The organism is Mycobacterium sp. 2-64, from assembly GCF_035918375.1.
Lineage (GTDB): Bacteria > Actinomycetota > Actinomycetes > Mycobacteriales > Mycobacteriaceae > Mycobacterium > Mycobacterium intracellulare.
Genome location: NZ_CP142361.1, coordinates 3,520,289 through 4,443,034 on the forward strand (window position 1 = coordinate 3,520,289; position 922,746 = coordinate 4,443,034).

Genomic DNA, 922,746 nt, shown 5'->3' on the forward strand with positions numbered 1-922,746 from the left:
GGTGCCGACCTTGCCGCCGAGCGCGCCGTTCGATTCCGGCACCCGGTTGTGGGTGGACGGCCTACTGGCGGGATTGTTCTCGCGCGCCGACGGACCCAAGCCGGTGGCGCTGCCCGTGGCGCCCCCATCGGCTCCGGCGCCGGCCGTTGGGCAGCCGCCCGTCGCGCCGGCCGGCCCCCCACCCGCGCCCGAGCGCGCTCCCGTCGTGGTGCTGTGGGCGTCGCAGACGGGGACTGCGGAGGAGCTCGCCGCCGACATCGCCGCCCGACTGGCCGACGCCAAGCTGCCGGTCTCATTGCACAGCATGGACGACTTCCCGGTGGCCGAGCTGACGAAAACGCGGGAGCTATTGCTCATCACCAGCACCACCGGTGACGGCGACGCGCCCGACAACGGTGCCGGCCTGTGGCGGGCGCTGACGTCCGAGACCGCGCCGCGATTCACCGATACCCGCTACGCCGTGCTCGCGCTGGGCGACTCCAATTACGACGACTTCTGCGGCCACGGACGCAATCTCGACGCGCGGCTCGCCGAGCTGGGCGCGACCCGCCTCACCGGCCGGGTCGACTGCGAACCCGACTACGACGACTCCGCGGCGAAGTGGCTTGGCGACATCATCGACGCCCTGACCCGGACCCCCACCTCCGTCGGTGGCGACGGCAGGGCGGCGGCGCCGGCCCGCGCCTCCACGGTGGTGGCGCCGTCGCGCCCGGGCCCGCCCGCGCCGAGCACGTACAGCAAGAAGCATCCGCTGATCACCGGCATGGTCCGCAACACCGTGCTGAGTCGGCCGAAATCGGCAAAAGACGTGCGGCACTTGGTTTTCGACCTGCCGGAAGAAACCGTGACCTACGAGGCCGGTGACGCGCTCGGGGTGTGGCCGCGCAACAGCGACCAGCTGGTCGACGAATGGCTGTCCGTCACCGGGCTGGACGCGCAGACACCCGTCGAGGTCGGCGAGCACGGGCTGATGTCGTTGCGCTCGGCGCTGACCGAGCGCATCGAAATCGCCCACATCAGCCGGGACCTGGTGCGGTTCGTGCAGGAGCGCACGGGCGATGCGAAACTCGCGGAGCTGCTGAAGCCGGAAAACAAGCGCGCCCTGGCGGATTGGTCGTGGGGCCGGCAATCCATCGACCTGCTGGCGCAGCTGCCGGTCATCGCGTCGGCCCACGAGTGGCTGCGAGTGCTCAAACGCCTTCAGCCGCGGCTGTACTCGATCTCATCGAGCCCGAAAGAGTGCCCGGGCGAGGTTCACCTGACGGTCTCACCGGTGCGCTACAACTTCCAGGGCGTCCCGCGCCGCGGGGTGTGTTCGACCTACCTCGCCGACCGTTCCCCTGGCGATCGAGTCGCCGTGTACCTGCAGTCGTCGAGCAATTTCCGCCCGCCGAGCGACCCGGACACGCCGATGATCATGATCGGTCCGGGCACCGGCATCGCGCCCTTCCGCGGCTTTCTGCAGGAGCGGCGCGCGCTCGGCCACACCGGACCCAACTGGTTGTTCTTCGGCGAGCAACATGCCGCCACCGACTACTACTACCGCGACGAACTCGAACAGATGCGTGACGACGGCTTTCTCACCGAGTTGGACCTCGCGTTCTCCCGGGACCAGCAGCAAAAGGTCTACGTGCAGCACCTGATGCGCAACCGCGGCGCGCAGCTGTGGAGCTGGTTGCAGGACGGCGCCCAGCTCTACGTCTGCGGCACCGCCGACCCGATGGCCAAGGACGTCGACCGCGCGCTGTGCGACATCGCGGCCGAATTCGGCAACCTCGACCCGGACGCGGCGCAGGCGTACGTGCAAGGGCTCAGCGCCGACAAGCGCTACCACCGCGACGTCTACTAGCGCCGATCCGCCGCTGACATCGAACTTGTAATACGGCGGAAACATCGCGCATCCGCCGATGAAACATCCGCGTCGCACCATGCACTCAGAAGGTCGCGCACCTGAAGGGGTCGTCGTATGACTCGGGACTGTGATGGACCCGATCGGGTCCTCGAGAACGGCTGCCCGCTGCGATGCCGCCTACGACGCGTCGGCGTGACGGAGGAGCGGGTGGATTGGGCGGGGCTGCCCGTCAACCTGGACTTCGCGTTCTCGCGCGATCAGCGCGACAAGGTTTACGCCCAGCACCTGATGCGCAGGCGCTTGTGCGTCTGCGAGATCGCCGCCGAGCAGGCTCCTTTGGCTGCGACGAAACAAAACCTCGAATATTCCTGAATCCCTTGGGTTCACGAAACCGTGGCTTTGGCTGGCCGTCCGCGCCGGAGCTATAAGGGCAACATCGGGGCAACGCAAGGTTTTCATTCACGCCGACCCTAATCGTGCTTGACAGATTGGGATTTCAAATTCTGGTTAGACTCTGCGGGTGACAAACAGGCCGTCGTCATACCTGGTGTTGGCGTCGCAGCGCAGCGGCAGCACGCTGCTGGTCGAATCGCTGCGCGCGACCGGCGTGGCCGGCGAGCCGCAGGAGTTCTTTCAGTATTTGCCGGCCACCAGCCAGTCGCCACAGCCACGGGAGTGGTTCGCCGGCGTCGACGACGAGTCGATCCTGAATCTGCTTGACCCGCTGGACGCCGGGACCCCGGACCTCGCGCCGCCCGAGATCTGGCGCGCCTACATCCGTACGGTCGGACGGACGCCGAACGGGGTGTGGGGCGGCAAGCTGATGTGGAACCAGACACCGCTGCTGCTCGACCGCGCCAAGAACCTGCCGGACCGAAGCGGCGACGGCCTGCTCGCGGCCATCCGCGACGTGGTGGGCGAAGACCCGCTACTGATTCACGTCTACCGGCCCGACGTGATTTCGCAGGCGGTGTCCTTCTGGCGCGCGGTGCAGACCCGCGTCTGGCGGGGCAGGCCCGACCCGGCCCGCGACGCACGCGCCACCTACCACGCCGGGGCGATCGCTCACGTGGTCACCATGCTGCGCGCGCAAGAAGAGGGCTGGCGGAACTGGTTCGCCCAGGAGGGCATCACGCCCATGGAGATTCCGTATCCGGTGTTGTGGCGCAACCTCACCCAGGTGGTGGCCTCCATCCTCGAGGCGCTGGGTCTCGACCCGCAGCTGGCGCCGGAGCCGGTGCTCGAACGCCAGGCCGACCATCGCTCCGACGAGTGGGTGGACCGCTACCGTGCCGACGCCGAGAAGCGCGGCCTGCCAACCTGATCGACCGCCCCGGGCGAGCTAAATTCTGCCCGAGTCAATCACTTGGACGCGCCGGACCCACGGGCCACGATTCCCCTCAACGGGATGCGGCTGCGCAAGCCGCCACTGTCGCCCGGGGAGTCGCGTGAGGAGTGGCCATCGTGGGTGAGGGCGTGCCAGAGGACGACGCGCTGCGGGGACCGCGCTGGACCGCGAGGCTCGGCGCGATATCGGTGGACTGGTGGGCGACCGCGGTGGCCGGCGTGATCGTCGCGCTGGCGGTGGCCGACGTGCTTCCGAAGGTTCCGTGGTGACCGGCGTGAGCACGGTGCGCGTCGAGCCCGGCGAAGCATCTGCCGAAACCACGTTCACCAGTACCCGTCCGCTCGACTATGTCCCGGGCATCCTGCTGCTGATCGGCGTCGGGGTGCTGGGCAAGTACGCCCAGATCTGGTGGAACGCGCTGGCCAAACACGAGCACTGGACGGTGCCCGACATCGAATACGTGTTGTGGGCGATCGTGATTGGGCTGCTCATCACCAATACCGTTGGCCTGCACCCGATCTTTCGCTCCGGCGTGCTGACCTACGAATTCTGGCTCAAGGTCGGCATCGTGGCGCTCGGTTCGCGTTTCGTGCTGGGCGACATCGCCAAGCTCGGCGGGATCAGCCTGGTGCAGATCCTGGTGGACATGACGATCGCGGGGACGATCATCATCGTCGTGGCCCGCGCGTTCGGGTTGTCGGGCAAGCTCGGCTCGTTGTTGGCGATCGGCACGTCGATCTGCGGGGTGTCGGCGATCGTGGCGGCCAAGGGCGCGATCCGGGCCCGCAATTCCGATGTCAGCTACGCGATCGCGGCGATCCTGGCGCTGGGCGCGGTGTCACTGTTCGTGTTGCCGCCGCTGGGCCACGCGATCGGGCTCACCGATCACGAATTCGGTTTGTGGGCAGGGCTTTCCGTGGACAACACCGCCGAAACCACCGCCACGGGCTACCTGTACTCCGACCACGCCGGCAAGATCGCGGTGCTGGTGAAGTCGACCCGCAACGCGCTGATCGGTTTCGTCGTGCTGGGCTTCGCGCTGTATTGGGCCGCGCGCGGGCAGGCCGACGAGATCGCGCGGGGCGCCAATGCCAAGGCCGCGTTCGTCTGGAACAAATTCCCGAAATTCGTGCTCGGCTTCCTGGCGGTGTCGGCGATCGCCACCGCCGGCTGGCTGACCAAAGGCCAAACCGCCAACCTCGCCAACGTGTCGAAATGGGCGTTCCTGCTGACCTTTGCTGGCGTGGGCCTCAACACCGATATCCGTCAGATCGCGCGCACCGGCTGGCGCCCGCTGGTCGTCGCGGTCATCGGGCTGACGGTCGTCGCCACCGTCTCCCTCGGCATCGTGCTGCTGACGTCGCGGCTGCTCGGGTGGGGTGTCAGCGCCTAGGCACGGCGCCGACACATGCGGAGACCCTCGCGCCGAGCCGATCGAAGCGATGACCAGCCCAGACGGCGCGGATCCCGGCTGAGCCCAACGGGCGAAAACCTCGCCTGTCCTATAGTGGACGCATGCAACACTCCGTACAGCTGCGCTTTGTCCCGTCGCGCGTCGCGGACTGTTCGTGTCGCTGTTGTTGATCCGCACGCCTCTGACACTGTAGAAATCCGCGCGCTAGCCCATGTCAGGGCGGTTTCGGTGTATTTGTCCGGCGGCGTCAAGACGCGGGCTCACGGAGATTTTCAGGAAAATTAGCGACCGATGACCGTATCGTCCGAGCCGATTCACGCCCTGGCGGGAGCTAGCCGCAGCGGCCCTGATCAGGCTCGACTCGATTATGCGGCGCTAGCCATCCCGACCGAGATGAACATAGAGTTCGATATTAGCTGGCAGGCTGAGAGGCCTGGTCCTACATCGTTGGAGACAAAAGGTAGATGAGCATCGCCGAGAACGTCACGGAACTGATCGGAAACACCCCGCTGGTCCGGCTCAACAGGGTCACCGACGGTGCGGTCGCCGACGTCGTCGCCAAGCTGGAATTCTTCAACCCGGGAAACAGCGTCAAGGACCGCATCGGGGTCGCGATGATCGACGCGGCCGAAAAGGCGGGCGTGATCAAGCCGGACACGATCATTCTCGAACCGACGAGCGGGAACACCGGCATCGCGCTGGCGCTGGTGGCGGCCGCACGCGGCTACCGCTGCGTGTTGACCATGCCGGAGACGATGAGCGTCGAGCGGCGAATGTTGTTGCGCGCGTTGGGCGCCGAGATCGTCTTGACACCCGGTCCGGAGGGCATGCCGGGCGCCATCGCCAAGGCCGAGGAATTGGCCAAGAGCGACCAACGGTACTTCGTGCCGCAGCAGTTCGAGAACCCGGCCAACCCCGAAATCCACCGTAAGACAACGGCGGAGGAAGTCTGGCGCGACACCGACGGCAAGGTGGACATCTTCGTCGCCGGGGTCGGGACCGGCGGCACCCTCACCGGGGTGGCTCAGGTCATCAAAGAACGTAAGCCCTCCGCACAATTCATCGCCGTCGAGCCGGAGGGGTCCCCGGTGCTCTCCGGTGGACAGAAAGGGCCGCACCCCATCCAGGGCCTCGGCGCCGGTTTCGTCCCGCCGGTGCTGGCGATGGATCTGGTGGACGAGGTCATCACCGTCGGCAACGAAGAGTCGATGACGTTGGCCCGGCGGCTGGCCGCCGAAGAGGGACTGCTGGTCGGCATCTCCTCGGGGGCCGCGCTGGCGGCCGCGCTGAAGGTCGCCCGCCGCCCGGAAAACGCCGGAAAGCTCATCGTCGTCGTGCTGCCCGACTTCGGCGAGCGCTACCTGAGCACGCCGCTGTTCGCCGACCTGGCCGATTAGTCATGCTCGACGCCATTCGCACCGACATCCGGGCCGCCAGGGAGCGAGACCCCGCCGCCCCGACCACGCTGCAGGTGATCTTCGCCTATCCCGGGGTGCACGCCATCTGGCTTCACCGCATCAACCACTGGCTGTGGCTGCGCGGGGCGAGGCTGATCGCGCGCATCACCGCCGAGATCACCAGGATCCTGACCGGCGTCGAGATTCACCCCGGCGCCGTCCTGGGGCCCGGGCTGTTCATCGATCACGCCACCGGCGTGGTGATCGGCGAGACCGCCGAGGTCGGCGAGGACGTGACGATCTACCACGGCGTCACCCTCGGCGGCAGCGGCAGGGACACCGGCAAGCGCCATCCCACCATCGGCGACCGGGTGATCATCGGCGCGGGCGCAAAGGTCTTGGGCGCGATAAAAATCGGCGACGACAGCCGCATCGGCGCCAACGCCGTGGTGGTCAAAGAGGTTCCGTCCAGCGCGGTGGTCATCGGGGTGCCCGGACAGGTCATCAGCCGTAGCCGTCCCGGCAGTCCGGATGACTCGATGATGCCCGATCTCGTCGGTGTCAGCCTGCAGTCGCTGCTGACCCGGGTGACCAAACTCGAGGCCCGGGCGGACGGCGCGCAGACCAACCACGTCATCCGGCCCCCCGAAGCCGGAGTCTGGTACGGCGAGGACTTCTCCATCTGATTCTTCGGCGATGAACTCGGCAGAGTATTACTCACGCTGACGTTAACTCCGCCCCGGAATGCATTGCCGCGCTGAGCGTTGCACAGTGGGTTATGGACACGATGCACGACGGCGTCCCGACGGCAGATTCCGCGGCCCGGTCATGACCGAGCTGCATCTGGCCGTGGGGCTCGACGGCTACGGGTGGCACCCCCACGCGTGGCGATACGCCTTCGCGCACAACGCAACCGGCGGCGGGCAACTCAGCGGGCGATACTGGGCCGCGCTGGCCGCCACCGCCGAACGTGGCCTGCTGGACTTCCTGACCATCGACGACAGCCTGGATGCGCAGCCGGGCCGCCGGCCCGAGATCTCGCCGCGGCGCCTGGCGGGGCGCGCCGACGCCACGCTCGTGGCCGCGCGCATCGCGCCGGTCACCGCACACATCGGACTCATCCCCGTCGCGACGGTCACCCACACCGAGCCGTTCCATGTCTCGAAAGCGATTGCGACGCTTGACCATATTTCGCACGGCCGGGCCGGCTGGCAGGTGCGGGTGAGCGCGACGGCACACGAGGCGGCGCTGTTCGGCCGGCGATCCGCCCCCGACGGCGACGAACTTTTCCGCGAGGCCGCCGACGCCGTGGAGGTGGTGCGCCGCCTCTGGGACAGCTGGGAGGACGGCGCCGTCATCCGCGACGTGGCGACCGGCCGCTACATCGATCGCGACAAGCTGCACTACATCGACTTCGCCGGCGAGCACTTCTCGGTCAAGGGACCGTCCATCACCCCGCGCCCTCCCCAGGGCCAGCCGGTGGTGGCGGCGCTGGCGCACGCGCCGCGCGTCTACGAATTCGCCGCCGCCAGCGCCGACCTGGTGTTCGTCACCCCACGCGACGAGGAATCGCTGCGCGCGATCCTGGCCGAGGTCGGCCACGCGCAGCGTGCGGCGGGCCGCACGATCCAGGCCTACGCCGATCTGGTGGTGTCGCTGGGTGAGGATCTGCTGACGCCGGGCGCGGCCATCTCCTCCGACGCGCACGTGTTCCATGGCCGCGCAAGCGATTTGGCGGAGCTGCTGCTCGCCTGGCAGGACGCCGGGGTCGACGGGGTGCGGCTGCGGCCCGCGGTCAACGCGATCGACCTGCCCGCGATCGTCGACGACCTGGTGCCGCTGCTGCAGCGCGCCGGGCGGTTCCGCACCCGCTACCGCGAGGGCGAGACGCTGCGCGACCGCCTTGGCCTGGCGCCCGCCCCCAACCGCTACGCGACGGCGCCGTCATGAGCCTCACTCCCCTGTCGATCCTGGACCTGGCACCCATCAGCGCCGGCAGCGACGCCGCGACGGCGCTGCGCAACACCATCGACCTGGCCCAGCACGCCGAACAATGGGGCTACAAGCGTTACTGGCTCGCCGAGCACCACTTCGTCGCGGTGGCCAGCTCGTCACCGGTGACGCTGATCGGCCAGATCGCCGCGGCCACCGAACGCATTCACGTCGGATCGGCCGCCGTGCAGGTCGGCCACACGACGGCGCTTGCCGTGGTGGAGAGCTTCGGCATCCTCGACGCGTTGCATCCCGGCCGCATCGACATGGGCCTGGGCCGCTCCGGGCAGCGGCGGCAAGAGGCCGCGACCTCGCGCGCCCCCCAGCCCGACCGCGCGCCCGAGCCGTGGCGGGACGTCGACGGCCTGCTCGTCCCCACACCGTTCGACCAAACCCCGCTGATGAGATCCGAACGGATGCGGGCGCAGGCGTCGGTGCTCGCCCAACCGTGCGCGCAGCCGGCGGATTTCGCCGACCAGGTCGCCGACATCGAAGCGATGCTGGACGGCACCTACGCCGTCGACGGCCATCAGCTGCGGGCGGTTCCCGGCGAACACGCGCAGCTGACACCGTGGATCTTCGGCAGCACCAAGGGACAGAGCGCCGAGGTGGCCGGCGCCCGCGGGCTTCCGTTCGTCGCCAGTTACCACATCACCCCCGGCACCGCGCTCGACGCGATCACCGCGTACCGCAACGCCTTCCGCCCCTCCGCCCGGCTGGCGCGGCCGTACGTGGTGGTGTCGGCCGACGTCGTGGTCGCCGAGGACAGCGCCACCGCGCGCTACCTCGCGTCCAGTTACGGCCACTGGGTGTATTCCATTCGTAGCGGCCGGGGCGCGATCCCCTACCCGGATCCCGACTTCTGCGAACCCCTGACCGAGGCCCAGCAGGCATTGGTGGCCGACCGCACTTCAACACAATTCGTCGGCAACCCCGATGAGGTCGCCGACCGGCTCGAGCTGCTGCGCCGGGTCACCGGTGCCGACGAACTTGTCATCACGTCCGTCACCCACCGGCACGCCGACCGGCTGCGCTCGCATGAACTGATCGCCAAACGATGGGGGCTGACCGGATGACCGTTCGAGATGCGGGACAGCGCAAGCAGATACACCTGGGCGCCCACTTCCCCGGGGTGAACAACACGACGGTGTGGTCGGATCCGAGCGCGGGCAGCCAGATCGCGTTCGAATCGTTTGTGCACCTTGCCCAGACCGCCGAGCGGGGGCTGTTCGACTTCTTCTTCCTTGCCGAGGGGCTGCGGCTGCGCGAGCACCGCGGCAAAATCCACGATCTCGACGTCGTCGGCCGTCCCGACACGTTCACCGTGCTGGCCGCGCTCGCCGCGGTGACCGACCGACTCGGCCTGGCCGGCACCATCAACACCACCTTCAACGAACCCTTCGAGGTGGCAAGGCAATTCGCGACGCTGGACCACCTGTCCGACGGGCGTGCGGCGTGGAACATGGTCACCTCCTCCGACGCGTTCACCGGGGAGAACTTCCGCCGCGGCGGATTCCTCGCCCACGCCGACCGATACCACCGGGCCGAGGAGTTCATCCGCGTCGCGCGCAAGTTCTGGGACAGCTGGGCACCCGACGCCGTGATCGCCGACGTCGACGCCGGCACCTACGCCGACCCGACGCGCATCCACGTCGTCGACCATTTCGGTCCGCAGTTCGGCGTCCACGGCGTGGCCGCGCTGCCCGCCGGGCCGCAAGGCCACCCCGTGCTGTTGCAGGCCGGTGACTCCAGCGACGGCCGCGACTTCGGCGCCAGGCACGCCGACGCCCTGTTCACGCTGCACGGTTCGCTCGAGGCGGGGCAGCGCTACTACGCCGACGTGAAGGGCCGCGCCGCCGCCCACGGGCGCGACCCCGACCAGCTCAAGGTCCTGCCCGGCGCGACGTTCGCGCTGGGAGACACCCCCGACGAGGCGCAGGACAACGCGCGCCACATCCGCGAGCAGCAGGTCAGCGGTCCGACCGCGATCGCGTTTCTCGAGCAGGTGTGGGGCGTGGACCTGTCGGCCTACGATCCCGACGGACCCCTGCCCGACGTCGACCCCGTCGAGAACCCGAACATCACGAGGGGACGCGTCCGGCACGGCGATCCCACGACGGTCGCCCAAACCTGGCGGGCGCGAGCGGAGGCCGAAAACCTCTCGATCCGGGAGCTGATCATCGAGGTGACCAGCCGCCAGCAGTTCGTCGGAACGCCGCAGCAGGTGGCCGCCGAGATCGACCGCTACGTGCAGTCGGACGCCTGCGACGGCTTCATCCTGGTGCCGCACCTGACGCCGCACGGCCTCGACGAGTTCGTCGACAAGGTGGTCCCGCTGCTGCAGGAGCGCGGCAGCTTCCGCACCGAGTACCGCGGCCACACGCTGCGCGAGCATCTGGGTTTGTCGCCGACGCCGGGATGGGCGGGAAATCCGGCCGGTATCGCGAGCGGGCAGTGACGGCCGGGCGGCCCGCTGAATTTTGCTGCTCCCCCGCCTGGACTCGAACCAGGAACCCTTCGGTTAACAGCCGAATGCTCTGCCAATTGAGCTACAGGGGACTAACCCGATCGCGGGACGACTCTAGCGTACTGGCACGACCGCGCCCAACTGGCGCGGGTCGCCACCGTCTCACCCGGTCGACCGCGCACGCACCCCACCCGGTGAGGCAGGATGGAGCCATCGATAGTCGGGAGGAACGCTTTGATCCGGTATGTCGTGGTGCTGGGACTGGGTTACGTGCTGGGCTCGAAAGCCGGTCGTCGGCGATACGAGCAGATCGTCGGCACCTATCGAGCGCTGACCAGCAGCCCGGTGGCCAAGTCGATGATCGAGGGGGGACGCCGCAAGATCGCGAACCGGATCTCCCCGGACGCCGGCTTTGTCACGCTGGCGCAGATCGACGACCAAACCGCCATCATGGAACGCGACGTCGAGCCGCTGCCCGACGAGGAGCTCGAGACCTCTACTCGTCGCCGCTAGCCTGCTCCAGCAGGCTGCGCCGGTAGGCCTCCATCGCTACCAGGTCGCCGAACAACGCGTGATACTCGTCGCCCTGTTCGATCGGCGACATGCGCTGCAACTTCGACTTCACCTCGGCGATCTGCCGGCCCATCCACACCTCTTGCAGGCGGGCCAGCACGCCGGCGATGTAGCGCGGCATTTTCTCCTCGTCGACCTGGATGGCCTCGACGCCCAGCTCGCTGATCAGCGCGGCCGTCAAGGGCGACGACGCCCGATCGCGCACCACCTCGAGCCACTGCGCCCCGGTGACCCCGCTCGACGTGCCGCCTGCGGTCTCGATCGCCGCGCGGATGGCGGCGTAGCCGGGGTGGGTGAAGCTCTCGACGGTCAGCGTGTCGAAGACCGGGCCGGCCAGCGCCGGATACTGCAACGCCGACTTGAGTGCCTCCCGTTGGGGCCACAGGGTGGGGTCGCGGGGGTCGGGACGGCTGGCCGCGGCATGGGCCGCGGCGGCGGGTTGCTCCGCGCGCCGCGACGCCTTGGGTCCGGCGCCGCCGCGGGCCGGGATTTTGGCGTTCTTGGATTGGCCGCGCACCCGGTCGATGACCTGCGCGACGTCGTCCCAGCCGACCCACCCGGCGAGCTGGCGGGCGTACTCGTCGCGCAGCGTGGGGTCCTTGATCTGGCCCACCATGGGCACGCAGCGCCGCAGCGCGGCCACCCGGCCCTCGGCGCTGTCCAGGTCCATCTCGGCGAGCGCCGACCGGATTGCGAACTCGAACAACGGCGTTCGCCGGGCCACCAGGTCGCGCAGGGCGCCGTCGCCGGACTTCAGCCGGAGATCGCAGGGGTCCATGCCGTCCGGCGCGACGGCCACGAACGACTGCCCCGCCAGGTTCTGCTCGCCGCCGAACGCCTTGAGGGCGGCGGCCCGCCCGGCCGCGTCGCCGTCGAACACGTAGATCAGCTCGCCGCGAAAGAAGCTGTCGTCCATCATCAGTCGGCGCAGCATCGCCAGGTGCTCGTCGCCGAACGCGGTGCCGCACGACGCCACGGCGGTGGTGACCCCGGCCAGATGCATCGCCATCACGTCGGTGTAGCCCTCCACGACGACGGCCTGATGGCCCTTGGCGATGTCGCGTTTGGCCAAGTCGATGCCGAACATCACGTTCGACTTCTTGTACAGCAGCGTCTCCGGGGTGTTGATGTACTTGGCTTCCATCGGGTCGTCGTCGAAGAGCCGCCGGGCGCCGAAACCGATCACCTCGCCGGCCGAGGAACGGATGGGCCACAGCAGGCGGCGGTGGAAGCGGTCCATCGGCCCGCGGCGCCCCTGCCGCGACAGGCCCGCCGCTTCCAGCTCTTTGAACTCGAAACCCTTGCGCACCAAGTGCTTTGTCAGTGAGTCCCATCCCGACGGCGCGAACCCGCAACCGAAGTGACGGGCCGCCTCGGCATCGAAGTTGCGCTCGGTCAGATACTGCCGTGCCGGCGCCGCCTCGTCGGATTCCAGCGCCGCGGCGTAGAACTCTGCCGCGGCCGCGTTGGCCGCGACGAGCCGGCTTCGGCTGCCGCGGTCGCGCTGCACGCTGGTCGCCGGGCCGGAGTAGGTGATGGTGTGACCGATCCGGTCGGCGAGCAGCTCGACCGCCTCGACGAAGCTGACGTGCTCGATCTTCTGGATGAAGGCGTACACGTCGCCGCCCTCGCCGCAGCCGAAGCAGTGGAAGTGGCCGTGGTTGGGGCGGACGTGAAACGACGGCGACTTCTCGTCGTGAAACGGACACAGCCCCTTGAGCGAATCCGCGCCCGCGCGCCGCAACTGCACGTAATCGCCGACCACTTCGTCGATGCGCACCCGCTCGCGGATGGCGGCGATGTCGCGGTCCGGAATCCGGCCGCGGCCCCGGGCGCGCGCGTCGCCGTCGCTCCGTGAACTTGCCGGGCTTGACATCGGCTCAGTCTAAGCGCGCGGCGGCGAACGCTATCCCGTTCCGATGACGCCGCACGCGACGCGATCCATCGCGTTCTCGGTGTCCTGGGCGCCGTGCAGCATCAGCGCGGTCTTGGTACCGGCCAGCAGGTCGTCCCGGGTGAACGAATCGGTGGTGGTGACCAGGTAGGCCGCGCCGTCCTGGCGCACCTCGAGCGTCGCCAGGTCGCCGCTCTCGGGCTTGCCGGTGTGGCCGGGCGCCTGGTAGTGGCCGCCGGCGGACAAGAAGTTGCCCGGCGCACCGCCGGTGGGGGCCACCGAGTTCGGCTCGCACTTGCCGATCTCGTGGACGTGCAGGCCGTGCAGGCCGGGGGTCAGGATGCCGGTCGCCACCGTCTTGACGGTGACGGTCACATAGTTGCCGGTGAAGTCGAAGGTCGCGGTGGCCGCCGTCCGGCCGTCGGGTGTCTTCAACTCCGCGCTGAGCGAGCCGCCGGCGGGTGCCGGGGTCGTCGCCTCCCCGGAGGACGTCGGTGCGGCGGTTTTCACCGGCGGGGTGGTGCCCGGCTGGCTGCTCTCGTGCTGCGGTGAACTGCAGGCGGTCATGGCGACGACGGGAAGCCCCATCAGAAGGGAGGCCATCAAAGGCGAGCCGCTGAATTTCTTCATGTCGGGCAGCCTAACTCGCGGCGGCCGCGCCGATCCCCGGGCCGGACGAGTTGCGCCCCCCGACCCGCTACGGGCCGGCCTGGCGGGCGTCGATCCGTTCCAGCCGGCCCTCGGTGTAGGAGGCGATTTGATCGACGATGACCCGCCACCGGGCGCCGTCGTCGGCCGCGGTGTTGAAGGCCGCAGCGAAGACCGGGTCGAGGGTTCGGGGGGCTCCCGCGTACAGCCAGTGGGCCACCCGGTGGATGCGCTCACGCTGACCGGCCTGGGTTTCCTGATGGCGCGGGTCGGACATGATGAACTGCAGCGCCAGGATTTTCAGCAGCGCGACCTCGGCCCGCACCAGATCGGGAACCTGCAGCTCGGCCCGGTAGCGCACCAACGGTCCGGGTCCGGCCGCCGCGCGGGTGGTGGCGATGGCGGCCGAGGCGAACCTCCCGACCAGCTCGCTGGTCAGCCGCTTGAGCGCGACCGACGCCGCGAGCGTGGCGTCGTACTTGCCCACGGCGGCGACCACCGGCAGCGCCGACAGCCGTCGCGCGGCCGCCATGAAATCGTCGGCGCGCACCCGGGAAAATTCGGTCTCGCCGAGTTTGGCCAGCGCGGCCGCCTCGTCGTCGTCGGCCAGCACCCGCAGGTCGATGCGTTGGGAGACGACGCCGTCCTCCACGTCGTGCACCGAATAGGCCACGTCGTCGGCCCAGTCCATCACCTGCGCCTCCAGGCACATCCGGCCCTCCGGGCCGCCCGCGCGCATCCAGGCCGCCGCCTCGCGGTCGGCGTCGTAGAACCCGAACTTGCGCGCCGCGCTCCCATGGCCTTCGCCGCGGAACCACGGGTATTTGGTGACCGCGTCCAGCGACGCGCGAGTCAGGTTCAGACCCGCGCTGTTGCCTTGGGCGTCAAGCACTTTGGGCTCGAGGCTGGTCAGGATTCGGAAATTCTGGGCGTTGCCCTCGAAGCCGCCATAGTTCGCCGCGACCTCGTCGAGGGCGCGCTCGCCGTTGTGGCCGTAGGGCGGGTGGCCGATGTCGTGGGCCAGGCCGGCCAGGTCGACCAGGTCGAGGTCGCAGCCCAGGCCGACGGCCATTCCCCGCCCGATCTGGGCGACCTCGAGGGAGTGCGTCAGCCGGGTGCGCGGCGTGTCCCCTTCCCGCGGCCCGACGACCTGGGTCTTGTCGGCCAGCCGGCGCAGGGCGGCGCTGTGCAGCACCCGGGCGCGGTCGCGGGCGAAGTCGGTGCGGTGCTGACCTTCGGTGCCCGGCAGACCCGCGGTCTTCGCGGCTTCGGTCACCCGTCGCTGACGGTCGAAGTCGTCGTAGGGGTCGCGCTGATTCCTGGTCACCGACGCACAGTCTGCCAGGGAATGCCCGCCCAAGTCCGGCTCGACTCGGGCCCGCAGGCGTGTGTCGGCCGGGGCTAGATTGGCCCTATGCGCACCGCTCGCCTGCTCGCCGTGCTCGCGACGCTCCTGACGGTCGGCCTCGGCGGCGGGCTGCTGTCGGCACCGGCCGCCGGCGCGCAACCATCATTTTGGTTGGCCGACTACGTCACCGACAACGCGGGGGCCCTGTCGGATTCCGGTCGCAGCACCGTCACCGCCGCCGTCAACAAGCTCTACACCGACCGCCACATCCGGCTCTGGGTGGTCTACGTCGACGACTTCTCCGGGCAGAGCCCGACCGGGTGGGCACAAGGCACCGTGCGCGCCAGCGACCTGGGCGGCTACGACGCGCTGCTGGCCGTCGCGACCACCAGCCGCGCCTACGCCTTCCTGGTGCCGTCCACCATCAAGAGCGTCAACGCCGGTCAGGTCGACAGCTTGCGGCGCAACAAGATCGAACCCGCCCTGCACAACGGTGACTGGAGCGGCGCCGCGGTGGCCGCGGCGAACGGGCTCGACGCGTCGCCCGGTTCGTCGGGGCGGGTGATCCTGCTGGCCACGCTGGCGGGCATTCTCATCGCGCTGGCCGGCCTGCTGCTGGTGATGCGTCATCGCGGGCAGCGCCGACGGGCCGCGGCGTTGGCGGCCGCGCGGCGCGTCGACCCCACCGACGTCGACGCGCTCGCCGCGCTGCCGCTGCAGACGCTCGACGACCTGTCCCGCGCGCTGGTGGTGGACGTCGACAACGCGCTACGCACCAGCGCCAACGAATTGGACCTGGCGGTCGGCGAATTCGGCGAAGAGCGCACCCGACCCTTCACGAGCGCGGTGGCCAACGCCAAAGCGGCTCTGTCCCAAGCGTTCACGGTGCGCCAACAACTCGACGACTCCACACCGGAAACACCCGCCCAGCGGCGCGAACTGCTCACCCAGGTGATCGTCTCGGCGGCGCGGGCCGACCGCGAGCTGGAGTCACAGACCGAGGCCTTCGAGAAGCTGCGCGACCTCGTGATCAACGCCGCGTCGCGGCTGGATGCGCTGACGCGGCAGTACGTGGAACTCACCACCCGTCTGGCGCCGGCGGAGCAACGGCTGGCGGCGCTGCACCACGACTTCAGCGCTGCCGCACTGACTTCGGTGTCCGGCAATGTCACGACGGCCAAGGAGCGGCTGGCGTTCGCCGACCGCAACATCGGCACCGCCCGTGAGCTGGCCGCCCACGCCGTCACCGGTGGGCAGGCCGGCTTGGTCGATGCGGTCCGGGCCGCCGAGTCCGCCCTCGGGCAGGCGCGGGCGCTGCTCGACGCGGTGGACAACGCGGCCAGCGACATTCAGCACGCGATCGACGGGCTGCCGTCGGCCGTCGCCGACACCAAGGATGACATCGCACGCGCCAACGAACTGCTGCAGAAAAAACCCACGCGCAGCGGCGATTTGGTGGCGGCCCGCGACGCGGCCACCAGGGCCGTCGAGAGCGCCCGCGCCGGCGGATCCGAAGATCCGCTGGCCGCCTTCGGACAGGTGACCAAGGCCGACGCCGCGCTCAACGGGCTGCTGGCCACCCTGGCCGAGGAACAGGCCACCGCCGAGCGACTCAACCGATCACTGGAACAGGCCTTGTTCACCGCGCAATCGCGGGTGCGCGCGGTGTCCGACTACATCGACACGCGCCGCGGCAGCGTCGGCCCCGACGCCCGCACCCGGCTGGCCGAGGCCAAGCGCCACCTGCAGGCCGCGCAGGACAAGGGCGCGACGAACCCGAACGAAGCGATCGCCCACGCCAATGCGGCGTCGACGCTGGCCGCTCACGCTCAGTCACTGGCGAACGACGACGTGCAGGCGATGCAGCGCGCCTACACGCGTGGCGGCGGCAGTGACATGGGCGCGATGCTCGGCGGCATCATCATCGGCGACCTGCTCAGCGGGGGGATGCGGGGCGGATTCGGCGGCTGGAGCCCGACGTCGTTCGGTGGCTCGCCGGGTTCTTCCGACGGCGGGTTCATGGGTGGTGGCGGCCGATTCTGACGCGCCGCGCGCGGTGACCGCGGCGGCTTTCGGTTCTCTACCTACCGGTCTTCAGCCGGCGGCCGGGGAATGCGGGATCACGCCCACGGGCCGTGCCCCGGCTTCGCCTTCCCACCCGCTCCAGACGCCGTCGGCGACCGCCGTCGGGCGGGGCGCGTCGAGTGTCTCCTCCGTGGTGTCGGCGCTCGCGTCCGACTTCGGCGCCCAGTGGTCGTAGTCGTCGGGCGGAACGACCACCCCCCACTTGAGTGGGACCGATAAACCGCCGAGCACACCGCACTCACCGCGTACTGCCGCCACCGTGTCATCGGGTAACGGCGAACCGAGAGGCAAAAGCACCCCTGCCCCCTTCCACAGCCGATCTAAGCGTTCGGGCGCTGTGGCGAACCTATTTACACCAACCGGTGACATCGTAAGACAAACCGAAGAAAATATGCGGGAATTGCCAATTTTCCTTAATTTGAGCGTGTATCGGACCACGCGGGCCTCTCGCCGACCGGTAAGGGGACCGCCGCGCGGGCCACGCGGGCCGGCGACACCGGGGAACTCGGGCGCCATCCCGGACGATCGGCCGTCGATTCCTACGGACAAACTCCTTGCCGCACAGCACGTTAGGTTAAACCGTCGTGATCGGATCGAGCGGTCGGCCGCGGGTGCGCAGGGGGTCCGGCTCCGCGCTTCCCGCTCGGGGCAACGCATGCGAGCGCGCGTTGTTACGGGACGAATTATATGAATTCGCATATTGCGGTACGGCGTTGCTTGGCCGCCCCGGCCAACCTAGTCGGAATTTCCGGTTTCTCACGCAGTGCACTCCATGCACATCCGCAACAGCGGCACCGCGATTATCGGGTTCGCGGCACCACTTTGGGCCGTGACCGCACCACCTCCGCCTTGGTGCCGCGCTTGTCCCCCTCGGGCCCCTTGTCGCCCACCGGCATGGCCGTCATCGGCACGCCGTTACCCGACCCGGCCGCGGCCGACGTCGCCGCGGGCGCTCCGGTGGCCACACCCGACACCGCCGGTGCGGGCACGTACGCCGGCATCGACCCTTGCCACGCCGCGGGCACCGACATCGCCCCGACGAACCGCGCGGTCCCCAGGCCCGCCGACGCGACGCCCAGCGCGCCCAGCCCCCCGCCCGCCAGCGGTTGCAGGTCGGACAGCACGCTATGGGCGCTGCGCGGGGCCTCGGCGGCGGCCACGTTGGTGGCGCTGAGCAATATCGGCGCCGGCGCCGCCGGCGCCGCGGCCGCCACCGGGCCGGTGCTCTGGGCCAGCGCCACCATGGGCGGCATCAGCGCGCCGGCCGGGTACATGCCGGCCTGGGCCACCGTCGTCAAGGTCGCCACCGGCGTCGAGGTCATCAACGACGTCAGCGACGAGACCGCCGGGGAGAGCGCCATGAACACCGACTGCAGCTGCGACGCGAACGCGGTCCCCAGCGAGGACAAGCCCTGGAAAAACTGGGACGCGAGCGTCAGAGGCGCCGTCACCAGGTCGGCCAGGCCCGCCAGGCCCGCGGACGCCGCGCCGCCGCCGAGACCCGCGGGCGGCGGGGTGAACGCCGGCAACGTCTCCACCAGCGTTTGGGCCCCCGCGTGATAGCCCACCATCGCGGCCACATCCTGCGCCCACATCTCGACGTACTCCAGCTCGGTCTGCGCAATCGCCGCCGTGTTCTGGCCGAAGAAGTTGGTCGCGATCAGGATCAGCAACCGGGCACGATTCGCCAGCACCGCCGGCAGCGGCACCGTCGCGACCACCGCCCCCTCGAACGCCAGCGCCGCCAGCCGGGCCCGGATCGCGGCCACCTCCGCCTCCGCGGCGGCGATCAGCAGCCATTGCACGTAGGGCGCCGCGGCGGCCGTCATCGATGCCGACGAAGGACCCGTCCAGGGGCCCGCCGCCAGGTCCGTCACCACGGTGTTGAACGAGGCCGCCGAGGACGACAGCTCCGCCGCCAGTCCGTCCCACGCGGAGGCCGCCTCGAATAGAGGTCCAGCACCGGGGCCGCCGACTATCAAGGCCGAGTTGATTTCCGGAGGGAAGAACAAAAACGCGGGAATCATCCACACCCCAACCGACCGAGTCAACGGCTCCAGCGACAGACGCCCGACATCCGCCCATGGCTCAACTAGCTATCTACTTATGCCCCACGGCAGATCCTAGGGCACCGCCACCATCGCGGCCCGATTTTTAAGCAAACCTTATTTCGCAAATGCGAACCGGCGACGGCGCATCATTCACGGCGGCGCGAGTCGGCCAGACGCGCACCGACGCAACGGGACCCGATATGGCACCGCCGACGGCGGCCCGGTGATTAGCAGCCTTTGAGCCGTGCCGCCAGATAATCGGCCACGGTGTTCATCGCGACGCGTTCCTGGGTCATGTCGTCGCGCCGGCGCACCGTCACGGCGTTGTCCTCGAGTGAGTCGAAATCCACCGTCACACAGAACGGCGTGCCGATCTCGTCCTGGCGCCGATAGCGCCGCCCGATCGCGCCCGCATCGTCGAAATCGATATTCCAAAACTGGCGCAGTTCGGCCGCCAGATCGCGGGCCTTGGGGCTCAGGTCGGCGTGCCGGGACAGCGGCAGCACCGCCGCCTTGACCGGGGCCAGCCGCGGGTCCAGCCGCAGCACCGTGCGCTTTTCCATCTTGCCCTTGGCGTTCGGGGCCTCGTCCTCGACGTAGGCGTCGATCAGGAACGCCATGAACGACCGCGTCAAACCCGCCGCGGGCTCGATGACATACGGGATGTAGCGTGCGTCGGTCGCCTGGTCGTAGAAGGACAGGTCGACGCCGGAATGCTTTGAATGCGTCGCCAAGTCGAAATCGGTGCGGTTGGCGACGCCCTCCAGCTCACCCCACGGGTTACCGGCGAAGCCGAATTTGTACTCGATGTCGACGGTGCGATCGGAGTAGTGCGACAGTTTGTCGGCCGGGTGTTCAAACAACCGCAGGTTCTCCGGATCGATACCCAACTCGACATACCATTGCAGCCGGGTGTCGATCCAATACTGATGCCATTCCTTCGCGGTCGAGGGCTCGACGAAGAACTCCATTTCCATTTGCTCGAACTCGCGCGTGCGGAAAATGAAGTTGCCCGGGGTGATCTCGTTGCGAAAGCTCTTGCCTATCTGGCCGATGCCGAAGGGCGGTTTCTTGCGCGCGGTCGTCACCACGTTGGCGAAGTTGACGAAGATGCCCTGCGCGGTCTCCGGACGCAGATAGTGCAAGCCCTCCTCGGTCTCGATCGGACCCAGGTAGGTCTTGAGCATCATGTTGAATTCGCGGGGCTCGGTCCACTGCCCGGGCTCGCCGGTGTCGGGGTCGCGGATGTCGGCCAGTCCGTTGGGCGGCGGGTGGCCGTGCTTGGCCTCGTAGGCCTCGATGAGATGGTCGGCGCGGTAACGCTTATGGGTGATCAGCGACTCGACCAGCGGGTCATGGAAGACCTCGACGTGGCCCGAGGCCACCCACACCTGCCGCGGCAAGATGATCGACGAATCCAGGCCCACGACGTCGTCGCGCCCGCTGACCACCGCGCGCCACCACTGACGTTTGATGTTCTCTTTGAACTCCACACCCAACGGGCCGTAGTCCCACGCCGACCGGGTTCCACCGTAGATCTCTCCCGAGGGAAAAACGAAGCCGCGCCGCTTGGCCAGATTCACTACGGTGTCGATGACGGACGCCACGGGGTGGTGCACTCCCTTTCCGGGGTTGGGTGGGCGCGCCTGGCGGCCGACCGCCGTGCGCAGAGCATCAGTCATGGTAGCGATCGGCGCCGCGGTCTTTGACATGCGTCATCATGCATGTGACAGTGGAGGGCAGCCGATACGGCGGATACTTTCCCACTACCTGGCACTTCTCGAGGTGATGCCGCTCCCATGATGTCCCCCTCACGTTCTGCGTCGATGCCGTCCGCCACCGACGGCGACATAGGAACGGACCTGGACGCGGTCACCCACGACCACGGCGGACTCGGCGCCGGTGGGCACTCCGTACTGGCCGATTACCCCGTCCCACCCCCGCGGGAGATCCTCGACGCCGCGGGCGAGTTGTTGCGGGCGCTGGCGGCGCCGGTGCGCATCGCCATCGTCCTGCAGCTGCGCGAGTCGCATCGCTGCGTGCACGAGCTGGTGGACGCGCTCGGCGTGCCCCAGCCGCTCGTCAGCCAGCACCTGAAGATTCTCAAGGCGGCGGGCGTGGTTGCCGGCGAGCGGTCCGGGCGCGAGGTGCTGTACCGGCTCGCCGATCATCACCTCGCGCACATCGTGGTGGACGCCGTCGCGCACGCGAGCGAGGACGCCCCGTGACATCAGGAGCGAGCGTTCGCTCGACCCGTCAGCGCGCGGCGATCTCGACGCTGTTGGAGACACTCGACGAATTCCGCTCGGCGCAGGATCTGCACGACGAGCTGCGCCGGCGCGGCGAGAACATCGGGCTGACCACCGTCTACCGGACGCTGCAGTCGATGGCCGCGGCGGGAATGATCGACACGCTGCGCACCGACACCGGCGAGTCGGTCTACCGCAGGTGTTCGGAACACCATCATCACCACTTGGTCTGCCGCAGTTGCGGATCCACGATCGAGGTGGGCGATCACGAGGTCGAGGAGTGGGCGACGGCCGTGGCCGCCAAGCACGGCTTCTCCGACGTCAGCCACACCATCGAGATCTTCGGCACCTGTTCGGAGTGCATGCCCTGACGATTACGCCGTCAGCGTGCGGCGTACCTGGGCGCCGGTGTCGAGCACCAGCAGGATCAAGGTCCTCAGCGCATCGTCGGTGAGGCCGGCGCCGGGAAAGTTGTAGCGCAGCATCACATCGGCGTTCTTGGCCGCGCCCTTGCCCGAATTACGCTGCACGGCTTTGTCATTGACCTTCTCGATGAGGCTGACGCTGCCGAAGTTGCTGTCGCGCGCCTGCTTGGCCACCTGATCGCTCAGCTTCTTGGTCAGCGGCAGATCCCACGCCAATATCTGGGTGAGCGATACCAGGTCGAGGCCCTCGGCGATGTTCACCACCCGCAACGAGGCGATGGTGCCGTCATGGTGAACGGTCAGCGCGCCGTCGGTCTCCTCCTGCAGCGCAAGGACATCGCGGAGGATCGACGCCAGACGCTCCTGCAGCGAGGGCACTATGCGCTCCCGAACCGGCGATCGCGGGAGGCGTATTCCTCGCAGGCGGCCCACAGGTCGCGCCGGTCGTAGTCGGGCCACAGCTTGTCCTGAAAGACGTACTCGGCGTAAGCGGCCTGCCACAGCATGAAATTGCTGGATCGATGCTCCCCCGAGGTCCGCAGGAACAGGTCCACGTCGGGGATGTCGGGCCGCTGCAGGTGGTTCGCCACCGTCGACTCGGTGATGCGCTCCGGGTTCAGTCGTCCGGCCGCGGCCAGCCGTGCGATTTCCTTTGTGGCTTCGGCGATTTCGGCGCGGCCACCGTAGTTCACACAGTAGTTGACGGTGATGACGTCGTTGTCCTTCGTCAGGTCTTCTGCGATCGCCAGCTCATTGATCACGCTGCGCCACAGGCGGGGCCGCGACCCGACCCACCGGATCTTGACCCCGATCGCATTCAGGTTCACCCGGCGCATCCGCACCACGTCGCGGTTGAAGCCCATCAGGAAGCGGACCTCTTCGGGCGAACGCTTCCAGTTCTCGGTCGAGAAGGCGTACAGGCTGAGCCACTTGATCCCGATTTCGATTGCACCACAGACGATGTCGATGACGACGGCCTCCCCGGCTCGATGACCGTCGGTACGGGTCAGCCCCTGCTGGGTGGCCCAGCGGCCGTTGCCGTCCATGACGATGGCCACATGGTTGGGCAGCCGGTCGGCCTCGATCCTGGGCGCGGCCGCCTTGGAGGTGTGCTGCGGCGGCCGGCACGGGCCGCCGTCGGCGGACGGCGGCAGCTCCGGAAACACGACGGGCCAGGTCGACTTGTCGGGGAAGACCGGATAGTCGTGGGGGGCGGCGGGCAGCTGCGGGAAACCGCGGTGTGTCACTAGCGCCCCACTGGCCTCGGTCGGACGGCGTGTGTCTTGTGCCCACCTCCGAGCGACACGTTCGGGTGACCCGCTTTTGTCGCTCGGAGGTGGGCACAACACATGCCGGTTGACGCAGATGCGGGTGTGACGGATGTGATCACCGCCCGTCCGCCGGCCCAGACTTTAGCCACAGTCCATATCCTGCCCGATCAGCGTCGCGCGCTGATCGGCGATGGTGCGGTCGACGTGATACGTCCGTTCGACGAGCGGCAACGTCTTGAGCTGCCGCTCCAAATGCCATTGCAGGTGCGCCGCCACCAGACCGCTGACGTAGTTGCGGTGCGACTGCGGCGTCTTCTCGGCGAAGTCCCAATCGCCGTCGTGCAGCGCCGACATCAGGTCCAGCACCCCCGGCGGCGGCGTCGTCGAACCGGCCGGGCGGCAGTGGGTGCAGACGCTGCCGCCGGCGCCGACATGAAACGCACGATGGGGACCGGGCGTGGCGCAACGGGCGCACTCGTTCAGCGCCGGCGCCCAACCGGCGATGCCCATCGCCCGCAGCAGGTAGGCGTCCAGCAGCAGGCCCCGGGACCGGCGGCCGTCGGCCACCGCCCGCAGGGCGCTCACCGTGAGCCCGTGCAGGGCCGGGGCGGGCGCCCGCTCCTCACCGGCGAGGCGTTCGGCGGTTTCCAGCATGGCGCACCCGCAGGTGTAGCGGCCGTAGTCGCTGACGATGTCGGTGGCGAACGCGTCGATCGAGACGACCTGGGTGACGATGTCGAGGTTGCGGCCGGGATGCAACTGCGCGTCGATGTGCGCGAATGGCTCCAGCCGCGCACCGAATTTGCTGCGGGTACGACGAACGCCCTTGGCCACCGCGCGGACCAGCCCGTGATCACGGGTCAGCAGGGTGACGATCCGGTCGGCTTCGCCGAGCTTGTGCTGGCGCAGCACAACAGCTCGGTCTCGGTATAGCCGCATCCCCATAGTTTTGCACCCCGCCGCGACATTGCGGGTATCCGCGCCGTCTAGTCTCGTACCCCGTGATTGGCGCTTCGGGGTCGGGAGTCGGGTCCATTTCCGGGTCCGGCAACCAGCGCCTGCCCACGCTGACCGACCTGCTCTATCAGTTGGCCAGCCGCTCGGTGACGTCCACCACCCTGGTGGGTCGTTCGCTGCACGCCATCCACGCCAGCCAGCCCACGCTGAACGCCTTCCGGGTGGTGCTCACCGAGTCGGCGCTGGCCGACGCGGCCGAGGCCGACCGGCGCCGCGCGGCCGGGGACACCGCCCCGCTGCTGGGCATCCCGATCGCCGTCAAGGACGACGTCGACATTGCCGGCGTGCCCACTGCGTTCGGCACCGAGGGGACGGTTCCGCCGGCGACGCACGACGCCGAGGTGGTGCGCCGCCTCAAGGCCGCCGGCGCGGTGATCGTGGGCAAGACCAACACGTGTGAGCTCGGCCAGTGGCCGTTCACCAGCGGACCCGGTTTCGGGCACACCCGCAACCCCTGGTCGCGGCGGCACACCCCCGGCGGGTCGTCGGGCGGCAGCGCCGCGGCGGTGGCCGCGGGCCTGGTCACGGCCGCCATCGGGTCCGACGGCGCCGGCAGTATCCGCATCCCCGCGGCATGGACGCACCTGGTGGGCATCAAGCCGCAGCGCGGACGGATCTCGACCTGGCCGCTGCCGGAGGCGTTCAACGGCATCACGGTCAACGGCGTGCTGGCCCGCACGGTCGCCGACGCGGCGCTGGTGCTCGACGCCGCGTCCGGCAACGTCGAGGGGGACCGTCACAAACCGCCCGCGATCACCGCCTCCGACTATGTGGGCAAGGCGCCCGGCCCGCTGAACATCGCGCTGTCAACCCGGTTTCCCTACACCGGTTTCCGGCCCAAGCTGCACCCGGAGATCCTGGCGGCGACGCGCGCCGTGGGTAACCAACTCGAACTGCTGGGCCACACCGTGGTGTCCGGCAACCCCGACTACGGCATGCGGTTGTCGTGGGACTTTCTCGCCCGGTCCACCGCGGGCCTGCGGGATTGGGAGGAGCGCTTGGGCGACGGCGTCGTGCTGGACCCCCGGACCCTGTCCAACCTGCGCATGGGCGCCGCGCTGGGGCAGGCGATCCTGCGCAGCGCCCGCCGCCACGAGGCGGCCGACCAGCGCCGGGTCGGTTCGATCTTCGACATCGTCGACGTGGTGTTGGCGCCGACCACCGCCCAGCCCCCGCCGCTGGCGCGGGCCTTCGACCGGTTGAGCGGCTTCGGCACCGACCGGGCCATGATCGCGGCCTGCCCGCTGACGTTCCCGTGGAACGTCCTGGGGTGGCCGTCCATCAACGTTCCGGCGGGCTTCACCTCCGAAGGCCTGCCGATCGGCGTGCAGCTGATGGGCCCGGCCAACAGCGAGGGCATGCTGATCTCGCTGGCCGCCGAGCTCGAAGCCGTGTGCGGATGGGCCAGCAAGCAGCCCCAACCCTGGTGGCACCAGAGCGCGGACACCCCTCCGGCGCCCGCGCCCAGCGGCTGAGATCACCGCCGCGTCCCGCCGTCTGGGCAGGTCGGAGCGGTGAATTTCCTGCCGACGAGGCGGGTACACGTTCGCCATGGACCAATCCGACGCCCCACTGCTCGATGCGCTGGCCGACTATCGGGAAAAGAACCGATACGGGTTCACGCCGCCCGGCCACCGGCAGGGCCGCGGCACCGACGAGCGGGTCCTCGCGGTCCTGGGCCGTGAACCCTTCCTCGACGACGTACTGGCCAGCGGCGGCCTGGATGACCGCCGGACCAGCAACAAGTACTTGAAGAACGCCGAAGACCTGATGGCCGAGGCAGTGGGCGCGGACACCGCGTGGTTCTCCACCTGCGGCAGTTCCCTGTCGGTGCGGGCGGCGATGATGGCGGTGGCCGGCGGCGAGGGCAGCCTGCTGGTCAGCCGCGACAGCCACAAGTCGATCGTGGCGGGGCTGATCTTCTCCGGCGTGCAGCCGCGCTGGATCACCCCCCGCTGGGACGCCGCGCACCACTTCTCTCATCCGCCCTCGCCGGAGCAGGTCGAACAGGCCTGGGACAAGCACCCCGAGGCCGCCGGCGCGCTCGTCGTCAGCCCCAGCCCCTACGGCACCTGCGCCGACATCGCCGGGATCGCCGAGGTGTGTCACCGGCGCGGAAAGCCGCTGATCCTCGACGAGGCGTGGGGCGCACACCTGCCGTTCCACGAGGACCTGCCGACCTGGGCGATGGACGCCGGCGCGGACGTCTGCGTGGTCAGCGTGCACAAGATGGGCGCCGGTTTCGAGCAGGGTTCGGTGTTTCACCTGCAGGGCGACCTGATCGATCGGGATCGCCTGTCCGCCTGCGCGGATCAGCTGATGACCACCAGTCCCAGCGTCCTGTTGTACGCCGCCATGGACGGCTGGCGCCGGCAGATGGTGCAGCACGGTCATGAATTGCTCGGTGCCGCACTCGATTTGACGCGACACGTGCGTGAGGAGATCGAACTCATCCCGGATGTGGAGGTTCTCGACGACGAGTTGCTCGGCGCGCAGGCGTCCCACGACCTGGACCGGATGCAGGTGCTGATCGACGTATCCGCGACGGGCACTTCGGGTTATCAGGCCGCCGACTGGCTGCGGGCGCACGCGCACATCGACGTGGGGATGAGCGATCACCGCCGCATCCTGGCCACCCTGTCGATGGCCGACGACAAGGAGACCCTGGGGCGTCTCACCGACGCGCTGCGCGCGTGGCGCACCGCCGCCGACGACTTCGAGCCGCCGCCGAGCATCGCGCTGCCCTCGCCCGACGAGCTGCAACTGGAGTCCGTCGAGTTGCCGCGTGACGCGTTTTTCGGGCGGGTGGAAACGGTGTCCACGGACAGCGCCGCGGGCCGCATCGCCGCCGAGCAGATCACCCCCTATCCCCCGGGCATCCCCGCCGTCGTGCCGGGTGAGCGTCTCAACGATGCCGTGCTGGACTATCTTTGCTCGGGCGTCAATGCCGGCATGAATCTGCCCGATGCGGCCGATCCGTCGCTGAACACCATCCGGGTGCTCGCCACGTAGAAAGCCCGCTAAAAGCCCAGCCGGCCAAGCTGTTTGGGGTCGCTCTGCCAGTTCTTGGCGACCTTGACGCGCAGGTCGAGGTACACCTTGGTGCCCAGCAGCTTCTCGATCTGGGCGCGCGCGGCGGTGCCGACGTCGCGCAGCCGGGCCCCGCCCTTGCCGATGATGATGCCCTTCTGGCTGTCGCGTTCGACGTAGAGCAGCGCGTGCACGTCGATCAGGTCGTCGCGGTCCTCCCGCGGGCTGACCTCGTCGATGACCACGGCCAACGAGTGCGGCAGCTCGTCGCGCACCCCCTCCAGGGCCGCCTCCCGGATGAGCTCGGCCATCAACACCTCTTCGGGTTCGTCGGTCAGTTCCCCGTCGGGGTAGTAGGCGGGCCCGGGCGGCAGCGCCGCGGCCAGCACGTCGATCAGGACGTCCATTTGCGTCCCGGCCACCGCCGACACCGGGACGATCTCGGCCTGCTCGCCGACCAGCGCGCTGACCGCGACCAACTGCGCGGCGACCCGGTCCTTGGGCGCCTTGTCGATCTTGGTGACGATGGCGACCAGTGTCGCCTTGGGCGCGGTCGCCCGAATCTGCTCGACGATCCACCGGTCGCCCGGGCCGATCGCCTCGTCGGCCGGGATGCACAGCCCGATCACGTCCACCTCGGCGTAGGTGTCGCGCACCAGGTCGTTGAGCCGCTTGCCCAGCAGGGTGCGCGGGCGGTGCAGACCCGGCGTGTCGACCAGGATGATCTGGAAGTCGTCCCGGTGCACGATCCCCCGGATGGTGTGCCGGGTGGTTTGTGGCCGTTTCGAGGTGATCGCGACCTTGGTCCCGACGAGCGCGTTCGTCAGGGTCGACTTCCCGGTGTTGGGCCGGCCGACCAAACATACGAAGCCGGAACGGAATTCAGTCATGCTGCGGGGGTTCCTCGCCATCGGGTGAGCCGTCGGATTCGACGGGGCTGAGCAGGACGGTGCCGATGCGTACCCGCCCACGGTGATCCGTGCCGCCCTCGGCGTGCAGCCGCAAACCGTGGGAGATCACCTCGGCGCCCGGCAGCGGCACCCGGCCCAATTCCAGGGCGAGCAGCCCGCCGACGGTGTCGACGTCGAGGTCGTCGTCGAACTGCACGCCGTACAGTTCGCCGAGGTCCTCGATCGGCAGCCGAGCCGACACCCGAAAACGCTTGTCGCCCAGGTCTTCTATCGGCGCCGTCTCCGCCTGGTCGTACTCGTCGGCGATCTCGCCGACGATTTCTTCGAGCACGTCTTCGATGCTGACCAGGCCGGCGATCGCGCCGTACTCGTCGACGAGCAGGGCCATGTGGTTGCGGTCGCGCTGCATTTCGCGCAGCAGGGCGTCCAAGGGCTTGGAGTCCGGCACGAAGACCGCCGGCCGCATCACCTGCGCCACCGGGATGGTCCGCCCGCCGCCGCCCGACAAAAACGTCTGCTGGACAAGGTCTTTCAGGTACACGACGCCGACGATGTCGTCGACGTTCTCGCCGATCACCGGGATGCGGGAATGGCCGCTGCGCACCGCCAGGTTGATGGCTTGGCTGGCGAATTTGTCGCTTTCGATCCAGATCATCTCGGTGCGCGGGACCATGACCTCGCGGGCCGGGGTGTCGCCGAGTTCGAAGACCGACTGGATCATCCGGCGTTCCTCGGCGGCGACCACGCCACGCTGCTGAGCCAGGTCGACGACCTCGCGCAGCTCGATCTCCGAGGCGAACGGCCCGTTCCTCAACCCGCGCCCCGGGGTGACCGCGTTACCCAGCACCACCAGGAGCCGGCTGATCGGCATCAACAACCACGAGATCGCTTGCAGCGGAAGCACCGTCGTCAACGCGATGGAATAGGCGTGTTGGCGGCCGAGGGTGCGCGGGCCCACCCCCATGACGACGAAGCTGGTCACCACCATGATGGCCGCGGCGCCGAACAATCCCCACTTCAGCCCGAAGTTGTCATAGAGGAACACCACCAGCAGCACGGTCGCGGTGATCTCGCAGGTGATCCGCAGCAGCACAACGAGGTTGATGTAGCGGGGACGCTCCGACATCACCTTGGACAGCGCCACCGCGCCCGGCCGCTCGTCGCGCACCATTTCCTGAACACGGGCCAGCGACACCGTGCTGATGGCCGCATCGATCGCGGCGAAAAGCCCGCCCAGCGCGATCAACGCGACCGCGGCGAACAGCTCAGACCAGCCGGTCAACGGTCATCCCTCGACGTGGTCACTATTCCCCTGTGGCATCACGAGGACTCAGCGGCGTCGTCCTCGCTGCGGTTCCGGCGATTGAGCAGCCAGGCGACCAGGCCCACCACCACGGCGAACCCACCGAAGCGCAGCGCCATGGTCCACACGGATTGGTGGGGTTGGCCGGGCTCCGGGTGGTGAACGGCGAGCAGCACCAAGAAGCCGCCGTCGTCGGTGAGGCCGACGCCCGGCGTCGGCTGGGTCTTGATCACCCGGATCTGGGCGGGCGCGCTGCTGGAGTTGTCGATCTGGCCCCAGGCCAGGGTGGAGTCGTCGAGCAGGAACGTGTCCTGGCTCCCCGGGGATTGGCTACCGTCGTGGCCCACCACCGCCACGTGGCCCACTTCCACGGTCTCGCCCTTGGCGGGAACGGACACGACGACGTTGTCGTACAGCTTCGGGGGCGCCGGCGGCTTGTAGTCCGGCGGCGGTGGCCCGTTGTATCCGTTGAGCGGTAGCGAGCCACCCCCGTAGAAGCTGCCCGAGGCCACATAGCTGTCGCCGACCGCGGTGAACGGGACGACGCCGACGGTCGCGGCGTCGAGCACCATCCGCGCTCCGCGCGGGAGGTACAGCTGCTGGTAGGCGCCGTTGTAGAAGTAGCGGAACGTCATCGCCTGATTGAGCGGGTTGTAGAGGGTTGGGCGGCGGTAGGCATCGTCGTAGTCGACGTAGTCCCAGTGGCGCGGCCGCACGAACCGGTGCTCGTCGATCTTGAGGATGTCGACGTTTTGCCGGTGGGCATTCACCACGTTTTGCACCTGCTGGTTGAAGTCCACCTCGGTCGGCGGCTTCGGCGGGTTGGCGGGGTCGGCGCGGGTTACCGGCGCGGCCTTCGCCGCTGCGATCGCCACCGAGGGCGCATCCAGCCCTCGCGGCGGCGCGACCACCGGGGCGTTTCGCGGCGCATCGGGGCCGGGCGGATTGATCTCGAGCACCGGGACGGTGTTTTGGCCCGCGTTGGGCGGCGGCAGGACCACCGGTTGCTGCACCGGCGGCGGAAGCGGGGGCGGTTCGTACGCCGGGATGGGCACCTGCGGAACCGGTGTCGGCGCGTTGCTCGCGGGCCCCTGGACGCCGCGCTTGTCCTCGTTGCACACGTTCGCCGTGTGATAGGCGTTCACGTAGAACATGCAGCGCTGGCAGGACACGGGGTTCGAGCCCGCGCCGGCGCAGGGCGCCGCCTGTGCCACCGTGCCGGGGATGGCGACGATCATCGAGATCGGCGCGAACGCGATGGCTGCCGCCACCAGGATCCTGAGTCGGCTCAATTGTCGAAATACCTTGACTTGTCAAGCAATCGGCGATCGCGCTCTTCCTGGCGGTCCTGGCGGTAGGCCTCGACCTGGTCGGCGACCCACTCCTCGAGCAACCGGTCCTGCAGCGCGAACATCTCCTTTTCCTCGTCCGGCTCGCCGTGGTCGTAGCCGATCAGGTGCAGCACCCCGTGGATGGTCAGCAGCGCCAGCTCGTGCCCCAGGCTGTGCCCCGCCGCGGCGGCCTGACTGGCCGCGAATTCCGGGCACAGCACGATGTCGCCCAGCATCGAGGGCCCGGGCTCGGGGGCGTCCGGGCGCCCGCCCGGTTCGAGCTCGTCCATCGGGAAGCTCATCACGTCGGTGGGCCCGGGCAGGTCCATCCAGCGCATGTGCAGGTCGGCCATCGCCGCGGTGTCCAACAGCACCATCGACAGCTCGGCCGCCGGATTGACGTCCATCTTGGCGATGACATGCCGCGCGACGCTGATCAACTCGGCCTCGGAGACGTCGATGCCCGACTCGTTGGATACCTCAATGCTCATGGAACCCGCTCACCGCACCATCATCGGCGACCGCGCGAGCCCGACGCCCGCCTGGCCGCCCGGTTCATCGTCAGGTCGGGCTCTTCGAACTTGGCGTAGGCGTCGACGATTTCCGAGACCAGCCGGTGGCGCACCACGTCCACGCTGGTCAGTTCCGCCACGTGGATGTCCTCGACGCTGTCGAGGATCTCCATCGCCGAACGCAGACCCGACCTGGCCCCGCCCGGAAGGTCGACCTGGGTGATGTCGCCGGTGACGACGATCTTGGATCCGAAGCCCAAGCGGGTGAGGAACATCTTCATCTGCTCGGCGGTGGTGTTCTGCGCCTCGTCGAGCACGATGAACGCGGAGTTCAACGTCCTACCACGCATGTACGCCAGCGGCGCCACCTCGATGACCCCCGCCGACATCAGCTTGGGGATCAGCTCGGCGTCCATCATGTCGTAGAGCGCGTCGTACAGCGGCCGCAGGTACGGGTCGATCTTCTCGCTGAGCGTGCCCGGCAAAAAGCCAAGGCGCTCACCGGCTTCCACGGCCGGGCGGGTCAGGATGATGCGGCTGACCTGTTTGGTCTGTAAAGCGTTGACCGCCTTGGCCATTGCGAGGTACGTCTTGCCGGTGCCGGCCGGGCCCACCCCGAAGACGACGGTGTTGGCGTCGATGGCGTCGACGTAGCGCTTCTGGTTGAGCGTCTTGGGCCGGATCGTCTTGCCGCGTCGCGACAGGATGTCCAGCGTGAGCACTTCGGCCGGTGACTCGTTGTCGGTGCCGGCCAGCATGGCGACGCTGTGCCGGACCACCTCCGGGGTCAACGGCTGCCCACCGGCGACGATCGCGATCAGTTCGGAGATCACCCGTTCGGCGAGCGCGACGTCGGCGGGCTCACCGGAGATGGTGACGGTGTTGCCGCGCACGTGCAGATCCGCGTCCAGGGTGCGTTCCAGCGAGCGCAGGTTCTCGTCTGCCGAACCCAGCAGGCCCATGACGGAATGGGGCGGAACGTTGATGCTGCTGCGAACTTGAGCGTCGGCCTGGAGGGGTCCGGCTGCGTCAGCAGCGCTGGTCTCGCGGGGCGTCACGTGGTTTTCGATGCCTGCCTTGTGTGAAGTGCTCGCCGATTCCGGCGTTTTCTAGCGTTTTTATCCTACCGCCGGGTCGACGCTGGCCCCAATGTGCAGCGCGCGACGAGTCTTCACAGGCTCGACGGGTGGTCCCATCGCGGGGTCAGCACCCCCAGCGCACCGAGCGCCACGGCCGCGGCGGTCGACGTCCGCAACACCTGCGGACCCAGCCGCACCGCCGTCGCGCCCGCGTCGGACAACACCGCCATCTCGTCGTCGGCGATCCCGCCCTCGGGGCCGACCACCAACAACACCGACGGCGCTCCCGCGAGGTCGGCGTGGGCGAGCCGCTCGGTGGCCGACTCGTGCAAGGCCAGCACCGTCGCGCCGCCGGCCACCTCGTCGCGGATGCGCGAGGTCAGCGCCGGGGTGGACAGCACCCCGTCGACCGGCGGGATGTGCGCCCGGCGCGATTGCCGGGCCGCCGAACGGGCGACCGCACGCCAGCGGCGCAGACCTTTCTCGACCCGGGCGCCCTGCCAGTTGGCCACGCAGCGGGCGGCCTGCCAGGCCAGGAACCCGTCGGCCCCCGCCTCGGTGGCCAGCTCGATGGCCAGCTCCGATCGCTCCGACTTCGGCAGGGCCTGCACGACAGTCACCGGCGGGGTTCCGGGCGCGACGCTCCAGCGCTTGAGCACCCGCGCCCGCAGTCCGTCACGCCCGGCGTGCTCCACCTCGCAGTGCGCCAGGCCGCCGGCGCCGTCGCCGAGCACCAGTTGCTCACCGGGGCGGATCCGCCGCACGCTGGCGGCATGAAACCCCTCGTCACCGCCCAGGACGGCCAGCGCGCCGGTCTCGGGCAGCGCGTCGGCGTAGAACAGGGTCGCGACCATCGGCGCGCCTTGACTAGCGTCCGGTGAACGTCTCGCGGAGGCGGCTGAACAGGCCGCCGCCGGCGTGGGTCGAGCGCACCTCGGGGACGTCGCGGCTGCGGCGGGCCTTCAGTTCGCGCAGCAGTTCGGTGTCGCGGGCGTCCAGGCGGGCGGGGACCACCACCTCGACGTGGACATGCAGATCGCCGCGGGTGCCGGTGCGCAGGTGCGGCATCCCGTGGCCGCGCAGTGTGATGACCGAAGCCGGTTGGGTGCCCGGCGGAATGGTGATCTCGCTGACGCCGTCCAGGATGGCGTCGACGGTGACGGTGGCGCCCAGCGCCGCGTCGACCATCGGCACCGACACGGTGCAGTGCAGGTCGTCGCCTTCGCGGACGAAGACGTCGTGGCTCTGCTCGTGCACCTCGACGTACAGGTCACCGGCCGGCCCGCCGCCGGGTCCCACCTCGCCCTGGGCGGCCAGTCGCACGCGCATGCCGTCGCCGACACCGGCGGGGATCTTGACGCTGATCTCCCGGCGGGCGCGCACCCGGCCGTCACCCATGCACTGGTGGCACGGGTCGGGGATGACGACCCCGACGCCGCGGCAGGTCGGACACGGCCGCGACGTCATCACCTGCCCCAGCAGGGAGCGCTGCACGGTCTGGACCTCGCCGCGACCACCACACGTGTCGCACGGCACCGGAGCCGAGTCGCCGTTGGTGCCCTTGCCCTGGCAGCGGTCACACAGCACTGCGGTGTCGACGGTGACCTGCTTGGTGACGCCGGTCGCGCACTCTTCGAGATCGAGCCGCATCCGCAGCAGCGAATCCGAGCCGGGCCGTACCCGCCCGATGGGACCTCGGGAGGTCGCGCCGCCACTGAAACCGCCGCCGAAGAAGGCCTCGAACACGTCGCCCAGGCCCCCGAAACCGCCGCCGAAACCGCCGCCGGCCGCGGCCGCGTTCTCCATCGGATCGCCGCCCAGGTCGACGATCCGCCGCTTCTCGGGGTCGCTCAGCACCTCGTAGGCGACGCTGATTTCCTTGAACTTCGCCTGCGCGGCCTCATCGGGATTGACGTCGGGATGCAGTTCGCGCGCCAACTTGCGGTACGCGCGCTTGATCTCCGCGTCACCGGCGTTTCTGCTCACGCCGAGCAGCCCGTAATAATCGCGTGCCACGCCTGACTCTCCTATACCTGGTCTTCTCCGCGCCTACCCACACTGCGGGTGCGCGTTCATCGAGCACCCAGGACTTCGCCGATATATAGGGCAACCGCGGCAACGCTGGCGATAGTTCCCGGATAGTCCATCCGGGTGGGCCCCAGCACACCCATTCCCCCGTACACGGTGTCGGAGGTGCCGTAGGCGGTGGTCACCACGGAAGTGCCCAGTATCTGATCGGCGGCCGTCTCGTGGCCGATGCGAACCGTCACCTTACCGGCTTCCTGCTGGGCGGCCAGCAACCGCAGCACCACCACCTGCTCCTCGAGCGCTTCCAGGATGGAGCGCAGCGAGCCGCCGAAATCGGCGGCGTTGCGGGTCAGGTTGGCGGTGCCGCCCATCAGCAGGCGTTCCTCGGTGTGCTCGACGAGTGACTCCAGCAACACCGTCGCCGATCGGCCCACGGCGTCGCCCAGCCCTTCCGGGCTGCTCAACTGCCCGGCGAGGTCGGCCACCGCGACCGAGGCGGCCGACAGTTTCTTGCCCACCAGCGCCTGGCCGAGCATCTCCCGCAGCTGGGAGAGTTCGTGGTCGTCGATGACGTCGCCGAGTTCGACCACGCGCTGGTCCACCCGGCCGGAGTCGGTGATGACGACCATCAGCAGCCGAGCGGGCGTCAGGGCGATCACCTCGAGGTGGCGCACGGTCGACGACGACAGCGTCGGGTACTGCACGACGGCCACCTGCCGGGTCAGTTGCGCGAGCAGCCGCACGGCGCGGCGCAGGACGTCGTCGAGGTCGACACCGGACTCCAGGAATCCCTGGATCGCGCGCCGTTCGGCCGAGGACAGCGGCTTGACGTCGTCGAGCCGGTCGACGAATTCGCGGTAGCCCTTCTCGGTGGGCACCCGCCCGGAACTGGTGTGCGGCTGGGTGATGTAGCCCTCGGCCTCGAGCACCGCCATGTCGTTGCGGACGGTGGCCGACGAGACACCCAGGTTGTGGCGCTCCACCAGCGTCTTGGAACCGATCGGCTCTTTGGTGGCGACGAAATCAGCGACGATGGCCCGCAGCACCTCGAACCGTCGGTCATCGGCAGTTCCCACTGGTCGTCACCTCCTTCGATACCGCTTTGACCCGGTTCATTTTACGGTCTCGGGCGCCGTCGCCCGCACCGGTGGAGCGCAAGCGTCTGCTCGCCGGGACGGCCGGTGTCCGGCTAGCCTTTCCAGCATGAACCGGTCGGGCCACAGCTATGCGTCGGGGGAGATCGGCCAATGATTTTCAAGGGCGTGCGCGACGGCAAACCGTATCCCGAGCACAACCTGTCCTATCGGGATTGGTCCCAGATACCGCCGCAACAGATCCGGCTCGACGAATTGGTCACCACCACAACGGTGCTCGCGCTGGACCGCCTGCTCTCGGAGGACTCCACCTTCTACGGCGACCTGTTCCCGCACGCGGTGCGGTGGAAGGGCACCACCTATCTCGAGGACGGCCTGCACCGCGCGGTGCGCGCCGCGCTGCGGAACCGCACCGTGCTTCACGCCCGCGTGTTCGACATGGACATGCCCCTGGGCCAGCCCGGGTGAGTTAGTGGTCACGTTTGGGCCTTCCCGCGTGTCGACCTAGTGAGGACGTTGGTTCACGACCACAACTTGCCGGGAGGATCGCCATGCCACGGCTACAGGGAGTCTCCGACCGCGACGCCGGCCTGGGCGCCAAGATCGCCTTCTTCTTCACCAGGCGCAAGCTCGCGCAGATGACCGGGCTGGAAACCGCGGGAATGCTGGAACCGCTGCGGATGTATGCGCACATCCCGAGACTGCTCAACGCCTACGGCAAGTTGGAGCAGGCCGAATCGAAGCTGGACGTTCTCAGCCCGCGCCACCGAGCGCTGGCGGAGCTGAAATCGGCGACGACGGTGCGCTGCGAATACTGCATCGACCTCGGCTCGCAGATCGCCCGGCAATGGGGCATCACCGACGAAGAGCTGCTGGGGATGGCCAATTATCGGGACGCGCCGTGCTTTTCCGACGTCGACAAACTGATCCTCGAATACGCGACCGCGATCAGCCGCACCCCCGTCGAGGTGAGCGATGAGCTTTTCGAGGCGCTGCGCGCGCACTTCGACACCGCCCAACTGGTCGGCCTGACCCACGTCATCACGCTGGGCAATCTGCGCGCCCGCTTCAACATCGCGCTCGACATCGGGTCGTCAGGCTTTTCCGGCGACCGCGTGTGCGCCCTGCCGGAGACTGGTCGCCCGTGACCAATCCCGATGCGTCTGCGCCGTCATCGCCGTCACTGCGGGCATTGACGGCGCGCTTCGAGGCGGCCCGGCCGCGGTTGGGCGCCCTCGCCTATCGCATGCTGGGCTCGTTCGAGGACGCCCAGGACGCCGTGCAGGAGGCCTGGCTGCGGTTGAGCGGCAGCTCCGGGGAGATCGTCAACCCCGACGCGTGGCTGACCACCGTGGTCGCCCGCATCTGCCTGAACATGTTGCGCGAGCGCCGAACTCACGGCGGCGAGGAGCTGAGCGTCCGCCTGCCCGACCCGATCGTGGAAGCCGACGAGGAATTCGATCCCGAACACCGCGCCATGCTGGCCGACGCGGTGGGGCTGGCGCTGTTCGTGGTGCTGGACACGCTGCCGCCGGCGGAGCGATTGGCCTTCGTGCTGCACGACGTCTTCAGCGTGCCGTTCGATCAGATCGCCACCATCGTCGATCGGACGCCGGAGTCGGCCCGCAAGCTGGCCAGCCGCGCGCGCCGGCGGATCGAGCGGGCCGATCCGGTTCCCGACGGCGACCTCGCCGCCCAACGCGAGGTGGTGGACGCCTTCTTCGCGGCGGGCCGCAGTGGTGACTTCGAGCGTTTGGTGTCGGTGCTGCATCCCGAGGTGGTGCTGCGGGGTGACTTCGGCCCGCCCGCGGCGGCGTTCCGGGCCGACGGTGCGGCCTCGGTGGCCAGGCTGGCCCGAAGCTACGCCGGGCCCGACCGCGAGGTGCGCGCCGCGACCGTCAACGGCGCCGCCGGCGCCGTCATCTTCGTCGCCGGACGCGCGGCGTCCGTCATGGGATTCGTGGTGCGGGGCGGCCGGATCCGGGCGATCGATGTGCTGGCGGATCCGGCACGCATCGCGAAATTAGGCCTGCGCGCGCCCGGCGCCGATCACTGACCGGCGGCCTGCAGCAGCTCCATCGCCGAGGCCCGGGACAGCACCCAGCCGCCCTGGTTGACGAAGGTGACGTTCTGGGTGACCGGGGACGTCAGCTTGGGACCGGAGACCGACACGTCGGCGGTCGCCGAGCCGGCGGCGGTGGGTTGGATGTTCGTCACGTCGAACGACAGCGGCAGGTCACCGTTTTTCGCGGCCTTCTGCAGCTTCTTGTCGGCGACGTGCGCCTCGATGCCGCTGATGCCGCCCTGCACCAGGTTGCTCTTGTTGCTGAACGACACGCTCGGGTCGGCCAGGCTGTTGAGCAGGCCGGTCAGCTGATCGGGCGTCGGGACATTAGCGCCCGCGATTGGCTGCGCCGGCGGCGGATCCTGCGGAAGCGGCGCGCCGATCGTGGCGAGCTGCACCCCCACCTGCGGGCTCGGCTCCGACATCGAGGTCAGGCCGGCGGCCGCGCCGCCGACGATCGCCAGAGCTGCCACGCTGGTGGCAAGGGTTTTGACAGTGTTCATGGTTCCCCCTTCGGTGGGCACGAATCTCGACGCTCGGGTGGTGTCAGCGTGCCCGTTGCGTCTCGTACTTCGTGTCTCGGCACCGATACGTTACGGCCGCCCGTTGTGCGAACGACATGAGCACCCTGTGCGCCGGCTGTGCGGGCGCCCTTGCCGGTGGCCGCAGATGCCAAACCCCATGCGCCGCCAGAAGGCGACGCATGGGGTGTCCTCGAGTATCGGAACGTCCGGCGAATGCGCCAGACCGCCTTCGGTTTGCGCGGTAGGCACCGCGCGGTCATCAGTTGGTGGCGGTCGCGGCCTGTATCAGCGCGATCGCCGCGTCGTGCTGCAGGACCCAGTTCCCACCCTGGTTGACGAACGCGAGGTGCTTGGTCACGGGGCCGGCGAACTTCGGGCCCGTGATGGCGACGTCGGCCTGGGCCATGTTCGGACCCGCCGGCGCGATGTTCGTCACGTTGAACTGCTCGGGAAAGTTCCCGTTGCGGTAGGCCTTTCGCAGGTCATGGTCGGCCACCATGCCCTCGTTTTGGCTGACGCCGTTTTCAACGAAGTTGGCCTTCTCCCTGTAGTTGACGCCGGGGTCGGTTACCTGGTTGCACAGAGTGGCCAACTGATCGGCGGTCGGCAACTGGCCCGGCGCACCCGGCGGCGGGGGCGGAGGCGGTGGCGGGTCCTGCGGCAGTGGCGCGCCGACCGCAGCCAGTTGCACATGATCCAGACCCATCGGTGCTGCAATGGAAGCCACACCGGCGGCGGCGCCGCCAATGGCGGTCAGCGCCGCCACGCCCGTGGCAATGGACTTCACGGAATTCACAGGTCCCCCTTCGATACACATGGACCGTGGCGGAAATCTTGGGGATCGCCGCACACGGTCACACGTCTTCATGGTTGAAGATGGTGTAAGTGTGCCCTGTGACTCCGGAATTTGCGTCTCAACTTGGTCACGTTACGGCGACGCTACGGCGGCGACGCGGGACATACCCCGAATAGCCTTGTACCGCAGGCGTGTAGCGGCTGGGAAATCGTCCCTGCCTGCATAGTGCAAGGACCCCGCGGTGGGCCTTTACTCCCCCGCGAGCGCCTCAATCAGGCTCTTGGGGCGGATATCTGACCAGTTCTGCTCCACGTACTCCAGGCAGTCCGCGCGGCTTGCTTCACCGAAGACCACCCGCCAGCCGGACGGCGTGTCGGCGAAGGTCGGCCAGAGGCTGTGCTGGTTCTCGTCATTGGCGAGCACCACGAAGGTGGCGTTGTCGTCGTCAAAGGGGTTGGCGCTCATCATGTCTCCTTCTCAGGGGATACGCGGACGGGCTGACGGTGGAACCCAACACCCGATCGGATAGCAGCCCCAGGCAGCTCAGGTTCGGGAATCCGGGGCCCTGGGTGAGTCCGGACAGGTTGGGCAGGAACAACTTAGGGGTGACGTCTGTGACGGACAGGTCATAACCTATCGCCTCCTGCAGCCGCTCCGAAGTCAGGGGCCCACCCAGACCGAGTTCGAGCAGATCAAGCGCGTCCTGGCTGAACAACGGTGCGAACCACAGCGAGTCGGCGCCGGAGCCGTCGATGACGAGATCAAACCCGTGGACCGTCTCGAGGTTCTCGCTTCCTCGGTTGGTGGACAACGTCAGCCGGATCTGCCCCTGCCTGCCCACCGCGTGGGCGACGCGGCCCCGCAGGTGGTGGATGCGGTCATCGGCCAGCAACGCCTCCTGCACGTTCGACGAAAACACGCCCCGGTCCGTGCGGGCCAAGGCATCTCGACGTTCGGCCAGGGTGAGGGCCGGCCAGTTGGTCGGATCGGAGAACAGCGAGTTCTCGAAATACCCCTCGCCGCGCGTGAACAGCGTCGCCTGCGGGGAGATGACGGTGATGCTCGAGACCCGGTGCCGGAACAGCTCATTGAGCATCGCGGCGGCCGTCTCACCGCCGCCGATCACCGCGACCCGCTCCGCGCTGATCCGGTCGTGATTGGCGGCGCGGTCCCAGAACTGGGCGATCGAGAGCACGCGCGGATTGCCCGGAAGCAACGATTTTTCGGCCTGGCCGGGCCCGGTGATCATCAACGCGTCGGCGTGCACGGTGGTCTCATGGGTGTGGATCGCCCAGCGGTCCCCGGTGACGGCCAGCCGTTCGACCTCGCCGTGCACCACATTCATGCCCACGTGGTCGGCGACCCAGCTCAGATACTGGCTCCACCGCCGATGCGGCGGCGCCGGCCTGCCGCGGTCGATCCACTCGGCGAACGACGCCGTGGCGATCAGGTAGGACTGCCAGCTGTAGCGGGTCATCCGCTCGTCCAGCTCGGCGTTGCGGCGCGGCACCAGCGCCGAGCGGTAGGGAAAGCCGACGTCTTTTTCCGGGCTGGTGCCCAGCCGGTGCGCACCGTCCGTCCAGCCGCCGCTGGCCTGCCAGTTCGCCGCGACGCCGATGCGTTCCACGGCGACCACGTCCGGAACCTCGACGCCCATGTCGCGCAATACCGACGCCTTGGCGGCGACGGCCACCGCCTTGGCGCCGGCGCCCACGATCGCCAGTGTGCTCATTTCACCACCTCCCGCAGTGAATCGATCCAAAGTCCTTGCAGCGCGGTGATGTCCGCGTCCGTGAGAATGTCGGGCAGCGCGCGCCACTGGGCCGCCAGCACCCGCTCCCCGCCGTATGTCAGCACCATCGCCGCGATGGTGAGCTCGTGGCGCACCGCCAGCTCGGGCTCGGGCACGGGCGACACCCCGGCGAGCAGCTCGCGCTCGAGCGTCAGCCCGGTGCCGCCGTCGGTGTGGGCGGCGCCAAGGTAATTCAGCAGCAGTTGCGGCGGCGGGAAGCCGGCGAGCCGCGCGGCGGTGTCGTCCCGCAGGTAGCGCAGCAACCCGAAGTCGAGGCCATCGCCGGGGATCGAGGCCAACTTCTCCGCCACCTTGTGCGGGTCGTCGGAGTCCAGCCGCACCGGGTAGATGGAGCTGAGCAGGCCGACCGTGTCGCCGGTGTCGATGGTGTGCGCGCCGGGCCCGTCGACCAAAGTGTCCGCGCGGCCATGGGTTTCGAGCGCCAGCAGCGGAGGCGGGGTCGCCTGACCGCGTAGCCGGCGCCAGCTGGTCACCGTCGCCGCGGTGGCGGCGACCAACAGCGTGGGCAACGCCAGACCCGAATTCAGCAGCCGGCGAGTGAGGTCGGCGTCGGTCGCGACGTTGCGGACGATCAGATCGCGGGCCCGATCGCGGTCAGGGTCGAGCCGCCGGGCGCCGAGGTCGGGGTCGTCGCCGTCCAACTCCGACGCCCAGTACGGCGTGGTGTCCAGGCCGTGCGCCCGCGCGGTGAGCGCCTCGGCCCAGCGCCGATAGCTGGTGTGTTCCCGTACGGGGGCCGGTGAGTGACCGGTCGCCGCCGCAGTCAGGGCGGCACCGAGTTCACCGAGGATCACCCGCCACGACGCCGGGTCCAGCGCCACGACGTGCGCGGCCAGCAACAGCACGCTCTCGCCGGCCGGGGGCCGGAGCCACACCGCGGCCAGCAGCGTTCCCCGTTCGGGGTCCAACCGGTCGACGGCCCGGGCGACGTGGGCCGGCACCGCCGCGGCCAGCTCTGCGTCCACCTCAACTTCTTCGAGTGCCCCCAGGACGTCGGCGTCGGGCACCGGAACCAAGGTCATCGTGGAGCGGTCGACCCGGGTGCGCAGCACCTCGTGGCCGTTGATGATGCTTGCCAGCGCGGCGTCCAGCTGTTCGCGGCGCAGCGTCTCGGGCAGCCGGATGGCCTCGGTCTGGGCGAGCCGGCGCGGGTCGCCGTGCTCGTAGAGCCATCGGCCGTTGGGCAGCAACGGCATTGGCCCGCTTGCCTCGTCCACCTGCTGGGCCGCGGCAGTGGTTTCCGAGTCGATCGCTTCGGCCAGTTCGCGGATGTTGGTGCAGTCGAGGATGAGTCGGGCGCGCAGCGCCATTCCGCGCGCCCGGGCCGCCTGCACCACCGACAACGCCATGATGCTGTCCAGTCCCAGCTGCAAAAAGTCCGCGGTGACGTCGACGCTCGGGTGCCCGAGCAGTTCGGCGAGCAGGTCGGCCAGCGCGGATTCCGTGGCGGTCTCGGGTGTTGCCGCGCCGCCGGCTGATTCGGCGACGTCGGCGGCGGCCAACGCGGATTCGTCCAGTTTCCCGTTGGGGGTCAACGGGATTTCGTCGACCAAAACGATGCGCTGCGGCACCATGTAGCGCGGCAACCGGGTGCCGAGCATGGCCCGCAGTTCGGTGGCCGTCGGCTTGGCCCCCGCGGTATCGGTGGTCGCCACGTACGCGGTCAGCCGCGGGGCTCCCCGGTGCTGATGTACCAGCACGCCGGCGTGCCGGACGGCGGGATGCGATTCGAGGGCGGCGGCGATCTCCCCGGGCTCGACGCGGTGGCCACGGATCTTCACCTGGGCGTCGGCGCGACCGATGTATTGCACTGTGCCGTCGGGCAATCGGCGCACCAGGTCGCCCGTGCGGTACATCCGCTGCGCGGGCGCGAAGGGGTCGGCGACAAAGCGCGCCGCGGTCTCCCCCGCGCGGCCGATGTAGCCGCGAGCCAGCTGGGCGCCGCCCAGGTACAGTTCGCCCGTCGCGCCGCACGGCACCGGGCGCAGCCCGGAATCCAGCACGTATCCGCGGGTGTGCCGGGTCGGTCGGCCGATGCAGGGCTCGTCGTGCTCGGCGATCGCGGCGACCACCGCCTCGACCGTGGTCTCGGTCGGCCCGTAGCAGTTGTACGCCGTCATCGACGTGGCGTTGCACGCCTCGCGGATTCGGTCCCAGGCGGCGCTGCCGAGCGCCTCTCCCCCGAGCGCCAACACCGTCAACGGCACGTCGGTCAGCAGGCCGAACGCCTGCAGCTGGGCGAACATCGACGGGGTGGTGTCGATCATGTCGATGCCGTGCTCGGCGATCAGCGCGACCAGCGCCTCGGCATCGGTCTGGGTCTGCTCGTCGACCACATGCACGCCATGGCCGTCGAGCAGGGCGACCAACGGCTGCCAGGCGGCGTCGAAGGCGAACGACCAAGCGTGGGCGATGCGCAGCGGTCTGCCCAGTCTTGCGGCCGCGGGCCGCAGCACGCGGTCCAGATGGTCATCGGCGTACGCCCCCACCGCGCCATGGGTTCCGATGACGCCCTTGGGTTCTCCCGTCGTGCCCGAGGTGAACACGACATACGCGGCCCGTTCGGGCGCGACGTCGACCGGCGTGAATTCGTCGTGCGGCCGGCCGGCCTCGAGGAGCTGTGCGGTCAGCTCGTCGTCCAGGACGATCGACGCGCCGGATTGGCGCAGGATCGAGGTGACCCGCTCCGGGGGCATCCCCGGCACCAGCGGCACGCACATGCCGCCGGCCTTGAGCACCGCGAGTATCGCGACGACGTACTGCGGATCGCGGAAAAGGCTTATGGCGACCGGTGTTTCGGGCGCGACGCCCTTGCGGACGAGCTGGGCGGCCAGCCGGGTGGACCGGTCATCCAGCTCGCGATAGCTCAGCGTGCCACCCGCCCAGCTGACCGCCGGGCTGTCGGCCGCGCTGGCCACGACGTCGGCGAACCGCGCGTGAATGCTCCGCGGTGACGTCGCGGCGGGCGCCCCGGCGGCACGCAGCGGGGCAACCTCGTCGTCGAAGAGGACGCTGATCTCGCGCAGCGGCCGCGCCCAGTCCCGCAGCAGCCGCTCGGCGGTGGACAGCACCCGACGACCGAACGTGGCCGCGGGAATGGCGCCCAGCGCGCCGTCGATCACTTCGATCAGCACCACCAGCTCGCCGGCATCCATGTGGGCGGCGACGGCGATCGGGAAATGCGACAGGGTTTGCAGGGCGGATGGCCGGAAGGTCGCACCGCCGGCGGTCAATTCGCCACTGGAGGACAGCCCGTTCATCGGGAAGTTCTCGTAGACCAGCAGGGTGTCGAACATCTCCCCGACCCCGCCGAGGGCACGCAATTGGGCGTGCCCGAGATAGCTGTGCTCGCGCAGCAGGGCGGCGTCGCGCTGCACGGCGCGGCATTGTTCGCCGGCGCTGGCGGCCGGGTCCAGCCGCACCCGCAGGGGCACGGTGTTGATGAACAGACCCACCATGGTCTCGACGCCGGTCAGTTCGGGCGGCCTGCCGGACACCGTGACCCCGAAAACCACGTCGTCGGTGTCGGTGAGACGGGACAACACCAGCGCCCACGCCATCTGCATCAGGGTGTTGACGGTGATGCCACGCGAACGGGCCTCGTCGACCAACCGCGCGGTGGCCTCGGCCGGTAGGCGCAGTTCGGTGGTGCGCGGCAGCGCCGTCTGCCGTCCCTGCGTCGTCTCCACCGAGCCCAGGGCGGCGGCCAGCAGGGTGGGGCCGGGCAGGCCGGCGAGGTGCCGGCGCCAGACCTGCTGGCTGGCCTCCGGCTCGCGACTGGCCAGCCAGCCGATGTAATCGCGGTACGGCCGCGGCGCCACGGGCAGCGCCGACAGGTTGCCGCCGGCCTGGTACAGGATCATCATCTCGTTGATGAACACCGGCATCGACCAGCCGTCGATCACGATGTGGTGGGCAGTGAGCACCAAACGCCATTGCGCGCCGGGCAATTCGATCAGCAGGAAGCGGATGGCCGGCCCGTGTTCCAGGTCGAAGGGCCGGCGGCGTTCGCCGGTTTCCAGCGCCGGCACGTCCTCGCGCGCGGCGCTGACGGATCGCCACGGCAACTCGACGCGGGAGGGCACGATCTGCACCGGCCGCGGGATGCCGCGGCTGAAGAAGCTGGCCCGTAGGTTCGGGTGGCGCACCAACATCTTCTCCGCGCACTCGCGTAGCAGCGCGACGTCGAGTGCGCCGGAGATGTCGGCGGCCATGCCGATCACGTACGGGTCGTCCGCGGCTTCGCCGTCGGCGAACTCGGCGAGCGTGGTCAGCGAGTACAAGCCCTCCTGCAGGGGGCTCAGCGCCATCACGTCCTCGATGTCGGGCGCGACGTCGGTGTCGGCGGCCGTCATGTCGTGCCCTCACGTGACGACGACCAAAGTTGGGTCACCGCAGCCAGATCCGTGGACGAGAGGCCGGAGGTGCTCATCGGCTCGAAACGGACGTCGGCCGCCTGGTCGTCCCGCTCGGTGTCAGCCTGCCCGTTCCCCAGAGCGTCCACGGCGGCGGCCAGCTGCTGCACCGTCGGATTCTCGAAGATCATGCGCGGGCTCACGGCCAGGCCGACGGCGCGCGCCCGCGAGGCCAGCTGCACGGACAGGATGCTGTCGCCGCCGAGGGCGAAGAAGTCGTCGAAGCGCCCCACTTCGGGGGTCGAAAGCAGTTCGGCGAACACCTTGGCCAGCGCCCGTTCGGTGTCCGTGCGCGCCGGTTCGGTCAGGCCACCGGTGCTGACCGCCGGGAGCGGCAGCCCGGGCCGGTTCAACTTGCCGGACTCAGTCTTGGGCAGGACGTCGAGAACGGTCAGCGACGACGGCATCATGTAGCCCGGCAGGGTCGTGGCGATCGCGGCGCGCACCTCCCCCGCGAACGCCGCCTTGTCGACGTCATCGACGATGGGCCGTTGGGGCACAACATATCCGGCCAGCGACGTGCCGCCGTGCACCTCCCAGGTGCGCGCGGCCGCGGCGGCGACGCCGTCGGCCGCCGCGAGGGCCGCCTCGACCTCGGCCAACTCGACCCGGAAGCCGCGGACCTGCACCTGGTGGTCGGAGCGTCCGACGAATTCCAGTTGGCCGTCCTCGGTCCACCGAGCCAGGTCACCGCTGCGGTACAAGCGCGAACCGGGCTCCCCGCCATAGGGGTTGGCGACGAACCGCGTCGCGGTCAGGGCGGGCCGTTTCCAGTACCCGCGCGCCAGCTGGTCACCGGCGTAGTACAGCTCGCCCACCACGCCGACCGGCACCGGACGCAGCCCGTCGTCGAGGAGGTAGGCCTGCGCGCCCGGGACCGGCTTTCCGACAAGCGGATTCGGCAGGCCCAACGGCCCGCGGGAAACCGCGCCGGAGGTCTCGGTGGAACCGATGTTGTTCAGCAACTCGGTCGCACCGTCGTCGGCGCACACCGACACCAGCCGTTGCAGCAGCGACGTGCTGACCGGCTCGCCACCGCACACCAGCCGCGACAGCGCGCGCACGGCGTCGGGCCGGCTGTCCACCAACGCCGAGACCAGGCTGGGCACGGCGGTCACCTGGGCGACCGAATACCGGGTCATCAACTCCCCGAGGGCCTCGGGGTCGCGGTGCTCGTCGTCGTCGGCCAGGATCATGGTCGCACCGGCGGCCAGGCCGGCCAGCATCTCCATCCCGCCTTCGAGGAAGGTGATCGACGCCTGCGCCAGCCGCACATCCTCGGTCCTCGGCGGGTAGTGCCGCAGCTGCCAATCCAGCCGGGCGGCCATCGAACGATGGGTGCCCACCGCGCCTTTCGGCTTGCCGGTCGATCCGGAGGTGAACACCAGATACATCGGGTCGTCGGGATGGGGCCGCGGCAAATCCCGCGACTGGGGATCGACGTCATCGCGGTCCACCAGGTCGCGCACGTGGGGATCGTCCAGCGAAATCAACTCGACTCCCGCAACGTGTGGCATGGTCGCCACCGCTTCGGTCGTTGCGACCACCACCGGCGGCGCGACGTCGTCGAGCATGAATTGCTTTCGCGCCAAGGGGTAACCGGGGTCGATGGGGAAGTAACCGGCGCCGGCCTTCATGATGGCCACCAGCGTCACGACCAGGTCGATGCTGCGGCGGGTCGACAGCCCGACCAACGCGCCCGGCCCCGCCCCGTTCTTGGCGAGCAGCGCGGCCAGGTTGTCCGAACGGCGGTGCAGCGCAGGGTAATCGATCCGCTCGTCCCCGCAGCGCACCGCGATCCGATCCGCGTCCCACGCCCGACTCGGTTCCAGCAGCTCGGGTATGGTGCGCGGCCTGTCGTGCGGTGCCGGCGCGCCGCGGCTCCAGTCCTGCAGGATGCGGTGCTGTTCTCCCGCATCGATCAGCGCAACGTCGCGCAGGCTCAAGTCGAGATCCTCGGCGAACGCGGCGACCGCCCGCGACAGCCATTGCGCCAACCGCTCGATGGTCGTTCTGGCGTAGAGCTCGGTACGGAAGATGACATTGCAGTTGTAGCCGACGTCGTCGGTGCCGTCGGTGCCGAAGAAGTTGACGCTGAGGTCGGCGTGGGCCATGTCGAAGATGGGGTCCAGCGACGTGCACACGGTGTCGCGTCCATCGCCGCCCGCGGGGGCGGTTTCGATGACCCGCGTGGCGGACAGGTGATCCCGGACGTGCACGACGACCTGGAACAGCGGGTTGCGCGACAGCGAGCGCACCGGGCTGACACTGTCGACCACCCGGTCGAACGGCAGGTCTTGGTGGGCGTAGGCGGCCAGGGCCGTCTCGCGGGCCCGTTTCAGCAGTTCGCGCAGCGTCGGATTGCCGTCCATGTCGTTGCGCAGCACCAGGATGTTGACGAAAAAGCCGATCAGTTGGTCCAATTCGGCTTCGGTGCGGCCGGCGACCGGGGTGCCCAACGGAATGTCCACGCCGCCACCGGCCTTGTGCAGCACCACTGCCACAGCCGTTTGCAGCAGCATGAATTCGGTGATGCCCAGCTCGCGGCACAGCTCGCCGAGCTTGGCGCGGGTGGCCGAGTCGATCTGGAAGTCGACGGATTCGCCCTCCCCGCTGGGCACCGGCTGGCGGGGGAAGTCCGGGCGCAACCCGGTGTCCTCCGGCAGCCCGGCCAGCTTGCGGGTCCAGTACTCCCGCTGCTCGGCGGCGATAGCGGACTCCTGGCCGCTGGCGTCCCCCAAAAACGTGCGCTGCCATGCCGCGTAGTCGGCGTACTGCACGCGCAGCGGCGCCCAGGACGGCGCTTCGCCACCGCGTCGGGCCCGGTAGGCCGTCATCACGTCGGAGAACAGCACACCCGCCGACCAATGGTCAGAGGCGATGTGGTGCACGACCACCGACAGCACGTGCTCGTCCGCGTTCTCGGTGCGCAGCACCGCGACCCGGATCGGCAGTTCCGAGTCCAGCTCGAAGCAATGGCGCCGCTCGATGTCGAGCTGCTCTTGCAGCCACGCCTCGCCGACGCCCTCCGCGCGGCGCACCGGAACCTCGACCCCGACCGGGCCCACAACCTGATAGGGCACGCCGTCCAGCTCGACGTAGCTGGTGCGCAGGATTTCGTGCCGCGCGAGGACATCGCCGACGGCGGCGATCAGCGCGTCGACGTCCCACGGACCGGTCAGCTTGGCCGCGAAGGGAATGTTGTTGACCGGGCTGGGCCCGTCCAGGCGGTAGGCGAACCAGCTGCGCAGCTGCGACGCCGACAGCGGCATCGGCTCGTCGTGTGCGGTTGCGATCAGCCTGGGGCGCGACTGCGTCAGTTGGCCCGAGCTCAGCTGGTCGATCCGCTCCGCCAGCAGGCCCACGGTGGCGAGCTCGAACACGTCGCGGATGCCGAGTTCCACACCGCACTCCGCGCGGATCGCGGTGACCAGCTTGGTGGCGACCAGCGAGTGGCCGCCCAGATCGAAGAACGAGTCGTCGACGCCCACCCGCTCGTGTCCGAGCAGCCCCGAGAACAGCTGGGCGACCCGGATTTCGGTGGGGGTCGTCGGGTCGCGGTACTCGGTGCCGGCCGCCAGTTGCGGTTGCGGCAGCGCGGCGCGGTCGATCTTTTGATGGGCGGTGATGGGGATCTCGTCGAGCACCACGTAGGCGGCAGGGGTCATATAGTCCGGCAGCGCGGCGGCCACCCGGGCGCGGATGCGTTCGACGTCAACGGTTTCCGTGCCGGCGCCCTCGGCCGGAGTCACGTATCCCACCAGGCTCTTGCCCAACTGCGGCAGGTCCATGGCCAGGACGACGGCTTGCCCGACACTGGGGTCGACCGAGATGGCGGCGGCGATCTCGCCCAGCTCGATGCGGAAGCCGCGGATCTTCACCTGCTCGTCGGCGCGGCCGACGAACTCGATGTCGCCATTGGCGTTACGCCGGGCCAGGTCGCCGGAGCGGTACATCCGCCCGCCCGGGGTGAACGGGTCGGCGACAAAGCGCTCGGCCGTCAGCTGCGGCCTGCGGTGGTATCCGTGCGCGACATGTGTTCCGGCGATGTAGATCTCACCGATCACCCCGGCAGGGACGGGCCGCAGCGCGTTGTCGAGCAGGTACACCTGGGTGTTGATCTTGGGCCGGCCGATCGGCACTATGCGCGTGCCCTGGGCGCCTTCCACCGGGTAGCTGGTGCAGTTCACGACCGTCTCGGTCGGTCCGTAGAAGTTGTGCAGCGACGCGTCGAAGGTGGCGTGGAACTTGTCGGCGATCTCGCCGGGCAGGGCCTCCCCGCCGATGGGCACCCGCCGCAACGTGCGCCACTGGCTGACACCGGGTAACGACAGGAAGAGTCCCAGCAGCGACGGCACGAAGTGCATCGACGTAATGCCTTCGCGCGCCAGAAGATCGGTGAGGTAGCCGATGTCGCGCAGTCCGTCCGGGCGCGGAATCACCAGCCGGGCACCCATGATCAGGGTGCCGAAGATTTCGCCCATCGACACGTCGAAACTGGGCGACGCGACCTGCAGCAGCCGGTCGGTCTCGTCGATCCGGTACTCGTCGCCGAACCAGACGAAGTACTCGGCGATGGGCGCGTGGGGCACCGGCACGCCCTTGGGCAGTCCTGTCGAACCCGAGGTGTAGATCAGGTACGCGGTGTTCTGCGGGCTCAGCGGCCGCAGCAACGCGGTGGGCGCCGTGGTCGGATAGCTCTCCAATCCGGAAACCGGTTCGCGCAGCACCAGTTTGGCGTCTGCATCCCCGAGAATGAAACTCAGCCGGTCCTCCGGGTAGGTGGGATCCACCGGAAGGTAGACGCCACCGGCTTTGAGCACGCCCAGCGCGGTGATGACCAGTTCGGGTGACTTGTCCAGCAGGACCGCGACGCGATCCTCGGTGCCGATTCCTTGCTCGATGAGCCAGTGCGCCACGCGGTTCGACTCTTCATCGATTTCGCGGTAGGTGTAGGCGCGCCCTTCGTAGACGACCGCAACGGCGTCGGGCGTGCGCGCCGCTCGCCGGCTGACCAGCTCGGACAAGGTGCTGGCCGGGGTGACGAATTCTTCACCGGTCGACACGGACCGCAGCCACTCGGCGTCTTCGTCGTTCATCAGCGCGCACGCCGACAGCGTCACGTCGGGGTCGGACAGCACGCTGTCCAGCAGGGCGGCGTAGTGGCGCAGCAGTTGCTGCACCAGCTGCTGATCCAGCACCTCGACGAGGTACTCGGCCTCGATGACGCCGCCGCCCAGGCCATCCGGCGTGCGGTTCAACTCGACCATCAGACTCAGCGGCAGCTGGTTGAAATGACCGCGCAACTCGGCGCGCTCGCAGCGCACGCCCGGCGGGCAAAAGCCGGCGCCGTCGGGCTCCCGCTGTCCGAAGCTGACCCGGGTCATCCGGTCCGCGCCGTGCCGGCGGTCCGGATTCGACTCACGCACCAGCCAATCCAGGTCGGCGCGCGAATGAGCGAAGGCGCCCACCGCGCCGTCCCGGGTCTGGGCCAGCAGTTCGCGGAACGTCTGGTGTGGCCGCGGCCGCAGCCGGACCACCACCGTGTTGCCGTGGTACCCGATGACATCCTCGGTTCCCACCCCGCGGTTCAGCACCGGGGCCGCGAACAGGAAGTCCGTCGACTGCGTGTAGCGGTGCACCAGGGCGCCGAACGCGGCCATCAACACCATGTAGGGCGTGGCGCCCGTCTCGCGGGCCAGCGCGGCCGCCCGGTCGACGACGTCCGCCGACAGTGGCGCGGTCGCGCGTTGCGCGCGCCAGGTGCTGGGCACCACCGACCCATTGGGGCCGGGAAGTTCCAGTGGCTCCGGGAGATCGGCCATCAGCGGCCGCCAGTAGTCCAGATCGGCCTGACGGATCGCGGTCGGGTCGGTGGCGAGATCCGGCAGCGCCGGCGCCGCGGCAAAGCCGTCCGGGTCGGTGTACGCACGGGTCAGGTCGGCGAAAAACGGCGCCCACGAGCCGTCGTCCCAGGCGATGTGATGCGCGGTGATCAGCATTATCAGCTCGTCGGCGCCCAGGTGCGCCACGGTGACGCGCAGGGGTGAATCCTTGCTCAGGTCGAACGGACGGCGAAAGTCCCGCTGCGCCAGCACATCCAGCCGCAACCGGCGGGCTTGATCGGCCAGTCCGGACAGGTCGTGCTCGGACCATTCGGGGTGTAGGTCGTCGCGGACGACGGGCCGCGGGTCGCCGTCACCGTCGGTGTCATACGTCGTATGCAGTACGGGGTGACGCGCGGCGACGGCGTCGACGGCGCGATGTAGCCGAGCGGCGTCCACGGCGCCGAGGAGGCGATAGGAGACGCAGATGTTGAGCAGCGCGCTGTCGGGATCGACCGACTGCACGAACCACATCCGGTGCTGGCCGGCGGACATGCGCGGCTCGTCGTAGGTGGCCACGGAAGCCGCGCCCGTCGGCCTGGCCAGGCCGCGTTCAGCGAGCTTGCGGCGCAGCAGTTCCAAGCGTTCCTCGTCGAGACGGGTGCCGGCGCCGGTGGTGTCTGTCACGCTAGGAGTCCAACCTTTCGAGCATCGCGAGCGTTGAGTGGTGCGCACCGTTGGCGGCGCCGGTGCGCTCGATGGGCGGCGGCGTGGGGCCACCGGGTGAGTCGGCGCGCAGCGCGTCGATCAGCTCGTTGACGGTGATGCCGCCGAGCATGCGCGCCACCGGAACCGAGTTCCCGACCGTCCGCCGCAGCCGCTTACGCAAATCGAGGGCGAGCAACGAGTCCACCCCAAGGTCGATCAGGGAGGTGCCCGGGTCGATCGACAGCGAATCACCCAGATGCAGCGTCGCGGCCAATTCGGCCCGTACCACCTCGGCGAGCGGCTTCGCGACGGCGACGTCTTCTTTTGCGCCGCCGTCACCGCTGTGCGAAGCACTGAACGGCATTGGCATTCCCTGGCTTTCGAAGAACACCTGCAGCCGGTCGAAGTCGGCGTCGAAAATCAGCGGGTCGCCGTCGTAGCGGTGCAGGCTGGCCTCGATCGCCGCCTCCGGCTCCATCGCCACCAGGCCCGAGCGTTCGGTGCGGGTGATCTCGTTGCCGACCACCACACCGGCGCCCTGCCACAGCCCCCACCGGATTGCCGTGCAGTCGCGGCCGTCGGCCCGCAGCTGGGCGGCCAGCACATCGAGCATCCGGTTGGACGCCGCGTAGGCCGCGTGGCCGTAGCCGCCCCAGGTCCCGAACACCGACGAGCAGGCGAGGATTCGGCAGTCCGGCCGCAGCGGCCAAACCTCGGCCATCAGCGCCAAACCGCGGACCTTGGCGTCGCACACGGCCGCGACATCGACACCGGTGAGGTCGGCGCGCGAGCGTGCCTGCGCGATGCCCGCGGTGTGGATCAGCAGCGACGCCCCCGAACCCGCGTGCGTCGCGGCCACGGAGGCCAGCGCGGCGCGGTCGGTGATATCGCATTGCGGGGCACGCACTTCGGCGCCGTGGCCGTCGGCGAGCTCGCGCAGCGCGGCCGGGTCCACGCCGGTGCGGCTCAACAGGGTGACGGTCCGCGCCCCGCGTTCGAGGCAGTACCGCGCGTACTGCAGGCCGATCGCCCCGCTGCCGCCGGTGATCACCACGTCGTCCAGGGCGGCGGCGTCGAGGGCCCGGCTGGTCGCCGATTCGCGGCATTCGCGGAATGTCCGTACGTGGCTTCGAACATGGCTCAGCGGCGGCTCGCCGCCCCGCAACGCCACCTCGGCCGCCTCGCCCGAGAGCGCGTCGGCGACGGCCCGCGCGGTCGCGGCGTCCACATCTGCCCGCTCGAGGTCGAGATGTCCGAAGGCCTGGTCGGGGAATTCGAACCCGACGCTGCGATGCATCGCCGCCAGGGCCGCCTGCGCCGGCGAGAGGTTGGTGTCGTCTCGATCGACCTGTTCGGCGCCGACGGTCAGTAGCCAGACGGCCCGGCATCGCGGCCCGATGAGCGCGGGGTAGTCGGGTAGGCCGGCATCGGGACGGGCGGCGATCTGCTCGATGGCGGCCGTGGCGTCGTGCTCGTCGAGACGCGGCGCCACGATTGCCAGGACCTCCGCCTCGTTCGGTGCCACCACGCGGCAGTCGCCTTGCGCCGCAACGGCATCGGCGAGCGAACGGGCGAGAGCGTCCGTACCGAAGAAGCCGATGTCGGGACGTGTCGCAACGGTGTGCGAGGTGGCGTGCTGCCAGTCCTCGACGGCCACGGTCGGCGCGGACGGTGAGGCCGCTTCGGTCACTCGTTCCGGCGCCGCCCAGAGGTGCACCGCGCGCATCGGCGCGTTCGGGAAGCCCCGCAGCGGAGGCTGATCAGCGTTCGGGACGGCATCGGCCCACCGGCAGCCGGGGTCGGCGGTCGCGACCGTGGCGATACTCGCCGAGAGCGACTCGGTGACCGGCCGCTCGCGGTGGCCCGAGCCGACGACAACCGACTCGTCGCCGACGATGTCGCCCAGCGGATAGAGCAGTGAGGGGTGCGCCGAGAGCTCCACGAACGTGTCGGCCCCGCAGGCGCGGGCGTACTGCACGGCAAGATCGAAGCGCACGGTGCCGCAGAGGTTTTCATACCAATAGTCCGAGAAATCGGTCCCTTCGCCCAACTCGGCACCGCGGGTGGAACCGACGAAGCGCACCGGCCCGTCCCGGAACGCCGACCGCGGCGTCAGCTCGGCCAGGCTGGCACGCAATGGCCGCAGCGCACTGGTGTGGCCCGGATAGTCGACGGACAGTTGATGGGTGAACACGTCGCGCCGTTGCGCCAGGCGCACCGCGGCGGCCACCGCGTCGTGATCGCCGGCGACCACGGTCGACGACGGGCCGTTGACCGCCGAGACCTCCACCCAGCCGGGCGCCTCGGCCAGCAGCGACTCGGCGACGTCGAGGCCGGCGCCCAGCACAGCCATCGCGTAGCGGCCCGTCAGCCGGCCGACCACGGTGGCGCGGGCGACCACGAGGGCGACGGCGTCGGGCAGCGAGATCGCCTCCGCCACATAGGCCGCCGCCACCTCGCCGAGGCTGTGGCCGATGGCGATATCGGGCAGCACACCGCAGCATCGCCATGCCTCGGCCAGGCTGACCGCGTGGGTGAACTGCGCTCCCTGAATTTCGGGACGTGACCAGCTACGCTCTTCCTCCCCCACCAGATATGGCAGCGGAGAGGCGAATCCGGCGACGACGAACTCTTCGGCGCACCGGTCGGCCGCCTCCCGGTAGGCGGGCAGCTCCCGGTAGGCGCCGGCGCCCATCGCCTGCCATTGATTTCCCTGGCCGGGGAACACGAACGCGATGCGCGGCGGCGTGGTCTTCGCGGAGTGCGTGACCAGCTCGTGTTCCTCGCCCCGCGCGATCGCCGCCAGCCCGGCGGCCAGCTCGGCGGCGTCGGCCGCGCGCAGCACGGCGCGGTGCCGGCGGGGGCGCCGCAGCCGCAGCAGGGTGGATGCGATCGCGGCGGTCGCGTTCGGCGAGTCGATGCGGCCCAGGTAATCGAGGATCGCCGCGGCGTTCCGGCGGATCAGCTCCGGGTCGTGGGAACTGAGCAGCACCGGGATGCGCCCGTCCGGCAGATGATGGGTGAGCATCAGGCGACCTCGGGAACGGAGACGATCAGATGCGCGTTGGTGCCGGCGATCCCGAATGCGGACGCCGCGGCGATGCGCTGCCCGTCGGTCGCGGGCCACGGTGTCAGGGTCTGCGCCAGCCGCAAACCCTGTTTGTCCCAGTCGATTTCGGGGCTTGCGTTGTCGGCGTGCAGCGTGGGCGGGACGGCCCCGTGTTCGGCGGAGACGAGCACCTTGGCCAGTCCCAGCGCGCCGGCGGCGGCCAACGAGTGGCCCACGTTGGACTTCACCGACCCCAGCAGCGCCCCGGCGCCGGCCTCGGTGTCGCCGTAGGTTTGTGCCAGCGAGCGCAATTCGGTGCGGTCGCCGAGCCGGGTGCCGGTGCCGTGCCCCTCGATCATGCCCACCTCGGCGGGCTTGATCCCGGCCTGGGTGATGGCCCGTTGGAAGAGGCGGACCTGGGCGTCGCCACTGGGGGCGCTGAGCCCGGCGCTGCGCCCGTCCTGGTTGATGGCGGTGGCGCGCACCTCGGCCAGGATCCGGCGGCCGGCGCGCACCGCGGCCGATTTGCGTTGCAGCACGAACATCGCCGCCCCCTCGGCCCACACGGTTCCGCTGGCCTGCGCGCTGTAAGGGCGGCAGTAGCCGTCATCGGAGAGGGCGTGTTGTTTGGAAAACTCGACGAAGAACCCCGGTGAGCCGAGCACATTGACCCCGCCCGCGATGGCCATGTCGCAGTCGTCGTTCTGCAGGGAACGCACCGCGACGTGGAAGGCCACCAGCGCGGACGCGCACGAGGAATCCAGGGTCAGTGCCGGGCCGGCCAATCCCAGCGTGTAGGCGATGCGGCCCGAGATGACGCTGAGGGCGGTCCCGGCGAGCAGATGGCCGCTGTGTTCGGAGAACCTGGCCATCTCGGGCCCGTAGCCCGTGGCGGAGGCGCCCACGAAGCACCCCACGTCGTGGCCGGCAAGGTCGTCGGGATTGATGCCGCTGTTTTCCAGGGCGCGCCAGGCCACGCGGAGCGACACCCGCTGCTGCGGGTCCATCACCACGGCCTCGCGGGGCGAGATGCCGAAGAATTCCGGGTCGAATGTGGTTGCCCCGCTGAGGAATCCACCGCGATCGTGAATCTCCTTGAAACCGCTGCGGCGCGAGCCGGCGAGCAGTTCGCGCACGGCCCACCCGCGGTCGGTGGGAAAGGGTCCCAGCGCCTCCCGGCCGTGCACCAGCAGATCCCAGTAACCTTCGGCGTTTTCGATGCCGCCAGGCGCCTCGACACCCATTCCCACGATCACCACGGGGTCGACGCTCTCGGCGTCATACGCATCGTTCGACATCGGTATCACCCGGCATTCACCTGCGCGGCGACCGCGTCGACATGGTCGTAGACGTAGAAGTGCCCGCCCTCATACAGCGACACGGCGAAGGATCCCGCGGTGTGTTTTTCCCACTGGCGCAGCACACCGGTCCCGATGCGGTGGTCGTCATGTCCACCCAACACGTGGATGTCGGCGCCGATGCGGACGTCGGGGCTCGGGTCGTAGCGGTTGAAGGCCTCGTAGTCGGCGCGCACCGCGGTGGTCAGTAGTTCCGAGAACTCTTCGTCGGCAAGCAGTTCCGGGTCGGTGCCGCCCAAATCGGCGATGTCCGCCAGCAGCCCGTCGTCGCTGGTCGGCAGTTCGGGCATGTCGGCGACGACGCACGGCGGCGGACCCGCCGATACCCAGAGTTTGCGGACGGCCGCACCGTGCGTCTCGGCGACGCGGGCGAATTCGAAGGCGACGACGGCACCCATGCTGTGGCCGAACAACGTCAGCGGTGCGACGCTGGGCCATGGTGCGGCCTGGAAGAGGCCGGCGGCCAGGTCGTGCACGCTTTCGTGTGCGGGCTCGCTGAGGCGGTCGGCCCGCTGTGGATACTGCACGACGTAGGTGTCGCCACCGGCGGCCAGCGCCGCCGCCAGCACCCGATAGCTCGCGGCGGCCGCACCGGCATGCGGAAATACCACCGTGGCGCCCGCACGGCGGTCCGCCGACCCGTCGTTGCGGCCCCGGGTCAGCTTGATCCAGGACGGGAACGTGGAAGACACGGTGATCAGATTATTCAATGTCATTGCACCGTTTACGATTTCGCGGGTTGCTGAGAGGCCGCCAGAACCGATTCGGCGTCCATGCCGATAACCTCCAGATATAGCTCGGCGACCTGGTCAAGCCGGCCGGGGTCGCGCTCACCGGCCCCGAGGACCGCGGCCAGCGCCGACACGGTTCGGTTGGCGAAGATGTCGGCGACCATGATGTCCGGCGCGTCCAGCCAGGCCCGAATTCGCGCCACCGCCTGTGTGGCCAGCACCGAGTCACCGCCGAGGGCGAAGAAGTCGTCGTCGATACCGATGTTCTGGCGGCCGAGCAGGTCGCCCACGATCATGGCGAGCGCGGATTGAAGTGGCGTCGACGGCGCGCGGTGGCCCGGCCGCTGCGATTGCGAAACGGCGCTTTCCAATTCGCGCGCCACGGCGCGCCGGTCGAGCTTTCCGGCATCGGTGAAACCGATCCGCTCCACGACCGTGATGTGGCGCGGAATCATGTGCGCGGGAACGAGGTCGGCGAGAGCCTGCCGGATTCCCTCGGCGGTCACGGAGGCATCGTCCGCGCACACCTGCGCGGCCAGCACATCGGATTCGCCGGACACGGCGATCAACGCGGCCACCGCCGTGCGCACCCCCGGCACGCGCCGCAACGCGGTCTCGACCTCGCCGAGCTCGACGCGGTACCCGCTGATCTTGACGCGGTGGTCGGCTCGGCCGACGAATTCGAGGGTGCCGTCGGGCCAGTAGCGGACCAGATCGCCGGTGCGATACCAGATTCGGCCGTCGTGTTCGACGAAGCGTTCGGCGGTGAGATCGGGGCGTCCGCGGTAGCCGCGCGCGATGCCGCGGCCGGACACCCAGTACTCGCCGGGCACCCAGTCGGGACAGTCGGCGCCGGTGTCGTCGACGACGCGGCAGGCGTTGTTGGGCAGCGGGACGCCGAACGGCAGCGCCGTCCAGTCGTCGGGTATCGGCTCGGTCACCTCGAAAATGCTGTTGTGCACCGGGGTTTCGGTAGCTCCCCCGAGGCCGGCGAACCGGAGGTTGGGGGCTTCGGCCCGCAGCCGGCGCACCACCTCGGGGCGCACCCAGTCGCCTCCGGTGGGCACCACCCGCACCGAGGACAGCCGCCCGCGGCCGACCTCGACCAGCATCTCGAGCCATCCGGGCATGAAATGCAGCACGGTCACCTGGTGGGCGTCGATGAGCCGGGCCCAGGCGTCGGGATCGCGTCGCTGGGCTTCGTCGACCACGACGATGGAGCCGCCGGTGCGCAGGGTGACGAACACGTCCATGACCGAGATGTCGCCCTCGAGGGTCGACAGGGCCAGGCATCGATCCGCGGGGCCGATGTCGAAGTGGCGGCCGATGAATTCCACGGTGTTCATCACCGCGTCGTGGGTAACCTCGACGCCTTTGGGTTCGCCGGTGGAGCCGGAGGTGAACAACACGTAGGCGAGCGCGGCGGGATCGACTCTCGCTGAAGTGATCTCGGTGCTCGCGGGCGCGCCGCCGAGGATGTCGGCGAGCACCACCTCGGGCACCGGCATGGACAGGCGTTGTCCTCCGCACACCACGGCCAGGCTCACCCCGCCGGACTCGAGGATGCGCTCGGCGCGGTCGCGTGGCTGGTCGACGCCGATCGGCAGATAGACGGCACCGACGGACAGGATGCCCAGCAGCGCGGGAATCTGCTCGGCGGTTTTGGGGCCCATCACCGCGATGGTGTCCCCGGCGGTGACGCCGGCCGCACGCAGCGCGGCCGCCACGGCCAGCGCCTGGTCGCGAAGCTGCGCGTAGCTGAGGTCACCGGAACTGGCGAAGACCGCCGGCGCATCGGGTCGCTGCTCGGCTTGCCGAAAGAACCCGTCGTGCAAGGCTTCTCCGCTCGGTTCGGCGGTGCGGCCGTTGGCCGCCTCGCGTACCGCGCGCTGAACCTCGGGCAGCGCCGGGGGGCCCGGCGCCTCCCAGGCTTCGTCGGCGGAGGCCAGCCGGAGCAGCTCGTCGATGTGATGCGCGAACATCGCGTCGATGACGCCGGCGGGGAAGACGCCTTCGCGCACATCCCAATTCACCAGGACGCCGCCGTCGAATTCGGTGACTTGCGCGTCCAGCAGCACCTGCGGCCCCTGGGAGATGATCCATCCCGGTGTGCCGAATTGGCCGGTCACGTCGGAGCTGAACAGCTCGCCGAGTCCGAGCGCGCTGGTGAAGACGACGGGCGCGAGCACCTGGGTGCCGCGATGACGGCTGAGGTCACGAAGGACCGCCAAACCGGGATAGGCCGAATGGGCGGCGGCGGTGCGCATCGCGTCCTGCACCACCTGGGCCCGTGCCGCCGCGGTGTTCGCGCGGGTGAGGTCGACGTCGAGCAGCAGCGAGGAGGTGAAGTCACCGACCAGGGAGTCGACATCCGGGTGCAGCGCCTGGCGCCCGAACAGCGGGACGTTCAGCAGGAAGCGCGAGGTGGTCGACCAGCGCGCCAAGGTGTTGGCGAACCCCGCGGCCAGCGCCATCGCCGGGGTGAACCCGCGGGCCTGGGCGCGGGCGAAGAGCGCATCGCGGGTGTGCGGGTCCAGCCAGTGCCAGCGCCGGGTGCTTTGGTTCTCGGCGCGGCCCCCGGTGGTCGGCAGGGCGGGCGGGTCTGGCAGCTCGGGAAGGCGCCGCGCCCACCAGGCGCGGTCCGCGTCGCGGGCCGGTTGCGGCCGCGCGTCCTCGGCCTCGATGGCGTGGCGGTACTGCCGGTAGGTGTAGCCAAGTTCGGGCAGGTCGCGGCCGAGGTAGAGCGCCGCCAGGTCGGCCATCAGGGTGCGGTAGCTCATCGCGTCGGCGGCCTGCATGTCCAGGTCGACGTGCAGCCGCGACCGTTCGGCCGGCAGCAGCGTCACCGCGAGCTCGAACACCGCGCCGTCGAGCTGCTGGTGTGATTTGGCGGCGCGGATGGCGGCGAGCCGCCGGTCGGCCTCGCCGGTGCTCCGCTCGCGCAGGTCCTCGACGTGGACCGGGAAGGGGCCGAACTCGTCGGCCGGGGCGATGCGCTGGGTGCCGTCGGGCAGGAACCGCACCCGCAGCATCGGATGGCGCCGTGCCAGCGCGGTGGCCGCGGCGCGCAGGCGTTCCGGATCGATTCCTCCGCCGTCGAATTCGACGTAGAGGTGTCCCGCGACGCCGCCGAGCTGCTGGTTTTCCTGGCGGCCGACCCACATCGCGTGCTGCATCGGGGCCAGCGAAAAGGGCTCGTCCTCCCCGGACCGCCCAGCGTCCGCGGGTGCATCGGCGGGCTCGGCCGGCCGATCAGCGCTCGGCTTGCCGGCGTTGACCAATTCCGCCCAGGCCTCGACCGTCGGCGTTTCGGCGAGCGTGGCGAAGTCGACCGCGATGCCCTGGCGGCGCCAGCGTCCGGCCAGGGTCATGATCCGGATCGAGTCCAGGCCCTGACCGATGAGGTTGCTACCCGGCTGAACTGCATCGACGTCGACGCCGAGGAGTTCGGCCACCTCCGCCCGGATGTCCTCCGAGCGTGCCGGGGCGTGCACCACAGACCCTCCCTGAATTAGCACAGGCTGCCCTAATTTTTTGGTTACCCTATCCTTACTCCGTGCATCCCCGCTACTAAGCCCCGTCTAAGGAGCCATGACCCCGAACACAACGCCGCCGGCCGGAGTCCTCGACGGGTTCGTGCCCTTCCCCGCTGATCGCGCCGCCGCCTATCGGGCGGCCGGCTATTGGGCTGGACGGACGCTGGACACGATCCTGACCGACGCGGCTCGGCAGTGGCCCGATCGAACCGCGGTGCGCGACGCCGTGGGCGGTACCGGCTTCAGTTATGCGGACCTCGACGACCAGGCTAACCGCGCGGCCGGCGGCCTGCGGGCACTGGGTATCGCGCCGGGCGACCGGGTGCTGCTGCAGTTGCCGAACAGCTGCCAGTTCGCGGTGGCCTTGTTCGGGTTGCTGCGGGCGGGGGCGGTCCCGGTGATGTGCCTGCCGGGACACCGGGCCGCCGAGCTCGGGCATTTCGCCGCGGTCAGCGCGGCCACCGGTCTGTTGATCGCCGATACCGCGGCGGGTTTCGACTATCGCACGATGGCGCTCGGCCTCATCGAGGAACACCCAACGCTGCGGCACGTCATCGTCGACGGCGATCCGGGGCCGTTCACCTCGTGGGCGCAGTTGTGCGAGCAGGCGCCCGGCCCGCCGTCCTCGGCCGACCCGGGATCGCCTGCGCTGCTTCTGGTTTCCGGCGGGACCACGGGCACACCCAAGCTCATCCCCCGCACCCACGACGATTACGTGTTCAACGCGACGGCCAGCGCCGAACTCTGCCGGCTCACCTGCGATGACGTCTATCTGGCGGTGCTGTCGGCCGGTCACAATTTTCCCCTCGCCTGTCCCGGCCTGCTCGGCGCGATGACGGTGGGCGCCACCACCGTCTTCGGCACCGATCCCAGCCCCGAGGCGGCCTTCGCCGCCATCGACCGCCACGGCGTCACGGTCACCGCCCTGGTGCCGGCCCTGGCCAAACTGTGGGCGCAGGCCTGCGAGTGGGAACCGGTGACTCCAAAAACCTTGCGGCTCTTACAAGTCGGTGGGGCCAAGCTGGAGCCCGAGGACGCCCGCCTCGTGCGCACCGCCTTGACGCCGGGCCTGCAGCAGGTGTTCGGGATGGCCGAGGGGCTGCTGAACTACACGCGCCCCGACGATCCGCCCGAACTCACCGAGCACACGCAGGGCCGGCCGTTGTCCGCCGCCGACGAACTGCGCGTCGTCAATGCGGCCGGTGAGCCCATGCCCCCCGGCGAGGAAGGCGAATTGCTGGTCCGCGGACCCTACACGTTCAACGGCTACTTTCGCGCCGAGCGCGACAACGAGCGCTGCTTTGACGCGCAAGGTTTCTTCCGCAGCGGTGACCTGGTCCGGATCACCGACGACGGCTACGTCGTGGTCACCGGCCGCGTCAAAGACGTCATCTGCCGCGGCGGCGAAACCATCTCCGCGGCGGACCTCGAGGAGCAGATGCACAGCCACCCGGCGATCTTCTCGGCGGCCGCGGTGGCGCTCCCCGACCCTTATCTGGGCGAGAAGATCTGTGCGGCAATCGTTTTCAACGGCCCTGAGCTATCGCTCGCGGAGCTTAACGGCTACCTCGACGGGCGTGGCGTGGCCGCGCACGCGCGTCCCGACGTCTTGGTTCCGATGACCACGCTGCCCACCACGCCGATCGGCAAGATCGACAAAAAGGCGATCGCCGGCCAGATTTCGGCGCGCTAGCACCACGCCGTGCGTATGGTAGCCGCGATCACTAGTTGGTTTGCAAGGGCGCTGGGTTCACCGAGTGTATGGACGAAAAATGAACCAAATCCGTGCCTAGGCCCCACACTCGGCGCGGCCCTGTCCGCCTCAGGGCCACCTACCCGCGATCACCCATCGCCGCGTAAAGCTTCGCCAGCAATTCCGCCGTGGTCGCGAAGTCCATGCAGGCGTCGGTGACGGATTGGCCGTATGTCAGTTCGCCGCTGAGCGATTGGGCGCCGGCCACCAAAAAGCTCTCCAGCATCAGGCCGGCGATGCCGCGCTCGCCCGCCGCGATGCGCGCGCTCACCTCGGCGGCGACCTCCGCCTGTCGCACGTGGTCTTTGGCGGAGTTGGCGTGTGAGCAGTCGATCATGACCAGCTCGGACAGCCCGACCTTGCGCAGCCGTTCGATGGCCGTGACCACCGAGGCCGCATCGTAATTCGGGCCGGCGGTACCGCCCCGCAGGATCACGTGGCAGTCGGGATTGCCCATGGTCTCGACGACGGCCGCGCGGCCCACGTCGTCGGTCCCGAAGAAATGGTGGGGCGCCGCCGCAGCTTTGACGCCGTCGATGGCGACTTGGATGTTGCCATCGGTGCCGTTCTTGAATCCGATCGGCATCGACAGCCCCGATGCCAACTGGCGGTGCACCTGCGACTCGGTGGTCCGCGCGCCGATGGCGCCCCAGGCGACGGCGTCGGCGATGTACTGCGGGCTGGTGGGCTCCAAGAATTCGCAGCCCACCGGGAGGCCGACGTCGATGATGTCGAGCAGCAACCCTCGTGCGGTGCGGATCCCACGTTCCACGTCGAAGCTGCCGTCCATGGCGGGGTCGTTGATGAGCCCCTTCCACCCGACGGTGGTGCGCGGCTTTTCGAAGTAGACCCGCATCACGATCTTCAGCCGTTCGGCGTACCGGGTCGCAAGCGGGGCGAGCCTGTGTGCGTAGTCGAGCGCGGCGGCCGGATCGTGCACCGAGCACGGGCCGACCACGAGTAGCAGGCGGTCGTCGTGGCCGGCCAGGATCGCCGACACCTCGTCGCGGTCGCGCTGGACGGCCTCGGCGCGCGCGGGTGTCAGTGGCAGTTCGGTGCGAATCGCGGCCGGAGCCGAGAGTTCTCGGAACGAGACGATCCGATGGTCGGACGTGTCGACAGCTGTGGTGACGTCGGTGAGGGACATGGTGGGTGTGTCTTTCTGTGTTGGCTGCCAGGGCACGCCGCTGGTTCCCGATGCCCTGAAAAGCGAAAAGCAGCGACCGTGTGGTCACTGCTGGGCTCCGGGTCTCAGTCGTGCGGGTGCGTCAACCAGACGCCTCATCGCCGGCTCCGCCCGGAGCCTCGATAAAGCGCCAATACGCGCGCACGCCGATGTTCACGACGGCGAACATACCACGTGGGGCTCGACCACTTGACAGCCCGTTACGGCATCCGAGGGCCCCAGACAGGCGTGAAGCCATGTGCGACCGCAAAGCCGTTGTCACCGAGCCTAATCCACATCGAGTGCGGCGATCTGGTCGAGAAAAGCCCGTGCGGGCGCCGACGCACTCGCGGACACCGCGATGCCCAGACGCCGTTCGGTCAGGGGCAACAGCGGCCGCACTACGACACCGGGCAGCTCGGGGAGGCCGGCGCTGGGCAGGATGCTCACGCCCAACCCGGCTCGCACGATTTCGAGCGTCGCCCCGATCTCGCGGGCTTCGAAGGCCAGGTCGAATTCGATGCCCTGCCGCCGCGCAATCGGCATGAACACATCGGCGCAGCCGCCGGTGCCGCGAACAAAAGGCTCCTTGGCCAGGTCGGCGTAGGTGACGATGTCCTTGGCCGCCAGCCGGCTGTCGGCCGGCACCACCGCGACCATTTCTTGCACGCCGAGTGCCGCCGCGTCGAGGCCCTTGCTCGGCAAGCTGACCACACCGGCTTCGGCGGCGCCTTGGTCGAGCCAGTCCAAGATTTCTTCCTTGCTCCCCTCCAGCAGCCGAATGGTGACGGCCGGATGCCGCCGGGCGAAGGTCCTTAGTTGCGGCGCGATGAGCGTGGCGGTCGCTGTCGGCAGACTGGCCAGACTCAGCGTCCCGGTGATGTCGCCCGCCAATCCGGCGACTTCGGTGCGCATCAACGTCAACTGCCGCACCGCTTCCCGCGCATGCGTCAGCGCAACGGCTCCGGCTTCGGTCAACGCGAGGCCATCCCGGCGGCGCATGAACAGCGGCAACCCCAATTCCCTTTCGAGGGTGGCGACCGTGCGGCTGACGGCCGGCTGCGAGAGCCCCAGCCGTCGGCTCGCCGCCGTGAAGCCGCCCTGGCCGACCACCGCAATAAACGTCTTGAGCTGCGACAACGTCGTCATCCGTCCTCCATAAGGCCAAAGTCATCAGCCATATCAACAACGTTATGTCTGATTGGCTTTCCAAAACGTTTAAGTAATCATGAAATTACGTGCCAAGGAGGACACCATGACCGCAAAGCGAGTGCTGATCACCGGGGCGTCGAAGGGAATCGGCCGGGCCGTCGCCGACCGTCTCGCGGTGTCGGGCGACATGCCGGTTGGCCTCGCGCGCGCCAGGCCGGACGACTTCCCGGGTGAGTTCTACGCGGTGGACCTCACCGACCGCGCCGCCACCGACGCGGTACTCGAGCGAGCCCTGCGGGATGGGCGCGTCGACGCCGTGGTCAACAACGTCGGCGTCGCGCGGTTCGGCCGGATCGGTTCGATCGAGTTGGATGACCTGTTCACCACCTACGACCTGAACGTGCGCACCGCGGTGCAGGTCGTGCAAGCGGTGCTGCCCGGGATGCTGTCGGCCGGGTGGGGCCGCATCGTCAATGTCACGAGCATGACGACACTGGGCACCGCGGAGCGCACGCCCTACGCCGCCACCAAAGGGGCGCTGGAAGCGTGCACGCGGATCTGGGCGGGAGAGCTCGCGCAGTCCGGCATCACGGTCAACGCGGTGGCGCCCGGGCCGATCGAAACCGAGATGTACCGCGAGCTCAGTCCGGCCGGATCCGAGCGCGAAGCGCGTCTTTTGCAAACCATTCCGCTGCGCCGGCTTGGCGCACCGCGCGAGATCGCGCACGCCATCTGCGCATTGCTGGACGAGGACGCCGGCTATATCACCGGTCAGATCATTCGCGCCGATGGCGGCGGCAGCATTGCCGCGTGACGATGCCGGGCACCAAGGCTTTCGCTGCGAAGGAGAATCCCATGAGCCACAACGTGTTACAGAATGTCATCGCGCCCGAGGAGATCGTCTGGCACGAGACCGGCCTGGGACCGAGTTTCTGGGTCAGTGACGAGCTGGCCGGCGATAACTACTCCACACGTTTCAGTGCGCAGTTGACGAAGTTCGGCCCCGGCGGGGGATCCTCGCCGCATCATCACGATTACAACCATGCTTTCTGTTTCCTGCGCGGGGCCGGCCTTGTTCAGCTGGGCGAGCATTGCTGGGAGACCAAGGCGGGCACCTTCGTCAAGGTGCCCGCCAATGTCGTGCACAGTCTGAAAAACGTCGGTTCTGACGAACTCGTTTTCCTGGTCATCTACGACCCGCCGCACGTGGCGACAGATTAGCCAATCGCGTTGGTGCGCAACGCGCTAAGGAGTCTGTCCATCACCACGCCGGCGTCCGCCCGCGCCTGGTGGTAATCGTCCGCACGCGCGATGTAGAGCGTCGCTTCGCGCAGCGCCCCCATGATCGTCAGGGCCGTCGCCTCGATCGGCTGGCGCGGGATGCTGCCCGACTCAATGGCCTCGGTCAGCAGCGCCGTGACGAATCCGATGTTGTACCGGTGCCCGATGGCGCTCCAGCGTTCCCATCCCAGCACCGCCAGCGCCTCGAGCAAAACGATGCGTTGAATCTCGGGATCGGCGCACGCGTCCAACCACAGGGCGGCGCACAGCCGCATGATCTCGACGGGATCGCCGTGCCCCGCCGCCGCGACGGCGTCTCCCATTCGGGCGGCCATCTCCCCCTCCACCTGCTCGAACACCGCCGCGAATAGCTCTGTCTTGTCGGCGAAATGGTGATACAGGGCGCCGCGGGTCACCCCTGCGTTGCGAACGATCGTTTCCAGGGATGCGTCGGCAAACCCCAACGACGCAAACAACGGCCGGGCGGCAGCGACCAGCGCTTCACGCGTGCCGGCCGCGCGCTCTGCCTGTGTGCGACGACCGCCCTTCGCCATCAATCCCCGCCTCTCACGTGTGCATTCTCATACATACCGCGCGGAGGTCGTGGGATGTCCCGCCCGACGGCGTAGCGTCGAGGTCCGCGGTGGACTCAAAACACCCTGAGCCGGCGAATCACGTTCAGAGTCGATGGATCCCCTTCGGCTTGAACGCCCAAGCTTTCCCAGGTACCGCGCTGGGTAACCCACCGCACGAAGGCTTGCGAATCAGACGTGATGTGCGCGGCGACATCGTCGTGGTCGCCGATGCGGAGGGTCCGAGCGCACAGGCCGTCGAGGCGAAGCTCCACGCCTGTCTGTAACTCGTTGAGCAGACTCGTGTTCTGCTGCGGCAGGGCCGCTTCGATCCAATCGAGGGTGGGCGCGAGCCGTAGCTGGTCGACGGGCGGCGGTGCACCTTGCAGCGGCCCACCCGGAGAACAAAGGTCGTACCGGATGTGGACGAAGGCTTCGAAGACGAAGGTTGTCGGCACGACCGACGCCGGATAGGTGCCGACATCGCCTATCGGAATGTCGACGTCCTGACCTTCGATGGCGGCGAGCACCTCTAGACCCCGCGCGCTCACCGATTCGTAATCGGCCACGACCTCTTGGGGGGTCATCGAGCGTCGCGACTCGACATAGATGTCCGCCGCGCGCTCGGCCGGCAAATCGCCGGGATCGGGCAGGGCCGATGGGTCGACCGCCAACCAGAAGCTGCACGCCATATGGGACACGAGATCCTGCACCGACCAACCCGAACACCCACTGTCCTTGGCCCACATCGAATCCGGCATCTGCGAGCAAAGCTCCAAAACGGTCCTACGTTCTTCCGCTATGGCCTCGAGCACGGCACTCATGATCCCACCTCCACATACATACAGTATGTATTAACATACACACGGTATGTATGTGGTTCAAGGGGAACATCGAAGTTGGTATCGACCGGCCAAAGACGTCGGCCTTCCCGTATTCGTAGGGGGCCGCCCGTGTCAGATTGAGCCGGCGTGTGCGGCGACCAAAGGCGCTGTCGCGCGGCGTGATCGGCGTACCGGCAGCCCGAATCCGACCATCGCATCGAGGATGGCCTGGCTTCGGCGGGTGATCACATGGTCGTCCACGGGCGCCGGGCGCGGGATCTGAGCGGCCACCCCGATGATCGCCGACCCCACGATGTGCCACATCGCCGTGACCGCGACGGCGCCGTTGCTGATTGCGTGCACGGAGTCGAACAGCCGCGACAGGCTTCGGTGGCAGCGATGCGCCACCCAAATCGCCAGTGCCGCTTCGTTCGGCAGCGTGAGCACGCCCTCTCGGCGCGGGCGCCGCCCGAAGGCATCGCCACTGCGCGCGGCCGCGCAGGGATCGTCGGGCAGCACGCGCAGCGTGGGGTCCACCACCGCGGCCCAATCGATTGCACCGTCGCGATCGCGGTGCAGCCAGAGATTCTCCAGGCCGACGTCCCAGGCTCTTCCTTCCAGCAGCACCAGCGGCAGCATCCGGCCGATGATCTCGTGGATGAGGCTGGCCACCAGTTGCCGCGCGGCGGCGTGGGGACCGATGTTTTTCGCCGCATCGTCGAACATCGCCCGCAGCAACGCGTCGGTCCGCTGTGAATCGAGAGGCCACCAGCGCTGTCGCGAGACATCGTCGAGCACGGCGATGCCATATACCAAGGGACACCCGGGAAAGAGTGCGCGCAGGCGACGGCTGGACTCATGCACCGGAAGCTCCCGGCGGATGTCCATCCCCGATATCAGCGGATGGTGAATCGCGGTGCGCATGTGAGCAACCTCCCGTGTCAGTTAGGTTAGGCTACCCTATGCTAGGCCTGGGTCGGGCGGTGCTCCCGCCCGGTCAGCGACACAGGTCCGCGCACACAGAGGAAGCGATCATGACCGCCCAACCGAAGTTTTCACTGATCGTGGGCTACGGCACCGACATGGGTAACGCCGAAGACGCGGCCATGTCGTTCGCCGAGGCCGTCCAGGAAGCCATGGGCATCGAATCGGAAGCGGTGGAACTCAACCAGGTCGAAATCGCCGACCTGCAATCGGCGAGCCATTTCATCGTGGTCACCTCGACGTTCGGCGACGGCGAGTTCCCCGACAGCGCCGCGTTGTTCTGGGAGGCGATCAGCGCCGAAAGCGCCGACCGGCTCGACCATTTGAAGTTCGCCGTGCTGGCGCTCGGCGACAGCAGTTACGAACTGTTCTGCAATGCCGGCCGGCTCCTCGACGAGCGCCTGGAAGCGCTGGGAGCGGTCAGGCTGACCGCGCGTGTCGATGTGGACGGCGCCTACGAGCAACTCGCGACGGCGTGGACGGGCGACCTGGTCAAGCTGCTGGCCGCCGACCGCGCTCATGCGGGACCGCGTGTCGCGACGGTTGCCAAGGAGGCAACGGCCGCTCCTCCCCCGCCGAGCCGGGAGCACCATCAACGTTTCGAGGCACCGATAGTCGTGAACCGGCTGCTCAGCGCGCCGGGTTCGGAGAAGGAGGTTCGTCACTACGAGTTGGACCTCACCGGCGCCGGAATCGCCTACAGCGCCGGCGATTCGATCGCGGTGCATGTCGCCAACGACCCCGACTTGGTCGACGCAGTGCTCGCCGAACTCGATGCGGGCCCCGACCATGCGGTGGCCGGCTACGACGAGCCGCTCGGCGTCCTGCTGGCCCACCACCTGGATATTCGGGCTCCGTCGCGGGCGCTGCGGGCGCTGGTGGCATCCCGCGCCGGGGATGCCGACGCGGTCGCCGCCCTCGCCGGTGACGGAACCGCGAAGCCCGGCACGTGGTTGTACGGCAGGGACGTGCTCGACCTGATCAGGCTGGGCGAGCTTAGTGTGGACGAACTCGTGGACACCTTGCGTCCCTTGCAATTCCGTGACTATTCGATCGCGTCGAGCCCGGTGGTCCATCCCGATCGCGCGCATTTGACGGTGGCGACGGTGCGGTACACCGCCCGTGGGCGCCGATATGGCGGGGTGGCCTCGACCTTCCTGGCCGACCGCAGCGAGACGGCACGCGTGCACCTGCGACCGAATCACTCCTTCCGCCTGCCCGGCGCTGACGTCCCGATCATCATGGTCGGTCCGGGGACCGGCATTGCGCCGTTCCGCGGCTTTCTGCAGGAACGGCAGGCGACCGGGGCGCCGGGTCGGGCGTGGCTGTTCTTCGGCGCGCGGAATCGGGCGCTGGACTTCCTCTACGCCGACGAACTGGACGGCTTCCGGGGATCGGGCGTGCTCACGCGACTCGACCTGGCGTTCTCCCGCGACGGAAACAAGGATGCCACGAAACAGTATGTGCAGCACCGCATGTGGGAGAACGCCGCGGAAATCTTCGGCTGGCTCGAAGAGGGTGCGCACGTGTACGTGTGTGGCGACGCCGAGCGAATGGCCAAGGACGTCGACGAGGCGTTGCGAGCGCTGGTGGCCCACGCCGGCGCGATGGAGGCCGAGGCCGCCCACGCCTATGTCAACAAGCTGATCAAGAATCACCGGTACGTGCGCGACGTCTACTGACGGCCGGTGTTCACTGACTCACGGCGGTGGGATATTCCGGGCGCCAACGCACCTCGGCGATACGGTCGGCGAGCTCCGCGTCGCTGCGCGTCGGGGCGACGCCGTCCACCACGGCCTGCATGGCGACGGCGTGCGCGATGCGGACGGCGACATCGGGCACGTCCGACCACGCGGGCAGCAACGGCCGGTCGGGGTCCGCGAGGGCGGGCGACGCCTCGCCCAACGTCTCCGCGGCGACGCGCATCATCTCGTCGGTGACCCGGGTCGCCTGGGCAGCTGTGACGGCCAAACCCATCGCGGGGAAAATATAGACGTTATTACATTGGGCGACAGGGCGTTCCACCCCGTCGCGGCGCAGGGGCGCGAACGGCGATCCGGTGGCGATCAGGGCGCGCCCGTCGGTCCACCGATCCAACTCCGCCGGGTGCGCCTCGGCCCGGCTCGTCGGGTTGGACAGCGGGAAGATGATCGGTCGGTCGGTCTTGCCCGCGAGTTCCCGCACGATCGCTTCGGTGAACGCGCCCGCGGCGGTGGACAAGCCGAGCAGCACGCCGACGTCGATATGGTGGACGACATCGGCGAGCCGGGCGCGCCCGGACACGCCCCAGCCCGCCACCCGGGCGGCCGGCTGGGCAAACCCGCGCTGCGCGGCGGACAGATCGGTGCGGTCATCGGTGAGAAGGCCTTCCACGTCGACGACCCAGATGCGCTCCAAGGCAGCGCCTTCGGACAATCCCTCCTTCACCATTTGGCGGCGAATCATGTCGAGCACACCGATGCCGGCCGAGCCGGCGCCGAGCATGACAACCTGTTGCTGCGACAGGGGGCGTCCCGCGACCTTGGCGGCACCGTGCAGCGCCCCAACGGTGACGGCGGCGGTCCCCTGGATGTCGTCATTGAAGGTAAGGAATTCGTCGCGGTAGCGAGCGAGGATCGGCTGCGCATGTGTGGACGCGAAGTCCTCCCACTGCAGCAGCACATGGGGTAGCTGCCTGCGTACCGCGGCGACGAACTTGTCGATGAACGCGTAGTAATCGTCGTCGTCGACGCGTCGGTGCCGCCATCCCAGGTACCGAGGGTCATCAAGCAGTTGGCTGTTGTCGGTTCCCACATCGAGCACGATCGGCAGTGTGCGAGCGGGGTCGATGCCGCCAATGAGGGTGTAGAGGGACAGCTTTCCGATCGGGATGCCCATGCCGCCGATGCCCTGATCGCCCAGGCCGAGGATCCGCTGCCCGTCGGTCACCACGATCACGTCGACCTCGCGCTGGGGCCGATTGTTGAGCACCTCGTCCAGGCAGTCCCCCTCGGCGTAGGACACGAACAATCCCCGCGGCCGGCGGTAGATCTCGCTGAAACGCTGGCAGGCCTCCCCCACCGTGGGCGTGTAGACGATCGGCAGAGCCTCGGGGATGTGGTCGAGCAAAACCCGGTAGAACAACGTCTCGTTGCGGTCCTGCAACGCCCGCAGATAGATGTGTTTGTCGAGATCGTCGCGGCGCGTGGAGAATTCGTGCCAGCAGTGCTCGGCCTGTTGCTCGAGGGTCTTGACCGTGGTCGGCAGCAGACCCATCAGGCCCAATCGCCGTCGCTCGTCCTCGGTGAAGGCGGTGCCCTTGGTGGTCAGGGCATCGAACAACCTGGCTGGCCCCCGGAGCTCATCGGGCATCGTCAACGTCCCTTCTGTACGAATCTCGCGGGAGGGGAACGAGGGAGTGTCCGAACCATCATCGATGATCCCCGGCTGTTTGTCTGCGCGTAACCCGGCGCCAAAGCCGTCAAAGTGTCAGTGCGCTGCCAAAACGACCTGGGCCTGGCCTCGTCGAATGCCTTGAGGGGCATAGGGGAACGATGCGTTCTCAGATGTGAGGAAGCCCGCAGCGCGCCCTATTGACCGGATTCCCAGTTGGCCGCAGTTTGCTGCCGGAGTCGGGAATCCGCCCGAATCCCATGCGAGGCTTCGCATCAACGGGAGCATGTGATGCAGCGCCGCGGAACTTATGCGGATCGTGTGATTGTTTGCCCGACTCACCGGTGCAGGAAAGGTTTTGCTGACACTATTCCAATACGGCCATACATCACGATATGGTAACCGAAGCGCCGTTTCGGCAGGCCCAGCATCGTCTCGGGTGGCCTTGCCGAGACAGCGCCGCTCTGTGGGTGGGAATCGACAGATTGGGTCATCGCGTCGAGAGAAATGCTTGTTCGGCCAACGGTTCTGTGTTAACCGCGCGATTTAATTCGGCTCCCTGTCGTTGACTACCTCACACGGGCACACCATGGGTTGTCAGAAGTTCCTGAGAGATTGCTCGGGCCCGAGAGGGGAATTCTATGATTGCGCCGCGGGGTCATGACTTTGCGCCGCTTGACAACATGCGGGTCGCCAACTCACATCACGGTGAACTTATTCCCTCGCGCGCATTGGTCGACGCATCCGGCGGTGCGGCGATCGGGAGGCCCGCGTAACGGGGCTCCTCGGGTCCTCAACTTGTTCAGCAACTCATGCGCTGTGCCATTAAGGTCATCCGAACTGGCGTCACCAGCTGACGGACGAAAGGTAGCGCATGTTCTTGGGAACGGTTGAGGACTGGACGGCCGAGGGCACCGTCGTATCCTGGTACCCCACCGCGACCACCTACCGGCGTGTTGCCGAAGCGCAATACCATCCGGCGCCGGTGAGTTATCAGCAGTCGCAGCATCTTCGATACTACCGACGCCAGGTCAGCCGGGGTCGTGATATCCCACGGTTGTGCATTGGGGCCTGGGAAATCAGCGGTGTCTGTGATATCGATGCGATGACCTACGCGGTGAATGCGCACCTGCGGCGGCACGACACCTACCACGACCGGTTCGCCTTCGGTGACGACGACGAGGTCCTTCGCTACGTCATTGCCGAGCCGGAGGTCATCACTTTGGCGCCAACGGATCTCGGAAAGATGGGACCGCCGCAGATCCGCAAACTGCTGCTCGACACGCCCGATCCCCTGCAATGGGACTGCTTCACCTTCGGCGTCATCCAGGGTGATGACCGGTTCACGATCCTGATCGCCGTCGACCACCTGCGCGCCGACGGTATGTCGGCCGGGGTTATCTTCCTCGACATCCAGACGATGTATTTCAGCGCGTTGCAGCAGGCACAGTGTCCGCTGGCACCCGCGGCCAGCCATCGCGAATACAGCGCGAATCAGCATGCGTACACCAGGGGCCTGACCGAAGAGTCACCCGAGATCCGTTCGTGGCGAGCCTTTCTCGCGGCGAACAACGGGGCGCTGCCGAAATTTCCGCTGGAACTTGGCGAGGCGGCCGCCGATACCCCGGGGGCCATCGACGTGTTCGACCTGATCGATGACGACCAGGGACGGCGGTTCGAAGCGGCGTGCCGCGCCGCGGGCGCGCGTTTCAGCGGTGGCGTGTTCGCCTGCGCCGCCCTGACCGAGCACCGGTTGACGGGCGCCGCAACGTATTTCGGCCTCACCCCATTCGACAACCGGCGGGATCCCGCCCACGCCACCGCCGTCGGATGGTTGGCCAGTTTTGTCCCGTTGGCAATTCCGACCGCCGGGGCTTCGTTCGACGAGGTCGTCAGCGCCGCCCAGGCATCGTTCGATGCAAACACGGCCCTGGGTGCCGTGCCGTACTACCACTTGCTCGAGTCGCCGGACGGATCGTCGGACCCCATCGAGGTTCCGGACCGTCCGGTCCCGATGCTGTCGTACATCGATATTCGCAAGTTGCCGTTCGGCGACTACTTCGACGGTCTGCGTGCCGGGGTGTGGGGCGATAACAGGCTGTCGGAGACGGTGTGCATGTGGGTCAATCGCATGCACGACAAAACGCAGCTGGTGGTCGCTTACCCCGGCACCGACGTCGCGCGTAGGTCGGTCTCCCGCTACGTCGAGACGATGCGCGCCGAGTTCACCCGGGTGGCCGACGCCGGGCTGAACACCGATGCGTGACGCGGAATTGTCTCCGCCGACCGAGGTCTCGGCATGAGTGCCTTGGCGGCACTCACCTCGCGCACACTATCCGGCTCCCGGCGCGATGCCGACCTGCTGTTCGCGGCGCTGGCGCCCGTGGGCTGCTTCCTGGGATTCACCTTGGTGTTGGGCAGCCTGATCCATCCCGGCTCGATGACCTATCCGCAATATGTCCTCCCGGTGGTCATCGTGCAGGCGATGCTGTTCGGGGCGATGACGACCGCGGACCGTGCCGCACGAGACCGGCTCTCCGGCTTCGGGTCTCGTCTCAAGACTTTGCCGGTTCCCGCGGCGGTGCCGCTGGCCGCGCGGATGCTCTATTGCTTGATACGCTCGGTCGTCGCGCTCGTCGCCGCTGTCGCCGTCGGGTGGTCGTTCGGCTTCCGGATGGCCGGCGGTCCGGGCGACACGGGCCTGTTCGTGATCATCGTCGTGGCGTTCGCGATGGCGGTGTGCCTCGGCGCCGACGCCCTCGGCTCGCGGGTCGGCTCTGTCGAATCGTCGAGCCAATTGCTGCTGCTGCCCCAGCTGGTGCTGGTCCTGTTGTCCACGGGTATCGCTCCCGCGGAGTCGTTTCCGGCCTGGCTGGGCCCGGTCGTCCGTCACCAGCCGGTCTCCCGGGTCACCGAGACGTTGCGCGGACTGGCCGCCGGTCACGCAACGGGTAGGGATCTGGCGGTGGCATCGGCGTGGTGCCTGGGGCTGCTGGCGTTGTTCGGTGTTTTGGCGGTGCGGATGCAGCGACGCGTCGGCGGCGGACGCCCCCGCGCGCCCCGCACGGTCCGGATCCCGTCTCAGGGCGCTCGGCAGGCGCGGGATGCGTCCGCGCGGCCGTCGCGGGGGGCAGTGGCTAGTTGTGCGACGCAACGGGTTTCGTATGCGCCGTCACTGACGGCCTTCGTCAGTCACAGCGCGTCGGAGGCCGGCCGGCTCCTGCGCCGTTGGCGGCGCGACCCGATCGTCGCGGTGCAGGCCCTGTTGTTCCCGGCCTTCCTCCTCATTGTCTATAAATTGCTGATCGGCAAAGCCGTTCTGGCCGTCACCGGACACGACAGCCTGTACGGGCTGGTTCCCATGTGTGCGGTGGTGGGCGCCGTGTTCGGAACCCTGGGCGCCGGTTTGGCTTTGCCGGCGGAACGAGAGTCGGGCGTACTGACGAGGTTGTGGGTGCAGCCGGTGCATCGGGCCAGCACGGTGGCGGGTCGGCTGGTCGCCGAGGCCGCCCGCACCACCGCGTCCGCCGTTGTACTCACCATCTTCGGTGTCGCCCTGGGGCTGCGATTCAGCTACGGCTGGATCGCGGCGCTGGCCTTTGTGCTGGTGCCCGTGGCGATTTCGGCCGGGATGGCGACGTTGGTGATCGCGATCGCCGCCCGCGCGGACGGCAAAGCCATGGTGACCTGGCTGGGTGCGGGATGCGTGCTGCTGCTGTTCCTCAACACCGGTGTCGCGCCCGCCGGGGTCTTTCCGGGCTGGCTGCAACCGGTGGTCCGTTTTTCGCCCATATCGCCGACGATCGAGGCGATGCGCGCGCTCGCAGAGGGCGGGCCGGTGCTCTCGCCGCTGTGGCAGGCCGCCCTGTGGGCCGGCGTCCTGGTCGCGGTGTTCGCGCCGGTGGCGGTGCGCGGATATCGCGCCGCGGCCGAGGCGGGGTGCTAGTGACGAGGCTGGCACTGTTGGACCAGGCCGCGTTTCTGCGGCTGCGCGCCACCGGTCAAGGGAGCACGGTGCAATGCACATGGGTCTATGACCGCGCCGTCGATATCGACGAATTGCGGTCCTTCAGAGACAATCTCGGTGCCGGTCTGCTCGGGCGCCGGATCGAGCGTTCGCCGCTGCCGTTCGGGCGCCATCGCTGGGTGGCCGACAGCCGCTCACCGGACATCGCGTGCGAACCGCCGCGCCCACGGAGCGAGATCGGCGCGTGGATCGAAAGGCGCGCGCGGGTGCGCGTCGACCCCGAGCACGGGCCGACATTTCACCTCGGCGTGCTGCCGTTGGACGACGGTGGGGCGGCGGTCACCCTGGTGGCGTCACACTGCGTTGTCGACGGCCTCGCGATGGCAGCGGCCGTCACCGAAGCGGTCAAGGGAGAACCGCTCAATCGCGGCTACCCACAGCCGAATTCGCGTGGCCGGTGGCGCGCGATTCGTGAGGACCTGTCCCACGCCGTTCTCAGCCTGCCGGCGGCCGTCCGGGCGCTGATCGCGACGCTGGCGATACTGGCCAAGGCCTCGGCGGATCGACAGGCTCAGCCGCAAACGCGCGCACCTCGGGCGTCCGGCCCAATGGGACAGCGCCAGAACGGATTCGGGTCGGTGACGATTCAAACCGATGCCGCGGCATGGGAGGCACGTGCGCGCAGCCTCGGCGGGAGCAGCAACACGCTGTGCGTCGCGTTCGCCGCTCGCCTGGCGCACCGGATGGGCAGGGTGCTCCCCGGCGAAAACTCCGTGACGGTGGTGCTTCCGGTCAGCGATCGCACCGCCGATGACGACCGCGCCAACGCGCTGACCTCGATCACGCTCACCGTCGACGCCCACACCGTGGCTGGCGACTTGAGCGGCGTGCGTGCGGATGTCAAAGAGCTGTTGGCGTCTTTGGCTCGCCAACCCAACGAGATGCTCGCCGGATTGCCACTCATTCCGTTCACGCCACGATGGCTGGTCCGTCGCGCCGAAGGCATCGCCATGTCGGCCGGCCAGCTGCCGGTGGGCTGCTCAAACCTCGGCAGCCTCGATGCCGCCGTCGGCCGCATCGACGGTGCGGACGCCACCGAGTTCTCGATGCGGCTGGCCGAGCAGGGCATCACCCGGTCGCGCATCGAGCAAACACACGGCCAATTGTTCTGCGGCACAGGAACGGTCAACGGCAGCCGGTTTCTCACCATCGTCGGCTACCACAGCGCCGCCCACCCCATCACCGCGGCCACGAGCGAGCTCGCATGCGACGCGCTGGCCGACCTGCGTTTGTCCGCCACCACGGTCTATGGGGACGGGTCGTGACGGTGGAGGACCTCGCCCTCGAGGCCGATCAACGCGCGCGTCGCATTCACGTGGGTGTCGCCGTCGCGATCGCGGCGTGGGCGGCGGCCGTGCTGTGGTTCGCGATCAAGGTCGTTCCCCTCGACGTGTACTGGATGTCGTATTACACGGCCGACTACACGCATGGCTTCGTCCGCCGCGGGCTCGCCGGTGAACTGGTCCGGCTGGCCCCGAACCACTACTTCGCGGCCACGCTCGGTCTGCGCTGGCTGTCCACGCTGGTCTATTTGGGCGGGCTGGCAACGGTTGCCGGTGTGGTGGTCTCGGGTCGCCATCGGTCTGAACGCAGACTGATGCTCGCGGCGGTGTTGCCGCTGTTGCCATTCGGTGTCCCGTTCGCGGCGTTCTCGGCTCGGCCGGACCTGTTCGGTGGGGCGGCCCTCGCGGCGTTCAGCTCGGCGTTGGCGCTCACACGATCCCGGCCCGTCGCGACTGTATGGTGCGCCGCCTACGGCGCCGTCATCGCCGCCTTGACGCTGGTGCACGAGGCGGTAGGGCTGCAGTTCGCATTGGGGGCATTCCTGGCAATCATCGTCCTCGGCGGGGCCCTGGAAACCACCTGGCGCCGTGGCATGCTCCTGGCCGTGCTGCCGGGAGTCCTCACCGCGGCTGCCGTGGCGGCGTTCGGTCGCCACGACATCGCCCCTCAACTGTGCGCGGCGGTGCCACATCACCCGGTGCCCAACCCCTTTGCCACGGTCACATCGCCCGCGACGCTGATGCACTACGTGCTTGCGGGACAACCGAGCCAAACCGATTATCACGACTGGGTGTGCCGCAATGTGATGCCCAACTACGCCAACGGAATCGCGGACGCAATCCGAACCGTCGGCCACATCGGCGCACTCGGCCTCACCGTCTCACTGCTCTTCGGCGCCGGTGCCGCCGCGGTGACGGTGTGGGGTCTCAGCGCCCTTTCGGGCGTCCCGCTGCGCGCGTTCGTCGACGCCTTGCGCGGGCGAACTGCCTGGGTAATCGCCGGCCTGCTGCTGGTCATCCCGGTCTTTCTGACCGGGTTCGACTGGACCCGTTGGCTGACGATCGTGGCGTTCGACTTCGCGATCGTCTTCCTCCTTTTCGCGGCGCGCAGGCCCGAGATCGATCGGCGACCTACACCAAAGACGGTGCGGCTGTTCATCCTTCTCGTCATCGCGCTGGCACTGATCCCGGTGGGCGCGGTTCCGGGTTTCGGCGGACCACGGATGGTCTGACGAGGGCGCCCGATCGGGTTTTGCTGGACGTGACGCGTTGCCTGTCGATGTATCGCGGCTGGTAGAGTGCATGGCACTGTGAATTTCGGAGTTGGACTGCTTTCACGGTGGCCGCGACGGCAACCCGCGTTGGCCATCGTTGCTGCGCTGGCGCTCGTTGCAGCTGTACTCGGTTGCGGGGCTTTGCGAGCCGAAATGGCCGCCAACGCCTCGCCGCCCGAGGCGGCCGCCTCGTCGGTCAGCCCGCTTTCCAACCCCGTGCACTCCGACCACGAGTCGGTTCCGGTACGTCGCCTCGGCGTCGGATCCACGGTGAACGACGACAAGGCGTTCAAGAGCGTCGCGTTAAAGCGTGATCGTGGAAGCACTTTCGCTCTTTCCACGCCTCGGCAATCCGGATCGTCCGCCCCACCCACCCTCGGCATAATTTGGTCCCAGCAGCGCGTCGATACGCCGGCACGCGCGCCGGCGTCCAGCCCCGCCGGGCACAATATTTTGATTCAGTTCTGCGTCGCCCGTTGCTGATCGGGCGCGTCACCTCGCCGGCGCGCAATACCCGCCCGCGGCGGATCAGACACTAGCCGCGATCAGCTCCGGTGCCCCCGGCATCTGCTGATCGGCGCGTCTGGGCCGTTCAGCAGATGCGTTGTGGCCATCACACACACCCCGGTGCTGCCGGGAAACAGGTGTGCCAAATTCGCGCAATGGCGAGGTCAATCCAACGAACCCGGGTAATGCGGGCTCACCAGGTCGCCTGATGCGTTGGGGACTTGGGCTTTTCATCACCACATCGATTGCGTGACCGGATGTCGTGTGCGACCGCCGCGGCGCCAGGACGGTCCGCCCAGAGAACTGACAAGGGACAGAGATAGGCATGGATTTTGGCGCGTTACCACCGGAGATCAACTCTGGTCGGATGTATTTGGGGCCCGGTCCCGCAAGTTTGCTGGCCGCCGCGGCGGGATGGGAGACGCTGGCGGCCGAGCTGACTGATGCCGCCGGCAGCTACCAAGCCGTGATCGCCGTCCTCACCGACGAGTCCTGGTCGGGACCGGCGTCGATGTCGATGGTGGCCGCGGTCATGCCCTACATCGCGTGGATGACGGCGACCGCCGAGCAATGCCAGCAGGCCGCCGCCCAGGCCACGGCCGCCGCGGCGGCCTTCGAAACCGCATACGCGATGACGGTCCCCCCTCCGCTGGTCGCGGCCAATCGCATTCGGCTGCTGGCGCTGATCCAAACGAACATCTTTGGACAGAACACGCCGGCGATCATGGCGACCGAAGCCGAGTACAGCGAAATGTGGGCGCAAGACGCGACCGCGATGTACGGCTACGCCGCCAGTTCGGCGTCGGCATCGGCGCTTTCGCCCGTGGCGTCGCCGCCGCCCCAAACGGCGACTTCGACCGCCGTCGCCGGCCACATCGGCGCCGTCACCCACGCGGCGCTGCAATCCGGCAGCACCGCCCACGCGACGGCGACACAGTGGGCCTCCTCGGTGCCGCAAACCCTGCAAGGCCTTTCGACACCCGGCTCGTCCTCGAGCACGGGGCTGTCGCAGGCGGCGATGGGCACGGGCGCTTCGCTGGGATCGTCGGGGGCCACCGCCCCGCTCAGCGCGCTGTCGGGTCTGACCAACGCCTCCGGCAAGGGCGCGACGAAGAGCGCGAGCACGGGCGCGGGCGCCGCGACGGGACTGGCCTCCACACTCGCCGCCGCGCCGGCGCTCGACGGCGGTACGGGCGCGCTGGCGGGAGAGGCGGCGGGTTTCGGCGCCGACGGCGCTGGCCTGATCGCCGACACCGGGGGAATCGGCATAGACCTCTACGGGCTCGATTTGGATTACCAGGGGCTCGGTTTGGACTACCAGGGGTTGGCGCTGGACTACGCGGGCGCCGGTTCCATTTTGGGGGCCGAGGGCGCCGGCGGCGTGGAGGGCATCAGCGGTATGGGCGCCGCCGCGGGTCTGGGCAATCTCCCGCCGGTCGCGGGATTGGGTCACGGAGTTGCGGCGGGCGTGGGCCAAGCCAGCTCGCTGAGCACGTTGTCCGTGCCCCCGAGTTGGGCCGCCACCGTTTCGTCGGTCACGCCGCTGCAGGCCCTCCACTCCAGCGCCATGCCGGGCGGATGGGCCGCGGCGCCGTCCCCCGGCCCGACCGTGTCCAAGCTGCCCCTGGGCGGCATGGTCGGTCGCGAGTCCGAGGGTGCGGTTCAGCGCGTCGGTTTGCGTGTCTCGCTCATCCCGCATTCGCCGGTGGCCGGATGATGCAGCGCCCCCGTCCGCAGCCCGTCACGGGAGGCGCAAGCTCGTCGAATCCGAAGGAAATCGCAATGGACACACCCACACCACACCGGTCTGCGCACCGGCCGCCGAACCGAAAACCTTTGGCGCTCCTGACAAACGCGGCGATGTGCGCCGCGGTCATCGTGGCGCTCGGGGCGTCGACGCCGATCCACGCCGGCGCCGACCCGGATCCGGGTGACGACGGCCCCAATCCCTTTGGCGGCCTCAGCTGCAGCTGCGCACAGACCAGCCCTGCCGGCGCCCCCGCCCAGCGACAGCAGCTCATCGGGGGCTTACAGCAGGGACTCGCTGTCGGGCAGCGGGAACCGAACCTTGCCTCGTCGCCGGCAACACCACCGGCTTGACCCGCCGCCTTCTAGGAACTGGCCCGCCCCGATCTGCACATTGACGTAGAGGAGCACGTGATGCCCGACCGGGTGTTATCCGCCGAACTCATGCGGCAACACCGCGAAATAGGCGCTGCAATCGAATGTTTCGTCGGAAAGCTCGACGGCGGCGACCGGCAACCCGAGCTGCTGAGGGCGACGATGGACGCGCTGCGCCGGCACATCTACCTGGAGGAGACCTTCCTGTTCCCGCCGATCCGCAAGGCGGGGATCATGATGCCCGTCTTCGTGATGATGCGTGAACACGGCGAGCTATGGCGGACGATGGAAGCCCTGACACGACTGCTCGCCGACCGGACAGGCGGTCCACTGCTCGACGCCACCTGCAACCAGCTGCTGGACCAACTGCACGGGCACAACTTCAAAGAGGAGCCGGTGGTGTATCTGCACGCCGACTACGATTTGCCGGCGCCGACGAGCGCGCAGCTCACCCGGTTCGTCGTCACGGGCCGCATACCCGATGGATGGGTTTGCCAGCAGGCGGGCACGAAACGCGGTCCGCTAACCGGCTAACCGGGGTCATGCGCCCCCGCACTCGGGCGTGATGCAGCTCATAGTGAATTTCTACAATCGCCATTGTGTAATTACCCGGACACGTTTCCCTCCTTCCTTCAGCCCGAGGAGCGCACCGGCACATGGCAATCCGATCAGCACCGTCACGAACGTCGACACCGGCACCCGCCACGTCATTGATCGGCAAGGGCTGGGCTCAAGGCGTGGCCCTGGTGATGATCTTCGGGTTCCTGGTGATGGGCATCTTGGTGTATCGGACCTACACCGCCTCAATGCCGTTGCCGGCCAACGTCGTTAGTGAGTCGGGTGAGACGCTGTTCACCGGCGCCCAGATCACCCGCGGCCAGGAGCTCTATCAGGCGCGCGGCCTAATGCAGTACGGCTCGGTGCTGGGGCATGGCGCTTACCTCGGACCCGATTACACCGCGGAATACCTGCGCATGTCGACCAACGATGTGGCCGAGCAATGGCGGGCGCAGGGGGCGGCCGACGCGAAGGAACGGGTGGTGGCCGAGTTTCGCACCAACCGTTACAACGCCGACACCAAGACGTTGGTGTTCACCGACAAGCAGGCGGCCGCGTTCGACCACATCCAGCAGCATTACGCCGATTACTTCGGCGAGAACTCCACCAAGTACGGCCTCTTGCCGCGGATGATCACCAGCAAGGCCGACATCCATGACCTCACTGCGTTTTTCGCCTGGACGGCCTGGGCGTCCGCGGCCGAGCGGCCGGGTCACAGCTACAGCTACACCAACAACTGGCCGGCCGAGCCGCGCGTCGACAACGGTCCCACCGCATCGATCGTGGTGTGGTCGGTGTTGTCGCTGGTCACGTTGCTGGGCGGGACCGGCATCATGTTCGCCGTGTACGGGCGGTGGAGCCAGAAGATCGGGTGGCACAGCGCGGAGGCATCCACGTTGTCGTTCCGCCAGCCCGGCGAGGTGGGACTGACCGCCTCGCAGCGCGCCGCGATCTGGATCTTCGCGATCGTCTCGGTGCTGTTCTTGGCGCAGACCCTGATGGGTGGCGCCGTCGAGCACTACCGCGCCGACCTGTCGGCGTTCTACGGGCTGGATCTGGCCAAGCTGTTGCCCTTCAACCTCGCCCGCACCTGGCACGTGCAGTTGTCGCTGTTTTGGACGGCGGCCGCGTTTCTGGCGGGGGGAATCTTCCTGGTGCCCTTCATCAGCCGTCGGGAACCGCGACGGCAGAGTTGGCTGGTGTACGGGCTGCTGGGCGCGCTCGTCTTGGTGGTGGGCGGCTCATTGATCTGCGAGGCCCTCTCGATCTACGGGGTGATTCCCGCGGGTGGCTTGTTCTCCCAGCAGTGGGAATTCCTCGACCTGCCGCGGCTGTGGCAGATCCTGCTGACGGTCGGCCTGTTCCTGTGGATCGCGATCATCTGGCGCGGCATCCGCGGCAAGCTCAAGGGCGAGTCGAAGATGAACCTGCCGTGGATGTTCTTCTTCACCGGTCTGGCGATCCCGGCCTTCTACGCCGTGGGCCTGTTGGCGGGCCACGACACCCACTACTCGGTGGCCGACTTCTGGCGGTTCTGGGTGGTCCACCTGTGGGTGGAGGACTTCCTCGAGCTGTTCACCACCGTGATGGTGGCCTACATCTTCGTCCTGCTCGGGGTGGTGCGCGAGCGGATCGCGCTCGGAGTGATCTTCCTCGACATCATCCTGTACTCCGCCGGCGGTGTGATCGGGACGATGCACCACCTGTATTTCTCCGGCACGCCCGTGGAACACATGGCGCTGGGCGCGTTCTTCTCCGCCGCCGAAGTGATCCCGCTGACCTTCCTGACCGTCGAGGCCTGGGCGTTCCTCCAGCTGGGATCTCGCCAACAAAGCCACGAAACACCGTTCCCGCATCGCTGGGCGGTCATGTTCCTGGTGGCGGTCGGATTCTGGAACTTCTTGGGCGCGGGCATCTTCGGGTTCCTGATCAACCTGCCCATCGTGTCCTACTACCAGATCGGCACCGCGCTGACCGCCAACCACGCCCATGGAGCGATGATGGGTGTGTACGGCATGCTCGCCGTCGGGCTGGCCATGTTCGCCTTCCGTTACGCGATCCCGGCCGACAAGTGGCCGGAGAAGTGGGCGCGGCTGTCCTTCTGGTGCATGAACATCGGGCTGGCGTGGATGGTGTTCGCCACCTTGCTGCCGCTGGGGGTGTTGCAGCTGTACCACTCCGTGAGCACGGGGTATTTCGAGGCGCGGTCGCTGGGCTACCTCACCCGTCCCGGCAACTCGCTGATCGAATGGCTGCGGCTGCCCGGCGATTTCGTCTTCATCCTCGGCGGTGTCTTGCCGTTCGTCTGGATCGCGTGGACCGCGATACGCAACGTCCGACGCGCGCCGACCAGGGACGAGCTGCACGAACATCCGCTCTACACCGAACTCGACCCGACTCCGGCTGCATCGCAGAAGGGTTGACGATGACATCCCCCACCGCCGCGGCATGGCTGGTTGCCGGGTACGCACTGGCACTGGTGGCCACCGCCTGGGGTGTCGACGCGATGGCACGGCGCGTGTCGCAGCGCGCCGCGCAGTGGCGTAGCGGCCAATTCCGTTACCACGCCGACCATGACGCGTGGGTGTGCCCGGAGGACCACTGGCTGTGGCCGAGTTCCTTCGATCCGAAGCACCGAGTGATGCGTTACCGGGCCAAGCCCAGCGTGTGCAACAGCTGCCCGATCAAATCGACCTGTACGACTTCGGAGCACGGGCGCGAGATCAGCCGCGAGATCGACCCCTGGCCGCATTCCGAAGCCGGACGCTTTCACCGCGGCATCGCTTGCTGCGTAGCAGCTTTGGGGGTGGTGATGCCGCTGGTGATGCTTGCCAGGCTGCACTCCCCCGCCGACCTGCTGGTACTGATCGGCGTCATAGCCATCGCCCTGGCGGCGGGGACGCCGCTGGCGGGCCATTTGTGGCGTACCCCGTCCAACGCTCCCGGGCACGTGGCGCACCGCTCCGCGCTGGAAGACCAGGCGGCTCTCGCGGTCGACCGCTATTCGACCCGCTGGGGCGCGGGCCGACCGGAGAAGGACGCGGCGACGTGAGCGCGCTGCTGTGGGTGGCCGGGGTGACAATCGCGGTGCTGGTGGTCGTGCTGACATTTCTTTCGCTTGCGGTGGTGCGCGAGTACGAGCGTGGCGTGGTGTTCCGGATGGGCCATGCCCGCCCGTTGTACGGGCCTGGCCTGCGGTGGTTGATTCCGTTGGTGGACAAGATGATTCGGGTCGATCAGCGGGTGGTGACATTGACCATCCCGCCGCAGGAGGTGATCACCCGCGACAACGTGCCCGCCCGGGTCAATGCGGTGGTGATGTTTCAGGTGGTCGACCCGCTCAAAGCGATTCTCGCCGTGGAGAACTACGCGGTGGCCACCTCACAGATCGCGCAAACCACCCTGCGCTCGCTGCTGGGCCGCGCGGACCTCGACACCCTGCTGGCCCAACGCGAGGACCTCAACAACGATCTTCGGACCATCATCGAGGCGCAGACCCGGCCCTGGGGGATCGAGGTCCGGGTCGTGGAAATCAAGGACGTCGAGATCCCCGAATCCATGCAGCGGGCGATGGCCCGGGAGGCCGAAGCCGAGCGTGAACGCCGTGCCAAGGTCATCAACGCCCGCGGCGAACTACAGGCGTCCGACGAGCTGAGCCAGGCCGCCGAGACCCTGTCGAAGAATCCGGCCTCGCTTCAACTCCGGTACCTGCAAACACTTTTGGAGTTGGGCGCCGATCAGAATTCGACCGTGGTTTTCCCACTGCCCGTCGACATACTCACGCCTTTCCTGCAGCGCTCGGTGACACCCCCGCCGTGATCCTCGCTGGGCATCGTCCGGCCGCGAGGCGATGTCACACCTCGACGCGGATCGCCCGTTCCGGGCAGCTCGCTGCGCCCTCGAGGGCCTTCTCCAGCAGGCTGGGGTCGACGTGGGGCTTCACGACGACACAGTAGCCCTCGGCATCGGGTTGGTAGATCTCTGGCGCGTGCGAGTAGCAGACGCCCCATCCCATACACCGGTTCCGGTTGACGACGACCCTTACCAACTCGCTTTCATCCACCTCGGCCGCGGCGAAGCGGGCGCGTACGTCATCCTGCGTGGCGGGCGTGAGTTCCCGTTTGGTCACGAGGTTGACCGCGCGATCCACCAGCTGGGCGTTGGTGGTGGTCCGCGATATCGTCGGGCAATCCCCGATGCCCACCCGGATGCCGAGCCCGCGGTTGAGCGCATGTTCCCAAAGCTCTTGGCGCCGTTCGGCGGAGCTCATCGCATACGGAACGACAACGATCTCGTGGTCGATCCACTTCGGGATGCGCGAGACCAGGTAATCGAGGACATCGGGGTCGGGATCGTTATAGGAGACCCAGCGATCGGAAAAGAACAACTTGATGTTCAGCGGTTGCCGCAAGATCCCGATGCGGGCCGCCAGTATCACCCAGCGCAAGTCGACGTCGTTGAACACACCGATGCTGGGCACCAGGCCCAGCTTGGTGAACCGGTCGAGTTCGGGCGGGTAAGACGGCTGCGAACCGTTCGAATCGTCGAAACCGACCGTCTTGAACTGGTTTTCGTCCTCCTGCCACAGCACACGCTTGACGTGTTGGGCGGGGTCGAACGGCGCGAGCAGCAGTCCCGTACCGGCGGGTGGGTGCTCGGCCAGCGCCCAGATGTGGTCGAGGCTACCGGCGTAGCCCGGGTAGGCCAACGGGTCGACGTCGCGGGCCGCGGCAGCCAGGATGGTGCGGGAGACCTCGTCGTCGGCCCACGCCTGCCGGCCGTCGTCGTAGCGGGCATGGAATTGGACGGCGGTGGCTCCGCGCTGCATGCACTCGACCACGTCGCGCGCCGTCTCTTCGGCGCCGTAGGGCACATTCGGGTTTTCATCCTTGCTGGCGTCTTCGTTGACCCCGACTTCGAGGTACACCTTGCCGTCGTCGCGAAAACTCATTGCGCCGCTGCCCTTTCTTCGCAGATGCCCATCGCCGGCCGGTGGCTGATCGCGGCCCGCGCGGCACATGCCCGCCCTATGTTTTTACAAATGAAATTGTGAAAAGTCTAGACGTCGTCGGGCGCGTTGACCAGAACGGACCGCATGGGACGGCTGGCGCGGCGTAATGGCTTGCCTCACTGCGGCTGACCGCCTAGGGCGGTCCGGCCGAAACCCGCGGTAGACCGCTGCGAATTCCGACTCCGCAGCCACAATCGGCTTACCGCTCGCGATCCGGGGCACAATACAAGGCACCTACCTCTCGTTTCTGCACACCGTTGGAGCCGGCGCATGATCACACTGGACCGCCTGGTGAACGTCCTGGGTGGGTATGGCGTCCGGTTGCGTTGGTCGTCGGTGCCCCGCTCGACCGAGCTGCGCAGCGTGGTCGTCCACGAGCCGCCCTCCGAACGGCCGGTCGTCGGCGACGTTTTGCTGGCCATCGGCGCCGGCTCCCACGACGAGGCGGTGCGCTGGGCGGCGTCGGCCCGCGCGATCGTGGTGGTGCTGCGCGACCGTGACGCACCGGTGACCTTTGACAGCGACGCCGGTGTCGGCGCGGTGATGGTCATCGACGAGGCGGTGTCATGGAGCGCGGTCGCGGCGGTGGTCTACGGCCTGGTGCTGGAAGGTCGCGAGACGGAATCCGGGCGCGGCCCAACCGATCTGTTCGCGCTGGCCGATAGTTTGGCAGACGCGATCGGTAGCGCCGTCGTCATCCACGACCGTCTGTTGCGGGTGTTGGCGTACTCGAGGCTGCAGCAACATGCAGACCCGGCACGGGTCGAGACGATCCTTGGACGGCAGACGCCGGAACCACTACGCGCGCTGTTCGAGGCGCGTGGGGTGCTGGCTCACCTGGCGGTCTCCGACGAGCCGCTGTTTATCGCCGAGGCCCCTGACCAGGGTCTGACCGGACGCATGGTGGTTGCGGTGCGATCCGGCGCGGAACTGATCGGGTCGGTGTGGGTGGCATGCCCGGCGCCGCTGGACGACGCGGCGCGCGGGGCCCTGGCCGATGGCGCGCACACCGTGGCCCTGCACCTGCTGCGGTCACGCGCGAGCGCCGACCTGGAGCGCCAGGTCGAGTCCGAACTGGTGATCCGGTTGCTGGAGGGCGCGGCCGACGCGTCCACGGTGGCGAGCAGGCTGGGCCTGGCGCACAACGGTTTGCGCGTGATCGCGGTGCAGGCGTTCGTCGGGGCCGACCGCGATGCGGCGTTGCTGTTGGCGTTCGAGCGCGCCACCACGGGGTTCGGCTGGTCACGGCCGGGGCGCAGCGCGTTGGCGGGCAATATCGTCTACACCGTGCTCCCCGGCGAGGACGCGGCGACGGCGCGGCGCTGGGTGACGACTTTGCACGCGGCCCTGCCCGAGCGGGTGACGGTGATCGCCGGGATCAGCGGTGTGGCCGAGCTGGCGGACCTCGCCGCCGCCCGCCAGGAGGCCGACGAATGCCTGGCATTGCACGAGATGTCGCCGACCGGCGCGCCGCCGGCCTACGACGAGTCGTGGGACGACATCCTGCTGCAGCGGCTGCGAGCCGCGGCACGCTCAGGGCGCGCCCCGACCCGCGGACCGGTGGCCGAACTGCGCCGCCACGACCAGGCCAACGGCACGGACTACGTGCTCACGCTGCGAGCGTGGCTACAGGCCCAGGGCGACCCGACCGAGGCCGGCGAACGCCTGGGAGTGCACGAGAACACCGTCCGTTACCGGCTGCGCAAAATGGCCGAGCTCACCAACCTGTCGTTGGACGACGCCAGAAAGCGGCTGGCGATGATGATCGAGCTCGCCGCAACCGACACCGACTGACCGACGGGGCTGTCGGGATCCGACAAAGCGCCGCGGCCCGGTTGTCTTGGCTCGGCAAACCCTCTGGCGATCATGCCCGCCATCATGAGGTTGTCACCCGTGGCCGGTTTCAGTGGCGGCGTGTTTCCGGCTGCCGTGTGCGATCGAAGCCCGCGCCGACCCGTCGATAGGAAACATCCGATGAGCACCCACCGTCCCGATCATCTTCGGCCCGCAGGCGACCCGGACGATGGCGCCGCCATGGAGAGCTTCACCGTGCCGTTGCCGCGGGGACTGTCCTCGCGGCTGTTCGGGCACAACCCGCTGATACGCGCCAGCGACCGGCTCGAGGCGCTGATGTTGGTGTTGGTCATAGCAATCTCGCTGCTGGCGATACCTATCGGGGCCGCCGTCGGAACCGCCGTCCACGAGTCCAGTAGCCGCGTTCACGCCGAACAGGCGCAGGGTCGCCGGCAGCTGACCGCGACGTCCATCGGGGACAGCCACCCGCGCAGGGATCTCGAAAGCCCAACGGTGACGGTGCCCGCACGATGGTCGGTCGACGGGATCGAGCACACCGGCGACGTCGCCGCACCCCTGAACGTGAAAACCGGTGACGCGATTGAGATTTGGGTCGACGCCAAGGGCGCCCCGGTGCGCCCAGCGGTGCGGACCGCTGTCGACGCGGGTGTGGCGTTCGCCGTGGCGACCTGGTCCACCATGAGTTTGTTGGCGGCAGGCTTATTCGCCGTCGTCCGCGTCGCGCTCGACCGGTCGCGCTATGCCCGATGGCAACGGGACTTCGACAGCCTGGTCGGGCATCGGTGAGGTGACGGCAAACGCGTTGTCGGTTCGGAACAACGGTTCACGCCCGCGTTGTCGAATTCCGGCAAACCTAGCGGCAGCCACCCACACCACCATGGACCTCACCAGTCAGAAGACCAGCTGCGGAGGTGCGCGATGGGTGGCGTCGAACCGATTGACGGCGGACCCCGATCGGTGATCGTCGTGGGCGCCGGCATCGTCGGATTGTCCACGGCATGGTTCCTCCAGGAACGTGGCGTCGACGTCACGGTGATCGATCGCACCGGCGTTGCCGCGGGTGCGTCGTGGGGCAATGCGGGATGGATCGCCCCGGCGCTGACCCTGCCGCTGCAGCCGTCGGGTGGGCTGCGCGACGAGCTGCACGCCCTTCGCGATCCGGTAGCGCCGGCACAGACGCCGTCGACCGTGGGCGCGCAGCTGGGGGCGTTTTTCATGCAGTTGTCACCGTCTTATCGGCGTTCTTCGCCGCTTCGGGCCCTGCGGGCCGGCGTGGCGCTCAACGAAGACTGCATCGAAGCCTTCGATGTGCTGATCGCCAACGGCGTCGACACACCGGTCACCGACGCGCCGATCACCGCGCTGTTTGGCAGCACCAAAGAAGCGCAGCGCATGCTGCAAATGCTGCAGCAGCTCGAAAACGCCGGACAGCCAATGTATGTCACCGCGCTCTCCGGCGCGGCGTTGCGCGAGCAAGTGCCCTTGGCCTCGCCGGCGGTCACCGCGGGGCTGAACATCAACGGCCAGCGATTCGTCGATCCCCGACGGTTCGTCGAAGCCCTGGGCCGCTCGGTGCTGGCCCGCGGGGCGGCGATGCACAGGCTGGAAATCGAGGACGTTCACGGCTCCCCGGGCGGTGCCGTGGTGCGGCCGCGCCGCGGTGACCCGCTGACCGCCGATGCCGCGGTCATCGCCACCGGTGATCGGTTGTCGCGGTTGGCCGGTCGCTGGCTGCGCGTCCCGGTCCAGGCCCAGAGTGGCTATTCGTTCACCGTGCCCGTGGCACGCCCGATACTGGCGCCCATCTACCTGCCGGACATCCGGGTGGCGTGCACGCCCTACAAAGGCGCGCTGCGTGTTTCGGGTGCGCTGGAATTCCGTCGCCGCCACCAGCCGCACCCACGCGAGCGGGTGGAGGCCATCGCCACCGCCGCCAGTTCCCTGCTGGACGGGGTGGATTGGGCCGCGCGCAGCAATGTTTGGGTCGGTGCGTGCACGGTCACCCCCGATGGCCGGCCACTGATCGGTGAGCTGGCGCGTGGCGTCTACGTCGCCGGCGGGCACGGCATCTGGGGTTTGGCGCATGGCCCGGTGACCGGGCGGCTGTTGGCCGAACAAATCACCACCGGCAAGCAGCCCCAGGCCCTCGCGGAGTTCGACCCGCGGAACAGAACCCTCCGCAACGCCACCCGATAACCCCCACGTCAAACCTTCGGCGAGGGCTCGCCCGCGCCGGCGGGACCAACCCCACATTCTCGCGCACTCGAACGCTGTCAGAAGAAAGGGAAAGATATGACCAGCACTCAACCCGCATGGATTTCGCCGCAGGCCTATGAGCGGCTCCAACGGGAACTGGCGACGCTGCGGGAGTTGTGTGACACCAACGCCGTCGGCAGTGCCAATGACGACAACTCGATCGCTGTCCAACGCGCGTGGCAGGTCCGCATTCGACGGATTCATGAGTTGTTGGTCGACGCGGTCGTCGGTGAGGATCCACCCGACGACGGGATCGCCGAGCCCGGCATGGTTTTGACCATCCGCTACGACGACACCGGCGAGGTCGAAACCTTTCTGTTCAGCGTGCGCGGCGCCGAATACGGTGGCATGGAGGTCTATTCGATCCGATCACCGCTGGGCGCCGCCATCGCCGGTGCGCGTCCAGGCGAGCAGCGAAGCTATACCCTGCCCAGCGGTGTCGCACTCAGCGTCACCCTCCTGAAGGCCGTCCCCTACGGCGTTCACCTCGCGGGCCTCAGCTGACGGCGATCCCATGATTTTCGATGTGATCGACCCGCTGGCGACGATGTTTCTTCTGGTCGCGGGGATCTTTCTTCTGATGGCCGTCGCGTACGGGCGGATGTGATGGGCGAGGCGAGGATCACGTCACGAGGCGACGAGCAGCGGCACGCCCGCGACATTCACCCCGAGATTCCCCGCGGCGCCTCGCGTGGCATGACGACCGCGCTCACCCTTCCTCGGGTTCCTGCTTGGGCAGGCTGGCCACCAGCGGTGTGTCGACGCCGAGCGGGCCGATCTTGGCGGCCCCGCCCGGCGACCCGAGAGGCCCGTCACGGCCCTCCAGCGTGTCGGAAAAGAACGCCGCGTTGTCCGCCTGATACGGCTGCAACTCCTCGGGCAGGTCATCCTCGTAGTAGATCGCCTCGACGGGGCAAACGGGTTCGCACGCCCCGCAATCCACGCACTCGTCGGGATGAATGTACAGCGCGCGGCCACCCTCGTAGATGCAGTCGACCGGGCACTCCTCGACGCAGGCCCGATCCATCACGTCCACGCATGGCTTCCCTATCACATATGCCATGCTGTAGAGTTTACACAAGTGCGGTTGTATAAACCAGATGGAGTGGGCGCCGATGACCGACAACGCGAAACCCCTGGCCGACAACGAACTCGGCGCCGCGCGGCTGCCCAAGGCCGGCACGCGATCGACGGTCCTGGCCGCCGATGCCGGCTTGCCGACAGGCCGATTGCCCGAAAACGCCCGAGTGGCCAAGCGGTCCGGCATGCGCGAACAACACCTGGACTGGAACATTGTCACGCTGCCGCCCGACGGCGAAATCGACGCCCCCGGAACCGAAGTCGACGCCATGATCCACGTGCTGTCCGGTAGCGGCCGGCTCACCACCGCAAAGAACACGATCCAACTGGCGCCCGGCGCCGTGTTATGGCTCCCAGGTCGGGCGCGTCCGCAGTTCATCGCCGGCCCGGACGGACTTCGCTACCTGACGGTGAACCACAAGTGGAAAATCCTGCCGCCGTAGTTGAAGGACGCGATGGCAACAATCCTTGATTCAAGGAAGTTGTCGGCTCGCTGGCTATTTCCTGCGCGGCAGGGACCGATTGGATGCATAGCCTACTGACGGGACGGAGGCGTTTGATGACTTACAACGGGAATATTCGAGTGTGGCGCGGCGACGAGCACGGGGGCGAATTCCACGAGTTCTCCGTCGAAGTCAACGAGGGCGAGGTCGTACTTGACATCATCCACCGGCTGCAGGCCACGCAAGTTCCCGACTTCGCAGTGCGCTGGAACTGCAAAGCGGGCAAATGTGGGTCGTGCTCCGCGGAGATCAACGGCTACCCGCGGTTGATGTGCATGACCCGCATGTCGAGCTTCACCGAGAACGAAGCCGTCACCGTCACCCCGATGCGAGCCTTCCCGGTAATTCGCGATCTCGTCACCGATGTCTCGTTCAACTATGAAAAGGCCAGAGAGATACCGTCTTTTGCACCGCCGAAGGATCTTGGTCCCGGTGAGTACCGGATGGCCCAGGTCGACATCCAGCGCTCGCAGGAGTTCCGCAAGTGCATCGAATGCTTCCTGTGCCAGAACGTCTGCCACGTGATCCGTGACCACGAGGACAACAAGCGAGCGTATGCGGGACCACGCATGTTCATTCGCCTCGCCGAACTGGAGATGCATCCCCTCGATACCGCCGATCGACGAGACCTCGCCCACGATCAGCAGGGACTGGGACTGTGCAACATCACCAAATGCTGCACCGAGGTCTGCCCGGAGAACATCAAGATCACCGACAACGCCATCATTCCCATGAAGGAACGCGTCGCCGGCCGCAGATACGACCCGGCGGCCTGGCTGGGGCGCAAATTCTTTCGCCGGTAGTACGCCCCTCGGCGTTCAGCGCGGGACCAGGCTGTCGAGTTCCGGCGAGTCCGCGCCCGTCAGCCGTCGGTGCATCGCCCAGGCGATGCGGGCGCCCTGGATCTTGGCGCGCTCCGCGATGGGCCCCCGGAACATCTCATCGACGGTGTCGTTCCAGACGGTCAGCCAGCGGACAAAGTGACGGTCGCCCAACGGGATTCGTTCGTGGACGTGCCGGTGGGCGTGCAATGCGCTGCCGCGGTACAGTCCGGCGCGGAACAGCACCGTTTCCCAGAAGTTGGCCATCACCGGGATGTGCGACTCCAGGCCCTTGCTCCGCAACTCCGAGAAGGGTTCGGCGAGGGTGTCGTCGAACATCACCCGGCCATAAAACCGGCGCAACAGCGCCTCGATGTCCGCGCGGGCGACCAGATCTGCGTCCGCCTGGCCAACGGGAACACACAACTCAGTCATGCGCGATCACCGTGGCCAGACACAATTCGGGTTCGACGAACGGCTCCAATTCGACCTCCATCCCCGGCGCCGAACCAACCGGCTTCGTCGGGCCCGCCAGGCCCTGCAGCAGGCCCCGGTGCAACGCGCAGGCCACCTCGGGATGATCACGAGCCAGATCACGGACCGGGCAGCTGTGCAGGCGAATGGTCCGCTGGTCGCCACGGGACGATCGTCGAGCGGGAACCGGTTCGGGACCGAATCCCATCCGTTCGAACATCGTCGTGATCATCGCCGACCGCTGCTCGACGGCCTCCTTCGGTGCGGTGTCGGCGCGAACATGTTGTCCCGCAGCGTCTTCGTCCGGGCCGTCGTCGGTGATCCGTTCCGCCCAGCGCCGGCCGGCGGCTTCGGCGCGGCGGCGCCTCTTGTCGGCGGTGTCACCGAGCTCCAAGGCCAATATTTCGGCAAGGATTCGATAGTCCAGTCGCTCGCGCACCGCGCGGTAGCCGGTGCGGGGCCGGCCCACACCGGTCCTCGTGATCCGGGTCCGCTCGACCAGTCCCTCGGCGCACAACGCGTCGAGATGAAAACGCACCGTCGTCGTGTGCAGCCCAAGCCGCGCGGCGAGTTCGGCCGCATCGACCGGTTCGCCATGCTCGCGCACCAGTTCAAGAACTCGTTGGCGCTGCCGGTTCTGTGCCGCGCGGTGCGGCCGTCCGGCCTCGTCTCCGTGCTGCTCGCCCACCCCGTCCGTCCTCTCGTCCGGTTGCCTTCCAGCTATTTCGATGATATTATTCATTAATAATAGCACCACACGCCCCACATGTCTTCGGTAGCGAACGACATTGGGACACCAGAGAAACCGGAGGTGCGCCGTGTTGGACACCATGGTGGAAGCCCAGGTCATCGAGAACGCGGTCCGGTTGGCATGCCGCGCCCCGTCCCTGTACAACACCCAACCGTGGCGGTGGGTGGCCGATGGCCCCCGGCTGGACCTGTTTCTCGATGTGACCCGTGTCGTACACGCGGATCGATCGATGCGCGAGGCCCACATCGGCTGCGGCGGTGCGCTCGAACACCTTCGGGTGGCGATGGCCGCCGCGGGCTGGAGCGCCGAGGTCGACCGGTTTCCCGATCCGGACAATCCCGCGCACCTGGCCCGGGTGACCTTCGTCCCCACGGACGCAGTGACGGACGAGCAGCGGCGACGCGCCGACGCGATCCTGCGACGCCGAACCGATCGGCTGCCGTTCCTCGCGCCCGTCGACTGGGAATCGTTGGAGGCCGCGCTTCGCGGCCGGCTCGGCACCGGCGCGGTGCGATTGGATGTACTGCCGGAGGAGATGCGCCCGCGGTTGGCCGAAGCCGCCGCGTTCACCGAGTCGCTGCGCCTGTATGACTCCTCGTACCATATCGAACTCGACTGGTGGACAGCGCCGTTCGAAGCATCGGAAGGGATCCCCTACAGCTCGTTGATTTCGGCCGCCGAGTCGGAGCGGGTAGGCGTCAATCGCCACTTTCCCTTCACCCGCAATCTGGACAGGCGCGGCGGGGTGTCGCGGGATTTCTCGAAGATCCTGATGTTGTCCACCGAAGATGACAGTCACGCCAACGCGCTGGCGTGCGGCGAGGTGCTGTCGAGCGTCCTTTTGGAATGCACGATGGCCGGTTTGGCCACCTGCCCCGTATCGCAACTGACCGAACTATCGGTCAGCCGTGAACTACTCGCGGCACTGACGGGCCACACCGACCTCCCCCAGGTGTTGATCCGAGTGGGTGTCGCACCGGCACTCGACGCGGCACCACCACCCACGCCGCGGCGCGCGCTCGCCGACGTCTTGCGGCTGACGAGTTGAGTCTCGCCCCCGCGACCACTGTCCTTTGATCCGCTTCTTTGACTACGGTGGTGAAGGGGTCGCCCACAACCGGTGAGGTGAATGCGATGGCATTGAACAGCTTTGGAACCCTGGACCGGCTTACGGTCGACGAGCAGACATACCTCATCCACCGCCTTGATCGAATCGACGGTTCGGCCCGGCTGCCGTACAGCCTGAAGGTTCTGCTGGAAGATCTGCTGCGCAACGAAGACGGCCATCTGGTGACCGCCGAGCAAGTCCAGGCACTGGCAGATTGGGATCCGGCCGCCGAACGTGGGCGGGAGATCGCCTACACCCCCGCCCGTGTCTTGATGCAGGACTTCACGGGCGTGCCATGTGTGGTCGACCTGGTCGCGATGCGCGACGCCATCACCGATCTGGGCGGCGACACCAAGAGGATCAACCCGCTGTGCCCGACCGAGTTGGTGATCGACCACTCGGTGATCGCCGATGTCTTCGGACGCGCGGACGCGTTCAAGATCAACGCGGAGCTGGAGTTTCAGCGGAACGCTGAGCGCTACAAACTGCTGCGCTGGGCGCAGCAGTCATTCGACGACTTTTCGGTAGTGCCTCCAGACACCGGCATCTGCCACCAGGTCAACCTGGAATACCTGGCCCGAGTGGTGTTCACCCGCGACAGCGCGGACGGCCCGCTGGCCTACCCCGACACCCTGGTCGGCACCGACTCGCATACCCCGATGGTCAACGGCCTGGGGGTGCTGGGCTGGGGCGTGGGCGGCATCGAGGCCGAGGCGGCGATGCTGGGCCAGCCGATGAGCATGCTGCTCCCGCCGGTCGTCGGCCTCAAACTCAGCGGCGAACTACCGGCCGGCACCACGGCCACCGACCTGGTGTTGACCGTGGCCGAGCTGCTGCGTCGTACCGGCGTGGTCGGCAAATTCGTCGAATTCTTCGGTCCCGGGGTGGCCAACGTGCCGCTGGCCAACCGGGCCACCATCGGCAATATGAGCCCGGAGTACGGGGCCACCTGCGCGATCTTCCCCGTCGACGCCGTCACGTGCGACTACTTGCGGCTGACCGGCCGCTCCGAACACCAGATCAAGCTGGTCGAGGCTTACACCAAAGAGCAGGGCATGTGGCACGACCCCGACCGCGAGCCGACGTACTCGCAAGTCCTCGAGTTGGACCTGGGCAGCATCGAGCCGTCGATCGCCGGGCCGAAACGGCCGCAAGATCGCATCCCGCTGCGGTTGGCGCCGCAGACCGTGTGCGCGCTGCTCGGCGGGGCGAAGACAACCGAGGAGGCCTTGTCCGAACTCGATGAGGCTTCAGCAGACTCGTTCCCGGCCAGCGACCCGATCGCGTTCGGCAACACCAGCAGCCCTGCGGGCAGACCGCGTACGCCGGACACCGACTGCGTCGAGGGTGAGTGGCTATCGACCGCCGTGGCCGTCGAATTGTCCGATGGCACCCGCACCGAAGTCGACAACGGTCACGTGGTGATCGCGGCGATCACGTCGTGCACGAACACCTCCAACCCGTCGGTGATGGTAGGCGCCGCACTACTGGCCAAGAAGGCGGTGGAGAAGGGGCTGTCGCGCAAGCCCTGGGTGAAGACGTCGCTGGCGCCGGGTTCGCGGGTGGTCACCGACTACTACGAAAAGTCGGGACTGACACCGTATTTGGACAAGCTCGGCTTCAACCTGGTGGGCTATGGCTGCACCACGTGCATCGGCAACTCTGGCCCGCTGATCCCCGAGGTGAGCACAGCGGTGACCGACAATGACCTGACGGTATGTTCGGTGCTATCGGGCAACCGCAACTTCGAGGGCCGCATTCACCCCGAGACCAAGATGAATTTTTTGGCCTCCCCACCGCTGGTGGTCGCCTACGCGCTGGCCGGTACCTTGCACACCAACCTGCTGAGCGACCCGATCGGCACCGGCAGTGACGGCGAGTCGGTGTACCTGCGCGATATCTGGCCGTCGGCGGACGAGGTCGCCACCGTCGTCGGCGACAACCTGCAGGCCGAGATGTTCGCGGCCAGCTACGCCGACGTGTTCACCGGCGACGAGAACTGGCGTTCCCTTCCGGTTCCGGACAGCGACACCTTCCAATGGAATGCCGGCTCCACCTACGTGCGACAGCCGCCCTACTTCGACGGCATGACCCCCGAACCCCAGCCGGTCGCTGACATCACCGCCGCTCGGGTGCTGGCCAAGCTGGGCGACTCGGTCACCACCGACCACATCAGCCCGGCCGGCTCGATCAGGTTCGATTCGCCGGCCGGAAAGTATCTGTCCGAGAACGGCATTGAGCGCAAAGACTTCAACTCCTACGGATCCCGGCGCGGCAACCACGAGGTGATGATCCGCGGGACGTTCGCCAACATCCGGCTGCGCAACGAACTTGCCCCGGACACTGAAGGCGGTTTCACCCGCGACTTCACCCAGTCCGACGGGCCGGTTACCACCATTTACGACGCGTCGGTGAACTACATCGCAGCCGGCACGCCGCTGGTGATCCTGGCGGGTAAGGAATATGGCTCGGGCTCGTCGCGAGACTGGGCGGCCAAGGGTACCCTGCTGCTGGGCGTGCACGCCGTATTGGCGGTTTCCTATGAGCGCATCCACCGCTCCAACCTGATCGGGATGGGAGTGTTGCCGCTGCAGTTCCCGGACGGACAGGATGCCGAGTCGTTGGGACTGACCGGTGAGGAAACCTTCGACATCACCGGTGTGAGTGCATTCAACGACGAGCTGCCCGACACCGTGCACGTCAAGGCCGGCGACATCGAGTTCGACGCCAAGGTAAGGATCGACACCCCCGGTGAAGCCGACTACTACCGGCACGGCGGCATCATGCAGTACGTGCTGCGGAAACTGCTGGGCAAAAAGTAGTCCAAACTGCCCGCCGGACAACACAACTCGATAAGGAGATGCTCATGGCAGACGGAATGTACCCACAGGCCACCCAGGAGGTCTACAACCGTCGCAAAGAACTCGCCCCGCATACCCACGAGGCCTTCGAGGCGTTTTCCCGCGCGGTGTTCGCCGAGGGCGCCCTGCCGGAGAAGACCAAACAGCTCATTGCCGTCGCGGTGGCACACACCACCGAGTGCCCGTACTGCATTCAGGGCCACACCAAGCTCGCGCACCGCAAAGGCGCCAGCGACGAGGAGATCATGGAGGCCGTCTGGGTGGCCGCCGAAATGCGCGCCGGCGGCGCCTACGCCCACTCCACCCTGGCCCTCACGGCACTCGCCAAATAGTCGCATGCCTCCGATCGCCCGCGACCGCGCCGCAGTCATCGCCAAGGTCGAGACGGTTCCACTGCGCATCCCGCTCAAGGTGGACAGCACACCCGGAGCGTCCCTGTGGGGAGACACGCTGACTGCCGCAGACTCGCTGCTCGTCAAGGTGACGACCCGCGACGGGGTCGAGGGTTGGGGGGAAGCCTTCGGCTTTCGCGCCGTCGATTCGGCCAAACTTGCTGTCGAGCAACTGATCTCACCGCTCTGCATCGGCCAGGACGCTGCGCGGATCGCGCCCCTGATGCTGGCGGCGCAAAAGAAGCTGCACGTTTTCGGGCGCGGCGGCGCGTTGACCTATGGGCTCTCGGCGGTCGACATCGCCCTGTGGGACATCGCCGGTAAGCTCGCCAACGCTTCCGTCTGCCGGCTTCTCGGTGGCGGAGCCGCCACCATGCCGTGTTATGCGAGCCTGGCCTGCTATTCGGACCCATCGCTGGTGCGCGCCGTGGTCCGGCAAGCAATCGACGCCGGCTTCCGCGTGCTCAAGCTGCACGAGGCGGGCATGCCGGCAATCCGCGCGGCCCGTGAAGAAGCCGGCCCCGACGTCGAGCTGATCGTGGACGCCGGATGCCCCTGGACCTTGGCCGAGGCCGGTGCCGCCGCTGGCGAACTCAGGCAGATTCGGCTCAAATTTCTCGAGGAGCCGCTGTGGCCGCCGGAAAACTTCGACGGACTGGCCGAACTGCGAAGAAGAACCGGCATTCCGATCTCGTCCGGCGAGAACGCTTCGACCTTACTGGAATTCGAGCGGATGCTCAGCGCGGGGGCGGTGGACTTTGTGCAGCCGAGCCCGGCCAAGATGGGCGGCATCAGCGAGTTGTGCAAGGTGTTTCCCATCGCGGCCGTCCACAACATTCCCGTGATGACGCACTCCTTCTACGACGGCCCCGGGTTGCTCGCGGCGCTTCATGCGACCGCTGCGCTGGGCAACGTCGACTCCATGATCGAGTGGCGCTGGTTCGAGCTGGAAGCGTCCGTCTACGGCGATGCCCTGAGCCCGAAAGGGGGCCGGATTGCGGTCCCGCAGGGTCCGGGCCTGGGAATGGACCCCGACCCGGACGTCATCAGCGCTTACCGTCGGCAGACGACACCATGACGGCGCTCTGGCCAACACACGACGGAACGGTCTAGAGTTTACACAATTGGACTTGTGTAAATGGCAGGCAACAGAAAGAGGTCGAAGATATGAGCATCGCAGAACGGGCCGCACGGACCACCTGGGAAGGCCCGCTGGCATCCGGCGAAGGCACGCTGTCGCAGGGCAGCAGTGGAGCCCTTGATGGGTTGCCGCTGACCTGGGCCTCGCGCACCGAGCAGCCCGGCGGCAAGACCAGCCCGGAAGAATTGGCCGCGGCGGCGCACTCGTCGTGCTTCTCGATGGCGTTGGCCTTGAAGCTGGGTGAGAACAACACGCCGCCACAGCGGCTCGACGTCACGGCCACCGTGACCTTGGACGCGGTCGATGGCGTGCCGACCATCACCACATCGCAGTTGAAAGTCATCGCAAGCGTTGCGGGGCTGGACGCCGAATCCTTTGCCGCCGTGGTCGATCAGGCCGCCGCCCTGTGCCCGGTATCGCGATTGTTCGCCGGCGCCACGATCAGCGTCGACGCCAAGCTCGACGAGACGTAACCCGCCCGTCCCGCGGGCTGACGCACAGGAGGCACGAATGACCAGCCTGACATTATCCGCCGAGCTGACGCGAGAACACCGCGAAATCGATGATGCGATAGAGGCTTTCATCGAAAAGCTCGACTGTGGCAGCGTGCAGCGCGAACTAATGACCGACACGCTGGAGGCGCTGCGCCGGCACATCTACCTCGAGGAGGTCTTCCTGTTCCCGCCGCTGCGCGAGGCCGGGATCGTGATGCCGATCTTCGTGATGATGCGTGAGCACGGCCAGCTGTGGCACACCATGGGCGAGTTGGCCGAGCTGCTCGCTGACGGGAGCGACAGTCAGCGGCTGAGGGATACGTGCACGCAGCTGTTGGACCAGCTTCACCAGCACAACTCCAAAGAAGAGCCGGTCATTTATCCGAACGCCGACACCGACCTGCCGCCGCACACGAGCGCGGAACTGACCCGGTTCATCGAGACCGGACGCACTCCCGAAGGATGGGTGTGCCAGCAGGCCAGTGCGTGAGGCTTTCATCCCGCTGAAGTACCGAAGAAGATTCTCAATGCGCGTGGTAGTGGACCGTGATCGCTGTGAGGGCAATGCCTTCTGTGTGAACATCGCACCCGATGTGTTCGAGCTCGACGACGACGAGTACGCCGTGGTCAAAACCGACCCCATCCCCGCTGAGCAGGAAGCACTCGCCGAGCAGGCCATCGCCGCGTGCCCTCGCGCGGCGCTATCGCGCGAAGACTAGAAGCCACGAGGTCTGGCCTGACTCGTCGAGCCTGCAGCCTTACGAATTACCCTGACAACCAACGGGATTCAGGCTGCTTCTCAAACATGTCGCCACTCACCCCTTGATCAGCCGTAACCGCCACGCCTCCGGCCCGCGCTGCTCGTAGTAGACCTCAAGCCGCCCCGACGCGCGGTCGTTGAGCTGGTGCAGCAATGGGATCGGGTCGTGGGGCGCCACCAGCACCAGGGCGCCGCCGGGCGGAACGGCATCGAACGCACCGAACACGGTGGCGTGCCGGATCGAGTGCGGCACCTCGCGGACGTCGAGCACGGGATCGTCGACATCGGTCTCGCCGCAACCGCAGTTGTGTGAGTGCTCGTCGCCGTTGGCGGAGGGGGCATAGCCGAGGAGTTCGTTAATGCCCTCGGCCACCTCCATCAGGGAGATATCCGGGTCGGCGGCGACGATCGGCAGGATCCGCTCGTTCTCGTCAACCAAATGTGCGTCGAACAGCACCCGCAGGGCGTGGGCGGAACCGGCCGCGCGCACCGGCGGTTCCGTACGGATGCCGTCGACGAGGGAGCCGATGATGCGGTGCGCCGCGATCATCGATTCGATCAGGGGCCGCGCACGTTGGGTGTGGGTGGCGGCCGAGTACAGCCGCTCCTCTTTGGCGGCGGCAATGGGCAGCAGCTGATCGGCCAGGAATGCCAGGGTCGAGGATCGCGCCGACTCGAAGTCCGCACCGCGCTCGAGCGCCGACACCATCGCATCGGTCAGCACCGCGAGCTGCCCCGCGAGCTGCGCGTTGTGGTTGGTGATGGCTTCGACCGCCGCGGCGTCGGCAGCTGTGGACGCCACGATCACATCGTTGGCTGGCATGTTTTGGTTCCTTTCCGTTGAGCCCGGTCGCTCCGCTGAGCGAATGTGACTCATTGCCCTATGTGCATCGTCCAATAATTTACTACAGTAAATTCCATGAAAAAAGAGCCTATCGTCCTGGGCCCCCGCCCCACGCCGGTGCTGGAGGCGCCGGTGGCGCTGTCCGGGCAGCGGCTACGGGTGCTCGAGTACGTGCGCGCCCACTCCCCCGTCCGGGTCGCGGAGGCCGCCGCGGCGCTTGACCTGCACGCCAACACCGTTCGCGAACATCTCGACGCGGTCGTCGAACTCGGGCTCGTCGAACGCTCCATCGCCAGGACTTCCGGGCGCGGACGTCCGGCCACGTTGTATCGGGCGTCGGCCGCCGACCCCGCGGTGGCGATACGTGACTACGCGGGCTTGGCGACCGCGCTGGCCGGACAGCTCGCTCGCACCAGCGCTCACCCGGAGCGCGACGCGCGCGCCGCCGGCGTCGAGTGGGGCCGCGAACTCATCGACGAGTACAGCCAGACCGGCGGTGATGCGCGGCAGTCCGTGCTCGAGGCGCTGGCCCGCCTCGGCTTCGCGCCGGATGACGACCCAGACGCGCTGAGTGCGCACCGAGGCATCGCGCTGCGCCGCTGTCCTCTGCTGAACGCGGCCCGTCGCTACCCGACCATCGTCTGTCAGGTCCACCTCGGCATCGTCGAGGGAATGCTGGAGCGGCTCGGCGCCGCCGACACACCGGGGCTTGGTCTCATCCCGTTCGCCGAACCCGGCGCCTGCCGGCTGTTCTTACCCGATCCCGTTGTGCGGCATGATGACTGACCGAGCCCTCCCGCCCCGGGCGCTGCTGCTGGTGCCCGGCGGGTTCGCGCTGTTGGCCGGGCTTGACACGGCGCTGATGCTGCTTGGCCTCCCCGCACCGATCGAAACCACCCGGCTGACCGAGGTGCACGGCATCCTGCTGGTGCTCGGGTTCGTCGGCACGGTGATTGCGCTGGAGCGCGCCGTGGCCGCGCAGCACTGGTGGGCCTACCTGAGCCCGCTGTTTCTCGGCGCCGGCGCGGTGTTGCTGGTCACCCGGGTACCCCGCAACCTCGGCGGCGTCCTGTTGCTCGCCGGATCCGCGATGTTGGTCGCGGTGTACGTGCCGCTGTGGCGACGGGCCGCCGATGTGTCGGTTCTGGTCCAGGTCGGCGGTGCCGTTTTGGCGACCGGCGCGGCACTGTTGTGGCTGGGCGGCGTGCCGATCCCCGATCTGTTGCCCTGGCTGTCGGGATTTTTGATCCTCACGATCGTCGGGGAGCGCCTCGAACTCGCCCGCGTCGCCATGCTCGGCACCCGGGCCGAGGCGCTGCTCACGGCGATCGTCGTGGCGATGGTCGCGGCCACCGTCGCCGCGCTGTTGTGGCCGACGTTCGGCTATCCGCTGCTCGGGGCGACGCTGTTGGCGACGGTGGCGTGGCTGGGTCGGTTCGATGTCGCCCGCCGCACCGTGCGCGCGACGGGGCTGCCCCGATACATGGCGGTGTGCCTGCTCGCCGGCTACGGATGGCTGCTGGTACCGGCGTCGACATGGCTGCTGGTCGGCCAAACACCTGCCGGCGCAAGCTATGACGCGGTGGTGCACGCGGTGATGCTGGGCTTTGTGCTGTCGATGATCATGGCGCACGCACCCGTGATCCTGCCGGCCGTGTTGCGCCGCCCACTGCCCTACACCCCCCTGATGTACGGCCCGGCCGCGGTGTTGCATGCGTCGCTGCTGCTGCGACTGGCGGTCGGTGACGCACGCGGCGTCCACTGGGCGCTGCAGGCGGGCGGCGTGCTGAACATCGTCGCCGTCCTCGCATTCGTTGCCGTCGCCCTCAATTCGGCCCTGCGCGCGGCCCGTCGGGTGCCGGCATGAATCGTTCGGGATGGCACCTGCGCGCCGGTGCGGTCGTGTTCGCCTGGCTCGCCGCGCTCGTCGTGGTGGCGGCCGCGCATCGATTCATTCCGCTGTCCGGCTGGCTGTTGGTCCATCTGCTGGCCCTGGGCGCCGCCGGCAACGCGATCCTGATCTGGAGCCGCCATTTCGCTGATGCGCTGCTGCGCCGGCCGCCGGATCCGGCGCGGACGGCGGAAGTGTTGCGTATCACGGCCTTTAACGCCGGTGCCGTCACGGTGGTCGCCGGCATGCTGGGCCGGTGGTGGCCGGTGGTGCTGGCGGGCGGTGTGGTGGTCGCCGTCGCCGCCCTGGCGCACGGCGCGACACTGCTGCAGCAGATGCGCACCGCGCTACCCGCCCGCTTCGGCGTCACCGTGCGCTACTACGTCGCCGCGACGGTGTGTCTGGCCCTCGGCGCGGGATTTGGTGTGGCGATGGCGAATTCGGCGCTCCCCGGCCGCGTCCACGAGCGATTCGTCATCGCGCATGCGGCGGTGAATTTGTTCGGCTGGGTGGGGCTCACGGTGCTGGGCACGCTGGTCACGCTGTGGCCGACGATGCTGCGCACCCGGATGGCCACCGGGGTCGAGGTGGCCGCTCGCCACGGCCTGCCGGCCCTGCTGACCGCGCTGGCCGTGACCGTCGGCGGTGCGGTGGTGGGATCACCGCCGATCACCGGACTGGGCGCCCTCGGGTATCTCGGTGCCGCCGGGATCGTGCTGCGGCCGCACCTCGACGAGATCCGCCGCAAGCGCCCCAACGACTTTGCAACCCTCTCGGTATTGGCGGGTGTGGCCTGGCTGATCGGGTCGCTGGCCTTCGCCGCCGTCGCACTGGCCATCGCGCCGAGCTGGCCGGCGGCGGTCGCGGCAGCCGCTGAACTCACCGCGCCGGTGCTGGCCGGCTTCCTGGTGCAGGTGCTGCTCGGTTCGCTGACCTATCTGGCGCCGGTCGTGATGGGTGGGCGCGCGTCGACGCTGGCCGCCGGCGCAGAGCTCGAGCGCGGGGCGCCGTGGCGGCTCACCGTCGCCAACGCCGGGCTGCTGCTCTGTGTTCTTCCGGCTCCCAGCCTGGTGCGGGTCGCGGCTTCGATTCTGGTGCTGGTGTCCTACGCGGCCTTCCTGCCGCTGCTGGTTCGGGCGGCGTGGCGGGCGCACCGGGACCGCGACAAGCCCACGACCCCGGGCCAGCCGGAGGGGGTGCCCCCGCGCCGGCGCCGCGGCGTCGCCGCCGCCGGACTCGGGGTTGTCGTGCTGTCGACCGCGGCCGGCGTGGCGGCCGACCCGGCGTCGTCGCTCGGTATCGGCACCTCACCCCGGGTGGCCGTGGCCGCCACCGGACACACCACCACAGCGTCGCTCCGAATCGAGGGGATGCGCTTCGTGCCGGACACGGTCGAGGTTCCCGCCGGTGACCGGCTGCAGATCACTCTTGCCAATACCGGCACCGACCAACACGATCTGGTGCTGTCCAACGGCACTCGCACCGGACGGATCTCACCGGGCGAGTCGACCGTCCTGGATGCCGGGGTGATCGGCTCCAACCTCGACGGCTGGTGCGCCGTGGCCGGACACCGACAGATGGGTATGGTCTTTTCGGTCCGGGTGACCGGTGCGCCGATGCCCACAACGCATTCGGTGCATCCCGGTCACCACGGGCCGGCCCCCGGCGCGACGATCCCTCCCGGCGACATCGCCCGCAGCCTCGGTGCCGACCGCGGGCCGGGCTTCACCCCGCGTGACGCCACGCTGCCCCCGGCAACGGTCGAGCATCGCCTGACGCTGCCGGTGACCGAGATCCAACGGGAGGTGTCACCCGGGATCACCCAGCGGCTCTGGACATTCGGTGGCACCGCCCCCGGACCCACGTTGCGCGGCAAGATCGGTGACGTCTTCGAAATCACCCTCGTCAACGACGGCAGCACCGGGCATTCGATCGACTTCCACGCCGGGGCGCTGGCCCCCGACCGACCGATGCGCACCATCCAACCCGGCCAGCGCCTGGTGTATCGGTTCACCGCCACGCGGGCGGGAATCTGGCTGTATCACTGCTCGACGATGCCGATGTCACTGCACATCGCCAACGGCATGTTCGGGGCGGTGATCATCGACCCGCCGGACCTGCCGCGCGTGGATCGCGAATACCTGATCGAGCAGTCGGAGATGTACCTCGGCCGGCCCGGAGGCGAGGCCGACGCCGACAAGGTCGCCAAGGACACGCCCGACCTGGTGGTGTTCAACGGCTACGCCCGCCAATACGACCACGCGCCGCTGACCGCTCGGGTGGGCGAGCGCGTTCGCATCTGGGTGCTCGCCGCGGGACCGAACCGGGGCACGTCCTTCCACGTCGTCGGGGGGCAGTTCGACACCGTGTGGTCCGAGGGCGACTACCGGCTGGGCGGTAAGGGAGGCCCGGGCGCGGGCGGCGCGCAGACGCTCGGATTGTTCGCGGCCCAAGGCGGATTCGTCGAATTGACCTTCGGCGAGCCGGGTCGATACCCGTTCGTGTCACATGCGATGGTCGACGCCGAACGCGGCGCCCACGGCATCATCGAGGTGGCCGGGCGGTGATCGGGCGACCGCTAAACGTGTTTGGCGACGGTGAGCAGGACGACGGAGTCTTCGACGGCCTGTAGCCCGTGGCGGGTCGGTGGGATCACCAGGTGATCGCCCGGGGCCCCGTCCCAGCTGGTCTCCGGTGACGTCAGGCGGACGCGTCCGTGCAATACCTGCAACGTGGCTTCGCCGGGGCTGTCGTGGTCGGACAGCGCCGATCCGGCGGTCAGGGCGACCATGGTTTGCCGCAATGTGTGTTGATGACCGCCGTACACCGTATGCGCGCTGCGGCCGCTGGCCGCTCGGTGCGCGGCCGCCAGCTGCTCGCGCGCGAGAGCTGTGGGCGAGATCTTGTCCATCGGTCAGGCTCCTTTCTCGTCGCACAGCATGGCACACGGCGACGGCGCACCGGCGGCGACCAACCAGTCATCGTGGGGTCCTGTCAGCTGTTGGCGACGAGCGTCAGCCCTCGGCGACCATGTATTCGTTTGCGCTGCTTACTGATCGCCACCAGGTGGGCCACCGCCAGCTCGATTCCGCGGCCCAGTGCGTCGATGTCGGCCACCGCCTCGTAGTCGGCGAGGACGCCGAAGAACAGGTCCTCGGCATAGCTCAGCATGGCCACTCCGGTTCGCAATTGCATCGCAATCGGCGGGACCGGGAACACGCTGAGCACCCGTTGCCCCATGAGCTGCAACGGCTGACGGGGCCCCGGAACATTCGTTGCCAGGGTGGTGACGCCACGCTGCGGCAGCTGGGTCAATAACCGGACCGCCCACGCGGTCAGGGGAAATGGAATGCGATTGGCCAACGACACGAAGGCGTGGCCCGCCTGGCGCTGACCGTGAGACTTCGTGCGGTCCAAGCGGGAGTGGACTGTCCGCAGCCGCTCGATCGGGTGCTCCTCGTCGACCGGTAGGTACGGCAGCATCACCGACACCCGGTTATCGGTTTTGTCCAACGCGTCGACGGACCGCATGGACACCGGCACCAGCGCGCGAAGCGCATCCGGTAGCGGTGCCTCGCCTCGCTGAACGAGGATGTTGCGGTAGCTCTCCGTGATCGCGGCCAGCGCAACGTCATTGATGGTGACATCGAAGGTCTGGCATACCTGCGCTATGTCGGCGAGTGGCACGCGCGCGACGCCGTACCGGCGCAACGTGGTGATCGGCCCGTTCAGAGACGTCGTCGTAGGGCGCAGCAAGCCCACGGCGATTTCCGCGGCGCCCAACGCTGTGCGGGCAGCGGTCGCCGTGATGGCCGTCGACGCATTCCACAGGCCACCCAGCATGTTAAATGGATTGAGTCCCGGTCTGCTGCGTGAAACCCCTTGCGCTTCAGGTTCTTTAATGGCACGGATATGACTTGCGTAGCTCTCGCCGATGCCGTCATCGCACAGGCCGGCAAGCATGTGGGTGGCGGCAATTCCGTCGGCCATGCAGTGGTGGATCTTGGTGAGCATCGCCCACCGGTTGTCACTGAGGCCTTCGATGATCCAGATTTCCCACAGCGGGCGATCGCGGTCCAGGCGCCGGGAGATCACGTCGGCGGCAAGCTGGAAGAGCTCTCGGTCGCCGCCGGGCCGCGGGAGGGCGACGTGCCGGACGTGACGACCGAGATCAAAGTTTGGATCGTCCACCCATTCGGGCGCACCGAGGTCGAACGGGCGCGTGCGCAGGCGCTGCCCGAATCGGGGGCACGCGCGGATCCGCAGCGCGAGGGTCGTCATCAACTCGTCCCGGTCCGGGATCGGGCCCTCGATCACGGCCAGACCGCCGATTGCCAAACTCACGTGCCGGTCGGCGTCTTCCGCCTTGAGAAAACCGGCATCAAGAGTGGTCAATTGGTCCACGGCCGCCACCTCCCAACTTTATATGCAACTGTTCGTAACACCATTATCCGTTGCGCGGGACCGTCGACAGCAGGGCCAAAAGTCCCAAGTCCGGGCGCTCATGCACCCAGATGGGCGGCGGCACCGGCGTTATCCCCCACTCAAAGGCGTGTCGGCGCCGCCGATAACCCCCGGTGTCGTGAGTTTCAGCGAGTGTTGCCGTCCTGGTGGACATCCGACCCAAGCGCCTTTCGTGCTTGCAGGTGTGCCTATTTAGAGGATATTATTCACTTATATAGACTTTGCGCAAGCAGGGCTCGGTCATCGGAGATCGGAGGCAGTCGTGTTGGATACGGTGAAAACGAAGGCCTTTGCCGAGAACGCCCGGCCCTTTCCCGATGCGCAGGTCGTCGACGCCGTCCTCACGCTGGCAACCCGGGCACCCTCGATCGACAACACGCAGCCGTGGCGGTGGCGGGTGGATCGCACCAGCCTGCACCTCTACACCGATCCGGGCATGCGGTTACCGAGTACCGACCCGGACGGCCGCGACATGATCCTGAGTTGCGGTGCAGCACTTCATCATTGCGTTGTCGCTCTGGCGGCGATGGGCTGGTGCGCCGACGTGCGCCGCCTCCCCGATCCGGCCGACCCCAGCCAGCTCGCCGCCATCGAGGTGTCCCCATCCACACCCGATCGCAACGACCTCCTCCTGGCGGCGGCAATCCCGCAGCGGCGAACCGATCGGCGGAACTACAGCGCACGCCCGGTCGCGGCGCGCGATATCGCCGCGATGGCTGCCGTGGCCGCTCGAATGGGAGTGACGCTGCGCGTCGTCGACGCCCGGGAAAGGCTGCACGAGATCGTCAAGCGAGCCGCGCTGTCCCACGCGACCGACCGAGATTACCTTGTCGAACTCGCCAAGTGGAGCGGCCGATACGGGTCGCGGGCCGGCGTGCCTGCCCGCAACATCCCCGAACACGATTGCGGCGCACCGATCCCCGGCCGCATCTTCGCCGGACCGGGCCTGGCGCAGCCGCCGGGCACCTCACCCGCCGAGGACAATGCCATCATCCTGGTGCTCGGCAGCGAGGCCGATGACCGTCTGGCTCAACTCCGCGCCGGTGAGGCCACCAGCGCGCTGCTGTTGACGGCGACGGCGATGGGGCTGGCGTCTTGTCCGATCACCGAGCCCCTGGAAATCCCGGAAACGCGCGACGCCGTCCGCGACGACGTGTGGGGTGCGCAGGGCTATCCGCAGATGCTGCTTCGGGTGGGATGGGCCGCGGACAGCGCGGCCGCCTTGCCGCCCACGCCGCGGCGCGCGCTCTCCGACGTCGTGCAGTGGTCAGACGTCGTGCAGTGGTCAGACGTGCAAGCGACGTGCACTGCGCGTTAGGAACGGGAAACCAACGTAGGCATGGCCGCCCAGCCGCGGACCGCGGCGGTCTCCGAGGGCACCGCGTTGGCCCAGTCGACCTCCCACGCCGGGAAACGCTTGAGGATCTCCTCCAACGCGATCCGACCCTCCAGGCGGGCCAGCGCGTTGCCCATGCAGAAATGCGTGCCCGCGCCAAAGGTCATGTGAGAACGCTGTTCCCGGTAGATGTCGAAGACGTCACCGTCCGGCGGGAACCGGCGGTGGTCGCGGTTGGCCGCGCCGACGAGCATCAGCATCGCCGAACCCTCCGGCACGGTCTGGCCGTAGTACTCGACATCGCGGGTGACGTAGCGGGCGATCTGGAGCGCCGGCGGTTCCCACCGCAGAATCTCCTCGATCGCCTGAGGAATCAGTCCCGGGTTCTCCACCAGATCACGGCGCTGATCCGGGTAGTCGGCCAGCGTCTTACCGGCCCAGCCGATCAGCCGGGTGGTGGTCTCGGAACCGGCCGTGGCGATAACCGTCAGGTACATCAACAGCTCGTCACGGCGCAGCTTGCGCACCGTGCCGGTCTCATCCTCGAACTCGGCGTTGAGAAGGTCGGTCATGATGTCGTCGGACGGGTGTTCGGCGCGCCAGTCGACGAACTCCGCGAACACCTCGCCGGTGGCCAGCGCGTCGACGGTCTTCCCCTGCAGGGTCTCCTCGCCGTGGTCGGTGATCTGCCGCTGCCGGTCTTCCGGGAGCCCCAGCAGCATGCCGATGACGCGCATGGGCATCTGCTCGCCGAGGTCGTTGACGAAGTCGAACCGACCCGACCCGACCAGCGGATCCAGGCACCGCGCGGTGAACTCGCGGATCTGCGGCTCGAGTGCGAGCACCTTGCGCGGAGTGAACACCCGCGACAGCAGGTTGCGGTGAATGTTGTGGATCGGCGGATCCTCGAAAATCAGTGTGCCCGGCGGTATTTCCATGCCCGACTTGATGATCTCGAGCAGGGCTCCGCGCCCGGAGATGAACGTCTCGTGGTTGATGACCGCCTTGTTGACGTCGTCGTAGCGGCTCAGCGCGTAGAAGTCGTGCTGTTCGTTGTAGTACAGGGGCGCCTCTTCCCGAATCCGGGCGAACACCGGATAGGGGTTCATGTTGAGGTCGATGTTGTAGGGGTCGTAGTACAGGTCGGATTCGGTGGGGGCGGTGGGCACGGTCATCAGAACTCCGTCGGGGCTGCAGGGCTGTTCAGCTGAATGGGACCGACGCCGTCGGCGCCGGGCTGCACGATTTCGATGTCGAATGTCGCGGTGTAAGCGAAGTGCTCATGACTTCGCCGACGTCGTTGTGGCTCCCTGCGGCGATCTCGGCAGGCATGACTTGCTCAGCGGTCATCAGTTTCCCGTCGGCCCGTTGCGACAACGCAGTTACACTAGCACAGGCAAATGTAACGCCAGCCGTGCTCACTCACCCCCCGCTGGGCAGTAGGTGGGGCGGCTCATCTCGCGTCCCGTCGACCGGGTGAGGCGCGTCAGACCACGCGGCCGCCCGCACATTGGCGACAGGAATGCTGTTGAAGCAGCGCGATTTTCTACCGCTGGGTGCCTCACGCCATCCTCTTGCTCCAGGATTGATCCCAACGATCGATCGACGCCACCTCATCAAGCGGTTTGCGCCGCACCGCGTGGTGCCCGCCCTTGGGCCAGCCCACCGTGAGCAGAGTCGCGATGAGCCAGTCGTCAGGGATTGCGACCATGGACCGCAGCTGATCCTCGCAGGACCCGTGCCACAGGGTGATCGCCGCGCCCAGGCCTTGCGCCCGCGCCGCCAGCAGGAAGTTCTGGACGGCGGGAAAGATCGACCCTCCCTGCTGTAGTTCGGTGGTTCCCCGCTGCGGCTGGACACAGAACAGCACCAGCACGGGCGCCGCGCCTCCGACGCTCATGTGCTCAGCCATCGCGCGCAGCACGCGCGACTTGGGGTCGTCAGCCTCGTCCTCGGGCATTGAAAGCCGATAGAACTCGGTCATGACGTCCCATGTCTTGTGAGCCGCCGCCGTGACCACGTCGCGCAGAGGGCTCGATCTCAGCACCACAAACTTCCACGGCTGCTGGTTGCCGCCGGACGGAGCCCAACTCGCCGCACGCAGACAAGCGTCGATGGCCTCGTCGGAGACGGGTTCGTCGCGATAGCGCCGTACCGCCGACGCGGTCCGCATGACCTCCCATAGATCCACCGATGCGGGCGGGACCGGTTGTTCGCTCACAGCTTCGCCTTTGCGGGCAGCACGCCCCGCCAGGTTCCACCGCGCACGGGACCGGTGACCAACGGCAGATCGAGGGTGGACAGCAAACCAACTGGTGCGGCCATCACCGCGGGGATGGCATTGAGTTCGCGCATAACCGTCGCGTAGGTCAGGCCGCGCATGTTGTCCCCGCGGCCGTGCATCTCGATGTTGACGGTGTAGGTGGGCAGGCCGTCCACGATGACCCGGTAGCCACCGAGCGGTGATGGATGCCGCGGCCAATCCGGCGCGGCACCGTCGCCCATTCGGGTGATGTGTTCCAGCACAACGCGTTCCTCTCCACCGGCCATTCCGGCGAGCTTGAATCGCATTCCTCCCATGGTTCCCGGTTCGATCCACCCCGACGCCACTTCGTAACGCTCTGTCGCCAACCATTTCTCGATCGTCGTCTCGACGCGATCGAGTGGCAGGCCAACACCATCCGCGACCAGATGCACGGTGGGTCCCCACAACGCGGCGAGGCGGTCGGGGTCGAAGAGCGGCGCCGGATGATCGGGGGTATGCCCGAACCCCATGAAGTCGAACATGATGTCGGGTTGACGGATCGGGCCGTAATCGAGCATCTCGAGCATGGTGATGCCGTCGACACGGCTGCTGAAGCCCGTCATCGTCAGCGCGATCACATCGTTGGCCCAGCCCGGATCGACACCGCTGTTGAAAAAGCTGGTCCCGCCCTCCGCGCAGGCCGCCTCGAGCAGTTCGACGGTTTCCTGGTCGGCAGCGGGCGGATAACACATGGGCACCAACGAGGTACACACCACGTGCTTGCCAGCGCGCAGGCAGCGGGCGATGTCCACCGCCGCGTCGTGGTAGCGATAGTCACCCGACGCGAAGTAGGCCACCACGTCGGCGTCCACCGATAGTGCGGCACCGATGTCCCGCGTGGCGATGACGCCGGTCGCGGGCATCCCGCACAGGTCGCCGGCGTCCTTGCCGTCCTTGGCTTCCGCGTGCACCACGACGCCGGCCAGCTCCAGGCCGGGATGGGCGATGAGGGCACGCAACGCGCCGATGCCGACCTGACCAGGACCCCACAGGATCACTCGTGGCTTACCTCGACCGTCCGCCATCGGCACCCCTTCCGGTCGTCGCCCGCCGACCTGTGAGAACATATCTTCTCATATAGAGATAACACCATTACCGGATGCGGGACGAAGGGTCGAACGGTGAGCGATTACGAATTCTTGAAGTGGGAGACCTTCGACGACGGCATGATCGTTCGGATCTCGCTGAACCGCCCCGACCAGCGCAACGCCCAAAACCGCGGCATGCTGGTCGAACTCGACGAGGCGTTTGCCCGCGCCGAATCCGATGACAACGTCCGCGTCGTCGTCTTGGCCGGCGAGGGCCCGATGTTTTCGTCGGGCCACGATATCGGCTCCAAGCAGGCGCGTGCCGAGTTCGGCCCCGGGCCCGGCCAGCACCCCACCGTGACCATCAACGGCGGTACGCGCGATGGAGCGGAGCGGACCATGCTGCAGGAATGGCACTATTTCTTTCAAAACAACCTGCGCTGGCGCAACCTACGAAAGATCACCATCGCCCAGGTGCACGGCGACGTGTTCTCGGCGGGACTCATGCTGATCTGGGCCTGTGACCTCATCGTGGGCAGCGAAGAGGTGCGCTTCGCCGATGTGGTAGGCACGCGGCTGGGCATGTGCGGCATGGAATACTTCGGCCATCCCTGGGAATTCGGACCGCGGCGCACGAAGGAGCTCATGCTCACCGGTGACGCGATCGGGATCGAAGAGGCCTACCGGCTCGGCATGGTGAGCAAGATCTTCCGGCGCGACGAACTGGCCGAACGCACTCTCGAGTTGGCGCGACGCATCGCGGAGGTGCCCACGATGGCGGCCCTGCTCATCAAAGAGTCGGTAAACCAATCAGTCGACAACATGGGTTTTTACAACGCGCTGCAGTCGTGTTTCGCGTTGCACCAATTGAATCACTCGCACTGGGCCCAGATCCGGGAGGACAAGCTCCCCACCGCCGGCGAGGCGCAAGGGGTGCCGAACTGGCGGAGCGCTCCCCCGGTTGTCTTGGCCGTGAAAGATCAGGTCCGGTCCAGCGTCTAACGTTGTGCCGGTGACCAATAACTCGCCCGCGGCGCCACGCCCTATGGACGTCACCGTTCCGGGACATCTTTTCGCCCAGCTGCCGTTCTACGACGTCGTCGACACCGATGACTCGGTCGTCGTTGACCTGCACAACCGAGGAGACCTGAGGAACATTCGCGGCGCGCTGCAGGGTGGGCTGGTAGCCACTCTCATCGATGTCGCCGCAGGGCGCCTTGCGGTCAAATATGCCGGCGACGGCGACGGCGCGGGAACCGCGGACATGTCCATCCATTTCCTGGCACCGATCGTCGATGGCCCCGCGCGTGCGGTCGCCACGTTGGTGCGCGCGGGAAAACGGATGATCGTTGTTGCCGTCGACGTCTTCGACGTTGGCCGCGACCGACTCGCGGCGCGTGCGACGCTGAGCTTCGCGATCCTTGCGCGTCGCGATTCTGTTCACTCCGCGGCGGCGCCATAGCGCGCATCGGCCACCCGGTCCAATGCGACCGCGGGTTCGCCGAAAACCATTGCCCATCCCCGAACCCGGCGATAGTAAAGCTGGATGTCGCCCTCCATGCCGAACCCGTATCCGCCCTGAATGTGCAGGCTGCGCCGAGTGGCGTCGCGCGCCGTCTCATAGGCGAATGCGAACGCCATCGCAGCCAGTTCGCGAACGCAATCCGGCTCGTCGGCGAATGCGCACGCGGCCTTGAGCCCGAGCAGCCGCGCCCCATCGGCGGCGGTGGCGCTGTCGGCCAGCGGGTGAGACACCGCCTGGAACGAGCCGATCGCGGTTCCGAACGCATGACGTTGCTGGGCGTAGTCGACGCCGATCTCCACGGCCCTCTTGGCCGCGCCCGCCAAAGCCGCGGCGGTCAGCGCGAGCCACAGGTCAAGGGCGCCATCGAATAGGCCGCGCGCCTGCGGCCCGTCCGCAAGGACGACGGGACCATCGTCAATCATGATGTCCGCCAGCGGCATTGACCCAAGGTTTTCCACTATGGTGCGGTTCTCGCCGATCGGCACCACCAGCAGCCGCCCCTGGGTCAGGGCGATGACGTGGTCTGCCACCGCCCCGCCGGGCACCAACCCCAACCGACCACCGCGACCGGTGCGGGGCGCGAACGTGACCAGCTGCTCACCGGCGAGGACCTCATTCAAAAGCCCGGTACCGGCCTCGCCGGACGCCGCCAGCAGCCGCGCGGCAACCTGCGCTTCGATGACGGGAGCGGACGCGACCGCGCGTCCGAACTGTTCGGCAATCAACGCGAGTTCCAGTTCGGGCGCGCCCCATCCGCCGGCCGCCTCGTCGACCGCCATCTCCACCGCCCCCGTCTCCAGCAGGGCCTTCCACAGCTTGAGGTCGAAGCCCAACGGCTCGGCCGCCCGGACTCGTTCGGATGTCGACTCGCGCGCAAACAGCGCGGCGAACGAATCCACCAACTGTCTCTGTTCGCCCGTCAGGCTCAGGTCCACGTTATCGCCCCGTCACGTGCGGATATGGTTACTCTCAAAATTGAGATTAACATTGCCATGCGTACCGTCCTGGGCCGCGTGCCACGACAGATTGGCGTGCATACATGCACTTTCAGCTCGATACGGAGACCGAGACCTACCGCGACGGACTCCGTGCCCACTTGCACGACGTGTTGACCCCCGAATTCGAGGAACGCATCTACCGCAGCGGGGTCGCACACGACGACGAGTTCGCCAAAAGTCTCGTCGACAAGGGCTATTTCGCTCCGGCCTGGCCCGTCGAGTTCGGCGGACAGAGCCGCAACGCATGGGACGATCAGGTCGTCAAAGAGGAACTGATGCGGTATGACGCGCCGGTGTACCTCTCCGAGACAACCAGGATGGTTGCGGCGATCATCCGTGAGATCGGCACCCCCTTCTTGAAGGACCGCATCCTCACCGGAGCCATCAACGGCGACATCACCATTGCGCTCGGCTTCACCGAACCCGAATGCGGGTCGGACGTCGCGGCGGCCGCCACCCGCGCCGTGCGCGACGGCGACGGGTGGGTGATCAACGGCTCCAAGATGTTCACCACCAACGGTCACCTCGCCGACTTCGTGTTCCTGCTTGCGCGCACGAACCCGGACAAGCCGAAACACAAAGGCCTGACGATGTTCCTGGTGCCGGGCGACTCTGATGGCTTTGCGGCACAAGCCGTATGGACGCTTTCCGGGGAACGCACCAACATCACCTTCTACAGCGACGTCCGGATCGGCGACGAGTGGCGCATCGGCGAAGTCGATGGCGGCTGGCAGGTGCTCAGCCTGTCGCTGCAAGACGAGCACGCGTCCGGATGGGGGCCCCACCTGATCCGGCTGCTGCACCATGCCGAGCATTGGGCAACCACCAGCGCGTCCGGCGACGGCTCACTGCCGATCGCCAATACCGACGTCCGGCGCCGGCTCGCCCGCGTCGCGATGGAGGCCGAGGTGTCGATGCTGCTGCAGCGCCGGTGCGTGTGGATGGTCGAGCAGGGCGACATACCGGTGGCCGAGGGGTCAATGTCCAAGGTGTTCAGCACCGAGGCGCTCGAGCGTGCCAGCCAGGACGTGTTCGAACTCGTCGGCCCGGACGGTCTACGCAGCTACCTCGAGCCGACCGCTCCCGAACGCGGGCGGTTTGACCACTCGCTGCGATTCTCGTTGGGCACGACGATCTATGCGGGCACCAGCGAGATCCAGCGCAGCATCATCGCCCAGCGCGGGCTCGGCCTACCCCGTTAGTTTCTTCGGCCGTCCGGCCCGTCCGCCGGCTGCGGCACGCGGCGCCTTGCGCGCCGGCTTGGCTTTGACGTCCGACGCGGGCGGCGTGACGGCCTGTTTGCACCACGCCCACAACTGGTCCTCCGTCAGCTTGGAACCCTTGCCGCCCAGATGAAAAACGCCGATTTGAGCGAGCGCCGTCAGCGTGGTGTTCAGCAACGTGGTCAGCTGCGCGGGGGTCAGATCCGTGCGTACCAATCCGGCCCGAGCACACGACGTGAGGATCTTCGTCAGCAGCTTCAGGTGCGGCTCCCAGACCTTTGCGAAGTCGTCCGGCCGCTCGATCTCCAGGCTCAGGTTGTAGATCGTCATGACCCGGCCCCCGACGGCTTCCGACGACTCCGCGCGGGACAGAACGCCCCGGCAGAAAGCCTCGAGTTGCTCCATCGGACCGTCGGCGGCCGCGACATCGTGGCGAATGTCCTCGGTGAACTGACTCGTGACGTTCTCATAGAGCGCCAACATCAGTTCTTCTTTACCCGCGAAGTGTTGGTAGAACGCTCGCAGGCTGAGATTCGACCTGTCGATGAGGGTCTGGATCGTGAAATCGGCCTTGCCCGACTCCTCTACCAATTCCAGCGCGGTGGCCAGGAACCGCGAACTGCGCGCGAGTGCACGCGCTCTGGCAGAACTCAGACGCCGCTCGATCGTGCGTTGCTGCCACGAGCCGTGCAGCTCGACGTTGTTGTCGACCAATTCCAAGCCGGTTTCGGTTTCGGGACCGGCGGGCTTCTTCGTAGGCATAATGCGGAAAGACTACCCGCCCGACGCGGAAAATGTGCGATCTACCTACACGTGCATGTTGATTCTCACTGCAGGTAAGTGATTACTGCCGGCATCGGCCCCGAAGGTTCGACGGCGGCCCGCACTGGGGCGGTTCTCCCAGAGCCGGTACGCCTCCGAGGAGCCTTGGTCCGACGGCAGTCCAGAGGTGCCCCGGCGCGCCGGGCCGCCTGATGCGGTACCGTGGAAACGGTCATTCTCATTTCTGAATCCGTGTGCCACTCACTGAAGCCATGGGCCGTTTTCGAAGGAGTGCAGCGTTGAGCGCAGACATCCTCATCGTCTCGCCGGACGACCATCTGGTGGAGCCGGCCGATTTGTGGACCAGCCGGCTGCCCGAGCGCTATCGCGACATCGGCCCGCGGATCGTTCGCACGCGCGGGCGCATGGATCCATCCGTCACGTCCGATGTGGCTTTCGTCGAGGACGACGAGGGCCGCGACGCGGACATCTGGCACTACGAGGACGCGGTTATCCCGATCCCGCTCATCAGCGCGGCCGCCGGCTATGAAATCGACGAACTCACCACCGACCCGATCACCTATGACGAGATGCGCCCCGGCTGCTACCGTCCCGCGGATCGGCTCGCGGACATGGACATTGCCGGCATCGAAGCCTCGGCCTGCTTTCCCAACACCCTCGTACGCTTTTGCGGCCAACGCTTCCTGTACGGCAAGGACAAGGAGCTCGCCAGGCTCTGTGTCGAGGCCTACAACGACTTCCAGATCGACGAGTGGGGTGGCAGCTCGAACGGTCGGCTGATCCCGCTCGGCATCATCCCGCTCTGGGACGTCGAGCTCGCCGCGAAAGAGGTCGAAAGGGTGGCCGCCCGGGGGATGCGCGCGGTGTGCTTCTCCGAGCTGCCCTCTCGCCTGGACCTGCCGTCCATTCACAGCGGCTATTGGGACCCGTTCTTCGCCGCGTGCGAGCGAAACCAGGTGGGGATCATGCTCCACATCGGATCGAGTTCTTCGCTGACCAAGTCCTCTCCGGACTCCCCGCATGTCGTGACGAGCGCACTGATGGCCGTCAACTGCACCATCGCCATGGTCGACTGGCTGTTCTCCGGCAAGCTCATGCAGTTCCCCGGCCTCAAGCTCGCGTTCGCCGAGGCGCAAGCGGGCTGGATCCCCTACTACCTGCAGCGTGTCGACGAGGTCTGGGAGGACCGGCGCGCGTGGGGCGGCATACACCCCCTCTTGACCGAACCGCCGAGCAGCCAGGTGCCCGGACGAGTGTGGTTCTCCACCTTCGGCGATCCGGTCGCGTTCCGCATCCTGGATCTGGTCGGGCCGGACCAACTCATGTTCGAGACCGATTACCCGCACAACGACACGAACTGGCCGCGGAGTCTCGAGGTCGCAAACAAGGCGACGGAGGGCCTGGACGAGGAGACCAAGCGAAAGGTGCTGTCCACCAACGCAAAGAACTTCTTCGGGATGGTGTAACGCAGCCGGTCGAGCCCTACAGCGCCTTCCACTGCGGCTGGCGCTTCTCGAGGAAGGCGCGCGGCCCCTCGATGGCATCCTTCGTCAGCGCCACCTTCATCCGGTAATTCTCGGCGAGCAGTTCCGCCTCGTATATGGGCATCGTCAGACCTTTGCGCACGGCCATACGTGAACCACGCACCGCCAGCGGTGCATTCGAATTCACGATGTCGGCGATCTCCCAGGCGCGCGCCATGAGCTCATCGTGCGGGACCACTTCGGTGAAGACGCCCAAGTCATAAGCGCGCTGCGCGTTGAGCTTTTCGTGTTTGCCCATCAGGATCAGCCGCATCGCCACGGGCAGCGGGAGCACACGGGCGAGCCTGACCCCTTCGCGCCCGGATGTCACGCCGATGCTGACATGCGGGTCCATCAACGTCGCGCGCTCGGACGCGATGGTGATGTCCGCCGTGGTCACCAGGTCCATTCCCGCCCCACAGGCGATGCCGTTCACCGCGCAGATGATCGGCTTGGTCATCTGCAGCCACGGCGGTGTCGCCTCCTGCGGGGCGTCCCACTGCCGCATCGAGCTGAGGATGGGTTCGCCCTGGTTGTCGATGCCTGCCGCGTTCTCCATGTCGTGGTCGGCGGCCTTGTTGACGTCGGCTCCGACGCACAACGCACGGCCGGCACCCGTGATGATCACGGTCCAGATATCTTGCGAGCGTTCGATTTCCGCATAAGCCACGGCCAGTTCGGCGATCATCTCGTCGTTGATCGCGTTGAGCACCTCAGGACGGTTGAGGGTCACGCAGGCGGCATGGCCCCTGACCTCGACCTCGATCGTGTCGTAGTGTGTCGCCAAGTCACGGTCCTTCTCTCACACTCGTTGGGGGGTAGTCGTTTCACTCCGCCGCCGCGGGGACGCGCGCGGTCGGGTGAACACCAAGGATGTCGTGGAATCGTTCGCAATAGCGAGGCCAGACTTGCGGGTTTAACAAGCGAGGCGGCATGCGGCCTTCGAAGATCGTCTGCCACTGAGTCGCGGTGGCGACGGCGATGTCCCGCGCGGCCTCCACCGTGATGCCCGCTGTGTGCGGCGTCGCAACGACGTTGTCGAGTTGCAGCAGCGGGTTGTCCTGCCGGGGCGGCTCCTCGTGGAACACATCGAGGCCCGCGCCGGCGATTCCGCCGCTGACGAGCGCGTCGAGCAGCGCCGCCTCGTCATGGACAGGCCCGCGCGCCGTGGTGATGAAGAAGGCGGTCGGCTTCATCGCGGCGAATTGCGTTCTGCCGATGAGTCCGCGCGTCTCGCTCGTCAGAGGGCACGTAACCTGCACGAAGTCCGAACGTTCGACGAGCTCGGCGAGCGTCACTTGCTGCACACCGCGAGACCGCGCGGTCGTCTCGTCGAGGTATGGATCGAAGACCAGCACCTCCATGCCGAACGGCGCACACAACTCGACGAGGCGGCCCCCGATGGCACCGAGCCCGACGACACCGAGCGTCTTGCCGAACAGCTGAGTTCCCCGCAGGGCCAGCCGATCGCGAAGCGGACCGCTCCGTAGCGCGCGGTCGGAGACGGTGATCTTCTTGGCGAGGTCGAGCATGAATCCCAGGGCGTGCTCGGCCACCGCCTCCGCTCCCGGCCCAGAGTTGTTACACACCGCTATCCCCGCGCGGGTGCAGGCATCGACATCGATGACGTCATATCCGGCTCCTGCCGAGCAGACGGCCAGCAGGCACGGGCAGCGCGCGATCAATGCCTCACCGGCCAGCCACTGTGCGCCGTCGGCCACGGAGGCAACATCGGTTCGCGTGGCGACTTGGTAGCCGTGCGCGGACTCCAATGCCGCCCAGCCTGATTCGGCGGGTGCGGTCAGATCGAGTTTGACGATGTCGATGCCGGACAGTTCCAGGACGTCCGCCGCGGCGGGGTCAGTCCACCGCTCGACGACCAACCGCGGTCGTAGCGCGCCGGTCATCTTTGTCGTGCGCCTTTCATGGCCGTGCCTTGGGTTTGGCCTGTGCCGCCTTGAACATGTCGGCCAGCGCCGTGTCGACGTTGCGGTAGTCGTTGCGCGCGATCGCGCCGTCGCGCCCGGGCACCACGTCGTACCCGAGCCGCAGATCCTTGTTTTCCATGTGGAAGTACTCGCGACCGATCGGCAGCCGACGATCTTCGCGCGGGACCTCCATCCAGGCGCGCAGGAAGCAGCGGGCCTTCTTGGGGTCGTCGCTGCTGACAAAGTCCGACCGGGAGTGGCACATCGCGAAGTTGTTCGCCACGGCCGCTTCCCCGGACTCCAAACGGAATTCGACCTGTTGGTCGACGAGTATGTTGCGCAGCAGTTCGATGGCCTCCTCTTGCTTCGGGGTGAATTCACGCCCGAGCGTCTTCATGGCCGGCAGGATGCTGCTGTAGGTGAAGTTGATGCAGATTCGCCCGTTGATCTGGGAGAAGACCGGGACGTTGTAGGGCGTGACATCGGGCTGGTCATCGGGTTGTTCGCTGCGTCGGTGGTGCGGAAAGCCCTCGTAGAGCACGTCGAGCAGGTCGGGGCGTTCGGCCAGGATCCGATTGTGCGCGGCCGGGCCGCTGGCGAACTGGCTTTCGCCGCCTTGGGCCGCCGGGTAGACGCACAGCAGCGACAGGATGTCGGCGGCGTCGTTGTGCATCGCGAGTTCGGCACGAGACTTCGTGCCGCGAGCGGGCTGCACGCCGCCCGGCAGGATCTCTTCCTGAACGCGCACCATGCGGTGACCAAAGGAGTTGTTCGACACCAGATAGCCGAGGTGCGTGCAGAACGCCCAGTAGATGCGCTCGAGGTCCTCAATCGAATGCTGCTCGACCGGGAAGCCGCGCACGCAGGCCAGACCCTTGCCGAACATCAGATCGTGGTAGAGTCGCGCCAGATCGTCGTCGAGGTCGGGGTGCCGAGCATCCTGTGGCGTGATGTCATCGCGGTCCTTGTTCGCCGTCTTGGCCAGGATCGATTCCAGCGCAGCCACATTGCGGGCGGACAGGTCGAAGGCGAAGTCTTCCTTGCTCGTGAAGTCCGCGCCGGTCCACGCCATTGGGTCGGTGACGCGTTCGGTGTAGATGGCTGTCGGCATCCGGTCCTCCTGGTGTGTGGGCGTCGCTTTCGGTTGTCGATGTCAGTCGTCGCGGTGGCTCTGCAGTCCGCGAAGCGCTTGCGCACGGGCTGAGGCCGCCTCGGTCATCATCCCGACATCGGTCCCCGCCGAGATGAATCGCAATCCCAATCCCACGAATCGATTCAGCAGGTCAACCGACTTTATTCCGGCGATACCGAGCGCCACGCCGTGACTACGACAAGCCGCCGCGACCGATTCTACTGCACTGTGGAAATGCTCATTCTCATACTGTCCATGGATGCCCATTTCGGCGGTCAGATCGCTCGGTCCGATGAGAATCATGTCGACACCGTCGACGGCCGCGATGGAGTCGGCTGCCTCGACGGCTTCCGGGGTCTCGATCATCACGGCCACGACCGTGCGCCGTTCGAGCAGCTCCACCAATTGGGGCGCTGTTCGCGGTGCGTATCCGCTGACCGCGTTGGGACCCGAAATGGACCGGTTGCCGATCGGTGGAAATCGTGCGGCCTGCACGACTCCTTCGACCTCTTGTTTCGAATTTATATGTGGCACAATAACTCCCACCGCGCCGGCGTCCAGGACGCGGGCGATGACACTGGGATCGTTAGACGGCACCCGCACCAGGCCGGAGATCCCCGCGCCGAGCGCGCTCGCGCACAGCATCTGCGCGGTATCCAGGGACGTCGATGTGTGTTCGAGATCGACGTATACCGCGTCGTATCCACACGCCGCAGCGATCGCCGGAACGTCGGGCGTGCGCGCGTGGAGCAGCGCGAGGCACAACACCAGCGTCTCTGCCCGCAAGGCGTCCCGCAGCGCCGTCGTCATAGGCTCACGGTAGCCGACCGAGAATAACGTTTCCACAATATTGTCAACGGTCGTTATCGGACGCCACGTCGATGTGATAACCATGAGCTATGTCATCGAACCGCGTCGCCATCGTCGGCGCAGCCTTGTCCGACTGCGGCCGGGTGCCCGACAAGACCGCCATGGCGCTGATGGCCCAGTCCTCGCGGCGGGCGGTCGCCGATGCGGGGCTCACGAAGGAGGACATCGACGGTTTCGGCGGGCACGGAACATTGCTTCCCCCCGTGGAAGTCAGCGAGTACCTCGGCCTGCGGCCTACCTGGGTCGATGCGACCAATGTCGGCGGATCCTCCTGGGAAGTGATGGCCGGCCATGCCGCCGCCGCGATCGCGGCCGGCGAAATCGAGGTCGCTCTGTTGACCTACGGATCGACCGCACGCTCCGACGTCAAGCGACAGCTGCGCGCGTCGGCTGCCGCGATGGCAACCGGCGGTGCCCTGCAGTACGAGGCCCCCTACGGCGCGACCCTCATCGCCAAGTACGCCATGGCAGCCCGGCGCCACATGATCCAATTCGGCACCACCGTCGACCAACTGGCCGAAGTCGCCGTCGCGGCCCACGAGTGGGCAGCCATGAACGACAACGCATTCGAGCGAGACCGCATCACCGTTGCCGACGTCGCAGCCGCGCCGCTACTGGCGGACCCGTTCACCTCCAAGCATGTGTGCCTGCGCACCGACGGTGGCGGTGCCGTCGTGCTCGCCAGCGAGCGCGTCGCCAGAGATTGCGCGAAGGATCCGGTGTGGATTCTTGGCACGGCCGACGCGGCGTCGCACGTCAGCATGGGCCAGTGGCCCGATTTCACGACGTCGCCGGCGGCGCGCTCGGGGCCACTCGCGTTCGCGCGGGCGGGGGTCAGCCCGGCCGACATCGATGTGTGTCAGCTCTACGACTCCTTCACGTCCACCGTCCTGCTGACCGTGGAGGACCTCGGCTTCTGCGCCAAGGGAGAAGGCGGCCCCTTCATAGAGTCCGGAGCGCTTCGCCCGGGCGGCTCGCTGCCGACCAACACCGATGGCGGGGGCCTGGCGTCGTGTCACCCGGGTATGCGAGGAATGTTCCTCATGGTGGAGGCGGTGCGGCAGTTGCGCGGTGAATGCGGAGCGCGTCAGGTCGCCGACGCCAGGTTGGCATGCGTCCACGCGATGGGGGGCTTTTTCACCCACAGCGCCACAATGATTCTCGGAAGGTAGCGATGACGGCTCCTGATCGCCCCACGATCGACGCCGATGGTCAGGCGTGGTGGTCAGCCACGCAGGACCGGCGGCTGTTGGTGAATGCCTGCCGGTCCTGCGGTCGCAAATCGTTGTACGCCAGGCCGTTCTGTCCGCATTGTTGGGCTGAGGACGTCGAGTTGGCGCCGGCAACCGGTCGCGCGCGGCTCTACACGTGGAGCGTCATCCACCAAAACGCCGCACCTTTCGACGTGCGCATGCCGTACGTGCTGGCGATGGTCGACCTCGAGGAGGGACCGCGGCTGATGACGGTCGTGGAGAATTGCCGCGTCGAAGATTTGCGCGCCGACATGCAATTGGTGATCGCCTTCCGCGACGACGAAGACGGATTCGTCGTCCCGGTCTTCCGTCCCGCTGCCGACTAGGTTCGGCGGCGGGATCTCTCATCCGGTAGTGGCGAGACGGTCGGCGAGCAGCCGCTGCCGCCCGACCGACCGCGCTTCGAGTTTGGAGCGGTCGACTTTGCCGTTGGCGTTGACGGGCAGCGGCTCGTCCCAGAAGACAAGTTCTTCGGGCAGTTTGTATTTCGGCAATCCCTCCGCGCCCAGGGTCCGGGCGATCTCGGCGAGCGAGATCTCGACGCCGGGTTCGAGCACGACCGCCATAGCCAATCGCTCACCGGTGGTGGGATCGGAAACGGAATAAGCGGCGCATTCGCGTATCCCACCGATCCTCGAGACCGCTTCCTCCACTTCGGCGGCCGGGATCTTCAGCCCGTTACGAATCACGATGTCCTTGATCCGGCCGACGATCCGAACCCGGCCGCCGACCACCTCCGCCACATCACCGGTTCGGAACCACTCCCCCTCGAACGCGTATTCGTCGTCCTCGGCGTCGGTGTAACCGAGAAACGTGTGCGGACCCTTGATGCAGCACTCGGTGGGTTCGGACTCGGATCCGACGCGCACGTCGACGTCGCCGAGCGCCACACCGTCGTCGGCATGGCGGATGTCTCGGGGTTCGGTCCGCAGACCGGACGTGCTGACCGGGGTCTCCGAGGATCCATAGGCGCGCATCACAACGATGCCGAACTCGTCTTCGATGCGTTCGACGATCCGCCGGTCCAGCATCGTGCCGCCCAGATACACCGCGCGTAACGGGACGACGGCGCCGCGCGCCACGGCCTGGTCGAGCATCCGGTCGAGCAACCGGTCCGGGCCCCCGTACCACGTCGCACCCGAGCTGACCAGGAGGTCGCAGGTCGCCGCCGGGTCCCAGCGATCTTCCAGAATCACTGGAGCCGCCAGCATCGGACCGATGAACAGCGCCTGCAACACCCCGGTGACCGACGCGAGCGGGCTGATCAAGAAGATGCGGTCGTCGGAACCCAGGCCCGCCGCCGCAATGTAATTCGCCGAAGCCTTGGCCAGCGTGCTCAGCGAATGAATCACGCCCTTGGGCCGAGCGGTTGTGCCCGAGGTGTAAAGCACAAAGCACGGCTCATCGGCTGACCGCACCGGCCGCGGCGGCCGGGTGGTACCCGTTCGGCCATCGTCACCGAGTTCGATCCAATCGCAGAGACCGGACAGCTCCGCGTCGGCGATCGTCGCCCAGTTCGGCGCTACGCCGAATCGTGCACCGGTGCGGGTGAGGATGTCGGCGATCTGCGTCGCCCCGGCACTGCGCGGCACGAGCAGAACCACCGCGTCCACCCGCAGCGCCGCGTGGACCGACACCACCGAGTCCACGTCGTTACCGACTACCGCGACGATTGCGCCACCCGGAGCAAGGCCGGCGTCGACCATCGCTCGGGCGGCCGAGTCGATGCGCTTGTCCAGTTCGCCGTAGGTCAGTTCGGCGCCGCGATCCGCGACGGCAACCCGGGCAGGGTGCCGCGCCGCGGTGGGTCCCACCAGGTCGATCGGCTCCGCCGTCCAGAAACCGGCCGCTCGGTAGCGGGGCCGCAATTCTTCGGCTCTGCGGCGCGCATGTCGTAGCAACTCAGCCGGGCCAGTCATGAGCCTCCTCCGACGCCTCAGATGCAAATGGTTGTTCTCGGTTAGGTAAATGTAACCTCTCACCCATGCATTCAATGACTTTCGACAACCAGGTAGCCATCGTCACGGGGGCCGGCGGCGGACTGGGTCGCTGCCATGCACTCGAGCTCGCCCGCCGCGGCGCCCGGGTCGTGGTCAACGACCTGGGCAGTTCGGTGGACGGCGACGGGGCGTCGATATCGGCGGCCCAGGCCGTGGTCGACGAGATCACCGCGGCCGGGGGTACGGCGATCGCCAACGGTGACTCGGTGGCCACCGAGGAGGGCGGTGCGGCGATCGTGGCCGCCGCGCTGGAGGCCTTCGGGCAGGTCGATGTGCTGGTGAACAACGCGGGGATTCTGCGCGACGCGGCGTTCAAGAACATGACCGCCGAGCAGGTCGACACCGTCATTGCCGTGCACCTCTCCGGCGCATTCAACGTCACGCGGGCGGTGTGGCCGATCATGCGGGCGCAGAATTACGGCCGAATCGTTCAGACGACCTCGGGCACCGGCCTTTTCGGAAATTTCGGTCAAGCCAACTACGGCGCCGCCAAGATGGGCCTGGTCGGCATGATGCACGTTCTCGCGATCGAGGGCGCCCGCAACGGCATCGCCGTCAACGCCATCGCCCCGATAGCGCGGACCCGGATGACGGAAAACATCATGGGTGACGCCGGCAAGGCCATGCATCCCGAGCTCGTCACGCCCGTCGTGGTCTATCTGTGTCATCGGTCGTGCGACCGCACCGCGCACATCTACTCGGTGGGCGCGGGCAAAGTGTCACGCGTGTTCATCGGTGTCACCAAGGGAATCGAGGACACGGCGCTGACCGCGGAGTCGGTGGCGTCGTCTATCGACGAGATCGACGACAGCGCCGCGTTCACCATTCGGGGCGGACCCATCGCGGGCTGACGCGGAAGGTCAGCGGCCGAGGAACTTGGGCTTCCGGCGTTCGGCGAACGACACCAGGCCTTCTTGCAGGTCCGCCGTGCGCGACACCACCTCCTGCGCCCAGGCCTCCTGCTCGAATGCGCGGTGCCGATCCGACTCCGACGACACCGACAGCAGCCGCTTGGTCAGCGTCAGCATCACCGTCGGGCCCGCGGCCAACCGTCCGGCGAGTTCCTCGGCGACCGCGTCGGTGTCGTCCGGCGCGGTCACCCGATTGACCAGTCCCAGCCTTTCGCAGGCGGCCGCGTCGACCGGCTCACCGAGCATCAGTAATTCGGTCGCCTTGCGCAGGCCGACGATCCTCGTCAGGAGGTGGATGGCGCCGGAATCCGGCAGGATTCCACGATGCACAAACGCCTCGACAAGCTTTGCCTCCGTTGACATCACGACGAGATCGGAAGCCAGAACCAAGCTCGCGCCCGCCCCGGCGGCCGTGCCCTTGACCGCCGCGACCACCGGCTTGTCACAGTCGAGAATGGACGCGACCAGCCGCTGCCAGCCCTGCTGAAGCATCCGCGCGATGTCACCCGGACGCTTTTGCACCGGCTCGACGGCGGCCCCGGCGCCCGCCGGTTGCGGTGCGAGGCCGGCCCCGGCGCAGAAGTGCCGGGTGCCGCTGGCGCTCAACAGCACCGCGCGGACGGCGGGGTTGTCATTGGCCCGTACGAAGGCTTCGGTTAGTTCGTCACGCGCCAACGGAGACAACGAGTTTCCCGTTTCCTGGCGATCTATTGTCACCCGCGCGACGCCGTCGGCGCCGATCGCACACACGATTCCGGATGCTTGTTCTGACATCTCGTTCACCCCTGCGTTAACGGCGTTTCCGTTTTTCGGGTATCTTAATTTCCACCTTGTCCGGGCGACGACACGGGCCGCCACAACGAGGAGGCAATCCGATGGGGCAGACGGGGCGGATCACCGACGAGGGATTGGCCAGGTTGCGGGCTACCATCGGCATTGCCGTCCCGCACACGCAGCCACCGCACTACTACCGCCCCAACGAGGACACGTTTCGTCACGTCGCCGAAAGCTACGGTGACGCCAACCCGCTGTGGGCCGATCCCGAATACGCCGCGAAGTCTGTATGGGGAGAGTCTGTGGCCCCACCGGCCCTCGTCGGCGGCGACACGCTGATCGGGGAGGACGAAGTCACGACACTCTCGGACGAGGACCGCGCACTGACCAAGGGCGATCCACTGCGCGGGGTGCATGCCTTCTACGCCTCATCTGCTCGGGAATGGTGGGCGCCGCTGCGCGCCAACCACCGCGTCTTCAGGCGCAATGCCCTGGTGGCCGCGCTCGACAAGAGCAGTGAGTTTGCCGGCCGCGCCATCCACGAATGGTCCGCCCAGGTGTTCCGCGACGACGAGGGCACGATCTTGGGCGGCCAGTACCGCAACATGATTCGCACCGAGCGCAGCAAGGCGCGGGGCCGGAAGAAATACAAAGCCGTCCAACTCAAGACGTGGACCGCTGACGAGATCGCCGAGCTCGACGAACGCTACGGGCGCGAAAGCCCGCGCGGCGCCGAGCCGCGGTGGTGGGAAGACGTCGACGAAGGCGACGATTTGGGGTCGCTGACAAAGGGCCCGCTGACGGTCACCGACATGGTCTGCTGGCACGTCGGCATGGGTATGGGCATGTACGGTGTGCGTCCGTTGAGACTGGCGTGGCGGAACCGGCAGCGCATCCCCCGCTTCTACACGCCCAACGAGTACGGCGTCCCCGATGCCCAGCAACGCGTGCACTGGGAGCCCGACGCCGCGCGCAACGCGGGCAATCCCACCACGTTCGACTACGGGCGCATGCGCGAGACGTGGTTGATCCACTTGTGCACGGACTGGATGGGTGATGACGCCTGGCTGTGGAAGCTCGATTGCGAGTTTCGTCTGTTCAATTACGTCGGCGACGTCCACACCGTCACCGGTACCGTCGTCCGCAAGTACCTCGCCGACGGTGAACGCCCCGCCGTCGACCTCGAACTCGCGGCGACCAACCACCGCGGCCAGATCACCGCGCCGGGACACGCGACCATCCTGCTGCCCAGCCGCGACCGAGGGCCCGTGCGCCTGCCCGACCCGCCGGGCGGCGCGACGAACCTCGGCGAATTGCTGACCGCCGTAACGGAACAGTTCGCCGAGCGCTGAGCACATGAGTTACCGCAGTGTTCCCGGCCTTCTGGCCGAACAGCAGGGCCCGACCCTGCGGCTGACCCTCGACCGCGCCGAACGCCGTAATGCCGTCAACGACGCGATGCTGGACGCGATGATCGGTGATCTGGTCGATGCCGGCACCGACGAATCGGTGCGGGTCATCAGGATCGACGCCACCGGACCGGATTTCTGCGCGGGCGCGGACCTGATCGCCAACAACGCAAAATCCGAACGGAAACCACGCGTGGGCAGCACGCAGCGCCGCCTACCGAACAAGGCAAATCGGCTGATTCCGTTGATGCTTCAGACGCAGGTGCCCATTGTCGCCGTGGTCCGAGGTTGGGCGATCGGCCTGGGCTTCCACATCGCGCTGGCATCAGACTTCTGCGTCGCCGCCGACGACGCCCGGTTCTGGGAGCCGTTCATGGCGCGCGGCTTCACCCCCGACAGCGGCGCAGCCTGGTTACTGCCACGACTCATCGGATTGGTACGCACCCGACAGCTGCTGATGCTCGGCCGGGAAATCGACGGAACGTGCGCCGCCGAGTGGGGCATCATCCACGGCGCCTGCGCATCCGACGAATTGCCCTCGGTGGCCGAACAACTCGTCAGAGAACTGGGTGAAGCGCCCACGGTTTCGCTCGGACTCACCAAGTGGTTGCTGCACAGCGCCAACGGCCTCGACCTTGACCGCCATCTCCAGAACGAGGCATTGGCACTCGAATTGTCGAGTCGTAGTGAGGATTTCAAGGAAGGCTTGGCGGCCTTCCGCGACAAACGCGGTGCAGCATTCAAGGGCCGCTGAAGAGGTTGAGATCATGACGCAACTACCGATCCGCCCTGACACGCCGGTCGACGATGCGGTCGCGGCGGTGCGGCAGTGGATCGAGGCCGAGGTTCCGGCCGCCTGGCGCTCGGCCGCGGCCAAGGACCCCGCGACCCTGCGGGCGGTCCGCAGCCCTGCGGATTACCAACAGTGGTATCCGACCTTCGCCGAATCCGGCCTAGTCGTACCCACGTGGGCGCGTGAACACGGCGGCCTGGGTGTTGGCAACGAAGTCGCGCGCGCGATCGACGAGGTGCTCCGCCCGCTTCGCCTGACGCGTCTGAATCCCTTGGGGCTCAACAATGCGGCGGCAGCATTGTTCAGCCACGGTACCGAGGATCAGCGGCTGCGCTTCCTGCCGCCGATCGTGCGCAACGAGGAGAAGTGGTGCCAGCTCTTCAGCGAGCCTGGCGCTGGCTCCGACCTCGCGTCGTTGGCCACCCGCGCAGTGCGCGACGGTGATTCCTGGGTGATCTCCGGTCAGAAGGTGTGGACCACGTGGGCCGATCAGGCGGATTTTGCGATCCTGTTGGCGCGGACGGATCCCGAACAGCCCAAGCACAAGGGCATCACGTACTTCCTGCTCGACATGCACCAGCCGGGCGTCGAGGTGCGACCGCTTCGCCAGATCACCGGCGAGGCCGAATTCAACGAGGTCTTCCTCGACGGAGCGCGGGTGCCCGACGTCCACCGCGTCGGCGCCGTCAACGACGGCTGGCGCGTGAGTGCGTCGACGCTGTCCAGCGAGCGACAGATGGTGTCGGGTTCGGGCTCGGGTGGGATGGGCCGCCTCGGCGGGTCGAGCGCCGAACGACTGATCATCCTCGCCAGGGAGACCGGACGCTGGGCAGATCCCGTGATCAGGAACAAGGTGATGCGCTTGTGGGCGCAAGAGCGGGTACGCGGCTGGACCAATGAGCGCGTGCGCGCAGCGCTTTCGGCCGGCCAGTCCCCCGGCGCGGCCTCGTCGATCGGCAAGGTGCACCAGGCCACCATCAATCAGCAGATCCAGGACCTCATGGTCGATCTGCTGGGCACGGATGCGATCGCCTGGCCTGCCCACGACGATCCGGACGCTCTGCCGCGGGATGTGCAGGGCATGATGCGCAGCCTCGCCAACGGCACCGAGGGCGGCACCACCGACATCAACAAGAACATCCTCGGCGAACGCGTGCTCGGCTTGCCGAAGGAGCCGGACCCCTGGAAGGGCAAGCCCTGGAAGGACATTCCCCGTTCGTGAGCGCCTATGAACGCTTGATCGTGTCCAAGGCCGACGGGATCGGCTGGTTGATCCTCGACAGGCCCGAGGCGGGCAACGCCTTCGACGCGCTGATGCTCGACGAGCTCGAGGCCGCCTGGGCCGACCTCGATACCGATCCGGACGTCAAGGTGATCGTCAACGCCGCCAACGGCAGGGCGTTCTGTACCGGGATGGACGTGGTCCAGGTCGCGCGGGACAAGGCGGCCATGCGACGACACTCCCGCCGAACCAGGGATGCCGAGCTGAAGATCTCGTCCTGGCACTGCGACGTGTGGAAACCGGTGATCGCCGCGGTCAACGGGGTGTGCGCGGGAGGGGGCCTGCATCTGGTCGCAGACGCCGACATCGTCATCGCCGCCGAGCAGGCGTCCTTCACCGACCCCCACGTCTCCATCGGGCAGGCCGTCGCGTACGAGGCGATCACGCTGCTGCGCAAGTCGCCGATGGAGGCCGTTCTGCGAATGACACTGAGCGGCAAGGGTGAACGCATCTCGGCGCAGCGTGCCTACCAGTTGGGCATTGTGTCCGAGGTGGTGCCGGCCGATCAGCTCCGCGCGGCGGCGGGACGTCTCGCGGCCGCGATCGCCGCGAATTCGCCGACCGCGATACGCACCACGAAGAAGGCGCTCTGGCACAGTTTGGAAGTCGGAATGACGCAGGCGCGCAGCGACGCCGCCGAGGAGATCTGGCGGCTCCGCAATCACCCCGATCATGCCGAGGGTGTCCGGGCGTGGCGCGAGAAGCGTGCGCCGCAGTGGCAACCGCTGCCCGACGTAGCGGAGGTTCCATGACATACCACAGACTCATCGTTGAACGACGGGGTCCCGTCGGATGGATCATCAACGACCGCCCTGACCGTCTCAATGCCTACGACGCCGTGATGCGCGAGGAATTTCCCAGGGCGTGGGCGGAATTGAACGCCGATCCCGACGTCCGCGTCATCGTGCACACCGGGAACGGCCGGGCGTTTCAGGTGGGCGCCGATGTCGAGGACCTCGACGGCGAGGCCGTGCTGCAATTCCAGGAGACCATGCGCACACTGGATCTGAAGCTGAGCGCCTGGCACTGCAATGTCGAGAAGCCGGTCATCACTGCCGTCAATGGGGTGTGCGCGGGCGGCGGGCTGCACTGGGTGGCTGACGCCGACATCGTCATCGCGTCGTCGGATGCGACCTTCGTCGACCCCCACGTCTCGATCGGTCAGGTCAGCGCGCTGGAGACCATCGCACTGATGCGAAAGATGCCCGCCGAAGCGGTGTTACGGATGGCACTCGTCGGCAGTCACGAACGGCTCACCGCCCAGCGCGCCTACGAACTCGGCATGATCAGCCAGGTGATCGACCCGCCCGACAAGCTGCGTGACGCCGCCCAGGAGCTCGCCGAGAAGATCGCCAAGAATTCGCCCTCGGCGATGCGCGCCACCAAACGGGCACTATGGGGCGCGCTCGAATACGGCCTCACCGATGCGTGCCGCGAAGGTGCGAAACACCTGACATCGATGTGGGGCCATCCGGACCAGAACGAGGGCCCTCTGGCCTTCGCGGACAAGCGAACTCCGAACTGGGCTCCCCTGGAGGCTGATTCGTGAACCTCGCAACGCTGCTGGACGGTCTACCCGACGTCGCGGTGCACACGGTCGGCGCCGAGGTATCCCGTGACGAGCTGTCGGCCAGTGCCCAGCGACTCGGCAAGCTGCTCGCCGAGTCCGGGCTGGCGACGGGACAGGTCGTCGCCGCGATGCTGCCCAACGACGCCACCACCATCGCCGCGCTGTTCGGCACGTGGCACGCCGGCGGCGTGTACACACCGCTAAACCCCAGGGCGGCCGATCCCGAGATCCTCGCCCAGCTGGAAACGCTGCGCCCCGTTGCCATCATCACGACCCCCGCACTCGCACAACGTTTCTCGACTCATCACCTGCCCGTAATCACCGGCGAGGCGCTGTCGTGGACCAGGGTCGCGTCGTCAGGCCATCCGGCCGGCGAGCCGTGCTACGACGACGACGTCGCGCTGCTGCAGTTCACTTCCGGCACCACGGGACCGCCGAAGCCGGTGCCGCTTCGTCACAGCACGGTGCTCGATCTGATCGACCGGCTGCTGGCCAAACTTCGCGGCACGAAACCTGGCTTGGAAAATGCGTCGGCCCCACCGAAGAGGCCCCCCATGCCGAACCTGGTGCCCTTGTCGTTGTCGCTGTGGGCCGGCATCTACCAGGTGCTGTTCGCGTTCCGGGCCGGTTCGGGCGTCGTGCTGATGGACCGGTTCTCACCGACGGATTTCGCCGCGCTGGTCCGGCGCCACCAGCTGCGATCCACGGTGCTGCCGCCCCCGGCGCTGACCATGGTTCTGCACGACGACTCGCTGGCCGACCTCTCGCCACTGAAGATCGTGCGGTCGATCACCGCTCCCCTGTCGCCCGTGCAGGCGCGCCGGTTCCGCGACAAGTTCGGGGTGATCGTGCTGAACTCCTACGGCCAGACCGAACTCGGGGGCGAGGTGGTGGGCTGGTCGGCCGCCGACGCCCGGGAGTGGGGCGAGACCAAACTGGGTTCGGTCGGCAGGCCGCTGCCCGGCATCGACGTCACAATCGCCGACGACGAGGTGATGGTCCGCACGCCCACGACGGCCGCCCGGAAGATCGATCCAGCCTTCCTGGACCGGCTGACCGACGACGGCTGGTTCCACACCGGCGACCTCGGGTGGTTCGACGACGACGGCTTTCTGTGGCTCGACGGCCGAGTATCGGACATGATCAATCGTGGTGGCCTCAAAGTGTTTCCCGGCACGGTAGAGGACGTCTTGCTGGCCGCCGACGGGGTGCGCGAAGCCGCCGTCGTCGGCGTTCCGGACGAGCGGCTCGGGGAGGTGCCGTGGGCGTTCGTCGTCAGAGGCGATGAGTCGGTCTCCGAGGCCGGCCTCGTGTCGTGGTGTCGAGAGCGTCTGACGCCCTACCGGGTTCCGGTACGCATCGTGTTCGTCGAACAGCTGCCCCGCAACGATGTCGGCAAGGTGGTCAAACGCGACCTCGCTGCGCTCGCGGACGTGTGACCCTTTCCCTCCAACGCCTACGCGACGAAAACGATTGTTCTCATTTCTGAGAGTGATGTTAACGTTTGGTGGCAAGTCGTCACCCCGCTAGGAGGGTCTCATGTGGCAGGAACTGGTAAGACTGGCTGTGACCTGGGCAGTGATGTGTGGCCTTGTCGCATTCTTCTACTGGATGCTGGCCAACATCGGCACCTTCTGATAGACGCAGGAGACACAGTGGACGAGCAGGATCGACGACGCAAACGTGGATTGATCGCGTTCCAGGTCTTCATCTACGGAGTGCTGATCGCGATGTTCGCGATCCAGCTCCAGATGTATCTCACGAGGGATTGGTGATCAATGACGAGTCCAACCCGATCGACCGCCATGGACGAGCACGAGGCACAAACGCGTGAGATGCAACGGCGCGCGGATCGATGGTGCATCGCCGGCACCGCGCTCATGGGCACCCTCGTCCTCGGCATCGTCGGCCTGCCCATATTTTGCCGAGGGATCTATCTGTTGAGAAAGGCGCAGCGCGACGGGCTGTCGGTTCGGCCAATGATGGTCACGCTCATCGGATACGTCATCATCCTCGACGCCGCGCTCAACAGCATCGGCTGGGCGCTCGATTTATTCGCCAACCACGCCCTGATCACCCGCACGGTCTTCACCGCATGGGGCAACCTCATCGACGCCGGCTACTTCTGGCACTACAACGAACTCTGGATCGGCGGAGCCGCTGCGCCAGGCGAGAAGGCCTGGGTCATGGTCTGCGTGCTGATCGCCTTTCCCATGCGCATCGCCGCCGCCATCGGGCTGCTCCAAATGAGACGCTGGGGCCACCAGTGGACGATCGTGACGTGCTGGTTCGGAGTGATCGTGTGGACCGGCTACATCCTCAACATGACGATGTACGCCGACGTCCGCTATACGGCAGTCGGGCTACCGGTTCTCGGGTGGTGGGCATTCAACATCTTCTACGTGACGCCGTTCCTCGCGATCCCGTACCTGCACACCGTCAACCGAGAGATCTTTTCCGACTAGCACCGAAGGAGGGACCGCCGTGTCTAATTCCAGTGTGGGGACCGAGGATTCGGTCGAGCCGTTGCCGGTCGGAACCACCCCGACGTGGGCGCGAATGCACAAATGGCTCAAACGCGGGCTGTACGTCTGCCTGTTCGGGCTGGTCATCGAGGGCTCGTTGACCGTACCTGTGATGGCGGTCTGGTACGGCTGGCCGACGCTATCGCTGACCGAGATCTGCAGTGAGCTCATGAAGGTGCGCTTCTCCGACGACAGTCTCCAGTGCCAACAGCCCTATCCACTCGGTGGGCCCCCGTTCGGGGGAGCACCCGAAGCGGCCGGCCAGCACACCGCCCGCGACGACTGGGGCATCCAACCCAAACCCCGGTACGTACGTATCGGGTTCAGGGAGTTGGTGAAAATTCACGATGACCGCCTAGCGCGCCAGCCGAGTCGATGACGTGGCGTCGTCCACAGTCGTCTTGGGCGCGGCCGACGGTCTGGCGCGCGAGCTGGCAGACGGACTCGACGGCATCGTCGCGGTACCCGGACGTGGGCTGGCATCGGGCATCACCGGAGCGGTCGTAGTCGTCGGTACCGATCCGGCCCCGCGGCCGTCCGACGCGGCCGGCCTCAGTGGCGAGGAATGGGATCACATCGTCGACGGGATGATGTGGCCCGCCCTCGCTGCGCTCCAGCGGGCACGGTCCGCGTTAGCACCGCACGGGGGACGAATCGTCGTTGTCGTGCCGACAATCGGCATGGCGGGCGCGGCCCGACTGGTGGCGTACACCACCGCAGTGGAAGGCATCCGCGCGATGGCGAAATCCGCTGCGCGGCAATGGAAGCGCGAAGACGTGTCCGTCAACCTGGTCGCGGCCCCTCTGCGACTGTTCACGCCCGAGATGGACTCTTTTACCGCGCACCTCACCGCGGCTGTGGTCCACGACGATTCGACGCTTCTCCACACCGTCGTCGAGGCGGTGAAATTCCTCTTGCGGCCGGATATCGATCACCTCGTCGGCGAGACGATCGTCGCCGACGGAGGGGCGGTGATGCTGCCATGAGCCTGCACGGTCTCACCGCGCTGGTGACTGGTTCGGGCGCCGGGGTTGGCCGCGGCATCGCCATGGCTCTCGCCTCGGCCGGGGCGCACGTCGTCGTCGCCACCCGGTCCGAGACCGGGTTGGCCGTCGCCGAGGAAATCACCGCGCGGGGCCACGATGCGACGTGGGCACGATGCGATGTGACCGACGGTGACGCAGTGGCGGGCGCGATACAGCTGTCCCTGGCGACCACCGGGCGGCTCGATGCCGTGGTGCACAACGCCACGAGCAACGCCTCGAGCCAGCCGCACCAACTGGCTGATGTCGATCGTTCCGTTTGGGGCGACCACTACTCGGTGTCACTTCGTGGAGCGCACTTCTGCGCCGTTTCAGCATTTCCCGCGTTGAAGAAGCGGGGCGGCACCTTCCTCGTCATGACCTCGCCCGCCGGCAGCGAAGGCAGCGCGACCCTGCCGCTCTACGCCACAATGAAGGGCGCGTTGCGCGGTTTCGCCAAGAGCCTCGCGCGGGAATGGGCCCCTCACGGCATCACGGTGAATGTTGTTTCACCGCTGGCATATTCACCCGCGATGACCTTGGCGATAAGCGCCGAGCCGGCGATGGAGGAAAGGCTGGCACGCCGAATCCCGCTGGGACGCATCGGAGACCCCGAAATCGATATCGGCTCAGCCGTGGCATACCTTATCGGTCCCGCCGCTCGCTACGTCACCGGGCAAACCCTCGGTGTCGATGGCGGCCATTTCATGAACCTCTGAGCCCGTTCGCTGCAGATACCAACGTTCGCTATGATTGAGAATCAATATTCTCACGCCTGCTGGAGGTGCTGGTGAGCGACGACAAAGCGTTTGAGGTCTGGGACGCCGACAACCACATGTACGAGACGATCGACGCCTACACGCGATATCTGCCGGAGAAATACTCCGAGGCGCTGAAATTCATCGACGTCAACGGGCGCAAGAAGTTGCAGATCTTGGGCACGGTCACGGAGTGCATCCCCAACCCGACATACGAGGTGATCCCCACACCCGGCGCCTGGTCCGATTACTTCCGGGGCATAAACCCAGAGGGCAAGACGTTGCGGGAGCTCGCCGAACCGATCCGCTGCCCCGATGAGTTCAGGCGGCCCGACCTACGCCTGGCGCTGATGGACCGGCAGGGCGTCTACGGCGCCGTGATGTTCCCGACGACAGCGGGCATGCTCGAAGAACGGACCAAATCCGACACCGAGCTCACCCACGCGGTCACGCATGCGTTCAATCGGTGGTTACTCGACGACTGGACATTCAACTACCAGGACCGGATCTTCCCCGTTCCTGCGATCTCGCTGAACGATCCCGCGCTGGGCGTGCAGGAACTCGAATGGTGCCTGAACAATGGCGCCCGGACGGTATTGATCCGGCCGGCACCCGTTCCGCGCGAGGACGGCACGTCGCGGTCACCGGCGCTGCCGGAGTTCGACGATTTCTGGCGACTGGTCGAGAATTCGGGTATCTCGGTGCAGATGCACAACTCGGACTCCGGCTATGAGCGCTACGTCGACGACTGGGAGGAAGCCACGGAGTTCAACGGATTCGCGCTGAGCAAGCTGCGTGGTTTCATCTACGAGGAGAGCCGAAACATCTTCGACACTCTTGCGGCGTTCATCGCGCACGGGGTGTTCGAGCGCTTCCCCGGGGTACGCATCGGCGTGGTCGAGAACGGCGGCTCGTGGGCACACCGCCTGTTGGACGTGTTCGACCGCGTATACCGCAAGAGGCCATACGACTTCAGCGAGCATCCCTGCGATGTCTTCCGCAGACACGTGTGGATCAATCCGTTCCACGAGGAGGACATGTCGCACCTCGTCGACATCCTGGGTGCGGATCGGGTGATGTTCGGCTCGGACTACCCGCACCCCGAGGGGCTGGCCGAGCCCGCGGATTTCGTCAAGGAACTCGAGGATCTTCCGGAGGACACCAGGGCACGAGTGATGGGCGGCAACCTCAAGGAGCTCATCGGCGTCTAGCCGGGCCCGATGAAGTGCTTCAGCCGAACCGCGCCCGCAGCTCGGTCTTGAGGACCTTGCCGGTGCTATTCCGGGGCAGCGCATCCACGATTTCGAGTCGTTCGGGCGTTTTGTGCTTGCTCAGTCCCCGCGCTTGACAGTGATCGAAGACCGACGAAAGCGTCACCGCCACACCCGGGCGCGCGACGACGACAGCGCAAACACGCTCGCCGGTCCGCTCATCCGGCACCCCGATGATCGCCACGTCGGCCACCGCCGGGTGGCTGGCCAGGACACCCTCGACCTCCAAGGCCGAGATGTTCTCCGCATTGCGGATGATCGCATCCTTGATCCGGCCGGTGACGACGACGTTGCCGTCGTCGTCGATGCGGCCCAGATCTCCTGTGCGAAACCATCCTTCGGCGTCGAACGCGTGGGCATCCAGAGTTGCGTCGACGTAGCCGAGGAAGCACTGCGGCCCCTTGAGCCGCAACTCCCCCTCCGTGCCACGCGACACCTGCTGTCCAGCTTCGTCGACGACCCGTACCGCAACGCCGGGCACCGGTTTGCCGACGGTGTGATCCAGCAGCTCCGCCGGACCGTTCGGCGCCTGAGAGGTGGCGACCGGAAATTCGGTCAAGCCCCACGCATTGGCCACGCCGTCGACCGAAAGCGTTTGTCGCACTTGGTGACCGAGCTCGGCGGTGATTGGCGCACCCCCTCCGACGCAGCCCCGCAGATCGGGGTAGAGCGGTTCGTCGCCATGCTTCGCCTGCGCCGCCATGAAGGCGACGAAGAAAGGCGTCGCGCTGCCCAGCAGAGTCGGGCGGTGCGCCGCGATGGCGACAGGGGTCTCGACGGGGTCGAAGGCGTCGAACAGCACCAGCTTCATCCCGGTGAGCAGGGCCGCGGCGAGCATCGCGGCGCCTCCGATGTGCGAAACCGGAAACGCGATGGGGTTGACGTCGCGACTGGACGCCCCGACGATCCCGATGACCCCTGCCGAACCGGCGATGACCGACCGGTCGCAGTGCCGCGCTCCTTTCGGTGCCGCCGTCGTGCCCGACGAATAGTAGATCCACCGCGGTTCCTCGCCGCCGCGCGGCGGTGGAGGCAGCTCTTTTGGTTCCCCCACCGGCAGCCGAAGCCCGCCGGTGACGGGTGCGTCGTGGTCGACGACCACGACGGACATGGGCCGCTCACCGGCACGTTCACGGGCGAGCTGATACGCGAGCGCGGTGTGGTCGAAGTCGCGCCACAATCCCGGGACGATGATGACTTCGGTCCCGAGTTGTGCTGTCACAAACCGCAGTTCGCTCTCCCGCCATATCGGCAGCACCGGGTTCTGCACCGCACCGAGGCGCGCCAGCGCCGTCATGACGACCATCGTCTCCAGCGTGGTCGGCAGTTGCCAGGACACCACCGTGCCCGCACCGATCCCCCGCTGCGCCAGCGCCGCCGCACAAGTCAGTGCGGAGTCCCGCAGCTGCGCGCACGACAGGCTGCGCCCATAGTCGTCCGCGAGGACAACCCAGTCGGGGTGCGCCCGCGCGGCGGTCTCCACCAGGGACCAGTAGGTCTGCGCCGCAGGACGTGAGGTCATCGGCTCGGCAGGTGCAGTCGGCGCTTGGCAAGAATGTTGCGCATCATCTCCGAACTGCCGCCCGAAATCGTGTAGGCGCGCGACCACAACCAGCATTCCCGCAACCGTTGTTTGGCGTTCTGCACCTCCGGGTCCGCGACCCCGGCGACGGTCGCGGACGCCGCCAACTGGGCGCCGTAAGCCGCGACGCGGTGGTATGTCTCCGCAAAACTCAACTTCGCGATCGAGCCGTCACCCGGTCGTTCGTCGCCCGATGTCAGCCGCTCCACGTGATCGTCGATGAACGCCTTGGCCACTTCGACCTCCACGGCCAACTCGGCGACCTTCTGGCGTATGTCGGCGGACTCCAGCGCGGGTGCGCCGTCGACCTGCGCGTGGCGGGCCACGACGACCAGATCATCGATCAACAGTTCCAGCAGAACGACGTTTCCACCGATGCCGAATCGTTCAAAGTCCAGGCCCGCCATGATGATTGACCAGCCGTCGCCCGCTGCGCCGATCAGGCTCTCGGCACCGACGCGGACTCCGGTGAGGAAGACCTCATTGACCTCGATCGCATCACCGATCGTGCGGATCGGACGAACCTCGACGCCGTCTGCCGAGAGCGGCACGGCGAAGACCGACAGGCCGTGGTGGCGCGACGACGCCGGGTCGGTGCGCATCAGAGCGAGGCCCATGTCGGCCCAGTGGCCGTCGGTGATCCAGGTCTTCTGCCCGTCGAGGCGCCAGCTGCCGTCGTCTTGCCGCGTACCGCGGCTGCGCACTCCGGCGATGTCGCTGCCGGCGTCGGGCTCGCTGAGCAACTGGCACCAGACATGTTCGCTGCGCCGAATCGATGGCAGCAGCATTCGTTTCTGCTCGTCGGACCCGAAGTGCAGAAGGACATGGGCGGCCAGGTTCACCTGGTCCACCGGGCGCGGCGCGCGGGCGCGCAGGATCTCCTCGCTCACGATGCGGTCGTGCAGCGGGTGGTAGTCGTCGCGACCGCCGTATTCGACCGGCCAGTCCGCACCGGCAAACCCCGCCTCGAACAAGCCGGCGAACCACGTGCGCAACAGGGCTTCCTGCTCGGCGGTCTCGGGCGCTCGGTGGCCTTCGCGCGCCTCGATCGCCGGTGCGTGTTCGGCGATGTGTGCCCTGACGCGATGCCTGAACTCGGTCAGCTGCGCCTCGGTGGGCCGGTTGACGAAAGCGCTCACCAGCCGGACACCTCCGCCAGCAGCGCGCGACTCGACCGCGCCGTGCCGATCAGGTGAGAGTTGGTGAAGACGCGACGCAGTTCGTAGTGCAGCGGGTACTCCCAAGTGAATCCGATGCCGCCAGACAGTTGCATGCATTCGTCCACGGCGGCCGATGCTTTCGCCGCCACGAACGCGTGCGCGGCCGCCGCCAGGGCGGTCGCCCTTTCGTCGCCGGAGGCTATGGCGCGCGCCGCTTTCATGATGACGGCCCGGGCTTTGACCTCGAAGACCAGCAGCTCGACGAGCCGGTGCTGAATCGCTTGGAAGCTCGCGATCGGCGCCCCGAACGCCACGCGCTCCCGCAGGTATGCCGTCAGACGTTCAAGGGTCATCGAGGCGGCGCCCAAGGAGTCGGCGGAAACGAGCAGCCGAGCCACGGCCATCAGCTCTGTGGCCCTGCCGGGCGGCCCGATCAGGGTGCTGGGCGCGTCGGTGAGGTCGATACGCCAGACCGTTCTGGTGACGTCGAGCAAGTCGCCGTCCAGCACCGTCCGCGCGGGATCCGGGTCACGAATCAGGTGAATTCCGTTGCGTCCCAGAAGCACAATGATGTCGACTTCATTGCCGCGAATGATCCGTGCGGAGGCGTCCGCGGCGGCGAAGCCCGCTACCGTCGTGCCGGCGAGCAGACCGGGGAGCAACTGTTCCCTCACATCGGCGGGCGCCGAGGCAAGCGCGCCGGCCGACATTGTGGTACCGAACCATGCCGACCTGTCGTTCGCTCGTCCGAGTTCTTCGGCTATGACGCACGTTTCGACGGGACGCCAGCCTGCGCCACCCGCCTCCTCACCGACGAGCAGCGCGGTCCAGTCCATCGCGGCAAGGTCCTTGACGGATTCCTTTTCGCCGCGCTCGGCCAAAAACTCCCGCGCAGACCCGCGCAGCAGGTCGAGGTCGACGTCGTCGTCTGCCATCGGGCGGTTAGCTCCGGGAGAGCAACTGGTCGGCGTTGTCACGCATGATCCGCCGCTTGGTGGCGTCGTCGAGCGGGTCGAGCAGCTTGGCAAATTCGGCCGGCACGGCCAGGCCTTCGGCGTGCGGGTAATCCGAGCCCATCACCAAGCAGTCGTCGTATCCCAAGCCCGCGACGATTCCTGGGATGTCGTCCTCGGGGTACGGCACGACACGGACATGACGGCGGAAGATCGCCGAAGGCCGCTCCGTCAGCTTCCCACCAATCCAAGGCCCGTTGCGGCCCATCCCTCTGCTCTTGTCCATGTGTTTGACGAAGAACGGCACCCATTCCGCCCCGTGCTCGGCGACGAGGACGTTCAGGCCCGGGAAGCGACCGAAGAGGTTGTCGAAGATGAGAGCGGACAACGTCTCCTCGATCGGGCGCTGGCCGTAGACATTCATCCACTGCCACGCCGACATGTGCCAAGAAGCCGGGTCGGAGTTTTGTCCCCAGGCGGGCGAGATCGCATTGAAGTACCAGAACGGCATGATGTGGAACACCAGGATGCAGCCGGCCTCCTGCAAGCGTGCATAAATCGGGTCGAAGTACGGGTCGCCAGGCGATCGACCGTAAGCCGGCCCGGTCGGCAACAGCACGAACTTTGCGCCCTGCGCGATGATGGCCTCCGTCTCGGCGATCGCAGAATCCAAGTCGCGCAACGACATCAGCGCCGTGGCGAAAATTTTGTCTTCGTAGTTGAAACCCCACTCTTCGTCGAACCATCGGTTGAACGAGCGCAGGTTGGCGTACAGTGCCGCTGTGTCGTCGACGTAGTGTTCGGCGGCCAGGGCCATACCGCTGGGATAGATGACCATACGCTCGATGTTCTGCTCCGCCATGACGGCAAGGCGTGCACCGCGCTCGATGAATTCCGGTTGCATGGGTTGCGGCTCGTAGGACTCCTCGGGGTTGCCCGATCCCATCTGCTTGAGCATCTCCTTGAGCGAGCCCGGCCGATAAGCGACATCGAGGCCCAGTCCCCCTTCGCTGTTGAACGTGGCGACCCGATGTCCCGCAAGGATCACCTCGACGCCGTCCGCTCCGCGCACGGTGGTGATCGCCCGGTCCCGAAACTCCTCCGGCAGATAACGGGTGAACGCGTCCCGCGTCTCGTAGCAGTGGGTGTCGCAGTCAAAGATGCCGTAGTCGAGTTTCGTCGTCACCGCTTCGCTCCTTAAGCGCGAGAATGATTATTCTCTATTTTCACAAAACATACTATCCTGATCCGACAATGGCCATCTCGCGCGGGATGGCCAGGCGCCCGAGTGAGGGACGCCGGCGTCAGCCGCGATCGCGCAAAGGAAGACATGACTCCATCAAAACCGCTGTACGACAACATGATCGGGTGGGCACCGCTGAGCGTTCGGTCTGCCGCGTTGCGTATCACAGATCCCGCAGCAGCCCGGGTGAGGCCGAACCGGGAGGCCCGGCGTGCCGTCAAGTGAGGTCGACGAACTTCGCAGCGTCGTCCGCGACTACTTGAGCGCGACATCGCCCAGCGAGACCGTTCGCAAGCTGATGGCGACGGACATCGGGTACGACGAGGCGTCGTGGCGCCAGATGGCGGGCGAGTTGGGACTGCAGGGCATAGTCGTGCCGGAACGATGGGGCGGGGCCGGTGCCGGTGTGGTCGAACTTGCGGTGGTGTTCGAGGAAATGGGACGCGCGCTGGTGTGCTCCCCCTTCTTCGCCACCGTGGCGCTGGCGACCCAGGCCATTCTCGCCAGCGAGGACGACGCGGCGGTGGAGCGGTTCGTTCCTGGGTTCGTCGACGGTTCCACCACCGCGACGCTGATCCTCAACGGCCAACTCGGCGCGTGGGACCCGGATGCCGTGACGTTGCGGGCCGACCGCCGGGGCGCCGGTTATCGGATCCGTGGTGAGGCGCCGCTCGTTATCGACGGTCACACCGCGGACGTCGTCTTGGCGCCGGCCATCACCGACGCGGGCGTGTCGTTGTTCGCGGTACGTGCCGGGCCAGAGGGGCTTTGTCGCACGCCGTTGGCCGGACTCGACCGCACCCGCAAGGTGGCGCGGGTGCAGTTCGACGGCGCACCGGCGGAGCTGATCGGAACAGACGGTGGTGCCGCGAACTTCCTTGCCCGCACATCGGACCTCGCGCTCGTCGCGCTGACGGCCGAACAGGTCGGCGCGGCGCAACGGTGCCTCGATATGGCCGTCGACTACGCCAAGAATCGAATTCAGTTCGGTCGGCCGATCGGTAGTTTCCAAGCGGTGAAGCACCGGTGCGCGGACATGTTGGTTCAGGTGGAGGGCGCGCGATCGGCCCAATCGCATGCGGCCGCAGTGGCCGGCACCGATGATCTCCCGACCGCCGCGTCGGTCGCGAAGATGGTGTGTTCGGAAGCCTTCCTGCAGGTTGCGCTCGACAACATGCGCATCCACGGCGGAATCGGCTTCACCTGGGAACACGACGCCCATTTGTACGTCCGGCGCGCCAAGGCCAGTCAGCTGATCTTCGGCGACCCGGACTACCACGCGCAGCGCCTGGCCACGCTCGTCTCTGAATGAAAGGATCCTCGTGACCGTCTCCTTTTCCCTCGAACTGCCGACTCATCGTGTCGAAACGGTCGATGAGTTCGTAACCGCTGAAGCGATCGCCGAAATCGCGCGAGTGGCCGAGGAGAGCGGGTTCGCAGCCGTCCACGTCACCGATCACCCCGCACCCGATGCGAAGTGGCTCGACCACGGCGGCCACCACGCCCTTGATCCGTTCGTCGCGTTGGCTTTCGCGGCCGCCGCAACGACCGACGTCAAGCTGTTGACCAATGTCTACATCGCCGCTTACCGCAATCCGTTTCTCGGCGCCAAATCGATCCAGAGCCTCGCGGCGTTGTCCAACGGGCGCCTCATCCTCGGAACTGCCGCCGGATATCTCAAACCCGAATTCAAGGCGCTCGGAATCGATTTCGACAACCGCGGCGCTCTGCTCGATGAGGCGCTGGACGTGCTGGACAAGGTGCTCACCGGTGAGGACATCGCCTACCAGGGGACGTCATTCGCCGCCCGCGGTGTTCGGCTGCGCCCGCTGCCGACGACTCCCCCACCGGTATGGGTCGGCGGCAACAGCAAGCCGGCCGTGCGCCGGGCGGTATCGCGCGCTCAGGGGTGGGCGCCGTTCAACACGTTCGGCTACGCCGCCGCATCGCGCACCGCGGAGATCTCGACCATCGAGGATTTGGAGGTCGCGATCGGCTGGGCCAAGCAGTACGCGGCCCAAATCGGCCGCACCGCACCGCTGGACATCTGCTTCTCCGCGGGAAACCTCTTGGAGGACAGCAGATCGGCCGACGAACGTCACGCCATCATCGCGCGGCTCGCTGCCGCCGGGGTCACCTGGTTGACCATCGCCCCGTCCGGCTCCGACCGGAGCGAACTCATCGAACGTTCGCGCGCTTTCGCCAAGGAGTTCATCACGGCATGACCCTTAGGCCATCAGGCTGTCGGCCGCGAACGCGTCCACACTGATCCGGCGATGGGCGAACAGCCACCGACCATTCAGGGGCACAAGAACGTCGCGGTAGCGGCCCCAGTGGTCGAGTCCGATGTCGGTGTGGACCGCGAAGTAACTGCTGACCTCGACCCTGGTGTTTGCCACCGACCCGAACCGAATGCTGGAGACATGGTGGCGGACGTGGGTCGGAGCGCGCCGTGCCGGCTGGCCCGGTGTCGAAGGCCGGGTCACCGCGGCGCCGAGGCCGGCCTCGATTTGCGCGGGCCCCGTCAAGCGCTCGGCACCGCCGGTGAATTCCAGCACTCCCTCGTCGCAGAAACACGCCGCCAGCGCACGAAGATCGAATCGATCGGTGGCGGCGGTGTAGTCGGCCAAAGTCTGCCGTACCGACTCCCGCACTTCAAGCTCCCAAGCCTCCATCGGTCCTCCTCGTGGAAATTGAGTTCCAGCACACGATAACGTCTATTCTCATGCCACAACCCAGCCTTCAAGCCATGCTCGATCCCGCAACCACCGCGCTGGTGACCCAGGAGTGCCAGGGCGGGGTGATCGGGCCGCAGGCCGGCCTTCCATTGCTCGCCGAAGAGGCCCGGCGCGAAGCCATTCCCAACATCGCCAGGCTGCTCGGCGCCGCCAGGGCGGCCGGTGTCGCGGTCGTGCACTGCCTGATCGAGAAGCGCCCGGACAACCGGGGATCGAACAGCAATGCCCGGCTGTTCATGGCCGGAAAATCGTTCGCCGCCGACCTGACTCCCGGCAGCCCCGGCGCATCGGTCCTGCCCGAACTCGGTCCGGTACCCAGCGACCTCGTGCTGACCCGCACCCACGGCGTCGGACCGATGACGGGTACCGATCTTGACTCGGTGCTGCGGAACATGAACATCAAGACCATTGTGGGAGTGGGCGTTTCGGTCAACATCGCCATCCAGAACTTCGCGATGGACGCGGTGAACCGCAGCTATCAGTTCGTGTTGCCGCGTGACGCGGTGAGCGGGTATCCACGGGAGTACGCCGAGTCCATCATCGATAGCACGCTGTCCCTGCTCGCCACGGTGACCACCACCGATGCCGTGATTGACGCGTGGAAAGGGATCCCGGCGTCCTGACCCCGTCTGGATGTTGAAAAGCCAAAGTGATAACGTCGTTCTCACTTATCGTAAACGATCATATTCGCTGCTCGGAGGAGGGATAGCCTCATGTCACCCCGGTCTCTGCCGTACCCGGTTTTCGACATCGACAACCACATGTACGAGACGACGGACGCGCTCACCAAGTACCTGCCGAAGGAGCACCGCGGAAAGGTCGGCTACGTCGAGGTCAACGGCCGACCCAAACTCGTCGTCAAGGACCACATCAGCCACATGATCCCCAACCCGACGTTCGAGCGAGTCGCCAGGCCGGGCAGCGCGGAGGACTATTTCCTGGGCAACAATCCCGAAGGCCTCAACTTCCGCGAATTCATCGGCGAGGCAATGGATGTCATCCCGGCATACCAGTCACCCGCGCCGCGACTGGAACTGATGGACGAACTCGGCATCGATCAGTGCGTCATGTATCCGACGCTCGCCAGTCTCATCGAGGAACGCACGACCGACGACGTCATCCTCACGCACGCGATCATTCATGCGCTCAACGAGTGGATGCACGAGCACTGGACGTTCAACTACCACGACCGGATCTTCGCCACCCCCGTGATCTGCCTGCCCCTGGTGGACGAAGCCATCAAGGAATTCCACTGGGGCCTCGAGCGCGGCATGAAGACATTCCTGGTGCGGCCCGCACCCGTGCCCAGCCGGTTCGGCGGTTCGCGCTCCATGGGCCTCCCCGAGTTCGACCCGTTCTGGGAAGAGGTCGTCAACGCCGGCATGCCGGTCACCATGCACGCCTCGGACAGCGGCTACCAAAAACACCTCATGGAGTGGGAAGGCGGCGACGAGTATCTGTCCTTCAAGCCGAGCGCGTTACGCGAAGTCGTGATGGGCCACCGCGCCATCGAGGACACCCTGGCCGCGATGATCTGCCACGGCGCGTTGTCGCGCTTCCCCGATCTGAAGATCTTCTGCGTCGAGAACGGCAGCGGGTGGGTCCGCAATCTGCTCGAGCAGCTCAACACCGCGTACAAGATCATGCCCAAGGAGTTCGACGAGCACCCGGTCGAGGTGTTCAAGCGAAACATCTACATCCATCCGTTCCTCGAGGACGACCTCAAGGGGATTATCGACATCATGGGCGAGGATCACGTGATGTTCGGCTCCGATTTCCCGCACCCCGAGGGCATCGGTGATCCGCTGAGCTTTGTCGACCGGCTCGACGGTGTCTCCGAGGCCGCCAAGGCGAAGATCATGGGAGGCAACGCTATCGAGCAGTTGGGGCTCAAGGTTCCGGCATGACCCGGGCGCGCACATCCCCGAAGGTTTACGACGGAATCGCCGACTTCGAGGCTCACGTCGGCGAGCACCTTGGTTTCAGCGACTGGCGCCAGGTCACGCAGAAGGAAATCGACTTGTTCGCCGAGGCGACCGGTGACCATCAATGGATCCATGTCGACCCTGAGAAGGCGGCCGCCGGTCCCTACGGCAAGACCATCGCCCACGGCTATCTGACCTTGTCGCTGGTACCCATTCTCGTGCAACAGATCTACCGGGTAACCGGCTTGGCGATGCAAGTCAATTACGGAAGCGACAAGCTGCGCTTCCCCGCCCCGGTACCGGTCGATTCCCGCATCAGGGCTGGCGCCGAACTGCTCAAGGTTGAGCGCAACGACAAAGGCGGCCGGGCCACGGTTCGCGTCACCGTCGAAGTGGAGGGCAGCGATCGCCCGGCGTGCGTCGTCGACACGATCGCCGCGATGATCGACGCCTGACCGAACGGGCCGAGTTCATCGACTATGCGTTGAGAACGCGTTCCCCGATCACTCGTTGCTCCCGCAACGCGGCAATCTCCTGAGCGGAAAGTCCAAGCGCTCCAAGCACCTCGGCGTTGTGCTGCCCGAGTGTCGGCGCGGCGGCCCTGTGCTGGTGTATGGGTCCCGGCGAGATGCGAAAAGGCCAGCCGGGAAACCTCTGTCGGCCGGTGATCGAATGGTCCAGGTCCTGATAGAAGCCGCGCGCGTCGAGTTGCTCGACGTCATACATCCGATCGGCCGTCAACAGTCGCTCGGCGGGCACACCATGCCGGCCAAACGTCGCCACGACCTCCTCCGCGGTTCGCTCGCACGTCCAATTCGCCAGTACCTCGTCGAATTCGTCGTGGTGTTCCCGGCGCGCTGCAGCGGAGGCGAATCTCGGGTCGTCGCGCAGGTCGGGGCGGTCAATGGCGTCCAGCACCGCTCGCCAGTCATCGTCATGACGCACCGAGAGCGCGACCCACTCGTCGACATTGCCGGTCGAATAGACGCCCTGCGCGTATTCGCGGTGGCGGTTTCCCTCACGCGGGCGCACCGATCCCGTCAACGAGTATTCGATGACGGGTTCGGCTGTCACCGCCGCGCCGACCTCGATTTGCGCCGCCTCGATCAGCTGCCCCTCGCCGGTGGACCGCCTGTGCTCGAGGGCGGCCAGCAGCGCGACGCAGGCGTGTACGCCGGCGATCGGGTCGGCGGGCCCCTGCAGATTGCACGGCGGGCCGTCCGCATAACCGGTCGCGGCCGACATGCCTGACACCTGTTCGATGTTCAGCGCCCAGCCCACGTAGTCGCGCCACGGCCCCTGGAGCCCGAACCCGGGCATCCGCACCATGATCACGCCGGGATTGACCCGCGCGATGGAGTCGTAATCCAGTCCGAATTGTTCGACGACGCGCGGCGAGAAGTTCTCCACCACCACGTCGGCCTCCGCAGCCAGTCGCAGCGCCAACTCTCGACCGGTGGCAGAGGTGAGATCCAGCGTGATGTCGCGCTTGTTGAGATTGGTTCCCTGCCACAGCGGCCCGCGCTCGTACCAGTCGTCGCCCTCGCGCAGCAGCGAGCCCGAGTAGCGGTGTCCGTCGGGCCGCTGAATGGATTCGACCTTGATCACGTCCGCCCCGAACGCACCGAGGTAGCACGTCAGATACGCGCCCGCCCAGAAAGTGCTCAAGTCGAAGACCTTCAACCCGGCGAACGGCAAAGAGACGTCGGCGACGTCACCCGTCGGGCGCGGTGCGTCGCGCTTGCTCCACTTGGCCTGCGCTCCGTTTGTTCGGAGGGCGGGAGCGGGCAATGGCGGCGGTACCGGGGTCTTCGAGAGCCGGAACGGCGCGCCTGGCCTGGTGAATCGCCATCCGTCGGTGGCCGCGTCGACGAAAAACCCTCGCTCCGCATACTGCGGGCAGCCCAGGATCGTGTCGCCGTCGGTGATCGGCGCCGCGGGTATGCGCATGGCCTGGCTCAATTCGACCAGATCGGCGACGGACATCGATTCCAGGAACGGCTGGGCCTTGGCGAAGAACTCGTCGCGCTCGGGCCCGCCGAGCATGATCGCGAGCTGGTGGTCGCCGAACTCGGGCAACCCGACCATCGCGCAGACGTCCAGCCAATGCTGACCGGTCAGGCAGTTGATCCCGATCCAGCCGTCGGAGGCACGCACAATACCCAGCATCGGCGCGGCTTTGGAATTCGTCGGCAAGCCAAGGCTTTTCAAGCGGGCGGCCATCAGCATGGGATAGGGCAGCGTCGCCAACAGCGACTCGAACATCGACACGTCCACCTCGACCGGCCGGTGCGTTTCGGCCGTGGCGACGCGTAGGGCCGTCAGCGCGCCGAGGGCCGCGTATCCGCCCGCGATGTATTCCGGGATGCGGGCGCCGGCCTGTAGCGGCGCCCGGCCGGGCTCGCGCACGTTGATCCAACCCGCCGCCGCCTGCAGGGTCAGCGGAGTCGTCACCCGGTCACGCAGTGGCCCCTCCTGGCCGAAGCTGGAGATCCGGACCACGACGAGATCCGGGTTGACCCGGGCCAGGGTTTGCGCGTCCAGACCCCACGCCCGGCGCTCAGGTGCGCCCCCCGGTAAGTCTTCGACCAGGACATCCGCCTGCGAGATCATCTCGCGCAGGACCTCAAGGCCACGTTCCTGCGCGAAATCAACCGTGGCGCCGCACTTTCCGGCGTTCAGGTACTCGAACAGCCCGCTTCGCTCCGGATGAGGGCCCTCTGGGGGAAAGGGACCCCAACGGCGCAGTGGGTCACCTGACGGGGGCTCGACCTTGCGCACGTCGGCGCCCAGGTCCACCAGCAGCTTCGCGCAATAGGGACCCGCGATCTCGGAGGCCAACTCGACGACGCGCAAGCCCGCCAGGGGTCGGTTCACGCGGGTATCCCGATGGCCTTGGGCTCCATATAGGCCCGCAGTCCCATCACGCCGCCCTCCCGACCGATGCCGCTCTGCTTGAAGCCTCCGAACGGCGCGTCTCCGGGGATTGTGCCGTTGACCGATACCTGTCCGGTCCTCATCCGCCGGGCGATGGCCACCGCGCGGTCGATGTCGCTTCCCCACACCGCGCCGCCGAGGCCATAAGACGAATTGTTGGCGATGGTCACCGCGTCATCGTCGTCGCGATACCGCAAGACGGTCAGCACGGGACCGAACACCTCCTCCTGCGCGATATACGAATCGGCGGCGGCATCGGTGAGTATCGTTGGCTCGAAATAGAAACCGCTGTTCAGATCCTTCGGGCGGGCTCCCCCGGCCACGACGGTCGCACCGTCGGCTTCGGCGCGTTTGACGAAGCCCTCGACACGGTCGAGGTGCTCGCGGCTGATCAACGGACCCATGGTGACCGCCGGATCGACGGGATCGCCGATCACGACTTCGCGGGACAGTGCGGCGAGCCGGTCCACCACCTCGTCGTGGATCGCCTCGGGCAGCAGCAACCTGCTGTTGAGAATGCAGGCTTGACCAGCATGCATCGTGCATCCCTCGAACAACAGCCGTTCCAACAGGTCGTCGGTGACGTCGACGTCGGGCAGCAGGATGGTCGCCGACTTGCCCCCGCATTCCAGCAGAACGCGCTTCATGGTGGTCGCCGCTCCCGCCATCACGTCGCGGCCGACGACAGAGCTACCGGTGAAGCTCACCATGTCGACCCTGGGATCCAGGGTCAGGCTCCTGCTGGCCTCGACGCTGGTCGGCGTCACCACGTTGACGACGCCAGGGGGAATGTCCGTGTCCTCGTCGATGATTCGCGCCAACGCCAGCCCGGCCAGCGGTGTCAGCGGGGAAGGCTTGAGCACCAGCGTATTTCCCGCCGCCAGTGCCGCGCCCAACTTCATGACGTTGAGGGTGTGCGGGAAGTTCCACGGCGTCATGGCCGCCACCACACCGAGGGGTTCGTAGCGCAGCAGTGTGGTGCCCGCGGCCCCCCAGGCATCCATCGGTGCCTCGGCGGGCTCCGCCGCGAGCTCGGCGGCATGGCCGACCATGAATGCCGGTCCGTCGACGTGAATCAGCCGTTCGTTCGCGGAACAACCCCACTCGGCCAGCGCGAGTGCGTAGATCTCCTCGCTCCTGGCCATCAGCGCATCGCTGAGTTGTTGCAGGCATCGGGCCCGTTCCGCGGGCTCTGCCGCGGGCCACGGGCCCGTGTCGAAGGCGGACCTGGCCGCTGCGACCGCCTGCCGGACCTGCGCCACGCTCGCATCGGGCGCCGTTTGGATCACCACCTCGGTGGCGGGATTGACGACGTCGTAGCGTCCGCAGTCCGGGTCGGTCCACTGGCCGTCAATGTAGTGACCGTAGGCCTCGAGGAGCGAACCCGACCCAGCCATCCTGCCTGCCTTCCTGACTGCACGATCGTGAAGCAGCGCGGGCGACGCCACCGAGATAACTTACATACTCAACCTGTGTGTACACGCCGACCGCGACGCCGTCAACGGCTAATTTGAGCCAGTTTTAGCCCAATATGCGGCGATTGACAGATGATCTGGCTCTCCTGTAGACAGCATGGAAACGGACATTCTTGCGTTATCTGTCCGGCCAGCCCAGTGTCCAAGGAAGGCATGCGGTGCCCACTACTACTGTTCCCTTGCACTCTCCGGACTTCTACGCCGGCGATCCCTACCCGGTCTACCGGGAACTCCGCAACACGACGCCAGTGGTGTGGAACGACGTCACGAACTTCTGGGCGCTGTTGAAGTACGAGGACGTCCGCTACGTTTCGGGCCACCCACTGACCTTCTCGTCGACGAAGGGCATCACGATTCCGGATCCCAGCCAGCCTGAACCCGTTCAGGAAGGCAACCTCATTTTCACCGACCCTCCCCGCCACCGGCAGCTCCGCAAGCTCATCAACTCCGGCTTTTCCCGCCGGCAGGTGCAGTTGCTCGAGCCCAAGGTGCGCCAGATCGTGAAGGGCATCGTGGACAGTGTCGAGCCGTCGCGAGAGTACGAGTTCGCCGAGGAGATCGCCGCGCCCCTTCCCACCCGGATGATCGCCGAGATGCTCGGTGCCCCTCCCGAAGACTGGGAGCAGTTCCGCGCGTGGTCGGACGCGGCGGTCGGCACCGCCGACCCGGACATCGAACTGGACTCGATCGTCGCCCTCGGTGAGCTGTACGAATACTTCACCAAGCTCATCGCCGCGCGGCGGTCCGGCGAGGTCAGCGGGCAGGACGACCTGCTGAGCATCCTGGCCGCGGCCGAGGTCGACGGCGAGCGGCTCACCGACGCGGATCTGCTCAACTTCTCCTTCCTGCTGTTGGTCGCCGGCAACGAAACCACACGCAACCTGATCGCGTTGGGCACGTTGGCGCTGATCGACCACCCCGACCAGTTCGCGCTGCTGCGATCGGACCCGTCGCTGCTGCCCAGCGCGGTCGAGGAGATGCTGCGATTCACCAGCCCGGTCACCCACATGGCCCGCCGCGCGACCGAGGACGTCGAGATCCGCGGCCAGCAGATCAGGGCGGGCGACACAGTGGTCATGCTCTACGGCTCCGCCAACCGCGACGAAGAGATCTTTGGGCCCACCTGCGAAGAGTTCGACATCACCCGTAATCCCAACCCGCACATCGCGTTCGGGGCCGGGGAGCACGCGTGCCTTGGCGCCCAGCTCGCGCGCCTGGAAGCCAGGGTGATGTTTGAGGTGCTACTGGGCGCCTTTCCCACGATCGAGCTCACCGGTGACGTGACCCGGCTGCGCGCAACCATGGTGCCGGGCGTGAAACGCATGCCAATCCGACTGGGGGCGGGCAACTGATGGACTTCGACTACACGCCCGAACAGGAGCAGCTCCGAAAGGACTACCGGACGCGCCTGGAGGCGGTGATGACCCCGGAGCGCCGCGCCGCCGTCGCCAACCTCACCGAGGGGGGCGCCGCGATGACCGAGTGCCGGCGGGCGCTCGGCGATGCCGGGTTGCTCGGCGTCGCCTGGCCGGTCGAATACGGTGGCGGCGGGCTGACCGCGTTGGAGCAGTACATTTTCTCGGAGGAAGCGCGCAGGGTCAACGCACCGTTGCCGTTTGTCACCCTAAACACTGTGGGCCCCACGCTCATTCAGTACGGCACCGAGGAGCAGAAGGCCAAGTTCCTCCCGGCGATCCTCAAGGGCACCGTTGATTTCGCGATCGGTTACTCGGAGCCCGGCGCCGGGAGCGACCTCGCCTCGCTGCGGACCACCGCGGTCAGGGACGGCGACGAGTTCGTCATCAATGGTTCAAAGATGTTCACCAGCGGCGCGGAGTTCGCCGACTACATCTGGTTGGCGGCGCGCACCGACCCAACCGTCAAGAAACACAAGGGAATCACCCTGTTCATCGTGCCGACGGACTCGCCCGGGTTCTCCTGGAAGCCGCTACACACCATGCCGGGGGTGTCCACGTACTACACGTTCTACGATGACGTCCGGGTACCCGAGAGCGCCATCGTGCTCGGCGAAAACCAGGGTTGGACGCTGGTGACGAACCAGCTCAACCTCGAACGCGCCGCCCTGGGCAACCTCGGTGCCCTGGAGCCGCTCTTCGCCAAGACGCTCAAGTGGGCGTCGACGACACCGCTCGACGACGGCATGGTCATCGATCAGCCCTGGGTGCAGCAGGCCCTGGCCCGGGTGGAAGCGCAGGTCGCCGCCTACCGGCTGCTGAACCTGCGCGTGAACGCGACGATGAGCTCGGGTGCCCTCGGTATGGGCGAGGCCTCGGCGGCAAAGGTTTTCGGCACCGAACTCACTCAACAGGTCGCCCGCGAGCTGCTCGAAGTCGTCGGGCAGGCGGGTGTCCGCAAGGACTCGGCGGCTCCGCTCAAGGGCGAGCTGGAGAGCGCCTACAGGCTGGCGGTCATCAACACATTCGGCGGCGGAGCCAACGAACTTCAACGCGACATCATCGCTATGGCCGGCCTCGGGATGCCCCGCGCACCCCGAGACGTGCGGGCCTCCGGAAAGGAGAAATCCACGTGACAGAGCTAGCCAAAGACGACCTGCGCGAGCGCCTCGACGCGTTGATCGGGACGCCCACCGACGGAGTCGGCAGACCCTCCCGCGCCCCTGATCCGGTGAACGCCGCGATGATCCGGCACTGGGCGTACGCGTTGGACGACATGAATCCCGCCTACCTTGATCCCGAGTTCGCGGAGAACTCCCGCTACGGTGGCCTGGTTTCCCCGCCGGTGATGCTGCAGAGCTGGACGATGCCGCCGCCCAAGCTCGCCGGCATCCATGAGCGCGGCGGCGTGCCGATCGAGATCAAGACGAACCCGCTGCAATTCCTCTCCGACGCCGGTTACACGGGCATCATCGCGACGAACTCTGAGTTTGAGATCGAACGCTATCCCCGCGTCGGCGACGAGATCACCGGTGAGACGGTGTTCGACTCGATCTCCGACGAGAAGACGACCGCGATGGGCAAAGGATTCTTCGTCACGTGGGTGACCACCTACCGCGATCAGAACGGCGAAGTCATCGGCCGCCAATGGTTCCGCACGCTGCGATTCAAGACGGGAAGCTGATGGCGACCAGACTTGCTCCGTCGATCAGCCCGGACACCGAATTCTTCTGGTCGGGCCTCAAGGACCACAAGCTGCTGATCCAGCGCTGCGCCGACTGCAAGACGTTGCGGGTGCCGCCCCGCCCGATGTGCGGAAATTGCCAGTCGCTCAACTGGGATTCCATCGAATCAACCGGGCGCGGAACGGTTTACAGCTTCGTGATGCCGCAATACCCGCCGCTCCCCTTCCTCCAATACCCCTACGTCGTGGCACTGATCGAGCTCGACGAAGGTGTGCGCATCGTGTCGAACCTGTGCGATATCGAACCGGCGGCCATCGACGTCGGTATGCCCGTCGAGGTCTTCTACGAGACGTTCGAAGCAATCCCGAGCGGGGACGAGCTGGTGCTGCACCAGTTCCGGCCCGCCCGCTGAACACGAGGCACCAGGCGAACATGGATTTTTCCTTCACCGAAGAACAAGAGACCGTCGGCAAGGTGGCCCGCCAGCTCTTCGAGCACCGCGCCACCACCGAGCACCTCACCGAGTTGGAATCGGGCGAGATTCGTTTCGACCCCGCACTGTGGCGTGAGCTGGCGGCGTCGGACTTGCTGGGCATCGCGCTACCCGAATCGGTTGGCGGCAGCGGTGGCAGCTTCCTCGACCTCGGCGTGCTGCTCGCGGAAGTGGGCTGGAGTGTTGCGCCGGTGCCGGTCTATGCGACCCTGGTGCTCGGCGCGGATACGATTGCGCGGCACGGTGACTCGACCACTCAGCGACGGTACCTACCGAAGGTGGTGGACGGAAGCACGATACTGACCGCCGCGCTCGCCGAACCGGGAAGCTCCGACCCGGCCGCCCCACGCACCACCGCACGGCCCGATGGCGACGCCTGGATCCTGGACGGCGTCAAGGAACTCGTGCCCGCAGCGCAGCTTGCCGACGCCATCGTGGTTTCGGCACGCGCGGACGACGGACCGGGCCTGTTCGTCGTCGAGACGGCCACCGAGGGCGTCGTCGTCACACCGGCAATCACCACCAACGGTGAGCCCTACGCCGACGTCGAGTTCGCTGGGGCCGTCGCGCTCCGACTCAACGAGGCCGGTGGCCGGGATGCCGTCGACTCGCTGTACACCAGGGCGCTCGTCGGACTGTGCGCCATGCAGGTCGGGGTGACCGAGCGCGCGTTGAAGATCGCGGCGTCCTACACCGGCGAGCGCGAGCAGTTCGGCAGGCCGATCGGCTCATTTCAGGCCGTGCAGCAGCGGTTGGCCGATGCATTCATCGACGTCGAGGCGATTCGGTGGACCACCTGGCACGCGGCGTGGCTGATCGCGGAAGGCCGACCCGCCGCCCGCGAGGCCGCCATCGCCAAATTCTGGGCCGCCGAGGCGGGTGCACGGGTCGTCGCATCAGCCCAACAGGTCCACGGCGGCATGGGCATCGACGTCACCTACCCGCTTCATCGCTATTTCCTGTGGGCCAAGCAGATCGAGCTCTCGCTCGGCTCTGCCCCCCAACAACTCGCCCGGCTCGGCGCGACATACCCGGAAGGAAACGCATGACCTCCACCGTCGACCGCACCACCACGCGCGCATGGAATTCCATCAACGTGGGCGAGGAAGTCACCCCGATGGACGTCCCGGTGACCACCACACTGATCGTCGCCGGGGCCATCGCGTCCCGCGACTACATGCCCGTGCACCATGACCGCGACTTTGCGAATTCCCAGGGATCCAAAGACATTTTCTTGAACATCCTGACGACTAATGGGCTTTGCGTGAAGTTCCTTCATGACTGGGCGGGCCCCGAGGCGATGATCAAAAAGTTGTCCATTCGCCTCGGCGTCCCGGCCTACCCGAATGATCCGATGCGCTTCACCGGATCGGTCACGGACAAATCGTCGGCCGACGGCGAAGGATTCATCGAGGTCACGTTCAGGGGCGCCAACAGCCTCGGCGACCACGTCTCGGGAACCGCGGTGCTCAGCCTGCTCGAAGGCGTGGATGCATGAACAGGGGCTCCTGCGGGATTGGCGGCAAGGCCGCGCTCGTCGGGATCGGGCAAACCGAGTTCTCCAAGGAATCGGGCCGCAGCGAGATGCAACTGGCCTGCGAGGCAGTCAAAGCCGCCATAGGCGACGCCGGTCTTCGTCCCGCCGACATCGACGGCATGGTCACCTTCAGCGTCGACGACAACGAGGAGATCGAGGTCGCCCGCAATGTCGGGATCCGGGACCTGACGTTCTTCACCAGGGTCCCCCACGGCGGTGGCGCCGCCGCGGGAACGGTGATGCAGGCCGCGATGGCGGTCGCGACGGGCGTGGCGGAGGCGGTGGTGTGCTACCGAGCGTTCAACGAGCGCTCCGGGTTCCGCTTCGGTGGCGCCGGCCGTCAGCCGGGAGTGACGCCGCTGTGGATGGCTCCCTATGCGCCGTTCGGGTTCATGACGCCGGCCGCCTGGGTCGCGTTACACGCGCAGCGCTATATGACCACATACGGCGTCACCAACGCCGATTTCGGGAAGATCTCGGTCATCGACCGCAAGCACGCCGCGAACAACCCCGACGCCTGGTTCTACCAGAAGCCGATAACCCTTGAGCAGCACCAACAATCGCGGTGGATCATCGAGCCCGTGCTGAGGCTGCTCGACTGTTGTCAGGAAAGCGACGGGGGTGTCGCCATGGTGGTGACGAGCGTCGAGCGCGCCCGCGACCTGGCCAAGCCGCCCGCCGTCATCACGGCCGCCGCGCAAGGAGCCGCCTACGACGGCGAGGTGATGACCAGCTACTACCGCGAGGAGATCACCGGCCTGCCCGAAATGGGAGTCGTTGGCGACAAGCTGTGGCGGGATTCCGGTCTTAAACCGCAAGACATTTCGACGGCTTTCCTCTACGACCACTTCACGCCTTTCGTCTTCACTCAACTCGAGGAGCTCGGATTCTGCGGCCGCGGGGAAGCCAAGGACTTCGTCTCGGTCGAAGAACTGTCACTGGGCGGCCGGATGCCGATCAACACCAACGGCGGGTTGCTCGGCGAGGCTTACATTCACGGCATGAACGGCATCACCGAGGGCGTCCGACAGGTGCGCGGCACCTCCCACAATCAGGTGGACAACGTCGAACACGTGCTGGTCACGTCGGGTACAGGCGTTCCGACGAGCGGACTGATCCTCGCGCCCGATCGCTGAGCGGGGAAGCCGGGAATCGAGATGACGTACGCGACGGCGGTCGACACCCGCGAGGTGCTCATCTCGGCTGCGTTCGCCTGTTTCCGCACGCACGGGTTGCGGAAGACGACGATCGTCGACATCGCACGTGTCGCGGATGTGTCCAGGAGCACGTTCTACGAGTACTTCCGGGACAAGGAGACGATCGTCGAAAGCTGTGCGGAGGCGGCGTCCCAGCGCTTCTATCGCAGGCTGGCCACGGCGATCGATCGGCACGGCGGCAGCACGCTGGAGGAAAAGCTAACGCGTGCAGGCGTTTTCGTCGCTCAGGCGCGTCGAGTCGTGGAGCCCGAATCGTATTTCGACCAGGACGAGGTCAGCCTGATGTTGACCAAGAATGCGTCGACCCTCCTGCGGGAATGCAGCGAGTTTCTCGCACCGTATGTCTCCGCGGCGCGGCTGACCGGCGAGGTCCGCGGTGACCTTGACATCCGGTCGGCGACCGAGTGGTTCGCGCGGATGTTGTTCTCGTTGTTCACCACCCCGTCGCCCTATCTCGACATGGGCGACGACGACGTGGTCGCCGACTTCGTCCGTGCCCACGTCGTGCGGGGATTCCTGAGTGACGGACTCAAGAGGCGCTAGTGTCGAGAGTCGTTAACTCGCATTCGGATCGTAGGCTTGGCGTGTGCCGGGCCCCGTTGCTGCGTCTGTGGCTTTGTCTAGTGCCTAGCGTGAGCAGTTGAGGGCGTGGACCCGCCGTGAACTACTGCAAGCGAATTGATGACTCACGACACTAGAAAATTCTGGCGAGACGGTCAGCTCACACGGGAATTTGTCCGGTGCCGCATTTACGTCGCCTCGTAGCGAGCAATGACCGTTTCGAGTTCGGCGGCGGCGTGACACATTCGCTGACCTAACTCCTTCACGGCGGTCGCTTCCAGCGACGCGAAGGGGATCGCCGAGACCGACATGACGACCGCGCCGTCGCTGTTCCGCACCGGGGCCATCACCATGGCCACTTCATTCAATTGGCCAGGGGGAAGCTCCGCGGTTAGGAAGTCGACCACGGTGCCGTCGGCGATGGCAGTGGCGAGGCTGGTGGTCACGATGTCGATGTCACCATGCCCGCTCAGCGCTTGAAGCGCAGTGTGCACCCGCAGCCATTCAGGGCTCAGACGCTCGATGGCGTAGCCGCGGTCGCGTACGTCGGCCAGTACTTCGTCCATGCGAGAACGAAATTCGGGCCTCGCCGATTTCAAGCGTGCGAGCCAAGCTCCATGCGTTTGGTCATCGGCCCACGCGACGAACTCGCGGCCGAAAGGGGCCAGGAACGGGATGTGGAAGCCAAGGCCTACCTGGGCAGCCGTCGCGGTCTGGCCAGCGGTCTCGATCACCGTCATGTCGGTTCCGTTGCGCCGTACCAGCAGAACCTGCATCTGAAGTTCAGTCGCCAGTTCGGCCAGGCGGGCCCGCACGAGCCGTCGTCCTGCTCCGGAAGGACGAGCCAATGCCTCGATGGCAGGGCCGCAACTGAATTGACCGGTCTCGGGGTCCCGGATTACCCAGTCGTGAACGGCCAATGCATTCAGCACTGCGTGTGCGGTCGCTCTGCTGATCTCCAACGCTCGGCCGACTTCGGTCACCGTAAAGCAACGGTCGGGGGCATCACCCAGCAGGCTCATGACGGCGACGACCCGATCGGTGGGTGGCGAAACGGATTGACGCGGTTGGGAATCCAAGGTTACGCTCGGTGTCATGATATCGATGCTATATCGAATATTCGATATAGCAAAGTCCGGCCGGCTGAACCACGCCGCGCGGCTGGCGGAGAGGAAGTACGGCGTATGGGGTCAATTCATCACCGCCGACCCGGCGTCGAGGCGATTGCTGCCGCATCGGGTAAGCCAGCGACGTCGCTGGGCGATGGCATCTGGATGTCACCTGGAGTGTCGAACACCTATGCCGTAGAGACCGGCAGCGGGCGGATCATCATCAACACCGGAGTTTTCTACGAGGGGCCACTGCATCGCGACGCCTACCAGGCGGTGCCGGGGCCGACCCACACGATCATCGTCACGCAGGGCCACGCTGATCACTGGGGCGGAGCGGCCGCGCTCCGAGACCCAGACACGGCGGTGGTGATGCACGCCAACTATTACTACTGGCGCGACGACAACGAACGACTAATGCCGGCCCGTGTGCGCAACACCGCCTTCGCCTTCGAGAAATTCACCAGGGCAACACTCGAACACCTCAAGGACGTCGACATGTCGCTTTTCGACATGTCTTTTCCTGAACCGACTATCACGTTCGATCGTCACCTCGGTCTGAACGTCGGCGGAAGGCAAGTGGACCTGCACTGGACGCCCGGAGGCGAAACCACCGATGCACTGGTCGCATGGTTACCAGACAGCCGAGTCCTGTTCACCGGTAACCTGTTTGGCCCGCTGTTCGGTCACGTCCCAAATCTCGTGACGATCCGCGGTGATCGGTATCGCGATCCGATCCAGTACATCGAGGCGCTCGATCTGGTGCTGTCCCTGCAGCCCGATCGCCTCATCACCGGGCACTTTGACCCCATCGAAGGTGCCGACCTTATCGCGACCGAGGTCACCGCCATGCGCGATGCCATGCAGTGGGTACACGACCGCGTCATCGATGCCATGGTGTCGGGCTCCGACATCTACAGCCTGATGAACGAAATCCGGCTGCCCGAACGTTTCGACGTCGGCGAGGGTTATGGGCGGACCACGTGGAACTCCCGCGCCATCTGGGAGCTCTACGGCGGCTGGTTCCACCACCGCTCCACCACCGAGCTGTTCCCCATCCCGCCGTGGTCGGTCGCGCCGGACGTCGTGGCGGCCGCTGGCGCCGAACGGCTCGTCGCGGCCGCCCGCTCGCGTTTAGACGCCGGCCAGGCGGTCGAGGCGCTGCACCTAACCGATCTAATTCTGGCCGGCGACGACACCAACGCGGCCGCCAAGGACGTCGCCATTGCCGCACACGAGCGTCTGCTCAGCGATGCAGACAACTTCTGGGTGAAGGCCTGGATCCATCACTCCATCAAAGGATTATCGGCATGAACGCGGTCACCTTCGACTTTGCCGGCGCCAAGGTTCTCGTCACCGGTGGCACGAGCGGTATCGGACAGGAGATTGCCACCCAATTCGCCAAAGCGGGTGCCGCCGTGACCATTACCGGGACCCGTGCCTCCACCGAAGACTATGACGACGACCTGAGCGCATTCACCTACCGGCAATGCCAGATCCGCGACGAAAAATCAGTCGACGACCTCGCCTCGTCGCTTGGCGAACTGGACATCCTGGTCAACAACGCGGGCGGTCCATTCCCGGAGTGGAAGGATGAATGGACCCCCGAGGGCTTCGCCCTATCCCTGACGCAGAACCTCTTCGGCGCGATGCGTTTGACTATGGCATGCGAGAGTCTGCTCAAGGGCAGCACGGCACCCGGCGGAGCCAACGTCGTCAACACCACCTCGATGTCGGCGTTCCGCTCGGCGATCCTGTCGCCGGGATATGGATCGTCGAAAGCGGCACTCACCGCACTGACGTGGAATCTCGCGCGACGCTGGTGCAACGACGGCATCCGCGTCAACGCCGTCGCACCTGGCCTCATCCACACGCGACTGAGCGACCCCGGTATCAATCTCCCGCAAGTCGTCGATGTTGAAATCGGATTCCATACTCCGCTCGGGCGTCCAGGAAAGCCTGAAGACTGTTGGGCGGCTGTGCTTTTCCTGTGCAGTGAACCGGCCCGGTACATCACTGGGACCACCATCGCCGTCGACGGAGGGTACCTGACGGTATGAGCACCGACACGCCGTCCGCGGTGGATTACCGTGCGGTCCGCAGCCCCGATGACGTCCTGCGCCTCGCGCAGCAGCGCAGCGGTTTACACGAAATCGATTCCGATTCCTGGCGCGAAGGATTGGCGATCCTGCTCGACGAAATTCACTCCTCGCCGCTGGTCACCGACTCGGGTCGCGAATACCTGATCAGCAACTTCGCGCGGGTCCTCGCGAGCCGCCTGGAAGTGCACGATTACGCGAAGCGCCACCCCGAAGTGCGCGAGCAGGAGATCAAACGGCCCCTCGTCACCCTCGGGATGCCGCGCACAGGTACCACCGTGATCAGCTATTTACTGGGCGAAGACCCGGCACGCCGCTCGCTGCTGCACTGGGAGTGCATCCACCCGGTGCCGCCCGCGACCACTGCAACTTTGAAGAGTGATCCGCGATGCTTGGCCCTCCTTGAAGAGCAGAAGGTGATGCTGAAGATGGTGCGGAAGGCCAAAGTTGCCATCCCGCACTGGGAAGACGCCGATGGTCCGACCGAGGACATGTTCATCCACGCCGCCGATTTCAAGGCCCTGTCGTGGGAATCATGGCAGCCCACTGCTCGATACTCCGAGTGGCTCATCGGCGAAGCGGACATGACGAGCACTTACGAGTATCAGAAGTTGGTGCTGCAAATCCTGCAGTCGAAGGCGCCTGGCACCTGGAACTTGAAAATGCCATCGCATGCGGTGCACATCGAAACCCTGCTGACCGTATTCCCCGACGTGCGTATGATTTGGGCCCATCGTGACCCGTTCAAGGCCACGGGTTCGCTGTGCAACCTGCTGATGATGCCCCAGCAGGTGGTGATGCGTGAAGCAGACATCGACCGCCGCGCGCTCGGCCGCAAGGCCACCGATCAGATGCGCGCGCACGTCACCCGCCCGCTTCGAGTCCGCGAGCGCATCGGAGATGACCGCTTCTTCGACATGTACTACTCGGAGATGATGCGTGATCCGATTTCAGTGATGCGCAGTCTGTACGACTGGGCCGGCGATGAACTCACCGATGACACCGTTCAGCGGATGCGTCGATGGCTTGCCGAACATCCTCAAGATCGGTTCGGTTCTGCCGCCTACTCATTGGAGCAGTACGGCTTGACCGTCGACGGGATCCGGCCCGTGTTCGACGAGTACTTAGCCGCCTTCGACATCGAGCTTGAAGGGACTGCGTGACATGCCCGAAGCCGAGGCGAACATATTCGGCCGCAGACGAGTCCTGGTTACCGGCGCGGCCACGGGCATCGGTGCGGCCATCGTCGACGTCTTCGTGAATTCCGGCGCCGACGTTGTCGCCACCTTCCATGAGGCGCCGGCTCCCGAGCGATCCCCAGCCTCCTGGCTTCGCTGCGACGTCACCAGTGTCAACAGCGTGGACGAGACGGTCGACGCAGCGGTGGCAGCCATGGGGGGCTTGGACGCCGTCATTCATGCCGCCGGCCTGTGGCTACCGGGCATCGCGGGAACGATCACCGACGCAGACATCGATCGGCTCGTGTCGATCAATGTGCGCGGGACCATTCACGTCAATCAAGCCGCTCACCGCATCATGCAGGGCTCAGGAGGCCGGATCATCAATTTCGGCTCCGCAGAAGCGGTCATGGGCAGTCCCATCTCGGCGGTCTACGCGGCCACGAAGGGAGCGGTACACGCGTGGACGCGCTCCGCCGCCAAGGCCTGGGGCAGTGAAGGCATCACCGTGAACGCGATCGCGCCGGCGATGCAGACGCCCGGAGCCGACCGCCTGCGTAGCTTTCTCGGTCCGGAAGGTTCGGCGTTCATGGACGAGAACCTGAAGTTGGCCATCCCATTGCGCGGAGCCCTCGGCGACCCGGCCACAGACCTTGCTCCGCTGCTGGTTTTCCTAGCCGGCGAGGGGTCTGGATTCATCACCGGCCAACTGCTCGCCGTCGATGGCGGCCTCATCATGCTGGGCGCCTGAGAAATCACACCGATCGGAGTACACCATGGACCGGCTGGGCATCGAATTCCTGAGCATCTTCGGCATGCCGCCACTCGAATTCATCTCTCTCACTGCGGAATTGGGCTGCCACTACATCTCCACGGCGCTGTACGGGGTGCCGCTGCCCGAATTGGGTTACCCGACGTATTCGCTCAAGGACGACACACGTCTGCGGCGCGAGGTGATCGCCGCCCTGGCCGATACCGGTGTGAAAATCTCGTTGGGCGAGGGACTGCTGATCCTGCCCGAACGCGACTCCGCCAGTCTGGCAGCCGATCTCGACCTGATGGCCGAGCTCGGCGCCCAGAAGGTCAATGTCGTGAGCTTCGAACCCGATCTACGCCGAAGCTGCGACGAGTTCGCCGCGATCACCGAGATGGCTGCCCAGCGTGGAATGAATACCGTCACGGAGGTCGTGCCGGGCTTCACCATCGGAGACCTCCGCACGGGCATGACGGTGGTTGAATACGTCGATCGACCCGAATTCCGCCTGCTGATCGACACCATGCACATCGCCCGGTTGGGCACGCGGCCCGCAGACCTCGCAGAAATTCCGGCGGCCTGCATCGGATACATCCAGCTGTCCGATACCACTATGACCAGCCGATTCGACGACTACAACTTCGAGGCCATGAACGAGCGACTGGTCCCCGGCGCCGGTGAGGTGCCCCTCAAGGAGTACCTGGCCGAGCTCCCCAGGGACGTCGTCGTCGGCCTGGAGATGCCGCAACGCGAGGCGGCCCTCGCCGGTACCGGGGCAGCCGAGCGACTGCGTCCCGGCATCGAAGCGGCGCGGCAACTACTCGCGTCCATCTGAACGCCGTCCCACAACGCGCACGAAGAAAGGCAATGAAAATGGAAGAAGGGCAACGAGAATGAAGGCAGACGATCTGTACCACTGCGGACTCGTCGTCGAAGACTTCGACGCCGAGATGGCTTTCCTCACCGACGTAGTCGGTCACCGGTGGACTCAGGATTTCGAGGTGGACCAGACGGTCGAAGTCGACGGCCGGGTCGACACCATCCCCCTACGGCTCGCGTTCTCGCTGACCGAACCACGACTGGAACTCGTCCAGGCCGTTCCCAACACCCTGTGGACCCCTTCGACCTCGGGCCTACACCACCTCGGATACTGGTCCGACGACATCGATGACGACATCGCGGAGCTGCGAGAAAATCACTTTGCTGTCGAGGGGCGGGGTCTAACCCCCGAAGGCGAAACGCTCTGGGCGTACTGCAAAGGACCGATCGGTCCCCGGATCGAACTCGTCAACCGCGTGATGCAGCCGGTAATGGAGAGCTTCTTCGCCATGGGGGCGGCCGATCCTGCGCGCGTTGACGGCGATCGGCCGATGCCATGAAGCAAGCGACAGTCATTGCCGTCGGCGAGACGGGGTTACTCGACGTTCCGAAGCCGCAAACCGGACCGAACGACGTCCTGTTGCGAATGCGTGCCTGCGGCGTGTGTGGGTCCGACGGGATTTACATATCCATGGGTGGGGTCCCACCTATGCAGGGTCGCATGCCTCTGGGCCACGAACCCGCCGGTGAAGTCGTCGAGGTGGGCGCGGACGTCGTAGGGATCCAGGTCGGGGATCACGTCGTGGTCAACCCAATGAGCGCCCCGAGCGGCATCATCGGAAACGGCGGCACCACAGGAGCATTGGCACCGTACCTGCTCATCGAGAACGCGGCGCGGGGACGCAGTCTCGAGGTCATACCCGACCACATACCGTGGGAGGTCGCAGCGCTCAACGAGCCCATGGCCGTCGCCCTGCACGGCGCCAATCGCTGCAACCCTCGAACCGGAGACAAGGTCGTCGTCTTCGGCGCCGGCCCGGTGGGCCTCGGCGCAGTACTGGCGTTCAAATCGCTCGGCGCAGGCCACGTGGTCGTGATCGACCCAATCACCGGCCGTCTCGACAAGGCGCAGCAAGTCGGCGCCGACGCCGTGATCAATCCCGCCGAGGAGGACGTCGTCACTCGGCTCCTGGAACTGCACGGCGAGGGCGAGTCGATGTTCGGCGGTCGGGTCGGCACCGATGTCTACCTCGACGCTGCTGGCGCGAACGCCGTCGTCGACACCGTCCTGTCGGCGGCGAAGCGGGGCGCGCGATTGACGATCGTGGGCGTCCACAAGGAACCCGTGTCCGTGGAGCTGCTCAACGTGATGGGCAACGAAATCGAGATCGTCGGATCCTGTGGATACCCCGACGAAATCTTCGAAGTGACAAAGGATCTGGTGGCCAACTGGCAGAAGTACGCCGTCATCATCAGCCACACGATTCCGTTCGATGACGTCGAGGAGGCACTGCGGCTGGCGGCCACCCCCGGCGCCGCGGACAAGGTCGTCGTGACGTTCCCCTGACGTCGCGCACGACCATCTTTGGGATTCGATCGCGTTTAGCGTCGGATCGCAGCGGCCTGCCCTGGGCCTCCGTCGACTGTGTGCTGTCAGCTCGACTCCAGCCCATTCACGCTCGCCGACCCCGGCTCTTGTCGCACGATTCGAGTTCTCGGGCGAGCTGATGCTTGTTCAACTTTCACGCGTCGGTGCGCGGGAGGCACCGCGTGAATGAAATCGACCGAGGCACTTGTATCTCGCCAGCCGCGCGTACAGCCACGCCAGCAATTCTCCGGCGATCACGTCGCCGGCGTCGGCGAGGTCGGACAATTCGATCACCGCCTGGCCAATGTCGGCGTCCGCAACACTTCATCTAATTCTGCGCACGGGGACATTGGACCACCCGCAAACATTGGACATTGCCACCCGCCGCAACCCGCTGCGATCGACTTCGTACTCGGGGAGGAGATCGAGCAGCGCGCCTAGGGCGATGCGGCTCTCCATCCTCGCCAACGCGGCCCCCAAACAACTGTGTATGCCGTAGCCAAAGGCGAGATTGAAGCCCATTTTGCGCTCCCTGTCGATGTCCAATCGGTCAGGATCAGGGAACATCCGCTCATCGCGCGTCGCTGAACCCGTGACGAGCAGGACGGCGCTACCCTCGGGAATTGTCTTGCCGTGCAACGCCACATCGCGGGTAGCGGTGCGGACCTGGTACTGTGACGGCGCTTCGTAGCGCAGCAACTCTTCGATCGCGGCCGGAATCTTGCTACGGTCCTTCTGCAACTTCTGCCACTGGTCGGGAAAGTCGGCGAAGGCGACCATGGCATTGCCGATGAGCTTGGTGACGGTCTCCGCGCCCGCTCCCCCGAGCATGGTCGCGAAGCCGGTGATATCCACATCGGTGAGCTTCTCGACCTGCCCGTCTCGCTCGATCTCGGTCTCGATGAGCCGGCTGATCATGTCGTCGCAGGGTTCGGCACGGCGCTTCTGCACCAGGTTGTAGTAATAGATCCCCGTCTTCGTCGAGGCCTCGAAACCCTCTGCGGTGGTGGCGATCTCACCGGGGCGCCGTTCAAGCAGCAGATCGAGCCAGAGACGAATCTGGTCGCGGTCCTGCTTCGGCACTCCCAGCATGGTGGTGATGACCTCGTTCGGAAACAGGGCCGAGAAGTCGGCGACCACGTCGAAGGAGGACGGGTCGAGCGCATGAATGCGCTCGTAGACCTTCTCGCGCACCATGTCTTCCAGCGCGGCGATGGCGCGGGGGGTGAACACGTTGCTCACCAGCCGGCGCATCTTCTGATGTTCGGGCGGGTCCATCGAGATGATCACTTTGGGCACCGGCAGCGCATCGTCGTGCGCCTGCACCATGTCCAGCGTGGCGCCCTTGGCAGACGAGAAGGTTTCGTAGTCTTTGGTAGCGGGCGCCACGTCGTCGTAACGGGTCAAGGCCCAGAAGTCCCACTTTGCGTTGTAATAAACGGGAGCCTCGTCGCGCAGGCGACGGTACGTGTCGAACGCTCCATTGAAGAAGTCGTCCGAGAACGGGTCGAAATCAACAGGATTCTCAGAAGCGATCTGCGATGACGTGGCACTCATAGGATCGCCCCGGTTTCCTTGTAGGTCTCGATGGTGTCCCAGTCCAAGCCCGCCTCCATCAAGACCTCTTCGGTGTGCTGGCCGTGTTCGGGTGCGCCCGGCGGGACAACGGCCCGTTCGTCGAACTGGACGGGGTTTGTGGGCAATGAGTATGGCGAGCCGTTCATCGTGGCGGTGTTCGCGACATAGCCGTTGGCGGTCACCGCCGGGTCATCACAGAGTTCTCCGGGGGTTTGGACAACCCCCCAGGCGCCAGAGAGTTCGGCCAGCTGTTCGCGCCATTGCGCGAGTGTGCGTTTTGCGAACACCTCGTCCATGAGCGAGATGAGTTCCGTGCGGTTGGCGAAACGTGCTGCGGGACTGGCAAACCGCTCGTCCTCGACCAATTCGGGCAGGCCGATGGCGCGCATCGCTTCCGGGTAGAACTTGTCGAGTTGCAGCATCATCAGCTGGACGTAGCGGTCGTCCTTGGTGCGATAGGTCCCCACCAGCGGGTTGGGTGCGTCGGCATGGCTGTACTTCGGGATCGAGCTGCCACCGTGGATCTGGCTCACCGCGACGTCGGGGCTAAGGTTCCACGCGGCCAGCCCGAGCAGGGAGACATCCACCACCGAACCCTGGCCGGTAGTCGCCTTCCTGTACAGAGCGGCCGCGATCCCGCCGGCGATCGCCATGCCCCCGAGGAGATCTCCGAAGGCGGGCCGCGACCGCACCAACTCGTCGCCGTCTTCGGTGAGCATGGCGGCGATGCCGCCGCGCGCCCAGTAGGAGACGCCGTCGTAGCCAGGCTTGTCCGAATCGGGACCCTTCGGGCCGTGGCCTGACCCGCGCACGTACACGATGCCGGGATTCGCTGCCCTGATGTCGTCGACGTCGATGCCCATCTTCTTGCGGCGAGTCGGCAGATAGCTGGTGAGGAATACGTCGCACGTGGCAGCGAGCTTACGGATGACGTCCTGGCCGCCGGGTGTGCTCAGATCGACGCCTATGGACTTCTTCCCCCGATTCGGTATCTCGATCATGTAGTTGACCGCGCCGCCGCCCTCGTCCACGATGCCCATCGTGACCAGGCCACGCTGTGGATCACCGCCCTCGCGCGGCTCGACCTTGATAACCTCGGCCCCCCACTCGGCGAGCACGGCGCCGGCCGACGGGACGAAGGTCCACGCCGCGACCTCCAACACGCGGACGCCGCTGAGCACTTTGTCGTCGGAAATGACGGCCTCCATTGGTCTCAGTGGTACGGGTGCGAGCGCACCGGCAGGCTTGCAACGGCGAAAACGCACGATTGCATTATCTGAGAATGTCAGTTTCGAACGGATTTGTAAACCGCGTCGGCGCGTGAGGCAACCGGCGCCGGAGGCTATGGGCGCGCCGATAACCGCTCGGGCAGCGCGGGATCTCCGTTGGCCCAGAAGGCCCGCCACGTCGGCATGCGCTGGGGCATGGCCGCACGCAACCGAACGTCGGTCGGCCAGCGCATGAATTCCGGACCCGGGCGCTCCGTCACGTCGACCGAGTACCAAGGATGCTCCCGCCGCTTGACGAAGCACCACTGGCCGCCGCGGCGCTCGTAGACGTCGTCGTAACGCATCGTGATCACAAACCACCCGTCGCCGTCCTCGTGTTCGGCGCGGCAATACACCGATCCGGTCGCGTGGTCAGGGTCGACGAAATCGAACTGGTGGCCGCAGATCAGGTGGATGCTGCGGTAGAACCGCCGAAGTACCCGGTCGTACCAACGCTTCAGCGCATCCCTGCCGCGGCCCTCCGCGCCGGCGTCGACGTCGTCGACGAACAACGCCACCAGCGCGTTGAGATCCCGGGCGTCGAGGGCCATCGCGTATCTACTGGGCAGCTGGCTGATCGCGAGACTCGATTCGACCCGGTCCAAACGATCGCCAGTGGACCGACGCCCCGCTTCTGCGGCCATGGCGGAATTGTAGGCCGAAAGCAACGAATGAGAACCTTTGTTCTCGTTTTCTGCAAAGGCTACTATCCTGCGCTCATGCCCTTCCCGAAGATCTTGCCCACGATTCCCGCTCTGGTGAGATCCTGCGCGGCACGTTTCGGGGACAAGCCGTTCCTCATCGCCGATGGTCAGGAATTGACCTATATCGACCTCGACCGGCGCTCGGCTGCGCTGGCGATTGCCCTGCTGGCGGAGGGTATAAGCAAGGGCGATCACGTCGGAATCTTGATGCCGAACAGCGTCGATTGGGCCCTGGCCTGGTTCGCCACCACGCGCATCGGCGCGGTCGCGGTGCCGCTCAACACCTTTTACCAGGCGTCCGAACTCGCCTGGACCGCACGCCATGCCGACCTGCACGCGATCCTGACGTGGTCGCGGTTCCGCAATCACGACTTCCTCGCTCGCCTCCGGGAGGCGCTGCCGGGGCTGTCGGATCAGCGCGAGCCGGGCCGCATCGCCGTACCCAAAGCGCCGTTCCTGCGGACCGTTGCCGTGTGGGGGCCATCCGATCAGGCCTGGACGACAACGATCGACGGCGATGGCAACATGTCGGCCAGCGACACCGACTTCCTGGTCGATGTGGAACTGTGCGTAACGCCGGCCGACGACGCGACGATCATCTACACCTCGGGCAGTACCGGAGACCCGAAGGGTCCCGTCCACACCCACGGCGCGCTGGTGCGGCATACCTACAACCTCACGTTCACCTATGGGGTCACCCACGACGACGTGATGTTCACCGCCATGCCCTTCTTCTGGGTGGGAGGTCTGATCACCGGATTGCATGCCGTGATGCACCACGGCGCAACGCTGGTCACCCAGCCCGCGTTCGACGCGGCCGAGGCCCTGGAACTCATGGAGCGCCACCGGGCGACGATCACGCTGGGCTGGCCCCAGCAGGGTAAGACTCTGGCCGAGCATCCCGATTTTCCTGGACGCGATCTGAGCTCGGTGCAACGGACCAGCATGCCCGCGATGGTGCCGCCCGCGCGTCGACCCAAGGGACCTAACGCGCTGGGGATGACGGAACTGTGCGGCAACCACATTGGGGTCGACCCCTATGTGCCGCAGCCGCCCGAGCGGTCCGAAACCGGTGGCGTATCCATCGAAGGGCTGCACCATCTGATCGTCGACCCTGACACGGGGCGGCCGGTGCCCGTCGGCGCGCCGGGCGAAATCTGGGTTCGCGGATACTCGTTGATGCAACGCCTGCACAAACGTGAGCGCGAAGAGGTGTTCACGCCAGACGGCTACTACCGGACGGGCGACTGCGGCGTCGAGTACAACGACGGTTGGATCAGGTTCACCGGTCGGTTGGGCGATCTGATCAAGACGGGTGGCGGCACCAACATCACACCCAGCGAGGTCGAGCGGGCGCTGGCCGACTGCGACGGCGTGCTGGAGGCATACGTGGTGGGCGCCGAGAGCGAGGAGCACGGCACTGTGGTCGCGGCGGCGGTGGTACCGCGCGGCGACTCGGCGCTCGACGGCGAGTCCTTGCGGGCGCAACTGCGTGGCCGGTTGTCGGCGTACAAGGTTCCGAAGTTCATCTGGGTCACCGCGAAGCAAGAACTCCCTTTCACCGCGAGCGGAAAGGTCAAGAAGTCGGAGCTGGCGCAACAGCTCAGCGAACTGTTGGCGCACCCTAAGGGGTGACCGGCTGCCCGTCTGCCATATTCGTGGTCATCAGTGTCAACGGAATGCCGAACAACGGCTCCAGCTTGACTTCGGTCAGCTCGAAGCCGTCACCTTCGTGCCGCTGCCGGAAGTCGGGCTTGACGCCGTATCGCGCCGCGATGTGTTCGCCAGCATCACAATCCGCGGTACGAATCACGACAGAGAACAGGCCGTCGCCGTTGCGGGACAAGAACTCCGCCGCGGTGCCCGCGTCCGTCGGTGCAGCCGCGGTGGGAGCGATGAGCTCGAAACCGCGGTCCCAGTCGAGTCGGATTTGCAGGCCGAGGTGCTCGAGCTCGAAAGCCTCGAACTGAAAGCCCAATGCGCTCAGGTACTCCGCAGCGCGGTCGAGCCGCTCGAGGCCGATCGCGAACACGACGTGGTGCAACTGTGGCTGCGGCATACGAACGACTCTACGACACCCCAAAGGGCGCTTTCCGATAACCGGAAATATTGATTCTCATTACGGTAGATTCGCCGCTGCGAACCCAAAACCCGTGCGGAGAGGCGCTCATGGCACTCGAACAATTCAAGCTGGACGGTCAGGTGGCGATAGTCACCGGCGCCGGACGCGGCGTCGGCGAAGGCATCGCCAAGGTACTCGCAGAAGCGGGCGCCACCATCGTTGGCACGGCACGAACTTCGTCCGAGGTGGAAGCGACGGTCAAGGATATCGAACTAGCCGGCGGTACAGGCCTCGCGCTCACTGCCGATGCACTCAAACGTTCGGACAGCGAACGCGTGGTGCAAACCGCCGTCGACAAGTTCGGCCGAATCGACATCGTTGTCAACAACGTTGGTTTCGCAACGTATGGCCCATTTCTGAGCCTCACCGACGACAACCTTCGGCAGACGTTCGACTACTGCGTCACTTCTGCCTTCATCATGAGCCAGCTCGCGGTGCCCCACATGTTGAAGGTGGGACGGGGCTCCATCGTGAACATCTCCTCCGGTGCAGGTCGATTCGGAATCCGTGGATTGTTGCCCTATTCCGTGGCCAAGGGCGGGCTCGAAGCTCTGACCCGAGCCATGGCGCAGGAGCTCGCCCCCAAGATCCGGGTAAATGCCATCGCCCTGGGCGCCTTTATGACGACCGGACTGCAGTCAAGCTTCGACCTCATGCCGGGCTCCGAGGAGAAGCTGAAGGAGCTGACGCCCCTGCATCGTATCGGCGACGTCGCGGACCTCGGCCGACTGACGCTATATCTGTCCACCCGCGATTGCTATGCCACCAATTCGACCTTCATCGTCGACGGTGGCCTCCAGGGGCCGAATTCATCCCTGCCAATTCCCGACCTGTAGCGCAAAAGCACCCTACGAAGGAGCAATTGACGTGGTAGACCAAATCTTACGCGTCGCAGTCATATCCACCGGTGGAGTGGGCAGCATCGCCTTGCGCGCGATCAACCGCCGCGCACACCTCGACCTGGTCGGTGTATGGGTGCACAGTCCCGAGAAGGCGGGCCGCGACGCCGGTGAGGTAGTCGGGGTCGGCCCCGTCGGCGTCACGACCACCGCCGATCTCGACGACATCATCAAGCTCAAGCCCGACTGCGTGGTGTATGCGGCCATGAGCGACGAAATGGATGCGGCCGCGGTGCGCGACTATCTCCGCATTTTGAGGGCCGGCATCAATGTGGTCACGACCAACACGCCCGGAATGATGTTTCCCGACCGGTGGATTCCCAACCTGGCCGATCAGGTGCGGGCCGCGGCGCTCGCCGGCGGCGCCACGATATACACGTCCGGTATCGAACCCGGCTTCGCCGGCGACCAGTTCGCCGTCATACTGTCCACCCTGTCTAACACGATCCGCTCGGTCCGTGCACAAGAGATCTTTGACTACTCGGCCTATCCCAACGAGTACCTGATGTTCGACGCCATGGGTTTCGGTCGCCCACTGGATTTCAAACCGATGCTCGAACTCGAGGGCGCACAGCGGTTCGCCTGGGGACCACCGATCGGTCTCGTCGCCCGCGCCCTCGACGTCGAACTCGACGAGATCACCGAACGCTACGAGCGCGTGATCACGCCACGCGACCTACACGTGGCGTGCGGCTTGATTCCGGCCGGCACCTGCGGAGCAGTGAGGGCCGAGACCACCGGGGTAGTCGCCGGCCATCCGGTGATCACCATCGAGCACATCAACCGCATGGCTCCCGACCTGGCGCCGCAGTGGGCGTCGGCGCCACACGGCACTTACCGCATCGTGATCGAGGGTGAACCGCACATCCACTGTGACCTTCGCTTCGGTACCGAAGGCACCGCGGCATCGGCGAATGACAACGCCATGGAGGCGACGGCCATGCGCGTTGTCAACGCCATCCCGTACGTCATCGATGCGGCTCCCGGCATCGCCACATCACTGGATCTGCCGATCACCGCGCCCCGCAACGCGCTGGATTTCGCTAGACGGTGAACATCGGACCGCGCCGTTACCCTCATCGACAATACGGCTTCACCAAGCAACTGCTGCCTACGCGGTGACGATGCCCGCGGACGTCGCGAACGCGGTTGCGTGGCTGGCATCAGATGAGTCGAAGTTTGTTACCGCAGCTGCAATTTCAGCATGTCGGGGTCGTCCAGGCTTAGCAGCACCGCACTCAGCTCGGCCGGACGGGCAAAGAACGGCGAGTGGCCGCCGTCCAATTCGACGACCCGTGCCCCGATCCTGCCGATCGCGTTGCGCCGAGCCCACGACTCCCCCACGGCGCGGTCGTCCCGCATGAGCACGTAGGTCGACGGCGTATCGGGCCAGCGGCTGATCGGGCAACGCTCCGTGAACACGGTGAACGCCTGGTGCCGTAGTTCGCTGAACGCATGACGTGCCATCGATTCCGGGCAATCATGGTAAAAGCCTTCCCGCACCGATTCCCAGGTAAGACCGAACGGTCCGGTACCTTGTTCTTGCGGCTCGGGAAATGTGATCGCATCGGGGTTGGCGGCCAGGTGTTCGACGAACGAGTGGCCCGGGACGGGCAGGAGGCCACCGACAAACACCATTCGGCGCACCGGGTACAGCGTGGCGATGACGGGTGCGCAAAGTCCCGAAATCGAGTGCGCGACAACGACAACGTCGTCGGATGCGCCATCAGCTTCTCGCTCAATCGCAGCGATCGCCACTTGCGCCCACTCCAGCGCCCCGGCCGAGTCGTCATCGACCGGGAGATCAGGTGCGATCACGCGATGGCCTCGCCGCGCCAGCTCCGTGGTGACCGCATCCCAGCAGGAGCCGTAATGCAGCCCGCCGTGTAACAGCGCGAATAGGGTCATCGTCCGGTGCGGGAGAGCCGAGTAACGATTTCGGGTCCGGCCAGGGGCCATTCGATGACGCCAGGCGCTGCGGCCACCACGCGAGGAATGGCATTCACCGCGGCCATCGCGGTGGCCGTGATTCCCGGATTGACGTGATTTTCCTTGGACGGTTCGAGGTACAGTTCCAGGCTCATGCTGGGATTTCCTTCGACACGAAAGACCATTCCGCCCTGTTCCACGCGCGAGGGCTTCGGCCAGTGTTCGGGCCACGGTGTCGAACTCACCGTCGCGAAATATTGGACTGCCACTACTGGCCGGTCGTTGGCGACTCCGGAAAGCTGCCAGCGATGCCCGCAGATCGTTCCCGACGGCACCACGCCCACAGCAGTTGGTAGATCAACGGGAGCGAGCAGAGTCTCCCAGTCGAGTTCCACACGGTCGAGTTCGATCCCAAGTACGTCCGCAAGGTAACGCACGACCGCCTCCCAGTCGTGATTCACCTTGCCCGAAGCTATCCGGGCGGGTACGTGGCCATCCGGCTTGCCGAAACCCATTGACTCGTGCAACACATCCCAGATCGGATAGGACTTGTCCAAGTCCACCGCGTACTCGTCCATCCGATACGAATCGACGGTGCCCGCGCCGGCGAGCAGGGCGGTCGGAAGGTTGAGGCTTATGAATCCGGGTTCGCTACCCGTAGCGTAAAGGGTCGAATTGCCCTTCTTCGCGGCCGAATCGAGCGCGGTACGCCAGTGTTTCGGCGCAGCCGGCGGGTAGACCATCGGGATGGTCGAGATTGTAACGACGTTGATCCCTGATTCCAGCAGCGCGGCAATATCCGCGATCGCGTCCTCCTCCCGCCGCACCGCCGTCGCACAGTAGGACACACAATCGGGCTTTAGCGCAATGATTTCCGCCATGTCGTCGGTGGCCGTCACTCCCACGTCCGCCACCCCGCAGAGCCGACCCGCATCTGTGCCGACCTTGCTCGGTGTCGACACCTTTATCCCGACAAGGTCCAGTGCCGGATCGAGAATCGTGGCCCGCAACGCTTCTCTTCCCGTGAGACCCGTACCGATGTGGACGACTCGATGGCGGCCGAAACCGTGGTCAGTCATCACCGCTGCCTCCGATCAACGAAATTGCGATTATCGATTCGACACGCTGGTGGGGGACCCTTCGGATCGGGCTCATGTGTAGAAGGGCCCCGGCTTGCCCGATTCCTCGAGATGCCCATACGGGTCGTATACCTTGACATTCGGATACGGGTTCTGCTCATATGCGGGTGCGGACAGCCCCGCGACCCGTAGCCCGGACAACACCGCCAGCGGTACCCCGAACGATACGAGGCCCGCCGAAGCCGAAACGAGGAGCTGGCGCGTCAGCGTGACCTGTTTGCGGCCCGACCGCGCCGGAAGCCGGCGGGCGATCCGGTTGATCAGCACCAGCTCGCCCCCTTGGTCGCGGACACACATGACGGCAACCATCGCGAAGATGAACGAGTCGTACACCGCCATGATGAGCGGGAAATGGATGTGGCCGATCCGCAGCGTCGGGCCCACCGCCTCGGAGTAGTAGAAGATACCGAACCTCAACCAGCTGAACTGGACGAACCCGTTGAGCGGTATGGCGATCACGAACGCACCGAAGAAAACCGCGGCAAGCCGATGGCGCGCAAGCCAACTGGTTCTCCGGACCATAGGATCCAAGAAGCGGTCGTGCAGTTGCAGGATTCCCAGCCCATTGAGTAGGTAATAGGCCGCGTAACCCCCCAGGAATGACAACGCGGGCTCCAGGTTGGGCGAGATGTTCATATACGGCCATGACCGCGGGAAGTGCAGCATGCGCGGGTCGAACATCGCGAACGTCGCCCAGTTAGCCAACGGATCCAGTGCGCCGGTGATCAGGCCTGCGAACGCGATTACCACCGCCCAATGCAGCCTGCGCTGTCGCACCGAGAGCCACACCAACGATCCGATCAGGCCGAGCGCCATCGGAATGGAACTGAAGGCGACTACCAGCGGCCAGTTATCGAACCCGAGGAAGGGCGGATATGGCACGGGGCCCGGGGTGGGATTGGTGGTGCGGGGATCCCCGTGAGTGCCCGTTTGAACGGTCGCGACGGTCAATACCGCGAAGGCCAGGTAAGCGACGGTGAAAAGCCCCCACCCGGCCCTGGTCAGCAGCGTTGACGCGCTGGCATCAACCGGTTCGACGGAGCCCGTAGCAGTGTTGGAGTCAACGGTATTCGCCACGTCATGACCTCGCAGGGAGGGAGGCCTTGAGGATGACTTCGATGATGGTGCCCTTGCCCGAGCGGTAGTCGTCGCAACTGGTGAGATCGCGCGCGACGCCCTCGGATCGGCTCAGCGCACAGAATCCATACTTCTCGTGGTGGTAGAGGGGCAGGGCATCACGCATGCGCTGCCACACCGGATACGGGGCGTCGTCGATCTCGAAGTCGGACGGGTGGAAGTACGGCTGGCCGCCCACGGTTTGCGTCACGCGGTCGTCCTTCCTTACCCGCCGAGCAGGTCGTCTCGTCGAGAGTATTCGCTATCGCAAATCGCAAACAAGCCTTCCGCCCAGTTTGGTCAGACTTTGCCCGTGACCTCCGCGGGTTTGCCGGCGGTTTCTTTTGCTGACGGACACGCGTCCCGTTCGTCGCACCGCACATGTCAGCGCCGATCGACGAAAGGCAGCACAGCTGCCCCGGAACCGGCCGTTTTGCCCGAGTCGAGCGCGGCCGATCCGGCCCGCCTGAGAATAATGATTCTCATATGCGAGAATCAAGGTAGTGTCGGCGCAGCCGTCAATCATGAAAACATCCAAAGGAAGCAGGCAATGAGCGACCGGCACTCCAGCATCGCGGGGACGCGGATGTTGATCATCGGGGCATCGTCCGGCATCGGGCAGGCGTTGGCCCTTGCCGCCCACTCCAGGGGTGCTGCGGTGGCCCTCGCCGCTCGGCGGGTAGACCGCCTTTCGGAACTAGCTGATCGGCTCGGTGGAACGGCCCACGAACTCGACGTGTCCGATCCGCGCGCCATCGAATCCGTCATCAGCGCCGTTGCCGCCAACTTCGGGAAGCTCGACGCAGTGGTTTTCACCAGTGCAGTGGTGCCGTTCGCGCTGATCGAAGAGACCGATGTGGAGACCTGGCTGCACGCGTACGCCGTCAACGCCGTAGGGGCCTCCCACGTACTGCGGACGGCCCTCCCCCACTTGACCGACAGCGCGACGGTCGTCATCGCGTCGAGCCACGATGTAGGCCGCCCCCGCGCGGGTGTGGCCGCGTATCACGCGAGCAAGGCCGCGCTCGACGAGATCTTGCGCTCCTGGCGGGCCGAACATCCCGAGATCGCCGTGATCCGGGTCAGCGTCGGCCCCACTTGTGACACCGAGATCCTGCGCGGAGCCGACCGGGACCTGCTGGCCGATCTATACCGCGCCTGGGCGCACGGGGGTCAGATCCCGGACGAGATGTCTACGGTGGAGGACGTGGCCAACGCAATGCTTTCCCTGATCGCGATGTCGCGCGCCAACCCGACAGTGGTCAGCGAGATCGTTCACCTGGCGCCCCGAATCATCAAGGGCCAGTAGCCCTTCACAGCACCTCAGAGGACGGCTCAATGGACCTGGGTTTCGCCGGCGCCACCGCGGTTGTCACCGGAGGCAGCAAGGGAATGGGGCTGGCGATCGCCGAGGGGCTCGGCGCCGAGGGCGCTTCCGTGGCGATCATGGCGCGCGGCCAGGCCGCCTTGGACTCGGCTGCGAGGCAAATCCGCAGTGCGGGAGCTCCCGAAGTGCTGACGATCAGCGTCGACATGTCCGACACCGAATCCATCGCATCGGCGTTCGCGTCCGTTGGTCATGCCTGGGACAGCCTGAACGTCCTGGTGCACACCGTCGGACCGAACGCCGGCGCATTCGAGGATCTCGATGACGACGACTGGCACGCCGCGTTCGAACTGGGAACGCTCTCCGCTGTGCGCTCGGTGCGGGCCGCACTGCCGATGTTGCGAGCCGCCGAGTGGGCCCGCATCGTCACCCTCTCGGCGCACTCGATCCAGCGCCAGAGCCCGCGCCTGGTGGCTTACACGGCCACCAAATCAGCCCTGTCCAGTTTCACCAAGAACCTGTCTAAAAGCCTTGGCGCCGAGGGTATCCTGGTCAACTGCGTCTGTCCCGGAACCATTGTGACTGCTAGTTTCACCGAGACGCTGAGGGAAGTGCTTGCCGCAGGGGGGCTGGACTCATCGGATCCCAAGCATGTGATGACATGGGTCGAGCGGACGTACGGCCATCCCTGCGACGTCGGTCGTGCCGGTTTGCCCGAAGAGGTCGCATCCGTCACCGCCTATCTGGCGTCACGACGAAACGGCTACGTGACGGGGGCCACCGTCAACGTCGACGGCGGGTCCGACTTCATCTGATCCGTGGTCAGCCGAGTCCGCGCGCCAGCGCGAACACGGCGGTGGCCGCGTCGAGAAGTTCCGGTGTCAGCATGTCTCCGGCGTACTCGACCCAGCACCAGCTTCGCGCCGGCCGCGCACCCGACGAGATTGCGGTCACGGAACCGAAGACGTGCAGCGGGCTACCGCTGGATTCGAAGGTGAAGGTGTAAGAATCGGCGCCGATGGTCGCCTCGAGCGCGGACATCCTTCCGGCCTGGTTGAAAGTCGGCTTCGCAACGATATCCGTATGCACCGTGGTGACACCGTCTTTCAGCTGATAGCCCGGCCCGAAAGCCACGCCGTCGCGCCCCTGCCAGAAGCTGCCGCCGCCCAACTGCCCATCGTCGAACTCATGCAGCCAAGACACCCACATGCCTTGCAGGTGACGGGCGATCGGGAGTTCGGTGTACACCTTTTTCGGCGGACCGTACGCGAAGTCCTGGTGTGCGTAGCCGGACACCTCGACACCGTCGACCCTGCCGGTGGCGTACATCAGCTCATGGCGGTAATAGACATCGTCGTCGATGCCGTCCTGGGCGGGCACGTGGGTGAGGACGATGTCGCTAACCGTCCGACCGTGGATCTCCCATCGATTGCTGGCGTCATACCAGTGAAACTCGTTGGCGTCGCGTTCGATTCGCCCGCTCGGATACGATAGCCGCACCGCCTTACCATCGTCGACGTACTGCAGCGGCTCGAACCAGTCGAGCGTCGAGTACTCCGGATAGAGGTGGGGCGCCTCGGCGCCAAGGTCTTTCGGAAGCGAGCGAAAGCCGCACACCGGAGACACGACGTGGGTCATTCCGGTGAGGAAGTCGTCGCATCCCCGCACCCCCCAGTAGTTCTGACCGGATGCGTCGGCGACGACTGCGCCGAGCCAGATTCCCGACAGTCCCATGCCGGGACTCGGGACCCATTCGCGCCGATAATGGGCCAGGGACGGTGCCTCGCGAAGGACCTGGAAATCAATCGATTTGAGCACTCAACTCTCCTCGCATAGTTGTAGGTGTGGGCGCCTACGTCGCGGGCACGACGCCGCGCTCAGTCCAGTGCGCGACGAACGGGGTGATCGTCGACAAGTCGTAGAGCCCCGGCTCAGCCGCGATCACGGCGGGGATGGCGTTGATGGCGTGCATGGCGGTGGCCAGACAGCCCTGCTCGGCATGATCCTCCCCGTGGGAGCCGATCACGAGTTGAAAAGTCATGTTGGGCTTGCCCTCGAAGGTCACCGCATAACCGATCTCCGTCGGCCAGTCGGGGGCCAGGTCGTCGGCCATCCTGGTGAGGTGTTCGACGGCGAGGGTGGTCTCGCCGCAGTCGACCACCACTCCGAAGCGCATGGCGCCCACGGTTCCTGCCGGAATCTCCCCGGCGGCCACCGTCAGCGCCCTCGGCGTCGTCACGACCTCGCGGAACCCCTCGACGGACCGGATATGGAGTCCGAGCGCCTGCGCAAGGACCGTCGCGCTGCCGATCCATGCGCTCGCGGCATAGTCGGTGTTGGTCAGCAACGGGGCGGGATCATCCGGCGCATGACCGAAGCCCATCGCATTGAAGATCAGGTCGTGGCTGGCATAGGTCGAGTAGTTCAGCACCTCCCGCACACTGATCCGGTTGGTGCGCTCGGTCAGCCGGGACAGGATCGGCGCGAGCGACTCACCGACGAAGCCCGGATACAGGCCTAGCCCCAGAAACGACGAACCGCCGGTGCGGCAAGCTTTTTCGATGGCGTCGGCCAGCGATTCGTGCAGTGAGCGGGGATGAACAAACCGACTGCCGGTGGCTACGACATTTTTGCCCGACGCCAAGAGATCACAGACATCGGCGAAGCAGCCCGGCGTGTCGGTCTCGACTTTTCCCATGTAGAGCACCACGTCGGCATCGGTTCCGATGATGGTGTCGCGATCGGCGGTCGTCAACACTCCCGCTTCGGGGACCCCGCACAGCGCGCCCGCGTCGACCCCGGCTTTGCCCGCGTCGTAGACCCGCACGCCGACCAGTTCCAGGTCCGGCCGGCTCAAGACGTGACGCAAGGACATCGTTCCGGTCACCCCGGTGGCCCACTGGATCACGCGAGTCATGTCAGGCGGCTTCCTCTAGTCCCATACCACGTCGAGGCGCGACGGTGATCGAAACATGGTGCCGGTCACGTAGGGCGGCGGGGCGTCGGGGTCCAGCCGCAGCCCCGGGAGTTCGTCGAGCAAGGCGTCGAAGATCTTGGTGCTCTCCAACCGCGCCAGGTGCATTCCCAGGCACACGTGCGCGCCATGACCGAACCCGATGTGCGGCTTGCGCTCCCGGAAAATGTCGAAGGACTCGGCGTCCTCCCATCGCGTCTCGTCATGGTTGGCACTGCCGAGGTTGACCATCATCGTCGAACCCTTCGGGATATGGAGCCCGAAAAAGTCGATGTCGGCAGTGACCTCTCGGATGAAGTTGAGCAGCGGCGTCTCCCACCGGATGCCCTCCTCGATCGCCTGCGGCAACAGGCTGCGATCGGCGCGCAGCGCATCGAGCTGGTCGGTGTGGGTCAACAGACCCAGCGCGAGGCTGGCCGTCGAGCGCGACGTGGTCTCTGCTCCCGCGGGCAAGAGATTGCGCATGAATCCGTAGATTTGTTCATCGGACATTTTGACGCCGTCGATCTCGGCCCGAGACAGGATGGTCACCATGTCGTCCTTCGGCGACTTGCGCCGGTCGGCGAGGACTCCGACGAAATACTCCTTCATCTGAGCCGAGGCCTTCATCGCCGTTTCCATGTCGGCACGAAAGCCCAGCAGGTCGATGGCCAGCCGGTGAAACTCGCCGACATCGGATTCGGGCAAGCCGAGCAGGGCGGCGATGATCCGGACCGGGATCGGCATGAACACCGCATTGACCACGTCGGCGCGCTTGTTGTCGCGGAACTTCGCGATCGTGCGGTCCACTAGGGGCCCAACGAGTTCGGTGTCCCAGCGTTTCATCGAGGACCTGGCGAACGCGAATTCGTGCAATCTGCGATACGTCGCGTGTTCGGGTTCCTGCATTTCCAGGATCGTCGGGCCTTGCAGCGGTCGCACCATGTCCTCGTAGATCCGGGTGCTGAACGTGATGTTGTCGGTGAAGACGGCCTTGACCGCGTCGAACGAGTACGCCGTGAATGTCTTCGTGCCGTCCGGTCCGTCCTCGGGGACGCCCATCTCCGGCCAGCCGGGGTGAACGGCCGCCTTCCGCCGCAACTCGCGCAGCAGCGGGTAGGGGGTCGCGGCGCCGTCGGCGCCCATTCCGGCGTTGAACTTCTCCTGCGCATCACGGATGCGCTGCTCGATGTCGCCAGCAACCGCAGGCTCCGTCACGTGCCCACCTCCCGTACGACCGTTCAACCTACACCTTGTCGGTTGCAAACCTACATCATGTAGGTTGAACCAACCAGAACTCGGGGAAGTCCGAAAGAGCAACCTGGAGCGTTCGATTGGTTATTCGAGTCGTGCAATGGGCGACCGGCGCCGTCGGCCGGGCCGCACTGCAGGAGCTTATTGAAAACCCGCGTTATCAGTTAGTGGGCGTGCTCGTGTACGACCCGGCGAAGGCCGGCCTCGACGCGGGTGTGCTCTGCGGGCGGCCACCGACGACGGGTGTGATCGCCACGACGGACAAGGACGAGATCATCGCCCTGGGCGCCGATGTCGTCGTGCACGCGGCCAGCAAGGCCCACGCCGTCGAGACGAACGCTGCGGACATCTGCCGCCTGCTCGCGGCGGGTAGCACCGTCATCACCACCACGTCGTACAACCACCTACCCACCTACGGCGAAGAGACCGAGGCAATGTTCGCCAGGGCGTGCCGAGCGGGCGGGTCACGCTTTCACGCGGCGGGTGAGAACCCCGGTTTCATGTTCGAGCGGCTCGTCGCGACGGTGACGGGGCTGAGTAAGTCCATCGACCGCATCGACCTCTACGAGGCCACCGACGTCTCCGCCGTGGACAGTCGGCCGATGCTCGTCGATCTGATGGGCATGGGCAGACCGCCGGAAGACGTCAGCATTGACTCCCCGATCATCAAGAAGCTCGACATGGCCTACCGCCAGGCCCTCAATGCGACGGCCGACGTCCTCGGGATCACCCTGTCCCACATCGACGTGGCGGTCGACGCCACCACACTGCCCCACGACATCGACGTCCTGGCCGGCACGATCGAGGCGGGAACGGTTGTCGGGCAGCGATTCTCGTGGGTCGGCCACTGGTCGGGACGCCCGTTGCTGGCCATTCACGAGGAGTGGGTGCTCACCCGCGACCTTCCACAATGGGGCATGGCTCCATTGGCGCCCGGCGAAAAGGCGCCGCTGATCCGCGCGGTCATCAAAGGTGAGCCCAGCTTTGAACTCCAGCTCGACGTGGCATTCGACGGCGCGCCATCGACGGGCCAGCACGCCATGCCAGGTCACCTGATGATCGCGATGAGCGCGGTTCGCGCCATACCGTACGTGCTGGCCCGGCCACCCGGTGTCGTGACAGCACCGGTGTTCGGCGCGATCCAACTAGCCTGAGGCACCACCGACCGCGCGGGCGATGTGGTCGCTGGGCGCCGCATGGAAAACGTGCGCGCTGCCGTCGGGCAAAACCCTTCGGGCCACGAGATAATCGGAACCCATCCACCCCTGTCGGATGAACCGGCCGAATCGCAGGAACGTTCCCGGCGCGCCGCTGGCCGACGGGACGAGCTTCACCTGCTCCATCCCGTTCTTCACACCCTCCCCGGTCAACGGCCGTGCCGCGGCGAGACCACGCACGATCACGGTGGCCGCGTCGTGCGACAGGCCCGGCATCGAGTGTCCGGGCCGGCGACCGTATCGCGCCTCGAAGCGGTCGAGGAAGGCCTGTCCGACCGTGTTGCGCTCGTCGTAGCTGTCCAGGCCGATCCATCCGGATAGGTGCCGCCTCCACTCCGCGCTGATGTGTGCCATTTCGAACGCCGTCGTCGTGTATCGCGGCGGATCCCAGCCCGCGGCGCGCAGCGCATCCGTGAAGCCCCACAGCCCGTGCCCGAACCCGACGTGCACCAGCGCGTCGGGTTCCGCCGCACGCAACGCAGTGACCGTCTCGGACTTGTCGGCTTCGACCTGGGGAATCGCCACGGTCGCAACGACCTTCAAACCCGCGGCGTCGTAGGCTCTCTCGGCGAAGGCGAGGTACTCCTTACCGATGAGCGATGCCTCGTAGGCAATGGCGATGCGCGATCGACCGTCGCCGATCATCACCGCGGCCAGCATCACCGGCTCCTCGGGCATCGAGCCGTTGTTCAGTGCGAAGCACCAGTCGCCGAGCGCTCCCTCCGATCCCGACAGAGTGACGATCGGAACCCGCGCGGTGGCCTCGACGTGGGAACGCAGCGGCACCACGTTATCCGACACCCACGGCCCGAAGATCGCCAGGCAACCCTCCGCGACGAGCTCGTCGAAGGCCCGCTCGACCACTTGGTAGGTCCCGTTGGGCAGGCCCACCACATTGCGGGTGACGAGTTCGATCGGCCGGTCGATCAGTCCCGAGGAAAGGGCTTCATCCATCACCAGCCGCAGCGCGGCGACGCTGTCGTTGTCGGTGTCGCCGGACGTCGGATAGTCGTTGAGCAAGCCGACTTTCAGGGGAGCGACCGAACCGTATGCGCGAACCTCGTCTGCCATAGCGGCAACATACAGTATGGAGGTTGAGGCCCACCGCGCCACCGCAAACTCGCACCCGCCGAAAATGGTGGTTTACGAAAAGTGCAAAGCGAACTTTCGGCATGTTAGTTTTTCCGAGCGGGGGATCACATCCGGAGGAGACGGAATGACGCTCACATCGACGCAGGAGTCCCACGCGCCGTCAATCCAGAAGAAGTACCGCGTGATCCAGTGGGGCATGGGTAATGTCGGCACGATCGCACTGCGCCACTTCGCACACAACCCTCTCTACGAAGTGGTCGGAGTGCTTTGTAATCGCCCGGAGAAGGTCGGTAGGGACGCCGGTGAACTCGTCGGGGTAGGACCGATCGGGGTACACGCAACCACCGATAAGGCCACCTTGGAGACACTCGACGCCGATTGCGTGTTCTACGCGCCGCTCTGGTCGGACGTCGACGAGATCTGCCGACTGCTCCGCGGAGGAAAGAGCGTCGTTGCCTCGGGTGGTGCGTGGTGGCATCGGACCGAAACCAACACCGCGGACATCGACAAGATCGAAGCGGCGTGCCAAGAAGGCGGTACTTCGTTCCACGGAGGTGGCATCCACCCCGGCTACGCCGCGGACCTTCTCGTTCTGACGCTAGCCCGGATCGTCGGCAAGACCGACCACATCCACATCTACGAGGCGGTGAACTTCAATAAGGACACCCTGAAGTACTTGGACGAGATGGGGTTCGGAAAAACCCCGGTCGAATTTGCGAAGGGAAATCTCTTCCAAGACGCGTGGTCGTTGTTCGCACAGTCGCTGACGATGGTTGTCGAAGGGCTGGGTAAAACCGTGGAGAAGTTCACGACAGACGTGCAGCTCGGCACGGCCACCCGCGATATCCCGTACGAGGGATCCCCGGACATGGACATGCCCGGCCTCAAAGGTGTGATCAAGACGGGCACCGTCGCGTCCCAGCATCATCTCTGGACGGCGTGGGTGGACGGCAGGCCATTCATCACGCTGCACGAGCTCTACTCGTTTGTTGAACACGACGCCATCGAGCCGAAACCTGATTGGGAGCCCTACTACCACTACCGCGTGGTGATTGACGGCGACCCGGGAACCGAGCTGATCCTGCGGGGCAGCGAAGATGCACGAGACCACGCGAAGCCCGGCTATATCGGCTACGCCTGGACCGCGATGGAACCAGTGAACGCCATCCCCGCCATCTGTGATGGCCCGCCGGGTTTCAAGTCCCACGCCGACCTTGGGCTCATGACTGTTCGCGGGATCGTGCGCTGATAACACCTGGGCACGCCCCTCAACATGCAGACTGAATGTTGCTACGATCATCGGCATGGCGCAGCGCGGTGGTGCGGACGATGATCGGCGTGCCCGTGGCGAGCAGACTCGCCGCGACCTGATCGAGGCGGGCCGGGAACTGTTCGTGGAGCACGGATTCTTCAACACGAGCATCGGTGACCTCGTGGCGAAGTCGGGCGTCGGCACGCGCGGTGCCTTCTACCACCACTTCAAGGACAAGGCCGAGCTGTTTCGGGCCGTGTTCGAAGACGTTGAGAACGACCTTACGCTGCGGTCCATCGCCACTCCCCCGCCCGGCACGGACCCGTGGGAACGGCTCACGAGCGGTCTGCACGGATTTCTCGAAGCCGCAACGGAGCCCGCCGTGCAGAGGGTGATACTCGTCGACGGTCCGGTGGTGCTGGGCTGGCAGACCCTGCGCGAAATCCAGGAGGGCAACAGCATCGCCCTCATCAACGAGTTGGTCCGCGAGGCGATCGCAGAGGGCATCATCGACGACCAGCCCGTCGGGGAGCTGACGCACATGCTCGTCGCGGCGCTCGAGGAGGCTTCACGTCTGGTCGCGCATGCCGCAAATCCCGCCAGGGCACGCCGCCGAGCCGCCAAGGTCCTCGACCGGCTGTTGCTCTCGTTCGCCGTAGCGCCCCGAAAAATATTGCGGCGGTAGCGTTTCTGGATTTGCTCATGGTCAAAGGCTACCGTTCTGAAAATGTACATTTCCGTAATTGAATATAGTTCCTCTACAACCTGATAGTCTCGCTCTCAACCTCTGCACAAGGAGTCCCATGCAGCCCGAAGAGATGATCCTGGTGAGCGTCGACGACCATCTGGTGGAACCACCGAACCTGTTCGAGGGCAGGGTTGTGAACACGTACGCCGACGAGACGCCCCGGGTGATCCGGCAGTCCGACGGCTCGGAGGTCTGGACGTTCAACGGCGCGATCATCCCCAACATCGGCCTCAACGCCGTGGCGGGCCGCCCGCGCGAGGAGTACGGCATCGAACCCACTGCCTTCGACGAGATGCGCCCGGGGTGCTACGACATCCACGAGCGAATCAAGGACATGGACGCGGGCGGTGTGCTCGCGTCCATGTGCTTCCCGTCCTTTCCCGGCTTCGCGGGCCGGCTGTTCGCCACCCACCCCGATAAGGACCTCGCGCTCGCCGTCACCCAGGCGTACAACGATTGGCACATCGACGAGTGGTGTGGGTCGTATCCCGGACGCTTCCTGCCCATGGGATTACCCGTACTTTGGGATCCGGAGTTGTGCGCCAAGGAGATCCGTCGCAATGCCGAGAAGGGTTGTCACTCAGTGACCTTCACCGAGAACCCCGCCACCCTCGGCTTCCCGAGCTTCCACGACGACTATTGGGATCCGATGTGGCGGGCGCTGTCGGACACCAACACGGTGCTCTCGGTCCACCTGGGCTCGTCGGGCAAGATCACGATGACCGCCGACAACGCGCCCATCGACGTGATGATCACGCTGCAGCCGATGAATGTCTGCTCGGCGGCCGCAGACCTGTTGTGGTCGCGAGTCATCAAGCAATTCCCCGACGTACGGTTCGCGCTCTCGGAGGGCGGCACCGGGTGGATCCCGTATTTCGTCGACCGCCTCGACCGCACGTACGAAATGCATCACCTGTGGACGGGCCAGGACTTCGGCGACAGACTGCCCAGTGAGGTCTTCCGGGAGCGCTTCCTGACCTGCTTCATCGCCGATCCGATCGGGGTCAAGCTGCGCCACGACGTCGGCATCGACAACATCGCCTGGGAGTGCGACTACCCGCATTCCGACTCGTCGTGGCCCGCGGCGGCCGAGGAACTCGCCCTCGTCATGGCTGGGCTGCCCGACGACGAGATCAACAAGATCACCTACGAGAATGCGTGTCGGTGGTATTCGTTCGACCCGTTCGAACACCGCACCCGAGAGCAGTGCACGGTGGGCGCCCTGCGTGCCGGTGCCGGTGACCACGACGTCGAGATCCGCAGCTTCGACCACGGTCGGTTCGAACGCACCGTGGGCTCGACCCTCGGCTCCGTGAGTGCCAAGCTCGATGTCTGACAACGGAAATCAACCGATGCGGGTCGCCGTCGTCGGCGCCTCCGCGGGCCTCGGCCGATGCATCGGCACCGGGCTCGCCCAACGCGGTGCGCACGTCGCGCTACTGGCGCGTCGATACGACCGGCTGGTCGAGGCCGCCAAGGATGCCGGCAACGGCGCGGTCGCCATCGCGTGCGACGTCACCGTCACCGACAGCTGCAAAAAGGCGATCTCCGAGGTTGTCGGCGCGCTCGGCGGTCTTGACGCCTTGGTGTACACGACCGGCATGGGTGTGTTGGCTCCACTGCGCGAGGTGACCGCGGAACAATGGGCACAGTTGTTCGCGACCAATGTCACCGGCGCCGCGCTCGTCACCGCGGCCGCCGCCCCGCATTTGGCGGCGACGGCCGGCTCTGCCGTATACCTGTCCTCACTGAGTGCGTCCTACACGACGCCGTGGCCGCTGCTCGGGGCCTACTCGGTTACCAAGAGCGCCTTAGACAAGCTCGTTGAGGCCTGGCGTATCGAACATCCGGAGATCGGCTTCACCCGTCTCGCCGTGGGCGACAGCCTCGGCGGCGCCGGCGACGCGCAGACCGAGTTCAACAAAAGCTGGGACCCCGACGCTCTGGAAGCGGCCATCAGGTACTGGATGGAGAACAAGTACATGGTGGGGGGCCTCGTTGACGCGGAACACCTGACCGAGGTCGTCCATTCCGTGATCCACTGCGGCAACAGCAGTTTCATCCCTTACCTGACACTGGCCCCGCGCGCCTCCGACGCGGTGAAGGAACTCCGCCAATGGTGAAACCCCTAACGAAAGAGACGCAATGAAGTCCAAAGCAGCGGTGTTGCGCGGTGTCGGTGTGGATTGGGAAGTCACCGAAGTGGAGCTCGATCCGCCGCACGCGGGCGAAGTGCTGGTCAAGATGGCCTATGCGGGCATCTGTCACTCCGACGAACACTTCTATACCGGCGACAGTGTGCCGACAGCGGAGATGGAAGAGATGATGCGGGCGTCTGGCCTTCCGGTGCCCGAATGGTTCCCCATGCTCGGAGGACACGAGGGCTCCGGTGTGGTCGAAGCGGTCGGGCCCGGGGTGACATCACTGAAGCCCGGTGACCATGTGGCCATTTCGTTTCTGCCCGCCTGCGGCAATTGCCGATGGTGCGCCAGTGGCTACACCTACCTGTGCGACGTGGGCGCCGACATCTACAGCAAGGCGATGACCACCGACGGCACCCGCCGTCGCCACCTCGGCGGCGAAGACCTCATGGCGATGATGCAGGTCGGCACCTTCTCCGAATACGTGGTGGCCTCCGAGCGCTCGCTCGTCAAAGTCCACGACTGGATCCCCCTAGAGGCCGCCTCGCTGGTGTCCTGCGGGGTGACAACAGGATTCGGGTCGGGATCGGTCGCGGCGGGTACCCAAGCCGGCGATACCGTCGTCGTGGTCGGTGTCGGCGGAATCGGCATGAACGCCGTGCAGGGCGCGAAAGTCGCCGGCGCCAAGCACATCGTCGCCGTGGACCCCAACGAGTTCAAACGCGAGATCGCGCCGACGTTCGGGGCCACCCACGCCGCTGCCGACATCGGTGCCGCGCTGGAACTGGTCAAGGAGATCACCTGGGGGGTGATGGCCGACCGGGTCGTTCTCACGCCCGGGGTCGTTCCGGCGGACATGATAATGACGGCGATGATGTTGTTGCGCAAGGGCGGAACCTGCGTGCTGACCGGGATGCCGAAGATCACCGACCTGATGGTGCCGATCGTCCTCACTGACATGGTCAGTTCGTGCAAGACGTTCAAGGGGGTGCTCTACGGCGAGATGAACCCCCGCGAGGCCATGCCGAAACTATTGGCGATGTATGAGGCGGGGCTGATCAAGCTCGATGAGCTGGTCACGCAGAAGTACAAGCTCGATGACATCAACGAGGCCATGAAAGACCTGCGCGCGGGCAAGAACATCCGGGGCGTCATCGCCTTCGAATAGCGTCGCGACGTCACGTCGCGCGGTGCAACAGCATGACGCCGGATGGAACTCCCCCACCGGTACTGACGACGGCGGTGCGTGCGTCTTTGACTTGGCGGTTACCGGCCTGGTGGCGCAATTGCAGCACCGCTTCGTAGAGGAAGCCGAATCCGTGCAGGCGTCCCTCGGACAGCTGGCCGCCGTGCGTGTTCAGTGGAAGCTCGCCGTCCAGCGCAATGCGCCGGCCGCCATCCAGCCATCCCTGGGCCTCGCCGAAGCCGCAGAAACCCAAGGCCTCGAGCCACGACACGCAGTTGAACGTAAAGCCGTCGTACAGCAGGGCAAGGTCGACGTCCTCGGGCCGCAGATCAGTTCTGCTCCACAAATGCGCGGCCTGGCCGATGACCTGGGGCTCGTGAGTGAGCGTCCCCTGATCCCACGAGATACGTTCGGCCACTTGCGTTCCGACGGCCTCACAGCGTATGGCCGGTCGCGGCAGATCACCGCCGATCGACGCGTTGGAGACCACGACCGCGATCGAACCGTCGCAGGGAACGTCGCAGTCGTAGAGGCCGAACGGTGACGTGATGGGCCGCGCGGCGAGGTAGTCGTCCATGGTCATCGGTTCGCGGTAGATGGCCGACGGGTTGAGCGCGGCATTGCGCCGCGCGTTCACGGCGATCATGCCGAAGAGTTCCCGATTCGCACCGTATCGATGCAGATACTGGTTGGCATTCACACCGATCCAATTGGCCGCCGAGGCGGCGCCAAACGGCAACGACCATTGCTGGGGCCCCGATACCCGTCCGCCGCCCCCGTGTAGTCGAAGCGCGGCATACGTCGATTCCCACACCGTCCGAAAGCACAGGACGTGTCGGCAAAGGCCCGCGGCCACCGCCATCATCGCGGCTATGATCGCGCCACCCTGGCCGGGTAGATCCATGCCGCCGTTGATCCACGTGGGATGTATGCGCAAAGCCTCCTCGACGGCAGCGATGCCGCCTTCGCTCATACCCATGCCCACGGGTCCCGGGTACGTCGAAAGACCGTCAATATCAGACAGTTCCAAACCGGCATCGGCAACCGCGGCAAGACATGCGTCCATCGTGAGCGACAACGGATCGACCATCAGCCGGCGGCCGGTGGCTGACCGGCCGATGCCCGATATCACGGATCGATGCTCAAACCGCTCCGTCGTTACCGGCTGACGCGGAACGGGAGAAGCGGGCGGCCCCAGCAGGTCCCGCTCATCGGTGCCACCCGTGGGTTCGAACAGCGGGATCCAGACGTCGTCAATGTTGTCGAATCGCACGGAGACGCGCTGGCCGACGTGCACCTCCTCGGGTGAGCAGCCGACGATGTTGGTCGTCAGGCGCACCTCGGCGCACTCGTCGAGTGCGACCACCGCGATGACGTAGGGCGGCTCGAATCCGGGAAGCCATGGGTGCGCGTTGACGGTATAGCCCACCACCGTCGCACGACCGGAAACCACGGCGGGTTCAGCCGATGTCGCCCGGCATGATGGACAGATCGGCACCGGAGGGTGCACGTACGTATCGCACTCGCTGCAGTGCTGGATGCGTAGATGGCCATCCTTGCCGGACGTCCAGAACCATTGATTCCACGGTGTGAGCTGCGGCAGCGGTCTCATGCCTTGCCCCCGGGCGCACGCCGGTCGCGAAGGCCGTCAGCTTCCGTGAGTTGCCGCCGCGCTATGGGAGGCATCCGCGCCGGGTAGCTGCGAATATATTCATTCTCATAATTGCAATTGCCCATTGTCGCCAATAGTCTCACATCGGTCGGCCCAGCTACCGGCCGGCTGGCCGATGCGCATCAGTTCGAGGTTGTCGTCGTCCATGGTCAACGAATGATCAGCGACGACCGGCTCGAGCATCGGCCGGTTGCAGTGGGTATTGGTCGGGCTTAGTCGTGGCCTTGACCTGAACGTGGTGGACCGCAACATCATTCAATTCGATCGCGAAATCGACGATGTCGTCGTTCGCGTCATCGGTATCTTTGAGCATCGGTTCCACGACCAGACCCGCGCACGGAATCAACTCGGGGTGTTCGCGCAGGTGTCGCAGAAAATACTCGAGCGTCGCCAGGTACTGATATTTGAGGCCGTAAGCCGCAGCAGAACCTCCGCCCCAGTAGTCATGAGCTGACTTGTCTTACGGCCAGACGACGATCCACGGGTTCAGCCGTCTCACTCAAATGTCCAATTGGACATCAAGTGGACATTTCATTTGAGAATTGGAAACGGGATTTGAGAACCTACAGCTTTCGTAGGCGACCGGCTCGACACCCCACCGCGAATCTGCCATTGACGAATGTCACCATTTGGTATTGACTGCGTTGTATGACGGACGGTGTTCCGGCTCGCGGGTCGCTGCGATCCCGCGGGGCGGCAGCGGTAAGTGCCTACACCTTGCGGCCGATCACCAGCGTGATCCCGCCCGAGCGGGCATGGGGGCTATGGCTCTCGCGTCAGATCATCGCCAGGATCATGGGCACCTTTGGACCCTCGCTCGCGGGCACGCGCGTCGAACCGGTCGACACCAGGCTGCCCGACGGCCGCCGCGTCAAAGGGGAATGGGTCTACGGGCCGCGCACCCCCACCAGCGAAGCTGAGCGCTCATCGACAACCGCGGGAGCCATCTACTACGTGCACGGCAGCGGGTACGCCGTGTGTTCGCCAAAGACGCACCGCCGGTTGACATCCTGGCTTTCGTCCTTGACCGGCCTTCCGGTGTTCTGCATCGACTACCGACTCGCCCCAAAGCATCGCTTCCCCACCGCGGCCGACGATGTCCGCGCGGGCTGGGACTGGCTGGTCGACACGTGCGGCCTACTGCCCAAACACATTGTGATCGCCGGAGATTCGGCGGGCGGTCACCTGTCCGTCGATCTGCTGCTACAACCCGGGGTCGAGCACCCCGCCGCCATGGTGCTGTTCTCGCCGCTGTACGACCTCTCGTTCGAATTGGCGCTCGCTCGTGAGCGGATTCGCCCCGATCCCGCCACCAGCGCCGCGAACGCGGTGCGGTTGGTCGGCCTCTACCACAGCGGCGTCGAGCTGACCCATCAACGGCTGACACTCGACGTCGCGGGCGGCCCCGCGCTTCCACCCACGCTGATCCAGGCCGGCGGCGCCGAGATGCTGCAAGAAGACGCGCGCCAGCTCGCCGCCGACATCCGAACTGCCGGTGGCAGATGCGAACTGCAGATCTGGCCCCATCAGGTGCACGTCTTTCAGGCGCTGCCACGCATGACACCCGAAGCCGCCAAGGCGATGGCCTATGTCGCGCGCTTCATCGCGCACGCCCTGCAGGATGCGCGCGCCGTCACCGAAGGGGCCCGCTGACGATGTTCGGACTCAATAAGCCCAAAATCAGCCGCGGCGCTTCGGCGGTGGTGACCGGTGCCGGAAGCGGCATCGGCGCCGCCTTCGCCGTCGAACTCGGCCGTCGCGGCGGCGCGGTCGTGTGCAGTGATATCGACCAAACCGCGGCGCAAAAGACCGCCGACGCGATCACCGAGCAGGGCGGCAAGGCGATCGCGATCCGTTGCGACGTATCGCGATTCGACGAGGTGCAGGCGTTGGCCGAGCAATCGCAGGCGTGGTTCCCGGCGGCACCCACGTTGGTGATCAACAACGCCGGTGTCGGTGCCGGCGGCGCCGCGATCGGCGATGCGCCGCTCGACGATTGGGCGTGGACGTTGGGGATCAACCTCTGGGGCCCCATTCACGGCTGCCATGTGTTCACCCCGATCCTGCGCGACGCCGAGTCGCGTGCGAGGCGGGGCATCATCAACGTGGCCTCCGCGGCGGCGTTCGGCGCCGCCCCGGGTATGGCCGCCTATAACGTCAGTAAGGCCGGCGTCCTTTCACTCTCGGAAACCCTGGCCGCCGAACTCGCCGGAACCCCGGTGCGGGTCACCGTGCTGTGCCCGACCTTCGTAAAGACCAACATTCTCGAGTCCGGCCGCATCAGCGAACAATCCAGCGAACTCGCCACCAAATTGATGCGCTGGACCGGATTGTCCGCGGAGAAGGTCGCGCGAACCTGCCTGGACGCACACGACCGCGGCGAGCTCTACTGCATGCCGCAGTTCGACGCCAAGGTCGGCTGGAACATCAAACGCCTGGCCCCGCAGGCCTATACGCGCACGGCCGGCTTGCTCTCCCGCATCAACCTGCCCTGAACACGTCGACGCAAAGGAGTTCCCGATGGCCATCGACATGGAAGTCATGCTCGCCAAGATCAAAGACCGGCAGTGGGCACTCGCCGATATCGACTGGGACGCCCCCGGCGCCGACATGATCAGTGACGAACAGCGGCCCCAGCTCAAGGCGTTCATGGCCGACCTGTGCTGGATCGAGAACATCGGCGCCAGAGGCTTTGCGGCACTGGCGAAGAAGGCCCCCACACCGACCATCGCCGAGATCTACCGCTACTTCCACGCCGAGGAGCAGCGCCACGCCAACGCCGAACTGGCGCTGATGAAGCGCTGGGGCATGCTCACCGACGGTGAGATTCCCGAGCCGAACGTGAACATCCGACTGGCCATCGACTGGCTGGACCGCTGGGCCGACGACATGCCGCTGTCTCTGCTCGGCACCGTCATCCCGATGCTCGAAGTCGCGCTGGACGGCGCCCTGTTGAAATTCCTCCTCGACGAGGTGCACGATCCCGTTTGTCACCAGGTCTTCGAGAAGATCAACAACGACGAATCGCGCCACCTGGTCGTCGATTTCGAAGTTCTCGACATGATCGGGCACGCGAAGATCCGGCGGTTGCTGATCGACTTCGTCGGTCACAATGCCACTCCGGGTCTCATCATCGGTGCGATCATGGGTGCACCGCTGATCAACAGGATCCGCAACGAGATCATCGCCATGGGTATGGAGCCCGAGCGGCTTTACCGGGCCGTGAAACGCTTTAGAGAGCTTGGCGACCGCGGCGATCGCACCAGCCGGGTACCGACTTACCGGTTCCTAAGGCGCTACGCCGGAGTGGTCACGAATCCACGCCACCCGTACCACCTGCTGGCGAATTCGATGGTATGGCTTTCCGACCGGTATCCGCGGCCGCTGCTACCGTCGGTACCGACGTGGGTCAGAGAACTCACCCACGAGCCGGCGGCATGAGCATGGCGAACAACAACGGCGCCCATGCGGCGCTCATCATCGGAGCCGGCTTCACCGGACTGGGCGCGGCAATCCGGTTGGCCGAAGCCGGAGTCGATGACATCGTGATACTCGAGCGCGCGGACCGCGTCGGCGGAACCTGGCGCGACACAACATATCCGGGTGCCAGCTGCGACGTCCCGTCGCTGCTGTACTCCTACTCATTCGTCAAAAATCCGACCTGGTCGCGAACCTACTCCCCCGCCCCGGAAATCTATCGCCACCTCGAGGACATGGCGGACCGCTTCGACATCCGCAACCGCATCAGGTTCGGCCACGAGGTCAAGGGCTTGTCCTTCGACGAGGACGCCGGCGTCTGGACCGCCACCACCAAGAACCGCAAGAAATTTCGCGCCCGCACCGTCGTGCTGGCTTCCGGTCCCCTGTCCGACGTCAGCTTCCCCGACATCCGCGGCCTCGACAGCTACCAGGGGCACAAGATCCACAGCGCCCGCTGGGATCACGATTACGACTTCGCGGGCAAGCGCGTCGCGGTCATCGGGACCGGTGCCAGCGCCATCCAGATCATCCCCGAGCTGGTCAAACGCGCCGAATTCGTCAAGGTTTTCCAGCGCACCCCATGCTGGGTGCTGCCGCGCTTGGACGTCGCCACCCCACCTGCCGTGCAAGCCTTGTTCGCCAAAGTTCCTGCCACCCAACAGCTTGCGCGCCAGACGCTGTACTGGGGGCATGAAGCCAGCGCCACGGCGCTGGTGTGGGACACGCCGCTGACGTCGTTGGTCGCCCGGCTGGGGCGGGCCCACCTGCGCGCTCAGGTGAAGGATCCGTGGCTGCGGCGCCAGCTGACGCCCGACTTCAGGCCGGGGTGCAAGCGCATGCTGGTCTCCAGCGACTACTACCCGGCGCTGCAACGGGACAACTGCAAGCTCATCGACTGGCCGATCGCCACGTTGAGCCCGGCGGGCATCCGCACCAGTGATGGCATCGAGCACCGCCTCGATTGCATCGTGTTCGCCACCGGCTACGACGTGCATCTGACCGGTCCGCCTTTCGCCGTGACCGGACTCGGTGGGCGCTCGCTGGCCGCCGAATGGGCCGACGGCGCACAGGCTTACAAGAGCATCAACGTGCACGGGTATCCGAACCTGTTCGTCATGACCGGCCCCAACTCCGGGCCGGGGCACAACTCGCTGCTGGTCTACATCGAGGGCCAGCTGGACTACGTGGTACGCGGCATCACCACCATCCTCGACGAGGACCTGCGCTATCTCGATGTCCGCGAACAGGTCCAGCGGCGCCACAACGAGGATCTCCAGCGCCGGCTGACCAGGACGACCTGGATGTCGGGATGCCGCAGTTGGTACCTCACCAAGGACGGATTCAACGGGTCGATGTATCCCGGATTCGCCACGCAGTATCTTCGCCAGATGAGGGATTTTCGGTATGAGGACTATCAGGCGGTGGCGCACGCCCGGGCGCGCGCCAGCCGATCCGCCTGAGATCGCGCCCTGACATGGCAACCGAGCGTGCGTCGCGGCCCGAACCCGGCACCATCGCCAGCGTGCTGCACAACGTGCGCCGCGCCCCCAAACGCGTGCGGCGCCAATCGCGGGAATATCGACAACTCATCGAAACGGCGGTGTCCCAGCTGTTCGACGCGGCGGTCCGACACCCGCACGGCGCCGCGAACTCCGGGGAGTACCGCATCGACGACCTGGCCCGGCTGGCCGGCACCACCACCCGCAACATCCGCGTCTACCGCGACCGCGGGCTGTTGCCGCCCCCGCTGCGCGTCGGGCGCATCGCGCTGTTCAACGACACCCACCTGACCCGGTTGCGGCTCATCACCTCGATGCTCGACCGCGGCTACACCATCGCGCACGTACGAGAAATGCTCAGCGCGTGGGAGGAAGGCAAGAACCTCGGTGACGTGCTGGGCCTCGAAACCGCCATCGCGGGCCCGTGGACGACCGAGAAGCCGGAAACCATGCCGCTCGCCGACGCCCAGCGACTCGTCGACGACCCGCAAGCCTTCGAGCGGCTCGTCGCGCTTCAAGTGATTCGGATTGACGGGTCCAACGCGACGATCACCCGCCCGAAACTGATCGAGGCGTTCAATGAAATCCGCGGCTACGGTGTCGAATTCGACAAGCTCATCGACCTGCACGAGCAGATCGTGCCCGAGATCGACAAGATCAGCGACATGCTCGTGCGCGCCGGCGCCGAACACGTGCTGGACCGCATCAGGCCCGGCGAGCCGCTCCCGGCCGACGCCGAGATCGCCGAGCTGATCACCATGCTCGTGCGCTTTCGGACTCAAGCCGTGGCCACGGTCACCGCGACGCTCGCGTCCTCGATCGAATCCAATATCGAGTCGCTCGTGAGCCGCATTCTGGCGGACTATCTCGCCGAGTCGAGCTCTTCGGCCTGAGCGGCGGTGGCTTTCGGGATTGTCCTCGGCCGCCTCATGCCGTGAGCGCGCGACCTAACGGTGGAGCGCTAAAAAGGGACGACAGTGCAGGTTGGGCACGTAAAAGTGCCCGTGCAGGCCGCTGCCGTGGGAAAAGTGAGCGCCAGCATGACGGCAAGAACGACTTTCGACTTGAGACCAGCCACGAATACTCCATCCCGTTGAAGTTGGGACAGATGCTAAACGCAACACCGCGAAAAAACTTGAGAATGACGGATATTCGCTGTCAACCCTTTACCGGCCGTTGAGAATTCACCCGTCGCGCGGCCATAGCCGCCGCTTGCGCTGCATATCACGTTAATCAGTGTCAGTGTTCCTTCTGTTTGAAGGACTTTGCTGGCGGTGATCTTCTCGGCCCTTCGCGCCTCACCTTCGGAGGCGCTTGGACTCGTCGAATTCCTCGCCTAGGCGCGCGCAATCAGATAGGGCGCGAGCGTGGACAGCTTCTCGCACGTCTCTTCGAATTCGCGTTCGGGCGTGGACTCTTCGATGATGCCGGCACCGGCCCGCAACCAGGTCCTGCCGTCACGTTCGTAGGCCGCGCGCAGCGTCAGCGCCGCGTCCAGCCCGCCGTCAGCCGAAATCATCACGACCGCACCCGAATAGAGGCCACGGGGTCCTTCGTCGAGGCGCATGATCGCTTCGACACCGCCCGCTTTCGGGATGCCCGAGGCGGTGACCGCAGGGAACAACGCTTCGAGCGCGTCCATCCGGTCGTTCGACGTGCCCAGGCGCCCGCTGACCGTGGACCCGAGGTGCTGGACACTCCCCCGCTCGCGCACCGTCATGAAATCGGTGACGACCGCAGTGCCGGGCTCGGCGATCTCGGTCATCTCCTGCAGCGAGCTGCGCACCGAAATCGCGTGCTCGACAATCTCTTTGGAGTTCGACTCCAGGTCATCTCGCGCCTCACGGTCACGCGCCTCGCCACGACCGAGCGCCCGGGTGCCCGCCAGCGGCTCGGTCACCACGACACCGTCGCGCCGGACCGCCGCGACCAGTTCGGGGCTGTAGCCCACGGCACGAATCCCACCCAGCGACAACAGAAACGATCGCACCGGGGTGTTGTGCCGGCGCGCCAGCCGGTAGGTGGACGGGAAATCGAGCGCGAAAGGCACTTCGAGAGAACGGGAAAGGATCACCTTGTGGTAGCGGCCCGCCGCGATCTCCGCCACGGCCGACGCGACACGATTGCGGTAGTCGGAGGTGTCGGCGATGACGTCGATCGCGGAGGCCTCGCGCAGCCCGGAGACGCCGTCGCCGAGCACAGCCAGCACTACGTCGCGGTGGTCGGCCGACGCGTCGAACAGACGAATCGCCTCCCGGGACACCACGATGCGGCCCCGCGGCCAAAACACCCGCGCCAGCGGGGTTTCCGGCGCCAGGCGCTGTTGCAGCCCGTAGCGATAGACCCCGAATTCGAAGGCGATCCAGCCGAAGAGTTGGTCTGTTTCCAGCAGCAGCCGGTCGATGGCCTCGCCCAGCGCCGGCCCGGGTCGCCCCGACCACTGCTGGCGCTGCGTGACCCCATCGCGGATCACCCGCAGCTCGTCGCTGTCCAACTCGATCATGGCGTGCACACCGGTGGCCAGCACCCATTCCCCGCTGCGCTCGTAGAGCAGATACTCTTCCCCGACGCGTTCGGAGAGCACCACGGCCAACTCGGCCGCCAGGTCCGCCGGGTCGATATGGGCGGGAAGCGGGATCGATGGCGACGCAGAACCGGCGGAACTTGTCTCGACGCTGACCTCGGTCACGGTTAGTAAATGTAGCCTAACCTATGTAGCTGTGCGCAACCGATCCCATCGAGTTGCCCCCCGCGGGGCGCCTTCGGCTAAAACTCCCTCGGAGTTAAAGCCCGGCCCCGCCCGAGGCTACCCGCCGGAACGCGCCGATTCGTCGCTCCAGCCGTTCCGTTCGCGCAGCTAGGTCGGGGTCGCCGCCGGCGCGGAAGGTCAGGCGCTGCCGATCCGGTGTGAGGCTCGCCACCTGGAACGTTTTCCCACCGTTTACGTCGTGGTCGCGCACCGAACGGCGTGGGCCGCGAGACTCGTCCTAGTGGCACTGGCCCGTCCGCCCGGATTCGCTGATTGGAGGAACGACGTGTTCAGCATTCGCCTCAGCAGTGGCGAGGAGGTCCAGGCGAGCGCAGGCGACGAGCTCGAAATCAATCAAGAGACCGGTGTGCTTTCGGTGTCCCGGGTCGACGGCTTCGAGGAAATCACGACGCACTACTCGCCCTCGGCCTGGCTGTCGGTGACCCACCGGCAAAAGGGAGCCGGGGTCAGGCCGTCGCCCAACTGGCCGCCCCACTGACTCAGATTTTGACTACACAGTAAATAGACAGCATCTTCACACCAATCTCACGGCTGATGGGACGCCTGCCGGCACCGGATTTCGTTCCGCTAGATCGGGCCTGACCAGCGCATTTGCGGCGCTAGGCGGGTCTGGAAGGCCCGTCCTTCCCGCCGTGCTTTCGAGTGGCAGGTCGACCGCCACGGGGATAAATTTCTGACGGTCGTCGGGATGTTTCGTGGTTGCTCCGCGTTTGCGGACGGTGCTTCCCCCTGATCGCGGGTCTACTCAACGGAGGCATCGATGCTGCAAGAGTTTTGGCACAACTTCACCCACAACCTCTTCAAGCCGCTCTTGCTGTTTTTCTACTTCGGCTTTCTGATCCCCATCCTGAAGGTGCGCTTCGAATTCCCCTATGTCATCTATCAGGGGTTGACCATGTATCTGCTGCTGGCCATCGGCTGGCACGGCGGCGAAGAGCTCGCGAAGATCAGCGCCTCGAGCGTCGGCGCCATCGTCGGATTCATGGTCCTGGGCTTCGTGTTGAACTGTGCCATCGGCGGTTTGGCCTACGTGGGCCTGAGCCGACTGAAAACGCTGCGGAAGGTGGACCGCGCGACGATCGCGGGCTATTACGGGTCGGACTCGGCCGGGACCTTTGCCACCTGTGTGGCCGTGCTGGCCGCCGTGAACATCGCCTTCAACGCTTACATGCCGGTGATGCTGGCCGTGATGGAGATCCCGGGCTGCCTGGTCGCGCTGTACTTCGTGGCCCGACTGCGCCACCGGGGCATGGACGCCGGCGGATACATGCCCGACGAGCCCGGCTACACGCCGCCCGTCAAGGTCGGGGTCGGCCCCGGCAGCGCCGCGCGGCCCCCGCAGGGCCAGAGCCTCGAGAGGCAGGAAGCAAGCCTGGAGCACGAGCTGGAGGACTGGGAGCCCGAGCAGAGCCCGGACGACGCCAAGGCCAAGCGGATGCCGATCCTCTCCCGCGAGCTGTTTCAGGAGGTGTTCCTCAATCCGGGGCTAGTCCTGCTGATGGGCGGCATCATCATCGGTCTCGTCAGCGGGCTGCAGGGCCAGAAGGTCGTCGCCGACGACGACAAGTTCTTCGTGCTGGCGTTCCAGGGCGTGCTGTGCCTGTTCCTGCTCGAAATGGGCATGACGGCGTCGCGCAAGCTGAAAGACCTGCGCACGGCGGGCCCCGGATTCATCGTCTTCGGTCTCGTGGCGCCGAATGTCTTTGCAACGCTGGGCATCTTCGTCGCCTGCAGCTACGCCTCGCTGACCCACACCGACTTCAAGACGGGCACCTATGTGCTGTTCGCGGTCCTGTGCGGCGCGGCGTCCTACATCGCCGTCCCGGCGGTGCAGCGGCTCGCCATCCCCGAGGCGAGCCCGACGTTGCCGCTGGCCGCCTCGCTGGGTCTGACGTTCTCCTACAACGTCACCGTCGGAATCCCGCTCTACATCGAGATCGCCCGGGTCTTCGAGCAATGGTTCGGGGTCTGACCGGGCCGCTACCCCAATAGCGTCCGCACCACGGCGTCGGCCAGCAGCCGTCCCCGATCCGTCAGGACGAGCCTGTCACCGGTTGTCACCAGCAACCCGTCGGAGACGACGCCCTCGGCGCGTTCACGCTCTTCGGAATTCAACAGGCCAACCGGAAGGCCTTGGCGCAGGCGGACTTTCAACAGCACGTCTTCGGTGTGCAACGTGTCGGCGTCGAGCCGCTCGAATCCCGCGACCGGCAGCGCGGCCGTGCCCAGCCTCTCGGCATATGCGTTGGGATGCTTGACATTCCACCAGCGCGTGGTGCCGACGTATCCGTGCGCGCCCGGTCCCGCGCCCCACCACTGGCCGCCGTCCCAGTAGCCCAGGTTGTGCCGGCATTCACCCCCTGGCCGCGACCAGTTGGACACCTCGTACCACGACATGCCCGCCTCGCTCAGGCGCGCGTCGACCAATTCGTAGCGGTGGGCCAGCACGTCGTCGTCGGGAGCGGCCAGTTCGCCGCGACGCACCCGCCGGGCCAGGGCGGTGCCTTCCTCGACCACCAGCGCATAGGCCGAGACGTGATCGACGCCGGTCTCGATCGCGGTGTCGACCGATCGCAGCAGGTCGTCGTCGGACTCCCCCGGGGTTCCATAGATCAGATCGAGGCTGACGTGTTCGAAGCCCGCGGCCAGCGCCTCGCGGGCGGCATCGGCCGATCGGTTCGGCGTGTGAATGCGGTCGAGGACACCCAGCACCCGTGGCGCCACCGATTGCATCCCCAGGGACACCCGGGTGTAGCCGGCCGCGCGGATGGCGTCGAAGAGGTCCGGCCACGCCGACTCGGGGTTGGCCTCGGTGGTGATCTCGGCATCCGCTGCCAGCGGAAAGTGCTCGCGCACCATGTCCAGCAGCGTCACCAGGCGCGCACCGCCGAGCAACGAGGGCGTCCCACCACCGACAAACACGGTGCTCACCGGCGGCGCTTCCAGTCGCGCGGCCGCCAGTTCCAATTCGGCCCGCAGCGCACCCAACCAGGCGTCTGGATTGACGCCCCCCAGCTCCGCTGGGGTATAGGTGTTGAAATCGCAATAGCCGCAACGCGTTACGCAGAACGGGACATGCACGTAGATGCCAAACGGCTGCCCGGCGGTCACCCGCACGTCGGGCAGGTCGACCAGCTCCTCGCGAATGGCCATGCCAAATGATCCCACGCAGACGCCCGGCGCCGGCGCCGTCGATCCCGGCTGCCGGGGGCTGCCCGTGCGCCGAGCGTGCGCCGGCTGCGACATTCCGGCCGGATTTTCGCGCTGGGTGCACGCTCGGCGTTGCCGCGCGGTGGATCCCCCGGACTTGATGCCGCGGTGGCCCGTCAGCGGCACTTTTAATCATCGTGAGCCCAGATTTGACCTGCTCGCACGGCCCCCCGGCATCCATGGCACAATGGGGGCGTGACTGTCGCCCAGCCCAGCCCGCACATTGTGCTCGTGGCGCGACGGCACATCGATCTCAAGCGCGTTTGCAGCTGTATCTGTCTGCCTTGACTTGGTAGACCCAGCCCACTGTGTCTCCAGCAGGCCGACGGTTTCGTGCCGCCCATAAGTGCCGGTGAACTGTGCTGGCCGCGCTGGCGATCTTTTTGAAGGAGAACTTCCGATGACCACCGCCCGACCCGCGAAGGCCCGTAACGAGGGCCAATGGGCACTGGGGAATCGTGAGCCGCTGAACCCGAACGAAGAGATGAAGCAGGCCGGCGCCCCACTGGACGTGCGCGAGCGCATCGAGACCATCTACGCCAAGAACGGCTTCGACAGCATCGACAAGAGCGACCTGCGTGGGCGCTTCCGCTGGTGGGGCCTGTACACCCAGCGTGAGCAGGGCTACGACGGCACCTTCACCGGCGACGACAACGCCGAGCTGCTCGAGGCCAGGTACTTCATGATGCGGGTGCGCTGCGACGGCGGTGCGCTGTCGACGGCCGCACTGCGCACCGTCGGCCAGATCTCCACCGAGTTCGGACGCGACACCGCCGACATCACCGACCGGGAAAACATCCAGTACCACTGGATCGAGATCGAGAACGTCCCCGAAATCTGGCGGCGGCTGGCCGACGTCGGATTGCAGACCGCCGAGGCGTGCGGCGACTGCCCCCGCGTGATCCTGGGATCACCGCTGGCCGGCGAGTCGCTCGACGAGGTGCTCGACCCGACCTGGGCGATCGACGAGATCGCCCGCCGCTACATCGGCCAGCCCGACTTCGCCGACCTGCCGCGCAAGTACAAGACCGCCATCTCGGGCCTGCAGGACGTGGTGCACGAGGTCAATGACATCGCGTTCATCGGCGTCAACCACCCCGAGCACGGCCCCGGGCTGGACCTGTGGGTGGGCGGCGGCCTGTCGACCAACCCGATGCTGGCCCAACGGCTGGGTGCCTGGGTGCCGCTCGAGGAAGTGCCCGAGGTTTGGCACGCGGTCACCTCGATCTTCCGTGACTACGGGTACCGGCGGCTGCGCTCCAAGGCGCGGCTGAAGTTCCTGGTCAAGGACTGGGGCGTCGAGAAGTTCCGTGAAGTCCTCGAAACCGAGTACCTCAAGCGTCCGCTGATCGACGGACCGGCGCCGGAGCCGGTCCCGCGTCCGATCGACCACGTCGGTGTGCAACGGCTCAAGAACGGGCTCAACGCCGTGGGTGTCGCCTCGATTGCGGGACGGGTCTCGGGCACCACCCTGTCCGCGGTGGCCGACCTCGCCGAGGCGGCCGGCTCGAACCGGATCCGGTTGACCCCCTACCAAAAGCTGGTGATCCTCGACGTCCCCGACGACAAGCTCGAGGAGCTGATCGCCGGTTTGGAGGCGCTCGGCCTGCAGTCCCAACCGTCACACTGGCGCCGGAATGTGATGGCCTGCACGGGAATTGAATTCTGTAAGCTGTCATTCGCCGAAACACGAGTCAAGGCGCAGTCTTTGGTGCCCGAGCTGGAAAGTCGGCTCGCGGACATCAACCTGCAGCTCGATGTTCCGATCACCGTCAACCTCAACGGCTGCCCCAATTCGTGCGCACGCATTCAGGTCGCCGACATCGGGTTGAAAGGCCAGATGGTCGACGACGGAAACGGCGGCTCGGTCGAGGCTTTCCAGGTACACCTGGGCGGCAGCCTGGGTCAAGACAGCGGCTTCGGCCGAAAACTGCGTCAGCACAAGGTCACCAGCGACGAGCTCGGCGACTACATCGAGCGGGTCGCACGTAACTTCCTGAAATATCGCGGCGAGGGTGAACGTTTCGCACAGTGGGCCATGAGGGCAGACGAGGACGATTTGCGATGAGCGAACGAACAACCAGACATTCCGAGGCCGAGCTGCGCGAGCTCGCCGCCCGGGGAGCGGCCGAGCTCGAGGGCGCCAGCGCCAGCGACGTATTGCGTTGGACCGACGAGACGTTCGGCGGCGTCAACGGACCGCGCGGATGGGCGACCTGCAACTACGTGGTGGCCTCCAGCATGCAAGAGGCGGTGTTGATCGATCTGGCCGCCAAGGTGCGCCCGGGTGTGCCGGTGGTGTTCCTGGACACCGGCTACCACTTCGTGGAGACCATCGGTACACGCGACGCCATCGAGTCCGTTTACGACATCCGGGTGCTCAACGTCACGCCCGAGCAGACCGTCGCCGAGCAGGACAAACTGCTGGGCAAGGACCTGTTCGCGCGTGATCCCGGTGAATGCTGCCGGCTGCGCAAGGTCGCCCCGCTGGGCAAGGCGCTGCGCGGCTACTCGGCCTGGGTGACCGGGCTGCGCCGGGGCGAAACCGCCGCACGCGCCAACGCCCCGGTGGTCGGCTTCGACGAGGGCTTCAAGTTGGTGAAGGTCAACCCGATGGCGACCTGGTCCGACGACGACGTGCAGAACTACATCGACGAGCACAGCGTGCTGGTCAATCCGCTTATCTACGACGGCTATTCGTCGATCGGCTGCGCCCCGTGCACGGCCAAGCCGCTGGCGGGCGCCGACCCGCGCAGTGGGCGCTGGCAGGGGCTGTCCAAGACGGAGTGCGGTCTGCACGCCTCGTGACGAATCACGCTGAGGTCAGCGTGTTCTCATCCTCGTCCGCTTTGTGACCGGGCTCCGCCGCAGTCGGGGCGATCGGTGGGACCCGGGTGGCACGCACGTAGACGGTGTCGCCGTCGCGTAATGCCAGGGCCTCGGCGTCGCCGCGTGTGATCTGCGCCGTGAAGAAGCCGCCGGTGGCCGCGCTGGTCAATTCGACCCGCACCTCGAAACCCAGCGCCACCACCCGGTCAACGGTGGCCCGCACCACCCCGATCGACTCCGCGGTGCCGTCGCCGCCGGCGATCGCCATCTCGGGGTTGCGACCCACCCGGATGTCGTGCGGACGCACCAGGGCGCCGTTGAGGGTGGACACCGCGCCGAGGAACGACATCACGAACGCGTTCGCCGGGGCGTCATAGACGTCGGTCGGGGATCCGATCTGCTCGATGCGACCGTGATTGAGCACCGCAATCCGGTCGGCGACATCCAATGCCTCCGCCTGATCGTGGGTGACCAGCACCGTGGTCACGTGCACCTCGTCGTGCAGGCGGCGCAACCACGCCCGCAAATCCTCACGCACCTTGGCGTCCAGCGCACCGAACGGCTCGTCGAGCAGCAGCACCTGCGGGTCGACCGCCAGCGCTCGAGCCAGCGCCATCCGCTGTCGCTGACCACCGGAGAGCTGATTGGGATAGCGGCTCTGAAAACCGCTGAGCCCCACCACTTCCAGCAGGTTGTCGACCTTGGCTTTGATTTCGGCTTTGGGCCGCTTGCGAACCTTGAGCCCGTAGGCCACGTTGTCGCGGACGGTCAGGTGCTTGAATGCCGCGTAGTGCTGGAAGACGAACCCGATGCCGCGGCGCTGCGGTGGCACCCGGGTCACGTCGCGACCGTAGATCGTGACGGTTCCGCTGTCGGGCTGGTCGAGACCGGCGATGGTGCGCAGCAGCGTCGATTTGCCCGAACCGCTGGGACCCAACAACGCCGTCAGCGACCCGGTCGGCACGACGAAGTCCACGTGGTCCAGCGCGACGAAGTCGCCATAGTGCTTGTAGGCGTCGCGCACGATGATGGCGAGGTCGTCCCGGCCGGTACCGGTGTCTGTCACGTCATCCTCCTCGTCAGGCCTGCTTCGCCGCTCGGGCGCGGCGGGCGTCGAGAACCACCTGGAAAATCAGCACCAGCACCGCAACCCCCATCAGCAAGGTCGACAGCGCATAGGCGCCGTACTCGACGCCGCGGTTGTATCGGTCCGAAACAAGCAATGTCAGTGTTTGCGACTTTCCCGGCAGGTTCGACGACACGATGAGCACCGCACCGTATTCCCCCAGGGTACGTGCGATTGTCAACACGATGCCGTACGTCAGGCCCCACCGGATGGACGGCAGCGTGATCCGCCAAAACGTCTGCCACCAGCCCGAACCCAGCGTCGCCGCCGCCTCCTCCTGGTCGGTTCCCAGCTCGTGCAGCACCGGCTCCACCTCACGCACCACGAACGGCAGGGTGACGAAGATGCTGGCGAGCACGATGCCCGGCAGGCCGAAGATGATCTTGAACCCGAGGTCGTTTTCGACGAATCCCAGCGCACCCGCCGAGCCCCACAACACGATCAACGCCACACCCACGATGACGGGTGAGACCGCGAACGGCAGGTCGATGATCGCCTGCAGCACGCCCTTGCCGCGAAACCTGTTGCGCGCGAGCACCAATGCCGTCGGGATGCCGAAGATTACGTTGAGCGGCACCACGATGGCCACCACCAGCAGGGTCAGGTTCAGCGCCGATATCGCCGCGGGAGTGCTGACCCAGGCGTAGAACTGGCCGAACCCGGGCCGAAACGTCCTCCACAGGATCAACGACACCGGCACGACCAGCAACACGAAGATGTATCCGAGCGCCACGAATCGCAGGGAATAGCGGACTCCGGCGGACGACGTCATGCGGCCAGCTCCTCGCGTTTGGCCGCGTGCCCACCCACGATCCGCAAGATGAGCAGGACCACGAACGAAATCGCCAACAGCACAATGGATATCGCGGCGGCGCCGGTGCGGTCGTCGTTTTCGATCAGGGTCCGTATCCACTGCGATGACACTTCGGTTTTGCCCGGCACCGCGCCGCCGATCAGCACCACCGACCCGAACTCGCCGATCGCGCGCGAGAACGCCAGGCCCGCACCGGACAACAGCGCGGGCAGCAGCGCCGGCAGCACCACCGAGGTGAAGATCTTCGGGCCGCTGGCGCCCAGCGACGCCGCCGCCTCCTCGACTTCGCGATCCAACTCCAGCAGCACCGGCTGAACCGCGCGGACCACGAAGGGCAGCGTCACGAAGGCCAACGCCACCGTCACACCCCACGCGGTGTGCTGCAGGTGCAGACCCACCGGGCTGTTGTTGCCGTACAACGCCAGCATGACCAGGCTGGCGACGATGGTGGGCAGCGCGAACGGCAGGTCGATGATCGCGTCGACCAGTCGCTTCCCGACGAAGTCGTCGCGCACCAGCACCCACGCGATCACCAGACCAAAAATCAGGTTGAGCACAGTCACCCCGGCCGAGATCGTCAGGGTCACTCGGAAGGATTCCAGCGCGGCATTGGAGGTGACCGCGAGCCAGAACGCGTGCCAGCCGCCGCCGGCGGACTGCCAGGCGATCGCCGCCAGCGGCAGCAACACGATCACCGAAAGCCACACCGTTGCCGCCCCGACCCGCAGGGCGGTGGTCCCGCGGCCACGCCCGGGCAGCGGCCCGTGCCCGGGGTCGCCGCTGAGTTCGGGCCGGATTGCCAGCGGGTCCGGCGTGATGGCCGTCATCCGGTGGCCTGCGTGTAGATCTTGGTGATGCTGCCGGTGCTCTTGTCGAACAGCTGCGGATCCGCCGCGCTCCAGCCGCCGAGGTCGGCGATGGTCCACAGCTTCGTCGGCACCGGATATTGGGCGCGGAAGTCGGCGGCGACCGACGGGTCGACCGGCCGGAAACCGGCCTGCGCCCAAACCTTTTGGGCCGCGGCCGTGTACTGGAAGTTCTTGAACGCGACGGCGGCCTGCAGGTGGGGGCTGGTGTTGACGACGGCGACCGGATTGTCGATCTTGAAGGTCTGCGGCGGGTTGACGTGGTCGACGGGCTTGCCCGCCCGCTCGGTCGCGATGGCCTCGTTCTCGTAGCTGATCAGCACGTCACCGCTGCCCTGGATGAAGACGTCGGTGGCTTCGCGTCCCGATCCGGGACGGAGTTTGACGTGCTCGGTCACCAGCTTCTTGATGAAATCCACGCCGGCGGCGCTGTTGGCGCCGCCTTCGCTCTTGACGGCGTACGGCGCCAGCAGATTCCACTTGGCCGACCCCGAACTGAGCGGGCTGGGCGTGATGACCTCAATGCCGGGCCGCAGTAGGTCATCCCAGTCCTTGATGTGCTTCGGATTGCCCTTGCGCACCACCAGCGTGACCACCGAGCCGAACGGGATCCCCTTGGTGGCGTCGGTGTTCCAGTCTTTGGAAACCTTGCCGGCCTTGACCAGTCGCGCGATGTCGGGTTCGACGGAGAAGTTCACGACGTCGGCCGGCTTGCCGTCGACGACACCGCGGGATTGGTCACCGGAGGCCCCATACGAGGTCACCACCTGCACGCCCTTGCCTTCTTCGGAGGCATTGAACGCCGGAATTATCTTGCTCCACCCGGGTTCTGGGACCGAATAGGCGACCAGCGTGATGGAAGTGCGTGCGCCGGCCAGCCCGCCGCCGCCGACGGCATCGCTAGCGCCCCCGTGGCAGCCGGCGATACTTGCGGCCACGCCGGCTGTCGAAACCAGGGCAAGTACAGGCCGCCAACGCAATGCGGTCCTGATGTCCATCGAAGGCCTTCCGGTGGGGGACTTATCGGATCTCGGTCCCGTCTCAGCGGAAAGGCAACTAGAACTTCAGGAGGATTCGAGAACTCCAGAACCAGACCGCACACGGGTTTGGGAGTCAGCGACAACAGTGCACGAAGGCATAGCACCCCGGGATGCCAATCGCCACGCGCATGGCGGGAAGCCTAACAGGAATTGACGGTGCCGCCACCGCAGCCGGCGCACGCCACCGCGGCGGGCGCCTCACCGGTGCATCAGGTGCGTGACCAGCCACGTGCCGATCACCAGCGCCACCAAGATGAGGAGAACCAGCGTCACGTGTGACCGAGGCATGCGCGTCACCCGGAGGTCTCACCGACATGGCGGGCACGGCGCATCAACTCGATGCCCTTGCCGAGGAGGCCGTCGAGCAGGGCCCCCGTCACGTAGGCCACCGCCAGCACGACCGGCATCACCACCATGGCCTGCAGCACGAAAGGGAGCCCCGAAAGCCACAGCTCGTTGCCGTCCCACCAGTTGAGGAACGCGTTCACGGAGCTCACCCTATGTGGCGCCGCCACACAAAACCAATGCGTGAACATCGGCGCCCGGGAAGGGGTACGCCACGCCGCGTCGGCGAAACGTTGGACGCCGGGCCGCCGTGCGGTCGATGATGTCCAGATGGTTCTGCATGTTCAGCCCGACGACCAACCGGCCCAGCCGGACGAAGACATGCCCGAGGAAGCGTTTCCAGCGGCGTCCGCCACGTCGATGTCGTCGTCCATCGACCTGCGCACTCCCGGGCCCCTCGCTCCCAGCGCGGCCCTGCGTAACCCGTTTCCGCCGATCGCCGATTACGCGTTCCTGTCGGACTGGGAAACCACCTGCCTGATCTCGCCGGCCGGGTCGGTGGAATGGCTGTGTGTGCCGCGGCCGGACTCGCCGAGCGTGTTCGGGGCGATCCTGGACCGCAGCGCCGGCCATTTCCGGCTGGGCCCCTACGGCGTCTCGGTGCCCTCGGCCCGCCGGTATCTGCCGGGCAGCCTCATCATGGAGACCACCTGGCAGACGCACACCGGATGGCTGATCGTGCGTGACGCGCTGGTCATGGGGCCCTGGCACGACCTGGACCGCCGGTCGCGGACGCATCGCCGCACCCCGATGGACTGGGACGCCGAGCACATCCTGCTGCGCACCGTGCGCTGCGTCAGCGGCACCGTCGAACTGATGATGAGCTGCGAGCCGGCGTTCGACTACCACCGCGTCGGGGCCACCTGGGAATACTCCGCCAACGCGTACGGCGAGGCCATCGCGCGCGCCACCAGGCAGCCCGACGCCCACCCCACGCTGCGACTCACCACCAACCTGCGGATCGGGCTGGAAGGCCGCGAAGCGCGCGCACGCACCCGGATGAAGGAGGGCGACGACGTGTTCGTGGCCCTGAGCTGGACCAAGCACCCGGCGCCGCAGACCTACCAAGAGGCCGCCGACAAGATGTGGCAGACCACCGAGTGCTGGCGGCAGTGGATCAACATCGGTAACTTCCCCGACCACCCGTGGCGGGCCTACCTGCAGCGCAGCGCGCTCACGCTGAAGGGGTTGACCTACTCGCCTACCGGCGCGCTACTGGCGGCCAGCACCACGTCGCTGCCGGAAACACCGCAGGGCGAACGCAACTGGGACTACCGCTACGCCTGGGTGCGCGACTCCACGTTCGCGTTGTGGGGCCTGTACACGCTCGGGCTCGACCGCGAGGCCGACGACTTCTTCGCGTTCATCGCCGACGTCTCGGGGGCCAACAACAACGAGCGGCACCCGCTGCAGGTGATGTACGGCGTGGGCGGGGAGCGCAGCCTCGTCGAGGAGGAATTGCATCACCTGTCCGGCTACGACCAGGCCCGGCCGGTGCGCATCGGCAACGGCGCCTTCGACCAGGTCCAGCACGACATCTGGGGCTCCATCCTCGACTCCTTCTACCTGCACGCCAAGTCGCGCGAACAGGTCCCGGAGACGTTGTGGCCGGTGCTGAAGAAGCAGGTGGAAGAGGCGATCAAGCACTGGCGCGAGCCCGACCGCGGAATCTGGGAGGTGCGCGGGGAGCCGCAGCACTTCACGTCGTCGAAGGTCATGTGCTGGGTGGCGCTCGACCGCGGGGCGAAGCTGGCCGAACGGCAGGGCGAGAAGAGCTACGCCCAGCAGTGGCGGGCCATCGCCGAGGAGATCAAGGCCGACATCCTGGCGCACGGCGTGGATTCCCGCGGGGTCTTCACCCAGCGCTACGGCAGCGACGCGCTGGACGCCTCGCTGCTGCTGGTGGTGCTGACACGGTTCCTGCCGCCGGACGACCCGCGGGTGCGCAACACCGTCCTGGCGATCGCCGACGAACTCACCCAGGAGGGCCTGGTGCTGCGCTACCGGGTCGAGGAGACCGACGACGGGCTGTCCGGCGAGGAGGGCACGTTCACGATTTGCTCGTTCTGGCTGGTGTCGGCGCTGGTCGAGATCGGGGAGGTGCGCCGCGCCAAACGCCTGTGCGAGCGGTTGCTGTCCTACGCCAGCCCGCTGCACCTGTATGCGGAGGAGATCGAGCCGCGCACCGGCCGCCAGCTGGGCAACTTCCCGCAGGCGTTCACCCACCTGGCGCTGATCAACGCGGTGGTGCACGTCATCCGGGCCGAGGAGGAGGCCGACGGCTCCGGGATGTTCCAGCCCGCCAACGCGCCGATGTAGCCGGAAGGGAGCCCGCGTCAGCTGCGGGCGCCGAGTTTGTCCATGAGCGCGTGGGCGAGGTCGATGGCGGTGGTGTTGATGTTGCCGTTGCCCTGATCTCCCGGACCATAAATGGGAATGAAGTCGACCCTCACCTCGACAACGTAAGGCCCCTTGACGCCGAGGGCCCGGGCCACGGGTGTTGCGTTCAAAACCGAGTACGGGGCGGACCCCATCGAAACCGTAGCCGCGACAACCGAATTCAGGACGCGCACGTCGGAGATGGCATCCGTACCGTAGATATCGGTCGGCGGCGCTATCAGCGTGGTCCCGTCGCACTTCTGCCACCGCGCGACGAACCTGGCGAAGAGCGCGTCGGCGTCAGCGGCCGTCCGCAACGCGACGATGCCTTGCTGGACAATGTCGATCTTCACCGAATCCCTTTTGCCCACCCACATTTCGGCGGCCGTTTCTAGTATCGGCGCCGAGCCATACGGGCCCCGCTGCATCAAATGGACGACGCCGATGCACTCGGCGGGCTTCGCCTTATCCCACGCGGTTCCCAATTTGTCGCCGCCCCCGAACAACGAGTAATGCGGGTATGGCTGGAACGGCTGGTCGAGCAGCTTCGCCAGCGCGGTACCGTCGAACAAGGCCCGCTTGATGGCCGGCACCCGACCCGCGTTCGGCGCCAGAGTGCCTGTGCCGGAGATGGTTTGGGTGCACCCGCTCACCAGCAGCACCGCGACCACAGCGGCCAGCGAGTGCCAGGTGCTTTTCACTTCACCCCTCCCGACCTCAGCTCAGGGCGTTGACCCTGTCCATCATGGCGCGCGCGATGTCGAGCGCGCTGCTGTTGACGTTGGCCGATCCCGGGTCGGTGGATCGCCGCCCGCCGAAGAAGACCACCTCGACCTCCACGAGGCAGTTCGACCGGATACCGATGGCCCGCGCCTGGGGGGTGGGCCGCAGGGCGGGCATGTTGGGCAGCACCGAGGTGGCGGTTTTGGTCGCCGCGATGGTGGTAGCGGTGCCGCGGACATCGCTGATGACGTTCGTCGTGCTGATCGGGCCGGTCTGTTCCGAGGTCGTCATGCCGTTGCATTGCTGCCACTGCTGCGAGAACTGCGCGAACAACGCCTGAGCCTGCGCGGCCGAAGGCAGCGTGACCACGCCCTCCATCACGGTGATCACCTGCGCCGGTTCGCCGTTGTTCCACCACGACACCGAGGCGACGTCCTGGACCTGGGCTGAGCGGTACACGCTCTTTTGCAGCATCGCCGTCACGCCCAGGCAACCGGCCTGCGACGTCGACCGCTTGACCTGGTAGAGCTTCTCGGGGCCGCCGACTTGCGCCGGCTCGCGGGAGATCAGCGTCTGGTCCAGCATCCGCGACAGCATCGCGCCGTCGAGCAGCACCTTGCTGACCGTCGCGCCGCTCAGCGGACGCAGCTTCAGGTTCGGTGCCGGCTTCGCCGTTCCGTTCACGACCGCGCCGCATCCTGTCACCAGCGTGGCCAGCGCTGCGAGCGTCGCCGCCGCTTTGAGTATCCGCATGGCTACTTCTTGCCCTTGTCCCCCGCCGCGTCCGCGGACAGCGCCGCGACGAACGCCTCCTGCGGTACGTCGACCCGCCCGATGGTCTTCATCCGCTTCTTGCCTTCCTTCTGCTTTTCCAGAAGTTTGCGCTTGCGGGTGATGTCACCGCCGTAACATTTGGATAGCACGTCCTTGCGGATGGCTCGGATGTTTTCGCGCGCAATGATTTTCGATCCGATCGCCGCCTGGACCGGCACCTCGAACTGCTGGCGTGGGATCAGCTCTTTGAGCTTGGTGGTCATCTTGTTGCCGTAGGCCGAGGCGCCGTCCTTGTGCACGATCGCGCTGAACGCATCGACCGCCTCGCCCTGCAACAGGATGTCGACCTTGACCAGCTGGGCCTCTTGCTCGCCGGCCTCCTCGTAGTCGAGGCTGGCGTAGCCGCGGGTGCGTGACTTCAGGGAGTCGAAGAAGTCGAAGATGATCTCGCCCAGCGGCATGGTGTAGCGCAGCTCCACGCGTTCGGGTGACAGGTAGTCCATCCCGCCGAGCTCACCGCGGCGCGACTGGCACAGTTCCATGATGGTGCCGATGAATTCGCTGGGCGCGATGATGGTGGTCTTCACCACCGGCTCGTAGACGGTGCGGACCTTGCCTTCGGGCCAGTCCGACGGGTTGGTCACGACGACTTCGGTGTTGTCCTCTTTGACCACGCGATAGACGACGTTGGGCGACGTCGAGATCAGGTCCAGGTCGAACTCTCGCTCCAGGCGCTCCCGGGTGATCTCCATGTGCAGCAAACCCAAGAAGCCACAACGGAATCCGAAGCCCAGCGCCACCGACGTCTCCGGCTCGTAGGTCAGGGCCGCGTCGTTGAGTTGCAGCCTGTCCAGCGCGTCGCGCAGAACCGGATAGTCCGAACCGTCCACGGGATACAGCCCCGAGTAGACCATCGGCCTGGGCTCGCGGTATCCCGTCAGCGCTTCGGCGGCGCCGCGCTTGGCCGTCGTCACGGTGTCACCCACCTTGGACTGGCGGACGTCCTTGACCCCGGTGATCAGGTAACCCACCTCGCCCACGCCCAGGCCCTCGCTGGCCTTCGGCTCGGGCGAGACGATGCCGACCTCGAGCAGTTCGTGCGTGGCGCCCGTGGACATCATCGCGATGCGTTCGCGCGGTGTGATCTTGCCGTCGACCACCCGGACGTAGGTCACCACGCCGCGGTAGATGTCGTAGACCGAGTCGAAGATCATCGCCCGCAGGGGCGCGTCGGCCTTGCCCTGCGGGGGCGGCACCTGGCGCACCACCTCGTCGAGCAGCTCGGCCACTCCCTCGCCGGTTTTGCCGGACACCCGCAGCACGTCGTCGGGCCCGCAGCCGATGATGTGGGCGAGCTCTCCGGCGTAGCGGTCCGGGTCGGCCGCCGGCAGGTCGATCTTGTTGAGCACCGGGATGATGGTCAGGTCACGGTCCAGCGCCAGGTAGAGGTTGGCCAGGGTCTGCGCCTCGATGCCCTGGGCGGCGTCGACCAGCAGCACCGCGCCCTCGCAGGCCTCCAGCGCGCGCGACACCTCGTAGGTGAAGTCGACGTGGCCCGGGGTGTCGATCAGGTGCAGGACATGGTCTTCGTCGTCGACTTTCCACGGGAGCCGGACGTTCTGCGCCTTGATGGTGATGCCGCGCTCGCGCTCGATGTCCATCCGGTCCAGGTACTGGGCGCGCATCGAGCGCTCATCGACGACGCCGGTGAGCTGCAGCATCCGGTCGGCCAGCGTCGACTTGCCGTGATCGATGTGGGCGATGATGCAGAAATTCCGAATCTGCGCCGGCGCGGTGAAGGTCTTGTCGGCGAAACTGCTGATGGGAATCTCCTGGTCTACTTCAAACGTGATGGGCGCGGCGCGGCCGTTTTACTGGCGGTTCGCGGGCATGTCCAGCGTATCTATGCAGCGTCGCCCGGACCTACTTGGACACAGTCGCGCCCGGTTGCTCGCGTCTATGCTGCGAATATGGCGTCTGCCCGGAAATCGCAGTGGAAGACGTTCCAGCGGTTTGCCGAGAATCTGGTGTTCAACGGGGCCCCGCGGCTGGCCCGGCACGTCCAGAATTCCCAGACCGTCCTGCGCGAGTTGCAACAGGCCGTGCGGATCACCGCGAACGTCATCGCCGCCGCGGCGCCGCCACCGTCCGACACGACGGTCGCGGGCCGGCCGGTGACCAGCAACAGCCGGCCCACCGCGCAGCGGGCCCGCAAACTCGTGTACGCGCCGAGCCTGGACGGCCGGGCCGATCCCGGCGAGATCGTCTGGACGTGGGTGGTTTACGAGGACGATCCCAGCCGGGGCAAGGACCGGCCCGTGCTGGTCGTCGGACGCGACCGCGGCACCCTGCTGGGCTTGATGGTCTCCAGCCAGGAGCGCCACGCCGCCGATCCGGAGTGGGTTGGAATCGGCTCGGGCAGTTGGGATTACGAGGGACGATCCAGTTGGGTTCGGCTGGACCGCGTGCTCGACGTGCCCGAAGAGGGCATCCGCCGCGAGGGCGCGATCCTGGACCGCGAGATCTTCGACGTGGTGGCGGCGCGGCTGCGCGCCGACTACTCCTGGCGCTGAGTCGGCCGTTCCGCCGAGCCCTGGCACTTCGCCGAGCGTGCACTCACGGCGAGAAAACCGCCGAATTTTCGCCCTGATTGCACGTTCGGCGAGCGGGGCCGGCGGGTTGAGCAAGCCGCCGCCGAGTCAGCCCTGGGTGATGTAGGACTGCAGCTGCTGCTGCTCAGCCTCGAGTTCTTCCATCCGGGTCTTCACCACGTCACCAATGCTGACGATGCCGATCAGCTTCTTCCCGTCCAGCACCGGCACGTGGCGCACCCGGTTCTTGGTCATCAGCACGCTGATCGCATCGACGGTGTCGGCCTTCGTGCACGTGGCCAGCATGCTGGTCATGATCTTGGAGACCGGGCGTGACAGCACGCTGGCGCCATGAGTGTGGAGCTGGCGCACGACGTCGCGCTCCGACACGATGCCGACGACCCCCTCGTCGCCGACCACCACCATGGCGCCGATGTTCTGCTCGGTCAGACCCGCCAGCAGCTCACGAACCGTCGCGTCCGGGTTGATGGTCACCACCGCCGCGCCCTTGTTCCGCAAGACGTCCGCAATCCGCATTAAGGCCTCCAGCCGGGTTTGTGATCCGCTTCACATCAGGCTACGGCTAACTCGCGCGGCGGAAAAGCCACCACGAGAACCTGCACACAGATCGTGTCCAAGCGCCGCCGGCCGGCCGGATCGTTCGATCGGGCCACCGCAAACCGAGGGGACCTGCAAGATAGGGCCATGATCGAGGTCACTCTGCTGGGCACCGGAAGTCCGATCCCCGACCCGAACCGGGCCGGGCCGTCGACCCTCGTGCGGGCCGGCGGGCAGGTGTTTTTGGCGGACTGCGGGCGCGGGGTGCTGCAGCGGGCGGCGGCGGTCGGGGTGGGTGCGGCCAGCTTGTCGGCGCTGCTCCTCACCCACCTTCACAGCGATCACGTCGGCGACCTCGGAGACGTCCTCATCACGCGGTGGATCAGCACCTTCACCCCCGATCCCGCGCCGCTGCCCATCATCGGGCCGCCCGGCACCGCGGAACTGGTGGAGGCGACGCTGAAGGCGTTTCACCACGACATCGGCTACCGCATCGCCCATCACGCCGATCTGAATGCGCCGCCGGCCGTCGAGGTCCACGAATACACCGACGGTCCGGTGTGGGACCGCGACGGCGTATCGATCCGGGTGGGCGCCACCGATCACCGGCCGGTGGCCCCGACCATCGGGTTCCGCATCGAATACAAGGGGGCATCGGTGGTGCTGGCCGGCGACACCGTGCCGTGCGCGAGCCTGGACGAGCTCGCGGCCGCGGCCGGCGCCCTGGTGCACACCGTGATCCGCAAGGACATCGTCGCCGCCATCCCGCAGCAGCGGCTCGTCGACATCTGCGATTACCACTCCTCGGTGGAAGAGGCGGCGGCGACCGCCGCCCGCGCGGGCGTCGGCACCCTGGTCATGACGCACTACGTGCCCGCGCTGGTGCCCGGCCAGGAAGAGCAGTGGCGGGCGCTGGCCGCCGAGCAGTTCGGTGGGCGCATCGAGCTCGGCGACGACCTGCACCGGGTTCAGGTCGACGCGCCCACCTGACGCCCTACCGGGACGACGAATCGCGTTGCGCCGCACGGGTAATCGCGACACCCGCCACCACCAGCCAGGTCAGCGCCACCACCCGGGCGACCGGCAACAGCACCCCCAGCGCGGGCCAGATCAAAACGCCGGCCGCCGATTCGGCGAGGACGGCGGTCGCCAGGCCGGCCCGGGCGAGCGGGCCGGGCAGCACTCCCCCGGGCGCCGCCATCGCGGCCACCAACAGGCCCAACGCCACGATGTGGGCCGGGCCGCCGGTGAGAAAGACGAGCAAGTACAGCGCTCTCGCCACGGGGGTGTCGGCGCTGACTTCCGGCCACGACATCGCCCAACCCAGCGCGCCGGCCAAGCCGAGCGCGCCGGCGGCCAAGGCGCCGGCCGTAAGCGCGGTCGCGGCCGCCGCGCGGCCGGCGCCGAGTTGCCTCAGCCGCGCGGCGGCCGTCGCCGCGTAGACCGCCAGCGGGACCGCCGACGCGAACGTCGCAACGGCCATGACGCGCACGGCGGTTGGCTGGGCCCGCACGTACGCGGCCACCGCGCCGACGGGGCCGTACGGCAACGGCATGACACCGCCGATCCCGACGCCGATCGCGATCCCCCCGAAGAGCAGCCCGACGCACAGCAGGGACAGCGCCGTAAGGGGCGGCCCGCGGTGGGGGCCGTTCGCCTCGGGGTGGGCCCCGGTTTCGCGGATACCGTTCATTGCCAAACGGTATCGCGCACCCGCTCGCCTTCGGCGCCTCTGCGTCGGGCTACCGAGCGCGTCGGGCGAGAGGACAGCGGCACCCTCGCGGAGGGCTCAACTCACGGATCGGCCGACGGCGACGAAAGCCGCGAGCAGCAGGAGAATCACGTTGATGGGCAGAGGTTCTCGCTCGTTACGCGTCAGGTGCACGCGCATCGCGCCGATCTGCACGATGACCAGACCCACCGCAGCGATCGGGGTCAGGATGCGGGCGATGCCGGTGGCCCCGGGCAGGATCACGCCGAGCGCGCCGACGATCTCGACCGCGCCGACAGCCTTGACCGCGGCGTCCGAGTGGTCCTTCATCCAGTCGAGCCGGCCCGACGCTACGAGTTGTTCGCGCGGCCGAACGACTTTGAGCCCGCCCGCGACGAGATAGGCGAATGCGAGTAGACCCTGCACGGCCCACAGCGCAATGTTCACGATGATCCCCAATCCTTACCATTTGTGCGTAGCCACATCGTGTGTCAGCGCTGGGGCGGCCGCATAAGGCACATCGGTGTATGTATCCAGGACGGAGACCTCGCTATGACCAACGTCACACGAAAGACGCCACGGATACCCGAGGGCGGGGCGGTCCGGGAGGTCCTGGATCGCATCGGCGACAAGTGGAGCCTGCTGGTAATCGGCACGTTGCGTGACGGGCCAATGCGGTTCGGTGCGCTGGAGGCGGCCGTGGAAGGCATCTCGCAGCGGATGCTCACCCTGACGCTCAAGCATCTTGTCGTGGATGGCCTGGTCGACCGCACGGCCTACGCCGAGGTGCCACCGCGAGTCGAGTACGAATTGACCGAACTGGGGCGGACATTGCTACCGCTGGTGATCTCGTTGGCCCAATGGGCCATGGCGCACCGCGAGGAGATCAACGCCAACCGCACGTCACGGTAGCGGTGCATACCGGCCCCTAGGCGAGCCGGGTCACCTCCACGATCACGTCGAGATCGGTGGCGCCCTCCCCGGAGTAGATGCCCTTCAATGGGGAAACATCGGCGTAGTCGCGACCCGCACCCACGCCGACGTACTGCTCGGTGATCTCGGTGTCGTTGGTGGGGTCATAACTCCACCAGGCCCCCGTCCACGCCTCGATCCAGGCGTGACTGCGCCCTTCCACGGTGTCCCCGACGACGGCGTCGCGTTTGGGATGCAGGTATCCCGAAACGTAGTGCGCGGGAATCCCCATGCCCCGCAACAACATCAGCGTCAGGTGTACGAAGTCCTGGCAGACACCCGTGCCCGCCTTGAGCGCGTCCAGCCCCGACGAGTGCACGCTGGTTGTTCCCGGCAGGTAGTCCAGTTCGTCGCGCACCCAATGGGCTGCGGCGACAACGGCTTCGGCCGGCGCGTGGGTTTTGCTGATCTTCTTGCCCACCGAGGCCACCCGCTTGCTGGCCGGGGTGTGCCCGGTGGGGCGGAGCAGGTCGTCGAAGCGATCGATCACGGCATCCGAGCGCAGGTCGTCCCAGCCCGCCTCGGTGGCCGGCCCCTCGGCGCGTTCGGTCTCCACGACCGAAGAGGACATCACCGTCAGATCGGTGTGCGGCGCGTGCAAATCGAACGCCGTCACCGCGGTACCCCAATAGTCGATGTAGCGGTAGGACCGGGTTGCCGGGATGGTTTCGACGCGGTTGAGGATGACGTTCTGGCGGTTGTTCGACCGCGGCGTCAGCCGGGCTTCGTTGTAGGAGGCGGTCACCGGTGACTGGTAGGCGTACCCCGTGGTGTGCACCACCCGCAGCCGCCACATCAGCCGTCCTCTTTCCTGCTGACCAGTCGGGGGCGCTGACCGGCGTCCGACCACGCCACCCACGGCGCGATGTGAAAGTACTGCAGCGCCAAGGCTTCCCCGACGTCGCGGCAGGTGCGCTGCAGGCCCGCCAGCCGGCCCTCCAGCGTCTCGAGCAGCACCCCCGGCTGGACGAACTCCAACTCGCTGCGGGCCTGCCCCAGCAACCGCTGGGCCTCGGCGGTCGCCCCGATCCGGCTCTGCCGATTGCGGACCAGTTCATCGAGGTTGTGTTCGGCCAGCCGCAGCGAGTAGAACACCGAACGCGGAAACAGCCGGTCGAGCAACATGAACTCGACCACCCGCCCCGCGTCGAGCACACCGCGATACGTGCGCAGATAGGTGTCGTGCGCGCCCGCCGACCGCAGCAGCGTCACCCAGGCCGGGGACGAGGCGCTGTCTCCGACCCGCGACAGCAACAGGCGCACCGTCATGTCGACGCGCTCGATCGCCCGACCCAAGACCATGAAGCGATACCCGTCGTCGCGCGACAGCGTGGAGTCGGCCAGCCCGGCGAACATCGCCGCCCGCCGTTCCACGAACGACAGGAAGTCATGCGGCCCAAGGCGTTTGGCGGCGCGCTCGCGTTCGGGCAGGGCGTGGTAGGTGGTGTTGAGGCACTCCCAGATCTCGCTGGACGTCACCTCCCGCGCCGACTTCGCGTTTTCGCGGGCCGCGGTGATGGCGTCGACGATCGAGCAGCCGCCCTGGGCGTTTTTGCTGTAGGCCACCAAATCGGTCAACGACCACACGTCGAGTTCATGATCCGGTGGATCGATGCCGAGCACCCGCAGCAGCAGGCGCGAAGCCTGATCGGGGTCGACGCTGGAATCCTCGAGCAACTGGTGCAGGACAACGTCCAGAATCCGCGCGGTGTCGTCGGCGCGTTCGACGTAGCGCCCGATCCAGTAGAGCGCCTCGGCGTTACGTGCCAGCATCGAACACCGCCCGCTGTTGCTGCTGCTGTTCGAGCTGCTCGCGCACGGGCCGTTCGGTGGGTTGCGGCTGTTGCGAGGCCAGCCGCGGCGAGTCGTCCAGCATGGGGTCGGGCATGGAGGTCGGCAGCGCCCGCACCACCTCCGCCGCCTCGAGCTCGTGGTCGCCGGCCGATGCCCGCGACGCCAACACCCAGGTGTCCTTCGAGCCGCCGCCCTGGCTGGAGTTGACCACCCGTGATCCCTCGACCAGCGCGGTCCGGGTCAGGCCACCGGGCAGCACCCAGACGTCGTTGCCGTCGTTGACCGCGAACGGACGCAAGTCGACGTAGCGGGGGGCGAGCGCGCTGCCGACCTGTGTCGGCACCGTCGAAAGCTCCATCATCGGCTGGGCGATCCAGCTGCGCGGATCGTCGCGGATCTTTTTGGCGACGGCGGCCAACTCCTTGTCGGAGGCCTCCGGGCCGAACACGATGCCGTAGCCGCCGGATCCCTCGACCGGCTTGAGGACCAACTCGTCGATCCGGTCGAGCACCTCTTCGCGTTCGTCGTCGAGCCAGCAGCGCAGCGTCTCGACGTTGGCCAGCAGCGGCTTCTCGCCCAGGTAGTACTCGATCATGGTGGGCACGTAGGTGTAGACGAGTTTGTCGTCGCCGACGCCGTTGCCGATCGCGCTGGAGATGACGACGTTTCCGGCGCGGGCGGCGTTGACCAGGCCGGCCACCCCCAGCACCGAGTCGGCGCGGAACTGCAGCGGGTCCAGGAAGGCGTCGTCGATGCGCCGGTAGATGACGTCGACCTGGCGCTCCCCTTCGGTGGTGCGCATGTACACCTGGTTGTCGCGACAGAACATGTCGCGCCCTTCGACCAGCTCGACACCCATCTGACGGGCCAGCAGCGAATGCTCGAAATACGCCGAGTTGTAGACGCCCGGGGTCAGCACCACCACCGTCGGGTCGGCCTCGTTGGTGGCCGCGGAGTTGCGCAGCGCCCGCAGCAGGTGGGAGGCGTAGTCGTCGACGGAACGCACGCGATGCGTGGCGAACAGGTTCGGGAAGACGCGGGCCATGGTGCGGCGGTTCTCCATTACATAGGAGACGCCCGACGGCGAGCGCAGATTGTCCTCGAGGACCCGGAAATTGCCCTTTTCGTCGCGGATCAGATCGATGCCGGCGACGTGGATCCGGACGCCGTTGGGCGGGACGATGCCCATCGCCTGGCGGTGGAAATGCTCGCACGAGGTGACCAACCGGCGCGGGATCACCCCGTCGTTGAGGATTTCCTGGTCGCCGTAGATGTCGTCGAGGTACATCTCGAGCGCCTTGACCCGCTGGGTGATGCCGCGTTCGAGCCGGGCCCACTCGGCGGCCGAGATGACCCGCGGCACCAAGTCCAGCGGAAAGGGCCGCTCCTGGCCCGACAAAGAGAAGGTGATGCCCTGGTCGAGGAACGCGCGCGAGAGCGCTTCGGCGCGAGCCTTGAGCTCCGAGGCGTCCGACGGCGCAAGTTCGGCGTAGATGCCCTTGTAGGGGCCACGAACGGCGCCCTGGGCGTCGAACATCTCGTCGAAGGCCATGTCGTAGGCGTCCGAGGATGTGTTGTATCCACCGAAAATCCGCTCAGAACGCGCAGCGCGAAAACCCCGCCTGGTCTCCTCAAGCTGGTTCGTCAGACTCACTGTTCAGATGCTGCCTCAAATCGATGTTCTGGCAGCCGACGTGTTCCCGTTTTGGGAGAAAACGTAACTCACTGATAACCTGGGCAATCGCTGTGGTGATTTCCGGCGCCCCAACCAAACGTCTGATCGAAGAAGGAACTCGAGCGTGGCCAACATCAAGTCGCAGCAGAAGCGCAACAAGACGAACGAGCGCGCTCGCCTGCGCAACAAGTCGGTGAAGTCGTCGCTGCGCACCGCCGTCCGCGCGTTCCGCGAGGCCACCAGCGCCGGCGACAAGGAGAAGGCCGCCGAGTTGCTGGTGTCGACCAACCGCAAGCTGGACAAGGCCGCCAGCAAGGGCGTGATTCACAAGAACCAGGCCGCCAACAAGAAGTCGGCGCTGGCGCAGGCCCTCAACAAGCTCTGAGGCCCGGCCTCAGCGGCTGCGCTGGGCGGCTAGCTCGGCAACCTGCCTGACCGCGGATTCCAGGGCGTAGTCGGCGTCCGCCACCGCCCCCTTGACGTTCGCGTTGAGCGCCGCGACAACCTGCATCGCCGCGGCCACCGTGTCGCGGGACCAATGCCGGGCCTGTTTCTGGGCCTTCTGCACCCGCCAGGGCGGCATGCCCAGCTGCGACGCCATCCGGTAGGGATCGCCGGACAGCGGTCCGACGCGGCCGATGGTGTGGATCGCCTCGGCCAGGGCGTCCGCCAGCACCACGAGGGGCTCGCCTCGCATCATCGCCCAGCGCAGCGCCTCGGCTGCTCCCTCGATGTCGCCGGCCACCGCCTTGTCGGCGATGTCGAAGCCTTTCACCTCGGCCTTGCCGCTGTGATAGCGCCGCACCGCGGCGGCGTCGACGGCGCCGCCGGTGTCGGCGACCAATTGGGAGCAGGCGGACGCCAACTCGCGCAGGTCGGAGCCGACCGCGTCCAGCATCGCGGTCACGGTCTGCTCGTCGGCCTTGACGCGCAGGGCGCGGAACTCCTTGCGGACGAAGTCGATGCGTTCGCTGAGCTTGGTGATCCGCGCGCACGGGTGCACCTGGGCGCCGAGCTTCTGCAGGTCGGTGGCCAGCGCCTTGGCCCGCCCGCCGCCCGAGTGCACCACCACCAGCACGACGCCCGCCGGCATGTCGGTCGCGGCCGAAACAATCACTGCGGCAGCGTCTTTGCCCGCTTCGCCGGCGGCCTCCAGCACGACGATGCGTTCGTCGGCGAACAGCGAGGGGCTCAGCAGCTCGGCGAGCTCGTAGGTGCTGACGTCACCCGCTCGCATCCGGTTGACCGGAATGTCCGCGTCGTTGCCGGCCCGTTTCCGCGCCGACCGCAGCACGTCGGCCACCGCCCGCTCGACCAGCAGCTCCTCATCTCCCAGCACCAGGTGCAACGGCGAAACCTCGCTCACCCCATGATGGTGTCACGGCCGACCGACGATCCCGGACAGCGCCCAGGCCAGCCCGGCCAGCGCGGCCACCCCCGAGACGAGGCGGAACGGGCGCCACCGCCACAGCACGATCGCCAGCACGGTCACACCGCCGACGAGCATCGTGCCGGGCGTGCCCTCCGGGACCGGCACCGTCGCCCCGGGCAGGCCGGCCGCCCAGCGGGCCACGCCGGCCACCCACCACAACTCGGGGCCGGTGAAGCGAATGAGCAGCCGCGCGGCGGCCGGCCATACCGGGCAGAGTGCCGCGGCCGCGGTGCCCAACACCGTGATCGGCGCGATCACGGCCGCCACGACGAGGTTGGCGGCGGCGGCGACCACGCTGAACCGGCCGGAGATCGCCGCGACCAGCGGCGCGGTCACGATCTGCGCGGCCCAGGCTACGGCCAGCGCATCGGCCAGCGGCTTGGGGCAACCTCGGGCCGTCAGCCGCCGCGACCAGACCGGTGCGACGACGATCAGCGCGGCCGTGGCGAGCGCCGACAACGCGAACCCGACGTCGACGGCCAGCTGCGGGGCGACGGCAAACAACAGCAGCACCGCGGCGGCAAGGGCCGGAATGGCTTGGCGCCGACGCGAAGACAGCATTCCCGCCAACGCGATGGCGCCCATCACCGCGGCCCGCAACACGCTGGCGGTCGGTTGCACGACGATGACGAAGGCCACCAAAGCCAGCGCGGCAAGGACGACGGCCGTCCGGGGGCCGAGTAATCGGGCCGAGAACAGCACGGCGGCACACACGATCGTCACGTTGGCCCCCGACACCGCCATCAGGTGCGTCATGCCGGCCGCGCGGAAGTCACGGCCCGTGTCGCTGGACACCGCCGAGGTGTCGCCGAGCACCAGCGCGGGCAGCAGCGCGGCCTGCTCGCCGGGCAACGCCTCGCGGACCGCCGCGGAGAACCGGCTGCGCACGCCGTGCGCCACACGTTGCACGGCGCCCGCGGCGCCCATGGTCGGCCGGCCCGACGCGTTGAGCACCGCGACCGTCAAATCGCGCCGCATCGGGCGGCCGATGCGCGCGCTGAACCGCAGTGGTTGTCCCACCATCAGCCCACCGAAATCCGCGGCGCGCGCGAAAACGACCACCCGCCCGGAGATCTCGTCGTCCCGCAGGCGTTGCAGGGTGGCCCGAAACATCAACCGGGCGCTACCCAACGACACCGGGCTCTCGGTGGGGGTGACCGTGACCGCGGCGGTCATGCCGTACACCGCGGCGATCGGGTGGCGATCGACCGCGTCGGCGCGCAACGCGATCGCGAACCCGAAACCCGCCCCCACGACGCCGATCGCCGCGAGCGCGGCGCTGATCGCCCGTAACCGCGCCCCTGCAGCGGGACGGTCTCGCGCGCGCCACGCCAGCGCTGCCGAGGCGCCGATCAACACGACGCAGCACCAAGCGAGGGCGCGCCCGATCGGCCACCAGATCCCGCCGGCGGTCACCGCCCAGCAGGTCAGCGCCGGCGGCACCAGGCGCACATCGACTCGGGCGCCGGGCGGGGCACCCAACCCGGGGTGATGCACCCTCAGACACGGACCAGGGCGCGTAGCTTCTCCAGCCGCGCCGGCCCGATGCCCTCGACATCGGCGAGCTGGTCCACGCTGGTGAACCTGCCATTGGCCTGCCGCCACGCCACGATCGCGGCGGCGGTGACCGGCCCGACGCCCGGCAGCGCGTCGAGTTCCTGGACGGTCGCGGTGTTGAGGTTGACCGCCTCGCCCGCTTTCGGCTTGGCCGACCCGGGCCCCGCCCCCGGCCGAGGGGGCGGCGCTTTGGACGTGGGCGGCGATCCGGAGGCCACCGAACTGCCCAGCGCCGTCGGCTGTCCCGGAGCGGGAGCGAGACCGACCACGATCTGCTCACCGTCGCCGAGCGGTCGGGCCATGTTCAGTCCGATGGTGTCGGCGCCGTTCACCGCGCCGCCGGCGGCCTGCAGCGCGTCGGCGATGCGGGCGCCGGGCGCGAGCGTCACCAGCCCAGGGGTGTGCACCAGGCCGACGACGCTGACCACCACCGGGTGGTCCGGTTCGGCGGCGGGGCTCGCCGAGGAGCGCGGGCTCGCCGTCGCCACCTTCTCGACCGGCGGCAGCTTGGCCGACATCACCGGCGCCGGCCGGTCGCGCACCAACGTGAACACCGTGACCAGCACCGCCAGCGCCGCCACGATCGCCAGCCCGATGGCGCCTGCGCGTCCCGGGTCGGCGCGCACCTTCGCCACCCAGCCCCGATCGTCGGACGCGTCGGGCAGCCAGCGCGGCAGCAGCGAGTTCTGGTCGTCGTTCGCGGAGTCCTCGGCCGACGTCGTCCCGGAATCCCCGGCGGCCGCATCGGCATCCGGTTCGGCGCGGAGCCGCCGCTGCAGGCGCTCGGCCGGAAGTTCTGTTCGCATGGGCCGACCGTAGGTCCGCCCGCCGCCGCAACCGGCCCGGCGCAGGACGCCTCGGGGCCGATCTGTGGATTAACCCGAGGCTGTGCACAGCGCCCGCAGGGGATGGGTCAAGATGGAGGTTGAGCGAACGACCAGCATCGCCAGAAATCGGCTCTGGGTGATGGGTCGCCACGGTCACCCCGACACGACAGGAGGCTGCCATGCAACTGGCGCTCACACCCGAGGAAGCCGCGTTCCGCGACGAACTCCGCAGCATCTACACGACCAAGATCCCCCAGGAGTTGCGCGACCGGGTGCGCCAGGGCTCGGCGGAAGTGAACCGCGACGACATCGTCACCAGCCACAAAATCTTGCACGAACACGGGTTGGCGGTACCGAACTGGCCGGTCGAGTGGGGCGGCAAGGACTGGACGCCGACCCAGCACCAGATCTGGGCCGACGAGATGCAGCTGGCGTGCGTCCCGGAGCCGCTGAACTTCAACACCAAGATGGTGGGCCCGGTGATCGCCGAATTCGGTTCGGAGGAAGTCAAACAACGCTTTCTGCCCCCGACGGCCAGCCTCGACATCTGGTGGTGCCAAGGGTTTTCCGAGCCGGAGGCCGGGTCGGACCTGGCGTCGCTGCGCACCACCGCGGTCCGCGACGGCGACAGCTACGTCGTCAACGGCCAGAAGACCTGGACCACCCTCGGCCAGTACGCGGATTGGATCTTCTGCCTGGTCCGCACCGACCCCCAGGCGCCCAAGCGCCAGGCCGGCATCTCGTTCCTGCTGTTCGACATGAAGACGCCGGGCATCACGCTGCGGCCCATCAAGACGATCGACGGCGGCCACGAGATCAACGAGGTGTTTTTCGAAGACGTCCGCGTGCCGGCCAATCAGCTTGTCGGAGAAGAGAACAAGGGCTGGACGTACGCGAAATTCCTGCTGGGCAACGAGCGCACCGGCATCGCCGGCGTGGGCCGGACCAAGGTGCGCCTCGCCGAGGTGAAGAAGCACGCCGCGGCCACCGGGGTGCTCGACGATCCGTTGTTCGCGGCGCGGCTGGCCGAAGCCGAAAACGAGCTGCTCGCACTGGAACTCACGCAGTCGCGTGTAGTCACCGACTCCGCCAACGGGCAGCCCAACCCGGCCTCGTCGGTGCTCAAACTGCGCGGCAGCCAGTTGCAGCAGATCGCCACCGAACTGCTCGTCGAGGTCGCCGGGCCGGATGCGCTACCGGCCAACGGCGAAGACATCTCGTCGCCGTCCTGGGCGCAGCACAGTGCGCCGCACTACCTCAACTACCGCAAGACGTCGATCTACGGCGGCAGCAGCGAAGTGCAACGCAACATCATCGCGTCCACCATTCTGGGATTGTGAGGCAGCCATGGACTTTCAGTTGAGCGACGAGCAGTCCCTGCTCCGAGACACCACCCGCGACCTACTGGCGCGCACCTATGACCCGGAAAGCCGCAACAAGGTCATCGGCTCCGATCTGGGCTGGAGCCGCGAGGTCTGGAGCCAGCTCGCCGACACCGGGATCCTCGGGCTGGGATTCGAGCCCGACGAGTCCGGCCAGATCGAGATCGCGGTGGTGCTGACCGAGATCGGGCGCCGGCTGGCCCCCGAACCCGTCCTGCACGCCGCGCTGGGACCCGGCGCGCTGGTCGCCGAGCTGGGCAGCCAGGAACAGAAGCAGCTGCTCGACGAGGTCGCGTCCGGGCAGCGGCTGTTGGCCTTCGCCCACCTCGAACCGGGCCAACGCAGGCCGTCCGCCGCGTTGACCACCAAGGCTGCGCAGCAAGGTGATTCGTGGACGGTGAGCGGCCGTAAGAACCCGGTGCTCGCCGGGGACTGCGCCGACACCCTGGTGGTCAGCGCCGCCCTGCCCGACGGCGGCACGGGCCTGTTCCTGGTCGACGCGAGCGTCGAAAAGACTGTGACACGGCACCCGTACCGCACCTTCGACGGGCAGCGCGGCGCCCAGATCGACCTCGACTCCGCCGCCGCCGAACCTCTGGGTGAGGCGGCCGACGCGTCGGGCGCCATCCGCAACGCCATCATCCGCATCCAGTCGGCGCTGTGCGCCGAGGCGCTCGGGGCGATGGAGGAATCGCTGCGCCTGACGACCGATTACCTCAAGACCCGCAAGCAGTTCGGTGTCACGCTCAACAAATTCCAGGCGCTGACACAGCGGGCCGCCGACATGTACGTGTCGCTGGAACTGGCCCGCAGCATGAGCCTGTACGCGGCGATGTCGATCGCCGACGGCAACCTCGATCCGGTGATCGCCTCGCGGGCCAAGCTGCAGATCGGCCGCTCGGGCCGGCACATCGCGCAGGAGTCGATCCAGATGCACGGCGGCATCGGCGTCACCGCGGAATATCCGATCAGCCACTACGCCGCCCGGCTCACCGCCATCGAGCACACCCTGGGCACCTCCGGCGAGCACCTGCACAACCTGATCGACCGGCTCGGCGACTACGAGCTGGTCCGCCTCTGACCCATGGCCGAGCTGTCGGACAGGGTCATCGAGTTTCTGTCGGCCGGCACCCGCACCGGGATGCTGGGGTACGTCGCCGCCGACGGCCGGCCGCTGGTCACCCCGGTGTGGTTCGTCGTCGACGAGGGTCAGCTGGCCTTCAACACCGGCCGTGACACGTCGAAAGGGCGTGCGATAGCGCGTGATTCACGCGTCGTGATCTGCGTCGACGACCCGCACCCGCCCTACTCGTTCGTCCAGGTGCAGGGCGTGGCGACGGTGAGCGAAGACCCCGCGGACGTGCTGGACATCGCCACCCGAACCGGCGCCCGGTACATGGGCGCCGAGCGCGCCGAGGAGTTCGGCCGGCGCAACTCCTCGCCCGGCGAGCTCGTGGTGCGGGTGCGACCGACCAAGATCAACGCGGGATTCGACATCAGCGACTGAGCGCGTAACCGGCCGAACGTCGAGTTGTTGGGCCGACACGCCGGCTTTCCGCGCCACAAGTCCACGTTCGCGCCGGCGCGCCGGCGCCGGATGTTACGACGCCTCCTCGACCGGTTCCGGTTCCGCATCGGGCAGCTGGGCCACGAGATATTCGGCGAGCCCCCCGATGGTCGGATAGTCGAAGACCGCCGTCGCGTTGATGGTGAACTTGCCGCCGAACTGGCTGTGCAGCCGGTTGCGGAGCTCGATGGCCATGAGCGAATCCGTGCCCAGGTCCAAGAACCGGCTGCTCGCGGCGGGCGGCGACGCGAGCCGCAGGAAGTTCTGCACCTCGCGCTGCAGGAATTCGGTCACGAAACCGGCACGCTGGGGCACCGGAATCTCCATCAGCTGCTTGAGCAACTCGCTGTCACCGGTCACCTCCCCGGCGGCACTGGGCAACACCAGATCGAGGATCGGCGGACGCGAACTGCCCAGCACCTTCGCGGCACGCTGCCAGTTGGCCTTGAGGACGGTGGCCTGACCGGTGCCGTTCGCCACGACCTCGGCGAGGGCGCCGAGCGCGGCCGACGGTTCCAGCGGAATCAGGCCCTGCGCACTGATATTGGCGGTCGCGGCGTCCGAAGACGCCATGCCCCCTTGGGCCCAGGGACCGAAGTTGACCCCCGTGGCGGGCAAGCCTTGCGCCCTGCGCTGCGCGACCAGACCGTCGAGCAGCGCGTTGGCAGTCGCGTAGTTGGACTGGCCGGGCGAACCGAACAAACTCGACACCGACGACGACACGATGAAGAAGTCCAGCTCGTCGGCCTTCGTCAGCCTGTCGAGGTGGTAGGCGCCGATCGCCTTGGGCAACAGCGTCGTTCGGAATCGCTCCACGGTCTGCTGCGACAGCAGCGCATCGTCGAGCACGCCCGCCAGGTGCACCACACCGGCCAGCGGCGGCAACTCCGACCGGATGCGCTCCAGCAGACCCGCCACCGCGGACTCGTCGCCGACGTCGGTGGCGAAGACGTGGACGCGGCACTTGTAGCGCTCGGTGATCTCCTCGATCAGCCGTTGCGCGTCCGCACCGGGCTCGCGCCGGCTGGTCAGCACGATGTCTCCGGCACCGAGTTGGGCCAGATGCGACGCTGTGTGCAGACCGATCGCGCCAAGCCCGCCGGTGATCAGGTAGCTCCGATCGGGCCGCGGCTGCAGCGGATTCGGTATCTGGACCACGATCTTCCCGATGTGCCGCGCCTGCTGCATGCGGCGGAACGCGGCCCTCGCCTCGGTCAGGGGATAGATCTCGGCGGGCAGCGGCGTCCACTCGCCGTCGGCCAAGCCTTGCGACACCTCGGTGAGCAAGTCGCGAATGCGATCGGGTTCGGTGAACATCACCGTGTCCAATGCCACGATCTCGTAGGCGATATCGGGACGCGCCTCGGCCATCTGCTCGGGTGTCCAGATGTCGCGCTTGGCGATCTCGGCGAAGCGGCCGTTCTGGGCGGTGGCCTTCAGCGTCGCCTCGATGAACCCCTCGCTGGTCAGGGAGTTGAGGACCACGTCCACGCCGGCACCGCCGGTGTCCGCCAGGATCTGATCGGCGAAATCCGTTGTCCGCGAGTCGTAGACGCGCTTCACGCCGAGCTTGCGCAGCGTCGCACGCTTGAAGGTGCTCGCCGTGGCGAACACTTCGGCACCGAACCGCTGCGCCATTTGCACCGCCGCCAGGCCCACACCGCCGCTCGCGGCGTGGATGAGGACCTTGTCACCAGGTTTCAGCTGCGCCCAGTCGAAGGACAGCCGCACCGTCAGCGCCGCGGCGGGAATGGTGGCCGCCTCGACCGCGCTCACCCCATCGGGGATCGGCGCCAGGAACTGGGCTGGCACATTGAACCGGCTGGAGAACGCGCCCTGCATGGAGCCGTAGACACGTTGTCCCACTTCGACTCCGGTGACGCCGGCGCCCAATTGGGTGACGACGCCGGCGAAGTCGCCGCCGATCGGTCCGGGATCGCCCGGGTAGAGGCCGAGGACGTTGAGCACGTCGCGGAAGTTGAGGCCCGCGGCCTCGACCCGGACCTGCACGTAGCCCTCGTCCGGCGCGGGCACCTCCGCCTCGGTCAGCCGCAGGTTGTCGATCGCGCCGCGTTCGGTGGGCGCCAGGGCAAAGTCGCGCCCGCGTGGCACCGTGAGATGACCGCTGCGCGCCCACGGCAACAACCGCGAGGCCAGCAGCTTTCCTTGCCGCACGGCCAGTTCCGGTTCGTCGACCGGGGTGCCAAGCAGCGCGGCCAGCGCGTGCACGGCCTCGGGTGAGCCGTCGCAATCGACGAGCTTGGCGCGCAGCGCCGGTTCCTCGTTGATCGTGGTGCGGCCGAAGCCCCACAGCGCCGCCTGCACCGGTTCGACGGGCTCGCCGGATTCGGTGGCCACCGCACGCTCGGTGACGATCCACAATCCGCCGGGCAGCTTCACCTCCCCGCGTTGCACGGTGTGCACGGCGCTGAGCAGATTGGCGATCTCGGTCTCGAGGCGCGCCGTGACGTCCGCGCTCGTCTCTTCCCCGTTCGGCGCCGTGCTGCGCCAGACGACACCGGAGAATGGCAACCCGCGCTCGTGGGCTTCAGTCAGCACCTGCCCCAACGGATCCGGATCGTTGGCGCGGTCGAGCGGGATGCACCCGGGGACCTTGGCGGCCAGTTCGTCGAAGCCGGCGATCAGCCAGGTACCGGCGGGCTCGCCGGCTTCTTCGCTCGCCGGTGGCGGCACCTCGTGCCAGCCGAGGGTGTAGAGCAGCCGGGTGGCGTCCCCACCCAGGCCCCGCAGCAACGCCTCGCGCGGTGCGCGCTTGACCGTGAATTCGCGAATTCCGCCCAGGTGACGGCCATCCCGGTCCACGAAATCGAGGTCGAAGACCTGGGTTTCGCTGTTGAGCTCGCTGCTGTGCCACCTCGCGTGGCAGTAGAACCGCCGAGGCATCTTCTCCCGCAACGCCACTTGGCCGTAGCGCAGCGGCAGGAACAGATCGTTGACGCCCTGTTCGGCCGCGAGCAGCGCGGGGAAGGCCGGGAATGCGACACCGGTGCACAGGTCCATCAGCACCGGATGCATCGGTTCGCTGCCGAGTTGTTCGGCGAGTTCTTCGCCGACGAGGATGTCGCCGATCGCCTCACCCTCGCCGAGCCACAGCGACTTCAGCGACCCCGACCAGGTCGGCCCCCACGCCAGCTCCAGGTCGGCGAAGGTCTCGAACAATTCCTGCGGGCGCATGCGGTTCAGGCGCTCGATCGTTTCGTCGATCGGATCACCCTCGGATACCGGCTCGTCATCCGCGCCGGTGCCGACGGTGCCCTCGGCGTTCAGCGACCATTCGGCGCCGCGTTCACCGTACGGGCGGCTGTGCACTTGGAACGTGGACCCACCGCCGTCCTGCAGCGGGTGCAGGGTGAGCTGCACCTCGCGAGAGCTCTTCTCGGGCAGGATGATCGGCTCGTAGAAGAAGACGTCCTTCACCCGCGCCGGGGCGCCGACCGCGGCGAGGGCCATCGCCGCGTAGGTAGCCCCAGGGACGACGACGGTCCCGTAGATGACGTGATCGGACAGCCACGGCTGCGATTTGACGGACAGCCTGCTGGTGTAGACCGAGTCGCCGGAGGCGAGGTCCTTCGCGTTGCCGAGGATGCCCGAGGACGAACCGGCCCCTCCGTCGACGGCGATGCCGGACGTCTTGGGCCAGAAGCGGCGGCGCTGGAAGGGATAGGTGGGCAGCTCGAGCCTGCGACGCGGCTGACCCTGCAGCGCAGCGAAATCGGGGCGAAGCCCGCCGACGTAGGCCGCGGCCAGCGCGTCGGCGATCTGGCGCCGATCGCCAATACCCTTGCGCAGCGAGACGATCGCGCGCGGCGCGGACAGGTGCTCCGGCCAGACCTGCACCGCGGCGCCCGTCAGTACGGGTTGCGGCCCGATCTCCATCAGCACCGAGCAACCCAGGGCCGCCACCGTGCGCACACTTTCGGCGAACTGCACCGGCTGCCGGGAATGCCGACGCCAGTACTGCGCGTCCAGCGGCGTCTGGGTCGTCAGCACGGCGCCGGTGCGGTTGCACACCAGCGGCATCGTCGGGGCGGCGAACCGGAATTGCGCCGCGTACGACTCGAATTCGTCGAGCACCGGATCCAACAGTTCCGAGTGGAAGGCGTGGCTGGTCTGCAGCCACGTGCAGCGGATCCCCTCGTCACCGCACTTGGCGACGATCTGCTCGAGGTCCTCGCCCGGCCCAGACAGCACGGTGTTGGGTCCGTTGTATGCCCCGACCGACACTCGCGGGAATTCGCCGGCGGCCTGCTCGACGTGCTTGGCGTCGGCGAACACCGCCACCATGCGCCCACCTTCGGGCAGGCTGCCGAACATCCGGCCGCGCTCGGCCATCAGCCGGGCGCCGTCCTCGAGGCTGAACACGCCAGCCACACATGCCGCCGCGTACTGGCCCACGCTGTGCCCCAGCACCACATCGGGTTGGATCCCCCACGACTGCCAGAGCCGGGCCAGGCCCATCTCGACGGCGAACAGCGCCGGCTGCGCAAAGGACGTGTGCCGCAGCCTTTCTCCGGCTTCGCCTCCCGTTTCGCGATCGGTGGCGAACAGCACCTCCAGCAACGGATGCGGCAGGATCTCGCCGACCGCGTCGGCACAACGTGTCACGGTGTCGGCGAAAACCGGCTCGGTGTCGAACAATTCACGCGCCATCCCCGGGTACTGGCTGCCCTGGCCGGTGAACAACCAGGCCGTCGTCGGGTGGTGGGTGTGCTCGCCCCGCACGACGCCGGGTCGCAGGCGGTTCTCGGCCAATTCGGCCAGCGCCTCGCGCGCACCCTCGACCGAGTCCACGACCAGCGCGGCGCGGTGTTCAAAGTGCGAGCGGCCCGTTCCGGCGGTGAGGCACACCTCGGCGAGATCCGCGTCCGGGTGGGTGGTCAGCCACTTCTGGTAGCGCCGCGTCAACGCCACCAGCGCTTCCGGTGACCGCGCGGACAGCGCCAGCACGCTCGGCTGTCCATCCCGGGCCCGGTCCGTCGACTCCGTCGCGTCGTCGTCGACAGGGTGCCGGTCGGCGGAGGCGGCTCTCGCCGGCGCCTCCTCGACCAGCACGTGCGCGTTGGTGCCCGTGAACCCGAAGGAACTCACCCCGGCGCGCCGCGGTCTGCCGTTGGCCCGCCACGGCATCGCCGTGTCCACGACCCGCACCGGCAGCGAATCCCACGGGATGTGCGGCGACGGCTCGTCGAAGTGCAGGCTTTGCGGCAGGACCTCGTGCTGCAGCGACAACACGACCTTGATCAAACCGGCTGCGCCGGAAGCCGATTCGGTGTGCCCGATGTTGGTCTTCACCGAGCCCATCAACAGCGGCCGGTCCGCGTCGCGGGCATCCCCGTAGGCGGCCGCGGCCGCCTGTACCTCGATCGGATCACCGAGCGGGGTGCCCGTCCCGTGCGCCTCGAGATAGTCGACGTCCCCGCCCGTCAGGCCGACGCGAGCCAGCACCGAGCCGATAAGCCGTTGCTGCGCACCGCCATTGGGCACCGTCAGGCCGCTGGACGCCCCGTCCTGGTTGACCGCGCTGGCGGGGATGACCGCGCATATCCGGTCGCCATCGCGCTCCGCGTCGCTCAGCCTCTTCAGTACGAGAATCCCGCAGCCCTCGCTGCGCACGTAACCGTCGGCGGAGGCGTCGAAGGTCTTGCAGCGCCCGACGGGCGAAAGCATCCGCGCGCGGGAGGCCGCGACGACCGTCACCGGACTCAGCAACACGTTCACGCCGCCGGCCAGCGCCATGTCGCAGTCACCGGAATGCAGCGCCTGGCAGGCCTGGTGGACGGCGACCAACGCCGAGCTGCATGCGGTGTCGATCGCCACCGCCGGTCCTTCCAATCCCAGCGCGAAGGCGACCCGGCCGGAGATGGCGTTGAGCGCGTTGCCGGTGATGAAGTGGGGTTCGATCTTGTCGATCGACTCCGAGGACAACAGGTGCGCATATTCGTTGGCCGCCACGCCCACGAAAATCCCGGTTGGGCTGCCGCGCAAGGCGGCCGGCGCGTACCCCGCCCTTTCGAGGCCCTCCCACACCGTTTCGAGCATCAGCCGCTGCTGCGGCTCGATCCAGACGGCCTCGCGGGGTGAGATGCCGAAGAATTCGGGATCGAACCCGTCGATTTCGTCGAGGAAGCCGCCGAACCGCGTGTAGGTCTTGCCCGCTGCGTCCGGATCGGGGTCGTAGAACTCGTCGATGTCGAAGCGGTCCTCGGGGACCTCGCGGATCGCATCGACCCCGTCGGACAGCAACTCCCAGAACGCTTCCGGGTCGGGTGCGCCGGGGAAGCGGCAGGACACCGCGACGATCGCGATCGGTTCATCCGTGCGCGTCGTCACGACCGATGCCGGCTGCGGTCTCGGTTTCGGCGACCCCGGGTCGCCGAGTTCGAGCACGTCGCGCAGCAGGTAGTCGGCCACGTCGGACAGCCGTGGGTGGTCCATCGCCAGGGTGGCCGGGATCTCCTTGCCCACGCCCTGTTCGATGCGGCGCCGCAATTCGACGGCCATCAGCGAATCCATGCCGAGATCGAAAAAGCCTGCGTCCTCCCGGATCTCCGCGGCATCGACGCGCGTCACCTCCGCCACCGCGTCCCGCAGGTAGTCGGTCAGAAGTTTCTTGCGCTGCTGCACCGGGGCGCCGGTGAGCCGCTCCACCAACGGGGTCTTCCCCGCGACGATCGCGGACGGCCCCGCCGTACTCGTCAGCCCGGGCACCTCGCGTTCCAACTCCGCCAGGAACGCCCGCCTGCCCGCCTGCTGATAGAGCGGCAAGAAGCGGGCCCAGTCGATGCGGGCCACCACACCCTGCACGAGGCCCTGCCCCGCCGCAGCGGCCACGGCATCGGCCAGACCCGCGAGCGCATCGGCGGGAGACAACGTCCGGACTCCGCGCTGATCGAGTCGGGCGCGGGATTCCGCGTCGGCCATGCCCGCCGACCACGGCCCGAAGTTGACGCTGACGGCGAAGATGCCCTGCCCGCGCAGGCGCCAGGCCAGCGCGTCGAGGAAGGCGTTCGCGGCGCCGTAGGCGGTCTGGCCGAATCCGCCCCACACCGAGGCGATCGAGGAGGTGCTGATGAAGAAGTCGAGATCGAGGTCGGCCGCCGCCTCGCTCAGATGCCAAGCGCCCCAAACCTTGCCGGCGAAGACGCGATCGACCTCGGCGTCCTGCAGCGCGCTCAGGGGGGTGGTGCCGATCTCGCCCGCGGCGTGCACGATGCCGGCCAGCGGTGGCAGCTCGGCCTGCACGCTTGCCAGCAGGCGTGCCACATCGTGCGCGTCGGCGACATCGGCGGCCACGACGCGGATTTGGCAGCCGTGCTGTTCGCCCAGGGCGTTGATGCGCTGTTGCGTGGCATCGCTGGGATCCCGCCGGCTGGTCAGCACCAGATGCCGGGCGCCATTCGCGGCCAGGTAGCCGGCGATCTCCAGTCCGATCGCGCCCAGCCCGCCGGTCACCAAATACGTTGCGTCGCCGCGCAGGTGCAGCGGTGTCCCGCTCGGCGGCGCAGAGCGCCGCGCCAACCGGGGTGTGTAGACCGCCCGATCACGCAGCGCGAGCTGGTCTTCCCGGACGGCCGAGCCGTGCGGCGCGGCGATCCGGTCGACGAGCGCAGGCCATTCGTCGGCCGCGTGGTCGCCGCCCTCTGACAGGTCCGCGAGTCCGCCCCACACGTGCGGGAGTTCCAGCGAGGCGGCTCGGCCGAATCCCCACAGGCAACTCTGATGCGGCGCCACCGTGTCCGTGTCGGCGACGCGCTGCGCGCCGCGGGTCACGATCCAGATGGGGCTGCGCAGTTCGGCGGCCACCGCCGCCCGAAAGACCCGCCGCGTTCCGCCCAGGATCCGGTGTTGCATCCGCAACAGTGACCGCATCGACGGTGTGGCCCCGGCCTCCAGGGCCGCGACATGCACGATGCGTAACGTCGCATCGTCGGTTGCCGCAGCGCGCAACGTTTCCGCGAGCCGTTCCTCGTCGGCGTCGGACGCCGGCAACCCGACCACTTGGTGCGGTTGGTTGCGCGCGGCTAGCAGGTCGACCAACGGCCGGACCGCGTCGGCATCGTCGGAGACGACGATCCAGCTGCCTGCCTGGTCCACGTCGGCACCGGAGAGCGGAGAGGTTGCTCTGTCCCAGCGGATTTCGTAGCGGTCGTCCGCGATGGACCGGGTCGTGCGCTGTTGATTGTGTTGCGCCGCAAGCTTGGTGAGCACCTGCAGGGTGTGCTGGTCGTCGCTCGCACCGCCGAGCAGGGCGGCGAGTTCCTCGATCCGGCCGTCCTCGAGCAGGCGGACGGCTTCGGTTCGCGGTCCCCTGGTGTCCCGGGGTTGCTCGGGGCGCTCGCGATCGTCCCGGAACCAGTATTGACGGCGCTCGAACGGATAGGTGGGCAGGTCGAGCTTTCGCGCGTGCGGCCGCCGCAAGGCGGCGAAATCGGGCAGGTGGCCCAGCACATACGCGTCGGCGACCGCTTCGGTGATCTGGCGGTGGTCAGCGGTATTGCGCCGCAGCGACGTGATCACCCGGGGCGCGGTGGCCGGGTCGGGCCACGCGCCGAGAGCCGCGGCGGTAAGGACCGGTCGCGGGCCGATCTCGAGCAGCAGTTTGCAGTTCATCTCGGCAAGCGTGCGCACGCTCTTGGCGAATTGCACCGGCTGGCGCGCGTGCCGGCGCCAGTAGGCACCGTCGAGCTTCACGCTGCGACCCAGCGCGGTTCCGGTGCGGTTGTCGATCAAAATCCGTTGCGGCGCAGCGAAGTCGAATCCTCCCGCATACGCCTCGAATTCGTCGAGGATGGGGTCCAGGAGCGCCGAGTGGAACGCGTGGCTGGTGTCGAGCCAGTCGCACCGGACACCATCGGCCGACAATGCGGCCACCGCGCGTTCCAAATCGGCTGCCGGACCGGACAATACGGTGTTGGCGCCGTTGTAGGCGGCCACGGACAGGCTGGGAGACTCGTCGGTCAGCCGCTCGACCCGCTCGGCCGCGGTGAACACCGCGACCATCCGGCCACCGGAAGGCAAGCTGCCGAACAGACGGCCGCGTTCGGCCATCAACAGCGCGCCGTCCTCGAGGCTGAGCACGCCCGCGACGCAGGCCGCCGAGTACTGGCCGACGCTGTGGCCCAGCACCACGTCGGGCTCGAAGCCCCACGACTGCCACAGCCGGGCCAGGCCCAGCTCCACGGCGAACAAGGCCGGCTGCGCATAGGAGGTCTGCTGCAGCGTCGCTTCGCTGTCCGGGCTGTCCACATCGAAAACGACGTCCAACAACGGCTTTTCGAGAATGTCGGCGACGGCAGCGGCGCAACGATTCAGCGTCTCGGCGAACACCGGTTCGGTGTCGAACAACTCCCGGGCCATGCCGGGGTATTGGCTACCCTGACCGGTGAACAGCCACGCCGTCTTCGGTGTGTCATGGGATTCTCCGCGAAACAAACCGGGCGCCGGGCGCTCCTCGGCGAGCGCGCCGAGCAGCTCGATGGCGGATTCGCGCGAATTGACCACCAACGCGGCCCGCTGCTCCAGGTGCGCCCGCCCCGCCCCGGCGGTAAAGCACACATCCGCCAGGGTGGCCTCCGGGTTCGCGTTCAGCCAGGCGCGGTATTCGTCGGCGAGCCGCATCAACGCCGCGGGCGTTCGGGCCGACAGCGGAAGGATGCTGAACCGCCGGTCCCCGGGCGCATCGACCGGGGCCGGTACCGCGGGGGCCGATACCGCCCGTTCGGGCGCTTCCTCGACAATGACGTGCGCGTTCGTCCCGGCGAAGCCGAATGAGCTGATCCCCGCAATGCGCCGTTGTCCGTTGCGTTTCCACGGCGTGGCCTCCTTGACGACTTCCACCGCCAGCCGATCCCAGGGGATGTGGGGCGACGGGTTCTGAAAGTGGAGGTGCTGGGGCAGCAGCTCGTTCTCCAGGGACAGGATCACCTTGATCACGCCCGCGATGCCCGCGGCCGCTTCCAGGTGTCCGATGTTGGTCTTCACCGACCCCATCAGCAGGGGCTGGTCGGGTTCGCGCCCGGCCCCCAGCACCGCTCCCGCGGCCTGGGCTTCGATGGGGTCGCCGAGCGATGTCCCGGTGCCGTGCGCTTCCAGGTACCCGACATCGCGGGGCTCGAGGTCGGCACGCTTGAGCGCGTCGGCGATGACCCGTTGCTGGGCAACCCCGTTCGGAACCGTCAACCCACCCGAAGCGCCGTCCTGGTTGATCGCGCTGCCGCGGATCACCGCCCGAATCCGGTCCCCGTCGCGCAACGCGTCCTCGAGGCGCTTGATCACGATGACGCCACATCCCTCGCCGCGCACGTAGCCGTCGGCGGCCGCATCGAATGTCTTGCACCGACCGTCGGGCGCGAGCATGTGCGCGCTGGAGAACGTGATCATGGTGGCCGGGGTGAGCAGGACGTTGGCGCCGCCGGCCAGCGCGAGGTCACATTCGCCGAGGCGCAGGGCCTGGCACGCCTGATGGATGGCCACCAGCGACGAGCTGCACGCGGTGTCGACGGCGACAGAGGGACCCTGCAGCCCCAACCGATAGCTGATCCGCCCGGCCGCGGCGGCGTTGGACGTCCCGATGGCCATGTAGGCCTCGATCTCGGGATAGGTCAGCTCGTCGGAGGCCATTCCGAGGTAGTCGTGCGTGGCCAAACCGACGAAGACACCGGTGTTGCTGTCAGCGAGATCCGTTGGTGCGTAGCCCGAATGCTCGACCGCGCGCCACGCCGTTTCCAGCAAGATCCGGTGCTGCGGATCCATCAACCTGACCTCGCGCGTCGACAATCCGAAGAACGGGGCGTCAAACCCCGTTACGTCGTCGACGAAGCCCGCACGACGGGTGACGACCTTGCCCGGCGCACCCGGCTCGGGGTCGAAGAATTCATCGGCATCCCACCTGTCCTGCGGCACTTCGGATATCGCATCCCGACCGTGCCGCAAGACGTCCCAGAACTCATCCGCGTCGGCGGCGCCCGGAAATCGCGCCGCATAACCCACGATCGCAAAACCCGATGCCGATTCCCCCAGACCTTCGACGGATGCCATGCGCTTGTCCTCTCTTGGCCGGTCAAGATCGATCCGCGCGGGGGCCCAGTTGCACTCGGAGAATCATGTCCTTTAGGCCAGCACCGCGTGTGCAGCGCCGCACTGCGCAGCGACAGCCGGCGCGGCCGCCGCCCTGCGTCCCCGCCCGGCCGCACGATCGCCACAACTCGATCGCCGCAACTCGGTCGCCAAAGACCGGTCGGATCCGTGAGCGAGTGTAGGCGGTGGCCCGCGCACGGCTGCGACGGCGATCACTTCGAGGGTTATCTTGGTCGCGACGCCAGCGTGCCGCGGCAGTTCAAACCGAGGAGGACGAAGTTTTGCGCATCGGGAAGATAACGATCGGCTCACTCGATGATTGGACGCTGACGCCGGGCTCGGTCACCTCATGGCACCCGACCGCCGCGGCCGCCGAAAAGGCACGACAAGCCCCGGTCAGCTCGGTGCCGGTCAGTTACATGCAGGGCCAACACCTTCGCAACTACCACGACCGCACGGCCGCCGGGCTGAATTTCTCACGGCAGATCATCGCCACCTGTGAGGTCGCCGGGACGTGCGACATCGCCGCCATGAACCACGCCGTCAACACCTACCTGCGCCGGCACGACACCTTCCGCAGTTGGTTCGAGGACACCGGTGACGGGGAGTTCATCAGGCACACCATCGGCGATCCCGCCGACATCGAATTCGCGCCGGTTGAACACGGCGAGATGACGGCTGAGGAAATTCATGCTCACGTGGTGGCCATACCGAATCCGCTGGAATGGGGCTGCTTCACGTTCGGAATTATCCAGAGCGAGAACCATTTCACGTTCTTTGCGGCCATGGATCATGTCCACGGGGACGCGACATTGATCGGCACCACGATGATGGAGGCCAACGGCATGTACACGGCGTTGAGCGGGGGCGGTGAGGCCCTTACTCTTCCCGATGCCGGCAGCTTCGACGATTTCTGCATCCGCGAACGCGAATACACGTCGACGTTGACTCTTGATTCGCCTGAGGTGCGCGCGTGGATTGACTTCACCGAGAACAATAATGGGGGCTTTCCCGAATTTCCGCTGCCGCTGGGTAACCCGCAGGAATCCAGTAGGAGCGACATGACGTCCGAACTGTTGATGGACGACGCGCAGACGGAGCGATTCGAATCGGCCTGCGCGGCGGCCGGCGCGCGCTTTGTCGGGGGCCTGTTCGCCTGCCTCGCCCTGGTGGAGCACGAATTCACCGGCGCCCTGACGTATTACGGTCTCACTCCCCGGGATTCACGCAAAGCCACCGACAATTTCATGACGCAGGGTTGGTTTACCGGCTTGATTCCGATCACCGTGCCGATAGCCGCCGCCTCTTTCGGCGACGCCGCATGGGCGGCGCAGGCTTCTTTCGATAACAGCCTGGACATGGCAAAGGTGCCCTACTACCGCGTGTTGGAACTGGCGCCGTGGCTGAGCTGGCCGCAGCCAAACTTTCCGGTGTCGAACTTCTTTCACGGCGGCGCCGCCCCCCTCAACGCCATTCTTGCCGCCGCCGACCTGGGACTCGCAAACAATATCGGGATCTACCCGGACGGCCGGTATTCACATCAGCTGACCATTTACATATTCCGGTACGGCGAGGGCACGGTCATGGCGATTATGCATCCCGACAACCCGGTCGCCCGGAAATCGGTTGTCCGCTATATGGAAGCGATGAAGTCGGTCTGTGTGCGGGTCGCCGGCAGCGGGAGCTGGGGGCGCGTCGCGTAGCGTGGAGCACTTCGATGGCACGTGATGCGAAATCGCGTGGTTTGACCGGGCCCGGTCGAGGGCGGCTGAGTTGCCGCCGACCGGGGGTGAGGGCGGTATGCGACGGCTAGCCGATTTTGTGGTGCGGTGGCCCTGGGCAGTGATCGGGATCTGGGTCGCGATTGCGGTCGCGCTGCCGCTGACCTTCCCATCGCTCGGCGAGATGGCCGAGAAGCACCCGCTCGCCATCCTGCCCAGCGACGCGCCATCGAGCGTCACGGCCCGAAAGATGACCGAGGCGTTTCACGAGGCGGGCTCGGAAAACCTCCTGCTGGTGGTCCTGACCAACGACAAGGGTCTGGGCCCCGCCGACGAAGCCACCTACCGCACACTGGTGGACACGCTGCGGCAGGACACGCGAGATGTGTTGATGCTGCAGGATTTCGTCAGCACACCGGCCCTGCGCTCGGCCGTGACCAGCAAAGACCACAAGGCCTGGGTGCTCCCGGTCGGCGTTGCGGGCGAGCTGGGCACTCCCAGCTCGTATGCCGCGTTCAACCGGATCGACGGCATCGTCCAACGCGTCGTCAGCGGCACGCCGCTGACGGTCAACCTGACCGGCCCCGCGGCGACCGTCGCCGACCTCACGGTCGCCGGCGCTCGGGATCGGATGCCCATCGAGCTGGCGATCGCGGTTCTGGTGCTCGTCGTCCTGCTGGTGATCTACCGTAGCGCGGTCACCATGCTGCTGCCGTTGCTGAGCATCGGCACATCCCTGGTCATCGCCCAGGCGGTGGTAGCGGGCTACTCCCAACTGACCGGGTCGGGCGTCTCGAATCAGTCCGTCGTCTTCCTCAGCGCCATAATGGCCGGCGCCGGAACGGATTACGCGGTCTTCCTCATCAGCCGGTATCACGACTATTTGCGGTCGGGTGCGAATTCCGATGAGGCGGTACAGCGTGCGATGTTCTCGATCGGCAAAGTGATCGCCGCATCCGCCGCCACCGTCGGCATCACGTTTCTCCTCATCAGCTTCGCCCGAATGGGCGTGTTCAAAACGGTCGGGGCGTCGGCGGCGATCGGGATCGGTGTGGCATTCCTCGCCGCGGTGACGTTACTGCCGGCCATCCTGGTGCTTGCCGGGCGACGCGGCTGGGTCAAACCCCGGCGCGAACTGACCACACGATTCTGGCGGCGTTCGGGCATCCGCATCGTGCGCCGACCGAAGGTCAATCTGATTGCCAGTGTGCTGGTGTTGATCGTCCTGGCCAGCTGCGCCGGCCTGGTGCGCTACAACTACGACGATCGCAAGGCCCTGCGGACTTCGGCGCCGAGCTCCATCGGGTACGCCGCGCTGGATCGCCATTTCCCGGTGAATCAGTCCATTCCGCAATACATCCTGGTCCAATCGCCGCATGACCTGCGCACGCCCAAGGCCCTCGCGGACCTGGAACAGATGGCGGACCGGGTCAGCCAACTGCCGAATGTTGCTGCCGTCAGCGGCATCACGCGCCCGACCGGCAATGTGCCGGAACAATTCCGGGCGACGTATCAGGCCGGCGCCATCGGCACCCTGCTGGCGGACGGGTCCACCCTGATCAAAGATCACACAGGCGACCTCAACCGGTTGGTCGCCGGCGCGGGCACGCTGGCCGACAACCTCGGCAACGTGCGAGGCCAGGTCGTCCAGCTCGCCGCGAGTGTGCAGGAACTGGAGAGCGCCTTCGCGTCGGCGAAGAACCAGTACAGCGGCGACGCGCTGGTGAAACAGGTCGACCTCACGGCCCAGCTCGTCGACCATGTCAACGCGATCAGCAATTCCATGGGTTGGAACTTCTCGGCGGCCAAGAACGTCTTCGCCTGGATAGGCCCGGTGCTGGCGGCGCTGCAGGGCAACCCGCGATGCGATGCCGATCCGTCGTGCAGCGACACCCGCGGGGCGTTCGAGCAACTGGTCGGCCCGCAAAACCAAGCGGACCTCGATGCGATCAACGAGTTGGCCCATCGACTGCAGGAGTCCCCGGACAAACGGACGCTCAAGGCGTCGACCGACCGCGTGCGCGCCTCGCTGGCCAAGCTCACCAAGGTGTTGCACTCCATGGGGTTGGACAAACCCGGTGGCATGCAAACGAATCTGAACACTGTGCAAGACGGCGCGAACCGATTGGCCGGTGGCAGCCGCCAGGTGGCCGACGCCGTTGCTCAACTCGTCGACCAACTCAAGCAGCTCGGTAGCGGACTCAACGAGTCGGCGGCGTTTCTGTTGTCACTGAAACGCGATGCGGCACATCCGGCAATGGCCGGGTTCAATATCCCGCCCCAGCTGCTGCAATTGGAGCAGTTTCAGAAGGCGGCCAAGGTCTTCATTTCGCCGGACGGCCACTCGGTGCGGTATTTGGTTCAAACCAAACTGAATCCGTTCAGCACGGAAGCCATGGATCAGGTCAACGCGATCATCGCGGCGGCTCGTGGAGCGCAGCCGAATACCGCGTTGGCGGACGCCACCGTGTCGATGGCCGGATATACCGTCGCGCTGAAGGACACGCGTGACTACTACCAGCACGATATCCGGTTCATCATCGCGGTGACGCTCATCGTCGTCCTTTTAACCTTGATCGCCCTGCTGCGCGCGGTTGTCGCGCCGCTGTATCTGGTTGCTTCCGTGGTCATTTCGTATTTGTCGGCGGTGGGCATCGGCGTGCTGGTATTTCAATATCTATTGGGCCAGCAATTGCATTGGAGTGTGCCCCCGCTGGCATTCGTGGTGTTGGTCGCGGTGGGGGCCGACTACAACATGCTGCTCGTCTCGCGAATGCGCGAGGAGTCTGGACACAGCATGCGTTACGGCATCATCCGGACGCTGGGCTCGACGGGCGGCGTGATCACCGCGGCGGGTCTGATCTTTGCGGCCTCGATGTGTGGCCTTTTGTTCTCCAGCATCAGCACCGTGGTCCAGGGCGGTTTCGTGATCGGGGTGGGCATATTGCTGGACACCTTCTTGGTGCGCACCATCACCGTTCCCGCCATCGCCGCGCTGGTCGGACGGGCGAACTGGTGGCCGTCACAGGGGGGCGTGCCGTCGCCAAAACCGTCACTGGATGGACGCGCCGAGCCGCGGCCCGGTTAGCACCTGCACATGATGTATGTGAGACTACGAGGCGAATTCGAGCGGTCAGGAGTAGGGATGAAGAAACTACTCGCGGGAGTGACGGCGCTGGTAACCGTCGGTGCCACAGGGTGTTTCGGCGTCAATACCGCGACCGCCGACGAGTCGCCCATCGGCGGTCCGCCGACTCCGGGGGCCCCGGGCGACCAGACTGCGTTCGCGCTCGGCGGCGCTCACGTTCTGGGCATCCCCTACGACGAGTACATCCGTCAGGAGGGCGCCCAATGGTTCCCCGGTCAGAAGCGCGAAATCGTCCGTTACCCGGCGGGCCAGGTTCAGGGGCACGTGCTGGAGCGGCTCTTCCCGGGCATCGGCAAGCTCGATGAGCAGTTCCCGGGGCTGGGCGCGGACGGCCCCAGCGTCGGCGAGTCGGTGGACGTGGGAATCGACAACCTCGATGCGGCGATCCGCACCGGCCGCCCGGGTACGGCGATCGGCTTGTCGGAGGGCGCGTTCGTGGTCGACGGCGTGCAGGCTCGGCTGGCGAACGACCCGACCGCTCCCCCGCCCGACAAGCTCAACTTCGCCACGTTCGGCGATCCGATCGGGCGTCACGCCTTCGGTCAGAGTTTCCTGACCGCCATGTTCCCGGTCGGCAGCGTCGTCCCCGCGCTCGACTACACCATGCCGCCGCCGTATGAGAGCCAGTACGACACAAACAGGTTCGTGGCCGCGTACGACTCGATCGCGGACTTCCCCGACCGGCCGGACAACATGTTCGCGCTCGCCAACACGCTGCTCGGCCTCGCCACCGGTCACACGGCGGTGGCCTTCACGAACCCGAGCATGGTGCCGCCGCAGAACATCAGGACGACGATCAACTCCAGGGGCGCGAAAGACACGACGATCATGGTTCCGGAAAAGCACCTTCCGCTGGTCATGCCGCTGAAATACGTCGGGATTGACGAGGACACGCTGAACAAGCTCGACGCGATCCTGATTCCCCGCGTGAATGCGGGCTACTCGCGAAACGACGACCCGTCGACCGCCCCGGTTCAGGTGGACCCGGTGCACGGCTTCGACCCGGCGGAGGTCACCGCGCCGGCCAACCAGGCGACCTTCGGCGGCGACGCCGACCCGCTCTCGCAGATCCTCGCCGGTGCCACGTCCGTGTTCTCGCACGGCGCAAGCGAAGTTACCGACTGAGCGCGCCTATGTCTCAGTCGTCGATCCTCGCCATGCTGCACGGACGCGCCAGCCTGCGGCCCCACGACGTTGCCTACACGTTCACCGACTACCAGCACGACTGGGACGGTGTGCGCGAGACGCTCACGTGGTCGCAAGTCTCGCGCCGCACACTCAATGTGGCACGGGACCTCGGCCCGCACGGGTCGGTCGGCGACAGGGCGGTGATCCTGGCGCCCCAGGGCCTGGATTACATCGCGGCGTTCCTGGGGTCTATGCAGGCCGGGCTCATCGCCGTGCCGCTGCCGCTGCCGCATCGCGGTTCCAGTGATGCGCGGGTCAGCGCGGTCCTCGCCGACACGTCGCCGTCGGTGGTTCTCACGACGTCCGACGTCGCGGAGGATGTCGCCGAATACGTCGACCGGGCACGCATGGACGATGTCCCCAAGATCGTCGAAATCGATTCGATGAACCTCGATGTCGAGGGCGAAGCAAACGTTCCGACGGATGATTTGCCGACCGTCGCGTATTTGCAGTACAGCTCGGGTTCGACCCGAACGCCGACCGGGGTGATGATTTCGCATCGAAACCTCGAGGCCAATTTCGAACAGCTGATGCGCAGCTTCTTCGTGGACTTCGGAACCAAGTTTCCGACCGAGGCCACGATCGTGTCGTGGTTGCCCTTCTACCACGACATGGGTCTGGTGCTGGGCGTCTGCGCGCCCATCCTGAGCGGCCACCGCGCCGAGCTGACGAGTCCGGTCGCGTTCTTGGAGAGGCCGGCCAGGTGGATGCGAACGCTGGCCGAACATCCGCACACCTGGTCGTCGGCGCCCAACTTCGCCTTCGACCTGGCCGCCCGCAAGACCACCGACAAAGACCTGGCCGGCCTGGACCTCGGCGACGTGCTGGGCATCATCAGCGGCGCGGAGCGTGTCGAGGCGGCCACCCTGCACCGCTTCGTGGATCGGTTCGCGCACTTCAATTTCCGGGACCACATGATGCGTCCCTCATACGGCTTGGCCGAGGCGACCGTCTTCGTGGCGACCGGCACCTGGAGTGAATCCGCGCCGGCGGGCCACTTCGACGCCGAAGAGCTCGGGGCGGGCCGCGTTCGGCCGTGCGCACCCGGAAGGGGAACGGCGACCGCGAAAGCGACGGCGCTCGTCAAGTACCGGGTGCCGCAGTCGCCCATGCTCCGGATCGTCGACAGCGAGACGAGCCGCGAATGCCCGCCCGACGCGGTCGGCGAGATCTGGGTGCATGGCGAGAACGTCGCCGACGGATACTGGCGCAAAACGCCGGCCGAGCAGCGATGCTTCGGCGCCACGCTCGTCGACCCGTCACCGGGGACGCCCGACGGTCCCTGGCTGAGGACCGGCGACCTGGGTTTCATCCACTCCGGCGAGCTGTTCATTGTCGGCCGCATGAAGGACCTGCTGATCATCCGCGGGCGCAACCACTATCCCGAGGACATCGAGGCGACGGTCCAAGAGATCACGGGTGGTCGGGTCGCGGCGATCTCGGTGCCGGTGAACAGCACCGAGAAGCTGGTCACGGTCATCGAGCTGAAGAAGCGTGGCGATTCCAGCGGGGAGACCCACGACGTCAGGCACTGGCTCACCTCCATCAAAACCGACGTCACCTCGGCGATTTCCAATAACCACGGCGTGAATGTCGGGGACCTCGTCCTGGTACCGCCCGGGTCCATTCCGACCACGACAAGTGGCAAGATCCGGCGCGCCGCCTGCGTGGAGCAGTACAGCCAACACCAATTCGCCCGTTTGGACGCCTGAGCCCGCCCGGTGGACGCGCGCGCGCCGGCCGGTAGCGCGCTTCGCATAATGGTTCCACCCCCGCAGCGGCAAAGGAGCCACGATGAGCGCAACCAGCACTGACCGTCCCCTACGCGTCATCCAGTGGACGACCGGGAACATCGGGCGGCGCTCGCTGCACGCCATCATCGGGCGGCCCGACATGGAACTCGTCGGCGTGTACGCCCACGGCGAGGAGAAGGTCGGGGTCGACGCCGCCGAATTGGCGGGCTGGCCGGAGCCGACCGGGGTGCAGGCCACCAACGACATCGACGCGCTGATCGCCCTGGGCGCCGACGCGTGTTGCTACAACCCGTTGTGGCCCGACATCGACGAGCTGGTGCGGCTGCTGGAATCGGGGGTCAACGTGTGCACCAGCGCGGCCTGGATCACCGGCGGCAAGCAGACGCCGCAGGACCGCAAGCGAATCGAAGACGCCTGCCGACGCGGCAATTCGACGATCTTCGGCAGCGGCGCGCACCCGGGCATGACCAACATGGTCGGCATGGTGCTGTCCGCCTCGTGCGAGCGCGTCGACGAGATTCGCATCACCGAGTCGGTGGACTGCTCGACCTACGAATCGGCCGAAACCCAAACCGCCATGGGGTTCTCGCAAGACCCCGACACCCCGGGGCTGGCCGACAGTGTGCGCCGGGAGAGCGAGGTCTTCGCCGAGTCGGCCGCGATGATGGCCGACGAGATCGGCGCGAAGCTGGACAAGATGACCTTCGACGTCACGTTCACCGCGGCGACCGGCGACTCGGATCTGGGGTTCATGAAGATTCCCGCCGGAACCGTCGGCAGCGTCTACGGCTACCACCGCGGCTGGGTCGGCGATCGCAACGTCGTCAGCGTCGGGTTCAACTGGACCATGGGCAACCATGTCGTCCCGCCCAAACCACTCGAGCACGGGCACGTCATTCAGGTGTTCGGCCTGCCCAACATGCGCACGGTTCTGCACTGCCTGCCGCCCAAGGACTGGACGGAGCCCGGGTTCATGGGATTGGGAATGATCTACACCGCGATGCCGGTGACCAACGCCGTCCCGGCGGTGGTGGCGGCCAGGCCGGGCATCGTGACGCTGGCGGATTTGCCGCCGGTCACCGGCCGGCTCGCCCGATAGGGCCTATGCCGTTCGCCACAGCCGGCCGCCCCAGGAGGAACGCTTGCGTGCACTATGGTTAGGATGCCTAGCTGAGCAAATTTTCCGTTGACATCGATGTCGTCGGCGATGGTTGGTGAGCTTTGCGGCGAGGCCCGAAGCGGTGGGCGAAAGGCGGTCGGGTGATGGCTGATCCGAAATCAAGTCCTCGCCCCGGTGTCTTGACCCGCGTGCTGCAAAAGGCGTGGATCCCGCTGCTGCTGGTGGTCGTTTTGGCTTTGTCTGCACTCGTGGTGTCACGGCTGCACAAGCTCTTCGGCTCGGAAGATCTCAACGCGAACGCCGGCAAGGGGATCGAAATCGTGCAGTTCAACCCGAAGGTCGTCGTCTACGAGATTTCCGGCGCCCCGGGCACCACGGCAAACATCAACTATTGGGACGAGAACGCCAACACGCATCAGGTCGACAACGCGCCGCTGCCGTGGTCGACGACGATCTCGACCACGTTGCCCTCGGTGAGCGCCAACATCATGGCGCAAAGCAACGGCCCCACGATCAACTGCAAGATCACCGTGGACGGCGTCGTCCGCGACAACCAGAACTCCGACGGCCATAACGCCCAGACCTTCTGCCTGGTGAAGTCCGCATGAGCAATGTGAACAACGAGACCGATTCCGGCGCCAGAAGCGCCGAAGACGACGCAGCCACCGGCCCGATCAGCACTCGCGGCCTGTCGAAGGCCGAGCGCGGCCACCGCCCCTACCTCCCCCACGCGATCCGCATCTTTGCGATCCCGATCATCCTGGGCTGGTTAGTGATCACCGTCTTGGTGAACGTCCTGGTCCCCTCCCTGGAAGTGGTCGGCGAGGCGCATTCGGCGCCGATGACTCCCCTGGACGCGCCGTCGATGAAGGCGATGATGCGGCTGGGCAGTAACTTCCACGAATTCAACTCGAACAGCACCGTGATGATCGTCCTGGAGGGTCAGCAGCCGCTGGGCCCGGACGCGCACAAGTACTACGACAAGCTGATCCGAGACCTGCGCAAGGATCCCGCGCACATCCAGCACATCCAGGACTTCTGGGGCGACCGCCTGACCGCTGCGGGAGCGCAGAGCGCCGACGCCAAGGGCGCGTACGTGCAGGTGAACCTCGCCGGTAATCAGGGCACCACGCAGGCCAACGACTCCGTGGACGCCGTCCGCAAGGTGATCGATGAGAACAAGGCGCCACCCGGCGTGAAGGCCTATGTCACCGGCCCCGCGGCGCTATCCGACGACATGCACATCATCGGTAACGCCAGCCTGGCCAAGATCACGCTGTTCACTCTGGGCGCGATCGCGATCATGCTGCTGCTGGTCTACCGGTCGATCGTCACGACGCTGATCCAGCTTTTCATGACCTTCGTGGCGCTGGCGTGTGCGCGGGGCGTCGTCGCGGTTCTGGCCTATAACAACGCATTCGGGCTCACCACGTTCGCCGCCAACATCCTCACCATGCTGGCGATCGCCGCGGGAACTGACTACGGCATCTTCCTCGTCGGGCGATATCAAGAAGCGTTGGCCGCCGGTGAGGACCGAGAAACGGCTTACTACACCACATTCAAGGGCGTCGCCCCGGTCGTCCTGGGCTCCGGACTGACGATCGCGGGAGCGACCTACTGCCTGAGTTTTACCCGCCTGCCCTGGTTCAACACCATGGGCGCGCCGGTGGCGATCGGCATGCTGGTCGTGGTGCTCGCCGGGCTTTCCCTCGGCCCCGCGGTCGTCTTCGTCGGCAGTCGCTTCCACTTCTTCGAAAGGCAGGCGAAGCGAGGGCGACTGTGGCGCCGGGTGGGCACCGCGGTAGTGCGTTGGCCCGCACCGATTTTGGCCGTCAGCGCCGCCATCGTCCTGGTCGGCATGGTGGCACTGCCGGGCTTCAAGCCCAGCTACAACGACCGTCACTACCTGCCGTTGTCAGCCCCCGCCAATCAAGGGCAAGAAGCCGCGAATCGGCACTTCTCCGAGGCCCGGATGAACCCCGACTTGTTGATGGTCGAATCCAACCATGACATGCGAAACCCGGCCGACATGCTGGTATTGGACCGGGTGGCGAAAAACGAGATGCGCACGCTCGGCATCGCCATGGTTCAGGACATCACCAGGCCGCTGGGCATCCCGATTCAGCACAGCTCGATTCCGTTCCAGAACAGCGTCCAGAGCCAGACGACGATGCAGAACATGGGCTTTCTCAAGGAGCGCATGAACGACATCCTCAAAATGGCTGATGACTTGCAGACCCAAATCGACACCACGCAGCGCCAGTACGAGGTGTCGCTCGATTTGGCCAACGCCGCCGACGACAGCGCCAAGACCACGCAGGTGACGTCGCAGATCACCGACAGCCTGCGCGACCACATCGCCGATTTCGACGACACGTTCCGGCCGGTCCGCACGTACTTCTACTGGGAGAAGCACTGCTACGACATTCCCGTGTGCATCGGGCTGCGATCTTTGTTCGACACGTTCGACGGGTTCGACCAATTGGCCGAGCAGTTCCACTATTTGACGACCGACATCACGCACACCGCCAAAGCGTCACGCGACCTGACCGAGCTGTTTCCCACGCTGATCGCCACTTTGAAAACGACCAGAGGCATCACGCTGACGCTCTATCAGACGTTCAAGGCGATGATCGACCAGATGGAGGCGATGAGCAACACCGGGATCGTCATGGGTCAGAGCTTTGATCAGTCGAAGAACGACGACTTCTTCTACCTGCCACCAGAAGCCTTTGACAACCCCGACTTCCAGACGGGTCTGCGCATGTTCTTGTCGCCGGACGGTAAGTCGGCGCGATTCTTCATCACCCACCAGGACGATCCGATGACGCCGGAGGGAATCGAACGGGTGGCGGCCGAACGCACCGCCGCGCAGGAGGCGCTGAAGCAATCCTCGCTGGCCGACGCCAAGGTGTATCTCGGCGGAACCGCCGCGACGTTCAAGGACATGGCTGACGGTGAGAAGTACGACCTGATGATCGCCGTCATCGCGTCACTGACGCTGATCTTCATGATCATGCTGCTGCTGACCCGAAGCGTGGTGGCCGCGCTGGTCATCGTCGGCACCGCTGCCAGCTCGATCGCGGCGTCTTTCGGTCTGTCCGTGCTGATTTGGCAGGATTTGTTCGGCATCAATATCCACTGGATCGTGATGGCGCTGGCGGTCATCATCCTGTTGGCCGTGGGATCCGACTACAACCTGCTGCTGGTGTCCCGGTTCAGGGAAGAGATCCATCACGGCCTCAAGACCGGGATCATTCGGTCGATGGCCGGGACCGGTGGGGTGGTGACGGCCGCGGGTCTGGTGTTCGCGTTCACCATGGCGTCCATGCTGGGGAGCGATCTGCGCGTGCTCGGTCAGTTCGGGTCGACGGTCTGCATCGGTCTGCTGCTCGACACGCTGATCGTGCGCACACTGCTGATGCCGTCGATCGCTACCCTGCTCGGGCGGTGGTTCTGGTGGCCGCAGGTTGTTCACCCGCGCGGCGACAACGCGCGACGGCCGGTCAGCGCCTAGGCCGATGGTGGCGACCCGCAGCGCCCGGCTACGCCGCGCTTGCGATCGCCACTAAGCTTCGGCGAGCGCCACGCTCACCGCGACCGCGCCCGCGCCGACGTGCAGCGCCAGCACCGGTCCCAGCTCGGTGACGATCGCGGGCTCACACGCCGGTAGCCGCTTGCCCAGCGCCGTCGCCACCTCGGTGGCGCCGTCCGGGTTGTTGACGTGGTGCACCGCCAGGGCTGCGGTGCCGTCGCCGACGACCTGGCAGACCCGGTCGATCATCGCCTCCGTCGCGTGACTGATAGTCCGGACCCGTTGGGCCAGAACGAGTTTCCCGTCATCGATACGCAACAACGGTTTGAGCGCCAACGCGGTGCCCAGCCAGGCCTTGGCGCCCCCGATGCGGCCGCTGCGGCGCAGGTTGTCCAGCCGGTGCACCACGATGAAGGCGTGTCCGCGGGCCACGGCCTCGCGGGCAGCATCCGCGACGGTGTTCAGGTCACCGCCCGTGGCCGCCGCCCGGGCGGCGGCCAGGGCAACGAATCCGGTGCCCATCGCCGCCGATTTGGAGTCGATGACCCGCACGTTGGGATCCAGGTCGGCCGCGGTGCGCTCGGCGGCCCGGCAGGTTCCCGACAGCGCCGACGAAATGTGCACGGCCACCACACCATCGGCGCCGCTGTCGGCCAGCGCCTGTTGGTACGCGTCGGCGAGTTCGGCCGGGGTCGCCGCCGCGGTGGTCGCCGCCAGCTTGTGGATGTCACCCGGAATGTCGTCCACGCCGTCACGCAGGTCGGTGCCGTCGAGCAGGATATGCAGGGGCACAACACGTATCCCCCACTTGTCGAGCAGGTCGGCCGGCAGACGGGCCGACGAGTCGGTCACCACCACGACAGTCACGAGCGCTACCCGCGGGGTTTCTCGTTCGAGATGCCGGCCTCGGCGAGCGCCTTGAGCATCAGCTCCGCGACCGCCTGGTGGGCCTCGAAATTCCAATGGATTCCGTCGGGGTTTCCCCGTCCGTTCATCACGTGTTCTGCGACAGCGGCTTTGAGATCGACCAGCGGTACATCGTGGCTTTGCGCCCACGCGGTGATGGCGGCCACGGTCCCCGCCCGACCGTGGTGGGCCCGGCCGTAGGTGTCGGCGATGTGCACCGACGGCAGCGAGGCCACGATCGGGATCCCGGGGCGGTTGAAATCGATTGCCCCACGAGTCTGTTCGAGATAGTCGGCGCTCAGGTGCGGCGGCAGGGCGGGCCTGGCCACCGGGGAGAGCCTGGGCTGCAGCCACCCGTAGCCGTCGCGCACCCACCGTCGCAGCCACGGCGGTCGCACGTAGCGGATCAGCTCACGCAGCGCGGTGGGCAGCACCGACGGCAGCGAATCCATGCCGCCGGTGGCGAAGATGACGGCTCCCGCGCGCGGTAGCGCCGCCCACGCCCGCGGGTCCTGGGTTGCCGCCCACCAGACGTCCCGACACGTCCAGCCGATGCGACCGATCAGTTCCACATCCCAATCCAATTGGGCGGCAACGATGTTCGGCCAGATGCGGGGATCGTCGGCTGGTAGGCCGCCGGTGGGGCCATAGTAGGCCAGCGAGTCGGCGAAGATCAGCAGTGTGGGACGTTGTTCAGAGGACATCGTTGGACACCTGTGCCGAGGCGTTCCATACGTCCAGACGCCAGCGGATGCTCTCGAATTCGTCGTCCTCGTCGCCGGAATGGCCGGAAAGCTGAACCCAGCTGGCGTTGCCCATGCCACCCAGAACCGGCCAGTTGCCGACGGGAAGCTTCAACAACGCGGCCGACAGCGCGGCGATCAGCCCGCCGTGGGCCACCAGCACCACCGGGCGGTCCGGCCCGTCGGGATCACCCCATTCCGGCTCGGCGGCGGCCAGTTCGGCGACCAACGGCACGCTGCGCGCCGCGACGTCCACCCGGCTTTCGCCGCCATGCGGGGCCCAGGTGGCGTCTTCGCGCCAGGCCAATCGGGCGCCGGGGGCCTGCGCGTCGACCTCGGTATGGGTCAATCCCTGCCAGTCACCCAGATGCGTCTCCCGCAGCCGCTGATCCACCCGGATCGCCAAGCCGGTCACCTCCCCCAGCCTGACCGCGGTGTCGTAGGCGCGATGCAGGTCCGACGACACGATCAGCAACGGCTGCACCTTGCCCAGCACCTCGGCGGCGGCGATGGCCTGCGCCCGTCCGAGTTCGCTGAGTTCGGAATCGAGCTGGCCCTGCATCCGGCTGCCGGCGTTGAACTCGGTTTGCCCGTGCCGCAACATGATCAGCCGACGAATCTTCATTGCGCGCTCGAGTCTTCGGAGTCCCCGCCGCGCTCGTCCAGCTCCACCGGCACCACCGGGCAGTCGCTCCACAACCGGTCCAGGGCATAGAAGTCGCGGTCGTCCTGGTGCTGAATGTGGACGACGATGTCGCGATAGTCCAGCAGCGTCCAGCGGCCTTCGCGGGTGCCCTCGCGCCGCGCGGGTTTGTAGCCCGCCTTGCGCATTTTCTCCTCGACCTCGTCGACGATGGCGTTGACCTGTCGCTCGTTGGACGCCGAGGCGATCACGAAGCAGTCGGTGATGGCGAGCTGGGCGGAGACGTCGATGACGACGACGTCGTCGGCGAGCTTCGCGGCGGCGGCGCCGGCGGCCACCGTCGCCATGTCGATGGCTTCCCGCGTGGCGCTCACGTGGACTCCTCGCCGCCCGGCTTGCTGTAGAGCCGCCGCTTGGAGACGTACTGCACGACGCCGTCGGGCATCAGGTACCACAGCGGACGGTGCTCCTCGGCGCGGCGGCGGCAGTCGGTCGACGAAATCGCCAGCGCCGGAATCTCGACGAGCGTCAACGCGTCATCGGCGAGCTCGCCCAGGACGCCGGTGATGTGGTCGTGGCTCAACTCGTAGCCGGGCCGGCTGACGCCGACGAAGCGGGCCAGGTCGAACAGTTCCTCCCAGCCTTGCCAGGACAGGATGGATTCCAGCGCGTCGGCGCCGGTGATGAAGAACAGCTGGGAATCCGGGTTCAGCGCGCGCAGGTCGCGCAGCGTGTCCTTGGTATAGGTGGGGCCGGCGCGGTCGATGTCGACCCGGCTCACCGAGAACCGGGGATTGGACGCCGTGGCGATCACCGTCATCAGATAGCGGTCCTCGGCGGCGGAGACGTCGCGGTCCTTCTGCCAGGGCTGGCCGCTGGGCACGAACACGACTTGGTCGAGGTCGAACAGGTCGGCGACCTCACTGGCGGCAACCAGGTGGCCGTAATGGATGGGGTCGAACGTCCCACCCATCACTCCTAACCTGCGAAGCTGCTTTTGCACGATGTGCCAGCTTACTTGAGGCGGTGATCAGGGCCTGTCCGAGCTGTCGTCACATGCGCCCCATCAGTCCCCGCTCGGGGTCGCATGCCTTGTGCCCACCTCCGAGCGACAACACCGGAGGCGGGCCGGCTTGTCGCTCGGAGGTGGGCGCAAGCAGTGTCGTCTCGGACGGAGACTGCCGTGACTGGTGTGACAAGAGGTGCGGCCAGGACCTCCCACGGGCAGCCGTGGCCTCACACGGGCAGCAGCGACCTCACACGGGCAGCAGCTGGTCGATCACCGCGGCCAACTGCTTGGCGGACCGGCATTCGTGCATGGCGATGACCTCTTGATAGCGCGGCACCGCCGAGTCGCCGCTTCCCCACAGATGCTTGGGCTCGGGGTTCAGCCAGTGTGCGTGCCGGCTGGCGGTCACCATGTGCGACAGCAGCTCGGTTTCCGGGTTGCGGTAGTTGGTGCGGCCATCCCCCAGCACCAACAGCGAGGTGCGCGGGGAGAGCACGTTCGGGAACGCCTGCACGAAAGACGCAAACGCGTTGCCGTAGTCGGAATGGCCGTCGCGGCTGTAGACGCCCGACTCGCGGGTGATCCGCTGGATGGCCACGGCCAGGTCGGCCTCGGGCCCGAACATGTGGGTCACTTCGTCGGTGGTGTCGATGAACGCGAACACGCGAACGCGCGAGAACTGTTGGCGCAGAGCGTGTACCAGAAGCAGGGTGAAGTGACTGAAGCCGGCGACCGAGCCGGAGACGTCGCACAGCACCACCAGTTCGGGCCGGGCGGGGCGCGGCTTGGCCAGCACCACGTCGATCGGCACCCCGCCCGTGGACATCGACTTGCGCAGCGTCTTGCGGAGATCGATCGACCCGGCGCGGCTGCGCCGCCGGCGCGCGGCCAGCCGGGTCGCCAGGGTCCGCGCCAACGGCGCGACCACCCGGCGCATCTGGCGCAGCTGCTCGCCGGAGGCGCGCAGGAATTCGACGTTCTCGGAAAGCTGGGGTATGCCGTACATCTGGACGTGATCGCGGCCCAGTTGCTCCGCGGTCCGCCGCTTGGTCTCAGCGTCGACCATCTTGCGCAGCTGGGTGATCCGCTGCGCCGCAAGGGCTTTGGCGATCTCCTCCTGTGTGGGTGTGGGTTCGTCGCCGTAGGAGGCGAGCAGCCCGGCCAGCAGCTTGCCCTCGAGTTCGTCCAGGGCCATCGCCTTGAGCGCCTGGTAGGACGAGAAGGACGGGCCCCGGCTGGAACTGTATTTCCCGTAGGCCTCTACGATGCGGGCGATCATCGCCACCAGGCGCTCGTCCATGTCGGCCAGATCGGGGTTGTCGGCCAGCAGATCCAGCAGCATCTGGCGCATCGCCTCGACGTCGTCGGGTGGCAACGCGTTGTCGTCTGGGGTGTCGTCGGCCTCGTCCTCGGCGACCACCGCGCGCGCGCCCAGCGCCGCCGGGAACCACAGGTCGAACATGGCGTCATACGTTTCGCGATGATCCGACCGGCGCAACACCGCGCACGCGATCCCCTCGCGCAGCACCTCGCGGTTGCCCAGACCGAGGGTGGCCATCACCCGGCCGGCGTCCACCGTCTCCGACGGGCCGACCGAAATCCCCGCTGCCCGAAGCGCTTCCACGAAGCCGACCAGGTGCCCGGGCAGCCCGTGCGGGGCGAGCGGCCGGGAGGGGCGTATGCGGCGGGCGGCCATGGCGGTGTTCCTAGTTAAGCCGCAGCTCGCCGGCCGCGCGCTGTTGGTCGGATTGATGCTTGAGCACCACGCCCAGTGTGGCGGCGACGACCGCGTCGTCGATGGTGTCCAGGCCCAGCGCGAGCAGCGTGCGGCCCCAGTCGATGGTCTCGGCGATGGACGGCACCTTCTTGAGTTGCATCCCGCGCAGCACGCCGATGATGCGCACCAGCTCCTCGGCCAGGTGTGCGGGCAGCTCGGGAACGCGGGACAACAGGATGCGGCGTTCCAAATCGGGGCTGGGAAAGTCGATGTGCAGGAACAGGCAGCGACGCTTGAGCGCCTCGGACAGTTCGCGGGTCGCGTTGGAGGTCAGCACCACCAGGGGCGTGCGCTCGGCGGTGATCGTGCCCAGTTCGGGCACGGTCACGGCGAAGTCGGACAACACCTCCAGCAGCAGGCCCTCGATCTCGATGTCGGCCTTGTCGGTCTCGTCGATGAGCAGCACCGTGGGCTCGGTGCGCCGAATGGCGGTCAGCAGCGGACGCTGCAGCAGGAACTCCTCGCTGAACACGTCGTCCTTGGTCTGGTCCCAGTCCCCGGAGCCGGCCTGGATGCGCAAAATCTGCTTGGCGTGGTTCCATTCGTAGAGCGCGCGGGCCTCGTCGACCCCCTCGTAGCACTGCAGGCGCACCAGGCCCGACCCCGTGGCCTGGGCCACGGCGCGGGCCAATTCGGTCTTGCCCACGCCGGCCGGGCCCTCCACCAACAACGGCTTGCCGAGGCGGTCGGCCAGGAACACGGCCGTCGCGGTGGCGGTGTCGGGCAGGTAGCCGGTCTCGGCCAACCGCCGCGAGACGTCGTCGATGTCCTCGAACAGCGGCTTTGACCGGGCGGGCACACTCACAATCGGTTCTCCTAAAACGCTTTCTGCACGGGGATCTCAGGCCGGACGCGTCTGTCCGTCTCCCCACGCGATCCATTTGGTCGAGGTCAGTTCGGGCAGCCCCATGGGACCGCGGGCGTGCAATTTCTGGGTGGAGATGCCGATTTCGGCTCCGAAACCGAATTGCTCCCCGTCGGTGAACGCCGTGGACGCGTTCACCATCACCGCCGCGGCGTCGATAGCGTCGGTAAACCGTTGCGCCGCAGCCATATTGGTGGTCACGATGGCCTCGGTGTGGCCGGTGCCGTACTCGTTGATGTGGGCGATCGCGGCGTCGATACCGTCGACCACCGCCACCGCGATGTCCATCGACAAGTACTCGCGCCGCAGATCGTCCTCGTGTGCGTCCTGGGAAAAGCCCCCATGCACGGTCACGCCGGCGTCTTGCAGGGCGGTCACCAGACGCGGCAACGCCTCCTCGGCGATCGTGGCGTCGACGAGCAGCGTCTCCGCGGCGTTGCAGACGCTCGGCCGACGCGTCTTGGAATTCAGCAGGATCCGCTCCGCGACGTCCAGATCGGCGCCCTCGTGGACGTATACGTGACAATTGCCGACCCCGGTTTCGATCGTGGGCACCTGCGCGTCGCGGACCACTGCGTTGATCAGGTTGGCTCCGCCGCGCGGGATCACCACGTCGACCAGGCCACGCGCCTGGATCAGATGCGTCACCGTGGCGCGGTCGTCGGACGAAAGCAGCTGCACCGCATCGGCCGGCAGGTCCTCGCTGACCAGCGACGCCCGCAACACCTGCACCAGCGCCTGGTTGGACCGGGTCGCCGACGAGCTGCCGCGTAACAGCACGGCGTTGCCGGACTTCAACGCCAAGCCGAACGCGTCGACGGTCACGTTGGGTCGGCCCTCGTAGATCATTCCGACGACGCCGAGCGGGACCCGCTGCTGGCGCAGCTGCAGCCCGTTCGGCAGCGTGTAGCCGCGCAACACCTCCCCGACGGGATCGGGGAGCCCGGCGACCTGACGCAGGCCCGCCGCGATGCCCTCAACTCGCTTGGTATCCAAGGCCAGTCGGTCGAGCATCGCGGTCGGCGTTCCGGCGGCGCGGGCGGCCTCGACGTCTTCGGCGTTGGCGGACAGGATCAATTCCGCGTGGGCGGTGACGGCGTCGGCCGCCGAGCGCAGCGCTTGGTCTTTGGCGACGGTCGGCAACAATGCCAGCACACGGGAGGCGACGCGGGCGCGGCGGGCGGCGTCGTGCACCTCCCGGCGCAAATCAGGCTCCCGCTGTTGGGCCGCTCCGCTGCGCAATGGTGCCTGCAGACTCATTGAACCAGGGTATCCGGCCGCAAAAGCCCGGGTGACGCGGGCCGATCTACCCGACGCGCTCGCCGCGCCGGGCGGTGCGCACCTTGCTGCGCCGCTCCTCGAGGATGGTGCCGAAGTTCTGCAGCAGCGCCGGTGCGCGCATCACGAGATGCTCGATGTGTTCTCGGTCGATTTCGAGCGCCGTGACCTCTTCGACCGCATACGCGCTGGCCAGGTTGGGTTGGCGGGTCAACGCCGTCAGTCCGAGGAACGCCCCCTCGGACAGGGTGCTGATGGGCACGACCGTCCCGTCGTCGGCGGTGGCGGTGAGCTGCACCCGGCCGGCCACCAGGAACGTCATCGCCGTGGGCACCTGTCCGGCGTCCTCCACGAGCTCGTCGGTGCCGTATCGGACGATTCGCGCCGAGGAGCGCAATGACCGCTGTTCTTCGGTGCTGAGCCGCAGCGCCGGCGCCACCACCTCGTGCAGCGCGTGCTCCACGCGTTCGACCGTCGAGAAGTCGTCATCGGCGTCGTCGAGGTGCAGATTCTCCCGTCGGGCGGCGTACCAGGCCCACCGCAGGAACGTGGCCGTCGCGGCGCCGGCGTCGGCGGGTGAGTCCAACCCGATCGTCGTGCGATACTCGCCGGCGCCCACGGGCACCGAGCGAGGCACGCTGCCGGGCTTGAGCTGTGGCAGCGCCCGGGCCACCCGCGACAGCACCGCGCACACCCGGTCGGGCGCGTCGGCGGCGGAGAAGGTCGTCGTGATCGCCACTTTGTGCGGCCCGGGCGGGCGACTGAGGTTGGTGAACGACGTGGTGGCCAGCGCCGCGTTCGGCATGATCCGGATTCCGCTGCCGGTGTCGATGTGTACGGCGCGCCAGTTCACCTCGACGACGCGTCCGCGCGCGGTGCCGGTGTCGAGCCAGTCGTCGATCCGGAACGGTTGCTCGAACAGCATGAACAGGCCCGAGACGATCTGCCCGACCGAGTTCTGCAGCATCAGACCGATGACGACCGACGTGACGCCCAACGCGGTGAACACCCCGCCGATCCGCACACCCCAGATGTACGACGACATCACCGCCAGGCCAACGCAGATCAGCGCTATGCGGGCCACGTCGATGAAGATGGTGGGAAGCCTTTTGCGCCAGCTCTTTTCGGGAGCCCGCTCGAACACGGTCGCGTTGAGCCCGGACAACAGCAGCACCACCACCAGCAGGCCGAACACGGTGGTGAGGATGCGCACCGGGATGTCGCCGGCCGGAATCCCCGAGGCCTGAACCAGGAGCAACAACAGCGCGGCGAGCGGCAGCAGGTAGTTGCGCAGCAATCCGACCTGCCGGGCCAGGGGGCTTTGCCTGCGCAGCAGCGCATCGTGTAGTTCGGTCAGCAGGATCATCCCGACCGGCAATCCGATCGCGATACCGACCGCCCAGTAGAACCATGACGAGCCGAAGATGTTCATCACCGCTCCAGCAACCGGTAGATGGCCTGATCGGTCCCGCCGACCGAAATCGTGCCCGCCGCAGTGAACTGCCGGACATCGCGCATCGCTTCGTACACCTGCGAGCTGACATAAATGCCGGCCTGCGGTGCGCCGCTGTGCATTTGGTAGGCCAGACTCACCGCGCCGCCCCACATGTCGTAGACCAGGCCGGAGCGGCCCACCAATCCGCTGACCACGTTGCCGGTGTTGACGCCGACGCGAAGGCCCAGCTGATGGCGGCTTTGGCTGTTGAACCGATCGATGATGCGGCCGATTTCGAGGGCGAAGTCCACGGCACGGTGGATGCTGTCCAGTCGCGGGGTGACGACCCCACAGCTGGCGAGATAACCGTTGTGGAACGTGCGGATCCGTTCGACACCAAGGGACTCTGCGGCCGAATCGAACTGCCGGAAAAGTTCGTCGACGGTGCCCACCAATTCGTCTTCCGGCATCTCGGTGAACATTTCGTCGAGGCCGACGATGTCGGCGTAGATGATGGCGACGTCCTGATGTTTTTGGGCGATGGTCTCCTCGCCCTCGCGATAACGCTGCAGCACCGACTCGGGCATCAGGGCCAGCATCAGGCGATCGTTCTCGCGGCGCTGCTCGTTGAGCAGCTCCTCCTTGATCGCGAGGTTGCGGCTCATCTCGTTGAAAGCCGCCGTGAGATCGCCGATTTCGTCGCGGGTGCGCACCGGGATGTTGATGTCGTAGTCGCCGGAGCTGATCTTTCGGGTTCCCTCCTCGAGGCGCCGGACCGGGCGCACCGCCGCCTGGGCGACGAACATCGAGGCCACACAGATGGCGAAAATCATTGCCGTGACTGCGATCACGAGGTTCTTGCTGAACCGGCCCAGCCGCGCAAAAGCGTCGGAGTTGTCGCGGGTCGCCAGGATCGACCAGTGCAGATCGGAGTTGGGGATGTCCAGCGGCGCGTAGGCTTCCAACTCTCGATTGCCCGTGTAGTCGGTGGCGCTCATGACGCCGGTTTCCCCGCGCTGCGCGGCGCGAAGACCCGCGGTCGGCACCGGCTGGACCAACGTGGTGCCCCCCAGCCGCAGGGCCCGGTCCACGACGTCGGGCGGGGTGCCGGCCTCGATGGCCTCGTGCCGGTATTGTTTCGGGTCTTCGATGAATACCCTTGAGTCGGAACGCATCAGGTCGTCGGGGCCGGCCAGGTAGGTCTCGGTGGCCGGACCCATCCCCGCGGCTTCCCAATGCTTGTTGGCGGTCATGATCGTGTTGATCTTCCCGATCGGCACCGGCAGGGCCATGACCCCTTCGAATTTGCCGTTCATGCCGACCGGCGACACCACCCACGCGGTGGGGGTGTCCAGTTGCGGCTGATACTGCTGAAAGTCGGTGATCCAGACGAAGTCGACATCGTTGGACGCCACGGCTTTTTGGTAGGCGCCACGCAGGTTGGATCCGCGATAGGGACCGGTGAGAATGTTGGTCCCCAGATCCGGACCCTTCATGACGCTGTAGACGACGTTGCCCTGCATGTCCAGCAGGAGCGCATCCCGGTAATCGAAACGCGTGACGATGCCGCGCAGGAAAAAGTCGAAGCGGGCGTTGGCGGCCGACCACGCGCTGCCGTCGCCGGCGTCCTCGGCGGGCGGCGAGTCGGCCGTCGGCCTGGGCGCCGCGGTGTAGTGCGCCTGAAGGTATTTCTGCGCGTTGGAACTCGGCAGCACCGCCTTGAGATCGATCGCGTTACCGGTGATCCGTTTGATCGGTTTGATCATGTCGTTTTCGTAGTAATTGACCAGGGTCTGTTCTTCGGCCGGCGTGATGTTCGCGTTGGCCAGTTGGGCGAAGGCGGTGCTGAGGTTCGCCGTCGCTTCGTTGATGCCGAAACCGCCACTTTGCACGATCAGCGAACTCGTCAGCTCCCTGAACAACGCCTGCACTGCCCGCTTCTGGGACTCGCGCATCTCGATGAGCCGTTCGGATTCGACTTCCCGCAATGCGGTGCGGCCGGACACGGCTCCGATGAGACCGATCACCGCGACGCCCAAAATGCTCGAGAGCAGCATGGTGATCAGGATTTTGGATTGGATGCCGAACCGGAAACGGCTGCGCGGCTGGCGCGTACGCGTGACGGGCTGGTGAGCCGGGCCGGGTTCGATGCGGGGTGCGGCATCGGTTAGCTCGCTGGTCGTCAATTGCCTGCCCCTTTTCTCGGGATCCAGCTCCTCACGCAGCAGACTAGCGCGCGCACGCCGAGATATTGATGCGTTTGCCGTGACGCGATTGGGCGTCAAAGCGCCGGTGCCCCACGTGTGCATCGCCATCGCGACGCTACTAACGTCGGGCCCCATGGCAGGGGTATGCGTAGTGGGCAGCGTGAACATCGATCTGTCGCTGGGCGTCGGCGCCCTCCCGCGGCCCGGCGAAACGGTGTTGGCGTCGTCGATGACACAAGCCCCCGGCGGCAAGGGCGGCAACCAGGCGGTGGCAGCCGCGCGCGCGGGCGCGCGCGTGCAGTTCGTCGGGGCCGTCGGCGACGACCCGGCCGCCGAGCAGTTGCGCGCCCACCTGCGGGCCAACGGTGTCGGGCTCGACGGGGCCGTGGAAATCCCCGGGCCCAGCGGCACCGCCGTCGTCGTCGTCGATGCCTACGCCGAGAACACCATCGTCGTGGCGCCGGGAGCCAACGGGCGGTTCACGCTGACCGATGACCGCGCGCGCGGCGTGGTCGCAGACTGCGATGTGATGTTGACCCAGCTGGAGATTCCGGTCGACACGGCGATCGCGGCGGCGCAACACGCCCGGTCGGCCGGAGCGGTCGTCGTCGTGAACGCCTCACCGGCCGGCCAGGATCCCGCTTCGCTGGGCGAGCTGGCGGCCGCCGCCGACGTGGTGATCACCAACGAAGAGGAGGCCAACGAATGGCCTTGGCGCCCAGCACACCTGGTGGTCACCCTGGGTTCGCGCGGCGCGCGCTACGCCGGCGCCGACGGCGAGTACTCGGTGCCCTCCCCCGCGGTGGACGCGGTGGACACCACCGGCGCCGGCGACGTGTTCGCCGGTGTGCTGGCCGCGAACTGGCCGCCCAATCCCGGCTCGGCGGGTGAGCGGCGACTCGCGCTACGCCGCGCCTGCGCGGCCGGCGCGCTGGCGACGCTGGTTCCCGGCGCCGGTGATTGCGCACCGGACGCCGAGGCGATCGACAAGGCGCTTCAGAACGCGTCCTAGCCGCTTTGCCCGCGGCGGCCGCGCCCTAGTCCTCGGGGATTTCGCGTTCGATCTCGTCGAGCCAGATGCGCGCGGACATGTCCGAGGGGGCGCGCCAGTCACCCCGCGGCGACAGCGCGCCGCCGTGCGACACCTTGGGCCCGTTGGGCAATGCCGAACGCTTGAACTGGCTGAACGAGTAGAACCGCTGCACGAATACCTGCAGCCAGTGCCGGATTTCCTTGAGCGAGTACGACGGACGCTTGTCTTCGGGAAATCCCGGCGGCCAGTTGCCTTGCTCGGGATCGCTCCACGCATGCCAGGCCAGAAACGCGATCTTTGACGGCCGGAATCCATACCGCAGCACGTGGAACAGTGAAAAGTCTTGCAGCGCAAACGGGCCGACTTTCGCCTCGCTGCTTTGCAGCTCTTCCTCTTCGCCGCTGGGAACCAGCTCAGGCGTGATCTCGGTGTCGAGCACGGACTGCAGCACCTCGCTGACCTTCGACTCGAACTGCTGCGAGGAAATCACCCAGCGGATCAGGTGCTGGATCAGCGTCTTGGGCACGCCGCCGTTGACGTTGTAGTGCGACATCTGGTCGCCGACACCGTAAGTCGACCAGCCCAGGCCCAGCTCGGACAGGTCGCCGGTGCCCAGCACGATGCCACCGCGCTGGTTGGCCAGCCGGAACAGGTAGTCGGCGCGCAAGCCGGCCTGGACGTTCTCGAAGGTGACGTCGTAAACCTTCTCACCGCGCGAGAACGGGTGATCGATCTCCTTGAGCATCAGCTGCGCGGTCTCGCGAATGTCGATCTCGGCGAACGTCACACCCAGGGCGCGGCACAGCTCGATCGCGTTGCGCTTGGTGCGGTCCCCGGTGGCGAAGCCCGGCAGGGTGAACGCCAGAATGTCGCTGCGCGGGCGTTGTTCGCGGTCCATCGCCCGCGCGGCGACGATCAACGCGTGCGTCGAGTCCAGCCCACCGGATATCCCGATGACGATCTTCGGGAAATCCAGCGCGCGCAAACGCTGTTCGAGGCCGGCTACCTGGATGTTGTAGCCCTCGAAGCAATCCTGTTCCAGCCGTTGCGGGTCGGCGGGCACGAAGGGGAACCGCTCGATCTCACGCCACAGCCCGATGTCGCCGCCAGGCGGGTCAAGCCGGAACTCGATGCGCCGGAACGACTCCGCCGTCGTCCGGTGGTGGCGCCGGTTGTCGTCGAACGTGCCCATCCGGAGCCGTTCCGAGCGAAGCAATTCGAGGTCGACGTCGGCGACGCTGCGCCGCTCCCCCATCGGAAAGCGCTCGGACATGGCCAGCAGGACACCGTTTTCGAACACCATGGTCTGCCCGTCCCAGGCCAGATCGGTCGTCGATTCGCCCGCGCCCGCAGCCGAATACACGTAGGCGGCCAGGCAACGAGAGGAGGCCGAACGAGCCAGCAGGCAGCGGTCCTCGGCGCGGCCGATGGTGATCGGGCTACCGGAAAGGTTGGCCAGCACCGTCGCACCCGCGAGCGCGGCCTCGGCGCTGGGCGGAATCGGCACGAACATGTCCTCGCAGATCTCCACGTGCAGCACGAGGCCGGGCACGTCGGAGGCGGCGAACAGCAGATCGGGACCGAACGGCGCCTCGACCCCCGCGAGCCGGATGGTGCCGCGCTCGTCGTCGCCGGGCGCGATCTGGCGGCGCTCGTAGAACTCCCGATAGGTGGGCAGGTACGACTTCGGCGCCACGCCGAGCACCTCGCCGCGGTGGATGACCACGGCGGCGTTGTAGATGCGGTGCCGGTGGCGGACGGGCGCGCCGACCACCAGGACCGGCAACAACTCGGCGGAGGCCGCGACGATGTCCGCGACGGCCCTGTCGACGTCGTCGAGCAACAGGTCCTGCAGGACGATGTCTTCAATGGAGTAACCGGACAGCGTCAGCTCCGGGAAAACGGCCAGCGCTACGCCGTCGTCGTGGCACTCCCGGGCCATCCGCAGGACCGCCTCGGCGTTCGCCGCGGGGTCACCGATGACGGTGTGATGCGTGCACGCGGCGACGCGGGCAAAGCCCTGGCTGTAAGCGTTGTAAAAGTCCATCGCCCTTCCATTGTCGCCTCGGGGGTGTCAACTCCTCGCCGCCGGGTATCCCCAACGCCATGAGCGACACTGCGGTCCTGGTCGTCGACATGATGAATACCTATCAACATCCCGACGCTGACGATCTAATACCCAATGTCGAGAAGATCATCGAGCCTTTGACCGATTTGGTCCGGCGGGCACGCACGTCCGACGAGGTCGACCTGATCTATGTCAACGACAATTACGGCGATTTCACCGCCGAGTTCTCCGGGATCGTCCGCTCGGCGCTCGACGGCGCGCGGCCCGATCTGGTGAAGCCGATCGCGCCCGCCGAAGGCAGCCGGCTGATGACCAAGGTCCGCCACAGCGCCTTTTATTCGACCGCGCTGGCGTACCTGCTGAGCCGGCTGGACACCAAGCGGTTGATCATCACCGGCCAGGTCACCGAGCAATGCATCCTGTACACGGCCCTGGACGCGTACGTGCGGCACTTCCCCGTCGTGATCCCGACCGATGCGGTCGCCCACATCGACGCCGACCTGGGCGCGGCGGCCTGCAAGATGATGGAGCAGAACATGTCCGCCGAGCTCACGACCGCGGCGGACTGCCTGGACCCGGCCTGATCCGTACCCTGGGCAGGTGACCGTCTCCCGCGCAGAATCCCCCGAGTTGGTCACGCTGCTGGCCGGGCGCCGGATCGCGGTGCTGACGGGCGCGGGCGTATCGACCGATTCCGGCATCCCCGACTACCGCGGGCCCGATTCCCCGCCCAGCAACCCCATGACCATCCAGCAGTTCACCGGTGACGCGGCGTTTCGGCAGCGGTACTGGGCGCGCAACCACGTCGGTTGGCGGCACATGGCCGACACGCTGCCCAACGCGGGACATCGGGCGCTGGCGGCGCTCGAGGACGCGTCGGTGGTCACCGGCGTCATCACCCAGAACGTCGACCTGCTGCACACCAAGGCCGGCAGCCGCAACGTCATCGACCTGCACGGCACCTACGCGCGGGTGATCTGCCTGAGCTGCGGCCACACCGTGAGCCGCGCGGCGCTGGCCGAGCAGCTGGAGGCGCTCAACCCCGGATTCATCGAGCGCGCCGAGGCGATCGGCGGGCTGGCGGTGGCTCCCGACGCCGACGCCGTCGTCGCCGATACCGCGTCGTTCCGCTATCTCGACTGCGTGCGCTGCGCCGGCATGCTCAAACCCGACATCGTCTATTTCGGCGACAGCGTTCCCAAAGACGTTGTGGCAGCAGCCTATAGGATGGTCGACGAGGCCGACGCGCTGCTGGTCGCGGGGTCGTCGCTGACGGTGTTCTCCGGTTATCGATTCGTGCGGCACGCGGCCGCCCTGGGCATCCCGGTCGCCATCATCAACCGCGGCAGCACCCGCGGCGACGACCTGGCCACGGTGAAGGTCGACGGCGGCTGCTCCGAACTGCTCGCGCTGCTCGCCGACGAGTTATCGCCGCTGACAACGCATTAGAAGGTGCACGGCATGCTGCGCACGGCGTGCACGAAGTTGCCCGCCAGGTACGTCGGCTCGCCCGCCTGGATGCCGGGCAGCTGACGAAACAGCTCGTGAAAGATGGCGCGCAGCTGCGCGCGGGCGACGTGCGCCCCGAGGCAGAAGTGCAGCCCGCCACCGCCGAAACCGACGTGCGGATTGGGGTCGCGCGCCAGGTTCAGGCGTTCGGGATGGTCGAACGCGTCGGTGTCCCAGTTGCCGGACGGGTAGAACATCACCACCTTCTCCCCCGCCAGAATGGTCTGACCGCCCAGCTCGATATCCGTTGCCGCCGTGCGGCGGAAGGTCATGACCGGGGTCGCCCACCGGATGAACTCCTCGACGGCGGTACCGATCCGGTTGTCGAAATCATGGAGAAGCCAAGCCTTTTCGTCGGGAAAATCGGTGAGCGCCTTCAGGGTGTGGCTGATGGTCTGGCGGGTGGTGTCGTTGCCCGCCACCGAGAGCAGCACGAAGAACGCGGCCACCTCCGCGTCTTCCAGGCGGTCCCCATCGACTTCGGCGGTGACCAGGCTGCTGATGAGGTCGTCGCCCGGGCGCTCGCGGCGTTCCGTGGCCAGGGTGCCGACGACCTGGTGAAGGTACAGCTGGTTCTCGACCAGGACTTCCATCGCCGGACGTCCGTTGAGGAATTCCGGGTCGGCCCAGGAGACCAGGGCGTCGGTGGCGTGCGCCATGCGCTCGCGCTCGGATTCCGGGATTCCCGTCATGTCCGAGAGGGTCCGGATGGGCAGCTCCTTGGCGCAGTGGTCGACGAAATCCGCACCGCTGCCGGCGGTCCGCAGTTCTTCGACGATGGTCTTGGCGTTGGCCTTGATCGAGTCTTCGATGCGGCGCACCTGCCGCGGGCTCAGCGCGGCGTGGGCCAGCTTGCGCAACTTGGTGTGCCGCGGCGGATCCATCGCCAAGAACGACTGCGACGCCTCGAGCAGCTCGACGGGAATGCTCTCGAACATCACCCCCTGGCCGGACAGGAAGGCGTCGTTGTTGCGGCTGACCGCGACGATGTCGGCGCGCCGGGTGACCGCCCAGAAGCCGGGATCGGTGGGATCGGGCATCAGCGAGTCTTCGACCGGAGGATGCCAACTGACCGGGCGCTCGGCGCGCAGCACGGCGAAGGAGCGTTCGCGATCCGCCGCCGTCGTGGACCAAAACGCCCGCGAGGACAGGTCGATCTCGTCGTAGGCGCGGCCGGACTTCTCGGCCCCGGGTGTACCCGTCATCACGGCCATGGCGCTGTCCCCTCCTGTATGACGCCGGTCACAAACTCCACGCGACGATATGCCTAGACAGTATGTCTAGTCAAGATGTCGAAAGCTCGGCTATGCTCGGCGCATGCCGTCGCTCACCCGCAAGCCGCCAGGCCATCGAAGCGTGAGGCGCGAGCAGCGGCGCGAGCAAATGGAGCGCCGGCTGCTCGACGCCACCGAACGGCTGATGCGCGACGGCGCGAGCTTCACCGAGCTCAGCGTGGATCGGCTCTCCGGCGAGGCGGGCATCTCCCGCGCCAGCTTCTACATCTACTTCGAGGACAAGGGCCATCTGCTTCGCCGGCTCGCGGGCCAGGTGTTCGGCGACCTGGCCGACGGCGCGCGGCGCTGGTGGACGGTGGCCGGGCGGCACGACCCCGACGACGTGCGCGCGGCGATGAGCAGCATCATCGCCATCTATCGACGGCACCAAGCGGTGCTGGTCGCGCTCAACGAGATGGCCGCCTATGACCCACTGACCGGGGAGGCGTATCGCGAACTGCTGACCGGCATCTCCGAACAGCTCACCCGGGTCATCGAAGAGGGCCAGGCCGACGGCTCGATCCGCCCCGAGCTGGCGGCGCTCACCACGGCCAGCGCGCTGACCTGGATGGTCGAGCGCGCCTGCCAGCAGAACCTGCCGGCGCAGCCGCCCGACTACGACGCCGAGCTGGCCACCACCCTGGCCGAGATCGTCTGGGGCGCACTGTATCTCAAGCCCGCCTCGGAGCATTGATCGCGTCGGTCCGGACCGCGCCGGGCTCTGCTACACCGCCACCAGATCGTCGGCGTGCACCGCGGGCCGGCGCAGCTCGCCGGGCAGCTCGCTGGTGGAGCGGCCCATCATGGTGAGCAGTTCCGTCGCGTCGTAGGCGACCACGCCACGGGCCACCATCGCCGCGTCCGGCCCGCGCAATTCGACGACGTCGCCGCCGAAGAACCGGCCGGACACCGCGGTGATCCCCGCGGGCAGCAGCGAGCGGCGCTGCCCGACGACCGCGCGCACCGCCCCCTCGTCGAGGGTCAGCGCGCCGGCGGCCTCGGCGGCGTAACGCACCCAGAACCGCCGCGCCGACATCCGGGCCGGCCGCGCGGCGAACACAGTGCCGACCGACGCGTCGGTGAGCGCGGTCGAGGCATCGGACGCCGCGGCCAGCAGCACCGGGACGCCGGCGTCGGCGGCCAGCAGCGCCGACGACATCTTCGAGGTCATGCCGCCGGTGCCCAAATCACTGCCGGGCCCGGCGATCACACCGACCAGATCCGCCGAACCCGATACCTCCGGGATGAACCGGGCGCCTTCGGTTTTGCGTGGATCGGAGTCGTACAGCCCGTCGATGTCGGACAACAACACCAGCGCCTCGGCGCCGACCAGGTGCGCCACCAGCGCCGAAAGCCGGTCGTTGTCGCCGAACCGGATCTCGTTGGTGGCCACCGTGTCGTTCTCGTTGACGATGGCCACCGCATGCAGGGCCCGCAGCCGATCCAGGGTGCGCTGAGCGTTGGTGTGCTGGGCGCGCATCGAAATGTCGTGCGCGCTCAGCAGCACCTGCCCGACCGTGCGGCCGTACCGGGCAAACGCGGCACTCCACGAATTCACCAGCGCGACCTGACCGACGCTGGCCGCGGCCTGCTTCGTCGCCAAATCCCGTGGGCGACGGGACAATCCGAGAGGTTCGATGCCGGCGGCGATGGCACCCGAGGACACGATGACGACGTCGGTGCCCGCCTTCATCCGCGTCTCGATCGCGTCGGCGAGACCGGCCAGCCGGCCGGCGTCGAATACGCCGGCTTCGGTGGTCAACGCGTTGGTGCCCACCTTGACCACCAGGCTGCGCGCGTTCCGGATGGCGTCGCGCTGCGGGGTCATGACTCCTCACCGCCGCCTCTGGTTCTGCGCCGCCCCTCCGCATCGCTGCGCTCTGCATCGTCGCCGGTGCGGCGCTGCCGCCGGGCGGCCTTGCGCTCCGCGGCCCCGACCCGCTCGCTGCGCTCGAGCCGCGCGTCGGTTCCCCTGCCCGACAACGTAACCTGCTGTCCCGCAGGCGTTTGCGGCTCCCAATCGAACGTCATGTCGCCGATGGTCACTTCGCACCCCGCGCGCGCACCCAGCCGCAGCAGTTCCTCCTCGACTCCGAGGCGCGCCAGGCGGTCGCCGAGATACCCCACGGCCTCGTCGTTGTCGAAGTTGGTCTGACGCACCCAGCGTTCGGGCCGCGCGCCGCTGACCACGAAGGCGCCCGGCTGCTGCGGATCCGGCTCGACGCGAAAGCCGCTGTCGTCGACGGGGATCGGACGGATCACCGGGCGGCGCGGCACGATCTCGGGTTGGGCGGCCTTGTATTCCGAGATCATCGTCCACAGCCCAAAGATCAATGGCTGCAGACCTTCTCGCGCGACGGTCGACACCAAGAACACCGGCCATCCGCGCTCGGCGATCTCGTCGTAAACGAATTCGGCGAGCTCGCGCGCCTCGGGGACGTCGATCTTGTTGAGCACCACCGCGCGGGGCCGGTCGGCGAGATCGCCCAGCGTCGCGTCCCCCCGCAGGGTGGGCGTATACGCGGCGAGTTCGGCCTCGAGCGCGTCGATATCGGAGATCGGGTCGCGGCCGGGCTCGGCGGTGGCGCAGTCGACGACGTGCACCAGCACGGCGCATCGCTCGATGTGCCGGAGGAAGTCCAGGCCCAGGCCGCGGCCCTGCGAGGCGCCGGGGATCAGGCCGGGAACGTCGGCGACGGTGAAGGTGTGCTCGCCGGCCGACACGACGCCGAGGTTGGGGACCAGCGTGGTGAAGGGGTAGTCGGCGATCTTGGGTTTGGCCGCCGAGATGGTGGACACCAGCGACGACTTGCCGGCCGACGGGAAGCCGATCAGGCCGGCGTCGGCGACGGTCTTGAGTTCCAGCGTCAGGTCGCGGGTCTCGCCCTGCTCACCCAGCAGCGCAAAACCGGGAGCCTTGCGCGCGCGGGAGGCGAGCGCGGCGTTGCCCAGGCCGCCGCGACCACCGGCGGCGGCTTCGAAGCGGGTGCCCGCGCCCACCAGGTCGGCCAGCAGCCGGCCGTTGTCGTCGAGGACGATGGTTCCGTCGGGGACTTTGACTTCCAGGTCGGCGCCGGCGGCGCCGTCGCGGTTGCTGCCCATCCCCTGCTTGCCCGACGGCGCGGTGACGTGGGGATGGAAATGGAAGTCGAGCAGGGTGTGGACCTGGGGATCGACGACGAAGACGATGCTGCCGCCGCGGCCGCCGTTGCCGCCGTCGGGGCCGCCGAGTGGCTTGAACTTCTCGCGATGGACCGAGGCGCAGCCGTTGCCCCCGGAACCGGCGCGCGCATGGATGACGACGCGGTCGACGAACCGAGGCATCGTGGGTCCTCTCACCCGTCTCGCTCGCCGAACGTGCGGCTACTGCGAGAATTGCCTCGAATTATCGCAGTGGGTGCACGCTCGCGGCGCTCAGTCGGTGGCTTGTCCGGCCGCGACGATGTTGACGGTCTTGCGGCCGCGCTTGATTCCGAATTCGACGGCGCCGGCTTCCTTGGCGAACAACGTGTCGTCGCCGCCGCGCCCGACACCAACGCCCGGGTGGAACTTGGTGCCGCGCTGACGAACGATGATCTCGCCGGCCTTGACGACCTGGCCGCCGAATCGCTTCACGCCCAGCCGCTGTGCGGCGGAATCGCGACCGTTGCGCGAGCTAGAAGCGCCCTTCTTGTGTGCCATGCCTTCGCCTTTACTACTTGATGCCGGTGACCTTCAGGACCGTCAGCTGCTGACGGTGGCCCTGACGCTTGTGGTAGCCGGTCTTGTTCCGGAACTTGTGGATGCGGATCTTGGGGCCCTTGGTGTGCTCGAGCACCTCGCCGGTGACCGCGACCTTGGCCAGCGCCGCCGCGTCGGTGGTCACCTTGGCGCCGTCCACCACCAGTGCGACCGGCAGCGACACATTCGAACCCGGCTCAGAGTCGAGCTTCTCGACCTTGACCACGTCCCCGACGGCGACCTTGTACTGCTTGCCGCCCGTCTTGACGATTGCGTAGGTCGCCATCGTTGCTCTGCTCCTTCTTCTAGCCGCTGCTCGGCGCGTCGCGCGCGAACCAGCCGCGGTGCACGTGGTGGGTCTGGGTTGCGGGCCTGCTCCGATTCCCCGGGAGTCCCGCTGCCGCCGGCCAAAGCTTAGTCGCCCGGCCTGACGACAACTGTCCAAGGGTACGTGACCAGCGGCTACAGGGTCAAACCGGACACGACCTGGCTGTCGGGGCTCAGTCCGCGTGGATCGGCGGCCCGGCGGGCCTGCCCGCCGCGCGTCGGCGCCGGGGGCGGCCCTGGGTTGGGCCGCCCTGGTCCGCCGTGGCCGAACCGCCGTCGTCATCGTCGGAATCGTCGGAGTCCTCGGTGTCCAGGTCGTCGTCGTCGTCGAGTTCGAGGTCCTCGTCGTCGTCGCCCAGGTCTTCCTCGTCATCGAGGTCGTCGTCATCCGAGTCGTCGTCCGAGTCGTCGTCGGAATCGTCGTCCGAGTCGTCGTCGGTGTCGTCGTCCGAGTCGTCGTCGGAATCGTCGTCCGAGTCGTCGTCGGTGTCGTCGAAGTCCTCTTGGTCGGTGTCGGAGACGTCCTCGTCGCGCCGCGCCTTCTTCTCGTCGAACTCGTCGCTGGTTTCCTCGGTGGCCTCGTCGGATTCGTCGTCCTCGGATGCCGTCTGCGTGGACGAGCCGGCCGCCATCGCTTTGAACATCGGGTGCTCGCCGGGCGAATGGACGGGCACCTTGGCCACGACCGGCTCCTCGGCCTTGTTCTTCTTGCGCCGGCCGCGCCGGCCCCCGGACTCGGACTTGCGGCCGTTCGACGGGGCCGAATCCACCGGGTCGGTGTGCAGCAGGATGCCGCGGCCGCCACAGTTCGGGCACGACGTCGAGAAGGCCTCGACCAGTCCGGTGCCCAACCGCTTGCGGGTCAGCTGCACCAAACCGAGCGACGTCACCTCGGACACCTGATGGCGGGTGCGGTCACGGGCCAGCGCCTCGGTGAGCCGGCGCAGCACCAGATCGCGGTTGGATTCCAGCACCATGTCGATGAAGTCGATGACGACGATGCCGCCGATGTCGCGCAGCCGCAGTTGGCGCACGATCTCCTCGGCCGCCTCGAGGTTGTTCTTGGTGACCGTCTGCTCGAGGTTCCCCCCGGAGCCAGTGAACTTGCCGGTGTTGACGTCGACCACCGTCATCGCCTCGGTCCGGTCGATCACCAGGGTGCCGCCCGAGGGCAGCCAGACCTTGCGGTCCATCGCCTTGGCCAGCTGCTCGTCGATGCGGTGCACGGCGAACACGTCCGGCCCGCTCGACCCGTCCGGCCCGGCGGGCGGCTCGTATTTGCTCAGCTTCGAAACAAGGTCGGGCGCAACGGAATTCACGTATTCGTTGATGGTGTTCCAGGCCTCGTCCCCGGAGACGACCAAGCCCGCGAAGTCTTCGTTGAACAGGTCGCGGATGACCTTGACCAGCACGTCGGGCTCTTCGTAGAGCGCCACGGCGGCCCCGGCGGCCTTCTCCTTGATCTCGATGGCCTTGGCCTCGATTTGCTTCCAGCGCTCCTGCAGGCGGGTGACGTCGTTGCGGATGTCGTCTTCCTTGACGCCCTCGGACGCGGTCCGGATGATCACCCCCGCGTCGGACGGCACCACCTCGCGCAGGATCTCCTTGAGGCGCTGGCGTTCGGTGTCGGGCAACTTTCGGCTGATCCCGGTCGACGACGCCCCCGGCACGTAGACCAGGTAGCGGCCCGCGAGCGACACCTGCGTGGTGAGCCGCGCCCCCTTGTGCCCGACCGGGTCCTTGCTGACCTGGACGACGACATAGTCGCCGGGCTTGAGCGCCTGTTCGATCTTGCGGTCGGACCCGCCGAGTCCGGCGGCCTCCCAGTTGACCTCGCCGGCGTAGAGCACGCCGTTGCGGCCGCGGCCGATGTCGACGAAGGCCGCCTCCATCGAGGGCAGCACGTTCTGCACGATGCCGAGGTAGATGTTGCCGACCAGGGACGCCGACGCGGCCGAGGTCACGAAGTGCTCAACGACGATGCCGTCCTCGAGGACGGCGATCTGGGTATACCGCGAACCCTGGTGTGGCGGCTCGCTGCGGACCCGGTCCCGGACGACCATGACGCGTTCGACGGCCTCGCGGCGGGCCAGGAATTCGGCCTCGGTCAGCACGGGGGAGCGGCGCCGCCCGGCGTCGCGGCCGTCGCGGCGTCGTTGGCGCTTGGCCTCCAGCCGAGTCGAGCCGTCGATGCCCTTGATCTCGTTGCTCGCGCTGCCGCCGTCGCCGCCGTTCTTGCCATTGCGGGGCGGCCGCTCGTGCACGACCGTGTTGGGCGGGTCGTCGGGTGAAGGCCCTTCGTCGTTGTCGTCGCCCGATCCGGATTTGCGGCGCCGGCGCCGGCGGCGGCGACGGCTGCCACCATCCGCCGAACCGTCGTCACCGCCCTCGGAGTCGTCGCCGTCGTCGGAGTCCTCGTCGTCGGCGTCGTCGGAATCGCCGGAGTCGGACTGGGCGCCCTTCTTGCCCCGGCCCTGCGGCTCGTCGTCGTCGTCGCCGTCGTTCTGGCCCTCGGGTCCGCCCTGCTCGCCGCGCCCGCGGCCGCGGCCCCGGCGGCCGCGACGGCGCCGCCGGTTCGACGGGCGGTCGACCTGCTCGTCGTCGTCGCCGTCGGAATCGTCGGAGTCGGCACCCTCGTCGGTGTCGGTGTCGGTGTCGGTGTCGGTGTCGGTGTCATCGTCGCTGTCCAGTGGCTGCGGCGCGACGAAGAGCGGCATGTAATGCGGCCGCTCGGCGGCGTTGTCGGGGGTTTCCAGCATCAGCCGGGATTCGGGTTCGCCGGCATCCACGACGGGTTCGGTGGCGGCGTCCGGGGATTCCTGGGCCTGGGCGGCCAGCAGGTCACGCACCCGCACCGCGTCGGCGCGGTCCACGGTGGAGTGTGCGCTGCGAATCCGCCCGTCCAGCTCGCTGAGCGCGTCCAGGACCCGTTTGCTGGTGGTTCCCAGCGTCCGGGCCAACGAATGGACCCTCAACCGGTCGGGCAGCTCCCCGGACCGGGCCGATTCTTCTGATGGGTCTGCAGTTGGTGCACCGTCTACCACGTATTCTCCTCAAGCCCCCGGGCGCGTCGTTGCGACGCGGCCACGCGAGGGCTTCGCTATGGGCCCGGGTCACTTCTCCCGGGCTTGTGATGGTCTCGCCCCGAGCGGCTCAGGTTAGAACCCACTCGGCGCCGTGCTGAATGACGGCCTGACATGCAGCGAACCAAGGCGACGGGGCTATGGTCGCGCTTGTCTAAGTCTTCATTCGGGTGTCTGACGCCGGTCCGGCGACGTTCACCCGACATCAGTATCCCACATCACGTCGGCGCCCAAGCCACACCTGATGCAGCCCGGTCGGACGAACCCCGGTCCGCAACGCGCCGCGGGGACGATCGTCGCAGCTCTAGGCGTCGGGAAACCAGAGCCCGATTTCTCGCTTGGCCGACTCGATCGAATCCGAGCCGTGCACCAGATTGAACTGCGTCTCGAGCCCGAAATCGCCCCGGATCGTGCCGGGGATCGCCTTCTCGACCGGGTCGGTACCGCCCGCGAGCTGCCGAAACGCCGCGATCGCGCGCGGTCCCTCCACGATGGCCGCGACCACCGGCCCCGAGGTGATGAATGCCAGCAACGACTCGAAGAAAGGCTTGCCCTCGTGTTCCGCGTAGTGCTGGGCGGCGAGGTCTTGGCTGACGTGCCGGAGTATCAGCGCGGCGAGGGTGAGGCCTTTTCGCTCGATCCGGCCGATGATCTCCCCCACCAGCTGTCGCTGGACGCCGTCCGGCTTGATCAGTACCAATGTCCGTTCGGTCACGGCGGACAGCGTACCGCCGGGCTACCCCTGCCTGCGCCGGACCTCGGCCCGGAAGTAGGCGATCAAGCCCCACAACCCGGTGAACAACACGCCGATGAACCCCACGCCGGGATACACGGCGAAGCCGGCGAGCAGGATCACCTGCACTCCGAGGTTGGCCCAGATGGCCCAGGGTTTGCGCTGCACCCCGCCCATCAGGATCAGCAGTACGGCCAGGCCGATCAGGTAGGCCAGCGACGCCGTCGTGAGGCCTCCGCCGACCGCGCCCACCACCGGGATCGCGAGCAGCACCACGATCGCTTCCAGAAACAGCGTGAGGGCCATCACCGCGCCGAAGCTGCGCCAGGGGTCGGGCCGGTTCTGGTCGGTCACTGCGGATCACGCCCGAACAGGGTGCGCGCCGCGCCGGCGGTGACGACCGAGCCGGTGATGACGATCCCGGTCCCGGAGAAGTCCTCGGCGTGGCCGTCGAGCGCGGCCCCCTCCACCTCGGAGTCGACCAGCGCGGTCGCGACGTCGATGGCGTCGCGCAGGTTCTCGGCGGTGCTCACCCGGTCGGGCCCGAACGTCTCGCGCGCCGCCAGGGCCAGCGATTCGACATCGACCGCCCGCGGGGACCCGTTGTGGGTGACCACGACGGCGTCGAACACCGGTTGCAGGGCGGCGAGGATGCCGTCGACGTCCTTGTCGGCCAGCACGCTGAGCACCCCTACCAGATAGCGGAAGTCGAATTCGCCCGCCAGCGTCTGCGCCAGCGCGGCGGCACCGGCGGGGTTGTGCGCGGCGTCGATGAACACAGTGGGCGCGCTGCGCATCCGCTCCAGCCGGCCCGGGCTGACGACGGCGGCGAAACCCGCGCGAACCGCCTCGACGTCGAGCTGACGCTGCGCGCCGGCGCCGAAGAAGGCCTCGACGGCGGCCAGCGCCAGGGCCGCATTGTGCGCCTGGTGTTCTCCGTGCAGCGGCAGGTAGACGTCGGAATACACCCCGCCCAGCCCCTGCAGCTGCAGCACCTGCCCGCCGATGGCGACCTGGCGGCCCAGCACGGCGAACTCCGAATCCTCGCGGGCCACCGCGGCGTCGGCTTGAACGGTTTGGGCCAACAACACTTCCATCGCCTCGGGCGCCTGACGCGCGATGACCGCCACGGTGTCGGGTGCGCCCTCGGGCGCCCGGGTGATGATGCCGGCCTTCTCCCCCGCGATGCCGGCGAGGTCGTCGCCCAGGTAGTCGACGTGGTCGAGGGCGATCGGGGTGATGGCCGCCACCGGGGCGTTGATCACGTTGGTGGCGTCCCAGCGCCCACCCATCCCCACCTCGACCACGGCGACGTCGACGGGGGCGTCGGCGAACGCGGCGAACGCCATCGCGGTCAGCACCTCGAACTTGCTCATCGCGGGCCCGCCGGCGGCCTGCGATTGCGCGTCGACCATCTGCACGAACGGCTCGATCTCGCGGTAGGTCGCCACGTACTGCGCGGGGCTGATCGGCTTGGCATCGATCGAGATGCGTTCCACCGCCGATTGCAGGTGCGGGCTGGTGGTGCGCCCGGTGCGCCGGTGCAGCGCGGTGATCAGCGCGTCGATCATCCGGGCCACCGAGGTCTTGCCGTTGGTGCCCGCGACGTGGATCGACGGGTAGGCCAATTGCGGTGAACCCAGCAGGTCCATCAGCGCGCTGATCCGGGTCAGGCTCGGCTCGATCTTGGTTTCGGGCCAGCGCTGGTCCAGCAGGTGCTCGACCTGCAACAGGGCAGCGATCTCGTCCGGGGTCGGGTCCGGGGTGGGAACCGCGCCGGGAACTTCGGGGTCCTCGGCCCACTCGGGCGGCTCGGTCATTGCAGCCCGGCTAGCCGCGCGTTGATCCGCTCGGTTTCCTCCTGGGCCAGGCGTTGACGGTCCCGGATCTTGTCGACGACGTTTTGGGGGGCCTTGCCCAGGAAGTCCTCGTTGGCCAATTTGGCGGTGGTCGACGCCAGCTCCTTGTGGGCCGCGGCCAGATCCTTTTCCAGCCGGCGACGCTCGGCGGCGACGTCGATGGTGCCCGAGGTGTCCAGTTCGACGACGACGGTGCCGCCGCTCAGCCTGACTTCCACCGACGCCGACGGGCGGAATTCCGGCCCGGCGGCCGTCAGCCACGCCAGCGACGTCACCGCGCTCACCTGGGTGCCCAGATCGGCTCCCTCGACGCCCGTCATCCGGGCCGGCACCTTCTGGCGGTCCGCCAGCCCCTGATCGCTGCGGAACCGGCGCACCTCGGTCACCAGCTTCTGCATGTCGGTAACGCGTTGCGCGGCAACCTGATCCAGGGCTATCCCGGACGGCTGCGGCCAGTCGGCGATCACCAGGGTCTCGTTGTGGGTCAGCGCCTGCCAGAGGGCCTCGGTGATGAACGGGATCACCGGGTGCAGCAGCCGCAGCAGGGTGTCCAGCGTCGCCGCCAGCACCGCCGTCGTGTGCGCGACCCCCTCGGCCAGTTGCGTCTTGGCCAATTCCACGTACCAGTCGCAGAATTCGTCCCAGGCGAAGTGGTAGAGCGCTTCGCAGGCGCGGCTGAACTCGTAGTTGTCGAACGCCGAATCGACTTCCGCGCGAACCTCTTCCAGTCGCCCGAGGATCCATCGGTCGGCGTCGGTGAGTTCGGCCGGCGGGGGCAGGGGCGCCAGCTGCGCGCCGTTGAGCAGCGCGAAGCGGGTGGCGTTGAACAGCTTGGTGCAGAAATTGCGCGACGCCCGGACGTGGTCCTCGCCGATCGCCAGGTCACCGCCCGGGCTGGCGCCGCGGGCCAGCGTGAACCGCAGGGCGTCGGCGCCGAAGAGTTCCACCCAGTCCAGCGGGTCGATGACGTTGCCCTTGGACTTGCTCATCTTGCGCCCGGATTCGTCGCGGATCAGCCCGTGCAGGAAGACATCGGTGAACGGCACCTGCGGGCCGCGGCGACCGTCCAGGGTGATGGCGTCGTCGTCGCCGACGAACGTGCCGAACATCATCATCCGGGCCACCCAGAAGAACAAGATGTCGTAGCCGGTAACCAGAACGCTTGTGGGGTAGAACTTTTCGAGCTCGGGGGTCTTGTCCGGCCAGCCCAGGGTGGAAAACGGCCACAGCGCCGAGGAGAACCAGGTGTCCAGCACGTCGGGGTCCTGTTCCCAGCCTTCCGGCGGCGTCTCGTCGGGACCCACGCACACCTGCTCCCCGTTGGGCCCGTACCAGATCGGGATGCGGTGGCCCCACCACAGCTGCCGCGAGATCGTCCAATCGCGCATGTCGTCGACCCAGGCGAACCAACGCGGCTCCAGGCTTGCGGGGTGAATCACGGTGTCGCCGTTGCGCACCGCGTCGCCGGCCGCCTTGGCCAGCGACTCGACGCGGACAAACCACTGCAGCGACAGCCGCGGTTCGATCGGTTCACCGCTACGCTCGGAGTGCCCGACGCTGTGCAGGTATGGTCGCTTCTCCTCGACGACGCGGCCCTCGGCGGCCAGCGCCTCGCGGACCGCGACGCGGGCCTCGAAGCGGTCCATCCCGTCGAATTGCGTTCCGGTATCGACGATTCGGCCCTTGGTGTCCAGGATCGAGATCATCGGCAACCCGTGCCGCAGCCCGATCTCGAAGTCGTTCGGGTCGTGTGCGGGCGTGACTTTGACTGCGCCGGTACCGAATTCGGGGTCCACGTGCTCGTCGGCGACGACGACCAGCTCACGGTCGACGAAGGGATGCGCCAGTGTGGTGCCGACCAGGTGGCGGTATCGCGCGTCGTCGGGGTGCACGGCGATCGCGGTGTCGCCGAGCATCGTCTCGACCCGGGTGGTCGCGACCACGATGTGCGGCTGCGAGTCGTCGAGCGAGCCGTAGCGGAACGACACCAGCTCGCCCTCGACGTCGAGGTAGTCGACCTCGATGTCGGAAATCGCGGTCTGAAGCACCGGCGACCAGTTGACCAGCCGCTCGGCCCGATAGATCAGCCCGGCGTCGTAGAGCCGCTTGAAGATGGTGCGGACGGCCCGCGACAGGCCCTCGTCCATGGTGAACCGGTCGCGGCTCCAGTCGACCCCGTCGCCGAGCCGGCGCATCTGGCCGCCGATGGCGCCGCCGGACTCGCGCTTCCAGTCCCAGACCTTCTCGACGAACAGCTCCCGGCCGAAGTCCTCCTTGGTCTTGCCGTCGACCGCGAGCTGCTTTTCCACCACGCTCTGGGTGGCGATGCCGGCGTGGTCCATTCCCGGCTGCCACAACACCTCATATCCCTGCATCCGCTTTCGGCGGGTCAGGGCGTCCATCATGGTGTGTTCGAGCGCGTGACCCATGTGCAGGCTGCCGGTCACGTTCGGGGGCGGCAACACGATCGAGTAGCCGGGCTTGGCGCTGGCCGGGTCCGCCGCGAAGTATCCGGCGTCGACCCACTTCTGGTAGATCGCGCCCTCGGCCGCAGCGGGATCCCACGACTTGGGCAGGTCGGTGGCGGGGCTGGGGCTGGCGGTCACCCGTCAATTCTAGGGAGCGCCGTTTACCCTCGTGTAAGTGCCCGAACCGTGAGCCGGGTCACCCCGCGAGCCGTTCAACCTGCAAGGACACACCCGCGGCGGGGAACCGGTCCAGCAGCGCGTCGCCCATCGCGGCGGCGGGCGTGAGGACGCCGTGCAGGTCCGGGAGCTTGTCACGGTCGAATGCCAGCGCCATGCCGCACTCCCCCAGCAGCACCGACGTCGCCTTGTAGCCCGGGTCGCCGCGCTGTTCCATGCGCGCCACGTAGCGGGCCCCGGTGCTGGTGGTGGTGTAGGTCTCGATGCGGTAGTAGCCGCGCTCGCGGGCGGACTCGCTCGGGCCGGTGCCCGGTTTGGGCACGATGCGCTCCACCAGCCGGCGCGGCAGGAGCCGGAAATAGCGGCTGCCCAACCCGAAGGTCGCGGCGCCCACCCCGCCGACCACGGCGGAGGCCACCGGCGCGATCGGCGACGAGCCCAGGCTCATGCTTTCGCTGTAGCGCAGCTGGCGGCCGTAGGCCCAGTCCAGCAGTGCGTTGCTGCGCCGCACGATCCGGGTGTTGTAGGGCGCCATGACGAAGCCCGCGGTCCACAGCCCGCTCAGTTCCGGCGCGATCCGACGACCGCGACGCCAGGGCAGGTCGGGCTGCGGACCGATGTCGGGTTCGGCGCCGCGGTCGCTGCTGAGCGTGTACGGGTCGGCGAGTTGGCGGCGGGCCTCGGGATCGCGGGACGCGGTGTCGAGCACCTCCAGCATCGACGCGACGGTGCCGCCGGACACCCCGCCCGAGAAGGAACGGACCACCAGGTCGGTGTCGGCGAGCTCGCCGGCGCCGTCGTCGCGCGCCGCGCGGTACAGCGCATACACACTGAGGTCCGAAGGCACGGAATCGAATCCGCACGCGTGCACGATGCGGGCGCCGGTATCCGCGGCCTGCTTGTGGAATTGGTCGATGCTGTCGCGGACGAACATCGCCTCCCCGGTCAGGTCGGCGTAGTCGGTGCCCGCCGCGGCGCAGGCGGCCACCAGCGGCAGCCCGTAGCGCGTGTAGGGCCCGACCGTGGTGATGACGACCTGGGTGCGCGCCGCCATCTCGTTCAGCGTCGAGGGCGATGAGGCGTCCGCGTTCAGGACGGGCCACGACCGCGCGGTTTCGCTCAGCGTGTCGCGGACGGCGCGCAGCCGGTCGGGCGACCGGCCGGCCAGGGCGATCCGTTTGTCCGGTGCCGAGCGGGCCAGGTAGTCGGCGGTGAGCTTCCCGACGAAGCCGGTCGCCCCGTACAGCACAATGTCGAATTCGCGCGGCGTTGCGGTCACGGGCCCGACGCTACCCGACTACGGGGGTGGCGACCGCTGGAGACAAGGAGTGCCGGGCACGGGGCCCGGCACTCCTTATATGTGCGGCTTATATGTATGCCAGAAGCCGTCGGTCAGCCGCGGCGTCCGCACACCGGCCAGGCGCCGATGCCCTGAGAATGCAGCACGTTCTCGGCGACGCGGATCTGCTCCTCGCGGCTCGCGCCGGACGGGGAACCGCTACCGCCGTTCGCGCGCCAGGTGCTGGGCGTGAACTGCAGGCCGCCCGCGTAGCCGTTGCCGGTGCTGATGCTCCAGTTACCGCCCGACTCGCACTGCGCGATGGCGTCCCAGTTGACGCTGTACGCCCTGACGGGCGGGGGCGGCGGGACGTCCGGGCCAGGAGGCGGCGGAACGTTCGGGTCGAAGCCCACGGGCGCCGGCGGGGCATCCGGAGCCGGAGGGGCATCCGGAGCCGGGGGCGGAGGCGCGTCCGGGGCCGGGGGCAGGGCTTCCGGGGCCGGAGGCGCGTCTGGCGCCGGGGCGTCCGGCGCGGGGGCGTCCGGGGCGGCAGCAGGAATGTTCGGGTCGAAGCTCACCGCTTCGTCTGCGTGGGCGGTGGCCGACGGGATGGTCACGAGCGTGCCCGTGACCGCGGCAAGCATGAGCGTCTTACGGACGTTCTGCAATATCTTTCCTTTCGCTGCGCGCGCGCCAAAGCAAGCCCACGCAGGTGGGCTGAAGGTGTTGGCTTGAATGCCTGCTTTGGAACGTGCCGTCTGGGTCAGGCACGACAGCGGCGGGCCAGGTATGCCCGGCGGGTTGTCACCCGCCGACCACGGTTGGGCTCTCGCCGTCCGTGGCGCCGCTCACACGCGGGTCCGTGGATTCAGTTTTGTTGATTACTTTTCCGTAACCCGTTGCGGGCTAACAGGGACCGTAGAGAACGCCGGCGCGTTCGTCATCTTCGGAAATCGCAGATCTCGTTTCGATAACGACGCGATCACGCGGTGATAGCAGGCCCATTCACGCAGGTCACGGTCGGATTTTCGGCGCGGGCGCGTCGGCCGGATCCGCAAACAAATGGTGAGCCTAATCACGCGTATTTTGTGAGCTGGCGCACGATTATTCGGGTCGATATTGCCGATTCGCCGCAGTGACAACGCATCTGCCGTCCCCGTCGGAAGGGGGCGTAGCGTACCGCATGCCGGCACCGCTTCTCACGTCGCCACGGGGGAAAGGCAAGAAAAAGTCCAGAGCCGCCGAATTGCGGTGTCTTACAGAGATATTCGTCCGTCACAGTCCCACCCAGCCGAGTCGGTCGGTCAGACCTCGTGGATTGCGCCTTCTGGCAATAACTTTCGCTAAACGTGTTCAGCGACAAAATTTTTCAGGAATGGAGGCGACGTTGCCGCAGGCCGGGATCGCCTGGGGCGGATGCACCCGGACGACGTCAAGACGGCCGCGGGCATTTCCGCGAGGAATCCTCAAATCGACACTGCCCCAACGGATCACGACGGCTTACAGACCGGCGCAGCGGACGGCGTCAGGCCTGCAGCTGCGCCAGAGCGCGCAGGTCACTCTCCGAGTTGACGTTGGCCAGGAAACGCGATTCCGGCAGCACGATCTGCTGGGCGTCGGAGGCGTCGATCAAGGCACGCATCGAGCGGGCACCGGCGGCGACCAGGCCGTCGATCCGCTCGGCCAGATCGGTGCGATACACCGCGGCGAGGTAGTGACTGCGGCCGTCCCACGGCAGCACGATTTCGGCGTTGGTCTCGGTGGCCAGCCCGATCAGGTCGTCGATCAAACTCGCTGACAGCAGCGGCATGTCGACGGCGCAGACGAAGGCGAAGCGTGCGCCCGTTTCCGCCGCGGCGCGCAGGCCGCCCCCGGTCGCCGGCAGTGGCCCCTGGCCGCGCACCTCGTCGCGAAGCACGCGCGCCGGCACCTCGGGCAGCGGTTGCCCCGGCGCGGCCATCACGAAGATCGGCTCGCAGCGCTGGGAGACCACCCCGACCACGTGCTCGAGCAGCGTGGCGGCCCCGCCGGGACCCGGCAGAGTCGCCTTGTCGCGGCCCATTCGCCGCGATTCGCCACCGGCCAGCACTATTCCAGCCAGGGACACTGTGGTGTCCGGCACCCGCTCGGCCACGTCAGTCGACGGTCCAGGTGTCGCGGCCCCGCAGCAGCGACTGCAGTGCCGCGGAGTCGAACGGCTTCGCCGACTGGGCCGCCTGAATCTGCGAGCGTGCCGCGTCGTCGTAGGTGGGCCGGTTGATGTTGCGGAAGATGCCCAGCACCGTGTGCTCGAGGTTCTGATCCGACAGCCGCGACAGGGCGAACGCGTAGGCCGAGTTGTCGCTGTGCGCGTCGTGCACCACGATCTCGTCGACGGAGACGTCGGCGGTCTTGGCCACCTCCAGGCCGAAGCCTGACTTCACCACGCAGTATTCGCCGTTGGCGCCGAACACAATTGGCTCGCCGTGACGGACGTTGATGACCCGCTCCTCGGCGCCTTCCTTGCGCAGCGCGTCGAAGGAGCCGTCGTTGAAGATCGGGCAGTCCTGCAGGATCTCGACGACGGCGGCGCCCCGGTGCCCGGCGGCGGCGCGCAGCACCTCGGTCAGGCCGTTGCGGTCGGAGTCCAGCGCGCGGCCCACGAAGGTCGCCTCGGCTCCCAGGGCCAGCGACACCGGGTTGAACGGGTGGTCCAGCGACCCCATCGGGGTCGACTTCGTGACCTTGCCGACCTCCGAGGTGGGCGAGTACTGCCCCTTGGTCAGCCCGTAGATCCGGTTGTTGAACAGCAGGATGGTGATGTTGACGTTGCGGCGCAGCGCGTGGATCAGGTGGTTACCGCCGATCGACAGGGCGTCGCCGTCGCCCGTGACCACCCACACCGACAGGTCCTCGCGGGCCAGCGCCAGGCCGGTGGCGATGGCGGGTGCACGGCCGTGGATCGAGTGGAATCCGTAGGTCTCGAGGTAGTAGGGGAAGCGGCTCGAGCAGCCGATGCCGCTGATGAACACGATGTTCTCGCGGCGCAACCCGAGGTCCGGCAGGAAGTTGCGGATGGTGTTGAGGATGACGTAGTCCCCGCAGCCCGGGCACCAACGCACCTCCTGGTCGCTGGTGAAGTCCTTGGACTTCTGGGGCTGGTCCTCGGCGGACAAGGTGGGGACCCCGTCGTTCTTGGTCAACTTCGGGGTCACACCGAGGTCTTTGCCCGCCAGATTGCCGATCAGGTCAGTCACGAGCGCCGCTCCTCCTCATCGCTTCGCTCTGCGTCGGCGCCGGCGCGAATCATGCGCCCGCCCCAACCGTTGCCGCCGCCATTCTGGCGACCATCGTCTTGTCGTTCTCGACTTCGGCCAACGTCCCGCCCAGCGCGGCGCGGATGACGCGGCCGATCTCGTCGGCCAGGAACGCGACACCCTGCACCTTGCTGACCGACTGCACGTCGACCAGGTACTTGCCGCGCAGCACCAACGCCAGTTGGCCCAGGTTCATTTCGGGCGCCACCACCTGCGGGTAGCGCCGCAGCACCTCGCCCAGGTTGGCCGGGAAGGGGTTGAGGTAGCGCAAGTGCGCGTGCGCCACCTTGATGCCCTTGCGCCGGGCGCGCCGGCAGGCCTCGCCGATCGGGCCGTAGGAGCTGCCCCATCCGATCAGCAGCAGCTCGGCGTCGCCGGTCGGATCGTCGACCTCGAGATCGGGAACGGAGATGCCGTCGATCTTGGCCTGCCGCAACCGGACCATGAGGTCGTGGTTGACCGGCTCGTAGGAGATGTTGCCCGAGCCGTTCGCCGCTTCCAGACCGCCGATGCGGTGCTCGAGCCCCGGCGTGCCGGGAACGGCGAACTGCCGGGCCAGCGTCTCCGGGTCACGGGCGTAGGGCTGGAACGGTTCGTCGGGCTTGGCGAAGGCGTGCGTAATGCGCGGCAGCGTGCTGACGTCCGGAATGCGCCAGGGCTCCGAGCCGTTGGCGATCGCGCCGTCGGACAACACGATCACCGGGGTGTGGTACGAGACCGCGATGCGCGCGGCCTCGAGCGCGGTTTCAAAGCAGTCCGACGGCGACCGGGGCGCGAGGATCGCCACCGGCGACTCGCCGTTGCGGCCGTACAGCGCCTGCAGCAGGTCGGCCTGTTCGGTCTTGGTGGGCAGCCCGGTCGAGGGCCCGCCGCGCTGCACGTCGACGACGAGCAACGGGAGTTCGGTCATCACGGCCAGCCCGAGCGCCTCGGACTTGAGCGAAATGCCCGGCCCCGACGTGGTGGTTACGCCCAGCGCGCCGCCGTAGGAGGCGCCGATCGCCGCGCAGATGCCGCCGATTTCGTCCTCCGCCTGAAACGTCAGCACGTTGAAGTTCTTGTGCTTGGACAGCTCGTGCAGGATGTCGGAGGCCGGCGTGATCGGGTAGCTGCCGAGCAGGACCGGGATGTCCGCGAGCTGGCCGGCCGCGACGATGCCGTACGCCAGTGCGGTGTTTCCCGAGATCTGGCGGTATTCGCCCGACGGCAGGGTCGCGCGGGACACCTCGTAGGTGGTGCCGAACGCCTCGGTCGTCTCGCCGTAGTTCCAGCCGGCCTTCAGCGCCAGCACGTTGGTCTCCGCGACCTCGGGCTTGCGGGCGAACTTCTCCCGGATGAACTTCTCGCTGGTTTCGATCGGCCGCCCGTACATCCACGACAGCAGGCCCAGCGCGAACATGTTCTTGGCGCGCTGGCCATCCTTCTTCGTCGCGCCGATGGCCTCGACCGCGCCGAGCGTCAGCGTCGTCATCGCGACGGAATGCACGACGTAATCGGACAACTCGTCGGTCTCGAGCGGGTTGGTGACGTAACCCACCTTGGTCAGGTTGCGCTTGGTGAACTCGTCGGAGTTCGCGATCACCATGCCGCCGCGGGGCAGGTCGCCGATATTGGCCTTGAGCGCAGCCGGATTCATCGCGACGAGCACGTCCGGCCGGTCGCCGGCGGTCAAGATGTCGTAGTCGGCGATCTGAATCTGGAAGGACGAGACGCCGGGCAGGGTGCCTGCGGGGGCGCGGATCTCGGCGGGATAGTTCGGCTGGGTCGCCAGGTCGTTGCCGAAAAGCGCTGCCTCGGAAGTGAACCGGTCGCCGGTGAGCTGCATGCCGTCTCCGGAGTCACCGGCGAAGCGAATGACGACCTGTTCGAGGCGCTGACGGGCAGATCCGTTCGGGGAAGCCCCGTTCTGTGAGTCTGATCCGGCTCCGCTGCCGTTCGGATCCACGTCTTTGCCCTCCATTTGTTCACCGGACAGACAGTTCGCGCAGCTTCAGGTTACGCGTCGGCGAAGGGAGTCTCCGGCCATCACGGTTTTATGTCACTGGCGGTACCAATTATGGCACTGATTTTCGATCGCCATGGCCGACTCCGCCGCGTCATCTCGGCCGCGTTCTCGGGCAAAAGGCGACGTCAGCGCCGTCTACTGACGAGTAGCCCAGCAAACTGTGGTGTTGGTCACGTCTTGCGCGTTACCCAACCGTCGTTCATACCGTGTCTGCTTCCGGATGCCGCGCCTCCGCCGCCGCTTTTGGCCGCCGCCGTTTCCGGCATCGCAACCAGATACAACACGAACCCGGCGCCCGCCAGAGCACCCAAGAACGCGAAGGCGACGTTGTAGCCGGCCGCGACCACGATCGAGCCCGCGACGAGGTTCGACACCGCCGCGCCGACGCCCGTCGCGGCCGTCACCGCGCCCAGGCTGACGTTGAAGCGACCGGTCCCGTGCGTCACGTCCTGCACGACGAGGGGAAACAGCGCGCCGAACACGCCGGCCCCGACGCCGTCCAGCATCTGCACGCTCACCAGCCAATAGGGATTGTCCGAGAGCGTGTAGAGAAAGCCACGGGCGCCCAGGACGGCGAACCCGGCCAAAAAGATCGGCTTGCGGCCCCAGGAATCGGCCTTGGCGGGGCGTGCTGGGGAGCTCCAGGAGCTAGTTAGGCGCTCTTGTCGCGACGCTCGGTGCGCGACGGCTTGCGCGGCACGATCGTCGGCAACACGTTGTCCTGCACGGTCTCCTTGGTCACCACGACCTTGGCGACGTCGTCGCGGCTCGGGATGTCGTACATCACCGGCAGCAGGACCTCTTCCATGATGGCGCGCAGGCCGCGCGCGCCGGTGCCGCGGTGGATCGCCTGATCCGCGATCGCCTCCAGGGCGTCGTCGGTGAACTCGAGCTCCACGCCGTCCATCTCGAAGAGCCGCAGGTACTGCTTGACCAACGCGTTCTTCGGCTCGGACAGGATCTTGACCAGCGATTCGCGGTCCAGGTTGGTGACCGAGGCGACCACCGGCAGCCGGCCGATGAACTCCGGGATCAGGCCGAACTTGATCAAGTCCTCGGGCATGACCTCGGCGAAGTGGTCGGTGGTGTCGATCTCGGCCTTCGAGCGGACCTCGGCGCCGAAGCCCAGGCCCCGCTTGCCGACGCGCTCGTAGATGATCTTCTCCAGGCCGGCGAACGCCCCCGCGACGATGAACAGCACGTTGGTGGTGTCGATCTGGATGAACTCTTGGTGCGGGTGCTTGCGGCCGCCCTGCGGGGGAACCGACGCCTGGGTGCCCTCCAGGATCTTCAGCAGGGCCTGCTGCACGCCCTCCCCGGAGACGTCGCGGGTGATCGACGGGTTCTCGCTCTTGCGGGCGATCTTGTCGACCTCGTCGATGTAGATGATGCCCGTCTCGGCGCGCTTCACGTCGTAGTCGGCGGCCTGGATGAGCTTGAGCAGGATGTTCTCGACGTCCTCACCGACGTAGCCGGCCTCGGTCAGGGCGGTCGCGTCGGCGATGGCGAACGGGACGTTGAGCATCTTGGCGAGCGTCTGGGCCAGGTAGGTCTTGCCGCAGCCGGTGGGACCGAGCATCAAGATGTTGGACTTGGTCAACTCGACCGGCTCGTGGCGCGAGTCCCGGCCCTTTTCCCCGGCCTGGATCCGCTTGTAGTGGTTGTAGACCGCGACCGCCAGCGTCCGCTTGGCGGTGTCCTGCCCGATGACGTAGCCCTCGAGGAACTCCCGGATCTCGATCGGTTTGGGGAGCTCATCGAGCTTCACGTCGTCGGCGTCGGCAAGCTCCTCTTCGATGATCTCGTTGCACAGATCGATGCACTCATCGCAGATGTACACACCGGGGCCAGCAATGAGTTTCTTGACCTGCTTCTGGCTCTTCCCGCAGAACGAGCACTTCAGCAGGTCCCCGCCGTCTCCGATGCGTGCCATGGTGCGTCAGTGCCTACTTCCTCTTCGCCGTTGGACTTCCCTGTCCCGCATGTATTCACCGACGCTACCCGCTTGATCGGGCCCGCCGCGACCATAAACGCCGAATCGCGCCCATGGTATTTGCGGGAGTTCATGCCGCTTCCGTATGGAGGAAAGATATAGCCAGACGGTGCCCGTCGCTCGCGAAAGACGCGCTTTGCGTGTCTTTGGCGTGTCGCGGTTGTAATGCGACCGAGTCCGGCGGCCGCCCGATCCCGCCTCCGACGGAGGTGCCGACCCGACCCCGAAACGATCACACGAGGCGTGCGTGAACCCCCAAGAAATCACCCTACAGTGGCCACGTGGGTTTGGCCGTGGGCTTGCGGTGGCCCAGCGGAACCGTGCTGCTCGATGGTGGCTTGGCCACCGAGCTGGAAGCGCGCGGCCATGACCTGTCCGACCGGTTGTGGTCGGCCAGGCTGCTCGCGGACGCCCCACGCGAGATCGTCGCCGTCCACGCCGCCTACTTTCGCGCGGGGGCCACGATCGCGACGACGGCCAGCTACCAGGCGTCGTTCGAGGGTTTCGCGGCGCGCGGACTGGATCGTCGGGAAACCGACCTGCTGTTGCGCCGCAGCGTCGAGCTCGCGAAGGCCGCGCGGGACGAGGCCGGCGCGGTGGGCCTGCTCGTCGCGGCCTCGGTCGGACCGTACGGCGCGGCGCTGGCCGACGGCTCGGAATACCGTGGACGCTACGGCCTGTCGGTCGGGGCCTTGGCGCGCTGGCATCGGCCCCGGCTGGAGACCCTGGCGGACGCCGGGGCCGACGTCCTCGCCTGCGAGACCGTTCCCGACGTCGACGAGGCGGAAGCGTTGGTCGACGTGGTGCGCTCGGTCGGGATGCCGGCGTGGCTGAGCTACACCATCGACGGGGCCCGGACCCGCGCCGGGCAACCGCTGACCGAGGCCTTCGCGGTGGCCGCGGGCGTCGACGAGATCGTGGCCGTCGGGGTCAACTGCTGCGCGCCCGACGACCAGTTGCCCGCGATCGCGAGCGCATCAAAGATCGGCAAGCCCGTCATCGTCTATCCGAACAGCGGCGAACGCTGGGACGGTCGCGCGTGGGTCGGCCCGCGCACGTTCGCGACGGAGCTTGCGGCGCAGTGGGTTTCGGCGGGCGCCCGCATTGTCGGCGGCTGCTGCCGGGTCGGCCCGGCGGACATCGCCGAGCTAGCCCCCTTGCGCCGAGCGTGCAATCAGGGCGAAAAATCAGCCGAAAACTCGCCGTGAGTGCACGCTCGGCGAAAAGGGGCTACGCGCTCTGGGCGGAAAGCTTCCGGTACTCCAGCACGGTGTCGATGATCCCGTAGTCCTTGGCCTCTTCGGCGGTCAGGATCTTGTCCCGGTCGGTGTCCTTGCGGACCGTCGCGGCGTCCTTGCCGGTGTGGCGGGCCAGCGTGGTCTCCATCAGGGTGCGCATCCGCTCGATCTCGGCGGCCTGGATTTCCAGGTCGGAGAACTGCCCCTGGATGACGCCCTGCAGCGAAGGCTGGTGGATCAGCACCCGGGCGTTGGGCAGCGCCATCCGCTTGCCCGGGGTCCCGGCGGCCAGCAGCACCGCGGCCGCCGAGGCGGCCTGCCCCAGGCACACCGTCTGGATGTCGGCGCGCACGTACTGCATGGTGTCGTAAATCGCCATCAGCGAGGTGAATCCGCCGCCGGGCGAGTTGATGTACATGGTGATGTCGCGGTCGGGGTCCAGCGACTCGAGCACCAGCAACTGCGCCATGATGTCGTTCGCCGACGCGTCGTCCACCTGGACGCCGAGAAAGATGATGCGTTCCTCGAACAGCTTGTTGTAGGGATTCGACTCCTTGACACCGAAGCTGGAGTGCTCGATGAACGACGGGAGGATGTAGCGCGCCTGGGGCTGGGTTTCGGGGTTCACTGGGCTTCTCCATTGGTGATGTGGGCGGCGCGGGTGATGATGTGGTCGACGAAGCCGTATTCCAGGGCTTCCTGCGCGGTGAACCAGCGGTCGCGGTCGGAATCCGCCTCGATGCGTTCGATCGACTGGCCGGTGAATTCGGCGTTCAGCCGGAACATTTCCTTCTTGATGACGTGGAACTGCTCGGCCTGAATGGCGATGTCCGCCGCGCTCCCGGTCACCCCGCCCAGCGGCTGGTGCATCAGGATGCGGGCGTGCGGCAGCGCGTACCGCTTGCCCTTGGTGCCCGCGGCCAACAGGAACTCGCCCATCGAGGCGGCCATGCCCATCGCGTAGGTGGCGATGTCGCAGGGCGCCAGCACCATGGTGTCGTAGATCGCCATGCCGGCACTGATCGAGCCGCCGGGCGAGTTGATGTAGAGCGAGATGTCTTTGGTGGAGTCCTCGGCGGCGAGCAGCAGAATCTGCGCGCACAGCCGATTGGCGATTTCGTCGCTCACCTCCGAACCCAGGAAGATGATGCGCTCGGACAGCAAGCGCTCATAGACGGAGTCCGTGAGGTTGAGACCCTGCGAGTTTGAACGCATGTCAGTCACGACCGGGGTACCTGCTTTCTGTCAGATCTGTCTTCACCGACACTAACCAACCGGGCCCGCCGTTTCGCGGCCACGCGCCCCTGAAACGGGCGCGTTCGCTCACAGCGTCATCGCGCGGTCACTCCTCGGCGTCGGCCTTCGTGGATTCTTCGGCGTCACCGGAGACGTCATCGGCGGCCTCGTCCGCCCCCGCGCGCTTGCCGAAGAACTCGTCGGTGTCGACGGTGTTTCCGGCGGTGTCGGTGACCGTCGCCGCGCGGATCACCTCGGCGATGGCCAGCGCCCGGCGCACATCGGCGAACATGGCCGGCAGCTGGTTGTTCTCCTGAAGGTAGGCCACGAGCTGCTGGGGCTCGATGCCGTATTGGCGCGACGTGGCCACCAGCCGCTCGGTCAGGTCGTCCTGGCCGACCTGGACCTCGAGCTCGTCGGCGAGCGCGTCGAGCAGCAGCTGCCGTTTGACGTCGGTCTCGGCGGCGGTGCGCGTCTCGGTCTCGAACTCCTCGCGCGACTTCCCTTGCTGGGCGAGCACCTCGTCGAGCTTGGATTCGTCGTGGTCGAGGCTGTGCAGGGCGTTGTGCAGCGCGCTGTCCACCTGCGCCTTCACGATCGCTTCGGGCAGCGGGATGTCGACCTGCTCGAGCAGCGTGTCGATCGCGGCGTCGCGGATGGCTTCGGCCTGCTGCGCCCGCTTGGTCCGGCCGACCTGCTCGCGCAGGTTGGACCGCAGCTCCTCGATGGTGTCGAATTCGCTGGCCAATTGGGCGAACTCGTCGTCGGGCTCGGGCAGCTCGCGCTGTTTGACCGACTTGACCGTGACGGTCACCTGCGCGTCCTTGCCCGCGTGCTCGCCGGTGGCCAACTGCGCGGTGAACTCCTTGGATTCGTCGACGGACAACCCGACCAGCGCCTCGTCGAGGCCCGCGATGAGCCGGCCGGAGCCGACCTCGTGGGACAGCCCCTGCGCGGCGGCGCCCGGCACCTCTTCGCCGTCGATGGTGGCCGACAGGTCGATGGAGACGAAGTCGCCGTCGGCGACCGGCCGGTCCACCCCGGTCAGGGTGCCGAATCGAGCCCGCAGGGACTGCAGTTCGGCGTCGACGTCGTCGTCACTGACCTCGATCGGGTCCACCGAGATGGTCAGCGAACCCGGGTCGGGCAGGGTGAGCTTGGGCCGGATGTCGACCTCGGCGGTGAACGCCAGCTCCTCGCCGTACTCCTTCTTGGTGACCTCGATCTCGGGCTGGCCCAGCGGGTGCACCTCCGACTCGGCGACCGCCTGTCCGTACCGCGCGGGCAGCGCGTCGGTGACGACCTGGTCGAGCATCGCCTCGCGGCCGAAGCGGGCCTCCAGCAACTTCGCCGGCGCCTTGCCGGGCCGGAAGCCGGGCAAGCGCACCTGCCTGGCCAACTCCTTGTAGGCCCGCTGGAAGTCCGGCTCGAGTTCGGAGAACGGGACCTCCACATTGATGCGCACCCGGGTGGGGCTCAACTGCTCGACGGTGCTCTTCACGGGTGTGCTCCTCGGTGCTCGTTCCTGGTCGTCGGTGGGCCGCGCAGCGTGCGGCCGGTCGTGCTGGTCGGGGTGACAGGATTTGAACCTGCGGCCTTCCGCTCCCAAAGCGGATGCGCTACCAAGCTGCGCTACACCCCGCGCTGACCTCGATGATCCTAAGGCCCCGCAAAGCCAGGTCCGTCACAGGCTTGGGCGGCGACCTCGCGGACCTCACGGAGTGATCACAAAGCCGCGTCGATTAGATTTGATCTTCGTCGCCAGCTACAGTCACGCTCGACTAAATACATGCGGGCGTAGCTCAATGGTAGAGCCCTAGTCTTCCAAACTAGCTACGCGGGTTCGATTCCCGTCGCCCGCTCGGGGCTAACTATCTGCTCGATAGAGAGGCGCCATGAGCGACCTGACGACGGACCCGTCGATCCATGGCTCATGCGCGTCGGATTTCGTCGGGGTTCGCGACGCGTTCGAGCGCAATTTCACCCTGCGCGACGAGGTCGGTGCGGCCGTCGCGGTGTGGGTGGACGGGTCTCTCGTCGTCAACCTGTGGGGCGGCTGGGCCGACGCGGCCCGCACCCGGCCCTGGCAGCAGAACACCCTGACCACGGTGTTGTCCGGCACGAAGGGCCTGTCGGCCACCTGCGTGCACCAACTGGCCGACCGCGGCGAGCTGGACCTGCAGGCGCCGGTGGCCCACTACTGGCCCGAGTTCGCTCAGGCGGGCAAACAGGACATCACGCTGGCGATGGTGATGAGCCACCGCTCCGGCGTGATCGGGCCGCGCACCCGGATGCGCTGGGAGCAGGTCGCGGATTGGGACTACGTCTGCGAACAGCTGGCCGCCGCCGAGCCCTGGTGGGAGCCGGGCACCGCGCAGGGCTACCACATGACCACCTTCGGCTTCATCATGGGCGAGGTGTTCCGCCGGGTCACGGGCCGCACGATCGGTCAGTACCTGCGGACCGAGATCGCCGAACCGTTCGGCGCCGACGTCCACATCGGGCTGCCGCTGGCCGAACAGCACCGCTGCGCCGAGCGGATCAACAAGCCGCACGCCCGGGACCTGCTGGCCGACGCGAAGGCGCCGGGCTGGCCGACCAGCCTGGCCGAGCACCCCAAGGCGGGCCTGTCCGTCTCGATGGGATTCGCCCCCGACGACGAGCTCGGCTCACACGATCTGGGCCTGTGGCGCGAACTCGAGTTCCCCGGCACCAACGGTCAGGTGTCGGCGCTGGGGTTGGCGACCTTCTACAACGCGCTCGCCCAGGAGAAGGTGCTCAGCCGCGAGCACATGGACCTGGTGCGGGTCTGTCAGGGCGGGCTGGAAACCGACCTGGTGCTGGGGCCGCGGGTCGCCGACCACGGCTGGGGTCTCGGATACATGCTCAACCAACGCTGCGTCAACGGACCCAACCCGCGGATCTTCGGCCACGGCGGGCTGGGCGGCTCGTTCGGGTTCGTCGATCTCGAGCACCGCATCGGCTACGCCTATGTGGCGAATCACTTCGACCCCACCAAGGCCAACGCCGACCCCCGCAGCCTGGTCCTGTCGAACGCGGTCTACTCCGTGCTGGGTGTCATCTAGCGGCGCCGTTAATGGCCGCCGCCACCGCCGCCACCGCCGCCGTGTCCACCACCGCCGGGGCCACCCCCGCCGGGGCCACCGGGACCGCCGGGCCCACCCGGTCCGCCGGGCCCACCGGGACCGCCCAACCCACCGGGACCGCCGGGTCCGCCGGGGTTGAGGTACGGATTAGGCCCGGGTCCGCGCCAATTGTCGTGGCAATTCCCGGTGTCCCAGTTGTCGCCCCAGCCGGGGTCCCAGAAATCGCCGGGGCACCACTGCGGGAACGGAGCGGGATGCGCCTGCGCGTCGGTCGCGACGCCCAGCCCCGCCAAGCCCAGACCCGCGATGGCGGAAATCGTTGCTGCTGATCGAGCGAGAGTCTTCATGGAGACAACACATGCCCACCCCGATTGAATTCAAACCGGAGGCGGCGATGTTTCGCCATTATTTTTGGCAGGTCGGACACCAGAACACGTTGCGGCCCTCCAGCACGGTCGTGCGGATCGGGGCTTTGCACACGCGGCACGGTTCGCCGGAGCGCCGGTAGACGTAGGTGCGGGGGCGGTCGGGGCGATACGAGGGCGCGCCGTGGTCGTGTTCGGGCCGCACCACGATGATCTTGCCCCGGCGCAACCCGACCTTCATCAGTGCCACCAGATCAATCCAGGCCGCATCGAATTCGTCCTCGCCGACGTCGCGGCCGGGGCGGAAGGGGTCGATGCCGTGGCGGTACAGCAACTCGCTGCGGTACACGTTGCCCACGCCGGCCATGACGGTCTGATCCATCAACAGTGCCCCAATGGGCCTGCGCGACTTGGCAATTCGCTTCCACGCCCACGACGGATCGGCGTCGCTGCGCAGCGGATCGGGACCCAGCCGGGCCAACACGTCGCTGACCTGCCCTTCGTCGATCACCTCGCACACCGTCGGGCCGCGCAGGTCCGTGCCGTAGTCGGCGCCGATCATGCGCATCCGCACCTGCCCGACCGCCTCGGGAAACGACCCGTCGTCGGGACGTTCCCATTCGGTGAAGGCGCCGTACAGGCCGAGATGCACGTGCACGATGGGGCCACCGGCGTAGTGGTGAAACAGGTGTTTGCCCCACGCGCTGGTGCGTTGCAACACCCGGCCGTCGACCGCCGCGGCCGCGTCGGCGAAGCGGCCCTGCGGGCTGGACACTGACACCGGCGCGCCGGCGTAGCGGCGTTGGTGCAGCCGGGCCAGCCGGTGCAGGGTATGCCCTTCGGGCACGCGCGGACCTTTCCAGCGTCAGCCCGCCGCGCCGGGTAGCGGCGGGGCTTGGTGGGTGCGTTCGTATTCGGCGAGGATGTCGATACGCCGTTGGTGGCGTTCGGCTTTCGACCATGGCGTGGTCACGAAGGCGTCGACGATGGCGAGCGCCTCGGCCACCGTGTGCATGCGACCGCCGATGCCGATCAGTTGCGCGTTGTTGTGTTCGCGGGCCAGGCTTGCGGTTTCGACGCTCCAGGCCAGCGCGCACCGGGCGCCGGGCACCTTGTTGGCCGCGATCTGCTCGCCGTTGCCCGACCCGCCCAGCACGATGCCCAGGCTGTCCGGGTCGGCCACCGTGCGCGTCGCGGTCGCGATGCAGAAGGCCGGGTAATCGTCGTCGGCGTCGTAGGTGAAGGCGCCGCAATCGATCGGCTCGTGGCCGGACTTTGCGAGGTGCTCGATGATCTGCTGCTTGAGCTCGAATCCGGCGTGGTCAGAGCCGAGGTAGACGCGCATGCCCGCAATCCTTACACAGCCGCGCGACGGCCCGAGCGCGCTAGGCGAAGTCGGGCTTCTCGGTGCGGCTGCGCTTGAGCTCGAAGAAGTGCGGGTAGGACGCGAAGGCCACCGAGGCGTCCCACAGCTTGCCCGCTTCCTCACCGCGCGGAATCTTCGAGAGCACCGGACCGAAGAACGCCACATCGTTGACGTGGATGGTGGGCGTGCCGACATCATCGCCGACCGCGTCCATCCCGGCGTGGTGGCTCTTGCGCAGCGCCTCGTCGTAGGCGTCGCTGTCGGCGGCGTCGGCCAACTCGGCCGGCAGGCCCACCTCGGCCAGCGACTGCTTGATCACGTCGTCCAGTTCTTTGTTGTCCTCGTTGTGAATCCGGGTTCCCATCGCGGTGTACAGCGGCGCCAGCACCTCGGCGCCGTGGGCCTGTTCGGCCGCGATCGCCACCCGCACCGGGCCGAAGGCCTTCGCCAAGCGTTCGCGGTATTCGTCGGGCAGGCCCTCGCGGTTTTCGTTGAGCACCGCCAGGCTCATCACGTGGAAGTTCACCTCGATGTCGCGAACCTTTTCCACCTCGAGGATCCAGCGCGAGGTGATCCACGCCCACGGGCACAGCGGATCGAACCAGAAATCGGCCTTGTTCTTCGCGGGCGCGTTGTCGGGCATGTCCTGTCCTCTCGTCGGTTGAAAGTCTGATCTGCACAACCGTAGGCCTCTCGCTCCTGTTCCCGGTTCGCCCGACCCGTAAGTTGGACACGTGGCACTCCCCAACCTCACCCGCGAACAAGCCGTCGAGCGCGCTTCGCTGATCACCGTCGCCAGCTACCAGATCGACCTCGACCTCACCGACTCCCACGGCGGTCCCGGCGAACGGACCTTCCGCTCGGTGACCACGGTGGTGTTCGACGCCCTCGCCGGCGCCGACACGGTCATCGACATCGCCGCCGACACGGTGCGCGGCGCCACGCTCAACGGTCGCGACCTCGACGTCTCCGGATACGACGAATCCACCGGCATCGAGTTGCGTGGCCTGGCCGACCGCAACGTCGTCGTGGTCGACGCGGACTGCCGCTACTCCAACACCGGTGAGGGTCTGCACCGGTTCGTCGACCCGGTCGACAACGAGACCTACCTGTACTCCCAATTCGAAACCGCCGACGCCAAGCGCATGTTCGCCTGCTTCGACCAGCCCGACCTCAAGGCGACCTTCGACGTGCGGGTGACCGCGCCCCGGCACTGGAAGGTGATCTCCAACGGCGCGACGGTGTCGGTGACCGACGGCCTGCACACCTTCGCCACCACCCCGCGGATGAGCACCTACCTGGTCGCCCTGATCGCCGGCCCGTACGCCGAGTGGAAGGACGCCTACACCGACGAACACGGCGAAATTCCGCTGGGCATCTACTGCCGGGCGTCGCTGGCGCCCTACATGGATGCCGAGCGGCTCTTCACCCAGACCAAGCAGGGATTCGGCTTCTACCACAAGAACTTCGGCTTGCCCTACGCCTTCGGGAAATACGATCAGCTGTTCGTCCCCGAGTTCAACGCCGGCGCAATGGAAAACGCCGGCGCGGTGACCTTCCTGGAGGACTACGTCTTCCGCAGCAAGGTCACCAGGGCGTCCTACGAACGTCGCGCCGAGACCGTGCTGCATGAGATGGCCCACATGTGGTTCGGGGATCTGGTCACCATGGCGTGGTGGGACGACCTGTGGCTGAACGAGTCCTTCGCGACGTTCGCGTCGGTGCTATGCCAAAGCGAGGCAACCGAATTCACCGAGGCATGGACCACGTTCGCGACGGTCGAAAAGTCGTGGGCCTACCGTCAGGACCAGTTGCCCTCGACCCATCCGATCGCCGCCGACATTCCGGACCTGGCCGCGGTCGAGGTGAACTTCGACGGCATCACCTACGCCAAGGGCGCGTCGGTGCTCAAGCAGCTCGTCGCCTACGTCGGGCTCGAGCACTTCCTGGCCGGGCTGCGCGACTACTTCCGCACCCACGCGTTCGGCAACGCCACGTTCGACGATCTGGTCGCCGCGCTGGAGAAGGCGTCGGGGCGCGACCTGTCCGATTGGGGGCAGCAGTGGCTGAAGACGACCGGGCTCAACACGCTGCGGCCCGATTTCGACGTCGACGGTGACGGCAGGTTCACGCGGTTCGCGGTGACCCAGAGCGGAGCCGCCCCGGGCGCCGGCGAGACCCGGGTGCACCGGCTGGCCATCGGCGTCTACGACGATGACGGGTCGGGAAAGCTGGTGCGGGTGCGCCGCGAGGAGCTCGACGTCGAGGGCCCGGTGACGGAAGTGCCTGCGTTGGTTGGGGCTTCGCGGGGACAACTGGTTCTGGTCAATGACGACGACCTGACGTACTGCTCGTTGCGGCTGGACGCCGAGTCGCTGCGCACCGCCCTGGGTCGCATCGCCGACATCGCCGAGCCACTGCCCCGCTCGCTGGTCTGGTCGGCGGCCTGGGAGATGACGCGCGAGGCCGAGCTGCGGGCCCGCGATTTCGTGGCCCTCGTGGCGGGCGGCGTGCACGCCGAAACCGAGGTCGGGGTGGCGCAGCGGCTGCTGCTTCAGGCGCAGACGGCGCTGACGTCCTACGCCGAGCCCGGCTGGGCACGCGAGGAGGGCTGGCCGCAGTTCGCCGACCGGCTGCTGGAATTGGCGCGCGCCGCGCAGCCCGGATCGGATCACCAGCTCGCCTTCGTCAACACGCTGTGCTCGTCGGTCCTGTCGACTCGCCATGTGGTGACGCTGGCCGACCTGCTCGACCGCTCCCCCGAAGACCTGGGATTGCCGGGCCTCGAGATCGACACCGACCTGCGGTGGCGGATCGTCACCGCGCTGGCCACCGCCGGCGACATCGACGCCGACGGGCCCGCCACGCCGTTCATCGACGCCGAGGTTCAGCGGGATCCGACCGCCGCCGGCAAGCGGCACGGCGCCCAGGCCGCGACGGCGCGGCCCCAACTGCAGGTCAAGGAGGAGGCGTGGACGAGGGTGGTCGAGGACGACACCCTGGCCAACATCACCGCCCGCGCGATCATCGCGGGCATCGCCCCGCCGGCGCAGCATGAGCTGCTCAAACCGTTCACCGCGCGGTATTTCGAGGCGATCTCGGGGGTGTGGGCGCGCCGATCCAGCGAAGTGGCGCAGACGGTGGTGATCGGCCTGTACCCGCACTGGGACATCAGCGAGGACGGCATCGCCGCAGCCGACGAGTTCCTGTCCGACCCCGAGGTGCCGGCGGCGCTGCGCCGCCTGGTGCTCGAGGGCCAGGCCGGGGTGAAGCGATCGTTGCGGGCGCGCCGTTTCGACGCCGAGTAGCTAAGCCGGCGAAATGCCGGCGCTCAGCACGCGGATCGCGCTGACCAGCCCGTCCACCAGGTCGCCGCGCTCGAATGCCGAGGAAGCGGCGGCCACACCCAGCGGCGCGGCCGACTCGGCGCCGCGGCCGCGGACAGCGGAACCGTAGACCACCTCGATGACCTTCTGGTCGGGCGAGACGGCCAGCAGCACCGCATTGTCCGGCGTCGGCACGTCGGCCAGGATCTCGCGGGCCCGCGCGGCGGTGTCGTTGCCCAGGTCGCCGAGGTAGATCGCGAAACGCGTCTTGGAGGACCGCGACCCGAATTTCAGCGCGTCGTCCACCGCGACGAGATCTTTGGTCGAGAACGGGAACTGCACCGAGAGTTCGCCGGGCTCGGTGACCCCGGAGATCCGTCCGCTGGCGGTGATCACCGAGCCGTAGGGCAGCTCGGCGGGTTCCCTCGTCGCTACCTCACCACGTGCCACTGGCGCCACCTCCGACTGAGAATTCCGACGTGCCGTGCCCCCCATGGCTGTGGCCGACCTCTTCGCCGATGGCGGCCCACAGGATCGGCGGATGCGTCCACTTCTCGCCCAGCTTGTAGGACGCCGGGTGCGGCCCCTTGCGGGACCAGATCAGCACCGACAGCGCGACCACCAGCAACACGGGTATACCGACGATGATCAGGTGGAGATGCATAGGACTCACGACGCAAACCGTATCCCACCAAGCGATCCACCGGCGCGACCGGACACCAGATTGTGGCTCAGGCCGCGCCTTCGCCGAGGTATCGGGCCCAGGCCGGGTCCAGCTCCTTGACCGTCGACAACAGCCGCCAGTGCTGGCCCGTCGGCGGCATCGGCGGCCGCCGCAGCGCCCAGCCGAGCTCGCTGAGCAGCTTGTCGCCCTTGCGATGGTTGCAGGTCGAGCAGCAGGCGACGCAGTTCTCCCAGGAATGGTCGCCGCCGCGGCTGCGGGGCACCACATGGTCGACGGTGTCCGCCTTCGCCCCGCAGTAGGCGCAGCAGAACCGGTCGCGGTGCATCAGCGCGGCGCGGGTCATCGGAACGCGCGCCCGGTAGGGAACGCGGACATACGAGCGCAGCTGGATCACCGAGGGCACGACGATCGAGCGGGTCGCCGAGTGGATGACGGGCCCCGCCGGGTCGTGATGCACCACGTCGGCCTTGCCGCAGATCACCATGACGATCGCGCGCCGCATCGGCAGCGCGGTCAGCGGCTCGTAGGTGGAATTCAGCAGCAACACCCGCCGGCGACTCCAGATGGAAGCGCTCTCCGGGCGGGCCGGCGGATGGATCTCGACACTGTGCAGCGATGACACGGTTGTGGGCCCGGTTGACCCTGCCGCGGCCACCTGACTACTGCGGTGGCTGCGGCGTCTCTTGCCCTGCGCCATAGATCCTCCGCGAACAGTCCACCATGATTCGCCGCCAATCGCACCCCTATTGCAGGTGAAACGCCGTGTCCAACCGGTGAACAGCGAGAGCGGCGTCGGGCCGCCGCGGCTTGCCGTCGCGACGATGCCCCACAATGGACGGCGATGGATGAGGTAGGACAGTCCTTCTACGACGCCGTCGGCGGTGCCGAGACCTTCCACGCGATCGTGTCGCGGTTTTACGCTCAGGTGCCCGAGGACGAGATTTTGAGCGAGCTGTATCCCCTGGATGACCTCGAGGGCGCCGAGGAGCGCTTGCGGATGTTCCTCGAGCAGTATTGGGGCGGCCCGCGCACCTACTCGGACCGGCGCGGACACCCCCGGCTGCGGATGCGGCACGTCCCGTTCCGGATCACTCCCCTGGCGCGCGACGCGTGGCTGCGCTGCATGCACACGGCCGTGGCCTCCATCGATTCGGCGACACTCGACGACGAGCACCGCCGCGAGTTGCTCAGCTATCTGGAGATGGCCGCCGACTCGCTGGTGAACTCGTCGTTCTGATGCCCAGTTCTGATGCCCAGCGAACCGAACGGAGCAGCATGAGCCCGGCAGCGTGGTGGTCGAGCGCGGTGTTCTATCAGGTGTATCCGCGGTCGTTCGCCGACAGCGACGGCGACGGCGTCGGCGACCTGGACGGAGTGACGGCCCGCCTGGATCACCTCGAGCAGCTCGGCGTGGACGCGATCTGGCTCAACCCGGTCACGGTCTCCCCGATGGCCGACCACGGGTATGACGTCGCCGATCCGCGCGACATCGACCCGTTGTTCGGCGGGATGGCCGCCATCGAACGGCTGATCGCCGCGGCGCACCGGCGGGGCATGAAGATCACCATGGACGTGGTGCCCAACCACACCAGTTCGGCCCATCCGTGGTTCGCCGCGGCGCTGGCCGCCGGGCCGGGCACCGACGCGCGGGAGCGGTATTTCTTCCGCGACGGCCGCGGCGCCGACGGGGAGCTGCCGCCCAACAACTGGACCTCCGTCTTCGGCGGCCCCGCCTGGACCCGGGTGGTCGAACCCGACGGTCAACCCGGCCAGTGGTACCTGCACCTGTTCGACACCGAGCAGCCGGACCTGAATTGGGAGCACCCGGACGTCTTCGACGATTTCGAGAAGACGCTGCGCTTCTGGCTGGAACGCGGCGTGGACGGCTTCCGCATCGACGTGGCGCACGGCATGGCCAAGCCGGCCGGCCTGCCGGACGCGCCCGACGTCGAGTCCAAGGTGTTGCACCACACCGACGACGACCCGCGCTTCAACAACCCGAGCGTGCACGACATCCACCGCGACATCCGCAGGGTGATCGACGACTACCCGGGGGCGGTGACCGTCGGCGAGGTGTGGGTGACCGACAACGCCCGCTGGGCGGAGTACCTGCGGCCCGATGAGCTGCACCTCGGGTTCAACTTCCGGCTGGCGAGGATCGAATTCGACGGCGCCGAGATCCGCGACGCGATCCAGAACTCGCTCGCCGCCACCGCCCTGCAGGACGCCGTCCCGACCTGGACGCTGTCCAACCACGACGTCGGCCGGGAGGTCACCCGCTACGGCGGCGGCGACCTCGGCCTGCGCCGGGCCCGCGCGATGGCGATGGTGATGCTCGCCCTGCCGGGCGCGGTGTTCATCTACAACGGCGAGGAACTGGGGCTGCCCGACGTCGAGCTGCCCGACGAGGTGCTGCAGGACCCGACGTGGGAACGCTCGGGACACACCGAACGCGGCCGCGACAAATGCCGGGTGCCCATCCCCTGGTCGGGCGACGAGCCCCCGTTCGGGTTCTCGTCCTGCGCCGAGACCTGGTTGCCGATGCCGAAGGAGTGGGCGGCGCTGACCGTTAACAAGCAGAGCGCCGATCCCGACTCGACGCTGTCGTTTTTCCGGCGCGCGCTCGAATTGCGCAAGCGTCGCGTCGAATTCGACGGCGACGATGTCGACTGGCTGGACGCCTCCGGCGACGCGGTGATCTTCCGGCGTCCCGGCGGCCTGGTGTGCGCGCTCAACTGCGGCGCACAGCCGGTGCCCCTGCCGCCGGGGGAACTCGTCCTGGCCAGCGCGCCGCTGCTCGACGCGAAACTCCCCCCGGACTCCGCGGCCTGGCTGGCGTAGCCGGTTCGGGCCTGACGGCCCGAGTCCCGGTGGGCGGTTCGCCGCGTACTGCTCTATATGTGGTGCATGACTTCCTACGCGTGGGCAGTGATCGGGGCCGGGCCGGCGGGCGTCGCCGCGGTGGGGAGGCTGCTGGATCACGGCGTCGCGGCCGAAAGGATCGCGTGGATCGATCCCGCCTTCGCCGGCGGCGACATCGGGCAAAAGTGGCGGTCGGTGTCGAGCAACACGCACGTGGGTCTGTTCCTCGAATACTTCAACGGCTCCAAGTCATTTCGGTTCGACGAAGCGCCGCCCCTGCCGCTGCGCGAAATCGACCCGCAGGAGACGTGCGCGCTGGGCCTGGTCGCCGAGCCGCTGGTGTGGATCACGGGGCAGCTTCGTGAGCAGGTCGCCACCTTCACGACGACCGCGACCGCGCTGTACCTGGAAAACCGGCGATGGCGCATCGAGACCGAACGGGACGACATCGTGGCCAGCAACGTGATCCTGGCCGTCGGGGCGGTCGCCAAGAGGCTTCATTACCCGGAGCTCGACGAGATTCCGGTGGAGGTCGCCCTCGATCCCGAGAAGCTCGCGCGTGAGCCGCTGCGGGGTGCGACGGTCGGCGTGTTCGGCTCGTCGCACTCGTCCATGATCGTGCTGCCGAATCTGCTGCGCCATCCCGTCGAGCGGGTGATCAACTTTTACCGAAGCCCACTGAAATATGCTGTGTACTTTGAGGATTGGATCCTGTTCGATGACACCGGGCTCAAGGGCCAGGCGGCGGTGTGGGCGCGGGAAAACATCGACGGGGTGCTGCCGGACCGATTGGAGCGATGCCTGGTATCGGCGCCGGAGTTCTCCGGGCAGCTGGCCCGGTGTGACCGGGTGGTCTACACCGTCGGCTTCGAACGCCGGCGATTGCCCGAGACACCGCAGTTTGGGCAACTGGACTACAACCGCACCAACGGAATCCTTGCTCCCGGCCTGTTCGGGGTGGGGATCGCGTTTCCGCAGTACGCGCAGGACCGCTACGGGTACGGGCAATTCCGGGTGGGGCTCAAGAAATTCATGGACTACCTGGATGCCGTGCTGCCGCTGTGGCTGAGTTACGGCCCCTGATCTCCGCGCCGCTGGACCGCCGACGCCGCGTTTAAACTCAGCCTGATTTCGTTCGCCAAACCGGGGCGTCAGCCCAGCAGCAGCGCCGGGTCGCCGCGGCGGCGATACACCGAACCGAACCGGGCGTCCAGGCGCAGCCACGTCGGCGTGATGCGGACCCGGATCAATTCCTGGGCGTCGACGGCATCGGGTGACTGCGGCAGGAAACCCATCGCGGTCAGCGCGAACACGCAGCGCATCGGCAGCCCCACGTGTACGTCGGCGGCACTCACCTGGATGACCTCCTGGTCGAGCAGCGACACCGGCGGGCCGTGAGAGCTGCTGTGCTCCTTGGCAAGTCGCGCGCCGCTTTGGGCCAGACCGAGCACCACCCTGGCCGGGATGTCCTCGATGTGGGTGAATCCGGATTCCGGGGGCAGGGCGCCCCGCCACGCCGAGTCCATCGCGAATCCGGGATCGACGTAGCCCGAGTCGTCCATCGCGGCCAGGCCGCGCGCCAGCGCGTCCGCACCCACCGACAGGTCCGAGGGCCGGACCTCGCCCGGCACCACCCTGCTGGCCAGCACGTCGAAACCCGTTGCGACCCAGGCGGTCAGGAGCCCTTCGGATCGGGTCCGCAAGCGAATGATCGCCGCATCGTCGAGTCGCAGCGCGCGCTCGAGGAACGCGGCGAGATCCCGGCGGTGCTCGGCCCGAAATTGCGCGCCCAGCCACAGGCCGCGGTCGGCTACCTGATCCACCGCTGCAGATACTCCCGATGCTGCGGCGAGAGCCGTACCAGCCGCTCCTCCTCGATGTGGACGGCGGCCAGTTGCGACTCGGCGATGACGGCGGGCTTCGAGTCCGGATCCGCGTTGACCGAACGCACTTCGTAGCCCAGCGTGAAGTCGACCGCCCGCAACCGCTTGGTCCACATCGTCACCTGCAGCGGAGAATCGGCCAGCCGAAGCTGACCCTTGTAGGTGACCTTGACCTCGGCGATGAGCAACCCGATCGTCAAGATGTCGACCTCGAACGCCTCGCGCAGGAACTGCACCCGCGCCTCTTCGAGGATGGTGACCATGGTGGCGTGGTTGATGTGCTGGTACATGTCGATGTCCGACCAGCGCACCAGCACGGGCGCGACGAAGCCGATGCTCAACTCGATGAACCTCTTCCGCTCGTGCGGGTCATGCGACGGATTTGTCGCGCGGCGACGGACAGCGTCGCGAGATCCTTGTCCCCGTTTTCCTGGATCTCAAGGAGCGTCCGTCGGGCCCGCTCGACCCTGGACGCGGACAGGTGCTCCCACTCGGCGATCTTCTCTTCACCGCTTTCGTCGGGCTCCCCCACGGCGAGCACATCGAAGCACAGCGACCGCAGCGAGGCGTAGATGTCGTCACGGATTGCCAAGCGCGCCAACGAGTGCCAGCGGTCCCTGCGGGGCAGCTCGGAGACCGCCGTCAGCAGGCCGTCGGTGCCGAGCCGGTCCATCAGGGCGAAATAGGTGTCGGCCACCTCGGCGGCGTCGATGTCGTTGATGTCGCCGATGTCGATGATGTCGAGCAGGCTGAAGTGGTAGAGCCCGGCGGCCACCGTGTAGGCCAGGTCTTTGGGCGCGCCCTGGGAGGCGAATTCCGCGGCTTCCTTTTCCACGATGGCCTTGTCGTCACCGCGCAGCCATTCCGACATCCGCGGCGTCAGCGCCTTCACTTTGGCGGCGAACCGGTTGATCTCGGCGCCGACCGCCAATGGCTGTGGGCGGTAGTTGAGCAGCCAGCGTCCGGCGCGGTCGATCAGGCGTCGGGTGTCCAGGGTGAGCCGATCCGACAGGGCGACCGGCAGATTCTCCGCGCGGATGCGGCGCCAGATCTCGCTCACGCCGAAGATGGCGTCGGTGGCGACGTAGGTGCGCACCGCGTCGACCGACCCGACCCCGACGTCTTCGGTGATCCGGAAGGCGTAGCTGATGCCGGCGGCGTCCACCAGGTCGTTGATCAGCATGGTGGTCACGATCTCGCGGCGCAGCTGGTGGGTGCGGATCTCGCCGGTGAACCGTTCCCGCAACGGTTTCGGAAAGTACAGGGGCAACCGGGACGCGAACACGTCCTGTTCGGTCAGTTCGGTTTCGAGCATCTCCTCTTTGAGCCCCAGCTTCACGTGCGCCATCAGGGTGCACATCTCCGGTGAGGTGAGCCCGATGCCGGCCTCGGACCGCCGCTGAATCTCCTTTTCCGACGGCAGCGCTTCGAGTTCCCGGTTGATGCCGCGCTCGTCGACCAGGTACTGGATCAGCCTGGCGTGCACCGGAAGCAGGCTGGCCGCGTTCGCGCGGCTGGTGCCGATCAGGTCGTTCTGGTCCTCGTTGTCGGTGAGCACCAGTTGGGCGACCTCGTCGGTCATCGACTCCAGCAGCGGCTTGCGTTCCTCCGGCTTGACCTTGCCGGCGGTGACCAGGGAGTCGATCAGAATCTTGATGTTGACCTCGTGGTCGGAGCAGTCCACGCCGGCCGAGTTGTCCATCGCGTCGGTGTTGATCCGGCCGCCGGCCAGGTCGAACTCGACGCGGCCCAAGGCGGTCACCCCGAGGTTGCCGCCCTCGCCGATCACCTTGGCGCGAACCTGAGAACCGTTGACCCGCACCGGATCGTTGGCGCGGTCACCGACGTCGGAGTCGGATTCGGACTCGGCCTTGATGTAGGTGCCGATCCCCCCGTTGAACAACAGGTCCACCGGCGCCTGCAGGATGGCCTTGATCAGGTTGGGCGGGGTCATCTCGGTGACGTCACCGCCGATGCCCAACACGTCGCGGACCTGGGGGCTGACCGGAATGGACTTGTGCTCCCGGCTGTACACCCCGCCGCCCTCGCTGATCAGCGACGTGTCGTAGTCGTCCCAGCTGGAGCGCGGCAGCTCGAACATCCGCCGGCGTTCCTCCCACGAGGCCGCGGCGTCGGGGTCGGGGTCGAGGAAGATGTGCCGGTGGTCGAAGGCGGCGAGTAGGCGGATGTGCTTGCTCAGCAGCATGCCGTTGCCGAAGACGTCACCGCTCATGTCGCCGATGCCGACCACGGTGAAGTCCTCGGTCTGGGTGTCGACGTCCATCTCCCGGAAGTGTCGCTTGACGGCCTCCCACGCGCCCTTGGCGGTGATGCCCATGGCCTTGTGGTCGTAGCCGACCGAGCCGCCGGACGCGAACGCGTCGCCCAGCCAGAAGCCGTAGGACTTGGCGACGTCGTTGGCGATGTCGGAGAACGTGGCGGTGCCTTTGTCCGCCGCCACCACCAGGTAGGCGTCGTCACCGTCGCGACGGATGACTTCCGTTGGCGGGTTGACCTTTCCGGTCGCGTGGTCGACGTTGTCGGTGACGTCGAGCAGGCCGGAGATGAACAGCTGATAGCAGGCGACGCCTTCGGCGCGGGTGGCGTCCCGGTCGGCCGCGGCGTCGCCGGTGGGCAACGGTGGCCGCTTGACGACGAATCCGCCCTTGGCCCCGACGGGCACGATGACCGCGTTCTTGACCGCTTGCGCTTTGACCAGACCCAGGATTTCGGTGCGGAAGTCATCGCGACGGTCCGACCAGCGCAGGCCGCCGCGGGCCACCGGGCCGAACCGCAGGTGCACGCCTTCGACCCGCGGCGAATAGACGAAGATCTCGTACTTGGGGCGCGGCAACGGCAGCTCGTCGACCAGCTGAGCGTCCAGTTTGATCGCCAGCACGTTGCGGGCCCGGGCCGAACCCTTGCGTGTCACAAAGTAATTGGTGCGCAGCGTCGCCTGCACCAGCGACGCGAAGGCGCGCAGGATGCGGTCGGTGTCCAGACCCACCAGGGCGTCGATGTCGGCGGCGACCGCGGCGGCGGCCGCCTGCGCGTCACGGCCGGTCGAGGAACTCGGGTTCGGGTCGAACAGCGCCTCGAACAGCGCGACCAGGGACCGCGCGGTCGACGGGTGCTCGTTGAGCACCGATTCGATGTAGGACTGGCTGTAGGGAAAGCTAGCCTGCCGCAAGTACTTTGCGTAGGCGCGCAAGAGCACGACCTGTTGCCAGCGCAGCCCCGCGCGCATCACCAGCTCGTTGAAGCGGTCGATCTCGAGGCGTCCCTGCCAGATCGCGGTGACGGCGTCGGCGAATCGCTCGGCCATCTCGTCGCGCTCGGCTTGCGTCGACGCCGACTCGATGGTCGGGTGCGGGGATATCTTGAACTGATAGATCCACACCGGCAGCCCGTCGGAGCGGGTGACCGTGAACGGCCGCTCCTCGAGCACCACCACGCCCATGCTCTGCAGCATCGGCAGCAGCTGGCTCAGCGAGGCGGTGCGCCCGCCCAGGAACCAGGTCAGCTGGGCGGATCCGTCCTCGCCTTCGAGGAACACCAGCTTGACCGAATTGTCGTGCAGCTCTTTGATGATCGCGATGTGATCGATGGCATCGGCCGGTGTGACGGCCTGCTTGTAGACCTCGGGAAAGGCGTCCGCGTAGTACTCCGCGTCGGCGTGCCCGACGGAGCCTTCGGCGGCGGCGGCGATCAGCCGGTCGGTCCAGGTGCGCGCCGCTTCGCTCAGCATGCCCTGGATGCGGATCCGGTTGTCCTCGGAGACGTCGACCGGCGTGGCGCCGGGGTCATCGGAAGGCAGGCGCACCATGAAATGCATGAGCGCCCACGGTGATTCGCTGACCCGCGCGGTGAATTCCAGGCGGGTGCCGCCGAATTCGTGTACCAGGATGTCTTCGATCTGCAGCCGCACCGCCGTGGTGTAGCGGTCGCGGGGCAGATACACCAGGCAGGAAACGAAGTACTGGAGGCTGTCGGCGCGCAGGAACAACAACGCATTTCGCTGCGGACCCAGATCCACCACCGCTTTGGCCATCGCCAACAACCGTTCGGCGCTGAGCGTGAACAGTTCCGAGCGCGGAACGGTTTGGATGACGTCGAGCAGCAGCTGGCCGGGGTGGATCGGGTCGCTGTCGGCCATCGCCAGCGCCTCGCGGACCCGACGCGAGATCGTGGGGATCTCCAGGACGTCGGCGTTCATGGCGGCAACCGTGAACAGCCCGACGAAGCGGTGCTCGAGCACGCCGCCGTCGGCGTATTCGCGAACGGCGATGGCGTACGGGTAGGCGCCGTAGCGCAGGTAGCTGCCCACCACGGATTGCGCCAGGACCAGCAGCCGGTCGTCGTCGGTCAGCCGGGGGCGCGAGCCGGTGCGGGTGCGCAGCACGCCGAGCCCGGGCGTCCCGTCACCCGAGACGCGGCCGTCGTGCACGTGGCAGCGTTGATAGCCGAGCAGCAGGAAATTCCCGTTGCCCAGCCAGCGCAGCAGGGCCGCGACGTCGTCGCGGTCCGGCGCCGAGAAGCGGTCCTGCGCGTTGGCTTCGACCTGGGCGGCGAGGTCGTTCAGCGCGGCGATCAGGCCCGACGCGTCGCTGGCGACCTGTTGCACGTCGGCGAGAACCCGGGGCAGCAGCCGCTCGACCTCGGTGAGCCCCTTGCTGTCGACGGAAGGCAGGAGCTGCACGTGGATCCACGCCTCGCCGGCGTATTGCGATGCCCCCTCGGGCTTCGCTTCGACGCTGAGCAGATCGCCGGCGGGATTGCGGTGCACGTCGAACACCGGCGTCATGATCGCCGTATAGGGAACGCCGAGCCGATGCAGCAGCACGGTGACCGAATCCATCAGCATGCCGCCGTGGTCGGTGACGACCTGCAGCGCCGGCCCGAACCCGGCGGGGTCCTCCGCGGGGTAGACGGCGACGCGGCTTTCGCCGTCGGGGCGGTGCTGGCCGAGCCGGTAGTGCGCGCTCAGCATGGCCGGGGTGACGATCGCCGCCGGGACCGTCAGGTCGATGGGCCTGGTCTCCGCGCCGCCGGACTGGTCGCTATGCGGACCGCGATAGCTTTCCACATAGGCTTTGGAGATCCACTGGGGAATGTCCTGCTGCTGGGTGAACGTCGTCCATGGCTCGAGGTCCTGTTTGGCTCCGGGATCGATCGTCATGCCGACTGCTCCCAACTGGCGACGGTTGTCACTGCGCTCAAACGCCCCGTTCCCGCGCGGCGGGGGGCAGAGCCGACACTAGTCGCGCGTCAGCTTGCGGTGGGTCACTCTGTGCGGTCGCGCCGCCTCGGCGCCCAGCCGTTCGATCTTGTTTTCCTCGTATGCCCCGAAGTTGCCCTCGAACCAGAACCACTTGGCCTCGTTGTCGTCGTCACCCTCCCACGCAAGGATGTGGGTGCAGGTGCGGTCCAGGAACCACCGGTCGTGCGAAATCACCACCGCGCAGCCGGGGAACTGCTCGAGGGCGTTCTCCAGCGAGCTCAGGGTTTCGACGTCGAGGTCGTTGGTGGGCTCGTCGAGCAGGATGAGGTTTCCGCCCTGCTTGAGCGTCAGCGCGAGGTTGAGCCGGTTGCGCTCGCCGCCCGAGAGAACGCCGGCCGGCTTCTGCTGATCTGGGCCCTTGAACCCGAACGCCGACACGTAGGCCCGCGACGGCACCTCGGTCTGGCCGACGACGATGTGGTCCAGCCCGTCTGAGACGACCTCCCAGACGTTCTTCTTCGGATCGATGCCCGCGCGGGTCTGGTCGACGTAGCTCAGCTTGACCGTCTCGCCGACCTTGACCGTGCCGCTGTCCGGCTCTTCGAGACCGACGATGGTTTTGAACAGCGTGGTCTTTCCGACGCCGTTGGGGCCGATGACCCCGACGATGCCGTTGCGCGGCAGGGTGAACGACAGGTCCTTGATGAGGGTGCGTCCACCGTAGCCCTTGTCGAGGTGCTCGACCTCGACCACCACGTTGCCCAGCCGCGGACCGACTGGGATCTGGATCTCCTCGAAGTCGAGCTTGCGCGTCTTCTCGGCCTCGGCGGCCATCTCCTCGTAGCGCTGCAGCCGTGCCTTGCTCTTGGCCTGGCGCGCCTTGGCCCCGGAGCGCACCCACGCCAGCTCCTCGGTCAACCGCTTCTGCAGCTTGGCGTCCTTGCGCCCCTGCACCGCGAGCCGTTCGGCCTTCTTCTCCAGGTACGTGGAGTAGTTGCCCTCGTACGGGTAGGCGCGGCCGCGGTCGAGTTCCAGGATCCATTCGGCGACGTTGTCCAGGAAGTACCGGTCGTGGGTGACCGCCAGGATCGCGCCCGCATATGAGGCGAGGTGCTGTTCGAGCCACTGCACGCTCTCGGCGTCGAGGTGGTTGGTGGGCTCGTCGAGGAGCAGCAGGTCGGGCTTGGACAGCAGCAGCTTGCACAGCGCGACGCGGCGGCGCTCACCACCGGACAGGTTGGTCACCGGCTCGTCGGGCGGCGGGCAGCGCAGCGCGTCCATGGCCTGCTCCAGCTGCGAGTCGAGGTCCCACGCGTCGGCATGGTCGAGCTCCTCCTGCAGCCGTCCCATCTCCTCCATCAGCTCGTCGGAGTAGTCGGTGGCCATCAGCTCGGCGACCTCGTTGAAGCGGTCGAGCTTGACCTTGATCTCGCCCAGGCCCTCTTCGACGTTGCCGCGAACGGTCTTCTCCTCGTTCAGCGGCGGCTCCTGCAGCAGGATGCCGACGGTCGCGTCGTTGGCCAGGAAGGCGTCACCGTTGTTCGGCTTGTCCAGGCCCGCCATGATCCGCAAGACGCTCGACTTGCCGGCGCCGTTGGGCCCAACGACGCCGATCTTGGCGCCTGGATAGAAGCTCAACGTGACGTCGTCCAGGATCACCTTGTCGCCGTGCGCCTTGCGGACCTTCTTCATCGTGTAGATGAACTCAGCCATGCCGCGGTTGTGCCTTTCTGGTCTTGCGGGTATCGGGGGGATCCCCGCGGACCATCCTAGGCACCGCCGGGCGACGGCTAAGCCGAGAGAGGCAGTCCGTCACCGCCCGCGCCGTCGTCGGCCTCGGTGGTGTCGCCGTCGGCGTCCGCGGGTCCGCTCGCTGCGGTGGCATCCGCGGTGGTCGGACCGGTGTATCCGGGCTTCTCGATCCGGACGATCGCGCGCGACACGTCCGGCCCGACGGAGGTCGCCCGCATCTCCAGTGACGAGCGGCGGTTGCCGTCGCGGTCCTCGTACTCGCTGGTGTAGACGTGGCCCACCACGATCACCGGTGCGCCCTTGCCCAGCGCGGCCCCCACCCCGGTGACCAACCTGCCCCAGCAATTGACGTTGATGAACAGCGAGTTGCCGGGCTCCCAGCCGCCCTCGGCCGTGCGCCGGCGCGAATTGCTGGCCACGCGGAACTTCATGACCTCCTGGGTGCCGACCTGCCGTCGCTCCGGGTTGTTGACGATGTGGCCGACGACGGTGAGCGGTGTTTCAAACATGGGTTGATCCCTTTCGATTGCTTTTGTGGCTATGGCTGCCAGTAAGCGCGGCGGCACCGACGGCTCGACGGGACAACGGGCGCCGGCCCACCCGCCCTGTGGACGAAACCGTGACTGTGGATCGATGCTGATATCCGCCGATGATTGGAAGGCGTGGGACGACTACCTGCACTGGCAGACGGCCGACCGGGCCGTGCCCAAGCGGATCAACAGGCTCATCGCGGAGGCTTGCCGGTCGCCGCAGGCGGGCATCGGCAAGCCTGAGCCGCTGAAATACGGGCTCGTCGGCGCCTGGTCTCGGCGAATTACCCACGAACACCGGCTCGTCTATCGGGTCGTCGGCGATGACCTGCAGACCCTCCAGGTCCGGTATCACCACACCTAGTCGGTGGCGGACTCCTCGCGCGCCGGTCCCGACCCCTCGCGCTGCGCCAGCCGGCTCAGCATCGCGTTGTAGGCCGCCAGCTCGGCGTCATCGTCGCGGTCGGCGGCCCGGTCCAATCGTTTGGCGGTGCGACGGTCGCTGCGCGCCCACTGCACCAGCAGCGCCAGCATCACGATCACCAGCGGAAATTCCCCCGCCGACCAGGCGATGCCGCCGCCCAGCCGCTGGTCACCCAGCAGGTCGGTGTGCCAGCTCAGACCCAGCGAGCGGTAGTAGTCGGCGCCGAGCACCTTCTTGGTGCCCATCAACACCACCCCGAAGAACGCGTGCAGCGGTAGCGACGCGAACACCACGGCCACCTTGGCCAGCGGCGGGATCGGTCGCGGCGTCGGGTCCACCCCGATCACCACCCAATAGAACAGGTAGCCGCTCAGCAGGAAGTGCAGGTTCATCGCCAGGTGCCCGGCGTGACTGCTCGCGGTGATGTCGAAGAGGTTGGACAGGTACAACCCGTAGAACCCGGCGACGAACAGCACCGTGGCCACCACGGGGTTGGTGAGGAATCGCGAGAAACGACTGTGCAGCCCGGCCAGCAGCCACTCCCGCATGCCCGGCGGATCGTCGCGCCCCGCCGCGGGCAGCGCCCGCAGCGCCAGGGTGACCGGGGCGCCCAGCGCCAGCAGGATCGGCACCAGCATCGACAGGCACATGTGGACCACCATGTGCATGCTGAACATCGCCGGCATGTAGCGCCCGATTCCCGAGGACGTCACGAACAGCAACGCCGCGCAGCCGAGCAGCCAGGACACGGTCCGGCCCGGCGGCCACCTGTCGCCGCGCCGGCGCAGCCGCACCAGGCCGGCCACATAGAGCGCGGCGAGGACGATGGCCGCGGTGCCGAAGATCAGATCGAAGCGCCAGTCGAAGAGAATGCGTGCCACGGTCGGGGGCCCGTCGAAGTCGTAACCGATCTCGGCTTCGGGGACCGACGGCAGCCGGGCCGGCGGGGGCGGCGGCGCGGTGCGGCTCAGCCCGACGGCGATGCCGAACGTGAGGCCGAAGAGCGCGGCCTCGATCAGCGCCAGCCTGGCCAGCGCGGCGCGTGCCCGCGACGGGCTCGGATCCGCCTGCAGCGCAGCCACACTCACGCGCCGCTGGCGCCAGCCGACGCCACCCAACAGGCATAGCGCGACGAACTTGGCGACCACCAGGCGCCCATAACCGGTGGTGAGCAAATCGCCGGGCTGGACCCGCACCAGGGCGTTGACCAGTCCGCTCAACGCCATCGCCACCCAACACCACAGCGCGATCGACGAGAAGCGCCGCGCCGCCAGGCCGGTGTGGGCGCCGCCACGCAGGGCGTGGGCGAGCAAGGCGAGCAGGCCACCGGCCCACAGGCTGGCGGCGACCAGGTGGATCAGCAGGCCGTTGGTGGCCAGGTCGTGCGAGCCGCCGGCCGACGAATGACCGGTCAGGCCGAGCGGGATCAGCGTCAGCACCGACGCGGCGAGCAACACCGGCGTCCACGACCAGCGCAGCACCGACAGGCTCGCCACCGTGATCACGGCGGCCAGGATCGCGGTCCAGCGCCAGGCCGAGGCGGTGGCGATCAGGCCCGCCAACGACCAGATGCGCGCCGGGCCGATGTCGACGACCGCGCGACCGGACACGTCGGAGATGGTCAGTGGGACCAGTAGGGCCGCACACACCGCCCACACCCCCGACGCCACCGTCCCCAACCGCAGCGCGCGGTAGCCGTCGGCGTCGAGGACGCCGCTGCGTTGCGGCGGCACCAGGAAGGCGGCGAACAGGAACGACCCGACCGCCAGGACCGCGGCGATCTCCCCCGCCGCACGAACGAACGGCAACCCCAGCGTGGTCACCGGGCCCGGGTCGGGCAGGCCCGTCGCGGTCAGCGCGCTTGCCAGCGAGAGCGTCCCGATCCCGGCGGCCGTGCAGCCCGCCAGGGCCGCGACGCCGGCCAGCGCCGGCCACACCAGCGCGCGGCGCTGGGACGAGGCCGCGGTCGTGGCCGTGCCGGCCGGCGGAGCGACGGTCATACACCCAGGGTATGGGCGCGGGTGCCGGCTACCCGGGTCGGCTGCCCAGCCGGTCCTGATGCGCCTTGAGCTCGCGGGCCACGAACTGATCCCGGGCAATGCGTCCGACGTAGTTGGAGTCCCGGAGAATGTCGCGCAATTCGCGCAGGAAGGCGGCTCGCCGTTCGGCCAGGTCCGGGGCGGGGCCGATCAGGTCCTGATCCTCGACAACCTGGCGCGCGGTGGCGAACAACAGCGTCGACACCGATTCGCTGCTGCGGACCCGGGTCTGGGCCACATATTGCCGGCCGACGCCCAGCGCCAAGTCGGTCAGTTCCTGGTGGCCGATGTCGGCCGGGGCGTCGCGCAGCACGTCGGCGACGATCTCGTAGGCCTCGAAGAACACCCGCAGCATCGCGTCGGCCATCAGCGGACGCTTGGCGAACAGCAGGGCGTCGATCTCCTCGCCGCCGGCGGCGACGTGGGCTTGCCAGTTGTCGTGCCACGCCATCTCTTCGGCGATGTGGTCCCGGAAGGTCGCCGAGTCCGCGAAATAGAAGTCGAACTTCAGCAGATCGCGCAGCCGCGTCGCCTGGGCCCAGAACGCCGCCATGCGGTCGCCCTCGGCGTGCCTGGCGTGGGCCAGCGCGAGCTCCACGATCGAGGTCTCCAGGAAGGCGTGGATCACCGAGTTGCGGTAGAACGCGGCGGCGTGCTGGTGTTCGGGCGCGATGTGCCACACCGGCTCCCGGCCGCCGTCGACCCGGGTGATGGGGTGCCCGTTGGACAGGGCGTCGACCGCCGCCCGGACACCGTCGTGCGAGCGCAGGCGCAATGCGCTGGTGGACATCGGATTCTGTTTGCGTTCCAGATAGTCCAGCGAGTCCTGCAGCGTGTGGTGCAGCTGGCCCAGCGTCAGCGCCGCGCCGCGCGTGGTCAACAGCAGGGCGCACACCAGACCCGTCGCCGTCACCGGCGTCGCCTGCAGGATCCGCCAGGCGACCTCGAACGACATCTTCTGCAGGGCAAGCCGTTTGGCGTCCGGGTCCTGCGTCAGCGGGCCGTGCGGGGCGCCGAGGTACTGGCGCATCGACACCGCTTCGGGGAACCGGACGTAAATCTTGCCGTAGTTGCGTTCGCCCTGCGCCCTGATGAAGTTGTACAACCAGCCAACACCCTCGGGGGTCTTCTCCCCACCTCGGGCGTAGGCGGCGTATTCGGCGGTCTCGTGCAGCTGGTCGAAGCTGATCGAAACCGGTTGCAGCAGAATGTCTTCACTGCGCCCATCCAGGTACGCGTCGGCGACGTAGGCCAGCAGACCGAGCTTGGGCGGCAGCATCTTTCCGGTCCGCGAGCGGGTGCCCTCGATGGACCAGCTCAGGTTGAACCGCTTTTCGACGATGTAGCCGACGTATTCGCGCAGCACGTACTTGTACAGCTGGTCGTTGCCGATGTTGCGGCGGATGAAGATGACACCGGAACGCCGCAGCAGTGGCCCCATCGCCCCGAACGACAGGTTGATCCCGGCGAAGACATGCACCGGCGGTAACCGGTTCTCCTGCATGGCCACCGGCACCACGGCGCCGTCGATATAGGACCGATGGGAAAACAACAGCACCGCCGGGTGGGCTTCCAGGCCGGTGCGCATCGCGGCGACCTGGTACTCGTCGTAGTCGATCTCGGGATCGAACCCGCGGCTGATCATCCTGCCGAGCACCGAGACCAGGTCGACCGACGCCCTGCTCCACCCGGTGGCGAGTTCGTCGAGCATCTTCCCGGCCTCGTCGACGGTAGCGCCCGGGATCTTTGCCAGGCCGGCGCGAAACCGGTTGGACGCCAAGATCTCCGGCTTCACCAGGCGTGGCGACTTGTACTGCGGCCCGAGGATCCGGTACTCGACGCGTTCCATCGCCAAGATCGCGCGGCGGATCACGAATTGGGCGAAGTCGCTCTTGTCGTCCCCGACGGTGGTGTCACGCCACTGCCGGCGGAGTTCGGAGACCGTGGCCGATTCGCCGGCCACCACCCGCGCCCGCTGGGGTGCGTCGCGCAGGATCTGGGCCTGCATGCGTTGGTTGGGGTGGTAGGGATCCCGGCCGGGCAGCAGGCCGGTCAGCCTCGCGAGACGCCCGCGATCCGGCGGGGGTAGCCAAAACACCCGCACCGGCACGATCGAACGGTCCTCCCCCGACTCGAGCTGCTCGGCCAAAGATGTCATCGCTTCGGGCGGCGCGTCGAGCGCGGGCAGCGTGACCAGGTCGAAGTTCGCGCCCGGGTGGGCGGCACGCCGTTGATCCAGCCACGTCGTGACCAGTTCCATTTCGATCGGCGAGGCCATCGACGCCAATACCAGCGAGTCGGTTTCGGCGAGGATGGCGCTGGTATCTGCCGCCGGTTCGGTCATGGATGCCCTCGGGGCGGCGATTCCGGTGATTCGGCGCCGACGGTTCCGTCCGCGGCGGGCTGTTGCACCTCACCGTCCTTGAGAGCAACCTCGGATGCGTTCGGATTCGCCTTGGGCGCAGCCTTTTTCGCGCGGGACTTGCTCGCCGCTTTGGCCGGGGCCTTTTTCGCGGCGCCCTTTTTCGCGGCGCCCTTTTTCGCGGCGGCCTTCTTGGCGCCGGGCTTCTTGGCGGTGGTCTTGGCGGCCCGGCTGCGGGCTTGGGCGGCCGCCTTCTTTTCGGCGTACAGGTCGACCTCGGGCAGTTCGCCGACGGGCCAGTTGGCGAGCGTGTCCAGATACAGCTGACGCACCTCTTCGATGCGCTCGGGGAGTGTGTCAACTGTCCAGTCCTGCACCGAGATCGGAGGAAAGACCGCGACGTCGACCGTGCCGGGGTTGATGATGGCCGAGTTCCTGGCGGCAACGAGCTCGGCATTGCGGATCACGATCGGGACGATCGGAATGCCCGCGGCCATCGCGAGGCGGAACGGCCCCTTCTTGAACGGACCGACCTCGGTGGTGTCGAGCCGGGTGCCCTCCGGGGCCATCAAAATGGAAAGCCCGTTCTTGGCCCTCTCCTCGACCGTGCGCATCGTCTCGAGCGCGGAGGCCGAGTCGTCCCGGTCGATGAACACCCCGTCCAGGGCCTTACCGAGCAGGGCCATGATCGGGTTCTTCTGCAGCTCCTTCTTGGCCACGGCGACCCAGTTGTCGTTGACCAGCGCTCCGGCGATGACGGGGTCAACCTGGTTGCGGTGGTTGTAGATAAAGACGGCCGGACGCTGCGCGGTCAGGTTCTCTTTCCCGACGACATTGAGATGCACTCCGGTGGTCGCGAGCACCGTTTGGGAGAACACGGAGGTGAAGAAATTGGCGCCGCGCCGCCGGCTTCCGGTCAGCACACCCATCGCCACCGCCCCGGCCCCGACGGGGACGATCGAGCCGAGCCCGGCAAGCGTGCGCACCTGGCGCCGCAGGCCCACCGGACCGCGGCTGCTGAACCGCAAAATCGGCCAGCCGCGGCGCTTGGCCACCGCCGCCATCTTGCCTTCGGGATTCGTCGGCCGCGGATTGCCGACCAGATACATCAGCGCGACGTCCTCGTCGCCGTCGGCGTAGAAGTAGCTGTCCTTGAGATCGATGTCGTGCTCGGCCGCAAAGCGTTGCACCGCAGCGGCTTTGCCCGGACCCCACAGGATCGGCTTCTGGACACCGCCGGTGAGTATGCCGTCTTCGGTGGTCTCGAATTTGTTGGTGAGCGTGTTGGGGATGCCGAGGAACCGCGCGACCGGATTGACCTGGATGGTCAGCGCGGACGAGCTGAGCACCACGGTGTGCCCGCGGGCCATGTGAGCGCGCACCAGCTCGCGCATCTCGGGGTAGATCCGCGACTCGATGCGCTGGACGAACAGCCGCTCGCCGATCTCGTCCAAGTCGTCGATCAACCGGCCCGCCAGCGCCGCGGCGGCCTTGCCGATGAGGTCCTCGAACTCGATGCGCCCCAGGGTGTGGCTCAGGCCGGCCTGGACCATGCCGAGCAGTTCCCCCACGCCCATGTCGCGGCGCAGCAGCCGCTCCTGGGTCAGGATGACCGCGGTGAACCCGGCGACCAAGGTGCCGTCCAGGTCGAAGAACGCGCCGATTTTCGCGCCGGCGGGGCTGGCCATGATCTCGGCCACCGAGCCGGGCAGTCGCATGTCCGCCCCGCTTTCCGGGGTGTCGTCGGCCCGCTCTTTGGATGCGCTCATGAGCCCGACGCCGATCGAGACGACACGGCCGACTCGGTGAACGAGGCGGGGACCGCGCGCGGCGGCGGATCACCGGCCAGCGCCAGGATTTCGTCGAAACCGTCGAGCAGGCACTGGGCGAACAGCGCGTCGTTGCGTACCGAGGCCCTGTCGTAGCGCACGGTGATGGTGCACCACCCGCCACGCGAGATCAACACCACCATCATCGCCACGCCCGGCAGCGGGCCGATACCATACTGCCGCAAGACTTTTGCGCCCGCGAGGTAGGTGTCTCCCGGAAAGACGGGCAGATTGCTGGCCTGCACGTCCGAACCGATCACCGAGCCGGTGAGGCCCTCCAGCACGGCGGTGGGCAAGACGCTGAGCACCGGCGCAAAAGAACCGATGATGTTCATCGCGGGCTCGTCGCGGCGCTGGGTCATCTGCGCGCGGATCTTCTTCATGCGGGAGACCGGATCGACGGTGCCGATCGGCGCGGCCAGGTTGACACCGGTGAACCGGTTGCCGCCGGCGTTGTCCGCTTCGGCCCGAAGGTTGACCGGCACCGCCATCGGCAGCGTGCTGATCGGCACGCCGAACGCCTCGTGGTACCGGCGCAAGGCTCCACACAGTCCGGCGAGGTAGGCGTCGTTTATCGATCCGCCGCCGGCTTTGGCGGCCCTGTGCAGGTCGGAGAGCGGGATGTCGATCGCCTCGGTGCGGGTGGTCAGGCTGCGCCGACGCAGCAGCGGCGACGGCTCGGCGGCCCGGTTGAGGACCCGCATGCCCGACATGGCGTATCCGACGATTCCCGAGACGGTGGCCGCCGGTTCCAGCACCGCGCGCCCGGCCGCCGACACCGCCCCCGACAGCGCGCCCAGGACGCCGCCGACCACAGCGAGCGGGAGGTGGTTAATGCCTTGGCGCATCAGGTCATTCGACGTCAGGTCTTGCGGGATGGGCAGCGGCAGCGTCGGCTTCGCGGGCGGGTCGCGCTCGAGGTCATAGATCTCGGCGAACATCTGGACCCCGCCGACGCCGTCGGTGACGGCGTGGCTGACATGCAACAGGGTCGCCGCCTTCCCGTCCGCCAAGCCCTCGACCAGGGTGGCCGTCCACAGCGGCCGGGAGATGTCCATCGGTGATTGCAGGTTGACCTCGGCGAGGTCGAAGACGTCACGCAGGGTCCCGGGTTCGGACACGCGCACCCGGCGCACATGGAAATCCAGGTTGAAATCGGGATCGACCACCCAGCGCGGCGCGGCCGTCGGCAACGTCGGGACGACGACCTTCTGCCGCAGCCGCAGCACCCGCCGGGAGGCGTTCTCGAACCGGGCCCGGAACTGCTGCCAGTCCGGTGTGGTGTCCAACAGCTCCAGCGCCATGATCCCCGAGCGGGTGCGGGGATTCGCTTCGCCCCGGTGCATGAGGTAGTCGACCGGCCCAAGCTCGTCGGACAGTTTGATCGCCTCGACGGACTCAGTCATGGTCATCAACTCGACGAACCAACCTTGTCACCGTCGATCACGCTCCCGCCTTGGTCCGCGAACCCTGATGGTCACCACAACGCTAGTCGGGTTACCCCGCTGGTGAAAGGAGATGCGAGGACTGCAGCGCGCGCTCAGCCGGCCGTCAGCTGGCGGAAGTGGCCGACAGCGGCAGCGAATCCAGGACCGAGCTGACGCGCCGCCCGTAGACGACACCCAGGAAGTCGGCGACCGCGTCGGCGGCCAGCCGCGACCGAACCGTCGGGGTGATGTCGAAAGCGTGATGGGCGTTGGCGAGTTCGGCGTGCGCCACCGTGGCGGCACCGGCCCCGCGCAGCGCCGCGCAGAAGGCGCGGGCCTGGCCACTGGGAACCAGTTCGTCTTTCTCACCGTGCAGCACGAAGAACGGCGGCGCGTCGGGGTGCACATAGGAAATCGGCGACGCCGCAGTGAACCGCTCCGGCTCGTCGGCGTAGCGGGCCTTCACGACGAACTGCTCCAGGAACGGCAGCATCAGTTCGTGCATGTTGTCGAAGTCGGTGAAGTCGTAGACGCCGTAGTAGGGGGCGACCGCTTGGACGGTGGTGTCGGCGTCTTCGAAACCGGGCTGAAAATCGGGGTCGTTCGGGGTGAGCGCCGCCAGGGAGGCCAGGTGCCCGCCCGCAGACCCGCCGGTGATCGCGATGAAGTCGGGGTCGCCGCCGTAGTCGGCGATGTTCTCCCGGACCCATGCGATCGCCCGCTTGACGTCGATGAGATGCGCGGGGAAGGCGCTGCGCGGGCTCTTGCTGTAGTCGATCGACACGCAGATCCAGCCGAGTTGAACCATGCGGCTCATCAGCGTGTAGGCCTGCGGGCGCCTGCCGTTCAGCGCCCATGCCCCGCCCGGCACCTGGATGAGCACGGGCGCCCGGCACCCGGGGGCCAGGTCGTCGCGCCGCCAGATGTCGAGCAGGTTGTCGCGGCCGCGGGGGCCGTAGGAGATGTCGGAAGTCTGTGCCGCATACCGGCGGTGGGGCCCGGGCCTGCCCAACAGGCCACTGCGGGGGGCACATACGGTCCCGACGGTGGTCGGGTGGCATACCTGTTCACGGAAGCCGGGGCCGAAGGCCTCCTCGAGCGCGGTGGTGAGGGTTTGATCCGCCCGCTGGGCGGCCAACGTCTTGCCGACCCGTCCGATCGACGGATGCGCGACCCGCGACAGCGCATGACCGGTGACGACGTGCGGCGGGAACTCGGTGAAGAGCCAGCCGGTGAAAAAGCCCAGCGCGAGTGGGCCGCCTCGCAGCAGCAGGCTGCCGGCCCGATAGGCGACTTTGGCGTCGGCCGCCAGGCGTGATGCCTGGGCGCCGGCCCACGAACAGCGCGAAGTCAGGTCACTGGCCACGCTCATGACAACGTCACCTCTCGACGTCAGGCACACGCCTCGCTGCGGTTAACGGCCGATTGCCGGCCGATGTTGTACGTGTGTCGAGGTCCATCACGATAACCGATAAACGCGGCGCGGGAAGGCTTTTCGTGCGCGTGGCGGCGGGGAATCGGGCCGGGGGGTGCGGTTGGATAGACTGACCTGCACGTTGCCTCCGTAGCTCAGGTGGATAGAGCAAGGGCCTTCTAATCCCTAGGTCGCAGGTTCGAATCCTGCCGGGGGCGCAGGCAGGCAAATCCGCGGGCGGCGCAGGGAATCCCGCTACGTCGACAGCACGTGACGACGGGGTGGCCCCAGCCTTACAGCACAGGTGATCAGCAGCCGACCGGACCGCCGCCCGCCGGGCAGGTGGGTATGTCAACGGGTAAGCAGCTCACCGACGTCGTTGCGACGGCGAATGCGAGGACCAGCGCGAACAGAACTTTCTTCCCCCTGGTCATAACCGGAAAGCGTACGCCCGGCCGGCATTCCCCGCGGCGGTGTTTGGCAGAAACGGCAGAAAATCCCGCCGGAGCGGGGCGGCCGGGCGTGACCAAAACCTGTTGCGCCACTTGCCGTTGTGAGGTCAGTGGGCCGCGACATACTGCCGCCCCGCTTCTCGCTTTCGAGTAAGCGCGGGATTGCGCGGGGCCGGACGCGTCATGCGTCGCCGCACCGGTCGGACATTCCCGGTCGATTGGCGCGGTGATGCAGGTCACGACGCTATTTAGGGGGAAATCAACGGCCACAGAACGCACCGTTAGAACCGGCGGTAATGGCTATTCGGCCCGACCGCATACCACCGGACGACCGGGCTTGGTCAAAGTGACTATCCAAAGTTTGCAGATTCAGTATTCTGGGAGCAGCGTGTCGTGACGAGCAGTTGACGCCCTCGGGGAGATCATTAGTTAGGGCGTCTTCTCTTCGAGGGGTTGGCGATATATGGCGTCGAATGACTGGCAGCCGGTAGTCCGTGTCGGAGAGCCGAGGTTCATAGCCGGCGTAGGAAGTCGAATCAAAGTCGAAGTGAAAACGAGGGGCTGGCTGAGCCGAGATTGGCGATGTTACTTCGGATCTCAGGTATCACAGCAGCAACTCGACGCGCGGTATTCCTCCTATCCGTGCTGGGACGAAGTCCAGCGGATCGAGGGCTCCTGCTCGGAGAATGAGGCGGAGCGCTACATCGAAATGATCGATGCGGCAATCCATTACGCCAACATCAAGTTGCGTAGCAATGCCACGCCGAGGACCGTCCTCCAGGGGGCGGGCTTCGATCAGCGGGCGGGTGCGGTGCGTGAGCGTCAAGCCGAACTCGACGAGCTGGCCAAGAAGTTGGCGAAACCGGAGTCCTAGTCTCCCGCATGTCCGCCCGGGTCCCAGGGCCCAATGGCCGGGCAGGTCATGCATTTGCGCAGGTCATTCCGGAAATTGGACGAAGAGTCCCAGAGGTTGCAGATAACGTTTTCATAAACACAGCATTAGTTGTAGATTCCGACTTCCCTGTCGCACCGGCAAAGATTGGCGCGGCGCACCGCTTCGGGCCCGGCGAACTCGGCTCGGCGGTGAATGGCGTTCAACCGCCGAGACGTCCAATACGACCGATCGCCGAGCGCGCTTTCTCGCGCGTCCGTCGGTAATCGCGCTCACACCGGCCGAGCCGGACAACCGGCCGCGCAGTACCCTTACCTCGCCCGTCACTCCGCCGCCGAACGAACCGGCGGGCAGACGGTCCCGCAAACCAAACCCCAAGCCGGAGGTGCCCGACATGGCCCAGTCCGATCTGGTGTTGCTCGATATCGACAACCGCGTCGCGCTCATCACGGTCAACGATCCCGACCGGCGCAACGCGGTGACCGCCGAGATGTCGGGGCTGCTGCGCGACGCCGTCGAGCGGGTCGAAGCCGATAACGACGTGCACGCGGTGGTGGTCACGGGGGCCGGCAAGGCGTTCTGCGCGGGAGCCGACCTCAGCGCCCTGGGCGCCGCCGGCGGCGGGACGGCCGAAACCGGCCTGCAGCAGCTGTACGACGGCTTCATGGCCATCGGTAGTTGCCGGCTGCCCACCATCGCCGCCGTCAACGGGGCGGCCGTCGGCGCCGGTCTGAATCTGGCCCTGGCCGCCGACGTGCGCATCGCCGGACCCGCGGCGCTGTTCGATGCGCGGTTCCAGAAGCTGGGGCTCCACCCGGGCGGCGGTGCGACGTGGATGTTGCAGCGCGCGGTCGGGCCGCAGGCCGCCCGCGCGGCCCTGCTGTTCGGCATGCGCTTCGACGCCGAGGCCGCGGTGCGCCATGGCCTGGCGCTCAGTGTCGCCGACGATCCGGTGGCCGCGGCGCTGGAGCTCGCCGCCGGGCCGGCGGGCGCGCCGCGCGAGGTCGTGCTGGCGACCAAGGCGACCATGCGCGCCACCATCAGTCCGGGTTCGCTGGACCACGAGCAACACCAGCAAGCCATGCGCGCCGAGCTTGGGCCGCAGGCGCACTCGATCCAATCACCCGAATTCGCACAGCGATTGGCCGCCGCGCAACGCAGGTAGCCGGCGGACCGACGGGTCACAAATCGAGCAGCGCGATTTCGGGTGACTCGATCAGATCCCGTAACTCGCAGACGAATCGGGCCGCCTGTGCGCCATCGGCGATGCGATGGTCGAACACACACGTCAGCGACATCGTCGGGCGCACCACGATCTCGACGCCGAGGGCCACCGGTCGCGGCTTGATCGCTCCCATCCCGAGGATGGCCGCTTCGGGGTGGTTGATCATTGGTACGCCATCGTCCACACCCAGCGCCCCAAAGTTCGAGACGGTGAACGTCGAGCCCCGCAACTCACCCGGCGTCAGGGTACCCGCACGCGCGCCGGCGATCAATTCTGCTGCGCGAGCGGCCAATTCGCGGGTGGTCTTGGCGTGGGCGTCGGCGAGGACCGGGACGAGCAGACCGCGTTCGGTGGCCGTGGCGATGCCCAGGTGCACTCGGTGTTCGACGCGCAGCTGCGGACCCTGCGGGGACTCCACCCAGGCCGAATTCAGGATCTCGTTGTGCTGCAACGCGATGACCAGCAGCCGCAAGGTCAGCACGAAGGGTGTGATCTTGTGGTCCTTCGCGCCGAGTCGATCGGACAGCCGCACCAACTCGGTGCAGTGCACCTCGACGGTGACGTTCGCCGCCGGAATCTCCTTGTGCGACAGGGCCATTTTCTCTGCCATCCGGGCCTGCACGCCACGAACCGATCGGACATCGGCGCCGTTCCCGGTCCCGCCGGCCGCCGACAGCACGTCCTCGCGGGTGATGACGGCACCGGGGCGGTGCGGTAACGAGGCCAGGTCGACCATCAATTCTTTGGCCAGTTTGCGCACCGGAGGGGCGGCCAGCGGGCGGCCGCTCCGCCGGCTGCTGTCGACGCCGGCATCGGCGCCATAGCCGACCAGTGTGGGCGGCGCCGTTTCAGCCGCCGGTGGGTCGTCGCTGCGCGGTGTCGTGTCGATCTGCACCAGCACCTCCCCCACCTTGAGCACATCGCCTTCGGCGCCGTTGGTTTCGACGACCCGTCCGGCATGCGGGCTGGGGATCTCGACCTCGGCCTTGGCGGTCTCCACCGTGCACAACACCTGGTTGAGCTCGACGTCGTCACCCACCGCGACGTTCCAATGCGTCACCGTCACCTCTTCCAGCCCCTCGCCGAGGTCGGGGACCCGAAACGGCTTGACCCGCTCCTGCGCCGACGGGGCGCTCACGGCTGTTCCAACGCGCGCTCGACGCAGTCCAGCAGCCGGTCGGGGCCGGGCAGCCACCACTTCTCCAACCGCGCCGGCGGATAGGGGGTGTCAAACCCGCACGCGCGCAACACCGGCGCCTCCAGCTCGTAGAACATCTCCTCCTGGATGCGGGCGGCTAGCTCCGCGCCGAACCCCAGGCTGCGGGGTCCCTCGTGCATCACCACGCAGCGCCCGGTCCGGTGGATCGACGCGGCGACGGTGTCGAAGTCCAGGGGCACCAACGAGCGCAGGTCGATGACCTCCAGGCTCCAACCGCGTTGGCGCTGAGCCTCTTCCGCCGCGACCACGGCGGTGCCGACCAGGCTGCCGTAGGTCACGACGGTGACATCGGTGCCCTGCCGGCGCACCATCGCTCGCCCGATCGGTGGTTCGGGCCGGGAGGCGTCGACCAAGCCGCGGCCCTGGTAGCGTCGCTTCGGTTCCAGGTACATGACCGGATCCGGGCAGGCGATCGCGTGGCGCAGCAGCCAATACGCATCGGCGGGGCTGGAGGGCACCACCACCTTCAATCCGGCGGTGTGCGCCCAGTACGACTCGGTGGAATCCGAATGATGCTCTGCGGCACCGATTCCCCCGAACGAAGGGATGCGGACGGTCACCGGCATATTGATCTCGCCGCGGGTGCGGGTGCGGTACTTCGCCAGGTGGCTGACCACCTGGTCGAAGGCCGCATAGGAAAACCCGTCGAACTGAATCTCGGGCACGGGCACGAATCCGCGCAGCGCCAGCCCCACCGCGATCCCGATGATGGCGGACTCCGCCAGCGGCGTGTCGAAGCAGCGGCTCTCGCCGAACGCCTCGGCCAGTCCCTCGGTGGCCCGGAACACCCCACCGGCGACGGAGACGTCCTCGCCGAACACCAACACCCGGTCGTCGGCGGCCATCGCGTCGTGCAGGGCGCGGTTGAGCGCTTGGATCATGGTCAGCGACTGCGCACCGAGGGCAACGTTTTCCACTGCCGCGGTGAGTGTTTCGTCGTGGCCGGTGGGACGATCAGCGAGCTGAGTCATTGACGCCTCTCAATCGCTTCGGTCGAGTTCGGCCCGAAGCTGCTGTCGCTGTGCCTGCAGTCCCGGCGTGATTTCGGCGTACACCGAGGTGAACACCTCGTCGATGTCGAAATCGGGCGCATCGACCACCGCGTCGCGCAATTCGGTGCGCATCCGCTGTGCGCGGCCAATGACCCGTTCCTCCAAGCGTTCCGACCACAGGCCCTGGGCCCGCAGGTAGGAGCGGTACCGCGCGATCGGGTCCAGCGCCGCCCAGTGATCGACCTCGTCCTGCGTCCGGTATCGACTCGGGTCATCGGAGGTGGTGTGTGGGCCCATCCGGTAGGTGATCGCCTCGATCAATGTCGGGCCGCCGCCGGCGCGGGCACGGGCGGCGGCCTCGGCCGTCACGGCGTAGCAGGCCAAGACGTCATTGCCATCTACCCGGACTCCGGGCATGCCGTAGCCAATCGCCTTGTGCGCCAGCGACGGTGCGGCGGTCTGTTTGTGGATCGGCGTCGAGATCGCCCACTGGTTGTTCTGCACGAGGAACACGCAGGGCGTGGTGAACACGGCGGCGAAGTTCAGCGCCTCGTGCACGTCTCCTGTGCTGGTGGCTCCGTCACCGAGAAAGGCCAGCGTCACCGAATCTTCGCCCAGCCGTTGCGCGGCCATCGCGGCGCCCACGGCGTGCAGGGTCTGGGTGCCGATCGGAATCGAGAGCGGGGCGCAGCACTTCTTGGTGAATTCCAGGCCGCCATGCCAGGTTCCGCGCCACACGGCCCCGACGTGCCCGGGCGGGATGCCGCGCACCAAAAAGGCGCCCAGCTCGCGATATTGAGGGAACAACCAGTCGGTTTTGCGCAGGCACGCCGCCGCACCGATCTGGGCGGCTTCCTGACCGCGGCACGACGCAAAGAGCGCCAGTTCGCCTTGGCGCTTGAGGTTCACGAATTCGGCGTCGAGTTCCCGGGTGATCACCATCAGCTCGTAGAGCCAGCTCAGCGTCTCCGCGGGAAGGTCGCGGCCGTAACGGCGTTCGGGTGACGGCGAGCCATCGGCGGCCACGAGTTGGACCGGTTCGAGGTCGACCGCCATGGGCATCGAAGACATCTGCGCCACACCGCCTCCCTCGCTGGGTGCCGCGTGGCCCCGCAAGCCACAGCGGGTCACAGCAAACGGTCAGCCGAGACCTACCGCGAGCGGAAGTCGATCGCCAGCTACACGAAAGGCTTCGCTCGCCGCGACACTGGCGTATTTCCCATTATGCCCTCAAATGAGAAGACACCGCGTTGATTGCGAAGACTGCGGAGCGTGTCGCGCGAGCCCCAAACGACGTGTCGCTGCACAGCCATCAAACGGTCAGCCGGGGACGGTCTCACCCGCCCTGCGCAACGTCATCTGCGCGTGCTTGAGCACCGGCGAGTCGACCATCTGTCCTTCGAAGGCGAAGACCCCGCGCTCGCTGCGCGCGGCCGCCAGCACCCGTCGCGCCCAGTCCAGCCGGTCCTCGCTGGGGCGATACGCCTCGCGCACCACCGGGATCTGGCTCGGGTGGATACACACGGTCCCGCCGAACCCCAGCGCGACGGCGTCCTCGGCCTCGGCCCGCAAGCCGTCGAGGTCGCGGATGTCGAGGTGGACCGCGTCGAGCGCCACCCGGCCGAAGGCGGACGCGTTGAGCAGCGCCGTCGACCGCACATGGTGGGCGACGTCCCGGTACGTGCCGTCGGCCCGGCGGCTGGAGCTACCACCGAGCGTGGCGACCAGGTCCTCGGCGCCCCACATCAGCGCAACCGTGCCCCGGGCCGCCGCGATTTCGGTGGCGAAGACCGCGCCGCGCGGCGTCTCCAGCAGCGCGATCACCTCGCGCGGCGCCAACGCTTCCACCTGCGCCGCCGATTCCGTCTTGGACAGCATCACCGTGGTGTAGGCGGTCGCGGCCAGGGCCTCGAGGTCGCGGGGGTATTCGTCGGTGTCGGCGGCGTTGATGCGCACGACGGTGCGCTCGGGGTCCAGCGGCGTCTCCTGCAACGCCTTGCGGGCGGCGGGCTTGTCCGCCTCGGCCACCCCGTCCTCGAGGTCGAGGATCACCACGTCGGCCGCGGCCGCGGCCTTCGCGAAACGTTCGGGCCGGTCGGCCGGGCAGAACAGCCATCCGGGGCCGGCGGCGTGCAGGTTCACTTGGCCTCCTGGTTGGACGGGCGTTTCTGGACCAGCGTGGTGCGCGCGGCGCGCGCGACGACGTCGCCGTGCTGGTTGCGTCCGGTGTGCTCGAGGGTGACGATGCCCTCGCCGGGCCGGCTCTTCGATTCCCGTTTGGCCGTGCAAACGGTTTCGGCGTACAGGGTGTCGCCGTGGAAGACGGGTTTGGGGAAGGACACCTCGGAGAAGCCGAGATTGGCTACGATGGTGCCGAGCGTCAGCTGCGACACCGACAGTCCGACCACGGTGGAGAGGGTGAACATGGAGTTCACCAGGCGCTCGCCCCGAAAGCCCGGCTGCTCGGCCGCCCAGGCCGCGTCGAGGTGCAGCGACTGGGTGTTCATGGTCAGCGTGGTGAACAAGACGTTGTCGGCTTCGGTGACCGTGCGGCCGGGGCGGTGCAGGTAGGTGGTGCCGATCTCGAACTCTTCAAACCACAAGCCCCGCTGGACAACCGACTTGCCGCCCTCGTTGCCGTCCGTCATGACAGTCCGAGCGATCGCGCGATGAGCATCAGCTGCACCTCGGTGGTGCCCTCACCGATTTCGAGGATCTTGCTGTCGCGGTAGTGACGCGCCACCGGGTACTCGTTCATGAAGCCATAGCCTCCGTGGATCTGTGTTGCGTCGCGGGCGTTGTCCATCGCCGCTTCCGACGCGATCATCTTCGCGATGGCCGCCTCCTTCTTGAAGGGCTTGCCCGCCAACATCTTTGCAGCGGCATCGTAATACGCCGTGCGGGCGACGTGGGCACGCGCTTCCATTCGCGCGATCTTGAAGCTGATCGCCTGGTACGAGCCGATCGGCTGGCCGAACGACTGACGTTCCTTGGAATACTTGACGCTCTCGTCGACGCAGCCCTGCGCCGCCCCCGTCGCCAGCGCGGCGATCGCGATGCGGCCCTCGTCCAGGATCGACAGGAAGTTCGCATAGCCCCGTCCACGCTCGCCCAGCAGGTTCTCCTCCGGGACCCGGGCGTCGGCAAAGCTCAGCGGATGAGTGTCCGACGCGTTCCAGCCCACCTTGCTATAGACCGGTTCGACGGTGAAACCCGGTGTGCCGCTGGGCACGATGATCGTCGAGATCTCTTTCTTGTCTCCCCCGACGCTGCCGGTGACCGCGGTGACCGTGACCAGTGAGGTGATGTCGGTGCCCGAGTTGGTGATGAACTGCTTGCTGCCGTTGATCACCCACTCACCGCCCTCGAGGCGGGCGGTGGTGCGGGTCGCGCCCGCGTCGGAGCCCGCGCCGGGCTCGGTGAGCCCGAAGCCGGCCAGCGCCCGGCCGGCTGTCAGGTCCGGCAGCCACCGGGTCTTCTGCTCCTCGGTACCGAACCGGTAGATGGGCATCGAGCCCAAACCCACACCGGCTTCGAGCGTGATCGCCACCGACTGGTCGACTTTGCCGAGTTCCTCGAGCGCCAGCGACAGCGCGAAGTAGTCGCCGCCCATGCCGCCGTACTCCTCGGGGAACGGCAGGCCAAACAGGCCCATCTCCCCCATCTTCGCGACGACCTCGTACGGAAAGCTGTGCTCCTCATCGTGTTTGGCCGACACCGGGGCCACCACGGTGCGCGCGAACTCGGCGACCGTGTCGCGCAGGTCTTCGTATTCCTTGGGGAGGGTCCCCGCGGTTATGGATGTGGTCATGTCTCGTCCTTGCTTTCTTCTTCCGGGATCAGCCGGGCCAGCACCTGATCCACGGTCACCTGATCACCCACGGAGACCAGCACCTCCACCTGCCCGGAAACGGGTGCGGCCAGCGAGTGTTCCATCTTCATCGCCTCGACGACGACCACCACGTCGCCTTCGGAAACGTCGGTGCCGGAGGGGGTTTGGACGGCGATCACGCTGCCCGGCATCGGACTGAGGATCTCGGCCCGCTGCGCTGCCGCGGCGCGATGGATCTTGTTCTCCTCGGCCTCGCGCAGGTGCCAGGTGCCCCGCTCGTCGGCGATCCACAGGTGCCGGTCGGCTTCGGCCCACCGGTAGTCGCGGCGCAGGCCGTCGATCACCGCGCTCATTCGTGCCGGCTCGACTTGCACAGCGGCCGAACAGGTTTCCCCGTCGCCGACCTGCACCGTGGCGGCCTCGGGAAGCCCCCACACCGACACGGTCTCGCTGCGCAGCGGGGTGCGCATGTCGGTGCGAACCGGCGCCGCGCTGCCGCCCACGCGCCATCCCGTGGGCGCCGCCCAGGGATTGCCGGCGAAGTGGCGCGCCCGCGACGCCAGGGCCGATTGCCGATAGAGCCCGGCCGCCGCGAGCACGTCGTCGGGGGCGGGCAGCGGCGCGAAGTCCGCCAATCGCTCGTCCAGGAGGGCGGTGTCCAGGTCGCCGGCGCGTACCCGCTCGTCGGCGAGCAGGAACCGCAGAAATTCGATGTTGGTTTGCACGCCCAGGATCGCGGTTTGGCTCAGCGCCCGGTCGAGTATCGCCAGCGCCTCGTCCCGGTCGGCCCCGTGGGCGATCACCTTGCTCAGCATCGGGTCGTAGTCGCTGCCGACCAGCGTGCCGGGCAGCAGCGACGAGTCGACCCGCACGCCGTCGCCGGAGGGTTCGAAGACCCGCAGCACCCGGCCTCCGGTGGGCAGGAATCCGCGCGCCGGATCCTCGGCGTACACCCGCGCCTCGATCGCGTGCCCGCGCAGTTCGATGTCGTCCTGGGCGAACGTCAGCTTCTCGCCGGCGGCGACCCGCAACTGCCACTCCACCAGGTCCAGCCCGGTGACGGCCTCGGTGACCGGATGCTCCACCTGCAGGCGGGTGTTCATCTCCATGAAGAAGAACTCGTCGGGACGCTCTGCGGAGACGATGAACTCGACCGTGCCCGCGCCGACGTAGTCGACGCTGCGCGCGGTGTTACAGGCGGCCGCGCCGATGCGCGCCCGGGTGGCCTCGTCGAGCAGCGGCGAGGGCGCCTCCTCGATGACCTTTTGGTGGCGCCGCTGCAGGCTGCACTCCCGCTCGCCGAGGTGCACGACGTTGCCGTGCGTGTCGGCGAGCACCTGCACTTCGATGTGCCTGGGGCGCAACACGAACCGCTCCAAAAACAAGGTGTCGTCGCCGAACGCGGAGGCGGCCTCGCGGCGGGCGCTGACGAGTGCCTCGCGCAGCTTGGCCGGCTCCTCGACCAGGCGCATGCCCTTGCCACCGCCGCCCGCCGAGGGCTTGATCAAGACCGGGTATCCGACGTCGTCGGCGGCCGCGACCAGTGCATCGTCGTTCAGCCCCGGTTTGGCCACGCCGGGGACCACCGGCACGTCGAAGGCGGCGACCGCGTTCTTGGCGGTGATCTTGTCGCCCATCACCTGAATCGCCTGGGCGGGAGGCCCCAGGAACACCACACCGGCCCGCTCGCAGGCGGCCGCGAAATCGGCGTTCTCGGAGAGGAATCCGTACCCCGGGTGGATCGCTTGAGATCCGGTGCGCACGGCCGCCTCGACGACCTTGTCGATGTTCAGGTAGCTCTCGCGCGCCGCGGCAGGTCCCAATCGGACGGCCTCGTCGGCCTCGAGGACGTGCCGCGCGCCGGCGTCGGGATCGCTGTAGACGGCCACCGAACGGATGCCCAGGCGCCGCAGCGTCCGGATCACCCGCACGGCGATCTCGCCGCGGTTAGCCACTAATACTGTCTCGAACACTGCACTCACATCCGGAAGACGCCGTAGGAGACGGGTTCCAACGGTGCTTGGGCGCACACCGAAAGGGCAAGCCCGACAAATGTTCTCGTGTCGGCCGGGTCGATGATCCCGTCATCCCACAGCCGGGCCGTCGAATAGTACGGGTTGCCCTGGTCCTCGTACTGCCCGCGGATGGGCGCCTTGAACGCCTCTTCCTCGTCGGCCGACCATGGTTTGCCCGCCGCGCTGAGCTGCTCACCGCGCACGGTGGCCAGCACGGAGGCGGCCTGCTCGCCGCCCATGACCGAGATCCGGGCGTTGGGCCACATCCACAAGAACCGCGGCGAGTACGCCCGTCCGCACATCGAATAGTTGCCGGCCCCATAGGATCCGCCAATCACGACGGTCAGTTTGGGCACCCGGGCGCAGGCGACGGCGGTGACCATCTTGGCGCCATGCTTGGCGATGCCGCCGGCCTCGTAGTCCCGGCCGACCATGAACCCGGCGATGTTCTGCAGGAACAGCAGCGGGATCTTGCGCTTGTCGCACAATTCGATGAAATGCGCGCCCTTCAAAGCGGATTCGCTGAAGAGCACCCCGTTGTTGGCCACGATCCCCACCGGGTGGCCGTGGATGTGGGCGAACGCGGTCACCAGGGTCTTGCCGTAGTTGGCCTTGAATTCGCTGAATTCGCCGCCGTCGACCAGGCGCACGATGACCTCATGCACGTCGTAGGGCACCCGCGGGTCCGGCGGCACCACGTCGTAGAGCTCCGTCTGCGCGCACGGCGGCGCGACCGGGGATCGCACCTGCCACGGGCTGGGCTCGCGCGGGCCGAAGGTGGCCGCGATCGAGCGGACGATCCGCAACGCATGTTCGTCGTCGTCGGCGAGGTGGTCGGTGACACCGGACACCCGGGAGTGCAGGTCGCCGCCGCCGAGTTCCTCAGCCGACACGATCTCGCCGGTCGCCGCCTTGACCAGTGGCGGGCCGCCCAAAAAGATCGTGCCCTGCTCGCGCACGATGACGGCCTCGTCGCTCATCGCCGGCACGTAGGCGCCGCCCGCGGTGCACGAACCCAGCACCGCGGCGACTTGCGGAATTCCCTTGGCGCTCATGGTCGCCTGGTTGAAGAAGATGCGGCCGAAGTGCTCGCGGTCGGGAAAGACCTCGTCCTGGCGCGGCAGGAAGGCCCCGCCGGAGTCCACCAGGTAGATGCACGGCAGCCGGTTCTGCAGCGCCACCTCCTGCGCGCGCAGGTGCTTCTTGACGGTCATCGGGTAGTAGGTGCCGCCCTTGACCGTCGCGTCGTTGGCGACGATCACGCACTCGCGCTCCGACACCCGGCCGATCCCGGTGATGATGCCGGCGCCGGGAGATTCGTCGTCGTACATGCCGTCGGCGGCCAGCGGTGAGAGCTCCAAGAACGGGCTGCCGGGGTCGAGCAGCCGGTCCACCCGTTCGCGCGGCAACAGCTTCCCGCGGCTGACGTGGCGTTCCCGCGCGCGCTCGTTGCCGCCAAGCGCGGCCGCGGCCAGCCTGGTGTTCAGCTCGCCGACCAGCCGGCGGTGCTCATCGGCGAACGACGCCTCGGGAGCCTTCGCGGGCGAGGTCATCACCTTGTCCATCGCCGCAGCAGCCTCCTTGCCGTCGGGCGGTCCAGCTTTTGAGTTAATGATCATTAACTCGGGGCCTGAGAATACCATTGCCGGCGTTGCCGGTCCAGGGGGCACCGTGCCCGGCGAATAACGCGAGTTAATTGCGAATAACTCGTGCTACGTTGGTGACGATTCACCACACGGAGGTCCGTCATGACAGCGTCTGCCTCCGACGGCCAGGCCGCTGGCGCTGAGGCCCCAAATCGTCGGAGCCAGTTGAAATCCGACCGCCGCCTAAAATTGCTGTCCGCCGCCGAGCGGCTGTTCGCCGAGCGCGGATTTCTCGCGGTCCGACTGGAGGACATCGGCGCCGCGGCCGGCGTCAGCGGTCCCGCCATCTACCGGCATTTCCCCAATAAGGAATCGCTTCTGGTCGAATTGCTGGTGGGCATCAGCACCCGGCTGCTCGCCGGCGCCCGGCAGGTGCGGGCCCGAAACTCCGATGCTTCCGCCGCGCTGGACGGCCTGATCGACTTCCACCTCGACTTCGCCCTGACCGAACCCGACCTGATCCGCATCCAGGACCGCGACCTGGCGTACCTGCCCGGGGCGGCCGAGAAGCAGGTGCGCAAGGCGCAGCGTCAATACGTCGAGGTCTGGGTGGGGGTCCTCCGCGAACTGAACCCCGAGCTGGCCGAGGCCGACGCCCGGCTGACCGCGCACGCCGTGTTCGGCCTGCTGAATTCGACGCCGCACAGCATGAAATCCCCCGATACGTCGCGCAGCAAGGGCGCGCGCGCCGCACGATCGCGCGCAGTCATGCGGGCGATGACGATCGCCGCGCTCGAGGCCGGAAACCAGTGCCCCTGAGCTCCCCGCCACAAGGTGAGTAAGCGCTTCAGCGCCCCGCACAGGTACCCTGCAAGCCATGAGGTGGACATGAACGATTCACGTCCCACCGAGCGGTTTAGTCCATCGCTACCGGGGCCGCAACAGCGCGGGTACGCGCCGCCCGCCGACCCCGCGTACGCCGATCAGACGCCGTACGCGCCCACCTATGGCGGGACGATGCCGCCCTGGGCGGCCACCGCCAACGAGACGAACACGACAAAGCGGTTACCGGCGTATTGGCAGCAAGACCTGCCGCCGTCGGACGACCCGCACTCGCGGGGCATGGCTCCCCCACCCCCCGAGGGGCCGAAATCGCCGCGCTGGCTGTGGATCGCCGCCGGCGCGGCGGTGCTGCTGGTCGTCGCCTTGGTGATTGCGCTGGCGCTCGCCAACGACGCGATCAAGACCCAGACCGCCGTTCCGCCGTTGCCGGCGATGCCAGAAACGACGCCGGAGAGCCCGACCCCGTCGGCGCGTAAGTCGCCGACCCTCATCCCGGCGCCGATACCCCCGACGAGCGGCCCCGAGCTGCCCACCTCGACGACGGGTCCGGCGGCAATGCAAGACGTCGTCTACACCGTCACGGGCGAAGGCCGCGCGATCAGCATCATGTACATCGACACCGGCGACCTCATCCAGACCGAATTCAACGTCGAGCTGCCGTGGAGCAAGCAGGTCAGCCTGGCGAAGTCGGCCGCGCACCCGGCCAACGTCACGATCGTCAACATCGGGCACAGCGTCACCTGCACCGTCACCGTCAACGGGGTTCAGGTGAGCAAGCGCGTCGGCGGGGGGCTGACGATCTGCGACGCTCGGGGCTGAGGCCCGCTCGAGGCGAACCCGTCACACGGCTTCGGTGACCGGGACCCCGCGCTGCGGGACGCGGACCACCAGCATCGCCACCAACCCGGCGATCAAGACCAGCGAAATCCCGCCCAGGCCGGCGCGCACGGCGCCGAACACGTCGACGAACACCGAGAACAGCCACGGCGCCAGGAACGCCACCGCCCGCCCGGTCATGGTGTAGAGGCCGAACGCGACGCCTTCCCGGCCGTGTTTGGCCATCTGCAGCAGCAGGGCGCGCGACGACGACTGCGTCGGCCCGATGAACATGCACAGCAGCAGCCCGCACACCCAGAAGGCCGCCGGGCCCGCCGACGCCATCAGGGTCAGTCCCAGGGTGATGATCGCGGCCAGCGAGGCCACGATGACGGGCTTCGATCCGACCCGGTGGTCGACGAACCCGCCCAGCACGGCGCCCACCGCGGCGACGACGCACGCCGCCACCCCGAAGATCAGCACGTCCGCCTGGGAGATGCCGTACACGTTGACGCCGAGCACCGCGCCGAACGCGAAGATCGCCGCCAGCCCATCCCGGAACAGCGCGCTGGCGACCAGGAAGTACACCAGGTTGCGGTCGCGGCGCCATTCCGCGGAAACCTCGGTCCACAGCTTGCGGTAACCGCCCAGCATGCTCGTGGGCTGATACAGCTCGGCCGGCCCGCTCAGCCGTTGCGCCACGAACAGCAACGGCAGCGCGAACACCGCCAGCCAGGCCGCCGCCACCAGCATCGCCTCGCGGACATAAAGCCCGTCCTGCAAGGGAATTCGCAGCAGTCCGCGCGTCGCGCCCGGTCCCGAGTCCGATCCCGAGATGAATCCGGTGTAGATCACCAGCAACAGCAGGACGCTGCCGCCGTAGCCCGCCGCCCAGCCGAATCCCGATATCCGGCCGGCGGTCTGCGGTGTCGAAAGCTGGCGCAGCATGGCGTTGTACGGGACGCTGGCCAAGTCGCCGCAGGCCGCCGTCGCCCCCAGCAGCACCAGGCCGGCCCACAGGTAGCCGGGCCGGTCGCGGATGAAGAACATCGAGGCGGTCAGCGTCACCGCCGCGGCCGTCAGCACGCTCAGGGCGACCCGCCTGCGATGCGGTGACTCCACCCACACGCCGACGGCGGGCGCCAATATCGCGACGGTCAGCCCGGCGATGGCCGCGGCCCGGCCCAGCCAGCTCGCCGGCGTGGTGCTGCCCCCGATGCCCACCCCGACGCTGCTGGTCAGATACACGGCGAAGACGAAGGTGGCCACGATCGCGTTCAGGCCGGTCGAGCCGCAGTCCCACAGCGCCCACGCGACGACGCGAGATCGCACGGGGGCGGCGGAACGTAACTCCGGCTGACTCATGCCCGGCACTCTAGCGGCGCCACCGATCGGCTGCGGATCGCCTTTCGTCGGCTGTCTACGATTGGCGCATGCCGGTACCCGCTCCAAGCCCCGAGGCGCGCGCAGTTGTCACCGGAGCTTCGCAGAACATCGGTGAAGCGCTGGCCACCGAACTCGCCGCCCGCGGACACAATCTGATCGTCACCGCGCGACGCGAGGATCTGCTGAAGAATCTGGCCGCCCGCCTGAGCGACCAGTATCACGTCTCCGTCGACGTGCGACCCGCCGACCTGGCCGACCCGGGCGACCGCGCGAAACTGTGCGACGAGCTGGCCGCCCGCCCCATCTCGATCCTGTGCGCCAATGCGGGCACCGCGACGTTCGGTCCGGTGGCGACGCTCGATCCGGCCGGCGAGAAGGCCCAATTGCAGCTGAATGTCCTAGGGGTGCATGACCTTACGTTGGCGGTGCTGCCCGGCATGGTCGAACGCAGGGCCGGGGGCATCCTGATTTCCGGTTCGGCCGCGGGCAATTCGCCGATCCCCTACAACGCCACCTACGCCGCCACCAAGGCGTTCGTGAATACCTTCACCGAATCGCTGCGCGGCGAGTTGCGCGGGTCGGGGGTCAACGTGACGCTGCTGGCGCCCGGCCCGGTGCGCACCGACCTGCCGGCCGACACCGAAGCGTCGATCGTGGAGCGGCTGGTGCCGGACTTCCTGTGGATCTCGACGGAGCACACGGCCCGGGTGTCGCTGGATGCGTTGGGCCGCAACAAAATGCGCGTCGTTCCCGGCCTGACGTCCAAGGCCATGTCGGTGGCGAGCGGGTACGCCCCGCGCGCCATCGTGGCGCCCATCGTGGGCGCGTTCTACAAAAAGCTCGGCGGCGGCTAGGCGCGGGGCGGGTTGGGCAGCCCTCCTCTCACGGTCGTGCTGGCCCTCCGCTCACGGTTCGGGCCGGCCCCTCCGCTCACGGTCGTAACGCAGCGGCGGTTTTGCGCGCGATTCTTCGCCGTGGCGTTACGTCCGCGATCGACGGCGACGGAGGCACCCCACTACTTCCGGCGGCGGCGACCAGTGCCGCCGAAAATGCTTCTCACCGCTTCGCGTATCGCCGTGTTGATGCCGCTTTTCACCGTCGGGTTCTGCAGCACTTCCTCCCACATCGACGGGCCCTTTTCCCCCTTGGGTTCCGCCGGCTCCGGCATCGGCGGGACGGGTTCGTTCGAGGGGACGGGCGGGTAGTCGGACTGGGCTTGGGGCGCCTGCGGACCCTGGGGGGCCGGCTGGGGTTGCGCCGGGGGCTCAGCCGTGTGGCCGTACTTTGCCTGCAGCGGACTGTCTTTGGCCGCGGCCCCGATGGCCTCGTTGCCGATCGACGCCATCAGCGAGCGGGGCACCCGCATGCGGGTCCACGCGACCGGGGTGGGCGAGCCCTTCTCGGAGAGCACGGTCACGACGGCCTCGCCGATCCCGAGCGACGTCAACGCCGACTCCAGGTCGTAGACATCGGTTTTCGGGTAGGTGCGCACGGTCTTCGACAGCGCCTTCTGGTCGTCGGGGGTGAACGCCCGCAGCGCGTGCTGAATCCGCGCGCCCAACTGGGACAGCACGTCGTTGGGCAGGTCGGTGGGCAACTGGGTGCAGAAAAACACCCCGACGCCCTTCGAGCGGATCAGCTTGACGGTCTGCTCGACCTGCTCGAGGAAGGCCTTGGACGCGTCGGCGAACAACAGGTGCGCCTCGTCGAAGAAGAAGACCAGCTTGGGCTTGTCGATGTCGCCGACCTCGTCCAGGACGGTGAACAGGTCGGCCAGCAACCACATCAGGAAGGTGGAGAAGATGACCGGGCGCAACGACTGTCCGCCGAACTCCAACAGTGAGATGATGCCGCGGCCGCCCTCGACGCGCAGCAGGTCGTTCGGGTCGAGCTTCGGCTCGCCGAAGAACGTGTCGCCGCCCTCGCCCTCGAGGTTCACCAGCGCGCGCAGGATGACGCCGGCCGTCGTGGACGACACACCGCCAAGGGATTTCAGGTCGGCCTTGCCCTCGTCGCTGGTCAGGTGAGTGATGGCATCACGCAGGTTGGCCAGGGTGACCAGCTGGTAATTCTTTTCCTTGGCCCAGTGGAAGATCAGGCCCAGAGTGGACTCTTGAGTGGCGTTGAGCCCCAACACCTTTGACAGCAGCACCGGGCCGAAGCTGTCGACGGTGGCCCGAACCGGCACGCCGAGCCCACCGGTGCCCAGCGACAGGAACTCCACCGGGAAGCCCGTCGGAGTCCAGTCGTCTCCCGTGTCGCGGGCACGCGCGGCGGTTTTGTCGTCGCCCTTCCCCGGTGCGGACAGCCCGGACAGGTCGCCCTTCACGTCGGCCATCAGCACGGGTACACCCGCGGCGCTGAGCTGTTCGACGATCAGCTGCAGCGTCTTGGTCTTGCCGGTTCCGGTGGCGCCGGCCACCAGCCCGTGCCTGTTCACGGTCGCCAGCGGAATGCGGATCTGCGCCGTCGGATCGGCGGCGCCGTCGACCACGACGGTGCCCAATTCCAGTGCCTGGCCGTCGACGGCGTAGCCGTCCGCGATCCGGCTCGCCGGCGTTGCCGCTGAATCGGTGCTCATCGTGCTGCGCCCCCTCTTCCCCAGTGATTCGGCATGCAGTTCGACAACGCTCACCCTACTTCTCGGGCGGATCCGGGGGCGAGGCCCAACGGCGACCCGCCGCGCCCGGCTCCGCCGCGCTTGCGATCGCCACGGGTCCGATGGTGGCGACCCGCCGCGCCCGGCTCCGCCGCGCTTGCGATCGCCACTAGTCTGAGCGCTGTGCGTGACGAATTGGTGTGGATCGACTGCGAGATGACCGGACTCGATCTCGGTTCGGACAAGCTGATCGAGATCGCGGCCCTGGTCACCGACGCCGATCTGAACATCCTCGGCGACGGTGTGGACGTGGTGATCCACGCCGACGACGCCGCCCTCTCGGCGATGGGTGACGTGGTGACCGAAATGCATTCGCGCTCCGGGTTGATCGACGAGGTGCGAGCGTCCGCCGTCGACCTGGCGACCGCCGAGGCGATGGTGCTGGACTACATCGGCCAACACGTCAAGCAACCCAAGACGGCGCCGCTGGCAGGAAACTCGATCGCCACCGATCGCGCGTTCATCGTGCGCGACATGCCGGCGCTGGACACGTACCTGCACTACCGCATGATCGATGTGAGCTCGATCAAAGAACTCTGTCGCCGCTGGTATCCGCGGATCTACTTCGGTCAGCCCACCAAGGGGCTCGCCCACCGCGCACTGGCCGACATCCATGAGTCGATCCGCGAATTGCAGTTCTATCGGCGCACCGCGTTCGTCTCCCCACCGGGCCCGTCTACCAGCGAAATCGAGGCGGTGGTCACCTCCCTTGACGGTGGACGAGACGCACCGGGACCAAGCGATTCGGCCAGCGCGCCGACGAGCCGCTAGTATCTACAGTCGCTGCTCGTGCAGGCCTGCGGGTCGGCACACAGCCATGGTGGGTGTAGTTCAGTTGGTAGAGCGTCAGGTTGTGATCCTGAATGTCGCGGGTTCGAGTCCCGTCACTCACCCCATTGGTCAGGGAGCATCGCCGCTCCCTGACCTTTTACGGTGGTAGCGACTCCGCGCACCGCTGTTGCACCGGTGAGTGGAATGCAGTGAATCGACAACGTCTTGCCTCGCCCATGATGCGAACGGCCATCGCGGCCGCCGCGCTGTTCCTCGCGGGCTGCGGTGGTTCGAGCCACACGTCGACGACGGTCATATCGACCCCGCCGGCTGAGACCAAAACGGTGACGAAGACCGTCGCCCCGCCGCCCCCACCGGGCCCGAAGACGTCCATCGAGGCCAACGGCACCTACATCGTCAACAAGGACATCGCGGCGGGCACCTATCGGACCGATGGCGGCAAATACGGCTGCTATTGGGCAAGGCTGCGCAGTTTCGACACCAACGACATCATCGACAACAACGTCGGCGACGGCCCCCAGGTGGTTCGGATCATGCGGACCGATACCGCGTTCATGACCCGAAGCTGCGGAAGCTGGCACAAGATCGACTGACCGAGCCGGTCAGGTGTTGGCGTTGCCCGCCTTCCACTCCGGCCACGGGATGTTCCAGTCGCCGAGCCCCTCGGTGCCCGGCAAGGTCGGGCCCACCGTGTGCACAACCTCGACGATGTCACCGCTCTTGCTGTGGTCGTAGAACCATTCGGCGTTGCTGGGGCTGACGTTCAGGCACCCGTGGCTGGTGTTGGTGTGACCCTGGGCGCCCACCGACCACGGCGCGGAGTGCACAAAGACTCCGCTGTAGGACATCTGGGTGGCCCAGTCGACTTCGGTGCGATATCCGTTGGGCGAGTTGACCGGAACCCCGTAGGTCGACGAATCCATGATCATGTGTTTGAACCGCGCGCCAACGATGTAGATGCCGTTGGCCGTTGGCGTGCTGTCCTTGCCCATCGACGTCGGCATGGTCTTGACGACCTCACCGTTGACCCGCACGGTCACGGTCTTCGTGGTGTCGTCGGCGGTCGAAATCACCTCGTCGCCAATGGTGAAGTGCGTCTTGACGTTGTCCTCACCGAACATCCCGTCGCCCAGATCCACGCCGTAGGTGTTGACGGCCACGTCGATGGCCGTTCCCGACTTCCAGAAATGCTCTGGGCGCCAACGTACTTCGCGATTGTTGAGCCAGTAGAACGCACCCTCCACCGGTGGGTTCGTGGTGATGGTGATGGCCTTCTGGGCCGCCGCCCGGTCCGCGATGTTCTCGTCGAAGCGGATTGCCACCGGTTGGCCGATGCCCACCACCTCGCCGTCGACCGGACTGACGTACGGCATGGTCAGGTGGGCCGGTGAGCTGGTCGCGAAGGTCATCTGCTTGCTGGCCGCGCCACCCAGCCCGGTCGCCTTGACGTTCAGCGTGTAGCGCCTGTTGTAGCCGAGCTGCTCGGTGGTGGACCAGCGCAGCCCGTCGGGGCTCAGCTTCCCGCTGATCGACCTGCCGTTTTCGTTGACCATGGTGACCGACGCGAGCACGCCGTCGGCGACGCTCACCGTCACCGGCGCCTCCACCGTCACGCCGACGGCGCCGTCGGTCACCGAGGAGGTGAGCTTGGGGACCAGCAGGTCGGCAAAGGGCGTGCCCTTGTCGAAGATCACCTTCGCCGGCGCGGCCGCGTGGTTGCCACCGCAGGCGACGGCAAACACGGCAACCGCGGCGATCGCGGCCGCCAGCCACGATCTGCGTCCACGCAAAGGCGTCATCCAGTGACCTTCCATTCAATTCTCGAAGTTGGTCACCGCTGACCTCGCTGCACGCATTCTAAAGGGTTTCGCCGACCCGACATGCCCACAGCGGCGCGGGCGGCCGTACGGTGTCTCCGCCGCAATGAATTCGTCACTCGGGCGAGGTCAGTGACCTCGCGGCACCACAGCTGCGCGGGCTTCCTGCAGCTGCGCTTCGGCCCGGTCGCGGGTCGCGACGGCCTCGACGCGGGCGAGTTTGATGATGGCCGCCGTCATCACCGACGCGGCCGCCACCAGGGCGATCATCCCGGCGCGACCCGTGTTCAGCGTCTCGCCGAGCACGACCACGCCCAGGACCGCCGCCACCACGGGCTGCGACACCTGCAGCGTGGGCATCGACGCGGTCAGCGGGCCTGCCCGAAATGCGGCCTGGCTCCACACCACGCCCCCCAGCGCGACCAGGATGCAGGCGTAGAGCTCTGGAGCGCGGGTCACGGCGCCTAGCCCGTCGCCGAGCCGAGCGACGACCTCCTTGGTGAGCGCCGCAAAGGCGCCCCACAGCGCCCCCGACACGAAGGCGAACAACACGGCGGCCACCACGCCACCCCGGATGCGGCCGGCCACCACGCAGCCGACGAGCAGCGGCCCCAGGACGATCGCCACCACGGCCCAGGTTCTCAGCGATGCGCCACTATGGCCGGCCTGCGGATTGCCGACGACCACGACGACGACCACCGCGGCCGTCAACAGCGCGGCCCACACCCATTCCCCGCCGGTCACGGTGCGGTGCGACAACCTGGCGTTGAGGGGCAGGGCGAACAGCACCGACGACATCAGCAACGCCTGGACGAGCAGCACCGATCCTTCACCCAGGGCCGCGGCCTGCAACGCGATGCTCGCCGCCAACAACAGCGTGCCCCACCACCAGCGTTGGCTGCGAAGCAAATTGGCGAACAATTCGACGGAGCCCACCGCCCGGTCGGTGATGCGCTGCGCCGCGCGTTGCTGCAGCACGTCGCCCGTGGCAATGCACAGCGCGGAACTCAGTGCGAGCAGAGCGGCGATCAGTGTGTGCGACATGAAAATCTCCGTCGGTATCCGGTGGTGCGAGCTCCGGAGTGTTGGAAAACCCTTGCTGCACGACGCATATCGGAAGTTCAGCTGCGATGGGCGGTGGCCCTGTCAGCCCACCTTCTGGTCAATGACCGGCCCCCGTTCGGTGCGTCGCGGGCCCAGCGGCCGCGCCCCACCGCGACCTCGCCCTCTTCACCGGTTGCGGACCGCTCGCGCAGCCACACCAACCGCCTTGGGGCCCACCACGTCCAACGGCCCAACAGATGAATGAAGGCCGGCACCAATACCATTCGGACCAGGGTGGCGTCGACCAGCACGCCGAGGGTGAGACCCAGGCCCAGCATTCGCATGAACGACACGTGCGCGGGAATCAACGCGGCGAACGAAATCGACATCACCACTGCGGCGGTCGTGACGACGCGCCCGATCCCGGCGATGCCCAGCGCCGTGCTCTCGTCGGTGGCGGCGCGCGCCTCGAGTGCGGTCGGCGGCGTCTCTCGGTCGGCCTGCGAGGCCAGCCAATACTCATGGATGCGCGAGACCAGGAATACCTCGTAGTCCATGGCCAGCCCAAAGGCGATGCAGAACAACAGCACCGGGATGTTGGCGTTCAACGTGCCGTTCGGTGTGGTGCCCAGGGCGCCCAGGTGGCCGTCTTGAAAGATCCACACCATCGCGCCGAATGCCGCCGTCAGTGACAGCACGTTGCACACCAGCGCCTGCAACGGCAGCACCGCGCTGCCAGTCAGCAAGAAGAGCAGCGCGAACGTGATGAGGGCGATCAGGGCGAACACGATCGGCAGACGCTGGGTGATCGCGTCGACGCTGTCGCGGTTGATCTGCGCCAGACCGGTCAACAGCACCGAGCGCCCCGAGGGTCCAGCGACCTGATGCAATCGGTCGAGCTGGGTATTTGAGGCGTTCGAATAGAGCGGGGCGGTGCTCGACACCGTCAAGAACGCGGCGCCGTTGGACATGCCGGTGGCCTCGGCCGGCGGGCCCACCCGCTCTCCGCCCACGAACGTGCCGGTCGGCGCGCTCACCGCGGAGACGTCAGGCACGCGGGACAGCTCGGCGGCGTAATGCTGCAGGTCGGCGGGGCTCAGGCCGCGGGCGTCGGGGACGACGACGGATACCCCGGTGCCCAGCCCGTTAGCGAAATCGTTGTCCAACATGTCGGCCACCTGACGCGCCGACGCCCCTCTGGGCAGCACCCGCTCGTCGGGGAAGCCCCATTTCACCCCCAGGAACGGCGCCCCGAGCAACAGCAGCAACACCACGACACTCAGACCGACCGACATGGCGTGGCGCAACACGTAGCGGGTCGACCGATACCAGAACTGTGTCTCGAGCGGTTGGTGTGCGTGATCGCGGAACGCACGCTGCCCGTGCAGCACGCGATGCATCACCCGGCGCGCGTTCAGCGAGTCCAACCGCGGCCCCAGCAGCACGATCGCGGCAGGCGTGACCACGACAGCGGCCAGGGCCACGATGATCGCGGTGACCACGATCGTGTACGCCGACGACTTCAGGAAATACATCGGGAACAGCGCCATCACCGCCATCGACAGCCCGACGGTCGTGGCCGAGAACAGCACGGTCCGGCCGGCGGTGGCCATGGTGCGATACAGCGCCCGGTCGCGGTCCTCGGTCCGGGCCAGCTCCTCGCGGTAGCGGGTGATGATCAGCAGGTTGTAGTCGATGGCCAGGGCCAGGCCCATGGCGATGCTCAGGTCCAGGGCGTAGGTCGACACGTCGGTGGCGAAGGTGATCAACCGCAGCACCGACATGGTGCCGACGATGGCCAAGAGGCCAAGGACGATCGGCAGCGTCGCCGCCACCACACCGCCGAGCACCCAGACCAGGACCGCGAAGCTCAGCGGGATCGCGATGGACTCCATCAACAGCAGATCCCGCTGGTTCTGCCCGTTGATCTGCGCGTATGCCACGGCCATGCCGCCGGCGCGAACGGCGACGCCGTCACGGTCGTGGACCAGTTCACGCATGAGCGTGCTGGCGTACTCCTGGGCCTTGTTCTCCCCGCCTCGCAGGTCGGCCACGATCATCCCGGACTTATCGTCCTTGCTGACCAGCTGGGCCGCCGTCTGAGGCGGCGATGTCCACGCCGAAGAGACGTCGATGACCCACGGCGATCGTTTCAAGTGGTCGACGATGTCTGTGCCGACCTGGCGCGCTTTTCCGCTGTGGGCGCCCGCGGGCGCTGTCAGCGCGATGAGCATCTTCTGGTCGGTTTGACCGAACTTGTCCCTGAGCAGTTCGGTCGCCCGCGCCGATTCCGATGTCGGGTCCTGGAAGCCGCCGGCCGACAGACGGTTGACCACCGGAATCCCGAAGATCCCGGCGGCCACGAGGACGAGAACGGCGGCGGCAATGATGCGCCTGGGCGCCGTGATGGCCAGCCGAGCAACTCCTCGCAGCACTGCCATCCTTTCCGTTCTGGCGCCCCGGCCTAGCTCTATACCCACAGCGAGCCCGTTTGACGCCCCCCTCAGGGACTCATTTCCGCGGCTGCGTCGGAGATGGACGCATGACCTATGTAAAAGTAAGACGGCCGCGTTCGCGCAATGATTCCGTCACACCCGTGATCCGCCTTGCACCCCAGCTCCTACGATGACGGCTTGTGGGCGGCGTCGCCGACGTTGTCGCGACGTTTCATAACCCCGGACTCGGGTACCGAAGAAGGGCGGCATTCCAGTAAACGAGCTTTGGTGGATTCGGTTAAATCACGGATTCGGCTGGGCCACAATCGAATTGGATGATCGATGAATACAACCAACGAAGCCATCAGGATCAAGCATCCAACCGAGAAGGACTGGCAAGCCGTCTACGAGAACCAGGCGCGCGCATACGGGGTTGCGGTGGACCCGCACGACGTCGCAGCCTGGACGCGCCGGACCAACCTGCAAAATATCCTGATCGCCGAAGACATGTCCGATCCGGAAAAGCCACACCTGGTCGGAACTTCCCTCTATTACCCACTGCGGCTCACGGTGCCGGGCGGCGCCAGTCTCGACGCCGCGTGGTTGTCGATGATTGCGGTCGCCGCGACGCATCAAGGTAAGGGAATCTGGCAACAGCTCAGCATCCACGGCTTCGGAATATTGCAGGAGCGTGGTTATCCCATTCTTTGTGGTGTTCCCACCCAGCCAACGGTTTACGAAATCCTTGGGGCCGGGGTGGCCAGCTACGCCAGGACCTACGACATCGAGCCGCGTTTCACCCAGCTGCGCAACAAACCCGACCGAAATCGGGCTCGTGAGGTCGACGCTGCCGAGGCGGCACGCTTGCTACCCTCGGTTTACGAGCGATGGCGCAGCATCACCCCGGGTGCGCTGAGCAGAGATGATGCGTGGTGGGACGACATCCTGGAAGACAGGATCACCCAGCGGGACAACGGATCGGCGCTCAATTTCATCGTCCACCCGGATGGTTTTGTGACCTATCGGGTGGCGGGTGCGTCGCCGCACGCCTATCGGCGGCCTTTCGGAAGCGTGATCGTCCAAGACTTCTGCGCGGTCACGAACGAAGCCCACGACGAGCTGTTGGCGACGCTGGTGGGCTCCAAAACGTTCGACAACGTCGTGATGGAGGTTCCTGTCGATGACCCGCTCCCGCTCAAACTCAAAGACCAACTCGCCGCGAAAACGATAGGCATGAGCGATTTTCTGTGGCTGCGAATCATGAACGTGCCCGCGGCGCTCGCCACCCGCGCTTATTCGGCCGACGCCGACGTCGTCTTGGACATCACGGACCCGCTCACCGTCGCGGGTGGACACTTCCGGCTGCGGACGCGCGATGGTGTCGGCGAGTGCACGCCCCACGACGGGCCCGCGGACGTCCAGATACGCCTCGGTGATCTGGGGACGATCTACATGGGAGCGCACCGACCATCGGAACTCCACAGGGCGAACCGCCTCACCGAGCTGCAGCCGGGCGCGGTGCGCACGCTGGACGCCATCTTCGCCACCGACCGCGTGCCCTATTGCGGCACGCTCTTCTGATCGCTCGTTGAGCCACGAATCAGATTGCGGCACAAACTATTTCGGATTCGTTTCGGGGTAACGCATCTCTCGGCGGCCGATGACCCGCGGCGGCGGGTCCGCCGCAATTCTGGCCGCCATCACGCGCCGCCGGTCGCGGGGCGAGCTGGGCGGCCGCGGCACAACGGGTTCACTGGCGGCCGAGCGGCTATCCTGGGACGCGGTCGGGATTTCACGGGACGGCCGGACGCCTGTTATTGTCGCCTACGCGGTCTCGGCCGACCACAAGCGCCGTTAGCTCAGTTGGTAGAGCAGCTGACTCTTAATCAGCGGGTCCGGGGTTCGAAACCCTGACGGCGCACCAGCTCACCGAATAGTTCATTATTTGGTGGCTTCTGCACTTCAGGGGGTTGACCCGATGGGTAGCGATCTCCGGGCAATCCCTTTCCCAGTAACCCTGCGGGTCCTAGCATCGCTGCGGTGGGGTTTTTCAGAGGGCTCGTGTGAAAACTGAGCTGAAGTGGGTCGAACCCTTCGAGGGCCACTTCCATGCCAACATCGACGACCGCAGCGAGTACCGGGTCCATCTGGTCTCGACGGGCGGCTTCCGCGCCGAACGGGTCGATGACGGCTTCGTGCACCACGACCTGGGCCGGGCCGGCAGCGCCGCCGAGGCGCAGGCGATCTGTCAGGACCTGCAAACCCGGGCCGTGCGGCGCGCAGCGTGGGAGGCCTACATGGCCGAGAACGACCCGCCCGGCTGGGAGTAGCCCCGACCACCCTCGCGCGCTGCCGCCCCGAAAATTTGGCGTCGTATCCCGCCGCAAAAGCCCCTCCGACAGGTAATTTCTTGCTGGCACCGGTTGGCGCCGAAAGCGCCGACAGGCCCCTTGGGACATGCTGCGTCGAAGGAGCTGCAATGGGGTTCATCCGGCCCAACCTGCCGGTCGTCGACATGGCCGAGTGGACCACCCGCTCACGCGCCGAACGGATCGTGCCGATGGCACGCCACATCGCCGAGCACGGCTTCGGCACCCCGCTGGTGATGCACGTGATGTACGGCGTGAAGATCGCGCTCTACATCCTCGGCGGCTGGCTCTTCGCGTGGTCGACCTCCGGCATCGGCGGCTTCACACAGGTCGGCGCGTGGTGGTCGGAGCCGATTGTGTTCCAGAAGGCCGTGCTCTACACGATGCTGTTCGAGGTCGTCGGCCTCGGTTGCTGCTTCGGGCCGCTCGCCGGGCGCTACTTCCCCCCGATGGGGTCGATCCTGTACTGGCTGCGGCCCGGCACCATCCGGTTGCCGCCGTGGCCCGACCGGGTGCCGTTCACCAGGGGCAGCACCCGGACCTCGCTGGACGCGCTGCTCTACGGCATGCTGCTGTTGCTGATGGTGACCGCGCTGTTATCCGACGGCGGCGGGCCGATTCCCGGCCTGGACACCGCGATCGGCGTGCTGCCGCGGTGGCAGACCGTCGCCGTCCTGGCGGTCCTGGCCCTAATCAGCTTGCGCGACAAGGTGATCTTCCTGGCCGCGCGCGGCGAGGTGTACGCGCCGCTGGCGCTGACGTTCCTGTTCGCCGGGGCGGACATCGTCGTCGGTGCCAAGGTCGTCTTCATGGTGATCTGGCTGGGCGCGGCGACCTCCAAACTCAACCGGCACTTCCCGTTCGTGATCTCGACCATGCTGGCGAACAATCCGTTCATCCCGTCGGGACCGCTCAAGCGGTCGATGTTCAAACACCACCCCGACGACCTGCGGCCCAGCGCGCTGGCGGGTTTCATCGCGCACTTCTCGACCGCGGTCGAAGGGCTGGTGCCGTTGGTACTCCTGTTCTCACACGGCGGTTGGCCGACGGCCATCGCGGCGTTCGTCATGATCGTGTTCCACCTGAACATCCTGCTGGCCTTTCCGATGGGCGTGCCGCTGGAATGGAACGTGTTCATGATCTTCGGGGTGCTGTGGCTGTTCGTCGCGCACGCGCGCCTGGGGCTGTCCGACATCGCCCACCCGCTGCCGATCGCCGTCCTGTTCGCGGTGATAGCCGGCACGGTCGTCGTCGGGAACCTCTACCCGCGCAAGGTCTCCTTCCTGCCGGGCATGCGCTACTACGCCGGCAACTGGGACACCACCCTGTGGTGCGTGCGGCCGTCCGCCGACGAGAAGTTCCGCGTCGGCTCGCGCGCCCTGGGCCCGATGCAGCACCTGCAGCTCGAGCGGTTGTACGGGAGCAAAGAGGAGACCCTGATCCCGCTGCACCTGGCCCTGGCGTTCCGGGGCATGAACACCCACGGACGCGCGCTGCTCACGCTGGCACACCGGGCCATGGCCGACTACGACGAGGACGACTACAACCTGTGTGAGGGCGAAGTCCTGTGCTCAATGGTGCTGGGCTGGAACTTCGGCGACGGGCACATGCACAACGAGTGCCTGATCGAGGCGCTACAGCAACGGTGCGGGTTCGAGCCGGGCGAGGTGCGGGTGGTGATCCTCGACGCCCAGCCCATCCACCAACAGCGGCAGGAATACCGGTTGGTCGACGCGGCGACGGGCGAGTTCGAACGCGGCTACTGCGACGTCGACGACATGGCCACCAATCAGCCCTGGGCCGACGACATTCCGGTGTACGTCCAGAGCGACCGCGTCAGCGGTTCCTGACGCGGCGCACCGCCACCACGACGACCAACGCCCCGACCCCGGCCAGCGACGCCAGCACCACGGGCTTCTGCACGAACCCGATCACCCGAACCTTCAGGTCGTCGGCGAGGCGACGCGGGTTCGCCCGCTCGGCAAGCGAGTCGACGGTGGCCGCCAGCTGGTCACGGGCGACGTCGATGTCTCGCTTGATGGCTTCGGGGTCGCGGTCCGCCACTATGTCCTCCAAGTCGCCCACTATCCGGCTCATGCACCTGCCCGAACTACCCTAGATCAGCTGGCGGTAACCCCGACGCTCCGGTGAACAGAAAGGGCCCCACCTTGACCGAGACCACGCGGCTTGCACCCGGCGACAAAGCGCCCTCCTTCAACCTGCCCGACGCCGACGGCAATAAGGTGTCGCTGCCCGATTACAAGGGGCGCCGGGTCATCGTCTACTTCTATCCGGCCGCGTCGACTCCCGGGTGCACCAAGCAGGCGTGCGACTTTCGGGACAGCCTGGCCGAGCTCAACGGCGCGGGCCTCGACGTCATCGGCATCTCCCCCGACAAGCCGGAGAAGCTCGCCAAATTCCGTGACGCGGAGGGGCTGACGTTCCCGCTGCTGTCCGACCCCGACCGCAAAGTGCTGACGGCCTATGGCGCCTACGGCGAAAAGCAGATGTACGGCAAGACCGTCACGGGCGTCATTCGCTCGACGTTCGTGGTCGACGAGAAGGGCAAGATCGCCGTCGCGCAGTACAACGTCAAGGCCACCGGCCACGTCGCCAAGCTGCGCCGCGACCTGTCCGTCTAGCTGATGACGGCGGCCTCGGCGTACTCGGTGATCGGCCGCGCGATCCCCTGTTCGTCGCACACCCGCTGCAGCTTCTCCAGCGTCTCGTCGATCCCCGGGCCAAGCCGCCTGCCGGGGGTGAAGGTCGCCGGAAGGTGCTGCATGCCCTGGATCACGCCGATGGTCGGATAGTGCACGGTGCCTTCGGGGTCGCAGCGGTAGTCGGGCATCCGGTCGAGTACCGCCGTGAGCATCGACTTGAACACCACCCGCGCGACATTCGAGCCGATGCAGCGGTGGATGCCTAGACCAAAGCTGAAGTGCCGGTTGTTCTTTCGAGCGAGGTCCAATCGATTCGGATCGGGGAACACCGCGGGATCGCGGTTGGCCATCGCCCAGGACAGCCACAGGCGATCGCCCTCCTTGAACTGCGTGCCAGCGATCTCGAGATCGGCGGCAATCGTGCGGCCGTCCCCCGGCGCGGGCGTGAAGAAACGCAGGAATTCCTCGGTCGCCGAGGCGAGCAACGTGTCCGATTCCCGCCTCAGCAGTTCGCGCTGCTCGGGATTTTCGCCGAGCCATTCGAGCGCGTGCGCGGTCAGCGCCGTCGTCGTGTCGAAACCTCCGCCGATGATCAGGCCGAGCATTCCGAGCAGTTCGGCGTCGGGGGCGGGTTCGCCGTCGATCCGCAGTCGTGCCAGCGCGTCCACTATGCCGGGGCGCGGGTGCTCGCGGATCTCGAGGAGGTGGTTGAACAGGTCCGCGCCCATCGCCATCGTCTGCTCCAAAACCCTTGGGGCGTCCGGGGAATCGGCGGGCGTGTAGACGTTGGCGTGGGCCGGCTCGCAATAGAGCTGCCACTTCTTCAGCGGAACGCCCATCAGGGCCAGCGTCAGGACGGCCGGCACGACGTTCGCGAGATCGTCGACGAAGTCGATCCGCCCGGTTTCGATCTTCTCGTCGATGCTGGCCCGCACGATCTCGTCGACGAATGGCTTCCAGCGTTTGATGGCCGCCGGCGACAGGTAGGGGTTGAGGATGCTGCGGTAGGCGGAGTGCTCGGGTTCATCCATCTCGAGCATGCCGCCACGCACGCCGGTGGCCTGCGGAATCGTGGGAATGGTGATGCCCTTGTAGCCGGTGCCTTCGCCGGTGACGTCGTGGTCGTTGGACACGTGCGGGCATCGCGCGAGCTCGAAGACCTCCCGGCTGCCCGCCGCCACCCAATGCCCGTCGTAGGTGTCGGTCCACGCCACCGGGCACTTGGCGTGCATCTCCTCGGTGATTGCGGTGAACCGCTCGCGGTACTCCGGGGTGTGGCGATCGAAGTGGTAACGGTGGGTCTTGCCGGCCTTGGTGCGCGTGATGCCGGTGAGGGTGTCTTCCGTACTCACGGTGGCGTCTCCTGCGGACGAGTGGCTGCTGCCTGTAGAAGCAGTATGCGACGAGACTATCGGTCTCGTTAAGCATTCGGGCAGGCGAGTTTCCCGCTCAGCCGCGCTCTCAGGCCAGATTGGCCAGCAGCAGCGCCTCGCTGATCGCGGCGCGTTCCAGCACCCCCAGGTGCAGGCTCTCGTTGATGCTGTGCGCCTGGGTACCCGGGTCTTCCACGCCGGTGACGAGGATCTTTGCCTGCGGGAAGGCGGCGGCGAATTCCGCGATGAACGGGATGGAGCCGCCCATGCCCATGTCGACGGGCTCGGCCCCCCACGCCCGCCGGAACGCCGCGCGGGCCGCGTCGTAGACGTCGCCGCTGGCCTCGATGGCGTAGGGCTCGCCGAGGTCGCCGCGGGTGACGCTGACGTGGGCGCCCCACGGTGCGTGGCTTTCCAAATGGGCGGTCAGGGCGTCCAGGTGCGCGGCGGCGTCGCCGCCGGGAGCCACCCGCATGCTGATCTTGGCCCGCGCCCGCGGGATCAGCGTGTTCGACGCCTTCTCGATGGGGGTGGTGTCGATGCCGATCACCGTGATCGCGGGTTTGGCCCACAGCCGTTGCGGCACCGAGCCCGACCCGATCTCGGACACGCCGTCGAGCAGGCCGGAGTCGGTGCGGACCCGCTCGGCCGGGTAGTCGGGGTAGTTCAGCGCGGCGGTGTCGGTTTCGTGCAGGCCCGCCACGGCCACGTTGCCGTCGTCGTCGTGCAGGCTGGCCAGCAACCGCACCAGGACGCTGAGCGCGTCGGGCACCACCCCGCCCCACAGGCCGGAGTGCAGCCCGTGGTCGAGCGTGGCGACCTCGACCACGCAGTCGACCAGACCCCGCAGCGACACCGTCAGCGCCGGGGTGTCGGCGCTCCAGTTGTCCGAGTCGGCGATGACGATCACGTCGGCGGCCAGCGTGTCGCGGTGGGCCGCAAGCAATCGGGCGAGCGAGGGCGAACCGGATTCCTCTTCGCCCTCGACGAACACCGTCACGCCGACGGGGGGCTTGCCGCCATGCGCGCGAAAGGCCGCCAAATGCGTTGCGATACCGGCCTTGTCGTCGGCGCTGCCGCGGCCGTAGAGCCGCCCGTCACGTTCGGTGGGCTCGAACGGCGGCGACGTCCACTGGCCGCGGTCGCCCTCGGGCTGCACGTCGTGATGGGCATACAGCAGCACGGTCGGCGCGCCGCGCGGCGCGGGATGGCGCGCGATGACCGCGGGCGCTCCCCCCTCGCTGACGATCTGCACGTCGCCGAAACCGGCCTGTGACAACAGATCTGCCACCGCCTGGGCGCTGCGGTGCACCTCGGAGCGTCGGCCGGGATCGGCCCACACCGATTCGATGCGCACCAGGTCTTCCAGGTCGCGCCGCACCGACGGCAGCACCTCGCGGACGCGGTCAACCAGATCGCTCATGTCTTCCTCCTACGCACGCGCCGTCGAGCGTGGGGGCTAGGTACGAAGACCGGCGTGAATTCGCCCAGAGGACCCACACTCAAAGACAGAGGGAGGAGCCTACGTCGTCTCCAGGATCGCCACCGCGGCGGCGGTGTCCCCCTCGTGCGTCAACGACACGTGAATGATTACATCGGCCAGGTGTTTGGCGATGTCGCCGCTCAACCGCACCCGCGGCCGCCCCCACATATCGGTGACCACCTCGATGTCGCGGTGGATGTCCTCGGGCAGCACGGGCCGCTGCGCGAAGCGAGACCCTGACCATGCCTTGATCACCGCCTCCTTGGCCGCCCACCGAGCCGCCAGGTGACGCGCCGCCGACGAACTCTTGTCCGAGGCGTCGCGGCGCTCACCCGGGGTGAACGTCTCGGCGAAGACAGTGCCCGGCTGGTCGACCTGCTCGGCGAAATCCGGGATGGAGACGAGATCGATGCCTACTCCGACGATCGCCACGCACCGACCCTAGCCGACGTAAAGATCGTCTTCGCCGAGGCGGGCGTCGGCGTTGAGCAACATCGCCGCCTCCTGACGCTTCTCCGGCTCGTCGTGGTTGAACCGCCGGTCGGCCGGCTTCTCATACATCGGACGCCCGCCGGCGATCGCGGAGGCCAGCCGACGCTGACCGGCCAGCAGGCGCTGCTCGGCCCGCTTGCGGTAGCCGTCCCGATCGGCCGGGTCCAGCGCGGCGATGAACGCCTGCGGGTGCACCAGTGCGATCAGACCCGACACGTGGCCGAAGCCGAGGCTGGTCACCAGACCGGCCTTGAGCGGGAACTTGCCGCGCAGGTCCAAAGCCTCACGCACCCAGACGAAGTGACCGGCGGTGGCCAGCTCGTCGTCGACGCAATCCAGGCTGCGGTTGGGCGGGATGACGCCGTCACGCAGCATCTGGCACAGGCCCATCAGCTGGAACGCTGCCGCGCCACCCTTGCTGTGACCGGTGAGGGTCTTCTGGCTCACCACGAACAGCGGGTTGCCGGGCGACCGGCCCATCGAGTCGGCCAACCGCTCGTGCAGCTCGGTCTCGTTGGGGTCGTTGGCCAGCGTCGAGGTGTCGTGCTTGGACACGACCGCGATGTCGTCGGCTCCCACGCCCAGCTTGGCCAGCGAGCGGGCCAGCTGCGAGTCCTTGCCACCGCGACCGGCGCCGAGGCCTCCGAGCCCGGGCGCCGGGATCGAGGTGTGCACACCGTCGGCGAAGCTCTGTGCGTAGCCGACCACGGCCAGCACCGGCAATCCCATCTTGGCCGCCAGCGCGCCGTTGGCCAGCAGGATGGTGCCACCCCCCTGGGCTTCCAGGAACCCGAGGCGGCGCCGGTCGTTGGCGCGCGAGAACTTCGAATCGCTGATGCCCTTGGCCCGCATCATCTCGGTGTCGGCGGTGGCCGCCATGTCACCGAAGCCGATGATGGCCTCCAGGGTCAGGTCGTCGAACCCACCGGCGACCACGAATTCGGCCTTGCCGAGCCGGATCTTGTCCACGCCCTCCTCGACCGACACCGCGACCGTCGCGCAGGCCGCGACCGGGTGCACCATCGCGCCGTAACCACCGACGTAGGACTGCATGACGTGGGCCGCAACGACATTCGGCAGGACCTCCTGCAGGATGTCGTTCGGCTTGGCCCGGCCCAGCAGGTTGCCGTGGTACATGGTCTGCATCGAGGTCATGCCGCCCATGCCGGTGCCCTGCGTGGAGGCCACCAGGCTGGGGTGCACCCAGCGCAGCAGCTCGGTCGGGGTGAAGCCCGAGGACAGGAACGCGTCCACGGTCGCCACGATGTTCCACAGCGCCACCCGGTCAATGGAATTGGCCATGTCCGGGGTGATGCCCCACACCGTCGGGTCGAACCCGGTGGGGATCTGCGCGCCGACCGTCCGCGACAGCTTGGTCTTCCTCGGAACGCGGATCTCGGTGCCCGCCTTGCGGATCACCTCCCAGTCGCTGGAGTCCGGCACCGGCCGGGCCACGGTGTGCTCGGGATCGAACTCGACGAACGCACGCGCGTCGGCCTCGCTGGATACCACGAACGAGAAGTCCTTGTCGAGGAACACACTGACCAGAAGCGGTGAGGCGTGATCGGGATCGATCGCACCGTCGTCGACGAATTCGCGGATGCCGCACCGCTCGACCACGGCGTCGTGGTAGCGATCGACCAGCTCCGACTCATCGACCAAGTCGCCGGATTCGGTGTCGTACCAACCGGGTTGGGGATCGTCCTCCCACTTGACCAGTCCGGTGGTCCAGGCCAGCTCGAGCACACCGGCCGCCGACAGCTCGCCGGCCACCTCCATCTCGAAGCGGGTCCGCGACGAACCGTACGGCCCGAGTTCCGCGCCGCCGACGATGACCACCAGGTCGTTGAGGTCGACGTCGAGGTCCGCCCATTCGGGGGGCGGCGCGGGGCTGTAGCCGCGCGGCGGGGACGGCAAGGCGGCGATGCTGCCCTCGGCCTCGGGCGCCTCGGGGTCGTCGTCCTCGCCCGAGGCGGATCGCTCGCGGGCCTTGGCGGCCAGCTCGGCCATGTCGAGGTTGGCCTCCCCGAGTCCACCGGTCAGGTCGGCCTTGATCGGCTCTGCGGCGGCCGCCACCTTCGACTCGATGTCGCAGAGGGCCAACAGCATTGCCGCCATCTCGTCCGTCGAGTACGTGGTGACGCCGGCCTCCTCGACCGCATCGACGATGGCGTCGTTGTGGCCCATCAGCCCGGTGCCGCGGGTCCAGCCGATCAGCGCGTGCGCCAGGCTGACCCTTGCCGCCCACGAGGATTCGGCGTGCCAACGACTCACCAACGCGTCGAGCGCCGACTTGGCCTCACCGTAGGCGCCGTCACCGCCGAACATTCCGCGGTTGGGTGAACCGGGCAGCACGACGTGCAGCCGCGACGCGATGTCGCGCTCGGCACCGATCTTCGACAGCCCGCCGATCAACCGCTGCACCGCCCACAGCAGCACCTTCATCTCCATCTCGGAGCGGGAGCCAGCCTCCGACAGGTCGCCGACGACGCGCGGCGCCGCGAACGGGAACAGCAGCGTCGGGGTCTGCGCGTCCTTGATGTGAATCGACTGCGGCCCAAGGCTTTCGGACTGCTCGGTGCCGACCCACTCGACCAGGGCGTCGATATCGGAGTAGGAGGCCATGTTGGCCGCGACCACCCACAGCGCCGCGCCGTAACGAGCGTGGTCGCGATACAGGCCCCGGTAGAACGCCAGCCGCTCGTCGTCGAGCTTCGACGTTGTGGCGATGACCGTGGCGCCGCCGTCGAGCAGTCGCGCGACGACCGACGCCGCGATCGAGCCCTTGGAGGCCCCCGTCACCACGGCGACTTCGTGTGCATACGGTCCGGGATCCGGATTCTCGGCGCCGGCCGCGATCCGGCCGAACAGCGACGCGTGGATCTGCCGGCCCGCGGCCAGGGCCTTGCCCTGCCACCAGGTGGCCTGGGTGGCCACGACATGGCCTGCGCCCTCGAACCTTTCGGACAGCTCCACCCACCGGGCGTCGATGTCGCCCTCGTCGGTCAGCCACAGCTTGACCAGGTCCTCGCGGGCGCTGGCCCACCGGTCGTCGAACAGCACCGCCTTCTTCGGCTCGAACACGGGCGCGACCAGGCGTGGCCAGTCCGCGCCGAGTTCGGCGGTCACCAGGTCGATCAGCTCGGCATCGGTGGCCGCCGGCGACGCGCTGACCGGGTCGTCGAGGCCCAGCTGGTTCAGCACCAGGCGGGCCGCCGACGCCAGCACGCCGTCGCGTCCGGTGATCTGGGCGGTGAATTCGCCCAGCGCGGCCGCGTCGATGGTCGCACCGCCACCGCCACCGCTCGACGACGGCAGCGCGACCGAGATGCCGTGGCGCGCGGCGACGGACGCGACCGCGGCGTCGATGGCCTTGTCGACGGCGGCGGCGTCGGCCAGGGCCCCCTCGTGCAGATGACCCATGGCGCCGCCGCGGACGCTGGTGCCCTCGCGGGTTCCCAGCGCGACTTCGACCGTGACGTGCTTGGCCCAACCCTCGCCCAGCTCCCAGGTCTTCTTGACCCGCTCGGCGATGGCGGCGGGCCGCTTGCCCGACGGCCCCAGCACCGTGCGCAGCTGGTCGTTGATCGCGTCGGAAAGCACTGGGCCGTAAGGCTTGTAGGTGCGTGCCAGCTTGGTCACCTGGGCGCGCAGCCCGGCCAGGTCGGCTTCGGCGGCGCCGTCGATGGCGCCGAGGTTCAGCTCCGAACCCAGGTCCACCAGCAGCTGGTTGCGCCGCGATGAGGCACCGTCGGTGATGGATTCGATGGAGTCCAGCTCCTCGATCTGGTCGATGCGCATCTTGGCCGACAACGCGATCAACGCCAACGTCGCGTCGGCGGCGTCGAATCCGATGTCGTCGGGGCGCGGGCCCGATGCGGCGGCCGCCGGTGCGGGGGCGGCCGGGGCGGGCTCCACCGGCGAACCGGATGCCTCCGGCGCCTCGACCGCGACCTCGTCGACCTCGGGCTCCGGCTCGGGATCGGTGTCGGTCGCGAACAGCACCGCGGCGTCGCGCTCGGCGTTGAGCACTTCGACTGTGCTGTGGGCATATTCGGGGAGCTTGAGCGTGTTGGTGGCCAGCCCGGCGACGGTCGGCGCGGACTTCACGCCGATCTCGACGAACCGCTCCACACCCAGGCCGCCGGCGGCCTCCTCGGTGAACAGCAGGTCCTGGGTCTCGATCCAGCGCACCGGGCTGGCGAACTGCCAGGCCAGCAGCTCGATCAGGACGGTGCGCGCCATCTCGATGCGACGCTCGGCGAGCCAGGTGTCGTAGTCGGCGAGGATGGGGTCGAGCGGCTCGGCCGGCACCAGGTCGCGGATCTCCTGGATGAAGTCGCGGTCCAGGGTGAACGGGCGGGGCACCAGGTTGGGGATGTAGCGCCCGATGATGACGTCGGGATCCTTGTCGCGCGGCATGACCCGGTCGAGGGAGCGCCGGAACTCCGCGACTCCCACCCGCAACACCCGCGAGTGGAACGGCACGTCGATGCCCGGAACCAGGATGAATGAGCGCTTGCCGCCGGTGATCTCGCGACGCCGCTCCACCTCGGCCTCCAGCGCCTCGAGCCCGCGGACCGTGCCGGCGATCGCATACTGCGAGCCGCGCAGGTTGAAGTTGACGATCTCGAGGAATTCGCCCGTGCTCTCGGCGATTCCCGCGACGAACCCCGGGACCTCGTCATCGGGGAGGTCGATCTGCGACGGCCGGATCGCCGCCAGCCGGTAGTTGGACCGGCCCAGCTCGTCGCGGGGCACGATGTCGTGCATCTTCGATCCACGGTGAAACACCGTCTCCAGCAACGCTTCCAGCTCATAGATGCCGGTCACGCAGGCCAGCGCGGTGTACTCGCCGACGGAGTGCCCGCAGGCGATCGCGTCTTCGACGAAGGCGCCCTGCTCGCGCATCTCGGCGACCTGCGCCGCCGCCACCGTGGCCATCGCGACCTGGGTGAACTGCGTCAGGTACAGCACCCCCTCGGGGTGGTTGTAGGGCACCCCGCTGGCGATGATGCTGGTCGGGTTGTCGCGCACCACGTGCAACACCGAGAAGCCGAGTGTGTCGCGGGTGAACTTGTCCGCCTTGTCCCACACCTTGCGGGCGGCCTTGGACCGGGCGCGGACGTCCATGCCCATGCCCTTGTGCTGAATTCCCTGACCGGGGAACGCGTAGACGGTGTGCGGGGCCGCCAGGCGTGCCGTCGCTGACATCACCAGGTCGGATTTAACCTTGGCGGTGACCTCCAAAACCTCTGCGCCCTGGTCGATTCCGACGCGGTCGACGCGGAAGGCGACCTCGTCACCGGGCCGCACCATGCCCAGGAAGCGCGCGGTCCAGCCGATCAGTCGCGCCGGCGGGCGGGCCTGGCCGTCGGTGGCGGTCACCGCGTGCTGGGCGGCGGCCGACAGCCACATGCCGTGCACGATGGGCGATTCCAGCCCGGCCAGCAGCGCGGCGGCCCGGTCGGTGTGGATGGGGTTGTGGTCGCCGGACACCACCGCGAACGGTCGCATGTCGACGGGCGCGGTGGTGGTGACGTCGCGGCGGCGCCGACGCGGAGTGTCGGTGGCGTTTTCGGAGACCGCGCCGCCGGCGCGCACCGGGTCGGCGAGTTCTGCGGCACCGGTGCGTCCGAGGATCGCAAAGCGCTCGTCGAGGGTCGCGATCACCTCACCGTCGGCGCCGGCGATGGTGACCGAGACGGGAACGACGCGCCCCATGTCGGTGTCGGCGGCCGCCAAAGCCGTTGCGGTGATCGTCAATTGGGCCGGGTTCTTCGGCAGCGCGCCGACCATGTGCGCGGCGTGGTCGAGATGCACCAGGCTCAGCAGCCCCTCCACCACCGGGATGCCGGTGTCGGTGACCGCCGAACCGATTGCGGAGAAGACCGCGGGCCAGCACGGGCCGACCAGGGCGTCGGGCACGGTGGTGAGGCTGGGCGCCAACGGCTCCCCGAAGGTGGCCGTGACACCGGTGTGGTCGGCGACGCGCTCGGGGTCCCAGTCCACCGTGACGGTGGCCGTTCCGTCGGTGACCGGGGGCATGAACTCCGGCCCGTCGACGCCGGCGGCGATCGCCAGCACCGACCGCATGGCCGTGGCGGCGTCGTCGGTGGAGACCACCGGCGTCGCGCCGTCAACGGTGTTGGGGGGCAAGGTGAACGGAATCTCGACCCAGACCCCTGACACCGGGACGCTGAGGACGACGCGGTCGCCTTCGACCTGCAGCCGCGCCCCGGTCGACGAGTGCGTGGCGCGGCGGCTTTCGGGTCCTTCGGAGTCTCCGTGCACCAGCCACTCGGAGGGGTCGGCGATCCGGTGGACCGGATTGATCGCGGTGCGGCCGGCCCACTGCACGTCCGGGGCATCCAGCACGACGGCCAACGGCCCGGTCACATCCGCGCGGCCGGTGCGGCGCGACGTGACGGCCGTCGGCTCGATCCCGGCGGCCAGCGCCTCGTCGACGGCCGCCTGCTCGAAGCGGTCCAGCAGTTCACCGACGGGTTCGTCCATTCGGGTGATCCCCGCGACGGCCGCGGTGCCCGGAATGATGCACACCTGGTCGGCGTCGTAGCGGGCATCGTGGGCCTGCCACAGCGAGTCGCTGCGCCACCAGCGCCGCACATCCTTGTCGATGACCGGCACGAAGTTGACCGGCTTGCCCACCGTCTTACACAGGGTGACGAAGAACGGAACGTCGGCCGGGTGCAGTTGGACGGTCTCGGCGTCGGGGTAGCGCTCGAGCAGCAGATCGATCGCCGCCCCGGGGTTCTCCAGCAGGGCCTCGTCGTTGAAGAGCGTCTCGATGGGGCCGAAATCCTTTGGGTGCAAACGCGCTTCGGCGCGCTGCAACATCTGCTGGAAACGGTCGCGCCAGGTGTCGGCCAGCCACGGGCTGCCCGGTGAGGCGGTGTCGGCGGTGGAATCGCCGTCCCCGATGGCCAGCTCGACGTAGCGCTGCAGCCACTGCAGGTAGGTCATCTCGCCGGCGTCGCCGAAGTACGGCTTGGCGGTGGTGGCCATCGCCGCGATGATCTCGTCGCGGCGCTGAGCCACGGCGTCGGCGTCACCGGCGACCTCGTCGAGCAGCCGTCCGCACCGCGAGGCGCTGTTGTCGATCTCGTGAATGTCCGCGCCGAGCTGGCTGCGGCTGGATGCCATGCCACCGGAGGCTTTCCCGGCGCCGATCCACTGGTCGGTGCCCTGGGTTTCCACCAGCATCCGCTTGACCGACGGCGAGGTCGTGGCCTCCTTGGCCGCCATTGCCGCGGTGCCGACCAGGATGCCGTCGATCGGCATCAGCGGGAAGCCGTAGGCCTGCGCCCAGCGCCCGGACAGGTAGTCGGCCGCCCGCTCGGGCGTGCCGATGCCGCCGCCGACGCAGACGGTGATGTTGGAGCGCGACCGCAGTTCCGAGTAGGTCGCCAGCAGCAGGTCGTCGAGGTCTTCCCAGGAGTGGTGGCCGCCGGCGCGGCCGCCCTCGATGTGCGCGATCACCGGTTTGGTGGACACCTCGGTGGCGATGCGGATGACCGAGCGGATCTGCTCGACGGTGCCGGGCTTGAAGACGACGTGACTGATGCCGACGTCGCCCAGCTCCTCGATCAGCTCGACGGCTTCCTCGAGCTCGGGGATGCCGGCGCTGATGACCAGCCCGTCGATGGCCGCGCCGGACTGACGCGCCTTCTGCACCAACCGCTTTCCGCCGACCTGCAGCTTCCACAGGTAGGGGTCGAGGAACAGCGCGTTGAACTGGTAGGTGCGACCGTCCTCCAGCAGCCCGGAGAGCTCGTCGATCCGGTTGGCGAAGATCTCCTCGGTGACCTGCCCGCCTCCGGCGAGCTCGGCCCAGTGGCCGGCGTTGGCCGCGGCGGCCACGATCTTGGCGTCGACCGTGGTCGGGGTCATGCCCGCGAGCAGAATCGGCGAACGGCCGGTCAGGCGGGTGAACTTGGTCGAGAGTTTGACCCGGCCGTCGGGCAGGCGAACCAGCGTCGGCGCGTAGCTCGACCAGGCCCGCGCCACCTCGGGGACGGCGCCGACGGTGAAGAGGTTGCGCTGACCCCCGCGGGTGGCGGCGGGCACGATGCCCACACCCAGGCCGCGGATCACCGGTGCGGTCAGCCGGGTCAGGATGTCACCGGGACCCAGGTCCAGGATCCACCGGGCGCCGGCGTCGTTGACGCGGGTGATCTCCTGCACCCAGTCGACCGGGCGCACCAGGATGGATTCCGTCAGTTCCCGGGCCAGGGCGACGTCCAGGCCCACCTTCTCGGCCCAGGCGCCGACGATGTCGATGCCGTCGGCCAGGCGGGGGGTGTGGAAGCCCACCTCGACCTGCACCGGATCGAACACCGGCGAGAAGACGTCGCCGCCGCGCAGCTTGTTCTTCCGGTCGGCCTCTTCCTTCTCCGAGATCTGCTGGCAATAGAGCTCGAAGCGGGACAGCTGTTCGGGGGTGCCGGTGATGACGACCGAACGGCGGCCGTTGCGGATGGACAGCACGGGCGGCAGGACGGTCCGCACGTCCTGCGCGAACTCGTCGAGCAGCCGGCTGATGCGCTCGGGGTCCGCATTGGTGACCGACACCATCGGCGGCCGGTCGCCCAGCACGGAGATCCCGCGGCGACGGGCCACCAGCGTCCCGGCCGCGCCGATCAGCTGGGCCAACGCCAGCAGCTCGACGTCGCGAGCGCCCCCGCCCTTGAGCGCCTCGACGGCGAGCACGCCCTGGGAATGCCCGGCGACGGCCACCGGCGGCGTCGCGCTCAGATCCATGCCTTGCCGCGCCAGCGCGCGCACGGCCGCGATCTGGGTGAGCAGCACGCCCGGGATCGATACCGCGGCCGAGGTCAGGTGCTTGTTCGACGGGATCGGGTCCTCGGCGGCCAGCGCGCGGACCCACGTCAGCGGCTCGAAGCCGATGGGACGCACCACGACCAGCTCTTTTGCCACCGGCTCGAGGAGCAGTTCGACCTCACCGACCAGCCCCGCCAGATCCGATTCGATGCCGGCCGACGACACCAGTTCTTCGAGGGTCTCCAGCCAGGCACTGCCCTGGCCACCGAACGCCACGGCGTAGGGCTCACCGGCCGTCAGGCGGTCGACAAGAGCGTGGGTGTCCCCGGCTGGGTGCTTGCCTCCCTGCGGGCCCTGCCCGTCGCGCTCGGCGGACACCCGGTCATGCTCGTGGATTGTCACCTTCTCTGTCTCCCCTGGTATGCGTCTTTACGTCTCGGTTCGTATGGGCGGTCACCACCAGAGGGTGGGCACTCGCCAGTGCTCCTCGATGCGGCGTGGTTCAGCGTCGAATCACAGCCGGGAAACGGCGGCCGGTGCGTTGTCGGCGACCGCCCGGATGGCGCTGAGCGGTGCGACGGACTTCATCGGCTGTACTAAGAGTGTCATAAGATTCCACCCCCGTTTTGCGTGGTGATCGGTTACTGGCGAGTTCTACGCATGGGTAACCGTGTCCTGGGTAACACTGGGTTTGACCGGCGGCGCGGACGCGATTCCCAAACCTGCTGCATGCAGGTGGTTACGGTCGAGTAGCTATAACTGCGCAGATCAAAGCAGTTTTGTTATCGAATCGTTATATAAATTTTTGGGGCCGCGGAGCGCCGTCTGAGCGGCATCACCGATGCCGACCGCCGGGCGGGCACACCGACCCGACGCGAAAATGAGCGAACGAGTGTTTGCTGGGCTTTCTAAGAGTCCGCATCCCGGTCGGACCGGACGACGATGTGGGGCCGCTAGGCCCACTGCCCGAATTGGGGCTTGAGGATCTCGTTGATGTCCACGCCCACCCCGCCGACGCTGCGTTTGTCGATCTCAACCTGGTGCAAGTGGGCGGCGGGATGGGCATACCCCTTGGGCGAGCCCCAGTTGTGCTGCCAGAAGTAAGAGCCCAAACCGTCGTGCAGTGCCCAGTCGATGGTCTTCGAATTGGCGTACACGCCTGTGCGCTGATGGCCGATGACCGACTCCCACGACCGCAGGTACGGCGCGATCTGGCTCTTGTACTGCTCATAGGAGGGGTCGTCGTCGATCGAGGCATAGATGGGCGCCGTGGCGGGGCCGCCGGCCGCGGCGTGGAGCTGCATTCCGCGTTGCGCGTGCTGCAGGCCGGCGTTGGCGCCGCCCAGCCAGTCCGCGGTGTTGCCCTTGCCGTACTGGTAGCAGGAGACGATCTTGAGTCCGTTGCTGTGGAGGTCGCGCGCTTCGGCGACCTGGATCGGCTTGCCGAGCATCCACTTCCCGCCGGGCCGTCGGTCCGAGACGTACCGGATCGATCCCACGGCGCCCGCGGCGCGGATCTCGCTGGCCGGAATGACCCCGGCCGCGTAGTCCAGCAGGGTGCCCAGCGACGCCGAGGCCGGCGCGGCATCCAATGACGCACCCGCGGCGCCCAGACCCAGCAGGGCAGGCGCCGCGGCCGCGTATTTGAACAGGTCGCGCCGCGAAACCGATGACACAAGCCACAGGGTACGACACAAACCCCATGTGACACATTGGTCACACTGATCACATGTGCGTCACGGTGCCGTATCGGCGCTGCAGCGCGCCCGCCGCGCCCAACGTCGCGTAGGGGCCGGTCACCGCCATGAGGCTCAGCAGCGAGCGGACCCTGGGGTCGCCGCGCTTGAGATGTCTCAGCTCCAGCAGGGCGTTGATGTTGTCCAGCGTGTCGACCATCAGGCCGATGTATTGCCAGCGCCGCCGGTTGGGTTCGTCGCTGCCGAGATAACCGATGCCCAGGGCCAGGGCCCGGGCCCCGAAAATGCGGATCAGATACTTGAGCTCCGTGGACAGCATGTGATCGGGCACCCCGTTCATGCGAGTCTGGGACGCCGGGTAGGCAAACGCCGTGGCGCCCAACAGGATCCGACCGACGGCGGCGGCGGCGAACGCGCGGCGCAGGCCCGCGGGCTGCGGCGGTGAGGCTGGTTTCGTTGTTGTGGTCATGCATGCAGTCTTCGCCGCGCAGGTAAGTAGGTCGATTACCTTCGAGGTAGTGGTTTAGCTCCACGCAACGGCGTTAGGTTCTTCACGATGCCTGGGAGTACAGCGGGTCTGGCGGTGCGCGAGTGGCGCACCCGTCGGCGATTGAGCCAGATGGAACTCGCGCATCAGCTAGGTGTGTCGCCCCGCCACCTCAGTTTTGTCGAGACCGGCCGGGCCAATCCCAGCCGCGCGTTGTTGCTGCGCATCGGCGAGTCCCTGGACCTGCCGCTGGCCGCGCGCAACCGACTGCTGCTCGACGGCGGCTACGCACCGATGTTCGGCGAGCACACCCTGGACGCCGAACGCATGAGGCCGGTGAAGGCGGCCGTCGACTCGGTACTGGCCGGCCACGCCCCGTACCCGGCCATCGTCACCGATGCCTGCTGGAACCTGATAGCGGGCAATGTGGGGTGCGTCGTGCTCGCCGAAGGGGTCGACGCCGAACTGCTGCGCCCACCGATCAACGTCATGAGGTTGTGCCTGCACCCGCGGGGATTGGCGCAGCGGTTGCTCAACCGCGCCGAGGTGCACGCCGCCATCCTGGGCCGGGTTCGCCGGCACGCGCAGGCCACCGCGGCCCCGGACATCCGCCGTCTTTACGAGGAGCTCTCGAGTTATCCGGTGCCCAAGGGCGGCGACCGCGGCGAGCGGACCGGCGAGCTCTACGTGCCGTTTCAGATGCTCACGCTGGACGGCACCGAGCTCCGATTCGTCAGCATCATCGCCACCTTCGGCAGTCCGCTCGACATCTCCGTGGAAAGCCTGATCATCGAGTCGTTCTTTCCCGCGGACCCGGCGACCGGCGACTACCTGCGCGGTCTCGACGGTGATCGGAGGCTGCGCGCGATCGCTCAGCAGCACCCGCAGTTGCTTCCCTACATCGGCTAGCGTCAGCGCGTGGACCTTAATTTATTATCACTATAAAGTTAGTAGAGTTACCGCGAGCGCTTGACTGCCACCGGAGTTCAGATGGAACGCGACCAGCTCATCGACCTGACCCGCCGCGCCTTGAAGTTGGCGCGCGACAAGACAACAGACCTCGCGCCGAGCGAGCACCGGGTCGAGGCGCGGGACTACACCAGTCCCGAACGCCACGACCTCGACCGGGCCATGCTGCTGGCCAGCCCGCAGTTGGTCGGCTACGTGTCCGAACTTCCCGCCCCGGGGGCGTATTGCACCAAGACGGTGATGGGTCGCTCCATCCTGTTGACCCGGACTGCCGATGGATCGGTGAAGGCGTTCGACAACGTGTGCCTGCATCGGCAGTCGCAGGTGGTCACGGGATGCGGCACCGCCAAACGGTTCACCTGTCCCTACCACGCGTGGACGTACGACAACACCGGGCGGTTGGTGGGCCTGCCGGGGCGTGAGGGTTTCCCGGACATGACGCTGCGCTCCGACGGCCTGGCCGAACTCCCGGCCACCGAGTTCGCCGGATTCCTCTGGGTCTCACTGGATCCCGGTACGGCGCTGGACGTGGCCGCGCACCTGGGACCGCTGGCCGACGAACTCGATTCCTGGGGCATCGGGCGCTGGTCGCCGTTGGGCGAGAAGGTGCTCGACACCCCGATCAACTGGAAGCTGGCGATCGACACCTTCGCCGAGAACTACCACTTCGCCACCGTCCACCAGCAGACGTTCGCCACCATCGCGCGCAGCAACTGCACGGTGTTCGACTCCTTCGGCCCGCACCACCGGCTGATCTTTCCGCTCAACACCATTCTGGAGCTCGACGAGCTGCCCGAGGAACAGTGGAATCCGTTCCACAACATGGTCGTGATCTACGCGCTGTTCCCCAACATCGTGCTGTCGGTGACGATCGCCAACGGCGAACTGTTCCGCGTCTACCCCGGTGATCAGCCGGGCCGCTCGGTCACCGTGCACCAGAACGCCACACCGCAGGACCTGTCCGACGAATCGGTGGCCGCCGGCGCTCAGGCCGTCTTCGAATACGCGCACGCCACCGTGCGCGACGAGGACTACCGGTTGGTGCAGGGGCTCCAGGCCAACCTCGAGTCGGGCGCCCGCGACCACCTGGTGTTCGGCCGCAACGAGCCGGGGCTGCAGCACCGACACATCACGTGGGCGCAGGCGCTGGCGAGTTCAGCTCGCTGACTCATCGGCCGACAGCACCGCGACCAGATCGTCCAGAAGCGTTGCCAGCGCACCGGTTTGAGAGGGGCGCACCGCGGTCAGCAGTTCGACCGCCTCGCCCCGCCGCCCGGCGGCCACCAACGGCACCAGACGATCCGCTGTTGTCTGCAGGTCGGGGTCGGACGGTTCGATGTTCGCGACGGTGGTGGTGAGCACCTCGACCAGCTCCCAATCCCGATACAAGGCGAGCGATCGTTCGTTGAAGGCGAACGCGGTCACCGGCTGCCCGCCCAGCATCCCGCGGTAACGGTAGGGCCCCTCCATGTATTCGATCGGCAGGCCATGCGCGGGCGCCGGCACCACCGGCTCACCGACGATGTCGAGTCCCAGTGTGGGACAGGTGATCCGGTGACGGTCGGGCATGTACCGGGCCGGGGCAAGCGGGCGCACCAGGGGCCGCACCGTCTCCGGCCACCGAACGTAGCTGCTGATCGTGACCTCGATGTCTTCGGCGCATTGCGGCGACGTGGCGGGATCGGGGTAGCTCGTGGTGACACCGGTGAAGGGCTGCAGGACATTGCCGTTCGTCCGGTCGAACTGCCGCCACATGCTCAAGTCGACGCCGTTGTCGAAGTTGATGGTGCGCCATTCGTGCGACCGGGCCCGCGGATCCCCCGCCGTTCCCCCGCCGCCGGCGTATTTTGGAAACCATTGCCGATCGACATGGCCACTGTTGCCGGAGACCTGGTGGATCTCCTCGCCCCAGCACAGGGTGCCGGTCATCGCCATACCGGTCTGGAAGTAGGAGTAGGTGTCGTCTTGGCCGAAGCAGACGATCTTGCCGTTGTAGGTCGAGGCGCCCACCGGAGTCGGTGCGCGCGTGGGGGTTACGGCCAGGTCCAGCCGCATCCGCCGGCCGGAATGGTCCTCCCCCACCAGGCTGACGCGGTAGGTGTAGGGCAGTAGACCCCCGTCGCCGTTGCGGCACGTGGTCCAGGACGCGGTGCCCGCACCGCCGGCGTAGCTGATGTCGAGATAACCCGTGGCCAGCTCCAGCTTGCGGGGCGCCCCCGGTTCGAGGTTGGCCGGCGGCATGTCGTAATCCGTGTACGTGCCGTAATCGCCGGTGTCGAGGTCGAAGAGCGCCATCGTGTAGAAATCGGCGACGATCGTCCCGCCGGGCCGGTTCTTGTTGAAAATCGTCAGGAAGGCAAAGGACCGGTCGGTCTCGGCGGCGTCCAGCTGGCCAGCGATGAACCAGGTGTCCGACTCCTGGTCGGGGTGTTCGCCTTCGGCGGCGGGAAACTCGAGCTGGCCGTCGCCGGGCACCAACTGGAATGGGTAACTGCGCCAGTCGCTCTTCATATCGCGCCCGCCTCGACATCGTCGCTGATGATCCGCTCGCGGCTTCCCGCCTCGCTCTTTCTTCGCTATGTTAGCGTCAATAGCGAATTACGGTCACGGTCGTACTGCACCCACCGCTGCCTCGAGGAGGCGCCCCGATGACGAAGAATTCCGACCATCGTTGTTACGACGAAGTGTTCATCGGAGGGCAGTGGCGCAAGCCCGCCAATCCCCAACAGCTCGACGTGATCTCGCCGCACTCCGAGGAGCCGGTCGGTCACGTCCAGGCGGCCGGCCCCGAGGACGTCGACGCCGCCGTTGTCGCCGCTCGGCACGCCTTCGACCACGGACCGTGGCCGCGGATGAGCCACGCCGATCGGATGGCCAAAGTCGAACAGCTCGCCGCGATCTACGCCCGCCACAGCGACGACATGGCCGACCTGATCACCGACGAGATGGGATCACCGCGCAGTTTCAGCCGGATGGGCCAGGGGGCGGCCGCCGCGTCGCTGATCCACCTCGCGCTGGCCGCCGCCCGCGACTTTCCGTGGACCGAACGCCGCCAGGGCGTGCTCGGCGAAGTGCACCTGCGCCGGGCCCCGGTCGGGGTGGTGGGCGCGATCGTGCCCTGGAACGTGCCCCAGTTTTTGATCATGCCCAAGCTGATCCCCGCGCTCATCGCGGGGTGCACGGTGATCGTCAAGCCCGCACCCGAAACGCCTTTGGACGCTTTGTGGTTGGCCGAGATGATCGAGCAGCTTGACCTGCCCGAGGGCGTGGTCTCGGTGCTGCCCGGCGGCACCGACGTCGGCGAGGCGCTGGTGCGCCACCCCGGCGTGGACAAGATCGCGTTCACCGGGTCCAGCGCCGTCGGGCGCCGGATCGCCGCGCTGTGCGGGGAACAACTGAAACGCGTGAGCCTGGAGCTGGGCGGCAAATCGGCGGCGATCATCCTCGACGACGCCGACATCGACAAGACCGTGGCCGGGTTGAAGAGCGCGGGCCTGATGAACAATGGCCAGGCCTGCGTCGCCCAGACCCGCATCCTGGTCAGCGACCGCAAGCACGACGAGGTCGTCGACGCCCTGGCCGGCATGATGTCAGCGCTGCACGTCGGTGACCCGGCCGACGAGGCAACGGACATCGGACCGCTTGTCGCCCAACGCCAACAGCGCCGCGTCCAGGACTACATCCAGTCCGGCCGCCGCGAAGGGGCCCGCGTCGTCCTGGGTGGCGAACAGAGCCCGTCCGAGCGCGGCTGGTACGTGCAGCCGACGCTGTTCGCCGACGCCACCAACGACATGCGCATCGCCCGGGAGGAGATTTTCGGGCCGGTGCTCACGGTGCTGCGCTACCGGGACGAGGACGACGCGATCCGCATCGCCAACGAGACCGACTACGGTCTGGCCGGTTCGGTGTGGACGTCCGACATCGGGCACGGCCTCGACGTCGCGGCCGCCGTCCGCACCGGGACCTACGGCATCAACATGTACACCCTCGACATCGGGGCACCGTTCGGCGGTTTCAAGCAATCCGGCATCGGGCGGGAGTTCGGCCCCGAGGGTCTGCACGAGTATGTCGAACTGCAGACGCTGATATGCAAAGGGCAGTTGCCACCCCTATGAGGTGCGCGGTCTCCACCGGGGGTCGCGGCCCAGGCCGGCGAGAAGCCTTGTCTGCGCGTCACTTTCGGCGGGTACGACAAGCGGGGCCTTGAACATCGCCCCCGAGCCCAGCGTCTGGGAATCCGTCGGTAACCCGACGCAAAACCGTTCACACCACTCGGGGTCCAAGCTGTCGTCGGCCCCCGCCGCACGCGCGAGGTCCCAGGTATGCACCAGGACATCGCGGGTCAGATTCGGGATGAGCGGGTAGGCATCGAGCCGTGTCGCTACGCCCGAGGTAAAGGCCTCGGTCAGCGAGCGGTACGTCAGTCGCCAGCGCTCGAGGGGATCCTCACGCGGCCGGTCGGGCTTGAGTCCCAAGGGACGCAACAGGAGTACGTCGTGAAAGCCGATGACGTGCTCGAGCACTCCTCGGGCATCCCAGGCATCGCACGGGGATGGACGGTCCCATCTGCCGGTCGCCGCGGCAACCGCCTCACCGAACCGGCGGCACACCGCCAGGTGCAGTTCGGCGTTGTCATCCATCGCCGTGATACGGGTCCTCGGGCACCTGCAGCGTCAGCTCGACCGGGCAGCACAGCGCGCCATGCTGATTGGTCACCTGGATTTCGAGGTCGACCAGGCAGCGCGGCGGGTCCACCGAGGTGTCCCGCCGTTTGGCCACCGCCCGCCCGCGGCCGGTCATGGTGTCGCCGGCGTACACCGACCCGGTCAGCCGCATGGAGCGTTGCACCACGCGGCTGCGCGGCCCCGCCCACTCGGTCGCGACGCGGTCGGCGAAGCCGGCGAGGTGCATCGTGTTGACGTAGATCGTCGGATTCCCTTGAGCTTGAGCGTAATCCGGGTCGAAGTGGCCGGGGAAGTAGTCCCACGTCGCTCCGGCGTTCTCCACCACGCGCTGGTAGCTGATGTGGTCAACCACCTCGGGCAGCTCGACCGGGACGGTGATCCGGTCGAAGTCCAGGCCGTCGCCGGTCACGAGGGCGGCCCGGGGGTGAAGCGGAACAGGGTGTTGCGGGAGGTGGCGACCACGGCGCCGTCCTGGCGGCGATAGGTCTCCAGCGTCTCGACGAAATGGCCGACGCCCAGCCTGGTCCGCTTTTCCGGCGACACCGACACCAGCTCGTCGACGACGGTCAGGACGTCGCCTTCCACGATGGGTTGGGGAAACTCAACCTCGTTGGCCGCGTTGATGAATGTGGTGCCCGGTAGCGGCACCCGCAGGGCGATCAATGAACCGGACCTCCTCCCTCCGGGCTGCCAGGGCGGCGCGATCAACCAGCCCATCAGCAAAGCGGGTGGCGCGAGCAGGCCTCCCCATTGCCGACGAGCGAACTCGGAATCCCAATAGGAACGGTTCCCGTCGCGGACCATCGCGGCGAACAATTGGATGCGTGCGGCGCTGACCGCGGTGGCCGCGGTGCGGGGTTCGCTTTTCGTGCCGACCATCCGCAACGCATCCTCGTAGGTGCCGAAGGCCAGCCGCTGACTGAAATCCTGGTCCACGTCTCGATGCCGCTCACATGACGAGCGGATGCCGGCTCGGGACCGAATCCCACTGCAACGTACGGGATGTGAAGTACCATCCGCCGCGCTCGTAGACCAGTGTGTCGTGGAAGACCCCGGTGGCCCGCAGCGCGGTGTCCTCGAACATCGCGGCGAAAAGCACGGCGACGCAATGTTGGTCGGCGTTGACCCCGTCGACGGCGATCTCGTGGTCGACCGTGATCAACCGTTGCCCGTCGCCGCCGTCGAAGGCCGCGCGCAGATCGGTGAACGCCTCGCCGTCACGGGTATAGCTGGCGCCGGAATGGCGGAAGGTGGCGATCCAGCGCTCGCGGTCGCCCTCCGAATAGGCGCGATTGTGCCGGGCGTTCAGGTTGAGGATGGCGGCGCGGCCGGTGGCGGCATGGAGCAGCTGCTGTTCCTGATAGGTCATGGTCATTGTGCTTCGCAGCCTCTCTCACAGTGACGGGCAACGTTACCGGGCAACGATATACCCCTCTTTTTCCCGATCCCATGCGCCCGGACTCACGCCCCGGTTGCGCAACAGGTCTTTGCGGATGCGGCCGATGATGTTCTTGGGCAGTTCGTCCACCGCCTCGACGTATCGCGGCACGCAGAAGTACGGCATCCGGGCCGCGCAGAAGTCGAGCAACTCGGCGCAGTCCAGTGTGGCCCCGGGACGCAGGGTCACGACTACCAGGATGTCGTCTTCGCCCAGCTCGCTGGGGACTCCGACGGCCGCTGCTTCGGCGACGGCGGGGTGACGCATGACGACGGTCTCCACTTCGACCGATGAGACGTTTTCGCCCCGCCTGCGCAACGAGTCTTTGACGCGGTCCACATAGGTCAGGTTCTGATCGGCATCGAGCCGGCCCAGGTCACCGGTGCGAAACCACTCCGGGTGCGGGTCCACCCGCATCCCCTGGCCCACATAGCCTTCGCTCATTACGTGGGCCCGCTTCGGCCGGCACGCGATCTCTCCGACGGCGCCGGCCGGTAGCGGATCGCCGCGCTCGTCGATGATGCGCACGTCGAAATCGGGGTTGGGCCGGCCCGAGGTTCCGGGTACACCCTCGTCGGCCACGGCCTTGAGGGCGATCGGGAACGCCTCGGTCAATCCGTACATCGTGACGATGCGGCAGCCGTAACGCTTTTCGATGTCACGGTAGGAGGCCGCGTCGATGGGCGCGGCGGAGATGAACCGCAGCGGCAGCTGCGCGTCCCGCGTATCGGCGGGCAGGTTTTGCAGCATCGAGACCATCGCGCCGCCGCCGGCGAAACCGACGGCGCCGTGGGCGCGGATCTCATCCCACACCTGCGCCGGGTGAAAGGCTTTCGCCAACACGGTGGTTCCACCGACCAGCATCGGTGCCAGCACGCTGGGCGCCGCACTCAGATGGAAGAGCGGCATCGCCGTCCACAGCACCTCCCCCGCGCCGAACTCCCACGCCGAAGCGACGGTCGACGCCACCGAGAACAGGTAATGCCACGTCGTGGCAACCGCTTTGGAGGGTCCGGTCGTGCCCGACGTGTAGAACAGCACGCCCACGTCCGCCGCGCCGGCGGGGCTGTCGCCCACCGGGTGAACCGGCGTGCTACTCAACGCCTCGGTGAGCGAAACATCCAGCACCACAACGTCGGTCGCCGCATTCAGTCCGCCCGCGACCTCGTCGACACGGGGCCGCCGCTCAGCATCGGTGAGGATCACCTTGGCGCATGACAGCCGAAGGGTGTGCAGCAAAAACTCACCCTTGTTCGCGGCATTGATGGCAGCGCTGACCGCGCCGATGCGCGCCGCGCCCAACCAGAAGTAGACCCATTCCGGGCAGGTGGCGGTGAACAACGCCACGCGGTCGCCGCGGCCGACGCCCAAGCCGGACAGTATGTTTGCCGCCGCGCGGGACCGCCGCCGCATCTGCTCGAAGGTCACGTCGACACCGGCGATCGACATCATCACCCGGTCGGGATGCTGCTCGGCCCGCCGATCCAGCACAGCCGGCACGGTGAAACCGTCGACACCGAAATCGGCGGGACCGGGCATCAGGGTTTCATCAGGCTTTCGCGGCCGCCGGGTCCGGCGCGCCGTCGGCGGTGTAGCCGAAATCGGACGGCGACGGTTGCGTTCCCGGGTAGAAGCGGTGCGCCCAGCGGCGAAGGGCCGCGTAATCGTGCGCCTCCTCGGGAGCCAGATTCGGCTTCTCGAGATACTTCATGTTCTCCCAGGTGAAGAAGTCCTGCTTGATGACTTCTTGCTGCAGCGCGAGGAACCGGGCGGCGCGTCCGGTCGGCACGTCACCGGTGTCGCCCGGCTCACGAACGGAGGCCTGCGTGTAGAAGTAGTCTGTGTAGTCCTCGTCGACCGGCGTCTGTCCGGTGACCTGAACGGTGGCCACCAGCTCGCTGGGGAATCGCACCACGCCCAGCCCCAGCGAGTAGTTGTCGTAGATGATCTTGGCGTCGACCGGCCCGTTCGGGGTCAGCCAGGTCTGCGCCCGGCCCCCGCCGAAATGGGCGTTGACCGTGGCGTGTAGGTGGTAGCCGGACACCTCGAACGACGCGGTGGTGGCGGGATTGGCGGCCTTGTGCACGTACTGAACGTGGTACGGGTCGGCGGCGTTCTCGATGATCATCTGCGGGTGCACCTTGACCCGGTTGAGCATCTGGGTGTGCGGGTGCAGGGGGTAGTACTCGTTGGTCTCCAGCTCGGGCAACACCGGCGGCTGCCAGTACGGCGCCCGACCGTGCCGCTCGTGCCAGGCCAGCACGAAGCCGTACCACTCCATGCTCGGATAGGTCCGGATGCGGACGTTGTTCTTGCAGCCGATCTTGCTGTAGGGAATCAGCGCGTTGCTGCCGTCACCGCGCCATTGCCAACCGTGCCAAGGACAGACGATGTTCTCGCCCTCCACGGTGCCGCCGACGGCGAGGTTGGCGCCGAGGTGCTGGCAGTAGGCGTCCATCACATGAACCTGGCCCGACTCGGTGCGAAAGAGCACCAGCTCCTCACCGAAGTAGTGCGCGCGCTTGACCTGACCGGGAGCCAGGTCGGAGCCGAAGGCGACGATGAACCAGCCCGTCGGGAAACGGTAGGTCGACAGGGCGATGCCGGCCTGCCCGAACTCTCGTTCTGAGGGGTCCTCGGCCGACTCCGGGGCCGGGTCCGAAACTGTACGCGTCACGAGCACTCCAGTTCGACGACTAGCTCTATTTTTACTATCTTAGGCATAGAACGTCAACGCGGCGCTCACCGGTTCCCGGTGCGTCGCCGCAGAATGGGGCCCGGCGATGACGGCTGCAGCGGTCGACCTGTCCGATCTGTCTTTGTGGTGCAACGGTTTTCCCGACGACCTGTTCGCCGAGCTGCGACGCAGCAGCCCACTGTTCCGGCACGAGCTGACGCCGGGAGTGGCCCAGACCGTGCACCGCGATTTCTGGATGGCGACCAAACACCGGCACGCGGTCCGCCTGCACCGCGACACCGAATCGTTCACCGCGGCCGACGGCCCGCTCATCCAGCCGGTCGCCATGTTCTCGTCGTTCCCGACGATCATCACGTTGGACCCGCCGGAGCTGAACAGACGCCGCAAACTCATCTCCAACGCGTTCAATCCGCGCGCCATAGCCAAACTCGAGGAGGGGATCCGCGCGCGTGCCGCACGGATGATCGACGACTTGCTGGCCGCGGGCGGCGGGGACTGGATCGAGGACGTCGCCGACGCGTTGCCGATGTCGGTGATCGGCGACATCATCGGCATCCCGGACGAGGATCGGCCGCGAATCTTCGGCAACTTCGACCAGATCCTCAAAGCGCTTGCGCCCGAAGCACACCCGAGCGGGCGGGTAGAACTCGATCTCTTCGCTTCGGTGTTCAGGTACGCGATGGAGCTCACGGCCGAAAAGCGGCGCAATCCCACCGACGACATCTGGAGCACGCTCGCGACTGCGGTGATCACCGGCGAGGACGGCGAGCGATTCAGCTTGCCCGAGAACGAGCTCGAGTTCTTCTTCTTCGTGCTGGCGTTCGCCGGCAGCGACACCACCAAGAACGCGTTGGCCATCGGGCTGCAGGCGTTCGTGCGCAATCCACAGCAGATCGAGCGGTATCGCGCGCAGGAAGCGTTGCGGCCCGGCGCGGTCGAGGAGGTGCTGCGCTGGGCGTCGCCGGTGGCGTACTGGACGCGCACCGCGAAGGTCGACGTCGAGATGGACGGCCAGCGCATCGCCAAGGGCGAGCGGGTGGTGTCGATGCTGCGCTCGGCCAACCGCGACGAGGAAGTCTTCGATTCACCGTTCGTCTTCGACATCGGCCGCCAGCCCAACCCGCACGTGGCGTTCGGGGGCGGCGGACCGCACCACTGCCTGGGCGCCATGCTGGCCCGTGCGGAACTGCGCGCGGTGTTCGACGAACTGCTGCTGCGCTGCGATGACATCGAAATCGGCCCGGCCAAGGCCGCCCATCCCAACCTGACCACCAACATGTCGATCTACGACGAGATGGCGATATCGCTACGCGAGCGCCGCTGAGTCTGATTGCCCGACTCCTCACTCGCGCCGTTCCGGCGCTCGCCGTCGTCGGGCGAGTCTGATTGCCCGACTCCTCACTCGCGCCGTTCCGGCGCTCGCCGTCGTCGGGCGAGTCAGTCCTCGACAAGCCGCAGCGCGGCCTTCGGGCACTGGTCCACCGCGGCGCGCACGTCGATTTCCAGCCGCGCCGGCACGGGGCCGTCCGCGATCTGCACCACGTCGGCGTCCCCCAGCTCGAACACGTCCGGCGCAAGCGATTCGCAAAAGCCGTTGGCCTCGCACAAGTTTTCGTCGACCGTCACGCGCATCAGATGCCCTCCACTTCTCTTACAGACCCTTGGGGCGGGTCCCGATCACCCCGCTGGCCGCGAGGCGTGTCAGTTCTTCGTCGGTCAGCCCGCACCGATCGCGCAGGATCTCTTCATTGTGCTCGCCCAGCTTCGGCGGCGGCCGCAGCAGCCAGTGGTCCTGGCCGTCGAGCAGGGCGAACGGCGGGCACGGGTAGAGACCGAGGCCGGTGCTGCCATGGTGCAGCGCCTCGAAAAACCCGCGCTCGCGCAGCTGCGGATTGTCGGTGACCAGCGACGGCGATACCACCGGCGCGGCGGGAATTCCCGCACCGGCCAGGCGTTCCACCGTCGGTTCAAGGGTCTGGCGGGCGAACCACTCCGCCAGCCGGGCGTCGATCTCGTCGGCTCGTTCCCGGCGACCGGCAACGGTGGACAGGGCCTCGTCCCGGCACCACTCGGGACGGTCCATCACGTCGACCAGCGCGTGCCACTGCGCGTCGTCGCGAATGGTCACGGCGATCCAATCGTCCTTGTCGCCGGCGCAGCGGTAGATGTTCTGGATCGCCGTGCCGTGACCGCGATTGCCCCGACGGCTCAGCGTCACACCGAAGACCTCGGACTCGATCGCCTGGATCGCGGTGGCGTTGAGCACCGTTTCCAGCATCGGCAACTCGACCAGCTGGCCCTTCCCGGTGCGCTCGGCGAAGCTCAGCGCGGTGAGCACGGCGAACGCGGCGTGCACACCGGCCAGCGGGTCGCAGGCCCCGCGCGGGGTCACCGGCGGGGCCTCGGGCAGCCCGGTCACCCAGGCCAAGCCCGCGATCTGCTCCATGGTGGGCGCGAAGCCGACCCGATCCCGCCACGGGCCCTCGACGCCGAACGCGGGCATCCGGGCGAACACCAGTCTGGGGTTGACCCCGAGCAGCACCTCGGCGGTGAGGCCGAAGTGCTCCATCACCCGCGGCGAGAAATTCTCGATCACGACGTCGGCGCCGGCGACCAGTTCGGTGAACAGGCGCCGGCCCTCCTCGGATCCCAAATCCAGTGTCACCGAACGCTTGTTGGTGTTCATCGCGTGGAACACCCAGCCGTACTCCCACCAGTCGTCCACGTCGGTGCGCATTCCGCCCGAGTAGCGGATGCCGTCGGGCCGCTGGATGGATTCGATCTTGACGACGTCGGCGCCGAACGCGGCCAGCAGGTGGGTCGCGGCGGGCCCGGCCCAGAACGCGGTCAGGTCGATGATGCGAACACCGGCCAGCGGTAACCCGTCCAGCGCCGGTTCGGATTCGGATTCGTCACGGCGCCAAGGCGATTCGTCATCGTCCTCGCCAAGTGAGGGCGTGGCACCCACGCGTGCGGGCGCGCAGGCCGACATCAACCACGGCGGGCGGGGCTGGTGAAAACCGGCGGGGTTGTGGATGAAGGCGTCGCGCTGGCGCACGTATTCCAGATCCCGGATGGTGGAGCCGTTGCCCAGCGCGGCGATCGGCAGCCGGAACAGCTGTCCGAGCTCGACGATTTCGGCGACGGTCCGTTCGGCCAGCCAGGGATGGATCTGCTCGCGGATCAGGTCGCGGTATTGCCACCGGCCGATCTGAAACCGCAGCTGTTCGATCTCCTCCAATTGCGGGCATTCGACCATCGCGGCGAAGTCGAGCCACTGCTGCCCGGTGACCATGGTGATCCCGACGTAGCCGTCCTTGGCGGGCTCGATCGACGGCACTTCGGTGGTGCGGCGGATCGGCGGGACGCGCAGCAGTTGCGAATGCAGCCATTCGCTGCTCTGCATCGCGGTGAGCGCTTCCAGCATGGACAGGTCGAGGTGCTCGCCGGGCCCGCCGCGCTCGATGCGGCGGCGCACGGCCAGCGCGCCGAACGCCGCGAACACACCGCCCATGTACTCGCCCAGATCGCCGCCGATGGAAATCGGGGGCCCGGCGGGATCGCCGCGGAAGCCGGGTGAGCCCGCCCACGCTTGCAAGGTGAACTCGCTGGCGGCGCGGTCCGCGTAGGGTCCGCTCCAGCCGAAATCGGAGATCGTCACGATGACGGCTCGCGGCGAGTGCTCCAGCAGTTGCCGCGGGTCGATCCCCATCGCCGCGGCCCGCGCCGGGCCCGCGGTGACGACGACGACGTCGGCGGCGCCCAGCGTGGCGCGAAAGCGCGCCGAATCCTCGGCGCCGGGCGCGAACGTCATGCTGCGCTTGCCCGCGTTGAGGTAGCTGAAAAAAGGAGCGGTGCCGTCTTCGGCGACCGGCGAACAGCTGGCGGTGTACCGGCGCAGCCAACCCCCTTGCGGCGGTTCGATTTTGCAGACCTGCGCGCCGGCGTCGAGCAGCAGCTTTCCGCAGTAGCTGCCCGCTATGCGGTCACTGATCTCGACGACACGCAAATCGTGTAGCGGTGTCGGCCGGCTGTCGGACCGCTCGCTCAATTGCACCCGCCCTTCCGATCGACGCGCGATCAGAGAAGCTATTTATATCATTACTGCTAAAATAGCTAAGCCAGCGAGTTGCTTTTGTTTCGAGGATCGGATGACCGCCTTGGGAATTGGCCCCGACGCCCGGCGCCGGTTGTCGGCGCCGCGGATCGCCGAAATCGTAGCCGATGAGTTGCGTCGTCAGATCATCGACGGCGACCTCGCCGATGGCGATCTGCTGCCGCGCCAAGAGGTGCTCGTCGAGCAGTTCAACGTGAGCCTGGTGTCGCTGCGCGAGGCGTTGCGGATCCTGGAGACCGAGGGGCTGGTGTCGGTGCGGCGGGGCAACCGCGGCGGTGCCGTCGTGCACGCCCCGGCGAAGACCAGCGCCGCCTACATGCTCGGCCTGTTGCTGCAGAGCGAGTCCGTTGAGGTGGCCGATCTCGGCATGGCGTTGCAGGAACTCGAGCCCGCCTGCGCGGCGCTGGCCGCCCGCCGCCCGGACCGGGCCGAGACGCTGGTGCCCGAACTCACGCGGATCAACGAGTCGATGGCCGAACACCTCGAAGACGGCCGCCGGTTCACCGAAATCGGCCGTGAATTCCATGATCTCGTCGTCCGCGGCTGCGGCAACCACACGATCATCGCGGTCGTGGGCAGCCTGGAGACGCTGTGGACCAGTCACGAACGGCAATGGGCCGACGAGAGCGCGTCGCGGGGCACCTATCCGTCGCTGGCTCAGCGCCGCGCGGTGCTCACCACCCACGTCAAGCTGACCGAGACGATCGCGGAGGGCAACGTCGACCGGGCCCGTCGTATCGCCGGACGCCACCTCGCCGACACCCAGACCTACGTGCTGTCCGGTCAGCACGATCAACGCATCTATGCGCTCTCCCCGCAGGCCTTGTCGCGGTCGCGGGACATCCGGCACTCCTGAAGGGCGGCCTGCAACGGTCATGCGAACCGCATTGGTCACCGGCGGTAGCGGCGGGATCGGAAAAGGGTGCGCCCGCAAGCTCGTTGAGCGCGGCTACGAGGTGGTGCTGTCGGCGCGCCGGGAAGATCCGTTGCGCGCCGCCGCCGAGGAGATCGGTGCGCGCCATGTGGTGGCCGACGCCTCCGATCCGATCGGATTCCCCGCCGCGATAAGCGCATTGGGGGAAATCGACCTCGTCGTCCACGCGGCGGGGGCGCTCGGCGGAACCTACGCGCGCAAGCAGACCTTCGAGCAGTGGCAGGCCATCATGTCGGCCAACCTGGATTCGTGCTTCGTGGTGACGTCCGCGGTGCTGCCCAGGATGAAGGCGGGCTCGCGGCTGGTGTTCATCTCGTCGTCGGCGGCACACGAGCCGATGCCGGCCCGCACCGCGTATTCCGCCTCAAAGGCCGGCATGAACGCGTTCGCGCGGGCCCTGGCGCTCGAAGTCGATCGCGACGGCATCAGCGTGCATATCGTCACGCCCGGCCCGGTGGCCACCGAGATGCTGCAGGACGTTCCGTTCGAGATGTACGCGATCGCGGTCTCCGACGTCGCCGAGGCGGTCGTCTGGCTGGATACCGTCGACCCATCGGTCGATTTGCCGGAGATCCGCCTGTCCGCGGTGGAGCGCGGCCCCTACGCGCGGCCGCCGGTCGTGCCCACCGAGGCCCGCCGCCGCGCGCAACGGGGTTGACGCCTACGGCGCCGGGAACGGCTTGATCACCGATTCGCCGAACTCGTGCAACGAGTCCGGTGCGGCGAAGTCGGCGAACCAGACGTAGAACCGCTCGACCCCCTGCCCGGCCAGTCCGCTGAAGTGCCCGACCAGCTCGCGGGCATCCCCGCAGACCAGTCCGGATCCCAGGTTGCCGAATCGCCGGGTGCTCACCTCGCGCACGGTGTCGGGATCGGCGCCGGACCGGACGAAGCCCACCATCTGCTGGATGGACAACCGGGCCGTCCCGGCGGCCGTGGCCAGCGTCGGCAGCTTGTCGAGCTGATGGGCAGGCAGATTCCACCAATCCGCGTATCTGCGAACGAGTTCCATCATCCGGGGTCCGCTGCCACCCAGGACCAGCGGTATCGGGTAGGACCGACGCGGGGCCTGCGGCGCCACCGCGGCCTCCCCCGTCCCGTCGCCCCAGTACTGCCTGAGCAGCCTCAGGTGGCGGTCGAGCTGATCGACCCGTGCTCTCGGATCCTGCTGGCCGACATCGAATCTGGCGAACTCCGCGGGCCACGACCCCGCCCCCAGACCGAGCTCGAATCGGCCGCCGCACGCCTCTGAGAGGGTGACGGCCTGTTTGGCCAGCACCGCGGGATGCCGGAAGGCGTCGCAGAGCACCAGATGACCGATCCGCAGCCGCTCGGTCTTGGCGGCCACCCAGGTGGCGATCCCCATTGCCTCCCAGATGCTTTCGTCGGGCAGGCCGGGCGCCTCGAGGTGATCGATGAAAGCGATGCCGTCGAAACCGCTGGCCTCGGCCCGGCGCGCACGCTCGGCGATGTCGCCCGCCGACAACCGGACCTGCGGCAGGAACAAATACCACTCGGCCATGCGCCACCTATGCGTTTGACCCCGTGTCATTGACGGCAGGGCTAGTTTATTATCTTTACTATGTTAGAGGTCTTATGGATGTAGGGCTGAACTCGGAGCAGTTGTCGCTCCGCGACGCCGTACGCGACATATTACGTACGGAGTGCCCGCCTGAGGCCGCCCGCCAAGCGCTCACGGATCCGGAGCGCTGGCGCGCCCTGTGGAAGACGGTCGTGGATCTCGGGTGGACCGAGCTCGCCGCCCCCTCCGAGGAAGAGGCGGGCGACTACGGGCCGGTCGAGCTGGCCGTGGTTCTCGAGGAATGCGGTGCCGCCCTCGCCCCGATCCCCTTGCTGAGCAGCGTCGGTCTGGCCGCGGGCGTGCTGCGTGACGCCGGACTCGACTCGGTCCTGGCCGACATCGCCGGTGGAACCGTGGCGACGCTGGCCGTCCACGCCCCCGGGTCGCGCCTGCCCGGGGCGCCGATGACCCTGCGCGACGGACGGCTGCGCGGTCGTGCGGTCGCGGTCCCCCACCTGTCGCGCGCCGAGCTGGTCGTCACCCTTGCCCGCGACGACGCCGGTGACACCGTGGCGGCGGTCGCGCGTTGCGGCGACGGTGTCACCGTGGTGCCCGCGGCTGACTCCACCGACCCCGCCCAGCCGTTGGCGACGGCCGACATCGACGCCGAGCCCGTGGCCGTCGCGAGCGCCGACGTCGAGTCCGCATTGACGGCGCCGTGGGTGGCCTGCGCCGCGGACCTGATCGGCGTCGCGAGCGCCGCGTTGCGCCGCTCGGTCGAGCACGCGAAGTCGCGGCGCCAGTTCGGCCAACCGATCGGCGCATACCAGGGGATCAAACACGCGTTGGCCGACAACTACGTCGGCCTGGAACGCGCCCGCAGTCTGACGTATGCGGCCGCGGCCCGGCTCGCCGATCCGGCTGCGGCACCCGGCGACGCGTGGACCTCCGCCGCGCTCGCCAAAGCGGCGGCCGGTGACGCGGCCGCCGCCTGTGCGCGCACGGCGGTCCAGGTGCACGGCGCGCTCGGTCAGACCTGGGAGCACGACGTCCACCTCTACGTCAGGCGCGCCTGGCAGGGCGCCGCGCTGCTGGGCGACAGTCGCGCGCTCTACCACGAGGCGGGCCGCCGATTCTGCGGGGGCGCCGCGTGAGCCCGGTGGTGGACGAATTCGGCGCGTGGTTGGCGGAGTTCCTGCCCGACGACTACTACGAGAAGTATCGGCAGTACCGGTGGGACCTGGGCCTGCGGCGCGATTACCAGCGGGCCGCGTTCGAGGCCGGATGGATCCAGCCGACCTGGCCCCGCGAACACGGCGGACGGTCCCTCGGTCTGCGCGACGCCATGGAGGTCCGGCTCGAGGCCGCGCTGCGCTCGGCGCCCAAACTGCCCAACATCGCCGGTCCCAACGTCGCCGCGCCCGGCATTCGTCAGTTCGGCACCGCCGCCCAGGTCGAGCGCCTGCTCGTCCCGCTGTTACGCGGTGACGAATGGTGGGCGCTGGGCATGTCCGAACCCGAAGCCGGGTCCGATTTCGCCGGACTGCGCACGCGCGCCGAACGCGACGGCGACGTGTTCCGGGTCAACGGCCACAAGATCTGGACCACCCAGGCCCACAAGTCGCGGTGGTGCACCCTGTATGCCCGCACGGATCCCGATGCGCCGAAACACCGCGGCATTTCCTGCCTGATCCTGGATCTGCACGCGCCCGGGGTCAGGATCGAGCCGATCCGCATGGCCTCGATCTCCGACGAGACGTTCTGCGAGGTCTTCCTCGACGACGTCGAGGTGCCGGGCGACAACCTGCTGGGGCCGCTCAACGGCGGCTGGAATGTCGCCCTGTCGTCGCTGCAGCATGAACGCCAGATGATCTGGATCATGAACTGGGTCGAGATCAAACGCGGGCTCGAGGCGGTGCGCACCGCCGGCGGCGGGGCCTCGGGCGACGACGTCTACACCGAGCTCGGCTCGCTGATCGCCGACGCCGAAGCCCTGCGGGCCACCGGATATCGCGCGCTGGGCAACGAGCTGGCGGGGCGGCCCAGCCCAGAAGCCGACACCATGAAGCTGCTCGGATCGCTTACGTTGCAGCGTGTTTGGGAACTCGGCGCCGCCGCTGCGGGCCCGGAGTCGGCCGCCGATCCGGACCTGCTGTTCGAACGTCAGGACGCGCTGGCCGCGACCATCTACGGCGGAACGTCGGAGGTGCAGCGCAACATCATCGCCGAGCGGCTGCTCGGACTGCCGAAGGGATGACCACGATGGACTACGACCTCGGCGACGACGCCGGACAACTGCGAAGCCACCTGCGCGAGCTGGTCGCCAACCACATCCCCGCCGACTTCCTCGGCGCCTGCACCGAAAACCCGCAGGACCTCGCCACCACCGAGACGTTCTGCAAACTGCTGGCCACCGAGGGGCTGCTCGCGCTGGCGTGGCCGAAAGAGCATGGCGGCGGCGGGGGTTCGGTCTGGCAGCAGACGGTGCTGCGCGAGGAGATGTGGGCGCAACACGAGCCGCGCGGTCCGCAGTACATGGGGATCAACTGGGTCGGGCCGGCGCTGATGCGGTACGGGACCGAGGAACAGAAAGCCAAGCACCTGGCGGCCATCGCCGCCGGGGATGTCATCTGGTGCCAAGGCTTTTCGGAGCCCGAGGCCGGAACCGACCTGGTGTCGTTGCGTACCCGCGCCGTCGCCGACGGTGACGGATGGCGCATCACCGGGCAGAAGGTGTGGACCTCGTACGCGCTGATGGCGTCGTGGTGCGTGCTGGCGGCGTGCACCGACCCCGACGCCCCAAAACACAAGCGGCTCACCCTGTTTCTAATCCCGATGGACCGTCCCGGTTTCACCGTCCGGCCGATCCCGTCGATGCTGGGGCCGCACCACCTCAACGAGATGTTCCTGGACGACGTGCAGGCGTTTCCCGGCGACGTGCTCGGCGAGGTCGGCGACGGATGGCGGGTGATGCGCGAGGCGCTGGCCTTCGAGCGGGTGGGCATCGCCCGCTACGCGCGGTGCGAGTCGCTGCTCGAACGCATGCGCAGCCAGCTCGGCGACGAGTGGAACGAGCTGTCCGAGACGATTCGGACGCGGTGGGTGCGGGCACTGGTCGACCTGCGGGTCGCCCGGCTGCTGGCCTATCGCGCCGTGTCACTGCAGGACGATCCGGCGGCGGGCGCGGCCGCCAGCGCCGCGCGCATCGTCACGACGACCCTCGATCAGCAGGTGGCCGAGCTGCTGTTCGACGTGCTGGGCCCCACGGCGCTGGACAGCGGCAGTTCCGCGCCGCTGCACGGGGCGATCGAAGACCATTGGCGTTACGCACAGGCGGCCACCGTCGCATCGGGCACCATCGAAGTGCAGAAGATGCTGGTGGCACGAGACGTGTTGGGAGGAAGCCGGTGAAAACCGATCTGCCACAAGACATCAGCGATTTCGCCGCCGTCGCCGTCAAGCGGCTCACCCGATTGGGCGGACCGCCGGCCGCGCTGCGCGCCGAGGCCGACGACTCCGTCCGGGACGCGGCCCGTGCCGCGTTGAACGAGGTGGGCGCGTTCGACCTGGACGTGCGCTCGTCCCCGGACGATCTGCTGGCCGCCGCGGTGCTGTGCCAGGCCGCCGGCGCCACGGTGCTGCCCTATCCACTTGTGGAGGAGCTGTTGTCGATCGATGGCACGCGGCTGGCCCTGGTGAATCCGAAAGCCCCGCGCATCGACCACGGCGATTTGGCCGGCGACTGGATCGCCGCGGACCTGGACGGCAACCGGTACCGGCCGCGGCCGGCCGCGCGCACCGGCGCCAAGCTGGGGCCGTTCCTGGTTCCGGCGACCTTGGGCGCACCCGAGGGAAGCGTCGGAGCCCCCGACGTTAACCTTCATCTCGTGCTCGGATCATGGCGGATTCTGGGAGCGGTGCAGCAGTCGCTGCAGATCGTCACCGAGCACGTGCGCGCCCGGATCCAGTTCGGTAAGCCGCTCGCGGACTTTCAGGCCGTCAGGTTTGCCGTCGCGGACGCCGCCGTCGCGGTGCGCGGGCTGCACGAACTCGCGAAGTACACGATCTGCCGACCCGAATCGCTGCCGGCGCCGATCCATTCGGCCGACGCCCTGGTGCTTCGGCTCAAAGCCGCCGACACCGCGCGCCAGGTGATGCGCACGTCGCACCAGTTACTCGGGGCCCTGGGTTTCTGCGACGAGTCCGACGTCAGCGTGCTCGACCGGCACACCCAGCCGCTGATCCGGTTGCCGCTGGGCACCGACGAACTCGCCCTGCGCCTGATCCCCAGCGTGTCGGACGGGTCGCTGGAGACGCTGTTCAGCGAGCCGGTATCTGCGTGAGCCGCCGCACGACGATTGAGGAGGAACGGCGAAGGTGACCGCCGGCGACGATGCAGAGCGAAGCGATGAGGAGGAGCGGCGCAGGTGACCGCCGGCGACGATGCAGAGCGAAGCGATGAGGAGGAGCGGCGAAGGTGACCGCCGGCGACGATGCAGAGCGAAGCGATGAGGAGGAGCGGCGCAGGTGAGTAGCGAACCTGTCGCGGCCGAAGCGGCGGCGAACCCGTTCGCCGACGGGGTTCCCTTCGGAACCAAGCTGCGAGAGCTCGCCGAACAACGTGGGAACGATGCCGGCGTCACGATCGTCGCGCTCGACGGCACCGCGCAGACGCTGACGTTCGGTGAGCTCGACGCCCGCGCCAACCAGTGGGGCCGCGCCCTCGCCGCCGCCGGCGCCGCAATCGGTTCCCTTGTGGCGCTTGCTATTCCGAATTCCCAGCATCTGGTGCTGGCGACGCTGGGGTGCTGGAAGATTGGCGCGGTTCCGGTGCCCATGCACTGGGATCTTCCCGAGTGGGAGCGCGACCGGGTGCGCGAGGTGATCGATCCCGCCGTCGTCGTCGATGAAAAGAGCCGCTGGGACCTCGACGCCCGCGCGGCCGCCGAGTCCGACGGCCCCCTGCCGGTGGCCGTCTCCCCCACCGCCAACGGGATCTGCAGCAGCGGTTCGACCGGCGTGCCCAAGGTGATCCTCAACCTGGCGCCCTCACTGTGGATCCCCCAGCAGGGCGAGCCGTTCCTGTCGAACTGGACACCGGTTTCCCAGCCGCAGACGATCATGGTGCCCGCGCCGATGTATCACACCAACGGCTTCGCCACCTTCCTCATGCTGCTGGCGGGCGACCATCTGGTGATACTCGAAAAGTTCGACGCCGCATTGGCTCTCGATGTGATCGAGCGCTTTCGGATCACCAACTTCACCGCGACGCCCACCATGCTGGCGCGCATCGCGGCCCGGCCCGACGTCCGGGAGCGCGACCTGTCCAGCATCGTCTTCATTCTGCAGGGCGCCGCGGTGATGCCGCCCTCGTTGCTGCATACGTGGTTCGAACTGCTCAGCCCGGAGCAGATCGTGACGGCGTACGGGATGACGGAAAATCTGGGGCTCACCGCGCTGCGCGGCGACGAGTGGCTCGCCCACCCGGGCAGCGTGGGCCGCGGATTCCGGGACACCGAGATCCGGATTCTGGACGCAGAGAAGCGGCCGCTGGGTCCCGGCGAGGACGGGGACGTGTATCTGCGGGCACCGATGAGCGCGGGGTATCGCTACCTGGGTGGGGCGCCCCCACTGCCGTCGACCGAGGACGGCTTCCGCTCCGCCGGGGACATGGGCCACCTCGACGAGGACGGCTTTCTCTACATCGTGGACCGCCGCGTCGACATGATCGTCAGTGGCGGCGCCAATGTCTTTCCCGCCGAGGTCGAGTCGGCGCTGGCCGGCCACCCAGGTATCGCCGACGTGGTCGTGATCGGGCTTGCCGATCCGCAGTGGGGGCGCCGCGTGCACGCGGTGATCCAGCGCGCCGAGGCCGACGGCGCCGAGCCCCTCACCGAGCAGGGCGTGATCGACTACGCGAAGAGCCGCCTGGCCCCCTACAAGGCGCCCAAGACGGTGGAATTCGTCGACGCGATACCGCGCACCGCGGCCACCAAGGTCAACCGCTCGGCGATGATCGCGGCGCGGGGCGGCTGAGCGTCCGACCGTCGGTCGGCGCGACGACCCACAAGGTATGGCTTCGCGGATGGGCCCCAGGACGCGGTAACCTCATTCTCAGAGCGTAAGGACTGCGCCAGGGAAGGGAACAGCGCCGATGACCGCCCCCAATGACGAAGCCGAAGTGACGCGCGGCGACCGCTTCATCAAGACCGCCGTCGCGATCCTGGGCGAGACGGGACGCACCGACTTCACCGTGCAGGAGGTCGTCGCCCGCTCCAAGACGTCGCTGCGGGCCTTCTACCAACACTTCGCCAGCAAGGACGAACTACTTCTGGCGCTGTTCGACAGAACCATCGCTCAATCGGTTCAGGCCTGGCGCGCCGAAACCGCGGGACTGGACAGCACGTCGGCCCTGAAATTGCTGATCGATCGGCTCAGCGAGCAACCGGAATCGAGCACCCAGGACAGTCTGAATCGCGCGCTGACCCTCTACAACCAGCACTTGGCCGAGACTCGTCCCCGTGACTACGCCCGGGTGCTCACACCGTTGCACCGGCTGACTCGCGACATCGTCGGGCAGGGCATCACCGAGGGCGTCTTCAACCCCGGATTGGACGTTGGTGCGGCCGCCGCCATCGTCATGCAGACGGTGATGGGCGCGCAGCGATTGCGTTGGCTGGGTTCGGAATTGAACGGCGCACCCGTGGATACGGGCCACCTCTACGACTTCTGCAGCCGCGCGCTCGGCATCCGCGAGACGGACGAAGAGTCGACGGTCCCGTCGCTGGCCGAGCTGTTCGCTCAGATCGGCATGCGCCCGGGCAGCCGCAACGGCGAGTTCGCGATGACCATGCCGGTCAGCCCGCAAGTCGTCAACACGTCGGGCGCCCTGCAGGGCGGCTTGATCGCGACGCTGGTGGACGTGGCGGGCGGCCAATTCGGGCTGGATTACCTGGAGCCGGGCACCACGATGACGACCTCGGATCTGTTTGTGCGCTACCTGCGGCCCGTCCGCCAGGGCTCGGCGTTCGCGGTGCCCAAGGTGTTGCGATCCGGACGACGGGCGATGGTGATGCAGGTGGACATCTTCGGCGACGGAGACGGCGACGACGACGACGAATTGCTCGCCACGGCCACCGTGAACTTCGCCATCATCAACGGCGCGACGCCGACGATCGGGCCGTGGGCCGACGAATAACGCGGGTGTCCCTCGCCGCCCAGCGGTGGTAACGTCGTTACCACGCAATGAGAATTTAGACCATTTGCAAGGAGATCGCCATGCCGTCTCGCGAGCTTCCCTTCCCCGTTTTCGATGCGGACAACCACATGTACGAGCCGCAGGAGGCGCTCACCAAGTTCCTGCCGGACAAACGCAAGAACGTCATCGACTACGTCCAGGTGCGCGGCCGCACCAAGATCGTGGTGCGCGGCCACATCAGTGAATACATCCCCAACCCGACGTTCGAGGTAGTGGCACGCCCGGGCGCCCAGGAGGACTACTTCCGCAACGGCTCACAGGGCAAGAGCTATCGCGAAATCCTCGGCGAGCCAATGAAAGCCATCCCAGCCTTCCGCGAACCGGGCGCGCGCCTGGAGGTCATGGACGAGCTCGGCATCGACTTCGCGCTGATGTTCCCGACACTGGCCAGCCTGGTCGAGGAGCGCATGAAGGACGACCCGGAGATGACCCATGACGTCATCCACGCCCTCAACGAATGGATGTACGAGCAATGGTCGTTCAACTATAAGGACCGCATCTTTGCCACCCCGGTGATCACCCTGCCGATCGTGGACCGTGCGCTCGAGGAACTGCAGTGGTGTTTGGAGCGCGGCGCCCGCACGGTGCTGGTGCGTCCCGCGCCGGTGCCCGGCTACCGCGGCAGCCGGTCGTTCGGGCTCGAAGAATTCGACCCGTTCTGGCAGGCCTGCGTGCGGGCCGAGATCCCCGTTTCGATGCACGCCTCGGACAGCGGCTACTCCGAATTGCTCAACATCTGGGAGCCGGGCGACGAGTTCCTGCCGTTCAAGCCGACCGCCTTCCGCAGCCTGGCCATGGGCCATCGCCCCATCGAGGATGCGTTCGGTGCCCTGATCTGCCATGGCGCGCTGTCCCGCAACCCTGACCTGCGGATACTGTCCATCGAGAACGGCGCCGACTGGGTGCCGACCCTGTTCCGGGGCCTCAAGGGCGTCTACAAGAAGATGCCGCAGGCGTTCACCGAGGACCCGATCGAGACGTTCAAGCGGTGCGTCTACGTCAGCCCGTTCTGGGAGGACCGGTTCACCGAGATCGTCAACATGGTGGGCACCGACCGGGTGGTCTTCGGATCCGACTGGCCGCACCCCGAGGGCCTGAAAGACCCGATCACGTTCGTCGACGAGCTGGCCGATTTCAGCGACGAGGACAAGGCAAAGATCATGGGCGGCAACCTGATGAAGCTGATGAAGGTTTCCGCGCCGGCGTCGAAGAAGCCCGTCTCGGCCTGATCGCGCGCCGGGCGCAGCCCGCTGGACGGCCGAAACATGATGTGCGCCCGTTGCTTTGGGCGGCCATCGCGCACTCGCACGTTGGCCGCGCGTAGTCGATCCAGCCGATGGCGGGTGTGGGCATGACGTGACGGCTCCGCGTGGCGCCGCCGATGGCGCACTCGTGCAACGCGTTTCCGCACCCGCGCGCCACCGCCGATGGCTATCCCGATTTTCGGCAACGTCAATTTTGCGCGTCGCCGAATTCGCCGGATGTAACACTCCGGTATCAAACCGTTGCGATATGCAACTAATACCATTGCTAATCTGAACATCTACGTGTGCAAAATTGGTCGCTTGATTTGACCCGGTTACGACTCTGATTAGCCCGCAGGCCCGTCGAAAACTGCGAGGAGGAACGGCCAGATGGTGGCCGAAAAGGACTGGGACCGAACGGTCGGCGCGGCCGAGGACGTGCGGCGCGTCTTCGAGAATGTCCCCATGCTGTTGGTCGGCCTCGAGGGGCCCGAGCACCGATTCGTCGCGGTCAACGCGGCGTACCGCGTCCTCAGTCCGCCCATCGACTCGATCGGGCTGCTGGCGCGCGAGGTCTATCCCGAACTGGTGAACCAGGAAATCATCCAGATGTTCGACCGGGTGTACCAAACGGGCGAGCCGCAATCGGGAACAGAGTGGCGGGTCCAGGCCGACTTCGACGGCGCGGGGCAGGCGCAGGAACACTTCTTCGACTTCATCGTCACGGCACGCCGCGCCGAGGACGGCACGATCGAGGGGGTGCAGCTGGCCTTCACCGACGTCACAGACCGGGTGCAAACGCGGATGGCCGCCGAGGCGCGCCTCGAGGAGCTCTCCGAGCGGTACCGCAACGTCCGCGATTCCGCCACCGTCATGCAGCAGGCGTTGCTCGCGCCGTCGGTGCCCGTCATTCCCGGCGCGGATGTGACCGCGCAGTATCTCGTCGCCGCGGAGGACACCGCGGCCGGGGGCGACTGGTTCGATGCGATTCCCCTGGGGGACAGGCTGGTTCTCGTCGTCGGTGACGTCGTCGGCCATGGTATCGAAGCGGCGGCGGTGATGTCGCAGCTGCGAACCGCGCTGCGGATGCAGGTCGTGGCGGGATATCCGATCGCCGAGGCGCTCGAGGCCGTCGACCGGTTCCGCAAGCACGTGCCCGGGTCGAACACGGCCACAATTTGCGTCGGCGCGCTCGATTTCGGCACCGGCGAATTCCGGTACTGCACCGCCGGACACCCGCCGCCGCTGCTGGTGACGTCCGAGGCGACCTCGCGCTATCTCGAGCCTTCCGGCGCGGGTCCGCTCGGCAGCGGCACCGGGTTTCCGGTCCGCACCGAGTTCCTCGATGTGGGCGACTCGATCCTGCTGTACACCGACGGCCTGATCGAGCGGCCCGGCCGGCCACTGGGCGCCAGCACCGCCGAATTCGCCGAACTGGCCGCGAATATCGCCGGCGGCCAACGCGGCTTCGTCATCGAATCATCGATGCGAGCGATCGACCGAATCTGTTCGGAGACACTGGAACTGCTGCTGCGCTCGACCGGCTACAGCGACGACGTGACACTGCTCGCGGCGCAACGCCGCACGCCACCCGCGCCGCTGAACATGACGCTGGACGCAACCCTGCACGCCGCCCGCGCGGTACGCACTCGGCTCCGGCAGTGGCTGGCGGAGATCGGCGCCACCGCCGACGACATCTCCGATGTCGTGCACGCGATCTCCGAGTTCGTCGAGAACTCGGTCGAGCACGGGTACGCGACCGACGTCTCCGACGGCGTTGTCGTCGAAGCGATGCTGTCCGGCGACGGTGATCTGCACATTTCGGTGATCGACCGCGGACGGTGGAAGGATCACCGCGAAGGCGAAACGGGCCGCGGCCGCGGCCTTGCCATGGCCGAAGCCTTGGTGTCGGAGGCGCACGTCAGTCACGGCCCCGATGGGACGACCGCGCGGGTGACGCACCACCTGTCGCGGCCGGCGGACTTCGTTACCGACTCGCTGGTCAGCCGCGCGACCCGCCGGCGGACGGTCAACTCCGAATTCGTCTCCGCGGTCACCGAACCGGGCCGCATCGTGGTCAGCGGCGACGTCGATTCCAACACCGCGTCCACGCTGGACCGTCAGATCGCGGTCGAAAGCCGTTCCGGCGTCGCACCGTTGACCATCGATCTCAGCGCGGTCACCCACCTCGGATCGTCGGGCGTCAGCGCCCTTGCCGCCGCGCGGGAGCGGGCACAACGACAGGGCAGCGAGTACGTGCTGGTGGCCCCGCCGGGAAGCCCGGCGCACCACGTCTTGTCACTGGTGCAGATCCCGGTGGTCAGCGGTCTGGCCGAGAACGTCGTCGCCGAGGGCTAGGACCGCTCGGACCGCTCGCCGTGCCGTACCTGGCTGAACGGCACCCCGCGGTCGGCGGCGTATTCGCGGGGGAAGCCCAGCACCCGCTCGCCGATCACGTTGCGGGCCATTTCCGTTGTGCCGCCGCCGATCGCGACCGTCTGCCGCGACAGGTAGCGCAGCCCCGCCTCCAGGCCGGCGCCCGGCTCCCCCACCACGCCGGCGCTTCCCGCGATCTCCAGCGCCGTGTCGACGTCGGTGGTCACGGTTTCGGAGTGGAACAGTCTGATGAGCGTTCCGGCCGCCGGCGGCAGGACGCCGTCTCTGACACTGCGGTACACATGGCCGATCAACTGCTCGGCCACCGCCCGGTGCACCAGGACCCTGCCGGCCTTTTCCTGCACGCGCGGGTCGTCGGCCTGTCCGGTCTTCTCCACGAGGCCGACGTAGTCGACCGGGATCGCGTTGCCTCCCTCGCTGCCGCCGCCGCTGGCGAACTCCGAGCCCTGCCCCACTGCGCGGCGCTCGTGGTACAGCTGTCGCGAGGCCACCGCCCAGCCGCCATTGACCTCCCCGACAACGGCGTCGTCTGGAACGTCGACTCCGTCGAGGAACTCCTCGCAGAACTCGGTGGAACCGCTCAGCATGGTGATGTGCCGCAACGTGATTCCCGGATGAGAGATGGGCACCAGGAACATGGTCAGGCCCTCGTGTTTGGGCACATCCCAATTCGTGCGGGCCAGGCACAGGCCGTAATCGGCGGCGAACGCGCTCGTGCTCCACGTCTTGGCGCCGTTGATGATCCAACGGTCGCCATCGCGCTCGGCCCGGGTGAGCACGCCGGCCAGGTCCGATCCGCCGCTGGGTTCGCTCAACAATTGCACCAGCACCTCTTCGCCGCGCAGCGCCGCGGCGATGTGCTGCTTCTTCTGGTCTTCGCTGCCGGTGTCGAGCAGCGTGGCGCAGCAGATGGTGAACGTCGGGGTGTTGAGGATCAGGGGCATTTCGTAGTCGAGGGTTTCGGCGTCGAATGCCTTTTGGTATTCGTAGTCCAGCCCCAGACCGCCATACTCGCGGGGAAAGCAGATGCCGGCGAATCCGCCGTCGTACAAGCGCTTTTGGAGTTCTCGGGCCCGCAGCCAGGCCCGCTCGTCGTCGCGCGGGGCCGGTGGTGGGGCGTCGCGGTCGATGGCGGGCATGTTGTCGGCCAACCATGCCCTGGCCCGGGCGGCGAACTCTGCGACAGATTCGGTGTGTGTCATCTGTCCGAACGACCCGCCTTTTCGAACTCGTACACCCGCAGGTTGTGTTCCTCGGGCGTCCCAAACATGCTGCGGTACAACGTAACCCGGCGAAGGTACAGGTGCAGGTCATGCTCCCACGTGACACCGATGCCGCCGTGCATCTGTACGCAGGCCTGGACGATCTGGCCGGCCATCTCCCCCACGTAGGACTTCGCGATGCTGGCCGACAATCCCGCCTGCGGCGCGCGACCCGCCACGTTGTCCACCGCCGCCCACGTGGTCGCCCGGCAGGCCTCCAGCCACAGCTTCATGTCGGCGAACTTGTGTTTGAGGGCCTGATACGACGCCAGCGGGCGACCGAATGTGTGCCGGTCCAGCGCCCACTGGGCGGTGAAGTCAAACACCGTTTGCAGGACGCCGACGACCTCGGCGCACTGCAACACCTGGGCGATCTGGCTTTGTCGATCGACCAGTGCGGGCGTCTCACCGGCGGTGCCGACGGCCGCAGACCGGGGCACGACGACACCCTCGAAGCGCACGCGGGCGTATTGCTTGACCAAGTCCACCGACTGCTGGGGCTCGATGCTGACGCCCGGAGCATCCGTCGGGACCAGAAACTGGCGAATCTCAGCGCCATTCGGGCCGCCGCGCGCCACCACCAGCAGCGCCGAGCTCTGGGCGCCCGCCTCGACGCGGTCCTTGACGCCGTCGATGCGGTAGCCGGCGTCGGTTTCGGTCGCCGTCACCGCGGGAGCCAGTGGCGCCCAGCCCTGGCCGGGCTCACAAACCGCCCACGACGCCACCGATTCACCCGCGATCAGCGCCTCGATGGCATCGGCGTGCGCTTCGGAGTTGGAGCACTCGGCGAGCGTCGACAGGACGGTGCTGACCGGATACAGCGGCCCGGGCGCGACCGTCTTTCCGAGCTGCTCGGCGACCATCGCCAGGTCGGCGAAGCCGCTCTCCGACACGCTCCCGCCGCCCAGCTCCTCCGGAACGAGCAGCCCCGTCCACCCGAGCTCCGCGGCGCGCCGCCACCACGCTGGGTCAAACGACGCCCCCTCGGCGTGTAGCTCCCGCACCCGGCGCAGCGGCGCTTCCTTTTCGAGAAAGGCCTGGGTCGTCGAGGTGAAGAGGACCTTTTCGGGGGAGTCGATGGTGGTCATGGTGCCGAGGGGATCCTTCTTGACATTCGATCGCTGCGGGTGCAACGGAAACGGTTTGGGTGTTTGATCATCCGCCCGATCGGTCCTCGGTTGGCTGGCATTTCTGATGTTAGCAACGGGCAATACGGTAAGAGATACCGGAGTTCAGTCGGTAAAAGCGGTGACGAGGTTTCCGCCTCGGCGAACAGCGCGGGCCGTCGCGTTTACCCGGACGAGCCGTTCCTACATGGCGAACACGCGGCGCACCGCCTGGGCGTGCAACGCCCGGTTCTCCCGGGAAACAATCCAATCCGGCACCATCGAGTCGAAGCCATTGAAGGTCGCTGCAATCACATGCAATTCGGTGTGGACGTAAGCGTGCAGCAGCCGATTGGCGTAGTCGATGGCCTCGTCGCGACAGGGATCGATCTCGGAGCAGCTGACGAACGTGGGTGGCAGCCCCTCGAGGTTCGCCCGGTGCGCCGGGACGTGTTGCCCACTGGCGCTGGCGTGGCCGAGGTAGTGATTCCATGCCCGGCTCACGGCCGGGCCGTTGAGGCCCGGGGTGCGCTGGAACTCGCGACGCGACGGCGTGGCGTCGGAGTCGAGCATCGGCTGGTGCAGGATCTGCATCAGGATGGCCGGACCTTCCTGGTCGAACATGCGCTGGGTCAGGCCGGCGACCAGCGCCGCGCCGGCGTCGCGCCCCATGACCGCGATGCGGCCGGCGTCGGCGTCCAGTTCTTCACTGTTGTCGACCACGTAGCGGAAGGCCGCTTCGACGTCGTCCAGCGCCGCCGGGCACGGATTCTCCGGCGCCAGCCGGTAGTCGACGGAAACCACCAGACAGCCGCCGTCGCGGGCCAACTCCACGCAGTGCGCATGGTCCGTCTCCAGGTTGCCGGTGACGAACCCGCCGCCATGGGCGTACACCACCAGGGGCGCCGGGGATTCGGTGTCGCCGCGGTACAAACGGAGCCCCAGCTGACCGCCGGGCCCGGCGATGGATCGGGAGTCGATCGAGACGCCGCTGGTGTCGGCCGCCGCGGCGCGGTGGGCGGCCAGCAGGTTGGCGTGCTCCCGTTCGGCGGCCAGTGTCTCGGCGCGGAACTCGAAGGCGCCCAACTCGACGGCGGCGTCGCGCAGTACCGGGTCGATGCGGGTGAGGCCGTGTGGGCGGGCCAGGTTCGTCTGTGTCATACCTATTCGTCTTCTCCGGCTCGTCATGCACGCTAAACCACCTTCAAGGTAGACCTGCGCGTTTGGCCGGAGGCAGACGAGGTAGGTATTGGCGCGAAAAGCCCCGGGGCGGCGCGGCGAACGGGACCGGCCGTGCCGAACGCGTTGCGGCATTGCCTAACCGGGGTGTGGCGATCGCGCGAGCCGTTGGGATTCGTTGCTATTTATACTATGATAGCTAAATTCCGCTCGGTACAAACCCGCCGTGGACTCGCGGTCGACGATCGGTCCGCGCGAACGGCCTGACTCGGTTGTTTCCAGGAGGAAGCGCTGATGACGCTCAGCACTGACCCGAACGGTCAGCCCGTGGTGCCCCCGCTCGACTTCACCGGTGAAACCAGCCCCTATCCGTTCTTCGAGTACATGCGGCGCACGGACCCGGTCTGGCATGGTTCCCTGGCCGATTCCGGACAGCTGCCCGAGGAATTGCGGCCCGACGACGAATGGGTCCTGTTCGATTACGACGCTGTGTCCCAGGCTTTCCGCGACGACCGGGTGTTCACGTCGGCCGCCTACGACAAGACCATCGGGCTGGTGATGGGACACACCATTTTGGCGATGGGCGGCAGGGAGCACCACGACCACCGCAACCTGGTGGCCAAAGCCTTTCGTGCGACCGCGCTGGCGCGGTGGGAGCCCTCGGTCATCGGGCCGGTGTGCGATCAGCTCGTCGACGAAATCAAGAACGACGGCCAGGCGGACCTGGTGAAGGCGGTGACCTTCGAGTTCCCGACGCGGATCATCTCCACGCTGCTCGGTCTGCCCGCCGAAGATCTCGACCTGTTCCGACGCCTGTCGCTCGACCTCATCTCGATCCCGACCGACATCGAGGCGGGGTTGAACGCCGCCAACGAGCTCTACGACTACTTCCTCAAACAGGTCGAGCAGCGCAGGCGCAAGCTCACCGACGACATCATCGGAGACCTGGTCGCCGCGGAGATCGACGGCGAGAAGCTCACCGACGAGGCCATCATCGCCTTCCTGCGGCTGCTTCTTCCGGCCGGGCTGGAAACCACGTACCGTTCGTCGGGCAATTTGCTGTATCTGCTGTTGACCCACCCCGAGCAGCTGGCGATGGTCCGTCGGGACCGATCCTTGCTGCCGATGGCGATCGAGGAGGGCCTACGCTTCGAAACGCCACTGACCACGGTCATGCGTACCACGACCGAGGAGGTCGAAATCGGCGGTAAGACAATCCCGGCCAACGCCCAGATCGACATGTGTATGGGTTCGGCCAATCGCGACGAGACCCGCTGGACCGATGCCGATACGTTCGACATCTGCCGCCCGCGCCAGGCCCACATCGCCTTCGCGGGCGGCATTCACATGTGCCTGGGCATGCATCTGGCGCGACTGGAAACGCGGGTCATGTTGAACAGCCTGTTCGATCGCGTCGAGGATTTGGCGTTCGTCCCCGACGACGGCACCGGCGTGGAATCCAAGATCGTCGGGCTCACCTTCCGGTCGCCCAACAAGCTTCCGGTCACTTTCGCGCCCGCCGCATGAAAAGCCGCGCAGCGATCCTGCACGACGTGGGAGGGCCGTGGTCGGTCGAGGAATTCGAACTGGATCCGCCCAAGGCCGGAGAGGTCCTGGTGCAGATGGCCGCCGCCGGCTTGTGCCACTCCGACGACCACATCCTCAAAGGAGACATGTCGGCGCCCAATGAGGTGATGCGATCCCTCGGCCTGCCCACCATGTTCCCGACGATCGGCGGCCACGAGGGCGCCGGGATCGTGCGTGAGGTCGGCCCGGGCGTCACCGACTTTGCGCCGGGCGACCACGTGGTGATGTCGTTCGTCGCCGTGTGCGGCCAATGCCGTTGGTGCGCCAGCGGAATCGAGTACCTTTGCGACCAGGGCATCGGCACCATGGTCCCGGGAATGCCCACCGACGGCACGTTCCGCCACCACACGGCCGACGGCCGGAAGCTGGGCCACATCTCCAAGATCGGCGCCTTCGCCGAACACACGGTGGTATCGACGAATTCATTGGTGAAGATCGAGCAACACCTGCCGCTGGCCTCGAGCGCGCTGCTGTCGTGCGCCATCCCGACCGGATACGGTTCCGTCGCCAACCGGTCCAACATGCGTGCCGGCGATACCCTCGTGGTGATCGGCGTCGGCGGGATCGGCACGGGCGCCATCCAGGGAGCCCGGATCAACGGCGCCGCGCAGATCGTGGCCGTCGATCCTGTTGACTTCAAACAGAAATCGGCTTTGCAATTCGGTGCCACGCACAGCGTGGCGACGACGACCGAGGCGCTGGACCTGGTGCGGGGTCTGACGTACGGGGTGATGGCCGACGCCGTGGTGGTCTCACCGTCGTTGATCACCGCCGAGGACGTCCGCGATGCGGTGCGTCTCACCCGCAAGGGCGGCACCTGTGTGCTCACCGGCATGACGTCGCAGTTGACCCGGTCGGTCAAGATCGACCTGCAGGACTTCATCTTGACCAATAAGACGTTGGCGGGCACCATCTTCGGCTCGTGTAACCCGAAGGCGGACGTGGCCAGGTTGGCGCGGCTGTATGAGACCGGTCAGTTACAGCTCGACGAGATGATCACCAAGCGCTATCGCCTCGACGATGTCAACGACGCCTACGACGATCTGCTCAACGGCAAAATCGTCCGGGGCATCATCGATTTCGGGATAGCCTGATACCCTGCTTACATCTTGATCGCGGGGATCAGCCTACTGAGATTCCAGAGCCGGTCTCGTCGCGCCGACAGGCAGGAGATCGCCAGTGCGACAGCGGTTATCGCGGCCAGCACGATGATCGCCTGCCATAGTCGGGCGTCGATGCCGCCCAGGATGAGCTGCCGGAGCCCGTTGACGCCATAGGTCATCGGGTCGAAGCGGTGCAGGATCTGGAACGGCCGTGACGTGGTTTCCACGGGGTACATGCCGCCCGCACTGACGAGCTGCAACATGAGCAGAGCCATGATCAGCACCCGGCCCACCGCTGGACCGACAAGCGCGTTGATCGCCTGCGTCGCGGCTACGAACGCACCGGAGATCAGCACCATGAACCCCAGCATGGCCGCCGGATGGACGGCGTGCATACCGAGGGCGAACCGGACCACGCAGTAGAGAATGACGGCTTGGAATAGCGCGATCGCGGCGGCGGGCAGGTAGCTGGCGAGCACCACGCGGAATGCGAGCACCTCCGCCGCGATCGGGCGAGTCTGCAAGGGCCGCAGCACCATCCACAGCACCAACGCACCGAAGAACAAGGCGAGCGTGAGGAAGAACGGAGCCATCCCGGTGCCGAAGTTGGGCGCGGCGTTCTCATGTGAAGCCTCGAGTTGCACCGGACCACCAATGGTTTCGGCGACCGCATCCTTTTGCTGGCTTGTCCAGTTGGGTACCTGCTTGGCCCCGTCGGCGAGTTTGGTCGCCAGCTCGGCCGATCCCGCCTTGAGTTGTCGTGCGCCGTCGTCGAGCTTGGCGATGCCACCGGCCAATTCGGCGTTGCCGGTGGCGACTTGCTGGGCTCCGTCGCGCAGCTGGGTGAGCTTGTTCGTCAGCTCCTGTCCCTTGCTGCCGACCTGGTCGAGCGCCGACCCCAGGGGGCTGCCCGGGTTCCGCAACCCCGATGTCATGGCGATCGCCACGTTCTGCGCGTCGGTGAGCTGCTGGCGGATCTGGGGCGTGAATTGGTGACCCCGGAGCTGATCCTGGATGCCGCGCAGGTTGTTCGCCAGCGGATCCTGTCGTGCGGAGAGCTGGTCGATCACCGATGACAGCGAGTTTGCGGCGGCATCCTGCGCCCCGGCGATGGCACCGAGTTGGTCGTTGGCCTGCGCAAGAGCTGCCGCGCCCTGTTGCAATTGCTGCGTGCTGCCGCCGATTTGCGACACCGCCTTGGTCACCGCGAGCAGCGGGTCGGTGGCCTGGTTGATTCCGTCTGACAGTTGCTTGGCGCCCGTGGCAAGCGTTGCCGATCCGGACCGCGCGGTGTCCAGGCCGGACACCAGCTGACCGGCGCCGTCATCGAGTTGCGCGGCCCCGTCTGCGGCCTGCTTGATCCCCGATCCCGACGAAACCACCACCGACAGCATCTGATTGACGGCCTGTCCCGAGATCCGGCTGGACACGGCGTTGAGCACCTGGCCGATGGCGGTACGACCGATACTCGTCGAGATGTAGTTGTTGGCGTCGTTGTAGACGGCGATCAGGTTGGCCTTCTTGGGTTGCCCGGTCACCGGCGATGCAATGGCCGCGCTGAAATCGGGCGGTAATTCGACCATGAAGTAGTACTTGCCGTGGTCGACTCCGTTGCGTGCCTCCGCTAGGTCCACGACGTGCCAGTCAAGGCCGCCGTCCGCGGTCAGGCTCTTGGCGATCTCCGCGCCGGCGTTGAACTGTTGCCCGGATACGACGGCACCACGATCGGAGTTGACCAACGCCACGGGCATCTTGTTGGTGTGGCCGAACGGATCCCAGAACGCCCACAGGTACAGCGCCCCGTACACAAGGGGTAGCAGCATCAGTACGACGATGGCCACGCGCGTCAAGCGGCTACGGCCGAAACGTTTGATCTCCGAGCCAAAGGCGAGTCCAGCCAACATCGTTCAGCCCTCTCCGGTCAGGATGCGGTGATCGTGTAGTTCGTGGTCGGGCGCCTCCGTGCCGAGCGGGTTGGTCACCCCGACGACGACGGTGCGCTGCTCGGCGATCACGCCGAGCCTGTCGGCCGCGATCGTTCGCCGGGAATTGTCGCGAACCTGCTCGAGGTCGCCGACCACCAGGATCGGCCGATTCGACAACAACGCCAGCGTGATGCGCAGCAGAAACAGTTCGAGGTCTGACAGTTCGACGATGTAGGTGTCGGCGGACGGCGGGGCCATCTCGCCGAAGACCTCGGCCAGCTCGGCCGGACCCGATTGAAGCGGCACCGACGAATACCACGGCGCCAGCCACCGCCGTTGCTCGGCGAGCACGGTCTCCACGGTCACCGAATCCTCCAGCTCGTCGATGCCTTCGAAGGCCGCGATCGAGCACTGCCGGCGGATCGCGCGCGGGGTTGTTTCGCCGAGGACGGTGAGCGTGCCGTGGCTCGGCCTGAAACGTCCCGCGAGCGTCAGCAGCAGCGTGGTCTGCCCTGGGCCCCCGGGCATCTGAATCGCGTGAAATCCCGACGTCAGGGTTAGGTCGACCCCCGAGAAGAGCGGCCCGTGCTCACCGTCGACCCCCAATCCGCGGGCGATGATCACCGGCGCCGCGGCGTCCGGCCCGTCATTCGTACCCATGGTGAGGCCCTCCCTGACCGGCGGAAGCCCGAATCGATCCCAGCACCGCGGTGACCAGCTGCGCTAGCAGGTCGGGGTTGATGGTCCCGGGACGCAGGACCTCTTCCATCGCCACGCCGAGGTTGATGGTGACGACGAGCTGGGCGAGGTCGGCGAGCTCTCGATCGGATGCCACGGACGGGCTCGATTTGACGATGTGCACCGCTTGGTGGGCGGCGGCGGCGCGGCGGCGTTCGATGAGGCGCTCGCGCAGCTGGTTGTCGCGCTGGGCGCGCAGCCAGTATTCGACGAACAGCACGTAGAAATCGGAATGGTCGCGAACGGCGTCCAGCCATGACCGGCTCAATTCCCGTGCGGCCGCACCGGTGTCGCCGCCGCTGCTGTCCAGCGCTGTGGCGATCTGCTCGCCGCGGAGCTCGAATTCGCGGTCGAGCAGGGCCAAAAACAGCTCATCTTTGGATTCGAAATTCGAGTAGACCGCTCCCTTGGTGAAACCCGCGGCCTGGCCGATGGCATCGATGGTGGCCCCGGCGAAGCCTTCGGCGGCGAAAACCTTCGACGCCGCGTCCAGGATGCGGTCGCGAACCTCGCCGCGGGTGGGGCGGGTTCGGTGCGCCTTGACAGGAGACATGGTCAGCAGCATACTCCACGGTATCGAATGGATACTACTGAGTATCGAAAGGATGGCGCCAAGAAAGGTTGGCCAGGGTGTGATCCCAGAGTTCGCGCGCGAGGATCGGATCGTAGGCCGCCCGATTGGCTTTGGCGACTTTGCCTTTCGCGTAGTATTCGCCGACCGCCCAGTCGACGCCGGGCACGCTGGTCGCCAACCAGACCAGCTGATCGGCGCCATCATCCGCGGACTTGATCATTCGGCTGACGGGCGTGCGTTGCATGGTCGTCAGAAAGCGCGAGCCGGACGAATGACCGATATTGGTGTTGACGAAACCGGGGTGGACCACTGCCACCGAAAGGCCATCGGCCCGATACCGGCGATCTAATTCCTTGGTGAACAAGATGTTTGCCAACTTCGCCACCGCGTAGGCGGTGCTGGGCCGGCGCCGTGCCGTCGTGTCGAAATCGGCGAGCTTGACGTTGCGCAGCAGCCGCTGTGACGAGCTGGACGTGTTGACGATCGTGGCGCGTGACTCCAGCAGCACATCCAGCAATTGGGTGGTCAACAGGAACGGCGCCAGGTAGTTGACCTGATAGGTGCGTTCGTAGCCGTCGGGGGTCAGCTCGATCTTGCTGGCCATCCTGCCCGCATTGTTGAGCAACACGTCGATACGCGGATGTTGCGAACGAATCTTGCCCGCCAGCGCCCGCACCTGGGACAGGTCGGCGTAATCGACGACGAAGTGGTCCGCGTCCAATTCGGCGGCCACCGCGGCGGTCTTGGTTGGGGTGCGGCCCACCACGACGATCTGGTCGCCGGTGCGGCAGAGGCGACGCGCCGCAGCCGCGCCGATGCCGTCGCTGGCACCCGTGATGACAATCGTCCTGCGCGTCATGGCGAGACCTCCACGGGGAGTGTAGCGATCACGCGACAGGCGGGCCGCCGCTCAACGACGAGTTCACTGTTCGGCCAACGCCCCACCACCATCTGCACTCAGCTGAGCCGGGGGAAGTGCCAGCATGCCGTTAGGAGTACGGGCGGAGCCCGATCACCGCCGCAGTGAGTAACGAACCGGCAGGTGCTTGAGCCCGCCGACGAAGGTCGTAGCGACCAGCTCCGGGTCACCGGTCAGTTCAATGGATTCCAGGCGTGGCAGCAGCTCGGAGAAGAAGCTGCTGACCTCCATGCGGGCCAGCGCCGCACCCATGCAGAAGTGCACGCCGTAGCCGAAGGCCAGGTGCTTGTTGGGGTCGCGACCGACGTCGAAGCGGAACGGGTCGTCGAAGACTTCCTCGTCGCGGTTGGCCGATACGTAGGACAACAGCACGGATTCGCCTGCGGCGATGGGCACTCCGCGCACCACGGTGTCGCTGGAGGCGGTGCGCATGAACTCCTTGACCGGGGTGACCCAGCGGATCATCTCGTCGGTGGCCAGCGGCATCAGGTCGAGGTTGTCGCGCAGGCGTTGCAGCTGGTCGGGGTTCTCGATGAGCGCCTGCAGGCCGCCGGAGATGGTGGCGCTGGTGGTGTCGTGGCCCGCGGTGGCGACGATCAGGTAGTACGAGACGGTGTCGATGTCCGACAGCGGTTCGCCGTCCACGCGGGCGTTGGCGATCGCCGAGGCGAGATCCTCGGTCGGGTGCTCGCGGCGCGACGCCGTCACGCCGTTGAAGTACTGGAACATGTCGAACAACGCCGGCAGCTGATCCTCGTTGGAGCTGCCGCGCTTGAATTCGGAATCGTCGCTGCCGAACAGTTCCTGGGTCAGCTTGAGCATGCGGGGAAAGTCTGCCTCGGGCAGGCCCAGCAGCGACATGATCACGTAGAGCGGGTAGTTGACCGCGACCTCTTGAACGAAGTCGCATTCGGGACCGGCTGCCATCATCTTGTCGACGTAGAACTTGGCCAGTTCGTCGACGCGAACCTTCAAGGCCCGCATCGCCTTCGGGCGAAACCAGTCGGACCCGATCGCGCGCACCACCCGGTGCTGCGGGTCGTCCATGTGGATCAGCGTGCGCACACCCGCGGCGGCCTGCATCTCGTCGCCTTCGGCGGTCGTGAGCACCGGACGCGGCCAGTTGGTGAAGAGCATGTTTTCACGCTCGATGTCCATGATGTCGGCGTGTTTGGTGATCGCCCAGAACGGTCGGTAATTCGGGACCTCCACCCACGACACCGGGGCGTTGGCGCGCAGGTGCGTCAACGCCGCATGCAGCCCCTGCTCGTCGGTGTAGGCCAACGGGTCCGCCAGCAGGTTGGCGGCCTCGTCCATCGTGGTTGCGCTCACGGGTGAAACTCCTCGATTCGGGGCGCCCCCGCCGGCCGAAGACGGACCTTGAGGCGGGGCGCGTCAGGCATGCGGGTAACTTTACAGTAAGCAATCCAGTATGTGACCCCGCAATCCGTGGTGACCGCAAGCGGGTCGCCCCGCTGAGATTCGTCGCGCGACGGATCCTCGATGAGGTAGGACATAGGCATGCCGAAAGCCCAGGACTGGGGAGAAACGCTCGACGATCTCGAGCGCCGCCGTCAGCACGCGTTCGAAATGGGCGGGCCGGAGCGGCTCGACAAGCACCGCAACAAGGGCAAGCTCGACGCCCGCGCGCGAATCGAGTACCTCCTCGACCCGGGCACGTTCCGTGAGCTCGGCACCCTGGTCGGAGGTGAGACCGCGGCCGACGGGCTGGTCGTGGGCTCCGGTGAGATCAACGGCTCACCGGTGATGCTGGGCGCCGAGGACTTCACGACCCTGGCCGGCAGCATCGGTCCCGGCGGCAATTCCAAGCGGTACCGCATCGCCGAACTGGCGCTGCGCGACAAGATCCCGCTGGTCATGCTGCTCGAAGGCGCCGGCTTTCGCCCCACCGGCGGGCACTACGGGCGCACCCCGACCGACCTGCTGGCGCAGGCGCAATGCTCGGGGCGCGTCCCGACCGTCGCCGCCGTCCTCGGCCCCTCGGCCGGGCACGGCGCCCTGGTGGCCCCGGTTTGCGATTTCCGGATCATGAGCCGGCAGGGCGCGATCTTCACCGCTGGCCCCCCCGTCGTCAAAGAGTCGACCGGAGAAGACATTTCGAAGGAGGACCTGGGCGGGCCGGACGTCGCTTTGCCCAGCGGCGTGATCCACAATGTCGCCGAGGACGACGAAGCGGTGCTCGACGACGTCCGCCGCTACCTGTCGTACTTCCCGCCGAGCGCCTGGTCGTACCCGTCGCCGCAACCGACCGGTGCGGCCGCCGACCCGCGGGCGACGCCGGAGCTGCTCGACATCGTCTCCCGGGACAACCGCCGCGTGTACGACATGCGGGCCGTGCTCGACGTGGTCTTCGACAGCGCCGACTGGTTCGAGGTGCAGCCCCAGTTCGGCAGGGCGATCGTCTGCGCACTCGCCCACCTCGGCGGCCACCCGGTCGCGGTGGTGGCCAATCAGCCCCAGGTGCTCGCGGGCTCCATCGACGCCGACGCCGCGGACAAGGCGGCCCACTTCATCATGGTGGCGGATTCCTTCCACCTGCCGATCGTGTTCCTCGCCGACAATCCGGGCATGCTGCCCGGCAGCCGATCCGAGCGCGCCGGCGTGCTGCGCGCCGGTGCGCGGATGTTCGCCGCGCAGACGGCCGCCACCACGTTGAAGCTGCACCTCACGCTGCGTAAGGCGTACGGGTTCGGCTCGATGGTCATGTCGCTGTTGGGTTTCGATCATCAGGTCGCGACCTTCGCCTACCCCGGCGCGACGATGGGCGCCATGAGCGCCGCGGCGCTGAGCCGCGCCTCACACGCCGGCGAAGACCTCTCGGCCAAGCTGCGCAACGCCGAGCTGGAGGCGTCCTATCGATCGGCCGAACACATGGGGTTCGACGAGCTCATCGATCCCCGCGAGACGCGCGATGCTCTGCTCGCGTCCTTGAAGCGTGGCCTGTCGAGCAGGCAGGCCGCCGCCGAGCCGGTGTCCCGGACGGTCATCCTGCCTTAAGACTGCCGCGAGATTGCATCTACCGATTCGCGATACGCCGCGACGATCGGCTCGAGCTCGTCGGGCGTGGCGCCGTGCATGATGACCGCGTCGGCGCCGTAGTCGAACTCCTTGCGGATGCGGTCCACGCACTGTTGGGCGGACCCGGTGGCCGAGGGCTCCAGCCATTCGTCGGGAATCAGCGTCGCAATGTGCTCGATCTGTTCGGGCGTGCCCTTGTGGTCGATCCCGCCCGCGATCGACGTGACCACCGGGTCTTCGCGGAACCGCTGCAGCACATCGGGATCCCAGTCATTGGTTCGGACGAGCAGGTCGCCGTAGCCCTGCAGGTAAGTGGCCAGCCGCGCGACGGTCTTCTTCAGCCGCAGCTCTTCGGGCAGGTGGTCCCCGACGGTCGCGAAGCACGACCACACCCGCACGCTGTCGGGGTCGCGGCCCGCCTTCTCCGCGGCGGACTTCACGGTTTTGACGCTGCGCTGCAAGGTCTCCGGGGTGAAGTAGGTGTGCAAAATGACGTCGTCGAACACGCGGCCGCCGAGCGCGAGCGTGTTGGGTCCGAAGGCCACCAGGGCCAACCGGATGTCTTCGTTGAAGTCCGGATCGAGAAAAAGGATGGGGTACTTGCCCATCGGGCCGTCGTGGTTGAAGATCAGCTCGCCGTGCCAGAGCCGGCGCATGACTTGGGCCCAATCCTCCATTTGCGCCGTCGTCACCGCCGGGATGCCGAAGGCCCCGTAGATCGCTGCGATGCCCCGGCCGACGCCCAGGGTGAACCGGCCGCCGGAGAGACGATGCATGGTGGTCGCCCACGATCCCGTGATGAGCGGGTGGCGGGTGTTGTGATTGGTTGCGGCGGTGGCGATCTGCATGCGAGTGGTCACCGCGCACGCCGCCCCGACCAGAGACGACGCCTCCTTGACGTTCCAGCGCTCGGAGATGAATCCGGTGCCGAAGCCCAGTTCCTCGCCACGGCGGGCCTCGTCCATCAAGGTCGCCGGGCCCTCACCACCCGCGCCGGCCAGCAGATAGAAGCCCAGTTCATCAAGCGTACGGTCACTCAATTCCAAACCCCTTGCTGGTAGCCGCAGTTCCAAACCTCGGTAATTTTGCCATCGACCACGCGGAACACCTCGATGCTGGCGATGTTGGTTTCGGTGCCGTCCTTGGTTTTGATCGTCGAGTCGTAGACGATCGCCACGTGTTCGCCGTCGTCGCCCTCGACGACGACGTTGAGGTCGAAGTGCAACGATTCGGCCGCCTGCCACATGTCCACCACCCGCTGGACCGCTTCGGCGTGGGTCAGCGTGCGGGAGGAACCGACCTCGTGCCGAATGATGGTGTCGCCCAACAACTCCTCGGCCAGCTCGATGTTGTGTTCGTTCCACACGACCAGGTTGTAGAGTTCGACGACGGTGCGCGCCGTCCAGGTGGGCGCCATCAGCCGGGCACCGCGTCGCGCAGGAATCGGTCGGTGATGCGCTGCACGCGCCGGGAGAAGATGTGCCCGACGTGGCTGCCGTCGTACCAGTACAACTGGCCGCCCCACCGTTCCTGCAACGCGTTGGCGGGCTCGCGCATCGCCATCCGGTCGTGCCACGCCCCGACGATCAGCCGGCGTTCCGGCGGCGGCGACGGCGTGACGGCCAGGGGGTCGATCACCGAGGTCAGCTGTGTGACGACGGGAGATTCCAGCAGCTCGCGAAATCCGTCGCGCGAGGGCCCCCAACGCTGAAGGTGCCGCGCGATCATCGCGTTGAGTCCCAGGATGGGCGTGTACAGGGCCACCGCATCGATCTGCTTTTCCAGATGCGACACCAGTGCGGCCACGGGGCTGCCCATCGAAATCCCTGCCACCACAACGGCGGTGCCTTGCGCCTGTGCCCACCGCACCACGGCGCGCACCTCCGAGACGACCCGCATCATTCCCGCGACGTTGCCGAGCGGATCCATGTCGGGGTACGCCGGCCATTGCCGGCGCCGGCACCCGTGACCCGGCTGCACCGGCAGCGCGATGTTGAAGCCCAGCTTGCGATGTATCCGGCCGATGCCGGACATCAGCAGGTCTTCGGTGCCGCCCTGGCCGGCGCCGTGCACCCATACCAGCCAGGGTCGGGGGCCGTCGCGGTGCCGGCACACGTGCGCCACCGCCCGTGCCGGGCCGCCCAACCCGTCGGCCTCCAAGCTCGGCGGCAGCGCGGGATCGTGTTCGAAAGTCACCCGTTCGTATGCCAGGCCGGCGATGCGGTGCCGGCGTATCGAGGCTTCCCGCAACGGTTTCGGGTCGCCATGCGCGCGGTCGATGCCGAGCGCCGAGAGCTCCTCGGCCGCCGCAATGCAGGCATCGAGCGGGCGCATCGCCGCGGGGCTCCCACCGAGCAGCGAAAAGCCGCTCAGCACAAGCTCATCGAGCATGACCTCACCGAACTGGCGCGCACCGCGCGGCGACAACGGGGACCAATTAGTGGACTCCTGCAGGCCGGCCACGGTGCGCGGCACCAGCATTCCGAGTTCCCGGGCCGCGTCTTTGGCCAGGCTCAGCCCGTTCAATGCCTTCGCCATGTCGCTCACCTTCAACAGCTACGCCAGTTTGAACCCGGTGTATCCGCTTGCCGCGATCTCGTCGCAGCGCCGCCGGTATTCGGGGATTCCGCCGGTATAGCCCATGTACATCCGTTTCTTGCCGGGCACGTTGCCACCGTTGTACCAGGAGTTGCACGACGGATGCACCAGCACCGTCGGCGCAACAAGCGCCGTGGCGTGGTCGATCCACTCCTGCTGAGCGGTGCTCAATGCCTCGATGGTGCGGATGTCGTGGGCGCGCAGGTACGCGATGCAGTCGCCGATCCACTCCACGTGCTGCTCGAGGGCGGCGACGAAGTTCGTCGCGGCGCTCGGGCTGCCGGGGCCCTGAACCGTGAAGAGGTTGGGGAACCCGGCGACCGCCAGACCCAGATACGACAGCGGGCCTTCGGTGGCCCAGAATTCGCCGAGCGAGACGCCGCCGCGGCCGCGAACGTCGATCCGGCTGAGCGCGCCGGTCATGGCGTCGAACCCGGTGGCGTAGACGATGACGTCGAGCTCGTGCAGCCGGTCCTCGGTGCGGATACCGGCGGGCGTGACCTCGCGGATCGGCGACTTGCGCAGGTCGACCAGCGTGACGTTGTCGCGGTTGAAGGTCTCGTAGTAGCCCTGGTCGATGATCGGTCGCTTACACGCGAACGGATGCACCGGCACCAGGGAGGCAGCGGTCTCCGGGTCCTTGACGATCCGCGCCACCGCCTCGCCGTACAGCTTGGCGGCCATCCGGTTGGCTTCGATGTCGAAGAAGATGTCGCCCCAGTTCAATGCGCCCATGACGCCGTGCTCCTCGATGGCGCGCAGTTGTTCTTCGCGCGTCGCCGACTTCAGCGGCGGCCTGCCGAGCATTTCGAGCAGGACGGAGAAGGCGCTCAGCCGGGCCGCGCCGATCGGGTGGGCGCGCTGGGCCGCACGGATCTCGCCATACCGGGCCTTCATGTCGTCGAGCTCGCCCGGGGCGAAGCGATGCACCCGCCAGGGCAGGGTGTAGGCGGGTGAGCGCTGAAACACCGACAGCTGCAGGGCTTCTCGGGCGACGACGGGGATGAGCTGGACGCCGGTCGAGCCGGTACCGATGACGCCGACGCGCTTGCCGGTGAGGTCGACGCCGCCCTCGGGCCAGCGGCTGGTGAACAGCGACAGCCCGGCGAACGTGCCCATCCCGGGGATGTCGGGTTCCAACGGCACCGACAGGATGCCGGAGGCGGCGACGACGAAGGGAACGCGGAAGGTTTCGCCGGTTTCGGTGCGCACCGACCACGTCGCGGCTTCGTCGTCGAACGTCATCGCGACGACCTTGGTGCCGAATCGGATGTCACGGCGGAGGTCGAGCCGGTCGGCCACGAAGTTCAGGTAGGCCTCGATCTCGGGCTGGGCCGGCATCGACTCGGTCCACACCCACTCCTGCTGAATCTCTTCGGAGAAGCTGTAGGAGTATTCGATGCTCTCGATGTCGCACCGCGCGCCGGGGTATCTGTTGAAAAGCCAGGTGCCGCCCACGTTTTCGGCCATCTCCAGCACACGGGTGCGCAGCCCGAGTTCCCGCAGCCGGTGCAGCATGTACAGCCCGGAGAATCCGGCGCCGATGACGAGAACGTCGAACGAGGGATCAGCGTCGGCCATCGTCACCGCCGGTCATCCTCAAGATGGTTCGCGTCAGGTGCAAGGACTTGATCTGCCAACGACCGTCCCGCTTCTCGTAGGTCTCGTGGTAGTGCCCGGCGCCGTACAACTCGCGGCCGTCACCGAAGATCAGCAGGTCCTCCATCGCCCAGATGCCGGTCGCGGTGGTGGCCGAGGTGAGCGTGATCTCGGGGGTGTGGCAGTGATGTTTGGTGGCCACGCCCTCGAGGCCGCCCATCACCATCGGTGCGAAGTTCTCGACGCCCTCGATCGGCGGCGCGGTCTGGGGGTCGGCACCGGCGGTGGACACCGCCATGTCGAGCGTCACCACGACGTCGGCGGTGAACACTCCGCGCCAGGACTCGAGGTCTTTGGTGTCCAGGAAACGGCAGTAGCGCGCCTTGAGCTGTCGGATGGCTTCCAGCTCGTCAGCCGCTGTCGTCATCTCACTCCCTTGCCGCGCGCGGGCCGGACTGCTGAAATCTATACTGTAATGGATTTAGTATCAACGATCGCGGGAGGCGCCGACGTGAAAGTCCCCTTCACCTGGAAGGTCACCGGCTGGTTCATGGTCGGCTGGTCCCCGGAGTTTCCCGTCGGCGAGGTCCGGCCGCTGCACTATTTCGGCGAGGACCTGGTGGCCTACCGCGACGAGTCGGGCGAGCTGCACGTCCTGGAAGCGCACTGCAAACACCTCGGTGCTCACATCGGCCACGGCGGCAAGGTGGTCGGCGACTGCGTCGAGTGCCCCTTCCACGGGTGGCGCTGGGGCCCGGACGGCTGCAACAAATACATTCCCTATCAGCCGGACCGACCCAACCGCGCGCTACACCTGAAGGTGTATCCCGTCCGCGAGCAATACGACTGCGTGTTCATCTGGCACCACCCGGACGGCAAGGAACCGCAGTGGGAAATGCCGGACATCTTCAGGAAGTTCCCCCAATTCGAGACCGATCCGGCGGCCTACTACCGGGCATATCCGGAGTTTTCCCGGCGCGCGGAGCGCGAGCCGGTGCATCCGCAGATCGTGGCCGAGAACGCCCCCGACAGCGCCCATTTCGAGTACGTGCACCACGCCACGGTGACACCCCGAGTCCTCGACTGGAAGATCGTCGACCACGAGTGGCAGTTCATCGCCGGCTGGCCTGATGCGAACAGCGACGACCCCGAGGACCTCGCGTTGCGGTTCCACAGCCACCTGTTCGGCCTCGGCGGGGCCATCAGCGTTTTCGAGGGCGCGCAGAATCACCGGCTGATCTTCACGTGCACACCGGTCGACGACGAGTGTTCGGACCTGTTCTACTCGATCTGGTGGCCGCGGATCCCCGGCGATGACTCCCCCGTACCGGAGGGCAAACTCCGGGAGGTCATCGAGAAGCAGTTCTTGTCCACCGTGTTCGACGACCTGCAGATCTGGCGCTACCAAAAGTACGTAGAGCGTCCGCCGCTGTCCAAAGTCGACGCGAAAGGCTATATGGCACTGCGGAAGTGGGCGACGCAGTTCTATGACGTCGCGCCGGTGGGCGCCCCCGCATGACGGACCCGCTGGCCGGACTGGCCGCACCCGAGCACACCGCGATCGTCACCCAGGAGTGCCAGGGCGCGGTGATGGGTCCCGATGCCGGCCTGGCCATGCTCGCCGAGGAGGCTCGCCGCGACGCGCTGCCCAACATCGCGCGCCTGCTGCCCGCGGCCCGGGCGGCCGGAGTGCGCGTTGTGCATTGCCTGGTGCAACGGCGGCCCGACGGGCTCGGCTCCAACCACAACGCGAAGATCTTCGCGATGGGCGGCGGCAACCGGGTGGACATCACGCCCGGCACACCGGGTGCGGAGTTGCTGCCCGAATTAGGGCCGGAGCCTTCGGATTTGGTGTTGCGCCGCTGGCACGGCGTGGGCCCGATGGGCGGCACCGATCTGGACGCGGTGTTACGCAATCTCGGCGTATCGACCATCGTCGTGGTGGGTGTTTCGCTCAACATCGCGATTCCCAACCTCGTCATGGACGCGGTCAACTCCGCCTACCGGGTGGTCCTGCCCCGCGACGCGGTGGCCGGCTTCCCCGCCGACTATGGTGCAGCGATGATCGCCAACACGCTGTCGCTGCTGGCCACCGTCACCAGCACCGACGATCTTCTGCAGGCCTGGGACAAGGGAGCCCGATGACCGATACCGCGCCGGAAGTCCGCGGCGGGTTCCCCGACGTCAAACCCGTCGAGGACGCTCCCGCCGAGCTGGGCCCGTTCGTCGCCGCGCTGCGCCGCCTGCAGGACCTGACCGTGTCCACCAAGCCGGACCCCGCGGTGTGGGCCGCCGCGACGGCGCACCTGGAGAACGCCTGCGCGCTGCTGGACGGCCACCAGGTCCCGGAGATCGAGGCGGTGGCCGGCCGGGTGCTGACCCTGCCCGGGTTGGCCCATCCCCTCCTGCCGCCCTGGATGGTGACCGAGTCCGGCCCCGACGGTGTGAGGATGGCCGGGCATTTCACCGCCTCGCACATCGGCGGGAACCGGGCCGTGCACGGCGGCATGATCCCGCTGTTCTACGACTGGTTGTTCGGCATGGTGGTGTCCACCGCGGATATCCGGCCGACGCGCACCGCCTACCTGCATGTCGACTACCGGAATATCACCCCGATCGACCAGCCGCTGAGCGCTCAGGGGCGCATCACCAAAGCCGAGGGCAGGAAAGTTTTCATTGACGCTACTATGACAGACGCGGACGGCACGTTGCTCAGCGAAGCCAACGGCCTGATGGTTCGCCTGCTACCCCACCAGCCGTGAGAGGCACGATGTCCGACACCACAACAACATTCACGGTGCCTGCCGTCGCGAAGGCCGTCGCGGCGGCCATCCCCGACCGCGAGCTGATCATCCATGGGGATCGCCGGTACACCTACGCGCAGGTGATCGACCGCTCCAACCGGCTGGCCGCCTACCTGCACTCGCAGGGGCTGGGGTGTCACACCGAGCGCGACGCGCTGGCGGGCCACGAGGTGGGCCAAGACCTGCTCGGCCTCTACGCCTACAACGGGAACGAATTCGTCGAGGCGCTGCTGGGCAGCTTCCAGGCGCGGGTCGCCCCGTTCAACGTCAACTTCCGCTATGTGAAAAGCGAGCTGCAGTATCTGCTGGCGGACTCGGGGGCCACCGCGCTGCTCTACCACGCCGCGTTCGCACCGCGGGTCGCCGAGATCCTCCCCGACCTGCCACAGCTACGCGTACTGATCCAGATCGCCGACGCCTCGGGCAACGACTTGCTCGACGGCGCAATCGATTACGAGGCCGCCCTGGCATCCGTGTCCCCGGAACCGCCGCCGGTGCAGCACTCCGCCGACGACCTGTACGTCCTGTACACCGGGGGCACGACCGGCATGCCGAAGGGCGTGCTGTGGCGCCAGCACGACATCTTCATGACGTCCTTCGGCGGGCGCAACCTCATGACCGGCGAGCCGTCGCAGTCCATCGACGAGATCGTGAAGCGCGCGGCCGCGGGGCCGGGCACCAAGCTGATGATCCTGCCCCCGCTGATCCACGGCGCGGCCCAGTGGAGCGTGATGACCGCGATCACCACGGGCCAATCCGTCGTCTTCCCCACGGTCGTCGATCATTTGGACGCCGACGACGTGGTCCGCACCATCGAGCGGGAAAAGGTCGCGGTGGTGACGGTGGTCGGTGACGCGATGGCCCGCCCCCTGGTCGCCGCCATCGAGAAGGGGATCGCCGACGTGTCGTCGCTGGCGGTCGTCGCCAACGGCGGCGCCCTGCTGACCCCGTACGTCAAGCAGCGCTTGATCGAAGTGCTGCCGAACGCCGTCGTCGTCGACGGCGTCGGCTCGTCGGAGACCGGGGCGCAGATGCACCACATGTCGACCTCGGGGGCGGTCGCGACCGGCACGTTCAATGCCGGGCCGGACACGTTCGTGGCCGCCGAGGATCTGACGGCGATCCTGGAACCCGGGCACGACGGGATGGGCTGGCTGGCCCAACGCGGTTACGTTCCGCTCGGCTACAAGGGCGATGCGGCCAAGACCGCCAAGACTTTTCCGGTGATCGACGGCGTTCGCTACGCCGTCCCCGGTGACCGCGCGCGCCACGGCGCCGACGGCTCCGTCGAACTGCTCGGCCGCGACTCGGTGACCATCAACTCCGGCGGCGAGAAGATCTTCGTCGAGGAGGTCGAAACGGCCATCGCGTCGCATCCCGCCGTGGCCGACGTGGTGGTCGCCGGGCGGCCGAGCGAACGGTGGGGCCAGGAGGTTGTCGCGGTCGTGGCGCTGGCCCAGGGCGCCCGCGCCGAGGCCGACGAGCTGGTGGCCCACGCCTCAAACACGTTGGCGCGCTACAAACTGCCCAAGGCGATCGTGTTCCGTCCGGTCATCGAGCGCAGCCCGTCGGGCAAGGCCGACTATCGGTGGGCGCGTGAGCAGGCGGTGAGTGGCTGAGCGATGTCATTGCTGCAGAAGGACGAGACGCTGACGGCATCGACCGAGGTGCGAGCCTACGCGGAACAGGTGTACGCCGTCGTCTCCGACGTCACGCGGATCCCGGAGTGGAGCCCGGAGACCGTGCGTGCCCAGTGGCTGGCTCCGGACCGTTTTCGGGCCTGGAACCGAAGGCGGCTGGGGCGGTGGCGGACCGAAGCGGTCGTCGCCGAAGCCGCACCGGGACAACGGTTCTCGTTCGTCGTTCAGGCCATGGGCGGGGACTGGACGCAGTGGACATATCTCATCGAACCCGGCTCCACCGCCGGCACATCGCGCCTCACCGAAGTCGTCCGGATGTGTGTCCCATTGCCATGGGCCGCAGTGGCGTTCGAGCGCCTCTTCTTGTTCATCCGGGATCGACGTAAAGATCTTCAAGCGAACCTCGAACTTTCGGTGGACCGGATCCGCACGATTGTCGAGGCAGGGAACCCATGAACTATCACGGGCGCATCGCTGTCGTCACGGGCGCCGGCTCCGGCATCGGCCGCGCACTGACGCAGGCCCTCACCCGCGGCAGGGCGCATGTCGCGGCCGCCGACATCGACGAAAAGGGCCTCAGCCAGACGCAAGCAGCGTGCCCACCCGGCCAGGTCACGCCGTACCGGGTCGACGTGGCGGACCGGGACGCGGTGCTGGGCTTCGCCGAAGACGTGCACCGGCAACTCGGGCCCGCCTCGATGTTGTTCAACAACGCCGGAGTCGACCTGTTCGCGAGCGTGGCGGACATGTCGTGGAAAGATTTCGACTGGCTCATCGGCATCAACATCGGTGGGGTCGTCAACGGCACCAAGGCCTTCCTGCCGCAACTCGTCGAGGCCGGTTCCGCCCAGCACCCGTCGCGGTTGGTGAACCTGTCCAGTGCCTTCGGATTGATCGCGGTGCCCTACCAAGGCGCCTACAGCACCGCGAAGTTCGCGGTGCGCGGTTTCACCGAGGCGCTGCGCCAAGAGATGATCATCGAACGTCACCCGGTGACCGTCCACTGCGTGCACCCCGGGGTGGTCAAAACCAACTTCGGGACCAACATGCGCGCCGCCGAGACGGAGGACCCCGACCAGGCGGCCAAACTCTTTGCGCGCGCGGCAATCACCTCCCCCGAGAAGGCCGCCCGCCTCATTCTGCGTGGGGCCGAGAAGAACCGGGCGAGGATCCTCATCGGCCCTGACGGGCGCGTGATGGCGGCGATGCCCCGGCTGCTAGGCGCGCACTACGCCGCGGTGCAGGCCTATGCCGCGAGGGTGACGAATTCGCGTTCGGGGCGCGCCGGCGCCTGACTACGGCAGCACCCGCACCGGGACGTTGTTCCAGCCCGCGACGTTTTGCATGTTGACACGACGGCAGCCCGCCCAGTCCACCTCATAGCGGGGCATGTGATCGAGCAGCTTCTGCAGTGCGACAGAGCTTTCCATGCGTGCCAGCGCCGCCCCGAGGCAGCTGTGGATCCCGTACCCGAATCCGAGGTTCTGCGCCTCGGTGCGGTCACGCTCGATGTCGAAGACCTCTGGCTTCGTCCACGCGCCGGGATCACGGTTGGCCGAACCCAGCAGCAAAAACACCGGCTTGCCGGCGGGGATGGTGACGCCGTGCACGGTGACGTCTTCGCGCGAGCAGCGCACGTTGTACTGGTTCGGGGATTCGTAGCGCAGCACCTCTTCGACGGCCGCGGGGACCTTGCTGCGGTCGTCGAGCAGTTTCTGCCATTGCTCGGGATGGCGCGCAAACAGCACCACCGCGTTGGCCACCAGCTTGGTCACCGTCTCGGCGCCGGCCCCACCCAATAGCACGGCGAACTGGGCGATTTCGATATTGTCCAAGGCCGTGAGCTCACCGTTCTCGCGCTCGACGCGGGCCGCCACCAGGGCGCTGATCATGTCGTCGCGCGGGGCGGCCCTGCGCTCCTTCACCAACTGGTAGTAGGCGATCGCCATCTGCGTCGCGGCCTGCACGCCGGCCTCCGACATCTCGACCTCGCCCGGCTCGCGGTGCAGGAACGTGTCGAGCCACAGCCGGATCTGCTGACGGTCCTCTTCCGGCACCCCGAGCATCGTCGTGATGACCTCGACGGGGAACAACGCCGAGAAATCCTGGACGACATCGAATCCCGCGGGGTCGGTGGCGTCGAGATAGCGGTCGACCAGTCCGGTCACCAGCGGGCGCATCGCTTCGATCGCGCGCGGCGTGAACACCTTGTTGACCAGGCCGCGCATGTGCCGGTGCTCGGGCGGGTCCATCATGATGATCGACTTGTGCCCCATCGGTTCCTCGGAGCGCACCGCCGCGAGGTCCACGCCGCGCGCCGACGAGTACGTCTCGAAGTTCTTGTACGCCGCGGCGACGTCCACGTGGCGGCTCAGCGCGTAGAAGTCGTACCGTTCGCTGTAGTAGACCGGGGCTTCCTCACGCATCCGTCGGTAGGTTTCGTACGACCCGTTGAAGAAGTCCTCCGAGAACGGGTCGAATTCCAAGGCGACGGTCATTTCGCAACTTTCTTGAGGCGGCGGTGCGTGCGGGCCCGCGCGATTCGCAGGGCGGTGTTGGCGTAGAACCGCAACGAACTGCCGAACGGCGGCGCCGCGGTTCCGGTGATGCTGAACGGCAGGTCATTGCCGACCACGGTGCGGTAATGGCTGAAGGTGTCGAACCCGGCCTTGCCGTGATAGGCGCCCATCCCGCTGCGCCCCACTCCCCCGAACGGCGCCGCGGATGGGATCATCTGCGCCGCAAAGTCGTTGCGGGCGACGCCGCCGCTGCGGGTGTTGCGGACAAAGCTGCGGAAATTCTCGTCGTCGGGACCGTACCAGTACGCCACCAGCGGCGCCGGCCGCCCGTTGATGTAGTCGATCGCCTCGTTCAGACGGGAGTAGCCCATGACGGTCAACACCGGGCCGAAGACCTCTTCGTCGGCGATCCGCATCCGGTCGTCGATGTCGCGGACAATGGTGGGCGCAATTTTGCGGCTGGCGCGGTCGGGCAGCGACTCGCCCTCCGGGCCAATCGTTTCCACGCGGGCGCCGTGTGCCCGCGCGTCGTCGATCAGTCGTACCACTCGGTCGAAATTGGCCTGGTTGACGCTGGAGCAGTAGTCGGCGTTGGCGATCACCGTCGGGAACATCCCGCGCAACGTTTCGCGGGCGGTGTCGACGAAGCTGTCGAGGTGGTCGTCGGGCACCATGACGTAATCGGGGCAGACGCATACCTGTCCGCCGTTGACCATCCGGGCCCGCGCGATGCGCGCCGCCGATCGCGCAATGTCGGCGCCCGGCGCAACCACCACGGGGTTCTTGCCGCCCAGTTCCAGGGTCACCGGAACGAGGTTCTGGGCGGCCGCGCGTTGGACCAACGCACCCACCGACGGCGAGCCGGTGAAGAACAGATGATCGAACGGCAACGCCGCGAAGGCGGCCGCGACGTCGGCGCCACCGGTGACCACGTCGAGCTCGGCCGGGTCGAAGTACTTGGGCGCGGTCGCCGCCATCAGATCCGCGGTATGCGCGGTGATCTCCGACATCTTGATCATCACCCGGTTGCCGGCGGCGAACGCCGCCGACGCGGGCAGCACCACGAGGTTGACCGGGAAATTCCACGGACCGATCACGCCGACGACGCCGAGCGGGGTGGGCTCGACTTCGGCCCGCAGGCCACACAGCCGCGCGGCGGGCATCAGTTTGGCCGGACGCATCCATTGCGCCACATGGGATCTGGTGTGCTCGACCACAGAAGTGATCCCGATGATCTCGGTGAACAACGAGGCCGCCTTGGACCGGGTGCCGTAGTCGGCGGCCATGGCATCGATGAACGCGTCGCTGTTGTCCAGCAGCAGCGCCATCAGCCGATCGATACGGTTGCGCCGGACCGCGGCGGTGGGCGGCCCCTCGGCCACAAAGGAGCGCCGTTGCCGGTCCAGCATCGCCCGTAAATCGGCTTGCCGCCGCCCCGCCGGACCGTCAACCTGTTGGCCAACTGAACCCATGGCTGCACAGCTTACGGCAGCCGTAGCCGCGTCGATATAGTCTACTGTAATCTTTACAGTACGACCGTGTACCCGAGCCGGAGAGCAGCCGTGGAAAGTCAGCTTCAGGATGCCGTCACCGGCGACAAGCCGGGCGACTACCTGCGCGACCCGTACCCCTACTTCGCGCGGAAGCGCAGCGAGGGCGGGGTTTTCCACGGCACCGTCATGGACTACTCCAAGACCCCCGAGTCGCTGCGACCCAAGCGGTCCTTCGCGGCGGTGTCCTTCGACGCGGTGAACAAGGCGTTTCGTGACGGCCGGGTGTTCAGTTCGGCGATGTACGACACCACCATCGGCCTGTTCATGGGGCCGACCATCCTGGCGATGGAGGGCAAAAAACACCGCGACCACCGCAACCTGGTGTCCGCGGCGTTCAAGTCCAAGGCCCTGGCCCGCTGGGAACCCACCGTCGTCCGGCCGATCTGCAACGCCCTCATCGACGAGTTCATCGACTCCGGCCGGGCCGATCTGGTCCGCCAATTCACCTTCGAGTTTCCCACCCGGGTCATCGCCACCCTGTTGGGTCTGCCGGCAGACGACCTGCCCATGTTTCACCGACGCGCGGTCGAACTGATCAGCTACGCCGTCAAATACGAACGCGCCTTCGAAGCGTCGGCGGCGTTGAAGGACTACTTCCTCGAGCAGATCGAAGCGCGCAGGGCCGAGCCGACCGAGGACATCATCGGCGACCTGGTCACCGCCGAGATCGACGGCGAAAAGCTCAGCGACGAAGCCATCTACTCGTTCCTGCGCCTGCTGCTGCCCGCCGGGCTGGAAACCACCTATCGGTCCTCGGGCAACCTGCTGTTCCTGTTGCTCACCCACCCCGAGCAGCTCGCCGCGGTGCAGGCCGATCGCACCCTGATCGCACCGGCGATCGAGGAGGGCCTGCGCTTCGAGACGCCGTTGACCACGGTGCAGCGGTTCACCTCCGAAGACACCGAACTGGAAGGGGTCACGATCCCGGCCCGCTCGGTGGTCGACCTCTGCATCGGCTCGGCGAATCGCGACGGACACCGCTGGGAGCGCCCGGAAGAGTTCGACATCTTCCGTGCGCACGTGCCGCACATCTCGTTCGCCGCCGGTGAGCACACCTGCTTGGGGCTGCACCTCGCGCGCATGGAGACCCGGGTCGCGCTCGAATGCCTGCTGGATCGGGTGACCAACATCAACCTGCTCACCGATGACGATCCGCATATCCACGGTCAGCCGTTCCGTTCGCCGACCGCGCTTCCGGTTACGTTCGACGCGAAGTAGGGTCCCGGGAATGGTCAAGGTAATGCAGGGCTTTCGGGTCCTCGAGGTTGCGCAGTTCACGTTCGTCCCCGCCGCCGGCGCGATCCTCGCCGACTGGGGTGCCGACGTCATCAAGGTCGAGCATCCGGCGCGCGGCGATACTCAGCGTGGCTTCGTCAACATGGGTGGCTTCCAGCTCAATCCCGACCGGCATCCGCTGATAGAGCATCCCAATCGGGGCAAGCGCAGCGTTGGGATCGATGTCTCCACGCCGGGCGGTCAGGAAGTGATCTACGAACTGGCCAAGTCCGCCGATGTGTTCCTGACCAACTACATGCCCGCGCAGCGACAGAAGCACAAGTTCGACGTGGAGCACATCCGCGCGGTGAACCCGAACATCGTGTATGCGCGCGGCTCGGCCTACGGCGACAAGGGCGCCGAGCGTGACGTCGGGGGCTATGACGGGACGGCGTTCTGGACGCGCAGCGGGGTGGGGTACGCGCTGACCCCCGAGGAGTTGGGCGGTGCACTGGGACAGGGCATTCCCGCGTTCGGGGACTCCATTGGCGGCATGTTCATCGCCGGCGGCATCTCGGCCGCGCTGCTGCACCGCGAGCGGACCGGCGAAGCGCTCGAGCTGGACGTGTCGTTGCTGAGCACGGCGTGGTGGGCGGCGGGCGCGAGCGTGACGCAGGGCATGGAAACCGGCGAGGTCATGCGCACCCCGATGCCCGGATCCGCGGCCGCGTCGGTGAATCCGTTCCTGGGCAATTACTTAACCTCCGATGGCGGCACGATCAACCTGTGCATCGTCAGCCCGACGGGCTACATTCGCGACACCTTCGAGCACCTCGGCATCCCCGAGGCGGCCGACGATCCCCGCTTCTGCGAAGTGCTGCCGTTGATCCAAAACGCCGACGCTGCCGCCGAGCTGATCGCAAAGGCCTTCGCCGGCAAGCCCTTCGACTACTGGCGACAGCACCTGAAAACGATGAAGGGCCAGTGGGCGCCGTTTCAGAGCCTCCTCGATCTGGCCGACGACGAGCAAGCCATCGCCAACGACATGATCGTCGACGTCGAGTCCAACGACGGCGGTGCACCGTTCAAGGTCGTCCGCGGGCCGGTGCAGTTCAACCACGAACCGCTCGTCACCACCCGGGCCCCGCAAGCATCCGAGCACACCGAAATCGTCCTGATGGAACTCGGGATGGACTGGGACCGCATCGCCGAACTCAAAGATTCAGGAGCCATCGCATGAATCGCGCCGAGGACGATGCAAAACGAAGTGATGAGGAGGAGTGGCGCACATGAATCGCGCCGACGACGATGCAAAACGAAGTGATGAGGAGGAGTGGCGCGCATGAATCGCGCCGACGACGATGCAAAACGAAGTGATGAGGAGGAGTGGCGCGCATGAATCGCGCCGACGACGATGCAAAACGAAGTGATGAGGAGGAGTGGCGCGCATGAATCGCGCCGACGACGATGCAGAACGGAGTGATGAGGAGGAGTGGCGCAAATGAATGACGTCGCGATCATCGGCGTGGGCCTGCACCCCTTCGGTCGCTTCGAGGGCAAGTCCGCGATGGAGATGGGCGTCGACGCGATTCGGCTCGCGGTCGACGACGCGGGCGTGCAGTGGAAGGACATCCAGGCCGCCACCGGGGGCAGCTGGACCGTCGCCAACCCCGATGCCATCGTCGGCATGGTCGGGCTCTCGGGCATCCCCTTCACCAACGTGTTCAACGCCTGCGCGACTGCTGCCAGCGCCGCCAAGGCCTGCGCCGACGGAATCCGGTTGGGCGACTACGACATCGGAATCGCCATCGGCCTGGACAAGCATCCGCGCGGCGCGTTCACCGAGGACCCGGCCCTGGTCGGGATGCCGCGCTGGTACGCCGAGAACGGCCAGTACCTCACCACCCAGTTCTTCGGCATGAAAGCCAACCGCTACCTGCACGAGCACGGCATCTCCCAGCAGACGCTGGCCAAGGTGGCGGCCAAGAACTTCCGCAACGGCGCGCGGAACCCGAACGCGTTTCGGCGCAAACCGATTCCCGAAGACGAGATCCTCAACTCGACGATGCTGAATTACCCGCTCACCCAGTACATGTTCTGTGCGCCCGACGAGGGCGCCGCCGCCGTGGTCATGTGCCGCGCCGACATCGCGCACCGCTACACCGCCAAGCCGATCTTCGTGCGGGCGGTCGAGGTACGCACCCGTCGCTACGGCGCCTACGAGGTGAACACCACCTTCGCCCCGGTCGACGAGGACGTGGCGCCGACTGTGTATGCCGCCAAGGCCGCGTTCGAAAAGGCCGGTGTGGCACCGGAAGACGTCGACGTCATTCAGCTGCAGGACACCGACGCCGGCGCCGAGATCATCCACATGGCCGAATGCGGTTTCTGCGCCGACGGCGAGCAGGAGAAGCTGCTGGCCGACGGCGCCACCGAGATCACCGGCTCGATGCCGGTCAACACCGACGGCGGGCTGATCGCCAACGGCGAACCGATCGGGGCGTCGGGCCTGCGGCAAATTCACGAGCTGGTGCGCCAACTCCGCGGCGAAGCCGGCGATCGTCAGGTGGCCGGTGAACCACGCGTCGGATTCGCTCAGCTCTACGGTGCGCCCGGCACCGCCGCGGCCACCATCCTGACCACCTAGCGCGAGCAGACACCAAAGCACCCGACTCGCCGGTGTGTTCCGTGCTTTTGTGTCTGCTCACGCAAGAAAGGGCACCTATCCCCGTGGCTCAATCCACCCAATTCACCGGAGCGCCGATCTTCGACGCCGACCAGCACATGTACGAAACGCCCGAAGCGCTGACGAAATACCTTCCGGAAAGGTATTCGCGGGCCGTCCAATTCGCCCAGATCGGGCGGCAAACCCGCATCGTGATCAACAACAAGGTCAGTGACTTCATCCCCAACCCGACGTTCGAACGCGTCGCGGCCCCCGGCGCGCACGAGAAGTTCTTCGCCGGGGAAAACACCGATGGCCTCACGTTGCGCGAGATGCAGGGACCGGCCATCGCGGCGCCGGCCGCGACCCGTAACCCGGTCGATCGGGTGGCCGAACTCGACCGCCAGGGTGTCGTCGAGGCGCTGAACTACCCCACGCTGGCCAGCCTGGTCGAGCACTCCTCGGCCGACGACCCCGAGCTCACACTGGCGATCATCCACGCGTTGAACCAGTGGATGGCCGAACACTGGACCTACAACTACGCCGACCGCGTCTTCTCCACACCCATCATCAACTTGTCTGAGGTCGACGCCGCGCAGCGCGAACTGGACTACCTTCTGGCCAACGGCGTCCGCGCCGCGCTGATCAAACCGGGTCCCGTGAACGGCGTCCACGGCTGGCGGTCGCCGGCGCTGCCCGAATTCGACCCGTTCTGGCGCGATGTCGAGGCCGCGGGCCTGCCGATCGTGCTGCATGCCAGCTACCCTCCGCTGGACGATTACGTCGGCACGTGGGAACCGCCCCACACCCAGAATTTCATGGCCATGAGCGCATTTCGCTGGATGGTGCTGGGGCACCGCGAAATTGCCGACATGATCACCAGCCTGATCTGCCACGGGACCCTGACCCGGTTCCCGAAGCTGCGCATCGCCAGCGTCGAGAACGGCAGTTCGTGGATCTTCCCGTTGTTCAACGACTTTGAAGACCTATACAAGAAGATGCCACAGAACTTCCCGGAGCATCCCCACGACGTGTTCCGCCGCAACATCTGGGTGAGCCCGTTCTGGGAGGGTTGCGTGGCCGACGTCGTCGACACGGTGGGATGGGACCGAGTGCTGTTCGGCTCCGACTACCCGCACCCCGAAGGCCTCGCCGAACCCAAGGGCTTCTGGAAATACGCCGACAACATGGACGAGCGGCGCACCTATGACTTCATGGGCGACAACGCGCGCCGGTTCATGGGCCTGCCGATCGCCAACCCCGACCCGGACGCCGTCAACCCGCCCGCCCTCGCCGGCACAGGTTAAGCCCGCCGAGCGCTAGGAAGCCTTCTGCGCGACCGGCGCGTAGGCCGGCTTGCCCAGGCCCAGCACGTACTGCGCGATCATGTTGCGGAACACCTCGAGGGTGCCGCCGTAGATCCCGACCAGCGGCGCGAACCTGAACACGTACTCCGCGGCGCCGTCGTCGGCCGCGCCGTCGGTGCCGATCGGCAGCGCGGACGCCGTGCCGAGGATGTCCATCAGGTCCGGGGAGATGTCACGCATCGTCTGCGCGAGGGCGACACGGCCGAAAATGCTGGGCGCACTGAGCGCCGCTTCCATGCGCGCGGCGCTGCGCCCCAACCGGTACGCCACCGCCGCATCGTCAATGAGCCTGCGCCCGTTCGGATCCCGCTCTGACACCTTACCCGCGGCCTTGTCCAGCGCGTCGGCCATGAACCCGGCCTGATGCATCATGATCGACACGTCCTGTAGCCCGTCGGGGGCGGCCGCCACCGCGCCGTGCTCGACGTTGAGCGGCTCGCGCAGCACCGTCCAGCCCGCGTTCACGTCGCCCAGCCGGTACTTGTCGTCGACGCGCACGTCGCTGTAGTAGACGATGTTGGTGCGATCGCCATCGACGGTGCGGATGCCCTGGATCTCGATGCCCGGGGAGTCCAGCGGGACCAGGAACATGGTCAGGCTCTTGTGCTTGGGGGCAGTCGGGTCCGTGTTGGTGATGAGGAAAACGTACCGGCAGTTGTGGGCACCGGTGGTAAACATCTTGGAGCCATTGATAATCCAGCCGTTCCCGTCCCGCACCGCGCGGGTCTTACAGGTGGCGATGTCGGATCCGCCCTCGGGTTCGGTGTAGCCCAGGCACAGCCGAACGTGCCCGCTGAAGACGCCCGGCAGCACCTCGTCCCGCAATTCGCTCGACCCGAACCGCGCGACCGAACGCGCCACCATGGCGGTGGTGCCCCAGGTCACCCAGGGCACGTGGGCGCGCCGCTTCTCGAGTTCCCAGATGCGGCGATGCACGCGGCTGAAGCCGCCTTCGGCTTCCGGCTTCCATTCGCGTTCCAGGTATCCGGCGGCGCCCAGCGCCAGGTGCACCCCTTCGTCGAAGTTGTCGCCGGTCTCGCGGTCCCGGCGCTTGACGTCCTCGGTCACATGGGTGCGCAGGAATTCGCGTGCTTCGTCGAGGAAACGCCGATCGTCGTCGGACAGCGTGACACGTGAGAAATCCACTATGCGCCCTTCCTCGAGTTGCCTTCGCGCGCCGCGACGAGTTCGCCGATGTACTTCGCGCTGGCCCCGGGATCCCCGCCGGCCAGTGCCCAGCCGCGGGCACGCACAAGATAGGCCGTCGCGGCCGCCTCCGCCGAAACACCAAGACCGCCTTGCACATGCACCGCCATGGTCGCGGCCTTGGGCGCCTCTTCCGCCATGAACACGAACGCCGAGGGCGCCAACTCGGGGCGTTCGTCGGGCTCGTTGTCGAGGAACCAGGCCGCGCGCCGCGCCAGATTGCGGCCGCCCTGCACGGTGATGGCGATGTTGGCCAGTGGATGGGAGATGCCCTGCAGCGTCGAGATCGGCACGCCCAGCGTGTAGCGGGTCTTGGCGAACTCGGCGGCGATGGTCATGGTCTCTTCCACCAAGCCCACCAACGCGGCCGCCGACAGCACCCGCCACTCATCCAGCGCGCGTTGATATTCCGCCGCCGCCCCAGGGCCGCTGGCCAGGACGGTTCGGGTGTCGGCGGTGGCCGGATCCACCCAGGCCATCGGCAGCCGACCGATGTTGTCCACCTTCGCCGGGCGGGTGCCGAAGCTCAGCGCGACGACGTCCTCGCCGTCGCGCACGACGATCTGGTCGGCGATCGACCCGGTGGGCAGCAGCCGCGCCCCGGAGGCGCTGTCGTGCTGGGGATCGAACGCGGCCAGTCGCGTGCCCTGGACCACATCGGGTTCCGCCGCGCCGAGTCGGGCCAGCAGGCGCGCGGCGCAGACCTGGTCGATCCACGGCACCGGCGCCAGCGACCGGCCGATCTCCTCGGCCACGAGCGTCAGGTCGACGAGCGTCGCGCCGTCTCCGCCCGCGGATTCCGGCACGGCCATCGTGGTTGCGCCCATGGCGCACAACCGCTCCCAGAGGTTCTTGTCGAAGCCGGTCTCCTCCGCGGCGCGCACGGTCTCGATCGGGCAATGCGTCTTGAAGAAATCGCGGTACGCGGCCTGCAACGCCTCATGATCCGACGTCAGGCTGTAGTCGAGCCTACGTAGTTCGTAACGGTCCATACTCAGCGTTCCTCCTGGCCACTGAAGAAGAATTCCTGGGCGTTGTTGTAGAGATAGTTTTCGAGGACGTCGGCGGGCAAGTCCAGCGCGGCGGCCTCGGGCACGACGCGGTGCATTTTCAGGACGGGCCAGTCGGAACCGAAGATCACCTTGCCCTTACCGCGCGTCCGCATGTAGTGCAGCAGGCTCTCCGGTAACCGTTTCGGCGACCACGCCGACGTCATCAGGCGCAGGTTGGCGTACTTGATCAGCAGCCTGATCGCGATGTCCCACCAGGGATCCGCGCCGTGGATCATGCACAGTTTCAGTTCCGGGAACCGCACGCACACCCGGTCGAGGTGGATCGGATTTTGCACCTCCCCGGGGATGGGCGGCCCGGGGATGCCGGTGTTGATGCACAGCGGAAGCTCGAGCTCGGCGCATTTGGTGTAGAGCGGGTAGTAGACGGCGTCGCTGGGCGGGTACTGGCCGTCCCCCCAAAAGCTCGGCCCCACAGCCGCATACGCCACGGGCAGGTCGTTGACGACGGCAGTAAGCTCCCGCAGGGAGGGCATCGGCCGCAGCAGGTTCACCCCGCCCATGGCCAGGGCGAACCGCTCGGGCTTGTCCTCGACGAATTTGCGCGCCGTCACCGACGGCTTGGCGAGGTTGTCCATCAGGATGGCCTTGCGCACGCCGTGCGCGTCCATTTCGTCGAGCAACTCGGTCAGCTCGACGGGCGCGAACATGGACTCCGGCCCCTTGAAGTAGTCGTCACGCACCTTGAGCATCCAGGTCGGTTGCTTCTCGGTCTCGCCGAAGTGCACGTTGACCAGGCAATCGATTGCTTTCATGTGGACATCGGCGCCTTTGCTGTTGCGTGACGTTTCGCCCAACGGTAATCGGCCTTGCCGTTGCCCAAGCGTTGGACGTGCTCGACGAACAGGAATTCCTTGGGCGCCTTGAACCGTGCCAGTTGCGTGGTGCACAGCGTGTGCAGCTCGTCTGCCGTCGCGGCGGCGTCTGCCCGGAGTTCGACGAGGGCGACGAGTTCTTCTCCCCAGCGCTCGCTGGGGCGCCCGACCACCAGCGCGTCGGCGATCGCCGGGTGGGCGCGCAGCACCTCTTCGACTTCCTCGACGAAGACCTTCTCGCCGCCGGTGTTGACCACCAGCGAGTCCCGGCCGAACAGCCGCAGGGTGCCGTCGGCCTCCAGCGCGGCGCGGTCGCCCGATATCACCACCCGCTTGCCGTCGATCTCGGGAAAGGTCTTGCGGGTTGCGTCGGGATCGTTGAAGTACCCCAACGGGATTCGTCCCTCCCTGGCGACCCAGCCCACCTCGGCCTCGCCTGGACGGAGAAAGCGGGTGTAGTCCTCGGAGAGGACCAGTCCACCCTCCCGCAGGGTGAACGTGTCGGTTTGCGTGTCGCGCCGGCTGTGGCCGAATCCCATGTTCCCGGTCTCCGACGAGCCGTACCCGTTGATCACCGTGACCTGGGGGATCAACTCCACCAGGGCGCGTTGGTATTTCGGGTTCGTCGCGGCGCCGCCGGTGCCGATCGCGTACAGCGACGACAGGTCATAGGAGCCGCGGCGCAGTTCGGTCACCAGCGGCGCCGCGTAGGCGTCGCCGACCATGGTCATCAAGCCGACCTTCTCGCGCTGCGCCGTTTCGAGAACCGTTCGGGGGTCGAGCTTTTTGCCGGTGTCGTACATCACCACGGGCGTGCCGGCCATGATCGCCGAGAACGCCGTCCACATGCCGGCGGCGTGCATCAGCGGCGACACGGCGAACCACGGCGCCCCGGCCGCCCCGCGCACCTTGTCGTGAATCTCCTCAGCGCAGGCGTGGTCTGCCCCCACCATCGACGACACATAGATGTCGGACTGCCGCCACAGCACACCCTTGGGCCGGCCGGTCGTGCCGCCGGTGCAGATCATCAGCAGGTCGTCCGGCGACCCGACGACGCGCTGGTCGGTATCCCCTTGCGCCAGGGCGTCTTCCAGCGACACCGCACCCGGTAGGTGCGGGGTCTCGCTGCCGTCGTCGACCGCGATCAGCAAGTCCGCGCCATCGCGGGCGAGGACGTCGGCGAACTGGGCGCCCAGCGCCCGGTGGTAGATGACCGCCCGGGGCTGTACGTAATCGAGAAGTTCACCGACCTCGCGCGGGGTGTAGTAGTAGTTGATGTTCACCGGGACGGTCCGGGCCTTGAGGCACCCGATGACCATGTCGGGGTACAGATCGTTGTGCATCACCAGCGCGACCCGGTCCTGCCCGCATTCCCAGTTCTGCAGTTCCGCCCGCTCCCGGTGTGCGCCGAATCCCTTGCTCGCCAGGAAGTTCGCCAGCCGGCGGGTGCGGTCCGCCGACTCGGCGAAGGTGCTGCGACGGTCGCCGCACACCGTCATCGTCCGGTCGCCAATGACGGCGGCGATCTCGTCGAGCACCGCGCCGATGGTCCATTCGCTCACGGAAGTAACCGCGCCCCGGTAATCAAGCAGCCGAACCGACTTGGACGCCTAGGAGGTCTAGGGCGTTGTCTCGCATGATCTTTCGAACATCGGACTCGCTGAAGCCCTTCAGCTCCTCGGCGAACGACACCGGCGATGCGAGTCCTTCCCCGTGCGGCCAGTCGGAACCGAACAGGATCTTGTCGACGCCGATGACCTCGGCCAGCTCCGGCAGATCGTCCTCGTAGTAGGGGGCGATCCACACGTTGTTGCGCAGCTGCTCCACCGGGTCCTCGGGGAAATACTGGGGCTGGGTGTTGGCCGCCTTCTTGAGGCGCTTGATCAGCCGATGCACGAAGTAGGACCCGTTTTCGATGCTGACCGCCTTGAGTTTCGGGTGGCGGGTGAACACGCCGTGCACGATCATCGAGGCCATGGTGTCGTGAATGGCCCGGTCGTCCAGGAGCACCTGATCCAGCGGATCCTTCGCGCCGAAGCCCTCGAAAGTCGATTTCCCGCCCCACAGCGCTGCGATCGCCAGGTAACCGCTGTCGGAGAGGTGGAATCCCACCGGCACTCCCGCTTCGGCCAGCCTGGCCCACACCGGATCGTGGCTGGGATCGCCCAGCGACCGCGGCTTGACCAGCCCGGGCACCGGCGCGGGCCGCACCAGGACCAGCTTGGCGCCGCGCGCCAACACGAACTCGACCTCTTCGACGGCTTTGACCGGATCGGCCAGCGAGATGATCGGGGCGGAGATGATGCGATGGTCCGGACGGTCGAAGCCCCAGTCCTCGTCGAGCCACAGGTTGAATGCGTGCACCGAGGCCATCGTCGCCTCGATGTCGTGTTTGAGCGCCTCTTCAACTCCGCACGCGAACGTCGGCAGCATGAACACCGTCTCGATGTCCTGGGTGTCCATCACCGCGATCCGGGCGTCGCGGTTCTGGTACTCCGGGTGCTCGGCGAGCCGCTCGACCTTCATCAACGAGGCCGGGTCGACGCCTTCCGGGATCTCGCCGCGGAACAACAGGTCGAGGCAGCCCGGCACGATGATCGGGTCGAAGGTGACGTTCGGGATGAAGTGGTTGATGCGGTCGCCCATCAAGGCCCAGCTGCGTTTGCCGTCGCTGACGATCTGGACACCGCGCCGTTTGAACCGCTTGTCCAAATGGCGGGTAAACGAATCCAACGGTTCGTAGTAGTGATTGTCGACGTCGATCGCTCGATAGTTCAGGGTGGTCATGATGTTCCTTTCCGGCTGGTTAGGTGGCCAATGGCGGGAACCGCGGTGGCCGCTTCTCCAGGAAGCTGGTGATGCCTTCGACAACGTCGGGCCGCAGCAGCGACTCGTGCATGAGTGTTTCGGCGCGGGCGCTGACATCGGCGACATCGCGCAGCGCGTCGCCGTAGGCCTGCCGCTTGATGACCGCCAGCGACGCCGGTGAACAATTGCGCGCGATGTCGTCGGCGTATGCCAGGGCGCGCGACATCAGTTGTTCGGGCGCGACGACGTCCTTGACCAGTCCGAGTTGCGCGGCCTCCTCGGCGAAGAACGTGCGCCCGCTCAACAGCAAGTCCATCGCCGCGCCCCAGCCGGCGAGCCGCGGCAGGATCCAGGAGATGCCGTACTCGGCGATCAAGCCCCGCCGGGTGAACGCGGTGGCGAATTTGGCTCCGGCGGCCGCGAACCGGACGTCACACATCAGGGCGTGCGTCAGGCCGATCCCGACGCAGGCGCCGTTGACCGCGGCGATGATCGGCTTGCGCAGCTCGGTGAGGAAATGCGGGTGGCGGTCGCCGACCAGCTTGGTGACGTCGGTGTCGCCGTCCCCGAGTTTTTCGTCGATGGATCCCGCGCCACCCAGGTCCGCGCCCGCGCAGAATCCCTTGCCGGCACCCGTCAACACGATCACCCGCACCGCGGGGTCGGCTTCGGCGCGGTCGATGCTTGCGTAGAAGCCCCTCGAGATGTCGGGGCCCCAGGCGTTGAGGCGCTCGGGACGGTTGAAGGTCACGACCGCAACACCGGTTTCGGTGGTTTCATACAGCACCGCCTCATCGGTGACCACACGGTCGGCGGCGCCCATATGACCGTCCCCTCATAGCTGACCAACTGGCGAGTTTGTACCCATACTGTATACCTATCGGTACCGCATTCCACAACTGCGCCCACACCCCCGTGAACGGCGACTAAACAGCGTTTTTGGGCGTCCGCTTGGCGCCGTGATCACCCCCTAGGCCGAGGGGCGGCGACGGGATGTGGCGATCGACACGCTGACCCATGTTTGCGTCGACCCCGCGATCGGGAACGCGTAGAGGAGCCGATCATCACATGGGGGAAGGAGAGGCAATGGTTGACACCAAGAGCGGACCGGTCGAACTCGTCCGGGGCATCGTGGAAGACGTCCTCGGGAGGACCAAGCAGGTCATCGGCATCATCATCGGCCACAACGACCTGATCGAAGAGGGCAAGGCCCAACAGGACAAGGCGGATGCGCAGCGCAGCGCCGGGAAAAAGGAAGCCGCCGATAAGGCCCGCGGCAAGGCCAAGGCGTACGAGCAGCGTGAGCGGGCCGAACAGCAGTAGACGGTCGGTCTGAGCGAGCGGGCCCGGTTCCTAACCGGGCTCGCTTCGCGTGGTAATCCCTTCTACTGCAACACCGTTTGGATCAAACCCAGGCGCTTGTAGGCGTGCTCGATCTGGGCCTTCGCCTCCGCGGGTAATTCGGCCTGCGGCGGGCGGGAATGTGGATACGCGCCGATGGGCAACCCCAGCAGCGACGCGGCGTACTTGAACGCGCCGCCCCAGTGGGTGAAGTAGTCCGCGCGCCCCGGATAGCACGTCCACCACGATCCGACGTCGAGGTCGAACTGATCCAACCCGGATTCGCGGGCGTAGTCCATGGCCTCGACGAGCTTGTCGCTCTGCACCAAATCCCAATACTCGGAGAACAATCGCCGCTCGGGCGTCTCGAACAGGTAGCCCGAGGTACCCAGCTGCGCCGGGCACACGATCCCGTCGCGCAGCCACCCCGCCCGGTACACCGTTTTGTCGCATTCCCACACGGCCAGACCGGGCGCCAGCTGATGAAGCATGCGGCTGGCCGCCGGCCGGAAGGCGCCCTCCTTGGTGGCGCACACCGCGGGCACCTCGTGGTAGATGCGTGCGCTCTCGGCCGGCGTCAACACGTAGCCCGAGGACGGCGAATTGAACATGCCCAGAGCGATATTCGTGCGCGCAGCCACGTATTGGAAAAAGCGGAGCACGCCTTCGCCGCCGTGGGCCTCCATCATCGGCGTCTGGATGTAGACGATGTCGGCGCCCGCTTCCCGGGCGTGCAGAGTCAGTTCCAAACAGTCCTTCGCCGACATCGCCGCCGTGCAGGCCTGCACCACCACACCGGGATTGATGCTGCGCGCCTCCTCTACCGCAACCTCCAGCAGGCGTTTCCGCTCGTCGAGGGTCAGCGACCAGAATTCGGCAATGCCGCTGGTGCACCACAACATCGGGTGCCCGAGATCGCCGACGCAGTAGCGCACCAGTGTCCGGTAGGCGTCCCAGTCGATGTCGTCGCCGTCGGTCCCGCAGAACGGGGTGTAGAGGGAGTCACCGATCCCCCGCAATGCGCCGGGCGCCCACGCGCGTGCCTCTGCTGCCGTAGCCACAGTCGACTCCTTCTGTCTGCCAATCGATTTCTTCGACCCACGGTCAGGGAAGTCAGGTGAAGTCCGAACCGCCGTCGACGTTGATGTTGGCTCCGGTCATGTAGGAGTTGCGGCGCGAGGCGAGAAACGCTGCGACCGGGCCGATTTCTTCGGGGAGGCCCGCCCGTGGCATGTGCGCGGGATGACCGAAATGCTTGCCGATGGCCTCCATCAGGGCATAGGGATCATGGCCGTCGACGCCGACCGAATTCGCCCAGCCGACCAGTGATTCCGATGCGATGCTGCCCGGCGATACCACGTTGACCAAGATCTCGTCCTTGGCCAGCAGCAGGGACAGGTTCTTCGATACGCTCGTCAGCATCGATTTCGCCGCCGTGTACGCGGGCAGCATGACACTTTGTCGCTGAGTCGAGTGCGCCGAGAAGTTCACGATCCGCGCCCACTGCGCCTTACGCAGCAGCGGTAGCGCCGCCCGCACACAGCGCACCATGCCCAGCACCCCGTCTTCAACCGACTGACGCCATTGGTCGTCGGTCAAATCCTCGAAGGTACCCGCGGCGCCCGGCCCCACCGTGATGACCAGAGCGTTGAGTTCGCCGCCCCAGCGCTGGGAAAGCTCACCGAAAGCCGTGCCGACGGCGGCGTCGTCGCCGATGTCGGCGACGAGCCCGAGGGCGTCCGGGCTACCCCGTTGCGTGAGATCGGTCACCGCGGAATCCAGCGCGTCACGGCTGCGCCCGACGACCGCTACCCGGGCCCCCTCGTCGGCAAGGCAGCGCGCGGTGGCCAAACCCATGCCGCGGCTACCGCCGACCACCACCGCGGCGGCGTTTGCCAGCCCTAGATCCATTGCTTGACCCGCAGCTCTAACCTGGCCATTTTCGCCTGTCCAGCCGATTTACCAAAAAGCCTACGATAGGTATTACAGTAGCAGAGGGAAATTGCGACACGAAAGCGTATACGCAGGTCAGTACCGAAGAGCCGGTAAATTCGATTTTACCGGCAACGCGGCCGGCGGACCTCATGCACGAAACAGATTTTGATGGAGGTGCCCGTAGTGGCAAAACAGGCAACCGCCGATAAGCGTCAGCGACGCGAACGCGGGTCCATCAATCCCGACGACATCATCAGCGGCGCATTCGAACTCGCCGAGGAGGTGTCGATCGACAACCTGAGCATGCCGCTGCTCGGCAAACATCTCGGCGTGGGTGTGACGAGCATCTACTGGTACTTCCGCAAGAAGGACGACCTGCTCAACGCGATGACTGACCGCGCCCTGAGCAAGTACGTGTTCGCCACCCCCTATGTCGAAGCCAGCGACTGGCGGGAAACCCTGCGCAACCACGCGCGCTTGATGCGTAAGACGTTCATGGGCAACCCAATTCTGTGCGACCTGATTCTGATTCGCGCGGCACTGTCTCCGAAAGCGGCACGGATGGGCGCACAGGAGATGGAGAAGGCAGTTTCCAATCTGGTGGAGGCCGGCTTGTCGCCGGAGGACGCGTTCGACACCTATTCGGCGGTTTCGGTTCACGTCCGCGGATCAGTGGTTCTGCAACGGCTGTACGAAAAAAACCAGTCGTCGGATATCGGACCCCGTGCCATCGAGGACGCCGTTGCCATCGACCCCGAAAAGACCCCGCTCCTTTCCCAAGTCACCCGAATCGGGCACCGCATCGGCGCCCCGGACGAGACCAATTTCGAGTACGGCCTCACCTGCATCCTCGATCACGCCAGCAGGCTGATCGACGAGAGCAACGCAGCCAAGGGCAAGGCGGGGGCGAGCCGCCAGCGCAAGTCGTCGACCGCGCGAGGTCGGTCCAAGGCGCCGGCGAATCGCTGACCTAACCGAAACCGCTTGTCACGCCTCGGGTTCGGGCACGTGGAAGTGCTCGTCGCGTAGCCGGAAGGCCTCCCTGGCGCCGTGCTGGGCGCGGGTCTTGACGAAGTTGAATTCGGCCGGCCCGAATTGCAGGTTGGTGCCGAAGGCGTGGAACAGGTAGCTGGCGACCTCCTCACCCTGATACGCCTGGCTCTGCTCGACAAGCCGGAACGCCTCCTTGGCGATGACGACCCCGTCGGCCGGCATCTTCGCCGCCTTCTCGGCCCAGTAGCGCGCCCGGGCGGTCACCGCGCCGGGATCGCAGGTGTCCGTGAAGATTCCGAGATGTTCGATCGCGCCCGCCTCGATGATGTCACCGGTCAACAGCAGGCGCCGCGCCAGCACCGGCCCGAGCCGGTGGAAGAACATGTGCAAGCTGCCCAGCGCTGGGCCCAGGAAGCGGGTTGCCGGCATGCCGACCTTGGTGTCCCGCGCGATGACGGAGATATCGGTCATCAGGGCCATCTCGAAACCGCCACCCAGCGCGTAGCCGGCGATCTCCCCCACCGTGACCTTGGGGAAACCCATGAAATTGTGATAGAAGCCAAAAGACTTGCGGTCCACGGCAAGTCGGCGACGCTGACTCGGGCGACGCTTGGCTGCCGCATCGTCGGACGCCTTGGCCTTGTCGCCGTACCAGCCGTACGCATTGTTCATGTCGGCCCCGGTGGAGAAGACTCCCTCGGCTCCGCGCAACAACACCACCGTGAGGTCGTCGTCATCGGCCACCCGGTCCAGGCAACGGGCGACGGCCTCGCGCATGCTGGCGTCATAGGAGTTCCGCTGTTGGGGATTGTTCAGCGTGACCGTCGCGATGCGCCGGTCTTGATCGATGTCGAAGAGCACGCGATCGTCAGAGGTGCTCGAAGCGGTCATTTATCGGACTCCTTTCGGCGCCTGCCGAACCGCGATCCGGCAAGCTTCTCGGGCCGTGACGCCAACGTGTTGACCTCGCCCGTACACAGCACTTCGTCGTCGAGCCACAGTCGCGCGGTCGACGTGATACCCCGTTCGCCTTCCGAGCGCGCGATGTCGAATCGCAGCTCCGTCAACACCGGTGTCGGTCTGCGGAACGTCACGGCCAAGGACCGGGTTTTGCCGGAAAGGCCGGTGACGCAATTGTGGTGCTGGATCACGCAGTCGAAGAAGACGCCCAGGAATCCGCCGTGCACCAGTCCCGGTGGCCCTTCGTAGATCACCGGGAATTCGACTCCTCCCGTTGCCTTCTCGGCATCGAATTCGGTGAACCGGTACTCGGGGAAACACGGGTTGTAGGCGCCGATGTCGGTGGCGTGATTGAGGTAGACGCGCCGGGGATCGTCGGGCAGTTCGCCGATGCGCGGTGCGTTGTCCGCCGGCGCGGCGGCCGACAACTCGCGCTCCCACTCGGTGAACTTCTCCAACATGGCATCCACCGCCGGGTGCGGATGTTCCAGCGACACCAGCAGCGAGCTCAGGCGGCGCATGGCGGCGGCGGCGGCCACGGTCTGGTCAAGCGGCGCCTCGCCGAATCTGGCGTTGTCGTCGGCGCGACCATCGGCGCCACTCCTCCTCATCGCTTACGCTCTGCATCGTCGTCGGCGCGACCATCGGCGCCACTCCTCCTCATCGCTTACGCTCTGCATCGTCGTCGGCGCGGGCCATGATTCTCTCTTTCACCTGGGTAGTTTCGCAGGCAGCGTATCCTTGCTAACTTATACAGCGTATCAATCGTATTGCCTACTGTATGGGTAACCGTATCGGCGGAGAAAGGCCGGATCGACGGTGAGTCAAGGGGCCGGCTCGGCCGGAGCCGAGGGGTCGGTAACAGTGCACCGAGACGGTGCGGTGTTACGGGTGACGCTTGATCGCCCATCCCGGCGTAACTCGTTGACGCAGTTGATGATCGGAACTCTGGTCGAGTCGCTGACGGTTGCCGCGTCCGACGACTCGCTGCGCGCCGTACACCTCCGCGGGGCCGGAGACGATTTCTGCGCCGGCTCCGACTGGGTGGCCGCCAACGATCCCGGCGGCCAACGTCCCCGCACCGGTGATCTGGTGCGCCGGGTTCCCCATGCCGCTCACCGCGTGATCGAACTCGTCGCCGGCATTCAGCTGCCGGTGGTGTGCAGCGTGCGCGGATGGGCCGTGGGATTCGGTTGCAATCTCGCCTTGGCCGCTGACTTCACCGTGGCCGCCGACGACGCGGTGTTCTGGGAGCCGTTCCTCGACCGCGGCTTCAGCCCGGACTCGGGGTCCACCTGGCTGGTGCCGCGGCTCGTCGGCCTGGCGCGGGCCCGGCGGATGCTGCTGCTCGGAGAGAAGGTGAGCGGGAACGACGCGGCCGACTGGGGGCTCATTCACCAGTCGGTGAGCGGCCCCGACCTCGACCGCGCCGCCGAGGAGCTGGTTGCCCGGCTGGCCTCCGGTCCGACGGCGGCGATCGGGCTGGCCAAGCAGGCCATGAACTTCGGACAGCATGCGACGCTGGGCCAGTCGCTGAACCAGGAGTTGTTCAATCTGGAGTTATCTTGCCGGACAGGCGATTTCAAAGAGGGCTTGGAGGCCTTCCGGCGGCGGCGGGATCCGGATTTTCGTGGACGCTAGCTCTCGGGCGTCGAGCGCGGGACCTACGCACGGGAACTGCCTCGAATTCGTCCATACGCCCCACACTCGACGTTCTCTGCAAAGCGAAGGGATGACCGATGCCCACTGATTCGTTCGACACCATCAAGTACGAGGTCGACGGGCACACCGCGACGATCACCCTCAATCGCCCGGACGCCCTCAATGCGCTCAGCCCGCACATGATCACCGAACTGCGGGCCGCCTACGACGAGGCCGAAAACGACGACAACGTCTGGCTGACCATCGTCACGGGCACCGGCCGCGCCTTCTGCACCGGCGCCGACGTCAAGGAGATCCCCGAAGACGGCAAGGTGATCTACGAGCGGCCGTACCTGTCGACGTATGACCAATGGGAGGCTCCGCAGGAGGGCACGCCGCCCTTTCGCACCACGGCCAAGCCGGTGCTGACCGCGGTGAACGGAATCTGTTGTGGCGCCGGTATGGATTGGGTCACCACGACAGACATCGTCATCGCCTCCGAGCAGGCAACCTTTTTCGATCCGCACGTCAGCATCGGACTGGTGGCCGGCCGCGAACTGGTTCGGGTATCCCGCGTGCTGCCCCGCTCGATCGCCCTGCGGATGGCCCTGATGGGCAAGCACGAGCGGATGAGCGCGGAGCGCGCCTATGAGCTGGGACTGATCAGCGAGGTCGTCGAGCACGACCGCCTGCTGGACCGGGCCCACGAGATCGCCGACATCGTCAATTCCAATGCGCCCCTGGCCGTCCGGGGCACCCGCCTGGCGATCCTCAAGGGCCTGAATGTGCCGCTGCACGAGGCGGAGATACTCGCCGAAACCTTCCGTGAGCGGGTGCTGCGGACCGAGGACGCGGCCGAGGGGCCCAAGGCTTTCGTCGAGAAGCGCAAGCCGAATTGGCAATGCCGGTGAACAAGCCGATGAGTTTCGAAACCATCCTGCTCGCGGTCGACGCCACCGATCACGTCGCCACCATCACCCTGAACCGGCCCGGGCAGCTGAACGCGTTCAACCGCACCATGTGTGAGGAGATGGCCCGCGCCTGGCACACGGTCAAACTCGACGAGTCCGTGCACGCGGTGGTGCTGCGCGCCGCCGGCGACCGGGCGTTCAGCGCGGGACTGGACATCAAGACGCCCTATGGGCAGCCCGAAAACATCTGGAACCACGAAGATCCCGGCGAAGCCCTGAGTCCCAAATGGCAGAAAATGTGGAAGCCGGTGGTCTGCGCGGTCCAGGGGATGTGCACCGCCGGCGCGTTCTACTTCATCAACGAATCCGACGTGGTCATCTGCTCGGAAGACGCCACGTTCTTCGACTCCCACGTGTCGGCCGGCCTGGTTTGCGCGCTGGAGCCGATCGGCCTGATGCGCCGCGTCGGCCTCGGCGAGACGCTGCGCATCGCCCTGATGGGCAACGACGAGCGGGTCAGCGCCGACACCGCGCTGCGCATCGGATTGGTCTCCGAGGTCGTCGCTTCCGGCCAGCTCTGGGACCGCGCCCATGAGATCGCGGCGACCATCGCCGCAAAGCCGCCAACGGCGACTCAGGGCACGGTCAAAGCGATTTGGGAGTCGCTGGACAAGCCGTATCGCGCCGCGCTGGAACAGGGCCTCATCTACACCCGGCTGGGAAACCCGCTGGGCACCGCGGAACTGGCCGCGCAGAAGACTCCCGGCGACGGGGCCACCAAACGCACACCGAAGATCCGCTGATGCCGCGTCACCCGCTCATCCAACGCATCGCCGATGTGCTCGACCTCGAACCAGACTCACGCGCCATCGAGTATGGCGGCCAATGGATCTCGTGGGAGCAGGTCGGCACCCTGGCGCAGCGCATCGCCGGCCTGAGCGCCGGCGCCGAGGTCGGGATGCTGCTGCGCAACCGGCCGGGGCACGTGGCGGCCTTTCTGGGTGTGCTGCTGGGCGGCGGAACCGTTGTGGTCATCAACCCGTCGCGCGGCGACGAGCGCACCAAGGCCGATGTCGCGAGGCTGCAGCTTGGATTGATCGTCGGCGAGCGCGACGATCTGACGGCGCTGGTGACGCCGGGCATCCCGACGGTCGCGATCTCGGGACCGGCCGACGACGTCGACGTGTCCGGGCAACCCGGCGCCGAGCCAGGCCCGTCGACCGGTGTCGCGGTGCGCATGTTGACCAGCGGCACGACGGGTCCACCCAAGCGAATCGACCTGACCTACGACATGTTGGCGCGCAGCGTGATGGGCTCCGAACCCGACCGCGCGCCGGCACCCACCGAGCTGCGGCGCGGCGTCGCCATCGTGAACTCGCCGCTGGTGCACATCGGCGGGGTATTCCGCGTGCTGCAATGCATCGCCGAGGCCCGACCGTTCGTGCTGTTGGAGCGATTCGAGCTGAACGCATGGGTCGACGCGGTGCGCACCCACCGGCCCCGCGCCGTATCGCTGGTACCGGCGGCCCTGCGCACGGTCTTGCACTCGGACGTGTCGCCGGCCGACCTGGACAGCGTCCGGGCCGTCACCTGCGGCACGGCGCCGCTGTCGGCCGATGATGCCGACGCCTTCACCGATAAGTACGGCATCCCGGTGCTGACCTCCTATGCCGCAACCGAGTTCGGGGGCGGCGTGGCGGGCTGGACCCTTCCCGACCATCAGCGGTACTGGCGAGCCAAACGAGGCAGCGTCGGACGGGCCAATCCGGGCGCCCAGCTCAGGGTGGTAGCCGACGACGGAACACTGCTCGGCCCAGACGAAGTCGGCCTGCTGGAGGTCAAGCCGGGCCAGCTGGGACCGGCCGCGCAATGGATGCGAACCACGGACATGGCACGCATCGACGCCGACGGGTTCCTCTGGATTGTCGGCCGCGCCGACCAGGCGATCATCCGCGGCGGCTTCAAGGTGATGCCCGACGACGTTCGCGCCGCGCTGGAGAGCCACCCCGCGGTGGCCGGCGCGGCGGTCATCGCCCGGCCCGACGAGCGGCTCGGAGAGACGCCGGTCGCCATGGTCGAACTGCGCGAGCCGGGTGCGGCCGACGCCGACGCGCTGGTGGTGCATCTGCGAGAGCGCTTGGCGCGCTATGAGATTCCGACCGAGATCGCGATCGTCGACGCCATTCCGCGAACGCCGTCGGGAAAACCCGATCTCGGCGCGATCCAGGAACACTTCCGCGAGCTCGCGGCGCCGCGCAACCATGCGCGCTGATCCTGTGACGGTCGCCGCGACGTTGCGACAGCAGGCCCGGGCGCGCGGGGATCACCCGCTGCTGGTCTGCGACGGCGACCGCATCGGATACGCCGAAGCCGATCACCGATCGGCGGAGCTCGCCCGCGGCCTGATGGCCCTCGGCGCCGGTAAGGGAACCCATGTGGGCCTCCTGCACCCGAACGGAAGCGACTTCGTCGTCGGCATGCTGGCGGCGGCGCGAATCGGTGCCGTGGTAGTCCCGTTCTCCACGTTCGTCACCGCCCGGGAACTGCGCGAGCAGCTGGTCGACAGCGACGTCCAAATCCTGCTGAGCGCCGGGTCTTTTCGGTCCCACGACTATGTGCAGCGACTGTCCGAGGTGATTCCGCGGGCCGACCTCGATTTCGGCGACCGCTTGTTTTGCGCCGCGGTGCCGCAGCTGCGCCACGTGGCGTTTGCGCACGACGCGGTGCGCGCGCTGGCCGGCAGCGTCGACGTGGCGCTGCTGCGGGCGAGCGAAGACGTTGTCTACGACTGCGATCCGCTGGCGATCGTCTACACGTCCGGGTCAACCAGTGCCCCCAAAGGGGTAGTGCATACGCATGGCGCACTGCTCGGACATCAGCGGAACCTCAACGCGATCCGCGGCCTGACCGCTTCGGACAAACTGTTCTGCAATTCGCCGTTCTTCTGGATCGGCGGGTTCGCGTTCGGCCTGCTGGCCACCCTGGTGGCCGGATCAACCCTGGTCTGCTCCAACGCCATCGACGCCGGGGCCACGCTCGACCTGTTGGAGGCCGAACGACCCACCATGACCAACGGGTTCGCGGCCGGCATCGCTCACCTCGCCGAGCACCCCAGCTACGCCGAGCGTGATCTGTCGTCGATGCGGCGCGGCAACCTCTACCCGATCATGGCCCCCGACACCCGCCCCGCCGACCCGGAGCTGCGGCACAACATGCTCGGGATGACCGAGGCCGGCAGCGTCGTCCTGATCAGCGAGGACGAATCCGACCAGCCCGAGACGCGGCGGGGATCATTCGGCAAGCCCGCGCCCGGCTTCGAGACGATGATCGTCGATCAGGACGCCTCCGGAGTCGGTGAACTCTGCATCCGCGGACCGTACGTGATGCAGGGCTACTACAAGCGCTCTCGCGAGGAGTGCTTCGACGCCGACGGCTGGTTTCACACCGGCGATCTGGTGCGCACCGACGACGACGGATTCGTCTACTTCGTCGGCAGGCTCAGCGCGATGGTCAAGACGGCGGGTGCCAACGTCTCGGCGGCCGAGGTCGAGCAGGCGATCACCCGGGTCACCGGCGCCGAGGCTTACGTGGTGGGCGTGCCCGATACCCAACGGGGAGAGCTGGTCGCGGCGGTGGTCGTGCAGCCGGATTTCGACGAGTCGGCCGTGCGGGAACGGCTCAAGGCGGAGCTGTCGTCGTACAAGATTCCCAAACGGTTTGTCTCCCTGTCCCGCGCCGATGTCCCGCTGTTGTCCAGCGGCAAGGTCGACACGCGGCGGCTGAGAAAGCTTTTCGATGCCTAGCACCATCGACCAACTGGTGCGGTTTCGGGCCCGGCACGACGCGGATACACCGATGGTGATCGATCCCACCTCGCGGCTCAGCTACCGCGAACTCGACTCCACCACAAGGGAACTGGCGGCCGTGTTTGTGGAAGCGGGCGTGGGCAAGGGCTCCCGGGTCGGGTTGATCATGCCCAACGGCACCCGCTGGGTACAGATCGCCGTCGCCCTGACACGCATCGGCGCCGTCCTGGTGCCACTGAGCACGCTGCTGCAGGCCGGCGAACTCGTCGCGCAATTGCGGGTCGCCGCCGTCCAGTTCCTGGTGAGCGTCGAAGAGTTTCGCGGCCATCGCTACCTCGACGACCTCAAGGCGGTGCCCGAGTCCGAAATTCCGGCGTTGCAACAGGTTTGGTCGACCGATCAGCTCGACAGCGCCCCCGCGAGTGACCGGGCCCGCCGGATCATCGATGCCATGACCGAAACGGTCACCCCCGCCGACGCGCTGGTCATCATGTTCACCTCGGGCAGCAGCGGATCACCCAAGGGCGTCCTGCACTCCCACGGCAATGCGCTGGGCGCCGTGCAATCGGGGCTGGCCGCGCGCTGCATCAGCGGCGAAACGCGCCTGTATCTGCCGATGCCGTTCTTCTGGGTGGGCGGGTTCGGCAGCGGAATCCTGTCCGTCCTGCTTGCCGGCGCCACCCTGGTGACCGAAGAATTGCCCCGGCCCGAAACCACGCTGAGACTGCTGGAGCGCGAACGGGTCACCCTGTTTCGTGGCTGGCCCGATCAGGCCGAGGCGCTTGCGCGGCACGCCGGCTCGGTCGGCGTGGATCTCTCGGCGCTGCGACCCGGCAGCCTGGAAGCCCTGTTGCCGCCCGAGCAGCGCGCTCGGCCCGGGGCGCGCGCGACGCTGTTCGGCATGACCGAGGCATTCGGGCCGTATTGCGGCTACCCCGCCGACACGGACATGCCCGCCACGGCGTGGGGCAGCTGCGGAAAGCCGTTTCCCGGCATGGAAGTCCGCGTCGTGGACCCCGAAAGCGGTATGCCCGTCGCGACGGGAACCGCCGGCATGATCCAGATCCGTGGACCGCACACGCTGCGGGGCATCTGCGGGCGCCGGCGCGAAGAGCTCTTCACCCCCGACGGCTTCTATTCGACCGGTGACCTCGGCCACCTCGACGAGCAGGGATTCCTGTTCTACCATGGGCGATCCGACGACATGTTCAAGGTCAGCGGAGCGACAGTCTACCCCAGCGAGGTCGAGCGCGCGCTGCGCACCATTGACGGGGTCGACCACGCCTTTGTCACCAGCGTGCCCGGCGCCGCGGGCGAACGGGTCGGCGCGGCGGTGGTATGCAACGACGCGCTCACCCGCGACCAACTTCATGCGTCGGCGCGAAAGTTGCTGAGCGCCTTCAAGGTACCCACGGTGTGGCTGCTGCTCCACTCCGGCGACGACGTTCCACGGGGCGGCACCGGGAAGGTCGACATCCGCCGGCTGCGGCAGATGTTGATCGACGCGAATCAGCCCTAGGGGACCCGCGTCCAGGGTTGACAATTCTGCGACTCGAAGGCCTTGACCGCGGAATTGATGTTCGCGTACATCGGACCGATGGAGGTATTCGTCTGCAGCACATGGTCCTTGTTCGCATCGGGCGTGCTGTAGGTGAACCACGAGCACATCGAGTCCTGCGTGGGCACATTGTTTATCCACACGCCGAAGGCCGAACCCGAGCCGCCCGTGTGGTAGAGCCCCGGCGCGATATCGGGCCCCACGACAAACACGCCGTTGCCGGGAATCGGGTCGAGTAGGTCGGCACGTGCGGGCGCCGCGAATGCGATCGCTGTCACGCACGCAACGAATCCGGCCACGGCACGAGGCGTTGGAGCCATCTCCTTCTCCATTCGTTGCCCACCCTGATGGCAGCGTATGCCTCAGTGGGCTTTGCTACAAGAGAAGGCGATGCCTACCGACGAGCTCCGGATACCGCCGACTTCGGTAGCCGACCGGCACGCGAGTGACCGCTCAGAACGTCACCCGTGACGAGCACGTCAAAGGCCAGATTCAGCCGCATCGGCTTGGTCACCGCCTGTCGCCACCGCAGCCGGGTACCACCCTCGGTCGACTCGCTCGTAAAGTCTTGCAACGCAACCGTTTCGTCCCTGTACGTCGCGGTGCCCGTCAGCCCACCGCGCAACTCGGTGAACGCGTACAGGACTGCCAGCGTGCCGATCGGGGTCTCGATCGTCACGTCCCAGTCGCCCTGGATGCTCACCCTAAACCTCCAGCGGTTCCCGGCCCACCGGTCGCCATACCGTGCCCCGCCGTTCGTATTCGAAGAGTTGCTCGACAGCGTGCGCGACTCGAGGACCATAGCCACGATCAAGCAGATGCAGTGCGAGATCGAGGCCCGACGTCACGCCCCCCGCCGTAATCAGATCTCCATCGTCGACGACACGGGCCGCGACCGGATGCACACCTGCGGCCTCGAGTAGCTCCAACCCCAGATGATGCGTGACCGCGTGGCGGCCTTCGATCAGTCCGGACATCGCCATGATGATCGAGCCGCCACACACCCCCGCCAGAATCACCTCCGGGTTGGCAGCGGCCTTGTGTAACAGCGGGGTCAGCGCGGTCTGGGCCGCCCGGGCCAAGACCACCGGGATGGTGTCGACACCGTCGTCGGGATCCCCGACGGTCGGTCCGCTGGCACCGGGCACGATCACCCAGCCGCGATCAGCCGGATCGATCGCGGCGGTGGCGGCCAGCGCCAGCCCGCGGGTACCGCTGATCACGGCGCGGGGCCCCTCGGCCGCCACCAACGTCACCGCTAGGTCGCCCGCGACCATCTCGGCACCGGCGGCCAGGACTTCGAACGGAGCGATGACGTCGAACGGGTCGAACCCGTCGTACAACACGATTTGCGCATGCACCCGGCTATGGTCACCCATCGCCGCACCGGAGAACAGTGGCTGGATTGCCACGTTGCGCCGGTATATTGCCAACCCATGCATGCTGTCGCGATCCTGGCTGAGCCCGATGCCATCGCGTTCGACCTTGCCATTGCGATTGAGGTGTTCGGCCGGGTCTTCTTCGAGGACGGCGCGCCGGGCTACCGAGTGCGCGTGTGTGGCTGCGAACCCGTCGTTACAGCGGGACCGATCCGGATCGCGACGGACTACGGCTTGGCTGAGCTCGGCGATGCCGACACCATCGTGGTGCCGGGCCGAAACGACGCCGCGGCACCGGTTCGCGACGACGTGATCGTCGCGCTGAAGTCCGCGTACGAAAAGGGCATTCGGATCGCATCGATCTGTAGCGGCGCCTTCACCTTGGCCGCCGCGGGAATCCTGGACGGCAAGCGGGCGGCCACGCACTGGTTGGCGGCCGAACTGCTGACGGCGACCTACCCGGCCGTAAGGGTCGACGCCGACGCGCTCTACATCGACGAAGGCCAGATCCTCACCTCGGCCGGAGCGTCTGCGGGACTTGACCTGTGCCTGCACCTGGTCGCCCGCGATTATGGGTCGGCCGCGGCGGCCGATGCCGCCCGCCTGGCCGTCACCCCGCTGCACCGCAGCGGTGGCCAGGCGCAATTCATCATCCGAAACCGCCGCATGTCCAGCACCGAACTCGATGAGTTACTGGTGTGGATCGAGAACAACGCGCACCGGCCGCTGGCGTTGCGCGACATTGCGCGCCGGGCGGCCAGTAGCGAGCGGACGCTCAATCGCCGGTTCAAGCACGAGACGGGCCAGACGCCGATGCAATGGGTCAACAACGTCCGGATCAGGCACGCGCAGCAACTGTTGGAGAGAACCTCCGACAGCATCGAAAAGATCGCGCGTCAAGTGGGTTTCGCGTCGACAACGAATTTCCGTGAGCAGTTTCGCCGGGTGGCCGGCGTGCCGCCGCAGAGTTATCGGCACACCTTTCGCCACCATGGCGGCGACGGTACCAGCTAGGGCGATCCGTCCCCGCCAGTCACCACCCCGCGCGCGATGAGGTGGTCGATCAACGGGACCGCGCCGGCGGCGAGATGCTCCGACATCGCCGCGCGCGCCAGCTCGCCGTCACGCTTTTTCAGCGCGGACAAGATCCGACGATGGTCCCTCATCGACTGCTCGGGCCAGCCCTCGATGGCGGGAAACACCGATTCGGGTGCGTAGCGGGTGATTTGCGACATCAGTTGCGCCAGCTTGGGCGAATCGGCGGCGATGTTGATGGCCCGGTGAAATTCGTGGTTCAGGCCGACGGTGTGCTCATGCTCGTCACCGGCATAGGCATTCTCCAACTGCGCCTGGATCTCTTTGAGCTCGCGTAGCTGATCGTCGGTGATGTTGAGCGCGGCCCGCGCGGCCAGCTCGCCGCCGACGTGCGCCTGCACGTTCGCCACGTCGGTGACATCGCGTCCGGTGACCGGCAGCACCACGAAACCCCGGCGCGGCTGTTGGGCGATCAAACCCTCGGCGCGCAGCGCGAACAGCGCCTCGCGCACCGGCGTGACACTGATGCCCAACTCCGCTGCCAATTGATCCAGCCGGACGTACGAGTCGGCGGCGTACGTGCCATCGAATATCCTGCTGCGGATCAAGCGCGCAACGTCCTCGGAAAGTTGCGGCCGCGCAGCGAAATCCGGAACGCTCATCGTGTCACACCCGATATTCGGCGAGCAGTCGCTTGCTGATGATGTTCTTCTGGATTTCGCTGGTGCCCTCGCCGATCAGCAGGAACGGCGCGTCGCGCATCAGCCGCTCGATCTCGTATTCCTTGGAATAGCCATAGCCGCCGTGGATCCGGAAGCTCTGCTGGGTGACCTCGGCGCAGTACTCGCTGCACAGGTACTTGGCCATCCCGGCGGCGACGTCATTGCGCTCCCCCGAGTCCTTCAGCCGCGCCGCGTTCACCATCATCAGGTGCGCCGCTTCGACTTTGGTCGCCATCTCGGCCAGCTGGAACGCGATGGCCTGATGCTCGGCGATCGGCTTGCCGAACGTCTCGCGTTGTTGCGCGTAACGCACCGCAAGCTCGAAAGCGCGAAGCCCGACGCCACAAGCCCGCGCCGACACGTTGACGCGGCCGACCTCGATGCCGTCCATCATCTGGAAAAAGCCCTGCCCCGTCGCCCCGCCGAGGACGTCATCGGCGCCGGCCTGGTAGCCGTCGAAAATCATCTCGGTGGTTTCGATGCCCTTGTAGCCCAGCTTGTCGATCTTGCCCGGAATACGCAGGCCCGGAACGACTTCGCCGAAGCCGACCGGCTTCTCGACCAGGAAGGCGGTCAGGTTGCGGTGCGGCTTGTCCGAGCCCTCGTCCGTGCGCACCAGCGTTGCCACCAGCGTCGCGGTGGCGCCGTTGGTCAGCCACATCTTCTGGCCATCGATCGTGTAGGTGCCGTCGTCGTTGCGTCGGGCCCGGGTCCGGATCGCGGCGACGTCCGAGCCCAGCTCCGGCTCCGACATCGAGAAGGCGCCACGCGTCTCGCCGGCCGCCATGCGCGGCAGGAAGCGTTGCTTCTGCTCGTCGGTGCCGTGCTGGCGCAGCATGTACGCCACGATGAAATGGGTGTTGAGCACCCCGGACACGCTCATCCACCCGCGCGCAAGCTCTTCGACGCACAGGGCGTAGGTCAGCAGTGATTCGCCCAGGCCGCCATATTCCTCGGGGATCATCAGCCCGAACAGACCCATGTCGCGCAGCTGGTCGACGATGGCCTGCGGGTAGGTGTCGGCGCGTTCGAGTTCAACCGCGTTGGGGATGACTTCCTTTTCGACGAATTGCCGGACGGTGGCGATGATTTCGGTCTGGACTTCGGTCAGCCCGAGCGTCTGGGCGAGTTTGGTCATGTGCTGTGTTTCCTTCCGGCTGCTCAGCCCGCGATGGTCTTGGCGTCCGTCAGGCGCTCGACGTCGGCGGTGGTCAGCCCCAGCAACCGCTGAAGGATCTCGGCGGTGTCTTGTCCCAAGGCGGGCGCCGGCGCGCTGGCGGGATGGATCCCGTCGAACGCCGCCGGTAGGCCCGGCGCGAAGTAGTCGCCGAGGCCCGGTTGCCGCAACCGCGAAAACAGCGGATTGTCAGTGACTTTCGGTCCCGCCGCGACCTCGGCAAAGGTGCGGTAGCGTTCGAACAGCACCGTGGTATTCGACAGCGCGGCGGTGACCTCGTCGGCGCTGTGATCGTTGAACCAGGTGGCGAACAACCCGGTCAGCACGTCCTGGTACCGGTACCGGTCGCCTTCGGACCCGAAGTCCACCCCGAGCGCCTCGGCAAGTGCCGACACAGCGTCCTGGGTGCCGGTGACCTCGACCAGATCGCGGAAGTGCCGCTTGGTCAGGGCGACGACCATGAACCGGCCGCCGTCGCGACTGGTGAAGTCCTGCCCGTACTGGCCGTAGATGGCGTTGCCCAGCCGTTCGCGTTGCGTCCCGTTGACCTGAGGTTCGGTGAGCAACCCCAGGTTGGCGGCGGTGGCCAGCGCGACGTCCTCCAACGCCAGGCTGATCCGCGTCCCCGCCCCGGACTTGTCGCGGCGATGGACGGCGGTGACGACGGACAGCGCGGCGTACAGTCCGCAGCACACGTCCCAGGCCGGCAGGACGTGATTGATCGGACCGGCATGATCGGCCGGGCCCGTGACGAGTGGATAGCCCAGGCCGGCGTTGACCGTGTAATCCACGCCGGTGGAACCGTCACCGCGCCCGAGTAACTGGACGTGGATGACGTCGGGGCGCTCGGCCGCCAGGACGTCGTGGCTCAGCCAGGACAGCCCGGCCGCGTTGGTCACGACGATGCCGTCACCCTCGACGATCAGGCGCTGGACCAGTGCCTGGCCGCCTTCGGAGCGCAGATCGATGGTGGCCGAACGCTTTCCCTTGTTCAGGCCCGTCCAATAGATCGACGTACCGTCCGCCGACAGCGGCCAGCGTTGCACGTCGGACGCACCACCGATAGGGTCGACCCGGATCACCTCTGCGCCAAGCTGATTCAGGGTCATTCCGCACAGCGGCGCGGCGACGAAGCTGGACACCTCGACAACGGTGAGGCCGTCCAGAGGCAGCCCGGGGTCGGTCATCTCGATGCGACCCGTTCGAAGACGGCGGCAAGCCCCTGCCCGCCGCCGATGCACATGGTCTCCAGCCCGTAGCGCGCCTGCCGCCGATTGAGCTCGCGCGCCAGCGTGGCCAGCATCCGTCCGCCCGTCGCCCCCACCGGGTGGCCCAGCGAGATTCCCGAACCGTGCACATTGGTCCGCTCATGGTCGGCCGCACCGAAATTCCATTCCCGCATCACCGCGAGCGCTTGCGCGGCAAAGGCTTCGTTGAGCTCGATGAGGTCGATGTCGGAGAGCTGCAGGCCCGCCTTGGACAGCGCCACCTCCGTCGCGGGGACCGGCCCGATGCCCATGACGTTGGGCGCCACCCCCGCCACCCCCCAGGACACCAGGCGCACCAACGGCTTCAGGCCGTACGCGTCGGCCCTCTCCGGCGTGGTCACCACGCACATGGACGCCGCGTCGTTCTGCCCGCTGGAGTTGCCGGCCGTGACCGTCGCCTCCGGGTCGTCTTTCAGCAGAACGGGTTTGAGCTTGCTCAGCGACTCCACCGACGTGTCCGCGCGCGGGTGTTCGTCGGCGTCGATGACTTCCTCGCCGCTGCGCGTGGGGACGGCAACCGGAACGATCTCCTCGGCGAGGACGCCGTCCTTCTGCGCGGCCACCGCGCGCTGATGCGACCGCACCGCCAGCTCGTCTTGTTCCTCGCGCGAAATCCCGTACTGGCGGCGCAGATTCTCGGCCGTCTCCAGCATTCCACCCGGCACCGGGTAGTGCCGTCCGCCGGCGGTCGTGCGTCCCCGCGCCAACCCGTCGTGCACCCGCACGCCGCCGCGAGCCCCGCCCCAGCGCATATCGGTCGAATAGAAGGCGACGTTGCTCATGCTCTCGCAACCCCCGGCGACGACGAGATCGTGGTCGCCATGGCCGACCTGCAGGCAGGCCTGGATCACCGCCTGCAGGCCCGACCCGCAACGCCGGTCGACCTGCATGCCCGGAACCGTCACCGGCAGGCCGGAATCCAGCGCGACCACGCGCCCGATCGCCGGCGCATCGCTGTTGGGATAGCAGTGGCCGAGGATGACGTCTTGCACGGCGTCGGCCGCCAGCCCGGTTCGCTCGAGCAGACCCTTCAGGGCGGTGACACCGAGGTCGACGGCGCTGAGCGCCTTGAACATTCCGCCGTAGCGGCCGATCGGCGTCCGCACCGGCTCACAGATGACGGTTTCACGGACCCCGCTCACAGGTGTCGGCCGCCGGTGATTTCCATGACGGTGCCGGTCATATACGACGACAGGTCGGAAGCCAGGAACAGGGCCACGCTGGCGACTTCGCTGGGCTCACCGGCCCGGCCCATCGGCACCTCGGCCACCTTCGAATCCCAAATGCGCTGCGGCATGGCCTCCGTCATCGCCGACCGGATCAAACCGGGGGCGATCGCGTTGACCCGGACGCCCAGATACGCCAGCTCTTTGGCGGCCGCCTTGGTCATGCCGACGATGCCGGCCTTGGCCGCCGAGTAGTTGGTCTGGCCGACCATGCCGACCTTCCCCGACACCGAGGACATGTTGATGATGGCGCCGCGCTTGTTTTCCCGCATGATGGCGGCGGCCAGCCGGGTGCCGTTCCAGGTTCCCTTCAGGTGGACGTTGATGACCTGATCGAACTGCTCCTCGGTCATCTTGCGCATCGTCGCGTCCCGGGTGATCCCGGCGTTGTTGACCATGATGTCCAGGCCGCCGAACCGCTCGACCGCGGTCTGGATCAGCGTCTCGACGTCGGAGGACTGGGTGACATCGCAGCGGACCGCGATCGCGACGTCGTCACCGCCCAGCTGCTTGGCCACCACCTGGGTCTCCTCGAGATTGACGTCACCGAGCACGACCCGCGCCCCCTCGGCGACGAAGCGCTCCGCGATGGCCAGACCGAGTCCTTGCGCTCCGCCGGTGATTACTGCGGTCTGACCTGCCAACAACGCCACCTGGATCACACATCCTTCTCTGTTATCGCCGCCATCGGGCACCCATCAGGCAAATATCATATTTGATATAGGATCCTCCCCTGAACCGGGGTGCCCCGGATCGGGAGAGGAGCGTGGAGCCGATGGCCACCGCCGAAATCGCCGAGGTCTCCGACGAGGACTTCCGCGAGATCCTGGCTCAGACAAGGCAATTCGTGCGCAGCGCGGTGGCCCCCCGCGAGCAGGAGATCCTCGACGAGGATCGTGTCCCCGACGACCTGCGCGACGAGGCCAAGCGGATGGGCCTGTTCGGCTACGCGATCCCCCAGGAGTGGGGCGGCCTCGGCCTCAACCTGATGCAAGACGTCGAGTTGGCGATGGAGCTGGGCTACACGTCGCTGGCACTGCGGTCGATGTTCGGCACCAACAACGGCATCGCCGGACAGGTTCTGGTCGGGTTCGGCACCGACGAACAGAAATCGCGCTGGTTGGAGTCGATCGCGTCCGGCGACGTCGTCGCGTCCTTCGCGCTGACCGAACCCGGCGCCGGATCCAACCCCGCCGGCCTGCGCACCAAAGCCGTTCGCGACGGCGACAATTGGGTGATCTCCGGGCAGAAGCGCTTCATCACCAACGCGCCCGTCGCCAACCTTTTCGTGGTGTTCGCCCGCACCCGGCCGGCCGACGACAAGGGACCCGGGATCGCGGTCTTTTTGGTGCCGGCCGATGCCGCCGGCGTGCAGGTGGGCGCCAAGGACGCCAAGATGGGCCAGGAAGGCGCGTGGACCGCCGACGTCGCCTTCGACGACGTCCGGGTGGACGACGCCGCACTGATCGGCGGCAGCGAAGACATCGGGTACCGCGCGGCCATGACCTCACTGGCCCGCGGCCGGGTGCACATCGCCGCGCTCGCCGTGGGCGCCGCCCAACGCGCGCTCGACGAATCCGTCGCGTATGCCGCCACGGCGACGCAGGGCGGGGCGGAGATCGGAAGCTTCCAGTTGGTGCAGGCGATGCTCGCCGACCAGCAGGCCGGCGTGATGGCCGGCCGCGCGCTGGTGCGGGACGCCGCGCGGCTGTGGGTCACCGATCAGGACCGCAGGATCGCGCCGTCGGCGGCCAAGCTGTTTTGCACCGAAATGGCCGGCAATGTCGCAGATCTCGCGGTGCAAATCCACGGCGGCAGCGGCTACATGCGAGGCGTTGCGGTCGAACGCATTTACCGCGACGTGCGCCTGCTGCGGCTCTACGAGGGCACCAGCGAGATTCAGCGCCTGATCATCGGATCGAATCTGGTCAAGGCGGCGGCGCGGACCACCACAACGAAGGAGCGTTAATGGCAGGCAGGCTTGCCGGAAAAGTGGCATTGATTACCGGCGCGGCGCGCGGCCAGGGCCGGGCGCACGCGGTGCGCATGGCCTCCGAAGGCGCGGACATCATCGCCGTCGATATCGCCGGCAAGCTTCCGTCCTGCGTTCCCTACGACCCGGCGAGCCCGGACGACCTGAGCGAGACCGTTCGCCTGGTCGAGGAAACGAACCGTCGCATCATCGCGTCGGTGGTGGACACGCGTGACTTCGACGGACTGCGAAGGGTCGTCGCGGACGGTGTCGCCGCGCTGGGCCGGTTGGACATCATCGTCGCCAACGCCGGGGTTGCGGCGCCGCAGGCATGGGACGACATCACACCGGAAGACTTTCGCGACGTCATGGACATCAACGTCACCGGAACGTGGAACACCGTGATGGCCGGGGCGGACAAGATCATCGAGGGCGGCCGCGGCGGCTCCATCATCCTGATCAGTTCCGCGGCCGGTATGAAGATGCAGCCGTTCATGATTCACTACACCGCCAGCAAGCACGCCGTCACCGGCCTGGCGCGCGCCTTCGCCGCCGAGTTGGGTAAGCATTCCATCCGGGTCAACAGCGTCCACCCCGGTCCGGTGAACACCCCGATGGGTTCGGGCGACATGGTCACGGCGGTGGGCAAGACGATGGAAACCAACCCGCAGCTGTCGCACGTCCTCACGCCGTTCCTGCCCGACTGGGTCGCCGAACCCGAGGAGATCGCCGACACCGTGTGCTGGCTGGCCAGCGACGAGTCCCGCAAGGTCACCGCCGCGCAGATCCCGGTCGATCAGGGCTCGACGCAGTATTGAGCTCAGCGCGGCGGGAATAGATCGCCGACGTCCGCGCTTTCAGGCCACATGAAAGCCTTCACCGAGACCGAACGCCAAGAGTTCCTGGCCGCGAAGCACGTCGGCGTCCTGTCCGTCGCGGCCACCGACGGCCGGCCGCCGGCCAGCGTCCCGATCTGGTACGACTACACGCCGGGCGGCAACGTCCGGATCATGACCGGCGCGTCCAGCCGCAAGGCGCGGCTCATCGAGCGGGCCGGGGTGGTGACGCTCGTCGTCCAGCGCGAGGAGCCGCCGTACCAGTACGTGGTGGTCGAGGGCAGCGTCGTCGAAACCACGAAGCCGGCCCCGGCCGACTTGCAGGAAGCAATCGCCATTCGCTACCTCGGCGAGGAAGGTGGGCGCGCGTTCGTCCGCAGCATGGAGGGCGTCGAGGAGGTGCTGTTCACCATCCGGCCCGACCGCTGGCTGAGCGCCGACTTCACCGGCGACCTATAAGCGCGGAGATATACGCGCATACGCCGATGTTTTGCCGCATGCGGCCAACCCATGCTGGCTAGCATGAGCAAAATCGATCCTCGGGCGGGCACGCCACCCTTGGAATGGAGCGACCTGGGCGTAGGCGAAGGCATGAACGAGCCCCTGCCGACCGGCACCGTGACACTGCTGCTGGCCGACGTCCAGGGTTCGACGCAGCTATGGGACTCCCAGCCGCGGGAGATGACCGCGGCGATCGCGAAGCTGGACCAAACACTCGCCCGGTTGGTCGGGGCGCATCACGGAATCCGTCCGGTCGAGCAGGGTGAGGGTGACAGCTTCGTCATAGCCTTCAGCCGCGCGTCGGACGCGGTGGCGTGCGCGCTCGCATTGCAACGGGCGCCGCTGGCGCCGCTGCGGCTGCGGATCGGGGTGCACACCGGCGAGGTTCAGTTGCGCGACGAGAACAACTACGTGGGGCCGGCCATCAACCGGACGGCGCGACTCCGCGAGCTCGCGCATGGCGGCCAAACGGTGTTATCGGGTACCACCGGCGATCTGGTTGCCGACACGCTCGCCGACGGGGCGTGGTTGAACGACCTCGGCATCCACGCGCTGCGGGATTTGCCGCGGCCGGAGCGGGTTGTGCAGCTGTGCCATCCCGACCTCCGCAACGAATTTCCGCCCCTTCGACACCGCGAATCCGTTGTCTCTCAGCGCCTTCCCGCACAACTGACCAGCTTTGTGGGTCGCGACGCCGAAATGCGCGAGGTGCGAGGTCTTCTCGCGCAGCACAGGTTCGTGACGTTGACGGGCGCCGGCGGTGCGGGCAAGACCCGGCTGGCGGTGCAGATCGCGGCCTCGGTCGCCGCCGACTACGCCGACGGAATCTGGTACGTGGACCTGGCTCCCCTCGCCGACGCCGACCTGGTGCCCATTACCACCGCCCGGGCGCTGGGGCTGCCGGATCAGCCGGGGCGATCCCCGGAGAAATGCCTGCTGCAGTTCGTCGGCGACCGCCACATGCTCGTGGTGCTCGACAACTGCGAGCACGTGCTGGACGCCAGTGCGGGACTTACCGGTGCGCTATTGGGGGGTTGCCCGCGACTGACGGTGCTGGCGACGAGCCGCGAGCCGATCGGCGTGAGCGGCGAGGTGACGTGGCGGGTACCGTCCCTGTCGTTCGACGACGACGCCACGCGGCTGTTCGCCGACCGCGCGAGCAATGCGCGCCCCGGCTTCACCGTCGACGACGACAACGCGGCCGCGGTATACGAGATCTGCCGTCGCCTCGACGGCATGCCGCTAGCGATCGAGCTGGCGGCGGCGCGTGTCCGCGCGCTGTCGCTGCACGAGATTCTGGCCGGCCTGCAGGACCGGTTCCGGTTGCTGACGGGCGGGTCGCGGACGTCGGTGCGCCGCCAGCAGACGCTGCGCGCCTCGGTGGACTGGTCACACGCGCTGTTGACCGAGCCCGAGCGGATCCTGTTCCGCCGGCTGGGGGTTTTCATGGGCGGGTTCGACCTCGACGCTTGCCGAAAGGTGGTCTGCGACCAGGATTTGGCGTCTCACCAGGTGCTGGACGTGCTCGCGCTGCTCATTGACAAGTCGCTGGTGACGGCCGAATCTGCCGGCGGCCCCATGCGATACCGGCTGCTGGAGACGATCCGCCAGTACGCGCAGGAAAAGCTCGGCGAATGCCCCGAGGTCGTCGCCATTCGGGACCGGCACCGCGAGCACTACGCTGATCTGGCGGCGGCTGTCGACGCGCCGGGCGACGAAAGGCTCGAACTCCTCCTCGATCGAGCGCAGGCCGAGATCGACAACCTGCGTGCCGCTTTCGCGTGGAGCCGGGAGAACTCCGACACCAACGGCGCGCTGCAACTGGCGACGTCGCTGCAGCCGCTGTGGCTCACCCGGGGCGGCCTCAGGGAGGGATCGGACTGGCTCGACGCGGGTCTAGCGGACGCCGAGCGTCCGGGCGCCGAGGTGTCGCCCCGAGCGATGGCGAGGGCGCTGGCCGACAAGGCATTCCTGGACAACATGCGCGACCCGGAAAGCCTTGCGCGAGCGCAGCGTTCGCTGGCGATCGCGCGCGAGCTGGACGATCCGGCGTTGCTGGTGCGGACTCTCACGGCTTGCGGTCGCCTCGCCGCGTGGAACGCGGAACTCGCCCGACCGTATTTGTCGGAGGCGGAAGACTTGGCACGGGCCATAGGTGACCGGTGGAGACTGGCCCAGATCCTCTACAGCAAGGCCCTGACGGCGACAGTCGGCACGGGTGATCCCGCCGCCGCCGTGGCGGCAGCGACCGAGGGGCGCGACCTCGCGGACGCGATCGGCGACCAAGGCTACTCACGCGGATGCCGTTGGTGTCTGATCGCTGCGCAATGGGTGTTCGGTGACGTCACAGGCGCCGCGGCGCGACTCCGCGAATTGATGAACGAAGCCGACGCGACGCACGGCCTGATCTGGCAGGTGTCCGCCCGCGAGCGTCTGGGCCACGTTTCGGCGCACACCGGACAGCCGGACGAAGGTCGCGCCCTCGCGGGTGACGCCCTCGACGGCGCCGCCGAGATCGGCCGGTATATGGAGGGCGTGGTGTACTCGTCGCTGGCCTACGCGGCGCTGGCCGGTGGCGATATCGACGCGGCCACCGAGGCCGGCGACGCCGCACGCGAGCGGTTCGGGGACTGGCCGCTTGCGTCCACCACCGCGAAGCCCTGGGCGCAGGTCGCGCTGGCCCGCGGCGACCTGACATCCGCGCGTCGCTTCGCCGAGGAGGACACCGCGTCCGGTGCAGGGTGGTTCATGGTGCAGGCGCTGACGACCCGTGCGCGTGTGGCGCTGGCGGAAAACGAACCGGGCCAGGCCGAACGCGACGCCCACGACGCGCTGACCCGTGCGGTCGAATTGCGGGCGCACCTATTCGTTCCAGACCTGCTGGAGTGCCTCGCCCAGTTGGCACACCTTGCCGGGAGCCACCCGGAGGCGGCACGGCTCTTCGGCGCGGCGGATGCGGTCCGTCGGCGCACCGGCATAGTCCGCTTCCGGGTGTACGACGCGGACTACCAGGCGTCATTGGAGCAGACCCGTAACGCCTTGACGGACAAGGAGTTCGACGCCGCGTGGGCCGCCGGTGCTGCGCTGTCCATCGAGGAGGCGATCGCCTACGCCCGGCGCGGACGAGGCGAACGCAAGCGGCCGCCCACGGGCTGGGACTCGCTGACCCCGACCGAACGCGACGTCGTGCGCCTCGTCGCCGAGGGACTGGGCAACAAGGACATCGGCGAACGCCTCTTCATTTCCCCGCGCACCGTGCAGACGCACCTGACCCACGTCTACGCGAAACTCGGGCTCACGTCGCGGATGCAGCTGGCTCAGGAAGCCGCCCGCCGATCAGTGCTTGACTAGCTCCAGCGTGCCCAGCTCGCGGATCGCCTGGCAGCCGCGGCTGAGCATGGCCAGCACCATGTCGTCGCCACGCTCGGTCGCGGCGGCGAACGCGAACCCCAGCGCCGAGATCAGCGGCGCCTGCAGCACCCCGAGCCGGTAATCGCGCCAACATGTTTCGCGGTCGTAGTCGCTGACACCGCCGGCCGTCAGCGCCCGATGGTAGTCGGCGACCAGCGCCTCCTCGATGCCGGCGCGCAGCTGCGAATTGAGGCTGGTTGCGGTGAAGTACGCGAGATCCCGGGTCGGCAGGCCCACCCCGAGCGTCTGCCAGTCGACCACGCTGACCCGGGTCCGGTCCGGGTCGAACAGCAGATTGTCCAGCCGGTAGTCGCCGTGCAGCAGGGCGAACCGGTCGTACTCGGACAGCAGCCACGGTGTGATCACACCCATTGCCGCGCTGAAGGTATCGCGGTCTTCGGCGCTCATCCGATCGCCCAGCTTCTCCAGCGTGATATCGGCGCTCATCTTCGCCACTTCGCCCATGCCGGCAGCGCCGGCCTCATCCGGGCGCCCGAACGCGATGCCGGGGAAATCGAGCCAGGCGGGATCGCACCAGGTCGGCGCGTGCAGGCCGGCGAGGGCGTTAACCGCCAGGCGCGCTTCGGCTTCGCCGCAACCAATGAGCTGATCGCCCTGCACCGCCGGCGCCTGATCCGCGAGCAGCAGGGCGAAATCCATTGCGTCTTCGCTGATCTCGGAGTAGAAGCACCGCGGGGTCGGCACCTGCACCCGGTCCACCACCGAGGAGTAGAACGCGCATTCGCTGCGGTAGCCGATCACCACCCGGTCGCGCACGGTGTCGTCCTGGGCGGGCAGCTTGATCACGAAGGTCTGCGGAAGGTCACCGGGATCCGTCGCGTAGCGGGCGCTCACCCGGTAGGTCGCCCCGGTCTGTCCCGTGCCGATCGCGACCACGTCCACCTCGGCGACCTCGACGGGCGCGCCGCGGCCACTGAGCGCGGCCGACAGCCATGCCGGGGTCACGTCGCCGGGGTAACGCGGTATCGACGACAGCACAGCACTCATTCCCAGCACGCCTCCTGCCCGCGGACAGCTCGATCCGACTGACCAACTGTAAGGCATACCGCAAGAGTTGCGGTCAACAGCGGTGACCTAATCGGCCAGAATGCGCCATTCGGCGGCCTCGTGCTGCTGGCGCCAGAATTCGTCGAAACGACCCCCCGCAGCGAGTAATTCGTCGACCGTGCCATCCTCGACCACCTGGCCGCTGTCGAGAAACAGGACGCGGTCGGCGTGGCTGATGCTCGCCAACCGATGCGCGACGATCACCTGGGTGCGCGATTGCGGGTCGGCGGTCAGCGCGTCGACCACGGCGGCCTCGTTCTCGGTGTCCAGTGCGCTGGTCGCCTCGTCTACCAGCAGTATCGGCGCGGGTTTGAGCAACGCGCGGGCGATGCTGACCCGCTGGCGTTCACCGCCCGAGAGCGCCGAACCGGCCTCGCCGACGACGGTGTCGGCGCCGTCGGGCAGCCGTGCGACGAGCTCGTCGACGCGGGCGAGCGCCACCGCGCGCGCGAACCGGTCGTCGTCGGCGCCGGGGTCCCCGGCGAAAACGTTGTCGCGGATGGACCCGTGGAACAGGTAGGGATGCTGGAACACGACGCTGCTCGCCGCCCGCCGGGCTTCGGCGTCCAGCGTCGCCGCGTCGACACCATCGATCAGCACCCGGCCGCGCGTGGGCTCGTGCAAGCCGGCGATCAGCGCCAGGATGGTGCTCTTGCCCGACCCGGACGGTCCGACGATCGCCGTTGTGCTTCCCGGCTCCAACGAGAAACTCACCCCGTCGAGCACCAGGTCGGTGGCGCCACCGACAGCTGGGTACCCGAACGTCACGTCGTCGAACTCGATACGCGGGGCCGTGCCGCCCGGCAGCGTCGCGGCGCCCGCGTTCATCAGCGGCGCGGTGAGCACCGAGCGAATGTTGTCGAGCGTGGCGCGGGTGCTCTCCAGCGCCGGCGCCAGCTCGCTGATCGTGGTGAACGGCTCGAGGTAGCGCACGATGACGACGATCAGTGCGATGGCCTCGGCCACCGACAGCGTTCCGTTCACCGTCAGCGCGGTGGTCGCCCCGGCCAGCAGGATCAGGGCCAGCTGGCTGGCGAGGCTGAACAGCAGCTGCCCCGGCACCTGCATGGAGAGCAGCCGCATGGTTGCGCCGTGTTGGGCGGCCAGCGCGTCGCCGACCATGCTCCTGGCCGGTTCGACGCGCCGCGCGGCGCGCAATGCCTGCTGGGTCCGGGCGAACTCGATGATCCGCTCGGTGAGCGCGCTGTTGGCCTCGGCCGCAGTGGAATCGGCGCGACGCGCCAGGCGCGCCGACGCCCACAGCGCGCCCAGCATCAGCGGCAGCCCGCCCAGCGCGGCCAGACCGAGTTGCCAGGAGACCGGCAGCAGGACGACCGCGATGGCGGCCGGCAGCAGCACGGCCGAGATCAACGGCGTGAGCAGGTTGACGACGAGGCCGACGAGTTCGGGGCCCGTCGCCGCGATCGCCTGCCGCGCCGTCGCGGTGTGCTCGGCGGTGAACCAATCCAGCCGCACACCGGGCAGTCGGTCGGCCACGTCATGCTGGCTGTGGTCCAGCACCGCGAAGCCCAAGTTGAAGCCGATGCGCGCCGTCGCGGTGTCGATCACCCAGCCGAGCGCGGTGGCGGCGGTCAGCCACCCCAGCCACACCATCGCGCGGTGTGGGGCCTCACTGAACAACGCGCCCACCAGGGGAACCAGCAGCACGGTGGCCACCGCCCGCACCACCACGGAGATCAACGCCAGCACCGTGTAGGCGACGACCCGGGTGCGCCGATCCGCCGGCACCAGGCTCAACCACGTGCGGATCATCGGGCACCCTCCCCGGCCGCGCCGGCGGCCACCTCATCGCGCTGGCCGCCCTCCCACAGGCGCCGATACCGGCCATCGGCGGCCAGCAACTCGTCGTGGGTGCCGCGCTCGACGACGCGGCCGTGGTCGAGCACGACGATCTGGTGGGCCCGGGTGATGGTGTGCAGCCGGTGCGCGATCACGAGCACGGTGCGGTCCTGTGTCAACCGGTTGAGCGCTTGCTGCACAAGGTATTCCGACTCCGGATCGGCGAACGCGGTGGCCTCGTCGAGGATGAGAACGCCGGTGCCGGCCAGGATCGCGCGGGCGATGGTGAGGCGCTGGCGCTCCCCGCCGGACAGGCCGCTCCCGGCGCCCAGCATGGTGTCGTAGCCGTCCGGCAGCCGCATGATCCGGTCGTGGATCTGCGCCTCGCGCGCCGCCCGTTCGATCTGCGCCGGGATGGCATCGGGAGCGGCCAGCGCGATGTTTTCCGCCACGGTGCCGTGCACCAACTGCGTCTCCTGCAGCACGAATCCGACCTGGGCGTACAGCTCGTCGGCGGTCATCGACCGGATATCTTGTCCCCCAACGCGTATCGAGCCCTGATCGACATCGTGGAACCGTGCCAGCAACGCGGCCAGCGTCGACTTGCCGGATCCCGACGGCCCCACCAGCGCTGTGACCGTGCCGGGGCACAGGGTCAGCGACACGTCGTGGATCACGGGAACGCCCGGACGGTAGCCGAAACTGACGTCGTCGAACACCACCGCCTTCGTCGGCTCCCCCTGGGCTTGGCCGTGATCGCGCACGGCGAGTTCGGCTTCGTCGAGCGTGTTCTGCAGGCGCCGGGCGGCCAACATGCCGGCGCGGATGCCGCCGAGGCCGTAGGCGATCCCGAGCAGGCGTGCGCCGAAGGTGGTTCCCAGCAACAAGAATGGCAACAGGTTGACCGGATCCATCCGGCCCCCGACCACCAGCAGGGTGCCGGTGGTCGCGATGAGCCACAGGAAGGTCGACGGCCGGGTGACCAGATCCATGAAGGTCTTCTTGCCGGCCAGTGGGCGCTGCCAGGCGACCAGGAAGCCGACGTATTCGTCCAGGCGGCGCCGGAAACTCGATGCGGCGGCACCACCGAAGACGCGGATCACCGGCTGACCCTCCAGGTAGGCGCCGGCCTCGCCGCTCATCGTCTCCGCCCAGCGCTGCGACTGCGGGATGCGCGGGCCCGATTGAATCGTCAGGGACGAGGTCAGCACCAGGTAGACCAGGACGGGCGCGAACAACACCAGCGCCACCCGCCAGTCGACCACGAACAGATAGACGAGCACCGCCACCGGCGCGACGGCCGCGGCCACCGCGTCCGGGATGGCATGGGTGACCAGGTAGTGCAGGGAGAGCGTGTCGTCCTGGAGCAGTTGCTTGATGGAACCCGATCCGCGCGCGGTGAACCAGCCCAGCGGCAGCCGAGACAGCTTGCGCAACAATCCCGTACGCAAATCGCGGGCGAATCGCGCGTCGACGACGTGGAGCCAGAGGGTGAGGGCCGCGCCCAGCAACGCCGCCAGGCCCAGCAACGACACCGCGGCGATGCCGACGTTCCACAGCCGGGACGCGGGCGCCCCGGACACCAGGAGGCGGGCGAGTTCGACCAGCAGCACGAACGGCGCCAGCTGCACCAGCGTGATGACCGCCTGCAACAGGCCCGACAGGATCAGCGCCCAGCGCAGCGGCGCGAGCAATCGGCCCGCGGCCTGGGCGCGCCAGTTTCCGCGCGACACCGGGGCGGGCGCCGTCTCGGGAACCTGCCGAGCCGACTCCAGTTGCGCCGCAACCTCTTCCGGGGCGACGGTGGGCGCCACGCTTTCGGAGCCCTCGGGCTCGTCACCGCGGCGGGTGCCCATCGCGCGCCCGGCGCTCCAGTACGCCTGGGCGTGCACCTCGGATTTCGGAAAGCCGAACTCGTCGCGCAGCCGGGTCCGCACCTGCTTGAGCGTCGTGGCCTCCGGCGTCGCCCACGCATACCAGTCGGACCAATCTCGGCTCTCGATCGCCGCCGCAAGCGATTTCTCGTCGCGGCGGGCGACCCAGTGCAGCCGCAGCCGCGGATGCTGTGCGATCGGGATCAGCGTGTCGTTGTCGTCGTGCTGTTCGAGGTACATCTCGATCGGGACGTCGTCCGGGACGACGCCGATGATCCCGTTCATCCCCGGAATGGACGCCGAATCGCCGATGAGCAGATACCCGGCCGGCTGCTCGCCGGGCATATCGAACCGCGACGAACCCATCAGTGCCATGACGGCGATCGTGGCGCCGGGCTGCACGGTGCGCGCCCACTGCGACGCCGGACCGGCCGGCTCGTGCAGCACGATGTCGACCGCGAAGCGTCCGGCCGCGACGTCGGCTTCCGAAATCGTGTAGGCGCGCTGAAACTCGGTCTTCGATCCGTCCGGATCGGGGAACCAGAACCGCAGCCATGCGGCCGGTTCGGCGTCCACGTCTTCGAACAGCGTGGGCGACGTCATGCGCACGCGCACGAAGTGCGGTGCGATCCGGACGGTTTCGACGACCGTCGCGGTGTGATCGCGCGCGCCGAAGCTGCGCAACATCACACCTTGGAATCCGCGTGCCATTAGCGGTCCTTTCTCGCGGCGCTCCGCGCCGGCGCGGAGCTGACGATCCGGCGGGATCACCGCCACGAGGCCACGGATCGGTGCGGCCGGCGAGGGCCGCACAAACTGTGAATTCGACACCTGCCACGATCCCGCGCGGGCGGCACCCCGCCGCGGATCACCGGCCACCCGGTCACGACTTGGTACGTTACCCCCACAAACTAAGGGTTGCCTTACCATAGGTCAACCTTGGGGCCCCGCCCACCTTCCGCGGCGTCAGTAACCTGGGAGACATGAGCGGTGAGTCGGCAGCCCCGGTCCTGCTGTACGACGGTGTCTGCGGGGTGTGCAATCGGGCGGTGCGCACGATCCTTCGCTTCGACCCCGCAGGTCCGCTGCGCTTTGCGGCCCTGCAGAGCGTCTTCGCCAAAGCGATCATCGAACGGCACCCCGAGATCGGCAACGTCGACTCGGTGGTGTTCGTCGACGACCCCGGACAGCCCTCGGAACGCGTGGCCGTCCGCTCAGCCGCCGCGTTGCGCGTCGCGGATTATCTCGGCGGGCTGTGGAAGGCGCTCGCGGTCGCCCGTCTCGTTCCGACCCCCGTGCGCGACTGGCTCTACGACAGGTTCGCCGCCATCCGCTATCGGGTCTTCGGCAAGTACGACAGCTGTCCGCTGCCGCCTCCGGAGGTTCGCGCCCGCTTCGTAGAGGACTGAGAACGCGTCAGTCCGTGGCGGCGCCGGCCGCCAGGTCCGCCTCGGATTCCCTGCGCTTGAGCTCGGCCAGCTTGCGGTCCTCGGCCGCGGCTTCGCGGTGCTTGAGCGCGGATTCGCGGTGCACGTCGCGGTGCGGCACCCCTTGTCGGACGACCCAGTCTTGGCTTTTGGCGACTCGCTCATGCTGGATCGCGGATTCCTCGAAGCTTCGTGCCGCGGACAGCCCCGCGCGAGCCGCGCGCTCGCGCGCCATGGCCACTCTGCGTTCGGCGAGTTCGACATCTTCTGCGGTGAAAGCGTTTTCGCCGGGTGGTGCCGGCTCGCGTCCGGTGGGCATGGCGTCTCCCTTGTGTCCTGTGAGTTCGATGTACCCCGCAGGACGGGTTTGACGCTTAGCCCGCTGAAAATTTCATTTCGAATGTTGACCAGTGCGGGCGGAGGGACTCGAACCCTCAAGCTCTTTCGAGCAATGGCACCTAAAACCATCGCGTCTGCCAATTTCGCCACGCCCGCGCGCCCGGCAATCGTATCGCCTGCGATATGTCCAACTTGTCCGCGACGGGCGCGCATTGACGCGCGGTACGGTCAAGGGGTGTCCACTACACACCGTCGCAGACCCGCGCTGATCGCTTTGGTGATCATCGCGGCGTGCGGCTGCCTGGCCCTGGGCTGGTGGCAGTGGACCAGGTTCCAATCGGTCTCCGGCTCGTTTCAGAACCTCGGCTATGCGTTGCAGTGGCCGCTGTTCGCGTGGTTCTGCGTGTACGCCTACCGCAAATTCGTGCGCTACGAAGAGGCACCACCCCCGCCGCGCAGCACCGAGGCCGTGACGGAGATCCCCGCCGGTCTGCTGCCCGACCGGCCCACGCCCCCGCCGCAGGCACCCGATGACCCGGCGCTGCGGGAGTACAACAAATACTTGGCCGAGCTGGCCGCGCAGGACGCCGAAAAACAAAAGAGGACAACCGCATGACCACACCGGAGACCCCGGGCGGTGCAGTGCCCGCCGTGCCCGTCGACAAGATCCGCACCGCCTTGCTCGGCTACCGGATCATGGCCTGGACGACGGGTCTGTGGCTCATCGCGCTGTGCTACGAGATCGTCTCGCACCTGGCGTTCGACCACGAGATCCGGTGGATCGAAGTGGTCCACGGCTGGGTGTATTTCATCTACGTGTTGACCGCCTTCAACCTGGCGATCAAGGTGCGCTGGCCGATCGGCAAGACGGTCGGTGTGCTGTTGTCGGGGACGATCCCGCTGTTGGGGATCATCGTCGAGCACTTCCAAACCCGGGACGTCAAAGCCCGATTCGGCTTGTAAGCCACATACGCCACACCCGTCCCTGCCGGGGACGGGACCCGCAATGCCCACCTCCTAGCGACAACGCGCGCGCACGACGGGTTGTCGCTAGGAGGTGGGCATTTCGCCTGTCACCCCGCGCCGCGACTGGTGTGACGAATGTTGCGAATGCCTCGCACGCCGGGGATTCAGCCCGCGGACCGGGCCAGCGTTTCAAGCGACGGCAACAGCAGTTGCAGCGCGCGACCGCGATGCGAGACCGCGTCCTTCTCGCTCGGGCTGAGCTCGGCCGCCGTGCGCTCGTACCCGTTGGGCACGAACACGGGGTCATACCCGAAACCGCCATCGCCGCGCGGTTCCCGGGCGATGCTGCCGGGCCATTCGCCCCGGACGACGACCTCGCCCGCCCCCGACACCAGCGCGCAGGCGGACACGAACGCCGCGCCGCGCCGTTCGTCTTGCACGTCGCGCATTTGCGCCAGCAACAAGGCGGTGTTGCCGGCGTCGTCGCCGTGGTTGCCCGACCAGCGCGCCGACAGCACCCCCGGCATGCCGTTGAGCGCGGCCACCTCTAGTCCGGAATCGTCTGCCACGCTTGGCAACCCGCTCGCGGTGAACGCGTCGCGCGCCTTGGCCAACGCGTTCTCCTCGAAGGTCGCGCCCGTCTCCGGCGCTTCCTCGAACGGGGCGACGTCGTCGAGCGACACCAACGTCAAGCCCGTCAGACCGGCGGCGTCGAGCACCCGGCGCAGCTCGGCCAGCTTCTTCGGGTTGCGGCTGGCGACCAGCAGGCGTGACGAGTGCAAGCGCGGCGGGTCGTCACCATCAGGCACGGTCAGCTGCCGAACGCCTTCGGCGCCGGAGCCCCCTCGGGGAGCTCACCGGGGTATGGCTGCGCCAACGCCTCGCGCTGGGCGGCGAACAACTTGTCGCAGGCGGCCAGCGCCACGTCGAGCAGCTTGTCCAGCGTCGAACGCGGGAAGGTCGCGCCCTCACCGGTTCCCTGAACCTCGACGAGGGTGCCGGTATCGGTGGCGACGACGTTCATGTCCACCTCGGCGCGGGCGTCCTCCTCATAGGGCAGGTCCACCCGGACCCTGCCGTCGACCACTCCGACGCTGACCGCCGCGATGGCGCACGACAACGGGCGCGGATCCGACAGCTTGCCCGCCGCCCCGAGATACGTCACCGCATCGGCGAGCGCCACGAATGCGCCCGTGATGGCCGCGGTGCGGGTTCCCCCGTCGGCCTGCAACACGTCACAATCGACGGCAATTGTGTTCTCCCCCAACGCCGCCAGGTCGATGCACGCCCGCAGCGAGCGTCCGATCAGCCGGCTGATCTCCTGGGTGCGCCCCGACAGCCGCCCCTTCACCGATTCGCGGTCGGAGCGCGTGTGGGTCGCCGACGGCAACATCGCGTACTCCGCCGTCAGCCACCCCAGCCCCGAACCCTTGCGCCAGCGCGGCACACCCTCGGTCACGCTGGCGGTGCACATGACCTTGGTGTGGCCGAATTCGATCAGCACCGAACCGGCTGGGTGGTCAGTGAAACCGCGGGTGATGACGACGGGCCGAAGCTCGTCGTCGAGGCGGCCGTCTTCTCGTCTCGTCACGACGCAACCCTAACGTGGAGTGTCAGACCCTCTCGGAGCGGCGGATATCGAACGTCTCACCGCACACCACCGCATGCACGGGACCATCGAACTCGGCCTTGGCCTCGCTGATCACGTCCTCCCGCGAGGTCCACGGCGGGATGTGCGTCAGCAGCAATTCGTGAACGCCGGCCTCGGCCGCGGCCCGGCCGGCCTCGGTCCCCGACAGATGCAGCGCGGGCGGCCGGTCCGCCGAATGCGTCCAAGACGCCTCGCATAGAAAAACGTCGGCGCCGCGGGCCAGCTCGACGAGCTGATCGCAGACACCGGTGTCACCGCTGTAGACAAACGACGCGCCGGAGGAATCGGTGATCCGCAATCCGTAGGACTCGGTCGGGTGGGCCACTACCCGCGGCGTCACCGTCAGCTCACCGATCGTCACCGGCTCGCCGTCGACCCAGTGACGAACGTCGAAGATGTCCGAGCAGTCGTCGATCTCGCCGCCGTAGGGTGAGGACGCCGCGCCCAGCCGCGACCAGGTGTCGCCGGGGCCATACAGCAACGCCTTACCGAGCGGGCGCGTCGGGTGATAGCGCCGCCATACAAACAGTCCGGGCAAATCCAGGCAGTGGTCGGCGTGTAAGTGCGACAACAGCACGTGCACGGAACCGGGGTCGGCATAGCGCTGCAGTGCGCCGAGAACACCCCCGCCGAAGTCGATGACCAATGGCGGAGTGTCCGGTGCCCGGAGCAGATAACCCGACGCAGGCGAATCCGGACCCACCACGCTGCCCGAGCAGCCGAGCACGGTTATTCGCACGGACACTACTGTGCCATGCCCGACAGGGCCATGACGAAAACATGGCCGCTTTGGTGTGACGAGAATCTCGCCCGGTCGTCAATCAACGCGCACCTGATGAACGGGCTGAACTCCGGACACGGCGGGACCGAGGAATCGCGCCGCCAATCTGGTGAATGCGTCGGGGTCGCCGGTGGCTTCGAAGACGCGAGTCGCGGGCGGCGCATCATGCGGGCGAAGCAGGTCTCGCTCGGTGAGCACCCGCAGCACCTCTTTGGCGGTCTCCTCCGCGCTGGACACCAGCGTCACGTGCTCACCCATGGCCAGTTGAATGAGTCCCGACAACAACGGGTAGTGCGTGCATCCGAGCACCAGCGTGTCCACCTGCGCGCGCTGCAGCGGCTCCAGGTAGCCCTCGGCCAACCCGAGCACCTGACGCCCGCTGGTCACGCCGCGCTCGACGAAGTCGACGAACCGCGGGCAGGCCACCGCGGTGATCTCGGTGTCGCGGGCGGCCGCGAACGCGTCCTGATAGGCATGCGAGTTGATGGTCGCCTGGGTGCCGATGACGCCGATCCGTCCGTTGCGGGTGGTCGCGACCGCGCGGCGCACCGCGGGCAGGATCACCTCGACGACGGGCACGTCGTAGCGTTCGCGGGCGTCGCGCAGGCAGGCCGCGGATGCCGTGTTGCAGGCGATGACCAACGTCTTGACGCCGCGGCCCACGAGGTCGTCGCCGATGGCCAACGCGTGCGCCCGAACTTCGGGGATCGTCAGCGGGCCGTAGGGCCCGTGGCCGGTGTCGCCGACGTAGATGATGTCCTCGTCGGGCAGCTGATCGATGATCGCCCGCGCGACGGTGAGCCCCCCGACGCCGGAGTCGAAGACCCCGACGGGCGCCAGTGGTCCGCTCATGTCTTCCGGCGCGGCGACGCGGTGCCGGCCGTCCTTTTCGACCGGGCCTTGCGTTCCGGGGCGGACAACAAATAGGCGGCCACGACGCCGGCGATCGCACCGCACAGATGCGCTTGCCAGGACACGCCCCCGCAGAGTCCGAGCACCGGCATGGCGCCGAGCAGGACGCCGCCGTAGGCGAACATCACGACCAGCCCGATGACGATGTTGGACACCCGGCGCACGAATATCCCGAACACCAGCAAGAAGGCCAGCCAGCCGAAAATCAGGCCGGAAGCCCCGATGTGGTCGGTGGGGCCGCAGCTGCTGCCGACGTCACCGATGAGCCAGGTGCCCAAACCACCGAGGATCCATACGATGGCGGTCGCCCACACGAACCGGGACAGCCCCGCCAGCGTCATGAGGAAACCCAGCACGAGCAGCGGCACCGTGTTGGCCATCAGGTGCTCCCAGCTCGCGTGCAAGAGCGGGGAGAAGACGATGCCCCACAGGCCGTCGAGCTCGAGGGGCCGGATGCCGTTGGCATCCAGCGAGTGCCGGGTCATCTGGTCGACCAGCTCGACGAAGTAGAGCAACACGACGAAGGTGAGGATCGTGGCGGCGCCCACCATCGGCGTGGACCGCTTCTTCTCCTGGGCGGCGGGTGCCCTCGGAGCGGTCTTACCCATAGCTGCCCTTCCAGCGCGTTTCCGGCATCGTCCAGGCTACCGGCGCGGCGGGCGGATTCCTCATCGGCCGAGTGCGCCGGGCAGCACGTCGCGGTAGCTCGGGATCCCGGCGATCGAGTCGGCGGCCAGCACCCCGCCCAGCACCGCTCGCGCCAGGCAATCGGCCGCCGCGATGCCGACCTCGGTGACCAGCCGCGTCTCGGGGGAGAACGCGGCCGGCACCGGCTTTGAACTGGGCGACGGGGGCTCGACCTCGACCGCCCCGGTGGCCAGGACGAACACCGCGTCCCCGTCGACCGGCGTGTGGGCCGGCCGGATGCTGCGGGCCAGGCCGTCGTGGGCCGAGATGGCCACCCGACGGCACGCCGCCGGGCTCAGGGCGGCGTCGGTGGCCACCACCGCGATGACGGTGTTGAGCGGTTCCTCCAGCGGGTCCGACGGGGACGGCAGCCGGGCGAAGGCGCCGATCTGCTCGGGCGGCGGCGGAGAGAGTCCGAACTCGTGGGCCAAGTCCGCCATCCACGGCAACCCGGTCGCCCGGTCGGCGACCTCGCCCGCGGCGTTCACCACGGCCAGCGCGCCGACGGTCACACCGCTCGGCAGCGCCGTCGAGGCGGTCCCGACGCCGCCCTTCAGCGCCCCGGCCCGGGCCCCCACCCCGGCGCCGACGTTGCCCACGCCCATCGCCGCACCTTCTTGCACGGCGGCCGCGCAGGCCAGGTAGCCGAACTCGTCCGTCGGGCGGCGCTGCCAGCCGCCGACCGGCAGATCGAAGATCACCGCTGCCGGCACGATGGGCACCACGCCCCCACCCATCGCCACGCCGCGTTCCTGTTCTTCCAGCCAGTGCATGACGCCGTCGGCGGCCGCCAGGCCGTAGGCGCTGCCCCCGGCGAGCAGCACCGCGTCCACGAACCGCACCGTGTTGGCGGGGTCGAGCAGATCGGTCTCGCGGGTTCCGGGCGCCCCGCCGCGGCAATCGACCGCACCGACGGTCCCCGGGGGCGGGAGCACCACGGTGACGCCGCACGCCCAGCCCGCGCCCAACGAGGCGTCGGGGTCCAATCGCTGGTAGTGGCCGACGCGGATCCCTCCGACGTCGGTGATCGCGCCCACCGCGGTCACCGGGACCCCATCAGCACCAACACCAGGTACTCCTGCAGGACCGTCAGCCACTGGTAGACGTCGAAGTGCACGGCCAGCGGATGATCGGCCGGCAGCCGCTCGGGGCCCTCGGGTCCGACCTCGAGCCTGACGCCCAACGTCAGCCGGATGTCGTTGACCGCCCCAATCCAACAGTTCGCGTCTTCCTCGCTCAGCTCGAACCGGCCGCCGTCCTCGGGGACCGTGCTCAGCAACCGCTGTGCCGCAACGCGTTTGGCGTCGACGATGCCCGGCTCGTGCAGGCTGCGCAGCGCGGCGTTCAGGCTGTCCGCGGAATCTGCAGGCGCGGTGTCCTGGTCGTCGTTTCGGTAGAAGTCCGGCAGCAGCCGGCGCAGGGTGGGGTCTTTGGGCGGTTCGGCGTTGCCGGTCTTGATGCCGGTGATTTCTTCGAGTTCGTCTGCCGGCGAAGAGGATTCACGCTCGTCGAGTAAACCGATCATCGCGGTGGCGAGGTTCTTCAGCAGTGCCGCCTCATGGGACGCCAGGGCCGACCGGAAACGTGGACCGTCCGCGGTCTCGACGCGCTTCCATTTGCGCACAGGGAATCGCCAGCGCCTCGATCGTCAGCGGTCCTGCTGCAGCGTCGCCCACAAACCGGCGGCGTGCAGCTTGGACACATCGGCTTCCATGGACTCCCGGCTACCGGCGGACACCACGGCCTTTCCTTCGTTGTGCACCTGCAGCATCAGTTTGGTGGCATGCGGCTCGCTGTAGCCGAACAACTTCTGGAACACGTATGTCACGTACGTCATCAAGTTGACCGGGTCATCCCAGACGATCGTGACCCAGGGACTCGCCGTGACCTCGACCGGCGCGGACTCGCGTTGTCCTGTAGTGCCCGGCTTAGTGGGCGCTGACATAACAACCATGGCCTACACGATACCGAGGGATGCACGACGTTTCCGAGCCCGCGGGGCAGCCGATACCGTTATGGAATGAACGACTCGGTCGTCACCGGGCTGCTGACCGACAAGTACGAGTTGACGATGCTGGCGGCGGCGCTGCGGGACGGCAGAGCCAATCGCCGCACCACCTTCGAGCTTTTTGCGCGCCGTCTTCCCGAGGGACGCCGTTACGGCGTGGTCGCCGGAACCGGCCGGCTGCTCGAGGCGCTGCCGCAGTTCACCTTCGATGACGAGGCCTGCCGGTCGCTCGGGCAATTCCTCGATCCAGATACGTTGCGGTACTTGCGCGATTTTCGGTTCGGCGGCGATATCGACGGCTACGCCGAGGGCGAGCTGTACTTCCCCGGATCCCCGGTGCTGTCGGTGACCGGGACGTTCGCCGAGTGCGTGGTGCTCGAAACGCTGGCGCTGTCAATTTTCAATCACGACACCGCGGTCGCGTCGGCCGCCGCGCGGATGGTGAGTGCGGCCAGGGGACGACCGCTGATCGAGATGGGGTCACGGCGAACCCACGAACAGGCGGCGGTCGCCGCGGCCCGCGCCGCCTACATCGCCGGCTTCGCCGCGTCCTCCAATCTGGAGGCTCAGCGCTGCTACGGAATACCGGCCGAGGGCACCTCCGCGCACGCGTTCACCATGCTGCACGCGCGCGCCGACACCCCCGCGGAGTCGACCGAATTGGCGGCCTTTCGGGCGCAGGTCGAGGCGCTCGGCGTCGACACCACCCTGCTGGTGGACACCTACGACGTGACGGCCGGCGTGGCCAATGCGGTGGCCGCCGCCGGCACCGGGCTCGGTGCCGTGCGCATCGACTCCGGCGAGCTGGGCGTGCTGGCCCGCCAGGTGCGCCAGCAGCTCGACGACCTGGGCGCCACCGGGACCCGCATCGTGGTCTCCGGTGACCTCGACGAGTTCTCCATCGCCGCATTGGCAGCCGAGCCGGTGGACAGTTACGGCGTCGGCACGTCGCTGGTGACCGGCTCGGGCGCACCCACCGCGAACATGGTGTACAAGCTCGTCGAAGTGGACGGCCTGCCGGTGCAGAAGCGCAGCAGCCACAAGGAGTCCCACGGCGGACACAAAGAGGCACTGCGCACCGCGCGCAGCTCCGGCACCATCACCGAGGAGATCCTGTACCCAGCCGGTCGTCAGCCCGACGTCGATGAACCGGCCCGGGTGTTGACCGTCCCGCTGGTCCGCGGCGGGGAGCTGGTGTCCAAACCGAACCTCGCCGCGGCGCGCGAGCTGGTAGCTTCCGGGCTGCGCAGTCTGCCGTGGGAGGGGCTGAACCTGTCGCACGGCGAACCCGCGGTCACGACGACGCAGATCCGCGCCTGAGCAAGGGAGTGACCACGTCCGACGTGTCCGTGCACGAGCTGCTGGCCACCGCCGTGGCCGCGCTCGGCGGCAGTGAACGCAGCGGCCAACAGGAGATGGCCGACGCGGTGGCGCGGGCCTTCGCCACCGACGAACACCTCGTCGTACAGGCCGGCACCGGCACCGGCAAGTCGCTCGCCTATCTGGTGCCCGCGATCGTGCACGCCCTGGACGACGACTCCCCCGTCGTCGTGTCGACGGCCACCATCGCGCTGCAACGCCAGCTCGTCGATCGCGATCTGCCCCGGCTCATCGATGCGCTGGCCGACGCGCTGCCGCGCCGCCCGCAGTTCGCGCTGCTCAAAGGCCGACGAAACTATCTGTGTCTCAACAAGATTCACAACGGCGGGGCGGCCGACGGTGACGACGTCGACGGGCGGCCGCAAGAGGAACTCTTCAACCCCATGGCGGTCAGCGCCCTGGGCCGCGACGTGCAACGGCTCACCGAGTGGGCGTCGACCACCGAATCCGGTGACCGCGACGATTTGAAGCCGGGCGTGCCCGACCGGTCCTGGTCTCAGGTCAGCGTTTCCGCGCGGGAATGCCTCGGGGTGGCCCGCTGCCCGTTCGGCACCGAGTGCTTCTCCGAGCGGGCCAGGGGCCTGGCCGGCCGTGCCGACGTCGTGGTCACCAACCACGCGCTGCTGGCCATCGACGCGGTCGCCGAATCCGCGGTGCTGCCCGAGCACGCGCTGCTGGTGGTCGACGAGGCGCACGAGTTGGTGGACCGGGTGACGTCCGTGGCCACCGCGGAGTTGACGTCGGCCGCGCTCGGGGTCGCCTCGCGGCGGATCGGCAGGTTGGTGAGCCCGGAACTGGTCCAGCGCCTCGACGCGACGACCGCCAACTTCGCGGCGGCGATCCACGACGGCACGCCGGGGCGCATCGACCGCCTCGACGAGGACCTGGCGACGTACCTGACCGCGCTGCGCGACGTCGCCACCGCGGCGCGTTCGGCGATCGACACCACGAACGACGCCAAGGCGGCGGCGGCCCGCGCCGAAGCGGTCGCCGCGCTCAGTGAGATTTCGGAGACGGCGTCGCGGGTGCTCGCCTCGTTCGGGCCGGCCATCCCCGACCGCACCGACGTGGTGTGGCTGGAACACGAGGAGAACCGGGGTGCACCGCGCCCGGTGTTGCGGGTGGCCCCGCTCTCGGTCGCCGGGCTACTTCGCCGACGCGTGTTCTCGCGTTCGACGGTTGTGTTGACATCGGCGACGCTGACGATCGGCGGCTCCTTCGACGCCATGGCCGCGGCGTGGGGCCTGACCGCTCCCACGAGCGACGACGGCGGCGACGCACGCTGGCGCGGCCTCGACGTCGGCTCGCCGTTTCAGCATGCCAAGGCCGGCATCCTGTACGTGGCCGCGCACCTGCCGCCGCCCGGGCGCGACGGCGTCGGCTCGGCCGAGCAGCTGGCCGAGATCGCCGAGCTCATCACCGCCGCCGACGGGCGCACCCTGGGCCTGTTCTCGTCGATCCGGGCGGCCCGCGCGGCCGCCGAGGCCATGCGCGAACGGCTGTCGACACCGGTGTTGTGCCAGGGCGACGACAGCACGTCGGCGCTGGTCGAGCAGTTCAGCGCCGACCCGCAGACCTCGCTGTTCGGCACCCTGTCGCTGTGGCAGGGCGTCGATGTGCCCGGGCCGTCGCTGTCGCTGGTGCTGATCGACCGCATCCCGTTCCCCCGCCCCGACGACCCCCTGCTGGGGGCGCGCCAGCGGGCGGTCGCCGCGCGCGGCGGCAACGGCTTCATGGCCGTCGCGGCCAGCCACGCGGCGCTGCTGCTGGCGCAGGGCTCCGGCCGGCTGTTGCGCCGCGTGACCGACCGCGGGGTGGTCGCGGTGCTCGACTCGCGCATGGTCACCGCCGGCTACGGCGGCTACCTGCGGGCCTCGCTGCCGCCGTTCTGGCAGACCACCAACGGGGCGCAGGTGCGTGAGGCGCTGCAGCGGCTGCGGACAGCAGAGGACTCGCAAGAAGGCCTGTCCGCCTGAGCGTTCCGGCTACCGGGCCAGGGTGACCAGACCGAGCTCGTTGCTGGCGGCCAGCATCGGATGGCGGGGCAGCACGCGCACGGTGTATCCCACCGATCCCGCCAGCGGCAGCGGTGTGGTCGTCGAGAACACCTGGTTGCCGCCCTCGGCGGTGCCGGTGTACGACATCTCGACGGTAATCGGCTCCAGCAGCGCATCGCCGGCGTCGACGCGGCCGACCACCGCCTGGACCGTGACCTCGTCGGGCGCCAGCCCGGCCAGCTGCACGGTGGCAGTCAGGGTCAGCTTCGAGCCGAGCACCGGACTGTCCGGCAGGCCGGTGCTGTCGACGTCGGTGATCACGATCTTCGGCCAGGCCTCGTAGGCGCGCCGGCGATAGGCGGCCAGCTCGCGGGCGGCGCCGAACTCGCCGCCGCCGTCGGCGGGCGCGAGCGTCTTGCGCAGCGATTGCGCCGCGGGCGTGTAGTACTGCTCGACGTAGTCGCGCACCATGCGGGAAGCCAGGACCTTCGGGCCGAGCGTCTGCAGGGTGTGGCGCACCATTTCGATCCAGCGCGGCGGTACCCCGTGCTGGTCGCGCTCGTAGAACTTCGGTGCCACGGCTTCTTCCAGCAGCCGATACAGCGCGCTGGATTCCAGGTCGTCGCGGCGCTCCGCGTCGGCCACGCCGTCGGCAGACGGTATCTCCCAACCGTTTTCGCCGTCGTACCATTCATCCCACCAGCCATCGCGGATGGACAGGTTCAGCCCGCCGTTGAGTGCGCTCTTCATTCCCGAGGTGCCGCAGGCCTCCAACGGGCGCAGCGGGTTGTTCAACCAGACGTCGCAGCCCCAATAGAGCAGCCTGGCCATGGACATGTCGTAGTCGGGCAAGAACGCGATGCGGTGGCGCACCTGCGGCCGGTCGGCAAAACGCACCACCTGCTGGATCAAGGCCTTGCCGCCGTCGTCCGCCGGGTGCGACTTACCGGCGACGATCAGCTGGATCGGCCGTTCGCTGTCCAGCAGCAGCTGCTCCAGCCGATCCGGATCGTGCAGCATCAGCGTCAACCGCTTGTACGTCGGCACCCGCCGGGCGAACCCGATGGTCAGCACTTCCGGATCGAAAGCTGTTGCTATCCAACCCAATTCGGCGTCTGAGGCGCCGCGTTCCAACCACGAGCGCCGCAGCCGGCGCCGCACGTCGTCGACCAGCAGGGACCTCAGTTGCGAACGAATCCACCACAGGTGACCCGCATCGACCTGCTGCAGGCGCAACCACACGCCCGGATCGCTGAACGAATCCGACCCGGCCAGCTCGTAGCCCAGCTGCAGCCACTGCGGCGCCGCCCAGGTGCGCGCGTGCACCCCGTTGGTGATCGACCCGATCGGCACCTCCCCGGGGTCGAATCCGGGCCACAGCTCGTTGAACATCGCCCGGCTCACCCGGCCGTGCAGCGACGAGACCCCGTTGGCCCGCTGGGCCAGGCGCAGACCCATGTGCGCCATGTTGAATTTCGTCGGGTCGTCCTCGGCGCCGAGCGCCAGGATTCGCGCCGTCGGCACCCCCGGCAGCAACACGGGCGCGCTCGTCGCGTCGGCCGCCGTGCCGTCGCCGCCGGATGCCGATTCGTCGGCAAGATGGTCGTCGAAGTACAGCCGCACCATGTCGATGGGGAAACGGTCGATGCCCGCGGGCACCGGGGTGTGGGTGGTGAACACGGTGCTCGAGCGCACGACCGCCAGCGCGGTGTCGAAGTCCAACGCCGCGCCCGTCATCAGCTCGCGAATGCGCTCCGCGCCCAGGAACCCGGCGTGCCCCTCGTTCATGTGGAACACCTCGGGCGCGGGCAGGCCGTGGATGGCGGTGTAGGCGCGGATCGCCCGCACGCCGCCGATGCCGGCCAGGATCTCCTGCCTCATCCGGTGTTCCTGATCGCCGCCGTACAGGCGGTCGGTGACACCCCGCAGATCGTGCTCGTTCTCGGGGACGTCGGAATCGAGCAGGAGCAGCGGGACCCTGCCCACCTGCGCGACCCAGATCCGGGCGTGCAGCTGCGCGGAGTCCGGCAGCATCAGCTCAACCAGGGCGGGGTCGCCGGTGGCATCGGTCAGCAACCGCAACGGCAGCCCCTGCGGGTCCAGCGACGGGTAGTTCTCGTGCTGCCACCCGTCGGCGGTCAGCGACTGCCGGAAGTAGCCGGACCGGTAGTAGAGCCCCACCGCGACCAACGGCACGCCCAGATCGGATGCGGACTTCAGGTGGTCACCGGCGAGGATGCCCAAGCCGCCGGAGTAGTTGGGCAGCACCTCGGCGATGCCGAACTCCATCGAGAAGTAGGCGATGGCGGCCGGCATTTCGGCGCCGTGGTCCTGCTGTTGCTGGTACCACAGCGGGCGGTTGAGGTAATCGTTCAATTCGGCGGTCAGCTCGTCGAGCCGGCGAAGGAAGGTCTCGTCGATCGCCAATTCGTCGAGTCGCGCCGGCTTGACCGCCCCCAGCAACGCCACCGGATCGCAGCCGCATCGCTGCCACAGGTCCGGGTCGATGCTCGCGAAAAGGTCCTGGGTCGGCGTGTCCCATGACCATCGCAAGTTGGTCGAGAGCTGGTCCAGCGCGGTCAAACGCTCGGGAAGGTGAGCACGGACGGTAAACCGGCGGAGGGCTTTCACGCGTCCCTACCTTACTGAGGATTCCGGCCCGCGCACGGCGGCGCGAAAGACCGCTTTTCGTTCGCTTTCCGTGGCGGGGTGTGACCGAAGACTAGGGTGGGTATCGGTTAGTTATCGGGGTCGCAACGATGCTTCCCCGCACAGAAAGTTCCCCACGACAGGAAGTTTCCCGACGAGCGGCGTTCCGCGCGGAGCACACCCCGGACTGGCCGCACACAATCTGGATCGCTCCCGGTGACGATGCGGCCCGCGGCGCGGGGCGCGGAGGAAGCGGGAAAATCGGAACGGAGTGGTGGTGCCCGGTCGTGTCGAGATCGATAACGTCCAGCCGGTCGTTTCCTGTGGCGCGTTTCCCGCGAAAGCCGTGGTCGGCGAGGTCGTGCCGGTCAGCGCCGCGGTGTGGCGGGAAGGCCACGAAGCCGTGGCCGCAACCCTGGTCGTGCGCTACCTCGGGCCGGGCTATCCGCAAGTCACCGAGACCCGGCGGGTCAAAGCGGTTCAGGCTCCGGCAAAGCCGGTGACCGACCGCGACGGCAAGGTCGACCAGCAAAAGGTCAAGCCGCTGGCGCTGCCGATGACGATGGGTCTGGAACCCTATGTGTTCCACGGCCAGTTCACCCCCGACCAGGTGGGGCTGTGGACCTTCCGCGTCGAGGGGTGGGGCGACCCGATCCACACCTGGCGGCACGGGCTGGTCGCCAAACTGGACGCCGGTCAGGGTGAGAAGGAACTGTCCAACGATCTTCTGGTAGGCGCCGGGTTGTTCGAACGCGCCGCGAGTGAGGTGCCGCGCGCCCGGCGCGAACCGCTGCTGGCCGCCGCCGCGGCGCTGCGCACCCCCGGGGACCCGGTCACCCGAACGGCGCTGGCGCTCGGGCCGGAGATCGAGGAAATCCTGGCGGAGCACCCGCTTCGCGACTTCGTCACGCGCGGCGAGCAGTACAGCGTCTGGGTGGACCGGCCGTTGGCCCGGTTCGGCTCCTGGTATGAGATGTTTCCCCGCTCGACCGGCGGATGGGACGCCGACGGCAACCCCGTGCACGGCACATTCGCCACCGCAACCGCCGCGCTCGGGCGCATCGCGGCGATGGGGTTCGACGTCGTCTACCTGCCGCCGATCCATCCGATCGGCAAGATACATCGCAAGGGGCGCAACAACTCCCCCACCGCCGCTCCGACAGATGTGGGTTCTCCCTGGGCGATCGGCAGCGATGAGGGGGGCCATGACGCCGTCCACCCGGATTTGGGCACCATCGAGGACTTCGACGCGTTCGTCGCCGCGACACGCGAATTGGGCATGGAGGTGGCGCTGGACCTGGCGCTGCAATGCGCGCCGGACCATCCCTGGGCGCGTAACCACCGCAACTGGTTCACCGAATTGCCCGACGGCACCATCGCCTACGCGGAGAACCCGCCCAAGAAGTACCAGGACATCTATCCGATCAACTTCGACAACGACCCGGCCGGCCTCTACGACGAGGTGCTGCGCGTGGTCCGGCACTGGATGGACCACGGCGTCAAGGTCTTTCGCGTCGACAACCCGCACACCAAGCCGCCGGACTTCTGGGCGTGGTTGATCGCCGCGGTCAAGGCCATCGACCCCGACGTGCTGTTTCTCTCCGAGGCCTTCACGCCGCCGGCCCGCCAGTACGGGCTGGCCAAACTGGGCTTCACGCAGTCGTACAGCTACTTCACCTGGCGCACGGCGAAGTGGGAGCTGACCGAATTCGGTAACGAGATCGCCGCTTTGGCCGACTTCCGCCGGCCCAACCTGTTCGTCAACACCCCCGACATCCTGCACGCCATCTTGCAGCACAACGGGCCCGGGATGTTCGCCATCCGTGCGGTGCTGGCCGCGACGATGGGACCGGCCTGGGGCGTGTATTCGGGATACGAGCTGTTCGAGCATCGCGCGGTGCGCGAAGGCAGCGAGGAGTACCTGGACTCCGAGAAGTACGAGTTGCGGCCTCGCGATTTCGCGGGTGCGCTCGCCGAGGGACGCTCGCTTGAGCCATTCATCACGCAGCTCAACGCGATTCGCCGACTCCACCCGGCCCTCGAGCAGCTGCGCACCATCCATTTCCACAGCGTCGACAACGACGCGCTGCTCGCCTACAGCAAGTTCGACCCGGCCACCGGCGACTGCGTGTTGGTGGTGGTGACGCTCAACGCCTTCGGCCCCGAGGAAGCGACCCTGTTTTTGGATATGGCCGCACTGGGTATGGAGCCCTACGAGCGCTTTTGGGTGCGCGACGAGATCACCGGCCAGGAATTCCAATGGGGACAAGCCAATTACGTTCGCATCGATCCCGGGCAGGCGGTCGCGCACATCATCAACATGCCGCGCGTACCGCATGACGCTCGAATGACGCTGCTGCGCAGGCATTGACACCAGACATGAAACGGACCGGAGGCGAAAGGGACATGAGCCAAGCCGACCAACTCGCTCGGACGCACCTGGCGCCCGACCCCGCCGACCTGTCGCGCCTGGTCGCCGGCACGCACCACAACCCGCACGGCGTGCTGGGGGCCCACGAATACGGCGACCACACCGTCATTCGGGCGTACCGGCCCCACGCGGTCGAGGTCGTCGCGATCGTCGGCGACGACCGATTCCCGATGCAGCACGTCGAGTCCGGGCTGTTCGCCGTGGCGCTGCCGTTCACCAACCTGATCGACTATCGGCTCCAGATCACCTACGAGGGCGCCGACCCCTACGTCGTCGCCGACGCCTACCGTTTCCTGCCCACCCTCGGCGAGGTCGACCTTCATCTATTCGCCGAAGGGCGCCACGAGCGCCTCTGGGAAGTCCTTGGCGCGCATCCTCGCTCGTTCACCACGGCCGACGGCGTGGTCAACGGGGTGTCGTTCGCAGTGTGGGCGCCCAACGCCAAGGGCGTCAGCCTGATCGGCGAGTTCAACGGCTGGACCGGCAACGACGCCCCGATGCGGGTGTTGGGCTCCTCGGGCGTGTGGGAGCTGTTCTGGCCCGGCTTCCCGCTCGAGGGGCTGTACAAGTTTCGCGTTCATGGCGCCGACGGAGTGGTCACCGAACGCGCCGACCCCATGGCCTTCGCCACCGAGGTGCCGCCGCACACGGCCTCCCGGGTGACGCGCAGCAAGTACACCTGGGAAGACGCGGACTGGATGACGCAGCGCGCCGGGCGCAACCCGGTGTTCGAGCCGATGAGCACCTACGAGGTTCACCTGGGTTCATGGCGACCCGGGCTCAACTACCGCCAGTTGGCCCGCGAGCTGACGGATTACGTTGTGGAGCACGGATTCACCCACGTCGAGCTGCTCCCGGTCGCCGAACATCCCTTCGCCGGATCCTGGGGATACCAGGTGACGTCGTACTACGCCCCGACGTCCCGGTTCGGCACCCCGGACGAATTCCGGGCCCTGGTCGACGCCCTGCACCAGGCCGGTATCGGCGTGCTGGTGGACTGGGTGCCGGCACACTTCCCGAAGGACGCGTGGGCGCTGGCCCGCTTCGACGGCACCCCGCTTTACGAACATTCCGACCCGCAACGCGGTGAGCAACTCGACTGGGGCACCTACGTTTTCGACTTCGGTCGCCGTGAGGTACGCAACTTCCTGGTGGCCAACGCCTTGTTCTGGCTCGAAGAATTTCACATCGATGGACTACGTGTGGACGCGGTCGCGTCGATGCTGTACCTGGATTACTCCCGCCCCGAAGGCGGCTGGACGCCGAACATCTACGGCGGGCGGGAGAACTTGGAGGCGGTCCAGTTCCTGCAGGAGATGAACGCCACGGCGCACAAGAGCGCCCCGGGCATCGTCACCATCGCCGAGGAGTCGACCTCCTGGCCCGGGGTCACCCGGCCGACAAACCTTGGCGGCCTGGGCTTTTCAATGAAGTGGAACATGGGCTGGATGCATGACACGCTCGACTACATCAGCCGCGATCCGATCTATCGGAGCTATCACCACCACGAGATGACGTTCTCGATGCTTTATGCGTTCAGCGAGAACTACGTGCTGCCGATCAGCCATGACGAGGTGGTCCACGGCAAGGGAACGCTATGGGGACGCATGCCGGGCAACAATCACGTCAAGGCCGCCGGCCTGCGCAGCCTGCTCGCCTACCAGTGGGCGCACCCGGGCAAGCAATTGCTGTTCATGGGCCAGGAATTCGGCCAGCGCGCCGAGTGGTCCGAAGAGCGCGGTCTGGATTGGTGGCAGCTCGACGAGCAGGGATTCTCCAACGGCGTCCTGCGCATGGTGCGCGACATCAACAACATCTACCGCAGCCACCCGGCGCTGTGGAGCCAAGACACCGTGCCCGACGGCTACTCCTGGATCGACGCCAACGACTCGGGCAACAACGTCTTGAGCTTCCTGCGTTACGGCAAGGACGGCTCGGTGATGGCGTGCGTGTTCAATTTCGCCGGTGCCGAGCACGGCGGCTACCGGCTGGGCCTGCCGTCGGCGGGGCGGTGGCGCGAGGTGCTCAACACCGACGCCACCGTCTACAACGGTTCGGGGGTCGGGAACATGGGCGGTGTCGATGCCACCGAAGACCCGTGGCACGGGCGCCCGGCCTCGGCGGTGCTGGTGTTGCCGCCCACGTCGGCGCTGTGGCTGGAACCGGAGTAGGGCCCCTGAACCCATCGCCGAACGTGGACTAGTTGCGCGATTTCGGCGCTGTTGGCGCCAACAACTCGACCTTCGTAGCCGATTTCGCGTCAGTACAGCGCGTTGGCGAGGTTGCGTCGCCCGACGACGACCTCGGGATCGGCCGGGTCGAACAGTTCGAACAGCTCCACCAGGCGGGTGCGCACCAACGCGCGATCATCGCCGGATGTGCTGCGCACCAAGGCGATCAGTCGCTCGAACGCGGCGGCGACCTCTTGGTTGAGGATCTGCACGTCGGCGGCCGCGAGGGCGGCTTCGATGTCGGTCGGCGCCGCGTCGGCGACCGCGACGGCGTCCGGGCGCTGGGCGGTCGCGCGCGTCAGGAACTCGATCTGGCGGATCGCGCCCTTGGCCTCCGCGCTGGCCGGGTTGGCATCCAGGATCGACTGATAGGACGCCTTGGCGGCCTCAAAGTCACCGTCCTCCAGCTGCTGGCGCGCCGCGGCCAGCTCGGGGTCGACGACGTCGGGTTCCGCGGAACCCGTTGCGCCCCTAAGCTTCCCGGCGGTCGCGGAGAGGATTTGGTCCAGCCAGCCGCGCAGTTGCTCGGCCGGCTGCACGCCTTGGAAACTCGAGATCGGCTGCCCGGCCGCCAAGGCCACCACGGTGGGGACGGCGTCGACGCCGAAGATCTGGGCGACCCTGGGCGCGACATCGACATTGACGGAGGTCAGCGACCATTTGCCGTTGTCCTGGCCGGACAGCCCGGACAGCGTGTCGAGGAGCTGGACGCACGCGTCGCTGCGCGGCGACCACAGCAACACGACGACCGGCACTTCCTCGGACCGCAGCAGAACCTCGGCCTCGAAGTTGGCCTCGGTGACCGCGGTGATGCCACCCCCCTCGGTGGTCGGGGGCGTGGGCCCTCCCGGAGCGGCGCCGGGCGACTGGGCGCGCTGCTTGAGACCGGACAGATCGACAGCACCGGTCAGTGCGGGGCCGATGGAAGGTCGCGGACGCGTCACGCCGTCAAGTTTGTCATGCGCGCGGGCTACCGATCCACCCGGTGGCGGCGCCGCTTGGGCACGGCCGGGACGGGGCCGAAAATCCTCTCAAAAAGGGGCGTGATCGGCCCGTATGACGAAGATCACAAAATTCTTGCCGCCGCACGGCGCCAGCAACGTCGCGGGGAGCGTCGATCCCTGGCTAACCCGCCCGCAGAACCAGGGCGTCGCCCTGCCCTCCGGCCCCGCAGAGCGCCGCGACGGCGTATCCGGACCCCCGCCGCGCCAATTCCAGGGCCGCATGCAGCGTGATGCGCGCCCCCGACATGCCGATCGGATGCCCGACCGCGATCGCGCCGCCGTTGACGTTGACGATGTCGGGATTCACGCCGAGTTCGCGGGTCGAGGCCAGCGCGACCGCGGCAAACGCCTCGTTGATCTCCACGACATCGAGCTGGTCGACGGAGATGCCCTCGCGGCTGATGGCCTTCTTGATCGCGTTGGCCGGCTGCGACTGCAGGGTGGAGTCCGGACCGGCCACCACCCCGTGCGCGCCGATCTCGGCCAGCCAGCTCAGCCCCAGCTCCTGCGCTTTGGCCTTGCTCATCACCACCACCGCGGCGGCGCCATCGGAGATCTGGGAGGCCGAACCGGCGGTGATGGTGCCATCGCGGCGAAACGCCGGCTTGAGGCCGGCCAGCGACTCGGCCGTGGTGTTGGCGCGGATGCCTTCGTCCTCGGTGAACTGCAGCGGATCACCCTTGCGTTGCGGGATGTTGACCGGCACCACCTCGTCGGTGAAGACGCCGTCCTTCCACGCCGCGGCCGCCTTCTGATGCGACCCGGCAGCGAACTCGTCCTGCTCCTGGCGGGTGAACTTGTCGACGTCGTTGCGCTGTTCGGTGAGCGCGCCCATGGGCTGGTCGGTGAACACGTCATGCAGGCCGTCGTAGGCCATGTGGTCGAGGACCGTGACGTCGCCGTACTTGTAGCCCGAGCGGCTGTCCATCAGCAGGTGCGGCGCCTTGGACATGGACTCCTGGCCGCCGGCGACCACCACGTCGAACTCCCCGGCGCGAATGAGCTGGTCGGCCAGCGCGATGGAGTCGATTCCGGACAGGCACATCTTGTTGATGGTCAGCGCCGGAACGTCCCAGCCGATGCCGGCGGCCACGGCCGCCTGGCGTGCGGGCATCTGGCCCGCCCCGGCCGTCAACACCTGGCCCATGATCACGTAGTCGACCAGCGAACCCGGCTCTTGAACATTTGGGAAGGCCTTCTCCAGCGCGCCGGCGATCGCGATGGCGCCCAGATCGCTGCCCGAGAAATCCTTCAGCGAACCCATCAGCTTGCCGATGGGTGTGCGCGCTCCAGCAACGATCACCGACGTCGTCATGACTCTCTCCTAAGGCCTGCTGGGCGCTCCCCCGACGGCCGATTCGGACTCCCGGAGAAGCGCAATCTTTGCCGCCAGGTTACCGTTATGTGATGACGACCGATCAAGTTGACGCCCGTCAGATCCTGGCCACCTCACTGGTGACGGCGATCGATCACGTCGGCATCGCAGTCGCCGACCTGGACTCCGCCATCGACTGGTACCACGACCACCTCGGCATGATCCTGGTGCACGAGGAAGTCAACGAGGAGCAGGGAATCCGCGAAGCCATGCTGGCGGTGCGGGGCGCCCCGGCGGGCACCGCGCAGATCCAGTTGATGGCCCCGATCGACGAGTCCTCGACGATCGCGAAGTTCCTCGACAAGCGCGGGCCGGGCATTCAGCAGATGGCCGTTCGGGTCAGCGACCTCGACGCCATGGTCGAGCGGCTCCGCGAGCAAGGCGTGCGGTTGATCTACGACGCGCCCCGGCGCGGCACGGCAAACTCCCGGATCAACTTCATCCACCCCAAGGACGGCGGCGGAGTGCTGATCGAGCTCGTCGAACCGGCCGCCTGAAAGCCGGTAGTCAAGACCACTTCCTGGTGGGACCGCGGGTGGCGCGGTGCGCCCAGCACGGCGTGTGCCAATGCCGGCGGTCCTCGACGTGACCCGCGCCTGTCCCGGACACCGAATCGATCGGCCACACCACCAAATGAGCTGAGCCGGAGCGGATTTCGTGATCACAGCCCGGGCAGCGATAGGTCTTGACCGCTCGGGCCGCCGCGACGGGACGGACCTCGTACTCGTGTCCGTCGGGCCCGACCTCCACCCGGCGCAGCAGCGGCGCCGACGGCCGCTGCCTGCGTGGCGGTGGGCGGCGCCGAGGCATGCGATCAGTCTAGTGACGGGCTTCAGAACAGCCGGTACTCGTCGTTGTCCATGCCCCGCATCTTGTCGTAATCCAATGTCACACAACGGATCCCGCGATCGACGGCCAGGGTGCGCGCCTGCGGCTTGATCTGCTGCGCCGCGAAGACCCCTTGCACCGGCGCCAGCAGGCTGTCCCGGTTGAGCAGCTCGAGGTAGCGGGTGAGCTGCTCGACGCCGTCGATCTCGCCGCGCCGCTTGATCTCCACCGCCACCGAGCCGCCGCGTTCGTCGCGGCACAGCAGATCGACGGGGCCGATGGCGGTCATGTACTCGCGACGCACCAGCGTGTACCCCTCGCCGAGCAGCTGGACGTGCTCGGCGAGCAGCGCCTGCAGGTGCGCTTCGACGCCGTCCTTGACCAGCCCCGGGTCCACGCCGAGATCGTGGCTGGAGTCGTGTTCGATCTCCTCGACGGTGATGCGCAGTTGTTCGCCCGCCTTGTTTTCGACAACCCACACCGGGGGGTCACCGGCCTGCTCGCTCAGCCAGCACGGCGGGCTCATCCAATTCAGCGGTTTGTAGGCGCGGTCGTCGGCGTGCACACTGACCGATCCGTCGGCCTTGAACAGCAACAGCCTGCGCGCGGAGGGCAGGTGCGCGGTGAGCCGGCCGACGTAGTCCACGGTGCATTGAGCGATCACTAGACGCACCCGACTCACCTTAGAGCGTGGCCGACAAATTAGGCTGACGCCACCATGTCGGCCAACACGTCCTTGGCACAACGAATAGGCCGGGTGCTCGAGCGCGTCACCCGTCAGAGCGGCCGTCTGCCAGAGACGCCGGCGTACGGCTCCCTGCTGCTCGGTCGGGTGTCGGAAAGCCAGGGCCGCCGCCGGGTGCGCATCCAGATCATCATGACGGTGCTGGTGCTGGGCGCGAACCTGATCGGCATCGCCGTCGCGCTGTTTTTGGTGACGGTCGCCATCCCGGTGCCGAGCGTGTTCGACGACGCGCCGGCGTGGATCACGTTCGGTGCCTCCCCGGCCTACATCGTGGCGGCCTCGGCGTGGGGCACGTACTGGATCACCCGCCGGACCGTGATCGCCCTGCGCTGGGCGATCGAAGAGCGCGAGCCGACTCCAGAGGACGAGCGCAACACCTTTGTCGCGCCGTGGCGCATCGCCCTCGTCGACCTCGTCTTGTGGGGCGTCGGGACGATACTGCTGACGACGCTGTACGGCATGGTCAACACGCTCTTCATTCCGCGATTCCTGCTCGTCGTGAGCTTTGGCGGGGTGGTGGTCGCCACCGCTAGTTACCTGCTCGCGGAGTTCGCGCTGCGGCCCGTCGCCGCCCAGGCGCTCGAGGCCGGTCCACCGCCACGACGGTTCGCGGCGGGCATCATGGGCCGCACGATGGTCGTCTGGTTCCTCGGTTCGGCCGTGCCCGTCATCGGGATCATGATGCTCGCTCTGTTCGAGCTCGTGCTGCGCAATCTGACCCAGACGCAGTTCGCGGTGGCCGTGTTGATCGTGTCGATGGCTCCGTTGATCTTCGGGTGCGTCCTGATGTGGATCCTGGCCTGGCTCACCGCGACACCGGTGCGGGTGGTCCGTGCGGCGCTGGCGCGCGTCGAGCGCGGCGATCTGCGGGGGGACCTCGTGGTGTTCGACGGTACCGAACTCGGTGAGCTGCAACGCGGCTTCAACACGATGGTCGACGGCCTGCGGGAGCGGGAACGCGTCCGCGACCTCTTCGGCCGCCACGTCGGGCGTGAGGTGGCGCTGGCCGCGGAACGCGAACGGCCGAAGCTGGGCGGCGAAGAACGCCACGTCGCGGTCGTCTTCATCGACATCGTCGGGTCGACGCAGCTGGTGACGAGCCAGCCGCCGGCCGAAGTCGTTGCGGTGCTGAACCGTTTCTTCGCGATCGTCGTCGAGGAGGTCGACCGCTACTGCGGGCTGGTCAACAAATTCGAAGGCGACGCGACGCTGGCCATCTTCGGCGCGCCCAACCGCCTGGACAGTCCCGAAGATGCGGCGCTGGCCGCCGCGCGGTGTATCGCCGAGCGCCTGGCGGACGAGATGTCCGACCTCGAGGCCGGGATCGGCGTGGCCGCGGGCCAGGTCGTCGCCGGAAATGTCGGCGCCAAAGAACGATTCGAATACACCGTCATCGGGGAGCCGGTCAACGAGGCGGCGCGGCTGTGCGAGCTCGCCAAGTCACACACCAACCGTCTGCTCGCGACGGCCGACGCCATCGAGGGCGCAAGCGAAAACGAGCGGGCCCGTTGGTCATTGGGCGAAACGGTCACCCTGCGCGGGCACGAGCGCCCCACCCGTTTGGCGTCGCTCGTCGACGCCCCTTCATCCGCTCAGTAGGGCTTCGGCGGGCTCAGACCGCCACCTGGCGGTGGCGACTCTGGTTGCCGCCGCACCGTTTGGCTTCATACATCGCGGTGTCGGCCTGGGCGACCAATTGGTGGAACGCGTGCTCGGCATAGTCCGAGACGACGCTGCGCAACGCGAGGGTGGCGATCCCGACGCTGGCGGTCACCGATGCGTTCATCGCGGCTATCGCGTCACAGAGCTGTCGGCCCCACTCTGGCAGCTGGTCCGCGGTGACGATGTCGGCGACCAGGAACTCCTCCCCGCCGACGCGGCCGACGATCGCGGTCTCTCCGCAGGCGGTCGTCAGGGTGCCGGCCACCTCGATGAGCGCCTCATCGCCGGCCGCGTGCCCGCGGGTGTCGTTGAGCTCTTTGAAGCGGTCCAGATCGACCATGGCCACCGCCAAGAACATGTGATGCGCGCCCGCGAGCATCCGGCCGACTATCTCCCTGTCGCAGGCTCGCCGGTTCAGCAGGCCGGTCAGCGGATCGCGGTTGGCACGCGAGAGATCAACCCACAGGGCGCGCACCACGACCTGGATGGCGAGCGGAACGACCACGTTGAGTTCCAGAACCAGGAAGTAGCCGGTGAAGGCCAACACTGCTTGCCCCTCGGCGGCCAGACGCACCGCCTGCCAGGCCCCGATCGCGCTGGCCACGCCGAGGTTCAGCGCCATGAGCCTGGTGGTGTGGAAGAACGCGATGTAGCCGCCGGTCACCGAGAGCGCCGAGCAGGACATCAGCCCGACGAGCGGCTGGGGCTGCCACAGACAGCCGCCGCCAATGGATACGCAGCCGGTCATGATGTAGAAGATCGACTGGCGCCGGGTGGGCCATCCGCTCAACCACAGCACCGCCATGCCCAGTCCGATCACGGCGGACACGACCGAAACCGTCAGCGCCACATGGGGATACAACGGCTCGGGGCCCCAGTACACATTGACGGGCACCAGCACCAACGAGGACGCCACGACAGCCAACACCCTGCGGGTGTTGGTGCTCAGCCCGTGCGCTTGCAAATAACCTGTCAGCCAATCGAAGTGGTCGTCCTGCCCCCACCACGTCGCCAGCCGCTTCATCGGTTCGCCTTTCCCCGAACTCACTCACCCCGTCGGGTCACGCCGTCAGAGCCGGCGAGTTGGGTCACAGTAAATACCATCGCGTGCGGGAAGTACCTCGAATCGACAAGAAAGCCGCTCCGACGTGAGGCCGACCGACACCGATGCGTGCCCGCCCACCACGATGTCGCTTTCCCGCTAGTTTTGTCGGTGCCCGGGTGTAAGTCTGGAAGCGTGCACGACGATTTCGACCGCTGCTACCGCGCCGTCCAGTCCAAGGACGCCCGGTTCGACGGCTGGTTCGTCACCGCGGTGCTGACCACCCGGATCTACTGCCGGCCCAGCTGCCCGGTGCGGCCGCCGTTCGCCCGCAACGTGCGGTTCTACCCCACCGCGGCGGGCGCCCAGCGGGCCGGCTTTCGGGCCTGCAAACGGTGCCGTCCCGATGCCTCTCCGGGTTCCCCCGAATGGAACGTGCGCGGTGACGTGGTGGCGCGCACGATGCGGCTGATCGCCGACGGCACCGTGGACCGCGACGGTGTGGGTGGTCTGGCCGCCCACCTCGGTTACACCACTCGCCAGCTCGAACGGCTCCTGCAGGCCGAGGTCGGCGCCGGCCCGCTGGCACTGGCCCGGGCGCAGCGCGCCCAGACCGCCCGCGTGTTGATCGAGACGACGGACCTGCCGTTCGGCGACGTCGCATTCGCCGCGGGCTTTTCCAGCATCCGTCAGTTCAACGACACCGTGCGATCGGTGTTCGAAGGCACACCGAGCGCCCTGCGCCGGCGCGCGGCCGCCCGTACCGCGTCCGAGGACAATTCGCCTGGCACCGTGTGCCTTCGGCTCCCGGTGCGCACACCCTTCGCCTACGAGGGCGTCTTCGGCCATCTCGCGGCCGGCGCCGTTCCCGGTTGCGAGGAGGTCCGCGATGGCGGGTACCGACGCAGCTTGCGCCTTCCGTTCGGCAACGCCATCGTGAACCTGACGCCCGCCGTCGACCATGTCCGTTGCGTCCTCGTGCTCGACGATTTCCGCGATCTGACCACGGCGATCGCCCGCTGCCGGCGGCTGCTGGACCTCGACGCGGACCCGGAGGCGGTCGACGAAGCGCTGGGCGCGGACGCCGGACTGCGACCCGTCGTGGCCAAGGCGCCCGGGCAGCGCATTCCGCGCACCGTCGACGAAGCCGAACTCGCGGTGCGCGCAGTGCTCGGGCAGCAGGTGTCGACCAGGGCCGCGAGCACCCATGCCGGGCGGCTGGTCGCCGCGTACGGACGGCCGGTCAACGACGCCGAGGGAACGTTGACCCACACCTTCCCCTCGGTCGAGGAGCTCGCCGAGATCGATCCCGTCCATCTGGCGGTGCCCAAGGCCCGCCGCCGCACGCTGAGCGCATTGGTTGCCGGCCTCGCCGACGGCAGCATCGTGCTGGACACCGGATGCGACTGGGACAGTGCCCGCAGACAGTTGCTCGCGCTGCCCGGGGTGGGCCCCTGGACCGCGGAAGTGATCGCGATGCGCGGCCTTGGCGACCCCGACGCCTTCCCCGCCAGCGACCTCGGGCTGCGCCTGGCCGCCAAACAGCTGGGATTGCCGTCCGACGAACGCTCCCTCGTGGAACGCGGCGCCCGTTGGCGCCCCTGGCGTTCCTATGCCACCCAATATCTTTGGACCACTCTCGAGCATCCCGTAAACCATTGGCCGCCACAGGAGGTCGCATGATCGAGTACCGCACCATCGACAGCCCCATCGGATTGCTGACCCTGGCCGGTCGCGGCTCCGTATTGACGAACCTACGGATGGTCGACCAGACCTATGAGCCGAGCCGCGCCGGCTGGTCGCCGAACCCGCGGGCGTTCGGCGCCGCCGTCGAGCAGCTGGCCGCCTATTTCGCCGGCGAGCGCACCGACTTCGATTTCGAGTTCGACCTGCACGGCTCCGAGTTCCAGCGGCGCGTATGGAAGGCGTTGCTGACGATTCCCTATGGGGAGACGAGGTCATACGGATGGATCGCCGAGCAGATCGGCGCTCCGGGGTCCGCGCGCGCCGTGGGATTGGCCAACGGGCACAATCCGATCGCGATCGTGGTGCCCTGCCACCGGGTGATCGGCTCGAACGGCAGCCTCACCGGCTACGGCGGCGGCCTGCAGCGCAAGCGCGCCCTGCTGGATCTGGAAAAGACCCACAGTTGCGCAACGCTGTTCGACTGACCGCCGGCGGTGGTCGCGTTTCTTTTGCGAGGTCCGTCGTACGACGCTATCGTCCATATTTGTGGACGACAGTGCGAAGGATCCGGCGGTGGTGCTGCCGTATCTGGTCGGGAGACCCCTGGCGGCCACCGAGGTCTACGAAGCGTTCGGCTACCGCAAGTCCGCGTACTACAAGGCGGCTCGCGAGGGCAGGCTGATCACCGCCGACAACCTGATCAGGGCGGCCAAGTATTTGGGGTTGAACCCGGTCGACCTGCAGGTCCGCTACGGTCTGATCGACCCTGACTCGGTCACCGAGTACCTGGAGTCCCAGACCGGCCCGCCCAGGCTGCGCGACCTTCGCCCCGATCCCAACAGTCCGCCCGTCTGAGCGGCACTGCCGGACCGTTTGGATGATCAAAACCGCACTCATCGTCGTCACCTTGGCCGCCCTTCTGTGCAGCCTGTGGATCCGGCGTTACACGTGGCGCTCCCGATGGGAGGCCGGCGCCACCCGCAACATCGCACTGCATGGCTGCGCGGTGCTGCTGATGTCGCACTGGGCCGCGGCCGCGCTCGGACCCCCGCTGCACCGCGTCTTCGGGCTGTGGAACGTGCAACACCTGCTCGGACACATCTGCTGGATCTTCGCGGTGACGGCGATCATCCGCCATGGGCTCATCCGCCTGGTCGACGAAGCCCACGAGAGCGAGCTGTTGCGCAAGCACGTCACGCGCCCGCTACGCATCGCGGTTCCGCTGCTGGTGGTTCTGTTCGTCATCGCCGACGAGGGCCATCACCTCGACTTCTTCGCGGCCCCCGCCGACTTCTGGCTGCTGGCTTACTGGCTGGTCCTGGGCGCCCTGATGATCTACCTGCTCTCCTACGCCGGGCGAGTGCTGCTGATCCTGCGGACGGATCCCCGCTCAACGACGACCGTCGACCTCTACCTGATCTCGGCGGGATTCGGGGTGGCGGCGAGCGTGATTCAAATCGGCACCGCCTGGGCGGGCACGGACATCGCCTTGCCCGTCTGGTTGTGCGCCTGCCTGAGCGCCATCGGCTTCGCCTACGGATCCGCGCGATCGTGGCAGGCCAAGGTGGCCTGGTTCACGTCCGGCAAGTAGGCCATCCGGCGCCTTCGGCGACCTGAGCGTTTATCCGCCCACCACGTGCCGGGCTACCACCATCGGGCGGAACCCGTAACGCTGCCCGACGATCTTGCCCCCGGCCCCCCGGCCCGTGCCCGACAGCGGGATGCCGCGGAGCAACCCGCTTCCCTTGGCTTCGGCGCCGGCGCCGACGGTGCTGACCGCCGGCGCGGCTGTGTCCGCGCTTGTCGCCGGAGCCGCGGCGGCCCAACTCTGCGGCACCGACAAGTGACCCACCGTGGCCGCCCTGCCCAGACCCGCCGTCACGGGCGAGGACGCACCCGAGGACACCGGGCCACCGCCGAGCGTTCCTCCCACACCGCGCAAGGTGGCCGCGGCCGTCGCGGCTTTGCCGTCACCGGCGGCCGGCATCACGCCTTCCCAGATCTTCATCATGTGCTCCCAGTCGCCCGCGTGGTTGTAGGCCATACCAAGGTGGTTGGTATACAACGAGGTCAACTTTTTCCAGGACTCCGATGCCGACGATTCGGATGCCCCTGACGAGCCTTCCACCACTGCGCTGGAGACCAACGTTGGGTTTGCTAATCCGGAGGTGGAGGCACCGGGTTGCGTGCTTGTTTCGGCCGCCGTGTCGGCGGCATGGGCGACCGCGGCCGCTTGACCGCCCTCCCCCGCCGGGTTGGTGGTGGAGGGCGGCTGGTCGAACGGGGGCAACGCCGAGGCGCCGGCCGACGCCGCGGCGTAGCCATACATCGCGGCCGCGTCCTGGGCCCACATCTCGGCGTAGTGGGTCTCGGTGGCCGCGATCGCGGGCAGGTTCTGGCCGAAGAAATTCGTTGCGATCAGCATCATCAACTGGGCGCGGTTGGCCGCGATCACCGGTGGCGGAACCGTCATCGCGAACGCCGCCTCGTAGGCCCCCGCGGCGGCCTTCGCCTGGACCGCCGTCTGTTCGGCCTGTGCGGCGGTCGCGGTGAGCCACGCCACGTAGGGGGCCGAGGCGGCGGCCATCGTCGCCGACGCCGGACCCAGCCACGCGCCGGTGAGTTCGGCGATCAACGAACCGTAGGAGGCTGCGGTGGTGTACAGCTCGATGGCCAACCCGTCCCAGGCTGCGGCGGCCGCCAGCATAGGCCCCGAACCCGCACCGACGTACATCCGCCCGGAGTTGACCTCCGGCGGAAGCGCCCCGTAATCCACTAAGTGGTCCCCTCGTCTTGTCGGCGACGGCTGTCGCACGCGCGCCGACGCCCCCCGAAACTGTGGTCAGATACTTGTGCGCGGGTACCGTCCAGCGCAGCCGCCGGCGTCGGCCGTCGAATCACGAACGCGATGCCGATCCTCGGGCACGGCGGTCATCTCTTATGAGTGGACGTTTGTACACATATGTGATCGTAAGAACATATATGTACATATGAGTTCACAGATATGAACTGAATCTAGCTGAAAATGAACACTTGTCTTTAGCAATACACTATTGGGCGCGCAGCCCTTAACCTCGCGGTGGAGCGGCTTTCAGCGGCCGTTCAGCACCGTTGAATCGGAACCAGCGAGGAGAGAATCACCGTGTCGTTCGTGACCACCCAGCCCGAAGCGTTAACCGCCGCAGCCCAGAACTTGGCTGCCATCGGCTCGGCGCTGGCCGCACAGAATGCAGCGGCATCGGCGCCGACGATGGGAGTGGTACCCGCGGCAACCGATGAGGTCTCCGTGCTGGTTGCCGCGCAGTTCGCCACGCACGCCCAGATGTATCAGACCGTCTGCGCCCAGGCCACGGTGATTCACGACAGCTTCGTGAGAATGCTGCACTTCGGCGCCGGCTCATATGCGGCAACCGAAGCCATCAACGCCGCCGCGTCCAGCTGAGGCGGGTGCGACGTGCTGGATTTCGGAGCGTTACCCCCGGAGATCCATTCGGAGCGCATGTATTCCGGCCCGGGCTCGGCCTCGATGATGGCCGCCGCGTGGGCCTGGAATCTGCTGGCCGCGGAGTTGGATTCCGCGGCCAACGACTACGACAGGATCATCACGCAACTGGTGAGCGAAGAGTGGATGGGCCCCGCCTCGGCCCAGATGGCCGAGGCCGCCAAACCCTATGTGGCGTGGATGCGCACCACCGCCGTGCAGGCCGAACAGGCCGCCGTTTCGGCCAGGGCCGCGGCGGGCGCCTACGAAGCGGCGTTTGCCGCCACGGTGCCCCCACCGCTGATCGAAGCCAACCGCGCCCAATTCGTCCAGGCGGTGTCGACCAATGTCCTGGGCCAAAACACGCCGCTGATCGTTCAGCTCGAGACGCAATACGCCGAAATGTGGGCGCAAGACGCTACGGCGATGTACGGCTACGCGGGTCAGGCCGCGCCGGTCACCCAGGTGACACCGTTCACCCGGCCGGCGGAGACCACCAATCCGGCCGGCGAGGCCATGCAGGCGGCCTCGGTCGCTCAGGCGGCCGGCACCTCGGCCGGGGCGGAGTCGGCACAATCACAGTTGCTGTCCTCGGTACCGCCCACACTGCAGGCACTCTCGTCGCCCGCGGCGGCGAACACGGAACTGCCGCCGATCACCGACGTGCTGGAACAGAACCCCGTGTTCGACATGTGGGCCGAATACGCCAGCCCTGCCCAGAACACCCTCGCGATGATGTATCGCGTTACCGGGATGTCGACCCACTTCCTATCGCTCTCAAAGGGTTTGGCTCCCGCAGCCAAGGCCGCCAGTGAGGGAGCGAAGGCCGCCGCGAGCCTGCCCGCCGTGGGCGCATCGCTGCGCGGGCTGGCCGGTGGCGGCGGCGCCATATCGGCGACTTTGGCTTCTGCGGCGCCGGTCGGCGGCCTCTCCGTGCCCCCCGCCTGGACCTCCGCGGCGGGCCCGGCGGTCGCCTCCGGAGCCTCGTCGATTCCGGTCAGCCGCTTCATCACCACTCCCGAGACATCGGGACCCGGAAACCTGTTGGGCGGTATGCCGCTGGCGGGTGTCGGCGGGGGTTCGACCGGCGCCGGCCCGCGCTACGGGATCCGCCCGACGGTGATGGCCCGCCCGCCGTTTGCCGGCTAGCCGAGCAACAACGTCCCGAGCAATCGGGTCGAGATCCGGCTCAGCGCACCGCCGTTGGCATCGCGGAGGGCGCTGCACCCGGCTCGGCCGTGGCCCGTCGACCGCGCGTACCGCGTCGCCGGCTTACGGACACGGGACGCTGCGATCCCGCATGCCGGTGTAAATCCCTGTGCGCCAGTGGTTTTGGCTACGAATGCAAAAACACCCCCGTTGCCGGGGGTGTTTTTGTGTATGTTCGGCGGTGTCCTACTTTTCCACCCGTATGGGCAGTATCATCGGCGCTGACAGGCTTAGCTTCCGGGTTCGGAATGGGACCGGGCGTTTCCCTGTCGCTGTGGCCGCCGTAACTCTATTTAAATTTGTTTGGTGGGGGGTGCGGTGTTCAAGCTTCCAGCGGCAAAATGCCGCCGAAATGGACTGTGGTTGCGATTGTGTGTTGGTAAGTTTTCGGCCGGTTAGTGCCAGTTCCCTGCACTCATTGCTGAGCTTCCAGGTCTGGCCTATCGAACCCGTGGTCTGCGGGGGGCCTTATCCCTCTAAAAGGGTGAGAAACCTGATCTTGGAGAAGGTTTCCCGCTTAGATGCTTTCAGCGGTTATCCTGTCCGAACGTGGCTATCCAGCCGTGCTCCTGGTGGAACAACTGGTATACCAGAGGTTCGTCCGTCCCGGTCCTCTCGTACTAGGGACAGGTTTCCTCAAGTTTCTGACGCGCGCGGCGGATAGAGACCGAACTGTCTCACGACGTTCTAAACCCAGCTCGCGTGCCGCTTTAATGGGCGAACAGCCCAACCCTTGGGACCTGCTCCAGCCCCAGGATGCGACGAGCCGACATCGAGGTGCCAAACCATCCCGTCGATATGGACTCTTGGGGAAGATCAGCCTGTTATCCCCGGGGTACCTTTTATCCGTTGAGCGACACCCCTTCCACTCGGGGGTGCCGGATCACTAGTCCCGACTTTCGTCCCTGCTTGACTTGTAAGTCTCGCAGTCAAGCTCCCTTGTGCACTTACACTCGTCACCTGATTGCCGTCCAGGTTGAGGGAACCTTTGGGCGCCTCCGTTACATTTTAGGAGGCAACCGCCCCAGTTAAACTACCCGCCAGGCACTGTCCGTGAACCCGATAAGGGTTCGACGTTAGGTGTCCAATACGATCAGAGTGGTATTTCAACAACGACTCCATACAAACTGGCGTCTGTATTTCACAGTCTCCCACCTATCCTACACAAACCGTACCGAACACCAATACCAAGTTGTAGTGAAGGTCCCGGGGTCTTTTCGTCCTGCCGCGCGTAACGAGCATCTTTACTCGTAGTGCAATTTCGCCGAGTCTATGGTTGAGACAGTTGGGAAGTCGTTACGCCATTCGTGCAGGTCGGAACTTACCCGACAAGGAATTTCGCTACCTTAGGATGGTTATAGTTACCACCGCCGTTTACTGGGGCTTAAATTCTCCGCTTCACCTTACGGTTAACGGGTCCTCTTAACCTTCCAGCACCGGGCAGGCGTCAGTCCGTATACATCGTCTTGCGACTTCGCACGGACCTGTGTTTTTAGTAAACAGTCGCTACCCACTGGTTTCTGCGGCCGGATCCCGCTCCCACCGCAAGGGTGTTCACGGTATTCCGGCCCCCCTTCTCCCGAAGTTACGGGGGCATTTTGCCGAGTTCCTTAACCATAGTTATCTCGTACGCCTTGGTATTCTCTACCTGACCACCTGTGTTGGTTTGGGGTACGGGCCGTGTATGTGCTCGCTAGAGGCTTTTCTTGGCAGCAGAGGATCACCGAATTCACCTCAATCGGCTATGCATCACCTCTCAGGATTAATGAGCGACGGATTTGCCTATCGCTCTCCCTACAGGCTTGCCCCAGTATTACCACTGACTGGTACGGCTACCTTCCTGCGTCACCCCATCGCTTGACTACTACCAGCGAAGGTCCCACGCAGCCCCGAAACTCCATGCCCCCGAAGGGGAATGGTCGATCCGGTTTTGGGTGGTTAGTACCGCTGATTCATCAGGGACGCCCATACACGGGTACGGGAATATCAACCCGTTGTCCATCGACTACGCCTGTCGGCCTCGCCTTAGGTCCCGACTCACCCTGGGCGGACTGGCCTGGCCCAGGAACCCTTGGTCTTACGGCGGGCAAGGTTCTCACTTGCCTTATCGCTACTCATGCCTGCATTCTCACTCCCCCACCCTCCACCACCGGTCACCCGGAGGCTTCGCTGAATGAGGGACGCTCCCCTACCCACATCCACGTAAACGTGAATGTGCCGCGGCTTCGGCGGTGTGCTTGAGCCCCGCTACATTATCGGCGCATAATCACTTGACCAGTGAGCTATTACGCACTCTTTCAAGGGTGGCTGCTTCTAAGCCAACCTCCTGGTTGTCTCTGCGACTACACATCCTTTTCCACTTAGCACACGCTTAGGGGCCTTAGCCGGCGATCTGGGCTGTTTCCCTTTCGACGTACGGAGCTTATCCCCCGCCGTCTCACTGCCACGCTTTACACCACGGCATTCGGAGTTTGGCTGACGTCAGTAACCTAGTAGGGCCCATCGGCCATCCAGTAGCTCTACCTCCGTGGTGAACCACGCAACGCTGCACCTAAATGCATTTCGGGGAGAACCAGCTATCACGGAGTTTGATTGGCCTTTCACCCCTACCCACAGCTCATCCCCTCAGTCTTCAACCTAAGTGGGTTCGGGCCTCCACGCGGTCTTACCCGCGCTTCACCCTGGCCATGGGTAGATCACTCCGCTTCGGGTCCAGAACACGCCACTACACCCCAAAGGGGATGCGCCCTATTCAGACTCGCTTTCGCTGCGGCTACCCCGCACGGGTTAACCTCGCGACGTGTCCCTGACTCGCAGGCTCATTCTTCAAAAGGCACGCCATCACCCCACAAGGAGGCTCTGACGGATTGTAGGCACACGGTTTCAGGTACTATTTCACTCCCCTCCCGGGGTACTTTTCACCATTCCCTCACGGTACTAATCCGCTATCGGTCATCGAGAAGTATTTAGGCTTACCGGGTGGTCCCGGCAGATTCACAGCAGATTCCACGGGCCCGCTGCTACTCGGGAATTGATACAAGGTAGGTGACGGGTTTTCGCGTACCGGGCTCTCACCGTCTACGGCAGACCATCCCAGGCCACTTCCGCTAACCACGACACTTTCTGACTACCCCTCAGCCAGGTAGAGCTGAGATGTATCCTCCCACAACCCCGCACACACAACCCCTACCCGGTATCACATGCGTGCGGTTTAGCCTGTTCCGCGTTCGCTCGCCACTACTTACGGAATCACAATTGTTTTCTTCTCCTACGGGTACTGAGATGTTTCACTTCCCCGCGTTCCCTCCCGCACCCTATATATTCAGATGCGGGTAACACGACATCACTCGTGCTGGGTTTCCCCATTCGGAAATCCTCGGATCAATGCTCGGTTGACAGCTCCCCGAGGCATATCGCAGCCTCCCACGTCCTTCATCGGCTCTCGATGCCAAGGCATCCACCATGCGCCCTTAAACACTTACTTACACACAAAAACCAAAGAAGAAATTACACATTTCGACGAACGCATCAGCCCTAAGGACTATGCGCTCATCTAGATGCTCGCAACCACTATCCAATACTCAAACACCACACCCCACCACCAAGATGGAGGGACTCCACACGGATCGACCGAGTGTTGTCTCAGGGCCCAATAGTGTGTCTGGCAATCATTTGCTGTTGTGCACCCGGCCCCCGTCCACTACAGACGGGAACCCCTCACGGCTCGCACCCCACCAATTGGAGTGCTTTTCGTGGTGCTCCTTAGAAAGGAGGTGATCCAGCCGCACCTTCCGGTACGGCTACCTTGTTACGACTTCGTCCCAATCGCCGATCCCACCTTCGACAGCTCCCTCCCAAGGGTTAGGCCACTGGCTTCGGGTGTTACCGACTTTCATGACGTGACGGGCGGTGTGTACAAGGCCCGGGAACGTATTCACCGCAGCGTTGCTGATCTGCGATTACTAGCGACTCCGACTTCATGGGGTCGAGTTGCAGACCCCAATCCGAACTGAGACCGGCTTTAAAAGGATTCGCTTAACCTTGCGGCATCGCAGCCCTTTGTACCGGCCATTGTAGCATGTGTGAAGCCCTGGACATAAGGGGCATGATGACTTGACGTCATCCCCACCTTCCTCCGAGTTGACCCCGGCAGTCTCTCACGAGTCCCCGGCATTACCCGCTGGCAACATGAGACAAGGGTTGCGCTCGTTGCGGGACTTAACCCAACATCTCACGACACGAGCTGACGACAGCCATGCACCACCTGCACACAGGCCACAAGGGAACGCCTATCTCTAGACGCGTCCTGTGCATGTCAAACCCAGGTAAGGTTCTTCGCGTTGCATCGAATTAATCCACATGCTCCGCCGCTTGTGCGGGCCCCCGTCAATTCCTTTGAGTTTTAGCCTTGCGGCCGTACTCCCCAGGCGGGGTACTTAATGCGTTAGCTACGGCACGGATCCCAAGGAAGGAAACCCACACCTAGTACCCACCGTTTACGGCGTGGACTACCAGGGTATCTAATCCTGTTCGCTCCCCACGCTTTCGCTCCTCAGCGTCAGTTACTGCCCAGAGACCCGCCTTCGCCACCGGTGTTCCTCCTGATATCTGCGCATTCCACCGCTACACCAGGAATTCCAGTCTCCCCTGCAGTACTCTAGTCTGCCCGTATCGCCCGCACGCTCACAGTTAAGCCGTGAGATTTCACGAACAACGCGACAAACCACCTACGAGCTCTTTACGCCCAGTAATTCCGGACAACGCTCGCACCCTACGTATTACCGCGGCTGCTGGCACGTAGTTGGCCGGTGCTTCTTCTCCACCTACCGTCAATCCGAGAAAACCCGGACCTTCGTCGATGGTGAAAGAGGTTTACAACCCGAAGGCCGTCATCCCCCACGCGGCGTCGCTGCATCAGGCTTGCGCCCATTGTGCAATATTCCCCACTGCTGCCTCCCGTAGGAGTCTGGGCCGTATCTCAGTCCCAGTGTGGCCGGACACCCTCTCAGGCCGGCTACCCGTCGTCGCCTTGGTAGGCCATCACCCCACCAACAAGCTGATAGGCCGCGGGCCCATCCCACACCGCAAAAGCTTTCCACCTAAAGACATGCGCCTAAAGGTCCTATCCGGTATTAGACCCAGTTTCCCAGGCTTATCCCGAAGTGCAGGGCAGATTGCCCACGTGTTACTCACCCGTTCGCCACTCGAGTACCCCCGAAGGGGCCTTTCCGTTCGACTTGCATGTGTTAAGCACGCCGCCAGCGTTCGTCCTGAGCCAGGATCAAACTCTCCAAACAAAAACTCCTCGATGAACGAGGTGAATTTCAAATCAGAGATACCTGACAAGACACCAAATAACTGGCATCAAAAATTGCCATACCCACACACGGGGAGTGCTAGGTATGGCCAAAAAAACAACAACAAATAAAAAGACCAAACACACTATTGAGTTCTCAAACAACACTTGTTTCGCCCGTTTTGGGGCAACCCTGCCAGCTTAATACAAGTCCGGCAGTGGAGTCAACTCCCAGTTTTGGTCTTCCAGAGACCGAGTCGGGAGCAGCCGTGCCAGGCTAGTACCAATCCAGCGAGGGAGTCAAGGCCCCGCTCTCGTCCACCTTCGCGTCGGTGATCGCGCTTGTGGGGCACTGACTTTGGTTACTCTACCCGCTCGATCTCCGCTCCCAAAATCGCCAGGTTTTCCACGAACAACGGGTAGCCGCGATCGATGTGGAAGACGTCGTGAACCTCGGTGTCGCCGTCGGCGACGAGCCCCGCCAACACCAGGCCGGCGCCGGCCCGGATGTCCGAACACCACACCGGCGCGCTCGACAATTGCGGCAGCCCACGCACGACGGCATGGTGCCCGTCGGTGCGGGCGTCGGCGCCCAGCCGGATCATTTCCTCGACGAAACGAAAGCGCGCCTCGAATACGTTCTCGGTGATCATCGACGTGCCATCGGCGATCGACGCCAGCGCGATCGCCATGGGCTGCAGGTCGGTGGGAAACCCGGGAAACGGCAGGGTCGCGACATTGACGGCCTTCGGGCGCTCGTACTGGGCCACCCGGAAGCTGCTTTCCGTTTGGGTGACGGTGGCGCCGGCGTCGTGCAGCTTGTGCAGCACCACCTGCAGGTGCGCCGGGTCGACACCGGTGACCGAGATGTCTCCGCGGGTCATCGCGGCGGCGATGCCCCACGTGGCGGCGACGATGCGATCCCCGATGACGCGGTGTTCGGTCGGGTGCAGTCGCGGGACGCCGGTGATGGTCATCGTCGGCGAACCGGCGCCTTCGACCTGCGCGCCCATCTGGTTCAACATCGTGCAGAGGTCGACGACGTCGGGTTCGCGCGCGGCGTTGTGGATCGTGGTCACGCCTTCGGCCACGACCGCGGCCATCAGGATGTTCTCGGTGGCGCCCACCGACGGAAACTCCAACTGAATCTCCGCGCCGCGCAACGTATCAGCCTGCGCCACGACGCATCCGTGTTCGATGTTGCATTGCGCGCCCAGCTGGCGCAGGCCGGCCTGGTGCATGTCCAGCGGCCGCGAGCCGATCGCGTCTCCGCCGGGAAGGGCGACGCGGGCCCGCTTACACCGACCGACCAGTGGGCCCAGTACGCACACCGAAGCCCGGAACTGGCGCACCGCCGCGAAGTCGGCATCGTATTTCGGCTCGTCGGGCGAGGTGATCCGGGCGACGTCACCGTCGAGTTCGACGGTTGCCCCGAGGCCGCGCAGCACCTCGGCCATCAGCGGCACGTCGAGGATGTCGGGGCAATTGGTGATGGTGCTGGTGCCTTCGGCCAACAACGCCGCGGCCATCAGCTTGAGCACGCTGTTCTTTGCGCCCCCCACCGCGACTTCACCGGACAACCGGTTGCCGCCGGTCACCACGAATCGCTCAGCCACCCGGGTCAGTCTAGTGAAGCGGTATCGGCTTGTCAGTCGGCCGGCTTGCCAGCGAGCCCGTATGCCAACGAGCCAAGTCTTGGCCCCTACACGCGCCGCAGTACCGTTTTGCTCATGGCAGTGCACCTGACCCGCATCTACACGCGGACCGGCGACGACGGCACCACGGGATTGAGTGACTTCTCCCGGGTCCCGAAAACCGACCCCCGCCTGGTGGCCTACGCCGACTGCGATGAGGCCAACTCGGCGATCGGCGTCGCCGTCGCCGTCGGTCACCCCGACGGCGAGCTCAAGGCCGTGTTACGCCAGATCCAAAATGACCTCTTCGACGCCGGCGCGGACCTGTCCACCCCGGTGGTGGAAAACCCCGAGTACCCGCCCTTGCGGGTCACCCAGCCCTACATCGACCGGCTCGAAAAGTGGTGTGACACATATAACGAGTCGTTGCCCAAGCTGAATTCCTTTGTGCTGCCGGGCGGTTCGCCGTTGTCGGCGTACTTGCACGTGGCGCGCACCGTGGTGCGCCGAGCCGAGCGCTCGGCGTGGGCGGCGGTCGACGCCGCCCCGCAGCAGGTCAACATCCTGCCCGCGAAATACCTGAACCGCCTGTCGGATCTGCTCTTCATCCTGTCGCGCGTGGCCAACCCGGACGGCGATGTGCTGTGGAAGCCGGGCGGCGGGCAAGCCCCCACGAGTTAACCGGCACCGCAGGGCGTTCGGTGATGCAGGCTAGATGCTGCGCCGGCGGGAACGCGGCGACGGGCGCGACTCCAGCCACGACAGGAACGCGGTCAGCGCACCCTTGTCGAAGGCGATCTCGTAGCCAGACCTGCGGTCCTGGGTCGTGTCGCGCAGTTCGATGACGACGATCTCGTCGGTCATGATGTCGAATTCGTCGCCACGTGGCGCGCGCCGGGCCACGATCTCAACGCCTCGCCGGCTCAGCCGCCGGTCCGGCCACAGTCGCAGGCTGGAGAGCCGGTAGAACGCGGCTTCGCCGCCGCGGTAACGGATTACACCATGCCGCCAGCCGTGACCGCCCACCGCGGGAACGTCGCGCATGATCCCCGCCGTGCCGCCCTGGCGCAGCTTCCACAGCCGATAACTCAACGCAACGACGGCGGCCGCCAGCACGACGACGAGCACGACCATGGCGGTCATGGGCGCGCTCATCGGCGCTTAGTCGATCGCGCCGACGGCGCGCAATCTGGCGCGCCCCCTGGCGGCGATACGCGGATCGTCCGACTCAGAAGCCTCTCTCGCGGCGCTCTCGTCGATCTCCGACTCGAACTCGGCGGATTCGGCCAGGATGGTCACCGTCTCCTCGGTGACCGACAAGAATCCGCCATCCACCGCGACCCGGAGATCGTCGTCGCCCTCTCGTTCGACGCGCACCATTGCGTCGTCGACCAATTGCGCTACCAACGGGATGTGCCGCGGCATGATGCCGATCTCACCGACGGTGGTGCGGGTGAACAGAAACGTTGCCGCACCCGACCAGATCTTTCGGTCGACGGCGACGATCTCAACGTTCAATTCGGCCATGCCACAGACCCCTTCGATAGCGTGCGAGCCCGTTTCGGCCCGGGTGCAAGTTAGAGCTTGGCGCCAAGGCTCTCTGCCTTCTTGGCCAGGTCGTCCAGACCACCGATCAAGAAGAAGGCCTGCTCGGGCACGTGGTCGAACTCGCCCTTGGTCACGCGGTCGAACGCCTCGATGGTCTCCTTCAGCGGAACCGTCGAACCCGGCTGACCGGTGAACTGCTCGGCCGCCATCATGTTCTGCGACAGGAACCGCTCGATGCGCCGCGCCCGCTGCACCAGCTGCTTGTCCTCTTCGGACAGCTCGTCGATACCGAGGATCGCGATGATGTCCTGAAGGTCCTTGTACCGCTGCAGGATTCGGATGACTTCCTGGGCCACGCGGTAGTGCTCGTCACCGACGACGCTCGGGTCGAGGATGGTCGAGCTCGAGGCCAGCGGGTCCACCGCGGGGAAGATGCCCTTGGAGAACACCGACCGCGACAGCTCGGTGGTGGCATCCAGGTGCGCGAAGGTCGTCGCCGGCGCCGGGTCGGTGTAGTCGTCGGCGGGCACGTAGACCGCCTGCATGGACGTAATCGACTTGCCTCGCGTCGAGGTGATGCGCTCCTGCAGTTCGCCCATCTCGTCGGCCAGCGTGGGCTGGTAGCCGACCGCCGAGGGCATACGACCGAGCAGCGTCGACACCTCCGAACCGGCCTGGGTGAACCGGAAGATGTTGTCGATGAACAACAACACGTCCTGGCCGGCTTCGTCACGGAACCACTCGGCCATGGTCAGCGCGGAAAGCGCCACTCGCATACGGGTACCGGGCGGCTCGTCCATCTGACCGAACACCAGCGCGGTGTCCTTGAGCACGTCAGCCTCTTGCAGTTCGACCCAGAGGTCGTTGCCCTCGCGGGTGCGCTCCCCCACCCCGGCGAACACCGACGTACCACCGAAGTTACGGGCGATGCGGTTGATCATCTCCTGGATGAGCACCGTCTTGCCGACACCCGCGCCACCGAACAGCGCGATCTTGCCACCACGCACGTACGGGGTGAGCAGGTCGACGACCTTGAGGCCGGTTTCGAGCATCTCGGTGCGAGGCTCGAGCTCTTCGAACGGCGGCGGCTTGCGGTGAATCGACCAGTGCTCGAGGTCTTCTCCGTAGCCCGGCTTGTCGAGGCAGTGCCCCAGGGCGTTGAAGACGTGGCCCTTGACCTCCTGGCCGACGGGCACCGAGATGGAACGTCCCGTGTCGGTCACCTCGACCCCACGCACCAGACCGTCGGTGGGCTGCAGCGAGATGGTGCGCACCAGGTTGTCCCCGAGGTGCTGGGCGACCTCGAGCGTGAGGGTCTTCGCCAGTTCCTCGAACGTGATCTCCGCGTTGAGCGCGTTGAACAGTTCCGGCACGGAACCGCGGGGGAACTCGACGTCGACGACGGGCCCGGTGACCCGTACCACCCGGCCGCTGGTGTCGCTCTTGGCCGACTTCGTGGACTTCTCGTCGGTTGCTGTCGTAGCAGGCATAATTTCTTTCGCTTCCTAGTGGTGCTACCTAGCGGGCGTCGGCGAGCGCGTTTGCGCCACCGACGATTTCGCTAATCTCCTGGGTGATCTGGGCCTGCCGCTCGCGGTTCGCCATCAGCGTCAGGGCCTTGATGAGGTCGTCTGCGTTGTCGGTGGCCGACTTCATCGCGCGTTGGCGCGAGGCCAGCTCCGATGCCGCCGATTCGAGCAGCGCCTCGTAAACACGGGTGGTCAGGTACCGCGGCAACAGCGACTCGAAAAGCGTTGTCGCATCCGGCTCGAACGAATACAACGTTCGCACTTCGGGCGGTTCCTCGACATATTCGACCACCATGGGGGCGATCCGGTGTGCGACCGCCGCCTGCGACAACATCGACTTGAACTCGCTGTAGACGATGTGCAACTCGTCGACGCCCTCGACGTCGGACTGGCCTTCGTCCTCGTCGCCGGTGCCCAGCATGAACGCGTTGACCAACGTCTCGCCGATCTCGGCGGCGTTCTCGTACTGCGGCTGCTCGGAGAAGCCGGTCCAGGAGCCGCTGATGTCCCAGTTGCGGAACTTGTAGTAATTCAGCGCTTTACGGCCGACGGCGTACAGCACCGGCGTCTTGCCTTGTTCCCGCAGCAAGGAGAAGAGCTCCTCGGCGCGGCGGAAGATGCTCGCGTTGTAGGCACCGCACAGACCTCGGTCCGACGTCACCACCAGCACGCCCGCCCGCTTCGGTTCGGGCCGCTCGACGAGCAACGGGTGGTCGAGGGCGGCCTCGGCGGCCAGCGTGGTGAGCATCGCGGTGATCTGGAAGGCGTACGGCCTGGCGGCGTCCAGCCGCGCCTGAGCGCGACCGATCCGCGACGTCGCGATCAGCTCCTGGGCCTTGGTGATCTTTTTGATCGATCCGGCCGAGCGGATGCGTCCGCGCAATTCACGAAGTGTGGCAGCCATAGGTTGCTACTTCTTTGCCTTCTTCTTGGGCGCAGGCTTGGTGACCTTCACCGATTCCTTTTCGAGCTCGCCCTCATCGAGCGCCTCGACGTGCTCGTCGGGCACCACCGATCCACCACCGGTGGCGGCGAAGCCCTTCTTGAAGTTGTTGATGACCTTCTTGAGTTCTTCGGCCGCCTCGTCGGAGAGCTTCTGGGTGTCGCGGATCCCCGACAGGAGTTTCTCTTCGGAGGCCCGGATGTGGTCCAGCAATTCGGTTTCGAAGCGCCGGACGTCCTCAACGGGCACCGAGTCCAGGTGGCCACCGGTGCCGAGGAAGATCGAAATCACCTGCTCCTCGACGGGCATGGGCTGGTACTGGGGCTGCTTGAGCAACTCCACCAGCCGCGCGCCACGATCCAGCTGAGCCTTCGACGTCGCGTCGAGGTCGGAGGCGAAGGCCGCGAACGACTCCAATTCGCGGAATTGCGAGAGGTCCAAACGCAGCGAGCCCGCCACTTCCTTCATCGCCTTGATCTGGGCGGCGCCGCCCACGCGGGACACCGAGACACCGACGTTGATGGCCGGCCGCACACCCTGGTTGAACAGGTCGGACTCGAGGAAGCACTGCCCGTCGGTGATCGAGATGACGTTGGTGGGGATGTAGGCCGAAATGTCGTTGGCCTTGGTCTCGATGATCGGCAGACCGGTCAGCGAGCCGCCACCGAGTTCGTCGGAAAGCTTGGCGCAACGCTCCAAAAGCCTTGAGTGCAGGTAGAACACGTCACCCGGGTAGGCCTCGCGGCCGGGCGGGCGGCGCAGCAGCAGCGAGATCGCGCGGTATGCCTCGGCCTGCTTGCTCAGGTCGTCGAAGACGATCAGCACGTGCTTGCCGTCGTACATCCAGTGCTGGGCGATCGCCGAACCGGTGTAGGGCGCAAGCCATTTGAACCCGGCCGAGTCGGACGCCGGCGCCGCGACGATGGTGGTGTAGTCCATCGCACCACCCTCTTCGAGCGCGCGCCGGACCGAGGCGATCGTGGTGCCCTTCTGGCCGATGGCCACGTAGACGCAGCGCACCTGCTTGCGCTCGTCGCCGGACTCCCAGTTCTGCCGTTGGTTGAGGATGGTGTCGACGCAGACGGCGGTCTTGCCGGTCTTGCGGTCGCCGATGATCAGCTGGCGCTGGCCGCGGCCGATCGGCGTCATCGCGTCGATGGCCTTGATCCCGGTCTGCAGGGGCTCTTTCACGCTTTGCCGCTGAACCACCGAGGGCGCCTGGATCTCCAGGGCGCGCCGGACGTCGGTTTCGATGTCGCCCTGACCGTCGATCGGCTGGCCCAGCGGGTTGACCACGCGGCCCAGGAACGCGTCGCCGACGGGGACCGAGAGGACCTCGCCGGTGCGCTTGACCTGCTGGCCCTCTTCGATCTTCTCGAAGTCACCCAGGATCACCGCGCCGACGTTGTGCTCGTCGAGGTTGAGCGCGACGCCGAGCACGCCGCCGGGGAACTCGAGAAGTTCCTGGGTCATCACGGACGGCAGGCCTTCGACGTGGGCGATGCCGTCACCGGCGTCGACGACGGTACCGACCTCTTCGCGGGCGGTGTCGGAGGTGAAAGAGCCTACGTACTCCTCGATGGCGCTCTGAATGTCACCAGCGGAGATTGTCAACTCGGCCATGGCTTTTCGTCTTCCTACTTGATCTTCGTAACGCGTGCGTCGGGATGGATTTGTGGTTGGTCTGGGGTGGTCAGTCGGGCAACTGCGCCTCGGCCGCGGTCAGACGGGACGCGAGCGTTCCGTCGATCACTTCATCGGCCACCGAGATGAGCAGCCCGCCCAGCAGTTCGCTGTCGATCTGCAGCTGCACCGCCACCGGGTGACCATAGATGCGGCTGAGCACCTCGGTCAGGCGGGTGCGCTGGGCGTCGCTCAGGTCGGCCGCGGCGCTGACCTGCGCGACGACTTCGCCGCGGCGCGCCACCGCGACCTCTGCGAGGAACTGGATGGCCTCCTCGGCCGGCTGGCCCCTGAGCAACTCGACCGTCTGGGTCAGCAGCGCGGCCGCGATCGGATGAACCTTGGTGCTCGCGCTGTCGAGCACCTTGCGCAGCAACGCAACTCGGCCTTCCACCGGAACGGCGTAGTCGCCCAACAAGATCGCCAGTCGTGGTTGCGCGTCCAGGATGCGCGAGAACCGGAACAGTTGTTCCTCGATCTCGTCGACCTTGTCCTCACGTTCGGCGACTTCGAGCAGCGCCTGCCGCGAGACATGCTCGAGGGCGTCGATGAGGTCGGAACTGGCCGACCAGCGCTCCGATACGGCCGAGCGCAGAACGTCGAGGGTAGCGTCGCCGACCTGGCCGGCGAGCAACCGCTCGATCAACCGGGTCCTGGGTTCCGCGTCCTCGGCGGGCACGGTGAGGTACCGGGTGACAACGATTTCGCGGTCCAGCATCTGCGCCACGGAGACGAGTTCGCCGGACAGGGTGGAAAGTCCCTTGTTGTCAAGGTCTTTGGTGATGGTGCTGAACCACTCCGAGAGGTTGGTCAGCGCGACACGGCTCGACGAGCGCATCTTGGTCATCAGCGGATACTGGACATCCGCCGATGCGGGCGCCATCGCGTCGAGGTCGTCGAGGAATCGATCCACGGTGGCCGATTGCTGTGCGGAGTCGGCGACGAAGTTACGCACCAGCTCGCCGGCCTGGCGCACCGCTTCGTGACCGAGTTCCAGGCGCAGCTGACGACTCAGCTGGGTACGCAGCAGGTCGACCTGGCGGCCGCCCTGCGACTTGATGCGTTCCGCCTCGACACCGGCCTGGGCCGACAACTGCTCGGTGATGCGCTTGGAGTCCGACTCCGCCTCTTCGACAACGCGTTTCGACTCTGCCTTGGCGTCCTCCACGGCCTTGCTGTGGGCGGTGGTCGACTCGGTCAACCGATCGCTCGCCGCGGCCGCGTCCTTCAATTGCTGGCGCACCGTGGCCTGCCGCGCGGCCATCAACCGACGCACCGGCGGCACGACATAACGCACCACCAGGAACACGATGGCCGCAAAGCCCACCAACTGGCCGATGAAAGTCGACATACGTAATTACCGTCCGGATGTCTTGGTTGCGGATGTGGTCGCTGCAGCGGGGGCGACGTCGACGCCGAGGATGCGACTGGCCAACGTCGCCGCCATGGACGCCACGTTGGCACGCAGATCCAGTTCCACGGCGTCCCTTTCCCGCTTCAGTTGCTGGGCGGCCAGCTGCAACGTCGAGGACACCTCTTGCTCGGCCCGGGCCCGCGCCTCTTCCACGACCTTACGGCCCTCGGCGCGCGCGTTGTCGCGTAACGACGACGCCTGCACTCGGGCTTCGGTCATGGCTTCTTCGTAATCGGCCTGGGCGGCCTCGAACTGCTCGGCCGCCTTCTTGGTGTCGGCGGCCGTCTTGGCAACCATGGCGTCGCGCTCGCGCAACACCTTCATGACCGGCGGCACGACGAACGTGCCGATGACGGCCAGCACGATCAGGAAGATGGCCAGCACGAAGAAGAAGGTGCCGTTGGGAACGAGGAAGTTGTTGCCTCCCTCTGCCACCACCTGGCCGGACGCCAGAACGCTCAGGCTCGCGTCACCCATCACAGCGAACTAGGTGCCGACGGGTGTTGCGAAGACGAACAGCGCCATGAAGGCCAGGTTGATGAAGTAGGCCGCCTCAACCAGACCGACGGTGATGAAGAACGGCGTGAACAGCCGGCCTTGCGCCTCGGGCTGCCGGGCGATCCCGGAAACCAGCGCGTTACCGGCGATACCGTCACCGATACCGGCACCGATCGCGCCGCCGCCCATGATGAGTCCACCGCCGATGAGTGCAGCGGCAGCGACTTGGGGGTCCAGAGCCATTCTTATCCTCCTTGATATCTGGTAGGGGTCTACCAGGCCTCTGTAATGGTGCGTGGGACAAAACAATTCATGGTGGCTTTAGTCATGGTGATCCTCGATCTCCATGGCTTGACTGAAGTACAAGATGGTCAGAATCGAGAAGATGAAGGCCTGGATCGCCCCGACGAACAGGTCGAAGGCCTTCCAGATCGCGTTGGGCGCCCACATGATGTACGGCGGGAACAGCGCGATCAGCGCGACCAGGATGCCGCCCGCGAAGATGTTGCCGAAAAGTCGCAGCGACAACGAGATTGGCTTGGCCAGCTCCTCGACGACGTTGATCGGCGCCAGGAACGCCACGTGGCCCTTGAGCACGGCGAGGGGGTGTCCGACGACGCCGCGGCGCCAGATGCCGGCCACGTGGTAGCAGACAAAGACGAAAAGGGCCAGCGCCAGAACGTAATTGATGTCCGCTGCCGCCGACTTCAGCAGCTCGGTGGTGTGCCCGGAGGCGTCGGTGTACTGCAGCGGGAGCACCGACAGCCAGTTGGAGATCAGGATGAACACAAAGATGGTGACGGCCAGCGGCAACACGAACGGCGCGATCCGCATGCCGACCGCGCTCTCGATCTGGTCGCGCATCTGGACCGTGATGGCTTCCCAGAACAACTGAACACCGCTCGGGACACCGGTCGAGGTGATCTTCGCCCGCAGGAAGAAGGCCAGCGCGAGCACGATCAGCGCGGCGATACCCGTCGACATGATGGTGTCGGTGTTGACGGTCATGCCGAGCCAGGTGGCGTGGTTGTGTTCGCCGACCTCGATCGCACCTTCGGCCAGGAACGTCGTCTCAGGCATCGGTGGTGTTCCTTCCTTCCGTACCTTCCGATCCTGCGTTGACGCCGCCTCCGGCACCGTCCGCGGATTCCGCCCAGTCGCCGGCGCGCAGCTTCTTCCACACCGGCAGCGCCGTCGATGCCACCAAGAGGATCTGGAAAAGCGCCAATCCGAACACCACGCCCAGGCCGGCGGGCCGGAAGACGTAGGCGATGATCAGCCCGATGACGGTGATGATGGCCAGCCGAGACGCCGAGTTGACGGCCATCGACCTTTTCAGCGGGTGATCCTTCGCGGTGATCGACTCAACGGAGCGACGCACCAGTACCGCATTGAGCAAACCCAGCAGCAGCCCGATCCCGAAGAAGACGCCAACCATCAGGTGACCGGACAGCCCGGCTGCGAGCACCGCCACCACCGTGATGGCAATGCTGATCGCGAAGAGCCGAACCGGACGGAAAGCAACAGAGGGAAACACCAACGGCGCGTCCTGCGCTGGTGTCGTCACTGCAGCACCTCAATCCCAGGTTGGTGATACGGGAACCCCTCGACCGACTGATCGGTGGTCCGCCGAGCGTATCGCACGTCACAGTTGAATCACCCAAGGGGTATCTCCCGAGGCCGGTCTTGAACCAGCCCGATCGGATGAGCCTCCGAGGGGCCGGTCGCCTGTGCGGCTTTTTGGGGTTCTACCTGGACCGTACCACACAACACGCCTCTACTACTACCCCTCGTCGTAGTAGTCGTCGCCCCGGCGCAAGAGCGGGATCGCCGTCGCGACGCCGGCGACCACGATGGCGCCCAGCATCACCGCGGCGGTGTCGCGGGGGCGGAAAAAGATCGTGCTCGCCGCGCCGAACGCGACGATGCCGACCCACAGATAAATCAGCAACACCACGCGGCGGTGGGAATGGCCGATCTGCAGCAACCGGTGATGCAGATGCATCTTGTCGGGGCTGAACGCGCTGCGGCCCGCGCGGGTGCGACGCACGATCGCCAGCAGCAAATCGAGCATCGGCACGAAGATGACGGCCGCGACCAGCAGGAACGGTGACAGCAGGGCGAACACGTCGCGGGCGCCGTAGGCGTTTTGCGAAACGGGGCCGGCCGCTGTCGTGGAGGCGGCGGCCAGCATCAAGCCGATCAGCATCGAGCCGGAGTCGCCCATGAAGATCTTGGCGCGATGAAAGTTGTGCGGCAGAAAGCCCAGACACGCCCCCGCGAGCACCACCGAGATCACCGCCGGCGGATAGAAGAGGACGTCGCCGCCGTGGTCGCGGAGCAGCCCGACCGAGAACATGCAGATCGCCAACGCGGTGATCAGGCCCAGCCCGGCGGCCAGACCGTCGAGCCCGTCGACGAAGTTCATCGCGTTGACCACCGATACGGTGAGCGCCAGCGTCAGCAGGATCGACGACGCCTGGTCGAGCACGATGGTGCCGACCCCGCCCATGGGGATGTACAGGACGCTCCAGGCCACACCCATGGTGACCAGCACGCTGGCCGCGGTGATCTGGCCGGCGAACTTGGTCAGGGCGTCCAGGCCCCACCGGTCGTCGATCAGCCCGATCCCCATGATGACCGCGCCGGCCACCAGGACCGCTGGCATGCCCGTGGAGTAGACGAACCCGCGGGTGAGCGCGGGAAGCTGGGAGGCCAGGAACACCGCGGTGACGACGCCGAGAAACATCGCCAGCCCGCCCATGCGCGGGGTGGGTGTGACATGTACGTCGCGCTCCCGCGGATAGGCGACGGCGCCCAGCCGGGTCGCCAGCACGCGGACCGGTCCGGTGGCGAAATAGGTGATGATCGCCGCGGTGAGTCCCACCAGCGCCAGCTCGCGTAGCGGAACACCGGCGCCGCGGTCAGAAAGGGCGAGCAAACCACCGGCAAGGTTGGTCATGTCGCTGGACACCAACGAGACCGTAGTGCACAAACCTGGGAGCTCGCGACAACCGCTCCAGTCAGGCCTCGGCGGTCAGGCCCTCAGGATCGACACCGAGGACTTCGGCGATGCGCTCCGCGCTGACCGGGCCCCGCCGCAGGATGCGTGGCGTGGGTCCGGTCAGGTCCACGATCGTGGAGGCGGCGCCCTGCTCGGACGGACCCGCTTCCAGGTAGACGTCGACGAGATCGCCGAGTTGATCTCGCGCCTCACCGGCGTCCACGGCGGCCGTACGGCCGGAGACGTTGGCGCTCGAGACCGCCAGCGGTCCCACTTCACGCAGGAGTTCGATGGCGACCGGGTGCAGCGGCATCCGCAGCATCACGGTGCCGCGGGCATCGCCGAGGTCCCACTGCAACGACGGCGCCTGGGTGACCACCAGGCTGAGCGCGCCCGGCCAGAACGCGCGGATCAGGTCGCGGGCGCCGTCCGGCATGGTGTAGACGAGCCCCTCGATGGTGTGCCAGGAGCCGACCAGCACGCCCACCGGCATGTCGCGCCCACGCCCCTTCGCCGAGAGCAGCGCCGAGACCGCGGCGCTGTTGAACGCGTCGGCACCGATGCCGTACACCGTGTCGGTCGGCATGACCACGAGCCGCCCGCCCTTGAGAGCTCCTGCCGCCGCGGCGATTCCGAGCACGCGCTGCTCGGGATCGGCGCAGTCAAAGACGTCGGTCATTGGCGCCACTCCTCCTCATCGCTGCGCTCTGCATCGTCGCGACGCGCGTCATTGGCGCCACTCCTCCTCATCGCTGCGCTCTGCATCGTCGCGACGCGCGTCATCGGCGCCACTCCTCCTCGCCGTCACGAACCGCGGCCGGCCGGTCAGGTCCTGACGCGCCCGGACGTCCTCGAAAAGCCCGGTGCGAACGAACAATTCCACGGTCTCGCGCGAAGTGGTGTCGTCATGCTCGATGCCGATCAGCCCCCCGGGACGCAGCCAACGGCCGGCGAGGCGCACTATCGGAGCAATCACCGCCAGACCGTCCGGCCCGCCGAACACCGCCTGGTAGGGATCATGTTGGGCGACTTCAGGGTCCAGCACGGCGCCGTCGGGAACATAGGGCGGGTTGGCCACGATCAAGTCGACTCTTCCGTCCAGTTGCGGAAGCACGCCGGGTTCGGTGACGTCGGCCCGCACGATCTCGATGGCCGTGCCCTCAGCGTTACCGCGCGCGTACTCGAGGGCGGCGTCGGAGTTGTCGAGAGCGACGATTCGTGCCTCCTGCCCCAGTTCGGCCCGCTGGTGGGCCAGCGCCACCGCCAAAGCGCCGGACCCGGTGCACAGGTCGACGATGACCGGCCGTGGCGCAAGTCGTTGCGCGCGGGCCCATTCCAGCAGGGCCTCGGTTTCGGGGCGGGGTATGAACACGCCGGGACCGACGCGCAGCTGCACGGGACCGAATGCCGCCGTCCCCAGCAGATGCTGCAGCGGCACGCGTCGCGAACGAACGGCCACCGCGTCGCGGTACCGTCCGAGAAAGTCCTCGCCGGGCGATTCGAGCAACGCCAGGCGACCGCGGTCGATGCCCGCCAGGTGCGCGGCCAGCTGCTCGGCATCCCAACGCGCGGAATCGATTCCCGCTTCGGCGAGGGTGGCCGTCGCATCGTCGATCGCGCGCCGCAGGCTGAGCTGGCGTGTCCCGCTCCTCATCGCTTCGCTCCGCGTCGTCGCTGGGACGTCATGCTTGTTGCAGCCGACTTTGCTTGTCGGCCGCGGCCAGGGCATCGAACAACGCATCCAGGTCGCCGTCGAGCACTTGATCGAGATTGTGCGACTTGAAGTTGATGCGGTGGTCGGCGATCCGGTTCTCCGGGAAGTTGTAGGTGCGGATGCGCTCGCTGCGGTCCACCGTGCGGATCTGACTGGCCCGGTCCGCCGACGCGTCCGCCAGCGCCTGTTCTTCGGCCAAGGACTGCAGGCGCGCCGCCAGAACCTGCAGCGCCCGCGCCTTGTTCTGTAGCTGCGAGCGCTCGTTTTGACAGGTGACCACGATTCCGGTGGGCAAGTGCGTGATCCGCACCGCGGAGTCGGTGGTGTTGACACCCTGGCCGCCCTTGCCCGACGAACGGTAGACGTCGATGCGCAGATCCGACTCGTCGATCTGCACCTCGCCGATTTCTTCGGGTTCGGGATACACGAGCACACCCGCCGCCGAAGTGTGAACGCGGCCTTGGGATTCCGTCACTGGGACGCGTTGAACCCGGTGCACCCCGCCCTCGAACTTCATCCGCGACCAGACCCCGTCGGCCGAATCACCCTTGCTGGCGATGGACAGCGTCGCGTCCTTGTAACCGCCGAGGTCCGAGGTGGTTTCGTCCAGCACGGTGACGGTCCAGCCGTGCCGCTCGGCGTAGCGAATGTACATCCGGGCCAGGTCAGCGGCGAACAGCGCCGACTCTTCCCCGCCCTCACCGGATTTGACCTCGAGCACGATGTCGTCGGCGTCGTGCGGATCGCGCGGGGCCAGCATGTCGGTGAGCTGGGTGTCCAACTCGGCCACCCGGGATTCCAGGTCGCTCGCCTCGGCGGCGAAGGAATCGTCGTCGGCGGCCAGTTCGCGCGCGGCCTCGAGGTCTTCACGGGCGGCCATCAGCTTGCGGTAGGTGCCGACGATCGGGGCCAGCCGCGCGAAGCGCCGTCCGGCCTTGCGGGCTTCGTCGGGGTTGCTGTGCAGTTCGGGGTCGGCCAGCCGTCGCTCGAGGTCGGCGTGCTCGGCCAGCAGCACGTCAATGGTCTGTACCGGCTTCGTCATGCCACACCTCCTGCCCCGTTGTCACCCGTCACTGCCGCAAACGCAAACCGACGCCCGGCCTGTGCGACTGCACGCACAGTTCGGGCGTCGGTAACCGAGCTATTTGTCGGCAGCAGCTCCGGCCTTGCGCTTGCCGTAGCGCTTCTCGAAGCGGGCGACCCGGCCACCGCTGTCCAGGATCTTCTGCTTGCCGGTGTAGAAGGGGTGGCACTGCGAGCAGACCTCGACAGTGATGTGGCCACCGTCTTTGGTGCTGCGCGTCTGGAAGGTGTTGCCGCATCCGCAGAGCACGGTGGTCTCCGCGTAGGCGGGGTGAATGTCAGCTTTCATGGTGTCCTCTTCGATCGTTTCAGCGTCCGATTATGCCGGGTCAACCGTCATGCCCCAAAACAGCGGGATGGGCTTCGCCATTCCCGGGGCGGTCGCCGCGAACTTGAATCACGGCGCTGGCTCCCGGCGTGTCTTGTGCGTGGTTTAGCGGGAGCGACGGTCCCCCTAGTCGTTGTCCATCCCGGGCGTCGTCTTGGACACCTGGACCAGGAACTCGTAGTTGGTCTTCGTCTTGCGCAGCTGCGACATCAGCAGGTCGATGGCCTGGTGGGAATCCAGGCCCGACAGCACGCGGCGCAGCTTGTGCACGATGCCGAACTCGTCCGGCGACAGCAGCAGTTCGTCCTTACGGGTGCCGGAGGGGTTCACGTCGACCGCGGGGAAGACCCGGCGTTCGGAGATCTTGCGGTCCAGCTTGAGCTCGGCGTTGCCGGTGCCCTTGAACTCCTCGAAGATGACCGTGTCACCGGTGGACCCCGTCTCGACCATCGCGGTGGCGATGATGGTCAGCGAGCCGCCCTCCTCGATGTTGCGCGCGGCGCCCAGGAAGCGCTTGGGCGGGTACAGCGCGGTGGAGTCGACACCACCGGACAGGATGCGGCCCGACGCCGGCGAGGCGTTGTTGTAGGCGCGCCCGAGGCGGGTGATCGAGTCCAGCAGCACGACGACGTCCTTGCCCTGCTCGACAAGCCGCTTGGCCCGCTCGATGGCCAGCTCGGCGGCCTGGGTGTGATCGGACGGCGGCCGGTCGAAGGTCGAGGAGATGACCTCGCCCTTGACCGAACGCTGCATGTCGGTGACCTCCTCGGGCCGCTCGTCGACGAGCACGACCATGAGGTGGCATTCCGGGTTGTTCTTGGTGATCGCGTTGGCGATGTCCTGCAGGATCGTCGTCTTACCCGCCTTGGGCGGCGACACGATCAGCGCACGCTGGCCCTTCCCGATCGGCATGATCAGGTCGATGACCCGCGTGGTCAGCCGGTCGGGCGTGGTTTCCAGGCGAAGACGCTGGTTGGGGTACAGCGGCGTCAGCTTGGAGAAATCGGGGCGCTTCTTGGCGTCCTCGACCGAGCCGCCGTTGACGCTGTCCAGACGGACCAGCGGGTTGAACTTCTGCCGCTGGTTGGGCTGCTCGCCTTCCTTCGGCACGCGGACGGCGCCGGTGACGGCGTCACCGCGGCGCAGGCCGTTCTTGCGCACCATGTTCATCGACACGTAAACGTCATGGGGCCCGGCCAGGTAGCCGGAGGTGCGCACGAACGCGTAATTGTCGAGGACGTCAAGAATGCCGGCTACCGGCTGAACGACGTCGTCCTCGCGCAGTTCGGCGTCGCCGCCCTCTCCGGAGCGCTCGCCCCGGCGCCGGCGGTCGCGGAAGCGGCGTCCCCGCCGGCCGCCGCGTCCTTCGCCGTCGTCGTCCTGCTGGTTCGACCCGCCACGGCCCTGCTGGCCGCCGGAGCTCTGTTGATCCTCGCTCCCGCCGCCCTGGCCGCGGTTCTCGTTCTGGTTGTCTTTGTCCTGCTTGCCTTCGCGGCCGTCGGTCTCGCCGGTGGCGCCGCCAACTCGGCCGCCGGTGCGCTCGCGATCGGCATCCTCGTTGCCGCGGTCGGTCGATCCCGCGTCGCGGGAAGCGCCGCGTCGTTCGCGGCGGGGCGCCTCGGTGGCTGCGCCGTTCTGGCCTTCCTTGGCCGGCGGTGCGTCAGCGCCGTTGTCGTCCTTGGTGTCTTTGGTGTCGTCGTCTTTGGTGTCCGGCTTGCCTCTGTCCTCAGTGGACTTCGTGCCGTTGGCGGGCACGCCGTTGGCCTGTCCCCTGACTTCTTTGATCGCGGCGATCAGTTCGTTCTTACGCATACCCGACGTCCCTTTGACGCCGACCTGGTTAGCCAGCGCGCGTAGCTCGGGCAGCACCATGGTGGACAGGGCGCCGGCCGAAGCGCTCGTCTTCGCGTCGGGAGTGTCGGTGGTCACGGCATTAGACAGTTGATTGGCGTCAGTGTTTTCGCCAGCCGTGAACAGGTCCGTATCAGTCACGGAGTTCCTTTCTTCCCCCAATGATCACGTCATACGGGGGGTTCGTTGCATTCAGCCAAATTGCCGAGTGCGCCCAATCATCGACTCTGCAACGGTGATCGCCTGGATCGGCGGAGTAAACGGCGAACCTCGTCCACAAGAAGAATTGGTGTTGTCCTAGCGGCAAGGCAGTATGGTTGCAGATGCAGATGCTGCGATTGCTGGACGGCTCCGAGGATAGCCCCCATCCCTGCTGGAAGCAAGCAAACCCTCCGGCCACGCTGTTGATCAACCCGCGACGGTGACTCCCGGACTCCAGCGAACTCGTTCGCCGGCGGCCATCTTGATGAGGGCAAATCCGCTTGTGGCGGCGTACTCCACCGCCTCCGGGGGCAACCCCGCCGCCGTGGTCATCGCGATCACCGATGGACCAGCCCCGGACAGCGTCGCTGCCACGTTATGACGCCGCAGCAGCCGCAAATATTCCGCCGAGGCGGGCATGGCCGGTGCGCGCTGCGGCTGGTGGAGCACATCTTCGGTGGCCGCCATGAGCAGGTCCGGGCGTTCGGTCAGCGCGACCACCAGCAACGCGGTGCGGCTGACGTTGAAGCGTGCGTCGTCATGGCTGACCTGCGCCGGCAGCAGCACGCGGGTCTCGGCCGTCAGGGAGCGTTCCTCGGGAACGGCGCAGTACAGGTGGATGTCGGGGTGAAGCCGCAGCGGCACCGCCGCGTACCGCGGGTGATCACCGCTGCGGTCGACCCACGACACGACCGCACCGCCCAGCACGGCCGCCGCCGCGTTGTCGGGATGACCCTCGAAGTCCGAGGACAATTGAATCAGCTGGGTGTCGTCGAGCGTCTGCCAATCCGTCTGCGCGACAAGGCCGTTCGCGGCCGCAAGCCCGCCCACCACCGCCGCCGCGGACGAGCCCAGGCCGCGGGAATGCGGGATGGCGTTGCGGCACCGCACCACCAGCCCGGGGGCGCGGACCCCGACAGCTTGCAGGCCGCGCTCGAGGGCGCGCACCACCAGATGGTCGGCGTCCACCGGCAGTTGGCCGGCACCTTCCCCCTCTACCGTGACGACCAAGCCGGAAGAAGTTGTCTCCACGGTGATTTCGTCGCACAGACTCAACGCCAGACCGATGCTGTCGAAGCCCGGCCCGAGGTTTGCGCTGGAGGCCGAAACCACGGCGGTGGCCACCAGCCCGGCGGGCAGCATCGGGGTCACCAACGTGACCGCCGAGTGTGGGCGCTATGTACGTGGCCTGCCTGGAATTCGTCCATACGCCCCGCGCTCGGTGACCGCACTACGCCAGCCCCAGTTTTTCGACCACCAGGACCGGATCAACCGGCAGCGCGGTCACGGTGGGCATATCCCGTAGTGCCGTGTCGGGATCCTTGAGCCCGTTGCCCGTCACCGTGCACACGACCGTCGACCCGCGGGCCACCCAGCCGTCGTCGACGGCCTTGAGCAGACCCGCGATGCTGGCCGCCGAGGCGGGTTCGACGAACACACCTTCGGACTCGGCCACCAGGTGGTAGGCGGCCAGGATCTCCTCGTCGGTGGCCGCCAGGAAGCGGCCGTTGGATTGGCGCTGCGCGTCGACCGCGGCCGTCCACGACGCGGGCGCGCCGATGCGGATCGCGGTCGCAATCGTTTCCGGGTTCTTGACCGGCGCACCGTTCACCAGGGGGGCCGCGCCGGCCGCCTGGGTGCCCAGCATCCGCGGCAGCTTTTCGATCAGGCCCTCGTGGTGATACTCGGTGTATCCCTTCCAGTACGCGGTGATGTTGCCCGCGTTGCCGACCGGAAGGGCGTGCACGTCCGGCGCTGCGCCGAGCGCGTCGACGATCTCGAACGCGGCCGTCTTCTGGCCCTCGATGCGCACCGGGTTGACCGAATTGACCAAGGAGATCGTCGGGAAGTCGGCGGCCATCTTTCGGGCCAGTTCCAGGCAGTCGTCGAAGTTGCCGTCGATCTGGATGATCTTGGCGCCGTGCATCACCGCCTGCGCCAGCTTGCCCATCGCGATCTTGCCCTGCGGGATCAGCACCGCGCAGGTGATCCCGGCGCGGGCGGCATAGGCCGCCGCCGACGCCGAGGTGTTGCCGGTCGAGGCGCACAACACGGCCTGTTGGCCGCGCGCCACCGCATCGGTGACCGCCATCGTCATCCCCCGGTCTTTGAAGGAGCCGGTGGGATTGAGGCCCTCGACCTTGAGATGGACTGTGCAGCCGGTCTTTTCCGACAGGCGGGTCGCCGCGATCAGCGGGGTGCCGCCCTCGAGCAGGGTGACCGGGGTCCAGTCGTCGCCCACCGGCAACCGGTCCCGGTAGGCCTCGATGAGCCCGGGCCAGGGCTGGTGGACGGCGGTGCGCGGCGCGCTCATAGGGTGGTCCCTTCCAGTCGCAGCACGCTCGTCACGCTCTGCACGGCATCGAGGTCGGCGAGCGCGTCGACGGTTTCGGACAGCGCGGCGTCCGTGGCGCGGTGGGTGACCACGACGATCCGTGCCCCCACCCGTCGTCCGCCCTCGTCCGCGACGCCCTCCTGCCGCACCTCGGCGATGCTGACCTCGCGTTTGGCGAATTCGGCTGCCACCGAGGACAACACGCCGGGCTTGTCCGCCACGTTCATGCTGACGTAGTAGCGCGTGGAGATCAAACCCATTGGGGCTACGGGGAGTTGGGCGTACTTGGATTCCCGCGGCCCGCGGCTGCCCAGCACGCGGTTGCGCGCGGCCATCACCAGGTCCCCGGCCACGGCGGACGCGGTCGGCGCGCCGCCGGCGCCCTGGCCGTAGAACATCAGCCTTCCGGAGGCCTTGGCCTCGACCACGACCGCGTTGAACGCCCCGTTGACCGTGGCCAGAGGATGCGACAGCGGCACCAAAGCCGGATAGACGCGGGCCGAGACCCGCTCCTGGCCATCGCCGTCCGTGATGCGCTCGCAGATGGACAGCAGCTTGATGGTGCAGCCCAGCGCACGGGCGGACTCGAAGTCGGCCGGCGTGACCTTGGTGATGCCCTCGCGATAGACGTCGTCGGCGATCACCCGCGTGTGGAACGCGATGGACGCCAGGATCGCGGCCTTGGCGGCGGCGTCGTATCCCTCGACGTCGGCGGTGGGGTCGGCCTCGGCGTAGCCGAGCGCGCTGGCCTCGGCCAGCGCGGTGTCGTAGTCGGCGCCGGTGCTGTCCATCGCGGACAGGATGTAGTTCGTGGTGCCGTTGACGATGCCCGCGACCCGCAACACCGTGTCGCCCGCAAGCGACTGGGTGAGCGGCCGGATGACGGGAATCGCGCCCGCCACCGCCGCCTCGAAATACAGGTCGACATGCGCGCTTTCGGCCGCCTGCGCCAGCTCGCCGGTGGAGATGGACAGCAGCGCCTTGTTCGCCGTGACGACCGATTTGCCGTGTTCGAGGGCGCACAGGATGGCCTTGCGGGACGGCTCGACCGGTCCCATGAGCTCCACGACGATGTCGACGTCATCGCGCGCGGCGAGCCCTTCGATGTCGTCGGTGAGCAGCTCGGCGGGAACGCCACGGTCGTCGGCGACGCGGCGCACTCCGACGCCGCGCAGCACCAGGGGCGCGCCGACGCGGGCCGCGAGGTCATCGGCGCTTTCCTCGATGATTCGGACGACTTCGCTGCCGACGTTGCCCAACCCGAGTACCGCTACACCGACCGGCTTTTCCTCACGCGGCACCAGTTCACCTCACTTCCAGACTCAGCAGATCGTCGACCGTCTCGCGGCGCAGGAGCAGGCGCGCGCGCCCGTCACGCACCGCGACGACGGCGGGACGGCAGACCATGTTGTACCGACTCGACAACGAATAGCAGTAGGCGCCGGTGGCGGCCACCCCGATCAGGTCGCCGGGATGCAGGTCGCCGGGCACCCACGTGTCGCGCACGACGATATCGCCGCTCTCGCAATGCTTTCCGACAACACGCGCCAGCTCCGCGGGCGCATCGCTGAGCCGGGAGACCAGCCTGGCGTCGTATTGGGCGTCATACAGGGCGGTGCGGATGTTGTCGCTCATGCCGCCGTCGACGCTGACATAGCGCCGGTGTGCCGTGGCACTGACGTCCACGTCCTTGACGGTGCCCACCTCGTAGAGGGTGATGGTGCCCGGTCCGGCGATGGCTCGTCCGGGCTCGACGACCAGCCGCGGTGTCGGCAGCCCGACAGCCTCCGACTCGTTCTTCACGATCGCGCTCAACTTGGCGGCCAGTTCGCCCATCGGCGGCGGGTCGTCCGCGGCCAGATACGAGATACCAAGTCCGCCACCGAGATCCACGGTCGAGATCTGCGCGGTCTTGTCGACGCCGAACTGCTCGACGGCCTCGTGCAGCAGGCCGAGGACACGGCGCGCGGCGAGTTCGAAGCCGGCGACGTCGAAGATCTGCGAACCGATGTGGCTGTGCAGACCGACCACCCGCAGGTGTTCGGCTTCGAATACCCGGCCGACGGCGGCCAACGCCGCGCCGCTGGCCACGGACAGTCCGAACTTCTGGTCCTCGTGTGCGGTCGAGATGAACTCATGGGTGTGCGCTTCGACACCGACCGTGAGACGGACGAAGACGTCCTGGACGATACCCGCCTCGCCCGCAATGGTATTCAGACGCTCGATCTCGGTCATCGAGTCCAAAACGACGTGGCCGACACCGGCTTTGACCGCCGCGGTCAATTCCGCGACTGACTTGTTGTTGCCGTGGAAGGTGATCCGCTCCGGCGGGAAGTTGGCGTGCAGCGCAACGGCCAGCTCGCCGCCGGTGCACACGTCGAGCGACAGGCCTTCCTCGTCGATCCAGCGCGCGATCTCGCTGCACAGAAAGGCTTTCGCGGCATAGTGCACGTTCTTGCCCCCACCGAACGCCGACGCGATCTCGCGGCAGCGGGACCGGAAATCGTCCTCGTCGACGACGAACAGCGGGGTGCCGTACTCCTGGGCGAGGTCGGTCACCGCTACCCCCGCGATGCTGGCGACTCCGCCTTCATCGCGAGTCGTGTTGCGGGGCCACACGTTTGGCGCCAACAGCAGCAGCTCCTCGGCGGATTGCGGCCGCGGCGGGCTGTCGGCGTGGCGGGTCTCTTCGGCGTGCCGAGGACCGGCGGGATGAACGTTCACATTCGCTCCGGGGCAGTGACGCCGAGTATCGCCAAGCCGTTGGCGATCACCTGGCGGGTCGCCTGGCACAGCGCCAGGCGCGCGGTGTGCAGATCGGTGGGCTGCTCGTCGCCCTGCGGCAGCACCCGGCAGGAGTCGTAGAACCGGTGGTAGTCGCCGGCGAGGTCTTCCAGGTAGCGGCAGATCCGGTGCGGTTCGCGCAGCGACGACGCCGTCGTGAGCACCCGCGGGAATTCGCCGAGGGTGCGCAACAGCGTCCCCTCCTTGTCGTGGTCGAGCAGCCCGAGGTTCCCGGTGTCGGGGATGAGACCGAGTTCGGCGGCGTTGCGGGCCAGCGCCGAGAGCCGGGCGTGCGCGTATTGCACGTAATAGACCGGGTTTTCGTTGGACGCCGACGACCACAGCGCGAGGTCGATGTCGATCGGGGTGTCCACCGAGGACCGGATCAGGCTGTAGCGGGCGGCGTCGACGCCGATCGCCTCGACGAGATCGTCGAGGGTGAGCACGGTTCCGGCGCGCTTGCTCATCCGGACCGGCTGGCCGTCGCGGACCAAGTTGACCATCTGGCCGATGAGCACCTCGACGGTGGCCGGGTCCTCGCCGAGGGCGGCGGCGACCGCCTTGAGGCGGGCGATGTACCCGTGGTGGTCGGCGCCGAGCATGTAGATGCACAGGTCGAAGCCGCGTTGCCGCTTGTCCAGGTAGTAGGCGATGTCCCCGGCGATGTAGGCGGGCTTCCCGTCGCTCTTGATCACGACGCGATCCTTGTCATCACCAAAGGCACTGGCGCGCAACCATGTTGCGCCGTCCTTCTCGTAGATGTTGCCGGTCTCGCGCAGCTTGGCGAGGGCCTCGTCGACCCGTCCGCTGGTGTGCATCGCGTCTTCGTGGGTGTAGACGTCGAAGTCGGTGCCGAATTCGTGCAACGACTCCTTGATGTGGGTGAACATCAGGTCGACGCCGATGGCGCGGAAGGTCTCGTGCATCTCGGGGGCGGGCAGGCTCAGCGCGTCGGGGGCCTTCTGCACGATCTGGGCGGCGATGTCGTTGATGTAGGCGCCCGCGTAGCTGTCTTCCGGGGTGGGTTCGCCCTTGGCCGCGGCGATCAGCGAGCTGGCGAAGCGGTCGATCTGGGCGCCGTGGTCGTTGAAATAGTATTCGCGCACCACGTCGGCGCCCTGGGTGGACAGCAGCCGGCCCAGCGCGTCGCCGACCGCGGCCCAGCGGGTTCCGCCGATGTGGATCGGCCCGGTCGGGTTGGCCGAGACGAACTCCAGGTTGATGTGGTGACCGGCCAGCGCGTCGGAATGGCCGTAGCGAGCGCCGCCGTCGATGACGTTGTTGACCACGACCGCCTGCGCCGACGCCTCGAGGCGCAGGTTGATGAAGCCCGGTCCGGCCACCTCCGCGGAAGCGACGCCGTCGGCCTGCGCGAGTGCCTCGGCGAGCCATCCGGCGAGCTCGCGGGGGTTGGCACCGACCTTTTTGCCCAGCTGCATCGCCAGGTTGCTGGCGTAATCGCCGTGCTCGGGATTGCGGGGCCGCTCGACGGTCACCGTCGCCGGCAGCATGGCAGCGTCCAGCCCGCGCTCGGCCAGCACCGCGGCGGCGGTGTTTTTGAGCAGCTCAGCGAGGTCAGCGGGGGTCACGAGCGTCCATCCTATTGGCTCGCATGCCCGCGCCCCGAATCCGTTGCGGTGGCGGGGCGGCCGCCTGGATGCGCTAGTCTGTCGGAGCCCAATGGTGCAACAACAAAGTTGTAGCGCCCCCGTAGCTCAGGGGATAGAGCGTCTGCCTCCGGAGCAGAAGGCCGCAGGTTCGAATCCTGCCGGGGGCACCGGTGTTACCGCAGGTCAGATGGTACTTTTGCGCTTAATCCGACGACTTGTCCGACTCATCGGAGTCCTCTGGCCCGTCGGAGTCCTCTGACTTCTCCGCCTTTTCGGACTCGTCGGACTCGTCGGACTCCTCGGCCTTGGCAGACTCCTCGCCCTCGCCGGACTCCTTGGCCTTATCGGAATACGTCGCCTCGTCGAGCTTGTCCGCATACTTCGTCAGCAGCCCCGCCAGGTCGCGCGCCTCCTCGGCGGCCAACGAATCCTCGAAAAGGCGCTCGTCGCTGTCCGAGATGCGCTCGACGTAGACCGCGGCGGCCTTGATTCCGACGTCCCATCGGCCCCCCTCGTGACGAACCATGTGCTGCCGCCTTTCGACCGGTGACTCGCTCTCGAACTTCTGCGCCGCGCGCTAGTGCGTTGTTTACCCACTTCTGCTGTAGGCCAGACGGTCACATTCGCTCGAACGACGCGTCGCACGCCCGTCTTCTGAAAACACCGCCACACAGGTCACAGGCGACATTAAGCTGCTGGCCGTGGGCGTGAGAGTGTTCGCCAAGGGCGCTGGCCGATGGCTGGCGGTCGCGGCGTCGCTCGTCGTCTCGGCCGCCATGATCCACGCCCAGGGCACCAAGCCGCGGTGTTGCGCCGAGACGCCGGCGGCGGCCCCCACCAGCGCCACCGCGGCGGCGGCCCCGCCACCCAGCCCACCGCACACCGCCAGTCCCGCGGAGGTGGAGGCGCTCACCGCCCTGGCACCACCCGCCCCCTCCGCCGGCCAGCAGTTCCAGCTCGCGTTGCCCCGCGGCGTCGCGTCCGAGGATCGGCTACAGGTCAAGACCATCTGGGCGGCCCGCGCGATCGGAGTGCTCTTTCCGCAGATCAAGACGATCTACGGGTATCGGGAGGACCCGCTGCCGTGGCATCCCAAGGGGTTGGCGATCGACGTGATGATCCCGAACTTCCACACCCCCGAGGGCATCGACCTCGGCAACCAGATCGCCGGGTATGCGCTGGCGAACGCCAAGCGCTGGGGCATCAATCACGTGATCTGGCGCCAGAAGATCTACCCGGGCGTCGGCGGGGGCAACTGGACGGCCGACCTGGGCTCGGAGACCGCCAACCATTACGACCACGTCCACATCGCCACCGACGGTGGCGGCTATCCGACCGGTCACGAGGTGTATTACATCGCCTCCATGACCAGCGCGCCGGATTGATCGGCGTCGCCTTCGTCAGGCCGTCCCGGCGGCAAACGCCGCCACCGGCATTTCGACCGTTCCGCGGCACGGGCCGCCGTTGATGTCGGTGTGCCAGACACCGCGCAACGATCCGTCCGCCTGCGGCGTGTAGAAGGCCCACGACCGCGCGGGCGCCCACACCTTCGGCGCGCCCTCGCCCATATAGCAATCCCACTGAAAGTCGAAGCGCTCCACCCATTTCGCCCCGTCCCAGGTGTAGCGCGACGGCTGGGGCAGGGTCGGATTCTTGGGCGTGGGCCCGTCGGTGGCGGTGGCCACACACCGGCCCGACGAGCATGCGGTGGTGAAGACGTAGTCGGCGCTGAACGTGGCTTCGGCCTGCGTCGCGGCGACGCTGGTGCCGGTTTTGCCGGCCGCATACCGCACCAGTGAGTATTTGCCGTTCCACGACGGCGACACCGCATGGGCGCAGACGGCGGGGGCGCCGGCGACCGAGGCAGTCACGGCTGCGAGGACCGCAACTACCCGAAGCCTCGGTCGCATCGGTCAATGGTGAGCGTCCGATGACGCGGTGTGATCTCGGCGAGGACACGATCACGGTTTTCAGCGCAACAGGAACAGTCCGTAGGCGGCGATCGACTGCGCGTCGGCGATGACGCCCTCGCGGATCATCCGCTCCACCTCGTCGCGGGCGAACCACGCGCTGCGCATGTCCTGTTCCTCGTGTTCGCGGTCGGCTTCGCCCTCGATGATGCCCGTGGCCAGAAACACCCAGCCGCGCTGACTGGTCATCCCCGGGGCCGCGTCGAGCTCGCCGAGCGCCTCGAACGTCGTTGCGCGCAATCCGGTTTCCTCGCGCAGCTCACGCGAGGCCAACTCGGCCGGGTCGGCGTCGGCCAGGTCCGGGGCGGTGCCTTGGGGAAACTCCCAACGCCGCTCCCCGATGGGGTAGCGAAACAGCTCGACCAACCGGAAGCGTCGCCCGTCATAGGGCATCACGAGCGCGTAGCCCGGCTTGTCGACGACGCCGTAGAGGCCGGTGCTGCCGTCCGGGCGGCGGATGTCATCCTCGCGCAGCACCATCCACGGATTCCGGTAGATCTCGCGGCTCGCGAGGCATTCGATGAACGTCACGCCGCCAGTATTGCCGTGCACACCGCACCCGAAGCGGTGGCCATGGCGAGGGAGTAGCGTCCGAATCCATGCCGTCCCCGCAAGCCATCACCGAGACCGTCAATCGCTACCTCGCGCTCGTCGCCACGGGCACCGCCGACGACATCGTGACCCTCTACGCCGCCGATGCCACCATCGAGGATCCGATCGGCGCCGACATTCGCCGCGGGCATGACGCCATCCGCGCGTTCTATGCGGGATTCCAAGACGCCAAGAAGGACACCGAACTCGCCGAATTGCGGGTCTCCGGCAGCGAAGCCGCCTTCTTCTGGCACCTCACGCTCGACGCCGGTGACAGCCGCACCCGAATCTCCCCCATCTCGACGATGTCGTTCGACGCGGACGCCAAAATCACGTCGATGCGCGCCTTCTGGTCACCGGCTGACGTCCAGGTGTTGTAGCCCGGTCGCCAATCCCGTTGGCATATGGCTTAACTCGGATTCGCACCCACGATCGCAGTGCCTTTGGCCGCGGCCCACCGCCCGCCCGCCCGCCCAATCAATTCGCGCTTGAGCACATGTCGCACTGGCGTCAACCGGCACGGTGCCCGATAGTCATAGCAACACGTGAGCGCCAATGTCATCAGAGGTGGGGTTTATGGGTGGCATCATCGTCAGCGGCGACGACGTGCTCGCGACCACGATCGCCACGGAACTGAACCGCGCGGGCGCCACAGTCGTCAAGCTGCCGAGCGAGGACCTCACCGGCGCGGACCTCACCCAAGCAAGCGCCATCGTCTGCGCCGGGCGTGACGACGCCAAGAATCTCGAAAACGCTTTATTGGCAAGGAAAACGAATCCGAATCTGCGCGTGGTCGCCCGGTTGGGCAACGACGTGCTGCGGGGAGCGGTGGCCGCCGACAACGGCCCCGGGGCCATCCTCGATGTCGCCGACCTCGCGGCGCCGTCGGTCGTCGAGGCGTGCCTGGCGAGCAACACCCACCCGGTCGAGGCGGCCGGCATCAACTTCGTCGTGTCGGGCGCCGAGGCGCCACGCGACGCGACCCTTCGAGAGATCTACGGCGACCTGGCACCGGTGGCCGTGATCCACGGCCAGGACGCCGCCACCCCCGGCGAGGTGGTGCCCTGTCCGGGCCGCGACCATCGGGTGCGCGCCGGTGATTGGACCGCCATGATCGGCAGCGCCGACGAACTGGCCGCCCGCGGCATCAAGACGCCCCGGCCGACCGCGACGCGCTCGCGCCGCTCGTGGGTGCGGCGGGCCTCGGACGCCGCACGCGCAATGCGCGACGACGTCAACCCCCTGCTCTTCCCCGCCATGCTGCTCGCGCTCACCCTGCTGCTCGCGTCGACGATCGTCGTGCACTTCTCCTACACGAAGCCGCGCCTGTCCTGGCTTGACGCAATGTATTTCACCGCGGAGACCATCACCACTGTGGGATACGGCGAATTCACCTTCGCCCAACAATCCGCGTGGCTACGCATCTTCGCCGTCGGCCTGATGTTCGCCGGCGTGACCACCACCGCGCTGCTCGTCGCCTTCGTGGCGGACTTGCTGTTGTCGCGCCGCGTCCTGCAATCGGCCGGCGTCCGGCGGGCGCGCCACCTGCGCGACCACATCATCGTGGTGGGGCTGGGGTCCTTCGGCAGCCGCGTCGTCGGCGATCTGACCGCGGCCGGATACGACGTCGCGGTGATCGAACGCGACGAGAACAACCGGTTCCTGTCGACCGCGGCCGAACTCGACGTGCCGGTGATCTTCGGGGACGCCACGCTGCGCCAGACGCTGGAGTCGGCCCGCGTCGACCGCGCCCGCGCCGTGGCCGTGCTGACTCAGGACGACATGGTCAACATCGAGATCGGCATCGTGCTGCGCGAGATGCTGGGTCCCCGGGTGATGCCCGAGGTCAACCGGCCCGACGTGCCGATCGTGCTGCGCATCTACGACCGCACGCTGGGCGACGCGGTGGCCAAGCGGTTCGGGTTCGAGAACGTCCGGTCGACGGTCGACCTGGCCGCCCCGTGGTTCATCGGTGCCGCGATGGGTTTGCAGGTGCTGGGCACGTTCTCGGTCGGGCAGCGATCCTTCATGGTCGGCGCCATGCACGTGGCGGCCGGCAGCGAACTCGACGGGCTGCGGATGTTCGAAATGTCCACCCAGACCCGGGTCATCGCCATCACCCGTCGGGACGCCCCGGTCGAGCTACACCCGCGCCGCGACGCCTGGCTTCGCGGCGGCGACACCGTCTACCTGGTCGGGCCGTACCGGGAGCTGCTGGAGACGCTGCGCAAGGGGCAGCCACCGCAGGAGCCTGCCGTCGACGACGAGCGCCCGGCGGACAAAGCGGCGACCTGACGCCCGCACATCCAGGTCAGGAGGCGGACCAGTCCACCGGGGTGTCGGGTTCGCCCGCGCGGGCGCGGTGCCGGGCACACCAGCCGGCCAATTCCTGGCGGGCCGCGATTGTCACCGGATGCTCGTCGCCGAGGACGCGGGATTCCTCCTCGACCAGCGCCTCCCATGCGGTGACCCCGTCCGTCACGCCGGCCCGGTTCGGGGCCCACAGCGTGAACATGTGCCGCGCCATGAGCAGATGAACGTGGTCGCTGCCCAGCTTGTCGCGCAGCTCGCCGATCAGCCACTCGAGTTCGGTGATCGCCGCGGGGATGTCACCGGCCCGCCCTCGCCAGATCGCCAGCATCAACCGCGTCCCGAGGGTGTCGGCGTGGTCGTCGCCGAGCACCCGCCGCCGCGCGGCGAGCACATGTTGGCCCTCGGTCATAGCTCCGGCGAAATCACCGGTCTCCCAACGCTTCTCGGCGACCCTCTCGCGGGCCATCAGCGTGCTCTCGTGGTCGGGCCCCAGAATCCGCTGTTCGTCGGTGACGAGCTGCGACCATTCGGACAGCGACGACACCGGCGCTTGTTGGCGACCGGCCAGCAGGTGGCGCGCGGTCAAGGTGCTCAGGTGATCGCGACCGAGCACCTCGACGAGATCGGGTATCAACTCCTTTAGGTCGGCGTAGACGGCGGCGTCCTCGCCCGCCCGCAGCTGCACGGTGGCCAGCGCCACCTTGAGCTCGAGGACGTTGGGATCGCGCTCCCCCAGCGTTGCCCGGCACAGGGTCACCAGCTCGTTCGCCTGCAGCGCGGCCCCGGCGAAATCGCCGTTGTTCGCGCACTGCGCCATCAGCCCGGTCATTTCGGCCAGCGGGGCGGGCAACTCCTGCTGCGTCATGTCGCTAATGAAAACCCCGCGGCGCCGATGCGGCAATTCACCCTGTGCCGCCGCTCGGCCCGAGCTGGACTACAGCCGCCCGGCGACCTCCGCGGCGCGGCGCAGCTGATCGACATCCGAGCTCGTCGGGATGAGCTGAACCTCGTCGGTGCCGATCTCCTCGAACCGGCGCAGCACGTCCAGCAGCTCGTCTTCGCTGCCGGCCCACCCGGTCATCGGCGCCATGGCGTCGACGTATTCGGCCGGTATCCAGTTCATGTAGCGACGTAGATGGCGGTGCACCTGGGCGCGGGACTCCTCGGGGGACCCGAAAGCGAACCAAAACGAGGTGATGAGGTGGGGTTTGGGCTTGCCGGCCCGCGCCCAGGCGTCTCGCGTGACGTCGAACAGCTCGTTCTGCTTGGCGACGTCGAGGTCCAGGGTGGTGCCCGCCAGCCCGTCGGCCCACGCCGCGGCGCTGCGGATGGTCTTCGGACCGATACTGCCGACGAACAGCGGTGGACCGCCGGGCTGCACCGGCGCCGGACCGACGGGCCGCACCGAGTCGGTGGTCTTCTCCCCCGCCCAGACGCGCTTCATCACCGCCACCCGTTCGGCCATGCCGCGCATGGTCTGTGTGGCGGGGTCGGCGCCGACGGCGTGGTAATCCTCGTGCCGGCCGCCCACCCCGATGCCGACGGTCAACCGGCCGCCGCTGAGCATGTCGCCGGTCGCCAGACCCTTGGCGAGCATGACCGGGTCGTGCAGTTGCGGCACGATCACCGTCGTCAGCAGCCGCACCCGATCGGTCCAGGCGGCCAGCGCGCCCAGCAGCGTCAGGTTGTCCGGATTGTCGAACGCGATGCGCTCACCCCAGCACAGTGACGAGAACGGCCCCTCGTCAATGGTGCGCGCCCAGGTCTCGAGCACCGTCGCATCCAGATCCGGTTCCATCACCGGCATCGTCATCGCTATCTGCACGACGGCGATTCTGGCATGTTTAACATGCGACCCATCAGTGGAACCATGGACCGAATGGACTTCACCAGCACTTCCATCGCGCATGTCCGACTGACCGTGACCGATATCGAGCGATCCCGGCAGTTCTACGAGAGCGTGTTCGGCTGGCCGGTGTTGCTGGAGGTCCCCGACAACGCCGACGAAGCCACCCGCAATCAGTTGAGCTTTTTGTTCGGCGGTGTCATCTACGACCTCGGCGGCACGCTGCTCGGCCTGCGGCCCGTCGCCGCGGGCCGCTTCGACGAGAATCGCGTCGGGCTGGACCACATCGCGTTCCGGCTCACCACTAGGGACGAATTGGATTCGGCGGCAGCGCATCTCGATGACCTTGGCGTCACTCACGAGCCGATCAAGGACATCGGGCCGTCTTACATACTGGAGTTCCGCGACCCCGACAACATCGCCCTGGAGCTGACCGCGCCGAAGTAGCGCGTTGTCGCGCGGGGCGTGCGGTGGTTGACTGGACAGAACTATGAGCATCAGTTTCAACCACACCATCGTCGCGTCGCGCGACAAACGAGAATCCGCCGAGTTTCTCACCGAGCTGTTCGGGCTGCCCAGCCCAAAGCCGTTCGGCCACTTCATGGTTGTCGAACTAGAGCACGGTGCCACCCTGGACTACGCGGATGCCCCCGACGGCGCGGACATCCCGCGTCAGCACTACGCCTTCTTGGTGTCCGAGCAGGAGTTCGACACGATCTACGACAAGATCCGGGCTCGTGGCATGCAGCACTGGGCCGATCCGGGCGCCACGCGTCCCGGCGAGATCAACCACAATGACGGCGGACGCGGGGTGTATTTCACCGACCCCTCCGGTCATGCCATGGAGATCCTCACCCGCCCCTACGGGTCGGGCGGCTGAGCCGTTGTGCACGTTGCCTAGTCGCCGGTGCGCGCCGAGCCGTGCCGCTGGCTCTCCTGTTTCCGATAGTCGTCGGCCAGTTGCGCCACATGCTTGGGCAGGCCGCCGGTCGCGACGTCGGCCAGGGTGGTTTGTTCCAGCACGGACCGCATGCTGGCGCGCAGCGCCCGCCAGACGTCGGTGAGCGCGGCGGTCGGTCCCGAATACGGCAGGTCCCCGAGTCCGATGTCGCGGACGCTGGCCAGTGGCCCATCGATGCAGCGCAGGACGTCGGCGATGCTGATGTCGCTGCCGGAGCGGGCCAATTCGTAGCCGCCCTCACGGCCACGATGGCTGCGCACGAGCCGGTCGGTGCGCAGGTTGGTCAGGATGTCGACGAGAAATTGCGGCGGGATGCCCTGGGCCTGGGCCAAGTCGTCGGTCTTCACCAGCGTCCCGTCGGACACCGTGGCGAGCTGGATCATCGCCCGCACGGCGTACTCCGCCTTCGCTGACATGCGCACTCTCAGGATTGTGCCATCCGGTGCGGGCATTTCGGCGCAGCCGGGCGGCACCGGCGTGCTACCCGCGCGATTCGAGCAGGTCGAGGACCCGCTGCGCCTGCTCCTCGATGGTGCCGTCCGGGGTGAGCCGCAGATCGGGATTCGCCGGCGGCTGATACGGACTGTCGATCCCGGTGAACTGGGTGATCTCACCGGCGCGCGCCTTCGCGTACAGCCCCTTGGGGTCACGCTTTTCGCATTCGTCGATGGGGGTGTCGCAGAAGACCTCGATGAACTCGAACCCGGCGTCGGCGTGCACCTTGCGGGCCAATTCGCGTTGTTCGGCCAGCGGGCTGATCGCCGGCACCAGCACGACGTTGCCGCAGTCGGCGAGCAGCGCCGCCACATGCGCGAGCCGGCGCAGGTTCTCGGCGCGGTCGGCCATGGAAAAGCCCAGGTCGGCGTTCAAACCGTGCCGCAGGTTGTCCCCATCGAGAACGTAAGCCAGAGACCCCTTTTCGAGCAGCTTTTGCTCGACCAGCATGGCCACCGACGACTTGCCGGAGCCGGACAGACCGGTGAACCACACCGTCTTGCCGCGGGGCCGGGCCTGCGCGATCGCCGAAGGCTTGTGCCGCACCGTGTTTGGGCTCGCCGCCTGCGCCGACGCGTCGCGCAACACCATGCCGGCGGCCACGGTGCCGTTGGTGTGCGGGTCGATGAGGATGAACGACCCGGTGCTCGGGTTCCGGGTGTACTCGTCGAGGAGCAGCGGAACCTGGGTGCGCAGCGAAATGCGGCCAAGCTCGTTGAGCTTCAACGCCGTCGCGGACTTGTCGCGGTGCAGCGTGTTGACGTCGAGGCGGTAGTCGAGCGCGGTCACCTTGGCGTGCGTGGTGCGGGTGGTGTGCTTGATGACGTAATCGCGGCCGGGCTCGAGCGCCGCGCCGTCGGCCATCCAGCACACCGTCGCGTCGAACTCCTGCGCGACCCGGGGCTGGTTGTGGGTGCGGGCGATCAGATCTCCCCGCGAGATGTCGATCTCGTCGGCGAGGGTGACGGACACGGCCATCGGCGGGAACGCTTCTTCCACCGGACCATTCGGGCCCTCGATCGCGGTGATGCGGGTGTGCTTGCCGACGGGCAGCACCACGACCTCGTCCCCGGCGCGCATGACGCCGCTGGCGACGGTGCCGGCGTAGCTGCGGTGGTCCTGATGTTCGCGGGTGTGCGGCCGGATGACGTACTGCACCGGGAACCGCACGTCAACCATATTGCGATCGCCGGCGATGTACACCTCTTCGAGGTGCGACAACAAGGCCGGCCCTTCATACCACGGCGTCTGGTCCGACTTCGTCACCACGTTGTCGCCGTGCAGCGCGGAGATCGGGATGGTGGCCACGTCGTGCACGTCCAACCGAGCGGCGAAGGCGTGGAACTCGTCGCGGATCGCCTCGAATTTCTCTTTGTCCCAACCGATCAGGTCCATCTTGTTGACCGCGAGCACGATGTGCTGGATGCCCAGCAGGGACGCCAGGAAAGCGTGCCGGCGTGACTGCTCCAACAGGCCGTGCCGCGCGTCGACGAGCACGATCACGAGCTGGGCGGTCGAGGCCCCGGTCACCATGTTGCGGGTGTACTGGATGTGGCCGGGGGTGTCGGCGATGATGAATTTCCGCTTGGGAGTGGCGAAGTAGCGGTAGGCGACGTCGATCGTGATGCCCTGCTCGCGTTCGGCCCGCAAGCCGTCGGTCACCAGCGCCAGGTCGGTGTAGTCGTGGCCGCGGTCCTTGGACGTCTGCTCCACCGCGGCCCACTGGTCCTCCATGACGGCCTTGGAGTCATACAGCAGGCGGCCGATCAGGGTGGACTTGCCGTCGTCGACGGAACCCGCGGTTGCGAGCCTCAGCAAGGTGGCCATCAGAAGTATCCCTGTCGTTTGCGGTCTTCCATGCCGGCCTCCGAGATCCGGTCGTCGGCCCTGGTCGCCCCGCGTTCGGTGAGCCGGGACACCGCGGTCTCGGCGATGACCTCGTCGACGGTGGCGGCTTGCGATTCCACGCATCCGGTGCACGTGACGTCCCCGACGGTGCGGAAGCGCACCGTCGCCTCGAACACCGGCTCGTCGGCGTTGGGCTGCATGTTCTTATCGACCGCCAACAACATGCCGTCACGGCGAAAGACCTTGCGCCGGTGCGCGTAATAGATCGACGGAAGGGCGATGTTCTCGGCGCCGATGTAGGACCAGATGTCGAACTCGGTCCAGTTGGACAGCGGGAAGACCCGGATGTGCTCACCCTTGTGATGCCGGCCGTTGTACAGGTTCCACAGCTCGGGCCGCTGCGCCTTCGGATCCCATTGACCGAACTCGTCGCGGAAGCTGAACACACGCTCCTTGGCGCGGGCCTTCTCCTCGTCGCGGCGCGCCCCGCCGAACGCCGCGTCGAACTTGTTCTCCCGGATGGCGCGAAGCAGGGTCACGGTCTGGATGGGGTTGCGCCCCTGACGTGGCTCGACCACCCGCCCGGCGTCGATGTCTTCCTGGACCGAGGCGACGACCAAGCGCACTCCGTGCTCGTTGACCAGCTCGTCGCGGGTCGCGATCACCTCGTCGAAGTTGTGTCCGGTGTCGACGTGCATCACCGGGAACGGCAACCGGCCCGGACGGAACGCCCGCAGCGCCAGATGCAGCATGACGATGGAGTCCTTGCCGCCCGAGAACAGCAGCACCGGCCGCTCGAACTCGGCGGCCACCTCCCGAATGATGTGGATCGCCTCTGCCTCCAGCGAGCGCAGGTGGCTCAATTCGTACTGTCCGACGGCGGGGGCCGCCTTCAGATCACTGGTCATAGCTTCCTTCACTCGCTAAAACCTGGCAGAACTGACCATATTTGGCATCTTAGCGATATATGAGACCAGCTGGCGCTGGACCTGTCAACCTGGGGTGCGAAAACATGGACGAATGACTTCTCACCCCGGACCTTCTCGCCCGCCCGCGCCCAGCGGCCGCGACGTCATCGCGCAGTTCATCCCCCAGTCCCCGTTCGTCGTCAAGCTGGGCATCGTCGCCGACCGGCTCGAGGAGGACGAGGTGCGGCTGCGGCTGCCCTGGGACCCGTCCAACGTGACGCTCGGCGACATGGTTCACGGTGGGGCCATCGCCACCCTCGCCGACCTCACCGTCATGGCGGCGGCGTGGTGCGGCGTCCCAGCCCCGCCGGAACTACGCGGCGTGACGGTGTCGATGGCGCTGGACTACATGGCCCCGGCTCGGGCCACCGACGTGATCGGCATCGGCCGGGTGCTGCGACGCGGCCGATCGCTGGTCAATTGCGAGGCCGAGATCGTCGACTCGGGGGGCACGCTGGTGGCCAAGGCCTTGGCGACCTACAAGGTCGGCTGAAGGGCCACCGAACGTGCACTGATGGCGGGGATCGGGCCGATTTTTCGCCGTGGCTACACGCTCGGCGCGCGCTTCTAGAGCGTGACCTCGTTGAGCTTGCCGGTGGCGACGTCGAAGAAGAAGCCACGCGCGGAGACGTGCTTGGTGACGAACGGACTGCCCTCGATGCGCCGCAGCGACTGCCGGACGTCCTCGGCGACATCCGGGAACGCCTCGGCCGCCCACGGCGGTTTGACCCCGGTCTCCTCCTGGATGGTGCGCTTGAAGTCGTCGTCGGTGAACGTGAGCATCCCGCAATCGGTGTGGTGAATCAGGATGATCTCTCGCGTCCCCAGTAGTCGTTGGCTGATGGCCAGCGAGCGGATGACGTCGTCGGTGACGACCCCTCCGGCGTTGCGGATGACGTGGGCCTCCCCCTCGTTGAGGCCGAGGAGGCGGTACACGTCGAGCCGCGCATCCATGCACGCGACGACCGCCACATGCTTGCCCGGCGGCATCGGCAGCGGCCCGTTGAAGGTCTTCGCATATTCGGCGTTGTTGCCCAGCAAGTCATCGGTAACCGTCACGCAAGCCTCCTCGACAGTGTCGCGGTCTGAGGCGTGCCGCAATCGCCGCACGGCTCGGTACCGCGGTGCATGTTAACAACCGATCACACGCGATTCACGCATGAGAATCAAGCAGATCTGAAGCTCACCGAACGCGCCCGGCGCTGCACGCGCGACGCCGTGCCGCCGGCTCGATAACCTGTCCCAATGCGACGCGTGCTGTGCGGACGGGTATGACCCGGTTTCTCGCCCGCCGCTTGCTCAACTACGTCGTGCTGCTGGCGCTGGCATCGTTTCTGACGTTCTGCCTGACGTCGGTGGCCTTCAAACCGCTGGACAGCCTGTTGCAGCGCAACCCGCGACCACCACAAGCCGTCATCGACGCCAAGGCCCACGCGCTCGGTCTCGACGAGGCGATCCCGATCCGCTACGCGCACTGGGCTTCACACGCCGTCCGCGGTGACTTCGGCAAGACCGTCACCGGGCAGTCCGTCGGGGAGTCACTGTGGCGCCGAGTCGGAGTGACGCTGCGCCTGCTGGTCATCGGGTCGCTGGTGGGCACCGTCGCGGGCATCGCCGCCGGGGCGTGGGGCGCGATTCGGCAGTATCGGCTCAGCGATCGCGTCGTCACCATGATGGCCCTGCTCGTGTTGAGCACCCCGACGTTCGTCATCGCCAACCTGCTGATCCTGGCCGCGCTGCGGGTGAACTGGGCCGTGGGTCTGCAGATTTTCGACTACACCGGGGAGACATCGCCGGGGGTGTCCGGCGGGGCCGGCGCGCACTTCTTCGACCGGTTGCGGCATTTGGTGTTGCCGTCGTTGACCCTGGCGCTGGCGGCCGCGGCGGGATACAGCCGCTATCAGCGCAACGCGATGCTCGACGTCCTGGGCCAGGACTTCATCCGCACCGCGCGGGCCAAGGGGCTGACCCGCCGGCGCGCGTTGGTCAAGCACGGGTTGCGCACCGCGCTGATCCCGTTGGCCACCCTGTTCGCCTACGGGGTGGCCGGGCTGGTCACCGGAGCGGTCTTCGTGGAGAAGATCTTCGGCTGGCACGGCATGGGCGAATGGCTGGTGCAGGGCATCGCGACGCAAGACACCAACATCGTCGCGGCCATCACCGTGTTCTCCGGCGCGGTGGTGTTGCTGGCCGGCCTGCTCTCCGACGTGTTTTACGCGGCTCTCGACCCGAGGGTCAGGGTGTCATGACCCGCGCCGCCGACGATGCAGAGCGAAGCGATGAGGCGGCGGGGCGTTCATGGACCTCCGCGGCGGATATCGATGGCGCCCACGGGTTTTCGAGTCACGACGTGGCGGACTTCACCTCGCGCCGCACGCTGGTGCTACGCAGGTTTGCGCGCAATCGGTTCGCGGTGGCGTCGCTGATCTTGTTGGTGCTGCTGTTCGTGGGCTGTTACACCCTGCCCGCGGTGCTTCCCTATTCCTACGAGGACCTCGATTTCACCGCGCTGCTGCAGCCGCCCAGCGCGCGCCACTGGCTGGGCACCAACGCGCTGGGACAAGATCTGCTGGCGCAGATCCTGCGGGGGATGCAGAAGTCGATGCTGATCGGTGTGTGCGTGGCGGTCATCTCCACCGGCATCGCCGCCACCGTCGGTTCGGTCTCGGGCTATTTCGGCGGTTGGCGCGACCGTGTGCTGATGTGGCTGGTCGACCTGCTGTTGGTGGTGCCCAGCTTCATCCTCATCGCCATCGTGACGCCGCGCACCAAGGACTCGGCGAACATCGTGATGCTCGTTCTGCTGCTGGCGGGATTCGGCTGGATGGTCAGTTCCCGCATGGTGCGGGGCATGACCATGAGTTTGCGCGAGCGCGAATTCATCCGTGCCGCACGGTATATGGGCGTATCCAGCCGCCGCATCATTGTCGGGCATGTGGTGCCCAACGTGGCGTCCATCCTGATCATCGACGCAGCGCTCAACGTCGCCTCGGCCATTCTGGCCGAAACCGGCTTGAGCTTCCTGGGTTTCGGCATCCAGCCACCGGATGTGTCGCTGGGCACCTTGATCGCCAATGGCACCCAGTCGGCGACCACGTTCCCGTGGGTGTTCCTCTTTCCCGCCGGGGTGCTGGTGCTGATCCTGGTGTGCGCCAACCTGACCGGCGACGGCCTGCGGGACGCGCTCGACCCGGGCAGCACCCCGGTGCGGGGCGGTGCGCGATGAGCCCCCTGCTCGAGGTGACCGACCTGGCCGTGACCTTCGCGACCGGCGGCGATCCGGTGACCGCGGTCCGCGGCGTCAGCTACCGCGTCGAACCGGGCGAAGTCGTCGCCATGGTCGGCGAATCCGGTTCGGGCAAGTCCGTTTCGGCGATGGCGGTCGTGGGCCTGTTGCCCGAGTACGCGCGGGTGCGCGGCTCGGTCCGGCTGCACGACACCGAGCTGCTGGGCCTGGACGACGACGCGATGTCGCGGTTCCGCGGCAAGACGGTCGGCATGGTGTTCCAGGATCCGATGTCGGCGCTGACACCGGTGTACACCGTCGGCGACCAGATCGCCGAGGCGATCGAGATCCACCAGCCGCGGGTGGGACGGCGGGCGGCCCGTCATCGCGCGGTCGAACTGCTCGAATTGGTGGGCATCGCCCAGCCGGAGCGACGCGCCCGCGCGTTTCCGCACGAGCTCTCCGGCGGTGAACGGCAACGGGTCGTCATCGCGATCGCGATCGCCAACGACCCCGACTTGTTGATCTGCGACGAGCCCACCACCGCACTCGATGTCACCGTGCAGGCGCAGATCCTCGAGGTCCTCAAAACCGCCCGCGACGTCACCGGGGCCGGGGTGCTGATCATCACGCACGACCTCGGTGTGGTCGCCGAGTTCGCCGACCGGGCGCTGGTGATGTACGCGGGGCGGGTCGTCGAATCCGCCGAGGTGCACGACCTTTACCGGGACCGCCGAATGCCCTACACCGTCGGGCTGTTGGGCTCGGTTCCGCGGCTGGACGCCGCACAGGGCACCCGGTTGGTGCCGATCCCCGGCGCACCGCCGTCGTTGGCCGGTCTGGATCCCGGCTGTCCGTTCGCCCCGCGCTGCCCGCTGGCCATCGACGAATGTCGGCTCGAGGAGCCGGAACTGCTTCCCGTCGGTGCCGACCATCGGGCGGCCTGCATCCGCACCGATCAGGTGGGCGGCCGCAGCGCCGCGGACATCTACGGCGTCAGCACCACGGCACAGTCGGTGAGACCCGATGACTCGTCGGTCGTCGTCCGGGTGCGTGACCTGACCAAGACCTACCGGCTGACCAAGGGCGTGCTGCGCCGCCGCGCCGGCGAGGTGCGCGCGGTCGACGGCGTCAGTTTCGAGCTGCGGCAGGGCCGTACCCTCGGCATCGTCGGCGAGTCCGGTTCGGGGAAATCGACCACGTTGCACGAGATCCTGGAACTCACCGGGCCCCAATCGGGATCGATCGAAGTGCTGGGCACCGATGTCACGACGCTGAGCCCGGCGAGCAGGCGGTCGCTGCGACGCGACATTCAGGTCGTGTTCCAAGACCCGGTCGCCTCGCTGGACCCGCGACTGCCGGTGTTCGAGCTTCTCGCCGAACCGCTGCGCGCCAACGGGGTCGACAAGGGCGGCACCAACGCGCGCGTCGCCGAGCTGCTCGAGATCGTGGGCCTGCGCCGCGCCGACGCGGTCCGCTACCCCGCCGAGTTCTCCGGCGGGCAGAAGCAGCGCATCGGCATCGCCCGTGCGCTGGCTCTGCAACCGAAGATCCTGGCGCTCGACGAACCCGTCTCCGCGCTCGACGTCTCCATTCAGGCCGGGATCATCAACCTGCTGCTCGACCTGCAAGCGCTCTTCGGCTTGTCCTATCTGTTCGTCTCCCACGATCTTTCGGTGATCAAGCACCTCGCCCACGAGGTGGTCGTGATGCGTTCCGGAACGGTCGTCGAGCGGGGCGACAGCCGGCAGGTCTTCGACAACCCGCAACACGAATACACCCGGCAGCTGCTGGACGCGGTGCCGCGACCCGATCCGGGCGCACGTGGCTAGCGTCGGCATCCGGTTGGCGGCAGCGCTTTTCGCGATGGCGCTGGCGCTGTCGGGCTGCTCGCCGGCCATCAACCTGATTCCGGAAACGGGGCAAAACGCGCGGATCGGGACGTCCAGCGACATCAACCCGCGCGATCCGGCCACCCTGCGAGACGGCGGTGACCTGCGACTCGCGCTCACCGCCTTCCCGCCGAACTTCAACATTTTGCACATCGACGGCAATTCCGCCGAGGTCGCCGCGATGATGAAGGCCACCTTGCCGCGAGCCTTCGTCATCGGGCCGGACGGCTCGACGACGGTCGACACCAACTACTTCACCAGCATCGAACTGACCGGAACCGCACCGCAAGTGGTGACCTACACGATCAACCCCAAGGCGGTGTGGTCGGACGGCACCCCGATCACCTGGGAGGACATCGCCAGCCAGGTCCACGCGCTGAGTGGCGCCGACAAGAATTTCGAAATCGCCGGGCCCAGCGGCGCCGAGCGCGTCGCCTCGGTGACCCGCGGCGTCGACGACCGGCAGGCCGTCATGACCTTCGCCAAGCCGTACGCCGAGTGGCGCGGCATGTTCGCCGGCAACGGGATGCTGCTGCCCAAGAGCATGACGGCTACCCCAGAGGCGTTCAACAAGGGCCAGCTGGACGGGCCGGGCCCGTCGGCCGGCCCATTCATCGCCACCTCGTTGGATCGGACGACCCAGCGGATCGTGTTGAGCCGCAACCCGAAATGGTGGGGCCCGCGACCGCGCCTGGACAACATCACCTACTTGGTGCTCGACGACGCCGCGCGGCTGCCGGCCCTGCAGAACAACACGATCGACGCCACCGGGGTCGGCACCATCGATCAACTGACCATCGCGCAGCGCACCAAGGGAATCACCATCCGGCGCGCCCCCGCCCCGGCCTGGTCGCACATCACCTTCAACGGCGCCCCGGGGTCGATCCTGGCCGACAAGGCGTTGCGGGTCGCGGTGTCCAAGGGCATCGACCGCCAGACCATCGCCAAGGTCGTCCAGTACGGCCTCACCAGCGACCCGGTGGCGCTGGGCAATCACATCTACGTCGCGGGCCAGAAGGGCTACCAGGACAACAGCGCCGTGGTTCCCTACGACCCGGCCGCGGCCAAGCGCGAGCTCGACGCCCTGGGCTGGAAGCAGGTCGGCCAGTTCCGGGAGAAGGACGGTCGCCCGCTGGTCATTCGTGATCTGTTCTACGACGCCCAGGGCAGCCGACAGTTCGCGCAGATCACCCAGCACAGCCTCGCCCAAATCGGCGTCAAGCTCGAGCTTGTCGCCCGCGCGGGCAGCGGCTTTTTCACCAACTACATCAACGTCGGAGACTTCGACCTCGCCCAATTCGGTTGGCTCGGGGACGCTTTCCCGCTCTCATCGTTGACCCAGATCTACAAGTCCGACGGGGAAAGCAACTTCGGCAAGATCGGCAGCCCGCAGATCGACGCCGCCATCGAGCGGACCCTGGAAGAACTCGACCCCGACAGGGCGCGGGCGCTGGCCAACGACCTCGACCGGCTGATCTGGGCGGAGGGGTTCAGCCTGCCGCTCACCCAGTCGCCCGGGGACGTCGCGGTGCGCAGCACGCTGGCCAACTTCGGCGCGGCCGGCCTCGGCGACCTGGACTACACCGCCATCGGATTCACGCGCAGCTGAGCCGGCGCAGCAGCCGCGTGGGGACCGGCAGCGCGCCTTCGGCGGCGGCCGCCGTTTCGATCAACTTCCACAGCAGCCGCACCTCGGGGCGCGGCGGCAGCGCGTCCAGCGCCGACGCTTGGGCGGCAAGCCCTTTCAGGTCGCCGCGCCCCACCGCCTCGGCGGCGGCGAGCGCGACGGGCTCGCGGAAATCCAGCGCGCTGTGCGCCATGCTCGGCAGGCTCAAGAGCACCGCATCGGGCAGCAGCGACGCGACGCGCTCGGCCACCGCCGGCGGGGTGATGAGGTCACGGCCGCCGGAAATCACCGCGGTGGGCCAGTTGAAGTTCGGCATTTCCGTGGGCAGGTCATAGGGCTCGTCCTCGAAAGTCACTCGCTGCGTGCGCGCTTCGCTTTCGGCCACCGCGGGGTCCAGCGGCAGGCCGTCGGGTTCGGCGGCGTAGTCCAGCTCGCGAAACGCGATGCGGCTCACCAGATCTTCCTCGTAGCGGAACGGCAGATTGCTCAGGGTGGTGAACCGGGATAGCGTCCACCACAATAGTTTCCGGCGCTGCAGTAACAGATCGAGTTGACGCTCGAGCAGGTCGGCGCCGCCGTAGCCGTAAATGGTCGCGACGACGTGTGTCGCCGCCGGGGTCATGACGCCGGCGTCGACCAGTTTGCGCATTTTCGGTGCCAAGGCGGCGGTTTCGGGGCTGTCGCCCCGGAGTAGCAGCCGGCGAATCGCCCGGCGCACGATGACGATGTCGTGCCGCGACAGCAGCGGCGAATCGAGCACCATCGCATGCACGCGGTCGGGATGGCGCACACCCACTCCGGCCGCGATATAGGTGCCGTAGGACGCGCCATAGATGTCGGCCGAGTCGGCGTGGGCGTCGTCGAGCACCGCCGCCACGTCGTCGACGACCTGATTCACGGTCATGGACTGCGGGGGCAGGTCGGCACCCGAATCGTCGTGGCGCGACATCCCCACCCCGCGGTGTTCGATCATGATGACGTCGAGACCGGCCGCCGCCGCGCGTCTGCGCAGTCCCTTGTACATCTGCACCGACGCCACGCCCGGCCCGCCGGGGATGATGACCAGCGGGTGGCGGGACTTGCGGCCCGTGCGCACGTAGTACAGATCGAACTCGTCGGCGCTGTGCGGCGAGATCGGCCGGCGCACGGCGCGCACGCCGGGCAATTCCGCCAGCTTCTGCTGCACCCGGCTCCGCTTCGCGTTCATCGTCATTCGTGTCGGACCGCCATGGTCCCATTCTGCAGGCAGCGCATCCCGGCACGCGCCGAGTCGTCACACCCGGCGGTATCGGCTGAGGTCAGCGGCCCTCAGGCGGTGAGGTCGATGCGATGCGCGCCCCGCACACCGTCGTAACGGTCGGGACTGCAGGTGAGCACGATCACCTGCCCGTTAGTGCCGACGCTGTCGAACAACTGACCCATTTTGGCCAGCCGGTCGGGGTCGGTGAAACCCAGTGCGTCGTCGACGACCACCGGCACGGCGTCCTCCTTGGCGACCAGGGCGGCACCGGCCAGCCGGGCCAGGATGCCCAGTTGCTCCTTGGCGCCGCCCGACAAGGATTCATAGGGCACCGTGATGCCGTTGAGCGTGCGGCTACGGATGCACAGGTCGCTGTCGATGTCGACCTCGAAACTCGGCCCGAACACGGGACGTCCGAGCCGCTGCAGCTCCGCGCGATAAGGCTCGACGTAGCGTCTGCGCGTGGTGTCGCGGTGACGCGTCATGACCGAGCGCAGCAGTTTCGCGGCCCGGGCCCGCGCGCCGATCTGACTGTGCTCCGTGGCGGCGTGCTCGCGCTCCGTTTCCGCGGCGTCCAGCTTGCCCTGGCGCCCCTCACTGCCGAACACCGAGAGTTCGATGGTGATCTCACGCAACGCGCGGGCGGCTTCTTCGTAGCGCTCCCGCAGCGACTCGGCTTCCTTTGTGGCCTCGGCCAATTCGGCGGCAACGGCATCGGGGGACGCGGCGGCCAAGGCGGCGGCGAGCTCGCCGACTCGTTGGTCCGCGGCCTGCTCGGCCCGCAACGCCGAGTCCGCCGACGCCGCGAGTTCCTCGTCGCTGACCGAGGCGCGCTCGGCGGCCAGCCGGCCCGCGGCCGCCTGCAGCTCGGCCCGCTGGGCTTCCAACGTGTTCTGCAGAACGGTTGCCCGGGTGGATAACTCGGCCAGCGCCGCGGCGGCGGTGGTGGCGGCCTGGCGGTGAGCCTCGCAGTCGGTCGACGCCGCCGCGTGACCCTGCTGGGCCGCGTCGAGTTCGGCGCGAGCGGCGCCGATGTCCGTGGCACCGGGCGCCGGCTCGGCCGGGTGCTGGGCCCGCAGCTGCGCCAGGCGCGAGCGCATCTCGTCGATCTGCTCGTCGCCGCACAGACCGTCCAGCGTGGCGCCGAGCTGATCGCGGGCGCTCACCAGCTCGCGGCGCCGCTGGTCGGCCGAGCGCGCGGCGGCGAGATCGGCCACCTCGGCGGCGGCCAGCGCCGCGGTCATTTCTTGTTGTGCCGCAGCATGTTTCGCGTGGATATCCAGCGTGGTCGCGCCCGGGGTGACCCGGGCGGTCAGGACGTCTGACACCTCGACCACGGTGGACCCGGCGGCGGTGATCGACCAGCTCTGCCCCGCCGACAACGAGATCCGCTCACCGCCGACCACGAGGTGAATGTCCGCGGCGGCGGTGAATTCGATCGCCGCCGACGTCGACGCCAACTGGTCCCCGATGCGATCGACCGCGGCGCAGGCGTCCTCGATTCGTCGCAGCAGTTCCTCGGTGACGGCGATCGTGCTGAGCTCGGCGCAGATTCGCTCACGATCCCGCTCGATGGCGTCGACCTTGGCCAGCCGGGTCCCCAACCGGTCGACCTCCTCGAGGTCGGCGAGCCGGTCGACGCCGCGGCGCGCGGCGTCGACCCGGCACTGCTGGTCGGCCAGGACCTGGGTGGCCCGCTGGAGCCTGGCGTCGCACGCCTCGGCCCCGGCGCGCGCCGACGCGTGCGCGGACGCGGCTTGGTGCGCCTGGGCTTCCGTTTCGGCGACAGCGCCAGCGCGGGCGTCGATTTCGGCGAGCAGCTGTAAACGGCCGGTGTGGGCGGCGGTCGCCGCGGCGCTGGTGGCCGCCGCGGCGGCGGCCACCAATTGGGCTTCGCGCTGCTGCGCGGTGAGCTCGGCAATCCGGTCGGCGGCTTCCCGGGCGGCCGCCACGCGCGGGCCGGCGGCGATGCGCCGCTGGGAGAAGTCGGCCACCTGCTCGGTCAAAACGGCGTGGCGAGCGACCCGGTCGTCGACCTCGGCGACGGCGGCCGCGCACTCGGCGACCGCGGCCTCGGCGTCGGCGAGCCGGGCGATCGCGGCGGCCCACTGCCCCGTCGGACGCCCGGTCGGGGTGAAGTACCGCGCGTATTCGGTGTCGATCCGCTCGATCAGCAACGGCTCGGTGCCACAGAGCCCGCCGCTGTCGCCGGCGGCCACATCGAGCGCGCGTGACAGCGCGTCGCACCCGGACAGGTCCACCGCGGCGGTCGACGCCGACTGCAGCACACGCTGGGCATGCCAGAGGTCGCTGTCCACCGTCTCGGCCAGCATCGCCCGCACCCGTTCGTGGGCTTCGTCGCCGGTCAGCTGTTCGCGGCACGGCGTGATGATCGTCAGCTCCGTCTCGCACTTCTTGTGAAACCGCTTGCGATAGACGAAGCGGTAGGGGCCGCAACTGATTTCGGCGGAGACCTCGGAGCCCACGTCGCTGTGGGTGGGTTTGACCTGCTTGACTTCCTTCTTCGTCGACCGATCCCGGGACTCCAGGAGCAGGTCCAGCGCCTCGATCATCGACGACTTGCCGATCTCGTTGGCGCCGCACACCACCACGACGCCGTGGTCGGGGAATTCGATCTCCCGGTGCGAGATGCCGCGGTAGTTCGTCAGGATCAACCGGTGCAGCTTCACGCCGCGCCCCGATCGGCGAGGCGCAGCAGCAGCGCCAGCGCCGCCTGGGCGTCGCCGGCGGTGGCGGAATCCTCCTCGCGCGCCGTCGCCACCAGCTCCTCGACCGCCGCGGCGGCGAATCCCCCGATGCCGAGATCGCTGAACTCGCCGTCGGCGGGGATCACCGCCAGGTCGGTGCGCCGTTCCCACAGGCCCAGCCAGGCGAACAACCGCGCGTATTTGTCCAGGCAGGCGTCCAGGGCGGCGCGGTCGGTGACCGTCAACGACCCGGTGAGCGCCAGGCGCACCACGGTTCGGTCCTTGTCGGTCATCAGGTCCAGGTTCACGTCGAGGTCGGCGATGTCGCGGCTCGTGTCGACCTGACGGTGCAGCGTGACGAAGCGCCAGCGTCCGACGTCTCGTGCGGTCACCGAGACCGCGCCCCGCGGGTCGGTTTCGTCGACGTCCACGACCAGGACGTGGCCCGGGTCGGATTCCACGTCATCGAAGTTGGTGACTTCCGGCGATCCGGAATACCAGACCCGGCCGCTGTCGCCGACCTGGGTCAGAGAGTGCTTGTCCCCCAGCGCCACATAGTGCACCGCACCGCGGGACAGCGCGTCGTCGAGCGTGGCGAGCCGGATCAGCGAGGGCTTGTCCTTGTCGGGGTCCAGGACGTCGACCCCGCCGTGCGCGACGAGGATTCGGGTGCCCGCGGCCGCGGGCAGGCCGTCGAGGACGTCGGCAACCAGGTCGGTGGTCGGCACCTTCGACCGCCACGGCGCGGCGACGATCTCCAGACCGGGGCGCACCTGATGCACGCCGGCACGGTCGAGCACCACGACGTTGTCGGGGCGCTCGGCGGCGAACAGCGCGCTGGTGTACACCGATGAGGCGTCCAGGGGGTCGTGGTTGCCCGGAAGCAGATACACCGGAATTCCGATGGCGCGCATGGCTTCCAGGGACTGTCCGATGACCGTCGGCGGGAGCTGGTTGTGCTCGAAGACGTCGCCCGACACGACGACGAACTCGGCGCCCACCTCCGCGGCGAGCGCCCCCAGACCGGCAACCGCGTCGCGGCGGGCCGCCGAGTAGCGTGGCTGGGCGTCGCCGGCGAGGAAGTGCCGGGTCATGCCCAGTTGCCAGTCGGCGGTGTGCAGGAATCGCATGCGGGCGACCCCCTTTCGAACTGCGTGTTTACCGGGGCATCGCGAGTTTAGGTCTGCGCACCGACAAGACGCGGGACCTCGATCGGCAGGTCTTGGCACTGCGCAAATTCCGGCGCAGCGGGCGTGGCCGGCGGGGTGCCACACTGATTAATCTGATCCTTCGTGACTGCCGAGCGCACCCTGCTGTTGATGCGGCATGCGAAGTCCGACTACCCGGCCGGGGTCGGCGACCACGACCGGCCGTTGGCGCCCCGCGGCGTCAGGCAAGCCGGGCTCGCCGGCGACTGGCTGCGCGCCCACGTGCCCCCCGTCGACGGGGTGCTGTGTTCCACGGCGACCAGGACCCGCGAGACACTGCGGAACACCCGTATCGCTGCGCCGGTGCGATACAGCGAACGCCTCTACGCCAGCACCCCGGGCACGCTGATCGACGAGATCAACACGGTGGACGACGGCATCGGCACGCTGCTCGTCATCGGACACGAGCCGACGATGTCGGCGCTTGCGCTGGGGCTGGGCCGCGCCGGCGGCACCGACGCCGCTGCGGCCGAACGCATTTCGGCCAAGTTCCCGACGTCGGCGATCGCGGTCCTCGCGGTGCCGTGCGCGTGGAACGAACTGGAACTCGGGGGTGCGTCGCTGATCGACTTCGTCGTTCCGCGCTGAGCACACCGCTTCGCCGAACGTCGACTTGTTGGGCTCAAAACGCGAAATCGACGACAACAAGTCGACGTTCGGCGTGGTGGCGCAACCTCGGGCTAGGAGTTGGTGGCCAGCGTCAGTTCCATCAGCTTGATGGCCTGCCCGCACGCATCGATTCCCGGCGCCTGCGGGTTGACCCACCAACCGACCACCCCGGCCGCGTCGCTGGCCACGCCGCACGCGCCGTTGGCGTCGTCGGGACGCATCACGATCGAGTCGATCCCGGCGATGGGCCGCGACTCGATCTTGTACTTCAAGAACTCCGCGACCTTGCGCTCGTTGCTCAGGCTGCCCTGCTCGAACCAGAACCGGGTGATGTCGATCAGGCCGGCCGGGTTGGCCGCCTGCCACCGGCAGATCGCGCCGACGAACGTGCTCTGAATGTCGAGCGGGTCGGCCCCCACGGTCTTGGCCAGGATGTCGCTGGTCAACACCTCACATTCCTTGAGCAGGTTCGGGTATTGCTGCTGGGAGTTGTTGTTGCGGGGCACGTTGCCGCCCGCCTTGACCGCGTTGCCGCCGATCGACCTGGAGCAGCCCGTCAGCACCAGCAGCGCGGCCAGCAAAACCACGGCGGCGGCGCGCATCGGGGCCCTCATTTCGAGTTCGCAATCGACTGACGAGCCAGCTCTTTCGCGATATCGCACGGCGGCGGGAACGGCTTCTGACTGAAACTGATCGACCACTCGATGAAGTCGTCCTGAAACTGAATGCCTACTTCGCACAGCGAGTCACCCAGGTTGGGCTCGTTGCCGACGGCGATGAAACCGCCGTGGCCGTTGATGTTGATGTCGTCGACGCTGGCACGTGAGAGCTCCTCGGTCTTGCGTTCGCGTCCGATCGGGCTGCCGCGATACCAGGAGAAGGAGAAGTGCGGCCCGAGGATGCCGCCCCCGGCGAGCCATTGGCAGCCGACGGAGTTGCGGGCGGTGTTGATCAACCCTGTCACCCGGGTCAGCTCGGCCACCGTCTGGTCGCTGATGCCGCCGCACTGCGGGAACATCGGCCCGTGGTTGCCTTGCCCCTTCTGCGGCGTCGAAGACGCCGTCGCCCCGGGTTTGTTGCCGCCGGAATCGGAGCAGGCGGCAACGGCGGGAATCAGGATCGTCAATGCTGACGCCACAAGAGCCAGCGCCCTCGCGCTACGCCGCACCGCTACCCTGCTTCCGTTCCGCCCGCTGCTCGTCCACACGATGCACTGTAGCGGCAGCCCAGCGGGTCAACCACCGACGCGCCTGAGCAGGTATTTCAATGTCGCCGGCGAGTGCCGTGCGCGCGTTGACCGTCGCCGGTTGGCGGGGACGCCCGGGCCGCCGGTGTGCGACAGTTACCCCATGCTCCTGGCACTGCTGCGCCAGTACATCCAGCCGTACCGCCGGCTGGTCGCAATGCTGATGGTGCTGCAGCTGATCAGCAACCTCGCGTCGCTGTACCTGCCGACCGTCAACGCGGCCATCATCGACGAGGGCGTCGCCAAGGGCGACACCGCCGCGATCGTCCGGCTGGGCATCGTGATGCTCGGGGCCACCGGCTTGCAGGTGTTGTGCTCGGTCGGCGCGGTCTATTTCGGCTCCCGGACCGGGATGGGCTTCGGCCGCGACCTGCGCGCGGCGGTGTTCGAACACGTCCTCACCTTTTCCGAGCGCGAGAGCGCCCGATTCGGCGCGCCGACCTTGCTGACGCGCAGCACCAACGACGTGCGGCAAATCCAGTACCTGGTCCAGATCACGGCCACCGTGCTGGTGACCGCCCCGATCATGTGCCTCGGCGGAATCGTCATGGCCCTGCGCCAGGAGGCGGCGCTGACGTGGCTGTTGCTGGTCAGCGTGCCGGTCATGGCGGTGGCCAACTACTGGGTGATGTCGCACATGCTGCCGCTGTTCCGCAGGATGCAGGGCCTGATCGACGGCATCAACCGCGTGATGCGCGACCAGCTGGCCGGCGTGCGGGTGGTCCGCGCGTTCGCCCGGGAAGGTTTCGAGCGCGACCGCTTCGCGCGCGCCAACGCCGCGCTGTCGAACACCGCATTGACCGCGGGCAACTGGCAGGCGCTGATGCTGCCGGTGACCACGCTGACCATCAACGTGTCCAGCGTCGCGCTGATCTGGTTCGGGGGGCAGCGCATCGATCGCGGCCAGATGCAGGTCGGCTCGTTGACCGCCTTCCTGGCGTACTTCACGCAGATCCTGATGGCCGTGCTGATGGCGACGATGACGCTGGTGGTGTTGCCGCGGGCGTCGGTGTGCGCCGAACGGATCACCGAGGTGCTCACCACCCGTCCCGCCGTCACCGACCCGCCCGGCCCGGCGTCTCCCCCGGGCAAAATCACCGGTGTGGTCCGCCTGGACGGCGCAACATTCACCTATCCCGGCGCCGATCGCCCAGTGCTACAAGACATTTCGTTCATCGCCCGGCCCGGGACCACCACCGCGATCGTCGGCAGCACGGGATCGGGAAAGTCGACACTGATCTCCTTGATGTGCCGGCTCTACGACGTGACCGGCGGAACCGTCCTGGTCGACGACATCGACGTCCGCGATTACCACACCGAGCTGCTGTGGTCGGCGATCGGTCTGGTCCCCCAGCGCGGCTACCTCTTTTCCGGAACGATCGCCGACAACCTGCGTTACGGCGCCGCCCCGGGGCACGACATCACCGGCGACGAGATGTGGGAAGCGTTGCGGGTGGCCGACGCCGACGGGTTCGTGCGCGCGCACCCAGACGGGCTGCAGATGCGGGTGGCCCAGGGCGGCATCAACTTTTCCGGCGGGCAGCGGCAACGACTCGCCATCGCCCGGGCGGTCATCCGCCGCCCCGCCGTCTATCTGTTCGACGACTCCTTCGGCGCCCTCGACGTGCACACCGACGCGCGGGTGCGCGCCGCCCTCAAGCAGATATCGAAGGAAGCCACCGTCATCGTTGTCACCCAACGGGTTTCGACCGCCGCCCAGGCCGACCAGGTGATCGTCATCGACGGCGGAAGGCTGGTCGGCGCCGGCACGCATGAGTCGCTGCTCGCCGACAGCGCCACCTACGCGGAATTCGCCGACTCACAAGCCGTGGGCGCCTTGCCGTCAGGCCACGTCGGGGGCGCGCAATGACCTCGTCGACCAGCACCGCGACCCGGGGCGTGGCCCCGCCGCCGGCCGGGCGATCCCGCGATTTCTGGGGTTCGGCCGCCCGGTTGGTGAAACGACTTGCGCCGCAACGCAGACTGAGCATCGCGGTGATCACGCTGGGCCTCGCGGGCACGGTGATCGGCGTGATCGTCCCGCGGATCCTCGGCCATGCCACCGATCTGTTGTTCAACGGCGTCATCGGGCGGCAGCTTCCCGCCGGCATCAGCAAGGCACAGGCCGTCTCGGCCGCTCGCGGCCGGGGCGAGAACACCTTCGCCGATCTGCTGTCCGGAATGAACGTGGTGCCGGGCCACGGCGTGGATTTCGGGGCGGTCGCGCGGACACTGACGCTGGCGCTGGCCCTCTATCTCGTTTCCTCGGTGCTGATTTGGGCGCAGGCCCGGCTGCTCAACCTCACCGTGCAGCGCACCATGGTGGCGCTGCGTTCCGACGTCGAGGACAAGATCCACCGGTTGCCGTTGTCGTACTTCGACGGGCGCCAGCGCGGCGAGCTGCTCAGCCGGGTCACCAACGACATCGACAACGTCCAGTCGTCCCTGTCGATGACGATCAGCCAGTTGCTGACTTCGGTCCTGACAGTGGTGGCGGTGTTGGCGATGATGCTGTCCATTTCGCCGCTGCTGGTGGGGATCACCGTGCTGACGGTGCCGCTGTCGCTGCTGGCGACACGGGCGATCGCGCGGCGTTCCCAGCGGCTGTTCCTCGCCCAATGGGCGAGCATCGGGCGCCTCAACGCCCACATCGAGGAGACCTACAGCGGATTCACGGTGGTCAAGACGTTCGGCCACCAGGCCGCGGCCCGCGAGCAGTTTCGGGCCCTCAACGGCGACGTCTACCGGTCCAGTTTCGGCGCCCAGTTCTTCTCCGGGCTGGTGGCACCCGCGACCACGTTCATCGGCAACGTCGGCTACGTGGCCGTCGCCGTGGTGGGTGGCCTGCGGGTGGCCACCGGGCACATCACCCTGGGCGACATCCAGGCGTTCATTCAGTATGTGCGGCAATTCAATTCGCCCCTGAGCCAACTGGCCGGGATGTACAACACCCTGCAGTCGGGGGTGGCCAGCGCCGAACGCGTCTTCGCCCTGCTCGACGAACCGGAAGAATCCCCGGATCCCCAGCCCGCGGCGCCCCCGCCTGCCGATGGCGCCCCACGCTGGACCGGCCGCGTGGAATTCGCGCATGTCAGCTTCGCCTACCGGCCGGGCGTCCCGGTGATCGACGACCTGTCGCTGGTTGCCGAACCGGGTAGCACGGTGGCGATCGTGGGACCGACCGGGGCGGGCAAGACCACGCTGGTGAACCTGTTGATGCGGTTCTATGAGGTCGATTCCGGCCAGATCCTCCTCGACGGGGTGGACATCGCCACGTTGGACCGGCATTCGCTGCGGTCGCGGATCGGCATGGTGCTGCAGGACACCTGGCTCTTTGACGGGACGATCGCGCAGAACATCGCCTACGGGCGCCCCGAGGCCGGCGACGGCGAGGTGGTGGCGGCAGCCGAGGCAGCCCACGTCGACCCGTTCGTGCGGTCGCTGCCGGACGGCTACCAAACCCGGGTCAGCGGCGACGGCGCCAACATCAGCGCCGGCGAAAAGCAACTGATCACCATCGCGCGCGCGTTCCTTGCCCGCCCGCAGCTGCTGATCCTGGATGAGGCGACCAGCTCGGTCGATACCCGCACCGAGGCCCTTATCCAGCGCGCCATGTGCGATCTGCGCCGGGATCGGACGAGTTTCATTATCGCGCATCGTCTTTCGACGATCCGCGACGCCGATCGGATCCTGGTGATCGAGGGGGGCCGGATCGTCGAACAAGGCAACCACGCCGAGCTGCTGGCCCGGCGCGGCGCCTACTACGCCATGACCCGCGCATGACAACCGCGGCCGGCGTCGCGGCCACGAAATGCTGGCCCGCCGATTGTCGGCGTTATCATGCGGCGCGACGGGTGGGCGCTTACCGTCATGATTGCTCGGTCACGGGTCGACGATCGGGCGTGCGTCCGCAACGTTGCCACGGGACGGCGGGCCGGGGGTCGGGTTGGAAGGATGAGCAATGAGCGACGAGCAGGCCTCACGGGCGGGGTCGATGTTCGGCCCCTACCACCTGAAACGGCTGCTGGGCCGCGGTGGGATGGGTGAGGTCTACGAGGCCGAACACACCGTCAAAGAGTGGACCGTGGCGGTCAAACTTCTCTCCGAAAGCTTCAGCAGAGACCCCGTCTTCCGCGAGCGGATGAAACGCGAGGCCCGCACCGCCGGACGTTTGCAGGAACCCCATGTGGTGCCCGTGCACGACTACGGCGAAATCGACGGCCAGATCTTTTTGGAGATGCGCTTGGTCGAGGGCACCGACCTGGACAGCGTGCTGAAACGCTTCGGCCCGCTGACCCCGCCACGCGCGGTCGCCGTCATCACCCAGATCGCCTCCGCGCTCGATGCCGCCCACGCCGCCGGCGTCATGCACCGCGACGTCAAACCGCAAAACATCCTGGTCACCGCGGACGACTTCGCCTACCTCGTCGACTTCGGCATCGCCAGCGCCACCACCGACGAGAAACTCACCCAACTGGGCACCGCGGTCGGCACCTGGAAATACATGGCGCCCGAACGGTTTTCCGACGCCGAGGTCACCTACCGCGCCGACATCTACGCGTTGGCGTGCGTGTTGTTCGAGTGCCTGACCGGGGCGCCGCCCTACCGGGCCGACAGCGCCGGCATGCTGGTCTCCGCCCACATGATGGACCCCATACCCGCGCCCAGTCAGCGGCGCCCGGACATCCCCAAGGCCTTCGATGCGGTGATCGCCCGCGGCATGGCCAAAAGGCCCGAGGACCGCTACGCGAGCGCGGGCGACCTCGCGCTGGCCGCCAAGCAGGCGCTGAGCCACCCCGATCAAGACCGCGCCGCCACCATCTTGCGCCGCAGCCAGGAAGCCGCACTGCCCACGGCCGTCAACCCCGATCCCCGGCTGAGCACCGCGCCGCCTCCCCGGCCGTACCAGCCCGCGTTCAACACCCCGCCGCCGTCGCCGTCCGCGGCGCCGTATTACCAAGGCGCCAGCGCCAATTGGGGCGGCCCGCCGCCGCAGTTCGCCAATGCGACGCCGTGGGGTCAGCCCCCGCCCAGGCCCCGCCGCAACGTCTGGCTCATCGTCGCGGCCGTCGCCGTGGTGTTCGTTCTCCTCGGGAGCGGGTTGGGCATCTGGCTGGTCACGCGGCCCGATCCCGAACCGCCACCCCCCGCGCCGCTGGAGGCCGACCGTCTCAGCGCCCTGCTGCTCGGCCCGTCCGATATCAACACCGTGATGGGCTCGTCGACGATGCAGCCGGGCAAACCCATTACGTCGACGGACCATTCGGCGGTGACGGTGTCGACGCCCGACTGCCAGGGCGCGCTCTACACGACCCAAGACCCGGTATATGCGGGCACCGGTTACACCTCGGTGAGTGGACTGGTGTCCTCGGAGCCGGGCGACAACTACGACCACTGGGTGAACCAAGCGGTGGTGCTGTTTCCGTCCGCCGACAAGGCCAAGAGCTTCCTGGAGAACTCTGCGGAGAAGTGGAAGGGCTGCGCCGGCAAGACGGTCACGGTCACGAACAAGAGCAAGACCTATCGGTGGACGTTCGCTCAGGTTCAAGGGAGCCCGCCGAAGATCACGCTGATGGACACCCAGGAAGGCGCCGACGGTTGGGAGTGCCAGCGCGCACTGACCGTGGCCAACAACGTGATCGTCGACATCAACGCGTGCGGGTATCACATCAGCGACCAGGGCGCCCAGATCGCGGACAAGATCGCCGCCAGAATCGCCGACGAGTAGCCGGACGGTTACGCGCCAACGCCGTTAGGGCGTCACGGCATTGCTACGACTGCAGATCGGGACCCTGCGCACGCAGGTCGTCGACCGCCGTCATCGCGTCGCGCAATTTGGCCAGCCATTCCTCGGCATGTTCGCCGACCAGCTTCACCGACCACGCCAGGGCGTCGGCGCGCGACCGCGCGACGCCGGCATCCACCAACGTGTCGAGCACCTGGCGTTCGGGCTGCTTCAGCCGGGTCATCACAGGTACTGCGATGTGGGTGAACAGGATTCGCTCCGAGCCGACCTCGACCCCCCAGGAAACCTTGCGTCCGTAGCGATCCTGGGCTTCGTCGGCGATGTGCATTCTCTCGGATCGCGTCTCCTCGCGGAATCGCGACGCCCGTCCCGCCGCGCGGGCCTCACTCTCCCCGCTCTCGGCGCTCGCCGTGTCCGGGAGCCGTCCCATGACGGTGATCTCTTCGCGGTCGACGATCACCGTGGGGTCGCCGTCGAACCACTTCTCGGGAAGGCGTCCGGCGAACCATTCCGCGGCGTCGCCGGCGTCGGGTTGCTGGGCTTGCTGCCAGCCTCCGGGGCGACCGTACCGCCGCCCATGGGTGTGATGCGCTTTCATGATTACATGATTACACCGTTGCACGTATAACGGAACAGCGTTCGCCGGGGGCGAAAGACGGGCCGGTCGCCGAACACATCTCCACGCCTGAAAACCCGTTGATCCGGGCTGTTGTGCGGCGTATTTTGGGTAGCGAAGCAGGCCCGGGAAGCGACCAATTCGAAGCGCCGGAACACGGGGTAGGAATCCGGCCGCGTAGGACACGCGTAAGACGGAGTCAGACGCCCCCTGGAGTCGCACCGGGCCTGCCCATATTGATGTCACCGCGGCCGGCGGCCGTCAGTCCTCGGCATCGCCGCGCCGGATGCGGAACAGTTTGACCTCGCCCTTGATGCCCTTGAGGTGGCGGGAGCCCGCGAACGATGCCGAAAACTCACCGCGCTCCCCGATGACCTCCCACACCGAATCCGCCGCCAGGACCGTGCCCGGGCGCGCCACGCTCGTGACACGGCTCGCCACGTTGACCGGACTGCCGAACCAATCGCCGGCACGGCTCACCGCCATGCCGGAGGCCACGCCCGCCCGCAGCCGAGGGAAGTCGTTGTCAGAGTCGACGGCTTCGACCAGTTTCAGGACGACGTCGAGCAACGGTTGCGGCTCGGGGCAGACGAACATCACCGCGTCGCCGATGGTCTTGATGAAACGCACCGGAGGAACGGTCATGTCGCGGGCGAGGATGGCCAGCCGGTTGGCCAGATGCCCCAGCTCTTCGGGCGTGACCGCCTCACCGATCCGGGTGAAGCCGACCAGGTCGGCGAAGGCGACGCTGATTTGGCGCGCGCCCGGCAGCGGCTTGCCAGCGGCGCGCTCGGCGGCGTTGACCGCTTCGGTCTCCATCATGTGGCGCAGCTGCATGAACAGCATGTGCTGGATCATCGGGCCCAGCATGGGCGCGATTTTGGTCACCAAAGCCTTTGAGGCTTGGGCGATTTCGAGCTCGCTGGCGCCCGGGCGCATGATCGCCGAAAGCGCCGAGTACCGCATGACCTCGGCGGTCCGCGACAGACCTTCGGCGAGCACCCGGACCACGAGAATCACGTGCTCGGGGTCCAGGCCCAGCTCGACGAACCGCTGGGTGAAGGCGGCGGCCTCGCCGTCGGCGCGCATGTGAACGGCCGCGTCGGGGTCGTCGACGCGGACCAGACCGATGGCGCGTTGCACACGCTGCAGCAGTCCCAGGTCGATGCCGTGGGTCTCGCTGATCTCCCGCGTCGACACGTACGTGCCGTCGTCGCCGATGATGTGGCGGGTGGCCAGCAACAGAGGCGGGTTGGTCGCCCGGATCTCCTCGGCGGTGATGCCCTGCTCGAAGAGCCACCGCACCAGTTCGGCCCGTTCCGTGCGCGCGGTTCCCTCGAGCCCTTCGAGCAGGTCGTCGATGGTGTGGTCGTCCCCGTCGTGCACGTCGCCAACGTACAACGCGGGCGCGGCATGATGTGAGGTGATGAGCACACCGTTGCTGCGGGGATTCCCGCCGGTCGTCGACGAGCGCGCCAGGACGCTGATTCTGGGGTCGTTTCCCAGTGCGCAATCACTGGTGGCGGACCAGTACTACGCCAATCCACGCAACGCGTTCTGGTCGATCACCGGTGAGCTTTTCGGCTTCGACGCCGCCGCGCCCTACGACAGGCGCCTGGCGGGACTGCAATCCCACGGAATTGCGCTTTGGGATGTTCTTCACACGTGCCGCCGCCGCGGCAGTTCCGACTCGGCCATCGATCCAACCAGCCTGACGGTCAACGATTTTGGCGCGTTCTTCGCCGACTACCCCGCCATCACGGCGGTGTACTTCAACGGCGCCAAGGCCGCCGAGCTCTACCGCCGGCGGGTGGTGTCGCCCGACGAGATCCAGTGCCACCGGCTGCCGTCGACCAGCCCGGCCCACGTGATGCGGCCGGGCGCCAAGCTCGCGGCGTGGGCGCCGATCGCGAGCGCGGCGCCGCCGGGCGAAGCGGGTCGGCGCGCGTAGATCAAGCCGATCGCGAGCGCGGCGCCGCCGGGCGCCAAGCTCGCGGCTTGGGCAGTGGTTGCGGAGGCCCGTCCGCTCTCATGACACCGGCGGCCGGCGAAGGGCCCACGGTCGAGCGGCTTCGATCTGCGCCGACAGCGACAACAGCGTCGCTTCGTCATAAGGCCGGCCGACGAGTTGGACCGACATCGGCATCCCGTCTGCGTCGAGGTCCCAGGGAACCACCGCGGCGGGCTGTCCGGTCAGGTTCCAGACCTGTTGGTAGGGAACGTATTGCCCCACCCTCAGCAGGGTCGACACGGCGCCGCGCCGTTGGTAGGCGCCGATACGGGATGGGCCCGTCGCCGTTCCCGGCGTGACGACGACGTCGACATCGTCGAAGATCGCCTGGATCCGCGACACCACGGCCCCCTCGGCCGCCCGCAGGGACTCCATCCGGCGGTCCGAGAAGAAAGACCCCAAGCGGGCCATGTTGCGGGTGCGCGGTTCCAGGCGTTCCGGATGGGCCAGGGCGTCGGCGTCGTCGCAGATGCCGCGCAGGTAGCGGGGCAGGTAGTTGGTGAGGATCGCCGAGGCCGGATATTCCGGGTCGGCCGTAATGACGTCATGCCCGAGGTCGCGAAGCAACGCGCCGGCCTCGTCGACCGCGGCCAACTCCCGCTTGCCGACCCGAACCGGCAGCGGGGTTGGGACCTTGGTGCTCAACGCAATTCGTAGCCGCCCGGGACTGCGGGTCGCCGCGGACACGAACTCGCCCTCGGGCCCGGGCACCGTCGAGGTCGCGTCCAGGAACACGGCAGCGTCGATCACCGTGCGGGCGATCGGGCCGTTGACGCTCAGCCCGTACCAGGCGTCGTCGTGGGGTTCCAGCGATACCCGGTCGCGTTGCGGCTTCAGGCCGAACACGCCGCACCAGGTCGCCGGGATGCGGATCGACCCGCCCCCGTCGGAGCCCAACGCCAGCGGGGCCAGCCCGGCCGCGACCGCGGCGGCGCTGCCGCCGCTGCTGCCGCCCGGCGTGCGCCTGGGATCCCAGGGATTGCGGGTAGCTCCGAAGGTCAGCGACTCGGTGTACGGCAGCATCATCAGCTCGGGCACATTGGTCTTGCCGACGATGACGGCGCCCGCGGCGCGCAGCCGGCGCACCACCTCCGCGTCGGAGCTCACCGCGGGCCGGTGCCCGCCGCTGCCGAAGGTCGTCACCTCCCCGGCGACATCGACGTCGTCCTTGATCGCGACCGGCACGCCGAGCAGGGGCAGCCGTTCGCCCGCGTCCAGGCGGTCCTGCGCCACGGCGGCCTCGTAGCGAGCTTTGTCAGCGAGCACCACGCGGTAGCACCGCAGCTGGCTGTCGAGCTGCGCGATCCGCTCCAGGTAGACCTCGAGCAGCTCCGGTGCGGTCAGTTCACCGTCGGCCAGCATGCGTGCTTGCGCCGCCGCGCCGGCGAAGGCGAGATCGTCGTTCACTGCGGCAGCGTAACCCCGCAATTGGGCCGGGCCCGGGCTGGCGTCGGCGGGGCCGCGGCGCGGCAACAAGTACCGTGGGCGACATGTCCTGCGTGTTCTGTGCGGTCGTCGCCGGGGAAGCTCCGGCCATCCGGATCTACGAAGACGACGACTACCTGGCGATCCTCGACATCCGCCCGTTCACTCGTGGCCACACGCTGGTGCTGCCCAAGCGGCACAGCGTCGACCTCACCGACACCACGCCGGAGACGCTGGCCGGAATGGTCACCCTGGGCCAACGCATCGCCCGGGCCGCGCGCACGACGGAATTGGCCGACGCGACCAACATCGCCATCAACGACGGCAGCGCCGCCTTCCAGACGGTGTTCCACATCCACCTGCACGTCTTGCCGCGCCGCAACGGCGACAAGCTGTCGGTGGCCAAAGGAATGCTGCTGCGCCGCGACCCCGACCGCGACGCCACCGGCCAGATTCTGCGCAACGCACTGGCCCGTATCGACGCAAGTCAACCGGATTAGGCCCGTGGCGGCCGTCCTTCGGCGGCACCGGAAACGGCACCAACCTGGCAAAAGCCACACTTAGCGCGCGTCTGCAGCGGTTTAATGCCCTGTAACTCGTGGTGATGCTGTTGTTTCTTCACCACACAACAGGGGAGCTCAAGCGTGACGAAACGGCGGGCGGTGAATCCGTGGCGGCGGTCGGGGGTGCCGGCACCCGCCGGGTGGTCCCTCGTCTCCGTGTACGGCGTAGCCGGCGTGCTGATCGTGCTGTCGTCGTTCTGGGGATGGCGCGGCCCGTACGGGACGCACCCCATCAACGGGTTCGTCATCGCGATGTGCCTTGCCATCGCGGCGGCATACGCCGCGCGCGCGGCCCGCTTCAAGCCCCGGCGGCAACGATACGGATGGCTGGCGCTGGTGACGGCCCTGCTCGGCTGGGCGGCCGGTGAGGTCATCTGGGCGTTCTACGACGTGCGCCCGGAATTCGATCACGCCACCCACCCTGCGGCAACCGAGTTCGTCCTTCTGCTGTGGCCGGTCGGCGCCATGACGTCGTTGGTGCTGCTGTCCCAATTGTCTCGCAAGAGCCCCCGGCGTCTGCTGCTCGACGGTCTCATCGTGGCGACGTCGCTGTTCGTCATCGCCTGGGTGTTCGTGGTCGAAGCGCAGCTGCAGGAGCATTCCGGCGCGCGGCTGGTGACCTCGGCGGAGGTCTTCGCCGACATCGTCCAGGTGACGACGGCGATCCTGATGCTTTCCCGGGCTCGTCCCGGCGACCGGCCGAGCCGCAGCCTGCTCGCCGCCGGCGTCGCGACCATCTGCATCGCCGACATGGCGCTGGTCTTCTATACCGGCATCGCCAGCTATCACACGGGCGGGGTCGGCGACCTGGTCCGAGTCGCGGGCCTGGCGTTATTGGCGCTCGCGGCCCTGGCCGCCGCGCACGAGCGTCCCGCGCCCGCGCCGCCGGATGAGACCGAGTTCCGGGCCCGGCTGTGGCTGCCCTACTTGCCGCTGATCCTCGCCGCCGCGGCGGGCTGGGCGCACGCGGCGGGCCATTCGATACACGACCCCATGCTCGCCGCGCTGGGCATCCTGGTGGCCGCCGTGCTGGCCCGGCAATTCGTCGTCCTGGTCGACAACCAGAATCTGTTGTCGGAGGTCGCGCGCGAGGCGTTTCGCGACAACCTGACCGGTCTGGCCAATCGCGCCCTGTTCCTGCAGCGCCTGGAACAGGCCGTCGCGCGCCGGCATCCCAACGGCATGCCCATCGCGGTGCTGTGCCTGGACCTCGACAACTTCAAGTCGGTCAACGACGCCCTGGGCCATCCGGCCGGCGACGAGCTTTTGGTCAGGGTGGCCGGGCGGCTCACCGCGGCGTTGGGGGAAAGCGGGACCATCGCCCGGCTCGGCGGCGACGAATTCGCGGCGGTCATCGAGGCTTCCGTCCAAGAATCGCAGGCGGCCGCGCACCGGATCCTCGACGCGTTCACCGGGGCCATCCTGATCGACGGCATTCCGATCATGGTCCGGCCCAGCATCGGATTCACGGTGTGCACCGGCGCATCGGCCTGCACGGTCGACCAGCTGCTGAGGCACGCCGACCTCGCCATGTACGCCGCCAAACGCGAAGGCGGGCAATGCATCCGCAGCTTCATGCCCGACCTGCCGTTGCCGTACGCGTTCCCGGCGTCTCCCGATTCCGGGGAATCCGACGTGGCGCCGCCGGTCGATGGCGGCGGCGGTGTCGCGACGCCGCAGGCGTCACCGCCCGTTTCCGACGTCGCGACACCGACCACGAACTCGCCCTCCGGCGATGTCTCAGACGATGCCCCTCGGCCACCGAGGGGTATCCGGGTGGGCTTCGCGGTGCTGGCGGTCGGCGTGATCGCCTTCGCCGCGTCCAGCGTCGCGCATCCGGACGCGGGACACGGCATGTTCTCGGCCACAACGCTGTATTCGGCGCTGACCGTGTTGGCCGCCGGTCTGGTTGTCCTTCGCGCGTACCGCGTCTCGGCGGACCGGTTGGCGTGGTCACTGATCGCCGCCGGGATGGCGTTCTCGGCCGCGGGCGACATCGTCTACGCGTTGTTTGTGCCCAACGGTCGCTCCCCGTCGGTGGCCGACCCGGTGTACCTGGCGTACTACCCGCTGGTGTACGCCGGGCTGCTGCTGCTCATGCGGGCACGGTTCAAGCGGTTGCCGATCCCGATTCAGCTCGACTCGCTGGTGTGCGCCCTGACGCTGGCGGCGGTGGCCGCGGCCGTGACGGAGGGCCCCATGCGGGCGGCGACGTCACGCACGCCCGCGACGGTGTGGATGGGATTGGTCTACCCCTGGATTGACCTGGTGCTCCTGGCCCTGGCCGCCGGCATGCTGCCAATACTCGGTTGGCGCAATGACTTTCGCTGGGCGCTGCTGATGACCGGACTGGTCGTGTTTGCGGTGGCGGACGTGGCGTACCTGTTCCAGACGACGGCGGGCTCCTATCGGGTCGGCACCTTGCTGGATGCCTGCTGGCCGGCGTCGTCGTTGCTCATCGCGATGGCCAGCTGGTCCCCCTCGTCGCCGACGGCGCCAGTGCCCAGACACCGATTCAGCCCGTATGTCACCCCGGTGACGACATCGGTTGTCGCGCTGGGAGTCATCGTCCTGGCTCATCATTCGCGGCCGGCCGCCACCCTGGCGGCGTTGAGCCTGGTCGTGGCGACCGCGCGATTCTCGCTCACCTTCCGGGACGTGAGCCTGTTGCACACGAACGCCAAGCACGCCATGACCGACGAGTTGACCGCGCTGCCCAACCGGCACTCGCTGGCCAGCGCCCTCACCGCGTTGCCCACTACGGCGCCGGGGCCGACGTCGATTCCGGGCAGAGCGCGCGCGCGGCGGGCTCTGTTGCTGTTGAGCCTGAGCGATTTTCACGAGATCACCGACTCGATCGGTCGCCACTTCGGCGATGAGTTGCTGTGCCACATCGCAAACCGCTTGTCCGGCAGCGTCCGTCGCGACGACATGCTGGCGCGGGTCGGTGATGACCAATTCGCCGTGCTGCTCGCGGACGGGGCCAACCTGACCGCCGCCAGCGCTCAGGCGGGCCGCCTGCTGGAAGCGTTGAGTGAGCCGATCGCGTTGGACCCGATCACCGTGCAGGTCGAAGGCCGCATCGCCATCGCGCTGTGTCCCGACCACTGCGACCACCCGCAAGAGCTGCTGGGCCGCGCCGAAACCGCGATGGCGCACGCCGAATCCGCCCGCAGCAAGATCGCGGTCTACGACTCGTCCTTCGAGGTTTATCGGAACAACGACCCCAACCTCATCGAGGACCTGCGTACGGCACTGTTCGACACCGACGAACTGAAATTGCACTACCAGCCCAAGATCGACGGGCGCGACGGCAGCGTTCACAGCGTCGAGGCGGTGCTGCGCTGGCAGCACCCCACCCGTGGAACGCTGCTGCCGGAAGAGGTCTTGCCCGTCGCCGAGCGCGCCGGACTGATGCGCAAGATCTCCAACCGCACCCTGAGCATGGCGCTGAAACAGGTCCGGTGCTGGCGTGAGCAGGGCATCACGCTCACCGTCGCGGTGAACCTGTCGACGACCAACCTGCTCGACATCGAGCTCGTCGGCACCGTCGAGCGGCTGCTCGCGAATTATGACCTGCCCGCGGACGCGCTCATCCTCGAGATCACCGAGAGCGCGCTGGTGGATTCCGCGCGATCCCGCAACACCGTCGCCGCCTTGCAACGCTTGGGAATTCGCATATCGCTCGACGACTACGGCACCGGCTGGTCGTCATTGGCCCGGCTGCAAGAGGTTTCGGTCGACGAGCTCAAACTCGACCGGATTTTCGTAACCCGCCTGGATCACGACGCACGATCGGTCGCGATCGTGCGGTCCACGGTGGCGCTCGCCCACAACCTGGGCGCTGACCTCGTCGCCGAGGGTGTCGAGAACGAGGCCACCCTGGACGCGCTGCACCGGTACGGCTGCATGATCACCCAGGGTTACGTGCACACCGCGCCGTTGCCGCCGGACGAGTTGCGGAACTGGATCGCCAGCCACGCACCCGAACCCCACTCCAGCCAGTCCAACCGGCGGGCGTGAGCGGGACTTTAGAAGAGCTCTTTGGCCAACAGCTCCAGCGTCGCGACGCGCGCCGGTGCGGTGTCCGGGTCGGTGCCGCGGCGGGCCGAGGCCACCGGGTTCACCATCACCTCGTCGACGCCGAAGTGTTCGGCGAGCGCGCGGATCTGCTCGGCGGCCTCCGCCGGCGTCCCCAGGACGGCGCGGCGCAGGCCACTGTCGACGATCGCCTGCTGCTGTCCGGTCAACTCGGCCACCGCCGCCTCCTCCACCAGCGGCACCGGCCCGAGTGGCTGCCCGGTCCGCAGCCTGGCCATCATCTGCAGGTTGGGAAGCATCAAAGCCGTTGCCTCCTGCTGGGTTTCGGCCACCGCGGCGTTGACCGTCAGAAACGTCCGCGGCTCGGCGGCAAACGCGCTGGGCGTGAATCGGGAGCGGTAAACCTCGAGCGCCTCTTCGGTTCCCTTGCCGGAGAAGTGATGTGCGAACACGTACGGCAGCCCCTTGGCGGCGGCCAAATGCGCCGAGTACATCGACGAACCCAGCAGCCACAGCCGCGGTTCGGTCGCGGCGGCCGGGGTGGCTTTGAGTGTGTAGTCGCCCGAGCGCAGCGGAACCCGCACGCCGCGCGCGCTCATCAGCGCCGCGACGTCGTCGAGGTATTCGGGGAAGTTCTCGATGTCGCGGCCGTCCTGCCCGCCCCGTAGCGCGTAGGAGGTCACGGGGTCGGATCCGGGCGCCCGGCCGATGCCGAGGTCGATGCGTCCGGGGGCGGCCGCTTCCAGCAGTGCGAACTGTTCGGCCACCGCGAGCGGCGCGTGGTTGGGCAGCATCACCCCACCCGAGCCGAGCCGGAGCTGCGAGGTCTGTGGTGCCAGATAGGCGAGGACCACCGGCGGGCTGGTGGCACCGACGGAAGGCATGTTGTGGTGCTCGGCGACCCAGTAGCGGGTAAAACCCAACCGATCCGCGGCCTGCGCCAGCTGCACGGTGGCCGCCAGGGCGTCGCCGGTCGTCTGGTCGGTGCGCACCGGGATGAGATCAAGGACGGAAAGACGCACGATGGCGTCAACGTGCGCGGGCCGGCAAACGTTCCCGAACCCCGGCCCTAGTAGTCCTTGAGGGTGATCGAGGAGACGATGCGGTCGAACACCTCCTGCGGTATCGGTGCGCCGCCGGGAATGTTGTCCACGACCAGCCATTGATTGCGCTGCACGTAGTCGGCGAATTCGCGGTGGTAGTTGGCGAATCCGCGCTCGTGGTCGGCGGTCCCGTCCGAGGTGGCGGACTTAAGCTCGCCGGCGAGGATGTAGGCGCCCAGCAGCGCGACGCTGGTGCCCTGTCCTGACAGCGGCGAGCAGCAGTACCCGGCGTCCCCGACCAGTACCACGCGGCCGTGCGACCAGCGGTCCATCGTGATCTGCGACATCTCGTCGAAGTAGAAGTCCGGTGCGGTCCGCATGTACTCCAGCAGTTGGGGGCGAATCCATCCTTCCCCGGCCATCCGCCGCTCCAGCTCGTCGAACTGGGCTTCGGTGTCGCGGTAGTCGATCCGCAGATCCGGGTCCATGAAACCCAACATGGCGCGGGCCTCGGCGTTGTTGCGAGCGCTGTAGATCCCCGCCATGGTGGAGTCGCCGTAGTGCCACATCTGCCAGTGGTCCAGGTCCAAGAAATTGGGCACGGTGAAGATCGCCGCGTGCGTGCCCAGCCGTTCGATGAAATCCTCCTCCGGCCCGAACACCAATCGCCGTACGGTGGAGTGCAATCCGTCGGCGCCGATGACGAGGTCGAATTCCCGTGGTGCGGCGCGCTCGAAGGTGACGCGAACGGCCGCGCCATCGTCCTCCAGCGCGGTGATGGTGTCGTCGAATAGGTACTCGGTCGTCCATTGGCTTGCGCCGTACAGCAATTCGACCAAGTCGTCGCGCAGCAGTTCGATGTCGGGGCTGTCGATGCGCCCGCCGGTGGGTGTCGATTCGGTGTCGCGGGACAGTTCGTTGCCGTCACGGTCGACCACGGAGGAGCCGCGGATTTGCGTCTTGCGCTTCTGGGCGGCGGCCAGCAGACCCATGCGGTCGAGCACGGTCAGCGCCGGGCCGCGCACGTCGATCGCCTGGCCGCCCGGCCGCGGGCCGCGATGGCGCTCCACCACGGTCACCGAATGGCCGTGTCGCCCAAGCCAAAACGCTGCCGCGGTGCCCGCCACGCTGGCGCCGGAAACGAGAATCTCGCTCACTTGATCCCTGCCAGTTCTTTTGCGTCGCGGAAGACGTCATCGAGCATTGCTGGTGTCAACCTACCGGTGAACATGTTTTGCTGGCTCGGGTGGTAGCAGCCGAGCAACCGCACGCCGGGCGCCAGGTCGGCGACGACGCCGTGGCCGAACCGGGGCTTGGGTCCCGCGGCTCTGCCGGAGGCACCCGGCAGTCGTAGCGCGATCTGCCAGCCGAATCCGCCGAGGGCCACGACCACCCGAACGTGCTCGGCCACCAGTTGCCATTCGGCCTGCAGCCAAGGCCAGCAGGTGTCCCGTTCGGCCGGGGTCGGGGCGTTGGCGGGGGGCGCGCACCGCACCGGTGCGACGATGCGAATCTGCTTGGTGCGCAACCCATCCGCGGCGTCGACGCTGGTCGGCTGGTTCACCAGCCCGGCCCGGAACAGCGCCGCGTACAACTGGTCGCCCGAGCGGTCGCCGGTGAACATCCGGCCGGTGCGGTTGGCGCCGTGGGCGGCGGGTGCCAGCCCGACGATCAACAGCCGGGGCCGCGCCGCTCCCCAGCTGGGTACGGGCCGGCCCCAATACGGTTGGTCGGCGAAGGCCCGGCGTTTGACGGCGGCGACCTCCTCGCGCCAGTCGACCAGCCGCGGACAAGCCCGGCACACGCTGACCAGGGCGTCGAGTTCGGGGATCGAGGTGGCCTGTTCCGCGAGGGCGACGACCCGAGCGGCATCGGCCGCCACCGGGGTCTGCGGCGTGGCCGGGTCACCCGGCCATCCGGTGCCCGCGCCAACCGGAGAGTCGAACGGCCGGCCGGTACGCGGGTGGTCGAGCACATGAACATCCTGCATTCAGGCGCGGCGCCCCGCAGACCCGGGCGGCCGGTGCGATGGCGCCATCGCGGGCCGCGCGGCGGGCTTACTATCGGGCCGTGAGCTCTGACGCCCTGGCCAGCCTGATCGCCGACCTGCCCGACGGGATGGTCGTCACCGATCCGACCGTGACCGAGGGCTATCGCCAGGACCGCGCGTTTGACCCTTCGGCCGGCAAACCGCTGGCCGTCGTGCGGCCGCGGCGCACCGAGGAGGTGCAGACCGTGCTGCGCTGGGCCACCGCCAACCGGGTGCCCGTCGTGCCCCGCGGCGCCGGCAGCGGCCTGTCCGGCGGGGCGACCGCCCTGGACAACGGCATTGTGCTCTCGACGGAGAAGATGCGCGACATCGCCGTCGACCCGGTGACCCGGACCGCGGTCTGTCAGCCCGGACTGTTCAACGCCGAGGTGAAAAAAGCCGCCGCCGAACACGGCTTGTGGTATCCGCCGGATCCGTCGTCGTTCGAGATCTGCAGCATCGGCGGCAACATCGCGACCAACGCCGGCGGCCTGTGCTGCGTGAAGTACGGCGTCACCACCGACTATGTGCTGGGCATGCAGGTGGTGCTGGCCGACGGCACCGCCGTCCGGCTGGGCGGGCCGCGACTCAAGGACGTCGCCGGCCTGTCGCTGACCAAACTCTTCGTCGGCAGCGAAGGCACGCTGGGGGTCGTCACGGAGGTGACGCTGCGGCTGGTGCCCAAGCAGAACGCGTCGAGCATCGTGGTCGCCAGCTTCGCGTCGGTGCAGGACGCGGTCGAGGCGGTGCTCGGGGTCACCGCCCGGCTTCGCCCGTCGATGCTGGAGTTCATGGACTCGGTGGCGATCAACGCCGTCGAAGACACCCTGCGCATGGACCTCGACCGCGGGGCGGCGGCCATGCTGGTGGCCGGGTCCGACGAACGCGGCCGCGCCGGCAGCGAGGACGCCGAAATCATGGCCAAGGTGTTCGCGGAAAGCGCTGCGACGGAGGTGTTTTCGACCGACGATCCCGACGAGGGCGAAGCGTTCGTCGTCGCGCGGCGGTTCTGCATCCCGGCCGTCGAGGCCAAGGGATCGCTGTTGCTCGAGGACGTCGGCGTGCCGCTTCCCGCGCTGGGCCGGCTGGTCACCGGGATCGCGGGCATCGCCGCCGAACGCGACCTGATGATCTCGGTGATCGCCCACGCCGGCGACGGCAACACCCACCCGTTGATCGTCTACGACCCCGCCGATGCCGACATGACCGAACGCGCTCACCTGGCGTTCGGCGAGATCATGGATCTGGCCGTCGGTCTGGGCGGCACGATCACCGGCGAGCACGGGGTGGGCCGGTTGAAGCGGCCGTGGCTGGCGGGCTATCTCGGGCCCGAGGTGATGGACCTCAACCGGCGGATCAAGCAGGCGTTGGATCCGCAGGGCATCCTCAACCCCGGGTCGGGCATTTAGTTCCCTGTCCGAAGTCGGCTCGGGTGTGCGGCTGGCCGCACACTCGGTCACCAGCGTGCGGCTGGCCGCACACTCGGCGCTCGCGAACTTCGAAGGATTCGGCCCTCAGTGCCAGGGTCACCGTGTCGGTGTTGAGGCATCGGCATAGTCGTTGTCTTTCGCCGCGACCGTGGGCCACGGCGGCGTCGGCAATCCCACATCGCCGCCCAACAAGCCCTGCACGACGGCGGCGCCGGCCAGCGAGCCACTGGCCACCGCCGCCGCCACCTGCGGCATCTGGGCGCAGAGGTCACCGGCGGCGAAGACGCCGGGCACCGATGTGCGTTGGAAGGAATCAACTGCAAGGGCGTCGGCGGCCATCGGTCCCGGCGGGGCGACGGCGGCACCCAGTTGAGTGGCCAGCGCGGAACGCTGGTGCAGCGTCGCCACCACCAGCGCACCGGCGCGCATCATGCGGGAGCCGTCGCCGAACACAACCCCCGTCAAGTCACCTGCATACGAGGCTAATTGAGCAATAGGCCGCTCATCAACGGCGATCCCCGCCGCCCCGAGCAGCCGATGGTGCTCCGCAGCCAGCGTGGCTGGTCCGTTGGTGAGGACAACGATGTCATCACTCCAGCCGCTCAGAAGCAACGCGGAATGCACCGCCCGCTCACCATCCGCCACGACAGCAAGTGGTTGATCACGGACCTCCCAGCCATGACAGAACGGGCAGTGAAACACCGACCGTCCCCAAAGATCCTGTAGTCCAGGAAGGTTCGGCGCGCGGTACTCCATTCCTGTAGCCAACAGCACCGTGCGGGTACGCTCGTGCCGCCCGTCGGCCAGTTCGACAACGAAACCGCGCTCAGCTGAGATGACGTCACCGTCCCGAATCTCAACACTCGGATACGCGGCCAACTCGGCCCGGCCCGCAGAGTACAACTCGGCGGGCGGGCGGGCATCATGGCCCAACAGACCACCTATTCCGTGAGCGGCCTTGTTACTTTGCGCGCCGGCATCCACAAGGAGTGTGCGACGCCGAGCCCGTCCGAGCACCAGTGCGGCGCTAAGCCCGGCGGCACCGCCTCCGACAATCACGCAATCCCATGTCTCACTCATGCATCCGAGCATGCCTACGATCGACGAAAATGCCAATCTCCTTTGCCATGCAGGCAAACGAGGACTCTGTCCACGCCCGCGTGCGCCGCAGGTCGCGACACGGCGAGCTTGTCCACCTCCGCGCCTGGTGACAGTCGCTGCCTGGGCGGCCAATGAGCAATGTGAGTGTAGGTTCTCAAAGATTGTGGCGAAGGCCAAAGCCCTGACCTGCGCGTTTGCAGGATTCTCACGAAAATGGCGGACGTGTTTTCCTCATCTTCGTGGCGAATCCTAGAACCGTACGGTTGTGCGGGATTACGACCTCGACCGCAGAATTGATCGCACAGACCATCGAGGGTCTGATTCCAGCACGGACCGAACGTGTTCGGAGTGTGCGCTGGGTCGGTCTCGAGCGCGCCTGACGCGCCATCGCGTGAAGTGCCGGGTGTTCATGGCGCTCGGTAGGTCGCAGCGGAAGTGATTTCGGCGACGGCGCGGCCGACGTCGGCGATAGACGTAGGACTTACGTATCCCGTTCGAAGTGCTTCGCCCAGGCTTGGTGGGAGCCGAGGCTTCGAAGGAGCGGAGCGGTGAGTGCTGCTGTTACCTGGCCGGGGTTCTCATCGAGATCACTTAACGATGTTTCAGCCGCCCGCTCATAGATGTCCTCCGTGTAGACCGGTCCCCTGTCACCGAAGGTTCGGTCGGTGATGGTCCAGGACACCGAGTCGCGAAGGCCGTTCAAGGAGAGCGCGAAACGCCAACTGCCGGTGTATCCCCACCTGTGCGATACGGCCCCGGCCAGGCGGGCGAGCAGGTCGACGTGACCGATGATCAACGCCTCGAACACGACTGTTACGTCGGGCGGCGGAGGGAAGACAGCACCCTTGAACGACCGTATTGTCACGGCGCGTTCGGATGCGAGAACGAGGCGGCCGGACTCGTGAAAGACGATCTCGGCGGCGCGATCTTTACCGGCGAAGCGCTGCCCATCGTGCATGCCGGTGGTCAAAGCCACGCCGCCGGGTCGCCGGGCGAAACCGCTGGCTTCAGCCAGAGTGGGTGCATAGGTGCGCTGATCAGGCCCCACCACAGAATGCACCAGCTGAAGCACGGGTTCTTGCCACTGAGACGATTCGGCGAGCGAGACGAGCATGTCTTCACGTGCGTTGAGCGGTTCGGCCAAAAGGACCAGCAAAGGTGTGCTGTCACCGACGAGTTCAAGGCGGATCGAGCGTGCCTCGGCTCGAAGGTCACGGCGGTCGGCGATTCGACGATCGAGCAGCCGGACCACCTCGGTGTTGGGCAGCACCCGGTTGGTCTTGTCTCCTCGGCCGTAGTAGCGGCCGTCGGCCATGTGCGGCGCTCGGACCGATTGAGGAACGTACACGACGACGTAGCCGTGTCCGGGAGTGTCGGCGGACTCGATGACAATGGTGCGGACCTGGACGGCCTCGTCGACCCTCATCCGTGCCACTTGCTCGATGCGCTCGGCGAGTCCTGCCAGGGGTACGGGCCAGAGGCGGGGCGGTGAGGTGTCCTCGTCGACGCCGATCAGGATCGTTCCGCCATCGAGTGCGAATGCCGCGATGTCCTTGGCCAGCTCCTTGTTGGACGAATTGCCGGCACCCAGTTCGCGTTTGAGGTCCAGCCAGTGGGTTTCCTCCAGGAGGTCGTTCTGAGCCAGACGCTCCAGGTCCTCCTCGGTCCGAAGTTCTATCGAAGTCAACGAGGGCTCCTCTGCGTGTGCGATGGGGTTATCGGTTGCGGGCCAGGAGTTCTCGCAACCGTTTGGCGCCTCGTTCGGACACCGACTGCGACGACAGGGCATACGCGGCGGCCTGATCAGGGGTCAGTCGGCCGCCGCTGATGTGGCCGCTCAGAAACCGCCGCACTTGAGCCTTCTCGTCTGCCCCGGTCCAGCCGTTGCGCCCGCCGTAGAAAATGACGGAATCGAGGTCTTTGCGGACTTCATCGTCGAGCTGAGACGTTGTGACCTGTCCGGTCAGCAGGTTGATCGCGGCCGCGCCAGCAGCCCATTCGGCTAAGGGCGTGGAGCCCTCGACGACAGCAAGCGAGTAGCCCCGAGCCAAGCCCATCGCGAAGTGCAACGACCGTTCGTCGGGCACGAACACCAGGACCGGGCCGCGATCGGATCGGCTACGGCTTTGCGGTGTGGCGTGGCCGCCCGCTCGGATGATCTCGTCGAGGTCGGCATACCCGAAGCTCGCCGCATTTTGAGCGTTGCTCACCAGCAGCGGCGCTGAATCCTCCTCGCGACTGCGTTCGCAGATCCAGTCGACGGTTAGGGCGATGGCTTCCTCCCACGGCCGATCTTCGACGTCATCGGGGACCCACGCTGCGGCCCGCAGGTGAGTGGAGGGGTGTAGATCGTCGGCGGTCATCACGCGACTCCTGATGCAGAACTGAGTATGGACAGGTAGCGGTAGGACGTGGCCCGGCTGATCCCGAACGCTTGAGCAAGTTCGTGTACGGGTTCGCCCGTCCCGGCGAGGCGGCGCAGCTGCTCTTGCCGTTCAGGGGTCAGCTTGGCCGGCTTTGTGGCCGGTAGTTGGCGGGCGCGTCGGGACTCACGCGATGTGGCGCGACGCTCACGACCGAGCTCGAGTTCAAGCTCAGCCAGCGTCGCCATGATGGTGGCCACAGCTCGTCCTGTTGGTGTGCCCGTGTCCACGCCTTCGCGCAAGGCGCGCAAGAGAATTCGGCGCTCACCAAGATCCGCGATAGTACGGGTTACCTCCGCGACGGACCGGCCCAGCCGATCGATGGCGGTGACCACCACGGAGTCGCCCTCGCGGGCGTAGTGCAACAGCGCCGTCAGGCCCGGCCGAACGGTGTTAACCGAACCCGAAAGTTTGTCGGTGAAGGCATGGCCGGGTTCGACACCCTCGGCGGCCAGAGCGGCAAGCTGCGCATCGAGGTCCTGACCCAGCGTGCTCACTCGCGCGCACCCGAGAATTGCTGTCACAGCACTACCGTCTCATTACCCACCGACATCGAGGATCTGAGACCCGTGTTAGACAAGAAATGAGACACCGCGACCTGGCGCGATGCGGCCCCAACGTTGGCCAGGTAGGTCTGTCTCGTTTCTCTAGAAACGAGACATTGAAGATCGGCCCACTGGACACTCCTTGTCATACACGCAGTGGTGTGTGACACTGCTTAGCAGTTGTCATACGACATTACACCAAGGAGGGCGATATGGCTGTCTTGAACATCCGAGTCGATGATCAGGTCCGCGATGAACTCAAGGACATGGCTGACGCGGAGGGCGTCACCGTCAGCGAGTACGTCCGCGATCTGTTCACGGCCGCGCTCGTCCCTGGTTATGAGTCCAAAGAGGACCACGGCGACCTGCCTGCGCCGGAGACGATGCGGATTGCCGATCGGCAGGTGCTCTCCCTGCTCCACCGCATCCTCGCGCGCGTGCTGCCCGAGGACAACGACGACGTGGACGGAGACCTCGGTTATCAGCTGGGGCGTGCGCGGGTGATCGAGGCGGGCTACACCGGGGAGTACTGGCGTGAAGTCGCCGGGTTCAGCCCCGAGCTGTCCAAGCGTGACTGCGGCCGCGTCCTGGACATCCTCGACATGTTCCGCATCATCACCTTCAGCATCCGGCGGCTGGAGAAGGACGGGACCACCGTCGACGAGGACCTCAAGTACAGGCTGGAATTCCAGGGTTTCGACGGCAACGACGGACTCGAAAACCACATGGCCCACTACGTCGAGTTCCTCATGAGCGACGGCCGGTGGTCTGAACTGCACGAACAGTGGAAGAGCAACGACGAGGGGAACTCCCATGCCCTCATGCTCGACACCTACATGCGCATGGTTGCCGAACACCGTCGCATCAAGGCCAGCCGCGACCGCGGATTCCACCGAGAGGACTACCTGCTGTCCCTCGACGAGCTGCAGCAGATCGCAGACGCTCGCCACCCGTCGCGCCGCGGCTAGCTCGGGGGCCTGGTTCTCCCGGCCGCGCCAAAGGCATAAGGCAGCTCCCGCCCGACCCGCAAGCGGCCCGGTTGGGTCTGAAAATCCCGTGCCCCCACTGAGGACCGCGAGGCCGCCGGGAAAGCTGTGCAGCAGAGTATCCGGCGTCGAACTACCGTTCCCAGCATGAGAAACCAGATCCGCACCACCCAGTGGGTGCTCATCGGGGACTGCCCCGCATTCAGTTGACTCGCGGGGTGGGATTTTCAGGCCGCGGTTGCGGCTTGTGTGTGGAGCAGTTCGAACTCTATCGGGGTGAGTCTGCCGAGTGCGCGTTGCCGGCGGCGTCGGTGGTAGGTCCGCTCGATCCACGACACGATCGCCAGGCGTAGTTCGGCTCGGGTGGACCAGCGTCGCCGGTCGAGCACGTTGCGTTGCAGAAGGGCGAAGAACGACTCCATGGCAGCGTTGTCACCGCACGCGCCGACACGACCCATCGATCCGTGTAATCCGTTGTGCGACAGTGCATGGACGAACTTTCGTGAGCGAAATTGGCTACCCCTGTCCGAATGAACGATCGTCGCGGCAGGTGAACGCAACGCCACGGCGTGATCGAGGGCGGCCACTGCCAGCGAGGACTTCATCCGCGAGTCCATCGAGTAACCCACGATCCGGTTGGAATAGACGTCTTTGATCGCGCAGAGGTAGAGCTTGCCTTCATCGGTGCGGTGTTCGGTGATGTCGGCCAGCCAGACCTGGTTGGCGGCCTGGGCGCTGAACTGACGCTGCACGAGGTCGTCGTGAACTGGCGGCCCGGATCTGCGGTTCAGTCCTCGCTTCTTGGCGAAGACCGACCAGATGCGCTCCTGGGAACACAACCGTGCGACACGGTTCTCGCTGGCGAAGATACCGCGTCCGGGAAGTTCGTCGGCGATGAATCGGTAGCCGAATGCGGGGTCGTCGGCATGGATGTCGCGGGCGGCGTTGATCAGGTGCGCATCATCCCAATCTCGCTGCGATAGAGGTGCTTTGCGCCATTTGTAGAACGCCTGGGTGGAAAATCCCAGGACCCGGCAGGTCACCGTGACGGGCACGCCGTCATCGGCAAGGTCGAGGACCAGCGGGTACATCATTTTGGGTTGGCATCCCGGGACAAGTAGCCGACCGCGCGACGCATCACTTCAGCCTCCTGCTCGAGGAGCTTGATCCGCTTATGCGCCTCGCGCAGCTGCGCCGACACATCCTCAGAGACCGCCGCAGGCGACAGCCGGTTGGCACCGTCCTCGCGGTCGGCGATCTTAAGCCAGCGATGCAGGCAGGCCTCCGAAATCCCGAAGTCCTTCGCGATCTGGCGCAACGGCGCCTCACCCTTGCGGGCCACAGCGATGACATCGGCTCGGAACTCGGCGGGAAACGGTCTCGGCACGAGGTTGATCCTTCCAGCAAGGACGAATCCTCACAGGTCAGGAGTCAACCAAACCGGGGGCAGACCCGGCTGTTCCGTTGCAATGAGCGTGGTTTGGCTCGTTAAAGACACCAACCACACGTCACCGTACGACTGTACAGCAACGGTGCGTGTCAGAATAGGGCTGTTTCGAAGGACAGCGAGGTGATGATGGCTGCGTCGTCGCGGCGGGTGGGTGCCGAAACTTCCAAGACGCGCGATGCGCTGTTGGTGTGCGTGGAGAAGTTGATGCTCGAGGAAGGCTATGCGAGTGTCAGCTATCGCTCGTTGGCGGCGAGCGCTGGCGTGACACCGAGTTTGGTGCAGTACTACTTCCCGAGTCTGGATGACATTTTCCTCGCGGCGATCCGCCGTTACGCCGAGCGGAATTTGGCGGTGTTGGAGAAGGCGTTGGCGACGCGGACTAAGGATCCGTTGCGGGCAATGTGGGAGTACAGCGGCGATGACGCCACGAGCGCGTTGATGATTGAGTTCATGGCGCTGGCGAATCACCGCAAGTCCATTCGGGCTGAGATCGCTGAGGTGACCGAGCGGGTGCGCGCGGTACAGTTGAAGGCGTTGACGGCGAAGTATGGCGCGGAGGCCCGCCCGGATGGCCAGTTATCGCTTGCGGCACTGCTTCTCATCGTCACCGGGTTTCCGAAGTTTCTGAATCTGGAGGAAAGCGTCGGTGTCACCGCGACCCACAAAGAGGCGATCCGCGCGTTCGAGGTCTACCTGGACCGGGTCGAGCCGGCCGCGACACCGCGCCGACGCCAACCCTCTCGGCGCTCGCCGGCCAAGAAGAGCTAGCGCCTTTCAGTCAGGAGAACTGACCTTACGCACCGAGCTCAGGTTGGGTCAGCGCATGACGTGGGGGTATTGCGTGTGTGGGTGGACGTCGAACATGTCGCGGTAGGACGGGGGTTGTCGGCCGCCTTCGTCGGTGATGCCGTACCGCGCTGCGAGTTCGGCGCCAATGAGTGTTTTGCCGCTGAAGTCGGCCAGGTGGGGGTCGTTGTAGAGCGCCCAGATGACGTGGCCGGTGAGGTCGGGGGTTTCGGCGGTGTCAAGGACGTGTCCGAGTTTGTCGGGATTGCGGGCGATGATGCGTTTGACGCGTTCGGTAAGGAGTGACCCCATCCAGATGGAGACGCTCGCGATGCCGAATTCTTTGAAGTCGAAGGCGATGTCGGCGGCCATTTTGTCGACGGCGGCTTTGGGTACGCCGTAGGCGGGGCCGAAGTTGTAGTGCACCGCGCCCGAGGATGACGTGAAGACCACCAGGCCGCGGCGGTGCGGAAGCATCAGGGGTGCGGCGTAGACGGTGGCGACGTAGCTGCTGCGCACCCCGACCGCCAGGGTGTCCATCACGCTGAGGGGTTCTTCCCAGAATTTGGTGCGGCCCATCATTTCGTCGCGGACGATGGCGGCGTTGTTCACCAGGATGTCGAGGTGGTCGTGGTCGCGGGCGATGAGGTCGAACAGGGCTCGGGTTTGTTCGTCGTCGCGGTGGTCAACGCGCATGGCGATACCGTGGCCGCCGGCGGCGGTGACGGCGGCGGCGGCGTCGTCGATGGTGCCAGAAGCGGCGGATTCGCTGGTGTGGTCGGTGCGTCCGGTGACGTAGACGGTGCAGCCGTGGCTGCCCAGGGCACGTGCGATGCCCAGTCCGGCGCCGCGGCTGGCGCCGGTCACGACCGCGACGGGTCTGTCGCTCGACATAGGGCTTGTCTCCTGTCCGGCTGTGCGCCGCGAGGGGTGGGGCGCGAAACCTGCTGGCGGTGAGTAGATGTGGTCAGATGGCTGTTAGATGATGGCGCCGCCGTTGACGCCGATGACTTGGCCGGTGATGTAGCTGGCCGCCTCAGAGCACAGGAACGCGCACAGCGCGGCGACATCGTCGCCGGTTCCGAGGCGGCCGGCGGGGACGGCTTTGACGAGGTATTCCGAGGGCGGCAGTGTTCCGGCGGCCTGCTGGGCTCGCAGCATGGGTGTGTCAATGACGAACGGAGGCACGGTGTTTGCGGTGATGCCTTTGGCGGCGTAGTCCAGTGCGATGGTCTTGGTGAGGGCGATGACACCGCCTTTGGTGGCCGAGTAGTGGCCTTGTCGGGATGCGCCGCGTTGGCCGGCGGCCGAGGAGATGGTGACGATTCGGCCCCACTGCGCGGCGACCATGTCGGCCAGGGCGGCGCGCAGGCACAGGAATGTGCCGGTGAGGTTGACCGACAGATAGCGGTTCCATTCGGTCAGGGTGATGTTGTCGAAGCGGGTGAAACCGGCCACAGCGGCGCTGGTGACCAGAATGCCAACCGGGCCGAGTTCGCTGCGGATGGTGTCGAACGCGGTGGTGACGGCTGCCTCGTCGGCGACGTCGGTGGTTACGGCCAGAGCGTGTCCGCCGTGATCGCGCACGGTGGCGGCCACCTGGTCGGCGGCCTCGGGGTTGGCATCGAGGACGGCGACGCGGTGCCCGTCGTGGGCTAGGGCGGCGCAGATCGCCTCTCCCAGGCCTGAGCCGCCGCCGGTGACCACTGCTACCCGACTCATCTGTGTGTGTCTCCTGTCCGCCGCGCGTGTTGTGGCTGTCGCTAGATTCCGGCCGGCCCGGGTGCGCCGTGCATGTACAGCGTTTGTCCTGAGCAGAAGCTGGCGGCGTCGGAGGCAAAAAACAGTACGCCGTAGCCGATCTCGTCGGGTTCTCCGAGGCGGCCCAGCCCGTTGGACAGCGCGATCGCGTCGGGGTCGAGCCCGTATCGGGCGGCGTCGTCGGTCAGGGTGGCGGCGCGCACTGCGCCGACGGCGATGGCGTTGACGCGGACTCCCTTTTTGGCCCATGCGGCGGCCATCGACCCGGTGAGGTTGTTCATCGCTGCTTTGGCGGCGCCGTAGGGCGCGGCTTGGGGCATGGCGAGCAGGCTCGCGCCGGAGGAGATGTTAACGATGGCGCCTTTGCCTTGGGCGAACATGGGTTTGGCGACGGCTTTGGACAGGTGCCACACGGCCCCGAAGTTCAGGGCCAGTGTGTGTTCGAAGTCGTCGTCGGGCCATTTGAGGATGGGTTTGGTTTCTGCGCCGCCCGCGCAGTTGACCAGGATGTCGACTCGCCTGAATTCGGTGATCGTGTCGTCGACGAGCTGGCGGCAGGCCGCTGCGGTGGTCACGTCTGAGCTGATTGCCAGGGCGCGGCGGCCTAAGTCGTGGATCTCTTTGGCGGTGGCGTGCAGGGGTTCTGGGCGCCGGCCAGCAAGGACGACGTCGGCGCCGTGTTCGGCCAGGACCAGTGCGGAGGCCCGCCCGATGCCGGTGCCGCCGCCGGTCACCAGCGCAACGCGGCCTTCGAGGTTGAACCGATCAGACACGGGTGGCTCCTGTTCGTCGGCGACCCGGGCTCGCGGGGAAGGCGGAGCCGCGGGTTGTGCTGCGGTGCTGGGTCATGCGGTGATCCATGCACCGCCGTCCGCGTGTAGGTTCTGTCCGGTGATCCAGTGGCTGTCATCGCTGGCCAGAAACACGAACACCGGGGATACGTCGTCGTAGGGGTCGCCGATCTTGCCGAACGGGTTGTCCTGGAACGCTTGTCGTGCCCATTCCTGAACTTCGGGGCGGCGTTTGTGTAGCAGGTTGGTAGTGTTGTCGGTCCAGCCGCCGGGGCTGACGGTGTTGACCCGGATGTTGTATTCGCCCCATTCCCTGGCCACGACGCGCGACAGACCGCGGATGGCTTCTTTGGCGGCGGCGTAGGCGGCGTGAAACACGGTGCCCTCGATGCCGCCTTTGGAGGCGGTATTGATGATGGAGGCGCCGGCGCCGGGTTTGTCGCGCATGTGCTCAAAGCACAGCTTCATCATGTGCCAGCTGGCGTACAGCGATGTACGCAGTTCGGTGTCGAGGTCGGCGGCGCTGAAGTCGAGGAAGCTGCGCAGGTCGGTGATCTTGTGGGCGTTGTTGACCAGCACGTCGATGGTGCCGAACCAGTCGACTGCGGCCTTGACGAACGTGGCGAGTTGGTCGTAGTCGCCGACATCGCAGCGCATCGCGACGACGTCGGCTCCGCGTTCGCGGCACAAACGTTCGGTGTCGGCGAGTTTGGTTTCCTGGACGTCGCAGATCGCCAGGCGGGCGCCTTCGTCGGCGAAGCGCAGCGCATGCTGTTTGCCCAGTCCGCTCGCGCAGCCGGTGATGATGGCGACTTTCCCTTCAAGTTTTCCCATGGGATAAGAGATTTCGTCTCTATGGATGGCGAGCTGTTATCCGGCCGCCGGTGGTGGCGGTGACTGCAGGTAGACGTCGAGGTGGCAGACTTTGCCGGCAGCGTTGAACTCGAACACGTTCATTGAGTTGACCACCAGCCAGTCGGAGCCGTAGCGGTGTCGCTCCTCGACTTCGAAGTAGACGCGGTGCTCGAGTTCGGCGACCCGTCGCACGGTGGTCTCAAATTCTTGGACGCTGCCGGACCAGCCTTGGATCATTTCGGTGTAGCCGGCCCAGTCCTGGTTGTCGAGGAACGGGCCGGTCCGTGCGAACTCGTCGATCGCGATGAACTCCCCGAGCGGAGCCCAATCTGCGGGCTCTTTGGCGGTGGGCACCAGCTTGACGACGGTGTCCTGGTAGGCGATGACCTTGTTGGCCAAAGGTCCGTACTGGTCCACGATGGGCTCGCTTTCGGTGGGCTGAAGGTGTCACGCCGACACTGTCGGATGGGGTTGCTGTTGGAGTGAGTCGTCCATCCTGTTGCGTTACATGTAGATTCCGCCGTTGACGTTGATCTGTTGGCCGGTGATGTAGCTAGCGTCCTCGGAGCACAGGAACTCACACGCCGCGGCGATGTCGTCGCTGGTGCCGACGCGTTTGAGTGGCAGCATCGCGCCGATGTCGTCCAGGCTTGCCGGTAGCGTGCCGTCGGCTTCGGCCGCCCGCGCCATAGGAGTGTCGACCAGGGCGGGTGGGATCGTGTTCACGGTGATGCCGTTGCCGGCGAATTCGGCGGCCAGCGCCCGGGTCAGCGCGATAACCGCACCTTTGGACGCGACGTAGTCGGCTTGCCCGGGGGCGGCGGCTTGGCCTGCGGCTGAGGAGATGGTGACCACTCGCCCCCAGCCGGCGGCGATCATGTCCGGGATCACGGCCTGCACGCTGTTGAATGTGCCTGTCAGGTTGATGGCCAGGGTGCGATTCCACTGTTCGATACTCAGGTCGGTGAACGGCGCATACGAGGTGATTCCGGCGCTGGTGACCGCGATGTGCACGGGCCCCAGATCGGCGCGTACGGCGTTGACGGCCGCGATGACCGCGGCCCGGTCGGTGACGTCGACCTCGTATCCGCGCGCATCAGATCCGTTGTTCTGCAGGGCATCTACTTGTTGTTTGAGGGTGTCACCGGCCTGATCGAAGAGGGCGACTTTGTGGCCCCGCCGGGCCAGCCGGCCGCTGATCGCCGCCCCGATCCCGGATGCGCCGCCGGTGATCACCGCAACTCTGCTCATGGCTGTCTCTTCGCTTGTCGGGGTCCGGCTACTGCGCGGGGATCAGGATCAGGTGCAAGTTGCTCAGCCCGCGGACGATGAACGTCGGGTCGTAGTCGAAGCGCCGCTGACCGGCCGGACCGTGCACGTCCTCGTCGAGTGAGATGTCGCTGGTGCGGTCAAAGAACCGGTTGAGCGTCACTCGGCCCTCGGCGCGGGCCAGTGGGCCGCCGGGGCAGGAGTGCGCGCCGCGGCCGAACGCGATGTGTTCCCGCACATTGGTGCGGCCCAGCATGCACTGCGCGGGATGCTCGAAGCGGCTTTGGTCGCGGTTGGCTGCCCCGGGGTGAATCATGACGGTGGTGCCGGCCGGGATGGCGACCCCGCCCAGGGTGGTGTCGACGCGGGCCAGCCGGAAATCGCTCATCGTGGGGCTTTCCAGGCGCAGCACCTCTTCGACGAACTCCGGGATCAGCCCGCGGTCGGCGCGCAGCTGCTGCTGAGTGTCCTTGTCTTCGGCCACGATTCGCAGTGCCGCGGCCAGCATCCGCGCCGAGGTGTCTTGTCCGGCGCCGAACAGGAAGGTCGCTGTCCGCACGATGGCATCGAGGTCGGGCAGTGTGCCGTCCTCGTAGGTGGCGCTGGCCAGATGGGTCAGGATGTCATTGCGGGGGTGGGCGCGGCGGTCCTCGATGTAGTGCCCGAACTTCTGATACAGGAACTCCAGCGGGTTGACCGGCAGCGTCTCTTCGCTGCCCACCACGCTGATGGTGCTGCCGGCCAGCACCTGCTGAACTTCGGGGCGGTCCTGTTCGGGGACGCCGAGCAGGTCCGCGATCGCCCATGTGGTGAACGCTTTGCCGTATTCGTTGACCACTTCGCAGCGTCCGCTGTCGATGAAGCTGTCGATGCAGCGATCGGCGATGCCGGCCAGCGCGTCCTCATTTTCTTTGAGCCGGCGCGGGGTGAGCAATTTGCGCAGCAGTCCGCGTTGGGCTTCGTGGTCGGCGCCATCCATCGTGACCATGAACTCGCTGAACGGCCACTGGTTTCGCGACGTGTTGATGACGTCGGTGATATCGCTGACTGCGGCATCAGGTGTCACCACAGGCGGGAACGGGCCACCCACGGCGTTGCACGACGAGTAGGTCTCGGCGTCGCGGTAGACCGCGACCGCTTCCTCGTACCCGGTCACCGCCACCACCCCGGCGTGTGGCACGGCGGCCACCGGACACCGCGAGCGCAGCGCGTCGAAGTACGTGTAGGGATCGGTGACCACCGCGGTGTCGGTGAAGAAGTCGATGTTCGCGACATCGGGCGTCGCGCCGCTCGTCGCTGAAGCCTGACCCGTCTCCGTGCTGGTGGTTTCCACGACATCTACCTCCACATCGACGCGTCACGACCCGAAAAGTTCATACAGATGTATAGCCTATACAGGCGTACAGTGCAAGGGGGTCGCCGGTACGACACACCGCGCATCCCGCTGCCGCGAGGAGAGGCGGCGCTGCGGCGCCAGCTCGTGAACCGATCGCGAAGATGGTTTGTGCACAACAGTTTTCCCACCGTAAGCAATGGTGGGCAACGAATCCGAAGGAGTACTCATGGTCCGGATAGACCCGCTGCCGCGTGATCAGTGGTCACCGCAGATGCAGGAGGCGCTGGGCGAGATGGTGCCCTCGCGGCGGCGCTACCCCCTGACCCGGGAAGGCCGCCCCAGTGGCACCAACATCCTGGGCACGCTCGCGCACCACCCCGCTCTTGCGAAACGCTATTTCGCCCTCAACGGACATCTCTTGCTGGCGACCACGCTCAGCGAGCGGCATCGGGAACTGATCATCATGCGCGCCGCAGTGCTGGCCGGATCGTCGTACGAGTGGGTCCAGCACATCTTATTGGCCCGCGACGCTGGGTTGACCGACCTCGAAATCAGCTGGATTGCTTGGGGTCCCGACGCACCGTTCTGGGATGCCGGCGATGCCGCAGTGCTACGCGCTGTCGACGACCTCGCCCACCATGGCGCTATCGGCGACCAGGCGTGGGGCGATCTGACCGCGCACCTGGACACCGAGCAGATTCTGGATCTGATCTTCACCGCCGGCTCCTACACCCTTCTGGCGTGGATGGTGAACTCCCTACAAACCCCGCTCGATGACGACCTGCGCGCAGCGCTCACCGCGGCCCCGCGACCGGCAGTCGCCGATGACGAGAGCAGGACCGAGCCGTGACCGGTGTCCCGCGCGCATACTGCTGGGCTGTACGGGTGCACAGTAAGCTGCCTGCTAACGCAGTTGCGGTACGACGCGGGTCTAGGAGGTAGGTGTGACCACTGCACGCAAGGGTGCCGGTGCGGCCACGCCCTCCACCCGGGACACAATCCTTGACGGCGTCGAGCGGCTGCTGCTCGATCAAGGACACGCCGGGGTGAGCTACCGCGTGCTGGCCGCCAAGGCCGGGGTGAATCCCAGTCTCGTGCAGTACTACTTCCCCACCCTGGACAGCTTGTTCGTGGCCATGGTGCACCGTCTCATCGAACGCGACATACACCGCTGGAACGACGCCCTGGGCCGCCGGCCCGCTGACCCACTGCGGGTGTTGTGGGAGTACAGCTTCAGCGAAGCGGCCGGCGCGATGAGCACCGAACTGATGGCGTTGGGCAATCACCGCCCGGCGCTGCGCGACGAGATCACCGCCGGCACGCTGCGCATCCGGCACCTTCAACTCGAGGCGTTGCGCGCCAAATACGGAGACACGCTGCTGCTCGACAATCGGTTCTCCCCGGAGGCCATGGTGCTGCTGTTGACCAGCATTCCGAAATATCTCAGTCTCGAAGATGGCATCAACGTCGATATGGGCCACCGCGCGCTGATCGCGGCGTTCGAAAGCTATCTCGGCGCCATCGAGCCGCTCCACTAGTCCGATAGGGCTTGCCGCGCTGGCGTTCTCGGATGCCGCGCAGTCAGGTGACGATCGCGGGCATGGTGTCCCAGCCACGGACCGTCGACGTGCGTGAGCGGCGGGTGCCGGCGTAGTCGATCTCCCAGTGCGGGAACCGTTTCAGCACTTCCTCCAGCGCGATCCGGCCCTCCAGGCGGGCCAGCGGTGCACCCAGGCAGAAATGCGCGCCCCGCCCGAACGTCAAGTGCCCGCCGGGCTTTCGGTGCAGATTGAACCGGTCTGGATCTTCGAAGTGACGCTCGTCGCGGTTGGCCGAGGCCAGCATCAACAGCAGCGCGCTGCCCTCGGGCACCGTCTGCCCATGAAATTCGATGTCGTCGGTCGCGACGTAGCGCGCCACGTGCGGGCCGGGTGGCTCGAAGCGCAGCAGCTCCTCGATCGCACCCGGCACCAACCCGTGATCGGCCGACAACGCGCGCAGCTGATCGGGATGCTCGGCGAGCACCTTGCCCATCCAGCCAAACAGCCGCCCGGTCGTCTCAACACCGGCACCGGCGATCACCGCCAAGAAGATCAGCAACTCACTGGTGCGCAGCCTCCGCGTCGTGCCCGTCTCGTCGTCAAACTCAACGGCCAACAACTCCGTGATCAGATCATCGGAGGGATTCTCTCGGCGCCACGCGACATAGTCGCCAAACATGTCGCCGTCGAAGTAATGGTCTTTGTCCACCGGCAGCGGCTCCCCGGGCCGGTTGCGCAACACCCGGTGAGCCTCCGCGCGTACTGAAGGCTGATCGGCGTGCGGGATGCCGACCAGCATCCCGATCGTTTTCATCGGCAGCTCGCGGCCCAGATCCTGTACGAAATCGAACCGATCACCACCGACTAGCGGATCCAGACAGGCCACGCAGAACGCGCGGATCTTGTCCTCGAGGGCCTTCATCTTCTTCGGTGCGAACGCCCGCCCGACCAGCGCCCGGTGAATCGTGTGCAGCGGTGGGTCTTCGTTGATGAACACCCCCGGGGGCATCACCGGATCGGTCTTGACGACCTCGAGTATATCGCCCTTGGCTGAGCTGAGCCGCTGCGGATCACGCAGTGCAGCATCGACATCAGCGTAGCGGCTCAACGCCCAGAAATCGTGGCGCTCGTTGTACATCAACGGCTGTTCATCACGCAGCCGCTTGTAGGTCGGGTACGGGTCCAGGTCGATCTCGACGTTCCAGGGGTCGTAGTACACGCCGCTGTCGACCCCGTCTCCGATGTTCATCTGTACGACTGTATAGCAATGCTGTACGGTCGTACAGTGTACTGCGATGTTGACGAGTATGCGGTCCCCGCTTGAACATGAAGGAGGGCGTCATGCCGCCAGACCACCAGGCCACCTCGACGACGATCGGGCTGGAACTCACCGGCGTGAGCGCTAGTGATCTCGCCAAACCGCAGGCCGCCGAGAACACCCAGCGCGCTCTTGATGAGCACGGGGTGCTCATCTACCGCGAAGTAAACCTCGACGACGACGAATTACTGGCCTTCAGCCGCCGGCTGGGAACCCTGGTCACGCAGCCCACCGGCGAACATCGCTACCCCGAGATCCAGACCATCACACTGGATCCCACCAAGACCAACGCGCTGCTGGCGTCCTACCGGCAGGGTAACTTTCATTGGCACATCGACGGCGCCACCGACGAAATCCCCCAAAAAGCAACCCTATTGACCGCCCGCGCCGTCGACCCCGCCGGTGGCGACACAGAATTCGCCAACACCTACGCCGCCTATGCCGCACTCAGCGACGACGACAAAACTCAGATCGCCGACCTGCACGTCCGGCACACCTTCGCCCACGCACAGTCGTTGGCCAACCCGGACGCCACCGACGAACAACGTGCCTCCTGGGACCGCGTGCCCTCCCGCACACACCCCCTCGTATGGACACGGCGCAACGGCCGCAAATCACTCCTTCTCGGCGCCACTGCCGCCGAAATTATCGGATGGCCACCCGATAAGAGCCGCGCCCTGCTCGACCGGCTCCTTACATGGTGCACCCAACCGCACTTCACGCTGCGCCACCACTGGCGCGTCGGAGACCTCGTCATGTGGGACAACACCGGAATGCTGCACCGCGCGTTGCCATTTGAGCCGACCTCAATACGACTCATGCACCGCACCACACTGGTCGGCGAAGAACCCGTCTCGACCGCCTAAAGCCGCACCCCGCAAGGTATTGCCTTGGAACAGATTTGGATGACCAGATAGCCGAAGTACCGACGCAAGGTGCGCCAAGCCGCTACTCGAAATAAAGTTTCCGGCGACACTTTGTCAGCCGGCGGACAGCGTTTTCCCCGCCGCTGGCCGGTAGGCAACGACAGCGGAACTCAAGTCGAGGCTAGCTACATCTGACATGGACACACCACGCGGTCAACCGCGAATCCGGCGTGTCACTACAGGCGGGTTTTCGGAGGAAAACGGCGCTGGAAACTTCCGCTGGACCGCTTAGCGGAACTATCTAATTTCTCAACTTTTTGGCGAATTCGCCATTCATTCGCTATTCCTGTGAGAAGTTCGCCACGCAAAATGAGAACCTACAGCTGAGCTGGTGAGCAATGCATGCGCGTTCCGATTGAGCCCGACGGGTTGACAGAGCGCAACTATTGTCGTACGAATGAGACATGGCTGTCGTTATGTCTCACCAAGCACCGGTCGCTTTCCAGCTGGCCACCGCCGACACCTGGCCCAGTCCGTGGCCGATGTACCGCGCCTTGCGCGATCACGACCCGGTGCACCACGTGGTGCCACCCAATCACCCCGAACATGACTACTACGTGTTGTCCCGGCACGCCGACGTGTGGGCCGCGGCCCGCGACCACGAGACTTTCTCCTCCGCCAAGGGCCTGACCGTCAACTACGATGACCTGGAACTAATTGGGCTGCAGGATAATCCACCGTTTGTGATGCAGGATCCACCGGTACACACCGAGTTCCGCAAGCTGGTGTCGCGCGGCTTCACGCCGCGGCAGGTGGAGGCCGTGGAGCCCAAGGTCACCGAATTCGTCGTCGAGCGCATCGAGGGGTTGCGTTCGGCCGGCGGCGGCGACATCGTCGCGGAGCTGTTCAAACCGCTGCCGTCGATGGTGGTCGCGCACTATCTCGGTGTGCCCGAGGAGGACTGGGCTCAGTTCGACGGCTGGACCCAGGCCATCGTCGCAGCCAACACCGCCGAAGGCGGCTTGCAAGGCGGCGTTGCCGGCGCGCTGGAAACCGTCGGCGATGCGGTCGGATCGATGATGACCTACTTCACCGGGCTGATCGAAAGGCGCCGGACCGAGCCCGAGGACGACACCATCTCGCACCTGGTATCCGCCGGAGTGGGCGCCGACGGTGACATCGCCGGCACCCTGTCGATCCTGGCGTTCACCTTCACCATGGTCACCGGCGGGAACGACACCGTCACCGGCATGCTCGGCGGTTCGATGCCGCTGCTGCACGAACGCCCCGACCAACGTCAGCTGCTGGTGGACGACCCCGGCCGCATTCCGGATGCGGTCGAGGAATTGCTGCGGATGACCTCGCCGGTGCAGGGCCTGGCCCGCACGGCGACCCGGGACGTGACCGTGGGCGAGACGACCATCCCGGCTGGGCGCAGGGCGCTGTTGCTCTACGGTTCGGCCAACCGCGACGAACGCCAGTATGGTTCGGATGCAGGCGAACTCGACGTGGCCCGATGCCCCCGCAACATCCTGACTTTCAGCCATGGCGCCCACCATTGCCTGGGCGCCGCCGCCGCGCGGATGCAATCCCGCGTCGCGCTGACCGAGCTCCTGACCCGTTGCCCGAGCTTCGAGGTGGACGAATCCGGCATCGTCTGGGCCGGCGGCAATTACGTGCGCCGCCCGTTGTCGGTGCCGATTCGGATGAAGTCCTGATGCCCGGCAACGACTGGCTGGGTACGCACCGGAGCGAAGCGGCCGCCGACCGGATCCTCGATGCGGCCGAGCAGCTCTACACGCAGCGCGACTCGGACTCGATCGGCATGAACGAAATCGCCCGCGCGGCAGGCTGTTCCCGCGCGACACTGTACCGGTATTTCGAGAACCGCGAGACGCTGCGAACCGCCTACATTCACCGCGAAACCCACCGGCTGGGCCGCAAGATCATCGCGCGCACCGGCGGCATCGAGGACCCGCGCGAACGGCTGATCGCGAGCATTCTCGTCACACTCGAAATGGTTCGCGAAAGCCCCGCGCTGGCATCGTGGTTTGCCACCACCCGCCCGCCGGTGGGTGGTGAACTGGCCGGGCAGTCGGACGTCATCGCGGCCCTGGCGGTGGCGTTCCTGCAGTCGTTAGGACCCGACGATCCCGCCGTCATCGAGCGCCGCGGTCGCTGGATGGTGCGGGTGATCGTTTCGCTGCTGACCTATCCGGGCCGCGACGAAGACGAGGAGCGGGCGATGATCGAGGAATTCGTCGTCCCGATCGTGACGCCGGTTTCCGCCCGGGACTAACCTGCTCAATCCCGCACACGGGTGAACCGGTGCAGCAGCCACGCCAGCGGGATCGTCACCACCAGCGTCGCGACGTACAGGTACAGCATCGAACCGGTATAGACGCGCGCGCCGACGATGTAGTCCATCGCGAATTCCATGGTGATCAGGTGGATCAGGAAGATCTCGTAGGAGATCTCCCCCAGCCATACCATCGGGCGGCTGGCCAAAAGCCGCGAATACCAGCCTTGGGCATCGGGCGCGCCGCCCAGAGCCAGCGGTGCCACCGCCAGCGCGGCGATGACGGCGTAGAAGCACGTCTTGAACAACGCCTCGCTCAGCGTCGCCGGGGACGTCGTGGGCGCGCCGGCGATGGGTGTGGACGCGATGAAGTAGCAGATGACGGCCAGCGGGATGGCCACGAACCCGTAGCCGCGCACGCCCATCTCCTGCAACACGGTGAGCATCATGCCGGCGAGGAACCAGGCCAAATAGGTGGGCAGCCACAGCCGGGCGCCGTCGGGGAACCAGTGGTCGGTGTGCACGAGAACCAGCCACGCCGGGCTGATCAACGCCATCGCCGCCAGGGCGCCCAGCACCAGCTTCGGCTGCCATTGCCGCCGGCATATCAACACCAGCAGCAGGTAGGCCAGCAGCGGGAGGATGACGTAGAACGAGGCCTCCACGGCCAGGCTCCACATCTGGGTCAGCCCCTGGTGCAGATACTTGCCCAGGTAGCCGTTGCAGTAGATCTGGGTCAGCGTCAGGTTGCGCGCCAACCCCAGCCACGAGTGCCCGGGGTTGGGCCCCGCCTCGCGGAAGTGGTACAGCACGTAGGCGAACAACACCGTGACGACGTACGCGGGCATGATGCGCCGAACCCGGTGCCACGCATAGCGACTCAGCGACGGCGGCGGGCCGCCGGTTGCGGCGGACTTCACCCACGGGCGGAACAACAGGTAACCGGACAGCACGAAGAAGATCGGCACCCCGATCTCCATCCGGGAACCGACCAGGCCCCAATAGCCGTGGGTGTATTTGCCGGTGGTGTAGGCCGCGTGGGTGCCGACGACGAGCAGCGCGGCGACGGCCCGGACGCCCGTCAGCGAGGCGACGCGGTCGACGCGCGAGGTCTGCTCGAGTCCGCCCTGGGCGTCCTGTTCTTCGGACAGCGTCATTCGCCGTGTTTCCTGCGCGGTTTCCCGCCGTCCCGGCCGCCGCGGGCCTTGGCTGAGGACCTGTCCGGCTGAAGGTTGATCAACACCCCCGAGATGCGGGTCTGCTCAAGCCTTTTGAACGTCGACTTGGGCAACTTGGCCGGCAGTTCCACCAACGAGAAGTCCGGGCCGATCGCGATGTGGCCGAAGTCGCTGCGATGCAGCCCTCCCTCGTTGGCGATGGCGCCCACGATGGCGCCCGGACCGATCTTGTGGCGCTTGCCCACCGCGATGCGATACGTGGCGAACGGCCGTGTAGACCTTGGCTTTTCGGGGCGGTCGCGGCGCTCGGTGCGCCGCTCGCGACGCTCGGGCGGAGGTTCGGGCGACATCAGGAATTCCTCGCCGTCGCGGGATTGCAGGGCCAGCGCGGCGGCGATATCGGCCATCGGGGTGTCGTGCTCGCGTTCGTAGTCCTGGACCAGCTTGCGGAACAGGTCGATGCCGGGGGCCCCGAGCGCGGTGGTGATCGAATCGGCGAACTTGGCCACCCGTTGCGCGTTGACGTCCTCGACGGTGGGCAAGGCGGTTTCGGTGAGCGTTTGCCGCGTGGCCTTTTCGATCGCCTTGAGCAGGTGGCGCTCTCGCGGCGAAACGAACAGCAGCGCGGTGCCCGAACGTCCGGCCCTGCCGGTGCGCCCGATCCGGTGCACGTACGACTCGGTGTCATGCGGGATGTCGTAGTTGAGCACGTGCGAGATCCGCTCCACGTCGAGTCCGCGCGCGGCCACGTCGGTGGCGACCAGGATGTCGATGCTGCCGTCCTTTAAGGCGGCGACGGTCCGCTCGCGCTGGCCCTGCGGGATGTCCCCGTTGATGGCCGCGGCGGAGAAACCTCGCGCCCTTAGCTTTTCGGCGACTTCCTCGGTGGCCTGTTTGGTTCTGACGAAGACGATCATCGCCTCGAACGGCTCGACCTCGAGGACCCGGGTCAGCGCGTCCATCTTGCGGGGACCGGCGACCTGGATGTAGCGCTGCGAGATGTTCTCGGCGGTCGCGGTTTTCGCCTTGGTGCTGACCTCGAGCGGGTCGTGCAGGTACTTGGTGGTGAGCTTGCGGATCGCGGGCGGCATGGTCGCGGAGAACAGTGCCACCTGCTTGTATTCCGGGGTCTCCGACAGGATGCGATCGACCTCTTCGGCGAAGCCCATGGTGAGCATCTCGTCGGCCTCGTCGAGCACCAGGTAGTCGACGTGGGACAGGTCCAGCGTCCCCCGTTCGAGGTGGTCGATCACCCGGCCGGGCGTGCCGACCACCACGTGCGCCCCGCGCCGCAGCCCGGCCAGCTGCACGCTGTAGGACGAGCCGCCGTAGATCGGCAGCACGTTGATCTTGGGCAGGTGGGCTCCGTACCGGCTGAACGCCTCGGCGACCTGCAGGGCCAGCTCCCGGGTCGGGGCGAGCACCAGGGCTTGGGTGGCGGTGCTGGTGACGTCGATTTTGGACAGGATCGGGATCGCGAACGCGGCGGTCTTGCCGGTGCCGGTCTGCGCCAGCCCGACCACGTCGGAGCCCGCCATCAGCGCCGGGATCGTCGCGGCCTGGATACCGGTGGGTGATTCGTAGCCGACGTCGGCAACCGCCCGCAGCACCGAGGGGTGGATCTGCAGGTCGGCAAACGTCGTAGAGGCAGCCCCGGTCGAGCTGTCTGAGAGGGTCATCGCCCAAGAAGTCTAGTGGTGACCGGCTGTCCGGCGGTCCGCGTGATCATCAGCACAGCCGAGCGGGCCTCGGCCACGCCTGCCACACCCGCGGCGCCGATGACGGTACGGTGCGTCGATGTGTGGTCGCTACCGTGTCGTACCGAGCCACTGACCTGCTCGGCCGCTGTTGCATTGATCGCCGCCACTTTGACCGGCTGCGGTTCAGGAGATTCCACAGTCGCAAAGACACCGCAGGCAAGGACTTCTCAGACCCCGTCGATCACGGCCCCGGCCACGCCATTACCGGCCCTCCAGCCCGGCAACGCGCCACCGACCGATCCATGCGCGGTCAACCTCGCCTCGCCCACCATCGCGAAGGTGGTGTCCGAACTGCCACGCGACCCGCGCAGCCAGCAGCCATGGAATCCCGAGCCGCTGGCCGGCAACTACAACCAGTGCGCGCAGCTGTCGGCGGTGATCATCAAGGCCAACACCAATGCGGTCAGCCCCACCACCCGCGCGGTGCTGTTCCATCTCGGCCAATTCATCCCGCAGGGCGTCCCCGACACCTACGGCTTCAACGGCATCGACCCGGCGCAAACCACGGGCGACACGGTGGCGCTGACCTATCCGGGCGGGATCCAGGGCCTCAACACCCACGTGAAGTTTCATTGGAACGGCAACGCCGTCGAACTGATCGGCAATACGCCCGCGCACTGATCCCGGGCACGCCCGCCCGGCGCGACCATCGTGTCGGAGCCCTGTCCTACAGTGGCTCCAGTGTTCGTGACCGGCGACAGCATCGTTTACAGCGCGTCGGACCTTGCCGCCGCCGCCCGCTGCGAATTCGCGCTGCTGCGGGATTTCGACGCCAAACTCGGCCGCGGGCCGGCGACCGCGATCGAGGACGAACTGCTCACGCGGACAGCCACCCTCGGCGACGAGCATGAGCGGCGCGAGCTCGCCCGATTGCGCGAGCGATTCGGCGATGCCGTCGCGGTCATCGGCCGCCCGGCCTACACACCCGCGGGGCTGGCGGCGGCCACCGACGCGACGCTGCGCGCCGTCGCCGACCACGCCCCCGTGGTGTATCAGGCCGCGATGTTCGACGGCCGCTTCCTCGGATTCGCCGACTTTCTGGTCCGCGACGGCGAGCAGTATCGGGTCGTCGACACCAAGCTGGCCCGCTCCGAAAAGGTGACCGCGCTGTTGCAACTGGCCGCCTACGCCGACGTGCTGGCGGCCTCGGGTGTGCCCGTCGCGCCCGAGGCCGAACTGCGGCTCGGCGACGGAACGGCCGTGCGGCACCGCGTCAGCGACCTGGTCCCGGTCTACCGATTGCAGCGGGTGCGGCTGCAGCGGCTGCTCGACGACCACCATGCGAGCGGCGCCGCGGTGCGATGGGACGACGAAAGCGTGGCCGCCTGTTTTCATTGCCCGTCGTGCATCGAGCAGCTGCGCGCCGCCGACGACGTGCTGTTGGTCGCCGGTCTGCGGGTAAGCCAGCGGGACAAGCTGTTCAAGGCCGGCATCACCACCGTCACCGAACTTGCCGCCCACAGCGGGCCGGTTCCCGAGCTGGCCGCGGGTGTCGTCACCGCCTTGACCACCCAGGCGAAACTGCAAGTGCGCCAACGCGATACGGGCGTTCCGCAGGTCCAGGTCATCGACGCGCAGCCACTGGCGCTGCTCCCCGAGCCGGACCCCGGTGATTTGTTCTTCGACTTCGAAGGCGACCCGCTGTGGACCGCCGACGGCCGCGAGTGGGGCCTGGAATACCTGTTCGGCGTCTTGGAGGCCGGGCCTACGGGCAGGTTTCGCCCGCTGTGGGCGCACAACCGGGCAGACGAACGCAAGGCGCTGACCGATTTCTTGGCGATGGTGGCCAAGCGGCGCAGGCGCCGCCCCAACATGCACATCTACCACTACGCACCCTACGAGAAGACCGCGTTGCTGCGGCTCGCCGGGCGCTACGGCGTCGGCGAGGACGAGGTCGACGAACTGCTGCGCAGCGGCACGCTGGTCGACCTTTATCCGTTGGTGCGCAGGAGCATTCGCGTCGGCGCGGAGTCATTCAGCCTCAAGGCGCTCGAACCGCTCTACATGGGGTCACAACTGCGCGCGGGCGACGTGACCACGGCGACCGGTTCGATCACCTCCTACGCGCGCTATTGCGAACTGCGCGCGGAGGGCCGCGGCGACGAGGCCGCCTCTGTGCTCAAGGAGATCGAGGACTACAACCACTACGACTGCCGGTCGACACAGGAACTGCGTAACTGGCTGATGTTGCGCGCCTACGAATCCGGTGTCGTACCGATCGGCGCCCAGCCCGTCGGCGACGGCAACACCGTCGAGGACCGCGACGAACTGGCGGTGACCCTGGCGGCGTTCACCGGGGCCGCCGGCATCGACGAGCGCACCCCGGAGCAGACGGCGGTGGCGCTGGTGGCCGCCGCGCGCGGCTACCACCGTCGCGAGGACAAGCCCTTCTGGTGGGCGCATTTCGACCGGTTGAACTTCCCGGTCGACGAATGGGCGGATAACACCGACGTGTTCGTCGCTGAGCGCGCGTCCGTCAGCGTCGACTGGCACACACCTCCCCGCGCGCGCAAACCCCAGCGGCGGCTGCAGCTACGCGGCGAACTCGCGCGTGGCGACCTGAAAAGCGACGTATTCGCGCTCTACAACCCGCCGGCGCCGCCGGGCATGACCGACAACCCGGACCGGCGGGCGGCCGGACGCGCCTCGGTCATCGAGGCCGACGATCCGGCGGTGCCCACCGAGGTGGTGGTCGTTGAACGAGTTGGCAGTGACGGCAACACCTTTGACCAATTGCCTTTTGCGCTGACTCCCGGCCCGCCCATCCCCACCACCGCCCTGCGGGAATCGATCGAGGCGACCGCCACCACGGTGGCCGCCGGATTGCCGCAGCTGCCGCACAGCGCCGTGGTCGACGTGCTGCTGCGCCGAGCGCCCCGGACGCGCAGCGCTGATCCCCTCCCGCACGGCGGTGACACCGTCGCCGACATCACCGCCGCGCTACTCGATCTGAACTCGTCGTACCTGGCGGTTCATGGGCCGCCCGGAACCGGCAAGACGCACACCGCCGCCCGGGTCATCCACGACCTGGTTACCCGACACGGCTGGCGCGTCGGTGTTGTCGCGCAATCGCACGCCACCGTGGAGAACCTGTTGGACTGTGTGATCGACGCCGGTCTGGATCCGCAGCGCATCGCAAAGAAGCGCTACGACCGCCAGTCCCCGCGCTGGCGGGAGATCGATGGCGGCGCGTACGCCGCCTTCCTGGCTGACACACCGGGATGTGTGATCGGCGGCACCGCATGGGATTTCGCCAACGCCAATCGGATACCGCCGAAAAGCCTTGACCTGCTGGTGATCGACGAAGCGGGCCAATTCTGTCTGGCCAACACCATCGCGGTGGCCCCGGCAGCTGACAACCTGCTGCTGCTCGGGGATCCGCAACAGTTGCCGCAAGTCAGCCAGGGCACCCATCCAGAGCCGGTGGACACCTCGGCGCTGGATTGGCTGGTCGACGGTCAGCGCACCCTGCCCGAGGAACGTGGTTACTTCTTGGACCGCTCCTACCGAATGCATCCGGCCGTCTGCGCCGCGGTTTCGGCGCTCTCTTATGAGAACAGGCTGCAGTCCGACGACTGCACGGCCGCCCGCCGCCTCGATGGGTATTCACCTGGCGTGCAGCTACTTTCGGTAGAGCACCAAGGGAACTCGACCGAGAGCCCCGAGGAGGCGGCCGCCATCGTCGCCGCGATCGGACAGCTGCTCGGCGCGGCGTGGACCGACGAGCATGGCACCCGAGCCTTGACCGCCGCCGACGTGCTGGTGCTGGCGCCTTACAACGCCCAGGTGGCGCTGCTGCGCCGCCGCCTGACCGCGGCGGCGCTCGGCGGGGTCCGGGTGGGGACGGTCGACAAGTTCCAGGGCGGACAGGCGCCGGTGGTGTTCATCTCGATGACGGTGTCGTCCATGGATGTGGTGCCACGCGGAATCTCGTTTCTACTCAACAGGAATCGGCTCAACGTCGCGGTCAGCCGGGCTCAGTACGCAGCCGTGATCGTGCGCTCGTCGTCACTGACGGAATACTTGCCCGCCACACCAGCGGGCCTGATCGACCTGGGCGCCTTCCTGGCGCTGACCCAACCCGATCTGCGGTAGACCGGCTAACCGCTCGAGGAGTGCCGGCCCGACCCGGTGGGGTCGTCGTCCGGATCGGGACGGTGGTGTTGACCTCGCAGCGATTCGCCTTCGGTGAAATAGTGGCCCGCCGATCCATTGTGGTGGCGACGCGGCGGCCGGGTGAGCCGATCACCCGGTGGCATCGATTTGGGCGGGCGCCGCACCGCCACCTGGCGAAGGCGTTTGCCGCTGTCCACACGAGAACCGTTGTGGGCATAGCCAATTGGTTGGACCTTTGGTTCATCGAATGCGTTGTGCCACGAATCGGCCCGAGGCGGCACTTCGCTACGCCGTGGCTGCGGGGGATCGAGCCGCGGCGGCGCGGGTTGGCTCGACTGCCCGGCGTCGGGTTCGCGCACCAGCACCAATTCGACGTACTCGTCGTCGTCATAGTCGTCGTCGACGACGTCATCGTCGGGCCCGAGCAGATCGTCGCCGCCCCTACCGTTGTCGGTCCACGGCGCAGAGCCGACCAGGAACAGTGCGGCGATGATCCCGAACAATGCGATGAATGCGGGCAACAGAGCCGATTGCGACATCGCGGCCGAGAACGGTTCGCGCAGGAATTCGGGCAGCTGCAACGCCAAGGCACCCTCGTCGGTGGCCCCGCCGGACGGCTGCCGCGGCATCTCGACAGTAATCCGCCAGGTCATGAACGCGGCCATGCCGGCGCTGCCCAGCACCGCGCCCAACTGGCGCACGGAGTTGTATACCGCGGAACCCGCGCCCGCCAGCTCCGGCGGCAAATTCCGCGTCGCGGTGGCGGTCAGCGGTGACCACACGCACGCCATCCCCACACCCGTCGCAAAGAACGGCAACACCAGCCGCCAAATCGGCGTCGTCGGCGACATCTCGAAGGTCAGCCACGTCAGCGCAATCGCCAGCACCGAGAACCCGAAACCGAGCACCGGCAGCGGATGGTATTTGTCGACGATCTTGCCGACGAACGGGGCGAAAACGCCGTTGGCGATCGCCATGGGCGCGATCAGCAGAGCCGAGCGCGTCGGCGAGAGCCCGCACACGGCCTGCGCGTAGAACGTGAGCGGCAACATCATTGCCGTCGCGGCGAAGGAGATGACGGCGACCCCGACGTTGCACACGCTGAAATCGCGGTCACTGAAGATCACCAACGGAATCAGCGGCTCGTGCGCGTTCAGCGACTGCCAGAACGCGAAGGCCGTCATGAATCCGACGCCCGCGACGATCAGCGCCCAAATCCACGGTTGCCAATGTTCGGCCTGCCCCTGTTGCAGTCCGAACACGATCAGGAAGATGCCGATGCCGGACAGCGCGACCCCGATCAGGTCGAAGCGGTGCGACTGGGTGGGCAGCACCGGAATCAGCCAATAAGCCAATCCCAGCCCGATGACACCGATGGGGACGTTGACGAAGAAGATCCACTGCCACCCCAGGCCGTCGACCAGCACCCCGCCGGCCAGCGGGCCGACCAAGCTGGCGACGCCGGCGGTGGCGCCCCACAGGCTGACCGCGACGCCACGCCGCTGCGCCGGGAAGATTCGGGTGATGGTCGACAAGGTCTGCGGAGTGAGCAGCCCGGCGCCGACGCCCTGCACGACGCGGGCCGCGATCAGCATGGTGGCGCTGCCGGCCAACCCGCACCACACCGAGGAGATGGTGAACACCACCAGGCCGAAAAGGTAGAGATTCTTGGGACCGAACCGGTCACCCAGGCGCCCGGCCACCAGCAACACGACCGCATAGCCCAGCAGGTAGGCGCTGGTCACCCAGACCACGGTGTCGTAGCCGATGCGCAAGCTGGCCATGATGGTCGGGTTGGCAATGGCGACGATGGTCGAGTCGACCATGATCATGAAAAAGCCGATCATCATCGCCCACAGCGGGTTCCAGGGGTTCTGCGACTGCGGCGAGCTCTGGGTGAAGAAATCCCAGCGGTGGGCGGACCGCGCCGGCCCGGATCTCGCGCGCCGCGCTCCCCCGGGCGTGCGGGGCGTAGCCGTGGTCATCCACCCCACCTCGTTTCGCTCCCGACGATGCCGTTACGCCGCATCGGCCCGTCCGGTCGATCGGCCTGAACTCCCAGGTCATCGACCGCGCGCGCGGCGAACCGTTCACCACGACGACCGGCCGGCGGCACGGCCGTCGCAGACATCCAGCCTGCATTATTCCCGGCGGCGCAAGAGGGCCGGCAGCCACGGATCCGGTGGGCGTCGATAACGGCGTCAGGATTTGGCGCGGGCACGTTAGCCTGAAAGAACCCCATTTGCAGGAGAGACACTATGCGGGCCCGACGGAACAGGTCGCCGAAGCGGTTATTCACCATGGCCAACGCGGGAGAGGCGCCGACCGGCAAGAACGGTCGACCCAAGATGTCCGCGCGGGCGTTGGCGCAGGTCATCGAGCGCAGCTCGCGGATACAGGGCCCCGCCGCCGAGGCCTATGTGACCCGGCTGCGCAACGCCGATCCCGATGCCAGCCCGGCCGAGATCCTGGCCAAGCTGCAGAAGCGCTACGTGGCCATGGTGACGGCCGGCGGTGTTGCGGTGGGAGCCGCGGCGACCGTCCCCGGAATCGGCACGTTGAGTGCCCTGTCCGCGGCGGCGGCGGAAACGGTGACGTTCCTCGAGGCCACCGCGTTCTTCGTGTTGGCGGTCGCGGTGGTCCACGACATTCCGGCCGATCACCGGGAACGGCGCCGCGCCCTGGTGCTGGCGGTGCTTGTCGGTGACAACAGCGAGCAAGCCGTCACGCAGTTGATCGGTCCGCGGCGCACCAACGGCGGCTGGATCTCCGAGAGCCTGGCCGCGCTTCCGCTGTCGTCGATGTCGGGACTGAACTCGCGGCTGCTCAAGTCGTGGGTCAGGAAGTACACGGTGCGGCGGGGCGCCCTGTTGTTCGGCAAACTGCTGCCGGTCGGGATCGGGGTCGTGGTGGGAGCGGTCGGCAACTACCTCGCCGGCAAGAAGATGGTCCGCAACGCCAACCGGGCGTTCGGCCCCCCACCCGGGCGCTGGCCCCGCGCGCTGCATCTGGTGCCCCCGATCCACGAAGCCGGCTGACCCGCCCCGAGGCCCCGGTCCGCCTGGCAGATTGGTGGCGAGAGGTTAGCCTTTATAGGGCGGCAGCAATGGGTACCGCCATGGATATGAGGTGCTCGGCCCGCCGGGCAGACGAGGGTGCAGGCACCGCGCGATAGCTGCGGTGGCCCTGTAGGACAAAGGGATTGAGGCGAACTGCGGTCGTGAGCAACATAAGTTCACCATTCGGTCAAAACGAATGGCTGGTCGAGGAGATGTACCGCAAGTTCCGCGATGACCCCTCGTCGGTGGATCCGAGCTGGCACGAGTTCCTCGTCGACTACAACCCCGAGCCGACGGGCGAGGCGGCGACGGCCACCCCGACCAGCGGCGATGGCCGGCCGGCCGTGGCCCCCGCCAAGCCGGCCGCAGCGGCCCCCGCCAAGCCGGCCGCGGCGGCCCCCGAAAGCCCCAAGCCCGCGCCCCCCGCCAGCACGGCGCCCCCCGCCAGCACGGCCGCCGGCAACGGGGTCCCGGCGCGCCCCGCGCCGGCGAAGGCCGCCGCCCCCCCGCCGGCCGAAGGCGACGAGTTGCAGACGCTGCGCGGCGCCGCGGCGGCCGTCGTCAAGAACATGTCGGCGTCGCTGGAGGTGCCGACGGCGACCAGCGTGCGCGCCGTTCCCGCCAAGCTGCTGATCGACAACCGGATCGTCATCAACAACCAACTCAAGCGCACGCGCGGCGGCAAGATCTCGTTCACCCACCTGCTCGGGTACGCGCTGGTGCAGGCGATCAAGAAGTTCCCGAACATGAATCGGCACTACGCCGAGGTCGACGGCAAACCCACCGCCGTCACCCCGGCGCACACCAACCTGGGCCTGGCGATCGACCTGCAGGGCAAGGACGGCAAGCGTTCCTTGGTGGTGGCCGGCATCAAGGGCTGCGAGACCATGCGGTTCGCGCAGTTCGTCACCGCCTACGAAGACATCGTGCGGCGGGCCCGCGACGGCAAGCTGACCGCCGAAGACTTTGCCGGCGTGACGATTTCGCTGACCAACCCGGGCACCATCGGCACCGTGCACTCGGTGCCGCGGCTGATGAACGGCCAGGGCGCCATCATCGGCGTCGGCGCCATGGAGTACCCCGCCGAGTTCCAGGGCGCCAGCGAGGAACGCATCGCCGAGCTGGGGATCGGCAAGCTGATCACGCTGACCTCGACCTATGACCACCGCATCATCCAGGGCGCGGAATCCGGCGACTTCTTGCGCACGATCCACGAGATGCTGCTCTCGGATGCGTTCTGGGACGAGATCTTCCGCGAGCTGGGCAACCCGTATCTGCCGGTGCGCTGGAGCACCGACAACCCGGACTCGATCGTCGACAAGACCGCCCGGGTTATGGAATTGATTGCGGCCTACCGCAATCGCGGCCACCTGATGGCCGACATCGACCCACTGCGCTTGGACGGCAGCCGGTTCCGCAGCCACCCCGACCTCGAGATCCTCAACCACGGCCTGACGCTGTGGGATCTCGATCGGGTGTTCAAAGTCAACGGCTTCGCCGGTTCCGAGTACAAGAAGCTGCGCGATGTGCTGGGCCTGCTGCGCGATGCCTACTGCCGGCACATCGGCGTGGAGTACACCCACATCCTCGATCCCGAGCAGCAGGAGTGGCTGCAACAGCGCGTCGAGACCAAGCACGTCAAACCGACGGTGGCCGAGCAGAAGTTCATCCTGAGCAAACTGAACGCGGCCGAGGCCTTCGAGACCTTCCTGCAGACCAAATACGTTGGGCAGAAACGGTTTTCACTCGAGGGGGCGGAAAGCATCATTCCGATGATGGACGCGGCGATCGACCAGTGCGCCGAGCACGGGCTCGACGAGGTGGTCATCGGGATGCCGCACCGTGGCCGGCTCAACGTGCTGGCCAACATCGTCGGCAAGCCGTACTCGCAGATCTTTTCGGAGTTCGAGGGCAACCTCAACCCCGCGCAGGCGCACGGCTCCGGCGACGTCAAATACCACCTGGGCGCCACCGGCGTTTACCTACAGATGTTCGGCGACAACGACATTCAGGTGTCGCTGACCGCCAACCCGTCGCACCTGGAAGCCGTCGACCCGGTGCTGGAGGGCCTGGTGCGCGCCAAGCAGGACCTGCTGGACCGGCGCGCCGAGGACCAGGGGGACGACAAGGCCTTCTCGGTGGTGCCGATGATGCTGCACGGCGACGCGGCGTTCGCCGGTCAGGGCGTGGTCGCCGAGACCCTCAACCTGACCCACCTGCCCGGTTACCGCGTCGGCGGCACCATCCACATCATCGCCAACAACCAGATTGGCTTCACCACCGCGCCGGAGTACTCACGGTCCAGCGAGTACTGCACCGACGTCGCGAAGATGATCGGGGCGCCGATCTTCCACGTCAACGGCGACGACCCGGAGGCGTGCGCGTGGGTGGCCAAGCTGGCAGTCGACTTCCGGCAGGAGTTCAAGAAGGACGTCGTCATCGACATGCTGTGCTACCGCAAGCGCGGGCACAACGAAGGCGATGACCCGTCGATGACCAACCCCGCCATGTACGACGTCGTCGACATCAAGCGCGGGGTCCGGAAGAGCTACACCGAGGCCCTGATCGGCCGCGGCGACATCTCGATGAAGGAAGCCGAGGACGCCCTGCGCGACTACCAGGGCCAGCTCGAGCGGGTGTTCAACGAGGTCCGCGAGCTGGAGAAGCACGGCGCGCTGCCCAGCGAATCGGTGGAGGCCGACCAGATGCTGCCCGCGGGCCTGTCCACCGCGGTGGACAAGGCGTTGCTGGCCCGCATCGGTGACGCGTTCCTGGCGCTACCCGAGGGCTTCACGGCGCACCCGCGGGTGCAGCCGGTCCTGGAGAAGCGCCGGGAGATGGCCTACGAGGGCAAGATCGACTGGGCCTTCGCCGAACTGCTGGCGCTCGGCTCGCTGGTGGCCGAGGGCAAGCTGGTGCGCCTATCGGGGCAAGACACCCGGCGCGGCACCTTCTCGCAGCGCCACTCGGTGATCATCGACCGCAACACCGGCGAGGAGTTCACGCCGCTGCAGCTGCTGGCGACCAACCCCGACGGCACCCCCACCGGCGGCAAGTTCCTGGTCTACGACTCCCCGCTGTCGGAATACGCGGCCGTCGGCTTCGAGTACGGCTACACCGTGGGCAACCCGGACGCGCTCGTCCTGTGGGAAGCCCAATTCGGGGACTTCGTCAACGGCGCGCAGTCGATCATCGACGAGTTCATCAGCTCCGGCGAGGCCAAGTGGGGCCAGCTGTCCAACGTGGTGCTGCTGCTGCCGCACGGCCACGAAGGCCAGGGCCCCGACCACACCTCCGGCCGCATCGAGCGCTTCCTGCAGCTGTGGGCAGAGGGTTCGATGACGATCGCGATGCCCTCCACGCCGTCCAACTATTTCCACTTGTTGCGCCGGCACGCCCTCGACGGGGTGCAGCGCCCGCTGATCGTGTTCACGCCCAAGTCGATGCTGCGCAACAAGGCGGTGGTCAGCGACGTCAAGGACTTCACCGAGATCAAGTTCCGCTCGGTGCTCGAAGAGCCGACCTACGAGGACGGCATCGGCGATCGCAGCAAGGTCAGCAGGGTCCTGCTGACCAGCGGCAAGCTCTACTACGAGTTGATGGCCCGCAAGGCCAAGGACAACCGGGACGACGTGGCGATCGTGCGGATCGAGCAGCTCGCCCCGCTGCCGAAGCGCCGGCTGGGCGAAACGCTGGACCGCTACCCGAGCGTCCAGGAGTACTTCTGGGTTCAGGAAGAGCCGGCCAACCAGGGCGCGTGGCCGCGCTTCGGCCTGGAATTGCCCGAGCTGCTGCCCGACAAGCTGACCGGGCTCAAGCGGATTTCCCGCCGGGCGATGTCGGCCCCGTCGTCGGGCTCGTCGAAGGTGCACGCCGTCGAGCAGCAGGAGATCATCGACACGGCCTTCGGCTGATTCGCCGTTCACACCCGAAGAAAGTGGGACCGCCGGTACCGGCTAGCCTCGACGCAAACGGGCCGACTAGGAAGGGTGCTCATGCAAGGATTCGCCGGCAAGGTCGCGGTGGTGACGGGCGCGGGTTCGGGTATCGGGCAGGCGCTGGCCGTCGAGTTGGGGCGCTCGGGGGCCAAGCTGGCCATCAGCGACGTCGACCTCGAAGGGCTGGCCCAGACCGAGGAGCAGCTGAAGGCGATCGGCGCCCAGGTCAAGGCGGATCGCCTCGACGTGACCGAACGCGAAGCGTTCCTGGCCTACGCCGACGCGGTCAAAGAGCACTTCGGCACGGTCAACCAGATCTACAACAACGCCGGGATCGCCTTCACCGGCGACGTCGAAGTCAGCCAGTTCAAGGACATCGAACGCGTGATGGACGTCGACTTCTGGGGCGTGGTCAACGGCACCAAGGCGTTCCTCCCGCACCTGATCGCCTCCGGCGACGGGCACGTCATCAACGTCTCCAGCGTGTTCGGGCTCTTCTCGGTGCCGGGGCAGGCGGCCTACAACTCGGCCAAGTTCGCCGTCCGCGGCTTCACCGAGGCGCTGCGCCAGGAGATGGTGGCCGCCGGCCACCCGGTGGCGGTGACCACGGTGCACCCGGGCGGCATCAAGACCGCGATCGCCCGCAACGCCACCACCGCCGAGGGCCTCGATCAGGCCGAGCTGGCCAAGTTGTTCGACAAGCGGCTGGCCAAGACCACCCCGCAGCGCGCGGCCCAGATCATCCTCGACGCGGTGCGCAAGAAGAAGGCGCGGGTGCTCGTCGGCGCGGACGCCAAGGTGTTGGACATCTTGGTGCGCCTGACGGGTTCGGGGTATCAGCAGCTGTTCGGCCCCGTCATGGGCCGGCTGCTGCCCAAGCAGTGATCGATCTCTCAGTGTGACGGGCGCGCGCGTTCACCGTTTCGCCCTGCGCTAGCCACCATCACTGGTAACGATTAGCCTCAACGCGGTCAAGCCTGGTCGAGGGAGTGTTGCATGGATGGGTTCGCCGGCAAGGTCGCCGTGGTCACGGGCGCGGGCTCGGGCATCGGCCAGGCGCTGGCGGTCGAGCTCGGTCGCGCCGGCGCCAAGGTCGCGATCAGCGACGTGGACACCGCAGGGCTGGCGCAGACCGCAGAGCAACTGGCGGCGATCGGCGCACCGGTCAAATCCGACCAGCTCGACGTGACCGAGCGCAGCGCCTTCCTCGCTTACGCCGACGCGGTCAACGAGCACTTCGGCGCGGTCAACCAGGTCTACAACAACGCCGGCATCACGTTCATCGGATCCATCGAGGACAGCCGGTTCAAGGACATCGAGCGCGTCATCGACGTCGACTACTGGGGCGTCGTCAACGGCACCAAGGCGTTCCTTCCGCACCTGATCGCCTCCGGGGACGGACACGTCATCAACATCTCGAGCGCGCTCGGCCTGTTTTCCGCGCCCGGCCAGGCGGCGTACGTCTCGGCCAAGTTCGCCGTCCGCGGCTTCACCGAGGCGCTGCACCAGGAGATGGCGCGCGCCGGTCACCCGGTGCGGGTGACGACAGTGCATCCGGGCGGCATCAAAACCGCGTTCGCCCGCAACGCCACCGGCGTCGAGGGGCTCGACCACGCCGAGTTGGCCAACCTGTTCGAGGAACAGCAGGCCAAGACCACCCCGCAGCGTGCGGCTCAGCTCATCCTCGAAGGGGTGCGCAAGAACAAGGCCCGGGTGCTGGTTGGGCCGGACGTCAAGGCGATGGACCTGGTCGTGCGGCTGACGGGTTCGCGGCCGGAGCTGCTGCTGGGCGGGCCGGTGATGAGCCGGCTTCAGCAGGTCGTGCACCGGCTGCTGCCCAAGCGCTGATTTGTTCAGCGGCCCAGCGGGTGCTCGGCTAACCAGCCGGCCGCCACCGCCTGCGGGTCGGCGCCGGCACGCACTTGCCGGCGCATGTCGACCAGGGCCGCGGTGTCGAGCACGCCGGCCACTTCGTTGATCGCCAACACTTGCCGTTCGCTGAGCGCGTTGCGCCGATACAGCGGCACCACGTTTTCGGCCCGGATCAGCGTGGGCTTGGTGTCGGCCAGCGCGACCAGGTCGGCGGGGACACCCGGGTCGGCGGTGGTCGTCCATGCCGCGGTCAGCCGTCCGGACGCGACCGCCGCGAACATCGTTGTGCCATCCGGGAATTCACGCGGATCCGGAAGGCGGCAGGGGCCGATGGCCGACGGCGCCCGGTGGCCGGCGACGGTCCCGAGGACGAGATCGGCGCAGTGCCGCGGCAGCGTGCTCAAGTCCGCGCTGACGTCGCTGCCGCCCCATGACTTGGCGGTGGCCCGGCTCACCAACAGCACGGGTTTGTCCTCGGCGGCCGTCGTGTAGTCGCCCGCCACGATGCCCTCGGGTAGGGCGGCGATCATCGCTCGGTAGACGTCTTTGTCGGACATCGCTGTGGCGCTTGGCTGCAGGCGTTGCAACACCCGGCCGGTGAAGGCGGGAACGACGGTGATTGCGCCCGAATCCAATTCGGCCTTCGGGTCGGTGGTCGGCTGGAACCGCGCGCCGAATCCGTAGGACCGCAAGGCGGCCACGTAGATGCCGGCCAGCAGCGCCGATTCGGCATCAGACCGGGACCCGACCACGACCTCCGCGCGGGCGCGAGGATCGCCGCCGGTGTCGGTCGCGCAACCGGAAACGGCGAGTATGGCGGCGAGCAGCGGTGCCGCCAGCCTGCCGATTTTCACCCCCCGGAGACGGAAATGTCGGCGGCGATCGCCACGGCCGCGGCAACCGCCTCCCCGACGCGCAGGTCCAGCGGGCTGGGGACGATCCGGTCGGGGGCAAGGTCGTCGCTGACGACGGAGAAGATCGCCTCGGCCGCGGCGACCATCATCTTCTCGGTGATCCGGCGGGCACCCGCCTCTAGCGCGCCGCGGAACACCCCTGGGAATGCCAGCACGTTGTTGATCTGGTTCGGGAAGTCGCTGCGGCCGGTGGCCACCACCGAGGCGTACTTGGCCGCGATCTGGGGGTGGATCTCCGGATCGGGGTTGGACAGTGCGAACACGATTCCGTTGGGTGCCATCGTGGCGATCATCTCTTCGGGGACCACGCCGCCCGACAGGCCGAGGAACACGTCCGCGCCGCGGAGGGCTTCCGCCGCGCTGCCGGTCAGGCCGTCGGGATTGGTGCGCCGCGCCAGGGCCGCCTTGACGTCGTTCATGTCGTCCCGAGCGGTGTGCAGGATTCCGCGCGAGTCGAGGACGGTGATGTCCGAAACACCCATCACCATAAGGAGATTGGTGCACGCGACACCGGCGGCCCCGGCCCCGGACACCACCACCTTCAGCGAGTTCATGTCCCGGCCGAGCAGCTTGCTGGCGCCCATGAGCGCGGCCAGCACCACGATGGCCGTGCCGTGCTGGTCGTCGTGCATCACCGGGCAGTCCAGGGCCTCGATGGCCCGGCGTTCGATCTCGAAGCAGCGCGGCGCGGAGATGTCCTCGAGGTTGACGGCGCCGAACGTCGGGCGCAGGCGCACCAGGGTTTCGACGATCTCGTCGGGATCCTTGGTGTCGAGCACGATCGGGATGGCGTTCAGCCCGCCGTACGCCTGAAACAGGGCGCACTTGCCCTCCATGACCGGCAGCGACGCCGCGGGCCCGATGTCGCCCAGGCCGAGCACCGCGCTGCCGTCGCTGACGACGGCCACCAGCCGGTTCGCCCAGGTGTAGCGGGCCGCCTGAGCGTGGTCGGCGGCGATCGCGCGGCTGACCTGCGCCACGCCGGGGGTGTAGGCGATCGACAGCGCGCGCTGGGTGTCCAGCGGGGACGTCAGGCTCACCGAAAGCTTGCCGCCTACGTGTGCCTCGAAGATCTCGGCATCGGTGATCGCACCATGCTCGGCCTGCGTCTGTATCGATTCAAGCAATTCGGACACGGGGTTCAGGGTAAGGCCTACCCATTAGTAGGCCTAATTGGTGATCTGGGTCATACTCCGGCGTTAGATCAGCTTGAGCTCGGTGACCGCGGTGCGCTCCTCCACCAGCTCGGCGGTGGTCTTGTCGATGCGCCCCTGGGAGAACTCGTCGATCTCCAGGCCCTGCACGATCGACCAGTTGCCGTCCTTGGTGGTCACCGGGAACGACGACACGATGCCTTCGGGCACGCCGTAGGAGCCGTCGGAGTAGACGGCCATCGACACCCAGTCGCCCTCCGGGCTGCCGAGCAGCCAGGAGCGGGCGGCGTCGACGGTGGCCGAGGCGGCCGACGCGGCCGAGGACGCGCCGCGGGCGTCGATGATGGCCGCGCCGCGCTTGGCGACGGTCGGGATGAAGTCGTTCTCGATCCAGGCCTGGTCGTTGACCACCTCGGCGGCATTCTTGCCGCCGATCTCGGCGTGGAAGATGTCGGGGTACTGGGTCGCGGAGTGGTTGCCCCAGATCGTCATCTTCTTGATGTCGGTGACCTTGGCGCCGGTCTTTCGGGCCAGCTGCGAGATAGCCCGGTTGTGGTCCAGCCGGGTCAGCGCCGAGAACCGCTCCTTGGGGATGTCGGGGGCGTTGCTCAGCGCGATCAGCGCGTTGGTGTTCGCCGGGTTGCCGGTCACGCCGATGCGGACGTCGTCGGCGGCAACCTCGTTGAGCGCCTTGCCCTGGGCGGTGAAGATCGCGCCGTTGGCCTCCAGCAGGTCGCTGCGCTCCATGCCCGGGCCGCGCGGCCGCGCCCCGACCAGCAGGGCCAGGTTGACGCCGTCGAAGATCTTGTTCGCGTCCGCGCCGATCTCGACGCCGGACAGCAGCGGGAAGGCGCAGTCGTCGAGCTCCATCACGACGCCCTCGAGCGCCTTGAGCGCGGGCTCGATCTCCAGGAGACGCAGCTCGATCGGGCGGTCGGGGCCCAGCAGCGAGCCACTGGCCAGGCGGAACAAGAGGCTGTAGCCGATCTGGCCGGCGGCGCCGGTGACGGCGACCTTGAGAGGACTTGCGCTCACGTCGATGTACTCCTTGTGGAGAAGGTCGTGCGGATTCCGGTTTCGGCTCGAAACTAGCGCACCCTTTTTCGATCGCATTCTCCGGTCCGCTACCAGGGCTGATCGTCAGGCTTTGAACAGCCGGGACGCGTAGCATGGAGCACCGCCTGGTCGGGACCTGCGCTGCGAGGGAGGTGGATGTGTTCCAAGGATTCGACGCACTGCCCGAAGCGCTTCGGCCCCTCGCGCAGGAACCCGAACCGCAGCCGGGCGCGCGACCGGCCAAGGAGACGCTCGTCGACTGCGCCGTCTACGCCGACGGCCACCGGCTGCCCGGCAAGATCGGTTACGCCGCCTCCCTGGACAAGGTGCGCGAGATCGAAGCGCAGGGGCACGAAGGGTTCGTCTGGGTGGGCCTGCGCGAACCCAGCCAGGCCCAGATGCAGGAGGTGGCCGACGTCTTCGGCCTGCACCCGCTGGCCGTGGAAGACGCGGTGTGCGCCCATCAGCGGCCCAAGGTGGAGCGGTACGACGACACCCTGTTCCTCGTCCTCAAGACCGTCAATTACGTCCGGCACGAATCGGTTGTGCTGGCCCGTGAGATCGTCGAGACGGGCGAGATCATGGTCTTCGTCGGCCGCGACTTCGTGGTCACGGTCCGCCACGGTGAACACGGCGGACTGTCCGAGGTGCGCAAGCGGATGGACGGCGACCCCGAGCAGATGCGGCTGGGCCCCTTCGCGGTGATGCACGCGATCGCCGACCACGTGGTGGACCACTACCTCGAGGTGAGCAGTTTGATGTTGTCCGACATCGACAGCATCGAGGGTTTGGCCTTCGCGCCGGGCAGCAAGATCGACGTCGAGCCGATCTATCTGCTCAAACGCGAGGTCGTCGAGCTCCGCCGGTGCGTCAACCCGCTGTCGGCCGCGTTCCACCGGATCCAGGTGGAGAACAAGGACGTGATCTCCAAGGAGTTGCGGCGCTATCTGCGCGACGTCGCCGACCACCACTCCGAGGCCGCCGACCAGATCGCCAGCTACGACGACACCCTCAACTCGTTGATCCAGGCCGCGTTGGCTCGCGTCGGGATGCAGCAGAACAACGACATGCGCAAGATGGCGGCCTGGGCCGGCATCCTGGCGGTGCCCACCATGGTCGCCGCCATCTACGGGATGAACTTCCGTTTCATGCCCGAGCTGACTTGGACGTGGGGCTACCCGGGGGTGATGGCGGTGATGGTCGTCGTCTGCCTGGTCCTGTATTTCCAGTTCCGCAACCGCAACTGGCTCTGACGCTTCCTCGCCGAGCGTGTACTCACGGCGACGAAATCGCAGAATTCTCGCCCTGAGTGGACGTTCGACGATGCGCCGTGGCGTCAGTTTGGTTGTGCGGCGGGGCGATTCGTGTTCAGCACATCGACGCCGTCGTTATCCCACGCTTGCCGCATCGCCTCGGCGCCTTTCAACCGCACCCACGCCGCCTCGGTCGCGGTGATGGGGGTCGCCGACAGGAAGCGCACCGGGTCGCGCGGCGGTTCCAGCGGCAGATCCGCGATCTCGCTGCGGCCCAGCAACACCGCGGTGAACGGCACCTTCCGCGACGGCGACGCCCACAGCGGCGAGCCGAGGTCGATCAGCGCATCGGCACTCAGCACGGCGCCCTCGACGGCGGGAGTTGCCGCCAGTATCGCGATGCTGCGGGCGATGCCGGTGATCGGGCCGGGATCGCGCAACTGGAGGACGATTTCGGCCCGCGGGCCGCGCACCGGGTCGGCGATATCGAGGGTCGGTTCGGCCATGGGGTGGCGCGAGCAGCCCAGGGAGACGTAGTGCACCAGCCCGCTTGTCTCGCGGAATCGCAGCACTTCGATGGTTTCGGTGCCCAGGAATGTCACGCTCGCCGAATCGGGTTCGAGGTCGCCGAAGTGGGCGCGTACATGCGCACGGACCTGCTCCAACGGCTGTGTCACCGCGCGTCCGACGGCGCGATGGTCAGGTTGGCCCCGGAGTCGGCGTCGAAGACCACGAGCCGTGTCGTGTCGAACGCCAACTCGATCGACTGCCCGATGACCGCCTTGGATTCGGCGGGAACCCGTGCCACGAACTGGTTTTCGTGCGCGTCTCCCTCGGCGGCCAGATCGTCCAGTTGCGCCGAGTGCGCGGCCCATGCCGCGGTGGAGAAGTACACGTACTTGTCGGCGCCCAGCGATTCGACCAGGTCGACCTTCATCTCGAAGGTCAGCGCCCTGATGCGCTGGTAACCGTCGATCAACGCGGCGTCGGACAGATGCTCGGGCCGCACCCCCACGATGACGTTGCCCGGCGTGGGGTGCTGGGCGATCACCTCTTGGACGTCCGGTGTCAGCATCACCTCCCCGAAGGGCAGCGTCAGCCCGATCGGCGTCAACGCGGCCGGGAAGAAGTTCATCGCCGGCGAGCCGATGAAGCCCGCGACGAACAGGTTGGCCGGGTGCTCGTAAAGCTCATCGGGGGTGCCGATTTGCTGTGCGACGCCCGAATGCATCACCACCACCCGGTCGCCCAGTGTCATGGCCTCGGTCTGATCGTGGGTGACGTAAACGGTCGTCGTGCCCAGGCGCTTTTGCAGCCTGGCGATCTCGCCGCGCATCTGGACGCGCAGTTTGGCATCCAGGTTGGACAGGGGCTCGTCCATCAGAAACGCCTTGGGATGGCGCACGATCGCGCGGCCCATCGCCACCCGCTGCCGCTGTCCCCCGGACAGCTGGGAGGGCTTGCGGTCCAGAAAGTCGGTCAGGTCAAGGGTTTTGGCGGTCTCGGCGACCTTTTGCGCGATCTCGGGCTTCGGCATCTTCGCCAGCGTCAACGGGAACGCGATGTTCTGCCGCACCGTCATGTGCGGGTACAGCGCATAGGACTGGAACACCATCGCGATGTCGCGGTCTTTGGGCGCCTTCTCGTTCACCCGTTCGCCGCCGATGCGCAGCTCACCCGAGGAGATATCTTCAAGCCCGGCAATCATGTTCAGCGTCGTGGTCTTACCGCAGCCCGACGGACCGACCAGGATCAGAAATTCGCCGTCGGCGATGGTGATGTTCAGGTCGTGCACCGCCACGGCGCCGTCGGGATAACTCTTGCTGACATGGTCCAGCACAATCTCGGCCATCGCGTCATCCCTTCACGGCGCCGGAGGTCAACCCGGCGACGATTCGTCGTTGGAAGATTAGAACAAAAGCGATGATGGGAACGGTGATCACCACGGCGCCCGCCGCGATCGATCCGGTCGGCTCCTCGAACTGTGAACTGCCACTGAAGTTCACGATCGCCACCGGCGCGGTGATCGCCGCCTTGGTAGCGGTCAGGGTCAGCGCCAGCAGCAGATCGTTCCAGGCGAAGATGAACACCAGGATCGCGGCGGTCACCACGCCCGGCGCCGCCAGGGGGACGATCACCTTGCGGAACGCCTGCGCCGGGGAAGCGCCGTCCATTTTCGCCGCCTTCTCCAAATCCCAGGGGATCTCGCGGAAAAACGCCGACAACGTGTAGATCGCGAGCGGCAGCGCGAAGGTGATGTAGGGCAGGATCAGGCCCGGCCAGGTGTCGAACAGGCCGACGAAGCGTTCGATGTTGAACAACGGTGTGACCAACGAGATCGCGGGAAACATCGTGATCAGCAGGGTGGCGCCGACCAGCGCCCCCTTGCCCGGAAAATTCAGGCGCGCGATCGCGTAGCCCGCCATCGCCCCGAGAGTCACGGCGATCGCGGTGGTGATCAACCCGATCCCGACGGAGTTGATCAGCGCCGAGCTGAAGATGTCGCCGCGAAAGATGCCGCGATAGTTGTCCAGGGAGACCGACGACGGAATCAGCTTGCCGTCCTTGACCGTTGACGTCGGCTTCAGCGAGAGGCTGAAGATCCACAAAACCGGCAGCAGCGCGTACACCACGACCACCGTGTCGATGACGGCCCAGATCGCGGTGCGCCGCGCGTCCTGCCGGTTAGCGGCCATCGACGTCACCACCGGGCGCCGCCGCCCCGAAGACCTTGATGAACAGTAGGGCGATGAGGCCCACGCACACGAAGATCAGCACGCTGATCGCCGAGCCGAGTCCGACGTTGAACCCCTTGAACAGGTTGTCGTAGCCCAGGATCGACACCGAATCGGTGTTGTTGGCGCCGTTGGTCAAGACGTAGATGTTGTCGAAAATGCGGAACGCGTCCAGGGTTCGGAACAGCAGGGCGACCACCACGGCCGGCTTGATGATTGGCAGAGTGACGCCGGTCAGCCGGCGCCAGGGGCCGGCGCCGTCGACCTGGGCGGCCTTCAGCAGCTCCTCTGGCACCAGTGCCAGCCCGGCCAACAGCAGCAGCGACATGAACGGCGTCGTCTTCCAGACCTCGGCGACCACGACGATCGCCAGCGACGGGATCTGCGAAGTCAGCGGAGCGCTGCCATGCGGCAGCAGGTTGGCCAGGTAGCCCGTCCCGGGCGTCCAGGCGTAGTACCAGCTGTACGACGCGACCACGGTGACGATGCCGTACGGGATCAGGATCGCGGTGCGCACCAAGCCTTTTCCGACGAGGGTGCGGTGCATCACCAGCGCCAGTGTCAGGCCCAGGACGAATTCGAGGGTCACCGACACGACGGTGATGCCCAGCGTGACGGCCAGCGCGGTCCACCAATACCGATCGGTCAGGATCGTCACGTAATTGCCCAGCCCGATGAACGCGGTGTCGTCGGGGACGGCAAGGTTGTTGCGCTGCAGGCTCAACCACACGGCGTAACCGATCGGATAGGCCGTCACCGTCAGCATCAGAAGCGCCGCCGGGGCGACGAGCAACAAGGCCAAGCGCTGTTCGGAGAGCCGGTTTCGGGTCCGCAAACGCGGTGCGACGGAAGACGGCCGGGCGCGCGTTGCGGGGGCGGTGACCGTCACGGCAACAGCCCTTTCCCGTCGATCGCCTTCTGCACCTCGGCGCTGAGTTCGTCGGCGGTTCGCTCCGGGTCGATCTCGGTGATCGGGCTCAGCGTCGCGGCCAATCGGATGGCCACCGCCTGGTAGACCGGCGTTGCCGGACGCACCGCGGCGTCGGTGAGTTGCCGCCGGATGATCGTGTACATCGGGTACTTGGCCTGGAACTGCGGATCGGAATACAGCGACGTGCGCACCGGGGGTAGGCCGCCTGCGATCGACACGTACTTCTGATGTTGCAGGCTGCGCAGGCAGCGGATGGCCTCGAACGCCTCGGCGCGGTGGCGGGTGGTGCTGGCCACCGCCAGGTTCGCCCCGCCGATGGTCACCTTGGCCGGATGGCCCGGCGCCACACCGGGATACGGCGCGAAGCCGAAGACCTTCTGGCTGGCCTGATAGGCGATGCGGAATTGCTCGTCGCTGGGCACGAACGTCCCGACGTCGTTGATGCTGCCGGCCAGCCGCGGATCCTGGTTGAGCGGCAGAACGGGCACACCGCCTTTCACCGCGTTCTCCAGCATCGATGCCAGCGCGTACGGCCAGTTGACCGCGAGTGCGGCCCGGCCCTGTTCGACCGCCAACCGCGCGGTGCCCTCGTCGGTGCGGGTGATCGACGGATCGGCCCCGGGCGCGGTCGCCACGGATTTGAGGATCCGCAGCGCATCGACGGTGGCGGCCCGGTGCGCCGACGTGTCGGTCAACGTGACGCGGCGGCCGTCCTCCGAGAGCACCTGGCCGCCCCCACTGGCCAGCAGCGTGTTGAACCAGACCACCAGGCCTTCGCCCTCATTGGCCTGCACGGCGATCCAGCTGGGCTGCCCCGCGGCGTGCAATCTGGTGGCCTCGCGCACCATCCCATCCCAGGTTCTCGGCGGCTGACGCACCAAATCGGGTCGATACCAAAGTAATTGGGTGTTCGTCGTGACGGGGGCCGCGAACAATTTGCCTTCCCAGCGCGCCGTCGACAGCGGGCCCGGCAGGACGTCGGCCGTCGCGTCGGGTTCGGCGCGCCCCGCGGGATCGTCGGACAGCGGTAGCGCCCAGCCCGCCTCGGCGAACTCGGCCGTCCACACCACATCGAGCGACATCACGTCCAGCGTGCGGTCGCGACCGGTCAGCCGCCGCGCCAGCTGCAAACGCTGCTCGCCGGGGGCTCTGGGCAGACTGATCTGTTGAATGGCGAAGCGGCCATCGAACTGCTTCGTGCAATCCTGAGCGACCGCGGTGAACGTCGCGCCGTCGGCGGCCGTGGTGTAGAAGCTGATTACCAGCCCGTGGGTTCCCGAAGCGCACGCGGGTACCGTCGCGGCGATGGTGAGCGTCGCCAGCGCGATCGTGCCTGCCCGGCGTACGCGCCCACGACGACTCACCACCGCTCACACCTCTCGTGCGCGCCTCAAATCGCCAAGCGCGCCAACAGGTCCCGCGCCTTCTCTGCGTTTTGCGGGTCACACAGCACGTCGTAACGCCCGGCCACCAACTGCATGGTCGAACTGAAATCCCTTGTGCCACGGGCCATTGAGTACGGAACGGCCGAAGTGATCAGCCCAAAGAAGACGCCAGCGACCAGGCCCGTGATCAGCGCACCCCACGGATTGGGACTGAAGAAACCCAGCACCAAGCCGATGAACAGTCCCAGCCACGCCCCGCTCAGCACGCCTCCGCCGAGCACCTTGGGCCACGTCAACCGGCCGGTGACCCGCTCCACCTGCATCAGGTCGACCCCGACGATCGTCACCTGCTGGACCGGGAACTGCTGCTCGGACAGGTAGTCGACGGCGCGCTGCGCCTCGGCGTAGGTGGGATAGGAGCCGACCGGCCAGCCCCTGGGCGGTGTCGGCAGTCCGGGCGCGCCTCGTCCACGCCCCGTCGCGTTTCCTGGTGTCGCCCCGGGAACCTGCCCAGGCTGGTAAGGATTAGTCATCGCCGTTCATTGTCCTCCGCCTTGGGGATGGTTTCATCTCAGGCCCTCCCCAGCCTAACCACCGGCCTTCCGCCACCTGCGAAAACACGGCGCACGGGGTGGCGGGAACCCTCCCGGGCGCCCGTGGCGCGCTGACGTTTCGCACCCACGGCCACCGGCGGCGGATGGGTTAGGTTGAACACCATGACAGCTCCCGGCGGCGGCTTCGGCGAGGGCGGCCACGACGACAACACCGACTCGCCCCCCACCGGCGGCGAAGCCTCCGAGCCCGCCCCCTGGGAGTCCCCCGCCGCCGATTCGGCGCCCCCGGCGTATCCGCCGCCGGGTCCCACCGACCACCCGCCCGGGTACCCGCCGTCGTATCCCCCGCCCGTCCCCCCGCCCCCTGGGTACGAACAACCGCCCGGCTACTTCGGACCGCCCTACCCGATGGCGCCGCCGCCGTACGGCGGCCCGTCCCCCTACGGGGCGCACGGATATCCGGGCTATTACCCGCCGCCGGACTACCAGGGCGGCTATCCCACTCAAGCCGCTGTACCCGGCACCAACGCGCTGGCGATCGCGTCGCTCATCGCGTCGTTCACCGGCCTGTTGTGCGGGCTGGGCTCAATCGTCGCCATAGTGCTGGGCGCGATCGCCCTGGATCAGATCAAGCGGACCCGGCAGGAGGGCTTCGGCCTGGCGGTCGCCGGCATCGTCATCGGAATCGCCACGCTGGTGGTGATTTTGGTGGTCGTGCTCTTCACACTGCGCACGCATTAACGGCCTGACCGCCCCCGGCCGGTCTGCCATCGGGCCGGCGGCTGCCTAGGCTCTACTTCCATGGGATCGGTCAACAGGGTGTACATCGCGCGGCTCGCGCGGATGTTGGTGTTGGGTCCACTCGGGGAATCCGTCGGTCGGATCCGCGACGTGGTGATCAGCATCAGCATCGTCCGCCAGCAGCCGCGGGTCCTGGGACTGGTCGTCGACCTCGCGACCCGGCGCAGCATCTTCATCCCGATCCTGCGGGTCGCGTCCATCGAGCCCAACGCCGTGACGCTGAGCACCGGCAACGTGTCCCTACGCCACTTCGTGCAGCGACCCGGGGAGGTGCTGGCGATCGGCCAGGTGCTGGACACCCAGGTCAAGGTCAACGACCCCGAACTGCCGGAGCTTGCCGGCCTCGACGTGGTGGTCACCGACCTGGGCATCGAACAGAACCGGACGCGCGACTGGATGGTGAGCCGGGTCGCCGTGCGCACCCACCGGCGGCTCGGACGGCGCGGTCCCGTGCACGTCGTGGACTGGCAGAGCGTGCAGGGTTTGACCCCGTCGGCCCTGGCCTTGCCGGGGCAGGGAGTGGCGCAGCTGCTGGGCCAGTTCGAAGGGCGCAAGCCGGTCGATGTGGCCGACGCGATCCGCGGGCTGCCGGCCAAGCGCCGCTACGAGGTGCTCAGGGCGCTCAACGACGACCGGCTGGCCGACATCCTGCAGGAGCTGCCGGAGCAGGACCAGGCCGAGGTCCTCTCGCAGCTGGGCACCGAGCGATCGGCCGACGTGCTCGAGGAGATGGATCCCGACGACGCCGCCGACCTGCTCGGCATGCTGAACCCCACCGACGCCGAGATGCTGTTGACCCGGATGGACCCCGACGAGTCCGCCCCCGTGCGCCGGCTGCTGACGCATTCGCCGGACACCGCGGGCGGCCTGATGACCTCCAATCCGGTGGTGCTCACCCCCGACACGTCGGTCGCGGAGGCGCTGGCACGGGTCCGCGATCCGGACCTGAGCACCGCCCTGTCGTCGATGGTTTTTGTCGCGCGGCCGCCGACGGCGACGCCGACGGGCCGCTATCTGGGCTGCGTGCACTTGCAGCGGCTGCTGCGCGAGGCGCCGGCCGAGCTGGTCGGCGGGATCGTCGACAGCGAGTTGCTCACGCTGACACCGGAGACTCCGCTGGTCGCCGTGACCCGCTACCTCGCCGCGTACAACCTGGTGTGCGGTCCCGTCGTCGACGACCAGAACCACCTGTTGGGCGCGGTCACGGTGGACGACCTGCTCGATCACCTGCTGCCGCACGACTGGCGCGTGGACATGCAGGAACTCGACACCGCCGGCCGGTTCGAAGGACTGGGAGGATCCTCGTGAGCAAATCCACGGCTCCGCGAGGGCTGTACACCCCGCGGACATCGCGCAGATACTCGCCGCGGCTGGACCCCGAGACCGTCGGGCAATTCACCGAGTCCATCGCGCGGTTCTTCGGCACCGGCCGCTACCTTTTGCTGCAGACGGTCGTGGTGTTCGTGTGGATCGCGTTGAACCTGTTCGCGGTGACGGTGCGCTGGGACCCCTACCCGTTCATCCTGCTGAACCTGGCGTTCTCAACCCAGGCCGCCTACGCGGCCCCGCTGATCCTGCTGGCGCAGAACCGGCAGGAGAACCGCGACCGCGTCACGCTAGAAGAGGACCGCCGTCGCGCCGCCCAGACCAAGGCCGACACCGAGTACCTGGCCCGCGAACTGGCCGCGTTACGCCTGGCCGTCGGCGAGGTGGTGACGCGTGAATACCTGCGCCACGAGCTGGATGACCTGCGCGAAAGGCTGGCCAATCTGCAGCCCGGGACCCCGGACTCGGGGCCTCCGCGGCAGGGCGACAACTTGGAGCGCGCGGCTAAGAAATCCAGGTGAGAACCTCTTCAACCATTGCGCCACTCGTGTCACAAGAGTTATGTATGGTGATCTGGTTCACCGAGCTAACAGAAAGTACGCCCAGCTCACACTAGGACGGTCGAGTGCGCATAGGGGGAAGCCGGGGTGCGAGCCCGGCCGCCGCGACTGTGCGGCAGCAAGCACTTCGGAACACGCGCAAGCCGATATTCGGCGTCGCCATGATTACTCCATTGGTCTTCGCGGGCGCCGTCAGCGGGGCGGCTCCTGAACTTCCGGCGCACATGCCGCCGGTCCACGCCGCCGTCACTCCGGTGGCCGCGGTCTCGCCCTCCTTCCCGGACCTCTCCGGGCCCGCCGTCGTCCCAATCGACCGCAGCCCCACCGCCTTTCACGTCGCCGAGCCCGCGCTGTCCGCGCCGCCGCCGGCGATGATCGTCAATGCGCGTGGCGCACTGGGCATTCCGAGCATCGCATTGGCCGCCTACCGCAATGCGGAGCAGAAGATGGCCGTCGCCGCCCCGGGTTGCGGCGTCAGCTGGAATTTGCTGGCCGGCATCGGGCGCATCGAATCGGGCCACGCGGGCGGCGGTGCGGTGGATGCACGCGGGACCGCGATCAACCCGATCTACGGCCCGTCGCTGGACGGCACGCTGCCCGGCAACGAGGTCATCATCCAGAGCAGCGCCGGCAGTCGCGTCACCTACGCCCGCGCGATGGGACCGATGCAGTTCTTGCCGGGGACCTGGGCGCGCTACGCCTCCGACGGCAAGGGCGACGGCGTGGCCGACCCGCAGAACCTGTTCGACTCGACGCTCGCGGCCGCCCGGTACTTGTGCAGCGGCGGGCTGAACCTGCGTGATCAGTCGCAGGTGCTGGCCGCGATTCTGCGCTACAACAACTCGATGCCCTACGCGCAGAACGTGCTGGGCTGGGCGGCAGCCTACGCCACGGGCGTCGTCCCGGTCGACCTGCCGCCGATGACCGGACCGCCGCCGCCGCTGGGCGACGCGCACCTCGAGCATCCCGAGGGGCTCGGACCCAACCTGCCGATGAACATCAACGGCCTGCCGATGGACGACCCGCTGGCGCGCGTGCCGCTGATCGACCTGAGCAGCCCGGCGATGGTCAGTCCGCCGCCGATGTTCCCCTGGATGTCTCCCACGCCTCAGCAGGCGCCGACCCAACTTCCCGGGTGCACCGTGATCTGCATCGGCACCCAAAGCGCGGCGCCCGCGGGGCCCCCGCCACCGTTCGCGCCGCCTGCGCCCTTCGCGCAGCCGCCGTTCGCTCCGCCGCCCCCGGATGTCGTCACGCCCCCGGCACCGATCGCGCCGCCGGCACCCCCGGTTGCGCCGCAAGCCGCACCGTCGCCCAAGCCGGCCGCTCCCCCGGCGGCGCCGAACGCGTCAGCGCCGCTTAAGCCCACGCCGGGCCCGGCCAACTGACCCCGCGGCGATCGCAAGCGCGGCGAAGCCGGGCGCAGCGGGTCGCCGCCAACTGACACGCGGCGATCGCAAGCGCGGCGATCGCAAGCGCGGCGAAGCCGGGCGCAGCGGGTCGCCGCCAACTGACCCCGCGGCGATCGCAAGCGCGGCAAGGCCGGGCGCAGCGGGTCGCCGCCAAACGATCCTGAGCGGGTCGCCGCCCAACCGCTCCGTCGCGCACGCCTACACTCGGCGGTGATGTCCAGCCACGACTCTTCTGACGCAGCCGACCTGAGCGCGGCGATTCGCACCGCACTGGGGAAGGTGATCGACCCCGAACTGCGGCGCCCCATCACCGATCTCGGGATGGTCAAAAGCATCGACACCGAACCCGACGGCTCGGTTCACGTCGCGATCTATCTGACCACCGCCAGCTGTCCGAAGAAGAACGAGATCAGCGACCGGGTCAGCCAGGCGGTCTCCGACGTCCCGGGCACCGGCGCGGTGAAGGTCACCCTGGACGTGATGAGCGACGAACAGCGCACCGAGCTGCGCAAGCAGCTGCGCGGTGACGCCCGCGAGCCGATTATCCCGTTCGCACAACCGAATTCGCTGACGCGGGTCTATGCGGTGGCGTCCGGGAAGGGCGGGGTCGGCAAGTCCACCGTCACGGTCAACCTGGCCGCGGCGATGGCGGCCCGCGGCCTGTCCGTCGGGCTGCTGGACGCCGACATCCACGGCCATTCCATCCCCCGGATGATGGGCACCACCGACCGGCCCACCCAGGTCGAGTCGATGATCCTGCCGCCCATCGCGCACGAGGTGCGGGTCATCTCGATCGCTCAGTTCACCGAGGGCAACACTCCGGTGGTGTGGCGCGGACCGATGCTGCACCGCGCGCTACAGCAGTTCCTGGCCGACGTCTACTGGGGCGACCTGGACGTGCTGCTGCTCGATCTGCCGCCGGGGACCGGCGACATCGCCATCTCGGTGGCTCAGCTGATCCCCAACGCGGAGATTCTGGTGGTGACGACGCCACAGCTGGCGGCGGCCGAGGTCGCCGAGCGGGCCGGCAGCATCGCGCTGCAGACGCGCCAACGCCTCGCCGGCGTCGTGGAGAACATGTCCGGGCTCACGTTGCCGGACGGCTCGACGCTGAAGGTGTTCGGTGAGGGCGGCGGCGAGCAGGTGGCCGAGCGGTTGTCGCGCGCGGTCGGCGCCGATGTGCCGCTGCTGGGCCAGATCCCGCTGGATCCCGAGCTGGTGGCCGCGGGCGATTCCGGCGTTCCGCTGGTACTGAGTGCGCCGGATTCGCCGGTGGGCAAGGCGCTGCGCGGGGTGGCCGACAGTTTGTCCTCACGTCGGCGCGGGCTGGCCGGCGTATCGCTCGGGCTCGATCCCAAAGGCCGCTGAAACCGGTTCAGGTCGCGTCGGTGTCGAACGGCGTGCGGTCGCCCGTCTGCTGTTCCGCCCCAAGCGTCTGGCCGTTCGCCGGCGTGGGAGGCGCGGGTGGCGGCGTCTCCGGCGGGGCGCCGTTCACCGGCTTGTCGAAGTTTCCGGTCAGAAACGAGTCGTCGCCGTCCAGCAGGTGCTTGGTGAGCGCGGCGCGGGGGGTCATGCCGCGCAGCTTCTGCAATTCGCTGAGCGGGCCCCGCAGGTCGTCGAACTCGGGCCCGAGGTCCTCGCGCAGCTGACTGGTCACACCGCTGAGGTAATCGCGCGCCTGACGCAGCGCGTTGGCCGACCATCGGATGGCGCCGGGGAGCCGTTCGGGGCCGAGGACCACCAACCCGACCACGACGAGGACGAGCATCTCTCCCCAGCCGACGTTGGCGAACATCTAGCCGTTATCCGGGTCCGGTTTCACCGTCAGGGTGACGTGGCGGCCATCGCGGACCACCTCGATCGGGGAATCCTGGCCGATGGTCAGCTGCCGCACCGCGACCACGAACTCGTCGGCGTCGGCAACCTTGCGGTTACCCACCTTGACGACGACGTCGTTTTCCAGGACGCCGCCCTTCTGCGCCGGACTTCCCGCCTTCACGTTGGCGACCTGGGCGCCGGAGGCGATCGCGTTGCTCACCGAGCGGGTGCTGACGCCCAGCGTCGGATGCACGATCTTTCCGTCCCGGATCAAGGTCTGGGCGACTTCCTTGGCCTCGTTGATCGGGATCGCGAAGCCGAGCCCACTTGCGCTGTCCGACAACGACTTACCCGCGGTGTCGATGCCGATCACCTGGGAATCCATGTCGATCAGCGGGCCACCCGAGTTGCCGTGGTTGATCGACGCGTCGGTCTGCAGGGCGTCGATCACCGTGTCGGTGTCCGAGCCCTCCCCGGACAGCGGAACCGGCCGGTGCAGCGCGCTGATGATGCCGTGCGTCACGGTGCTGCGCAGCCCCAGCGGCGCACCCGCGGCGAGGACCTCGTCACCCACCCGCACCTTGTCGGAATCGCCCAGGCGCGCCACGCTCAGGTTGTCGACGTTGTCGACCTTGATCACCGCCAGGTCGGTCTTGGGGTCGCGCCCGACCAGGTTGGCGGGCACTTCCTTGCCGTCGTTGAACACCACGGTGGTCTTGAACTGGCTGGGGTTGTTCGCCGCTTCGGAGATGACGTGGTTGTTGGTGACGATGTAGCCACGCCCGTCGATGACGACGCCGGAGCCCTGCATGCCCTCCTGGTCACTCTTGGACTCGATGGTCACCACGGAGTTCGCGGTCGCCGACGCCACCTTGGCGAAGCGCCCGGCCGGGCCTTCCCCGTTGCCGTTGGTCGACAGCGTCACCTTGGAGGTGGTGAACGCCTCGGCGACCTCGGCCGTCTTGCGGCCCACCACCCCGCCGACGAGGCCGATGACCAACGCGATGAGCGCCAACACGAGCAGCGCGAGGTAGGACACCCGGCCGCCGAACAGCACGTCGCGCACGCCCAGTTTGCCGCCGTAGCCCAGGGCGGAGCGCGACGTCGATGGCGCGACCGCCGGCGTTCCTAGGGCCGCCGCGGCCCCCGGGTCCCGCCAGGGGTCGTCCAGCTCGTCGGGCTCCCCGCCGTTTTTCTCGGCGGCCAGCGCGCCCACGTCCACGGGGTGGCGTTGCAGCGAATCGGAGCTGCCCTCCGGCCGGTGGAACGCCTCCTCGAGGACGGGGTCGGCCGGACGATCGCTCGGCCGGAATTCGGCCTGGTCCCGGTACTTCTGCGGGCGGACGCGCTCGGCCACGAACGACCCGCGCAACCCGTCGGGACGACTGAACTCCCGACGCGATGCGGGGTCGACCGGCGGACGCGAGACGGGGCGCGGCGCCAGGCGGTTGCCGCTGTCATTGCTTCGGTCGAAGCCTTGGTCGGACGTCACGTTATCCCTTTTGGATCCTCTACTTGAGCGCGCGAGACGGGCCTTTACCGGCCGAGATACGCGGCACCGGCGTTGTCCGTGTCCACCCTAGTATCCACGGCGCGCCGTAGGGCGACATGAACGAGCGTGTGGGGCGAGTGCGCAGCGGGTCCGACTATCGGCGCTTGCGCCGCTCGCGGGCCTCGCGGTCGGCGAAGGGGTCGGAGGCCGGCGCGGTCGAGTCGTCGCGCGAGTCGTAGGGAATTTCGGCCAGCATGCCGAGCAGCGTGCTGGGGATGCGGATGGGGTGGGAGTCGCGCAGCGCCGCGCGCGTCCGACTCTGATCGTCGACCTCGGCCGCGCACTGGGGGCACATCGACAGGTGATGCGCGGCCCGCAGGTGAGCGTTCATCCGCAACTCGCCGTCGACGAACGCGGCGATTGCTTCGACGGACAGGTGCTCGGTGGAACCGAACTGGCGGGGTGCGCCCACGGGCGCGTCGCTCTGGGAGGCGAACTGGGCGGGAAGCCAGGAGAACGCGCGGCGGAACACATGTCCTCGATCGGGCATTACCAGCTCCTTGCCACTCATTCTCATTGCCGCCTCCTCTCGAATGTAGCGCGAGCCGGTGCGCAATACCGCAGCTACGGGCGCAAAGCCGCTGAATATCTACCTGATCGCTCCGCTGCCGAAACAGGCGGGCGACGCTGCCTACGCCGACTGGGCGCGCAGTTCCTGCCGACCGGAGTGGGCGGCCAGGTAGTCCCGCAAGGCTTGGCGTCCGCGGTGGATGCGGCTGCGGACGGTCCCGAGCTTCACGCCCAGGGTGGCACCGATCTCCTCGTAGGACAGGCCTTCGATGTCGCACAGGACGACGGCCGCGCGAAATTCCGGCGGCAGCGAATCGAGCGCGGCCTGCAAATCGGGCCCCAGCCGTGAATCGTGATAGATCTGCTCGGGGTTGGGCTCGTCGGCGGGCACCCGCTCGTAATCCTCGGGCAGCGCCTCCATCCGGATGCGCGCGCGTCGGCGCACCATGTCGAGGAAGAGGTTGGTGGTGATGCGGTGCAGCCACCCTTCGAACGTTCCCGGCTGATAGTTCTGCACGGACCGGAAGACCCGGATGAAGGTCTCCTGGGTGAGGTCCTCGGCGTCGTGCTGATTGCCGGAAAGCCGGTAGGCCAGCCGGTACACCCGGTCGGCGTGCTGGCGTACCAGCTCGTCCCACGACGGCATGGCCGCCTTGTCCCCGGTCGCGTCGAAAACCGCGGTCCCCTGCGGGACGTCCGAGGGCTCCACCCACTCGTCGGTGGGGCGCTCTTGCGCGTGCGACATGCTGGACGGACTGAGAAGAGTGGTGATAATCAATTCCTCCGAATCGGGTGCGCCACCCAGTGGCACTTCGTCATTGACGGCAACAGGCAGCTGCCATTCGGTATTCCCCGTCCAACGCGCTCCGCGATCCATACGGACACCGTCGCGTATCGGCGTATGTGCGGTATATGAACAATCTGAGCTGCGCCTGAGAAACCGTTTCTTGCCCTGCGTTGTGCAGGAAATATCCACCGCGCGGTGACCTTAAACGCGCCGGGCCTCTTGGGCGTGTCGCCAGCGTGCGGTTCAGGCGCGCCTGTCCGTTCGTGCGATGAATTGGAATACGCTGCGGGCATGGACGGCACCGACGCAGAAGCCCCTGGCCACACGGCGCCCAGCCGGGCCGAATCGCTGTTTGCCCACGCCGAGGGATCGATATCGGAGGACGCGCTGCTGGCCGCCGCCCGGGAGCGGGCCGTCGACATCGGGGCGGGCGCGGTGACGCCGGCCGTCGGGGCGTTGTTGAGCATGCTTACGAAGCTGAGCGGCGGCAAGGCCGTCGCCGAAGTGGGCACCGGCGCCGGCGTCAGCGGCTTGTGGTTGCTGTCGGGCATGAGCGACGACGGCGTCTTGACCACGATCGACATCGAGCCCGAATACCTGCGGCTGGCCAAGCAGGCGTTCAGCGAGGCGGGCATCGGACCGTCGCGCAGCCGGCTGATCGGCGGCCGCGCCCAAGAGGTGCTCACCCGGCTCGCCGACGAGTCCTATGACCTGGTGTTCATCGACGCCGACCCGATCGATCAGCCGGACTACGTCGTCGAGGGCGTCCGGTTGCTGCGCCCGGGCGGCGTGATCGTGGTGCACCGGGCCGCACTGGGCGGGCGGGCCGGCGATCCGACCGCCCGCGACGCCGAGGTGGTGGCGGTGCGCGAGGCGGCCCGCCTCATCGCCGAGGACGAGCGGCTCACCCCGGCGCTGGTGCCGCTCGGCGACGGCATCCTGGCCGCCGTTCGCGACTGATTCGCACTTTTACGAATTCTTGACGCGGGTCGTCCTTGACCGCGGGCTGAACGCATGTTTAGTGTACTGAACATGCGTTCAGCCGACCTGACGGCCGCCGCCCGGATCCGCGATGCGGCCATCGAGCAGTTCGGCGAGCACGGGTTCGGTGTCGGGCTTCGCGCCATCGCCGAAGCGGCGGGCGTGAGTGCCGCGCTGGTGATCCACCACTTCGGCTCCAAGGAGGGCCTGCGCAAGGCCTGCGAGGACTACATCGCCGAAAAGATCCGCAACACCAAGTCCGAGGCTATCCAGTCCAACGACCCGGCCACCTGGTTCGCCCAGTTGGCAGAGATCGAGGACTACGCACCACTGATGGCATACCTGGTGCGCAGCATGCAGACCGGCGGCGATCTAGCGAACATGATGTGGCGCAGGATGATTGACAACACGGAAGGGTACATGGAAGAGGGCGTGCGCGCAGGGACGATCAAACCCAGCCGCGATCCCCAGGCCCGGGCCAAGTATCTGGCGATCACCGGAGGCGGCGGATTCCTGCTCTACATCCAAATGCACGACACACCAACGGATCTGCGCGCGGTGCTGCGCGACTACTCGCGCGACATGATCCTGCCCGCCCTCGAGGTCTATACCGAAGGGCTGCTGACCGACCGGACCATGTACGACGCGTTCCTGGCTGCCGAAGATCAAGGAGAATTCCATGGCACCTGAAAATTCAGTCGGCTCCGCCCCTGTCGAAATCCGGGGCCTCACCAAGAGATTCGGCGCGGTGCAGGCGCTGGACGGCCTCGATCTCACTGTGCGAGAGGGGGAGGTCCACGGATTCCTCGGCCCCAACGGCGCCGGGAAGTCCACCACGATCCGCATCCTGCTGGGCCTGGTGAAGGCCGACAGCGGTAGCGTGCGGTTGCTGGGCGGTGATCCCTGGACCCAATCCGTTGCGCTGCATCGTCAAATCGCTTACGTTCCTGGTGATGTGACGCTGTGGCCGTCGCTGACAGGTGGAGAGACCATCGACCTGCTGGCCCGCATGCGCGGCGGCATCGACAAGCGGCGCCGCGCGGAGCTGATCGAGCGCTTCGATTTGGACCCGCACAAGAAGGCCCGCACGTATTCGAAGGGCAACCGCCAGAAGGTCTCCCTCATCTCGGCGTTCTCGTCCCATGCCAGGCTGTTGCTCCTGGACGAGCCCAGCAGTGGACTGGACCCGCTGATGGAGAACGTGTTTCAACAGTGCGTGGCGCAGGCCCGTGACCGGGGCACGACGGTGTTGTTGTCCAGCCACATCCTGGCCGAAACGGAAGCGTTGTGCGAACGCGTGACGATCATCCGGGCGGGCAAGACCATCGAAAGTGGTTCGCTGAGCTCCATGCGGCATCTGAGCCGCACCTCGATCAGGGCCGAAATGATCGGCGATCCGGGCGATCTCAGGCGGATCAAGGGCGTCGAGGACATCAGCGTCGAGGGTAATACGCTGCGCGCCCAGGTCGATAGCGAAAGCCTGGGTGAGCTCATCCGCGTGCTCGGTGACGCCGGCGTGAGCAGTCTCGTCAGCCAGCCGCCGACGCTCGAAGAGCTCTTCTTGCGCCACTATGACACGTCCGGAGACGCGTCCGGCGGCGACGGCCGGCACGGGCGCGATGCGCAAAAGGTGTCGTTGTCATGAGCGCGACCACACTGGACCGGCCTCACGCGTCGGCATCGCCTGCGCCCCAGCGCAGTTCGAACTTCTCCGGAACGCTTGCGATGTTGCGGCTATACCTGCGCCGGGATCGGCTCTCGTTGCCGCTGTGGGTGTTTCTGCTGTCGGTGCCGCTGGCGACGGTGTACGTCGGCAGCATCGAAAAGATCTACCCCACCGAGGCCGCCCGTGCCGGGTTCGCCGCCTCCATCATGGCCAGCCCGGCCCAGCGTGCGCTGTATGGCCAGGTCTACAGCGACAGCCTTGGCGCCGTGGGGATTTGGAAGGCCGGGATGTTCCACGTGCTGATCGCGGTGGCCGTCATCCTCACGATGATCCGGCACACCCGCGCCGACGAGGAGAACGGACGGACCGAGTTGGTGGACTCGACCGCGATCGGTCGCTACGCCAGCCTGAGCGCGGCGCTGCTGCTGTCTTTCGGGGCCTCGCTCGGCACCGGCGCGATCGGCGCGGCCGGCCTGCTGAGCACCGACGTCCCGGCGGCCGGGTCACTGGCGTTCGGTGCGGCGCTGGCCTGCTCCGGCCTGGTGTTCACCGCGGTCGCCGCGGTGACCGCGCAGTTGTCGCCCAGCGCCAGGTTCGCCCGCGGTGCCGCGTTCGCCGTCCTGGGAACCGCGTTCACGCTGCGCGCCGTCGGCGACGCCGGGTCGGGCACACTGTCGTGGCTGTCTCCGCTGGGGTGGTCGCTACTGGTCAAACCGTATGCGGGTGATCGCTGGTGGGTGCTGCTGCTGCACCTGGTCACGGCGTCCGCGTTGACCATGGTGGCGTATTGGCTGCTCGCCGGCCGTGACGTCGGCGCGGGGCTCATCGCGGAGCGGCCCGGTCCCGCGACCGCCGCGCCGGCGCTGGGCAACGCGTTCGGGCTGACGTGGCGTCTCGACCGGGCCGCGCTGCTGTTGTGGACGGTCGGACTGTGCCTATACGGGTTGCTGGTGGGCAGCGTGGTGCACGGCATCGGTGACGAGCTGGGCGACAGCGGTCCGGCCCGCGATATCGTCGCGCGGATGGGCGGCACCAGCGCCCTCGAGCAGGCCTTCATCGCCGTGGCTTTCGCCATGATGGGCATGGTGGCCGCCGCGTTCGCCGTTTCGCTCACGTTGCGGTTGCACCAGGAAGAATCCAGCCAGCGAGCCGAAACGGTGCTGGCCGGCGCGGTGTCGCGAACTCGTTGGCTCGCGAGCCATTTGGTGACCGCGTTGGGCGGATCCGCGCTCGCGATGCTGGCCTGCGGGGTAACCGCCGGAGTTGTCTACGGCATCGCGGCCGGCGATGTGGGCGGCAAACTCGCGATGGTCGTCGCAAGCGCGGCGGTCCAACTCCCGGCCGTCTGGCTGTTGTCGGCCGTGACGGTCTGCGTATTCGGCGTCGCGCCGCGGTTCACACCGGTGGCCTGGGGCGTGCTGATCGGTTTCATCGCTCTGTACCTGATCGGATCGTTGGCCCGGTTCCCGCAGTGGTTGCTCGACCTGGAACCGTTCGGGCACATCCCGAGAATTGGCGCCGATTTCACCGCCGTGCCCTTGCTATGCCTACTGGCCATCGACGTAGGGTTGGTAATTCTGGGCGCCCTGGCTTTTCGGCGCCGCGATCTACGCTGCTAGGAGCGAGATGAAAACCGGGATCCGCGTGACGACGACATCCCTCGGAGGCATTCTCTCGTGGGTGTTGATCCTGCTCTTGCCGGCGGGCACGCTGCACTACTGGCAGGCGTGGGTTTTCATCGCCGTGTTCACGGTGGCGACCATCGTGCCCACGGTCTACCTGAGCAGGGCCAACCCCGCGGCCCTGCAGCGGCGCATGCGTGCCGGCCCGCGGGCCGAACCCCGAACCTCGCAGAAGTTCATCATCACCGCCTCGTTCCTGGGTCTCTTCGCGACGATGGTGTTCAGCGCGCTCGATCATCGGTTCGGCTGGTCGTCGGTACCGGTCTGGCTGTCGCTGCTCGGCGATCTGCTGGTGGCGACCGGGCTCGGCATCGCCATGCTGGTGATCGTCCAGAACAACTATGCCGGCGCCACGGTCACGGTGGAAGCGGACCAGACCTTGGTGTCCGGTGGCCTGTATCGATTCGTGCGCCATCCGATGTACGTCGGAAACGTGATCATGATGATCGGTATCCCCCTGGCGCTCGACTCGTATTGGGGGCTGCTCTTCGTCATCCCCGGCACCATCGTGCTCGCGCTGCGCATGTTCGACGAAGAGAAGCTCCTCTTCGACGAATTGCCCGGGTACCGCGAATACGCCGAGCGCGTGCGCTACCGGTTGGTTCCCTACCTCTGGTAGCCGGCGCGCCGAGGGTATTAGCCCGGCGTCGGCGCCACCAGGCGCGACGATGTTGCGGATCAACAACTTTCGCAATGTCGGCGCCGAAGCACGGTTCGCGGTGCCTGACCGAGCTAGATCCAGACGCCCTTGCCCACCGCGACCACACCGCCGGCGCTGATCGCGAAGCGCTCGCGGTCCTTCTCCAGGTCCACCCCGACCATCTCGCCCGGCCCCACGACGACGTTCTTGTCCAGGATCGCGTGGCGCACCACCGCGCCACGGCCGACGCGAGCGCCGGGCATGATCACGCTGCCCTCCACGATCGCGCCGTCGTCGACCACGACGTTGGACGAAAGCACCGAGTTGCGCACCGAGGCCGCCGAGATGATGCTGCCGGCGCCCACCACCGACTCCTGCGCGGAACCGCCGTTGACGAACTTTGCCGGCGCCAGGTTCTCCGACTCGCCGCGGATCGGCCAACGCTTGTTGTAGAGGTTGAACACCGGATGCACCGACACCAGGTCCATGTGTGCGTCGTAGAACGCGTCGAGCGTCCCGACGTCACGCCAGTAGGCCCGGTCACGGTCGGTGGCGCCGGGCACCTCGTTGTCGCTGAAGTCGTACACCGCGGCCATCCCGTCGTCGACCAGTCGCGGGATGATGTCACCACCCATGTCGTGATCGGAATGGTCGTCGTCGGCGTCCGCGCGGATCGCGTCGATGAGCACCTTGGTGGTGAAGATGTAATTGCCCATCGACACGAACGTCGTCTCGGGGTCGTCCGGGGTGCCGGGCGGATCCAGTGGCTTCTCCACGAATTGGCGGATGCGCCCGGACTCGTCGGAGTCGATACACCCGAACGCGGTGGCCTCGCTGCGCGGCACCCGGATGCCGGCGACGGTCGCGCCCGCCCCGCTGTCGATGTGGAACCGGACCATCTGCTCGGGATCCATCCGGTACACGTGGTCGGCGCCGAAAACCACTATGTAGTCGGGGTCTTCGTCGTAGATCAGATTGAGCGACTGGTAGATCGCGTCGGCCGAACCGGTGTACCAGCGCGGACCGAGCCGTTGCTGCGCGGGCACCGGGGTGATGTACTCACCGGCCAAGCCGGACAACCGCCAGTTCTGTGATATGTGACGGTCCAGTGAATGCGACTTGTACTGCGTCAGAACGCAGATCCGCAAATAGCGGGCGTTGACGAGGTTGGATAGCACGAAGTCGATCAGCCGATAGGCGCCGCCGAAGGGAACCGCGGGCTTGGCGCGATCCGCGGTCAGCGGATACAGCCGCTTGCCCTCACCGCCGGCCAGGACGATGCCCAGCACGTGTGGTGCTTCCCTCATGGTGTCAAACCTATCGGCCGCCGCGAAACGCTGCCAGGGGGAAGGGGCTATTGCCCGCGTTCTGTGGGGCTGTCTGTCAAGGTATTTGGCTGCGCGGGCGCACCGAGGGTGCCGCCCGGCTCGCGGCCCTCCCCGTCGCGGAACTACCGTGCGGGTATGCGGGTGGCGATGATGACTCGGGAATACCCCCCAGAGGTCTACGGAGGGGCGGGCGTACACGTCACCGAACTCGTCAGCCAATTGCGCCGGCTGTGCGCGGTGGACGTGCATTGCATGGGGGCACCCCGGCCGGGCGCCCAGGGCGTGCAGGTGCATCAGCCCGACCCGCGGTTGCAGGGCGCCAACGCGGCGATGACGACGCTGTCCGCGGACCTGCTGATGGCCAACGCGGCATCGGCGGCCACCGTGGTGCATTCACACACCTGGTACACCGGCATGGCCGGGCACCTGGCCGCGCTGCTCTATGCCGTCCCGCACGTGTTGACCGCGCATTCGCTCGAGCCGCTGCGCCCGTGGAAGTCCGAACAACTCGGCGGGGGCTACCGGATCTCGACCTGGGTCGAACACACCGCAGTGCTGGCCGCCGACGCGGTGATCGCGGTGAGCTCCGCGATGCGCGAGGACATCCTGCGCGTCTACCCCGCGCTGGATCCCGGGGCCGTGCACGTCATCCGCAACGGTGTCGACACCGACGTGTGGTGCCCGGCGGCCCCATCGCAGGGCGAGTCGATGCTGGCCGCACTGGGTGTCGATCCGGACCGTCCCCTGGTGGTGTTCGTGGGCCGCATCACCCGGCAGAAGGGCGTCGCGCACCTGGTGGCGGCCGCCCACCGGTTCAGCCCGGAGGCGCAGGTGCTGCTGTGCGCCGGGGCGCCCGACACCCCGGAGATCGCCGAGGAGATTCGGGATGCGGTCGCCGGCCTGGCCCGCGGACGCACCGGCGTCTTCTGGATCCGGGAAATGCTTCCCATCGGCGAGTTGCGCGAAATCTTATCGGCCGCAGCGGTTTTCGTGTGCCCGTCGGTGTATGAGCCGTTGGGCATCGTGAATCTGGAGGCGATGGCCTGCGGGGCCGCTGTGGTGGCCTCGGATGTGGGCGGGATCCCGGAGGTGGTCGCCGACGGGGTCACCGGGACTTTGGTGCATTACGACCCCGGCGATGTGGCGGGCTATCGGGCCGGACTGGCCGAGGCGGTCAACGAGCTCGTCGCCGACCGCGCAAAAGCGCAGCGCTACGGCAAGGCGGGACGCCGACGCTGCGTCGAGGAGTTCTCGTGGGCCCACGTCGCCGAGCAGACCCTGGAGATCTATCGGAAGGTGTGTGCGTAGCACCGCCGAATCGTTCGGCGGCAAGCCCTAGCTGGAGCTTGTGACGCCCTTGAGTTCGTCACCGAGGGCAGCGGCTTCGTCGGGCGTCAGCTCGACGACCAGTCGACCTCCACCTTCAAGTGGTACCCGCATCACGATGCCGCGCCCCTCCTTCGTTGCTTCAAGAGGACCGTCTCCGGTCCGGGGCTTCATCGCCGCCATCGAGTGCTCCCTCCAGGTTCGAGCTGGCCCGCCCGCGCGGACCTGGTCGGCACCGAGCACGCCCCGCCAGCGAACTTCAAGCCATGCCCGGCCACGAACTGACTTATCACCCCTCCATTGTTCCCTATCCAGGTCACCGCTCGTACAAAGACCCACAACTGTGTGCTCAGCGGGCGGTCGCGGGCACCCAGCAACCCCGGATATGGTCGTCGACCATGCCGGTTGCCTGCATCAACGCGTAGGCGGTGGTCGGACCGACGAAGCGGAACCCGCGCCGCTTGAGTTCACGGGCCATGGCCTTCGATTCGTCAGTGGCCGAGGGAATTTGGGATGCGTCGGCCGGGCGTGACCGCGGCGACGGCGCAAACGACCACAGCAGCTCCGCCAGGTCCGCCGGAGTACCCAGCTCCGCGGCCGCGCGCGCGTTGGCGATTGTCGCGTCAATCTTGGCGCGGTTGCGCACGATTCCCTGATCGGCCATCAGCCGCCGCACGTCGTCGTCGCCGTACTCGGCGACCGTCGTGATGTCGAACCCGGAGAACGCGCGCCGGAAATTCTCCCGTTTGCGCAGGATGATCAGCCACGACAGGCCGCTCTGAAAGGCCTCCAGGCTCATCCGTTCGAACAGGGCCACCCCGTCGTGCAGCGGGCGACCCCATTCCTGGTCGTGGTAATCGCGGTACATCTCGAAGTCCGGCCCGGGCCGAATGGCCGCCCAGCTGCACCGAACCAGCTCGTCTTCGCTCACATTCAGTCCTGACGATCCTCGCCCTCGCCGGGTTCCGCCGAATCGTCCTCGTGGTCCTGGTCGGCGGCGGGCGCGGCGTGCACCGCGGCCAGCTGGCCGCGCAGGGCCTCCAGCTCGCGGGCGAGGCGGTCCAGCACCCAGTCCACCTCGCTGGTCTTGTATCCACGCAGCGTCTGGGTGAACTTGACGGCGTCGACGTCGGAGCCGGTCACCCCGTAGGCCGGCAGGACGGTCGCCGTCGTCCCCCGGGGCAGGGGCGGCAGCTGCTCGCCGCGACCGAACAACAGGCTGGCCGCGCCGAACAGGACGATCGCCACCAGCACCAGGACCACCAGGTACAGCAACACCAACGCCACGGGATCGATACTGCCCTATGCCGCCGACACGGCGATGCCCAGCGTGACCGCGTCGGCGGCTACCGGGGCCTGATCGCCTGCATCGGCGGCCGGTCCGCCAGTGACACCGGCGAGGTGTGCTGGGTGTAGCCCTCGCCGTCGGGCCCGTGGGCCACGAACTGGGTCAGGCCGACCCCGGAGTCGGGGATCCCGCAGCGCGACAGCAGGGTCGCGATGACCTGGCGGCTCATCGCGCCCAGCTCGGCCAGCGGCCGGTTGCGGTGCTCCCGCACGCCCAGGTTGACCTGGGCGATCGCGTCCAGCCCCAGCCGGTCGAAGGTGTCCACCAGCAGTCCGATCTCCACGCCGTAGCCCGGGGCGAACGGCACCGACGTCAGCAATTCGCGGGTGGCCGCGTATTCGCCACCCAGCGGCTGCAGCACTGCGCCCAGCTCGGGGCGCAGCGCCGCGAGCAACGGCCGGGCCACCAGCTCGGTGACCCGCCCGCCGCCGGTCGCGCCCGCGCTGCCGCCCACGTCGGCGACGTTGAGGGGCCGCCGGTAGAAGCTCTTGACCAGGTGAATCCCGCGGGAGGGTGGGCAGGTGAGCAGGGGGCCGACGAGCCACGGCACGAACATCGGGTGCGGGTTGATCAGGTCGGAGTCGACGAACACCACGATGTCGCCGCGGGTGGCCGCCAGCGACCGCCACAACGCCTCGCCCTTGCCGGGCCGTATCGGCACCTCGGGCAGCGCCTGCTCGCGGCTGACCACGCGGGCGCCGGCGGCGACCGCCCGGATCTCGGTGTCGTCGGTGGAGCCGGAGTCCAACACGATCAGCTCGTCGACCAGCCCATCAACCAGCGGTGAGATGCTGTCGATCACCGACTCGATGGTGTCTTCCTCGTCGAGGGCCGGCAGCACCACCGAGATGGTCCGCCCGGCCTTGGCCGCCTCCAGCTCGGCGACGGTCCAGCTCGGACGGTTCCAGCTGCGGTCGCCCAGCCAGGTGTCCCCCGGCCTCGCGGCGAGCATCCCGTCGCTGGCCAGATCGCCGGCGACCAGGTCCGACATCGTCATGCGAGCCCCCTCACCGTGCGGGTCGGCGGGCGCGTCCCCTGGATCGACGCCACCATTTCCAGCACCCGGCGGGTGGCGGCGACCTCGTGCACGCGAAACATCCGCGCACCGGCGGCCGCGGCCAGCGCGGTGGCCGCCAACGTTCCCTCGAGCCGCTCGGTCAATTCCACACCCAGAGTCTCCCCGACGAAGTCCTTGTTACTCAAAGCCATCAGCACCGGCCACCCGGTATCGACGAGATCGCCGACGTGCCGCAACAGCAGCAGCCCGTGGAAGGTGTTCTTGCCGAAGTCGTGGGTCGGGTCGATCAGTACTCGGTCGCGCGCCACCCCGCACGCGACCGCCCGCTCGGCGGCGGCGGTGACCTGGGCGATCACGTCGTCGACGACGCCGCGCGTGGCGGTTCCGTAGTTCACCCGGAACGGGCGCGTGCGCGGCTGCGCGTTGCCGGTGTGCGAACAGACCAGACCCGCCCCGAACTCCGCGGCCACCTCCGGTAGGGCGGGGTCGACGCCGGCCCAGGTGTCGTTGATCAGGTCCGCCCCGGCCGCGCAGGCCACCTTGGCGACCTCGGAGCGCCAGGTATCGGCGCTGATCACGTGGTCGGGATAGGCGTCGCGCAACCATTCGATGAACGGCACCAGCCGGGCGATCTCGGTGTCGGCGTCGACCTCTTGGCCCGGGCCGGCCTTGACGCCGCCCACGTCGATGACGTCGGCGCCGTCGGCCACGGCCCGGTGCACGGCCGCCCGGGCGGCCTCGTCGCTGAAGGTCGCGCCCCTGTCGTAGAACGAGTCCGGGGTGCGGTTGACGATCGCCATGATCAGCGCGCGATCGGCTGACACGGGACGGCCGCAGAACGACGATTGCACGCGTCTATGGTGCCTGGTCGCCGAACAGCGTGCAGTGCCAGGTCGCGAGCGTGACGGCACTGCGAAATCCGACTCGCCCTCTCGCAGTGTGGTTACGCTCGCGACCGGCCGATCGGCGCTGCCGGCCCTACGGGCGTTTACCCTCGGCCACCTCGTCGGGGTACTCGTCGTAGAACGGCACGTAGCCCTCGTCGCGTCCGGCCAGCACGTAGAGCGGGTCCTCGACGTCGGGGCCGTAGGCCTGCTCGCGCAACTCCACCTTGCGGCTCTTGAAGGTCGTGGTCTGCTCGATCGACTCGACCACCCGCACGAACAGCGGCAGCGCGTAGCCGGGCAGCTGCTCGTAGACGGCGCGGGCCAACGACTGCCCGTCGAACTCGGCGCCGTCGCGCAGCTTGACAGCGGCCATCCCGGCGCGACCGCCGGTGCGCGGCACCTCGACCCCGAAGACCGTGCAGTCCTCGACGGAGTCATCGGATGCCAGTGCGGCCTCGACCTGGGTGGTGGCCACGTTTTCGCCTTTCCAGCGGAACGTGTCGCCCAGCCGGTCGACGAACGCCGCGTGTCCCATGCCCTGCGGGCTCATCACGTCGCCGGTGTTGAACCAGCAGTCGCCCTCACGAAAAGCGTTGCGCACCAACTTTTTTTCGCTGGACTCCGGATCGGTGTAGCCGTCGAACGGCTGCAGCCGGTTGACCGGGCTGAGCAACAGGCCCGGCTTCCCGGCCGGCACCCGGCGCACGCGCCCGTCGTCGCCGCGCAGCGGGGCGCCGGTGTCGGGGTCGTACTCGACGTAGGCCAACGGCATCGGGAAGACACCGGTGGAGCGGGGAACGTTGAAGACGTTGATGAACGCGGCGTTGCCCTCGCTCGAGGCGTAGAACTCGCAGACGCGCGCGATCCCGAACCGTTTCGTGAACTCGTCCCAGATCTCCGGGCGCAGGCCGTTCCCGGCGATCACCCTCACCTTGTGCGCTCGGTCGGTCGGCTTGGCCGGTTGGTTGAGCAGATACCGGCACACCTCGCCGATGTAGATGAACGCCGTCGCATCGTTGGCGATGACCTCGTCCCAGAACTTCGACGCCGAGAACGACTTGCCGAGCGCCAGCGTCGCTCCCGACGTGATCACCGACGACAACGCGACCGTCAGCGCGTTGTTGTGGTACAGCGGCAGGCAGCAGTAGAGGGTGTCCGAGCTCTTGAGCCGCAACCCGATGCCGCCGAACGCCGCGAGCGCCTTCAGCCAGCGCAGGTGCGTCATGACGCTGGCCTTCGGGAAACCGGTTGTGCCCGAGGTGAAGATGTAGAACGCGGTGTCCCGGGCGTGCACGGCCGACGCCGACGCCGGGTTGGTGGCCGGGGCGCTCGCCGCGAACCGTTCGAGGTCTTCGACGGTCAGCGTCTGGGTGCCGCCCGAGCCCCCGCACTCCGCCACGGCGCTGACCAGATCGGTCTCGGCGATGAGCACCTTGGCCTCCAGCAGGCCGAGACTGTGCGCGAGGACCTCGCCGCGCTGGTGGTAGTTGAGCATGCCGGCGACCGCACCGCACTTGACCGCGGCCAGCATGGCCAGCACGGCGTTGGGCGAGTTGCGCAGCATGATGGCGACGACGTCGCCGTGGCCGACGCCGCGCGCGGCCAGCACCGCGGCATACCGGTTGGCCGCCGCGTTGGCGTCGCGGTAGGTCAGTTGCTGGTCGCCGAAGCGCAAAAAGATCCGGTCGCCGTAGCGGGCGGCCCGCTCCTGGAACACCGTGCCGATCGATTTCTTGGACCCCGGCTGGGCCGCCAGCCCGGTCAGCACGCCGCGCGCGATCACCGGCAGGTCGGCCAGCACGGCCGGCACCCGAGATGCGATGTCGGTCAGTTTGACCGCCGTGCGCGCTCCCCCGTCACGATCGGACACGTGATCCCCTCGATTCGTTTGGTAAAAGTCAAGCTCGGCGGACAGCCTAGTAGGGGCTGGGACCGGCCGGCGGGCTCAGCCGGGCGCGCACGCGTCCAGCGCCGCGCCCACCTTGTCGACCAGCACCAATCGGTCCATCGCCACCTGGGAGACGTAACCGCTGTCGAGCAAGCCGCACAACCACGTCCACAGCCCCTCGTAGTGGCCGACGGGGTCCAGCAGCACGATGGGTTTGTCGTGGAGACCGAGGTAGGCCGTGGTCCAGGTGTCGAGCAACTCGTCGAGGGTGCCGATGCCGCCCGGCAGCGCGATGAACGCGTCGGCGCGGTCTTCCATGATCTGCTTGCGCTCGTGCAGGGTGTCGCTGACGATCAGCTCGTCGGCGTCCGCGTCGGCGATCTCGCGGCGCATCAAGACCTGGGGGATGACGCCGACGGTCCGGCCCCCGCGGGCCCGCGCCGCGCTCGCCACCGCGCCCATCGCCGAAACGCGGCCACCGCCCCACACCAGCGTCCAGCCGCGCTCCGCGATGGCCTCGCCGAGTTCTGCAGCGACACCGAGCAATTCGGGATGCTGCGGACCGGACGCGCAGTACACACACACCGCCCACTCGCGGGCTGAATCGCGTTCCCCGGGCATATCCGCCAAAGGTAGACCAATTGCGATCACCGCTCATATGTGGGGCTTTCGCCGTGCCGACGGGCCCGCGCGCCATAAAATCCGGCAGTGCCGATTCGATGGAACGTCCCCCAACATGCGACGGCCTCAGAGCGGCTGGATGCGGCGTTGGCCGCGGGGGGCCGGGGAGCGGCGGTGTTGGGGCCCGACGGCATCGGCAAATCCACCTTGGCCCGCGTGGCCGCCGAGCACTTCGCCGGTCAACATCCCGACACGCTCGTCCGCTGGGTCACCGGCACCCCGACCGAACGCGCGGTGCCCTTCGGGGCCTTCAGCCACCTGGTGCAGATCGCCGACATCGGCAAGCCGGCCGCGCTGCTGCGGGCCGCGCGCGCCTCGCTGGGCGGCGACGACCTGCTGCTCGTCGTCGACGATGCCCAACACCTGGATGTGCTGTCGGCCACGCTGGTCTACCAGCTGGCGCGGGTCGGGACGGCGCGGCTGATCGTGACCGCCCGCGCCGACGCCTCCCCCGATGCGATCGCCGCGCTGTGGAGCGACGGCCTGCTCGACCGGATCGATATTGAGCCGCCCGGCGGGACGACGCCGCCCGCGGAGGTCGACGCCTTCCTCGCCGAGTTGCCCGCGCCGGCCCGGTCGGTGCTGGAGTATCTCGCCGTGTGCGAGCCGCTGTCGCTCGCCGACCTGACCGTCCTGGCCGGCGACGGCGCGGTGGCCGAGGCGGTCAGGTGGGGCGCCGCCGAGACCCGGGTGCGGGGCGGGGCCTCCGAGGACCCCGTCGTCTACACGGCCCACCCGCTGTTCGCCGAGCGGACGCTGGCCGCGCTGGACCCCGACGACGCGCGACAACGGCGCACCGAGCTGGTCACGTTGCTGTCGCAGCGTCCATCCGAGCATCTCAGCGACCGGCTGCGGCTGATGTCGTTGGCGCGAGACAGCGACGCGCGCCAACGGCCCGCCGACGTCGTCGCCGCCGCGCAGCAGGCGCTGAGGCTGGGTGACATGGCGCTGGGCGAGCGGCTGGCCCGCTCGGCGCTCGAGCGCTCCGGCGGGCTGGCCGCGCGGCTCGCGCTCGCGCACGCGCTGGGCTGGCAGGGCCGCGGCCGCGAGGCCGATGCGCTGTTGGCCGACGTCGACTCCGCCGGGTTGACCGAAGCCGCCCTGATGGAGTGGGCGTTGCTGCGGGCGGCGAACCAGTTCTGGATGCTGAGCGAGCCCGAGCGTGCGACGGCGTTCTTACGGACCGTCCGCAATCGCGTCGCAGATGCCGGGCCGCGGACCACGCTGGACGCGCTTAGCGCGACCTTCGCGATGAACGGTGGCAACGTCGGGCACGCGGTCAAGGTCGCCGAGGAGGTGCTGGCCTCGGCGTCGGCCGACGACCAGGCGGTGGCCTGGGCCGGCAGCGCGGCCGCGTTGTGCGCGGCGCGGCAGGGCCGGTTCGGTGACGTCGAGCCGTTGGCGCAGCGCGCCCTGGGCGCCGAACATCCCGGGTTGCTGCGCTTCACCATCGGGCTGGGCCAGACGACCACGTTGTTGATGGCGGGCAGGCTCGACGAGGCCCGCCAATTGGCCCGGCAGTTCACCGATTTCGCCGAACTGCAGCAGCCGGGCCGCGCGATCGGCGAGGTGCTGCTGGCGCATGTGCTGCTTGCCGGCGGCGAATTCGCCTCCGCAGCAGACATTTTGATCCCGGCGACCGCCACTCTGGAGCGCACCGGCTATTCGTGGGGGCCGCTGTCGCTGACGCTGCTGGCCACCGCGCTGTCCCAGCTCGGAGATACCGCTGCCGCGGCAAAAGCGTTGAGCAGGGCCGAATCCCGGCACGGAACCAAGTCGGCGTTGTTCGCCCCCGAGCTCGGGGTGGCGCGCGCGTGGCGGCTGGCGTTGCTGCGCGACTCGCACGGCGCGGTGGCCGCCGCGCGCGAGGCCGCCCGCGCGGCCGAGCGCGGCGGGCAGCGGGCCGTGGCGGTGCGCGTCTGGCACGAGGCCGTGCGGTTGGGCGACAGCCGTGCCGGCGATCCGTTGGCCCGGCTCTGCGACGAGATCGATTGTGTCGTTGGCAGAATCGCGTTGGCCCACGCCCGCGCGCTCACCGCGGGCGATGCCGAGGCGTTGCGGGCGGTGTCGGACGAGCTGACGTCGATCGGGATGCACGCGGCCGCCGCCGACGCCGCCGCGCAGGCTCGGCGCTGCGGCGGCTAGCCGCCCAGGTAGCGGCGCAGCATGTCCACCGCCGCGGTGATGTTGGCGACCGCCACGCGTTCGTCGCGCCGGTGCGCCAAATTCGGGTCGCCGGGGCCGAAGTTGACCGCCGGTATACCCAGCGCGGCGAACCGCGCGACGTCGGTCCAGCCGTACTTGGCCCGCACGTTACCGCCCGCCGCCTCAACCAACGCCTTGGCGGCGGGCTGGGACAGCCCGGGCATCGCCCCGGCCGCGGCGTCGGTCTGTTCGATGTGCACGTCCAGTCCGGCGAGCACGTCGTGCACGTGTTGCAGCGCGTCGGGCACCGACCTGTCCGGGGCAAAGCGGAAGTTGACCGTCACCGCGGCCGCATCGGGAATGACGTTGCCCGCCACCCCGCCGTCGATGCGCACGGCCGACAAGCCCTCGCGGTACGTGCAGCCGTCGATGTCCACGCTGCGTGCCTCGTACGCGGCCAGCCGTTCGAGCACGGCACCCAGTTTGTGAATAGCGTTGTCCCCCAACCAGGATCGCGCCGAGTGGGCGCGGGTCCCGGCGGCGCTGACGACCACGCGCAGGGTGCCCTGGCAACCGGCTTCGATGTAGCCGCCCGTCGGTTCGCCCAGGATGGCCACGTCGGCGGCCAGCCAGTCCGGCAGTTCCCGTTCGATGCGGCCCAAACCGTTTGCCGCCGCGTCGATTTCCTCGCAGTCGTACATCACCACCGTCAGATCGTGCACGGGTTCGGCGACGGTGGCGGCGAGATGGAGGAACACGGCGTCCCCGGATTTCATGTCGGCGGTGCCGCAGCCGTGCAGCTCGCCGCCCTCGTGACGGCTGGGCAGGTTTCCGGCCACCGGGACGGTGTCCAGGTGGCCGGCCAGCAGCACCCGCGACGGCCGCTGGTGTCGGGTTCGCGCCAACACGGCGTTGCCGTTGCGGACGACCTCGAAGCCGGAGGTCTGCGCGCGCAGCGCTGCCTCGACCTCGTCGGCCAGGCGCGCCTCGTTCCTCGATTCGCTGGGGATGTCGACCAGCGCCGCGGTCAGCGCGATCGGATCCCCGCGTAAGTCCAGCACGGTCTCAGGGTAGTGGCGATCGCAAGCGCGGCGGAGCCGGGCGCAGCGGGTCGCCACCATCTAACCCAGTGGCGATCGCAAGCGCGGCGGAGCCGGGCGCAGCGGCTACACGAGCAACCGCGTGGGCATCACCGTCGGCTTGACCCCGTAACGCGGGCCCATGCCGTAGCCGCCGCGCCCGGCCGAGGCCACCGCCGGCATGCCCGTCGCCCACGTCGTGCGCGGCTCTTCAACCGGCGCGGTCCACCCCGAACTCACGGGCGTCGCGGCGGCAGGCGCGGGCGTGGCCGCGGACCACGCGGCGGGCGTCGACAAGCCGCCGACCGGTGATGCCGACGCCATGCTCGCCAGCACCGGCGCGGCGCCGACGCCCGCGGTGCTCGCCGGGGCCGCCGCGCTTACCAACATGCCGCCGCCGACCGCGCCCCCCACCTCGCCGGCCGTGCCGGTGGCCGCCGCCACGTCGAGGGTGTGGTTGTAGAGGATGTTGGACACCATGGTGTTGAACACGTTCCAGGAGACCACGTCGAAACCGGCGTTGCCGACGTTGTTCACCACCGGGTTGCCCAAGAAGCTGTCCAGCCCGCTCAGTGCCGACGGCGGGTCGGCCATCGGGGCCGCCAGTGCCCGAACCGCGTTGGGCGCGTTGGTGACGGTCTGCTGGAGGCCGCTCGTCTGCGCGCCCGTTGCCGCGGCCTGGGAGACGGCCGCGGCCTGCGCCCCCAGCCCGCCCGGGTTGTTCGTCGGCGCCGGCGAGGTCAGGGGGCTCAGCTTGGCCGCGGCCGCCGACGCCGCCGCGTAGCCATACATGGCGGCGGCATCCTGGGACCACATTTCGCCGTACTGCGCCTCGGTGGCCGCGATGGCCGCGGTGTTCTGACCCAAGACGTTCGTCGCGATCAGGGCCGCGAGTTGGGCCCTGTTCGCCGCGATCAGCGGGGGCGGGACCGTCATCGCAAATGCCGCCTCGTAGGCCGCCGCCGACGCCATGGCCTGGGAGGCCGCCTGCTGCAGCTGGGCCGCGGTGGTGTGCATCCACGTGATGTAGGGCTCGACCGCGGTGGCCATCGCGGATGAGGAGGGCCCGATCCACTCCTCGCCGGTCAGGTTAGAGATCGCCGACTGGCTGGCCGAGGCCGTCGTACTCAATTCGTCGGCGAGGCTGCTGAAGGCCGCCGCGGCGGCCATCATCGGCGCGGCCCCCGCCCCGGTGTACATGCGGAGGGAGTTGATCTCGGGGGGAAGTGCTCCAAAGTCGAAAGACATTGCGTCGCTCCTATTCTCGGTTGTGGTTCGTGGGGTGCTAGATGGCTGGCTTGGGCATGACGGTCGGCTTGACCCCGTAGCGCGGCGCGCCGAGGCCATAGCCGCCGCGTCCGCTCGTGGCCATCGACGGCAGGCCGCCCGGCACGGTCGTCACCGGCGCGGCGTGGGGCGCGGCGCTGGTAAAGCCCGCGCCGACCAACTGCGTCGGGGTGGCGTTCACCGACGGGACACCGCCGGCCGCCCAGCTGGGCGGCACCGACAACGCGCCGATCGCGGGCCCGCGGCCCATGCTCGCCAGCACCGGCGCGGCACCGACTGCGGCGGGGGCCGCGGGCGCGGGCGCTGACGCCGAGGTGAGCCCGGGAGTGAAGTTGGGAATCCCCGCGGCGCCGGTGACGGGGGCGAATTGCCCCTCCCCCAGGGTGATGAAGTCCGACGCGGCGGCACCGACGTTCTGGCCCCACCCGATCCCGGTCCCGAGCGTGGTGCTCCCCGCGGGCGGGGGGTCGGCCGCCGCAGTCGGTGAGGCGGCAAGCGGCGACAGCGACGAGGCGGCGGTCGTCACCCGATTCGCGGTTTCGGTCTCGCCATAGGAACCGGCGCTGGTGTCCAGGTTGTTGACCATCGTCTGGTGGATCGCCTTCGCCTGGGCGCTGACCTGCTGATACCAGGCGCCGTAGGCGGAAAACTGCGCGGCCTGCAGCGCGGACACTTCGTCGGCCGCCGCCGGGGCGATGCTCGTGGTGGGCGCCGCGGCGGCGGCGTTTTGGGCGTCCATCGAGGAGCCGAGCGCTTCGAGCATGCTCGCCGCGGCCATCAGCGCCTCGGGGCGTGTGGTGACAAAGGACATGGTGTTCTCCTTCTCTAAACGAGCCGGCCCCTTGCGGACCCGCGCCGGTGGCTCCCCACCAGGCTCAGGACGTGACCAGCCGATCCCCGGGACCGAGGTACCCCGAAACGGCCGAGTTCACGCGGTTGACCTGGTAAGACGGTGGGCCTCGACACCCGCAGCGCAGCGGCTGCGCAGCGAGGGCCTCCGAATCACGTTGCGCGGGCCAGCGTTTCACAGGCGGCGGCGCACTCCGTGTATTTCGCGGCGCCCCGGGTCCGCGTTGCCGTGCAGGGTGGACGGACCTACGCAACCACCCAGGAAGTAACCTGACCGCCGTGACTGGAGCTGCAGGTATCGGGCTGGCAACGCTGGCCGCCGACGGATCGATCCTCGACACATGGTTTCCCGCACCGGAACTGACCGAGTCGGGCACGAGTGCCACGTCGCGACTCGCGCTGTCCGACGTTCCCCCCGAGCTGACCGCATTGATCGGCCGGGACGACGACCGCGGCACCGAGACCGTCGCCGTGCGCACGGTGATCGGCTCGCTCGACGAGGCGGCCGCCGACGCCTACGACGCCTACCTGCGCCTGCATCTGCTGTCGCACCGACTGGTGGCGCCGCACGGGCTGAACGCCGGCGGCTTCTTCGGGGTATTGACGAATGTGGTCTGGACTAATCGCGGGCCCTGCGCCGTCGAGGGGTTCGAGGCCGTGCGGGCCCGGCTGCGCCGCCACGGACCGGTGACGGTCTACGGCGTCGACAAGTTCCCGCGGATGGTCGACTACGTGTTGCCGACCGGGGTGCGCATCGCCGACGCCGACCGGGTGCGGCTCGGCGCCCACCTGGCCCCGGGGACGACGGTGATGCACGAAGGCTTCGTCAACTACAACGCCGGCACGCTGGGAGCGTCGATGGTGGAGGGCCGCATCTCGGCCGGCGTGGTGGTGGGCGACGGCTCCGATGTCGGCGGTGGGGCCTCGATCATGGGCACGCTGTCCGGCGGTGGCACCGAGGTCATTTCGATCGGCAAGCGGTGCCTGCTCGGCGCCAACGCCGGCCTGGGCATCTCACTGGGCGACGACTGCGTCGTGGAAGCCGGCCTCTATGTCACGGCGGGCACCAAGGTCATCACACCCGAGGGCAAACAGATGAAGGCGCGGGAGTTCTCCGGCGGCAATAACCTGTTGTTCCGGCGCAATTCGCTGAGCGGGGCCGTGGAGGTGGTGGCGCGCGGCGGCCAGGGCATCGCCCTCAACGAGGACCTGCACGCCAACTAACCGACGCCGAGCGCCGTGCCGTTGGTTTCGGGCAGCAGATAGGTGCACGCCAGGCTGACCGCCGTGAGGGCGGCCAGCATGAAGCCGATCGCCCAGCTGCCGTATGTCGCCTGCAGGGTCCCGGCGATCAGCGGCGGCGACGCGCTACCGACGATGCCGGCGAGGTTTTGCGCCAGCGCCGTTCCGCTGTAGCGGTAGCGGGTGGCGAACAGTTCGGGGATGAACGCCGCCGTCGGGCCGGAGCCGATCGCCGCGGCCGTGCACATGCCGACGATCGCCACCGCGTACCCCACGGGTTTGCCGGTGTTCAGCAGCGGCATCACCAGAAACGACCACAGCAGACAACAGCTCCACCCGACCAGCATGATGCGGCGGCGCCCGAGCCGGTCGCACAGAGTGGCCGAGACCGCCATGAAGGCCATGCTCGCGACCCCGCACAGCGCGCCGACGAACCAGATGAAGTTGCGCGAATACCCCAGGTGGGAGTGCGCGTACATGGCCAGATAGGTGTGGGCCATGTAGATGAACCCCAACGCGCCGAGGATGCTGCCCGCGGCCAGCGCGATCTCTCGGCGTTGCAGCCGCAGCAGCTCCGCGAGCGGGGTCTTGGGGATCAGCTGCCGCGCCTTCTCCTCCGCGAACACCGGTGTCTCCTCGATGTTCAGGCGCACATACAGCGCGAGCCCGACCAACACCGCGCTGAGCAAAAACGGCACCCGCCATCCCCACTGCAGGAACGCCGCACTGCCCTCGCCGATGGTGAGGTTGACCGCGAGAAAGGTCGCACTGCTCAGCACGGCCGCGATGCCGCCGCCCATCAAGGTGAACACGCCGAATCGGCCGCGCCGGTCGGCCGGGGCGTATTCGGCGCTCAGCAACGCCGACCCCGCCCATTCGCCGCCGACGGCGAACCCTTGCAGCAGCCGAAGCGCGACCAAGATCAGCGGCGCCGCGGCACCGATCACCCCGGAGCTGGGGACCAGGCCGACGCACACCGTTGACACGCCCATGATCAGCAGCGTGGCGACCAGGGTCTTCTTGCGCCCCAGCCGATCCCCGAAGTATCCGAACACGGCCGCGCCGAGGGGCCGGGACAGAAAAGCCGTCGCGAACGTCCCCATCGAGGCGATCGTGGCTCCGGAGGGGCTGAGGTGCGGGAAGAACACCATCGGGAACACCAGTGCCGCCGCGGTGCCATAGATCATGAAGTCGTAGAACTCGATCGCCGAGCCCACGAGGCAGGCGACGGCGATCCGCCGCATCGGCGTGGGCGCGGTTACGACGGTCGCGGCGGCGCCGGCGGGGGGTACGTTCCGTCCTTGCACCGTTACGACGGTACCTGCCGCCGGTCGGACCGCGGGCGTAACGGGACTGCGAAGAATCGAGCCGAAATTTTCGGTGGGGTTGCGCTCGCGCGCAAGGCGCTCAGCCGTCGGACAGCAGCTCCTTTTTGAGGACCTTACCCATGGCGTTGCGGGGCAGCGTGTCGACGACGCGCACCTCGCGTGGCCGCTTGTGCACCGAAAGTTGTTGCGCGACATAATCGATCAGTTCGTCGCCGTTGGCGGATCCGACGATGTAGGCGACGATGCGCTGACCGAGATCCGCGTCGGGCATCCCGACCACCGCGGCCTCCTGCACGCCCGGATGACCGAGCAGCACCGTCTCGATCTCGCCCGCACCGATGCGGTAGCCGCCGGACTTGATCAGGTCGACCGACTCGCGTCCCACGATGCGGTGCATCCCCCCGCCGTCGATGACGGCGACGTCACCGGTGCGGTACCAGCCGTCGGCGTCGAACGCCTCGGCGGTGGCGTCCGGCCGGTTCAGGTAGCCGTCGAACATCATCGGACCGCGAACGTGGAGCTTTCCGACGGTTTCGCCGTCGTGCGGCACCGCGGCGCCGTCGTCGTCGAGCACCCGGGTCTGCACCCCGGCCAGCGGCAGGCCGACCCACCCCGGGCGCCGCTCGCCGTCGGCCCGCGTCGAAATGGTGATCAGCGATTCCGAGGCGCCGTAGCGTTCGACGGGCTGGTGCCCGGTGAGGGCGGCCAACCGGTCGAACACCGGAACCGGCAGCGGTGCGCTTCCGGAGACCAGCAGCCGCGCCGGGCCCAGCGCCCGGGCGGCCGCCTCGTCGGCGCCGACCCGCGACCACACGGTGGGCACGCCGAAAAACAGCGTGCCGCCGAAGTCGGTGCGGGCCTGGGCGTAGCCCTCCGGCGTCGGCTTCCCGGTGTGGATGAAACGATTCCCGACCCGCAACGAGCCGAGCAGGCCCAGCACCAGGCCGTGCACGTGAAAGAGCGGCAAGCCGTGCACCAGGACGTCGTCGGGTGTCCATTGCCAGGCTTGCGCCAGCGCGTCGAGGTCGGCGGCGATCGCGCGCCGGCTCAGCACCACCCCTTTGGGCAACCCGGTGGTGCCCGAGGTGTAGATGATCATCGCGGTGGCGTCCGGCGAGGGCTCGGGATAGCGGTGCCAGGAGCGGGCGTGCAGCCGCACCGGGATGTGCGGCAGCCCCTCGGGCGCCGAGTCTTTTGGGGGCGCTGCCCCAAGCCAGGCCTGGGCTCCCGAGTCCGTGAGCATGTGGCGGCGTTCGGCGGCGCCGACGTCGGCGGGCACCGGGACGAAGGGCACACCCGCGATCAGGCAGCCGGTGACGGCCAGCACCGTCGCGGCGGTCGGGGCGGCCAGGATGGCGACGCGGCCCGCGCCGCCCACCCGTTCGGCCACCGACGTCGCGGCTCCGGCGAGGTCGCTGCGGCTGAGCACGGTGCCGTCGATGCGCACCGCGTCGGCGACATCGGTGGCGGTCAGGACCGAGGGATCAAGGGACGCCAGCAGCACGTCAGCAGGCTACCCGGCGCCGGACGAGGTCAGCCCCGCTCGTCCCAGATCTTCATCAGGGTGGACAGGATCTCCTCGCCGCGCCCCAGCCCGCCGAGGTGGCTTTCGCCCGGGAGCACGATCAGCTCGCAGTCGGGCAGCCTGGCCACGACGTGCTCGCCGTGGGCGAACGGCACGATGTGGTCGCTGTCGCCGTGCCACCAGCGCACCGGGACCTTGACCTCGTCGAGCCGGAATCCCCAGTCCCGGGTGAACAGGATGATGTCGTTGAACGGGGCCGCCAGCTGCTTGCGGCTGCCGTTGAGCAGGTCGTCGAGGAACATGGCCCCGAACTCGGGCCGGGTCAGCAGGCGCCGGTCGCCCTCGGGCGATATCGCGGCATACAAAAACAGCGCGGGGTTCGCGACCGGGCGGATCGCCCGGACCACCAGGCTCGCACCGATCCGCAGCGGGTCACCGCCCAGCCGCAGCAGCGGCGCCACCCGCTTGCCCAGATTCATCAGGCCGCTGGTGATCCCCTCGTCGCCGAGGAAGGGCGCGACGCCGCCGAGGATGCCGGCGGCGACGACGCGATCGGACAACACCGCGCCCGAGGCGAGCGCGTACGGACCGCCGCCGGACAGGCCGATGACGGCCATCTTGTCGATGCCGAGCGTGTCCGCGATGGTCCGCAGGTCCTCGGCGAACGCGCGAATGTTCTCGTACCGATGTGGTGTCGACGAGCCGATCCCGGGACGGTCCAGGCCGATCAGCCGGATCTTGTGGTTCTCGGCGTACAGGCGGGCCTCGGTGGGGATCTGGCGGCGCGCGCCGGGGGTGCCGTGCAGCCAGAAGACCGCGCGGCCCTGCGGATCACCGAATTCGGCGAAGCCGATCTGGCGGTCTTCGCCGACGGCGACGTTTCCTTCGAGTTTGGGGCGGGCGATCTCGATGGCCATGTCAGCAGCTTGGCATGGGACGCACGGTTTACCAAAGGTGGACCGGGCCGGCGCCCGGCGGGCTCGACGTTAAGGCATCATGTCGGCGTCGGATGTGCCTCTGGCGCAGGGCATTTCGTGGAACGGAGCCCGTCACGCGGGGACGCCGATGGCCATCGGCTCCATGTACTGGTGTAGCCCGCCGATGCCGCCGCCCTCGCGGCCCAGCCCGCTGAGTTTGAAGCCGCCGAACGGCGCGCCGCCCGGGCCGCAGCCGTTGACCGCGATCTGTCCGGTGCGGATGCGGCGTGCGACGCCGACGGCGCGGTCGACGTCGCCGCCCCACACCGCCCCGGCGAGGCCGTATTGCGAATTGTTCGCGATGGCGACGGCGTCGTCGTCGTCGCGGTAGCGCAGCACCGTCAACACCGGACCGAACACTTCCTCTTGCGCGATGGTCGAATTCGGCTCGACATCGGACAGAATCGTCGGTTCGAAGTAGAACCCGGCCTCCAAGCCGGCCGGACGGCCGCCGCCGGTCACCAGCTTCGCCCCGTCGTCGAGCGCACCGGCGACGTGGGCCTCGACCCGGTCGCGCTGCGCCGCGCTGATCAGGGGGCCCATCTGAACGTCGGGATCGGTGGGATCGCCCACCTTGACCTCGCGCGCCAGCGCGGCGAGTCGGTCGACGACGTCGTCGTGCAGCGAGTCCGGCAGCAGCAGCCGGCTGTGCAGGATGCAGGCCTGTCCGGCGTGCAGCGAGCAGCAGTCGAACAGCATCTGCTGCAGCATCTCGTCGGTGACCCGCGCGTCGTCCAGGACGATGCTGGCGGACTTGCCGCCGAGCTCGAGCAGGATCCGCTTCATCGTGTCGCCGGCGGCGGACATGACCTGGCGGCCGACCACCGAGCTGCCGGTGAAGCTCACCATGTCGATCCGCGGATCGGTGGTCAGCAACTTGGCCGCCTCGACCCCGGAGGGGGTGACGACGTTGACCACGCCCGGCGGGATATCGGTGTGTTCGTCGATGATCCGCGCGAGCGCCAGCCCGGCCAGCGGGGTCAGCGGCGAGGGCTTGAGCACGACGGTATTGCCTGCGGCCAGAGCATGATTCAGCTTCATCACGTTGAGGCAGTGCGGGAAGTTCCACGGGGTCAACACCGACACGACACCCAGGGGTTCATGGCGCAGCAACGTGGTGCCGGCGCCCATCCCGGTGACCGCTTCGTCCTTCAACTGGGTGGCCAGCTGGGCGGCGTGCATCGACATGAAGCCGGCGCCGTCGATCTGCATGAGACGTTCGTTCGCAACGCAGCCCCACTCCACCTGGGACAGCGCGAAGAAGTCATCGGCGTGTTTGCTCAGCGCCTCACCCAACTGGTTGAGGCACCCGGCGCGCTCCTCGGCGCTCATGGTGCGCCAGGGTCCGCTGTCGAACGCGCGGCGCGCGGCGGCGATCGCCTCACCGACCTGGGCGATGCTGGCGTCGGGCGCGGTGGCGATCACGTCCTCGGTGGACGGAGAGATGTCGTCATAGCGGCCGTCCTGCGGCTCGACCCAGTCGCCGTCGATGTAGAGCGGATAGGACTGAACAAGGGCGGGCGAATCGGCCATGTGCTTCCTCCGGTCATCTGATCACTTGGTGTACCCGTCCCAGCGGCCGCCGTCAATCGTCATTTGCATGAATTCCGGAGCTCCTCGCGCACTTTGCTGTTGTATTGACACCATGCGACGGCGCAGAGTACACACAACTCGCGAGACAGATCGCATCAATCTGTCGGATCAAGGTGTTCTGCGAGAGGGGCTTGCTACGTGACCGACCCAGAATCCGTCAGCGCCAAGGTGCGGGCCCTCGTCGGGCAGCCGACCGGCGGCACCGGGAAGCCCTCGGTGGCGCCGGACCCGGTGAACCAGCCGATGATCCGGCACTGGGCGTACGCGATGGCCGACATGAACCCGGTGTACCTCGACCCGGAGTTCGCGGCCTCGTCCCGGTTCGGCGGCATCGTGTCGCCACCGGTGATGCTGCAGACGTGGACGATGCCATCGCCGATACTGGAGGGAATCGGCGAACGGGGCGGGGCGCCGATCGAGATCAAAAGCAACCCAACGGAATTCCTCGACGAGGCCGGCTACACCAGCACAGTGGCGACCAATTCGGAGTTCGAGATCGAACGTTACCCTCGGCTGGGCGATGTGATCAGCGCGACGACGGTCTACGAATCGGTCTCCGACGAGAAGAAGACGGCGCTGGGCACCGGTTTCTTCCTGACGTGGCTGACCACCTACACCGACCAGAACGGCGAAGTGTTGGGGCGGCAGCGATTCCGGGTGCTGCGATTCAGGCCGGCGAACTGATGGCGGCCCGTCTGGCGCCGGCGGTCACCCCGGACACCGAATTCTTCTGGAATGGATTGCGGGAGAACAAGCTCCTGATTCAGCGATGCGGTGGCTGCGGGGAGCTCCGGCACCCGCCCCGGCCAATGTGCCCGCACTGCCGTTCTCTCGAGTGGGACACGATCGAGGCCTCCGGCCTCGGCACGGTGTACAGCTACGTGATGCCACACGAACCCAAGTTTCCGTTCTTCGACTATCCCTACGTCGTCGCGCTGGTGGAACTCGAGGAGGGGGTGCGGCTGGTGTCCAACCTGACCGGCATCGATCCCCCCGACGTGACAACCGGATTGGCGGTACAGGTCTACTACCAGACGTTCGACGACGGCCTCGTGTTGCATCAATTCCGGCCCCGCGGTCGGTCAGCGCGCCTTGACGCAATCGATTCGGAAGGACAGGCATGACGACCACCGCGAACCGCACTTTGCAGTGGCGGGACATTTCGGTCGGTGACGAGGTCACGCCCCTGGAAATCCCGATCACCACCACGATGATCGTTGCCGGCGCGATCGCCACCCGTGACTTCATGCCCGTGCATCACGACCGTGACTACGCCAAGCAGCAGGGTTCGCCGAACTTGTTCATGAACATCCTGACCACCAACGGCTATTGCGTACGCTTCCTCACCGATTGGGCGGGGCCCGAGGCGATGGTCAAGAACCTGTCGATTCGCCTGGGCGTGCCGTGCTTTCCGGACGATCCACTGCGGTTCACCGGCAGCGTCACCGGAAAGCGTGAAGGCTCGGGGGGCGAGAACTTCGTCGAGGTGACCTTCGCGGGGGCCAACAGCCTGGGCGACCACGTCTCCGGCACCGCGGTGCTCAGCCTGCTCGACGGGCTGGGCGCATGAGCCGGACGCTGCCGGGCGCGGCGGCCATCGTGGGGATCGGTCAGACGGAGTTCTCCAAGGAATCCGGGCGCAGCGAACTGCAATTGGCGTGCGAGGCGGTCAGCGCCGCACTGGATGACGCCGGCCTGACGCCCGGCGACGTCGACGGCATGGTCACGTTCACCATGGATTCCAGCGACGAGATCGACATCGCCCGCAACGTGGGCATCGGCGATCTGAGCTTCTTCTCCCGCGTGCACCACGGCGGGGGCGCCGCCGCCGGCACCGTGGTGCACGCGGCGATGGCGGTCGCCACGGGCGTGGCCGATGTGGTGGTGTGCTGGCGTGCCTTCAACGAACGTTCCGGGTTCCGGTTCGGCGGCAGTGGGCGCAGCATGGCCGAAACCCCGTTGTTCATGGCGCATTACGCGCCGTTCGGGCTGCTCACTCCCGCGGCCTGGGTCGCGATGCACGCCCAGCGGTACATGTCGACGTACGGCGTCACCAACGAGGACTTCGGCCGGATCGCCGTCGTCGACCGAAAGCATGCGGCGACAAACCCCGACGCCTGGTTCTACGAGCGTCCGATCACGTTGGAAGATCATCAGAATTCGCGCTGGATCGTCGAACCTGTGCTGCGGTTGCTGGACTGCTGCCAGGAGAGCGACGGCGGTGTCGCGCTCGTCGTCACCAGCGCCGAACGCGCCCGCGACCTACGGCAGCCCCCGGCGGTCATCACCGCGGCCGCGCAGGGCGCGGCCTACAACGGCGAGATGATGACGAGCTACTACCGCGACGACATCACCGGTCTGCCCGAGATGGGGGTGGTGGCCCGCCAGCTGTGGCGCGATTCGGGTCTCAAGCCGCAAGACATCCAAACCGCCTTCATCTACGACCATTTCACGCCGTTCGTGTTCACCCAGCTCGAGGAACTGGGCTTCTGCGGGCGCGGCGAGGCCAAGGACTTCGCCACCGTCGAGCGACTGTCGTTGGGCGGCGATCTTCCGATCAACACCAACGGCGGCCTGTTGGGTGAGGCGTACATCCACGGGATGAACGGGATCACCGAGGGGGTGCGCCAGGTCCGCGGCACCTCGCACAACCAGGTCGACAACGTCGAGCACGTTCTGGTCACCTCCGGAACCGGCGTGCCCACCAGTGGGCTGATCCTCGCGCCGGCGGGTTGAGGGGGCATCGGTCTTGTGACGACTCAACCGGCCCAGGCCGCAGACACCCGCGAGCTCATCGTCGAATCGGCGTTCACGTGTTTCGGCAAGCAGGGATTGGACAAGGCGACGATCGTCGACATCGCCAAGCAAGCGAGGGTATCCCGCAGCACCATCTATGAATACTTCAGCGACAAGGCCGCGATTGTCGAGGCGTGCGCCGAGCACGCGTCGCAGCAGTTCTACCGCGAGATGACCAAGGCGATGAGCCGCGGCAGCACGCTGGAGGACAAGCTCAGTCGCGCAGCGGTATTCGTCACTCAGGCGCGGCGGACCATTGCCTCCGAGAAGTATTTTGACGAGGAGGCGATCAGCCTGTTGTTGACCAAGGACGCCCGCGTGCTGCTGCGCGAATGCGTCGAGTTCTTCGCCCCGTACCTGTCGGCCGCCAGGCTCACGGGTGAGGTGCGCAAGGATCTCGACGTCGAGGCGGCCGGCGAGTGGTTCGCACGGATCCTGTTCTCGCTCTTCAGCACTCCGTCGTCGACCCTGGACATGGACGATCCCGACGTGGCGGCGGAGTTCGTGCGCGCCCATGTGGTGCGCGGCTTCGCCAGCGACCGGCCGCGGCCCCGCCGCGCTCAGTGACAGGGCTTTGCGTGTGAATCGTCGGCTTTGCGTGTGGATCCTCGGCGGGGATCATCGGCGTGTCGCCGCCGTACGCTCACACTCGAAGCCGTGAGCGCACACTCAACGCGACCGGCTCAGCGCCCGACCAAAGCCCGCAAGAAGAACGTCAGGTTGGCGGGCCGCTCAGCCAGTCGCCGCATGAAGTACCCGTACCACTGCGTGCCGAACGGCAGATACACGCGCACGTGGTTACCGGCCCCGGTGAGGCGGCGCTGCTCGTCGTCGCGGATGCCGTACAGCATCTGGTATTCGAATTCGCCGGCGCCACGGCCCGATTCGCGGGCAATGACGCTGGCCGCGTTGATCACAGCCGGGTCGTGGGAGGCCGCCATCGGGTAGCCAGTCCCGGTCATCAGCACCCGCAGGCAGGCCAGGTACGCCTCCGTCACCTCGGCGCGCCCCCGGTACGCCACCGACGCGGGCTCGTCGTAGGCGCCCTTGCAGAGCCGGACCCGGGCCCCGGACGCCGCGAACTCCTCGCAGTCGCCCGGCGTGCGCCGCAGATACGCCTGCAAAGCCACGCCGAGCCAAGCGAACTCGGCCCGCAGATCGCGCACGATGGACAGCGTCGACTCGGTGGTGGTGTGGTTCTCCGCGTCCACCGTCACCCACACACCCGCGCGCCGGGCCGCATCGCAGATCGACCACGCGTTCTCCCGCGCGATCTTGTGCCCGTCGCGCCCCAGCGTCTGTCCCAGCGCGGACAACTTGATCGAGACCTCCAGCGGCCGCACCACGTCGCCCCCGGCATCGAGGTCGCCCAGACCGTCGATCAGCTCCAGGTAGACCTGCACCGCCGCGTCGGCGTCGTCGGTGCTCAGGACGTCCTCGCCCAGATAGTCGACGCTGACGAGCCGGCCCGACGAGCGCAGCGCCGCAACGCCATTCAGCGCGGATCCGATCGTCTCCCCGGGAACGAAGCGGCGCACCACACGACGGGTGACCGGCAACCGCTGGGCGGCACGGCGCACCACGTCGCCTCGTGCCGCCGCCAGGATCGCCGGGCGCAGGGTGCTCGCGAAGACTCCGGGCATCACTCGGCGCCCATGTGCGGGTAGGTGTGCCGGGTGGCGGGGACGAACGTCTCCTTGATGGTGCGGGCCGACGTCCAGCGCAACAGGTTCAGCATCGATCCGGCCTTGTCGTTGGTGCCCGAGCCGCGCGAGCCCCCGAACGGCTGGCGCCCGACGACCGCGCCCGTCGGCTTGTCGTTGATGTAGAAGTTGCCGGCGGCAAACCGCAGCCGGTGCTGGGCCGTCAGCACGGCGTCCCGGTCGTCGGCGATCACCGCGCCGGTCAGCGCGTACCGGGAACCGCGGTCGACGACGTCGAGGATCCTGTCGTAATCGTCGTCGGGATAGACGTGCACCGACAGCAGCGGCCCGAAGTATTCGGTGGAAAACGACTCATCGGTCGGATCATCGGACAGCAAGACGGTGGGGCGTACGAAATAGCCTTCGCGGTCGTCATATTCGCCGCCGACGGCGATGGTCACGTGTGGCGCGCCCTTCGCCCGCTCGATGGCGTCGACGTTCTTGATGAAGGCGCGCCGGTCGATCAGCGCGCCGCCGAAGTTGGCGAGATCGGTGACGTCGCCGTAGCGCAGCGCGGCCGTCTCCCCCAAAAAGTCGTCACCCATGCGGCGCCACACCGACTGCGGGATGAAGGCCCGCGATGCCGCCGAGCATTTCTGCCCCTGGTAGTCGAAGGCCCCGCGAATCAGGGCCGTGCACAACACATCCGGGCGCGCGGACGCGTGCGCGACCACGAAGTCCTTGCCGCCGGTCTCGCCGACCAGGCGCGGATAGCTGTGGTAGTGACCGATATTCGTGCCGACCTGATACCACAGCCGCTGGAAGGTGGCCGTCGAACCGGTGAAGTGAATGCCGGCCAGCCGCCGATCGGCCAGCGCCACATCGGAAACCGCGAAGCCGTCGCCGGCCACCAGATTGATCACCCCGGGCGGCAGGCCGGCGGCCTCGAGCAGCTGCATGGTCAGATAGGCCGACAACGTCTGGGTGATCGAGGGTTTCCAGATCACGGTGTTACCCATCAGCGCCGGGGCGGTCGGCAGGTTGCCGGCGATGGAGGTGAAGTTGAACGGCGTGATCGCGTACACGAAGCCGTCGAGCGGGCGGTACTCGCTGCGGTTCCACTCCCCCGGCCCGCTGATCGGTTGCTGCGCCAGAATCTGTTGCGCGAACGCCACGTTGAAGCGCCAGAAGTCGATCTGCTCGCACGGCGAGTCGATCTCGGCCTGATAGGCGGACTTGGATTGGCCGAGCATCGTCGCGGCGGCGATTTTCTCCCGCCACGGCCCGGCCAGCAGGTCGGCGGCGCGCAGGAACACCGCCGCCCGCTCGTCGAACGGCATTGCCGCCCAGCCGCTTTTGGCGGCCATTGCGGCGTCGATCGCCGCCGTCGCGTCGGCGTGCACGGCGTTGGTCAGGGTGCCCAGCTTCGCGGCGTGCCGGTGCGGCTGGACGACATCGAGGCGCTCACCCTCGCCCATCCGGTGATCGCCGCCGATGACGTGCGGCAGGTCGATCGGATGCTCGGCGAGCGCGGTCAGTTCGGCGCGCAGCCGGGTGCGTTCCGGGGAACGCGGCGCGTAGTCGTGGACCGGCTCGTTGGCCGGCATCGGGACCTGAGTGACGGCGTCCATGACGCCAGGATCCTCGCGGCGATCGCGCATGGAGTTAGCTGATCGGACAATACCCGACTGGATTCATAGTAGAATCGGACAACATGGCCGGTGTGGGGCTGGGTCAGCTGTTGCTCGCGCTGGACGCGACCCTGGTCAGCCTCGCCGATGCCCCCCGTGGCCTGGACCTGCCGGTGGGTTCGGCCGCGCTGATCGACTCCGACGACGTGCGCCTGGGTCTCGCGGCCGCGGCGGGCGCCGCCGACGTCTTCTTCCTGTTGGGGGTCGCCGACGACGAGGCGATGCGTTGGATGGGCAGGCAGGCGCGCGAGCGCGTGCCGGTGGCCATCTTCGTCAAAGAGCCCTCCCCCGCGCTGGTGAGCACGGCCGTCGCGGCGGGCGCGGCGGTGGTGGCCGTCGACCCGCGCGCCCGGTGGGAACGCCTCTACCAATTGGTCAATCACGTCCTCGAGCATCACGGCGACCGCGCCGACGCGATGGACGACTCGGGCACCGACTTGTTCGGGCTGGCGCAGTCGCTCGCCGACCGCATCCACGGCATGGTCAGCATCGAGGACGCGCAATCCCATGTCTTGGCCTACTCGGCGTCCAACGACGAAGCCGACGAGTTGCGGCGCCTTTCCATCCTGGGCAGGGCCGGCCCGCCCGAACATCTGGAGTGGATCGGCCAATGGGGCATCTTCGATGCCCTGCGATCGGGCACCGAGGTGGTGCGCGTCGACGAGCGGCCCGAGCTGGGCCTGCGCCCGCGGCTGGCCATCGGGATCCACCAGCCCGCGACCGACGCGCGGCGCCCGCGCGAATTCGCCGGAACCATCTGGGTGCAGCAGGGCTCACAACCGCTGGCCGACGACGCCGAGGAGATGTTGCGCGGCGCCGCCGTGCTGGCCGCCCGCATCATGTGGCGGCTGGCGGCCCGGCCCTCCACCCACGCCCGGCGGGTCCAGCAATTGCTGGGCCTGGCCGACGAACCCGTCGACGCCGCGGTCATCGCCGGCGAACTCGGACTGGCCGCCGACACCACCGCAGCCCTGATCGGGTGGGACGCCGCCGACGCTTCGGCCGGCCAGGCGCGGCTCGCCGACATAATTGCGCTGAGCGCCAGCGCATTCCGCCGCGACGCCCAGGTGGCCTCGAACGGTTCACGAACGTACGTGCTGCTTCCCGTGGCCCGGACCCAGACGCAGCATCGGTCGGTCATCTCCTGGGTGCGGGGCACCATCGGCGCCATGCGTGCCGAGCTCGGGGTGCAGCTGCGGGCGGCCATCGCGGCTCCGGTCGCGGGCCTGGCCGGGGCCGCCGCGGCGCGCGTCGAGGTGGACCGGGTGCTGGACAGCGCTGAGCGCCATCCCATTTCGTTCGGGCAGGTGACTTCGCTGGCCGAAGCGCGCACCACCGTCCTGGTCGACGAGATCGTGACCCTGGTCGGCAGCGACGAGCGCCTGATCGATCCGCGGATCGTGCAGCTGGGCGAAGACGATCCGGTGCTCGCGGAAACGCTGCGGACCTACCTGGACGCCTTCGGCGACATCACCGCGGCCGCACAGGCATTGCGGGTGCATCCGAATACGGTTCGCTACCGCGTGCGGCGAATCGAGAAGCTGCTGTCGACCTCGCTGGCCGACCCCGAGGTCCGGCTGCTGTTCTCGCTGGGACTACGGATCCTGGAACGGCGCCGACACACGGGCACGCCGGTCCGCGCCGACCGCCTTGGGACGATTTGACGACATTTGCTCGGAGGGGATGCAAGAATGTCACCCCGTAAGGTGATGACGACGCAGGAAGCCGGTGCGAATCCGGCGCGGTCCCGCCACTGTCATCGGGGAGCGAACCTCAACGGCCACGGCTGAAAAGCTGGAAGGCGAGGCGAGCGGCGATCCGAGAGCCAGGACACTCGCGTCATCGCGTACTGCGACCCGGGGCGGGTGTACCCCGAGAGAGCTGTCAACGTCCATGTTTCGTCCGGCATGGGTGGCCTTCAATGCCGCCGTCACAGCGGCGCGGTGCCGCCGCGCCCACTCCCGTCACACCGATCCGCGCGGCGGCGAGCGATGACCGCCCCGATCTGGATGGCCTCCCCTCCCGAGGTGCATTCGACGCTGCTCAGCAGCGGACCGGGGCCGGGCCCGCTGCTGGCGTCCGCGGCGACCTGGAGCTCGCTGAGCGTGGAATATGCCGAAACGGCCAACGAGCTGACCGCGCTGCTGGACGCCGTGCAGGCCGGCAGCTGGGACGGTCCGAGCGCCGCGGAGTACGCGGCCGCGCACGCGCCGTATCTCGCCTGGCTGGCGCAGGCCAGCGCCGACAGCGCGACCATGGCCGCCCAGCAGGACCTCGCCGCCACCGCCTACACCGTGGCCCTCGCGGCCATGCCGACGATGCCCGAGCTGGCCGCCAATCACGCCGCCCACGCCGTCTTGACGGCGACGAATTTCTTTGGCATCAACACGATTCCGATCGCGGTGAACGAAGCCGACTACGCGCGGATGTGGGTTCAGGCGGCCACGGTGATGAGCACGTACGAGGGCGTGGCGACCGCCGCGGTGGCCACCGCGCCGCCGGCCGAGCCGGCTCCCGAGGTCATGAAGGCCACCGCGCCGGCCGCCACGGCGGAGCAGTCGTCGTCGTATCCCCCCGACACGCAGGACCAGTGGATGGACTGGCTGGAGAAGACCGGGTTCGTCGACTTCTACAACCGGTTCATCCAGCCGTTGATCGACCAGCTGATGAACAATCCGTTCTTCCAGTCCATGTTCTCCGGTTTCGACCCGTGGCTGCCTTCACTGGGCAACCCGTTGAGCTTTTTGAACCCGTTCAACATCGCGTTCGCGCTGGGCTACCCGATGGACTTCGGTTCGTACTTCGCCTATCTCGGGCAGATGTTCAGCTTCGTCGCGGCGGACCTGGCGGCGGCATTCGCCTCGGGCAACCCCGCGACGATCGCGTGGACCATCCTGTTCACCACCATCGAAGTGATCGGCACGGTCATCACCGACACCATCGCGCTGATCAAGACGTTGCTCGAGCAGATGATCGTGCTGATTCCGCTCATCGTGCCGCTGCTGACCGTCGCCGTGGTCCCGCTGGTCGTCCCCACCCTGATCGGAGGCTTGGCGGGCCTGACGGGCCTGGCCGGGCTGCACGCCATCCCGATCGTGCCGATCATCCCGGCCCCGGCACTCGTCCCCGTGGCACTGGCACCCACCCCGCCGCCCACGCCGACCCCGGCGCCATCTCCGGCGCCCACGCCGGCCTCCACACCCGCCGCGGCTCCCGCGTCGCCCGCGCCCGGCGCCCCGCCGCCCACACCGGCGGGACCGCCGGTCGCGGCGATGCAAGGCCTGGGCTACATGGTCGGTGGCCTGGCCGCGGACGCGCGCTGGGCCGCGAGCACCAGCGCCCGCGCCCGAAGGGCGGCGGCGGCCGACGCCGCCGAGGCCGAAGCCGTGGCCCTGCCGGAGGAAGACGCGACGAAGAAGCGCCGGCAACGGGTCAAGGTCTCCCAGCTCGGCCGGGGCTACGAATACATGGATCTCGAGCCCGAGCCGGCGACGACGGCCTCGGACCGGCCCGCGCCGACGATGGGGTTCGCCGGAACCGTCCCCACGAAGACCGCCGCCGCGCCGGCGGGATTGAGCGCACTCGTCGTCGACGAGTTCGACGACGGCCCCCGCACGCCGATGATGCCGGGAACCTGGGACACTGGCGCGACGGGTTCGAAAACGTAAGGCGCATAGGCCGTTTGGCCCGCCACGGTTTCTCGCGGCCCGGGCCTCGCACGACCGTCATACGCGAAAGGGCCGAGGCGGTAACCTGGCCCGCATGCAACATACGTCCGTCGTCTCCCTGTTGCGGGAACGCGCCGGTCTGCAGCCCGACGAGTTAGCCTTTCTCTATACCGATTACGAGCAGGACTGGGCGGGCGTCACCGAATCGCTGACGTGGGCGCAGCTGTATCGGCGGACCCTGCACGTTGCGCACGAGGTCACGCGGACCGCCAGCAGCGGGGAGCGGGCCGTGATCCTTGCCCCCCAAGGCCTCCCCTACATCGTGGCGTTCCTCGGCGCGATACAGGCCGGGCTGATCGCGGTACCGCTGATGGTTCCGCAGCCGGGCACGCACGACGAGCGGGTCAGTGCCGTCCTGGCCGACACCGGGCCGGCCGTCGTTCTCACCACCTCCACGGCCGCCGCGGCCGTGGACGAATATCTGCAGCGGCCGCACGGTGCGACCCCGGCCGTCATCGAGGTCGACTCCCTGAGCCTCGACGATCCGAATCCGCCGGGCATCCGCGTCAGCGACGCCCCGAGCATCGCGTACCTGCAGTACACGTCGGGCTCCACCCGCCTTCCGGCCGGAGTCATGGTCTCGCACCGGAACCTGCACGTGAATTTCCAGCAGCTGATGGCCGCCTACTTCCCGGATTTCAACGGCGTGGCCCCCCGCGACAGCGTGTGCGTGTCGTGGCTGCCCTTCTACCACGACATGGGCCTGATGCAAGGCGTCATCGCTCCGATCCTCGGCGGTTACCCCGGTGTGCTGACGAGCCCGGTCGCGTTCCTGCAGCGGCCCGCACGGTGGATCCAGGCGATGGCCCAGGCCGTTCCGGTCTTCTCGGCCGCACCGAACTTCGCCTTCGAACTCGCGGCGCGCAAGTCGACGGACGCGGACCTGGCCGGGCTCGACCTGGGCAACATCATCAGCATCGTCAGCGGCGCCGAACGAATTCATCCCGCCACGCTCGACCGGTTCTGTAAACGGTTCGCCCCGTACAACTTTCGCGAAGACATGATGCAACCCTCCTACGGCCTGGCGGAGGCGACCGTCTACGTGGCCAGCCGTGCGCAGGCCGGCGCCCCGAAAGTCGTTCACTTCGACCCGGAGAAGCTGGCCGAGGGCAACGCCCAGCCGTCCTCCACACGGACCGGCTCGCCGCTGCTGAGCTACGGCGTGCCACAATCACCGACGGTACGAATCGTGGACCCCGACACCGGCACGCTGTGCCCGCACGGAACGGTCGGCGAAATCTGGGTCCACGGCGACAACGTGGCCGACGGCTATTGGCAAAAGCCGGAGGAAACGCAGCGCACCTTCGGCGCCGTCCTGGCCGACCCGTCGCCGGGCACCCCCGAGGGCCCGTGGCTGCGCACCGGTGATCTCGGCTTTCTCTGCGACGGCGAGTTGTTCATCGTGGGCAGGATGAAGGATTTGCTGATCGTCTACGGGCGCAACCACTATCCGGAGGACATCGAGTCGACCGTGCAGGCGATCACCGGCGGCCGCGTCGCGGCGATCGCGGTGCCGGTGGACGAGACCGAGAAATTGGTGACCATCATCGAACTGAAGAACCGCGGCGAGTCCGGCGAGCGCGGGCAGCGCGGCCTCGACGCCCTCAAGAACGATGTGACCGCGGCGATTTCGGACTCGCACGGGCTCAACGTGGCCGACCTGGTGCTGGTGGCGCCCGGATCGATTCCCACCACGACGAGCGGCAAGATCCGGCGGGCCGCGTGCGTCGAGCGGTACCGACGGCAACAGTTCACCCGGCTGGACGCCTGACCGGTCCGGTATCTGCGATGTTGTTCACCATCGGTGTGATGGCCCTTGCCGTGAGCCTGGAGCCGTTCCGGATCGGCATGACGGTGCTGATGCTCAATCGCCCCAAGCCGCTGCTGCAATTGCTCGCATTTGTGGCCGGCGGGTTCGCGATGGGGTTGACGGTGGGTGCGACCGTCTTGTTCGTCCTCCGGCGCGTACTGCTGCGCTCGACATACTTCACCTTGCCCCGCGTGCAGATCCTCATCGGCGCACTGGCATTGGCGGCCGCCGCGGGACTGGCGGTGAAGATCGTCGCGGACCGGCGGCGGGGATCCCGGGGCGTTCCTCCCGACCGCGACCGCGCCGGGCCCGCCTGGCTGACGACTCGGCTCCGACGACTGCTCGACGGACGTTCCCTGTGGGTCGCCGCCGCCGCGGGCCTCGGCATCGCGCTGCCGTCGGTGGATTACCTGGCCGCCCTGGCGGTCATCCTGGCGTCCGGAGCGCCGGTCATGACGCAATTGGGGGCGCTGCTGATGTTCAACGTCATCGCGTTCTCACTTGTCGAGATTCCATTGGTCGCTTACCTGTTGGCGCCGACGGCGACGCGCGCGGCGATGACCGCGCTGCAGGACTGGATACGGTCGCGGCGTCGCATCGAGGTCGCCGCGCTGCTCGTCGCGGTCGGGCTCGTCCTGCTGGCGGCGGGCTTGGCCGATCTCTGACAGCGGCGGCGGCACTACCGTCGGCTCAGGGCTTCGTTTCCTCGAGGAAGCGGCCCATCACATCCGGACCGGTGGAATGCATCGCGATCGACAGCTCCAACAGCCTGTCCTTGGCCTGCTTGGGCAGCAGCTCAATGGAGCGGGTGGTGGCGGAATCGTACTTGGATCCCGGATAGCGTTGCAGGACAATATTTTTCTGCTCTTCGGTGGTGTATATCTCCAGCAGCTTCATGCCTGCGAAAGCCTCGTTGGCCAGGTCGGCCATCCCGGCGTTCGCCAGCGCCTCCAGCCGCTCCTCGTTGATCCAGACGTTGACCTTGAAGTGTTTGTCGTCGCTGCTCACGAACCCTCCAATTGGTTGAGCGTGAAGACCGGCAGCCTGTCCCGCAAGTACTCCTCGGTGACGAACGGCGAACCCTGACCGTGCTTTGCGGCGCACTCCATCACGACCTCGAACACCTCGTGGCGCATCACCTTCTGCGTCGGCTTGACTTCGTCGGTCAGGATGCTTCGGATCAGGCTGCCGCTGAAGCTTTGCGCTTGTGAATCATGGCCGCACAGGGCGGAGTTGGTGACCTCCAGGCACACCGGGCAATACCAGTTCTCCCGCAGGAACACCGGCTTGATGCCCAGCTGGTCGCGGTACTGCTTGAGGATGTTCTGGGAATCGTACGGGTGGTAGAAATCGCCCACACCCGCGTGGTCTCGCCCGAACATGTGATGCGTGCAGCCCAGGTTCGTCCGCAGGATCGCGTGGAATATCGCCTCGCGTGGCCCCGCATACCGCATGTCCCAGAGGGTGAAGGACACCATGTGCACGTTCTCGCGAAAATATCCGCTGGTGCGTAGGGCGTTCTGCGCCAACAGTATTGCCTCGTCGATGTAATCGCCCACCCGCTTCTGGCCGATGATCGCGTTCACCAGCACGCCGGTGTTCAGATTGTCGACGGGCTGATCCTCGTTCGCGGCCAGCCACGCCTGTTTCATCAACGCCTCGTGCCCGGTGTGCGGAACGTTCCTGGTCTGGTGGGCGACCACCCGCTGCCAATGCCGCTCGGCCAACGCGTCCTGGTGCTGCTTGGGGGTGAGCCAGAAGCCTGCGAAGGGCTCGTTGAAAACGGGTTCGTTGATCAGCGTGACATCCCCGCCGATGAACCGGTTTTCGTAGCCCATGGTCTTCTTCACCCCGGGGTGTCGGGGATCGGTTGTGCCGTAGGTTTTTTCGGCCATGCGCTCGAGGTCGTATTCGTAGATCTCGGTGACGTCGAAGACGGCCATGGGGGCCCCGAGATAGTCGAGAACGACGCTGGCGCCTTCCTTGATATCGAATTCCGCGATGTCGTCGGCGGACATGTCGAAGACGATCGGAATGCTCCACAACGTTCCGTCCGGCAGCGCGAAGTTGTCCAGGGTCCCGTCGACCTCTTGGCGGCCCATGAAGCCGGTCAGTGGGGTGAAGAAACCGTAGGAAAGGCTGATGACTTCGTGCGCGGTGGCCTTCGAGATCGGCACGCGCGCCAACCCCTCGATCCGGCCGCTCGCGTCGTCCGTGGCCACCCGCTCCACGATCGGCTTCCCGTTGTGACCCGTGTAGCTCATGCCGTGACCTCGCTGCTCTCCAGGTCGTCGTGAACTCGGTGCAAGGCCCGGATGATGCCCGCCCTCTCGAGGTGGGCGATCACCTCGTCGGCCAGCGTGTCCGCGTCCTTCGTTCCGCCCTCGAGGCGCAGCTCCGGGCGCGCCGGGGCTTCGTAGGGGTCGTCGATCCCGGTGAATCCCTTGATTTCACCGGCCCGGGCCTTCTTGTAGAGACCCTTGGGATCGCGCTGCTCGCACACCTCGATCGGGGTGTCGATGAAGATCTCCTGGAAATCGCCGTCACCCAGCGTGGCCCGGATCGCGTCCCGATCACGCACGTAAGGGCTGATGAAGGCCGTCAAAGCGATGACGCCGGCCTCGCAGAACAGCTTCGCGACCGCGCCGATGCGGCGGATGTTCTCCTCACGGTCCTCGGCGGTAAATCCCAGCCCGAACCGCTTGGCGAACTCGGGCCCATGGCGTTCCTCGAGCAGCTCCGGACCGGCGTTGAGCCCGTAGCGGACGTTGTCGCCGTCCAGGAGATAGCTCCGGATGCCCCGCTCGTAGAGCTTTTGTTCGACGATGTTGGCGACCGTGCTCTTGCCGCTGCCGCTCAGCCCGGTGAACCAGATGACGCAACCCTGGTGGCCGTTGAGTTCCTCGCGCTCGCCGCGGCTGATCTTGTGTTCGTGCCAGGTGATGTTGTTCGGCATTTCTCGATCCTGTTCGCAACGAAGTCGATGCGCAGCTACGGCGCCGCCGCCACACACCTTCACCATATTGCTTATCAACCAAACCCGATCAGAACCAGCCTACAAGTAAAGATGGTCAACTTACGGAGTTTTTGGCGGCGGGGATCGCGCCCCCGCGGTCCCCGCACGGGGTTCGGCCAGCAAACGAAATCCCCAGGGGTCGAGCGACGCCGGCCGGCGCGGTCTTCGCCGTGACGCCGGGAGGTGACCCGTGTTTGCTACAACGCCGGCCCGGGACGCAATTAACTGACGAGCGCGTCGACACTCGGCCCGCTGGTGACCCCGGCTGTCGATCGCTTGTGCGTCAACCGCTTCTGGCCGTCGAATGCGGGTCGTTGGGTTTTACTCAAGCAGAGAAAAATTTGCTTTCACGCCGCCCCGGGCGCCAAAGGGCCAGGACGCCAGACGCGCAAGCCCGTCATAACCGCGCGTGAGCCTCGATCGTCGACAATCCGGCGAACATGCCGCAACGTCGCCGGCAAATTTGCAGCAGACGAGGCGACGCCGAGGCGGCCGTAAACACCAAGTAAATTTCATTTAACATTCCGATGATCAAGTCCCTTGACTCGCTTGCCATTGCCTGCTCGTCGACGCGCCTGGGCCGCAACGCACGAGGCCGTCGTCGCCCGCGAGAGCTAGCGACGGTCCCGGGTTCACCGCCAGTCGGCTCTGCCGCCTGGTGGCGGAATGCTCCCGGGGCCGACCGACGAAGAGGAAGTACCAATGCTCGATTTCGGGGCCCTGCCACCAGAAATCAACTCGACCAGAATGTATGCCGGCCCCGGCTCGGCGCCGATGGTCGCCGCGGCGGCCGCCTGGGACGTGCTGGCCAACGGGCTGGAGACCGCGTCGCGCGGGTACTCCGCGGTGATCGCCCAGCTGGAAGGTGAGAGCTGGACCGGCAGCGCCGCGGCCGCGATGGCCACCGCGGCGGCCCCGTACGTGGCATGGCTGGCGGCCGCGGGGGCCCAGGCCGAACAGGCGGCCAGCCAGGCGCGGGCCGCGGCGGCCGCCTACGAGGCGGCCTTCGGCGCGACGGTGCCGCCCGCGCTGGTCACGGCCAACCGCACCCTCCTGGCGCAACTGGTCGCGAGCAACCTCCTGGGACAGAACACCGCGATGATCGGGGCGACCGAGGGCGCCTACGAACAGATGTGGGCCCAGGATGCCGCCGCCATGTACGGCTACGCCGCCTCGTCGTCGGGCGCGACGACGCTGACGCAGTTCCACGAGCCTCCGCGGACCACCAACGCCGACGGCCAGCCCGGGCAAGCCGCCGCGGTCGCCCAGGCCACGAACGGCTCGGCCGCGTCGCAATCTCATGCCGCGTTGTCCCGGACGATGTCGACCGTGCCGCAGAAGTTGCAAAACCTCTCCGAAACGCCACCTTCTGGCGGCACTTCGACAGGCTCCGCCCTCGACGCCGTCGACGATTTCAACACGCTGACGGCGCCGGTGAATCTCGGCGACGCCATGAGCCGCACCGTCACGTCGGCGGGCACCTTCGGCACCGGGGCCTTCCGCGCCAACCTGCAGGCGGCGAGCGAAGCCGCCAAAGCCGCCGCCCCCGCCGCGGCGGCGAGTGTCTCGACCGGCACGGCGGGCGTCGCCGGGCCGACCCTCGCGAGCACGGGCAGCGCGAGCGCGGTGGGGCGGCTGTCGGTCCCGCAGAGCTGGGCGGCGACGAACCCGACGATCGCCACCGTCGCCGAGTCGCATTGGCTGTCGGATGCCGAGCTCGACGGTGGGCCGTCATGGCACGAAGGGCCGGCGACCAATATGTGGGGCGGGGCTCCGGCGGCGGGTGCGGGGGCATCCTCGGCGCTGCTGTCGCGGCCCTCGGTCAACAACGTCTTGCGGGTGGCCCCACGCCAATTCAAGATGCCGCGTCCTTCCGCGGGCGGATAGCCGCCACTTCCACTCTTCAGTGCAGGCATGGACCTGCAGCGACCGCGTGTGCGCTTGTTCAGAAAGGATCGCCGATGCTTGATTTCGGGGCGCTGCCGCCCGAGATCAACTCGGCCAGAATGTATGCCGGCCCGGGCTCGGCCCCGATGTCGGCCGCCGCCTCGGCGTGGGACGCGCTGGCGGCGCAACTGGAGTCCCACGCCGCCGGCTACTCCGCCACGCTTTCGGAACTGCGTGGACGCGCGTGGTCCGGCGATGCTGCCACGGCAATGGCCGCCGCGGTCGAACCGTATGTGGCGTGGGCGTCCACCACGGCGGCCCAGGCCGGCCAGACCGCCGCGCAGGCACGCGCAGCCGCCGCCGCCTATGAGGCGGCCTTCGCCGCAACGGTGCCGCCACATGTGGTGGCCGCCAACCGATTTGCGCTCCTCACCCTGATCGCGACCAACTTCTTCGGACAGAACGCCGCGGCGATCGCGGCCACCGAGACCGCCTACGCCGAGATGTGGGCGCAGGATGCCACCGCCATGTACGGCTACGCCGCAACGTCGTCGGCAGCCACCGTTTTCACGCCGTTCACCGAGCCGCCCCGCACCACGAATGCGCACGGCCAATCGGCCCAGGCCGCCGCGGTCAACGAAGCCGTGGGCACGGCCGCGGGTCAGGCCCGCGCGGCGCTGGCGTCGGGCGTGGTCACGAACGCTTCCTCGGCCGGCCTTGGCGAGGCGCCGGCGGCCGGATCCGGTCTGTCCCTTATCGGTTCGGTCGACGACTTCAACACACTCATCACCACACCGGGACAGACGTTTCTGGCCGGGGCCCGCACACTGCTGGGATGGGGGCAATTGGGTTACGGGCTAGACCTTTCCGATATCCAGGCCGCCAAGGCCGCCGAGGGCGGGGTGCCCATCGTGCCGGACATCCCCGCGCCCGCGGTGCCGCAAGTCGCGGGCGTCCGCGGTCCCGTGCTGGGTGGCCTGGGCCGGGCGGCACTGGTGGGCAAGCTGTCCGTCCCGCAGACCTGGACGGTTGCGAATCCCGCGCCCACCGCCGGTATCGCACTCAAACCGTTGCCGGACACCATGTTTCGAGCAGCGTCGGCGTCCGCGGCGGACCCTTCCAACGTCCCGGGACCCCTGCCCGCGACGCGCACCGCGGGGCAGGCCGGTGTCCCGGTGTTACGCAACGGACGTCGCATCTTCAAGATGCCGCGCCCGGCGTACGGCGGGTAGCGACACCGCGAGTCAAGACGCCGACGGCGCCGCTTCCAAACCCGCCAGCTCGTCGCACAGGTGGTCCGCCAAACCGCGGACGGTGGTGATCTTGGTGGGGCTGATGCGCACGCCCGTCTCGGTTTCGATGCGGGTCCGCAGCTCCAGATTTCCCAGCGAATCCAGGCCGTAGTCGGATAGCGGGCGATCCGGATCGATTGTGCGCCGCAGCAAGAGGCTGATTTGGCCGGATACCAGCCGTCGGATTGCCGACGGCCATTCCTCGCGCGGCAACGCCTGCAGCTCGGCGAGGAACTTGCCCGTGTCCGGATTACCCTGCCCCACCGACCCGAACGCCTCGGCGAAGCGGCTGCGTTGCGCGAAAGAGGTCAGCCACGGCGTGCCCATGATCGGCGCGTAGCCCGAGTAGGGGCGGTCGTAGCGCAGCAGCGTCTCGAATGCGCGAAAACCCTCGGCCGGCTTGACCGCCATCCCGGCGCCGTCGGCGAGGGACGTCGCGCGGCCGACCTCTGACCATGCCCCCCACGCGATCGCGGTGGTCGGCAGGCCCTGAGCGCGGCGCCAATAGGCGAACGCGTCCAGCCAGCTGTTGGCCGCGGCGTAGGCGCCCTGCCCCGGCGAACCCACCAGCGCGGCGGCCGACGAGAAGGAACAGAACCAATCCAGCGGTTCGCCCGCGGTCGCTTGATGAAGGTTCCACGCGCCGTGCACCTTTGGCGCCCAGCACCGGTCGATGAGTTCATCGGTGACGTTCGCCAGCGTGGCGTCCTCGACGACGGCCGCCGCATGCAGCACCCCCCGCACCGGTAGCCCGGTGGCCGTCGCGCACGCCACCAGCCGTTCGGCGGTCCGCGGCTCGGCGATGTCACCGCACTCCACCACGACATCGGCCCCGGCGGCGCGGAGGCGCTCGATGGCTTGGCGCGCTTGCTCGTTGGGTTGCGAGCGGGAGTTGAGCACGATCCGGCCGCAGCCCGCCGCGCCGCCACGCGAAGCCATCTTCCCGGCCAGGAACAGGCCCAGGCCACCGATCCCGCCCGTGATGATGTAGGCGCCGTCGGCGCGGAACGGCCGGACCTTTTCCGGGGGCACCGTCGCCACGCTGGTGCCCGCGCGCGGCACGTCGAGCACCACCTTGCCGGTGTGCCCGGCGGAGGCGACCAGGCGCACCGCGGCGGCGGCGTCGTGGATCGGATAGCGGGTGCAGCGCGGCAACGGCAACTTGCCCGCCGCGGTGCGCTGGTACACCGTGGTCAGCAGGCGCCGAACGGTGTGCGGGTGGCTGACGGTCAGCAGCGCCAGGTCGACGGCGAACAGCGAGAGGTTGCGGCGGAACGGGAACAGCCCCAGACGGCTGTCGCCGTAGATGTCGCGCTTGCCCAGTTCGATGAAGCGGCCACCCAAGGCCAGCAGTTCGATGCCCGCCCGCTGCGCGGCGCCGGGCAGCGAATTGAGCACCACGTCGACCCCGTATCCGTCGGTGTCGCGGCGAATCTGGTCGGCGAATTCCGTGCTGCGCGAGTCGTAGACGTGTTCGATGCCCATGGTGCGCAACAGTTCTCGCCGCTGCGGGCTGCCCGCGGTCGCGAAGATCTCACAACCGACGGCCCGGGCGATCGCGATGGCCGCCTGCCCGACGCCGCCGGTGCCGGAGTGGATCAGCACCTTGTCCGTCGGGGCGATCCGGGCCAGGTCGTGCAGGCCGTACCACGCGGTCGCCGACGCGGTCGCCACCGCGGCGGCGTCTTCCAGCGGCACCCCGGCGGGCAGTGTCACCGCGTGCCGCGCGTCGGCGATGACGAAGGTGCCCCAGCAGCCGTGCCGGGACACCCCGCCGACGCGGTCGCCGACCTCGTGCTCGGTGACGCCCGGCCCGACGGCGGTGACCACGCCGGCGAAGTCGCCGCCCAATTGCTGCCGGTAGCCCTCGAACGTCGGATAGCGCCCGAACGCCACGAGCACGTCGGCGAAGTTGATGGTCGACGAGGTGACGGCCACCTCGATCTCGCCGGGTCCGGGCGGAACCCGGTCGAACGCGGTGAATTCCAGCGATTCCAGGTCGCCGGGGGTGCGGATCTCTAGCCGCATGCCGTCACGCTCGTGGTCGACGACGGTGGTGCGCCGTTCGGCCGCACGCAGCGGACCGGGCCGCAGCCGGGCGGTGTACCAGTGACCGTCGCGCCAGGCGGTCTCGTCCTCTTCGGAGCCGCTCTTCAGTTGCAGCACAAGCTTTTCCGGGCCGGTGGCGTCGTCGACGTCGATCTGGGTGGCGCTCAGATGCGGGTGCTCCGAATCGATCACCCGCATCAGTCCGCGCAGGCCGCCCTGCGCCAGGTTCGGCGCGTCGCCGGCTGTGACGCTCGCCGCGTTACGGGTCACCACGAACAACCGCGGCGATTCCCCGGGAAGATCCGAGAGTTCGCGGGCGATGGTCACCAGGTGCGACACGTAGTCGCGGCCGCGCCGGCGGCCCTGGGGGTCGTCCGGGTGGTCGCCGGGGGCCGCGGTCACCACGACGACGCCGGCCAGCCCCTTGAGGGGCCCGTGGCCGTCGGGGGCGGTCCGGCCGCCACCGGTCAGCAGCGAACGCAACTGTGCGGTGTCCACCGATCCGACGGGTGCCGTCGCGCATTGCGCCCCATCGGTATTCAGGGCTTCGGCGAGTTGTGCGGCCAGGCGGTCGTGGCCTTCGGCGGCGTCGGACGTGCTGAGCAGCAGCCAGGATCCGCGCTCGCTGTGCGCCGGCTCGGGCAGTTCGCGGGGCTCCCATTCGATGGTCAACAACCGCTCGTTGAGCAGCCGGTGGGCGTGTTCGCGTTCCGACGTGCCGCCGGCCAGCCGTAGCCCCTCGACGGTCAGCAGCACCGTCCCGGATTGGTCCAGCACGTCGATGTCGGCCTCGCACTCGCCGGGGCGCGAGGAGGTGACCCGGGTGAGGCAGTATTGCGCGTTGCGCGTCGAGTGGTGGTTGCGCAGCCGGCGCACCCCCACCGGCAACAGCAGAGCGCCGTCGCCGGCCTGTTGCACCTCCGGTGCGACGACCACGGACTGGAAGCAGGCGTCGAGCAGCGCCGGGTGCGAGCAGTAGGCCGACTGCTGCGAGCGGATCGCCCCCGGCAGCGCGACTTCCGCGAGCACCGTCGTGGTGTCCGCGTCGCCGACCAGCACCGCGGACAGACCCGAGAACGCGGGCCCGTACTGAATGCCGATGGCGTCGAAGGCCTTCCGCAACTCGGCGCCCTCCATGCGGGTCGGGTGATTGGCGATCAGCGTGTCCAGGTCGTGTGGGGGCGGCTCGGGTCCCGCATCGTCGGCGGCGACGCGCAGGACGGCGGTGGCGCGGCGGAGGCGTTCGCCTTCTTCGTGCGTGTCCACCGTGAAGTCGAGGGCCCCGGGCGCGGAGATCGTGGCGGTTGAAGAAGCCCACGTGTGGTCGGCCAGCAACAGCGTCCGCTCGAACGTGACGTCGCGCACCTCGGCGCGTTCGCCGAGCGCCGCGGCGGCGGCCGCGAGCGCCATTTCGCAGTAGGCAGCGCCGGGAAACGCTGCCACTCCGTGGATTTGGTGGTCGGCGAGCCACGGGTGGGCGTCGGTGCCGACCTCCCCTTGCCACACGTGGCGCTCGGGCTCCTCGCGCAGATGCACGTGCGCACCGAGCAGCGGGTGGACGGCCCGCAGCGAGGCTCCGTGCGCCCGCTCCACCGACTCGCGGCTCAGCAACAGCCGGCGATGCGTCCACGTCGGCAGCGGTGCGTCCACCAAACGCCCACTGGGGTATTGGACGGAGAAGTCCACCAGCGCGCCGGCGCTGTGCACGTTGGCGACCAAACCGCGCAAGCCAACTGGGAGCTGTCCCCCGCAAGCGGGTGGTGCCTCCGGCTCGCTTCTGCGCATGGCCGCGAGCGCGGCGATGGGCATGTCCAGGCTGGCGGCGTTCTGCTCGACAGCGTGGGTGAGCAGCGGATGCGGCGACAGCTCACCAAAGACGCGGAAGCCGTCTTTGAGGGCGGCTTGCACGGCGGCCGCGAATCGCACGGTGTGCCTCAGGTTTTCGGCCCAGTAGCCGGCGCTGAAGGACGGCCGTTCGCGTGGGTCCCACAGGGTGGCGGAGTAGTACGCGACCTCGGGGGCCGCCGGCCGCAGGTCCGCGAGCGCCTCGACCAGCTCGTCGAGGATCGGCTCCACCTGCGGTGAATGCGAGGCGACGTCCACCGCCACCTCGCGTGCCAGCACATCCTGCTCCTGCCATGCCGCGACCAGGTCGCGGATGGCCTGGGCCTCACCGCCGACGACGGTCGACGTCGGCGAGGCGACCACCGAGAGCACGACGTCGGAGATTCCGCGGATGGACAGTTCCGAAAGGACTTGCTGGCCCGGCAGTTCCACCGATGCCATGGCGCCGCTGCCGGCGACCCGCCCCATCAGCCGCGAGCGGCGGCAGATCACCTTGACGCCGTCGTCGAGCGATAACCCGCCGGCGACCACGGCCGCCGCGGCTTCGCCGAGCGAATGGCCGATGACGGCACCGGGGCGCACCCCGTAGGACTTCATCGTCTCGGCGAGCGCGACCTGCATGGCGAAGATCGTCGGCTGGACCCTGTCGATGCCGGTCACCGTCTGCGGCGCCGTCATGGCCTGGGTGACCGAAAACCCAGATTCGCCGGCGATCAACGGCTCGATGGCGGCGATCGTGGAGGCGAACACCGGTTCGGTGGCCAGCAGTTCGACGCCCATCCGCGGCCATTGCGAACCCTGCCCGGAGAACACCCACACCGGTCCGCGGTCGTCGTGGCCCACGGCTGGCTCGTACGGAAAATCGTTGTCGGAGACTGCGCGTAGCCTCGCGCTCAACTCGTCAAAGGTGTTCGCGCACACCACCGTCCGTACCGGTCGGTGCGCGCGGCGGCGCGATAGCGTGTAGCCCAGATCCCACAGGGCGGCGCCGGTGTCGCGGTCGGGGCCGGCGCTGCGCTGCTCGTCGACCCAACTCGCGAGCCGGGCGGCCGTGACGCGCAACTGCTCGGCCGAGGTGGACGACAACGGAAATAGTTGTGGCCCAACTGGTCCGGGCGTGTCCGGACCATCGGGTGCCCGCGCGGGGGCGTCTGCCGGCGCCTGCTCCACGATGGCGTGCACGTTGGTGCCGGACATTCCATAGGACGACACCGCGGCGCGGCGCGGGTGAGCGGAGCCGGTGGGCCACGGCGTATTCGACTGCGGCACAAACAGGTCCGTCTCGATCCGGGCCATCTCATCGGGAAGCCGGGTGAAGTGCAGATTCCGCGGCACCACGCCGTGCTGCAGCGCGAGAATCGCCTTCATCAACCCCAGTGGCCCGGACGTCGACTGCATGTGGCCGAAGTTGGTCTTCACCGACCCCAGCACACAGGGCCCGTCGGTTCCGTACACGGCTGCCAGGCTGGAGAACTCGATCGGGTCGCCGACCGGGGTGCCGGTGCCGTGCGCCTCGACGTAGCCGATTGTCCTCGGGTCGATGTCCGCCACGCCCAACGCCTTTCGGTAAACGGCGACCTGGGCCGTTTCCGAGGGCGCCGCGATGTTCACGGTGCGGCCGTCCTGGTTGGCGGCCGTGCCGCGCAGCACCGCCAGGATGCGGTCGCCGTCGCGTTGCGCATCGTCGAGCGGCTTGAGTAGCAGCATGACGCAGCCCTCGCCGGAGACGAAGCCGTCGGCCCGCACGTCGAAGGCGTGGCAACGGCCGGTCGGGGAGAGCATGCCTTGCAGCGAACCCGAAACGGACTTGCGTGGTTCCAGGGTCACCACCACGCCACCGGCCAGAGCGAGGTCACTTTCGCCGGCGGCCAGGCTGCCGCACGCCTGGTGGACGGCCATCAACCCCGACGAGCACGCCGTGTCCACCGTGACCGCCGGACCGTGCAACCCCAGTGCGTAGGCGACCCGTCCGGACGCGAAGCTGTTGCTGGTGCCGGTGAACCCGTATGGTCCTTCGGCGGCGCCGCAATCGGCGGACAGGAGTTCGTAGTCGCCGTGTGTCAGGCCGACGAACACGCCGGTCTGCGTCTGGGCCAGGGACCCGGGGGCGAGGCCGGCGTGCTCGACGGCATCCCACGACGTTTCCAGCAGCAGGCGGTGTTGCGGGTCGACCGCGATGGCCTCACGCTCGGTCATCCCGAAGAAGTCGCAGTCGAAGCCCCCGACGTCGTCGAGGAACGCCCCCCACCGGGTCACCGAGCGGCCGGGCACACCGGGCTCGGGGTCGTAGTACAGGTCCGCGTCCCACCGGTCCGCGGGGATCTCGCCGACGAAATCGTCACCGCGCAGCAACGCTTCCCAAAGGCCCTGCGGGGAATCGATCCCCCCGGGAAGTCGGCAGGCCATCCCGATGACGGCCACCGGTGTGGCGTTCGCGGCACGCAAAGCGCAGTCCCCTCTTCTCGCCCGACCACCCGTGAGCATCGGGCGCACCATCGCTTCTCACGCGGTCGGGCGTAATTGTGCAGGCGTCAGTTTACCCACCGGAGCCACGTCAGTTAGCGGGATTAAACAATTTCGTCCGCGGCACCAGGGGGCCGCCGCGGCGGGCGGGAGCGCCGGGACAGAAAGTTCGAAATACCTTGCTGCGCAGTGCGTTTCACACCGACGCTAAGACTGGTCGGCTTGTTCGGGGGCCCCGGACTCGGCCTCCTTCGCCGGATCCTCGATGATCTGATAGGTCGGATCGACCATCGACAGGGAACGCTGGCCGGCCTGCCGGGCCTTGCCGCTGATCCGCAACAGTTGACCGGGCTGGATGTCGGCGCCCCCGCGCCCGGGGCGGAACGTCACGGTGATCTCCCCGCTGCTGTCCCCGACGACGATCTCTCGCCGGGTTCGCCCGCGTTCGGCGACGTCTTCGACCTCGCTGACGCGTCCTTCGATGGTGGCGCGCTGCCCGGAGATCAGGCCGGCCACCATGATCACCGACGACGGCCGTTCGGGGTGTTCGTAGGCCTCGACCTTCTCGTCCTCGTCCTGCGAGACCCAGGCCTGGATCTTGTCGATCTGCTGCGCGATGCGCTGTTCGAACGAGTCCGGGTAGGCCTCCCTGATCCGCGATTCCACGTCATAGGGCACGATCGTCGCCGCGGCGTCGGGGATGAGGCTGACGGCCTGGGCGACCTTGTCCGCGGTCCGGTCGTGCAACAGCCGCCCCAGCAGTGGCGCGAATGTCCGGCGCGGCAGGAGGACCGTCACGTTGGTGTCCGGTTGCTCGTCGCGCGCCTTGGCGACCAGCAGCTGCGCCGACCTGCTGATCCGCCGGTCGGGGCAGTCCACGATTCGCAGCGGTGTGTCGAGACCGAAGTGGTCCCAACGGTTTCGCAGTTGCGTGGCGTGGGCGGGGTCGACCATGAAGTGCACGGCAACCAGTTCGTCGGCCCGCAGTCCGCGGCCGTAGCGCAACGCTTCGATCACCGCGAGGTCGACCGAGTCGACGAACACCAGCACCTTGTGCCGCGCGTACTTCACCAGTTCCGGGCGATCGGTGCGGAACATCTCGAGAATGGCGGCCTCGGCGCGGTATTCGCGGTTCAGCCGCGTCAGGACGAACACCAGCAGCGGGAACACGACGACCACCAGCCAGGCGCCCTCGGTGAACTTCGCCACCGCGAAGATGCCCACCACGATCGTCGACAGGATCGCCGCGGACAGGTTGATCGCCAGCCGGTGCCGCCATCCCGGTTCGCGATGCGTCAAGTGGTGCTTGGTCATGCCGTAGCCGGCCATCGAGAATCCGGTGAACACGCCGATCGCGTAGAAGGGAACCAGCGCGTTGACCGAGCCGCCGGTCACCACCAGCAGCGCCACCGACAGCGTGGTGAGCGTGATGATCCCGTTCGAAAACACCAGGCGGTGACCGCGTTTCGTCAGTTGCCGTGGCAGGAAACGGTCTTCGGCGACGAAGCTGGCCAGGGCCGGGAAGCCGTTGAAGCTGGTGTTCGCGCCGGTGAACAAGATGGCCGCCGTCGAGGCCTGGACCAGGACGTAGAACACGTCACCGACCACGCCGTTGCCGTAGACGGCACGACCGATCTGCGACAAGACCGAGGGATATTCGGTCAAATACGGGGTGGCGTGGGTGACGTGGGCCAGGTAGGCGACCCCGGCGAGCAGGAAGCCCAGTATGCAGGCCATCGCCGTGAGCACCCGACGGGCGTTGCGGCCCTGGGGCTTTCGGAAGTAGTCGACCGTGTTGGAGATGGCCTCGACGCCGGTCAGCGACGAACCCCCGTTGGCGAATGCGCGCAACAACACCAGAATCGTCGCGCCCAGCACCAACCCGTTGCTCTGATGAACCGGCACGGCCCCTGCCGTGTGCGCCGGGTCGTAGAGCGGTAAACCCCCGCCGATTACGCGGACGACTCCGACCAGGATGGTCAGCGCGACCATGGCGATGAACGAGTAGGTCGCCACCGCGAACGGCATTCCCGCTTCCCGCAATCCACGCAGGTTCGCGTAGCAGATGATGAGCACCACGCCGACCGTGATCGCCAGGCTGTAGGGACCCAACGCGGGGATCGCCGAGACCACCGCGACCGTCCCCGCCGCCGATTGCACCGCGACGGTCACCACGTAGTCGATCAGCAGGGCCGCCGCGGCGATCTGAGCGACGCGGGGCCCGAAGTTGTCGCGCGCCACGATGTAGGAGCCGCCGGCCCGGGTGTAGGCCATGACCACCTGCCGGTACGAGGCGGCCACCAGCACGAGGATGAGCAGGATGACGCCGGTGATCGGAAGCAACAGGAGAAACGCCGCCAACCCGGCGTGCGGCAACAGTTCGATCAGGATCTGCTCGGGACCGTAGGCGACCGATGACACCGCGTCCGGCGAAAGCGCTCCCAGCGCAACGCCATTGGACAACTTCTCCGACGCGATGTCCTCGGTGATCAGTGGCTTTCCCAAAAACACACGCCTGGCGACGTCCCCGACCGAGAGCGGGATGCGCAGCTTGCCGGTCGAACTGGTCACAAGCACCGTCCTTACCCGAGGTTCAAGAACGTGAAACGCCTCCGAAGCATTGTGCACGTTCGGACCGCCCGCGGCGGCGCGCGCACTGCGGACGGTCAGGCGAGCCGGCGCACCGCGGCAGCGATCCGCTCGTCGCTGGCCGTCAGGGCAACGCGCACATGCTGTGCGCCGCGCGGGCCGTAGAACTCGCCGGGGGCCACCAGGATGCCGCGCTGCGCCAGCCAGGCGACGCTGTCGTGACAGGACTCGCCGCGGGTGACCCAGAGATAGAGGCCGGCTTCGGAATAGTCGACCGCGAAGCCGGCCGCGCGCAGGGCCGGCAACAGGGCGGCCCGGCGCCGCTCGTAGCGCTGCCGCTGTTGCAGCTCGTGCGCGTCGTCCTGCAGGGCGGCCACCATGGCGGCCTGCACCGGCCTCGGCACCATCATCCCGGCGTGCTTGCGCACGGCGAGCAGCTCGGCGACGAGGTCGGAATCACCGGCGACGAAGCCGGCGCGGTACCCGGCCAGCGACGAGCTCTTCGACAGGGAATGGATCGCCAGCAGCCCGGTGTGGTCGCCGTCGCAGACCGACGGATGCAGGATCGACAGCGGTTGGGCGTCCCAGCCCAAGCCGAGGTAGCACTCGTCGGAGGCCACCAGGCAACCCCGGTCGCGGGCCCATCCGACGACTTTGCGCAGGTGGTCGACGCCCAGGACCCGCCCGGTCGGGTTGCTCGGCGAGTTCAGGTAGTACAGCGCCGGCGATTGCGGGCCCAGCTGGGTGAGCGAATCCGCGCGCAGCACCCGCGCCCCGGCCAGCCGCGCTCCGACGTCATAGGTCGGGTATGCCAGCTCGGGCACCACGATCATGTCCGCGGAGCCCAGGCCCAACAAGGTCGGCAGCCAGGCGATGAGCTCCTTGCTGCCGATCACCGGCAGCACGTCGGCCTCGGCCAGCCCGGTCACACCGAACCGCCGGGCCAGGGCTGCGACCGCCGCTTCGCGCAGCCGGGCGGTGCCCGCGGTGGCCGGATACCCCGACGCCGCGCCGGCCCCGGCCAGCGCGTCGGAGATCACCGGGGCGACCGGGTCGACCGGGGTGCCGACGGAGAGGTCGACGATCCCGTCGGGGTGGGCGCTGGCCTGCGCTTTCGCGTCGGCCAGCGTGTCCCAGGGGAATTCCGGCAGGGACGCCGACACGGCGGGCCGCCGCTTTTTGAGCTGGTGTGGCACCGGGTCGCTCAGTCGCCTTCGCCCTGCGGTGGCAGGTCCTTGACCACCTGCGGGTCGTTCTCGGTCATGCCGACCTTGGCGGCGCCGCCGGGCGATCCCAGCTCGGCGAAGAAGTCGGCGTTGATCTGCGTGTACTGGCTCCACTGGTCCGGCACGTCGTCTTCGTAGTAGATCGCTTCGACGGGGCAGACCGGCTCGCACGCGCCGCAGTCGACGCATTCGTCGGGGTGGATGTAGAGCATCCGGGCGCCTTCGTAGATGCAGTCGACCGGGCACTCCTCGATACAGGCCTTGTCCTTGATGTCGACACAGGGTTCGGCGATCGTGTACGTCACAGACGTCTCCTCCATGTACTACTCAATGTGGGCTGCTGTTCAGCTCGCACCGGCGCGTCCGTCCTCTTCCGGTGAAGCTTTCGGTTACTGATACTAGACGTTGCAGATACAGGTCAACCATTTGGCGCGCCTGTCGGAATACCGATTTAAGACTGACAGTCTCGGGGCCCGCACGCGGCCCCCGTTTCGCCAAGGGCGAACACTACGACCAACGCGCTGACCTGCGCAGAGTCTCGGCCCCGGGGTAGGCTTCGGTATCTGTTGCGTTGCAAGCACGCTCGCGGGGCCTGGTAATCTCATCGGAAGGACGGCAACCGCTGGGCAGATTTTCTCGCCGTAAGAGCGGTGCATTAACTGGGGAAGGTGTCCACACATGAGGGTGTCGTTGAGCAAATTGGGCGTTGCGGTTGGCAGCGCGGCAGTGGCGTTGACCGCCGCGGCCGGGATCGCTTCCGCCGACCCCACGGACGCGATCATCAACACCACCTGTAACTACGGACAGGTGATTGCGGCGCTCAACGCGACCGACCCGGCAGCTGCCCAGCAGTTGAACTCGTCGCCCGTGGCGCAGTCCTACATCCGCAACTTCCTGGCAGCGCCGCCGCCCAAGCGCGAGCAGATGGCCCAGCAGATCCAGGCCATGCCGGCGGCGCAGAAGTACTACAACACGATCAACCAGGTCGCGGTCACCTGTAACAACTACTGAGCCGATCGCTTCGCACGAAGCGGTTCAGTAGCCGCCGAGCAGGCGGCGCACGCGTCCCAATGTTTCCGGTCCGACGCGGCTGCGAATGCGTGACGGGTCGGCGGGCCTGCGCCCCCACAGCAGCAGCACCCGCGCGGCCGCATCGGTATCCAGGGTCGCCGGGCCGTCCGGCTCGGCGAACCCGATGGTAACCTGATCCGCGCCGGCCGTCAGAACGATGTCGTCGGTGCCCTCGGCCCGCAGCCGGGCGTCGATCCGCTCGCCGACCTCCAGCTGTCTGGCGCCTTTGGCCAGCAGCGGCTTGCCAACGGCGAGCACGCTGTGCGTCGTCATCCACGGTTCGGCCAGCCTCGCCTGGGCCGCGGGCTCGTCGCCGGTGATGTCCCAGCTGTGCAGGACGAGCTCTTCGCGCATGTGCTCGGCGAACCACGGCACCTTCATGGTGCGGCCGGTCCAGGCGACGTCGGTGTCGGCGGGCACCCCTTCGGCCGCCTCCGCGACGTCACCGAGGGCGGCCATCCGGTCCAGCAGCGCGTCCCACAGGTCCGCGTCGTTCAAGGCGCGCAACGGGCCCTCGCGCTCCTCGAACCCGCGGGTGGCCACCGGCTGGCCGGCGAGGTGGCCGCCGAGCACCCGGGCGAGTTCCTCGGCGTTTCCGGCCTGATGGACGACGATGTCGCGCACCGTCCAGGCCTCACACCAGGTTCCGGCGTCCGGGCCGTGCCGTTGCACGGCATCCGCGAATGGCCGCCACTCCGGGAACCGGTCGTCGTCAACTCGTCGCGTCACGGTGTCGGGTATACCCGTCGCGCCCGGCCGGCAAGCGGTCAGGCGGCCAACGGTGTGTAGTCGGTGGTGCGCTGGCGCGCGGGTCGCCCGATGCCCTCGGCGATCGCGGTCAGCTCGGCGACCGTCTTGGCCGACCCGTGTTCCGAACCGGCCATGCGCGAGATGGTTTCTTCCATCAGCGTGCCGCCCAGGTCGTTGGCGCCGCCGTTGAGCATCACCTGCGTGCGCTCGACACCGAGCTTGACCCAGCTGGTCTGGATCTGGGAAATGCGGCCGTGCAACATGATTCGCGCCAGCGCGTGTACGGCTCGGTTGTCGCGGTGGGTGGGTCCGGGCCGGGCCGCGCCGGCCAGATACAGCGGCGAACTCTGGTGCACGAACGGTAGCGGCACGAACTCGGTGAAACCGCCGGTGCGGTCCTGGATGTCGCGCAGCACGTTGAGATGGCCCACCCAGTGGCGCGGGCTGTCGACGTGGCCGTACATCATCGTCGACGACGACCGCAGCCCGACCTCGTGCGCGGTGGTGACGATCTCGATCCACATCGACGTCGGCAACTTGCCCTTGGTCAGCACCCAGCGCACCTCGTCGTCCAGTATTTCGGCGGCGGTGCCCGGGATGGTGTCCAGGCCCGCCTCGCGCAGGCTGGTCAGCCAGTCGCGAACGCTCAACCCGCTCTTGGTCACACCGTTGGCGATCTCCATCGGAGAGAACGCGTGCACGTGCATCGACGGCACCCGCGCCTTGACGGCCCGGACCAGGTCGGCGTAGCCGGTGACCGGCAGCTCGGGGTCGATGCCGCCCTGCATGCACACCTCGGTGGCGCCCTCGACGTGCGCCTCCCAGGCGCGGTCGGCGACCTCGTCGGTGGACAGCGAATACGCGTCGGCGTCGCCCTTGCGCTGCGCGAACGCGCAGAACCGGCAGCCGGTGTAGCAGATGTTGGTGAAGTTGATGTTGCGGTTGACCACGAACGTCACGTCGTCACCGACGGTGTCGCGGCGTAACGAATCCGCCAGTGCGGCAACCGCTTCCAGCGCGGGACCGTCGGCGGTGGCCAGTGACAGGTATTCGTTGTCGCTGCACCCGGCGGGGTCGCGTTCCGCGGAGCGCAGCGCGGCAAGCACGTCGGTGTCCAGGCGTTCTGGCGCTTTGGCGCCCTGCGCGGCCAGCTCGTGGACGTGCGCCCGGATCGATTCCCAGTCGCCGAACGCGCTGTCGATATCGCTGCGGGTTTCGGTGTTGCGGCCCTCGCTGTCGATCGCCGCGTTGAGGTCGACCCGGCCCACCGAACCGACGTCGTCGGGCTCCTGCCACGGCAACCCGACCGGGTTGACGTCACGGGCCAGGCCGGTCGCCGGGTCGGCCAGCGCCGCCACGTGTCCGGACACCCGCGGGTCGATCCAGGCCGCGCCGCCCTGCACGTATTTGGGTTGCGCGGTCAGCCGCTGGACCAGCTCGTAACCGGCTTCGGCGGTGACGGCGGCCAATTCGTCCAGGGCCGGCCACGGCCGCTCCGGGTTGACGTGGTCGGGCGTCAGCGGCGAGACACCGCCCCAGTCGTCGACTCCGGCGCCGACCAGCGCCAGGCACTGCTCGCGCGAGACCAGGTTCGGCGGCGCCTGGATACGCATCCCCGGGCCGAGCACCAGCCGCGCCACCGCCACCGTCGCCAGGTAATCCTCGATGCCGGCGTCGGGGACCGCGGCCATGGCGGTGTGTTCCTTGGCCCGGAAGTTCTGCACGATCACCTCTTGCACATGGCCGAACTCCTTGTGCGACTTGCGGATCGCATGCAAGGTGTCGGCGCGTTCGGCGAGTGTCTCGCCGATGCCGACCAGCAGGCCGGTGGTGAACGGAATCGACAGTCGGCCCGCATCGGTCAAGGCGCGCAACCGGACCGCCGGATCTTTGTCCGGGCTGCCGTAGTGCGCAAGCCCTTTCGTCTCGAACAGCCGCCGCGAGGTCGTCTCGAGCATCATGCCCATCGACGGCGCCACCGGCTTGAGGCGCGCCATTTCCGACCAACTCATCACGCCGGGGTTCAAGTGTGGCAACAACCCGGTTTCCTCGAGCACCCGGATCGCCATCGCCCGCACGTAGGACAGCGTCGAATCGTAGCCCCGTTGACCGAGCCACTCACGCGCCTCCGGCCACCGATCCTCCGGCCGATCCCCCAGCGTGAATAGCGCTTCCTTGCAACCGAGTTCGCCGCCGCGGCGGGCGATGTCGAGGATCTCGTCGGGTTCGAGGTACATGCCGGCGCCCTGGGCGCGCAGCTTGCCGGGCACGGTGACGAAGGTGCAGTAATGACAGGTGTCGCGGCACAGATGGGTGACCGGGATAAAGACCTTGCGGGAGTACGTGATCGGCAGCCCGCCGCCGGGGCCGCGCCGTCCGGCCGACTCCAGGCCCGCGTCGCGCACCCGCGCCGCACTCGCGCACAGGTCGGCCAGATCCGCGCCGCGCGCGGTCATCGCGAGCGCCGCCTCGTCGACGTTGAGTGCAACGCCATCTCGGGCCCGCCGCAATACCCGTCGCAGCGCCGACGCGTCGGCCCTCGACGCACTGGCCTTCGCCGGAATCTGTGGATCAGGCAAAGCGGTAGGCTCCTCGCCCGGAGTCAACAGCACCTTGGTGTAACTTCCCCACGATCGAATTTCATCCGTGCGTCCCAACATGTGAATTCGTGACACCCATGGCGGGTCCCGTATGGGCAACAGTCAACAGTAGACCCACGCCCGTAGGCGCAAGCGGGCGACATCCCGGCCGAAATGTCCACTCGCCACAGGCCGAGATCAACCGCCGCGGCCGCGCCGCCACAGCACCCAGACCGGCGGCACGACGCCGAGCACCAACAGCAGCAGGGCCCCGTAGGCCATCAGGCCGCGGCCACCCAGGATGACGTCGTCGGCCGGTCCGCCCATGCTGATCACCGCCACCGTCAGCAACCACGTCCACAGCGGCAGCGCCGCCAACCGGGGTGACCGGGTCCACCGCCCCGCGGCCCACACCAGGGCCGCGTTGACCAGCCCGGAAATCAATCCGCTGAGGGGAAACGGAACCGTCCCGATATAGAAAGGCAGCAGCAGGGCCCCGGCTAGTGCGGACAGAACCCCATCGACCGCCAGGAGGGACAGGACAACGAAACGGATCGCGGGGTCTGTGGCGCCGCCGTCCTCGACGGACGCGACGCGAGGCTGGGTGTCGGTCAGGTCGGAACGCTGTCGATGTTGGAGAGTATCGAGCCGATAACCCACTGCAGGCTGTCGAGCCGGTCCTGCCAGTGCTGCTGATTAGGGTCCAGGTCGGGGTCCATGCGAATTCCTTCCGTGGCTGCCTGTTTGGCAGCCTACCGCGTACGGGTCGCGGTCAGATCGAGCCCTGCGAGCAGATCCGTCTCCCAGCCACGCCCGTCGCGCTCCCCCGCGTCGCCGGCGGCCAGGACGTAGTGCTCCTCCCCCACGATCGGCAGGGCCACGTTGTTGGACAGGGCGCAGGCGCGACCGGTGGGCCCGACCACCACTTGGGTGGCGTGCGCCGCGAGCGCCGCCCGCTTGGCGGCCAGCGCATCCTCATCGGTCTCGACGACGGCGTCGATGTCGCCGTCGTCGTATCCGAACGTGAACTCCTCTTCGGACGGGAGCGACCACTCCGGCCGCAGATCCTCGGGCGTCAGCGCGGCCAGGCCGGCCTCGAACGCCCGGGTGGAAAAGACCGACCAGTAGAACTTCGGCACGGCCCACGGCTCGCCGGGAAACGCGGCAGCGCCGCCCGACGAGCCGGCCGCCGCTACGGCCGCCGTCGTCACCGTGTGCGCGTGCACGTGATCGGGATGGCCATAGCCGCCCGCCGGGTCGTAGGTGACGACGACGTGGGGGCGCTGCTCGCGGATCAGGGCCACCAGCGCGCCGACGGTCTCGCGCTCGTCGGCGTCGATGAATCGTTGCCGGTGCCGCGTGGGGGTGCCGCGCATGCCCGAATCGCGCCACCGGCCCGCGCCGCCGAGATATCGGGGTCCACCGACCCCGAGCGCCCGCAACGCGGCGGTCAATTCGCCGATCCGGTAGCCGCCGAGCTGGTCGGCGCGATCGACGGCGAGTTCGGCCCACCGATCGCCGATCACCTCGCCCTCCTCGCCGAGCGTGCAGGTGACCACGCGGACGTCGGCGCCGCGGGCGGCGTAGTGGGCGATGGTGGCGCCGGTGCCGAGGCTTTCGTCGTCGGGATGTGCGTGGACGAACAGCAGCCGCGGCGTCTCAGGCATGGACGGCACCCTACCGACAAGCAGCAGATAGGAACGCGCACGGCTACTATCAAGAAATGCCTCAGCTCACGGACGCAGACCGGACCGGCAACCGGAGCCGCCGGCGAGGCGAGGTCCTCGAACGCGCCCTCTACGAGGCCACCCTGGCCGAACTGACCGAAGTCGGGTACGGGAGCCTGACCATGGAGGGGATCGCGGCGCGCGCCCACACCGGCAAGGCCGCGCTCTACCGGCGCTGGGACACCAAGTGCGAGCTGGTGCACGCCGCTTTGGTTTTCGCGCTGCCACCGGTGCCCGAGCTGCGGTCCGGCCGCTCGGCCCGGGAGAACCTGCTGGCGATGTTCACCGCCCAGCGTGACCTGCTGGCCGGAAAGACCGCCTTCCCCAGTTTGGACGTCATCCATCAGCTCCTGCACGAACCCGAGATGCGGGCCATCTTCGCCGATGCCGTGGTGCGCCCGCGCCTGCAAATCGTCGAATCGATCCTGCAGGCCGCCGTGGACGACGGCGACCTCGATCCGACGGCGATCACACCGCTGACCGCCCGGATCGGCTCGGCGCTGATCAACCAGCACTTCCTGCTGAACGGGTCGCCGCCGAACCGGCGCGAGCTGGCCCTCATCGTCGACACCGTGATCCCGCCGCGGGCGTCGCGCCCGCCCGCCGACTGAGCGCGGTTACGGCCCGGTCTTGATCCACTGGCCGGCGTCGCCGACGATGCCGACCGGAACCGCTCCGGACAGGCTGACGTTCTGCACGCTCGGTCCGGCCGCGACGATCGTGGTGTCCTGCAGGATCGGCAGCACCGTGGACATGTTCCACAGCCGCGGTTCGACGGCGGTGATGACGTCGTTGATGCTCTTGGTGCCGTTGAGGGCGGCGTCGATGTTCGACTGGACGCTGCGATCGCAGATGCCGGTGAGGTTCGACGGCGCCTGCACCAGGGCGTTGGGATCCGCGGGGCGGCTGGGTGGGGGCGCCGACGTCGGTATCGCGGTCGTGGTGCCCGGCCCCGTCGACGGTGGGGGCCCGGCGGGAGCGGACGAGACCGGCGTCGTCTCGCCGGTGGACGGGACCTGGATCGATTGCAGCGCGGGACAGCCGTAGCGGGAGGCGAGCCGGGTGGCCAGGTTGCCGCCGGCCTGATGCCAGCCGACGATCGCGTCCACGCGGCCGTCGTTCAGCGCGTCGCGGTAGAGGGTAACGGGGTCCAGCGCCAGCACGGTCGCGGCGATGCCGACGTTGCGCAACTGGTCGGCGGCGGTGTTGGCGACCGCCACCGAGGTCGGGTCGTTGGCCGCCACCCCGATCGCCAGCGACAGCTGTTGGCCGTCCTTGCTGATCCGGCCGCGGATGACCTCGGGCGGCCCGGTGTTCGCCGGGGTCGGCGCGGGGGAAGCGGACGAGTTGGGTTCGACCCGGTACCCGGCCCCCTGCAGCAGGGTCAGCGCGGCCGCCGTCGTCATCGCCGGCGGCGCGGTCGGCTCGTAGCCGGGGTCGCTCGGCGCGCGGATCTGGGCCTGATCCAGCGTGACCGTGTTGTCGCTGCCCGCGCCGACGGCGGCCAGCAGGTCGACGTCGAGCAACCCCAGGATCGCCTTACGGACTTGGGTATCAGACAGTTTGGGCTCGTTGGCCCGCAGCGTGAGCTGCATGACCCGCGGCGTCACGATCCGGGCGGTGCGGACGTCGGGAATGGCGGACAGCTGCGCGAAGGCCGCCGAGCCGCCGTGGACCTGCGCCACCTGGGTGTCGCCGTTGCGCACGGAGTCGGCCAGGGCGGCGGGCGCCCCGGCGCGCCGGAAGAGGATGAGCGCGGGTTTGGCCGGCGGCCCCCAGTAGCGGTCGTTGCGGGCGACCAGGATCTCGTCGCGCTGCGGGTCGATGCTCTCCACCCGGAACTGCCCGCCCGTGACCGGAAGGGCCCGGGCCAGCCCGGCCGCGAATCCGCCGGGCACGTCCTTGACGATGTGCGCCGGAAGGATGTTGCTGAACAACTCCTTCCACGCCGGATACGGCTGGGCGAAGGTCACCACCGCCTGCTTGCCGCCCTCCAGCGACTGCACGCCGGTGATGAGGTCATACCCGGCCGGGTCGACGACCCCGGGCTGGCTGACCATCTGGCGCCACAGGTACCAGAAGTCGTCGGCGGCGATGGGGGCGTTGTCGGTCCACTGCGCCTCCGGCCGGATCTTGTAGGTCACCGTGAACGGGTTCTGGCTGGTCACGTCGGCGGACACCAACAGCGTCGGGTCCATCTCCCAGCGCGAGCCCGTCGGCGCGGCGGTGTCCGGAACGGGCCGAAAGGCGCTGGGCAACACCAACGCGCTGATCGCCGCGTTCACCGGGGACAGGTCGGACAGCAGGTGCGGATTGAAGCCCGCGCCGATCGAGTCGATGCCCATGATGATCTCGCTGACCCGGGGCGGCGGAGGCACCGAGTTGTGCGGCGTATCGGTGCTCTGCGGCGCCGGCGGCGGGTTGACCGTGCACGCCGAAACCACCAGCCCGACCAACGAGACGAGGCCGCCGAGCACCATGAACAAGCGGCGGACGCGTCTCGGCACGCTGATCAGGGTAGCGAGCAGCCGCGCGGCGGCCCGGCCGACCACCGAAGGTCAGCTCCGGGCCTTGGCGCGCGACCGGCTGCGCGCCCGGGCGGTGGCGTCCAGCTCGACCTTGCGCACCCGCACGATCTCCGGGGTCACCTCGACGCATTCGTCTTGCGCGCAGAATTCCATGGCCTGTTCGAGGTCGAGCTCGAGGGGCTTGGCCAACGTCTCGATGACATCGGCGGTGGACGACCGCATGTTGGTCAGCTTCTTCTCGCGGGTGACGTTGATGTCGAGATCCTCTGCGCGCGGATTGATTCCGACGACCATGCCCTCGTAGGTGTCCTGGCCGGGCTCGACGAAGAACTGGCCCCGGTCGGCGAGCTGGATCATCGCGAACGGCGTGATGGTGCCCGCGCGGTCGGAGACCAGCGACCCGGTGTGGCGGGCCCGGATCTCCCCCGCCCAGGGGCGGTACCCGTCGAACACGGCGTTGGCGATGCCGGTGCCGCGGGTCAGCGTGAGGAAGTCGGTGCGGAAGCCGATCAGCCCGCGGCTGGGCACGATGAAGTCCATCCGGACCCAGCCCGCCGCGTGGTTGGTCATCTCCTCCATGCGGCCCTTGCGGGCGGCCATCAGCTGGGTGATGGCGCCGACGAACTCGTCGGGGCAGTCGATCGTCATCGCCTCGAAGGGCTCGTGCAGCTTGCCGTCGATCGTGCGCGTCACCACCTGCGGCTTGCCGACCGTGAGTTCGAAGCCCTCCCGGCGCATCTGTTCCACAAGGACCGCCAGCGCGAGCTCGCCGCGGCCCTGCACCTCCCAGGCGTCGGGCCGGTCGATGTCGACGACCTTGATGGAGACGTTGCCCACGAGTTCGGCGTCCAGGCGCGACTTCACCATGCGAGCGGTCAGCTTGTGCCCCTTCACCTTGCCCGCCAGCGGCGAGGTGTTGGTGCCGATGGTCACCGAGATCGCGGGCTCGTCGACGGTGATGCGCGGCAGCGCGTGCGCGTGGTCCGGGTCGGCCAGCGTGTCGCCGATCATGATCTCCGGAATGCCCGCGACGGCCACGATGTCCCCGGCGACGGCCTCGTCGGTCGAGGAACGCTCGACGCCCTCGGTCACCAGCAGCTCGGTGATCTTCGCGTTCGTGATGACGGGGTGGCCGTCCACTTCCCGCATCCAGGCCACCTGCTGGCCCTTGCGGATACGGCCCTTGTAGATGCGGATCAGCGCGAGCCGGCCCAGGAACGCCGACGCGTCCAGGTTGGTGACCAGCGCCTGCAGCGGGGCTTCGGGATCACCCTGCGGCGGCGGGATGTGCTCGAGCAGCACGTCGAACAGCGGATCGAGGTTGTCGCCCTCGGGGTTCTCGCCATTGGCCGGTTCCGTCGTGCTGGCGATGCCGGCCCGTCCCGAGGCGTACAGCGTGGGCAGGTCCAGGGCGGCCTCGGCGGCCTTCTGCGCGTCCTCGTCGAGGTCGGAGGCGACGTCGAGCAGCAGGTCGTGGCTTTCGGAGACGACCTCGGAGATCCGGGCGTCCGGCCGGTCCGTCTTGTTGACGACCAGGATCACCGGAAGGTGGGCGGCCAGGGCCTTACGCAGCACGAACCGGGTCTGCGGCAGCGGCCCCTCCGAGGCGTCGACCAGCAGCAGCACCCCGTCCACCATCGACAGGCCGCGCTCCACCTCGCCGCCGAAGTCGGCGTGGCCCGGGGTGTCGATGACGTTGATGACGGTCGTCGTTCCGTCCGGGTTCTTGCGATGCACGGCCGTGTTCTTGGCCAGGATCGTGATGCCTTTTTCCTTCTCTAGGTCCCCGGAGTCCATCAGGCGTTCGACGGTGTCGTCACCGCGGTGGTGCAGCGCGCCGGACTGCCTCAGCATCGCGTCAACCAGGGTGGTCTTGCCGTGGTCGACGTGGGCGACGATGGCGACGTTGCGAAATGACACGTCGGAGATTGTGGCAGCGGGGGCCGTGGATAGCGAACTGGCAGGTCGCCGGGGGCGGCGTTTGAGTGTGCGTCAGCGGGGTTGAGTGTGCGCCTGGGGCGCGGCGGATCGGCGTGTCGCCGGCGCGGCTTCACAATCAACGCCCACGTTGCACACCGAACGGCGAAGCGGGGCCTTCGCGCCTTGGCCGTCGGCTACCAGCCCCGGCGGCGCGGCGCCGTGCCCACCAGTTGTTGGCCCTTGCCCGTCGCCTCGCGGCTGCGATAGACGATGTAGGGCCGGAACAGGTAGACGACCGGGGCGCTGAACACGTGCACCAGCCGGGTGAACGGCCACAGCGTGAACAGCACCATGCCGATCAACGCGTGCAGCTGGTAGTCCAGCGGCGCGTTGATCATCACCTCGCCGTGCGGCTGCAGTATCCAGATCCGGCGGAACCACAAACCGACCGTGTAGCGGTAGTGGAATTCGCCGCCGTGCGGGCCGGTGCCGATCAAGTCGCAGTACAGGCCCACCACGATCGCCAGCACCAGCACCAGATACATCACCTTGTCGCTGCGGGTGGTGGCCATGGACACGGCGGGACGGGTGAACCGCCGGTAGACGAGCAGCCCGATCCCGACGAGCGTGGCGACGCCGGCGATCGAGCCGGCGATGACCGCCTGCATGTGGTAGACGTGGTCGCTCATCTTCATCAGCTGCGTGACCTTCGGCGGGATGAACAGCCCCACCACGTGTCCGGCGAAGACCGCCAGGATGCCGAAATGGAAGATGGGGCTGGCGATGCTGAGCAGTCGCGACTCGTAGATCTGCGAGGACCGTGAGGTCCAGCCGAACTTGTCGTAGCGGTAGCGCCACCAGGTCCCGACGATCAGGACCGACAGCGTGACGTATGGGGCGATATCCCAGAACAGGACGTTGCTAAACACCTGGCGTTCCTTTGCGGGGTGGCACGGTCAAGGTAAACGGTTGCAGCCCAACGGCTTCGGCGGGCGGCCCGGCCTGCGCCAGTCGCTCGGCGCGGCGCACCTCCTGATCGGTGGCCGCCGGCAGGGTCTCGCAGATCGCGGCCACGACCGGCTCGTACGGTGACTCGGCCTCGGCCAGGGCGCCGCGCAGCACGTCGATCGGCACACGGTGCTGGGTCAGCAGCCGCCGTCCGGCCTCCGGGTCGACGGTGGCGGCGAATTCGAGCACCACGGCCAGATGATCGGGGGCCTCGCCGCTCGGTGGCTGCGCACCCGCCTCGCGGTAGGCGGTGGCGAACGCCAGCATCTCCCGTCCGCGGTTGCGGGTGTCCCCCGCGGTCCAGTACGTCAGATACATGGTGGCGCGCCGGCGCATATCGAACGTCGCGACGTAGTCCATCGCCGCGGCCATCGGCTCACGGGCACGCAGCGCCGCGACCGTCTGCCCGAGGAGCGTCGCCGCGGGACCGCTGATGTGGCCGAGGATTTCGTCGACGGCGTCCAGGCGTTCGGTGAACCCGTCGTCCGGGTAGGCCAGCAGCAGCGACGCCGCCTGCCACACCAGGCGGTCCTGCATCGCCCGGCCGGTGGAACGCTCCCGGAGCGCGGACAGCAGCCTCACCGCTTCTGCTCCTCGGGGAACATTCCCGCGGGCACCTGGCCGCCGTCCCAATTGAGCAGGTTAACCCGCGGCCGGGCGTGAGCGGGTTCTGCTTCCGCGGAGCCGCCGCGCTGGAGCGCGTGGAAGGTTTCCACCGAAACCGGTATCGGTTCGGATTCGTACATGCCCGGGCCGCCCTCGCCCGTCAACGAACAGCCCATCTCCTCGAGCTCGCGGGCCTGCGGGGCGAACGCCGTCGGAATCACGTAGCGCTCTTCGTATTTCGCGATGGCGAGCAGCCGGTACATCTCGTAGATCTGCTCTTCGGTCATGCCGACCGAATGCGGGATGTGTGGCTGGGTGTCGCGGCCGAGGTTGATGTCGCGCATGTAGGAGCGCATCGCCGCCAGCCGCCGCAGCACCCCTTCCACCACGGCGGTATCGCCGGCGGTGAACAGTTCGGCGAGATATTGCATCGGGATGCGCAGCGCGTCCAGCGCGCCGAACAGGTTGCCGATGTCCTCCCCGTCGTGCCCGTCGCGGCTGACCGCGTCGACCACCGGCGACAGCGGCGGGATGTACCAAACCATCGGCATGGTGCGGTATTCCGGGTGCAGCGGCAACGCCACCTGGTAGGTGTGGATCAGCGCGTAGATCGGGGAACGCTGCGCGGCCTCGATCCACTCGTCGGGGATGCCCTCGGCCCGGGCACCGGCGATGACGTTCGGATCGTTAGGGTCCAGCAGGATCTCGCACTGCGCCCGATACAGATCGGTGTCTTTTTCCACCGACGCCGCTTCCAGCACCCGGTCGGCGTCGTAGAGCACCACGCCGAGGTAGCGCAGCCGGCCCACGCAGGTCTCCGAACAGATGGTCGGCAGCCCGACCTCCATGCGCGGATAGCACAGCGTGCACTTCTCGGCTTTGCCCGTCTTGTGGTTGAAATAGACCTTCTTGTAAGGACATCCGGACACGCACATCCGCCAGCCGCGGCAGCGGTCCTGGTCCACCAGCACGATGCCGTCCTCGCTGCGCTTGTACATCGCGCCCGACGGGCACGACGCCACGCAGGAGGGGTTGAGGCAGTGCTCACAGATCCGGGGCAGGTAGAACATGAAGGTCTCTTCGAGCTTGAGCTTGATCTCCTCGTTGACCTTCTTCAAGATCGGGTCCCCGGCCAGGATCTCCGACGAGCCGGCCAGGTTGTCATCCCAGTTCGGCCCCCACGAAACCTTCATCGGCTCACCGCTGATCGCGCTTCGGGGCGCGGCGGTCGGGAACGTGTCACCCGCGGGAGCCGTGGTCAGGTTCTCGTAGTCGTAGGTCCACGGTTCGTAGTAGTCGCCGATGACGGGCAGCTTCGGGTTGGCGAAGATGCGCAGCAGCTTCGCGATGCGGCCGCCGTCGCGCAGCCGCAGCCGGCCCTTCTTGTCGCGAATCCAGCCGCCCCGCCAGCGCTCCTGGTCCTCGTAGGTGCGCGGATAGCCTTGGCCGGGACGGGTTTCGACGTTGTTGAACCACACGTATTCGGTGCCGGGCCGGTTGGTCCACGCCTGCTTGCAGGTCACCGAGCAGGTGTGACAACCGATGCACTTGTCGAGGTTCATCACCATCGCCAACTGCGCCATGACCTTCATCAGTACGTCACCTCCTGGCTGCGGCGCCGCACGACGGTCACCTCGTCGCGCTGGTTGCCGGTCGGCCCCAGGTAGTTGAACGCGAAGGCGTGCTGGCCGTAGCCGCCGGCCAGGTGGCTGGGCTTGATCCGCACCCGGGTGAGCGCGTTGTGGTTGCCGCCCCGCTTGTTGTTGGTTTCGGTGCGCGGGGTGTCGATGGTGCGCTCCTGGACGTGGTAGACGTACACCACCCCGTCGGGCATCCGGTGCGAGACGATCGCCCGGCACACGTAGATGCCGTTGACGTTCACCGCTTCGACCCAATCGTTATCGCGCACTTGGATTTTCGCTGCGTCGCCGGGGCTCATCCACATCGTCGGGCCGCCGCGGGACAACGAGAGCATGTAGAGGTTGTCCTGGTAGGTGGAGTGGAAGGACCACTTCGAGTGCGGCGTCAGGTATCGCACCGTGAGCCCGATTCCGTCCTCGGTCGGCCCGAGCGTCGGTGCGCCGAACAAGCGCGCCATGTCCAGCGGCGGGCGGAAGACCGGCAGGTGCTCGCCGAGTTCCTCGACCCAGTCGTGGGCGAGATAGAAATGCATCCGCCCGGTCAGGGTGTGGAACGGCTTGAGGTTTTCGATGTTGATCGTGAACGGTGCGTAGCGGCGACCGCCCGTTTCGCTGCCCGACCATTCCGGGCTGGTGACCACGGGCACGGGCCGCGCCTGGGTGTCGGCGTAACTGATGCGCTTGTCCTCGCTGCCCTCGGCCAGGTGCACCAGCCGCTGTCCCGTGCGCTTTTCCAGCTCGTGGAAACCCTCGACCGCCAGGCGCCCGTTGGTCGTCCCCGACAGCAGCAGCAGCACGTCGGCCATCCGGGCGGCGGTGGTCACGGCCGGGCGGCCCGCTGCCACACCGGATTTGAGCACGCCGAACTTGGCGGCGAGCTCCTCGACCTCCCGGAACGGGTGCACGGTGATGCCCTTGGTGGTCAGCCCGAACTTGTCGACCAGCGGCCCCAGCGTCAGCCACTTGTCGTAGATGGCGCCGTAGTCACGTTCCACCACGGTGAGCTTGCCCATGGTGCGGCCCGGCACCGGCGTCGCACCGGTGCGCAGCCAATCGGATTCGGTGCCATCGGGATAGGCCATCGCGTCGGGCGTGTCGTGCTGCAGCGCGCTGAGCACCACGTCGGTGCGGGTGCCCAGATGCTCCTTAGCCATGGCGCTGAAGGCGCGGGCGATGGCGCCGAAAGCGTCGAAGTCCGAACGGGTTTCCCAGGGCGGGTCGGTGGCGGCGCTGAACGCGTGCACGTAGGGGTGCATGTCGGTGCTGGAGATGTCGGACTTTTCGTACCAGGTCGCCGCCGGCAGCACGACATCCGAAACCAGGGTCGTCGACGTCATCCGGAAGTCGATCGACATCATCAGGTCGAGCTTGCCCTCGGGGATTTCCCCCTCGCACGTCACGTCGACGGGCCGCACCCCGTCCTCGGGCGGCAGCGCCGATGCGTTGGAGTCGGTTCCCAGCAGGTGGCGCAGGAAGTATTCGCCCCCCTTGCCCGACGACCCGATCAGGTTCGCGCGCCACACGGTGAGCACCCGGGGCCAGTTGACGGGGTTGTCGGGATCGGTCACCGCGAGTTTGAGTTCGCGCTGGCCGAGCTGCTCGGCGACGTAGTCGGCGACGTCGCGACCCGCGGCGCGCGCCTCGTCGGCGACGTCCAAACTCGACCGGTCGAACTGCGGGTAGTACGGGCTCCATCCCATGGCCACCGACGACGCCAGCAGGTCCATGGTGTGCTTGCCCGCGAAGCGCCCCCGGCCCACCGGGCTGGACAGCTTGTCCGCGCCGTAACCGTCATAGCGCCATTGGTCGGTGTGCGCGTACCAGTACGAGGCGCCGGGCACCTGGCGCGGCGGGCGCACCCAGTCGGTGGCCATCGCCATCGTGTGGAATCCGGTGAGCGGGCGCACTTTTTCCTGGCCCACGTAATGGGCCCAGCCGCCCCCGTTGCGACCCATCGACCCGGTGAGCATCAGCAGCGCCAGCACCGCACGGTAGATGGCGTCGGCGTGGAACCAGTGGCAGATGCCCCCGCCCATGATGATCATGGAGCGGCCGCCGGATTCCTCGGCGCTGTGGGCGAATTCCCGCGCGACGCGGATGGCTTGGGCGGCCGACACACCGGTGATCGCTTCCTGCCACGCGGGGGTGTTCTGCTGCGTCGCGTCGTCATAGCCGGTGGGCCATTCGCCGGGCAACCCCGCGCGGGCGACGCCATACTGCGCGAGCATCAGGTCGAAGACGGTGCACACAATGTGCTTGCCGATGCGGCGCACCGGGACACCGCGCGCCACGGTCGTGCCCTCGCCGTCGACGGTGTCGAAGCTGGGCATATGCACCAGCGCGGTGCTGCCCTCCCCGTTGGAGCCGTGCGCGTCGCGCACGCTGAGCGCCGGCACCAGGTCACCGAGGTCCAGGTTCCACTTCCCGACGCCGGATTCGCCGTACCGAAATCCCAGCGAACCATGTGGCACCACAACGGAATTGGTCGTTTCGTCCAGCACCGCGGGCTTGAGTGCCGCGTTCTCGACCGCCTCGCCCAGGTCCGCCGCCGTCAGGTTCTTGCCCGGCACCAGCATGTCGCCGCGTTCTTCCAGCTTGATCAGGAACGGCAGATCGGTGTAGCGACGCGAATAGTCGACGAAGAACGGAACCTGCTTTTGCACATAGCATTCCGAGAGAATGACGTGCCCCATCGCCATGGCCAGCGCCCCGTCGGTGCCGGCCGCGCACGGCATCCACTCGTCGGCGAACTTGGTGTTGTCGGCGTAGTCGGGGCTGACGGTGACGACTTTGGTGCCGCGGTAACGCGCCTCGGCCATCCAGTGCGCGTCGGGGGTCCGGGTGATCGGCACGTTGGAGCCCCACATCATCAAATACGCTGCGTCCCACCAATCTCCGGATTCGGGGACGTCAGTCTGGTCGCCGAACACCTGCGGTGAGGCCACCGGGAGGTCGGCGTACCAGTCGTAGAACGACGTCATCGGAGCGCCGATCAGCTCGAAGAATCGCGAGCCGGCGGCATACGACACCATCGACATCGCCGGGATCGGGGAAAATCCGGCGACCCGATCCGGGCCGTAAGTCTTGATGGTGTGCACGTGGGCGGCGGCGATCAGCTCGGTGGCCTCGGCCCAGGTGACGCGGACCAGTCCGCCCTTTCCGCGCGCCCGCTGATAGCGCCGGCGGCGTTCGGGGTCGGCCTGGATGTCGGCCCACGCCAGCACGGGATCACCCAGGCGCGCCTTGGCCTCCCGGTACATCTCGACCAGCACGCCGCGGGCGTAGGGATAGCGCACCCGGGTGGGCGAGTAGCTGTACCAGGAGAACGACGCACCGCGGGGGCAACCCCGCGGCTCGTACTCGGGGCGGTCCGGACCCACCGACGGATAGTCGGTCTGCTGGGTTTCCCAGGTGATGATCCCGTCTTTGACGTAGATCTTCCAAGAGCAGGACCCGGTGCAGTTCACGCCGTGCGTGGAGCGAACCACCTTGTCGTGGCTCCACCGGTCGCGGTAGAACACGTCGGCCTCGCGGCCGCCCCGCCGCGTCACGGTGCGCAGGTCGGCCGAGATCTCGCCCGGCGTGAAGAACCGCCCGCTGCGCTCCAAGAGCTCCTCGAGCACTCCACCAATGTGCGGTGTGGCAGTCAAGAAGTACTCCTCCTCGTCGGTAGCGTCGCGCCGCGTCGCCCGGCCCTGTGCGTGGCCCCAGTTGAGTTGTGTTCGGCGATCAGCCCCGTGAGCCGCCCGTCCGCACCAACTCGGATCGGCTCAGCCATCGGCATTTCGGGCCCGCGGGCCGGGCGGCGATACCGCACCAGCATAGGTCGATGTGCGCGGGGCGATCACCTTCGCCGCGCGCGGTGAGTCTGCGAGAAACAGGGTCATGAGCATCGGTTTTCGCGCACGCGAAGGCCTCCCGGTCGGGCACCGAGCCGGGACGGCAAAGGTCTGGACAACCATCTGGCTAGTTATCGGCACGCACATCCAGGGCAGATTCGTGTGGCGTTATTACAAGTCATTTTGTTGCCTTCAGTTCACTGTGGCGACCTGCAACGCGGCTGTACATCAGCTGCGGGAAGTCTGTGGACTTGTTGCCAGGCCCGTTCACAGGGCGCCGGCCAGGGCCGGAAGCCAGCCCCGGTCGGCCGGCACCCAGTCGAGATCGTGCAGCTCAGCGGCTGTGATCCAGCGCAGGGCCCGGTGCTCACGCGCGTCCGGACGGCCGCCGAGCAGATGCACCCGGTAGGCGCGCAGCGTGATCCCGCCGTCCACCGCGATGTCCGCGCCGAGCCGCTCGCCCACCGCGACGTCGCCCGCCGCCAAACCGAGCTCCTCGGCCAGCTCGCGGGCCAGCGCGTCGCGCTCGGTCTCACCGGGCGCGACCTTGCCCCCGGGCAGCTCCCAGCGCCCGGCCAGCTCCGGCGGGCGTACCCGCTGTGCCACCAAGACGCGCGCGTCGCGGATGAGGGCGCCCGCGACGACGATCTGGTTCGGCATGGCCAGTGACGGTATACCGTCGCGTCCTGGCTGTGTTATCGCGCGGCCACCACGGCTGGCACCGAGGTTGGCGCACTCATTCGCGGCGCGCTGTGAAGGCCGGCGTTGTCTGGGTATGCACTAGGTCGGCCGATCGCACTCAGTGAGGAGAAGCGCCATGCCCAACGTGTTCATCGAACCGCGACCAAAGGGCCGCGACGGAGACCCGATCACGCACTACGTCGTCGAGGACCACGGCGACAGCGAGCTCCACCAGAGCCAAACCCAGCAGGAGGCCATCGACTGGGCGAAGCAGCAGGGCCATTCACCCCTCGTCGCCCGCGTCCGCCATCTCAGCGACAAACAGAAGCCCGACCAGTGGCGGGGAGTCTAGGTCCTGACGTCCCGGATCTCCGTAACATTCTCGGTAGCAAGGATTTTGGACAACAGAACGGTGACGAGTCATGGCTGTGTTAACGGATGAGCAAGTAGACGCCGCATTGCCCGATCTGGACGGATGGGAGCGTGCCGACGGCGCCCTGCGCCGCTCGATCAAATTCGGAAGCTTCCTGGCCGGCATCGATGCGGTGCGCCGCGTCGCCGAGCACGCGGAAAGCAAGGACCACCACCCCGACATCGATATACGCTGGCGGACAGTGACTTTCGCTCTCGTCACCCACTCCGAGGGTGGCATCACCCAAAACGATATCGACATGGCCCGCGACATCAACGGGATCGTCGACAGCTAGCCTCGATCTTTCTTGAGGTGGGTTGGTTGTTGTCGATTGGTCGGTTGTTGCCGGTGCGGTGGGTTGGGCGTGGAGCGTCCCCGGCGCTGGGTCGCCGGTTCTCCTGGGTCCTGGGTCGTAGGGATGTTGCGGTGAATTCAATTGAGTGCGGCGAGGTTTCGTTGACCCCTGGTCAGTAGTTCTGACCAGGGCCATCGTCTGCTCAGGCGCAGGATGCGACGGCGTCCGGTGGTGATGACCCGGCCGGCCACCGAAAGCAGGCGCAGGCGCAGTCGTTTGGGTTCCCAGCTGCGGGCGGGGTGATCGGGCCAGGCCAGTAGTTGGGTCCAGGTCAGCAGCTCGTAGGCCAGAGCGGCCAGCTCGAGCCAGATCTCGTTCTTGCCGAAGGCCTGCAGCGGCAGGTTGGCCAGGCCGGTGTCTTTGAGGGTGCGGATGCGGTCCTCGGCGCGGGCCCGCAGTCGGTGGCGTACTTCGAGGTCGGCGAGTCGCCCGCCGGTGGTGTTGGTGGCGAACATCGTGATGCGCCAGCCGTGGGCATCGGTGATGCGCAGTTGGGCACCGGGATGTGGGCGTTCCCGGCGGGCGATCACCCGCATCCCTGGCGGCCAGCCAACGAACGTCGCCGGCAGCCAGCGGGTCAGTTCGGCAACCTGAGCGCCCTCGCGCAGACACCCATCGGCGTCCTTAGCGCGCCGCCAGGCCTGGCGCGGCAGGGCGGCCAGGGCATCCAGCACGGGTTGGCGACCGTAGACACCGACCGAGTAGGACAGACCCAGGTGGTGGATGTGCCAGAGGAATTCCTTGACTCCCGAACCGGTGTCGCCTCGCACCAGCACCCGATCGCGCACCCCCTGGGGCAGTTGGGCCAACGCGGCATCAAGGACCGCGATCTGATCGGCGGCGTCGCTGGCGTTGGCCCGCCCGGGACGCAACATCGCCGCCAACGGCTCCCCGGTACCGCCGGCACCGTGATCAACGAACGCCATCATCGGATGAAACCCGTATCCCCGCTTGAAGTTCGGGGTCGCGCCTTCTTTATCCGAATGCGCCCCGATCAAGGTGGCGTCCAGATCGACGACGACCTCCCCAGCTACAGGAACCGGGCAGCACAGCTGCCACACCGTCGCCCGCGCGCTCGCCCGCGCATGACGGATCGCGGCGATCGCCGCGGCGGGATCCCCGCCGAGAGTCTCCAGCAGCCGGCTGATCGTGGGATCAGAGGCCACCGCACCGAACAACTCCGGCTGAGCACGCAGCAGCGCCGCATCGGCCAAGCAGTCACCGCCGAGCGCGATCGCCACCGCCAGATCCAGCACCATTTTGCCCGGATCGTGGACCGAGCGCGGCGCCCGCCACGACCGCAGCTGATCCGAGAGAACCGACGTCAAGCCGCTGACCTGCGCAGTCTGCACGAGCAGCGCCGCACCAGTCGAGGAAATCAACGACTCGCGACCAGCCTCGACCCTAAACCCACCACAACGGCTACGCTTCACCTACGGAGTGCCTTCCCGCTTGCAGAACATGGACCCTAGACAAGTCACATTTTCTCAAGCAGGACAGGCACTTCCGTGCATCACACGCCCGTCACCACCCCATCTTCACGAAAGATCGAGGCTAGCCGGCGGCCCGTACCCCGGGCGCGGCGTCTCGGCCGCGGTTGCCGGTGGCCGCGATCCAGATCAGCGTCGCCACCGCGGCCGCGGTGTAGATCAGCCCGGCCCAGGCCAGATACCACGGGCGGCCGATCTGCCAGATGGTCGGTTGAGCGAAGCTCAACAACCACGGCACGCCGATCAGGGTGAGCGCCAACCACCCCCAGCCGGCGATTCGCGCCCCGCGCAGCGTGCGCCCCGCGCCGTGGATCGCCCAGATCATCAACGGCACCAGCCACACCCAGTGGTGGGTCCAGGAGATCGGCGACAGCAGCAGCCCGAACAGCTCGACCACGATCAGCCTGCCCAGCTGATCGGCGGCGTCCAGCGCGCGCCAGGCCAGGACGGCCAGCACCGCGGTGACGACGAGCGCGACCACCAGCGGCGGCCCGAATCCGACGTCGTGGCCCAGGATGCGTGAGATGGCGCCGCGCCACGATTGATTGAACGAGGTGGCGATGGGACCCACCCGGTGAGCGTCGCCCAGTAGTTCGGTGAAGTAGTAGCGGGTCTGGTCGCCGACGACCACGACCGAAATCCCAACGGTGGCAACGAAAACGACCGCCGAGAACACCGCCGCGCCCCACCGCCGGGCGCCGGCCAGATAGACCCCTGAGATCGCGGGGGTCAACTTGATTCCGGCGGCCGCGCCGACCAGCAATCCCGACAGCCACCATCGCGTGGTGTAGACCGCCCACAGCACCGCGGTCATGAGCAAAACATTGACCTGGCCGTAGTCGAATGTGCTGCGCAGCGGCTCAATCCAGATCGTGATCGCCGTCCACGCCATCGCCAGTCGGCGGCCGCGGGGACCGGCCGGCGCGGCCGTCAGGCGCTGGCTGATCCGGATCGCGCCGTACAGGGCGGCCATGGTCGCGATCTGCCACAGGAATGCGACGAGCCCGAACGGCAGCAGGTGCAGCGGGTAGAAGACGACGGCCGCGAAGGGCGGGTAGGTGAACGGCAGCGGGAAGTCCGGTGTCTGGTCGGCGTAGACGTAGCTGTACAGGGTGCCGGGATGGTCGATCGCGGCGGCTCCGCCGAGGTAGACGTGCAGGTCGACGAAGTTCGCGCCGTTGGGGGCCAGGTACGTCCAGGCCAGCCGCGCCGCGACGCTCGCGATGAGCAGGATCGGCGCGGCCACGACGAGGCGATTCGCCAACCGCTGGGTGATGGGTGCCGCCGGGGCGGCAGAGATGGTGTCTATCCGCCCGACTTTAGCGATCAAACCATGCGGCGCGGCCCCGTCGGTCCCCCGATGACCCATGCACATCTATGCAGTGCGCGCCATTTCGCGCGTTCGGTCACCGCTCCCACTCGTATCCGTAACGAATAAATAAATGCCACACGTGTCACTTGAGTCCCATCTGCATCAAAGTAGCTTCAGCGCCGGGACCTGTAATCGATCAATCAGGGAGAGTCATGCCAACCATCTGGACTTACTTGCGTGCAGCCGCCGTCCTGGCCGGTTCGTCCGCAGCACTATTGACGGGCGGTATCGCCCACGCCGACCCCGTGCCGGCTCCGGCGGTGCCGAACATTCCGCAGCAGCTGATCAGCTCGGCGGCCAACGCACCGCAAATCCTGCAGAACCTCGCGACCGCCCTCGGCGCCACGCCGCCCGCGGCGCCCGCCACACCGGGCATCAGCTTCCCGGGTGTTCCCTCGGCCGCCTCGCCGGCATCGGCGACCACGGCGGGCATCCCGTCGATCCCCGGCCTGACGCCGGCGGCACCCGCCGCTCCCGCGTCATCTCCGGCGGCCGTGCCGTCCATTCCGGGGCTGGCGCAGTCGGCGACGCCCGCCGCGCCGGCGTCACCCTCGGCGGCGAGCGGCATTCCGGGGATGATTCAGGGCCTGACCGGCGCACAGCCGGCGGCCGCGAGTCCGGCCGCGCCGGCCTCGTCGATCCCGGGCCTGCCCGCGATCCCGGGGCTGTCGGCGCCGAGCGCGCCGGCCACCCCGCCCGCACCGCAAATCCCGCAGGCGCAGGTGAACATGCCAGCGATGCCGGCGGGCCTTCCGGTCAACGTGCCCCCGCAGGTGCGGCTTCCGCAGGATCTGCCGGCGCTGGCCTCGGGCCAGACCCCGGCGGCACCAGCCGCTCCGGCCGCACCCGCGCCGGCCGCCAGCCCGGCCGGACCGGCAGCGCCGCTGCTCGCCGCACTGCCTTGAGCAGCGTCGTCATCGGCCTAACCCACCACTGAGAACCGGAGGACAACCGTGGCAACCACTTGGAATCTGTCCAAAGGTTTGGCCGCTGTCGTCACGGCATCGGTTGCCGCGCTCGGGCTTTGCCCGAGCGCGGCAGCCGACCCGGCGGCGCCGCAGCCGACACCACAATCCAGCGCGGCCCAACAGCTGCCGGGGCTGCCTGCCCTGTCGCAGCTCAGCCCGCTCATCCAGCAAGCGGCCGGCGACCCGCAGCAGGCGACACAGCTGCTCATGGCCGCCGCGCAAGCCTTCGCCCACAACCCGACCGCTCCCAGCGAGTCCAAAAACGTGGCGGCGGCGGTGAATCAGTTCGTCCAAGAGCCCACCGCGCCGGTGCAACACGTTCCGGCGACCGGGGTGGAACCCGGTTCGCAGGCGCACCTGCCGGCCGGGATCAACCCGGTGCACGCGGCGGGACCCGCACCCCAGCCGGCACCCGAGGCGCACCTGCCGGCCGGCGTCGACCCGGCGCACGCGGCCGGGCCCGCACCCGCCGCCGCGCCGGCGCCCGCGCCCGCCCAGCCCGCGAATGTGCCCGTCGCGGCGCCGATTCCGGCACCACCAGCACCCGCCGCCGCACCCCCGGCACCCGAGGCCGCCCCGGCGCCCGCACCCGCGCCGGACGCCGCCCCGACCGCGGCCGCCCCGGGATTCGGCGCCGACACGCCGCCCACGCAGGACTTCATGTATCCCTCGATCGGCACCAACTGCCTGGCGGATGGCAGCAGCGCCATCGCCACCGCGCTGTCGGTCGCGGGCCCGGCCAAGATTCCGCTTCCCGGCCCGGGGCCCGGCCAGACCGCCTACGTGTTCACCGCGGTCGGCACGCCCGGACCCGCCGAGGTGCAGAAGCTGCCGTTGAACGTCACCTGGGTGAACCTGACCACCGGCAAGTCAGGCACCGTCGCCCTCAAGCCGCGACCGGACATCAACCCGGACGGGCCGACGACGCTGAGCGCGATCGCCGACACGGGCTCGGGCAGCATCATGTCGACGATCTTCGGTCAGGTCACGACCAAGGAAAAGCAGTGCCAGTTCATGCCCACGATCGGCTCGACGGTGGTGCCGTAACACACCGGCGCCGTCACCGTTTCGCCGCCTGCGAACGCGCGTGTCCCCGCACCGGGGTCACGCGCGTTCGCTTTAGTACGCCATGAACAGGATCGCGTCGCGGTCGTATTCGAGGCCGGGATGAACGCTGGCGAGATGAGCCTGGGTCAGTTCGACCAGCTCGTCCTCGTCCTTGCCGACAATGGCCTCGCCGCACGGACACGTTATGTGTGTCTTCACGTTGCTGCCCTTCCCTTCTGTGCACCGACTACTTCGCCGCTTTGGCTGCCGCCTTCATCTGCTTCTTATAGGCACGCACCGCGCCCATCGACTCGGCGTCGACGATATCGGCGACGGAGATGTGCGTGCCCGCCTTGCCGAACTCGCCGGCGGCCGCGCGCCAGCCCTTCGGCGTCACGCCGTACTGCTTGCCCAGCAGCGCCAGAAAGATCTGCGCCTTGACCGCACCGAAACCGGGCAGCGCCTTGATGCGCCGCAGCAGCTCCTCGCCGTCGGGGTCACCCGAGGTCCACAAGCCCGCGGCGTCACCGTCGTAGCGGTCCACGATGATCTGGGCCAGGGTCTGGATACGTTTGGCCATCGATCCCGGAAAACGGTGTATCGCAGGTCTTTCCGAGCACAGCGCGGCGAACTTGTCCGGGTCGTACTCGGCGATCTCGTGAGCGCCGAAACCGCCCATGCGGTCCGCGATCTTCTTCGGTCCCGAAAAGGCGGTCTCGAACGGCACCTGCTGATCGAGGACCATCCCGATGAGCAGGGCCAACGGATTCTCGTCCAGCAGCGCGTCGGCCTCGGGATCTTGAGCCAGCCAAAGTTTCACCGTCAACGACCTTCCTTTCGGTGAACACCCTACGACCGAGACCGGTTGGTGCGACAGCAACCACCGAAACCGCGCCTACGATCAGCACCCTAACCGTCGAGTTATCGTGACGTGGTGGTGGATGAGGCCCGATTGGAGCTGATGCTGGCCCGCGACGAACTGCACGCGCTCGTCACGTCCTACTGCCGCGCCGTCGACCGCGCCGACTACGAAGGCCTGCGGGAGATGTATCACCCCGACGCGACCGACTCGCACGGCTCGTTCTCGACCGGCGGTGTCGAACAGTTCATCGCGCAGTTGCAGGCCGCGCAGCCGTATGTGCGTGTCTCCCAACACAACATCACCACGACGAACTTCGTGGTCGCGGGCGAAAAGGCCCACGGTGAGGTCTACTGCCTGGTGTTTCACACCTTCGCCGGTCCCGACCACGACGTCGACGTCATCATCGGCGGCCGGTACCTGGACGAGTACACCAGGCACGACGGCCGTTGGAAGTTCAGCCGGCGCACCATCGTGGCGGACTGGGCCTACCAGAACGACCCGTCCCGACTGGACTTCGGACATCCCAGCACCCGAGGAAGCCTGCGCGGCAAACCGGGGCGAGACGACCCCTCGATCGGCCTGTTCTGCCCACCCAGCGGCTAGGCGAATCGGGCCGTCTACCAACGAGTCTCGGGGGTCAGCCGCTCTTGCGACGGAACTCGCGCCGGTTACCCGCCGCGCCGTGCGCCCGGGACTGCTTGCCGGCGCCGTCCTTGTGGTCGGATCCGGTCGAGGATTTCGCCATCTTGCGGTCGAGCGCTTCGCGGAACTTGCGCTTGGTGTCCTCGTCCGACCCGGGCGGTTCAGAAGCCCCCGAAGCCTTGGACGACTGTGAACCCTGCCGGGCATTCGATGCGGCCATACGGGCAGCTTAGCCCCGGTTTGACGGGCGGGCGCGCAGGCGGCGCGGCTACCGCATGCCGGGCGGCATGCCGTACAGGTGCGAGATCGGCAACGTCAGCAGCACCCGCCGATCGGTGACCATCGCCTGCCGGTATTCGTCCCAATCGGGATGTTCGCCGGCGATGTTGCGGTACAAGGCAATCAACGCCTCCACGGTGCTGTCGCCGGGCGCGGCCGCCGGGGGGGTCAGTTCGGCGGTGCCCTCGGCGACCGCGTACGACCAGCCGTCGTCGGCGTCGACCAGGATCGACGCCCGCGGGTCCCGGCGCAGGTTGCGCGTTTTGGCGCGCGGCTCGGTGATCGACACCTGGATCGCCATGCTGCGCGGGTCGAAGTGGTAGCTCACGTTCGACAGTTGCGGTCGCCCGTCGCGCTTGATGGTGGCCAGCACCCCGAGGGAATGTCCGCTTATCAAGGCCAGCAGCTTGTCGTCGAAGACTTGGCGTCCCATGACGAAAGCCTACGTCGCGCGCCGCCCGGGCGGCCCGGGATGGTCGTCCCCCGGCCGGGCTGGTGGAATCGGGGCATGACCAAGTACGCGGCGTTTCTGCGTGGCGTGAACGTCGGGGGCGTCAATCTGAAGATGGCCGAGGTGGCGGCCGCGCTGACCGACGCGGGCTTCACCGAGGTGCGAACCGTGTTGGCCAGCGGCAACGTCGTGCTGGAGTCGTCGGCCGGCGTGGCGGCGGTGCGCAGGAAGGCCGAGGCGGCGTTGCGCGAACGGTTCGGCTACGACGCCTGGGTGCTCGCCTATGACATCGGCACCGTGCGCGAGGTGGTCGACGCCTATCCGTTCGAGCGCGACGCCGACGGCTACCAGTCCTACGTCACGTTCGTCGCCGATAAGGCGGTGCTCGACGAGCTCGCCGCGCTGGGTCAGGAGGCCGGCCCGGACGAGCGGATCAGCCGCGGTGACGGCGTGGTCTACTGGCAGGTCCCCAAGGGCGGCACCCTGGACAGCACCATCGGCAAGACGATGGGCAAGGCGCGCTACAAGTCGTCGACCACGACGCGCAACCTGCGCACGCTCGACAAGGTGCTGCGCTGAGCGATACTACCGCATGGGCTGCGCGCCAACGCTTTTCGATGCCGAACGGTAGCGCTTACTCGTCGGGCACCGATTCGATGTAGCGCAGGGCATCGGCTTTGTCCAACCCGAGTCCGCGCGCTACCCGGACGTACTCGCGTGCGGCGGCGGCCATGGCGGCGTCGGTCGGGTCGTAGCGGGCGACGAATGTGCCGAAGCGGCCGCGGGTTTCGATGATGGCGGCGGTCTCCAGCTCGCGGTAGGCGCGAGCCACGGTGTTGACCGCGACCCCGAGCTGGCCGGCCAGGTCCCGCACGGTGGGCAGGCGCGTGCCCGGCGGCAGCGCGCCCTCGCGGACCCCGTCGATCACCTGCGTCCTGAGCTGGTCGAACAACGGCTTGCCCGCCTTCACGTCGACCCGCAACCAGTCACCCAGCTCCACCCGTTCAGTATCCCCCACCTCCGGCTATCTTGGTGGGATGCGCGTAGCGGTGCTCAGCGGCGCGGGGATCTCCGCGGAAAGCGGTGTGCCGACGTTCCGCGACGACAAGAACGGGTTGTGGGCCCGCTTCGATCCCTACGAGCTGTCCAGCACGCAAGGGTGGCGCGACAACCCCCAGCGCGTCTGGGGCTGGTACCTGTGGCGGCATTACCTGGTCGCCGACGTGCAACCCAATGCGGGTCATCGCGCCATCGCCGCCTGGCAGGACGACGCCCGGGTCACCGTCATCACCCAGAACGTCGACGATCTGCACGAGCGCGCCGGCAGCGGTTCCGTCCACCACCTGCACGGGAGCCTGTTCGAATTCCGTTGTGCGCGTTGCGCTGAGCCATACAGCGGCGCGCTCCCGCACATGCCCGAACCGGCGCTCGAGGTGGAGCCCCCGGTGTGTCATTGCGGCGGCCTGATCCGGCCCGACATCGTGTGGTTCGGTGAACAGTTGCCCGACGAGCCGTGGCGGCGCGCCGTCGAGGCGACCCAGTCCGCCGATGTGATGGTGGTGGTCGGGACGTCGGCGATCGTCTATCCGGCGGCCGGGCTCGCGGAGCTGGCGCTGGCGCGCGGCGCCGCCGTCATCGAGGTCAATCCCGAAGTCACGCCGCTGTCGGCCAACGCCACCCTCAGCATCCGCGAGTCGGCGAGCCAGGCGTTGCCGGGACTGCTGCAGCGGCTGCCCGCCCTGCTGAACTAGGCGGGCCGGCGCGCGCGGCCCAGCAGGAGTTCGGACACCGGCATCGGCGCCCAGGCCGGCAGCGTCCACTCCCGCCGCGAGGTGTCGACTTCGAATCCCGCGTCGAGGATCGAGCGTTCGGTGTCGCGATGGGTGTGGCAGTTGCCAAACAGCCGGGGCCACAACGTCGCATCGACGAAACGCTGAAAGCGGCCCCGCGCGCCGGCACTGGCGATGTGCTCGAGGTAGCGCAGTTCCCCACCCGGTCGCAGCAACGAGTACAGGCGCCGCAGCACGGCGCCCGGGTCACGGACCGAGCACAACACCAGCGAGCACACCACCGCGTCGAACGGCTCACCGGCGCTGAGACTTTCGGCCGTCTCGCCGGAAACGATCACCCGGGCGGGGGCCGCGTCGGCGGCGGCGCGGGCCCGCGCCGCCAGCCGCGGTTCGGGCTCCACCGCGATGACCTCGTCGACCGAGGCCGGATAGTGCGGAAAGTTCGTCCCGATCCCCGCGCCGAGCTCAAACACCCGGCCGGACAACCCGGCTAGGTTCTCCCGGCGCAGGACCCGGATCGCCTCGGCTTCATGGTTGGCGACGAAAGGCCAGACGCGCGCGAAGAAGGGATTGTCGACCGCCGTTGTCATACGTGTGTGAACCTTCCGACTCGGATGACGCCCAGAATAGGGTTCGGCGCCGGGACAGGCCGGACGTTAACCGATATTGGGCACCGGCTCCGCGAGCGCCGCCCCGGCGACGGGCTCGGGGGTGGGCGGGCGGGGCGCGGGGTCGACGCCTTCGCTGATCCCGAACCGATCGTGCAGCCACGCCAGGGGCCGGGGCGCCCACCAGTTCCAGCGGCCCATCACGTGCATGAAGGCCGGGACGACCACCATCCGCACCAGGGTGGCGTCGGCGAAGACGGCCAGCACCAGGCCCAGACCGAACATCCGCATGAACGAGACGTGCGCGGCGATCAGCGCGGCGAACGACATCGACATCACCAACGCGGCCGCGGTGATGACCCGACCGGTGCGGGCGACGCCGAGGGCCACGCTCTCGTCGTTGGCGACGTGGGCCTGCTTCGGGGTGGGGCGGGCGGGCCGGGCGGCGCCGGACGCCAGCCAGTATTCGCGGATCCGGGAGAGCAGGAAGACCTCGTAATCCATCGACAGCCCGAAGGCGATGCAGAACAGCAGCACCGGCATGTTGGCGACCAGCGTCCCGCTCGGCGTGGTGCCCAGCGCACCGAGATGGCCGTCCTGGAAGATCCACACCAGCGCGCCGAACGCCGCGGTCAACGACAGGAAGTTGCACGCGAGCGCCTTGATCGGCAGCAGCACGCTGCCGGTGAGCAGGAACAGCAGCACGAAGGTGATCGCGGCCATCAGCCCGAGGACGAGCGGAAGCCGTTCGGTCACGGCGTCGACGCTGTCGCGGTTGACCTGCGCCACCCCGCCCATCTCGACGGCCCGCCCGGCCGGTCCGGGGACGTCGTGCAACCGTGCGAGCTGGGCGTCGTTCGCCGCGGAGAACAGCGGCGCCGTGCTGCTGACGGTCAAAAAGGCGCTGCCCTGGGCCAGCCCGGTCGCCCCGGCCGGTGGCCCCACCCGATTTCCGCCCGTGAAGGTGCCCCCGGGCGCGGACACGGCCGCCACGTCGGGCACGCGCGAGAGCGCGGCGGCGTAGCTGTCGAAATCCCCGGGATTCAGGCCGGAGGCATCGGGGACGACGACGGGCACCGACGTCGCGGAATCGTCGGCGAAGTCGTTGCGCAACCGGTCGCCGACCTGGTGCGCCGACGCCGAGCGCGGCAGCACCCGGTCGTCGGGGAACCCCCACTTCACCGAGAAGAACGGCAGCCCGAGCAGCAGGAGCAGGCCGACGACGGCCAGGCCGACCGGCGCCCAGCGGCGCATCACGAACTTGCTCGACCGATACCAGAACAGTTGCTCGACGGGCTTTGGCGCCGGCTCGGGTCGCCGCAGCATCCGCCGCAAGAACCGGCGCACATTGAACGCGTCCAGCCGGTCGCCCAACAGCACGATCGCGGCGGGGGTGATCACGATCGAGGCGGTGGCGACGAAGGCGACCGTGGCCACCCCGGCGTAGGCGAACGACTTGAGGAAGTACATCGGGAAGGCCACCGTCGCCGACATCGACAGCGCCACGGTGACCGCGGAGAACAGCACCGTGCGGCCGGAGGTGGCCATCGTCCGGATCAGCGCCTGGTCGCGGTCGTGGCCCTCGGCCAGTTCGTCGCGGTAGCGGCTGACGATGAGCAGCGTGTAGTCGATGGCCAGCGCCAGGCCCAGGGCGGTGCTGAGGTTGAGGGCGAAGATCGACACCTCGGTGGTGAAGGTGATCAGGCGCAACACCGACATCGAGCCGACGACGGCAAGCGCGCCCAGCGCCATCGGCAACGCGGCGGCCAGCAGCCCACCGAACACCCAGATCAGCACCACGAAGCTCAGCGGCAGCGCGATCATCTCCATCACCAGCAGGTCGTCCTGGTTCTGCTTGTTGATCTGGGCGTACTGCATGGCCGCGCCGCCGGCGCGGACGGTCACCCCGTCGCGGTCGTGGACGAACTGGTCCGACAGCGTCTGCGCGTTGTTCTGGACGAAGTTTTCGCCGCCTTTGAGGTTGACCACGATGAGGCCCGACTTGCCGTCGCGGCTCACGAGATCGGCTGGGGCCGCGCCGGTCCACGGCGAGGACACGTTGTAGACCAGCGGGGACCCTTGGAGTTGGTGGACGAGGTCGGTGCCCACCGCGCGGGCCTGTTCGCTGTTGGTGCCGCCGGGGGCAGTCACCAGGATCAGCATCTGCTGACCGCTCTGCCCGAACTTGTCGGTCAACACGGCGATGGCGCGGGCGGACTCCGAGTCCGGATCCTGGAAGCCGCCGGGAGACAAGCTCTTGGCGACGGGAACGCCGAAGACGGCCGCGGCGATGAAAACCAGCACCCCGATCGCGATGATCCGGCGCGGCGCCGCGATAGCGACTCGGGCGATTTTCTGCAGCATTGTGAGCCCTTCCGCTGCCGGTGCCCCGTTGCGCTGGCGGCTGGCTAGTCCGCGACAACGTAACAAACGCTAATGTCCACGCGTCGAACAGTGTTGTCCTTAAGCACGCAGGCGGGCGGGTGGATCGTTCAACGCCGCATTTTCTAAACCGGTAGAACGGTAAGAGTCCGGCCAGAAAATTGTGTCGCAAATAAGCAGCTCAGGGCGCAAATCCCAGCGGAAATGGCGGCCACCCTACCCGCGGGTAAATTGCCACCATTTTCCGAATCGTGACTCAAAGTTTCCTTAAGGGTGGCCCATACGCTCAGTGTCATGTGGATCGACGACACAAGTGCCGACGTCATCAAGGTCGACTTCGAGGCCCTCTACCACGGCGACGTGCTGGTGGAAGGCGAGACCTCGGAGCAGTTCGACGAACTGCAAGCGGCGAGCTGAGGCAGACCATGAGCATGCTCGCACGGCTGTTAATGGCCGAACCCTCCGTCAGTCGGTGGTTCCGCAAGTAACCATCGATCGTGGTCATCACGAAAGCCCCCCGCCGACGCGGGGGGCTTTCGTTTTGTCCGACGGCGGCACGCGCCTAGCGCGGCGCCATGCGAATGGCGCCGTCCAGGCGGATGACCTCGCCGTTGAGCATCGGGTTCTCGACGATGTGCACGGCCAGCGCGCCGTACTCGTCGGGGTCGCCCAGCCGGGCCGGGTGCGGCACCTGCTTGCCCAGCGAGGCCTGCGCCTCCTCGGGCAGCGAACCCAAAAGCGGGGTCTTGAACAGCCCGGGCGCGATGGTCACCACTCGGATGAGCTCGCGCGAGAGGTCGCGGGCGATCGGCAGCGTCATGCCGACCACGCCGCCCTTGGATGCCGAGTAGGCGGCCTGGCCGATCTGGCCCTCGAACGCCGCGACCGAGGCGGTGTTGATGATGACGCCCCGTTCCTCACCGAGCGGCTCGGTCTTGGCGATGCGCTCGGCGGCCAGTCGCAGCACGTTGAAGGTGCCGATCAGGTTGACGCCGATGACCTTCTTGAACCCGTCCAGCGGGAACGGGCCGTCCTTGGACAGCGTCTTGATGGCGTTGCCGATGCCGGCGCAGTTGACGTTGATGCGCAGCGTGCCCATCGACTCCGCGGCGTCCAAGGCCTTGCCGACGGCGGCCTCGTCGGTGACGTCGGCCTCGACGAAGCGGGCGCGCTCGCCCAGCTCGCGGACGGCGTCCTCGCCACGCAGGTCGATCACCACCACCTGGGCGCCGCGGTCGAGCAGCCGCTTGGTGGTGGCCAGGCCCAGCCCTGAGGCGCCCCCGGTGACGACGGCGACGGCGTCTTTGATCTCCATGCGAGTCCTTCCCTGATTTCCTGGATTCCAGCCAACTGGTTGGTTGGGACTATACCCAGTCGTTGAGTACGGCTTCGGCGTCGGCCACCGGCGTCGCGGGGCGCGGTGTCTCGGGCGCCGTGCGGGAGAACCTTGGCGCCGGCCGCGGCTGCAGGCCGCCGTCGACCTCGTAGAAGGTGTCCCGCTCGGTGATGTGCGGCTCGGTCTGCACCTCGCCGAAGGCCAGCACCGGCGTCACGCACGCGTCGGAGTCGGCGAACACCTTGGCCCAGTGGTCGCGGTCCTGGCTGGCGAATTTCTCGGTCAGCACCGCCCGCAGTTCCGGCCAGCGGCCGACGTCGTTCTGCCCGGGCAGGTCCGCGCCGTCCAGCCCCAGCCCGGCGAGCATGGCGGCGTAGAACTGCGGCTCGATGGCGCCGACCGCGACGTAGCGGCCGTCGGCGCATTCGTAGGTGTCGTAGTAGGGGGCGCCGCCGTCGAGCAGGTTGGTGCCGCGCGCGTCGGTCCACATGCCCGACGAGCGCATCTGCCACATCATCTGGACCAGCACGCTCGAGCCGTCCACCATCGCCGCGTCGACGACCTGCCCCTTGCCGGACGTCTGCCGCTCCCACAGCGCCGACAGGATGCCCAGCAGCAGGAACATCGAGCCGCCGCCGAAGTCCCCGACGAGGTTCAGCGGCGGGACGGGCCGTTCGTTCACCCGGCCGATGGAGTGCAGGATGCCGTTGAGCGAGATGTAGTTGATGTCGTGGCCGGCCTGCTGGCTGCGCGGGCCGGTCTGGCCCCAGCCGGTCATCCGCGCGTACACCAGGCGGTCGTTGACCTTCGCGCAGTCCTCGGGGCCGAGGCCGAGCCGCTCGGTGACACCCGGGCGGTAGCCCTCGATCAGCACATCGGCCTTGGCGATCAGTTTGAGGACGAGACCGCGGCCTTCGTCGGACTTCAGATCGGCGGTCACCACGCGGCGGTTGCGCATCATGGCGTCCTTGGCGACACCCCCGGGGCCCGAGGAGGGACGATCGATGCGCACCACGTCGGCACCCAGATCCCCCAGGATCATCGCGGCGTGTGGGCCCGGCCCGATGCCGGCCAACTCGACGACACGCAACCCCTTCAACGGTCCAGCCATGATCCACCGACCTTTCGTCCGCTCTGACGACTCCGACCGTTCGTGCTCAAACAACCGGTCGTTCGACATCTTCGCAGCCGTGCCCGTGGCCCGCGCAGCCCGGTCACTTATGGTGAGCCCATGCCTTCATCCGCGATCGCCACCCTCGCCCCCGTCGCCGGCCTCGACGTCACGCTGTCCGGCGGCGTGTTCTCGGTGACCATCAACCGGCCCGACAGCCTGAATTCCCTGACCATTCCGGTGATCACCGGGATCGCCGACGCGATGGAGTACGCGGCGACCGACCCCGAGGTCAAGGTGGTGCGGCTCGGCGGCGCCGGACGCGGCTTCAGCTCCGGTGCGGGCATCAGCGCCGACGACGTGTCCGACGGGGGCGGCGTCCCGCCGGACGAGATCATCCTCGAGATCAACCGGCTGGTGCGCGCGATCGCCGCGCTGCCCCACCCGGTGGTCGCGGTCGTCCAGGGCCCCGCCGCCGGGGTGGGCGTTTCCATCGCCCTGGCCTGTGACGTCGTATTGGCTTCGGAGAGCGCGTTTTTCATGCTCGCCTTCACCAAGATCGGCTTGATGCCCGACGGCGGCGCGTCGGCGTTGATCGCGGCCGCGATCGGGCGGATCCGGGCCATGCAGATGGCCTTGCTGCCCGAACGGTTGACCGCCGCCGACGCGTTGTCCTGGGGGCTGGTCACCGCGGTCTATCCGGCCGACGACTTCGAGGCCGAGGTGGACAAGGTGATCGCACGGTTGTTGGGCGGCCCAACCGTCGCCTTCGCCAAGACCAAGCTGGCGATCAACGCGGCCACGCTCACCGAACTGGATCCGGCCCTGCAGCGGGAGTTCGACGGGCAGTCGGTGCTGCTGAAGTCCCCCGACTTCGTCGAGGGCGCCACGGCCTTCCAACAGCGCCGCACGCCCAACTTCACCGACCGCTGACGGCCGTCGCGCCCACCCGCCGCGACGCTTGAGCCCGCGCCGATGCGGTAACCCTCTCGTCAGGAGAACGACGGCTGACGAGCGGAGAATCGATGCCCGAACAGGTGCGGTGCCTGGTGACCGGAGCGACCGGCTACATCGGCGGGCGCCTGGTGCCCCGGCTGCTGGACGCGGGACATCACGTTCGGGCCTTGGCGCGCAACCCGGACAAGCTGGCCGAGGTGCCGTGGCGGCAAGGGGCGGAGGTCGCGCGCGGCGACCTCGGTGACGTCGATTCGCTCATCGCCGCCTGCGACGGGATCGACGTGGTGTACTACCTGGTCCACTCGATGGGAACGTCGAAGGACTTCGCCGCCGAGGAGACCCGCGCCGCCCGCAATGTCGTGACGGCCGCCCGGCGCACCGGGGTGCGCCGGATCGTCTACCTCAGTGGCTTGCATCCCGAAAACGCTGATCTCTCACCGCATCTCGCGTCGCGCAAGGCCGTCGGCGAGGCCCTCATCGACTCCGGCGTCGAGACCGTGGTGCTGCAGGCCGGGGTGGTCATCGGGTCGGGGTCGGCGTCGTTCGAGATGATCCGGCACCTCACCGACCGGTTGCCGGTGATGACCACACCGAAGTGGGTGCACAACCGGATCCAGCCGATCGCGGTGCGCGACGTGCTGCACTACCTGGCCGCCGCGGCGACCACCCCGGTCCCGAAGTCGCGGACCTGGGACATCGGTGGCCCCGACGTGTTGGAGTACGGCGACATGATGCGCGTCTACGCCGAGGTCGCCGGGCTGGGCAACCGCTACCTGTTCGTGCTGCCGTTTCTCACCCCGGCGATCGCCAGCCTGTGGGTGGGTCTGGTGACCCCGATCCCGTCCGGCCTGGCCCGGCCGCTGGTCGAGTCGCTGGAATGCGATGCGGTGACCCGTGATTCCGACATCGACGACATCATCGCCCCGCCGCCGGGCGGGCTCACCGGATACCGCCGCGCGGTCGAGTTGGCGCTGCGGCGGGCCGCCCGCGGCGTCCCCGAGGCCAGCTGGTCCTCGCTGCGGTCCGAGCCGGCCGAGCCGTTGCCCAGCGACCCCGACTGGGCCGGCGAGATCGTCTACACCGACGTGCGGACCGCGACCGCCGGCGCCGCGCCCGGTGACGTGTGGTCGGCGGCCCGCGCTGCGGCAACCGCCCGCCGGTGGCAGCGACGCCTACCGCTTAGCGGCTGGACGGTCGAGGAAAGCGATCCCGGCGTCGGCCTGCGGCTGCACTCCACGCCGAGTCGAGTGGGCCGGGCCTGGCTGGAGATCACGACGCGGTCGCGCGACGGCGGCGGCAGCCGGTACACGCAACGGCTGATCTTCGTGCCGCGCGGCGTCCTCGGCCGGATGTACCGGCGCACGGTGTGGCCGTTGCGCGTCGCGGCGCTGCGGGGCCTGGCGCGCGAGGTCGTCACGCCGGGGTGACTCAGACCCCGAACATCGGCGGCAGGACCAGCACCATGATCAGCCCCCAGCCGACGTGGGTCAGCACCGGCGCCAGCACGCCGCCGCTGGCCCGGCGCTCCAGCGCGCACACCGTCCCGAGGATGATCGCGGCGAATCCCAGCATGGGGTTGCCGCTGGCCATGGTGGCGGCGGTGTAGAGCAGCGTGGAGATCAGCACCGGGTGATAGCGGCCCAGCGCGGTGTAGAGCGCGCCGCGGAAGAACAGCTCCTCGGCGACGCCGTTGATCACGGTGATCAGCACGACCAGCAGGAAGGACCCCTGATGGGCGAAGAGCAGGACCCGGGTGATCAGGTCGGAGACGGCCGGGATCTCTCGGGCGATCAGCCCACCGACCACGAACGCGCCAGCGACGAGCAGGCCGACGGTCGTCCCGGTGATGACCGGCCGCTGGTTGCGGCCCCGCCAGCAGATGCCGCCCAGGTGCAGCGGGCCGGAGACCAACGCGCCCGCGGTCCACACCGCCGCGAGCGCCAGCGTCAGCCAGTAGAAGCTGGCCTCCCCCGGATGGCGCCGCAACGAATACCCCAGCACCGCCGCGCCGACCACCAGCGTGATCGCGACGATGACGCGGCGCCGCCGCACGACGGACGGCGATTCATGATGGGGCACAGCAACATTGGTGATCGCGCGCCGCAACTCGGCGAAGACGCTGCTGTGGTAGGGGGCCGTTGACTGGCTCATGCGGGACGCACCTTCGGGGTCAGGGCGATCAAAATGTCGAGGCCGGTGCGAAGCGCTCCGGCAACCGGACCGGGGACCCTGTTCACCAGCCCCAGGGTCGGCCGCGCGATGGACGGTGTGACGCGCTGAGCGAGTTGGCGGAGGCGCCGCGCGTCGCCACCGGCCCAGGCGGCGTCGGTGTTGGCGAGGTCGTGCGGATCGGCCAGGGCGTTGACCGGGCGCGGCCGCTGATTGGAGAGGCCGCGCAGCGCCAGCGCGATGGCGTCGTCGATCCCGAGCAGGCCGCCGGGCGGATCGGGTACCCGGTCGCGCAGGTCGCTGACCGACGCCACCATCGGGTGGTCCAGCGACTCGACCAGGTCCCCAGCCAGGCCCGGGGGCACCGGCAGGGCGACGCCGGTGATCAGCGAGGCCAGCCCCGTGTCGACCCTGCCGACCGGCAAGCCGGTGTGCCAGCGCCCGGAAATACGGGCGTAGGTCTTCAGCAGCCGCCGGTAGGAGGTGGTGTCGGGCCCCGAGATGTCGTAGGCCCCCGCAGGCACCCGGTCACGATCGGCCGCGGCGACGAGATAGTGCAGGACGTCGCGGATCGAGATCGGGTCGATCGGGTTGTCCATCCAGCTCGGGATCGGGATGACCGGGAAGCGGTCCCCCACGTAGCGCATCATCTCGAACGACGTCGAGCCGGCGCCGATGATCATCGCCGCGCCAAGCCACACCAGCTCCGGGCCGTCGGGGACAGCGAGCGCCTCGGCCACCTCGGCCCGGCTGGTCAGGTGCTCGGATAACGCCTCGTCGGCGGGCACGAAGCCGCCCAGGTAGACGATGCGGCGCACCCCCGCGTCGCGGGCCGCGGTCGCGAGGTTGGCGGCCGCGGACTTGTCCGCGTCGCGGAAACCGGGCTGACCGATGGCGTGCACCAGGTAATACACCACGTCAATGGGGTCGCAGCCGGCGAAGGCCGCCCGCAGCGACTCCGGGTCGGCGGCGTCGAGGGTCACCGGTGTGATGTCGTCGAACCAGCCGAAGCGCTTGAGCCGCAACGGGTTTCGCGTGGCGGCCACCACCTGGTGCCGGTTTTCCAGCAGCGCCGTGACCAGCCGTGATCCCACATAGCCGGTGGCACCGGTGACCAGAACCCGCATACCCCGACCCTAGCCCGACGATCTGGCCCGTGGCCCGCGCGACGCAAAGACGAATTTGAACCGGTGCGGCACCGGCACCGTGACCGGGGGCATGAAGAAGTTCACTGGGGGCGCCGCGGACACCGCGGTGAAATATCCGTCCATCGCCGGCGTGGCGGTGAAGTTCCCGCCCAATCGCTACACCCAACACGAGGCCATCCGCGCGCTGACCGACATCGCCGGCCCCGATTTCCGCCGGTTCGGCGGCAGCAGCGGGGTCGAGTTCCGCAACACCGCCTTGCGGCTGCCCCGCTACCGCGAGCTGAGCGGCTTCACCGAGGCCAACGACGCCTACCTCGACGTCGCGCTCGAGCTCGGCGAGCAGGCGCTGGTGGCGGCCCTGGACGAGGCCAAGGTCAAGCCGTCGGAGCTCGACATCGTGTTTTCCACGACGGTCACCGGGCTCGCCGTGCCGACGCTGGAGGCGCGCTTGGCGACGCGGGTCGGGCTGCGGCCCGACGTCAAACGCGTCCCGCTGTTCGGGCTGGGCTGCGTCGCCGGCGCGGCCGGGGTGGCGCGCATGCACGACTATTTACGTGCCTTCCCCGACCACACGGCCGCGCTGCTCGCGGTCGAACTGTGCTCGCTGACCATCCAGCGCGACGACACGTCCGTCGCCAACCTGGTCGCCACCAGCCTCTTCGGCGACGGCGCGGCCGTGGTGATCAGCGAGGGCGCCCAACGCACCGGCGCCGAACACACCGGACCCCGGGTGCTGGCCACCCGCAGCCGGATCTATCCCGACACCGAAGACGTCATGGGCTGGAAGATCGGCGGCGACGGATTCCGCATCGTGCTGTCCGCCGACATCGCCACCATCGCCGAGAAATACCTGGGCGACGACGTCCGCGATTTCCTCGCCGACTACGGTTTGCGCCCCCGCGACGTGACGACCTGGGTGTGCCACCCGGGCGGCCCGCGGGTGATCGAGGCCGTCGAGCACGTGTTGGACCTGCCCGCGGACGCCCTGGACCGCACCCGAAAGTCGTTGCGCGAGAACGGCAATCTGTCGTCGGTCTCGGTGCTCGACGTGCTCGCGGCCAACATGGCCGATCCGCCGGCGCCGGGCTCGATCGGCCTGATGATCGCGATGGGGCCGGCGTTCTGCTCCGAACTGGTGCTGCTGGCCTGGTAGCGCTGGTAAAGACTGTAGCCATGTATTACCTGCTGGTGCTGGCCGTCGGGGTCGAGCGCGTCGCCGAGCTGGTGGTGTCCACCCGCAACGCGCGATGGTCGTTTACCCAGGGCGCCAAAGAATTTGGCCGATCGCACTATCCGGTGATGGTGGTCATCCACACCGGGCTGCTGGTCGGTTGCCTCGTCGAACCGTGGGCGCTGCACCGGCCGTTCATTCCGTGGCTGGGCTGGCCGATGCTGGCGGTGGTGGCGGCCAGCCAGGCGCTGCGCTGGTGGTGCATCGCGACGCTGGGGCGGCGGTGGAACACCCGGGTGATCGTGCTGCCGCAGGCCCCGCTGGTGCGACGGGGTCCCTACCGCTGGCTGCACCATCCGAACTATGTTGCAGTGGTGGCTGAGGGGTTGGCATTGCCGCTGGTGCACACGGCGTGGCTGACCGCGGCCATCTTCACGCTGGCCAACGCCGCGTTGCTCGGGGTGCGGCTGCGGGTGGAGAACTCGGCTCTGGGTTACACATGAGCGATTACGACGCGGACCTGCTGATCGTCGGCGGCGGCCCCGGCGGCCTGGCCACGGCGTTACACGCTCGACGCCTTGGACTTTCGGTGATCGTGGCCGAGCCGCGCGAGAGCCCCATCGACAAGGCGTGCGGTGAGGGGCTGATGCCCGGCGGCCTGGCCGAGCTCACCGCGCTGGGCGTCGACCCGGCCGGCATGCCGTTCCATGGCATCGCCTACGTGAGCGAACGGCGGCGGGCCCAGGCGCGGTTTCGCGGCGGGCCGGGGCGCGGCGTGCGTCGCACCACGCTGCACGCGGCGCTGGCCGCGCGCGCCAAAGAGCAAGACACCGACTGGATCCGAGCGCGGGTGACCGGTGTCCGGCAGGACGCGCACGGCGTCTCGGCCGCGGGGGTGCGCGCGAAATGGTTGGTGGCGGCCGACGGCCTGCATTCACAGGTCCGGCGGGACGTCGGCATCGCGACGACGGCGGGAACGCCGCGACGCTACGGCGTGCGTTGGCACTACCGGGTGCCGGCGTGGACCGACTTCGTCGAGGTGCACTGGTCGCGCTGGGGCGAGGCGTACGTGACGCCGGTCGAGCCCGACCTGGTCGGGATGGCGATTCTGTCCCGCGGGCGGCCCGACCTGGCCTGGTTTCCGCGGCTGGCCCGGCAGCTGGAGGGCGCGAGCCGCGGGCAGCCGCGCGGCTGCGGCCCGCTCCGCCAGGTGGTCTCGCGGCGCGTCGCGGGCCGCGTCCTGCTGGTCGGCGACGCCGCCGGTTACGAGGACGCCCTGACCGGCGAGGGCATCAGTCTGGCACTCAAGCAGGCCGCCGCGGCCGTCGATGCCATCGCCGCCGAGGCGCCCGCGTCCTACGAGCAGGCCTGGCACCGGATCACCCGCGACTACCGGCTGCTCACCCGCGGGCTGGTGCTGGCCAGCACGCCGCCCGCGGTGCGCCGCGCCGTCGTGCCGGCGTGCACGCTGCTACCGGGGGTGTTCCGCCGCGGGGTGAACGTCCTGGCGCACTAGCCCGCCTAGCAGCGCGTTACCGCGCCTTCCAGACCGGCTCCCGCTTCTCGGCGAACGCCAGCGGCCCCTCCTTGGCGTCCTCGGATTTGAGCAAAACCCGCATCTCGCGCACGGTGCGGTCCCAACCCGGCTCGTCGCCGACGACGACCCCGTCGTCGACGCCGTAGGCGACCCGCTTGCTGGCCTGCACCGACAGCGGCGCGTTGACGGTGACCCGCGCCGCCAGCGCCAGCGCTGCGTCCAGCACCGAGCCCTGCGGGGCGACCTCGTTGATCAGCCCCCACTCGCAAGCGGCGGCCGCGGTGAGCGGCTCGCCGGTCAGCAGCAGTTGCATCGCCACCTTGCGCGGCAGCTGCTGCGCGATGCGGAAAACGCCACCGGCGGCGGCGATCAGCCCACGCTTGACCTCGGGGAGCCCGAACTGGGCCCGCTCGTCGGCCACCACCAGGTCACTGGCCAACGCCAGCTCGGTGCCGCCGCCCAACGCGGTCCCGTTCACCGCCGCGATGGTCGGCTTGTCGATGAAGTGGTGCACGTAGCCGGCGAAGCCCCATTCGGGATGGTCGGGGTGATACAGGTTTTCGCGCCGCGCGATCGCCTTGAGGTCGGCACCGGCGCAGAACGACTTGTCGCCCGCGCCGGTGAGCACCACCGCCCGCACCTCGGGGTCGTGTTGCGCCGCTTCGAGCGCATCCCCGACACCGATGCTGACCGCGGCGTTGACCGCGTTGCGGGCCTCCGGCCGGTTGATGGTTATCACCATCACGTTGCCCCGGCGTTCGGCCAGGGCGCCCGGCTCCTGGGTCACAACAGTTCCACGATGGTGGCGTTGGCCTGGCCGCCACCCTCGCACATGGTCTGCAGACCGTAGCGAATTCCCTTGTCCCGCATGTGATACAGCAGGGTGGTCATGATCCGGGCGCCGGATCCGCCGAGCGGGTGGCCCAGCGCGATGGCGCCGCCGTTGGGGTTGAGCTTCTTCTCGTCGGCGCCGATGTCCTTGAGCCACGCCAGCGGGACCGGCGCGAACGCCTCGTTGACCTCGTAGGCGCCGATGTCGTCGATGGACAGCCCCGATTTCTTCAGCACCTTCTGCGTCGCCGGGATGGGGGCGGTCAGCATGATCACCGGGTCGGCCCCGGCTAGCGAAGCGGTGTGCACCTTGGCGATCGGCTTGAGGCCCAGCTCCTTGGCCTTCTCGGCCGACATGAAAAGCAGCGCCGCCGAACCGTCGGAGATCTGCGACGAGTTGCCGGCGTGGATCACGCCGTCCTCCTTGAACGCCGGCTTCAGCGAGGCCATCTTCTCCATCGGCGTGCCGCGGCGGATGCCCTCGTCCTTGAGGACCACATTGCCGTCCTGATCCTTGATGCCGACAATCTGATCGTCGAAGGCACCGGAATCCTGTGCGGCCGCGGCCTTTTCGTGCGAGGCCAACGAGAACTCGTCGAGCGCCGTGCGGTCGAAGCCCCACTTCTCGGCGATCATTTCCGCCCCGATGCCCTGGTTGGGGATCTGGCCCTGGTAGCGGTCCAGGAACGCCTGCGAGTACGGCCGCCCGCCGTTGGCCAGCGACGCCCCCATCGGGGTGCGCGACATCGACTCGACGCCGCCGGCGACGACGACGTCGTAGTGCCCGGCGATCACCCCGGCGGCCGCGAAGTGGATCGACTGCTGGCTCGACCCGCACTGACGGTCGACGGTCACGCCGGGGACGGTCTCGGGCCACCCGGCGGTCAGCAGCGCGGTGCGGCCGATGTCGAGAGCCTGCTCCCCGGCCTGCATGACGCAGCCCCAGATGACGTCGTCGACGATGCCCGGGTCGACGCCGGCCTTGTCCACCAGGCCGTTGAGCACCTGCGCGGACAGATCCGCCGGGTGCACCCCGGACAATCCGCCGTTGCGCTTCCCGATCGGTGAACGCACTGCCTCGACGATGACGGCTTCAGCCATGGTCTTGTCTCCTTTGACACGTGGACTTCGAAAAACGAGTGAGTCTTGCCTCGATTGTCAACCAAGGGGTTGGGAGGGCGAGGGCCGGGGGTTGGTTTTAGGCCAGCCGCCGACGTCAACGCCCACGAACCAGAATTTTGTTCTCATCGCAGGCGGTGCGGGGCAATAATGGTCGAGTGAAGCGGCTCAACGGTATGGACGCGATGCTGTTGTACAGCGAGACGCCGAACCTGCACACGCACACGATGAAGATCGCAATCGTCGATGCCGCCGACTTTGACGGTGAGCTGAGCTTCGACCTGTTCCGGCACACGCTGCGTCGGCGCTTGCATCGGCTGGATCCGTTGCGCTACAAGCTGATCGAAATCCCATGGCGGTTGCATCATCCGATGTGGCTGCAAAACTGCGACGTCGACATGGACTATCATGTGCGGCGCGTTGCGGTGCCCGCCCCGGGTGGGCGCCGCGAGCTTGACGAGGTGATCGGGCAGATCGCCAGTATTCCACTGGATCGCGACCGTCCATTGTGGGAGTTCCACTTCGCCGAAGGCATGGCCGATCACAAATTCGCGATCATCGGCAAGATTCACCACGCCTTGGCCGACGGCGTCGCCTCCGCCAATCTGCTGGCCAGGATCATGGACTTGCCCGGTCCAGTGCAGGACGACCGCGACACTGACACAACGTGCGCTACGCCCTCAACCGCGCAGCTGCTGCGCGCCGCCGCGGAGGATCACGCCCGGCAGGCCGCCGGGTTACCCGGGGTGCTCACCGAGGCGCTCGCCGCGACGCGACGGCTGCGACGACGCGCACGGCAGCGCAGTAGGCAGCCGGACCTTGCCCGCATCTTGCATGCGCCGCCGACGTTCATCAACCACAAGGTCTCTCCTGCAAGGACTTTCGCCACCGCCACCCTATCTTTGGCTCAGGTTAAAGAGACGGGTAAACAGTTGCAGATCACCATCAACGACATGGTAATGGCAATCGCCGCGGGCGCGTTGCGCGAACTGCTCTTGCGCTATGACGGCACGGCGGACCAACCACTGGTAGCTTCGGTCCCGGCCACGACGGACAGGTCACCACAGCGGATCAGCGGCAACGAGCTGGGTGGCATGGCGGTGTCGCTGCCGACGCACATCGCCGATCCGCTAGAGCGGGTGCGGCTGACGACGATCAGCACTGCAATCGCCAAGGAGAACAACGAGCTGTTCGGCCCCGAGCTGTATGGCAGATTGATCAGCTACCTGCCGGGCGCCGCAGCCCCGCTTGCGTTCAGATGGCTGGCCCGGCGAAACACCCGAAACAGGCTGTTCAACATCCCGATTTCCAATGTGATGGGGCCTCGTGAACGCGGCCGTTTCGCAGGCGCCCCGGTCAGCGAGATATATTCGGCGGGTCCGCTCATCACCGCCTGCGCCATCAATATCACCGTATGGAGCTACGTCGATCAGCTCAACGTATCAGCAATCGCCGACGACCGCACCCTGCGCGATACCCATGAACTCACCGACGCCATGGTCAGCGCGTTCTGCGAAATTCGAACTGCTGCAGGCTTTCCCGATGACATAGCCGTCGTGCAGAGCGCCATGCCGCCCGCCGCTGTCAAGTCGACGGGCTAGCACAGTTCCGTCGAACTGGCCCTACCCCAGAACCGGGAAGCGCCGCTCGCGGGCCAGCCCGTCCAGGGCCTGCTGCATCGCCGCGCGGACGTGCTCGTCGACCTCGACGGCGTCAGGCGTGTCCCCGAATTGGGTGACGACATCGATCGGTTCCAAGACCTGGCTGACGATTTTCGTGGGCAGCGGCAGATTGGGCGGCATGATCATGCTCAGCCCGAACGGCAAACCCACCGTGACGGGCAGAATGTCGGATCGCCAGCGCGACAGGCCAAGGCGCTTCGCCAGCCATGTGCCCCGCGTGAGGAACAATTGCCCCTCCTGCCCGCCGATCGAGACCACCGGCACGATCGGCACCTGCGCCTCGATCGCCGCCCTGACGTATCCGGTCCGGCCGTTGAAATCGATGACGTTCTCCGCCACCGTCGGTCGATAGGCGTCGTAAATCCCGCCCGGAAACACCAGCACCACACCACCGGCCCGAAGGGCCCGCGCGGCGTTTTTCGAGTTGGCACGAATGAGGCCAAGGCGAGCCAGCCATCCCGCCACCGGCCCTGCGAACATCCCGTCGTGACCGAGGGTGTACAGCGGACGCTTGTAGCCAAACTTGCGATAGAACGCCGCGCCGAAGATCAGCACGTCGGGCGTGAGTATGCCGCCCGAGTGGTTGCCGACGACCAGGGCACCGCCTTCAGGCGGCATCGATTCCAGCCCCCGCACTTCGAAGCGAAACCAGCGCCGCGCCAATGGTTCCGTCGCGGCGAGAAAGCGCTGGGTGAAGCCGGGATCCCACCCGCCGAAATCATGGACACTCACGGAATCGGGGTGAATTCGAGGTGCAGCTCGGACAGACCTCGCATCTGCCAAGTCGGGTCGTAGGTGTAACGACGGGCGTCCGTCGGCCCGTGCTTCGCCTCCGCAATGGTGATGTCCGCCATCCGGTCGAGTATGCGATTCAGCGAGATCCGTCCCTCGGCGCGGGCCAGCGGCGCGCCCGGGCACGAATGATTGCCACGACCGAAGGCCACATGCTCGCGCACATTCGGCCGGTCGATGAGAAACGCATCGGGTCGCTCGAACTTTCGTGCATCCCGGTTGCTCGCACCGGGCAGCAGCATCACGGTGCTCCCTGCCGGCACGTCGATGCCACCGATCGAGGTCGTCGTGCGTGCCATCCGGAAGTGGCATTTGACCGGACTTTCCATACGCAGCGTCTCTTCGACGAAATTCGATATCCGGCTGCGGTCTTCGCGGAGCAGCTTTTGCAAGTCCGGGTTCTCGGCGAGGATGCGGACGCCAAAGCTGAGTAGCTTGGTCGTGGTTTCCTGGCCGGCCGCGAACAGAAACGTCGCCAGCCGGACCACGTCGATGACTTCCGGTATCGAGCCGTCGGGATACTTCGCCTGGGACAGCTCGGTCAACACGTCTTCGCGTGGTTGTCGGCGTCGTTCTGTGATGTGGGTGGTGAACTTCTCGTCGAGGTATTCCAGCGGATTGTGCGCGCGGGTCATCGAGTCGTCCTCGACCCCACCGGAGAACTTGCCGGAAAACACGTCCCGAAACTCTTCGTGGTCCTCGACTGGAACCCCCAGGAGGTCGGCGATCACCAGGCCGGAGAACGGTCGCGCGTACTCGTCGAGGAATTCACAACTCCCGCGTGACAGGAACTCGTCGAGCTGCTGATCGGCGAGTCGCCACATGAAGTCTTCATTTTCCTTGAGCCGCTTGGGCGTTAGCAGGCGACTGAGCAGACCCCGCGTCCGGGCGTGCTCCGGTGGGTCTTGAGTCACGATGTGTTCGCTCATTGGGATCTGCGAGCGATATTGTTCGATCAAGTGACCGATGTCGTCGCCTTCGGGCTCGAAAGGCAATCCCGCAAACGGGCCAGCGACCGAGACGCACGACGAGAACGCCGGATCTTTGTAGACCGCGAGCGCCTCGGAGTGTCCCGTTACCGCCATCACGCCCTGCTCGGGTCGCTCCAACACCGGGCAACGCGCGCGCAGGTCGTCGAAGTAGGGGTACGGGTCAGGAATCAGGGATAGGTCAGTGAAGAAATCGACCGATTCGAGATCACTCAACAGGACTCCTAGGCATCCAGGTAACCGCACCACCAGCGTGAACCCGGGCGACGCGACTTCACCTGCCAATCTAGGGCTGAACAAATATTAGGTCAAGCTTTGCGGCGAGGGTCACCGGACTGCACCGACAACCGCGAGACAAGTATCGGCAGGCCGGGCCCGTCGAGCATGCCTAGGAGCGCAGTGCGGCCGGTGACAGCCAGCATCAGAGCGGCGACCGGTCCGCGGATTTCCGCACCGCTGCCCCAAGCCCAGTCAATATCACCGGCGCACAGGCGGATTCCGCGTAATCGCCCGAGGGGAACGAAGCCGAACGGCCACCGGCCGGTCAAGAAGTCCATGGCCAATGCTGCTCGCTGCGGATCGGGTTGGAAGGGCAGTCCGAGTGGGATCCGGATGTCAGCGCTATGCACCAAGACATCCGCCAGTGGGTCCAGCGGTCCGAATAGTGGCGGATCGATCCGGCGATCCGCGCACTCGCGCAGACTGGCTACGATCTCAGCGGCCGGCAATTCGCCACGGCGGCGGGCCAATTCGTCGATCGCGCGAGCCATGCTCCTACGGCGCAGCGCGAGCCGCAGGAATGTGGGGGTGCCATCCGTGGCACTGCTGACCGCATGAGCGGCGACTGTCTTGACATCCCAACCCGCACACAGGCTCGGCGTGGCCAATTGTGCGGGGCTCAATCCGTCCAGCAGACATGCGATGCGACGCCGCTCGTCGGCGACGGCGGCGAAGACGAATTCGCGGTCCACACGCATGGGTTACCGCAACGAGATTGTCACCACGGCCGTGCCTAAGCCCGAAACCGCGACCCTGGCGGCAATCCGTCGAAAGGTGATCTACCCGGCAGGGTATGCGACCGACTTGATCTCGGTGTACTGGTCGAACCCGGCCACACCGTTCTGGCGCCCCACACCGCTTTCCTTGTAGCCACCGAACGGCGTGTCGGCCCCGTACGGGGCGCCACCGTTGACGCCCATGAAGCCGGCCTTGATGCGGCGTGTGACCGACAGCGCACGCTCGAGGGAACCGGCGAAGACGTTGCCGGCCAGCCCGTACACGCTCTCGTTGGCGATCCGGATCGCGTCCTCTTCGTCATCGAACGGGATGACCGAGAGTACCGGGCCGAAGATCTCCTCCTGCGCGATGGTCATCTTGTTGTCGACGTTGGTGAAAAGCGTCGGCCGGATGAAGTATCCCTTATCAAAGCCGGTTTCCGCGCCGGGGCCGCCGACCAGCGCGGTGGCGCCCTCGTCGACACCCTTCTGGATGTAGCCGGTGACGCGCTCGAACTGGCGTTGCGAGATCACCGGCCCGCACAGCGTTGCGGGGTCCTGCGGGTCGCCGCATGTCACGTTCTCGTAGATGTTCTTCAGGATCTCCACGCCCTCGTCGTACCGGGACCGTGGCAACAACAGCCGGGTCGGGTTGGCGCACCCCTGACCGGCGTGCATGCACGGCGCGATGCCGACCATGCACGCCGTCCCGAAGTCCGCGTCCTCCAGGACGATGGTCGCCGACTTGCCGCCGAGCTCCAAAAACAGCCGCTTCATGGTGGCCGCACCCTTTTCCATGATCCGCTTGCCGACGACCGTCGAACCGGTGAAGGAGATCAGGTCGACCTTCGGCGACAGCGTGAGCTCCTCGCCCACGAAGTGGTCGGACGCGGTGACGACGTTGACCACACCGGCGGGGATGTCGGTCTTCTCGGCGATCAACCGGCCGAGCCGGGTGGCGTTGAACGGCGTGTTCGGCGCCGGCTTGAGCACCACCGTGTTGCCGGTGCCCAGCGCCTGGCCGAGCTTGTTGAGGGTGACCTCGAACGGGAAGTTCCACGGCACGATCGCCCCGACCACACCCACCGGCTCCCGCCAGACCTTGCGGGTGGTTAGCGTGCCGGTGAGGCTGATGACCTTGTCGCCCAGGTCGGTCTCCCACGCATACTCGTCGATCAACCGGGCGGGATACTTCAGCCCGTCTTCCAGCGGGGCGTCCAGCTGGGGGCCGAACGTGATGGCCCGCGGCGAGCCGACCTCAAGGATCAGCTCCTCGCGCAGTTCTTCCTTCTCCGATTCGATCGCCTCGTGCAGCTGTAGCAGGCAGCGTTTGCGCAACTCCTTGTTGGTGGACCAGTCGGTCTCGTCGAAGGCGCGCCGGGCGGCGTCGATGGCCCGGTGCATGTCCTCCTTGGAGGCGTCGGCCACCTCCCCGAGCGACTCTTCGGTCGCCGGATTGATGTTCGTGAAGGTGCCGGCCTGCCCGTCAACGAGCTTGCCGTCGATCATCATCTTCGGCTCGAAGCGGACCTTTACAGCCTCAGTCATATCTGTCACTCTCTTCTGGGTCGTTGAAGGGCTACTGAGAGCCTTACCGCAACCTAGCCGATTGGCAAGTTGCAACCGCTGCCGGGCTGGTTACTGCGGATCGAACAGCACCGGAACCGACGTCGGTGACCGGAAGACCTGACCGCGGATGTGCGGGTCGTCCCCGTCGGGGTCCAGCCGAAGATTCGGCAGGCGGTCGAGCAGCAGGTTGATGGCGGTGCGCATCTCGAGGCGCGCCAGGTGCATGCCGAGGCAGACGTGTACGCCGTGCCCCCAGCCCAGGTGCGCCCGAGCCTCCCGGTGGATGTCGAACTTGTTCGGATCGGGGTAGCGATCCTCTTGCCGGTTCGCCGAACCGAGCATCGGCATCACCGTCGCCCCGGCCGGAATCGCCACGCCGCCCAGTTCGGTGTCGCGGGTCGCCACCCGGGTGATGGTCAACAGCGGTGATTCCCAGCGCACGCCCTCCTCGATCGCCTGGGGCAGCAGCGATCGATCCGCGCGGATGGCATCCAGCTGCGCCGGATCCGACAACAGCGCCAAGAGCAGGCTGCCGAGTGCGCGGTAGGTCGTCTCGACGCCCGCTGGCAGCAGCAGCCGAAGGAACGAGAAGATCTCCTCGTCCGCGAGCTTCTCCCCGTCGATCTCGGCCGCACCTAGGGCGCTGATCAAGTCGTCCTTCGGGTCGGCCCGGCGGGCCTCGAGTATCGGCGCGAAGTACTCGCACAGAGCGGCTGAGGCCGCAAGCCCGCGTTCGGGGTTCATCAGCCAGCTCAGCAGCGAAATCGACCACCGCTGAAACTGTGGGTAATCCTTCTCCGGCAAGCCCAGCAACCCCGCGATGATCTGGCTCGGGTAGTCGAAGGTGAATTCCTTGACCAGATCCGCCTTACCGTTGGGTGCGAACTTGTCGATCAAGCCGTTCGCCACGCGGCCGACCAACTCGTCCTGCCAGCGCGCCAACGACTTCTGCGAGAACGCCTTCGATACCAAGGAACGCAACCGTCCGTGGATCGGCTCGTCCATGCCCAGCATTACGCCCTCGCCCAGCACGGGACCGAACGCGGCGATGACCGCGGCCGAGGAGAACGTCTCGTTGTCGCGCAGCATCTGCTGGATGTCCTCGTGGCGATACACGATGAACATGGGCAGCCCTTCCTCGTGCGGAAGCGCTCCCGAGGTCTCGAGTCGCTGCACCGGTTCCTCGTGGCGCAGCCGCGCCAATTCGGTGTACGGGTCGCGCACGTCGCCGGATATCGCGTCGTCGAAGGCGCCGAAATCCGCTAGATCGTCGAAAAGTTGTTCCATGGTTGCCCCTCTAATCCCCTTGCGTTGCCGCATTCTTTTGCGACGAGGACCGCCCCGCTACCGCGGCCAAGCGCTGCAGTACCGGCTGCGGAAGAACGCGGGCGACGAAGACCATCGCCTTTTGACTTGTCGTCAACGGCCACGCCCCGCCCCGCATCGACCCCTGTTTGGGTATGCCCAGCACGGTCCGCGACATGTGGTGCATGCCCGAGGCGGGCAGGATCCTGTTGGCCGCCAGCAAGATCGACGCGTCCGGGCCGATGCCGCGGCGGCGAAACGGCGCGCGGTCCTCGAGCGCCCTGAGCAGGCCATCGGTGAAGCGCTCCGGTGGCCGGGCCATCTTCATCGCCAAGCGACCGCGGCTGTTCATGGTGTTGTGCAGCCGGGCGTACGGGCCCTCGAAGTTGCGATCGTCGGTGGTGCCGGCGTCGGTGATGATCTCGGTGTCATAGGTGCCGGCGACCACCACGGTGACCCCGAGTCCGAAGGGCGCGATCTCGCACGCCATCGATTCCCCCCACCGCTCCAGCGCCCCCTTGGCCGCCGAGTACGGCGCGGTGGCGGGCTGGCCGCGCACTCCAGCGGCGCTGGACACCAACACAATTCGGCCCGCACCGGCCGCCCGCATCGACGGCAGCAGGGCCTGGGTGAGCGCGACGGGCCCCAGGACGCTGGTGGCGAACATGCGCTGCCACAACGCCATGTCGGTCTCCTCCACCATTCCGGCGGCGGAGATGCCCGCGTTGTGCACCAGCGCATACGGTGCACCCACGGCCTCTTCGATGGCCTTGGCCGCCGCGGCGATCGACGCGGTGTCCGTCAGGTCGAGCTGCACACCGATCAACCGTTCGTCGTCGGGCGACAGCCCCCGGTCCTGAATCGCCCGACGCAGCAGCGGCATTCCCCGGTCGGGTGTGCGCATGGCCGCGACGACCCGCCACCCCTCCCGATACAGCCGCACCGCCGAGGCGAACCCCAACCCGCGCGACGCGCCGGTGATGACGACCGTGCGCGGCTCAGCCATGGTTGCCCGACGGGGGAGTCGCACACGGGCCTTCGCCCGGTGGCGGGGGCTCGACGTGGGGTCGACCGTTGGGCTCCCCGCTCGCCCACGTCGACCAGATGCCGACCGAGAACGGACCCTGCGCGCCCGCCTTCTCGTAGAAGCCTTGCGGGTCATAGACTTTGGCCTCGGGGTACGGCCACGGGCACGCCACCGAGGTGGCGGCATGGCTGACCTTGATGACCCAGAACCAGCCGCCGTACGCGAAGTAGGACACGTTGATGATGACGAACATCACCAGGAACGTGCCCAGCACCGGTCGCCCCGGGAACAACTTCGCCTTTGCGGCAAGCTTTTCCGCGACCGACTTACCCGTGTCGTCGCGATAACAAAGGATCGCGGCCGGCACCATCACGAAGCACACCGAGAACGACTCCCAGATCAACGGGAACTGGAATGTCGTGCCGGTGAACACCGATCCCCAAGGAATGACCTGCGAGTAGATGTACATGCCCCAGTGGACGAGGGTGTTCTCCAGGAAGGCGTCGAAAACGAAACCGATCACCAGGGTGATCAGACCCAGGCACACCAACGGGTGCCGCGACGCATAGCTCGCGGGCCCGTATTTCGCCTGCAGCTTGCGCAGCAGCCAGACGGCCGGGAAGTAGGGGCCGAAGTAGAACATCACGTAACCGAAGACCACGAACGGCTCGACCGTCGGCGACAGCGAAACCAGCGGCCAGGATTCCGGCCAGTGCACCAGATCGGGGTTGTAGACCGCGAACGGCGACCAGTTCATGATCGGGTCCTGCCACACGATCAGCGTGGTGCACAAGAACATCAGCATCGCCGGGCTGCCGGGGTTGCGGCGCCAGCCCCTGATGAAGACGATCAACAGCACGATCAGCGCCACCACGGTGGCCCAGTCCAGGAAGTCGATGTAGTCCAGCCCGAACATGAACTTCACCGGGCGCGGCCGCCCCTGCACGTTCGGATTGGCCACCCGCGGGTCGAGGGCCACCCGGCAGTTCGCGATGAAGAACAACACGAAGGCGGCCAGTGCGGCGCCGGAGATCCAACCGCCCCAGCCGCGCCTGTTGGTTCGCGGCGGGGAAACCGTTTCCTGCTGCGCGGCAGGGGGTGTGGACTGTTCGGTGGACATCGTCGTCACCCTTCCTCGCCGAAGCGATCAACCAGGTGCGAGTTGACGCCGTCGGCATCCAACGTCCGGGCCACGAGATACCCGGCGCCCATCCATGCCCGGCGCGTCCACTTGCCGAAGGAGACCCGGGTTCCGGGCGCCCCCGAGGCGGCGGGCATCATCTTCACCCGCTCCAGCGCCTCCTTGACGCCGCGCGGGCTGAGCGGGTGCGCGTCGGTGAATGCGCGCACGAGTGTCGCGGCGACGTCGCGATTCACCACGGTCACGCAGAACTCGGGGCGGCTGCCGTTGTACTTCTTGGCGTAGCTGTCGAGGAAGTCCTGGCCGATACGGTTGGCCTCGTCGTATTGGTCGACGCCGATCCAGCCCATGAACGCGTTCCACATGATCGGGTTCACCCAGGCGTTCTGCCACGCGGTGGTGGTGAAACGGGGTGGGTCCCAGCCGAGAGCCTCGAGCGCCGGGTTGATGAAGACGATCCCGAACCCGAATCCCAGGTGCACGATCGCCTCGGCCTTTGCCTCGTGGAGCGTCTGCACCGCAGCGTTGATGTCCTGAGCCGTCTGGGCGATCGCGGCCTCCGCCACGATCCGAATGCCCTTGCGCCGACAGGCACTTCGCAGGTTTTTCAGGTAGCTCTCCCCGATGAGGCTCTGCTCGACCAGGACACCGACCTCGGCGAGTCCCCGCTTGGCGATCAGGTCGGCCAGGAAGATGGGTTCGTCGGTCATCGATCCCTGGGGGAACGCGAAGGTCCACTCGCCTAGCCAGTCGTCGGTGCCGGTCACGCTGATCGCGGGCACCTTGAACCGCTCCTCGATCGCTTCGCGCAACGGCACACAGTTGTCGGTGATGTTGGGGCCGAAGACCACCAGGCAGCCCTCGTCGACCAGTTCGCCGTAGGCATCGATCACCGCCTTGACCGAACCCTTGGGCAGGCCCTCCACCTCGCGATAGATCATCTGCACCGGACGGTCCATCAGGCCCTGGGCGACGGCCTCCTCGAAGATGAGGTCGAAGGTCTGGGTGAACGACGCGAAAAGATCCTCCGGAAAGCCCGGCGGCAGCGTGAAATCCATCAGGTAACCGACCTTGATCGGCTCAGCGCTGCTCTCGTAGGACATCTGACCTCCCGGGTGACGAACTCAGGCGCGCGCCCCAAATCAAAAACCTAATATTTGTTCAGACCCTAGCCGGGCCGGTATGCAGCGTCAATGACCGGGCCCGTCGGGCCCGCACAGATAGATCTCGATCATCTCGCCCAGGGCCCTGCCCACCGCCACATCGTCGGTGAGCGGCCCCGCTATGGCGGCCCGGGCGGCCTCTTTCATGCTCAGCCCCTCGGCCACCAGCCTGCCCGCCGCGATCAGCACGCGCGTCGACGCGACCTCACGCAGCCCACCGGTCTCCAGCCGGCGGATCGCCTGGCCGAAACGGACCAACTCGGCCGCGATGGCGGCGTCCACCCCGGCCTCGTGCGCGACGATTCCCTCTTCGACATCGGCTGCGGGGAAGTCGAATTCGATCGCCACCATACGCTGCCGGGTCGAATCCTTGAGGTCCTTGAGCACGCTCTGATACCCCGGGTTGTACGACACCACCAGGCCGAATCCGGGGGCGGCGTCCAGCGTGACACCGAGCCGCTCGATGGGCAGCTGACGGCGGTGGTCGGCGAGCGGATGCAGGACCACGGTGGTGTCCTGCCGGGCTTCGACCACTTCGTCGAGGTAGCAGATGGCACCCTCGCGCACGGCCCGGGTCAGCGGGCCGTCCACCCAGACGGTCTCGTCACCGCGCAGCAGATAGCGGCCGACCAGGTCCGCGGTCGTCAGGTCGTCATGACAGGCGACGGTGATCAGCGGCCGGCCCAGGTCGTAGGCCATCGCCTCGACGAATCGGGTCTTTCCGCAGCCCGTCGGACCCTTGAGGACCAGCGACAGGCCCTGGCGGTACGCCGCCTTGAAGACGGCCTCTTCGCTGCCGACCGCCTGGTAATAGGGCCGCACTTCTCCCTTTTCGTCCCCCTCGGACTTACCGCGGTCGAAGTACGCAAGCCCGGACTCGTTGGCCATAGCTTCCCTTCAGATCGTCCGGCGATTGGAGCCTAGCCGGAACAGATGTTTGTTTTCAAGCGTCGTAGCGTGCGGGGCCGGTGAGTTGGCGCGCCAACTGTGTTCTGGGACTTGACATCACCGACACCCTGCGGCGAACCTCCGCCGAGCGCAGCGCAGACCGAAACAGCGGGCCGACGACGCCGGCCAGCTGATCGGGGCGTGCGATCGTCGCGTGCGCGGCGCTGCCGAACACCCTGCGCAGCGATTGCACGTCGGTGCCCGCGCCGACGGTCAGGCACACACAGCCGGTCCCCCGCCGGCGGGCCTCGGTCAGGGCGCGGCGCGCGTCGGCGGCACCGTAGGCGCGCTCGTATCCGTGGTCGTAGGCGAGCCCGTCGGACAGCACCACCAGCAGCCGCCGCGACGTTCCGCCGCGCGCCTCCAGGACCGCCGAACCGTGCCGGATCGCCGCGCCGAGCCGCGAGTACGCGCCGGGTTCCAGGCTGTTGAGCCGCCGGATGACCAGGGCGTTCAGCTGGTCGTCGAAGCGCTTCACGGGCACCATGCTCACCGCGCGCCGGCCCTGCGAGTAGTAGGCGTAGAGCGAGACGCGGTCGCCCAGGTCGTGCAGGGCCACGGTGAGGTTGGCGACCGCGGCGCGCTGTTGCTCGTGGACCGTCCGCCCGACCGTTCCCGGTTCGCCCGCCGACCCCGACACGTCGAGCAGCAGCAACACCGACAGGTCGCGCCGGCGCCGCAGGCTGTCGAGGTACACCGCCTCGTCGGGCACCGCGCCGGCCCGCACTTCGACCCGGGCTTCGACGGCGGCATCGATGTCGATGTCGTCGCCTTGCGACTGCCGGTGCCGGCGGTGCAACCCCATGCCGAGCCGCGAAAGTGGCCGGCGCACACCGATGGCGTCGTCGATGGCCTGTGTCGCGGTGGCCTTGATCTCGGGTTGGATCTCGCGCACGGTGCACCATGCGGGCCGGTAGCTCTTGCGCGCCACATCCCATTCCGGATACCGCACGCCGTCCGCGATGGGGTCCTGCTCGTTCCCCTCGTCCCCGGGCGCCGACGCCAGCGACGCCACGGCGTAGGCGCCGCGCTTGGTGGAGTTGGTGCGATGCGTGAAGCCGTCCGCGCCGGGCGGACCCCCGCCGCTCCCGGTCTTGCGCGCGGACGACAGCATCTTTTTCAGCCATTTGCCGATGAAGCCGCCCCCGCCCACCGGGCTGGTGAACAAGTCCGGGTCGTCGGAATCGTCGACGTCACCGTCGTCGAGCTCCTCGAGTTCCCGCTTCTGATCGCTCGAATTTCGCGGAACGTGTTGGGATTCAGCCTGATTCCGTTGCGGTGCCAAGCGGGAGGCCGCCGTCACCACCTTTGCCGCACGTATCACGCCGAATTCCGGCCGCGGGACCTCGACGGCGCCCCGGCCGGAGGCGATGCGCAGCGACGCCGCAGGCGAGTCACTGCGGCCGGCGACGCCGCGATCACCGACCGACGCAAGGATGCCCGGCAGCACGTCGGCGTTACTCACCAGTGCGCGATGACCCTCCACCGCCAGATAGCGTCTGGCCAGCCGCGGGTGGCGTACCAGGGCACGCACAATGGCGGGATCCAGACTGCCGGCCGCGATCAGCGAGGCCTGCACCGCAACCGATGCGAGCCGCGCGCGGTCTGGCGCGACCGGGTCGACGTAGATCGTCTGGCCGTCCGTCCACGGCGGTTCACCCGGCTGCAGTTCGGCGACGGCCACCGCGCGGCCCGCCAGCGCCGAGGCCAGCATCGCGAGCCCCCGCACCCCGTCGCCACGCGCGTCGTCCGCCACCCCGGACCTCCGAACCAGTCGTTGACCAAATATCTGTTCCACCGTAAAGTCCGCCGTGAGCGCAGTCAATCGCCCGGGTTGGTCTGTCCCAACGGGTCGGAGCTCCACCTGGGTGGACACGAGTTAGTCGGGAGCACATCATGATTGACTTCACCGGCCAGGTGGCGGTGGTGACCGGCGCCGGCCGCGGGCTCGGTCGGCTGTACGCGCTGGACCTGGCCCGCCGCGGCGCCGCGGTGGTGGTCAACGACCTGGGCGGCGGAATGCGGGGCCTTCCAGACGAAGCCGCCGACGCCCGCGTGGCCGACGACGTGGTCGACGAGATCACGAAGGCCGGCGGCACCGCGATCGCTTCCTACGACTCGGTCGACACCCCCGCCGGTGGTCAGGCGATCGTCGACACCGCGGTCGACACGTACGGTCGCCTGGACGCGGTGATCAGCAACGCCGGCATCTTCGGCAGTGCACCCTTCGAGGACCTCTCGCACGACGACTGGGCGCGCATGCTGCGGGTGCATCTCGACGGCGGCTTTCACCTGTCGCAGTCCGCGTACCGCGTGATGAAGAAGAACGGCGGCGGCCGATTCGTGTTCATCTCGTCATCCGCCGGGATCTTCGGTCAGCCGATGGAGGCGCACTACGCCGCAGCCAAGGCCGGCCTGGTCGGGTTGACGAACGTCATCGCGATCGAAGGCGAGGCACACGGGATACTCGCCAATTCCGTGCTGCCGACCGGCTTCTCGCGCATGGTCACCGAAACCGTCGGTGACGAGAAGTTCCTCGCCGAATCCGGGTTCATGCAGGCCATCAGGCCCGAACTCGTCGTGCCGTTGGTGATTTTTCTCGCCAGCAGGGCCTGCACGTTCAGCCATCGCAACTATTCGGCATCCGCCGGCCGCTACGCGCGGGTGTTCGTGGGCCTCACCCAAGGATGGCTCTCCGACGCGGGCAGCCGGCCCACCGCCGAGGACATCGAGGCACACCTCGAGCAGATGTCGTCGACGGAGAAGTTCATCATCCCCTCATCAATCGTCGACGAGGTGCTCGAAGTGTGCGCGCGGCGCGGTGTCAGCCCGATGCCGGGCGGGACCGACATCGAATTCCCCGCACCCCAACACCACGGGAGCTGACCGTGGATGACCAACTGCGCGAGCAGGTCCGGCGCCCGGTCGATCGCACGGCGATCTACGACCGCGCGCAGCGCTGCGCGCGCGGTCGGGGCCGCGCACGCCCCGTGATCGTCCGCTTCTGGCGTCGCGTCATTGACCCCCTATGTGCCCAACCGTAAAGTCCGGGAAAGTGGACTTCTCATACCCGGCGGAAGTGGAACAGTTCCGCACCGAGCTGCGTGAGTGGCTTTCGGAAAACCTGACCGACGAGCTGGTGGCCGCCCGCCGGCCCACCGGGCGCGACGACGCCGCGTTCGAGAAGCTGCGCGTGTGGAACGCGACGATGGCCGACGCGGGATGGGCCGCGGTGTCGTGGCCGCGTGAGTACGGCGGGCGCGGCGCGTCGGTGCTCGAGCAACTGGTCTACACCGAGGAAACCACCCGCGCCCGAGCGCCCGTGCCGCTCAACGTCATTGGGCTGAACAACATCGCGCCGGCGATCATGCAATACGGCACCGAGTCCCAGAAGCGCACCCTGCTCCCGCGCATGATGCGCGCCGACGACATCTGGTGTCAGGGCATGTCGGAACCCGAGGCGGGCTCGGACCTCGCGGCGTTGCGCACCCGCGCCGTGCGTGACGGCGACGACTTCATCGTCAACGGCCAAAAGATCTGGACGTCGCTGGGACATCGGGCCGACTGGTGCCAGCTCTACGTGCGCACCGATCCCGACGCTCCCAAGCACAAGGGGATCTCCTGTCTGATCGTCGACATGACCCTGCCCGGCATCGAGGCACGCCCGCTGGTCACGCTCAACGGCGACGCCGACTTCGCCGAGGTGTTCTTTCACGACGTGCGGGTGCCGTCGGACGCCTTGCTCGGGCCACTCAATGCCGGCTGGCAGGTGGCCACCACCACGCTCAGCCACGAGCGTGCCGGGGCCGCCCGGTTGTACGCCGAGATGCAGGTGCGGCTCGAAGAGCTGGTGGACGATCTCGCCGCGGCGGACACCGGCGCGCTGGACGACCCGGTCACGCTGCGGCGCCTCGGCGAAATCGCCGTCCGCATCAAGTATCTCGAAGTCCTGTGTCAACGATCGATCTCGGCCACGATGCACGGCGGTGATGCATTGGGGTCGGCCAGCCTCGCCAAGACCGTGTGGGGCGAGATCGGGCAGGACCTGGCCGCCCTGGCCTTTGACGCGCTGGGCGGCCGCGACACCGGTGCCCCGTGGGCGGACTACCGCCTGACGTCGCGCGCGCTGACCATCGCGGGCGGCACCAGCCAGATCAACAAGAACATCACCGCCCAACGGGTACTGGGGCTGCCGCGAAAATGAACCTCGAACTCAGCGACGAGCAGGTAGCGCTGCGCGACACCACGCGGCGCTTCCTCGCCGAAAAGGCCTCCGTCTCCGACCACGTGCGCCCGCTACTCGACGACCCGACCGGCACCGATGAGTCGGTGTGGCGGGGCCTGGCCGGTCTCGGCGTCACCGGTCTGCTGGTGCCGGAGGACTGCGGCGGCTCCGGCATGACGATGGTCGAGGCCGGCATCGTCGCCGAAGAGCTGGGGGCCGCACTGCATCCGGGACCGTGGTTGTCGACCGCGGTGGCCGCCCCACAGGCGCTGAACCTGTTGGGCGCCAACGATACCGCCGCAGAGCTGCTGTGCGGGATCGCGGACGGCACCACGATCGCCGCCGTCTGCTTCCTGGACCTCGGCAACGCGTCCGTCACCGCCAGCCGCCGCGACGACGGTGTGGCCCTCCGCGGCGAGGCCATCGGCGTACCCGATGCCGCCGCCGCCGACGAGCTGCTCGTGCTCGCCGACGATGCCGGCGACACCGGGCTTTTCGCGGTGCGAAACGGCTCGCCCGGGGTGTCAATTGCGGCCCAGCCCGGCATCGACCCGACCCGCAAGCAGTTTCGCGTCTCGTTCGACGCCGCCCCCGCCCGGCGCCTGGCCCCGGTGTCTGCGCACCAGATGGCCGCGGTGATCGACGACGTGCTGATCGCGTCCGCCGCCGACGCGCTCGGCGTCGCGCGCGCAGTCATGGACCTCGCCGTCGGCTACGCCAAAGCCCGAACGCAATTCGGTCAGCCGATCGGCTCGTTCCAGGCGATCCAGCATCTGTGCGTCGACATGTACGAGACCGTCGAGCTGGCCCGCAGCGGGGTGATCCACGCCCTGTGGGCCAGCGACGCGCACCCCGGCGCCGACGGGCAATCCGGCGGCGAGCGGCATCTTGCCGCGCTGCGGGCCAAGGCGTTCGCCGGGCGGCTGGCGACCGTGGCCGACACCGCCATCCAGGTGTTCGGCGGGATCGGCTACACCTGGGAGCACGACGCTCACCTCTATCTCAAGCGCTTGCTGGGCTGGAGCGCGTTTCTCGGCGGGCCCGACCGGTACCTCACCGAAATCGGTGCGCGCCTTGCGAAGAGAGGCCGTCACTGATGGAGATCGATTATCTGCTCACCGCAACCCCGTCGGCGCGAAAGTCGCTCGACCTGGACGCCGACGTCGATCTCGGCAACATCCGTGAGTGCCTGCGGATCGGCCTGCAGGCCGCGAACGGGTCCAACGCGCAGTCGTGGCGCTGGCTCGTGATCGCCGATCCGGCGCTGCGCGCCAAGATCGCCGAGCTGTATCGCGAGGCCTACCTGCGGCGGGTCGGCGGGCAGCTGCTTGCCGATCTGATGCCGGCGGGAACACCCGAGAGCCGGGTCATGTCGTCCACCGAGTGGCTGGTGGAGAACATGGCGCGCGTGCCGCTGCTGGTGATCCCTTGCTACGAGCCCTACTTGCCGCGCATCGACGGTGACGAATCGTTCCACCTGGCAACGCTGTACGGTTCGATCTTCCCGCCGGTGTGGAATTTTCAGCTGGCCCTGCACACCCGCGGATACGGGACCTGCATCACGACGCTGCACCTGCACCACGAGGAAGAAGTCCGAAAGTTGCTCGGGATTCCGCAAACCTACGTTCAGGGCTGCCTGCTGCCGGTGGGCCGCCTACGCGCGGGCCGCACCTTCCGGCCGGCCCCGCGGCGCCCGGTCGAGGACGTGGTCGCGCGCGACCGCTGGGATGGCCCGGCGCTCTAGAATGGGGTTTTCGCCGCTTGTGCAGCGCATTCATCGGGCCCGGGTCTGATAGCCTCTAACAAAGATTTGGTTCGGCACGAGAGGACGAATGCGCATGCTCGCCACCCCGCGCTCGTCCGGACTCCCACACCGCTGATCATGGCGAAAGCCGAGTCACTGCGGTCCGGCGGAACCACCGACTCCCCCACGCGCCGCGCCGAGATCCTTGCCACGGCGGCATCACTGATCGCGTCCTCCGGATTGCGGACCTCGCTACAGGAAATCGCCGATGCCGCAGGCATTCTTCCCGGCAGCCTGTATCACCACTTCGAGTCCAAAGAGGCGATCCTCGTCGAGCTGATCCGGCGCTACCAAGACGATCTGGAACGGATCGGCCGGTCCGCGCAGGCGAAGCTGGACGAACCGGACTCCCGTCCGGTCGCCGAACAGATCATCGAGCTCGGGGCGGCGATCGCCAACTGCGCCGTCGAACACCGCGCCGCCCTGCAGATGTCCTTCTACGAGGGGCCGAGCACGGATCCGGAGCTGATCAAGCTGACGCAGCAGCGGCCGGTCGCGATTCAGGAGGCGATGCTGCAAACGCTGCGCGCCGGCCGGTGGAGTGGTTACATCAAACCCGACATCGACCTGCCCACACTGGCCGACCGCATCTGCCAAACCATGCTGCAGGTCGGCCTCGACGTCATGCGCCACAAATCTCCCGGGGATCAGGTGGCCGGCCTGCTGTGCCGAATCATCCTGCAAGGGTTGGCAACTCGCTCGCCGACCGACGCCGCGCTGGACCGCTCGAAGGCCTTCGCCGCCGCCGACGACGTCATCGCCACCTGGTCCGACGACAGCGACGCCGACCCCAGCGACAAGGCGGCACTCGTGCGCGCGGTGGCGCGAACGGAATTCGGACGCAGGGGTTATGAGGTCACCACCATCAGGGACATCGCGTCGGCCGCCGGGCTTGGCACCGGGACCGTGTACCGGGTGATCGGATCCAAGGACGAGCTGCTCGCCTCGATCATGGAGTCCTTCGGCAAGAAGGTGGAGGCGGGCTGGGTCAACGTCCTGCGCTCGGATGCCACCCCGATCGAAAAGCTGGACGCGCTGAGTTGGGTCAATGTCAACGCGCTCGACCGGTTTTCCGACGAGTTCAGGATCCAACTCGCCTGGATGCGTCAATCGCCCCCGGACACGCCCAACCCGGGCTGGCTGTACGCCACGCGGCTGCGGCAAATGAAAACGCTGCTTTCCGAGGGGATCCGGTCCGGGGAGATCGGCGTCGACGCGCCGTCCACCGCGATGTTGGCACGCTGCGTGGTCGGCCTGCAGTGGATACCGGAGAACATCCTCCGAGACGTCGGCAAACGCGCGGGACTGGTACACGCCCGCGACACCGTGCTGCGCGGCGTCGCCGTGCGCGGCAAGTAAACCGCAATAACCCGCCCCGGTATTGAACCAAATAACTGTTACCCATACAGTTGAGCAGTTAGAACCGCGTTGGCATTATCCGAGAAGGGGATTTCCATGACCATTGTCGATCGGTTGCGCTACGACGGCAAGCGCGCTCTGGTGGTCGGCGGCGCGACTGGCATGGGCGCCGCCGCGGCCAAGTCAGCGGCCGAACTGGGGGCCGAAGTGATCGTGATGGACTACGCGCCGGTGGACTACAAGGTCGCCCAGTCCGTCCAGGTGGACCTGCGCGACCCCGCGTCCATCGATTCCGCCCTCGAGCAGGTCGACGGCCCCATCCACGCGGTGTTCTCCGCCGCCGGCGTCGCCGACGGAACGATCGACCTGATGAAGATCAACTTCATCGGCCACCGCCACCTGATCGACCGCCTGCTGGAAAAGGACCAACTGCCCAACGGCTCGGCCATCTGCTTCATCTCCTCGGTCGCGGGCATGGGCTGGGAGAACGACCTGGACCTGATGCTGGAATTTTTGGCCACCCCGGACTTCGCGGCGGCGGAGGCGTGGTGCCAGGCGCACGAGGCCGAAGGGATCAACCACTACGGCACCAGCAAAAAGGTGATCAACACCTACGTGGCGACCCAGGGCTACCCGTTGGCGAAGAAGGGCATTCGCATCAACGCGATCTGCCCCGGCCCGACCGACACCCCGCTGGCCCAGGCCAACGCCGACCTGTGGCTGTCCTTCGCCCAGGACTACCGCGACGAGACCGGCTCCAAGGTGCACACGCCCGAGCAGATGGGCGACGTGATGGCCTTCCTCAACAGCGAGGCGGCCTGCGGCGTCAGCGGGATCACCCTGCTGGTGGACTCGGGCCACACCATGGCCTCGATGACCGGCGCCTACGCGCCGGGCAAGCCGATCATCGACATCATCATGGGCAAGGTGAAGCTCTAACCTTTCTCCCGTGAGACCGTAACCGCCTACCGCTTACCCGGCGTTCGCGTCGGGAGTTGCAGTTTGGCGGGAAGTAGCGTGGGGGCATGGCTCGCATCGCCCTCATCGGCGGCCACGGCAAGGTCGCCCTGCAACTGGCCCGGATCCTGACCGAACGCGGCGACGACGTGAGCTCGGTCTTCCGCAACCCGGACCACGCCGGCGATGTCGCCGCCACCGGCGCCGAACCGGTGACGGCCGACATCGAGCGGCTCGACACCGACGCGTTGGCCGGCTTGCTGGCCGGGCATGACGCGGTCGTGTTCTCCGCCGGGGCCGGCGGCGGCAACCCGGCACGGACCTATGCCGTCGACCGCGACGCGGCCATCCGGGTGATCGATGCCGCGGCCCAGGCGGGCGTCACGCGGTTCGTGATGGTGTCCTACTTCGGCGCGGGCCCGGATCATGGTGTGCCACAAGGCGACCCGTTCTTCGCCTACGCGGAGGCCAAGGCGGCAGCGGACGCCCACCTGCGCGCCAGCGACTTGGACTGGACGGTCCTGGGCCCGGGTCGGCTCACCCTCGAGCCGGCGACCGGGCGCATCGCGCTGGGCGAGGGCAACGGCTCGGTTTCGCGCGCCGACGTCGCGCACGTCGCCGCCGCCGCGCTGGCGGACGACTCCACGATCGGCCGCACCATCGAGTTCAACAACGGCGACGTCCCGATCGCCCAGGCACTGGCTCGCTGACCCCGTCACCAGCGGAGTAAGCTGCGCTACGCAGCTGGTCTGCCGTCACCGCACAACGCGGCGTCGGCATCGAGCGAGACATGTTAGACATGCTTCGCAAGAGGGAACCCGGTGGGAGTCCGGGACTGTCCCGCAGCGGTATGCAGGAACGACCGCCGTCACGAGCACTGGTCTGGCGAAAAGACTGGGAAGCGACGGCCATTAGGAACTGCCCGGCTCCTCAGCGGCCCTTCCGGGCCGCATCGTCGGCCGGGCGTGAGCACCACCTGGTGCGCGCCTGCGAGTCCGAAGACCTGCCAGCTGTGCCGGACGCGCCGCGTCCGGCGGGCTCATCGCCTCGTGGAATGGGCGTTTGACCGTAACCGTTAGTGGTAAGTGCCTGAAAGAAAATCGGGCACGCACCGCGAGACGGTTCGGCCTCGCGTCCGCCGGCGGTGACCAGACCGTTGATAAAAGGACGAAAAACGTGACCACTCAACCATTCACCGCCACGGTTACCGGCTCGCCGCGCATCGGCCCGAAACGCGAACTCAAGCGCGCCACCGAGGGCTACTGGGCCGGCCGCACCAGCAGATCGGAACTGGAATCCGTCGCCGCGACACTGCGCCGCGACACCTGGGCGAGCCTGGCGGCCGCGGGCCTCGACTCGGTGCCCGTGAACACCTTCTCCTACTACGACCAGATGCTGGACACCGCGGTGATGCTCGACGCGCTGCCGGCGCGGGCCACGCACGTCTCCGACGACCTCGACCGCTACTTCGCTGCCGCGCGCGGCAATTCCGACGTCGCGCCGCTGGAGATGACCAAGTGGTTCGACACCAACTACCACTACATCGTTCCCGAGATCGCCCCCACCACGAAGTTCGCGCTGAACCCCGACAAGGTGCTCTCGGAGCTGAAAGAAGCACTGGCACAGGGCATTCCCGCGCGGCCGGTCGTCATCGGGCCGATCACCTTCCTGCTGCTCAGCAAGGGCGTCGACGGCGCGGGCGCACCCATCGAACGACTCGAGGAACTGGTGCCGATCTATTCCGAGCTGCTGTCGCTGCTCGCCGATAACGGCGCGCAGTGGGTGCAGCTCGACGAGCCGGCGCTGGTGACCGACGCCTCCCCCGACGCGCCCGCGTTGGCCGAGGCCGTCTACAACAAGCTCGGCGCGGTGAGCAACCGGCCGTCGATCTACGTCGCCACCTACTTCGGTGACCCCGGCGCGGCGTTGGCCGGTCTGGCCCGCACGCCCGTCGAGGCCATCGGCGTCGACCTGGTCTACGGTCCCGACACGGCGATCGCCGCGGTCCCCGAACTAGCCGACAAGGTACTGGTGGCCGGCGTCGTCGACGGACGCAACATCTGGCGCACCGACCTGCAGGCGGCGCTGGACAAGCTGGCGAGCCTGCTGGGTTCGGCTGCCGCGGTTGCCGTCTCGACATCCTGCTCAACGCTGCACGTCCCGTATTCGTTGGAGCCGGAGACCGGACTCGACGAGGCGCTGCGCAGCTGGCTGGCCTTCGGACAGGAGAAGGTCGGCGAGGTGGTGGCGCTCGCTCGCGCGCTGCGCGAGGGGCGCGAGGCGGTCGCCGAGGAGATCGCGGCATCGAACGCCGCGGTGGCCTCCCGCAAGAGCGATCCGCGCCTGCACAACGACCGCATCCGTGCCCGCATCGAATCGATCGTGGCCTCCGGCACACACCGCGGTGACGCGGCGAGGCGCCGGGCCAGCCAGGACGAGCGGCTGCAGCTGCCGCCGCTGCCGACGACGACGATCGGGTCGTTTCCGCAGACCGTTCAGATCCGCAAGGCCCGCGCCGCGCTGGTCGCCGGCGAGATCGACGCGGCCGAGTACGAAAAGCGGATGAAGCAGGAGATCGCCGACGTCATCAAGCTGCAGGAGAACCTCGGGATCGACGTGCTGGTGCACGGCGAGCCCGAGCGCAACGACATGGTGCAGTACTTCGCCGAGCAGCTGGAGGGCTTTTTCGCCACCAAGAACGGCTGGGTGCAGTCCTACGGCAGCCGCTGCGTGCGTCCGCCGATCCTCTACGGCGACGTGATCCGCCAGCACCCGATGACGGTGGAGTGGGCCAAGTACGCGCAGTCGCTGACCGACAAGCCGGTGAAGGGCATGCTGACCGGTCCGGTGACGATCCTGGCGTGGTCGTTCGTGCGCGACGACCAGCCGCTGGCCGACACCGCCAACCAGGTGGCGCTCGCGATTCGCGACGAGACCGTGGACCTGCAGTCCGCCGGTATCGCGGTGATCCAGGTCGACGAGCCGGCGCTGCGTGAGCTGCTGCCGCTGCGTCGCGCCGACCAGGACGACTACTTGCGTTGGGCCGTAGGGGCTTTCCGGCTGGCCACGTCGGGTGTCGCGGACTCCACGCAGATCCACACCCACCTGTGCTACTCGGAATTCGGCGATGTGATCGGCGCGATCGCCGATCTGGATGCCGACGTGACGTCGATCGAGGCGGCACGCTCACACATGGAGGTGCTCGACGACCTCAACGCGATCGGCTTCTCCAACAGCGTCGGACCGGGCGTCTACGACATCCACTCGCCCCGGGTGCCGAGCACCGAGGAGATGGCAGAGTCGCTGCGCGCGGCGCTGCGAGCCGTTCCGGCCGAACGGCTTTGGGTCAACCCCGACTGCGGACTGAAGACCCGCAACTCCGACGAGGTGACCGCGTCGCTGAAGAACATGGTCGCCGCCGCGCAGGAAGTGCGCGCGGGGGTCTGAGGCATCGCGGGAGTAACGCCACGGCGGTTTCCGGCGGGAAATGTCGCCGTGGCGTTACAACCGCGCCTACCCCGACACCACCTCGACGGGAACGTCGTCGGCCCAGGGCTGGCGGGTGACCATGTCGGCGACCCGGACGATGCCGCGCTCGAACTCACCGGTCGCGGCGTCGACCAACCGATACGCCTGCGTTTGCTTGTGAATCGGTTGCGCGTCAAGCAGAACCACGCGGACCTCGCCCGGTTCGAAGTGGCAGCGCTCCTGCAGCGCGCTGATCAGCTGCTCGTTGTGCATGTGGCCGTCGCCGAAGTTCCAGCCGATCGCGGTGCTGCAGATCCGCTCGCCGTCGGTGAGGACGTAGTCGTCCTCGTTCTGGCCGGCCATGGCGCGGTGCGCCAGCGTGAACAGCGCCCGGCCGTGAGTGTTGAAGCCGCGGAACGCGTATCCCATGTAGAGCGGAATCTGCGCCGCCTCCGGGCTGCCGTAGAACCGTTCCAGCTGGGCCTGCGGCATGCTGGCGATCGCCACGATGCCCCTGCCGATCTTGTCGTTGGCGGACGGCTTGATGCACCACAGGGTGGTGTCCCAGTTGCCCGCGTAGTACCGCATCCCGGGCAGAAACGAGATCTTGCGCGGAAACATGTTGCCCAGCAGAACGATTCCCGCGATCACGACAAACAGGATCGCCACCACCACCGGGTGCTTGAGGTCCGCGAGACCCAGCTGGGTGTGGGCGACGAACAGCGACAGCACCCCGAAGATCATGAAGACGTTCCACTCCAGGGGCACGCCCATCGGGATCGAGACCAGGATGCCGAGGTGGAAGCACACCATCACCACCGCGGCCACCGTGACGGGCCAGCCGCCGTGACAGAAGAACAGTGGCAGCGGCACCAGCATCTCGATGGCGGTGCTCAGGTGCGCCAGCCACCGCGACAGCCACCCCGGCCGCAGGTCGTCCGGGAACTTCTCGAAGAAGCGTCTTTTCAGCCAGCGGGGCCGCACCAGCGGATTGTTCGACATCATCGTGGAGATCACGAACGGAAAGTGTTTGTTGAGTTTGGATGTCGCCGCGCCCATCCAGATCACCAGGAACACCACCTTGGACCCGACGATCATGTCGGGCGCGGCGAACAGGAACGTCACCGCCATCGTCGCGTAGACCTCGCCACGCGCGGCCAGGAAGATCACCTTGTCGCGCAGGCCGAGCACCGCGAGCAGCAGCAGGATCAGCACGACCTTCCATGCGGGCAACAGCCCGATGGTCGTGCCCAGTTCGGGGATCGGCCCGGTGCCGTCGGCGAACAGCGCCGCGAACGTCACCAGAAGGAACAGCGCATACAGGGCCACGTCGATCGGTTTGCGCTTGGTGCCCTTGGTCAGTGGCACGCGGTCCGGCCAGGGTGGCAGCCGGATGGTGCCGAAGCGCATCCAGTACAGGACCGAACCCATCGGGGGGAAGAACCGGTTGTTCAGCGGGCCGAAGCCACAGCCCAATCCGATCACCTCGAACAGCATCGTGTAGAGCACGACCTTCTCGAACACGATCGGCTCCGACCACCACGACGCGACCTGTGTGAACCCGCCGAGGCCGCGGGTGGCCGAGGCGAACACCCACGCGCCGAGGATGTAGAGCAGGATTTTGACGACGTAGAACAGGTGCAGCGCGACCGGTGTGCCGAAGCCGACCTCGGCCCAGTGCTTGGCCATCGGGCGGATCTTGTCGCTGCGGCTGCCCTTGTTCCATTCGGCCATGTCGAGCTGCGGTAGCTCGGGCTTCAGAAATCCCATGGTTCCACAGACTAGAACGTGTTCTAGGTAGGTGGCACGCGTTGGGCCCGAACTAGGCGGGCAAGTTTCTCACCGGGCCGGCCGGTATTTCACGCCGGCGCGCCGCCCGGGCCGGGGCGCCCTGGACGATGAGGGCGCGGACCTGATTCTCGGCGGCACTGCCTGCGACGAACAACATTTCGTCGCCGGCCTCGAGCACGTCGTCGGGCTGCGGCAAGATGACGCTGCCGGCGCGCAGCACGGTGATCAACGCGGCGTTATCCGGCAGCGGCAGGTCACTAATCCGGCGGCCGACAAGCGGGTTGTCCACCGGCAGTGTCAGTTTCGACAGGCCGACCTGACCGCGCGCGAGCCCCATCAGTTGCACGAGGTGGCCGACGTCGATGGCCCCCTCGACCCCGGCCACCATGGCGCGGGGCGTGGAGACCGCCACGTCGATGCCCCACGCCTCGGTGAACAGCCACTCGTTTCTCAAGTCGTTGACGCGCGCCACCACTCGAGCGACCCCGAACTCGGCCTTGGCCAACAACGCCGCCGCGAGGTTCACCTTGTCGTCGCCGGTTGCCGCGATGACGACATCGCACAGCTGCAGTCCCGACTCTTGGAGCGACGCCAGCTCACACGCGTCGGCGAGTAGCCACTCCGCGTCGGGCACCGTCTGCGGTACGTAATGGTCGACGTTGCGCTCGATCAGCAAGACGCGGTGACCGGCCTCGAGTAGCTCGAGTGCGACCGAACGACCGACCGCGCCCGCGCCGGCGATCCCGATGCGCACTATCCACTCTCCTGACGGCTGGTCGGCGTGTACCCCAGCTAGTCATTAGTGTTACTAGTGATTCACTTGCACACAACCCGACTTCGCTGGCCTGAGCCGCGACCGAACGGCGATGAACAACATGACCTTGCAGCAGCTGTACGTGACGCTGCTGGTCGGGGGCCTCGTGCTGCTGGCCAGCATCGTCGCCACCCGGGCGGCCGCCAAAGTGGGGTTGCCCAGCCTGCTGCTGTTCCTCGCGGTCGGCGTCGCCCTCGGCAACGACGGGCTGGGGCTGGAATTCAACGACGTCCAGCTCGCCAGCGACCTCGGCACCACGGCGCTGGCCGTCATTCTGGTCGAAGGCGGATTGACGACGCGGTTCGCCGACATCCGCAAGCTGCTGGCACCCGCGGGTGTGCTGGCCACCCTCGGGGTGGGCATCAGCATGGTGATCACCGCCGCGGGCGCGCACCTGCTGCTCGGCATCAACTGGCAGCTCTCGTTGTTGCTCGGGGCGATCGTTTCGCCCACCGATGCCGCCGCGGTGTTCTCGGTCCTGCGCGTCCTACCGCTGCCCAGGCGCCTCGCCGGTCTTCTCGAGGCCGAGTCCGGATTCAACGACGCGCCCGCCGCGATTCTCGTGCTCATGTTCAGCACGACCCCCATGACGCTGGCGCCGGGAACCGCCGCGACTGGCGTGGTGTACGAGCTGGTCGTCGGCGTCGCGGTCGGCCTGTTCAGCGGCGTGCTGGGCGCCTTCGCGATGCGACGGGCGGCGCTGCCGGCCTCCGGCCTCTATCCGTTGGCGACATTTGCGCTGGGCATGGTGGCGTTCGCCGCGGCCGCCAGCGCCCACGCCAGCGGGTTCATCGCCGCGTATCTGTCGGCGGTGATATTGGCGAACTCCGGGTTGCCCCATCGCTCGGCGACCCGGTCCTTCGCGGAGGGGCTCGGCTGGCTGGCTCAGATCGGGCTGTTCGTGCTCCTCGGCCTGTTGGTGAGCCCGAGCCAATTGGGCAGCGAACTGATCCCGGCGATCGTCGTGGGCGCGGTGTTGCTGTTGCTCGGTCGGCCGCTCTCGGTCTTGATCTCCCTGGCCCCGTTTCGGGTGCCCTGGCGCGAGCAGGTGTTCCTCTCGTGGGCCGGGTTGCGCGGCGCGGTCCCCATTGTGCTGGCGACGTTTCCCATCGTCGAAGGGGTCGCGGACAGCTACCGGCTGCTCAACATCGTGTTCATTTTGGTCGTGGTGTTCACCCTGATCCAGGGCCCCGGATTGAGCCTGCTGGCGCACAGGATCGGGCTGATCTCGCGTGAAGCCACGAGGGAGATCCAGGTGGAAGCGGCGCCGCTGGACGTGTTGGAGGCCGAACTGTTGACGATGACGGTGTCGCCACCGTCGCGGCTGCACAACGTCTCGGTGCTCGAGTTGCGGCTACCCGACCCGGCCGTCATCACGCTCATCATCCGGAAGGGCCGCACCTTCGTCCCCCAGCCCCACACCCGCATCCAGGCCGGCGATGAGCTGCTGATCGTCACGACACCCAAGACGCGCGCCCCCACCGAGCGCAGGCTCCGCGCGGTGAGTCGCCGCGGCAAACTGGCGTACTGGTTCGACGAGTACGGCGAACCGGACTGATCTGCCGCCTGTATGGCCACGGTCGGCACATATGAGATCGGCCAGAGTTTCGGCGGCGCCCAGCGCGCCGTCGCTAGAATCGAATCATTGTGTGGTTCAACGACGGAACCAGACCGCGACGGTCGCCCCCGGTCATTGCGATCGCCGCCATGGTGGTGTTGCTAGCCGCGGTCGTCGGATCCGGCCCGTCGCGCTCGGAGTCAGCGGGGTCCGAGCCTCCCGCGACCGCGGCCCCGCATCCGGTGGTCGCCGCTATTGGCCACGACGACCACCCGGCTCCTGACCAGGGTTTGTCCGCCGAGTACCACAAGCCTCCCGCGACCGCGGCCGCACCTCATGGCCGGCAAGCGAATTCGCCGCGCTGGACGCCGGCGCCGCCGTGGTCACCGTCGCCGGCTTCATCCATGTCGAGTTGGCGAGCCGACGGCGTCGACCCGTGTACACCCGGCACTTCCCTTGGCGCCCAAGATCTTTTCACCCGGCTCTGCGTCTCCAGACGCTGATCGGCCAAGACCGGCCGTCATGCCATGCGCGACGGCCGCTCAGACGCATCGACGTTAACTCCTGCTGCTCACGCGCCACCGCACACCTCTCTCAATCGGCGGGTGTACGCGCGGGACCTTGTATTTCAGGGAGAAATTTTGTCCACATTCTTGGTCGCGAAGACCCTCACAATTCTCGGTGGTGCCGCGCTGCTTGTCTCGGCGGTCGGATGCGACGACGGTGTCGTCGCGACGTCGGCGGGCCCGTCGATCACCACGACGGCCACTTCGTTCGGCGGGGCGCCGGCGCATTCGCTTCCGGCTTCGCCCGAAAGCCGCGCTGGCGGTGCGGGATTCGCTGGCTGCATCATCGGCCTCAACTGCGGTTGCTTCCCTCGTCAAGGCAAGTGTGGGCGGCAGCGGTCGCCACGGGTGGTGCCTCCGCCCCCGCCGCCGGGCGAGTTCGGTAACAACGGCCCCGCCGACGACCGGCATGTGCCCGTGGTTCCGTGAGCCGCCGACCACACCGTCGTCTCGGAAATCCGGGTGAACTCGCTGTCGCGGACGCCGCCGTCGGTGTAGTTTGCTGCTGGGGCGGGACTACGGTGAGGAGCCGGCCATGTCCGACGTCGATTGTTGCGTGGTCGGAGCGGGATTCGCGGGCCTGACGGCCGCCTTGCGGCTCAAGCGGGCCGGCCGATCGGTGGCCTTGCTGGAGGCGCGCGACCGGGTCGGTGGGCGCACCTTCACCGAGACCCGCCCGGACGGGACGTGGATCGACCGCGGCGGCGCGTGGATCGGCCCGGGCCAGGACCGGATCTACGCGCTGATGAACGAGTTCGGCGTGCCGGAGTACAAGCAGCACAACGACGGCGACGCGATGATGATCGTCGGCGGCAAGAAGCACCGCTACGGCGGTACCATCCCCTGGACGATGAGCCCGTGGGCCGTCACCAACCTGGGCCTCGCCCTGATGTCGTTCGAGAGAATGTGCAAAGCGCTCCCGCGCGAAGCCCCTTGGGAGGCAACGCAAGCCGCCGCGTGGGACCGGATCAGCCTGGGCGAGTGGATCGAGAAGCACACGCTGTCCAAGGCGGCCCGGCAAATGCTGGACATGGCCCTGTCCGGCCTGTACACCTCGGCGGGATCCGAGACGTCGTTGCTGTGGGCGCTGCTGCAGACGGGATCGGCCGGCGGCCCGACGTTCGCCATTTCCGGCAAGGGCGGCTCCCAGGACGCCCGCCCGGTCGGCGGCATGGGCGCCATCTACCGACAGATCGCCGCCGAGCTCGGTGATGCGGTGCACCTGTCGCGGCCGGTCCGACAGGTCGCGCAGGACGCCGACGGCGTCACGGTCAGCGCGGAGGGCATGACGGTGCGGGCGCGGCGGGTGATCGTGGCGATCCCGCTGGCGATCGCCACGTCGATCGCCTACGAACCGGCCCTGCCGGTGGATCGGGCGTTTCTGCACCAGCGCATGCCGAGCGGCGCGGTCGTCAAGATCTCGGTCGTCTACGACGAGCCCTTCTGGCGGGCCGACGGGCTGTCCGGCCAGTCGGCCGCGCCGGGATGCCCGGCGACGCTGACCATCGACGCCTGCACCGACACCGGGAACCCGGGGGTCATGTGCGTCATCAGCGAGGGGCCCGCGGCGCGACGGCTCGGCAGGCTCTGCGAGGCGGAACGCCACGCGGTCATCATCGGCGAGCTGGTCGACCGCTTCGGGAGCAAGGCGAACGATTACCGCGAATTCCACGAACAGAACTGGACGGTGGAGCGCTATTCCGGCGGCGGCATGATCAGCCACGCGCCCACCGGCGTGCTGACCGAATTCGGTTACACCCTGCGCGAACCCTGCGGCCGCATCCACTGGGCCGGCACCGAGAGCTCGGCCGTCATGTGCGGGTGGGTCGACGGCGCGATCCGCTCCGGGGAGCGCGCCGCGGCCGAGGTGACCGCGGCCGACACGGCGACCGTGGCGGCCTCGAGCGTCGACTAGTTGCGCGCGTCGCCGGCGTGTCGGCCCAACAACTCGACGTTCGGCGCGGGGGCGCCGTGGCTAGCCGGCTTGCTTGGCCGGCGGCCGATAGAAGATGACCAGCTGGCCGATGGCACCGGCCAGGCCGAGCACCACCGAGATCAGCAGGCCGTGCCAGCCGTCCATCCAGTTCTTCCCGAAGACCAGGTAGTCCAGGCTGTACTTCCCGGCGCCCAGCGTGGCCACGACGACCGCGCTGACGGCGAGCACCAGGTTGTATTCCCAGCCCTCCTTGACGATGAAGAAGCCGTTGGCGCGGTGCACGGTCCAGGCCGCGACCAGCATCAGCGAGACGAAGCCCGCGGCCGGGATGGGGGTGAGCAAACCCGCCGCCAGGCCCAGGCCAGCGGCCATTTCCGTGGTCGCCGCCACCGTGGCGTGAAACTTTCCGGGTTTCATGCCGATGCTCTCGAACCACCGTGCGGTGCCCGGGATGCGGCCGCCGCCGAAGAACTTGTTGTAGCCATGCGCGGCCAACGTCACGCCCAACACCAGCCGCAGGATCAGTACTCCGACGTCATGGAACGTGTCATATGAAGTCATAGCTGTAAACCTAGATCATGGGGCGGGTGGCAAGACAAGAGCCGCCGAGCAGCTACGGCGCTTTATCCGCTGGTACGTGTGGGAACATAGCGGGCGTTCCGACGTCGGCATCGGTAGCTAAGTCCACAAAGGGGGTGCACCACGGCTCGCACCGCATCAGGTAGCGGCGCCCACCGCCATGCGTCGAGCGGGGCCACGCGTGCCGAGCATCCCGTGGTGTTGCTGGACGGCGCATCGAACCACCCGCGCGAACTGCTGGGCAACAAGGGCCACGGCATCCAGACGATGCGCCGCCACCAGCTGCCGGTGCCGCCCGCCTTCTGCATCACCACCGCGGTGGGGCTGCGGTACCTCGCCGACCCCGCGGCGACGATGGACGCCATCTGGGACGACGTGCTCGACCGGATGGGCTGGCTGGAGACCCAGACCTCGCGCACGTTCGGACGGGGACCGAATCCCCTGCTGGTCAGCGTGCGCTCGGGCGCCACCCAGTCCATGCCGGGCATGATGGACACCATCTTGGACCTTGGCATCAACGACGACGTCGAGCAGGCGTTGGCGGCGGGCGACCCGACGTTCGCCCGCGACACCCGCCGGCGGTTCTGCGACATGTACCGCCGCATCGTGGGCGGCGGTGAGCAGCACGACGTTCCGTCCGACCCGTACGCTCAATTGCGCGCCGGCGTGGAGGCCGTGTTCGCCTCGTGGAACTCGCCCCGCGCGGTCGCCTACCGCACCCACTACGGTTTCGGTGATCAGCACGGCACCGCCGTGGTCGTCCAGGCCATGGTGTTCGGGAATTACGGCCCCAATTCCGGTGCCGGGGCATTCATTTCACGCAATCCGATAACCGGCGACAACGAGCCGTTCGGCGAGTGGCTCCCCGGCGGCCAGGGCGACGACGTGGTGTCGGGATCGGTTGAGGTGCAACCGATCACCGCGCTGCGCGACGAGCAGCCGGCCGTCTACGACGAGCTGGTCGCCGCCGCCGGCACCCTCGAGCGGCTGGATGCCGACGTCCAAGAGATCGAGTTCACCGTCGAAAGCGGCAAACTGTGGTTGCTGCAGACCCGGGCGGCGGAGCGGTCGGCGCAGGCCGCGGTGCGCACGGTGCTGCAGCTGCGGCACGAGGGACTCATCGACGACGCGGAAACACTGCGGCGGGTGACCCCGGCCCACGTGCAGACCCTACTGCTTCCCGCGCTTCAGCCCGAAATACGCTTGGCGGCGCCGCTTTTGGCCAAGGGGCTGCCGGCCTGCCCGGGCGTGGCGTCGGGCACGGCATACACCGACGTCGACGAGGCGCTGCGTGCCGCCGACCGTGGCGAACGGGTGATCCTGGTGCGCGATCACACCCGGCCCGAAGACGTGTCGGGCATGCTGGCGGCGCAGGGCGTCGTCACCGAGGTAGGTGGCGCCGCCAGTCATGCGGCGGTGGTCAGCCGCGAATTGGGCCGGGTGGCGGTGGTGGGCTGCGGCCAGGGCGTGGCGGCGTCGCTGGCAGGCAGACAGATCACCGTCGATGGCGCCGAAGGTGAAGTGCGCGAAGGCCTTTTGGCCTTGTCCGCGTGGTCGGAAGACGATTCGCCGGAGCTGCGCCAGCTGGCCGACATCGCGCGACGCGTCAGCCCGCTGCGCGCCCACGTCACCGGCGACCATCCGCGGCTGGACGACAACTCCGAGGCCGCCGTGCGCGCCGCGATCGACCGCGGACACACCGACGTGGTCTCGGCCACCCCGTTGATCGTCATGCTGACCGCGCTGCGGCTGGCCGCGAGGGCGGCGCCATGACCGAACTGGATGTGCTGCAAGGGGTCCGGCTCAAGGGCCGGGTGAGCAGAACCGATCTGGCCGCGACATTGGGGGCCGATCCCGGCGACATCACTACCATCGTCGAGCAACTGACCGCGGCGGGCCTGCTGGCCGAGGGCGCAACCGTGCAGATAACCCGCGCCGGCAGCGACCGGTTGGCGACGCTGCTGGCCGAGGAGCGCGAGGGCATCGATGCGGGCGCGATGGCCGCCGCGTACAAGGACTTTCGCGCCGTCAACGCCGACTTCAAGCGCCTCGTGACGGATTGGCAGCTCAGGGGAGGCCCCGGAGGCGTTCCCAACACCCACGACGACGCCGAGTACGACGCCGCCGTGCTCGCCCGCCTCGACGACGTGCACGCCCGCGCCGTGCCGATCGTCGAGGCCGCCGCGGCCCAACTGCCCCGGCTCAACGCCTACGCGACGAAACTTGCTGCGGCATTGGACAAAATCAAGGCCGGGGAGACCTCCTGGCTGGCCAGGCCGCTGGTCGACTCCTACCACACGGTGTGGTTCGAGCTGCACGAAGAACTCATCGTCGCCGTCGGCCTGACCCGCGAGGAAGCGGCCAGATCCGGCGACGCGCAATAGCTAAAGGGCCTCGTCGAGCAGCGCCGTGTAGGCGTCGATATCGGCAACGGCCGAGGCCGCCGCGTGCACGCTGATCGCGATGGTGTCGCCGATGCCGTGCACGCCGTGCGTCAGACCCATCATCGGCGACAGCGCCGGATATCCGGCCGTCAGCACCACCGGGGCGCCGCCGAAACTCAGGTCGGCGGCGCCGCGGTAAACGCTGGACACCACGGTGTTGCCGGCCACCTGCGTCGGACGCTGGTCGAGGTCGAACTGGTTGATCCCCCAACGCAGCAGCGGCGCGGGCACCGCGGCGAAGGCCCGGTCGGCGGCCCGCGTGGCCGGATGCTCGAACCGGCGCCGGCCATCGGCCAACTCGGCCGCGATCCGCCGCAGCCGCGCATCCAGATCAAGCTCTGGGTACAGCCCGACGACCACATTCCCGAAGTGGTTATTGGCATGAGGCACACCGGGTTTGGCCATCGGGACTTCGGCCCCTAACGTCTCGGATCCCGGTCCCAGCAGTCGATACAGCGCGGTCGACACGGCGGCGAGAGCCCCGACGGTTACCGTGGGCCCGCGAAGCTGCGCGCGGGGACGCACCAGCGTGCGCACCGAGCGCGCGCCGTTCGGGCGGGCATTCGTCGGCAACAGCGGGCGGGGCCCGGCACCGGGCGTCAGCACGCCCGCGCGGATATCGCGGACCCGGCGGCGGTCGGCGCGGGCCGCCTGCACGGTCCGCCACGGCAGGAACCCCGCCGGCAACCGTCGCACCTCGGGCACCGGAACGTCCCGGCCGAACAGCCAGGCCGCCATCGCCGCACCGCGGCCCCCGTCTGCCAGCGCATGCGCGAGCTGCACGACCGCGACCGCGCCCGGGCCGTCGACGCCCGGGATGCCGTCCACCGGCGTGAACAGGTGCACCTGCCAGGGCATCCGGCGAACGTCCAGCTGGCTGTTGGCGAGGCCGGCGACCGCTTCCAGGCACGCACCCCAGCTGCGCTCGACGGGTTCGTGGCGCACGATCTGCTCCGACACCACCCGAGCGGGAACCCACTGCGGATACCTCAGTAAGGACCGGTCGTGGACCCGCACCGACAGGGCGGGGCAACCATTCGCCCGGCGGCGAACCTGTTCGACGGCACGGCCGAGGTCGGCGGGCTCGCCGGCGAAGGCGTACAGCAGGAACTCGTCGCTGGGGATTTTCGCCGACATCCAGTAGAACTGCGCATCGACGGTCGCCATCCGGCGCGCAGTCATCGCGTCAGCCGGGTGGGCCGACGAACGCAAGCACCCGCTCGGCCACCTTCTCGGGCTGTTCGAGCTGCAGGAAATGCCCGGCGTGATCGATGATGGCCACGTCGCTTCCGGGCGGCAGCACTTTTTCCGTCCAGTGCGCGAAAGCCGGAGTCATGCAACCGTCGTCGAGGCCGTGCAGATACAAGCTCGGCAGGATGGGCGCCTCGGTCCAGCGCTCGTTCAGCTCGGCGTACCGCTGCGGGGGCTTGGTGTTGCGCAGGGTGGCCCGGTAGGTCCCCAGGGCCGCGCGCCAACTTTCCGGCGTGCCGATCGCGGCGTCGACGTGCCGCAGATCCTCGTCGGCACCGCGATAGCCCGGCGACCATCGCCGCCACAGCAGCGGCAAGATCCAGCGCGCGGAACGCTCTGGCAGCAAAGGCAATTGGAAATAAAACATGTACCAGCTGCGCAACAACTGGCGCGGCAGCTGACGGGCCAGCCGGCCCCGCTCGCTCACCTGCCCCCGGAACGCGGCCGAGACCGGCACCGACATGATCACGGCTTTGGTGAACGGGCTGTTGGGCATCGCGGCCAGGCCGGTGGCCGCCAGCGCACCCCAGTCGTGACCGATCACCACGTCGCGGTCGGTTCCTCCCGCGGCCGCCCGCACGCGCAGGGCGTCGTCCATGATCGCCCCGACGTGATAGCTGCCGTCCTCGGGAATCGACGAGGGCGCGTATCCGCGCATGAACGGCGCGATGACCCGCCAGCCCGCCGCCGCGAGGAGCGGGGCCATCTTGCGCCAGCCGTAGGCCGTGTCGGGAAAGCCGTGCAGGCATAGGGCGATCGGACCGTCGGCGGGTCCCCAGGTCAGCGCCTTGAGATCCCCGGGCGGCCCCGGCACGTCGATCCACCGCGGCTCGGTCATCTCGCGTTGTCCGCCATATCCACTCCTGTTCGGCGCGTCCGCACGGACAAACCTAACCCGTGGGACTCCGCGATGCACCGACCGGCGCGGGATATTCGTCAAATATGGCCCGCCTCAGGGGGTTTCGCGGTCAGAGTGAGTCATCACCGCGCGGGGTCGCCGGACGCCTCCGCGGCCCGTTCCAGCTCGGCGATGATGATCTTGCGCATGCCGTACATCGCCTGGGTGGCGGCCGCCGCCCGGGCGCGATCGGGATCGCCGATCAATTCGTAGAGCCGATCGGGGACGATTTGCCAGCTCAGGCCGAAGCGGTCTTTGAGCCAGCCGCATCGCGATTCCTCGCCGCCGTCGGTCAACCGGTCCCAGTAGTAGTCGACCTCGTCCTGGTCCTTGCAGTGGACCGTGAAGGAGACCGCCTCGCTGAACTGGAAGTGCGGACCGCCGTTGATCCCGATGAACCGGGCGCCGTCGAGCACGAAGCTGCCGGACAGGACGGTGCCGGGCTCCCCAGGTCCGGCGTCGGTGGTCCGGTTGAGCCCCTCAATGTGGGAGTTCGGAAACACCGAGGTGTAGAAGCCGGCGGCTTCCTCCAGGTTGTCGTCGAACCATAACGACGGGGTGATCGATGGCATGTGCATGGCCTCCTGGGTCGCTCGTGGGGGTTCGACAGACAGACCCCCGCGAACACGGAAAGTCATCGCGCCGTCGACCCGCGCAAGAGTGCTTATGCGACCTATGTAACGTCAGGACGCATGAGCACCGTCAGCAGCAGCCCCCAGACGGTTGAGTTTGCCGGCGCCAAGGGCATCACCCTGATCGCCGACGAATGGAATCGGGGCACCGATGCCGCCGGCCGGCCGAGCATTCTGATGCTGCACGGGGGCGGCCAGAACCGGTTTTCGTGGAAGAACACCGGTCAGAGGCTGGCCGACGAGGGTTTGCATGTGGTGGCCCTGGACTCCCGCGGGCACGGTGACAGCGATCGCTCACCCGATGCCGACTACGAGATCGAGACGTTGACGACCGACGTCCTTCGGGTGCTGGACGCGATCGGGCGGCCGGTGACGATCATCGGGGCGAGCATGGGCGGGTTGACCGGCATCCTCGCCGCGCACCGGGCCGGCCCGGCGAAGGTGACCCGCTTGGTGCTGGTCGACGTGGTGCCCCGCTTCGAGAAGGGCGGCAGCGCCCGCATCCGCGATTTCATGTTCAGCGGCCTCGAGGGGTTCGAGTCGCTGGAGGAAGCGGCCGACGCCGTCGCCGCCTACCTGCCCTACCGCAGCAAGCCCCGCAGCCCCGAGGGGCTGAAGAAGAACCTGCGCCTGCGCGACGGCCGCTGGTACTGGCACTGGGACCCGGCGTTCATGACCAAGCCCGGCGACGATCCCGAACTGCGCACCGAGAGCTTCGAGCAGGCCGCCAAGAACCTGAGGATTCCCGTCCTGCTGATCCGCGGCAAGCTCTCCGACGTGGTGAGCCCCGAGGGCGTTCGGCACTTCCTGGCCACCGTGCCGCGCGCGGAGTTCGTCGAGCTGTCCAACGCCGGGCACACCGCGGCCGGCGACGACAACGACGCGTTCAGCGACGCCGTGGTGAAATTCGTCCAACGCCACTGACCAGTTCGGTCAGTTCGCCGGCTTCTCCGCGTGCCCGCCGAATTGCTTACGCATCGCCGAAAGCGCCTTGTTGGCGAAGTCGTCGAGCGAACGCGAGGCGAAGCGCGACTGCAACGCGGTGGTCAGCACCGGCGAGGGGACTCCCTCGTCGATCGCGGCGATGGACGTCCACCGTCCCTCTCCGGAGTCCGAGACGCGCCCGGAGAATTCCTTCAGCTCCGGGGATTCGTGCAGGGCGATCGCCGTCAGATCCAAGAGCCAGGACCCGATGACGCTGCCGCGCCGCCACACCTCGGCGACCTCGGGGATGTCGAAGTCGTACTGGTAGAACTCCGGATTCGACAGCGGCGCCGTTTCCGCGTCACCTTCCTGGACGTGCTTGCCGATGTCGGCGTTGCGCAAAATGTTCAGCCCCTCGGCGAGCGAGGCCATCATGCCGTACTCGATGCCGTTGTGCACCATCTTCACGAAGTGCCCGGCGCCGGCCGGCCCGCAATGCAAGTACCCCTGCTCCGACGTCGCGACCTCGCCGTCGCGGCCCGGTGTGCGCGGTGCCGCGTCGACGCCCGGCGCGACGGTGGCGAAGATCGGCTCGGCGCGCGCGAACGCTTCGTCGTCGCCGCCGACCATCAGGCAGTACCCACGTTCGCGGCCCCACACCCCGCCGCTGGTGCCGCAGTCCAGGAAGTGAATGCCCTTCTCCGACAGCGTCTTTGCGTGGCTGATGTCGTCGCGGTAGTAGGAGTTCCCGCCGTCGATGACGATGTCGCCGGACTCGAGTGTCTCGGCCAGTTCGTCGATCACCCCGGTGGTGATCGTCCCGGCCGGCACCATCACCCATACGACGCGCGGCGCGGTCATCTTCTCGGCGAGCTCTTGCAGCGAGGACACCCCGGTGGTCTTGTCCTCCCCCGCCATCGCCTCCACCGCGTCGGGGTTGTGGTCGTACACCACGCATTCATGTCCTCCCGCGACCACGCGTCGGACGATGTTGGCGCCCATCCGGCCGAGGCCGATCATCCCAAGCTGCATGCTGTCCCTGGTCTCCTTACTGTTTCGTGGCCGTGCTGCGCGGCAGCCACGGCTCCTGCCAGGCGTGGTGGCCACGCACCAGCGCTTCGGCGGCCTCCGGCCCCCAGGAGCCTTGGTCGTAGTGGTGGATTCGACCCGGCTTGTCCAGCAACGGCTGCACGATCCGCCACGTCTCTTCGATGGCGTCCTCGCGGGCGAACAGCTGGCGATCTCCGTTGAACGCGGCGTAGAGCAGCCGTTCGTAGGGGCGTACCGGCTCGCCGAGATCCTCGGCGAACGACGAGTCCAGGTGAACGTCGTGCCACGAATCGCCGACCTGAGCGGACAGCTGCAGCCGCATCCCGGGGTCGGGGTCGATGCGCAGCACGATCTGGTTGGGATCGGGTGGGCGACGGTTGGGCAGGAACGAAAACCCGGGGACATGGTGCAGGAACATCCGGACCTCGGTGACCTTTTCCGGCAGCGCCTTGCCGGCGCGCAGGAAGATCGGCACGCCGGCCCAGCGCCAGTTGTCGATCTCGGTGCGCAGCGCGACGTAGGTCTCGGTGGTGGAATCCTTTGCCACGCCGGCGACTTCGGTATAACCGCGGTACTGCCCACGCACGCAGCGCTCCGGGTCCAGCGCGGGCATGGCCCGGAAAACCTCGGCCTTCTTGTCGTTGAGGTCGTCGGCGCCGGCGCCCACCGGGGGCTCCATGGCGACCAGCGCCAGCACCTGCAGCAGATGGTTTTGCACGACGTCGCGCAGCGCTCCCACCGCGTCGTAGAACTTGCCGCGGTCCTCGATCCCGAAGTCCTCGGCCATGGTGATGTGGATCTCGGAGATGCTCTCGCGGTCCCACAGCTTCGCCAGGCCGTTGTTGGCGAAGCGCAGGTACTGCAGTTCTTCGACGGGTTGTTTGCCCAAAAAGTGGTCCACGCGCAGGATTTGGTCTTCGTCGAGCACCGCGCGCAGCCGGGCGTTGAGGTCGCGCGCCGACTCCAGGTCGTGGCCGAACGGCTTCTCGATCGCCACCCGCGCCCGCTCCAGCAGGTCGGCCTTCGCCAGGTTCTCCACGATGGGCGCGAACAGCGCCGGCGGCATCTCGAGGTAGTAGAGCGGATGCGCGTCCGAATCGATCTCCTTGGCGAGCTGCTTGTAGAGATCGGCATCGGTGACGTCGCCGTGCAAGTAGGAGATCCGGCCGGCAAGCCGGTCGAACACCGCGTCGTCGAACTTCTCGCCGGATTTCTGGATGGCGTCGCGCGCCCGGTCCAGCAGCTGCTCGGTGGTGATGTCGTCGCTGGCCACGCCGATGATCGGGTGGTGTAGCTCGTCGCGACGCTCGAGGCGATACAGGGCGCGAAACGTCATCTTGCGCGCCAGGTCGCCGGTGATTCCGAAGATCACCAGCAGGTCGGATGAATCACCGTCGCCGTCGGCCAAAACCGCTCCTCCCGAAAGTCACCTGATGGGACGCCCCTGAGATCACTACCCGCGGCCGGCGGCCTCAACCCTAGACACTGCTCACAGGGCCGACAACCTAGCCGGACCGCGGCCTTGCAAGGATGACCGGCATGGGTGACGCGCTGCATGTCTCGGTCTACATTCTGGCCGGGTTTGCTGCGATCGAGGCCATCGGGTTGGCGGTGCTGTGGCAGCTGCTCGCGCGCAGTCAGCGCGAGCTCGACGAGCTGCGCCAGCGAAACGACGCCCGCAGCTGGTTGCTGTCGGGCGGCCGCGAAGCCGTGAAGACGGTGTGGAACACCGCCAACCTGGTGCGCAAGGAGGGCTTCGGGGCGGCGGTGCGCAGCTCGATCGAAGACCTCGCGGACTGGGCCGAGGTCGAACGGCCCGACCTCGCGCGGGTCACGCCGGACGGCCGGGTGGTGATCCTGTTCTCCGACATCGAGGAGTCCACCGCGCTGAACGAGCGCATCGGGGACCGGGCGTGGGTCAAACTGATCAGCTCGCACGACAAGCTGGTCTCGGATCTGGTGCAGCGGCGGTCCGGGCACGTGGTGAAGAGTCAGGGCGACGGATTCATGATCGCCTTCGCGCGCGCCGAAGAGGCGGTGCGCTGCGGGATCGACCTGCAACGCGCGTTGCGCAGGGATGCAAACCGCAAGCGGCACGAGGAGATTCGCGTTCGGATCGGCATCCATATGGGACGGTCGGTGCGCCGCGGCGATGACTTGTTCGGCCGCAATGTCGCCATGGCGGCGCGGGTCGCGGCACAAGCCGCCGGTGGCGAGATCTTGGTGAGTCAGCCGGTGCGGGACGCGCTTTCGGAGTCCGAGGGCATCCGTTTCGACGGCGGCCGCGACGTCGAGCTGAAGGGTTTTTCGGGCAGCTATCGGTTGTTCGCCGTTGAGCCCTCGGCCGATCCCGGCCCGGACTGAAGGCCTCCCCCTTCGTATTCGGCCAACCGCTGATGCAACCGATTGCGGACCTCGTCGGCGGTGTAGGCGCGCCGCTTGCGCTGGTCGCGAGCCACCAGCACGCCCCCGGCGACGACGCCGGCGGCACCGGCCAGTCCCAGCCACTTCCACACACTGCGCATGAGACCAGGCTATGCGTAGTCCCCGTCGTCGCGCGCTGGTTGTGATTGACTGGTGTGCCCGCGAGGCACGGCACCGCGACGCGCAGGCGGGCTCAGGAGACGAGGAGACCGGCGAAAGCCGCAGCGGCGAACGGGCTTACACAACCATGCTCACCTTGAACCAAGCGCTCGAGGAGACCCGTACGGGCGATCTTTGGCTGTTTCGCGGCGGTTCGGGACCCGACCGTGCCATCCAGACCTTGACGAACGCCCCGGTGAACCACGTGGGAATGACGGTGGCCATTGACGACTTGCCGCCGCTGATCTGGCACGCCGAACTGGGTGACAAGCTCGCCGACCTGTGGACGGGGACGAACCACCGGGGCGTGCAACTCAACGATCTGCAGCAGTCCGTCTTGCAGTGGACCCAGCGCTACCACCAGCGGTGCTGGCTGCGCCAGCTGACGCCGCCGGCCAACCGCGAGCAAGAGAACAAGCTGCTGCGCGTCATCGCCCGCATGGACGGCACCGCGTTTCCGACCACCATGCGCCTGACCGGCCGGTGGTTGCGCGGCCGCCTGCCGAACGCGTACGACTGGGCGCGCGGAATCCCGGTCGTGGACAGGAAAGTTCGAGAGTCGACGCTGCGGCGCAAGGAGCGCCAGCGCCTCGGCCTGGAGGCCGCCTACTGCGCGGAAACGGTGGCCATCACCTACGAGGAAATGGGTTTGATGGCCACGGAGAAGTACTCGAACTGGTTTGACCCCGGCTCGTTCTGGAGCGGTGAGAGCCTGCCGCTCACACCGGGATACGCGCTGGGCGACGAAATCGAGATCGTGGTGGCCGGCTAGCTTGGGGGGAAGGGTGTCTGGCCGGCCGCCGACATCCGTGGCCGGCGGCTAGCCGACCGACATCTCGCCCATCTCGGACCACCCAGTGGCATCGAGCGTCTGGTTGATGATCTTCGGCGTCGACTTCAACGCCTGCGGAAGTTCGTGCATGGCCCGCTTGAAGTGATCGCTGTTGACGTGGACACCGCCCGCCTCATCGTCGCGGAACGCTTCCACCAGGACGTACTCCGCCGGGTTGTCCAGGCTGCGCGACCACTCGAACCACAGGTTGCCCTCCTCGGCACGAGTCGCCGCCGTGAACGCGGCGACGAGTTCAGGCCACCGGTCCGTCCACTCGGGTTTGGTTTCGAACTTGACGACGATGAAGATCATTGCGGCCCCGCCTCGGTTCGCCGATTTCGGTGTGCCCGCACCGCAGGCAGCGCCAGCCTATCTGGCGGCGGGCACTGTTGCGGCGGGGTGTCGGGCGCGTTTCCGGTCAGCGAACGCGGCAGCAAAGTGTTCTCACGAGTCACAAGCAACCCATGAGAAACTTTCGCCGCGGCGCGCACTTCCGCCACTTTTCCGAAGGCAGTGTCGTAGCTCACACACGACTCGGCGATCGTGTCATTTCACTATTGTGCCGGCCCGTCGGGATGGCCGCCGCCAATCGTCGGAAAGAACCGATAAATGGCCGACGGCACGCATTTCATTTGTTATGAATCCGCAATTACCGCGCTGTCGGACAAATACAATTAAAGTGCCGGCGGGGTGTCCATCGGCGGTGCCGGAGCGTCGATCAAAACGGCGGGCTCTTCCGGCGGGGGCGCGGGCGCGTCCGCCGGCGCAGGAGCGTCGGGCGGAGGCGGCAAAGCGTCCGCCGGCGGAGGGGCGTCGGGCGGCGGCGGCAACGCGTCCGGCGGCAAAGCGGCGTCCGGCGGCGGCGGCAACGCGTCCTCCAACTCCATCGGAAGGAACATGTGATGCGTGAATCCGGCCTGGTAGGCGCCGGGGCCGCCCACGTGGACGCCGCCGCGCTCACCGCTGGCCACCGACGTCCCGTCGGGCAGCGTCACCGCGGTGTGGCCACCGTTCCATCCGATGACCAAGGCGTTGGGCGCGGTCCCGTATTGGAACCCTCGCGCCAGCAACGCCGCTTCTTCGTTTCCGGTATTAAATCGATCCCCAAAAACTGGCCTATCGGTTGCGGCATTCGCAATCCACGAAGCGAGTCCCGAACAATCGGTCCCGGCGGGAGAATCTCCGCCCGCGATATACGGCGTGCCGGAAACCTGATTGATCAACGACATCAATGTAGCAATAACGACCATGGGCAGCGAGGCTAGCAATAACATATATTGCCAACCAAAATTTGTGGCGCACGTCATTCGGTAAACCAACAATGACCTGTGCCGCAGCTAAAGCAAATTTATTACACACGGGTATATTTTTGGCGGCAAATTGCCCGCATTTAGGCGATGCCGTCCAGGGGTACCTCGGTCGCGTCACCCATCAGGCGGGGTCAGGGCCCCGTTCGCTTTGCGCAATCTCGCGGTCAACGTCGGCCTGGTCCCGCTCCGCGCGCGCCTGTGCGCGCTGCACCCCTTCATCGGCGCGCCGCAGTCGCGCGCGTTCCTGCTCTTCGCTCGTGCCCTCGCGTTCGTCCGCGCGCTGCTCTCGTTCGTCCGCCGCCCGCTCGCGCTCGTCGGCAATCTGGTCGCGCTGGTCGGCAATCCCGTCCCTTTTGCCGGCAAGAAATTCACGCTTTCGGAGCTCAGCCTCCTGCCGGACCAGGGCCCTTTCGCGCTCCTCGAGCGCGTCGGGCCCGCATTCCGGCCCCTCAGGCGGCTCGGCGCGGTCGTCTGCGGCCACAGTTCACCCTAGCCCCGGGAGGGTTGACCGTTAGCGCCGCCAATCGCGTCTGATCAAAGCGGCCTTGGCCCGAGACGGTGCCTGCTCAGATGGGCGTCCATATCCCGTTGTTCCACAGGCCCCAATCGGCGTCGGTCGGGTTCCACATCAGTTGAGCCCCCGGCGCCCACGCCGGTTGAGGTGGCTGCGGCGGCGCCCACGCCGGCGGGGGGCCCCAGGGACCCCAGCCCGACGGGGCGGTCGGGCCGCCCGGATGTTGCCACTCGTGGCAGCGATTCCAGTCCCAGTCCAAGACGTTGCCCCAGGCCGGGTTCCATGGCTCGCCCGGGCACCAGTGGTCGGTGGGCGCCGGCGCCGCCTGCGCGCCCGGGCCGCCGGCCAGCCCCAACGCGGACAATGCCAACCCGCTGCTCACCAGCACGCGCGCAGCCCGCCGCGGCCACGGTCCCGTTCGCTTGACAATCGTCATCTCCCCAGGATTTCCCTGGACCGGGATCCGGGCAAGTAGTTCTGCGGATCATCTGCAACCTGCAGGTCCGTCGACCGCCTCATCGCGGCGCCCGGCGATCAGAGCCCGAACTTCGCGCGCGCCTCGTCGGTGACCGGAGTGAACAGGTTGACGAGGTTTCCGTCGGGATCCCGGAACAACAGCGCGCGGTTGCCCCAGGGCATGGTCGTCGGCGTCGTCACGACCTCGGTGACACGCTCGCGCAGCCGCTCGAACTCGGCGTCCACGTCCTCGACGATGAATTCCACGATTGCGCTCCGGTTCGCCGCCGGCTCGGCCGATCCCGCCCCGAACAGCGGCACCGTCTTGTCGCTACCAATGGCCAGCGTGCCGGCCGGGGTCGGAATCTCCGCGAACAACTCGTTGCCCCACACGGCCGCGATCTGGGTGACCATCTCGTAGAAACCCACCAGGCGCTTGACGTCGGCGGTGATGATGCGGGTCGATACGAACTTCATGCGGTCCTCCTGCGGGCCCCGGCGGTGTGGGTGTCGTGCGGGAAGGATGCTAAGCGCCACCCCCGACAACGGCGGCGGTCATCGGGCCGGCAGGGTTCTCCTGGCCTGCATCGTGACGCCCGGGACCGTGTTCGCCAGGTCCGGCCGACTCTTCGCGAAGGCACGAATCGCGCGATAGAACGCCCAAAGTTGGCGAGGCGTAGGGACTTTCGGCACCCAGGCCAATTCCCAGTGAATCCCATTGATCGGGTCGTCGAAGAACACCGCGTAGTAGCCGGGCCAGTACTGCGGGTACTCCTTCGGCTCGTCGGTGACCGGGATCGCACGTTCGACCAAGAATTCACGATGGAAGCGGTCGACCTCTGCCCTACTGCGCGCCCACAACGCGATGTGGTTGATGCCGACCGCCTGATCGGAGTGCGTCAACTTGTCGCCGGTGCGGGCGGGTTGGATGCCGATGTAGCTGTGCGGGTTGACATTACGCGTCATGTAATACGTCGACTGGTATTCCATGTTGAGCGACGAGAAGCTGCTGTAGCCGAGCCAGCCGAACAACGCGTCGTAGAACGCGATCGAGTCGTCGTAGTCCAACACCGCGAACTCGACGTGACACACGCCCCGCCACCGCATAGCGCCTCCTTGTGTGACTGTTGAAGCGGAGCTGGATGACGGCTGCTCCAAACAACGTCACGACTCATCGACGATCGCAACACCCACTTCTTTACACGCCGCTTTCAACTTCTTGTCCCTCGTCCAAAGCCGTGCACCGTCGACGACAGCAACCGACCCAAGAAGGTGGGCGTCGATTGCGCTCAATCCCCTTCCCCACAAGCGGCGACGGTCAACGAGATGGAGGATTTCCGCGTGCGTCAACAACGGAAACTCGCGCAGCTGGGACAGCAATCTCAGTACGTCGTCGCGCTGCTTGATCATACCGAGTGCCAGCTCCTCGATCACCATTTGGTGGCAACCGATTTCGTCGTTGGTCAAGCGGCCGACGAGGCGATGCTCGGCGACGTGCAGATGGTCAATCCATATCGATGTGTCAACGAGGATCACGGGTCGGCGGCCTCCGCCGCGGGGCGGCCGACGCCTTGGGGTCCGTGCCGCCGAGCGCCGCGAGACGGCGGGCGCTCTCTACCCGAATGAGGGTCTGCAATCCCTGACGGAGAAGCGCCGCACTCTCCGTCACGCCGGTCAGTTCCGCCGCCTGAGCCAGTAAGGCATCGTCGATGGTCACTGTTGTCCTCATCGACACCTCCATACGCATCATTTGATGCATACCATGATGCCACAAGTCGACCGGCGAGTCCTTCGGGCCATGATCACGCGGCCGGCGTTGGTCTGGGACGGAGCTAGACGTTGAACCGGAACTCCACGACGTCGCCGTCGGCGCGTCGTCACGATGTGCTGGACGATATTCGTCCGCCGACCGGACACCTTCGTTGCCCAGGCTCCAGTCACTTCATCCGATAAGCCGTGCCGCATCAGTGTCCGTGCTCTACGGTCGTCAAATGGGTGTCCGGGACGCGGTCATGGCGGGTATTGCTCAGCAGCTCGGCCATCCAAGTGGTCTGCGCGGGCGGTTGGTTGGTGCGGCGCTCAATCGGGGCAACCGGCGCTTCGTGAGCGCCGCCGCGCGGGCGCTGCAACCCGATGAAGCATCGGCGGTGGCCGATGTCGGATTCGGTGGCGCAGTGGGGCTGAAATTCCTGCTCGACAGTGTCGGTCCGTCGGGCAGAGTTCACGGTGTCGAGGTGTCGGAGACGATGCTCAGCCGAGCCGCGCGACGCTACCGCCGTGACATCGCAACCGGGCGGCTGTCGTTGCATTCCGGGTCCATGACGCAGTTGCCCTTTCCCGATGGGGCATTGGACGGCGCCATCACCGTCAACACCATCTACTTCGTCGCCGAGCTCGACAGAGCGTTCAGAGAGCTTGCCAGGGTGATAAACGGTCGGGGCCGACTCGTCATCGGACTGGCCGACCCCGACGTCATGGCAAAACTGCCATTCACGGAACACGGCTTTCACCTCCGTCCGGTGCCGGACGTGATCGACACGTTACGCAGCACCGGCCTCACGGTCGAACACCGCCAGATCAGTGGAGACGCCAACGCACGGCACCTGCTGATCGCCCACGGCGTCGCGTGAGAGGTCGCGAACGAGTGCGGGACATCGATCGAGGCAGACTTTCGACTTCGTTCGCCAGCGACCGCCCTACTTTGATGGCTTAGACGTTGAAGCGGAACTCCACCACGTCGCCGTCGGCCATGACGTAGTCCTTGCCCTCCATGCGGACCTTGCCGGCCGCCTTGGCCGCCGCCATCGAACCCGCGGCGATCAGGTCGTCGTAGGACACGATCTCGGCCTTGATGAAGCCCTTTTCGAAGTCGGTGTGAATCACCCCGGCGGCCTTGGGAGCGGTGTCTCCCTGGTGAATCACCCAGGCGCGCGCCTCTTTTGGGCCCGCCGTCAGGTAGGTCTGTAGCTTGAGGGTGTGAAAACCGGCCCGCGCCAACGCGTCTAGCCCCCGCTCGGTTTGCCCGATGGACTCGAGCAGCTCGGCGGCGGATTCGTCATCCAACTCCTGCAGCTCGGCCTCGATCTTCGCGTCCAGGAACACCGCGTCGGCGGGGGCGACCATCGCGGCCAGCTCGGCCTTGCGGGCATCGTCGGTCAGCACGGACTCGTCGGCGTTGAACACGTACAGAAACGGCTTGGTGGTCATCAGGTTCAGCTCGCGCAGCAGGGACGCGTCGACGCCGGCCGCGAACAGCGTCTTGCCCGAGTTCAGGACCGCCTCCGCGGCGACGGCCGCCTCGTGCACCGGCTTGCGTTCCTTGTTGTTGCGGGCTTCCTTCTCCAGGCGCGGCACGGCCTTCTCCAGGGTCTGCATGTCGGCGAGGATCAGCTCGGTCTCGATCACCTCGATGTCCGAGCGCGGATCGACCTTGCCGTCGACGTGCACGACGTCGTCGTCGGCGAACACCCGCACCACCTGACAGATCGCGTCACACTCGCGGATGTTGGCCAGGAACTTGTTGCCCAGCCCGGCGCCCTCGGACGCGCCCTTCACGATCCCGGCGATGTCGACGAATGTGACCGGCGCCGGCACGATTTTCTCGGAATCGAACATCTCCGCCAGCTTGTCCAGCCGCGGATCGGGCAGCGGGACGACGCCCTCGTTGGGTTCGATCGTCGCGAACGGGTAGTTGGCCGCCGCCACGTTGTTCCGGGTCAGCGCGTTGAACAACGTGGACTTGCCGACGTTGGGCAGGCCGACTATTCCCAGGCTCAGGCTCACAGGGAGCCAAGTCTAGGGGCCGCGGGCGTGCCGGACGATCGGGACCGCCACGCGGCCGAGCGTGCGCGGGAATGGGGCACGCCACAGGATCGCTACGAGGTATTTACGAGCCTTTCGGTCCATTCCCGGTACGGTCTACATGTGTCAGCACAGCGGGCTAGTGCGACGGTGGATGGTGCTCACCGTTCGGTCCACCCCAACATCCCAGGCGCCCCCTGGTATGCAGCCCTGCTTATCGCCGTCACCGCGACAGCTATCGGCTACGGAATCGACGCTGGTCACAAGGAACTGACCCACGTCTTCGCGGGCTTCTATATAGCGGGTTGCGTGGCGGCGGTGCTCGCGGTGCGCCAGGACGGCATTTTCACCACCATCATCCAGCCGCCGCTGATCCTGTTCTGCGCCGTGCCCGGCGCCTACTGGCTGTTCCACGACGCCAAGATCGGCCGCCTCAAAGACCTGCTGATCAATTGCGGCTATCCGCTCATCGAGCGCTTCCCGCTCATGCTGGGCACCGCCGGCGCCGTCCTGGCGATCGGACTGGCCCGCTGGTATTTCGGAAACGCCCAGGGCACGAAGGCGACGAGCACGTCGACCGATTCCGCCGGCGCCACCGGCGTGCACGTCAAGTCCTTCTTCAACAGCATCGGCGCCAAACTGCAGTCGGCGCTGCAGCCCGATGCCGATGACACCGACGAGGCCACCGAGTCGCGCCGCGGCCGCACGTCGGGCTCGTCGGCCAGGACACGCAGAACGGCGCGCGACGGTCGCTCCTCCACGCGTTCCCGCTCCCGGCATGCGCGACCGTCCCTCGACGACGAGTCGGTCGAGCGGCCCGAGCGTCCACGGCGCAGTACCCGCCGCAACGCTGCGGCCGCCCGCGACTACGACGCCGAACCGCCCCGCCGGTCACGGCGCCGGCCCAGGCCGGAGGGCGACCCGGACTTGCGCGGCCAAACCCCCCGGGAGCCGCGCCGCGAGCCGCGCACCCGCCGCAATCCCTACGAGCGACCCTACGACCGGCCCGCGCCCCGCGGCAGCCGTTTCGACGGCTTTGAGCCCTACGGCGACAGGTACGAGGAGAGCCGCGAGCCCTATGAGCCGCGGCGCCGGCGGCCCCCGTCGACCGGGAGCGGCGGCACGCATCACCCCATCTCGCAGGTCCGCTACCGCGGCGGCACCCAGGACCAACCGCGGGAGCCGCACACCGAGCGCCGGAGTCGCTCACGCACACCGGGTCGCGCGCACGGGCGGCCCGCGGCGGAATCCTGGGAGTACGACGTCTAACGGCGCAGCCGGGCGCGGCGAGTCACCGCCAGCGGTCCAAGGCCCTCAGCGGGCTGAGCGGATCTCGCGCGGCAGCGCGAACACGAGGGTCTCCTGCGCGGTGGTGACCGGTTGCACCAGGTCAAAGCCGCACTCGGCGAGCCGCTCGAGCACCCCTTGCACCAAGACCTCGGGAACGGACGCCCCGGACGTGACGCCGACCGTGGTGACTCCCTCGAGCCAGGCCGGGTCGATGTCATCGGCCCAGTCGACCAGGTGGGCCGCGGCGGCCCCGCCGCCCAGCGCCACTTCCACCAGGCGCACCGAGTTCGACGAATTGCGCGACCCGACGACGATCACCAGCTCGCACTCCGGCGCCATCGCCTTGACCGCAACCTGCCGGTTTTGGGTCGCATAGCAGATGTCGTCGCTGGGCGGGTCCTGCAGCTTGGGGAATCGTTGCCGCAGCCGTTCGACGATTTCCATGGTCTCGTCGACCGACAGCGTGGTCTGCGAGAGCCACACCACCTTGTCCTCGTCGCGAACCGTCACGTTGTCCACGGCGGCGACCCCGTCGACCAGCTGCACATGGTCGGGCGCCTCCCCGGCGGTGCCGACGACCTCCTCGTGGCCCTCGTGGCCGATGAGCAGGATGTCGTAGTCGTTGCGGGCGAATCGCCGGGCCTCGTTGTGCACCTTGGTGACCAGGGGGCAGGTGGCGTCGATGGTGTGCAGGTTGCGTTCGGCGGCCGCCGAGTGCACCGAGGGGGCGACGCCGTGCGCGGAGAACACCACGATGGCGCCTTCGGGCACCTCGTCGGTCTCCTCGACGAACACCGCACCGGCCTTTTCCAGCGTGCTGACCACGTGCCGGTTGTGCACGATCTCGTGACGCACATAGACCGGCGGCCCGTGCTTTTCCAGCGCGCGCTCCACGGTCTCGACGGCCCTGTCCACGCCCGCGCAGTAACCGCGCGGCTCCGCCAGGAGCACGCGCTTGCGGGTCGGGGGGACGGCGACCGAGCTGGCTGCGCCGGGAATCCCCATGTCGACGGTCGAGGGCATGTCCCCCAGGGTACGTTCTGCCGACACGGGGCTGCCAGCTCGCGGCGGCGGGCTTGGAGTTAGCCGCCGCTTAAGGCAATCTTGGACCCATGGCTACTGCACCGTATGGGGTTCGGCTGCTGGTCGGCGCGGCGACGGTCGCCGTTGAGGAGACCATCAGGCTGCCGAAAACCATCCTGATGTACCCGATGACACTGGCCAGTCAGGCGGCGCACATCGTGATGCGCTTCCAGCAAAACCTCGCCGAGCTGGTGATCAAGGGGGACAGCACCCTCGAGTCGATTTTCCCGCCCAAGGACGAGAAGCCGGAATGGGCGACGTTCGACGAGGACGTGGACGACGCGATCGACGGGGCTTATGCCACGGTGACCGACGGCGGCGAGGGCGAACGCCGGGCCGAGGGACGGTTCGCGCTGTACTCGGTGGCCGACGCGCACGAAGATGCCAGCGCGCTGACCAAACCCGCCCGCCCATCGAAGAAGCCGGCGGCCGGCGCGTCGGTCTCGCAGCCGGCGGTGGCCACCGAGCTGGACTACTCGGCGCTGACGTTGGCCCAGCTGCGGGCCCGTCTGCAATCGCTGAGCGTGGATGAACTCGAAGACCTGCTGGCCTACGAGCAGGCGACCAAGGGCCGCGCCCCGTTCCAGACGTTGCTCGCCAACAGGATCACCCGCGCGAACGCGAAGTGACCCGAGCCAATACGTCCGAACCGAATTCCGCGGAAAACCCTTTTCCGGTGCGCGCGGTGGCGATCCGGGTGGCCGGCTGGATCGACAAGCTGGGCACCGTCTGGGTGGAGGGTCAGCTCGCCCAGGTCTCGATGCGGCCCGATTCCAAGACCGTGTTCATGGTGCTGCGTGACCCCGCCGCCGACATGTCGCTGAGCGTGACGTGCCCGCGCGACCTGGTGCTGAATGCGCCGGTGAAGCTGGCGGAGGGCACGCAGGTGGTGGTGTGCGGCAAGCCCTCGTTCTACACCGGTCGCGGCACATTTTCGTTGCGGCTCAGCGAGATTCGCGCGGTGGGGGTCGGAGAGCTGCTGGCACGCATCGATCGGCTGCGCAGGCTGTTGGACGCCGAAGGGCTTTTCGATCCGCGGCTCAAGCGCCCAATCCCCTTCCTGCCCAACATGATCGGCCTGATCACCGGCCGGGCGAGCGCGGCCGAGCGCGACGTGAGAACGGTGGCGGCGGCCCGCTGGCCTGCGGTCCGTTTCGCGGTGCGCAACACGGCGGTCCAGGGGCCCAGCGCGGTTGCGCAGATCGTCGACGCCCTACGTGAGCTCGACCGCGACGCCGACGTCGACGTCATCGTCCTCGCCCGCGGCGGTGGCAGCGTCGAGGACCTGTTGCCGTTTTCCGACGAGACGCTGTGCCGCGCGATCGCGGCGTGCCGCACCCCGGTGATCAGCGCCGTCGGCCACGAACCCGACAACCCGCTGTGCGATCTGGTCGCCGATCTGCGTGCGGCCACCCCGACAGACGCGGCCAAAAAGGTGGTTCCCGACACCGCGGCCGAACAGCGGCTGATCGACGACCTGCGCCGGCGCAGCGCACAGGCGTTGCGCAACTGGGTATCTCGCGAGCAACGTGCCCTGGCCCAGATACGCAGCCGCCCGGTGCTCGCCGAGCCACTGACGGCGCTGAAGGCACGCGCGGAGGAGATTCACCGCGCCCGGTCGGCGATTCGCCGCGACATCACCCGGCTGGCCGCCACTGAAACCGAACGGATCGGCCATCTGAGCGCGCGGCTGGCGACGCTGGGCCCGGCGGCCACATTGGCGCGCGGCTATGCGGTCGTGCAATCGGTCGGTCCCGCCGAGAGCCGGGTGCTGCGTTCGGTCGACGACGCGCCGGCGGGCACCCGCTTGCGGGTGCGGGTGGCCGACGGCGCCGTGGCCGCCGTCAGCGAGGGGCCGGCCGATGGCCCGTAAGAATGACGCCGGGGAGGGCCCCGCCGAGCCGGAGGGGACCGAATCCATTACACCTATTAGTCAGCTGGGCTACGAAGCGTGCCGGGACGAACTGATCGAGGTCGTGCGGCTGCTGGAGCAGGGCGGGCTGGACCTCGATGCGTCGCTGCAGCTATGGGAACGAGGCGAACAGCTGGCTAAACGCTGCGAGGAGCATTTAGCTGGCGCCCGCAAGCGGATCGAGGACGCGCTCGCCTCCGGCGACGCCGACGACGCCTGAGACCCGCAACATCGGAGGGCTGCGTTGAAAGATTTTTTCCGAACTGGAACACGTTTCAGTTATGATTTCGCGCATGGGTGATGCATCTCTGACGGCCGAGCTCGGCCGCGTCCTGGTCACCGGGGGGTCCGGATTCGTCGGCGCCAACCTGGTGACCACCCTGCTCGACCGCGGGCATCAGGTCCGCTCGTTTGACCGCGCCCCTTCGCCGCTACCGGAGCATCCCCAGTTGGAGGTGCTGCAGGGAGACATCACCGACACGGCCGTGTGCGCCCGAGCGGTCGACGGCATCGACACGGTGTTTCACACCGCGGCGATCATCGACCTGATGGGCGGCGCGTCGGTGACCGAGGAGTACCGCCAGCGCAGCTTCGGGGTCAACGTCGGGGGCACCGAGAACCTGGTCCGCGCCGGGCAGGCGGCCGGGGTGCAGCGCTTCGTCTACACCTCGTCGAACAGTGTCGTGATGGGCGGCCAGAACATCGCGGGCGGCGACGAGACGCTGCCCTACACCGACCGGTTCAACGATCTGTACACCGAGACCAAAGTGATCGCCGAGCGATTTGTATTGGGCCAGAACAATGTTGACGGCCTACTGACGTGTGCGATCCGGCCCAGCGGCATCTGGGGCCGCGGCGACCAGACGATGTTCCGCAAGCTGTTCGAGAGCGTGATCGCCGGTCACGTCAAGGTGTTGATCGGCCGCAAATCGGCCAGGTTGGACAACTCCTACGTGCACAACCTGATTCACGGTTTCATCTTGGCGGCCCAGCATCTGGTACCCGGCGGCACCGCACCCGGTCAGGCGTACTTCATCAACGACGCCGAGCCGATCAACATGTTCGAGTTCGCGCGGCCGGTGATCGAGGCCTGCGGCGAGAATTGGCCCCGCGTCCGGGTGAACGGCCCCGTCGTGCGCGCGGCGATGACGGGTTGGCAACGGCTGCATTTCCGGTTTGGGATACCGGCGCCGCTGCTCGAGCCACTGGCCGTCGAGCGGCTGTACCTGGACAACTTCTTCTCGATCGCCAAAGCGTCTCGTGACCTCGGCTATCAACCGCTGTTCACCACGGAGCAGGCGCTGTCGGAATGTCTGCCGTACTACGTGGGCATGTTCGAGCAGATGAAGCGAGACGCGTTGACGGCCAAGGTATCCGGTTAGCGAAAGCTCACCATCTCGCTGCCCCAGGCGGCGCGGATGTTCGCGTCGACGTCATGGGCGAGGGTGTCCTTCTTGCCGATGAGCAGGCAGGCACGGTCGGTCGCCCGGTAGCGGGGCCATTCCGGCTCACCGGCGGGTCCCGCGGGCGCGCCGTGCGCGGCGAAGTTGATCCATCGGGTGCGCACCCTCTTGGAGACCGCCTTGGCGGTTCTGGTGCCGCCGAGCTTCAGCGTGGGATCCTTGGGCGCACCGAGAGTTCCCCAGACGTAAGGCAATTCGGTGGCGTGCGCGGCTCCGACCGTCAGCAGCCTCAACAACGGGGTGGAGTAGTCGAACCGGTACAGATACACCGGTGCCGCGTGGGCGTGTCCCTCGGCCAGCCACACCGAGGGCATCCGGAAGCCGACGTCGGTGGCGATGCTCAAACTCCGCGCCTTGCGCCGCAATCGCGAATACGCCGAGCCGATCTCCTCCTCGGTGGGCAACTGCAAATCGGGTTGCTCGGCGGCGATCTGGTTGAACATCGAGGTGATCGCGCTCGGGGTGATCGGCATCAGCGGCGAGCGCATCAGCCGGAAGAGTGCCGCCTCGTGTTTGTTGGTGCCGATGATCAGCGGGACCGGGTGGGTGCGGCCCTCCTGCGCCAGCTTGACCGGGTAATCGCCCAGCACGTCGCCATCGACGATCGGCACGAACGCCAGCGTTCCCGGGTTGCGCGCCGGCACTTCGTCGAACACCTCTTGCGACGCGGCCAGGATCGCCGCCATCGGCATGTCGACCAACCGCTGCGCCTCCGACGGGGCGATCCCCAGTTTGCCGAGGAAGGCTTGGGTGACCCGGTGCGCGCGGTCGCGGTCGTACACCGAGGTGGCCGGCGAGCTCTGCGCGATCGCGCCGGCGAACAGGCCGTCGGCCGCCGGGCTGGCCAGCAGCGTCGTGACGATGCCCGCCCCGGCGGATTCACCGAACAGCGTGACCCGGTGCGGATCGCCGCCGAAGGCGGCGACGTTGTCGCGCACCCACTCCAGCGCCGCGAGCGCGTCGCGCAGCCCGACGTTCGAGTCGAACCGTCGCCCCGCGGTGTCCAACGACGTCAGGTCGAGGAAGCCGAGCACGCCGAGCCGATAGTTGACCGTCACCACGACGACGTCGCCGTGGCTGACCAACCTGCTGCCGTCATAGAGCGTCTGGCTGCTCGATCCCAGGACGTAGGCGCCGCCGTGCAGCCACACCAGGACCGGTTTGGCGTCCCCGGGCCGGGTCTCAGAGGATGCCCAGACGTTGAGCCGCAGGCAGTCCTCGCCCTGCGGTGCGCCCAGATCCAGCGGCATGTTGGGAAACACCGGTTGCGGGCAGGCCGGCCCGAACACGCTGGCGTCGGCGATCTCGGTCCAACGCTCGGGCGGTTGCGGCGCCCGGAAACGTAAGTCGCCCACTGGCGCCGCCGCGTAGCGGATGCCCTTCCACGCCTTGACGCGGCCGTCGTCGACGCCGCGGACCGGGCCGTTGCTGGTTTCGACCACCAGGTCGTCGATCGCCATGCGCGTGCACAATCTCCCGAGTGAGCTCAACAGGGTCGTTACGCCATTATCGTCGACGATCAGGCCGACGGTGCCGGCTCACCGCCGCCACCGTGCCGCACATGCGCGCAGATGCCGGTCAGTGCCTCGAACAACAGCCGGTTCAGCCGCTGGATCTGTTCCTCGTCCAGCGCCGAGGGTGCCCACGTCCATGTCGTGTGCAGGCGCTGGCCGGTACCGGTATCCAGGAGGGCGGCGTTGAATTCCACGGTGTGGCCGAGCGGCGTGGGTATCGCCGACGCCGCGGGGATGGTCGCCATGGCGTCCTCGTCGACCCGCCAGAGATGTTCGGACAGAACGGCCGCATCGGCGTCAAACCGCCCGAGGTAGTTGAATTCGATGGTCGGCTCCGAACCAGCCAGTCCCACTTCGGGATTCAAATAGCGCAGGAGACCGTAGGTCAGGCCGTCAGGCATGGCGCGAAGCCGTTCCAAAGTGGCCGCGATCAACGGTCCCAGCGCGGCCCCGCCGGCGGCTACGTGCGCCCACGGCAATTCACCCACCGTCAGCGCCACCGGGTACTTACTGGTGAACCATCCCACGGTGCGCGACAGGTCGACGTCGCGCCGCAGTTCTTCGGCGCGGCCGTGACCTTTGACGCTGATACCGATCGGTGCGCCGGCGGCGCCGAGGAATTCGTTCCAGGCCAACCCGAACGCGATCAACAGAACGTCTTGCACCCCAGCGTGAAACGCGGCCGACACCTCGCCCAGCAACTGGTGAGTGGTCTCGATATCCAGCGTCGCCAACAGGTGACCAGCGCGGGCGTAGGTGTCGACCGCCGGTCGCACCGCGGGCAACGCGGCGGGCGTCGCCAGCAATTGGCGCCATGCGTCGGCCAGCTCCACGACCGCCGGGCTGCGCGCGTGCTCACTCAGTATCGCCGCCCACCGCGCGAACGACGTTCCACCAGTGGGCAATTCGACCGGCTGCCCGTGGTGATGTTGCGCCCATGCAATGTTCAAGTCTTCGAACAGGATTCGCCATGACGGCACATCCACGGACAGATGGTGAATCATCAACGCCAACTGGCCCGTGTTCGGCACCCACAACGCGGTGAACATCGCCCCGGTCGCCGGATTCAACCGTGACCGGGCGGCCACGAGCGCCTCGTCGGACAGCGCATCCACCGACTGCAGGCAGGCGCGGGCGTCCACGGCCCCTACCTCGGGCACCCACAGCGACCAATCCCCGTTCCCGGTGTCCGCGGCGCGCAGCCGCAGCATGGCGTGGCGGTCCAGCAGGGCTTGCAACACGACGACGACGTCGGCCTCGGTCACTCCGGAGGGAGCTTGCAGCACCACCGTCTGGTTGTACTCATCGACCGGACCGTCAAAATCGTGTAGCCAGCGCATGATTGGGGTGGCCACCACCGCACCGACGCCCTCGTCGACCTCCGCCGCCTCGCCATCGAGCAAGACGGCCACCTGCGCAAGCCGGGCCACCGTCTGCTCGACGAAGACATCGCGCTGTCGACACGCCACACCGGCCGCGCGCGCCCGGGCCACCACCTGCATCGACAACACGCTGTCCCCGCCCAGGTCGAAGAACGAGTCGTCCACGCCGACCCGATCGACACCGAGGACCTGGGCATAGATATCGGCCAGGACCTGCTCGACCGCGTCTCCCGGCGCGCAGTAACGGTCGGCGTCCCGGTACTCCGGTGCCGGCAGGGCGCGTGTGTCGAGTTTGCCGTTGACCGTCAGCGGCAGAGCCTGCAGCCCCACGACCGCGGCCGGCACCATATATTCCGGCAATCGATCCGCCAGTTGCGCGCGCACCTTGACCGGATCGGCGGTCCCGGTGACGTAGCCGACCAGGCGCTTGTCGCCGGGACGGTCCTCACGGGCGATCACGGCAGCCTGCTCGACGCCGTCCAGCGCGCCGAGTGCCGCCCTGACCTCGCCCAACTCGATGCGATATCCGCGGATTTTCACCTGCTCATCCGCGCGGCCCACATACTGCAGCTCACCGTCAGCGTCCCAGCGCACCAGATCGCCCGTGCGATACATACATTGACCGGGCGCCTGGGCATCGCCGAACGGGCACGCCACGAACCGCGACGCCGTCAACCCGGACCGGCCCCAGTATCCGCAGGCCACTCCCGCACCGGCCACATACAGCTCACCGACGGCGCCCGCCGACACCCGACGCAGGAACTTATCGAGCACGAAGAAGGCGAGATGCGCCAACGGCACGCCGATCGGGCTGACGCTGTTCTCGACGTCGCGGACGGCGATCTCCCGGAACGAGGCGTGCACCGTCGTCTCGGTGATGCCGTACATGTTGATCATCCGCGGCGACCCCGGATGATTACGGAACCACGACGCAAGGCGTTGCGGTTCAAGCGCTTCGCCGCCGAAGACCACCGTCTGGAGGTTCAGCTGCCCCATCTCGGAGTGCAGCGCGTCGGCGGTCTGCAGCGCGTGGAACGCCGACGGGGTCTGGCTCAAGACGCTGACCTGTTCGCGCACCAGCAGGGCGTGGAATTCTTCCGACGAACGCACGACACCGTCGGGCACGATCAGCAGCCGAGCGCCGTACAGAAGCGGAGCCCAGATTTCCCAGACGGAGTAGTCGAAGGCCAGGGAATGGCATTGCGTCCACACCTGTCCCCGCGCCAGTTCGGCGTCGAGTGACTCGAGGAGCCGGGTCACATTGTGGTGCGTGACGGCCACGCCCTTGGGCATGCCGGTGGTGCCCGAGGTGTAGACGATGTAGGCGAGGTTGTCGGCGGCGGGGGCCGGCAATGCGGCAGCAACACCGGCGTCGATCGCGGAGTTGTTGATGTCGATGACGGGCACGTCCAAGGTGTCCACCCGCAGACGCAGGTCCGCGGTGGTGATCACGGCGATCGGGGCAGCGTCACCGAGGACCATCCCGAGGCGCGCGTCGGGGTGCGCCGGATCCATCGGCACGTAGGCCGCCCCGGTCTTGATCACGGCCAGGACCGCCACGATCGCCTCGGCGCAGCGCGGCAGCAGCATCGCCACACGCTCGCCCGGGGCGGCGCCGCGGTCAACGAGCAGGTGCGCCAATCGATTAGATGCCGCGTCCAGTTCGCCGTAGTTCATCGAGCGGCTCCCGCACGTGATCGCTACCGCCTCCGCGTCACGGGCCACCTGCGCCGCGAACAATTGCGGAATCGAGACCGGCGTGCGGGCCGGCTGTGCGAGCACCGCTCGGTTGCCCCATTCGTCGAGCTGGCTGTGTTCATCGGCATCGAGTAGGTCGATCGACAACAACCTCTTGGCCGGTTCGGCCGCCGCGGCCGCCGGTAACGCGCCGCCATCAGATTCCATTTTCACCGTTCACACGCCGAGAGAGCTGCCATAGAGTGCAGCGATATTAGGCACACTGATTTTCTCAGCCCCCTGGACGACATCGTGAAATGGTCCGAATTGTACTCAGAGATAACGTGACCCGTCCCGGTTTCACTCGATTGAAAGTTTGAGATCCGTCATGAGATTTGCGCTGGCAAGCTATGGAACTCGAGGCGATATCGAGCCTGCTGTTGTTATCGGCCGCGAACTGCAGCGCAGAGGGCATGATGTGTGCATCGCAGTCCCGCCCGATTTGGTCGGCTTCGCGCAATCGGCCGGCCTGTCCGCGGTGCCCTACGGGGCGGAGACGAACGCCTGGATGGACGCGTTTCGCACCTTCACCACGACGCTGTTCAGCAGGTTCTGGAGGGTTCGGGACATATCGCGGTCTGGGCTCGAAATCAAGAAGGTCACCGACCAGTCTTGGGCGCACATGAACGAGACATTGAAGTCGTTGGCGGAGGGGGCCGACGTGGTACTCGCCGGGCAGACCTATCAGGAAATCGCCGCCAATGTGGCTGAATACCATGGTCTTCCGTTGGTTACCCTGCACCATGTTCCGATGCGTCCCAACGGCCAGGTTGTGGCGATCTTGCCGGCACCGGCCTCTCGCTTCGCGGTGCGGGCGTTCGACTGGCTGACGTGGCGCCTGAGCAAAAAGCTCGAGGACGCGCAGCGCGGCGAACTCGGCCTGCCGAAGACAACGTCTTCCTCACCGCGACGAATTGCCGCATTGAGAGCCTTGGAAATCCAGGCCTACGACGAGGTTGCCTTCCCGGGATTGGCGGCCGAATGGGCGAAATGGCGGCGCCAACGGCCCTTCGTGGGCGCGCTGACGATGGAGTTGGCGACGGGCGCCGACGACGAGGCCGCATCGTGGATTGCCGCGGGAACACCGCCGATTTTCTTCGGCTTCGGCAGCATGCCGGTGGAATCTCCGTCCGACACGATCGAGATGATCAGCGGAGCGTGCGCGCAGTTGGGCGAGCGGGCGTTGATTTGCGCCGGCTGGAGCGACTTCGACGACGTCCCGCATTCCGATCACGTCAAGGTGGTCGGCGCGCTGAATTACGCGTCCATCTTTCCCCTGTGCCGGGCCGCCGTGCACCACGGCGGATCGGGCACCACCGCCGCAAGTCTGCGTGCCGGAATTCCCACCCTGGTCCTGTCCGTGGACGGCAATCAGATCATCTGGGGAGCCCAGGTGAAACGCCGCCTCAAGGTGGGCACCCACCGCCGCCTATCCGCCACCACCCGGGAATCGCTCGTCGCAGACCTGCGCCGAATCTTGGCGCCGGAGTATGCAATCCGAGCTCGCGACCTTGCCGCCCGGATGACGACACCCGCCGAAAGCGTCGCCAAGGCAGCAGATCTCGCCGAGAATTTCGCCAGTTCGAGGCGGTCGGCCTAGCGGACCGCTAGGTGAGCCGCTCGGTGAGGAATTGAACCACGCGTTTACGGGCCTCGTAGGCGGGGTGTCCGTCGATTTCGCGGACCTCATCGGTCAGCACCGAATGCGCTGCCTTGCCGAAGCCGTGCTGGTTGGTCGGGCCCGAATCGATGTCGATCACCTCGAACGCGTCCCCGAGGCGCTCCTTGAGCGTCGCGAACCGCTCGCCCGGCGACAGTTTGTCCTCGCTGAATCGTAATCCCATGGCGCACAAGCCGTCGGTGGCGCAGCGGTCGGCCACGGTGGTCAGCTCGGACTCGCTCAGGCCGGGGTCGCGGCGCCGAGCGGCGCCGAGCGGGAACGGCACCGACGGCTGCGACAGTACCGGGGCCAGCACGCTGTCGTCGACCGCGGCGGCCAATGCGAATCCCCCGGTGAAACATTGGCCGATCACGCCGACGCCCTTGCCGGGAGTCGAGGCGTTGAGGTCGCGCGCCAGCGCGCGCAGGAACGCCGACACCGGCCGCTGCTTGTTCAGCGCCAACGCCGCGAATTCCCTTGCCACACAGGCTCGCCCGATGGCGCCGACGAGGTAACCGGCCGTCTTGGCACGGCCCGGCTCGCCGAACAGCGACGGGATGGCGACGGTGAAACCGTTGTCCACCAGGTGATTACCCAAGCCCAGCACGCCGGGATGTATTCCGGGCAGCTCAGGGATCAGCACCACACCGGGGCCGGCGCCCTTGCGGTAGACGTCGTGAGTGTAGCCGCCACCGCTGAACGGCGCCGCCGACCACCCGGACAGATCGGCCTCCGGTGCACCCATGCGAGTCCCCTTCTATCGGCTCGTCGGCAGCGGCGGCTGCGATTGCGTCGCCGAGGCCAGCGTACGAAACTGATCGCTGCTTCCGGCGCCGGTTATCGCGATCTGCGTCGCGCCGCCCGGGCCGCTTAGCCGGGTCGTCCACACGGCTTCGGCGTCCGCGCCGCTTTCGCCGGACCCCTGATAGACGACCCAGTTGGTCCCGCTGACGTCGACCGCCCCGGTGGGATACGCCGACGGATGGATCGAGTTGATCAGCTTGTCCTCGTCGGCGTTGCTCTGGGTCAGGCTCAGATACATGCCGCTCGGGCTGATGTATCCGACCACCGAGATGGGCGCGTTCACGCGTTGACCCGTCGCGGGGTCGGATCGCCCGTTGGGGATGCCGCCGCGGTGCCCGGAGTTGGCCTGCCAGCCGCCGGGCAACTGCGGTTGGCGGATGGGAAAGCCGAGCGTCGCCGCGTCCGCCCGCAGGGCCGCCGCGGCGTCATAGGACGGGATGGGGCCCCTGCGGCTGTCGAGCTGAAACGAACACATGCCCAGCAGCCCGGCCAGCACCACGCAGCCAATGACCAGCGGAATCAGGGACCAGAACATGTCCCGGCCGTCCTGCAGCAGCCGAGGCTTCGCCGGCCTGGGCGCGGGCCCGGCGGCCGGGGCCGGCTCGTCGGCCACAGAGCCGTCCGAGCTGGCATTCAGCGGCGGCTTCTCGGTCATCCCCCGAGTATCCCAGTTCCAGCGGACCGATCCGCTTCTGGGACAATCAGCAACCATGACAGTTGAGGGCGACCGCTCGTCCACCGCCAATGGCCGAGCTCCAGCGCAGGCGCGGCCGCGCGGTGAGGCTCCAGACCGCAACCTGGCCTTGGAACTGGTCCGGGTCACCGAGGCCGGCGCCATGGCGGCCGGACGCTGGGTAGGCCGCGGCGACAAGGAGGGCGGTGACGGCGCGGCCGTCGACGCGATGCGCGAGCTGGTCAACTCGGTGTCGATGCGCGGCGTGGTCGTGATCGGCGAGGGTGAGAAGGACCACGCGCCGATGCTCTACAACGGCGAAGAGGTCGGCAACGGGGACGGCGCGGAGTGCGACTTCGCCGTCGATCCGATCGACGGCACCACGCTGATGAGCAAGGGCATGCCCAACGCCATCTCCGTGCTGGCGGTGGCCGATCGCGGCGCGATGTTCGACCCGTCGGCGGTCTTCTACATGAACAAGATCGCCGTCGGCCCCGAGGCGGCGCACGTGCTCGACATCACCGCGCCGATCGCCGAGAACATCAAGGCCGTCGCGAAGGTGAAGGCGTTGTCGGTGCGCGACATGACCGTATGCATTCTCGACCGGCCGCGGCACGCCCAGCTGATCGAGGACGTCCGGGCCACCGGGGCCCGCATCCGGCTGATCACCGACGGCGACGTCGCGGGCGCGATCTCGGCCTGCCGGCCGCACTCGGGCACCGACATGCTGGCCGGGATCGGCGGTACGCCGGAAGGCATCATCGCGGCCGCCGCGATCCGGTGCATGGGTGGCGCCATCCAGGCGCAGCTGGCCCCCACCGACGACGAGGAACGCCAAAAGGCCATCGACGCCGGCTATGACCTCGATCAGATCTTGACCACCGAGGACCTCGTGTCCGGCGAGAACGTCTTCTTCTGCGCCACCGGGGTCACCAACGGGGACCTGCTCAAGGGGGTGCAGTACTACCCCGGCGGCTGCACGACCCAGTCGATCGTCATGCGGTCGAAATCGGGCACCGTCCGCATGATCGAGGCCTACCACCGGCTTTCGAAGCTCAATGAATACTCCGCCATCGACTTCACCGGCGACAGTTCTGCCGCCTATCCCCTGCCCTGACCGCCAGATCGAAGAACGAGGAAGCCAGCACTCTATGGCCACGGATGACACCGAGTACCGCATCGAGCACGACACCATGGGCGAGGTCCGCGTCCCCGCAAAAGCGTTGTGGCGCGCGCAAACCCAGCGCGCGGTCGAGAACTTTCCGATCTCGGGCCGCGGGCTGGAGCGCACCCAGATCCGCGCCCTGGGCCTGCTGAAGGGCGCGTGCGCGCAGGTCAACAAGGACCTCGGGCTGCTGGCCCCGGAGAAGGCCGACGCGATCATCGCCGCGGCCGCCGAAATCGCCGACGGCCGCCACGACGACCAGTTTCCGATCGACGTCTTCCAGACCGGTTCGGGCACCAGCTCCAACATGAACACCAACGAGGTGATCGCCAGCATCGCCGCGGCCAACGGCGTCACGGTGCACCCGAACGACGACGTCAACATGTCGCAGTCCTCGAATGACACCTTCCCCACCGCGACCCACATCGCGGCCACCGAAGCCGCCGTGCGCCACCTCATTCCGGCGCTCGAGGTGCTGCATGAGGCGCTGGCGGGCAAGGCCCGCGAATGGCACACCGTGGTCAAGTCGGGCCGCACCCACCTGATGGACGCCGTGCCCGTGACGCTCGGCCAGGAATTCAGCGGGTACGCCCGCCAGATCGAGGCCGGCATCGAGCGGGTGCGCGCCACGCTGCCCCGGCTCGGTGAGTTGGCGATCGGCGGCACCGCGGTGGGCACCGGCCTCAACGCTCCCGACGGCTTCGGCGCCAAGGTCGTCGAAACGTTGGTTGCCTCCACCGGCCTGAGCGAATTGCGCACGGCGGCAAACTCCTTCGAGGCCCAGGCCGCGCGCGACGGCCTGGTCGAGGCGTCCGGTGCGCTGCGCACCATCGCCGTGTCGCTGACCAAGATCGCCAACGACGTCCGCTGGATGGGCTCGGGCCCGCTGACCGGCCTGGCCGAGATTCAGCTGCCCGACCTGCAACCGGGTAGCTCGATCATGCCCGGCAAGGTGAATCCCGTTCTCCCCGAAGCAGTTACGCAGGTGGCCGCGCAGGTGATCGGCAACGACGCCGCGGTCGCGTGGGGCGGCGGCAACGGTGCGTTCGAGCTCAACGTGTACATCCCGATGATGGCCCGCAACATCCTCGAGTCGTTCAAGCTGCTGACCAACGTCTCGAAGCTGTTCGCGGAGCGCTGCATCACCGGCCTGGCGGCCAACGTCGAGCACCTGCGCGAGCTCGCCGAGTCGTCGCCGTCCATCGTGACGCCGCTGAACTCGGCGATCGGATACGAGGAGGCCGCCGCGGTCGCCAAGCAGGCCCTCAAGGAGCGCAAGACGATTCGCCAGACCGTGATCGACCGCGGCCTGATCGGCGACAAGCTGTCGATCGAGGAGCTCGACCGCCGGCTCGACGTGTTGGCCATGGCGAAGGTCAAGCCGGAAGACTAGGCCCGACCGTCACGCGGCGACGGTGTCGATGAGTGTAAGGGTGGTTTTTCCATGACGGCTCCTCCCGGCGGCGGCCCCTACGGCCCTGGGCCTTACGGAAGCAATCCCTATGGGCAGGAACCGAATTGGGGTGGCCAGCCGCCGGCCGGCGGCGCTTACCCGCAGGGTCCTTACCCGCAGGGCGGTCCGTACGGCTACCCGCCGGGCGGTCAGTACCCGTATCCGCCGCCGGGTGGTCCCGCCGTCAATCCGTACCAGGCACCGCAGTATCCCCCGCCGGGACAACCATTTCCGCCCGGCGGGCCCTACCCGCCCGGCCCTCCCCCAGGCGGCTCGAAGCTGCCCTGGCTGATCGTCGCCGGCCTGGTCGCGCTGGCCGTGATCGCGTTGGTCGCCACCCTCGTGGTGATGAAGGGCGGCCACGGCAACAAGCGATCGAGCGCCGCGCCGCCGTCGACGAGCACGTCGGTCTCGCAACCGAAGAATTCGGCACAGAACGCCACGGATTGCACCCCGAACGTGTCCGGCGGCGAGATGCCCCGGGGCGACTCGATCACCGCCGGAAAGCTGTCGTTCCCGGCCAGTGCGGCGCCGTCCGGGTGGACGGTGTTCTCCGATGACCAGGGCCCCAACCTGATCGGCGGACTCGGCGTCGCCCAGGACGTGCCCGGGGCCAATCAGTGGATGATGACGGCCGAGGTCGGCGTCACCAATTTCGTTGCCAGCATGGACCTCACGGCGCAAGCCACCAAACTGATGCAGTGCGTGGTCAACGGGCCCGGCTATGCCAACGCGACACCCACGCTGGGACCGATCAAGACGTCGTCGATCACCGTGGACGGGACCAAGGCGGTGCGGGCCGACGCCGACGTCACGATCGCCGATCCCACCCGCAACGTCAAGGGCGACTCGGTCAGCATCATCGCGGTCGACACCAAGCCGGTCACCGTGTTCATCGGCAGCACGCCCATCGGTGACACCGCGTCGGCGGACCTCGTCGGCAAGATCATCGCCGCGCTGAAGGTCGCGAAATCCTGACGCGGCCCTGGTCCTAGGTGGTCGGCGCCGAGACGTGGGTCGTCTCGGATCGCCCACGCAATACGGTGGAATAGCATTCGGCCCAGTGTCCGCGTTCGGCCTCACCGGCCGCATCGATGGCGGCCGCCGAACACAGGATTCGCCGATCGGACGTCTTGGCGAGGTCGGCCAGCCGCGCGGCCTCGTTGACGGCGTCGCCGATCACGGTGTATTCGTACCGGTTCTCGGCGCCGACGTTGCCGGCGAACACGCGCCCCGCGGAGACGCCGACGCCGAAATCGACTGGCAGCCGGCGCAGTTGAGTGGCCAGCGCCCGGGCCGTCGCCAGCGCTGCGGACGCCGGCTCGCTGGTCGGCAATGGCACCCCGAAGACGGCCAGCGCGGCGTCTCCGGCGAATTTGTTGATCAATCCGTGGTGTTCGTCGACGGCGTTGACGACGATCCGGAAGAAGTCGTTGAGCACCTCGGCGACTTCTTGCGGCGGGCGGCTTTCCGCGAGCTGGGTGGAACCCACCAGGTCGATGAAGAGCACCGCCGCTTCGACCACGTCGCCGGACAGGGAGGCTCCCTCTTCGACGGCGCGCTGCGCGACGTCGGCGCCGACGTGGCGGCCGAACAGGTCACGTAGCCGGTCGCGCTCGGCGAGCCCGGCCACCATACGGTTGAAACCCGTTTGCAGCCGCCCGATCTGGGAACGTTCGTAGGCGCCGACGTAGGTTTCCATGCGGCCATGTTCAACCTCCGCCATGGCGTCGACGACCTCCCCGATCGGGTCCGAGATGGACCGCGAGGTCAGGATCATCGTCGGCAGTCCCAACACCAGCGCCGCCAGCGACACCACCAGGATCGGCACGTCCAACGATGCCGACTTCTCGATCAGCCACCCGTAGGAGCGCAGAACGACCAGGGACGCGATGACCGCGATGGGAAACGCGCTGCAGAGGAACCACAGCAGAACCAGTCGCGCGTACACGCTCGGCACGGCCAGCCGTGGCTCGGCGCCCAGTGTGGCGGCACGCATGATGGGGCGCAGGGTGCGTTGCGCGAGCAGCATCCCCGTGCCGGCGGCGGCCGAGCCGCCGAGCAGCACGCCGAGCACGATGGGTAGCAGAAGCCGGGCCCCGCCACCAAGATTCAGCAGGATGAAGGTCCCGCCGCTCAGCGCCCAGGCCGTCACCAGGATCGCCGACTGGCGCCCGGCGAGCTTCATCACGGCCTCGCGTTGTTGTGGTGTCGGTTCGTCGCCCGGCACGAACCAGCGCAGTGTGGGCGCCAGGCTCAAGGCGCCGGCCACCGAGACGCCGATGATGCCCAGCACGACGAGCAGCGCCACCGGCCCCGTGCTGTGCCGCGCGAAGTCGGCGTTGGCCCCGACGGACGTGTGGCCGCGCAACGGGATCAAGATGGCGGCCGCTTCGACGACCGCCAGCACATACGACAGACTCAAGTCGAGGCCGTAGTGAAACATCCACCGTCGAGCGGACTTTCGTCCTTTCGTCGCGGGCCCGCTCGTCGCGCTAGGCACCGTTGTTCGGCCCGCCGGAATTCTGCCCGGGGATATCGGTGATCGGGAAGTTGGGCATCGGCTTGGGTGAGGGCGTGTTGGGCAGCGTGGGGATGTCGCTGGCGGGAATGTCGCGCAGACCGTTGACGGGTGGCCCGTTCTCCCGGCCGCCATAACTGCTGCCGGGCGCGCGTGGTCCCAGCAGTTCGCTGACCGTCACCATCCGGTAGCCGTTGGCCTTGAGCACCGGGATGAACTGATAGACCAGATCGACGGTGCTCGAGTAGGTGTTATGGAACAGCACCACCGAGCCCGGTTTGATGTAGGTCATCAGCATCGATCGCGTCGCAGCCGTGTTCGAGTCGTTGGCCCAATCGAAAGGGATGACGTCCCACAGGATTTCGGCCAGCCCGAATTGCCCGGCGGTCTGGCGCACCACCGGGTCGGACAAGCCGCCCGCGGGCCGGTACAACGTCGGCGTGTGGCCGGTCGCGGCGGTGATCGCGTCATTCGCCTTGGAGAACTGCGCGGCGATGTCCTCCCGCGGGATGGTGGTCATGTTGGGGTGTTCCCAGGTGTGGCTGCCGATTTCCATCCCCGCGTCGGCGATGCGTTTGGCCCCCGCCGGGTTGGCGGCCACCTTGTTGCCGATCAGAAAGAAGGTGGCCTTCGCGTCGTTGCCCTTGAGGATCTGCAGCAGCCGCTCGTCGAAGGGGCCGGGGCCGTCATCGAAGGTCAACGCGACGCATTTGACGACCGAGCAGGACAGGTCGTCGGCGCGCGTCACGTGACCGGTCAGCCCGCCGATCACCAGCACCGCGACGGCGGCGACGACACCGGCCAGCGTGCGCCCGTAGCGCCAGGCCAAGGTGTCGGGTCGTTTCGCCACGGTAAAAGCGTACTCACCGCGAGACTGCAACCAGCGACACATATCGCGAGTGGAGCTGTCGTGGAATACAGCTTCGCGGCGAAACCGCTCAGTGCGGCCCGGCGATCTCCTCGAGCATCTCGGTGACCAGCGCGGCGATCGGCGAGCGCTCGCTGCGCAACAGGGTGATGTGGGCGAACAGCGGGTGGCCCTTGAGCTTCTCGATCACCGCCGCGACCCCGTCGTGGCGGCCCACCCGCAGGTTGTCGCGCTGGGCGATGTCGTGGGTCAGGACCACCCGCGACCCGGTGCCCAGCCTGGACAGCACGGTCAGCAACACGTTGCGCTCCAGCGACTGCGCCTCGTCGACGATGACGAACGAGTCGTGCAGCGAACGTCCCCGGATGTGGGTCAGCGGCAGCACTTCGAGCATGCCGCGGGACAGCACTTCCTCGAGCACCGCCGGGCTGGCCAGCCCCTCGAGGGTGTCGAACACGGCCTGCGCCCACGGGCCCATCTTTTCGCTCTCGCTGCCGGGCAGGTATCCCAGCTCCTGGCCGCCGACGGCGTACAGCGGGCGGAAGACCACCACCTTGCGCTGGGTCCGCCGCTCCAGCACGGCCTCCAGCCCGGCGCACAGCGCCAGCGCCGACTTGCCGGTGCCGGCCTTGCCGCCCAGCGACACGATGCCGACCGACTCGTCGAGCAGCAAGTCCAGCGCGACCCGCTGTTCGGCGGACCGCCCACGCAATCCGAACACCTCGCGATCACCGCGGACCAGCTGAACGCGCTTGTCCGCGTTGACCCTGCCCAACGCGTGAGAGCTGCCACCGAGCAGCCGAATGCCGGTGTGGCAGGGCAGGTCTCGGGCTTCCGCCAGATCGATCTCGCCGTCGCTGAACAGGGCGTCGATATCCTCGGTGGCGGTTTCGATCTCGCGCATGCCCGACCAGCCGGAGGCCACGACGTCTTGGGCGTGGTATTCGTCGGCGGCCAGCCCCACCGCGGCGGCCTTGACCCGAAGCGGAATGTCCTTGCTGACCAACGTGACTCGTTTGCCTTCGGCGGCCAGGTTGGCGGCGCAACTCAGGATCCGGCAGTCGTTGTTGTCGTTGCGGAAGCCGGCGGGCAGCACCGCCGGGTCGGTGTGGTTGAGTTCGACGTGGAGCGTACCGCCTTGTATCCCAACGGGAATGGGTTGATCCAGGCGCCCGTGCACAAGCCGAAGATCGTCGAACAGGCGCAACGCCTGGCGGGCGAACCATCCCAGCTCGTGGTGGTGGCGTTTGGCCTCCAGCTCGCTGATCACCACCAACGGAACAACCACCTCGTGTTCGGCGAACCGGCTGCACGCCCACGGGTCGGACAGCAGCACGGAAGTGTCGATCACGTAGGTCCGGATATCGGTCACGTAGCGCTCCTCGAGCGGGATGAGCCCGCGCGGACCCGCACAGGCATGTCGACGGGAACCGCAGCACCAGGACCGGGGCCGGTCCTTCCGTTGTGGTGACGGGAGGTGCCGCCCTGGCAGCAGAGCATGACGCTGACCATCGGGAACGACGCTACTCCCGTGGTCGCGTGCCCGCTGTGCAGGCGCGCCGACATGACGAGCCGCGACGACGCCCCAAAGGGATCGGCGGGGAGGGGGCCGCGGCTCAGCCGACGATGAATTGCCGCAGCGCGGGCTCGTCCGCGAGCCCCCATGCGGCGATGCGGTCGGAGATCGCCTGACGCAGCTGCTCCGGACCGAAAATGCCTGCCTTTTCGACGTTCTGCACCTTGTCGCGGTACGCGTCGATGTCGGCGCCGGGCACATCCAGGTCGGCCGCACGGGCGGCGATCGCCGCGATCGTCTCGTCGCGGGTGTATCCCAGGCAGTGCTCGACGAGGTTGGAGAAGAACAGTTCGTGCCGCCGCTCGTCGCGGGCGATCCGGTCGATCAGGCCGGCCAGGATGGGCTCCTCGAGCTTGGCGGCCAGGTTCTCGCAGAACACGGCGTGGGTGCGTTCGACGAACGCCATGTGCACCAGGGTCTCCACCTGCGAGTAGGTGTCGGCGCGGTAGCCCTTCATGACGTACTGGACGCGGGCCTCTTCGTTGGCGGTCGGGTCGACCTCGCGGGTCACCACCAGGTACTCGCGCAACGCGATGGCGTGCAGGTGTTCCTCGGCGGTCCACCGGCCCAGCCAGCGGCCCCAGTAGTCCTCGAGGATGAAGTGCTCGACCAGCTCGCGGTGGTGCGCGGCCAGGTTGTCCTTGAGCAGCAGCATGATCTCGCAGGCGTCGGTCAGCGGTCTCGGCAACGTCATTGACGACGGGTCCCAGTCGCGCCCACCGAGGAATGCGAAGTTCTCGCCCCGATCGAACGGCACGTAATCGTGGGCGAACCAGAGCTCTTCGGTGGACAGGTGGCGGTCGACGTTCGCTTCGACGACCGGCTCGAGTTCCAGGGTCAGCGCGTTAGCGACGGGTCTTTCGGCCATGAGATAACTGTAACCCGCGTACACAGGTTCATGAAATCGGCGGGGTCGTGTCGGAGCAAGTGGTGACGTTGGTCCTCGAACCCGACCAGACGGGCGTCAGCGGCCGACCAGCGCCCAGTCTTCCAGGCCGTCGTACAGCGGGAACTCCTGCGCCAGCCGTGTCACGCGCTGGCGCAGCCCCGCCACGTCGGCCGAGCTGCCCGCGGCCAGGGCGGTGGCGATGACGTCGGCGACCTCGCTGAACTCGGCGTCGCCGAAGCCGCGGGTGGCCAGGGCGGGCGTGCCGATCCGCAGCCCCGACGTGACCATCGGCGGCCGCGGGTCGTTGGGGACGGCGTTGCGGTTGACGGTGATGCCGACCTCGTGCAGCAGGTCCTCGGCGGCTTGGCCGTCGAGCGGGGAGTTGCGCAGATCCACCAGCACCAGGTGCACGTCGGTGCCGCCGCTGACCACCGATACGCCGGCCTTGGCGACGTCGGCGGCCAACAGCCGGTCGGCGAGGATGCGCGCGCCCGACAGGGTGCGCTGCTGCCGCTCGACGAATTCGGGGGTGCTCGCGATCTTCAGCGCGACGGCCTTGCCCGCGATGACGTGCATGAGCGGTCCGCCCTGCTGGCCGGGGAACACCGCCGAGTTGATCGCCTTGGCGTACTCCTGCTTGCCGAGGATCATGCCCGAGCGGCCGCCGCCGAGCGTCTTGTGAATGGTCGTCGACACGATGTCGGCGTGCGGCACCGGCGAGGGGTGCAGGCCGGCCGCGACCAAGCCCGCGAAGTGCGCCATGTCCACCCAGAGCTGGGCGTCCACCTCGTCGGCGATCGAGGCGAACGCCGCGAAGTCGAGGATCCGCGGGTAGGCCGACCAACCGGCGATGATGACCTTGGGGCGAAATTCCAGCGCCTTGGCGCGCACCGCGTCCATGTCGACGAGATGCGTCGTCGGGTCGACACCGTAGAAACCGTTCTCGTAGAGCTTGCCGGAGAAGTTCAGCTTCATGCCGTGCGTCAGGTGGCCGCCGTTGGCCAGGTCCAGACCCAGCAGCCGCTCCCCCGGCGTCATCAGCGCGTGCAGGACGGCGGCGTTGGCCTGGGCGCCCGAATGCGGCTGCACGTTGGCGAAGTCGGCGCCGAAGAGGGCCTTGGCCCGGTCGCGGGCGATGTTCTCCACGACGTCGACGTACTCGCAGCCGCCGTAGTAGCGGCGCCCCGGCAAGCCCTCGGCGTATTTGTTGGTCAGTACGCTGCCCTGGGCCTGCAGCACCGCGCGCGGGACGAAGTTCTCCGACGCGATCATTTCCAGCATGTCGCGCTGGCGGCCCAGCTCCTGGCCCAGCAGCCCGGCGATGTCGGGATCGACCTCGGCGAGCGGGGCGGACATCACGGAGGTCGTGGCGCGGGCGTCAGGTGCAGCAGTCACGGCGCCAGTCTATCCAGCGCCGACTTTTCGCCAGCCCAGCCGTCGGGCTTTTCGGCGCTCCTGCAACACTTGCACTATGCCGCGGCTTAGCGAGCCGAGCCCTTATGTGGAGTTCGACCGAAAGCAATGGCGTGCGCTTCGTATGTCGACGCCGCTGGCCCTCACCGAGGAGGAACTGGTCGGCCTGCGCGGACTGGGTGAACAGATCGACTTGCTCGAAGTCGAAGAGGTTTACCTGCCGCTGGCCCGGCTGATTCACCTGCAGGTCGCGGCGCGCCAGCGGTTGTTCGCCGCCACCGCCGAGTTCCTGGGCGAACCTCAGCAAAACCCGGACCGCCCGGTGCCGTTCATCATCGGGGTCGCCGGCAGCGTGGCGGTCGGCAAGTCGACGACCGCCCGTGTGCTGCAGGCGCTCTTGGCGCGCTGGGACCATCATCCCCGGGTGGACCTGGTGACCACCGACGGATTCCTGTACCCCAATGCCGAGCTGGACCGGCGAAACCTGATGCATCGCAAGGGGTTTCCGGAAAGCTACAACCGTCGGGCGCTGATGCGGTTCGTGACGTCGGTCAAGTCGGGCTCGGACTACGCGTGCGCGCCGGTGTATTCGCATTTGAAATACGACGTGATCCCCGGGGCCAAGCACGTGGTGCGGCATCCCGACATCCTGATCCTCGAGGGCCTCAACGTTTTGCAGACCGGTCCGACCCTGATGGTGTCGGACCTGTTCGACTTCGGCGTCTATGTGGACGCGCGGATCGAGGACATCGAGCAGTGGTACATCTCGCGGTTTTTGGCCATGCGCAGCACGGCCTTCGCCGATCCCGAGTCGCACTTCCACCACTACGCGGCGCTCAACGACACCAAGGCCGTCGCCGCCGCCCGCGAGATCTGGCGTTCCATCAACCGGCCCAACCTGGTCGAGAACATCCTGCCCACCCGGCCGCGCGCCACGCTGGTGCTGCGCAAGGACGCCGACCACTCCATCAATCGGCTGCGGCTGCGCAAGCTCTAGGCGCCACTACGCCGTCTCGAGGCGACGCACTCCCAGGTACTGGAGCGCGGCGAACGCGGCCGCGTAGGCGCCGCTGGCCAGCGTCAGCGCGGCCCCGGTGATGGTCAGCGGCAATGCTTCGGTTGCCACGATCGAGGACAGCGTGAAAAAGATGTTGGCCACGATCACGCCGATGCCGACACCGCGCACGTCCGGCATCGCCCCGAGGCTGAACACCACGAGGCCGTAGATCACGAAGAAGGCCCCCATGGCGTAATTCTCGAAGGACGTCAGGCCGGTCAGCGACGAGAGCGGGTCGGCGAGGAAGGCGATGACCAAGCCGAAGAGTCCCGTCAGGGTGGCGTCGGCGCGCACGGCGAAGCGCAACAGCGAGTCGGTCGCGTCGTAGAGCGGCCGCGTGGTGAGGCCGGATACACCAGAAACAAGCAACATGTGATTACTCCTCGCGATGGCGGTGTTGGCTATTGCCACGGATACAACGACGAGGTGGTTCACCCGGCTATTCCCGTTATTTTGTAAATATTTGACACGCGCCAGTCGGGCGGGATCAGCCGCCCCACGAGTCACAGGCGCAGCGGATTTACTTCCCGTAGCGGCGATGGCGCTGGCTGTAGTCGCGCAGCGCGCGCAGGAAGTCGACGCGGCGGAAGGCGGGCCAGTGCGCCTCGGTGAACCACATCTCCGAGTACGCGCTTTGCCACAGCAGGAAGCCGGAGAGCCGTTGCTCGCCCGAGGTGCGGATCACCAGGTCGGGATCGGGCTGACCGGAGGTGTAGAGATTTTCCGAGATCGCATCGACGGTGACGGTGTCGATCAGCTCTTCGGCGGTCGCGCCGTTGGCGAGTTCCTTGCTCAGCAGCGAACGCACCGCGTCGACGATTTCGCGGCGACCGCCGTAGCCGACGGCGACGTTGACGTGGAAGGGCGCCACGACCGGGGTGGACTCCACCGCCCCGCGCAGCCGGCGGGCCGGTTGCTCGCCGAGCAGCTCGAGGTCGCCGACGGTGCGCACGCTCCAGCGGTTGGCCGGCGCGCAGATCTCCTCGACGACGTCGGTGATGATCTCGATGAGCCCGGCCAGCTCGTCGGGATCGCGCTGCAGGTTCTCCGTGGAAAGCAGGTACACGGTGGTCATCTCGATGCCGGCTTCCTGACACCAGCGCAGCATCTCCGCGATCTTGGCCGCGCCCATCCGGTAGCCGTAGCTCACGTCGTCGTATCCCGCGTCGCGCGCCCACCGGCGGTTCCCGTCGCACAGCACCGCGATGTGGCGGGGCAGTTCCGACTTGGAAGCGGTCAGGCCCTGCCGCAGCCGCATCTCGTAGATCCGATACAGCGGCTCTTTGAGTCGCCGCGGGATGATTTCCACGAACACACACCCTACTGCCAGGCGCAATGGATTCCGGGTTGCGATTTCGGCCGGTCATCCGAGCAGCCGGGCGAGAAGTCGACACTGCGCCGTAACCATCTCTGGCTACTCTGGCTCTTACACCCCGCCCATGGCACCGTGGCCACCGGCGTCCCCCGTTGTAGAGACATTCCACAGGAGACATGAGCAGCCAGACCAGCACCGTCCCGCATCCTGAGCGCGAACCCGAGCCGATCGCCCCGGGCAACACCGTCGAGCGACTCGCCGAAGGGGCCGCCAATGTTTTGGGCAAACCCCGGATGCGCGGCTGGATCCACTTCTACTCGGCGTGGCTGGCGATCATCGCCGGCGCCACGCTGGTGTCGGTGTCGTGGGCGGCGTCCTCGCCCCGCGCCGGGCATTCGACGCTGATCTACGCCGCGTGCACGGTGGCGTTGTTCGCGGTCAGCGCGACCTATCACCGGGTGCACTGGAAGTCGGACCTGGCCCGGATTCGCATGAAGCGGCTCGATCATTCGATGATCTTCATCTTCATCGCCGGCAGCTACACGCCGTTCGCGCGGCTGGTCATGCCGCAGGACACCGGCGTGGTGGTGCTGTGCATCGTGTGGGGCGGCGCGCTCGCGGGCATCGCGCTGAAGGTGTGCTGGCCGACGGCGCCGCGCTGGCTGGGTGTACCGCTCTATCTGCTGTTGGGCTGGGTGGCGATCTGGTACGCGCCGACGATCCTGCACCAGGCCGGGGTGGCCGCGATGGTGCTGCTGGCCGTCGGCGGTGTGTTCTACAGCGTCGGTGGCATTTTCTACGGTCTACGCTGGCCCGACCTGTGGCCGCGGACGTTCGGCTATCACGAGTTCTTCCACGCCTTCACCGCGATCGCGGCGATCCTGCATTACATCGCCATGTGGTTCGCCGTGTTCTACACGGAAGAACACGCGTGGCTGCTGGGAGCCTGATGGCCCGGCTAGCCCTGGTCGACGTCGTCGTCGGGTGACCAGTACGCCTTCATCGCCGCGATCTTCCCGCTGCCGTCGAAGACCATGACATCGATCGGCTCGATCACCATCCGGTGCTCGCCGGCGGTCACGATCAGCCGGAACTGGAAGGCCGCCTCGTTGCCGGCCACGCGCAGCGTCTTCAGTTCGCATTCGCGCTGCAGGTTGTCGACCGCGGAGTAGAAGCCGTGGATCGCTTGGCGCCCGATGTGCACCTCGCCGCCGACGGGGTCCTCGACCGTGGCGTCGTCGGCGTACAGCTCGACCAAGTCGTCGGCGCTGCCCTTGGCGACCAGCTCGATGTAGCGGTGGACCGTGCTTCTGATCGCTTCGGTCTTGGCGGCATTCGGCATGGGAGGCAGGGTAACCCGGCTTCAGTGGTGATCGCCAGCGCGGCGCAGCCGGGCGCAGCGGGTCACCACCATCGACCCCAGTGGTGATCGCCAGCGCGGCGCAGCCGGGCGCAGCGGGTCACCACCATCGACCCCAGTGGTGATCGCCAGCGCGGCGCAGCCGGGCGCAGCGGGTCACCACCATCGACCCCAGTGGTGATCGCCAGCGCGGCGCAGCCGGGCGCAGCGGGTCACCACCATCGACCCAGTGGTGATCGCCAGCGCGGCGCAGCCGGGCGCAGCGGGTCACCACCACCGGCTCAGTGGTTGGAAACAGCCAGGGCGGCGGCCAGTTCGGCCGCGGTGGTCACCGGCAGGTCGCAGACCTGGCCACGACACACGTAGGCGGCGTCGGCGCCGGCCACCCGGTCGCGGCCCGCCAGCAGCGCCGAGGAATCGACGTCCCCGCCCACGACGACCGCCCCGCCGGGCGCCAGCCGTCGCGCCTCGGCCAGCAGCGGCGACCACGACGGGTCGCAGGCCACCGCGATCTGCAGCGGCCCGCGGACCGCGGCCTCCGCCACGGCCAGCCAATGCCCGGCCGACCGCGGCGCACGCTCCAGCAGCACCGAGTGCGCGCGCAGCGCGTCGTCCGCCGCCCGCAGGTACCGCTCGGCGCGCTCCCCGTCGACCACGTGCGCCGCGGTCAGCAGGGCCTCGGTGATCGACGACGCGCCCGACGGGGTCGCCCCATCCAGCGGGTCGGCGGGCCGCAGCATCAACCGCTCGGCATCGTCGGCGGTGTCGAACCAGCGGCCGGGCTGCTCACGATCGGCGAAGTGCGCCAACGCGGTGTCCAACAGATCGGTCGCCCTTGTCAGCCAGGCCGCCTCGCCCGTCAGCTGGTAGAGCGCCAGCAGCCCGGTGGACAGCATCGCGTGGTCCTCGAGGATGGCGGCGCTGTCGCCGACCACGCCGCCGAGGCTGGCGCGCCGCAGCCTGCCGTCGACCACGTGCAGGTCGAGCACCGCCCGCGCGCAGCGGCTTGCGGCGTGGACGAACTCGGGCTCGTCCAACGCCACGCCGGCCTCGGCCAAGGCGGTGATCGCCAGCCCGTTCCAGGACGTGACGATCTTGTCGTCGCGGCCGGGCTGGACGCGGGCGCGCCGGGCGTTCAACAACGCGGCCCGCACGCGTTCGGCCCGCTGCGCATCCTCCGGATCGGCGGGGAGCTGCAGCACCGAGGCGCCGTGCTCGAAGGTGCCGGCCGGGGTGACCGCGAAAACCTGTGCGGCCCAACGACCGTCGTCGGGCCCGAGCGCGTCGTTCAGCTGTTCCGGCGTCCACACATAGGTCGAGCCCTCGCGGCCGTCGGCGTCGGCGTCCAGCGATGAGGTGAACATGGCACCGTCGGCGAGGTCGTCGAGCAGGAACCGGGCGGTCTGGTCGGCGATTCGGCGCGCCAGCGGATCGCCGGTACGCCGGGCCCAATGCGCGTAGGCGCGCAGCAGCAGCGCGTTGTCGTACAGCATCTTCTCGAAATGCGGTACCACCCAAGCGTTGTCGACGCTATACCGGGCGAAGCCGCCGCCGAGCTGGTCGTAGATGCCGCCGCGGGCCATAGCGCTGCCCGCGCGCGACACCGAGTCGAGCGCCGCCGGCGATCCGGTGCGCTCGTAGTTGCGCAGCAGCGCCTCGAGCAGCGCCGAGGGCGGGAATTTGGGCGCACCGCCGAACCCGCCGTGCACGGTGTCCTCGTCCCCGAGCAGCGCGGCGACGGCGTGGTCACACAGGTCGGCCGCCACCGCGGGGCCGCCACGCGCTACACCGGAAGCCATCTTGCGCAGTTCGCCGGCGATATGGTCGGACGCCTCCTCGACCTCACCGCGACGCTCCCGCCATGTGGCCGAGACGGCCGAAAGAAGTTGCAGGAAGCTATCTTTCGGATAGTAGGTGCCGCAGAAGAAGGGCCGCCCGTCCGGCGTGAGGAAACAGGTCATCGGCCAGCCGCCCTGCCCGGTGAGCGCCACCGTGGCGTTCATGTACACCGCGTCGATGTCGGGCCGTTCCTCGCGGTCGACCTTGATGCAGACGAATCCCGCGTTCATCGCGGCGGCGACGTCGGCGTCCTCGAACGACTCGTGCGCCATGACGTGACACCAGTGACAGGCCGCGTAGCCGACCGACAGCAGGATCGGCACGTCGCGGGCGGCGGCGTCGGCCAGCGCCTCCGGTGTCCACTGCTGCCAGTGCACCGGATTGTCGGCGTGCTGCCGCAGATACGGGCTGGTGGCCAGCCCCAGGGTGTTCGCGGCGGACGAGTCAGCCTGGCTCATCGCCGGATCCCGGGGGTCGCGGCGACCCGTCCGCCCGATCCGGGGCCTGCCCGGCGCCCGGGTCGACCGCGTCGGTGCCCTCGTCCGCGGCCTGGTCCGGCTCGGGATGCTTGGGGTCGAACGACTCCGGCACCTTCTTCAGCTGCCGGTTCATCGAGCGCAGCAAGAACAGCGTGCTGATCAACAACAACACGACGATCAGCAGCCCGACCGGGCTGGCCTTGCCGAAGTCGGGCCCGGTGTGCTGCGGCGCGTTGTCGGCCTGCCAGCCGGCGGCGCTCGCGAGGAGGACGAGGTGATTCACGCGTCCGTCTCGATCCCGGCGAACAGGTCGTCCTCGGGCAGCCGGGCCGGGACCCGCGAGCGGGCCAACTCGAATTCCTCGGTGGGCCAAAGCCGTTGCTGCCATTCGATGGGCGCCGCGAAGAAGTCGTGGTCGGGGTCGATCTGCGTGGTGTGCGCCCGCAGCGCGTCGTCGCGCTGGCTGAAATAGGCCGAGCACTCGACGCGCGTGGTCACCCGGGATTCGAACGGGTCGTGCGCGGCGTCCCAGTGCTCGAGCCACTTCTTGAACGGCGGTTCGTGACCGTGCTTGAGGGCCTCGTCGTGCAGCAACTGCATCCGGGCCCGCAGAAAGCCGTGGTTGTAGTACAGCTTGGACACCGTCCACGGTTCGCCGGCGTCCGGGAAGCGCCGATAATCCCCGGCCGCCTCGAAGGCGCCGACCGAAACCTGGTGGCAGCGAATGTGATCGGGATGGGGGTAGCCGCCGTTCTCGTCGTACGTGGTCATCACGTGCGGGCGGAACTCGCGTACGACGCGCACCAGCGCCTCGATCGACTCCTCCAGCGGCACCAGCGCGAAACACCCCTCGGGCAGCGGGGGCGGGGGGTCGCCCTTGGGCAGGCCGGAGTCGACGAAGCCGAGCCAGGTGTGCTCCACCCCGAGGATCTCGGCGGCCTTCGCCATCTCGTCGCGGCGGATTTCGGCGATGTGCCCGTGCACCTCGGGCAGATCCATCGCGGGGTTGAGGATGTCGCCGCGCTCACCGCCGGTCAACGTCACCACCAGCACCCGATGCCCCTCGTCGGCGTAGCGGGCCAGGGTGGCCGCGCCCTTGCTGGACTCGTCGTCGGGGTGGGCGTGCACCGCCATCAACCGCAATTCGCTCACGTGCTCCCTTGTCACCTCGGGTGGTCACCCGGTCTGACCCTATAATTCCAGTTCCACATCGTTGCATGCTGTCGGCCGGTGCCCGGCAGCCGACAACCAGGCATAACCAGCCATGACCGATACCCCCACTCCGCGTCCGGAGGCCCGCTACGGGCGTTCCCGGCTGTCGCGCATCCCCCGGCGATGGGTGATCGTCGCGCTGGGCGTGCTGGTCGTCGCGGCCGGCCTGGCCGTGGCCGCCGTCGGCTACCACCGCTTCGGCACCAGTGATGTCAAGGGGACGCTGGCCGGGTACCGGGTGATCGACGAGCAGACGGCGTCGATAACGATCAGCGTGACCCGATCGGATCCGTCGCGCCCGGTGGACTGCATCGTGCGGGTCCGCTCCGCCGACGGGAGCGAGACGGGACGACGTGAGCTGCTGGTCCCGCCATCCGACGCGGCCACGGTGCAGGTGACGACGACGGTCAAATCCTCCCAGCCGCCGGCGGTGGCCGACATCTATGGCTGCGGCACCGATGTGCCCGCCTACCTGCGCCCGTCCTGACCGTCGCCATCGACGCCGAACAGCGAAGATGGAGTCATCAGTTGTTCGCGCGGTGGTAACATGGGTGAATGCACGGTTCCGATTGGGACCGTGTTGCTGCATTAGCGGCCGTCAGCAGATCGGCGCCGCAGCACACGGGGATGGACCCGCACGCTTTCGACGGCGGAGTTAACAGGACTTACGCGAACTCGCGGAACAACATACGAGGAGCACGACGAGATGACGGACACTTCGGTGACCTGGCTGACCCAGGAGTCGCATGACCGACTCAAGGCCGAGCTCGACCAGTTGATCGCGAATCGTCCGGTCATCGCCGCGGAGATCAACGACCGCCGCGAAGAGGGCGACCTGCGCGAAAACGGCGGCTACCACGCCGCCCGCGAAGAGCAGGGCCAGCAGGAGGCCCGGATTCGCCAGCTGCAGGATCTGCTCAACAACGCCAAGGTCGGCGAAGCGCCCAAGCAGTCCGGCGTCGCGCTGCCCGGTTCGGTGGTGAAGGTCTACTACAACGGCGACAAGTCCGACACCGAGACGTTCCTCATCGCCACCCGCCAGGAGGGCGTCAACGACGGCAAGCTCGAGGTGTACTCGCCGAATTCACCTTTGGGCGGCGCCCTGATCGACGCCAAGGTGGGCGAGACCCGCAGCTACGTGGTGCCCAACGGCAACACCGTCGAGGTCACGCTGGTCAGCGCGGAGCCGTACCACTCCTGATCGCTTTGCGCGAGGTGCGCTAGGCGAGGGCCTGCTGCAGATCGGCCACCAGGTCGGCGACGTCCTCGATGCCGACCGACAGCCGCACCAGGTCGTCGGGCACTTCCAATTGCGACCCGGCCGTCGACGCATGCGTCATCGCGCTGGGGTGCTCGATCAGCGACTCGACCCCGCCCAGCGATTCGGCCAGGATGAACACCTTGGTGTTGGCGCACAGATCCCGGGCGGCGTCCCGGCCGCCTTTCATGCGCACCGAGACCATGCCGCCGAACCCGCGCATCTGCCGCGCGGCGACCTCGTGCCCGGGGTGGCTGGGCAGGCCGGGGTAGAGCACCGCGCTCACCGCGCGATGGCCCGCGAGGAATTCCGCTACGGCCATGGCGTTTTCGCTGTGCCGCTGCATGCGCAGCACCAGGGTCTTCAGTCCGCGCATCGTCAGGTAGGCGTCGAACGGGCCGGGCACCGCGCCGGCCCCGTTCTGCAGGAAGCCGAACGCGTCGTCGAGTTCCTGGTCGTTGGTGACCAGCGCGCCGCCCACCACGTCGGAATGGCCGCCGATGTACTTGGTGGTGGAGTGCAGCACGATGTCTGCCCCCAGCGTCAGCGGCTGCTGCAGCGCGGGTGAGGCAAAGGTGTTGTCCACCAACACTTTCGCGGAATGCTGCTCGCCCAGCTCGGCGATGGCGGCGATATCGGCGATGGACAGCAACGGGTTGGTCGGGGTTTCCACCCAGATCATCCGGGTGCGCGGCGTGATCGCGGCGGCGACGGCGTCCAGCTCGTGCAGCGCGACGGGCGTGTAGTCGACGTTCCACTGGGTGAAGACCTTGTCGATCAGCCGGAACGTGCCGCCGTAGGCGTCATTCGGGATCACGACGTGGTCACCCGGCCGCAGCACTGTGCGAAGGGCGCAGTCGGTGGCGGCCATCCCCGAGGCGAAGGCCCGGCCGTAGCTGCCTTCCTCGACGGCGGCCAGCGCGGCCTCCAGCGCGGCGCGGGTCGGGTTGCCGGTGCGCGCGTATTCGAATCCGCCCCGCAATGCGCCGACGCCGTCCTGGGCGAAGGTGCTGCTGGCGTAGATCGGGGCGTTGACCGCTCCGGTCGCCGGGTCCGGCCGGTAGCCGGCGTGAATCGCTTTGGTGGCCAGCCCGGTGAACTCGGGGTGTGGGTTGCCGTCGTCGCTCATCGACGATCAGCCTAGGTGACCGGCGGCCTTTCGGTCCCGTCGATCGGCAGGCACACGGTCGTCATGATCTTGTCCGCCAGCGTCTGACGCTTCGAATCCCACAGCGGGAAAAGGAAACCGATGAAGCAGATGATCGCGTCGACGAAGTGCGCCAGCGCCCGCACCACGGACAGGCCGAAGCCCAGGGGTTGGCCGGTGACCTCGCTGACCACTTTGAATTTCATCACCGATTTGCCGACGCTCGACCCGGTCGTGCCCTGCTGGTAGCCGTAATTCCAGATCAGGTAGAACAGCCCGACGATCGACGCCAACCACTGCGCCACCATGCCCAGGGTCGAATTCTGGGTGGCGCAGTACTGGTTGACGGCGTACTGGGTGACGTCGGTGATGCAGGCCGTCTGCTGCGTGGCGAGCAGGATCGCGGTGCCGATGCCGTGCACGACGACGTACGGGAGGATGTCGATGACGAACGCCAGCGCGCGGGTGAGCCACGGCGTGTACTCCTGCGTCGGCAGGGTCCGGATCGCCGGTCCCGGCGGCGGCGGCGCGTAGCCCCCGGACGACGGCGGCGGTGGCGGGTAGGACCCGCCGGGCGGCGGTGGCGGCGGGGGGTAGGAACCGCCGCCGGGCGCCGACGGAGGCGGCGGGAACTCCTGACCGCCGGACGGCGGCTGTTGCCCACCGGATGGGCCGGGCGACGAGGGGGGCGGCGGGTAGGCGCCGCCGGGCGGCGGTTGATCGGTCATGGGCAACCTTCCACTGCGGAACAGCCGGACATCTCGCTGGATTAGCCGAATTACCGTACCTGAGCGTTTCACGGACGGGCGAGACGCGCATCACCCGCCGAGCGCGGCGAACTACCGGCGTCCGCTCAGTCCACGGGGCGCCTCGGAGAGGAAGCCCAGCAGGTCATAACGGGTGATCACGCCGACCGGTTTGCCCTCCTCGACCACCATCAACGCGTCCCAGTCCCGCAACGCCGTGCCCGCCGCGCTGATCAGCTCACCCGCGCCGATCATCGGCAGCGGCGGGCTCATGTGCTGGGCGACCGCGTCGGCCAGTTTCGCCCGGCCCTCGAACACCGCCGACAGCAATTCACGTTCGGAGACGCTGCCGGCGACCTCCCCCGCCATCACCGGCGGCTCGGCGCCGACCACCGGCATCTGGGACACCCCGTACTCGCGCAGGATGCCGATGGCGTCGCGCACCGTCTCCGACGGGTGGGTGTGCACCAGGTCGGGCAGCGCACCGGACTTGCGGCGCAACACGTCGCCGACCCTGGACTGCTCGGTGGACCCGTCGAGCCGGCTGCGCAGGAACCCGTACGACGACATCCAGGCGTCGTTGAAGATCTTCGACATGTAGCCCCGGCCGCCGTCGGGCAGCAGGACCACGACGAGCGCGTCGGGTCCGGCTTGCTCGGCGACGCGCAGCGCGGCGACCACCGCCATCCCGCACGACCCGCCGACCAGCATCGCCTCCTCGCGGGCCAGGCGCCGGGTCATGTCGAACGAGTCGGAGTCGGACACCGCGATGATCTCGTCGGGCACCGTGCGGTCATAGGCCTGCGGCCAGAAGTCCTCGCCGACGCCCTCCACCAGATAGGGCCGGCCGGTGCCGCCCGAATACACCGAGCCCTCGGGGTCGGCGCCGATGATGCGCACGGCCCCGTTCGATATCTCCTTGAGGTAGCGGCCGGCGCCGGTGATCGTGCCGCCGGTGCCGATGCCGGCGACGAAGTGGGTGACCTTGCCGTCGGTGTCGGCCCAGATCTCCGGGCCGGTGGTGGCGTAGTGGCTGGCCGGGCCTTCCGGGTTGGCGTACTGGTCCGGTTTCCACGCGCCCTCGATTTCGGTGACCAGCCGGTCGGAGACGCTGTAGTAGCTGTCCGGGTGGTCGGGGGGCACGGCCGTCGGGCACACGACCACCTCGGCGCCGTACGCGATCAGCACGTTGCGCTTGTCCTCGCTGACCTTGTCCGGGCAGACGAACACACACTTGTACCCGCGGTGCTGGGCGACCAACGCCAGCCCGACGCCGGTGTTGCCCGACGTGGGTTCGACGATCGTGCCGCCGGGCCGCAGCTGTCCGCTGGCTTCGGCGGCGTCGATCATCTTGACCGCGATCCGGTCCTTCGAGCTGCCGCCGGGGTTGAGGTATTCGACCTTGGCCGCCACGATGCCGGCACCGTCGGGAACGACGGAGTTCAGGCGCACCAGCGGCGTGCCGCCGATGAGGTCACTGATGTGCTGCGCGATCCGCATGCGTCACATCGTCTCAGGCGGTTTCGCGCGGCGCGCTACTCGGTGGCCTCGCGGATGTAGTCGCCGATCTGGCGCAGCGAGCGCACGGCCTCCGGCACCATCGGCGCGGCCAGCTGGAAGTCGTGGATCTGGCCGGGCCACACCCGCACCTCGGCCGGGGTGCCGACTGCGGCCAGCCGGCTCGCCGCCAACCGCGCGTCGTGCAGCAACACCTCGGAGCCCGAGACGTGAATCAGCGTGCGCGGCAGGCCCGGCTTGATGTGTTCCAGCGGCTCGTAGATCTCCTCGGCTTTGCCGTCGACCTTGTTCTTTCCGGCCGCGGCGGCAACCAGCTCGGCGAGGGCGTCGAACGCCCCGGCGGAGAACATCGCGTCGGTGTCGATGTTGGGGTGGGCCTGCTTGGGTTCCTTCGCCAGCTGCAGCAGCGGCGAGATCGCCACGAGCGCCGCGGGCTCCTCGCCTTCCTCCTGCAGGCGTTGCGCGAGCGTGAGCGCCAGGTAGCCGCCCGCAGAATCGCCCGCCAGCACGATCTGGTCGGGTTGGTAGCCGCGCAGCCGCAGCCATCGGTAGGCGTCGTGACAATCCTCGATCGCCATGCCCACCGAATTCTTGGGCAGCAGACGGTAATTGACCACCAAGATGGGCGCGTCGGCGAACTTGGAGAGGGCTTCGACGAGCCGGCCGTGCGAGTTTGCCCCGCAGGTCAAAAACGCGCCGCCGTGGAGGTAGACGACCACGCGGCGGCTGCCGTCGGCGGGAAGCACGCCGGGCGCGCGCACCAGCTGCGCCGAGGCGTGCGGCAACTTCACCGTCTCGCGGACGGTGGCCGACGCCGGGATCAGCACCCGGGCGGTGAGGTCGATGAGGCCCCACGGCCACGGCAGGTTGGGGACGTGGCTGCCGACGGTCAGAATCGGCCGGATCGTCAGCCGTGACGTCAGGTTGGCCAATCGCGCAGCAACGCTGGGGCCGGATTCGAGGACCTCGACGGGCGCGCCGTCGCTGATCGCGAACTTGCGCGTCTGGGCCCGACGGGCTTTGAGGACATCATGGGCACGAACGGTGGCCTCAGGCGACCCCGATACCTTGCTAGGTGCGGTCATGCTCAACACTTCCTACGCCGTTGTAGTGCGATACAGCATGTGACGAGGCTGTTGAGCGTCTGGTTCGACCGTTTGCCAAAGCGCTCAGCCATCCCCTTGTTCTCAGCTTGACAGCCATCGCTTAGTGCAACGTATGAAATCTCTGAGTTGATACCAGTTTTGCTTCGCACCGTGATCAGTTCGTTTTTTCGCACCGGCCGCGCAAACTCCGCAGCGGCCCTAAACTTGAGTGCGTGACCATTCGGGTGCCACGCCGGTCGGCGATCGCCCTGGCCACAGCGGGCGCGCTGGCCTCGACAGGAACCGCCTACCTGGGGGCACGCAGTCTGTTGGTCGGCCAGGCGTCCCACGCGCGCACCGTCATCCCCAAGGCATGGGACATCCCGCCCCGCGCCGACGGCGTGTACACGCGCGGCGGTGGGCCCGTGGAGCGGTGGCGCCGCGGGATGGCGGCCGACCTGCACCTGATGATCTTCGGCGATTCGACCGCCGCCGGATACGGATGCATGAGTGCCGACGAGGTGCCGGGGGTGCGGATCGCGCGCGGCCTGGCCGAGCAGACCGGCAAGCGAATCCGGCTGAGCACCAAGGCCATTGTGGGCGCCACCTCGAAGGGCTTGTGCGGCCAAGTCGACGCCATGTTCGTGGCGGGCCCCCCGCCGGACGTGGCGGTGGTCATGGTCGGCGCGAACGACGTCACCGCGCTCAACGGGGTGAGCCAGTCGGCGCAACGGCTGGGGTTGGTCGTCCGCAGGCTGCGCGCCCGGGGCGCCGTGGTGATCGTCGGCACCTGCCCGGATCTGGGCTTCATCAGCGCGATTCCGCAGCCGCTGCGGTCGCTCGCGCACGAGCGTTGCCTGCAACTCGCCCGCGCCCAGACCGCGGCGGTCCGCTCGGCCGGCGGCGTGCCGGTGCCGCTGGCGCAGCTGATGGCGCCGCAGTTCCGGGCCACGCCCGACGCGATGTTCTCCGCTGACGGCTACCACCCGTCGGCGCCCGCCTATGCGCTGGCCGCCGACGCGCTGCTGCTGGCCCTGTGCGACGCGCTGGGCGAGAAGGTGGACCGCCCGCCGCTGAGTCCGCCGGTGCCGCCGGCGGAGCCGGTCCTGAGGCAGCGCCACACGCGGGCGAGCGTGATGTCGCGGCTGTGGCGGCGCCCGGCACCCGGACCTGCCCCGTCTTCGTGCCCCGAGGTTGGCAGCGACTAGATTTGTCTTCGCCCGTCGGCGTGGGCCCACCGCCCGATGATGAAGCGAGCCAGCCCCATCTGTGGGATCTGCAGGGATCTGAAGGGAACCACCATGCCTGAAGCCGTCATTGTCTCAACTGCTCGCTCGCCGATCGGCCGCGCGATGAAGGGGTCGCTGGTCAACATGCGCCCCGACGACCTGACCGTCCAGATCGTGAAGGCCGCGCTGGACAAGGTGCCCGCCCTGAACCCGCACCAGATCGACGACCTGATCCTGGGCTGCGGGCAGCCCGCCGGCGAATCCGGATACAACCTGGCGCGAGTCATCGCCGTCGAACTCGGGTTCGACTTCCTGCCGGGCACCACCGTCAACCGGTACTGCTCGTCGTCGCTGCAGACCTCCCGGATGGCGTTCCACGCGATCAAGGCCGGTGAGGGCGACGCGTTCATCTCGGCGGGTGTGGAAACCGTGTCGCGGTTCGCCAAGGGCAGCGCCGACTCGTGGCCGGACACCAAGAACTCGCTGTTCGGTGAGGCTCAGGAGCGCTCGGCCGCCGCGGCCGAAGGTGCCGACGAGTGGCACGATCCCCGCGCCGACGGCAACCTGCCCGACGTGTACATCGCGATGGGGCAGACCGCCGAGAACGTCGCCTTGCTGACCGGCATCAGCCGCGAAGACCAGGACCACTGGGGAGTGCGCAGCCAGAACCGCGCCGAGGAGGCGATCAAGAGCGGGTTCTTCGAGCGGGAGATCACCCCGGTGACCCTGCCCGACGGCACCACGGTGAGCACCGACGACGGCCCCCGCCCCGGCACCACCTACGAGAAGATCAGCCAGCTCAAGCCGGTGTTCCGGCCCAACGGCACGGTGACCGCGGGCAACGCGTGCCCGCTGAACGACGGCGCGGCCGCGGTGGTGATCACCAGCGACACCAAGGCCAAGGAGCTCGGCCTGACGCCGCTGGCGCGGATCGTGTCCACCGGGGTCAGCGGCCTCTCCCCGGAGATCATGGGCCTGGGCCCGATCGAGGCGACCAAGAAGGCGCTGGCGCGGGCCAAGCTGTCGGTCAGCGACATCGACCTGTTCGAGATCAACGAGGCGTTCGCCGTCCAGGTGCTGGGCTCGGCCCGCGAGCTGGGCATCGACGAGGACAAGCTGAACGTGTCCGGCGGGGCGATCGCGCTGGGCCACCCGTTCGGCATGACCGGTGCCCGCATCGCCACCACGCTGCTCAACAACCTGCAGACGCACGACAAGACGTTCGGCCTGGAGACCATGTGCGTCGGCGGCGGGCAGGGTATGGCGATGGTGATCGAGCGGCTCAGCTGAGTCGCTCGTCGTTGGGTGCGTCCCGGCTTTGCGTGTGAAACCCGGGCTTTGAGTGTGAAGCCTGGGCGGCGACACGCCGAGCCAGCGCACCGCTGGTTCACTCTCGACGCCGGCGCTTCACACTCAACGGCAGTGCACGAGGACCGCAGACAAAAAACCGGCACGCCCATCGGCGTGCCGGTTTTTGTGTGGCAGAGCTAATCGTTTTGTAGATAGCTGAGCAGGCGCAGGATCTCGATGTACAGCCAGACCAGCGTCACGGTCAGGCCCAGCGCGATGCCCCACGCCGCCTTCTCCGGCGCACCGGCGCGGACCATCTGGTCGGCCGCGTCGAAGTCGATCAGGAAGCTGAACGCCGCGATGCCGATGCACACCAGCGAGAAGATGATCGCGAGCGGGCCGCCGCTGCGCAGGCCCAGGCCCGCGCCGCCGCCGACACCGAACATGGCCAGCACGAAGTTGCCGAGCATCAGGGCCAGCACGCCGAACAGCGCGGCGACCACCATGCGGGTGAACTTGGGCGTGACCCGGATGGCGCCGGTCTTGTAGACGACCAGCATGCCGAAGAACACCCCGAAGGTGCCCATCACGGCCTCCCCGATCAACACGCCGGCGTTGGCGTTCGACACCGAGAAGTGGGCGAAGACGAACGAAAGCGCTCCCAGGAACAAACCCTCGAGTACGGCGTAGCTGAGCACGATCGCCGGGCTGTCCTGCTTGCGACCGAAGGTCGCGACCAGCACCAGGCCCAGGCCGCCGAGCGCGCCGATCAGGGTCAGCGGCATCGCCAGCGCGAGGTTCGAGACCACCAAGAAGTAGGAGACGACGGCGGAGGCCGCCAGCACGGCCAGCGTGATGCCGGTCTTGGTCACGACGTCGTCGATGGTTAGGGGGCGCGAAGGCCGGGCCTCCTGGTACGGGGCCTGGTAGGGAGCCGCATAGGGGTCGGCCTGGTAGCCCTGCATCGGGGCCGCGCCAGTGCCGAATTGCGCGTATCCGCCCCTCTGCTTAGGCAGCGAACGAAATACCGGGTTGCTTGTCTCCCGCACCGTCGGATCCTCTCTTATTGGCTTCGAGCTGTGCGAACACCATCTCAACGATCAGCGGTCCACCCAGGTTCCCAGCCGAACTGGGCATTTTGCGGAGTTCTCGAGCCTTGGAAGGCTTAAGCCGTTGTCGTCGCGTTAAACATAACCCTTACCCGCGCATACCGCGCCGGTCGTGACGATCTAGATTTCTTCCTCGAGGCTGGACCGGCGCGAGGGAGGCTAGGGCGTGACCGACGGATCCGATGAGGTTCTCACCGAGGTTGACGGAAGCGTCGGCTTGATCACGCTCAACCGGCCCAAGGCGATCAACTCGCTGAACCAACGGATGGTGGACGATCTGACCGCCATCCTCACCCGCTGGGCCGGCGACGTGGCGGTGCGCGCGGTGGTGCTCTCCGGCGCCGGTGAACGCGGACTGTGCGCGGGCGGCGACGTGGTCTCGATCTACCACAGCGCGCGCAAGGACGGGGCGGAGGCGCGACGCTTCTGGCGCGACGAATATCTGCTCAACGCCCAGATCGCCGACTTCGCCAAGCCATACGTCGCGGTGATGGACGGCATCGTGATGGGTGGCGGTGTGGGCGTCAGCGCGCACGCGAACACCCGGGTGGTGACCGACACCTCCAAGATCGCCATGCCCGAGGTCGGAATCGGCTTCATCCCCGACGTCGGCGGGGTTTACCTGCTGTCGCGCGCGCCCGGCGGCCTGGGCCTGCACGCCGCGCTGACCGGGGCGCCGTTCTCGGGAGCCGACGCCATCGCCATGGGCTTCGCCGACCACTACGTGCCGCACGCCGACATCGAGGCGTTCCGTCGGGCGATCGTCGGGGACGGCGTCGAGAACGCGCTCGCCAAATACACCGTCGAACCGCCACCGAGTGAACTTGCCGCACAACGCGATTGGATCGACGACTGCTTCGCGCGCGACACGGTCGAGGACATCGTCGCGGCCCTCGCGGGCCACGGCGCGGGCCCGGCGAACGACGCCGCCAACCTGATCGCCACCCGCTCCCCCATCGCGTTATCGGTGACGCTGGAGGCGGTACGCCGCGCGGCCGAACTGGAAACGCTCAAAGACGTTCTCGTTCAGGACTATCGGGTGTCCTCGGCGTCGCTGCGCTCACACGACCTGGTCGAGGGAATTCGCGCGCAGCTGATCGACAAGGATCGCGATCCCAAGTGGTCGCCGGCGCAGCTGGCCGCCGTCACGGCGGCCGATGTCGAGGCGTATTTCACCCCGGTCGACGACGACCTGAGTTTCTAGAAAGGCGGCCCAGATGACAGACACGCAGTACGAGACCATCCTCGTCGAGCGCAAGGAGCGCGTCGGCATCATCACGCTGAACCGGCCGAAGGCCCTCAACGCGCTGAACACCCAGGTGATGAACGAGGTCACCAGTGCGGCAGCGGATTTCGACGACGACCCCGGCATCGGCGCGATCATCATCACCGGCTCGGCCAAAGCGTTCGCCGCCGGCGCCGACATCAAGGAGATGGCCGAGCTGACGTTCGCCGACGCCTTCGGCGCCGACTTCTTCGCCCCCTGGGGCAGACTCGCCGAGGTCCGCACCCCGACGATCGCCGCGGTGGCCGGGCACGCGCTCGGTGGCGGCTGCGAGCTGGCCATGATGTGCGACGTGCTGATCGCCGCCGACACAGCGAAATTCGGCCAGCCCGAGATCAAACTCGGTGTGCTGCCCGGCATGGGCGGCTCGCAGCGCCTGACCCGCGCCATCGGCAAGGCCAAGGCAATGGACCTCATCCTGACCGGGCGCACCATCGACGCCGCGGAGGCCGAACGGAGCGGGCTGGTTTCGCGCGTGGTGCCCGCCGACGACCTACTGACCGAGGCGAAGAAAGTCGCGACCACCATTTCGCAGATGTCGCGGTCGGCGTCGCGGATGGCCAAAGAGGCCGTCAACCGCGCGTTCGAATCCACGCTGGCCGAGGGGCTGCTCTACGAACGCCGACTGTTTCACTCCACTTTCGCGACCGAGGACCAATCCGAGGGGATGGCGGCCTTCGTCGAGAAGCGCGCGCCGAACTTCACCCACCGCTAGGACGCACCATGAGCGAACCCGGCTCCGCGACCAACGTCGACACCGGCGACAAGCCGGCGGACGACGTCGAGGAATCCGCGGTCGCCGTTTCACAGGCCCCGCCCGCCCCGCGGGCCGGGCGCGCCGCCCCCACCCTGCCGTGGACCGAAAAGCCTTGGTGGGTGCGGCATTACACATTCACCGGTACCACGGTCGGCCTGGTCTTCATCTGGCTTTCGCTGACGCCCTCGCTGCTGCCGCGCGGCCCGTTGTTCCAGGGACTCGTCAGCGGGCTCTCCGGCGCCATCGGCTATGGGCTGGGCGTCTTTTCGGTCTGGTTGGTGCGGTTCATGCGGGAAAAGGATCACAGCCCGCCGCCGCCACGCTGGGCCTGGAAGGTGCTGATCCCGATCGGTGTGGTCGGCCAGGTACTGATGGCGATCTGGTTCCACGTGTGGCAGGACGACGTGCGCGACCTGATGGGCGTGCCACATTTGGAGTGGTACGACTACCCGCTGTCGGGAGTCCTCTCGCTGGTGGTGCTGTTCACGGTGGTCGAAATCGGCCAGTTCACCCGCTGGTTGGTCCGCTTCCTGGTCGGTCAGGTCGACCGGTTCGTGCCGTTTCGGCTCTCGGCGACCATCGTGGTCGTCACGCTGGCGGTCCTGACCGTCACCGTGCTCAACGGCGTCGTGCTCAAGTTCGCCATGCGCACCATGAACGACACCTTCGCCTCGGCCAACAACGAGATGAACCCCGACAGCGCGCCGCCGAAGACCGCGCTGCGCTCCGGCGGACCGGAGTCGCTGGTGTCGTGGGAATCCCTTGGCCACCAAGGGCGCGTCTTCGTCGAGGGCGGTCCCAAGGTCGGCGATCTGACCGCGTTCAACGGCGCCCCGGCGACCGAACCGATCCGGGCGTATGCGGGCCTGAACTCCGCCGACGGCATCACCGCGACCGCCGAACTCGCCGCGCGCGAGCTGCAGCGCACGGGCGGGCTGCGGCGCGCGGTCGTCGCGGTCGCGACCACCACCGGCACCGGCTGGATCAACGAGGCGGAGGCCACCGCGCTCGAGTACATGTACAACGGCAACACCGCGATCGTCAGCATGCAGTATTCGTTCCTGCCGAGCTGGCTGTCGTTTTTGGTGGACAAGGAGAACGCCCGGCACGCCGGCCAGGCGCTGTTCGAGGCCGTCGACCGGCTGATCCGCCAGATGCCGGAAGCCCAACGCCCCAAGCTGGTCGTGTTCGGTGAGAGCCTCGGCTCGTTCGGCGGCGAGGCGTCGTTCATGAGCCTGAACAACGTGCTCGCCCGCACCGACGGCGCCCTGTTCAGCGGGCCGACGTTCCAGAACACCATCTGGACCGACCTCACCACGACACGCGACCCCGGGTCCCCCGAATGGCTGCCGATCTACGACGACGGCCGCTACGTCCGCTTCGTGGCCCGCGCGGGCAACCTGGCGCGCCCGAAGGATCCGTGGGATCACCCGCGGGTGGTCTATCTGCAGCACGCCTCGGACCCGATCGCCTGGTGGACCCCGGACCTGGTGTTCAGCAAGCCCGACTGGTTGCGGGAGCGGCGCGGCTATGACGTGTTGCCGCAGACGCGCTGGATCCCGGTCGTCACCTTCCTTCAGGTGTCGGCGGACATGGCCGTCGCGGTGGACGTCCCCGACGGGCACGGTCACCGTTACGTCGCCGACGTCGCCGACGGCTGGGCGGCGGTGATGTCGCCGCCCGGGTGGACACCGGAGAAGACGGCCCGGCTGCGGCCGCTCCTGCACGCCGAAGGCTAGCCGGGTGGGCCGGGAACCGGTGTCCCCGTCTGGGATTCAGAAGCGGCGCGGTAGACGCCAGGGCGAGCCGGTATCGCGCGACGCGGTCCTTCGCGCGGCGAAGCGGCAGTTCGCCGCCCATGGCTACGACAAGACGACGCTGCGCGCGATCGCCGACGATGCGCGAGTTGATCCTTCGATGGTTCTCTATCTCTTCGGCTCGAAGGCGGCATTGTTTCGCGAATCGCTGAAGCTGGTGCTGCCCGCTGACCTGCTGACGACCGAGATCGCACGCAACGACGACGATCTGGGCTGCCGCGTAGTGCGGGCCTACCTGGGTATCTGGGAGCAGCCCGACACGGCCTCGAGCATGGCGTCGATGGTGCGGTCGGCGACGTCGAACGGCGACGCCAACGACGCGTTTCGCGGATTCCTGCACGACTACCTGCTCACCGCGGTGTCCAGCGCTTTGGGCGGTGGAGATGAGGCGCGGCTGCGCGCAACGCTGGCCGCGACCAACCTCGTCGGCACCGGAATGCTGCGCTACGTCATGCGGGTGCCTCCGCTGTCGTCGCTCGGGGTCGACGAGGTGGTCGGGTTGGTGGGGCCGGCGGTGCATCGGTTCTTGACCGCACCCGCCGACGAGCTGGGGCTGGACCCGACGTCGCAATCAGCCGACGGTTAGCGATTAATTCAATCGTTATTGAAATTTGCTCGTAGGCCCGCTAGAGTTCTGCGCCGGGGGGCCGACGAACGGAGTCCTCATGTCACGTCTAGCCGCGAAACTCGTCGTTGCGGCGGTCCTCGCACTCACCGCCGTCACCGCGGCCGCGTGCGTTCCCAGTGCCGAATCACCCGTCGGGGTTGCAGTTAACTAGACGGTATGAGGAGGCTGGGGCCTCGCCACATGTGAACGTGGGTTGCTGTCAGGAAGTTGGTCCTGGCCAGTAGAGCCACAGATGTGGATGGAGGCCCCAGTGAAGATTCAGCGTACGAGTGTTGGGTTGGATGTGCACGCCCGATCGGTGGTCGGGTGTGGGTTGGATGGGGATACCGGGGAGGTATTCGAGCGGCGGTTGACCCCCGACCGTGGTGAGATCGCAGCATGGCTAAGGGATCTTCCGGGCCCGGTGGCGGTGACCTATGAGGCGGGTCCGACCGGGTTCGGGTTAGCCCGGGCGTTGGATGCCGCGGGCATCGCCTGTGTGGTGGCTGCGCCATCGAAGTTGATTCGCCCGACGGGTGACCGAGTCAAAACCGATGCCCGCGACGCCGCGCATCTGGCGCGGTTGTTGCATCTGGGCCAGATCACCGAAGTGACGGTTCCCAGCATCGAGCAGGAAGCGGCGCGGGATTTGGTGCGGGCCCGCGAGGATGTCCGTGGGGATTTGATGTCTGCTCGGCATCGACTGTCGAAACTGTTGTTGCGCCAGGGGATCGTCTATTGCGGTGGACGAGCCTGGATCCGTGAGCATCAGCGGTGGTTGCGTCGGCAGCGGTTCGACAGTGCCGCGCTGCAGCTGGCCTACGACACCGCTTTCGACGCGATGCTGGCCACCCTCGAGCGCCGGGAGCGCCTCGATACCGCGATCGCCGAGATGGCCGCTGATTCGCGGTTCACCCCGGTGGTGACCCGGCTGGGGTGTCTGCGCGGGGTGTCCACGCTGACCGCGTTCGGGCTGGCCGTCGAGATCGGGGACTGGTCTCGGCTGACCGGGCGCAGTATCGGCGCCTATCTGGGGCTGGTGCCAAGCGAGTACTCCTCAGGAGCGACGCGAACCCAGGGCGCGGTGACCAAGACCGGCAATGGTCATGCCCGCCGCCTGCTCATCGAAGCCGCCTGGCATCACCGAGCCCCCTACCGGCCCGGCGCGGTGATGCGCCGCCGCTGGGATGCCGCATCCCCAGCCGCCCGCGCCCGCGGCCAGGCCGGCAACCGGCGCCTGCATGAACGCTGGATGCGATTCGATGAGCGCAAGAAACGCTCCGTGGTGGCCAACGCCGCGATCGCGCGTGAGCTGGCCGGATGGTGCTGGTCGCTGGCCGTCCTCGAGGACTAAGCGGCCCACAAACGTCCAGATGAGCAAGCAGATGTCGGCAAGCGTCTTGGAGTGACCCGCGTCGCCGCTATGAGCAATCACGTTGCACCACAACCGATCACGCTCGACATCTAGACAAGCGGACCGCTCCGACTCGAAAGTCCCGTCCTGCGGTAACCAACCCGCGTATATCAGACTGACACGCGTCGACACGACACGCTCGACACCTCAACGCTCATCTGGTCAACGAAGCGGCGGCCTCGACGACGGTTGCGGCCGCCGCTTCACCCTGCCCCTTGACAAAATGACTCACATATCAGCGGCTAGATCCAGCGGCGGGCGCCGGCGGCCGTGTCGGCCAACGGGGCGTCGGACGCACCGCCGGCCAGCTGGGTGAGCACGCCCGCGCCGGCCAACGCGTGATACCCGCCGATGACGTCGGTGGCGCGGTGCAGGCCGATGTCCAGCAGCGCGGCCGCAGCCAGGCTGGACGTGTAGCCCTCCGAGCACAGGATCACCCATTCGACGTCGTCACCGACGGCTTCGGGCAGTTTGGCGTCGCTGGTGGGGTCGCAGCGCCACTCCAGGACGTTGCGTTCGATCACCAGCGCCCCGGGCACCTCCCCCTCGCGGAACCGCTGGGCCTGGGGCCGGATGTCGACGAGCACCGCGCCGCGCCGCAGCGCGTCGGGCACTTCGGTGGCGGGCAGGCGGCGATACCGGCGCCGGGCGGACCTCAAGACGACGTCGATGCGGCTCACGGCGATCCTTCCGGCTGGTCGGTCAGTTCGGTGCGTTGCCGGCGCAACGTGTTGCGGTCGGTGATGTCGTAGTACGACATGGCGGTCAGGGGCGGCGAGTACGCGTGCACGCTCAGGGTCGGCTGCGCCGGCCCGGCGCTCGCACCCGGCAACCCCGTGACCGGCACGGTGACCGGCCGCGGCGCCCAGACAACGTCGTGCACCCAGCCCAGCGGGAACCCGGCCTGGTCGCCGGCGTCGAGCCGACGGCGCCGCAAAGCCCTTCCGTCCCAACGGTATTCATTGAGCGAGCCGGAAACGACGGTCAACGCACCCAGCGAGCCGCCGTGGTCGTGCAGCTCGGTCGGATGGCCGGGCACCCAGCTGATCAGCCAGACGTCGAGTTCCTCGTCGCCGTGGATGCGGGTGAACCAGCGCTGCGACTCCGGGATGCCGCCCTCGGGCAGCAGGTGGTCGCAGCGCCCGCTGAGCACGTCGTCGGCGGCCTGGTCGGTCGCGTGCAACAGGTCGGGCACCCGCAGCGGGGTCGGGCCCGCGGACGGGGACGAGAGGGTTCGTGGGCGCGTGACCGCGGCGGTGACGGGCGCTGCCCCGGCAAGGGACAAAGTCATGGGGGGAACTCCAGAGCGAAAGAGGATCGAACGGGCGGCGGCGTGTTACGGCCGACAACACTCGCAAAATCCGAAGCGCTCCATCACGGCAGCCAGTGTTGCATAGATTGAGACCGTGCGCTGGCGCGGTGGTCGACCCCGGCGGCGGGGCGCGGCGGTTGCCGCGGCCCCTGTAGTGGGCGTCCTGCTGGCGGTCGCGGGCTGCTCGCAGGGCGGCCAGCACGGCCCACCGGCCCCCTCGTCGGCGCCGCAATCGGACAGCGCCGGCGGCCCGGGCTCGGTGCCGGCGGGCGCCATCGGCGTGTCCCCCGGCGGCGTGACCACCAGGGTCGACGTCCCCGCACACTCGACCGAGGAGGAGTACTACCAGGCCTGTCACGCCGCAAAAGTGTGGATGGATGGCCAGCCCAGGACCGGCGCGTCGCTGTTCGAGCCCTATCTGGCCATGCTGCAGGCGTCGCCGTCGGGCACCGCGGGCAGCTGGAACGCCCCCTGGTCGAAGCTGACCCCGGCCCGGCAGGCCGCCGTGATCGTCGCCGCGCGGGCGGCGGCCAACGACGAGTGCGGGTAGCGCCGCGCGCGGGCGCCCTCCCCCGCGGAGTAATTACGATCACGGCTGAAAAAAGTCCGCGCGCGGCCCGCTGAGGACCCCCGCCGCGCAAAATGGTGGGGTGCCTGACGAACTTTCGCGTCGCTCGGCACCGACTCGGGTGGCACTGGCGCTCGGCAGCGGTGGCGCCCGCGGCTACGCGCACATCGGGGTGATCGAGGCGCTGCGCGAACGCGGTTATGACGTCGTCGGCGTCTCCGGCTCGTCGATGGGCGCGCTGGTCGGCGGCCTGCACGCGGCCGGGCGGCTCGACGAGTTCTCCGAGTGGGCGAAGTCCCTGACCCAGCGCACCATCCTGCGGCTGCTGGACCCGTCGATCAGCGCGGCCGGCGTGATGCGAGCCGGAAAGATCCTGGACGCGGTGCGCGACATCCTGGGCCCGGTCGCCATCGAAGACCTGCGGATCCCGTACACCGCGGTGGCGACCGACCTGCTGGCGGGAAAGTCGGTGTGGTTTCAGCGCGGCCCCCTCGACGAGGCGATCCGGGCGTCGATCGCCATCCCGGGGGTGATCGCGCCGCACGCGGTCGACGGGAGGCTGTTGGCCGACGGCGGCATCCTGGACCCGCTGCCGATGGCCCCGCTGTCGGCCGTCAACGCCGACCTGACCATCGCGGTGAACCTGTCCGGCAGCGAGGCGATCACCACCCGGGAAGCGGAGCCGGGGGCCACCGCCGAATGGTTGACCCGCATGCTGCGCAGCACCTCCGCGCTGCTCGACACGGCCGCCGCCCGCTCGTTGCTCGACCGGCCGACCGCCCGGGCGGTACTGAGCAGGCTGGGCGGGCCGGGCGGCGAGCCGGATGACTGGTCGGACAACCCCGACGAAGAGCCGTCACCGGCCGACGCTGTCGCCGGCGAGCTGGCCGCCGCGGTGTCCGACGTGCCGAAGTTGGGCAGCTTCGAGGTGATGAACCGGACGATCGACATCGCGCAGGCCGCCCTGGCGCGTCACACGCTGGCGGTCTACCCGCCCGACCTGCTCATCGAGGTTCCGCGGTCGACGTGTCGGGCCCTGGAATTTCACCGGGCGGTGGAGGTGATCGCCACCGGCCGAGCGCTCGCGGATGACGCCCTGGACACGCTGGAAGCCGGGCGCGACGACGCCGCCCCGCCCGCGATCGATCGCTAAAGGTTGTGTGCGGCAACCAAATCCGTCACAAGCCCAGGAACCGGGCGAGGGCCGCGGCTTCGCGGCGACCCTGCTCGCGCCCGGCCAGGGCCGAGGGGATGCGGCAGCCCGGATCCAAGGCGTTGGGCCCGAAGGCGGCCAGCGAATCGGCGTCGGCGAACACCGCGAACGCCGCGCCGGGAAACGATGAGACCTCGGCGGCGGGCCCGGCGCCGAACGGCGACGGCACGTCGATGCCCGAGGGCACCAGCACCACCGCGACGTCACAGTCGGCGGCCACCACGAGGTTGACCGAGCTGGCCACCCCGCCGTCCATGTAGTGGCGGTCCGCGATCGCCACCGGCGGCCACGCCCCGGGCACCGCGCAGCTGGCCGCCACGGCATCGACGAGGTCGACGCCCGATTCGCGGTCGAAGACGGTCAGTTCTCCGGTGGCGACGTCGATGGCGGTGAGCCGCACCGCGCGCTCGGGCCACTCGTGCGACGGCAGGCGCTGCGCGATCACCTGGCGGCGCACCGGCGCGGGAACGGTTTCGGTCGCCAGGGCCACGGCCCCGATCCGCTGCATTTGTTGGCGGGTCTTGTCCAGCGGCTCCTCGTACGGCGCGGCCAGGGCGGTCAGGAACAGTTCGGTGATGGTGTCGACGTCGACGCCGGAGTCGATTTCGGCCGACGACTCGGAGACTTGCCGGTCGAACAGCTCGTCCAGCGTGTGGCCGCTGCCGAGCTGCGCGGCGACGGCCGAGCCCGCCGACGTCCCCACCAGCACGTCCGATTCGATCAACAGCCGGGCCGCGGCCGGCGACTCGTCGGCGATGCCCCGCAGAACACCTGTCTCCCAGGCGATTCCCGCGATCCCGCCACCCGCCAGCACCAGGGCGCGTTTGTTCGTCACGCTCACCAACTCTGCCAAACGTCCTCAGACCAGCCGCCGGGTGCTCGGCAGGGCGTGTTGCGAGTCCTCCACCGGCGTGCGCAGGTCCTCGCGGCGCAACAGCTGGTTGGGCGGGTCGGGCAGCACCAGGCTGCGGGTGAAGCGCAACCCGGCGTCGACGTGAATCAGCTCGCCGGGCTCGAGAAGGCGCCAGCGCGGGTCGGCGTCCATGCGTTCGGTGGCGAACACCACCGACGGCCGCGTGCACAGGTGCTCGGAGCGCGCGTGAATTCGTATGGTGTGCAAGTCGAATTCGGGGTCTTGGGACGCCACACCGTCGGATCGATCCAAGACGTAGAGCTCGTGGGTTTGCGGGTAACGCAGCGCCCACATGTCGGTGGCCGTGCTCAGCAGCACGTTGACCGCGTAGATCGGAACGTGCTCGGCGAGCCATCGCATGGCGTCGACGAGCCCCGCGGTGATGTCGCCGCCGCGGGCCCGGATCGAGCCGGTGATCAAGCCGAACACGCGCTCGGAGTCGGTGTCGCCCAATACCAAATCGGCGGTACCGATCTCGCGCAGCCGCTCGTCGATGATGTCCAGCCCTTCGAGGACGCCGTTGTGCGCGAAGATCCGGTCGTCCTGCATAAACGGGTGGGTGTTGCGGATGTCGAGCGAGCCGGTGGTGGCGTAGCGGACGTGGGCGATGACGGTGGTGCCGGTCAACCGGTGCGCCTCGGTCGCGAATGCGGCGTCCTGCCAGGCCGCTATCGGGTCCTTGTAGAGGTGCGGCGCGGCGTGCTCGTCGAAGATGCCCAGGCCGGTGCCGTCCGGGTTTCGCCGGCTCTGTTCGGACAGGCTGTCCGGCGCGTCCAGCAGCCAGAAGGTCGCGGTGCACGCGTGCGTCCCGGCGTGCAGGCCAAAGAGTCGGCACATGCCTTCACACCGTAACGGTTCGCGGCTCTCACTTCGTCAGCAAGCCCGACAGGTTGGCCAGCGCGCGCCGCGCGTAGCCCTTCCACATCCTGCCCAGCAGCGGGACCGCCCAGGCCGTGCGCGGCGACTTCGGGTGGATGTCCCAGCGCCAGGTGATCTCGGTTCCGGCGGCCGCCGGTGTGAAAATCCATTCGCCCACAACGTGATCGACCAGCAACGCCATCGGGCCGGTGACCTCGCAGAGCCGATAGCCGAACGAGCGCGGCGGGTCGACACTGGTCAGCTCCTCGCGCATGGTGGCGCCGCCGGCCAGGTGCACGATGCGGGTCTGCCCCGCCGCGTCCCAGGCGCCGGTCTGCTCGCGCACGTCGCGGATCGGCGGGAACGGGCCGTACCAGCGGTTGAACAGCGTGGGCAGTGGCATCGGCAGCGTCCGGCCGAACGCGTCGTGCACCGCGACCGGTGTGACGACGGATTGGTCGACGACGAGTGAATGTGTCACTGCCTCAAGCCTTTCCGGTCTCGTTGCGGCGTCGATCAGTCGCGGGCTTCGGCCACCTGGTAGCCGTCTTCGGCGTAGCGCGAGCGAATGGCTTTCTTGTCGTACTTGCCGACGCTGGTGCGGGGGATCTCGTCGACGAACGTCCACCGTTCGGGCAGCCACCACCGAGCGACCTTGTCCGCGAGGAAGTTTCGCAGCTGCCCCGGGCTGACCGACGCGCCCTCCTTGGCCACGATCACCGCGAGTGGGCGTTCCTCCCAGCGTTCGTCGGGGACGCCGACCACCGCGGCCTCGACCACCTCGGGGTGGCCGATGAGGACGTTCTCCAGCTCCACCGAGGAGATCCATTCCCCGCCGGATTTGATGACGTCCTTGGCCCGGTCGGTCAGCGTGACGAAACCGCGGCCGTCGATGCGGCCCACGTCGCCGGTGCGCAGCCAGCCGGAGTCGAACTTCGACTCGTCGTGGCCCAGGTAGTAGGAGCCGGCGATCCACGGGCCGCGGACCTCCACCTCCCCCACGGCGACGCCGTCGTTGGGCAGCACCTGGCCGTCGTCGTCGACGATCCGCATCTCCACCCCGCAGACCGGTTGGCCCTGGGTTCCGCGGAAGGCCCAGTGCTGGTCCTCGGGGGTGCCCGGCGGTGGCCAGGCCATGGTCGCCAGCGGCGACGTCTCCGTCATGCCCCACAGCTGCCGGATCTGCACGTCGTGCTTTTCCTCGAAGGTGCGCATCAGCGAGACCGGGACGGCCGAGCCGCCGCAGACCACCAGCCGCAGCGACGACAGGTCGTGGTCGGGGTCGTCCTCGAGGTGGTGCAGGACGGCGTTCCAGATCGTCGGCACCGCGCCGGTCACGGTGGGGCGCAGGTCTTCTACCATGCCGACCACCGATGCCGGGTCGAGGTGGCGATCCGGCAGCACCAAGTCGGCGCCGGCCATCAGCGCCGCGTACGGCAGTCCCCAGGCGTTGGCGTGGAACATCGGCACGATCGCCAGCACGCTGTCGACGGCCCCGACGCCGATGCCGTTCGTGGTGCACGCCGCCATGGTGTGCAGGTAACTCGAACGATGGCTGTACACCACGCCTTTCGGGTTGCCGGTGGTCCCGCTGGTGTAGCACATCGCCGCCGCGGATTTCTCGTCGATGTGCGGCCAGTCGAATTCGGTCGGCTCCGCGGCGATGGCGTCGGCGTAGTCCAGCACGGTCTTGCCCGATTCCCGCAGCGGTTCGGTGTCGCCCTCGCCGACGGCGATCACGGTGTGCACGGTCTCGAGGCGGGGCAGCACCGGGGCGAGCACGTTGATCAGGGAGGCGTCGACCAGCACCACCTGGTCTTCGGCTTCGTTGGCGACGTAGGCGATCTGTTCGGGGAACAGGCGGATGTTGAGGGTGTGCAGTACGGCGCCCATCGAGGGCACCGCCAGGTACGCCGTCAGGTGCTCGGAGTTGTTCCACATGAACGTCGCGACCCGTTGGTCACCGGTCACCCCGAGCCGGCGCAACGCATTCGCCAGCTGGGCGGCCCGGCAGCCCAGTTCCCGATAGCTCGTCGTGCGGTAGCCGTCCCCGGTGGCGGTGGTGACGGTGCGATCCCCGTGAACGCGGCAGCCATGGCGCATGATCGCGGTGATCGTCAACGGATAGTCCTGCATCGTGCCGTCCATCGATGTACCGCCTCACTCTCCGCGCGGCACCGTCCGTGCCAAGCCGCGAAATGCCGCGCCCGCATTCCGGGCCGACGGCGACGGGCCGTCGGCCGCTTCCACCCTAAGCCCGATTTCGGCGATCGTGACAGAAACCACCCGTGCCGGTCGCCCGCGACGTGGATCCCGTTCGGCGGGCGGGCCTTTCGGATGACTCTGCGGTTGAGTGTGCGTGCTCTGCCGACGACCCGCGCCCGGTGCCGTTGAGTGTGCGTCCCGGGATTTGAGGGTGAACGCTGGGCGGCGACACGCCGACGATCCCCGGCCCAGGATTCACACTCGAGGGCGAGGATTCACACACTCCGGGCGCCGCGCCGTCCCGCAATGCAGCCGGCTAGGCCAGCGCCGGCTCCCACTGGGGCACATCGAACAGCCAGCCCGCGGTCGCGTCCGGGTGATCCGCGTCGCCGCTGTGTGGCGTCTGGCCCGAGTCGATGCGCGCCGCGGTGAGCACTCCGGAGTAGTCGGCGACGTACAGGTGGCTGCCGTCGGGGCTTTCCAGCACGCAGGACGGGTTCTTGGTCACCGTGACCTCGCCGAGGACGTCGAGCGCGCGCATGCCCAGCACCGTGACGCGGTCGTCGCTGACCAGGTAGGCCCGCTCGCCGTCGCGGCTAAGCGTCATCCGCGCCAGCGGCCCGGTGATCTCGTTGATCTTGTGCGTCTTGACGAGTTTGTTCGCGCGGGTGTCGATGACGTCGAGCACCGAGCCCACGACCGGGCCGCAACTGGCGACGTATGCCGTGGCGCCGTCGCTGCTCAGCGCCACATCGCGGACGGGCAGACCGAGCTCGATCGTGCCGACCACGCGCGAGCGGCCGCCCACCCGGCCGCCATCGGATCGGGTGCGGGTTTCGACGACGGCAAGGCTGCCGCCGTTCGGCCCGTTGACCCCGACGTAGAGGCGCCGGCCGTCGGCGCTGGCCCGCACGCATGCGGTGGTCGTGCCGGGTGCGGTGGCCAGTTCGATCACCTCGAGTTCGCCCGTGGTGGTGTCCAGGACCGTCACGTCGGCGCCGCGAACGGCGTTTCGGCTCGCGTACAGGTGCTTTCCGTCGGCGCTCACCGTCAGGTCGCTCACGCTGTGCGCGACCCGATGCGTGGCGATCCGCCAGTTCGTGACGACGTCGATGACTTCGATGGCGTCGTAGGCGGCGGTGGCGGTGCTGACGTAGGCGTAGTTCGCGTCGGCGCTGCTCATGGCGACGGTGGACGGTTCGCTGAGGCCGGCGAGGGTGCTCGAGACCCGAAGGGTGTGGGCGTCGATGACGGTGACCGCGTCGCGGGCATAGTTCGTGACGAGCAGGCGGCGACCGTCGCCGCTGAGGTCCATGTCGCTGATCGGGCCGTGGTGCACCGGGACTCGAACCACCGCGGTGTCGTCGACCGAGAACCCGGCCGCCGTTGGGTCGTATGCATCACTCACGCTGGTACCGCCTTTGCTGTGTTCGTCGGCCCTGGTGGCCAAGTGGCGCCGCCGCACACACGCGACGATTTGGCCTCCGGATCCACCGGCTTTCAGCACCGAAAGGCGCTGACGAGACTGGTTTTCGGTAGTCTACTGACCAAAATTCGCCTTAAAGCAGTTCAAAATGCTCGACGTTAGCTACGTCACTCCGCGCACTCAGGTTCTGCTCAGACTTTCAATCACGCTGTATCGCAATCGCTTACCCGTAGCGAAACGCATGCAAACCCTCTTCCGGCGGATTTTGCCTACACCGCTAACGATTCGCGTTTCCGCTCGACCGAGGCTTTAGTAAGGAATTCTCAGGATTTGCCGTCAGCGAGGCGAATATCACACCGCCGCGATTCGGCCGCCGCCGCTAGCTGAACTGCGTCTGCGGCCGCGCCAATGGGGCCCCGTCGACGACGATGTCGACCTTTTCGTTGTAGAAGGCGATCAGGCCGGCGATCTGACCGACCGCGGGCAGCGGATAGTGGTAGGTCCACGCCAGGTCCTCGTGCACGATGTCACCCACTCGCACCGACCAATATCCCGACGTCGTTCCCTTGTACGGGCACAACGTCTGTGTGGTGCTGGGTTGCAGGTGCTCGAAGACGACGTCGGTAGGATCGATGTAATACCTTGTGGGCAAGCCTGTTTCGAACAGCAACACGGGAGATTTGGTGTCCGCCAAGGTGATTCCGTCGAGCTCCACCTGGACATGGCGGTGCGAGCGCAGGGCGTCGACACGCGAATAGGGGTTGCGCGGGTGACCGTAGACCGGCTCGTCCTCTTCGAACCAGCGCAACGGATTCCATTCGAACCGCACGGTGCCCGCCAGCGGGCTGTCGCTGTCGGCGTCGAATACCCGTGCGGCGGACGCATGCGTCTGGCCTTCGGCCACCAGGGAGTACAGCCGCGACGGGCCGAATTGCACTGTCTGCGCGTGGTTCTCGTCGCGCAGGAACTCGGTACGGACGTCGGCCAGCGGAATGTAGTACTGCGGGTAATAGGGGACCTCCCACACGTAGCGCGCGGCGGTGGTGTCGAAGACCAGCGCGTCGCCGAGAAAGCCACGGACCCGCCGGGGCGCGGGCTCGATCCTGCCCCGGGCGGCGGCCATTTGCGGATAGTCGGTCATGGTCGGCCGTATCCGGACAGGTGGTGAATCCACACGATGCCCTCCGTCGGGCTGGACGCGTTCATCACGACTCCTTGTGGGGTTCAGTGCCGCTTGTCGCGCACCTTGTACGTCGACGGCCACGACTTGCGGGACTCGTCTCCGGTCAACGGGGTTCCCATCCCGCCGACCTTGACGGCGTAGGCCTCCTTGCCCGGGCCCACCTCTCGGTTGGCGTGTTCCTGGGCGAGGAAGTACAGCTCGTCGATGGTGGCCTCGTCGTAGGCGACGAAGGAGGTTTTTCGCGCCACATCGTCGATTCCGGCCAGCATCCGGTCGGGCAGCAGCCGCGAGGCCACCGCGGCCAGGCCCAGCAGCCCGAAGGGGATGATCCAGTAGCAGAGGAAGGACAGCGGGGTCTTGGTGTCCAGGATCAGGGCGGAGGCGTTCGCCGCGGGTCGTTGCACGATCGACGGGATGGCCGAGGAGACCGTCATGGCGGCGAACGTCGCGACCCAGACCCAGCCGAGGACCTGGACGACGCGGCCGAACAGCTCGGTTTTGGCGACGTCGGGCGCGTGCTCCGCGGCGGCGAACTCGGCCACGAACGGCTTGCCGACCAGCATCCCGACCAGCGTCACCACCAAGATCCCGGCGTTGCTGAGCGTCAGTAGCCACCGCTCGAGGAACGACTGACTGAGCGTGAAAGTCAACACGGCGAGGATCAAAAGCGCTGCGACAGAAGCGAAGTCAAAGAACTGCCACCGCCTGCCCGTCGCGCCGCCCAGGCCCAGGCCGGCGGCGGCGACCGCCAGCGCGACCAGTACCGCAGCGGCGAAGGGAACGTTTCCGACAAGGACCCAATACACGATCCACGGCGCGAGACCGAACAGCATGCCCATGCTGGGTCAGTGTATGAGTGACGGTTTGCTCCGGCGTGGGCAGGCCCAAAATGTTGGTCCGACGCTGAACCACGTCGCCGGGTGCTAATCCGACGACGTGTGCAGCGCCATCGCCAGGAAATCGAGGCGCCACAGCGACTGGAACAGCTGGTGCCCGAACTCGCGCACCCGCGTGCCGTCCTCCCGGCTGCCCTGGGCCACCGCATCGACGATTTCCCGTATGGTGCGCCGCCCGTCGACGCGCCGGACAAAGGCCAACTGGGCCGCGGTGAGTGTCAGCTTCGCGCCGGGAAGGTGAATCTCGTCGCCGGACAGCAGGCATGCCGTCCGCGGCAGGGGGACGTAATCGAGGGACGACGCCGTCGAGAAGTCGATCGCATAGTCCCGTGTCGGGCGTTCGGGGCGGCAGGCGAGGAAGAAGTGGGTGGCATTGGCCGGCTGCAGGCGTTCCATCACCGACCACAGCGTGGCGTCGGGCAACCGGTTCAACAGCGACTGAAACGGACCCGTCTGCGCAAAGAGCCCGTCGTGGGGGTAATACGGCGAATTGCGCAGCCAGCCCTGGAACGTCAGCCCGGCGGCGCCGACCAGCTCCAGGCATTCCTCGACGGTGTAGCTGCGTTGGCGGGCGTGCAAGAAGGTGTCGACCAGCGCGCCGTCGGACATCAGGTCACGCGCGCCGTGCAGGTAGGGACGGACGGGATGGTCGGGCGGCAGCGCCGCAACCGCCTCCTTGACCAGCTGAACCGACGCGTCGTCCTGCGACAGGCCGAGGTCGCGAAACGCCGATTCGAGCAGCTCCACGCCGAACCGGCCGTACTTGGCGTAGAGCATGACGCCCAGGGCGCCGTCTCTGCGCAGGCATCCACCGAGCGCGCTGAGCCCGGCCAACGGATCCGCCAGGTGGTGCAAGACGCCGGTGGAGACGATGAGGTCGAAGTCGCGGGACAGTGCCGAGACCTCTTCGATGGCCAGCAAATGCAGTTCCAGGTTGGTCAGCTGATGCTTGTCCTTCAGGTACCGCTGGTGATCCAACGCGGACCGGCTGACGTCGATCGCGACGACCCTGGCGGCGCGGTTCATGAAGGCGAAAACGGCCGCCTGGAACGTGCCGCAACCCGCGATGAGGATGTCGAGATCCGACTTGTATGCGCGGTTCGGCCACAACACGCGATGCGCATAGAAGGGATCGAACCAATCCCAATGGTTCTTGGTCCACGCCTCGAGATCGGTTACCGGGGGCGGATATTCCCACCGATCGTATTGGCGGGAGACGCCGTCAGCCCGCGGATCCTCGGACACCTTCGCGCTGGCTCCTTCGCGGTGGCGGCTCGCACAACGGTCTCGAGCAACTTACCGCGAGTGGGGTGTTCAGGGGCGGGTCGCCGTTGCGTCCCAGCCCTCGAGGTACGTGGACACGTCCTCGATGTCGTCGGCGCTTCTGCCGAGAATGCTTTTGACGGCCTTGCCGTGCACGTAGATCGTCACGGCCTGCGCGCTGGCCTTGTCGTCCTTGTTGAAACGCCTGACCAGCCACCGTTTGATGCTGTCGGAGATATCGGCCAGCAACAGCGACAGGAATTGGGTTGTCACGCCGGCGAGGATGTAGACGCTGACCGATTCCGGCGTCTGAACGGCGAACTTGCCGGAATCAGGCATTCGCAGGGTGACGTTGCGCCCTTCGCTGGCCAGCTCACTGCGCAGTGCGTCAACGTCTTGCCGGGAGCCCGGTTCGAAAGCCGTACGAATAGTTGGTCTGAGCAATACCGACGGCTGTCCATCCATCCCTGGACACTAGCCGCAAACCCGCACCGGCGCCGCGAGGCGGTGGATGCGGGCGTGGCGTCCATACGGCGCGCGTGCGTGTTTGGACGCGTTTCGCGGTGCCCCCAGTCGGACTCGAACCGACACTTGACGGATTTTAAGTCCGCTGCCTCTGCCAATTGGGCTATGGGGGCCCGGCGGCGAATCTAGCGCGTGAAACCCGAACACGGGGCATCGCATCCCGGCCGGTATTTGCCAGACGTCCAACATGCGGGGGCCGTGTCCATCGATTAGGATCCGCGCGCCGCGCGCGGTTTCTCCCTGTCCGCGCCCGCGATCAGATGACGTCCCGATGTCGTCCGACAGGGTCTTGTTAAAACTGCCGCCCTTGTCGTTAAGAAGCCGTAAACGACTGTAACCCCAGCTCATTGGGTGGGGAATGTGGAGTTGTGGCTCGCTAGCGTTACGCCAACGCACAGCGGCCGTTACGTGAACACACAGCGACCCACACCGGGGGTCGGCTCGTTCAGCATAGGAGCAACAGATGTCGTTTCTGACAACACAGACCGAGGAAATGCTAGCCGCGGAGACGTTGCTGTCCGGAATCAACAGCAACCTGGCGGCGCAAAACACGGGCGCCGCGTCGGCGACGACCGTCATCGCGCCCGCCGCCGCCGACCCGGTGTCGGCCCAGCAGGCGGCGATCTTCTCGGCGTATGGCGCCCAGTACCAGGCGATCGCCGCCGAGGCGCAGGCGCAGCTGGAGAAGTACTCGCAGACCCTGGGCATCAGCTCCAACAGCTACGGCGACACCGAGGCCGTCAACGCCAGCCAGGCCGCCGTTCAGGCTTTGGACGCCGCGGATTCCGGCACCGGCGCTGCCACGGGTTCCAACCCGATCGACATCCTCGCCTGGCTCCTGGGCTTCAACGGCCAGTCCAGCGGCGGCCTCGGTGGCATGTTCGGCCTGTCGAGCAACGGCGCCAACATCGGAAACATCGGCTTCGGAAACTGGGCGTCGGCCACGTCGAACCTCCTCGGCCTGGCCGGTGGCGGCCTGCTGGACACGTCCGCCGACGCCGGTGCGGCCGCCGCGGCGGACCTGGCCACCGATACCGCCCCGGCCGGCGTCGGGGTGGGTGGCGTGGCGGGCGTGGGTGCCATGCCGGCCGCCGCGATGGGCCAGGCAACCGTGGTCAACAAGCTCTCGGTGCCGCCGAGCTGGGCCGGTTCCACCCCGGTCGTGGGGTCGAGCGCCGCGCCGCTGCAGACCGTCGGCTGGACCGCCGCCGCGCCGCAGACCGGTGCCGGCACGGTGGTGCCCGGCATGCCCGGGGTGGGTGCGATGGGGCGCAACAGCGCCGGCTTCGGCGCGCCGCGCTACGGCGTCAAGCCGATCGTGATGCCGAAACCGGCGGCCGTCTAGGCGATCACGGCCACTCGTCAGACATCGAATCCGAACAGACAAGGAGCGGGAAACCCAGATGGTTCTTGACTTTTCAGCGATGCCCCCGGAGATCACCTCCTCGCTCATGTACGCGGGTGCGGGCTCGGCTCCGCTCATGGCCGCCGCGACGGCGTACGCCAACCTGGCCGCCGAGGTGAGCGCCACCGCCACGCAGTGGGAGTCGATCATCTCGCTTTTGACCACCGAACAGTGGACCGGCGGTGGGTCGGCCGCGGCGGCGGCCGCCGCCCAGCCCATCGTGTCCTACCTGACGGAGACGGCGACCACCCTCGAGCAGGCGAGCGCGCAGGCCACCGCGTCGGCGGCTGCCTACGAGGCGGCGTTCGCCGCGACGGTGCCCCCGCCGGTGATCGCGGCCAATCGCACGTTGCTGGCCACACTCGTCGCGACCAACTTCCTCGGCGTCAATTCGGCCGCGATCGCCGCGACCGAAGCGCAATACGCCGAGATGTGGGTGCAAGACGCCACCATGATGGCCGCCTATCAGGCCTCCTCGGCGGCGGCCGGGGTCCTCACCCCGGTGACGCCGCTGACGTCGACCACCGACCCGGCGCGAGCCGCGGCCGTGGACAACGGCGCGGTCGCCTTCGACGCGGCGAACAGTACGTCGCAGGCGGCCGGCCTGGACCTGTCGTCGCTCATCACGTCGCCAACGAGCAGTGGCGGCCTGCTGCAGTCCATCGACAACTTGATGGGCACCCCGTCGTTCCTGAACGCCACCAACGGCGCCGTCAACACCGCGGCGTGGTGGGTGTGTGCCACGATCCCGAACGCGGTGTCGCTGGGGCACACGCTGGGATCGGTGCCGTCGATTCCGTTCTCGCTGGCCGACTCCGTCGCGCCGGCGGCGGGCGCGGCCGCGATCACGCCCGGCACCACTGTGGGCTCGGTGTCGGGCGCGGGCGCATCGGCGGCGCTGGGCGAGGCCTCCACCGTGGGCCGCCTCTCGGTGCCGGCCGGCTGGAACGCGGCCGCCCCGGCGTCGTCGTTGGCGTCGGCCACCGCTCCGCTCGAGGGTTCGGGCTGGACGGCCGCGGCCGAAGCGGAGGGCGTCACCGCGATGCCCGGCATGCCGGGCATGGCGGCGGCGGCCAAGGGCGCCGGCGCCTACGGCGCCGGACCCCGGTACGGCTTCAAGCCGATCGTCATGCCCAAGCAGGTTGTCGTCTGAGGAGGGACGCTGATACGGGAATCAAGGGGGTACATGTCGCCCGTTTAAGGCGAACAATTAACCGGCAGGCCGTAATCTAGTTGAACCGCGGCCACCGCCGCATCAATTTCCATTGTTAAGACTTCGGCCGACTGAAGCTATCAAGATAGGAGACAGCCGAGATGGCAACACGTTTTATGACCGACCCGCACGAGATGCGGGCGATGGCGGGCCGTTTCGAGGTCCACGCCCAGACCGTCGAGGACGAGGCTCGCAAGATGTGGGCGTCGTCGATGAACATCGCGGGTGCGGGCTGGAGCGGCCAGGCGCAGGCGACGTCGTATGACACCATGGGCCAGGTCAACCAGGCCTTCCGCAACATCGTCAACATGCTCCACGGGGTGCGCGACGGGCTGATCCGCGACGCGAACAACTACGAGCAGCAAGAGCAGGCCTCGCAGCAGATCCTCAGCAGCTAGCCCAGAACTGCTGCTGCCCAACACTTTTAAGGAGTCATGTAATGAGCATTAACTACCAGTTCGGCGACGTAGACGCCCACGGCGCCCTGATCCGCGCCCAGGCCGCGTCCTTGGAGGCCGAGCACCAGGCCATCATTCGCGATGTGCTTGCTGCCGGCGACTTTTGGGGCGGTGCCGGTTCGGTCGCGTGCCAGGAGTTCATCACCCAGTTGGGTCGCAACTTCCAGGTGATCTACGAGCAGGCCAACTCCCACGGGCAGAAGGTTCAGTCCGCGGGCAACAACATGGCCAGCACCGACAGCGCCGTCGGGTCCAGCTGGGCCTGACGCCTCGTCTCTGTAAAACGGGGCCGCGCACCGACCGGTGTGCGGCCCCGTTTTGCATCTTCCGTGCACTCGACGAAACCCGCTCGGGCGCTGTCGTTTTGGAAGACGAATGCCCGTAACGCCTCAAGGCACAGCGCCTTTCGAAAGCGTCGGGAGACGCGCATACATTTGAGAATTCTATGAACTCCGTGACAATCCGGTGTGTGACCGGCCAGAATTGAAGGAATATGACCGCAACGGCCGGATACTCAGGCTCGCAGCGGCCCCGCCAAGCCATCCTGGGGCAGCTGCCGCGGATCAACCGTGCCGATGGCTCACCGATCAGGGTTTTGCTGGTCGACGACGAGCCGGCGCTGACCAATCTGGTGAAGATGGCCCTGCACTACGAGGGCTGGGTGGTCGACATCGCCCACAACGGGCGTGAGGCCATGGCCAAGTTCGAGAGGGTCAACCCCGACGTGCTCGTCCTCGACATCATGCTTCCCGACGTCGACGGGTTGCGGATCCTCGAGCGGGTGCGCCAATCCGACGTCTACACCCCGACGCTTTTCCTGACCGCGCGCGACTCGGTCATGGACCGGGTGACCGGCCTGACCGCGGGCGCCGACGACTACATGACCAAACCGTTCAGCCTGGAGGAATTGGTCGCCCGGCTGCGCGGGTTGCTCCGCCGCTCCGGCCAGCCGCCCACGCCGACGGCCGAAACCCTCATCGTCGGCGACCTGCGGGTCGACACCGCCAGCCGGGAAGTCACCCGCGGTGACACCGCGGTGTCGCTTTCCTCCACCGAGTTCGAGCTGCTGCGCTTCCTCATGCGCAACCCGCGGCGCGCGCTGAGCCGCACCGAGATTCTGGACCGGGTGTGGAACTACGACTTCGCGGGGCGCACCAGCATCGTGGATCTCTACATCTCGTACTTGAGGAAAAAGATCGACTCCGGCCGGGAGCCGATGATTCACACGGTCCGCGGCGTGGGGTACATGCTGCGGCCGGCGGAATGACCGAAGACAAGGCCGCGACATCCGGGATCTTTCCCCGGTGGTTTCCCTCGTCGCTGCGCCGCCAGCTCCTGTTGGGCGTGCTGGCCGTGGTCAGCGTGGTGCTGGTGACCGTCGGCATCGTTTCCGTGCTGAGCCTGCGCGGCTATGTCAACGCCATGAGCGACGCCGACATCGCCGAGTCCCTCGACGCGTTCAGCCACCAGTACACGAAATACCGCAACGGCGAACACACTTCGACGCATCCGGGCACACCGCCGATCGGACAGGCGATGCTCGAATTCACCGGACAGACGCCGGGCAACCTGATCGCCGTGCTGCGCAACGGCGTGGTGATCGGGTCGGCTGTCTTCTCCGAAGGCGAACCGAAACCCGCGCCTGCCGACGTCATCAGCGCGCTGGAAGGGCAGACGTGGTCCGGCGGCCCACCCCGGACCGAAATACTGGGCAGGCTCGGGTCTTATCGCCTGGACAGCACCGTGGACGGCTCCGACGTGCTCGTGGTCGGGATGTCGCAGAACCTCGCCGACCGGATCATCGCGCGCAAGCAGATCACCACGATCGCGCTGACCGCCGGGGCGCTGGCCCTTACCGCGGCTCTGACCGGGTGGGTCGTCGGATACACGCTTCGTCCGCTGCGCCGGCTCGGCGCGATCGCGGCCAACGTCGCCGCCATGCCGCTCGCCGACGACGACCACCGCATCAGCATCCGGGTACAACCGCAGGACACCGACCCGCAAAACGAGGTCGGGATCGTCGGCCACACGCTGAACCGCTTGCTGGACAACGTCGATGGCGCGCTGGCGCATCGGGTCGAATCCGATTTGCGGATGCGGCAATTCATCAGCGACGCCAGCCACGAACTGCGCACACCTTTGGCGGCGATTCAGGGCTACGCCGAACTCACCCGCCAGGACAGTTCGGAGCTGCCGCCCACCACCGAATACGCGCTGGCCCGCATCGAATCCGAGGCCCGGCGGATGGCGTTGCTCGTCGACGAGTTGCTGCTGCTTTCGCGGCTGGGCGAAGGGCAAGATCTGCAGTCCGAGGACGTCGACCTGGCCGCGGTGGCCAACAACGCGGTCAATGACGCGACGGTGGCTGCGCTGACCCACCACTGGGTCAAAGACCTGCCCGACCATCCGGTCTGGGTGCGGGGCGACCACGCCCGGCTGCACCAGTTGGTCAGCAACCTGCTGGGCAACGCCCGGGTGCACACACCGCCCGGGGTGACGGTGACGACCGGAATCACCTGCCACCGTGACGGTCCCGAACCGCCGTTCGTGGAATTGACCGTCACCGACGACGGGCCCGGAATCGACGAAGAGCTGCTGCCCAGGCTGTTCGAACGGTTCGTCCGCGCAGACAAATCGAGATCCGACGGCTCGGGCCACGGACTGGGCCTGCCGATCGTCAGTTCGATCGTCAAGGCCCATCATGGTTCGGTCACCGTCGAATCCACGGAGGACGAGACGGTTTTCCGGGTACGGCTCCCCCTGATCGACGGGCCGCCACGGGGCGTTAACAAACCGTAAAGGTGCACGGTAGCCCCGTTAGGAAACCGTCAACCACGCACCCTCACCGCACGCCACCCGGTTAGTTTCGATCGGACGTTGGCCCGCGGCTGTCGCGCGACGGTGGGGCTACTCGGAGTCCCTTGCGTATGCGCGTGATTGGCGCGGAACGGAGACGAGATGGGCGTGGCGGTGTACGTCGTGCTGACCGTGGCGGTGTTCGCCGCACTCGGCGTGGCTCAGAAGCTGGTCGAGCGGCTATGAACTACCAAAACACGGTCGGTTTGGTGCTTTCCGTCCTCGTTGCGCTCTACGTGGGTAGCGCCCTGCTGTTCCCCGAGAGGTTCTGAGTGAGCACGACAACGGCCGGGATCGTTTTCCTCGTTGTCCTCGTCGCGGCGGTGGCGGTTGTCCACGTGCCCTTCGGGGACTACATGTTTCGCCTATACGCCTCGGAGAAGGATTCTTCTGTCGAGCGGATGATCTATCGGCTGATCGGCGTCGACGCGCGCTCGGAACAGACCTGGGGGGCCTATGCCCGAAGCGTGCTGGCGTTCTCGTCGATCAGCATTCTGTTCTTGTTCGTCTTCCAACTCGTCCAGGGCAAGTTGCCGCTCCACCTGCATGATCCGGCCACCAGGCTGACGCCCTCGCTGGCGTGGAACACCGCGGTCAGCTTTGTCACCAACACCAACTGGCAGGCCTACTCCGGCGAGACGACACAGGGACATCTCGTGCAGATGGCCGGCCTGGCGGTGCAGAACTTCGTGTCCGCCGCCGTCGGGATGGCGGTGGCCGTGGCGCTGGTGCGCGGGTTCGCCCGCACCCGCACCGGCGAGCTCGGCAACTTCTGGGTCGACCTGGTGCGCGGGACGCTGCGGATCCTGTTGCCCGTCGCCATCGTCAGCGCGATCCTGCTGATCGCCGGTGGGGCGATCCAGAACTTCCACCTGCACGACCAGGTGGTCACCACCGTCGGCGGCGCCCAGCAGACGATCACCGGCGGGCCGGTGGCCAGCCAGGAGGTCATCAAGGAACTCGGCACCAACGGCGGCGGCTTCTACAACGCGAATTCCGCGCACCCGTTTGAGAATCCGACCGGCTGGACCAACTGGCTGGAGATCTTCCTCATCCTGGTGATCGGGTTCTCACTGCCCCGCACGTTCGGGCGCATGGTGGGTAACACCAAGCAGGGCTTCGCGATTGCGGCCGTGATGGCGACGCTGTACATGATCAGCACCACCTTCATGCTGTGGTTCCAGACGCAGCACCACGGCACGGTGCCGACGGCCGTCGGCGCGGCCACGGAGGGGGTCGAGCAGCGCTTCGGCGTCGCCGACTCGGGGGTGTTCGCCGCCGCGACGACGCTCACGTCCACCGGCGCGGTCGATTCCGCGCACGACTCGCTGACCAGCCTGGGCGGCATGATCACGATGTTCAACATGCAGCTGGGTGAGGTCGCGCCCGGCGGCACCGGCTCCGGCCTGTACGGCATGCTGGTGCTGGCGGTGATCACCGTGTTCGTCGCCGGGCTGATGGTCGGACGCACCCCGGAATACCTCGGCAAGAAGATCACCCCGCGCGAGATCAAGCTCGCCGCAAGCTATTTCCTGGTCACTCCGCTGATCGTGCTGGCCGGCACCGCGATCGCGATGGCATTGCCCGGCCAACGCGCCGGCATGCTCAACAGCGGACCGCACGGACTCTCCGAGATCCTCTACGCGTTCACCTCGGCGGCCAACAACAACGGGTCGGCCTTCGCCGGGCTGGGCGCCAACACCGACTGGTACAACACCGCTCTCGGCCTGGCCATGGCCATCGGCCGGTTCCTGCCCATCGTGCTCGTGCTGGCGCTGGCCGGATCGTTGGCCCGCCAAGGCAGCACACCGGCCTCGGCGGGCACCTTGCCCACGCACCGGCCGCAATTCGTGGGCATGGTCGCGGGCGTCACGTTGATCGTCGTTGCCCTGACGTTCTTGCCCATGCTCGCGCTCGGGCCGCTCGCCGAAGGGATTCACTGATGACCGCCACCGCGATCCAGCCGGCCGAGCAGACGCGACCGGCGGCGTCCACCGGCAGAAAACGGGTGCAGGGTGGCCTGCTCGACCCGAGGACGCTGTGGCGCTCGACCCCGGACGCGCTGCGCAAACTCAATCCCCGCACCCTGTGGCGCAACCCGGTGATGTTCATCGTCGAAATCGGCGCCGCCTGGAGCACCGTCCTAGCGGTCGCCGCGCCGAGCTGGTTCGCCTGGCTGGCCGTGATCTGGTTGTGGCTGACCGTGCTGTTCGCCAATCTCGCCGAAGCGGTTGCCGAGGGCCGGGGCAAGGCCCAGGCCGAAACGCTGCGCCGAGCCAAAACGCAAACCGTCGCCCGGCGGCTCAAGGACTGGGTACCGGGGGCCGCTGCGGTTGAGGAAGCGGTCGCCGCGGCGCAACTGCGACAGGGCGACATCGTCGTGGTCGAGGCCGGCCAGGCGATCCCCGGCGACGGTGACGTGGTGGAAGGCATTGCCTCCGTGGACGAATCGGCCATCACGGGCGAGTCGGCGCCGGTGATCCGGGAGTCCGGCGGCGACCGATCGGCGGTCACCGGCGGCACCACCGTGCTGAGCGACCGGATCGTCGTCAAGATCACCCAGAAGCCCGGCGAGAGCTTCATCGACCGGATGATCGCGCTCGTCGAGGGCGCCAACCGGCAGAAGACTCCGAACGAGATCGCGCTGAACATCCTGCTGGCCGCGTTGACGATCATCTTCGTCTTCGCCGTCGTGACCTTGCAGCCGCTGGCCATCTACTCCAAGGCGAACAACCCCGGCGTCCCGGATAGCCAGGCGCTGGACGCCGGCGGCGTGACCGGCATCGTGATGGTGTCGCTGCTGGTGTGCCTGATCCCGACCACCATCGGCGCGCTGCTGTCGGCCATCGGCATCGCCGGCATGGACCGGCTGGTGCAGCGCAACGTGCTCGCCATGTCCGGGCGGGCGGTGGAGGCCGCCGGCGACGTCAACACCCTGCTGCTGGACAAGACGGGCACCATCACGCTGGGCAACCGGCAGGCCGCCGCCTTCATCCCTCTCCACGGGGTGTCGCCCGAACAATTGGCCGACGCCGCGCAATTGTCCAGCCTCGCCGACGAAACACCCGAGGGCCGTTCGGTTGTCGTGTTCGCCAAGGAGCACTTCGGATTGCGTGCCCGCACACCGGGCGAGCTGTCACAGGCCCACTGGGTAGCCTTCTCGGCCACCACGCGGATGTCGGGCGTCGACCTCGACGCGCACCTGCTGCGCAAGGGCGCGGCCAGCTCGGTCGCGGAATGGGTGCGCGGCCAAGGGGGCAACGTCCCCGCGCAGCTCGGCGAGATCGTCGACGGCGTCTCCGCCGGTGGCGGCACGCCGCTGGTCGTCGGGGAAAGCGTCGATGGGCACGCGAGGGTGCTCGGTGTCATCCACCTCAAAGACGTCGTCAAGCAGGGCATGCGGGATCGGTTCGACGAGATGCGCCGGATGGGCATCCGGACGGTGATGATCACCGGCGATAACCCGTTGACCGCCAAGGCGATTGCCGACGAGGCCGGGGTCGACGACTTCCTGGCCGAGGCCACCCCGGAGGACAAGCTCGCGTTGATCAAGCGCGAGCAGGCCGGCGGCAAACTGGTGGCGATGACCGGCGACGGCACCAACGACGCGCCCGCCTTGGCGCAGGCCGACGTGGGTGTGGCGATGAACACCGGCACGTCGGCCGCCAAAGAGGCCGGCAACATGGTCGACCTCGACTCCGATCCCACCAAGCTCATCGAGATCGTGGAGATCGGCAAGCAGCTGCTGATCACCCGCGGGGCGCTGACGACCTTTTCGATCGCCAACGACATCGCGAAGTACTTCGCGATCATCCCGGCGATGTTCGTCGCGCTGTTCCCCGGCCTGGACCTGATCAACGTGATGCGGCTGCACAGCCCGCAATCGGCGATCCTGTCCGCGGTGGTCTTCAACGCGATCGTCATCGTGTTGCTGATCCCGCTCTCGCTGCGCGGTGTGCGGTACACGCCGAGCAGCGCGTCAAAACTGTTGAGCCGCAACCTGTATGTCTACGGTCTGGGCGGCATCGTCGCCCCGTTCGCCGGAATCAAGGCCATCGACCTGATCGTCCAATTCATCCCGGGGATGTCCTGATATGACGAATTTCGTCCGCCTGCACTGGGCGGCACTGCGTGCGCTGCTGGTGCTGACCGCGATCACCGGTCTGGCCTATCCCCTATTCGTCTGGGCCGTCGCGCAGCTTCCGGGATTGCGGGAGCATGCCGAGGGGTCGATCCTCACCGCGGACGGCAAGCCGGTGGGCAGCAGGTTGATCGGCCAGTCCTTCACCGACTCCGGCGGCAACCCGTTGCCGCAATACTTCCAGAGCCGACCCTCGGCGGCCGGCGCCGGCTACGACCCGACCTCGTCGGGCGGCAGCAACCTGGGGCCGGAAAGCATCGTCGACGCGCCCGGCAAGCCGAGCCTGCTGACGCAGGTGTGTGCGCGCAGTGCCGCGGTGGGCAGGCTGGAAGGTGTCGACGGGTCGCGGCCGTTCTGCACCGGCGGGGGTGTGGGCGCGGTGCTGTCGGTGATAGGCCCGCGCGACGCGCGTGGAAACGTCGTCCACCCGACCCGGGTTATCAGCGTCAACGAGCCGTGCGGCTCGACGCCGGCGCCGTTCCTCACCCTCTACCAGGGGGTGCGTGTCGAATGCGCCCAAACCGCAGAGGACTACTCGATCGGACAGACCGTGCCCGTCCGCGGCGCCGCGCCCGCCAGCCCTGTCGTGCCGGCCGACGCGGTCACCGCCAGCGGCAGCGGCCTCGATCCGAACATCTCGACGGCCTACGCCGACATCCAAGTGGCGCGGGTCGCCCACGCCCGCCGTGTCAGCCCGGATCAGATCCGTGCGGTGGTGGCGCAGAACCGGAGCGGCCGCGCGCTGGGGTTTTTCGGTGAGCCGTGCGTCAATGTGCTGCAACTCAACCTGCAACTCGACCACCGGTATCCCGTCACGAGTTAGCGCCAAGGGGGATGATGGTTGGCGTGAGTGACGTCAACCTCCACGGCCGCCAACCCAGGCGGGGTGAGCTACGCATCTACCTCGGTGCCGCTCCGGGCGTGGGTAAGACGTATTCGATGCTGGGTGAGGCGCATCGGCGGCTAGAGCGTGGCACCGATCTGGTGGCGGGCGTGGTGGAAACCCACGGGCGTGCGAAAACCGCTGAGCTGCTTGAGGGCATCGAGATCATTCCGCCGCGCTATATCGAGTATCGCGGCGGCCGCTTCCCCGAACTCGACGTGCCGGCCGTGCTGGCGCGCCGCCCGCAGGTCGTCCTCGTCGACGAACTCGCGCACACCAACGCGCCGGGCAGCAAAAACCCCAAGCGGTGGCAGGACGTCGAGGAGTTGCTCGACGCCGGGATCACGGTGATCTCCACGGTCAACGTGCAGCACCTGGAAAGCCTCAACGACGTCGTCGCCCAGATCACCGGGATCGAGCAGAAGGAGACCGTCCCGGACCTGATCGTGCGGCAGGCCGCACAGGTCGAACTCATCGATATCACGCCAGAGGCGTTGCGGCGCAGGTTGTCCCATGGCAATGTCTACGCTCCCGATCGCATCGATGCGGCGCTGTCGAACTACTTCCGTCGCGGAAACCTCACCGCGCTAAGGGAACTGGCGCTGCTGTGGCTCGCCGACCAGGTCGATACGGCCCTGGCAAAATACCGGGCCGAGAACAAGATCACCGACATGTGGGAGGCCCGCGAGCGGGTTGTCGTCGCGGTCACCGGTGGACCCGAATCCGAGACGTTGGTGCGACGGGCGTCCCGCATCGCGTCGAAGTCGACCGCCGAGCTCATGGTGGTCCACGTCGTCCGCGGCGACGGCCTGGCCGGCCTGTCGGAATCCCGGATGGCCAAGATCCGCGAGCTGGCGACCAGCCTGGACGCTTCGCTGCACACCGTCGTCGGCGACGACGTGCCCACGGCCCTACTCGAGTTCGCGCGCGAGATGAACGCCACGCAGCTGGTGATCGGCACCTCGCGGCGGTCGCGCTGGGCGCGCCTGTTCGAGGAGGGTATCGGCCCGAGGATCGTCGAGCTGTCCGGCAAGATCGACGTGCATCTGGTCACCCACGAGGAGGCGAAGCGCGGATTTCGCACGGCCTCGCTCGCGCCGCGCGAACGGCGGGTGACGTCGTGGCTGGCGGCGCTCATCGTGCCGTCGATCATCTGCGCGATCACCGTCACGGCGCTGGATCCCTACCTGGACACCGGCGGCGAGAGCGCCTTGTTCTTTGTGGGGGTGCTGCTGGTCGGGTTGTTCGGAGGCGTTGCGCCCGCGGCGCTTTCGGCGATGCTGTCCGGGCTGTTGCTCAACTACTTTTTGATTGCCCCGCGGCACAGCTTCACCATCGCCGAACCCAACAGCGCCATCACCGAATTGGTGCTGCTGCTGATCGCGGTCGCGGTGGCGGTGCTGGTCGATTTCGCGGCCAAACGCACCCGGGAAGCCCGCCGCGCGTCGCAGGAGGCCGAGCTGCTGACCCTGTTCGCGGGTTCGGTGCTGCGCGGCGCCGACCTCGAAACGCTGCTCGAACGGGTGCGTGAGACGTACGCCCAGCGCGCGGTCGCGATGTTGCGCGGGGCCGGCGAGGAAGCGCGCGGCGGCGGCACCACGAGCGACGTCGTCGCCTGCGTGGGCAGGGATCCCTGCGTCACCGTCGATTCCGCGGACACCGCGATCGAGGTCGGTGACGACGAATTCTGGATGCTGCTGGCGGGCCGAAAGCTCTCGGCGCGGGACCGGCGGGTGCTCAGCGCGGTGGCCAGGCAGGCGGCCGGTTTGATCAGGCAGCGGGAACTCGCCGAGGAGGCCAGCCGAACCGAGGCGGTCGTGCGGGCCGACGAACTGCGGCGCTCGCTGCTGTCCGCGGTCAGCCATGACCTGCGCACGCCGCTGGCGGCGGCCAAGGTCGCGGTGTCCAGCCTGCGCGCCGAGGACGTCGCCTTCTCCGCCACCGACACCGCGGAGTTGCTGGCGACGATCGAGGAGTCCATCGACCAACTCACCGCGCTGGTCGGCAACCTGCTCGATTCCTCGCGGCTGGCCGCCGGGGTGATCCACCCCGAGCTGAGCCGGGTGTACCTCGAGGAAACCGTGCAACGCGCGCTGGTCAGCATCGGCAAGGGCGCCACCGGCTATTTCCGGTCCGCCATCGACCGCGTCAAGGTGGACGTGGGCGACGCCATGGTGATGGCCGACGCCGGGCTGCTGGAGCGCGTGCTGGCCAACCTGATCGACAACGCGCTGCGCTACGCGCCCCACTGCCTGGTCCGGGTCAACGCCGGGCGGGTGGGCGATCGGGTGCTGATCAACGTCATCGACGAGGGGCCCGGAATACCCCACGGGGCCGAGGAGCAGATCTTCGAAGCGTTTCAGCGGCTGGGCGATCACGACAACACCACCGGCGTCGGTCTGGGGATGTCGGTGGCGCGGGGCTTCGTCGAGGCGATGGGCGGGACCATAACGGCCACCGACACTCCGGGAGGCGGGCTGACCGTGATCGTGGAAATGGCTGCGCCGCAATCGATAGAGGACCGGCGTACATGACGCGCGCCGGCGACGATGCAGAGCGCAGCGATGAGGAGGAGCGGCGCACATGACCCGCGCCGGCGACGATGCAGAGCGCAGCGATGAGGAGGAGCGGCGCACATGACGCGCGTATTGGTGATCGACGACGAGCCGCAGATACTGCGCGCGCTGCGCATCAACCTGTCCGTGCGGGGCTATGAGGTGGTCACCGCGTCGAGCGGCGCGGGCGCGCTGCGCGCCGCCGCCGAGCACAAGCCCGACGTGGTGATCCTCGACCTCGGCCTGCCCGACATCTCCGGGATCGACGTCCTGGCGGGTCTGCGCGGATGGCTCACCGCACCGGTGATCGTGTTGTCCGCGCGCACCGACTCGTCGGACAAAGTGGAGGCGCTGGACGCCGGCGCCGACGATTACGTCACCAAACCCTTTGGGATGGACGAGTTCCTGGCCCGGCTGCGCGCGGCGGTCCGCCGCAACACCGCAGCATCCGAAGTCGAGCAGCCGGTGATCGAAACAGAGTCGTTCACGGTCGATTTGGCCGCCAAGAAGGTCAGCAAGAACGGCGGCGAGGTCCATCTCACCCCCACCGAGTGGGGAATGCTCGAGGTACTCGTGCGCAATCGCGGCAAGTTGGTCGGCCGCGAGGAGCTACTCAAGGAGGTGTGGGGCCCGGCCTATGCCACCGAAACCCATTACCTGCGGGTGTATCTCGCGCAGCTGCGCCGCAAGCTCGAAGACGACCCGTCGAACCCCAAGCATTTGCTGACCGAGTCGGGCATGGGCTATCGCTTCGAGGTATGACGCCCCGGTCGTCGACATAGTCCCATCCGCCACACGCGTCCCTCCGGAGGAGGACATGTCAATTGCCCACCTCCGAGCGACAACCCGCGGCCTCGCGCAACGCCAGCACGCGCTGATGGATTCGATGCTCGGTGCTGCGCGGCAGGTAGCCGGGGCCGTACCTTCCTCGCCCTAGTCGCCGTACCCGCCCACGACCGATCTCCCATCGCAGCGCGTCCGAAATCGCCTTCGACGGCCTGCCGCGGACCGAGAAGCGGTGCCAGTTCAAGGCTTCGATCAGTTCGGCGATGGTTGCCGGCCCGTGAACGGCCAGCTGCATCGTGAGCACGTAACGCAGCTCGATGCCTTTGAGTGCATGGTTCATTCCCGGACGGTCGCACAGGGGTACGACACCGCCGAAGTTGTCGCTCGGAGGTGGGCAATTGACATGTCCTCCTCCGGAGGGGCGCATGTGGCGGGTGTGACTAAACCCGGCCTATTCGGCGATCGACAGCACGATGCCGTCCAAAATGTCGTGCTCGCTCACCGTCAACTCCTCGATGCCCGCACGGGCGCGCAACTCGCGGGCCAACTCCTCCACCACGATCGCACCACCGCCGATCACGTCGGCCCGCCCCGCGTGCATCGGCGGCAGCGCCGCGCGCTCGGCGCGCGTCATCCCGATCAGCCGTTCACACACCGCCAACAGATCCGCACCGGCGACGCGTGAAAGATGAATGGCCGCAGAGTCATACGCCGGCAACTCGTGCGCCAGCGCGGACAGCGTGGTCATCGTCCCGGCCAATCCGACCCACGTCCGCGCGCCCTCGACGGGCACCACGCCCAGCGCGACCTCGAGCCGCTCGCGCACCACCTGCCGGGCTGCGGCCACTTCCGCGGGCGTCGGCGGGTCCGAATGCAGGCAACGCTCGGTCAGCCGGACGCAGCCGATGTCGGCCGAGTAGCTGGCCACCACCGCCTCGCCCCCCACGACGATTTCGGTGGAGCCCCCACCGAGGTCGACGACGACGAAAGGTCCGGCCCCACCGTCCAATTCGCCGACCGCGCCGCGGAACGACAGCTCGGCCTCCTCGGCGCCGCTGATCACCTCGGCCACCGCACCGGGCAGCACCGCGCCCAACACGTCGGCCGTCATCGCGAAGAAGTCGTCGCGGTTGGCGACATCGCGGGCCGCCGAGGTCGCCACCATCCGCACCCGCTCCACCCCATGCGTTTTCAGCAGCGCGGCGTAGTCCGCCAACGCGGCCCGGGTGCGGGCTATCGCCTCCGCCGCGAACTCACCCGTCGCGTCGACACCCTGGCCGAGCCGCACGATCCGCGTCTCCCGATGCACGTCACGCAGCCGCCCCGACCCTTCAACATCGGCGATCAACAAGCGAATCGAGTTGGTACCGCAGTCGATTCCCGCGAGCCTGCCGTTCACCATTGGCCCTCCACCAAAATGCCCGCCATCGCGGGCTCGCCGGCCAGGATCGCCAGCGCCTCGTCGCCGAACGGATTCACGCCCGGCCCCTTGGCCAGCGAATGCGCGATCAGCACGTGCAAGCACTTGACCCGGTCGGGCATCCCGCCGCCGGTGAACGTCGTCCCCAACGATTCGATCGCGTCACGCTCTGCCAGATAGGACTCGTGCGCGCGCCGGTACGCGGCCGCCAGGTCGGCGTCGCGGCCCAGTCGCTCGGTCATCTCGCGCATCAATCCCGTCGTCTCGAGCCTGCTCGCCGCCGCCGTCAGCGCCGGATGTGTCAGGTAGTACAGCGTCGGAAACGGCGTTCCGTCAGGCAATTTCGGCGCGGTCTTCACCACGCCGGGTTCGCCGTTGGGACACCGGTAGGCGATTTCGAGCACCCCGCGCGGCTCCCGCCCGAGCTGGCGGGCCACCGCGTCCAGGTCGGCACGATCAACCACCGGGACCGGGGGGATTCGGCGCGGACGGACCCGGTTCGGCCGGCGGGGCCGGGGCTTCGGCGGGAGGCGGCGCGGGAGGCGGCGCGGCCGGCGGTAGGTGCGGGGCGTCGGCGATGGTGTGCCACAGCGACGTGTACCACGGGTCGTTGTTGACCGGTTTCGCCGACGGGGACCCCGGCTGGGTCGGCTCGGCCGCCGACGGGGGAAGCTGAACCTGGAACGGGATGTCGCCGGGCTTCACGAAGCCGAGCCGCTCGCGGGCCTGCGCCGCAATGTAGGCCGGGTCACCGAGTTTGGTCTTTCGCTGCTCCAAATCCGCGATCTGACGGCGCAGCGCCGCCTCGCTGGCGGCCAGCTGATTCATCTCGGTGCGCTGCGCGAAATAGGTGCGCACCGGTCCGGCGATGGTCAGCGTCAGCACACAGATCACCGCGGCCAGCACCGCCGCGCGCCGCGCGGTGAACCCGAGCCGTTGCTCGGAGCGTTGCTCAACCGATTCGGCGGCCTGCCGGGCGATGGGTTCGACGACATGCTCTTGCTGCGTGGTGTTGCGGCCGCCGTGGTTCGCCGTGGGCGATGTCCGCGCGGACGGCTTCGACGACGGCTTGGCCGACCGAGGGCGCCGAACCGAAGCGCCGGCCTTCCCCGGGCGCGATGCCGGGGAACGCCGCTTCGGATCCGGCTTGCCGGGCAAGCTATTTGGCCTCCGGCGGCGTATACCGCGGGAAGGCGAGATCGCCGGCGTAACGGGCGGCATCGCCGAGCGCCTCCTCGATCCGCAGCAGCTGGTTGTATTTGGCGACGCGCTCGCTGCGGGCGGGCGCACCGGTCTTGATCTGCCCGCTGCCGACCGCGACCGCCAGGTCGGCGATCGTGGTGTCCTCGGTCTCGCCGCTGCGATGGCTCATCATCGTGCGGTAGCCGCTGTGATGGGCCAGCGCGACGGCGTCGAGCGTCTCGGTCAGCGTGCCGATCTGATTCACCTTGACCAGCAACGCGTTTGCCACGCCCTTGTCGATACCCTCTTCCAGGCGTTCGGGATTGGTGACGAAGATGTCGTCGCCGACGATCTGCAGCCGGTCGCCGATGGCCGCGGTCAGGGTCGCCCAGCCATCCCAATCGTCTTCCGACAGTGGGTCTTCGATGGACACCAGCGGATAAGACCCGAGCAGCCCGGCGTAGAACTCGGTCATCTGCTCCGCGGTGCGGGTGCTGCCCTCGAATTTGTAACCCGTCCCGTCGGTGAAGAACTCGGTGGCCGCCGCGTCGAGGGCCAGCGCCACGTCGGCGCCGAGTTTGAAGCCGGCCGAGTCGATGGCCCGGCTGATCAGGTCCAGGGCGGCCGTGGTGCCCGCCACGTCGGGGGCGAAGCCGCCCTCGTCGCCCAGGCCCGTGCTCAAGCCCTCCTTCTTGAGCACCGATTTCAGCGAGTGATACACCTCGGCGCCCCAGCGCAGCGCCTCGGCGAAGCTGGGCGCACCGATCGGCGCCACCATGAACTCCTGGATGTCGACGGCGGTGTCGGCGTGCGCGCCGCCGTTGAGGATGTTCATCATCGGCACCGGCAGGATGTGCGCGTTCGGGCCGCCGAGGTAGCGGAAGAGCGGCAACTCGGCGGAATCGGCGGCCGCCTTGGCCACGGCCAGCGACACACCCAGGATCGCGTTGCCGCCCAGCCTCGACTTGTCGGGCGTGCCGTCCAGGTCCAGCAGCGCCTGGTCGACCAGCCGCTGATCGTCGGCGTTGAGGCCGATCACCGCCGGGCCGATCTCGTCCAGCACCGCCTGCACGGCCTTCTGCACACCCTTGCCGGCGTAGCGCTCGCCACCGTCCCGCAATTCGACGGCCTCGTGCTCGCCCGTCGACGCGCCCGACGGCACCGCCGCGCGGGCAAAGGTCCCGTCGATCAGGGCAATCTCGACCTCGACTGTCGGGTTGCCGCGGGAATCGAGGATCTCGCGGGCCCCGACCTGCTCGATAATCGGCACTGGGGTTCTCCTTGTTCGCGTAAGGCCTGGGTCAGCGATACATCCTGCTATAGCGGGTGACCTTTCGCGTAAGCGGTCGCCCAATCCCGGACCGCCCGCGCGTAGACCCCGGAATTGTTGTAGGCCCGCAGCGCGGTGATCCAGCCCCGCGGCGTCGCGAGATCCTTTCCGCGCCAACACAGGTAGCCCGCCGCGGCGAGCGCGGCGTCGTCGATGTTGTCGGGGCTGACGCGGCCGTCGTTGTGAGCGTCGACACCATAGAGCCGCCACGTCTCGGGGATGAACTGCATCGGCCCCATGGCACGCGTCACGCCGTCGCCGTCGGTGAGGTCCTCGTCGGTGTCGACGATGCGCAGCGTCCCGCCGCTGCCGTCGAGTCGGACGCCGCGGATCGGCGGGCTGACATCCCCGTTGGGGGCCAGCGTGGCGCCGCGGTAGGTGCCGTGGTGGCTCTCGACCTGTCCGATGCCCGCCAGCGTGGTCCAGGCGATGTGGCACTTCGGGTTCTCGACTTCGGCGACCCGGGCCGCGTACGCGTAGGCCTCGAGCGCGATCAGCGGGATCTCCAAGGCCGCCGACCGTGGTTGGGCCCAGTCGCGCAACTGTTCCGCGGGCCGACCGCTGGCGTGCGTGTCCACCGGCGGCACCGGGTCACCGGCGGGGGGCGGCACGCCGTCGGGGATGAACAGGCTGAGTTGCCACGTGCAACTGGAGGCCAGAACGATCGCGGTCGCGCCGATCACGGCGGCCGCGCGCATCCAACGCCTCGGCGACACCATGCTTTCCTGAGCTCCCCTAAACTCGCCTGCACCAACTTCCGCCACACCATCGTCCCATGCGTTCGGGGACCGCTCGGTCGCGTCGGGCCTCGGCGCACCGGCGTCGTGCCGGGTTCAGCTAATTACCGATTAGCTGCTGGCCGCCTTGGCTAGCGCGGTCAGACCAACGCCGACCACGGGGATTCGCAACCTCATCCGCGATATTACCGACGCGCCGAGGACAAATCCGGCAAACACCGCGGCGATCGCTCTCTCCGGTGACGGCGGGCGGGAAATAACCGTGGCGCGCCCGCCTGCGAGGCGTCGTCGCGCGCTCAGGCCTCGTCGGCAACGGCGTCGGTGGCGGCCCCCTTGGGGGCCGAGTCACCCGTCGGCCAGTGCTCGCGCCACTCCTGTTCGGAGACTTCACCGAGCGGGGCCACGTCGAACTCGTCGGGGACGTCTCCCCCGCGGCGCGCCGTGGCGATCGCCCGTTCCGCACCGCGAACCGTGTCGACGAAGTCCAGAACCGCTGTGCGCAGAGCGCTTTCGGCATCGACATCGGCCGACACGCGGATCGAGGTGATTTCGTCGGGGATCAGGTCGGCGGGCACACCGGCTTTGCCGGCGCGCTGAATCACCTTCTGGGCGAGCGCCAGCGCGGGCTGCCCCGTGTGCACGTCGTCCATCACCGACTTGCGCGGCTTTTCGGACGCCTTGCGCTCTTCCCACTGGGCCAACTGCTCTTCGAGCGAAATCGATTGCCCGGCAAGCACTCCCGGGACCCGATTGCCCAGTTTGCGCATCAGGGCTGCGGCGACGTCATCGATGGTGAAGGAGGACTGCGGCGCCTCCTCGGCGATGCGGGCGTGGAAGAGGACTTGCAGCAGCACGTCGCCGAGCTCGTCGCGCAGTTGGTCGGCGTTGCCGCTGCCCACCGCGTCCAGCAGCTCGTAGGTTTCCTCCAACAAAAACCTGCGCAGCGAATCGTGGGTTTGCTCACTCTCCCACGGCCCGGCGGTGCGCAGTTTGTCCATCATGGCCACGGCGTCGACCAGCCGTTCGCCGCGCGGCGTCTCGGGCGCCGAGATCAGCCGGGCCCCGGCCGCCAGGCGGGCGGTCACGGCCGGGTGGTCGGGGTCGGACGACAGCAGCACCGGCGCGTCCGCACCGGAGTGCACCGGACGCGCCGCCGACAACGACCAGGGCACCGCGACGGGCATCTCCTCGGTGTACTGCACCTCACCGGCGAGATGCTCGATGGCTTCGATGGGGACCAGCGAAGGGCGGCGGGGGTCGAACAACACGACGATCATTGGCGCCGCTCCTCCTCATCGCTGCGCTCTGCATCGTCGCCGGCGCGGATCATTTAGCGCCCCTCACTCGTCATCGCCGCAGGTGAACTCGTTATACCAATATCCGTCTGCGCCTTGCCCTGCAATGCCGTCACCAGGTTGGCCACCATCTGCACCAGCTCGACATCGCGCAGCCGCGGCGCGCCGACGCCGCCGGCGCGCGGGATGGGAACCTGCACGGTGGAGGTCGTGGCGCGGTAGCCCGCCGCCGGATACATCCGCTTGAGCCGCACCTGCGCCGAATCCGGCAGCGTCATCGGCGAGAGCCGCACGGTGGCCGCCGAGGGCGCCGACACCTCGGTGATGCCCGCGGCGCGGCACAGCAGCCGCAGCCGGGCCACCGCCACCAGCCGCAGGGCCGGCTCGGGCAGCGCGCCGTAGCGGTCGACGAGTTCCTCCACGACCGCGTCGATCTCGCCGTCGGAGGCCGCCGCGGCCAGCCGGCGGTACGCCTCGAGCCGCAGCCGGTCGCTGGCGATGTAGTCCGGCGGCAGGTGCGCATCGACCGGCAGGTCGATGCGCACGTCCTTCGGCTCCTCGGCCGTCGTGACGGTGTGGCCGTCGGCGGCCGCGCGGTAGGCCTCCACGGCCTCGCCCACCAGGCGGACGTACAGGTCGAAGCCGACGCCGGCGACGTGCCCGGACTGCTCGACGCCCAACACGTTTCCGGCGCCGCGGATCTCGAGGTCCTTCATCGCGACAGCCATGCCCGCGCCGAGCTCGTTGTTCTGCGCGATGGTGGCCAGCCGGTCGTAGGCGGTCTCGGTCAGCGGCGCATGCGGCGGATACAGAAAGTAGGCGTAGCCGCGCTCCCGGCTGCGGCCGACCCGGCCGCGCAGCTGGTGCAGCTGCGACAGGCCGAAGGTGTCGGCGCGCTCGACGATCAGCGTGTTGGCGTTGGAGATGTCCAGCCCGGTCTCCACGATCGTGGTGCACACCAGGATGTCGTATTCGCGGTTCCAGAACCCCTGCACCGTGCGTTCCAGCCGTTCTTCGGGCATCTGCCCGTGCGCGACGACCACCCGCGCCTCGGGCACCAGCTCCCGGATCTTCGCCGCCGTCCGGTCGATGGAGCTGACCCGGTTGTGCACGTAGAAGACCTGCCCGTCGCGCAGCAGCTCGCGGCGCAAGGCGGCCGCGACCTGCTTGTCGTCGTGCGGGCCGACGTAGGTCAGCACCGGGTAGCGCTCCTCGGGCGGGGTCAGGATCGTCGACATCTCGCGGATCCCGGCCAGGCTCATCTCCAGCGTGCGCGGGATCGGGGTGGCGCTCATGGTCAGCACGTCGACGTGGGTGCGCAGTGACTTGATGTGCTCCTTGTGCTCGACGCCGAACCGCTGCTCCTCGTCGACGACGACGAGGCCGAGGTCCTTCCAGCGCACCCCCGTCTGCAACAGCCGGTGCGTGCCGATCACCACGTCCACCGACCCGTCGGCCAGGCCCTCGATCACGGCCTTGGACTCCGCGGGGTCGGTGAACCGGGACAGGCCCTTGACGGTCACCGGGAACCCGGTCATCCGGTCGGTGAAGGTCTGCAGGTGCTGGTCGGCCAGCAGCGTGGTGGGCACCAGCACGGCCACCTGCTTGCCGTCCTGGACCGCCTTGAACGCCGCCCGCACCGCGATCTCGGTCTTGCCGTAGCCCACGTCGCCGCAGATCACCCGGTCCATCGGGATCGGCTTTTCCATGTCCCCCTTGACCTCGGTGATCGCGGTCAGCTGGTCGACGGTCTCGGTGTACCCGAACGCATCTTCCATCTCGGCCTGCCACGGGGTGTCCGGGCCGAACGCGTGCCCGGGGCTCGCCTGCCGCTTGGCGTACAGGGACACCAGCTCGCCGGCGATCTCGCGCACCGCGCGGCGCGCCTTCGTCTTGGTGTTCGCCCAGTCGCTGCCGCCGAGCTTGCTCAGCGCCGGCGCCTGCCCGCCGACGTACCGCGACAGCTGATCCAGCGAATCCATTGGGACATAAAGCTTGTCTGTATTTTTGGCCGCGCCACCACGGTTCTTGCTGGACGCGTACTCCAGCACCAAATACTCGCGCCGGGCGCCGCCGACGGTGCGCTCGACCATCTCGACGAACCGGCCGATGCCGTGCTGATCGTGCACGACGAGATCACCGGCGGTCAGCGCCAACGGGTCAACGGTGTTGCGCCGCTTGGCCGCCAGGCGCTTGCCCTCGACGGCGGCGACCCGGCTGCCCGTGAGGTCGGTCTCGGTGATCACCACCAGCGTGGCGCCGGGGATGATGACGCCGTCGTGCAGCGGGCCCTTGAGCACGCCGACTATCCCCTTTTTAGGTCGAACTTGGCCTGCGGCCCCGGATTCCAGCATGGCGGCCGGGGTGTCGCATTCGGCGAGCCGTTCCACCACGCGGTGCGCGGTGCCGGCGCCGGGGGCGACGACGACGGCGTAGCCGCCGGTGGTGACGTGCGCGCGCAGCATCGCGAAGATGCCGTCGATGTCGTGCTGATGGCCGCGCGCCGAGGGCGCCGCCCGGATGTCCAGCTCGACGGCCGACTCGTCGGACAACTGGCTCAACGTCCACCACGGATGCCCGCCTTTGGCGGCCGCGGCCCGCACGTCATCCAGCTCGGCGAATCCCGATCCGCCGAATTGCGCGACATCGACGGGGGCGTCCGTGCCCATGGCGGCCGCCGACCACGAGGCTTCGAGGAATTCGCTGCCGGTCTTGATCAGGTCGGCGGCGCGGGTGCGGATCTTCTCGGGGTCGCACAACAGGATCGGGGTGCCCTGCGCCAGTTGGTCGGTCAGCAGCACGTGCTCGCCGGGCCGCAGCACGGGCAGCAGGGCCTCCATGCCGTCGACCGCGATGCCCTCGGCGAGCTTGGCCAGCATGTCGGTGACGCTGCCCGTGATCGCGGGCTCGGTCGCCGGGTGCCGCGCGGACAGCTCGGCGGCCCGTTGCCGCACCTCCTCCGTGAGCAGCAGCTCGCGGCAGGGCACCGCGATCAGGGTGTCGACCTCGATCTCCGGGATCGAACGCTGATCGGCGACGGAGAACATGCGCATCTCGCTGACCTCGTCACCCCAGAACTCGATGCGCACCGGGTGCTCGGCCGTCGGCGGGAAGACGTCGAGAATCCCGCCGCGCACGGCGAACTCGCCGCGCCGGCCCACCATGTCGACCCGGGTGTAGGCCAGTTCGACCAGCCGGGCGATCACGCCCTCGAATTCGACTTCCGCACCGACGCTCAATGTGACCGGCTCGATTAGGCCGAGCTGCGGTGTCATCGGCTGCAGCAGCGAGCGGGCCGCGGTGACCACGACCTGAAGGGGAGGGCCCAGACGCGCGTCGTCGGGGTGGGCCAGGCGCCGCAGCACGGTCAGGCGGGCGCCGACGGTGTCGACGCCGGGCGAGAGCCGCTCGTGCGGCAGCGTCTCCCAGGACGGGAAGACCGCGACGGCATCGCCGAAGACGCCGCGCAGTTCAGCGGTCAGGTCGTCGGCTTCGCGCCCGGTCGCGGTGACTACCAGCAAAGGACCCAACCGCGCCAGCGCGCTGGCCACGAACAACCGTGCGCTGGCTGGACCCACCAGGTGCAGTTCGGCCGGCGACGCGGCCGCGCTGTCGATCAGCTGCTGGAAGGTCGGCGCGGTGAGCGCCAATTCAACGAGCCCCGCGATCGGGGTTTCTGGGCGAGCAGCCCCCGGTGCGGTCATGATGAATTCCATTCTAGGGCGGCTTGCCCGGCTCCTTCCTCCCGCCGACGCGGCGCTCGCCGTCGCCGGGCGGGGGACCGCCGGACAAGCCGATCCGCGTCAATATCGGGCTCGGCGTCGTCAAGGGATCGTCAAGAAAGCTCTACGCGTGCGCCCGCGGGCGCACGTTGGATTCATGACATTGCTGGACATTCTGCCGTCGCTCGGCCACGCGGCTCCGCCGCGCTTCGACCCGGCGATCTGGCCCCTCACCGCCCATCCCGACGAGGAGGGCAGGCTGTGCGTCGGCGGTGTGGCGTTGGCCGATATCGCCGACGAGTTCAACACCCCGGCCTACGTGATCGACGAAGCCGACTTCCGGCATCGCGCCCGCCGCTATCGCCGGACCCTGCGCGGGGTCGAGGTCGTCTACGCCGGCAAGTCGCTGCTGAGCACCGCGGTGGCAGGCTGGGCCCGCGACGAGGGCCTCGGCGTCGACGTCTGCTCGGCCGGTGAACTGGCCACGGCCCTGGCCGGCGGCGTGGACCCGGCCCGCCTCGTCATGCACGGCAACGCGAAATCGCCCGACGAGCTGCGCGACGCCGTGCGCGCCGGGGTGGGGCGCATCGTGCTGGACTCCTGCATGGAGATCGCCTACCTCGCCGGCCTGGCGCGGCGGCGCCAGCGGGTGCTCATCCGGGTGACGCCCGACATCGACATCCACGGGCACCGCGCCGTCACCACCGGCGTCAGCGACCAGAAGTTCGGCTTCACGCTCGCCGGCGACCACGCCGCCGACGCGGTGGCCCGCGTGCTGGCGCACCCCATCCTCGACCTGGTCGGCCTGCACTGCCACATCGGCTCGCAGGTCAGCGACGCCGCCCTGTACGGCGAGGCCATTCGGCGGATGATCGCCGCGATGGCCGACATCCGGGCCCGGCACGGCGTCATCCTCACCGAGCTGAACATCGGTGGCGGACATGCGATCCCGTACGTTCCCGGCGACCGCGAGCTGGATCTCGACGAGCTGGCCGCGGCGATCGAGGACGCCCTCGACGAGGCCTGCGCCGCCGAGCAGTTCCCCCGCCCGCAGATCGTGGTGGAACCGGGCCGGGCCATCAGCGGCCGCGCCGGCGTGACCCTGTATCGGGTGCGCTCGGTGAAGACGCAATTCGGCGGTCGCACCTTCGTCGCCGTCGACGGCGGCATGAGCGATAACCCGCGGGTGGCGCTGTACGGCGCGCAGTACGCCGTCGCGCTGGCCAACCGGCATCCGCTGGGGCTCAAGCAGACCGTCACCGTGGCCGGCCGGCACTGTGAATCGGGCGACGAGATCGCCCGCGACATCGAGTTGCCGGCGGATCTGCGCCCCGGCGACCTGCTGGCCGTGGCGTGCACCGGCGCCTACCACCACAGCATGGCGTCCAACTACAACATGGTCGGCAGGCCGTCGCTGGTGGCCGTCAAGGATGGCCGGGCCCGCGAACTGGTTCGCCGCGAGACCGTCGCCGACCTGATGGCGCGCGACTGCGGGTAGCCCGTCGCGGTCTACTCGTCCTGCAGGCGGGGGTCGGCCTCCAGCCCGATCAGCCCGTTCCACATGAGGTTGACCAGGTGCGCGGCCACCACTTCCTTCTTGGGCTCGCGGGTGTCGAGCCACCACTGCGCGGTCATCGACACCGAGCCCACCAGCGCCTGGGCGTAGAGAGGAGCCAGCCCCGGATCCAGGCCGCGACGGGAGAAATCACCGGCCAGGATGGAGCTGACCTGGTTGACGGCGTCGTTGAGCAGGCTCGAGTAGGTGCCCGAGCTGATCGCGGCCGGTGAGTCGCGGATCATGATCCGGAAGCCGTCGGTGCGCTCTTCGACGTAGGTGAGCAGGGCAAGGGCGACCCGCTCGACCCGCACCCGGGAGCGGTTGTTGGTCAGCGACGAGGTGATGCCGTCCAGCAGCGCCGACATCTCCCGGTCGACGACGACGGCATAGAGGCCCTCTTTGCCCCCGAAATGCTCGTAGACGACCGGCTTGGACACGTTGGCCCGCAGCGCGATCTCCTCGATCGAGGTGCCTTCATACCCGCGCTCGGCGAACAGCGAACGCGCGATGCCGATGAGTTGTTGGCGACGTTCGGTGCCGGTCATCCGCGCGCGCGGCGCCCGAACCTCCTTGTCCGGTTCCTTTTGCGTTTGGGGGTCCAGCACGGCCACGTCAATCAGCGTATCGGGCGGTGGGCGGTTCGGTGGGCGACCAGCGCCCCGCATCGTCATCCGACTAGGCCCGGATTGTCGGATTCCTCCTCGGGCCGCAAGCGCCCCGCATCGTCATCCGACTAAGCCGACTAAAGTCTTCTTGGCGATCCGTCGTGGTGTAATCGGCAGCACCTCTGATTTTGGTTCAGATAGTTCAGGTTCGAGTCCTGGCGACGGAGCTTCCTCCGAATCGAGCGCGGGTCTCCCGCGGCTCGATTTTTTGCCTTCACCGCAGATGAGGTGACACGCTTGACGGCGTGTCGGCGCTTCCGCGCGCAGCCCGCGCGGGACGAACCCGAAAAGGAGGGTTGATGTCGTCTCCTGGTGATACCGCGGTCGTGGTGCTCGCGGCCGGGCCCGGCACCCGGATGCGGTCGGACACCCCGAAGGTGCTGCACACCATCGGCGGGCGCAGCATGCTGTCCCACCTCCTGCACGCGATCGCCAAGGTGGCGCCGCAGCACCTGGCCGTGGTGCTGGGCCACGATCACGAGCGCATCGCCCCGCTCGTCGCCGACTGGGCCGACGCCCTCGGACGCCCCATCGACGTGGCCCTGCAGGACCGGCCGCGGGGCACCGGCGACGCCGTCCTGTGCGGCCTGTCCGCGCTGCCCGAGGACTACGCCGGGGTGGTCGTCGTCACCTCGGGCGACACCCCGCTGCTGGACGCCGACACCCTCGCCGACCTCATCGCCGCCCATAGCGCGGCGCCGGCCGCGGCCACGGTGCTGACCACGACGTTGAGCGACCCCAGCGGCTACGGCCGCATCCTGCGCACCCAGGACAACCAGGTCACGGCGATCGTGGAGCACGCCGACGCCACCGAATCCCAGCGCGAGATCCGCGAGGTCAACGCCGGCGTCTACGCCTTCGACATCGCGGCGTTGCGCTCGGCGCTGAACCGGTTGAGCTCCAACAACGCCCAGCAGGAGCTGTATCTGACCGACGTCATCGCCATCCTGCGCGGCGACGGCCTGGCGATCCACGCCCGCCACGTCGACGACAGCGCGCTGGTGGCCGGCGTCAACAACCGGGTCCAGCTCGCGCAGCTGGGCGCCGAGCTCAACCGGCGCATCGTCGCCGCCCACCAGATGGCCGGCGTCACCATCGTCGACCCGGCCACCACCTGGATCGACGTCGACGTGACGATCGGCCGCGACACCGTGATCCACCCCGGGACTCAGCTGCTGGGCCGCACCCAGGTCGGCGGGCACTGCGTCGTTGGCCCGGACACCACCCTGACCGACGTCAGCGTCGGCGACGGCGCCTCGGTGGTGCGGACCCACGGCACCTCGTCGTCCATCGGCGCCGGGGCCACCGTCGGCCCGTTCACCTACCTGCGGCCCGGCACCGTGCTGGGCGACGACGGCAAGCTGGGCGCGTTCGTCGAGACCAAGAACTCCACCATCGGCACCGGCTCCAAAGTGCCGCACCTGACCTATGTCGGGGACGCCGACATCGGCGAGCACAGCAACATCGGCGCGTCCAGCGTGTTCGTCAACTACGACGGCGAATCCAAGCGGCGGACCACCATCGGTTCGCACGTCCGCACCGGGTCGGACACCATGTTCGTGGCTCCGGTGACGGTCGGCGACGGCGCCTACACCGGCGCGGGCACCGTGGTGCGCAACGACGTCCCGCCGGGAACGCTGGCGGTCTCCGCAGGTCCGCAACGCAACATCGAGGGCTGGGTGCACCGCAAGCGCCCCGGCAGCGCCGCCGCGCAAGCGGCCGAGGCCGCCGAAAAGGCCACCGGCCAGCCGCCCGCCGCAGAAACCGAACAGACATCGTGACGTCGGTAGCTGGCAACCCGGCCACATTTCCGTACGATTCGCTTCGTACGATGGGCACTTCCATTGGGATCCGAACGGCAAGGGCAGCACGGTGAGCCACGACTGGACCGATAACCGCAAAAATTTGATGCTCTTCTCCGGTCGGGCGCACCCCGAGCTGGCCGAGCAGGTGGCCAAGGAGCTCGACGTCCACGTCACCGCGCAGACCGCGCGCGAGTTCGCCAACGGCGAGATCTTCGTCCGGTTCCACGAATCGGTCCGCGGGTGCGACGCCTTCGTGTTGCAGTCGGCGCCGGCGCCGGTGAACAACTGGCTGATGGAACAGCTCATCATGATCGACGCGCTCAAGCGGGGCAGCGCCAAGCGGATCACCGCCGTCATGCCGTTCTACCCCTACGCCCGCCAAGACAAGAAGCACCGCGGCCGCGAACCGATCTCGGCGCGCCTGGTCGCCGACCTGCTCAAGACCGCCGGCGCCGACCGGATCGTGACCGTCGACCTGCACACCGATCAGATCCAGGGCTTCTTCGACGGGCCCGTCGATCACATGCGCGGGCAGAACCTGCTCACCGGCTACATCCGGGACAACTACCCCGACGGCAACATGGTGGTCGTCTCCCCCGACTCCGGCCGGGTGCGCATCGCCGAGAAATGGGCCGACGCCCTGGGCGGTGTCCCGCTGGCGTTCATCCACAAGACCCGCGACCCGCGGGTGCCCAACCAGGTGGTGTCCAACCGCGTCGTCGGTGAGGTGGCGGGACGCACCTGCGTCTTGATCGACGACATGATCGACACGGGTGGCACCATCGCCGGCGCGGTCAAGCTGCTGCACGACGACGGCGCGGCCGACGTGGTGATCGCCGCGACGCACGGTGTGCTCTCCGACCCGGCGGCCGAGCGGCTGGCCGGCTGCGGCGCCCGGGAGGTGATCGTGACGAACACCTTGCCGATCGGTGAGGAGAAGCGTTTCCCGCAGCTGACGGTCCTGTCCATCGCGCCACTGCTGGCCAGCACCATCCGTGCCGTGTTCGAAAACGGCTCGGTCACAGGGCTGTTCGACGGGGACGCCTAAATGGCCGACACCGTCATCTACCACAACCCCCGCTGCAGCACCTCCCGCAAGACGCTGGACCTGTTGCGCGACAGCGGCCTTGAGCCCGAAGTCGTCGAGTACCTGAAGAACCCGCCGTCGCGTGCCGAGCTGGTGAAGATGATTCGCGACGCCGGCATCGACGTGCGTACGGCGGTGCGCAAGCGTGAATCGCTGTATGAGGAGCTCAATCTCGCCGACGCGACCGATGAGCAATTGCTCGACGCCATGGTCGAACACCCGATCCTGATCGAACGACCCTTCGTCGTCACGACGAAGGGCACTCGGCTGGCCCGCCCGATCGACGCGGTCCGCGAGATTCTGTGAATCGGTTCGGCAGCTGCGCGGCCGGTGCCGCGATAGTTGCACTGGCCGTGTCGGCCGCCGGCTGCGCCCCGAAAGCTCCTGACTATCAATCGATCTTGTCGAAGACGCCGACGACCTCTACCACCACGCCGACGGCAAAGCCGGTCCCCCTGTCGCAGTATCTGCAAAGCATCGGGGTGACCGGCCAACCCGTGGCACCGGAATCCGTTCCCGGCCTGACGATCTCGATCCCGACGCCGCAGGGCTGGGCGCCGTTCACCAGTCCCAACATCACACCGCAAACCTTGATCATCTCCAAGGGCGGTAAATTTCCGACGGCGCGGCTGGTGGTCTTCCAGCTGAACGGGGATTTCGACCCGGCCGAAGTCATCAAGCACGGCAACGACGATGCGCGCCTGTTCGAGAACTTCAAGCAGCTGGACGCCTCGGGCACGCCGTACAACGGCTTCCCGTCGTCGATGATCCAGGGCAGCTACGACCTCGACGGCATGCGGCTACACAGTTGGAACCGCATCGTCATCCCCACCGGGCCGCCGCCGGACCACAAGCGCTACCTGGTGCAGCTGACCATCACCAGCATGGCCAACCAGGCCGCCGCGGAGTCGACGGACATCGACACGATCATCCGCGGATTCGTCGTCGCGGCGAAGTAAATTCAGGAGCGACGGCCCGCTTCCTGCACCAGCTGGACCCGGGATGTCAGGCCGAGCTTCGAGTAGACGTGGGTGAGGTGCGTCTGGACGGTGCGCGGCGAGATGAAAAGCCGCGCGCCGATCTCCTTGTTGCCCAGGCCTTCACGGACCAGGCGTACCACATCGTTCTCCATGGGCGTCAGCGATTCCCAGCCGCTACTCGGGCGTTTGCGTTCGCCACGCCCGCGTTGCGCGTAGGCGATCGCCTCTTCGGTGGATAGCGCGGCCCCTTCCGCCCAGGCGGCGTCAAAGGCATTCTGCCCCAATCCTTCTCGTATGGCCGCCACTGCCGAGTCGTAGCCCTCCCGATACAACGCAAAGCGGGCATGACCCATGCGCTCGCGGATCGCGGCGGACGCGCCGAGCAGGCGGGCCCCGTATAAATGGGTGCCGACGCCGGCAGCCAATCGGACGAGGCATTCCAACGCGTCGGCCACCCGCAGATATCCCTGGGTGCGGGCGGCGATCACGAGGGCTTCGTGTGCGTCGCGCTCGGCCTGGTCGAGATCGCCTTGGGCTAACGCGATGTGCGCCCGCACCGTTCGCGCACCCATTTGGTGCCAACCCGGGACGATCGCGACGGTGTCATCGACCCAACGGCGGGCGGCGGCGACGTCACCGCATGCCAGCGCGGCCTCGGCCATCGGATTGAAACACCTCGCGTAGAGCTCGCGCGCCGGAACCGTATGCCGCCACGCCTCTTCGGCGGCCTGCCGTGCGCCCGCGCCATCGCCGGTAATCAGGGCCGCATGCGCAAACATCGCATACATGGTGTCTCCGTAGAGTCCACCCATCGCCTCGGCGGCATTGAAGGCGGATCGCGCCGAGGTTAACAAGGTGGCCGCCCGCCCCTGGAAGGCGAGCACCTGTCCATAGCCCACTTGACCGAAGACCGTCATCGGCAGATCGCGGGCAGCCTCTGCTTCCTCGGCCAACGCATGCAGGACGTCTTGCGCCTCGGTGAGATTGCCCTGCATGCACAGCGCGAGACCCAACCACGTCCGACAGTTCCGGGAGAAGAACCGGTCGCCGAGCGCGTCGGCAAGTTCACGTCCTTCTTCCGCCGCCGCCCGCATCGGAATTGGTTCACCTGCATAGCAATTCGTCACCGCCAGATAGGCAAGAGTCTGACACAGACTCCACCGATCATCGATCGCACGAACCAGGTCGATGGCCTCGTCAACGTAGGACTCCAGTTTGTCGACCTCGTAGAGTGCCAATGCCCCCCGCCCGACCAGGGCCAGGGCGAGCAACGCCGGGACGTCGAGCTCACGAGCGATCGCCAACGCCTCGCGGGAACGGTCCACATCCCCGCGGGCCCCCGCCCACGCGCACAGCACACCGTGATAGGCGACCCCGCGCACCCAGGCCGCGGGCGTGACGTGCGATCGCGTTTCGTCGGTCAAGAGCGCGTCGAACCCCGCCAGTCCTTCCCGGAACCGCCCGCAGCGGATCCAGACCTGCTGTACCGCGGACACCAGCTCCAGCGCAATCTCCGGCTCGGATTTCTCCAGGCTCCAGCTGTAGGCGGCTCGCAGGTTGTCGATTTCGCTCTGTGCCCAATTCAACAGCGCCTCAAGGCCACTCAACCCATGTGACTCAAAGTCAATGGCCCTGGCCGTGTAGTAGTCGCGGTGGCGCGTGCGAACCTCGTCGGCCTCACCGGATTCGCCGAGCTTTTCCTGGGCGTACTGGCGCACCGTCTCCAGCAAGCGGTAGCGCATCCCGTCGGCGGTGTCGTCGGCGACGACGAGAGATTTGTCGACCAGCAAGCTCAATTGATCCAGCAGCTGGTAGCTTTCGACATCGCTGTCGGCGCCGACGGCTTGGGCAGCATCCAGGTCGAAACCGCCGGCGAACGCGGCCAGCCGCCGAAACAGCACCTGCTCCGGTTCTGTCAGTAGCGCGTGCGACCAATCCACCGACGCTCGCAGCGTCTGCTGGCGCCGCACCGCGGTGCGCGCACCCCCGGTGAGCAACCGGAACCGGTCATGCAGGCTGTCCACGATCTGATGCAACGACAGCGCCCGAACCCGCGCGGCGGCGAGCTCGATCGCCAATGGCATGCCGTCCAGACGCTCGCAGATCTGCTCGAGCAGTGCCCGGTTTTCCTCTGTCACAACGAATTCGGGACGGGCACGCCGCGCCCGGTCGGTGAACAATTCGATGGCCTCGTCGGCAAGGGACAGCGACGGAACCCGCCAGCTCAGCTCCCCGGGCAAGCCCAGCGGCTCGCGGCTGGTGGCCAGGATCGTCAATTGTGGGCAGGCCGCCAGCAATTCGATGGCCATCGCGCCGCACGCGTCAAGCAGGTGCTCACAGTTGTCGAGCAGCAGCAAGATCTTCTTGTCGCCGAAGAACCGAACGAGCAGATCCATGGTGGAGCGGCCCGGTTGATCGGGCAGTCCCAGCGTGCGGGCGACGGTCACCGGCGCCACTTCCGGGATGGTGATCGGCGCGAGGTCGACGTACCAGACCCCATCGGAGAAGTCCGCGGCCACTCGTGCGGCGCTTTCGACGGCCAGCCTGGTCTTTCCCGCGCCGCCGGCTCCGGTCAGCGTCACCAGCCGGTTGGCGGTGACGATGTCCCGCAATTCGCCCAGTTGCGCTTGGCGGCCGACAAAGCTCGTCAACTGGGCGGGAAGGTTCTGCGCCACAACAGCTGTGCGGACGCGCAGCGGCGGGAACTCGTTGCGCAGGTCCGGATGACACACCTGCACGACCCGTTCGGGACGCGGGAGGTCCCGCAAGGGATGGCTGCCCAGATCGGCCAGCCAGACGTCCTCGGGAAGGCGGTCGACGACCAGCGATTCGGTCACCCCGGACAACACGGTCTGGCCACCATGCGCCAAGTCGCGCAGCCGCGCGGTGCGATTGATCGTCGGGCCGGCGTAGTTGGCGTCGTCGCGCAGCTGGATCTCGCCGGTGTGGATTCCGATGCGCAGCCGGATCGGGGCCAGCGGGGCCCGCTGCAACTCCAGCGCACATGCCACCGCGTCGGACGCCCGCGCGAAGGCGGCCACAAAGCTGTCGCCCTCGCCCTGTTCGAGCGGGCGCACCCCGTCGTGCGAGGCGATCGCTTCGTTCACCGTCTTGTTCAGCTGGACCAGCGCGGCCGTCATCTCCTCGGGTCGCGTTTCCCACAGCCGCGTCGAGCCCTCGACATCGGCCAGCAGCAACGTCACCGTTCCGGTCGGCAGCAACTCGACCACGCCCAAATCGTCCCAGGTTAGCGACGGTATTTCCGCATGTTGGCTCATGTTAGTCAGCATCGCCTCCGCCGACTAGGCAAAACATCGGCCAATACGCGCAGATCGCCTTCGCGCGGCGCGCGGATCTACGACCCCCGGGCCGTAGATCTACGCGCCAGGGCGGATGGTCTTTGCAGCGCGGCGCCGGATAGTCGACTGCCATGACCACTCTCATCAGCGGATGCCCGAACGTTTTCGACGCCGGCCTACCCGTCATTGCCTATGATCACCTCACCGATCCCGACGCGGCGCACCGCGTCATCGACGACGCCCGCGAGCTGTCACCGATCGCCGTCGGCCCGCACGGACCGGAGGTGTTGAGTTACGAGCTGGTCCGGACGGTGTTGCGCGACAGCCGATTCGTCACCGCGCACGGCCTCGGGCTCGGCCTGCAAGGCGTTACCTCCGGCCCGCTGTGGGACAGGGCCATCAGCAACATCCTCGGACTCGACGGCGCCGCACATCACCGGCTGCGCCGCCTGGTGTCGAAGGCCTTCGCACCGCGGGGCGCGGAGCGGCTGCGCGCCCTCGTCATCCAGATCATCGACGGCCTGGTCGACCCGCTCGCCGGGGCGGGGCACTGCGACGTCGTCGCCGACATCGCTCGCCGCTACCCGACGCCGGTCATCTGCGCGTTGCTGGGTGCGCCGCCGGAGGATTGGCACCTGTTCAGCGACTGGACCGATGACATCAAGAAGATCTTCGATTGGAACGTCGCCGAAGACGGCCCGGCGATCCTGGCCGCGTGGGATCAACTCGACGCCTACCTCGAGGAGTTGATCGCGCGGCGGCGCGCGTCGCTGTCCGACGACCTGATTTCGGAGCTCATCCGGAGCGAAGACGATGGAGACCGGCTCACCCACGACGAACTGCTCATGCTGTGCGCGACGCTGCTCGGTGCCGGAACCGACACCACCCGCAACCAGCTCGCCGCGGCGGTGCAGGTGTTGGCCGACCAGCCCGATCAGTGGGCGCTGCTCGCCCAGCATCCCGAGCTGGCCGCCAACGCGGTTCACGAGCTGATGCGTTACTACCCAATCGTTTTCGGCACCATCCGGGAAACCGTCGAAGACGTCGAGCTGGCCGGGGTGTGCATTCCCGCCGGCACCCTGGTGCTCGCCAATACCGCCGCGGCCAACCGCGACGCGAGCGTGTACGACCGGCCCGACCGCGTCGACATCACGCGTGAAGACCCGCCGGCGATGCTCACCTTCGGTGGCGGCGTGCACTTTTGCCTCGGCGCCCACCTCGCGCGCCTCGAATTGACCGAGGCACTGCGGGTGATCACCCGACGCATGCCCAACCCCCGCCGCACCGGACCGGCACCGTGGAAAGCCATCAGCGGCATCACCGGACCGACGACCCTGCCGCTGGCGTTCGATGTCGGTACTGTTCAGCCATGACGAACTGGACCGCCGCAGACCTTCCGTCGTTCGCCGAACGAACCGTCATCATCACCGGTGCCAACAGCGGGTTGGGCGCCGTGACCGCACGCGAACTGGCGCGCCGCGGGGCCACGATCGTCATGGCCGTGCGCGACATCCGCAAGGGCGAGACCGCCGCCCGGACCATGGCCGGCCAGGTCGAGGTGCGTGAACTCGACCTACAGGACCTGTCGTCGGTGCGCCGGTTCGCCGACGGGGTGGGCACCGCCGACGTGCTGATCAACAACGCCGGCATCATGGCGGCCCCGTTCTCCTTGACCGTCGACGGCTTCGAGAGCCAGATCGGCACCAACCACCTGGGCCATTTCGCACTCACGAACCTGCTGCTGCCCAAGCTGAGCGACCGGGTGGTGACCGTGTCGTCGATGGCGCACTGGCCCGGACGCATCAGGCTCGACGACCTGAACTGGCAGGCGCGCCGGTACTCGCCGTGGCTGGCCTACAGCCAGTCCAAGCTCGCCAATCTGCTGTTCACCAGCGAGTTGCAGCGACGCCTGGCCGCGGCCGGATCCCCGCTGCGCGCGATCGCGGTCCATCCCGGCTACTCGCACACCAACCTGCAGGGCGCCTCGGGCCGCAAGTTGGGTGACGCGCTGATGTCGGCCGCGACCCGGGTGGTCGCCACCGACGCCGATTTCGGCGCGCGGCAGACCCTGTACGCGGCGTCGCAGGATTTGCCCGGCGACACCTTCGTCGGCCCGCGATTCGGCTATCTGGGCCGCACCCAACCGGTGGGGCGGAGCCGGCGGGCCAAGGACGCGGCCATGGCCGCCGAGCTGTGGGCGCTGTCCGAGCAGCTCACGAAGACGCAATTCCCCCTCTGAAGTCACATGGGCCACGCTGGCCCCAGGTGTCCCTGGCCGAGGGGATGGGCCTTTTGCCCACCTCCGAGCGACAACCGCGGCCGCCCGGCGCCCAACCCGGCGGGCGGACCCGGCGACACCCGGTGCGCACCCTTACCGCGCCCGGCGCGCAATCCCGGCGTCGGCCGGCGCGCAATCCCGGCGTCGGCCGGCGCGCAACCCCGTCTGCACCGCGCCTCGCCGTCCGCACCGCGCCTCGGCGTCCGCACCGCGCCTCGCCGTCCGCTCGGCGCCTCGGCGTCCGCACCGCGCCGCGCTTTCCGCGCGGCGCCCCTTTGTCGCTCGGAGGTGGGCACTTGCAACATCTCCCGGAGGAGCGACGGGAGTGACAGGAGTGACAAGCGTGGCGTCCGCGCCCGCGGACGGGGCTAGCGCCGGGCGCCGAGACCACGCCCGGCGCCGAATTTCCCCTCTGAGGTGCACATGCGCTAACCTGACCGGGCGTCACGGCGAGGGTGGCTGGCTGGCCAGCACCGTTATCGACGGAGACCGACGATCTGTCGCGAACCTGGCCGTGCCCCGACCCACAGAGCACACACAGGAGCGACACGATGGCTGCCAAAACCCTCAACCAGCTCAAGGTCACGGTGCGCGCCGAGACCGGCAAGGGTGCGTCCCGGCGAGCACGCCGCGACGGCAAGATCCCGGCCGTCCTCTACGGCCACGGCGCCGACCCTCAGCACCTCGAACTGCCCGGCCATGACTTCGCGGCCGTGCTGCGGCACGCCGGCACCAACGCGGTGCTGACCCTCGACATCGAGGGCAAGGAGCAGCTGGCGCTGACCAAGTCGCTCGACATCCACCCCATCCGCCGCACCATTCAGCACGCCGACCTGTTGGTCGTGCGGCGCGGCGAGAAGGTCGTCGTCGAGGTCCGCGTCGTCATCGAGGGCGACGCCGCGCCCGGCACGCTGGTGACCCAGGAAACCAGCACCATCGAGGTCGAGGCCGACGCCATGTCGATCCCCGAGCAGCTGACGGTGTCGGTCGAGGACACCGAGCCCGGCACCCAGTTCACCGCCGGACAGATCTCCCTGCCCACGGGTGTCAACCTGATCTCCGACCCGGAAATGCTTGTGGTCAACGTGGTTAACGCGCCGACGGCCGAGGAGCTGGCCGAAGAGGGCGCGGGCGAGGTCACCGAGGAGGCCGCGCCGGCCGAGGGCGAAGCCGAAGAGGCCGGCGAAGAAGAGGCCTCCGAAGCCGAGTCCGAGTAGGCGGATCGCAACATGGCCGAGCCGTTGCTGGTGGTCGGCCTGGGCAATCCCGGAGACAACTACGCCCGCACCCGACACAATGTCGGGTTCATGGTCGCCGACCTGCTCGCGGCGCGGATGGGTTCGAAGTTCAAGGCGCACAAGCGTTCCGGCGCCGAAATCGTCAGCGGCCGCCTCGTCGGGCACTCGGTGGTGGTGGCCAAGCCGCGCTGCTACATGAACGAATCCGGCCGCCAGGTCGGCCCGCTGGCGAAGTTCTACTCGGTGACGCCGGGCGACATCATCGTCATCCACGACGATCTCGACCTGGACTTTGGCCGCATCCGGCTCAAGATCGGCGGCGGCGAAGGCGGCCACAACGGGCTGCGTTCGTTGGCTAACGCCCTGGGCAGCAAGGACTTTCAGCGGGTCCGCATCGGCATCGGCCGTCCGCCGGGACGCAAAGATCCGGCGGCGTTCGTGCTGGAAAACTTCAATGCCGCCGAGCGCACCGAAGTCCCCACGATCTGCGAACAGGCCGCGGACGCAACCGAATTGCTGATCGAACTGGGGTTAGAGCCCGCGCAGAACCGCGTCCACGCCTGGTAAGCGCAAAACCCTAGGTGACCAGGGTGACCGAGTTGGATCGCCGCAACTTGCCCGACGGCGTCTTCGGAATGGTCCCGGGACCGAGCACCACCACGTTGCGCGGCCGCACGTCGACCTCCGCCACCACCTCGCGGGCGACCTGGTGCTCGATGCGACGCACCTCGGCCTGGTCCTGGAAAGCGTTGGACTCCACGGCCACGGCGAACGTCTCGCGGGAGTGGCCGGCGTCCAGCCGCACCGCGACGGCGCAGCCGGGCCGCACCCCCTCGACGCGGCAGGCGGCGCGCTCGATGTCGGTCGGATAGATGTTGCGGCCGGCCATGATGATGACGTCCTTGACGCGGCCGCACACCACCACGTGGCCCTCCTCGGTCAGGTAGCCGAGGTCGCCCGTGTCATACCAGCCGTTCTCGTCCTGGGCCGAGATGAAGCCGCCCATGGTCAGGTAGCCGGGCGTCAGCGACTCGCCGCGCAGCTCGATCACGCCGACCCCGCGGGGCGGCATCACATCGCCGTTCTCGTCGATGATGCGCGCCTCGAGATCCTGCAGCAACGGACCGAGCGTGGCCAGCCTGCGGGTGTTGCCCTTGGTGGCGGGCACGGCACGACGCAGGGCGGCCAGCAGGTCGGCGTCGACCTCGTCGACGACCAGACCGGCGTTGCACTCCGAGAACGACACGGCCAGCGTGGTTTCGGCCATGCCGTAGGCCGGCAGGATCGCCGACGCATTCAGGCCGAACGGCTTGCCGGCATCGAGCAGGTCCTCGACGTCGGCGGGTTCGACGGGCTCGGCGCCGGACAGCGCGAAGCGCAGCGTCGACAGGTCGAAATCGCCGGGCTTGGCCTGCCGGCGCAGCCGCTTGGCCAGCAGCGCGTAGGCGAAGTTGGGCGCCGCGGTCATCGTGCCCTTGTACTTGTCGATGAGCTTGGCCCACAGCAGCGTGTCGCGCAGGAAGTCCATCGGGGTGACCTTGACCAGCTCGGCGCCGAAGTACATCGGGATGGTGAGGAAGCCGACCATGCCCATGTCGTGGAAGCAGGGCAGCCAGCTCACCATGACGTCCTTGTCGACGTCGTACTGGGCGCCGATGAACATCGCCTCGGCGTTGGAGTAGATGTTGCGGTGGGTGATCTGCACCGCCTTGGGGGAACCGGTCGAGCCGGACGTCAGCTGCATCAGCGCCAGCGCGTCCTCGCCGACCTCGACGGGGTCGATCGGCTCCGCCGTGAGCAGGTCGGCCACCGTGACGACCTTGATGCCCTTCTCCTCGAGCACCGGGATGGCCACCAGGAACGGCTCCGACACGACGACGGCCTTCGCCTCGATCATGCCGATGACGTTCATGGTGTCCTCGGCCCACACGGCCAGGTCGGTGCGCGGTGTGGGCTGGTGCAGCATGGTCAGGCTGGCGCCGCGCATCCACAGGCCCTGCGCCGTCGGCGCGATCTCCACCGGGAAGCCGGCGAGCACGCCGACCGCGTCGCCGGGCCCGATGCCCGCGGCGGCCAGGCCACCCGCGATACGACGCGCGCGCTCGTGGACCTCGCCCCAGGTGTGGCGGACTGGTTCGTGGGGTTCACCGGTAACCATGCCCGTCGTCACGGACCGGGCATTGCGGTACATCTTCTCGGTAAACCTGCTCACAAAAACCTCCTCGGTTCCAGCCCTCGTCCCAACGCCCGAAATCTCATATTCCGCCCGCTGGGTAATACTTCGCCGCAAGCACGCAAACACGGTTGGGCGGCGGTTAGGTCTCGGATCGGTGATGCGCCCCCGCCCGCCGCACCTGGGCGGCGGCCGGTCGACCGGCAAGCGTGAAACAGGCCCGACAAATCTTGTCGGGCCGTATGCATTAATCGCCCGCCGGCGAGCCCGGCGGACGATGGAATTAAGTGATCTTGCTCAACGCTTCCCGTCACCGCGCATTATCTTAAGCTCCTCTTAGGGAAGCGCAAAACTAATGCGCAAAATGGGAAAATATTCACACCTCAGTGGGCGCGGGCACCACCCGCGCCCCGACCACCGGCCCGCTGGCGACCCGCACCGTGCGGCACACCCCCGCTCCGGACACCTCGGTGCCGACGTCGACCGCCGCGGTGGCCGAGGGGCACAAGAAGGCACACGTCGGGCCCGAGCCGGAGACGATGCCCGCCAGCGCGCCGGCGTCCACGCCGGCCCGCAACGTGCGCCGTAGACCGGGATTCAGACTGACCGCGGCCGCCTGCATCTCGTTGCCCAGCAGCGGGGCCAGCTGCTCGGCATCGCCGGCGGCCAGGGCGGCCAGCACCGGCCCGGGCGCGGGCAGCCGCGGCGGGTCCCCCGCCTCCCGGAGCCGGTCCAGTTCGGTGAAGACCGCCGGCGTGAGCAGCTCGCTGTCGGCGAACGCCAAAACCCAGTGGAAGGTGTTGCGCGACAACACCGTCGCCAGCTCCTCACCCCGCCCGGTGCCCAACGCGGTGCCGCCGTGCAGCGCGAACGGCACGTCGCTGCCCAGCCGCGCGGCGAGCATGCGCAGGTCGCGGCGAGGCACGTTGAGTTCCCACAGGGAGTTCATGGCGACCAGCACCGCCGCCGCGTCGGCGCTGCCGCCGGCCATGCCGCCGGCCACCGGTATCGACTTGTCGATCATGATCGACACGTCCGGTGCCCGGCCGACGTGTTCGGCCATCAGTTCCGCCGCCTGCCAGGCGAGGTTGCGTTCATCGGTGGGCAGTTTGTCGGCGCCCTCGCCGACGATCTGGAGCGAGAGCACATCGGCATTGCGCACGGTCACCTCGTCGAGCAGCGAGACGGCCTGGAATATCGTCGTCAGCTCGTGATAGCCGTCCTCGCGGCGGTCACCGACCGCCAGGTAGAGGTTGACTTTTCCGGGCACCCGAACGGTGACCGACCCGGTGGGCACCCAAGCCGCAGCGGTATTGCCGTCAGACGCGGACACCGCAGCAGACTATCGCTGCGACCGGCCGAGCACGTAGCGGCGCCCGGACTTTCGGCGTTCAGCCGGCCGAGGTGGTGTGGGGGCTCGTCGCGGCGGCGCTGTGGGAGCGATCGGCGGAGCGCTGCAACAACCGCACGAAGTCGTCGATGGAGAGCGTCTCGCCGCGGCGCGCGGGATCGATGCTGGCAGCCAGCAACCGATCCGCCGACTCGTTGCCCGAGCCGGCCCAGTCCAGGAACGCGTTGCGACACGTCTTGCGGCGCTGAGCGAAGGCGATGTCCACCAGCTCGAACACCTGACGCCGGAACGCGTCGGCGGTGGGCCACGGCGAGGTCGCGTACCGGTCGATGCGAACCAGTCCGGAGTAGACGCGGGGAATCGGCCAGAACACGGTCGGCGAGACCGTGCCGCAACGGCGAACCGTGCCGAAGAAGCGAACCTTCACGCTGGGCACGCCGTACTCCTTGCCGCCGGGTTCGGCGGCAAGGCGTTCGGCGACCTCGGCCTGCACCATGACCGTCACGACCCGAATGGACGGGAACTCGGCGAGCAGGTGCAACAGCGCCGGGACCGCGACGTTGTAGGGCAGGTTCGCGACCACGGCGGTCGGCTGGACGTCCAGTTCGTCACGGCGAAGGGTCAAGATATCGCGGTTGAGCACGCTCAGGCGCTGGATTTCGCTGTGCGAGTGTTCGGCGACGGTGTCCGGCAATCGTTCGGCCAGCACCGGATCGATTTCGACGGCGGTGACGGGGGCGCCCCGGTCCAGCAGCGCGAGCGTCAACGAACCGAGGCCGGGGCCCACTTCCAGGACGTGGTCGGACCGACCGATCCCGGAGGTCGACACCACTCGGCGCACCGTGTTGGCGTCGTGGACGAAATTCTGGCCGAGCGATTTCCGTGGCCGAAACTCAAGTTCTTTGGCCAGCCGCCTGATCTCCGTGCGCCCGAGTAGCCGGATGGTCAGCGCGCACCAGCTCTTCCGCTGCACACTGGCCACGCACCCCAACCCTGGCGCTCTCGGGTCACCTCGGCGACGGTGATCTGCTCCTCGCGGGTGGCGAGGTCGGCGCGGGCGGCGAACCGCAACCCGCCGTTGCGCTCCCACGTGCCCTGGTCGAACTGCACACCGCCGTAATACCCGTTGCCGGTGTTGATCGCCCAGTTTCCGCCGGCCTCACAACCGGCGATCGCATCCCAGATGGAGCCGTCGCTGATCGGCGGCACCTCGGTGCCGGGCTTGGTGCCGACTCGTACCACCGATTCGCGGGCGGGCGTGATCACCGTGTTGGCGATCGGCAGGCGGCCGGTCTCGACCCCGTTGACGGTGGCCACCGAGAAGGTGACGTCCTGCGTGCCGGGGCTACCCGGGTCCTCGACCACCTGGCGGCTCATGTTCATTTCCGGATCTTCGATCCGGCGGGCGTTGGGCGACAACGGGATCCGCTCGGTGACCTGCTGGATCCGGTTGCGGGTCACCTGGACTTCCATTCCGTCGACGATCGGCGTCGTCGCGGCGGGCACCACCTGGTCGCTCTCGAGCAGCGGCGCGCCGGCGGCGCTGAGCAGACCGGCGACGTTCGGGGCCGCCAGATGTACCGTGCGCACGGCGCCGCCGTCGTTGATGCGGACCGTCTTCGCGCTGACGACAGGCAGCGCCATCCCGGCCAGCGGGACGCGGCTACCGCGGTTGGCCGCGGCGGGGGCGGTGTCGGTCATCGCCAACTGGGCCAGCGCCTCGTCGACGGTGGACGCCGTGGTCCACACCTGCTTGGTGTCATGGCCGTCCAGCGAGATCTGCAACGGGCGGCTGCGCCGGAGCACGATCTTGCCGGCGTCGTGAACCGCGACATCGGCGGCGGGGTACAAATCGTCACGGTCGTCGATGACGAAGCCGTTCTCCTCGACGACGTCGATGACCCGCGACTTCATGGTCTTCACCTGCATGGCGACACCGTCGACGGTCAACGTCACCGTCTTGCACACCGAGATCGCATATCCGCCCGCGAATGCCAGGACTACCAGCAGCCCTCCGACCACGAGACGCAACATCGGCGAAGGATTCTGATGAAGTTTTGTCAATACACTCAACGCGCGCTACCCAACCCTCAGCAACCACTCATTTAGCAGCAGGTCATAAATTAAGGGCCCGCAGGCCCATACCGTTCGATCACAAGACGGTAACGAACTGGCCAATGTTGGGCAACTCTGGCGCGGCTGCGACACGGCGTGTCAACGGAATCGCCAGGTCAGTCGCCTCAATCGGCGGCCAATCCGTACACCCGTCGAGCGTTACTCGTCGTGACGTGAGCCAGCTCCTCGGGGCGACGATCCACCAGTTCGGCGATCGCCCGAACAGTATAAGGAAGGCAATACGGCTCATTGGCCGCCCCTCGGTAAGGATGCGGTGTCAAAAAAGGGGCATCGGTTTCCACCAGCAGCTGCTCCGGCGGAATCAACGGGACGGCCTCGCGCAGGGCGCGCGCGTTGCGGAAGCTGGCGGTGCCGGACAGACTCAGCAGCCATCCGGCGTCCACGCAGCGCCGCGCCATGGCGGCGTCCGAGGAAAAGCAGTGGAAGATCACGACGTCCGGGGCGCCCTCGGCGGCGAGCACGTCGAGCACCTCGGCGTCGGCCTCCCGATTGTGGATCATCAGCGGTTTGCCGCACCGCTTCGCCAGATCGATGTGCCAGGCGAAGGCCTCCCGCTGCACGGCGGGCTCGGCACAGCCGTCCAGCCGCCCGGGCCAATACATGTCCATGCCGGTCTCGCCGACCGCCACCACCCGGGGGTGGGCCACCAGGCGCTCGATCTCGGCGCGGGCGGCCTCGGTGAGCGCGTCGGCGCGGGTCGGGTGCAAGGCCGCTGCGGCATAAACCCGCCGGTCCCATTCGGCGGCGCGGGTGACCCAGCCCGCCGACTCCAGGTCGTCGGCGATGGTGACGACCGCACCGACCCCGACCGCCGCCGCGCGGTCGACGATGGCCCGCACTCCCTCGGCGTCGGTGGCGCCGCACGCGTCGAGGTGGGTGTGCGCATCCACGAGCGGGCTCAAGGGCTCGGGAGCCGGGGGCGGCTGGCGTTTGGAACTCACGCGCACACAATAGGGTGAACTGCGATGAGGCCGTATTACGTCACCACCGCAATCACCTATCCGAACGGCGATCCGCACATCGGGCACGCGTACGAATACGTCGCGACCGACGCGATCGCCCGGTTCAAGCGGCTTGACGGGTTCGACGTGCGGTTTCTGACCGGCACCGACGAGCACGGCCTCAAGATGGTGGAGACGGCGGCCGCCGAGGGCATCGGCACGGCCGAGCTGGCCCGCCGCAATTCGGATATGTTCCAGCGCCTGCAGGAGCGGTTGAACATCTCCTTCGACCGCTTCATTCGGACCACTGACCCCGACCACCACGAGGCGTCCAAAGAGATCTGGCGCCGGATGGCCGCCGCCGGCGACATCTACCTGGACACCTACTCGGGCTGGTACTCGGTGCGCGACGAACGGTTTTTCGTCGAATCGGAAACCAGACTCCTCGACGACGGGACCCGGGTGGCGGTGGAAACCGGCGCCCCGGTGACCTGGACCGAGGAACAGACCTACTTCTTCCGGCTCTCGGCGTATGCCGACAAGCTGCTGGCCCACTACGAGGCGAACCCGGACTTCATCGCGCCCGAGGTGCGCCGCAACGAGGTCGTCAGTTTCGTGGCGGGCGGCTTGCGCGACCTGTCCATCTCGCGCACCTCGTTCGACTGGGGCGTGCAGGTGCCCGAGCATCCCGACCACGTGATGTACGTCTGGGTCGACGCGCTGACCAACTACCTGACCGGGGTGGGCTACCCGGACACCGACTCGGAGATGTTCCGCCGCTACTGGCCGGCCGACCTGCACATGATCGGCAAGGACATCATCCGGTTTCACACCGTGTACTGGCCGGCGTTTCTGATGTCGGCCGGAATCGAGTTGCCGCGAAGGGTTTTCGCGCACGGCTTCCTGCTCAACCGCGGCGAGAAGATGAGCAAGTCGGTGGGCAACGTCGTCGACCCGGTCGCCCTGATCGAGGAGTTCGGCGTGGACCAGGTGCGTTATTTCCTGTTGCGGGAGGTCCCGTTCGGCCAGGACGGCAGCTTCAGCGAAGAGGCCATCATCACCCGGATCAACACCGACCTGGCCAACGAACTGGGCAACCTGGCCCAGCGGTCGCTGTCGATGATCGCCAAGAACCTGGGCGGCGTGCTGCCCGAACCCGGTGAGTTCACCGCCGCCGACACCGAACTGCTGGCGACGGCCGACGGCCTGTTGGAGCGGCTGCGGGCCAGCTTCGAATCACAGGCGATGCACCTGGCGCTGGAAGCGATCTGGCTGATGCTCGGCGAGGCCAACAGATACTTTTCGGCGCAGCAGCCGTGGGTCTTGCGCAAGAGCGAGTCGGAGGCCGATCAGCAGCGGTTCCGCACAGTCTTGTACGTCACCTGCGAGGCGGTTCGCATCGCGGCGCTGCTGGTTCAGCCCGTCATGCCCGAATCGGCCGGCACGCTGCTCGATCTGCTGGGGCAGGCGCAAGACCAGCGAACATTTGCCGCCCTCGGCGCGCGGCTGACTCCCGGCACGGTGCTGCCGCCCCCGACGGGCGTGTTCCCCCGCTACCAGAACGACTAGGCGAGGCGAACGCGGACGGTGACGCGCCCGTTGGCGTCCCTGTGTGCGATCGCATGTCCGGTCCGTTCGGCGCCGTCGAGCGTCAGCGACATCGGGGCGCCGTCGCCGACAAAGTTGCGCCACCACGTCTTGGCTTCGGGCATGTTCGCGGCGATCTCGATATCGTCGCCGCGGCGGCGGTAGGCCACCGGAATCGAAAACGTGCGCCCGGAACGTCGACCCGTGTAGGTGACGAGCGTGATGCTGCGCCTGAGGCCGGCGCCGAAGCGCGGCGAGGCCGCCATGGCCGCGACCGGTTTGTTCAACACTGGTGCCGCGCGCATCAACAGCCGTCCGATGTTCTTGCCCATGGTCATTGTCTCGATATCCCTTCGGAGTTCAGATCACTAGCGCCAGGCACAATCCGGCGACCGCCAGGCCCTGCAGGGTGGCCCTGGTTGTGATCACCTTGTCCCAGTTACGTTGCAGCGCTCGAACATTCGTCGACAGCTCGGGCCGATCGACCGCGGCGATGAGTTGGTGGTTGATCGGCGCGCTCACTCGTAGGTAGAGCAACAGCCACACCAGCAGCATGCCGACGGAGGCGCCGGCGGCACCGGCTTGCGTCCAGTGGCCGGACACCGCGGCGAATACCGCGCTGAGCGCCGCGGCCACCAGGCCGAGGACCCCGGGCACCGGCATCCGGCGGTCTCCGTAGCGATGGATGTTGCCCATCACCGCGAGCATGGCGCGGTCGTCGACGCGGGCCAGCGCGGGCCGCTGCACCACCGCGCAGAACACGTCGGTGCCGTAGACCACCGCGGTACCCAGCACCGCGATGACCGCGAACAGCGTGGCGATCATGATGCGCACTCCTCGTCTGCAGGTGTTAGCGATGCTAACCCTATGAGCCGATCGTGTCAATAGCGTCGCTAGCTTCTATATCGGCGCTAGCATGAGTGGATGGCCATCGAAGACCGCCGGGCACGCGAACGCGCCGCCCGGCGCCGGCTGATCACCGCCACCGCGCGCAAGCTGGCCGAGGAAGAGGGCTGGGACGCCGTCACCACCCGGCGGCTGTCCGCCGAGATCGAATACAGCCAGCCGGTGCTCTACAAACACTTCTCGGGCATGGAGGACATCACCGCATCGGTGGCGGTCGAGGGATTCGGCGAACTCGCGGACGCGCTGCGCACCGCGCGCCGCGGCGCCACCGACGGCCGGGACGCCCTGGCGCGGGTCGCCCACGCCTTCGTCGCGTTCGCTCGTGACAACCCCGCGCTCTTCGATGCGATGTTCACCCGCGCGACAACGCTGCCGTTCGCCGCCGCGGAAACCCCCGCCGAGCTGACGGCGGCCTTCGCCGAGCTGCGCACCGCGGTGGACATGGTCGCGGGCACCCGGGACGCCGACACGCTGACGGAGGTGCTGTGGGCGGCCCTGCACGGGCTGGTCACCCTCGACCGCAGCGGCCGGCTACGTCCGAACCACCACGGCGCCCGCGTCGACATCCTGATCAGCGGGTTCTGCGACGCCGCCGCCCCGGCGACGTGAGCGTTCAAAGAGCCGAACAATTCGGTTGCGGATCAAGCGACTTCAACCACGCCGCCGAATCCCTTTCGGGGAAAGCCCCCAACATATCCTCTGCTATAGCCCATAATCGGGCTGTGGAACGACGCCAGAACCGGCAACAGAGCCAATCGCCGATGACGACCTTGAAGGAGCTGCCCGCACTGGTGGTGCTGGAGCGGATCCCGGTTCCGGTGCTGGCCATCGGCGACGACGGCAGTATTTTGTTCGCCAACACCGCGTTTGCCGACATGATGGGTTACGAGCCGGAGGAAACGCTGTCGCTGCGGTTCGAACAGATCTTCCATCAGGCCCCGGCGTCGGAATCGCTGCTGGCGACCGTCCATGCTCTCGCGAACATGGTCGTCGAGCTGGCACACAAGGACGGCTCGGTCGTGCGCGCCATGATGAGCAAGTCCGCGGTGCGACGGGTGGATGACCAGTTCGCCCTCGCCGCGTTCCAGGACCTGACCGAGCAGCTCTGGGAGGAAGCGCGCTAGCGGGTGCCCTCAGCGGCGCGAAGCGGAGTCAATCGCTATCGGCGCGCAAGCGGAGTCAAACACTATCGGCGCCGCCATGATTCGCGCCTGACGCGCCACAGGATCACCCCTGCCCCGACGATGGCCACGGCGACCCAACCCGCGCCGAACCACCATAGCCAGTCGAGATCCGAATGGCTTCCGGATCCCGCGGCGGCCGCGCCGGCCGGCAATGGCGGATGATCGACGGTCACCGGTTCTTGTCCGGGTACAGACACCACCGCAACGCCTTTGAGTCGCTGCCAGTGCTTGTTGTCATCGCCCTTGAGCCACCGGATCAGCTCGTCAAGCTGTCCGGGCGCCCCGTTGGACGTCGCGATCAGCAGTGTGCGCCCGCGGTTGAAAACCGTTTGGAGAGAGGCGAATCGCAGCATCGGGTCCAGCGTGAGCTTGGTGGGCTTGTCGCCGGACCCGACGGCGTTGACGGTGATCGGCCCGCTGGGCCCGGCTGCCACGGGGAGCGTCACGTCGGACTGATTCCAGCCGTCGGCGGAAATCAGCAGGGCGGGATTCGAGGAATCCACCGCTTGCTTGACGCCGGTGACGGTGGTGTCGATCGGTAACGCGCTCATTCGCTGCAGACCCACCAGGATGTCGAGTGCGCGCATCGTGTCGATCAACGAGTGCTCCGCGATGCCCACCTGCACGCGGGGCATCAGTGTCTGCGGCACCGACTGAAGGCCGTCCGGGGTCGGCGGCGCGGCGCCACTGCTCTGAATGGTGCTGTCGCCGTTGATGTTCAACGTCAATAACTGGTTGCCCGGCCCGGCGGTGTAAAAGTCGCCGCAATGCCCGACGTTGCTCGCGACGTCGAGCACCAATTCGATGTTGGTGTAGCGCTGCAGCAGCCGATCCGGCACGTCGATCCAGCGGTCGATGCTGCCCTGCCCATCGGTGGGCCAGTGATCGATGGTCTCGGGACCGATCGTGACGGCAATCCGGCCGGCGATGTTGTTCGGCGTCGGCGTATAGGAACCCAGCAGATGCACGCGCACCCCGCGGATCGACCTGCCAAATCGGGTCTGGTCCACTCCGATCGACACCCGCGGTTGCAGGGAAGTCGCGTTGATGAAGGGGCGCCCCAGTTCGCGCAGCGTGGCGGTGTCTGCGGGTAGTTGCACCTTGGGCTTCAGCGATTCCACCGCGGCCCTGGAGGAAAACGCCAGCTCCGACAGGTCGCTGAACAGCACGGCCGTGTTCGATTCGTCCGTTTGGCCCAGCGCCCCGGAGACGAGAAGCCACGGCACACCGGTCGCGCCCTGCAGCGAAAGGCCGTTATCCGGGCCCTCTTTGACGACGACCTGGCGTTCCAGCGGCGCCGGCGGCGTCGGCGGCGCCGCCTGTCCTTCCTGTAGCGGGACCACGACGATCTCGGGAGCCTGTTTGCCGTAATGCGACGCCGTGGAGGTGGCCAGTCGGATTGCCGTGTCGGACTCGGCAGTTGACGGCGATTGCGGCAGATAGATGGTCAGCTTTCGCAGCACCGGCGGCAAGAAATGAGCCACGGTGGTGGGCGGCAGCTCGGCCCCGGTGTAGGTGACCGTTCCGTTGGCGAGCCGAAGCGGGCTTTCCGGGTACAAGCAAAATCCGTCCAGCGGCACCAGGTACGTACGCACCGTCACGCTCAGAAAGTTGTCGATGAGCTCCGCTCCGGTGAGCGGAATGACGATCGGGGCTTGATCGGTGGTCGGTAGGTTCACCCGAGCGATGGTGCGATCGCCTTGCGTCACGGTGATCAACCCCGACCGCAGATTGATCGGCAGTTCGACGGTCGCGTTCAGAGCTGTCGGGGTCAGCCCGTGCAGCACCGGCAGAGTCAGCGGCACGTTGTTGGTCAGGCCCCAGAATTCCAGGGTGGAGGAAGACCCAAGGTCCGCCAGCGTCAGTGTCGTCGTCGAGTCCGTCGCGGTGACCGGATCGGCGGGCGTACCCCACGACGCCGCCGGAGCATTTATCACCAGGAAACCGACGACACCGGCGAGTGCGATTGCACGGCCGAGAGCTTTCCGGAACATCACCGGAACAGTATGCATTGTTGAAAGCGCTTCAACCCCAATAACGGAAACGCCGTTGCGGCGAACGCGAAAACGTGTCCCGCAACGGCTCTCACCGAAAGCTAATCGGCTTCGGTTTCCCCGGCGGCGTCGTCGTCCGAAGCCTCGGCGGCGGTATGGCGCATCACTTCGCGGCGCAGAAATTGCTGGAAGTAGGGCAGCGACGCTTCCGCGACAACGCCGGGCAGCAGGAGTTCCCAGAGCTGATGCAACCGCGCGAAGGGGTCACCGGTGACGTCCCCGATCCTGCCGTGGCTGGATATCGCGGTCGCGATCAACCGCGTCCCGGATATAGCGCCCACGATCGACGCGCTGAGCACGTCGGGGTCGATGTCGCTCCGAAGGTCGCCTTCCTTGGCCGCGCGGCGCGCCTCCTGGGCCGTCTCCAACACCAAGTTGGCGTAGAAGCGCGAGGCGGCCCCGTTGAATCCGCTTAATGCCGTGGCCAATTGCGCGGCCGCTCGGGCCATTTTGTCGGAGCCCAACACGTCGACGATCGTGAATGAGCCGTGCACAATGTTTTCCAGCCCCGGCGACGACGACTTGCAGACATTTCGGTACGCGCTGAGGATCGCGTCCGACCCTTCCTCGATGATGTTCGAGGCCAACGATTCTTTCGAATCAAAGTGGTGATAGAGGGCGCCTTTGGTCATGCCCGTCCGCTCGATGATCGTGCTCCACCCGGCGGCCGCATACCCGACCTCGCCGAAGACTTCGATCGCGGCGTCGAGGATTTTTTGCCGAGTGGCTTCAGACCGAACCTGGCGCGGCATTACCGCTGCACCTTTGCAGTCTCGTCGGATCCGCAGATCGCTCGCCCGTCGTTTTTACTGCGCGTCGTCATCGGTGGAACTGGTGTTGATGGCGAGCGTCGCACGCCGCCTGAGGAATTGGCGGAAGTAGTCGATTCGGTCCGGTTGAAGTATCCCGGTGAGCAGCAAGGACCAGCACTTTTCCAAGTCGCCCAGGAACCGTTCCGGGTCGTCCAGGTTGCTGGTCTTTCGCAGTCCCATGTGCAGGGACACCATCATGCGGCCGATGTCCTGCGGGTCGCATTGTTCATTGATGTCGCCCTCGGCCATGGCCTGCTCGGCGACTTTGCCCAGGTTTTTGATCCAGCGGTCGAACAACTTTTCCTGCATCCCGTCGGGCAGGCCGACCGACTCCATCAGGTTCAGTCCCGACCTGACGAGGTCAATCTTGATGTCCCGGACGGCGATCAGATACGAGAAGTCGATGAGCGTCTCGAGTCCCGAGAGCCCCCGCGTCAGCAGGTCACGCACGCCGGCCGCGCCGTCCTCGACCTGGCTTTCGATGATCGCGACCGCCAGCGCGTGCTTCGACTTGAAGTGGAAATACATTGCGCCCTTGGTCAGTTCGGCCTCGGCGAGAATGTCGTCGAGCCCGACGTCGTGGTAGGGCCTACGGGCGAACTGGTGCGACGCGGCCCGCAGAATCTGTTGCCGGGTCGCGTCGGCGCGTCCGTCAGTCGAATGTGTCGTCATCGCAGTCGAGAAATCAGTTCTTCGCGGCCGGGGTCGTGCCGCAAGCCGTGGCACCGAGGCTGACGCGCCGGGCGGCATCGCCCACCCTTGCGTCGACCGACGCCTTGCTCAAGCAGGGCACACACACCTCGGTTCTTCACAGATTGAGAGCGAACACGCCGCTCAAGATTTCTAGCCCACTTCTGAGGTTAGCAGTCATACGGCTGTCCCGGTTGACGCTCCTGTAAATACTTGAGGTTTATGTCACAGCGTGTTGTCAAACCTACAGTATGTTTTATACGCTATTGTGCGTACGTCAGTCTGATTTGACCCGCGGACCGTCTCGACCGTCCGTATCGCACGAAGGAGAACGCACATGTCCCCTCTCACCACGCCTTATTCGGGCCGCGTGGTGGGAGGGGGCATGGACGCCGCGCGCACGCCCTCGTCGGCCCTGGGCCTTAAAAGCGTGCGCGACCGGGGACTAACGGCCTTTAGCGAGGGACCAATGACCCGTAGCCCTCGAACGGGCCTATTTCCATACTTAAGGTATGAACTTGGCGGCTTTATTGGTCTCGGAGCATGCGACGTGAGCGCTTTCGCCGGATCCGCGACGCGATCCGCTGACGGGAGGGCCGTCAAGTGATCGATTTCGGAGCGCTTCCCCCGGAGGTCAATTCCGCGAGGATGTACGCCGGTCCCGGCCCCTTCTCGCTGATGGCCGCGGCGGTGGCCTGGGACGCTTTGGCCGCCGAACTGCACGCCGCGGCGAGTTGCTACCGCTCGGTGATCGCCGGGTTGACCACCGGACGCTGGCTGGGCCCGTCGTCGCTGATCATGGCGTCGGCGTACGCGCCATACATGGCGTGGATGGCCGGCGCCGGAGCGCGAGCCGCGGAGACGGCCGGTCAAGCCAGACTCGCCGTGGAGGTTTTCGAGGCCGCCTTCGCGATGACCGTCCCGCCGCCCGCGGTCGCGGCCAACCGGGCGCAGCTCGCGACGCTGGTCGCGACCAACTTCTTCGGGCAGAACACCGCCGCCATCGCGGCCACCGAGGCCGAATACGGCGAGATGTGGGCGCAGGACGCCGCGGCGATGTATGCGTACGCCGCGGGTTCGGCGGCCGCGTGCGAGGTGACACCGTTCACCCCGGCGCCGAACGTGACCAACGACAGCGGGGTGGCCCAGCAGGCCGCCGCGGTCGGGAAGGCCACCTCGGAGACGGAGCAGGCGAACCTGGCGAATGTGGTGTCCAAGGTGCCCAACTCGCTGCACCAGCTGTCCTCGCCGATGACAGTCATGGACGGGACGGTCACCGATATCAACGGGACGGTCGGAACCGTCGGCTCCGGCGCGGGCGATGCGGCCAATTCGTCGATCATGACCGGCCTCGCGTCGGGCATCCCCGGCGCCATCCCCAGCGCATTCTCGGCGGCGGCGACCCCCCTCTACGGCATGTCCTCCATCCTCGGCATAGCCCAGACCGCGCAGGGCTTGGCAAAAGCCGCCGGCGACGGCGTCATGGCCGCTGCCTCGGGGGCGGCGAGTGCGGCCAGTTCGGGTGCCGGAGCGCTCGGATCGATCGGATCGCTCGGATCCGGCATCTTCGGCAGCCTCGGCAAGGCGGCCATGCTGGGTCCGTTGGCGGTGCCGGCGAGCTGGACCAGCGTGATTCCAGCCGCCCACAGCGCCGTGTCGGCGCTACCCGCGATCAACCTCGCCGGCGCCAACGTGCCGCCCAGCGTCATGGGCTCGCTGCCCCGTCTCGCGGCCGCCTCGGGCAAGAACCTCGGGCCACGTTACGGCGTGATCCCGACCGTGATGACACGCCCGCTGTCCGCCGGATACGCGTAGGCCATGCCATGAGCGGACAGGTTTTTTTAAAAGGCCCGGTGCAGGAGAAGGAGCGGTAAGTGAAGTACACGCCCACCAAGGTCGCCGGGGTGACAATCATCGACTTCGAACTCAACCACGACCATCGCGGGTTCTCCTCACGTTCGTTCTCCGCCCGTGACTTCGCCAACCATGGGCTGGATTTCGAAGTCGCGCAGACGAATATCTACTTCAACTACACCCGCGGCACCGTGCGTGGCCTGTACCGCCGGGTGCCGCCGCACGCCGAGGCGAAACTGGTCCGTTGCACGCGCGGTGCCATCGCCGCCGTCGCGGTCGACGTCCGCCCCGACTCGCTGACCTACGGCGACCACGTGATGGTGCAGTTGAGCGCCGACGACCAACGCACGCTGTTCTTGCCCCCGTATGTCGCTTATGGCTTCCAGACGCAGGTCGACGACACCGAGGTCACCTTTCACGTCAGCGGCCAGTACGCGATGGCCGACGAGCAGGGGATCCGCTGGGACGACCCCGAATTCGGAATCTCATGGCCGATACCGGTCACCGTCATCTCCGAGCAAGACGCGAGCTGGCCCTCGCGCAAATCCAGATTGGCACCAGTCGAACAGGTGGCATCATGCGTCAGTCGGTGATCGTTCCCAACACAGTGGATGTCGTGGCGCCCAGCTGGCGGCAGCTCAAGGCCTGGCCGGCGGGCACGACGGCGTCGCACCGCAGCGAGGCCGCGGGCCCGCCCGTGATCGCCCCCGCCGCGGCTCCGGCTGCTGCGAATACCGCACAGCGCTGGCAGGACCGCTACTCGCAGGGTCTGCGCATCAGTGACTCGGTGATCGTCTTCGCGTCGGTGATGCTCGCCCAGTACGTCCGCTTCGGGGAGATCGCGAACACCTCGGGTTACTCGGACCCGACCATGACGCTGTTCTCCTTCCTGTTCGCGGCGCTGTGGCTGTCGGCCCTCGCGATATTCCAAACGCGCTCAACGCGAATCATCGGCGCGGGGATCGAGGAGTACCGCCGGATCGGCACCGCCTCCTTCTGGACGTTCGGGATCATCGCCATGGTGACGTTGCTCGCCAAGGTCGATCTGGCCCGCGGCTATCTGGCGATCGCGCTTCCCGTCGGCACCGTGGGATTGCTGGCCAGCCGCAGCGTGTGGCGAAAGCACATCTGCCACAAGCGCGTCCAGGGTGAGTGCCAGACCCGCGTCTTGGCGATCGGAGACCGGCAATCGGTCACGCACCTCGCACACGAACTGGACCGTAACCCGGTGGCCGGGTGCGTCGTGGTCGGCGTCTGCATCCCCGGTTACGGGCCGGCGCGCGGCAACACCCTGACGATCGGCGGCCGTCAGGTCCCGATCCTGGGCGACCAAACCCAGGTGGCGACGGCGATCGGCAGCTGCGGCGCGGACACCGTCGCGGTGACCCAAACGGATCACTTTGGGATGCACGGGATCAGGGAGCTGCTGTGGCAGCTGGAGACCCTGGACGTCGACCTGGTGGTGTCGCCCGGCGTCATGGACGTCACCGAGGCGCGGTTGACGCTGCGCCTGACCGGCGGGCTGCCGCTGCTGCACGTCGACAAGCCGCAATACGAAGGGGCGCACCGCTTTCAGAAGCAGGCCTTCGACTTCGTGTTCTCGCTGGCGGCGCTGGTCGCCACAGCGCCGGTGCTGGTCGCCGCTGCCATCGCCATCAAGCTGACCAGCAAGGGCCCCGTCTTCTACCCGTCGGAACGCATCGGCACCGACGGAAAGCCCTTTACGATGCTGAAGTTCCGCACGATGGTCGACGGTGCGGACACTCAACTCGAGCACCTGCTCGCCGTCAACGAGGGCGCCGGCGGCATGCTGTTCAAGATGCGCCAGGACCCCCGGGTCACCCCCATCGGCAGAATTCTCCGCCGGTACAGCATCGATGAGCTCCCGCAATTCATCAACGTCCTCAAGGGGGACATGAGCGTCGTCGGGCCCCGGCCCCCGTTGCGCCGCGAAGTCGACAACTACGACGGCGAGGTCAAGAGGCGCTTGCTGGTGAAGCCGGGCGTCAGCGGGCTGTGGCAGGTGAGCGGCCGGTCGGACCTGTCCTGGGAAGAGTCGGTGCGCCTGGATCTGTCCTACGTCGACAACTGGTCGATGTCGGGTGATCTGATGATCGTCGCCAAGACGGTGAAAGCGGTCCTGACAAGCCACGGAGCCTACTAGGCTCGCGAGCCATGACCGAGCCAACGGCACCCGCCGCGGTGGTGCCCACGGTGCCGCTCGCGCGGATGGCTCACGCGTTCTCGATCCAGCTGATCTGCCGGGCGCTGGGGATGCTCGCGTCCGTGGTTTCGGTGGCGATGACCGCCCGCTATCTGGGTCCCGGACGCTACGGCCAGCTCACCATCGCGGTGGCGTTCGTCGCGATGTGGACCAGCTTCGCCGATCTGGGCATCGCCACCGTCATCGTGCGGCGGGTGACCTCCGGGCGTGGCGAACTCGAACGCCTGGTGCGCATCAACAGCGGCCTGGCCCTTCTCTACTGCGGTCCCCTCGCGGTGCTGGCGGCCGGGTCGGGGCTGCTCATCTATCACGACACCCAGGTGCGGGTGATGCTCGTCGTGCTGGCGGGCGGGCTGCTGCTGCAGACCATGACGACACGGTTCGAACCGGTATTCCTTGCCACCGTCCGGTTCTCCGCGGTGGCCATCTCCGACGTCGCCGCCCGGGTGAGCACGCTGGCCATGGTCGCCTGGCTGGTCGCGGCGCACTCGGACGTCATCTGGTTCGCGGTCGCACAGCTGATCCCACCGGCCGTGCAGCTACTGATCCAGGGCGCCGCCGCGATGCGGCACATCTCGGTACGGCCGCTGTTCGCCCCGCGGGAAGCCGCCGACCTGTTACGGGAAAGCTTGCCGCTGATCGGATTCATGATCGTCGGGCTCCTGTACTGCCGCGCCGACGGCGTGATCCTGTCCCTGCTGAGCACCCACTCCGAGGTGGGCGTGTACGGGCTGGCCCTGACGATCTCGTTCAACACGATCGTGGTTTCGCTGATCTTCCACAAGTCGACGCTGGCGACGGCCACCGAGCTGTTCTCGCGCGACGTGGCGGCGTTCGCCCGTTTTCTGCGCCGCAGCGTCGAATTGATGTACTTCGTTGCGGTTCCGATAGCCGTTGTGGGCGTGCTGCTGGCCGGACCGCTGATCGGGTTGTTCGGCAAGAGCGCGTTCATCGAACGCGGGACGCCCACACTGGCGTTGCTGTTCGTCGCCGCGGCCCTGCGGTTCGTCGGTGGCACCCTGGGCCAGGGGTTGGTGGCTTCCCATCATCAACAGGTCCTGCTGTGGCTGACGGTGGCGACCCTCGCGCTCAACGTCGCGCTCAACCTCGCCCTGGCGGGGCGGTTCGGCGCCGTCGGTCCCGGCGTGGCGCTGGTGTGCACGGAACTGTTCAACATGACGATCTCGAGCTGGTGGCTGCGCCGACGCTGCGGTTACCGCACGCCCGTGCCGTTCGTGCTGCGCTTGCTGATTCCGACGGGGGCGAGCGTGGTTGTGACACTGCTGCTTTCGGGTCATCACGTAATCCTGGTACTGTCCGCCGCAGCCGTCGCCTACCTGGCCACCAGCGCGACCTTCGGCCCGATCACCTGGTCGACCCTGACCTCTCTGCGGGCCACGCTGCGCGAAGAGCAGCTGACGGCATGACCCGTGAAACGGACCGGGCATATCTGAAGCGCCCAGTCGGCGACACCGCCGGCCTGCCGCCCACGCGCTCGCTGGCCGTGCTGATCGTGAGCCAAGGCGGCCACGAGTCGCTCGAGGTCTGCCTCGACAGCGTCGCCGAGCATCTACCCGAGCTGCCGGTTCACGTCTACGACCGCAGCGGCTCGGGGCATGCGGAACTCGCCGCGAAATGCCCTGCGGTCCGGTGGTTTTCGGGCCAGGCGAACGTCGGTTTCGCCGCGGCCTGCAACACGCTGGTGGAGCACATGCCCGCCGATACAGACCTCCTGCTGCTGGACCCCCATGCCCGCCTGCTGGGGCCGCTGAACCGGACCCGCGAGTTACTTGGTCAGCCCAGGGTGGCGGCGGTTTCGCCGCTCGCACGCGACGCCGCCGCGCTGGACCGGGCGCCGTGGGACGTCGCCGCCCGCCGCCACACCGTCAGCCGCGAGCTGCGCGCGGCGGGCGGGCGCGCCGGCCCGCACCGTCGCACGACGCCCGCACGGCGGTACTCTCGCCAGCCTCCCGAATCGCGAAGCATCGACGGCGATTTGGCTCCGATCTGCCTGGCGATCAGCCGCGCGGCCTGGAACACCATCGGCCCCTTCGACGAGGAGTACTTCGGCTACGGCGAGGTGGCCGACTGGCAGGCCCGGGCCCGCGCCGCCGGCTGGCGCCTCCTGCTCGCCGACGAGCTCGGCGTCGAGCGCCGCGACCCGGTGAGCGACGACGGCCCCCGACAGCGCCGCGACCGGGACCTGGCGCGAACCAACACCGCGCTGTTGCTCGAACATCACAAGAGCGTCCACCACGCGGACGTGTACCTGGCCGGCACAGCCGCCCTGCAGCGGCTACGGCGGGGCAAACGCGCGCGCCGGCAAACCGGCCTGCCGTCGATAGTCATCGCCACCAACCGTCTGGTCTACGGGGGCGCCGAGCGGCAAAAGGCGCTCTTGGCAACGGAATTGGACCGCCGCGGCTACTCGGTCACTGTCGTCTGCGTGCAGCGGTTCGGCCCGCTGATCGCCGAAATTCCGGACACGGTGCGGGTGATCCGCCAGCCGTGGTGGGCGCCGATGGTCGACATGGCCGAGGGCCCGGCGGTGCTGATCACCGGCGACACCAATACCGAGGTGGGCTTCGGCACGTTGTGGCGCGCCGCCGGCCGGAGCCGTCGATGGCTGGTCGCACCGCACGTCCCTCCCGAGGAGGACCGGCCGATCTACTCGCGGCCACTGGCCGCGGCGATGCGCCGCGCGGACGGATTCATCGTTTTGGCACAACGCCATTGGGACATGCTGACCAAACAGCACCGGCTCCGGGGACGGTACTTCGTCGCGCCCAACGGCGTCGCCGACCTCGGGGAGCCGAGCCCCCGGCATCGCGGCGCCGGCCGACCGCTGCACCTGGTCATGCTCTCGCGCATCGTCGAGCACAAGAACCCGCATCTGCTGATCGAGGCGCTGAGCGGGCTCGCTGAGATGCCCTGGCGATTGTCGATTTTCGGCGACGGGCCCGATCGAGAGAGGCTGCAGGCACGCACACCCGCCGGGTTGGGCGATCGCGTCCAGTGGCGCGGTTGGTCGGCCGGGCCGGGCCCCGCGCTGGCCGACGCGGACCTGCTGTGTGTTCCCAGCCGCTCCGAGGCCTTCCCGGTGGTGATCCTCGAGGCGATGGCCAGGGCGGTGCCGGTCGCGGCGTCGGCGATTTGTGCTGTCCCGGAAATGTTGGATTTCGGAGGGGCGGGGTTCCTGGTCGAGCCCGTCTCCGCGTTGGGGTGGCGAGAACACTTGGCCCGGATCATGGCGGAGCCCGACGCGCTGCCGTCGGTCGGACGACGCGGCTATGAGCGCATGCGCAAGCATTACACAGTGGAGGCGATGGCCGACGCCTACCTGGGCGCGATCGGGGCTGTGCTGTGAATTCGCCTCGGGTGCTGTGGCTTTCGCCGTGGACGCGACCGGCGGTGCGGGTGCAAGCCGAGGCGCTGCTGCGCCACGGTGCCGACGTGCTGTTGGTCACCTCCGATCAGCATCCGGAATCGGACGCCGCGCGCGACTACGAGTTGGTGCTCGACCCGCGCTTTCGCACGGCCGCGACCTGGCTGCCGGCCCTGAAAGCCTGGCGCCGCGTCCGCCGCTTCCGGCCCGACATCGTGATCGCCGAACTGGTGCGGGATCCGCGCTGGATCGCGTTGGCCGGGCGAGCCCCGCGCATTCAGGTGGTACACGACGATCGACCGCACGACCCCGACGAACTGACCCCGGCCTACGAGCGTGCCGTGTTCGACCGCTGGGCCGCGCGCTCGGCCGCCACCATCACCTACAGCGACTATGTCGCGGCCGCGGTGTCCGCGCGCCGCGATGTCGCCGGTACGCCGGTGCATGTCGTGCCGTTGGCCAGCGACCTCGATCTCGACCGCGTTCCGCCGTTCGTGGGGCCCGAACGGCGCCGCGATTTCGTCATGTTCGGCCGGCTCAACCCGTACAAGAACGTCGATGTCGTGCTGGCGGCCTGGCAGCGGCATGTGATCGGCGGCGGCTGGCGAGGCGACAACCTGGTGCTCGTCGGCGACGGGCCGCTGGACGCCGACGCCCTGCCCAAACACACGCTCTGGCGCAACGGCAGCTTCCGCTACGCCGATGTCATCCCCACGCTGGCCGCCGCCAAAGGGTCGCTCGCCCACTATCGGCGCGCCTCACAGAGTGGCGTGCAGTCGCTCTCGATGCAGCTGGGTGTCATGCCGATCGTGTCGACCGCCGGCGCGTTGCCCGAATACCAGCCGCCGGGTTTGGCCCCGATCGGGGTCGACGACGTCGCCGGGCTCGCCGCCGCTTTCGACCTCCTGGCCGATCCGGTGACCGCGGCCCGCCTGGGGGCCGAAGCGGCGCGCCACTACGCGCACCGATGCGCGGTTGACCTTGTCGCCGTGCGCATTTTGGACGTCATCGCCCAGGTGCTGGATCGCCGGCGGTGACGTGAGGCTCAGGCCAGGCCCCGCCAGAACGTCTCCAGCCACCCGGTGAGTTCGCGGGCCCGGCCCAGCGCATCGGGTGGCGCCGATCGGGACCGCGTCGCCGCGATGGCCGCCGGGAGCTCCTCTGTTTCCCGGACCACGGTCGCCAGCCCGGCACCCGCCATCTTCTCGGCGAACGGCAACTGGTGCTCATCGACGTGCTCCCCGCGCGACGAGCGACGCGGCACCAGCACGGGATGTTTCCCTTGCTCGACGCACAGCAGCGTCGATCCGGCGCCCGCGTGGGTCACGGCGACAGAGGCCCGCCGGATGTGCGTGCAGACGTCCCCGAAGGACAGGAAGCGCTCGAACGCGGCGTGGCGCGGCTCGAATTTGCAGGTGCCGAGCTGTACGAAAAAGTCCTCCCCCACCGCGTCGGTGCTCGCCAGCTCGTCCACCGCGCGCGCCAGCCGGTCGAAGGGATGGACCTCCATCCCCATGATCACGAAGATCACACGATCCTCCCGTGATACTCGGTGCGGGGAATCCGGTCGGCCAACTCGGGCCACTGCACCAGAAAGCGGGAGGCGAACGGCTTCACCATGCGGGCGGTGAGCGAGAGTTCGGTGATGCGGGTGATGGATTCGACGAACACGGTGGGAATCCGCAGCAGCCAGGCCAGCCACAGGAAGGGTGCGGCCACGCCCGATCCGGTCGTCAAGATCATGGCGGGGCGGTGGCGGATCAAAAGACGTAGGGCCAGCACCAGATTGCGCAGCAGGTTGGGCACGTTACGGACCGTCGGGTGCGCGGCCCAGTACACCTCGCGCTCGTCGCGCAACAGGTAACGGGCGTCGGCGGTCCCGAAACTCACCCAAAACCGATCCTTGTCCTGCCAGAACTCGCGCAGGCAGAACATCTCGTAGATGTGCCCACCGGAGGACGCGATGAGGAGCAGCCGACCCATGTCTCCCCTCGGTTGAGGCGCGCCGATCTTCTGGCGGCGCGGCGATCCCGATGTCAAAGACTAACTCCCGTCGTGGCCGCGGCCGGGTTGCGACGGCAAACAGATCGAGCGGATTTCGCGATGATGCGTTGACCGGATGCTAACGTCCACCTTGTTGGCGGGCCGTACACGTTGCCGATGCGGCACTCGGAGTGAGTAGAGGCGCGGACCATGATTCGAACGGCCATAGTCGGCCTGGGCAAGATGGGTCTTTCGCACCTCGCGATACTTCGCACGCACCCAGACCTCGACGTGGTGGGCGTGTGTGACTCCGCCGGCTATCTGCGCGACATCCTGGCCAAATACACCGGTCTGGACTGCTACGACGATTTCGATCGGATGCTGGCGCAGACGAAGGCCGACGCGGTTGTCGTCGCCGTTCCGTCGCGGCTGCACGCGCCGATGGTCGAAAAGGCCCTTGCCCGAGGCACACACGTCTTCTGCGAGAAACCGTTCGTCCTCGATGTCCGCGACGGCGAGCGCCTGGTGACGCTCGCCGAGAGCAATCGGCTCGTCACGCAGGTCGGCTATCACTGCCGCTTCATCGGCGCCTTCCAAGAGGCGGCACGAATCGTCGCGGCGGGGGCTCTCGGGCAGGTACACCACGTGCGTGCCGAGGCATACGGCCCCGTCGTCCTTCGACAGAAGGGAAGCACGTGGCGCGGCGTCAAAGCCGAAGGCGGTGGCGCCCTCTACGACTACGCCTGCCACGCCATCGATTTGATGAACTTCATCGCCGGCGTGCCCCTAGCGGTCGACGGAGTCGTCCGCCACAGCGTTTTCTCGCGCGACGTCGACGACGAGGTCTACTGCACGATGCGCTACGGCAACGGCGCCAGCGGCCAGCTGTGCGTGAACTGGAGCGACGAGAGCTTTCGCAAGATGTCGACGAAGGTTTCGGTGTGGGGAACCAACGGCCGCGTCGTCGCCGATCGGCAGGAATGCCAGATCTATCTCCGCGAGACGCACCCCGGGGTCCCCGACCTGGGGGCGGGATGGACGATCCGGTACACGACCGATCTCACCGACGAGGTCTGGTATTACCTTCGGGGTGAAGAGTATTCGGCGCAGATCGACTATTTCGCGCAGAGCATCAAGAACAACCGGGTGAACGGCGAGAACACTTTTCGCTCGGCGCTCGACGTCGATCGCGTGGTCGACATGATCACCGGCGCCGGAGCCGGCGCGTCACCCCTGCCCCAGGCGGCCGCGAATGGCTCCCCGCGCGGCTCGCGGCGCCGCGAGATCGTCGCGCGCATCAGGAAACTCACGTCCCCGAGGGCATCGTGACCATGGACCGTGTGCTGTTCGGCGACAACCAGTTCTTCGGCGTCAACCACATGTCCGAGGAGAAAGCGCGCGCCCAAGCGATACGGTTTCAGCACCTACCGCCCGTGCTGGGGACGCTGGACGCCGCGTACCAGGAAGGCATCCGCACGTTCGTGTGCACGACGCACGACCGGGTCGGCGAAATCTGCGATCATTTCCGCGCCAACCGGACCCGCTACCCCGACTACGTCTTCTACCCGTGCATGCCGTACGCCCACAAGTACGCCAACGCCGTGACCGAGTTCGGGATGCTCGAGGCGCTGCGCAGGTTCCTGCCCGACGATGGGGCCGTCAAGTCGATGTTCAAGGGCGGTGTCGCCCTCGCGGGCAAGGACATCGAGCCGATCATGCAGCTATTGGTCGACGCCGAGATGAAGATGTTCGCCGGACTGTCCACGCCCGTCATCTTCATTCAAAACGTCGTCACCGACTTGCTTCTCGGCCTGGGCATGGACGAGGGGTTCCGGTTTTTCTCCGACCACGTCAGGCTCAAGTACGGTGCCGAGCCGGGGTTCATCACCATGAATCTCCCGCGCCTGCTCGACGCCCTCGACGGCCAGGGAATCGAGAATCCCATCGTGTGCGCCAATTTCAACAAGATCGGCTTCCGGATGTGTGGCGGAATCGAGCTCTACGAGAGGACAATCCGCGAGCGCCGCTGCCGGCTGATCGCGATGTCGGTGCTCGCCTCGGGCGCGATCCCGCCCCGCGAGGCCATCGATTACGTCTGCGGCCAGCCGCAGATCCATTCGATCGTCTTCGGCGCATCCAGCCGCGCGAACATTCGGCAGACGAAGTCGCTGATCGACGAGCTGTGGCAGGTTCCGACGTGATCCCCGGACCCCGGTTAGCTCGAATCCGTTGACGAGCAGGTGATTCGGGCTTTCGCCAGACGCTCCGCGAGCCGCACGCCCAGCGCGATCCCGAGAAGCGTCGGGTTGGCCTGGCTCGATGTCGGCAACACCGAGGTGCTCGCGACGTAGAGTCCGCGAACCCCATGGACTTGCAGGTGTGGATCTACGACGCCGCCTTCCGGCGATGTCGACATCCGGGTGGTTCCCGCCTGGTGGTAACCGGTCCGCTTCTTCATGTACGCACGGACCGCGGCCTCGACATCGTCGGTCAGCCACTCCACGTATCCCACGCCGTGGCGGCGAAGGTGGTCATCGATGGCGGCGATGGCCTTGCGCACGCTTGCGTAATCGGCGTCGGAGAAGTGCATGCTGGTGCGAATCCTCCTCATGCCGAGGGCGTCTCGTTCGTCGGTCAGCTCGACCCGGCTCTCCCAGTGCGGAAGGTGCTCGCCGTGGTACTGCAGCAGGTAGCGATTGTCGGCGCTCTTCACGAAGAAGCCGGGCGCCTTGCGGCCCCGGCGGAGGAACCGTGCGTAGCAGAAGGCGACGGCGAACCGGAGGGAACCGAACAGGTCTCGCACGACGTTGCCCAGATGCGCAAGGATTCGTGGCGAACCGTCGGTCTTGGTGTGGGCCTCACGGATCGCCTCCGCGAGCAGGAATCGTCCGATCGGCGAGATCAGTGTCAGGTACACCCCGGACAGGATCCCGCTTCCGTGACTCGGATCGCTGATCGGCGGATTCACCAAGAAGATTGCGGCGTTCGGCATTTCGTTCTGGCGCAACAGCTGCGGGTCGAAGGTGAAGCGCCGGCGAACATACACCCCCTCCCCGTCCCGCTCGTATCCGTGGATGACCTCATCCGTGGTGAATTGCACGCGCGCGACCCGGGCCTCGACGTGCGCCATGTACCAGCGCCCCAGGTGCCCGCTCGCGTTCCCCAGCCCCCCGGGGTGATGGCGATCCGACGCCAGCAGCAGGCGGGTGGCCTCCAAACCCCCGGTCGCGATGACGTAGTCCGTCGCAACCACTCGCCCCGCACCGCCGTTCAAGGACTTGACCACCAGGTGGTCGACGGTGTCGCCGGCCGCCGTCGTCACGATCTCGGTGCAGGTGAGGCCGGTCCACAGCGTGAGATGGGGAGCGTCTCGCAACGCCGCCCGGTAGCGGCGCCCGAAACGGGTTGGTAGCGCCCAGCGCTCGAGGTCGGTCGTGCGCACGTCGCCGTCGGGGAGCCCCGCGACCAAGTCGCGCTCCGCGATCTCGGGGATCTCGCGCGCATTGAACGCCGCCCGACCGCATACCGCCCAGTCGCAGGCCCGCTGAAGGTAGGGCTCGACGTCGTCGTATCCGATGGGCCACGGCGCCTGCGCCGTAATTGGCCGGTCCTCGAAATCGATGGGGTCGAACTCGAGGCAGCGTCCCCCCCAGAGCGCCGAGGTTCCACCGACCTGCCGGCGGACCGTCAGCTCGCTACGCGAATGGAAGTAGTCGTCGTGCCGGGAATCGAACCTCGACAGCGCTTGGGCCGCACGGTCGTTGCGTTCGAGGCCGCTTTCGACGAGGACCACCTGCACGCCCGACCCGGCGAGTTCCAGCGCGGTCGCGATGCCGATCGGGCCGGCCCCGACGACCACCACATCCGTTTCGATCGTCATGCCGTGGGCGAAGTCCTCCATCTCGCGAATCACGCGGCCGCACCCTGTCGGAACTCCTTGACGAGAGCGAGGAACCGCGCCACGGTCTCGGCGTCCGGTGGCGACGAGACCGCGTCGGCGGCTTCGGTGACCCGCTGCGGCCTGGTGGTGCTGTAAAGGATTGCGCGGCAGCCCGTTGCGGTGACCGACGAGGCGAGGATCAGCCGGGCCAGCGCGCCGGAGGCCAGGGGGTCGGCCTGCAGGGCTTCGCGCCAGCGGCTTGCCATTCCGGGGTCGGCAAGCAAGGCGCCCGAGAGCTTGCGGTGCGGCCGCTCGAGTACGCCGAATGCGATATCGGCCGGTCTCGGCGAAGGATCGAGCAAGTCGCTGCGGAGTTGGCTGACTGCCCGCGGCCCGAATGCGCGGACGAAGTCCAGCTCGAGCCCCTCGTCCTGCGAGACGCCCCAGGCGCGAATCTTTCCCTGTTGGCGCGCCCGCTCAAAGAATTCGCGCAGTTCGTCGCTCGCAACGGTGTCCTGAGGCCTCGGCGCGTGGACGAAGAGGATGTCGACATGGTCGACGCCGAGCGCCGCCAGGCTCTCGTCGAGGCTGCGTGTCGCGACGGCCGCGTCGTACACCCGGCCGCCCGCCGACGGCGCCTGCTGCCGCTTGACGATACGGCGCAGCGCGGGAGCCTTTTTCAGCAGCGCCCGGGCCGGGGCCTGGAATCGGCCGAGCCGCCGCGCCGCGCCGCCGACATCGATGCCGAACTTGGTGGCGATGGTCACGCTGTCGCGGTCGACCGTGCGCAAAAAGGCCCCGAGCTCAGCCTCGGCCATTCCCAGCCCGTACATCCGCGCGGTGTCGAAGTGGGTGATGCCGCTGTCCACGGCGCCGGCGAGCACGGCCATCCGTTCCTTCTTCGACGGCGACTGCATCAGTGCGCCGCATCCGAAACCGATTGCGCTGACCGCCAATTGCGGTCCCTGAAGTTCAACCCGTCGCAATGCCGCAGCCCAGGTAGATACGGCGGAGTTCGGCGTCGATGACGTCGGGGCTCCGTGTCGCCGCGACGTGCGCTTGACCTCGCAGCCCGTCACGCTCGGCCAGCTCGGGGTCGCGCAGGTACCGGCCGATTGCGTTGGCCAACGCGGGCACATCGCCGACCGGGACCAGCATGCCCGGGTCGGGGGCGATCTCCGCCGTCCCACCGACGGGCGTCGCCACGAACGGGCGCGCGCCGGCCAGGGCTTCGGTCAGGATCATCGGCATGCCCTCCGCAAACGACGGGAGCACCACCACCCGGACCGAGCGGAGCAGCCCACGAACCGCGTCGGGGTGAATCGGACCTTCGACGGTCAGCCGCTCCGTCTCCGGCGGGGCATAGTCGTCGATGGGACCGATTATCCGACAACGGCCTTCGATGCCCTCGGCGAGAAGAAGCCGCCAGGCCGCCACAAGTCTGTCGACACCTTTGCGAAGCCCAACGGCGCCCGCGAACAGCGCCACGGGTGGCGTGGAGGCCGCACCGGGCGCATCACGGTCGACCACGATCGGGTTCGGCACCATGGCGGTCCGCACCGTCGGCGCCACCTCGGCGACCGCGGCGCGCGCTTCCTCCGACAACAGGATCACATGGTCCGCCCGCTTCAACGTCGCGCCCACGAAGCGGGGGCGCGACCTGGCGAACTCGGGAAAGTCGGGGCCATGGAGGGTGACGATCACCCGGAAACCCTTGGCCCTGGCCAAGCGGATCAACGGTCCTTCGCGCAGCCAGGCCCCGCCGTTGGAGATATGGAAGTGCACGATGGTGCCTCGAGGGGACCGGGCCAGTGACATCCCGGCGCGTGCGGTGAGAAACAGGTTCCTCAGATGGCGGTCCCCGTTCCAGGTCGACAGGACCCGGATGTCGTCGGCGCCGATCTTGTTGTCGCGCAAGACCCGGATCACGGACTGCGTCCCGCCGATGCTGTACATGTCGGGCCCCACGTGTGTCACTGAGATCATGTCGGCCTGGCTCGTCTACGGGAAAGTGACCGCGCCAACCGTGGCATCGAGGGGCGGGTCGGGCGTGGCGGCCGGCGCCGGATTGTCCTCGGTCCGGCTGCCCTCCGCGCCCCGGCGCCGCAAGCCGGCGTAGCCCATCGCCGCCCCCAGCGCCATGCCCAAGCCCAAGGCGTCCATCGGCATCTCCGGCAACGGCCACACGGCGGATATCGCCAACAGGCCCGCGGCGACGGCCGCACTGATTTTCGCGGGCGCCGGGGCGCACCGCAGCGCGAGGATCACCGGCGTGAGCGCGAACAGCACGAACGCGGCCATGCCCACCGCCCCGGCCTTAGCCAGCCACCACAGGTAGAAGTTGTGGGAGTAGGCGGGATAGAGGTACCGATGGAATTCGTCGTCGCCGGTCGGCGGCTGGTACACGTAGCCCAGGCCGTGCCCGAAGAACGGGGCCTGGGCGATGGTCTCCTTGAGGAGATTGATTTCCCGCAGTCGCTCCAGCGCCGAATCGTCCACCGCGAGCGCGCTCGACGTAACCCCGCCCAGCACCCGCTGATTGAACGCAACGTACTGATCGGCCAGCCACGCCCCGGTCTTCGAACGCTGCAGCAAAAACAGCGACCCGGGCACCGCCACCGCGACGACGGCCAGGCCGACCGTCGCGGCCACGACCGCCCGCCGCACGGCCGCCCAACTCAGGCTGCCCAACAGTGCGACCGCGGCCGCCACCCCCATGGAGATCAGCGTGTTGCGGGAGAAGGACAGCAGCGAAATGCTCAGCGCGGGAACGCCCAACGCGAGATAGGCCATGGGTCGGACCCGGCCCACGATCGGGGCGGCGACCAGTGCGCTCAGCACCGCGGTGGCCGGCGTCTGGGTGGACAGGATGATGCGCACGGCCTGACCGGCACCCGTCGTCCCCTCCAGGCTTTCCGCCCGACCGGCCAACCGGATGGCGTACAGCGAGCTGATGATCGCCATCGCCGCCGAAAACCACAGGATCACGATCATCACCCGGATCGACCATCGGACGTGTCCGCTGTAGACGACGAACATCGCAAGGACGAAGCCGATCGCCATTTCGATCATGGTGGTCGCTTCGCGGGTCACCGTGAGGTCGGGGTTTCCCGTGGTGAATCCGGTGGCCGTGGAACACAGCACCGCCACCACCAGGATCCCCGGCAGCACGAAGTCGGACGACCGCGGTTTCGCGGTGGGGATCAGGTAGCAGATCGCGAGGATGGCCGCCAGGTGGTACGCGTAAATCGTCAGCGGGCCAAAGACTTTCCCCACGTGTAAGCCTTCCGGCAGTGCCGCGAACGCACCGAACAGCGTGACCCCCACCATCCCTTCGGGTTTCACCCAGTACACGACCACGCAGAACAACGCGGCGGTCAGCAGCACACCCTCGGTGGTTCGGCGCACCGACAGCACGCCGAACGCGAAGCATCCGAACACGAAGATCGCCAGCAGGGCGCCATCCACGGCCAGGCGGTGACGGGCCCGCAGGTACGGGATCACGCCGGCCTGCTGACCTTTGACCGGTAGGCGCGGTCGGCGGCCCTGATGTGCAGCGACTGGCGGGCGTCGGTCAACACCGTGCCGACCACCTGTGCGCCGGCGGCGCGCAGGGCGGTCAACGCGTCCTTGAGTTCGTCCGCGGTCGTGCGCTTCGCGCGAACCACCAGCACGGTGGCGGGGACGGCACCGGCCAGCAGGCCGGTGTCGGCGGTCGCCAGCACCGGCGGGCCGTCGATGACGATGCGGTCAAACCGTGAGGACAATTCCTGCACCACTCGGTCGATCACTTCCGGCAGGTACGCGCTGGGGGGCAGACTCTCGCGCCGTGCGGACCGCGACGCGAGGATGTGCAGCTTCGAAATCGGCGTCGGCTTCACCACCTGGGCGGCCGCGGCGGGGTTGGCGAGCGCGTTGGCCAGCCCCTCCCCCGATTCGACCCTGAGCAGACCGGCGATCACGTGCCGGCGGCTGTCGCCCTCGACCAGCAACGCGTCTTCGCCCATCTCGGCGAGCGCGAGCGCCAGGTTCATCGCCGTCGTCGTCGTTCCCTCGCCACCGAACGGGCCCGCCACCAACACCTGACGGGCATTGGGTCCCATCGCCCTGAGCAGCCGGGTGCGCATGCCGCGCACCGCGTCGTCGAATGCGGTGTCGGTGCCGAACCGCGGAGTCCCGCCGCGCTTTCCCGGCAGCTCCGCCAAGGTCGGCAGGCCCGAGAGTTCCTCCAGCTTGGCGCGGGTGCGCACGGTGCGGTCGCCGGCCTCGCGCGTCAGCGCCACCGCGATGGCCAACAGCAGACCGGCGATGAACCCGATCGCCATGTTTCGCAGCGGCACCGGCGACACCGGAATCTTCGGAACGCGGGGCGGCTCGACCATCGTCGCCCGCGCCAAAGGCCACGGCTTGCCGGTCGGTCCCGCCGATGCCGGCACGTCGGACGGTTGACCCGACGGCGGCGGCGTCGTCTCGACCGCCTCGGGTCGCGGTCCCGCGGTGACCGGCGCGGCCACACCGTTCGACGCCGGGTTCGGGGCAAGCGTCGGCAGCATCGCGCTGAACTGACCGGCCATGGCGCCCGCCAGCGCGGCGGCGCGCGCCGGGTCGGTGTCTTTGACGCTGATCGTGAACAGCACCGATTTCGGGGTGTATTTGACTTGGGTTTGGCTCAGCAGATCATCGGCGCGCATGGGAAGTTGGAGCTGGCGGATGGCGCGCTCGGCCACGATGTGTCCACCGGCGATTTGCGCGTACGACGACAGCCGTTCCTGGGCGGCCTGCGTGCCGCTGTACACCTCGTTGAGGTCGGTCGCACCGGAAAACGAGATGAGGACCGTGGCCGACGACTGGTAGTGCTTGGTCTGCAATGCGGTCACGAACGCGGCGCCGACGGTACACGCCAGCAGCGCGGTCAAGGCGAGTTTCCAGTGCGCGCCGAGAATCCGGACGAAGGTACGGAAATCCATCGGCTATTAACCTTTCTAAAAGCCTTCGGCGGGAAGAAAACTCTGCGGTTTTGCCCCACCAGCCGCGCATACCACTGCAGATTATGCAGCATCATCAGGCGGGCATTGGCGGAATCGCGGTCCCGCTGTCCCGGTTGATTTACCGCGTAATTGGCGACGCGGCGCCCGCAGTCATCGTCACGCGGCGTGAGTCAACGCGTCGCGGGACAGATTCACCGTCGCGATCGGATAGCATCCGGTGCCGTCGCGCCCGTCGCGCGCGAGCCGCATGGGCGGATAGTTCACCACGTGGTTCGCGCCCGGCTTGTGCTGTTGCCAATCGACCGAGGCGCACAACGTGTAGTGCCCTGGCGCCAAGCCCGCCAAGTCGATGTGAATGGACTCCGTCGTCGACGCCGGCAACGGCTCCTTGCCGGAGCCGTCCCCGGATGGGCTTTGGACCAGGGTTTTCAGCGCCACGGTCGCGGGAAGCGTGCGGACCACGGCCCCCGAGAAATCGACGAGCCGGTAGCCCGGGACCCAGTTTTCGGTCGCGGCGGCCGCGCCGTAATTGGTCCACGCGACGGCCAGGGTCGCCTTGCCGTCTTTCACCGATTGCGATTCCTGCCGCGCCTCCACCGAATACCGGTAGCCTGCGACGACGTTTGCCCGCGCCCACAGCAAGTACAGCGCCGGGTCCATCGGTGTCGACGAATCCACAGCCGGGAAGTTGAAACTCGATGTCATCGACACGTGGTACTTGACGACGTCCTGCAGGCCTTTTTCGTAGTAGGTCCGCGGATCGGTTTTCTCGGGCAGCTGGCACCATTCGGTGATCATCGGCGCCGACGCCAGCCGGTTCCTCAGCGCTCCGACCAGCGGGTCCTTGGACTGCACATAGTGGGAACCATCTCTTTCGGCCCACGCGGGCAGCGGATCCTGCACGCCCAGGCAGTCCGCGCGGATGCCCACCGGCGCGGACAGTTTCTTCGTCACGTCGTCGGCGATCAACTGGCGCACGATCTCCGGGTTCAGTGCGGTTGTCACCAATTGCGTGTGGGGAAAAGCGTTTACGGTCGCCGCGACCAGCTGCCGAATGGACTCGGCGGTGATGTTCTGGTCACGAAACTGGCTGTAATACCCCAGCTTCGCGACGCTCTCATCGGGTGCGGGCCCCGGCGCACCGAGTGTGTCACGCAGATACGAGATGTGGTTCTCGCTGAAATCGCCGTAGCCGGAGAATTCGAAGACGCTCAGCCGTTCGTCGCCGTCGTAACGGCGGCCCAACGCGGCCAACAGCTGGCCGAATGCGTTCAGGTAGTTCGGATCATTCCAGTTCGGAACGACCTGCGTGACGCCGGGCATCCACCAATATCGTTGCGGACCGGAGTAGTTGGTTGCCGCGGCGCCCATCCAGTCGGGCATCGCGATGTTGGTGTTGTTCGGATAGACGGTGTCGCAACACGAGTTGTAGGCGACCACACGAAGCGTCAGGCGCATGTTTCGACCGGCCAATTTCGTCAGGGCGTCATCGATCACGCTGAAATCGAATTTGCGATCGTCGGGAGCGTCCGGCGGCAGTGTGCTCGGATCGGTGGGCTGCAACTGGCGCCAGGGGACACGCAAACTGGCGTCGTAGGACGCCGGCCACGCCGGGTAGCGCCGCTGCGCCGGATTGCCCTGCGGGAACAGCGGTTGCAGGAGATCTTCGTACTGGCCGCGCAGGGGGTTCGGCACGTCCTGCACGGACAACGGTATGGCCGGACTGCTGATCAGGGCGAGCGGATCAAGGTCGCTGCGGCCGTCACATCCGTCGAGCACCAACGTCACGCACACGGTGACGACAAGGAGAATGTTCCTAATTGTCCGGACCATGATTGCTCGCGCTAAACCGTGTCCGACAAATGCATCTACTGCTACCTCTCTGGCGGTCGCGACTAGTCACATGCGCGGGATATCAAGGGTGACAACAGGGTACAGCCCGGGCCCGTGACAGATGGCTGAAATCGGGGCGCCCGGTGAAAAGCCCGCCGGCTTGGCGGGGCCTCCCGGCGCGCTTTGGCCATTGTCAAATCGCCGCGTCGACTAAGCTGGGGCTCCGCAAATCGGACAGGAGTCACAGCAGATGTCGGTCGCACGCTCGGCCAAAACTTGGCTCGCGCCGGCGGCAAAAAAACTCGCACCGCGCCTGTTCTGGCGGCGGAAGTTTCGAATCCTGCACCGCTTGGGGCAGAGCCGCGCGGACATCCAGCTGGTGGCGTCATTGTGCGATCCGAACCGGATCTCCCTGGACATCGGAGCGGACCTCGGCGAATTCACGATTGCGATGGCGGCGTCCTCGCGCTCGGTGACCGCGTTCGAGCCCCGGCCGGCGCAGGCCCGCGATCTGGCAGCGATGTTCGCCGCCGTCGGCGCCCCCGTCCGGGTGGAGGCGGTGGCGCTGTCCGACCGGCCCGGCACGATCGCCATGCGGGTGGTCGAATCCGAGCCGGGCCGAAGCACAATCGACACCGACAACGAACTCACCGACGTCAATGGGGATGACATTCGCCGCATCGACGTGCCGGTCAAGCGGCTCGACGACCTGCATCTTGACGACATCGGCCTGATCAAGATCGACGTCGAGGGCCACGAACTCGCAGTGTTACGGGGCGCCACGCAGACGCTCACCCGCAATCGGCCGGCGATTGTGGTGGAAGCCGAGGAACGCCATCACGCCGACGCCGTCGCCGAGATCACGGCGTTGCTGGCCGGTCTCGGTTACGCGGGTCACTTCGATCTCGGTGGCGCTCGTCGGCCCATCGCCGAGTTCGATCCGGCACAGCATCAGGACCCGGCCAACGTCGGCAGGCGGGAGGACGGCTGGGCCGCCCACGGCACCTACGTCAACAACTTCGTCTTCTTGCCCACCGAAGGCTGAGCGGCCTCCGCGATCGTCGCCGCTACGTCGAGCCCAGCGACGATGACTCGCGGTCGGCGAGAAACGGCATCGGCATCCAGCGCGCGGACAGCAGCGCTTCCATCGCGTCGCCGGGCAGGGGACGCGACAGCAGGAAGCCTTGCGCGCGGTGGCAGCCGTGTTGCATCAAAGTCAGTGCGGCAGCGGGGGTTTCGACGCCTTCGGCGACCACTTCCAGCCCGAACGCCTCGGCGAGCCCGATGATGGCGCGGACGATGGCCAGGTCGCCGGCGTCGGTGCCGACATCGCGCACGAACCCGGCGTCGATCTTGAGCATGTCGACCGGCAGGGATTTCAGGTGGGACAGAACGGCATAGCCGGTGCCGAAGTCGTCGATGGCGACCTGCACGCCGACTTCCTTGAGCTCCGACAAGGTTTTTCGCGCGGTGTCGATGTCGTGCACCACGGCGCGTTCGGTGATCTCGAGGCACACCGATGCGGCATCGATTCCGAACTCGCCGATCGTGTCGGCGACGCTTTCGACGAAGCCGCGACTGATCAGCTGGATGGGCGACACGTTGATGCGCAGCATGGCGCCGTGCCCGACCCCATTGGCGCGCCACTGGCTGAACTCGGCGCAGGCGCTGCGCATCACCCACCCGCCCAGCTCCGCGGCGAGGTTGGTGGATTCGGCCACCCCGATGAACGAGTCGGGCAGCAGCAGACCCCAGACCGGGTGCCGCCAGCGCACCAGGGCCTCCGCGCCCACGATGGCCCCGGTCCACAAGTCGACCTCGGGCAGGTAATGCAGGAGCAGGCCTTCGCTGTCGATGTCGCCCTGCAGGTGCAACTCGATGTCGTTGCGGAAGGCCCGCTTGAGCGACATGTCGTCGGTGGACACCGCCGTCTGATTGCCGCCGGCACGCTTGGCCGTCAGCACCGCCTCGTCCGCCCGGCGGAGCAGATCGGCGCAGTTGTCCGCCCCGGGCGTGCCCACCGCCAGCCCGATGCTGACGGTCCGGCTGACCACGTGGCCACCGATGGTCAGGCGATCGCACAGCATCGTCGACAGGCGACGCGCGAACGCCTCGGCGACCTCCGGCGACATCGGCTCGTCCGGGATGACGACGAACTCGTCGCCGCCGAGCCGGGCGATCATGCTCGGCGTTCCCGCGCACTCCTCGATGCGCTGCGCGAAGACGCGGATGAACCAGTCGCCCGCGCTGTGGCCGAGGTAGTCGTTGATCGGCTTGAGCCGGTCGAGATCGAGGTAGAACACCGCGACGGGTCCGGGGCTGCCGGGCGCGAGGCGTCCGGACAGGTGCGCGACCAGCGCCCGCCGGTTGTACACACCGGTCAGGTCGTCGTGCTCGGCGAGGTAGCGGAGCCGCTCTTCGGCGGCGATGCGCGCTTGAAGCTGGGCAAACAGCGCGGCGACCGCCTCGAGCGTGTTGATCTCCTCCTGCTTCCACCTGCGGGCGCCGAACTTCACGAAGCCGAGCACGCCGGTGCACGCGTCGCTGGACATCAGCGGCGCGGCCGCCACCGACGGCGACGCCGTCGCCTTGCCCGGCCTCAGCGCGCGGCGGACCCACCCGGCGGACCGATCCGGACGGGTCACCACCGGCTTGCGGTCGCGCTCACACTGGGCGAGCACCGACTCGACGCCGTCCAACTGCAACGCCGCCACCAGATCCGGATCCGGGCTGTCGGTTCGTCTCGGCCATTCGGCGACCAACGTCGACGCCGCGGCATCGTTGTCGTGGTGGCGCAGGAAGCTGGCGTCCACATCGAACTGCTCGACGAGCCGCGCGAGTACCTTTTCGCTGACCGAGGTCGCCGTGGGCGCCGTGGCCTCCATCAGCGCGGTGGCGACGGAGGTGACCACCAGGTTCAGGCTGCGCGGCACGGAATCCTCCGATACGGGGCACTATCCCGTCTGGGTCCCGAAGTCAAAATATGTCCGAGAACGGTATCACGCACGGCCCCGCCCATCCGGGGTTACGAAAAGCTCGCAGCCAACGAAGCAGCGCCGCGGCCGGACGATGTCACTGGCCGTTTGCCGAGGCCGAGTCGCTCGGGATGTCAAGCGTGGCAATCGGGTACAGCCCTGAGCCGTCGCGGCCGTCCCGGGCCAGGGCCATGGATGCGTAATTGACGACGTGCGAGGCGCCCGGCTTGTGTTGCCGCCATTCGACGGACGCCCGCAGCGTGTAGTGGCCGGGCGCCAGGCCCGTCACGTCGACGTGGACCGACTCGCTCGACGATTCGGGAACCGGCTCCTCGCGCGATTGGCTGGTCTCGTCATGGACCAGCTTCGCCAGGTTCACCGTCGCCGGCAGGCTGCGGACCACCGCCCCCGAGAAGTCGACCAGCTTGTAACCGGGCTCCCAGTGCTCGGTGGCCGCCGCCGAACCGTAGTTGGTCCAGGCCACCGAGATCGTCGCCACCTTGCCCTGGATCGACTGCGATCCCGGCTGCGCCTCGACCGAGTACCGGTATCCCGCGGAGGTATTGGCCTTGCCCCACAGCAAAAACAGCTTGGGATCCATCGCCGAGGCAGCATCCCGGTCGGGGAAGTCGGCACTCGAGGTCATCGACACGTGGTACCTGATGACGTCGTGCAGCCCCTTCTCGTAGTACGACCGGGGGTCGGCGCCGCTGGGCAACCGGCACCACTGGCTGATCACCAGGGCCGAGGTGAGCCGCTGCTTGATCGCGTTGACGACGGCATCGTTGGAGCGCACGTAGTGCGAGTCGCTGGCGTCGGCCCATTCCGGCAACGGCGCCTGCACCCCCAGGCAGTCCGCGCGGATGCCGACGGGCGCGGCCAGTTTCTTCGTCACGTCGTCGGCGAACAATTCGCGGACGATCTCCGGATTCTGGGGGGCCACCACCAATTGCGTGTGCGGGAAGGCATTCGTGTTCGCCGCGACCAACTGCGCGATGGAGGCCTTGGTGATGCTCTGGTCGCGGAACTGGCTGTAATAGCCCAGCTTTGCCACGCTGTCGTCCGGCGCGGGCCCAGGCGCGCTCAGCGAATCGCGCAGATACGCGACGTGGTTCTCGCCGAAGTCGCCGTAACCGGAGAACTCGAACACGCTGAGTCGCTCGTCGCCGTCATAGCGACGGCCGAGGGCGGCCAGCAGTTGACTGATCCCGTTGAGGTAGTCGGGGTCGTTGAAATTCGGCACCACCTGGGTGACCCCCGGGGCCGAACTCTTCGCCGGCGCGGGATAACTGGCGGCGTACGGCCGCACCCAGTCCGGGATCGCGATGTTCGTGTTGTCGGAAGAGGTGTCGTTGCAACAGGATTTGTAGACGAATACGCCAAGGGCCAGGCGCATGTTCCGGGCCCCGAGCTTGTTCAGCGCGTCGTCGATCGCGCTGAAATCGAACTTGCGGTCGTCGGGCGCGTCGGAGGGCAGTGTGCGCGGATCGACCGGCTGCAACTGCCGCCACGAGACACGCAGGCTGGCGTCATACGACGCGGGCCAGGAGGAGTACCGCTGCTGCGCCGAATTGCCTTGCGGGAAAAGCGGATTCAGCATTTCCTCGTACTGGCCGCGCAGCGGGTTCGGGATCTCCTGCGCGCTGGGTGGGATGGCCGGGCTGACCATCGCGGACAGCGGCCCGGGGTCGCTTTTACCACCGCACGCGCTCAACACCAGCGCCGCGCACACGACAGCGGCAAGCGCGCGCGTCCTCCATGACCACAACATCGTCACCGCGTCAGATCGCACCCGACGACACGTCCGACGGCGAGGGCCCGCGGCCGCTCGCGCAGATGGTCGTCGTCAAGGTTGCTTCTCCCAATACACACCGATGGCGCGTGCAAGTGGCCCCATATTTCGCGGTTTGTCTGGTGCGTGTATCCGACCGGGGCGGGCCACGAATTGGCGTAGCGCAGCGTATCACGCGCGTTCCGGCGACGCTCCGCCGCAGCTCAGCGGGGGTGCGGTCCGTTGACGGCACCCTTCCGACCGCCGGCGCGCAGTGAGACGGGTCACAATAGCGGTGTCGATGTCACGCTCGGCCGGTCTGCGGTGTCTCAAGGGCACAGGTCCTCACGAACAGGTAGGAGATAGCCATGACCGAGGTGGCGCCTCAGAGAACTCATGTCGTCGTTGTCGGCGGCGGATACGCCGGGACGCTCGCGGCCAACCATTTGCGGCAGCGCCCAGACATCGACATCACGCTGGTGAACCCCCGGCCGGTCTTCGTGGAGCGCATCCGGTTGCATCAGCTGGTCGCCGACACCGGCGCCGCGACCGCCGATTACGCGACGCTGCTCGGCGACGGGATAGAGCTGATCGTCGACACGGTCGAAGGCATCGACGCGCCGGGCCGGCGCCTGCTGCTGGGCTCGGGCTTCGAGCTGGACTACGACTACCTGATCTACGCCGTCGGCAGCACCGGCGCGACGCCTTCGACGGTGCCGGGCTTCGCCGAGTTCGCCCACTCGGTCGCCGACCTGGAAAGCGCGCAGCGACTGCACTACGCGCTCACCGACCTGCCGCTGCCCGCACCCGTCACCGTGGTCGGCGGCGGGCTCACGGGCATCGAGATGGCCTCCGAGCTCGCCGAGCGACGACGCCCGGTCACCCTGGTCTGCGACCCCGTTCTCGGCCCGTCGCTGAGCAAGCGGGGCCGGCGCTCGGTGGCCAAGAGGCTGCGCCGCCTCGGTGTCACCGTGCTGGAATCCGTCGCCGTGGCCGAGGTGCGCTGGGATGAGGTGGTGCTCAACGACGGCACCGTGTTGCCCAGCGCGGCCACCGTGTGGACGGCCGGATTCACCGTGCCCGATCTGGCCGCGCGCAGCGGGCTGCGCACCGACCCGATGGGCCGGCTGCTCACCGACGAAACGCTGACCAGCATCGACGACGACCGTATCGTCGCCGCCGGTGACGCAGCCGCGCCGTCCGGTCACCCGTTGCGGATGAGTTGCCAGGCCGCCGGGCCCATGGGCGCCCAGGCCGCCAACACCGTGCTCAGCCGCATCGCCGGGGACGCGCCCGCGGCGCTGAACCAGGCGTTCGTCGGACAGTGCATCAGCCTCGGTCGCGCGCACGCCACCTTCCAGGTGGCGCGCACCGACGACACCCCGGTGAACCTGTACCTCGGTGGCCGGGCCGCGGCTTCGCTCAAGGAGACGATCTGCAAGGCCACGCTGTGGGCGATCCGCCGCGAGGCCGCCAAACCCGGTTCGTATTTCTGGCTCAAGGGCGGCAAGCGCCCCGCGCAGTCACCGACCGGCGAGCGGGTCGCGCTGCGATGACACGGGCACCGATCGGCAGCGAGCACGCCGAACGCTTCACCCTGCTGCGGCCGCTGCTGTTCACCATCGCCTACGAGATGCTGGGCTCGGCGACCGAGGCCGACGACGTGCTGCAGGACAGTTATCTGCGGTGGTCGGCCGTCGACCTGGCGACGGTGCGCGACACCAAGTCCTACCTGGCCCAGCTGGTCACCCGGCAGGCGCTCAACGCGCTGCGGGCCGACGCCCGCCGGCGCGAGGAGTACGTGGGCCCGTGGCTGCCCGAGCCGCTGCTCCTCGAAGACCAGGACCCGTCCGCGGATGTCGTTCTCGCAGAGTCGATTTCGATGGCAATGCTGGTCCTGCTGGAGACGCTGAGCCCCGACGAGCGGGCCGTGTTCGTGCTGCGCGAGGTGTTCGGCTTCGACTACGGCGAGATCGCCCAGGCGGTGGGCAAGCCGGCGCCCACGGTGCGACAGGTGGCGCACCGGGCCCGTGAACACGTGCGGGCCCGGCGCAAGCGGTTCGAGGCGGCCGACCCGGAGCGCACCGCGGAGATCACCGCGCAGTTCCTGGCCGCGGCGGCGGGGGGCGACGTGGAAGCGCTGATGACCATGCTGGCCCCGGACGCCACGTGGACGGCCGACAGCGGCGGCGTGGTGAGCGCCGCCCGACGGCCGGTGGTCGGCGCCGACAAGGTGGCCCGGGCGATCGCCGGGCTGATGCGCAGGGCCGCGGAGATGGCCGCGCTGCGGGTGGAGACGGTGACCTGCAACGGCGCGCCGGCAGTGCTGCTCTACCTGGGCGACCAGCTCGAAGGGGTGATCACGGTGGAGATCGCCGACGACAAGATCACCAACTTCTACGTCATGCGCAACCCGCGCAAACTGGCGGCGCTGGCCACCGCTCGCGACATCAGCCGCGGCTGAGCGGCACACTGGGTCGGTGCGCATCGACCGGCTCGGCGATCTCGGCGCCGCACCCCAGGTGCTGCGCGCCCTCGGTGACGCCACGACCCGGTTGGGTCTCCCGCCCCCGGCCGCGCTGACCGGCGAGTGGTTCGGGGCCCTGGCGGTGATCGCGCCGAGCGTGTCGCTGGGGCCGGTGGCTGTCGACGGCGTGTTCGCCGTCGACGCCACGCGGACTCTCGAGCCGCACGCGGTGGGCGGCGGGTGGATTGGTTACCTGTCGTACCCCGACCCCGGCGCCGACGCGCACCCGAACCGGATCCCCGAGGCCGCCGGCGGCTGGACGGACTGCGTGCTGCGCCGCGACCGCGACGGGCACTGGTGGTACGAAAGCCTCTCCGGCGCGCCGATGCCGGGCTGGCTCGCCGCCGCGCTGGCCGCGCCGGCGCCACCGCCGCGCGAGAGCCGGATCGACTGGGGCATCGCCGACCGGTCCGCGCACCGCGACGGGGTGCTCGCCTGCCTGGAAGCCATCCGCGCCGGCGAGGTCTACCAGGCGTGCGTGTGCACCCAATTCACCGGCACGGTCGCCGGTTTCCCGCTGGACTTCTTCGTCGATGGCGTCGCCCGCACCTCCCCGGCCCGGGCGGCCTACGTCGCGGGTGCGTGGGGCGCGGTGGCGTCGCTGTCGCCGGAGCTCTTCCTACGCCGGCGCGGGACGGCCGTCATGTCCAGCCCGATCAAGGGCACCTTGCCGCTGGACGCCTGGCCGTCGGCGCTGCGCGCCTCGCCCAAGGAGGTGGCCGAAAACATCATGATCGTCGACCTGGTCCGCAACGATCTCGGCCGCGTGGCGGTCGTCGGTTCGGTGACGGTGCCGGAGCTGTTGGTGGTGCGGCGCGCGCCGGGCGTGTGGCACCTGGTGTCCACGGTGGCCGCCCAGGTTCCGGTCGAGTTGCCGACGTCGGCGCTGCTGGACGCCACCTTCCCGCCGGCCTCGGTCACCGGGACACCCAAACACCGTGCCCGCCAACTGCTCTCGCAATGGGAACCGCACCGTCGCGGAATCTATTGCGGAACAATCGGATTGGCCTCCCCCGTAGCCGGCTGCGAACTCAACGTCGCGATCCGCACCGTCGAATTCGACGCCGCGGGAGGGGCCGTGCTGGGTGTGGGTGGCGGGATCACCGCCGATTCCGACCCCGACGCCGAGTGGGCCGAATGCCTGCACAAGGCCTCGCCCATCGTAGGGCTGCCGTCGATCGCGGCCGCCGGCCCCGCCGGCTTGTCCTGATGGCGGCGACCCGCTGCGCCCGGCTTCGCCGCGCTTGCGACCGCCACGGCCGCTAAACCCGGCGAGCCCGCAGCACCGCGTCGTAGAGCTGGCGGGACCGCACCTCGGGATACGCGGCCGCCACCTCGCCGCAGGCGTCCTTGACGCGAGCACCGCCCGCGACCAGCTCCTCGACCTCGACGACCAGCGACGGCAGATCGGCGCGCGGCGTCGCGCCGGCCAGCACCACGGTGATCTCGCCGAGCACACCGTCGGCCGCCCACTTCGCCAACTCGTCGAGCGATCCGCGCACCACCTCTTCGTGCACCTTGGTCAGTTCCCGGCAGACCGCGGCCCGCCGCGCGCCGCCGAGCCGCTCGACCGCGTCCTGCAAACAGGCGGACAACCGGCGCGGCGACTCGAAGAACACACAGGTGCGTCGCTCGTCGGCCAGCGAATCCAGCCAGGTGCGTCGGGCCGCCTTCTTGCGCGGCGCGAACCCCTCGAAGCAGAATTTGTCCGCCGGCAGGCCGGACACGGCCAGCGCGGTGGTCACCGCCGAGGGTCCCGGCAGGCATCCCACCGGCAGGCCGGCTTCCACGCACGCCGTCACCAGCCGGAAGCCGGGGTCGTTGATCAGCGGCATCCCGGCGTCGCTGACCACCAGCACGGTCGCGCCCGCCCTGATCGCCTCGAGCACCGGGTCCACCCGGGTGGCCTCGACCCGGTCGAACATGCTGATCACCCGGCCGGTGATCTTCACCTCGAGGGCGGCGGCCAACGTCCGGACCCTGCGGGTGTCCTCGGCGGCCACCACGTCGGCCGTGGCCAGCGCGTCCAGGAGGCGGGGCGAGGCGTCCGAGGGCTGACCCAAGGGGGTCGCGCCCAGCAACAGGCGGCCGGTGGTCATGGTCGACAGCCTACGATCGACACCGATGACTGCCCCGCCCCGCGAATCCCCCTTGAACGCCCAGGGTGTCGAAAAGGAGCGCGTGGTCCCGGTCGTCAGCCCGGGCCCGCGGGTTCCGGTGGCCGATTTCGGTCCGACCGATCACGTCCGCGGCTGGGTGGTGACCGGCGTGATCACCGTGGCGGCCGCGGTGACCCGATTCCTGAACCTGGGCTCGCCCACCGATGCCGGCACGCCGGTCTTCGACGAGAAGCACTACGCCCCGCAGGCTTGGCAGGCGCTGCACAACCACGGGGTGGAGGACAATCCGGGGTTCGGTCTGGTTGTCCACCCGCCGGTGGGCAAGCAGCTCATCGCGATCGGCGAGGCGATCTTCGGCTACAGCGGCGTCGGCTGGCGGTTCACCGGCGCATTGCTCGGCGTGGTCATGGTCGCGCTGGTGATGCGGATCGTCCGGCGGATCAGCCGGTCGACGCTGGTCGGCGCGATCGCCGGGGTGCTGGTCATCTGCGACGGCGTCAGCTTCGTCGCCTCGCGGACCGCGCTGCTCGACGGCATTCTGACGTTTTTCGTGGTCGCCGCGTTCGGCGCGTTGATCGTCGACCGCGACGAGGTGCGGCAACGAATGCACGTCGCGCTGCTGCAGGGCCGCAATGCCGACACGGTGTGGGGCCCACGCCTGGGTGTGCGGTGGTGGCGCTTCGGCGCCGGGGTGCTGCTCGGATTGGCATGCGGCACAAAGTGGTCGGGCCTGTACTTCGTGGTGTTTTTCGGCGTGATGTCGCTCGCGTTCGACGTGGCCGCGCGCCGCCAGTACCAGGTCGACCGGCCCTGGATGGGGACGCTGCCACGCGACCTCATCCCCACCGGCTATGCGCTGGGCCTGATTCCGGTGCTGGTGTACCTGGCCAGCTACGCCCCGTGGTTCGCCTCCGAGACGGCCATCGATCGGCACGAGGTGGGCCAGACGATCGGCCCGCATTCGTTGATCCCGCTACCCGATGCGATCCGGTCGCTGTGGCACTACTCGGCCAAGGCTTTTCAATTCCACGCGAGCCTGACGAATGCGGCGGGCAACTATCACCCGTGGGAATCGAAACCGTGGAGCTGGCCGATGTCGTTGCGGCCGGTGCTCTATGCGATCGACGAGCAGAACGTGCCGGGCTGTGGCGCGCAGTCCTGCGTCAAGGCCGAGATGCTGGTGGGTACGCCGGCCATGTGGTGGGTGGCGGTGCCGGTGTTGATTTTCGCGCTGTGGCGCATGCTGGTGCGCCGCGATTGGCGTTACGCCGCTGTGCTGGTGGGCTATTGCGCGGGCTGGCTGCCGTGGTTCGCCAACATCGATCGGCAGATGTACTTCTTCTACGCGGCGACGATGGCGCCGTTTTTGGTGATGGCCATCGCGCTGATTTGCGGCGACATCCTCTACACCCCGGGGGCGCCCGCCCGGGGGCCCGGGGTGAACTCGGAGCGACGCACGCTGGGGTTGATCGCCGTCTGCGCCTATGTGGCGTTGGTGGTGACCAACTTCGCCTGGCTGTTCCCGGTGCTCACCGGTCTGCCGATTTCGCAGCAGACGTGGAACATGGAGATCTGGCTGCCCAGCTGGCGCTGATTCTTTCCCGCGAGACCGCAACCAGCGGCGGCGTCACTCGGGAAATGCGTTGGGACTTACAGTTTCGCGGCGTTGTCAGACCGCGTCGCGGCTGACGGGGCACGACATGCAGCGGGGGCCGCCGCGGCCGGTGCCCAATTCGGATCCCGCGATGGTCAGCACTTCGATGCCGGCCTCCTGCAGGCGAATGTTGGTCTGCACGTTACGTTCATAGGCGACGACGACGCCGGGTGCCAGCGCCAGCGTGTTGTTGCCGTCGTCCCACTGCTCGCGTTCGGCGATGACGGGGTCGAGCCCGGTGTCGATCACCCGCAGCTTGTCGATCTCCATCGCCTTGGCCGCGCCCTCCAGGAAGGGGACCTCGTCGCTGATGGCGACCCCGCCGGGGGTGCGCTGGATGGTGAACGCCGACAACGTGTCGACGATGTTGGCGTACATCACCACCGTGTCCGTGTCGACCATCGTGCACACCGTGTCCAGATGCATCTGCGCGCGCCGCTGCGCAATCGGCACCGCGAGCACCGTGTGCGCGAGATCGTCGTCAAACAGGCTGCGGGCCAACGCTTCCGCGCCGGCGGGGGTGGTGCGCTCCCCCACCCCGACCGCGACCACGCCGGGCGCGAGCAGCAGCACGTCACCACCCTCGACGGGCGCAGTACGCGACTCGTAGGCGCGTCGCACCCCGGTGAACCGCGGGTGATGGGCATAGATGAGATCGGTCAACGACGCCTCACGGACCCGGGCCCGCAGCGCCAGCGTCGGGATCACCACCCGCGGGCCGATCCAGATCGACGAGTCCCGGGTGAACACCAGGTTGGGCAGCGGTTCGATGACGAAATCGCCGCCGTGGTGCATGCGCAGCACCAGCGACACGTCGGTGCGGGTGTCCGCGGGCAACTCGTTGAACGTCATGCCCGCCATCAGGACCTGCGCCAGCCGGGCGGGCTCCAGTCCCCGCAGGTACGCCGAAAGCTCTTGCGCCAGTGGCACTCCGAGCCTCCGTGCGTCCACGGCGGCCGCCACGCCCTGCATCCGCGCGGCCCCGCTGTGCGTCAGCGCCTCGGTGAGCAGGTCCGACAGCAACAGCACTTCGACCCCGCGGGAACGCAGCACCTCGGCGAACTGGTCGTGCTCGTCCTGCGCGCGCGCGACCCACGGGAGGCCGTCGAACAGGAGCTGGTCGACGTTGCGCGGGTTGAGGCGGAGCAACTCGGCGCCCGGGCGGTGCACGATGACCGTGCGCAGCGCGCCGACCTCGGACTTGGTGCCCAGCTCAACCTCACCCACGACTCAACCGTAGCGGCGGCGGGGGCCGGACGGGCGCGTCACACGCCCGCCGCGCGGCCCGCCGCCATCGAACGAATGTGCGATAAACTGGGTCGCGTGGAGGTTGCGGTTCAAGGCTCCCTGTTCCAGCACACCGAGCGCCGACAGCTCGGTGACGGCGCGTTCATCGAAATCCGCGCCGGCTGGCTGACCGACGCGGACGACCTGCTGGACGCCTTGTTGTCGACGGTGCCGTGGCGCGAGGAACGCCGCCAGATGTACGACCGGGTGGTCGACGTCCCTCGCCTGGTCAGCTTCCACGACCTCACGGCCGACGATCCGCCGCACCCGATGCTGACCCGGCTGCGGCGGCGGCTCAACGACATCTACGCCGGCGAGCTCGGTGAGCCGTTCACCACGGTGGGGCTGTGCTGCTACCGCGACGGCTCCGACAGCGTGGCCTGGCACGGCGACACGATCGGCCGGAGCAGTTCGGAGGACACCATGGTGGCGATCGTCAGCCTGGGCGCCACCCGCGCGTTCGCGATGCGGCGCCGCGGCGGCGGCCCGTCGCTGCGGCTGCCGCAGGCGCACGGGGATCTGCTGGTGATGGGCGGGTCATGCCAGCGGACGTGGGAGCACGCCGTGCCCAAGACGGCCGCACCGGTCGGTCCTCGGGTGAGCATCCAGTTCCGGCCGCGCGGCGTGCGCTAGCGGCGGTCGCAAGCGAGGCCGTGGCGATCGCAAGCGCGGCGAAGCCGGGCGAAGCGGGTCGCCACTATCGACATAAGCCGGGCGCAGCGGGCCGCCGCCATCAAGCCCAGCGGCGGTCGCAAGCGCGGCCGTGGCGGTCGCGAGCGAGGCGAAGCCGGGCGAAGCGGGTCGCCACTATCAAGCCCAGTGGCGGTCGCAAGCGCGGCGGGCCGCCGCCGTCAAGCCGTCTAGGCACGCACCGACGCCACCGCTTTGACGAGCAGGTCGCGCGCGCGTTGGGTGTCGACCGGCGCGACGGGCTGATCGGGAATCACCAGCGGGTTGGCGATGACGATCACCTGGTAGTCGCCGAATGAGGCCGAATAGTCGAACAACTCGCCGGTGCGTGGACCGCCCGGGGTCAGCGCCTGCATGACGCGATGCACGCCGAGCGTGCGGGTGCTGTCGATCCGCGGCGCCTCGACCACCTGGACGCCGCCGCGCAGCTGCGGGCCGGCGAAGGTCACCTTTTGGCAGTCTTTCCCGGGATCGTTGAGGGGCAACGCTTTTGAGGTCTCCAGCGCGATCACCACGAACCGGTTGCCGCGGCCCTCGGCGGTGACCGCGGACATGTTGCCCTGCAGGTCCGCCGGCATGTCCGGCCCGGCCGCCACTTTCGCGCAGTTCGCCGGGTCGAACGTCAATCCGTCGGGCAGCTTTCGGCCGGCCAGCAGCTTGGGATCGATTCCCCGTTCGCTGATGTCGCTGACCTTGAAATCGGGTCCGAAGCTGGACTTGACGTCGACGACCTTGTTGATGTCGACCTTCGCCTCGGGAGTGGCCGATGAGCACCCGGCCAGGACGCAGGCGGCCGCGAGCGCGAGCAGCATCTTGGACATCGTGGCCAATCTACCCAAGCGGATAGTTCAGCTGCGCAACGTGGACACCGTTTTGGCGAGCAGATCCGCGGCGAATCGCGGTGGCAGGACCGGAAGTGCTGAACCTGGATCGGTGGTCAGCGTGGTGAACGCGTAGAAGTCGCCCAGATACGCGGTGAATGTGTAGACGCGGGAATCTATTTCGGTGCCCGACTCGACCGATGACTTGACGTCGGCGACCATGCCGATGGTTTGGACACCGTCGACGTGCGGTGCATCGGTGAGGTGGACGTGTGCCACGGTGTTCCCGGCGGTCTCCGACCAGTGGGCGCACGCGGTGAGCAGGTCCTCCGGGAAATCCACCGGTCCCGGCAAAGCCACCACCACCGCGTTGACGATGCCGCCGCTCCCCGAGCCCGACACGCCCTGCGCCGATTGGTCGCGCCCGTTCCCGGGGTCGGCGAGCGTCCCGCATTTGGCGGGCTTGGGGTGTGGGTCGTCGCCCAGGCCCCAGATCACCCTCGGCGAGGCGGCGCTGGGGATTGCGGTGCTCACCTCGTAACCGGGCGGCATGTCGCGAATGATCCGTTTGATGTTGGCGGGGTTGACGGCGGCGGTGTTGCTCGGCGGCGATTTCGCCGGAATCGCCGGCGGTTTGGGCGCGGGTTGATGAGCGCACCCGGCGACGGCCAACGTGAGCGCGGTAGTCAGCGCCGGGCCAATCCCGAACGGCCGCATGAGGAGTTGATAGCACAGGACGCCGCCATAGCGGCGCCCCCACGCCAGCGCCGGTCTCAGCCGACCGCCTCGATCACCTGCCGGGCCACGCGCCTGATCTGCTCGGCCTCGTCGGGGCCGAACGGCAGGTGACGCGGGTGCGGCACGTCGATCACGGTGGTGATCACGCCGATGTCTTCACGCTGCCACACCGCACCGTAGCGGTCCATGATCGCGCGCATCGGCCCATTGTCGGAAAGCATTCGCGCGGAGAACCTTTCGACGCCGTCGACATCGGCGGCGATGGACAGTGCGCTGATCAAAAAGGTGCCGATGCCTCGGCCCTGATAGGCATCGGCGACGGTGAACGCGATCTCGGCGACCGTCGGGTCGTTTTCGTCGCGCACGAAGCGCGCGTCGGCCACCGGGTCGCTGCCGTCGGTGACTACCCACACGAAGTGGTCGACGTAGTCGACCTCCGACAGGTAGTGCATCAACGCAGGCGTGGGAAGACGCGGGGTCATGAAGCGCCGATACAGCGTGTCGCCGGAGAAGTAGATGTGTCCGTGCACGGTGCGCTCGCTGTCGCCGGGCAGCACCGGGCGCAGCAACAGGAGCGTGCCGTCGCGCACGCGAATCGGGATCGGCGTGATGAACGCGGCGAGCCGCTGGCGCGCGGTGCGCAACAGCCGCGGCGTGATGCCCGGGATGTGCACCATGCTGGCGAAGGATCTGGTGTCACCGACCCAACCGGTCAGCGGTTCGGCGGCGCTGACCGTCGCGGTCCGGGGAATGTCGCGCAGCAGGGCGATCTCGCCGACGATCATGCCGGGGGACGCATGCTCGACGATCACCACGCCGTCGTCACCGACGTGTTTGATCTCGGCGGTACCCGAGGAGATCAGCAGGAACGAGACGGCTTGCTCCCCCTGGCGCATCAGCACCTCGCCGGCCGCGGCGCGCAGCGGCTGCAGGCGGCCCGCCAACGGCGCAAGGTCTTCGGGGGGACATCCCTTGAAGATGTCCATCGTCGCCAGCTCGTCCACCCGGGCGCCGGTCAGTCCGGCCACCGCTACGGACCGCCGCCCGCAGCATCGCGACACCGCTGTGCACGTCGCGATGGTGCCATGACCTGCCCCGCCTGCTTGCCGTCGTCTGGTGCGCCAGGCCCGAGCCTCCTGGACGCGGTCGGATGTTGCCCAGGTTATGAGCAGGTAGCGGCCGCGGCAAGGATGCTGGGGTCTAATGAGCCGAAACTAGTGCGCGGCCCGGGCGGCCAGGATGAGCTCGACCGCGGCGGCAAGGTCGTCCACCACGATGTCGGCGTCGGGGGACGCCTCGCCGCCGGAGCGGAGCAGGATGGTCGCCGCTCCCGCCGCCCGACCCGCCCTCATGTCGATGTCGCTGTCGCCGATCATCACCGATGCGGTCAGATCGATGCCGTGTTCGGCCGCGGCGCGCACCAACATGCCGGTGCCGGGTTTGCGGCAGTCGCAACTGTTCGCGGCGTGCGGGCAATGGTAGGCGGCGTCGATCCGGGCGCCGTCGTCCGCGAGCAGTTGTTGCAGGCGGTTCTGGACGGCAGTGAAATGTGTTGGATCGGAAGCGGGTTCGGAGAGCCACCGCTGGTTGGTCACCAGTACGGTCCGCAGTCCCGCGGCGTTCAGGGCGGCCAGCGCCGCGGCGGCGCCCGGTAGCAGCACCAGTTCCGCGGGTGACCGGATGTACTCACCCTCGGCGGCCTTGACGTTGATGGTGCCGTCTCGGTCCAGAAAGACGGTGCGCACGTCGCGCAGATCGGCTGCGGCCATCGTCGATGTCAGGACGGCCCGGGAAACAGTGCCGCCTCGACCATTTCGCAAATGGAATGGCCCAGGTGCAGGCATGCCTCCTGAACCCGGGCCGTGTCGTCGCTGGGAACTCGGATGCAGAATTTCGCCACATCGGCCACCTTGCCACCGATTGCGCCCGTGAGCGTGACGGTCGTCATTCCCGCCTGGCCGGCGACCTCGAGCGCGCGAACGACGTTGGGAGAGTTGCCCGACGTGGTCAGCCCGATCACCACGTCCCCGGGGCGCCCGGTGGCGAGAACCTGGCGGGCGAACACCTCGTCGTAGGAGTAGTCGTTGGAGATCGCCGTGATCGCGGCCGTCGCGTCGGGCAGGCTGATCGCCGCCAGACCGGGACGGTCAAAGGCAAAGCGGCCCATGAGTTCTGCCGCCAGGTGCCCCGCGTCTTGCGCCGATCCCCCGTTGCCGAAGAAGATCACCTTGCCCCCGGCGCGCAGCGAGTCGATGATCGCGCGCGCGACCTCGACGGTCTGCGCGGCGACATCGCCCTGCTGCATCTGTTGCTTGACCGCGATCGTTTCGGCCAAGCGCTGCTGAACCAGCTCCACGCTCGGCGAGACCGCGTCCGAGCCGGTCATGCCAGCCATGTCGTCAATCCCTTGCTCTCGAACGCGAATTCGGTGACGTTGGCCTCCGCGCCCTCGAGCGCTTCGATGAGCCGGTGCTTCTTGGCGAAGTCACAGAACAACAGGATGTATCCCCCACCGCCGGCCCCGGTGAGCTTTCCGCCCAGCGCCCCGTTTTTCAGGGCCAGCTCGTAGAGGTCGTCGATGCGCTCGTTGGTGATGTAGGGCGACATGCGTTTCTTCTGGGTCCACGCCTCGCCCAGCAGCGCACCGAAGTCGTTCAGCTTGCCTGTCAGCAACGCCGCCTTCATCGCGACCGCCAAGTCCTTCTGGGCCCGCAGGCCCTCCAGCGTGTCATCCGAACCCGTTGTGGCGCGGCGGGTTTGGTCCTCGATCACCCGCGCGGAGTCGCGGGTGATGCCCGTGTAGCACAGCAGCAGGCTGAGCTCGAGCTCGAAGGCGGTCTCGTCGCGGATTCGCAGCGGATTGACGATCACGCGGTCGGTGAACTCGATGAAGTTGAAGCCGCCGAACGTCGCGGCGTACATGTCCTGCATGCCGCCCGCGATGCCCAGGTCGTCGCGTTCGATGGCACACGCCAGTTGGGCCGTCTCGTATTCGCCCATGGGCACCCGGTAGTGCTCGGCGAGCAGGCCGGTGAGCGCGACCATCATCGTCGACGACGAGCCCAGCCCCGATCCCGGCGGGGCGCTGGAGCGCAGCACCAGGTCGTAGCCGTCCGTGCCGTCACGGCCGAACCGGCGCACCGCGGCCTTGATCAGATCGAGGCTGCCGTCGTAGAGAATCTCGCTGTCCAGCGTCATCTCGTGCGTGGTCTTGAAGTCCACCGACTCGATGCTGACCCGGCGGTCGGTGCGCGGGGCGAGCGATCCCTGGGCGTAGCGGTCGATGGTCGCCGACAGGACACAGCCGCCTTCGGTCGTCGGGAACGGGGGCACGTCGGTGCCGCCGCCGGCGAAGGAGATCCGCAGCGGCGCTCGCGCGCGAATTCGTGGCCGTGTCATGGGGATTCTCTGTCGAGCGGATCGCCCAGCTGCGAGACCACGCGTGCCACGTGCCAACCCCATCGTTCTGCGTCCGGAAGCGCCGCCAGACTAACAGGCTGACCAGCGCGATTGTCGGGTTTTCGCCCGACTGCTCCCGGCCCGGCTCAGGCGATCTGCTGGCTTGGCTGCAGCACGAAATCGACGATGATGGCGGCCATGTCGTCGATCGCGCGGCGCGCGATGACCTCATAGCCGTGGGTGCTCAGCGTGGGCAGGCACAGCAGGCCGGCGCGCGCGGCCTGCCCGGTGGCCTTGGCGTGCGACGCGTCGGATTCGAATGCGCCCAGCGCGGCCGGCTGTGGGGACAACCCCTGGTCGGTGGCGATTTTCAGCAGCCGGTCGGCGACTTCCTTGTCGTAAATGCACAACGCGTCGCTGTAGCCGATGATCGGCCCGCCGCTGACCGTGGTGTTGTATTCGACTTCGGTGGGGCCGACTTCCAGGGCGAGCGTGAGGTGGCCGGGCAGGGTCGCGCTGGCGTAGGTGCCCCCCACCCCGCCGATCTCCTCGTTGGTGGTGAAGACCAGGTAGACGTCGTCGGCCGGGCGTTGGTTGCGCTCGCGCAACAGGCGGGCGGCGTTCAGCAGCGCGGTCACCGCGGCGCGGTCGTCGAGGAAGTAGGCGCCGACGTAGTCTCCGATCTCGACCACGGATCGCTTGCTGCGGTCGACGCACACCCGGGTGCCGGCGTGCACTCCCGCCGCGGCCAGCTCCTCGGTGCTGCGGCCGGTGAAGACGTACACGTGATGCCAGTCCAGTGCCCGGTCGCCCTTGTCGGGCTTGGTCTCCCAGATCCGCGAGCTTTCCTGGGTGGTGTGCTCGGAGCCGAGAGCCAGTACGGCGGTGAGGGTTTCGTTGTCGCCGAGCACCGCGACCGGTCCGAGTCCGAAGTTGCCCGGGTACATCGTTCCCAGCTGCGTCAGATGCAGCGTGCCGTCGGATTCCACGCGTTTGACGATCATCGACAGCTCGTCCATGTGCGCCATCACCCGGGTCGCGGTGCCGGGGATAGCCTGAGTCCGCTGGCGGTGGTCGGGCGCCCCGGTGTTTTTGGCCGACGCATTGGCGGCGACGTAGCCGATCAGGTTTCCGGCGTCGTCGGTCCACATGTCGTCGACGAGGGGTTGCAGCTCCCGGGCGATGACGGCGCGGACCTCGTCCTCCTGCCCGCACGGCCCATAGGTCCACAGGAGTTCCTGCAGCAAGTCGTCGCCTGCGTCGCGGTCGGGGTGCGCCATGGGATCCTCTTCCGTCATCGGGTTCAGAGGACCAGTACCCGCGATGTCCTGCGACTACGCCAACGCCGTCAGGGGTTTCGACGCCTGGTTCAGCTCACGGCGTCCGGGTCTGCCAACGAAACAAGGAGGTGCGACGGTGTCGGCCCGCCCTGATGCAATTGGTAGCGCCCGCCGGCCAAGGCCCGGCGAGCCGGCTTGCTGGGCACCAGATGCGGAAAGTCATAGGTGGTGATCGTCAGGCGCAGCCGGTGGCCCGCGGCGATCAGCGCGGCCGTCGGAAAGATTTCGATGTCGTAGCGGGTGAGCTCCCCGGGCACGACGGGCTGCGCGGCCGCTCGGGTGCTGAGGTGCTGCGGGCGCAGAACGGTGCCGTCGGGCAGGTACCAGGTGCGGTCGGGATCCAGCTTCCGGTGCGAACCGAGTAGCGCGCCCTGGGACAGCGGACGGCTGGCACCGTCGGGGGCGACGGCGTCGAGGTGGGCGACCCACACCGTCTCGGTGGTGGTGGCCGTCGCGTGGATAATCAGCGCGATCGGTCCGGCCACCAGCTTCGCCTGCCCGAATGGCTCGGTGGTGTAGGACAGCGCGCCGCGCTGCAGGCGGCGGTTGTCCTGGTCGTAGCGGATGGTGCGGCCGCGTTGGGAGAACAAAAAGCTGCTCAGCCCCAGCGACCACTGCTCCAGGCTGCGGCCCGACAGGGGTCCGCGCGGGACATAGGTCAGCGGCGCAACAGTGGTGTGGGGCGAGGCATCCGAACTCAGCCGGCCCGCGTCGGACAGGTAGAAACGAGTGGGCGTCGCCTCGGCGAGCGGATAGTCGTCGGCGCGATACCAGTTCGAGCTTCCGATCGCCTGGAACGTCAGCGGCTTCCCCGCAATCGCCGCGCGCGCATCGTCTTTGAGCCAGTGCTCGAACCAGCGCAACTGCAGCGCCTGAAGGTGCAGCCCGCCGTGGTCCGACACGTGATACCACGGGCCCATCATCAATCGGATCCGGTCCGAGACGGGTTGGCCGGGTTCCATCGGTGCGTCGTCGGGCCGGCCGGCGGCCGCGTTCTGCAGCGCGGCGTAGTTCAGGGGCGCCCCGCGCTGAAACGCGTCGTGCCATCCGCCGACGAGGAAGGTCGCGACGCCGTTGGCGGCGATCTTGGACAGGACCAGCCCCGGACTCATCGCGTCCCAAAACGGGCCGTCATAGGCGGTCTCGCCGCCGGCGACAACCTCGGCGATCAGTGGCCGGAAGTAGCGCCGCTGATCGCGTCCGCGCTGGCGAACCGCGGCGAGACCGCCCGAACGCGGCCGCTCGTGACCGCCGCGGGCGAGCCACTCCAGCGTCGGATTGACCACGTTGAGCAGCGTGTAGACCGACCCGTATCCGCGGACCGCGTGCAGGTGCGGCACGCCGCCCATGGTGGCGGCGTCGCGATAGAAATCGCGGGCCGCCATCACCGGGAAAATCGCCTTCAGGGGCGAGTCCGGGCCGACGGCGGCCGCGGTGAAGAGTTGGTTGATCGCCAGGTAGGACAGCCCCACCATGCCGACGCGGCCGTTGGCGTTGGGCAGCGTGGTCGCCCACTGCACCAACTCCACGCCGTCCTGCGTCTGCCGGTCGCCGCACATCTCGAACGAACCGCCCGACGAACCGGTGCCGCGGACGTCGACCATCACCTCGATGTAGCCGCGCTTGATGAGGTAGGGCGCCGCGCCGCCGCCGATTTGTGCGGCCGGCGGCGGGGCTTTCTTGCCGTAGGGCGTGATCGACAGCAAGACGGGAAACGGGCCTTCGGCGGCCTGCCCCGTCTCGGGCACCGTCGGGTAGTGGATGTCGGCGCGCAGTTCGACGCCGTCGCTCATCGGCACGGCGACGTTGTGTCGCACGCCCACGCCGTAGGTCGCCGGGGGCGGCGTCCACTCCGGCGCGAACGGCGATGGACTGGTCTTGCGGACGCGTCGCGCAGGTTTGCGCCTGGATCGCAGAGTCGTCCTTGATCTCACCATCGGTAGAGCTCCCCCTGAGGCCCCGCGGCGCCATCGCCGCGAATCATCAGCGAATTTAGAGCACCGTCCTCAGCGGAACTGAGGGGGTGTCACGATGGCGCGGCCGCTTCCGCCGGTCGTCGGACGCAGCGGTCCAGCGACCCCGCCGATTGCCTTCGACGCCTAACGGTTTCGGCGGCCTCGCGATGCGGATCGGCCACTGATTTCGCAAGGCGCTCGCAGGCGGCGACCGGCGACTCGCGCTGACAGATCGCCGATTCCACCCGTGACCCCAGCTTGTCATTGCCATAAACAGTCCCGCGGCCTCTGACTTCGTCCGAGGCGGGGCCCGCTGAAAACCACGGGCCCCCAGCCGATTTCGTCATACCGCCTCGTCCTGGGCGTCGGACACGAAATGGGTGACGCTCGGATGCAGATGTCGCAACAGCTCCTCACCGGAGAACTGCATGCGCTCGGCCTCATCCAGGAAAGCAGACTGTGCGGCCGAGGATTCGTAGACCAATCCCGCGCCTTTCGCTACGCTCGGCTCGCGCACCGCCTTGCGCTTCTTCAAACGCATCAGCTCGGGATGCATCTTCTTCCGCTGTGCGGGAGGGACCAGCGCACCGCGGTTGAAGGGCCTCATACCAAGCTTGTCCGCGACCTCCCGGACCTGACAAGTCTTCAGCCGGTAGCGCCAAGCGATTTGCGAAATCGTGAACCACCCCCGTGGCATCCGCCAGATCCAGCCCGCCACGGTAACCACCGTCAACACAACCGCCAGGGTCGCTTCAGGGCGGAACAGCTTCCCGGAGAACTTGATCGTCACGATCCCGACTACCAGCATGACGACGAGAGCTGACACGAAAAAAATCTGAGCCGGACTCACCCCGCCCCCTTGCTTCCACCGCGAGTACGTCCAACGGTCTCAGACCCGGCTGGCGGTGAAACCGCGACACGCCGAAGCGTGCCGAGTGGCGGTTTCGTGGACATGCGTTTGACTGAGTTATTCGAGCACTACGGTGGTTCCGCGACCCGGCACCTGGGTGATCGACCGGCGGTGTATCGGCTCGGATTTAGCGTCGACGGGGCGCACCCGCATGGTGGTGAACATCGCGCCGAGCACAATCCGCATCTCGCATTCGGCGAAAGTCGCTCCAAGGCAACGGCGCACGCCTCCTCCGAATGGAATCCACGTGTACGTTCCCGCGCGGTTGTCGAGAAACCGCTCGGGACGAAACTGTTTCGGGTCGGGGTAGATGTCGGGACGGCGGTGCATGAGATAGATCGAGGGCGCGACCTTGACGCCGGCGGGCAGTGAAAACCCGTCGACCTCCATGGGTTCGGTGAGTCGTCTGCTCACCAGGGCGAGCACGGGCCGCATCCGGAGTGTCTCCTTCACCACGGCATCGACGTACCTCTGGCCGTCGTCGGCGTGCGCCTCTTCGATAAGGCGCGAATGCGCGTCCGGGTGACGGATGATCCGCTCGACCGCCCACGCCAGTCCCGATGCCGTTGTTTCGTGGCCTGCCAATAGCAACGTGATGAGTTCGTCGCGAATCTCTTGATCGCTCATCGGATTACCGTCTTCGTGCCTGGCCTTCAACAGCATCGAGAGGACGTCGGTGCGGGTATCGAGGTCGGCTTGCCGACGGCGCGTGGCGATCTCTTCATGAAGCAGGCGATCTACGTCGGCCAGCAACTTGTGAGTGAGCGCAGTCCTCATCTTCTGGGGCCCTACGAGCAAGAGGAAAAATTGCGCCGCGCCGTTGGTTGTGAGAACGAGCGTCCGCTGTAGCGCCTGGCGCAACCGGTCCATGCTCTGCCCGCGCTCGAGTCCGAACACAAGGTGCAGGATGACTTCGAGCGTCAACGCTTGCATCCGGGGATGCAGCCGCACCGGCACACCGCGGGGCCAGCGGGCAATCTCGGCCTCGGCAATGGCGCTCATCGTGCTCATGTAGCTCTGCAACTGATTGCCGCGAAACGCGGGCATGAGGAGTCGACGCTGTTCTCTGTGTGCGTCGCGGTCGAGCAGTAGCACCGAGTTCTGGCCCACCACGGGCTGCAGGATGCGGTTTGCTTCCCCGGCGAGCACCAATTCGGGAGGCGAGGTGAAGATCTGCCGCACCGCATCGGGATGCGAGACCATCACGATCGGTCCCTCGCCGACCAGCTTCATGGTGAACGTGTCGCCGTATCGGGCGGCGGCGCGGTCCATGAACTCCCATGGACGAGCGATCCATTCAGCAGTTTGTACTGCCACCGGTGCTCGAGGACCGGGTGGCAGCGTGTCGGCAGCCATCGATCACCCCCGACGGGGACGGCGCGTGCTAGGTAGCTTGGGCAACTTTATGTGCTGAGGCTGCCGGCCACCAGAGACTCGCCGACGGCATGCCTCTGCGGCGCGAGCGGCGCCTCGAAACGCGTAATACGCCTATCGCACTGGTCTGACCACTTGACGTCTGGCCAATGGCTCCGGCATGGTGGGGGCATGGCCCTGCGCCCCGTGACCCGACAGTCGATACCCGACCACGTCTTCGAGCAGATCATGTCCGACGTGCTCAGTGGCGAACTCGCGCCCGGGGAGCTGCTGCCCAGTGAGCGAAGACTCGCGGAGGTGCTGGGGGTGTCCCGGCCGGTGGTTCGCGAGGCGCTCAAGCGCCTCACCGCTGCCGGCCTGGTCGAGGTTCGGCAGGGTGACGCCACCACCGTGCGGGACTACAAGCGTCACGCGGGCCTGGACCTGTTGCCCCAGTTGCTGCTTCGCGGTGGGGATCGTGGCGACGAGCTGGACGTGGCGGTCGTGCGCAGCATTCTGGAGACCCGGCTGCACAACGGTCCCAAAGTCGCCGAACTGGCCGCCGAACGGGGCGGCCCGCAGGCGGCCGGCGTGCTCGAGGCCGCCGTGGACGCGCTCGCCGCCGAAGAGGATCCGACGGAACGTCAACGCGCGGCGCTGACGTTCTGGGACCACGTCGTCGACGCCGCGGACTCCATCGTGTTCCGGCTGATGTTCAACACCCTGCGGGCCACCTACGAACCCGCACTCCCGGCGCTCGACACCGCGATGGCCGCCGAGGTCAATCGCCCGGAGCTGTACCGCCAAGTGGCACAGGCGATCACCGCCGGCGATCCGGTCGGGGCCAAACGTGCCGCGACCGAACTCCTCGAGCCGGCCACCCGCGGCCTGCTCACCGCCCTATCCAGCCTGGATGACGAGCAATGAGAACACCCGTACGCAGCAACCTCACCCTGTCCGCGGCGGGCCGGGAGTTTTGGCGCCACCCTTCTCCCTGGGGCCTCGCACTGACGTTCGCCGGGGCGCTGACGGCCCGGATCGTCGTCGGTGACTGGCGGCTCACCGACGTCGTGCTGCCGGCGCTCATGATCGCGGCCTTCCCGGTCTTCGAGTGGATCATCCACGTCGCCATCCTGCACTGGCGGCCGCGCAGTGTCGGTCGCTTCGTCGTGGACCCCTTGCTGGCGCGCAAACATCGCGAACATCACTGCGAGCCGCGGAAAGTCGAGCTCATCTTCATCCCGTGGCAGACGTTGCCCTGGGTGATCCCGACGGCCGTCGCCGTAGCGTTCGTGGCCTTTCCTCGGCTCGGCCTCGGGCTGACGTACCTGGTCGTCTTGACCGCCGTCGGGCTGGCCTACGAGTGGACGCATTACCTCATCCACACCGACTACAAGCCCAAAAGCAGTGTGTATCGGTCGGTTTGGCGTAACCATCGACGGCATCACTTCAAAAACGAACACTACTGGTTCACCGTCACCACCACCGGAACCGCCGACCGGCTGCTCGGCACGTACCCGGACCAGTCGACGGTACCGACCTCCCCGACAGCCAAGAATCTGCACGGTGTGAGTGCGAGCTCGACCAACGCTGCGGCATCCGGACGGTTTGTACCTCGATAACGAAAACTATTGCTGAATCTACTGATCAACCACTGTGTACCGGACGGTGGTCAAAACGACTGCACGCGCCCCTCTGACCTAGTTCTGTCTTAATCGGACTGGCAGCATTGAACCCGGGCCCACTTTGCCCCGGTCGGACGTAGTCTGAATTTCAATGTGCTGCATCGTCTTTCGTGGGCTTCACCTGCGCAAGGGCGCTACCGGTTGATCACGCGTGATACCGCTACCTTGTCGTCAAGTTTTCGCGTGGTGCGTGCAATTACCTGACCGGCGAAGTCAAGCAACTCCTCAAGGGTGGGGAACATTGCGAAGGCATCCACGATCGCCTCGTCGGCGCCTGACTCGGCGAGGCGCTCGAGCTTGTCGGCAACGAAGTCAACGGGCGTGCCCGGTTCGAGGTTGATCCGCATGGCCGTCTTCAGCGCGTCAGGATCGCGGCCGGCGTCCTGGGCCGCGCCGCGCGCGATCGACCACAGGTGGTCGGTGACCTCGTCCTGCAGCCCCTCGACCCCGAGCCAGCCGGTGCCGCTGCGGCCGACCCGGCGCATCGCGGCCTCGCTGGCACCGCCGATCCAGATGGGTGGACCGCCGGCCTGGACCGGGCGCAGTTCGGCATGGACCGGCGGAAGCGAGAAGAACTCGCTTTCCCAGGACACCGGGGTGGTCGTCCACCATTGGTGCAGAAACGCCAGCAGATCATCGAGCATCCGCCCGCGCCGGTGCCAGTCCGCGCCGCGGGCGATGTCGTGTTCGTCCTTCATCCACCCGACCCCCACGCCTACGTCAAGACGGCCGTCGCTGAGCACGTCGAGCGTGGTCAGCAGTCGGGCCAGGTGCACCGGCTCGTAGTAGAACGTGCTGAGCGTGCTGGAGTTCAGCCGCACCCGGCTGGTCGCCGTCGCGGCAACGGTCCACAGCAGCACCGGATCGAGGTACCGGGTCATCTGGGGCGGGTACGGCTGCTCTTTGCCCGGGTAGGTGCTGTGCATATCGACCGGCGTGACCAGGCGATCGCCGACCCACAGCGTGTCGTAGCCAAGGTCCTCGAGTCCGCGGCAGAACGCGCTCAAGCCAACGGCGCTGCTGACAGCGGGCCCGACGATGGGAAGTGCGAAACCAAGTTTCATTGGGATTCCTTTCGGTGATCCATCAACCATTGTTTGGGCTCCCGGCGCCCCGGTCCGTCCACGGCTCGGACCGGGGCGGTGCGCCTCAGGCGGGAACGGTGGCGCCGAGGGCAAAGTCGAAATTCCCCACGCCGTGGCGGGCGAGGCCCATCACGACCAGGCCCATTCCTTCCAGCCAGTGCGCCATGTGCAACGCGCCGACGTCCAGCGGGCGCAGGTCGAGGCTCTCGATGAACGCCGCCACGTCCGCCTTGGCGCGCACGTCGTCGCCGGCGAGGAAGACGTCGAGCGGCCGGCCCTGGCCCAGGACAACGCCGAAGATGGTGTTGAACGCCTTCACCACGCTGGCGCTGGCCGGCGCGGCCTTGGCAACTTGCTGCGCGACCGAGGTGCCATCGGGGATGGCCAGCCCGTCGGCCGCGGCATTGAAGGGGTTGCTGATGTCGACGATGACCTTGCCAGCGAGGGCGTCTCCGTATTGGGCGACGACCGGAACGACATGGGCGTACAAGAGGGCGACGATGACGATGTCCCCGGCCGGAACGGCGCCGAACTCGCCGGTCGTGGCGTTGCGGCCGAGCGTCTTGGCCAGGTCAGCTGCCTTGGACTGATCGCGGCCGATGACCTCGACGGTGTTGCCACCGGCTACCGCCAGCTCGCCGATGGCTCGGGCCATGTTCCCGGTGCCGATGATGCTGATGCTGCTCATGAGGTGAGTCCTGTCTCGAATAGATGAACGAAAAGGTTGATGTGTCTACCTTAAGGGAGGTTTGATGACGCGTCAACCAAATCGGGGTAGCATGAGTGGCTAATGGATGCGAACTGGCTGAACCCTCGTGAAGACCGCGCCTGGCGGGCGTTCCAGCACGCGCATCATCAGCTCGACGTGCACCTGAACCGGGGGCTG

Annotated in this window: 800 protein-coding genes, 10 tRNA genes, 3 rRNA genes, 6 pseudogenes and 2 riboswitches (2 of these 821 only partly in view); of the genes and pseudogenes, 364 read left to right on the plus strand and 455 right to left on the minus strand. The window is 67.6% G+C overall.

Going from position 1 to position 922,746, the window contains the following annotated elements; translation table 11 throughout:
• From QGN31_RS16480 to QGN31_RS16525, 10 genes are all read left to right on the plus strand, one after another.
• On the plus strand, nt 1-1,849 hold the final stretch of the coding sequence (locus tag QGN31_RS16480; RefSeq protein ID WP_014379817.1) for a bifunctional nitrate reductase/sulfite reductase flavoprotein subunit alpha. It extends 2,393 nt beyond the left edge of the window; only the last 1,849 of its 4,242 coding nucleotides appear in the window; the start codon falls outside the window, past its left edge; its stop codon occupies nt 1,847-1,849.
• 117 nt (nt 1,850-1,966) lie between these two features.
• Nucleotides 1,967-2,224: a hypothetical protein gene (locus QGN31_RS16485; RefSeq protein ID WP_369798898.1), complete on the plus strand. Its 258-nt coding sequence runs from the start codon at nt 1,967-1,969 to the stop codon at nt 2,222-2,224.
• A 148-nt stretch (nt 2,225-2,372) separates the two neighbouring features.
• A complete protein-coding gene (gene stf0 / locus QGN31_RS16490) occupies nt 2,373-3,176 on the plus strand; it encodes a trehalose 2-sulfotransferase (protein WP_008255650.1) in 804 nt (267 codons plus the stop codon).
• Between the two features lie 140 nt (nt 3,177-3,316).
• Entirely contained in the window at nt 3,317-3,469 is a 153-nt protein-coding gene (locus QGN31_RS16495) for a hypothetical protein (RefSeq protein WP_162130190.1), read from the plus strand.
• On the plus strand, nt 3,463-4,593 hold the full coding sequence (locus QGN31_RS16500; RefSeq protein WP_008255648.1) for a YeiH family protein: 1,131 nt from the start codon (nt 3,463-3,465) through the stop codon (nt 4,591-4,593). The genes QGN31_RS16495 and QGN31_RS16500 overlap by 7 nt, the downstream gene beginning before the upstream one ends.
• A 485-nt stretch (nt 4,594-5,078) precedes the next feature.
• Nucleotides 5,079-6,011: a cysteine synthase A gene (cysK, locus tag QGN31_RS16505; RefSeq protein WP_008255646.1), complete on the plus strand. Its 933-nt coding sequence runs from the start codon at nt 5,079-5,081 to the stop codon at nt 6,009-6,011.
• A gap of 2 nt (nt 6,012-6,013) precedes the next feature.
• Complete coding sequence (gene cysE, locus QGN31_RS16510) at nt 6,014-6,697, plus strand: serine O-acetyltransferase (RefSeq protein WP_008255645.1); 684 nt, start codon at nt 6,014-6,016, stop codon at nt 6,695-6,697.
• A gap of 142 nt (nt 6,698-6,839) precedes the next feature.
• Nucleotides 6,840-7,961, plus strand: coding sequence for an LLM class flavin-dependent oxidoreductase (locus QGN31_RS16515; RefSeq protein ID WP_008255643.1), 1,122 nt, complete (start codon nt 6,840-6,842; stop codon nt 7,959-7,961).
• Nucleotides 7,958-9,079 carry an LLM class flavin-dependent oxidoreductase gene (locus tag QGN31_RS16520; protein WP_008255641.1) on the plus strand — a complete coding sequence of 374 codons (1,122 nt, stop codon included), beginning with the start codon at nt 7,958-7,960 and terminating at the stop codon, nt 9,077-9,079. Before QGN31_RS16515 ends, QGN31_RS16520 begins: the two co-directional genes overlap by 4 nt.
• On the plus strand, nt 9,076-10,461 hold the full coding sequence (locus QGN31_RS16525; RefSeq protein WP_008255635.1) for an NtaA/DmoA family FMN-dependent monooxygenase: 1,386 nt from the start codon (nt 9,076-9,078) through the stop codon (nt 10,459-10,461). Before QGN31_RS16520 ends, QGN31_RS16525 begins: the two co-directional genes overlap by 4 nt.
• A gap of 28 nt (nt 10,462-10,489) precedes the next feature.
• On the opposite strand, the gene QGN31_RS16530 is transcribed toward QGN31_RS16525, so the two are convergent.
• Nucleotides 10,490-10,562 (minus strand) — tRNA-Asn (locus QGN31_RS16530).
• Between the two features lie 142 nt (nt 10,563-10,704).
• Between QGN31_RS16530 and QGN31_RS16535 the strand changes: the two genes are divergently transcribed.
• On the plus strand, nt 10,705-10,983 hold the full coding sequence (locus tag QGN31_RS16535; RefSeq protein ID WP_009953068.1) for a hypothetical protein: 279 nt from the start codon (nt 10,705-10,707) through the stop codon (nt 10,981-10,983).
• On the opposite strand, the gene dnaG is transcribed toward QGN31_RS16535, so the two are convergent.
• From dnaG to QGN31_RS16550, 3 genes are all read right to left on the minus strand, one after another.
• Complete coding sequence (gene dnaG / locus QGN31_RS16540; RefSeq protein WP_014382309.1) at nt 10,967-12,919, minus strand: DNA primase; 1,953 nt, start codon at nt 12,917-12,919, stop codon at nt 10,967-10,969. The two genes, QGN31_RS16535 and dnaG, sit on opposite strands and share 17 nt — an antisense overlap.
• 30 nt (nt 12,920-12,949) lie before the next feature.
• A complete protein-coding gene (gene sodC, locus QGN31_RS16545; protein WP_008255630.1) occupies nt 12,950-13,567 on the minus strand; it encodes a superoxide dismutase[Cu-Zn] in 618 nt (205 codons plus the stop codon).
• A gap of 67 nt (nt 13,568-13,634) precedes the next feature.
• Complete coding sequence (locus QGN31_RS16550) at nt 13,635-14,912, minus strand: deoxyguanosinetriphosphate triphosphohydrolase (protein WP_014382307.1); 1,278 nt, start codon at nt 14,910-14,912, stop codon at nt 13,635-13,637.
• An 87-nt stretch (nt 14,913-14,999) separates the two neighbouring features.
• Between QGN31_RS16550 and QGN31_RS16555 the strand changes: the two genes are divergently transcribed.
• Nucleotides 15,000-16,976, plus strand: coding sequence for a TPM domain-containing protein (locus tag QGN31_RS16555; protein ID WP_014941693.1), 1,977 nt, complete (start codon nt 15,000-15,002; stop codon nt 16,974-16,976).
• A gap of 194 nt (nt 16,977-17,170) precedes the next feature.
• On the opposite strand, the pseudogene QGN31_RS16560 reads toward QGN31_RS16555, so the two are convergent.
• The 3 genes and pseudogenes from QGN31_RS16560 to QGN31_RS16570 form a co-directional block, all read right to left on the minus strand.
• Nucleotides 17,171-17,315 (minus strand): annotated as a pseudogene (locus QGN31_RS16560) (hypothetical protein); the annotation flags it as partial.
• Between the two features lie 503 nt (nt 17,316-17,818).
• On the minus strand, nt 17,819-19,045 hold the full coding sequence (locus tag QGN31_RS16565; RefSeq protein WP_014382304.1) for a PPE family protein: 1,227 nt from the start codon (nt 19,043-19,045) through the stop codon (nt 17,819-17,821).
• A gap of 251 nt (nt 19,046-19,296) precedes the next feature.
• On the minus strand, nt 19,297-20,688 hold the full coding sequence (locus QGN31_RS16570) for a glycine--tRNA ligase (RefSeq protein WP_008255621.1): 1,392 nt from the start codon (nt 20,686-20,688) through the stop codon (nt 19,297-19,299).
• 183 nt (nt 20,689-20,871) lie between these two features.
• Here QGN31_RS16570 and QGN31_RS16575 point away from each other — a divergent pair, with 183 nt between their 5' ends.
• Both QGN31_RS16575 and QGN31_RS16580 read left to right on the plus strand, forming a co-directional pair.
• A complete protein-coding gene (locus tag QGN31_RS16575; RefSeq protein WP_170320583.1) occupies nt 20,872-21,297 on the plus strand; it encodes an ArsR/SmtB family transcription factor in 426 nt (141 codons plus the stop codon).
• Nucleotides 21,294-21,689 carry a Fur family transcriptional regulator gene (locus QGN31_RS16580; RefSeq protein ID WP_008255605.1) on the plus strand — a complete coding sequence of 132 codons (396 nt, stop codon included), beginning with the start codon at nt 21,294-21,296 and terminating at the stop codon, nt 21,687-21,689. Before QGN31_RS16575 ends, QGN31_RS16580 begins: the two co-directional genes overlap by 4 nt.
• 3 nt (nt 21,690-21,692) lie before the next feature.
• Here QGN31_RS16580 and QGN31_RS16585 read toward each other — a convergent pair whose 3' ends face one another.
• The 3 genes from QGN31_RS16585 to recO all read right to left on the minus strand — a co-directional run bounded on the left by QGN31_RS16585 (nt 21,693) and on the right by recO (nt 23,953).
• Complete coding sequence (locus tag QGN31_RS16585) at nt 21,693-22,121, minus strand: hypothetical protein (protein ID WP_008255604.1); 429 nt, start codon at nt 22,119-22,121, stop codon at nt 21,693-21,695.
• Entirely contained in the window at nt 22,121-22,990 is an 870-nt protein-coding gene (locus tag QGN31_RS16590) for a decaprenyl diphosphate synthase (protein ID WP_201407036.1), read from the minus strand. The genes QGN31_RS16585 and QGN31_RS16590 overlap by 1 nt, the downstream gene beginning before the upstream one ends.
• 165 nt (nt 22,991-23,155) lie before the next feature.
• Complete coding sequence (recO, locus tag QGN31_RS16595; protein ID WP_008255600.1) at nt 23,156-23,953, minus strand: DNA repair protein RecO; 798 nt, start codon at nt 23,951-23,953, stop codon at nt 23,156-23,158.
• A 62-nt stretch (nt 23,954-24,015) separates the two neighbouring features.
• On the opposite strand from recO, the gene QGN31_RS16600 reads away from it, so the two are divergent.
• Together QGN31_RS16600 and QGN31_RS16605 are read left to right on the plus strand one after the other, a co-directional pair.
• The gene (locus QGN31_RS16600; protein WP_008255598.1) at nt 24,016-25,506 is read left to right on the plus strand and encodes an amidase; all 1,491 of its coding nucleotides are present in this window, start codon (nt 24,016-24,018) and stop codon (nt 25,504-25,506) included.
• A gap of 76 nt (nt 25,507-25,582) precedes the next feature.
• Nucleotides 25,583-27,043, plus strand: a complete 1,461-nt coding sequence (locus QGN31_RS16605; protein ID WP_008255597.1) for an aminotransferase class I/II-fold pyridoxal phosphate-dependent enzyme — start codon at nt 25,583-25,585, stop codon at nt 27,041-27,043.
• 8 nt (nt 27,044-27,051) lie between these two features.
• Here QGN31_RS16605 and era read toward each other — a convergent pair whose 3' ends face one another.
• The 8 genes from era to hrcA all read right to left on the minus strand — a co-directional run bounded on the left by era (nt 27,052) and on the right by hrcA (nt 35,301).
• Complete coding sequence (gene era, locus QGN31_RS16610) at nt 27,052-27,951, minus strand: GTPase Era (protein ID WP_008255596.1); 900 nt, start codon at nt 27,949-27,951, stop codon at nt 27,052-27,054.
• On the minus strand, nt 27,944-29,254 hold the full coding sequence (locus QGN31_RS16615; protein WP_008255591.1) for a hemolysin family protein: 1,311 nt from the start codon (nt 29,252-29,254) through the stop codon (nt 27,944-27,946). Before QGN31_RS16615 ends, era begins: the two co-directional genes overlap by 8 nt.
• Nucleotides 29,255-29,292: 38 nt before the next feature.
• Nucleotides 29,293-30,513, minus strand: coding sequence for a hypothetical protein (locus QGN31_RS16620; RefSeq protein WP_263646491.1), 1,221 nt, complete (start codon nt 30,511-30,513; stop codon nt 29,293-29,295).
• A gap of 50 nt (nt 30,514-30,563) precedes the next feature.
• A complete protein-coding gene (gene ybeY / locus QGN31_RS16625) occupies nt 30,564-31,097 on the minus strand; it encodes an rRNA maturation RNase YbeY (protein ID WP_008255587.1) in 534 nt (177 codons plus the stop codon).
• A 20-nt stretch (nt 31,098-31,117) separates the two neighbouring features.
• On the minus strand, nt 31,118-32,176 hold the full coding sequence (locus QGN31_RS16630; protein WP_036428749.1) for a PhoH family protein: 1,059 nt from the start codon (nt 32,174-32,176) through the stop codon (nt 31,118-31,120).
• A 113-nt stretch (nt 32,177-32,289) separates the two neighbouring features.
• Nucleotides 32,290-33,051: a 16S rRNA (uracil(1498)-N(3))-methyltransferase gene (locus QGN31_RS16635; protein ID WP_014384384.1), complete on the minus strand. Its 762-nt coding sequence runs from the start codon at nt 33,049-33,051 to the stop codon at nt 32,290-32,292.
• A 13-nt stretch (nt 33,052-33,064) separates the two neighbouring features.
• A complete protein-coding gene (gene dnaJ / locus QGN31_RS16640; RefSeq protein ID WP_008255583.1) occupies nt 33,065-34,213 on the minus strand; it encodes a molecular chaperone DnaJ in 1,149 nt (382 codons plus the stop codon).
• Nucleotides 34,214-34,269: 56 nt separating this feature from the next.
• The gene (gene hrcA, locus QGN31_RS16645; RefSeq protein ID WP_008255582.1) at nt 34,270-35,301 is read right to left on the minus strand and encodes a heat-inducible transcriptional repressor HrcA; all 1,032 of its coding nucleotides are present in this window, start codon (nt 35,299-35,301) and stop codon (nt 34,270-34,272) included.
• A gap of 171 nt (nt 35,302-35,472) precedes the next feature.
• Here hrcA and QGN31_RS16650 point away from each other — a divergent pair, with 171 nt between their 5' ends.
• The 3 genes from QGN31_RS16650 (at nt 35,473) to QGN31_RS16660 (ending at nt 37,375) form a co-directional block, all read left to right on the plus strand.
• Nucleotides 35,473-35,787: a type II toxin-antitoxin system VapB family antitoxin gene (locus QGN31_RS16650; RefSeq protein ID WP_008255581.1), complete on the plus strand. Its 315-nt coding sequence runs from the start codon at nt 35,473-35,475 to the stop codon at nt 35,785-35,787.
• Nucleotides 35,788-35,870: 83 nt separating this feature from the next.
• Complete coding sequence (locus QGN31_RS16655; protein WP_014384383.1) at nt 35,871-36,467, plus strand: carboxymuconolactone decarboxylase family protein; 597 nt, start codon at nt 35,871-35,873, stop codon at nt 36,465-36,467.
• Nucleotides 36,464-37,375: a sigma-70 family RNA polymerase sigma factor gene (locus tag QGN31_RS16660; RefSeq protein ID WP_014379799.1), complete on the plus strand. Its 912-nt coding sequence runs from the start codon at nt 36,464-36,466 to the stop codon at nt 37,373-37,375. Before QGN31_RS16655 ends, QGN31_RS16660 begins: the two co-directional genes overlap by 4 nt.
• Here the strand turns inward: QGN31_RS16660 and QGN31_RS16665 are convergent.
• From QGN31_RS16665 to QGN31_RS16710, 10 genes are all read right to left on the minus strand, one after another.
• Entirely contained in the window at nt 37,369-37,887 is a 519-nt protein-coding gene (locus tag QGN31_RS16665) for a hypothetical protein (RefSeq protein ID WP_014379798.1), read from the minus strand. The two genes, QGN31_RS16660 and QGN31_RS16665, sit on opposite strands and share 7 nt — an antisense overlap.
• 280 nt (nt 37,888-38,167) lie before the next feature.
• Complete coding sequence (locus QGN31_RS16670; RefSeq protein ID WP_009976241.1) at nt 38,168-38,704, minus strand: hypothetical protein; 537 nt, start codon at nt 38,702-38,704, stop codon at nt 38,168-38,170.
• A gap of 249 nt (nt 38,705-38,953) precedes the next feature.
• Nucleotides 38,954-39,169 (minus strand): MbtH family protein, encoded by a 216-nt coding sequence (locus QGN31_RS16675; RefSeq protein ID WP_008255573.1) that lies wholly within the window; start codon nt 39,167-39,169, stop codon nt 38,954-38,956.
• Entirely contained in the window at nt 39,150-40,436 is a 1,287-nt protein-coding gene (gene mbtG / locus QGN31_RS16680; RefSeq protein WP_008255571.1) for an NADPH-dependent L-lysine N(6)-monooxygenase MbtG, read from the minus strand. Before mbtG ends, QGN31_RS16675 begins: the two co-directional genes overlap by 20 nt.
• Nucleotides 40,433-44,872 carry a non-ribosomal peptide synthetase gene (locus tag QGN31_RS16685; RefSeq protein ID WP_201407037.1) on the minus strand — a complete coding sequence of 1,480 codons (4,440 nt, stop codon included), beginning with the start codon at nt 44,870-44,872 and terminating at the stop codon, nt 40,433-40,435. Before QGN31_RS16685 ends, mbtG begins: the two co-directional genes overlap by 4 nt.
• On the minus strand, nt 44,869-51,444 hold the full coding sequence (locus QGN31_RS16690) for a non-ribosomal peptide synthetase (protein ID WP_008255566.1): 6,576 nt from the start codon (nt 51,442-51,444) through the stop codon (nt 44,869-44,871). The genes QGN31_RS16685 and QGN31_RS16690 overlap by 4 nt, the downstream gene beginning before the upstream one ends.
• A 1-nt stretch (nt 51,445) precedes the next feature.
• A complete protein-coding gene (gene mbtD / locus QGN31_RS16695) occupies nt 51,446-54,493 on the minus strand; it encodes a mycobactin polyketide synthase MbtD (RefSeq protein WP_014941689.1) in 3,048 nt (1,015 codons plus the stop codon).
• Nucleotides 54,493-55,812 (minus strand): beta-ketoacyl [acyl carrier protein] synthase domain-containing protein, encoded by a 1,320-nt coding sequence (locus QGN31_RS16700; RefSeq protein ID WP_014941688.1) that lies wholly within the window; start codon nt 55,810-55,812, stop codon nt 54,493-54,495. Before QGN31_RS16700 ends, mbtD begins: the two co-directional genes overlap by 1 nt.
• A gap of 5 nt (nt 55,813-55,817) precedes the next feature.
• Entirely contained in the window at nt 55,818-56,588 is a 771-nt protein-coding gene (locus tag QGN31_RS16705; RefSeq protein ID WP_008255555.1) for a thioesterase II family protein, read from the minus strand.
• Nucleotides 56,589-56,596: 8 nt separating this feature from the next.
• On the minus strand, nt 56,597-60,100 hold the full coding sequence (locus tag QGN31_RS16710) for a non-ribosomal peptide synthetase (protein ID WP_014941687.1): 3,504 nt from the start codon (nt 60,098-60,100) through the stop codon (nt 56,597-56,599).
• Between the two features lie 94 nt (nt 60,101-60,194).
• Between QGN31_RS16710 and QGN31_RS16715 the strand changes: the two genes are divergently transcribed.
• Nucleotides 60,195-61,832, plus strand: a complete 1,638-nt coding sequence (locus QGN31_RS16715; protein WP_014384379.1) for a (2,3-dihydroxybenzoyl)adenylate synthase — start codon at nt 60,195-60,197, stop codon at nt 61,830-61,832.
• 139 nt (nt 61,833-61,971) lie between these two features.
• On the opposite strand, the gene QGN31_RS16720 is transcribed toward QGN31_RS16715, so the two are convergent.
• Together QGN31_RS16720 and QGN31_RS16725 are read right to left on the minus strand one after the other, a co-directional pair.
• Nucleotides 61,972-63,039 (minus strand): 3-deoxy-7-phosphoheptulonate synthase, encoded by a 1,068-nt coding sequence (locus tag QGN31_RS16720; protein WP_009955698.1) that lies wholly within the window; start codon nt 63,037-63,039, stop codon nt 61,972-61,974.
• 306 nt (nt 63,040-63,345) lie between these two features.
• Nucleotides 63,346-64,206, minus strand: coding sequence for a LysR family transcriptional regulator (locus QGN31_RS16725; RefSeq protein WP_014941686.1), 861 nt, complete (start codon nt 64,204-64,206; stop codon nt 63,346-63,348).
• Between the two features lie 106 nt (nt 64,207-64,312).
• On the opposite strand from QGN31_RS16725, the gene QGN31_RS16730 reads away from it, so the two are divergent.
• Both QGN31_RS16730 and QGN31_RS16735 read left to right on the plus strand, forming a co-directional pair.
• Nucleotides 64,313-65,023 (plus strand): SDR family oxidoreductase, encoded by a 711-nt coding sequence (locus QGN31_RS16730; protein WP_009976223.1) that lies wholly within the window; start codon nt 64,313-64,315, stop codon nt 65,021-65,023.
• A 41-nt stretch (nt 65,024-65,064) separates the two neighbouring features.
• Complete coding sequence (locus QGN31_RS16735) at nt 65,065-65,430, plus strand: cupin domain-containing protein (protein ID WP_225330884.1); 366 nt, start codon at nt 65,065-65,067, stop codon at nt 65,428-65,430.
• Here QGN31_RS16735 and QGN31_RS16740 read toward each other — a convergent pair.
• The 3 genes from QGN31_RS16740 to QGN31_RS16750 form a co-directional block, all read right to left on the minus strand.
• Nucleotides 65,427-66,044: a TetR/AcrR family transcriptional regulator gene (locus tag QGN31_RS16740; RefSeq protein ID WP_009955693.1), complete on the minus strand. Its 618-nt coding sequence runs from the start codon at nt 66,042-66,044 to the stop codon at nt 65,427-65,429. The genes QGN31_RS16735 and QGN31_RS16740 overlap by 4 nt on opposite strands.
• Before the next feature lie 95 nt (nt 66,045-66,139).
• Nucleotides 66,140-66,823, minus strand: a complete 684-nt coding sequence (locus QGN31_RS16745) for a maleylpyruvate isomerase family mycothiol-dependent enzyme (RefSeq protein ID WP_014941684.1) — start codon at nt 66,821-66,823, stop codon at nt 66,140-66,142.
• 195 nt (nt 66,824-67,018) lie between these two features.
• Nucleotides 67,019-67,810, minus strand: coding sequence for a hypothetical protein (locus tag QGN31_RS16750; protein ID WP_036458634.1), 792 nt, complete (start codon nt 67,808-67,810; stop codon nt 67,019-67,021).
• A gap of 110 nt (nt 67,811-67,920) precedes the next feature.
• On the opposite strand from QGN31_RS16750, the gene QGN31_RS16755 reads away from it, so the two are divergent.
• Nucleotides 67,921-69,552, plus strand: coding sequence for a diflavin oxidoreductase (locus tag QGN31_RS16755; protein ID WP_014941682.1), 1,632 nt, complete (start codon nt 67,921-67,923; stop codon nt 69,550-69,552).
• A 10-nt stretch (nt 69,553-69,562) separates the two neighbouring features.
• On the opposite strand, the gene QGN31_RS16760 is transcribed toward QGN31_RS16755, so the two are convergent.
• On the minus strand, nt 69,563-71,221 hold the full coding sequence (locus tag QGN31_RS16760; RefSeq protein ID WP_036458632.1) for an NAD-dependent malic enzyme: 1,659 nt from the start codon (nt 71,219-71,221) through the stop codon (nt 69,563-69,565).
• A gap of 895 nt (nt 71,222-72,116) precedes the next feature.
• On the opposite strand from QGN31_RS16760, the gene QGN31_RS16765 reads away from it, so the two are divergent.
• From QGN31_RS16765 to QGN31_RS16810, 10 genes are all read left to right on the plus strand, one after another.
• Nucleotides 72,117-73,508 carry a condensation domain-containing protein gene (locus QGN31_RS16765; RefSeq protein WP_014941680.1) on the plus strand — a complete coding sequence of 464 codons (1,392 nt, stop codon included), beginning with the start codon at nt 72,117-72,119 and terminating at the stop codon, nt 73,506-73,508.
• Between the two features lie 33 nt (nt 73,509-73,541).
• Nucleotides 73,542-75,188, plus strand: coding sequence for an ABC transporter permease (locus QGN31_RS16770; RefSeq protein WP_014941679.1), 1,647 nt, complete (start codon nt 73,542-73,544; stop codon nt 75,186-75,188).
• Nucleotides 75,188-76,534, plus strand: a complete 1,347-nt coding sequence (locus QGN31_RS16775) for a hypothetical protein (RefSeq protein ID WP_014384370.1) — start codon at nt 75,188-75,190, stop codon at nt 76,532-76,534. The genes QGN31_RS16770 and QGN31_RS16775 overlap by 1 nt, the downstream gene beginning before the upstream one ends.
• Nucleotides 76,531-77,784, plus strand: coding sequence for a hypothetical protein (locus QGN31_RS16780; RefSeq protein ID WP_014941677.1), 1,254 nt, complete (start codon nt 76,531-76,533; stop codon nt 77,782-77,784). Before QGN31_RS16775 ends, QGN31_RS16780 begins: the two co-directional genes overlap by 4 nt.
• 195 nt (nt 77,785-77,979) lie before the next feature.
• Nucleotides 77,980-78,309, plus strand: coding sequence for a hypothetical protein (locus QGN31_RS16785; RefSeq protein ID WP_014384368.1), 330 nt, complete (start codon nt 77,980-77,982; stop codon nt 78,307-78,309).
• Between the two features lie 349 nt (nt 78,310-78,658).
• Nucleotides 78,659-80,050, plus strand: coding sequence for a PPE family protein (locus QGN31_RS16790; protein ID WP_014379780.1), 1,392 nt, complete (start codon nt 78,659-78,661; stop codon nt 80,048-80,050).
• Nucleotides 80,051-80,493: 443 nt separating this feature from the next.
• Nucleotides 80,494-80,988, plus strand: coding sequence for a hemerythrin domain-containing protein (locus QGN31_RS16795; RefSeq protein ID WP_014941676.1), 495 nt, complete (start codon nt 80,494-80,496; stop codon nt 80,986-80,988).
• Nucleotides 80,989-81,110: 122 nt separating this feature from the next.
• Nucleotides 81,111-83,435 carry a nitric-oxide reductase large subunit gene (locus tag QGN31_RS16800; RefSeq protein ID WP_014941675.1) on the plus strand — a complete coding sequence of 775 codons (2,325 nt, stop codon included), beginning with the start codon at nt 81,111-81,113 and terminating at the stop codon, nt 83,433-83,435.
• A gap of 2 nt (nt 83,436-83,437) precedes the next feature.
• The gene (locus tag QGN31_RS16805; RefSeq protein ID WP_014941674.1) at nt 83,438-84,064 is read left to right on the plus strand and encodes a hypothetical protein; all 627 of its coding nucleotides are present in this window, start codon (nt 83,438-83,440) and stop codon (nt 84,062-84,064) included.
• Nucleotides 84,061-84,831, plus strand: coding sequence for a slipin family protein (locus QGN31_RS16810; protein WP_009976204.1), 771 nt, complete (start codon nt 84,061-84,063; stop codon nt 84,829-84,831). Before QGN31_RS16805 ends, QGN31_RS16810 begins: the two co-directional genes overlap by 4 nt.
• Nucleotides 84,832-84,865: 34 nt before the next feature.
• Here QGN31_RS16810 and QGN31_RS16815 read toward each other — a convergent pair whose 3' ends face one another.
• On the minus strand, nt 84,866-85,963 hold the full coding sequence (locus QGN31_RS16815) for a 3-keto-5-aminohexanoate cleavage protein (RefSeq protein WP_009976203.1): 1,098 nt from the start codon (nt 85,961-85,963) through the stop codon (nt 84,866-84,868).
• A gap of 330 nt (nt 85,964-86,293) precedes the next feature.
• Between QGN31_RS16815 and QGN31_RS16820 the strand changes: the two genes are divergently transcribed.
• From QGN31_RS16820 to QGN31_RS16835, 4 genes are all read left to right on the plus strand, one after another.
• Nucleotides 86,294-87,817: a PucR family transcriptional regulator gene (locus QGN31_RS16820; protein ID WP_014941673.1), complete on the plus strand. Its 1,524-nt coding sequence runs from the start codon at nt 86,294-86,296 to the stop codon at nt 87,815-87,817.
• 180 nt (nt 87,818-87,997) lie between these two features.
• Nucleotides 87,998-88,624, plus strand: coding sequence for an Rv1733c family protein (locus QGN31_RS16825; RefSeq protein WP_036458622.1), 627 nt, complete (start codon nt 87,998-88,000; stop codon nt 88,622-88,624).
• A 132-nt stretch (nt 88,625-88,756) separates the two neighbouring features.
• Nucleotides 88,757-90,034 carry an NAD(P)/FAD-dependent oxidoreductase gene (locus QGN31_RS16830; RefSeq protein WP_014941671.1) on the plus strand — a complete coding sequence of 426 codons (1,278 nt, stop codon included), beginning with the start codon at nt 88,757-88,759 and terminating at the stop codon, nt 90,032-90,034.
• 96 nt (nt 90,035-90,130) lie between these two features.
• The gene (locus QGN31_RS16835; RefSeq protein WP_014384357.1) at nt 90,131-90,598 is read left to right on the plus strand and encodes a GreA/GreB family elongation factor; all 468 of its coding nucleotides are present in this window, start codon (nt 90,131-90,133) and stop codon (nt 90,596-90,598) included.
• 205 nt (nt 90,599-90,803) lie between these two features.
• Here the strand turns inward: QGN31_RS16835 and fdxA (QGN31_RS16840) are convergent, their stop codons facing one another.
• The gene (gene fdxA, locus QGN31_RS16840) at nt 90,804-91,157 is read right to left on the minus strand and encodes a ferredoxin (RefSeq protein WP_043954708.1); all 354 of its coding nucleotides are present in this window, start codon (nt 91,155-91,157) and stop codon (nt 90,804-90,806) included.
• Between the two features lie 52 nt (nt 91,158-91,209).
• Between fdxA (QGN31_RS16840) and QGN31_RS16845 the strand changes: the two genes are divergently transcribed.
• Nucleotides 91,210-91,617: a cupin domain-containing protein gene (locus QGN31_RS16845; RefSeq protein WP_232065583.1), complete on the plus strand. Its 408-nt coding sequence runs from the start codon at nt 91,210-91,212 to the stop codon at nt 91,615-91,617.
• 116 nt (nt 91,618-91,733) lie between these two features.
• A complete protein-coding gene (locus tag QGN31_RS16850; protein WP_041784902.1) occupies nt 91,734-92,480 on the plus strand; it encodes a succinate dehydrogenase/fumarate reductase iron-sulfur subunit in 747 nt (248 codons plus the stop codon).
• A gap of 15 nt (nt 92,481-92,495) precedes the next feature.
• Here the strand turns inward: QGN31_RS16850 and QGN31_RS16855 are convergent, their stop codons facing one another.
• Complete coding sequence (locus tag QGN31_RS16855) at nt 92,496-92,933, minus strand: group III truncated hemoglobin (protein WP_014384353.1); 438 nt, start codon at nt 92,931-92,933, stop codon at nt 92,496-92,498.
• On the minus strand, nt 92,926-93,660 hold the full coding sequence (locus tag QGN31_RS16860) for a helix-turn-helix transcriptional regulator (protein WP_014384352.1): 735 nt from the start codon (nt 93,658-93,660) through the stop codon (nt 92,926-92,928). Before QGN31_RS16860 ends, QGN31_RS16855 begins: the two co-directional genes overlap by 8 nt.
• Before the next feature lie 130 nt (nt 93,661-93,790).
• Here QGN31_RS16860 and QGN31_RS16865 point away from each other — a divergent pair, with 130 nt between their 5' ends.
• From QGN31_RS16865 to QGN31_RS16895, 7 genes are all read left to right on the plus strand, one after another.
• Nucleotides 93,791-94,771: an Acg family FMN-binding oxidoreductase gene (locus QGN31_RS16865; protein ID WP_014941670.1), complete on the plus strand. Its 981-nt coding sequence runs from the start codon at nt 93,791-93,793 to the stop codon at nt 94,769-94,771.
• A gap of 86 nt (nt 94,772-94,857) precedes the next feature.
• Complete coding sequence (locus QGN31_RS16870) at nt 94,858-97,653, plus strand: aconitate hydratase (RefSeq protein WP_043955689.1); 2,796 nt, start codon at nt 94,858-94,860, stop codon at nt 97,651-97,653.
• Nucleotides 97,654-97,697: 44 nt separating this feature from the next.
• Nucleotides 97,698-98,024, plus strand: coding sequence for a carboxymuconolactone decarboxylase family protein (locus QGN31_RS16875; protein ID WP_041785533.1), 327 nt, complete (start codon nt 97,698-97,700; stop codon nt 98,022-98,024).
• A gap of 4 nt (nt 98,025-98,028) precedes the next feature.
• Nucleotides 98,029-99,162, plus strand: a complete 1,134-nt coding sequence (locus QGN31_RS16880; protein ID WP_014384348.1) for a mandelate racemase/muconate lactonizing enzyme family protein — start codon at nt 98,029-98,031, stop codon at nt 99,160-99,162.
• A gap of 89 nt (nt 99,163-99,251) precedes the next feature.
• Complete coding sequence (locus QGN31_RS16885) at nt 99,252-99,698, plus strand: OsmC family peroxiredoxin (RefSeq protein WP_014384347.1); 447 nt, start codon at nt 99,252-99,254, stop codon at nt 99,696-99,698.
• A gap of 37 nt (nt 99,699-99,735) precedes the next feature.
• The gene (locus tag QGN31_RS16890) at nt 99,736-100,209 is read left to right on the plus strand and encodes a hemerythrin domain-containing protein (protein WP_014384346.1); all 474 of its coding nucleotides are present in this window, start codon (nt 99,736-99,738) and stop codon (nt 100,207-100,209) included.
• 37 nt (nt 100,210-100,246) lie between these two features.
• On the plus strand, nt 100,247-100,438 hold the full coding sequence (locus QGN31_RS16895) for a ferredoxin (RefSeq protein ID WP_041784900.1): 192 nt from the start codon (nt 100,247-100,249) through the stop codon (nt 100,436-100,438).
• Between the two features lie 96 nt (nt 100,439-100,534).
• Here QGN31_RS16895 and QGN31_RS16900 read toward each other — a convergent pair whose 3' ends face one another.
• The gene (locus tag QGN31_RS16900; RefSeq protein ID WP_014384344.1) at nt 100,535-101,302 is read right to left on the minus strand and encodes a DUF2249 domain-containing protein; all 768 of its coding nucleotides are present in this window, start codon (nt 101,300-101,302) and stop codon (nt 100,535-100,537) included.
• A 96-nt stretch (nt 101,303-101,398) separates the two neighbouring features.
• Between QGN31_RS16900 and QGN31_RS16905 the strand changes: the two genes are divergently transcribed.
• The 3 genes from QGN31_RS16905 to QGN31_RS16915 are packed head-to-tail and all read left to right on the plus strand — an operon-like array spanning nt 101,399 to nt 105,781.
• A complete protein-coding gene (locus tag QGN31_RS16905) occupies nt 101,399-102,109 on the plus strand; it encodes a helix-turn-helix transcriptional regulator (protein ID WP_041784898.1) in 711 nt (236 codons plus the stop codon).
• Nucleotides 102,099-103,190: a hypothetical protein gene (locus QGN31_RS16910; RefSeq protein ID WP_014941667.1), complete on the plus strand. Its 1,092-nt coding sequence runs from the start codon at nt 102,099-102,101 to the stop codon at nt 103,188-103,190. Before QGN31_RS16905 ends, QGN31_RS16910 begins: the two co-directional genes overlap by 11 nt.
• Entirely contained in the window at nt 103,187-105,781 is a 2,595-nt protein-coding gene (locus QGN31_RS16915) for a multicopper oxidase domain-containing protein (protein WP_014384341.1), read from the plus strand. Before QGN31_RS16910 ends, QGN31_RS16915 begins: the two co-directional genes overlap by 4 nt.
• A gap of 11 nt (nt 105,782-105,792) precedes the next feature.
• Here QGN31_RS16915 and QGN31_RS16920 read toward each other — a convergent pair whose 3' ends face one another.
• Together QGN31_RS16920 and QGN31_RS16925 are read right to left on the minus strand one after the other, a co-directional pair.
• The gene (locus QGN31_RS16920; RefSeq protein WP_014941666.1) at nt 105,793-106,125 is read right to left on the minus strand and encodes a cupin domain-containing protein; all 333 of its coding nucleotides are present in this window, start codon (nt 106,123-106,125) and stop codon (nt 105,793-105,795) included.
• Nucleotides 106,126-106,208: 83 nt separating this feature from the next.
• Entirely contained in the window at nt 106,209-107,618 is a 1,410-nt protein-coding gene (locus QGN31_RS16925) for a WS/DGAT/MGAT family O-acyltransferase (RefSeq protein WP_041785530.1), read from the minus strand.
• A 322-nt stretch (nt 107,619-107,940) separates the two neighbouring features.
• Between QGN31_RS16925 and QGN31_RS16930 the strand changes: the two genes are divergently transcribed.
• A complete protein-coding gene (locus tag QGN31_RS16930; RefSeq protein WP_043954702.1) occupies nt 107,941-108,996 on the plus strand; it encodes an Acg family FMN-binding oxidoreductase in 1,056 nt (351 codons plus the stop codon).
• On the opposite strand, the gene QGN31_RS16935 is transcribed toward QGN31_RS16930, so the two are convergent.
• The 3 genes from QGN31_RS16935 to QGN31_RS16945 all read right to left on the minus strand — a co-directional run bounded on the left by QGN31_RS16935 (nt 108,993) and on the right by QGN31_RS16945 (nt 112,317).
• Nucleotides 108,993-110,189, minus strand: coding sequence for a cytochrome P450 (locus QGN31_RS16935; protein ID WP_014941664.1), 1,197 nt, complete (start codon nt 110,187-110,189; stop codon nt 108,993-108,995). The genes QGN31_RS16930 and QGN31_RS16935 overlap by 4 nt on opposite strands.
• Nucleotides 110,190-110,575: 386 nt before the next feature.
• Nucleotides 110,576-111,187 carry a nitroreductase family protein gene (locus tag QGN31_RS16940; RefSeq protein ID WP_014941663.1) on the minus strand — a complete coding sequence of 204 codons (612 nt, stop codon included), beginning with the start codon at nt 111,185-111,187 and terminating at the stop codon, nt 110,576-110,578.
• A gap of 44 nt (nt 111,188-111,231) precedes the next feature.
• Entirely contained in the window at nt 111,232-112,317 is a 1,086-nt protein-coding gene (locus QGN31_RS16945) for an NAD(P)H-dependent amine dehydrogenase family protein (RefSeq protein ID WP_014941662.1), read from the minus strand.
• 123 nt (nt 112,318-112,440) lie between these two features.
• Between QGN31_RS16945 and QGN31_RS16950 the strand changes: the two genes are divergently transcribed.
• Nucleotides 112,441-113,349: an enoyl-CoA hydratase gene (locus tag QGN31_RS16950; protein ID WP_009956460.1), complete on the plus strand. Its 909-nt coding sequence runs from the start codon at nt 112,441-112,443 to the stop codon at nt 113,347-113,349.
• Nucleotides 113,350-113,392: 43 nt separating this feature from the next.
• Nucleotides 113,393-113,809: a PaaI family thioesterase gene (locus tag QGN31_RS16955; protein ID WP_009956461.1), complete on the plus strand. Its 417-nt coding sequence runs from the start codon at nt 113,393-113,395 to the stop codon at nt 113,807-113,809.
• On the opposite strand, the gene QGN31_RS16960 is transcribed toward QGN31_RS16955, so the two are convergent.
• Nucleotides 113,788-114,807 carry an acyl-CoA dehydrogenase gene (locus QGN31_RS16960; RefSeq protein WP_009956462.1) on the minus strand — a complete coding sequence of 340 codons (1,020 nt, stop codon included), beginning with the start codon at nt 114,805-114,807 and terminating at the stop codon, nt 113,788-113,790. The two genes, QGN31_RS16955 and QGN31_RS16960, sit on opposite strands and share 22 nt — an antisense overlap.
• A 104-nt stretch (nt 114,808-114,911) precedes the next feature.
• On the opposite strand from QGN31_RS16960, the gene QGN31_RS16965 reads away from it, so the two are divergent.
• The gene (locus tag QGN31_RS16965) at nt 114,912-116,072 is read left to right on the plus strand and encodes an acyl-CoA dehydrogenase family protein (protein ID WP_009956463.1); all 1,161 of its coding nucleotides are present in this window, start codon (nt 114,912-114,914) and stop codon (nt 116,070-116,072) included.
• Here QGN31_RS16965 and QGN31_RS16970 read toward each other — a convergent pair.
• A complete protein-coding gene (locus QGN31_RS16970; RefSeq protein ID WP_009976174.1) occupies nt 116,061-116,855 on the minus strand; it encodes a TetR/AcrR family transcriptional regulator in 795 nt (264 codons plus the stop codon). The two genes, QGN31_RS16965 and QGN31_RS16970, sit on opposite strands and share 12 nt — an antisense overlap.
• A gap of 299 nt (nt 116,856-117,154) precedes the next feature.
• Here QGN31_RS16970 and QGN31_RS16975 point away from each other — a divergent pair, with 299 nt between their 5' ends.
• A complete protein-coding gene (locus tag QGN31_RS16975; protein WP_009956467.1) occupies nt 117,155-118,342 on the plus strand; it encodes an amidohydrolase family protein in 1,188 nt (395 codons plus the stop codon).
• A 16-nt stretch (nt 118,343-118,358) separates the two neighbouring features.
• Here QGN31_RS16975 and QGN31_RS16980 read toward each other — a convergent pair whose 3' ends face one another.
• From QGN31_RS16980 to QGN31_RS16995, 4 genes are read right to left on the minus strand one after another with little or no spacing between them, the layout of a single operon-like run.
• Nucleotides 118,359-119,186 carry an enoyl-CoA hydratase/isomerase family protein gene (locus QGN31_RS16980; protein ID WP_009956468.1) on the minus strand — a complete coding sequence of 276 codons (828 nt, stop codon included), beginning with the start codon at nt 119,184-119,186 and terminating at the stop codon, nt 118,359-118,361.
• Nucleotides 119,187-119,226: 40 nt separating this feature from the next.
• Nucleotides 119,227-120,306, minus strand: a complete 1,080-nt coding sequence (locus tag QGN31_RS16985; RefSeq protein ID WP_009976171.1) for a hydroxyacid dehydrogenase — start codon at nt 120,304-120,306, stop codon at nt 119,227-119,229.
• Nucleotides 120,307-120,322: 16 nt separating this feature from the next.
• Nucleotides 120,323-121,438: a TauD/TfdA family dioxygenase gene (locus tag QGN31_RS16990; RefSeq protein ID WP_014941661.1), complete on the minus strand. Its 1,116-nt coding sequence runs from the start codon at nt 121,436-121,438 to the stop codon at nt 120,323-120,325.
• A gap of 42 nt (nt 121,439-121,480) precedes the next feature.
• Nucleotides 121,481-122,269 carry an HpcH/HpaI aldolase family protein gene (locus QGN31_RS16995; protein WP_179960064.1) on the minus strand — a complete coding sequence of 263 codons (789 nt, stop codon included), beginning with the start codon at nt 122,267-122,269 and terminating at the stop codon, nt 121,481-121,483.
• Between the two features lie 89 nt (nt 122,270-122,358).
• Here QGN31_RS16995 and QGN31_RS17000 point away from each other — a divergent pair, with 89 nt between their 5' ends.
• The gene (locus QGN31_RS17000; protein ID WP_009956472.1) at nt 122,359-123,501 is read left to right on the plus strand and encodes an acetyl-CoA acetyltransferase; all 1,143 of its coding nucleotides are present in this window, start codon (nt 122,359-122,361) and stop codon (nt 123,499-123,501) included.
• A 2-nt stretch (nt 123,502-123,503) separates the two neighbouring features.
• Nucleotides 123,504-123,908, plus strand: coding sequence for a Zn-ribbon domain-containing OB-fold protein (locus tag QGN31_RS17005; RefSeq protein WP_023879882.1), 405 nt, complete (start codon nt 123,504-123,506; stop codon nt 123,906-123,908).
• 18 nt (nt 123,909-123,926) lie between these two features.
• Here the strand turns inward: QGN31_RS17005 and QGN31_RS17010 are convergent, their stop codons facing one another.
• Nucleotides 123,927-125,450 (minus strand): class I adenylate-forming enzyme family protein, encoded by a 1,524-nt coding sequence (locus tag QGN31_RS17010; RefSeq protein ID WP_014941657.1) that lies wholly within the window; start codon nt 125,448-125,450, stop codon nt 123,927-123,929.
• Between the two features lie 116 nt (nt 125,451-125,566).
• On the opposite strand from QGN31_RS17010, the gene QGN31_RS17015 reads away from it, so the two are divergent.
• Nucleotides 125,567-126,433 carry an SDR family NAD(P)-dependent oxidoreductase gene (locus QGN31_RS17015; protein ID WP_014384329.1) on the plus strand — a complete coding sequence of 289 codons (867 nt, stop codon included), beginning with the start codon at nt 125,567-125,569 and terminating at the stop codon, nt 126,431-126,433.
• Nucleotides 126,434-126,442: 9 nt separating this feature from the next.
• On the opposite strand, the gene QGN31_RS17020 is transcribed toward QGN31_RS17015, so the two are convergent.
• Nucleotides 126,443-127,276, minus strand: coding sequence for an enoyl-CoA hydratase/isomerase family protein (locus QGN31_RS17020; RefSeq protein WP_014384328.1), 834 nt, complete (start codon nt 127,274-127,276; stop codon nt 126,443-126,445).
• 92 nt (nt 127,277-127,368) lie between these two features.
• Here QGN31_RS17020 and QGN31_RS17025 point away from each other — a divergent pair, with 92 nt between their 5' ends.
• The 11 genes from QGN31_RS17025 (at nt 127,369) to QGN31_RS17075 (ending at nt 137,837) form a co-directional block, all read left to right on the plus strand.
• Entirely contained in the window at nt 127,369-128,619 is a 1,251-nt protein-coding gene (locus QGN31_RS17025; RefSeq protein WP_014941656.1) for a hypothetical protein, read from the plus strand.
• 4 nt (nt 128,620-128,623) lie between these two features.
• The gene (locus QGN31_RS17030; protein WP_014941655.1) at nt 128,624-129,430 is read left to right on the plus strand and encodes an enoyl-CoA hydratase/isomerase family protein; all 807 of its coding nucleotides are present in this window, start codon (nt 128,624-128,626) and stop codon (nt 129,428-129,430) included.
• Nucleotides 129,431-129,443: 13 nt separating this feature from the next.
• A complete protein-coding gene (locus QGN31_RS17035; RefSeq protein ID WP_014384327.1) occupies nt 129,444-130,691 on the plus strand; it encodes an acyl-CoA dehydrogenase family protein in 1,248 nt (415 codons plus the stop codon).
• Complete coding sequence (locus QGN31_RS17040; protein ID WP_014941654.1) at nt 130,688-131,503, plus strand: enoyl-CoA hydratase/isomerase family protein; 816 nt, start codon at nt 130,688-130,690, stop codon at nt 131,501-131,503. The genes QGN31_RS17035 and QGN31_RS17040 overlap by 4 nt, the downstream gene beginning before the upstream one ends.
• Nucleotides 131,500-132,300, plus strand: a complete 801-nt coding sequence (locus QGN31_RS17045) for an enoyl-CoA hydratase/isomerase family protein (RefSeq protein ID WP_009956482.1) — start codon at nt 131,500-131,502, stop codon at nt 132,298-132,300. The genes QGN31_RS17040 and QGN31_RS17045 overlap by 4 nt, the downstream gene beginning before the upstream one ends.
• Nucleotides 132,297-133,760, plus strand: a complete 1,464-nt coding sequence (locus QGN31_RS17050) for a class I adenylate-forming enzyme family protein (protein ID WP_014384326.1) — start codon at nt 132,297-132,299, stop codon at nt 133,758-133,760. The genes QGN31_RS17045 and QGN31_RS17050 overlap by 4 nt, the downstream gene beginning before the upstream one ends.
• Nucleotides 133,761-134,126: 366 nt before the next feature.
• Complete coding sequence (locus QGN31_RS17055) at nt 134,127-134,786, plus strand: hypothetical protein (protein WP_009956485.1); 660 nt, start codon at nt 134,127-134,129, stop codon at nt 134,784-134,786.
• Between the two features lie 34 nt (nt 134,787-134,820).
• A complete protein-coding gene (locus tag QGN31_RS17060) occupies nt 134,821-135,225 on the plus strand; it encodes a hypothetical protein (RefSeq protein WP_009956486.1) in 405 nt (134 codons plus the stop codon).
• Between the two features lies 1 nt (nt 135,226).
• Entirely contained in the window at nt 135,227-135,832 is a 606-nt protein-coding gene (locus tag QGN31_RS17065; RefSeq protein ID WP_009956488.1) for an SDR family oxidoreductase, read from the plus strand.
• A complete protein-coding gene (locus tag QGN31_RS17070) occupies nt 135,829-136,587 on the plus strand; it encodes an SDR family NAD(P)-dependent oxidoreductase (RefSeq protein WP_014941653.1) in 759 nt (252 codons plus the stop codon). Before QGN31_RS17065 ends, QGN31_RS17070 begins: the two co-directional genes overlap by 4 nt.
• A gap of 65 nt (nt 136,588-136,652) precedes the next feature.
• Nucleotides 136,653-137,837 carry an amidohydrolase family protein gene (locus QGN31_RS17075; protein WP_009956491.1) on the plus strand — a complete coding sequence of 395 codons (1,185 nt, stop codon included), beginning with the start codon at nt 136,653-136,655 and terminating at the stop codon, nt 137,835-137,837.
• A gap of 19 nt (nt 137,838-137,856) precedes the next feature.
• On the opposite strand, the gene QGN31_RS17080 is transcribed toward QGN31_RS17075, so the two are convergent.
• From QGN31_RS17080 to QGN31_RS17095, 4 genes are read right to left on the minus strand one after another with little or no spacing between them, the layout of a single operon-like run.
• A complete protein-coding gene (locus QGN31_RS17080; protein ID WP_009956493.1) occupies nt 137,857-139,419 on the minus strand; it encodes a class I adenylate-forming enzyme family protein in 1,563 nt (520 codons plus the stop codon).
• Complete coding sequence (locus QGN31_RS17085) at nt 139,416-140,618, minus strand: acyl-CoA dehydrogenase family protein (protein ID WP_009956496.1); 1,203 nt, start codon at nt 140,616-140,618, stop codon at nt 139,416-139,418. The genes QGN31_RS17080 and QGN31_RS17085 overlap by 4 nt, the downstream gene beginning before the upstream one ends.
• Nucleotides 140,615-141,574, minus strand: coding sequence for an acyl-CoA dehydrogenase family protein (locus QGN31_RS17090; RefSeq protein ID WP_008255411.1), 960 nt, complete (start codon nt 141,572-141,574; stop codon nt 140,615-140,617). The genes QGN31_RS17085 and QGN31_RS17090 overlap by 4 nt, the downstream gene beginning before the upstream one ends.
• Nucleotides 141,575-141,581: 7 nt before the next feature.
• A complete protein-coding gene (locus QGN31_RS17095; RefSeq protein WP_008255409.1) occupies nt 141,582-142,778 on the minus strand; it encodes an amidohydrolase family protein in 1,197 nt (398 codons plus the stop codon).
• A gap of 268 nt (nt 142,779-143,046) precedes the next feature.
• On the opposite strand from QGN31_RS17095, the gene QGN31_RS17100 reads away from it, so the two are divergent.
• The gene (locus tag QGN31_RS17100) at nt 143,047-144,147 is read left to right on the plus strand and encodes an acyl-CoA dehydrogenase family protein (RefSeq protein ID WP_008255407.1); all 1,101 of its coding nucleotides are present in this window, start codon (nt 143,047-143,049) and stop codon (nt 144,145-144,147) included.
• Between the two features lie 10 nt (nt 144,148-144,157).
• Nucleotides 144,158-145,060, plus strand: coding sequence for a TIGR03619 family F420-dependent LLM class oxidoreductase (locus QGN31_RS17105; protein ID WP_008255406.1), 903 nt, complete (start codon nt 144,158-144,160; stop codon nt 145,058-145,060).
• A 3-nt stretch (nt 145,061-145,063) separates the two neighbouring features.
• Here QGN31_RS17105 and QGN31_RS17110 read toward each other — a convergent pair whose 3' ends face one another.
• The gene (locus QGN31_RS17110; protein ID WP_008255405.1) at nt 145,064-145,510 is read right to left on the minus strand and encodes a nuclear transport factor 2 family protein; all 447 of its coding nucleotides are present in this window, start codon (nt 145,508-145,510) and stop codon (nt 145,064-145,066) included.
• Nucleotides 145,511-145,584: 74 nt separating this feature from the next.
• Between QGN31_RS17110 and QGN31_RS17115 the strand changes: the two genes are divergently transcribed.
• The 3 genes from QGN31_RS17115 (at nt 145,585) to QGN31_RS17125 (ending at nt 147,953) form a co-directional block, all read left to right on the plus strand.
• The gene (locus tag QGN31_RS17115; RefSeq protein WP_014941652.1) at nt 145,585-146,196 is read left to right on the plus strand and encodes an isochorismatase family protein; all 612 of its coding nucleotides are present in this window, start codon (nt 145,585-145,587) and stop codon (nt 146,194-146,196) included.
• A 90-nt stretch (nt 146,197-146,286) separates the two neighbouring features.
• Nucleotides 146,287-147,480, plus strand: a complete 1,194-nt coding sequence (locus tag QGN31_RS17120) for an amidohydrolase family protein (RefSeq protein ID WP_008255403.1) — start codon at nt 146,287-146,289, stop codon at nt 147,478-147,480.
• Nucleotides 147,477-147,953 (plus strand): MaoC family dehydratase, encoded by a 477-nt coding sequence (locus QGN31_RS17125; RefSeq protein ID WP_008255402.1) that lies wholly within the window; start codon nt 147,477-147,479, stop codon nt 147,951-147,953. Before QGN31_RS17120 ends, QGN31_RS17125 begins: the two co-directional genes overlap by 4 nt.
• Nucleotides 147,954-147,975: 22 nt before the next feature.
• Here QGN31_RS17125 and QGN31_RS17130 read toward each other — a convergent pair whose 3' ends face one another.
• Together QGN31_RS17130 and QGN31_RS17135 are read right to left on the minus strand one after the other, a co-directional pair.
• Nucleotides 147,976-150,375, minus strand: coding sequence for a CaiB/BaiF CoA transferase family protein (locus tag QGN31_RS17130; protein ID WP_014941651.1), 2,400 nt, complete (start codon nt 150,373-150,375; stop codon nt 147,976-147,978).
• The gene (locus QGN31_RS17135; RefSeq protein WP_008255400.1) at nt 150,372-151,832 is read right to left on the minus strand and encodes an aldehyde dehydrogenase family protein; all 1,461 of its coding nucleotides are present in this window, start codon (nt 151,830-151,832) and stop codon (nt 150,372-150,374) included. Before QGN31_RS17135 ends, QGN31_RS17130 begins: the two co-directional genes overlap by 4 nt.
• 257 nt (nt 151,833-152,089) lie before the next feature.
• Between QGN31_RS17135 and QGN31_RS17140 the strand changes: the two genes are divergently transcribed.
• Genes QGN31_RS17140 through QGN31_RS17175 form a run of 8 tightly spaced genes read left to right on the plus strand, consistent with a single transcriptional unit; the run spans nt 152,090 to nt 158,800 of the window.
• The gene (locus QGN31_RS17140) at nt 152,090-153,262 is read left to right on the plus strand and encodes a cytochrome P450 (RefSeq protein ID WP_008255399.1); all 1,173 of its coding nucleotides are present in this window, start codon (nt 152,090-152,092) and stop codon (nt 153,260-153,262) included.
• Nucleotides 153,262-154,461: an acyl-CoA dehydrogenase family protein gene (locus QGN31_RS17145; protein ID WP_008255398.1), complete on the plus strand. Its 1,200-nt coding sequence runs from the start codon at nt 153,262-153,264 to the stop codon at nt 154,459-154,461. Before QGN31_RS17140 ends, QGN31_RS17145 begins: the two co-directional genes overlap by 1 nt.
• Nucleotides 154,458-155,009, plus strand: a complete 552-nt coding sequence (locus QGN31_RS17150) for an FAS1-like dehydratase domain-containing protein (protein ID WP_009976136.1) — start codon at nt 154,458-154,460, stop codon at nt 155,007-155,009. Before QGN31_RS17145 ends, QGN31_RS17150 begins: the two co-directional genes overlap by 4 nt.
• Entirely contained in the window at nt 155,009-155,422 is a 414-nt protein-coding gene (locus QGN31_RS17155) for a Zn-ribbon domain-containing OB-fold protein (RefSeq protein WP_014711340.1), read from the plus strand. Before QGN31_RS17150 ends, QGN31_RS17155 begins: the two co-directional genes overlap by 1 nt.
• A 20-nt stretch (nt 155,423-155,442) precedes the next feature.
• Complete coding sequence (locus tag QGN31_RS17160) at nt 155,443-156,552, plus strand: acyl-CoA dehydrogenase family protein (protein ID WP_009976133.1); 1,110 nt, start codon at nt 155,443-155,445, stop codon at nt 156,550-156,552.
• Nucleotides 156,549-157,001 (plus strand): MaoC family dehydratase, encoded by a 453-nt coding sequence (locus QGN31_RS17165; protein WP_009956512.1) that lies wholly within the window; start codon nt 156,549-156,551, stop codon nt 156,999-157,001. The genes QGN31_RS17160 and QGN31_RS17165 overlap by 4 nt, the downstream gene beginning before the upstream one ends.
• Nucleotides 156,998-158,176 carry a lipid-transfer protein gene (locus QGN31_RS17170; RefSeq protein ID WP_014382240.1) on the plus strand — a complete coding sequence of 393 codons (1,179 nt, stop codon included), beginning with the start codon at nt 156,998-157,000 and terminating at the stop codon, nt 158,174-158,176. The genes QGN31_RS17165 and QGN31_RS17170 overlap by 4 nt, the downstream gene beginning before the upstream one ends.
• A 21-nt stretch (nt 158,177-158,197) precedes the next feature.
• Nucleotides 158,198-158,800 carry a TetR/AcrR family transcriptional regulator gene (locus QGN31_RS17175; RefSeq protein WP_009956515.1) on the plus strand — a complete coding sequence of 201 codons (603 nt, stop codon included), beginning with the start codon at nt 158,198-158,200 and terminating at the stop codon, nt 158,798-158,800.
• Nucleotides 158,801-159,006: 206 nt separating this feature from the next.
• Here the strand turns inward: QGN31_RS17175 and QGN31_RS17180 are convergent, their stop codons facing one another.
• Complete coding sequence (locus QGN31_RS17180; protein WP_083862992.1) at nt 159,007-159,915, minus strand: helix-turn-helix domain-containing protein; 909 nt, start codon at nt 159,913-159,915, stop codon at nt 159,007-159,009.
• A gap of 87 nt (nt 159,916-160,002) precedes the next feature.
• Here QGN31_RS17180 and QGN31_RS17185 point away from each other — a divergent pair, with 87 nt between their 5' ends.
• Genes QGN31_RS17185 through QGN31_RS17215 form a run of 7 tightly spaced genes read left to right on the plus strand, consistent with a single transcriptional unit; the run spans nt 160,003 to nt 166,344 of the window.
• Nucleotides 160,003-161,241, plus strand: a complete 1,239-nt coding sequence (locus QGN31_RS17185) for an alkyl sulfatase dimerization domain-containing protein (protein ID WP_043954682.1) — start codon at nt 160,003-160,005, stop codon at nt 161,239-161,241.
• Entirely contained in the window at nt 161,238-161,987 is a 750-nt protein-coding gene (locus QGN31_RS17190; RefSeq protein WP_014941648.1) for an SDR family NAD(P)-dependent oxidoreductase, read from the plus strand. The genes QGN31_RS17185 and QGN31_RS17190 overlap by 4 nt, the downstream gene beginning before the upstream one ends.
• Nucleotides 161,984-163,189 (plus strand): sulfotransferase family protein, encoded by a 1,206-nt coding sequence (locus QGN31_RS17195; protein ID WP_014941647.1) that lies wholly within the window; start codon nt 161,984-161,986, stop codon nt 163,187-163,189. Before QGN31_RS17190 ends, QGN31_RS17195 begins: the two co-directional genes overlap by 4 nt.
• Before the next feature lies 1 nt (nt 163,190).
• Nucleotides 163,191-163,955 (plus strand): SDR family NAD(P)-dependent oxidoreductase, encoded by a 765-nt coding sequence (locus QGN31_RS17200; RefSeq protein ID WP_014941646.1) that lies wholly within the window; start codon nt 163,191-163,193, stop codon nt 163,953-163,955.
• A 25-nt stretch (nt 163,956-163,980) separates the two neighbouring features.
• Complete coding sequence (locus tag QGN31_RS17205) at nt 163,981-164,793, plus strand: sugar phosphate isomerase/epimerase family protein (protein WP_014941645.1); 813 nt, start codon at nt 163,981-163,983, stop codon at nt 164,791-164,793.
• 58 nt (nt 164,794-164,851) lie between these two features.
• A complete protein-coding gene (locus QGN31_RS17210) occupies nt 164,852-165,337 on the plus strand; it encodes a VOC family protein (protein ID WP_014941644.1) in 486 nt (161 codons plus the stop codon).
• Nucleotides 165,334-166,344: a zinc-dependent alcohol dehydrogenase gene (locus QGN31_RS17215; protein WP_043954680.1), complete on the plus strand. Its 1,011-nt coding sequence runs from the start codon at nt 165,334-165,336 to the stop codon at nt 166,342-166,344. Before QGN31_RS17210 ends, QGN31_RS17215 begins: the two co-directional genes overlap by 4 nt.
• A gap of 345 nt (nt 166,345-166,689) precedes the next feature.
• On the opposite strand, the gene QGN31_RS17220 is transcribed toward QGN31_RS17215, so the two are convergent.
• The 3 genes from QGN31_RS17220 to QGN31_RS17230 form a co-directional block, all read right to left on the minus strand.
• Nucleotides 166,690-167,922, minus strand: a complete 1,233-nt coding sequence (locus tag QGN31_RS17220; RefSeq protein ID WP_014941641.1) for a cytochrome P450 — start codon at nt 167,920-167,922, stop codon at nt 166,690-166,692.
• Complete coding sequence (locus QGN31_RS17225; RefSeq protein ID WP_014941640.1) at nt 167,919-169,151, minus strand: CaiB/BaiF CoA transferase family protein; 1,233 nt, start codon at nt 169,149-169,151, stop codon at nt 167,919-167,921. The genes QGN31_RS17220 and QGN31_RS17225 overlap by 4 nt, the downstream gene beginning before the upstream one ends.
• A 134-nt stretch (nt 169,152-169,285) precedes the next feature.
• A complete protein-coding gene (locus QGN31_RS17230) occupies nt 169,286-169,762 on the minus strand; it encodes a nuclear transport factor 2 family protein (RefSeq protein WP_326544710.1) in 477 nt (158 codons plus the stop codon).
• A 168-nt stretch (nt 169,763-169,930) separates the two neighbouring features.
• Here QGN31_RS17230 and QGN31_RS17235 point away from each other — a divergent pair, with 168 nt between their 5' ends.
• A complete protein-coding gene (locus tag QGN31_RS17235; protein WP_014941638.1) occupies nt 169,931-171,550 on the plus strand; it encodes a class I adenylate-forming enzyme family protein in 1,620 nt (539 codons plus the stop codon).
• Here QGN31_RS17235 and QGN31_RS17240 read toward each other — a convergent pair.
• A complete protein-coding gene (locus QGN31_RS17240; RefSeq protein WP_014941637.1) occupies nt 171,540-171,974 on the minus strand; it encodes a hypothetical protein in 435 nt (144 codons plus the stop codon). The two genes, QGN31_RS17235 and QGN31_RS17240, sit on opposite strands and share 11 nt — an antisense overlap.
• A 110-nt stretch (nt 171,975-172,084) precedes the next feature.
• On the opposite strand from QGN31_RS17240, the gene QGN31_RS17245 reads away from it, so the two are divergent.
• Nucleotides 172,085-172,873 (plus strand): SDR family NAD(P)-dependent oxidoreductase, encoded by a 789-nt coding sequence (locus tag QGN31_RS17245; RefSeq protein ID WP_009956523.1) that lies wholly within the window; start codon nt 172,085-172,087, stop codon nt 172,871-172,873.
• Between the two features lie 76 nt (nt 172,874-172,949).
• Nucleotides 172,950-173,990 carry an NAD(P)H-dependent amine dehydrogenase family protein gene (locus tag QGN31_RS17250; protein ID WP_014941636.1) on the plus strand — a complete coding sequence of 347 codons (1,041 nt, stop codon included), beginning with the start codon at nt 172,950-172,952 and terminating at the stop codon, nt 173,988-173,990.
• A gap of 128 nt (nt 173,991-174,118) precedes the next feature.
• On the opposite strand, the gene QGN31_RS17255 is transcribed toward QGN31_RS17250, so the two are convergent.
• The 4 genes from QGN31_RS17255 to QGN31_RS17270 all read right to left on the minus strand — a co-directional run bounded on the left by QGN31_RS17255 (nt 174,119) and on the right by QGN31_RS17270 (nt 177,331).
• Entirely contained in the window at nt 174,119-174,844 is a 726-nt protein-coding gene (locus QGN31_RS17255) for an alpha/beta fold hydrolase (protein WP_014941635.1), read from the minus strand.
• Nucleotides 174,841-175,764 (minus strand): dihydrodipicolinate reductase, encoded by a 924-nt coding sequence (locus tag QGN31_RS17260; protein WP_014379733.1) that lies wholly within the window; start codon nt 175,762-175,764, stop codon nt 174,841-174,843. Before QGN31_RS17260 ends, QGN31_RS17255 begins: the two co-directional genes overlap by 4 nt.
• A 252-nt stretch (nt 175,765-176,016) precedes the next feature.
• Nucleotides 176,017-177,081 carry a spirocyclase AveC family protein gene (locus QGN31_RS17265; protein WP_014384315.1) on the minus strand — a complete coding sequence of 355 codons (1,065 nt, stop codon included), beginning with the start codon at nt 177,079-177,081 and terminating at the stop codon, nt 176,017-176,019.
• A 1-nt stretch (nt 177,082) separates the two neighbouring features.
• Nucleotides 177,083-177,331 (minus strand): hypothetical protein, encoded by a 249-nt coding sequence (locus QGN31_RS17270; protein WP_009976100.1) that lies wholly within the window; start codon nt 177,329-177,331, stop codon nt 177,083-177,085.
• A gap of 339 nt (nt 177,332-177,670) precedes the next feature.
• Here QGN31_RS17270 and QGN31_RS17275 point away from each other — a divergent pair, with 339 nt between their 5' ends.
• The gene (locus QGN31_RS17275; RefSeq protein WP_009976099.1) at nt 177,671-178,429 is read left to right on the plus strand and encodes an SDR family oxidoreductase; all 759 of its coding nucleotides are present in this window, start codon (nt 177,671-177,673) and stop codon (nt 178,427-178,429) included.
• A 29-nt stretch (nt 178,430-178,458) separates the two neighbouring features.
• Nucleotides 178,459-179,262, plus strand: a complete 804-nt coding sequence (locus QGN31_RS17280; protein ID WP_009976097.1) for an SDR family NAD(P)-dependent oxidoreductase — start codon at nt 178,459-178,461, stop codon at nt 179,260-179,262.
• A 7-nt stretch (nt 179,263-179,269) separates the two neighbouring features.
• On the opposite strand, the gene QGN31_RS17285 is transcribed toward QGN31_RS17280, so the two are convergent.
• Genes QGN31_RS17285 through QGN31_RS17295 form a run of 3 tightly spaced genes read right to left on the minus strand, consistent with a single transcriptional unit; the run spans nt 179,270 to nt 182,618 of the window.
• Entirely contained in the window at nt 179,270-180,265 is a 996-nt protein-coding gene (locus QGN31_RS17285) for a hypothetical protein (RefSeq protein ID WP_014941634.1), read from the minus strand.
• Between the two features lie 34 nt (nt 180,266-180,299).
• The gene (locus QGN31_RS17290) at nt 180,300-181,364 is read right to left on the minus strand and encodes an NAD(P)H-dependent amine dehydrogenase family protein (RefSeq protein WP_031351582.1); all 1,065 of its coding nucleotides are present in this window, start codon (nt 181,362-181,364) and stop codon (nt 180,300-180,302) included.
• Between the two features lie 15 nt (nt 181,365-181,379).
• The gene (locus QGN31_RS17295; RefSeq protein WP_009976092.1) at nt 181,380-182,618 is read right to left on the minus strand and encodes a cytochrome P450; all 1,239 of its coding nucleotides are present in this window, start codon (nt 182,616-182,618) and stop codon (nt 181,380-181,382) included.
• Nucleotides 182,619-182,749: 131 nt separating this feature from the next.
• On the opposite strand from QGN31_RS17295, the gene QGN31_RS17300 reads away from it, so the two are divergent.
• On the plus strand, nt 182,750-183,808 hold the full coding sequence (locus QGN31_RS17300) for an NAD(P)H-dependent amine dehydrogenase family protein (protein ID WP_014379726.1): 1,059 nt from the start codon (nt 182,750-182,752) through the stop codon (nt 183,806-183,808).
• On the opposite strand, the gene QGN31_RS17305 is transcribed toward QGN31_RS17300, so the two are convergent.
• Nucleotides 183,800-184,942, minus strand: a complete 1,143-nt coding sequence (locus tag QGN31_RS17305; RefSeq protein WP_009976088.1) for an ABC transporter substrate-binding protein — start codon at nt 184,940-184,942, stop codon at nt 183,800-183,802. The genes QGN31_RS17300 and QGN31_RS17305 overlap by 9 nt on opposite strands.
• Before the next feature lie 145 nt (nt 184,943-185,087).
• Between QGN31_RS17305 and QGN31_RS17310 the strand changes: the two genes are divergently transcribed.
• The 5 genes from QGN31_RS17310 (at nt 185,088) to QGN31_RS17330 (ending at nt 190,272) form a co-directional block, all read left to right on the plus strand.
• Entirely contained in the window at nt 185,088-186,212 is a 1,125-nt protein-coding gene (locus QGN31_RS17310; protein WP_009976085.1) for an NAD(P)H-dependent amine dehydrogenase family protein, read from the plus strand.
• Nucleotides 186,213-186,267: 55 nt separating this feature from the next.
• Nucleotides 186,268-186,900 carry a TetR/AcrR family transcriptional regulator gene (locus tag QGN31_RS17315; RefSeq protein WP_009976084.1) on the plus strand — a complete coding sequence of 211 codons (633 nt, stop codon included), beginning with the start codon at nt 186,268-186,270 and terminating at the stop codon, nt 186,898-186,900.
• Between the two features lie 118 nt (nt 186,901-187,018).
• Nucleotides 187,019-188,299 (plus strand): amidohydrolase family protein, encoded by a 1,281-nt coding sequence (locus QGN31_RS17320; RefSeq protein ID WP_009976083.1) that lies wholly within the window; start codon nt 187,019-187,021, stop codon nt 188,297-188,299.
• A 16-nt stretch (nt 188,300-188,315) separates the two neighbouring features.
• A complete protein-coding gene (locus tag QGN31_RS17325) occupies nt 188,316-189,086 on the plus strand; it encodes an SDR family oxidoreductase (RefSeq protein WP_009956543.1) in 771 nt (256 codons plus the stop codon).
• Between the two features lie 22 nt (nt 189,087-189,108).
• Nucleotides 189,109-190,272 carry an NDMA-dependent alcohol dehydrogenase gene (locus QGN31_RS17330; protein WP_009976079.1) on the plus strand — a complete coding sequence of 388 codons (1,164 nt, stop codon included), beginning with the start codon at nt 189,109-189,111 and terminating at the stop codon, nt 190,270-190,272.
• A 10-nt stretch (nt 190,273-190,282) separates the two neighbouring features.
• On the opposite strand, the gene QGN31_RS17335 is transcribed toward QGN31_RS17330, so the two are convergent.
• Together QGN31_RS17335 and QGN31_RS17340 are read right to left on the minus strand one after the other, a co-directional pair.
• Nucleotides 190,283-191,902 carry a thiolase C-terminal domain-containing protein gene (locus QGN31_RS17335; RefSeq protein WP_014941633.1) on the minus strand — a complete coding sequence of 540 codons (1,620 nt, stop codon included), beginning with the start codon at nt 191,900-191,902 and terminating at the stop codon, nt 190,283-190,285.
• A 105-nt stretch (nt 191,903-192,007) separates the two neighbouring features.
• Nucleotides 192,008-192,145 carry a hypothetical protein gene (locus tag QGN31_RS17340; RefSeq protein WP_014941632.1) on the minus strand — a complete coding sequence of 46 codons (138 nt, stop codon included), beginning with the start codon at nt 192,143-192,145 and terminating at the stop codon, nt 192,008-192,010.
• A gap of 7 nt (nt 192,146-192,152) precedes the next feature.
• On the opposite strand from QGN31_RS17340, the gene QGN31_RS17345 reads away from it, so the two are divergent.
• The 6 genes from QGN31_RS17345 to QGN31_RS17370 all read left to right on the plus strand — a co-directional run bounded on the left by QGN31_RS17345 (nt 192,153) and on the right by QGN31_RS17370 (nt 197,834).
• Nucleotides 192,153-192,416, plus strand: a complete 264-nt coding sequence (locus QGN31_RS17345) for a hypothetical protein (protein ID WP_009976076.1) — start codon at nt 192,153-192,155, stop codon at nt 192,414-192,416.
• A gap of 194 nt (nt 192,417-192,610) precedes the next feature.
• A complete protein-coding gene (locus QGN31_RS17350) occupies nt 192,611-193,615 on the plus strand; it encodes an alpha/beta hydrolase (protein ID WP_080587993.1) in 1,005 nt (334 codons plus the stop codon).
• 2 nt (nt 193,616-193,617) lie between these two features.
• Entirely contained in the window at nt 193,618-194,457 is an 840-nt protein-coding gene (locus QGN31_RS17355) for an SDR family NAD(P)-dependent oxidoreductase (protein WP_014384200.1), read from the plus strand.
• Nucleotides 194,458-194,482: 25 nt separating this feature from the next.
• A complete protein-coding gene (locus tag QGN31_RS17360) occupies nt 194,483-195,403 on the plus strand; it encodes a hypothetical protein (protein ID WP_009956563.1) in 921 nt (306 codons plus the stop codon).
• A complete protein-coding gene (locus QGN31_RS17365) occupies nt 195,400-196,902 on the plus strand; it encodes a flavin-containing monooxygenase (protein ID WP_009956564.1) in 1,503 nt (500 codons plus the stop codon). Before QGN31_RS17360 ends, QGN31_RS17365 begins: the two co-directional genes overlap by 4 nt.
• 14 nt (nt 196,903-196,916) lie before the next feature.
• The gene (locus QGN31_RS17370) at nt 196,917-197,834 is read left to right on the plus strand and encodes a MerR family transcriptional regulator (protein ID WP_009956565.1); all 918 of its coding nucleotides are present in this window, start codon (nt 196,917-196,919) and stop codon (nt 197,832-197,834) included.
• 443 nt (nt 197,835-198,277) lie between these two features.
• On the opposite strand, the gene QGN31_RS17375 is transcribed toward QGN31_RS17370, so the two are convergent.
• A complete protein-coding gene (locus QGN31_RS17375) occupies nt 198,278-199,630 on the minus strand; it encodes a salicylate synthase (RefSeq protein ID WP_009956566.1) in 1,353 nt (450 codons plus the stop codon).
• A gap of 346 nt (nt 199,631-199,976) precedes the next feature.
• Here QGN31_RS17375 and QGN31_RS17380 point away from each other — a divergent pair, with 346 nt between their 5' ends.
• A complete protein-coding gene (locus QGN31_RS17380) occupies nt 199,977-200,189 on the plus strand; it encodes a hypothetical protein (protein WP_009956568.1) in 213 nt (70 codons plus the stop codon).
• A 282-nt stretch (nt 200,190-200,471) separates the two neighbouring features.
• A complete protein-coding gene (locus QGN31_RS17385; protein WP_014384199.1) occupies nt 200,472-201,683 on the plus strand; it encodes a sodium-dependent bicarbonate transport family permease in 1,212 nt (403 codons plus the stop codon).
• 8 nt (nt 201,684-201,691) lie between these two features.
• Here QGN31_RS17385 and hemW read toward each other — a convergent pair whose 3' ends face one another.
• Complete coding sequence (gene hemW, locus QGN31_RS17390) at nt 201,692-202,864, minus strand: radical SAM family heme chaperone HemW (RefSeq protein ID WP_014711149.1); 1,173 nt, start codon at nt 202,862-202,864, stop codon at nt 201,692-201,694.
• Between the two features lie 288 nt (nt 202,865-203,152).
• Here hemW and QGN31_RS26370 point away from each other — a divergent pair, with 288 nt between their 5' ends.
• The 3 genes from QGN31_RS26370 (at nt 203,153) to QGN31_RS17400 (ending at nt 205,729) form a co-directional block, all read left to right on the plus strand.
• Nucleotides 203,153-203,209 (plus strand): Ms4527A family Cys-rich leader peptide, encoded by a 57-nt coding sequence (locus QGN31_RS26370; RefSeq protein ID WP_350494663.1) that lies wholly within the window; start codon nt 203,153-203,155, stop codon nt 203,207-203,209.
• A gap of 112 nt (nt 203,210-203,321) precedes the next feature.
• Nucleotides 203,322-204,989: a nitrite/sulfite reductase gene (locus tag QGN31_RS17395; protein ID WP_008255305.1), complete on the plus strand. Its 1,668-nt coding sequence runs from the start codon at nt 203,322-203,324 to the stop codon at nt 204,987-204,989.
• Nucleotides 204,986-205,729, plus strand: coding sequence for a phosphoadenylyl-sulfate reductase (locus tag QGN31_RS17400; RefSeq protein ID WP_008255302.1), 744 nt, complete (start codon nt 204,986-204,988; stop codon nt 205,727-205,729). Before QGN31_RS17395 ends, QGN31_RS17400 begins: the two co-directional genes overlap by 4 nt.
• Nucleotides 205,730-205,733: 4 nt before the next feature.
• Here QGN31_RS17400 and QGN31_RS17405 read toward each other — a convergent pair whose 3' ends face one another.
• From QGN31_RS17405 to QGN31_RS17425, 5 genes are all read right to left on the minus strand, one after another.
• Nucleotides 205,734-206,816 carry a sulfate/molybdate ABC transporter ATP-binding protein gene (locus QGN31_RS17405; RefSeq protein WP_008255301.1) on the minus strand — a complete coding sequence of 361 codons (1,083 nt, stop codon included), beginning with the start codon at nt 206,814-206,816 and terminating at the stop codon, nt 205,734-205,736.
• A gap of 13 nt (nt 206,817-206,829) precedes the next feature.
• On the minus strand, nt 206,830-207,648 hold the full coding sequence (cysW, locus tag QGN31_RS17410; protein ID WP_008255299.1) for a sulfate ABC transporter permease subunit CysW: 819 nt from the start codon (nt 207,646-207,648) through the stop codon (nt 206,830-206,832).
• Nucleotides 207,645-208,517, minus strand: coding sequence for a sulfate ABC transporter permease subunit CysT (cysT, locus tag QGN31_RS17415; protein ID WP_009952316.1), 873 nt, complete (start codon nt 208,515-208,517; stop codon nt 207,645-207,647). The genes cysW and cysT overlap by 4 nt, the downstream gene beginning before the upstream one ends.
• The gene (locus QGN31_RS17420; protein WP_050989374.1) at nt 208,514-209,554 is read right to left on the minus strand and encodes a sulfate ABC transporter substrate-binding protein; all 1,041 of its coding nucleotides are present in this window, start codon (nt 209,552-209,554) and stop codon (nt 208,514-208,516) included. Before QGN31_RS17420 ends, cysT begins: the two co-directional genes overlap by 4 nt.
• A 335-nt stretch (nt 209,555-209,889) precedes the next feature.
• Nucleotides 209,890-210,084 (minus strand): hypothetical protein, encoded by a 195-nt coding sequence (locus QGN31_RS17425; protein ID WP_009952319.1) that lies wholly within the window; start codon nt 210,082-210,084, stop codon nt 209,890-209,892.
• A 217-nt stretch (nt 210,085-210,301) separates the two neighbouring features.
• On the opposite strand from QGN31_RS17425, the gene QGN31_RS17430 reads away from it, so the two are divergent.
• The gene (locus tag QGN31_RS17430) at nt 210,302-212,260 is read left to right on the plus strand and encodes a glycoside hydrolase family 15 protein (RefSeq protein WP_172417567.1); all 1,959 of its coding nucleotides are present in this window, start codon (nt 210,302-210,304) and stop codon (nt 212,258-212,260) included.
• 17 nt (nt 212,261-212,277) lie between these two features.
• Here QGN31_RS17430 and QGN31_RS17435 read toward each other — a convergent pair whose 3' ends face one another.
• Genes QGN31_RS17435 through lepA form a run of 3 tightly spaced genes read right to left on the minus strand, consistent with a single transcriptional unit; the run spans nt 212,278 to nt 215,670 of the window.
• Nucleotides 212,278-213,021 (minus strand): sensor domain-containing protein, encoded by a 744-nt coding sequence (locus tag QGN31_RS17435; protein WP_014384191.1) that lies wholly within the window; start codon nt 213,019-213,021, stop codon nt 212,278-212,280.
• 16 nt (nt 213,022-213,037) lie between these two features.
• Entirely contained in the window at nt 213,038-213,796 is a 759-nt protein-coding gene (locus QGN31_RS17440; protein WP_009952323.1) for a sensor domain-containing protein, read from the minus strand.
• Nucleotides 213,797-213,798: 2 nt separating this feature from the next.
• On the minus strand, nt 213,799-215,670 hold the full coding sequence (gene lepA, locus QGN31_RS17445; RefSeq protein WP_080587992.1) for a translation elongation factor 4: 1,872 nt from the start codon (nt 215,668-215,670) through the stop codon (nt 213,799-213,801).
• A 117-nt stretch (nt 215,671-215,787) separates the two neighbouring features.
• Between lepA and QGN31_RS17450 the strand changes: the two genes are divergently transcribed.
• Entirely contained in the window at nt 215,788-216,390 is a 603-nt protein-coding gene (locus QGN31_RS17450; RefSeq protein ID WP_008255287.1) for a type II toxin-antitoxin system PemK/MazF family toxin, read from the plus strand.
• Between the two features lie 126 nt (nt 216,391-216,516).
• On the opposite strand, the gene QGN31_RS17455 is transcribed toward QGN31_RS17450, so the two are convergent.
• Entirely contained in the window at nt 216,517-216,945 is a 429-nt protein-coding gene (locus QGN31_RS17455) for a CBS domain-containing protein (RefSeq protein WP_008255284.1), read from the minus strand.
• A gap of 168 nt (nt 216,946-217,113) precedes the next feature.
• On the opposite strand from QGN31_RS17455, the gene QGN31_RS17460 reads away from it, so the two are divergent.
• Nucleotides 217,114-217,956, plus strand: coding sequence for a ribonuclease Z (locus tag QGN31_RS17460; RefSeq protein WP_014384189.1), 843 nt, complete (start codon nt 217,114-217,116; stop codon nt 217,954-217,956).
• 4 nt (nt 217,957-217,960) lie between these two features.
• On the opposite strand, the gene QGN31_RS17465 is transcribed toward QGN31_RS17460, so the two are convergent.
• Both QGN31_RS17465 and QGN31_RS17470 read right to left on the minus strand, forming a co-directional pair.
• Nucleotides 217,961-218,659: a hypothetical protein gene (locus QGN31_RS17465; protein ID WP_014941627.1), complete on the minus strand. Its 699-nt coding sequence runs from the start codon at nt 218,657-218,659 to the stop codon at nt 217,961-217,963.
• A 96-nt stretch (nt 218,660-218,755) separates the two neighbouring features.
• On the minus strand, nt 218,756-219,124 hold the full coding sequence (locus QGN31_RS17470; protein ID WP_041785440.1) for a DoxX family protein: 369 nt from the start codon (nt 219,122-219,124) through the stop codon (nt 218,756-218,758).
• Between the two features lie 105 nt (nt 219,125-219,229).
• Between QGN31_RS17470 and QGN31_RS17475 the strand changes: the two genes are divergently transcribed.
• Nucleotides 219,230-219,589: a winged helix-turn-helix transcriptional regulator gene (locus QGN31_RS17475; protein ID WP_014384186.1), complete on the plus strand. Its 360-nt coding sequence runs from the start codon at nt 219,230-219,232 to the stop codon at nt 219,587-219,589.
• A 16-nt stretch (nt 219,590-219,605) separates the two neighbouring features.
• Here QGN31_RS17475 and QGN31_RS17480 read toward each other — a convergent pair whose 3' ends face one another.
• From QGN31_RS17480 to QGN31_RS17490, 3 genes are read right to left on the minus strand one after another with little or no spacing between them, the layout of a single operon-like run.
• A complete protein-coding gene (locus QGN31_RS17480) occupies nt 219,606-220,445 on the minus strand; it encodes a transglutaminase family protein (RefSeq protein ID WP_014382199.1) in 840 nt (279 codons plus the stop codon).
• Nucleotides 220,445-221,422, minus strand: coding sequence for an alpha-E domain-containing protein (locus QGN31_RS17485; RefSeq protein ID WP_014382198.1), 978 nt, complete (start codon nt 221,420-221,422; stop codon nt 220,445-220,447). Before QGN31_RS17485 ends, QGN31_RS17480 begins: the two co-directional genes overlap by 1 nt.
• Complete coding sequence (locus QGN31_RS17490; protein WP_014382197.1) at nt 221,409-223,097, minus strand: circularly permuted type 2 ATP-grasp protein; 1,689 nt, start codon at nt 223,095-223,097, stop codon at nt 221,409-221,411. The genes QGN31_RS17485 and QGN31_RS17490 overlap by 14 nt, the downstream gene beginning before the upstream one ends.
• Nucleotides 223,098-223,242: 145 nt before the next feature.
• On the opposite strand from QGN31_RS17490, the gene rpsT reads away from it, so the two are divergent.
• Entirely contained in the window at nt 223,243-223,503 is a 261-nt protein-coding gene (rpsT, locus tag QGN31_RS17495) for a 30S ribosomal protein S20 (RefSeq protein WP_008255272.1), read from the plus strand.
• Between the two features lie 9 nt (nt 223,504-223,512).
• On the opposite strand, the gene holA is transcribed toward rpsT, so the two are convergent.
• From holA to QGN31_RS17510, 3 genes are read right to left on the minus strand one after another with little or no spacing between them, the layout of a single operon-like run.
• Nucleotides 223,513-224,466, minus strand: coding sequence for a DNA polymerase III subunit delta (gene holA / locus QGN31_RS17500; RefSeq protein ID WP_085977676.1), 954 nt, complete (start codon nt 224,464-224,466; stop codon nt 223,513-223,515).
• Between the two features lie 30 nt (nt 224,467-224,496).
• Nucleotides 224,497-226,002: a ComEC/Rec2 family competence protein gene (locus QGN31_RS17505; protein ID WP_014711139.1), complete on the minus strand. Its 1,506-nt coding sequence runs from the start codon at nt 226,000-226,002 to the stop codon at nt 224,497-224,499.
• 47 nt (nt 226,003-226,049) lie between these two features.
• Nucleotides 226,050-226,913 (minus strand): ComEA family DNA-binding protein, encoded by an 864-nt coding sequence (locus tag QGN31_RS17510; RefSeq protein ID WP_009953600.1) that lies wholly within the window; start codon nt 226,911-226,913, stop codon nt 226,050-226,052.
• Nucleotides 226,914-227,113: 200 nt separating this feature from the next.
• Here QGN31_RS17510 and QGN31_RS17515 point away from each other — a divergent pair, with 200 nt between their 5' ends.
• From QGN31_RS17515 to QGN31_RS17525, 3 genes are read left to right on the plus strand one after another with little or no spacing between them, the layout of a single operon-like run.
• On the plus strand, nt 227,114-228,274 hold the full coding sequence (locus QGN31_RS17515) for an acyl-CoA dehydrogenase family protein (RefSeq protein WP_008255257.1): 1,161 nt from the start codon (nt 227,114-227,116) through the stop codon (nt 228,272-228,274).
• A gap of 7 nt (nt 228,275-228,281) precedes the next feature.
• On the plus strand, nt 228,282-229,397 hold the full coding sequence (locus tag QGN31_RS17520; protein WP_014379697.1) for an acyl-CoA dehydrogenase family protein: 1,116 nt from the start codon (nt 228,282-228,284) through the stop codon (nt 229,395-229,397).
• A 3-nt stretch (nt 229,398-229,400) separates the two neighbouring features.
• The gene (locus QGN31_RS17525) at nt 229,401-229,823 is read left to right on the plus strand and encodes a PPOX class F420-dependent oxidoreductase (protein WP_008255252.1); all 423 of its coding nucleotides are present in this window, start codon (nt 229,401-229,403) and stop codon (nt 229,821-229,823) included.
• A gap of 93 nt (nt 229,824-229,916) precedes the next feature.
• On the opposite strand, the gene QGN31_RS17530 is transcribed toward QGN31_RS17525, so the two are convergent.
• Nucleotides 229,917-240,941 carry a type I polyketide synthase gene (locus tag QGN31_RS17530; protein ID WP_201409384.1) on the minus strand — a complete coding sequence of 3,675 codons (11,025 nt, stop codon included), beginning with the start codon at nt 240,939-240,941 and terminating at the stop codon, nt 229,917-229,919.
• Between the two features lie 320 nt (nt 240,942-241,261).
• Here QGN31_RS17530 and QGN31_RS17535 point away from each other — a divergent pair, with 320 nt between their 5' ends.
• The 7 genes from QGN31_RS17535 to QGN31_RS17565 all read left to right on the plus strand — a co-directional run bounded on the left by QGN31_RS17535 (nt 241,262) and on the right by QGN31_RS17565 (nt 253,428).
• Nucleotides 241,262-242,683: a condensation domain-containing protein gene (locus QGN31_RS17535; protein WP_014941626.1), complete on the plus strand. Its 1,422-nt coding sequence runs from the start codon at nt 241,262-241,264 to the stop codon at nt 242,681-242,683.
• Between the two features lie 97 nt (nt 242,684-242,780).
• The gene (locus QGN31_RS17540) at nt 242,781-245,789 is read left to right on the plus strand and encodes an MMPL/RND family transporter (protein ID WP_014941625.1); all 3,009 of its coding nucleotides are present in this window, start codon (nt 242,781-242,783) and stop codon (nt 245,787-245,789) included.
• 57 nt (nt 245,790-245,846) lie between these two features.
• Entirely contained in the window at nt 245,847-246,974 is a 1,128-nt protein-coding gene (gene pe, locus QGN31_RS17545) for an acyltransferase PE (protein WP_009953593.1), read from the plus strand.
• 8 nt (nt 246,975-246,982) lie between these two features.
• Complete coding sequence (locus QGN31_RS17550; protein ID WP_009953592.1) at nt 246,983-248,749, plus strand: AMP-binding protein; 1,767 nt, start codon at nt 246,983-246,985, stop codon at nt 248,747-248,749.
• 82 nt (nt 248,750-248,831) lie between these two features.
• Nucleotides 248,832-249,890 (plus strand): NAD(P)H-dependent amine dehydrogenase family protein, encoded by a 1,059-nt coding sequence (locus QGN31_RS17555; RefSeq protein ID WP_009953591.1) that lies wholly within the window; start codon nt 248,832-248,834, stop codon nt 249,888-249,890.
• A gap of 164 nt (nt 249,891-250,054) precedes the next feature.
• Entirely contained in the window at nt 250,055-250,519 is a 465-nt protein-coding gene (locus tag QGN31_RS17560; RefSeq protein WP_172417500.1) for an MmpS family transport accessory protein, read from the plus strand.
• Nucleotides 250,516-253,428 (plus strand): MMPL/RND family transporter, encoded by a 2,913-nt coding sequence (locus tag QGN31_RS17565; RefSeq protein ID WP_009953589.1) that lies wholly within the window; start codon nt 250,516-250,518, stop codon nt 253,426-253,428. Before QGN31_RS17560 ends, QGN31_RS17565 begins: the two co-directional genes overlap by 4 nt.
• 51 nt (nt 253,429-253,479) lie before the next feature.
• Here QGN31_RS17565 and QGN31_RS17570 read toward each other — a convergent pair whose 3' ends face one another.
• The 10 genes from QGN31_RS17570 to QGN31_RS17615 all read right to left on the minus strand — a co-directional run bounded on the left by QGN31_RS17570 (nt 253,480) and on the right by QGN31_RS17615 (nt 264,288).
• Nucleotides 253,480-254,313, minus strand: coding sequence for a DegV family protein (locus QGN31_RS17570; protein ID WP_014711134.1), 834 nt, complete (start codon nt 254,311-254,313; stop codon nt 253,480-253,482).
• 5 nt (nt 254,314-254,318) lie between these two features.
• Nucleotides 254,319-255,056, minus strand: a complete 738-nt coding sequence (gene octT / locus QGN31_RS17575; protein WP_008255242.1) for a diglucosylglycerate octanoyltransferase — start codon at nt 255,054-255,056, stop codon at nt 254,319-254,321.
• Nucleotides 255,046-255,720, minus strand: coding sequence for a glucosyl-3-phosphoglycerate phosphatase (gene gpgP / locus QGN31_RS17580; protein ID WP_008255240.1), 675 nt, complete (start codon nt 255,718-255,720; stop codon nt 255,046-255,048). Before gpgP ends, octT begins: the two co-directional genes overlap by 11 nt.
• Nucleotides 255,717-256,112, minus strand: coding sequence for a ribosome silencing factor (rsfS, locus tag QGN31_RS17585; RefSeq protein WP_014941624.1), 396 nt, complete (start codon nt 256,110-256,112; stop codon nt 255,717-255,719). Before rsfS ends, gpgP begins: the two co-directional genes overlap by 4 nt.
• Nucleotides 256,109-256,711 carry a nicotinate-nucleotide adenylyltransferase gene (gene nadD, locus QGN31_RS17590; protein ID WP_008255237.1) on the minus strand — a complete coding sequence of 201 codons (603 nt, stop codon included), beginning with the start codon at nt 256,709-256,711 and terminating at the stop codon, nt 256,109-256,111. The genes rsfS and nadD overlap by 4 nt, the downstream gene beginning before the upstream one ends.
• Nucleotides 256,712-256,994: 283 nt before the next feature.
• The gene (locus tag QGN31_RS17595) at nt 256,995-258,443 is read right to left on the minus strand and encodes a vWA domain-containing protein (RefSeq protein ID WP_009953585.1); all 1,449 of its coding nucleotides are present in this window, start codon (nt 258,441-258,443) and stop codon (nt 256,995-256,997) included.
• A gap of 10 nt (nt 258,444-258,453) precedes the next feature.
• Nucleotides 258,454-259,329, minus strand: a complete 876-nt coding sequence (locus QGN31_RS17600; RefSeq protein ID WP_008255233.1) for an AAA family ATPase — start codon at nt 259,327-259,329, stop codon at nt 258,454-258,456.
• A 36-nt stretch (nt 259,330-259,365) separates the two neighbouring features.
• Nucleotides 259,366-260,649, minus strand: a complete 1,284-nt coding sequence (locus tag QGN31_RS17605) for a glutamate-5-semialdehyde dehydrogenase (RefSeq protein ID WP_026071540.1) — start codon at nt 260,647-260,649, stop codon at nt 259,366-259,368.
• Nucleotides 260,650-260,695: 46 nt separating this feature from the next.
• Nucleotides 260,696-262,099, minus strand: coding sequence for a mechanosensitive ion channel domain-containing protein (locus QGN31_RS17610; RefSeq protein ID WP_009953582.1), 1,404 nt, complete (start codon nt 262,097-262,099; stop codon nt 260,696-260,698).
• Nucleotides 262,099-264,288, minus strand: coding sequence for an adenylate/guanylate cyclase domain-containing protein (locus tag QGN31_RS17615; protein WP_008255227.1), 2,190 nt, complete (start codon nt 264,286-264,288; stop codon nt 262,099-262,101). The genes QGN31_RS17610 and QGN31_RS17615 overlap by 1 nt, the downstream gene beginning before the upstream one ends.
• A 154-nt stretch (nt 264,289-264,442) precedes the next feature.
• On the opposite strand from QGN31_RS17615, the gene QGN31_RS17620 reads away from it, so the two are divergent.
• The gene (locus tag QGN31_RS17620) at nt 264,443-265,321 is read left to right on the plus strand and encodes a ribokinase (protein WP_083863041.1); all 879 of its coding nucleotides are present in this window, start codon (nt 264,443-264,445) and stop codon (nt 265,319-265,321) included.
• 25 nt (nt 265,322-265,346) lie between these two features.
• Here the strand turns inward: QGN31_RS17620 and QGN31_RS17625 are convergent, their stop codons facing one another.
• Nucleotides 265,347-267,389 carry an NAD(+) synthase gene (locus tag QGN31_RS17625; protein WP_014941621.1) on the minus strand — a complete coding sequence of 681 codons (2,043 nt, stop codon included), beginning with the start codon at nt 267,387-267,389 and terminating at the stop codon, nt 265,347-265,349.
• A 59-nt stretch (nt 267,390-267,448) separates the two neighbouring features.
• Here QGN31_RS17625 and QGN31_RS17630 point away from each other — a divergent pair, with 59 nt between their 5' ends.
• Nucleotides 267,449-267,994, plus strand: coding sequence for a cysteine hydrolase family protein (locus QGN31_RS17630; protein ID WP_008255223.1), 546 nt, complete (start codon nt 267,449-267,451; stop codon nt 267,992-267,994).
• A gap of 16 nt (nt 267,995-268,010) precedes the next feature.
• Entirely contained in the window at nt 268,011-268,859 is an 849-nt protein-coding gene (locus QGN31_RS17635) for an NAD-dependent protein deacetylase (RefSeq protein ID WP_014379682.1), read from the plus strand.
• On the opposite strand, the gene QGN31_RS17640 is transcribed toward QGN31_RS17635, so the two are convergent.
• Nucleotides 268,856-270,133, minus strand: coding sequence for a cytochrome P450 (locus tag QGN31_RS17640; protein ID WP_014384176.1), 1,278 nt, complete (start codon nt 270,131-270,133; stop codon nt 268,856-268,858). The genes QGN31_RS17635 and QGN31_RS17640 overlap by 4 nt on opposite strands.
• Before the next feature lie 103 nt (nt 270,134-270,236).
• On the opposite strand from QGN31_RS17640, the gene QGN31_RS17645 reads away from it, so the two are divergent.
• The gene (locus tag QGN31_RS17645) at nt 270,237-270,887 is read left to right on the plus strand and encodes a TetR/AcrR family transcriptional regulator (RefSeq protein WP_043954660.1); all 651 of its coding nucleotides are present in this window, start codon (nt 270,237-270,239) and stop codon (nt 270,885-270,887) included.
• A gap of 30 nt (nt 270,888-270,917) precedes the next feature.
• Here QGN31_RS17645 and proB read toward each other — a convergent pair whose 3' ends face one another.
• The 16 genes and pseudogenes from proB to clpX all read right to left on the minus strand — a co-directional run bounded on the left by proB (nt 270,918) and on the right by clpX (nt 291,073).
• A complete protein-coding gene (gene proB / locus QGN31_RS17650; RefSeq protein ID WP_014384174.1) occupies nt 270,918-272,021 on the minus strand; it encodes a glutamate 5-kinase in 1,104 nt (367 codons plus the stop codon).
• Nucleotides 272,018-273,517 (minus strand): GTPase ObgE, encoded by a 1,500-nt coding sequence (gene obgE, locus QGN31_RS17655; protein ID WP_014384173.1) that lies wholly within the window; start codon nt 273,515-273,517, stop codon nt 272,018-272,020. Before obgE ends, proB begins: the two co-directional genes overlap by 4 nt.
• A gap of 90 nt (nt 273,518-273,607) precedes the next feature.
• Nucleotides 273,608-273,874 carry a 50S ribosomal protein L27 gene (rpmA, locus tag QGN31_RS17660; RefSeq protein WP_008255217.1) on the minus strand — a complete coding sequence of 89 codons (267 nt, stop codon included), beginning with the start codon at nt 273,872-273,874 and terminating at the stop codon, nt 273,608-273,610.
• 13 nt (nt 273,875-273,887) lie between these two features.
• Nucleotides 273,888-274,199: a 50S ribosomal protein L21 gene (rplU, locus tag QGN31_RS17665; RefSeq protein ID WP_009953572.1), complete on the minus strand. Its 312-nt coding sequence runs from the start codon at nt 274,197-274,199 to the stop codon at nt 273,888-273,890.
• A gap of 214 nt (nt 274,200-274,413) precedes the next feature.
• Nucleotides 274,414-277,284 carry an Rne/Rng family ribonuclease gene (locus QGN31_RS17670; RefSeq protein WP_083862991.1) on the minus strand — a complete coding sequence of 957 codons (2,871 nt, stop codon included), beginning with the start codon at nt 277,282-277,284 and terminating at the stop codon, nt 274,414-274,416.
• A 343-nt stretch (nt 277,285-277,627) separates the two neighbouring features.
• Entirely contained in the window at nt 277,628-278,038 is a 411-nt protein-coding gene (gene ndk, locus QGN31_RS17675; RefSeq protein WP_014382181.1) for a nucleoside-diphosphate kinase, read from the minus strand.
• A gap of 21 nt (nt 278,039-278,059) precedes the next feature.
• On the minus strand, nt 278,060-278,362 hold the full coding sequence (locus QGN31_RS17680; RefSeq protein WP_263645441.1) for a DUF4233 domain-containing protein: 303 nt from the start codon (nt 278,360-278,362) through the stop codon (nt 278,060-278,062).
• A 44-nt stretch (nt 278,363-278,406) separates the two neighbouring features.
• Nucleotides 278,407-279,876: a bifunctional tetrahydrofolate synthase/dihydrofolate synthase gene (folC, locus tag QGN31_RS17685; RefSeq protein ID WP_009955948.1), complete on the minus strand. Its 1,470-nt coding sequence runs from the start codon at nt 279,874-279,876 to the stop codon at nt 278,407-278,409.
• The gene (locus QGN31_RS17690; protein WP_014384170.1) at nt 279,873-282,521 is read right to left on the minus strand and encodes a valine--tRNA ligase; all 2,649 of its coding nucleotides are present in this window, start codon (nt 282,519-282,521) and stop codon (nt 279,873-279,875) included. The genes folC and QGN31_RS17690 overlap by 4 nt, the downstream gene beginning before the upstream one ends.
• 58 nt (nt 282,522-282,579) lie before the next feature.
• Nucleotides 282,580-283,839: a saccharopine dehydrogenase family protein gene (locus QGN31_RS17695; protein WP_009955950.1), complete on the minus strand. Its 1,260-nt coding sequence runs from the start codon at nt 283,837-283,839 to the stop codon at nt 282,580-282,582.
• Nucleotides 283,840-283,952: 113 nt separating this feature from the next.
• Nucleotides 283,953-284,507 (minus strand): transglycosylase family protein, encoded by a 555-nt coding sequence (locus QGN31_RS17700; RefSeq protein WP_026071537.1) that lies wholly within the window; start codon nt 284,505-284,507, stop codon nt 283,953-283,955.
• Between the two features lie 857 nt (nt 284,508-285,364).
• Nucleotides 285,365-285,973: a molybdenum cofactor guanylyltransferase gene (gene mobA / locus QGN31_RS17705; protein WP_009955455.1), complete on the minus strand. Its 609-nt coding sequence runs from the start codon at nt 285,971-285,973 to the stop codon at nt 285,365-285,367.
• Between the two features lies 1 nt (nt 285,974).
• Complete coding sequence (locus QGN31_RS17710) at nt 285,975-287,075, minus strand: 2-oxoacid:ferredoxin oxidoreductase subunit beta (RefSeq protein ID WP_014379675.1); 1,101 nt, start codon at nt 287,073-287,075, stop codon at nt 285,975-285,977.
• Nucleotides 287,076-287,124: 49 nt separating this feature from the next.
• Nucleotides 287,125-289,080 (minus strand): 2-oxoacid:acceptor oxidoreductase subunit alpha, encoded by a 1,956-nt coding sequence (locus tag QGN31_RS17715; protein ID WP_085976484.1) that lies wholly within the window; start codon nt 289,078-289,080, stop codon nt 287,125-287,127.
• 230 nt (nt 289,081-289,310) lie between these two features.
• Nucleotides 289,311-289,760: pseudogene (locus QGN31_RS17720) on the minus strand (MFS transporter); the annotation flags it as partial.
• 32 nt (nt 289,761-289,792) lie between these two features.
• Complete coding sequence (gene clpX / locus QGN31_RS17725; RefSeq protein ID WP_008255183.1) at nt 289,793-291,073, minus strand: ATP-dependent Clp protease ATP-binding subunit ClpX; 1,281 nt, start codon at nt 291,071-291,073, stop codon at nt 289,793-289,795.
• Between the two features lie 359 nt (nt 291,074-291,432).
• Here clpX and mmuM point away from each other — a divergent pair, with 359 nt between their 5' ends.
• Nucleotides 291,433-292,341 carry a homocysteine S-methyltransferase gene (gene mmuM, locus QGN31_RS17730; RefSeq protein ID WP_162137763.1) on the plus strand — a complete coding sequence of 303 codons (909 nt, stop codon included), beginning with the start codon at nt 291,433-291,435 and terminating at the stop codon, nt 292,339-292,341.
• 22 nt (nt 292,342-292,363) lie between these two features.
• Here mmuM and clpP2 read toward each other — a convergent pair whose 3' ends face one another.
• The 4 genes from clpP2 to QGN31_RS17750 form a co-directional block, all read right to left on the minus strand.
• A complete protein-coding gene (gene clpP2, locus QGN31_RS17735; protein WP_008255179.1) occupies nt 292,364-292,999 on the minus strand; it encodes an ATP-dependent CLP protease proteolytic subunit ClpP2 in 636 nt (211 codons plus the stop codon).
• Complete coding sequence (clpP1, locus tag QGN31_RS17740; RefSeq protein WP_008255177.1) at nt 292,996-293,586, minus strand: ATP-dependent CLP protease proteolytic subunit ClpP1; 591 nt, start codon at nt 293,584-293,586, stop codon at nt 292,996-292,998. Before clpP1 ends, clpP2 begins: the two co-directional genes overlap by 4 nt.
• Before the next feature lie 127 nt (nt 293,587-293,713).
• Nucleotides 293,714-295,108: a trigger factor gene (gene tig, locus QGN31_RS17745; RefSeq protein WP_014384165.1), complete on the minus strand. Its 1,395-nt coding sequence runs from the start codon at nt 295,106-295,108 to the stop codon at nt 293,714-293,716.
• A 64-nt stretch (nt 295,109-295,172) separates the two neighbouring features.
• Nucleotides 295,173-295,249, minus strand: a tRNA-Pro gene (locus QGN31_RS17750).
• Between the two features lie 149 nt (nt 295,250-295,398).
• Here QGN31_RS17750 and QGN31_RS17755 point away from each other — a divergent pair.
• Nucleotides 295,399-295,469 (plus strand) — tRNA-Gly (locus QGN31_RS17755).
• Nucleotides 295,470-295,502: 33 nt separating this feature from the next.
• Nucleotides 295,503-296,693, plus strand: coding sequence for a serine hydrolase domain-containing protein (locus QGN31_RS17760; RefSeq protein WP_009955465.1), 1,191 nt, complete (start codon nt 295,503-295,505; stop codon nt 296,691-296,693).
• A gap of 8 nt (nt 296,694-296,701) precedes the next feature.
• Here QGN31_RS17760 and QGN31_RS17765 read toward each other — a convergent pair whose 3' ends face one another.
• Genes QGN31_RS17765 through QGN31_RS17780 form a run of 4 tightly spaced genes read right to left on the minus strand, consistent with a single transcriptional unit; the run spans nt 296,702 to nt 299,088 of the window.
• Nucleotides 296,702-297,061, minus strand: a complete 360-nt coding sequence (locus tag QGN31_RS17765; protein ID WP_074020979.1) for a hypothetical protein — start codon at nt 297,059-297,061, stop codon at nt 296,702-296,704.
• 58 nt (nt 297,062-297,119) lie between these two features.
• Nucleotides 297,120-297,926, minus strand: coding sequence for an Fpg/Nei family DNA glycosylase (locus tag QGN31_RS17770; protein ID WP_014941616.1), 807 nt, complete (start codon nt 297,924-297,926; stop codon nt 297,120-297,122).
• An 18-nt stretch (nt 297,927-297,944) separates the two neighbouring features.
• On the minus strand, nt 297,945-298,424 hold the full coding sequence (locus QGN31_RS17775; protein ID WP_014379670.1) for a ribose-5-phosphate isomerase: 480 nt from the start codon (nt 298,422-298,424) through the stop codon (nt 297,945-297,947).
• A 40-nt stretch (nt 298,425-298,464) separates the two neighbouring features.
• Nucleotides 298,465-299,088: a mycothiol-dependent nitroreductase Rv2466c family protein gene (locus QGN31_RS17780; RefSeq protein WP_008255169.1), complete on the minus strand. Its 624-nt coding sequence runs from the start codon at nt 299,086-299,088 to the stop codon at nt 298,465-298,467.
• A 91-nt stretch (nt 299,089-299,179) separates the two neighbouring features.
• On the opposite strand from QGN31_RS17780, the gene pepN reads away from it, so the two are divergent.
• Nucleotides 299,180-301,753: an aminopeptidase N gene (gene pepN, locus QGN31_RS17785; RefSeq protein WP_014382173.1), complete on the plus strand. Its 2,574-nt coding sequence runs from the start codon at nt 299,180-299,182 to the stop codon at nt 301,751-301,753.
• Here the strand turns inward: pepN and QGN31_RS17790 are convergent, their stop codons facing one another.
• The 3 genes from QGN31_RS17790 to QGN31_RS17800 all read right to left on the minus strand — a co-directional run bounded on the left by QGN31_RS17790 (nt 301,754) and on the right by QGN31_RS17800 (nt 303,153).
• A complete protein-coding gene (locus tag QGN31_RS17790; protein ID WP_008255165.1) occupies nt 301,754-302,221 on the minus strand; it encodes a DUF5130 domain-containing protein in 468 nt (155 codons plus the stop codon).
• Entirely contained in the window at nt 302,208-302,435 is a 228-nt protein-coding gene (gene ctaJ / locus QGN31_RS17795) for an aa3-type cytochrome oxidase subunit CtaJ (protein WP_008255162.1), read from the minus strand. Before ctaJ ends, QGN31_RS17790 begins: the two co-directional genes overlap by 14 nt.
• Before the next feature lie 67 nt (nt 302,436-302,502).
• On the minus strand, nt 302,503-303,153 hold the full coding sequence (locus QGN31_RS17800; protein WP_026071535.1) for an HNH endonuclease: 651 nt from the start codon (nt 303,151-303,153) through the stop codon (nt 302,503-302,505).
• A gap of 144 nt (nt 303,154-303,297) precedes the next feature.
• On the opposite strand from QGN31_RS17800, the gene QGN31_RS17805 reads away from it, so the two are divergent.
• The 3 genes from QGN31_RS17805 (at nt 303,298) to QGN31_RS17815 (ending at nt 306,401) form a co-directional block, all read left to right on the plus strand.
• A complete protein-coding gene (locus QGN31_RS17805) occupies nt 303,298-303,693 on the plus strand; it encodes a globin (RefSeq protein ID WP_008255158.1) in 396 nt (131 codons plus the stop codon).
• The gene (locus QGN31_RS17810; protein ID WP_085978337.1) at nt 303,693-305,297 is read left to right on the plus strand and encodes a glycoside hydrolase family 13 protein; all 1,605 of its coding nucleotides are present in this window, start codon (nt 303,693-303,695) and stop codon (nt 305,295-305,297) included. Before QGN31_RS17805 ends, QGN31_RS17810 begins: the two co-directional genes overlap by 1 nt.
• Nucleotides 305,298-305,384: 87 nt before the next feature.
• On the plus strand, nt 305,385-306,401 hold the full coding sequence (locus QGN31_RS17815; RefSeq protein ID WP_014384162.1) for a pyridine nucleotide-disulfide oxidoreductase: 1,017 nt from the start codon (nt 305,385-305,387) through the stop codon (nt 306,399-306,401).
• A 68-nt stretch (nt 306,402-306,469) separates the two neighbouring features.
• Here the strand turns inward: QGN31_RS17815 and QGN31_RS17820 are convergent, their stop codons facing one another.
• The 5 genes from QGN31_RS17820 to QGN31_RS17840 form a co-directional block, all read right to left on the minus strand.
• Complete coding sequence (locus QGN31_RS17820) at nt 306,470-307,141, minus strand: hypothetical protein (RefSeq protein WP_009955475.1); 672 nt, start codon at nt 307,139-307,141, stop codon at nt 306,470-306,472.
• Entirely contained in the window at nt 307,129-307,542 is a 414-nt protein-coding gene (locus tag QGN31_RS17825; RefSeq protein WP_008255151.1) for an acyl-CoA thioesterase, read from the minus strand. The genes QGN31_RS17820 and QGN31_RS17825 overlap by 13 nt, the downstream gene beginning before the upstream one ends.
• Nucleotides 307,539-312,380: an NAD-glutamate dehydrogenase gene (locus QGN31_RS17830; protein ID WP_014941614.1), complete on the minus strand. Its 4,842-nt coding sequence runs from the start codon at nt 312,378-312,380 to the stop codon at nt 307,539-307,541. The genes QGN31_RS17825 and QGN31_RS17830 overlap by 4 nt, the downstream gene beginning before the upstream one ends.
• A gap of 78 nt (nt 312,381-312,458) precedes the next feature.
• Nucleotides 312,459-314,135: an energy-dependent translational throttle protein EttA gene (gene ettA, locus QGN31_RS17835; protein ID WP_009955480.1), complete on the minus strand. Its 1,677-nt coding sequence runs from the start codon at nt 314,133-314,135 to the stop codon at nt 312,459-312,461.
• A 77-nt stretch (nt 314,136-314,212) separates the two neighbouring features.
• Nucleotides 314,213-314,683, minus strand: coding sequence for a single-stranded DNA-binding protein (locus QGN31_RS17840; protein ID WP_009955482.1), 471 nt, complete (start codon nt 314,681-314,683; stop codon nt 314,213-314,215).
• A 124-nt stretch (nt 314,684-314,807) separates the two neighbouring features.
• Here QGN31_RS17840 and QGN31_RS17845 point away from each other — a divergent pair, with 124 nt between their 5' ends.
• Nucleotides 314,808-315,068 (plus strand): Txe/YoeB family addiction module toxin, encoded by a 261-nt coding sequence (locus QGN31_RS17845; protein WP_009955484.1) that lies wholly within the window; start codon nt 314,808-314,810, stop codon nt 315,066-315,068.
• Here QGN31_RS17845 and QGN31_RS17850 read toward each other — a convergent pair.
• From QGN31_RS17850 to QGN31_RS17870, 5 genes are all read right to left on the minus strand, one after another.
• Complete coding sequence (locus QGN31_RS17850; protein WP_095662616.1) at nt 315,065-317,128, minus strand: cytochrome c oxidase assembly protein; 2,064 nt, start codon at nt 317,126-317,128, stop codon at nt 315,065-315,067. The two genes, QGN31_RS17845 and QGN31_RS17850, sit on opposite strands and share 4 nt — an antisense overlap.
• A gap of 28 nt (nt 317,129-317,156) precedes the next feature.
• Nucleotides 317,157-319,511, minus strand: coding sequence for a glycerol-3-phosphate 1-O-acyltransferase (locus QGN31_RS17855; protein ID WP_014384158.1), 2,355 nt, complete (start codon nt 319,509-319,511; stop codon nt 317,157-317,159).
• Nucleotides 319,508-321,298, minus strand: a complete 1,791-nt coding sequence (locus QGN31_RS17860) for an HAD-IB family hydrolase/lysophospholipid acyltransferase family protein (RefSeq protein ID WP_014941612.1) — start codon at nt 321,296-321,298, stop codon at nt 319,508-319,510. The genes QGN31_RS17855 and QGN31_RS17860 overlap by 4 nt, the downstream gene beginning before the upstream one ends.
• Complete coding sequence (locus tag QGN31_RS17865) at nt 321,295-322,764, minus strand: WS/DGAT/MGAT family O-acyltransferase (protein WP_085977683.1); 1,470 nt, start codon at nt 322,762-322,764, stop codon at nt 321,295-321,297. Before QGN31_RS17865 ends, QGN31_RS17860 begins: the two co-directional genes overlap by 4 nt.
• 145 nt (nt 322,765-322,909) lie before the next feature.
• A complete protein-coding gene (locus QGN31_RS17870; RefSeq protein ID WP_009955409.1) occupies nt 322,910-324,157 on the minus strand; it encodes an alpha/beta hydrolase in 1,248 nt (415 codons plus the stop codon).
• Nucleotides 324,158-324,343: 186 nt separating this feature from the next.
• Here QGN31_RS17870 and QGN31_RS17875 point away from each other — a divergent pair.
• The 3 genes from QGN31_RS17875 (at nt 324,344) to QGN31_RS17885 (ending at nt 326,708) form a co-directional block, all read left to right on the plus strand.
• A tRNA-Arg gene (locus QGN31_RS17875) sits at nt 324,344-324,417 on the plus strand.
• Between the two features lie 697 nt (nt 324,418-325,114).
• Entirely contained in the window at nt 325,115-325,525 is a 411-nt protein-coding gene (locus tag QGN31_RS17880; RefSeq protein ID WP_043954652.1) for a hypothetical protein, read from the plus strand.
• Nucleotides 325,526-325,937: 412 nt separating this feature from the next.
• Nucleotides 325,938-326,708: an enoyl-CoA hydratase gene (locus tag QGN31_RS17885; protein WP_043955680.1), complete on the plus strand. Its 771-nt coding sequence runs from the start codon at nt 325,938-325,940 to the stop codon at nt 326,706-326,708.
• Between the two features lie 16 nt (nt 326,709-326,724).
• On the opposite strand, the gene QGN31_RS17890 is transcribed toward QGN31_RS17885, so the two are convergent.
• The 8 genes from QGN31_RS17890 to QGN31_RS17925 all read right to left on the minus strand — a co-directional run bounded on the left by QGN31_RS17890 (nt 326,725) and on the right by QGN31_RS17925 (nt 336,379).
• Complete coding sequence (locus QGN31_RS17890) at nt 326,725-327,906, minus strand: dihydrolipoamide acetyltransferase family protein (RefSeq protein ID WP_014941609.1); 1,182 nt, start codon at nt 327,904-327,906, stop codon at nt 326,725-326,727.
• Nucleotides 327,903-328,958 carry a 3-methyl-2-oxobutanoate dehydrogenase subunit beta gene (gene bkdB / locus QGN31_RS17895; protein ID WP_014941608.1) on the minus strand — a complete coding sequence of 352 codons (1,056 nt, stop codon included), beginning with the start codon at nt 328,956-328,958 and terminating at the stop codon, nt 327,903-327,905. Before bkdB ends, QGN31_RS17890 begins: the two co-directional genes overlap by 4 nt.
• 9 nt (nt 328,959-328,967) lie before the next feature.
• A complete protein-coding gene (pdhA, locus tag QGN31_RS17900; protein ID WP_193375551.1) occupies nt 328,968-330,050 on the minus strand; it encodes a pyruvate dehydrogenase (acetyl-transferring) E1 component subunit alpha in 1,083 nt (360 codons plus the stop codon).
• Nucleotides 330,051-330,299: 249 nt separating this feature from the next.
• Complete coding sequence (locus tag QGN31_RS17905) at nt 330,300-331,121, minus strand: HpcH/HpaI aldolase/citrate lyase family protein (protein ID WP_009957494.1); 822 nt, start codon at nt 331,119-331,121, stop codon at nt 330,300-330,302.
• On the minus strand, nt 331,118-331,627 hold the full coding sequence (locus tag QGN31_RS17910) for a MaoC family dehydratase (RefSeq protein WP_009957496.1): 510 nt from the start codon (nt 331,625-331,627) through the stop codon (nt 331,118-331,120). The genes QGN31_RS17905 and QGN31_RS17910 overlap by 4 nt, the downstream gene beginning before the upstream one ends.
• Nucleotides 331,624-332,790, minus strand: a complete 1,167-nt coding sequence (locus QGN31_RS17915) for an acyl-CoA dehydrogenase family protein (RefSeq protein ID WP_008255120.1) — start codon at nt 332,788-332,790, stop codon at nt 331,624-331,626. The genes QGN31_RS17910 and QGN31_RS17915 overlap by 4 nt, the downstream gene beginning before the upstream one ends.
• On the minus strand, nt 332,787-334,784 hold the full coding sequence (locus tag QGN31_RS17920) for an acetyl-CoA carboxylase biotin carboxylase subunit (RefSeq protein WP_014941606.1): 1,998 nt from the start codon (nt 334,782-334,784) through the stop codon (nt 332,787-332,789). The genes QGN31_RS17915 and QGN31_RS17920 overlap by 4 nt, the downstream gene beginning before the upstream one ends.
• 5 nt (nt 334,785-334,789) lie before the next feature.
• Nucleotides 334,790-336,379, minus strand: a complete 1,590-nt coding sequence (locus QGN31_RS17925) for a carboxyl transferase domain-containing protein (RefSeq protein WP_041785427.1) — start codon at nt 336,377-336,379, stop codon at nt 334,790-334,792.
• A 195-nt stretch (nt 336,380-336,574) separates the two neighbouring features.
• Between QGN31_RS17925 and QGN31_RS17930 the strand changes: the two genes are divergently transcribed.
• Both QGN31_RS17930 and QGN31_RS17935 read left to right on the plus strand, forming a co-directional pair.
• Entirely contained in the window at nt 336,575-337,231 is a 657-nt protein-coding gene (locus QGN31_RS17930; protein ID WP_041784848.1) for an SACE_7040 family transcriptional regulator, read from the plus strand.
• Nucleotides 337,232-337,294: 63 nt separating this feature from the next.
• On the plus strand, nt 337,295-338,074 hold the full coding sequence (locus tag QGN31_RS17935; protein ID WP_014379654.1) for an MmpS family transport accessory protein: 780 nt from the start codon (nt 337,295-337,297) through the stop codon (nt 338,072-338,074).
• 21 nt (nt 338,075-338,095) lie between these two features.
• Here the strand turns inward: QGN31_RS17935 and QGN31_RS17940 are convergent, their stop codons facing one another.
• Nucleotides 338,096-339,436 carry an MFS transporter gene (locus tag QGN31_RS17940; RefSeq protein WP_009957502.1) on the minus strand — a complete coding sequence of 447 codons (1,341 nt, stop codon included), beginning with the start codon at nt 339,434-339,436 and terminating at the stop codon, nt 338,096-338,098.
• A 68-nt stretch (nt 339,437-339,504) separates the two neighbouring features.
• Between QGN31_RS17940 and cmrA the strand changes: the two genes are divergently transcribed.
• A complete protein-coding gene (gene cmrA, locus QGN31_RS17945; protein WP_014384147.1) occupies nt 339,505-340,311 on the plus strand; it encodes a mycolate reductase in 807 nt (268 codons plus the stop codon).
• Nucleotides 340,312-340,472: 161 nt separating this feature from the next.
• Here the strand turns inward: cmrA and QGN31_RS17950 are convergent, their stop codons facing one another.
• Nucleotides 340,473-342,038: a helicase HerA-like domain-containing protein gene (locus QGN31_RS17950; RefSeq protein WP_014941602.1), complete on the minus strand. Its 1,566-nt coding sequence runs from the start codon at nt 342,036-342,038 to the stop codon at nt 340,473-340,475.
• A 201-nt stretch (nt 342,039-342,239) separates the two neighbouring features.
• Here QGN31_RS17950 and orn point away from each other — a divergent pair, with 201 nt between their 5' ends.
• From orn to QGN31_RS17965, 3 genes are all read left to right on the plus strand, one after another.
• Nucleotides 342,240-342,887 (plus strand): oligoribonuclease, encoded by a 648-nt coding sequence (gene orn, locus QGN31_RS17955; RefSeq protein WP_008255097.1) that lies wholly within the window; start codon nt 342,240-342,242, stop codon nt 342,885-342,887.
• A 49-nt stretch (nt 342,888-342,936) separates the two neighbouring features.
• Nucleotides 342,937-343,012 (plus strand) — tRNA-His (locus tag QGN31_RS17960).
• A 111-nt stretch (nt 343,013-343,123) separates the two neighbouring features.
• Nucleotides 343,124-343,501, plus strand: coding sequence for a hypothetical protein (locus tag QGN31_RS17965; RefSeq protein WP_014382148.1), 378 nt, complete (start codon nt 343,124-343,126; stop codon nt 343,499-343,501).
• A 9-nt stretch (nt 343,502-343,510) separates the two neighbouring features.
• On the opposite strand, the gene QGN31_RS17970 is transcribed toward QGN31_RS17965, so the two are convergent.
• The 3 genes from QGN31_RS17970 to QGN31_RS17980 form a co-directional block, all read right to left on the minus strand.
• Nucleotides 343,511-344,722 carry a L,D-transpeptidase gene (locus QGN31_RS17970; protein WP_014941601.1) on the minus strand — a complete coding sequence of 404 codons (1,212 nt, stop codon included), beginning with the start codon at nt 344,720-344,722 and terminating at the stop codon, nt 343,511-343,513.
• Between the two features lie 132 nt (nt 344,723-344,854).
• The gene (locus QGN31_RS17975) at nt 344,855-345,769 is read right to left on the minus strand and encodes a DMT family transporter (RefSeq protein WP_014941600.1); all 915 of its coding nucleotides are present in this window, start codon (nt 345,767-345,769) and stop codon (nt 344,855-344,857) included.
• Between the two features lie 77 nt (nt 345,770-345,846).
• Nucleotides 345,847-348,210 (minus strand): MMPL family transporter, encoded by a 2,364-nt coding sequence (locus QGN31_RS17980; protein WP_014941599.1) that lies wholly within the window; start codon nt 348,208-348,210, stop codon nt 345,847-345,849.
• 336 nt (nt 348,211-348,546) lie between these two features.
• Between QGN31_RS17980 and QGN31_RS17985 the strand changes: the two genes are divergently transcribed.
• The 4 genes from QGN31_RS17985 (at nt 348,547) to QGN31_RS18000 (ending at nt 352,423) form a co-directional block, all read left to right on the plus strand.
• Nucleotides 348,547-349,785, plus strand: a complete 1,239-nt coding sequence (locus QGN31_RS17985) for a GNAT family N-acetyltransferase (protein ID WP_014384142.1) — start codon at nt 348,547-348,549, stop codon at nt 349,783-349,785.
• A gap of 267 nt (nt 349,786-350,052) precedes the next feature.
• Nucleotides 350,053-350,128, plus strand: a tRNA-Lys gene (locus QGN31_RS17990).
• A gap of 139 nt (nt 350,129-350,267) precedes the next feature.
• Entirely contained in the window at nt 350,268-350,534 is a 267-nt protein-coding gene (locus tag QGN31_RS17995) for a hypothetical protein (protein ID WP_014384141.1), read from the plus strand.
• Nucleotides 350,535-350,683: 149 nt separating this feature from the next.
• Nucleotides 350,684-352,423, plus strand: coding sequence for a DUF3556 domain-containing protein (locus tag QGN31_RS18000; RefSeq protein ID WP_014941565.1), 1,740 nt, complete (start codon nt 350,684-350,686; stop codon nt 352,421-352,423).
• Here the strand turns inward: QGN31_RS18000 and QGN31_RS18005 are convergent.
• Nucleotides 352,410-352,637 carry a DUF3618 domain-containing protein gene (locus QGN31_RS18005; protein WP_014941564.1) on the minus strand — a complete coding sequence of 76 codons (228 nt, stop codon included), beginning with the start codon at nt 352,635-352,637 and terminating at the stop codon, nt 352,410-352,412. The two genes, QGN31_RS18000 and QGN31_RS18005, sit on opposite strands and share 14 nt — an antisense overlap.
• A 104-nt stretch (nt 352,638-352,741) precedes the next feature.
• Between QGN31_RS18005 and bcp the strand changes: the two genes are divergently transcribed.
• Nucleotides 352,742-353,215 carry a thioredoxin-dependent thiol peroxidase gene (gene bcp, locus QGN31_RS18010; RefSeq protein ID WP_014941563.1) on the plus strand — a complete coding sequence of 158 codons (474 nt, stop codon included), beginning with the start codon at nt 352,742-352,744 and terminating at the stop codon, nt 353,213-353,215.
• Here the strand turns inward: bcp and QGN31_RS18015 are convergent.
• The 6 genes from QGN31_RS18015 to QGN31_RS18040 form a co-directional block, all read right to left on the minus strand.
• A complete protein-coding gene (locus QGN31_RS18015) occupies nt 353,212-354,588 on the minus strand; it encodes a cytochrome P450 (protein ID WP_014382143.1) in 1,377 nt (458 codons plus the stop codon). The two genes, bcp and QGN31_RS18015, sit on opposite strands and share 4 nt — an antisense overlap.
• A 109-nt stretch (nt 354,589-354,697) precedes the next feature.
• Nucleotides 354,698-356,032: a dipeptidase gene (locus tag QGN31_RS18020; protein WP_014941562.1), complete on the minus strand. Its 1,335-nt coding sequence runs from the start codon at nt 356,030-356,032 to the stop codon at nt 354,698-354,700.
• 99 nt (nt 356,033-356,131) lie between these two features.
• Nucleotides 356,132-356,524, minus strand: coding sequence for a holo-ACP synthase AcpS (gene acpS, locus QGN31_RS18025; RefSeq protein WP_008255070.1), 393 nt, complete (start codon nt 356,522-356,524; stop codon nt 356,132-356,134).
• 9 nt (nt 356,525-356,533) lie between these two features.
• Entirely contained in the window at nt 356,534-365,788 is a 9,255-nt protein-coding gene (locus tag QGN31_RS18030) for a type I polyketide synthase (protein WP_201409287.1), read from the minus strand.
• Between the two features lie 551 nt (nt 365,789-366,339).
• A complete protein-coding gene (locus QGN31_RS18035) occupies nt 366,340-367,062 on the minus strand; it encodes a DUF1906 domain-containing protein (protein WP_009957520.1) in 723 nt (240 codons plus the stop codon).
• Between the two features lie 49 nt (nt 367,063-367,111).
• Nucleotides 367,112-367,552 (minus strand): hypothetical protein, encoded by a 441-nt coding sequence (locus QGN31_RS18040; RefSeq protein WP_014384134.1) that lies wholly within the window; start codon nt 367,550-367,552, stop codon nt 367,112-367,114.
• 87 nt (nt 367,553-367,639) lie between these two features.
• Here QGN31_RS18040 and QGN31_RS18045 point away from each other — a divergent pair, with 87 nt between their 5' ends.
• Nucleotides 367,640-368,479: a helix-turn-helix domain-containing protein gene (locus tag QGN31_RS18045; RefSeq protein WP_080587986.1), complete on the plus strand. Its 840-nt coding sequence runs from the start codon at nt 367,640-367,642 to the stop codon at nt 368,477-368,479.
• 81 nt (nt 368,480-368,560) lie between these two features.
• Nucleotides 368,561-369,706 carry an aromatic ring-hydroxylating oxygenase subunit alpha gene (locus QGN31_RS18050; protein ID WP_014384132.1) on the plus strand — a complete coding sequence of 382 codons (1,146 nt, stop codon included), beginning with the start codon at nt 368,561-368,563 and terminating at the stop codon, nt 369,704-369,706.
• Here QGN31_RS18050 and QGN31_RS18055 read toward each other — a convergent pair.
• Complete coding sequence (locus QGN31_RS18055) at nt 369,695-371,050, minus strand: lipocalin-like domain-containing protein (RefSeq protein ID WP_014379644.1); 1,356 nt, start codon at nt 371,048-371,050, stop codon at nt 369,695-369,697. The genes QGN31_RS18050 and QGN31_RS18055 overlap by 12 nt on opposite strands.
• A gap of 137 nt (nt 371,051-371,187) precedes the next feature.
• Here QGN31_RS18055 and QGN31_RS18060 point away from each other — a divergent pair, with 137 nt between their 5' ends.
• Nucleotides 371,188-372,654 (plus strand): aldehyde dehydrogenase, encoded by a 1,467-nt coding sequence (locus tag QGN31_RS18060; RefSeq protein WP_014941560.1) that lies wholly within the window; start codon nt 371,188-371,190, stop codon nt 372,652-372,654.
• Here QGN31_RS18060 and QGN31_RS18065 read toward each other — a convergent pair.
• The 6 genes from QGN31_RS18065 to QGN31_RS18090 are packed head-to-tail and all read right to left on the minus strand — an operon-like array spanning nt 372,649 to nt 377,339.
• Nucleotides 372,649-373,179 (minus strand): maleylpyruvate isomerase family mycothiol-dependent enzyme, encoded by a 531-nt coding sequence (locus tag QGN31_RS18065; protein ID WP_014382138.1) that lies wholly within the window; start codon nt 373,177-373,179, stop codon nt 372,649-372,651. The genes QGN31_RS18060 and QGN31_RS18065 overlap by 6 nt on opposite strands.
• Nucleotides 373,172-373,633, minus strand: a complete 462-nt coding sequence (locus QGN31_RS18070) for a MaoC family dehydratase (protein ID WP_014941559.1) — start codon at nt 373,631-373,633, stop codon at nt 373,172-373,174. Before QGN31_RS18070 ends, QGN31_RS18065 begins: the two co-directional genes overlap by 8 nt.
• Nucleotides 373,630-374,160, minus strand: coding sequence for an FAS1-like dehydratase domain-containing protein (locus QGN31_RS18075; RefSeq protein WP_014379641.1), 531 nt, complete (start codon nt 374,158-374,160; stop codon nt 373,630-373,632). The genes QGN31_RS18070 and QGN31_RS18075 overlap by 4 nt, the downstream gene beginning before the upstream one ends.
• Before the next feature lie 13 nt (nt 374,161-374,173).
• Nucleotides 374,174-374,599 carry a nuclear transport factor 2 family protein gene (locus QGN31_RS18080; protein WP_009957528.1) on the minus strand — a complete coding sequence of 142 codons (426 nt, stop codon included), beginning with the start codon at nt 374,597-374,599 and terminating at the stop codon, nt 374,174-374,176.
• 36 nt (nt 374,600-374,635) lie between these two features.
• Nucleotides 374,636-376,201 carry an AMP-binding protein gene (locus QGN31_RS18085; RefSeq protein WP_014941558.1) on the minus strand — a complete coding sequence of 522 codons (1,566 nt, stop codon included), beginning with the start codon at nt 376,199-376,201 and terminating at the stop codon, nt 374,636-374,638.
• A gap of 10 nt (nt 376,202-376,211) precedes the next feature.
• Nucleotides 376,212-377,339: an aromatic ring-hydroxylating oxygenase subunit alpha gene (locus QGN31_RS18090; protein WP_014382134.1), complete on the minus strand. Its 1,128-nt coding sequence runs from the start codon at nt 377,337-377,339 to the stop codon at nt 376,212-376,214.
• Nucleotides 377,340-377,445: 106 nt separating this feature from the next.
• Here QGN31_RS18090 and QGN31_RS18095 point away from each other — a divergent pair, with 106 nt between their 5' ends.
• The gene (locus QGN31_RS18095; protein WP_014941557.1) at nt 377,446-378,684 is read left to right on the plus strand and encodes a cytochrome P450; all 1,239 of its coding nucleotides are present in this window, start codon (nt 377,446-377,448) and stop codon (nt 378,682-378,684) included.
• Nucleotides 378,685-378,797: 113 nt separating this feature from the next.
• Here the strand turns inward: QGN31_RS18095 and QGN31_RS18100 are convergent, their stop codons facing one another.
• Together QGN31_RS18100 and QGN31_RS18105 are read right to left on the minus strand one after the other, a co-directional pair.
• The gene (locus QGN31_RS18100) at nt 378,798-378,992 is read right to left on the minus strand and encodes a ferredoxin (RefSeq protein ID WP_009957531.1); all 195 of its coding nucleotides are present in this window, start codon (nt 378,990-378,992) and stop codon (nt 378,798-378,800) included.
• Nucleotides 378,993-379,011: 19 nt separating this feature from the next.
• Nucleotides 379,012-381,417: a CaiB/BaiF CoA-transferase family protein gene (locus tag QGN31_RS18105; protein WP_014941556.1), complete on the minus strand. Its 2,406-nt coding sequence runs from the start codon at nt 381,415-381,417 to the stop codon at nt 379,012-379,014.
• A 94-nt stretch (nt 381,418-381,511) separates the two neighbouring features.
• On the opposite strand from QGN31_RS18105, the gene QGN31_RS18110 reads away from it, so the two are divergent.
• Nucleotides 381,512-382,333, plus strand: a complete 822-nt coding sequence (locus QGN31_RS18110) for a FadR/GntR family transcriptional regulator (protein ID WP_008255038.1) — start codon at nt 381,512-381,514, stop codon at nt 382,331-382,333.
• A gap of 19 nt (nt 382,334-382,352) precedes the next feature.
• Nucleotides 382,353-383,069, plus strand: coding sequence for an SDR family oxidoreductase (locus QGN31_RS18115; protein ID WP_014941555.1), 717 nt, complete (start codon nt 382,353-382,355; stop codon nt 383,067-383,069).
• Nucleotides 383,070-383,072: 3 nt separating this feature from the next.
• Here the strand turns inward: QGN31_RS18115 and QGN31_RS18120 are convergent, their stop codons facing one another.
• Nucleotides 383,073-383,933, minus strand: a complete 861-nt coding sequence (locus QGN31_RS18120; RefSeq protein WP_009957535.1) for an LLM class flavin-dependent oxidoreductase — start codon at nt 383,931-383,933, stop codon at nt 383,073-383,075.
• Nucleotides 383,934-384,007: 74 nt separating this feature from the next.
• Here QGN31_RS18120 and QGN31_RS18125 point away from each other — a divergent pair, with 74 nt between their 5' ends.
• The 9 genes and pseudogenes from QGN31_RS18125 to QGN31_RS18160 all read left to right on the plus strand — a co-directional run bounded on the left by QGN31_RS18125 (nt 384,008) and on the right by QGN31_RS18160 (nt 394,793).
• Nucleotides 384,008-385,087 (plus strand): acyl-CoA dehydrogenase family protein, encoded by a 1,080-nt coding sequence (locus tag QGN31_RS18125; RefSeq protein WP_043954632.1) that lies wholly within the window; start codon nt 384,008-384,010, stop codon nt 385,085-385,087.
• Nucleotides 385,088-385,095: 8 nt separating this feature from the next.
• Nucleotides 385,096-385,659 (plus strand): annotated as a pseudogene (locus QGN31_RS26375) (acyl-CoA dehydrogenase family protein); the annotation flags it as partial.
• Between the two features lie 153 nt (nt 385,660-385,812).
• Nucleotides 385,813-386,190: pseudogene (locus tag QGN31_RS26380) on the plus strand (acyl-CoA dehydrogenase family protein); the annotation flags it as partial.
• Nucleotides 386,187-387,344 carry an acyl-CoA dehydrogenase family protein gene (locus QGN31_RS18135; protein WP_014941552.1) on the plus strand — a complete coding sequence of 386 codons (1,158 nt, stop codon included), beginning with the start codon at nt 386,187-386,189 and terminating at the stop codon, nt 387,342-387,344. The pseudogene QGN31_RS26380 and the gene QGN31_RS18135, both read left to right, overlap by 4 nt.
• Nucleotides 387,341-388,276, plus strand: coding sequence for an acyl-CoA dehydrogenase family protein (locus tag QGN31_RS18140; protein WP_014941551.1), 936 nt, complete (start codon nt 387,341-387,343; stop codon nt 388,274-388,276). Before QGN31_RS18135 ends, QGN31_RS18140 begins: the two co-directional genes overlap by 4 nt.
• A gap of 184 nt (nt 388,277-388,460) precedes the next feature.
• On the plus strand, nt 388,461-389,969 hold the full coding sequence (locus QGN31_RS18145; RefSeq protein ID WP_008255024.1) for a class I adenylate-forming enzyme family protein: 1,509 nt from the start codon (nt 388,461-388,463) through the stop codon (nt 389,967-389,969).
• A 118-nt stretch (nt 389,970-390,087) separates the two neighbouring features.
• The gene (locus QGN31_RS18150; protein ID WP_014941550.1) at nt 390,088-391,131 is read left to right on the plus strand and encodes a hotdog fold thioesterase; all 1,044 of its coding nucleotides are present in this window, start codon (nt 390,088-390,090) and stop codon (nt 391,129-391,131) included.
• An 80-nt stretch (nt 391,132-391,211) separates the two neighbouring features.
• Nucleotides 391,212-392,420: an amidohydrolase family protein gene (locus QGN31_RS18155; protein ID WP_008255021.1), complete on the plus strand. Its 1,209-nt coding sequence runs from the start codon at nt 391,212-391,214 to the stop codon at nt 392,418-392,420.
• Nucleotides 392,421-392,825: 405 nt separating this feature from the next.
• Nucleotides 392,826-394,793: a SpoIIE family protein phosphatase gene (locus QGN31_RS18160; RefSeq protein ID WP_014941548.1), complete on the plus strand. Its 1,968-nt coding sequence runs from the start codon at nt 392,826-392,828 to the stop codon at nt 394,791-394,793.
• On the opposite strand, the gene QGN31_RS18165 is transcribed toward QGN31_RS18160, so the two are convergent.
• The 3 genes from QGN31_RS18165 to QGN31_RS18175 form a co-directional block, all read right to left on the minus strand.
• Nucleotides 394,790-396,034 (minus strand): acyl-CoA dehydrogenase family protein, encoded by a 1,245-nt coding sequence (locus QGN31_RS18165; protein ID WP_009957678.1) that lies wholly within the window; start codon nt 396,032-396,034, stop codon nt 394,790-394,792. The two genes, QGN31_RS18160 and QGN31_RS18165, sit on opposite strands and share 4 nt — an antisense overlap.
• Nucleotides 396,031-397,182: an acyl-CoA dehydrogenase family protein gene (locus QGN31_RS18170; RefSeq protein WP_043955648.1), complete on the minus strand. Its 1,152-nt coding sequence runs from the start codon at nt 397,180-397,182 to the stop codon at nt 396,031-396,033. Before QGN31_RS18170 ends, QGN31_RS18165 begins: the two co-directional genes overlap by 4 nt.
• Before the next feature lie 222 nt (nt 397,183-397,404).
• Complete coding sequence (locus QGN31_RS18175) at nt 397,405-398,361, minus strand: alpha/beta hydrolase (protein WP_014941547.1); 957 nt, start codon at nt 398,359-398,361, stop codon at nt 397,405-397,407.
• A gap of 312 nt (nt 398,362-398,673) precedes the next feature.
• Between QGN31_RS18175 and QGN31_RS18180 the strand changes: the two genes are divergently transcribed.
• Both QGN31_RS18180 and QGN31_RS18185 read left to right on the plus strand, forming a co-directional pair.
• Nucleotides 398,674-399,906, plus strand: a complete 1,233-nt coding sequence (locus tag QGN31_RS18180) for a cytochrome P450 (RefSeq protein WP_014941546.1) — start codon at nt 398,674-398,676, stop codon at nt 399,904-399,906.
• A complete protein-coding gene (locus QGN31_RS18185) occupies nt 399,903-401,060 on the plus strand; it encodes a Zn-dependent alcohol dehydrogenase (RefSeq protein WP_014941545.1) in 1,158 nt (385 codons plus the stop codon). The genes QGN31_RS18180 and QGN31_RS18185 overlap by 4 nt, the downstream gene beginning before the upstream one ends.
• 8 nt (nt 401,061-401,068) lie before the next feature.
• On the opposite strand, the gene QGN31_RS18190 is transcribed toward QGN31_RS18185, so the two are convergent.
• The 5 genes from QGN31_RS18190 to QGN31_RS18210 all read right to left on the minus strand — a co-directional run bounded on the left by QGN31_RS18190 (nt 401,069) and on the right by QGN31_RS18210 (nt 406,542).
• On the minus strand, nt 401,069-402,973 hold the full coding sequence (locus QGN31_RS18190; RefSeq protein WP_014384126.1) for a YhgE/Pip domain-containing protein: 1,905 nt from the start codon (nt 402,971-402,973) through the stop codon (nt 401,069-401,071).
• Between the two features lie 3 nt (nt 402,974-402,976).
• Nucleotides 402,977-403,654 (minus strand): hypothetical protein, encoded by a 678-nt coding sequence (locus QGN31_RS18195; RefSeq protein ID WP_014382127.1) that lies wholly within the window; start codon nt 403,652-403,654, stop codon nt 402,977-402,979.
• The gene (locus QGN31_RS18200; protein WP_009957684.1) at nt 403,641-404,297 is read right to left on the minus strand and encodes a TetR/AcrR family transcriptional regulator; all 657 of its coding nucleotides are present in this window, start codon (nt 404,295-404,297) and stop codon (nt 403,641-403,643) included. The genes QGN31_RS18195 and QGN31_RS18200 overlap by 14 nt, the downstream gene beginning before the upstream one ends.
• Before the next feature lie 22 nt (nt 404,298-404,319).
• Complete coding sequence (locus tag QGN31_RS18205; protein WP_014382126.1) at nt 404,320-405,165, minus strand: SDR family NAD(P)-dependent oxidoreductase; 846 nt, start codon at nt 405,163-405,165, stop codon at nt 404,320-404,322.
• A gap of 153 nt (nt 405,166-405,318) precedes the next feature.
• On the minus strand, nt 405,319-406,542 hold the full coding sequence (locus tag QGN31_RS18210; RefSeq protein ID WP_014941543.1) for a cytochrome P450: 1,224 nt from the start codon (nt 406,540-406,542) through the stop codon (nt 405,319-405,321).
• 204 nt (nt 406,543-406,746) lie between these two features.
• On the opposite strand from QGN31_RS18210, the gene QGN31_RS18215 reads away from it, so the two are divergent.
• Nucleotides 406,747-408,243: an acyl-CoA carboxylase subunit beta gene (locus QGN31_RS18215; protein ID WP_014379629.1), complete on the plus strand. Its 1,497-nt coding sequence runs from the start codon at nt 406,747-406,749 to the stop codon at nt 408,241-408,243.
• Here the strand turns inward: QGN31_RS18215 and QGN31_RS18220 are convergent.
• Genes QGN31_RS18220 through QGN31_RS18240 form a run of 5 tightly spaced genes read right to left on the minus strand, consistent with a single transcriptional unit; the run spans nt 408,240 to nt 412,888 of the window.
• Entirely contained in the window at nt 408,240-409,304 is a 1,065-nt protein-coding gene (locus tag QGN31_RS18220) for a TIGR03857 family LLM class F420-dependent oxidoreductase (RefSeq protein ID WP_026071494.1), read from the minus strand. The two genes, QGN31_RS18215 and QGN31_RS18220, sit on opposite strands and share 4 nt — an antisense overlap.
• Nucleotides 409,301-409,681, minus strand: coding sequence for a nuclear transport factor 2 family protein (locus tag QGN31_RS18225; RefSeq protein WP_014941542.1), 381 nt, complete (start codon nt 409,679-409,681; stop codon nt 409,301-409,303). The genes QGN31_RS18220 and QGN31_RS18225 overlap by 4 nt, the downstream gene beginning before the upstream one ends.
• A complete protein-coding gene (locus tag QGN31_RS18230) occupies nt 409,681-410,802 on the minus strand; it encodes a PHB depolymerase family esterase (protein WP_043954625.1) in 1,122 nt (373 codons plus the stop codon). The genes QGN31_RS18225 and QGN31_RS18230 overlap by 1 nt, the downstream gene beginning before the upstream one ends.
• 18 nt (nt 410,803-410,820) lie before the next feature.
• A complete protein-coding gene (locus QGN31_RS18235) occupies nt 410,821-412,443 on the minus strand; it encodes a flavin-containing monooxygenase (RefSeq protein WP_014941540.1) in 1,623 nt (540 codons plus the stop codon).
• The gene (locus tag QGN31_RS18240; protein WP_009957692.1) at nt 412,430-412,888 is read right to left on the minus strand and encodes a nuclear transport factor 2 family protein; all 459 of its coding nucleotides are present in this window, start codon (nt 412,886-412,888) and stop codon (nt 412,430-412,432) included. Before QGN31_RS18240 ends, QGN31_RS18235 begins: the two co-directional genes overlap by 14 nt.
• 84 nt (nt 412,889-412,972) lie before the next feature.
• On the opposite strand from QGN31_RS18240, the gene QGN31_RS18245 reads away from it, so the two are divergent.
• From QGN31_RS18245 to QGN31_RS18270, 6 genes are read left to right on the plus strand one after another with little or no spacing between them, the layout of a single operon-like run.
• Nucleotides 412,973-413,980: a Rieske 2Fe-2S domain-containing protein gene (locus QGN31_RS18245; RefSeq protein WP_009957694.1), complete on the plus strand. Its 1,008-nt coding sequence runs from the start codon at nt 412,973-412,975 to the stop codon at nt 413,978-413,980.
• Entirely contained in the window at nt 413,977-414,606 is a 630-nt protein-coding gene (locus tag QGN31_RS18250) for a cysteine hydrolase (protein WP_014941539.1), read from the plus strand. The genes QGN31_RS18245 and QGN31_RS18250 overlap by 4 nt, the downstream gene beginning before the upstream one ends.
• Entirely contained in the window at nt 414,603-415,223 is a 621-nt protein-coding gene (locus tag QGN31_RS18255) for a PaaI family thioesterase (protein WP_014941538.1), read from the plus strand. Before QGN31_RS18250 ends, QGN31_RS18255 begins: the two co-directional genes overlap by 4 nt.
• A gap of 8 nt (nt 415,224-415,231) precedes the next feature.
• Nucleotides 415,232-416,884 carry an acyl-CoA synthetase gene (locus tag QGN31_RS18260; protein WP_014941537.1) on the plus strand — a complete coding sequence of 551 codons (1,653 nt, stop codon included), beginning with the start codon at nt 415,232-415,234 and terminating at the stop codon, nt 416,882-416,884.
• A gap of 3 nt (nt 416,885-416,887) precedes the next feature.
• Nucleotides 416,888-417,361 (plus strand): SRPBCC family protein, encoded by a 474-nt coding sequence (locus QGN31_RS18265; RefSeq protein WP_014941536.1) that lies wholly within the window; start codon nt 416,888-416,890, stop codon nt 417,359-417,361.
• Nucleotides 417,358-418,200, plus strand: coding sequence for an SDR family NAD(P)-dependent oxidoreductase (locus QGN31_RS18270; protein WP_014941535.1), 843 nt, complete (start codon nt 417,358-417,360; stop codon nt 418,198-418,200). The genes QGN31_RS18265 and QGN31_RS18270 overlap by 4 nt, the downstream gene beginning before the upstream one ends.
• On the opposite strand, the gene QGN31_RS18275 is transcribed toward QGN31_RS18270, so the two are convergent.
• Together QGN31_RS18275 and QGN31_RS18280 are read right to left on the minus strand one after the other, a co-directional pair.
• Nucleotides 418,201-419,403: a cytochrome P450 gene (locus QGN31_RS18275; RefSeq protein WP_014941534.1), complete on the minus strand. Its 1,203-nt coding sequence runs from the start codon at nt 419,401-419,403 to the stop codon at nt 418,201-418,203.
• A complete protein-coding gene (locus QGN31_RS18280) occupies nt 419,400-420,833 on the minus strand; it encodes an aldehyde dehydrogenase family protein (protein WP_008254972.1) in 1,434 nt (477 codons plus the stop codon). The genes QGN31_RS18275 and QGN31_RS18280 overlap by 4 nt, the downstream gene beginning before the upstream one ends.
• Nucleotides 420,834-420,986: 153 nt before the next feature.
• Between QGN31_RS18280 and QGN31_RS18285 the strand changes: the two genes are divergently transcribed.
• From QGN31_RS18285 to QGN31_RS18300, 4 genes are all read left to right on the plus strand, one after another.
• Nucleotides 420,987-422,195, plus strand: a complete 1,209-nt coding sequence (locus QGN31_RS18285) for a cytochrome P450 (RefSeq protein ID WP_014941533.1) — start codon at nt 420,987-420,989, stop codon at nt 422,193-422,195.
• 22 nt (nt 422,196-422,217) lie between these two features.
• The gene (locus QGN31_RS18290) at nt 422,218-423,432 is read left to right on the plus strand and encodes a CaiB/BaiF CoA transferase family protein (RefSeq protein WP_043955647.1); all 1,215 of its coding nucleotides are present in this window, start codon (nt 422,218-422,220) and stop codon (nt 423,430-423,432) included.
• A 261-nt stretch (nt 423,433-423,693) separates the two neighbouring features.
• Nucleotides 423,694-424,839 carry a thiolase family protein gene (locus QGN31_RS18295; RefSeq protein WP_009957706.1) on the plus strand — a complete coding sequence of 382 codons (1,146 nt, stop codon included), beginning with the start codon at nt 423,694-423,696 and terminating at the stop codon, nt 424,837-424,839.
• Nucleotides 424,840-424,922: 83 nt separating this feature from the next.
• Nucleotides 424,923-426,164 (plus strand): amidohydrolase family protein, encoded by a 1,242-nt coding sequence (locus QGN31_RS18300; protein ID WP_014941531.1) that lies wholly within the window; start codon nt 424,923-424,925, stop codon nt 426,162-426,164.
• A gap of 12 nt (nt 426,165-426,176) precedes the next feature.
• On the opposite strand, the gene QGN31_RS18305 is transcribed toward QGN31_RS18300, so the two are convergent.
• Genes QGN31_RS18305 through QGN31_RS18330 form a run of 6 tightly spaced genes read right to left on the minus strand, consistent with a single transcriptional unit; the run spans nt 426,177 to nt 432,946 of the window.
• Nucleotides 426,177-427,370, minus strand: a complete 1,194-nt coding sequence (locus tag QGN31_RS18305; RefSeq protein WP_014379618.1) for an acyl-CoA dehydrogenase family protein — start codon at nt 427,368-427,370, stop codon at nt 426,177-426,179.
• Complete coding sequence (locus QGN31_RS18310) at nt 427,370-428,422, minus strand: acyl-CoA dehydrogenase family protein (RefSeq protein WP_009957710.1); 1,053 nt, start codon at nt 428,420-428,422, stop codon at nt 427,370-427,372. The genes QGN31_RS18305 and QGN31_RS18310 overlap by 1 nt, the downstream gene beginning before the upstream one ends.
• 2 nt (nt 428,423-428,424) lie before the next feature.
• Nucleotides 428,425-429,255: an amidohydrolase family protein gene (locus tag QGN31_RS18315; protein WP_008254960.1), complete on the minus strand. Its 831-nt coding sequence runs from the start codon at nt 429,253-429,255 to the stop codon at nt 428,425-428,427.
• Nucleotides 429,252-430,877: an acyl-CoA synthetase gene (locus QGN31_RS18320; RefSeq protein ID WP_014941530.1), complete on the minus strand. Its 1,626-nt coding sequence runs from the start codon at nt 430,875-430,877 to the stop codon at nt 429,252-429,254. The genes QGN31_RS18315 and QGN31_RS18320 overlap by 4 nt, the downstream gene beginning before the upstream one ends.
• A gap of 22 nt (nt 430,878-430,899) precedes the next feature.
• Complete coding sequence (locus tag QGN31_RS18325) at nt 430,900-432,102, minus strand: amidohydrolase family protein (RefSeq protein ID WP_008254956.1); 1,203 nt, start codon at nt 432,100-432,102, stop codon at nt 430,900-430,902.
• A gap of 19 nt (nt 432,103-432,121) precedes the next feature.
• Entirely contained in the window at nt 432,122-432,946 is an 825-nt protein-coding gene (locus QGN31_RS18330; RefSeq protein WP_009957714.1) for an enoyl-CoA hydratase, read from the minus strand.
• 263 nt (nt 432,947-433,209) lie between these two features.
• Here QGN31_RS18330 and mbp1 point away from each other — a divergent pair, with 263 nt between their 5' ends.
• A complete protein-coding gene (gene mbp1 / locus QGN31_RS18335; RefSeq protein WP_014941529.1) occupies nt 433,210-433,446 on the plus strand; it encodes a microaggregate-binding protein 1 in 237 nt (78 codons plus the stop codon).
• 62 nt (nt 433,447-433,508) lie between these two features.
• Here mbp1 and QGN31_RS18340 read toward each other — a convergent pair whose 3' ends face one another.
• Together QGN31_RS18340 and QGN31_RS18345 are read right to left on the minus strand one after the other, a co-directional pair.
• The gene (locus tag QGN31_RS18340) at nt 433,509-434,525 is read right to left on the minus strand and encodes a dihydrodipicolinate synthase family protein (protein WP_043954621.1); all 1,017 of its coding nucleotides are present in this window, start codon (nt 434,523-434,525) and stop codon (nt 433,509-433,511) included.
• Between the two features lie 52 nt (nt 434,526-434,577).
• The gene (locus tag QGN31_RS18345) at nt 434,578-435,375 is read right to left on the minus strand and encodes an SDR family NAD(P)-dependent oxidoreductase (RefSeq protein ID WP_008254948.1); all 798 of its coding nucleotides are present in this window, start codon (nt 435,373-435,375) and stop codon (nt 434,578-434,580) included.
• A gap of 192 nt (nt 435,376-435,567) precedes the next feature.
• On the opposite strand from QGN31_RS18345, the gene QGN31_RS18350 reads away from it, so the two are divergent.
• Nucleotides 435,568-436,368, plus strand: coding sequence for a TetR/AcrR family transcriptional regulator (locus tag QGN31_RS18350; protein WP_014379615.1), 801 nt, complete (start codon nt 435,568-435,570; stop codon nt 436,366-436,368).
• An 18-nt stretch (nt 436,369-436,386) separates the two neighbouring features.
• Here QGN31_RS18350 and QGN31_RS18355 read toward each other — a convergent pair whose 3' ends face one another.
• A complete protein-coding gene (locus QGN31_RS18355) occupies nt 436,387-437,283 on the minus strand; it encodes an enoyl-CoA hydratase/isomerase family protein (protein WP_043954619.1) in 897 nt (298 codons plus the stop codon).
• Nucleotides 437,280-437,963 carry a hypothetical protein gene (locus QGN31_RS18360; protein ID WP_014384110.1) on the minus strand — a complete coding sequence of 228 codons (684 nt, stop codon included), beginning with the start codon at nt 437,961-437,963 and terminating at the stop codon, nt 437,280-437,282. The genes QGN31_RS18355 and QGN31_RS18360 overlap by 4 nt, the downstream gene beginning before the upstream one ends.
• A 208-nt stretch (nt 437,964-438,171) precedes the next feature.
• Here QGN31_RS18360 and QGN31_RS18365 point away from each other — a divergent pair, with 208 nt between their 5' ends.
• The 6 genes from QGN31_RS18365 (at nt 438,172) to QGN31_RS18390 (ending at nt 445,229) form a co-directional block, all read left to right on the plus strand.
• Nucleotides 438,172-438,993: an enoyl-CoA hydratase/isomerase family protein gene (locus QGN31_RS18365; RefSeq protein ID WP_014711112.1), complete on the plus strand. Its 822-nt coding sequence runs from the start codon at nt 438,172-438,174 to the stop codon at nt 438,991-438,993.
• A gap of 98 nt (nt 438,994-439,091) precedes the next feature.
• Complete coding sequence (locus QGN31_RS18370; protein ID WP_014382113.1) at nt 439,092-439,904, plus strand: enoyl-CoA hydratase/isomerase family protein; 813 nt, start codon at nt 439,092-439,094, stop codon at nt 439,902-439,904.
• The gene (locus tag QGN31_RS18375) at nt 439,895-440,707 is read left to right on the plus strand and encodes an enoyl-CoA hydratase/isomerase family protein (protein WP_014382112.1); all 813 of its coding nucleotides are present in this window, start codon (nt 439,895-439,897) and stop codon (nt 440,705-440,707) included. Before QGN31_RS18370 ends, QGN31_RS18375 begins: the two co-directional genes overlap by 10 nt.
• Nucleotides 440,707-442,176: a class I adenylate-forming enzyme family protein gene (locus QGN31_RS18380; protein ID WP_009952883.1), complete on the plus strand. Its 1,470-nt coding sequence runs from the start codon at nt 440,707-440,709 to the stop codon at nt 442,174-442,176. The genes QGN31_RS18375 and QGN31_RS18380 overlap by 1 nt, the downstream gene beginning before the upstream one ends.
• Nucleotides 442,166-443,707 (plus strand): class I adenylate-forming enzyme family protein, encoded by a 1,542-nt coding sequence (locus QGN31_RS18385; protein WP_029384217.1) that lies wholly within the window; start codon nt 442,166-442,168, stop codon nt 443,705-443,707. Before QGN31_RS18380 ends, QGN31_RS18385 begins: the two co-directional genes overlap by 11 nt.
• Entirely contained in the window at nt 443,700-445,229 is a 1,530-nt protein-coding gene (locus QGN31_RS18390) for a class I adenylate-forming enzyme family protein (protein ID WP_014941525.1), read from the plus strand. The genes QGN31_RS18385 and QGN31_RS18390 overlap by 8 nt, the downstream gene beginning before the upstream one ends.
• Here the strand turns inward: QGN31_RS18390 and QGN31_RS18395 are convergent.
• The 3 genes from QGN31_RS18395 to QGN31_RS18405 all read right to left on the minus strand — a co-directional run bounded on the left by QGN31_RS18395 (nt 445,226) and on the right by QGN31_RS18405 (nt 446,629).
• Nucleotides 445,226-445,588, minus strand: coding sequence for a hypothetical protein (locus QGN31_RS18395; protein WP_041785422.1), 363 nt, complete (start codon nt 445,586-445,588; stop codon nt 445,226-445,228). The genes QGN31_RS18390 and QGN31_RS18395 overlap by 4 nt on opposite strands.
• A gap of 74 nt (nt 445,589-445,662) precedes the next feature.
• On the minus strand, nt 445,663-445,971 hold the full coding sequence (locus tag QGN31_RS18400; RefSeq protein WP_014384103.1) for a hypothetical protein: 309 nt from the start codon (nt 445,969-445,971) through the stop codon (nt 445,663-445,665).
• Between the two features lies 1 nt (nt 445,972).
• Nucleotides 445,973-446,629 carry a DJ-1/PfpI family protein gene (locus QGN31_RS18405; RefSeq protein WP_009952875.1) on the minus strand — a complete coding sequence of 219 codons (657 nt, stop codon included), beginning with the start codon at nt 446,627-446,629 and terminating at the stop codon, nt 445,973-445,975.
• 75 nt (nt 446,630-446,704) lie between these two features.
• Between QGN31_RS18405 and QGN31_RS18410 the strand changes: the two genes are divergently transcribed.
• Nucleotides 446,705-447,661 carry a GlxA family transcriptional regulator gene (locus QGN31_RS18410; protein WP_014384102.1) on the plus strand — a complete coding sequence of 319 codons (957 nt, stop codon included), beginning with the start codon at nt 446,705-446,707 and terminating at the stop codon, nt 447,659-447,661.
• On the opposite strand, the gene QGN31_RS18415 is transcribed toward QGN31_RS18410, so the two are convergent.
• Genes QGN31_RS18415 through fabG form a run of 5 tightly spaced genes read right to left on the minus strand, consistent with a single transcriptional unit; the run spans nt 447,658 to nt 452,737 of the window.
• Nucleotides 447,658-448,344, minus strand: coding sequence for a GntR family transcriptional regulator (locus QGN31_RS18415; protein WP_009952873.1), 687 nt, complete (start codon nt 448,342-448,344; stop codon nt 447,658-447,660). The two genes, QGN31_RS18410 and QGN31_RS18415, sit on opposite strands and share 4 nt — an antisense overlap.
• Nucleotides 448,345-448,348: 4 nt before the next feature.
• Nucleotides 448,349-449,542, minus strand: a complete 1,194-nt coding sequence (locus tag QGN31_RS18420; RefSeq protein WP_014941523.1) for an acyl-CoA dehydrogenase family protein — start codon at nt 449,540-449,542, stop codon at nt 448,349-448,351.
• A 23-nt stretch (nt 449,543-449,565) separates the two neighbouring features.
• On the minus strand, nt 449,566-450,768 hold the full coding sequence (locus QGN31_RS18425; RefSeq protein ID WP_014384100.1) for a CoA transferase: 1,203 nt from the start codon (nt 450,766-450,768) through the stop codon (nt 449,566-449,568).
• Complete coding sequence (locus QGN31_RS18430) at nt 450,765-451,991, minus strand: acetyl-CoA C-acetyltransferase (protein WP_014384099.1); 1,227 nt, start codon at nt 451,989-451,991, stop codon at nt 450,765-450,767. The genes QGN31_RS18425 and QGN31_RS18430 overlap by 4 nt, the downstream gene beginning before the upstream one ends.
• Complete coding sequence (gene fabG, locus QGN31_RS18435) at nt 451,988-452,737, minus strand: 3-oxoacyl-ACP reductase FabG (RefSeq protein ID WP_008254916.1); 750 nt, start codon at nt 452,735-452,737, stop codon at nt 451,988-451,990. Before fabG ends, QGN31_RS18430 begins: the two co-directional genes overlap by 4 nt.
• 113 nt (nt 452,738-452,850) lie before the next feature.
• Here fabG and QGN31_RS18440 point away from each other — a divergent pair, with 113 nt between their 5' ends.
• From QGN31_RS18440 to QGN31_RS18455, 4 genes are all read left to right on the plus strand, one after another.
• Nucleotides 452,851-454,044 carry an acyl-CoA dehydrogenase family protein gene (locus QGN31_RS18440; protein ID WP_041785419.1) on the plus strand — a complete coding sequence of 398 codons (1,194 nt, stop codon included), beginning with the start codon at nt 452,851-452,853 and terminating at the stop codon, nt 454,042-454,044.
• On the plus strand, nt 454,044-454,865 hold the full coding sequence (locus tag QGN31_RS18445; RefSeq protein WP_009952866.1) for a mycofactocin-coupled SDR family oxidoreductase: 822 nt from the start codon (nt 454,044-454,046) through the stop codon (nt 454,863-454,865). Before QGN31_RS18440 ends, QGN31_RS18445 begins: the two co-directional genes overlap by 1 nt.
• 48 nt (nt 454,866-454,913) lie before the next feature.
• Nucleotides 454,914-455,342, plus strand: a complete 429-nt coding sequence (locus tag QGN31_RS18450) for a pyridoxamine 5'-phosphate oxidase family protein (protein WP_009952864.1) — start codon at nt 454,914-454,916, stop codon at nt 455,340-455,342.
• A gap of 132 nt (nt 455,343-455,474) precedes the next feature.
• Nucleotides 455,475-458,735 carry a helix-turn-helix transcriptional regulator gene (locus QGN31_RS18455; protein ID WP_043955646.1) on the plus strand — a complete coding sequence of 1,087 codons (3,261 nt, stop codon included), beginning with the start codon at nt 455,475-455,477 and terminating at the stop codon, nt 458,733-458,735.
• On the opposite strand, the gene QGN31_RS18460 is transcribed toward QGN31_RS18455, so the two are convergent.
• From QGN31_RS18460 to QGN31_RS18470, 3 genes are all read right to left on the minus strand, one after another.
• A complete protein-coding gene (locus tag QGN31_RS18460) occupies nt 458,721-459,803 on the minus strand; it encodes a phosphotransferase family protein (RefSeq protein ID WP_043954615.1) in 1,083 nt (360 codons plus the stop codon). The genes QGN31_RS18455 and QGN31_RS18460 overlap by 15 nt on opposite strands.
• Before the next feature lie 87 nt (nt 459,804-459,890).
• A complete protein-coding gene (locus QGN31_RS18465) occupies nt 459,891-461,636 on the minus strand; it encodes an ABC transporter ATP-binding protein (protein WP_014941520.1) in 1,746 nt (581 codons plus the stop codon).
• Complete coding sequence (locus tag QGN31_RS18470; protein ID WP_043955645.1) at nt 461,633-464,248, minus strand: ABC transporter ATP-binding protein/permease; 2,616 nt, start codon at nt 464,246-464,248, stop codon at nt 461,633-461,635. The genes QGN31_RS18465 and QGN31_RS18470 overlap by 4 nt, the downstream gene beginning before the upstream one ends.
• A gap of 272 nt (nt 464,249-464,520) precedes the next feature.
• Between QGN31_RS18470 and QGN31_RS18475 the strand changes: the two genes are divergently transcribed.
• On the plus strand, nt 464,521-464,946 hold the full coding sequence (locus QGN31_RS18475) for a thiol-disulfide oxidoreductase DCC family protein (protein WP_014941518.1): 426 nt from the start codon (nt 464,521-464,523) through the stop codon (nt 464,944-464,946).
• A 7-nt stretch (nt 464,947-464,953) separates the two neighbouring features.
• Here QGN31_RS18475 and QGN31_RS18480 read toward each other — a convergent pair whose 3' ends face one another.
• Both QGN31_RS18480 and QGN31_RS18485 read right to left on the minus strand, forming a co-directional pair.
• Entirely contained in the window at nt 464,954-465,283 is a 330-nt protein-coding gene (locus QGN31_RS18480) for a hypothetical protein (protein ID WP_009952855.1), read from the minus strand.
• A 92-nt stretch (nt 465,284-465,375) separates the two neighbouring features.
• Nucleotides 465,376-465,459: transfer RNA gene (locus QGN31_RS18485), tRNA-Leu, on the minus strand.
• Nucleotides 465,460-465,538: 79 nt separating this feature from the next.
• Between QGN31_RS18485 and QGN31_RS18490 the strand changes: the two genes are divergently transcribed.
• Together QGN31_RS18490 and QGN31_RS18495 are read left to right on the plus strand one after the other, a co-directional pair.
• Nucleotides 465,539-465,919, plus strand: a complete 381-nt coding sequence (locus tag QGN31_RS18490) for a hypothetical protein (protein WP_043954613.1) — start codon at nt 465,539-465,541, stop codon at nt 465,917-465,919.
• Nucleotides 465,916-466,266: a DUF3817 domain-containing protein gene (locus tag QGN31_RS18495; protein ID WP_009952852.1), complete on the plus strand. Its 351-nt coding sequence runs from the start codon at nt 465,916-465,918 to the stop codon at nt 466,264-466,266. The genes QGN31_RS18490 and QGN31_RS18495 overlap by 4 nt, the downstream gene beginning before the upstream one ends.
• Before the next feature lie 167 nt (nt 466,267-466,433).
• Here QGN31_RS18495 and rdgB read toward each other — a convergent pair whose 3' ends face one another.
• The 8 genes from rdgB to clpS all read right to left on the minus strand — a co-directional run bounded on the left by rdgB (nt 466,434) and on the right by clpS (nt 472,254).
• Entirely contained in the window at nt 466,434-467,051 is a 618-nt protein-coding gene (gene rdgB / locus QGN31_RS18500) for an RdgB/HAM1 family non-canonical purine NTP pyrophosphatase (RefSeq protein ID WP_014941516.1), read from the minus strand.
• Between the two features lie 29 nt (nt 467,052-467,080).
• Nucleotides 467,081-467,860 (minus strand): ribonuclease PH, encoded by a 780-nt coding sequence (gene rph / locus QGN31_RS18505; RefSeq protein ID WP_008254891.1) that lies wholly within the window; start codon nt 467,858-467,860, stop codon nt 467,081-467,083.
• Nucleotides 467,861-467,882: 22 nt separating this feature from the next.
• Complete coding sequence (locus tag QGN31_RS18510) at nt 467,883-468,665, minus strand: cyclic nucleotide-degrading phosphodiesterase (RefSeq protein WP_008254889.1); 783 nt, start codon at nt 468,663-468,665, stop codon at nt 467,883-467,885.
• 72 nt (nt 468,666-468,737) lie between these two features.
• Entirely contained in the window at nt 468,738-469,553 is an 816-nt protein-coding gene (murI, locus tag QGN31_RS18515) for a glutamate racemase (RefSeq protein WP_014941515.1), read from the minus strand.
• A complete protein-coding gene (locus QGN31_RS18520; protein WP_043954610.1) occupies nt 469,550-470,221 on the minus strand; it encodes a rhomboid family intramembrane serine protease in 672 nt (223 codons plus the stop codon). Before QGN31_RS18520 ends, murI begins: the two co-directional genes overlap by 4 nt.
• Before the next feature lie 60 nt (nt 470,222-470,281).
• Entirely contained in the window at nt 470,282-471,337 is a 1,056-nt protein-coding gene (locus QGN31_RS18525; RefSeq protein WP_043955644.1) for a P1 family peptidase, read from the minus strand.
• A 5-nt stretch (nt 471,338-471,342) separates the two neighbouring features.
• Nucleotides 471,343-471,924 carry an oxidative stress transcriptional regulator AosR gene (gene aosR / locus QGN31_RS18530; protein ID WP_014941512.1) on the minus strand — a complete coding sequence of 194 codons (582 nt, stop codon included), beginning with the start codon at nt 471,922-471,924 and terminating at the stop codon, nt 471,343-471,345.
• Nucleotides 471,925-471,948: 24 nt separating this feature from the next.
• Entirely contained in the window at nt 471,949-472,254 is a 306-nt protein-coding gene (gene clpS / locus QGN31_RS18535; RefSeq protein WP_026071508.1) for an ATP-dependent Clp protease adapter ClpS, read from the minus strand.
• Nucleotides 472,255-472,320: 66 nt separating this feature from the next.
• Here clpS and QGN31_RS18540 point away from each other — a divergent pair, with 66 nt between their 5' ends.
• Both QGN31_RS18540 and QGN31_RS18545 read left to right on the plus strand, forming a co-directional pair.
• A complete protein-coding gene (locus QGN31_RS18540; RefSeq protein ID WP_014941511.1) occupies nt 472,321-473,628 on the plus strand; it encodes a nicotinate phosphoribosyltransferase in 1,308 nt (435 codons plus the stop codon).
• Nucleotides 473,629-473,636: 8 nt separating this feature from the next.
• Nucleotides 473,637-475,664, plus strand: coding sequence for an ATP-dependent DNA helicase (locus QGN31_RS18545; protein WP_014384084.1), 2,028 nt, complete (start codon nt 473,637-473,639; stop codon nt 475,662-475,664).
• A gap of 9 nt (nt 475,665-475,673) precedes the next feature.
• Here the strand turns inward: QGN31_RS18545 and glgP are convergent, their stop codons facing one another.
• A complete protein-coding gene (glgP, locus tag QGN31_RS18550) occupies nt 475,674-478,316 on the minus strand; it encodes an alpha-glucan family phosphorylase (protein ID WP_009955335.1) in 2,643 nt (880 codons plus the stop codon).
• A gap of 295 nt (nt 478,317-478,611) precedes the next feature.
• Here glgP and QGN31_RS18555 point away from each other — a divergent pair, with 295 nt between their 5' ends.
• Complete coding sequence (locus QGN31_RS18555; protein WP_201405983.1) at nt 478,612-480,705, plus strand: alpha-1,4-glucan--maltose-1-phosphate maltosyltransferase; 2,094 nt, start codon at nt 478,612-478,614, stop codon at nt 480,703-480,705.
• 35 nt (nt 480,706-480,740) lie between these two features.
• Nucleotides 480,741-482,936 (plus strand): 1,4-alpha-glucan branching protein GlgB, encoded by a 2,196-nt coding sequence (glgB, locus tag QGN31_RS18560; RefSeq protein ID WP_036458470.1) that lies wholly within the window; start codon nt 480,741-480,743, stop codon nt 482,934-482,936.
• 89 nt (nt 482,937-483,025) lie between these two features.
• Here glgB and QGN31_RS18565 read toward each other — a convergent pair whose 3' ends face one another.
• The gene (locus QGN31_RS18565; protein ID WP_008254864.1) at nt 483,026-483,940 is read right to left on the minus strand and encodes a tetratricopeptide repeat protein; all 915 of its coding nucleotides are present in this window, start codon (nt 483,938-483,940) and stop codon (nt 483,026-483,028) included.
• A 181-nt stretch (nt 483,941-484,121) separates the two neighbouring features.
• On the minus strand, nt 484,122-485,315 hold the full coding sequence (locus QGN31_RS18570) for an acetyl-CoA C-acetyltransferase (RefSeq protein ID WP_008254863.1): 1,194 nt from the start codon (nt 485,313-485,315) through the stop codon (nt 484,122-484,124).
• Nucleotides 485,316-485,404: 89 nt separating this feature from the next.
• On the opposite strand from QGN31_RS18570, the gene mce reads away from it, so the two are divergent.
• Nucleotides 485,405-485,872, plus strand: coding sequence for a methylmalonyl-CoA epimerase (mce, locus tag QGN31_RS18575; RefSeq protein WP_008254861.1), 468 nt, complete (start codon nt 485,405-485,407; stop codon nt 485,870-485,872).
• 10 nt (nt 485,873-485,882) lie between these two features.
• Here mce and QGN31_RS18580 read toward each other — a convergent pair whose 3' ends face one another.
• Entirely contained in the window at nt 485,883-486,185 is a 303-nt protein-coding gene (locus QGN31_RS18580; protein WP_080552542.1) for a hypothetical protein, read from the minus strand.
• A gap of 22 nt (nt 486,186-486,207) precedes the next feature.
• Complete coding sequence (nucS, locus tag QGN31_RS18585; protein WP_008254859.1) at nt 486,208-486,876, minus strand: endonuclease NucS; 669 nt, start codon at nt 486,874-486,876, stop codon at nt 486,208-486,210.
• 45 nt (nt 486,877-486,921) lie between these two features.
• Between nucS and QGN31_RS18590 the strand changes: the two genes are divergently transcribed.
• A complete protein-coding gene (locus QGN31_RS18590; RefSeq protein ID WP_014384080.1) occupies nt 486,922-488,547 on the plus strand; it encodes an adenylate/guanylate cyclase domain-containing protein in 1,626 nt (541 codons plus the stop codon).
• Nucleotides 488,548-488,560: 13 nt separating this feature from the next.
• Here the strand turns inward: QGN31_RS18590 and QGN31_RS18595 are convergent, their stop codons facing one another.
• The gene (locus QGN31_RS18595; protein WP_008254855.1) at nt 488,561-489,634 is read right to left on the minus strand and encodes a GGDEF domain-containing protein; all 1,074 of its coding nucleotides are present in this window, start codon (nt 489,632-489,634) and stop codon (nt 488,561-488,563) included.
• A gap of 213 nt (nt 489,635-489,847) precedes the next feature.
• Between QGN31_RS18595 and QGN31_RS18600 the strand changes: the two genes are divergently transcribed.
• The 4 genes from QGN31_RS18600 (at nt 489,848) to QGN31_RS18615 (ending at nt 492,929) form a co-directional block, all read left to right on the plus strand.
• The gene (locus QGN31_RS18600; RefSeq protein ID WP_014941506.1) at nt 489,848-491,335 is read left to right on the plus strand and encodes a DNA-3-methyladenine glycosylase 2 family protein; all 1,488 of its coding nucleotides are present in this window, start codon (nt 489,848-489,850) and stop codon (nt 491,333-491,335) included.
• Nucleotides 491,332-491,823, plus strand: a complete 492-nt coding sequence (locus QGN31_RS18605) for a methylated-DNA--[protein]-cysteine S-methyltransferase (RefSeq protein WP_008254850.1) — start codon at nt 491,332-491,334, stop codon at nt 491,821-491,823. The genes QGN31_RS18600 and QGN31_RS18605 overlap by 4 nt, the downstream gene beginning before the upstream one ends.
• 61 nt (nt 491,824-491,884) lie before the next feature.
• Complete coding sequence (locus tag QGN31_RS18610) at nt 491,885-492,193, plus strand: hypothetical protein (RefSeq protein ID WP_008254847.1); 309 nt, start codon at nt 491,885-491,887, stop codon at nt 492,191-492,193.
• Nucleotides 492,194-492,215: 22 nt separating this feature from the next.
• On the plus strand, nt 492,216-492,929 hold the full coding sequence (locus QGN31_RS18615) for a hypothetical protein (RefSeq protein ID WP_008254846.1): 714 nt from the start codon (nt 492,216-492,218) through the stop codon (nt 492,927-492,929).
• 30 nt (nt 492,930-492,959) lie between these two features.
• Here QGN31_RS18615 and QGN31_RS18620 read toward each other — a convergent pair whose 3' ends face one another.
• Complete coding sequence (locus tag QGN31_RS18620; RefSeq protein WP_043954605.1) at nt 492,960-494,114, minus strand: PPE family protein; 1,155 nt, start codon at nt 494,112-494,114, stop codon at nt 492,960-492,962.
• Nucleotides 494,115-494,480: 366 nt separating this feature from the next.
• On the opposite strand from QGN31_RS18620, the gene QGN31_RS18625 reads away from it, so the two are divergent.
• Complete coding sequence (locus QGN31_RS18625; protein ID WP_008254840.1) at nt 494,481-494,780, plus strand: PE family protein; 300 nt, start codon at nt 494,481-494,483, stop codon at nt 494,778-494,780.
• A 12-nt stretch (nt 494,781-494,792) separates the two neighbouring features.
• Nucleotides 494,793-495,968, plus strand: a complete 1,176-nt coding sequence (locus tag QGN31_RS18630) for a PPE family protein (RefSeq protein ID WP_014941504.1) — start codon at nt 494,793-494,795, stop codon at nt 495,966-495,968.
• Between the two features lie 233 nt (nt 495,969-496,201).
• Here the strand turns inward: QGN31_RS18630 and rrf are convergent.
• The 4 genes from rrf to murA all read right to left on the minus strand — a co-directional run bounded on the left by rrf (nt 496,202) and on the right by murA (nt 502,940).
• Nucleotides 496,202-496,314: ribosomal RNA gene (rrf, locus tag QGN31_RS18635) — 5S ribosomal RNA — on the minus strand.
• Nucleotides 496,315-496,403: 89 nt separating this feature from the next.
• A 23S ribosomal RNA gene (locus QGN31_RS18640) occupies nt 496,404-499,512 on the minus strand.
• 282 nt (nt 499,513-499,794) lie between these two features.
• Nucleotides 499,795-501,325 (minus strand): 16S ribosomal RNA (locus tag QGN31_RS18645).
• The 16S, 23S and 5S rRNA genes sit together here, the layout of an rRNA operon.
• 361 nt (nt 501,326-501,686) lie before the next feature.
• Nucleotides 501,687-502,940: a UDP-N-acetylglucosamine 1-carboxyvinyltransferase gene (gene murA / locus QGN31_RS18650; protein WP_008254832.1), complete on the minus strand. Its 1,254-nt coding sequence runs from the start codon at nt 502,938-502,940 to the stop codon at nt 501,687-501,689.
• A 114-nt stretch (nt 502,941-503,054) separates the two neighbouring features.
• Here murA and QGN31_RS18655 point away from each other — a divergent pair, with 114 nt between their 5' ends.
• Entirely contained in the window at nt 503,055-503,639 is a 585-nt protein-coding gene (locus QGN31_RS18655) for a cob(I)yrinic acid a,c-diamide adenosyltransferase (protein ID WP_009955322.1), read from the plus strand.
• 30 nt (nt 503,640-503,669) lie between these two features.
• Here QGN31_RS18655 and QGN31_RS18660 read toward each other — a convergent pair whose 3' ends face one another.
• The 21 genes from QGN31_RS18660 to argS form a co-directional block, all read right to left on the minus strand.
• Nucleotides 503,670-504,113 carry a DUF2550 domain-containing protein gene (locus QGN31_RS18660; RefSeq protein WP_009955321.1) on the minus strand — a complete coding sequence of 148 codons (444 nt, stop codon included), beginning with the start codon at nt 504,111-504,113 and terminating at the stop codon, nt 503,670-503,672.
• A 6-nt stretch (nt 504,114-504,119) separates the two neighbouring features.
• Nucleotides 504,120-504,485, minus strand: coding sequence for a F0F1 ATP synthase subunit epsilon (locus QGN31_RS18665; RefSeq protein ID WP_008254826.1), 366 nt, complete (start codon nt 504,483-504,485; stop codon nt 504,120-504,122).
• Nucleotides 504,486-504,535: 50 nt separating this feature from the next.
• Nucleotides 504,536-505,996: a F0F1 ATP synthase subunit beta gene (gene atpD / locus QGN31_RS18670; RefSeq protein ID WP_008254823.1), complete on the minus strand. Its 1,461-nt coding sequence runs from the start codon at nt 505,994-505,996 to the stop codon at nt 504,536-504,538.
• A 28-nt stretch (nt 505,997-506,024) separates the two neighbouring features.
• Nucleotides 506,025-506,939: a F0F1 ATP synthase subunit gamma gene (locus tag QGN31_RS18675; RefSeq protein WP_008254818.1), complete on the minus strand. Its 915-nt coding sequence runs from the start codon at nt 506,937-506,939 to the stop codon at nt 506,025-506,027.
• Nucleotides 506,940-506,945: 6 nt separating this feature from the next.
• Nucleotides 506,946-508,601, minus strand: coding sequence for a F0F1 ATP synthase subunit alpha (gene atpA / locus QGN31_RS18680; protein ID WP_014941503.1), 1,656 nt, complete (start codon nt 508,599-508,601; stop codon nt 506,946-506,948).
• A gap of 70 nt (nt 508,602-508,671) precedes the next feature.
• Nucleotides 508,672-510,012 carry a F0F1 ATP synthase subunit B/delta gene (locus tag QGN31_RS18685; protein ID WP_008254814.1) on the minus strand — a complete coding sequence of 447 codons (1,341 nt, stop codon included), beginning with the start codon at nt 510,010-510,012 and terminating at the stop codon, nt 508,672-508,674.
• Nucleotides 510,013-510,018: 6 nt separating this feature from the next.
• Nucleotides 510,019-510,552, minus strand: a complete 534-nt coding sequence (locus QGN31_RS18690; RefSeq protein ID WP_008254811.1) for a F0F1 ATP synthase subunit B — start codon at nt 510,550-510,552, stop codon at nt 510,019-510,021.
• Between the two features lie 9 nt (nt 510,553-510,561).
• Complete coding sequence (locus tag QGN31_RS18695) at nt 510,562-510,810, minus strand: F0F1 ATP synthase subunit C (protein WP_024636915.1); 249 nt, start codon at nt 510,808-510,810, stop codon at nt 510,562-510,564.
• 84 nt (nt 510,811-510,894) lie between these two features.
• Nucleotides 510,895-511,653, minus strand: a complete 759-nt coding sequence (gene atpB / locus QGN31_RS18700) for a F0F1 ATP synthase subunit A (RefSeq protein ID WP_008254800.1) — start codon at nt 511,651-511,653, stop codon at nt 510,895-510,897.
• Nucleotides 511,646-512,140 carry an ATP synthase subunit I gene (locus tag QGN31_RS18705; protein WP_014941502.1) on the minus strand — a complete coding sequence of 165 codons (495 nt, stop codon included), beginning with the start codon at nt 512,138-512,140 and terminating at the stop codon, nt 511,646-511,648. The genes atpB and QGN31_RS18705 overlap by 8 nt, the downstream gene beginning before the upstream one ends.
• A 216-nt stretch (nt 512,141-512,356) precedes the next feature.
• Nucleotides 512,357-513,535 carry a UDP-N-acetylglucosamine--decaprenyl-phosphate N-acetylglucosaminephosphotransferase gene (gene rfe, locus QGN31_RS18710; protein ID WP_008254794.1) on the minus strand — a complete coding sequence of 393 codons (1,179 nt, stop codon included), beginning with the start codon at nt 513,533-513,535 and terminating at the stop codon, nt 512,357-512,359.
• A 61-nt stretch (nt 513,536-513,596) separates the two neighbouring features.
• Entirely contained in the window at nt 513,597-514,256 is a 660-nt protein-coding gene (locus tag QGN31_RS18715) for an L-threonylcarbamoyladenylate synthase (RefSeq protein WP_014941501.1), read from the minus strand.
• A gap of 48 nt (nt 514,257-514,304) precedes the next feature.
• A complete protein-coding gene (prmC, locus tag QGN31_RS18720; protein ID WP_014941500.1) occupies nt 514,305-515,231 on the minus strand; it encodes a peptide chain release factor N(5)-glutamine methyltransferase in 927 nt (308 codons plus the stop codon).
• A gap of 28 nt (nt 515,232-515,259) precedes the next feature.
• On the minus strand, nt 515,260-516,333 hold the full coding sequence (prfA, locus tag QGN31_RS18725) for a peptide chain release factor 1 (protein ID WP_009955314.1): 1,074 nt from the start codon (nt 516,331-516,333) through the stop codon (nt 515,260-515,262).
• A gap of 99 nt (nt 516,334-516,432) precedes the next feature.
• Entirely contained in the window at nt 516,433-516,663 is a 231-nt protein-coding gene (gene rpmE / locus QGN31_RS18730; RefSeq protein ID WP_014941499.1) for a 50S ribosomal protein L31, read from the minus strand.
• A gap of 165 nt (nt 516,664-516,828) precedes the next feature.
• Entirely contained in the window at nt 516,829-518,694 is a 1,866-nt protein-coding gene (gene rho, locus QGN31_RS18735; RefSeq protein WP_201407346.1) for a transcription termination factor Rho, read from the minus strand.
• Between the two features lie 267 nt (nt 518,695-518,961).
• Complete coding sequence (gene thrB, locus QGN31_RS18740; RefSeq protein WP_168710506.1) at nt 518,962-519,909, minus strand: homoserine kinase; 948 nt, start codon at nt 519,907-519,909, stop codon at nt 518,962-518,964.
• 76 nt (nt 519,910-519,985) lie between these two features.
• Complete coding sequence (gene thrC / locus QGN31_RS18745; protein ID WP_008254781.1) at nt 519,986-521,068, minus strand: threonine synthase; 1,083 nt, start codon at nt 521,066-521,068, stop codon at nt 519,986-519,988.
• Nucleotides 521,065-522,390: a homoserine dehydrogenase gene (locus QGN31_RS18750; RefSeq protein WP_008254778.1), complete on the minus strand. Its 1,326-nt coding sequence runs from the start codon at nt 522,388-522,390 to the stop codon at nt 521,065-521,067. Before QGN31_RS18750 ends, thrC begins: the two co-directional genes overlap by 4 nt.
• Nucleotides 522,391-522,394: 4 nt before the next feature.
• Nucleotides 522,395-523,813: a diaminopimelate decarboxylase gene (gene lysA, locus QGN31_RS18755; RefSeq protein ID WP_008254777.1), complete on the minus strand. Its 1,419-nt coding sequence runs from the start codon at nt 523,811-523,813 to the stop codon at nt 522,395-522,397.
• A complete protein-coding gene (argS, locus tag QGN31_RS18760; RefSeq protein ID WP_014941497.1) occupies nt 523,810-525,462 on the minus strand; it encodes an arginine--tRNA ligase in 1,653 nt (550 codons plus the stop codon). Before argS ends, lysA (QGN31_RS18755) begins: the two co-directional genes overlap by 4 nt.
• A 115-nt stretch (nt 525,463-525,577) precedes the next feature.
• Between argS and QGN31_RS18765 the strand changes: the two genes are divergently transcribed.
• Nucleotides 525,578-525,650: transfer RNA gene (locus QGN31_RS18765), tRNA-Arg, on the plus strand.
• Between the two features lie 35 nt (nt 525,651-525,685).
• Here the strand turns inward: QGN31_RS18765 and QGN31_RS18770 are convergent.
• Nucleotides 525,686-526,009 carry a hypothetical protein gene (locus QGN31_RS18770; protein ID WP_008254773.1) on the minus strand — a complete coding sequence of 108 codons (324 nt, stop codon included), beginning with the start codon at nt 526,007-526,009 and terminating at the stop codon, nt 525,686-525,688.
• A gap of 175 nt (nt 526,010-526,184) precedes the next feature.
• On the opposite strand from QGN31_RS18770, the gene QGN31_RS18775 reads away from it, so the two are divergent.
• Nucleotides 526,185-526,868, plus strand: a complete 684-nt coding sequence (locus QGN31_RS18775; RefSeq protein WP_026071516.1) for a hypothetical protein — start codon at nt 526,185-526,187, stop codon at nt 526,866-526,868.
• A 15-nt stretch (nt 526,869-526,883) separates the two neighbouring features.
• On the opposite strand, the gene QGN31_RS18780 is transcribed toward QGN31_RS18775, so the two are convergent.
• Together QGN31_RS18780 and QGN31_RS18785 are read right to left on the minus strand one after the other, a co-directional pair.
• A complete protein-coding gene (locus QGN31_RS18780; RefSeq protein WP_008254770.1) occupies nt 526,884-527,354 on the minus strand; it encodes a hypothetical protein in 471 nt (156 codons plus the stop codon).
• Nucleotides 527,355-527,453: 99 nt separating this feature from the next.
• Complete coding sequence (locus QGN31_RS18785; protein WP_043954593.1) at nt 527,454-527,984, minus strand: NUDIX domain-containing protein; 531 nt, start codon at nt 527,982-527,984, stop codon at nt 527,454-527,456.
• Nucleotides 527,985-528,052: 68 nt separating this feature from the next.
• Between QGN31_RS18785 and QGN31_RS18790 the strand changes: the two genes are divergently transcribed.
• Both QGN31_RS18790 and QGN31_RS18795 read left to right on the plus strand, forming a co-directional pair.
• A complete protein-coding gene (locus tag QGN31_RS18790) occupies nt 528,053-528,424 on the plus strand; it encodes a nuclear transport factor 2 family protein (protein ID WP_008254766.1) in 372 nt (123 codons plus the stop codon).
• Between the two features lie 196 nt (nt 528,425-528,620).
• Entirely contained in the window at nt 528,621-530,339 is a 1,719-nt protein-coding gene (locus QGN31_RS18795; protein WP_008254764.1) for a potassium channel family protein, read from the plus strand.
• A 16-nt stretch (nt 530,340-530,355) separates the two neighbouring features.
• Here the strand turns inward: QGN31_RS18795 and QGN31_RS18800 are convergent, their stop codons facing one another.
• Together QGN31_RS18800 and QGN31_RS18805 are read right to left on the minus strand one after the other, a co-directional pair.
• The gene (locus QGN31_RS18800; RefSeq protein ID WP_014941495.1) at nt 530,356-531,222 is read right to left on the minus strand and encodes a tetratricopeptide repeat protein; all 867 of its coding nucleotides are present in this window, start codon (nt 531,220-531,222) and stop codon (nt 530,356-530,358) included.
• Between the two features lie 69 nt (nt 531,223-531,291).
• A complete protein-coding gene (locus tag QGN31_RS18805; RefSeq protein ID WP_008254760.1) occupies nt 531,292-532,170 on the minus strand; it encodes an LLM class flavin-dependent oxidoreductase in 879 nt (292 codons plus the stop codon).
• A 66-nt stretch (nt 532,171-532,236) separates the two neighbouring features.
• Here QGN31_RS18805 and QGN31_RS18810 point away from each other — a divergent pair, with 66 nt between their 5' ends.
• Together QGN31_RS18810 and QGN31_RS18815 are read left to right on the plus strand one after the other, a co-directional pair.
• Nucleotides 532,237-532,650: a VOC family protein gene (locus QGN31_RS18810; RefSeq protein ID WP_008254757.1), complete on the plus strand. Its 414-nt coding sequence runs from the start codon at nt 532,237-532,239 to the stop codon at nt 532,648-532,650.
• Between the two features lie 43 nt (nt 532,651-532,693).
• A complete protein-coding gene (locus QGN31_RS18815; protein ID WP_008254755.1) occupies nt 532,694-533,083 on the plus strand; it encodes a VOC family protein in 390 nt (129 codons plus the stop codon).
• Between the two features lie 17 nt (nt 533,084-533,100).
• On the opposite strand, the gene QGN31_RS18820 is transcribed toward QGN31_RS18815, so the two are convergent.
• From QGN31_RS18820 to cysD, 3 genes are read right to left on the minus strand one after another with little or no spacing between them, the layout of a single operon-like run.
• Nucleotides 533,101-533,586 (minus strand): Rrf2 family transcriptional regulator, encoded by a 486-nt coding sequence (locus QGN31_RS18820; protein WP_008254753.1) that lies wholly within the window; start codon nt 533,584-533,586, stop codon nt 533,101-533,103.
• A gap of 58 nt (nt 533,587-533,644) precedes the next feature.
• Nucleotides 533,645-535,486: an adenylyl-sulfate kinase gene (gene cysC, locus QGN31_RS18825; protein WP_008254752.1), complete on the minus strand. Its 1,842-nt coding sequence runs from the start codon at nt 535,484-535,486 to the stop codon at nt 533,645-533,647.
• Nucleotides 535,486-536,415, minus strand: coding sequence for a sulfate adenylyltransferase subunit CysD (gene cysD, locus QGN31_RS18830; RefSeq protein WP_008254750.1), 930 nt, complete (start codon nt 536,413-536,415; stop codon nt 535,486-535,488). The genes cysC (QGN31_RS18825) and cysD overlap by 1 nt, the downstream gene beginning before the upstream one ends.
• A 112-nt stretch (nt 536,416-536,527) precedes the next feature.
• Between cysD and QGN31_RS18835 the strand changes: the two genes are divergently transcribed.
• Complete coding sequence (locus QGN31_RS18835; protein WP_008254748.1) at nt 536,528-536,968, plus strand: PaaI family thioesterase; 441 nt, start codon at nt 536,528-536,530, stop codon at nt 536,966-536,968.
• 74 nt (nt 536,969-537,042) lie between these two features.
• On the opposite strand, the gene QGN31_RS18840 is transcribed toward QGN31_RS18835, so the two are convergent.
• A complete protein-coding gene (locus QGN31_RS18840; RefSeq protein ID WP_008254746.1) occupies nt 537,043-537,534 on the minus strand; it encodes a beta-class carbonic anhydrase in 492 nt (163 codons plus the stop codon).
• A gap of 212 nt (nt 537,535-537,746) precedes the next feature.
• On the opposite strand from QGN31_RS18840, the gene QGN31_RS18845 reads away from it, so the two are divergent.
• The 4 genes from QGN31_RS18845 (at nt 537,747) to QGN31_RS18860 (ending at nt 543,202) form a co-directional block, all read left to right on the plus strand.
• Nucleotides 537,747-538,724 carry an ABC transporter permease gene (locus tag QGN31_RS18845; RefSeq protein WP_008254743.1) on the plus strand — a complete coding sequence of 326 codons (978 nt, stop codon included), beginning with the start codon at nt 537,747-537,749 and terminating at the stop codon, nt 538,722-538,724.
• Between the two features lie 101 nt (nt 538,725-538,825).
• Nucleotides 538,826-539,701, plus strand: a complete 876-nt coding sequence (locus QGN31_RS18850) for an ABC transporter permease (RefSeq protein ID WP_008254741.1) — start codon at nt 538,826-538,828, stop codon at nt 539,699-539,701.
• Nucleotides 539,698-541,533: an ABC transporter ATP-binding protein gene (locus QGN31_RS18855; protein WP_014941492.1), complete on the plus strand. Its 1,836-nt coding sequence runs from the start codon at nt 539,698-539,700 to the stop codon at nt 541,531-541,533. The genes QGN31_RS18850 and QGN31_RS18855 overlap by 4 nt, the downstream gene beginning before the upstream one ends.
• 34 nt (nt 541,534-541,567) lie before the next feature.
• Complete coding sequence (locus QGN31_RS18860; protein ID WP_043955643.1) at nt 541,568-543,202, plus strand: ABC transporter family substrate-binding protein; 1,635 nt, start codon at nt 541,568-541,570, stop codon at nt 543,200-543,202.
• On the opposite strand, the gene QGN31_RS18865 is transcribed toward QGN31_RS18860, so the two are convergent.
• The 3 genes from QGN31_RS18865 to QGN31_RS18875 form a co-directional block, all read right to left on the minus strand.
• On the minus strand, nt 543,189-544,433 hold the full coding sequence (locus tag QGN31_RS18865) for an alpha/beta hydrolase (RefSeq protein WP_009955263.1): 1,245 nt from the start codon (nt 544,431-544,433) through the stop codon (nt 543,189-543,191). The two genes, QGN31_RS18860 and QGN31_RS18865, sit on opposite strands and share 14 nt — an antisense overlap.
• Nucleotides 544,434-544,528: 95 nt before the next feature.
• On the minus strand, nt 544,529-547,150 hold the full coding sequence (locus QGN31_RS18870) for an AAA family ATPase (protein ID WP_014941490.1): 2,622 nt from the start codon (nt 547,148-547,150) through the stop codon (nt 544,529-544,531).
• Nucleotides 547,147-548,298 (minus strand): metallophosphoesterase family protein, encoded by a 1,152-nt coding sequence (locus tag QGN31_RS18875; protein WP_014941489.1) that lies wholly within the window; start codon nt 548,296-548,298, stop codon nt 547,147-547,149. The genes QGN31_RS18870 and QGN31_RS18875 overlap by 4 nt, the downstream gene beginning before the upstream one ends.
• A gap of 162 nt (nt 548,299-548,460) precedes the next feature.
• Between QGN31_RS18875 and QGN31_RS18880 the strand changes: the two genes are divergently transcribed.
• Nucleotides 548,461-548,964, plus strand: coding sequence for a SixA phosphatase family protein (locus tag QGN31_RS18880; protein ID WP_014384072.1), 504 nt, complete (start codon nt 548,461-548,463; stop codon nt 548,962-548,964).
• 92 nt (nt 548,965-549,056) lie between these two features.
• Here QGN31_RS18880 and QGN31_RS18885 read toward each other — a convergent pair whose 3' ends face one another.
• Both QGN31_RS18885 and QGN31_RS18890 read right to left on the minus strand, forming a co-directional pair.
• Nucleotides 549,057-549,587: a DUF3558 domain-containing protein gene (locus tag QGN31_RS18885; protein WP_009953976.1), complete on the minus strand. Its 531-nt coding sequence runs from the start codon at nt 549,585-549,587 to the stop codon at nt 549,057-549,059.
• An 8-nt stretch (nt 549,588-549,595) separates the two neighbouring features.
• Nucleotides 549,596-550,153: a DUF3558 domain-containing protein gene (locus tag QGN31_RS18890; RefSeq protein WP_008254722.1), complete on the minus strand. Its 558-nt coding sequence runs from the start codon at nt 550,151-550,153 to the stop codon at nt 549,596-549,598.
• A gap of 181 nt (nt 550,154-550,334) precedes the next feature.
• Here QGN31_RS18890 and QGN31_RS18895 point away from each other — a divergent pair, with 181 nt between their 5' ends.
• The 3 genes from QGN31_RS18895 (at nt 550,335) to QGN31_RS18905 (ending at nt 555,959) form a co-directional block, all read left to right on the plus strand.
• The gene (locus QGN31_RS18895; RefSeq protein WP_009953975.1) at nt 550,335-552,101 is read left to right on the plus strand and encodes an ABC transporter ATP-binding protein; all 1,767 of its coding nucleotides are present in this window, start codon (nt 550,335-550,337) and stop codon (nt 552,099-552,101) included.
• On the plus strand, nt 552,098-554,014 hold the full coding sequence (locus QGN31_RS18900; RefSeq protein WP_009953974.1) for an ABC transporter ATP-binding protein: 1,917 nt from the start codon (nt 552,098-552,100) through the stop codon (nt 554,012-554,014). Before QGN31_RS18895 ends, QGN31_RS18900 begins: the two co-directional genes overlap by 4 nt.
• 178 nt (nt 554,015-554,192) lie before the next feature.
• Nucleotides 554,193-555,959 carry a serine/threonine-protein kinase PknH/PknJ gene (locus QGN31_RS18905; RefSeq protein WP_008254716.1) on the plus strand — a complete coding sequence of 589 codons (1,767 nt, stop codon included), beginning with the start codon at nt 554,193-554,195 and terminating at the stop codon, nt 555,957-555,959.
• A 43-nt stretch (nt 555,960-556,002) separates the two neighbouring features.
• Here the strand turns inward: QGN31_RS18905 and QGN31_RS18910 are convergent, their stop codons facing one another.
• Both QGN31_RS18910 and QGN31_RS18915 read right to left on the minus strand, forming a co-directional pair.
• Entirely contained in the window at nt 556,003-556,575 is a 573-nt protein-coding gene (locus tag QGN31_RS18910) for a hypothetical protein (RefSeq protein ID WP_008254711.1), read from the minus strand.
• A 279-nt stretch (nt 556,576-556,854) separates the two neighbouring features.
• Nucleotides 556,855-557,979, minus strand: coding sequence for an adenylate/guanylate cyclase domain-containing protein (locus tag QGN31_RS18915; protein ID WP_014382055.1), 1,125 nt, complete (start codon nt 557,977-557,979; stop codon nt 556,855-556,857).
• 40 nt (nt 557,980-558,019) lie between these two features.
• On the opposite strand from QGN31_RS18915, the gene QGN31_RS18920 reads away from it, so the two are divergent.
• The gene (locus tag QGN31_RS18920) at nt 558,020-558,544 is read left to right on the plus strand and encodes a DNA-deoxyinosine glycosylase (protein WP_008254704.1); all 525 of its coding nucleotides are present in this window, start codon (nt 558,020-558,022) and stop codon (nt 558,542-558,544) included.
• A 78-nt stretch (nt 558,545-558,622) separates the two neighbouring features.
• On the opposite strand, the gene QGN31_RS18925 is transcribed toward QGN31_RS18920, so the two are convergent.
• Nucleotides 558,623-559,966 (minus strand): amidase, encoded by a 1,344-nt coding sequence (locus QGN31_RS18925; protein WP_232065651.1) that lies wholly within the window; start codon nt 559,964-559,966, stop codon nt 558,623-558,625.
• Nucleotides 559,967-560,094: 128 nt separating this feature from the next.
• Here QGN31_RS18925 and QGN31_RS18930 point away from each other — a divergent pair, with 128 nt between their 5' ends.
• Together QGN31_RS18930 and QGN31_RS18935 are read left to right on the plus strand one after the other, a co-directional pair.
• Entirely contained in the window at nt 560,095-560,529 is a 435-nt protein-coding gene (locus QGN31_RS18930) for an HIT family protein (protein WP_009953969.1), read from the plus strand.
• A 219-nt stretch (nt 560,530-560,748) separates the two neighbouring features.
• Nucleotides 560,749-564,615 (plus strand): bifunctional diguanylate cyclase/phosphodiesterase, encoded by a 3,867-nt coding sequence (locus QGN31_RS18935; RefSeq protein WP_014941488.1) that lies wholly within the window; start codon nt 560,749-560,751, stop codon nt 564,613-564,615.
• Between the two features lie 8 nt (nt 564,616-564,623).
• Here QGN31_RS18935 and QGN31_RS18940 read toward each other — a convergent pair whose 3' ends face one another.
• Genes QGN31_RS18940 through QGN31_RS18950 form a run of 3 tightly spaced genes read right to left on the minus strand, consistent with a single transcriptional unit; the run spans nt 564,624 to nt 567,666 of the window.
• Entirely contained in the window at nt 564,624-565,655 is a 1,032-nt protein-coding gene (locus tag QGN31_RS18940) for an LLM class flavin-dependent oxidoreductase (RefSeq protein WP_014941487.1), read from the minus strand.
• A gap of 47 nt (nt 565,656-565,702) precedes the next feature.
• Nucleotides 565,703-566,833: an FAD-binding protein gene (locus QGN31_RS18945; RefSeq protein WP_014941486.1), complete on the minus strand. Its 1,131-nt coding sequence runs from the start codon at nt 566,831-566,833 to the stop codon at nt 565,703-565,705.
• Nucleotides 566,830-567,666, minus strand: a complete 837-nt coding sequence (locus QGN31_RS18950) for a uracil-DNA glycosylase (protein WP_014941485.1) — start codon at nt 567,664-567,666, stop codon at nt 566,830-566,832. The genes QGN31_RS18945 and QGN31_RS18950 overlap by 4 nt, the downstream gene beginning before the upstream one ends.
• Nucleotides 567,667-567,746: 80 nt before the next feature.
• Here QGN31_RS18950 and QGN31_RS18955 point away from each other — a divergent pair, with 80 nt between their 5' ends.
• Nucleotides 567,747-569,114, plus strand: coding sequence for an FAD-binding oxidoreductase (locus QGN31_RS18955; protein WP_014941484.1), 1,368 nt, complete (start codon nt 567,747-567,749; stop codon nt 569,112-569,114).
• A gap of 117 nt (nt 569,115-569,231) precedes the next feature.
• Here the strand turns inward: QGN31_RS18955 and QGN31_RS18960 are convergent, their stop codons facing one another.
• The 4 genes from QGN31_RS18960 to QGN31_RS18975 form a co-directional block, all read right to left on the minus strand.
• Nucleotides 569,232-570,215 (minus strand): NAD(P)/FAD-dependent oxidoreductase, encoded by a 984-nt coding sequence (locus QGN31_RS18960; protein ID WP_201407073.1) that lies wholly within the window; start codon nt 570,213-570,215, stop codon nt 569,232-569,234.
• Between the two features lie 502 nt (nt 570,216-570,717).
• A complete protein-coding gene (locus tag QGN31_RS18965; protein ID WP_014941480.1) occupies nt 570,718-571,923 on the minus strand; it encodes an AlbA family DNA-binding domain-containing protein in 1,206 nt (401 codons plus the stop codon).
• A gap of 28 nt (nt 571,924-571,951) precedes the next feature.
• A complete protein-coding gene (locus QGN31_RS18970) occupies nt 571,952-572,599 on the minus strand; it encodes a hypothetical protein (protein WP_162137754.1) in 648 nt (215 codons plus the stop codon).
• On the minus strand, nt 572,599-573,183 hold the full coding sequence (locus tag QGN31_RS18975; RefSeq protein WP_043954587.1) for a recombinase family protein: 585 nt from the start codon (nt 573,181-573,183) through the stop codon (nt 572,599-572,601). The genes QGN31_RS18970 and QGN31_RS18975 overlap by 1 nt, the downstream gene beginning before the upstream one ends.
• A gap of 233 nt (nt 573,184-573,416) precedes the next feature.
• Between QGN31_RS18975 and QGN31_RS18980 the strand changes: the two genes are divergently transcribed.
• A complete protein-coding gene (locus tag QGN31_RS18980) occupies nt 573,417-574,172 on the plus strand; it encodes a YfbU family protein (protein WP_014941477.1) in 756 nt (251 codons plus the stop codon).
• 245 nt (nt 574,173-574,417) lie between these two features.
• Here QGN31_RS18980 and QGN31_RS18985 read toward each other — a convergent pair.
• Nucleotides 574,418-575,577 (minus strand): IS3 family transposase gene (locus QGN31_RS18985; RefSeq protein ID WP_085978335.1). Its coding sequence is split into 2 segments (ribosomal slippage): nt 574,418-575,286 and nt 575,286-575,577, totalling 1,161 coding nucleotides; the frame shifts between segments, so codons are not numbered across the junction.
• Between the two features lie 189 nt (nt 575,578-575,766).
• Between QGN31_RS18985 and QGN31_RS18990 the strand changes: the two genes are divergently transcribed.
• On the plus strand, nt 575,767-576,408 hold the full coding sequence (locus tag QGN31_RS18990; RefSeq protein ID WP_043955640.1) for a TetR/AcrR family transcriptional regulator: 642 nt from the start codon (nt 575,767-575,769) through the stop codon (nt 576,406-576,408).
• A gap of 48 nt (nt 576,409-576,456) precedes the next feature.
• On the opposite strand, the gene QGN31_RS18995 is transcribed toward QGN31_RS18990, so the two are convergent.
• The 7 genes from QGN31_RS18995 to QGN31_RS19025 form a co-directional block, all read right to left on the minus strand.
• On the minus strand, nt 576,457-577,320 hold the full coding sequence (locus tag QGN31_RS18995) for an SDR family NAD(P)-dependent oxidoreductase (RefSeq protein ID WP_014941475.1): 864 nt from the start codon (nt 577,318-577,320) through the stop codon (nt 576,457-576,459).
• A gap of 84 nt (nt 577,321-577,404) precedes the next feature.
• A complete protein-coding gene (locus QGN31_RS19000; protein WP_043954582.1) occupies nt 577,405-578,148 on the minus strand; it encodes an SDR family NAD(P)-dependent oxidoreductase in 744 nt (247 codons plus the stop codon).
• Nucleotides 578,149-578,189: 41 nt separating this feature from the next.
• Entirely contained in the window at nt 578,190-578,960 is a 771-nt protein-coding gene (locus QGN31_RS19005) for an SDR family NAD(P)-dependent oxidoreductase (RefSeq protein WP_014941473.1), read from the minus strand.
• 72 nt (nt 578,961-579,032) lie between these two features.
• Nucleotides 579,033-579,812: an SDR family NAD(P)-dependent oxidoreductase gene (locus QGN31_RS19010; RefSeq protein ID WP_014941472.1), complete on the minus strand. Its 780-nt coding sequence runs from the start codon at nt 579,810-579,812 to the stop codon at nt 579,033-579,035.
• Between the two features lie 36 nt (nt 579,813-579,848).
• Nucleotides 579,849-580,250 (minus strand): hypothetical protein, encoded by a 402-nt coding sequence (locus tag QGN31_RS19015; RefSeq protein WP_014941471.1) that lies wholly within the window; start codon nt 580,248-580,250, stop codon nt 579,849-579,851.
• An 87-nt stretch (nt 580,251-580,337) separates the two neighbouring features.
• A complete protein-coding gene (locus tag QGN31_RS19020; protein ID WP_014941470.1) occupies nt 580,338-581,084 on the minus strand; it encodes an SDR family NAD(P)-dependent oxidoreductase in 747 nt (248 codons plus the stop codon).
• A gap of 28 nt (nt 581,085-581,112) precedes the next feature.
• The gene (locus QGN31_RS19025) at nt 581,113-582,435 is read right to left on the minus strand and encodes a cytochrome P450 (protein ID WP_158020464.1); all 1,323 of its coding nucleotides are present in this window, start codon (nt 582,433-582,435) and stop codon (nt 581,113-581,115) included.
• Nucleotides 582,436-582,664: 229 nt separating this feature from the next.
• On the opposite strand from QGN31_RS19025, the gene QGN31_RS19030 reads away from it, so the two are divergent.
• Nucleotides 582,665-583,288 (plus strand): carboxymuconolactone decarboxylase family protein, encoded by a 624-nt coding sequence (locus tag QGN31_RS19030; RefSeq protein WP_043955637.1) that lies wholly within the window; start codon nt 582,665-582,667, stop codon nt 583,286-583,288.
• Between the two features lie 94 nt (nt 583,289-583,382).
• The gene (locus tag QGN31_RS19035) at nt 583,383-583,976 is read left to right on the plus strand and encodes a TetR/AcrR family transcriptional regulator (RefSeq protein WP_014941467.1); all 594 of its coding nucleotides are present in this window, start codon (nt 583,383-583,385) and stop codon (nt 583,974-583,976) included.
• A 43-nt stretch (nt 583,977-584,019) separates the two neighbouring features.
• On the opposite strand, the gene QGN31_RS19040 is transcribed toward QGN31_RS19035, so the two are convergent.
• Nucleotides 584,020-585,228, minus strand: a complete 1,209-nt coding sequence (locus QGN31_RS19040; protein ID WP_014941466.1) for a cytochrome P450 — start codon at nt 585,226-585,228, stop codon at nt 584,020-584,022.
• 92 nt (nt 585,229-585,320) lie between these two features.
• On the opposite strand from QGN31_RS19040, the gene QGN31_RS19045 reads away from it, so the two are divergent.
• The 3 genes from QGN31_RS19045 to QGN31_RS19055 all read left to right on the plus strand — a co-directional run bounded on the left by QGN31_RS19045 (nt 585,321) and on the right by QGN31_RS19055 (nt 588,462).
• Nucleotides 585,321-586,163, plus strand: coding sequence for a TauD/TfdA dioxygenase family protein (locus QGN31_RS19045; RefSeq protein ID WP_043955635.1), 843 nt, complete (start codon nt 585,321-585,323; stop codon nt 586,161-586,163).
• A 464-nt stretch (nt 586,164-586,627) separates the two neighbouring features.
• On the plus strand, nt 586,628-587,881 hold the full coding sequence (locus tag QGN31_RS19050) for a cytochrome P450 (protein ID WP_162137758.1): 1,254 nt from the start codon (nt 586,628-586,630) through the stop codon (nt 587,879-587,881).
• Nucleotides 587,881-588,462 (plus strand): TetR/AcrR family transcriptional regulator, encoded by a 582-nt coding sequence (locus QGN31_RS19055; protein WP_014941463.1) that lies wholly within the window; start codon nt 587,881-587,883, stop codon nt 588,460-588,462. The genes QGN31_RS19050 and QGN31_RS19055 overlap by 1 nt, the downstream gene beginning before the upstream one ends.
• Nucleotides 588,463-588,467: 5 nt before the next feature.
• Here QGN31_RS19055 and QGN31_RS19060 read toward each other — a convergent pair whose 3' ends face one another.
• Together QGN31_RS19060 and QGN31_RS19065 are read right to left on the minus strand one after the other, a co-directional pair.
• Entirely contained in the window at nt 588,468-589,619 is a 1,152-nt protein-coding gene (locus tag QGN31_RS19060; RefSeq protein ID WP_014941462.1) for an acyltransferase family protein, read from the minus strand.
• Nucleotides 589,616-591,319: a DEAD/DEAH box helicase gene (locus tag QGN31_RS19065; RefSeq protein ID WP_014382022.1), complete on the minus strand. Its 1,704-nt coding sequence runs from the start codon at nt 591,317-591,319 to the stop codon at nt 589,616-589,618. The genes QGN31_RS19060 and QGN31_RS19065 overlap by 4 nt, the downstream gene beginning before the upstream one ends.
• Nucleotides 591,320-591,418: 99 nt before the next feature.
• Here QGN31_RS19065 and QGN31_RS19070 point away from each other — a divergent pair, with 99 nt between their 5' ends.
• Nucleotides 591,419-592,021, plus strand: coding sequence for an LppP/LprE family lipoprotein (locus QGN31_RS19070; RefSeq protein ID WP_043955633.1), 603 nt, complete (start codon nt 591,419-591,421; stop codon nt 592,019-592,021).
• 60 nt (nt 592,022-592,081) lie between these two features.
• Nucleotides 592,082-595,495 (plus strand): TM0106 family RecB-like putative nuclease, encoded by a 3,414-nt coding sequence (locus QGN31_RS19075; RefSeq protein ID WP_014941460.1) that lies wholly within the window; start codon nt 592,082-592,084, stop codon nt 595,493-595,495.
• A 5-nt stretch (nt 595,496-595,500) separates the two neighbouring features.
• On the opposite strand, the gene QGN31_RS19080 is transcribed toward QGN31_RS19075, so the two are convergent.
• Nucleotides 595,501-597,501, minus strand: a complete 2,001-nt coding sequence (locus tag QGN31_RS19080; RefSeq protein ID WP_014941459.1) for an MFS transporter — start codon at nt 597,499-597,501, stop codon at nt 595,501-595,503.
• A gap of 273 nt (nt 597,502-597,774) precedes the next feature.
• Here QGN31_RS19080 and QGN31_RS19085 point away from each other — a divergent pair, with 273 nt between their 5' ends.
• From QGN31_RS19085 to QGN31_RS19100, 4 genes are all read left to right on the plus strand, one after another.
• The gene (locus QGN31_RS19085) at nt 597,775-598,554 is read left to right on the plus strand and encodes a hypothetical protein (RefSeq protein ID WP_029385054.1); all 780 of its coding nucleotides are present in this window, start codon (nt 597,775-597,777) and stop codon (nt 598,552-598,554) included.
• Nucleotides 598,555-598,736: 182 nt separating this feature from the next.
• Nucleotides 598,737-602,489 (plus strand): multifunctional oxoglutarate decarboxylase/oxoglutarate dehydrogenase thiamine pyrophosphate-binding subunit/dihydrolipoyllysine-residue succinyltransferase subunit, encoded by a 3,753-nt coding sequence (locus QGN31_RS19090; protein WP_014941458.1) that lies wholly within the window; start codon nt 598,737-598,739, stop codon nt 602,487-602,489.
• An 81-nt stretch (nt 602,490-602,570) separates the two neighbouring features.
• Nucleotides 602,571-603,398, plus strand: coding sequence for an SDR family NAD(P)-dependent oxidoreductase (locus tag QGN31_RS19095; RefSeq protein WP_008254671.1), 828 nt, complete (start codon nt 602,571-602,573; stop codon nt 603,396-603,398).
• Nucleotides 603,399-603,509: 111 nt separating this feature from the next.
• The gene (locus tag QGN31_RS19100; protein WP_014384066.1) at nt 603,510-604,361 is read left to right on the plus strand and encodes an SDR family NAD(P)-dependent oxidoreductase; all 852 of its coding nucleotides are present in this window, start codon (nt 603,510-603,512) and stop codon (nt 604,359-604,361) included.
• Between the two features lie 5 nt (nt 604,362-604,366).
• Here QGN31_RS19100 and QGN31_RS19105 read toward each other — a convergent pair whose 3' ends face one another.
• The 3 genes from QGN31_RS19105 to QGN31_RS19115 all read right to left on the minus strand — a co-directional run bounded on the left by QGN31_RS19105 (nt 604,367) and on the right by QGN31_RS19115 (nt 607,488).
• Entirely contained in the window at nt 604,367-605,239 is an 873-nt protein-coding gene (locus QGN31_RS19105) for a glycine betaine ABC transporter substrate-binding protein (RefSeq protein WP_008254666.1), read from the minus strand.
• Complete coding sequence (locus QGN31_RS19110) at nt 605,236-606,435, minus strand: NAD(P)-dependent malic enzyme (RefSeq protein ID WP_008254665.1); 1,200 nt, start codon at nt 606,433-606,435, stop codon at nt 605,236-605,238. Before QGN31_RS19110 ends, QGN31_RS19105 begins: the two co-directional genes overlap by 4 nt.
• Nucleotides 606,436-606,498: 63 nt before the next feature.
• The gene (locus QGN31_RS19115) at nt 606,499-607,488 is read right to left on the minus strand and encodes a malate dehydrogenase (RefSeq protein WP_008254662.1); all 990 of its coding nucleotides are present in this window, start codon (nt 607,486-607,488) and stop codon (nt 606,499-606,501) included.
• Nucleotides 607,489-607,667: 179 nt separating this feature from the next.
• Between QGN31_RS19115 and corA the strand changes: the two genes are divergently transcribed.
• Nucleotides 607,668-608,762 (plus strand): magnesium/cobalt transporter CorA, encoded by a 1,095-nt coding sequence (gene corA / locus QGN31_RS19120; RefSeq protein ID WP_008254660.1) that lies wholly within the window; start codon nt 607,668-607,670, stop codon nt 608,760-608,762.
• 83 nt (nt 608,763-608,845) lie between these two features.
• On the opposite strand, the gene QGN31_RS19125 is transcribed toward corA, so the two are convergent.
• From QGN31_RS19125 to QGN31_RS19150, 6 genes are read right to left on the minus strand one after another with little or no spacing between them, the layout of a single operon-like run.
• Nucleotides 608,846-609,439 (minus strand): suppressor of fused domain protein, encoded by a 594-nt coding sequence (locus QGN31_RS19125; protein WP_014941457.1) that lies wholly within the window; start codon nt 609,437-609,439, stop codon nt 608,846-608,848.
• The gene (locus QGN31_RS19130) at nt 609,436-610,614 is read right to left on the minus strand and encodes an ABC transporter ATP-binding protein (RefSeq protein WP_014941456.1); all 1,179 of its coding nucleotides are present in this window, start codon (nt 610,612-610,614) and stop codon (nt 609,436-609,438) included. The genes QGN31_RS19125 and QGN31_RS19130 overlap by 4 nt, the downstream gene beginning before the upstream one ends.
• A 4-nt stretch (nt 610,615-610,618) precedes the next feature.
• Nucleotides 610,619-611,458 (minus strand): carbohydrate ABC transporter permease, encoded by an 840-nt coding sequence (locus QGN31_RS19135; protein ID WP_014941455.1) that lies wholly within the window; start codon nt 611,456-611,458, stop codon nt 610,619-610,621.
• Complete coding sequence (locus QGN31_RS19140; RefSeq protein WP_043955631.1) at nt 611,448-612,332, minus strand: carbohydrate ABC transporter permease; 885 nt, start codon at nt 612,330-612,332, stop codon at nt 611,448-611,450. Before QGN31_RS19140 ends, QGN31_RS19135 begins: the two co-directional genes overlap by 11 nt.
• A 50-nt stretch (nt 612,333-612,382) precedes the next feature.
• Complete coding sequence (locus QGN31_RS19145; RefSeq protein ID WP_014941453.1) at nt 612,383-613,795, minus strand: extracellular solute-binding protein; 1,413 nt, start codon at nt 613,793-613,795, stop codon at nt 612,383-612,385.
• Nucleotides 613,796-613,818: 23 nt separating this feature from the next.
• A complete protein-coding gene (locus tag QGN31_RS19150) occupies nt 613,819-614,346 on the minus strand; it encodes a general stress protein (RefSeq protein ID WP_008254647.1) in 528 nt (175 codons plus the stop codon).
• Between the two features lie 183 nt (nt 614,347-614,529).
• Between QGN31_RS19150 and QGN31_RS19155 the strand changes: the two genes are divergently transcribed.
• From QGN31_RS19155 to QGN31_RS19170, 4 genes are all read left to right on the plus strand, one after another.
• On the plus strand, nt 614,530-615,108 hold the full coding sequence (locus tag QGN31_RS19155; RefSeq protein ID WP_193375538.1) for a DUF4190 domain-containing protein: 579 nt from the start codon (nt 614,530-614,532) through the stop codon (nt 615,106-615,108).
• A gap of 60 nt (nt 615,109-615,168) precedes the next feature.
• Nucleotides 615,169-616,476, plus strand: a complete 1,308-nt coding sequence (locus QGN31_RS19160; protein ID WP_008254643.1) for a magnesium transporter MgtE N-terminal domain-containing protein — start codon at nt 615,169-615,171, stop codon at nt 616,474-616,476.
• Nucleotides 616,473-617,015 (plus strand): DUF1003 domain-containing protein, encoded by a 543-nt coding sequence (locus QGN31_RS19165; protein ID WP_008254638.1) that lies wholly within the window; start codon nt 616,473-616,475, stop codon nt 617,013-617,015. Before QGN31_RS19160 ends, QGN31_RS19165 begins: the two co-directional genes overlap by 4 nt.
• Nucleotides 617,016-617,119: 104 nt before the next feature.
• A complete protein-coding gene (locus tag QGN31_RS19170; protein WP_179960063.1) occupies nt 617,120-618,442 on the plus strand; it encodes a lytic transglycosylase domain-containing protein in 1,323 nt (440 codons plus the stop codon).
• On the opposite strand, the pseudogene QGN31_RS19175 reads toward QGN31_RS19170, so the two are convergent.
• Nucleotides 618,412-618,681: pseudogene (locus QGN31_RS19175) on the minus strand (hypothetical protein); the annotation flags it as partial. The gene QGN31_RS19170 and the pseudogene QGN31_RS19175 overlap by 31 nt on opposite strands.
• Between QGN31_RS19175 and QGN31_RS19180 the strand changes: the two are divergent.
• Complete coding sequence (locus QGN31_RS19180) at nt 618,680-619,834, plus strand: Mrp/NBP35 family ATP-binding protein (RefSeq protein WP_008254633.1); 1,155 nt, start codon at nt 618,680-618,682, stop codon at nt 619,832-619,834. The pseudogene QGN31_RS19175 and the gene QGN31_RS19180 overlap by 2 nt on opposite strands.
• A gap of 7 nt (nt 619,835-619,841) precedes the next feature.
• Here QGN31_RS19180 and tatB read toward each other — a convergent pair whose 3' ends face one another.
• The 4 genes from tatB to sigE all read right to left on the minus strand — a co-directional run bounded on the left by tatB (nt 619,842) and on the right by sigE (nt 623,223).
• A complete protein-coding gene (gene tatB, locus QGN31_RS19185) occupies nt 619,842-620,261 on the minus strand; it encodes a Sec-independent protein translocase protein TatB (RefSeq protein WP_009956299.1) in 420 nt (139 codons plus the stop codon).
• Nucleotides 620,262-621,776 carry a serine protease HtrA gene (gene htrA, locus QGN31_RS19190; RefSeq protein ID WP_014384064.1) on the minus strand — a complete coding sequence of 505 codons (1,515 nt, stop codon included), beginning with the start codon at nt 621,774-621,776 and terminating at the stop codon, nt 620,262-620,264.
• Between the two features lie 154 nt (nt 621,777-621,930).
• Complete coding sequence (gene rseA / locus QGN31_RS19195) at nt 621,931-622,326, minus strand: anti-sigma E factor RseA (RefSeq protein ID WP_020821917.1); 396 nt, start codon at nt 622,324-622,326, stop codon at nt 621,931-621,933.
• A 141-nt stretch (nt 622,327-622,467) separates the two neighbouring features.
• Entirely contained in the window at nt 622,468-623,223 is a 756-nt protein-coding gene (gene sigE / locus QGN31_RS19200; protein WP_014384063.1) for an RNA polymerase sigma factor SigE, read from the minus strand.
• Between the two features lie 201 nt (nt 623,224-623,424).
• Between sigE and QGN31_RS19205 the strand changes: the two genes are divergently transcribed.
• The 5 genes from QGN31_RS19205 (at nt 623,425) to QGN31_RS19225 (ending at nt 628,081) form a co-directional block, all read left to right on the plus strand.
• Entirely contained in the window at nt 623,425-624,093 is a 669-nt protein-coding gene (locus tag QGN31_RS19205; RefSeq protein ID WP_009956306.1) for an O-methyltransferase, read from the plus strand.
• Between the two features lie 72 nt (nt 624,094-624,165).
• Nucleotides 624,166-624,804, plus strand: coding sequence for a TetR/AcrR family transcriptional regulator (locus QGN31_RS19210; protein ID WP_009956308.1), 639 nt, complete (start codon nt 624,166-624,168; stop codon nt 624,802-624,804).
• Entirely contained in the window at nt 624,794-625,759 is a 966-nt protein-coding gene (locus QGN31_RS19215; RefSeq protein ID WP_014941451.1) for an ABC transporter ATP-binding protein, read from the plus strand. The genes QGN31_RS19210 and QGN31_RS19215 overlap by 11 nt, the downstream gene beginning before the upstream one ends.
• Entirely contained in the window at nt 625,756-627,399 is a 1,644-nt protein-coding gene (locus QGN31_RS19220) for an ABC transporter permease (protein WP_014384062.1), read from the plus strand. Before QGN31_RS19215 ends, QGN31_RS19220 begins: the two co-directional genes overlap by 4 nt.
• Before the next feature lie 7 nt (nt 627,400-627,406).
• Nucleotides 627,407-628,081 (plus strand): methyltransferase family protein, encoded by a 675-nt coding sequence (locus QGN31_RS19225; RefSeq protein WP_009956312.1) that lies wholly within the window; start codon nt 627,407-627,409, stop codon nt 628,079-628,081.
• Between the two features lie 113 nt (nt 628,082-628,194).
• Here QGN31_RS19225 and glgC read toward each other — a convergent pair whose 3' ends face one another.
• Nucleotides 628,195-629,409: a glucose-1-phosphate adenylyltransferase gene (gene glgC / locus QGN31_RS19230; RefSeq protein ID WP_008254617.1), complete on the minus strand. Its 1,215-nt coding sequence runs from the start codon at nt 629,407-629,409 to the stop codon at nt 628,195-628,197.
• A gap of 156 nt (nt 629,410-629,565) precedes the next feature.
• Here glgC and glgA point away from each other — a divergent pair, with 156 nt between their 5' ends.
• Complete coding sequence (gene glgA, locus QGN31_RS19235) at nt 629,566-630,738, plus strand: glycogen synthase (protein ID WP_014379458.1); 1,173 nt, start codon at nt 629,566-629,568, stop codon at nt 630,736-630,738.
• A 27-nt stretch (nt 630,739-630,765) separates the two neighbouring features.
• Here glgA and QGN31_RS19240 read toward each other — a convergent pair whose 3' ends face one another.
• The 7 genes from QGN31_RS19240 to QGN31_RS19270 all read right to left on the minus strand — a co-directional run bounded on the left by QGN31_RS19240 (nt 630,766) and on the right by QGN31_RS19270 (nt 636,518).
• Entirely contained in the window at nt 630,766-630,939 is a 174-nt protein-coding gene (locus QGN31_RS19240) for a DUF3117 domain-containing protein (protein ID WP_003878471.1), read from the minus strand.
• A gap of 166 nt (nt 630,940-631,105) precedes the next feature.
• Nucleotides 631,106-631,687 carry a DNA-3-methyladenine glycosylase I gene (locus QGN31_RS19245; RefSeq protein ID WP_009956315.1) on the minus strand — a complete coding sequence of 194 codons (582 nt, stop codon included), beginning with the start codon at nt 631,685-631,687 and terminating at the stop codon, nt 631,106-631,108.
• 2 nt (nt 631,688-631,689) lie between these two features.
• Nucleotides 631,690-632,043, minus strand: a complete 354-nt coding sequence (locus QGN31_RS19250) for a DivIVA domain-containing protein (protein ID WP_009956316.1) — start codon at nt 632,041-632,043, stop codon at nt 631,690-631,692.
• Between the two features lie 59 nt (nt 632,044-632,102).
• Entirely contained in the window at nt 632,103-633,101 is a 999-nt protein-coding gene (locus QGN31_RS19255; RefSeq protein WP_014379457.1) for a glucosyl-3-phosphoglycerate synthase, read from the minus strand.
• Nucleotides 633,098-633,973: a dihydropteroate synthase gene (gene folP, locus QGN31_RS19260; protein ID WP_036397383.1), complete on the minus strand. Its 876-nt coding sequence runs from the start codon at nt 633,971-633,973 to the stop codon at nt 633,098-633,100. The genes QGN31_RS19255 and folP overlap by 4 nt, the downstream gene beginning before the upstream one ends.
• 127 nt (nt 633,974-634,100) lie before the next feature.
• Nucleotides 634,101-635,879, minus strand: a complete 1,779-nt coding sequence (fadD6, locus tag QGN31_RS19265; RefSeq protein WP_014941450.1) for a long-chain-acyl-CoA synthetase FadD6 — start codon at nt 635,877-635,879, stop codon at nt 634,101-634,103.
• A 75-nt stretch (nt 635,880-635,954) separates the two neighbouring features.
• Nucleotides 635,955-636,518 carry a TIGR00730 family Rossman fold protein gene (locus QGN31_RS19270; RefSeq protein WP_020188822.1) on the minus strand — a complete coding sequence of 188 codons (564 nt, stop codon included), beginning with the start codon at nt 636,516-636,518 and terminating at the stop codon, nt 635,955-635,957.
• Between the two features lie 87 nt (nt 636,519-636,605).
• Between QGN31_RS19270 and QGN31_RS19275 the strand changes: the two genes are divergently transcribed.
• Complete coding sequence (locus tag QGN31_RS19275) at nt 636,606-638,723, plus strand: ATPase AAA (RefSeq protein WP_043954571.1); 2,118 nt, start codon at nt 636,606-636,608, stop codon at nt 638,721-638,723.
• On the opposite strand, the gene dapE is transcribed toward QGN31_RS19275, so the two are convergent.
• From dapE to QGN31_RS19290, 3 genes are all read right to left on the minus strand, one after another.
• Nucleotides 638,720-639,784 (minus strand): succinyl-diaminopimelate desuccinylase, encoded by a 1,065-nt coding sequence (gene dapE / locus QGN31_RS19280; protein ID WP_009956183.1) that lies wholly within the window; start codon nt 639,782-639,784, stop codon nt 638,720-638,722. The genes QGN31_RS19275 and dapE overlap by 4 nt on opposite strands.
• A gap of 105 nt (nt 639,785-639,889) precedes the next feature.
• Complete coding sequence (locus tag QGN31_RS19285; protein ID WP_020415601.1) at nt 639,890-641,050, minus strand: PPE family protein; 1,161 nt, start codon at nt 641,048-641,050, stop codon at nt 639,890-639,892.
• 37 nt (nt 641,051-641,087) lie between these two features.
• Nucleotides 641,088-641,900 (minus strand): PPE family protein, SVP subgroup, encoded by an 813-nt coding sequence (locus QGN31_RS19290; protein ID WP_014379453.1) that lies wholly within the window; start codon nt 641,898-641,900, stop codon nt 641,088-641,090.
• Nucleotides 641,901-642,208: 308 nt separating this feature from the next.
• Here QGN31_RS19290 and dapD point away from each other — a divergent pair, with 308 nt between their 5' ends.
• Nucleotides 642,209-643,162 carry a 2,3,4,5-tetrahydropyridine-2,6-dicarboxylate N-succinyltransferase gene (dapD, locus tag QGN31_RS19295; protein WP_085978334.1) on the plus strand — a complete coding sequence of 318 codons (954 nt, stop codon included), beginning with the start codon at nt 642,209-642,211 and terminating at the stop codon, nt 643,160-643,162.
• Here dapD and QGN31_RS19300 read toward each other — a convergent pair.
• The 4 genes from QGN31_RS19300 to QGN31_RS19315 all read right to left on the minus strand — a co-directional run bounded on the left by QGN31_RS19300 (nt 643,159) and on the right by QGN31_RS19315 (nt 648,543).
• The gene (locus QGN31_RS19300) at nt 643,159-644,424 is read right to left on the minus strand and encodes an MFS transporter (protein WP_014941446.1); all 1,266 of its coding nucleotides are present in this window, start codon (nt 644,422-644,424) and stop codon (nt 643,159-643,161) included. The genes dapD and QGN31_RS19300 overlap by 4 nt on opposite strands.
• 163 nt (nt 644,425-644,587) lie before the next feature.
• A complete protein-coding gene (locus QGN31_RS19305) occupies nt 644,588-646,012 on the minus strand; it encodes an acyl-CoA synthetase (protein WP_014941445.1) in 1,425 nt (474 codons plus the stop codon).
• Nucleotides 646,013-646,041: 29 nt separating this feature from the next.
• Nucleotides 646,042-646,950 (minus strand): alpha/beta fold hydrolase, encoded by a 909-nt coding sequence (locus tag QGN31_RS19310; RefSeq protein ID WP_014379451.1) that lies wholly within the window; start codon nt 646,948-646,950, stop codon nt 646,042-646,044.
• 132 nt (nt 646,951-647,082) lie between these two features.
• Nucleotides 647,083-648,543 (minus strand): aldehyde dehydrogenase family protein, encoded by a 1,461-nt coding sequence (locus QGN31_RS19315; protein ID WP_014941444.1) that lies wholly within the window; start codon nt 648,541-648,543, stop codon nt 647,083-647,085.
• 198 nt (nt 648,544-648,741) lie between these two features.
• Here QGN31_RS19315 and QGN31_RS19320 point away from each other — a divergent pair, with 198 nt between their 5' ends.
• The 5 genes from QGN31_RS19320 to QGN31_RS19340 are packed head-to-tail and all read left to right on the plus strand — an operon-like array spanning nt 648,742 to nt 651,966.
• Nucleotides 648,742-649,287: an FAS1-like dehydratase domain-containing protein gene (locus tag QGN31_RS19320; protein ID WP_009957215.1), complete on the plus strand. Its 546-nt coding sequence runs from the start codon at nt 648,742-648,744 to the stop codon at nt 649,285-649,287.
• Nucleotides 649,287-649,727, plus strand: coding sequence for a Zn-ribbon domain-containing OB-fold protein (locus tag QGN31_RS19325; protein WP_014384056.1), 441 nt, complete (start codon nt 649,287-649,289; stop codon nt 649,725-649,727). Before QGN31_RS19320 ends, QGN31_RS19325 begins: the two co-directional genes overlap by 1 nt.
• A complete protein-coding gene (locus QGN31_RS19330) occupies nt 649,724-650,173 on the plus strand; it encodes a MaoC family dehydratase (RefSeq protein WP_014384055.1) in 450 nt (149 codons plus the stop codon). The genes QGN31_RS19325 and QGN31_RS19330 overlap by 4 nt, the downstream gene beginning before the upstream one ends.
• On the plus strand, nt 650,170-651,339 hold the full coding sequence (locus tag QGN31_RS19335; RefSeq protein WP_014384054.1) for a lipid-transfer protein: 1,170 nt from the start codon (nt 650,170-650,172) through the stop codon (nt 651,337-651,339). The genes QGN31_RS19330 and QGN31_RS19335 overlap by 4 nt, the downstream gene beginning before the upstream one ends.
• A 15-nt stretch (nt 651,340-651,354) precedes the next feature.
• A complete protein-coding gene (locus QGN31_RS19340; RefSeq protein WP_009957220.1) occupies nt 651,355-651,966 on the plus strand; it encodes a TetR/AcrR family transcriptional regulator in 612 nt (203 codons plus the stop codon).
• 116 nt (nt 651,967-652,082) lie between these two features.
• Here the strand turns inward: QGN31_RS19340 and QGN31_RS19345 are convergent, their stop codons facing one another.
• Together QGN31_RS19345 and pruA are read right to left on the minus strand one after the other, a co-directional pair.
• Nucleotides 652,083-653,042, minus strand: coding sequence for a proline dehydrogenase family protein (locus QGN31_RS19345; RefSeq protein ID WP_014384053.1), 960 nt, complete (start codon nt 653,040-653,042; stop codon nt 652,083-652,085).
• On the minus strand, nt 653,042-654,673 hold the full coding sequence (gene pruA, locus QGN31_RS19350; RefSeq protein WP_043955628.1) for an L-glutamate gamma-semialdehyde dehydrogenase: 1,632 nt from the start codon (nt 654,671-654,673) through the stop codon (nt 653,042-653,044). Before pruA ends, QGN31_RS19345 begins: the two co-directional genes overlap by 1 nt.
• Nucleotides 654,674-654,756: 83 nt before the next feature.
• Between pruA and QGN31_RS19355 the strand changes: the two genes are divergently transcribed.
• From QGN31_RS19355 to QGN31_RS19370, 4 genes are all read left to right on the plus strand, one after another.
• Entirely contained in the window at nt 654,757-656,397 is a 1,641-nt protein-coding gene (locus QGN31_RS19355) for a PucR family transcriptional regulator (RefSeq protein WP_014941442.1), read from the plus strand.
• A 10-nt stretch (nt 656,398-656,407) separates the two neighbouring features.
• A riboswitch (cobalamin riboswitch) is annotated at nt 656,408-656,589 on the plus strand.
• A gap of 135 nt (nt 656,590-656,724) precedes the next feature.
• On the plus strand, nt 656,725-658,401 hold the full coding sequence (locus QGN31_RS19360; RefSeq protein ID WP_014941441.1) for a PPE family protein: 1,677 nt from the start codon (nt 656,725-656,727) through the stop codon (nt 658,399-658,401).
• Nucleotides 658,402-658,495: 94 nt separating this feature from the next.
• On the plus strand, nt 658,496-660,232 hold the full coding sequence (gene fadD21, locus QGN31_RS19365; RefSeq protein WP_014384050.1) for a fatty-acid--AMP ligase FAAL21/FadD21: 1,737 nt from the start codon (nt 658,496-658,498) through the stop codon (nt 660,230-660,232).
• A gap of 17 nt (nt 660,233-660,249) precedes the next feature.
• Nucleotides 660,250-660,936: a GAP family protein gene (locus QGN31_RS19370; RefSeq protein WP_008254555.1), complete on the plus strand. Its 687-nt coding sequence runs from the start codon at nt 660,250-660,252 to the stop codon at nt 660,934-660,936.
• A gap of 25 nt (nt 660,937-660,961) precedes the next feature.
• Here QGN31_RS19370 and QGN31_RS19375 read toward each other — a convergent pair whose 3' ends face one another.
• The 3 genes from QGN31_RS19375 to cysC (QGN31_RS19385) are packed head-to-tail and all read right to left on the minus strand — an operon-like array spanning nt 660,962 to nt 663,227.
• Nucleotides 660,962-661,279 (minus strand): DUF6955 family protein, encoded by a 318-nt coding sequence (locus QGN31_RS19375; RefSeq protein ID WP_008254554.1) that lies wholly within the window; start codon nt 661,277-661,279, stop codon nt 660,962-660,964.
• Nucleotides 661,276-662,535: a sulfate adenylyltransferase gene (sat, locus tag QGN31_RS19380; protein WP_008254551.1), complete on the minus strand. Its 1,260-nt coding sequence runs from the start codon at nt 662,533-662,535 to the stop codon at nt 661,276-661,278. The genes QGN31_RS19375 and sat overlap by 4 nt, the downstream gene beginning before the upstream one ends.
• Nucleotides 662,532-663,227, minus strand: coding sequence for an adenylyl-sulfate kinase (gene cysC, locus QGN31_RS19385; RefSeq protein WP_008254549.1), 696 nt, complete (start codon nt 663,225-663,227; stop codon nt 662,532-662,534). The genes sat and cysC (QGN31_RS19385) overlap by 4 nt, the downstream gene beginning before the upstream one ends.
• A 762-nt stretch (nt 663,228-663,989) precedes the next feature.
• Between cysC (QGN31_RS19385) and QGN31_RS19390 the strand changes: the two genes are divergently transcribed.
• Nucleotides 663,990-665,174 carry a PPE family protein gene (locus QGN31_RS19390; RefSeq protein WP_014384047.1) on the plus strand — a complete coding sequence of 395 codons (1,185 nt, stop codon included), beginning with the start codon at nt 663,990-663,992 and terminating at the stop codon, nt 665,172-665,174.
• Nucleotides 665,175-665,248: 74 nt separating this feature from the next.
• Nucleotides 665,249-666,406, plus strand: a complete 1,158-nt coding sequence (locus QGN31_RS19395; RefSeq protein WP_009952339.1) for a PPE family protein — start codon at nt 665,249-665,251, stop codon at nt 666,404-666,406.
• Nucleotides 666,407-666,418: 12 nt separating this feature from the next.
• Here the strand turns inward: QGN31_RS19395 and pks2 are convergent, their stop codons facing one another.
• The 4 genes from pks2 to fdxA (QGN31_RS19415) all read right to left on the minus strand — a co-directional run bounded on the left by pks2 (nt 666,419) and on the right by fdxA (QGN31_RS19415) (nt 676,943).
• Nucleotides 666,419-672,805 carry a sulfolipid-1 biosynthesis phthioceranic/hydroxyphthioceranic acid synthase gene (gene pks2 / locus QGN31_RS19400; protein WP_036454839.1) on the minus strand — a complete coding sequence of 2,129 codons (6,387 nt, stop codon included), beginning with the start codon at nt 672,803-672,805 and terminating at the stop codon, nt 666,419-666,421.
• Between the two features lie 225 nt (nt 672,806-673,030).
• Entirely contained in the window at nt 673,031-675,394 is a 2,364-nt protein-coding gene (locus QGN31_RS19405) for an APC family permease (protein ID WP_014384044.1), read from the minus strand.
• Between the two features lie 95 nt (nt 675,395-675,489).
• Nucleotides 675,490-676,575 carry a succinyldiaminopimelate transaminase gene (gene dapC / locus QGN31_RS19410; RefSeq protein ID WP_085978365.1) on the minus strand — a complete coding sequence of 362 codons (1,086 nt, stop codon included), beginning with the start codon at nt 676,573-676,575 and terminating at the stop codon, nt 675,490-675,492.
• Nucleotides 676,576-676,616: 41 nt separating this feature from the next.
• Nucleotides 676,617-676,943 (minus strand): ferredoxin, encoded by a 327-nt coding sequence (gene fdxA / locus QGN31_RS19415; protein WP_007773662.1) that lies wholly within the window; start codon nt 676,941-676,943, stop codon nt 676,617-676,619.
• Nucleotides 676,944-677,316: 373 nt separating this feature from the next.
• On the opposite strand from fdxA (QGN31_RS19415), the gene QGN31_RS19420 reads away from it, so the two are divergent.
• Nucleotides 677,317-677,649: a hemophore-related protein gene (locus QGN31_RS19420; RefSeq protein WP_008254522.1), complete on the plus strand. Its 333-nt coding sequence runs from the start codon at nt 677,317-677,319 to the stop codon at nt 677,647-677,649.
• A gap of 24 nt (nt 677,650-677,673) precedes the next feature.
• Here the strand turns inward: QGN31_RS19420 and QGN31_RS19425 are convergent, their stop codons facing one another.
• The 4 genes from QGN31_RS19425 to mshB all read right to left on the minus strand — a co-directional run bounded on the left by QGN31_RS19425 (nt 677,674) and on the right by mshB (nt 682,705).
• Complete coding sequence (locus QGN31_RS19425; protein ID WP_014941440.1) at nt 677,674-678,438, minus strand: maleylpyruvate isomerase N-terminal domain-containing protein; 765 nt, start codon at nt 678,436-678,438, stop codon at nt 677,674-677,676.
• A 38-nt stretch (nt 678,439-678,476) separates the two neighbouring features.
• Entirely contained in the window at nt 678,477-681,119 is a 2,643-nt protein-coding gene (locus QGN31_RS19430; RefSeq protein WP_014941439.1) for a bifunctional FO biosynthesis protein CofGH, read from the minus strand.
• A 117-nt stretch (nt 681,120-681,236) separates the two neighbouring features.
• On the minus strand, nt 681,237-681,698 hold the full coding sequence (locus QGN31_RS19435; protein WP_008254516.1) for a hypothetical protein: 462 nt from the start codon (nt 681,696-681,698) through the stop codon (nt 681,237-681,239).
• 92 nt (nt 681,699-681,790) lie between these two features.
• Entirely contained in the window at nt 681,791-682,705 is a 915-nt protein-coding gene (gene mshB / locus QGN31_RS19440) for an N-acetyl-1-D-myo-inositol-2-amino-2-deoxy-alpha-D-glucopyranoside deacetylase (RefSeq protein ID WP_014381999.1), read from the minus strand.
• A 56-nt stretch (nt 682,706-682,761) separates the two neighbouring features.
• On the opposite strand from mshB, the gene QGN31_RS19445 reads away from it, so the two are divergent.
• Nucleotides 682,762-683,376: a TetR/AcrR family transcriptional regulator gene (locus QGN31_RS19445; protein WP_014379427.1), complete on the plus strand. Its 615-nt coding sequence runs from the start codon at nt 682,762-682,764 to the stop codon at nt 683,374-683,376.
• A 6-nt stretch (nt 683,377-683,382) separates the two neighbouring features.
• On the opposite strand, the gene QGN31_RS19450 is transcribed toward QGN31_RS19445, so the two are convergent.
• The 7 genes from QGN31_RS19450 to QGN31_RS19480 form a co-directional block, all read right to left on the minus strand.
• A complete protein-coding gene (locus QGN31_RS19450) occupies nt 683,383-685,278 on the minus strand; it encodes an ABC transporter family substrate-binding protein (RefSeq protein WP_162137761.1) in 1,896 nt (631 codons plus the stop codon).
• Nucleotides 685,279-685,323: 45 nt separating this feature from the next.
• Nucleotides 685,324-687,213: a translational GTPase TypA gene (typA, locus tag QGN31_RS19455; protein ID WP_014941436.1), complete on the minus strand. Its 1,890-nt coding sequence runs from the start codon at nt 687,211-687,213 to the stop codon at nt 685,324-685,326.
• A gap of 194 nt (nt 687,214-687,407) precedes the next feature.
• Entirely contained in the window at nt 687,408-688,142 is a 735-nt protein-coding gene (gene narI, locus QGN31_RS19460) for a respiratory nitrate reductase subunit gamma (RefSeq protein WP_008254506.1), read from the minus strand.
• Complete coding sequence (narJ, locus tag QGN31_RS19465) at nt 688,135-688,803, minus strand: nitrate reductase molybdenum cofactor assembly chaperone (RefSeq protein ID WP_014379424.1); 669 nt, start codon at nt 688,801-688,803, stop codon at nt 688,135-688,137. Before narJ ends, narI begins: the two co-directional genes overlap by 8 nt.
• Nucleotides 688,800-690,419: a nitrate reductase subunit beta gene (narH, locus tag QGN31_RS19470; protein WP_014941434.1), complete on the minus strand. Its 1,620-nt coding sequence runs from the start codon at nt 690,417-690,419 to the stop codon at nt 688,800-688,802. The genes narJ and narH overlap by 4 nt, the downstream gene beginning before the upstream one ends.
• Entirely contained in the window at nt 690,419-694,117 is a 3,699-nt protein-coding gene (locus QGN31_RS19475; protein ID WP_043954563.1) for a nitrate reductase subunit alpha, read from the minus strand. The genes narH and QGN31_RS19475 overlap by 1 nt, the downstream gene beginning before the upstream one ends.
• Nucleotides 694,118-694,573: 456 nt before the next feature.
• Complete coding sequence (locus QGN31_RS19480; RefSeq protein WP_014384037.1) at nt 694,574-694,966, minus strand: (deoxy)nucleoside triphosphate pyrophosphohydrolase; 393 nt, start codon at nt 694,964-694,966, stop codon at nt 694,574-694,576.
• A gap of 157 nt (nt 694,967-695,123) precedes the next feature.
• Between QGN31_RS19480 and QGN31_RS19485 the strand changes: the two genes are divergently transcribed.
• Both QGN31_RS19485 and QGN31_RS19490 read left to right on the plus strand, forming a co-directional pair.
• A complete protein-coding gene (locus QGN31_RS19485) occupies nt 695,124-695,339 on the plus strand; it encodes a hypothetical protein (protein WP_008254496.1) in 216 nt (71 codons plus the stop codon).
• Between the two features lie 70 nt (nt 695,340-695,409).
• Nucleotides 695,410-695,694, plus strand: coding sequence for a 4a-hydroxytetrahydrobiopterin dehydratase (locus QGN31_RS19490; RefSeq protein ID WP_009952356.1), 285 nt, complete (start codon nt 695,410-695,412; stop codon nt 695,692-695,694).
• A gap of 137 nt (nt 695,695-695,831) precedes the next feature.
• Here QGN31_RS19490 and QGN31_RS19495 read toward each other — a convergent pair whose 3' ends face one another.
• Complete coding sequence (locus QGN31_RS19495) at nt 695,832-697,187, minus strand: IS1380 family transposase (protein WP_155254931.1); 1,356 nt, start codon at nt 697,185-697,187, stop codon at nt 695,832-695,834.
• Between the two features lie 121 nt (nt 697,188-697,308).
• Complete coding sequence (locus QGN31_RS19500; RefSeq protein ID WP_373307986.1) at nt 697,309-698,619, minus strand: mannosyltransferase; 1,311 nt, start codon at nt 698,617-698,619, stop codon at nt 697,309-697,311.
• 149 nt (nt 698,620-698,768) lie between these two features.
• On the opposite strand from QGN31_RS19500, the gene QGN31_RS19505 reads away from it, so the two are divergent.
• Nucleotides 698,769-699,521: a hypothetical protein gene (locus QGN31_RS19505; protein WP_038535309.1), complete on the plus strand. Its 753-nt coding sequence runs from the start codon at nt 698,769-698,771 to the stop codon at nt 699,519-699,521.
• Between the two features lie 48 nt (nt 699,522-699,569).
• Nucleotides 699,570-700,631: an Rv1157c family protein gene (locus QGN31_RS19510; RefSeq protein ID WP_014941431.1), complete on the plus strand. Its 1,062-nt coding sequence runs from the start codon at nt 699,570-699,572 to the stop codon at nt 700,629-700,631.
• 72 nt (nt 700,632-700,703) lie between these two features.
• On the opposite strand, the gene QGN31_RS19515 is transcribed toward QGN31_RS19510, so the two are convergent.
• Nucleotides 700,704-700,850, minus strand: coding sequence for a hypothetical protein (locus QGN31_RS19515; protein WP_003875447.1), 147 nt, complete (start codon nt 700,848-700,850; stop codon nt 700,704-700,706).
• A 28-nt stretch (nt 700,851-700,878) separates the two neighbouring features.
• A complete protein-coding gene (locus QGN31_RS19520; protein WP_014384033.1) occupies nt 700,879-701,451 on the minus strand; it encodes an HhH-GPD-type base excision DNA repair protein in 573 nt (190 codons plus the stop codon).
• 111 nt (nt 701,452-701,562) lie between these two features.
• Between QGN31_RS19520 and QGN31_RS19525 the strand changes: the two genes are divergently transcribed.
• The gene (locus QGN31_RS19525) at nt 701,563-702,096 is read left to right on the plus strand and encodes a nuclear transport factor 2 family protein (RefSeq protein ID WP_009954635.1); all 534 of its coding nucleotides are present in this window, start codon (nt 701,563-701,565) and stop codon (nt 702,094-702,096) included.
• Nucleotides 702,097-702,130: 34 nt separating this feature from the next.
• Here QGN31_RS19525 and QGN31_RS19530 read toward each other — a convergent pair whose 3' ends face one another.
• Both QGN31_RS19530 and QGN31_RS19535 read right to left on the minus strand, forming a co-directional pair.
• Entirely contained in the window at nt 702,131-702,355 is a 225-nt protein-coding gene (locus QGN31_RS19530) for a DUF5302 domain-containing protein (protein ID WP_009954636.1), read from the minus strand.
• Between the two features lie 48 nt (nt 702,356-702,403).
• Nucleotides 702,404-702,847, minus strand: coding sequence for a PPOX class F420-dependent oxidoreductase (locus QGN31_RS19535; protein WP_008254475.1), 444 nt, complete (start codon nt 702,845-702,847; stop codon nt 702,404-702,406).
• Between the two features lie 75 nt (nt 702,848-702,922).
• On the opposite strand from QGN31_RS19535, the gene QGN31_RS19540 reads away from it, so the two are divergent.
• Nucleotides 702,923-703,444 (plus strand): DUF1697 domain-containing protein, encoded by a 522-nt coding sequence (locus QGN31_RS19540; protein ID WP_014941430.1) that lies wholly within the window; start codon nt 702,923-702,925, stop codon nt 703,442-703,444.
• A gap of 55 nt (nt 703,445-703,499) precedes the next feature.
• Here QGN31_RS19540 and QGN31_RS19545 read toward each other — a convergent pair whose 3' ends face one another.
• Nucleotides 703,500-703,865, minus strand: a complete 366-nt coding sequence (locus tag QGN31_RS19545; protein WP_008254464.1) for a GntR family transcriptional regulator — start codon at nt 703,863-703,865, stop codon at nt 703,500-703,502.
• A gap of 37 nt (nt 703,866-703,902) precedes the next feature.
• On the opposite strand from QGN31_RS19545, the gene QGN31_RS19550 reads away from it, so the two are divergent.
• A complete protein-coding gene (locus QGN31_RS19550) occupies nt 703,903-704,616 on the plus strand; it encodes an NAD-dependent deacylase (protein ID WP_009954638.1) in 714 nt (237 codons plus the stop codon).
• Here the strand turns inward: QGN31_RS19550 and QGN31_RS19555 are convergent.
• Together QGN31_RS19555 and QGN31_RS19560 are read right to left on the minus strand one after the other, a co-directional pair.
• Nucleotides 704,613-705,245, minus strand: coding sequence for a class I SAM-dependent methyltransferase (locus tag QGN31_RS19555; RefSeq protein WP_014941428.1), 633 nt, complete (start codon nt 705,243-705,245; stop codon nt 704,613-704,615). The two genes, QGN31_RS19550 and QGN31_RS19555, sit on opposite strands and share 4 nt — an antisense overlap.
• 66 nt (nt 705,246-705,311) lie before the next feature.
• Nucleotides 705,312-707,627: an MMPL family transporter gene (locus QGN31_RS19560; RefSeq protein ID WP_014941427.1), complete on the minus strand. Its 2,316-nt coding sequence runs from the start codon at nt 707,625-707,627 to the stop codon at nt 705,312-705,314.
• 312 nt (nt 707,628-707,939) lie between these two features.
• On the opposite strand from QGN31_RS19560, the gene QGN31_RS19565 reads away from it, so the two are divergent.
• Nucleotides 707,940-708,062 carry a hypothetical protein gene (locus tag QGN31_RS19565; RefSeq protein ID WP_003878506.1) on the plus strand — a complete coding sequence of 41 codons (123 nt, stop codon included), beginning with the start codon at nt 707,940-707,942 and terminating at the stop codon, nt 708,060-708,062.
• 145 nt (nt 708,063-708,207) lie between these two features.
• Here the strand turns inward: QGN31_RS19565 and QGN31_RS19570 are convergent, their stop codons facing one another.
• Nucleotides 708,208-708,960 (minus strand): 3-hydroxyacyl-CoA dehydrogenase, encoded by a 753-nt coding sequence (locus QGN31_RS19570; protein WP_014941426.1) that lies wholly within the window; start codon nt 708,958-708,960, stop codon nt 708,208-708,210.
• Nucleotides 708,961-709,009: 49 nt separating this feature from the next.
• Nucleotides 709,010-710,092 (minus strand): CaiB/BaiF CoA transferase family protein, encoded by a 1,083-nt coding sequence (locus QGN31_RS19575; RefSeq protein ID WP_009954647.1) that lies wholly within the window; start codon nt 710,090-710,092, stop codon nt 709,010-709,012.
• Between the two features lie 120 nt (nt 710,093-710,212).
• Here QGN31_RS19575 and QGN31_RS19580 point away from each other — a divergent pair, with 120 nt between their 5' ends.
• Together QGN31_RS19580 and QGN31_RS19585 are read left to right on the plus strand one after the other, a co-directional pair.
• Entirely contained in the window at nt 710,213-711,025 is an 813-nt protein-coding gene (locus QGN31_RS19580; RefSeq protein WP_009954649.1) for an enoyl-CoA hydratase, read from the plus strand.
• Nucleotides 711,026-711,117: 92 nt separating this feature from the next.
• On the plus strand, nt 711,118-712,476 hold the full coding sequence (locus QGN31_RS19585; protein WP_014941424.1) for an NAD(P)H-binding protein: 1,359 nt from the start codon (nt 711,118-711,120) through the stop codon (nt 712,474-712,476).
• A gap of 1 nt (nt 712,477) precedes the next feature.
• On the opposite strand, the gene QGN31_RS19590 is transcribed toward QGN31_RS19585, so the two are convergent.
• Both QGN31_RS19590 and QGN31_RS19595 read right to left on the minus strand, forming a co-directional pair.
• On the minus strand, nt 712,478-713,200 hold the full coding sequence (locus QGN31_RS19590) for a CPBP family intramembrane glutamic endopeptidase (protein ID WP_014381995.1): 723 nt from the start codon (nt 713,198-713,200) through the stop codon (nt 712,478-712,480).
• Complete coding sequence (locus QGN31_RS19595) at nt 713,197-714,345, minus strand: NAD(P)H-binding protein (RefSeq protein ID WP_014384025.1); 1,149 nt, start codon at nt 714,343-714,345, stop codon at nt 713,197-713,199. The genes QGN31_RS19590 and QGN31_RS19595 overlap by 4 nt, the downstream gene beginning before the upstream one ends.
• A gap of 91 nt (nt 714,346-714,436) precedes the next feature.
• Between QGN31_RS19595 and QGN31_RS19600 the strand changes: the two genes are divergently transcribed.
• The 3 genes from QGN31_RS19600 to QGN31_RS19610 are packed head-to-tail and all read left to right on the plus strand — an operon-like array spanning nt 714,437 to nt 717,053.
• Nucleotides 714,437-715,519 (plus strand): type III polyketide synthase, encoded by a 1,083-nt coding sequence (locus QGN31_RS19600; RefSeq protein ID WP_043955624.1) that lies wholly within the window; start codon nt 714,437-714,439, stop codon nt 715,517-715,519.
• Nucleotides 715,520-715,539: 20 nt separating this feature from the next.
• Complete coding sequence (locus tag QGN31_RS19605) at nt 715,540-716,040, plus strand: isoprenylcysteine carboxyl methyltransferase family protein (protein ID WP_014379405.1); 501 nt, start codon at nt 715,540-715,542, stop codon at nt 716,038-716,040.
• Nucleotides 716,037-717,053, plus strand: coding sequence for an NAD(P)/FAD-dependent oxidoreductase (locus QGN31_RS19610; RefSeq protein WP_014384024.1), 1,017 nt, complete (start codon nt 716,037-716,039; stop codon nt 717,051-717,053). Before QGN31_RS19605 ends, QGN31_RS19610 begins: the two co-directional genes overlap by 4 nt.
• A 16-nt stretch (nt 717,054-717,069) precedes the next feature.
• Here QGN31_RS19610 and QGN31_RS19615 read toward each other — a convergent pair whose 3' ends face one another.
• Together QGN31_RS19615 and QGN31_RS19620 are read right to left on the minus strand one after the other, a co-directional pair.
• On the minus strand, nt 717,070-717,861 hold the full coding sequence (locus tag QGN31_RS19615) for a crotonase/enoyl-CoA hydratase family protein (RefSeq protein WP_009957567.1): 792 nt from the start codon (nt 717,859-717,861) through the stop codon (nt 717,070-717,072).
• The gene (locus tag QGN31_RS19620) at nt 717,858-719,006 is read right to left on the minus strand and encodes a thiolase family protein (protein ID WP_008254449.1); all 1,149 of its coding nucleotides are present in this window, start codon (nt 719,004-719,006) and stop codon (nt 717,858-717,860) included. Before QGN31_RS19620 ends, QGN31_RS19615 begins: the two co-directional genes overlap by 4 nt.
• A 176-nt stretch (nt 719,007-719,182) precedes the next feature.
• Here QGN31_RS19620 and QGN31_RS19625 point away from each other — a divergent pair, with 176 nt between their 5' ends.
• A complete protein-coding gene (locus QGN31_RS19625) occupies nt 719,183-720,625 on the plus strand; it encodes a WS/DGAT/MGAT family O-acyltransferase (RefSeq protein WP_014381991.1) in 1,443 nt (480 codons plus the stop codon).
• A 21-nt stretch (nt 720,626-720,646) separates the two neighbouring features.
• Here QGN31_RS19625 and QGN31_RS19630 read toward each other — a convergent pair whose 3' ends face one another.
• The 10 genes from QGN31_RS19630 to QGN31_RS19675 form a co-directional block, all read right to left on the minus strand.
• Nucleotides 720,647-721,438, minus strand: coding sequence for a lysophospholipid acyltransferase family protein (locus QGN31_RS19630; RefSeq protein ID WP_014381990.1), 792 nt, complete (start codon nt 721,436-721,438; stop codon nt 720,647-720,649).
• On the minus strand, nt 721,435-722,703 hold the full coding sequence (locus tag QGN31_RS19635) for a cytochrome P450 (RefSeq protein WP_020188677.1): 1,269 nt from the start codon (nt 722,701-722,703) through the stop codon (nt 721,435-721,437). Before QGN31_RS19635 ends, QGN31_RS19630 begins: the two co-directional genes overlap by 4 nt.
• Before the next feature lie 92 nt (nt 722,704-722,795).
• Nucleotides 722,796-723,458: a maleylpyruvate isomerase family mycothiol-dependent enzyme gene (locus tag QGN31_RS19640; protein ID WP_014381988.1), complete on the minus strand. Its 663-nt coding sequence runs from the start codon at nt 723,456-723,458 to the stop codon at nt 722,796-722,798.
• Nucleotides 723,459-723,545: 87 nt separating this feature from the next.
• Entirely contained in the window at nt 723,546-725,030 is a 1,485-nt protein-coding gene (locus QGN31_RS19645; protein WP_014381987.1) for an aldehyde dehydrogenase family protein, read from the minus strand.
• A 90-nt stretch (nt 725,031-725,120) separates the two neighbouring features.
• Entirely contained in the window at nt 725,121-726,338 is a 1,218-nt protein-coding gene (locus QGN31_RS19650; protein ID WP_014941423.1) for a cytochrome P450, read from the minus strand.
• Nucleotides 726,339-726,348: 10 nt separating this feature from the next.
• Nucleotides 726,349-727,362 carry an SDR family oxidoreductase gene (locus tag QGN31_RS19655; RefSeq protein ID WP_014941422.1) on the minus strand — a complete coding sequence of 338 codons (1,014 nt, stop codon included), beginning with the start codon at nt 727,360-727,362 and terminating at the stop codon, nt 726,349-726,351.
• A complete protein-coding gene (locus QGN31_RS19660; protein ID WP_029385560.1) occupies nt 727,355-728,503 on the minus strand; it encodes a spirocyclase AveC family protein in 1,149 nt (382 codons plus the stop codon). The genes QGN31_RS19655 and QGN31_RS19660 overlap by 8 nt, the downstream gene beginning before the upstream one ends.
• Before the next feature lie 5 nt (nt 728,504-728,508).
• On the minus strand, nt 728,509-729,627 hold the full coding sequence (locus QGN31_RS19665; protein WP_009957561.1) for an ABC transporter substrate-binding protein: 1,119 nt from the start codon (nt 729,625-729,627) through the stop codon (nt 728,509-728,511).
• Nucleotides 729,628-729,714: 87 nt separating this feature from the next.
• Nucleotides 729,715-730,575, minus strand: a complete 861-nt coding sequence (locus tag QGN31_RS19670) for a CbbQ/NirQ/NorQ/GpvN family protein (protein WP_009957560.1) — start codon at nt 730,573-730,575, stop codon at nt 729,715-729,717.
• A 55-nt stretch (nt 730,576-730,630) separates the two neighbouring features.
• Nucleotides 730,631-732,391: a nitric oxide reductase activation protein NorD gene (locus tag QGN31_RS19675; protein ID WP_014941421.1), complete on the minus strand. Its 1,761-nt coding sequence runs from the start codon at nt 732,389-732,391 to the stop codon at nt 730,631-730,633.
• A 140-nt stretch (nt 732,392-732,531) separates the two neighbouring features.
• Here QGN31_RS19675 and QGN31_RS19680 point away from each other — a divergent pair, with 140 nt between their 5' ends.
• The 8 genes from QGN31_RS19680 (at nt 732,532) to metE (ending at nt 742,427) form a co-directional block, all read left to right on the plus strand.
• Nucleotides 732,532-733,521 carry an SDR family NAD(P)-dependent oxidoreductase gene (locus QGN31_RS19680; protein WP_014384017.1) on the plus strand — a complete coding sequence of 330 codons (990 nt, stop codon included), beginning with the start codon at nt 732,532-732,534 and terminating at the stop codon, nt 733,519-733,521.
• A 142-nt stretch (nt 733,522-733,663) separates the two neighbouring features.
• Entirely contained in the window at nt 733,664-734,839 is a 1,176-nt protein-coding gene (locus QGN31_RS19685; protein ID WP_179960062.1) for an acyl-CoA dehydrogenase family protein, read from the plus strand.
• Nucleotides 734,836-735,957, plus strand: a complete 1,122-nt coding sequence (locus QGN31_RS19690; protein ID WP_014941419.1) for an acyl-CoA dehydrogenase family protein — start codon at nt 734,836-734,838, stop codon at nt 735,955-735,957. The genes QGN31_RS19685 and QGN31_RS19690 overlap by 4 nt, the downstream gene beginning before the upstream one ends.
• Nucleotides 735,957-736,604, plus strand: a complete 648-nt coding sequence (locus QGN31_RS19695) for a nitroreductase family protein (protein WP_014384014.1) — start codon at nt 735,957-735,959, stop codon at nt 736,602-736,604. Before QGN31_RS19690 ends, QGN31_RS19695 begins: the two co-directional genes overlap by 1 nt.
• 138 nt (nt 736,605-736,742) lie before the next feature.
• On the plus strand, nt 736,743-738,023 hold the full coding sequence (locus tag QGN31_RS19700) for a TetR/AcrR family transcriptional regulator (RefSeq protein WP_014941418.1): 1,281 nt from the start codon (nt 736,743-736,745) through the stop codon (nt 738,021-738,023).
• A 96-nt stretch (nt 738,024-738,119) separates the two neighbouring features.
• Nucleotides 738,120-738,962, plus strand: coding sequence for an SDR family oxidoreductase (locus QGN31_RS19705; RefSeq protein ID WP_008254428.1), 843 nt, complete (start codon nt 738,120-738,122; stop codon nt 738,960-738,962).
• 86 nt (nt 738,963-739,048) lie between these two features.
• Complete coding sequence (locus QGN31_RS19710) at nt 739,049-739,690, plus strand: SDR family oxidoreductase (protein WP_014384012.1); 642 nt, start codon at nt 739,049-739,051, stop codon at nt 739,688-739,690.
• Nucleotides 739,691-739,763: 73 nt separating this feature from the next.
• Nucleotides 739,764-739,987: riboswitch (cobalamin riboswitch) on the plus strand.
• A gap of 169 nt (nt 739,988-740,156) precedes the next feature.
• On the plus strand, nt 740,157-742,427 hold the full coding sequence (metE, locus tag QGN31_RS19715) for a 5-methyltetrahydropteroyltriglutamate--homocysteine S-methyltransferase (protein ID WP_014941417.1): 2,271 nt from the start codon (nt 740,157-740,159) through the stop codon (nt 742,425-742,427).
• Between the two features lie 66 nt (nt 742,428-742,493).
• On the opposite strand, the gene QGN31_RS19720 is transcribed toward metE, so the two are convergent.
• Both QGN31_RS19720 and QGN31_RS19725 read right to left on the minus strand, forming a co-directional pair.
• The gene (locus QGN31_RS19720; RefSeq protein ID WP_014379396.1) at nt 742,494-744,218 is read right to left on the minus strand and encodes a DUF3556 domain-containing protein; all 1,725 of its coding nucleotides are present in this window, start codon (nt 744,216-744,218) and stop codon (nt 742,494-742,496) included.
• Nucleotides 744,219-744,270: 52 nt separating this feature from the next.
• Complete coding sequence (locus QGN31_RS19725) at nt 744,271-744,993, minus strand: potassium channel family protein (protein WP_009957546.1); 723 nt, start codon at nt 744,991-744,993, stop codon at nt 744,271-744,273.
• 121 nt (nt 744,994-745,114) lie between these two features.
• On the opposite strand from QGN31_RS19725, the gene QGN31_RS19730 reads away from it, so the two are divergent.
• Together QGN31_RS19730 and QGN31_RS19735 are read left to right on the plus strand one after the other, a co-directional pair.
• The gene (locus QGN31_RS19730) at nt 745,115-746,611 is read left to right on the plus strand and encodes a potassium/proton antiporter (RefSeq protein WP_026071435.1); all 1,497 of its coding nucleotides are present in this window, start codon (nt 745,115-745,117) and stop codon (nt 746,609-746,611) included.
• A gap of 1,101 nt (nt 746,612-747,712) precedes the next feature.
• Nucleotides 747,713-749,092 carry a flavin monoamine oxidase family protein gene (locus QGN31_RS19735; protein ID WP_043955619.1) on the plus strand — a complete coding sequence of 460 codons (1,380 nt, stop codon included), beginning with the start codon at nt 747,713-747,715 and terminating at the stop codon, nt 749,090-749,092.
• A 60-nt stretch (nt 749,093-749,152) separates the two neighbouring features.
• Here QGN31_RS19735 and QGN31_RS19740 read toward each other — a convergent pair whose 3' ends face one another.
• Entirely contained in the window at nt 749,153-749,674 is a 522-nt protein-coding gene (locus tag QGN31_RS19740; RefSeq protein ID WP_008254413.1) for a DoxX family protein, read from the minus strand.
• Between the two features lie 213 nt (nt 749,675-749,887).
• Here QGN31_RS19740 and QGN31_RS19745 point away from each other — a divergent pair, with 213 nt between their 5' ends.
• Both QGN31_RS19745 and QGN31_RS19750 read left to right on the plus strand, forming a co-directional pair.
• A complete protein-coding gene (locus QGN31_RS19745) occupies nt 749,888-751,465 on the plus strand; it encodes a pyruvate, phosphate dikinase (protein WP_014941413.1) in 1,578 nt (525 codons plus the stop codon).
• Complete coding sequence (locus QGN31_RS19750; protein ID WP_009957540.1) at nt 751,462-752,076, plus strand: hypothetical protein; 615 nt, start codon at nt 751,462-751,464, stop codon at nt 752,074-752,076. Before QGN31_RS19745 ends, QGN31_RS19750 begins: the two co-directional genes overlap by 4 nt.
• Here QGN31_RS19750 and QGN31_RS19755 read toward each other — a convergent pair whose 3' ends face one another.
• The 3 genes from QGN31_RS19755 to QGN31_RS19765 form a co-directional block, all read right to left on the minus strand.
• Nucleotides 752,077-753,318 (minus strand): WS/DGAT domain-containing protein, encoded by a 1,242-nt coding sequence (locus QGN31_RS19755; RefSeq protein ID WP_043954555.1) that lies wholly within the window; start codon nt 753,316-753,318, stop codon nt 752,077-752,079.
• 4 nt (nt 753,319-753,322) lie between these two features.
• The gene (locus QGN31_RS19760; protein ID WP_008254405.1) at nt 753,323-754,225 is read right to left on the minus strand and encodes an alpha/beta fold hydrolase; all 903 of its coding nucleotides are present in this window, start codon (nt 754,223-754,225) and stop codon (nt 753,323-753,325) included.
• 143 nt (nt 754,226-754,368) lie between these two features.
• A complete protein-coding gene (locus tag QGN31_RS19765) occupies nt 754,369-754,857 on the minus strand; it encodes a VOC family protein (protein ID WP_043955617.1) in 489 nt (162 codons plus the stop codon).
• Nucleotides 754,858-754,977: 120 nt separating this feature from the next.
• Between QGN31_RS19765 and QGN31_RS19770 the strand changes: the two genes are divergently transcribed.
• Complete coding sequence (locus QGN31_RS19770; RefSeq protein ID WP_008254400.1) at nt 754,978-755,841, plus strand: alpha/beta fold hydrolase; 864 nt, start codon at nt 754,978-754,980, stop codon at nt 755,839-755,841.
• Nucleotides 755,842-755,850: 9 nt separating this feature from the next.
• On the opposite strand, the gene gnd is transcribed toward QGN31_RS19770, so the two are convergent.
• Nucleotides 755,851-756,873 carry a phosphogluconate dehydrogenase (NAD(+)-dependent, decarboxylating) gene (gene gnd / locus QGN31_RS19775; RefSeq protein ID WP_009953426.1) on the minus strand — a complete coding sequence of 341 codons (1,023 nt, stop codon included), beginning with the start codon at nt 756,871-756,873 and terminating at the stop codon, nt 755,851-755,853.
• Nucleotides 756,874-756,889: 16 nt separating this feature from the next.
• Complete coding sequence (locus tag QGN31_RS19780; protein ID WP_014384005.1) at nt 756,890-758,299, minus strand: glucose-6-phosphate dehydrogenase; 1,410 nt, start codon at nt 758,297-758,299, stop codon at nt 756,890-756,892.
• A 122-nt stretch (nt 758,300-758,421) separates the two neighbouring features.
• On the opposite strand from QGN31_RS19780, the gene QGN31_RS19785 reads away from it, so the two are divergent.
• Complete coding sequence (locus QGN31_RS19785; RefSeq protein ID WP_014941410.1) at nt 758,422-759,255, plus strand: adenylate/guanylate cyclase domain-containing protein; 834 nt, start codon at nt 758,422-758,424, stop codon at nt 759,253-759,255.
• Here QGN31_RS19785 and QGN31_RS19790 read toward each other — a convergent pair.
• A complete protein-coding gene (locus QGN31_RS19790; RefSeq protein ID WP_014381976.1) occupies nt 759,207-759,416 on the minus strand; it encodes a hypothetical protein in 210 nt (69 codons plus the stop codon). The genes QGN31_RS19785 and QGN31_RS19790 overlap by 49 nt on opposite strands.
• 146 nt (nt 759,417-759,562) lie before the next feature.
• On the opposite strand from QGN31_RS19790, the gene QGN31_RS19795 reads away from it, so the two are divergent.
• Nucleotides 759,563-760,246, plus strand: a complete 684-nt coding sequence (locus QGN31_RS19795; RefSeq protein ID WP_014384004.1) for a hypothetical protein — start codon at nt 759,563-759,565, stop codon at nt 760,244-760,246.
• Between the two features lie 48 nt (nt 760,247-760,294).
• Here QGN31_RS19795 and QGN31_RS19800 read toward each other — a convergent pair whose 3' ends face one another.
• Nucleotides 760,295-760,618 (minus strand): putative quinol monooxygenase, encoded by a 324-nt coding sequence (locus QGN31_RS19800; RefSeq protein ID WP_009953431.1) that lies wholly within the window; start codon nt 760,616-760,618, stop codon nt 760,295-760,297.
• Between the two features lie 362 nt (nt 760,619-760,980).
• The gene (locus QGN31_RS19805; RefSeq protein ID WP_371286264.1) at nt 760,981-761,613 is read right to left on the minus strand and encodes a peptidoglycan endopeptidase; all 633 of its coding nucleotides are present in this window, start codon (nt 761,611-761,613) and stop codon (nt 760,981-760,983) included.
• Nucleotides 761,614-761,764: 151 nt separating this feature from the next.
• Here QGN31_RS19805 and QGN31_RS26385 point away from each other — a divergent pair, with 151 nt between their 5' ends.
• The gene (locus tag QGN31_RS26385) at nt 761,765-762,109 is read left to right on the plus strand and encodes a hypothetical protein (protein WP_442792208.1); all 345 of its coding nucleotides are present in this window, start codon (nt 761,765-761,767) and stop codon (nt 762,107-762,109) included.
• Between the two features lie 73 nt (nt 762,110-762,182).
• Here the strand turns inward: QGN31_RS26385 and QGN31_RS19815 are convergent, their stop codons facing one another.
• The 5 genes from QGN31_RS19815 to QGN31_RS19835 form a co-directional block, all read right to left on the minus strand.
• The gene (locus QGN31_RS19815) at nt 762,183-762,566 is read right to left on the minus strand and encodes a hypothetical protein (RefSeq protein ID WP_014941409.1); all 384 of its coding nucleotides are present in this window, start codon (nt 762,564-762,566) and stop codon (nt 762,183-762,185) included.
• 98 nt (nt 762,567-762,664) lie between these two features.
• Nucleotides 762,665-763,063 (minus strand): VOC family protein, encoded by a 399-nt coding sequence (locus QGN31_RS19820; RefSeq protein ID WP_009953435.1) that lies wholly within the window; start codon nt 763,061-763,063, stop codon nt 762,665-762,667.
• Nucleotides 763,064-763,141: 78 nt separating this feature from the next.
• A complete protein-coding gene (locus QGN31_RS19825) occupies nt 763,142-763,693 on the minus strand; it encodes a VOC family protein (RefSeq protein WP_038535279.1) in 552 nt (183 codons plus the stop codon).
• A 57-nt stretch (nt 763,694-763,750) separates the two neighbouring features.
• Nucleotides 763,751-764,122: a type II toxin-antitoxin system VapC family toxin gene (locus tag QGN31_RS19830; protein WP_014941408.1), complete on the minus strand. Its 372-nt coding sequence runs from the start codon at nt 764,120-764,122 to the stop codon at nt 763,751-763,753.
• Nucleotides 764,109-764,315, minus strand: coding sequence for a type II toxin-antitoxin system VapB family antitoxin (locus tag QGN31_RS19835; protein WP_026071432.1), 207 nt, complete (start codon nt 764,313-764,315; stop codon nt 764,109-764,111). Before QGN31_RS19835 ends, QGN31_RS19830 begins: the two co-directional genes overlap by 14 nt.
• 238 nt (nt 764,316-764,553) lie before the next feature.
• Here QGN31_RS19835 and QGN31_RS19840 point away from each other — a divergent pair, with 238 nt between their 5' ends.
• A complete protein-coding gene (locus QGN31_RS19840; RefSeq protein WP_014384000.1) occupies nt 764,554-765,216 on the plus strand; it encodes a class I SAM-dependent methyltransferase in 663 nt (220 codons plus the stop codon).
• Between the two features lie 79 nt (nt 765,217-765,295).
• Here QGN31_RS19840 and ychF read toward each other — a convergent pair whose 3' ends face one another.
• Nucleotides 765,296-766,369, minus strand: coding sequence for a redox-regulated ATPase YchF (gene ychF / locus QGN31_RS19845; RefSeq protein WP_014941407.1), 1,074 nt, complete (start codon nt 766,367-766,369; stop codon nt 765,296-765,298).
• A 141-nt stretch (nt 766,370-766,510) separates the two neighbouring features.
• Here ychF and QGN31_RS19850 point away from each other — a divergent pair, with 141 nt between their 5' ends.
• Complete coding sequence (locus QGN31_RS19850; RefSeq protein ID WP_193375537.1) at nt 766,511-767,656, plus strand: DUF6542 domain-containing protein; 1,146 nt, start codon at nt 766,511-766,513, stop codon at nt 767,654-767,656.
• 45 nt (nt 767,657-767,701) lie between these two features.
• On the opposite strand, the gene QGN31_RS19855 is transcribed toward QGN31_RS19850, so the two are convergent.
• Entirely contained in the window at nt 767,702-768,700 is a 999-nt protein-coding gene (locus tag QGN31_RS19855) for a 4-hydroxy-3-methylbut-2-enyl diphosphate reductase (protein WP_008254378.1), read from the minus strand.
• 89 nt (nt 768,701-768,789) lie between these two features.
• Between QGN31_RS19855 and QGN31_RS19860 the strand changes: the two genes are divergently transcribed.
• The 4 genes from QGN31_RS19860 (at nt 768,790) to QGN31_RS19875 (ending at nt 772,054) form a co-directional block, all read left to right on the plus strand.
• Entirely contained in the window at nt 768,790-769,389 is a 600-nt protein-coding gene (locus tag QGN31_RS19860; protein ID WP_009953444.1) for a lipid droplet-associated protein, read from the plus strand.
• Nucleotides 769,386-770,633, plus strand: a complete 1,248-nt coding sequence (gene xseA, locus QGN31_RS19865) for an exodeoxyribonuclease VII large subunit (protein ID WP_014383998.1) — start codon at nt 769,386-769,388, stop codon at nt 770,631-770,633. The genes QGN31_RS19860 and xseA overlap by 4 nt, the downstream gene beginning before the upstream one ends.
• Nucleotides 770,623-770,892: an exodeoxyribonuclease VII small subunit gene (locus tag QGN31_RS19870; protein WP_008254374.1), complete on the plus strand. Its 270-nt coding sequence runs from the start codon at nt 770,623-770,625 to the stop codon at nt 770,890-770,892. The genes xseA and QGN31_RS19870 overlap by 11 nt, the downstream gene beginning before the upstream one ends.
• A gap of 61 nt (nt 770,893-770,953) precedes the next feature.
• Entirely contained in the window at nt 770,954-772,054 is a 1,101-nt protein-coding gene (locus tag QGN31_RS19875; RefSeq protein ID WP_014383997.1) for a 3-beta-hydroxysteroid dehydrogenase, read from the plus strand.
• On the opposite strand, the gene QGN31_RS19880 is transcribed toward QGN31_RS19875, so the two are convergent.
• Nucleotides 772,051-773,595 carry a carboxylesterase/lipase family protein gene (locus QGN31_RS19880; protein ID WP_014941405.1) on the minus strand — a complete coding sequence of 515 codons (1,545 nt, stop codon included), beginning with the start codon at nt 773,593-773,595 and terminating at the stop codon, nt 772,051-772,053. The genes QGN31_RS19875 and QGN31_RS19880 overlap by 4 nt on opposite strands.
• A gap of 59 nt (nt 773,596-773,654) precedes the next feature.
• On the minus strand, nt 773,655-776,942 hold the full coding sequence (locus tag QGN31_RS19885) for a non-ribosomal peptide synthetase (RefSeq protein ID WP_014941404.1): 3,288 nt from the start codon (nt 776,940-776,942) through the stop codon (nt 773,655-773,657).
• A gap of 154 nt (nt 776,943-777,096) precedes the next feature.
• Here QGN31_RS19885 and QGN31_RS19890 point away from each other — a divergent pair, with 154 nt between their 5' ends.
• The gene (locus QGN31_RS19890) at nt 777,097-778,368 is read left to right on the plus strand and encodes a glycosyltransferase (protein ID WP_014381969.1); all 1,272 of its coding nucleotides are present in this window, start codon (nt 777,097-777,099) and stop codon (nt 778,366-778,368) included.
• Between the two features lie 7 nt (nt 778,369-778,375).
• Here QGN31_RS19890 and QGN31_RS19895 read toward each other — a convergent pair whose 3' ends face one another.
• Both QGN31_RS19895 and QGN31_RS19900 read right to left on the minus strand, forming a co-directional pair.
• Nucleotides 778,376-779,173 carry a dienelactone hydrolase family protein gene (locus QGN31_RS19895; protein WP_008254365.1) on the minus strand — a complete coding sequence of 266 codons (798 nt, stop codon included), beginning with the start codon at nt 779,171-779,173 and terminating at the stop codon, nt 778,376-778,378.
• A gap of 12 nt (nt 779,174-779,185) precedes the next feature.
• Nucleotides 779,186-779,887, minus strand: a complete 702-nt coding sequence (locus tag QGN31_RS19900) for a DUF4245 domain-containing protein (protein ID WP_008254364.1) — start codon at nt 779,885-779,887, stop codon at nt 779,186-779,188.
• A gap of 55 nt (nt 779,888-779,942) precedes the next feature.
• Between QGN31_RS19900 and glpX the strand changes: the two genes are divergently transcribed.
• From glpX to QGN31_RS19915, 3 genes are read left to right on the plus strand one after another with little or no spacing between them, the layout of a single operon-like run.
• Complete coding sequence (gene glpX, locus QGN31_RS19905; RefSeq protein ID WP_026071430.1) at nt 779,943-781,022, plus strand: class II fructose-bisphosphatase; 1,080 nt, start codon at nt 779,943-779,945, stop codon at nt 781,020-781,022.
• Between the two features lie 34 nt (nt 781,023-781,056).
• Entirely contained in the window at nt 781,057-782,463 is a 1,407-nt protein-coding gene (locus QGN31_RS19910) for a class II fumarate hydratase (protein ID WP_014941403.1), read from the plus strand.
• 51 nt (nt 782,464-782,514) lie between these two features.
• On the plus strand, nt 782,515-783,501 hold the full coding sequence (locus QGN31_RS19915; RefSeq protein ID WP_014941402.1) for a hypothetical protein: 987 nt from the start codon (nt 782,515-782,517) through the stop codon (nt 783,499-783,501).
• Nucleotides 783,502-783,514: 13 nt separating this feature from the next.
• Here QGN31_RS19915 and QGN31_RS19920 read toward each other — a convergent pair whose 3' ends face one another.
• The 5 genes from QGN31_RS19920 to glyA form a co-directional block, all read right to left on the minus strand.
• Nucleotides 783,515-784,969 carry an adenylate/guanylate cyclase domain-containing protein gene (locus tag QGN31_RS19920; RefSeq protein ID WP_008254355.1) on the minus strand — a complete coding sequence of 485 codons (1,455 nt, stop codon included), beginning with the start codon at nt 784,967-784,969 and terminating at the stop codon, nt 783,515-783,517.
• A gap of 49 nt (nt 784,970-785,018) precedes the next feature.
• On the minus strand, nt 785,019-785,894 hold the full coding sequence (locus QGN31_RS19925) for a polysaccharide deacetylase family protein (RefSeq protein ID WP_008254353.1): 876 nt from the start codon (nt 785,892-785,894) through the stop codon (nt 785,019-785,021).
• An 88-nt stretch (nt 785,895-785,982) separates the two neighbouring features.
• The gene (locus QGN31_RS19930) at nt 785,983-787,284 is read right to left on the minus strand and encodes a PhoH family protein (protein ID WP_014941401.1); all 1,302 of its coding nucleotides are present in this window, start codon (nt 787,282-787,284) and stop codon (nt 785,983-785,985) included.
• 244 nt (nt 787,285-787,528) lie between these two features.
• Nucleotides 787,529-788,356, minus strand: a complete 828-nt coding sequence (locus QGN31_RS19935; protein WP_008254339.1) for an acyl-ACP desaturase — start codon at nt 788,354-788,356, stop codon at nt 787,529-787,531.
• A gap of 96 nt (nt 788,357-788,452) precedes the next feature.
• Nucleotides 788,453-789,733: a serine hydroxymethyltransferase gene (gene glyA / locus QGN31_RS19940; RefSeq protein WP_043954550.1), complete on the minus strand. Its 1,281-nt coding sequence runs from the start codon at nt 789,731-789,733 to the stop codon at nt 788,453-788,455.
• A 115-nt stretch (nt 789,734-789,848) separates the two neighbouring features.
• Here glyA and coaA point away from each other — a divergent pair, with 115 nt between their 5' ends.
• Nucleotides 789,849-790,787: a type I pantothenate kinase gene (gene coaA / locus QGN31_RS19945; RefSeq protein WP_008254336.1), complete on the plus strand. Its 939-nt coding sequence runs from the start codon at nt 789,849-789,851 to the stop codon at nt 790,785-790,787.
• 6 nt (nt 790,788-790,793) lie between these two features.
• Here the strand turns inward: coaA and QGN31_RS19950 are convergent, their stop codons facing one another.
• Together QGN31_RS19950 and QGN31_RS19955 are read right to left on the minus strand one after the other, a co-directional pair.
• Complete coding sequence (locus tag QGN31_RS19950) at nt 790,794-791,219, minus strand: hypothetical protein (RefSeq protein ID WP_014383990.1); 426 nt, start codon at nt 791,217-791,219, stop codon at nt 790,794-790,796.
• Between the two features lie 148 nt (nt 791,220-791,367).
• On the minus strand, nt 791,368-792,156 hold the full coding sequence (locus QGN31_RS19955; RefSeq protein ID WP_008254334.1) for a (2Z,6E)-farnesyl diphosphate synthase: 789 nt from the start codon (nt 792,154-792,156) through the stop codon (nt 791,368-791,370).
• A 182-nt stretch (nt 792,157-792,338) separates the two neighbouring features.
• Here QGN31_RS19955 and trhA point away from each other — a divergent pair, with 182 nt between their 5' ends.
• Nucleotides 792,339-793,112 (plus strand): PAQR family membrane homeostasis protein TrhA, encoded by a 774-nt coding sequence (gene trhA, locus QGN31_RS19960; RefSeq protein WP_008254333.1) that lies wholly within the window; start codon nt 792,339-792,341, stop codon nt 793,110-793,112.
• Nucleotides 793,113-793,120: 8 nt separating this feature from the next.
• Here the strand turns inward: trhA and QGN31_RS19965 are convergent, their stop codons facing one another.
• The 4 genes from QGN31_RS19965 to mca all read right to left on the minus strand — a co-directional run bounded on the left by QGN31_RS19965 (nt 793,121) and on the right by mca (nt 796,992).
• Nucleotides 793,121-793,504 carry a nuclear transport factor 2 family protein gene (locus tag QGN31_RS19965; RefSeq protein ID WP_014383989.1) on the minus strand — a complete coding sequence of 128 codons (384 nt, stop codon included), beginning with the start codon at nt 793,502-793,504 and terminating at the stop codon, nt 793,121-793,123.
• A 299-nt stretch (nt 793,505-793,803) separates the two neighbouring features.
• Nucleotides 793,804-795,819: a thioredoxin domain-containing protein gene (locus QGN31_RS19970; protein WP_014941398.1), complete on the minus strand. Its 2,016-nt coding sequence runs from the start codon at nt 795,817-795,819 to the stop codon at nt 793,804-793,806.
• On the minus strand, nt 795,806-796,123 hold the full coding sequence (locus QGN31_RS19975; protein WP_009954600.1) for a hypothetical protein: 318 nt from the start codon (nt 796,121-796,123) through the stop codon (nt 795,806-795,808). Before QGN31_RS19975 ends, QGN31_RS19970 begins: the two co-directional genes overlap by 14 nt.
• Nucleotides 796,120-796,992, minus strand: a complete 873-nt coding sequence (gene mca / locus QGN31_RS19980; protein ID WP_008254328.1) for a mycothiol conjugate amidase Mca — start codon at nt 796,990-796,992, stop codon at nt 796,120-796,122. Before mca ends, QGN31_RS19975 begins: the two co-directional genes overlap by 4 nt.
• A 112-nt stretch (nt 796,993-797,104) precedes the next feature.
• On the opposite strand from mca, the gene QGN31_RS19985 reads away from it, so the two are divergent.
• Nucleotides 797,105-797,539 carry a DUF4307 domain-containing protein gene (locus QGN31_RS19985; protein WP_014379376.1) on the plus strand — a complete coding sequence of 145 codons (435 nt, stop codon included), beginning with the start codon at nt 797,105-797,107 and terminating at the stop codon, nt 797,537-797,539.
• A 219-nt stretch (nt 797,540-797,758) separates the two neighbouring features.
• The gene (gene greA / locus QGN31_RS19990) at nt 797,759-798,253 is read left to right on the plus strand and encodes a transcription elongation factor GreA (protein ID WP_007168983.1); all 495 of its coding nucleotides are present in this window, start codon (nt 797,759-797,761) and stop codon (nt 798,251-798,253) included.
• A gap of 19 nt (nt 798,254-798,272) precedes the next feature.
• Here greA and QGN31_RS19995 read toward each other — a convergent pair whose 3' ends face one another.
• From QGN31_RS19995 to QGN31_RS20010, 4 genes are all read right to left on the minus strand, one after another.
• Complete coding sequence (locus QGN31_RS19995; protein ID WP_014383987.1) at nt 798,273-799,439, minus strand: cystathionine gamma-synthase; 1,167 nt, start codon at nt 799,437-799,439, stop codon at nt 798,273-798,275.
• Nucleotides 799,440-799,450: 11 nt separating this feature from the next.
• Nucleotides 799,451-800,185, minus strand: a complete 735-nt coding sequence (locus QGN31_RS20000) for an RDD family protein (protein ID WP_008254318.1) — start codon at nt 800,183-800,185, stop codon at nt 799,451-799,453.
• Between the two features lie 111 nt (nt 800,186-800,296).
• The gene (locus QGN31_RS20005; protein ID WP_014383986.1) at nt 800,297-801,703 is read right to left on the minus strand and encodes a cystathionine beta-synthase; all 1,407 of its coding nucleotides are present in this window, start codon (nt 801,701-801,703) and stop codon (nt 800,297-800,299) included.
• Nucleotides 801,704-801,738: 35 nt separating this feature from the next.
• A complete protein-coding gene (locus QGN31_RS20010; protein ID WP_009954592.1) occupies nt 801,739-802,806 on the minus strand; it encodes an alpha/beta hydrolase in 1,068 nt (355 codons plus the stop codon).
• 245 nt (nt 802,807-803,051) lie between these two features.
• On the opposite strand from QGN31_RS20010, the gene QGN31_RS20015 reads away from it, so the two are divergent.
• Together QGN31_RS20015 and QGN31_RS20020 are read left to right on the plus strand one after the other, a co-directional pair.
• Nucleotides 803,052-804,014 carry an SGNH/GDSL hydrolase family protein gene (locus tag QGN31_RS20015; RefSeq protein ID WP_085978364.1) on the plus strand — a complete coding sequence of 321 codons (963 nt, stop codon included), beginning with the start codon at nt 803,052-803,054 and terminating at the stop codon, nt 804,012-804,014.
• A 93-nt stretch (nt 804,015-804,107) separates the two neighbouring features.
• On the plus strand, nt 804,108-805,325 hold the full coding sequence (locus QGN31_RS20020; RefSeq protein WP_009954588.1) for an acetyl-CoA C-acetyltransferase: 1,218 nt from the start codon (nt 804,108-804,110) through the stop codon (nt 805,323-805,325).
• A 197-nt stretch (nt 805,326-805,522) separates the two neighbouring features.
• Here QGN31_RS20020 and QGN31_RS20025 read toward each other — a convergent pair whose 3' ends face one another.
• Nucleotides 805,523-806,374, minus strand: coding sequence for a Bax inhibitor-1/YccA family protein (locus QGN31_RS20025; RefSeq protein WP_026071427.1), 852 nt, complete (start codon nt 806,372-806,374; stop codon nt 805,523-805,525).
• A gap of 226 nt (nt 806,375-806,600) precedes the next feature.
• Between QGN31_RS20025 and QGN31_RS20030 the strand changes: the two genes are divergently transcribed.
• From QGN31_RS20030 to QGN31_RS20050, 5 genes are all read left to right on the plus strand, one after another.
• Nucleotides 806,601-807,638 carry an enoyl-CoA hydratase/isomerase family protein gene (locus QGN31_RS20030; protein WP_008254290.1) on the plus strand — a complete coding sequence of 346 codons (1,038 nt, stop codon included), beginning with the start codon at nt 806,601-806,603 and terminating at the stop codon, nt 807,636-807,638.
• Between the two features lie 13 nt (nt 807,639-807,651).
• Nucleotides 807,652-808,434: an enoyl-CoA hydratase gene (locus tag QGN31_RS20035; RefSeq protein ID WP_014941395.1), complete on the plus strand. Its 783-nt coding sequence runs from the start codon at nt 807,652-807,654 to the stop codon at nt 808,432-808,434.
• Nucleotides 808,435-808,442: 8 nt separating this feature from the next.
• Nucleotides 808,443-810,215 carry an alpha/beta hydrolase gene (locus QGN31_RS20040; protein ID WP_009957777.1) on the plus strand — a complete coding sequence of 591 codons (1,773 nt, stop codon included), beginning with the start codon at nt 808,443-808,445 and terminating at the stop codon, nt 810,213-810,215.
• Nucleotides 810,216-810,219: 4 nt separating this feature from the next.
• Nucleotides 810,220-810,879 carry a TetR/AcrR family transcriptional regulator gene (locus QGN31_RS20045; protein WP_014383984.1) on the plus strand — a complete coding sequence of 220 codons (660 nt, stop codon included), beginning with the start codon at nt 810,220-810,222 and terminating at the stop codon, nt 810,877-810,879.
• A 292-nt stretch (nt 810,880-811,171) separates the two neighbouring features.
• A complete protein-coding gene (locus QGN31_RS20050) occupies nt 811,172-812,254 on the plus strand; it encodes an IS110 family transposase (protein ID WP_438362663.1) in 1,083 nt (360 codons plus the stop codon).
• 302 nt (nt 812,255-812,556) lie between these two features.
• Here the strand turns inward: QGN31_RS20050 and QGN31_RS20055 are convergent, their stop codons facing one another.
• Nucleotides 812,557-812,994, minus strand: coding sequence for a rhodanese-like domain-containing protein (locus QGN31_RS20055; RefSeq protein WP_008254281.1), 438 nt, complete (start codon nt 812,992-812,994; stop codon nt 812,557-812,559).
• Nucleotides 812,991-813,605: a cysteine dioxygenase gene (locus QGN31_RS20060; protein WP_008254278.1), complete on the minus strand. Its 615-nt coding sequence runs from the start codon at nt 813,603-813,605 to the stop codon at nt 812,991-812,993. Before QGN31_RS20060 ends, QGN31_RS20055 begins: the two co-directional genes overlap by 4 nt.
• Nucleotides 813,606-813,780: 175 nt before the next feature.
• On the opposite strand from QGN31_RS20060, the gene QGN31_RS20065 reads away from it, so the two are divergent.
• Both QGN31_RS20065 and QGN31_RS20070 read left to right on the plus strand, forming a co-directional pair.
• The gene (locus QGN31_RS20065; protein WP_008254276.1) at nt 813,781-814,176 is read left to right on the plus strand and encodes a lipoprotein LpqV; all 396 of its coding nucleotides are present in this window, start codon (nt 813,781-813,783) and stop codon (nt 814,174-814,176) included.
• A 100-nt stretch (nt 814,177-814,276) separates the two neighbouring features.
• Complete coding sequence (locus QGN31_RS20070) at nt 814,277-815,347, plus strand: patatin-like phospholipase family protein (protein ID WP_170320553.1); 1,071 nt, start codon at nt 814,277-814,279, stop codon at nt 815,345-815,347.
• Between the two features lie 25 nt (nt 815,348-815,372).
• Here the strand turns inward: QGN31_RS20070 and QGN31_RS20075 are convergent, their stop codons facing one another.
• From QGN31_RS20075 to QGN31_RS20120, 10 genes are all read right to left on the minus strand, one after another.
• Nucleotides 815,373-816,242, minus strand: coding sequence for a patatin-like phospholipase family protein (locus tag QGN31_RS20075; protein WP_008254267.1), 870 nt, complete (start codon nt 816,240-816,242; stop codon nt 815,373-815,375).
• A gap of 24 nt (nt 816,243-816,266) precedes the next feature.
• The gene (locus QGN31_RS20080; RefSeq protein WP_014941393.1) at nt 816,267-817,157 is read right to left on the minus strand and encodes a class II glutamine amidotransferase; all 891 of its coding nucleotides are present in this window, start codon (nt 817,155-817,157) and stop codon (nt 816,267-816,269) included.
• A 28-nt stretch (nt 817,158-817,185) separates the two neighbouring features.
• A complete protein-coding gene (locus QGN31_RS20085) occupies nt 817,186-817,659 on the minus strand; it encodes an SRPBCC family protein (protein WP_008254265.1) in 474 nt (157 codons plus the stop codon).
• Between the two features lie 35 nt (nt 817,660-817,694).
• Nucleotides 817,695-819,326, minus strand: a complete 1,632-nt coding sequence (locus QGN31_RS20090; RefSeq protein WP_008254264.1) for a fatty acid--CoA ligase — start codon at nt 819,324-819,326, stop codon at nt 817,695-817,697.
• 373 nt (nt 819,327-819,699) lie between these two features.
• Complete coding sequence (locus QGN31_RS20095; RefSeq protein ID WP_233425322.1) at nt 819,700-820,791, minus strand: YncE family protein; 1,092 nt, start codon at nt 820,789-820,791, stop codon at nt 819,700-819,702.
• Nucleotides 820,792-821,188: 397 nt separating this feature from the next.
• Nucleotides 821,189-821,950, minus strand: coding sequence for a DUF427 domain-containing protein (locus tag QGN31_RS20100; protein ID WP_014941391.1), 762 nt, complete (start codon nt 821,948-821,950; stop codon nt 821,189-821,191).
• Between the two features lie 83 nt (nt 821,951-822,033).
• Nucleotides 822,034-822,831 carry a hypothetical protein gene (locus QGN31_RS20105; protein ID WP_014941390.1) on the minus strand — a complete coding sequence of 266 codons (798 nt, stop codon included), beginning with the start codon at nt 822,829-822,831 and terminating at the stop codon, nt 822,034-822,036.
• Between the two features lie 84 nt (nt 822,832-822,915).
• Complete coding sequence (locus tag QGN31_RS20110; RefSeq protein WP_014941389.1) at nt 822,916-824,133, minus strand: class I SAM-dependent methyltransferase; 1,218 nt, start codon at nt 824,131-824,133, stop codon at nt 822,916-822,918.
• A gap of 69 nt (nt 824,134-824,202) precedes the next feature.
• Complete coding sequence (locus QGN31_RS20115) at nt 824,203-824,490, minus strand: hypothetical protein (RefSeq protein WP_014381936.1); 288 nt, start codon at nt 824,488-824,490, stop codon at nt 824,203-824,205.
• A gap of 225 nt (nt 824,491-824,715) precedes the next feature.
• Nucleotides 824,716-824,789, minus strand: a tRNA-Leu gene (locus QGN31_RS20120).
• A 350-nt stretch (nt 824,790-825,139) separates the two neighbouring features.
• Between QGN31_RS20120 and QGN31_RS20125 the strand changes: the two genes are divergently transcribed.
• The 14 genes and pseudogenes from QGN31_RS20125 (at nt 825,140) to QGN31_RS20185 (ending at nt 838,949) form a co-directional block, all read left to right on the plus strand.
• The gene (locus tag QGN31_RS20125; RefSeq protein WP_014941386.1) at nt 825,140-826,021 is read left to right on the plus strand and encodes a PPE family protein, SVP subgroup; all 882 of its coding nucleotides are present in this window, start codon (nt 825,140-825,142) and stop codon (nt 826,019-826,021) included.
• A gap of 58 nt (nt 826,022-826,079) precedes the next feature.
• Nucleotides 826,080-827,234 (plus strand): PPE family protein, encoded by a 1,155-nt coding sequence (locus QGN31_RS20130; protein WP_014383967.1) that lies wholly within the window; start codon nt 826,080-826,082, stop codon nt 827,232-827,234.
• A gap of 161 nt (nt 827,235-827,395) precedes the next feature.
• The gene (locus tag QGN31_RS20135; protein WP_003874404.1) at nt 827,396-827,692 is read left to right on the plus strand and encodes a WXG100 family type VII secretion target; all 297 of its coding nucleotides are present in this window, start codon (nt 827,396-827,398) and stop codon (nt 827,690-827,692) included.
• A 41-nt stretch (nt 827,693-827,733) separates the two neighbouring features.
• The gene (locus QGN31_RS20140) at nt 827,734-828,018 is read left to right on the plus strand and encodes a WXG100 family type VII secretion target (RefSeq protein ID WP_008254256.1); all 285 of its coding nucleotides are present in this window, start codon (nt 827,734-827,736) and stop codon (nt 828,016-828,018) included.
• Between the two features lie 227 nt (nt 828,019-828,245).
• On the plus strand, nt 828,246-829,019 hold the full coding sequence (locus QGN31_RS20145) for a response regulator transcription factor (RefSeq protein ID WP_009954125.1): 774 nt from the start codon (nt 828,246-828,248) through the stop codon (nt 829,017-829,019).
• Entirely contained in the window at nt 829,016-830,551 is a 1,536-nt protein-coding gene (locus QGN31_RS20150; protein ID WP_014379347.1) for a sensor histidine kinase, read from the plus strand. Before QGN31_RS20145 ends, QGN31_RS20150 begins: the two co-directional genes overlap by 4 nt.
• A gap of 159 nt (nt 830,552-830,710) precedes the next feature.
• Nucleotides 830,711-830,794: a hypothetical protein gene (locus tag QGN31_RS20155; protein WP_008254247.1), complete on the plus strand. Its 84-nt coding sequence runs from the start codon at nt 830,711-830,713 to the stop codon at nt 830,792-830,794.
• Nucleotides 830,791-830,880, plus strand: a complete 90-nt coding sequence (locus QGN31_RS20160) for a potassium-transporting ATPase subunit F (RefSeq protein WP_051019700.1) — start codon at nt 830,791-830,793, stop codon at nt 830,878-830,880. Before QGN31_RS20155 ends, QGN31_RS20160 begins: the two co-directional genes overlap by 4 nt.
• Entirely contained in the window at nt 830,881-832,551 is a 1,671-nt protein-coding gene (gene kdpA, locus QGN31_RS20165; RefSeq protein ID WP_014941385.1) for a potassium-transporting ATPase subunit KdpA, read from the plus strand.
• Nucleotides 832,551-834,701 carry a potassium-transporting ATPase subunit KdpB gene (gene kdpB, locus QGN31_RS20170; protein ID WP_014941384.1) on the plus strand — a complete coding sequence of 717 codons (2,151 nt, stop codon included), beginning with the start codon at nt 832,551-832,553 and terminating at the stop codon, nt 834,699-834,701. The genes kdpA and kdpB overlap by 1 nt, the downstream gene beginning before the upstream one ends.
• Nucleotide 834,702: 1 nt before the next feature.
• Nucleotides 834,703-835,572, plus strand: a complete 870-nt coding sequence (locus QGN31_RS20175; RefSeq protein ID WP_014941383.1) for a potassium-transporting ATPase subunit C — start codon at nt 834,703-834,705, stop codon at nt 835,570-835,572.
• An 11-nt stretch (nt 835,573-835,583) separates the two neighbouring features.
• Entirely contained in the window at nt 835,584-838,166 is a 2,583-nt protein-coding gene (locus QGN31_RS20180) for a sensor histidine kinase (RefSeq protein WP_014941382.1), read from the plus strand.
• Nucleotides 838,167-838,181: 15 nt separating this feature from the next.
• Nucleotides 838,182-838,255: pseudogene (locus QGN31_RS26390) on the plus strand (hypothetical protein); the annotation flags it as partial.
• Between the two features lie 13 nt (nt 838,256-838,268).
• Complete coding sequence (locus QGN31_RS20185; protein ID WP_009954135.1) at nt 838,269-838,949, plus strand: response regulator; 681 nt, start codon at nt 838,269-838,271, stop codon at nt 838,947-838,949.
• 58 nt (nt 838,950-839,007) lie between these two features.
• Here the strand turns inward: QGN31_RS20185 and QGN31_RS20190 are convergent, their stop codons facing one another.
• The 8 genes from QGN31_RS20190 to mfd form a co-directional block, all read right to left on the minus strand.
• On the minus strand, nt 839,008-839,313 hold the full coding sequence (locus tag QGN31_RS20190) for a hypothetical protein (protein WP_009954136.1): 306 nt from the start codon (nt 839,311-839,313) through the stop codon (nt 839,008-839,010).
• Nucleotides 839,314-839,424: 111 nt separating this feature from the next.
• Nucleotides 839,425-840,375: a Ppx/GppA phosphatase family protein gene (locus QGN31_RS20195; protein ID WP_014941381.1), complete on the minus strand. Its 951-nt coding sequence runs from the start codon at nt 840,373-840,375 to the stop codon at nt 839,425-839,427.
• The gene (locus tag QGN31_RS20200; protein WP_009954138.1) at nt 840,369-840,857 is read right to left on the minus strand and encodes a DUF501 domain-containing protein; all 489 of its coding nucleotides are present in this window, start codon (nt 840,855-840,857) and stop codon (nt 840,369-840,371) included. Before QGN31_RS20200 ends, QGN31_RS20195 begins: the two co-directional genes overlap by 7 nt.
• Nucleotides 840,850-841,551: an FtsB family cell division protein gene (locus tag QGN31_RS20205; protein ID WP_014941380.1), complete on the minus strand. Its 702-nt coding sequence runs from the start codon at nt 841,549-841,551 to the stop codon at nt 840,850-840,852. Before QGN31_RS20205 ends, QGN31_RS20200 begins: the two co-directional genes overlap by 8 nt.
• Nucleotide 841,552: 1 nt before the next feature.
• Nucleotides 841,553-842,845 carry a phosphopyruvate hydratase gene (eno, locus tag QGN31_RS20210; RefSeq protein ID WP_008254221.1) on the minus strand — a complete coding sequence of 431 codons (1,293 nt, stop codon included), beginning with the start codon at nt 842,843-842,845 and terminating at the stop codon, nt 841,553-841,555.
• A 47-nt stretch (nt 842,846-842,892) separates the two neighbouring features.
• The gene (locus tag QGN31_RS20215) at nt 842,893-843,621 is read right to left on the minus strand and encodes a lytic transglycosylase domain-containing protein (RefSeq protein WP_008254220.1); all 729 of its coding nucleotides are present in this window, start codon (nt 843,619-843,621) and stop codon (nt 842,893-842,895) included.
• A gap of 317 nt (nt 843,622-843,938) precedes the next feature.
• Complete coding sequence (locus QGN31_RS20220; RefSeq protein ID WP_014941379.1) at nt 843,939-844,919, minus strand: nucleoside triphosphate pyrophosphohydrolase; 981 nt, start codon at nt 844,917-844,919, stop codon at nt 843,939-843,941.
• Nucleotides 844,920-844,972: 53 nt separating this feature from the next.
• A complete protein-coding gene (gene mfd / locus QGN31_RS20225; RefSeq protein WP_162137757.1) occupies nt 844,973-848,641 on the minus strand; it encodes a transcription-repair coupling factor in 3,669 nt (1,222 codons plus the stop codon).
• A 175-nt stretch (nt 848,642-848,816) separates the two neighbouring features.
• On the opposite strand from mfd, the gene lysA (QGN31_RS20230) reads away from it, so the two are divergent.
• The gene (gene lysA / locus QGN31_RS20230) at nt 848,817-850,157 is read left to right on the plus strand and encodes a diaminopimelate decarboxylase (protein WP_014941376.1); all 1,341 of its coding nucleotides are present in this window, start codon (nt 848,817-848,819) and stop codon (nt 850,155-850,157) included.
• 11 nt (nt 850,158-850,168) lie between these two features.
• Here lysA (QGN31_RS20230) and QGN31_RS20235 read toward each other — a convergent pair whose 3' ends face one another.
• Complete coding sequence (locus QGN31_RS20235; protein WP_008254212.1) at nt 850,169-850,762, minus strand: TetR/AcrR family transcriptional regulator; 594 nt, start codon at nt 850,760-850,762, stop codon at nt 850,169-850,171.
• A 215-nt stretch (nt 850,763-850,977) separates the two neighbouring features.
• On the opposite strand from QGN31_RS20235, the gene QGN31_RS20240 reads away from it, so the two are divergent.
• The 5 genes from QGN31_RS20240 (at nt 850,978) to QGN31_RS20260 (ending at nt 854,733) form a co-directional block, all read left to right on the plus strand.
• Nucleotides 850,978-851,049 (plus strand) — tRNA-Gln (locus tag QGN31_RS20240).
• Between the two features lie 132 nt (nt 851,050-851,181).
• Nucleotides 851,182-852,663: a bifunctional UDP-N-acetylglucosamine diphosphorylase/glucosamine-1-phosphate N-acetyltransferase GlmU gene (gene glmU / locus QGN31_RS20245; protein WP_008254210.1), complete on the plus strand. Its 1,482-nt coding sequence runs from the start codon at nt 851,182-851,184 to the stop codon at nt 852,661-852,663.
• Nucleotides 852,664-852,754: 91 nt separating this feature from the next.
• Nucleotides 852,755-853,735 carry a ribose-phosphate diphosphokinase gene (locus tag QGN31_RS20250; RefSeq protein WP_008254209.1) on the plus strand — a complete coding sequence of 327 codons (981 nt, stop codon included), beginning with the start codon at nt 852,755-852,757 and terminating at the stop codon, nt 853,733-853,735.
• Nucleotides 853,736-854,080, plus strand: coding sequence for an arsenate reductase (glutaredoxin) (gene arsC / locus QGN31_RS20255; protein WP_008254208.1), 345 nt, complete (start codon nt 853,736-853,738; stop codon nt 854,078-854,080). It abuts the gene before it with no gap.
• Nucleotides 854,077-854,733 carry an LpqN/LpqT family lipoprotein gene (locus tag QGN31_RS20260; RefSeq protein WP_014941374.1) on the plus strand — a complete coding sequence of 219 codons (657 nt, stop codon included), beginning with the start codon at nt 854,077-854,079 and terminating at the stop codon, nt 854,731-854,733. The genes arsC and QGN31_RS20260 overlap by 4 nt, the downstream gene beginning before the upstream one ends.
• A 2-nt stretch (nt 854,734-854,735) precedes the next feature.
• On the opposite strand, the gene QGN31_RS20265 is transcribed toward QGN31_RS20260, so the two are convergent.
• Entirely contained in the window at nt 854,736-858,044 is a 3,309-nt protein-coding gene (locus tag QGN31_RS20265; RefSeq protein WP_043954506.1) for a helix-turn-helix transcriptional regulator, read from the minus strand.
• 140 nt (nt 858,045-858,184) lie between these two features.
• Here QGN31_RS20265 and QGN31_RS20270 point away from each other — a divergent pair, with 140 nt between their 5' ends.
• From QGN31_RS20270 to pth, 4 genes are all read left to right on the plus strand, one after another.
• The gene (locus tag QGN31_RS20270; protein ID WP_014941372.1) at nt 858,185-859,426 is read left to right on the plus strand and encodes a cytochrome P450; all 1,242 of its coding nucleotides are present in this window, start codon (nt 858,185-858,187) and stop codon (nt 859,424-859,426) included.
• The gene (locus tag QGN31_RS20275; RefSeq protein WP_014379330.1) at nt 859,423-860,292 is read left to right on the plus strand and encodes an oxidoreductase; all 870 of its coding nucleotides are present in this window, start codon (nt 859,423-859,425) and stop codon (nt 860,290-860,292) included. The genes QGN31_RS20270 and QGN31_RS20275 overlap by 4 nt, the downstream gene beginning before the upstream one ends.
• Before the next feature lie 590 nt (nt 860,293-860,882).
• Nucleotides 860,883-861,548 (plus strand): 50S ribosomal protein L25/general stress protein Ctc, encoded by a 666-nt coding sequence (locus tag QGN31_RS20280; protein ID WP_014941371.1) that lies wholly within the window; start codon nt 860,883-860,885, stop codon nt 861,546-861,548.
• Between the two features lie 12 nt (nt 861,549-861,560).
• Complete coding sequence (gene pth / locus QGN31_RS20285) at nt 861,561-862,136, plus strand: aminoacyl-tRNA hydrolase (protein WP_008254198.1); 576 nt, start codon at nt 861,561-861,563, stop codon at nt 862,134-862,136.
• A gap of 10 nt (nt 862,137-862,146) precedes the next feature.
• Here pth and QGN31_RS20290 read toward each other — a convergent pair whose 3' ends face one another.
• From QGN31_RS20290 to QGN31_RS20310, 5 genes are all read right to left on the minus strand, one after another.
• Nucleotides 862,147-863,781: a fatty acyl-AMP ligase gene (locus tag QGN31_RS20290; protein ID WP_008254197.1), complete on the minus strand. Its 1,635-nt coding sequence runs from the start codon at nt 863,779-863,781 to the stop codon at nt 862,147-862,149.
• Between the two features lie 337 nt (nt 863,782-864,118).
• Complete coding sequence (locus QGN31_RS20295) at nt 864,119-865,075, minus strand: 4-(cytidine 5'-diphospho)-2-C-methyl-D-erythritol kinase (RefSeq protein ID WP_043954503.1); 957 nt, start codon at nt 865,073-865,075, stop codon at nt 864,119-864,121.
• Between the two features lie 58 nt (nt 865,076-865,133).
• Nucleotides 865,134-866,075: a 16S rRNA (adenine(1518)-N(6)/adenine(1519)-N(6))-dimethyltransferase RsmA gene (gene rsmA / locus QGN31_RS20300; protein ID WP_014379327.1), complete on the minus strand. Its 942-nt coding sequence runs from the start codon at nt 866,073-866,075 to the stop codon at nt 865,134-865,136.
• Nucleotides 866,039-867,166 carry a resuscitation-promoting factor gene (locus QGN31_RS20305; RefSeq protein ID WP_201409388.1) on the minus strand — a complete coding sequence of 376 codons (1,128 nt, stop codon included), beginning with the start codon at nt 867,164-867,166 and terminating at the stop codon, nt 866,039-866,041. Before QGN31_RS20305 ends, rsmA begins: the two co-directional genes overlap by 37 nt.
• 167 nt (nt 867,167-867,333) lie before the next feature.
• Nucleotides 867,334-868,176, minus strand: coding sequence for a TatD family hydrolase (locus QGN31_RS20310; protein ID WP_080587983.1), 843 nt, complete (start codon nt 868,174-868,176; stop codon nt 867,334-867,336).
• A gap of 18 nt (nt 868,177-868,194) precedes the next feature.
• Between QGN31_RS20310 and metG the strand changes: the two genes are divergently transcribed.
• A complete protein-coding gene (metG, locus tag QGN31_RS20315; protein WP_014383954.1) occupies nt 868,195-869,739 on the plus strand; it encodes a methionine--tRNA ligase in 1,545 nt (514 codons plus the stop codon).
• Here metG and QGN31_RS20320 read toward each other — a convergent pair.
• The gene (locus QGN31_RS20320; protein ID WP_009954286.1) at nt 869,736-870,095 is read right to left on the minus strand and encodes a nitroreductase/quinone reductase family protein; all 360 of its coding nucleotides are present in this window, start codon (nt 870,093-870,095) and stop codon (nt 869,736-869,738) included. The genes metG and QGN31_RS20320 overlap by 4 nt on opposite strands.
• Before the next feature lie 22 nt (nt 870,096-870,117).
• Complete coding sequence (locus tag QGN31_RS20325; RefSeq protein ID WP_014383953.1) at nt 870,118-870,591, minus strand: DUF1772 domain-containing protein; 474 nt, start codon at nt 870,589-870,591, stop codon at nt 870,118-870,120.
• A gap of 90 nt (nt 870,592-870,681) precedes the next feature.
• Between QGN31_RS20325 and QGN31_RS20330 the strand changes: the two genes are divergently transcribed.
• Both QGN31_RS20330 and QGN31_RS20335 read left to right on the plus strand, forming a co-directional pair.
• Nucleotides 870,682-871,272 (plus strand): TetR/AcrR family transcriptional regulator, encoded by a 591-nt coding sequence (locus tag QGN31_RS20330; RefSeq protein WP_014941368.1) that lies wholly within the window; start codon nt 870,682-870,684, stop codon nt 871,270-871,272.
• A gap of 152 nt (nt 871,273-871,424) precedes the next feature.
• Entirely contained in the window at nt 871,425-871,787 is a 363-nt protein-coding gene (locus tag QGN31_RS20335; RefSeq protein WP_008254177.1) for a PAS domain S-box protein, read from the plus strand.
• A 62-nt stretch (nt 871,788-871,849) separates the two neighbouring features.
• On the opposite strand, the gene QGN31_RS20340 is transcribed toward QGN31_RS20335, so the two are convergent.
• The 3 genes from QGN31_RS20340 to QGN31_RS20350 form a co-directional block, all read right to left on the minus strand.
• The gene (locus QGN31_RS20340; protein WP_014941367.1) at nt 871,850-873,859 is read right to left on the minus strand and encodes a hypothetical protein; all 2,010 of its coding nucleotides are present in this window, start codon (nt 873,857-873,859) and stop codon (nt 871,850-871,852) included.
• An 83-nt stretch (nt 873,860-873,942) separates the two neighbouring features.
• On the minus strand, nt 873,943-874,653 hold the full coding sequence (locus QGN31_RS20345; RefSeq protein WP_014383950.1) for a TetR/AcrR family transcriptional regulator: 711 nt from the start codon (nt 874,651-874,653) through the stop codon (nt 873,943-873,945).
• A 54-nt stretch (nt 874,654-874,707) separates the two neighbouring features.
• Complete coding sequence (locus QGN31_RS20350; RefSeq protein WP_009954293.1) at nt 874,708-875,385, minus strand: TetR/AcrR family transcriptional regulator; 678 nt, start codon at nt 875,383-875,385, stop codon at nt 874,708-874,710.
• A 621-nt stretch (nt 875,386-876,006) separates the two neighbouring features.
• Here QGN31_RS20350 and QGN31_RS20355 point away from each other — a divergent pair.
• From QGN31_RS20355 to QGN31_RS20380, 6 genes are read left to right on the plus strand one after another with little or no spacing between them, the layout of a single operon-like run.
• Nucleotides 876,007-877,218, plus strand: coding sequence for a PPE family protein (locus QGN31_RS20355; protein ID WP_014941366.1), 1,212 nt, complete (start codon nt 876,007-876,009; stop codon nt 877,216-877,218).
• A gap of 59 nt (nt 877,219-877,277) precedes the next feature.
• Nucleotides 877,278-877,850, plus strand: coding sequence for a dTDP-4-dehydrorhamnose 3,5-epimerase family protein (locus QGN31_RS20360; RefSeq protein ID WP_008254170.1), 573 nt, complete (start codon nt 877,278-877,280; stop codon nt 877,848-877,850).
• The gene (locus QGN31_RS20365; protein ID WP_014379318.1) at nt 877,835-879,421 is read left to right on the plus strand and encodes a sugar transferase; all 1,587 of its coding nucleotides are present in this window, start codon (nt 877,835-877,837) and stop codon (nt 879,419-879,421) included. Before QGN31_RS20360 ends, QGN31_RS20365 begins: the two co-directional genes overlap by 16 nt.
• Nucleotides 879,422-879,432: 11 nt before the next feature.
• Nucleotides 879,433-880,908 (plus strand): flippase, encoded by a 1,476-nt coding sequence (locus QGN31_RS20370; protein ID WP_009954299.1) that lies wholly within the window; start codon nt 879,433-879,435, stop codon nt 880,906-880,908.
• Nucleotides 880,905-882,848 carry a glycosyltransferase gene (locus tag QGN31_RS20375; protein ID WP_014383948.1) on the plus strand — a complete coding sequence of 648 codons (1,944 nt, stop codon included), beginning with the start codon at nt 880,905-880,907 and terminating at the stop codon, nt 882,846-882,848. Before QGN31_RS20370 ends, QGN31_RS20375 begins: the two co-directional genes overlap by 4 nt.
• Nucleotides 882,849-882,859: 11 nt before the next feature.
• Nucleotides 882,860-883,903, plus strand: coding sequence for a glycosyltransferase family 4 protein (locus QGN31_RS20380; protein ID WP_009955600.1), 1,044 nt, complete (start codon nt 882,860-882,862; stop codon nt 883,901-883,903).
• 8 nt (nt 883,904-883,911) lie between these two features.
• Here QGN31_RS20380 and QGN31_RS20385 read toward each other — a convergent pair whose 3' ends face one another.
• Nucleotides 883,912-884,397 carry a glycosyltransferase gene (locus tag QGN31_RS20385; protein WP_008254162.1) on the minus strand — a complete coding sequence of 162 codons (486 nt, stop codon included), beginning with the start codon at nt 884,395-884,397 and terminating at the stop codon, nt 883,912-883,914.
• Nucleotides 884,394-884,849 carry a polysaccharide biosynthesis protein gene (locus tag QGN31_RS20390; RefSeq protein ID WP_008254160.1) on the minus strand — a complete coding sequence of 152 codons (456 nt, stop codon included), beginning with the start codon at nt 884,847-884,849 and terminating at the stop codon, nt 884,394-884,396. The genes QGN31_RS20385 and QGN31_RS20390 overlap by 4 nt, the downstream gene beginning before the upstream one ends.
• 210 nt (nt 884,850-885,059) lie before the next feature.
• Between QGN31_RS20390 and QGN31_RS20395 the strand changes: the two genes are divergently transcribed.
• Together QGN31_RS20395 and QGN31_RS20400 are read left to right on the plus strand one after the other, a co-directional pair.
• Nucleotides 885,060-886,178 carry a Gfo/Idh/MocA family protein gene (locus tag QGN31_RS20395; protein WP_014941364.1) on the plus strand — a complete coding sequence of 373 codons (1,119 nt, stop codon included), beginning with the start codon at nt 885,060-885,062 and terminating at the stop codon, nt 886,176-886,178.
• On the plus strand, nt 886,175-887,050 hold the full coding sequence (locus QGN31_RS20400) for a hypothetical protein (protein ID WP_041784816.1): 876 nt from the start codon (nt 886,175-886,177) through the stop codon (nt 887,048-887,050). Before QGN31_RS20395 ends, QGN31_RS20400 begins: the two co-directional genes overlap by 4 nt.
• Before the next feature lie 14 nt (nt 887,051-887,064).
• Here the strand turns inward: QGN31_RS20400 and QGN31_RS20405 are convergent, their stop codons facing one another.
• From QGN31_RS20405 to QGN31_RS20430, 6 genes are all read right to left on the minus strand, one after another.
• Nucleotides 887,065-888,750, minus strand: coding sequence for a GMC oxidoreductase (locus QGN31_RS20405; protein WP_414467987.1), 1,686 nt, complete (start codon nt 888,748-888,750; stop codon nt 887,065-887,067).
• Nucleotides 888,751-888,758: 8 nt separating this feature from the next.
• Nucleotides 888,759-889,685, minus strand: coding sequence for an aldo/keto reductase (locus QGN31_RS20410; RefSeq protein WP_014383944.1), 927 nt, complete (start codon nt 889,683-889,685; stop codon nt 888,759-888,761).
• Between the two features lie 16 nt (nt 889,686-889,701).
• Nucleotides 889,702-890,715, minus strand: coding sequence for a glycosyltransferase family 4 protein (locus tag QGN31_RS20415; RefSeq protein WP_014941362.1), 1,014 nt, complete (start codon nt 890,713-890,715; stop codon nt 889,702-889,704).
• Between the two features lie 15 nt (nt 890,716-890,730).
• Nucleotides 890,731-892,233, minus strand: a complete 1,503-nt coding sequence (locus QGN31_RS20420) for an O-antigen ligase family protein (RefSeq protein ID WP_014941361.1) — start codon at nt 892,231-892,233, stop codon at nt 890,731-890,733.
• Nucleotides 892,230-893,696: a polysaccharide biosynthesis tyrosine autokinase gene (locus QGN31_RS20425; RefSeq protein WP_009955589.1), complete on the minus strand. Its 1,467-nt coding sequence runs from the start codon at nt 893,694-893,696 to the stop codon at nt 892,230-892,232. Before QGN31_RS20425 ends, QGN31_RS20420 begins: the two co-directional genes overlap by 4 nt.
• Nucleotides 893,697-893,873: 177 nt before the next feature.
• On the minus strand, nt 893,874-895,550 hold the full coding sequence (locus QGN31_RS20430; RefSeq protein ID WP_043954496.1) for a hypothetical protein: 1,677 nt from the start codon (nt 895,548-895,550) through the stop codon (nt 893,874-893,876).
• Nucleotides 895,551-895,800: 250 nt separating this feature from the next.
• Between QGN31_RS20430 and QGN31_RS20435 the strand changes: the two genes are divergently transcribed.
• Nucleotides 895,801-896,595 carry an FkbM family methyltransferase gene (locus tag QGN31_RS20435; RefSeq protein WP_008254136.1) on the plus strand — a complete coding sequence of 265 codons (795 nt, stop codon included), beginning with the start codon at nt 895,801-895,803 and terminating at the stop codon, nt 896,593-896,595.
• 22 nt (nt 896,596-896,617) lie between these two features.
• Here the strand turns inward: QGN31_RS20435 and QGN31_RS20440 are convergent, their stop codons facing one another.
• Nucleotides 896,618-898,483, minus strand: coding sequence for a putative bifunctional diguanylate cyclase/phosphodiesterase (locus QGN31_RS20440; RefSeq protein WP_014941359.1), 1,866 nt, complete (start codon nt 898,481-898,483; stop codon nt 896,618-896,620).
• 139 nt (nt 898,484-898,622) lie between these two features.
• Nucleotides 898,623-900,296 carry a hypothetical protein gene (locus tag QGN31_RS20445; protein ID WP_043955610.1) on the minus strand — a complete coding sequence of 558 codons (1,674 nt, stop codon included), beginning with the start codon at nt 900,294-900,296 and terminating at the stop codon, nt 898,623-898,625.
• A 368-nt stretch (nt 900,297-900,664) separates the two neighbouring features.
• On the opposite strand from QGN31_RS20445, the gene QGN31_RS20450 reads away from it, so the two are divergent.
• From QGN31_RS20450 to QGN31_RS20460, 3 genes are read left to right on the plus strand one after another with little or no spacing between them, the layout of a single operon-like run.
• Nucleotides 900,665-901,852 (plus strand): NAD(P)/FAD-dependent oxidoreductase, encoded by a 1,188-nt coding sequence (locus tag QGN31_RS20450; RefSeq protein WP_014941357.1) that lies wholly within the window; start codon nt 900,665-900,667, stop codon nt 901,850-901,852.
• Nucleotides 901,849-902,760: an RNA polymerase sigma-70 factor gene (locus tag QGN31_RS20455; RefSeq protein WP_014941356.1), complete on the plus strand. Its 912-nt coding sequence runs from the start codon at nt 901,849-901,851 to the stop codon at nt 902,758-902,760. The genes QGN31_RS20450 and QGN31_RS20455 overlap by 4 nt, the downstream gene beginning before the upstream one ends.
• 16 nt (nt 902,761-902,776) lie before the next feature.
• Nucleotides 902,777-904,033, plus strand: a complete 1,257-nt coding sequence (locus tag QGN31_RS20460; RefSeq protein WP_014941355.1) for an aminodeoxychorismate synthase component I — start codon at nt 902,777-902,779, stop codon at nt 904,031-904,033.
• Between the two features lie 52 nt (nt 904,034-904,085).
• On the opposite strand, the gene rsmI is transcribed toward QGN31_RS20460, so the two are convergent.
• Nucleotides 904,086-904,922 (minus strand): 16S rRNA (cytidine(1402)-2'-O)-methyltransferase, encoded by an 837-nt coding sequence (gene rsmI / locus QGN31_RS20465; protein WP_008254128.1) that lies wholly within the window; start codon nt 904,920-904,922, stop codon nt 904,086-904,088.
• 82 nt (nt 904,923-905,004) lie between these two features.
• Between rsmI and QGN31_RS20470 the strand changes: the two genes are divergently transcribed.
• On the plus strand, nt 905,005-906,537 hold the full coding sequence (locus QGN31_RS20470; protein ID WP_008254127.1) for a dolichyl-phosphate-mannose--protein mannosyltransferase: 1,533 nt from the start codon (nt 905,005-905,007) through the stop codon (nt 906,535-906,537).
• Nucleotides 906,538-906,612: 75 nt separating this feature from the next.
• Here the strand turns inward: QGN31_RS20470 and arcA are convergent, their stop codons facing one another.
• Complete coding sequence (gene arcA / locus QGN31_RS20475; RefSeq protein WP_014941353.1) at nt 906,613-907,824, minus strand: arginine deiminase; 1,212 nt, start codon at nt 907,822-907,824, stop codon at nt 906,613-906,615.
• A gap of 96 nt (nt 907,825-907,920) precedes the next feature.
• Between arcA and QGN31_RS20480 the strand changes: the two genes are divergently transcribed.
• Complete coding sequence (locus tag QGN31_RS20480) at nt 907,921-908,517, plus strand: alpha-ketoglutarate-dependent dioxygenase AlkB (protein WP_014383932.1); 597 nt, start codon at nt 907,921-907,923, stop codon at nt 908,515-908,517.
• Nucleotides 908,518-908,744: 227 nt separating this feature from the next.
• Here QGN31_RS20480 and QGN31_RS20485 read toward each other — a convergent pair whose 3' ends face one another.
• The 10 genes from QGN31_RS20485 to QGN31_RS20530 form a co-directional block, all read right to left on the minus strand.
• Complete coding sequence (locus QGN31_RS20485; RefSeq protein ID WP_009957785.1) at nt 908,745-909,395, minus strand: DUF5642 family protein; 651 nt, start codon at nt 909,393-909,395, stop codon at nt 908,745-908,747.
• Between the two features lie 27 nt (nt 909,396-909,422).
• Nucleotides 909,423-910,112 (minus strand): DUF5642 family protein, encoded by a 690-nt coding sequence (locus tag QGN31_RS20490; RefSeq protein WP_014941352.1) that lies wholly within the window; start codon nt 910,110-910,112, stop codon nt 909,423-909,425.
• 56 nt (nt 910,113-910,168) lie between these two features.
• Complete coding sequence (locus QGN31_RS20495) at nt 910,169-911,119, minus strand: GNAT family N-acetyltransferase (protein WP_085978363.1); 951 nt, start codon at nt 911,117-911,119, stop codon at nt 910,169-910,171.
• A gap of 228 nt (nt 911,120-911,347) precedes the next feature.
• Entirely contained in the window at nt 911,348-911,902 is a 555-nt protein-coding gene (locus tag QGN31_RS20500) for a D-glycero-alpha-D-manno-heptose-1,7-bisphosphate 7-phosphatase (protein ID WP_009957788.1), read from the minus strand.
• A gap of 8 nt (nt 911,903-911,910) precedes the next feature.
• Nucleotides 911,911-912,528, minus strand: a complete 618-nt coding sequence (locus QGN31_RS20505; RefSeq protein WP_179960058.1) for a D-sedoheptulose-7-phosphate isomerase — start codon at nt 912,526-912,528, stop codon at nt 911,911-911,913.
• Nucleotides 912,516-913,532: a GHMP family kinase ATP-binding protein gene (locus tag QGN31_RS20510; protein ID WP_009957791.1), complete on the minus strand. Its 1,017-nt coding sequence runs from the start codon at nt 913,530-913,532 to the stop codon at nt 912,516-912,518. Before QGN31_RS20510 ends, QGN31_RS20505 begins: the two co-directional genes overlap by 13 nt.
• A 146-nt stretch (nt 913,533-913,678) precedes the next feature.
• The gene (locus QGN31_RS20515; protein ID WP_041785387.1) at nt 913,679-914,812 is read right to left on the minus strand and encodes a M42 family metallopeptidase; all 1,134 of its coding nucleotides are present in this window, start codon (nt 914,810-914,812) and stop codon (nt 913,679-913,681) included.
• Nucleotides 914,813-914,901: 89 nt separating this feature from the next.
• The gene (locus QGN31_RS20520) at nt 914,902-916,695 is read right to left on the minus strand and encodes a CocE/NonD family hydrolase (protein ID WP_014383928.1); all 1,794 of its coding nucleotides are present in this window, start codon (nt 916,693-916,695) and stop codon (nt 914,902-914,904) included.
• Between the two features lie 475 nt (nt 916,696-917,170).
• Nucleotides 917,171-917,635 carry a hypothetical protein gene (locus QGN31_RS20525; RefSeq protein WP_009957794.1) on the minus strand — a complete coding sequence of 155 codons (465 nt, stop codon included), beginning with the start codon at nt 917,633-917,635 and terminating at the stop codon, nt 917,171-917,173.
• Between the two features lie 159 nt (nt 917,636-917,794).
• Complete coding sequence (locus QGN31_RS20530) at nt 917,795-919,093, minus strand: cytochrome P450 (RefSeq protein ID WP_081490068.1); 1,299 nt, start codon at nt 919,091-919,093, stop codon at nt 917,795-917,797.
• Nucleotides 919,094-919,282: 189 nt separating this feature from the next.
• Here QGN31_RS20530 and QGN31_RS20535 point away from each other — a divergent pair, with 189 nt between their 5' ends.
• A complete protein-coding gene (locus QGN31_RS20535) occupies nt 919,283-920,017 on the plus strand; it encodes a FadR/GntR family transcriptional regulator (RefSeq protein ID WP_008254112.1) in 735 nt (244 codons plus the stop codon).
• Complete coding sequence (locus tag QGN31_RS20540; protein ID WP_008254110.1) at nt 920,014-920,712, plus strand: sterol desaturase family protein; 699 nt, start codon at nt 920,014-920,016, stop codon at nt 920,710-920,712. Before QGN31_RS20535 ends, QGN31_RS20540 begins: the two co-directional genes overlap by 4 nt.
• Before the next feature lie 197 nt (nt 920,713-920,909).
• Here the strand turns inward: QGN31_RS20540 and QGN31_RS20545 are convergent, their stop codons facing one another.
• Both QGN31_RS20545 and QGN31_RS20550 read right to left on the minus strand, forming a co-directional pair.
• On the minus strand, nt 920,910-921,839 hold the full coding sequence (locus QGN31_RS20545; protein WP_008254108.1) for a TIGR03619 family F420-dependent LLM class oxidoreductase: 930 nt from the start codon (nt 921,837-921,839) through the stop codon (nt 920,910-920,912).
• A gap of 85 nt (nt 921,840-921,924) precedes the next feature.
• The gene (locus tag QGN31_RS20550; protein WP_009957800.1) at nt 921,925-922,548 is read right to left on the minus strand and encodes an NADPH-dependent F420 reductase; all 624 of its coding nucleotides are present in this window, start codon (nt 922,546-922,548) and stop codon (nt 921,925-921,927) included.
• Nucleotides 922,549-922,650: 102 nt separating this feature from the next.
• On the opposite strand from QGN31_RS20550, the gene QGN31_RS20555 reads away from it, so the two are divergent.
• Nucleotides 922,651-922,746, plus strand: partial view of a MarR family winged helix-turn-helix transcriptional regulator gene (locus QGN31_RS20555; protein ID WP_009957801.1) — the 5' portion only. It continues 384 nt past the right edge of the window; 96 of the gene's 480 nt are visible here — the first part of the coding sequence; its start codon is at nt 922,651-922,653; its stop codon lies beyond the right edge, outside the window.

Coding starts and splice junctions, on each gene's coding strand:
- QGN31_RS16485 (WP_369798898.1), top strand. CDS start 1,967: ATGACTCGGGACTGTGATGGACCCGATCGGGTCCTCGAGAACGGCTGC.
- cysK (WP_008255646.1), top strand. CDS start 5,079: ATGAGCATCGCCGAGAACGTCACGGAACTGATCGGAAACACCCCGCTG.
- cysE (WP_008255645.1), top strand. CDS start 6,014: ATGCTCGACGCCATTCGCACCGACATCCGGGCCGCCAGGGAGCGAGAC.
- QGN31_RS16515 (WP_008255643.1), top strand. CDS start 6,840: ATGACCGAGCTGCATCTGGCCGTGGGGCTCGACGGCTACGGGTGGCAC.
- QGN31_RS16520 (WP_008255641.1), top strand. CDS start 7,958: ATGAGCCTCACTCCCCTGTCGATCCTGGACCTGGCACCCATCAGCGCC.
- QGN31_RS16525 (WP_008255635.1), top strand. CDS start 9,076: ATGACCGTTCGAGATGCGGGACAGCGCAAGCAGATACACCTGGGCGCC.
- dnaG (WP_014382309.1), bottom strand. CDS start 12,919: ATGTCAAGCCCGGCAAGTTCACGGAGCGACGGCGACGCGCGCGCCCGG.
- sodC (WP_008255630.1), bottom strand. CDS start 13,567: ATGAAGAAATTCAGCGGCTCGCCTTTGATGGCCTCCCTTCTGATGGGG.
- QGN31_RS16555 (WP_014941693.1), top strand. CDS start 15,000: ATGCGCACCGCTCGCCTGCTCGCCGTGCTCGCGACGCTCCTGACGGTC.
- QGN31_RS16565 (WP_014382304.1), bottom strand. CDS start 19,045: ATGATTCCCGCGTTTTTGTTCTTCCCTCCGGAAATCAACTCGGCCTTG.
- QGN31_RS16575 (WP_170320583.1), top strand. CDS start 20,872: ATGTCCCCCTCACGTTCTGCGTCGATGCCGTCCGCCACCGACGGCGAC.
- recO (WP_008255600.1), bottom strand. CDS start 23,953: ATGCGGCTATACCGAGACCGAGCTGTTGTGCTGCGCCAGCACAAGCTC.
- QGN31_RS16605 (WP_008255597.1), top strand. CDS start 25,583: ATGGACCAATCCGACGCCCCACTGCTCGATGCGCTGGCCGACTATCGG.
- era (WP_008255596.1), bottom strand. CDS start 27,951: ATGACTGAATTCCGTTCCGGCTTCGTATGTTTGGTCGGCCGGCCCAAC.
- QGN31_RS16620 (WP_263646491.1), bottom strand. CDS start 30,513: ATGATCGTCGCCATCCCCGGCACGGTGGCACAGGCGGCGCCCTGCGCC.
- ybeY (WP_008255587.1), bottom strand. CDS start 31,097: ATGAGCATTGAGGTATCCAACGAGTCGGGCATCGACGTCTCCGAGGCC.
- QGN31_RS16635 (WP_014384384.1), bottom strand. CDS start 33,051: ATGGTCGCGACCCTGTTCTACGCCGACGCGCTGCCCGAGACCGGCGCG.
- QGN31_RS16650 (WP_008255581.1), top strand. CDS start 35,473: ATGATTTTCAAGGGCGTGCGCGACGGCAAACCGTATCCCGAGCACAAC.
- QGN31_RS16655 (WP_014384383.1), top strand. CDS start 35,871: ATGCCACGGCTACAGGGAGTCTCCGACCGCGACGCCGGCCTGGGCGCC.
- QGN31_RS16665 (WP_014379798.1), bottom strand. CDS start 37,887: ATGAACACTGTCAAAACCCTTGCCACCAGCGTGGCAGCTCTGGCGATC.
- QGN31_RS16675 (WP_008255573.1), bottom strand. CDS start 39,169: ATGAGCGCCAACCCCTTTGACGACGACAACGCCACCTTCGTGGTGCTC.
- mbtG (WP_008255571.1), bottom strand. CDS start 40,436: ATGAGCACACTGGCGATCGTGGGCGCCGGCGCCAAGGCGGTGGCCGTC.
- QGN31_RS16685 (WP_201407037.1), bottom strand. CDS start 44,872: ATGACGGCCGCCGACACCGACGTCGCGCCCGACATCGAGGACGTGATG.
- mbtD (WP_014941689.1), bottom strand. CDS start 54,493: ATGCTCACCCATCATCTGCCGGACGGGCGCATCCCGGTGCTGCTCAGT.
- QGN31_RS16700 (WP_014941688.1), bottom strand. CDS start 55,812: ATGTCGAACGATGCGTATGACGCCGAGAGCGTCGACCCCGTGGTGATC.
- QGN31_RS16705 (WP_008255555.1), bottom strand. CDS start 56,588: ATGACATTGAATAATCTGATCACCGTGTCTTCCACGTTCCCGTCCTGG.
- QGN31_RS16715 (WP_014384379.1), top strand. CDS start 60,195: ATGACCCCGAACACAACGCCGCCGGCCGGAGTCCTCGACGGGTTCGTG.
- QGN31_RS16720 (WP_009955698.1), bottom strand. CDS start 63,039: ATGTCCCTCACCGACGTCACCACAGCTGTCGACACGTCCGACCATCGG.
- QGN31_RS16725 (WP_014941686.1), bottom strand. CDS start 64,206: ATGACGACGTTGTCGCAGCTCAAGACGTTTATTGCGGTGGTCGGCCAG.
- QGN31_RS16730 (WP_009976223.1), top strand. CDS start 64,313: ATGACCGCAAAGCGAGTGCTGATCACCGGGGCGTCGAAGGGAATCGGC.
- QGN31_RS16735 (WP_225330884.1), top strand. CDS start 65,065: ATGAGCCACAACGTGTTACAGAATGTCATCGCGCCCGAGGAGATCGTC.
- QGN31_RS16740 (WP_009955693.1), bottom strand. CDS start 66,044: ATGGCGAAGGGCGGTCGTCGCACACAGGCAGAGCGCGCGGCCGGCACG.
- QGN31_RS16745 (WP_014941684.1), bottom strand. CDS start 66,823: ATGCCGGATTCGATGTGGGCCAAGGACAGTGGGTGTTCGGGTTGGTCG.
- QGN31_RS16750 (WP_036458634.1), bottom strand. CDS start 67,810: ATGCGCACCGCGATTCACCATCCGCTGATATCGGGGATGGACATCCGC.
- QGN31_RS16755 (WP_014941682.1), top strand. CDS start 67,921: ATGACCGCCCAACCGAAGTTTTCACTGATCGTGGGCTACGGCACCGAC.
- QGN31_RS16760 (WP_036458632.1), bottom strand. CDS start 71,221: ATGCCCGATGAGCTCCGGGGGCCAGCCAGGTTGTTCGATGCCCTGACC.
- QGN31_RS16765 (WP_014941680.1), top strand. CDS start 72,117: ATGTTCTTGGGAACGGTTGAGGACTGGACGGCCGAGGGCACCGTCGTA.
- QGN31_RS16770 (WP_014941679.1), top strand. CDS start 73,542: ATGAGTGCCTTGGCGGCACTCACCTCGCGCACACTATCCGGCTCCCGG.
- QGN31_RS16785 (WP_014384368.1), top strand. CDS start 77,980: ATGGCCGCCAACGCCTCGCCGCCCGAGGCGGCCGCCTCGTCGGTCAGC.
- QGN31_RS16790 (WP_014379780.1), top strand. CDS start 78,659: ATGGATTTTGGCGCGTTACCACCGGAGATCAACTCTGGTCGGATGTAT.
- QGN31_RS16795 (WP_014941676.1), top strand. CDS start 80,494: ATGCCCGACCGGGTGTTATCCGCCGAACTCATGCGGCAACACCGCGAA.
- QGN31_RS16800 (WP_014941675.1), top strand. CDS start 81,111: ATGGCAATCCGATCAGCACCGTCACGAACGTCGACACCGGCACCCGCC.
- QGN31_RS16805 (WP_014941674.1), top strand. CDS start 83,438: ATGACATCCCCCACCGCCGCGGCATGGCTGGTTGCCGGGTACGCACTG.
- QGN31_RS16815 (WP_009976203.1), bottom strand. CDS start 85,963: ATGAGTTTTCGCGACGACGGCAAGGTGTACCTCGAAGTCGGGGTCAAC.
- QGN31_RS16820 (WP_014941673.1), top strand. CDS start 86,294: ATGATCACACTGGACCGCCTGGTGAACGTCCTGGGTGGGTATGGCGTC.
- QGN31_RS16825 (WP_036458622.1), top strand. CDS start 87,998: ATGAGCACCCACCGTCCCGATCATCTTCGGCCCGCAGGCGACCCGGAC.
- QGN31_RS16830 (WP_014941671.1), top strand. CDS start 88,757: ATGGGTGGCGTCGAACCGATTGACGGCGGACCCCGATCGGTGATCGTC.
- QGN31_RS16835 (WP_014384357.1), top strand. CDS start 90,131: ATGACCAGCACTCAACCCGCATGGATTTCGCCGCAGGCCTATGAGCGG.
- fdxA (WP_043954708.1), bottom strand. CDS start 91,157: ATGGCATATGTGATAGGGAAGCCATGCGTGGACGTGATGGATCGGGCC.
- QGN31_RS16845 (WP_232065583.1), top strand. CDS start 91,210: ATGACCGACAACGCGAAACCCCTGGCCGACAACGAACTCGGCGCCGCG.
- QGN31_RS16850 (WP_041784902.1), top strand. CDS start 91,734: ATGACTTACAACGGGAATATTCGAGTGTGGCGCGGCGACGAGCACGGG.
- QGN31_RS16855 (WP_014384353.1), bottom strand. CDS start 92,933: ATGACTGAGTTGTGTGTTCCCGTTGGCCAGGCGGACGCAGATCTGGTC.
- QGN31_RS16870 (WP_043955689.1), top strand. CDS start 94,858: ATGGCATTGAACAGCTTTGGAACCCTGGACCGGCTTACGGTCGACGAG.
- QGN31_RS16875 (WP_041785533.1), top strand. CDS start 97,698: ATGGCAGACGGAATGTACCCACAGGCCACCCAGGAGGTCTACAACCGT.
- QGN31_RS16880 (WP_014384348.1), top strand. CDS start 98,029: ATGCCTCCGATCGCCCGCGACCGCGCCGCAGTCATCGCCAAGGTCGAG.
- QGN31_RS16885 (WP_014384347.1), top strand. CDS start 99,252: ATGAGCATCGCAGAACGGGCCGCACGGACCACCTGGGAAGGCCCGCTG.
- QGN31_RS16890 (WP_014384346.1), top strand. CDS start 99,736: ATGACCAGCCTGACATTATCCGCCGAGCTGACGCGAGAACACCGCGAA.
- QGN31_RS16895 (WP_041784900.1), top strand. CDS start 100,247: ATGCGCGTGGTAGTGGACCGTGATCGCTGTGAGGGCAATGCCTTCTGT.
- QGN31_RS16900 (WP_014384344.1), bottom strand. CDS start 101,302: ATGCCAGCCAACGATGTGATCGTGGCGTCCACAGCTGCCGACGCCGCG.
- QGN31_RS16905 (WP_041784898.1), top strand. CDS start 101,399: ATGAAAAAAGAGCCTATCGTCCTGGGCCCCCGCCCCACGCCGGTGCTG.
- QGN31_RS16910 (WP_014941667.1), top strand. CDS start 102,099: ATGATGACTGACCGAGCCCTCCCGCCCCGGGCGCTGCTGCTGGTGCCC.
- QGN31_RS16915 (WP_014384341.1), top strand. CDS start 103,187: ATGAATCGTTCGGGATGGCACCTGCGCGCCGGTGCGGTCGTGTTCGCC.
- QGN31_RS16920 (WP_014941666.1), bottom strand. CDS start 106,125: ATGGACAAGATCTCGCCCACAGCTCTCGCGCGCGAGCAGCTGGCGGCC.
- QGN31_RS16935 (WP_014941664.1), bottom strand. CDS start 110,189: ATGACCGTGCCCACCGCCCCCACCGAATCCGACCTGTACTACGACCCC.
- QGN31_RS16940 (WP_014941663.1), bottom strand. CDS start 111,187: ATGCGGACCGCGTCGGCGGTACGGCGCTATCGCGACGAACCCGTCTCC.
- QGN31_RS16955 (WP_009956461.1), top strand. CDS start 113,393: ATGGACGTCACCGTTCCGGGACATCTTTTCGCCCAGCTGCCGTTCTAC.
- QGN31_RS16965 (WP_009956463.1), top strand. CDS start 114,912: ATGCACTTTCAGCTCGATACGGAGACCGAGACCTACCGCGACGGACTC.
- QGN31_RS16970 (WP_009976174.1), bottom strand. CDS start 116,855: ATGCCTACGAAGAAGCCCGCCGGTCCCGAAACCGAAACCGGCTTGGAA.
- QGN31_RS16985 (WP_009976171.1), bottom strand. CDS start 120,306: ATGACCGGCGCGCTACGACCGCGGTTGGTCGTCGAGCGGTGGACTGAC.
- QGN31_RS16990 (WP_014941661.1), bottom strand. CDS start 121,438: ATGCCGACAGCCATCTACACCGAACGCGTCACCGACCCAATGGCGTGG.
- QGN31_RS16995 (WP_179960064.1), bottom strand. CDS start 122,269: ATGACGACGGCGCTGCGGGACGCCTTGCGGGCAGAGACGCTGGTGTTG.
- QGN31_RS17000 (WP_009956472.1), top strand. CDS start 122,359: ATGTCATCGAACCGCGTCGCCATCGTCGGCGCAGCCTTGTCCGACTGC.
- QGN31_RS17005 (WP_023879882.1), top strand. CDS start 123,504: ATGACGGCTCCTGATCGCCCCACGATCGACGCCGATGGTCAGGCGTGG.
- QGN31_RS17015 (WP_014384329.1), top strand. CDS start 125,567: ATGCATTCAATGACTTTCGACAACCAGGTAGCCATCGTCACGGGGGCC.
- QGN31_RS17025 (WP_014941656.1), top strand. CDS start 127,369: ATGGGGCAGACGGGGCGGATCACCGACGAGGGATTGGCCAGGTTGCGG.
- QGN31_RS17030 (WP_014941655.1), top strand. CDS start 128,624: ATGAGTTACCGCAGTGTTCCCGGCCTTCTGGCCGAACAGCAGGGCCCG.
- QGN31_RS17035 (WP_014384327.1), top strand. CDS start 129,444: ATGACGCAACTACCGATCCGCCCTGACACGCCGGTCGACGATGCGGTC.
- QGN31_RS17045 (WP_009956482.1), top strand. CDS start 131,500: ATGACATACCACAGACTCATCGTTGAACGACGGGGTCCCGTCGGATGG.
- QGN31_RS17055 (WP_009956485.1), top strand. CDS start 134,127: ATGGACGAGCACGAGGCACAAACGCGTGAGATGCAACGGCGCGCGGAT.
- QGN31_RS17070 (WP_014941653.1), top strand. CDS start 135,829: ATGAGCCTGCACGGTCTCACCGCGCTGGTGACTGGTTCGGGCGCCGGG.
- QGN31_RS17080 (WP_009956493.1), bottom strand. CDS start 139,419: ATGACCTCACGTCCTGCGGCGCAGACCTACTGGTCCCTGGTGGAGACC.
- QGN31_RS17090 (WP_008255411.1), bottom strand. CDS start 141,574: ATGGCAGACGACGACGTCGACCTCGACCTGCTGCGCGGGTCTGCGCGG.
- QGN31_RS17110 (WP_008255405.1), bottom strand. CDS start 145,510: ATGGAGGCTTGGGAGCTTGAAGTGCGGGAGTCGGTACGGCAGACTTTG.
- QGN31_RS17115 (WP_014941652.1), top strand. CDS start 145,585: ATGCTCGATCCCGCAACCACCGCGCTGGTGACCCAGGAGTGCCAGGGC.
- QGN31_RS17120 (WP_008255403.1), top strand. CDS start 146,287: ATGTCACCCCGGTCTCTGCCGTACCCGGTTTTCGACATCGACAACCAC.
- QGN31_RS17125 (WP_008255402.1), top strand. CDS start 147,477: ATGACCCGGGCGCGCACATCCCCGAAGGTTTACGACGGAATCGCCGAC.
- QGN31_RS17135 (WP_008255400.1), bottom strand. CDS start 151,832: ATGGCTGGGTCGGGTTCGCTCCTCGAGGCCTACGGTCACTACATTGAC.
- QGN31_RS17145 (WP_008255398.1), top strand. CDS start 153,262: ATGGACTTCGACTACACGCCCGAACAGGAGCAGCTCCGAAAGGACTAC.
- QGN31_RS17155 (WP_014711340.1), top strand. CDS start 155,009: ATGGCGACCAGACTTGCTCCGTCGATCAGCCCGGACACCGAATTCTTC.
- QGN31_RS17160 (WP_009976133.1), top strand. CDS start 155,443: ATGGATTTTTCCTTCACCGAAGAACAAGAGACCGTCGGCAAGGTGGCC.
- QGN31_RS17165 (WP_009956512.1), top strand. CDS start 156,549: ATGACCTCCACCGTCGACCGCACCACCACGCGCGCATGGAATTCCATC.
- QGN31_RS17170 (WP_014382240.1), top strand. CDS start 156,998: ATGAACAGGGGCTCCTGCGGGATTGGCGGCAAGGCCGCGCTCGTCGGG.
- QGN31_RS17175 (WP_009956515.1), top strand. CDS start 158,198: ATGACGTACGCGACGGCGGTCGACACCCGCGAGGTGCTCATCTCGGCT.
- QGN31_RS17180 (WP_083862992.1), bottom strand. CDS start 159,915: ATGACACCGAGCGTAACCTTGGATTCCCAACCGCGTCAATCCGTTTCG.
- QGN31_RS17185 (WP_043954682.1), top strand. CDS start 160,003: ATGGGGTCAATTCATCACCGCCGACCCGGCGTCGAGGCGATTGCTGCC.
- QGN31_RS17190 (WP_014941648.1), top strand. CDS start 161,238: ATGAACGCGGTCACCTTCGACTTTGCCGGCGCCAAGGTTCTCGTCACC.
- QGN31_RS17195 (WP_014941647.1), top strand. CDS start 161,984: ATGAGCACCGACACGCCGTCCGCGGTGGATTACCGTGCGGTCCGCAGC.
- QGN31_RS17200 (WP_014941646.1), top strand. CDS start 163,191: ATGCCCGAAGCCGAGGCGAACATATTCGGCCGCAGACGAGTCCTGGTT.
- QGN31_RS17205 (WP_014941645.1), top strand. CDS start 163,981: ATGGACCGGCTGGGCATCGAATTCCTGAGCATCTTCGGCATGCCGCCA.
- QGN31_RS17210 (WP_014941644.1), top strand. CDS start 164,852: ATGAAGGCAGACGATCTGTACCACTGCGGACTCGTCGTCGAAGACTTC.
- QGN31_RS17215 (WP_043954680.1), top strand. CDS start 165,334: ATGAAGCAAGCGACAGTCATTGCCGTCGGCGAGACGGGGTTACTCGAC.
- QGN31_RS17220 (WP_014941641.1), bottom strand. CDS start 167,922: ATGAGTGCCACGTCATCGCAGATCGCTTCTGAGAATCCTGTTGATTTC.
- QGN31_RS17225 (WP_014941640.1), bottom strand. CDS start 169,151: ATGGAGGCCGTCATTTCCGACGACAAAGTGCTCAGCGGCGTCCGCGTG.
- QGN31_RS17230 (WP_326544710.1), bottom strand. CDS start 169,762: ATGGCCCTCGACGCCCGGGATCTCAACGCGCTGGTGGCGTTGTTCGTC.
- QGN31_RS17235 (WP_014941638.1), top strand. CDS start 169,931: ATGCCCTTCCCGAAGATCTTGCCCACGATTCCCGCTCTGGTGAGATCC.
- QGN31_RS17240 (WP_014941637.1), bottom strand. CDS start 171,974: ATGCCGCAGCCACAGTTGCACCACGTCGTGTTCGCGATCGGCCTCGAG.
- QGN31_RS17245 (WP_009956523.1), top strand. CDS start 172,085: ATGGCACTCGAACAATTCAAGCTGGACGGTCAGGTGGCGATAGTCACC.
- QGN31_RS17255 (WP_014941635.1), bottom strand. CDS start 174,844: ATGACCCTATTCGCGCTGTTACACGGCGGGCTGCATTACGGCTCCTGC.
- QGN31_RS17275 (WP_009976099.1), top strand. CDS start 177,671: ATGAGCGACCGGCACTCCAGCATCGCGGGGACGCGGATGTTGATCATC.
- QGN31_RS17280 (WP_009976097.1), top strand. CDS start 178,459: ATGGACCTGGGTTTCGCCGGCGCCACCGCGGTTGTCACCGGAGGCAGC.
- QGN31_RS17290 (WP_031351582.1), bottom strand. CDS start 181,364: ATGACTCGCGTGATCCAGTGGGCCACCGGGGTGACCGGAACGATGTCC.
- QGN31_RS17305 (WP_009976088.1), bottom strand. CDS start 184,942: ATGGCAGACGAGGTTCGCGCATACGGTTCGGTCGCTCCCCTGAAAGTC.
- QGN31_RS17310 (WP_009976085.1), top strand. CDS start 185,088: ATGACGCTCACATCGACGCAGGAGTCCCACGCGCCGTCAATCCAGAAG.
- QGN31_RS17315 (WP_009976084.1), top strand. CDS start 186,268: ATGGCGCAGCGCGGTGGTGCGGACGATGATCGGCGTGCCCGTGGCGAG.
- QGN31_RS17320 (WP_009976083.1), top strand. CDS start 187,019: ATGCAGCCCGAAGAGATGATCCTGGTGAGCGTCGACGACCATCTGGTG.
- QGN31_RS17325 (WP_009956543.1), top strand. CDS start 188,316: ATGCGGGTCGCCGTCGTCGGCGCCTCCGCGGGCCTCGGCCGATGCATC.
- QGN31_RS17330 (WP_009976079.1), top strand. CDS start 189,109: ATGAAGTCCAAAGCAGCGGTGTTGCGCGGTGTCGGTGTGGATTGGGAA.
- QGN31_RS17335 (WP_014941633.1), bottom strand. CDS start 191,902: ATGAGACCGCTGCCGCAGCTCACACCGTGGAATCAATGGTTCTGGACG.
- QGN31_RS17340 (WP_014941632.1), bottom strand. CDS start 192,145: ATGCTCGAGCCGGTCGTCGCTGATCATTCGTTGACCATGGACGACGAC.
- QGN31_RS17350 (WP_080587993.1), top strand. CDS start 192,611: ATGACGGACGGTGTTCCGGCTCGCGGGTCGCTGCGATCCCGCGGGGCG.
- QGN31_RS17355 (WP_014384200.1), top strand. CDS start 193,618: ATGTTCGGACTCAATAAGCCCAAAATCAGCCGCGGCGCTTCGGCGGTG.
- QGN31_RS17360 (WP_009956563.1), top strand. CDS start 194,483: ATGGCCATCGACATGGAAGTCATGCTCGCCAAGATCAAAGACCGGCAG.
- QGN31_RS17365 (WP_009956564.1), top strand. CDS start 195,400: ATGAGCATGGCGAACAACAACGGCGCCCATGCGGCGCTCATCATCGGA.
- QGN31_RS17370 (WP_009956565.1), top strand. CDS start 196,917: ATGGCAACCGAGCGTGCGTCGCGGCCCGAACCCGGCACCATCGCCAGC.
- QGN31_RS17385 (WP_014384199.1), top strand. CDS start 200,472: ATGCTGCAAGAGTTTTGGCACAACTTCACCCACAACCTCTTCAAGCCG.
- hemW (WP_014711149.1), bottom strand. CDS start 202,864: ATGGCCATTCGCGAGGAGCTGGTCGACCTGCCCGACGTGCGGGTGACC.
- QGN31_RS17395 (WP_008255305.1), top strand. CDS start 203,322: ATGACCACCGCCCGACCCGCGAAGGCCCGTAACGAGGGCCAATGGGCA.
- QGN31_RS17400 (WP_008255302.1), top strand. CDS start 204,986: ATGAGCGAACGAACAACCAGACATTCCGAGGCCGAGCTGCGCGAGCTC.
- cysW (WP_008255299.1), bottom strand. CDS start 207,648: ATGACGTCGTCCGCCGGAGTCCGCTATTCCCTGCGATTCGTGGCGCTC.
- cysT (WP_009952316.1), bottom strand. CDS start 208,517: ATGACGGCCATCACGCCGGACCCGCTGGCAATCCGGCCCGAACTCAGC.
- QGN31_RS17420 (WP_050989374.1), bottom strand. CDS start 209,554: ATGGACATCAGGACCGCATTGCGTTGGCGGCCTGTACTTGCCCTGGTT.
- QGN31_RS17430 (WP_172417567.1), top strand. CDS start 210,302: ATGTCGTCGTCCATCGACCTGCGCACTCCCGGGCCCCTCGCTCCCAGC.
- QGN31_RS17440 (WP_009952323.1), bottom strand. CDS start 213,796: ATGCGGATACTCAAAGCGGCGGCGACGCTCGCAGCGCTGGCCACGCTG.
- QGN31_RS17450 (WP_008255287.1), top strand. CDS start 215,788: ATGGCGTCTGCCCGGAAATCGCAGTGGAAGACGTTCCAGCGGTTTGCC.
- QGN31_RS17455 (WP_008255284.1), bottom strand. CDS start 216,945: ATGCGGATTGCGGACGTCTTGCGGAACAAGGGCGCGGCGGTGGTGACC.
- QGN31_RS17460 (WP_014384189.1), top strand. CDS start 217,114: ATGATCGAGGTCACTCTGCTGGGCACCGGAAGTCCGATCCCCGACCCG.
- QGN31_RS17465 (WP_014941627.1), bottom strand. CDS start 218,659: ATGAACGGTATCCGCGAAACCGGGGCCCACCCCGAGGCGAACGGCCCC.
- QGN31_RS17475 (WP_014384186.1), top strand. CDS start 219,230: ATGACCAACGTCACACGAAAGACGCCACGGATACCCGAGGGCGGGGCG.
- QGN31_RS17480 (WP_014382199.1), bottom strand. CDS start 220,445: ATGTGGCGGCTGCGGGTGGTGCACACCACGGGGTACGCCTACCAGTCA.
- QGN31_RS17485 (WP_014382198.1), bottom strand. CDS start 221,422: ATGCTGGCACGTAACGCCGAGGCGCTCTACTGGATCGGGCGCTACGTC.
- QGN31_RS17510 (WP_009953600.1), bottom strand. CDS start 226,913: ATGCGAACAGAACTTCCGGCCGAGCGCCTGCAGCGGCGGCTCCGCGCC.
- QGN31_RS17515 (WP_008255257.1), top strand. CDS start 227,114: ATGCAACTGGCGCTCACACCCGAGGAAGCCGCGTTCCGCGACGAACTC.
- QGN31_RS17520 (WP_014379697.1), top strand. CDS start 228,282: ATGGACTTTCAGTTGAGCGACGAGCAGTCCCTGCTCCGAGACACCACC.
- QGN31_RS17525 (WP_008255252.1), top strand. CDS start 229,401: ATGGCCGAGCTGTCGGACAGGGTCATCGAGTTTCTGTCGGCCGGCACC.
- QGN31_RS17530 (WP_201409384.1), bottom strand. CDS start 240,941: ATGGCATCCGTCGAAGGTCTGGGGGAATCGGCATCGGGTTTTGCGATC.
- QGN31_RS17540 (WP_014941625.1), top strand. CDS start 242,781: ATGCGACGGCTAGCCGATTTTGTGGTGCGGTGGCCCTGGGCAGTGATC.
- pe (WP_009953593.1), top strand. CDS start 245,847: ATGAAGAAACTACTCGCGGGAGTGACGGCGCTGGTAACCGTCGGTGCC.
- QGN31_RS17550 (WP_009953592.1), top strand. CDS start 246,983: ATGTCTCAGTCGTCGATCCTCGCCATGCTGCACGGACGCGCCAGCCTG.
- QGN31_RS17555 (WP_009953591.1), top strand. CDS start 248,832: ATGAGCGCAACCAGCACTGACCGTCCCCTACGCGTCATCCAGTGGACG.
- QGN31_RS17560 (WP_172417500.1), top strand. CDS start 250,055: ATGGCTGATCCGAAATCAAGTCCTCGCCCCGGTGTCTTGACCCGCGTG.
- QGN31_RS17565 (WP_009953589.1), top strand. CDS start 250,516: ATGAGCAATGTGAACAACGAGACCGATTCCGGCGCCAGAAGCGCCGAA.
- octT (WP_008255242.1), bottom strand. CDS start 255,056: ATGTCCTCTGAACAACGTCCCACACTGCTGATCTTCGCCGACTCGCTG.
- gpgP (WP_008255240.1), bottom strand. CDS start 255,720: ATGAAGATTCGTCGGCTGATCATGTTGCGGCACGGGCAAACCGAGTTC.
- nadD (WP_008255237.1), bottom strand. CDS start 256,711: ATGGGTGGGACGTTCGACCCCATCCATTACGGCCACCTGGTTGCCGCC.
- QGN31_RS17595 (WP_009953585.1), bottom strand. CDS start 258,443: ATGGCCGCCCGCCGCATACGCCCCTCCCGGCCGCTCGCCCCGCACGGG.
- QGN31_RS17605 (WP_026071540.1), bottom strand. CDS start 260,649: ATGAGTCTGCAGGCACCATTGCGCAGCGGAGCGGCCCAACAGCGGGAG.
- QGN31_RS17610 (WP_009953582.1), bottom strand. CDS start 262,099: ATGAACATCTTCGGCTCGTCATGGTTCTACTGGGCGGTCGGTATCGCG.
- QGN31_RS17620 (WP_083863041.1), top strand. CDS start 264,443: ATGGCAGGGGTATGCGTAGTGGGCAGCGTGAACATCGATCTGTCGCTG.
- QGN31_RS17625 (WP_014941621.1), bottom strand. CDS start 267,389: ATGGACTTTTACAACGCTTACAGCCAGGGCTTTGCCCGCGTCGCCGCG.
- QGN31_RS17630 (WP_008255223.1), top strand. CDS start 267,449: ATGAGCGACACTGCGGTCCTGGTCGTCGACATGATGAATACCTATCAA.
- QGN31_RS17640 (WP_014384176.1), bottom strand. CDS start 270,133: ATGGCCGTGATGACGGGTACACCCGGGGCCGAGAAGTCCGGCCGCGCC.
- QGN31_RS17645 (WP_043954660.1), top strand. CDS start 270,237: ATGCCGTCGCTCACCCGCAAGCCGCCAGGCCATCGAAGCGTGAGGCGC.
- proB (WP_014384174.1), bottom strand. CDS start 272,021: ATGACCCCGCAGCGCGACGCCATCCGGAACGCGCGCAGCCTGGTGGTC.
- obgE (WP_014384173.1), bottom strand. CDS start 273,517: ATGCCTCGGTTCGTCGACCGCGTCGTCATCCATGCGCGCGCCGGTTCC.
- rpmA (WP_008255217.1), bottom strand. CDS start 273,874: ATGGCACACAAGAAGGGCGCTTCTAGCTCGCGCAACGGTCGCGATTCC.
- rplU (WP_009953572.1), bottom strand. CDS start 274,199: ATGGCGACCTACGCAATCGTCAAGACGGGCGGCAAGCAGTACAAGGTC.
- QGN31_RS17680 (WP_263645441.1), bottom strand. CDS start 278,362: ATGGCCCTCACGCTGTTTCTGGAAGCGATCGTGGTGCTGCTCGCGATC.
- folC (WP_009955948.1), bottom strand. CDS start 279,876: ATGACCGAGCCGCCCGAGTGGGCCGAGGACCCCGAAGTTCCCGGCGCG.
- clpX (WP_008255183.1), bottom strand. CDS start 291,073: ATGGCACGCATCGGAGACGGCGGGGACCTGCTGAAGTGCTCGTTCTGC.
- clpP1 (WP_008255177.1), bottom strand. CDS start 293,586: ATGCGTTCAAACTCGCAGGGTCTCAACCTCACGGACTCCGTCTATGAG.
- QGN31_RS17760 (WP_009955465.1), top strand. CDS start 295,503: ATGAGCGACCTGACGACGGACCCGTCGATCCATGGCTCATGCGCGTCG.
- QGN31_RS17765 (WP_074020979.1), bottom strand. CDS start 297,061: ATGAAGACTCTCGCTCGATCAGCAGCAACGATTTCCGCCATCGCGGGT.
- QGN31_RS17775 (WP_014379670.1), bottom strand. CDS start 298,424: ATGCGCGTCTACCTCGGCTCTGACCACGCCGGATTCGAGCTCAAGCAG.
- QGN31_RS17780 (WP_008255169.1), bottom strand. CDS start 299,088: ATGCCCGACAACGCGCCCGCGAAGAACAAGGCCGATTTCTGGTTCGAT.
- ctaJ (WP_008255162.1), bottom strand. CDS start 302,435: ATGCATCTCCACCTGATCATCGTCGGTATACCCGTGTTGCTGGTGGTC.
- QGN31_RS17800 (WP_026071535.1), bottom strand. CDS start 303,153: ATGGCGCAGGGCAAGAGACGCCGCAGCCACCGCAGTAGTCAGGTGGCC.
- QGN31_RS17805 (WP_008255158.1), top strand. CDS start 303,298: ATGGATGAGGTAGGACAGTCCTTCTACGACGCCGTCGGCGGTGCCGAG.
- QGN31_RS17810 (WP_085978337.1), top strand. CDS start 303,693: ATGCCCAGTTCTGATGCCCAGCGAACCGAACGGAGCAGCATGAGCCCG.
- QGN31_RS17830 (WP_014941614.1), bottom strand. CDS start 312,380: ATGACGATCGATCCCGGAGCCAAACAGGACCTCGAGCCATGGACGACG.
- ettA (WP_009955480.1), bottom strand. CDS start 314,135: ATGGCTGAGTTCATCTACACGATGAAGAAGGTCCGCAAGGCGCACGGC.
- QGN31_RS17840 (WP_009955482.1), bottom strand. CDS start 314,683: ATGTTTGAAACACCGCTCACCGTCGTCGGCCACATCGTCAACAACCCG.
- QGN31_RS17845 (WP_009955484.1), top strand. CDS start 314,808: ATGCTGATATCCGCCGATGATTGGAAGGCGTGGGACGACTACCTGCAC.
- QGN31_RS17850 (WP_095662616.1), bottom strand. CDS start 317,128: ATGACCGTCGCTCCGCCGGCCGGCACGGCCACGACCGCGGCCTCGTCC.
- QGN31_RS17855 (WP_014384158.1), bottom strand. CDS start 319,511: ATGACCGAACCGGCGGCAGATACCAGCGCCATCCTCGCCGAAACCGAC.
- QGN31_RS17860 (WP_014941612.1), bottom strand. CDS start 321,298: ATGAGCGCATCCAAAGAGCGGGCCGACGACACCCCGGAAAGCGGGGCG.
- QGN31_RS17865 (WP_085977683.1), bottom strand. CDS start 322,764: ATGACTGAGTCCGTCGAGGCGATCAAACTGTCCGACGAGCTTGGGCCG.
- QGN31_RS17870 (WP_009955409.1), bottom strand. CDS start 324,157: ATGAGCGTGGCCAGTGACCTGACTTCGCGCTGTTCGTGGGCCGGCGCC.
- QGN31_RS17880 (WP_043954652.1), top strand. CDS start 325,115: ATGGCGTCGAATGACTGGCAGCCGGTAGTCCGTGTCGGAGAGCCGAGG.
- QGN31_RS17885 (WP_043955680.1), top strand. CDS start 325,938: ATGGCCCAGTCCGATCTGGTGTTGCTCGATATCGACAACCGCGTCGCG.
- bkdB (WP_014941608.1), bottom strand. CDS start 328,958: ATGACTCAGCTCGCTGATCGTCCCACCGGCCACGACGAAACACTCACC.
- pdhA (WP_193375551.1), bottom strand. CDS start 330,050: ATGTCTTCGATGCCCATGGCGGTCGACCTCGAACCGGTCCAACTCGTG.
- QGN31_RS17910 (WP_009957496.1), bottom strand. CDS start 331,627: ATGACGGACGGCAACGAGGGCGGCAAGTCGGTTGTCCAGCGGGGCTTG.
- QGN31_RS17915 (WP_008255120.1), bottom strand. CDS start 332,790: ATGACCACATCCATAACCGCGGGGACCCTCCCCAAGGAATACGAAGAC.
- QGN31_RS17925 (WP_041785427.1), bottom strand. CDS start 336,379: ATGACCTCGCCCGCGAAGGCTCCCGAGGCGTCGTTCGCCGATGAGCAC.
- QGN31_RS17930 (WP_041784848.1), top strand. CDS start 336,575: ATGACAGCGTCTGCCTCCGACGGCCAGGCCGCTGGCGCTGAGGCCCCA.
- QGN31_RS17940 (WP_009957502.1), bottom strand. CDS start 339,436: ATGAGTCAGCCGGAGTTACGTTCCGCCGCCCCCGTGCGATCTCGCGTC.
- cmrA (WP_014384147.1), top strand. CDS start 339,505: ATGCCGGTACCCGCTCCAAGCCCCGAGGCGCGCGCAGTTGTCACCGGA.
- QGN31_RS17950 (WP_014941602.1), bottom strand. CDS start 342,038: ATGAGCACCGATTCAGCGGCAACGCCGGCGAGCCGGATCGCGGACGGC.
- QGN31_RS17965 (WP_014382148.1), top strand. CDS start 343,124: ATGATGCGAACGGCCATCGCGGCCGCCGCGCTGTTCCTCGCGGGCTGC.
- QGN31_RS17970 (WP_014941601.1), bottom strand. CDS start 344,722: ATGGAAGGTCACTGGATGACGCCTTTGCGTGGACGCAGATCGTGGCTG.
- QGN31_RS17975 (WP_014941600.1), bottom strand. CDS start 345,769: ATGTCGCACACACTGATCGCCGCTCTGCTCGCACTGAGTTCCGCGCTG.
- QGN31_RS17980 (WP_014941599.1), bottom strand. CDS start 348,210: ATGGCAGTGCTGCGAGGAGTTGCTCGGCTGGCCATCACGGCGCCCAGG.
- QGN31_RS17985 (WP_014384142.1), top strand. CDS start 348,547: ATGAATACAACCAACGAAGCCATCAGGATCAAGCATCCAACCGAGAAG.
- QGN31_RS18000 (WP_014941565.1), top strand. CDS start 350,684: ATGGGGTTCATCCGGCCCAACCTGCCGGTCGTCGACATGGCCGAGTGG.
- QGN31_RS18020 (WP_014941562.1), bottom strand. CDS start 356,032: ATGAGCGATCTGGTTGACCGCGTCCGCGAGGTGCTGCCGTCGGTGCGG.
- QGN31_RS18040 (WP_014384134.1), bottom strand. CDS start 367,552: ATGACCACAACAACGAAACCAGCCTCACCGCCGCAGCCCGCGGGCCTG.
- QGN31_RS18045 (WP_080587986.1), top strand. CDS start 367,640: ATGCCTGGGAGTACAGCGGGTCTGGCGGTGCGCGAGTGGCGCACCCGT.
- QGN31_RS18050 (WP_014384132.1), top strand. CDS start 368,561: ATGGAACGCGACCAGCTCATCGACCTGACCCGCCGCGCCTTGAAGTTG.
- QGN31_RS18055 (WP_014379644.1), bottom strand. CDS start 371,050: ATGAAGAGCGACTGGCGCAGTTACCCATTCCAGTTGGTGCCCGGCGAC.
- QGN31_RS18060 (WP_014941560.1), top strand. CDS start 371,188: ATGACGAAGAATTCCGACCATCGTTGTTACGACGAAGTGTTCATCGGA.
- QGN31_RS18065 (WP_014382138.1), bottom strand. CDS start 373,179: ATGGATGACAACGCCGAACTGCACCTGGCGGTGTGCCGCCGGTTCGGT.
- QGN31_RS18080 (WP_009957528.1), bottom strand. CDS start 374,599: ATGACCATGACCTATCAGGAACAGCAGCTGCTCCATGCCGCCACCGGC.
- QGN31_RS18085 (WP_014941558.1), bottom strand. CDS start 376,201: ATGCCCGGTCCCGCCGATTTCGGTGTCGACGGTTTCACCGTGCCGGCT.
- QGN31_RS18095 (WP_014941557.1), top strand. CDS start 377,446: ATGACGGCTGCAGCGGTCGACCTGTCCGATCTGTCTTTGTGGTGCAAC.
- QGN31_RS18100 (WP_009957531.1), bottom strand. CDS start 378,992: ATGCGCGTGACGGTCGACGAAAACTTGTGCGAGGCCAACGGCTTTTGC.
- QGN31_RS18110 (WP_008255038.1), top strand. CDS start 381,512: ATGACCGCCTTGGGAATTGGCCCCGACGCCCGGCGCCGGTTGTCGGCG.
- QGN31_RS18115 (WP_014941555.1), top strand. CDS start 382,353: ATGCGAACCGCATTGGTCACCGGCGGTAGCGGCGGGATCGGAAAAGGG.
- QGN31_RS18120 (WP_009957535.1), bottom strand. CDS start 383,933: ATGGCCGAGTGGTATTTGTTCCTGCCGCAGGTCCGGTTGTCGGCGGGC.
- QGN31_RS18125 (WP_043954632.1), top strand. CDS start 384,008: ATGGATGTAGGGCTGAACTCGGAGCAGTTGTCGCTCCGCGACGCCGTA.
- QGN31_RS18135 (WP_014941552.1), top strand. CDS start 386,187: ATGACCACGATGGACTACGACCTCGGCGACGACGCCGGACAACTGCGA.
- QGN31_RS18150 (WP_014941550.1), top strand. CDS start 390,088: ATGACCGCCCCCAATGACGAAGCCGAAGTGACGCGCGGCGACCGCTTC.
- QGN31_RS18155 (WP_008255021.1), top strand. CDS start 391,212: ATGCCGTCTCGCGAGCTTCCCTTCCCCGTTTTCGATGCGGACAACCAC.
- QGN31_RS18160 (WP_014941548.1), top strand. CDS start 392,826: ATGGTGGCCGAAAAGGACTGGGACCGAACGGTCGGCGCGGCCGAGGAC.
- QGN31_RS18165 (WP_009957678.1), bottom strand. CDS start 396,034: ATGACACACACCGAATCTGTCGCAGAGTTCGCCGCCCGGGCCAGGGCA.
- QGN31_RS18170 (WP_043955648.1), bottom strand. CDS start 397,182: ATGACCACCATCGACTCCCCCGAAAAGGTCCTCTTCACCTCGACGACC.
- QGN31_RS18175 (WP_014941547.1), bottom strand. CDS start 398,361: ATGACACAGACGAACCTGGCCCGCCCACACGGCCTCACCCGCATCGAC.
- QGN31_RS18180 (WP_014941546.1), top strand. CDS start 398,674: ATGACGCTCAGCACTGACCCGAACGGTCAGCCCGTGGTGCCCCCGCTC.
- QGN31_RS18185 (WP_014941545.1), top strand. CDS start 399,903: ATGAAAAGCCGCGCAGCGATCCTGCACGACGTGGGAGGGCCGTGGTCG.
- QGN31_RS18190 (WP_014384126.1), bottom strand. CDS start 402,973: ATGTTGGCTGGACTCGCCTTTGGCTCGGAGATCAAACGTTTCGGCCGT.
- QGN31_RS18195 (WP_014382127.1), bottom strand. CDS start 403,654: ATGGGTACGAATGACGGGCCGGACGCCGCGGCGCCGGTGATCATCGCC.
- QGN31_RS18200 (WP_009957684.1), bottom strand. CDS start 404,297: ATGCTGCTGACCATGTCTCCTGTCAAGGCGCACCGAACCCGCCCCACC.
- QGN31_RS18205 (WP_014382126.1), bottom strand. CDS start 405,165: ATGACGCGCAGGACGATTGTCATCACGGGTGCCAGCGACGGCATCGGC.
- QGN31_RS18210 (WP_014941543.1), bottom strand. CDS start 406,542: ATGGACGAGGCCGCCAACCTGCTGGCGGACCCGTTGGCCTACACCGAC.
- QGN31_RS18215 (WP_014379629.1), top strand. CDS start 406,747: ATGCCGAAAGCCCAGGACTGGGGAGAAACGCTCGACGATCTCGAGCGC.
- QGN31_RS18225 (WP_014941542.1), bottom strand. CDS start 409,681: ATGGCGCCCACCTGGACGGCGCGCACCGTCGTCGAACTCTACAACCTG.
- QGN31_RS18230 (WP_043954625.1), bottom strand. CDS start 410,802: ATGGCGAAGGCATTGAACGGGCTGAGCCTGGCCAAAGACGCGGCCCGG.
- QGN31_RS18235 (WP_014941540.1), bottom strand. CDS start 412,443: ATGGCCGACGCTGATCCCTCGTTCGACGTTCTCGTCATCGGCGCCGGA.
- QGN31_RS18240 (WP_009957692.1), bottom strand. CDS start 412,888: ATGACGACAGCGGCTGACGAGCTGGAAGCCATCCGACAGCTCAAGGCG.
- QGN31_RS18250 (WP_014941539.1), top strand. CDS start 413,977: ATGACGGACCCGCTGGCCGGACTGGCCGCACCCGAGCACACCGCGATC.
- QGN31_RS18255 (WP_014941538.1), top strand. CDS start 414,603: ATGACCGATACCGCGCCGGAAGTCCGCGGCGGGTTCCCCGACGTCAAA.
- QGN31_RS18260 (WP_014941537.1), top strand. CDS start 415,232: ATGTCCGACACCACAACAACATTCACGGTGCCTGCCGTCGCGAAGGCC.
- QGN31_RS18265 (WP_014941536.1), top strand. CDS start 416,888: ATGTCATTGCTGCAGAAGGACGAGACGCTGACGGCATCGACCGAGGTG.
- QGN31_RS18270 (WP_014941535.1), top strand. CDS start 417,358: ATGAACTATCACGGGCGCATCGCTGTCGTCACGGGCGCCGGCTCCGGC.
- QGN31_RS18275 (WP_014941534.1), bottom strand. CDS start 419,403: ATGACCGTCGCCTTGGAATTCGACCCGTTCTCGGAGGACTTCTTCAAC.
- QGN31_RS18280 (WP_008254972.1), bottom strand. CDS start 420,833: ATGCTGGACCGGCAACGGCGCTCCTTTGTGGCCGAGGGGCCGCCCACC.
- QGN31_RS18290 (WP_043955647.1), top strand. CDS start 422,218: ATGCAGGGCTTTCGGGTCCTCGAGGTTGCGCAGTTCACGTTCGTCCCC.
- QGN31_RS18295 (WP_009957706.1), top strand. CDS start 423,694: ATGAATGACGTCGCGATCATCGGCGTGGGCCTGCACCCCTTCGGTCGC.
- QGN31_RS18310 (WP_009957710.1), bottom strand. CDS start 428,422: ATGGACCGTTACGAACTACGTAGGCTCGACTACAGCCTGACGTCGGAT.
- QGN31_RS18315 (WP_008254960.1), bottom strand. CDS start 429,255: ATGAAAGCAATCGATTGCCTGGTCAACGTGCACTTCGGCGAGACCGAG.
- QGN31_RS18325 (WP_008254956.1), bottom strand. CDS start 432,102: ATGACCACCCTGAACTATCGAGCGATCGACGTCGACAATCACTACTAC.
- QGN31_RS18330 (WP_009957714.1), bottom strand. CDS start 432,946: ATGGGCGCCGCCGACCGTGTGGTCACCGATGAGGCGGTGCTGTATGAA.
- mbp1 (WP_014941529.1), top strand. CDS start 433,210: ATGGTTGACACCAAGAGCGGACCGGTCGAACTCGTCCGGGGCATCGTG.
- QGN31_RS18345 (WP_008254948.1), bottom strand. CDS start 435,375: ATGGATCTAGGGCTGGCAAACGCCGCCGCGGTGGTGGTCGGCGGTAGC.
- QGN31_RS18350 (WP_014379615.1), top strand. CDS start 435,568: ATGGAGGTGCCCGTAGTGGCAAAACAGGCAACCGCCGATAAGCGTCAG.
- QGN31_RS18355 (WP_043954619.1), bottom strand. CDS start 437,283: ATGACCGCTTCGAGCACCTCTGACGATCGCGTGCTCTTCGACATCGAT.
- QGN31_RS18360 (WP_014384110.1), bottom strand. CDS start 437,963: ATGAGGAGGAGTGGCGCCGATGGTCGCGCCGACGACAACGCCAGATTC.
- QGN31_RS18370 (WP_014382113.1), top strand. CDS start 439,092: ATGCCCACTGATTCGTTCGACACCATCAAGTACGAGGTCGACGGGCAC.
- QGN31_RS18375 (WP_014382112.1), top strand. CDS start 439,895: ATGCCGGTGAACAAGCCGATGAGTTTCGAAACCATCCTGCTCGCGGTC.
- QGN31_RS18380 (WP_009952883.1), top strand. CDS start 440,707: ATGCCGCGTCACCCGCTCATCCAACGCATCGCCGATGTGCTCGACCTC.
- QGN31_RS18385 (WP_029384217.1), top strand. CDS start 442,166: ATGCGCGCTGATCCTGTGACGGTCGCCGCGACGTTGCGACAGCAGGCC.
- QGN31_RS18390 (WP_014941525.1), top strand. CDS start 443,700: ATGCCTAGCACCATCGACCAACTGGTGCGGTTTCGGGCCCGGCACGAC.
- QGN31_RS18395 (WP_041785422.1), bottom strand. CDS start 445,588: ATGGCTCCAACGCCTCGTGCCGTGGCCGGATTCGTTGCGTGCGTGACA.
- QGN31_RS18410 (WP_014384102.1), top strand. CDS start 446,705: ATGCATGCTGTCGCGATCCTGGCTGAGCCCGATGCCATCGCGTTCGAC.
- QGN31_RS18415 (WP_009952873.1), bottom strand. CDS start 448,344: ATGAGCGTTCCGGATTTCGCTGCGCGGCCGCAACTTTCCGAGGACGTT.
- QGN31_RS18420 (WP_014941523.1), bottom strand. CDS start 449,542: ATGACCAAACTCGCCCAGACGCTCGGGCTGACCGAAGTCCAGACCGAA.
- QGN31_RS18425 (WP_014384100.1), bottom strand. CDS start 450,768: ATGACCGACCCCGGGCTGCCTCTGGACGGCCTCACCGTTGTCGAGGTG.
- QGN31_RS18440 (WP_041785419.1), top strand. CDS start 452,851: ATGGCCACCGCCGAAATCGCCGAGGTCTCCGACGAGGACTTCCGCGAG.
- QGN31_RS18445 (WP_009952866.1), top strand. CDS start 454,044: ATGGCAGGCAGGCTTGCCGGAAAAGTGGCATTGATTACCGGCGCGGCG.
- QGN31_RS18450 (WP_009952864.1), top strand. CDS start 454,914: ATGAAAGCCTTCACCGAGACCGAACGCCAAGAGTTCCTGGCCGCGAAG.
- QGN31_RS18455 (WP_043955646.1), top strand. CDS start 455,475: ATGAACGAGCCCCTGCCGACCGGCACCGTGACACTGCTGCTGGCCGAC.
- QGN31_RS18460 (WP_043954615.1), bottom strand. CDS start 459,803: ATGAGTGCTGTGCTGTCGTCGATACCGCGTTACCCCGGCGACGTGACC.
- QGN31_RS18465 (WP_014941520.1), bottom strand. CDS start 461,636: ATGATCCGCACGTGGTTGAGCCTGGTGCCGGCGGATCGGCGCACCCGG.
- QGN31_RS18470 (WP_043955645.1), bottom strand. CDS start 464,248: ATGGCACGCGGATTCCAAGGTGTGATGTTGCGCAGCTTCGGCGCGCGC.
- QGN31_RS18475 (WP_014941518.1), top strand. CDS start 464,521: ATGAGCGGTGAGTCGGCAGCCCCGGTCCTGCTGTACGACGGTGTCTGC.
- QGN31_RS18480 (WP_009952855.1), bottom strand. CDS start 465,283: ATGCCCACCGGACGCGAGCCGGCACCACCCGGCGAAAACGCTTTCACC.
- QGN31_RS18495 (WP_009952852.1), top strand. CDS start 465,916: ATGACCACACCGGAGACCCCGGGCGGTGCAGTGCCCGCCGTGCCCGTC.
- murI (WP_014941515.1), bottom strand. CDS start 469,553: ATGAGCGGACCACTGGCGCCCGTCGGGGTCTTCGACTCCGGCGTCGGG.
- QGN31_RS18520 (WP_043954610.1), bottom strand. CDS start 470,221: ATGGGTAAGACCGCTCCGAGGGCACCCGCCGCCCAGGAGAAGAAGCGG.
- clpS (WP_026071508.1), bottom strand. CDS start 472,254: ATGGTTGTTATGTCAGCGCCCACTAAGCCGGGCACTACAGGACAACGC.
- QGN31_RS18540 (WP_014941511.1), top strand. CDS start 472,321: ATGAACGACTCGGTCGTCACCGGGCTGCTGACCGACAAGTACGAGTTG.
- glgB (WP_036458470.1), top strand. CDS start 480,741: ATGAGCCAAGCCGACCAACTCGCTCGGACGCACCTGGCGCCCGACCCC.
- QGN31_RS18570 (WP_008254863.1), bottom strand. CDS start 485,315: ATGACGACGTCGGTGATCGTTGCTGGAGCGCGCACACCCATCGGCAAG.
- QGN31_RS18580 (WP_080552542.1), bottom strand. CDS start 486,185: ATGCCTCGGCGCCGCCCACCGCCACGCAGGCAGCGGCCGTCGGCGCCG.
- QGN31_RS18590 (WP_014384080.1), top strand. CDS start 486,922: ATGTCGGCCAACACGTCCTTGGCACAACGAATAGGCCGGGTGCTCGAG.
- QGN31_RS18595 (WP_008254855.1), bottom strand. CDS start 489,634: ATGAAGCGGCTGGCGACGTGGTGGGGGCAGGACGACCACTTCGATTGG.
- QGN31_RS18605 (WP_008254850.1), top strand. CDS start 491,332: ATGATCGAGTACCGCACCATCGACAGCCCCATCGGATTGCTGACCCTG.
- QGN31_RS18615 (WP_008254846.1), top strand. CDS start 492,216: ATGATCAAAACCGCACTCATCGTCGTCACCTTGGCCGCCCTTCTGTGC.
- QGN31_RS18655 (WP_009955322.1), top strand. CDS start 503,055: ATGGCAGTGCACCTGACCCGCATCTACACGCGGACCGGCGACGACGGC.
- QGN31_RS18660 (WP_009955321.1), bottom strand. CDS start 504,113: ATGAGCGCGCCCATGACCGCCATGGTCGTGCTCGTCGTCGTGCTGGCG.
- QGN31_RS18665 (WP_008254826.1), bottom strand. CDS start 504,485: ATGGCCGAATTGAACGTTGAGATCGTCGCCGTCGACCGAAAGATCTGG.
- atpD (WP_008254823.1), bottom strand. CDS start 505,996: ATGCCTGCTACGACAGCAACCGACGAGAAGTCCACGAAGTCGGCCAAG.
- QGN31_RS18675 (WP_008254818.1), bottom strand. CDS start 506,939: ATGGCTGCCACACTTCGTGAATTGCGCGGACGCATCCGCTCGGCCGGA.
- atpA (WP_014941503.1), bottom strand. CDS start 508,601: ATGGCCGAGTTGACAATCTCCGCTGGTGACATTCAGAGCGCCATCGAG.
- QGN31_RS18685 (WP_008254814.1), bottom strand. CDS start 510,012: ATGTCGACTTTCATCGGCCAGTTGGTGGGCTTTGCGGCCATCGTGTTC.
- QGN31_RS18690 (WP_008254811.1), bottom strand. CDS start 510,552: ATGGGTGACGCGAGCCTGAGCGTTCTGGCGTCCGGCCAGGTGGTGGCA.
- atpB (WP_008254800.1), bottom strand. CDS start 511,653: ATGCCTGAGACGACGTTCCTGGCCGAAGGTGCGATCGAGGTCGGCGAA.
- rfe (WP_008254794.1), bottom strand. CDS start 513,535: ATGACCAACCTTGCCGGTGGTTTGCTCGCCCTTTCTGACCGCGGCGCC.
- QGN31_RS18715 (WP_014941501.1), bottom strand. CDS start 514,256: ATGACCGACGTCTTTGACTGCGCCGATCCCGAGCAGCGCGTGCTCGGA.
- prmC (WP_014941500.1), bottom strand. CDS start 515,231: ATGAGGAGCGGGACACGCCAGCTCAGCCTGCGGCGCGCGATCGACGAT.
- prfA (WP_009955314.1), bottom strand. CDS start 516,333: ATGACGAAGCCGGTACAGACCATTGACGTGCTGCTGGCCGAGCACGCC.
- rpmE (WP_014941499.1), bottom strand. CDS start 516,663: ATGAAAGCTGACATTCACCCCGCCTACGCGGAGACCACCGTGCTCTGC.
- thrC (WP_008254781.1), bottom strand. CDS start 521,068: ATGAGCGCGCCGCGCACCGCCGTCCACCAGCCCTGGCCCGGGCTCATC.
- QGN31_RS18770 (WP_008254773.1), bottom strand. CDS start 526,009: ATGGTTCGTCACGAGGGGGGCCGATGGGACGTCGGAATCAAGGCCGCC.
- QGN31_RS18790 (WP_008254766.1), top strand. CDS start 528,053: ATGCCGTCCCCGCAAGCCATCACCGAGACCGTCAATCGCTACCTCGCG.
- QGN31_RS18795 (WP_008254764.1), top strand. CDS start 528,621: ATGGGTGGCATCATCGTCAGCGGCGACGACGTGCTCGCGACCACGATC.
- QGN31_RS18800 (WP_014941495.1), bottom strand. CDS start 531,222: ATGACGCAGCAGGAGTTGCCCGCCCCGCTGGCCGAAATGACCGGGCTG.
- QGN31_RS18805 (WP_008254760.1), bottom strand. CDS start 532,170: ATGACGATGCCGGTGATGGAACCGGATCTGGATGCGACGGTGCTCGAG.
- QGN31_RS18810 (WP_008254757.1), top strand. CDS start 532,237: ATGGACTTCACCAGCACTTCCATCGCGCATGTCCGACTGACCGTGACC.
- QGN31_RS18815 (WP_008254755.1), top strand. CDS start 532,694: ATGAGCATCAGTTTCAACCACACCATCGTCGCGTCGCGCGACAAACGA.
- cysC (WP_008254752.1), bottom strand. CDS start 535,486: ATGGCCACCTTGCTGAGGCTCGCAACCGCGGGTTCCGTCGACGACGGC.
- cysD (WP_008254750.1), bottom strand. CDS start 536,415: ATGACCAGTGATCTGAAGGCGGCCCCCGCCGTCGGACAGTACGAATTG.
- QGN31_RS18835 (WP_008254748.1), top strand. CDS start 536,528: ATGACTTCTCACCCCGGACCTTCTCGCCCGCCCGCGCCCAGCGGCCGC.
- QGN31_RS18845 (WP_008254743.1), top strand. CDS start 537,747: ATGACCCGGTTTCTCGCCCGCCGCTTGCTCAACTACGTCGTGCTGCTG.
- QGN31_RS18855 (WP_014941492.1), top strand. CDS start 539,698: ATGAGCCCCCTGCTCGAGGTGACCGACCTGGCCGTGACCTTCGCGACC.
- QGN31_RS18860 (WP_043955643.1), top strand. CDS start 541,568: ATGGCGCTGGCGCTGTCGGGCTGCTCGCCGGCCATCAACCTGATTCCG.
- QGN31_RS18865 (WP_009955263.1), bottom strand. CDS start 544,433: ATGACGATGAACGCGAAGCGGAGCCGGGTGCAGCAGAAGCTGGCGGAA.
- QGN31_RS18875 (WP_014941489.1), bottom strand. CDS start 548,298: ATGCGATTCCTGCACACCGCCGACTGGCAACTGGGCATGACCCGGCAC.
- QGN31_RS18885 (WP_009953976.1), bottom strand. CDS start 549,587: ATGCGCGCCGCCGCCGTGGTTTTGCTGGCCGCGCTGCTGGTGCTGACG.
- QGN31_RS18895 (WP_009953975.1), top strand. CDS start 550,335: ATGCTCCTGGCACTGCTGCGCCAGTACATCCAGCCGTACCGCCGGCTG.
- QGN31_RS18900 (WP_009953974.1), top strand. CDS start 552,098: ATGACCTCGTCGACCAGCACCGCGACCCGGGGCGTGGCCCCGCCGCCG.
- QGN31_RS18905 (WP_008254716.1), top strand. CDS start 554,193: ATGAGCGACGAGCAGGCCTCACGGGCGGGGTCGATGTTCGGCCCCTAC.
- QGN31_RS18910 (WP_008254711.1), bottom strand. CDS start 556,575: ATGAAAGCGCATCACACCCATGGGCGGCGGTACGGTCGCCCCGGAGGC.
- QGN31_RS18920 (WP_008254704.1), top strand. CDS start 558,020: ATGAGCACACCGTTGCTGCGGGGATTCCCGCCGGTCGTCGACGAGCGC.
- QGN31_RS18925 (WP_232065651.1), bottom strand. CDS start 559,966: ATGCTGGCCGACGGTGAACTGACCGCACCGGAGCTGCTCGAGGTCTAC.
- QGN31_RS18930 (WP_009953969.1), top strand. CDS start 560,095: ATGTCCTGCGTGTTCTGTGCGGTCGTCGCCGGGGAAGCTCCGGCCATC.
- QGN31_RS18950 (WP_014941485.1), bottom strand. CDS start 567,666: ATGCAGGATGTTCATGTGCTCGACCACCCGCGTACCGGCCGGCCGTTC.
- QGN31_RS18960 (WP_201407073.1), bottom strand. CDS start 570,215: ATGAGTGAGACATGGGATTGCGTGATTGTCGGAGGCGGTGCCGCCGGG.
- QGN31_RS18970 (WP_162137754.1), bottom strand. CDS start 572,599: ATGACCGCCGACGATCTACACCCCTCCACTCACCTGCGGGCCGCAGCG.
- QGN31_RS18980 (WP_014941477.1), top strand. CDS start 573,417: ATGGCTGTCTTGAACATCCGAGTCGATGATCAGGTCCGCGATGAACTC.
- QGN31_RS18990 (WP_043955640.1), top strand. CDS start 575,767: ATGGCTGCGTCGTCGCGGCGGGTGGGTGCCGAAACTTCCAAGACGCGC.
- QGN31_RS18995 (WP_014941475.1), bottom strand. CDS start 577,320: ATGTCGAGCGACAGACCCGTCGCGGTCGTGACCGGCGCCAGCCGCGGC.
- QGN31_RS19000 (WP_043954582.1), bottom strand. CDS start 578,148: ATGAGTCGGGTAGCAGTGGTCACCGGCGGCGGCTCAGGCCTGGGAGAG.
- QGN31_RS19010 (WP_014941472.1), bottom strand. CDS start 579,812: ATGGGAAAACTTGAAGGGAAAGTCGCCATCATCACCGGCTGCGCGAGC.
- QGN31_RS19020 (WP_014941470.1), bottom strand. CDS start 581,084: ATGAGCAGAGTTGCGGTGATCACCGGCGGCGCATCCGGGATCGGGGCG.
- QGN31_RS19030 (WP_043955637.1), top strand. CDS start 582,665: ATGGTCCGGATAGACCCGCTGCCGCGTGATCAGTGGTCACCGCAGATG.
- QGN31_RS19040 (WP_014941466.1), bottom strand. CDS start 585,228: ATGAACATCGGAGACGGGGTCGACAGCGGCGTGTACTACGACCCCTGG.
- QGN31_RS19045 (WP_043955635.1), top strand. CDS start 585,321: ATGCCGCCAGACCACCAGGCCACCTCGACGACGATCGGGCTGGAACTC.
- QGN31_RS19050 (WP_162137758.1), top strand. CDS start 586,628: ATGGCTGTCGTTATGTCTCACCAAGCACCGGTCGCTTTCCAGCTGGCC.
- QGN31_RS19055 (WP_014941463.1), top strand. CDS start 587,881: ATGCCCGGCAACGACTGGCTGGGTACGCACCGGAGCGAAGCGGCCGCC.
- QGN31_RS19060 (WP_014941462.1), bottom strand. CDS start 589,619: ATGACGCTGTCCGAAGAACAGGACGCCCAGGGCGGACTCGAGCAGACC.
- QGN31_RS19065 (WP_014382022.1), bottom strand. CDS start 591,319: ATGACCCTCTCAGACAGCTCGACCGGGGCTGCCTCTACGACGTTTGCC.
- QGN31_RS19070 (WP_043955633.1), top strand. CDS start 591,419: ATGACGGTACGGTGCGTCGATGTGTGGTCGCTACCGTGTCGTACCGAG.
- QGN31_RS19080 (WP_014941459.1), bottom strand. CDS start 597,501: ATGACCACGGCTACGCCCCGCACGCCCGGGGGAGCGCGGCGCGCGAGA.
- QGN31_RS19085 (WP_029385054.1), top strand. CDS start 597,775: ATGCGGGCCCGACGGAACAGGTCGCCGAAGCGGTTATTCACCATGGCC.
- QGN31_RS19095 (WP_008254671.1), top strand. CDS start 602,571: ATGCAAGGATTCGCCGGCAAGGTCGCGGTGGTGACGGGCGCGGGTTCG.
- QGN31_RS19100 (WP_014384066.1), top strand. CDS start 603,510: ATGGATGGGTTCGCCGGCAAGGTCGCCGTGGTCACGGGCGCGGGCTCG.
- QGN31_RS19130 (WP_014941456.1), bottom strand. CDS start 610,614: ATGGCCGAGATTGTGCTGGACCATGTCAGCAAGAGTTATCCCGACGGC.
- QGN31_RS19135 (WP_014941455.1), bottom strand. CDS start 611,458: ATGGCCGCTAACCGGCAGGACGCGCGGCGCACCGCGATCTGGGCCGTC.
- QGN31_RS19150 (WP_008254647.1), bottom strand. CDS start 614,346: ATGACTAATCCTTACCAGCCTGGGCAGGTTCCCGGGGCGACACCAGGA.
- QGN31_RS19155 (WP_193375538.1), top strand. CDS start 614,530: ATGACAGCTCCCGGCGGCGGCTTCGGCGAGGGCGGCCACGACGACAAC.
- QGN31_RS19160 (WP_008254643.1), top strand. CDS start 615,169: ATGGGATCGGTCAACAGGGTGTACATCGCGCGGCTCGCGCGGATGTTG.
- QGN31_RS19180 (WP_008254633.1), top strand. CDS start 618,680: ATGTCCAGCCACGACTCTTCTGACGCAGCCGACCTGAGCGCGGCGATT.
- tatB (WP_009956299.1), bottom strand. CDS start 620,261: ATGTTCGCCAACGTCGGCTGGGGAGAGATGCTCGTCCTCGTCGTGGTC.
- rseA (WP_020821917.1), bottom strand. CDS start 622,326: ATGCCCGATCGAGGACATGTGTTCCGCCGCGCGTTCTCCTGGCTTCCC.
- sigE (WP_014384063.1), bottom strand. CDS start 623,223: ATGGATCGCGGAGCGCGTTGGACGGGGAATACCGAATGGCAGCTGCCT.
- QGN31_RS19205 (WP_009956306.1), top strand. CDS start 623,425: ATGGACGGCACCGACGCAGAAGCCCCTGGCCACACGGCGCCCAGCCGG.
- QGN31_RS19210 (WP_009956308.1), top strand. CDS start 624,166: ATGCGTTCAGCCGACCTGACGGCCGCCGCCCGGATCCGCGATGCGGCC.
- QGN31_RS19215 (WP_014941451.1), top strand. CDS start 624,794: ATGGCACCTGAAAATTCAGTCGGCTCCGCCCCTGTCGAAATCCGGGGC.
- QGN31_RS19220 (WP_014384062.1), top strand. CDS start 625,756: ATGAGCGCGACCACACTGGACCGGCCTCACGCGTCGGCATCGCCTGCG.
- QGN31_RS19225 (WP_009956312.1), top strand. CDS start 627,407: ATGAAAACCGGGATCCGCGTGACGACGACATCCCTCGGAGGCATTCTC.
- glgC (WP_008254617.1), bottom strand. CDS start 629,409: ATGAGGGAAGCACCACACGTGCTGGGCATCGTCCTGGCCGGCGGTGAG.
- glgA (WP_014379458.1), top strand. CDS start 629,566: ATGCGGGTGGCGATGATGACTCGGGAATACCCCCCAGAGGTCTACGGA.
- QGN31_RS19240 (WP_003878471.1), bottom strand. CDS start 630,939: ATGGCGGCGATGAAGCCCCGGACCGGAGACGGTCCTCTTGAAGCAACG.
- QGN31_RS19255 (WP_014379457.1), bottom strand. CDS start 633,101: ATGACGATGTCGGACCTGGTCGCCGGCGATCTGGCCAGCGACGGGATG.
- QGN31_RS19270 (WP_020188822.1), bottom strand. CDS start 636,518: ATGCCCGGGGAACGCGATTCAGCCCGCGAGTGGGCGGTGTGTGTGTAC.
- QGN31_RS19285 (WP_020415601.1), bottom strand. CDS start 641,050: ATGTCTTTCGACTTTGGAGCACTTCCCCCCGAGATCAACTCCCTCCGC.
- QGN31_RS19290 (WP_014379453.1), bottom strand. CDS start 641,900: ATGTCCTTTGTCACCACACGCCCCGAGGCGCTGATGGCCGCGGCGAGC.
- QGN31_RS19300 (WP_014941446.1), bottom strand. CDS start 644,424: ATGCGGCGGATCGCCGTCGCCTGCCTCGTGGGCTCGGCGATCGAGTTC.
- QGN31_RS19310 (WP_014379451.1), bottom strand. CDS start 646,950: ATGGCCATCGAGATCGCCCGCCCCAAACTCGAAGGAAACGTCGCCGTC.
- QGN31_RS19315 (WP_014941444.1), bottom strand. CDS start 648,543: ATGGCCGATTCGCCCGCCCTTGTTCAGTCCTATCCGCTCTACATCGAC.
- QGN31_RS19325 (WP_014384056.1), top strand. CDS start 649,287: ATGGCGGCCCGTCTGGCGCCGGCGGTCACCCCGGACACCGAATTCTTC.
- QGN31_RS19330 (WP_014384055.1), top strand. CDS start 649,724: ATGACGACCACCGCGAACCGCACTTTGCAGTGGCGGGACATTTCGGTC.
- QGN31_RS19335 (WP_014384054.1), top strand. CDS start 650,170: ATGAGCCGGACGCTGCCGGGCGCGGCGGCCATCGTGGGGATCGGTCAG.
- QGN31_RS19345 (WP_014384053.1), bottom strand. CDS start 653,042: ATGCCCGGAGTCTTCGCGAGCACCCTGCGCCCGGCGATCCTGGCGGCG.
- pruA (WP_043955628.1), bottom strand. CDS start 654,673: ATGGACGCCGTCACTCAGGTCCCGATGCCGGCCAACGAGCCGGTCCAC.
- QGN31_RS19355 (WP_014941442.1), top strand. CDS start 654,757: ATGGCCGGTGTGGGGCTGGGTCAGCTGTTGCTCGCGCTGGACGCGACC.
- QGN31_RS19360 (WP_014941441.1), top strand. CDS start 656,725: ATGACCGCCCCGATCTGGATGGCCTCCCCTCCCGAGGTGCATTCGACG.
- fadD21 (WP_014384050.1), top strand. CDS start 658,496: ATGCAACATACGTCCGTCGTCTCCCTGTTGCGGGAACGCGCCGGTCTG.
- QGN31_RS19370 (WP_008254555.1), top strand. CDS start 660,250: ATGTTGTTCACCATCGGTGTGATGGCCCTTGCCGTGAGCCTGGAGCCG.
- sat (WP_008254551.1), bottom strand. CDS start 662,535: ATGAGCTACACGGGTCACAACGGGAAGCCGATCGTGGAGCGGGTGGCC.
- cysC (WP_008254549.1), bottom strand. CDS start 663,227: ATGCCGAACAACATCACCTGGCACGAACACAAGATCAGCCGCGGCGAG.
- QGN31_RS19390 (WP_014384047.1), top strand. CDS start 663,990: ATGCTCGATTTCGGGGCCCTGCCACCAGAAATCAACTCGACCAGAATG.
- QGN31_RS19395 (WP_009952339.1), top strand. CDS start 665,249: ATGCTTGATTTCGGGGCGCTGCCGCCCGAGATCAACTCGGCCAGAATG.
- QGN31_RS19420 (WP_008254522.1), top strand. CDS start 677,317: ATGAGGGTGTCGTTGAGCAAATTGGGCGTTGCGGTTGGCAGCGCGGCA.
- QGN31_RS19430 (WP_014941439.1), bottom strand. CDS start 681,119: ATGTTGGGACGCACGGATGAAATTCGATCGTGGGGAAGTTACACCAAG.
- mshB (WP_014381999.1), bottom strand. CDS start 682,705: ATGCCTGAGACGCCGCGGCTGCTGTTCGTCCACGCACATCCCGACGAC.
- QGN31_RS19445 (WP_014379427.1), top strand. CDS start 682,762: ATGCCTCAGCTCACGGACGCAGACCGGACCGGCAACCGGAGCCGCCGG.
- narH (WP_014941434.1), bottom strand. CDS start 690,419: ATGAAGGTCATGGCGCAGTTGGCGATGGTGATGAACCTCGACAAGTGC.
- QGN31_RS19480 (WP_014384037.1), bottom strand. CDS start 694,966: ATGCCGAACCAGATCGTCGTCGCGGGCGCCCTCATCCGCGACGCGCGC.
- QGN31_RS19485 (WP_008254496.1), top strand. CDS start 695,124: ATGCCCAACGTGTTCATCGAACCGCGACCAAAGGGCCGCGACGGAGAC.
- QGN31_RS19490 (WP_009952356.1), top strand. CDS start 695,410: ATGGCTGTGTTAACGGATGAGCAAGTAGACGCCGCATTGCCCGATCTG.
- QGN31_RS19500 (WP_373307986.1), bottom strand. CDS start 698,619: ATGTGCATGGGTCATCGGGGGACCGACGGGGCCGCGCCGCATGGTTTG.
- QGN31_RS19505 (WP_038535309.1), top strand. CDS start 698,769: ATGCCAACCATCTGGACTTACTTGCGTGCAGCCGCCGTCCTGGCCGGT.
- QGN31_RS19530 (WP_009954636.1), bottom strand. CDS start 702,355: ATGGCCGCATCGAATGCCCGGCAGGGTTCACAGTCGTCCAAGGCTTCG.
- QGN31_RS19535 (WP_008254475.1), bottom strand. CDS start 702,847: ATGGGACGCCAAGTCTTCGACGACAAGCTGCTGGCCTTGATAAGCGGA.
- QGN31_RS19540 (WP_014941430.1), top strand. CDS start 702,923: ATGACCAAGTACGCGGCGTTTCTGCGTGGCGTGAACGTCGGGGGCGTC.
- QGN31_RS19550 (WP_009954638.1), top strand. CDS start 703,903: ATGCGCGTAGCGGTGCTCAGCGGCGCGGGGATCTCCGCGGAAAGCGGT.
- QGN31_RS19555 (WP_014941428.1), bottom strand. CDS start 705,245: ATGACAACGGCGGTCGACAATCCCTTCTTCGCGCGCGTCTGGCCTTTC.
- QGN31_RS19560 (WP_014941427.1), bottom strand. CDS start 707,627: ATGCTGCAGAAAATCGCCCGAGTCGCTATCGCGGCGCCGCGCCGGATC.
- QGN31_RS19565 (WP_003878506.1), top strand. CDS start 707,940: ATGTGGATCGACGACACAAGTGCCGACGTCATCAAGGTCGACTTCGAG.
- QGN31_RS19570 (WP_014941426.1), bottom strand. CDS start 708,960: ATGGAGATCAAAGACGCCGTCGCCGTCGTCACCGGGGGCGCCTCAGGG.
- QGN31_RS19575 (WP_009954647.1), bottom strand. CDS start 710,092: ATGGCTGGACCGTTGAAGGGGTTGCGTGTCGTCGAGTTGGCCGGCATC.
- QGN31_RS19580 (WP_009954649.1), top strand. CDS start 710,213: ATGCCTTCATCCGCGATCGCCACCCTCGCCCCCGTCGCCGGCCTCGAC.
- QGN31_RS19585 (WP_014941424.1), top strand. CDS start 711,118: ATGCCCGAACAGGTGCGGTGCCTGGTGACCGGAGCGACCGGCTACATC.
- QGN31_RS19590 (WP_014381995.1), bottom strand. CDS start 713,200: ATGAGCCAGTCAACGGCCCCCTACCACAGCAGCGTCTTCGCCGAGTTG.
- QGN31_RS19595 (WP_014384025.1), bottom strand. CDS start 714,345: ATGCGGGTTCTGGTCACCGGTGCCACCGGCTATGTGGGATCACGGCTG.
- QGN31_RS19600 (WP_043955624.1), top strand. CDS start 714,437: ATGAAGAAGTTCACTGGGGGCGCCGCGGACACCGCGGTGAAATATCCG.
- QGN31_RS19605 (WP_014379405.1), top strand. CDS start 715,540: ATGTATTACCTGCTGGTGCTGGCCGTCGGGGTCGAGCGCGTCGCCGAG.
- QGN31_RS19610 (WP_014384024.1), top strand. CDS start 716,037: ATGAGCGATTACGACGCGGACCTGCTGATCGTCGGCGGCGGCCCCGGC.
- QGN31_RS19620 (WP_008254449.1), bottom strand. CDS start 719,006: ATGGCTGAAGCCGTCATCGTCGAGGCAGTGCGTTCACCGATCGGGAAG.
- QGN31_RS19645 (WP_014381987.1), bottom strand. CDS start 725,030: ATGACTGAGGCTGTAAAGGTCCGCTTCGAGCCGAAGATGATGATCGAC.
- QGN31_RS19650 (WP_014941423.1), bottom strand. CDS start 726,338: ATGGAACAACTTTTCGACGATCTAGCGGATTTCGGCGCCTTCGACGAC.
- QGN31_RS19655 (WP_014941422.1), bottom strand. CDS start 727,362: ATGGCTGAGCCGCGCACGGTCGTCATCACCGGCGCGTCGCGCGGGTTG.
- QGN31_RS19660 (WP_029385560.1), bottom strand. CDS start 728,503: ATGTCCACCGAACAGTCCACACCCCCTGCCGCGCAGCAGGAAACGGTT.
- QGN31_RS19665 (WP_009957561.1), bottom strand. CDS start 729,627: ATGTCCTACGAGAGCAGCGCTGAGCCGATCAAGGTCGGTTACCTGATG.
- QGN31_RS19670 (WP_009957560.1), bottom strand. CDS start 730,575: ATGGCCAACGAGTCCGGGCTTGCGTACTTCGACCGCGGTAAGTCCGAG.
- QGN31_RS19680 (WP_014384017.1), top strand. CDS start 732,532: ATGATTGACTTCACCGGCCAGGTGGCGGTGGTGACCGGCGCCGGCCGC.
- QGN31_RS19685 (WP_179960062.1), top strand. CDS start 733,664: ATGTGCCCAACCGTAAAGTCCGGGAAAGTGGACTTCTCATACCCGGCG.
- QGN31_RS19690 (WP_014941419.1), top strand. CDS start 734,836: ATGAACCTCGAACTCAGCGACGAGCAGGTAGCGCTGCGCGACACCACG.
- QGN31_RS19695 (WP_014384014.1), top strand. CDS start 735,957: ATGGAGATCGATTATCTGCTCACCGCAACCCCGTCGGCGCGAAAGTCG.
- QGN31_RS19700 (WP_014941418.1), top strand. CDS start 736,743: ATGGCGAAAGCCGAGTCACTGCGGTCCGGCGGAACCACCGACTCCCCC.
- QGN31_RS19705 (WP_008254428.1), top strand. CDS start 738,120: ATGACCATTGTCGATCGGTTGCGCTACGACGGCAAGCGCGCTCTGGTG.
- QGN31_RS19710 (WP_014384012.1), top strand. CDS start 739,049: ATGGCTCGCATCGCCCTCATCGGCGGCCACGGCAAGGTCGCCCTGCAA.
- QGN31_RS19720 (WP_014379396.1), bottom strand. CDS start 744,218: ATGGGATTTCTGAAGCCCGAGCTACCGCAGCTCGACATGGCCGAATGG.
- QGN31_RS19730 (WP_026071435.1), top strand. CDS start 745,115: ATGACCTTGCAGCAGCTGTACGTGACGCTGCTGGTCGGGGGCCTCGTG.
- QGN31_RS19735 (WP_043955619.1), top strand. CDS start 747,713: ATGTCCGACGTCGATTGTTGCGTGGTCGGAGCGGGATTCGCGGGCCTG.
- QGN31_RS19740 (WP_008254413.1), bottom strand. CDS start 749,674: ATGACTTCATATGACACGTTCCATGACGTCGGAGTACTGATCCTGCGG.
- QGN31_RS19750 (WP_009957540.1), top strand. CDS start 751,462: ATGACCGAACTGGATGTGCTGCAAGGGGTCCGGCTCAAGGGCCGGGTG.
- QGN31_RS19755 (WP_043954555.1), bottom strand. CDS start 753,318: ATGACTGCGCGCCGGATGGCGACCGTCGATGCGCAGTTCTACTGGATG.
- QGN31_RS19760 (WP_008254405.1), bottom strand. CDS start 754,225: ATGACCGAGCCGCGGTGGATCGACGTGCCGGGGCCGCCCGGGGATCTC.
- QGN31_RS19765 (WP_043955617.1), bottom strand. CDS start 754,857: ATGCCATCGATCACCCCGTCGTTATGGTTCGACGACAACCTGGAGGAA.
- QGN31_RS19770 (WP_008254400.1), top strand. CDS start 754,978: ATGAGCACCGTCAGCAGCAGCCCCCAGACGGTTGAGTTTGCCGGCGCC.
- gnd (WP_009953426.1), bottom strand. CDS start 756,873: ATGCAGCTTGGGATGATCGGCCTCGGCCGGATGGGCGCCAACATCGTC.
- QGN31_RS19785 (WP_014941410.1), top strand. CDS start 758,422: ATGACCGGCATGGGTGACGCGCTGCATGTCTCGGTCTACATTCTGGCC.
- QGN31_RS19790 (WP_014381976.1), bottom strand. CDS start 759,416: ATGCGCAGTGTGTGGAAGTGGCTGGGACTGGCCGGTGCCGCCGGCGTC.
- QGN31_RS19795 (WP_014384004.1), top strand. CDS start 759,563: ATGCTCACCTTGAACCAAGCGCTCGAGGAGACCCGTACGGGCGATCTT.
- QGN31_RS19800 (WP_009953431.1), bottom strand. CDS start 760,618: ATGATCTTCATCGTCGTCAAGTTCGAAACCAAACCCGAGTGGACGGAC.
- QGN31_RS19805 (WP_371286264.1), bottom strand. CDS start 761,613: ATGACGTGCGCCACAAATTTTGGTTGGCAATATATGTTATTGCTAGCC.
- QGN31_RS19815 (WP_014941409.1), bottom strand. CDS start 762,566: ATGACGATTGTCAAGCGAACGGGACCGTGGCCGCGGCGGGCTGCGCGC.
- QGN31_RS19820 (WP_009953435.1), bottom strand. CDS start 763,063: ATGAAGTTCGTATCGACCCGCATCATCACCGCCGACGTCAAGCGCCTG.
- QGN31_RS19825 (WP_038535279.1), bottom strand. CDS start 763,693: ATGCGGTGGCGGGGCGTGTGTCACGTCGAGTTCGCGGTGTTGGACTAC.
- QGN31_RS19835 (WP_026071432.1), bottom strand. CDS start 764,315: ATGAGGACAACAGTGACCATCGACGATGCCTTACTGGCTCAGGCGGCG.
- QGN31_RS19855 (WP_008254378.1), bottom strand. CDS start 768,700: ATGCCCTCGACCGTCGACATGGGGATTCCCGGCGCAGCCAGCTCGGTC.
- QGN31_RS19860 (WP_009953444.1), top strand. CDS start 768,790: ATGGCTACTGCACCGTATGGGGTTCGGCTGCTGGTCGGCGCGGCGACG.
- QGN31_RS19870 (WP_008254374.1), top strand. CDS start 770,623: ATGGCCCGTAAGAATGACGCCGGGGAGGGCCCCGCCGAGCCGGAGGGG.
- QGN31_RS19875 (WP_014383997.1), top strand. CDS start 770,954: ATGATTTCGCGCATGGGTGATGCATCTCTGACGGCCGAGCTCGGCCGC.
- QGN31_RS19880 (WP_014941405.1), bottom strand. CDS start 773,595: ATGGCGATCGACGACCTGGTGGTCGAAACCAGCAACGGCCCGGTCCGC.
- QGN31_RS19890 (WP_014381969.1), top strand. CDS start 777,097: ATGAGATTTGCGCTGGCAAGCTATGGAACTCGAGGCGATATCGAGCCT.
- QGN31_RS19895 (WP_008254365.1), bottom strand. CDS start 779,173: ATGGGTGCACCGGAGGCCGATCTGTCCGGGTGGTCGGCGGCGCCGTTC.
- QGN31_RS19900 (WP_008254364.1), bottom strand. CDS start 779,887: ATGACCGAGAAGCCGCCGCTGAATGCCAGCTCGGACGGCTCTGTGGCC.
- glpX (WP_026071430.1), top strand. CDS start 779,943: ATGACAGTTGAGGGCGACCGCTCGTCCACCGCCAATGGCCGAGCTCCA.
- QGN31_RS19910 (WP_014941403.1), top strand. CDS start 781,057: ATGGCCACGGATGACACCGAGTACCGCATCGAGCACGACACCATGGGC.
- QGN31_RS19915 (WP_014941402.1), top strand. CDS start 782,515: ATGACGGCTCCTCCCGGCGGCGGCCCCTACGGCCCTGGGCCTTACGGA.
- QGN31_RS19920 (WP_008254355.1), bottom strand. CDS start 784,969: ATGTTTCACTACGGCCTCGACTTGAGTCTGTCGTATGTGCTGGCGGTC.
- QGN31_RS19935 (WP_008254339.1), bottom strand. CDS start 788,356: ATGGCCGAAAGACCCGTCGCTAACGCGCTGACCCTGGAACTCGAGCCG.
- glyA (WP_043954550.1), bottom strand. CDS start 789,733: ATGTCCGCCCCGCTCGCCGAGGTCGATCCCGACATCGCCGGGCTGCTG.
- coaA (WP_008254336.1), top strand. CDS start 789,849: ATGCCGCGGCTTAGCGAGCCGAGCCCTTATGTGGAGTTCGACCGAAAG.
- QGN31_RS19950 (WP_014383990.1), bottom strand. CDS start 791,219: ATGTTGCTTGTTTCTGGTGTATCCGGCCTCACCACGCGGCCGCTCTAC.
- trhA (WP_008254333.1), top strand. CDS start 792,339: ATGAGCAGCCAGACCAGCACCGTCCCGCATCCTGAGCGCGAACCCGAG.
- QGN31_RS19965 (WP_014383989.1), bottom strand. CDS start 793,504: ATGCCGAATGCCGCCAAGACCGAAGCGATCAGAAGCACGGTCCACCGC.
- QGN31_RS19970 (WP_014941398.1), bottom strand. CDS start 795,819: ATGAGCCAGGCTGACTCGTCCGCCGCGAACACCCTGGGGCTGGCCACC.
- QGN31_RS19985 (WP_014379376.1), top strand. CDS start 797,105: ATGACCGATACCCCCACTCCGCGTCCGGAGGCCCGCTACGGGCGTTCC.
- greA (WP_007168983.1), top strand. CDS start 797,759: ATGACGGACACTTCGGTGACCTGGCTGACCCAGGAGTCGCATGACCGA.
- QGN31_RS19995 (WP_014383987.1), bottom strand. CDS start 799,439: ATGAGCGACGACGGCAACCCACACCCCGAGTTCACCGGGCTGGCCACC.
- QGN31_RS20000 (WP_008254318.1), bottom strand. CDS start 800,185: ATGACCGATCAACCGCCGCCCGGCGGCGCCTACCCGCCGCCCCCCTCG.
- QGN31_RS20005 (WP_014383986.1), bottom strand. CDS start 801,703: ATGCGGATCGCGCAGCACATCAGTGACCTCATCGGCGGCACGCCGCTG.
- QGN31_RS20010 (WP_009954592.1), bottom strand. CDS start 802,806: ATGACCGCACCTAGCAAGGTATCGGGGTCGCCTGAGGCCACCGTTCGT.
- QGN31_RS20020 (WP_009954588.1), top strand. CDS start 804,108: ATGCCTGAAGCCGTCATTGTCTCAACTGCTCGCTCGCCGATCGGCCGC.
- QGN31_RS20035 (WP_014941395.1), top strand. CDS start 807,652: ATGACAGACACGCAGTACGAGACCATCCTCGTCGAGCGCAAGGAGCGC.
- QGN31_RS20040 (WP_009957777.1), top strand. CDS start 808,443: ATGAGCGAACCCGGCTCCGCGACCAACGTCGACACCGGCGACAAGCCG.
- QGN31_RS20060 (WP_008254278.1), bottom strand. CDS start 813,605: ATGACTTTGTCCCTTGCCGGGGCAGCGCCCGTCACCGCCGCGGTCACG.
- QGN31_RS20080 (WP_014941393.1), bottom strand. CDS start 817,157: ATGTGCCGACTCTTTGGCCTGCACGCCGGGACGCACGCGTGCACCGCG.
- QGN31_RS20090 (WP_008254264.1), bottom strand. CDS start 819,326: ATGGACGGCACGATGCAGGACTATCCGTTGACGATCACCGCGATCATG.
- QGN31_RS20100 (WP_014941391.1), bottom strand. CDS start 821,950: ATGACCGACTATCCGCAAATGGCCGCCGCCCGGGGCAGGATCGAGCCC.
- QGN31_RS20105 (WP_014941390.1), bottom strand. CDS start 822,831: ATGGGCATGCTGTTCGGTCTCGCGCCGTGGATCGTGTATTGGGTCCTT.
- QGN31_RS20115 (WP_014381936.1), bottom strand. CDS start 824,490: ATGCCTGATTCCGGCAAGTTCGCCGTTCAGACGCCGGAATCGGTCAGC.
- QGN31_RS20125 (WP_014941386.1), top strand. CDS start 825,140: ATGTCGTTTCTGACAACACAGACCGAGGAAATGCTAGCCGCGGAGACG.
- QGN31_RS20130 (WP_014383967.1), top strand. CDS start 826,080: ATGGTTCTTGACTTTTCAGCGATGCCCCCGGAGATCACCTCCTCGCTC.
- QGN31_RS20135 (WP_003874404.1), top strand. CDS start 827,396: ATGGCAACACGTTTTATGACCGACCCGCACGAGATGCGGGCGATGGCG.
- QGN31_RS20140 (WP_008254256.1), top strand. CDS start 827,734: ATGAGCATTAACTACCAGTTCGGCGACGTAGACGCCCACGGCGCCCTG.
- QGN31_RS20145 (WP_009954125.1), top strand. CDS start 828,246: ATGACCGCAACGGCCGGATACTCAGGCTCGCAGCGGCCCCGCCAAGCC.
- QGN31_RS20150 (WP_014379347.1), top strand. CDS start 829,016: ATGACCGAAGACAAGGCCGCGACATCCGGGATCTTTCCCCGGTGGTTT.
- QGN31_RS20155 (WP_008254247.1), top strand. CDS start 830,711: ATGGGCGTGGCGGTGTACGTCGTGCTGACCGTGGCGGTGTTCGCCGCA.
- QGN31_RS20160 (WP_051019700.1), top strand. CDS start 830,791: ATGAACTACCAAAACACGGTCGGTTTGGTGCTTTCCGTCCTCGTTGCG.
- kdpB (WP_014941384.1), top strand. CDS start 832,551: ATGACCGCCACCGCGATCCAGCCGGCCGAGCAGACGCGACCGGCGGCG.
- QGN31_RS20175 (WP_014941383.1), top strand. CDS start 834,703: ATGACGAATTTCGTCCGCCTGCACTGGGCGGCACTGCGTGCGCTGCTG.
- QGN31_RS20180 (WP_014941382.1), top strand. CDS start 835,584: ATGATGGTTGGCGTGAGTGACGTCAACCTCCACGGCCGCCAACCCAGG.
- QGN31_RS20185 (WP_009954135.1), top strand. CDS start 838,269: ATGACGCGCGTATTGGTGATCGACGACGAGCCGCAGATACTGCGCGCG.
- QGN31_RS20190 (WP_009954136.1), bottom strand. CDS start 839,313: ATGAACCATGCACTCAAAGGCATCGAGCTGCGTTACGTGCTCACGATG.
- QGN31_RS20195 (WP_014941381.1), bottom strand. CDS start 840,375: ATGGTGAACGGCAGGCTCGCGGGAATCGACTGCGGTACCAACTCGATT.
- QGN31_RS20220 (WP_014941379.1), bottom strand. CDS start 844,919: ATGATCGTCGTGTTGTTCGACCCCCGCCGCCCTTCGCTGGTCCCCATC.
- mfd (WP_162137757.1), bottom strand. CDS start 848,641: ATGACCGCACCGGGGGCTGCTCGCCCAGAAACCCCGATCGCGGGGCTC.
- lysA (WP_014941376.1), top strand. CDS start 848,817: ATGACATTGCTGGACATTCTGCCGTCGCTCGGCCACGCGGCTCCGCCG.
- QGN31_RS20235 (WP_008254212.1), bottom strand. CDS start 850,762: ATGACCGGCACCGAACGTCGCCAACAACTCATCGGCATCGCGCGTTCG.
- glmU (WP_008254210.1), top strand. CDS start 851,182: ATGTCGTCTCCTGGTGATACCGCGGTCGTGGTGCTCGCGGCCGGGCCC.
- arsC (WP_008254208.1), top strand. CDS start 853,736: ATGGCCGACACCGTCATCTACCACAACCCCCGCTGCAGCACCTCCCGC.
- QGN31_RS20265 (WP_043954506.1), bottom strand. CDS start 858,044: ATGCTGACTAACATGAGCCAACATGCGGAAATACCGTCGCTAACCTGG.
- QGN31_RS20270 (WP_014941372.1), top strand. CDS start 858,185: ATGACCACTCTCATCAGCGGATGCCCGAACGTTTTCGACGCCGGCCTA.
- QGN31_RS20275 (WP_014379330.1), top strand. CDS start 859,423: ATGACGAACTGGACCGCCGCAGACCTTCCGTCGTTCGCCGAACGAACC.
- QGN31_RS20280 (WP_014941371.1), top strand. CDS start 860,883: ATGGCTGCCAAAACCCTCAACCAGCTCAAGGTCACGGTGCGCGCCGAG.
- pth (WP_008254198.1), top strand. CDS start 861,561: ATGGCCGAGCCGTTGCTGGTGGTCGGCCTGGGCAATCCCGGAGACAAC.
- metG (WP_014383954.1), top strand. CDS start 868,195: ATGAGGCCGTATTACGTCACCACCGCAATCACCTATCCGAACGGCGAT.
- QGN31_RS20320 (WP_009954286.1), bottom strand. CDS start 870,095: ATGACCATGGGCAAGAACATCGGACGGCTGTTGATGCGCGCGGCACCA.
- QGN31_RS20330 (WP_014941368.1), top strand. CDS start 870,682: ATGGCCATCGAAGACCGCCGGGCACGCGAACGCGCCGCCCGGCGCCGG.
- QGN31_RS20335 (WP_008254177.1), top strand. CDS start 871,425: ATGACGACCTTGAAGGAGCTGCCCGCACTGGTGGTGCTGGAGCGGATC.
- QGN31_RS20340 (WP_014941367.1), bottom strand. CDS start 873,859: ATGCATACTGTTCCGGTGATGTTCCGGAAAGCTCTCGGCCGTGCAATC.
- QGN31_RS20345 (WP_014383950.1), bottom strand. CDS start 874,653: ATGCCGCGCCAGGTTCGGTCTGAAGCCACTCGGCAAAAAATCCTCGAC.
- QGN31_RS20350 (WP_009954293.1), bottom strand. CDS start 875,385: ATGACGACACATTCGACTGACGGACGCGCCGACGCGACCCGGCAACAG.
- QGN31_RS20365 (WP_014379318.1), top strand. CDS start 877,835: ATGCGTCAGTCGGTGATCGTTCCCAACACAGTGGATGTCGTGGCGCCC.
- QGN31_RS20370 (WP_009954299.1), top strand. CDS start 879,433: ATGACCGAGCCAACGGCACCCGCCGCGGTGGTGCCCACGGTGCCGCTC.
- QGN31_RS20375 (WP_014383948.1), top strand. CDS start 880,905: ATGACCCGTGAAACGGACCGGGCATATCTGAAGCGCCCAGTCGGCGAC.
- QGN31_RS20390 (WP_008254160.1), bottom strand. CDS start 884,849: ATGGGTCGGCTGCTCCTCATCGCGTCCTCCGGTGGGCACATCTACGAG.
- QGN31_RS20395 (WP_014941364.1), top strand. CDS start 885,060: ATGATTCGAACGGCCATAGTCGGCCTGGGCAAGATGGGTCTTTCGCAC.
- QGN31_RS20405 (WP_414467987.1), bottom strand. CDS start 888,750: ATGGAGGACTTCGCCCACGGCATGACGATCGAAACGGATGTGGTGGTC.
- QGN31_RS20415 (WP_014941362.1), bottom strand. CDS start 890,715: ATGATCTCAGTGACACACGTGGGGCCCGACATGTACAGCATCGGCGGG.
- QGN31_RS20425 (WP_009955589.1), bottom strand. CDS start 893,696: ATGGATTTCCGTACCTTCGTCCGGATTCTCGGCGCGCACTGGAAACTC.
- QGN31_RS20430 (WP_043954496.1), bottom strand. CDS start 895,550: ATGGTCCGGACAATTAGGAACATTCTCCTTGTCGTCACCGTGTGCGTG.
- QGN31_RS20435 (WP_008254136.1), top strand. CDS start 895,801: ATGTCGGTCGCACGCTCGGCCAAAACTTGGCTCGCGCCGGCGGCAAAA.
- QGN31_RS20445 (WP_043955610.1), bottom strand. CDS start 900,296: ATGTTGTGGTCATGGAGGACGCGCGCGCTTGCCGCTGTCGTGTGCGCG.
- QGN31_RS20450 (WP_014941357.1), top strand. CDS start 900,665: ATGACCGAGGTGGCGCCTCAGAGAACTCATGTCGTCGTTGTCGGCGGC.
- QGN31_RS20455 (WP_014941356.1), top strand. CDS start 901,849: ATGACACGGGCACCGATCGGCAGCGAGCACGCCGAACGCTTCACCCTG.
- rsmI (WP_008254128.1), bottom strand. CDS start 904,922: ATGACCACCGGCCGCCTGTTGCTGGGCGCGACCCCCTTGGGTCAGCCC.
- QGN31_RS20485 (WP_009957785.1), bottom strand. CDS start 909,395: ATGTCCAAGATGCTGCTCGCGCTCGCGGCCGCCTGCGTCCTGGCCGGG.
- QGN31_RS20490 (WP_014941352.1), bottom strand. CDS start 910,112: ATGCGGCCGTTCGGGATTGGCCCGGCGCTGACTACCGCGCTCACGTTG.
- QGN31_RS20495 (WP_085978363.1), bottom strand. CDS start 911,119: ATGGACATCTTCAAGGGATGTCCCCCCGAAGACCTTGCGCCGTTGGCG.
- QGN31_RS20500 (WP_009957788.1), bottom strand. CDS start 911,902: ATGGCCGCAGCCGATCTGCGCGACGTGCGCACCGTCTTTCTGGACCGA.
- QGN31_RS20505 (WP_179960058.1), bottom strand. CDS start 912,528: ATGGCTGGCATGACCGGCTCGGACGCGGTCTCGCCGAGCGTGGAGCTG.
- QGN31_RS20510 (WP_009957791.1), bottom strand. CDS start 913,532: ATGACACGGCCACGAATTCGCGCGCGAGCGCCGCTGCGGATCTCCTTC.
- QGN31_RS20515 (WP_041785387.1), bottom strand. CDS start 914,812: ATGGCGCACCCCGACCGCGACGCAGGCGACGACTTGCTGCAGGAACTC.
- QGN31_RS20525 (WP_009957794.1), bottom strand. CDS start 917,635: ATGCTGGTAGTCGGGATCGTGACGATCAAGTTCTCCGGGAAGCTGTTC.
- QGN31_RS20530 (WP_081490068.1), bottom strand. CDS start 919,093: ATGGCTGCCGACACGCTGCCACCCGGTCCTCGAGCACCGGTGGCAGTA.
- QGN31_RS20535 (WP_008254112.1), top strand. CDS start 919,283: ATGGCCCTGCGCCCCGTGACCCGACAGTCGATACCCGACCACGTCTTC.
- QGN31_RS20540 (WP_008254110.1), top strand. CDS start 920,014: ATGAGAACACCCGTACGCAGCAACCTCACCCTGTCCGCGGCGGGCCGG.
- QGN31_RS20545 (WP_008254108.1), bottom strand. CDS start 921,839: ATGAAACTTGGTTTCGCACTTCCCATCGTCGGGCCCGCTGTCAGCAGC.
- QGN31_RS20550 (WP_009957800.1), bottom strand. CDS start 922,548: ATGAGCAGCATCAGCATCATCGGCACCGGGAACATGGCCCGAGCCATC.